The sequence below is a fragment of the Lichenibacterium dinghuense genome, from assembly GCF_021730615.1.
Taxonomy (GTDB): Bacteria; Pseudomonadota; Alphaproteobacteria; order Rhizobiales; family Beijerinckiaceae; genus Lichenihabitans; species Lichenihabitans dinghuensis.
Genome location: NZ_JAJLMN010000001.1, coordinates 5,207,905 through 5,860,510, shown reverse-complemented (window position 1 = coordinate 5,860,510; position 652,606 = coordinate 5,207,905). Strand labels below are relative to the sequence as shown.

Here is a 652,606-nt window from a genome sequence, read left to right as displayed (position 1 = left end):
GCTGCTCAGCGGCCGGCCTCGGAGGGGCTGACCTCGAAGCTGCCGCGGCCCGCGTCGCCCGCTTCCGCGCCGATGCTGCGGCCCGCGCCAAACCGGCCGGCGCGGGCGACGGCGAGGGCGCGGCCCCGGCGGCCGGCGGCCTCGCCGCCATCCGCGCCGCCGTCGACGCCCTCGGCCCGGCCGCGAAGCCGAAGGCGGCCTCGGCCGGCCCGGCGGCCATCCGCGACCTGTCCGAGGTCGCGGGCGACTGGGGCCTGCCCGACGCCGTGGCGCGGCGCCTCCTGCCGTCGCTGACGGTGAGCAGCGGCGCCGCCACCGTGGACCCCGTGCTGGCCGACCGCACGGTGCTGCTCGCGCTGCTGGGCAGCGACGAGCGCGTCGACGACTACGTGCGGCGGCGGGAAGCCGGGTTCGGCGACAAGGATTCGGCGCTGGCGCTGCTGCCGGTGCCGTCGCGCGACTTCGTCGCCTTCGACGACGTGCCGGCCGTGCGGGCCGTGGCCCGGGTCCGGGTGGCGAACCGCTATGAGCGGCGCTACGAATTCGTTCTCGCGCCGCCGGCTTCCACGCCGCCCGTCGCGGCGCCGGACGCCGGCGACGGTGCGGGCGGGCGGAGCGCGGCCCCCGTCGTCGTGTCCTGGCGGGTGCTGCCGTGATGGTGCGCGCATGCTGAGCAGGCTTCGGGGCTGGTGGACGTGGTTCGTGGAGGGCCTCGTCGAGGCGCTGCTGTGGGTCGTCGACCGCGCGCGGCGGGCCGCGCCGGTCCGCATCGACCTCGGCGGCGGATCGGCCACGGTGTTGGGGGCCGGCGGCGCGCCGCTCGGGGGGCTGACGCCGGGCGACGGCCCGGCCGCCTTCGAGCCGGCCGGCCTCGCCCGGCGGCTCGCCGGCGCCGCGGTCGACCTCGTGGTGCCCCCGAACTGGATCGCCCGGCGCGAGCTCGACCCTGTGGCCCTGGCGAGCCGCCCCTTCCTCGACGCCTTCGTGCGCCACCAGATTGAGCGCGTGACCCCGTGGCGCGTCGGCGACGTCCACTACCGCATCTCCGCGGACCCGCTGCCCGAGGACCCGGCCCGCCTGGCCGTGGCCGTGGCGGTGGTGCCGAAGCGGCTCGTGGCGCGCGCGCTCGCCGCCTTGGCGCCGCTGCAGCCGCGCGAGATCCGCCTGCGCGCCGCGGACGATCCGGCCGGCGCCCGCGCCCTGCCCCTCGGCGGCGGACGCCCGCGCCTCGCCGCCGCGCTGCGCCGAGCCGTGCTGGGCGGCCTCGGCGCGGCGCTCCTCGGCACGGTGGGCGTGGTCGGGGTGCTGGAATGGCAGGCCGGCGCGGTGCGCGACGACATCGACGAGCAGGACCGCGTCCTGGACGCGCGCAAGGCCGTCCTGGCGCGCGAGCGCCGCGCCGCCGACCCCGGCGGCGAGGCGGCCGCGAAGCTGCGCGCGATCGAGGCGGCCCGCCCGCGCGCGGTGGCGGTCATCGACGCGCTGTCGGCCGCGCTGCCCGACAGCGCCCACCTGACCGCGCTGTCGATCGAGGGCGACCGCGTCACGGTGGCTGGGGTGTCGAGCGAGCCGTCGGCCCTGGTGCCGGCGCTGGAAACCTCGGGCGCCTTCGCGAGCGTGGCCTTCGGCGCCGCCACGACGCGGGCCGAGACCGGCGGCGGCGACCGCTTCACGCTGGAGATGAAGGCCCTGCCGCGACGCTCGGACCACGCCGGCCCGCCGCCGGGCGAGGCACCGCCGACCGTCACGAGGGCCGGGCCGTGACGTCGCGGCAGCTCGTCACCCTGGGGCGGCCGCTCGGCGCCAGCCTGCTGCTCGGGGCTCTCCTGCTGGCCGCGCTCGGGGCCATCGGCGCGAGCTGGGCCGACCTGTCGTCCGCGACGGAGGAGCGCGACGCCAAGGCGGAGCTCCTGGCCCGCAGCGTCGCGGCCAGCCAGCGGGCCAGGGCCGCCCCGGCGGTGCCCGCGGCCGACCCCTTCGTCCACGCCGACACCGCGACCCTCGCGGCTGCGGCGGTCGACTCCGACCTGCGCACCAGGGCCGCCGCCGCGGGGATATCCCTGCTGTCGAGCCGCGCCGACGCCAAGCCGGAAGAGCCGGGCACCTCCGGCGCCGGCTTCGGCACCCGCATCGAGGATCAGGCCGTGCTGGAAGGGCAGAACGGGGCCCTGCAGGCGCTGCTCGTCGCCGTCGAGACGGGCACCCCGGCGATGCTGGTCGACGACGTCGCGGTCGAGCCCGCCGAGCAGGACGGCGCGGCGCTCGGCGACGCGCAGCAGCCGAGGCTGCACGTGACCCTGACGCTCAGCGCCTATTGGCGGCCCGGACAGCCCCCGAAATGACGAGGCGGCCGATCCTGCGATCGGCCGCCCCTCCGTCGAAGCCGGCTCGCGCCGGCCGATGGTCCCGGTCGGACTAGCCGCCGGTGGCCTTCAGCAGGGCGTCGAAGCCCGGGCCGCCGTTGGCGCCGTTCGGGAAGAACACGCCCTGAGACGCGCCGATGCCGCCGTAGACCACGTTGAGCACCTGGCGCGGCGTGCGGGCGAAGACGAGGCTGTTCGGGTCCGTCGGCACGATGTTGGCCGGCGACGGGAAGCCGCCGTCGAGCGTGCTCTCGCTCGCGCCGATGCCCTGGTCGTCCGCCGCCTGCGACAGCTTGGCGCGGAGGGCGGAGATCAGGCCCGTGATGCCCGTCACGGTGCCGTTCTGCTGCGAGAACAGCGCCGTGCGGATCGTAGCGGCATGGTAGGCTTCCACGCCCAGGATCGAGGCCGCGGCCGCGAGGTACGACTTGTTGGTGATGAAGGGCGCGGCGCCGTTGTAGGCGGTCACGCCGACGTCCTCGAAGATGTAGGCGGCGAGCAGGAAGCTGGTGTCGTCGGCGTAGGGGTTGAACGTGCCGGGGATGTTGGCCGCCTTGGCCAGCGCCTGGAAGGACGTGTCGAGCGAGATGATCGGCTCGGCCACGGCCTGGGACCCGAGCGCGTTCTTCAGGAAGATGACGTGGTTCTTCTCGTCGTTGGCGATCTCGGCCGCGATGTTCTGCACGACGGGATTCTGGAACGGCACCTTGCTGCCGCCGCGGACGCCGCCGCCCTGCGTGCCGATGCCGCCCGTGAGGCTGGACGGAAGGCCGACGCCGTAGACGGCGCGCTGGTAGAACTCGGCTTCGAGGTATTCGAGATTGAGCGCGAAGTTGAGGATCGCGATGTCGTAGTCGGCCGAGGCGGCCTTCGCCTCGGTCGTGCCGACGGCGGCCAGGGCGGCGAGGGCGGTCCCCATGCCCGCCGTCCGGAGGAAGGCGCGGCGGCCGGCCTCGAGGTCGATCGCCGGCTGAGCGGCTTCCGCTCCGTGGTCTCGTTTGTCCTGCATGGCTGTTCGTCTCCCTGGTGGTTCGGCTCGGCGGTGCGGTCGTCGCTCCGCCGGCGATCCCCGTGCCCATAGGAAGGCTAGTGGACGACCGCGTCGTGACAAGAACGCGGGCCGCATTGCGTCGAAATTCTGTGCGCCTCGGCCGATCTTGTGGCTTATTTGCATCAACTTACATCAAGTCCGGCGCGACACGCGCGGGCCCGGCGGCTGCGCGCCCGATCCGCTGGGCGTATCGCCCCGGCGGCGCCCCGTGCTATCCAGCGACGGAAGGCGCGGGAGGGGGCCGTTTTGAGGGCAGACTCGATCCGTCGTGCCGCGCTGGCCGCGGCCCTGGCCGCATCGGCCTCGCCGACGCGAGCCGACCCGTCCGCGGAGTTCCGGGCGATGGTCGAGCGCCCGCTCTTCTCGCCGAGCCGCCGCCCCCCTCCGCCGCCCCTCGCCGCTCTGCCTCCCCCGGTCCTGCCCGAGCCGGCGCCGTCCGCCCCCGACCTGACGCTGAGCGGGGTGATCGCGGGCGGGGGGGGCGGGGTGGCCCTGGTGCGGCGCCCGCAGGATGGCGCGCCGGTGCGCGTGGCCCTCGGCGGGCAGATCGACGGGTGGACGCTGTCCGAGATCCGCCCGCGCACCGTCGTGCTCCGCCGCGACGACCGCAGCGTCACGCTGGATCTGCCGACCCCGGCGCGCTGACGGGCGACCGCGGCTTCACAGCCCGAGGTCGCTCAGCCCCGGATGGTCGGCGGGCCGCGGTCCCGCCGGCCAGCGGAACTTGCGGTCGGCTTCGGCGATCGGCAGGTCGTTGATGGAGGCGATGCGGCGGCGCATGAGGCCGTGCCCGTCGAATTCCCAGTTCTCATTGCCGTAGGAGCGGAACCAGGAGCCCGAATCGTCCCGCCATTCATAGGCGAAGCGGACCGCGATGCGGTCGCCCGCGAAGGCCCACAGCTCCTTGACGAGGCGGTAGTCGAGCTCGCGGGCCCACTTCCGCTCCAGGAAGGCCTGGATGGCGCCGCGCCCGGTGAGGAACTCGGCGCGGTTCCGCCAGACGCTGTCCTCCGTGTAGGCGCGGGCCACGGCGGCCGGATCGCGCCCGTTCCAGGCATCCTCGGCGCGCCTGACCTTGATGGCGGCGGTTTCGGCCGTGAACGGCGGCAGGGGCGGGCGGTCGGTCATGCCGGGCGATCTCCGTCGGGCGTGTGGCGGCGAGCATGCGGCATCCGGCCACGGCCGCCAAGGGGCGCCCGAGCGCGCCCGAACGCGCGCGCTCGGCCATTGGAACTTCGTTTACCGCGTTCGGCGATGGTCCTGCATCCCCTCGACGACGCCGCGACACGGCCGAAGGGGAGCGTTCGAGCCATCGCGGAGCTGCAGGCCATGGGGGTCCACCCCGAATTCTCATCCTTCGATCGACGTCCGGCCGACCTCGACGCGGCGCGCCGCACGATGTGGCAGTGGGCGGAGCCGATCGTCATCGATCGCGCCGTCGAGAGCTACGTCCGCACGGTGGACGAGGCCGGCACGGCGGCCATGGCGCGCAAGCACTGCCGCCTGTGGCAGATGGTGCTGTTCAACGGCCCCGCCACGGTGATGGCCGGCCTCGACGACCTGCAGCGCGCCGCCGACAGTCTCGGCCTGCCCGAAGCCCTGGTCGACGACACCAACGACCACATCCTCGAGGAACTCGTCGACATCGTCACGAGCCGCTACCGTTCGTCCCGCAACACCATCCGCACCTTCAGCCTCGTCCTGATGGCGGCCGCGTCCAGCCTCAGCAAGGCCCGCATATCCGTCTGACAAATCTTCGCCACGGCTTGCGCCGGGCCTTCGCTTGCGCGACCATGGCCCCAGCGGCGACCGGGATCACATCGGGCGAGCGGCCGTCGGGTGGAACGAGTGCGATGGACAGCGCGGCGGCGGTGGCATGATGCCTGAGCGGGGCGGCGACGGGGACCTGTCAGTGCGCTTCTGGGGCACGCGCGGCTCGCTGCCGATGCCCGGGCCCGACACCGTCGTCTACGGCGGCAACACCTGCTGCGTGGAGGTCCGCCTCGGGACCCGGCTCTTCATCATCGATGCCGGCAGCGGTCTCGAAGCGGCGGGCCGCTCCCTCCCGGGCACGGCCCGCATCGATCTCCTGCTCAGCCACCTCCACCACGACCACGTCTCGGGGCTGCCGTTCTTCTCTCCGATCCTGAAGGAGAAGGGGAGCCTGCGCATCTTCTGCGGGAACCAGGGCGGCGCCAGCGCCAAGGCGGCGCTCGACAGCATGTTCGCCCCGCCCCTGTTCCCCGTCACGCTGGACGTGCTGCCGGGCAGCATCGAGCACGTGGGTTTCCGGGCGGGGGAAACGCTGTCCTTCGAGGACGGCGTGCGCGTCGCCACCTGCCCGCTGCGCCATCCGGGCGGCGCCACCGCCTACCGGTTCGACCACGGCGGCCGGCGCGTCTGCTACGTGTCCGACATGGAGCACCTCGACGCCGGGCCGGACCTCGACGTCGTGAACTTCTGCCGGGGCGCCGACCTCGTCATCTACGACGCCATGTTCACCGAAAGCGAGCTGCCGCGCTGCCGGGGCTGGGGCCACTCTACCTGGAACGCCGGCGTAGAGCTGTGCCGGGCCGCCGGCGCCCGGACGCTCGCGGCCTTTCACCACCACAAGGGGCACGACGACGCGGCGCTGGCCGGCATCGAGGCCTCACTCGCCGCGGCCCTGCCGGGCTCCTTCGTGGCCCGTGAAGGGCAGACCCTGGTCTACAGGGCCCGGCAGGCTGCCGTCGCGGCCGCCCAGGAGGCGTGAGCGCGCCCCGCCCGCTTCGAGCGGGGTCCTGACGGTCGTCTCCGCCGTCCATGAGGCGTTGCAGCGCCGCGGTCGATCGACCAAGGATGGGCGCGTCGACCGTCCGCCCGTCCGGCAGGAAGCGAGGGGGCGACGGCGCCCATCAACCCCGGTCGGACAGGTCTTGTCGAACCCCCAGCAGACGATCGCCGGCCGGCAGCTGCCGATTTGGCTCAGGACCTTCGTCCGGACGCGCGAAGCCGGCCTCGTGCTCGCCGCGCTGGTGATCGGCGTCGCCGCCGGCGGACTCGTGGCGCTGGTCGGATCCACCGTCCAGGCGATGCACGAGCTGCTCTTCGCCCTGCCGCACGGGCAGCGGCTCAGCGCCGCCGCGCACCTGATCGGCTGGCGGACGCTCCTCGTCCCCGTGCTCGGCGGCCTCGCGTTGACCGCGCTGTCGCGGTATGCGCGCCGCCTGTCGGGGCGCCTCGCCGACGCCATCGAGGCCAACGCGCTGTTCGGAGGGCGCCTGTCGCTGACCGGCAGCCTGCTCGTCACGGTGCAGACCGTGGTGTCCTGCGGCACGGGGGGCTCGGTCGGGCTTGAGGCCGGCTACGCGCAGATCTCCGCCGCCATCGCGTCCCGCCTCGGCCTCGCGCTGGCGACCCGGCGCGGCGACCTGCGCCTCCTCGTCGCCTGCGGGGCGGCCGGCGCCATCGCGGCCGCCTTCGGGGCGCCGCTGGCCGGCGCCTTCTACGGGTTCGAGGTCGTGCTCGGCACCTACACGGTGTCGGCGCTGGCGCCCGTGGCCGCGAGCGCCCTCGTGGCGAGCCAGGTCGCCCACAGCTTCGACGAGGGCCATTTCCTGATCCGCCCCGGATCGCTCGCGACCCTGGGGGCGGGCGACCTCGGCCACGTCGTCGCCATCGGGGTGCTCTGCGGCTTCGCCGGTATCCTGCTGATGGTGGCCGTGGCGGGCAGCGAGACCCTGTTCCGCCGGCTGAAGGTGCCGGCGCCCTGGCGCATGCCCGTCGGCGGCCTCGTGGTGGGCGGCATGGGGCTGCTGACCCCGCAGGTGCTCGGGGCCGGACACGGCGCCATGTCGATCGACCTCGTGGCCTCGCTGGCGCCGCTCACCATCCTGGGCATCATCGCGCTGAAGGGGGCGGCCTCGGCGGTGTCGCTCGGCTCGGGCTTCCGCGGCGGCCTGTTCTACGCCTCGCTGCTGATCGGCGCGCTGGTCGGGCGCCTCTACCACGACGTCGGTTTCGTCCTCTACCCGGACCTCGCCTTCGATCCAGATGTCGCGGCGCTGACCGGCATGGCGGCCCTCGGCACCGGCGTGATCGGTGCGCCCGTCACCATGACGGCGCTGGCGCTGGAGACCACCGGCAACTTCCCCATCACGATCGCGGCGCTGATCGGCGCCGTGGTGTCGTCGCTGATCGTGCGGGAGCTGTTCGGCTATTCCTTCGCGACCTGGCGCTTCCACCTGCGCGGGGAGGCCATCCGCGGCCCGCACGACGTGGGCTGGATGCGGGACCTGTCGGTCAAGTCGCTCATGCAGGCGAACGTGCGCACGGCGGCGCACGACCTCACTCTCCGCGAGGCCCGGCTCGCCTTCCCGCTCGGCTCCGCCAAACAGCTGGCCGTGGTCGACGGCGCCGGCCGCTACGCGGGGCTGGTGATGCTCGACGACCTTCACACGGCGCCGCTCGACCGCGGCGGGGACCCCGTGTCGTCGCTGAGCCGCTTCGCCGACCGCGTGCTGCTGCCCTGGATGACGGTGCGCGAGGCGCTCGACCTGTTCGAGAAGGGCGAGGCCGACGCCCTGGTGGTGGTGGACCACGAGGCGACGCGGCGCGTGGTGGGCACGATGACGGAGGCGCACGCCCTGCGCCGTTACGGCCGGGCGCTCGAACGCCAGCAGCCCGACAACGTGCTGCGGTGAGGCTCTTCCGCGGCGCGGGACGGCGTCCCGCGTCTCCTTGACCCACCCGACGCCTTCGGGCCATGCAGCCGCATGCAGTTCCTGACCCGCGCCCCGGCCAAGATCAACCTGACGCTCCACGTCGTGCGGCGGCGCGACGACGGCTTTCACGACCTCGAGAGCCTGGTGATCTTCGCCGGCGTCGCGGACGTCCTCGCGCTCGATCCCGGCGCGCCGCTCGGCCTCGTCGTGTCGGGGCCGACCGCCACGGACGCCGGCGACGCGGACGGCAACCTCGTGCTCAAGGCCGCCCGTGCGCTCGCCGAGCGCGTGCCGGGCCTACGGCTCGGCGCCTTCCGGCTCCTGAAGCGCCTGCCCGTGGGGGCCGGCATCGGCGGGGGGTCGTCGGATGCCGCGGCGGCGCTGCGCCTGCTCGCGCGCGCCAACGGCCTCAGCATCGACGACGAGCGCGTCCACGCCGCCGCCTGCGACACGGGGTCGGACGTGCCGGTCTGCGTCCATCCGCGCTCGCGCATGATGGCGGGCACCGGCGACCGTCTCGGCACGCCGCTGATGGCGCGCCCGCTCTACGCCGTGCTGGCCAACCCGCGCGTCCACGTGCCGACCCCCGCCGTGTTCAAGGCCATGGGCTTCGCGCCCGGCGAGTCGCGCGACCTCGGCGAGCATCCCCTGCCGCATGACGGGCTCGACCACCCCGGCTTCGTCGATCTCGTGCGCGGCGGCCGCAACGACATGCAGGCCGCGGCTCTGTCGATCGCGCCCGCCATCGGCGACGCGGTGGACGTGCTCGGCGCCACCGTGGGCCACCGCGTCGTGCGGATGTCGGGGTCAGGTTCCACCTGTTTCGCGCTCTACGACGACCGCCGCGCCGCCCGCGCCGCCGCGGCGCGGGTCGCCGAAGCGCGCCCCGACTGGTGGGTCAAGGCGACGGCGCTGCGCTGACGGCCTCGCGCACTTCGGGCTGAGCGATCCGATCTCCGGACGGTCGTCACCGTCGGACCGAACGCATGTCGCGCGTCGCTCCGTTCGGGGTCGGCCGATGCCCCGGCGCGGTGCCCGACCTCGATCGAAACGGGAGCGGATGGGCAGGCGACTGGTCCGACCCGTGTGTCCGCCTCCGCCGCACTTGAAACCCTGAGGCCCGCTGCCCATCGCTTAAGCAGCGTTGCGGAGGGCCCGGACGGTGCGTCGGCTGTTGCAGCGGCGGCACACCAGGACCTGAAATGCGGGGAGCGACCGGCTCACCGGCGCCGGCGGCGGCATCGGGCCGCGGCGGGAACGGTGTCTGGCGTCTCGGCGTCCTTCTCCATGACGCAGCAGGGATTTGCGGCCTTCGGGCGCGGGTCGCGGGTCGAATCCGACCGTGATCGTTCATCAACGCTTCATCGGCCCGAGTGCAGCCTCAGCTTGCACCGTGCCGTCTGGCCGCAAGCCCCGCGCTTGCCAGGGCGCGAAGACTGGCTTTCCATGGTGGTGGGAGCTGAAGAAAGCTCCGATCCTGTGAGGAAAGCGCCACAGAACGGACACTCGCCACGCTTTGGCTGAAGGCCGTCACGCCGACGACGGGTAGCCCGTCACCGAACTGGCACACGGCCTGCAGTCAGGATTCAGACTCGTCGACGGCCGTCCCGAGATCGGACGTCGAGCGGATGAGAGGGCCCTTTGATGGACGACCTGTTCACGAGCTTCACGCGGTCCTACGACGCCCGGCGGGCGGCCGACATGTCGCTCGCCGACTACCTGCAGGGCTGCCGCTCCGACCCCATGATGTATGCCAGCGCGCCCGAGCGGATCCTGGCCGCCATCGGCGCGCCCGAGATGGTGGACACCGCCAAGGACCCGCGCCTCGGCCGCATCTTCATGAACCGCACCGTGCGGCTCTACCCCGCCTTCTCCGAGTTCTACGGCATGGAGGAGACGATCGAGCGCATCGTGTCCTTCTTCCGCCACGCCGCGCAGGGCCTGGAGGAGCGCAAGCAGATCCTGTACCTGCTCGGCCCCGTCGGCGGCGGCAAGTCCTCGCTCGCCGAGCGCCTGAAGGCGCTGATTGAGCACCACCCCGTCTACGTGCTCAAGGCCGGCAACGACCTGTCACCCGTGTTCGAGAGCCCGCTGGGCCTCTTCGATCCGGAGACGATGGGCGAGCAGATCGAGGACCGCTACGGCATCCCGCGCCGGCGCCTCACCGGGCTGATGAGCCCCTGGGCGCTGAAGCGCCTCGACGAGTTCAACGGCGACATCACCCGGTTCAAGGTCGTCAAGATCAACCCGTCCCGCCTGCGCCAGATCGCGCTCGCCAAGACCGAGCCCGGCGACGAGAACAACCAGGACATCTCGTCCCTCGTCGGCAAGGTCGACATCCGCAAGCTGGAGTCGCTGTCGCAGGCCGACCCGGACGCCTACAGCTATTCGGGCGGCCTCAACCGCGCCAACCAGGGCATGCTCGAGTTCGTCGAGATGTTCAAGGCGCCGATCAAGATGCTCCACCCCCTGCTGACCGCCACGCAGGAGGGCAACTACGTCGGCACGGAGAACATCGGCGCGATCCCGTTCACGGGCATCATCATGGCGCACTCGAACGAGGCCGAGTGGCAGACCTTCCGCCAGAACAAGAACAACGAGGCCTTCATCGACCGCATCTACGTGATCAAGGTCCCGTACTGCCTGCGCGTCTCCGAGGAGAAGTCGATCTACGACAAGCTGATCCGCTCCTCCGAACTGGCGGACGCGCCCTGCGCGCCGGGCACGCTCGACATGCTGGCGCGGTTCTCGGTCCTGTCGCGGCTGCGGGAGCACGAGAACTCCAACACCTACAGCAAGATGCGCGTCTACGACGGCGAGAGCCTGCGCGAGGTCGACCCCCGCGCCCGGTCCATGCAGGAGTACCGGGACGCCGCCGGCGTAGACGAGGGCATGGACGGCATCTCGACCCGCTTCGCCTTCAAGGTGCTGGCCGCCACCTTCAACCACGACACCACCGAGGTCGTCGCCGACCCCGTGCACCTCATGTACGTGCTGGAGCAGTCGATCCGCCGCGAACAGCTGCCCGACGACGTCGAGAAGCGCTACCGCGAGTTCATCAAGGCGGACCTCGCCCCGCGCTACGCGGAGTTCATCGGGCACGAGATCCAGAAGGCCTACCTCGAATCCTACCACGATTACGGCCAGAACCTGTTCGACCGCTACGTGGACTACGCCGACGCCTGGATCGAGGACCAGGACTTCAAGGACCCCGACACCGGCCAGCTCCTCAACCGCGAACTCCTGAACCAGGAACTGACCAAGATCGAGAAGCCGGCGGGCATCGCCAATCCCAAGGACTTCCGCAACGAGGTCGTGAAGTTCTCGCTCCGCGCCCGCGCCCACAATGCGGGTCGGAACCCGTCCTGGACCTCCTACGAAAAGTTGCGCGACGTGATCGAGCGGCGCATGTTCAGCCAGGTCGAAGAACTGCTGCCGGTCATCAGCTTCACCTCAAAGCGCGACAGCGAGACCGAGAAGAAGCACGGCGAATTCGTGCAGCGGATGGTGGAGCGGGGCTACACGGAGCGGCAGGTTCGGCGTCTCGTCGAATGGTACATGCGCCACAAGAAGGCCGGGTGATCGGGTAGAGAGCGTCAGCGAGGCCCCATGCATATCGTCGACCGCCGCCTCAACGGGAGCGGCAAGAGCCTCGCCAACCGGCAGCGCTTCCTGCGGCGCGCCAAGTCGCTGGTGCGGCAGGCGGTGCGCAACTCCTCCAAGGACCGCTCGATCAAGGACCTCGACCAGGGCGGGGAAGTGTCCATTCCGCTCGACGGGGTGCGCGAGCCCCGCCTGCGCCGGTCCTCGAAAGGCGGGGTGCGGGAAGGGCTGTTCCCCGGCAACAAGAAGTTCATCGAGGGCGACACCATCCCGCGCGACCCGTCGGGCGGCGGCGGCCGCGGCAACGAGGGCGCGGAGGACGGCTCGGGCGAGGACGACTTCCGCTTCGTCCTGTCGCGCGAGGAATACCTCGACCTGTTCTTCGACGACCTCGAACTTCCGGACCTCGCCAAGAAGAAGCTGGCGACGACGGAATCGCAGTCGCTCGCCCGCGCCGGCTACTCCACGGCCGGCTCGCCCGCCAACATGTCGCTGTCCCGCACCATGCGGAACTCGCTGTCGCGGCGCATCGCGCTGCGCCGGCCGAAGGGCGAGGACCTGAAGGCGCTGGAAGCCGAGGTGGAGGCGCTGGCCGAATCCGGCCTCGAACCCGAGCGGCTGGAGGTGCTGCGGGCCGAGCTGGCGCTCCTCCAGGACCGGACGCGGCGGGTCAGCTTCGTCGACCCGATCGACATCCGCTATCGCCGCTTCAACCCGGTGCCGAAGCCCGTCGCGCAGGCGGTGATGTTCTGCCTCATGGACACCTCAGCCTCGATGACCGAGCACATGAAGGACCTCGCCAAGCGGTTCTTCTCGCTGCTCTACATCTTCCTGAAGCGCCGCTATAAGAACGTCGACATCGTCTTCATCCGGCACACGCACGAGGCCAAGGAGGTCGACGAGGAGACCTTCTTCTCCTCGCCCGAGACGGGCGGCACGGTGGTGTCCTCGGCGCTCGACGAGATGATCCGCGTCGTCGAGGCGCGCTATCCGCCCGGCGACTGGAACATCTACACCGCGCAGGCCAGCGATGGCGACAACTCGTCCGGCGACACCGAGCGCACCGCGACGACGCTGCGCGACGGCGTGCTGCCGCTGTGCCAGTATTTCGCCTACCTCGAGGTCGGGCGCGAGAACGAGACGCCGCACATGGGCTTCGTGCAGCGGCAGACCGAGCTGTGGCGGACCTACGAGGCCGTGGCCAAGGCGGGCTCGGACTTCGCCATGTGCAAGGTGCGCCACCGCGCCGAGATCTACCCCGTGTTCCGCAAGCTCTTCGAGCGCAAGGACAAGGCCGCGGCCGGCGGCACCGGCAGGGCAGCCGCGAAGGGAGCGACCGCATGACGGCGACGAGCGGGGGCCCGCTGCTGTTCGAGGGCTCCGACTGGACCTACGAGACGCTGCAGCGCATCAACGACGCCTGCGCCGAGATCGCCCACGGCGAACTCGGCCTGAGGACCTACCCCAACCAGATCGAGATCATCACCACCGAGCAGATGCTCGACGCCTACTCGTCCGTCGGCATGCCGCTGTTCTACGGGCACTGGAGCTTCGGCAAGAGCTTCGCCCACCACGAGGCCAGCTACCGCAAGGGGTTGCGCGGCCTCGCCTACGAGATCGTCATCAACTCCGACCCCTGCATCAGCTACATCATGGAGGAGAACTCCGCCACGATGCAGACGTTGGTGATCGCTCACGCGGCCTTCGGGCACAACCACTTCTTCAAGAACAACTACCTGTTCAAGCAGTGGACGCAGGCCGAGGGCATCGTCGGCTACCTCGACTTCGCCAAGACCTTCATCGCCGACTGCGAGGAGCGCTACGGCGCGATCGCGGTCGAGCGGGTGCTGGACGCCGCCCACGCGCTGCAGAGCCACGGCGTCCACCGCTACCCGCGCAAGCGCAAGCCGGACCTCGCCTCTGAGCAGCGCCGCGAGCGCGAGCGGCGGGAGCACCAGGAGCAGATCTTCAACGACCTGTGGCGCACCGTCCCCGAGAAGGAGAAGGCCAAGGGCGCCAACCTGTCGGACGAGCGGCGCAAGGCCTTGCTGGAGCTCCCGCAGGAGAACATCCTGTATTTCCTGGAGAAGACCGCGCCGCGCCTCGCCCCCTGGCAGCGCGAGATCATCCGCATCGTCCGCCTGATCGCCCAGTACTTCTATCCGCAGGGGCAGACCAAGCTGATGAACGAGGGCTGCGCCACTTACTGCCACTACCAGATCATGGGCCGCCTCTACGAGACGGGGCAGATCAGCGAGGGATCCTACCTGGAGTTCCTCGGCTCGCACACCAACGTGGTGATGCAACCCGAATACGACGACAAGCGCTTCAGCGGCATCAATCCCTACGCGCTGGGCTTCGCCATGATGCAGGACATCGAGCGCATCGTCACCAAGCCCGAGGACGAGGACCGCGAGTGGTTCCCCGACATCGCGGGGCGCGGCGATCCCTACGCAGTTCTGGCCGACGTCTGGGCCAACTACCGCGACGAGAGCTTCGTGTCGCAGTTCCTGAGCCCCAACCTCATGCGGCGCTGGCGCCTGTTCCACGTGCAGGACGGGGGCGACCCGAAGAAGGACCTCAAGGTCGCGGCCATCCACGACGAGCGCGGCTACCGCGGCCTGCGCCGGGCCCTGTCGCGCCACTACGACGTCGCCTGGCAGGACCCGGACATCCAAGTGGTGGACGTCGACCTCGCGGGCGACCGGCGGCTGATGCTGCAGCACAGCGTGCTGAACGGCGTTCTCATGAGCGAGCGCGAGACGCGCGAAGTGCTCCAGCATCTCGCCGACCTGTGGGGCTACGACGTGCATCTCAAGGAGGTCGACGCGGCCGCCGGCAAGGTATTGAAGGAGCACAGCGCCAGCGCGCGGGCGACGTTCCTCCAGGGGCACTGACGCCCTGGCCGGCTCGCCCCTCGGTGCGGCGCGCTTCGCGCCCGCCGCGCTCGGCCTCGGCTGCGCCGCGTTCGCCCTGACCTTCGCGCACCGCCACGCGGTGGACTGGTTCTACAACGACGACCTCGCCACGCTGCGCTGGTTCGCCGAGGCCGACGCCGGCCGTCTGCGACCGTGGGACCTGCCCGACCTGTGGAACAACGAGCACCCCGTGGGCGCGCAGTTCGCCCTGCTGTGGCTGGCGCGTCGCGCCCTCGGCCTCGACATGCGGGCCTTCGTGGGCCTCTCCGTCGTCGTCGTCGCCTTGACGGCCGCCATGGCGGCGCGCCTCGCGGCGGACGCGCGGGACCCCGTCGCGATCCGCTGCGCCGCCGTCGCGGCCTGTTTCGCGCTCGCCTTCCAGCCGACCCAGACGGAGCACCTTCTCTGGAGCTTCGAGCTCGGATGGTTCGTCGTCAACGCGGTGGTCGTGGCCGACGCCGTCATGACGGAACGGTTCGGGCCGCGGGCGGTCTGGCCGGCCGCCGCGCTCTGCGCCGCCGCGTCGCTGGCCTCGGCCCAGGGCGCCTTCGCGTTCTTCGCCGCCGCGCTCCATCAGGCCCTGATGCCGGCGCGGCCCGGGCGCCGCACTGCGGCGGCGGGGCTCGCACTCGGCGGCGTCCTGGTCGTGGCGCACCTGCTGTGGCGGCCGCACGCCTCGGCCTCGGCCGCCGCGCGCCCCGACCACGCCTTCGGCGGGATGGTCGTCTACGCCGTCGAGGTCCTCGGCGGCCAGTTCGGCCTGCGCGGCCGCCTGCCTCTGCTCCTCGCGGGATCGGCGCTGCTCGCGGCCGCTGTCGTGCTGCTCTGGCGCCGCCGCCGGACCCTCCGCCCGGACAGGCTGCGCTGCGCCCTGGTGCTGATGGGCTTCTCGGGGCTGTGCCTGGCCGCCTTCGCCCAGGGCCGCCACCACCTCGGCCTCGACTGGGCGACGGCCTCGTTCCACGCGGCTCCGCTGCTCGTGCCCTTCGCGCTCGGCCTCGCCGTGCTGCTCGGCGCGCCCCCGGCCGCCGCGCCGACGAGGCGACGGCTCGACCGCGCCGCATCGGCCGCGACGGTGCTGCTGCTCGCGTCCGCGACCGCCGCGGCCGTGCCCTACGGCGTCACGCGGGCGCGGCTCTGGGCGATGGACCGCGGCTACGCCCGCTGGGCGACCTGCTCGGGCGCGGTGCCGGAACTCGTCGCGGCGCGGGGGAGCGGCGTCGACTACGACCTCGCCGGCTTCGCGCTGGTGAGGCCGCTGGCGACGCAGATGTGCGCCGCGCCGGCCGGGCCGCTCGAAGCCGCGCTGGTGCGGCGCCCGCCCCTCTTCGACGCGCTCGCGGCCGGGCGGCCGGAGGTAGACCGCGCGCTCGACGCGCTCTGGCAGGACTACGCCACGGACCCGAAGCTGCAACTCGCCTTCAAGCCGTGGCGGAGCGACACGCCCGTGCGGCTGCTGGCCTTCGCCGAGGCGGAAAAAGGATCGGAGATCGAACCCGGCCGCCTCACGCGAGACGCGGACATCCACCGCGGCCCGGCGCCGTGAGGGCCGACGCTCCGGCGGTCGTCAGTTCGCGCGCCTCACGCAGAAGTCGACCACCTCGAGCAGCGCCGCCCTGTGCTCGGACGCGGGGAACAGCTCCAGCGCGTCGCGCGCCATGGCGCCGTAGTGCCGGGCGCGCTCGATCGTGTCCTCGATGGCGCGGTGGCGGCGCATCGTGGCGATGGCGGTCTCGAGGTCGCCCTCGGCGATCTCGGCCTTCTCCAGCGTGCGGACCCAGAAGGCCCGCTCCTCGGACGAGCCACGGCGGAATGAGAGCACCACCGGCAGGGTGATCTTGCCTTCGCGGAAGTCGTCGCCGACGTTCTTGCCGAGCTTGGCGCTGGAGCCGCCGTAGTCCAGCGCGTCGTCGATGAGCTGGAACGCGATGCCGAGGTTGGTGCCATAGGCGCGGCAGGCCGCCATCTCGGCCTTGCTCCGCCCGGCCAGGATGGGGCCGACCTCGCAGGCCGCGGCGAACAGCGCCGCCGTCTTGGCGCGGATCACCGCGACGTAGTCGTCCTCGGTCGTCGCCGTGTCCTTGGCGGCCGAGATCTGCATGACCTCGCCCTCGGCGATCACCGCCGCGGCGTCGGCCAGGACGGACAGGCAGGGCAGGGAGCCCACCTCCACCATCATGCGGAAGGCCTGCCCGAGCAGGAAGTCGCCGACCAGCACGGAAGCCTCGTTGCCCCACAGCATGCGGGCGGCGAGCTTGCCGCGGCGCATGTCGCTCTGGTCGACGACGTCGTCGTGCAGCAGCGTCGCCGTGTGCATGAACTCGACCGAGGCCGCGAGCTTGACGTGGCCGTCGCCCGCGTAGCCGCACAGCCCCGCCGCGGCGAGCGTCATCATGGGGCGCAGGCGCTTGCCGCCCGACTCGATGAGGTGGTTGGCGACCTCGGGGATCATGGCCACGTCGGAGCCGGTCCGGGCCACGATGGCCTGATTGACCCGTTCCATGTCGGCCCGCACGAGGGACCAGAGCTTGCCGATGCCGGCCTCCTGGGCCGTTTCACCGAGGGGGATCACCACGCCCAAAGGCACACTTCCTTGTCACTGATGCGCGCGCGGACCATAAGGCCGGGGTAGCCCTGCCGCAACAGCGCTAAACGGCGCGGCGGGGTGTCCGGGCGGCCGAGAGTTTCGCCGGGCCGAAGACGCCGCAGAACGAGACCGCGTTCCAGATGATCGAGATCATGCGCACCAACGACATCGTCCTGATCTCGGTGGTGTCGGCGATCCTGGAGGAGTCGCGCATCGCTCATTTCATCGCCGACCAGCACATGAGCGTGATCGAGGGGTCGGCGGGCTTCCTGGCGCGCCGGATCATGGTCGAGCGCGACGCCGAATCCCGCGCGCGGCGCCTGCTCACCGACGCGGGCTTCGGCGAAGAGCTGCGCCGTGCCTGAGCCGGACCGGCTGCTCGGCGGCCGACTCGCGCTGCTGCAGGCGCCCGCGGGCCATCGCGCCGGCACCGACGCCGTGCTGCTCGCCGCCGCGGCCGCGATCGCGCCGGGGGACGCCTTCGTCGACGTCGGAGCCGGGGTGGGCACGGCGGGGCTGGCGCTGGCGCTGCGCTGCCCGGACGCCTGCGGGCTGCTGCTCGAAGCCGACGCGGCCGCGGCGGATCTCGCGCGCCACAACGCCGCGCTCAACGGCGTCGGGGACCGGGTGGCCGTGGTGGAGGCCGACCTCTTCGCCCGCGCCGCCGAACGCCCCGCGGCGCTGCGGGCCGAGGCGGCGTCGCTGGTGGTCACCAACCCGCCGTTCTTCGCGGCCGGCGCGGTGCGGGCCTCGCCGAACGCGGCGCGCGCCACCGCCCACGTGGCCGGGCCGCGCGGCCACGGCGACTGGCTCGCCGCCGCCGCGGCGCTGCTCGCCCCGAAGGGGCGGCTCGTGATGATCCATCGCCCGGACGCCCTGCCGGCACTGCTCGCGGCCTGCGACGGGCGGCTCGGCGCGGTCGCGGTGCGGCCCGTGCTGCCGCGCGAGGGAGCCGACGCGCACCGCATCCTGCTCGCGGGGATCAAGGGCAGCCGGGCGCCGCTGCGCATCGGGGCCCCGCTGGTGCTGCACGGCTCCGGCGGCGGCTTCACCGCCGAGGCGGAAGCGATCCACCGCGGCGAGGCGCTCGCCGCGATGTGACGGGCTCAGCGGTGACGGAAGTGGCCGCCGCCGTGGCCGGACCCGCCGTGATGGCGGAAGCCTCCGTGGTGGCCGAAGCCGGCGTGGTGGAAGCCCCCGAAGCCGTGACGGAAGCCGTGGCCGAACCCGTAGCCGCCGAAGTGCCGGACGTAGCCGTAGTGACGGAACCCGTAGCCGAACGCGGGCCGCACCCCGTAGACGTAGGGGCGATAGCCGAAGGTGCGGTAGCCGTAGACGGCGTTCAGGCGGCAACCGAGGCCCGGCACGAAGTGGCGCCCGATCGGGCAGACGCGATAGCCGTAGCCGTAGAACGGCAGGCCGACGCCGTAGGCGAAGCGGCGGACCCCGAAGGTGCGGGTGCCGACGATGCCGCGCCGGAAGCCGTAGCCGCCGAAGTGCCGGCCGTAGCCGTAGCCGAAGCGGTGGAAGCCGCCGAAGCGCGCGCCGCCGAAGCCGCCGAAGCGATGGAAGCCGCCGTGGTGGAAGCCTCCGAGATGGTGGAACCCGCCGCCGTGAAATCCGCCGCCGTGGCGGACGAAGGCCGCGGCCGGGGCCGCGGTGGCGACGGTTGCGCCCGCGACCGTGAGGGCGACGGTGCCGGCCGTGAGGGCCGTCCTGAAGGCGCCGCGGGTGGAGGTGACGAAGGTCTGCATGGAAAGGTTCTCCCGCGCGGTCGGCCTCCGGGTCGGCCGCTTCGTTGAGCCTTTCCTAAGCTTCGCCGCCTGAATCCGGCCTGAGCCGCGGCTTCATCGGCGGTTCACCGAGCCGGCATCTTTCGCGGCGGGACCGCGTTTGCGGACCGCGATCCACACCGGAGGCCGTTCCGCCATGCGATACCTGCACACGATGATCCGCGTCACGGATCTCGACAAGACGCTGCACTTCTTCGAAACGCTGCTCGGCATGACCGAGACGCGCCGCATCGACAACGAGAAGGGGCGGTTCACCCTCGTGTTCCTGGCCGCCTCGGAGGACGTGGAGAGCGGCCGCACCGACAAGGCGCCGCTGGTCGAGCTGACCCACAACTGGGATCCCGAGGACTACAGGGGCGGCCGCAACTTCGGCCACCTCGCCTACGAGGTCGACGACATCTACGCCCTCTGCCAGAAGCTGATGGACGCCGGCGTGACCATCAACCGCCCGCCCCGCGACGGCCACATGGCCTTCGTGCGCACGCCGGACGACATCTCGCTGGAGCTGCTCCAGAAGGGCGGTCCCAAGAAGCCGGCCGAGCCCTGGGCCTCGATGAAGAACACGGGCGAGTGGTGAGCTGAGGTCGCTCCCTCGCTGCCCGACGATTGCGCCGCCGCCCGATCCGGGCGACGGTATCGGCAGGAGAGCAGCGATGACGACGGACGACGAGGACGCGCGGTTCCTGGCCCAGGCGGTCGCCCTGTCGCGCTCGCGCATGGAGGCCGGCCTCGGCGGGCCCTTCGGCGCCGTGATCGTGCGGGACGGCGCCGTCCTGGCCGAGGGCTGGAACGCCGTCACCTCCGCCAAGGACCCGACCGCCCACGCCGAGGTCACGGCGATCCGACGCGCCTGCGCGGCCGTGGACGACTTCAGCCTCGCAGGGGCGACGATCTATTCGAGTTGCGAGCCGTGCCCGATGTGCCTCTCCGCCATCTACTGGGCGCGGCTCGACCGGCTCGTCTTCGCCAACACGCGCCACCAGGCCGCCGCCATCGGCTTCGACGACGCCTTCCTCTACGACGAGGTGCCGAAGCCCCCGCTGGATCGGCGCATGCCGACGCGCCACCTCGCCATGCCCGAAGCTGAGGCCTGCTTCCACGCCTGGGCCGAGAAGACCGACAAGGTGAGCTATTGAGCCCCGCCGCCGACCGCCTCTGGATCAAGGACCCGCTGGCCATCGTCGCCGATGGCGCCGAGCGCGGCCTCGTGGTCGAGGGGCGGACGATCGCCGAGCTGGTGCCGGCCGGCGCCGAGCCGAGCGCGCCGGCGCGGGTCTTCGACGCGTCGCGCCACGTTGTGCTGCCGGGCCTCATCAACACGCACCACCACTTCTACCAGACGCTCACGCGCGCCCATCCCGCGGCCATCGACAAGCCGCTGTTCCCCTGGCTGAAGGCGCTCTACCCGCTCTGGGCGCGGCTGACCCCCGAGGACCTGCGCGCCGCCACCCGCATCGCGCTCGTCGAACTGCTCATGTCGGGCTGCACCACCGCGGCCGACCACCACTACCTCTACCCGGCCGGCCTGGAGCAGGCCGTCGACATCGAGGTGGAGGCCGCGCGCGATGTCGGCCTGCGCATGACGGTGACGCGGGGCTCGATGAACCTGTCCGAGAAGGACGGTGGCCTGCCGCCCGACTCCGTGGTGCAGGACGAGGACGCGATCCTGCGGGACAGCGAGCGGGTGCTGAACCTGTTCCACGATCCCAGGCGCGGCGCGGACATCCGCATCGGCCTCGCGCCCTGCTCGCCCTTCACCGTCACCGAGCGGCTGATGCGCGAGACCGCGGCGCTCGCCGAGCGGCACGACTGCGCGCTCCACACCCACCTCGCCGAGACCGCCGACGAGGAGGCCTTCTGCGTGGCCCGCTACGGCTGCCGGCCGGTCGACCTCCTGGAGCGCAACGGCTGGCTCGTGCCCCGCACCTGGGTGGCGCACGGCATCCACTTCGACGACGCGGAGGTGGCGCGCCTCGGCCGCCACGGCGTCGGCGTGTGCCACTGCGCGGCCTCCAACATGGTGCTGGCCTCCGGCATCTGCCGCACCGTCGAACTGGAGGCGGCCGGCGCGCCCGTCGGCCTCGGCGTCGACGGCTCGGCCTCCAACGACGCTTCCAACATGATGGAAGCGCTGCGCCAGGCGCTGATGATCGGCCGGCTGCGCTACGGCGCCGAGCGCGTCAGCCACCGCGACGTGATCCGCTGGGGCACCGAGGGTTCGGCGCGCTGCCTCGGCCGCGACGACGTCGGCCGGATCGCGCCGGGGATGCAGGCCGATCTCGCGCTCTTCACCCTCGACGAGACGCGCTTCGCCGGCGCGCACGACCCCGTGGCGGCACTGGTGCTGTGCAACGCCAACCGCGCCGACCGGGTGATGGTGGGCGGACGCTGGCGCGTGGAGGACGGGCACCCCGTCGGGCTCGACCTCGCCAAGATGATCGCGGACCAGCGCCAGGCGGCGAAGCGCTTCGCGTGACGTGGCTTGCCTGCTTCCGCCCTGCGGGAGGAGGTCTCGAGGACCGGAATCCATGCCCTTTTCCGCCGACGCCTGGTCGCGCAACCGCGCCCTCTACGACGCCACCCTGGCCCACCCCTTCAACGCGGAGTTGACCGAGGGCCGCCTCGCGCTCGACAGCTTCCGCCACTACATCGTCCAGGACGCCAAATACCTCGTCGCCTTCGGCCAGGCGCTGGCGGTCGCGGCCGCCAAGGCCGATCAGCCCGACCACATCGTGCAGTTCGCCGGCGCGGCCCGCGAGGCCATCGTGGTCGAGCGCGCCCTGCACGAGGACTATTTCGGCCGTTTCGGCCTCGACGCCGCCGCCGTTGCGGTCGAGCCCGCGTCGCCGGCCTGCCACCACTACGCCGCGTGGCTCCTCGCGACCGCGTTCCGCGAGCCGCTGCCCGTGATCGCGGCGGCGCTGCTGCCTTGCTTCTGGGTCTATCGCGAGGTCGGCACGGCCATTCACGGCCGCGCCGCGCCGGACAACTCGTATCGCGCCTGGATCGACACCTATGCGGGCGAGGATTTCGCCGCCGCGGTCGACGCCATGATCGCCACGACGGACGCGCTCGCCGCCGAAGCCTCGGGGACCATCGTCGCGGCCATGCACGCGGCCTTCGCGCGCGCCATGCAGCTCGAATGGGTGTTCTGGGATTCGGCCCACCGTCGCGAGCGCTGGCCGGTCTGAGGCGGGTCGCTGCGGAGCTGGCCGGGATCTTGCTCGATTGACATTTGTCGGGCCTCGGCCATCCTCGGATGCACAGAGTCGCGACATCGATCCGGCCCCGAGGATCGCATCGCCTTCGCCCACGGGTTGCACGTCGGTCCCTCGTCATGTCGATCAGCAAAGCGGAAGCCGGCGAGGTCGCGTTGAGGACGGGGCGGGGGCGCCCGCCCGCCTCGGGCGTCGTTTCGCCGGGCTCTGCGGTCCGCCGGCGGGACGGCGAGCCGAGGGTCGGCGACGGCGCGCGCAACCGGGCGATGGCGGACATCACCTCCGTCGGCTTCCTGCTCGTGCCCGCCTTCTCGATGATCGCCTTCTCGTCGGCGATCGAGCCGCTGCGCCTCGCCAACCGCATCGAGGGCCACGACGCCTTCTCGTGGCGCGTGCTGTCGGCCGACGGGCGGCCGGTCGCGGCGTCGAACGGCGTCGAAGTCGCGGTGGACGGCAGCTTCGCGGACCTCGCCGGCGTCACCGCGGCCGTGGTGTGTTCCGGCATCGACGTTCAGAACCATGACCACCGCGAGGCCATCGCCCGGCTGCGCACGGTCGCGTCGCGCGGCGTGCCGGTCGGCGCGGTCTGCACGGGCACCTACGTCCTCGCCAAGGCGGGCCTCCTCGACGACCACCGCTGCACCATCCATTGGGAGAACCAGGACGCGCTGCGCGAACAGTTCCCCGAGATCGACCTCACGGACGAGCTGTTCGAGATCGACCGCACGCGCTTCACCTGCGCGGGCGGCACCGCGGCGATCGACATGATGCTGGCGCTGATCGCCCGCCGGCTCGGCCAGGAGGTGGCCTCCGGCGTCACCGACCAGCTGATCCACCACCGCATGCGGGACGGCGACGAGCGCCAGCGCATGGAGCTGCGCTCGCGCCTCGGCGTCGCCCACCCCAAGCTCATCAACGTGGTGGCCGAGATGGAGCGCTGCATCGAGCAGCCGCTGTCCTGCGTCGACCTCGCGGAGGGCGCCGGCCTGTCGACCCGGCAGCTGGAACGGCTGTTCCGCAAATACATCGGGCAGGTGCCGACCCGCTACTACCTCGGCCTGCGCCTCGCCCGCGCGCGTCAACTGCTGCTGCAGACCTCCATGCCGATCCTGTCGATCGGCCTCGCCTGCGGCTTCGTGTCGGCGTCGCACTTCTCGAAATGCTACTCCGAACACTTCGACCGCACGCCCTCGCAGGAGCGCCGCGCGCAGCGGTGAAGCGGGCGTCGGCTCCCCGACAGACGGATGTGCCACGATCGATTAGCATGGAGCCCCGGCCGCCGCTTCTCCCTCCCTTCTCGGGATGAGGAACGGTCGGACGGCACCGCCCGTCGCCGATCGCTCCGCTGAGGCCCACACCCTTGTCCACCGAATTCGACTACGTGATCGTCGGCGCGGGTTCCGCCGGCTGCGTCCTCGCCGACCGCCTGACCGAGGACGGCACCGCCTCGGTGCTGCTGGTCGAGAGCGGCGGCAACGACTGGTCGCCGCTGATCCGCATGCCGAGCGCGCTCGCCATGGCGATGAACATCGAGCGGGCGAACTGGAACTACCTGTCCGAGCCCGAGCCGCACCTCGACGGCCGGCGGATCACCTGCCCGCGGGGCCGGGTGCTCGGCGGCTCGTCGTCGATCAACGGCATGGTCTACATCCGCGGCAACGCCATGGACTACGAGGCCTGGAGCGCCGCCGGCGCGCGCGGCTGGGGCTACGCCGACGTGCTGCCCTACTTCAAGCGCGCGGAGACGCGGGAGGAGGGGGGCGACGGCTACCGCGGCGGCGACGGCCCGCTCCACACGAGCTACGGCCCGCTCGACAACCCGCTCTACACGGCCTTCGTCGAGGCGGGGCGTCAGGCCGGCTACCCGGTCACGGCGGACGTCAACGGCTTCCAGCAGGAGGGCTTCGGGCGGATGGACCGCACGGTCCACGACGGCCAGCGCTGGAGCGCCGCCCGCGCCTACCTGGACCGCGCGCGCAAGCGCTCCAACCTCACCGTCTGGACCGGGTGCCTCGCCGAGCGGGTGATCCTCGAGGGGCGGCGCGCGGTCGGCCTCGCCGGCCGCATCGCGGCGCAGCGGGTCGAGGCCCGGGCGCGGCGCGAGGTCGTGCTGGCCGGCGGCGCCATCAACTCGCCCCAGCTCCTGATGCTGTCCGGCGTCGGGCCGGGCGCCCACCTCGCGGAGCACGGCATCCCGGTCGTCGCCGACCGGCCCGGCGTCGGCGGCAACCTCACCGACCACCTGGAGTTCTACTTTCAGGTCGCGTGCCGCGAGCCCATCACGCTCTACGGCGCGCTCGGCCGGCTGTCCCAGGCGAGGATCGGCGCGCGCTGGCTTCTGAAGCGCGATGGCCTCGGCGCCACCAATCATTTCGAGAGCTGCGGCTTCATCCGGTCCCGGGCGGGCGTCGAATGGCCGGACCTGCAGTACCACTTCCTGCCCGCCGCCATCTCGTACAACGGCAAGGACCTGGCCGAGCAGCACGGCTTCCAGGCCCATGTCGGGCCGATGCGCTCGAAGAGCCGAGGCCGCGTGTCGTTGCGCTCGGCCGAGGCTTCTCAGGCGCCGGCGATCCGCTTCGACTACATGAGCCACCCCGACGACTGGACGGAGATGCGCGCCGCCGTGCGGCTGACCCGCGAGATCTTCGCGCAGGAAGCCTTCGCACCCTACCGGGGCGAGGAGATCTCGCCCGGCGCCGACGTCACGAGCGACGAGGCCATCGACGCCTTCATCCGCCGCCGCGTCGAGAGCGCCTACCACCCCTGCTCGACCTGCCGCATGGGGCGCATCGACGACCCGCAGGCCGTGGTGGGACCGGACGCGCGGGTGATCGGCGTCGAGGGCCTGCGCGTGGCCGACTCGTCGGTGTTCCCGACCATCACGACGGGCAACCTCAACGCGCCGACGATCATGCTGGCCGAGAAGGCGGCGGATCACATCCGCGGGATCGCGCCGCTGCCGCCCTCGAATCTGCCGTTCTATCGGGCGGAGGGTTGGGAGACGGCGCAGCGGTGAGGAGGGGTTCGCCCTTCTCCCGCGAAACGGGAGAAGGTGCCCGGCAGGGCGGATGAGGGGACGTCCGTGGAGCGCCGGGGTCCCCTCATCCGACCCGGCTTCGCCGGGCCACCTTCTCCCGCTTTGCGGGAGAAGGACGAAACCTACGCCAGCGCGCCGTGGCAGTGCTTGTACTTCTTGCCCGAGCCGCAGGGGCAGCTCTCGTTGCGGCTGACCCGGCCCCAGGTGGCGGGGTCGCCGGGGTCGCGGGTCGTCGGCTCGATGCGCTCCAGCGTCGACAGCATCGCGCCGCTGCCGGGGCCGAAGTCGCCCGCCGCGAGCCGGGCGTTCATGTCGGCGATCGTCACGTCGTCGTCGCCCGTGAGCGGGTCCTGGTGGGTGGCGAACATCGGCGGCAGCTCGCCGACCGTCGGCTGCTCGTAGGCCACCTCGACGCGCATGATCTGCGCGGTGACGATCTCGCGCAGCTTGGTGATCAGGCCGTCGAACATCTCGAAGGCCTCGGACTTGTACTCGTTCAGCGGATCGCGCTGCGCCACGCCGCGCCAGCCGATCACCTGCCGGAGGTGGTCCAGCGTCACGAGATGCTCGCGCCACAGGTGATCGAGCACCTGCAGCACGATCTGCTTCTCGACGTAGCGGCTGAGCTCCGCGCCGTTCTTCTCGACGCGCGACGCGAAGGCCTCCTCGGCCGCGGCCTGAAGGCGCTCGCGCATCTCCTCGTCGGCGATGCCCTCCTCCTTGGCCCAGTCGCCGACGGGCGGCTCCATGTTGAGCCCGTCCTTCAGCGCCGCCTTCAGGCCCTCGATGTCCCAGGCCTCGGGATAGGCGTCGTGCGGCATGAAGCGGGCCACGACGTCGTCGATGACGCCCTGGCGCATCTCGCCGATCATCTCCTCCAGCGATTCCTGCCCCATCATGTCGCGGCGCTGCTCGAACACGACGCGGCGCTGGTCGTTCATCACGTCGTCGTACTTCAGCACGTTCTTGCGCATGTCGAAGTTGCGCGCCTCGACCTTCTGCTGCGCCTTCTCCAGCGCCTTGTTGATCCAGGGGTGGACGATGGCCTCGTCCTCCTGCAAGCCCAGGCGCTTCAGCACCATGTCCATGCGGTCCGAGCCGAAGATCCGCATCAGGTCGTCCTGCAGCGACAGGAAGAACTTGGAGCGGCCCTTGTCGCCCTGGCGGCCGGAGCGGCCGCGGAGCTGGTTGTCGATGCGGCGGCTCTCGTGCCGCTCGGTGCCGACGATGTAGAGGCCGCCCGCCGCGATCGCCTTCTCCTTGAAAGCCGCCACCTCGGCGCGGATCTCGGCCTCCTTGGCGTCGCGCTCGGGGCCAGGCTCCATCGCGGCGCATTCGGTGGCGATGCGCATGTCCTCGGAGCCGCCGAGTTTGATGTCGGTGCCGCGGCCCGCCATGTTGGTGGCGATCGTGATGGCGCCGGGCACGCCGGCCTCGGCCACGATATAGGCCTCCTGCTCGTGGAAACGGGCGTTCAGGATGGCGAAGAGCTTGGACGGCGTGCCGGAGCGGGCCGCGGCGTAGAGCCCCTTCAGCGCCGCGGAAGGGTCCGAGAAGTCGATGCGCGTGAAGCCCGCCGCCGTCATCATCTCGCCGAGCTGTTCGGACTTCTCGATCGACGTCGTGCCGACCAGCAGCGGCTGCATGGTGGCGCTGGCGGTCTCGATCTCCTTGACGATGGCCTTGAGCTTCTCGCCCGGCGAGCGGTACACCTCGTCGTGCTCGTCGAGGCGCGACACGGGGCGGTTGGTCGGGATCTCGACCACCTCGAGCTTGTAGATCTCGGCGAACTCGTCCGCCTCGGTCGAGGCCGTGCCGGTCATGCCGGCGAGCTTCTTGTAGAGCCGGAAGTAGTTCTGGAAGGTGATGGAGGCCAGCGTCACGTTCTCGGGCTGGACCTGGACCGATTCCTTGGCCTCCAGGGCCTGGTGCAGCCCTTCCGAGTAGCGGCGGCCCGGCATCATGCGGCCCGAGAACTCGTCGATGATGACGAGCTCGCCGTTGCGGACGATGTAGTCCTTGTCGAGTGTGAACAGCTTGTGGGCCTTCAGCGCCTGCTGCACGTGGTGGACCAGCGTGGAATTGGCCGCCTCGTAGAGGGAGCCCTCGGTGAGCAGCCCCGCCTCGCCGAGCATCGCCTCGATGTGCTCGTTGCCGGCCTCGGTGAGGTTGGCGGTGCGCTGCTTCTCGTCGACCTCGTAGTCGCCCGTCACGAGGCGCGGGATGAAGGTGTCGATCCGGTTGTAGAGGTCCGACTTGTCCTCGGACGGGCCGGAGATGATCAGCGGCGTGCGGGCCTCGTCGATCAGGATCGAATCGACCTCGTCGACGATCGCGAAGGCGTGGCCGCGCTGGCACATCTGCTCCAGCTCGTACTTCATGTTGTCGCGGAGGTAGTCGAAGCCGAACTCGTTGTTCGTGCCGTAGGTGATGTCGGCCGCGTAGGAGGCCTTGCGCTCGGCGTCGTCGAGGCCGTGGACGATGATCCCGTAGGACAGGCCGAGGAAGTTGTAGACCCGGCCCATCCACTCGGCGTCGCGCCGGGCGAGGTAGTCGTTGACGGTGACGACGTGCACGCCCTTGCCGGGCAGCGCGTTGAGGTAGCAGGCCAGGGTGGCGACGAGCGTCTTGCCCTCGCCGGTGCGCATCTCGGAGATGCCGCCCTCGTGCAGCACCATGCCGCCGATCAGCTGAACGTCGAAGTGGCGCTGCCCGAGCACGCGCTTGGCGGCCTCGCGCACCGTGGCGAAGGCGGGCACCAGGAGGTCGTCGAGGGACTTGCCGGCCGCGAGCTGCTCGCGGAACTGCGCGGTCCGCGCGGTGAGCTGCTCGTCCGACAGGGCGGAGACTTCGGGCTCCATCGCGTTGATGGCGGCGACCTTGGGCGCGTAGGACTTCAGCCGGCGCCCGTTGGCCGTCCCGAAAATCTTGCTTGCGAGCGAGCCGAGCATCCGTCGAAAACCTTGATCTGGGCCGCGCGGCAGCGATGGCGCGCGGCTGAACCTGCCGTCAGTCCGCACGTCTGTAGCACGAGCGCGGCGACATCCCGGCATGTAAGTCGCCCCGGGGACCGTCGCAACGCGCGGGGACCGCGGCCCGAGAAAGCGGTGGCCTTGGACCTCGGGGACGGATATGAGCCGCCCCAAAGCCTGTCAATCGCGGGTCGAGCCTCGTCCGGCTCGCCCGACGACGGGCGTTGTCCGGAGCCGCGGCGGACCACATCTGCGGCAGCACCGGACGAGCGAGGACCTGCCCCATGCGCAAACGATACGATGCCCCGCTGCGGACCCTGGCCGCCGCGCTGCTGGCCGCCACGGCCCTGATCGGCGCCGCGGCCACGCCGGCCGCCGCGGCGGCCGGCACCTCCAAGGTGCTCGCCACCGTCAACGGCTCCGACATCACCGAGGACGACGTCCGCATCGCCACCGCCGACCTCGGCCCGGCGCTGCCCCAGCAGCTCCAGGGCCCGCAGCGCGAGGCCTACGTCCTGGACTACCTGATCGACCTGAAGCTCGCGGCCGGCCAGGCCGCGCAGGAGAAGCTCGGCGACAACCCCGAGTTCGCCAAGAAGATGGCCTACTATCACGACAAGGTCCTGATGGAGGACCTGCTCGGCAACATCGCCAAGACCGCCGTGACGCCCGAGGCCGAGAAGAAGGTCTACGACGACGCCGCCAAGGCGCAGCCGCCCGAGACCGAGATCCACGCCCGCCACATCCTCGTGCCGACCGAGGCCGAGGCCAAGGCGGCGCTGGAGCGCGTGAAGAAGGGCGAGGACTTCGCCAAGGTGGCCGACGAGGTGTCGAAGGACCCCGGCTCGCAGGGCGGCGACCTCGGCTGGTTCACCAAGGACAAGATGGTGCCGGAGTTCGCCGCCGCCGCCTTCAAGCTGGAGCCGGGCCAGGTGTCCGACCCCGTGAAGAGCGAGTTCGGCTGGCACGTCATCAAGGTCGAGGGCAAGCGCGAGAAGGCCTTCCCGCCCTTCGATCAGGTCAAGGATCAGGTGGCCCGCTACGTCGCCCAGAAGGCGCAGAGCGACGACATCTCGAAGCTGCGCGAGCAGGCCAAGATCGTGCGCAACACGCCGGCCCCCGCCGCAGCCCCGACGCCCGCGGCTCCCGCCGGCGCCGCCCCGGCCGCGGACGCGCCGAAGCCCTGAGACGGGCGGGGGCGGCCCACCCCGGCCGCCCCGATCGACGATTAGCTATCCGCCATCCGAGCCGGTACCCGTCTTGATCATCGAGGCGAAGGTCTACTATTCTCGTTCCGTTCGCCTCGGGATCGTCCATGGAACCGCTCAGGGTTTCGGCATCGGATTTTCAGCGGAACGTCGTCCGCTATCATGACGTCGCTCTTCGCCGGCCTGTCACCGTCTGCGACGAAGGACGAGACCGCACGGTGCTGCTGTCGATCGAGGAATACGAACGTCTGAAGCGCCGCGATCGTGAAGTTCTCAGCCTCGAAGACTTCACGGATGCCGACATCGCCTTGTTGGAAGCGTCAAGCCCCCCGGCAGAATCAGCGGCGTTCGACCACGAGATGGACGACTGATCCCGGTGGCCCTCCCGCGACCGGTGCAGGGCCTTGTGATCCGTTACAGCTTCCTTCGGCACGCTGAAAAGGAGCGAGGGCTGGAGGAGGGCGTCAAAGACAGACCTTGCGCCGTCATACTCGTGACGCAAGGGTCCGATGAGCGCGGGATCGTCACCGTCCTCCCCATCACGCATCGCCCACCGGATGACGACCGGCTCGCGGTTGAACTGCCCGCTGTCACGAAGGCTCGCCTCGGTCTGGATGGCGACCGCTCCTGGGTGATGCTTTCGGAAGCCAACTGCTTCGAATGGCCCGGCCCCGACCTCCGTCCCGGCATCTCCGGCGTCGGATCGCGCGTGGCCTACGCCCTGTTGCCTTTCCGATTGATGGACGAGATCAGGCTCCGCTTCATCGACGTCCTCAGAAAGCGGCGAGCGTCGGTCGTGATCCGCACCGACTAGGCCGCCGCTACTCCGTCAGGAACGCGTTCACCCGCGCCATCGCGTCCGCCGGGAAGGCCTCGTCCCAGTCGGTCGGCCACGTCATCGCCCGCGCGCCCGCGAGCCGGCCATCGACGTCGTCGACGCGCGCGATGGCGGCCCTGAGGCCGTCGACGATGCCGTCCAGAGTCGGCTTGACGCCGATCAGGTTCGGCGAGATCGCGCGGAGCGCAGCCTCGGTCTTGTTCGCGAAGGTGTTGGTGACGGTGGGCAGGCCCGCCGCCGCCATCTCCAGCGGAACGAGGCTCGGATGCGGCGTCAGCATGAGCGACAGGCCGACGTCGAAGCCCGGCAGCATGTCGATGTAGCCTTGCAGGCTGGTCTTCGGCACCATCTTGAGGAAGGTGCCGGGCACGAGCTCCAGCCGGTCCTCGGTGGCGATGGAGCCGATGCCGTGCGCGGTCCAGCCCGCTGCGGCGATCGCGGGATCGGAGAACAGCCGGACCAGCGCGGCGATGCCCATCTCGAACATGTTGCGGGCCGCGTGGTCCTCCGGCCGGGCGTAGAACAGGATGCGGCGGCCCCGGCGCTCCAACTGCTCGCGCGTCGGGCTGAAGCGCTGGATCGCGTTGGAGAAGACCGCCGAGCGCTCCTCGCCGCCTGGCGCCTCGAACAGGCCGATCCGGTTCTCGCGGAAATAGTCGCGCAGGATCGCCGTCGAGAAGAGGCCGAACTGCGGGAAGTCGTAGGCTTGGCGCAGCAGGGCCGTGTTGGTGTTCATCGGCCCGAAGAAGGGCTCGTATTCCTGGATCAGGAACAGGAAGCGGTCCTGATCGAGCGCCGCCGCGGCCCGGTGGGCCACGTGGGCGCTCCAGCCGCTCGTCGCCACGAAGCGGTCGTCCGGCGACACGGGCAGGGGCTGCGATCTGTCGTGGCGGTAGGCCACCTCCACGGCGTCGAACAGGTGGCCGATGCCGGGGTAGCGGGCGATCCGGCGCCGCCAGTCGGCGAGGTCTACCTCCGTGCGCTCCAGCAGGACGATGCGGACGGCGTGCCCGTCCCGGCGCAGGCGGAGCGCCAGGTTGAACATGCCGATGTAGCCGCCGAACAGGACGTCGAAGTTGATCGTCGCCAGCAACAGGTTGACGCGCTTCGGCTCGTCGGGCGAGGGCGCGAGCGTCAGCGGCGACACGTTGTGGAAGATCCAGCCGACGTGGCCGAAGTCCATGGCGCGGATGTCGCGCTCGTGGCCGGAGTGGCGGAAGTCGATCGGCCCCGCGCTGTCGCGGCTGGCCAGCAGGTGGCGCATGCCGTGCACCATGCGCCGGCGCCGGATGCGCTTCGACTGCTGCCCGCGCAGCGCGCTGTAGGCGGCCTGACGGCCGCGCGAGATCAGCACGGCGCGCAGGAAGTGCCCCTCGTGGTTCAGCGTCGGCCGCCGCTCGACCGCGGCCAGCAGGCGCTCGCACAGCGCGGTTGCGAGGCGGGTCAGCGCGCTCATCCGCGCCAGCACGCGCCGTGCGGCGGGCCGCGCACCCGGATGGCGCATCAGCAGCACGCGCGCCAGCACGGCCTTCTGGGCCACCAGCGACTGCCGGTCGGCCGTGGCGCGGGACACGATCTCGCCGAGCGCGGGCCCGAGCGAGCCGGGGCGCCGCAGGGCCGTCAGCACGGTCCGTCCGGCGGCGGCGAGGCCGGGCGCGTCGGCGTCGCGCTTGTGGCCGATCACGTTGGCGCCGTGCTGGACGTAGTCGTGGAGCGGCCGGTCGACGTAGCGGATGGCGCCCGCGACCAGCGCGTTCAGCCCGATCCAATGGTCGTGGTAGGCGCCGCCGAGCCGCTCGGGGAAGGGCAGGATCTCTTTCAGCAACGAGGCGCGGAACAGGCTCGCGGCACCCATCACCGTGTTGGCCGACAGCAGGCTCGGCAGGCTCGTGTAGTTGTTGCGCCGCGCCGTCCAGAACGTGTCGGCGCGGGTGCGGCCTTCGCCGTCGACGACGCGCACGTCGGCGTAGGCGAGCTGGGCTTCGCCGTCCATCGCGGCCAGCAGCGTGGCGAGCTTGTCGGGATGCCAGCGGTCGTCCTGGTCGCTGAGGGCGACGAACTCGGCGTCGAGCGGCACGGCGCGCAGCGCCCGCTCGAAGTTGCCGTAGAAGTCGAGCCGGTCGCGGTTGCGCAGGACGACGAAGCGCGGATCGTCGAGCAGCGGATCGAGGGTGCGGAGCGCGAAGTCGGGCGACGCGTCGTCGGACACGATGCAGACCCAGTTCCGGTGCGTCTGCGCCCTGATCGACTCGACCTGCGCCCGGAACAGGGCCGGCGGCGGGTTGTGGGTCGCCATGCAGATCGCCACGCGCGGCCCCTCGCCGGGCCAGTCGATCGCGACGGGCGCACGACCGTCGCCGGGCAGCAGCGTCACCGTGCCGACGGATTGCTCGAAGACGGTGCCGTCGCGCGTGACGAGGCGGAGCCGCACCGTCCGCTCGGCCGCGGCCGCGACCGGGGGCAGGGGGATCACGGCCTCGAAGCCGCTGAAGAAGCTGTCGCCCGCGGGATCGTACGCCAGCTCGGCGTCGAGCACGTCGGCGCGGGGCTGCGAGTGGTCGAGGACAGGCGTGCACGCCTCTCCGACCCACGCGTCGAGGAAGCGCGTGCGGCCCCGCGGCGCGTAGGCCCAGCCGCGGAGGTAGAGCGCCGCGCCGCGCCCGGTGTGCATCGCCGCCGGCAGCGGCTCGACGGCGCAGCGCAGGGTCCGGGGCAGGGCGGCGTCCTGCGCCTCGGCGCGGTCCAGGAAGCGGGCGAGGGGATTGGCGCCGTCCCCGTCCGGGAAGGCGGCCGCGAGGGCGCTCGCGGAGATCGCCGGGTGCGGGTCGCGGCCCGCCGCGGCGCCGTGGCTGATGTAATGCTCGGCGGCCGGTCCGCGCTGGCCACCCGAGGCACGGCTCTGGAGGCGGTAGAAGCGGGGGGCGATCAGCCCGGAGGCCGCGAGGCGGCGGGCTTCGAGCCGGAGAGCGCGGTGCCCGGCATCGCCGAACAGCGCGGACAGGAGGCGGGCGAGCGGCCCGAAACCGCCGGTTCCGGGCACACCGTCATGCTTCGTCATCGTGCCCCGGCCCGCCCCATCCCCATCGGAGAGGGGCAGAAAGCCGACGCCGGACGGGCCGTCAAGCGAAGGAGAAGCGCTTGTGGCCCTGGTAGCTGACCAGCACGGGGCTCAGCACGCCGACGATGTGGGCGATGAGCTCCGCGTTCCAGTGCAGGCCGACGGCCGGGAACGCCAGCTTGGCGAGGCCGACGCTGACGACGAGCACCTGCATCAGCGCCGCGACGTTGACGAGGGCGAAGCGGCCGTATTCGACGTGGAGGCTGCGCCCCGACGCTTCGAACACGAACAGCCGGGCCAGGAAGAAGGCCGTGGTCATGCCGACGAGATAGGCCACCACGACGGCGGCCTCGTAGGGCATCACGAGGTCGAAGACGACGCGGCTCGCGACGTTGACGGCGGCGGCGAGGCCGCCCGTCAGCAGGAAGGCGAGGAAGCGGCGGGTCTCGGGGCGGCGCAGGCGCCGGGCCAGCGATCGGCGGTTCATGGTGCGGCTCCCGTCATCTCCCGGACGGGTCCGGGCTCACGCGACACGGTCGCACACACAGATTTCTTAAAGGTTGCCGGCGCGCAACACGGAACGACATTCCGCTGTGGACAAACATCACGTCCGCGCCGCGCCGGCGAGGCCGGTCTCGCCCTCGGCGGGCGCGCCGCGCTCGGGGCCGAGCGCCCGCGCGGCCTGGAGGTCGACCACCACGCCGCCGGCGCGCTCGCGCAGGAGCTTGGCGAAGGAGGGGATGGCCTCGGCGAAGACGCGGTCGGCATCGGCGCGGTTGCCGGAGGCGACGGCGCCGGCCAGCGTGTCGAGCCAGCGCGCGATGCGGGCGCGGTCGTAGCCCACCGTGCGGGCCGCGGTGACGCCGTCGACGCCGATGTCGAGCACGGGCTCGTCGCCCGTGAAGAGGTACTCGTTCAGCCGCTCGCCCTTGCGCACGCCGGTGAACACGATCTCCATGTCGCGCCCCGGCTCGAAGCCCGCCATGCGGATCATGCGGGTGGCGAGGTCGACGATGCGGGCCGGCTGGCCCATCTTCAGCACGTAGACGGAGGCGCGCTCGGACTGGACGCCGCGGCGCCCGAGCGCGTGGGCCGAGGCCGTCAGCACGAGGTCGCAGGCTTCGCGCACCGTCATGAAGTAGCGCACCATGTCGGGATGCGTGACCGTGACCGGGCCGCCGCGCTCGATCTGCGCCTTGAAGCGGGGCACCACGGAGCCGACGGAGCCGAGCACGTTGCCGAAGCGCACCGACAGCAGCCGCACGGGCCGCGCCGCGGCGGTCGCCTCGGCGTCGCAGAGCTGCGCGTAGATCTCGCTGAAGCGCTTGGTGGCGCCGAGGATCGACACGGGGTCGACGGCCTTGTCGGTCGAGATCAGCACCGCGGCGGCCGCTGTCTGGGCGGCCGCGTCGGCGATGTTGACCGAGCCGAGGACGTTGGTCTTGATGGCCTCGGTCCAGTCCACCTCGAGGAAGGGGACCTGCTTCAGCGCCGCCGCGTGGAAAACGAGGTCGGGCTCGAAGTCCCGGAAGAGGGCGAAGATCCGGTCGCGGTCGCGCACGTCGGCGATCTTGCCCGCGAGCGTGACGGCGCCGGTGCAGAGCGGCGCGAGGCTCTCCAGGACGTTGTAGAGCGCCGGCTCGGAGTGATCGAGGACGAGGAGGTCCGACACGCCGAAGGCGATGAGGCGCGAGCAGATCTCCGAGCCGATGGAGCCGCCGCCGCCCGTCACGATGGCGCGCTTGCCGTGGAGCAGATCCGCCAGCATCGCGCGGTCGACCTCGACGCTGGGGCGGAACAGCAGGTCCTCGATGTTGACGGGCTTCAGCGCCGCCGCGACCGTGGCGCCCTCCTCGATGGTCTGCATGCGCGACAGGGGGATGCCGAGGCGGTTGGCGGTGGCGAGCAGGAGTTCGGATTCAGTCTCGGGGACGAACTCGTTCGGCGCCACGATGATGCGGGCGATCGGCTGGTTGCCGTCCTGCGCCTCGGCCACGACGCGCTCCAGCTCGGCGTAGTTGCCGAGCACGGGCACGTTGCGGATCGAGGTGCCGTAGTCGGTGCGCTGGGGCGACAGGATGGCGCGGGCCACGAAGCGCCGGCGCAGGCCGGTCTCCAGCGCGCGCAGCACTACCTCGGCCTCGGTGGCGCGGCCGAGGATCACCACGGAGCTGGCGCTCTCGCGGTCGCCCGCGCGGCGGGACTGGACGTATTTGAGATAACGGTAGGCGAGGCGCGGGCCGCCGAGCAGGAACATCTGCAGCAGCCAATAGATCGCGACCGTCTTCTCGCCGAACATCAGCCAGGGCGTCAGGCCGCGGGCGAGCAGCACGTAGTCGCCGACCAGCATGATGACGGCGAGCAGGCTCGCCGCCTTGAAGATGTTGAACAGGTCCGGCAGGGACGCGAAGCGCCACTTCGAGGCGTAGAGCGGGAACACGCGGTACACCACCGCGGCCAGCGCCACGAAGAAGGGCATGATCCAGACGATCTCGTCGGACATGGGTGCCAGCTGCCAGAACTGGTAGCGCAGGATCAGGCAGCCGCCGAAACTCAGCGCCGTCGCCACGAGGTCGTGAGCGATGATGATGCCCCGCTTCAGGAACTGCGACAGGGCCGGCGTGGCACTTCGGTTCGTCATCGATCCCCTTCACCGTGCCCCCGGGTCGGCCGGGGCGCCGAGGGCCGGTTTAACGGAAGTCCGAAGCGAAAGCATCCCGTGTTCCGGCGTGGGCCGGCCCGCGCGGGATGGCGTGCCGCGGCGACAGCGGCTAGACGGCGCGGGATCGAGCCCTTCGCGGGCGGCGGGAGCGGGGCGGACGGCGTTGGACGGCGAGACCAGGACCACAGCGAAGAGCCCGCCCCGCGGCCCGGTGGTGGTGCTCGGCGCCAGCAACCTCATCGCGGGCTGCCTGCTGCCGCGCCTCGCCGCGGCCGGAGTCGAGACGGTCGCGGTGGCGCGCCGCGACGTGGCGCTGCCGCCCGGCGTCGGCTTCGCCCGCGTCGACTTCGAGGCGGAGACGGACTGGAGGGTGCCGCCCGGCGCGGCCGTGGTCAGCGTGCTGCCGCTGGCGCTGCTCGCCGCCTCGCTCGACCGGCTCGCCGGCGCCCGCGCGATCGTCGCCATCGGCTCGACGAGCCTCCATTCCAAGGCGGAGAGCGACGACCCGCGCGACCGGGCGACCGCGGAGAAGCTCGCCCGCGCCGAGGCGGCGCTGGCGGAGTGGTGCGGGCGGCGCGGCGTCGCCTGGACGGTGCTGCGCCCGACGCTGGTCTACGACGGCTACGGGGACCGCAACGTCGCGCGCATGATCCGGCTCGTGCGCCGGGCCCGCGTGCTGCCGATCGCGCGGCCCTCGTCCGGGCTGCGCCAGCCGATCCACGTCGACGACATCGCCGAGGCGATCCTCGGCGCCCTCGACGAGCCCCGCGCGCGGGACCGCGCCTTCGACATCGCGGGCGGCGAGGTGATAACCTACCGCGCCATGGCGGAGCGCGTGTTCGCGAGCCAGGGCCTGACGCCCCGCTTCGTCGTCCTGCCGGTGCCGTGGCTCCGCTTCGCCTTCGCCTGCGCGGCGCGGGCCGGGATCGTGCGCGAGACGGGCTTCGGCAGCGCCGTCTTCGCCCGCATGAACCAGGACCTCGTGTTCGACGTGGCCGAGGGGCTGGAGGTCCTCGGCTATGCGCCGCGGCCGTTCCAGCCGCCGCGCTGGGCGCCCGTCACGCCGCGGCGGCGTCGCCCCTGAGCTCCGGCACGTTGTGGCCCAGCGCGTCGGCCATCATCTTGCCGAAGCGCACGCTTTCCGAGATGCCGCGGTCCTCGGGGTAGTAGAAGCATGTGTCGGCGACCTGGAGGCCGCGCACCGGCGTCTGCACGGGCGGGATCATCGCGGCGAAGCCGGGCGGGCAGATCGGCTGGGCGTAGCGCAGCCGCGCCACGTGGCCATCGATGCGGTCCGCTTCCGTGATGGCCGGGTTGACGCGACGGATTGCCGCGAAGGCCTCGTCGAGCAGAGCCTCGTCGGACCAGCCCCAGCGCGGATTCGTGGTCGGCATGTAGTAGGGCACGTAGACCACCGTATCGCCGGTGTCGCGCAGGTTCGAGAACTCGATGATTCCCGGGATCGGCACGTCGGGCTCGACGATGTTGACCCAGAAGTGCGGCGTCACCGGGCGGCGCAGCTTGAACACCAGGCAGGCGACGCCGATGTTCTGGATCGCGTCGTACTGCGCCTTGGACTCCGCCGGCAGGCCGGGGATCATCCGCGACACGAGCGGGGTCGGCACGGTGGAGATCACGGCGTCGGCCGGCAGCGTGCCCTGCGCGGTCCGCACGCCCGTGGCGCGGCCGCGCTCGACCACCACCTCCTCAACCGGCTCGCCGAGGCGCACCTCGCCGCCGAGCGCGCGGATGCGCTCGACCAGCGCCTCCATCAGCGTCTCGGTGCCGCCCCGGATGTGGCCGAGCTCCTCCTGCATCATCGAGCGGCGCGAGTTGCCGAGCCGCCGGATGCGCGTCCAGATCCAGGCCGCCGACACGTCGTCCGCGTGCTCGTAGAACTTCAGCGCGAAGAGCGGGTGCCATAGCCGGTCGTAGACGGCCCGCCCGCACCAGCGCGTGATCCAGTCCTTGGCCGAGGTCCTCTCCAGCGCATCCCAGCGCGGGCGCTTGGCGGACAGGAACATCAGCGCGCCGTAGCGGAGCTTCGACAGGAGGTCGAGCTTGGGGAAGCGCAGCAGCGAGACGGGGTCGCCCCACTTGTGCAGCGCGCCGCCGACGAAGTAGCCCATGGTGGTCGGCTTCCACACCATGCGGTCGCCGAGGCCCAGCTCCGCCATGAGGTCGAATGTCGGCCGGTCCGTGCGGCACACGAAGTGGTAGTAGCGCTCCAGCGACAGCCCGCCGAAGTCGAAATGCGCCGCCATGCCGCCGGCTTCCGGTCCGGCCTCGACGACCGTGACGGCGTGGCCGGCCTTGGCTGCATGGTAGGCGGCGGCGAGGCCCATGGCCCCCGCGCCGACGACGACGACTCTCATGCTCTAGAAGTCCAGCGCGACCGACGCGAAGCGCGGGTCGTTGAAGGTTTCGTGGAAGGCCTGGGCCAGCGGCGTCGGCGTCACGCCGAAGATGCCCGGCCAGTCGATGACGTCGAAGAGGTCCGGCGTCGCGAGGGCGGCGAGCTGGTTTGCCGTGAAGGGCGGGTTCTTGTCGACCAGGGCGTAGGTGAGCAGCAGGCGGCGGAACAGGCCGTAGGGGATCGTCACGATCCTGGCCTTGGCGCCGGCCGCGGTCCTCACCATCCGCATCATGTCGATGTAGTCGAGCGTGGTGAGGCCCGAGATGTCGTAGGTGCCGGTCGTCCGCCGCTCCAGGCTGCTCATGATGATCGAGCAGAAGTCGCCGGCGTAGAGCGGCTGGCGGCGGAACTTGCCGTCGCCCGGGATCGGGAACACCGGGACTTTCCGCATGAAGCGGGCCAGCCAGCCGATGTGCTTGCGGTCGAACCAGCCGAACATCAGCGTCGGCCTGAGCACGACGTGGGGAATCGGGCTGGCGTCGACCAGCTTCTCTTGGCGCTTCTTGGTCTCGGTGTAGAGGTCCACCGCGGCCGAGTTCACCACGGACGAGGAGATGTGCACGAGGTAGCCGATGCCGGCCGCGCCCGCGGCTGCCAGCACGCGCTCGGTGCTCCTGATGTTGTTGGCGTCGAACTCGGCGGCGTCGAGCCCGCCGATCTGGGCGTGGAGCTGGATCAGCGCGTCGGCGCCCGCGAGCGTGTCCTCCCAGCCGCCGGCGCGGCTGAGGTCCGCCTCCACCACGCGCACGTCCGGATGCAGCTCCGCCAAGATCTTCGTGTTGGCGCGGTGCTTGTCGATCGCGACGATGTCGGTGAAGCCGCGCGCCTTCAGCCGCGGGATGAGGTTCTGCCCGACGAGGCCGGCCGCGCCGGTGACGACGACCCGGCCGCGCGGGGAGGTGTTGGCTTCTGTCACGGGGCTCAAAGCTTGGTCTTGTAGAAGAGGGGGCGGGGGGCGAAGCGCACCGCCGTCATGACGGGCCGCCAGAACCAGGGCGCGTAGACGATGCGCTGCCCCTTCGACACGGCGCGGTCGATCGCGCCCGCGATGGCCTCCGGCTTGGCCCAGAGCGGCCCCGAGCGGTCGAGGTGGGCCGTCATCGGCGTGTCGACGAAGCCGGGCTTGACCGTGACGACCCTGACGTTGGTGCGGTGCAGGCGGTGGGCGAGCCCCTCGGCGAAGGCGTCGAGCCCGGCCTTGGCGGCGCCGTAGACGTAGTTGGACTGGCGGCCGCGGTCGCCCGCCACCGAGCCGATCACCACGAGCGTACGGGGGCGGCCGTCCGCCACGAGGTGCTTGGCGGCGAGCTGCAGCCAGAGGGCCGCGCTGGTGAAGTTGACGTCGATCAGGCGGCGCGTCTCGTCGGCGCTGTCCTGCGCCGCCGCCTGCTCGCCGAGCACGCCGTAGGCGAGCAGCACCTCATCGGGCGGCCCGAGCCGGGCCACCATGTCGGCGAAGCGCGGCTCCGCCTCGTCCATGTCGGCGAGGTCGGTCGCAAGCGTGGCGACCGCGGCGGCGCCGCGGGCCGTGAGGTCGGCCGCGATGCCGTCGAGGCGCCCCTGCTGCCGGCCGACCAGCACCAGCCGGCCGCCCGCCGCGGCCCGCTGGCGCGCAAAGGCGTTGGCGATGGCCGAGGTGGCGCCGAGCACGAGAACGGTCTTGCCCGCGGCGGCGGCCGACGCGGGGGAGGGGGAACTCATGCGGGATCTCCGGTGACGCGCCGCCAGAAATCGGACGACAGGGCGGGGTCGCGATAGGACTCGACCTCGCGCCAACGCGGGAAACCCGCGCGGAACTGCTCGGCCGTCATCGTCGCATCCTTGGCGGGGTAGAGCCGGCCCCCGGCCGCGAGCACCACCTCGGCCATGCGGTGGAGCAGGCGCAGCGTGTCCGGCCCGCGGTTCGGCAGGTCGAGCGCGAAGGTGGCGCCCTCGCGCGGGAAGGACAGGATGCCGGGCGAGGGCCGCGGCCCGAACATCTTCAGCACGACGAGGAACGAGCCCTGGCCCTCGGAGGAGGTGAGCTCGAGCAGCTTCTGCAGAGCGCGCGGCGCGGCGGCGGTCGGCACCACCGACTGATGCTGGAAGAAGCCGCGGCCGCCGTAGAGACGGTTCCAGTCGGTGATCCCGTCGAGCGGGTACAGGAACTTGCCGTAGGGCACGCGGGCCGGCTCGCCGCCGGCGGGCTGGCGCGAATAGGCGGCGTTGAAGAGCCGCACCGTGAGCGGCCCGAGCAGCGCCGAGGGCGCGTCGCGCGGCACCTTCAGCCGTGCCCGGTCGGCGTGGGGCAGCAGCGGGCCGTCCGGCGCGTGCCGGCCGCGGTTGAACAGGCCGCGCCCGAGGCGCCGGCCCGCGGCGAGGCAATCCACCCAGGCGACCGTGTAGGGCCAGTCCTGGCTGTCCTCGGCGGCGCGGAAGAAGCCGTCGAGGTCCTGGAGGCGCAGCGTCTGCGCCTTGAAGTCGCTCGACCGCACGGGCTGGAGCTGGATCTCGACCCAGGCGATCACGCCGGTGAGGCCGAGGCCGCCGACCGTCGCGGCGAAGAGGTGCGGACGCTCCTCAGGCCCGACCTCGACCGTCTCGCCATCGCTGCGCAGGAGCCCGAGCGCGCGCACGTGGCAGCCGAAGGTGCCCATGCCGTGGTGGTTCTTGCCGTGGACGTCGTTGGCCACGGCGCCGCCGAGGGTGACGAACTTGGTGCCGGGCGTCACCGGCACGAACCAGCCGCGCGGCACGCAGACGGACAAGAGGCCGCCGATCGTCAGCCCCGCCTCGGCGCGCACCACGCCGGTCGACCAGTCGGCCGCCACGATGCGGTCGAGCCGCCCGGTGCGGAGCAGGTGCCCGCCGCCATTCAGGCACACGTCGCCGTAGGAGCGCCCCATGCCGTGCGCCAGCACGGGAGCGTCGCCGGCCCGCACGGCCCGGGCGAGGTCGTCGAGGTGGGCCGGCTCGGCGACGCGGCTCCGCGCGCGCGACACCCGGCCCCAGGACGTGGTCGCGGTCCCGGCCGGATCGATCACAGGCGGATCACCTGGGCGCAGACCGCCAGCACCGCGCAGGCGGCGCCGAGCAGGATGCTGGTGCGGTCGCGCGCCGCGAACAGGATCGGATCGTCGTTCATCAGGCCGCGCGTGGTCAGCATCCACATGCGCAGGATCCAATAGCCGAGCAGGCCCATCACGCCCCACAGCAGCTCGGGCGAGCGATAGTTGAACTGGTAGCGCTCGATGGTGGCGGTGATGAAGAGCGAGAAGATCACCACCGAGGCGATGCCGGAGGACAGGCCGCAGCACAGCACGTAGAGCCGGTCGTCGAGGTCGTAGCCGCGGCCCGACAGGGTGGTGCGCCCCGCCTGCCGCACGACACCGAACTCCACCTCGCGCTTCATGAAGGCGAGGGAGAGGAAGAAGAAGATCGAGAACATCAGCAGCCAGTGCGACGGCTTCTCGCTCACGAGCAGCATGCCGGCGAGGATGCGCAGGGTGAACAGCATGGCGATCACCAGCACGTCCACCATGGCCATCTTCTTCAGCCGGAACGAGTAGGCCAGCGTGATGACGAGGTAGCTGCCGAGCGCGGCCGCGAAGGCGAGGCGCAGCAGGCACGCGCAGGCGATGGCGCCCCCGATCAGCGCCGCGGCGGCCAGGCAGGCGGTCGCGACGGGCAGGTCGCCGCTGGCGATCGGCCGCTTGCGCTTGCGGGGATGGCGGCGGTCGGCGTCGATGTCGAACAGGTCGTTGACGAGGTAGGTGCCCGACGTCAATGCGCAGAGCAGGCCGAAGGCCACCACGGCCAGGCCGGCGTCGCGGGCGTGCAACTCGCCCATCGACAGGGCGAAGGGCACGAAGACCAGCAGGTTCTTCAGCCACTGGTGCGGGCGCATGCCACGCAGGACCGCAGCGGCGACCGGGCGCGGGCGGCTGATCTCGGCGATGCCGAGGCCCTCGGCTTCTGCGCGCCGGCGCAGGCCGGGGGCGAGATCGACGCCGAAGCGCTCGCGGGCGGCACGCCAGATCGGCAGGTCGGCGTCCGAGTGCCCGAGGAAGGCGAAGCCGTCGGGATGGCGCTTCTGCAGGGCGCGGGCCTCCGCGTCGGCGGAGGGCTCAGGGCGGCGGATCTCGTCGCCGGACGCCGTCAGGTCCGCGAAGGCATCGCCCGCGCGGGACAGCCAGGTCACGGTCCTGCCCGCAGCCCTCGCCTCAGACACCAGCGCCTCGACGCCGGGGCGGCGCGGGCAGGCGTCGACGGCGAAATCACCAGTCACGTCGGAAGCCGCGGCGGCGAGCGCGGCTCGACCGCTCAGTGCCGCGGCCGCGACCTTGGGGATCGCGAAGGGATGCGACTTCAAGGCCGCGAACAGGCGCTCGTGCAGCGGGTCCGCCCGGAGCAGGGCACGGTCGAGGTCGACCACCAGGACCGGACTGGCGACCGCGCCGAAGCTCGCCGGATCGATGTCACGGCCGTGGAGATCGTCCGATCGCCCGCGTGTGTCGATGGCCTGCACGGTTCGCCGTCGCTCCTCAGGGTCCTCGGGGCGAAGGAGACGCGCCGTCCCGGCCGCGGCTCGCGGCCGGAGGTTCGCGGAGCGCCCGCGGCCGGCCCGGCCGAGGGCCTCGCGGCGGTTGACTTACACGATCGAGGCCCGGATCGGAAGTCCCGCGAGTCGACGTCCGCTCGCCAACGTGTCGTCGAACAGGTCGAGCTTGTCCTGCCCCGGGAAGACGTCAGCATCGGGTAGCTCGAGGCTGCCCCGAACACGCCCTGGTCGCGGGCCCGCCCCGCGTCCTGTGCCCAGGCTTCCGCCACGATCTTCGAGCGCACGGCTTCGAGCGCACTCCAGTGAATCATGCCCGACTGCGGCCAGCAGGCGGCCCTGTTCGCCGGCGTGAGCGAGATCCTGCCCCCTTCCCGGACCGCGCAGCAACCGGCCGCGACGAAGCCTCTCGGGTCTGCCCCGGCGATCGTGCCCCAGAGCGTGGTGTAGGTCCTGGGAGAGCCACCACGGTGACCGGACGCATAGCGGCCGGCGAGCCGCCCGATCCCTGGACCACCGTCGACAGCGACACGGTGCGGAAGCGCCTCGCGACGCGGTGCCGGCGATAGCGGTCGACGAACACGGCGCGACCTAACGAGTTGCGGTGTCCGCCTCGCGATCGCGCCCTCTCACGCCACCCTGGCCGGCGGCGGCGCGGCAAAGGAGCGATCTTTCAGCCCTGGCTCAGCCTGCCCTGCGTGTCCCGGAGCTCGGCGATGGCGGCGTCGAGGTTGTCGCGCTGGCGCTGGAGGTGCGCGATCTGCTGGTCGATCTGGTCTCGGTCGAGCGCGAGCGTCCCCTCGCCCGCTCCCTTCTCCGCCACGAAGCTGATGATCTCGGCCAGGGTGAAGCCGAGCCGCTTGCCGCGCAGGATCATCTCCAGCTTCCGACGTTCGCCCGCCCCGTAGAGCCTGGACGACCCGTCCCGGCGCGGCGACAGCAGACCACGGTCCTCGTAGAACCTGAGCGTGCGCTGGCTGACGTTGAAGGCCCGGGCCATGTCACCGATGCTGTACAGGCCCTCCGAGGCGTGTGCCGGCCCCGAAAGCGATACGCCGTCCGCGACGGAGGAGGTGATGCTCATGGTCGTGATCTGTGCTGGCCCGACCGGGCGACCGGCCGCGAGGACGAGACGAATCTCCCGATCATAGTCAACTATCAGTTGCTGGCTTCGATCGCAAGCCTTTCTTAACCTGCGTCAAGTTTGCGATGGTGTGCTCGATCGGGCGCGACGCTTAACCCGCCGTTTACCTTGCCGGACGAAAATCGTCCTCGTCGGGCGACTGTCGTTCGGCGGCCGACCATGGATCAGTCCCGTGGACGTTGATGGCAGGGGCGTGTCGGACGGTGCCGCTGCACGGTCCAGCATGCGCCAGCGTCGACGGGATGGAAGAGCGGCCTCGCCGCACCACGGCCTTCCCTCGACGAGCTTCAAGGGGACCGGTTCCGGTCTGCGGGTGCGACGATGAACAGAACGGCCCCCTGGGGAACGGACACGGATGCCGCGCATGGCGCCGACCTGACCGGCGCTTCCGACCACACCGCGGAGATGAGGGCCATCGCGCTCCAGCTCGAGCGCCTGTCCGGCTCCGTCGGGCGGACGGGCGGGCGCGAGGCGCCGCAGGCCGATGCGGGCCGACTCGACGCCCTGCGCGACGCCGTCGCGGCGATCTCGCGGCGTCAGGCCGATCTCGACGGCGATGAGGTCGCGGGCGAGCCGATGCCTGTCTCCCCCCGTCCCGCGCCGAAGTCCGCTCCCGAGCCGTCGCCCGAGCCGGTCCGCGTCCATGTGCCGGCCCCTCAGCCCATCGCGCCGGCCCCGCTCGCCGCCACGTCCGCCCCTCAGCCAGCACCGGCGGCCGCCCGAGGCAGTTCCGGGCTCCGGCGCGCCGGGATCGACCTGTCGGCGGAGGTGTCGCAGACCTTCGCCCGATTCTCCCGCGACCTTCACGACGCGATCCGGTCGACCGATGCGCGGCCGGGGGTCGAGAGCCTCGGCCGCGAGATGCGGCAGATCGGCCAGGCCGTGGACGGCCTCGGGTCGCGGGCGCCGAGCGCCGACGCCCTCGCCCGGATCGGCGAGCAGACGCGCGAGATGCGCGACCTCCTCAAGGCGTCGACGGCCCGCTCGGTGCCCTTCGACGCGGTCGAGCGCCAAGTCGCGTCCCTCGAAGCGCGGCTCGGCCGCCTCGCGGCGATGCCGGCTCCCGCCGCCCCGCCCGAGCTCGGTGAGACGATGGCCGAGGTTCGGGCCCTGCTCGACGGCTTCAACCCCGGCGCCACGATGGCGGCGCTGGAGTCGCGGCTCGACGCGATCACCAACCGCATCGAACGCGGCCTCGACGCCCGTGGTCCCGCGGGCCTCATCGAGGGGCTGAGCCGCCGGGTGGATGAGATCCACACCTCGCTCCGCTCGCAGCTCGCCGAAGCGGCGGTGGACACGCGCCCGCTCGAAAGCCTCGTGCGGGGCCTGTCTGATCGCATCGGGCAGGCGCGGGACGCCTCGACGAATCTTCATCAGCTCGAAGCCGCGGTGCGCGACGTCAGCGCCAAGATCGACGGCGCGGGTGCCGGCGTCGACGCCCGCGGCGTGCAGGCGATCGAAGCGCAGCTCGCGCGCCTGAGCGAGCGCCTCGACCGGTCCGAAGCCAGCCTGCGGTCGCTCGACGGCGTGGAACACACGCTCGGGGAGCTGTTCTCGCAGTTCGAGGTCACCCGGCAGGTCGCCATCGACGCCGCCGAAACGGCGGCGCGGACGGCCGCGCGCGACACGCTGCGGGCGGCCCTGCAGAATCCCAACCTCGCTCACCACCGGCCGTCCGAGGTGCCGTCGACCGCGGTCGACCAGATGGCGCGCAGCCTCGACGACATCCGCGCGCTCCAGGACACCGCCGAGCGGCGCACCCAGTCCGCCCTGTCCGACATCCAGATCGCGATGGACCGCCTCGTCGACCAGATGGCGGCGGGCCCCGGCGGCCGCGCGACGGCGAGGGACGAGACCCGCCGTCAGCGTGTCGCGGCCGAGCCTGTCGCCGAGGCGCGCCCCGCGCTCGACCCCGCCGACCAGATCATCGAACCCGGCTCCGGGCGGATCGGCACCGGCCAGCCGAGCCGCACCGAGCCCCGCTTCGACGCGGCCCCGGAGGCGCCGACCCTCCCGCCCAACGACGACGCCGACGGCCCGGCGAGCTTCATCGCGGCGGCGCGCCGCGCGGCCCAGGCCGCTCAGGCTTCCGCGGCCTCAACGGCCGCCGTCAAGGCCGCGGACCGTCGCCAAGCGACCCGCACGAGCGCGCCCCGCGCCAAGGCGCTCCCCGGCGCCGTGGCGGCCGGGGCCGGCGCCCTCGGTCGCGCGCGCTCGTTCCTGGCGCAGCGGCGCCGTCCGATCCTGCTCAGCCTCGCGGCCCTGGTTCTGCTCGTCGGCGCGCTGGAGCTCGTCAAGGTCGGGGGGGAATCCCCCGCCGAGGCGACCCGCGTCAGCGAGGTTTCGACCCGGACGCGCCCCGTCTCCGCGCCGGTGATCGCGGATGCCGGCGCCGCCAAGGCGGCCGACCTGCCGAAGCTCGTGCTGCCGCCCGCCGCGATCCCGACGGCCGCGCCGCTGCCGACCTTCGTGACGGGATCCGCGAAGGCGCCGGCGCCCGCCGACGGGATCCCCGACGGCCTGCGGACGGCGGCGGCCGCGGGCGACGCGGGCGCGCAATACGAGGTTGGCCTGCGCTATTCCGAGGGGCGCGGCGTGGCACGCGACCCGCAGCAGGCCGCCGCCTGGTTCAGCAAGGCCGCGGCCTCGGGATCGGCCCCGGCCGAGTACCGCCTCGGCTCGGCCTACGAGAAGGGTGCGGGGGTCGAGCGAGACCCCGCCCTGGCGATGAGCTGGTACGGAAAGGCGGCGGAAGCCGGCAATATCCGGGCGATGCACAATCTCGCGGTCATGTCGGCGGAAGGCGCGGGCGGCAAGCCCGACTACGCCAAGGCCGCCCAGTGGTTCGGAAAGGCGTCGACCTACGGGGTGCGCGACAGCCAGTTCAACTTGGCCATCCTCTACGCGCGGGGGCTCGGCATCGAGCAGAGCCTGCCTCAATCCTACACTTGGTTCGCGATCGCGGCGGCGGAGGGCGACGAGGACGCGGCCAAGAAGCGCGACGAGGTGGCGGGCAAGCTCGACGCCAAGGCCCTGGCCGCCGCCAAGAGCGCCGCGGAGGCGTTCCGCGCCGCCGTGCCGCCGGCGAGCGCGAACGAGGTGACCCCGCCCCCCGGCGGCTGGGATGCCGCGCCCCGCGCCACCCCTTCGGCCAACGCCAAGGTGAGCCAGCTCTGACCCTCGCGCAGAGGGCTCGCATTCGAGAGTTCGCGGTAGCGGACTTGAGCTCGGGCTCACTGAGAGCCTTCTCTGATTGGGGCTCTGGAGGTCAAGCGCTCCTGTCAGGTTTTTTGTCCCGTTCCCGCGGGTCACACGCTTCTCTTCGCGGTCGGCGTTTCGCCGCCGCATGATGGGGTCAGTCCGGCTCGGTCCCTCGATCTGTTTCACGACCTCGCGACGTCGCCGCGGGCTCAAGACTCTCAACGAGGTGGCCTTACCGATCGTCCCCACGGGAACGGTCCACATCACCCTTTCAGGTGAAGCTCGTGCGGGTGGCGGCCCGCGGTGTCCTCCGAGCGTCAGGCAACTACGGTGGCGGGCGCGGTGGTCGGCCCGGTGCCGAACCGAAAGTCGGTACCGTCGCTCCACATCCGGTGCAGGACCACGGCCAGCTTTCGGGCTACGGCAACGCGCGCCCGCGCCATGCCGCGATGCTTGGCGATCGTCATGCCCCAGGCCCGCAGGCTGGACCATTTCTGGCTGCGCACGAGCAACGCGTTAGCGGCCTCGTACAGGGCCGTTCGCGCCAGTTCGTCGCCGCATCGGCTGATCTTGCCCTGAATGTCGGTCTCGCCCGACTGGTAGCGCGAGGGCGTCAGGCCGAGATGGGCACCGACGTCGCGCGAATGGCCGAACCGATCGGGTCGGTCGATCGTGGCGCGAAACGCCAGGGCGGTGATCGGGCCGACGCCGGGTGCGCTCATCAGCCGCCGACAGATCTTTTCCTCGCGCACGATCTTCAGCACCTGTTTTGTCAATCGGGCGAGCTGCTGGATCATCGTCGACAGTACAGTGAGCAACGGCTCCACCATTGCCAGCAACGCTGTGTCGTCCGAGCAGAGTTCGCGCACACGCTTGTCGAAGGCCGCCCGGCTCGGCGTGCCGACCTTCAGCCCGGCTTCCCGAAGCATGGCCCGAACGACGTTCTCGATCGACCGCATCTCGTTCAGCACCGTGCGGCGTGCGACCAGCAGCGAGCGCCACAGCCGGCACTGCTGCGACTTGACGTGCACCTGCCGGAACCAGCCGGTGCGCATGATCTGCGCCAGGGCACGCGCGTCGTTGCGGTCGGTCTTGTTGGGCATGGTCTTCATGGCGGCGTTGGCCTGCCGTGTCTCGATGCAGACCGCCGCCAGCCCCGCCGCGCGCAGGCCCTCGTGCAGCCAAGCCGTCAACGAGCAGGCTTCGAGGCCGATCCGCTCGATCGGCAGCTTCAAGCCCTGCAGGGCCGCAACCAGCGGCCCTGGCGCGCTCGCGGCGCGCAGCTCCTTCACGATCCGACCCGCGTCATCGACCACGCAGATCGCGGTCTCTTCCAGGGACACGTCCAGTCCGGCATAGTACGTCATGGTTGCTCCTGTCGCGATGCTTGTGGCCGCTCGACACGGACCACGTTGAACCATCCGGGCAGGAGCAGCCACCGTTGGGCCTGGGCTGGAGCCCCAATCACCCCATCTGTTTGACCTGTCTTAGCTGTTATAGGCTCGGATCAGGCGGTGGCGGTTGGCGATGCTGACGGCATCTTCGGCTGCCGTGGTGCTCTGTTCCAGGTTGCGCGTGAGGCGATGATAGCGGTTGGTCAGGGTGCCGAAGGTGCCCTCGATGCGCCATCGCACGGGCAAGGGCTTGAAGCCTTTCACGTCCCGCTCGCGCGTAGAGACCTGAACCTCGATGCCGTGAGGTGCGGCGGCCTGCGCCATGCGGGCACCGCTGTAGATGCCGTCGACCTTGACGCGTCGAGGCGTCCAGCCCTCGGCAGCGGCGCGGTCCAGCAACTCTGCCGCGGCGGCCGTGTCGTGCACGTTGGCGGCCGTCACCGACGTGGCGAGCACGAAGCCGAGCGAGCAGGTCAGCACGTGACGCTTGATGCCCTTCACCTTTTTGTTGCCGTCCACGCCGCGCTCTCCCGCCTGCGGCCCTGACGCGACGCTTTGCGAGTCCATGATCGCCGTCGCGGGTTCGGGGTCGCGTCCGCGGCGAGCCCGCTCGGCGCGCGTCAGCACGGCTGCGATGTCGGCCCACACGCCGTCGGCGCGGAAGCGGTCGTGCCAGGAGCGCACGGTCTGCCACGGACCGAACTCCCTGGGCAGAAAACGCCATGGACAGCCGGCCTTCTCCAGATACAAGCAGGCGTTGACGATCTCGCGCAGGTCAGCGGTCAGCGTCCTGTACACGCCCATCATCGGCGCAAGTGTTGCCCACTCGCTGTCTGTCAGATCTCTCGAATAGCGCCGACCGTCATCCTTGTAGCGATCCCGAGCCTCGGCAGTCCACATCGTCGCCTCCACCAGAAACGACAACGCAAACCGATCAAAGAAAGGTCAAACAGATGGGGTGATTGGGGCTCCAGCCCAGGCCCAACGGTGGCTGCTCCTGCCCGGATGGTTCAACGTGGTCCGTGTCGAGCGGCCACAAGCATCGCGACAGGAGCAACCATGACGTACTATGCCGGACTGGACGTGTCCCTGGAAGAGACCGCGATCTGCGTGGTCGATGACGCGGGTCGGATCGTGAAGGAGCTGCGCGCCGCGAGCGCGCCAGGGCCGCTGGTTGCGGCCCTGCAGGGCTTGAAGCTGCCGATCGAGCGGATCGGCCTCGAAGCCTGCTCGTTGACGGCTTGGCTGCACGAGGGCCTGCGCGCGGCGGGGCTGGCGGCGGTCTGCATCGAGACACGGCAGGCCAACGCCGCCATGAAGACCATGCCCAACAAGACCGACCGCAACGACGCGCGTGCCCTGGCGCAGATCATGCGCACCGGCTGGTTCCGGCAGGTGCACGTCAAGTCGCAGCAGTGCCGGCTGTGGCGCTCGCTGCTGGTCGCACGCCGCACGGTGCTGAACGAGATGCGGTCGATCGAGAACGTCGTTCGGGCCATGCTTCGGGAAGCCGGGCTGAAGGTCGGCACGCCGAGCCGGGCGGCCTTCGACAAGCGTGTGCGCGAACTCTGCTCGGACGACACAGCGTTGCTGGCAATGGTGGAGCCGTTGCTCACTGTACTGTCGACGATGATCCAGCAGCTCGCCCGATTGACAAAACAGGTGCTGAAGATCGTGCGCGAGGAAAAGATCTGTCGGCGGCTGATGAGCGCACCCGGCGTCGGCCCGATCACCGCCCTGGCGTTTCGCGCCACGATCGACCGACCCGATCGGTTCGGCCATTCGCGCGACGTCGGTGCCCATCTCGGCCTGACGCCCTCGCGCTACCAGTCGGGCGAGACCGACATTCAGGGCAAGATCAGCCGATGCGGCGACGAACTGGCGCGAACGGCCCTGTACGAGGCCGCTAACGCGTTGCTCGTGCGCAGCCAGAAATGGTCCAGCCTGCGGGCCTGGGGCATGACGATCGCCAAGCATCGCGGCATGGCGCGGGCGCGCGTTGCCGTAGCCCGAAAGCTGGCCGTGGTCCTGCACCGGATGTGGAGCGACGGTACCGACTTTCGGTTCGGCACCGGGCCGACCACCGCGCCCGCCACCGTAGTTGCCTGACGCTCGGAGGACACCGCGGGCCGCCACCCGCACGAGCTTCACCTGAAAGGGTGATGTGGACCGTTCCCGTGGGGACGATCGGTAAGGCCACCTCGTTGAGAGTCTTGAGCCCGCGGCGACGTCGCGAGGTCGTGAAACAGATCGAGGGACCGAGCCGGACTGACCCCATCATGCGGCGGCGAAACGCCGACCGCGAAGAGAAGCGTGTGACCCGCGGGAACGGGACAAAAAACCTGACAGGAGCGCTTGACCTCCAGAGCCCCAATCAGAGAAGGCTCTCAAACAGCGTGGGAATCGCACTGGCTGCGGTTCAGGTGAAGGCGCGCCGGGACATCGGGACCGATGGCGGCTGGCGCATGAAGGCCAAGCATGAGAGCATGTTTGACCTGTCTTAGCTGTTATAGGCTCGGATCAGGCGGTGGCAGTTGGCGATGCTGACGGCATCTTCGGCTGCCGTGGTGCTCTGTTCCAGGTTGCGCGTGAGGCGATGATAGCGGTTGGTCAGGGTGCCGAAGGTGCCCTTGATGCGCCATCGCACGGGCAAGGGCTTGAAGCCTTTCACGTCCCGCTCGCGCGTAGAGACCTGAACCTCGATGCCGTGAGGTGCGGCGGCCTGCGCCATGCGGGCACCGCTGTAGATGCCGTCGACCTTGACGCGTCGAGGCGTCCAGCCCTCGGCAGCGGCGCGGTCCAGCAACTCTGCCGCGGCGGCCGTGTCGTGCACGTTGGCGGCCGTCACCGACGTGGCGAGCACGAAGCCGAGCGAGCAGGTCAGCACGTGACGCTTGATGCCCTTCACCTTTTTGTTGCCGTCCACGCCGCGCTCTCCCGCCTGCGGCCCTGACGCGACGCTTTGCGAGTCCATGATCGCCGTCGCGGGTTCGGGGTCGCGTCCGCGGCGAGCCCGCTCGGCGCGCGTCAGCACGGCCGCGATGTCGGCCCACACGCCGTCGGCGCGGAAGCGGTCGTGCCAGGAGCGCACGGTCTGCCACGGACCGAACTCCCTGGGCAGAAAACGCCATGGACAGCCGGCCTTCTCCAGATACAAGCAGGCGTTGACGATCTCGCGCAGGTCAGCGGTCAGCGTCCTGTACACGCCCATCATCGGCGCAAGTGTTGCCCACTCGCTGTCTGTCAGATCGCTCGGATAGCGCCGACCGTCATCCTTGTAGCGATCCCGAGCCTCGGCAGTCCACATCGTCGCCTCCACCAGAAACGACAACGCAAACCGATCAAAGAAAGGTCAAACAGGCTCTGAGAAAATGAGTCGCCCCTTGTTGTTCTACGCCTTTGTGGATTTCGGAACGGACCTTGACGACCGGCGATGGTGCTGGATCGTCCCGAGCGCGATCGTCGCCGACGTCTTGGCACGAAGCCATCAGGTATGGCTCAAGATGTCAGGCAAGGGAGGCAAACCTCACAACGATCACATCATGCGCCGCTTCCTGCCCAGCTACGAACACCTCGAATGGGACGAGTTCAAGCGCGGATGGTTGGGCGCCTATCGAGAGGCATGGGGACGGATCGCCTCGGTGGCGGCCTCCGAAAAAATCTCGCCTTCAGTGTCCGTCCGATAAGGGCACGTGGGGTTGAGTGGCCGGGGCTGAGATGATTCCAGGAGGGTGCTGAAACCTGATCTGGAACCGCCATGTGGACCCCGGCCACCCGCGAGCAGCATAGCCGCTCCGAACTCCGCTACTCAACCGATCTGACCGACGCCGAATGGGCCGTCATCGAACCGCTGTTGCCGCCCGGCAACCCGCTCGGACGGCCCCGGCTGTGGTCGTTGCGGGAGATTGTGAACGGCATTTTCTATGTGCTGCGGGGCGGCGTTCCCTGGCGCCTGTTGCCGAAGGACCTGCCCCCGAAGAGCACGGTGTACGGCTACTTCAGCGCGTGGCGCGATGAGGGCCTGTTCGCCGGCATCAACCACCATCTCGTCATGCTGGATCGCGAGCGGGCCGGGCGAGAGGCTTCGCCCACCGCGGCCGTGCTCGACAGCCAGAGCGTGAAGACCACGGAGAGCGGCGGTCCGCGGGGCTACGACGCGGGCAAGAAGGTGAAGGGTCGCAAGCGCCGGCCCTGGTCGACACGGACGGCCGCGCCCTGGTGCTCGACCCGCAGCCGGCCGACGTGCAGGACCGCGACGGGGCCGTGCCGGTGCTCAAGCAGTCACGCCGTTCATATCCTTTCATCGCCAAGGCCTTCGCCGACGCGGGCTACGCCGGCGACAAGCCGGACAGCGCCACGCTCATCGCCGTCGAGATCGTCCGCAAACCACCCGGGCAGGTCGGCTTCGTGGTTCACCCCCGGCGATGGGTGGTTGAGCGCTTCTTCGCCTGGATCAGCCGCAATCGACGCCTCTGGAAGGATCCGGAGGCCACAATCGCATCCGCAAAGGCCTTCCTCTACGCTGCGTCCGTCATGATGCTGCTACGTCGCATAGGTTGCGCAGCCTGACTTCCCGGACGGACTCTCAGAAAATTTAAATTGAGACACTACCGAGTTAGCAAATGGCTTGCACAAGGAAAACTTCGCTGGTATCACCCCTCCACCGCTCGACAAAACGGCACCAGGAGAGGTGGCAGAGTGGTCGAATGCACCGCACTCGAAATGCGGCATGGGTGTAAGCTCATCGGGGGTTCGAATCCCTCCCTCTCCGCCACTTAGCTCGTTCAAGTTATTGTTTTAACTTCGTTTTCGGCTTTAGCCGAACACTCGGCCCCTCATTTCAGCCCACATTCCGTATCGGTCGTCACTGGACCTTCCTGGACGAAGGCGACGACCACGCGGAGGTTGCGCGCTCACCACTGCATGCTCTTTAGCCCATCTCCGCCGCCGGCCAGCTTGTGACCTTTTCCGCCCCTGGCCCCCATGCGAGGCTGGGTGGCATGACCTCGGCCCCGCCTCAGGCGACCTCTGCCCCGACCGAGAACCTCGCCGGGCTGGTCGAGCGCGTGACCTTCCACAACGAGGAGAACGGCTTTTGCGTGCTGCGGCTCAAGGCCCGCGGACAGCGCGACCTCGTCACTGTCATCGGGCACGCGGCGATGATCGCGGCCGGCGAGTGGGTCCAGGCGGCTGGGACCTGGACGAATGACCGCACCCATGGCCTGCAGTTCCGGGCCAACTTTCTGAAGGCGACCGCACCGACGACGCTCGACGGCATCGAGAAGTATCTCGGCTCGGGCATGATCCGCGGCATCGGCCCGGCCTACGCCAAGCGGCTCGTCCATGCCTTCGGCGAGGCCGTGTTCGACGTGATCGAGGCCGACCCGTCCCGCCTGCGCGAGGTCGAGGGCATCGGCCCCGTCCGGGCGAAGCGCATCGCCGCGGGCTGGGCCGAGCAGAAGGTCGTGCGCGAGATCATGCTGTTCCTGCACGCCCACGGCGTGGGCACAAGCCGGGCGGTGCGGATCTACAAGACGTACGGCGCCGAGGCCGTGGCGACCATCACCGAAAACCCGTACCGGCTCGCGCGCGACATCCGCGGCATCGGGTTCAAGACAGCGGATCAGGTCGCGATGCGGCTCGGGATCGCCAAGGACGCCATGGTCCGGGTCCGGGCGGGGGTGAGCTACGCCCTTGCCGAGGCCATGGACGAAGGCCATTGCGGCCTTCCCGAGGGCGACCTCCTCCGCACCGGCGCCGAGCTCCTCGACGTCACGGCCGAGCGGCTCACCGCCGCCCTCGCCCTCGAACTCGCCGACGGCGCGGTGGTGGCCGACACGGTCGGGGAACGCCGGTGCGTGTTCCTGGCCGGCCTGTACCACGCCGAGCGCGACATCGCCGAACGGCTCCGGTCCCTCGCGGCCGGTGAGGCGCCCTGGCCCGTGATCGATACCGAGAAGGCCGTGCCGTGGTTGGAGGGCCGCGCCGGGATCACCCTGGCCCCGAGCCAACGCGAAGCGCTCCGCCTCGCCGGGGCGAGCAAGGCCCTCGTCATCACCGGCGGCCCGGGGGTCGGGAAGACGACCCTGGTCAACTCTATCCTGAAGATGCTCGTGGCGAAGAGCGTCAACGTCGCGCTCTGCGCCCCCACGGGCCGCGCCGCCAAGCGTCTGACCGAGTCGACCGGCGTCGAAGCCAAGACGATCCATCGCCTCCTGGAGACCGACCCGAAGAATGGCGGCTTCAAGCGCGACGAGGCGAATCCGCTCGGGTGCGATCTCCTCGTCGTCGACGAGACATCCATGGTCGACGTGCTGCTGATGCGGGCGCTCCTGCGCGCCCTCCCGCCCCGAGCGGGGCTGCTCCTCGTCGGCGACGTCGACCAGCTTCCCTCAGTCGGGCCGGGGCAGGTCCTCGCCGACGTGATTGGTTCCGGCGTCGTGCCGGTGGTGCGCCTGACGGAGGTGTTTCGGCAGGCGGCGACGAGCCGGGTCATTGTCAACGCCCAACGGATCAACGCGGGAAAGATGCCGGAGCCGACGCCGGCCGGGGCCGAGCGGAGCGACTTTTACGTCGTCGACGCGGCCGAACCGGAAATCGCCATGGCGAAGGTCCTCTCGGTCGTGCGCGAGCGGATCCCGCGCGCGTTCGGCCTGGACCCCGTGCGGGACGTCCAGGTGCTGTGCCCCATGAACCGCGGCGGGGTCGGCGCCCGCTCGCTAAACGTCGAGCTGCAGCGCGTGCTGAACCCGCCCGGCGAGGTCCGCGTCGAGCGGTTCGGCTGGATCTACGGCCCGGGCGACAAGGTCATGCAGGTCGAGAACGACTACGACAAAGAAGTGTACAACGGCGACCTCGGCATCGTTGCCCGGATCGACGCGGAGGCGAACGAGCTGGTCGCGACATTCGACGGGCGCGAGGTGGTCTACGGCTTCGGCGAGCTGGACGCCTTGGTCCTGGCCTACGCGACGACGGTCCACAAGGCGCAGGGGTCGGAGTACCCGGCGGTCGTCATCCCGGTGATGACCCAGCACTACGCCATGCTGGCGCGAAACCTGCTCTACACGGGGGTGACGCGGGGCAAGCGGCTCGTCATCCTCGTCGGTCAACGGAAGGCCATCGCGATGGCGGTCAGGAACGGCGGGCAGCGTCGTCGGTGGTCGAAACTCGGTGAATGGCTAACGCTAGGGGGCGCCTGATTGTGGCTGGAGCGGAGCCGGCCGTCGTCCCGCTACGCGGCGACTACCTCTTGCTGAGTGTGAGGTGGGGCTTGTGCACGGCCACACCACGCGAACGCCAGCCACACTCGATACCGCTGAGTCAACAAGCGAGTGGCCGATTTTTATGCGTTGCGTGGAGGGAGTGTCTATGGCGAACTAGGGTCGTTCGAAGGGTCGAAACGGCTTTCTGCATCCAGCAAGCGATTCTCGCTTCCCCCAGACCGGTCGTAGTCGGAGAGTAGGAGAATTGTCATGGCAAGCCTGACACACACCGCTCAACGGCAGGTCGGCGAGCCGCTTCTCGGCGGAGGCTTGCTTGGCTCCTGAGACCATCACTCGACTGCTCGCCTCGATGAACGCCGGCCGCCTTCTGGTGGTCTGCGGCGCCGGACTCTCGATGGCGCCGCCCAGCAGCCTGCCGTCCGCCCGTGCCGTTGCCGAGCGATGCTTTGACAAATACCGTCTCGAATCCGACCCGAACTGCGATCTCGGCCTGCGAGAAAATCTCGAGGCACTCGCCGAGCACTTTGCGGGACTTAACACTCTGCAATCGATCTTCATCGAACATCTTGTTCCCTGGCCCGCTTTCACGCGGCCTTCGAATATGGGGCATGCCGCGATCGCAGATTTTCTTATCACCCACGCCGCCGTTGCCGGCATATCGGGCAACTTCGACACGCTGATCGAGCGACGCGCTTGGGACTACGGCGCGGACTTCCGCGGCTCACTTGACGGCGACGAAGCCACCGCTGATACTGTCCGTCAGGCGCCCTTGTTGAAATTCCATGGCTGCTCCCACCGTGATCGACAAGCCACGGTCTGGGCACCTTCACAGCTCAATGACCCGACCATCTCGGAGCGCATTGCAAGAAGCAAAATCTGGATGGCTGCCAACCTTCGGCAGAAAGACTTGCTCGTCGTCGGCTTCTGGTCGGACTGGGAATACCTCAACGCTGTGATCGGCGAAGCGTTGAGCGACGTGCAGCCGCTGTCCGTGACTGTCATCGACCTCTCACCGGCAAACGTGCTTGAGCAGAAAGCTCCGCAACTCTGGGAGATTGCGCACGCACACAACGTGACGTTCGAACATGTGCAAGAGTCAGGAGCTGCAGCTCTCGACGAGCTTCGTCGAGCCTTCTCTTCGAACTACCTGCGTCAGGTGCTGGACGCCGGACGAGCCGTTTTCGAGCAAGCTACTGGAGCCCGCTGTGTTCCGGCTTGGCTAGACATCGGGAATTTTGACAGCGAGGCCCTTTATGGTCTGAGACGGGATGCCGAAGGCGTCTCAGCGGTAGAGCCAGCTAAGCTCCTGCGCCCAGAGAATCCAGAAGCTCTCGGTTTCTTCCACTTGCTACTCCGTCGAGCTGGGGCCGTCCAACGCGCCGATGGTTATGATCTGAACGGCCGTAGAATCCGAGTTCTCAACGGGGCGCAATCCATTCTCGGAACGCTGCGTGGAAAGTTCGTCGAGCCGCCTGCCGCGATGCAGTCCGACATCGTTGTCGCGGTAGGCGCGACCGACTTGGGCCTGCCGGACAATGTCGTACGAAGCGGACGCTCCGGTGACGTCATTCGCCCAGACCCAATAGGTGAATGGTACGACCTATCTGGGGCAAGAGCTGCGTTGAGCATCTGATGGACATCCTCACCCAAGCTGAGATCCTTCTTCGCGACGCACAGTATGAAACCTGGACGTGGAATGGCTCGGCCGGCGCGGTGACCTGCTTCGAGAACTCGGCGTTGATGGGTTTCGTCCACGTCTTCGACAACGCGGACACTCTCCTAGGCGCATGGAAGGACAACCAGCAAATCGCGCTCGCTCGACATGCCGCTTCATTACGCGGCGCCGGAGCGAAGGCATGGAACGTCTATTCAGTCTTTCTGACCCCGGATCAGGATGCGCGCCGAGGGCGCGAGATCGAGCGCATCGAAGAGAATTTCTCCTTGACCCGCAAGATCGCGAGGTCCTCCATTAACACACCTGACGACCTTGAGAACGCGCTGCTGCCGCTGCTGTCGATACGCTCCAAGCCGCTACTCGGCGCGTCTAATTTCGAAACGAGACTGCGCATCAGGCTGAAGGATATTTCTCCAGATGCCGTGACTGCGTTTCTCAGTGAGACCACGCCAGCCGAAATTGCTCGCATCCTGAGAGCGACCTCATGAGGCTCGCCTTCATCGAAGTATGTGGCTTTCGTGGCTTCAGAGATCTCGTCCGGATCAATTTCGGACGGGGCTTCACCGTCATTACCGGTCGCAACGGTGTAGGCAAGAGTACGCTGTGCGATGCGGTCGAGTTCGCGATCACAGGCTCCATCGACAAGTACGCCGTCGAGAAGGCAGCGAAAGAGAGCCTAAGCGATTACCTTTGGTGGCGAGGAGAAGGTGTTCCCAACTCTCACTATGTGTCAGCCTCTTTCGAAGACGACAGCGGAAATCCATTCACCATCACGCGGACGCGGGAACGCGGCTCTGATCGCTCACCGGAGGAGATTCACGCCGCGCTTTGCCGTGGACCTGCGCCAGACAACGCGCTTCGGCAGCTCACCCGCACGTCGATTATCCGCGACGAATGGATCGCCGCGCTCAGCCTGGATCTAACCGAAACGGAACGATTCGCGCTCGTGCGCTCGGCGCTCGGTGCATTGGAAGGTTCGGAAGCCGGCAGCAGAGCCAAGGAAGTCGTTACCGCCGCCGAAGCCGCGCACACGAGGGACGAAGACGCCTATGAGGCTGCCCGCACGCGATTGGCCGACAGGCTAACGCAGCAGTCCGAGACGCAAGCCGTGCTCAGTCGATCCGGGGATGTGTCCGGAGCCATTCAGGTGATCGCCGCCGCAGCGCCAGATGCGCCCATTGAGCTGACGGCACGACTGGCTGCTGGTCGATCCGCGCTCGCAAACAGACGGGCCAGATTGGGTAGAATGGGTGAAGCGCTTCAACTCGGTCGAGAGGTCGCAGCGGCGCAGGCTCTCTACAACGCGCCAGAGGCGATGGCGAATCGCGAGGCCGCATCGGCAGCGCACGAAACCGCGCAGCGCGAGCATGAGGCCGCACAAAAGGTCTTCTTTGAAGCCGAACAAATTCTCTTGCGGGAAGAAGAGATGGACGCGATGGCGGCGTCGCTTAGTCTTCTCGTCGAACACGGGGAGCGCCTCGGGCTGCGCGACGACCATTGCCCGCTATGCGCAGCCCATCGGACATCAGACGAGTTCGCCGCCGGTCTGGCCGTCGCGCGTCGACGCATTACATCGCTGGCCTCGGGCGTTCAGGCCGCTCGTGATGCTCTCGCCTCCGCGAAACAGAACGCACGACAAGCCAGCCTCAAGTTGCAGATAGCAACCGCCGCGATCCAAGAACATGCAGACGAACTCGGGCGCTTGCGCAATCAGGAAGCGGCGCATTTAAATTTCTACGATCAATGGAGCCTCGATCCTCGCTTTATCCAAGATCCTGACGCACTGGAGCGGGCGATTTCTCCAGAACGGGACCGGTTGATAGACCTCGAGCGAGCGCTCCTCGTGCTGGAGACCTCGCAAGCGGTCTCGCGGATGTCGTCGATCGAGAGCAACATATCGGCGCTGCGAGGCGACATCGAGAAGTTGGCGCAGGCTGTCAGCCAGTCGCAAAATGCTGTAACAGCGGCTCGTGAAATCGAGCGCTCTGTCAAACGGGTAGGTGCTGAGATAGTAGATGAGCGCCTCGCTCAAATCAGTCCTCTTCTTAATGAACTTTACCAACGCTTGCGACCGCACGCCAACTGGCGGACGATCGACTACAGCATCCGCGGTGATGTCCGACGTTTCCTAAGCCTCAAGGTGGGCGACGGGCTGAATCCGCAATTCGTCTTTAGCAGCGGTCAGCGTCGCGCCGCCGGTCTCGCCTTCCTTCTCTCCGTCCATCTTGCGCGGGCGTGGACACCGCTCAGGTCGCTTCTACTCGACGACCCCGTTCAGCACATCGACGACTTCAGGGCTCTTCACTTGGTCGAAGTGCTAGCCGCTCTGCGCTTAGACGGGCGCCAGATAATCTGCGCCGTTGAAGACCCTGCCCTGGCCGATCTGCTATGCCGGCGCTTGGTGAGCACTTCGACGGAGGGAGGCCGGCGTCTTGACATCGACCTTGGACCACTGGGCGTCACGAGCGTAGTCATCGACCAGGAGATCAATCCGATGCCAGTCGGCGTTTTGCGTGGTGTCGTCACTGCATGACGGCCGAGAGTGCGCAAATCGAGCTTCCGCCGCCGCATAAACGTCGAGCGCAAGGCCCCTGGAGCGATCTGGCGCTCCACACCATTGGTTGGCGTGCGTTTCAGGATCTTTGTTCGCAGATATCCGAGGTTGTGCTCGGCCGGCCCGTAGAAATTTTCCGTGAAGCACAGGACGGTGGCCAGGACGCGGTCTTTCTCATCCCCTCGGGAACTGAGGCACCGGCTATCGGCACGATCCAGTGCAAGCATACGTCCGATGCCACAAGGGCTTTGAGACTTGGCGATCTCGCTGCCGAGCTTGGGAATGTCGAGGAACTTGTCAAAGCCGGTCAGGCGAATACCTATGTCTTTATGACGAACATGAGCGTAGATGCGCCTGTCGCCGCGGCGATGCGATCTAAGCTTCTGGCGCTTGGCGTCCGCAAGCCGCACATTTTTGGTCGCCATTATATCGTCCGGGTCATCAGAATCAGCGCACGGCTGCGGGCGCTCGTTCCACAGGTCTACGGTCTGGGAGACCTCACCTCGATTGTGGACGAGCGGCTGAGCGAGCAAAGCCGAGCCCTACTGGATAGTTGGATTCCAAAGCTCCGTACATACGTGCCCACCAAAGCCCATCGCGACGCCGTCAACGCCATTTCCAAACACGGCGTCGTGCTACTATTAGGCAACCCCTCAAGCGGGAAATCAGCAATCGGCGCGATCGTCTCGACAATTGCTTCGGAAAACCCGGACAACACCGTTCTTGCTTTGACCAGCCCCCGTGACTTCGAGGCCGGCTGGAATCCGAACGATCCAGGTCGCTTTTTCTGGATCGACGACGCCTTCGGTTCAAACGTTCTACGCAACGACTATGTGCAGGACTGGGCCTCGTCATTTTCCAAACTGCGGGCCGCAATCAAGCACGGCAACCGCTTCCTATTGACCTCCCGCAAGCACATCTATGAAGCGGCACGGCGTCGGCTCGGACAGCGCAATCTTGCCCAATTTGTTGACGGCAGCGCTGTCGTCGACGTTGGCGACCTGACCATAGAGGAAAAGGCACAGATCCTTTACAACCATATCAACTTCGGCGAGCAGAGCCAAAGCTGGAGATCCAACGTCAAACCACACCTGCCTGCTGTCGCCGCGGTTCAGGACTTTCTTCCTGGGATTGCAGAGCGTCTTGGGGATCCTAATTTCACCAAGGGGCTGGCGCCGTGGGAAAGCTCACTCGTGCGCTTCATGAAAGAGCCGACGGAGCATCTGATCGATACGATCAATGCCCTAGATGACCAATTACAAGCCGCGCTAATGCTAGTTTACGTTCATCAAGCCGGTTTCGATCCAAGCGGCCACGACATGCTGGCAGCTCAGACCGTGGCGGAGCTGACCGGTTTCCCTCTCACGAAGATCCAGGACCGCTTTGCTGAGCTGAAGGGCTCGTTCCTGAAGCTCTCCGGATCAAAGTGGACCTTCGCCCATCCAACGATCTCCGACGCGCTGACGGAAATCCTCCGTCAGAAGCCGCATATGATGGCGGCGCTCATACGCGGCGCAACGGTCGACACGATTCTCAACAGCTTCACATGTGAGGGATCGCCGCTCATTCGAGACGCCCTCGTCGTCCCAGGGACGCTTGACGATGCTCTGGTCGCGCGGCTCGGCCGCACCCCGGACGAAATGCATCGCAATTGGATGCTCTTCCACTTTTTGTCTTTTCGGGCAAGCGAGCCCGTTTTCATCAAAGCGGTCGAGCAATCTCCGGACTTGCTTCGACGGTCGTGCTGGCAAACCGACTCTGCCGGCAACGATCCCCGGATCGCTGCCTACGCACGTGCACATCACCTCAGCATCTTGCCCGAGGATCTTCGTTCCGCGGCGGCAGACATTTTAGAGTCCGCCCTTCTCACGAATCTTGACGCCTCCATTTTCGACGAGCCAGAGATGTTAGCACTTATGTCTCCGCTACAATTGGTTGGTATGGGGTTGGCACTTCGAACAACTGTGCTGCCTCAGCTCGAAAAGCGGATCGACGAGATTGTCGATGAGGCTGACTTGGACGAGGAGCCAGACAGCCACTTCAAAAAGCTCCTTGGCGTGCTCGATCGCGTCGAGGCGATCGGTGTCGACGTGGACGCCATAGCCCTGATCGACGACGCGCGCGATCAGGTGAAGCGGTCGATCAGGAAACTGGAAGAGCGCAAGCGCGAGAAGGAGGAAGGCTCAGCTCGACTTTCCGCATTTTTGGAGGCGCATCAGGTGCTGACCCAGAAGATGTCCTCGGCTGCGATGCAGGTGAGGGCGTCGTCGAGGGCGAGGATAGTGCTGCCGAAGGGGCCGGTCGAGGACCAGCGCTCCTTCCACAGGGACCAGTATAGAACTTCGAAGTGGCCGTCGGGTTTTGCCGGTCGCAGGCGGGCGACGGGTGTGCCCGACCGCGCATCGTAGAGCGTGTAGCCCCGGTTGCGCCGCTCGGCCACGAGAGAACCACGCGGGCTTCGAAACTGCGCGATGCGCATGATGACGTCGTCGTCCATGGCGGCGCAGGATATTCCGAGGGACTGGTCCCGTCACGGACCGTTTGCGCTCTGATGGGCTGGATGCAGGGCTTGCTGAACAACGGCGATGCGATTCTACGGCCGGGATGAGACCCCATCGCCAACGCCCCCCTTCCGACCTTTCCGCTGTGCCAGCGATCTTGTCGACATGGCTGACCGTACTGCGCCCGTGCTTCACTGCACCAGTCTGGACCCGAGTCCTCGTGCTGGTGGCCGGTGCGGTGTTGTCGCCCGGCGGACGAACCGTGACGCAAGCCCTGCGCGTGATGGGACTGGCCGGAAAACCCGGCTTCGGTCGATACCACGACGTCCTGAGCCGGGCGCGGTGGGATGCGCGCGACGTGGCGCGCAGGCTGCTCGGGCACCTCGTCGCCGTGCTGTCGCCGGACGGCGAGGTGATCATCGGCATCGACGACACCGTGGAGCGACGATGGGGGCCGAAGATCGCGGCGCGCGGCATCTATCGTGACCCCGTCCGTTCGTCCAAAGGCCATTTCGTCAAGACCAGCGGCCTGCGCTGGCTCGTGCTGGCCGTCATGCTCCCGGTCCCCTTCGCGGGCCGGCGCTGGGCGCTGCCCTTTCTCACCGTGCTGGCCCCCTCGGAGCGCTGGAGCGAGGCGCATCGCCAGCGCCACAAGACCCTGACCGACTGGGCGCGTCAGGCCATCCTGCAGAGCAGTCGCTGGCTGGGGAGCCGCCGCGTCACCGTGGTGGCCGACAGCAGCTTCGCCGCGCTCGACCTCATCGCCGCCGTGCGCCGCCACGTCACCCTGATCACGCGGTTGCGCCTCGACGCCAACCTGTTCGAACCCGCCCCCGCGCGCGTTCCAGGCCGGCGCGGCCGCCCCGCCCTGAAAGGAAAGCGAGTGCCCAAGCTCGATGCCGTGCTGCGCGACCCGGCCACCGTCTGGACAAAGGTGACGCTGACCGAATGGTACGGCGGCCAAACCTGCAGGCTCGAATACACCTCGGCCACGGCGCTCTGGTCCAAGGCCGGCCTGCCGCCCCAGCCGATCCGCTGGGTGCTGGTGCGCGATCCGTCCGGCACCCGTGACGCGCAGGCGTTCCTGTGCACCGACGCCGACCTCACCGCCGAGGCGATCCTCACGCGGTTCGTCATGCGCTGGCGCATCGAGACCACCTTCCAGGAGGTCCGCCGGCACCTCGGCGTCGAGACCCAGCGCCAATGGTCCGACAAGGCCATCCTGCGCACCACACCTGCCTTGCTCGCCTTGTACTCCCTCGTCACGCTCTGGGCACACGAGCTGCACACCCGGGCCGGACCGATCCGCCCACAGACCGCAGCTTGGTACGACAAACGCCTGCCAACCTTCAGCGACGCGCTCGCCGACGTCCGCCGCGCGTTATGGTGGCCGCAGATTTCATCAACGTCCCCGCCCAGCCGAGACCCCGTCAAAATTCACCCCGACCTCCTCGACCGGTGGATCGACACACTGTGCCGCGCTGCCTGAAATGCGTAAAGTCGAGCTCAGCTCGACTTTCCGCATTTTTGGAGGCGCATCAGGTGCTGACCCAGAAGATGTCCTCGGCTGCGATGCAGGTGAGGGCGTCGTCGAGGGCGAGGATAGTGCTGCCGAAGGGGCCGGTCGAGGACCAGCGCTCCTTCCACAGGGACCAGTATAGAACTTCGAAGTGGCCGTCGGGTTTTGCCGGTCGCAGGCGGGCGACGGGTGTGCCCGACCGCGCATCGTAGAGCGTGTAGCCCCGGTTGCGCCGCTCGGCCACGAGAGAACCACGCGGGCTTCGAAACTGCGCGATGCGCATGATGACGTCGTCGTCCATGGCGGCGCAGGATATTCCGAGGGACTGGTCCCGTCACGGACCGTTTGCGCTCTGATGGGCTGGATGCAGGGCTTGCTGAACAACGGCGATGCGATTCTACGGCCGGGATGAGACCCCATCGCCAACGCCCCCCTTCCGACCTTTCCGCTGTGCCAGCGATCTTGTCGACATGGCTGACCGTACTGCGCCCGTGCTTCACTGCACCAGTCTGGACCCGAGTCCTCGTGCTGGTGGCCGGTGCGGTGTTGTCGCCCGGCGGACGAACCGTGACGCAAGCCCTGCGCGTGATGGGACTGGCCGGAAAACCCGGCTTCGGTCGATACCACGACGTCCTGAGCCGGGCGCGGTGGGATGCGCGCGACGTGGCGCGCAGGCTGCTCGGGCACCTCGTCGCCGTGCTGTCGCCGGACGGCGAGGTGATCATCGGCATCGACGACACCGTGGAGCGACGATGGGGGCCGAAGATCGCGGCGCGCGGCATCTATCGTGACCCCGTCCGTTCGTCCAAAGGCCATTTCGTCAAGACCAGCGGCCTGCGCTGGCTCGTGCTGGCCGTCATGCTCCCGGTCCCCTTCGCGGGCCGGCGCTGGGCGCTGCCCTTTCTCACCGTGCTGGCCCCCTCGGAGCGCTGGAGCCAGGCGCATCGCCAGCGCCACAAGACCCTGACCGACTGGGCGCGTCAGGCCATCCTGCAGAGCAGTCGCTGGCTGGGGAGCCGCCGCGTCACCGTGGTGGCCGACAGCAGCTTCGCCGCGCTCGACCTCATCGCCGCCGTGCGCCGCCACGTCACCCTGATCACGCGGTTGCGCCTCGACGCCAACCTGTTCGAACCCGCCCCCGCGCGCGTTCCAGGCCGGCGCGGCCGCCCCGCCCTGAAAGGAAAGCGAGTGCCCAAGCTCGATGCCGTGCTGCGCGACCCGGCCACCGTCTGGACAAAGGTGACGCTGACCGAATGGTACGGCGGCCAAACCTGCAGGCTCGAATACACCTCGGCCACGGCGCTCTGGTCCAAGGCCGGCCTGCCGCCCCAGCCGATCCGCTGGGTGCTGGTGCGCGATCCGTCCGGCACCCGTGACGCGCAGGCGTTCCTGTGCACCGACGCCGACCTCACCGCCGAGGCGATCCTCACGCGGTTCGTCATGCGCTGGCGCATCGAGACCACCTTCCAGGAGGTCCGCCGGCACCTCGGCGTCGAGACCCAGCGCCAATGGTCCGACAAGGCCATCCTGCGCACCACACCTGCCTTGCTCGCCTTGTACTCCCTCGTCACGCTCTGGGCACACGAGCTGCACACCCGGGCCGGACCGATCCGCCCACAGACCGCAGCTTGGTACGACAAACGCCTGCCAACCTTCAGCGACGCGCTCGCCGACGTCCGCCGCGCGTTATGGTGGCCGCAGATTTCATCAACGTCCCCGCCCAGCCGAGACCCCGTCAAAATTCACCCCGACCTCCTCGACCGGTGGATCGACACACTGTGCCGCGCTGCCTGAAATGCGTAAAGTCGAGCTCAGAAGACGATGTGGATTGGACGCACATCGTTACGCAGGAGAAAGAAGAGGCTCCGACTCCTCCTCCGGGCGCCACAACGCGCTCCGTGTTCGACGACGTCGATAGGTAGTCCTACCGATGTCCGCCAAACTTACGTTCGCGGTGGCAACATCGCGAGGGGGGTAGGCAAGCTTCATGCCGAGGCGTAAAAATAATCTGATGTGAAGACCATCGCGTTGGCAAACTCAAGGTGTCGCCCTTGCGTTACATGGTGCCCTAATCTGGCGAGGGAGATAGAATTGAACCATGTTACGTTGCTTTGGTGACATTCTTGCAAACACGCTGGGGCTCGACGGCGGGACCAAGGCTTACGTTTGCGAGTACACTCGACCGTCTGCAAGATGGCAAACTAGAAACGTTGGAACTTCGCACGAAGCCGGCAAGGGTCGACGGGCACATCGGGGTATACCCCGGCGTGACACCATGCATGTTACATTCTCGACGTCACCTCTGGGTTGACATCGCCTATTTGTGACGTGCGACACCTCGGGCCTACACCCTGAGGTGAAAAAGCAAAAATGGCCCGCATCGGTTACGCCCGCGTCAGCACGCTCGACCAGGATCTCGATGGTCAGCTCGCGAAGCTGAAAGCCGAAGGCTGCGGGGTGACCCGCTCGGAGAAGGTCTCGGGCGGCAGCCGCGACGGCCGGACCGAGCTGGCGACCGTGCTGGAGTTCCTGCGCCCCGGCGACGAACTCGTGGTCACCCGCCTCGACCGGCTCGGCCGCGATACCCGCGACGTGCTCAACCTGATCCACGAGGCCGAGCAGCGGGGCGCCTTCGTCACCGTCCTCGACCCGCATGTCTCGACGCGCGGCGAGATGGGCCACCTTGTTCTGACCGTCCTCGGCATGGTCGCCCAGATGGAACGGCGCTTCATCAAGGAGCGCCAGCGCGAGGGCATCGCTCGGGCAAAGAGCGAGGGCGCGTACACCGGTGGCAAGCGCCGCCTTGACCGCGAGCGCATCCGAACGCTGCACGCCGCCGGCAACGGGCCGGCCGTCATCGCCCGCGAGGTCGGGTGCTCGCGGATGCAGGTCTACCGTGTGCTGCAAGAGGCAGGTTGATCCGAACGACCCACACTCGTGCTCTGCACGAAGCGTGACGAGGCGGGGCCAGCTCGGCTACAATCATTCCCGCAACGCACCCCTACGTCGAGCTCTTCATGACGGGCTACACGCCCCACCAAGCCAAGTTCTTCGCGCACTACGTGACCCGCGAGGGGATCGCTGAGGGTGAGGGACTGGCTCAATCGCTGTCGGCCGCGCGGGTGGACCTGAACCCTCACCAAGTCGATGCGGCCATGTTCGCCCTGCGCTCGCCCTTGTCCAAAGGCGTGCTACTGGCCGACGAGGTGGGGTTGGGCAAGACTATCGAGGCGGCCCTCGTCATCACGCAGCGGTGGTGGGAGGGGCGCCGGCGCCTGCTCCTGATCGCGCCCGCGTCGCTGCGGAAGCAGTGGCAGCAGGAGCTTTGGGAGAAGTTCTCCCTGCCCAGCGTGATCCTCGACGCCAAGCGCGTGCGCGAGTTGAAGAAGGCGGGCGAGGCGCGTCCGCTGGATCGCACGGACGCCGTCGTCATCCTGTCCTACGAATACGCCGCCCGGATCGCGCCCGAGCTTCAGGCAATTTCGTGGAACCTCGTGGTTATGGACGAGGCTCACAAGCTGCGGAACGTCTACCGCGCGACCGATAATTCTCGCTCCGCCGTCCTGCGGCGCGCGCTGGCTGATCGGCAGAAGCTGCTGCTTACGGCCACTCCGCTCCAGAATAATCTGATGGAGCTATATGGCCTGCTATCGCTCATCGACGAGCACTTCTTCGGCTCGCCCGATGCCTTCCGCGCCGAGTTCGGCAAGTCGGACGCTAGCACGCTGGCGGTGCTGGGCCGAAGGCTGGAGCCGATCTGCAAACGCACGCTGCGGCGGCAGGTCCAGCAGGCCGGGCTCATCAGCTACACCAAACGCATGGCCGAGACGTTCGACTTCACGCCGAGCGCGCTGGAAACAAAGCTCTACGAGCAGATGTCCGAATACCTCCAGCGCGAGGACACGTTGGCCATCGGCAAGACGGGCCGCCACCTCGTCACCCTCGTCCTGCGGAAGATTCTCGGCTCCTCGTCTTTCGCGGTCGCGGCCACCCTCGACAAGATGATCGCCCGCTTGGAGCGCAAGCTGGAGGTCGGAGAGGAGATGCTGGCCGACTATGACGGGATGGAGGAGACGGCCGAGACATGGCGTGAGGGCGCCGCCGATGCCGAGGCGGACGCGCTGGAGGCGAACGAAGCCGAGTCGGTCGTAGCCGCCGACCCTGCGCTGCTGCGCGGTGAGATCGAGGAGCTACGCGGCTTCCGCAACCTCGCAACATCCATCGACGACAACGCGAAGGGACGCGCCCTCGTCGGCAGCTTGCCGGACGTGCTTAAGCAAATCGAGGCGAAGGGCGGCCAGCGCAAGGCGGTGATCTTTACTGAGAGCGTCCGCACCCAACGCTATCTGCGCGACCTGCTGGAGGCCAACGGCTTCGCTGGGCAGACGGTGCTGATGAACGGTGCCAACACCGACGCGGAAAGCCAAGCTCTCTACAAGGCGTGGCTGGCCAAGCACGCCGGGAACAGCAACGTCGTCTCGAAGACGAAGAGCGCGGACCTAAAGGCCGCCATCGTGGACGCATTCAGGAACGACCGTACGATTCTGATTGCCACGGAGAGCGGGGCGGAGGGCATTAATCTTCAATTCTGTTCACTGCTCATCAACTACGACCTGCCGTGGAACCCACAGCGCGTGGAGCAGCGGATCGGTCGCTGCCACCGCTACGGCCAGAAGATCGATGTAACCGTCGTCAACATGATGAACCGGGGCAACCACGCCGAGGCCCGGATTGTCGAACTGCTCGCCTCCAAGTTCAACCTGTTCAGCGGCGTGTTCGGCTCCTCCGACGAGGTGCTGGGCGCCATCGAGAGCGGGGTGGACATCGAAAAGCGCATCCTCGGCATCGTGCAATCGTGCCGCTCGAATGCTGAGATCGACCGAGCCTTCGAGACCCTGCAACTCGACCTATTTGTTGAGATCGACGAGGCCAAGACCAAGGCGCGCGAGGCAATTCTCGCCGAGATGGACGATAAGGTGGTCGCTCGGCTCAAGTTCGAGAAGGGCCGGATCGACGCCCAGCTTGGGGATTTCAAGCTGGCCCTATTGCGGCTCGCCCGCGCCGAACTGCCTGAGGCCCGGTTCCACCCCGACCACGCCGAGCGCTTCGATTACGACGGCGCAACCTACACGGCGGAGTGGCCGGTCTCCGAGGAGAGAGGCTGGCGGTTCTACCGCCTAAGTGATGGCGAGCTTGCGACCACGCTCGCCGACCGCGCGATGGACCGTGAGCTCGCCCCAGCGACCCTCGCTTTCGATCTCGACGCTTACACGGGCAAGCTGGCCGATGTGGAGTTGCTGCGCGGCGACAGCGGCTGGCTCGCGGCGGCCCGGTTGACGCTCGACACGCCCGCCAAACGCTACGACGACCTGATCGTGGTGGCCCTGACGGACGACGGTGGGGTGGTGCCGCGCGAGACAGCGGAGCGGCTGATGCAGGTTCCGGCCACGGCGAGGCAGGCGGACGGCGCGGCCCCGCCCCCAAACCTCGACCGACTGATCGCCGACGCGCAGACCGCCTTGGTGGGTGCCGCGCAGACCCGCCTCGGCGACTTCCTCGACGAGGAGGAGACCCGCCTCAACCTATGGCAGGAGGATGCGCGCGTTTCTTACGAGTCCAAGATCAAGGTCCTCGGCAAGGAGGCCAAGGAGAAAGACAAGCTCGCCCGCGCCAGCGTCACCTTGCCGGATAAGGTCGCGCTCCAGCGCGACGCGGCCGCCCTACGCCGCGAGTCCGACGACCTAAACCACCAACTCTACACGCGGCTGAAGGAGATCGACGCCGAACGCAACCGCATGCTAGACGAGATCGCTGCGCGACTGAGCCTCACGCCGAAGCTCACGCCGCTGTTCTCAGCGCGATGGATGCTGGCGGCATGAGGCTCTCACCGCGCACCTTGGACAAGCTCACCGGAGTCATCACTGGCGACGGCGGACCCTACCCGTATCGAGGCGGCCCGAAGATCATCGCCTTCTTCAACGCACTCGGCTGGGACGACAGCTACGGCGCGGGCTTCGGTTCTCGCAATCCGCATACGCGCGAGAAGCTGGACGCACTCAACGGCACGTCGAGGATGCGAGATGCGGTGCTCGCAGCCTTCGATATTTGGGGTGAGCCGGACCTGGACCCTGAAGCGGCGGCCGCCGACTTCAACAAGCTTCTGACCCGCGACGGCTATCGGCTCGCCAAGGTTATCGGTCCGGGGTGGATCGACAACGGGCACGAGGTCGAAGGGGTGCCACGCTTTAAGCTCGTCGCCCTCAGCGCAGGCACGGTGGATCCGGTCGCTCTGGCGGCGGTGAGCCACGCCACGCTGGGAGAGTACATCGAGAAGTGCCGGGCCAAAATCGCCTCAGGCGACAGCGCAGGTGCGATCACCAACGCCTACACCCTGATCGAGGCGGTGTTGAAAGATCTGCTGCGGCAGGCGGGCGTTGCCTTCAAGGCGGACGAGGGCGACATCCGCGCGCTCTACACCGCCCTGAAGGCGCCGCTGCATCTCGATCCCAAGGACGAGTCGCTTGAGGTGCACCTAAAGACGGTGCTCGACGGCTTCCAAAAGCTCGTCAGCGGCCTCTACGCGACGGCCAACAAGGCGAGCGACCGCCATGACCGTCGCTACCACCCCGCACCGCACCACGCGAAGCTGGTGGTCAACGCCGCGTTCGCGCTCGGCGATTTCCTCTACGACACCCATGAATATCAGCGCGCGCGACGCGCTGCGGAGGCCGCTTGATGGCTGAGAAGACGAAGCTGGACCTGACGTGGATCGGGAAGGATCGGCGTCCTCGCGTGGAAACAAGAATCTTAGTTGAGGAGCCCCCTAGCAGGTCGCTGAAAAAGGTCGACGTTCAGCCCCTGAGCTTCATCCGGCGTCGTTTTTGGCGGGTGGACGATGGAAAGCGTGAGGGTCGGTCTTTTTGCTGTCCGCTCCTTTGCCGCCGCGACGGGGCTGGCGCTCGTCGCGACGGGACAGGGCCCCATGTCACGCCACCTCACGCCACCGCTGGTTCGGCCAGCAGCTTTGGCAGGCGTATGAGGTTGCAGGCCGCGGCCGAGACGGCGAAGGCCATGTCGACCCGCTCGCGGCCGCGCATCCGGATGCGGCGCAGCAGCCCGAACTCCTTGCCCCAGCCGAACCCCTCCTCGATGCGCTTGCGGATGCGCTGGCTCACGGCGTAGCCGGGGTGACGCGTCGTGCGCCCGTCGACGGCCGAGCGGCGCTTGGCCGTGTTGCGGGCGATGTGCGGCGTGACGTTCATGCTCCGCAGCTCGTTGACGAAGTCCTCGGCGTCATACCCCTTGTCGGCCCCGAGCGTGATGCGGCCCGGCCGATCGGCGCGTTTCTCGATCATGGCGAGGGCCGCGGTGCGCTCGGCGTGGCCGTTGGCCTCGGTCACGCAGCCGTCCACGATCAGCCCATGGCGGTTCTCCATCAGCGCATGCCCCATGAAGCACAGCCTGGCTTCCCGGCCCCGTCCCTTGCGGTAAAGCCGCGCCTCGGGATCCGTGACGCTCCGATGCGTGTCGTTGCTCAGGCGCTCCCCGTGGAAGTCCGCCTCGGCATTGCGTCCACCGCGTCCACCGCGCCCGCCCGCGGGCGGCTCGGCAGAAGCGGGCGGGTTCGGCGGCGTGTCGCCGTGCCTGGGCCTGAAGCTCTTCATCGAGGCCCAGGCCTGGATCAGCGTGCCGTCCACGCTGAAGTGGTCCTGCGACAGCAGCCGCTTCACCCGCGGGATGGCCAGCACCGCACTCAGGAACGCCGCCGCCACGCTGCCGTCGAGCAGGCGGTCGCGGTTCTTGGAGAAGGTCGAGGCGTCCCACACGGGATCGTCGATGCCCAAGCCCACGAACCAGCGGAACAGAAGGTTGAAGTCGAGCTGCTCCATCAGCTGGCGCTCGGACCGCACCGAATAGAAGACCTGCAGCAGCATCGCCCGCAGCAGCTGCTCGGGCGGGATCGAGGGACGGCCGATCTCCGAGTAGATCTCGCCGAAGCGCCCGTCGAGCGACGCCAGAGCTTCGTTCACCAAAGCCCGGATCGTACGCAGGGGATGATCCGAACGGACCCGCTGCTCCAGGTCCACGTAGGAAAACAGCGAGCCGCTCCGGCTGTCCTGTCCGCGCACTCGATACTCCCCCCATGAGCAAGGCGGAGTGAATCACGAACTGGCCAGACCCCGAAGCCTTTTTCAGCGGCCTGCTAGGTCCTATCACGCAACCTCAAGGCGCCACGGTGATGTTTTTGATAATGTGCTGATCCACGGCGACAATCTACTTGCATTGAAGGCTATAGAGTCGAGCATGCGGGGCAGAGTCAAGTGCATCTACATCGATCCACCGTTTAATACACTTCAAGCTCTAGAATATTATGATGATGGCGTTGAACATTCGATATGGCTGTCTCTAATGCGGGAACGCCTCAGCATCTTGCGTAACCTACTAACAACAGATGGAACAATATTCATCCATATAGATGACAATGAGCTAGCCTATTTGACTGTTCTCTGCGACGAGATATTTGGTCGCGAAAATCGCGCCTACATCGTCACCTTCAAGCAGGGTTCGGCGACCGGACACAAATCTATCAATCCTGGATGCGTTAGTACGACCAACTTCATTTTGGTGTATGCAAAAGACCGATCTATGTGGACGCCGAACCGTGTCTATTCCGCGCGGGATCGCGACCTACGCTATAATCAGTATATCACTAATGTATCATCTTCGTTCAAAGAGTGGCAAGTTGTTCCGCTCATGACAGCCTTTGCGGATTCAAATGGTCTACTGGAACGTGAGGCTCGAAAATTAGTGAAAGATAATCCGGAATTGCTTGATAATTTCGTGATGAGTAATGCTAGAAATGTGATTCGTTGGGCTCAGCCTGACTACGATGCTGTCGGAAAAGACATCAAAAAGGCGATAGACGACTCTAGAGCTAGTCCCCGCGTATGGCATATTGTTGAAAGAGCTGATCATGACGATCTCTTTATAAGAGACGGACAGCGAGCATTGTTTTACGCATCCAAGCTTAAGCTGATTGATGGCGTTTATGTGTCTGGCGAACCACTGACGACACTCTGGGATGACCTTCTGTCGAACAATCTACACAAGGAAGGGGGTGTGCATTTCCCGAAAGGAAAAAAACCGGAGGCTTTGATTAAAAGGTGCATAGAACTCTCAACAACGCCCGGCGATATTGTTTTGGACTCGTTTGCTGGTTCGGGAACTACAGGTGCAGTCGCCCACAAGATGGGCCGTCGCTGGGTCATGGTCGAGTTGAAAGATCATTGTGAAACTCACATCGCTCCCCGTATGAACTCGGTAGTTGATGGAACCGACAGAAGCGGGATTACCGAGGCGGTCGGCTGGGAAGGTGGTGGGGGCTACCGTTACTACCGGCTGGCGCCGTCGCTGATGGAAAAGGATGCCTTCGGGCAGTGGGTCATCAGCCCGGCCTACAACGCCGAGATGCTAGCCAAAGCCATATGCGTGCACTTCGGCTTCACCTACGCGCCGCACCCTGAGCACTACTGGATGCAGGGCCGCTCGTCCGAGACGGACTTCATCTACGTCACCACCAACAGCCTGACGCACGAGCAGTTGAAGGTGATCTCCGAAGAGGTCGGGCCGGAGCGCACGCTCCTGATCTGCTGCAAGGCGTTCCAAGGCGCCAAGGTGGACTCCTTCGCCAACCTAACTGTCCGCAAAATTCCGGGCGCGGTGCTCGACCGCTGTGAGTGGGGCAAAGACGACTACTCGTTGAAGATTGCGAACCTGCCCATGGCGGAGGACGAGCTGGAGCTGGAGCCCACGTCCAAGGCGTCGGCGAAAGCTGATCCGGCCCAATCCAACCTGTTCGCGCCCGAGGGCGCGAAGTGAGCGACATTCGCGCCATCGCGCAGATCAGCGCGCGTCTGTCGCTCCGCAAGCCGCAGCAGGAGTCGCTGCGGCGGTTGGCGGCCGTGCTCGACCTCACCGACCCCTCCAAAAAAACGGACGTGAGCCTAGCGCTGGATGCGGTGAAGGCCAGCTACCCGAGCGTGCAGGACTTCGAACGCGACTTCCCGAGTGTCTGCTTTGCGCTCGCTACCGGGGTGGGCAAGACGAGGTGCCTCGGCGCCTTCATCAGCTACCTGTTCATGACGGGGAAGAGCCGCAACTTCTTCGTGCTCGCGCCTAACCTGACAATCTACGACAAGTTGCTGGCCGACTTCCAACCACAGTCTCCCAAGTATGTCTTTCGGGGCGTGGAGGCGTTCGCGCAACAGCCGCCGCTGATCGTCAACGCCGACAACTACGAGGAAGGACGCGGCGTTCGAGGAGCCGACCTGCTGGGGCGCGAAGCAGCCATCATCAACATCTTCAATATCAGCAAGATCAATAGCGAGGTGCGCGGCGGCAAGTCGCCTCGTATTAAACGGCTTCAAGAGTACATCGGCGACAGCTACTTTAACTACCTGTCCGAGCTACCTGACCTCGTGCTCCTGATGGACGAAGCGCATCGCTATCGGGCGTCGGCGGGCGTGAAGGCGATAAGTGAACTGCAGCCGATCCTCGGCCTCGAACTCACGGCGACACCGAAGGCGGTGGGCGCAGGCGGGACAGCGTTCAAGAACGTTATTTACCGATACGATTTGCCCGAGGCGATGGAGGACGGCTACGTCAAGGAGCCCGCCGTGGGCACTCGCGCCAACTTCGATCCGAAGAAGGTAGACGAGGCCACGCTGGAACAAATTAAGCTCGAAGACGGCGTGCACTACCACGAGCACGTGAAGGTGCAGCTTCAGACCTACGCCCGGCAGAACAACAAGCCCATCGTGCACCCCTTCATGCTGGTGGTGGCCAGCGACATACAGCACGCCGAGCGGTTGAAGACACTAATCGAATCCGCCGCCTTCTTCGACGGCCGCTATGCCGGGCGCGTGCTGACCGTCCACTCCGCCAAGAGCGGCGAGGAGTCGGAGCAGACCACCCAGCAGCTTTTGAGCGTGGAGACCTCCGGCAAGATGGACGTGGTGATCCACGTCAACAAGCTGAAGGAGGGGTGGGATGTGACCAACCTCTTCACCATCGTGCCGCTGCGCGCCGCAGCCTCGGACATCCTGACGGAGCAGACGCTGGGGCGCGGCCTGCGGCTACCCTACGGAAAGCGCACGGGCGTCGAGGCGGTTGACACTCTGACCGTCATCGCCCACGACCGCTTCAACGAGATCATCAACGCCGCGAAGACGGCAGGCGGCCTGATTCACAAGGCGGTCATCATCGGCGAAGGTGGCGACGTGCCCATCGCCAAGCCCGTGATGGTGGAGGCGCCGAGCCTGATCGAGCAGTGGATCGCGCCGCCCCCGGCCGACGTGCCCCTGCCGCCCGGCGTCGCCGAGGCGCCCGCCTCGCCCTTCACCTTTAACGCTCCCGCCGAGGTGGAGGTGCGGAAGGCCGCATACGAGACGGTGCTGCCCGCCTTCACGAACCGCGTCAAGACCATGGCCGACCTCACCTCGCCCAAGGTAGTGCGGGAGGTGGCAAAGGACGCGCTCGCCGCGCTGCACGCCAAGGAGGGGTTGTTCAAGACGGAGATCACTCCCGAGCGCGTGGAGGCCGTCGTCGCCGAACTGTGCGAAGTGTTCGCGGCCAAGACCATCGACATTCCGCAGATCGTGCAATCGCCGATGCAGGAGGTCGCCTTTTGGTTCGAGCCCTTCAAGCTGCAAGGGCTCGGTAGCTGGAACTACCAGCCCCTCGCGCGCGAACTGAAGGTCGAGACGCTGCGGGAGGGCAAGCAGTCGCTGATCGGCTCGGAGATTGAAGGCGACATCGAGGAGCAGCCGGAGGACATCATTGTCGGCCTCCTGATCGACCGGCCGGAAATCGACTACGATACGCACTCGACACTGCTCTACGACCTCGCCGGACAGGTGGTCGCCCGCTTTCGCAGCTACCTCAAGGACAACGCGGAGGTGCGGGCGGTGCTGCGCGCGCATAGGCGCGCCATCGACGACGCAATCTTCGCGCAGATGCTGGAGCATATGGGGCGGACGCGGACGGGCTACCGCTTCACCGTCACCCGCGCCTTTAGCGTGCTCGGCCCGCAGACCTATGACGCGAGCGCGGGCAAGGCTCTTCCTCTCACCATGACGCCAACGCCGCTTTCGACCATTAAGCAGTTCGTGTTCACGGGCGCCAAGCGCGGCTGCTTCGCCCTCTCGAAGTTTGACAGCGACGCCGAGCGGCGGCTCGCCGTGCTGTTGGATCAGGAGCTCAGCGTCGAGAAGTGGATGAAGCCCGGCCCCGGCCAGTTTCGCATCGAGGACGAAAACGGCGAACCCTACCAGCCAGACTTCGTAGTCGAGACGAAGACCGAGAAGCTGATCCTCGAACCTAAGCGGAAGAGCGAGATGCAGGATGCGGAGGTGCTACGGAAAACTCGCTCGGCGACCCTGTGGTGCCACGTCGCTACCGAGCACCACGCCAAACCGACAGGCGGCAAGCCATGGAGATATGCGCTGATCCCGGATGACGCGATCCAGCCCAGCGCGACCTTGGCGGGCCTGCTCGCCGCCTATACCGTCGCTCCCGACATGGACCTCCTCGGCCGCTTTTCACTTACCGAAGCGGCCTGAAGCGCGTTCGGTTTCCATCTTTACCGCTCGCAACGACGGAGCACTGAGTGATCTTATCGATCGTCATGAAATGCGTTTCGCCGAGCGGGCAATATTCGATGCTCGCCTGTCCGCTCTCACCCCAACCGAGCCAACTTACGTCCGCGATCCAGCGTTGGGGATGGAGCCGACGAAGTTGGTTTATCTCTTGGTAATACTTATTTCCCTGCGCCGACCACGACCACATCGAAGATCTCCGGCGGGAGGGCTGTGTTGCCACTAATCCCTTGCATCCCTCTCACCGGCAGCGCACCCATTTCGAGGCACCTCCCTCCCGCGTCAGCGTGAGCCCGTCCCGGGTCAGCGTATATGTGATGGTGCTAAAGATCTCGGGCACCTCGAGCCCGTCGACGGTGTGCGAGCTGTCGATCTGCCACGAGCTGGGGCCGACCCGCCGCACGGCGTTGGCGCGCTCCGGGAACTCGAACTCGCGATTGCCCGTCCGCCCCGCGGGTGCGATCACCATGACGGCGTGTGTTGAATTCCGCTGAGAAGTGACCCAGGGGGCACGAACTTTTCCACTGAGATTTGACCCATGTTTTCACCTCCTCCCACGCGGCTGTGTGGGGGGCATCGGAGTGATCGACATGGAGTTATTGAGCGTCATCCGACGCTGGCACTACCGGGACCAGCTTTCGATCCGTGAGATCGCCCGACGCACCGGGCTATCGCGAAACACGGTCCGCAAGTATCTGCGCTCAGAAAACGTCGAACCCCGCTTCAAAGCTTCCAAGCGGTCGAGTAAACTCGACGCATATGCTGACAAACTTTCGGCGATGCTGCGCATCGAGTCGGCCAAGACGCGCAAACAGAAGCGGACGATCGGGCAGCTGCACGTCGATCTCGTCGGGCTCGGCTATGAGGGCTCTTACAATCGGGTGGCCGCCTATGCCCGTGATTGGAAGGCTGCCCGACAGCGTGAGCAACTGAGCAGTGGTCGCGGCACCTTCGTGCCCCTGGCGTTCACGCCGGGCGAAGCGTTCCAGTTCGACTGGTCAGAAGACTGGGCTCTGATTGCCGATGAGCGAACCAAGTTGCAGGTCGCTCATGTTAAACTGTCCTATAGTCGTGCCTTTACCCTCCGGGCCTACCTACTACAAACCCACGAGATGCTGTTCGACGCTCATGTCCACGCGTTCCGCGTCCTGGGTGGAGTGCCGCAACGCGGCATCTACGACAACATGAAGACTGCCGTCGACAAGGTCGGCCGCGGCAAGCAACGACAAGTCAACATCCGTTTCTCGGCCATGGTCAGCCATTATCTTTTCCAGGCTGAGTTCTGCAATCCAGCCTCCGGTTGGGAGAAGGGGCAGATCGAGAAGAACGTGCAGGACGCCCGTCATCGGCTTTGGCAGCCCATGCCGAGCTTCCCTTCCCTGGATGCGCTCAACGACTGGCTGGAGAAACGATGCAGGGAGTTGTGGGCTGTGACGCCGCACGGATCGCAGCCCGGCACGATCGCCGAAATTTGGGCCGAGGAAGTCCGGCATCTGATGGCTGTGCCTCGACCGTTCGACGGCTTCGTCGAGTACACCAAACGCGTTTCTCCGACTTGCCTCGTCCATCTGGAGCGCAACCGCTACAGCGTGCCTGCGTCCTTCGCCAACCGCCCAGTCAGTCTGCGCGTTTATCCCGACCGCATCCTCCTCGTCGCCGACGGACAAGCCATCGGTGAGCACCGTCGCGTCTTCGCTCGGTCCCATGATCGTCGGAGCGAGACGGTTTACGACTGGCGTCATTACTTGGCGGTCGTGCAACGCAAACCTGGTGCACTGCGGAACGGCGCGCCCTTCGCCAAGATGCCGGACGCTTTCAGGGCCCTGCAGCAGCACCTGCTCAAGACGCCAGGTGGCGACCGCGAGATGGTCGAGATCCTGGCCCTGGTCCTCCAGCATGACGAGGAAGCCGTGCTCACGGCCGTCGAACTGGCCTTGAAGGCCGGCGTGCCGGCCAAGACCCACATCATCAACCTGCTGCACCGACTGATCGACGGCACACCGCCGACTGCGCCGACGGTCGACACTCCCAGGCGCTCACGCTGGTCACCGAACCGCGGGCCAACGTCGAACGCTACGACGCTTTGCGTCGGGCCAGGGAGGTGCGTCATGCGCCATAACCCGGCCAGCGGAGCCATCGTCATCATGCTGCGGAGCCTGAAGATGCACGGCATGGCCCAAGCCGTCGAGGAGCTGACCCAACAGGGCGCGCCGGCGTTCGAGGCGGCCATGCCGATCCTGTCGCAGCTCCTGAAGGCAGAAACAGCCGAGCGGGAAGTCCGTTCAACAGCCTACCAGCTCAAGGCTGCCCGCTTCCCGAGCTACCGCGATCTCAACGGCTTCGACTTCACCAGCAGCGAGATCAACGAAGCTCTCGTCCGCCAGCTCCATCGTTGCGAGTTCCTGGACGATGCTCACAACATCGTTCTGGTCGGAGGTCCTGGCACTGGCAAGACTCACATCGCCACAGCCCTCGGCATCCAAGCCATCGAGCAACATCGCAAGCGAGTCCGTTTCTTCTCCACCGTGGAACTCGTCAACGCCCTTGAACAGGAGAAAGCTCAAGGAAAGGGCGGACAGATCGCCGGCCGACTTGTCCATTCGGATGTCGTTATCCTCGATGAACTGGGATACTTGCCGTTCAGCGCCTCGGGTGGTGCCTTGCTGTTCCATCTGCTAAGCAGACTGTATGAACGTACCAGCGTCGTGATCACCACTAATCTGAGTTTTTCGGAGTGGGCCACAGTCTTCGGAGATGCCAAGATGACCACGGCCTTGCTCGACCGCCTCACTCACCACTGCCATATCCTGGAAACCGGAAACGACAGCTTCCGTTTCAGGAACAGTTCGGCAAAGGCCTCCAAACCCACCAAGGAGAAAGCAAAGGACTTGACCGCTCGCTGACCAACCAGCCACCATCAGGACGGGTCAGTTCTCAGTGGAAAGCCTGGGTCAGATCTTGGTGGAAATTAACAGGCGTGCTCGTCGTAGTCTTCGCCGTTCCGCCCCGGATCACCCCCGTCAGCGGAGCTGTTACGGCCCTCCCGAGCGCGGCGGCACGGCCGGGTGCACCACGACCCGGATCGGCCCCGGCGAGCCGCGCATCGAGCCAGCCGACGAGGTCGCCGCCGCACACGTCGCGGATGAACAAGGCGAGGTGAAAGGCACTCTGGTTCAGCCCGCCCTTGCGGAGCGTCAGTCGCGGTAGGGGGCAGCGTGGCAGATGCCCGGGTTCAGCGCAGGCCCCCGTGCCCTTCCGGTAGCCGCAGGCGTGGAAGTGCCAATAGCTCTGCAGGCGCGGGCACGAGGGCCGGGCGCGCAGGGCGCCGTCGACCTCGGTCCAGGCCACCCCGCCATGGCGCTCGTCCCAGCCGAACGCGACATCGTCGCTGATGCCTTGAAGGGCGACGAGGGTCATGAGCCAGTCATAGATCGGCGCCGGGTCGCGCCGGGCCACCGCGTCCTGAATGCCAGCCGCAGCGAGTCGTGACGCGATCTCCTCGACAAACTCGACTGGTGCGAGATGCAGAGCCGGACCGGCGACGCGGGCGAGATGCGCGAGGTCGCCGGTGCTCATACGGTTGGGGGTAGGTGCGGGGCGGGGCATCGCTGGCCCCTAGCAGCCCGACGTTTAGGCACGTCAAGGGGGTGATCGACGCTGGCCGCTATCGACGCAAGTCAACCCGTCTAGTCCTGAGGCATAAACCACGAAAGCAGCTACCGTAGGCTAAACGCGCAACGACTTTCAATGCAGAATCAGCCTTCGTCTTTTGAAACAGTGTCGAAAAATGAATTGCGCCGAGGGGAGCGGGGCTCGACATCGAGAAGAGGCACGCCACCGCGCAACGCTTGCCACATGACCGTATCATGCGGGGCAATAAGCGTTCCCGCTTCCTGCTCGATGTCGTCTTCTGTGAAGCCGGAGTTGCCACCACGCTCAATCAGATAGCTGACCGGCGCGACCATTTCGGCGGCGAATGCGCGGCTCGCCTGTTGCCGGCGCGTCAGTGCGACGGTGCCCGCGCGCAAGTCGCCAGGGTCCGAACACCACGCGATGTATGCAGCGGAGCACGCCCTGAAATGCCGCTGCCGCGCCGAGGCTGCGATGGTGCCGATATGGGCGACGCCGTTCGTGCGGTGCGTCAGCCCAGTCATTCGGTCGGGCCCTCGTTTTGTCAGCACACCCGCGAGAGAGTCCGCATCGCCGAGGATAGCCGCTGTTGCCCGTTTGGGGTCGTTATCGGACAAGCCCAGCCGATGCCGCAGCATTCTCGCCGCACGGAAGCCTAGATCACCGGGAAGGCCATGCAAATCGTCACGCGGTGGCTGTCCGAAAGCCTGGACATCGATAGTCGGACATCCATTAAGGGTATCGCGGGCTTCTTGAGCCCATTTCGTCGTGTCTGCTATGCGAGACAGATCGCTCGCCTCAGATATGTCGTTGAATAAATCTTCCGGCAGATCTCCGACAAATTGACTGACATCGACGCTATCCGGGTCGTAGGGATCGATACCAAGACGGCCTGCGGCCATGCAGTAATTTATCTGGTCAGGACTTTCCAAGGTTTCCCGGACCCGCTTCCAATTGTCCGCTAGAGCGGCGTGCGCGCGCGTACCGGCTTGCAGCCGGGTCAGCGCGCTCTCAATTAGATCCATCAACTCGGGCTCGACATCGTCGCGCGATATTTGAAGCGGCTCTCTAAAAGGGTTTGTCAGAAATTTGAGTGGTGAATATTCGCTGTCTATAACCGCCCAATCAACCACTAAAGCGTCATCACCGGCGGAGCAAAGTCCCAGAGCCGGGAAGGCGTAGCCGTGCATGGGGAGGTCGAGTCGATGCCGGGCTGCAAAAGCTTCTTGCGGCTGTGAGCGGACAGGCTCATACAAAAGCGGCCACCATTGCTTTGCGATGAAATCGGCCAACGGAAAAAGCGGGACGTTCAGTGCCTCCGTCTCACCGCCGCCGCGCTTGCTGAAAGCACGAGTAACTATGGCATTGCCAGCCATGATCCGAAGACGTGTGAAAGTCGCGCGCTCATCGGCATCCCCGACGTCGCTGTCCGTCCAACCTTCTCTAATGAACTTGAATGTGGTCATGGCAACTCGAACGGCAAGTTAAATTCTACCTGAAATGGTGTTAACGGATAGGCTTTATATCCATCAGGCGGATCAGACAGCTTCGCTTCGTACACGATATTCGCATCCTCGGGATCTCGCGCCCAAAGTCGAGATGGTTTCTGACCAGCATCCTCGGGGATGAAGTGTCCTGCTTTGATGGCGTCCTGCAGAAGCTTGGTCGCGTCGTGTTGACGACGAACCCATTTACGGGGGCAGACCATGCAGGATGGGTTCTTGAGTCCTTGTTCCGCGGCATCCGCGATCGTCGCCGCTCCTTTTCGCGGATGGGCGGCAAGCCCATATTTCGGCACATCTGTATGATGAGGGCTGCCGACATAGACTGCGTCCTTGGAAAGTGAGTCGCGGTCGACCTGCGTCATCGCCTGCGAGGCAGGGGCAGCCTTGGACGGTCGAGGTCGGGGCCGCTCGTAGTTCGCCATCTCTCAAGGTCACGATGCAGCATGGGGCGCCAAAGGTAGCTTCGGCGCCTGAGTGTCGCATAAATTGGTCGCCGTCGACAAGGCAGATGCGACGGGCTGGCGCTACAGGCGCTGCCTGCAAAGCGTCTGAAATCGACCCATACGCCTCCAACGTCGGTGCACGTCGCCACTCACACCGTGTCGTCGTTATGAGTCCAGTTTGGGGGAGACCGCCGCCCGCCAAGCTGGCGCGAGCGCCGACCCCGCCAAGTCGACCATCGCTGGCGTGAGCAGCTCGCCTCGTCGAACCGGCGTAACAAGCTGCTTGTCGGCCGCGAGATAGTAAGGCGCCAGCCGCGCCGTCTCGGCCAACAGCGGCAGGAGCTTGGCCCGCAGCCCCTCGACGATGTGGTGGTGGCCCGCCAAGGTGAGATGGTCGCCGACCGCGAAGTCGCGTTCGGCCTCGGCCACCATGATGGCTCGCGCGCCCTGATCGACGCCGCCCGTCGGGCGGCCGTGCAGGGCCGCCGACAGGATCGTAAGCGGCGTCTCCAGGCCGAGCAGGTGGTAGGGGCGGTAGATGCAGGCGCGCCGGCGGTCGCGACTGACGACGTGCCCTTTGCCGCGCAGCACGTCCCACGTCTCGGGATCGTCGCAGCGGACGACGACGAACACCCCGCCGCCCTCCGCTTTCCTCGGCCGGAGGCTCGATCCACGACAGGACGTCGAGCGCGCTGCCGCACAGTTCATCCGGCTCGGGGTCAAAGGCGGCGTCGACGACGTCATCGAGCACCGACTCGATCAGGTCGTCCATGCCGACGAAGGGCGCCGCTGTCGCGAGGTGGTCAAGCAGGCTGACGAAGGCCAGTCTTTGGGCGAACACCGAGTCGAGGTCGGTCAGGCTTGGCCGGTCCCGGAGGAGGCGGCGGTGCTCGTTCAACAGGGGGTGGTCCGGCAGGATGGCGGCAAGGTTGGCGATCATGGTTCAGGTCCGGTCATGAGGAAGCGCCGGGGCCACGCCGAACACCCGTGGCGGGCAACGAGGCCGTGCCCCACCCTTTACGGGACCGTCCGCAGGCTCCCTGGGGCGAGGCCAGCCCCGCAGCCACCATCGAGGGCCGGTGCGAAGGCCCCGCCAAGGCCCTCAGGATCTCGCCCACGGGGGTGGGCCCGTTTCCGCCCTCACCTACCCCTCCATGCACCGCCGGGCTGCCGCCAGCGTGTAGGGCTGGCGCGCCTCCCAACGGGCGAACTCGGCGAGGGCGGCCTGATTGACGTCGCGGAGCACTGCCCGGCCGTCCCCAGCGGCGAACGTGAGGCCGTCGCTGTGCCGGTCGGCGAAGGTGTGTGCGAACCGCATCGGCAGCCTCAAGTGGCGCTGAGCAACATCGTCGCCCAGCGCCGCACGTCCGTCGTGCAGCTTACGCTACATCAACGCTCGGCTAAGCCGCCGCGTGTGAGGCGCTTTTCCAGCCTCCGCAGGAGATCGCTAGCCCGGCGCGCTCCGGCGACGTCGATGAAGTCCTCGAAGTTTGACTCGAGGGAGATCTCGATGGTGGTCGATGGCTTGTGGCCCGCACTCTGCACGAGCTTCTGGCTCATGGCGCGGACGGCCATAAGGGTTTCGTGTCGCTTCGCGCGTGCAGCGTGGGCCTGTTCAAGACGGGTCATGGTGAGCTCCAGTTCTGATGATGTTGGGGGGAGGCCGAGATCGGCCTCCCGGCAGTCTTTACGTGACGCCAAGCGCGGCACTCTGTGGCCTCATCGGGGGTTGATCGCGCTTCAGCCGTCGAGGGTCAGATCGGCGAGGCCCCGGGGCAGGTAGATCGCGATCGATCGGACCCGCGTCCCGTCGGGCCACGTCACCTGCTTCTGCGCCCACATGTTCGAGCGTGTCGCCGTGCGGTCGCGGCCATGGTCGAGGAACCCTTCGGTATCGAGCCATTCGAGGACGCGGCGCATCCGCATCGGTGTGGCGAACCATCCGGCACAAGCCTGCGCCCGGACAACAAACTCCGTGCCCGTGCCGCCCTTCCTCGGTTCGCGGTACCCGTCGGCGTTGCGGATCGAGCGCTCCTCCTGTCGAGAGCAGGTTTCGAGGTCGGTGATTGTGATTAGGCGTGGAATTTTGACCCCCATGTGAGGGGGATCGGCGTCCAACTTTGACCCCCTCGAGTGCAATTCGAGCAAGCTGCACGTCCTTGTTGCGGGACGGGCGGTGGGGGGGATGAAAGGCGTGGACACGATTGCGCGCATCAGGCGCGAGTTCTTCATTCGAGGCCGGTCCATCAAGGAGATCGTCCGGGATCTGCACGTGTCCCGGAACACCGTGCGCAAGGTGGTGCGCACCGGCCGCACCGCGTTCGAGTACGAGCGTGAGGTCCAGCCGATGCCCAAGCTCGGGCAGTGGCGGGCTGATCTGGACGAGATGCTGGCCGCCAACGACAGCAAGGCGGCCCGCGAGCGGCTCACCATGATCCGCGTGTTCGAGGATCTGCGCGGCCGCGGCTATGCGGGCGGCTACGACGCTGTCCGGCGCTACGCCCGGGGCTGGCGGCGCGAGCGGGTCGCGGTGACGGCCGCCGCCCACGTGCCGCTGAGCTTTGATCCGGGCGAGGCCTACCAGTTCGACTGGAGCCACGAGATCGTGCTGATCAACGGCACCACCGTCACCATCAAGGTGGCCCACGTCCGGCTCTGCCACAGCCGCATGCTGTTTGCGCGGGCCTATCCGCGCGAAAGCCAGGAGATGGTGTTCGACGCCCACGACAAGGCCTTCGCCTTCTTCGAGGGCGCCTGCCGCCGCGGCATCTACGACAACATGAAGACGGCAGTCGAAACGATCCTCGTCGGCAAGGAACGACAATATAACCGCCGTTTTCAGCAGATGTGCGCTCACTATCTCGTCGATCCCGTCGCCTGCACGCCGGCGTCGGGATGGGAGAAGGGCCAAGTCGAGAACCGAGTCGGCTCGGTGCGCGAGCGCTTCTTCACGCCCCGCCTGCGCGTGAAGAGCATCGAGGAGCTGAACAGGTGGCTCCTCGATCAGTGCGTCGCTTACGCCAAGGGCCATCCCCATCCCGAGAACAAGGAGATCACGGTCTGGCAGGCGTTCGAGGCGGAGCGGCCGAGCCTCGTGCCCTATGTCGGCGCCTTCGACGGTTTCCACGCCGTGCCGGTCTCGGTGTCCAAGACGTGCCTGATCCGCTTCGACAACAACCGTTACTCGGTGATGGCGAGCGCCGTCGGCCGCCCCGTCGAAGTGCGGGCCTATGCGGAGCGGATCGAGTTGCGCCAGGGCGGCCATGTCGTGGGCGAGCATGTTCGCAGGTTCGGCCGCAACGAGACCGTATTCGAGCCCTGGCATTATGTGCCGGTGCTGGCCCGCAAGCCCGGCGCCCTGCGTAACGGGGCGCCGTTCAAGGATTGGGTGCTGCCGCCCGCCTTCGAGCGCGTCCGGCGCAAGCTCGCCGGCGCCGACGATGGCGATCGCCAGATGGTGGGCCTGCTGACGGCCGCCATGGACGACGGGCTGGAGGCCGTCGAGGCTGCCTGCCTGGAGGCGCTCGAAGCCGGCGTCCACTCGGCCGACATCATCCTCAACATCCTGGCCCGACGCCGCGAACCCGCGCGCGTCATCACCATCGATACCCCTGACGCGCTGCGCCTGCAGCACGAGCCCGTCGCCGACTGCGCGCGCTATGACACTCTGAGGAGCATCATGTGATGGAACGTTCCGAAATCCTGGCCACGATGGTGGACCTGAAGCTTTACGGCATGAAGGCCGGCTACGACGAGATCATCACCACGGCGTTGAAGCGCCAGCACGAGCCGCAACGCATCGTCGGTGATCTGCTGCAGGCCGAGATCGCCGAGAAACAGGCGCGCTCGATCAAGTATCAGATCACCATCTCCAAGCTGCCTTTAGCCAAGGACATCGAGGATTTCCGGTTCGAAGGCACGCTCATCAACGAGATGCTGGTGCGCGATCTCGCCGGCGGCGAGTTCCTTGCTCACCAGCGCAACGCTGTCCTGGTGGGCGGCACCGGGACCGGCAAGACTCACCTCGCCATCGGGATCGCCCGAGCCTGCATCCGCAACGGCGCCCGTGGCCGCTATTTCAACGTCGTCGACCTCGTGAACCGGCTCGAAGCCGAAGGCCGCGCCGGCCGCCACGGCCGCATGGCCGACTACCTGTCGCGCATGGACTTCATCGTGCTCGACGAACTCGGCTATCTGCCCTTTGCCCAGTCTGGCGGGCAACTCCTCTTCCATCTCATCAGCCGCCTCTACGAGCAGACCTCCGTCATCGTGACGACCAACCTGGCCTTCGGTGAATGGCCGAACGTGTTCGGCGATGCCAAGATGACGACCGCACTGCTGGACCGGCTCACCCACCATTGCGAGATCGTCGAGACCGGCAACGAGAGTTGGCGCTTCAAAAACCGCGCCTCGGCCTGAGCATCACGCCACCGCAGCCGCCCGGCTGCGCAACCCTGACCCGCTTCGCCGGGCGGCCGCTACCGCCTCAGATTGCAGCAAGGGGGTCAACATTGGACGCCGATAGGGGGTCAAATTTCAACGCCGATTGACAGTCACACGACGCTGCCTGGTCAGCCTGGCGGCCCGCAAGGACGTCAGGGAGAAACGCGGATGAGTGACACCGATGACGGCCATCGAGCATCGGCCATCCGCAAGCTGAACTGGCGCCTGATGCCGTTCCTCATGGCCTGCTTTCTGGTGGCCTACCTCGACCGGTCCAACATCTCGGTCGCGGCGCTGACCATGAACGCCGACCTCGGGCTCACCACGGCCATGTACGGCCTCGCCGCGGGCCTGTTCTTCGTCACCTACACGGTGTTCGAGATCCCCAGCAACCTCGCCCTGGCGCGGGTCGGCGCTCGGCGCTGGATCGCCCGCATCATGGTGAGTTGGGGCGCGGTCGCGGCGCTGATGTGCCTCGTCCACGCGCCGTGGCAGCTCTACGGGATGCGCCTGCTGCTCGGCGCCGCCGAGGCCGGCTTCACCCCGGGCGTCATCTACTACCTGTCGCTCTGGTACCCGGCACGCGAGCGCGGCCGCGCCATGTCGATCTTCTATATCGGGGCGACGCTCGCCTCCGTCGTCGGGCTGCCCATATCGGGAGCGCTGCTCGGGCTCGACGGCGTCGCGGGCCTGGCGGGTTGGCGCTGGCTCTTCCTCGTCGAGGGCCTGCCGGCGATGGTGCTCGGCCTGCTCGTCCTCCTGCTGCTGCCCGAGACGCCGCGGGCCGCGCGCTGGCTGTCCGACGCCGAGAAGGGCTGGCTCGAAACGAGTCTCGCGGCGGATGCCCACGGTGGTGGCGAGGCCGCTCCCTCGCACGACTGGAAGCCGGCCCTGCGCAGCGGACGCGTGTGGGCCCTCGCGGCCTTCTGGCTCCTGCAGGCCTTCGGCACCATCGGCGTGACCCTGTTCATGCCGCTGATCGTGAAGGGCCTGTCGGGGCAGAGCAACTTCCTCGTCAGCCTGCTGTCGGCGCTGCCGTTCCTGCTCGCCTGCGTGCTCATGTACCTGAACGGCCGCAGCTCCGACCGCATGGGCGAGCGCGCCCTTCACCTCGGCCTGCCGCTGCTCGCCTCCGGCGTGCTGCTGGCCGGCTCGGTGTGGTGCGCCGAGGCCGGGGCTACGCTCGGCGCCTACATCCTGCTCGTCCTCGCCGTCGGGCTGAACTGGGCCTCGACGCCGGTGTTCTGGGCCGCCACGACCGACCAGCTTTCCGGCTTGGCCGCCGCGGCCGGCATCGCCCTCATCAACGCCATGGCGCAGTTCGCCGGCATGGGCCTGCCCCCGCTCGTTGGGCGCATCAAGGACGCGACCGGCAGCTACGACGCCGGCATCCTGCTCATCGCCGCGGCGCTGGCCGTGGGCGGCCTGCTCGGCCTCAAGGTCGCCGGTCGAGGACGGATGGGCGCGTCCAGTGCCGTGCCGGCGCAGGCATGAAGGCGAACGCCAGTCCGCTCGGGATGCATCGGACGGGACCTCACCACCCGCGAGGCTGGCCCGGGCTCGCCGTCCTCGCCATGGCTTTCGCCGCGACCGCCACGCCCTCGCACGCGATGGAACGGCCGAACGTCCTGCCGCTGGTGATGCGAACCCCGCACGGCGGCTTCAACCGCATGGTCGTGAGCGTCACCGTGTGCGAGCCGGGCACCGAGCGATGCGCCACGGTCGACGACGTGATGGTCGACACGGGCTCGACCGGCCTGAGGCTGGAGTCGTCGGCGGTGCCGACATGGCTGCGACTGCCGGCGTTCCCCGGTCCGGACGGCAAGTTGCTCGCCGAGTGCCTCCGCTTCGTCCACGACACGGCCTGGGGACCCCTGCACCGGGCCGACGTGCGCCTGGGCGGGTTGACCGCGAAAGGGCTTCCCTTGCAGGTCATCGACGACCAGGTGGAGCCACAGCCACAGGCGTGTCCGCACTCCGATGTCCGGCCCACGTCGAACGGCACCCTGGGCGTCGGCCAGCACCTGTTCGACTGTCAGGGTGCCTGCAAGCAGGGGACAAACGCGCCCGGCGTGTTCGTCCGGGACGGCGCGGAATGGTCGCCCAGCGAGGGAGCCATCGAGCCCGCCTACCGCCTACCGAACCCGGTCTCGTACCTGCCGGGGCACGACAACGGGATCATCATCGAACTGCCGGCATCGCCTGCCGGGGGCGCTCGCGAGGTCGCCGGCACGCTGACGTTCGGGGTCGATGCCGTGTCCGGCGACGGGGCCGGCACGGCAAGCATCCTGCACCTCGACGCGGCCGGCCGGTTCACGACCGTGCTCGACGGCAGGAGCTATCCCGCCAGCTACATCGACAGCGGGACGGAGACGTACATCCTGCGCGACGACAGCCTGCCGCGGTGCCGAGACATGGCCTGGGCGTACTGCGTCGAGCCCAGGCGTACGCTAGACGCGGAGATGGTCGGCATCGACGGGAAAAAAATTCCGACGAGGTTCGGCGTCGGAAACTACCAGGGCGTCCGGGAGCGTCACGCCGGGGCGTCCGACGATGTCGCCGAGGCTGCAGAGGCTCAGTCGACGGCCTTCGTGTGGGGCGCGCCGTTCTTCCTCGGGAGGCGGGTCTCGCTGGTGATGGATGGCAGGCGTATGGGCGACACGCCTGGCCTGGTCGGACCGTTCTACGCCGTGCAGTGAACGCGCAGTGCCGGCGTCGGCCCCGCTTGACCCAGCATATTTCCGACGGCACATTCATATAGATGAATGGATGAATCGATGTCCTTGCTCGCAGCCGCCGACCCGCGTCTCGCCCGCTACCAACAGCTTCGGGACGCCATCGTCTCGAAGGTGGTGGAGGGAACGTGGGCGGCGGGTGATGCCATCCCGACCGAGGCCGAGCTGGCACGGGATGCCGGTGTGGCGGTCGGCACGGTGCGGAAGGCGGTCGACCTACTCGTCGCCGAGGGCGTCCTCGACCGCGTGCAGGGGCGCGGCACCTTCGTGCGCCGACCGTCGCTCGACCGGTCACTGTTCCGGTTCTTCCGGCTGTCGGACGGGGACGACGTACGGTCCCTGCCACGTGCGCGCATCCTTGGACGGGCACGGGCGTCCTGTCCGCCGCAGGCCGCGGCGGCGCTCGGCCTGCGTCCCGGGAAGCCGGCCATCCGCCTCGACCGGCTCAGGCTCGACGGCGAGCGTCCGCTGCTGGTGGAGGAGATCTGGTTGCCCTCGGACCGGTTCGCGCCCCTGGAGGCACTGGCGCTCCATGAGTTTGGGGACCTGCTCTACCCCCTCTATGAGCGGCTCTGCGGTGAGGTCGTCGCGGTCGCGGACGAGACACTGACCGTCGACGTCGCGGATGCCGGCCAGGCCCGCACGCTCGGGCTCGAACCCGGTGCGCCGGTCGTCGTCATCGAACGCGTGGCGCGCGGCTACGACCGCCACCCCATCGAGTGGCGCCGCTCGCGCGGCCCGGCGGACCGCTTCCGCTATCGTGTGGAGATCCGCTGACCTCCGTCCCGAACAAACATCAGAACCGCCGGCAAGAGCGGAACACCGAGGAAATACGACAGATGATGGATTGGTACCGGTCCGGCTCCGACGCGGAGCGCAAGACCTTCTGGGCCTGCTTCGGCGGTTGGGCGCTCGACGCCTTCGACGTCCAGCTCTTCTCCTTGGTCATCCCGACGCTGCTCGGCCTGTGGCACATCAGCAAAGGGGACGCCGGCCTCATCGCCAGCGTCACGCTTGTCGCCTCGGCGGTCGGCGGCTGGGCCGGCGGCATGGTGTCGGACAGGGTCGGGCGCGTGCGCGCCCTGCAATGGATGATCCTGTGGTTCGCCGGCGCGACGTTCCTGTCCGCCTTCGCGCAGGGCTACTGGCAGCTCCTGACGCTCAAGGCCCTGCAGGGGTTCGGCTTCGGTGGCGAGTGGGCCGGGGGCGTCGCCCTGATGAGTGAGGCCATCCGGCCGCAGCACCGCGGCAAGGCGCTGGCCGGCGTCCAGAGCGCCTGGGCCGTGGGTTGGGGAGCGTCGGTGCTGCTGTTCACGCTGGTGTTCTCGCTGGTCCCGCACGACATCGCTTGGCGAGTGCTGTTCGCGGTCGGGCTGCTGCCCGCGTTGCTCGTCGTCTGGGTGCGCCGGAACATCGCCGAGCCCGAGGCGTCGCCGGCCCGCACGGCCGGCCTCGCGGGAGAAAGACCGTCGCCGCTCACCACGCTCCTCGGCGTGTTCTCGCCGGCGAACCTCCGCGTCACGCTGGTCGGCCTGCTCCTCGGCACCGGCGCGCACGGCGGCTACTACGCGGTCACGAGCTGGCTGCCGACGTACCTCGGCACCGAGCGTGGCCTGTCGACCCTCGGCACCGGCGCCTACCTGGCGGTCATCATCGCAGCCTTCTTCTTCGGCTGCCTCGCCGCGGCCGCGCTGCTCGACCGCATCGGGCGGCGCCTCACCATGGGCCTGTTCGCGGCCTCCTGCGTCGTGGTGGTGCTCGCCTACGTGTTCATCCCCTTCGGCAACACGGCGATGCTGTTCCTCGGCTTCCCGCTCGGCTTCTGCGCCGCCGGCATCCCGGCCTCCATGGGGGCGCTGTTCTCGGAACTCTACCCGTCGGGCGTGCGCGGCACCGGCGTCGGCTTCTGCTACAACGCCGGCCGCATCGTGTCGGCGGCCTTCCCCTTCCTGGTGGGGCACTGGAGCGAGAGCATCGGCCTCGGGGCCGCCATCGGCATCGACGCCGCAATCGGCTACAGCCTAGTGGTCGTGGCGCTGCTGATGCTGCCGGAGACGAAGGCGACCGTGCTGACCGAGGGCCTGGAGTCTCCCGTCCACCTCGGGGACGGCGACCTTGCCCCAGCCGCCGGCCCGCGCGGGTGAAGGCATGAGGGTCGACGCACACGCCCACGTCTTCGCGCGTGGCCTCACGCTGGCCGAGGGGCGCCGCTACGCGCCCGACTACGACGCCCCGCTCGACGCCTACCTGAAGATGCTCGACGCCCTCGGGCTCACCCACGGCGTCCTGGTGCAACCGTCCTTCCTGGGCACCGACAACGGCTACCTGTTGGCCGCCCTCGCGGCCGCGCCGGAGCGGCTGCGCGGCGTCGCGGTTGTCGACCCCGACGTGCCGCGGGACGAACTGGAGCGGCTGGCGGCGTCCGGCGTCGCCGGGATCCGGCTCAACCTGATCGGCGCACCGACACCCGACCTCGCCCGTGAGCCCTGGCGTGGTCTAATGCGGCGGGTGGTCGAGGCCGGCCTCCACGTCGAGGTGCAGAGCGAGGCGGCGCGTCTCGCCGGCCTCCTGCCGCCGCTGCTCGATGCGGGCGCTGCGGTGGTGGTCGACCATTTCGGCCTCCCCGACCCCACCCTTGGGGTGGACGACCCGTCCTGGCGCGCCATGGTGGCGCGGGCCGTCGACGAGCCCCGGATGTGGCTCAAGCTATCCGGTTCCTACAGGCTTGGGCCAGACGGGGCGACACTGGCGAGCCGTCTGGCGCCCATGCTGCGCGAGGCATTCACGAGCCGGCGATTGTTGTTCGGCACCGACTGGCCGCATACGCGCTTCGAAGGGGCGGACAGGGCGGCGGACGCCCTCGACGACCTCGCGACCTGGGTACCCGATCCAGGGGAGCGTGCCTTCTGTCTCTGTGCTGCGCCACATGAGCTGTTCGGGTTCGATCCATCCTCCAGGGCTGACGTGCGAGGCGGGGTGGCCACCCGGCCGCCCCAGGGAGAGGGCTGATCCGGGTTGGCACGAACTGCAGGCCCCTATCCGGGCGGGCCTGTCCCGCCACGGCCGCACGTGCGACGCTCGCCGACATGAGCATCGGTTCCGCCAATGCGACGTTGACCCCCGACGGAGAACCCCACCGTGCTATTCGAGCGGGTGACGTTCCACGACGAGGAGAACGGCTCCTGCGTGCCGCGCCTGAAGGCGCGGGGGCTGCATGACCTCGTCACCGTCGTCGGCCACGCCGCGATGGTCTTCGCTGGCGAGGGAGTTCGGGCCGCCGGCATCCGAAGTAGCCACCGCACGCTTGGCTTGCTGTTCCAGGCCGAACTGCCTCGCTCATCGACCGTTCAGCACCCTGCCGGCCATCTCCTACCAGGGCTCCCCGGACGTTCTCGCGAAACCGGATGGGATCCCGACTGGGAGGCTCCCATGGCAAACCACGAAAGCGGTATAGTGGCTGATAGGTCGAGTCCGACCGGCACCGGCGGCATCGCCACGCTGCGGGGGGACGTGACGACCATGCGTGCCGCAGCGGCCGTCCAGGCACGACGGGTGAACGCTCCATGGTCGGAAGCTGCCAGATCCACCCCGGCCGAGGTGCCAGGTGCGTTCCCAATTCGTTTGCTCGACGTCGGGCCAGCGTAAGTTTGAGCCCTTGATATCTTCGATGGCGAAGGCGTGACGGCCGGCCTCGGGCGTCTTGTCCCGAGGCTGGTCGTGGCGACCGATCAAAGAGGCGACTTCATCTCCGACACGGTCTTGTTCAGGTGGACGTGCCGGTCGACGTGGTCCACCCACGTCAGCGGCACGAAGTGGTGTTGCCCATCCGGGGACGTGCTCCTGGCGAGCTTGAACCTGTCCGGTCCGTCCATGTGGTCGACGGTGCCCACCTTGGTGCCGTCCGAGGCGTACACCTCCATGTGCTCGACGATGCGGCCGTCGTCGCTGCCCTCGCGGACACCACGCGCGCCGGCGACGCCGGTCCCGGTGCGCCCGTCCTCGATCTCGACCTCGGTGTGGCGCACCGTGTCACGGATCGTCTCGATCCTGTCGTGCGCCTCCTTGCGCAGCGAGATCTCCTCGACCACGCGGACCTCCTTCGAGATGACCGCTTCCTCGGCGAACTCCTCAAGTTCGATGGTGCGGTCCTGAAACAGGGCGTCAGCGCCGGTGACGACCCTGTCGACCGGACGGCGGTCGACCCGGACGGTCTCGTCATGCAGCGAGACCTGCTCCTCCACCGGCGTCTCGACGACATGTGAGCGGACCTTGACGGCTCCGTGGCTCACCTCGCGCTTGCCGACGTCGAGCCGCTCTTCGTAGAGCTTGATGACGTCGCCGACTTCGGATTTCTCGCCCGTCCCGGTCAGGCCGCCGTTGCCGCCGTCGCGGCGGTCATGGGCCGCGTTCTGCCGACGCACCAGGAAGGCTTCGAGGTCGCCATCGGCCGCGTCCTTCAGCTCGACGATGGGTATGCCGGCCGCCTTGGCCTCCTCCGCGCAGGCCTTGGCCTGGTCGTGCATCTCCGCCTTGCGTTCAACGTGCCCCTGCGAGTGCAGGTTCATCTCGACCCACTGCTCCAGCCACTGCACGACGTCGATGCCAGCCATCGGAAACACTCCAGGTTCGCCGCCGTGCCGCTCACTCGGCCATCGCGGACCAATGAGCGCAACTCAGCCGTGCCGGAAAGGTGCCGCAGTCCCGGCAGGGTTCGGCCCCCATCGTCCTGGCCGCGTAGGTCCGGAAGGGGTATGTCGGCGCTCAACATGAGCCCGTTCCCGTCACTTAGGCAGTGACGGAAACCCAGGCACGCGTCGAGGGAATGTCGATGGTCGAGGACGCGAGCACGCCGTCCACGGGGATGACTCTGGAAGGAGAGCGGGACGGCCTGCTTCCGCTGTCATGGCTCGCGGCGCTCATCCTCCTCGCATCGCTGGCCGGTGCGGTCTGGGCCTATCAGCGCGACCGCGGCATCGACGCGGCCGTGCGGCACGACAACGCCCTCGTCATCGCCACCGAGCGCCTCCTGTCCGGCCTCAAGGACGTCGAGACGGGGCAGCGCGGCTTCGTCATCACCGGCGAGGAGCAGTACCTCGAACCCTACGAGTCGGGCGTGGCCGCGGTCGGGCCCGACCTGAAGACCGTACAGGCGCTCGACGGCGAGGATGGGCGTACCCTGGGCACCCTCGTCGAGAGCCGGCTGAACGAGGCCGCACGCGGCATCGACGTCTACCGGACGCAGGGAGCCGCCGCGGGGGCGGCCTTCGTACAATCGGGGACGGGGAAGGCCGACATGGACCGGGTCCGGGCCGCGGTCGCCCGCGAGCAGAAGATAGCCGACGAGCGCATCGCCGCCGCCGAGGCGAGCCGGGCCTTGGACGATGTCCTCCGAGCCCTCTCGGTCATCGGGCTCGTGGTGGCCTGCGCCGGCTTGGCCGCGGTCGCCCTGCTGCGGCGCCGGGCGCACCGCGCCAGCCAGGCGCTGCTCACGGGCGTGTTGGAGAACGCCCCCATCGGCCTGGGCTTCCTCGACGGTTCCCTGCGGATCCGGCACGTCAACGGTGCCCTCGCCAGGATGAGCGAACGGGCGTTGAGCGCCGCGCCCGGCATGCTGATCTGGGAGGTGATCCCGCAGCTCCGCGCCTCTCTGGAAGGCAAGCTCCAGCAGGTCCTCCAAGGGGGGCGCACCCTCGCCAACGTCGAGGTGCAGGCCGCCAGCAACCTCCGACAGGACCAGGTCAGGTCCTTCCAGGCCAGCTTCTACCCGCTGCGACGGCCGGGGGACGCGGGGTCGGGTGACGGCATCGGCATGGTGATCGCCGACGTCACTGCGAGGAAGCGGGCCGAACGTTCCACCAAGGAAGCGGAGGAGCGCTTCCGGACGCTGCTCGCGGCCAGCGCCGCGGTGATCTGGACCACCGACGCCAGTGGTGCCTTCGTCGCGTCCCAGCCGAACTGGAATCGCTTCACCGGTCAATCGACCGAGGAGGCCATGGGGTGGGGACGCCTTGCCTGCCTCCACCCCGAGGACCTCGACGCCGTCAGGGTCGCTTGGCGCAACGCCCTGGTGTCGCGGACCCCCATCATCTCCGAGCACCGCCTCCGCCGCCACGACGGCGCTTGGCGCTACATGTCCCTGAACGTGGCCCCGGTGCTGGAAGAGGACGGAACCGTCCGCGAGTGGGTGGGGTCAGACGTCGACATCACCGAACGCAAGGAAGCCGAGGTGGCTCTGACCTCCGCCAAGGAGGCCGCCGAGGCCGCCAACCGCGCCAAGAGTTCCTTCCTGGCCAACATGAGCCACGAGCTGAGGACGCCCCTGTCCGCCGTCATCGGCTACAGCGAGATGATGGAGGAAGAAGTCGAGGACCTCGGCGAGCGGGGCCTGCTGACCGATCTCGCCAAGATCAAGTCCAACGCCCGCCACCTGCTCAGCCTGATCAACGACGTCCTCGACCTCAGCAAGATCGAGGCGAACCGGATGGACACCTTCGCGGAAGACGTCGACGTCGCGACCCTGGTGGAGGAGGTGACAGGGACCGTGGGGGCCCTGGTGGCGCAGAAGGACAACAGCCTCGCCGTCGAGGTCGCGCCCGACGTCGAGACGATGCATACCGACGTCGTCAAGCTGCGCCAGTGCCTGTTCAACCTGCTGAGCAACGCCTCCAAGTTCACCGAGAACGGGACGATCACGCTGCGGGCCCGTCGCGAGGGAGCGGGGACCGACTCCGTCCTGATCTTCAGCGTCGCCGACACCGGCATCGGCATGACCGAGGAGCAGCTCGGCCGCCTGTTCCAGAGGTTCGCCCAAGCCGACGAGACGACGACGCGCAAGTTCGGCGGCACGGGCCTCGGCCTCGCGCTGACCCGCGCCTTCGCCCACCTGCTCGGCGGCGACATCTCGGTGCGGAGCACCTACGGCGAGGGCACGACCTTCACCCTGCGCCTGCCCGCACTGATGCCCGAGCAGCACCTCGAAGAGGACGGCACGACCTCGCTGGACACCGTACGCCAGGAGGGAGCTGACGAACGCCAGACGGTGCTGGTGATCGACGACGACCGCGCTCAGCTCGACCTCATGGTCAAGTTCCTGGAGCGGCAGGGCTTCAACGTGCGCACGGCGTCGAACGGGCCGAGCGGCCTTGAGGTGGCCCGTGCGGTGAAGCCCCGCGCCATAACGCTCGACGTGATGATGCCCCACGTCGACGGTTGGGCGGTGCTCACCGCACTGAAGGGCGACCCGGAACTGGCGAAGATCCCGGTCATCATGGTCACCTTCAACAACGATAACAGCCTCAGCGCCACGCTGGGCGCGGCCGACCACGTCGACAAGCCGGTCCGGTGGGACAAGCTGAAGTCCGTCATGGAGCGGTTCCGCGACGCCGAGGGCGACGTCCTCGTCGTCGACGACGACCCGAGCGTAAGGGAACGCCTGCGCTCCACCCTGGAACGCCAGGGGTGGAGCGTTGTTGAGGCGGTCAACGGACGCGACGCGCTGGTCAAGGTCATGCACGGGCCGCCGCGCGCCATCCTGCTCGACCTCAACATGCCGGTGATGGACGGCTTCCAATTCCTGCACGACCTGCGCGAGAAGCCCGGATGCGCGGACATCCCCGTCATCGTCTTCAGCGCCCGGGACATCACCGCCGCGGACCGCAGGCGCCTGCACGACGCGGACCGGATCCTGGCCAAGACGACGAGCCTGCGGGACGTGGCGGCGGAGCTTTCCGCGCTGGTGCCGAAGGACGACGGTGAAAGCCTGGCCCAGTGACCCGGAGAACCCTCAGGTGCCGGACGTCCGAGGTCAACGACGCGCGTCGGTTCAGCGTCGGTTCACCGGGGTCGTGAGGTGACTGCGTTGCATGAGGTTCGCTCGGCGGCGTCCCGACCAACGTGACCTGACCATGACCACCTTTCGTCTAACCCTGTCGTGCGCCTTGCTGGTCGCACTCGGATCAATCCGGCCGGTGTCGGCCCAGGTCGCCGTACCCGACGCCCTGCAACAGGAGGCCATGACCTGCGTCGGCGAGGCGGCCCAGATCTGCCCTGACGTGTGGACCGCCCCGGACCACGGGCTCGCCTGCATGACCGGCAAGCGGCAGGGTTTCAGCCCTCGATGCCGCGTCATCTACGACAAGGTCGCCCGCGCCCTGAAGGTCAGGTGAAACCTCGGCCGTTTGGTTGGGAACAGCCGTCCAGTCCGGTCGGTGTCAACTTGCAGGGGACGTTGGATCGTCGGTCATGGGCAGAGGTGGCGCCGCGTCCCGGCCGTCGAGGCGTCGGACCACGGCGTGCTGACGCAGCAACGTCACCGGCTCCCTCACGGTCTCCCGCTCAAGGACATGGCGGACGTGGAGTTCCTCCACCAGGAAGAGCTGCTTCACCATCACCAGACGTTCCTCGACCACGGGGATTATGGTGGTGCCGCCCTCGGCGCGGGCGGCCGGAGCCGCATCGACGACCTGACCAATGGGAACGCGGGTCACCTCGACCCGGTACCGGTCCAGTTCGACCTCGGCGACGGCGTCGACGACCTCGGTGCGGGTGCCGACCTGGACGCCGCCGGTCGACCTGCGTCGCTTCCCGACAGACAGGCGCTCCTCGACGACCTGGAGCGTCCCGCCTTCCCCAAGCTCGGCATGCGATGTCGGGAACGCTTCGACCACCTCCACGACGCTGGCCAGCCGCACAGCGTCTTCGCCCGGCCCAGGTACGGTGGTCGTTCTCGGCAGGTCGGGCATGGTCGGGTTCCTGAGCCTGATAGATTTTCAAGACGCGGTCGGGCGGTCCGGCCCGACCGCATCCTACCAACCCCCGAGATGCCTCGGAGGTCGGGACTGTATCAGGCCGCCTTCCAGCGCCGCATGGCCTCGGCCGCCGCGATGCTCAGCATGGCCTTGCCGTCGACGGACCTGACTAGGTCGGTCGGAAGGAGGTGATGCTGCCCGTCCGCCGCGGCGTCCTTGCGCTTCAGCTTCATCATCGCGCCCTCGACGCGGTCGACGATGCCGACGTGCACGCCGTCCGAGCCGACCACCTCCACGTCCTTGACGAGCCGAGACAGGAAGTTCGCCGTCGTCCCTACCGCGGCGGTCGCGGCCGCGCCGAGCGTACGCCCGTCCTCGATGTCCACCTTCGTGGAGCGAACGGTGTCGCGAACCGTCTCGACGCGGTCCGACACGTCCTTGCGGATGCCGATCTCCTCGACGACGCGCGCGGTCTTGGCCACCACCGCCTCCTCGTCGATTTCCTCCAGCTCGATGGTGCGCTCGCGGAAGGCGTCCTCACCCAGGGCCGTCACGGGACGGTCGACGGCGTGGCGGTCGATGCTGACCGTCTCGTCGCGCAGGGTGACGTCCTCGGACACCTCACGCTCGACGACGTAGCTGTGCAGGCGCACCTTGCCGCGGCTGACAGCGCGCTTGCCGACGTTGAGCCGCTCCTCGACGACCTGCACGACGTCCTCGCCGGCGCGTCCGGCCGTGGCGGTGTCGAGCACCGGCTTCGGGGCGACGGGGACCGGAGCCTTGGCCACGGGGGTCGGCGCCACGACCGGCTTCGGCGCGAGGACCGGGGCACGTTCGGCCACGGTCTCGGTCTCGACGACCCGGGCGGGCGTGGTCTGGCCGGCCAGGGCCATGCCCATCGCGCCGCCTGCGGTCGCGGCCGTCGAGGCGGAGGTCGCCGGGGCGCCGGTCCAACCCTCGCTGCGCCAGGTCTCCTCGTGCTCGTCGAGGTCGATGGAGCCGTGCTCCTCGACGATGGCGATGGCTCGGTCGAGCTGGGCGTCGGCGACGTGGGCGGTCAGCAGCACGTGGCCGCGGCGGACGCCCTCGGCATAGACGTGGTGGTCGTCGGTGCCCCCGAACAGCTCCTCCAGCGAGGCCCAGAAGCCGGTCTTGCGCGGCGTGTCGACCGCGGTGCGGTCGTCGCCGTAGAGGCCGTACTCGTCGCGGGCGGTGTCGGGCGAGACGATGACGTCGGAAGCCGGGATGCCGGACTGGCGCAGCTTCTCCGCGGCGCGGTCGGCGTAGTCGCGGGTCTCATAGAAGGCGGTGATGGTGTGCTTCTGCAGGGTGGTGGCCATGGTGTTCCCCTCGGGGGCGAAAGCTTCGGTGGGTGAGGATGGAAGGTCCCGAACGGCGTGGTCACGTCGTTCGGCTTCTCGTCGAGAACCTCGGGCCCTGTCGGCGCGCACGGGTCCGTTCCCTCCCGGGGGGAAGGTCGATGGATGTGTCGTGTGTGAGACGGCGTTCGACCGCCGTACCGTGCCGGCGCCCGCCCTGGGCATCGTCGGTGCGGCGATGACGCATAAACCGGGGCGGGCCGTCCTGGATGCGGCCGAAATTCGCCGACCCACTATGCATCGATGCACCGCAGGCCTCAGTCGGGGAGGAAGGCTCCCACCGCCTCGGCGATGACGGCCGACGTCGCCCGGATGCGCGGGGTCGAACGGCTGTCCTTGTGGACCAGGATGCACACCTCCGCCGGCGGGGGTGAGGTCGGGGTTTCGAGCCGCGTCAAGGAGGGATCGCGGTCCGCCCTGAACCGGGCGAGGCAGGCGAGCCCGCCGCCGCTGCGGGCGGCGACGACCAGGGCCTCGTGGCTGCTCGTCTGCAGGCCGGGCCGGGCGCGGGACGCAAGTTCCATCACCCACCGTTCCTGCTCGTCGCCGTCGACGTCGTCCATCGACGTCATCAGGCGGTGGCCCGTGCAGCCCGACGCGAAGTCCGGGTGGCCGTGGCGCTGCAGGTAGAGCGGCGACGCATAGAGGCTGAAGGCCACGCGCCCGACGCGGCGCACCATGAGGTCGTTGCGGTCGGAGGGGGCCATGCGCACCGAGATGTCGGCCTCGCGCATCGCCAGGCTCACCTCAAGCGGGTTCGGCACGAGTTCCACACGGATCTCCGGATGGTGGTGCTGGAGCGCCACGAAGCAGGGTGCGAGCACGTGCACGGCCAGCGTCTCCGTGCAGGACACCCGCACGGTGCCCTGCAGCTTCCCGTCGTGGCCGCCCACGGCGCGCTCGATGGTCAGCGCCTCGACCTCGACGCGCTCGGCCTGGCTTCGCACCGCCTCGCCGGCGAGGGTCAGGCGGTACCCGTCCGGCGTCCTGTGCAGGAGGCGCACGGACAGGTTCTCTTCCAGCGACGCGAGCCTGCGCCCCACCGTGGACTGGGCGACCCGCAGGTCCTTGGCGGCCGCGGTGAGGCTGCCATGGCGGGCGACGGCGAGGAAGAAGCGCAGATCGTCCCAATCCAGCATCCCGGCTCCATGCGTTTTCGCATTTCCAGAAAGCGTTTCTACTCCGGCCTTCCGGTGAACCGAAACCGTTGTCGGTCGGGGCAGGCATCGCGAGGAGCGTCGACGTGACAGAGCTGACCGATCATGAGCCGAGGGTCGATGCGGTGTCCCTCGACGCAACGATGCCCGACGCGAGCCATCCGCTCCCGGCGCCGGAGAACCTACGCCGTCTGGCATGCAGGACCGTCGCCACGACGAGGCTTCGGCAGCGGCATCACGTCCGCCACCTGGAGCCCTTCGGCAGCGGCACGGCGGAGGCCGCGGAGGATGGCACTCTGCTGTCCGAGGATGAGGAGCCGCACCCGTCCGAGATGCTGCTGGCGGCCCTGGGGGCCTGCCTCACGGTCGGCATCCAGGCCAACGCGGTGGCGCGCGGGATCCCGCTCCGTAAGCTGGAGGTCCACACCGGAGGTGACATCGACGCTTCCGCCCTCTGGGCGACCGGTCCGAGGCGACCCGGGCCACTCGGATTCCAATCCATAACCGTCGACATCCTCATCGACGCAGACGTGCCGCGGGACGCACTGAAGTCGGTGGTGGACTACGCCGTGCTCTGGTCGCCGGTGGCCAATACACTCCACGACCCAGTGAATATCGTCGTCGGTTTGCGAGCCTGATGTTCGTCCGGCATGCGTCCTTCACTCACGGGAAGCTTGGGCGACCATCGCCTTCACCGCTCGCCTGAAGTCGCGCCGGCTGTTGATGGCCCAATGGGCGTCGAACGAAGCCGCATCGTGGGCTGCATCGACCATGGCCTCCGTGGGCTTCGCGAGCGGCCCGAGTGCGGCGAGCGCCAGCCGCCGATACCGTTCGGTGTCCGTCCCGAAGTCGGCGGCATCGGCTTTCGCGATGGCTCGCCCGATGAGGTCGATCATCGTGCCCCCGGCGGCGTCGGATCGGCGTGGCATGCGTGACCCCTTACATGATGCCGGGACATCCGGAGGTGGTTGGTTGAAGGATCTCGGTTCCCGCATGACCGCGGCCTCCCTGTTCATCCGGGATCGTATCGCACAGGGTGCGGCGGACCTGATGGTCGCCCATTTTCGCGTCGGGCCGTTCGGGGTAGCGACGGGTGTGTTGCGGACCGCTGCCGTCCTGCAAGCGGCCACGATCACGACCAAGGTCATCTCGGGTCATCTGCAAGCCGGAAGCGTGTTCGACGTCGCCATGGCCGGCATCTTCTGCTGGGTCTGCGTGATCTGGTCGAACCTGACGGCGGTGGCTGCGCGTCGACCGCCCCGCTTCGGGGCCGCCACGGCGAGCGCCCTGCGGCGGGACGACTACCTTCCCCTGATCCTGATGATCGTTGCCTTCCTTACCTGGGACGCATGGGACCTCTTCGCGGGTGCATCGCTCACGGACGCGCTCACGACCGTATCGGACTTCGTCCAGGGTCTGGGCTTCCTGCTGGGATCCACGCTCTGGCGTGACCTTCCGCGAAGCCGTCGTCGCGTCCACGTCCCCGCGCCGTCCATGACCTGAGGCGACGAGGCACGTGGGCCCAGCGTCGACGCCTGCCTCGTCGTCCGGGGCTCCCAGGGAGAACCTCGCCGGGCTGGTCGAGCGCGTGACGTTCCACAACGAGGAGAACGGCTTCTGCGTGCTGCGGCTCAAGGCTCGGGGGCAGCGCGACCTGATCACCGTCGTCGGCCACGCCGCCATGATCTCGGCCGGTGAGTGGGTCCAGGCCGCCGGCACCTGGACCAACGACAGCACGCACGGCCTGCAGTTCCGGGCCAGCTTCCTCAAGGCGACCGCACCCACGACGGTCGAGGGCATCGAGAAATATCTCGGCTCGGGCATGATCCGCGGCATCGGCCCGGCCTACGCCAAGCGGCTGGTGGAGGCGTTCGGCGAAGCCGTGTTCGACGTCATCGAGGCCGACCCGTCGCGCCTGCGCGAGGTCGAGGGCATTGGCCCCGTCCGCGCCCGGCGCATCGCCGCCGGTTGGGCCGAGCAGAAGGTGGTGCGCGAGATCATGCTGTTCTTGCACGCCCACGGGGTCGGGACCTCGCGGGCGGTGCGGATCTACAAGACGTACGGCGCCGAGGCCGTGGCGACCATCACCGAGAACCCGTATCGGCTTGCACGCGACATCCGCGGCATCGGCTTCAAGACGGCCGACCAGGTCGCCGGCAAGCTCGGCATCGCCAAGGACGCCATGGTCCGCGTCCGCGCCGGCGTCAGCTACGCGCTCGCCGAGGCCATGGACGAGGGCCACTGCGGCCTGCCGGAGAACGATCTCCTCCGGACCGGGGCCGAGCTATTGGAGGTCACGGCCGAGCGGCTGACGGCCGCCCTGGCGTTGGAGCTGCAGGACGGTGCCGTCGTGGCCGACACGGTTGGGGAACGGCGCTGCGTGTTCCTGGCCGGCCTATACCACGCCGAGCGCGACATCGCCGAACGCTTGCGGACTCTTGCCGCCGGCGAGGCGCCCTGGCCATCCATCGACATCGACCGGGCCGTTCCTTGGCTGGAAAGCCGCGGCGGCCTGACGCTCGCCCCGAGCCAGCGCGAGGCTCTGCGCCTCGCCGCGGCGAGCAAGGCCCTGGTCATCACCGGGGGGCCGGGAGTCGGCAAGACGACGCTGGTCAACTCCATTCTGAAGATGCTGGTCGCGAAGGGTGTCGCCGTCGCGCTCTGCGCCCCCACAGGCCGCGCGGCGAAGCGCCTGACCGAGTCGACCGGTGTCGAGGCGAAGACGATTCACCGCCTGCTGGAGACCGACCCGAAGAACGGCGGCTTCAAGCGCGACGAGGCGAACCCGCTCCCGTGCGACCTGCTCGTCGTCGACGAGACGTCCATGGTGGACGTGCTGCTGATGAAGGCGCTGCTGCGCGCCCTGCCGCCGCGGGCCGCGCTGCTGCTCGTCGGCGACGTCGACCAACTCCCCTCGGTCGGGCCGGGGCAGGTGCTCGCCGACGTGATCGGCTCCGGCGCCGTGCCGGTGGTGCAGTTGACCGAGGTGTTCCGGCAGGCCGCGACGAGCCGAGTGATCGTCAACGCGCACCGGATCAACGCGGGGCAGATGCCAGAGGCGACGCCGGCCGGGGCAGAGCGGAGCGACTTCTACGTCGTGGACGCGGCCGAGCCGGAGACCGCCGTGGCGAAGGTGCTCGCCATCGTGCGCGAGCGGATCCCGCGCGCCTTCGGCCTCGACCCGGTCCGCGACGTCCAGGTGCTGTGCCCCATGAACCGCGGCGGCGTCGGCGCCCGCGCGCTGAACGCCGAGCTGCAGAAGGTGCTGAACCCACCCGGCGAGGTACGTGTGGAGAGGTTCGGCTGGACCTACGGGCCGGGCGACAAGGTCATGCAGGTCGAGAACGACTACGACAAGGAGGTCTACAACGGAGACCTCGGCATCGTAACGCGCATCGACGCGGAGGCGGGCGAACTTGTCGCCACGTTCGACGGCCGCGAGGTCACCTACGGCTTCGGCGAGCTGGACGAGTTGGTGCTGGCCTACGCGACCACCATCCACAAGGCGCAGGGGTCCGAGTACCCTGCCGTGGTCATCCCGGTGATGACCCAGCACTACACCATGCTGGCCCGCAACCTGCTCTACACCGGCGTGACGCGGGGCAAGCGCCTCGTCGTGCTGGTCGGCCAGCGCAAGGCCATCGCCATGGCGGTCAGGAATGGCGGGCAACGCCGGCGATGGTCGAAGTTGGGCGAGTGGCTGGCGGTCGCCACCGCAGGCGCCCGTACCAAAATGGATTCATCTCGCGTCAACTGAGCGGTACGCCTCCGACGACCGACGCCTTGAACCCCTTCCCAGGTGGGAGCGTCCCGAAGCGTACGCCTCGACCTATCGTCCTCTGCATGCCGGTATCTCCCGATTCGGGTTCCACCCCCGGGCGAGACGGCACTGTCGAGTGAGGGGCAATCCATGAGCGCGGTGGCGGCGAGGTCGATGCTGTGGTCGGCGCGGGACGGCGCCGACGCCGAGACGGGACAGGCCCATGGCGGTGCGGGCACGACCCATCCCATTGACGCGGCCACCGCGGAACGGACGCGGGCGGCCATCGGGCAGGCGGCGTCGCGGGCGAGGGTGGCACGGCAGGCGTTCTCCGCGGAACGTGCCCGCGCGTGCCGGATCGACACCGCCGTCGCCGGTGCAGGGCTGGCCGGACTGGCTTGCTTGTCGCTGCCGATGGCCGCGGTGCAGGCGCCGTGGGGCGGCGACTGCCAGTCCCTGGCCACCATCGCCGGCCTGCTCCTCCTCGCGCTGCCCACCGTCCGTGCTGCCTGCGGCGCCGGAGCGCGTGAGGACACCGCGGACACGCTCCTGGCCGCCGCCGCGGCCCGTGCCGGCGCGGTCGTGACGCTCGGCAACCGGCTCCTGCGGGAACTCCGCGAGGCCCATGGTGGTCCGGCCACGTCGGCGACGCTGCGCCTCGCGCGCGGCATGCTGGACGCCGTCGAGGCCGAGGCGGAATCCGTGGCGGCGACGGCCCGCGAGGGCCACGCCCGCAGGGCCGCGGCACGGCACGCCCGCATCGTGCCGAGGATGCGCAAGGTCATCGTGACGACGGGCGACGGGCGTCGCCTGACCGGCAGCATCCAGGATGTCTCGCTGTCGGGGGTGGCGTTCTCCGAACCCCTTCCTCGGGTCGGCGTGGGTGACATGGTGGGCGTGGGCCAGCGGATGGCGCGCGTGGTGCGGACATGGGAGCGCGGGCTCGCCATGCAGTTCACGGAGCCGCTGGACCGGGGGACGTTCGACGAGTGGGTCACGCTGTGAGCCACGCCCGCCATCCGATGCTCCCGACCGAGACCAGCCCGATGCTCCCTGTCCACGAGATCACGACCGATGCCCTCGACGCGGTGCACGACGTCCGGCTCCCCGGCCGTTTCCTGGCGCAAGGCGTCGGGGAACGCCCCTGTACCCTGGTCTCGCACTACCGGGGACGCCTGAACATGAGCACCGATAAGGTCGGCAGCATGGCCGACGACGGCCGGGTCGTCGTCTACCTGGACTTGGTGGGCCGCATCGAGGGCGAGGCGGTGTGGACGTCCGACGACGCTTTCAGCCTCGGCATCGCGGCCCCGCCGGACAAGCGCGTCCGGCTCGCACGACAGTTCGCGAAACTCGCCCGCCTGCCACCCGATGGCCGGGATGAGTTGCGCGGTCAGCATCGCGTCAGGCCGGACGTCGATGCCGTCGAGATCGTGCGCGGCACGGGTGAACGCATCCGTGCCACGCTGGTCGACCTGTCCCGCTCGGGCGCCGCCATCAGGTCCGTGACCCTGCCCCGTGAGTACGAGGATGTCACGGTCGGGCGAACGCCGGCCCGGGTGGTCCGCCGGTTCGACGGTGGTTTCGCCGTCGCCTTCAGGCGCCTGCTGCCGTTGGAGACGTTCGACGCCTCCTACCGTCTCTGAGGCGGACCCCTGGCAAGCCGACGTGAACAGTCGGCTGCTACCATCGAACGAGTCCGGCCGCTCAAGGTCTCGACTCCCAATCGGCCCCCGAACCCCGGATCCAGGAATCGATGGACGGCGACGCTTTGCTGAGGGCCGCGCAGGAGATGCTGGGCGCGGCGATGTCGGATGGGGCCTGGATGCCGGCCTTGGAGAACCTGATGAAGCGGATGGGCGTCCTGGGCGGTGGGGTCGCCAGGACGACGCCGCCGCGCATGTTCGCCATCCCGTCCAGCGGCGTCCGCCAGCAGTTCCTGGATTTCCAGTCCGGACGGACCCCACCGCTCACGCGACGTAGCCACATCCGGACCGACCCGGCGGCCGGCTTCATCACCGAGGGTATGGCGTTCGGCCCGGAGGGGCGCCGCAGGGACCCGTTCTACAACGAGTTCCTGGTTCCCCGGCACTGCGTCCACCAGGCATCGGCATTCCTCGACCGAACGGACGAGGGCGACCTGAACCTCATCACGTACAGGTCCGCGCGCGAGGGCGACTACGAGTCTGACGAACTCACGGCGTTTGGCACGATGCTGCCCTACCTGCGGGCCGCCGTGATGGCCTCCCGCTCCCTCATGCGCGCGGGCGCACGGCGCGTGGCGGAGCCGTTCGAGCGCCGCGGGGAGCCGGTCATCCACCTCGGGCACGACGCCCGTGTGCTGGACCTGAACCCCGCGGCGCGGGACGTGCTCGGGCTGGAGATCCAGGTGGTGGCCGGACGGTTGGTGGCGCCGTTCGCACCGGACCAGTCCCGGCTCGACGCCGCCCTCCGGATCACCCTGCAGGACGGCAGGCCCACCATGACGACGCTGATGGGCAGTGAACGGGCATCGACCGTTCGCCTCCTGCTCATGCCCGTGGTGGGTGCGGCGTTGGACCTGTTCGACCTGACCGCGGCCGTGGCCATCCTGATCGACTCGTCGCGTCCGCCTCCCGTCGACGAGGAGGCACTCTCGCTCATGATCCAGGCTGGCGGGCTCGCGCCGCGCGAGGCGGCGGTGGTGCGAGTTATCGCTTCGGGGGGAACGCCCCGCGACGCGGCCGCACGCCTGAATCTGACCTTCGATACGGCCCGCGTCTACCTGAAGACTGCGTACCAGAAGCTCGGGGTTCATGGGCAGGTCGACCTCGCCTTGCTTGCGAGACGTGTGTCAGCTTCCTGAGGTGGACAACCTCCGGCCTGGCTTCACCCTTCGCTCACCCTACCGAAGCGACGAGCTTGTCCTACAAGCTCGGAGGCACATCTTCGGTCCTGCCATGATGACGTTCGCGCGACACGGGAAGATCAAGGACGCTGCCTGACGCGGCCCGCGGCCGCGCGCGTCAATGCCGGCTGCCCCCATCCCTGACGTGGCGCCCGGCCTTCCGTGTCATCGCCCCGTCCCGGCCATCACCGGCGGGCGTACGCCTCGGCTCCCGTCATGCGCCTCTGGACCTTCTCCGACCTCCACCTCGATGCGGGGGGGAACGCCCCCGACCCGCTCCCGCGCGCCCCGGCCTCGTTCGACGCCGTGGTCGTCGCGGGCGACCTGTCGTCGCCGCTGACCGGGGCCCTCGATTGGCTGCACGAACGCCTGCCGGGCGTGCCGGTGGTCTACGTCGCCGGCAACCACGACGCCTGGTGCGGTCCCGACGCCGTCGACCGCTACACGCTCGACGACCAGATGCTGCGCGGCCGCGGGCTGGCAGCGCGCCACGGCATCAGCTTGCTGGAGGACGACGCCGCCGTCATCGCGGGCGTACGCTTCCTCGGCGCCACGCTGTGGTCCGACCTCAGGCTGACCGCGCGGCTGACGACGATGGACCCGGCCCGCGTCGTGGGACGCGGCATGCTGGACTACCGACGCGTCAGGCGCAGGAGGAGCGGCCGCCACCACTACGTCCGGCCGTCCGACCTGCTGGCGCGCCACCACGCGTCCCGTGCCTGGCTGGAGACGGAGTTGGCCCGGCCGCACGACGGGCCCACGGTCGTCGTCACGCACCACGCCCCCCACCCCATGTCGCTGACGGACCCCTACGACCTGCTCGCGGGGGCGTACGCCTCGGACCTGTCCGCGACGATGCTCCGGCACGGGCCCGACCTGTGGGTGCACGGCCACGTCCACGGCCGCGCGGATTACCGCGTCGGCGATACCCGAGTGGTCTGCAACGCCCGTGGCCACTGGGACGAGACGAGCGCCGTCACGTTCGACCCCGCGCTCGTGTTCGAGGTCTGACGATGCCTGCCACGACATATCCCGCGACGGTCATCGAAGGTCGGCAGGCGGCCCGCGCAGTCGACCGTGCGCGTTGGTTAACGCTCGCCCAAGTCACGGCGGACGCTCGACTTTCCGGTTTCGGCGCGCGTCGAGCAGACATCGCCGCGCGGACTTTTCGGCCATCGCGGCCCTACCGGGGCTGGAACCGTCCAAGCATGTTCTCTATTTGTTCGACCATGACGAACCTGTCCAAACTCTCGCGGCTCCTGCCCGCCTGGCGAAAACGCCAGCGCGGCGCCGGCTGCGCGCGTCCCCCCGCGTAGCCCGCGACGGACCATGGACCCGCCGGGGGACGCGTGCGTCGCGGAACCCCTGGTCATGAACGAGTACGTCCCCCTCTTCACCTCCCCGCGGACCGTCAGGCCCGTCCCCTACGTGACCGACGTCGCGCGCCTCGCGCTCGTCCGCGCGTCGCTGGACCCCGAGGTGTCCGCCATCGAGCCGGTACCCTCCGGCTGTGGTCGCGCCGGCACGCCGGGCCGCGTCGCCATGGTCGTCGACGCCTTCGGCGAGGTCGTACCGCTGCGCATCGTCGACGACGTCCTGGCCGAGGGGCTGGACGCTTCCGGGCTGGCGTACGCCCGGCCCATGCTGGACGCCAACCACCGGGCCCTCGACATGGTCTGGGCCTGCCGCCGCCGCTACGTGCACGCCAGCGACCAGGTGCGCGTCCTGCACTACCTCGACGTCTGCGGCGGCGAGTGCCCGCTCATCGAACTCGCGCAGGCCACGACGTCCTCCCACGACGGCGTGACGACCATCCTCGCCCTCGCGTGCCGGGGCCTCGTCAGCCTCGCGCTCGACGCCCCGCTGAGTCCCGAGACCAGGGTCAAGCGCAGCCGCGCCTGAACCTCCGAGCCCTCGACACCCATCGCGCGCGGCCACGGTCACGGACCTCCCGCGCCATCCAGCGGAACACCACCATGGACATCGTTCAACTCGCGGCCCAGCACGCCCACGAAGACTTCGACGGCGAGCCGGCCGAGGCCGGGCAGCCCCGACCCGACCTCCTCGACGTCACGCGCCGTGCCTTGCGCGGCGACGACCGCGCCACGGAACGCGCCCTCGTCGCCCACTCCATCCGCGGCGTGACGACCGTCGCCCAGCGCCGACGGCTTGTCGCCGCTCCCGGGCTGGCCGCGGTCGTCCGCGTGCCGACTGCGGCGTGGGTCGGCCCCGTGGCCCGCATCCTGCGCGGCTCGGCGGAGTGGGGGTACGTGTACGAGGCGCCGGTCCAGCGTCGACGCTCGGCCGAGGACACGCACGACCGCACCATCGCCAACGCGCTGGCGCAGGGCATGCGGCTGCTCGGGATCTCCCCGGATCCCGAGCGGTTGCTGCCGCCGACCCTGGTCTCGGCCTGCGACCTGAGGATCGACGTCGCGTTCCCCGACGCCGACCTGCTCGCCGCCGTGGTCCGCTCGGCCGTCGGCCGACGCCACCCGCTGCCGATGGAGTCCTACGACGCCACCGGCCTCGACCTGCCGGACATCGTCGCCGCCATCCGGCTCAACTCGACCCCCGTCGAGTGCCTCGTCCGCCTGGAGCGCGCCAGGGCCTCGCGGCTCGCGCCCGACCCCGGCGTCGCCGACGCGCCCCGGCTCGCGGACCTGCACGGCTACGGCGAGGCGATGGCGTGGTGCCAGGACCTGCTGCGCGACCTCGCCGAGTGGCGCGCGGGCCGTACACCGTTCCCCAATGGCAGCGCACGTGCCGTGCTCGCCGGACCGCCCGGCACCGGGAAGACTCAACTGGTCCGCTCCCTGGCCCGCGAGGCGGGCATGCCGCTCGTCGCGACGTCAATGGCGTCCTGGTTCACGAACTCGTCTGGCAACCTCGACGGCGTACTCCGGCAGGTCGACGCCCTTTGGGAGCGCGCGCGTGCCGTCGCCCCGGCCGTGGTGCTCATCGACGAACTGGACGCCCTGCCGAACCGTGCCGGGATGGAGGCGCGCGACCGCACCTGGTGGACCCCTGTCGTCACGCACGTGCTCCTGTCGCTCGACGGCGCGTGTTCCGGCGTGACGGACGGCCTCGTCGTCGTCGGCTGCACCAACCATGTCGGCATGCTGGACGAGGCCTTGGTGCGTCCCGGCCGCCTGGAGCGCGTGATCCAGGTGCGCACGCCCGACGACCCCGTGGTTCGGGAGGCCATCATGCGCAGCCACCTCGGCGGCGACCTCGCCGGCGAGGACCTTTCGCCGGTGGCGCTGGCGACCGCCGGCGCGATGGGGGCCGACCTGATGGCGCTGGTCCGTGACGCCCGTCGCCGCGCCCGCGTCGCCGGACGTCCCCTGGGCGTGGTCGACCTGATGGCGCTGGCCGCCCCGCCGGTGAGGCGTACGCCCGACGACGACCGGACCTGCGCCGTCCACGAGGCCGGCCACGCCGTGGTCGCCACGATGCTGGGGCTGCGGGTGACCGCCGTGTCGCTGGTCGAGACGGCGACCTACGCGGGCACGGTTACCGTCGACCGCGGGCGTCCGGGCGCGATGTTGCGTGCCGGCCTGGAGCGCGAGGTGTCGATCCTCCTCGCGGGCCTCGCCGCCGAGCAGGTCGTCCTGGGCGTACGCTCCGCCGGCGGCGGCGGCTCGCCCACCTCGGACCTCGCGCAGGCGACGGCGATCCTTGCCTGCGTCCACGGCGAGCAGGGCCTCGGCCGCACGCTGTCCTACGTCCCCTGCCACGTCGGCAGGCTGGCGCCGCACGTCGCCGAGGCCGTCGAGCACGACCTGCAGCGCCTGTTCCGCGCGACGATGACGCTGCTCGCGTCGCGGCGCGACGCCCTGGAGCGTGTCACGGCACGCCTCCTCGTCGAACGCGTCCTGTCCGGCGACGTCGTGCGCGGGTTCCTCGGCGAACCCGGGCCCGCGGTCGAGGGGTGCCTCGCACCGAAGCGGCCCCGGCGCCCCGGCAAGCGCAGGCCTCCCACCGCCGGCTGACGGCCCGCGGCGCCCGGCGCGGCGCCGCCATCCCGAATACCGACGCTCCCCGCCGCGCGACGCCCGCGCGGCGAACGCCCCGCCATGCGCGGACACCGAACACCACTGCCGACGAAGGACACAGGTCATGACCCACGCCCACATCGCTGCCCACCCGTACGCCTCCGCCACGACGTGCCCCGTCGATGCGTCGGGCGCCGTCCACGTCCTCGGCCTGCCGTACCGTCCCCTGGCGGCCGACCTGCGGGCCACGCTCGCCAGGGCGGGGAACGCCACCGTCGTCGTCGACGCCGACGACGTCGAGGCCGTGCTCGTCCGCGACCCCCGCGACGGCGTCCTCGTCGCCGCGAGATGCTTGGTGCCTCCAGGAGAACGCCTCGGCCAACTCTTGTCGGCCTGCATGCCCGGCCCATGGGAAGACTACGGTCGGCCCTCGCCCGGGACGGGCCTCGACGGAAACGGCGCCGGACCGGCGGCGGCCATGGGAGGCCGGGCATGAGTCCGCGTCGGACCGACATGTCCGGCGACGCCCCGGGCAGGTTCGCGGTCGCGGGAGCGTACGCTCCCTGCGCACCGCCCGGCCGCGGTTCGGCCGGCGCCTCGGGGACATCGTTGCATCATGGCCCGTGCGGAGAGGCGTACGCCTCCCGTTCGGGGCAGGGCGCGGACGACGCACGGATGCCGCCGTCGGATCTATACTTCCCGGCTATACTGGATCCCGAAACGCGTCCCGAAGCCGGGTTTCGCATATGCGGAACGGCGTCCGGGACCAGCGGTGGCAGGGACTTGCGCGCCGCTCCGCCTCCGGGCAGGAAGGCGAGGCCGCCGGGGGGCAGATGGCCCCCCGCGACACCGGAAAGGGGCACACCGCCGTATGACATGACAGACAGGGCGCTCACGCGGGTCGCCGCCAGGCCCGCCGTCACGGATTGGGACGAGGACGAGATCCTCACGCTGTTCGAGGCCGTCGCACTCATGTTCCCGGATGGTGCAGTGACCATCTCGACACTGAGGACGGCCAAGAGGAAGCGGGAGCTGGCGACCAGGCGGATCGCCGGGGCCGACTGGACCACCATCGCCCACGTCAGGGAGATGATCCGGCCACGGCTGTCGGAACCCGCCGCATCCCGCAGGCGGCGCCGGGCTTCCCCCGTCCCTCCTCCGGTCACCGACCTGGAAGCGGAACGGGCGAGGCTGCTCGCCGAGTTCGACCGCGGACCGCCGAAGAGGCCGCCGGACTGAAAACCAAAGGGACCCGACCGGTTAGCGGCCGGCCGGGCCCGAATGCCGCCCCTGCAAGGGCGACGACACCCAAGGAACCAACCTTAAGGAGCTTCACAGTGACTGATCGCGGATCGGAAGACAAGGGCCGCATGCCCTTGCACGCAGGATCCATCGTACCCGAGGTGGCGATCAACCTCCTCGCCCGGTACTACCTCGGCGACACGGAGACCGTCACCTTCGTCATGCCGGGCCAGCGCCCGCCCCGGGGACGGCCCCACCTCTGGCTGAGGGACGACAAGGGCGGGGGCACTTGGCAGATCCACCACAGCCCCAGCCGGCGGGAGTGCGAGTTGCTCGGGCGCGAGCCCGAGCGAATCCGCCTCACGACCGGGTGCGGGGTGGACGAGCGGGACGAGGCCGTCCTCGCGTTCCGCGTGTTCACGGACCAGCTCAAGAACGCCGTGCTGGGGCACGCGCTGCCGACGCAGATCGGCATGACGACCGTGCTGCGCGGCTATCTGCACTTCATCGACGCGGGCGGGGACGGCCTCTCGCGCTCGTCGATCAGGAACTATCGGCGGAGCCTCCGCAAGCTCATCGAGTTCTTCGGCGTCTACCGCCTCGGCGGGGTCGACTACGCCCTCGTCAAGGCATACGAGGCGTGGCGCCTGGCGCAGGACGCCATGGGGAAGAACGGGCCCCTCCAGCCGCCCCGCAAGGTGTCGCTGAAGACGGTCGCCGGCGAGTTGGAGGTGCTGCGGGCGGCGTTCAACTTCCAGTCGAGCCAGTCGCGCATCAACCTGCTCGTGAGGGTGGCGATCCCCAAGGTCCCCATCCCGGCCACGGTCTGGCTCACCCGGTCCGACATGGCCCGTCTCCTGTGGGCCTGCCGCGGCCGCGTCTGGAACGGGGAGGCCGGCAGGATGACCATCATGCGCGACATCGACCCGTCGCTGGTCGGCCTGGAGGGGGACAGGCCGTTCCTGCGCGACCCGGAGGAGGTCGCGCGGAGGCGGCGGATCGCCCGCCTCTTCCTGCTCGGCGTGTACACGGGCGGCAGGCACGGCACCTTGCTGCAGGCGTCCCACAAGGCGGGCGGTGCCTCGGTCGACTGGGTGTCGCTGGAGCTGCTGCGCATGGCGCCCGGCGAGCTGGAGACCACCAAGCGGCGCCCCGCCGCGCTGCTCCTGCCGAAGCTGGTCCGGTTCCTCCTGAACTGGGCCAGGAACGACCAGGCCCGCGGCATCGACCGCATCGTGCACAGGGCGGACGGCAAGGGGTATGCGCGGCACATCGACTCCGTCGAGTGGGCCGACATCGAGCGGGACGCGGGCATCGGCAAGCACGTCACCGTCCACGTGTTCCGCCACACCTGCGCGATGTGGCTCAAGGGCGAGAACGTCACGCTGTGGGCCGCCGCGAACTTCATCGGCTGCACCACCAAGACGCTCGAACGGCGCTACGGCAAGTGGGACCGCCACTCGCAGGTCGGGGTGCTCGACGCGCTCACCGGCATGCGCGCCCACAAGAGGGCGGACCGGATGCTCAGGGAGGCCGGCCTCGCCTGACCCGGGAGCCGCCCGCCCGCGTGATCCGCGGGCGGGCGGCTTGCGTTCGTGGGGATCGACCGCGTCGAGCCCTGCCGCAGGTCCCTCGGGAGACCTCCCCGGCCCCGCCATGGCGGGGCCGGGGGCTTGCCGGTCATCGGGGTAGGCGCCGACGTTGGGCGGCGCTCAGCCCCTCGGGAACGCGAACTCGCGCGGCGTCGTGTTGATCTGCGTCCGGGAGCCCGGGTGCCCGTCGCACTTTACGACGACGTCGAAGACGCCGGGGTCGGCGTCCCGCGACGGGGTCACCGTGATCTCCACCTCGGGGGCCGCGTCGGCCCGCTCGGACGTCCGCACCTCGCGTGGCTGGTCCATCTGCCTTCCCTCCGTCAATGGGGTCGAACGTCGGCGTGGCCGGCGTTGTTTCCGTCCGTCGTCACCGCGCCGGGGTCCCCGCGGCGGCCGCCCGCTGGACGGCCTCGGAATAGCCCTTCAACGGATGGTACATGGCGTCGGCCACGGTGAACAGGAACTGCGTGTCCCACCGGTCCTCGAACACCCCCCGCGCCTCGCTGTCCACGCACAGAAAGCCGATGGTGCGCGACACCTCCTCGCAAAGCGTGAACGGCCCCTGCCGGATCACGGCCGTGAGCGTGCTCCTGTATGGCAGCGGCCATTCCCGCCGGTCCGGGACCACCGACGTCGCCCTGTCCGGCTTGTAGGCCGTGATGCTGGTCGAGGCGAAGTCGCCCTCGCGGGTCAGGTCGTTGCAAAGGTAACGCCAGTTCTCGTTGGCGTCGTCGAACAGCGCCGCCATCTTGCGGTTGCCCTTCAACGGGTCGTGGTTCTCCTCGACCCGCCTGAAGTCCATCCGTTCAAGCCGCTGCGAGGACGCCCCGTCCCGGGCGAGGGTGTAGATGTAGAGCTGCCCGTCCTTCTCGTAGAACAGCTTGATCGACGCCCGGCAGTGGGTCGAGGTGACCGTGCCGAAGGCCTTGGAGACGTGGTCCAGGGCCCTGGAGGCGATGACCTTGCAGTCCCCCCGGAAGCGCCTGTGGTGGTCGGCGTCGAAACCGTCCTTCCTCTCGTTCCGCTCGATGTAGGTCTGCAGGTCGCGGACCTCGTGCAACGCGTGGTGCAGCGAGGCCAGGGCGCCCGCATAGCGCTCCTTGCGCATCAGGGCCCACTGGCGCCAGCACACGTACGCCGAGCCGGCGAGCAGGCCAACGAACACGTAGGCGTCCGCGACCAGGGCGGGCGGGTCCTGGTCGCCCCAGAATTTCTTGAGCAGGTCGAAGCTCGACAGGTAGGTGAGCACGATCCCGACCGCGCCGGCGAGCCACCCCGCATACCGCTTCGCCCTGTCCAACCGCCTTGCCCACATCCACCGACTCCGACCCGCGTCCTACCCAGGATCGCATGCGCGCGCGCCGGCGCAAGTGCCGCCCGACGTCGCGGTTCGGCCGTGCACGGTTTCCGTCAAGCCTTCCGGGCGCCCCGCGGCGGCGACCTGGGCCACGGCCCGCTCCCACCGTCGGGCGCGAGCACGCACTCGCGCCGCGCCGCCTCGCCCGCCCGGCGATGGAACCAGACCTCGACCTCGGCGGGCTCGTCCATGAGGTCGTACAGCGCCTCGATGGTGCCCAGCAGCCCCGGCCTGCCCGACGTGGCATAGACGAGCAGGATGGCGCGCCTGTAGCGCGCCCTGTGCCGGAAGCCCGACAGGGTTTCCAGGTCCTTGGCGAAGCCCGCCGTCGATCCCCCGCCGTGCTTCACCTCGATGATCGCGTGGTTGCCAGCCATGCTGCCGGGCCTGTGAACGAGAAGGTCCGGGACCTGCCCGAGCCCCAGGTCGGCCATGATCGGGTGGGCGCGCTTGTCGACCTCGCCGTTCAAGGTGTACGGGCATTCCCTGGGCCAGACCGTTCGCATCTGATGGTAGAGTTCGTAGCAGTACACGCGCTCGCGGTAGGCAGGGCGACCACCATCGATGCGCAGCCTCACGTAACCCGCATCCACGGCCTCCGTCGCACGTGCGACGACTTCCGACAGCTCGTCCATCCCCTCGGCCTCGCCTGGCGCGCGGGTCCCCGCGGCGGGGCCCGTCGGCGCCGCACCGGCACGCGCGGGGCGGCGGCGGTCAAGACCGGCGCGGCCGCGTCGGCGTCCCGGCCGCCGGACGGACGGGCGGCGCCGAGGTCGGCATCCCGTCCGGCCGTGCGCCCGCGTGCGTGCGCGTGCGTGTCACGCGCGAAGGCCCCGGGAGGCCGTTTCCCGAGGGCTTCCGGGCGCGTGGGTCGCCAGGGTGCCCATCTTCCCGGTGCCATTCTGGCACATCAGTCCCGCTGTTCAATCGCTCGTCGACGGTGTGTCTGACGCTCTATGGACGCCCCAGCCACGTCGGAGGTCGCACAGGTTCGACACGCAATGACCAAGCGCTTCCAGGATGCAAACGGTCGCCGGCTTTCCTTAAACGCTCAGTCCGGATCACATCAATAAGCTACCCTGTACGCCATGGTTGAGGTTGGTTTCGGCGGATTAAATCTTGGGTTTCATGCGGTCGAGCCGAGGATGCGAAAAAGTGGACAACGTGAAAAAATTTTTCGGCCCTCGGGCGCTTTCAGAAGATGCTGATGGTGCCGATCGAGCTGCCTGCGCCCGATAGCGCGCAAGTATAGGGTTGTGAGTCAATACTTGATGAAATAACGGCGAACCCGGCGATTTGGCTTGCTGTCTTGACCGGGCGTACGCCCATCCCGACCCTTGCCGGAGCGGTACCGTGACTTCCGTTGAGGGCGTGGGGCATCGAAGGATGCGTAGATTGATTCTTTAGCCTTCGAAAGCGGGAAGCGCTTCCTGCCAGTTTGACCTCAACACCACGACCACAAGGTTCCATGGTAGCGATTGCCCTGCCTAGCCCGAGCCGACCGGACACACCTTAAGCCTCCTCGCACGCCTGCTGTCTCTCGTCGCCATCGCGCTGACGCCGTCGCTGGCCATCCAGGGATGGGACGGGTTCCAGCGGTACCGAGAACTCGCCAAGGCGTCCCGCGACGCCGCCCCTGCGCAGCCCTGGGCCCTGCAGGGCGACACGGTCCGCGTGGCCGGAGGCGTAAGGCAGCTCCACATCGCTATGTTCGAGGTGCCTTTCACCTGGGACGGCCACGCCAGGGCCTGCACGGCCTACCGCAAGGCTGTGGCCAACCGCCTCGGCGGTGCCGACCGCCCGGCGTCATCGGTGCACCAGGTCGGTTCCTGTGCAGCAGCGACGGCGCCGAGCCCAGGTCCCGTGGCTACGCAGGCCAGGCGTACTCCCGGCATGCCATGGCCTCGGCGATCTTGGGCCTCGCCTGTCACCGAAGCGTCGACTCATCGGCCCTGCGTGCACCCTGCCCTGGCGGTGGCGCGGGCGGAAGGGGCCCAGGGCGGCATGATCCTGGCCAGCGTCGGCAAGGAACGCCTCGCGGCGCAGGTCGCGTAGTCAATCGAAGGGAGAGGAGCCCACCCACCTCGGATGTCCTACGAAAGCGTTGGTTCACTCGTCCGGGCGTTCGCCTCCGGCTGCCCCGCGGGTCCCCTGCTCGGCCTCGCCCAAGCGTCCTCGCCCCCGCACGCCGTGTCCGGGACCGTGGATGTCCTGGTTCGTCGCCGTGGCGCGCAGGTCAGTCGACGTACGTGCACCTCGACGGAACCCTGCCAACCTCGCGGGGACTGCGGAAGGGGGGCACGACAGGGGGCCACCTCGACTTCGAAATGAACAAAGGATAGCGTGCCGGCGCATCGACGTCGCGAGCGGGGCCGTCCCGCTGTGACGGCAGCGGCATCGTGCGCGGCACCAGGGAACGATGGAAGGCACGGCTTCGCGGAGGGCGGCGTGAACATCCACACCACGCCGGACGATCCCCTGGATCCAGGGCCGCGGCTCGCCGCCCTCGATGACCTCGGCATCCTCGACACCCCGCCCGACCCGGCCTTCGACGGCATCGTGCGCCTCGCCACCCGGCTCTGCCAGACGCCGGTCGGCCTCGTCAGCTTCGTCGCCGCGGACCGGCAATGGTTCAAGGCGCGCGTCGACTTCCCGCACTGCGAGACCGACCTCGACCGTTCGGTCTGCAAGTTCGCCCTGGCCGAACCCGACCTCCTCGTCATCCCGGACCTCGCCGTTGACCCACGCACTGCGGGGAACCCGCTCGTCACCGGGGACCCTTTCATCCGCTTCTACGCGGGCGCGCCGCTGCGCATGCCGGACGGTCAGGTGCTCGGCTCCCTCTGCGTCATCGACACCGTACCCCGTCCCGGCGGCCTCACCCCCGAGCAAGCCGAGGACCTGCGCATCCTGGCGGCGCAGGTGGTAGACCAGTTGGAGCTGCGGCGCGCGGTCTCCGAGCGTGACCGTCTGATCGACAAACAGGGTGACGAACTCCGCCGTGCGCGGAGGCTCGACGTTCTCGCGCAAGCATCGGCCGCGCTGCTCGTCGCGACGGACCCTGCGGCGGCTTTGGTCCCCATCCTCCTCGACGCTGCCGACGTGCTCGGGTTCGACTGGGCCCATCTCTACGACGTGGGGCCCGATGGACGACATCTGCGCCTCAGCCACGCTGTCGGCGCATCGACCGAGACGCGGTCGCGGTACGCTCGCCTGCCGTTTGGTGCGCCACCCTGCGGTCTCGTCGCCGAGACCCGCCGCCCGATCCTCCTCTCCGGCCTGCAGGACGCGGCGGACCCGCACCATGCCGTCCTGCGGGACCTCGGGCTGAATGCCTACGCGGGCTTTCCCCTGGTCAGCCGCAACGGACTGAACGGAGTGCTCGCATTCGCCTCGGCGAAGGGTGCTGCGTTCAACGCCGAGACGGTGGCGTTCTTCGAGACGCTCGCCCGGATGGTGACCAGCGTCCACGAGAGGCTCGACGGCGAGGAGGCGCTGGCCGAGACGGGGGCCTATTGGCGCAGCCTGTTCGAGCGTCTCAGCGAGGGGTTCGTCGTCGGCGAGGTCGTGCGTGACGATGCGGGCCATGCCACGGACTGGAGGTACGTCGAGGTCAACCAGGCCTGGGGCAACCTCGTGGGCGTCGACGCCCGTTGCGCCAAGGGCCGTACGGTCCGCGAGGTGTTCCCGGGCATCGAGGACGAGTGGGTTGACGAGTTCGTCCGCGTCGTCGAGACGGGCGAGCCGGTGGCGTTCCTGCGCAAGGTCGGGACCCTCGACCGATGGTATGAGGGCCGGGCGTTCTCCGTAGGCTCCGGGCGCTTCGCGGCGTTGTTCCTCGAAGTCACCGACCGTATCCACGCCGAGGCCCGGCGGACCGCCCAGCTCGCCCTCGGCGACCGCCTCAGCGAGATCACGACCGTCCCCGAGATGATCCGCGCGGCCTCGGAGATCGTGGGCAGGACGTTGGGGGCCACCCGCGTCGGGTTCGGGCGCGTCGACCCCGACATCACGCACGTCGACATCGAGCCCGGCTGGAACGCGCCCGGGGTGACCAGCATCGCCGGGCGCCACCGTTTCGCGGACTTCGGCGACATCCGCGGGCACCTGCGGCGGGGGGAACCGTTGGTGATCCACGACGTGCGCACCGATGCACGCACCCGGGACGACCCCGACCCCATGCTCGACCTCGGCATCGGCGCCCTGGTCAACGTCCCGGTCCGGGACCGAGGGCGCACGGTCGCGGTGTTCATCGTCCAGGACGACAAGCCCCACGCCTGGACGCCGGAGACGCTCATCTTCCTCCGCAACGTCGCCGACCGGTTGGAGGCGGGCGTGGCCCGCGTACGGGCCGAGGAGGACCAGCGCCTCCTCAACGAGGAGATCGCCCACCGGCTGAAGAACACCCTGGCGATGGTGCAGTCCATCGCGACGCAGACCCTGCGGGGCGTGCCGGACAGGGCGCCGGTGAAGGCGTTCGAGCAGCGCGTCCACGCGCTGTCGGCCGCACACGACGTGCTCCTGCAGAAGACCTGGACGGGCGCCCCGTTCGCGGGCGTGGTCGCCGCCGTCGTCCATGCGACCGGCCACGGCGACCGGGTCACCGCATCCGGACCGGACCTCGACCTGGGGCCCCGTGCGACGCTCTCGATCTCGCTGCTGCTGCACGAGCTGGCCACCAACGCCGCCAAGTACGGGGGGCTGTCCACTCCCACGGGGAGCGTCGCGGTCGCTTGGCGCCTGGAGGGGGAGGGCGAGGACCGTTCCGTCGTGCTGGACTGGGCGGAGCGGGGCGGGCCGCCCCCTGTCACCCCGGCGCAACCCGGGCGCACGGGCTTCGGCTCACGGCTCATCCGCCTGGGTCTGGCGGGAGCCGGGGACGTCGACCTGCGTTATCCCCGGTCGGGGTTCGAGGCCACCATGCGCGCGCCCCTGGCACGGTTGCAGGGCGCGTGAGGGACCGGGCATGGGCGAAGCGTGGAAGGCGAGGCCCGTGGTGCTCGTCATCGAGGACCAGCCCATCCTCCGCCTCATGGCGGTGGACCTCGTCGAGGAGGCCGGGTTCGAGGCCTTGGAGGCGCGCGGGGCGGACGATGCCGTGCGGCTCCTGGAAACCCGCGACGACATCCGTCTCGTGTTCACCGACATCGACCTCGCGGATGGCGCGGATGGCCTGAGGCTGGCGCACGTCATCCGGGACCGCTGGCCACCCGTGGGGATCATCGTCACCTCGGGCCGGCGCCGTCCGCAGTCGCGCGAGCTGCCCGTGAGCGGGGTGTTCTTCGGCAAGCCGTACGACCGGTCGCGGGTCGCCGACGCAATGCGTCGCATGGTGTCCTGACGCCGCAGCCAGGACACCGCCGAACGGTCGCGCCGCCCCGGTCCAGGTTCAGGATGCCGTGGCACGGCGCAGGGCCGCCGAGAGCTGCTCGGCCGAGTACGGCTTGTGCAGCAGGTCGAAGCCGTGCGGGCCCTCCTCGGCCAGGACGTGGCTGTAACCCGAGGTCAGCACCACGGGCAGGTCGGGGTGGCGGCGGCGGATCTCCCGGGCGAGGTCGACCCCGTTCATCCCCGGCATGACCACGTCCGAGAACACGACGTCGAACGGTGACGCGGATAGGCGTGCCAGCGCCTCGTCGGCGTTGGCGGCCCAGTCGCTCTGGTAGCCGATGTCATCCAGGATCTGCGTCGCGAAACGCCCGATGTCGACGTTGTCCTCCACAACGAGCACGCGACGGCCACCGCCGGCGGGCACGGCCTTGTGCCTGGCCGAGCCCGTTCCCGCCTCGTCCGGGACCACATGGGGCAGGTAGAGCGTGAAGGTGGTGCCCCGTCCCGGCGTGCTCGCGACGTCGATGTCGCCCCCCGACTGCTTGGCGAAGCCGAACGCCTGGCTGAGCCCGAGGCCGGTGCCCTTGCCGACGCCCTTGGTGGTGAAGAACGGCTCGAAGATGTGCGGCAGGCGTTCGGGCGCGATGCCCGCGCCCGTGTCGGTCAGCGACACGGCCACGAAGGCGCCCTCGCTGCCCCCGTGCCCGCGGATGGGCGGGAGCGGGCCGCCGTCGTGGACGCGCAACGTGAGGGTGCCCTCGCCGTCCATGGCGTCGCGCGCGTTCACCGCCATGTTGACCAACGCGGTCTCGAACTGGCTGGCGTCGGCGCGGACGTGGCAGGGCTCGTCGGCGACGTCGACGACAATGCGCACGCGGGCGCCGGTGACGCTGTCCAGCATGTCGGCGATGGATCGGACGCGGTCCTTGGCGTCGAAGGTCTCCGGCTTGAGCGCCTGCCGCCGGGCGAAGGACAGGAGCTGGCTGGTCAGCTTGGCGGCGCGGTCGACCGTGTCCGAGATGGCGTCGAGGTAGCGGCGCCGACGCTCCTCGGCGAGGTTGGGACGCCTCAGCAGGTCGACGGACGACCGGAGCACCGTGAGGAGATTGTTGAAGTCGTGGGCAACGCCGCCGGTGAGCTGGCCCACGGTCTCCAACTTCTGCGAGTGCCGGAGGGCCGCCTCCGTCTCCATCAGCTCCCGCGTGCGCGCGGCCACCTGCGCCTCCAGCGTGCCGGCGAAGTCACGGAGATCCTTCTCCGCCTGGCGGCGCTGGACCGCCATGCGCGTCCGCTGGGCGACCTCGCGCACCAAGGAAAGGTCCTCGGGAGCCCACGTGCGCGCGTGCTCGTGGTTGAGGTAGAGGAGGGCGACGAAGCCGGACCCCTCGGTCACCGGCATGTTGATGAACGACTGTGCGCTGATCGCCTTCAGGGCGTCCGCCCGCGGCGCCGTTCGCGGGTCCAGGTAGGCGTCGGCGCAGACCACGGTCTCGCCCCGCTTGAGGTCGTCGATGTAGGTTCCGTAGTCCCGGAACCGCAGCGTGCCGGCGATGGTGCGGATGCCCGGTGCGTTCCAGTCCCGCTCGATGGTGATCGTCTCGGCGGCGCTGTCGATGGTTCCGTAGCCGGCGCGGCTGACGCCCAAGGTGCGCCCCAGCATCTCGGCGGCCGCAAAGGCGAGGTCGGATGGCTCGTCCAGGGTCCGGAACGTGTCGTCGAGCGTGACCAGGACCTCGTTGCGCAGCTCGGCCGCCTTGCGCTCCGTCACGTCGATCACGGTCCCGGTCAGCCGCACGGGAGAGCCGTCCTCCCCGCGCAACACCTGGCCGCGGACCTGGACCCATGCGGGCCGTCCCCGGGCCCCCCTGACGCGGTACTCGATGTCGTAGTCGGACCCCGAGGCGACGCTGGCCGCGACCGCGGACTCCATGCGCCCCACGTCGTCGGGGTGGATGGCCGCGGTGAGGTGGCCGTAGTGGAAGTCCGCCTCCGGGTCGTGTCCGAACATTGTCCTGACGGACGCCGAGGTCGTCAGCGCGCGGTCGCGCAGGTCGAGTTCCCAGATGCCCAGGCGACCGGCCTCGGTGGCAAGCCTGAGCCGGCTTTCGCTGTCCTTCAGGGCCGCGAGCTGGCGACCGAGTTCGCCGACCAGGTCGGCGTTGCGGTTCTCCAGCCCGGCCATGCGGGCTCGTTCGAGGGTGACGTCGACCTGGCTCGCGACGAAGAACGAGACCTTGCCCTCCGCATCCCGCACGGGCTCGACCATGAGCCGGTTCCAGAACGCCTGCCCGTCCTTGCGGTAGTTCCTCAGGTCGGCCTCGACGGGCTCGCCGGCGGCGAGCGCGAGCCTCACGCGGCGCACGGTCTCGGGGTCCGTGTCGGCGCCCTGCAGGAAGCGGCAGTTCCGCCCGAGGATCTCGGCGGCCTCATAGCCGGACATGGCGCAGAAGGCGTCGTTGACGAAGACGACGGGGTTGTCGGGCTGCCGCGGGTCGGAGATGGCGATGGGCATGTTTGTGGCCCGGACCGCGACGGCGAACGGGTCCGTGCCCGGTCCGGCGCCCGCCAGCGCGGCCCTGATCCTCCCCGGGTCGGCATCCCCGGCCGGTGTCCGCGTCGCGTCGTCATGTGCCGTCGTCAAGGATCACGCTCCTGGCCACGGGGCGCGAGGACGCCCGGGAAGCCGGGGGTAACTCCGACGCGGGGCCGTTGGACGAGTGTCGGAGGTACTTGCGTCAAGGCGTACGCCTGGGCCGCCACCCGCGTGTTTCGGCGAGATCGTCCAGGCCGCACGGGATCCGGGACCGACCGTCACGGCCGAGGGTGCCCGCTGCAGGCCCGCGTGGTCGCTGACCCGCAAGGCCGACCTCGCGATGGCCTGCTCGGGCTACGATGGACGAAGCCGCATCAGGTGTGCTCGGACCGACCGGTAGGACAGCCGCCTGCCGGGCCGACTGGGCCGACGCCGGGATGCGCGTGGGTGGGATGGAGCCATGCACGCGACCGGGTGGCGCCCTGCTGCGGTGCAGCATAGCTTGTCGTTGCGCCTTCGGGCGCATGCCCTTCATTGGGCGTTTCCTCCCTAGACTTGGGCCGCTTGCCGCGAGGCAGGCGGCCTCTTTGTTTCCGGGGTCCGGGACCGCCGGGGGAGGGGCCGTCGCCCTGCGTCCATGCCCGTGCCCGGACGGGAACGCGTCTTGCTCGGCGTGAGGGGCCGATCCCGGATTTCCGCCCACCATGAAACTCTTCGATTGTCAGGTTTGCGGCCAGACGCTCCACTTCGAGAACACGCGCTGCGAGGGCTGTGGCAGCCGGTTGGGCTACGTTCCCGAGGACCGGGACCTGCATGCCATCGTGCCGGTCGGGGCGGGAGCGGCGCAGGCTTGGCAGGTGGCGGGCGACGCCGCGCGCACCTTCGTCCTCTGCGCCAACGCGCGGCACGATGCCTGCAACTGGCTGCTCGCGCCGGGCGAGGGCGACGGCCTTTGCCTCGCGTGCCGCCACAACAACACCATCCCCAACCTGTCGAAGCCGGGCAACCTCGACCTGTGGCGCTTGATGGAGGCCGCCAAGCACAGGCTGTTCTACACGCTGGTCGAGCTGGGGCTGCCCATCGTGTCGCGCGAGGAGGATCCCGAGCGGGGCCTCGTCTTCGAGTTCAGGTCGGATCCAGCGACCGGGCCCAAGGTGATGACCGGCCACAGCAAGGGCCGGATCACCATCGCTCTCGCCGAGGCCGACGACGCTGAGCGCGAGCGGCGGCGCAAGGCGCTGCGGGAGCCGTACCGCACCCTGCTCGGTCACTTCCGGCACGAGGTCGCGCACTACTATTGGGACCGCCTGGTGCGGGGTACCCCGGCCCTGGGGCCGTGCCGGGCGATCTTTGGCGACGAGCGCGCGAGCTACAAGGACGCGCTGAAGCGGCACTACCGCGAGGGGCCACCCGCGGGCTGGCGCGAGCGCTTCGTCAGCGCCTACGCCACCACGCACCCGTGGGAGGACTTCGCGGAGACCTTCGCCCACTACCTCCACATCGTGGACACGCTCGACACGGCCGGGGCGTTCGGGGTGACGATCCACCCACGCGACGTCGCCCAGGGCGACGCGCTGGCGGCGAGGGTGAACTTCCGCCCCGAGCAGGCCGACAGCATCGCGCCGCTGGTCGAGGCGTGGCTGCCGCTCACCTTCGCCTTCAACAGCCTGAACCGGTCCATGGGCCTCGGCGACCTCTACCCCTTCGTGCTGAACCCCGCGATCATCGCCAAGCTCGGGTTCATCCACGACCTCGTCCGTGGCAGGGTCGGTGGCGAGCTGCCGACGCAGCCGGTCGTCGAGCCGCACGCGCCCGTGCCGGAGAGCGCACCGCCGGGGCCGCCGCCCGCGGTCGAGATCTGAGGCGGCATCGGACGGGCGAGGTTCACCCGTCGCGAGCGTCGGGCCGGCCTGCGCCATGCGGAAGGCGTGGGGTCGGCACCCATCGGGTTGTTCGACCGTTACATCGGCGCGACCATCCGCGATGTGAGGGGGAGACGCGACGATGAGCATGCCAGGACCGACCCCGACCGGCCCCGAGCCGGCAGAGCCCTTCCCGATGCCGGGCACCTCGCCGAACCCGCCCGAGGTGCCTGACGTGCCGACGCCGGTCGAGGATCCGGTGACCCAGCCCGACGTGATCGACCCCGGCGTCGGGATGCCCGGCGTGCCCGGGAACGAGCCCAATGTCCCGAACGTGCCGGGCGGTCCCATGGTGGCCTGACGGCCGATCTGGCGCAGCCCGGCGTACGGGCTGCGCCGGACGTGCGTGCGGTTCAGCCCTGCGCGACGAGGCGGTGCAGGCGCTCCGCGATGGACCGCAGGCTGACGTCGCCCTTGTGCAGGATCTGGTTGGCTCCGGCCAACCGGCGCCGGTCCTCGCGCGTCAGGTCCAGGGCCGTGAGCACCACCACCGGGATTTCGCTCCCGTCGCCGCGGGTCCGGAGGTGCCGCAGGAAGGTGAACCCGTCCATCACCGGCATGGTCAGGTCGAGCAGGATCACCCCGGGCCGGGCCGCCTCCACCTTGTCGAGGCCGTCCTGCCCGTTCTCCGCCTCGGAGACGCGCCAACCGTCCTTCTCCAGGAACGCCCTCAGCCGCTCCCGCGTGTCGGCGTCGTCGTCGATGACGAGCACCCGCTCCTCGGGCGGGCGGAAGCGGTCCATGATGGCCTTGAAGCGGTCCCAGCGCACCGGCTTCTGCACGTAGCCGGTGGCGCCCAGCGCCGCGGCCAGGCCGCGCTGCTCGACCGACGTCACCATCACGACCGGGATGTCGGCCACGTCCGCGTCCGCCTTAAGGATGCTCAGCACCGACCATCCGTCGATGCCGGGCATCATCACGTCGAGCAGGATGGCGCGGGGGCGGAGCGAGCGCGCGAGTTCGAGCCCCCTGCGACCGTCCGGGGCGACCTGGACCCGGAAGCCCTCCCGCTTGAGGAAGCGTGTCATCAGGATGCGCTGGTCCGGGTCGTCGTCGATGACCAGGACGAGGTCCAGGCTCGCGTCCTCGCCGGCGTCGTCCCCCGCCCGCACCTCGTCGGCAAGGAGGATGGTATCGTCCATCCCGGCCTCGACGTGGGTCGAGGGCAGCCTGAGGGTGAAGCTGGTGCCCTTGCCTTCCGTGCTCTCGACCGACACGCTGCCGTTCAGCATGTCGGCGAAGGCCTTGGTCAGCGAGAGGCCGAGACCCGTGCCGCCGAACCGCCGCGTGGTCGAGCTGTCGGCCTGCTGGAAGCGCTGGAACAGCTTGTCCAACTGCTCCGGCGTCATGCCGATGCCCGTGTCGGACACGCGGAGGCACACGACAGGCCCCGCTTCCCCAACCTCGCGCGCGGCCGACAGGGTGATGGTCCCGCCCTCGGTGAACTTGGCGGCGTTACCCAGGAGATTGAGCAGCATCTGCCTGACCTTGGTCAGGTCGGAATGCATGTTGCCGAGGTCCGGCGCGAGGTCGAGGCGGAGGCTGTTCCCCTTCTTGCCGACCAGGGTCTGCACGGTGTCGGCCACCTCGCGCACGGCGGCGGCGAGGTCGAACTCCTCGGCGTAGACCTCCATCTTGCCGCTCTCGACCTTGCTGAGGTCGAGCACGTCGTTGATGAGGCCGAGCAGGTGGCGGGCGTTGCCCTCGATCTTGCGCATGTCGGAGGCGAGGTCCGCCGACTCCGCGCCGTCCTCGATCTCCTCCAGCATCATCTCCGAATAGCCGATGATGGCGGAGAGCGGCGTGCGCAGCTCGTGGCTCATGTTGGCGATGAACGTCGACTTGGCGACGTTGGCTTCCTCGGCCGCGAGCTTGGCGTCGGCCAGCGCCCGTTCGGCCGCCTTGCGCTCCTCGATGTCGATGGCGACGACGAGCACCGTGCGGCGCCCGGCCACCGCCGCGATGGCGCTCTTCGTGTTGGCGACCCACAGCGTCGTGCCGTCCGGCCGCACCAGGCGCTTCTCGACGGTGGCGGGTTCGCCCGCGACGGCGGCCTGCCGCAGGGCGGCCTCGCTCACGGCCCGGTCGTCCGGGTGTGTGATGTCGCGCATGCGCAGGCGCAGCAGTTCCTCCGGCTTGCGCCCCGCCATGGCGCAGAAGCGGCCGTTGACGGACAGGAACCCTCCGTCTGTGTCCAGCTCCGCGAAGCCGGCGCCGGTCTGCTGGAAGATGCCGCTGAGGTGGGCCTCGCTGTCGCGCAGGGCCCGCTCGGCCCGCGCCCGCTCGACCGCGTCCCACACCCGCGCCGCGACGCCCTCGACCAGGGCCACCTCGTCGGCGGTCCAGCGGCGGGGCTCGCGCTGGTTGATGAACAGGCTGGCCGCCAAGTCGCCGTCCCGCATCATCGGCACCGACACGAAGGCCCGGGTGTCGATGGCCGTCCATGGGGCGGCCTCGAAGGCCGGGTCCGCCAGCACGTCGTCGCTGTGGCTTGTCCCGCCCCCGCGCTGTCGGGCTATCGAGGCCTCGCCGAAGTCGCGGAGCGGGAACGTCCCCTCAATGGAGGCGACGCCATCGGTGAACCCGGTCGTCAGGACCACGCTGGTCCCGTCCGGCTGCACCTCGCCGTAGCCGACGCGGCTGACCCCGAGGTATCGTCCCAAGGCGTTCACGGCGGTGCCGACGATGGCCTCGGGGTCTTCCAGGCCTCGCAGGCTTTCCTCCAGCGCCAGGCGGAACCCCTGGCGACGTTCGGTCAGGACCTGCTCGGTGGTCTCGGCACACGGGCAGAAGAAGCCCCTGACCTCGCCGTCGTCGTCGTCGTCGTACACCGGGGTGTAGGAGAAGGCGAAGTGGGCCTCGGGTGTCCGGCCCTCGCGGTCCACCAGGAGCGCGATGTCGTCCATGTGCACGGGCTCGCCGGCATAGACCTGATCCACCAGGGGCTGGATGTCGTCGCGGATCTCCGCCCAGACCCGAAAGAACGGGGCCCCGAGCGCGCCGGGGTGCTTGCTGCCGAGCAGGTCGACGTAGCCGTCGTTGTACAGCATCGTCAGGTCCGGCCCCCAGGCGACGAACATGGGCTGCTTGGCCGCCAGCATGACGCGGACCAGCGTCTTCAGCGGCGAGGGCCAGGACTCCACCGCGCCCAGGGGCGTCGTCGCCCAGTCGAAGGACCGGATGCGGTCGCCCAAGGCCCCGCCGCCGCGCAGCACGGCGCGCTCACCCCTTGTCGCCATCGTCGCTCGAACCCCCGGCACGTCGTCGTACCTCTTACCTCCGCGCAGGGCTTGGTGGCCATCGCAACGGTGCTGCCGCGCGAGGCGCGCGTTCCGGACATGGTCGGGCAGCGAGAAGACGACTGCCCGGACCTCGGGAGAGATCCGTCGTGGTTCGAATCCCTGACCGTCCGCCCAACGTGGTTCCCGGAGCCGTCCGACCGTCCCGGGCCGGGCTGCTGAGGGGGCCGCATCGCCTGGGCGTACGCCGTGGTCCGCGGGCCAGGGAAGGCAATCCACACGGCTTGCGCGTTGATGCAGGATGGTGATACAGACCGCGACAGTAGCGTTCGACTAAGTCGTTGCCCTTCCTGAATAATGTCCGCTGGGCGGAGAGTCCCTCCCTCTCCGCCAATTAAATTGGCAGCTTCGGCGCTCCTCCCTCCTTGGTGACCGCCCCCTTCCATAGGGGTTTCACCATGGCCGAACTGGCCGATGTACCAATCAATGTACCAGCCTTGACGACCGTTCGGCGGCGTCGGGGCGAAGGGGGACTTTCCTCCCGCATGCCCCGTTATCTGACTGGTGATCCCTCGGCATGGCGATTTCAGATTCGACTTCCGCCCGGTCAGGTTGCGCAGGGTTCTTGCATTCGTCCGATTCGGGTTACCGTTCGTGCGTCACTCGGATCACGGCCTCGCCGTGATGCGGAGAGGCTGGCGCAGCGTTTGGCGACACTCTGTCGAGCGGTCTGCGCCATCGTTCGAACGATGCGGAGCGACGCCGATCTGATGCAGGATCCTTCTCTGACCGGCCCCGAGGCCGACCTCGTTGCGCAAGTGGTCGCCGCCTGTCAGGCGGCCATCGGCCGGGCTCTCGCAGAACCTTCGGAAGCGTTCGACATCGCGCGCGGCTTCCAGGGGGCCCTCTCCACGCTCCAGTTGGTCGACACTGAAGTCGCCAAAGGGGAGGGCGGCAACAAGTTCGTCGTCGACCACGCCGACTCGATGTCCCGTGCCGCCTGCTCCGACGTGCTCCGGTTCATGTCGGATCCGACTACGGGCCTCGCGGCCCTTGGAGCCGTACCTTCCGTGAGGCCACGGCATGTTCCGACGGCTGCGGAGGGCCCCATGAGCGTGATGCTCGGTAGCGGAGCCATGCCCACCTTCGGTCAGGTGTCTTCAGAATACATCACCACGCGCATCGGCGCGACGCGTGAAGACCACCCTGACATCAAGTACCTTCGCATGCGACGGAGGACGTTCATCGACCTCTGTGGCGACCGCCCGGTCAATGCGTATTTTCCGCGCGACCTCCAGCACTATGTCAATGAGATGAAATTTTGGCCCGCAAATAATACCAAGCGCGCCGCGATGAAGGACAAAACCATACAGCAAGTCCTCAATGCTAACCGTGATTTGTCTCAAGAGCCCCCTCGCTAAAAAGACGCTCTGCGATGGTTATGTCGCGAACATCAGAACGATGATGCGCTATGGTATGACGGAATACAGCTATAGAGACCCTTTTGCGGGCGTGAAGATTATCTGGCTCTCAGTCCTGAAAGCCTCGACGCCCAGAGAGGGAGTCGACGGTGATGTACTCCGCAAGGTTTTTAGGAAGGGTGTGGCAGCGGGAATGCTTGACACCGCGATGTTACCCCTACTGTCCGTGCTCACGAGTCGTCGTCTCAGAGCCTGTTTGACCTGTCTTAGCTGTTATAGGCTCGGATCAGGCGGTGGCGGTTGGCGATGCTGACGGCATCTTCGGCTGCCGTGGTGCTCTGTTCCAGGTTGCGCGTGAGGCGATGATAGCGGTTGGTCAGGGTGCCGAAGGTGCCCTCGATGCGCCATCGCACGGGCAAGGGCTTGAAGCCTTTCACGTCCCGCTCGCGCGTAGAGACCTGAACCTCGATGCCGTGAGGTGCGGCGGCCTGCGCCATGCGGGCACCGCTGTAGATGCCGTCGACCTTGACGCGTCGAGGCGTCCAGCCCTCGGCAGCGGCGCGGTCCAGCAACTCTGCCGCGGCGGCCGTGTCGTGCACGTTGGCGGCCGTCACCGACGTGGCGAGCACGAAGCCGAGCGAGCAGGTCAGCACGTGACGCTTGATGCCCTTCACCTTTTTGTTGCCGTCCACGCCGCGCTCTCCCGCCTGCGGCCCTGACGCGACGCTTTGCGAGTCCATGATCGCCGTCGCGGGTTCGGGGTCGCGTCCGCGGCGAGCCCGCTCGGCGCGCGTCAGCACGGCTGCGATGTCGGCCCACACGCCGTCGGCGCGGAAGCGGTCGTGCCAGGAGCGCACGGTCTGCCACGGACCGAACTCCCTGGGCAGAAAACGCCATGGACAGCCGGCCTTCTCCAGATACAAGCAGGCGTTGACGATCTCGCGCAGGTCAGCGGTCAGCGTCCTGTACACGCCCATCATCGGCGCAAGTGTTGCCCACTCGCTGTCTGTCAGATCTCTCGAATAGCGCCGACCGTCATCCTTGTAGCGATCCCGAGCCTCGGCAGTCCACATCGTCGCCTCCACCAGAAACGACAACGCAAACCGATCAAAGAAAGGTCAAACAGATGGGGTGATTGGGGCTCCAGCCCAGGCCCAACGGTGGCTGCTCCTGCCCGGATGGTTCAACGTGGTCCGTGTCGAGCGGCCACAAGCATCGCGACAGGAGCAACCATGACGTACTATGCCGGACTGGACGTGTCCCTGGAAGAGACCGCGATCTGCGTGGTCGATGACGCGGGTCGGATCGTGAAGGAGCTGCGCGCCGCGAGCGCGCCAGGGCCGCTGGTTGCGGCCCTGCAGGGCTTGAAGCTGCCGATCGAGCGGATCGGCCTCGAAGCCTGCTCGTTGACGGCTTGGCTGCACGAGGGCCTGCGCGCGGCGGGGCTGGCGGCGGTCTGCATCGAGACACGGCAGGCCAACGCCGCCATGAAGACCATGCCCAACAAGACCGACCGCAACGACGCGCGTGCCCTGGCGCAGATCATGCGCACCGGCTGGTTCCGGCAGGTGCACGTCAAGTCGCAGCAGTGCCGGCTGTGGCGCTCGCTGCTGGTCGCACGCCGCACGGTGCTGAACGAGATGCGGTCGATCGAGAACGTCGTTCGGGCCATGCTTCGGGAAGCCGGGCTGAAGGTCGGCACGCCGAGCCGGGCGGCCTTCGACAAGCGTGTGCGCGAACTCTGCTCGGACGACACAGCGTTGCTGGCAATGGTGGAGCCGTTGCTCACTGTACTGTCGACGATGATCCAGCAGCTCGCCCGATTGACAAAACAGGTGCTGAAGATCGTGCGCGAGGAAAAGATCTGTCGGCGGCTGATGAGCGCACCCGGCGTCGGCCCGATCACCGCCCTGGCGTTTCGCGCCACGATCGACCGACCCGATCGGTTCGGCCATTCGCGCGACGTCGGTGCCCATCTCGGCCTGACGCCCTCGCGCTACCAGTCGGGCGAGACCGACATTCAGGGCAAGATCAGCCGATGCGGCGACGAACTGGCGCGAACGGCCCTGTACGAGGCCGCTAACGCGTTGCTCGTGCGCAGCCAGAAATGGTCCAGCCTGCGGGCCTGGGGCATGACGATCGCCAAGCATCGCGGCATGGCGCGGGCGCGCGTTGCCGTAGCCCGAAAGCTGGCCGTGGTCCTGCACCGGATGTGGAGCGACGGTACCGACTTTCGGTTCGGCACCGGGCCGACCACCGCGCCCGCCACCGTAGTTGCCTGACGCTCGGAGGACACCGCGGGCCGCCACCCGCACGAGCTTCACCTGAAAGGGTGATGTGGACCGTTCCCGTGGGGACGATCGGTAAGGCCACCTCGTTGAGAGTCTTGAGCCCGCGGCGACGTCGCGAGGTCGTGAAACAGATCGAGGGACCGAGCCGGACTGACCCCATCATGCGGCGGCGAAACGCCGACCGCGAAGAGAAGCGTGTGACCCGCGGGAACGGGACAAAAAACCTGACAGGAGCGCTTGACCTCCAGAGCCCCAATCAGAGAAGGCTCTTAGTCTGCTCCTTTACCTTCGAGGAGGCGACATCCGCAAAAAGCACGGGGTTGTAATCGCTCAGACCGGAGGGATCGTCCTTAAAGACGGTCGGTGGGAGCGCGTGCCTCACAAAACTGACGAATCCATGACCTACTTCGTCCTGCACGACTTCTTGTCGAAGATCGGGTTTGTCGAATGGGCGATGAAGCAAGAGGAATTCCTATTTGCGAAAGCTCACACCTACCCCGATCCCTCGAAGGAAGCTTCCAGGGTCATGAACAAGCTCATGCGCAGCTGCGGTGCGGCGGGGCGCCAGGCTGATGTCTTTAACAGCCTTCGTGGCGACGCCATTAAGGACATGCGGGATGCCAACGTACAGGACCGGACGCGGCGTCTCCAGGCCGGTCACGAGCTCAACAACGATCACGACAAGTACGGCCATCGTGCTCTGAGCGCGGAGGCCTGCCGTCAACTGGCTACGGAACCTCTCCCCGTCGAGATCGAACCCGAGGTTTTCATGGGACTCGACTTCGACGCTCTCGCCGCGGGGCGTCGCACCCGGGGGCGGCCCAGCGTTAAGAAGGAAAGTTGACGACAACGGAGGCTGCCTCACGCCTCTTTCCCGATCTCAAACCAGACGTCTGCACCGTCGGCGGTTTGAGATCGGTTTGAACCAGATCCGCATGCCGCGGTATGGTTCATGGACTCATGCTCGGGAATCGCGGACCGTCGGTAACACCCGGACGCCGTCCGGGTCGTACCTCCGCTGTCGCCCGTGCTTCCTCGTCAGAACGCCCAATCTGTTCCTCGGCATGAAAGGGACGGAGTCTCTTCGGAAGGCCGCGTCCCTCGGCCGCCGCTGTCATCCGGCGCTCGGCGCGACCTCGACCGGCAGACCGTGGCCGTGCTCGCCGCGGCAGGCATCGACGCGCGCCCGCCTGTCGAGACGCGACTGCGGGTGGTCGGGACCGATAGAGAAATCGCTCTCGACCAGTGCCGCGAGCGATGGGCGTCTTTCCAATGCGGGCACGCGCGTGCTGTCCAGGGCGCGCTCACCTTCGACGCCTTCGTGCAGCACGGCGCCGATCTCTCCGGTCTCCGCCACATCCGTCTTCGTCCCAAGACGGGCAAGACACCTCTTGGTAGGCTTAGCGAAGACCTCCGAGCCTTCTCGAAAACCTTAGGGCGGGAACTGGGACGCCTTGTCACCGCCCGCAAAGTAGCTCCACTTCTGGTCGCCATCCATGTCCGGTTCGACAAAAAATATAGCATGTGGGATCTACATGCGCATGTTCTGTGGACGATGTTGGACGGGGATGCGCCAGACGCTTGGAAAGTTATGGTCAAGCGTTTTGCGAATGCCTGGCAGGAACCCGAGTAAATAAGAAAGCCCGGCGCTCTCAACAAATATATAATGTCTGGAGTTATTGATTATCGCAGTATGCCAGAATGGCCTATCGATGCTGTTGTTGAGCTTTGGAACTTGCCGCGCTCGCAGCTCCTTCGGCCGCTCGGCTCCTTCGCCGCCTTTCGCCGCGCAACTCGCGATAAGGTGCTCCATCGTGGCAATGGCGTGATCCACATTGAGGACAGGGTGCGCCATGGCCATAGGAGTCGCCAGGACGCACCGACAGTAGGGGGAGACGAGACCCGTGTCGTAGCCTACACCACGGCCAGGATCGATGGCATGAAGGCGCTCTGTGCGGTCGTGAAGCGCCGCCGCCGTGGTTCGTCGACCGAGGTCGCGACAGCGGGCGAGGGCGCGGTGGTCGTCGCGAGCGCTTCGTCGAACGCCCGAGCAGAAGCGAAAGACACGCAGGGGGGCACCTGCGGAGATGTAACCGACTCCGACAACCGGGATAAATCCCCATGTCAGGGCTATCGTATTTGGGCGAGGATGGATCGTGCGAAGGCGTCGGACCATCCGGCCCTTTTGCGTTTACGCTTGATCGAGATGTCCGGCCTCGCCGTGCGCAGGACGTTGAGGGCCAAGCGACGCAGCACGGCGAGATTTTCCGGGCCGTTGTCCTTGCGGTTGCGTGCGCGGTCCTCGTCGAAGGTCGTGTCCAGCACCCAGTGCTGGCTGTTCTCGATGCTCCAATGCGCCCGTACGGCAGCGGCGAAACGCTCGGGCGCAAGGCACGCCGAGGACAGATAGTAGCGTCGCGAGCGGCTCGTCTGTCTGTCGCGTTCCACAGTGCTGTCCACCACGGCGACGGTGGTCAGGCCCGGCATGGCGGGTTCGCCCGCATAGCGCCGGTCGGAAAACAGCCAGGACACATCCTGCGTGGTCGCGTGACGCCGCCGCTCGATGCGTCCGTGGTCGGCATCCACCGTCTTGTGCCAGTTCAGCGCGTTCCGCGTGTCGGGCGCGGCAAAGAAGGCTTCGACATCGGCCAACATGGCGGGGCTGTTGGCCTTGAGCGAGAACAGATAGTCGCCGCCCCGCTCCAGCACGGCCGCGGCCGTGTCGCGCTGGCAGTGGATCGCGTCGGCTGTCACCAGCGTGCCGCCGAGATCCAGGCAGCCCAGAAGGGCGCGGGCCGCCACGATCTCGTTCTCGCCCGCCGCCATCGCGCGATGACCCAGCACGAGCCGCGCGTCGGCCGCAAAGGCCGTGACGACGTGCAGCGGAGAGGCGCCGGCCGCCCGGTCAAAGGAACGTCGCAGCGTTTTGCCGTCCACGGCCAGCACGCCTGCGGATTCCGACTGAAGCCGGCCACTGATTCCGAGATGAAGCCGGTCGCCGTTCCGATTTGATGCCGGCCACCGTTCCGAGATGAAGCCGGCCACCCTGATCCGGCAAGAGCGTCCCCGCAGGTCAGCAACCGCGACACCCTGCCTCGCCCCAACGCGAGGAGATCGGGATGCCGGCCAGGAGAGAGCTGACGATGCGACAGATTCGACACATGCTCCGGCTCGCCCGTGACGGGGTGAGCGCCCGCGAGATCGGCCGAACGCTCGGCATCGCGCGGTCTACCGTCCAGGACAACCTCGCCCGCGTGTCCGCTGCGGGCCTGGCTTGGCCGATCGATGAAGGGATCACCGACGTCATCCTCGAACAGCGGCTGTTCAATCGCGTCGGCGTGAAGCAGGGCGTCAGACGTCGGGTCGAGCCCGACTGGCCGTCCATGGTCCGCGAGATGCGCCGGCCCGGCGTCAACCTGATGGTGCTTTGGGAGGAGTACCGCGGAACGGAGCCAGGCGGCTACGGATACTCGCGCTTCTGCGATCTTTACAGGGAGTTCGAACGCCGCGTCATGCCAGTCATGCGCCAGCACCATGCCGCCGGCGACAAGGTGTTCGTCGACTACTCCGGCAAGCGCGTGCCCATCGTCGATCCCGCCACCGGCGTGGTGAGGCAGGCCGAGATCTTCGTGGCCGTGCTGGGCGCCTCCAGCCTCACTTATGCCGAGGCCACGTGGACCCAGGCGCTGCCGGACTGGATCGGCGCCCACGTGCGCCTGTTCGGCTTTCTGGGCGGCGTGCCGCGCCTCGTGGTGCCCGACAACCTCAAGAGCGGGGTCAACAAGGCGTCCTTCTACGATCCGGAGATCAACCGCTCCTACGGCGCCATGGCCGAGCACTACGGCATCGGCGTGCTGCCGGCCCGGCCGAGGAAGCCGCGCGACAAGGCCAAGGTGGAGAACGGCGTCCGCTTCGCCCAGAGCTACATTCTCGGGCGCCTGCGGGCCCAGACGTTCTTCTCGCTGGCCGAGTGCAACGCCGCCATCGCGGCCATGGTGGAGCGCATCGACGCCCATCCCATGCGCCGCCTCGGCACCACGCGCCGAGCGCTGTTCGAGGCCGTGGAGCGGGCTGCCCTGCTGCCCCTGCCGGCGACGCCCTACGCCTTCGCCGAGTGGCGCCTGGCACGGGTCAACCTCGACTACCACGTCGAGGCCGCCGGCTTCCTGTACTCGGTGCCCCACGCCCTGATCCGCGAGCAGGTGGACGTGCGCCTGACGGACCGAACCGTCGAGGTGCTCCACCGCGGCCAGCGCGTGGCCGCCCACGACCGGCGTTACGGCGGCGCCCGGCACGGCACCGATGCCGCGCACATGCCGAGCGCCCATCGCCGTTACGCGGAATGGACGCCGGCCCGCTTCGAGCGCTGGGGGCGGGAGATCGGCCCCGAAACCGAGGGACTCGTCATCGCCATCCTGCACGGGCGCCCTCATCCCGAGCAGGGCTTCCGCACCTGCCTGGGAGTGCTGCGCCTGTATCGCGGCCTCGCCCCGGCCAGGGCGGAAGCCATCTCGGCGCGCGCCACGGCCAACGGTGCTTTCACCTACAAGAGCATCGCTTCCATCATCGCCAACAACCTCGACAAGACAGCCCGGAAAACAGAGACGACAAAGATCATCGATCACCCGAACCTGCGCGGCGCAGGTTACTTCCACTGACAGGAGACTTGAAGATGCTTGCTCATCCCACCCTCGAACTCCTGCACGGCCTTGGCCTTCATGGCATGGCGCAGGGCTACAAGACCCTGGACGGAAACCCGGAAGCGCAGACGCTGACGCATGCCGAGTGGCTCGGCATCATCCTCGAGCACGAGAAGACCTTGCGCGAGCAGAAGCGCTTCGAGACCCGCGCCCGTGCCGCCCACCTGCGCCATCCCGCCAGCGTCGAGGACGTCGACTACCGCGCCCACCGCGGCCTCGACCGCGCCCTGTTCCTCAAGCTGTCCGGCTGCGACTGGATCCGCGGCCGGCGCAACCTGGTGATCACCGGGCCGTGCGGTGTCGGCAAAAGCTGGCTCGCCTGCGCGCTCGGCCAGAAGGCCTGCCGGGAGGACCTGTCGGTCCTGTACTACCGCGTGCCACGCCTGTTCGCGGCGCTCGGCCTGGCACGGGGCGACGGCCGCTACGCCAAGATCCTTAAGCAGCTCGCGCGTGCCAGGCTGCTGATCCTCGACGACTGGGGCCCCGAGCCTCTCAGCGCCGAGCAGGCGCGCGATCTCCTGGAAATCGTGGAGGACCGCTACGACGCCGGCTCGGTGCTGATCACCAGCCAGGTGCCGGTCGACCGCTGGTACGAGATGATCGCCATCCCGACCTTGGCCGACGCCGTGCTCGATCGCCTGATCCACAACGCCTACCGGATCGAGCTGTCCGGCGACAGCCTGCGCAAGCACCGCCCTGCCGACCAGCCGGCTTGACCCGAAACGACCCTTCGACGATCTACCACCCCGACCCGCGGGACGCCGCCGCCGTGGCCGCCTTCAGATCGGAACGGTGGCCGGCTTTATGTTGGAATGCTGGCCGGCTTGAAATCGGAATACCCGGCCGGCTTCGTCGGAATCTGCACACGCCTGACCCGTCTGTGCCGACATGGTCCAGAAAACGTCCAAAACAGCGCGACAAAGCTTCAGGGTCGAGCAGACGGAATAGCCGCGAGAACGTGTCGTGGCTCGGCAGACCGTTGCTCAGCTCCAGAAACTCGCGGAAAAGATCTTCTCGGTCCTCGGCAAAGTCAGCGAAATCGACGCAGCTTTCGCAGCCGCAGATCGACGCCACGAGCGCGATCGTCAGCACGTCGAGAAGGCTGTGACGCGTCGCGTTGCCGGTGCGCGGGTCGGGAACGTCCCGAAGCATCGAGATCACAAAGTTCATCGACGGCCTCCATCGGCCATCTCAAACCACTCAAGGCACCACCACGCTACCCCAGAACTTCAAATGCGATTCCCCTGCCTCCCTTCGCCTCCGGCTTGGGCCCTGACGGGTGACTGCGCCGCCGCGGCATGGCGGGGACTGGCGTTCCCCCTAAAGGGGGCTCCGGCCGACAGCGGCCACCCTGGTCCGGCACGCATGGTGCCGTGGGTCAGTCGCGAGCCGCACTCATCACCTTCTCTGATGTCCGCACGGGTATACCTATGAGGACAGTCGGGATTGGCCTGAAAAGGACGTCCGTATGGGTTGGCTTCGCCCAACGGACACTGCTAGATGCGGACACCATCTCAGCGGACACATGGAGGCCGACATGACCACCATCCTCTACGCTCGCGTCTCGACGGCCGAACAGACCATCGGACACCAGCGCACCCAAGCGGAAGCGGCCGGGTTCCACATCGATGAGGTCGTGGCCGATGAGGGCGTGTCTGGCGTCACCACGCGCCTTGCGGAACGTCCCCAGGGCCGCAGGCTGTTCGACATGCTCCGCAGGGGCGATGTCCTTGTGGTCCGTTGGGTGGACCGCCTGGGCCGGAACTATGAGGACGTGACGGACACCATCCGCGAGTTCATGCGCCGTGGCGTCGTTGTCCGCACGGTCATCAACGGCATGGTCTTCGATGGCGCCACCACAGACCCCGTTCAGATGGCCGTGCGAGACTCGCTCATTGCCTTCATGTCCGCCACCGCCCAGGCCCAGGCCGAGGCAACGAAGGACGCCCAGAGGGCTGGCATCGCCCATGCGAAGGCTAACGCGGGCGAGAAGTATCGCGGCCGCAAGCCCTCGTTCACGGCCGACACGCTGGCCCAGGTGCGCGACATGCTGGGGCAGGGCGCCAACCCGTCCGTCATCTCCGCGGCCACGGGTCTGTCCCGCCAGACCGTCTACCGCATCAGGGACAACCCCGCGGAGGCGGAGGCGTCGCTGGCAACCTGGGCCGCCTGAAATATGAGGGGACCTAACGAGGTTTTTCAGACCTCTCAGCCCCGGCAGCTGCACCAATGCACGGCCGGGACCATCTCCCGGCATTACGTTCCCGGGGATGATGTAGACCGCGCGGGCCGCCTCGACCTTCCCAAGGCCGACGAAGGCGAACCCCAAAAAGGCCTATGTGGTGCAAACGAAAACGCGACGGGGCAGGGACGTTTAGAGCTGTTTCCGTCCGGTTTGAGTCGGGACGGTGTAGCGGGTTCGGCCGGGTTGTGATTCGGTGAGGGCAACCTTTGCGGGATGCCCCTGATGCCAAGAGCCCTGTCTGTGGACCTACGCGAGCGTGTTCTGGCCGCTGTCGAGGCGGGCTCCTCCTGCCGCCAGGCGGCCGAGCGTTTCGGTGTCGGGATCGCGACGGCGATCCGCTGGCAAGCCCGCTTCCGGGCCGAGGGCGTGGTCGCGGCCAAGCCGATGGGCGGAGACCAGCGCTCCCGCAACATCGAGGCCCACGCGGAGATGATCCTGCAGGCGTGCGAGGCGGAGCCGCAGGCGTACCTGCGCGAGCTGCGTGAAAGCTTGCGCGAGAAGGGTGTCAGCACGAGCACGAGCGGGCTGCACCGCTTCTTCGTGCGCCACAAGATCAGCCGTAAAAAAGGGATCTGCACGCCGCCGAGCAAAGCCGTTCCGACGTGATGAAGGCGCGCGAGGACTGGTTCGAGGGTCAACTCGACGTGGACCCCGAGCGGGTCGTCTTTCTCGATGAGACAGCGGCGGCCACCAACATGACCCGCCGCCATGGCCGGGCGAGGCGTGGCGAGCGCTGCCGCATCGCGGTGCCGCACGGGCACTACAAGACCACCACGGTCACGGCGGCCCTGCGGGGAAGCGGTCCCTTTGCGATCGAACTGATGGACGGCGCCACAAACGGGGCGCGGTTTCTGGCCTACGTCACCGACGTCCTCATCCCGGCCCTCAAGCCCGGCGACACGGTCGTGATGGACAACCTGAGCGCTCACAAGGTGAAAGGCGTGCGGGAGGCCATCGAAACAGCGGGGGCTCGCTTGCTCTACCTTCCGGCATACAGCCCTGACTTCAATCCTATCGAGAACGCCTTCGCCAAGCTGAAGGCCTTGCTTCGCACAGCGGCGGCCCGCACCGTCACGGATCTGCGCGTCGCCATCCGGGAAGCCTTTACCCGCTTCACTCCTGACGAGTGCCGCAACTACCTCGCCGCGGCTGGCTACGATGCCTACGACCCAACCTGATCGGAAATAGCTCTAGGGTCCCATCCGGCACCGTGGGACCCTGAGGTTTTGACCCCCACCACCCAGTTCGCAGTTTCGGGTAAACCCTAGCATTGTTGTTCGGCTTCGCCGGTCGGTGTGTTCCTTCGTGGCACCGATGTGGACTGGCGGTGCCCTCCTCTCGTAGGGCGGTGAAAGGCGTAGGTCAGAACGCCCGCTCGGACGACGGTAGTATGCTCTTCTCGAAGTCGTCGATTTCAGCATCTAGAACAATAAGGAGTAGTAAATGAAAGCTCTCGACAACATAACACCGAAAGACTTCGTTGCGCTCACATTCGATTTGGAACGAAAAGTCTTCCAGGCAGTAGGTCCCGTCGGCTCGGACGCAGCCACCATGAAGAACGTCGTCGCCGGTAACAAGGGAGCGGGCGAGCAGCGTTACACTTGGTCGATGGTCCGAGGTCCACGCCTTCTCGGTGCCATAGTCCGTAAAGCGGGCAGCGAGTTCGGCGGAGTCAAGTTTGTCAAGGACGTTTTCTCTGACAAGCTAGAGTTTCTTGACCCGCTCACGTTCAAGCCAATCGAGGCCCCGACAGCGTCAACAGCCAACGAGAGTGCGGGCAACGAGAGCGACTCGATGCTCGCGGACGACCCCTCAACCGACATGGCCGATGAGGTATCACAGGTAGTGACACGTTCCTCCTCGACATCCGGTGCTACATGAGCATAAACAACAGCTTAGAGCAGGGGTGACCGGCCCGCTTGAGCCTGACGGGTGCGCCATGGTTCATCCTCGTCGTCACGCGGTGAGCGGGCGAGACCTCCATGAAACTTCAGTGCTGGACCGTCCGGCGCTGCCCGGCCATGGACCGGATCTCGGCACCGCGCGTTGACGGGGCGAGGCGCCTCTGCGGAGGCGCCGGCCGGAGCCATCCCATGCCGACCGATCTTCCCCCGGACTACAAGCCCAGGCCCGTCGACGATCCCGCCGATCCGGCTGACCCCGCCGTGCCCGGCGCCGTGCCGGCCTTCCCGCCCGTCGGAGGCGAGGACTCGGTCGACGTGCCCGGCGGCGGGCCGCGGCCTGGCGCCGACGTGTCGGACCCGCCGGGCTGGGCCGTGCCGCCCGTCGTGCCCGGCGGGGACCGCAGCGACGTCCCGCTCCCGGCCGGCATGCCCACGTTCTGACACGGCGAGCACGCGGTCCTGCGCGACGCGGGGCCGCTCAACGCGGGTCGGGTCGGTTTGCCGGGCGCAAGCTCGCGGCGCTAAAGGTGGCGTGTCGCACCTCGGAGCCGGCACGCCCTTGACCCTCGCCTCGCCGCGGACCCGCACGTCCGTGCCCGCCGCACCGAGCCACCTGTCGAACGTCCAGATCCTCCGCGGCGTGGCCGCCGTGATGGTGCTGGTCTACCACATCGGCAACGAGTTCGGGGATCGCGGCTTCCCGGGGCAGTTCCCCGACGTCGGGGCGGGCTCCGCGGGGGTCGACCTGTTCTTCGTCGTCTCCGGCTTCGTGATGGTGCATTCCACGGCCGGAGCCTTCGGCGCCCCAGGCGCCCCGGCCCTGTTCCTCGCGCGCCGCGTCATTCGCCTCGTCCCGCTCTACTGGCTCCTCACGACGCTGTTCGCGGTGCAGTTCCTCTGGGCCTCACGCGCCTCGCCACTCCCGCCGGAAACCTGGAGCTGGTTCGCCGCCTCCTACCTCTTCCTGTTCTACCCGCATGCCGACGGAGGCGACTTCCCGCTCCACCCGCAGGGGTGGACGCTGAACTTCGAGATGCTGTTCTACGCCTGCTTCGCGGCCGTGCTGCCGCTGGCGCGGAGGCGGGCCCTCCTGGTCCTGACGATCGGCCTGATCGCCATGGCGGTCCTCGGCCTGGCGACGGCGCTGCCCTGGCCGCTCGACCGGTGGACGAACACGAACATCCTGGAGTTCGTGCTCGGGCTCGGCCTCGCCGTCGCGGAAGCCCGAGGCTGGCGCCTGCCGCTCTGGGCGGCCGTCGCGCTGGCCGTCGGCGGCCTCGCGACCTTCGCGCTGACGATCGATTCCGTCGATGTCTGGCTGCTCTATCGCGGATTCGTGTGGGGCCCGCCCGCCTGCGCCGTGGTGGCGGCCGCGGTGCTGTGGCGCCCCGATCGCCGCGCCGCCCCCGGCCGGATCCGGTCGGCGCTGGAGCGGCTCGGCGACGCGTCCTATTCCCTCTACCTCATCCATTACGCCTTCTTCGGCGCCCTCGGCGGGACGATCGAGCTCTTCGTCCCCGTCACGTCGCTCCCGCCGAAGCTCTACGGAAGCCTGTGCTTCGTCGGGCCGATCGCGCTGTCCCTGGTGGTGCACCGGTGGGTCGAGCTCCCCGTCACGCGGGGGCTCAACCGCTCGCTCGACCTGTCCCGCCGCTGGCACGCCCTGACGAACAAAACCTGAGGGCTGACCCGCGACCGGGTCAGCCGTCACGCCGGGGCGTGGGACGGCCGAGGAGCTTCGCCATCTCCTCCTCCAGCGATTCGAGCGACTCGATGTTGCGGTTCGGCGTGGGGATCGCCGGCGCGGCCTCGTCGACCCGCGGCGGAGCGGGCTCGGGTCCGCGGGCGATCCTCGCCTCGGGTTCGGCCTCAACGGTCCGCCCGGCGTCCGGCGCTGCCTGCACGGGCGGCGCGGCCGGACGCTCGACCTGCGGCTCCGGCCGCGCCGCAGGGGCCGGCCGGGGCGGGCGCGGCGGCAGGCTCGACGCGAGGCTCGGGCGCGGCGGCAGGGGCGGGCGCGCCGTCGGCGGGCGTGGGGGCAGGGAGGGCGCGGGGACGCGGGCCGGTCGGCCCCGCCCGCCGACGGCGCGGTGTTCGCCGCCGCCGTGGGGGCCGGACGGGGCGGGAGCCCGGCGGGGCGCGGCGGGGCCGGGCGCATCGGCTGGGGCGCGGGCGGTTCCCCGGCCGGCGCCGGCGCGGCGGGATCGGGGACCGCGATGGGCCGGGGCGGGCGCGCCGCGGCGGGCCGCTCCGCCGACGGGATCGGTGTGCCGAGGGCGGGCTCGGTGCGCCCTTGGGCAGCGCCGTCGCCGCGCGGAGGAGCATCGGTGCGGATGGGGGCGGGTTCCGAGCGCGGGCCGGCGGCGGGCAGGCTCGCCGCGGCGGCGGGCGGCAGGGCCGCGGCCGGGGGCGCGGCAGCCAGCGCGGGCGGGGCGTTCGGCGCGACGATCGCGGCGGGCGCCGTCACGGTGCCGACGAGCGGGCTGCCCCCCTCCTTGTCGCGGCCCGCCCCGGCGGACTGGGTTCGGACGATCGACGACTCGACCACCACATCCGTCGGGCCGCCGATCATGATGAGGTGCTCGACGTTGTCGCGCCGCACCAGCACGAGCTGGCGCTGCCGGTCGAGGTCGTAGGCGTCCACGATGCCGAGCCGGGGCTGGCGGGTCCGCCCGTTGCTGGCGGCACGGAGCCGCCGGCCGAACAGCAGGCGATAGAGCACGAAGACGACGATGAGCAGGACGAGGATGGCGGCCACCACGGCGGCCGGCGCCAGCAGCCGGTTGTCCTCGAAAAAGCTGGTCAAAGACTGCATGCTTCTGTTCGCCTCTCGACACAGGCCCCACTCAAGTGCTGAATTGTAGCACGAGGTGCGAGGTGCGCTTCAATAAGGTTAATCAATGGTTAACGGGGTGACGGTGGGTCGGGGCGCGATGGGGTCCCGCCGCTCGGGCGTGGGGATCAGGCCGGTCGGAGCCGTCGCGTCGGCGCTGCGTCCCGTCCGTGGCCCGGCGGGCCACCGCGCGCCCGTCGGGCCCGTCACGGTCGACGTGCCATCGCCGAGGGCGTCGTGACCGACGCGCCCCTGTCCGCGGTGGACCGCACGGAGCGCACCGGCAGCCCCCTTCTGGTCCTCTTGATCGCCGTGCTGCTCGTGGCGGCGGCCGCCTCCTACTCCTTCCTGCCGCAGGAGCAGGCGGGCCGCTTCACCTCCGTGCTGCTCGCCGCGCTGGCCGTGGTGGGGCTGATCTCGGTGCTCAGCTACGCGATCGGCGTCCTGCAGTTCTCCGGCCAGGCGGCGCGCAACGACCTCACCAAGCTGGTCGCCGACACCAGCGGCGAGGGCCTCCTCGTCACCGAAGGCGACGCGCGGGTGGTCTACGCCAACGAGGCCTACCTCGCCATGTCGGGCGCCTCGGATGTCGCGCAGATCAGGCCCGTCGAGCGGCTGTTCTCCGGCCCGGCCGAGATCTCGGAGGCCGTGTACCGGCTCGCCCAGGCGGCCCGGGACGACCGGAAGGCGGCCGAAGAGATCCGGCTGTCGCCCGCGCTCGACGGGGTGTCCGCCGTGAGCTGGTACCGCGTGAAGGTGCGCCCGCTCGCGCGCGCCGGGCGCAGGCGCGCCGTGCTGTGGAGCGTGGCCGACGTGACGCGCGAGCGCGAGCGCCACGAGAACGTGTTCCAGGAACTCCAGCACGCGATCGACTTCCTCGACCACGCGCCGGCCGGCTTTTTCTCGGCCGAGCCCGACGGGCGCGTGTCCTACCTCAACGCCACGCTGGCCGGCTGGCTCGACTACGACCTCGCCCAGGTGGGATCGGGCGGCCTCACGCTCGACGACATCATGGCGGGGGACGGCGCCGCCATGCTGTCCGCCGTGCCGGGCTCGTCCGGCGAGGTCAAGACCGAGCAGTTCGACGTCGACCTGCGCCGCCGCGGTGGCCAGAGCCTCCCGGTGCGCCTGCTCCACCGCGTCGCCTTCGCCGAGGACCGCAGGCCCGGCACCTCGCGCACGCTGGTGATCAGCCGCGCGCCGGGCGAGGAGCCCGCCGAGGACCTGCGCGCCGCCGAGGTGCGTTTCGCGCGCTTCTTCAACTCGACCCCGATGGCGATCGCGTCGCTCGACGCCGCGGGAAATATTCTGCGCTCCAACGCGGCCTTCGTCAGGCTGTTCGGCGACGCGCTGCGGGGCGGAGGCCGCACCGTCTATGCCGGGGTGTCCGAGGGCGACCGCCCGGCCTTGCGCGCCGCCATCGACGCCGCGGCGCAGGGGCGCAGCGACATTGCGCCGGTCGATGCCACGCTCGGCGGTGCCACGAAGGGCTCGATCCGCTTCTTCGTGTCGGGCGCGGAGGCGCGGGGCGGCGAAGGCGCCACGGTCGACATCTTCGCCCTCGACACGACCGAGATGCGAACCCTGGAGGAAAGCTTCCTCCAGGCCCAGAAGATGCAGGCCATCGGGCAGCTCGCGGGCGGCGTGGCGCACGACTTCAACAACGTGCTGACCGCGATCATCGGCTATTCCGACCTCCTGCTGTCCAACCACCGGCCGACCGACCCGTCCTTCCAGGACATCATGCAGATTCGGCAGAACGCCAACCGGGCCGCCGGCCTCGTGCGCCAGCTGCTGGCCTTCTCGCGTCGGCAGACCCTGCAGCCCGTCGACCTGCAGCTCGGCGACGTGGTGGCGGATCTGCAGAACCTCATGCGCCGGCTCGTCGGCGAGAAGATCGAGATCGACGTCGTCCACGGCCGCGACCTTTGGCTCGTGCGAGCGGACGTGAACCAGCTCGAGCAGGTGCTGGTGAACCTCGTCGTCAACGCCCGCGACGCCATGCCGGACGGCGGCAGGATCACCGTGCGGACCCGCAACGTGCCCGAACCGGAGGTGGCGGACTTCCACGAGAAGACCCTGACGCCCGCCGACTACGTGCTGATCGAGCTCCAGGACACCGGCGGCGGCATCCCGCCCGACGTGCTGCCCAAGATCTTCGAGCCCTTCTTCACCACGAAGGAGGTCGGCAAGGGCACCGGCCTCGGCCTGTCCATGGTCTACGGCATCATCAAGCAGACCGGCGGCTTCGTGTTCTGCGATTCGGTGGTCGGCCGCGGCACGCTATTCCGCATCTTCCTCCCCCGCCATCTGCCCGCGCCCGTCGAGGAACCGGCGAAGAAGGAGGCGGTGAAGGCCGCCTCGGCCGACCTCACGGGGCACGGCACGATCCTGCTCGTCGAGGACGAGGACGCCGTGCGGGCCTTCGGGGCGCGGGCGCTGACGTCGCGCGGCTACACGGTGGTGGAGGCGGCGTCGGGCGCGGAAGCGCTCGACATCGCGCTCGACCCCGACCAGCCGCCGATCGACCTCATCGTGTCCGACGTGGTGATGCCCGAGATGGACGGGCCGACCATGTTCGCCGAACTGCGCAAGCGCGGCATCGCCATTAAGGTGATCTTCGTGTCCGGCTACGCCGACGACGCCTTCAAGCGCAACCTACCCGAGGGCGCGGTCTACGACTTCCTCGCCAAGCCGTTCTCGCTGAAGGGCCTCGTCGAGAAGGTGAAGGAGAACATGGGGTGAGTCAGGGGTCGGCGGGCGTCCGGATTCCGGCGCCCGCGATCTCGCTCGCGAACTCCTTCAGTGCGGCCAGCGCCTCGGCCTCGACGCGGTCGAGGCCGCAGCCGTAGGGCACGGGGAGCGTGACGCGCTTGTCGGGCGCGTCGCTCCAGACCAGCGTCACCAGCGACCGCCGACCCAGGAGGTCATGCGTCAGCGCCACCACGGTCACGGTCGTCCCCATCCCGTCCACCGCCCTCTCTCCCGCTCGGCCCCGAGGCCCGTTCGGCCACCGCTTCGAAGATCCGGTCCGCCGCGAGCGGCAGGGCCGTGAACCGCACCCCTGTCGCGTCGCGCACCGCATTGGCGAGGGCGGGTGCGACGGGATTGAACGGGCTCTCGCTCATCGACTTCGCGCCGAGCGGTCCCAGCCGATCGCTCGTGTCGGCGAACAGGACCTCGGTCACGGGGACGTCGGCGAAGGCCGGGATGTGGTAGGCGCGGAACACCGGCGTGGTGACGCGGCCGTCCTCGATGTCGAGGTGCTCGTAGAGCGCCGCGCCGATCGCCTGGGCGACGCCCCCCTCGACCTGCCCGCGGCACTGCATCGGGTTGACCACATGGCCTGCGTCCGCCGCCTGCACGCTCCGCAGGATGCGGATCGCTCCCGTGACGCGGTGCACCGCCACGCGGAAGCCGTGGACGTTGAAGGCGATCGACCGCGGGGTGCCGTCGAAGGACCCGCGCCCTTCGAGCGCGAGCCCGGCCTCGCCCGCCCGCGCGGCGAGGTCGGCCAGGGGCACGCGCCGTGCGCCGTCCGTCACTGCATCGCCCGACAGGCGCCAGCCGTCCCGCGCGGGCCCGAACAGTTTCTCGGCGCCGTCGAGCAGGCGACGCCGCAGGTCCTCGGCCGCGCGCAGGGTGGCGCGGCCCGCCACGACCAGCCCGGTCGAGCCGTAGGCGCCGGTGTCATGGCCGCCGCCGTCCGTGTCGGACTGGCGGACCGCCACGTTCCCCGGCGCGGCCGACAGGACGCCGGCCGCGATCTGCACATGCGTGGTAGTCGCGCCGTTGCCGAACTCCGCCGTCCCGACCGTGAGGCAGTAGCGGCCCCGCCCGTCGAGCGCGATCAGCGAGTCGCTGAAGTGGCCGCGCGGCGGGATCGTGTGGATCATGCTGAGCGCCATGCCGCGCCCGACGGCCCAGTCGCCCTCCGGCACGGGGAGGCCCGCGTTCCGCTCCAGGGCGTCCTCGACGAGCGCGAGGCATTGGTCGAGCCCGTAGGAGCCGTATTCAACGTCGCCCTGGTCGGCTGAGGTGCCCACCATCGGGTCGCCGGGGCGGATGACGTTGATGCGGCGCATCTCGAACGGGTCGATGCCGAGCCGCCGCGCCACCTCGTCCACGGCCGACTCCACCGCGAAGATGAGCTGGCTGAGGCCGTAGCCGCGGAAGGCGCCGGCCGGCACCTCGTTGGTGTAGACCGCGTAGCCGTCAACGGATTTGGCCGGCACGTCGTAGACGGCGATCGACTCGCCGCAGCCGTGGTGCAGCACGCCCCCGGCGTGGTTGCCGTAGGCGCCGGTGTTGGAGACGGCGCGCAGCGCGATGGCGGTGAGCCGCCCGTCGCGCCGTGCCCCGAGCCTCACCCGCACAGCGATCGGGTGCCGCGTCGTGGTGGCGGTGAACTGCTCCTCGCGCGTCAGCTCCAGCCTCACCGGCCGGCCCGTGCGCAGGGCCGCCAACGCCACCACGTCCTCGACCAGCATCTCCTGCTTGCCGCCGAAGCCGCCGCCGACCCGCTCGCATAGAACCCGCACGCGATCGGGCGGAAGGTCGAGCACGCGGGCCAGCGCGCGGCGCGTCAGGAACGGCACCTGGGTGCTGGTCCGCACTACCAGGCGGCCGTCCGCGTCCGTCCAGGCGATGGCGCAGTGAGTCTCGAGATGGGCGTGCTGGACGCGCTGCGTCCGGTAGGTCGCCTCGTGCACGACGTCGGCGGCGGCGAAGCCGGCCGCGGCATCGCCGATGTCGGAGTGGAACTCCGCCGCGACGTTGCGGGACGCGTCGTGGATGCCGCGGCCGGCGGCCTTGTCGGCGTGGAGCAGCGGCGCGCCGGGCGCCATCGCCTCCTCGGGGTCGAACACCGCCGGCAGCACCTCGTAGTCGACGCGGAGCGCGCGGCAGCCGGCCTCGGCGGCGGCCTCGCTCTCGGCCACGACGACGGCGACGCGCTGGCCGCGAAAGCGCATCACCGTGTCGAGCACGCGCGTGTCGAAGGGGTCGTCGCCGTCGAGCTCGTGGCGGCCGGTCGAGAACAGCGCCGGCGGCGCGTCCTCGTGCGACAGGACCGCGACCACGCCCGGCACCGCCAGGGCCTCCGCGCGGTGGATCGTCAGCACGCGTACGTGGGGGTGGGGCGAGCGCAGCAGCTTGGCGTGCAGCAGCCCCTCGATCGCGACGTCGGCGGTGAAGCGCGCGGCGCCCGTCACCACGCCGGGGCCGGCGGGGGCGCCGAGGTTCCGCCCGTCGTCGGCGTGCCGGACGCCCGCGACCGCGTCCGCGACAGAGCGGTAGCCGGTGCAGCGGCACAGATTGCCCTTCAGCGCCCCGGCCAGGTCGGCGCGGCGGCGCTGGTCCAGCGCCGCTGCCGTCATGATAATCCCGGCCGTGCAGAAGCCGCACTGGAAGCCCTGCGCGTCGAGGAAGGCGCGCTGCATCGGATGCAGGTCCCCGCCGTCCCCGGCCAGGCCCTCGATGGTCGTCACCGCGCGCCCGCGCGCCCGGAACGCGGGGATGATGCAGCTGTGGATCGGCTCGCCGTCGAGCCACACCGTGCAGGCCCCGCAGTCGCCGGCGTCGCAGCCCTTCTTGACGCCGAACCAGCCGAGGCCGCGCAGGAAGGTGCGCAGGCACTGCCCCGGCCGCGGCTCCTCCGCCGCGGCCCTGCCGTTGACCGTGAAGCTCATGGGGCCCGCAGCTCGTCGAGGATCTCGCCGGCGAGATGGGCCGTGACGGCCCGCCGCCACGCCGGGCGGCCGTGGACATCGCCGAAGATCAGCTCGTCCGGGATCGCGGCCATCTCGCCGAGCAGCGCCGCGCGCGGGGGCAGGGCGGGGTGGCGGAAGGCGATCGGGCGCACCGTGGACCCCGTCACGGTGAGGCGGAAGCCGCCGTCGATGTCGAGCGTTCCGATCAGCAGCGCGCCGGACCGTCCCTGCGGGGTGAGGGAGATCTGCCGGAACGCGGAGCGGCGGCGCAGCGCCGCGGCGGGCAGGCGGATCTCGCGCAGGATCTCGCCGGGCCGCAGGACCGTGAGGCGATCGCCGCGGACGAAGTCCAGCGCCGGGACCGCGCGGTCCCGGTCCGGGCCCCAGATCGTGCAGGCGCCATCGAGCGCCGCCGCCAGCGCCGTCATGGGCCCGGCCGGCAGCGCCAGGCAGACGTTGCCGCCCACCGTCGCGGCGTTCCACACCTTGAAGGATCCGAGCAGGGCGCGGCAGCACAGCGGCACCAGCGCCGCGGCGCGCCAGTCCGGCGGCGCGCTCCAGCGCTCGAGTTCGGCGATCGTGCAGGTCGCGGCGATGGTGAGCCCGTCCGCGTCGGCGCGCAGCGGCTCCCAGCCGAAGCCGCGGAGGTCGAGGAGCCGGGTGAGCGCCGGCTGCGGCTCGGAGAACAGCCATGTGCCGCCGCCGAGCCAGGCATCGCCGGGGCGGAAGCCCGCGAGGCTGCCGCGGTCCGGCCGCTCGACCACCTCCTCGATGCCGTTCAGGTCCAAGGCGCCCGTCCTCCGAAGGTCTCCGCGGGCGTGCACACGGCATGCCAGCGCCGATGCTGGCGCGCCCTGCGCCGGGTGTCCAGGGCGACGCCGCCGCGCGGCGCAGGACCGCAACACCTCACCTGAATTCCGCCGCGACCCGCCCGCATGAGGGATGGGTAAATGTTTACGCATCGCGGGCTAGGGTTCACCCGCGTCATCGGCCGACCGTGAAGGGGCAAACACCATGATCCGTGCGCTGAAGGGGCAAGGCCGCTCGATCGTCGCGAGCTGCGCCGTTCTGGGCCTGCTCGTAGCCTCCCCGGCCTTCGCCGCCGCTCACAAGAAGCCCGCCAAGGCCGCCGCCGCGAAATCCGATGCCAAGCCGGACGCCAAGCCGGCCCTGACCGCGAAGCCCCAGCTCGTCGGCACCTACGGCGATTGGGGCGCCTACGAGGCGCAGGGCGCCAAGAGCAAGATCTGCTACGCGCTGGCGCAGCCGAAGGAGCGCACCCCCTCGTCGCTGAAGCGCGACGCGGGCTACATCTTCATCTCGACCCGCCCCGGCGAGCACGTGAAGAACGAGGTGTCGGTGATCATGGGCCTGCCGCTCAAGGAGGGCAGCGGGGACGCCAAGGCCGAGGTCGGCACGACGAACTTCGACCTCGTGACCAAGGGACAGAACGCCTGGATGAAGGATTCCGCGCAGGAGGGACAGCTCGTCGGCGCGATGAAGAAGCACGGCCGCCTCGTCGTCAAGGCGCCGAGCAGCAAGGGCGCGGTCGCGACCGACGCCTATTCGCTGACCGGCCTCGGCCCGGCGCTGGACCGCGTCGCCAAGGACTGTTCCTGAGCCGCGCTCCCGTCCCCTTGTGAGAACCCTTCTCACTTTGTAAGCTTTCCACCCTGCGGCCCCGAGAGGCCGGACGCGAAAGCCGACAGGGTGGGGAGGAACATCGATGTCCCAGCACGTGTACGATGTGCCGGAATCGTTTCAGAAGAAGGCCCTGGTCGGGGCACACCGCTACGACGAGATGTATGCCCGCTCGATGAAGGACCCGGAGGGGTTCTGGGGCGAGCACGGCATGCGGATCGACTGGATCAAGCCGTACAGCCGCGTCAAGGACACCTCCTTCGCGCCCGGCGCCGTGTCGATCGCGTGGTTCGGCGACGGCACCACCAACGTGTCCATGAACTGCGTCGACCGGCACCTCGCCGACAAGGGCGACAAGGTCGCGATCCTGTGGGAGGGCGACGACCCCGCCGAGTCGCGCCGCATCACCTATCGCGAGCTCCACGTTGAGGTCTGCCGCTTCGCCAACGTCCTGAAGGGGCAGGGCGTCGAGCGGGGCGACCGCGTCACCATCTATCTCCCGATGATACCCGAGGCGGCCTTCGCCATGCTGGCCTGCGCGCGCATCGGCGCCGTGCATTCCATCGTGTTCGGCGGCTTCTCGCCGGATGCGCTGGCCGGGCGCATCACGGGCTGCGACTCGAAGGTCGTCATCACCTCGGACGAGAGCTTGCGCGGCGGCCGCGTCGTCCCGCTGAAGAAGAACGTCGACGCCGCCATCGAGAAGAGCGGCCTCGTCGAGAGCGTGATCGTGGTCAAGCGCACCGGCGGCAAGGTCGCGATGGTCGAAGGGCGCGACCGCTACTACGACGAGCTCGCCGCCGCGGTCGGCACCGACTGCCCCTACGAGGAGATGGACGCCGAGGCGCCGCTCTTCATCCTCTACACCTCGGGCTCGACCGGCCAGCCCAAGGGCGTGCTGCACACCACGGGCGGCTACCTCGTCTACGCGTCGATGACGCATCAATACGTCTTCGACGTGCACGAGAAGGACGTCTACTGGTGCACGGCGGACGTCGGCTGGGTGACGGGCCACAGCTACATCGTCTACGGGCCGCTCGCCAACGGCGCCACGACCCTGATGTTCGAGGGCGTCCCCAACTACCCGAGCGTGTCGCGCATGTGGGAGGTGGTCGACAAGCACAAGGTGTCGATCCTTTACACCGCGCCGACCGCGATCCGCGCCCTGATGGGCTCGGGCGACGAGCCGGTCAGGCGCACCGACCGCAGCAGCCTGCGCCTGCTCGGCTCGGTCGGCGAGCCGATCAACCCCGAGGCCTGGGAGTGGTACCACCGCGTCGTCGGGGAGGGCCGCTGCCCCATCGTGGACACGTGGTGGCAGACCGAGACCGGCGGCATCCTCATCACGCCGCTGCCCGGCGCGACCAAGCTCAAGCCCGGCTCGGCCACGCGGCCCTTCTTCGGCGTGAAGCCCGAGGTGGTGGACGCCGAGGCCAAGGTGCTGGAGGGCGCCTGCGAGGGCAACCTCGTCATCGCCGACTCCTGGCCGGGGCAGATGCGCACCGTGTACGGCGACCACAAGCGCTTCGAGGACACCTACTTCTCGGCCTATCCCGGCAAGTACTTCACCGGGGACGGCTGCCGGCGCGACGAGGACGGCTATTACTGGATCACCGGCCGCGTCGATGACGTCATCAACGTGTCGGGCCACCGCATGGGCACGGCCGAAGTCGAGAGCGCGCTCGCGGCCCACGGCAGCGTGTCCGAGGCCGCGGTCGTCGGCTTTCCGCACGACGTCAAGGGGCAGGGCATCTACGCCTACGTGACCCTGATGGAAGGCGTGGAGGCGACCGATGCGTTGAAGAAGCAGCTCGTCACCCACGTGCGACAGGAGATCGGCCCCATCGCGTCGCCGGACGTGATCCAGTTCGCACCGGGCCTGCCCAAGACCCGTTCGGGCAAGATCATGCGTCGCATCCTGCGCAAGATCGCCGAGAACGAGCTCGGCTCGCTCGGCGACACCTCGACGCTCGCCGACCCGTCCGTGGTCGACGACCTCATCGCCAACCGCCCCTGAGGGGTAAGCCGGGCTCGCGGAGGCGGGTCCGGCGCTCGCGCTTAATCGTTCACCGTCGCGACAGTTCACGTCGGGGGAGCCCCCGGCGTATCCCCGCGATTAAGCGCGACGGGGCAGGGTGCGCCCATGCCGGCCGCGGCCCGCCGGCGGCGGCCCACGGACCGGCGAAGGAGCGCAGGACATGGAATTCACGCATCGCGCGGGGTTCGACAGCCGACCCGACGGCCGACGCGGGACCGTGCTCATCCACCTCGTGCTCGCCCTCAGCATCGCGGTCGCGGCCGTGCTGGCGCTCTACACGGCGGTGACGCCCGCCCGTGCCGCTGCCTACGAGGGCCCGTCCGGCTACGCGCCCGGCACCATCGTGGTGAGCCAGCGGCAGAGGCGCCTGTTCCTCATCGGCGAGGACGGGGGCGCCATCAGCTATCCCGTGGCGGTCGGCAAGTTCGGCAAGCAGTGGAGCGGCACGGCGATCGTCGACGGCAAGTACCGCAATCCGGCCTGGGCGCCCCCGGCCGAGGTCAAGCGCGCCGAGCCCTGGCTGCCCGACTACATCCCCGGCGGGTCCTCCCGCAATCCGATGGGCATGCGAGCGCTGACGCTGTCGGGCGGGGAATACGCGATCCACGGCACCAACCGTCCGGACTCCATCGGCACGGCCGCGTCCTTCGGCTGCATCCGCATGTTCAACCGCGACATCGTCGACCTCTTCGACCGCGTCGAGGTGGGCACGCCCGTCGTCGTCGGACCCTGACGCACCCCCGCCGGGTTTTCCTCAAGCCTTTGGTCCGACGCCGGAACCCCCTGCTTCTCCGCTACGTTGGCTCGCCGATGTGGGGGGTTGAGGCGGCGCGCGACGCGCCTTCGGCCCCCTGGACCCGGAGGACGCGATGGCTGAACCGTTTGACACCGATCCGAATGCGAGTTTCGGCGCAAACGCCGCTCGCGCGCGGGACGAGTTGAACCATCGCTTCCAGGACCTCCGCCGCGATGCGGCGGCGTGCGGCACCTCGGACCGCTACGCCCATGCCTCGTCCGACGGCTCGGCGCAGGTCCGGGACGCGGCTTCCGCCTTCCGCCAGAGCAGCTCCGAGGCCGCCGAGGAGGCCAAGGGTGTCGCCGCCTCCATCGCCGAGCAGGCCCGCGCGCGCCTGAACGAGATCGTCAGCCAGCAGAAGACGGCCGGCGCCGACAAGATCGCGGGCGTGGCCCGCGCCGCGCATTCGGCCGCCGGCGACCTCGACGAGACCAACCCCCACCTCGGCCGCCTCGTCCGCACCGCGGCCGACAGCGTCGACCGCATCGCCGAGGACGTCCGCTCCCGCGACCTCGGCGAGGTGTTCGCCACGCTGGCCGACTTCGGCCGCCGTCAGCCCGTGGCCTTCTTCGGCGGCGCCGTGGTGGCGGGCTTCCTCGTCTCGCGCTTCTTCAAGAGCGACGCGCCTCTGGTCGACGGGGCGGCGCTCCGCGGCGACCGCGCGGTCTGAGCCGGACGGGATAGCGCACCATGACCTTCGAAACGCCGGGGCGGCCCTCGACCCCGTCCCTCTTCGCCGACGCGCTGTCGCAGATGACGGTGCTGTTCGAGACGGAGATCCGCCTCGTCCGCACCGAGATCTCGGAGAAGATCTCCTTCGCCCTCAAGGCCGTCGTCGCCCTCCTCGTGGCCGCCGTTCTGGCGCTGGCAGGCCTCTTCATCATCCTTTTCGGCATCGTGCAGGTCGTGATCGCGATCGGCGTCGTGACCTGGCTGGCCTACTTCATCGTCGGCGTCGTGATCGCCGGCATCGGCGGCGTGGTCGCGCTGATCGGCATCCGGAGCCTGTCGACCGAGAACCTGATGCCGAAGCGGTCCATGGACCAGTTGGGCAAGGACGCCACCATCGTGAAGGAGCAGGTGAAATGACCGGCGATCGGCAATCGTCCAGCGAGGTGGCCCACGAGGCGGAGGACACCCGGGCCCATCTGGCGTCCACGCTGGAGCAGCTGCGCAACAACCTCCAGCCCGCCAACGTGATGGAGGAGGTGGTCTCCAACGCCCGCATCGGCGCCGCGAGCGTGGCGGACAACCTCGTCGGGGTCGCCAAGCAGTATCCGATCCCGTCCGTGCTGGTGGCCGCGGGTTCGGCCCTGATCATGCGCTTCTTCTCGAAGCGCGACGAGGCCGCATCGCGCGCCGCGGACGAGCCCCGCGCCGACTACGTCCGCGCGTCGGCGACGAGGCCGCCCCTGCTGCGCAACCCGTCAAGCTTCCAGCCCGCGCCGGGCCGCGGCGGATCGGCGGCGTCGACTCTGGCGAGCGCCCGGGACGGCGTCTCCGACGCGTTGCGCCGCGGGGCCGAGAGGGCCTACGATTCGACCTCCACGCAAGCGAATGAAGCCATGCAGAGCGTGTCGCGCTATCTCCCGTCGGACCGGGGCGAGGTGAAGTCCAAGCTCGCCACGCTGTTCGAGGAGCAGCCCCTGGTGCTGGGCGCCATCGGCCTCGCCATCGGCGCCGCGATCGGCGCGGCCCTGCCCATGACCGAGACCGAGGACAGCCTCATGGGCTCCACGGCCCACCGCTTCCGGGATCAGGCGACGGACGCGGCCCGCCACGAGGTCGACGGCATTCGCGCGGCGGCCGGCGAGGCGATCGACAACGTCCGCCACTCGGCCGCGGACAACTTCAGGACCGTGGTCAACAAGACCGGCGAGTCGCTCGGTGGCTCGCGCGACGTCTGACCCGCACGGCGCGCCCCGGCCCGCGGGGCGCGCCGAAGTCAAAAGTCGTAGGCGATGCCCTTGTTCTCCCAGTCGCCGTAGCGGACCGGCTCCGGACCCTGTCGGCCGTTCACCTCGCGCGGACGCACCTCTTGGACCCGCTTGGCCGCGGCCCGGCGCTCGGCCGCCTCGGCCAGGGCGCGCTCGGCCGCACCCGCCTGAGGACGGATGGCGGGGTCTCCCGGACCGGCCCGATGTTCGTCGTCCATCACGCTTCCACCACCTTTTTCTGGCACTCGGCCTGACCCGGAGGCCACACTCCGGCCCTCCCCTCATCTAGGTCGCCTCGCTCCCTTCGGCCATGGGACGATGCGAGGCGGCCGGAAGGTTCGTCATGCCGTTCGCGTACGGGTTCCTCGGAGCCGCATCCCTGACCCCCACCTCCGGCTCGGCCTGACCGATGGCGCCTGTGACGCAGCCTCCGGGCCGACCGAACCGCGGCAGATCCGGCCTCAAGGCCGCGCCGCCCCCGGCCGAGCTTCCGGCCGGCCTGGCCTGCAGGCTCGCGGCCGCGGCGGCGCTGAGCGACGTCGTCATGAACGGGCGCGGCCTCGACGAGGCGCTGGCCTCCGCGGCGGCCCATCCGCGCTTCACGCAGGGGCTGGACGAGCGCGACCGCGCGCTTGCGCGCTCCATCGTGGTCGTGTCGCTGCGGCGGCTCGGCACGCTGCGGCGCTTCCTCGGCCGCCTGCTCGACAAGGGGCTGCCGAAGAAGAGCGGCCAGCTCGAATGGATCTTGATCGTCACGGCCGCCCAGATCCTGTTCCTGGACGTGCCGGACCATGCCGCCGTCAACGCCTGCGTCCAGGCCGTGCGGCTCGACCCCGCGAGCCAGGGCTTCGCGTCGCTGGCCAACGCCGTGGCGCGCAACGTCGCCCGCCAGCGCGACGAGCACGAGAGCGATGACCCCTACGTCGACACGCCGACCTGGCTCGCCGCGCGCTGGCGCAAGACCTACGGCGACGAGGCCGCGGCCGCCATCGCGGCCGCCAACCGGGCGGAAGTGCCGCTCGACCTGACGGTCAAGTCCGACGCGGCGGGCTGGGCCGAGCGCCTCGATGGCGACGTCCTCGACACCGGTTCGGTCCGGCTGCGCGGCAGCGTCCCCGTGCCGGAGATGCCGGGCTACGCCGACGGCGCCTGGTGGGTGCAGGACGCGGCCGCGGCTCTGCCGGCGCGGCTGCTCAGGGCCGAACCGGGCGAGCGGGTGGCCGACCTCTGCGCCGCGCCGGGCGGCAAGACCGCACAGCTCTGCCTGACCGGCGCGAACGTCACGGCCGTGGACCGCTCGGCCGAGCGCCTGAAGCGCTTCGCCGCCAACCTGGAGCGTCTGGCCCTGACGGCCGAGACGGAGGTGGCCGACGCGACCTCCTATTCGGCGCAGCCCTTCGACGCCATCCTGCTCGACGCACCCTGCACCGCGACCGGAACCATGCGGCGCCACCCGGACGTGGGCTGGACCAAGCGGGCCTCCGACATCGTGACGCTCTCGGCCCTGCAGTCGCGCATGCTCGACCGCGCGGCTTCGCTGCTGCGGCCGGGCGGCCGCCTCGTCTACTGCACCTGCTCGATCGAGCCGGAGGAGGGGGAGGCGCAGATCGCCGCGCTGCTGCGACGCAACCCCGACATGGCGCGCTCGCCCATCGCGCCGGAGGAGATCGGCGGACTCGTCGACAGCGTGAACGCGCAGGGCGAGCTGCGCACGCTGCCGAGCCACCCGGCCCGGCTCGACCCGCCGCTGACGGGCCTCGACGGCTTCTTCGCCGCGCGCCTCGTCCGTAAGGCCTGATGACGCGGGATCGGCCGATCAGCCGCTCCGCGGCTCGGTCGGTCCCTCGTGGTCGATGACGAGGCCGCCCTCGTCCTCATCCCCGTAGCCGGCGTGCCGGCCCAGCAGGTCGGACAGGCCGTGCATGACGAGCCGCTGCCGCTCCGACAGGCTCGCCATCGGGTCGACGTCCCACCCGTCCGCGCCGCGCGCCCTGGTCAGCTTCCGCTCGATCTCCCGCATCCTGGCCGTGCCGTCGTTCGGTCCGGGCATGTAGACGGCCTTGCCGTCCCGCCCGAAGGTGAAGTGCTCGGTCGCGGCGGAAGCGTCGACGCCGTCGAACAGCCGGATCACCCTGCGATAGTCCGGGGCGGGGTCCATGCCGCTGTCCGCCGCGAAAGCCACGGCGCCGAGGATGAGCTTCTTGGCGGAAGCGGGGTCGATCGCCGCCATCGCCTGCCCGTCGGCGGCGAGTTCCGTCACGCGCTCGTCGAGGTCGGACGGGGCGACCTCGCGGTAGTAGGCGTCCTTCACGCCGAGGCACAGGAGATCGACGAGGAAGAAGCCGCAGCCGAGCGCGCCGGAGGGAAGGCGTTTCGCGAGGATGACGTGGCCGATGCCGGCCGCCTGCGCGTCGGCCGTCCGCAGGCATCGGTCGAGCGGGGCCGCCGAAGCGGCCGCGATCCGCGCGGGCAAGCTCGACGCCGCACGCTCGGTCTGCTGCTTGGCCGCGACCGCCTGCCGGCGCCGCACCGCCTTCGCGGCCTGCTTCTGCTGCCTGTTTCCGCCCTTCTGCGCCATCCGCACCTCCCGCGATCGTCGCGGGATGGTGCCAGACGGCTCAGGGTCGGATCAAGCCGCCGCCTTCTTGTTGTACAGGTCGAGGCAGACGGCGCCGAGCAGAACGAGGCCCTTGATGACCTGCTGGTAGTCGATGCCGATGCCGAGGATCGACATGCCGTTGTTCATCACGCCGATGATGAAGGCGCCGATCACCACGCCCGTGACCTTGCCAACGCCGCCCGAGGCCGAGGCGCCGCCGATGAAGCAGGCCGCGATGACGTCGAGCTCGAAGCCGAGGCCGCCCTTCGGGGTCGCGGTGTTGAGGCGCGCGGCGAAGATCATGCCGGCGAGGCCCGCGAGGACGCCCATGTTGACGAAGGTCAGGAAGGTCAGGCGCTCCGTCTTGATCCCGGACAGGCGCGCCGCCTTGATGTTGCCGCCCAGCGCGTAGATGCGGCGGCCCACCGTCGTCTTGTTGGTCATGAAGCGGTACAGCAGCACCAGCACGGTCATGATGATGAGCACGTTGGGCAGGCCGCGGTACTCGCCCATCGACCAGGCGAAGGCGATCAGCACCAGCGCCAGGAAGCCGTTGCGCAGCGCGAAGCCGCCCATGCTCTCGGTCAGGGCGCCGTGGCGCTGCTGCACCATGCGGCGGCGGAAGCTCGTGCCGATGAAGATGGCGCAGATGACGAGCGCGATGAGCAGCGACGTGTGGGGCCCGGCGAAGTTCGGGAAGAAGCCCTTGGCGAGGAGCTGGAACACGTCGGGGAAGGGGCCCACCGAGGCGCCGTTGAGGATCGACAGCGTCAGGCCGCGGAACACCAGCATGCCGGCCAGCGTGACGATGAAGCTCGGGATGCCGAAATAGGCGACGAAATAGCCCTGGCTCGCGCCCACGATGCCGCCGACAACGAGGCAAAGCAGCGTCGCCGTGAGGTACTCGACGTGGTAGTTCACCATCAGCACGGCCGCGAGGGCGCCGACGAAGCCAACGATGGAGCCGACCGACAGGTCGATGTGGCCCGCCACGATGATCAGCAGCATGCCCAGCGCCATGACGACGACGTAGGAGTTCTGCAGGATCAGGTTGGTGAGGTTCAGCGGCTGGAACAGCACGCCGCCCGTCTGGTACTCGAAGAACAGCATGATCACCACGAGGGCGATCAGCAGGCCGTAGTCGCGGAAGTTGCCCTTGGCGAGCATCTGCCGGAGGCCCGAGCCCGTGCCGGTCTTGGCGGCCGGCAGGGCGCCCGGCTTGGGATGGGGGACCGTGACGGGGTCGAGCCCGCCGGGCGCGTTGACAGAGCTCATCAGTGGAGTTCCTTCGATCGCATGATGGCGCGCATGATGACCTCCTGGCTCGCCTCGGCGGCCGGGAACTCGCCGACGAAGCGGCCCTCGTTCATCACGTAGATCCGATCGCACATGCCGAGCAGCTCGGGCATCTCGGACGAGATCATCAGCACGCCCTTGCCCTCGTCGGCCAGGGCGTTGATGATCGAGTAGATCTCGTATTTGGCGCCGACGTCGATGCCGCGCGTCGGCTCGTCGAGGATCAGCACTTCGGGCTTCGTGAACAGCCACTTGCTGAGCACGACCTTCTGCTGGTTGCCGCCGGACAGGTTCACGGTCTGCTGCTCGACGCCGAACGAGCGGATGTTGAGCTTGCTGCGGTAGTCGGAGGCGATCCGGTACTCCTTGTCGGAGTCGATCACGCTGGCCGACGACACCGCCGGCAGATTCGCCAGCGTCGTGTTCTTGGTGATGTTCTCGTCGAGCACGAGGCCGAGCTGCTTGCGGTCCTCCGTCACGTAGGCGATCCCGGCCGCGATGGCCTTGGAGATCGTCGAGACGTCGACGGGTTTGCCTTTCAGCATCACCTCGCCCGAGATGTTCTGCCCGTAGGAGCGGCCGAAGACGCTCATGGCGAGTTCGGTGCGGCCGGCGCCCATCAGGCCGGCCACGCCGACGATCTCGCCGCGGCGGACCGACAGGTTGATGTTCTTGCAGACCGCGCGTTCGGCGTGGAGATGATGGTAGGCGTTCCAGTTCCGCACCTCGAGCAGCGGCTCGCCGATCTTCGGGGTGCGGTGCGGGTAGCGGCTCTCCATGTCGCGGCCGACCATCCCCTTGATGATGCGGTCCTCCGAGATCGCGTCCTTGCGGCAGTCGAGCGTCTCGACCGAGGTGCCGTCCCGGATGATGGTGATCTGGTCGGCGACGCGGGAAATCTCGTTCAGCTTGTGCGAGATGATGATCGAGCTCATGCCCTGCTGCTTGAAGGACAGCAGGAGGTCGAGCAGCTTCTGCGAATCGCTCTCGTTCAGCGACGCGGTGGGCTCGTCGAGGATGAGGAGCTTGACCTTCTTGGCCAGAGCCTTGGCGATCTCGACCAGCTGCTGCTTGCCGACGCCGATGTTGGTGATCAGCGTTTCGGGATTCTCGTCGAGGCCGACCAGCGCGAGCAGCTCGCGGGTGCGCGCGAAAGCGCGGTCCCAGTCGATCACGCCGAACCGGGACGTCTCGTTGCCGAGGAACATGTTCTCGGCGATGGACAGGAGCGGCACCAGCGCCAGCTCCTGGTGGATGATGATGATGCCGAGGTGCTCGGACTCCGAGATGTCGCGGAACGACACCGTCTCGCCCTCGTACAGGATGTCGCCCGTGTAGGTGCCGTGCGGGTAAACGCCGGACAGGACCTTCATCAGGGTCGACTTGCCGGCGCCGTTCTCGCCGCAGATGGCGTGGATCTCGCCGGGGTTCACGACCAGGTTGACGTTGTCGAGCGCCTTCACGCCCGGAAACGTCTTGGTGATCCCTCGCATCTCCAGGATCGGGCTCATTCGGTCCCTTGTCGCCTCGCGCCGGCTCGGTGTCACGGCGTCGTTGTGGTCGAGTTCAGCAGATCGCGCGGGTTCCCGCAATCATCGCGTCGTCGCGGCACGGGCGCATCGCCCCGTCCCGATGCGGCCGGGCCCGCGCGGAGGTCGTCCCCGCGCGGGCCCGGTGCGTTCGGCTTACTGGCCGAGCTGCTTCATCGTGTAGTAGCCGCCGTCCACCAGCACCGGCTTCCAGTTCGACTTGTTCACGAGGACCGGGTTCAGCAGGTAGGAGGGGACCACCTTCTTGCCGTTGTCGTAGGTCTTGGAGTCGTTGATCTCAGGCTGCGAGCCGTTCTCCAGCGCGTCCACCATGGAGACCACGACCTTGGCGAGCTCGCGCGTGTCCTTGTAGATCGACGAGGTCTGCTCACCCGCGATGATGGACTTGACCGACTGCACTTCGCAGTCCTGGCCGGTGACGACCGGGTACTTCAGGTCGCCCGAGCCGTAGCCGACGCCCTTCAGAGACGACAGGATGCCGATCGACAGGCCGTCGTAGGGCGACAGCACGGCGTTCAACGTCTTGTTGGTGTAGTAGGCCGACAGGAGGTTGTCCATGCGGGCCTGGGCCACGGCCGGGTCCCAGCGCAGGGTCGAGACCTGCTTCATGCCCATCTGGCCGGACTGGATCACCAGCTTCTTCGAGTTGATGTAGGGGTTCAGCACCGACATGGCGCCGTCGTAGAAGAAGTAGGCGTTGTTGTCGTCGGGCGAGCCGCCGAACAGCTCGATGTTGAACGGGCCCTTGCCGTCCTTGAGGCCCAGGTTGTCGATGATGCTGGTGCCTTGCAGCACGCCGACCTTGAAGTTGTCGAAGGTGGCGTAATAGTCGACGTTGGGCGAGTTGCGGATCAGGCGGTCGTAGGCGATGACCTTGACGCCGGCGTCGTGGGCCTTCTGCAGCACGTCGGTCAGCGTGGTGCCGTCGATGGAGGCGATCACCAGCACCTTGGCGCCCTTGGTGACCATGTTCTCGATCTGGGCGAGCTGGTTCGGGATGTCGTCGTCGGCGTACTGCAGGTCGGTCTTGTAGCCCTTGGCTTCGAGCTGCTTGACCATGTTGTTGCCGTCGTCGATCCACCGGGCGGAGGACTTGGTCGGCATGGCGACGCCGATGAGGTCGCCCTTGGCGGCGTAGGCCGGCGTCAGTGCGGTGGAGGACAGGGCCATCGCCCCGAGCGCCAGGCCGGCAAACGTCCGTCTGTTGATCACGTTCCACTCCCTCGCGTGGCCCGCGTCGTCCCGCCCCGGCGGGCTTCGACGTGGCCGAAACCGTCGTGCCGGCGGCGTGTTCGCCGCTCGGTCGCGCGCATTAGGGGGACGCATGGCTGCTCTGTCAAACGGAGAATAAGGGATGTCCCGGCTTCGTCCGACAAATGGTGAAGGGGTGGAGGGCGCAAAATTGTATCGGCCCGGCCCGGGGGCGATCCGGGCCGGGCGGGGCGGTCAGAACCGCTGGATGATGCCGCGCTCCTCCAGGGCCGCGATGACCTGATCGGCCAGCGCGTCGGGCGTCGCCTCGCCCGCCGCGAGCACGATCTCGGCGTGCTCCGGCCGCTCGTAGGGCTGGTCGATGCCCGTGAAGTTGCGGATCTCGCCGGCCAGCGCCCGCTTGTAAAGGCCCTTGGGGTCGCGCGCGATGCAGCTCTCGATCGGCGCGTCGACGAAGACCTCGACGAACTCGCCGGGCTCGACCAGCTCGCGCACCATGCGCCGCTCGGCCGCGAAGGGCGAGATGAAGGAGCACAGCGCCACCGTGCCGGCTTCCACCATCAGCTTCGCCACCTCGCCGACGCGGCGGATGTTCTCGACCCGGTCGGCGTCCGTGAAGCCGAGGTCCTTGTTCAGCCCGTGGCGGACGTTGTCGCCGTCGAGCATCACGGTGTGGACGCCCCGCGCGTGGAGCTTGGTCTCCACCACGTTGGCGACCGTCGACTTGCCGGCGCCCGACAGGCCGGTGAACCACAGGATGGCGGGCTTCTGATGCTTCAGGGCGGCGCGCGCCTGCTTCGTGACCGCGAGGTCCTGGTAGTGGATGTTGGTGGCGCGCCGCAGGGGGAAGTCGACCAGGCCGGCGCCCGCGGTGGCGTTGGTGGCGCGGTCGATCAGGATGAAGGCGCCGGTGTCGCGGTCCTCGCGATACGGGTCAAAGGCGATCGGCGCCGAGGTCGCGAGGTTGCAGAAGCCGATCTCGTTCAGCCGCAGCGTCTTCGCGGCGTTGTGCTCCAGCGAGTTGATGTCGACGCGGTGCTTGAGGTCCGTGACCGTGACCGGCACGAGCCGCGTCGCGAGCTTCATCATGTAGGAGCGGCCGGGCAGCAGCGCCTCGTCGCTCATCCAGATCAGGTGAGCGGCGAACTGGTCCGCCACCGGCGGCCGGCTCTTCGGGTCGACCAGCACGTCGCCGCGGGCGATGTCGACCTCGTCGGCGAGCGTCAGCGTGACCGCGTCGCCCGCCTCGGCCTCCTCGACGTCGCGCCCGGAAGCGAGCACGCGGGCGACGCGCGTGGTGCGGCCCGAGCCCGCCACCGCGATCTCGTCGCCGATTCGCACCCGCCCGCCCGCCACCGTGCCGGCGAAGCCGCGGAAGTCGAGGTTCGGCCGGTTCACCCACTGCACGGGCAGGCGGAACGGCCGGGCCGCCCGGTCGTGGCGCACGTCGACGGTTTCCAGGAAGCCGACCAGCGTCGGCCCCGCGTACCAGGGCATCGCCTTGGACGGCTCGGACAGGTTGTCGCCGTAGCGGGCCGACACGGGGATCGGCGTGACCGAGCGGAAGTTCAGACGGTCGGCGAAGGCCTCGAAATCCTTCACGATCGCCGAGAAGACGCGCTGATCGTGGCCGACGAGGTCGATCTTGTTGACCGCCAGCACCACGTCGCGGATGCCGAGCATCGACACGATGGTGGCGTGGCGCCGGGTCTGCGGCAGCAGTCCCTTGCGGGCGTCCACGAGCAGGATGGCGAGGTCGGCGTTGGAGGCGCCGGTCGCCATGTTGCGGGTGAACTGCTCGTGGCCGGGCGTGTCCGCCACCACGAAGGCGCGCTTCGCCGTGGAGAAGTAGCGGTAGGCGACGTCGATGGTGATGCCCTGCTCGCGCTCGGCCTCGAGCCCGTCGACCAGCAGCGCGAAGTCGATGTCGTCGCCGACGGTGCCGTGCTTCTTCGAATCGCGCTCAAGGGCCGAGAGCTGGTCGTCGAAGATCGACTTCTGCTCGTAGAGCAGCCGGCCGATCAGCGTCGACTTGCCGTCGTCGACCGAGCCGCAGGTGAGGAAGCGCAGGGTGGGGAGGGCGAAGTGGTTCGCGTCGCCGGACATCAGAAATACCCTTCCCGCTTCTTCTTTTCCATGGAGCCCGCCTCGTCCGAATCGATGAGCCGGCCCTGCCGCTCGGAGGTGGTCGAGTCGCGCATCTCGGCCAGCACCGCGTCGAGCGTGTCCGCGTCCGAATCGACGGCCCCGGTCAGCGGATAGCAGCCGAGCGTGCGGAAGCGCACGCGGCGCATCTCGGGCGTCTCGCCGGGCTTCAGCGGCAGGCGCTCGTCGTCCACCATGATGAGGGCGCCGTCGCGGTGCACGACCGGCCGCTCCTTGGCGAAGTAGAGCGGCACGACCGGGATCTCCTCGGCCTGGATGTAGTCCCACACGTCGAACTCGGTCCAGTTCGACAGGGGGAAGACGCGCATGGATTCCCCCTGGCGGATGCGCGTGTTGTAGAGGTGCCAGAGCTCCGGGCGCTGGTTGCGCGGATCCCATGCGTGGGCCTCGGACCGGTGCGAGAAGACGCGCTCCTTGGCGCGGCTCTTCTCCTCGTCGCGCCGCGCGCCGCCGAAGGCCGCGTCGAAGCCGTGGTGGTCGAGTGCCTGCCGCAGCCCTTCGGTCTTCATCACCTGGGTGTGGACCGAAGAGCCGGAGGCCACGGGCGAGATGCCCCGGCGCAGGCCGTCCTGGTTGGTGTGGACGATCAGCTCCATGCCGGCGCGCTTGGCCGCGTCGTCCCGGAAGGCGATCATCTCCTTGAACTTCCAGGTCGTGTCGACGTGGAGCAGCGGGAAGGGCGGCACGGCCGGGAAGAACGCCTTCTGCGCCACGTGCAGCATGGCGGTGGAGTCCTTGCCGATGGAGTAGAGCATCACCGGCTTGCGGAATTCGGCCACGACCTCGCGCATGATATGGATGGCCTCGGATTCGAGGCGTCGAAGGTGGGCGGACAGCTGTCCCGGCATGGATGGCTCTGGGTCACGGCGAAAAGTCGCGCTGATATAAGGTCGATCGATGCACTGCAACAAGCTGCCGCTCGCATGGCTCCGTTGAGCTTCGCCCCCGCGCCGGGAGCGGCGGCGTGAACCCCGTCCTGTCCGGCTTCGGGGCGCTGCTGTTCGGCTTCGGGCTGCTATTCCTCGCCATGGCGGCCTTCGGCTGCCTGATCCTCATCGGCCTCCTGCGCCCCGTGCTGGTCCGCTACGCGCTGGCGCGGCCCAACGCCCGCTCGGCCCACGTCACGCCGACCCCGCAGGGCGGCGGCATCGCGGTGCTGGGCACGGTGGTGCTGGCGGCCTGGCTCGGCTCCGCCGCGCTCGGCGCCGAGGGGCCGACCGCGCTGGGCTTCGGGCCGGGATCCGGCTTCGCGCTCGACGCCGCGGACGCGTGGCGCCTGTGGACCGTGCTCGGCGCCGCGGTTCTGGTGGGCGTCGTCGGCGCGGTCGACGACATCCGCCCGCTGCCGCCGCTGCCGCGGCTGGCGTTGCAGCTCATCGCCATGGGCACCGCTGTCTCGGCGCTGCCCGAGGGCGCGCGGGTGCTGCCGGTCCTGCCGCTCGCGGTCGAGCGGCTGCTGCTCGTCGTCGGCGGCGCGTGGTTCGTGAACCTGACCAACTTCATGGACGGCATGGACTGGCTCACGGTCGCCGAGACCGTGCCGGTGGCGGGCGCGCTGTCGCTGTTCTGGTTCTTCGGGGCGCTGTCGGCGCCGGCGGGCCTCGCCATGCTGGCCTTGCTCGGCGCCGTGCTCGGCTTCGCGCCGTTCAACCGGCCGGTGGCGCGGCTGTTCCTCGGCGACGTCGGCAGCCTCGCGATCGGACTCCTGGTCGCCTACGGTCTGTTCGACCTCGCCTCGCGCGGCGGGCTCGCGGCGGCGGTGATCCTGCCGCTCTACTCCATCGCCGACAGCGGCATCACGCTGGTCTGGCGCCTCAACCGCGGCGACCGCGTGTGGGAGGCCCACCGCCACCACTTCTACCAGGTCGCGTTGGCGCGCGGCTTCACCGTGCGCGAGGTGCTGGCGCGGGTCTTCGTCGTCAACGTCGCACTCGCCTGCTTCGCGGCGGCGAGCCTGTGGCAGGGGAGCGCCTTGCTGTCGGCCGTCGACGTGCTGCTCGGAGCCGGAGTCGTGGGGCTGCTGCTGCGGGACCTCGCGCGGGGGCGCCGGGCCGTTCGGCCGTGAGGCGAGCCGATCGCCCCTCCCGCCGCGCCGGGACGGCGGGTCCGGCGCCTCGGGTCACCGCGGGTAGTTTCCCGCCGCCTCCGTCATGTCGAGGTCGCCGCCCTTCGCGTCGATCGCGTGGATGGTCCAGATGTAGTGGTGGCTCGTGCCCTTGGGCGGGCAGGGCCCCGTGTAGGTGACGGCGCCCTTCGGCACGGCGCCCCGCCCGGCGTAGGGCACGGTCGAGCCGCTCTCCGGTGCGTCGGGCGCGTCGCGGTCGCGCAGGGCGAAGTTCAGCGACGCGGTCCCGCGCGGCACGCCCTTCAGCGCGAAGGCGGGCGACACCGTCCCGCAGGCCGGGATACCGCGCCAGGAGAAACGGGCCGAGAAGGCCGCGGCCGGCAGCGCCGTCGCCAGCAGCAGCGCCGCCCCGGCCAGGGTGCCGGCGGCGGCCCGGCCGCTCCGAATCGCGACGATCGTCATGCCTGCCCACCCGCACCGGATGCCGCCGATTCGGCAAACCCGAAGCCACTATGCCGGGCGCGCCTCAGCGGGCAACCCGGTCCGGCGCATCGCCCCGCCGTCGCGGCACCAGCAGCACGATCCCGGCCGCCAGCGCCGCGGCACCCGCGAGGACGTCGAAGCCGGCGGCCGGCGTGCCGAAGGCGCGCTCCGCGAGCACGCGCAGGTTCGGCGCCGCGAAGCCGCCGAGGTTGCCCACCGAGGAGATGAGCGCGATGCCGCCCGCCGCGGCGGCGCCGCCGAGCCGCGTCGTCGGGAAGGTCCACACGATCGGCTGCGCCGCGGTGATGCCGGCCGCGGTAACGCTGAGGGCCAGGATGGCGGGCAGGGGCGGCAGCGCCGCCGCGAGGGCGAGCCCGGCCGCGGCGGCGGCGAGCAGCGCCGCGACCGTGATCCGCTCGCGCCCGCTCCGCACCGCGCGGTCGGGCAGCACCGCCATGGCGAGCAGCGCCACCCCCCACGGGCCCGCCGACACAAGCCCGACCAGCGGGCCGACCTTGACGCCGAGCAGCGTCGCGATCGTGGTCGGCAGCGAGAAGGCGAGGCCGTAGGAGCCGACCTGGATCAGCGTGTAGAGCGCGATCAGCAGCAGCATCACCGGGTCGGTGAAGGCGCGGCCGAGCGAGGCGGCGCCGGCCTGCTCCTTGGCGCTCTCCTCGGAGGCGGCGGCGTCGGACAGGGCGCGCGCCTCGTCCGCGCCGAGCCAGGGCGCGTCCTCGGGCCGGTCGACGAGCACGAACAGCGCCGCGACCCCGACGGCCGAGGCCAGCGCGCCCTCGACGAGGAACAGCCACTGCCAGCCGTGCAGGCCGAGCGCGCCGTCGAGCGCCAGCAGCGCGCCGCCGACCGGGCTGCCCAGCACCAGCGCCAGCGGCAGGCCGAAGTAGAAGGTGCCGATGACGCGGCCGCGCTCCGCGCGCGGGAACCAGGTGGCGAGGTAGAGCACCACGCCGGGGAAGAAGCCGGCCTCGGCCACCCCGAGCAGCACGCGCTGCGCCCAGAAAGACCAGTCGCCCCGCGCGAGGCAGGCCCCGGCCGCGACGACGCCCCAGCTCACCATGATGCGGGCGAGCCAGCGACGGGCGCCGACGCGGCGCAGCAGGAGGTTCGAGGGCACCTCCAGCACCGCGTAGCCGACGAAGAAGATCCCCGCCCCCAGCGCGAAGGCGCCCTCGCTCACTCCCGTGTCGGCGCGGAACTGCTGCTCGGCGAGCCCCACGTTGGTGCGGTCGAGGTAGGCCAGGGTGAACATGAGCACGAGGAACGGCACGAGCCGCCGCCTCGCCTTCGCGATCCCGGAGGCGAGCGCGCCATCATCCCGTGCCGACATTCTGTCCCCGAATCAATGCTTCGCGGGCTCGAGCCCCATCCTCTCCATGACGGGCGCCGCGGCCGGGGAGGACATATAGGCGACGAGCGCGCGGCCGGCGTCCGGATGTTTCGCCGCGGTGGCGATGCCGGCCGAGAAGACGGTCGTCTGCTGCACCGCCTCGGGCAGCTTGCCCGCGAAGGTGATGCCGGCGATCGGCAGGAGCTCCGCCACCTGCTGGAAGCCGAGCTCCGCCTCGCCGCGCGCCACGATCTCGGCCACGGGCGTGGCCGGGATCATGCGAGCCTTGCTCTTCATCTCGGCCTCGATGCCGAGCCGCTTGAACAGCTCGTCGCGGATGTAGACCCCGCTGGCGCTGTCCGAATAGGCGACCGACCCGGCCGCGAGCAGCGCCGCGCGCAGCTTGTCGACCGTGGAGATGTCCGGCACCGGCGCGCCGGCCTTCACCGCCATGCCGATGGGCGAGACGGCGAGGTCGACCTTCGAGCCCGCCACGGCGCGGCCGTCCCTGATCAGGGCGTCGAGCGCGTAGCCCACCATGATCAGAACGTCGTCGGGCTCGCCCCGGGCGAGGCGCATCGGGATCGCGTCCGGCGTCGTCCCCATGGACGGGCCGGGCAGGGTGGTGACGCGGTCGCCGCTCTCCTTCTCGAAAGCGGGCAGCAGCGCCTGATAGGTGGATTTGAAGCCGCCCGAGATCATGACGCTGACGTCCTCGGCGCGGGCCGAGGCGGGCGCGAGAACCAGGGCGGCGAGCGTCAGGGCGCGAAGGCTGTGCGGCATCGAGCGGGCTTTCCGTTGCGGGACGACGGCGACCCTTACCGCGATTCGCTCCTCAGCGCCCGGACCGCAGGAAGGCCTCGAAGGCGTCGAGCGTGGCGCCGGACACGTGGTGTTCGATGCCCTCGGCGTCGATCTCCGCCGCCTCGGGCGGGACGCCGACGGCCAGCAGCAGCTTCACCACCGTGCGGTGGCGGGCGCGGCAGCGCTCCGCCATGGCCTGGCCGGCCTCGGTCAGGAAGATGCCGCGGTAGGGCTTCGAGGTCGCGAGCCCCTCGCGCTTCAGCCGCGCGATGGCCTTGTTGGCGGTGGGATGGGTCACGCCGAGGGCGCGCGCGATGTCGGTGGTGCGCGCCTCGCCGGTGCCCGCCTGCAGGTCGGCGATCAGCTCCGTGTAGTCCTCCAGCACCGCCGAGGAGCGGGCCGAGCGCGCCTTGCCGAAGCGCTGCGCGGCGTTCGCCTCCTCGCCCGGCAGGGCCTCGTCGTCCATCTGTCGTCGCCCCGCGTTGGTCGCTTCGCGTCCGGTGTCGTCCGGTTCGGCCCCCGGCGTCAATGAAGCCGGTTGACGATGATGTAGCCGAGGCTACACTCTGGAGCGGATGGAAGGCGACGGCGGCATGGGGGCGATCGGATGTCAGTGCGGGATGCGGCGGCGATGAGCGGGCGGACCGATGCGGCGATCCGCGAGGTGCTGGCGGGCCGGCGGCGGGGCTTCGGCTCGGCGCTGGTGATGGCGGGGCCGGCGATCGTCGCCTCGATCGCCTACATGGACCCCGGCAACTTCGCGACCAACATCCAGGCGGGCGCCAAGTTCGGCTACGCGCTGCTCTGGGTCGTGGTGATGGCGAACCTCGTCGCCATGCTGTTCCAGGCGCTGTCGGCCAAGCTCGGCATCGTCACCGGCACCAACCTCGCCGAGATGTGCCGCCGCCACCTCCCGGCCCGCGTCACCGTGCCGATGTGGATCGCCAGCGAGGTCGCCGCCATGGCGACCGACCTCGCCGAGTTCCTCGGCGGCGCCATCGGCCTGTCGCTGCTGCTCGACATCCCGCTCCTCGCCGGCATGGTCGTCACGGCGCTCGCCACCTACGCCATCCTGATGCTGGAGCGGCGCGGCTACCGCGCGCTGGAGATCGCCATCGCGGTGCTGGTCGGCGTGATCGGGGTGAGCTACCTCGCCGAGATGCTGATCGCGCCGGTCGACTGGGCCGCGGCGGGCTTCGGCGCCGTGGTGCCGCGGCTGCCCGCGCCCGAGGCGCTGACCATCGCGGTCGGCATCATCGGCGCCACCGTGATGCCGCACGCACTCTACCTCCACTCCGGCCTGACGCAGCACCGCGCCCCCGCGCGAGACGACCGCGAGCGCGCCCTGCTGCTGCGCTATTCGAACCGCGAGGTCCTCCTCGCGCTCACGGTCGCCGGGCTGATCAACATGGCCATGGTGGTGATGGCCGCCGCCGCCTTCCACCTCGGGCACGACGACGTCGCCGAGATCGGCTCGGCCTATCACACGCTGACCCCGCTGCTGGGACCCGCCGCGGCGGGCATCTTCCTCGTGTCGCTGCTCGCCTCCGGCCTATCCTCCTCGGCGGTAGGCACGATGGCGGGGCAGATGATCATGCAGGGCTTCGTCGGCTTCTCGATCCCCGTGTGGGTCCGCCGGATGGTGACGATGGCGCCGGCCTTCGTGGTCGTGGCGCTCGGCATCGACTCCACCAAGGCGCTGGTGATGAGCCAGGTCGTGCTGAGCTTCGTGCTGCCGCTGCCCATGGTCGCGCTGGTGCTGTTCACCCGGCGGCGCGACATCATGGGCCCGTTCGCCAATGGGCGCCTGACCGACGTCGCGGCGGTAGCCGGCACGGCGATCATCGTGGCACTGAACGTCGTGCTGATCCTGCAGACGTTCGGCGTGTCGATCCCCGGCCTGCCGGACGCCGGCTGAGCCGCCCGCGCAGGCCGTGGATGGCGATGCGAAGGGAGCGTTCAGCGGGAATGACGGCGACGTCCCGGTACGCGTCCGCGATCAGAGGACGTCATCCGCGCCGCGCTGGTCGAACTCGCAGTCCGGCTCACGAAGCGCCTCGAATGGGCTGCCGCTGCTCTGCAGCACGCTCAGAAACACAGCCGCAAGGATATCCTCGATCTTGCTTTCCCGCAGTGGAGGGATCCGCTGCGAAAAGAGCGACGTCGCCACAGCAGTGATCGCCGTGTAGGCCAGCGACATCTTCACGCCGTCGAGCGAACGACGGACGTCGGACGCGCCCACGTCCTTGCAGATCAGGCCGGAGATCTTGGCAGAGGCGTCGTATCCGACCTGGCGGTACTCCTGTAGGATGCTCTCGCGAACGTGGTCGGGAAAGTCCATGAAACTTTCGCAGGCTTTCAGCACGATGTCCGCGACCACCCTCGCCAGCGCAGTCAACTCCGGTATGTCGCGACCGGATAACAGCATGACGACCCGCTCGTGTTGGCGGATCACGAAGCAGCGAAGGCTCGTTCTGATCAGTTCATCGGGATCTTTGAAGTATCGATAGGCCGCCTGTGGTGTCACTCCAGCTTCATTCGCCACCTTTTCGATGCTGATGCCGTCGAAGTTTCTCTGGCGAAACGTCATCCTCGCGGCAGTCGAAAGGATGCGCTCGACGCTCTCGATCGACCGGGCCTGTCTCGGCCTGACCCGAAAATTGCGGATGGCCACGTCGCCGAGTGGCCCGGACAAGACGTCTGTCAATCTACCGATCTCGGATGCGTCATCGAGACCATGACGGATTCCGACCGATCGAAAATTTGGTTCAGGCATCGCAGGATCAGAGGTTCAGTTCACGCGAGGCTGAGACCGAACGACTGCCTTGACATCGGTCGAGCCGGCGGTTGTGTCTCGCTTGCATTGCTTTCTCGCAGTGAACTCGCGCGTCGACGATGCTTCACGGCAAAACGCACTCTTTGTGGTCGACGCACAACCTCCGCTGGGCGATGATACGCCAAAAATGAGAATTTTAAACATATAGTGGATTTAAAATCCTGGTGTACGCATAAGTTGTATGACGGGTCTGCGATCCGAGGATCGACTGAGCGTCAAAGCTGCGTCGTCGGGTCTGCTGGGCCGTGGATTGGATGCAATCGGATCCGAGGTAGTCAGGCTGGGCGGAGCAGGCGCGTCCCGTCGGGCGCTCGCTTTGACTTGTCCGCCGCATCGACCGCAGACGCATCGCTGCCGCCGAGCGCGGGCCCAAGGTCAAAATCCCCGACAGCTAATCTCAGGGACAGAACGGCTCGCGCCGATGTCGCCACAGATCGCCGCATCGCGAGGGCAAAGCTGCCTCTCGAGCGATGACGGGGGGCAGCCTTTCGAGCTGAATCGGGATCACATCCGTCAAGGTGGTTCGGTTCGATCGGGTGTGCCGCCGTACCCGGCCGGGCTCCGGCCGCATCGGGAAGAGCGCCCGTCGGCTCGTGGCCGCTGCCGGCCATGGTTTCCAGGGTCGTGCGACGGTGCTGGAGCTGCCGCTCGTCGGTTTGCTGCGGCAGGATCGCGCCTGAGGGACGCCTGCTCACAGCTTGTGCCTCGCCCGGTGATCCACATCCAATCGGGCCGGCAGAGTCGGTCGCGCTGGTCGCGTGCACGGCCGACACGGCCATCGCGTTGACCCGTGGCGCCGCTGCGGACGGGTCCTTCGAGCTGGTCCGACGTTTCGCGGGTCGCAGGTTGGAGATCGTCGGCTTCGGTCAGATCGGCGCCGCCGTGGTCGAGCGCGCGGCCCATCTCGACGTCGAGGTCGTCTGTTCGGACGAGGGCACGCCGCCCGGCATCGACCATCGCCGTGTCGAGATCCTGGTCGATCGCCGCGGCGTCACCGGTGCCGGCCTCGACCTCTTCCTCGAAGGCCCCGCACTGATGCTCACTGCGCGGTGTCGGACAACGTGGTAATGCAGCCTCGCCACGGCAGCGGCACGGTCGAGACGCGCCGCGCCAGGGGCCGGCGGGTCCGCGACAACCGCGCGGCGCAGTTCGCCGGCCGCTCCCCTGCTGAAGCCCGCGACCTGAGGGAGAATCCATGCGTGCCATCGTCATCCACGCCGCCAAGGACCTCCGGATCGAGGAGCGCGAAGCGGAGCCGGTCGGGCCCGGGCAGGTCGCGGTGAGGATCGGCAGCGGCGGCATCTGCGGATCCGACCTGCATTACTACAACCACGGCGGCTTCGGCGCGGTGCGCCTGCGCGAGCCCATGGTGCTCGGCCACGAGATCGCCGGAACGGTGGCCGAGCTCGGCCCCGGCGTGTCGGGCCTCGCCGTCGGGATGCGCGTCGCCGTCAACCCGAGCCGCCCGTGCCGGCACTGCCGCTTCTGCCTGCGCGGCCTGCCGAACCAGTGCCTCAACATGCGCTTCTACGGCTCCGCGATGCCGATGCCCCACATCCAGGGGGGCTTCCGCGAGCGCCTCGTCTGCGACGCCGTCCAGTGCGTCTCCGCCGCGCGGGCCGGCACGGACGAGCTCGCCCTCGCCGAGCCCTTCGCGGTGGCGCTCCATGCCGTGTCGCGCGCCGGGGCGCTGCCGGGCCGCCGCGTGCTCGTGACGGGCTGCGGCCCGATCGGCGCGCTGGTGGTGGCGGCGGCGCGCCTCGCGGGCGCCGCCGAGGTGGTGGCGACCGACGTCGTCGACGAGCCGCTGGAGATCGTGCGCCGCCTCGGGGCCGACCGGGCCGTGAACGTCGCGGCCGAGCCGGCGACCCTCGCACCCGAGGCGGCCGAGAAGGGCCGCTTCGGCGTCATGTTCGAGTGCTCGGGCAACGAGCGGGCGCTGCGCTCCGGTCTCGACGTCGTGGAGCCCCGCGGCACGGTGGTGCAGCTCGGGCTCGGCGGCGACGTCGCCCTGCCGCAGAACGTGCTCGTGGCCAAGGAGCTGGCGCTGGTCGGCTCGTTCCGGTTCCACGACGAGTTCGCGCAGGCCGTGGCGCTGATTGATCGCCAGAGGGTCGACCTCGCCCCCATGCTCACCGGGCGCTACGACATCGCCGACGCCGTGGCGGCCTTCGAGCACGCCTCGGACCGGCGCCGCGCCATGAAGGTCCAGTTGGCCTTCTGATCCGACCGGGAGCGCAGCCATGAAGCGGAGGACGCCTTGAAGCTTTTCGACCTGAGCGGGCGCCGCGCGCTCGTCACCGGCTCCAGCAAGGGGATCGGGCTCGCCCTCGCCCGGGCGCTGGCCGAAGCCGGCGCCGAGATCGTGCTGAACGCGCGCGACGCGGCCCGGCTGGACGACAGCCGCGCCGCCCTCGCGGCGGAGGGGCACCGCGTCCACGCCGTGGCGTTCGACGTCACCGACCCCGCGGCGGTCGAGGCGGGCGTCGACCGGATCGAGCGCGAGATCGGCCCCGTCGCCATCCTGGTCAACAACGCCGGCATGCAGCACCGCACGCCGCTGGAGGACTTCCCGCACGACGCCTGGGACCGGCTGGTCGCCACGAACCTGCGCAGCGTGTTCCTGGTCGGGCAGGCGGTCGCGAAGCGCATGATCCCGCGCGGGGCGGGCAAGATCATCAACATCGGCTCGGTGCAGAGCGAACTCGCGCGCACCAACATCGCGCCCTACACGGCCACCAAGGGAGCCGTGAAGATGCTCACCAAGGGCATGGCGACCGACTGGGGCCGCCACGGCCTCAACTGCAACGGCATCGGACCGGGCTACTTCAAGACCGAGCTGAACCAGGCGCTGGTCGACGATCCCGCTTTCTCGGCCTGGCTCGCCGGCCGCACGCCGATGGGGCGCTGGGGCGACGTGGGGGAACTCGCCGGCGCGGCCGTGTTCCTGGCGTCCGACGCGTCGAGCTTCGTCAACGGCCACATGCTCTACGTCGATGGCGGCATCACCTCCTGCCTGTAGCGCGTCCGCACCCCTCCGCCTCGCCGACGGGGGCGATTCCCACCCATCTGCCAACCTCGCCGGGATGCGCTCCGGCGTGCCCCCTCGACGGCGCGGACTGGTAGCTTTGCCTGGACCCGGTGGCCCGCTCGGCCCCGAAGCGCGCCTGTCGCGACCGCATCGGCGCGGAGGCAGCCCCGGGCCTGCGCTCCGGGCGCGGAAGCCTGACGGCGAAGCCCGACCGGGCCCTTGACGCGGGCCGGCCTGTTATCGCTAACTTCGCCGGACGGCGGCGCCAGCCCGCCGCCCGCGGGGAGGGACGGGATGCCGGAAGGCGTTCTCAGGTTCGACGACGTCGTCAAGACGTTTGGCGCCACGCGCGCCCTGAAGGGCGTCTCGCTCGACATCCGGCGGGGCGAGGTTGTGGCCCTGCTCGGCGAGAACGGGGCCGGCAAGTCGACCCTCATCAAGGTGCTGGGCGGCCTGTTCCGGCCCGACCGCGGGCAGGTGCTGATCGACGGCGCGCCCTATCGCCATCAGGTGCGCGGGGGGGGCCGCTCGCCCGTGGCCTTCATCCACCAGGACCTCGGCCTCGTCGAATGGATGACGGTGGCCGAGAACATCGGCCTCGCGGGGGGCTTCGCACAGGGCGGCCGGCGCCGCCTCGGGATCGACTGGCGCGGCGCGGCCGAGCGGGCCCGCGACGCGCTCGCCCTCGTGGGCTGCACCTTCGATCCCGAGAGCCGCGTCGCGAGCCTCAGCCGGACCGAGAAGTCGCTCGTCGCCATCGCCCGGGCCCTGATGGTGGACTGCGACTACCTCGTGCTCGACGAGCCCACGGCGAGCCTGCCGGCCGACGAGGTGGAGCGGCTGTTCGCGGCCGTGCGCCGGCTGAAAGCGCGCGGCGTCGGCATGATCTACGTGTCGCACCGGCTCGACGAGGTGTTCCGCATCGCCGACCGCGTCGCCGTGATGCGGGACGGGCTCAAGGTCGGCGAGAAGCCGGTCGCCGACACGACTCCCGCCGAACTCGTCAGCCTCATCGTGGGCCGCTCCGACCTCGAGCTGTTCCGCAAGGCCGATCTCGCGCCCGGCCCCGTGCGGGCCTCGGTCACGGACCTGCGGACGCCCTCGGCCGGCCCGGTCTCGTTCGAGGTCAGGCAGGGCGAGCTGCTCGGCCTCGTGGGGCTGCGCGGCGCCGGGCAGGAGGAGGTCGGGCGCGCGCTGTTCGGCGCGGTCCCGCACAGCGGCCGCGTGCTGCTCGACGGGGCGGAGCCGGACCTGTCCTCGCCCATCGCGGCCATGCGGTCGGGCCTTGGGCTGATGGCGCGGGACCGGATGGAGGAGTCACTCTGCCCGTCGCTGTCGGTCCGGGAGAACTGCTTCATCAACCCCGGGGCGGCGGGGCGGGGCCTGTTCGCCCCGATGGCGCCGGCCCGCGAGGCGGCGCGGGCGGCCGATCTCGGCGCGCGCGTCGGCCTCCGGCCCAACGACCCCGGCCTGGCCATCGAGGGCCTGTCCGGCGGCAACCAGCAGAAGGTCGTGGTGGCCCGATGGCTGGCGACGGGGCGCCGGCTGCTGGTCGCCGAGGACCCGACGGCCGGCGTCGACATCGGCGCCAAGGCCGACATCTACCGCCTGATCGGCCGCGCGCTCGGAGGTGGGCTCGCCGTCGTCGTGGTCTCGACGGATTTCGAGGAGGTGGCCCACATCTGCCACCGCGCCCTCGTCTTCAACCGCGGCCGCATCGTCGCGGAGCTCGTCGGCGACGCGCTGACGACGGGGGGCGTCATCACGGCCGCCTCGGCGTCGGAGGCGGGCCTCCACTCGTCCGTCCTGCCCGCCGCCTGAGCCTTCGAGCGAGGACAGCCCATGGCCACCAACTCCATCCGCTCCGACGCCCTGGAGCCCACGCGTCCCGAACTCAGGGCCGCGCGCCCGCGCGAGCGGGCCATGCGCCTGCTCCCGGTCTACGGCCTGCCGATCCTGACCCTCCTGCTCATCCTGGGCTTCTCGCTGGCCCTGCCCGACACCTTCCCGACGATGCTGAACCTGCGGTCGATCGTGTCCGACAAGGCCATCATCGCGCTGCTGTCGCTCGGCGCCATGATCCCGATGGTGACGGGCAAGATCGACCTCACGGTGGGCTACGGCATCGTGCTCTGGCACGTGCTCGCCATCAGCCTGCAGACCGTCTCGGGCCTGCCCTGGCCGGCCGCGGTGCTGATCGTCGTGGCCCTGTCGGCCGCGACGGGGCTGCTGAACGGCCTCCTGGTCGAGGTGGCGCGCATCGACGCCTTCATCGCGACGCTCGGCACCGGCACGGTGCTCTACGCCCTGGCGCTCTGGCACACGGGCGGCCGGCAGGTGATCGGCGTTCTGCCGCGCGACTTCCTGGCGCTGAACTCCACCTTCGTGTTCGGCCTGCCGATCACGGGCTTCTACGTGCTCGGGCTGGCTCTGGCCATGTGGTTCGTGCTCGAACACGTGCCGCTCGGCCGCTACCTCTACGCCATCGGCGCGAACCCCAAGGCCGCGGCGCTGAACGGCATCCCGGTCGCGCGCTTCACGGTGCTGGCCTTCGTGGCCTCGGGCACGCTCACCGGCGTCGCCGGCGTGCTGCTCGCCGCCAAGCTCAGGATCGGGCAGGCCAGCGTCGGGCTGGAGTTCCTGCTGCCCGCGCTCGTCGGCGCCTTCCTGGGATCGACCACCATCAAGCCGGGCCGCGTCAACGTGTGGGGCACGGTCGTGGGCGTCGTCATCCTGGCGGTCGGCATCTCCGGCATCCAGCAGATCGGCGGCTCCTTCTGGGTGGAGCCCCTCTTCAACGGCACCACGCTGCTCGTCGCCATCGGCATCGCGGGCTATGCCCAGCGCCGCCGCGCCTCCATGGGCCGCGCCGCGCTGCTCGACATATCGAGGGCCCCAACGGCCCCGATCACCACGGAGGAAACGCGATGAGATCGATGCTTCTGGGCGCCGCGGCCGCGCTGGCCCTCCTCGCCGCCGGGGGAGCGCGCGCCGACGAGCTCGCCGACGCCAAGGCGAGGGTCGCGGCCGCCACGGCGCGCGTGACCAAGTGGGACGGACCCACCACCGGACCCAAGGCCGCGCCGGGCAAGACGATCATCTACATCGCGGGCGACCTCCGGAACGGCGGCACCGAGGGCGTGTCGCGCGGCGTCGGCGAGGCCGCGAAGGCGATCGGCTGGACGCTGCGCATCCTCGACGGGCGCGGCGACATCTCGGCCCGCACGGCCGCGGTGAACCAGGCCATCGCGCTCAAGCCCGACGGCATCGTGCTCGGCGGATTCGACGCCGTCGAGCAGAACGCCGCGCTGGCGACCCTGAAGGCCGCCGGCATCCCCTACGTGGGCTGGCACGCCACCGTGGCGCCGGGGCCGGACCCTGCGACCGGCATGTTCGCCAACGTCAACACCCGCATCTCCGACGTCGCCCAGACGGCGTCCGACCTCGCCATCGTGGATTCGAACGGCAAGGCGGGCGTCGTGATCTTCGGCGACTCCAACTACGAGATGGCCATCGGCAAGGCGCGCATGATGGAGGCCGACATCAAGAAGTGCCCCGGCTGCACCGTGCTGAGCCTCGAGGATTCGCCCATGACCGAGGCCTCGACCCGCATGCCGCAGCTCACCACCTCGCTGCTGCAGCGCTTCGGCGCCAAGTGGACCTACTCGCTCGCGGTGAACGACCTCTACTACGACTTCATGGCGGCCTCGCTCGCCGCCGCCGGCGTGGACGGCACGGGGGCCCCGCACAACATCTCGGCCGGCGACGGCTCCGAATCCGCCTTCCAGCGCATCCGCGCCAAGGAGTACCAGATCGCCACCGTGGCGGAGCCGCTGACCGAGCAGGGCTGGCAGCTCGTCGACGAGCTCAACCGCGCCTTCGCGGGCCAGCCCTGGTCGGGCTACGTGTCGCCGGTCCACCTCGTGACGGCCGAGAACATCGCCTACGACGGCGGCCCGCGGAACGTCTTCGACCCCGACAACGGCTACCGCGACGCCTACAAGAAGATCTGGACCGGCCAGTAGTCCCGCCGCGCCCGTCGAGATCGGCCGAGCGACGCGCATCGGCTCGATCCCGACGGGACCCCGGGGATCGCGGTCGCCGACCTCCGCCAGCCGAACGGCCTCGCCTTCGGCGGCCGCAAGCGCGACCGCCTCTACCTCACGGCCCAGACCTCGCGCCATGCCCTCTACGCCGATCAACACCCCGCCGGGTGGTGACGAGCCGGCCGCCGCGGCCCGGCCGGCCCCCACCATGGCCGACGTCGCGGCGCGGGCCGGGGTGTCGGCCATGACGGTGTCGCGCGCGCTCAAGAGCGGCAGCACCGTGTCGGCGGCGACACGCGCGCGCATCATGCAGGCCGTGGAGGAGCTGGGTTACGTGCTGGATCTCACGGCCGGCACCCTGTCGTCCAAGCGCACCGGCTTCGTCGCGGTTCTGATCCCCTCGCTCAACAACTCCAACTTCTCCGACACGGCCCGCGGCATCGAGCGTCGCCTCGAAGGCAGCGGGCTGCAGATGCTGCTCGGCGCGACGGACTACGACGTCCGCAAGGAGGAGCAGCTCATCGAGGCGATGCTGCGCCGCCGCCCCGAGGCCATCGTGGTGACGGGCGGGCGCCACACCGGGCGGGCGCGCCGCCACCTGGCGGCGGCGGGCATCCCGGTGGTCGAGATGTGGGACCTCCCTGACGCGCCGATCGAGCACGTCGTCGGCTTCTCCAACGCCGCCGCGGCCGGCGCGATCGTGGAGCACCTCCACGGGCGGGGCTACCGATGCATCGCCTACATCGGCGGATCGACCGACCGCGACACGCGCGGCCTGGACCGCCGCCGGGGCTATGAGAGGGCGGTGCGCGACCTCAAGCTCCCGCCGGGCCTGACGATCGCCTGCGGCGCTCCCCCGATCGCCATGCAGCAGGGCAGCGAGGCCGTGGTCGACCTGATGGAGCGGCATCCGGAGGTCGACGCGGTGCTGTGCGTGTCCGACCTTTCGGCCTTCGGGGCGTTGGCCGAGTGCCAGCGCCGGGGCTGGGCGGTGCCGGGCCGCCTCGCGGTCGCCGGCTTCGGCGACTTCGAGCTGTCGCGCTCCTGCCATCCGCGCCTCACCACGGTCTCGGTCGACGCCGAAGGGATCGGCGAGGCGGTGGGCCGGCTCCTGCTCCGGGCCGTCGCGTCCGGGCGCGACAACGCCGTCCTGCCGCCCGAGACCGTGCGCACCCCCTTCGCCGTCATGGCCCGCGAGACGAGCTGAGGGCCTCACCCGCCCGGACGCGCAGGCCGCAGCGCGTTGCGCTGGGGGGACCGCTCCGCCATAGGTGCGGCATGGCTTCCCCCGTCGTCCGCTTCGCCCCGTCGCCCACGGGCCGCATCCACATCGGCAACGCCCGGCCCGCGCTGCTGAACGCGCTCTTCGCCCGGGCGGCCGGAGGGCGCTTCGTGCTGCGCTTCGACGACACGGACGTCGAGCGGTCGCGCGCCGAATATGCCGAATCGATCGAGGCCGACCTGCACTGGTTGGGCGTCCGGCCGGACCTCGTCGTCCGCCAGTCGGACCGGTTCGCGCTCTACGCCGCCGCGGCGGACCGCCTGCGCGGGCAGGGCCGGCTCTATCCCGCCTACGAGACCGCCGACGAACTCGACCGGCGCCGCAAGCGCCTGCAGGCGCGCGGGCTGCCCCCGGTCTACGACCGCGCGGCGCTGAAGCTGACGCCCGAGCAGGTCGCCGCCTTCGAGGCGGAAGGCCGCCGGCGGCATTGGCGCTTCAGGCTCGATCACCGCACGGTCGCCTGGGACGACCTCGTGCGGGGGCCCTGCACGGTGGACTGCGCGTCGCTGAGCGACCCCGTGCTGGTGCGCGCCGACGGAAGCTACCTCTACACGCTGCCCTCGGTGGTCGACGACGCCGACCTCGGCATCACCCACGTCATCCGCGGCGAGGACCACGTCACCAACGCGGCCGTGCAGATCCAGATCTTCGAGGCGCTCGGCGCGGCCGTGCCCGCCTTCGCTCACCACAACCTCCTCACCACGGCCGCGGGCGAGGGCCTGTCGAAGCGCTCCGGGGCGCTGGCGATCGGCGCGCTGCGCGACGAGGGCGTCGAGGCGCTGGCCGTCGCCGCCATGGCGGTGCTGACCGGCTCCTCCGCGGCGGTGCGGCCCGTCGCCTCGCTCGACGCGTTGGCGGAAGGCTTCGACCTCAGGCACCTGTCGCGCGCGCCGGCGCGGTTCGACGAGGCGGAGTTGCGCGCCCTGTCGGCCAAGGTCCTGCACGGACTGCCTTTCGATGCCGTCGCGTCCCGGTTGGCGTTGTTCGGCATCGTCGGCGCCAAGGCCGAGCCGTTCTGGGCGGCGGTCCGTGGAAACCTGTCCCGCTTCGCCGAGGTCGCCGAATGGTGGAGCGTCGTCGAGGACGTGGTCGAGCCGGCGGTCGAGGACGAGGCCTTTCTCGACCGCGCCGCGGCGCTCCTGCCGCCCGAGCCCTGGGGTGCCGACACCTGGGGGGCCTGGACGGCGGCGCTGAAGGCCGAGACGGGCCGCAAGGGTCGCGCCCTGTTCCATCCGCTGCGCCTGGCGCTCACGGCCCGCGACGCCGGGCCGGACCTCAAGGGGCTGCTGCCGCTGATCGGACGGGCTAGAGCGTCGGATCGGATCCGCGGAACTCCCGCGTGAGGTCGAGGGCAGCCGGCGGCGCCGGCGCGGCCGGCAGCGGCACCGGCTTGGCCTTGGCCCGCTTCGACGGAGGCGGGGCGGGGGTCGACGGCTTGGCGGCGCTCGGCACCGGTTTCGGAACCGTCGCGGTCGGTCGCGCCATGGCGGCGGCCAGCTCCGCCGTGACGGTGACGTCGCCCTTGTGCGGCTGCAACAGCGCCTCGGCGCCGGCCAGCGCCTCCGCCCAGCTCTGGTGCGGAGCCCGGCAGGCGCAGCTCTTGGCCGGACCCTTGAGGTAGCCGAAGGCGGCCGGGAGCGCCGAATAGGGGGAGCCGTCGGTGGCGGTGGCGCCCGCCACGTCTCCGTCCCCGCCCGCATAGGCCGAGGCCTCGGCGGCCGGGCACTGCGCCTGGCAGATCCGGTCCATGTCGGCCATCCGGTCCGACGCAACGTCGACGGCCAGGGGATAGAAGGCGCCGTCGCAATGGCGCACGCAGAGCACCCGGCTCGCGCGGGGCTTGGCGGCCGGCCCGGCCGGCGCGTCGGGGTCTACCGGCACCGCCTCGACGGGCCCGTCGCCCGCGGGGGCAGGGTCGGCCGTGCATTGCGCGTCGAACCGCGCCTGCAGGTCGCGGCGCCGGTCGTCGTCGGCGCCTCCGTCGTCCCGAGCGGCGGCTCGGTCCTGCATGCGCTGCAGCCCGACCTGCAGCAGTCCGATCCGGCGCGCGAGCGCGCGGCAGGGCGCCGAGTCGGGATCGTCGAAGAACCCGTCGCCGCAGCCGGTGCGGTTCGCGTCGTCGCGCGCGCGCAGGATCTCGTCGCGCTGCCGCCGCATGGCCGCGTCGGCCTCCGCGGGATCGGCGGGCGCCCCCGCGGCGTCGATCGCGGCGCGCAGGGCCGAGCAGTCGACCGCCTGCGCGGTCGCGGCGCGAGGGAGGAGGGAGAGCGCGGCTGCGAGGGCGAGGGCCGAAGCGGGGAGCCTTCGCGGTCCGGGGCGGGTCATGGCGCAAAGCATGCCGAGTTTCTTGGCCGAAACAAGGAGCTCCGTTAACCTCGGCGTTTCGGCGCGGCCCGTGCCGCGCAGCCCACGGATCCCGTCATGCGCGCTCAAACAATCCTGGCCTCGGCCGCCCTGGCGCTGCTCTGCGCGCCCGCCGTCGCGGCCGACGGCCCCGACCTGATCTTCAAGGAGTCGACGAAGTGGCGTGCGCTGACGCCGAACGACAAGCTCGCCACCTACGCGGTCGACGACCCGTCGGTCGACGGCGTGGCCTGCTTCTACACGGTGCCGGAGAAGGGCGGCGTCGCGGGCGCGCTCGGCGTCGCCGAGGAGGTGTCCGACGTGTCGCTGGCCTGCCGGCAGGTCGGCCCGATCAGGATCAAGGACAAGCTCGGGCAGGGCGACGTGATGTTCTCGGAACGCCGCTCCTTCGTGTTCAAGCACATGCAGATCGTGCGCGGCTGCGACGCGAAGCGCAACACGCTCGTCTACATGGTCTATTCGGACAAGCTCATCGACGGCTCGCCGAAGAACTCGACCTCCGCCGTGCCGATCATGCCCTGGGGCGCGGCGGGCGAGCCGCCGCGCTGCGGCGATTCCTTCAAGGGCTGACCCGCGCCCGTCAATCGCCGCAGCGGATGACGATGTCGCCGGGGTTGCCGTGCAGCGCCTCGGACTTGTTGCTCGCCTGGATGGCGCCCGTCACGTCCTCGACGGTGCCGTAGGCCAGCACGTGGGCGTGGCCGTGCGATTCGCACCAGCTGTCGGCGACGACGCGGCCGCAGTCCATGCCCGCATGCATGCATTCTCCGATGCCGTAGCCGTCGCTCGATGGGATCACGTAGTTCTCGGCCGCGCGGGCCGGCGGGGCGGCGAAGGGGATCAGGAGGGCGATGGCGGCGAGCGCGCGCAGGCTGTGAGCCTTGGAGGCCATGGAGGGTCGGGTCCCGATGCGTTGGCGATGTCGTGGCGACAGCGTGGCGAGTCGGGGTCACTAAAGTTTTAACGATCTCCGGGCTCAGTCCTCGTGCCGGAACGGCAGGTGCTCGCCGAGCTGCTCCACGGCGCTCTCGACATAGCCGCGCTCGTGGTCGAGGTAGTCGGCGATGGCGGCGGCGAGCCGCGGGTCGGCGATGTCGTGAACCGAATAGGTGGTGGTCGGCCGGTAGCCGCGGGCGAGCTTGTGCTCCCCCTGCGCGCCGGCCTCGACGCGGGCGAGGCCGCGCGACAGCGCGAAGTCGATGGCCTGGTAGTAGCAGACCTCGAAATGGAGGAACGGGTGCTCCTCGATGCAGCCCCAGTTGCGGCCGTAGAGGGCGTCGTCGCCGATGAAGTTGATGGCGCCCGCCACGTAGCGGCCGGCGCGCTTGGCCATGACCAGGAGGATTCGGTCCGCCATGGCGGCGCCGATCTCGGAGAAGAAGCGCCGGTTGAGGTAGGGCCGGCCCCACTTGCGCGAGCCGGTGTCCATGTAGAAGGCGAAGAACGCGTCCCAGTGCTCCTCGCGGATGTCGGGGCCGGTGAGGTGCTCGATCGTGATACCGTCGGCGAGCGCGCCCTCGCGCTCCTTGCGGATGTTCTTGCGCTTGCGGGAGGCCAGCGCGGCGAGGAAGTCGTCGAAACCCGCGTAGCCGTCGTTGACGAAGTGGAACTGCTGGTCGGTGCGCTGCAGCCAGCCCTGGGCGCCGAGGCTGTCCCACTCGGTTTTCGTGACGAAGGTCGCGTGCGTGGAGGAAGCCTTCACCTCCTTGCGCAGCGCGCGCAGCCCCGCCGCGAGGTAGCCGTGCGCGGCCTCGACGTCCTGCCCCGGCGAGACCAGGAAGCGGCGCCCGGTCGCCGGCGTGAAGGGCACCGCCACCTGGATCTTGGGATAGTAGCGCCCGCCGGCCCGCGCGTAGGCGTCCGCCCAGGAATGGTCGAAGACGTATTCGCCCTGGCTGTTGGTCTTGACGTAGGTGGGCGCCGCGGCGACGAGGCGGCCGTTCTCCTCCACGGCGACGTGGGCAGGCGCCCAGCCGCTGCGGCCGCCGACGCAGCCCGACGTCTCCAGCGCTCTCAGGAAGGCGTGGCTGAGGAACGGGTTGTGGCGTTCGCCCGCGCGGTCGGCCTCGGCCCCGTCCGGCGCGGGCGGGTTGGCGCAGCGGTCCCAGTCGGCGGCGGGGATGGCGGCGATGGATGTCGCGACCTGGACGGTGATCGGTGAGGTCATGAAAGCCTTCGATCCTGCCCGCCGTCGCGGCCGTGGCGCGGCGGGGCGTGGCGGGCGCCGCCTCTCGCATCCGCGAAGGCGGCCTCTCCCTTAAGGTCTTCCTCGCCCGCCGGGCGTCAAGGCGCGAACCCCTCGAACACCATCTGATCCGCCCATCTCGCGGCACGTTGCCGCTGATCGGGCGTCCGCACGGTCCAGCTCATCACCGGCCGCCCCAGCGCGGCGCGGAACAACTGCGGCGCGGCGTGGGGCAGGTCGTGCACGCGCCAGGACAGGAAGTCCGGCCGCGTGTCGCCGACGTGCAACAGCGCCGCGAGCCCGGCGCGCAGGTCGGGCGACAGGTCTGCCCATTCGGGGTCGTCGTAGGAGCCCTCGGCCACGATGCCGAGCGGGTTCGGCAGGCCGCCCGCGCGCAGGTGCGCCACCACCGCGGGGTCGAAGCTCTTGACCGCGAGCGGCCCGGCATAGCCGGCCGCGATCTCGGCCACGCGCTCGGCCAGCCGCATGTCGCCCGAGAAGCGGCTCTTCACCTCGCAGACCAGCGGCACGCGCCCGCCGATGAGCGCCAGCAATTCGCCGAGCGTCGGGATGCGGTCGCCGGCCGCGCCCGACAGCGGGATCTCGGCGAGCTCCGCCGCGCGCCGCCCGGCGACGGGCCCGGAGGCGCCCGTCAGGCGGCCGAGGTCGAAGTCGTGGAACACGACGGCCTCGCCGTCCGCCGTGAGCTGGACGTCGCACTCGATCGCGAAGCCTCGCGCGGCCGCGGCCCGCGCGGCCGCGAGCGAGTTCTCGATGAGACCGGCCGTCCGGTCGTGCAGGCCGCGGTGCGCGATGGGGCGCCGGACCAGCCAGTCCGGCGCGTTCGGGGCGCCGATCACGCGCGGATGCTGAACAGCGCTTCGACCTCGACGGCGCAGCCGAGCGGCAGCGACGCCACGCCGACCGTCGAGCGCGCGTGACGGCCGCGGTCGCCGAGCACCTCGACCATGAGGTCGGAGGCGCCGTTCATGATGAGCGCGAGGTCGGTGAAGTCGGGGGCGGCGTTGATGAAGCCGCCGAGCCGCACGCAGCGCTCGATCCGCTCGAGGTCGCCCAGCGCCGCCTTGGCCTGGGCGAGCAGGTTGATCGCGCAGTTGCGCGCGGCGGCGCGGCCGGCCTCGCCCGGCACGTCGGCGCCGAGCTTGCCCTTGTGGGCTGCGTCGAGCTTGCCGTCGGGGCCGAGCGCGAGCTGGCCCGAGATCACCAGCGTGTCGCGGCCGAGCACGAAGGCCACGTAGTTGGCCACCGGCGCCGCGGCGGGGGGCAGGGTGATGCCGAGTTCGCTCAGCCGCGCTTCGATGGTCGCCATGATGTGTCTCCCCGGCGGCCGTCCGCCGGTCCGCCCGCGGCTCACCGTCTAGGTGAGATCGGCGCCCGGCGCCATCGATCTCAGTTCCGCCACGTCGGGCCGCGATGGTCGGGGCTCGTCCTGGAGCCTGCCCGCGTGAACCGCTTTCCCCTCGCCTGTCTCACCGCCCTCGCCGTCGCGGCCACTGCAGCGGCCCCCGCCCTGGCCGAGGACGCGCCCGTGGTCATGGCGGCGCATCACGCGGTCTACAAGCTGACGCTCAAGACCGCCAAGGGCACCAACGCGCCGGCCTCGGCACAGGGCGGCATCGACTACGACTTCACCGGCTCGGCCTGCGACGGCTACACGACCAACTTCCGCCAGATCGTCGAGATGCAGCCGACGGAGGGGGACTCGAAGCTCAACGACATGACGTCGAACACCTTCGAGAACGACGCCGCCACCGACTATACGTTCAACACCAAGACCTCCGCCGACGACGACACGCCGGACACGGTGGCCGGCAAGGCCCAGCGCGGCCCGGACGGCAAGATCGCGGTCGACGTCAAGACGCCGACGGGCCGCGCCGACTTCGGCGCCGACGTGCTCTTCCCCACCCAGCATCTGCGGCGGATCATCGCCGCGGCGGAGCACGGCGACAAGATCCTGTCGGCCGACATCTTCGACGGCTCCGAGACCGGCAAGAAGCTGTTCCACACGCTGACGGTGATCGGCGCCCCGCTGACCGACACGCCGGACGATCCGGCCGGCCGGACCGAGGCCATGAAGGGCCTGCGCCGCTGGCCCGTGGTGATCAGCTACTTCGAGGACGGCAAGGACCAGCCCGACTACGTGCTGTCCTCCGACCTCTACGAGAACGGCGTGTCGCGCGCGCTGAAGCTCGACTACGGCGACTTCGTGCTGGCCGGCGCCCTCGACCAGCTCACGGTCGCGCCGCCGGCCGGGCCGTGCAAGAAGTGACGCGGCGGGGCGAGCGGCGGCGCGCGGTCGCCTGCTCCCGCCCGATCGCCGTCCGCCTCAGCGGCGCGACAGGCGCTCGTGGGCCTGGACCACGTCTTCGGGGCTGACGCCGATCTCGGCGGCGACGAGCAGCAGCAGCGGCTCGTCGCTCACGACGTGGTCCATGACGCCGAGCAGGAACCCCGGATCGGCGGCCGCCTGCCGGAGGTCGCCGGAGCCGATCCCGGACAGGGCCAGGAAGCGCTCGGCGTGGTCGGGATTGCCCGCGATGAATGTTAAGGCTTGAATGGCAATGAAGTCGGGGTCGACGGCCGGAGCCTTCCGCCGCGATGGACCGGTCGGGCCGTTTCTCATGTTGATGCTTTTCCCGTGCTGGTGTCGTTCACCTTCGGCTAACCCTGGCCGGACGAAGCGAGCCGCCCCCGGCGAGTTTCGCCCGACCCAGGCGCAGGCCTGAAGCCACCGAGGCGCCGAGAATGTCCAAAACGATCCTGATCGTCGAAGACAACGAACTCAACATGAAACTCTTCAGCGACCTGCTGGAGGCCAACGGCTACGCGACCGTGCAGACCCGCAACGGGGTCGAGGCCGTGGGCCTGGCGCGGCAGCACCGGCCCGACCTGATCCTGATGGACATCCAGCTCCCGGAGGTGTCGGGCCTGCAGGTGACGCAGTGGCTGAAGGACGACGACGACCTGCGCGCCATCCCGGTCATCGCCATCACGGCCTTCGCCATGAAGGGCGACGAGGAGAAGATCCGGCAGGGCGGCTGCGAGGCCTACCTGTCGAAGCCCATCTCCGTGGTGAAGTTCCTGGAGACCGTCCGCAACTACCTCGGCGACGCCTGAAGGACCCGACATGACGGCGCGCATCCTGGTCGTCGACGACGTCCTCGCCAACGTGAAGCTGCTCGAAGCGCGGCTGTCGGCCGAGTATTTCGACGTCCGCACCGCCTCGGACGGCATCGAGGCCCTGAACCTGTGCGCCCGCGGCTCCTTCGACGTCGTGCTGTGCGACGTCATGATGCCGGGCATGGACGGTTTCGAGGTCTGCCGCCGCCTCAAGGCCGCCCCCGCCACGGCGCACATCCCCGTGGTGCTGATCACGGCGCTCGACGGCACGGCCGACCGCGTTCGCGGCCTCGAAGCGGGCGCCGACGACTTCCTCACCAAGCCGGTCGACGAGCTGGCGCTGGTGGCCCGCGTGCGCTCGCTCGTCCGGTTCAAGCACGTGGTGGACGAGCTGCGCCGACAGGTCGCCACCTCGGCCACCATCGGCCTGCCGTCGTCGGGCAAGGACGCGCCGCTGGTCGACGAGGGCGGTCGCGGGCGCGTGCTGCTGGTCGAGGACCGCCAGGTGTCGGCCGAGCGGCTGGCCAAGACGCTGTCGGAGTCCCACACGGTCGACCTCGAGGCCGTGGCCGACGACGCGCTGTTCCGCGCCGCCACCGGCGGCTACGACCTCGTGGTGCTGAGCTCGACGCTCAAGGACTACGATTCGCTCCGCGTGTGCAGCCAGCTCCGCTCGCTGGAACGGACCCGCGACCTGCCGATCCTGCTCCTGGCCGAGGGCGAGGACCGCGCGCGGATCGTGCGCGGGCTCGACCTCGGCGTGAACGACTATCTCCTGCGCCCCGTCGACCGGAACGAGCTGATGGCACGCGTGCGCAGCCAGCTCCGCCGCAAGCGCTACGCGGACCGGCTGCGCGAGATCATGCAGGCCTCCCTGCAGATGGCCGTGACGGACCCGCTGACCGGCCTCCACAACCGCCGTTACCTCGAATCGCACCTCGGGGAGCTGATCGACGCGGCCGCCGACGGCGACAAGCCGTTGTCGCTGATGATCCTCGACATCGATCACTTCAAGTCGGTGAACGACACCTTCGGCCACGACGTCGGCGACGAGGTGCTGCGCGGCTTCGCCGAGCGCGTCAGGACGGCCATCCGCGGCGTCGACGTGTTCTGCCGGCTGGGCGGCGAGGAGTTCATCATCGTGATGCCGGACACGTCGCTGGACACCGCCGGGCGCGTGGCCGAGCGCATCCGGCAGACGGTCGGGGGCACCGACTTCCCGATCGACAAGGGCGCGCGGCAGATCGCGGTCACGGTGTCGATCGGGCTCGCCGAGAGGCGCAACGGCCGCGAGGCCGAGGCCATGCTGAAGCGCGCCGACCGCGCGCTGTACCGGTCCAAGGCCGCTGGCCGCAACCGCGTGTCCGCCGACGCCGCCTGACGCATCCGGCCCTGCGCGCGGCTCACATCCTTCGCCGCCTGTCCACCGAACATTTCGACCTTTTCGTCCGGACAGCTTGACAGACGGTGAGATGATGTAAAGGTTTGCCCCGTATTTTCATCAATGTCGCCGGACGGGCTCACAGTCCGGATCGGCGGCAGGGTTCGGACGGCGGAGACGCCGTCCATCGAAACCCTACGGAGTGCTCAGGTCCGCCGCATCTCCTGGGTCCGTGGGGTCGGCCGGTTCGGAAGTGGCTAGAGTGGCCTCCTCGATCGCCACTTCCGACCGGCCACCATCTCGCGATGGCCAACGAAAAAGCCGCCCGGCGACGGGCGGCTTTTTTCATGCGCGGGTGCCCGGATCGCCGGCTCGCGCCGGCGCCCGAACCTCGCGGATCACTTGATCTTGGTTTCCTTGAACTCGACGTGCTTGCGCACGACGGGATCGTACTTCTTGAAGGTGAACTTGTCCGTCTTGGTGCGGGCGTTCTTCTCGGTGACGTAGAAGAAGCCCGTGTCGGCCGTCGACAGCAGCTTGATCTTGATGGTGGCGGCCTTGGCCATGGCGGGTCCTCGCGCGTGCCGCCGCGCGAGGCGACGGGTGATGATACGGAAACAGGAGACCGGCGCCGGCCGTGAGCCACGCTGATCGTCGGCCCGGACACTAGTCGGCCCGGCCGCGATGTCAACCGCGACTCAGGGGCCGATCGGTCAGCGGTGGCGGCGGGAGCGGCGCCAGGGCAGGGGCTCCGACGACGGCCTGCCGGCGGCGCGGTCGGCGCGAGGCCCGTTCCCGCCGCGCCGCGCCCGGCGCTGGCCGCCGCCGACCACCTCGAAGCGCAGGGCGCCGGCCACGGGTGCGACTTCCACCAGCCTCACCTCGATCTCGTCGCCGAGCCGGTAGGTCGTGCCGGTGCGCGTGCCCACCATGGCGCGGCCGGGCTCGTCGAAGGAGAAATACTCGTCGCCGAGGTGCGCGGCCGGCACGAAGCCGTCGGCACCCGTCTCGACGAGGCGCACGAAAAGCCCCGCCTTGGTGACGCCCGACAGGCGCCCCGCGAAGGTCGCGCCGATCTTCTCCGACAGGAAGCCCGCGATGAGCCGGTCGATGGTCTCGCGCTCGGCCGCCATGGCGCGCCGCTCCGCGGCGGAGATGCGCGCCGCCGTCTCGCCGAGCTCCTGTGGCGTCGTGTCGGGCAGCCCGTCGGAGCCGAGGCCTAGCGCGCGGATCAGCGCGCGATGCACCACGAGATCGGCGTAGCGGCGGATCGGCGACGTGAAGTGGGCGTAGCGGCGCAGGTTGAGGCCGAAATGCCCGTAGTTCTCCACGGCATATTCGGCCTGGGCCTGCGATCGCAGCACCACCTCGTTCACGAGGTGCTCGTGTTCCGTGTCCTTGACCCGCCCGAGGATGCCGTTGAACTGCGCCGGCCGGAGCACCTGCCCCTTGGCGAGCTTGATGCCGATGGTCTGCAGGAACTCGGACAGGGCGTTGAGCTTGGTCAGCGACGGCTCGTCGTGCACCCGATAGACCAGCACCTGGCGCTTGTCCTCCAGCGTCTCGGCCGCGGCGACGTTGGCGAGGATCATGAACTCCTCGATCAGCCGGTGCGAGTCGAGGCGCTCGGGCACCGCCACGCGGTCGACCGTGCCGTCGCGGTTCAGCACGAGCTTGCGCTCGGGCAGGTCGAGGTCGAGCGGCGAGCGGCCCTCCCGCGCGCGGTGGGCCAGGCGATAGGCCTCCCACAGCGGCCGCAGCACGGGGTCGAGCAGGGGCGCGGTCGCGTCGTCGACCGTGCCGTCGATCGCCGCCTGCGCCTGGGCGTAGGACAATTTGGCGGCCGAGCGGATCATCACGCGATGGAACGAGTGGCGGCGCTTCTCGCCGTCGGCCGAGAGCACGAGGCGCACCGCCAGCGCGGGCCGGTCGACGCCGGGCCGTAGCGAGCCGAGGTCGGTCGACACGCGCTCGGGCAGCATCGGCACGACGCGGTCGGGGAAGTAGACGGAATTGCCGCGGTCGACGGCCTCGCGGTCCATCGCGGAGCCGGGCGCGACCAGCGACGCGACGTCGGCGATCGCCACCGTGACCACCATGCCGCCGGGGTTGTCGGCCGCGTCGTCCATGGCCGCGTGGACGGCGTCGTCGTGGTCCTTGGCGTCGGGCGGGTCGATGGTGATCAGGGGCAGGGCGCGCCAGTCCTCGCGGCCGGCGAGGCCGGGCGCCTCGACGCGCCCCGCCTCCGCCAGCGTCTCGGGCCGGAACACGTGCGGGATGCCGTGGGTCAGGATCGCGATGGTGCTGACCGCGCGCTCGCCCTTGAGCGAGCCCAGCCGCTCCGCGACGCGCACCGACTGCAACCCCAGCACGCGCTGACGGCCGATCGGCTCGATGGCGACGAGCTCGCCATCCTCGGCGCCGGCCAGCTCCTCCTCGGGCAGGAAATACTCCTCCGAGGCGTTCTTCTTGTCGACGGCCTGGACGCGGGCGCCGTTGTGGCGGCCGGAGCCGTCGCGGTCGAGCCGCACGACGCCGAGCAGGCGGGCGCGGTCGCGCGCGATCATCTTGACCACGCGGCCGGTCAGCGCGGGGTCGTCCGGCCCGGCGTCGGCGGTCGGCTCCAGGCGGAGCAGGGCGCGCTCGCCGACCCCCGGCACGGCGCGGCCCGGCCGGTGCAGCTTCGGCACGTGGACCAGGATGCGCGGCGCGGGGCCCTGCTCGGGCGGCCAGTCGATCGGCCTGGCGACGAGGTCGCCGTCGCGGTCGCGGGACACGATGTCGGCCACCACCATGGCGGGCAGGGCGCCGGCCGCCGCCTCGCCGCGCTTGGCGGAGCGGCGGCGCCCGATCTGCCCCTCCTCCTCCAGTTCGCGCAGCATGCGCTTGAGCGCGATCCGGTCGGACCCCTTGATGTTGAAGGCGCGCGCCACCTCGCGCTTGCGGCTCTTCACCACCGACCCCTTACCCTCGGCGATGAGGGCGGCCTCGCGGGCCATGAAGGCCAGGATCTCGGCCTTGGAGGGCAGGGCGGAGACCGTCTTGTCGTTTTTGGGCATTCGGCTCGGGTGTTCCGGAGGTCGTCGCCCCCAAAGATAGGTGCGGCGGACCGCGAAGGCGAGCCGGCCGCGATGGCGGGTCGCGGGGCGGCTCCGCCCCGACCGCCCTCCCTCGCCAGCCCTCCTGTCCCGCACGGGGAGGGCACGGCGCCCCGACGTCGCGGACCGGGGGCCGCGCGAGGGCGCCGGCGTCAGGCCGTCTTCTTGGCCCGGGGTGCCGCGGCGGCCTTGGGCTTCGGCGAGGCCTTCTCGGCCTTGGGCGCCGCAGCCTTCTTCGCCGGCTTCGCGGGCGCTTCCGGGTCCGCAGCATCGGCCTTGGTGGCCTTCGCCTTGGCGGTCTTCGGCTTCGCGGCCGCCTTGCGGGCCGGCGCCTTCTTGCCCGGCGACAGGCCGGTCTGCTCCGCCTTGGCGGCGATCATCCGCAGCGCGTCCTCCAGCGTCAGCGTCGCCGGGTCGGTGCCCTTGGGCAGCGTGGCGTTGACCTTGCCGGCGTTGACGTAGGGGCCGAAACGCCCGTCGCGGACCGTCACGGGCCCGCCGTCCGGGTGCTCGCCCAGCACGGTGCCGGCCGGCGCGCCGCCCCCGCGCCGGCCGCCGCGCCCCTCCTCCTTGGCGACCACGAGGTCGATCGCGCGGTTGGCGCCGATCCTCAGCACGTCGTCGTCGTCGGCGAGGTTCGCGTAGGTCTTGCCGTGCTGGACGTAGGGGCCGTAGCGGCCGATGCCGGCCAGGATGGGCTCGCCGGTGGCCGGGTGCTTGGCCACCTCGCGTGGCAGCGACAGAAGCGCCAGCGCGGCCTCCATGTCGACGTCGGCCGGCTTTATGCCCTTGGGCAGCGAGGAGCGCTTCGGCTTCTCGCCCTCGCCGAGTTGCAGGTAGGGGCCGAACCGGCCGTCGCGCAGCGTCACCTCCAGGCCCGATTCGAGGTCAGTGCCGAGCAGGCGCTGGCCGGGCTTCTCCGCGTCGCCGATCGGCGGCGCGTCGGGATCCGACGACAGGGTGCGGGTGAACTTGCACTCGGGGTAGTTCGAGCAGCCCACGAAGGAGCCGAACTTGCCGAGCTTGAGCGACAGGCGTCCCGCGCCGCACACCGGACAGGCCCGCGGGTCGGAGCCGTCCTCCTTCGGCGGGAACACCAGCGGCGCCAGTACCTCGTTGAGGTTGTCCAGCACCTCGGTGGTGCGCAGCTCCTTGGTCTCGCCGATGGCGGCCGAGAAGTCGCGCCAGAAATCGCGCAGGATCTGGCGCCAGTCGACCTCGTCGTTGGACACGCGATCGAGGCTCTCCTCCAGCCCCGCCGTGAAGTCGTAGTCGACCCAGCGCTCGAAAAAGGATTCGAGGAAGGCCGTCACCAGCCGCCCCTTGTCCTCCGGCACGAGCTTCTTCTTGTCGAGGCGGACGTATTCGCGGTCGCGCAGGGTCGCCAGCGTGGCCGAGTAGGTGGACGGACGGCCGATGCCGAGGTCCTCCATCTTTTTGATGAGGGCGTCCTCGGAGTAGCGCGGCGGCGGCTCGGTGAAGTGCTGGTCGGCGTCGACCTTGTCGCGGCCGAGCGACTCGCCGCCCGCCATTGCGGGCAGCTTGCCCTCCTGGTCCTCGTCATCGTCGTCGACGCCGTAGAGCACGAGGAAGCCGTCGAAGCGGACCACCTGGCCGGTGGCGCGCAGCTCGAACCGGCGCCCGCCGCTCTCGGCCAGGATGTCGACGGTCGTGCGCTCCAGCTCGGCCGATTCCATCTGGCTCGCCACCGTGCGCTTCCAGATCAGCTCGTAGAGCCTCTGCTGCTCGGCATCGAGGTAAGGCGCCATGTCGCGCGGCAGGCGCGACAGGTCGGTCGGGCGCACGGCCTCGTGCGCCTCCTGGGCGTTCTTGGCCTTGACGCTGTACTTGCGCGGCGCGCCGGGAAGGTAGCGCTCGCCGTAGTTGTCGCCGATCACGCGGCGCACCCCCGCGATGGCCTCGGGCGCCATGTCGATGCCGTCGGTCCGCATGTAGGTGATGAGGCCGGTGGTCTCGCCCTTGATGGTCACGCCCTCGTAGAGCTTCTGGGCGATCTGCATGGTGCGGGCCGGCGACAGGCCGAGCTTGCGCGACGCGTCCTGCTGCAGGGTCGAGGTGCGGAACGGCGGCTGCGGGTGGCGCTTGACCGGCTTGGCCTCGACGGCCGTCACGGAATAGCGCGCCGCCTCCAGCGCGGCCCGCAGCGCCTGCGCCTCCTCGCCGTTTCCGATGTCGAGCCGCGTGATCTTGCGCCCGTCGGCGCCGACGAGCCGCGCCTCGAAGGCGACGTTGGCGGCCGTGCGTAGGTGGGCGACGAGCGACCAGTATTCCCTCTTCTTGAACTCCTCGATCTCGCGCTCGCGGGCGCAGACGAGCCGCAGCGTCACCGACTGGACGCGGCCGGCCGAGCGCGAGCCCGGCAGCTTGCGCCACAGCACCGGCGACAGGTTGAAGCCGACGAGGTAGTCGAGCGCGCGCCGCGCCAGGTAGGCGTCGACCAGCGGCTGGTCGAGCTCGCGCGGGTGCAGCATCGCGTCCCGCACCGCGGACTTCGTGATGGCGTTGAAGGTGACGCGCTCGACCTTCTTGTCCTTCAGCACCTTGCGGGCGCGCAGCACCTCCAGCACGTGCCAGGAGATGGCCTCGCCCTCGCGGTCCGGGTCGGTCGCCAGGATCACCCTGTCCGAGCCCTTCACGGCGCGGACGATGTCGCTCATGTGCTTGGTCGACTTGTCGCCGACCTCCCACAGCATGGCGAAGTCCTGCTCGGGGTCGACGGAGCCGTCCTTGGCGGGCAGGTCGCGCACGTGGCCGAAGGAGGCCAGCACCTCGTAATCCTTGCCGAGATAGCCGTTGATGGTCTTCGCTTTCGCCGGGGACTCGACGATGACGACGTTCATGGATGGGTGATCCTCGGTGAACCGGGGCGGGCCGTCGCGGGGACGGGAGGGGCAGGGCGGCGGGGTGCGGCGGAAAATGGGGGAGGGGTCCGGCCAAGTCAAACGGGGTCGGCGGCGCCCGCCCGTGCAGCCGGCGGTCGTGATCCGCCGGTCCTTCAGTTCCGGCGCGCTGCTCCCGCGGCCGAATCGGGCAGGATGGGCCGCACGACCCGCCCTGCGAGGCTGCGGCGCTGCAGCGCCTCGGTCATCGGCCGCTCGACGAAGCGGTGCAGGGCCAGGGCGCCGAGGACCGCGGCCGCGCAGGCCGACGCGAGGAACAGGACCGGCGGCGCGCCGGCCGGTATCGCGGCCGTCCAGGCGACGCCGAGGAGCCTCACCGCGAAGGGGTGCGACAGGTACAGGCTGTAGGACGCGTCCCCGATCAGGGCGAGGGCGGCGACGGCCGACGCTCCGCGCCAGCGCGGCCCGAGCACGCAGCCGGCGACGATCAGGGCCGCGGGCACCCCCTCCCTGAGGGCGGGGCCGAGCGCGTCGAACCGCCCCGTCCAGGGCCCGAGCGCCACGGCCGCACCGACGCCGGCGCCGACCACGGCCGCCGCCGCCCTGGGGCGGAGATGCACCCCGCGCTCCGCCGCGAGCCCGACGCCGAGGCCGAGCAGGAACTCCAGCAGCAGCCCGTCCGTCCACACGGCCGCCGCTGCGAAGGGCGGGGCGACGAGGCGGCCCAGCGCCACCAGGGCCACGAGCGCCAGCGCCAGCGCGGGCAGGGCTGCGCGGCGCGGCAGCACCATGGCGAGCGCGAACAGGACGTAGAAGAACATCTCGTAGTCGAGCGTCCAGCCCTGCCCCAGCACCGGGTTGAGGGTGCCGTCCCCCCGCGCGACGGGGATGAAGAGGTAGCTGCCCGCCACCCAGGCGGCCCCGCCCGACGCGCCGTTCAAGAGGTGCGGCGAGGCCGCGGCGACCAGAAGGGTCGCGCTCGTGAGAAGCCAGTAGAGGGGGACCACGCGCACCACGCGCCGCGCCATGAACACGAGCGCCCCCCGGCCCGAGCCGAAGCCGCGCGCGGTGAGCAGCATGATGAAGCCGGAGATGACGAAGAACAGGTGGACCCCGAAGCCGAGGTCGAAGAAGCGGTCGAGGCCGAACGCCCCGTCGGTCGCGCGCAGGTCGGCCTCGTGGCCGGCGTGATGCAGCAACACCATCAACGCCGCCGCGGCCCGCAGCACCTGGAGCGACACGAGCGGCGACGGCCGGACGGGTGGGGGGGCGGCCGTCATGGGGTGGGGTTGGGCCTCCGCGGGCAGGCCGGGGACAGGTCCGGTCGCGCGTTGCCGTAGCGCGCTTTGATCCATAAGATCCAGGCTCGATGGTGGCGGGACGATGCGATGAACGAGCCGGGTCTGGGTGAAATCGCGGCGCTGGCGCTCGGCTACGGCCTGGGTTCGATCCCTTTCGGCCTCCTCATCACGCGCGTCGCCGGGACCGCGGACCTCCGCTCCATCGGCTCGGGCAACATCGGCGCCACGAACGTGCTGCGCACCGGGCGCAAGGACCTCGCCGCCCTGACCCTGGTGCTCGACGCGCTGAAGGGCACCGCGGCCGTCCTGCTGGCGCGCTGGCTGTTCGGCGACGCCGCCGCGGTCTTCGCCGGGGTGGCGGCCTTCCTCGGCCACATCTATCCGGTCTGGCTGAAGTTCAGCGGCGGCAAGGGCGTGGCGACCTATCTCGGGTGCCTCATCGGCCTGTGGTGGCCGGGCGCTCTCGCCTTCGCGGTCGTGTGGCTCGCCATGGCCTTCGCGACGCGCCTGTCGTCGGCGGCGGCGCTGGTCGGTTCGATCGCGGCTCCGCTGCTGTTCTTCTCCACGGGGCGGATCACCGACGGCATCGCCTTCGCGCTGATGACCCTGGTGCTGTGGTGGAAGCACCGCGCCAACCTGCAGCGCCTCATGCAGGGCACGGAGAGCCGCATCGGGGCCAAGGCCTGATGGAGGGCGGGCGCGACCTGTCCGACGCGGAGAAGCTGGATTGGCTCCGGCTGACCCGCTCGGAGAACGTCGGCCCGCGCACCTTCGCCAAGCTCCTCCAGCGCTACGGGACCGCCGGCGCCGCGCTGGACGCGCTGCCGGCCCTGGCCAGGAAGGCCGCCGCCCGGCCGATCCGCATCTTTTCGGCGGCCGACGCCGAGGCCGAGTGGAACCGGGCCCGCAAGCTCAACATCCGCTTCGTCGCCTCCTGCGAGCCCGCCTACCCGCCCGCGCTCCGCGCGATCGACGCCCCGCCGCCCGTGCTCGCCGTCGCGGGGCAGGTCGACGTCCTGTCGCGGCCGACCGTCGGCATCGTGGGGTCGCGCAACGCTTCCGCGTCCGGCCTCGTCTTCACCGAAAGGCTGGCGCGAGGCCTCGCCGCCGCGGGCTACGTCGTCGCCTCCGGCCTGGCCCGCGGCATCGACGTGAAGGCCCATATGGCCAGCATCGACTCCGGCACGGTGGCGGTCCTCGCGGGAGGCCACGACCACATCTACCCGGCCGAGCACGAGGGGCTGGCACGCCGCATCTGCGAGCGCGGTGCCCTGATCTCCGAGATGCCGCTCGGCTGGGAGCCTCGCGCGCGCGAGTTCCCGCGCCGCAACCGCATCGTGTCGGGCCTGAGCCTCGGCGTGGTCGTGGTCGAGGCGAGCCGGCGCTCGGGCTCGCTCATCACCGCACGTTTCGCCAACGAGCAGGGGCGCGAGGTGTTCGCCGTGCCGGGATCGCCGCTCGACGCGCGGGCGGACGGCACCAACGACCTGATCCGCCAGGGCGCCACGCTCTGCACCTCCGCCGAGGACGTGATCGCCGCGCTGGCGCCGCGGCGGGACGGCACCCCGTCGGACGCGCTGGGAGAGGCTCCCCGCTTCGAGCCCGAAAGCGAACCGCTCTGGGACGAACTCGACCTGTTCGACGAGGGCCTGCCCGATCAGGCCAACCCCGTCCCCCCGCGGAGTTTCGCCGAGGACGCGCCCGTTCCGCCGGCCCGGCCCGAGGGGGCGACGGCCCGCGTCGCGGAGCTGCTCGGCCCCGCGCCGGTGTCGATCGACGAACTCATCCGCGCATCGGGGCTGGCCCCCTGCGTCGTCCAGGCGGCGCTCGTCGAGCTCGAGATCGACGGCATCGCGCAGAGGCACGACGGCAACCGCGTGGCGCGGCGCTCGCGTTAGCGCTCCTCCGGCTTCAGTCCGGGAGTTCCTTGGCCGTCCTCTCCGATTCGAGCCGCGCCATGTCGAGGAGATAGGTGATCGTGCGGAGCCGATGCCGCGTCGCGAGCTGCCGCAACCCCACGCACATCTCGGCGACGTAGAGGCAGATCTGCTTGTCGCTGGGCGAATAGGGCGGTTGTTTCGTCGGGTCGAACGGTGGATGGCCGGAGGTGGAGCTCAACGCGATGCGCCTTCTGGTTGCTATCGATCCGAAACGATCGCGCTTTCGGACACGCAACCCATAAGTGCTGATTTCTCGCAATTCAACCCGTATTTCGACATGCTCAAGCGGAGGAATCGCGTTCAAGTTGTGCCGCGCGCGATCCTGGAAAGGCGGTCGAGCACGCCCTGGAGGATGTAGGCAGCGGCCATGCGGTCCACGACCTCGGCGCGCCGGGCCCGCGACGCGTCCTGGTCGATGAGGGCCCGGGTGACGGCGGCGGTGGACAGGCGCTCGTCCCAGAAGACGAAGGGGAGCTTCAGGATCGGATGGGCTTGGCGCACGAAGGCGCGGGTCGACTGCACCCGCGGTCCCTCGGACCCGTCCATGTTGAGCGGCAGCCCGATCACCAGGGCCGCGACGGCGTTGTCGGCGAGGATCTGCCCGAGGTCCGCCACGTCGCGCGTGAACTTGGTCCGGCGGATGGTGCGGAACGGCGACGCGATGCGGCGCTCGACGTCGGACATCGCGAGGCCGATCGTCTTGGTCCCGAGGTCGAGTCCGATCAGCCTCTGGTTGCGGCCGAGCAGGGGCGGCAGATCCGCGATGTCGACGGTGGCGCTCATGGCGGGGTCCTTCACGCGGCGGCCCGGCGCCGCCCACCGAAGTCCTATCCGGATGCCGTCCGGGCGTCCTCGTTGATTCCCGCCGCGGCGCGATGATAGAACCCGCCGCTGATCTCCCCCAGCCGCGGAACCAGCATGTCCATCGATCAGGCGACCGTCCGGCGCGTCGCCCAACTCGCCCGCATCACGCTCGCGGAGGGCGAGGTCGAGCACCTGCGTGGCGAGCTCAACGCGATCCTGTCCTTCGTCGCGGAGCTCGACGGCGTCGACGTCGCGGGCGTCGAGCCGATGACCTCCGTCCTGCCGATGCAGCTCCGCCGCCGTCCCGACGCGGTGACGGACGGCGGCATCGCCGCCGCGGTCGTGGCCAACGCGGCCGCGAGCGAGGACAACCTCTTCGCCGTCCCCAAGGTCATCGAATAGGCCGGCGCCGTCCCCGCCGCCGCACCCGCCGCTTCAGCCCGAGTCTCCATGTCCGATCTCACCAGCCTGACCCTCGCCGAGGCGCGCGACGCCGTCAGGTCGAAGAGCCTGTCCTCGCGCGAGTTGACCGAGGCACACCTCGCCGCCATGGCGGCCGCCCGGCCGCTCAACGCCTTTATCACCGAGACGCCCGAGCGCGCGCTCGCCATGGCCGAGGCCGCCGACGGCCGGATCGCCCGCGGCGAAGCCGGCCCGCTCGAGGGGCTGCCGCTCGGCGTCAAGGACCTCTACTGCACGGAGGGCGTTCAGACCACGGCGGGCAGCCGCATCCTCGAAGGCTTCGTGCCGGGCTACGAGTCGACCGTGTCGTCCCAGCTGTGGCGCGACGGCGCCGTGATGCTCGGCAAGCTCAACCTCGACGAATTCGCCATGGGCTCGTCGAACGAGACCTCCCACTACGGAGCCGCCGTGTCGCCCTGGCGCCGGCCGGGCTCCAACGCGGCGCTGGTGCCGGGCGGCTCGTCGGGCGGCTCGGCCGCGGCCGTCGCGGCGCGGCTCTGCCTCGGCGCCACCGCCACCGACACGGGCGGCTCCATCCGCCAGCCCGCGGCCTTCACCGGCACGGTCGGCATCAAGCCCACTTACGGCCGCTGCTCGCGCTGGGGCGTCGTCGCCTTCGCGTCCTCGCTGGACCAGGCCGGGCCGATCACCCGCACGGTGCGCGACGCCGCCATCCTGCTGCGCTCCATGGCGGGCCACGACCCGAAGGATTCGACCTCCGTCGACGTCGCGGTGCCGGACTATGAAACCGCCGTCGGCTCTTCCGTCGCGGGCAAGACGATCGGCATCCCGCGGGAATACCGCATCGACGGCATGCCGGCCGAGATCGACGCGCTGTGGGCCGAAGGTGTCGCTTGGCTGAAGGCGGCAGGCGTCAAGGTGGTGGACATCGCCCTGCCGCACACGCGCTACGCATTGCCGGCCTATTACATCGTGGCGCCCGCGGAGGCGTCCTCGAACCTCGCCCGCTACGACGGCGTCCGCTACGGCCTGCGCGTGCCGGGCCGCGACATCGCCGAGATGTACGGCAACACCCGGGCTGCCGGCTTCGGCCCGGAGGTGCGCCGCCGCATCATGATCGGCACCTACGTGCTCTCGGCCGGCTACTACGACGCCTATTACCTCAAGGCGCAGAAGATCCGCACGCTGGTGCGGCAGGACTTCGAGAATGCCTTCGAGGGCGGCGTCGACGCGATCCTGACGCCGGCCACGCCCTCGGCCGCCTTCGCGGTGGGGGAGAAGACCGGCGACGACCCGATCGCGATGTACCTCAACGACGCCTTCACGGTGACGGTGAACATGGCGGGCCTGCCGGGGATCTCGGTGCCGGCGGGACGCTCCGCCGATGGCCTGCCGCTGGGGCTCCAGCTCATCGGCCGCCCCTTCGACGAGGCGACGCTGTTCGCGCTCGCCGAGGTAATCGAACGCTCCGCGCCGAAGATCGAACTCCCGTCCGACTGGTGGTCCGCCACCGCCTCCGCCCCGACCCGATAGGCCGCCCCAGCATGGCAAAAGCAGCAGAATCCAAGCTCATCGCCGGTGCCACCGGCGACTGGGAGGTGGTGGTCGGCATGGAGATCCATGCCCAGGTGTCGTCGCGCTCGAAGCTGTTCTCCGGCGCCTCGACGGGCTTCGGCGCCGAGCCCAACAGCCAGGTGTCCTTCGTCGACGCCGCCATGCCGGGCATGCTGCCCGTCATCAACGAGGCTTGCGTGGCGCAGGCCGTGCGGACCGGACTCGGCCTCAAGGCCAAGATCAACCACCGCTCGGTCTTCGACCGGAAGAACTACTTCTATCCGGACCTGCCGCAGGGCTACCAGATCTCGCAGTTCAAGCACCCGATCGTGGGCGAAGGCGAGGTGCTGGTCGACGTGACGCCGACCGAGCAGATCCGCGTCGGCATCGAGCGCCTGCATCTGGAGCAGGATGCCGGCAAGTCGACGCACGACCAGTCGCCGGACCAGAGCTTCGTCGACCTCAACCGGTCGGGCGTCGCGCTGATGGAGATCGTGTCGCGGCCGGACATCCGCTCCGCCGATGAGGCCAAGGCCTATGTGACCAAGCTCCGGACCATCCTGCGCTACCTCGGCACCTGCGACGGCGACATGGAGAAGGGCAGCCTGCGCGCCGACGTCAACGTGTCGGTGCGGCGCCCGGGCGCGCCCTTCGGCACGCGCTGCGAGATCAAGAACGTCAACTCCATCCGCTTCATCGGGCAGGCGGTCGACACCGAGGCGCGCCGCCAGATCGCGATCATCGAGGACGGCGGTACGATCGACCAGGAAACGCGGCTCTTCGACCCCGGCCGCGGCGAAACCCGGTCCATGCGCTCCAAGGAGGAGGCGCACGACTACCGCTACTTCCCCGACCCGGACCTGCTGCCGCTGGAATTCGACCAGGCCTACGTGGACGCCCTCGCGGCCGACCTGCCGGAGCTGCCCGACGCCAAGAAGGCGCGCTTCGTGGCGGACTACGGCCTGTCGGCCTACGACGCCTCCGTGCTGGTGGCCGAGCGCGATCTCGCCGCCTATTACGAGCGCGCCGTCGCGGCCGCCGGGACGGGCGGCGCCAAGCGCGACGCCAAGATCGTCGCGAACTGGGTGACGGGCGACATCGCCGCCTACGCCAACTCCGTCGGCCTGTCCGTGCAGGACACGCACCTCACGCCGGAGCAGGTGGCGGGCCTGGTCGACCTCATCGCCGACGGCACCATCTCGGGCAAGATCGCCAAGGACGTGCTCGCGCTCATGACCGGCGAGGAGCGGGACGCCAGTCCGCGCGACATCGTCGAGCGCCGCGGCCTCCGGCAGGTGACCGACACGGGGGCGATCGAGGCGGCCGTGGACGCCATCATGGCCGCCAACCCCGACAAGGTGGCGCAGGTGCAGGCCAAGCCGACCATGCTGGGCTGGTTCGTCGGACAGGCCATGAAGGCCACCGGCGGCAAGGCCAACCCCCAGGCGGTGAACGAGGTGCTGAAGAGCAAGCTCGGGATCTGAAACGGCAGAGAGCCCGATGGCGACACGCCTCGGGCTCTCGTTTCAGGTCGAGCGATCTGGATCGCGCCGCATCGGCGCGAAGACCCCCAGGACCACGGCACGGCTCGATGGAATAGGGCGCGGACCACAAGCGAACCCGCGCCGTGCCGAGATCGGATCACGACAGCTCGGCCAAGTCCATCAACGTTGGGCGAGGCAACCGCGCGAGAAATCCTTCCACGTGCCGGACGCGGTCCCGGCCCGCTTCAGACTGCTCCACTGATGCCCGCATTCCAACATGCGGGCCCGCGCGACCGCGCTCCGCGGGGTGGGATCAGTTTCGGAGGTGTGCTGCGACGGCTGATCGGGCGCCTTGACCGCCGCTGGATGCGACGATGAAGGGGCGGGGGGCGCGGCCGAGGCCTGCCACCCCGAGCCGAGGAGCAGGGCCGCGGCGATCACGGCTCGGCACCCGGAAACGGCGCGGGTCTTTCGGCTCGTCATCATTCGGCGGTGGTCGGGGCTCCAGCCGCAGGCGCCTTGTGGGACGCCGGGGTCGCCGCGGGATGGGTGGCATCGGGATGAGCCGCGGAGGGCTTCGCCACGCCGGAGTCGGCCGTGTTGGTCGTCTTGGCTTCCTCGCGCGTCCACTTCTGGCCGCCGCAGAGGATGTAGGCCACGCAGCCCTTCAGCTCGACCTGACTGTGGCTGAGGATCTTCAGCGTCGCGTCGTAGGTCTTGCCGTTCTGAGGATTGTAGACCGTGCCCTTCCAGTAGTCGTCTTCGGGCTTCATGCTGATGAGCTGCAGGCCGAGGAGGGTCCGCTTGCGCTTGGCCTCGTCCTCGTTCTCCTTGTCGAGCCGCATGGAGCCCTTGGCGTCCGTGGGCTCCTTCATCCAGAAGATGTTGCCGCAGAGCTTGTCGCCGCAATGCGTGATGTGGATCTGCGACTCGTTCTTCTCGGTCGCCCAGTAGCCCGCCGGATCTTCGGCCGCCGCGGCCTGGCCCAACCCGAGGGCACCCAGACCGAGAGCCCCGACGACCCCGAGATAATTCACCCTGACCATCATCACCCTGTCACTCTTCAGCGAAGAACGGCGACGATGGCGGAGACGGAGGGATTCGAACCCTCGATAGGGCTTTACAACCCTATAACGGTTTAGCAAACCGCCGCCTTCAGCCTCTCGGCCACATCTCCGTCGTGCCCGAAACCGGGCAACTCGCATCCGCTCGCTGGAGCGAGGCAAGCTATGCCCCACGCCGTTCGATAATGCAAGAATGCTCTGCGATTTGGGCGAAAGCTGGAGCAGGGCGTGGAGGCGGTGAGGAACACCTCCGTCCCGGCGTGAACCGCGGCCGGAGAGAAGGTTACGGCCCCGGCGCGGTGCCGTTCAGCAATCCGCGCCGAAGTCGCGCCGCACGGCCGTCCGGCGCAGGTCCGGCTCACCCGAGCGCGGCGTCGAGCGCGTGTGGGGAGGCGCACGCCGGCCTGTGGCGCCGTGCAGGCCCGACTTGGGCTTTTGTTGAGCAAGGCCGAGACCTCCCGGCGGCCGGGCTCCTCTCTTCTGGGCCGGAAACAATCGTTGCGGGAATGTCACATCGCGGTCCCAAAGGCGGCGGGAAGGGGTCCGGGATCATTCTAACAATTGTCGAATCTGCGCCACCGCGTATGTTGGCTGGGCGGAGGGGAAACGCCCCACGCATTCGAAGGCTCGATGCTCAACGCCGGTCGCTCCAGAATGGGTAGCGGTACAAATGGCGGTTTCATCGAGCCCGAAGTCGGGGAGCAAGGGGCGCTAAAGGTTCGACGCGACTTTGGAGACGGTCAAATCTCGAAAGTGCTGCGGCTCAAGAAGCAACACCATTCCCGTTGGGTCAACATTTTGGAGGTTTGACGATGAAGCTCGGTAAGAGCCTTCTTCTCGGTTCGGCGGCCGCGATCGCTGCCACCGTCAGCGCCCAGGCTGCCGATCTTCCCGTCCGGAAGGCTGCGCCTGTCGACTACGTCCGCGTCTGCGACTGGACCGGCGTCGGCTTCTTCTACATCCCCGGTACCGACACCTGCATCCAGGTCGGCGGCCTGGTCCGCGTCGAGGCGGCGTTCATCAACCAGTCTCGCCAGTTCTTCCCGTCGGCCGCTCCGCTCCAGGCCACCGGCGCCGCGCTCAACTTCGGCAACCGCGCCGTTGCCGGCCCGGGCACCGTCATCCCGGGTCGCAACGAGGACGCTTCTGGCTTCTTCGCCCGTGGCCGCATCGCGGTCGACACCCGCACGCAGACCGCCTACGGCACGCTGCGCGCCTACGTCCGCTACCAGATCGACCGCCTCCAGGGCGTGTACTCGGGCGGTGGCTCGGCCGGTGGCGCCAACACCTTTGCCAACCAGGGCAACAACAACGCCTATCTCGACAAGGGCTTCATCACCTTTGCCGGCATCTCGGCGGGTCGCCTCCAGTCGTTCTTCGACTTCTACGCCGACAACTACAACTACGAAGGCATCGCCAACTCCGATCTGAGCCAGAACCTCCTCGCCTACACCTACAACGGCGCGGGCGGCTTCTCGGCCACCTTCTCGCTCGAAGACCACAACGGCCGTAACCTGAACTCCCTCGGCGGCGTGGGTATCGGCAGCGCCGATAACTCGGTCGTGAACCCCACGGTGTTTGCCGGCGCACAGTACGGCGGCGAGACGATCCCCGACCTCGTCGGCAACCTGCGCATCGATCAGGCGTGGGGCGCTGCTCAGCTGTCGGCTGCCTACCATCAGGTCAACACGATCTCGGCCGCGACCTTCGGCGTGAACTCCGGCCTCACCCACAAGGATGCCGACGGCTTCGCGGTTCAGGGCGGCATCCAGCTGAAGCTGCCGATGCTCGCGGCGGGCGACGACCTGTGGATCGAAGGTGCCTACGAGCAGGGCGCTTACTCCTACATCGACTCCGTCGGCTACGCGAACGCCGGCTTCAGCTCGCGCAACCTGGGCGGCTTCCAGCACATCGATCACGACGCCATCGCGATCGCCATCCCCGGAAACGCCATCGGCAACTACAACCTGCAGCTCGGCGAGGGCTTCTCGGTGATGGCTGCCATCAACCACTACTTCACGGCGACCTTCCACGACGTGCTGTTCGGCTCCTACATCCAGACGAACTACGGCCGCGCCCGCAACATCGACTGGACGCAGGGTGGTATCGGCAACTCCAGCGAGTACCGCATCGGCAACCAGTTCCTGTACGATCCCGTGAAGAACCTCGAGATCGGTCTGGAGTTCGACTACGCCCACCTCGACCAGACCCTCGCCCACAACCCCGGTCAGGCCGCTTCGGCCCTGCCGATCGGTGTGAGCAAGAACCCCGACTCCTTCGAGGCTCGCCTCCGCATCGAGCGCGACTTCTGAGACCATCGGGTCTGTCAGACAAAGGAGCCCGGCGAGCGATCGCCGGGCTTTCCCCGTTTGTCGCGACCTCTCGTCCGGCAACGGCCGCACGCCCTGTCCGACCCTTCTCGGTTTCGAGACGGCGGCCAGGTCGATGGGGATCATCGAGATCGTCTCGACGTGGCGTCCTGTTGCGCGGCCCCGATCATGAGCCGAGCGAGATACGATGGATGAGGTTGGTCGAGCGCCGGGGGCCTGCCGATCTCTCGGAACGCGTGCCACGGCATCGCGGGATGCCTCGCCGCGGGCTCGCGCGGCGCATGTCGGCCATCCTCGGGCGACGATGTCGGGCTGAGTTGGACGATTCGGGTCGCGACGTCAGGCCGACGGACGGCTGCCGTCAGACGAGATGACGCATCGTCACCGCAGTCGCTGCCGAGACCTGCCAACCGTCAGGGCTCGCGAGGGCAGTGACGGTCACCGACGTGCTGATCGTCGCTCGACCGATGCGCCGAACGTTATCGGGCCGGACGAGAGCCTAGGCCGTGTGGACGAATTTAGAGCAGCAACGCTTTTGGGGATTCCCTTGCTGGCTCAGGTCTGATTCTCATGCCCCGAGGCATTCGGGGGGTGAGATCGATGTCGACGCGAATGACGGAGCAAGACTGGACGCATACACTCGCGGTGTTCCGCGCCTGCCTTCCCCGGCGGGGACGGAAGGCAACAGATGATCGGCTTTTTCTTGAAGCGCTTCATTTTTTCAGCGTCGAAAATGTTCGCTGGCGCGCTTTGCCCGAGCGCTTCGGTTTGTGGAACAGCGTGTGGAAGCGGTTTGATCGGTTAAGCCAGGCCGGCGTGTTCGAAGCCTTCTTCGACACGCTCGCGTCGATGAGCGACACCGCTCATCTCGTTCAGATGTTCGACTCGACTATCGTGCGCGCCCATGTGTCGGCAGCCGGCGCAAAGGGGCAGCACGGACAAGCCCTCGGTCGCTCTCGCGGCGGCTTCACCACGAAGATCCATGCCAAGTCCGACGCTTCCGGCGACATCATCGCCTTTGATCTGACCGGCGGTGAAGCTTCCGACGGGCGACACTTCGAAACCCTGCTCGACATCGGCCCCGATCTTCAGCCCCGTGCCGTGATCTGCGACAAGGGCTATGCCAGCAAAGCCAACCGAGACGCCGCGAGGACGCGCGGTATCGCCCCTGTGATCCCCCACAAAGCGAACGAGAAGAACAAGCCGGCCTTCTTCGCTCGCACCCTTTACAAGGCCCGGGCCCGCATCGAGCAGGGCATCGGTCGGCTGAAGCGCTTCAAGCGCGTCGCCCTCCGATGCGAGAAGACCGCAAGAAACTTCCGATCCATCGTCGCTTTCGCCGCAGGACTGTGCTTGGTCAAATTCGTCCACACCGCCTAGTTCCGTTCCCACATCATGATGCTGCCGAGGTCGCCCATGGCGTGCCATTCGGGCCGGCCGACGTCACCCGTGGACTCGATCGCCATGAGATTGGCGATCGCGGTGCGGGCGCGGTTCACACGGCTCTTCAGCGTGCCGAGCGCGCAGCCGCAGATCTGGGCGGCCTCCTCGTAGGCGAAGCCCGAGCCCCCTACCAGGATCAGCGCCTCGCGCTGCTCGGGCGGCAGCTTGGCCAGGGCGCTGCGCAGGTCCTGCAGGTCCATGTGGCCGTTCTGCTCCGGAACCGACACGAGGCGGGCCGCCATCGTGCCCTCGGCGTCCTCGACCTCGCGGCGCCGCTTCCGGTACTCGGAATAAAAGACGTTGCGCAGGATCGTGAACAGCCAGGCCGACATGCTCGTGCCATGCGTGAAGGAGTTCTGGTTGATCCAGGCCTTCATCAGCGTCTCCTGCACGAGATCGTCGGCACGGTCGCCGTTGCCGCACAGCGAGAACGCGAAGGCGCGCAGGCTCGGGATCGTGCCGAGCATCTCGTCCTTGAGCCGCTTGGCCGCCGCTTCAGCGGACAAGGCCACGGCTGCGCCGGGCTGGTCCCCTCCGGTAGGCGTGCTCATGACGATCTTCCTCGATGACGCTGGAACGAAGGCACCGCCCGGGACGTCGTCGTCACCGGGAACCGGCTCCGGCCGCCGCCGGATATTGGCCGGTCGCGGTGTCGAAGCCCGAGGCAGAAGGTGTCTGCGTCGGGCCGGATATTGGATGGTTCGGAGGCGAAATCAACCCGTCAGGACCCGAAGGGCGTGAGCCGGCCGCTCAGCACCGGCGAGGTGGTGGGTTGCCCCGTCGGGGAGCCGCCGGGAGCCTCCACGGTGACCGCGTAGGTGGCGCCGGTGATCACCGCGGCGTCGAACGCCTTCAGCGAATCCCGCGCCTCTCCGTGGGCCGGCAGGACACCCAGCGAGCGCGGAGCGCCGAGCGACGGATCGATGATCCAAAGCTCGTAGGACCGGCCGGCCGGGGCCGCGGCCGCGAGGGGGCGGACGGTAAGGCGCCGGGCCGCGACATCGACGTCGACCAGCATTGCGGGCGCGCCCGCGTCCCGCTGCAGGACGGCGGCGAACCGTGCGGGGGCGTAGCCGGGTGCGGCCTCGCGTAGGGCGATCCAGCCGAGCATCGCGGCCGCCAGCAGCGCGAATCCGGCCGCCGCCCCCTGCCAGCGCCGGACGCGCCGGCGCAGCACGACGATCGCCGGATCCGGCGCGGGGACGGATGCCCCGTCCGGCGACCCGAACAGCCGCGACGCTATCGCCGCATAGGCCCCGGCGGGCGGCTCGACCTCGGGGACAGCGCCGACGAGGGGGGACAACCGATCCTCCCAGGCCCGCACCGCGAGCGCCAGCCCGTCGTCGGCGCCGAGCCGCGCCGCGACCGCTTCGCGCTCCGCCCCGTCCAACGTCCCGAGGACGTATTCGGCGGCGAGCATGTCCGGGTCTTCGGGGTCACTCATCGGCTCAAACAGAGTCTCAGTTGGAGCAGGCTGCGGTGGAGCCAGGTCTTGATCGTGGGGACGGGGCGGCCGAAGCGCTGCGACAGCGCTTCCCGGCTGCAGCCGCGGTAGTAGGCGAGGAGCACGGCTTCGCGCTTCTCGCCGTCGAGGCGGTCGAGGCAGGCGATCAGCGCCCGCAGGCCGTCGGTCTTCTCCAGGCCGTCGAGGGCGCTGCCGCCCTCCGAGGCCACGTCGAACCCGTCGGGCAGCGCGGCGACCGGGGCCGCCCTCGCGCGCCGGAGGTCGTCGAGCGCCCGGTTGCGCGCGATGGCGGCCATCCAGGCGATCGGCGATCCCTTGGCGGGATCGAAATCGCCGGCCCGCTCCCAGATCCGGGCGTAGACGTCCTGCAGGGCTTCGTCGGCGAGGCTGCGCCGCACCAGGATGCCGACCACCACGCCGTAGAGCTTGGCGCTGGTGGCCCGGTACAGATCCTCGAACGCTTCCCGATCGCGCGTCGCGACCCGGCTCATGAGGTCGACCAGGTCAGGCCTGTTGTTCAGCATCTGACCCCCACCCCGGCGGAGGGCACCGAGAATCGGTCGGCCCGCCTCCGGGATGATGTCCCGCCGCGCCGGGCGTTCCAACCCCGACGGCTCCGGCTCGGGATCGAGCGACGCCCCGCTCACCGCTCCGCGACCCGGAAGGCCCGCCTCACCGGCGTCCGCCCGCCGCGGCGGCGCCCGCGACGGCCAGGCACAGCCAGCCCGCGATGAGGCAGAGGCCGCCCGTCGGCGCCGCGAGGGGCAGGGGACGCCAGTCGAGGAGGGCCGCGACGGCCAGCTCGCCGCCGAACAGCGCCGCGCCGACCGTGAGCAGGCCGAGCGCCGCGATCAGCAGAACCGAAGAACGCAGCAGCGCCAGACCCGCGGCGGCCCCGCCCAGGACGGCCGCGGCGTGGACCATCAGGAACTCCGACGAGGTGCGGGCGAGGTCGCCCCCGCCCACATGCGCGCCCGCCGCGCCCACCGCCACCCCCCCGGCGCCGAGCAGGCCCGCCAGACCGACGAAGGCGAGGGGCCATCGCGGGGAGACGCGCTCGGCCGGCCCGTCCAGGGTCGCGTCGGCGGCGGTGGGGCGGTCGAGCATGGCGGGTCCGATCAGCCGGCGGGCAGCAGGACCTTGTTGATAACATAGACCACGCCGTTCGACTGCTTCACGTCGGAGATCTCGACCTTGGCGGTGCCGCCGGCGCCGTCCGTCACGCTGAAGCCCTTGCCGCTCTTCATCACCGTGAGCGCGTCGCCGTTCGCGGTCTTCAGCACCGCCTTGCCTCCGCCGTCCTTGATCTGGTTGTCGAGGTCGGCCGGGCTGAGGTCGCCGGGCACCACGTGGCCGAGCAGGATGCCTTTCAGCTTCTCCACGTTCTCGGGCTTGAGCAGCGTCTCGACCGTGCCCTTCGGCAGAGCCTTGAAGGCCGCGTTGGTGGGCGCGAACACGGTGAACGGGCCGGGGCCGGCCAGCGTGTCGACGAGGCCCGCGGCTTTGACGGCGGCCACCAGCGTCGTCAGGTTCTTGGCGTGGCTGGCGTTCACCGCGATGGGCTTGTCGGGATACATCGGCGCGCCGCCGACCATCGGGTTCTTCGCGAGGGCGGGGGCGGCCGACAGCGACAGGGCGAGGGCGACGCCGACGAGGCGCTTGCTGGACAGGATGGACATCAGGTTCTCCAATTGACCGATTGGACCCCTGCATCGGGGACCGCGCAGTTACGGGGCACTGCGCCGAGAGTTTCAGCGGCGCTCGTGAAATCGCGCGAGCCGGCCGTGCCCGACGCGGTTCACCATGCGCCGAAACGGCGCTCGCCGTCCGGACGACCCGGAGCGATGGTGGACCGCAGCGATGTCGGCCCCTCCGCGAGTTGCCTGCGCCATGCTGCGAGCCCCCGATCCCCTGACCGTCGTCATCGTGCTCGACCACGCGTCGGTGACGGGCGGGCAGGCGCGCGTGGCCTTCGACAGCGCGATCGGCCTCAAGCGCGCCGGCCACGAGTCGATCGTCTTCGCCGCCGTGGGCCCGGTGGCGCCCGAGCTCGTCGCAGCCGGCGTGCGGACCGTCTGCCTCGGGCAGGCCGACCTCCTCGGCCATCGCTCGATCGCGGCAGCCGCGGTCCAGGGCGTGTGGAACGGCGCCGCCGCCGATGCCTTGCGCGAGCTGCTCGCCACCCTGCCGGCGGGCAGAAGCGTGATCCACGTGCACGGCTGGGCCAAGGCGCTGTCGCCCGCCATCGCGCGCCCGATCGCGGAGTCCGGCCTGCCGGCGGTCTATACGCTGCACGAATATTCGCTGATGTGCCCGAACGGCGGCTTCTTCAACTACCGCACGGAGACGCCCTGCAGCCTGAAGCCCCTGGGTGCGGCCTGTCTGGCGACGCACTGCGATTCGCGGGGCTACAGCCGCAAGCTGTGGCGGGCGGCCCGCCACGCCGTGATGGAGCGCGTGGCCAGGCTGCCCGCGGCCTTCCCCGACATCGTGGCCATCTCGCGCTTCCAGGTCGCGGCGGTGTCGCGGCACCTGCCGGCCGGCGCGCGGGTGCACCTCGTGTCGAACCCGATCGGCGTCGAGCCAATGGGCCCGAAGCCGGCGGGCGCGCGGGGCCCGCTCACGTTCGTCGGGCGCATCTCGCCCGAGAAGGGGCCGCTGCTGTTCGCCGAGGCGGCGCGCCGCGCCGGCGTGGACGCTCTGTTCGTCGGCGACGGCCCGCTGCTTCCCGAGCTGAAGCGGCGCTACCCCGAGGTCCGCACCGTCGGCTGGCAGGGGCCGGAGGCAGTGCAGCGCTACCTGCGCGAGGCCGGCGCGCTGGTGTTCCCGTCGATCTGGTACGAGGGCCAGCCCCTCACGGTGCTCGAAGCCAAGGCGCTCGGCACGCCCGTGATCGTTTCGGACGGCTGCGCGGGCCGAGACTGCATCGCGGACGGGGTCGACGGGCTGTGGTTCCGCCGCAACGACGCGGACAACCTCGCGCAGGCCATCCGGCGGTTCGGGGAGGCCGACGTCGACGCCCTGTCGCGCGCCGCCTACGACAGCTACTGGGCGGCGCCCGCCACGCTGGAGCGGCACGTGGCCGCCATCGTGGCGCTTTACCGCGGCCTGCTGCCGGCCGCGGCCGAACTCCGCCTCACGGCCTGAGCGGGGGCGCCCGCCGGCTGACCGGTCCCGCGTCGCCGCCCCGCTCCAGCCAGCGCACCCTCGCGGTCTCGATGCCCCACACGGCGCCGAGCATGAGGAATACGTGGCGCCAGTGGTCGATGTCAATCTGGAAGCCCTGCAGCAGGAACACCAGCAGCGACGGCCAATAGACCTGCGCGGCGCGCCGGTAGGGCGACGGCACCCAGGCGACGCGGAAGCCGACGTAGACGGTGAGCCCGACCAGGGCCAGGAACGCGAAGCCCCCCAGCCAGCCGTAGGACGCGAAGGCGTTGATGTAGGAGTTGTGCGGCTCCAGCCCGAAGATCAGGCGGAAGCGGAGCGGCCCGAACCCGTTCGGCAGGCCGAGCAGCATCGGGATCGAGCGGATTTGGTTGCCGAAGCGCCCGGTCACGCCCTCGTCGTAGTCCTGCTCCAGCGCGGCGCGCTGCAGGAAGAAGTCGCGGGTGTTGGGCAGCGCGAGCAGGAGCAGGATCACGAGCGCGGCTACCGCGGCCGCTGCGAAGGTCACGAGCAGGATGCGCCGGCGCAGCCTCGCTTCGGCGCTGGTCAGGAACGTCAGGCCGATGCTGAGCACCGTCGCGACCACGAAGGCGCCCCACGAGCCGCGCGAGAAGGACAGGAGGATGCCGGCCACGACCACGAGCAGCGCGAGGCCGGTCGCCACCACGTGTCGGGTGCGGCCGAGGACGATCGCCTGGACGTAGTAGACCGCGCCCATCACGAGGTAGGACCCCAGCACGTTCGGGTCCTTGAAGGTGCCGGAGGCGCGGCCATAGCGCGACAGCAGGTCGCCGAGGCCCGCGACGTTGAAGTATCCCACGATGCCCGCGAGCGCGGCGAAGACCGTGCTGGCGGCGTAGAACCGCAGGACGATCTCGGCCCGCCGCTCGGTGTCCTCGGCGAAGAACAGCGCGAAGACCAGCGTCGTCAGGGCGAGGTACAGCGACTGGAGCATGAACAGCGTCGGGTCGTGTTCCACCACGTAGGGGATCAGCCCGATGAAGCCGCCGAGATTGTAGAGGAAGATGAGCGCGAACAGGGGCAGGAAGGTGCGGTGCACCCGGAAGCCGCCGACGAACCAGATCGGGATCGCCACGAGGGAGGCGAAGTCGTAGGGCGAGGGCTCGACGATGGCGACCGAGCCGCAGAACACGAAGAGCGCGAAGCTCCAGTTGACGAGCCGCCCGTAGTCGAGCCGCCACCCGGCCGCGGGCCGCGGCCGGGCGAGGGGCGGGCGGAGCGCCTCAGTACGCATTCTCGGTCTTCAGCAGCGCGAAGGGCGTGATGAGCAGGATGTACATGTCGAAGAACAGCGACCAGTTCTCGATGTAGGCAAGGTCGTGCTCGACGCGCCGCTGGATCTTGATGGGGGTGTCGGTCTCGCCGCGCCAGCCGTTGATCTGAGCCCATCCGGTGATGCCCGGCTTCACGCGGTGGCGGGCGAAGTAGCCGTCGACGACGTCGTCGTACTGCCGGTCGGCCGCCTTGGCGTGCACCGCGTGGGGACGGGGCCCGACGAGCGACAGGTTGCCCTTGAACACCACGTTGAACAGCTGCGGCAGCTCGTCCATCGAGGTCTTGCGGATGAAGCGGCCGACGCGCGTCACGCGCGGGTCGTCGCGGGTCACCTGCTTCGAGGCCGTGAAGTCCAGCTTGTCGGTGTACATCGAGCGAAACTTGAACACCTCGACCGGCTCGTTGTTGAAGCCGTAGCGCTTCTGCTTGAAGAACACGGGGCCCTTCGAGTCGAGCTTGACCGCGACCGCCACGGCGAGCAGCAGCGGCGAGAGTGCGATCAGGGCCAGGGAGCCCACGACGCGGTCGAAGATCGTCTTCATCACGACGTCCCAGTCCGCGATGGGCTTGTCGAAGACGTCGAGCACCGGCACGGAGCCGATGTAGGAATAGGAGCGCGGGCGGAACTTCAGCTTGTTGGTGTGGGCCGCGAGGCGGATGTCGATCGGCAGGACCCACAGCTTGCGCAGCATGGTCAGCAGCCGGCCCTCGGCGGTGATGGGCAGCGTGAAGATGATGAGGTCGATGCGGGTGTGGCGGGCCAGCGCCACGAGGTCGTCCACGCGGCCGAGCTTGGGGTAGCCGGCGACGACGTCGGGCGAGCGCGCGTCGGTGCGGTCGTCGAAGACGCCGATGATGCGCAGGTCCGTGTCCTTCTGCTTGGACAGCTCCTCCAGAAGGGCCGCGCCCGCCGGGCCTCCGCCCACCACGACGGTTCGCCGGTCGAGCCGCCCGGTGCGCGTCATATGCGCGGTGACGAGGGACAGGATCCCGCGCTCGACCAGCAGGGCCCCCAGCGCCAGCACGTACCAGCCCACCATCCACACGCGGGAGAAGGTGGCGTCGAGCTTGAGAAAGAAGATCACGGCCAGCGTCGACAGCACCACCAAGCTCCAGCCGCCGGCCAGCCGGAACCCCTGGGTGATGGGCGCGCGATAGGCCGCGACGTTGTTGATGCGCAGGGCCTGGAAGGCGAAGATCGTGACGGCCGACATCAGCGGGATGGCGACCTCGTAGACGGCGCTGAAGCCGACCTGGGGCACCACGTAGGCGAGGTGGACCAGCACGCCCGTCGCGCAGAGCAGGCTGAACTCGATCGCCCGCACCAGCCCCGCCATCACGAGCGGGGAATAATGCGGGCGGGCGTCGAGGTGGCCCATGGTCTCGGCGAGGGACAGCAGCGCGCGGGCGGGGTCGGCGCCCTCGCGCGCGATGGCCTCGGGTGCCGCGTCCGGGCCCATCTGCCGCAGGTCGTCCGGCGTGAAGGCGGCCGCGCTAGTCTTGGACAGTTTCACGGGGTCGTGCCTGCTGTTCGGGGGATCAGGAGGGTTCAGGGGGAGAGGGCGACCTCGCGCGGGCGGGACGCCGCGGGGCGGTCGCGCGACGCGAGGGCTTCGCGGTAGGCCGCCGTGACGGCGTCCACCATGGTCTCGATCGAGAACCCGTCGAGCACGGCGGCCGCGAGGTCGGCGGCGTCCCGCGCGCGGCGCTCGGGCGAGGCCGCGAGCGCCGCCGCCATGGCGCCGCCGAGGCGCGCCACGTCGTCGGCGGGGATCAGCCGGTCGCGGTAGCGACCGAAGATCTCGGGGATGCCGCCCACGTCCGTCGAGATCAGGGGCACGCGGGCCGCGGCGGCTTCGAGGACGATGTAGGGCAGCGATTCGGCGCGAGACGGCACCACCAGCGTGCGCCCGAGGGCGAAGGCCCGCCGCGCCGGCATGGGGCCGGGAAAGCGCACCCGCTCGCCGAGTCCGAGGTCGGCCGCGAGCCGTTCCAGGACCTCGCGGTCGGGCCCCGAGCCGACCAGCACGGCAGTGAGCGGCCTGCCGAGCGCGCGGCCGGTGGCGTCGAGCGCCCGCAACAGCACGTCGATGCCCTTGGCGGCGCGGAGCTCGCCCACGTAGGCGAAGTCGGCGGCATCCGCCTCCGGCACCACGGGCTCGAACTCGTGGTCATCGATGCCGTTGTGGACGACGCGGGCCAGCCCGCGGGGCGTGCCGACCAACTCGCGGTATCGCGAGCCGATGAAGGCGCTCTCGAACAGCAGGACGTCGGTGCGGCGCCCGAGCAGCCGCTCGACGCCCATGTAGGTGCGGTGGACGCGCGTCCCCGGACGATGGTTGAGGCTGCCGCCGTGCGGCGTGTAGGCCCGTACGCTCCGCGACGCGCCGGGCAGGAAGCCGGGCAGGCGGGCGAAGAGGCCGCCCTTCGAGCCGTGCCCGTGGACGACATCCGGCGCCGCCGCGGCGAGGCGCCTCGTCACGTGGGCGAGCACCAGTGCGTCCGTCGGATGGGGCTCGCGGTGCATGGGCACGCGCGACAGGCCGAGGGCGAGGCTCGGCTCCAGGGCCGCCAGGGTGCGGTCCGCGCTCTCGCCGCCGGTGGTGGAATCGACGATCAGGCCCACAGCATGCCCGCGCCGGGCCTGCTCCCGCGCGAGGTCGAGGACGTGGCGATAGAGGCCGCCCAGCGGGGCCCGGAGGACGTGCATCACCCCGAGGGGACGATGATCCTGCCCGTTGCCGTGCGCCATGGTCGAGCCCCGCTCCTGCGATGCCCCACCATGGGTTCCCAATCTTAAAAGAAGCGTTCCTCGACGTTGATGGTGTCGCCGGGCCGAACCGGATAGGCCAGGGGGACGCGCGCGGTGACCTGGACGCCGTTGACCATGCGGGTGATGGCGGCCGAGCCGCGGTCCGCGCGCGGGCCGAAGCCGCCCGCGACCGCGATGGCCTTCTGGACCGTCATGCCGTTGATGAAGGGATACTGGCCCGCGGTGGTGATCTCGCCCAGCACGAAGAACGGGCGGTAAGCTTCGACCTCGATCGCCACGTGGGGGTCGCGCAGGAAGCCGGAGCGCAGCTTCGTTTCGATGACGCGCTGCGCGTCCGCGGTGGTGAGCCCGCCGACCGGGACGTCGCCGATCAGCGGCATCGAGATCATGCCGGACCCGTTGATGGCGTAGGAGTTCGAGAGCGCATCCTGGCCGAAGACGATCACGCGGATGCGGTCGCCGCTCGCCAGCGTGTAGGGGGCGGTGAGCTGCGCCTTGAACACGTCGGTGCGGTAGATCGGATTGGCGCAGCCGCCGAGCGCGGCGACGCCGGCGAGGCAGAGGGCGAGGGCGATACGGCGCATGGGATGGCCCGGGCAGGAGGCCCCGACGGTTCGTCGCGGCGGGGGAAGACTGGGGCCCAGCAATAGAGAGTTAGGGTTAACGAAACGCCAAACGACGGGAGCGGCGGGCCGGCGGCGCGCTCCGACGGCGGGCGGCTTGCCGCGGCAACCCGGAGGGCGCTACTGCGGTCGCGGCCCGTCACCATATCGGCGTGAGCCGGGGTCGGGCGCGGATCTCGCGTCGCACGCCCCTTCGAAGCTGGAGCCGCGCGTCACCGCCATGCCATCGTTCCGCACGACCCGAAGGGTGGCCCACCCGGCCGCCAGGATGTTCGACCTCGTGGCGGACGTGGAGAAATATCCGGGCTTCCTGCCGCTCTGCCAGGGGCTGACCGTCAAGCGGCGCTCGACCCTGCCGGACGGGCGCGAGGTGCTGGTGGCGGACATGCGGGTCGGCTTCAAGGCCATCCGCGAGAGCTTCACGAGCCGGGTGACGCTGGACCGCGCCGCGAACGTCATCACGGCCGAGTATATCGACGGGCCGTTCCGCAGCCTGGAGAACCGCTGGACCTTCCGCGACCGCCCGCCGGGCGACGGCTCGGCCGGATGCACGGTGGAGTTCTTCATCACCTACGAATTCAAGAGCCGCATGCTGGGCCTGCTGATGGGCTCGATGTTCGAGGGCGCCTTCAGCCGCTTCGCCGAGGCCTTCGAGGAGCGCGCCGACAAAGTCTACGGCTGAGGCGTGCGCCCGCGCTCCTCATAAAACGCGCTCGAACAGATCCAGCGCCTGCGCGACCGAGGCGAGGCGCACCTCCGAACGGCCGAGAGCGCCGAAGCGGCGCTCCACCGCGATGACGCCCTCGCCGCGGCGCGCGAGGGCGAAATGCACGAGGCCCACGGGCTTCGCCGCGGTGCCGCCGCCCGGCCCCGCCACGCCGGTGATCGCCACCGCCGCGTCGGCGCGCGAGCGGGCCAGCGCGCCAGCCGCCATGACGCGCGCCACGGCCTCCGACACGGCGCCTTCGGCCGCGATCAGGTCGGCGGGGACGCCCAGCATCTCCGTCTTAGCCTCGTTCGAGTAGGTCGCGAAGCCGCGGTCGAAGGCGGCGGACGACCCCGGCACCTCGGTCAGCAGCGCCGACACGAGGCCACCCGTGCAGGACTCGGCCGTGGCGAGCGCGAGGCCGCGCGCCCGGCAGGCGGCGACGAGGGCGGCGGCGCGGTCGAGCAGAGGAGGCGGCAACACGGCTCAGTCCGCCGCGAGGGGAAGGCGCACGGTGGCGAGGCCCCAGGCGACGATGCCCTCCTCGCGTCCCGTGAACCCCATCCGCTCCGACGTGCCGGCCGTGATGCCGACGCGGTCGAGGTCGATGCCGGCGATCTCGGCGATCCGCCTCTGCATGGCGTCGCGATGCGGGCCGATGCGCGGCGCCTCGCAGACGATGGTTGCGTTGATGTTGGCGATCATGCCGCCGCGCGCCCGCACGCGCTCGGCCGCGTGGCGCAGGAAGCGGTCCGACGAGGCCCCCTTCCACTGCATGTCGGAAGGCGGAAAGTGCGAGCCGATGTCGCCGTCGCCGATCGTCGCCAGCAGCGCGTCGGTGAGGGCGTGGAGCACGACGTCGGCGTCGGAATGGCCGCTGAGCTTGCGCGTGTGCGGGATCCTCACGCCCCCGAGCCATACGTGGTCGCCCTCGACGAAGGAATGGACGTCGAAGCCCTGGCCCGTGCGGATGTCGAGGAGGTCGTGGGTCAAGCGGAGCTCCGCGGCTCGGAAGTCGGACAGGGTCGTGATCTTGATGTTGCCGGGGTCGCCCTCGAACACCGTGACGCGGTGGCCGGCGAACTCCGCCACGGCGGCGTCGTCGGTGAGGTCGTGGCGGTCCTCGGCCGCGGCGCGGGCATGGGCGGCGCGGATCAGGCCGAACCGGAAGGACTGTGGCGTCTGGACGGTCCGCATGGCGTTGCGGTCGGCCGTGCCTGCGATGCGGCCCTCGACGTCGATCACCTTGACGGTGTCGAAGATCGGGCAGCCGGGAACCGTGGCGCCGGACCGGGCCGCCGCCGCGACGGCGCGCGACACGAGGTCGGGCGTCGCGAAGGGGCGCGCGCCGTCGTGGATCAGCACGAGGTCGTCGTCCGTCGCGCCGCGCGCCGACAGGGCTTCGAGCCCCGCGCGGACGCTGTCCTGCCGCGTCGCCCCGCCCATGACGGGCTCGACCAGCCGGCCGCGCGCCGGAAGCTCCGCGACGGCGCCGTCATAAAGGTGGCGATCGTCGGGGTGGATCACCGTCACGACGTCCGCGATGTCATCGCGGTCGAAGAAGGCCTGCAGCGTGCGAGCCAGGACCGTCCGGCCGGCGAGGGAACGGTACTGCTTGGGCAGCCCTTCCCCGGCGCGGGACCCTCGCCCCGCCGCCACCACCAGCACGTGAACTCGTTCCATCATAGACCCGTCGCGGCTCCTCTTTGAAGCGGTTCTATCTCCAGCCTTTCGGCCGCGCCGTCAAACGGCGGTGGGCCTCCCGGGCCGGGACGGCCGCTTCTCGTCCACCGCTGCCTGAGTCGAGGCAGGCCCTTGACTCCCGACCGGGATCCAGACCCGATCCGGTCCGCCACAATCCCCGATCGCGCATCCCTGCGCCGCGATCCGCACCGCAACGACCGGCGCGCGGCGTCGGACAGAAAGGGCCCGCGATGACCGCACCGGACCTGCCCTTCTTCCAGACCGACCTTTTCGTGCCCGTCTACAGGCCGATGCGCCGGGGCGCCTGGGATCTCCGGATCGTGGAGGCCGTGCTCTGCCCCGGATACTGGTCTCCGCCGAGCCTCGTGCGGGGCATGGCCGCCCTCATGCGCGGCGGGAAAACGTGGATGTCGACCACGCCGCTCGAGATCGAGAGCCAGGAGATCGGCGTCCGCCACGCTCGCGGCCACGTCCTTATCTTCGGGCTCGGGATGGGTTGGGCCGCGGCCGCCTGCGCGCTCCGACCGGAGGTGACCGCCGTGACCGTGGTCGAGCGCGACGAGGACGTGCTGGACCTGCATCGCGACCTCGCCGTCTTCGCACAGCTTCCGGACCACGCCCGCGACAAGGTCCGGATCGAGCACGGCGACGCCTATGCGTGGACGGCCCGCGCGCGCGTGGACCTGCTGATGCCCGATATATGGCTGCCGTTGGTGTCGGACGGGCGCGTCGAAGAGGTCCGACGCATGCAGGCCAACGTGCGAGCCGACGCCGTCTATTTCTGGGGACAGGAATTGGAGATCGCCCGGCACGCCGCCGCGGCCAGGCGGGACATCGATCCCCGCGGCGTCTCGGACATGGCGGAAGCGATGGAGCTTCCGCTCCTCGGTCCCGTCCTCCCGGACTACGCTCGACGCGTCGAAGCGGTCGCGCGGCGGTGGATGCGCGGGCGGTGGCTGCCCGGAACCGTGCCACCGTTCTGAACGATGGTCGGATCTGCCCCGCGGATCGGTGGAGTTGCCGTCGTGCGCCCGATGATTATGATGTGAGCAGTTCTTCGATTGGCGCGCGAAGCGGCACCGCCTCCCGCGGTCGCGGGCGCGCCGGGTGCCGGACCACGATGACATCACCCGCCGACGCGGCCGCCGATCGAACGATCGCGGGGCACGATGGAGCGCCGATCCGCCTCGGGCCGCGCACGCTGAGCGGCCGCGCGCTCCTGGCGCCGATGGCCGGCGTCACCGATCTCGGCATGCGCCGCGCCGCACAGCGCTTCGGCGCGTCCCTCACCGTGTCCGAGATGGTGGTCGGGGATCATCTGGCGCGCGGGGAGGCGGCGAGCCTCGCGCGGGCCGCCGGCGCCGGGCTCGACCCCCACGTGGTGCAGATCGCGGGCTGTCGCGCCGAGGCGCTGGCCGAGGGCGCCCGCGCCGCGGCGGAAGGGGGCGCCGTAGCGGTCGACATCAACATGGGCTGCCCCGCCAAGAAGGTGACGGGCGGCCTCGCCGGCTCCGCGCTGATGCGGGACCTCGACGCCGCCGTGGAGTTGATCCGCGCGACGGTGGCCGCGGTGACGGTGCCGGTCACCGTCAAGATGCGGCTCGGCTGGGACGACGCGGCCCGCAACGCGCCGGAGCTCGCGCGCCGGGCCGAGGCCGAGGGCGTCGCGCTCGTCACCGTTCACGGCCGCACGCGCCAGCAGTTCTACAAGGGCCGAGCCGACTGGGCCGCGGTGGCGGCCGTCAAGCGCGCCGTGTCGATCCCCGTGGTGGTCAACGGCGACTGCGCCTCCGTGGCCGACGCGCGCGCCATGCTGCGCGCGTCGGGCGCCGACGCCGTGATGGTCGGCCGGGCTGCGGTCGGGCGCCCCTGGCTCGTCGGCGAGATCGCGGCGGCGCTGCGCGGCGAGGCCTGGACGATGCCGTGCCTCGTCGATCGACGCGACGCGGCGCTGGAGCACTTCGATGCGCTCGTCGCGTGTTTCGGCCCCGAGAACGGCAACCGGCACGCCCGCAAGCACCTCGTCGCCTACGCGGAGCACCGCGCGGCCGAGCTGCGGGGCGACCCCGGCGCGGCGGCCGCCTGCGGGACGCTGCGGGCCGCGATGGCGACCAGCGGCGACCACCGGGCGACGCGCCGTATGCTGGCCGAGCTGTTCGACCTGAATGCCGACCTGGACATCGCCGCATGACCACGCCCGAACCGAGGTCGCCGGATCCCCGCGCCCACGGCGGCTTTGCCCAGGCCGGCGACGTGCTGAACCTCCTGCCGCACGCCGTGCTGACGGTCGAGGCCGACGGCGCCATCGTCGAGGCCAACGCGGCCGCCGAATCCTTCTTCGACATGAGCCGCGCGGTGCTCAGGCGCCACCGCCTCGGCGACGTCGTGCCCTTCGCGTCGCCGCTGCTGGCGCTGCTCGACCAGGCGGTGAAGCGCGGCGCGGCGCTGAACGAATACCAGGTCGACCTCGGCAACCCCAAGCTCGGCCCCGACCGCGTGGTCGACATCCACGTCAGCCCGATGGGGGAGCCGCGCGGCCGCGTGATGATCCTGCTGCAGGAACGGTCGATTGCCGCAAAATTCGACAGGCAGCTGACCCATCGAGGAGCAGCGCGCTCGGTTTCTGCCCTTGCGGCCATGCTGGCTCACGAGATCAAGAACCCGCTGTCCGGCATCCGCGGCGCGGCCCAGCTCCTGGAAACCGCGGTGGGCGACGAGGACCGCGCGCTGACGAGCCTCATCTGTGAGGAGACCGACCGCATCGTGAAGCTGGTCGACCGCATGGAGGCCTTCTCAGACCTCCGGCCCATCGAGCGCGAGAGCGTCAACATCCACGCCGTGCTCGACCACGTGAAGCGCGTGGCGCAGGCCGGCTTCGCGCGCCACATCCGCTTCGCCGAAACCTACGATCCGTCGCTGCCGCCGGTCTTCGGCAACCGCGACCAGCTGGTCCAGGTGTTCCTCAACCTCGTCAAGAACGCCGCCGAGGCCCTCGGCCCCGACACGATCGACGGCACGATCGAGCTGACCACGGCCTTCCGGCCCGGGGTGCGGCTGCGCACGCCGGGGTCGCCGACGCCGGTCAGCCTTCCACTCGAGTTCTGCGTGCGGGACAACGGCCCCGGCGTGCCGTCCGACATCGCCGCGCATCTGTTCGACCCCTTCGTGACGACGAAATCGTCCGGAACTGGCCTTGGACTTGCACTGGTGGCCAAGGTGATCGGCGACCACGGCGGGACCGTGGAATGCGAGTCCTATCCGCGCCGCACGACCTTCCGCGTCCTCCTGCCCATGTTCGCCGCGCGCGACGGACGGGGTGGCGGCGAAGCGTGAGCTCGCGGCGCACAGCGTAAAGGGAAGTACCGGCGATGAACGGCCATATCCTCGTCGCCGACGACGACACAGCGATCCGCACCGTGGTGAGCCAGGCCCTGTCGCGGGCCGGCTACGACGTCCGCACCACCGGCACGGCGGCCTCGCTGTGGCGCTGGGTGCAGGCGGGCGACGGCGACCTCGTGATCACCGACGTCGTCATGCCCGACGAGAACGCCTTCGAGCTGCTGCCGCGCATCAAGAAGCTGCGGCCCGACCTGCCCATCATCGTGATGAGCGCGCAGAACACCTTCATGACGGCCATCAAGGCCTCGGAGCGCGGCGCCTACGACTACCTGCCGAAGCCCTTCGACCTGAAGGAGCTGGTGGCGATCGTCGGCCGAGCCATGGCGGAACCGCGCCAGAAGGACACGCCGCAGGGCGAGGAACTCGACGCGATGCCCCTGATCGGCCGCTCGCCGGCCATGCAGGAGATCTACCGCACGCTGGCGCGTCTGATGCAGACCGACCTCACCGTGATGATCTCCGGCGAGTCCGGCACCGGCAAGGAGCTGGTCGCCCGCGCGCTGCACGACTACGGCAAGCGCAAGAGCGGCCCCTTCGTGGCCATCAACATGGCCGCCATCCCGCGCGACCTCATCGAATCCGAGCTGTTCGGCCACGAGAAAGGGGCCTTCACGGGCGCCAACACGCGCTCGGCCGGGCGCTTCGAGCAGGCTGAGGGCGGCACGCTGTTCCTCGACGAGATCGGCGACATGCCGATGGAAGCGCAGACGCGGCTCCTGCGCGTGCTCCAGCAGGCCGAATACACCACGGTCGGGGGCCGCACGCCGATCAAGACGAACGTCCGTATCGTCGCCGCCACCAACAAGGACCTGCGCGTCACCATCCAGCAGGGCCTGTTCCGCGAGGACCTGTTCTTCCGGCTCAACGTCGTGCCGATCCGGCTTCCTCCCTTGCGCGAGCGCGCCGAGGACATTCCGCACCTCGCGCGGCACTTCTTCACCGCCGCGGCCGCCGAGGGGCTGCCTTTGAAGCACATGGACACCGGCGCCCACGATCGCCTGAAGCGCTATCGCTGGCCCGGCAACGTGCGCGAGCTCGAAAACCTCGTGCGGCGCCTCGCGGCCCTCTACCCGCAGGAGGTCATCACCGCGCCGCTGGTCGAGGCGGAGCTGGGCCTCAACCGGCCGAACCAGACCATGGCGCCGACCTCCGAGATCGCGGCCGGTCCGCTCGGCGGCAACATGGAGGCGCCGGGCGGCGCGGACGAGGGAGGGCTGATGGGCGCGGTCGAGCGCCACCTCGCCGACCTCTTCGCCAAGCACGGCGAGGACCTGCCCCCGCCCGGACTCTATCACCGCGTCCTGCGCGAGCTCGAGGTGCCGCTGGTGTCCGCCGCCCTGGCGGCCACGCGCGGCAACCAGATCAAGGCGGCCGAGATGCTGGGTCTCAACCGCAACACCCTGCGCAAGAAGGTCCGCGAACTCGACATCAAGCTCATGCGCCTGCCGCGCTGAACCCCGTCCCGATCCGCCTGGGCCCTCGCGCCCTGAATTCGCTGCAATCCGGCAACAGTGCTGTATAAATGCAACGGGCCTCGGCCCGGCACGGCAGCGCGGCGGGGACGGGCGGCGAGAGCGCTCGGCACGGCCGATCGATGGATGGACGCGCTTGACGGAATCGACGGGCAGGGACGGCCTCGACCACGCGTCGATCAAGCGGGATGACAGGCGGTTCAACCTGCGCATCGCGCCCATCGTGGTGGCCCTCTCGCTCGTGGCGGCGCTCGCGAGCTTCGCGGTCTTCACGAGCTACACCTCCACCATCCCGACCGATCCCCCGAAGGGGCCGGTGGTGCTCGACGTCTTCGTGGCGGACGGGCTGATCGCCCTCGTGCTCTGCGCCCTGGTGGCGCGGGAAGCTTGGAAGCTGCTCGCGGCTTGGCGGGCCAAGCAGGCGGGCGCGCGGCTGCACGCCTACATCGTGGGCCTGTTCACCATCACGGCGCTCGTCCCGGGCGTCATCATGGCCATCGTCGGGGGTGTGGCGCTGGAGCGGGGCCTCTACCCCGGGTTCATGGATCAGGTCGGCAGCTTCATCGGCGAGACCACGAACGCCGGGAAGCTGATCCGCTCCAAGCAGTGCGACTCGCTGCAGCGCGACGCGGATCTCGCGGCGCTCGACCTCGCCCGCGCGCGGGTCGGCTACGGCAACCGCAGCTTCTTCCAAAACTTTTTCGACTCGCGCGTCCAGTCGCTCGGCTTCACCACGGCCGTGATCATGGCGCCGAGCGGGACCGTGGTCGAGAAGGTCGACACCGGCAAGCCGCCCCAAGTGGTCATACCGAACGCGGAGGTGCTCGAAGGCGTCCGCCGCGGCGAGCAGATCTGCTACCATGTCGACAACGCCCGCACCTTCGTGGCTCTGCGCTACCTGCCGAGCTTCGACAACGGCTTCCTCTACGTCGCGCGGCCGCTCGACCCCTTCACCATCGGCTTCCAGCAGCACGCCGAGGAGATCACCCGCGCCTTCGCGACCTTCGACAACTACCGGCAGTCGATCCAGTTCGCCTTCATCGTCATGTTCGGCCTGCTCGCCGCCATCATGCTGCTGTCGGCGATCTGGCTCGGGCTGTCCTTCGCCAACCTGCTGGTGGCGCCGATCCGCCGCCTCATCGACGCGACCGACCAGGTGTCCTCCGGCAACCTCTACGTCCAGGTGCCGATCCGCCGCTCGGAAGGCGACCTCGCGCGGCTCGGCGAAACCTTCAACAAGATGATCGCTGACCTGCGGCTCCAGCAGAACCGGCTGATCGCGGCGCGCGAAACCATCGACGCGCGCCGCCTCTTCACCGAGGCGGTGCTGTCCGGCGTGCCGGCGGCCGTGATCGGCATCGACGCCAGGGGCGACATGACGGTGCTGAACGCTTCCGCGCAGAAGCTCGTCGAAACCGCAGGCACGCCCGCGGTGGGCCGGGCGCTCGGCGAGGCGGTGCCGGAGCTCGGCCCGATCCTCGCGGAGCGCGGCGGCCGCCCCCGCCTCCAGCAGGGACAGGTGACGCTGACCCGCGCGGGCCGGGAGCGGACCTTCAACGTGCGCGTGGCCAGCGAGCTGTCCGGGAAAGCCGAGCGCAACTCCGTGGTCACGCTCGACGACATCACCGACCTCGTGTCAGCCCAGCGGACCTCGGCCTGGGCCGACGTTGCGCGCCGCATCGCCCACGAGATCAAGAACCCGCTGACGCCGATCCAGCTCTCCGCCGAGCGGCTGAAGCGGCGCTACAGCAAGGTCATCACCGAGGGCCGCGACGTCTTCGACCAGTGCACCGACACGATCATCCGCCAGGTCGACGACATGAAGCGGATGGTGGACGAGTTCTCGTCCTTCGCCCGCATGCCAAAGGCCCTGCTGGCCGAGGACGACCTCGCCAAATGCCTCGGGCAGGTGGCCTTCCTGATGCGCGTCGGCAACCCGGAGGTCGTGCTCGACGAGGACCTGCCCTCGGCGCCGCTGATCGCCCGCTTCGACCGTCGGCTCCTCAGCCAGGCCCTGACCAACATCGTCAAGAACGCGACCGAGGGCGTGGCCGCCCACATGGCGACCCTGCCGCCCGAGGACCGGGAGCAGGGCCGGATCGCCGTGTCGCTCCACCGCGCGCCCGACGGGCAGGCCGTCATCGACGTGGTCGACAACGGCAAGGGCTTCCCGACCGAGAACCGCCAGCGCCTGCTGGAGCCCTATATGACCACGCGGGCCGAGGGCACCGGGCTCGGCCTCGCCATCGTGGCCAAGATCCTGGAAGATCACGGCGGCGGCATCGAACTGCTCGACGCGCCCGGCGGCCGCGGCGCCCGGGTGCGGATGCATTTCCCCATCGACGCGCCGGCCCGCGCCGACGCCACCACCGGCGTCGACGCGGCGCCGGGCCCCCTCACCGAGAAAGCCTGACCCGCCATGGCCACGGATATCCTCATCGTCGACGACGAAGCCGACATCCGCGACATCGTTTCCGGCATCCTGTCGGACGAGGGCCACGGCACGCGCGTCGCCAAGGACGCCGACGACGCCCTGGCCCTGCTCGCGGCGCGGCGGCCCCACCTGATGTTCCTGGACATCTGGCTGCAGGGCTCGCGTCTCGACGGGCTGCAGCTGCTGGAGATCATCAAGGAGCAGCACCCGACGCTGCCGGTGGTGATGATCTCGGGCCACGGCAACATCGAGACGGCCGTCTCCGCGATCAAGATGGGCGCCTACGACTTCATCGAGAAGCCCTTCAAGGCCGACCGGCTGGTTCTGGTGGCCGAGCGGGCGCTCGAAACGTCGCGGCTGAGGCGCGAGAACGTCGAGCTGAAGACGCGCTCGCTCACGACGGACCGCGTGGTGGGCCGCTCGACCAGCGCCAACCAGCTCCGCCAGGTGATCGACAAGGTCGGGCCGGCCAACTCCCGCGTGCTGATCGCGGGCGCGCCCGGCACCGGCAAGGAGCTGGCAGCCCGCATGGTGCACGCCGGGTCCAGCCGCGCGGCCTCCCCCTTCGTGGTCATCAACGCCGCCACCATGCTGCCCGAGGCCATGGAGACGGAGCTGTTCGGCGTCGAAGGGGCGGACGGGCGCGGCCGCAAGGTCGGCGCGCTGGAGGAGGCGCACGGCGGCACGCTCTTCATCGACGAGGTCGCGGACATGCCCCGCGAAACCCAGAGCCGCATCCTGCGCGTCCTGGTGGACCAGAACTTCCAGCGCGTCGGCGGCACGGCGCGCGTCCACGTCGACGTCCGCATCATCTCCTCGACCGCCCGCGACCTGCCGGCGCTGATCGCGGAGGGCCACTTCCGCGAGGACCTGTTCCACCGCCTCGCCGTGGTGCCGGTGCGGGTGCCGGCGCTGTCGGAGCGCCGCGACGACATCCCCGAGCTCGTCGCCTTCTTCATGGATCAGGTGTCGGCCAACACCGGGCTGCCCAAGCGCCGGATCGGGGCGGACGCCATGGCAGTGCTGCAGTCGCACGACTGGCCCGGCAACATCCGGCAGCTCCGCAACAACGTCGAGCGGCTGATGATCTTGGCGACCGGAGACCCCGAGGCCGAGATCACCGCCGACATGCTCCCCTCCGAGATCGGCGCGCTGGTGCCGGCGACGCCCAACGGGGCAGGGGGCGAGAAGCTGATGAGCCTGCCGCTGCGCGAAGCCCGCGAGGTGTTCGAGCGCGAGTACCTCGTCGCCCAGATCAGCCGCTTCGGCGGCAACATCTCGCGCACGGCCGAGTTCATCGGCATGGAGCGCTCGGCCCTGCATCGGAAGCTGAAGTCCCTCGCCATCGACTGATCCGGGGGACGCGAGGGAAATCCCGCTTGCGACTTCTGCTTGTTCCTGCCTCTAATGCGGCGGGATGCAGGCGGCCCGGCGACGGATCGGGCGGCCCGCGCGGCGCGCCCTCGGGGCGACGGGGCGCGGGCGCGACCTCACCCGCGGGAACGCCCGGACGACGCCTTGACGGGCCGAGGACGGATCCGTCGCGCGGGGGCGAGGCCGCGGCATCGAGACCGCGAACAAGCGGCGACGAGCAGTGGACAGGACCATGGCGGCTGAACGAACACAGAACCTGCAGGACACGTTCCTCAACTACGTGCGCAAGAACAAGGTCCCCCTCACCATCTTCCTGGTCAACGGGGTCAAGCTGCAGGGTGTGGTGACGTGGTTCGACAATTTCTGCGTCCTCCTGCGCCGGGACGGCCACTCGCAACTGGTCTACAAACACGCCATATCGACCGTGATGCCGGGACAGCCCATCCAGATGTTCGAGTCGCCCGAGGACGTGCCGGCCGCCGCGGCCGCCGCCGCCCCGGCCGCCGAACGCCTGCGGTGAGCGCGGTCCCCGGCGGCATCGGACGAGCCATCGGGACACGCGATTGAAGTCGAAACACGGGGACGACGGCACGGACGCCGTCGAGAAGACCGCCGCCGAGGCCACCCGCACGCTGGTGGTCGGGCCCTACCCGACCGGGCGGGGCTCTGCCGCGCGCGAGGCGCGCTCGCCCGAGGCGCGCATCGGCGAGGCCGTGGCGCTCGGCGACGCCATCGACCTCGACGTCCGCCGCGACGTCATCGTCAACCTCGGAGCCGTGCGGCCCTCGACCTACCTCGGCAAGGGCAAGGTCGAGGAACTCGCGGAGGTCTGCGAGGAACTGGAGATCGGTCTCGTGGTGATGGACTGCGCCCTGTCGCCGGTCCAGCAGCGCAACCTCGAGAAGGCGTTCGGCACCAAGGTGATCGACCGCACCGGCCTGATCCTGGAGATCTTCGGTCGGCGCGCGCGCACCAAGGAGGGGACGCTACAGGTGGAACTGGCCCACCTCGCCTACCAAAAGTCCCGCCTCGTGCGATCCTGGACACACCTGGAGCGCCAGCGCGGCGGCTTCGGCTTCCTCGGCGGGCCCGGCGAGACGCAGATCGAGACCGACCGCCGCCTGATCGAGGAGCGGATGGCGCGGATCGAGCGGGACCTCGACCACGTGAAGCAGACCCGCGCGACCAACCGGAAGACGCGCGTCGACGTGCCGTTCCCGACCGTGGCGCTGGTCGGCTACACCAACGCCGGCAAGTCCACGCTCTTCAATCGTCTGACCAAGGCCGCCGTGCTGGCCGACGACATGGTCTTCGCCACCCTGGACCCGACGCTGCGCGTCGTGCGGTTGCCGCACCGGGGCAAGGTGATCCTGTCCGACACGGTGGGCTTCATTTCCGATCTCCCGACCATGCTGGTCTCCGCCTTTCGGGCGACGCTGGAGGAGGTCGTGTCGGCCGACGTGATCCTGCACGTGCGCGACGTCGCCCACGAGGACACGCAGGCGCAGAGCGCCGACGTGCTGGCGATCCTGCGCGAGCTCGGCGTCGACGCCGAAGACCGCGAGCGCGTGGTCGAGGTGTGGAACAAGGCCGACCTGCTCGACGAGGACCGGCTCGCCGCGACGCTCGACGCTGCCGCGCACAAGCGTGCGGACGAGCGGCCCGCGGTGGTGTCGGCCCTGACGGGGCAGGGGGTCGACGACCTCCTCGCCACGGTGGAGCGTCGGCTCGCCACCCACGCGACCTCGCTCCACGTCGATCTCGACCCGAGCGACGGGCGCGGCCTGAACTGGCTCTACGAGACCACCGAGATCCTGGCCCGGCAGGACGGCGAGGACGGCACGATCCACCTCACGGTCCGCGTGGCGCCGGAGCGCATGGAGCGGGTGCAGAACCGCTTCCCTCAGGCCGAGCGCGTCCCGGCCGAGACGCACTGAGGCGGGTTGCCCAAGCCCGTCGGGGGCAGGGCGAAGCCCTCGAGGGCAGCTCTCGCGCCTCCTCCAAATACGACAGAGTGCGGACTACCGAGAATCCAGGCCGGAGCGGCGGCGCCGAAGGGCGCCCTGCCCTGGACCTGTTCAGGCCTGCCGTTCCAGCGCTTTCGCCTCGGTCCACAGCGCCTCCATGGCGTCGAGGTCGGCCTCCTGCAGGCTCGACCCGCGCGAGGCCAGTGACCGCTCGATGTGGCCGAAGCGCCGCTCGAACTTGCGATTCGCGCCGTGCAGCGCGACTTCGGGGTCGACGCCCGCGTGCCGCGCGAGGTTGGCCACGGCGAAGAGCAGGTCGCCGATCTCGTCCGCGACGGCCGTGCGGTCGCCGAGCGCGGCTTCGACCTCGTCGGCCTCCTCGCGGATCTTCTCGAGCACCGCGCGGGTGTCGTTCCAATCGAAGCCGACCGTGCCGGCGACGCGCTGGAGCTTCACGGCGCGGGGCAGGGGGGCGATGCCGGTCCCGACGCGGCTCAGCAGCCCCGGTGCGCCCTGCCCCGGTCCAGCGCGGCACTCGCGCTCGGCCTTCTCCTCGGCCTTGATCCGGCCCCAGGCGGCCTTCACCTCGGCGGGCGTGAGGTCGCGCCGGTCGCCGAAGATGTGCGGGTGACGGCGCACCAGCTTGGCCGTGATGGCCTCGACGACGCCGCCGAAGTCGAAGCTGCCTTCCTCCTCGGCGATGCGGGCCTGGAACACGACCTGGAGCAACAGGTCGCCCAGTTCCTCGCGCAAGTCCTCGCGGTCGCCGCGCTCGACGGCGTCCGCCACCTCGTAGGCTTCCTCGACGGCGTAGGGCGCCACGCTAGCGAAGCTCTGCGCCAAGTCCCAGGAGCAACCCGTCTCCGGGTGGCGCAGCGCCGCCATGATCTCGATCAGGCGGGCTATGTCGCGGGACGGCGTCATGGGCACTCTCGTTCACACGCGAAAATGCCCGCGGAGGCGATCCGCGGGCATCGGATGTCAGGATCGGCTCCCGAGGACGCCGGATCGGCTCAGTCGGCCGAGATCGAAAGGGCTTCGCGGCCCTTCGGGGTGTCGACGACGCGCATCGAGACGGGCTGGCCCTCCGCGAGGTGGGACAGGCCGGCCGGGCCGAGGATGGAGATGTGGACGAAGATGTCCTTGCCGCCATCGTTGCTCGACACGAAGCCGAAGCCCTTGGTGTCGTCGAACCACTTCACCTTGCCGGACACCGACACCGCGGTCGACGGATCGGGGGCGCGGCGGGCGGGGCGCGGGCTGTCGAACGAGCGCTGCGGCGCGCGCTCCTGGGCACCCGTCGTGTCGACCTCGACGACGCGGGTCACCTGGGCACCCTTGGCGCCGTTGCCGACCAGGACCTTGAGCTTGGCGCCCGGGGGCACCGTCTCGTAGCCGGCCGACTGGATCGCGCCGATGTGAAGGAAGGCGTCGCCCTGGCCGTTCTGCAGCTCGACGAAGCCGAAGCCCTTGTCGGCCTTGAACCACTTGACGACGGCATCGACGGTGGGACCGGCCGGGGGGGCGGACATCATGTCACCGCCGCCGCCGCCGAAGCCGCTCGGGGCGCCGCTGCCGAAGGGGCGCGAAGGCGGCCGCGACGGGCGGGACTCATAGGGGGACGACGGCATGTCGTCGTCGAAGCCCCGCTTCCTCGGTCCCCGGAAATCTCTACCTTTGCTCATGTCGCCAGCTCGTCTTTGCCTTCAACCCAACCGCCCACACCGTGACCGGACCGCAGACCCGATGTCGCGCCCTCGATGGTCACGTCTCACAATCCCGCGACGATCGCTCTCGCGGGCCCTCAGCGTACAACCGTGGCTGGGCATTGTCTTCACGAAACCCGGCCAAAGCGACCCCGCCTTGGCGTGCGCCTACACCTTTCAGCGACGACGGCGGCGCAACCAACCATCGCAGCTCCGTTCCCCTTCGGGAGCCGATGACGACGCGGGAGGGGACCTGCGGAGCCCACGTCTTGACCGAACGCTAACGCATTTTTCGCCCGTTCGCCACCGCTATTCCGGGGCGAAACCGCGCCTTTTCTGAGCACGGCGGGATCAGGACGACGGAGCGGCGGCCCCGGCCGCGAGCGCCGTTGCTGAGCTGGAAGTGGATAGGGTGGCCGGTCTCGACCCGGATCTGAGCCACGGACGAGCGGCATCAGCGATGTCGCGTCGGCAGGAGTCCAGCGGGCCTGTGTTCGACCATCGGAAGGGTGGCCGAAAGCGCTCGAGCGGAGACGCGCGACGACGAGTACGGTGCCAGAGACGGAAGATCGGTTCAGGCGCCGAAGAGCGAAATATTCGCATAATCTATATTATGGAACGTACACGGTCCACCTCGGGGCGGAGCCAAGCCCCTGGTCACACTCTCGTATCGCTGTTGCGGGTCGGTTCAGCCCAGCCCGCCGGATTCTCGGCGGTGCGGAGCGACCTTCGCAGGTCGACCTTTCGATCGCGTCACCGTCGCAACGGTCGATCCGCCGCGGAGCCGCCCGAGGGCGAACTCCAGCTAGGGCAGGGGCGGCCCGGCCTTCGAGGTTTCGACCCTGCCAGACACGCCCTGCCCCGAGCCCATGCCTCCGGTGCGGCTCGATGTCGACGACCGAGTGACTTCGATGCGGTGCACCGCTCGCTTCGCGGCGCCCCTGTGGTGCGACGGACACCAGCCTCGGAGGACCAAAATCCTCGGCTCGACGGATCCCACGCCCTGATCGGCTACCGCTTTTCGGCCCCCTTGCCGATCCGCCCTTGACGGGTGCACATCGGCGATCAGGCCTCGATCGGGGTCGAGACACCGACGGCGGAGATGCTCGGCCTTGCGTGCTGGTCTCCTCGCGCCGAGCGCTACGCCGACGACGCGCTCCGCTCGGCTCGAACCTCCTGCGTCCAGGACAGAGGGCGTCCTTCGCTCGGCGCCGCCATGGCAACGCGGGGCGCCACGTCGGACGAGGGCAGGGCGGTCGACCATCCTCCCTGCCCGGCGATCAGCCGGTCAGTCGAACGGCAGCGCCATCCCGTCATAGGCCGGCACCACGCCGTCCGGCAGGTCGGCGCGGAGCGTGGCATAGTCGAGGTCGTTGTGGAGGTTGGTGAGCACGGCGCGCTTGGGACGGAAACGGCGGATGGCGGCCAAGGCCTCGTCGAGCGAGAAGTGGCTCGGATGCGGCTTGTAGCGCAGCGCGTCGATGATCCAGAGGTCGAGGGCGTCGAGGAAGCGCTCGCTCTCGCGCGGGATGCCGTTCAGGTCCGGCGTGTAGGCGATGCCGCCGACGCGCAGTCCCAGCGCGTCGATCTCGCCGTGCTCCAGGCGGAACGGCGTCACCTCGATCGTCCCCCCTGCCCCGTCGAAGGCCTGCGGGCACCCGGGCACGAGGCGGTGCTCGTCGAGCAACGGCGGGTAGGAGCTGCCGGGCGGCGTGTGGAAGATGTAGCCGAACTTGCCCGCCACATCGCGCGAGGTCGGCGCGTCCATGTAGGCGGCGATGCGCCGCTGGGCGCCGAGCACCAGCGGCCGCACGTCGTCGATGCCGTGCACGTGATCGGCGTGGGCGTGGGTCAGCACGATCGCGTCGAGCGACGGCACAGCGTGGGCTAAGAGTTGCCGGCGCAGGTCCGGGCCCGTGTCGACCAGCACGCGCGTGGTGCCGGCGCCGCCGCGCCGCTCCAGCAGCACCGAGCAGCGCTGGCGCTCGTTCTTCGGCTCGGCGGGGTCGCAGGCGCCCCACCCCTGCCCCACCCGCGGCACGCCGCCGGAGGAGCCGCAGCCGAGGATCGTGAGTGTGCCGGTCACGCGGCCGCCCCGAGCCGAGCCGGCAGCTTGGAGAAGAGCCTGTCCACGTTGGCGCTGGTGGCCGCGGCGAAGGTCTCCGGATCGACGCCCTTCACCTCGGCGAGGACGCGCGCCGTTTGGGCCACGAAGGCCGGCTCGTTGCGCTTGCCCCGGTGCGGCACCGGCGCGAGGAAGGGCGCGTCGGTCTCCACCAGCATGCGGTCGAGCGGCACCGTGCGCGCGACGTCGCGCAGGGCTTCCGAGTTCTTGAAGGTCGCGACGCCCGAGAAGGAGACGAAGAGGCCGAGCTCCAGCCCGGTCCGCGCCAGCTCCATCGACGAGGTGAAGCAGTGCAGCACCGCCTCGAAGCGCCCGCGGGCCATCTCGTCCTCGAGGGTCGCGGCCATGTCGGCGTCGGCGTCGCGCGAGTGGATCACGAGCGGCAGGCCCGACTCGCGCGCCGCCCGGATGTGCGTGCGAAAGACGCGGTCGGCCACGTCGCGCGGCGCGGCGTCGTAGTGGTAGTCGAGCCCGGCCTCGCCGATGCCGACGCATTTCGGATGGCGCGACAGCTCCACCAGCCGCTCGACCGGAACGTCCGGCTCCTCGCCCGCCTGGAGCGGATGGGTGCCGACCGTGAAGAACACGTCCGGGAACCGCTCGGCGATCGCGGCGATGTCGGCGTGCCTGGCCACGCGGGTCGAGATCGTGATGATGCGCGTCACGCCCGCCGCGCGGGCGCGCTCCACCACGGCGTCGAGCTCGGGCGAGAACTCGGGGAAGTCGAGGTGGCAGTGGCTATCGGTCAGGTTCACGCGGCCGGCTCCGCCTCGACGTAGCGGGGGAACACGCCGGAGGGCGCGGGCAGGGCGGTGCCGGACGCCAGGCGGTGGTCGGCCTCGAGGTGGGCGAAGTCGCGGGCGTCGGCCGGCACGGCGAGGAAGTCGAGCAGCCGCGCCATCGCGCCCGGCATGGCGGGCTGGAGCAGGATGGCGAGCTCGCGCACCACCTCGGCCACCACGGCCAGCACGGTCGCCATGCGGGCCGGGTCGGTCTTGCGCTTCACCCAGGGCTCCTCGCCCGCGAAGTAGCGGTCCGCCGAGGCGATCACGCGCCATGCGGCGGCGAGGTAGTCGTGCGGGGCGTGGCGGTCCATGGCGTCCCGCGCCTGCGGGAGGAGGGCGTCGGCCTCGGCCAGGAGGGCCTGGTCGGCCTCGCTCAGGTCGCCGCGCTCCGGCACCCTGCCCCCGCAGTTCTTGGCGATCATGGACAGCGAGCGCTGCGCGAGATTGCCGATGCCGTTGGCGAGGTCGGCGTTGATGCGCGCCACGATGGCCTCGTGCGAGTAGCTGCCGTCCTGGCCGAACGGCACCTCGCGCAGGAAGAAGTAGCGCAGCGGGTCGACGCCGTAATGCTCGGCCAGGGTCGCCGGCGAGATGACGTTGCCGACGGACTTCGACATCTTCTCGCCCTTGTTGAACAGGAAGCCGTGCACCACGATCCGGCGCGGCAGCGGCAGCCCGGCCGACATCAGGAAGGCGGGCCAGAACACGGCGTGGAAGCGCGAGATGTCCTTGCCGATCACGTGCGCGTCGGCCGGCCAGAATCGTCCGCGCGGGTCCGCGGCGTCCGGGAAGCCGGTCCCGGTCAGGTAGTTGGTCAGCGCGTCGACCCACACGTACATGACGTGCTTCGGGTCGCCCGGCACCGGCACGCCCCAGTCGAAGGCCGTGCGGCTGATCGACAGGTCCTTGAGGCCGCGCGACACGAAGGAGCGGACCTCGTTGAAGTACTTGTCCGGCACGACGAAGTCGGGGTGGGCGGCGTAATGGGCGAGCAGCCGGTCGCCGTAGGCCGACAGGCGGAAGAACCAGCTCTCCTCGGCGACCCACTCGACCGGCGTGCCCGTGGGCGCGAGGCGCGTGCCGTCCGGCCCGTCGACGAGGTCGGCCTCGTCGTGGAAGGCCTCGTCGCGGACCGAGTACCAGCCCTCGTAGCTCGACAGGTAGACGTCGCCGCGCGCCTCCATGCGCCGCCAGATCTCCTGCGCGGCCGCGCGGTGGCGCGGCTCGGTGGTGCGCACAACGTCGTCGGCCTCGGTGCCGAGCAGCCGGTTCATGGCGAGGAACTGCGCGGCCGTGCGGTCGGCGAGCCCCTGAGGCGTCAGGCCCTCGCGCGCGGCCGTCTGCTGCATCTTCTGCCCGTGCTCGTCCATGCCGGACAGGCTCAGCACGTCGAAGCCGTCGAGCCGCTTGAACCGCGCGAAAGCGTCCTGGGCGATGCGCTCGTAGGCGTGGCCGATGTGCGGGGCGCCGTTGGCGTAGGGGATGGCGGAGGAGATGCAGTAGGTCGGGCGCGGGGCCATGAAGCCTCTTCTTGGGATCAAAGCGCGCGCGTCGCCTGGGCGAGATCCGCGAAGGTCGAGAACAGAAAGGTCTTCTTGTCGAGGTTGAGCGCCAGCGTGTCGCGCGCGGAGCGGCGCACTTTCTCCCATACCTCGGCCAGGGGTGCAAGGCGGCGCGGCTCGGTCGCGCCGGCCCCGAGCCGGCCGTGGAGCCAGTCGAGGATCGCGCCGGTCAGCACCGCGAAGTCGTCCTCGTCCGAGCCGACCTTGTCGGCGAGGCGGTGCAGCCCGGCCCAGTCGACCTCTGGCAGGCGCGCGAGCAGGCGCGCCGTCTCGCGGTCGAGGATCAGCCGCTCGCCGCCGAGATAGGGCAGGGCGCCCGAGACCGAGCCGCCGGCCCGGCGCAGGGCCTCGTCGAGCGCGGCGGGCTCGGTCTCCGACCAGGGCCGCCCCAGCGCGCGGAGCGCCGCCGCGGCGTCCGCGGGCGCGAGCGGGTCGAGGGCGAGCTTGCGGCAGCGCGAGCGCAGCGTCGGCAGCGCCTGGGCGGGATGGTGCGCCAGCAGCAGGAACAGCGAGCGCGAGGGCGGCTCCTCAATCAGCTTGAGGAGCGCGTTGGCGCTGTTGGTGTTGAGGTCCTCGGCCGTGTCGATGATGCAGATGCGGTAGCCCCCTGCCCGGCTCGCCTGCTGGAACAGGCCGGACATGCGGCGCACCTCGTCGACGCGGATCTCCGAGAAGAATTTCCCGGTCTTGTCGTTCCAGGCGCGCCGCAGCACCGCGACGTCGCCCGGCGCGCCGCCGGCGACCCGCCGCGCCGCGGGATGGTCAGGCGGCACCGACAGGTCGGCGGCGGCGCGGACCGCGTCGTCGTCCGGGTCCGGGTGGGCCATGAGGAAGCGGGCGAACCGCCAGGCCAGCGTCGCCTTGCCGGTGCCCGGCGCGCCGCCGATCAGCCAGGCGTGGTGGAGCCGCCCGGCCCGATAGGCGTCGAGGAGCTCGCGCTCGGCCCGCGCCTGGCCGAACAGCACCGCCGTCTCGCGCGGGTGCGGTGCGCCCTCGGCGCGGTCGCTCTCGGGCGCGGCCTCGCCCTCCCTCACGGCCGCGTCCCCTGCCCGGCCCGCCGCAGCGCGGGAAAGCGCGCCCGCACGATGAGCCACAGCGTGTCGGCCACGGCGTCGGCCTCGCCCGACGCGTCGACCACGAGGCAGCGCTCCGGCTCCTGCTCGGCATTCGCCAGGAAGGCGCGGCGCAGGCCCTCGTGGAATCCCTCCGCCTCGCGCTCGAACCGGTCCGCCGCGGCGCCGCCGCGCCGCGACCGGGCGCGCGCGAGGCCGGTCGCGACGTCGAGGTCGAGCACCAGCGTCAGGTCCGGCACCGTGGCGCCGACGGCGACGCGCTCGAGCCCGGCGAGCAGCGCCGGGTCGACGCCCTCCAGCGCGCCCTGGTAGACGCGCGTCGAATCGATGAAGCGGTCGCAGACCACGAAGGCGCCGCGCGCGAGGGCCGGCCGGATCGTCGCGTCGAGGTGGTCGATGCGGGCGGCGGCGAACATCAGCGCCTCCGCGACCGGGCCGAGCGGCTTGATCGCGCCCGACAGGAGCGCGTCGCGGATCGCTTCCGCGCGGGGCGAGCCGCCGGGCTCGCGGGTCGCCACCGCGTCGAGGCCGAGCGCGGCGATGCGGTCCACGAGGCGGCGCGCCTGGGTCGACTTGCCGGTGCCCTCCCCGCCTTCGAGCGTGATGAAACTGCCCTGCCCCGCCGTCACGGCGCCTTGCTCCCCTTCGCGGCATCCGCCGTCGGTCCCACCCTCGCGGCCTCGGCCGCCTGGGCCGGCGGGCGCCCGAAGTTGCGGCGGATCAGCGTCGCGCCGAGCTCCCAGCCGGCGTCGAGGGCGCGGCGCGGCAGCGAGCCCACGCCGACGGCCGAGGCCGTCTTCAGCGGCACCGTGAGCACGTCCGAACCGTCGCGGGTCACGTGCAGCTCCGCCACCAAGGCGCCCGCGGCGACCGGCGCCTGCAGGGGCCCGCTGTAGGTGATGCGGCCCGCCAGCGCGTCGCCGGAGCCGCGCGGCACCAGCAGCTTGACCGGACCGGCGGCGACGAGCGGCACCGAGGACGCGTCGCCGCCGAACACCTTGGCGCTGCCCACCGGCTCGCCGGCGGCGTAGAGCTCGCGCGCCTCGAAATTGCGGAAGCCCCAGCTCAGCAGCTTGAAGCTCTCGGCCGCGCGGTCCTTGGCGGTGCGCAGGCCGTTGACCACGACGATCAGGCGCTCGCCGTCCTGCACGGCCGAGCCGACGAGGCCGTAGCCGCTTTCCGCGATGTCGCCGGTCTTCAGACCGTCCGCGCCGATGTTCATGGCGAGCAGCGGGTTGCGGTTGAGCTGGCGCACCTTGTTCCAGGTGAACTCGCGCTCGCCGAAGTAGCGGTAGAACTCCGGGTAGGTGTGGATGACGTAGCGGGCCAGGGTCGCCATGTCGCGCGGCGTCACCCGCTGGCCGGGGTCCCCCCTGCCCCACGGGTTCTGGAACTCGGAATGCGCCATGCCGATCTCGCGCGCCCGGCGGTTCATCAGGGCGGCGAAGCTGTCCTCCGAGCCCGAGATGCCCTCCGCGAGCGCGATGGCGGCGTCGTTGCCGGACTGCACCACGAGCCCCTGGATGAGGTCCACGACCGGGATGCGGCTGTTCAGGGCCGCGAACATGGTCGAGCCGCCCGACTTGGCGCCGCCCGAGCGCCACGCGTTCTCGGACACGAGGAACGTGTCGTCGAGCTTGAGGCGCCCCTCCCTGATCTCGCGGAAGACGATCTCGGCGGTGAGGATCTTCGTGGTCGAGGCCGGCGCCATCTGCTTGTCGGCGTTGCGGTCGAACAGGACGGAGCCGGTCTCGGCGTCCACCAGCAGCGCGAAGGGCGCGATGGTCTGGAACGACTCGGCCGCGCGCGCCGGCAGGGCGGCACAGCACAGGAGCAGGGCGTAGAGCAGCTTGCGCTTTGGCATCTTGGGCACGGGGGACTCGCTGCGGGGCGGGAGGGCGCGGTGGATCGTACCGCGGGTGCGGCGCCCGCCAAAGCGCGCCGATGCGCCGATCAGCGCGCCTCGTCCGGACTCCGCCTCGGCGGCACGGGGCGTCGCGCCGGCCCGCCGAAGCTGATGGTGGCCCGCGGCGCGGCTTCGCGCTTCGGCGGCGGGAACAGGGGCTTGAAGAAGGGATCGCGCGGGACCGGGCCGGTGCGGGCCGGCGCGGCACGGCGCGGCGAGGCTTCGACCGGAGCCGCGAGGGCGCGCGTCGCGCGGGGCGGCGCCGGCGCCGCGACGGGCTCGACCGGCGGTGCGGCCGGGACCGGGCCTTCCGCCGGGGGGCCGCGCCGGAAGATCGGCAGCGAGGCCACCCGCGCCGGGAAATTGGGCAGCGGCGAGGGGCCGGTCGGCCGCGGCGGCAGCGCGGCATCGGCCACCTGGACGGGCTCGGCGACGCCGTCGAGCCGCGCGGGACGCCCGTCGGTGGTCAGGGTGGCGAGCAAGCGCTCGTCGTCGTCGCCCGCGAGCGTGGCGCGGCCGACATATTCGATGCGGACGCGCCCCGTCCCCTCGTTGCGGAACGCGAGGGCCTCGGCGACGCGCTGCGACACGTCCATCACGCGGCCGCCGTGGTAGGGGCCGCGGTCGTTGACGCGCACGATCAGCGAGCGGCCGTTCTTGAGGTTGGTGACGCGGACGTAGCTCGGCAGCGGCAGCGTGGGATGCGCGGCCGAGATCGATCCCTTGTCGAAGATCTCGCCGTTGGCGGTGCGGCGGCCGTGGAAGGCGTCGCCGTACCAGGACGCGGTGCCGACCGCCACGTAGCCGCGCGGATCGGCGTTCGGCACGTAGAGGTGGCCGCCGATCGTGTAGGGCCGCCCGACGAGGAAGCCGCCGCCGCCGCGCGGCACCGCTTCGCCGTCGTCGACGACGCGCGGGCTCGCCCACACGCCGAGGATGGGATCGAAGTAGCGGCCGCCCGGGCCCGGTCGGCCGGGCCCGACGGCGGTCTGGCTGGCGCAGCCCGCCAGCACCGCCGCGCAGGCCGCGAGGGCGCTCCAGCGCAGAACATCGGCGAGCGCTAGGGGGCGGGCGGGGGCGACGGGGAGCGGGAGCGCGACGGCCGGAAGCTTCATGGTTCGTTGCGGGACCCGACTCGGACGCAGACGCCCCGGCCGCGTCCCGCCTCACACGCCCGCCCCGCGAAGGACGATGCGCGCCGCGGCGGGCGGGCCGGACTGCTCATGCACCGCATTTTCCGCCCCGCTGCTTTCGATCGGCTTAAGCGGGCCCGGCGCGCGACCGCGCGGGCCCCCTGCCCGCCCCGGAAACGCCCTCAGAATGAGGTCTAATTACGGCACAGCTCAAGGTCGGACCGTCGAGCCGTGCGCGGCACCTCAGTCGAGCTCGACCACGAGCCCCTCGTGCAGCGTCACGCGCCGGTCCATGCGCGCCGCGAGGTCCATGTTGTGGGTTGCGATCAGGGCGGCGAGCCCGGTGGCGCGGATCAGCGACGTGAGCGTCGCGAAGACGTGGTCGGCCGTGTGGGGGTCGAGGTTGCCCGTGGGTTCGTCGGCCAGCAGCATGCCGGGCGCGTTGGCCACCGCGCGCGCGATGGCGACGCGCTGCTGTTCGCCGCCCGACAGTTCCGCCGGACGGTGGCCGGTGCGCTGCCCGAGCCCGAGGAAGGACAGCAACTCCCTGCCCCGCTCGGCCGCCTCGCGCTTCGACAGGCCCGCGATCATCTGCGGCATCACCACGTTCTCGAGCGCGGTGAACTCGGGCAGGAGGTGATGGGCCTGGTACACGAAGCCGATGGCCGTGCGGCGCAGCGCGGTGCGCTCAGGGTCGCCCATGCCGGCCGTCGGGGACGACCCGACGTAGACCTCGCCGCCGTCCGGCTTCTCCAGCAGGCCGGCCACGTGGAGCAGCGTCGACTTGCCGGCGCCCGACGGCGCTACCAGGGCCACCGACTGGCCGGGCCAGAGCGTGAGGTCGGCGCCGCGCAGGATGGAGAGCGTCGCCTCGCCCTGCCGGTAGGTGCGGACGACGCCCGCGAGCGTCAGGGCCGGAGCGGAGGCCATCATTCGTACCGGAGCGCTTCGACGGGATCGAGGTTGGCGGCGCGCCACGACGGATACACCGTGGCGAGCAGCGACAGGGCGAGCGCCATCGCGGTCACGGCGAGCACGTCGGCGGGCCGGATGACGGACGGGAGGTGGGACAGGAAGTACAGCTCCGAGGGGAACAGGTCAGTGTGCAGCACCGCGTTCAGGAAGGCGCGGATGCGCTCGATGTTGCTCGCGACCAGCACGCCCAGCACGAGGCCCGCGAGCGTGCCGCACACGCCGATCGAGGCCCCGGCGATGAGGAAGATGCGGAGGATCGAGCCGCGCGACGCCCCCATGGTGCGCAGGATCGCGATGTCGGAACTCTTATCCTTCACGAGCATGATGAGGCCCGACACGATGTTCAGCGCCGCCACCAGCACGATCAGCGTCAGGATGATGAACATGACGTTGCGCTCGACGTTCAGCGCGTCGAAGAAGGTCTTGTTGCGCTGGCGCCAGTCCGTCATCACGGCCGGCCGCTCGATGGCGCGGTCGAGCTGCAGGCGCACCGCGTCCATGTGGTCGGGGTCGTCGACGAAGACCTCGATGACGGATGCCTCCCCGTCCTTGTTGAAGTAGCTCTGCGCTTCCGCCATCGGCATGTAGACGAAGGAGGAGTCGAACTCCGACATGCCGATCTGGAAGATGGCGACCACGGGGTAGCTCTTGATGCGCGGCGCGACGCCGAACGGGGTCTGCGCGCCCTTGGCAGTGAGCACCGACATCTGATCGCCGATCGACAGGCCGAGCGATTCGGCCAGCCGCTGGCCGATGGCGACGCCGCCGGACTTGTCGAAGTCGTCGAGCGTGCCCTGGACGACGTGGCCCTCTATGCCGGGCAGCCGGCGAAGGTCCGCGCCCGAGATGCCGCGCACCAGCGCGCCCGACTGGTTGAAGGGCGAGGACACGCCGGCCGCGCCCTCGATCATCGGGATCACGAGCTTGACGCCCGGCACGGCTTCGAGCCGCTTCGTCACGGCGTCGTAGTCGGTGAAGGGCGTGTCCGTGGCCTGCACGAAGACGTGGCCGTTGATGCCGACGATCTTGTTCAGCAGCTCCTGCCGGAAGCCGTTCATCACCGACATGACGACGATCAGCGTCGCGACGCCGAGCAGGATGCCGGCGAAGGAGAAGCCGGCGATCACCGACACGAAGCTCTTGGCCCGCCGCGCCCGCAGGTAGCGGGCCGCCACGATCCACTCGAAGGCCGAAAAGGCGCGCGTCGTCCGCGCGGCGGCGCGCGGCGCCGCCGCGGCCGACCGGGCTTGAGCCATCGTCATGCGGCGATCCTCGTCATGTCAGCGCCGCGCCGGCGCGGCGAGGCTCGTCAGCTTGGCCAGGGCCTCGCCGGGGGCGAGGAGCTCCTTCTCGCCCGTGCGGCGATGCTTCAGCTCCACCCTGCCCTCGGCGAGACCCTTGGGGCCGACCAGCACCTGATAGGGCACGCCGATGAGGTCGAGCGTCGCGAATTTGGCGCCCGGCCGCTCGTCGCGGTCGTCGTAGAGGGCGTCGACCCCGGCGGCGAGCAGTCCCTTGTAGAGCGTCTCGCAGGCGGCGTCGGTGTCGGGGTTGCCGGCCTTCAGGTTGGCGATGCCGACCGTGAAGGGCGCGACCGCGTCCGGCCAAACGATGCCCGCCTCGTCGTGCCCGGCCTCGATCAGCGCCGCGACGACGCGCGACGGGCCGATGCCGTAGGAGCCCATGTGGACCGGCACGGTCGCCCCGTCCGGCCCGCTGACGACCGCCTTCATGGGCTCGGAATATTTCGTGCCGAAATAGAAGATGTGGCCGACCTCAATGCCGCGGGCGGAGACGCGGTCCGCCTCAGGCACGGCCAGGAACGCGGCCTCGTCGAACTTCTCGCTCGTGGCCGCGAAGCGGCTCGTCCAGCCGTCGACGGCGTCCTGCAGCGCGGCCGCGTCGTCGAAGTCGATGTCGGCGGCCGGCGGCGGGAGGCCGAGGTAGTCGCGGTGGCAAAACACCTCGCTCTCGCCCGTCGAGGCGAGGATGATGAACTCGTGGCTGAGGTCGCCGCCGATCGGGCCCGTGTCGGCCACCATGGGGATGGCGGTGACGCCGAGCCGCGCAAAGGTGCGCAAGTAGGCCACGAACATGCGGTTGTAGGAATGGCGGGCGCCGGCGGCGTCGAGATCGAACGAGTAGGCGTCCTTCATCAGGAACTCGCGCGAGCGCATCACGCCGAAGCGCGGGCGCACCTCGTCGCGGAACTTCCACTGGATGTGGTAGAGGTTCAGCGGCAGGTCCTTGTAGGAGCGGACCGAGGCGCGGAAGATCTCCGTCACCATCTCCTCGTTGGTCGGCCCGTAGAGCATCTCGCGCTCGTGCCGGTCCTTGATGCGCAGCATCTCCTTGCCGTAGTCGTCGTAGCGGCCGGACTCGCGCCACAGGTCGGCGGACTGCACGGTGGGCATCTTGATCTCGATCGCGCCCGCGCGGTTCTGCTCCTCGCGGACGATCGCGCTGACCTTCTCCAGCACGCGCAGGCCGAGCGGCAGCCAGGCGTAGATGCCGGCCGCCTCCTGGCGGATCATGCCGGCGCGCAGCATGAGGCGATGCGACACGATCTCAGCTTCCTTCGGCGTCTCGCGCAGGATCGGCATGAAGTATCGGCTGGAGCGCATCGTGGGAATCGTCTCTGGAACGGGGCACGGCCGAAACGCCGTGCCGGCGGGGCCGATAAACGCGGGCGTCGCCGAAAACACAAGGCGACAGCCACCTCGCGCGGAGCTTGCCGGGGCAGCGTGGCGGTTCTGCGGTGGAAACCGACAAGGACGTTCAAGGCGCCGGCCTCGTGCGGCGGCGCCCGACGGATCACATCCGGCTACTCGCCGAGGCCGGCCGCCCAGCCGGCCTTGGTCTCGGCGACGAAGTCGTCGAGCCGCCGCGCCGCGATGGCGCTCCGCAGCCCGGCCATCAGCGTCTGGTAATAGCTGAGGTTCACCCAGGTCAGCAGCATCATGCCGAGGATCTCGTCCGACTTGACGAGGTGGTGCAGGTAGGCGCGCGAGTAGTCCCGCGCGGCCGGGCAGTCGGAGGCCTCATCGATCGGCCGGGGATCGGCGGCGTGGCGGGCGTTGCGCAGGTTGACCTTGCCGAAGCGGGTGAAGGCCTGGCCGTGGCGGCCGGCGCGGGTCGGCATCACGCAGTCGAACATGTCGACGCCGCGGCGCACGGCCTCGACGATGTCGTCGGGCGTGCCGACGCCCATGAGGTAGCGCGGCTTGCCGGCCGGCAGGTGCGGCTCGACGGTCTCGATGGCGGCGAGCATGTCGGCCTGGGGCTCGCCCACAGCGAGCCCGCCGATGGCGATGCCGCCGAACGGCAGGGCCGCGAGCTGGCGCGCGCTCTCGGCCCGCAGCGCCGCCACGGTGCCGCCCTGCACGATGCCGAAACAGGCGCGGCCCGGCCGGGCGTCGAAGGCCTTGAGCGACCGCTCGGCCCAGCGCAGCGACAGCAGCATGGCGCGCTCGACCTCGCTGTCGGAGGCCGGCAGGCGCACGCATTCGTCGAGCTGCATCTGGATGTCTGAGCCGAGCAGCGCCTGGATCTCCATCGAGCGCTCGGGGGTGAGCGCGTGCTTCGAGCCGTCGATGTGAGACTGGAAGGTGACGCCGCGCTCGTCGAGCTTACGCAGCTTGGCGAGCGACATGACCTGGAACCCGCCCGAATCGGTCAGCATGGGCCCGGACCAGGTGCTGAATTTGTGGAGCCCGCCGAGTTCGGCCACGCGCTCGGCGCCCGGCCTCACCATCAGGTGGTAGGTGTTGCCGAGCACGATGTCGGCGCCGAGCTCGCGCACCTGGCCCATGTACATGGCCTTGACGGTGCCGGCGGTGCCGACCGGCATGAAGGCCGGCGTGCGGATGGCGCCGCGGCCGGTGTGGACCAGCCCGGTGCGGGCCGCACCGTCCTGGCCGAGGTGCTCATAATGGAAGTCGGCGGTCATGGGAGCGGGTCCGGCCGCGGCGCGGCGCTGTCGGCGGCGGCCGTGAGGAGGCTCGCGTCGCCGTAGGAATAGAAGCGGTAGCCCGTCGCTATGGCATGCGCGTAGGCGGCGCGCATCGCGTCGAGCCCGCAGAAGGCCGACACCAGCATGAACAGCGTCGAGCGCGGCAGGTGGAAGTTGGTCATCAGCCGATCGACGCAGCGGAACCGGTAGCCCGGCGTGATGAAGATGCTCGTCTCGCCCGCGAAGGGCCGGACGAGCCCGTCCTCGCCCGCCGCGGATTCGAGGATGCGCAGCGACGTCGTGCCGACCGCCACGAGCCGCCCGCCGCGGCGCCGCACGGCGTTGAGCGCCGCTGCAGTCTCGGCCGACACCGTGCCGATCTCGCCGTGCATGCGGTGGCCCTCGACCGTGTCCGACTTCACGGGCAGGAAAGTGCCGGCGCCGACGTGGAGCGTGACCCGGTGGAGCTCCACGCCGCGGGCCGCGAGCGCCTCGACGAGGGCCGGCGTGAAGTGCAGGCCGGCGGTGGGGGCCGCGACGGCGCCGGGGCGCGCGGCGAACAGCGTCTGGTAGTCCGCGGCGTCGGCGGCGTCGCCGGCGCGGCGGTGCTCGATGTAGGGCGGCAGCGGCATCTGGCCGACGCGGGCGCAGGCGGCGTCGAGCGCCTCGCCCGCGCGGTCGAAGGTGAGGCTCACCTCGCCGCCGTCCCGATCGGAGGCGACGGCGGAGAGGACGGTCGCGCCGTCCGCCTCGAAGGCGAGCGTCTCGCCGTCGGCCACGCGCTTGGCCGGGCGGACGAAGGCGCGCCAGCGGTCGGCGGCGTCGCGCCGGTGCAGCGTCACCTCGATGCGGGCGACGTTGTCGCCGCGGCGGCGCAGGCCGAAGAGGCGGGCCGGAACGACGCGGGTGTCGTTGACCACCAGGGCGTCGCCGGGCTGGAGCAGCGCCGGCAGATCGCGCACGGCGCGGTCGCCGAAGGGCACGGGGGCGCCGGGGTCAACGGTGAGCAGGCGCGCGGCGTCGCGCGGCGAGGCCGGCCGCAGCGCGATGGCGGAGTCCGGCAGGGTGAAATCGAAGGCGTCGACCAGCATGGCGCGGAGATGTGCGAAGGCCCGGCCCGCCGAATGCGGGCCGGGCCAGGGAGGTTCAGGCGGAGCGGATCAGCTGATCGTCGCGGTCTTGATCGAGTCGGGGTCGCGCACGGGCTCGCCGCGCTTGATCTTGTCGACGTTCTCCATGCCGGAGGTCACCTCGCCCCAGACCGTGTACTGGCGGTCCAGGAAGCCGGCGTCGCCGAAGCAGATGAAGAACTGCGAGTTGGCCGAATCGGGGTTCTGGGCGCGGGCCATCGAGCAGGTGCCGCGCTTGTGGTGCTCGGCGTTGAACTCCTGCTTCAGGTTCGGGTACTTCGAGCCGCCCGTGCCGGTGCCGTGCGGACAGCCGGTCTGCGCCATGAAGCCGTCGATGACGCGGTGGAAGACGATGCCGTCGTAGAACTTCTCGTTCACCAGCTTCTTGATGTGCTCGACGTGCTTGGGCGCGAGGTCGGGGCGCATCTTGATGACGACGGGCCCCTGCGTGGTGTCGAGCGTCAGCGTGTTGGTGTCGGTCATCTCTTGTCCTCGTGGATGAAGCGGATGGCGAAGATCTCGCCGGCCACCGCCGCGCCGAGCGACGGCGACAGCGGCAAGGGTGTGCAGCTTTTAAGCCCCGCGAGCAGCGAACGCGCAAGCTCGGTCTTCTGGTCCGGGGTCGCGGCATCGCTGTAGGGCACGCGCGGCAGGCCGAAGACCGAGCCGTCGCGCTTGAAGGCGACACGCAGCGTGATCGAGCCGAAGGCGACGCCCGCCGGGAGGGCGAAGCAGCGGCCGAGCGCCTGGCCGACCTCAACGAAGCGGTTCAGGATCGGCGGCGCCGCGAAGGTCCGGCCGGCGCCGACCGACACGTTGAGGTGGAAGCCGTGCGACAGCGCCGGGAGGTCGCCGGGCGTGCCCTCGATCAGCGGCGAGGTGCCCGGCCCCTCGGGCTGGATGAACTCGTCGGGCGGCGGCGGGGGCAGCAGCAGCGGCGGCACGGTCGGCGGATATCGCCTCAGGTAGGGGCGGAACCCGTAGCGCCAGCGCCGGAACTCCAGCCGCGGCCCGATGCGGAACGGGACGCGCGGCCGGAGGGCGGGCAGCCGTGCGGCCGGCGCCCGCACGGCGGGCGGCCCGACCCGGACCGGTGCGGCGGAGGCCGGGCAGGCCATCGCCGCTGCGGCGAGCGCCGCCCGCGCGACGGCTCCGGCCCGCCGCGCGCCCAACTACTTGGCCGAGGCCATGCGCATGCTGACGATCTTGTCCGGGTTGGTCACCTTGCCGTTGTCGTCGGCCGCACCCTTCTTGATCTTGTCGACCACGTCCATGCCGGCCGTGACGTGGCCCACCACCGTGTACTGGTTGTTCAGGAAGGGCGCGTCGCCGAGGCAGATGAAGAACTGCGAGTTCGCCGAATCGGGGTCAGACGAGCGCGCCATGCCGACCGTGCCGCGGGTGAAGGGCGTCGAGGTGAACTCGGCCTTGAGGTCGGGCAGCTTGGAGCCGCCCATGCCGGTGCCGGTGGGATCGCCGGTCTGGGCCATGAAGCCGCCGATCACGCGGTGGAACACGATGCCGTCGTAGAAATGGTCCTTCACCAGCGTCTCGATCTGCTTGACGTGGTTGGGGGCGAGGTTCGGCTCGAGCTGGATGGTGATCTTGCCGTCCTTGGTGGTCATCACGACCGTGTTGGCGTCGTCGGCGAAGGCCGGGAGGGCGCCGAGCGCCGCGCCGGCGGCGAGGGCGGCCGAAGACAGGAGGAGATCGCGGCGGCGCAGGATCATGGCGTGCTCTCAGAGGGATGGCGCGCCGGAGATAGGCGGGGGGTGTGACGGTGGCAAGGCGGCGGGGTCAGGCGGCCGGCGCTCCCTCGACCTTCAGCTCCAGCCGCGTGCTCGCCAGCCACTCGCCGTTGACCGGCACGGACTGCCGGCTCTGCGCCGCGTAGCGCCGCCGCTCGAAGAAGGGGCGCGCGGCATCGGGCGCGTCGACGGTCAGCGCCTTCGCGCCGCGCGCCTTGGCGAGCTTCTCCAGCGCGTCCACCAGCAGGGTGCCGATGCCGCGCCGCGCCAGCGCCGGGTCGACGAAGAGCATGTCGACCCGCGCGTTGTCCTTCAGAGAGGCGAAGCCGGCCGGCGCGCCCTCCACCACCGCCACCAGCGTCAGCATGGCGCCGAGGCGCGCCCCGAAGGCGGCCTCATCCTCGGCCGTCGCCATCCAGGCGGCGCGCTGGTCCTCGTCGTAGTCGTCGGCCGTGAGCTCGTCGACGCTGGCGCCGAAGATGGCGGCCAGCGCGGGGGCGTCGGCGGGCAGCATGGGGCGGAGCGTCGGCTTCAGGGCGGTCTCGTCTCGGTCGGCCATCACGCGGTTCCCTTCCGGCCCACGTCCCAGCTCGTGGTGCCGTCCTTGTTGTCCTTGAGAACGACGCCCAGGGCCGCGAGTTCGCCGCGGATGCGGTCCGAGTCGGCCCAGCGCTTCTCGCGCCGCGCCGCGAGGCGCTCCGCGATCAGCGTCTCGACCGCCGCGGCGTCGACGCCCGCCTCGGCCTCGCGCCGCGCCGCCCAGTCGGACGGCGCGGCCTGGAGCAGGCCGAGCAGCCGCGCGGAGGCGATCCCCGCGCCGCGCGTGTTCGATTCGCCCATCAGCCCGTGCAGCGTCGCGATGGCGCCCGGCGTGTTGAGGTCGTCGGACAGCTCGTCGAGGAACCCCTGCGCCGGCTCGCCCGGCGCCACGCCCTCCGCGGCCGCGTACCAGCGGTCGAGCGTGCGCTCCGACTCCTCCAGCGCCTTGGCGGTCCAGTCGATCGGCTGGCGGTAGTGGGTGCGCAGCATGGCGAGGCGCAGCACCTCGCCGGGCCAGCGTCTGCCGCCGAAGCTCTCGGTGCCGAGCAGGTCGCGGATCGTGACGAAGTTGCCGAGGCTCTTCGACATCTTCTGCCCCTCGACCTGCAGGAAGCCGTTGTGCATCCACACCTGCGCCATCACGGGCCGGTGGAAGGCGCAGCAGCTTTGAGCCAGCTCGTTCTCGTGGTGCGGGAAGATGAGGTCGAGCCCGCCGCCGTGGATGTCGAAGGTTTCGCCGAGGTGCTTCCAGCTCATGGCCGAGCATTCGAGGTGCCAGCCCGGCCGGCCGCGGCCCCAAGGGCTGTCCCAGCCCGGCTCGTGCAGCGCGGAGGGCTTCCACAGCACGAAGTCGCCGTCGGCGCGCTTGTAGGGCGCGACTTCGACGCGGGCCCCCGCCACCATCTCGTCGAGCGTGCGGTTCGACAGGCGGCCGTAGTCCGGCATCGAGCCCACGGCGAAGAGCACGTGGCCAGCGCCGCCGTCCTCCGTCGGTGCGTAGGCGTGGCCGCCCGCCACCAGGCGCTCCACGACGGCGATCATCTCGGGGATGTGGTCGGTCGCGCGGGGCTCGACGGTGGGGCGGAGGCAGCCCAGCGCGTCGACGTCCTCGGCGAAGCCGCGCGCCGTGCCCTCGGTCAGCTCGCGGATGGTGATGCCGCGCTCCGCCGCCCGGTCGATGATCTTGTCGTCGATGTCGGTGATGTTGCGCGCGTAGACCACGTGGTCCGCCCCGTAGAGGTGGCGGAGCAGGCGGAACAGCACGTCGAAGACGATGACCGGCCGGGCGTTGCCGATGTGGGCGCGGTCGTAGACGGTGGGGCCGCAGACGTAGAGCCGTACCCGCTCCGGATCGAGCGGGGAGAAGTCGTCCTTGCGGCGCGTCAGCGTGTTGTACAGGCGCAGAGCCATCCCGGTCCCTCGATCGATGCCACGGCCCGAAGGCGGCCTCGACCGATGGGGTGTCCCGCCTCGTCGCCCGCCCTCCCGGCCCGCCGTCTTCCCGACAGCGTCTAGAACAGGCGTGCGCCGAGCGTCCAGCGCGCGGCTCCCTCGCCCCGCCCGGCCCTCAGGCCGGACAGCGGTACGGCGCGGGGAAGGTGAAGCCGGCCGGATGCAGGGGCGGGACGGCGTCGCGCACGGGGCGGACCCGGGTCGCCCGCTCGCGGTGGCGCAGGGCGCGCTCCGCCATAACCTGCAGGCCCGCCAGCACGGGATGGTCGGCGCCCGCCATGGCGGCGGTCAGCTCGCGCCAGTCGCGCTCGGAAGCGTCGCGGGCGAAGCCCGACACGAGGGAGGCCGTCAGCGCGCCGACGGTCAGGCCGGCGCGGTCCGCCTCCGCGCGCACGGCCGCCGCGAAGGGGCCGCCGATCGATGCCACGGCTGCACCGGCGATGCCCTCGTCGGCGCAGGAGTGCAGGATATCGGCCAACAGCATGCAGCCCTCCTCGCGATCGCCTTCCCCGGATCGGGACGACGCGGCTCTTCGCTCCGCACCGCCCGACGCCCTCCTAGGCGCCGATCGGGGTGGCACGATGGCCGCTTCGCGGATCATGATGGCCGAGGCTGACCTCCCGTGGCAACGGCTTCTGCGAATCGGACGAGAATTTTTCTACATCCGACAAATCGGCCGATTCACGGCGCGTGTTGCACCGCCGCCCCTCACGGCGCCTTGATGCCGGCCTTGTCCGTGACGGCATGGGTCCAGGCGCCCTGCGGCTCCTTGGTGATGACCGGGTCGGACCCAGACGAGAGCAGCACCTTCACGGTCTGGGCGTAGGCGGCGGGGTCGAGCGCGCCGTCGGAGCCCTTCGTGAGCTTGTTGACGTCGTCCATCATGTGCTTCTGGTGCTCCTCGGTCTGGGCGCCCGAGGTGTCGTTGTCGAGCACGATCTTGACGGCCTCGTCGGGGTGCGCCTGCGCGTAGTCCCAGCCCTGCATCGAGGCCTTGACGAAGCGCGCCATGCGGTCGGTGAAGGCGGGATCCTTCAGCTTGGGCTCGAGCGCGTAGAGGCCGTCCTCAAGCGTATTCTCGCCCTCGTCGGTGTAGTTGAAGACGACGAGCTGGGCCGGCTTCATGCCGGCCTCGATGAGCTGCCAGTATTCGTTGTAGGTCATGGTCGAGATGCAGGCGGCCTGCTTCTGCAGCAGCGGGTCGACGTTGAAGCCCTGCTTGAGCACGGTGACGCCGGGCGGGCCGTTGGTGGAGATCTTGAGCTTCGCCATCCTGGCCAGGAACGGGTACTCGTTGCCGGCGAACCAGACGCCGAGCGTATGGCCGGGGAAGTCGGCCGGCGTCTTGACGCCGGAGTCGGCCCGGCAGGTCAGCTCAAGCCCCGAGCGCTTGAACGGCTGGGCGATGTTGACCACGGGCGAGCCCTTCTCGCGCGTCGCCAGGGCCGAGGGCATCCAGTCGACCACCACGTCGGCGCCGCCGCCCGCCAGCACCTGCTCGGGGTTCACGTCCGGCCCGCCGGGCTTGATCGTGACGTCGAGGCCGGCGTCCTTGTAGAAGCCCTTGTCCTTGGCGACGAAGTAGCCGGCGAACTGCGCGTCGGCGACCCACTTCAACTGCAGCGTCACGGGATCGGCGGCCCGCGCCGCGCCCCCCGCCGCGAGCGCGGCCGCCATCGCGGCCAGACCGAACGCCATGCGCCTCATGCCCTACTCCTCAGTCGCGGCGCCCGCGGAAGGACGGGTGCCAGAAGGTCGCGCGCCGCTCGACCGCGGCCACGAGGCCGTAGAGCAGCGAGCCGGACACCGCCGCCACGGCGATCGTGGCCCAGACGGTGTCGATGTTCATGCGGCCGACCTCCGCGTTGATGCGGAAGCCCATGCCGACGATGGGCGTGCCGAAGAACTCGGCCACGATCGCGCCGATCAGCGCCAGCGTGGTGCAGATCTTGAGACCGTTGAAGACGAAGGGCAGCGCGGCCGGCAGCCGGAGCTTGCGCAGCGTGACGCCGTAGGGCGCCGCGTAGGTGCTCATCAGGTCGCGGTCGAGCGCCGAGGTCGCGCCGAGGCCGGCGTTGCAGTTCACCAGCATGGGGAAAACCGTCATGGCGGCCACGACGGCCGCCTTGGACGGCCAGTCGAAGCCGAACCACATGACCATGATCGGCGCCACGCCGACCACCGGGAGGGCGGACACCAGCGTGCCGAGCGGCAGGAGGCCGCGCTGCAGGAAGGGCACCCGGTCGATCGCGAGGGCCGCGAGGAAGCCGCCGCCGCAGCCGAGGACGTAGCCGGCCGCCAGACCCTTCATGGTCTGGACGAAGTCGGCGAGCAGCATGCCCGGCGAGGCGGCGAGGCGGGCCGCGACCGCGGAGGGCGGCGGCAGGATCACCGCCGGCACGCCGAGGCCGCGCACGATGGCCTCCCACAATAACAGCACCGTGGCGCCGAAGATCAGCGGCACCGCGACCGCCGCGGCCCGGCCGGCGACGCCGCGGCGCGGCGCCCTCCACACGATCAGCTCGACGAGCGCCCAGGCGGCGAGCCAGACGGCGGCGCAGCCGAGCCAACCCGCGGCGCTCACCGCGCGGCCCCCGTGCGGCGCAGCACGACGGCCTCGACCGCCGACACGATCCCGACCAGCGCGGCGCCGCAGACCGAGGCGACCGCCAGGGCGGCCCAGATCTGCACGGTCTGCCCGTAATAGGAGCCGGCGAGGAGCCGCGCGCCGAGGCCGCCGTCCTCCGACTTCGTCACCTCCGCCACGACCGTGCCGACGAGGCTCGCGGCCGCCCCCACCTTGGCGCTCGCGAACAGGAACGGCAGGCTCGCCGGAAGCCGCAGGAAGCGCAGCACCTGCGGCCGCGAGGCGGAATAGGTCCGCAGGAGATCGAGGTGCAGCGGTTCGGGCGAGCGCAGGCCCTTTGCCATGCCGACCGCGACGGGGAAGAAGGACAGGTAGGCGGCGATCGCGGCCTTGGGCCAGAGCCCCGTCACCGAGATCTGGTTGAGGATCACCACGATCATCGGCGCCAGCGCCACGATGGGCACCGTCTGGCTGGCGACGATCCAGGGCATCAGGCCGCGGTCGAGGCTCGGCACGTGCACCACGAAGAGGCTCAGGGCGAAGCCGACCAGCCCGCCGAGCGCGAAGCCGAGCGCGGTCGCCTCCAGCGTCACGCCCGCGTGGTAGACGAGGCTGCGCTTGGAGGTCGGCGCGACGGCGAAGACCGTGCGCCCGATCTCGGCCGCGATCTGGTGCGGGGCCGGCAGGCGCGGGTGGGACTGCGCCCAGGTGCCGGCGACGAAGTCGCGCCACCCGGCGTCGGCGATGCCCGCATCGGCGTCGGCCTGGCGCTGCGCGTCCGCGTTCATCCCGACCGCCGCCGCGTACCACAGGGCGAGGATCGCCAGCACGACCGTCAGCACCGGGACCGCACGGCCGAAGAGCGCGCGAGCGATCGTGCCGGAACGCCGCGGGCGCGCCGCCGGCCGGCTCAGCTTCAGCGCCTCAGTCCGCATAGGCGTGGCCGGCGCGCAAGCCCTCGCGGACGCGGTGCGCCACCCTCAGGAACTCCGGCGTCTCGCGGATGTCGAGGTTGCGGTCCCGCGGGAAGTCGCAGGCCACGATGTCCTGCACCCGGCCGGGCCGGGGCGACATGACGACGATGCGGGTCGACAGGAACACCGCCTCGGGGATCGAATGGGTGACGAAGACCACCGTCTTGCCGGTGCGGTCCCACAGGCGCAGGAGCTGCTCGTTCAGCTTGTCGCGCACGATCTCGTCGAGCGCTCCGAAGGGCTCGTCCATCAGCAGGAGGTCGGGGTCGAACGACAGGGCGCGGGCGATGGAGGCGCGCTGCTGCATGCCGCCGGACAGCTGCCAGGGGAACTTGTTGCCGAAGCCGGCGAGGTTCACGAGGTCGAGCCCCGCCTCGACGCGCCGGCGCCGCTCCGCTTTCGGGTAGCCCATGATCTCCAGCGGCAGGGCGACGTTGCGCGCCACGCTGCGCCAGGGATAGAGCGCGGGCGCCTGGAACACGTAGCCGTAGGACCGCCCGAGGCGCGCCTCGCGCGGGCTCATCCCCTTGACCGCGATCGTGCCCGACGTCGCCGATTCGAGGTCGCCGATGACGCGCAGCAGCGTGGTCTTGCCGCATCCGGAGGGGCCGATCAGCGACACGAACTCGCCCGGCGCGATGCTGAGGTCGACGCGCGACAGGGCGTGCACGGGCCCGTCCGCCGTCTCGAAGACGAGCGACAGGTCGCGCGCCTCGACGGCCGCGGTGGTGGCGGCCGGCGTCGTCATGGGGGCGCGCGACACCGTGGCGAGCGCCATCAGCGGGCGACCGCCCGCGGAGCCGCGAGGTCGAACATGCGCCGCGCCGCCCGCGCTTCCGGCGTGAACGGGCGCCGCGGCACGAAGCGGCCGCGGCCCGATTCGGCCTGCACGCGCCCGTCGCGCACGACGATCTCGCCGCGCGACAGGACGGTGCGGGGCAGGCCCGTGCAGCTCAGCCCCTCGAACACGTTGTAGTCGATGGCCGATATCTGCGCGCCGGCCGAGATGGTCTTGGTTGCGGCCGGATCCCAAACGACGACGTCGGCGTCCGCGCCGACTTCCAGCGAGCCCTTCTTCGGGTAGAGGCCGAGGATGCGGGCGATGTTGGTGGAGGTGACGGCGACGAACTCCTCCGGCGTCAGGCGCCCCTCGCCGACCCCGCGGGTCCACAGCACCGGCATGCGGTCCTCGAGGCCGCCGGTGCCGTTGGGAATCTTGGTGAAGTCGGAGCGGCCGAAGCGCTTCTGCTCGGTCGTGAAGGCGCAGTGGTCGGTGGCCACCACCTGCAGCGAGCCGGCGCGCAGCCCGTTCCACAGGTCGTCCTGGTTGCGCTTGTCGCGGAAGGGCGGCGACATCACGCGGCGGGCGGCGTGGTCCCAGTCGGGGTGGAGGTACTCGCTTTCGTCGAGCACGAGGTGCTGGATCAAGGGCTCGCCGTAGACGCGCTGGCCGTTCGCGCGCGCCCGGCGGATCGCCTCGTGGGCCTCGATCGAGGAGGTGTGGACGACGTAGAGCGGCACGCCGGCCTGATCGGCCAGCATGATGGCGCGGTTGGCGGCCTCGCCCTCGACGCGCGGCGGGCGCGAATAGCCGTGGCCCTCGGGGCCGGTGATGCCCCGCGCGAGCAGCTCGACCTGCAATGCCGCCACGACGTCGCCGTTCTCGGCGTGGACCAGCGGCATGGCGCCGAGCTCGGCGCAGCGGCGGAACGAGGCGAACATCTCCTCGTCGTTCACCATCAGGGCGCCCTTGTAGGCCATGAAGTGCTTGAATGTGGTGACGCCCTTCGCGACGACCTCGGCCATTTCCTCCCGGATCGCATCCGACCAGCCCACGATGCACATGTGATATGCGTAGTCGCAGGCCGCGGTGGCGGAGCGCCGGTCCCAGTCGGCCCAGGCGTCCATCAGCTTCTGGCCGTGGCCGGGGATGCAGAAGTCGACCACCATGGTGGTTCCGCCCGCCAGCGCGGCGCGGGTGCCGGAGGCGTAGTCGTCGGCCGTCGTGGTGCCCATGAAGGGCATCTCGAGGTGGGTGTGCGGGTCGATGCCGCCCGGCAGGACGAGGCAGCCCGCGGCGTCGACCGACTCGTCGCCCGCGAGGTCCGGGCCGACCGCGGCGACCCGTCCGCCCTCGATCAGCACGTCGGCCGGAAAGCTCCGCGCCGCCGTCACCACCGTCCCGCCCTTGATGACCGTGGACATCGTTCCCTCCCCTGATCGATCCGCGGTCAGCCCACGACTTCGGCGGTTTCCAGCACGGCGTGGAGCAGCACCTGGGCGCCGGCGCTCGCCCAGGCCGGCGAGATCTCCTCGGATTCGTTGTGGCTCACCCCGCCCACGCAGGGCGTGAAGATCATCGCGGTCGGAGCCACGCGGGCGATGTAGCAAGCGTCGTGCCCGGCGCCCGACACGATGTCGCGGTGGCTGAAGCCGCCCCGCTCCGCCGCGCGCCGCACCACGCCGACGCATCCCGCGTCGAAGGGCACGGGCGGGTAGACGAAGACGCGCTTGATCTCGGGCTCCAGCCCGGCCGCCTCGCAGATGGCGGCGACGCCGGCGCGCAGCTCCGCCTCCATGGCCTCCAGCACCGCCTCGTCGGGGTGGCGGAACTCGCAGGTGAGGAAGACCTCGCCCGGGATGACGTTGCGCGAGCCCGGATAGGGCGTGAGCATGCCCGTGGTCGAGACGGCCAGCGGCGGGTGGGAGAGCCCGATGCGGTTGACGAGCTCGACCACGCGCGCGGCGCCCACCAGCGCGTCCCGCCGGCGCGGCATCGGCGTCGAGCCGGCGTGGCTCTCGAACCCCTTCAGCGTCACCTCGAACCAGCGCTGGCCCTGCCCGTGGGTGACCACGCCGATGTCGATCCCCTCGTCCTCCAGGACCGGCCCCTGCTCGATGTGGAGCTCGAACATGGCCCGGATCTCACGCCCGCCGCAGGGCACCTCGCCCTTGAAGCCGATGCGCTCCAGCTCGTCGCCGAGCCGGTGCCCCTCGCGGTCCCGGATCGCGTAGGCCTCCTCCAGCGTGTAGGCGCCGGCGAAGACCCCCGACGCCACCATGGCGGGGGCGAAGCGCGAGCCTTCCTCGTTGGTCCAGTTGGCGACCTCGATCGGGTGGCGCGTGCGGACGTTGAGGTCGTTCAGCGAGCGCAGCACCTCCAGGCCGGCCAGCACGCCGAGCACGCCGTCGTATTTGCCGCCCGTCGGCTGCGTGTCGAGGTGGCTGCCCATCATCACGGGCGGCAAGTGGTCCTCCGTGCCCTCGCGGCGGGCGAACATGTTGCCCATGGCGTCGACGGTCATCGACAGCCCGGCGGCCTCGCACCAGCGCGCGAAGAGCTCGCGCCCGCGCTTGTCGACGTCGGTGAGGGTCAGCCGATTGCAGCCCCCCTTCGGGGTCCCGCCGACCTGCCCCATCTCCATCAGGCTGTCCCAAAGCCGCGCCCCGTCGATGCGGAGGTTGGACAGATCTGGCATGAGGGCTCTCGCGTCCGCGCGCGCCGTCGACGGTGCGGCGCTTCGTTGCAGAGTGAACGTCAGTTTTTCCGATCGGTCAAACACATCCATGCCGTTACGAAAGCCCAGGGCCGAGGGGGAGAAGGCCGAGCGGGGATCGGCCGCGCGCGCCGAAGTCGAGGAGCTGATCCTGCGCGCCGCCGAGGCCGAGTTCGCCGAGAAGGGATACGAGGGCGCCACGACGAGCGCCATCGCGGCGCGGGCCGGGCTGCCGAAGGCCAACCTCCACTATTACGTCGCCACCAAGGAGGCGCTCTACCGCCGCGTGGTCGAGGGCGTGGTCGAGGCCTGGCTCGCGGAGGCGCGGAGCTTCGACGGCGAAGCCTCGGCCGCGGAGGCGCTGGCGCGCTACATCGCGGGCAAGATGGACCTCGCGCGCGCCCGGCCGCTCGGCTCGCGCATCTTCGCCCGCGAGGTCATGAGCGGCGCCCCGGTGGTGCGCGGATTCCTCGAAACCACGCTGGCCGACTGGGTGAGGGACCGCGGCGCCGTCGTGGAGGGCTGGATCGCCGGCGGGCAGTTGCGCCCGATCGAGCCCCGCGTCCTGTTCTTCATGATCTGGGCCACGACGCAGCATTACGCCGACTTCGCGGCCCAGATCGAGGCGCTGAACGGCGGCGCGCCGCTCGACGACGGGGCCTTCGCGGCGGCCAAGCGGCAGGTGGTCGAGACCATCCTGCGCGGCATCGCGCCCGAGCGCGGGTGACAGGGGTCCGAAACTCCCATAATCCTCGGGCGGACATGCGAGGAGTTCACCATGCGGTTGAGTGCGCGGAACCAGTTGAAGGGCCGCATCGTCGAGGTCACCAAGGGTCAGACCACGGCCCACGTCCGCATCGACATCGGCGGCGGCACGATCGTGACGGCCTCGGTCACCAACGAGGCGGTGGACGAGCTCGGCCTCAAGGTCGGGGAAGCGGCGCATGCCGTCATCAAGGCCTCCGACGTCATGGTCGCGGTGGACTGAGATGCTCCGAGCCCTCCCGCTCCTGGCCCTCGCCGTCCTGACCGGGCCCGCCTGGGCCCAGGACGCGAGCGGCTGCGCCAAGTTCAGGTGGCCGGTCGACCGCGAGCGGTCGGCCTTTGGCACGCCGGGCCTCCGCACCGTCGAGCCGGGCAAGCCGCTGCCCGGCATCATGGACCCCGCGGTCGTGGCGCTGCAGCCCGTGGCCGACGTGAAGTTCGAGCGGCCGCCGAGCCGCAAGCCGGCCGCCGGCACGTTCGGCGCGGTGCTGAAGACGCCGCCGCTGGCGGTGGGCGGCCCCTACCAGATCACGACCTCCGACGACGTCTGGATCGACGTGATCCAGGACGGGCGCGAACTGCGGCCGACGGCCGTGACCGGCGCGCCGGCCTGCCCCAACGTCCGCAAGAGCGTGCGCTTCGACTTCGCGGCCGGGCAGGCCACGGTGGAGATCAGCGGCGCCGCGGCGTCGAGCGTCAAGGTCGACTTCCTGCCGCCGGAATAGCCGCGGGAACGTCCGACGGGCTCGGCCGTTCACCCGTCCTCGAACCGAGGAGGACCGCATGAGCGACGGCAAGCAGAGCGAGGCCGGAAGCGGGAAGCACACGCCGCAGAAGGGCGAGCAGCCCCACGGCAAGGAGCACAAGCACGCCGACACGGGCGAGCACGAGAAGAACAAGGACAAGGCCCACCGCGAGACCGTGAAGGACGCGAAGGGCACGGCCAAGTACACGGACGGTGCCTGACCGTGGCGGCGCTCGCCGGACGAGTCGCCTGGGTCACGGGCGCGGGCAGCGGCATCGGCGAGGCGGCCGCCCTGGCGCTCGCCGGCGCCGGCGCCACGCTGGTGCTGACGGGGCGCCGCCCCGAGCCGCTCGACGCCGTCGCGGCGCGCATCGCCGCGGCCGGCGGCACGGCGGTCTGCCTCCCTGGCGACCTCACCCGGCCCGAGACGGCGGGCGAGGCCGTGGCGGAGGCGGTCCGCCGGTTCGGGCGGCTCGACATCCTGGTCAACAACGCCGGGCTCAACATCGCGGCGCGGGCCTGGCGGGACCTCGTGCCCGGCAGCATCGACGCGGTGCTGGGCGGCAACCTGTCCGCCGCCTTCTACTGCGCCGCAGCCGCGCTGGAGCCGATGCGCCGGCAGCGCGACGGGCTGTTGATCCACACGGCCTCCTGGGCGGGAAAGTACATCTCCCCGATCAGCGGGCCCGCCTACACGGCGGCCAAGCACGGCGTCGTGGCGATGAGCCAGAGCGTCAACGTGGAGGAATTCCGCAACGGCATCCGCTCGACGGCCGTGCTCCCCGCCGAGGTGGCGACGCCGATCCTCGACCGGCGCCCCGTGCCGCCGGATGCGGAGGAGCGCGCCGCCATGTTGCAGCCCGAGGACCTCGGCGCGCTCGTGCTGTTCATCGCGACGCGGCCGCCGGGCGTGTGCCTCAACGAGGTGACGATCAGCCCGACGAAGAACCGGATGTACGGAGGGTGACGGGACGCCCCTTCTCCCCTCGCGGGAGAAGGTGGCCTTGCGAAGCAAAGTCGGATGAGGGGGCTTGGCGCAGCGCTCAACGACCATCCCGCCTGTCGGAAGCCGATGAGTCGTTCCCCCTCATCCGCCTCGACTTCGTCGAGGCACCTTCTCCCGCGAGGGGAGAAGGAGATCACGTCCTACTCCGCCGCCTCCCGCACCGCCCCCGGGTTGTTCGGATGCGTCGTCCAGTTGGCGTAGGGCTGCGCGTAGGGCCGGCCCGTGCGCGGGTCGTCGCCGACCGTCCGGTGCTCCAGCGTGATGCAGTTCTCGACCGGGCAGATCTCGACGCACAGGTTGCAGCCCACGCAGTCCTCGTCCTTGACGACGAACTTGCGCCGCCCGTCGACCGTCGCCGTGATGGCCTGGTGGGATGTGTCCTCGCAGGCGATGTGGCAGCGCCCGCAGGAGATGCACAGGTCCTGGTCGATGTGGGCCTTGGCGACGTAGTTGAGGTCGAGATACTGCCAGTCGGTGACGTTGGGCACCGCCATGCCCCGGAAGTCCTCGATGCTCCGGTAGCCCTTGGCGTCCATCCAGGTCGACAGGCCGGAGACCATCTCCTCGACGACCTTGAAGCCGTAGGTCATGGCGGCGGTGCAGACCTGGACGGTGCCGGCGCCGAGGGCGATGAACTCCGCGGCGTCGCGCCACGTGGTGATGCCGCCGATGGCCGAGATCGGCAGGCCGCGCGTCGCGGGGTCGCGCGCGATCTCGCTCGTCATCGACAGGGCGATCGGCTTCACGGCCGGCCCGCAATAGCCGCCGTGGGTGCCGCGGCCGCCGACGTGGGGCGCCGGCGCCATGCGGTCGAGGTCGACCGAGACGATCGAGTTGATCGTGTTGATCAGCGACACCGCATCGGCGCCGCCGCGCTTGGCCGCCCGCGCGGGGTGGCGGATGTCGGTGATGTTGGGGGTGAGCTTCACGATCACGGGCAGGCGCGTGAAGGCCTTGCACCAGCGTGCCACCATCTCGATGTAGTCCGGCACTTGGCCGACCGCCGAGCCCATGCCGCGCTCGCTCATGCCGTGCGGGCAGCCGAAGTTGAGCTCGACCCCGTCGCAGCCCGTGGCCTCGACGCGCGGCAGGATCGCGCGCCAACTGTCCTCGTCGCAGGGCACCATGACCGAGGCGACCAGCGCCCGGTCGGGGTAGAGCTTCTTCACCTCGGCGATCTCGCGGAGGTTCACCTCCAGCGGCCGGTCGGTGATCAGCTCGATGTTGTTGAAGCCCATCAGCCGGCGGTCCGGCCCGTGGATGGCGCCGTAGCGCGGGCCCGACACGTTGACGACGGGCGGCCCCTCCTCGCCGAGCGTCTTCCACACGACGCCGCCCCAGCCCGCCCGGAAGGCGCGCAGCACGTTGGTCTTGCGGTCGGTCGGGGGCGCCGAGGCGAGCCAGAACGGGTTCGGCGAGCGGATACCGAGGAAGATGGTGCTGAGGTCGGCCACGTCAGGCTGCTCCCTTCAGGCCCGGCGTCACGTGCCGGAGGTGGGCGTCGATCGCCAGGGCGGCGCGCTTGCCGTCCTCGACGGCGCTGACCGTGAGGTCCGAGCCGCCCGCCACGCAGTCGCCGCCGGCCCACACGCCCGGCAGCGTCGTGCGGCGCTCGGCGTCGACCCGGATGCGGCCGCCGTCGAAGGCGAGGACCTCCGGCCCCGGCGCGCCCGCGTAGGTCTGGCCGATGGCGAGCAGCACGAGGTCGGCCGGCAGCGCCACCCGCTCGGGCTCGCCGAGCCCGTCGGGGCCGCGGTGGTCGAACAGCGCGGCCGACACGCGGCCGTCGCGGGCCTCGAAGCCGGCCGGGTTCATCCAGGGCCGGATCACCACGCCCTCGGTCTTGGCGAGGTCGCGCTCCCAGCCTGAGGCTTTCATGTCCGCGACGCCGCGCCGGTACGCGATCGTCACTTCCTCGGCGCCCAGCCGGCGCGACTGCACGGCCGCGTCGACCGCCGTCATGCCGCCGCCGATCACCACGACGCGGCGGCCGACGGGCACCGCCGCCTTGTCGGCCGCCTGGCGCAGCCCCTCGATGAAGCCGAGCGCGTCCACGACGTTGCTCTGCGCGTCCGCGCCCGCCAGGGCGTTGGCGCCGCCGAGCCCGAGGCCGAGGAACACGGCGTCGTGTTCCGCCCGCAGCCCGTCGAGCGTGACGTCGGCGCCGAGCCGCACGCCGGGCTCGAGCCGGATGCCGCCGACCCCGAGGATGAAGTCGAGCTCCGCCTGCGCGAAGCCGCCGGCCGCCTTGTAGGCGGCGATGCCGTATTCGTTGAGGCCGCCCCCCTTGGGCCGAGCGTCGTAGACCGTGACCGCGTGGCCGAGGGTCGCCAAGCGGTGCGCGGCCGCGAGCCCCGCCGGACCGGCGCCGACCACCGCGACGCTGCGCCCCGAGGCCGGGGCGCGCCCGAAGGGATGCGTGCCGGAAGCGGCCGAGGCCGCCATCATGGCGTCGGTGGCGTGGCGCTGCAGCAGGCCGATGCGGACAGGCTTGCCCTCGGCGTGCTCGCGCACGCAAGCCTCCTCGCAGAGCTGCTCGGTTGGGCAGACGCGGGCGCACATGCCGCCCATGATGTTGGCCGACAGGATCGTCTCGGCGGCGCCGAGCGGGTTGCCCTTGGCGATCTGCCGGATGAACAGCGGCACGTCGATGCCGGTGGGGCAGCTCTGCACGCAGGGCGCGTCGTAGCAGAAGTAGCAGCGCTCGGCCTCGACCAGGGCCTCGTGCCGCGTCAGCGGCGGCGACAGGTCGCCGAAGTTGCGGGCGTAGTCCTCGGCCGTGAGCCGCCCGCCCGTCACGCCGTCGGTGGTGATCGACGCCATCCTGCCCCCTCGCGGTACGATCTGACCGTTTGGTCAAGTGTCGATCCGGCCTGGAGGCCTTGTCAAGGCGAAGAGATCGGCAGCACAAGGCGCGGGAACAGGCAGACTCCAGGACCCCACGCATGCCCGACATCATCGCGCTCGGCGAACCCATGGTGGAGCTGAACCGGCACAAGGGCTCGAAGCACTACGTCGCGAGCTGCGGCGGCGACGTGTCCAACGCCCTCGTGGCGGCCGCGCGCTCGGGCGCCTCGACGGGCATCGCCACGGCGGTGGGCGACGACGCCTTCGGCCGCACGCTATTGGAGATGTGGGCGCGCGAGGGCGTGGACGCCTCGACCGTCCGCGTCGACCCCGAGGCGCCGACCGGCATCTACTTCGTGACCCACACCGATGCGGGGCACGACTTCTCGTATCGGCGTGCGGGATCGGCGGCGAGCCTCTACGGGCCGGGCGACCTGCCGCGCGACGCGATCCGCTTGGCGAAGGTGCTGCACGTGTCCGGCATCAGCCAGGCGATCTCGACCCGCGCCGCCGACGCGGTGTTCGAGGCCATGGCGGTCGCGCGCGAGGCCGGCGTGCTCCTGTCCTACGACACCAACATCCGCGTGAAGCTGTGGCCGGTGGCCCGCGCCCGCGCGGTGATCCACGAGGCGATGACCAACATCGACATAGCCCTGCCCGGCCTCGACGACGCGCGCCTGCTCGTCGGCGTGGACGATCCGGACGCCATCGCGGACCGCTATCTGTCCTTCGGCGCGCGGATCGTGGCGCTGAAGCTGGGAAGCGCCGGCTGCCTCATCGCCACGGCCGAGCAGCGCCTGCGCGTTCCGCCGCACCGCGTCGACGCGGTCGACGCGACGGGCGCCGGCGACACGTTCGACGGGGCTTACCTCGCCGAATACCTCCTCACGGGCGACCCGTTCCGTGCGGGGCTCTACGCCAACGCGGCCGCGGCCCTGGCGACCTTGGGCTACGGCGCCGTGGATCCCATGCCGCACCGCGGCGCGGTGGTCGCGGCACTGGCGGCGGCGTAACCGCCCGCGGTGTGGCGCCGTAACCGGCCCGGAGCGCCGTCGTGCCGCCGCGATCCGGCGCCAGTTTCCGGTGCGATACCACGAGGGATCCCATGCGCCGTCCGAACCTCAAGCCGCCCGTCGCTGCCGCGGCCCTGGCCGCCCTGCTCTGCGGCGGCGCCGCCCTGATGGCGCGCGCCGCCGAGCCCGACGTGCGCCTGCCCGCGGCGAAGGTCGACCTCCCCGCCGCGTCCGGGCCCCGCAGCGTGGTGCTGGCCGGCGGCTGCTTCTGGGGTCTCCAGGGCATGTTCGAGCACGTCAAGGGCGTGACCCGCGTTGTGTCGGGCTACGCGGGCGGGGACGCCGCGACGGCGCACTATCGCATGGTTGGCACCGGCTCGACCGGCCACGCCGAATCCGTGAAGATCGACTACGATCCCGCGGTCGTGTCCTACGGGCAGCTCCTGCAGGTCTTCTTCTCGACCGCCCACGATCCCACGCAGGTGGGCGGCCAGGGGCCGGACTCGGGGGCGCAGTACCGGTCGACGATCTTCGTCGCGAACGACGCCGAGCGCCGCGTCGCCGCGGACTACATCGCCCAGCTCGGCGCGAGCGGGCTGCTGCACGGCGCCATCACCACGACGCTGGAGCCGCTGCACGGATTCTACCCCGCCGAGGACTACCACCAGGATTACCTGATCCATCACCCGGACAGCCTGTACATCGTGGTGAACGACGCCCCGAAGATCCGGGCGCTGCACCGCGTCTATCCGGAGCTGTACCGCGACCAGCCCGTCAGGATCGCGGCCGAGTAGGACCGCGCGCGCGACGGAAGCGGGCCGACGCTTCCGCACCCGCCGGGGCGGTTCCCGAGCGCTCCCCGCCCCGCTATGCAGGGCGCGGGATCGTTTCAGGCGAGGAGCCACCGCATGCGCATCGACGGCCGCGCGTTCCGCACCATCTGGCTCGCCGCCGACGGCGCATCGGTCGAGGTCATCGACCAGCGCGCCCTGCCCCATCGCTTCGCGGTCCGGACGCTGCGCACGAGCGGCGAGGCCGCCGAGGCCATCTCGGACATGACGGTGCGCGGCGCTCCGCTGATCGGTGCCGCCGGGGCCTACGGCTTGGCGCTGGCCATGGGTGCCGACCCGTCCGACGCGGCGCTGTCGGCCGCCTACGACCGGCTGCTCGTGGCGCGGCCGACAGCGGTGAACCTGCGCTGGGGGCTCGACCGGATGCGGGAGCGGCTGACGCCGTTGAAGCCCGGCGAGCGCCGGGCCGCTGCCTACGCCGAGGCGGCCCGCGTCGCCGACGAGGACGCCGACACCTGCGCGCGGCTGGGGGAGCACGGCGCAGCCCTGATCGCCGACGCGTGGGAGCGGACGGGGCGGTCGCGCCCCGTGAACGTGCTCACGCATTGCAACGCCGGCTGGCTCGCCACCGTCGACTGGGGCACCGCACTGGCGCCGATCTACAAGGCGCACCGCGCGGGCGTGCCGGTCCACGTCTGGGTCGACGAGACGCGGCCGCGCAATCAGGGCGCCAGCCTCACGGCCTTTGAGCTGCTCGGCGAGGGCGTGCCCCACACCGTGGTGGTCGACAACGCCGGCGGCCATCTGATGCAGCACGGCCGCGTGGACCTGTGCATCGTCGGGACCGACCGGACGACGCGCACGGGCGACGTGTGCAACAAGGTCGGCACCTACCTGAAAGCGCTGGCGGCGCACGACAATGCCGTGCCGTTCTACGTCGCCCTGCCCTCCTCGACGGTGGACTGGCGCGTCAGCGACGGGGTTCGCGAGATCCCGATCGAGGAGCGGTCGGGCGACGAGGTGGCCTTCATGTCGGGCGAGACGGCGGCGGGCGCGATCGAGACCGTGCGGGTCGTGCCGAAGGGCAGCGCGGTCAGCAACTACGCCTTCGACGTGACGCCCGCGCGGCTCGTCACCGGGCTCATCACCGAGCGTGGCGTCTGCGCGGCATCGGAGGCCGGGCTGCTGTCGCTGTTCCCGGGCGAGGAGAGCGGCAAGGCGGCCTGATCCGGGTTCCGAGCGGCCCGCCCCTGCTCTGTGAGGGTTTGCGGCGCGGTCCCGCGGCTCCCTTCAGGTCACTGGCCCGGACTGAGCTGAAGGGCGACGGTTCCTCATACCGCGGTCACCCCACCATCAGCGTCGCGATCCCGAACCCGTCCGTCCCGCATCGGAGCGGCGACAGGCGCAGGCCCGGCCCGTGCGGCGACGCGAAGGCGGCGAGGTCGGGCAGGCCGGCCTCGCGCGCCACGTGGGCGGCGTCGAGCGGCAGCAGGTTCGGGTGCGCGGCGAGCAGCTTCGCCAGCCGGTCCTCATTCTCCTCGCGCAGCACCGAGCAGGTCGCGTAGACGAGGCGCCCGCCCGGCTTCACGCAGGACACGGCCGTGGCGAGGATCTCGTCCTGCGCCTTGATCCGCTCCTCCAGCGCGCCGGGGCGAAGCCGCCACTTGGCATCCGGATTGCGGCGCCACGTGCCCGTGCCGGTGCAGGGCGCGTCGACGAAGACGACGTCGAAGCGGCCCTGGAGGTCGTCGAGCGCCGTCTGACGGCCCTTCGGCGCCCGCACCTGGACGTTGCGCACCCCGGCGCGGGCCAGCCGGTCGTAGATCGGCATCAGCCGCCGCCCGTCGAGGTCGGTCGCGAAGACCTGGCCCTTGTTCTCCATCATGGAGGCGAGCGCGAGCGTCTTGCCGCCGCTGCCCGCGCAGAGGTCGAGCACCTGCATGCCCGGCTTGGCGCCGCTGAGCAGCGCCGCGACCTGGCTGCCCTCGTCTTGCACCTCGACGAAGCCCTTCACGTAGGCGGGTTCGGCGGCGAGCGCCGGCGCGCGGCCGTCCTCGCCCACCGCGATGCGCAGGCCGTCGCGCGCGTGGACGGTCGGCTCCGGGCGGAGGTGGGCGAGCGAGCGCATCGCCTTGTCGCGATCGACCTTGAGGCGGTTGACCCGGAGGTCGACCGGCGCGCGCCGCGCCAGAGCGCGCCCCTCTGCGACGACGTCGGCGCCGAAGGCCGCCGCGAAGCTCGGCGCCAGCCATTCCGGATAGTCTCCGCGCACGTGGTCGGGCGCGCCCTCCAGCGTGCCGTCGGCGTAGCGACCGCGCTCCTCGTCGGTGAGCGGCGCGGGCGCGTAGCCCTCGCCCGTGCACAACGCCGCGACCGCGTCGAGCGGCATCGCCCGCAGCTCGCGCAGCGCGCCGAGCAGGATGCCGCGGGCCGAGGCGGCGCCCATGACATGCGCCGCCGAGTTCCGGACCCGCAGCGAATCATAGACGAGGCTGCCGATGGCGGCGCGGTCCTTCGAGCCGGCGTAGCGGTGCGCGGTCCCCCAGTCCTTCAGAGCGTCTGCGGCGGGGCGCCGTTGCATTTCGATCACATCGAGGATCTCAATGGCGGCGGAAAGGCGGGCACCGGGGTTCATACAGATTCTGCCACAATTGAGCCGGGAATGGGAACAAAACCGGGCAGCGCCGTTCAGCGAACGCGCCCATGAATTGCGTAACAAGGATCACCGGAATGACCCGTATCGTCCGCCAGGCGGCCCTCGCCGCCCTGGCCCTGTCGCTGGCGGCCTGCGCCACCACCCCGCCGCCGCCGCCCCCGGTGCTGCCCGCGCCCCCGAAGATGCGCCCCGACGCCAAGACCACCCTCGAAAACCACATGTGATTCGAGGCGGCGCCCGGCGGACCGGGCGCCATCGGAGGTCTCGAAGGGCGGCCCCGGCCGCCCTTTTTCGCGTGGGTCAGACCCCACCGGGGTAGTTTGGGCTCTCGCGCGTGATGGCGACGTCGTGGACGTGGCTCTCGCGCAGGCCCGCGTTGGTGATGCGGACGAACTGCGCGCGCTCCTGGAACTCGGCGATCGAGGCCGCGCCCGTGTAGCCCATGGCGGCCCGCAACCCGCCGGTGAGCTGGTGCAGGATGGCGCCGACGGGGCCGCGGTAGGGCACCTGCCCCTCAATGCCCTCCGGGACGAGCTTCAGCTCGTTGCGCACCTCGGCCTGGAAGTAGCGGTCCGCCGAGCCGCGCGCCATGGCGCCGACCGAGCCCATGCCGCGGTAGGATTTGAACGAGCGGCCCTGGTACAGGTAGACCTCGCCGGGGCTCTCGTCCGTGCCGGCGAAGAGCGAGCCGATCATCACGCTGTCGGCCCCGGCCGCCACCGCCTTGGCGACGTCGCCCGAGAACTTGATGCCGCCGTCGGCGATCACCGGCACGTCCTGGTCGCGCGCGGCCTCGGCCGCGTCGAGGATGGCGGTGAGCTGGGGCACGCCGACGCCCGCCACGATCCGCGTGGTGCAGATCGAGCCCGGCCCGATGCCGATCTTCACCGCGTCGGCGCCGGCGTCGATCATCGCCTTGGCGCCCTCGGCCGTCGCCACGTTGCCCGCGATGATCGACACCTTGTTGGACACGCGCTTCAGCTCGCCGATCTGGTCGAGCACGAGCTGCGAGTGGCCGTGGGCGGTGTCCACCACCACGCAATCGACGCCGGCCTCGATCAGCAGGGTCGAGCGGGCGAAGCCCTTGGCGCCGACGCTGGAGGCGGCGGCCACGCGCAGGCGCCCCTCCGGGTCCTTGCAGGCGAGCGGGTGCAGCGTCGCCTTCTCCATGTCCTTGACGGTGAGGAGGCCGACGCAGCGGTCATCGTCGTCCACGACGACGAGCTTCTCGATGCGGTGCTGGTGGAGCAGGCGGCGCGCCTCGTCGGGGCGCACGCCTTCCCGCACCGTGATCACCTTCTTGGTCATGAAGTCGGTGACGGGCTGCGACGGGTCGTCGGCGAAGCGCACGTCGCGGTTGGTCACGATGCCGACGATGCGGGCCGGCAGGCCGGCCGGTCCGGGCTCGACCACCGGGATGCCCGAGATGTTGTGGCGCCGCATCAGCTGCAGCGCCTGGGCCAGCGTGGCGTCCGGGTTGATGGTGATCGGGTCCACCACCATGCCGCTCTCGTAGCGCTTCACCCGGCGCACCTCCTCGGCCTGAGCCTCGGGCTCGAGGTTGCGGTGGATCACGCCGATGCCGCCGGCCTGCGCCATGGCGATGGCGAGCCGCGCTTCCGTCACCGTGTCCATGGCGGAGGAGATCAGCGGGATGTTGAGGTCGATGCTCCGCGTCAGCCGCGTCCGCACGTCGACCTGGCCGGGCATCACCAGCGAATGGGCCGGCTTCAGCAGCACGTCGTCGAACGTGAGGGCCTCGGTGAAGGTCGGGCGAGCGATGGTCATGGCCAACTCCGGGCGGGGCGTCGACGGCGCCGGGCGGCCGGTGCGACGAAAAGAGCGGCGCCGGTGGGGCGCCGCTCGGGTTGGCAGTGGCGACTAGCACGCCGATGCGACGGGGGGAAGACGGGAGGACGCGCCGTCCCGGGCCGCTCACGCCGCGTAAAGGAGCGCCAGCGGGTTCTTGGTCACGCCCTTCGGGCCGTTCGGGCCGGACGGCAGGCCGGCCGAGACGACGTTCGCGATGAGGGCGATCGCCGCCTGAGCGCTCGACGCGGCCGGCAGGGTCGATGCGGGGCCCGTCCCCCGTCCCGCGACCGAAGCCGGGCCCTTCGACGGAGCGGCAGACCCGTTGGAGCCGGCCTGCGCCGTCGGAGAGACGCTCGTGGGGGCTGCCGGGGCGGGGTTCGCCGCGCGCAGCTGATCGGCGACGGAGGACAGGATCAAGCCGGTGTTCCCGTTGCCGCGCGGCTGGCCGAGCGCGTCAGCGATCTTGTCGATCATCGCCGAAAACTGGGAGTTGTTGCCCGTCAGGGGCGACAGCGCCTTCAGGATGGAGGCGACCGTGGCGTCGGTGCTCGACGGCGATGCCGCCGCGGCGGTGTTGGGCTGTGCGGCGCTCGCCGCCGTCGCGGCGGCCGGGGGTGCCGAGGCGGGCGCGCTCGCCGATGCTCCGGCATTGGCGGAGGGCGTGGCCGGAGCGACCGGGGCGGCCGGAGCCGCAGGAGCCGCCGTAGGCGTCGGAGCGGGCGGAGCCTTCGCCGCGGCCGCCTCGCTCGCCATCGAGGCCTGGGCGGCACCCAGCGCGTCCTTGCCCATCTGCGCCACGAAGGACGTCACGGCCGAGGACGAGGCGTAGGCGCCGTAGCCCATGGCCTTCAGCGTGTTGCCGACGTCGCCCGTGAGGGCTGTGTTGATCGCCGTGGCGACGTCGCCGCCCGCGGTCAGGGCCGCACCGACGTCCTTCGTCATCTGGGCGACGAGGCCGGTCATCGCGGAGGACGAGGCGAGGCCGCCGGCGCCCGCGCCCTTCAGCGCCGCCGCGACGCTGCCCGTCAGCGACGTGGACACCGCCGACAGGGTGGCGGCGCTCGGAGCGGTGGTGGTGGGCGCCGCGGCCTGGCCGTAACCGGCCGACTGGGCGGCGGACAGGACGTCCGACGACAGGGTCTTGACGAAGTCTGCGACCTGGCTCGAACCGGCGGCGGCGCCCATGCCGAACTGGGTCAGCGCGCTCCCGACGTCGGAGGTGAGCGCCTTCGACACGCTGGCGAGGGCGCTCTGGCTGCCCGACGACTGCAGCGCGCTCACGGCGTCGGCGCTGAACTTGGCCACCATGTCGCTCCCGCCCTGCGAGGACGCGAAGGCGCCGAGGCCGGCAGAGGTCAGAGCTTTCGTGAGGTCCGTCCTCACCGCGCCGGTGACGGCGGCGCTCAGGGCGGCGGAGGAGGCATTCGGCAGCGAAGAGGTGAGGGCGGTCATGACAGATCTCCTGTACGCATTCGACTATCGTTTGAGGGACTTGAGCACAAGTAAACGTTTCAAAAGACAGCTCACGATGGTCAAGAGCAAGTATAGTAGATTTGCTCGGAGTTTTGTAATGGACGATTCAGCATGCGGGCGGGCCGTCGATGGCGCGGCAGCCGTGGGACGCGCGGAGGTCGGCCCCCGAAAAGCCTCATCGCCGCCGTAAGGACGGGGCCGTCCCGCCCCGGAGGTCCCGCCCCACCTTGCCCCGCCACATGCTGGTGCCACTCGTCGTGGCCTGCGCCTTGTTCATGGAGAACATGGACTCCACGGTGATCGCGACCTCGCTGCCCGCGATCGCAGCCGACCTCCACCAGGACCCGATCACCCTCAAGCTGGCGATGACGTCCTACCTGATCAGCCTGGCCGTCTTCATCCCGGCGAGCGGCTGGGCGGCGGACCGGTTCGGGGCGCGGCCCGTGTTCCGCGGCGCCATCGTGGTCTTCGTGCTCGGCTCGATCCTGTGCGGCCTGTCGGGCTCGCTGTCCGCTTTCGTCGCCTCGCGCGTCGTGCAGGGCCTGGGCGGCGCCATGATGGTGCCGGTCGGCCGCCTCGTGCTGCTGCGCTCCGTGCCGCGCGAGGAGCTCGTCACGGCGCTGGCCTACCTCACGGTCCCGGCCCTGCTCGGGCCGATCCTCGGGCCGCCGCTCGGCGGATTCATCACGACCTACTTCGACTGGCGCTGGATCTTCTGGATCAACGTGCCCATCGGCGTGCTCGGCGTCACGCTGGCGACGCTGTTCATCGCCGACATCCGCGAGGCCGACGTCTGGCCGCTCGACCTGCGGGGGTTCCTGCTGTCGGGGGCCGGCCTGTCGTCGCTGAGCTTCGGCCTCACCGTCGTCGGCCGCGGCGTCGTGCCGGCGCCCGCCACGGCGGCGCTGATCGCGGGCGGGCTCGCCCTGGTGGCGGCCTACGTGGTCCACGCGCGGCGCGCCGCGCACCCGATCCTCGACCTCGCCCTGTTCCGCATCCCGACCTTCCGGGCCAGCGTCGGCGGCGGCTTCGTGTTCCGGCTCGGCATCGGCGCCCTGCCCTTCCTGCTGCCCCTGATGTTGCAGATCGGCTTCGGGCTGAACCCGTTCCAGTCCGGCACGCTGACCTTCGCGGCCGCGGCCGGCGCCATGCTGATGAAGACCACCGCGAAGCCGATCCTGCGCTGGCTCGGCTTCCGCACCGTGCTGGTGTGGAACGCCGCGCTGTCGAGCCTGTTCATGGTGGCCTACGGCTTCTTCCGGCCCACCACGCCCGAGGTGCTGCTGTGGGTGGCGCTGCTCGCGGGCGGCTTCTTCCGCTCGCTGATGTTCACCTCGATCAACGCCATCGCCTACGCCGACATCGCCGCGCCCGAGATGAGCCGGGCCACCAGCTTCGCTTCCGTCGCGCAGCAGCTGTCGCTGTCGACCGGCGTCGCCGCCGGCGCGGGCTTCATCGAGCTGTCGCAGTGGTGGCACGTCGACGCGACGCTGACGACCCGCGACTTCGCCTTCGCGTTCTACGCCGTGGCGCTCGTGTCGGCTTCGGCGAGCCTCGTCTTCGCGCGGCTGCCGGCCGACGCCGGCGACCTCCTGCGGGGCGCCCGCAGGCGCGACGCCGCCGCGGCCGTGTCGCCGACCGGCGGCCTCGGCGATCAGCCCGGGGCGCTGGCCGCGTCGGTGCCGGGCGAGGCGCCGCGGAATCCCGTCGCCAACACGTAGAGCTCCGACGAGTCGGCGCGGCTGGCCTTGGGCTTCACGTGCTTCACCACGGCGAAGTCGCGCTTGAGCTGGGCCAGCAGCTCGGCGCTGGTGCCGCCCTGCAGCACCTTGGCAAGGAAGAAGCCGCGCGGCGCGAGGATGGTCTGCGCGAACGCGTAGGCCAGTTCCACCAGCACCATGATGCGGAGCTGGTCCGTCTTCTTGTGGCCGGTCGCGTTGGACGCCATGTCGGACATCACCCCGTCGACCCGTCCGCCCATCATGGCCGTGATGCGCTCCGGCGCGTCCTCGTCGTTGAAATCCATCACGGCGAAGTCGACGCCCGCGACGGGCTCCATCTCGAGCAGGTCGATGCCGACGACCTTGCCCTGGCCGCCGCCCGCCCCGATGCGCTGAGAGGCGACCTGCGACCAGCCGCCGGGCGCGGCGCCGAGGTCGACGATGCGCTGGCCGGGCCGGAGCAGCGCGAACTGGTCGTCCATCTCGATCAGCTTGAAGGCCGCGCGCGAGCGGTATCCTTCCGACTTGGCGCGGGCCACGTAGGGGTCGTTGAGCTGCCGCCCGAGCCACAGCGCCGACGACATGGACCTCTTGTTGGCCGACTTGACCCGCGTCTTGAGCGATCGCCCGCCTTCGCGGCCGGACGACGGCTTGTTCGTGGTCATGGCGCATGCCTCCTCGCGGACTCGGTCCCGCGTCCTACAGGGTGGGCGTGCCCCCGCATAGGCGAATCGGCCGCCCCGCCCGGTCAGCTCACCCGGACGGGCCGACCGGACCAGACTCCGTCCCGGCTCATCATCTGGATGAGGATGCCCTCGCGCAGCCCGCGGTCGGCGATGCGGAGCCGCTCGCACGGGAAGGTGCGGCGCAGCGCCTCCAGGATGGCGCAGCCGCCGATCACGAGGTCGGCGCGGTCCGGCCCGATGCACCCGTTCGCCACCCGCGCCGCGAACGGCATGGCGCGCACGCGCCGGATGGCGTCGTCGAGGTCGCCGCGGCTCATCCACAGTCCGTCGACCCGGCGCCGGTCGTAGCGGGGCAGGTCCAGGAACACGCCCGCCACTGTGGTCACGGTGCCGGAGGTGCCGAGCAGGTGGAAGCGGTGACAACGCTGCGCCGAGCGGACCTCGGCGGCGAAGGGCCGGAGCGCCGCCTCGACGTGGCGCACCATCTTGCCGAAGCAATCCGCCGACACCTCGACGCCGCCGAACCGGTCCGCCATCGACACCACGCCGAGCGGCAGGGACGTCCAGGCCCGGATGCGGTCGCGGACCGGGCGGTCCCCGCCGGGCGAGCGGTCGCGGTCGAGCCACACGATCTCGGAGGAGCCGCCGCCGATGTCGAACAGCACCACGCCTTCCGCGGCCTCGTCGGCCAGCGCTGCGCAGCCCTCGGCTGCCAGCGCCGCCTCGGTGCCGCGGTCGACGACCTCGACGTCGAGCCCGACGTGGTCGCGCACGCAGGCGATGAAGGCGGGGCCGTTCGCCGCGGCGCGGCAGGCTTCGGTGGCGATCAGCCGCGACCGCCCGACGCCGCGCGCCGCGATCTTGTCGCGGCACACCGCCAGGGCGGCGAGCGTGCGCTCGATCGCGGCGTCCCCGAGCCGCCCGGTGACGGACAGGCCCTCGCCGAGCCGCACGATGCGGGAAAAGCTGTCGACGATCTGCAGCCCGTCGGCCGACGGGCGCGCCACGAGCAGGCGGCAGTTGTTGGTGCCGAGGTCGAGCGCCGCGTAGAGCCCGCCGCGTCGTGCCTCGTGGGGCTCCGTCGCCCGGGTCGGGCTGGGGGCCCTGTGTTCCAACGCGTCCTCCTCGCGCGGGGCAGTGGCGCCGGGCCGCGCCGCCCGACCCTGCCCCGTCATGGCCGGAGCTTAGCGGAAGCCGAGCCGCGCCAGCAAGCGCCGGCGTCGTGCCGCCCACCGGCGTCGCCGGGCCTCACGGCGCCGCGGGACGGCCGCCGGGCACGGGTCCCCGCCGCTGGGCAGCCTCGCGGCGCCGCCGGCGGTTGCGCTTGGCCCAGATGTTGAGGACTTCGACGCCGCCCGAGAACACCATGGCGAAATACAGGTAGCCGCGCGGCACGTCGAAGCCGGTCCCTTCCGCGACGAGCGACAGGCCGATCAGCACGAGGAAGCACAGGGCCAGCACCTTGCTGGTGGGGTGCTGGCGGATGAAGCCCGCCACGGCGTTCGCGGCCAGGAACATGATCGCGATCGAGATCATGATCGCCGCCACCATCACGACGAGGTCGCGCGCGATGCCGATGGCGGTCAGGATCGAGTCGAAGGAGAAGACGAGGTCCATGGCGGCGATGTTGAGGATCACCAGCGGCATCGCGCGCGGCTTCGGCAGCTCATCGCCCTCCTCCGCGTCGCCGTCGTCGATCTCGCCGTGGATCTCCAAGGTCGCCTGGACGATCAGGAACAGCCCGGCCGCGAGCAGCACCATGTCGCGGTATGAGAACTCGTGGTCGAACAGAGTGAGAACCGGCCGCGTCAGCGCGATGAGCCAGGTCAGCCCCGCGAGGCTCGCGATCCGGAACAGGAAGGCCAGTCCGAGGCCGAAGGCCCGCGCGAAACGGGCGCGCGCCGGCGGCAGCTTCGCGCCGATCAGTGACACGAAGATCACGTTGTCGATGCCGAGGACGATCTCCATGGCGGTGAGCGTGCCGAGGGCCAGCCAGCCCTCCGGCGTGAAGGCCCAGCCGAAGTCGAGCGTCATGGCGCGTCGCTCCGCCGCGAGGCCGCGGTTGCCGGCGCGGCTGCGCGCCCTCTATGCAGCGGCACACAAGCGGAGCACCCGTCCATGAGCGCATCGTCCACCATCGCCGAGACGGCCGAGGTCGCCATGGTCGGCGCGGGTGCCGTGGGCCTCTCGCTCGGCATCGCTCTGGCGCGGTCTGGTGTCACGGTGGTCCTCGTGGGTCCGATCGATGCGCGGCCGACCGGCCGGACGGTGGCGCTGCTGGAAGGCTCCGTCCAGTTCCTGGCACGCCTCGGGGTGTGGGAGCAATTGCGGCTGCACGCGGAGCCGCTGCGGGTCATGCGGCTCGTCGACGACACCGGCTCGCTGTTCCGCGGTCCGCCGCTCGACTTCGACGCGCGCGAGATCGGCCGAGACTGCTTCGGCTTCAACATTCAGAACCACCTGCTCGTCGAGGCGCTGGCCGAGGCAGCCCGCGCGGTGCCCGGCCTCACCCTGCGCGCCGGACGTCTGGACGCCTTCGCGTTCGGCCCTGACCGCGTGGTGGCGACGGGGCCGGAGGGGCTGTCCGTGTCGGGCGCGGTTCTGGTCGCGACCGACGGGCGCCGGTCCGCGGCCCGCAAGGCGGCCGGCATCGGCGCCCGCGAGGTGCCCTACCCGCAGGACGCCATCACGACGACGCTGCACCACGACCGCCCGCACCGCAACGTGTCGACCGAGTTCCACACCCGCGCCGGCCCCTTCACGCTGGTCCCCCTGCCCGGCACCGCGGAGGCCCCGCACCGGTCGAGCCTCGTGTGGGGTATGGCGCCGGACGACGCTGAACGCCGCGCCGCCTACGCGCCCGAGCGCCTCGCCCGGGACGTCGAGCGGCAGAGCCGCATGCTGCTGGGGCGCGTGCGCGTCGCCGGCGCGGTCGGGCGGTTCCCGATCGGCAGCCTCACGGCCGACCGGCTCGTCGGCCCGCGCCTCGCCCTGGCGGGCGAGGCCGCCCACGCCATGGCGCCGATCGGCGCCCAGGGGCTGAACCTCAGCCTGCGCGACGCCGCGGCCCTCGCCGAGGTGCTGTCGGATGCGAAGCGCGGGCACGAGGACCTCGGCAGCCCGGCGGTGCTCGACCGCTACGCCCGCACGCGGCACGGCGACATCGCGGCGCGCAGCTTCGGCGTCGACTGGCTCAACCGCTCGATCCTCGACGACCGGCTGACCACCGACCTGCTCCGCGGCGCCGGCCTGCTGGCGATGGGCAGCATCGGCCCGCTGCGCCGCTTCGCCATGCGCCAGGGCCTGATGCCCGGCGCCGAGGCGCGGCCGGGTTGACGGCGGGGAAGGCCATCGTCCATGGGACCCACTCCCGTCCCCTGCCCCATCCCGGACCTCGATGCGATTTGACCGGCGTTCCGTCCGCTACCGCCTGGAACACCGCCTGTTCCTGCTGGCGGGGCGGCTGTTCCGGGCGCTCGGGCTCGAGCGCGCCTCCGCCGCCTCGGGCGCGATCTGGCGCGTCGCGGCGCCGCGGTCCAAGCGCCACCGGCGCGCGCTGAACCACCTCGCCCTGGCGCTGCCCGACATGGACGCGGCCCGGCGCGAATCGGTCGTCCGGGCCATGTGGGAGAACCTGGGGCGCACCTTCGCCGAAGCCTTCTTCCTGTCCGAGATCGCCGGCAGCCCGCGGGTCACATTCGAGAACCAGGAGGCCTTCGACGAGTGGCGCGCCTGGCCCGGCGGCAAGGTCGCCTGCGCGGCCCACCTCGCCAACTGGGAGCTGACCATCGCGCCCGCGACGCTGAGCGGGCTCCAGCCGTGGAGCATCTACAAGCGGCTGCGCAACCCGCTCGTCGACGACGACGTCCACGCGCTGCGGCGCGGCCTCTACACCGGCGGCCTCGTGCCCAAGGAGGCCGGCGTGCCGCGGCAGTTCCTGCGCGTGATCCGCGACGGCGGCACCGTGGGGCTGCTGACCGACCTGCGGGACGGCGCCGGCGCCCTCGTGCCCTTCTTCGGCCGCCCGGCCCACACCACCACGTTCCCGGCGCTGCTGGCGCTGAGCGCAGGCTCGCCGATCCTGGTGAGCTGCATGCGGCGGGTGGGGGGCGTGCGCTTCGTCCAGAGCTACGCGCTGGTGCGCATGCCGGACAGCGGCGACCGCAAGGCCGACCTCCTCACCGTGACGGCCGAGGTGCAGGCGGTGTTCGAGGGCTTCATCCGGCGCTGGCCGGAGCAGTGGATGTGGGCGCACAAGCGCTGGGGCTGAGCCCCGACAGCACGGGACATCAAGGGATGCGGATCGCCACCTGGAACGTGAACTCGGTCCGCCAACGGCTGCCTCACCTCCTCGACTATCTCGGCAAGGCGCAGCCCGACGCGCTCTGCCTGCAGGAGCTGAAATGCGTTGACGACGCGTTCCCGCGCGCCGAGGTCGAGGCGGCGGGCTACCGCTGCGCCGTGCACGGGCAGAAGGGCTTCAACGGCGTCGCCATCCTGAGCAAGGGGGAGCCGGCCGAGGTGCGGACCGGCCTGCCCGGCGACGACGCGGACGTGCAGTCGCGCTACATCGAGGCCGTGCTGCCGAGCGCGGACGGCCCCGTGCGGGTCGTCAGCATCTACCTTCCCAACGGCAACCCGCCCGACACGGACAAGTACCCCTACAAGCTCGGCTTCATGGATCGGCTGATCCGCCGCGCCGCGGAGCTGATCGAGGCCGAGGAGTGTTTCGTGCTGGCGGGCGACTACAACGTCATCCCCGAGCCGCGCGACGCCTTCGACGCCTCGGCCTGGGTGAATGACGCGCTGTTCCTGCCCGACACGCGCCGGCGATTCCGCGCGCTGCTCAACCTCGGCCTGACCGAGGCGGTGCGGGCCACGACCGACGCGGCGGGCGTCTACAGCTTCTGGGACTACCAGGCCGGGGCCTGGCAGAAGGACCGCGGCATCCGCATCGACCATCTCCTGCTGTCGCCCCGCGCGGCCGACCGGCTCCGCTCGACCGCGATCGACAAGCACGTCCGCGCGGCCGACAAGCCGTCCGACCACGTGCCCGTGCGGATCGACCTCGGCTGACGGGACGGCCGGGTCAGGCGCCGGACCGGCGCACCCGCGTCGCGCGCTCGACGAGGTCCGCGGCCCGATCGACGCCGCCGGCCGCGGCGATCTCGTCGCGCAGCGCCTCGGCTCGCGCGCGGTAGCCGGGGCGCTCCAGCACGGTCGACAGGGCCGCGGCGAGGCTCGCGGCCGTGAGGCGCCGCAGCGGCACGACGACGCCGGCGCCGCAGCGCTCGACCCGCGCCGCGATGGCGCCCTGCTCGAAGGCCAGCGGCACGACGACGAGCGGCACGCCGGCCGCGAGCGCGTCGAGCACCGTGTTGAGGCCCCCGTGCGTCACGACCGCGGAGGACGCCCGCATCACCGCGCGCTGCGGCACGAAACTCTCGACCCTGGGCCGGCCCGGCAGCCCGGCCGCCGCGGCGGCGTCGAGCCGGCCGCCGTGGGCGATCGTCAGCGGAAGCCCGAGCCGGTGGCAGGCCGAGGCCACGGCCTCGAACACCGGCCGCCGCGCGCCCTGCAGCGTCCCGAGCGAGCAGAACACGTCGGGCCGCCCCGGCTCTGCGTCCCAGATGCGCGGCTCGGGCAGGCGCAGAGGGCCGCACAGGCGCAGCGCCGGCGGGGGCGCCCGGCGCGGGAAATCGAAGCCGGCCACGCACTGGCTGATCTCCAGCGTCGGCGACAGGCAGTCTTCCAGCGTCTCGATGCCGCGCAGGTTCCAGCCGCGGGCGCGACGGCCGATCACCTCCAGGAGGGGCCGCATCATCCAATCGGCGACGCGGTGGCCGCCGAGGTTGCGCTGCACGCCCCAGGGCGAATCGTCGTAGCGCCAGCCCACGAAGGCCGGGGGCACGGCCGGCTCGCGGTCGATCAGCAGCGCGTTGGCGACCGACACCAGCGGCACGCCGAGGTGGCGCGCCACGAGGCCGCCGGCGGGCTCCGTCTGGTCGGCCACCACCGCGCCGGCGTGGATGCGCCGCATCACGCCCGGCACCTCGTGACACAGCATGTCGGTCGTGTCCGCCATGTCGCGGATGACGCCGCCGATGCCGAACAGGCCGGTCGTGCCGGACAGCCGCGCCGTCATGCGGGCGAGGCGCCCCGGCGGGTGGCTGCGCGCGCCGACCGGGGCGAAGCCGATGCCGGGCCGCACCACCTTGGGCCCGACGTCCGCCTGCGCCACGAAGGTCGCGCTGTGGCCGCGGTCGACCAGGGTGCGCGCCAGGGCCAGCATCGGGTTGAGGTGGCCGGCGTAGGGCGGCGTGATGATGGCGAAGTGGGTCAAGGCCGCGTGTCGTGCGCTCGGTGTCCGGTCCGGACGCCCATGCGCCGACTGATACTCCGCTCAGTCTATCGCGGTTCGGACGGGCCCGCCACGCCGGGCGGCCGCGGCGCGGGCCGCTGGACACGCGGCCGGAGCGGCCCTAGCCTTGCAACTCACGCGGGAGATTCGCCATGTCGCCACGCTTCGCCTTGTCCGCCGCCGTCCTCGCCCTGATCTCCGCCGGCCCGGCCGGCGCGGTCGAGTTCCACCACAGCGAGGGCCCGTTCGTGATGACGCACCACTGCACCTGCCGCTTCGACGGACAGGACGTGGAACTCGGCGAGCGCCGCTGCCTCAGGACCGCCGACGGGCCCCGGGCCGCCGTCTGCGTGATGGAGCAGAACGTGACATCCTGGCGCGCGAGCCCGGAGGGCTGCCCGCAGGCCTCGCTGGCGCGGCCGCGGGGTTGACGCCGCCCCGCTCCGCCGGTCAGTGCAGGATCTGCCCGAGGAACAGCCGCGTGCGCTCGTGCTGCGGGTTCGAGAAGAACGCCTCCGGCGTGTTCATCTCGACGATCTGTCCGGCGTCCATGAACACGACGCGGTCCGCGACCTGGCGGGCGAATCCCATCTCGTGCGTCACGCAGAGCATGGTCATGCCCTCGTTGGCGAGAGACACCATGGTGTCGAGCACCTCCTTGACCATCTCGGGGTCGAGCGCCGAGGTCGGCTCGTCGAACAGCATGATCTTGGGGTTCATGCAGAGCGAGCGCGCGATGGCGACGCGCTGCTGCTGCCCGCCCGACAGCTGGCCCGGATATTTGTTGGCCTGATCGGGGATGCGGACGCGCGTGAGATACTTCATCGCGATCTCCTCCGCGTCCTTCTTGGGCATCTTGCGGACCCAGATCGGGGCGAGGGTGCAGTTCTCCAGGATCGTCAGGTGCGGGAACAGGTTGAAGTGCTGGAAGCACATGCCGACCTCGCGCCGCACCTCGTCGATGCGGCGCAGGTCGTTGGTCAGCTCCGTGCCGTTGACGACGATCTTGCCCTTCTGGTGCTCCTCCAGGCGGTTGATGCATCGGATCATCGTCGACTTGCCGGACCCCGACGGGCCGCAGATGACGATCTTCTCGCCGCGGCGGACGTGCAGGTTCACGTCCCGCAGCACGTGGAACGAGCCGTACCACTTGTGCACGCCGACGAGGTCGACCGCGTAGTCGCCGTCGTAGCGGGCCGAGGGGCTCTGGGGCAGTGCGCTCATGGTCATCGTCCCGTCGTGAGGCTCAGTGCCGGCGGCCGGCGCGCAGGCGGCGCTCGACGCCCTGCGAGTAGCGCGACATGCTGAAGCAGAAGATCCAGTAGAAGGCGGCGGCGGTGATCAGGCCCGTCGCCGAGGTGGTGGGCGAGGTCCAGTTCGGGTCGTTGAAGCCCGATTCGACCGTGCGCAGGAAGTCGAAGATGCCCACGATGGCGACCAGCGACGTGTCCTTGAACAGGCTGATGAAGTTCGACACGATGCCGGGGATCACCAGCGCCAGGGCCTGCGGCAGGATGATGAGCCGCATGGTCTTCCAGTAGCTGAGGCCCACCGAGGCGGCGCCCTCGAACTGGCCCTTGGGCATGGCCTGCAGGCCGCCGCGCACCACCTCGGCCATGTATGCGGCGGCGAAGAGCGCGGTGCCGACCAAGGGGCGCAGCAGGCGGTCCGGCGTCCAGCCCTCGGGCAGGAACAGCGGCAGCATGAAGTTGGCCATGAACAGCACGACGATGAAGGGCACGCCGCGCACGATCTCGATGAAGCCCGTGCAGACCGCGTTCACGATCGGCAGGGGCGAGCGGCGGCCGAGCGCCAGCAGCACGCCGAGCGGCAGCGAGAAGACGATGCCGACCAGCGACAGGAGCAGCGTGACGGTGACGCCGCCCCACAGGTCCGTCGTGACGACCGGCAGGCCCAGCGTTTCGGCGCCGTGCAGCAGAACGAAGGACAGGATCGGATAGGCGACGAAGAACAGCAGCGCGGCGACGTTGCGCTTGGGGGCGCCCTGCCACAGCAGCCAGCCGAGCAGGACGGCGCCGACGATCTCGACGGTGTTGACGCGCCAGTGCTGCGTCTCGGGATAGGGGCCGTACCAGAAGAACTCGGCCTTGGCCCAGATGAAGGGCCAGCAGGCGCCGCTCTGGTTGGCGCGGCACACGTCCGCGTTGGCGCCCTGCCAGTTCGCGTCGACGAACAGGAAGCGCACCAGGCCGGGGATGACCCAGGCCAGGAAGGCGACCGCGGCGACGGTCAGCACCGTGGAAGTGACGCCCGAGAACAGGTTTTTGCGCGCCCAGGCGACGGGACCCTGCGCCAGGGCGGGCGGCGGCTCCGCCGGGGCCGGCGCGGCCCGGAGGTAGGCGGGATCGCCGCTGTAGGTGGCGTCGGTCAAGGCCTCACCTTTCCACCAGCGCGACGCGCTTGTTGTAGACGTTCATGGCGCTCGACAGGGCGAGCGAGATGGCGAGGTATATGGCGCCGGTGAGCGCCATGCACTGGATGGCGGCGCCGGTCTGGTTCAACACGGTGCCGGCGAAGACCTGCACGAGGTCGGGGTAGCCGATGAACACCGCGAGCGAGGAGTTCTTGATCAGGTTCAGGTACTGGTTGGTGAGCGGGGGCACGATCACCCGCATGGCCTGCGGGATGACCACGAGCCGCATGGTGATGTTCGGCCGGATGCCGAGCGCGGCCGCCGCCTCGTGCTGGCCGCGCCCCACCGCCATGATGCCGGCGCGCACGATCTCCGAGATGAAGGCGCCGGTGTAGACCGACAGGCCGAGCAGCAGCGCAGCGAATTCAGGGAAGATCTGGCTGCCGCCGGCGAAGTTGAAGCCCTTGAGCACCGGCAGCGTGAAGCCGATCGGCATGCCGAGCGCGAGATGGGCGAGGATGGGCAGTCCGAGGATCAGGGCGAGCGAGACCCAGAGCACCGGGAGCTGGCGGCCCGTCGAGGCCTGGCGCGCGCGGGCGTATCGGCCGAAGGCGAAGGCCAGGACCAGACCGAGCAGGAAGGCCCAACCGACCAGCGAGGCGCCGTCGTGCAGCACGGGGCTCGGCACGATGATGCCGCGCGTGTTCAGGTAGACGACGCCGAGCACCGAGATCGACTGCCGCGGCGCCGGCAGCGACTTCAGCACCACCTGATACCAGAAGAAGAGCTGGAGCAGCAGCGGAATGTTGCGGAACAACTCGACGTAGACGGTGGCGAGCTTGCTGACGATCCAGTTCGGCGACAGGCGCAACACGGCGACCACGAAGCCGATCGCCGTGGCGAGGACGACGCCGAAGGCGCCGACCAGCAGGGTGTTGTAGAGGCCGACCCAGAACGCCTGACCGTAGGTCGACAGCGCCGAATACGGCACCAGCGTCTGGTTGATGTCGAACCCGGAAACCTGATTCCAGAAGCCGAAGTTCAGCGGGATGCCGAGCCGCGCCATGTTGGCGACGGCGTAGTTCGACGCCGTCCACACCAGCGCGACCAGGATCACCAGCAGGATCGACTGGTAGGCGTAGCCGCGCAGCTTCGGGTCGTAGAGGCTGAATCCCGCCTTGGGAGGGCCCTCGCCCGCCGCCTGCACCGTCATCTCGGATCAGCCTCTCGCTTCGCGGTCGCGTTGACGCAGCCCCGGCCTGGCCCTGCAATCGTCGCGCCAGGCCGGGCAGGTCTTCAGCGGATCGGCATGCCGTACTGGATGCCGCCCTTGTTCCACAGCGCGTTGATGCCGCGCTTGATCTTGAGCGGCGAGCCTTCGCCGACGTTGCGGTCGAAGACCTCGCCGTAGTTCCCGACCTGCTTGATGATGTTGTAGGCCCAGTCGTTCGACAGGCCGAAGCCCTTGCCCTGCTCGCCCTCGACGCCGAGCAGGCGGCGGATGTTGGGATCGGCCGACTTCTTCATGTCGTCGACGTTCTTGGACGTCACGCCGAGCTCCTCGGCGTCCAGCATGGCGTAGAACGTGTAGGCCATCACGTCGTACCACTGGTCGTCGCCCTGGCGGACCGAGGGGGCGAGCGGCTCCTTGGAGATGATCTCGGGCAGGACGACGTTGTCGTTCGGGTTCGCGAGGCGCAGGCGCTCGGCGTAGAGGCCCGAAGCGTCCGTCGTGAAGGCGTCGCAGCGGCCGGTGTCGTAGGCCTTGAGCGCCTCGTCCTCGCTCTGGAAGGCGACCGATTCGTACTTCATGTTGTTGGAGCGGAAGAAGTCGGCGAGGTTCAGCTCGGTGGTGGTGCCCTGCTGCACGCAGACCGAGGCGCCGTTGAGGTCCTTGGCCGAGTTCACGCCGAGCTTGGTCTTCACCATGAAACCCTGGCCGTCATAGTAGTCGGGCGGGCCGAAGATGAGGCCGAGCGTGGACGCGCGCGACGAGGTCGCGGTGGTGTTGCGCGACAGCACGTCGACCTCGCCCGACTGCAGGGCCGTGAAGCGGTTCTTGGCGTCGAGCGGGACGAACTTCACCTTCTTGCTGTCGCCGAGCACCGCGGCCGCGATGGCCCGGCACACGTCGACGTCGAGGCCCGTCCACTGGCCCTTGTCGTCCGGGATGCCGAAGCCGGCGAGGCTGGTGTTGGCGCCGCAGGTGAGCTGGCCCTTGCCCTTCACCGTGTCGAGCGTGCCGGCGGAGGCCGCGGCGGCCCCGCAGGCCAGGGCGGCGGAGGCCAGCAGGCCAGTCAGAATCGTGCTGCGCAGTTTCATCTCTTCCCCGATTCGCCGGTTGCGGGCATGATGAGGCGAGGCGCCCCGGCCCGGAAATGCTTGGTCCTTGGGCATCTCACAACGCTTTGCCGAGGGCGGTCAAGGCTGGTCCAACATTTCCATTGTTGAAGCGCGCCGGTTGCCGCCTGGGCGGCCATCGTGATCGCGCCGTCGGCAAGAACAAGAGAAACGATGAGCAAACTTTCCGCAGAAACCCGGGCCGGCCTGCGCTCGCGGAGCCGCCTCGTCCACGTCGGCCGGCATCCCGGCGACCAGCACGGGTTCGTCAACACCCCGATCTACCGCGGCTCCACGGTGCTGGCCGACACGATCGACGACTACCAGGGCGCGAAGAACCGCTACACCTACGGGACGCACGGCACGCCCACGACCGACGCGCTGATCGACGCCTGGAACGACCTTTCGGGCGCGGCCGGCACGGTGCTGACGCCGTCGGGCCTCGCCGCCATCACCGTGGCGCTGCTGTCGGTGCTCGGCGCCGGCGACCACCTCCTGGTGACGGACTCCGCCTACTTCCCGACGCGCCGCTTCTGCGACGGCACGCTGAAGCGCTTCGGGGTCGAGACGACCTACTACGACCCCAAGGTCGGCGCCGGCATCGCCGACCTGTTCCGGCCCAACACGCGCGCCGTCCTGGTCGAGGCGCCGGGCTCGCAGAGCTTTGAGATGCAGGACGTTCCCGCCATCGCGGCGGAATGCCGGCCCCGCGACATCGCGGTGGTGATGGACAACACCTGGGCGACGCCGCTCCTCTTCCCGCCGCACGAGCGCGGCGTCGACATCGCGATCGAGGCCGGCACCAAATACCTGTCCGGCCATTCCGACCTGCTGCTCGGGCTCACCAGCGCCAACGCGCGCCATTTTCCGGCGCTGAAGCGCTGCTTCATCGAATTCGCCATGTGCGCCGGGCCCGAGGACGTGTTCCTGGGGCTGCGGGGGCTGCGCACCATGGAGCTCAGGCTGCGCGAGGCGGAACGGCAGGGGCTCGCCATGGCGCGCTGGCTGGAGGCGCGGCCCGAGGTCCTGCGCGTGCTCCACCCCGCCCTGCCCGACGATCCGGGCCACGCGATCTGGCGCCGCGACTTCGCGGGCTCGTCAGGCCTCTTCTCCATCGTGCTGAAGCCGTGTTCCCGCGCCGCCGTCGCCGCCATGGTGGACGGGCTGGAGCTGTTCGGCATCGGGGCGTCCTGGGGCGGCTACGAGAGCCTCGTCATCCCCTTCGACTGCACGCCCTACCGCACCGCGACGCGCTGGAACCCCGGCGGCCCGACGCTGCGCTTCTCGATTGGCCTCGAGGACGTCGAGGACCTCAAGGGGGACCTCGACCGCGGCTTTGCGCGGCTGCGCGCGGCCTCCTGAGCTTCGAGGGGTCGTACGCCGCCCGTCAGGCCTCGTCCGCCTGCGGCACGCGCCGCCGGCGGCGGATCAGCCAGCGCACACCGAGGAGGTCGACGATGCCGACCCACAGGCGGTCGAGCAGGCCGTAGTTCGACACGCCGGTCAGCCGCGGCCGGTCCACCACGTCGACGAGCTCGATGCGGTGCCCGTCGCGGCGGACCAGCGCCGGCATGAAGCGGTGGAGCGCGTCGAAATACGGGAGGCCGAGGTAGACGTCCCGCCGGAAGCACTTCAGCCCGCAGCCCGTGTCGCGCGTCCCGTCCTGCAGCACCGCGCCCCGCACCGCGTTGGCGATGCGCGACTGCAGCTTCTTCGAGCCCGTGTCTTTGCGCCCGACGCGCTGCCCCTGGACGAGGCCGCAGCCCGTGGCCAGCAGCCGGTCGTGCAGGGCCGGGATGAAGGCGGGGTCGTTCTGCCCGTCGCCGTCGAGCGTGACCACCGCGGGCCCGCGCGCCGCGAGCACGCCGGTGCGGATCGCCGCCGACTGGCCGCAGGAAGCCGCGTGGCGAATGTGGCGCAGCCATGGGCGTTCGGCCCGCAACCGGGCGAGTTCGGCGCCCGAGCCGTCGGTCGAGCCGTCGTCGACGTAGATCACCTCGAAGGGTGCGCGGAGGCCGAGCGCGGCCTCGATCTCCGCCACGAGGGGGGCGATGTTGCCGGCCTCGTTGCGGATCGGCACCACGACGGACAGGAGCGGTTCGGTCACGGTGTCGGTCTCCGGCCCGCGGGCCTCAGGGGTTTGATGACGGCCCCACCGTCGACCAGGACGAAGGCGAGGCCGCGGCGGGCGAAGACGCGCGCAAGCGCGAGCGAGGAAGCGGCGCCGAGCGCCGCGCCGCCGACGACGTCGCTCGGGTAATGGGCGCCGACCAGCACGCGGGACGCGCCGATGAGCAGCGCCGCGCCGATCAGCCGACCGCGCCAGTCGGGCCGCATGAGGCTCAGCGCGACCGCGGCGGCGAAGGCCGAGGTCGTGTGGCCGGACGGGAAGCTCGCGAAGACGTCCGCGGCCGACAGCGGCTCGAAGTGGAACGGGCCGTCAAGGCGCAGCAGGCGCGGACGGGCGCGGCCGATGGCGTGCTTCAAGGCCTGATCGACGAGGCCCGACGCCGCGATGGCGGCGAAGAAGTAGAGCGAGCGCTCGGCGATGACCCGAAGCGATCCGCCGTGCCAGGCCGCGTGGCCCCGGCCGAGCGCGACGACCGCGACGGCGCCGATCAGCGCCGAGAAGGCGAACATGTATTCGGACGTGCCGAAGCTCGTCACGAAGCGGCCGACCTCGACCAGCGTCCGCGGTGCACCGGCGGCCTTCGCGGCGAGCGTGCCGTCGAGCGCGGCGGCCAGCGCGAGCGCGACGCCGGCGAGTGCCGCCACGGCGACCGGCGCCACGGGCCGGCGTCGAGGCCGGGCGATCGTCATCGGCGCGTTCACCGGCGCACGTAGACGCCGATAGCGAGCGGGCGGCCGCCGTTGAGCGCCAGCCCGTCCACGCCCGCGGCGCGCGTCACCCCCGCCGCGGGGTCGAGTGCCGCGGCGAAGGCGGGCTCGTCCCGCGCCGCCACGAAGGCGACGCGGCAGGGCGCGTCGTCCATGAAGCGGGCGGCGCCGAGCGGGTCGGTCATCAGCAGGCCCGTGTCGGTGAGGAACATGAGGCTCGGCTCGCGGTCGCTGACCGTGGCGTAGGCCGGCGCGGGGCAGGACGCGCCGACGGCGTCCCGCGCCGCCGCGGCGAGGCGACCCGACAGCGCGACGCCGGGCGCGACGGCGGGCGACAGCATGAGGCCGAAGGCCAGGGCCGCGACAGGCGCCGCTGCGGCGGCGGCGGCCGCCACGGCCGCCGTGAGGTTCCCGCGCTTGAGCGCCAGGGTCGACACCGCCGCGAGGGCGAGCGCGCAGGCCGTGGCCAGAACGGCGCCGGCGGCGACGGGCCACGTCAGCGCCCAGAGCCGGCCGCCGAGCGCCGGCACGGCCGCGCCGACGAGGACCGGCACCAGCGCCATGAGGGCCGCGAAGGGCCACACGCGGCGCGGCGGCGTCCCGGCCGCGATCGCGCGCTCCAGTGCCGCGACCGCCAGGATCGCCAGCGCCGGGTAGAGCGGCATCGTGTAATGGAACAGCTTGGTGGGGACCGCCTCGTAGACGATCCAGGACGGCACGAGCCAGGCCAGCAGGAAGGCGATGCCCGGCTCGGCGCGACGGCGCCAGACGGCGGGCGCCGCCAGGACCGCGAAGGGCGCGAGCGGCCATCCGGACAGCAGGAAGGCGACGAGGTAGACGCCGGGCGGGGCGCCGTGCATCTCCTGGCCGCCCGCCACCTTGCCCAGCATGTCGTGGCCCACGGCCTCCGACAGGAAGGCGCCGTGGGTCCGCAGCAGGATCAACACGAACCAGGGCGCGACGACGATCAGGCAGAGCAGGAGGCCCGGCAGCGGCCGGAGGGCTCTGAGCCACGCACCCGAGCGGGCGAAGACCGACAGCGCCAGCGCGGCGAGCGCCGGCACCAGCGGCGTGATCGGCCCCTTGACCAAGATGCCGACTCCCATGGCGGCCCAGAAGAGGGCGGCCGTGCCGGGCGGCACGGGCCGCCCGCGGGCCAGCCAGGCGCGGCCGAGCGCCCCCATGCCGGCCGCCACCGTGGCGGCCACGACGGCGTCGGTGGTGGCGAGCCGCGCCTCGACGCCGAGCAGCAGCGTCGACCCCATCAGGAATCCGGACAGCCACGCGCCCCGCCGCGACACGAGCGGCAGCGCCGTCCACGCGGTGAGGAAGGCCGTCGCCACCGCGGCCAGGAGCGAGGGCACGCGATAGAGCCAGATGCGCCGGCGCGCGTCGTCGACGCCGAGGGCCTCGCCGGCCCGCACCGCGGCGGCCTGCAGCCAGTAGATGCCGACCGGCTTCTTGTTGCGCGCCTCGCCGCCGAAGCGGATCGCGACGTAGTCGCCCGTCTCCAGCATCTGCTTGGACGCCTGGGCGAAGCGCGGCTCGTCGCGGTCCATCGGGGGCAGCGAGGTGAAGCCCGGAAGCCACAGCGCGAGCAGGAACAGGAGCAGCCCCGCCGCGGGGGCGAATCCCCCTCTCCGCTCCGCGGAACCCGTTGGTGCTGACAAGGTAGGCTTCATCTCCGGCCGTCGACCGCGACGGGATAAGGGGGATGGGACCGGGACGCAAATGGCCGCGGGCGGCGGGGCCGGCGCCCTGCTAGGGTCGCGGCAGGAGGACGCCATGACGCCGAAGCGGATCGAGCCCGGGCCGGGGCAGGAGAGCGTGTGGGACTATCCGCGGCCGCCGCGCCTGGAGCGCGTGCCGGAGCGCATCCGCATCCTGTTCGCGGGCGAGGTCCTGGCCGACACGGTCGCGGCCTGGCGCGTGCTGGAGACGAGCCATCCGCCGACCTACTATCTGCCGCCGGGCGACATCGCCGCCGGCGCTCTGCGCCCGGCCGGCGGCGGCTCGGTCTGCGAATGGAAGGGGCGTGCCGCCTACCACGACGTCGTGCTCGGCGGCCGCCGGGCCGAGCGGGTCGCCTGGAGCTACCCGGATCCGACGCCGCCCTTCGCCCCCATCGCCGGGCACGTCGCCTTCTACGCCGGGCCGATGGACGCCTGCCTGGTCGGCGACGAGGCGGCGGAGCCGCAGCCCGGCGGCTTTTACGGCGGCTGGCTGACGCGGCGCATCGTCGGGCCCGTCAAGGGCGGACCGGGGAGCTGGGGCTGGTGAGCGGCGTGCCGATCACCTGGGGCGAGCGCCTCGCGCGCCTCGTCTACGTCCTCGCCTGGGTCGGCATCGCCGCCGCCCTCGTCGTGCTGGCGCGCGACGCCGCGTCGGGCGCCCTGCCCTTCGCGTCGCGGGTGGACCCCGACACCGGCACGGCGGGGCTGCTCGTCGAGACCGACCGCGGCACGGGGTGCCAATACATCGTCACGCCGTGGGGCGGCATCGTGCCCCGCACGGGCGCCGACGGGCGCCAGCTCTGCCCGCCGAAGCCCTGAGACGCCTGTGCGGTTCGGCCCCAGCCCGGGGCGCGAACCTGCAGGGCCATCCGGCGTTGCCGGGGCGTGACCGCGGCCACGGGGGCCCGCGACGAGGATGGTCCATGAGCGACGACACCGAGGCCGGCAGGCGCAAGATCCTCGATCTGATCGACGGCATCGACTACGCGAATTTCACGACGCGCGGCAGCGATGGCGCGCCGTTGCACGCCCGCCCCATGGCCTATCGCAAATGCGAGGACGACGGCGACCTGTGGTTCTTCACCAAGAAGGACTCGCGCAAGGTCGAGGAGATCGGGGCCGACCCGCAGGTGCTCGTCACCTTCGCGGATCCGAAGAAGCAGAACTTCGTGTCGATCAGCGGCCGCAGCGAGGTCGTGACCGACCGCGCCAGGGTCAAGGCGCTGTGGAGCGAGATCTACCGCACGTGGTTCCCGGGCGGCCCGGAGGACGACAACGTCGTGCTGATCCGCGTCGAGGCCGAGCACGCCGAATACTGGGACACGCCCAACAGCATCGCGGTGGTGGCATTCGGCTACCTCAAGGCGCTCACCACGGGCAAGCCGAACCGGGCCGGGGAGATCGGCAAGGTCGACCTGACCTGAGCCGCACCGCATCCGCGGCGTCGGTCGCGTCGGCGGCGCGAAACCCGTTGACGGATCGGTCCGGTGCCTCTATCGGAAGCGTCACGCGCTGGTGGCGGAATTGGTAGACGCGCTGGTTTCAGGTACCAGTGGGTAACACCGTGGAGGTTCGAGTCCTCTCCAGCGCACCATGCCTCACCGAGGCATGGCCCGGATCCTCGATCCTCAGCCCCTGGCGGCTCGCGCCATCACCTCCTGCAGGTCCAGGCTGCTCTCGATGGCGCGCAGCACCTCGTCGTGGATGCGGCCTGCCCGATGCAGCTTCAGCAGCTCGGCGCGGCCTGCTCCGGCAGCCGCCAGCATGACCTCGAAATGCTCCCGCCGCTCGCTCGCAGCCTCCTCCTGGCGGTCGGCGTAGCGCGCGATCACGTCGGCGCGGTAGGTGTATTGTTCCAGGAGGCGCGGGTGGCGGAGCGTGCCGTCCGGCTCGCGGGCCAGCGCCTCGACGGCCTTGAGCTGGGCGGCCGTCATGCGCGCCATGGCCTGGGCCTGGGTGAGGTGGCCGCTTGGCCGCTCCTCGGCGGCGTCTAGCTTCAGGCGCCGGATCACCCATCCCATGCTGGTCCCCTGCACCAGCACCGTGACCAGGATCACCGCGAAGGCCGAGGCGAGGATGAAGTCCCGGCCCGGCATCTCGTCGGGCAGCGACAGCGCGATGGCGAGCGTGACGACGCCGCGCATGCCGGCCCACCCCATGACGCCGCAGCTCGCCGCCGAGAACGGGATCCGCACCCGGCGGAAGCGCGACATGGCGCTCACGGCCGCGTCGTTGGCGAAGATCCAGGCGAAGCGCGCCAGCGTGACGGCCGCCACCACGGCGAGGATGGGGCCGCCGAGCGCGCCGAGCGCGGGGCCGAAGCCGCCGAATCGGTCCACGACTCCGCGCAGCGACAGGCCGATCAGCACGAACACGAAGGCTTCGAGCAGGAACACCAGGACCTGATAGAAGGCCGTCCCCTTGAGCCGCATCTCGGCCGTGAAGATCTCGTGCTGGTACCAGCCGAAGATCAGGCCCGCCGTCACCGTGGCGATGACGCCCGACACGCCGAGCGCTTCGCCGGCCATGTAGGAGGACCAGGGCAGGAGGAGCGATCCCGCGATCATCAGCGACGTGTCGCCGAGGCGGCGGAGCAGCTTGACCCAGGCGAAGCCGAAGGCGGCCCCGACCGCCACGCCGCCGACCGCCAGCACCGCGAAGGTTCCGACGGCCCGGCCGGCGTCGAAGGTGCCGGTGAGGGCGGCCGCGACGGCGAAGCGGAACAGCACGAGACCGGCGGCGTCGTTGAGTAGGCTCTCGCCTTCGAGCAGGACCCACACGCGCCGCGGCAGGCGCACGCTGTCCAGCACCGCCTTGGCCGCGACGGCGTCCGGCGGCGACACGACCGCCCCGAGCGCGAAGCAGGCCGCCCACGGCAGGCCCGGCACCGCCCAGTGCGCCGCCACGCCCACCGTGAGCGTCGTGAACGCCACGGCGCCGATCGCCAGCGACAGGATGCCGGCGATGTGGCGCCGAAAGTCCGAGAGCACGGTCAGGAAGGCGCCGTCCATCAGCAGCGGCGGCAGGAACAGCACCAACACGAGGTCGGGATCGAGCACGACGGCCGGTATGCCGGGCACGAAGGCGAGCGCGATGCCGCCCGCCACCAGGGCGGCGGCGGGTGGCAGGCGGAGCTTCCGCGCGGCCAGTTGCAGGCCGATCACGGCCACGAGCAGCAGGATGATGAACTCGAACTGTGCGACCGGATGCATGGCGACCCCAGGGAGGATCGGCCGAGAGTGCCGCGTTCCCGATCCACCGTCGAGGCACTCCCGGTCTCGCCCGCGAGCGCCCGCTCCCTTGACGCCGGCCGTGCCGTCATGCTCCCTCTCGCGCCATGGCAGTCTCCACCCTCGAGCGCGAACGGCAGTGGAACCTGCCCAACCTCCTGACCTACGGCCGCATGGTGGCGGTGCCCGTCGTGGCGGGCTGCCTTTTCGCGCCGGACGATCCGCGCATGCGCTGGCTGGCCCTGGCGATCTTCGCGGTGGCGGGCGTCACCGACTTCTTCGACGGCTACCTGGCCCGCGCCTGGAACCAGCAGTCCTCGCTGGGCCGCATGCTGGACCCGATCGCCGACAAGCTGCTCGTGGCCGCCTCGCTCCTGATGCTGGTGGCGGACCGCACGGTGACGAGCTGGTCGATCTGGGCCGCCATCGTGATCCTGTGCCGCGAGATCCTGGTGTCCGGCTTGCGCGAGTTCCTGGCCGAGCTGCGCGTTTCCGTGCCGGTGACCAAGGTCGCCAAGTGGAAGACCACAGCGCAGCTCCTGGCCATCGGCTTCCTCATCGCGGGGCCGGCCGGCGAATCGGTGCTGCCGGGCACGGTGGACATCGGCCTCGTCCTGCTCTGGGTCGCGGCCGTGCTGACGCTCTACACCGGCTGGGACTACATGAAGGCCGGCTTCAGGCCGGCCGCGGGATCGCCGACGTGAAGGCGCTGTATTTCGCCTGGGTGCGCGAGCGCATCGGCCTCGCCGAGGAGGAGCTCGCGCCCCCGCCCGAGGTCCGGACGCTGGCCGATCTGATGGGCTGGCTGGCGGGCCGGGGCGAGAACTACGCCCACGCCTTCGAGAACCCGGCGGTGATCCGCACAGCGCTCGACCGCGTCCACGCCAAGCACGACGCCGCCTTCGCGGGCGCCCGCGAGGTGGCCTTTTTCCCGCCGATGACGGGGGGCTGAGCGTGGCGAGCGTGTCGGTCCGGGCGGACGACTACGACACCGCCGCCGAGATCGCGGCGGTGACGGCGGGCCGCACCGACGTCGGCGCCGTGGTGACCTTCTCGGGCCTCTGCCGCGACGACGGCGGCACCCTCGAAGCCCTGGAGATCGAGCACTATCCCGGCATGGCCGAGGCGGAGATCGGCCGCGTCTGCGCCGAGGCCGAGGCGCGCTGGCCGCTGCAGGCCTGCCGCGTCATCCACCGGCACGGCGCGATCCGGCCGGGCGAGAACATCGTGCTCGTCGTGACGGCGTCGGCGCACCGCGTCGCGGCCTTCGCGGCCGCCGACTTCCTGATGGACTACCTCAAGAGCGAGGCGCCGTTCTGGAAGCGCAACCGGCGCCGGGACGCGGCCGCCGGCGAGGCCGACTGGGTCGCGCCCAAGGCGTCCGACGAGGCCGCGCTCGACCGCTGGCGCTGATGCTCGGCGCTGCGATGCAGCATGAGCTAGGGCTCAATGTTGCATTGCGTTTCGCCGCGAATCGCCTGGACGGACCGAACCACGCCCGCCAAAAGACGTTCATCCAACGAAGCGGCCGCTGCGCCGCACGACGGGAGGACACGACATGGCACGCATCGCACTCGTGACGGGCGGCACCCGCGGCATCGGCGCCGCGATCAGCCGGGCGCTCACCGAGGCCGGGGTCAAGGTGGCGGCGAGCTATGCCGGCAACGACGACGCGGCCAACAGGTTCAAGGACGACACCGGCATCCCGGTGTTCAAGTGGGACGTCGGCAGCTACGAGGCCTCCGCCGAGGGCGTCAAGAAGGTCGAGGCCGAGGTCGGCCCGATCGACATCCTGGTCAACAACGCCGGAATCACCCGCGACGGCTTCTTCCACAAGATGACCGTCGAGCAGTGGCGCGCCGTGCTGATTACCAACCTCGATTCGCTGTTCAACGTCACCCGTCCCGTGATCGACGGCATGCGGTCGCGCAACTGGGGCCGGGTGATCGTGATCTCGTCCATCAACGGCCAGAAGGGCCAGATGGGACAGGTGAACTACTCGGCCGCCAAGGCGGGCGACATCGGCTTCGTCAAGGCGCTGGCGCAGGAGAGCGCCAACAAGGGCATCACCGTCAACGCGATCTGCCCCGGCTACATCGGCACCGAGATGGTGCAGGCCATCGCGCCGGAGGTGCTGAAGACCAAGATCCTGCCGCAGATCCCGGTCGGCCGCCTCGGACTGCCCGAGGAGATCGGCAAGGCCGTGGCCTATCTGGCCAGCGAGGACGCCTCCTTCGTCACGGGCTCGGTGCTGTCGATCAACGGCGGCCAGCACATGTGACGCCACCGAGGGCGGCCCTCGACGCTCAGCCGCGAGGCGGGACGTCGAGGCTGAACACCTCGCCCTCGAAACAGTCCCGGCCGCGGCCGATGGCGCGCACCGCTTCGGTCATGCGCCCGGACCGGCCGAGCGCCGCATCGGCCAGCGCCACGAGGCGCGGGTTCGGCGTCGCGCTCGGCGAAGCGCGGCGGAACGCCGCCGCGACCACCGCCTCGTCGCGCGTCGGATCGAGCGCGCAGGCGACCGCGAAGGCGGCCGCGGTCGAGCGGCTGACGCCGGCGTAGCAGTGGACCAGCAGCGGATGGCGCCGGTCCCAGGCGCGGGCGAAGGCGAGCAGGTCCGCCACGTGGCCCTCGCCCGCCAGCGCGAAGCCGTCGCGCGGCGACACGATGTCGGACACGTCGAGCAGCAGGCGGGCGGCACCGGGCATCGGCGGCAGGCCGGCGCGCTGGTCGGCGGCGAGCAGCGTCACGACGCTGCGGGCGCCGGTGGCGGCAAGCGTGTCGGCGAGGCGCGACTGCGGGCAGACGACGACGCGAGCCCTCAAACGTCCACCATGCCGAGGGCGCGGCAGCGGTCGACGAAGGCGGCCTCGACCTGGTCGGACGGCCGGGGCCTGAGCCAGGCCGCGAAGCCTTCGAGCCCCGGCTCGGGCGGGCCCAGGACGGCCAGAGCCTCGGCCTCGTCGAACCCCGCCAGCAGCACGGCTTCGAGGCGCGCCGCCGCGCGGTCGGCGCGCTTGACGAGGGCGAGCAGCGCGTCGTCGGGTTCGGCCAGGCCGAAGCGGTGGAGGATCGCCGAGAGGAGCCGGGCCTCCACGGCCTTGTAGGCGTCGCCCACGCAGGCCTTGAACGGCGAGATCAGGTCGCCGACGACGTATTCCGGCGCGTCGTGCAGCACCGCGACCGCGCGGGCGTGCCGGTCGGCGCCGGGGCGGATGTGGCCGAGCAGCGCTTCCACGAGCAGCGAATGCTGTGCGACCGACAGGATGTAGGGGCCGCGCGTCTGGCCGTTCCAGCGCGCCACGCGGGCGAGGCCGTGGGCGATGTCGTGGAGATCGATGTCGGCAGGCGACGGCTTCAGGAGGTCGAGGCGGCGGCCGGACAGCATGCGCTGCCACGCCGGGCCGGTGCCGACGGCGTTGACCGACTCGCCGGTCAGGTCGGCGACCCCGGTCACGACAGGCTCAGGGTGAGAGCGACGCCGTCCGCGACAGCGGGGGCCCCCTGCCCCGCCGCCTCGGCGGCGCGGTCCACCCGCACGGTGGCGAGGCCGCGGCCGTCCGCGCTGGTGCCCATGGTGCCGATGGCGACGTCGTTGACCGTGATCTCCGCGCCGGGCGCGGGCGCGCGGCCGTCGAAGGCGACCGGCACCACGCGCTTGCGGGCGGTGCCGCGGTGGTGCACGCGCGACACGACCTCCTGGCCGACGTAGCAACCCTTTCCGAAGTCGACGCCGCCGAGCCGGTCGAGGTTGGCATCGTGCGGAAAGGCGTCCCCGAAGGCGTAGTCGCGTCCGCCGTCCGGCACGCCGAGCGCGATCCGGTGCGCCTCATATGTGTGCCGACGAGCGGAATCGCCGTCGCTCCGAGGCCCGATCGCGCGGGTGCCGAGGTCGGGATGGCGGGGGTCGCGGGCGCCGGGCCCGTCCGGCCAATGCGCGGTGACGCCGAGCTCCGCGCTGCGGTCTGCGATACGGACGTCCGCGCGCAGGCGGTATAGGGTCAGCTTCTTGGCGAGGTCGGCCGCCTGCGCGGCCGGCACGTCGAGGAGGAAGCGATCCGGGCCACCCGGCGGCGAGGCCTCGACGATGAGGAAGTCCGCGGCGATCTTGCCCTGCGGGCTCAGCAGGGCCGCGTAGCGAATTTCACCAGAGGCAAGACGCGTCACATCGCTGGTGACCAGGCGATGGAGCAGCGCCCGCGCGTCCGGTCCCTCGACCTCGACGATGCCCCGGTCGTCGAGAAACGCCGTCCCCATGTCAGACCCCGCGCGAACGCGCCGGCGCCGCGACAGCCGGCCTCTCCAGGGACATAGCCGCTCGGCGCCGCGGCGCAAGGTGCGGTGGAGCGCCGTCCACCGCTGCCTCGCGTCACTGGCGAGTGAGGAGCGAGAACTCGCCGTGCCGCACGCGCTCGGGCAGGCGTTCGGCGAAGGTCGCCACAGCATCCTCGCCGTAGCAGCTCACGAGTTTCTGGAAGGCCACGAACAGCGCCGCCTGGGTCATGCTGTCCTCGTCGAGCCCGTCGAGCTCCGCTTCCGCGAAGGTCTCCATCAGGATCGACATGGCGATCTGCCGCTCCTCGGCGGCCTCGAAACGGTCCTGCTGGTGCGTCGTCATATCCATCATGCGAAATCTGTAGCGTCGGGAAAGGCCGTGGGACAGCCTACTCTTGACGGATCGTTAACGGAACGGGCCGGCCGCGTTTCGCCCGCACCTGTTGCAGCGAAGTGCCACCCGCCCGGTCCTCACGTGCCGCCGTATCGGGATTCGATGTCACGCGTCAGCCGGTCGGCCTCCGCGAGGGCCCGCGACTCGACGAGGCGCGCCGAGGGCGTGCAGCTCCGGTAGCTGGCGGCGTAGCCGCGGAGGCCGCGGTTGAACGCGCCGGCGAGCCGGTCCCGCGCGGCGGGGCTGCGCCCCTCCACGTCGAGCAGCGCGGCCATGCGGTCGCGGAAGCGCGCCGCGTCGCCCTCCCCGCACAGGTCGCGCATCAGGGCCAGCGCGCCGAGGCGCTCGGCCAGGCTCTCGAGGAGCGGTTCGTAGGGCGGCAGGCCGTCGGGGTCCGGCGCGGCCTGAGCGGCGGGCGGGCCGACGCCCACCACGGGCGGCAGAGGCGGGTTGGCGGGCAGGCCCTGCCCGGCGGCCGGCGCGGCGGCCGCGAGCCCGAACAGCGCCGCCGCCATCCCGGCGCGCCGCATCAGCCCCGCGCCGCGATGGCGGCGGCGCGCAGGAGGATGGCGGGCAGCTGCGGCGTGGTGGCGAGATGGTCCACGGCGTCCGGCGCGACCCAGACGGTGCGCAGGGCCTCCGGGCCGGTCGCGGCCTCGCCCGACACCCAGCGGCCGACGAAGGACGTCACGACGAAATGGGCCGCCACCCGCCCCTCCGCGTCGCGCTCGATAACCTCGACGTGGTCGTTGAAGCCGACGATCTCGGCCACGACGCCGGTCTCCTCCCGCAGCTCGCGCAGGGCGGCCTCGCGGATCGTCTCGCCAGGCTCGACGAGGCCGCCGGGCAGCGAGAAGCGGCGGTCGCCCGGGGGTGCCGCGCGCTCGGCGAGCAGCACCAGCCCGTCGCGGAACACCGCCACGCTGGCGGCCAGGAAGGGCCGGACCGGATAGGCGCGGGATCCGGCGAAGCTCGGCCCCGCGGCCGGGGGAGCGACGCTCAAACGTGCTGCCCGCCGTTGATGTGGATCTCGGCACCGTGGACGTAGCTCGACTGCTCGGTGCACAGGAAGTAGATCGCTTTGGCGACCTCCTCGGGCGTGCCGAGCCGGCGCATCGGCAGCGCCTCGACGATCTTGTCCGTGCCGGGCGACAGGATGGCGGTGTCGATCTCGCCCGGCGAGATGGCGTTGACGCGGATGCCGCGCGGCCCGAAGTCCGCCGCCATCTCGCGCGTCAGCGCCGCCAGGGCGGCCTTAGACGTCGCGTAGGCGGCACCCGCGAAGGGGTGCACGCGCGAGCCCGCGATCGAGGTGACGTTGACCACGGAGCCGTGCGCCTGCTGCAACTCGGCGATCAGGCCGCGCGCCAGCATGACGGGGGCGTAGAAGTTGACCTGGAACACCTTCTTCCAGTCGGCGATCTCGGTCTCGACCGAGCCGAGGCGCGATCCGCCGGCGCCCTTCGGCGAGATGCCGGCGTTGTTGACCAGCGCGTCGAGGCGCCCCTCGGGCAGGCGCTGGCGCACGTCCGACAGGGCCTTGAGGATGTCCTCGGGGTCGGCGAGGTCGACCTGGAGGTGGTCCTCCGGCCCCATCTCCCAGGGGCAGTTCTCCGGGAAGGCGTGGCGCGAGCAGGTGATGACGCGCCAGCCGGCGGAGGAGAAGCGCTTGACGGTGGCATGGCCGATGCCGCGCGACGCGCCCGTGAGCAGCATGGTGCGGCGGGGGCCGGCGTTGGACCGGGAGGGAGACGGCATGGACATGGGGCGGGGATCGCGTCGCGGAGCGCATTCGTCCGGGGGGCGCCGCGGTCGCCGCCGCTCCCGTGCAGTTTCAGTCCGACGATAGCCTGTCCCGTCCGGTTTCAAAAGAGTCGCGCTGGCGCGGCCGGCGAGGGAACCCGCAGCCGGTCCCGGCGGTCACCGCAAACCCGGCACGGCGCCGGCCCGAACGGGAGGAGAGGACGATGGACGACCGCGACGCACGGCTGCGCGACCTGCAGCAGCAGCTCCACCAGCTCGACAGGGAGGCGCGGGGGAGCGCGCTGACGCCCGGTGAAGCCGAGAAGAACCGCGATCAGCGGGACGCCCTGCTGGCGGAGCTTCGCGACCTCGCCGGGCCCGACGCCGAAACGCCGGCGCAGGGCGCTGCTCCGCCGGCACGGGGGTGAGAGCGATTCGCGAGACCGCTTCTGGAGCATCCGCACGGGTCGCGGGATTGGCGGACCGATGACGCTGCTTCAGGGCGCACTCGATCGCAGACAGAGGTGGCGGTGGACGCGACCGAGATCCGGCGGTCGCGGATAGACTGCCGCGCCGACGCCGAGCTTCACGCGGCTTGATCGACCGGGGCGCCGATCACCACGGAAGACACGCTCGGGCCCGACGGATCGGAACTCTCGAGCTGCACGGGAGCAAGGCCCCACTGGGCAGTCTCAAACTGTGGCCACCAACACGCGATAGCGTCAGATAGCCAGAATATCGGAAGGTGCCGCAGTCTGGAGCGGGCGAAGGGATTCGAACCCTCGACCCCAACCTTGGCAAGGTTGTGCTCTACCACTGAGCTACACCCGCATCCATGTCGCTGCGGCGACGAGGGATCTAATGCCGGAGGTCGGGTCGCTTTGCAAGCCCGAATCTTCGGGAGTGGTGACACGGCGCTGCCGGAGGCTGCGCCGGGCAACGGATGGCGGCACCAAGCGTTGCATCGGCAGCAGAGCGCACGGGAGGCGAGGCGGCATGAGGCGGACGGCATTCGGGATCATCGTGGCCTGCGCGGTCACGGGCTTCGGGCTCGCCCAGGCGGCCGCGCAGACGGCCGGCGGGCAGACGGGCTACACGAGCGGCGGCGCGGGCGGCGCCAGCTCCAACGGCGGCCAGGGCGACGCGGGCGGCACCGGCCGGACCGGCGTGAAGACCGAGGGCAGCGGGCGGCCGGCGCCGGCCAGCCCGTCGTCGGGCTCGAACGCGGGCGGCGTGAGCGGCACGCCGATCGTCGGCGCCGGCGCCAACGGCAACGGCGGCGTCATGACGGGCACCACGGGCACGACGCCGGCAGCGGGAGCTGGCGGCGGGTCCGGCACGAAGAACCTCGACGGCGTCGCGTCCGGCAAGGCACCGCAGTGATCCGGGACAGGAGGCGTGAGGCGATGAAGGCAGGATCGACGGCAGCCGTGCTGGCGGCGGCGCTGCTGCTCGGCGCATCCAGCGCCATGGCGCAGGCCGGCGGAGCGGCCTCACACGCCGGGGACCCCGGCGGGGACACCAACACTACGGCGAACCGGGGCTCTCCCCTGCCGGGCGGCGGCACCACCAAGGACCTCACCATGCCGGGCCAGGGCGGCGTGGCCGACACCGGGCTCGGCGGCTCCACGAACGGCTCGGGCAACGGCGGCTCGGCCGGCCGGACGAGCGGCAACACCAGCGCGGGCCTCCCCGGCACGGGCATGAGCGTCAAGGGGCCGGCCGGCCAGGGCCTCGACGGTGAGGGTGTCCCGAACGGGTCGGTCGCGGCCGGAGCGGGCGGCGCCGAAAAGTGAGGAGCGGGCGGGCCCGAGCTCGCCCGCCCAACCGTTCAGAAGTGCTCGTCCTGCGGCGCGGTGGGCTTCAGCTCGTGGCGCATGATGAGCGGCACCTGCGTCAGCGCGAAGACGACGGTCAGCGGCATGGTGCCGAACACCTTGAACCCCGTCCAGAACACGTCGCTCTGCGTGCGCCACACGAGCTCGTTGAGCGCCGCGAGCACGAAGAAGAACAGGCCCCAGCGGAAGGTCAGCTTGCGCCAGCCCTCCTCGTCGAGGTGCAGCGCCGAATCGAGCACCACCGGCAGCAGCGGCTTGCCGAAGGCCAGCCCGCCGAGCAGCGCCGCGCCGAAGATGCAGTTGATCACCGTCGGCTTCACCTTGATGAAGACCGGATTGTCGAAGTAGAACGTCAGCGCGCCGAAGAACAGGACCGCTATGGCCGTGACGACCGGCATGACGGGCAACCGCCGCGTGAGCGCGTAGGAGACCGCGAGGGCGACCACGACCCCGACCATCAGGACGCCCGTGGCGGCGTGCAGGCCGTAGCGGTAGGAGGCGACGAAGAAGCAGGCGAGAGGGCCGAGTTCGAGGACGAGCTTCAGCGTGGGATCGACCTTGCGGCCCGCGGGCTTCGGCGCGTCGGCCTTCGGCCTGTCATCGAGACTCGTCATCGTCTGCCTGTCACCTCGGCGCCGCGGCCCACATCGGGAAACGGCGCCCGCATAGACTCAATCATCGATCCGATAAAGCGCCGAAGCCGGTCTTTTCATGGCTTGGGCGGCGCTCAATGCTCGAGGCCCGCGATGGCGCGGGCGAAATCGGACGCCGCGAAGGGTTCGAGGTCGTCGATCCCCTCGCCGACGCCGATGAAGTGGACCGGGAGCGCGAACTTCTCGGCCACGGCCGCCAGGATGCCGCCGCGGGCGGTGCCGTCGAGCTTGGTCATCACGAGACCGGTGACGCCGGCCACCTGGCCGAAGATCTCGACCTGGCTCAGCGCGTTCTGGCCGACGGTCGCGTCGAGCACCAGCAGCACGGCGTGGGGCGCCTCGGGCTCGGCCTTCTTGACGACGCGCACCACCTTGGCGAGCTCCTCCATCAGCTCGGCGCGGTTCTGCAGCCGGCCGGCCGTGTCGATCAGCACGACGTCCGAGCCGTTCTCGCGCGCCTCCTTGATCGCGTCGAAGGCGAGGCCGGCGGCGTCGGCGCCCTGCGGGCGCGACACCACGGGCGAGTTCGTCCGCTCGCCCCAGATCCGCAGTTGCTCGATGGCGGCGGCGCGGAACGTGTCGCCCGCGCCGAGCGTGAGCTTCAACCCCTCGGCCGACAGCTTGGCGGCGAGCTTGCCGATCGTCGTGGTCTTGCCCGAGCCGTTGACGCCGACGACCAGTACCACGAAGGGCTTACTCGCCCGGTCCACCGCGAAGGGCACCGCCACCGGGGCGAGGACGGCCTCGATCTCGCGCGCCAGGATCGCCTGCACCTCCTCGGGGTCGATGCCCTTCTCGTAGCGGCCGGAGCCGATCGCGCCGGTGATGCGCGTCGCCATGGCGATGCCGAGGTCGGCCTTGATCAGCACGTCCTCCAGATCGTCGAGCGTGGCGTCGTCGAGCTTGCGCTTGGAGAAGATGCCGACGATGCCGCCCTTGATGGACGAGGACGAGCGCGACAGCCCGCCCGTCAGCCGCGACAGCCAGCTCCGCCGCGGCGCGGCCTCGGCGGCCGGGTCCGGCGCGAGGCGGGGCGCCTCGGGCTCGGCAGGGACGGGATCGGGCGCCGGCTGCGGCGCGGGCAGCGAATCGACGGGCGGCAGCGTCTCGGGAGCGGGCTCGGGCCGGACCTCGGGCGCGGCGTCGGGCGTGCCCCCGCCGCCGAACAGCCGCTTGAAGAACCCCGGCTTCCGCTTGCCGCCCTGATCGTCGTCCCCGGCCATTCCCGCATCCCCAAGCCCGCCGGCTGGCTCGCCACGGGGTCCCGGTTCCGATAAGCCTTTCCCGGTGCAGCCGATAGACCTCGTCCCCCGCCTCCTCTACCGCGACGCCCTGATGCTGGTGCTGGACAAACCCGCCGGCATCGCGGTGCACCCCGGCCCCAAGGGCGGCGACAGCCTAGAGGCGCATTTCGACGGCCTGCGCTTCGGCCTGCCGCGCGTGCCGGCCCTCGCGCACCGGCTCGACCGCGAGACGTCGGGCTGCCTCGTGCTCGGCCGCCACCGCAAGGCGCTGCAGAAGCTCGGCGCCCTGTTCAAGGCGGGCCGGGTCGACAAGACATATTGGGCGGTGGTGGAGGGCATGCCCGCGGCCGACAGCGGCACGATCGACCTCCCGCTCGGGCGACGGGACGCCGCGCGCGGCTGGTGGATGCAGGTCGACCCGGCCGGCCAGGAGGCCACGACGGACTGGCGGGTGCTCGGGCGCGCGGGCGGCCGGAGCTGGCTGGAATTGAAGCCGCGCACCGGCCGCACGCACCAGATCCGCGTCCACTGCGCGGCGCTGGGCTGGCCGCTGGTCGGCGACGGCATCTACGGCGACCGCGAGGCCGCGGCCTCGGCCACCCTGCACCTGCTCGCTCGGCGCATCGCCGTGCCGCTCTACCCGAGCCGCGCGCCCGTCGAGGCCGAGGCCCCGGTCCCGGATCACATGGTGGCGGCGCTTACGATCCTCGGTTTCGTTGGTGATCCGGCGCGGCATCCCGGTTCCGGGAGTGTCTGAGGCGGTCTGCGAGGGTCGTCGAAGCGAGCTTTGGAGATGTCGTGGGTGGACTGAATGTCGGACGTCGAGTGTCAGATCTGCCACGACATCGGAGCGATCAAGATGGACGCCGGTGTGGTACGACGGTGGTCAGCACATAGGTGCGCAGAGGGCTGTGGTGCCGCAAGAGGGATTCGAACCCCCGACCCCCTCATTACGAATGAGGGTAGTAGACTGTTTCCACGAAGGAAAACGCGGTCGCGGCGACACTCCGCGACACTCCGAAACGGCCCGTGACGCGGGGTTACGCGCCCAATCGCGCCCAGCCTAGGCGGCGCGCCGCGCCATGCCCTCGGGCGTCACCCAGGCGTGCCCGTGGCGCCCCCTCTTCAGCCACTTGTCCTCGAGCCCGTGGACCATCATCCAGGCCCCGGCGACGTCCTGCCGCCTCGGGTTCGGGGCGTAGCCTTCCGGCACCTTCGCGGGATGGAGGCCGGACCCCCTGAGCAACGCGGCGCTCCGGTCCTCGGGCTCGGGCCACCCCATCTCGCGCATCACGGTGCGCGCGTTCCAGACCGTGAGGTCTGTGTACTGGAGGGCGTATCCGATCCCGGCTGCGATGCTCTCCGGCGTGGCGTGGCGGCGCGTGAGGAGCAGGTCCTCCCAATGCCGATTGGTGGCGAGGTCGACGGCGTGCATGTAGGAAGCGTGGCCCACGTCCTCGTTGACGTCGACCTCGAACCCGATTCCGCGCAGATGCCCGACGTAAGGGTGCTCCAGGAGCGCCTCGACGCCCACCGCCAGACGGGGCTCGTCGTCCCAGCCTGCAATGCGAACGCCGAACGTGTAGAGGCGCGACGGCAGAGACCACGGGAACCCAGTGCGGTGCTCGGCCGGCGCCGTGAGGCAACGATTGGTGCTCAGCAGGTAGCGGTTCGGCGACAGGCCCGCGTCGACAAGGCGGTCGAGCAGCGGCCGCTGCGGGGCGACCTCGACCGGCTTCTGCCAGGGCAGCGCGGGCTTGGGGAACGGGAAGGCGAGCTGGGCGGGGCATGCACGTCGAGCCATGGTCCTCTCCTCGCTACAGGTCGCCGTCGCGGCGACGCACCTCGTCCTCGATCAGGACGGCCACGAGGTGGCTCCAGCCGTCCAGGCCGCGCGCTCTGATGATCTCATCGCCCTGCGCCACGCGCTCGGGGGCCAGGGCGATGGTGCGCTCCGGGGTTGTCCGGCGCCGTGCCTGGGTGTGGGCCGTCGCGCGGTCGCGGGCGGCCTGCAGCGCGAGCTCGGGGGTAGCGTAGACCGGGGGCCTGCCCCGGCCGCGCTTTGGGGGCGGGGCGTCGGTCACGCGACGGCCGTGAGGCGGTCGGCCTCGGCCTGCTCCGCGTCGAGGGCGGCCATCTTCGCCTCGCGGACCCTCGCGAGGCGCGCGCACTCCTCGTCGAGGGCCCGGATCTCATCGATCTCGCGGCGCATGGACGCCTCCCAGCGGTCGATGCAGGCCATGACGTGCATGTGCGCCCGCTCTGCGGAGGTGGGGCGGCGGCCCCTGCGGCGCGGGACGGCGGTGACGGCCATGGATGTCTCCTGTGCTGATGCGGGGGCCGGTCCAGGCCCTCGTGGAGACGGCGCCCCGGACCGGGGACGCCGTCTCACCGAGGGTCCAGGTCTACGAGGCCGCCACCATGCGGCGCGCCTTGTCGCGGAGCGCGGTCATGGCCTCGGGCGTGTCGGCGGAGGCCAGAGCGCGGAACACGCCGGCGATCTCGTCCAGGTCGATGTACCCCGCGTCGCAGGGCAGCGACTCATGGCGCCAGTCGGCCACCGCGCGGCGCATGGCCTCCGCGTCGGAGTAGACCTCGCCGATGCAGCGCCTCGAGCGGTCCTTGTAGTGGTCCAGGTCGTAGGCCTCGGCGACGTTGAGCGAGACCACGACGCGGCGGACGACGCGGTCGTCGGGGCGGGATGGCGACTTGCCGCGGGCGCGGGAACCGTTGTTGATCGTGGCGGTGGTCATGGTGTCCGTCCTGTCTGCTGTGTGGCGCTCGACCCTCACGGGGAATGGCTCTGCGGGCGTGGCCTCGTCAGCACCGGCCTGACCGGTGGACCGGGGGCTCGTGCCCCCGGTTTCGGCCTGCGTGTCAATCGGCGTAGGCGTCCTCGTAGTGGCCCCAGCCCATCGCCTCCTCGCGGGCGTCGCTCTCATCCCGGAGGCGCTGCTCCTCCTCGCGCATCCGCTCCTCGGCCTCGCGCTGCGGGCGGCGCTCCTCCCAGATCCTGTCGGCGCGGGCCCTGACGCCCGCCACGGCCCGGTCCCAGTCCGCAGCCTCGGTCACCAGGGATCCGCCGACCCATTCCGCGAGCCACCCCGGGAAGCGGTCGCCGCCCCGGACGTCGACGGGGCGGCAGGCGTCGATGCTGCCGCGGAGACGCGCCGAGACCCAGACCTGATGGCAGGTGCCGTCCTCGTTGTAGGCGTGCAGGTAGCCGTGCTCGGGGTGGGCGGGGTACTCCGTGCGCACGACCGTGCCCGCGTTGGTGGAGCGGACGACCTCGGTGCGGCCCATGAGGTCGGTCACGCGGACGACGGCGACGGTGGAGAAGCGGTTCTTGGACATGTGCTCGGTCCTTCCGTGGGGCGTCGGCCCGATCGCCTCCGTCCATGCATTAGATGTAGACGTCTATGGTTAATAGGTCAACGGGTGCTTTGAGGTTTGGGTCACATTTTTCGCGCTCGGCGGGGTCGCGGCGGGGCAGGTAACGCGCGAGTCGCACCGCGCTTGGGCCGCGTCAGCCGTCGTCGTCGGGCTTCGGCTTGGGCTTGCGGGGCTTGCGCGTCTGGGCCGCCACCACCTTGCGCGACCGCGCGCGATGGGCGTGCCCGTAGACGCGATCAAACATCGCGCGCGTGATGCCCGCGTAGCTGCACACGTCCTCGACGTCGACGCCGGGGGTCTCGGCCAACCACGTGATGCCCGTGTGCCTGAGCGTGTGGCGGACGATCACCTTCGGCGCTCCGTCATCGCGCAGGAACAGCCGCCGCGGCTCCAGCCCCACCGCCTCGCGCCGCGCGTCGTCCGCCCGGGCCGCCGCGACCGCGGCCTCGACGACGAGGACGAAACCGGCCTTCGGGTCGACCGGCCTCGACCGCATCTGGACGACGTAACGGTCGCCGGGGACCTCGCGGCCACGGACCGTGTGCGGAGACGACCATCGGCGCATGGCAGAGACCAAGCGTGGGCTGAGGTCGATGGTGGGGGCCTTCTTTTTGGTGACCTTCGTCCCGGGCGCCTGCCGGTAGAGGACGCCCTTCTGCAGATCGACCCAGGGCCGGCCGGGCTCGGGCGCGTAGCTCGCCTCGTAGACGCGCGAGCTCCGGCTGCACGTCGCGATCGCGACCACGATGAACCGCCCGACGTGGGCCCACGGGCGCTGCGACCCGCCGACCTCCTCCAGCTTGCCCCCGATCAACTTCCGCTTCCCGTCGACGCGCTGGAACGTCCCGCCCACGCGCCGCTGCTGCGAGTCGCGGTGCCGCCACGCCGTCAGCACCAGGGCGACGGCCTCCGCGAACGTCAGGTGGTCCTCGCTCGGCGCGGGCGGCGGCGGGAGCGTGACCAAGACGGGCGTGCGAAACAGGGCCGCCCGGCGCGCTTCGTTCAGGGCTGCCTGCAGGTCTGCGAGGCAGCGCCTGGCGTAGCTGTCGGAGCCGCACCACGAGGCGAAGTCCTCGCAGGTCGACTCCGTGACGAAGGCGACCGCCTCCTCCTTGAAGAAGGCGATCAGCTTCGCGACCCTCTGCTTCGCCTCGTTGAGGCGCGCGCATGGCTTCTTGCCGGACTCCCGCCGCTCCAGGTAGCGGTCGAGGACCTCGGCGATGCTGACCTGCATCAGGTCGCGGTCGGTTTGCGGGGCGGCCGTCCGCGCGGCGGCGTCGGCTTTCTCGACGACGTAACGCGCGACGGCGAGCTGGGCGGCTGCCTCGTCAGCCGGGCCTGGAGACGTGAGTGCGGGCTCGATCCGGATCCGGTCCCGCCCGTCGGCGATGCACCAGTGGCCACGGTCGGCGCGCCAGACCGCATGAGCAGGGAGGCGGGGTCGCGGCACGATTTGAGCTCCAGCAGCCACTCGTCGACCCATGCCGACGTGGTCAGGTATTCGCGCCCGGGCCTCACGGTCGGGAGCGGGCGGGTCTGGCGGGCGGCGTAGCGCCGGAGGTCGCGGCGCGAGAACATGCCGCCGAGCTGCGGGAGCTCGGCGGCACGGTCCAGCGGCAGGAGGGCCGTCGGATCAGGGCTCACGGCGTCGGGAGCCCGCGGATGACGTCGAGGGCCGCGCGGAGCTGCGCGGTCGACAGGGACTGGTCGTCGAGCGAGCCCGCGGCGAGGCGCATGACGCTTGTCGCGTCGGCCCTCAGCATGTCGCGCCGGTCGATCTCTTCCTCGATGTCGACGAGGAGGACGGCACGCGCGGCGGCGTCCCTATGACGGCTCTCGAAGCCCTCATGGGTCATGATGCGCCCCTCCCGCTTCGAGAGCGGTCGCGGCGGCGTCGGGGGACGGTAGTCCCGGTGGTCGACATAGGCGTGATACAGCATGGTCCGGGTGCGCCTTCGCGCGAGAGGGCCACGTGGCGCTATGGCGGGCGCCCCCGTGTGGCCGTTTCTCGGCGGCCATGCCTCTCGCCCGACTGCACTGCAGGCAGCACCCCAAAAGAGCCGCTTCGGCTCCGCGCACGGACCTCGACGGGGCCAGCCCGCCGCGAAGGGATGATCGCGGGCGGGACAGCTTTCCATCGGGGACTAGCCCGGCGACGGGGTCTCCCCCGCGCTGTCCGTACCATACCACGGTGACGCAGCACGTCACGGGGTGTCGTGGCGACACGGTTAACGTCCGTACGGGTAGGCGTGGTGCCTGACCAGGATGGTGGTGCGCTTAGGAGCATAGGCTGGGCGCAGGAGCGTCGAGGTCTGCGTCATGACCACGGGTCGCCCCTCGGCGAGGGCGACCATGAATGCCGCGTCGGCGGCGGCGGCATCGGTGTATCGGGTGCCGCGCTTGCGGCACCCGTGTGTCCAGCCGTCCACGTGCACGGCCCATTCGTAGCGCCACAGGCGCCACGGGTTGCCACTGGGCCCGACCTCGGCCTGTGCCGCGTCGAGGTCCCAGGCCGTCACAGCTCGAGCCTCCGCTGCGCGGCGGGCGGGGCCGGCAGCGCGGCGAGCACGCGGCCCAGATCCGGGCGCAGCTGCCCGAGGTGCCTGCGGACCAGCCCGAGGCCGACGGCCGCGAGGTCGGGCGACAGCTCGGGCAGCTCGGCGAGCCAGTGCCCACGGTGGCTCGTGGCCTTGCTCCACCCCATGCTGTTGCGCACGGCCGCGTGGTCCTCGTCCATGGTGCTGAGGAGCACGCACGCCTCGTGGACGGCACCGCGGACCTCCGGGTGGTGGCACCGCGCCACGTCCTCGGGCGCCGTCGCCGCCATGGCGCGCTCGACGGCGCGCCCCGCCTTGGCGACGGCGGCCTCGAACTTGGCCACGAGCTCCAGCGCCTCCTTCCTGGCCCCGAAGCGTCCCAGGCCGTCCGAGAGCAGCGCCCTTGCCCACGTCACGCTCTCCCGCGACAGGGCCCACGCATGGGTGTCGACCTCGTGCTGGAGCAGGTCCCGGACGCGGCGGGCCTCCGCGCGCTCCCGCGCCCTGTCAGCCTCCACTCGCGCCGCGAGGGCGTCGACGTCAGCCGGGTCGTAGGTGGTCTCGCCGCCCCAGTGGACGACGCGCGCCGCGTCGCGCTCGAGCGTGAAGCCCATTCGCTTGAGCCCCTGGTATCCATCGCTGCTGCCCCAGAGGTCGCGGAAGTCGTCCGTCGCGTGGGCGTGGGACATGCGACGGAAGCCGTAGCGCGTCGTCTGCATGCGCGTGCTGTGCCACCTCAGGCCCAGGACCTCCGGCGGGAGCGGGTAGACGGGCTGGTCGTCAGGCATGGGGGCGCTCCGGATTGGCGGTGAGTCCGAGGGGGGCGAGGCCGGCGGCGGCGCGGCGCTCGGCCAGGGCGGCGAGTCGGGCGGCCCGGGCGCGGGCGGGCGCGCCGCGGGCCCACGTGACGTGCCACGCCTCCGGCGGGCGCGGCGGCGGCACGTAGGCCGGCGCGGGCGAGACGACGGGGCGGGCCGGGAACCGCGCGCGCCCCGGCGGCGGTAGGCGGGGCGCGTCAGCCATCAAGAGCCTCCACGCGGGCCCAGTAGGCCTCCTCCGCCTGCGCCATGGTCCACGGGTCTTCGTGGTACCAAGGCGGCAGGTCGTCGCCGTCCTCGGGCTGGGGCGCGTCCGGGTCCGCGTCGTCGAGGGACGGCGGGGCGAGGTCCTCGTCGTCGTCGAGGTCCAGGTCGAAGTCGCGGCTGATGTCGAAGCGCATCACGCGGCCCTCCTCGCGCGCGTGTAGATGGCGAGGTGACCGAGGCACCAGCTCGTCGTCCCAACGGTGGGCTGGCAGCAGCACAGCCTGTCGTCGCCGAGGTCGCGGCACTGCCCCCGCCCCACGTCCAACAGCCCGACGCGGACCACGTCGACCGGGGCGCACACCACGGGCGCGGACCGGACCAGCGTCGGTCGCCTCGCGACGGGCGGCGGCGGTGGCGGCAGGGCGCCCGAGGCGACGGCGCGGGTGCGGACGCCGCGCACGACGTCGACGCTGACCCCGCAGCGCTCGGCCGCCTCGCGAGGGGTGGCGCCGTCGCGGAGGGCCGCGACGACGGCAGCGTTGCGCGCGACGTTGCGCGAGGAGACGGCGTCGTTGACGGGCGCGGGCACCGGGAGCCTGTGACGGGCGCGGTACCGGTCAACGATGCCGATGACGCTGTTTTTGGACCTGCCGAAGCGGGTGCCGACCTCGCGGCAGCGAGCGCCCGCGGCCACCGCCTCGTAAATCATGCGGTCCCTCTCGTCGCGCTCGGCGGGGGTGACCGGGCGGGCGGCGACGTCCCCTGCGAGGCCGGGCGCGCGCTCGACGGTCACGACGCCGTCGCGGCTGGTGCGGCGCCACGGGTGCGCGGACGCGTTGCGGGGCGGGCGGACGCGGGCGGTCACGGTCCCGACGACGAGTTCATAGGCGGGTGCGTTCGGCATGTCAGGCGTCATCCTCAGTGGTGGGGTTGTCGGGGAGAGCAGCGCCCGTGGACGCGAGCTCGACGAGGCGCGCCGCCCTGTGCGCCAGGGCGGCGTGTTCGCGACGGCACCACATGCGGAAGCGGTCCCGCACGAAGCGCCGCATGCGACCGCTCTGGACCACGCGGTCGATGGTGGCGGGAGCGACATCCATGGACCGGGCAAGCTGCCGCCTCCATGCCGGGCCGTAGGCGGCCTCGCCCAGGGCGGCGAGCAGTTGCGCGGGGGTCATCTGATGTGCTGGCACCATGCCTCACGATGCGCCCAAATGAGGCAAGACAGCAATCAGACAGAACAGGAACGCCTCGTGCGAAGAGAATTTTTTTGAGGCATCTCGCCTCTTTCTAGGCGGCGTGAGACTCTGCTCCTGGGCGTCGCGGACGGGCAGCGGCGCCACATCGGGAGACGGGCATGCTGGGTCTGTTGAGGCGCCTCACGCGGCCCGCGCCGCCCGTCCCGGCGCCCGAGCCGACGGGGCGCATGGTCACCACGCCCGAGTACAGGGCGGCGGTCAGAAAGCGCGCCATCCTGGCCATGCAGGAGCGCGCGGCGATCCTGGACGAAGTCGGCCAGGTCGCGCGGGTGAGGGCCAGGATCGTGGCGATGAAGACCGCGACGACCGAGGCGGAGACCATCAGGTCGTCCCGGTTCACCAAGGAAGGAGCGAAGTGATGCGTTTTCTGATGATGGCCCTGAGGGGCCTGGGGCGGCTGTGCGGCGCCACGGTCGCGTCGGGCGTCGGCCTATTCGACTGGGCGTTCCGGTGGTCGTGGCAGGGCCTGACGGGCAGGTCGCTGGACGCGGAGCGTGCCGAGCGCGTCCGGGCGCAGGCCGACGCGGACACGGCCGCGCAGGCGGCGGCGCAGGCTCAGGCCGACAGGCAGGACGCGCAGACGCGGCACGAGGAGTCCGCCACCCTCGCGGAGGCCCAGCTCGAGGCGACGAGGGAGCTGAGGGACGAGCTCAGGCGGGCCGAGGTGGCGCGCAAGGCCGAGGCGCGGCGGCCCAAGGCGGAGCAGCCCGTCGCGCCCCCGACGGCGTGGGAGCCGGACAAAGAGCCCGAGGGCAGCGCCCTCGCCCCGGCCGACGCGTGATGGAGGGCGGCTCCGGTGGCCGCCCTTTCGATTCAGGAAGCCCGGGCGGCCGCGCGTGCTGCCCGGGCGCAGGCAAGGCGGGCGGTGGAGGCGGCCAAGCGGTCCTCCGCGGCGGCACGGCCCTGGCGGGCGTCCGCGGCGCGGACCTGGGCGTCGCGCAGTGCGACGGCGCCACGCACCATTCGGGACGCCTGGGCAGTCGCGGCGCCCATGGCGTCAGCCCCCATGCGGGCCGTCAAGGCGACGTCGAACATCGTGTGAGCCATCGTCGCCTCCGCCTCAGATCACGACACCATGGCTGCCACGGGCCCGCCCGTCGCGCCACCGATTCGCCGCCTCATGGCTTCTCAGACGCTGGTCCACAGGAGAGCCGACATGACCGACCCCGCCCTCGTGCAGCAGCTCGCACGTCTCCTTGCCGCCAACGGCGTGCGGCCCGACGGAGCCGTCCCCGACGTCCATGAGCGGCGCCTGGTGGCCGACCGCGACCGCAAGCGTCGGTTCCGCGCGGCTGCCAGGGCGTCGGGCGAGCCTGTCGGCCACGCCCTCGACAGCCTCCTCATCGACGGTATCGCGCTGTGCCTCGAGGGCAGGTCGCGGACGGACCCGGTGACGGTCGCGATGTTGCGCGGCATCGGGGAGGCTCTGCAGCTCGCGGGCGTGGCGGAGACGCCTGACCTGCAGCGCCGCCTCAGGTCGCGCCTGCGCGTCGGGGCCCGCCTCAGGACGCGCAGGGACGAGGCCGCCGTGTGGGCCATGGAGCCGGACGCCATCACGTCCAGGTAACGCCCGAGAGCGCCGTCCCATATTACCTACGCGGACTGCGTCCTGGGATGCAGTCCGCGCCGCTCCCGCCGTCGGGCGACTCGCGCGTAGCCCAGGCTGAGCGGTCATCGCTCACGGGCAGGTCAGGCGTCCGCCCGAACCTTCGGCGCCTTGGCCTTCGATGCCTTGCTCGACGCGACCCGCGGGCGCTCCCTGCGGAAGGTCAGGGCCACACCCGTGACCATGCCCTTCCGGCGCCGCTCCTGCAGGTCCACGGACACGCTAGGGCACGCGCGCCCGAGGTCCTCGACGCCCGGCTCAAGGTAGCCGCGCACGACGGCGGCCGGGGAGATGACGGCGTCGTGGGTAGTATAGAGGGACCACTCGGCAGTAGTCAGGCGCACCGTCGCGGACCGCCGGTCAGCGAGCAGCGCGGCCGCCCTCAGGCGCATGACCATGCCGCACCTGGTCCTGAGCGCCCGGAGCTCGACCATCGGCACCTCGACGCGCGGCCCCGACACGTGCTCGACCCAGCCGTCGCTCATGGCGACGTGCATGCGTCCGGGGACGGGTGGCGTACCCCCCTGCCGCTTGACGCGCGCGACCACGTAGGTGCCCCTGTCGGCCCCTTTAGCGGGTATGATGGGTGCGGCCGGGGCGGCGACATGCGCGCCCCCGTCGTCTTCGTCACCATCCTCCTCGTCGTCGAAGTTGCGATCGTCCCCGCCGTCACATACGGGCGCCTCGTCCGCGGGCTCGTCCTCCTCGTCGACGCAGGCCGGGAAGCCCCCGCCCACGGGCAGGCCGTCGTCGCCCAGGGGCGGCATGCAGCGCACCTCGAGGACGTTGCGCACCCCGTCCGGCAGGCTGACCGCGTCGCTGCCCGTGGCCGCCAGGAGCGCCCTGAGCGGCACCGTGACGTCGCTGGCACCGTCCGGACGGTGGTGCTCGGCCACCAAAAGCATGCGCAGGCCGTGAGCGCTCCCGCCCGTCAGGGTCAGGTCGCGGCACAGGGAAATCGGCAGGGAAACGGCGGTCAGCGTGGTCATGGATCATGGCCCCCTTTCCCGTACATAGTTCACCGATGACGCATGGCGCAAGGGGAAACGTGTACCATGACAGAGAAACGTAGTTCGCGGGCCGAAATGCCCGGAATCATGGCCCCCATTTTGTGTCATGGTACACGCCATCCTCTAGGGTTTCGCCGTGCCGCCCGCCGACTCAGGACGGCCGTTCCGGCCACCTAACCAGTGAGCGAACGACGGGTCGGGAAAATCAACCCATAGTGTGGGTATCGTTTTCTGCTACAGTGCACCGATTGGGGGTCAACTCATGACGTGTTCTGTGTACGGTGACGGACAATCGATGCGTGTCGCTCCGCCACCGTACACCGATTGGGGGTCAACTCATGAGGCGTTCCGTGTACGGTGACGGACTCTCTCTCGCGTACGCGCGCGCGCGTTCTATGTAGCCTTCATAAAAGATTCTTGGCCCTGGCGGGCTTTCGGATTCTTGCGCTGCGCGGGCTTGGTGTCGGGAGGGCATGTCTTTGAAAGGCGGGCTGACGCCCGCATCTCCTGGCGGCGCTCCTTGGCGTCTTGAGCGCTTCGCGCAATGGATTCCTGATCGCGGCTGCGCCGCTCGGCGCCCGACCTCCCAGGGACGCCGCCACGTGGCCTCATGAGCCGCGCCCGCTCGTCGTCCCGTCCCGCCACGGCGATGCGCCTCCACGCCCGCCCTGAGCGTCCTGGCGGCCCGTCCGACTCCGCCCCGGCGCCCGCAGAATGTCGCCACGGCCAGATGCTGCCCACCCCGGCCCGTCCGATGCGTCGCCTGAGCCGTCAGGAGCGCCGCTGGCGGCTGTTTAGCGGTTCGGACCGGTGACGGCGCGTCCGGCGACGTTGAAGGCCCTCAGCGGGCTTCCTGGCGGCTCAGACGCGCGACCCGTTCGGACCGGCCCCGCTCAGGTCGGACTGAGGGCGCCTGGCGGCCTCCGCGCGGCACCGGCGTCCGCCACGCGGTGCGGTCCCGGCGGCGCCCATGGCGCGCGGTCAGCACCGGCCGCAGGCATGATCGGCAGTACAGATCCATGAGCGTTGCTGTTGCGCGACTTGCTCGCGGTTTCATGCGCGTATCCGCCCGCCCGACGAGACTATCTCTTGACAATGCCGCACCATGCGCTACTTGTTGATCTGTCTCGACACAGGCCACCACCATGATCGGGACGATCATGTTGAAGCCGTCCGCCGCAGCCGCGCCGGGCGGCTTCTTCGCGTTCAGGACCATCTGCGCCGCCCCTTCGCCGGGGTGGTGGGGTGGTGACCCGGCCGGGGCCGGAGGGTCAGACCGGGGCGGGTGCGGGGGTGGTGACCGGCGAGCGGCAGCGGGTCCCTCCTGGGCAAATCGCCCGACGGGAGGTTTGCGCTTGCCGGGGTCCACCGCGCACAGCCCCGAGAGTGGGCTGCGCACCCCGATTCCGGCTGCGCACTGCGCACCCGGCTGCGCACCCGCGCACTAGCGAGTGTCGCGTCGGCCTGCGCGCCTAACCCCCATGGCCGACCTCGCGAATCTCCCCACCGGCCCGGTGTCGGGCCGGGCCCTCGCCCGCCTCCTCGGGCTCTCGTCTGACAACGCGGTGCGCAGCGCGGTGCGCAGCGGGCGGCTGCGCAGGTGCGTGCTCCCCGGGGGCGGGTTCGACGCGCGCCTGGCGGTGGAGGAATGGCGGGCGGCGACGGACCCGCGGCAGCAGCGCAAAGTGACGGCCGCCACGGACGCGGCCGCCGCCTCGGACGCCAAGCGGTCCAGGGGCAAGCCCCCGGTGAAGGGGCGCGCGTCCCGCCCTGCCCGCGCGGCCCCGGTCCCCGCCCCGTCGCCCGCACCGCGCGGCACCGACGACCTGCAGGCCCGCCTCGCCGCGCACCGGGCCGCGCGCCTGGCGGCAGCCGCGCCGAAGGGGGCCGCGCCCGACGGCGAGGGCGAGGCGGGGGCCGACGGCCGGACCATGGCCGACATCCGGCGCGACATGCTCCTCGTGGAGGAGCAGGCGCAGCTCCTCGACCTCGCGGCCAAGCTCGGCGCGGTTATGCCCAGCGAGCCCCTGCGCGTCGGCGTGCAGACTCTCGCACGCGAGATGCGGGACGCCGTCATCGAACTGCCGGCATCGCCTGCCGGGGGCGCTCGCGAGGTCGCCGGCACGCTGACGTTCGGGGTCGATGCCGTCGCCGGCGACGGGGCCGGCACGGCATGCATCCTGCACCTCGACGCGGCCGGCCGGTTCACGACGGTGCTCGGCGGCAGGTCCTATCCCGCCAGCTACATCGACAGCGGGACCGAGACGTACATCCTGCACGACGACAGCCTGCCACGGTGTCGGGATATGGTCTGAGCGTACTGCGCCGAGCCCAGGCGTACGCGCGACGCGGCGATGGTCGGCACGGAAGGCAGCAAGATCTCGACGAGGTTTAGCGTCGGGGACTACCGGGCCAGACGGGAGCGCCAAGCCGGCGCGTCCGTCGACGTCGCTGAGGTCGCGGACCCGCGGTCGGCGGCCTTCGTCTGGGGTGCGCCGTTCTTCCTCGGACGGCGTGTCGCGCTCGTCATGGACGGCAGGAATAGCTCGGGCACCCCAAACCTTCAGGGTCCCTTCTACGTCCTGGGCTGACCTGGTGCTGGATCGCATTCAGACCTCACATTTTCGAGGTCATCATCGATGGCCGGTCATTCGGCAATGAAGTCCAACTATCGCGCAGCCGTTCAGTGATGTCGTTCGTCCCGCAGTCTCGACACGTCGACATAAGGTGAGCATGCCTGCACCATTGGGGCGAGCGGACATGCCGGTCGCCCCGCAGACGCCGACAGCTCGGTTCGACCGTGGTACGCAACAGTCTGCCCGCACTGTCCGAGTCGACCGGAACCACATCTTGAGCCTCCTCGTACGCCTGTTGCTGCTGGTCGCCATCGCCCTGACGCCGTCGCTGGCCATTCAGGGGTGGGACGGTTTCCAGCGGCACCGCGAACTCGCCAGGGCGTCACGCGACGCCGCGCTCGCGCAGACCCAGGCGCTGCAGGGCGACATGGTCCGCGCGGCCGAGGGCGTACGCCAACTCCTTGTCGCCCTCTCCGAGGTGCCGTCCATCAAGGATGGCGACGCCAGGGCCTGCACGGCCTACCTCAGGTCGGTCGGCGGCCGCTTCGGCGAGTACCAACTGCTCGGCGTCACCGACGCGTCGGGCGAGATCCTGTGCAGCAGCTCCGGTGTCGCTCCCGGAGCCTACAGCAACGCGGGACGGGCGTACTTCCGGCGCGCCATGGCGTCGGGGGCATTCGCCGCCGGCGACCTCGTCACCGGGTTGTCGACGCACCGCCCCAGCGTCCACTTCGCCCTGCCGGTGGCGCGGACGGACGGGACCGCGGCCGGCATCGTCCTTGCCAGCATCGACCAGGAACGCCTCGCGGCGCAGGTCGCCCAGTCGTCCCCTGCCCCGGGCAGCGTGGCCCTGGTGGTGGACCCGTCCGGGACGGTGGTGGCCGAGGCCAAGGACGGCCGCGTGCAGGCGGACGGGTGGACGGGCAAGCCCATCCCGGCCGACCTACGGGCGGCGCTGGCCACCCCGAAACCGAAACTTGTCGGCGCCACCGGTTCCGACGGGCGTACGCTCCTGTTCGGCATTCTGCCGCCGGACCCGCGCCTCGGCGGCCTGACGGTAGCGGTCGGCGTCGACCAGGCCCTGGCCCTGTCCGACCTGCACGGGCAGACCCGCAGCAGCCTCCTCGGCCTCGCGCTCGGCGCCGTCCTGGCGATGGCCGCGGCGACGGTCGGCGCGAGGCGGTTCGTCGTCGCCCCGTTGCTCAGGATCAGCGCCGCGGCCGAACGGGTCGGCAAGGGTGACCTCGGCGCCCGCGCCGAACTCGGCCGCCGCGGCGGCGAGGTCAGGGAGGTCGGTGCCGCCTTCGACCGCATGTCGACCGCGCTGGCCGAGCGGGAGAGCGCGAGGGAACGCGCCGAGGGCGCACGCCGCGCCAGCGAGGGACGCTACCGTACGCTGTTCGACGCCATCGAGGCCGGCTTCTGCATCGTGGAGGTGCGCTTCGAGGGCGGCGGGCCGGTCGACTACCGCTTCCTGGAGGTCAACCCGGCCTTCGTCGGCCAGACCGGCCTGCACGATGCCGTGGGCCGGTGGATGCGGGACATCGCGCCCGGCCACGAACAGCACTGGTTCGATCTATACGGACGGGTGGCGTCGACCGGGGAGCCCATCCGTTTCGAGAACGAGGGGAAGGCGCTCGGCCGCTGGTACGACGTCCACGCCTTCCGCGTCGACCGGCCCGAGGACGGCCACGTGGCCATCCTGTTCAACGACATCACCGACCGGCGGAGGATGGAGGTGGACCTGCGCGACCTCAACGCCGGCCTGGAGCGACGCATCGCCGAGGCCGTCGAGGAGCGCGGCCGCGTCGAGGAAGCCCTGCGCCAATCGCAGAAGTTGGAGGCGGTGGGCCAACTCACCGGCGGCGTCGCGCACGACTTCAACAACCTGCTCACGATCCTGCGCTCGTCCGTCGACCTCCTGCGCAAACCGGGCCTCGCCGACGACCGCCGGCGCCGCTACCTCGATGCCATATCGGACACCGTGGATCGCGCCGCCAAGCTGACCAGCCAGCTCCTGTCCTTCGCCCGGCGACAGGCCCTGGCCCCGGATACGTTCGACGCCGCGGCACGCCTGCGCTCCATCGGCGACATGCTCGACAGCGTGACCGGCGCCCGCATCCGGGTCGTTTTCGACGTGGCCCGGAAGGGTTGCCACGTCCGCGCCGACGCCAGCCAGTTCGAGACCGCGGTGGTCAACATGGCGGTGAACGCCCGCGACGCCATGGGCGGCGAGGGGACCCTTACGCTGGGCGTCGCGGTCCGCGCCGGCCTGCCGCCGATCCGCGGCCATGCGGGCAGCGCGGGCGATTTCGTGGCCGTCACCCTGACCGATACGGGTGTGGGCATCGCGGCGGAGCAGGTCACCCATATCTTCGAGCCCTTCTTCACCACCAAGGGCGTGGGCGAGGGTACGGGCCTCGGCCTCAGCCAGGTGTTCGGCTTCGCCAAGCAGTCCGGCGGCGACATCGGGGTCGCGAGCGAGCCGGGGCGCGGCACAACCTTCACGCTCTATCTCCCCCGCGTCGCGGCCGCCGCCGCGGCCGTGGCCGGTGCGGACGATGGGGGACCAGCCGTCGACGGCGAGGCACGCCGCGTGCTCGTCGTCGAGGACAACGTCGAGATCGGCCGCTTCGCGCTGCAGATCCTGGAGGACCTCGGGTACTGCGCCGAATGGGCCACCGACGCCGCCGAGGCGCTGTCCCGCCTGGACGGCGACGGCGCGTTCGACGTGGTCTTCTCCGACGTCGTCATGCCGGGTGAGATGGACGGGGTCGCGCTCGCCTGCGAGATTCGCCGGCGGCGCCCGGGGCTGCCCGTCGTGCTGACGTCCGGCTACAGCCACGTTCTGGCGCGGGAGGGGCCGCACGGCTTCGACCTCGTGCACAAGCCCTACTCCGCGGGGCAGCTCGCCCGAGCGCTCGGTCACGCCGTCGCGGTGGCGGCCGGCCAGCCCCCGGAAACTGCCGCTCGAAACACCGAAGCGTGACGTTGCACGAGTTCCTGCAGTCCCTGTACCGGCACCGGTCGAGCGCCGCCTTCCGCCACGGCGTGACCGTGCTCGTCATCGGCGTGATCAGCGCCGTGCGGTACGTGTTGCCGCTCGATACGGCGCCGTTCCTCCTCTACATGCCGGTCATCTTCCTCGCCGGCGTCGCTCTCGGGCGTTCGCCCGCCATCGTCGGGCTCGTCATCTCAACGGCCTTCTCGGCCTACTTCTTCCAGCGCAGCCCGCCCCACGGCGTCCTGTCGGTCGGCCAGGCGCTAGCCCTAGTCCAGTACGTCGTCATCGGCGGCGCGATGATCATGGTCTGTGGAGCGCTGCGCAACCTCATCGCCCAGAACGAAGCGGCCCTGGCGGCGATGAGCGAGCTGAACGCCACGTTGACCGCGAACCAGGCCACGCTGGCCGCCGCCAAGGAGGAGGCCGAAGCGGCCAAGGACACCGCCGAGGCGGCCAACCGCGCCAAAAGCGCCTTCCTAGCCAACATGAGCCACGAGCTGCGGACCCCGCTGTCGGCCGTCATCGGCTACACGGAGATGATCGAGGAGCAGGCGGAGGACGCCGGCGCCGACGACATGCTGGCCGACCTCGGCAAGGTGAAGTCCAACGCGCGGCACCTGCTCGGGCTCATCAACGACGTGCTCGACCTGTCCAAGATCGAGGCCGCCAAGATGGACGTCTCGGCCGAGGAGGCCGAGGTCGCCGCCTTCGTGCGGGACGCGGCCGTCGCGGTCGAGGCCATCGTGCGGCGCAAGGGGAACGCCCTCGAGCTTGACGTGCCGGACGACCTCGGCACGATGCACACCGACGTGGTCAAGCTGCGCCAGTGCCTGTTCAACCTGCTGAGCAACGCCGCCAAGTTCACCGAAGGGGGGCGCATCACCCTGAGAGTGCGACGTGAGACGGTGAAGGGCACCGCTTGGCTCGCCTTCGCGGTCGAGGACACCGGCATCGGCATGACGCCCGAGCAGGTCGAGCGCCTGTTTCAGCGCTTCGTCCAGGCGGACGAGAGCACGACCCGCCGGTTCGGCGGCACCGGGCTGGGCCTCGCGCTGAGCCGAGGAATCGCCCAGCTCATGGGAGGCGATATCACGGTCGCGAGCGTCGAGGGCCGCGGCACGACCTTCACGCTGCGCGTGCCCGCGGTCCTGCCGCGGCCGGAGGAGGCGACGGACGGGACGGGTCCCGCCGCGCCGGAGAATGCATCCGGCGACCTGGTGCTGGTCGTCGATGACGAGCCGTCCCAACGGGAGCTGACCACGCGCTTCCTGGAGCGCATGAATTTCGTGGTCCGGACGGCGGCCGATGGCAGGGAGGGGCTCGACCTCGCCCGCTCGCTCCGGCCCGGCGCCATCCTGCTCGACGTCATGATGCCGGGCATGGACGGCTGGTCGGTTCTGCAGGCGCTGAAGGACGACCCCGCCACGGCCCAAATTCCCGTTGTGATGGTGAGCTTCGTGTCCGACGCGGGCCTGGGGCTGTCGCTCGGTGCGGCCGACTCCGTGCCGAAGCCCGTGGACTGGGGCAGGCTGCGCGCCGTCATGGCCCAGGTCCGGGAAGCGGGCGACGTCCTCGTGATCGACGACGACGCCGACACGCGCCGCATGCTCCGGGGCGTGCTCGAACGCCAGGGATGGACCGTCCAGGAGGCGGGCGACGGAGCCGAGGGACTCGACCGTGTGCTCCACGCCCCGCCCCACGTCGTGCTGCTCGACCTGACGATGCCCGTGATGGACGGCTTCGGCTTCCTACGGCGTCTGCGCGAAACGCCGGGCTGTTCGGACATCCCCGTGGTCGTGTTCAGCGCCCGTGACCTGACCACCGCCGAAAGGGCCGAACTCTCACTCGCCGAAGTGACGCTCAAGAAAGGCGAGACGAGCGTTGAGGAGGTCGCAGCACAGGTGCGACGCCTGGATGCACAGACGGTGACGACCTCTGCCCAGGCATGAGCGTTCACCGGCGGCCTACCTGGGCTGATGCTGCCAGCCTTGGCCGGGTCAGACGACGAGGTTCATGGGAACGCCCATGGCTCGGACGTCACGGGCAGTGGCGGGGACGTGAGGCTCGATGAATGCAACAGGCTACGATCCATCACTTGTCGGACTGTCCATCGTCATCGCGGTGCTGGCATCCTACACGGCGCTCGATCTCGGCGGCCGCGTACGCGGCGCCACACCCGGGCGACGCTGGGCCTGGGTGGGCGCGGCCTCGCTCGCCATGGGGGGCGGCATTTGGTCCATGCATTTCGTGGGCATGCTGGCGTTCCGTATGGCCATGCCGGTCCTCTACGACGTGCGGCTCACCGCCTTGTCGTTTCTGATAGCCGTCGGAGTGACCGGGGCCGCCTTCGCCTTCGTCAGCCGCCCGAGTGCCACCCGGCGCGACATCCTGGTCTCGGGACTGCTGATGGGGATCGGCGTCGCAGCGATGCACTACACCGGCATGGCCGCGATGGAGGTGCCGGGGAATCTGGCCTTCAGCCCACCCATCGTCACGATCTCGGTGCTGATCGCGGTTACGGCCGCCACCGTCGCGCTGTGGCTCACCACGCGTCAGAACGACGTCTGGCAGAAAGCGGTCGCAGCCGGCGTGATGGGCGTGGCCGTCGCTGGCATGCATTACACCGGCATGGCGGCGGCGACCTTCACCGAGGAGGCGCATGGCGCCAACATGGCCCACGCCTCAGGCGTCGGACTCGGTCAAGAGAACCTCGCTCTCTATGTCTCGGGCACCACCTTCCTCATCCTGTTCCTGGGCATGTTCGCTTCCGCACTCGACCAGCAGCGGGCCGGGCGCGACCTCCACGCCAGCGAGGAGCGTTTCAGGGCTGCCGCGGAGGCCGTGGGTGACATCATCTGGACCACCGATGCCGACGGCAGGATGCGCGGTGCACAGCACTACTGGCAGCGCTTCACGGGACAGACCGAGGCCGAATGCGAGGGAACTGGTTGGACCACTGCGATCCACCCCGACGACCTCGGGGCGACCTTGGACACGTGGAGGTCGGCAGTGGACAGAAAGCAGGCATACGCATTCGAGCATCGCGTGCTCCGTCGAGATGGCATCTACCGGGTCTGCGCCGTGAGGGCAGTGCCGGTGCAGAACAGCGACGGGTCGATGCGCGAGTGGGTCGGGGTGCATGAGGACATCACCGAGCGGCGTGAGGCCGAGGAGGCGCTGCGGGCTGCACGCGACGCGTCCGAGGAAGCCAGCAGAGCCAAGAGCCTTTTCCTGGCCAACATGAGCCACGAGCTGCGCACGCCGCTCACCGCCATCATCGGCTATGGCGAGATGCTGAAGGAGGAGATGGAAGACGGGACCGAGCCTGCCGACCTCGCCCTGGACATGGATAAGATCCAGGGGAACGCACGCCACCTGCTCGGCATCATCAACGACGTGCTCGACCTGTCCAAGGTGGAGAGCGGCAAAATGGACGTCTTCGCCGAGTGGTTCGATGTGGAAGGCACGCTGCGCGAGGTCGCCGCGTCGGTCGAGAAGCTCGTGGCCCGGAAGGGAAACAAGCTCGTCCTCGACCTGCCGGCCTCGGACCTGGGCGCGGCCCACCAAGACGTCGTCAAGCTGCGCCAGGTTCTGCTGAATCTGCTGGGCAACGCGGCGAAGTTCACCGAAGGCGGCACCGTCACGCTGTCGGCTGGACGCCGTGAGACGCGTGAAGGCGACGCGCTCGCCATTCGGGTGGCCGACACCGGCATCGGTATGACGCCCGAGCAGGTGTCGGGGCTGTTCCAGCGCTTCCACCAAGCCGACATATCGACGACGCGGCGGTTTGGCGGCACAGGGCTCGGCCTCGCCCTGGCAAAGGCGTTCGGCGGCATGATCGGCGGCGAATTGACAGTCGAAAGCGAACTCGGCCGGGGGACGACCTTCTCCTTCGTCGTGCCGGCTACCTGTCCTACGCGCCCGGCTTCGTCCGAGGAAAAAGTCCCCGCATCCCGAGCGCAGGTCGCGGCCTGAACCCGATCCGCAGCCTCCCTGGCAACTTCCGCCCGAGTTTCAGCGCACGACAAGCACCTATGGATCGATTGTGACGGACCACATCCAGCCATCGATGGGATTGAGGCAGGGGATCGGAGCCGACCCACGGCTGGACCCTGCGAGTTGGGCCTTCGCGGACGGGCTCCCAAACGGGCTTTACGTCATCGACGCCCAGGGTCTCTGCGTCTTCGCCAACGCTGCGGCGCTCGCCTTGCTCGGCTACGGGACGGCCGAAGAGTTGGTGGGGAGGCACATGCACGACGCCGTCCACCATACACGGCCGGACGGCACGCCTTTCCCGGCAAGCGCCTGCCCGATGCTGCACACTTTGACGAGCGGCAGGCCAGTTCGGCTCGATAGCGAGTTGCTTTGGCGTAGGGACGGCACATCGTTTGTGGCTGACTATGCCGCCCACCCACTGCCGGGGCATGGTGCGCCGGTCGGCAGCGTGGTGACCTTCTCGCCCCTGCTCATCGACGGAGAGGCCTCAGAGGCGATCGAGGCGCGGTGGGGCGGAGTCGAGCGAAGGCGGGCCGAGGAAGCGCTGCGCGACAGCGAGGCCAAGTTCCGCGCCCTGGCCGAAAACATCGCCCAGCTCGCCTGGATGACGGGACCGGACGGCGCCATCGACTGGTACAACCGGCGTTGGTACGACTTCACCGGCACGAACCCGGAAGTCATGCAGGGCTGGGGCTGGAAGAAGGTCCACCACCCGGACCACGTCGACCGCGTGGTCGAGCGCATCGCCGCCTGCTTCGCGGCCGGCACGCCCTGGGAGGACACCTTCCCGCTGCGCGGCCGCGACGGGCAGTACCGCTGGTTCCTGTCGCGGGCCGAACCGATCCACGGCATGCCGGATGCGGCTAACCCGCAAGGGCGCCTGCTTGGCTGGTTCGGCACCAACACGGACATTACGGAGCTTCGCGAGGCCGAGCAGGCCGCCGCGGCTGCGCGCGACGCCGCCGAGGAGGCGAACCGGACCAAGAGCGCCTTCATCGCCAACATGAGCCACGAGCTGCGCACGCCGCTCTCGGCCATCATCGGCTATTCGGAGATGCTGCAGGAGGAGATGGACGAGGGCGCCGAGCCGGCAGAGCTGACGCCCGATATGCGCAAGATCGAGTCGAACGCCCGCCACCTGCTCGGCCTCATCAACGACGTGCTCGACCTTTCGAAGATCGAGAGCGGCAAGATGGAGGTGTTCGCCGAGGAGTTCGCCGTGGAGCCGACCCTGCGCGACATGGTGTCGACGGTCGAGGCCCTCGTCGCCAGGAAGAACAATCGCCTGGAACTGAGGCTTGAGCCGTCGCTCGGCGCCATGCGGACCGACGTCACCAAGCTCAGGCAGATCCTGCTGAACCTCCTGTCCAACGCCGCCAAGTTCACGGAGAACGGCACCGTCACGCTGTCGGCCACGCGCCTGCCGGGCGGCGCGGGTGGCGACTGGATGGTGTTCCGCGTCAGCGACACCGGCATCGGCATGACCGAGGAGCAGCTCGGCCGCCTGTTCCAGCGCTTCACCCAGGCCGACAGCTCAACCACGCGCAAGTTCGGCGGCACGGGCCTTGGCCTGTCCATCTCGAAGGCCTTCGGCGTCATGCTGGGCGGGGACCTGTCCGTCGACAGCCGGCCCAGTGAGGGCTCGACCTTCACAGTCTTCCTGCCCGCCGAGGTCGGCGAGGGTGAGCCGGTCCAGGTGCCGAACGCCTCCGCGGCTCGCGCGGATGGCCACGAGCCGGCGGCCGCCAAGGACGTCGTGCTCGTCATCGACGACGACCCGACGCAACGCGAACTGATAACGCGCTTCCTCGGCCGCGAGGGTTTCGGCGCCGTCACGGCCGCCGATGGCTACGCAGGCCTCCAGCTCGCGAAGTCCCTGCACCCCCGCGCCATCCTGCTCGACGTCACCATGCCGGGCCTCGACGGCTGGTCGGTCCTGTCCGCGCTCAAGGCGGATGCGGAGGTGTCCGACATCCCCGTGATCATGGTCACCTTCGTCGACGAGCGGGGCCTCGCGACCCAGCTCGGGGCCGCCGACTACGTCATGAAGCCGGTCAGGTGGGAGCGCTTCCGGCAGGTGATGGACCGGTACCGCGACGGCGACGGGGTCGTGCTGGTGGTGGATGACGACGCCGACAACCGCCGGCATGTCCGCACCGTGCTGGAGCGTGAGGGTTGGGGCGTGGTGGAAGCGGAGCACGGTGCGGACGCGCTCGACCGCGTCGCTGAGGCCGCGCCGCGGGTCGTGCTGCTCGACCTCGACATGCCCGTCATGGACGGCTTCGACTTCCTGCGCGCCTTCCGGGCGCGGGCCGGCTGCGCCGAGGTGCCGGTCGTCGTGTTGACCGCGAAGGACCTGACGCGCGACGACCGCCGGCGTCTCCAAGGCGCGAACGAGGTGTTGAGCAAAGGCGTGACAAGCCTTGCGGACCTGTCGCGCGAACTGGCCAAGGTCTTGGCACCCGCGAAGGAGATGGACGCATGAAGGTGCTTTTGGTGGAGGACCATGAGGAGATCTGGGATTTCCTCTCCCGTCGCCTCAAGCGACGCGGCTTCGAGGTCGCCGTCGCAGTGGACGGCCAGGAAGGCGTCGACAAGTCGAAGAGCGAGTCGCCCGACATCATCCTGCTCGACATGAACCTACCCGTCATCGACGGCTGGACGGTGGCCGGGCTGATCCGCGCCGACCCCGCTACCGCCAAGGTGCCCATCATCGCCCTGACAGCGCACGCCATGTCGGGTGACAAGGACAAGGCCATCGCGGCCGGTTGCACGGATTACTGCTCGAAGCCGGTCGACTTCTCCGACCTGCTCGCCAAGATCGACGCCAACACGAAGCGCTGATGCGCACGGAAGACGGTGGGGGCTTCGGCGCCGACCGACATGCACTAGGGGCGGCGACACTTGACCACCGACGAAGACGCAGGACGGATCGACATCGGCCTGCCGCCCCGGCGGGATGCCGAGGCCCGCCACCTGCGCCAGATCGTGGCCGGGGTCAGCGATGGCGTCATCCTCGTGGGTCTCGACCAAACCATCTGCTGGGCCAACAAGGCGGCCCTGGAGATGCACGGCGTGACGACCGTCGACGACCTCGGCGCGAACGTGACCGAGTATCGAGAGCGCTTCGAACTCCGCTACCGCAACAGCCATCGCCTGCCCGCCGGCCAGTACCCGATGGAGCGGGTCATGGCCGGCGAGGCCTTCGATGAGGTGGTCGTCGAAGTCGTCCCCGCGGGCAGCGGCGACGTGCACTGGACCCACCGGATCCGCTCGTTGGTACTGAGCGACGACGGGGGCGTGCCAGACTGCCTCGTGCTCGTGCTCAACGACGAGACCGAGCGCTTCCAGGCCGAGGAGCGCTTCGAGAGAGCGATCAATGCCAACCCCGCGCCCGCGGTGATCTCGCGCCTCGACGACCTCCGCCACGTCCGCGTCAACCGGGGCTTCCTGGAGATGACGGGCTATCGCGAGGAGGACGTCGTCGGGCGGTCGATCTACGAGGTCGACCTCCTCGAGGGGGCGAGCCGCCGCGAGCTGGGCATCGAGCGCATGCGGGAGGGGCGCACAGTCCCGCAGATGGAGGCGACCCTGCAGTTGCCCGGCGGCGGCGAGAAGTCGGTCATCGTCGCCGGCCAGCCAATCGACGTCGGCGACGTCCACTGCATGCTGTTCACTTTCGCGGACCTGGACGGGCGTCGCCAGGCCGAGGCCGCCTTGCGGCAGAGCGAGCGACGCTTCGCCACCGCATTCCGCATGTCACCGGTCCCGACCCTGCTGACAACGCGCGCGGAAGGTCGTGTGCTGATGGTCAACGACGCTTTCTTGCGGGAAAGCGGGCATGCCCAGGCCGACGTCGTCGGCCGCGACGCGGCCGTCCTACAGCTCTGGACGGACCCGAATGCGGCAGCGTCCATCGAACGCCTCCTGCGCACGGGCGGGCGCGTGCTCGACCTGGACCTCCGCCTGCGGACGAGGGACGGGGGAACGCTCGATTGCCTGGTCGGCGCGGAGGCGGTCGAGATCAACGGCCAGGACTGCGTGCTGCTCACGGCGCAGAACGTGTCCGACCGCAGGCGCACCCACGTCGAGGTCGCGGGTGCCATCGAGGCGGTGATGTGAACCGCTCCGGGTTTCTCGGAGGCTGATTGGCTTGGAATTTACGCCGTCATCGGAATGGCCTCAAGCGCGGCGTAGAAGGCCGCTTCGGCTTCGGCCGGCGGGACGTTGCCGATGGGCTCGAGCAGCCGGCGGTGATTGTACCAGTCGACCCATTCAAGCGTGGCGTATTCGACGGCCTCGAACGACCGCCATGGCCCCCGCCGGTGGATCACCTCGGCCTTGAACAGGCCGTTGATGGTTTCAGCGAGGGCGTTATCGTAACTGTCTCCTATGCTGCCGACTGAGGGTTCGATGCCGGCTTCGGCAAGTCGCTCACTGTACTTTATGCTGACGTATTGCACTCCACGGTCAGAGTGGTGAATGAGATCGCCGGCAGGTCGGCGCTGGTAGAGAGCCTGCTCCAGGGCGTCCAGCACGAAGCTGGTCTGAGCGGAGCGGGAAGCTCGCCAGCCAACAATGCGGCGAGCAAACACGTCGATGACGAAAGCCACATAGACGAACCCGGACCAGGTCGCGACATAGGTGAAATCCGACACCCACAGCGCGTTGGGACGAGGGCCTTGAACTGCCGGTTCACTCGGTCGAGAGGGCAAGCCGCCGAGGGATCCGGCACTGTAGTGCGAGCCTTTCTTCCCCGCACGACCCCTTGCAGCCCCAAGACACGCATCAGGCGCGCCACCGTGCAGCGGGCGACGCGGATGCCCTCGCGGCCGAGCTGCCGCCAGATCTTCCGTACCCCGTAGACGCCGAAATTCTCCTCGAACACGCGGCGGATCTCGATCATCAGCGCCGCGTCGCTCCGGGCGCGTGCTGACTGCTTGGTAGGGTCGGTCTGCCGAGCTGCATGAGCGTAGTACGTCGATGGGGCGATCGGCAGCACCTTGCAGATCGGCTCGACCCCGTGAGCATCCCGGTGCTCGTCGATGAAGGCTTTCATGTCCGTGAGCGGCGGTCGAGCTCCGCCATGGCAAAATACGCGCTCGCTTTGCGCAAGATCTCGTTCGCCTGACGCAGCTCGCGGACTTCGCGCTCCAGCGCCTTGATGCGCTCGCGCTCGTCCGTCGTCGTGCCCGTCCGCGGACTCTTACTGCTTTCTGCCTCCTTGATCCAGTTGCGCAGGGTTTCCCCCGAACAGCCGATCTTGGACGCGATCGAACGGATGGCCGCGTGCCGCGAGCTATGCTCGCCCTGGTGCTCCTGCACCATCCGGACCGCACGCTCGCGGACCTCGGGGGAAAATGGGGGTGTGCGCTTCGTCATGGCTCCAGTCTCGCAAGATCAGGAGCCTCCAGGAAACCCGGAGCGGTTCAACAGCGTCCAAACGCATAAGCCTGATCCTACTCAAACAGGCACTAAGAGATGGCGGAGGGGGCCGACGCCGCGGAGCTGGGCCCCGACCTGCGCAAGATCGAGGGCAACGCCCGCCATCTCCTCGGCCTCATCAACGACGTGCTCGACCTGTCGAAGATCGAGAGCGGCAAGATGGAGGTCTTCGCCGAGACGTTCGACGCCGCGGGCATGGTGCGCGACGTCGCCTCGACGGTGCAGGGCCTCGTCGCCAAGAAGGGCAACTCGCTCGACGTCCACGTGTCCGAGAACGTCGGCCTTCTACGGACCGACGTCACCAAGCTGCGCCAGATCCTGCTGAACCTGCTCAGCAACGCGGCCAAGTGCACCGAGAACGGCACGATCACGCTGTCGGCGATGCGCATCCCAGGCGGCACGGGTGGGGACTGGATGGCGTTCCGGGTGGCCGACACGGGGCTCGGCATGACCGAGGGGCAGCTCGACAAGCTGTTCCAGCGCTTCACCCAGGCCGATGCCTCCACGACGCGCCGGTTCGGCGGCACCGGCCTTGGGCTGTCCATCTCCAAGGCCTTCGGCGTCATGCTGGGCGGCGACCTGTCGGTGGACAGCGCACCCGGCGAAGGCTCGACCTTCAGCCTGTTCGTGCCGGCCGATCTGGGGGAGGCAAGTGACGGCGGGGTCGAAGGCGCGACGGCCGGCGACGGCGAAGACCAAGTGGCGGAGCCAGGGTCGCGCGGCGTCGTGCTCGTCATCGACGACGACCCGGCCCAGCGCGACCTCGTGGTCCGCTTCCTCGACCGTGAGGGTTTCAGGGCCGTCACGGCGGCGGACGGCTTCGCCGGCCTGCAACTGGCCCGCACGGTGCGCCCGACGGCGATCCTGCTCGATGTCACGATGCCGGGGCTCGACGGCTGGTCGGTGCTGAGCGCACTCAAGGCGGACCCGGAGGTGGCCGACATTCCCGTGGTCATGGTCACCTTCGTCGACGAGCGCGGCCTCGCCTCGACGCTGGGCGCCGCCGACTACGTCATGAAGCCGGTGAGGTGGGAGACCCTGAAGCAGGTGATGGGGCGCTTTTGCGGGGGGCAGGGGTCGGTGCTCGTCGTGGACGACGACGCCGACATGCGCCACCACGCCCGCTCGGTGCTGGAGCGCGACGGCTGGGACGTGGTCGAGGCCGGTGATGGCCTCGACGCCCTGGCACGCGTCGCCGAGGCCGGGCCGCGGGTTGTGCTGCTCGACCTGGAGATGCCCGTGATGGACGGCTTCGCCTTCCTGCAGGCCTTCCGTGCCTTGCCGGAATGTGGCGGCGTGCCGGTGGTCGTGCTCACGTCCAAGGACCTGACCCGTGACGACCGGCGCCGCCTGCGCGGTGCGGACGAGGTCCTCAGCAAAGGGGTGACGAGCCTCGCCGACCTGTCGCGCGAACTCGCCAAGGTCACGGTGATGAAGGAAAGGGATGCACGATGAAGATCCTGCTGGTCGAGGACCACGAGGAAATTTGGGACTTCCTGTCCCGGCGGCTGAGGCGCCGCGGCTTCGAGGTCGCGGTGGCGACCGACGGGCAGGAAGGCGTCGACAAGTCGAAGAGCGAGGCGCCCGACATCATCCTGCTCGACATGAACCTGCCAACCGTGGACGGATGGACGGCGGCGGCGATGATGCGGGCCGATCCGGTGACAGCGGGGCTGCCCATCATCGCCCTGACGGCGCACGCCATGTCTGGCGACCGCGACAAGGCCATCGCGGCCGGCTGCACGGACTATTGTCCGAAGCCCATCGACTTCTCCGACCTCCTGTCGAAAATCGAGCGCTACGCACCCAAGGCTTGAGCCGCAGTCCAAGATTAGGCGCGCGCCGGTCGGGCAACCTGGCGCTGGGCACCGTCGAAACGAGAGGCGTAGCCATCGGCCGACGAGGGCGTCGAGAGTCGATGTCGGCCGAAACGAGACGCGAGGAACGAACGAGCATGGCACGACCCGACATCGCCGCCATCCGTGACGGAGGCGCCTTGGGCGAACGCATGCGCGCGCTCGACTGGACCACGACGCCCATCGGCGCCCCGAGACAGTGGCCTCCGGCGTTGCGGACGCTGGTCGCGATTATGCTCGGCTCCAAGCAACCCATGTTCGCCGTCTGGGGACCGGGGCTGACCCTGCTCTACAACGACGCCTACCGCGCCGTCCTCGGTCACAAGGACCACGACGCGCTCGGCCGCAGCTTCCTCGACGTCTGGGACGAGATCCGCGCCGACCTCGTGCCGCTCGTCGAGCAGGCCTTCGCGGGCGAGGCCATCCACATGGACGACATCACCCTCATGATGGATCGCGAGGGTCTGGACCCCGAGGCGCACTTCGCCTTCTCGTACACGCCCGTGCGCGACGAGGACGACATCGTGCGCGGTTTCTTCTGCGCCTGCACCGAGACCACCGAGGTGGTGATGGCGAACCGCCGCCAGGCGTTCCGCCTGGAGCTGGAGGACGCGCTTCGTGGAATCGAGTCGGCCGAGGCCTTGATGAACACTGCCGTGGCAGCGCTCGGCCGTCACCTCGACGTCAGCCGTGCCGGCTATGCCGAGATGCAGTCCGATGACGAGACGGTGGTGCTGGCCTCCAGCTTCGCCAACGGCGTCATGTCACTCGAAGGCGCGTACAGGCTTGACGCGTTCGGGCGTGCCAACGCGTCTCGTCAGCGTCGCGGTGTGACGACCGTCGTCCAGGACGTCCAACTCGATCCCGACTTCGACGCCGCATCCTTCGCCGCCATCGAAATCAGGGCATTCGTGTCCGTGCCGGTGATGCGGGCCGGACGCCTCGCCGCCACGCTCTTCGTGAACCAGTCCGCGCCCCGGCTTTGGTCGGCGGCGGACGTCGCCCTGGTCGAGGCCGTCGCGATCCGCGTCGGCGACGCCGTGCAGCGCGTGCGCGCCGAACACGAGGCGCAGGCCAGCGCCGCACGTTTCCGCGCCCTGACCGAGGCGCTGCCGAACCAGGTTTGGACCGCGACGCCGGACGGGGCCCTCGACTGGGTGAACGGCCGGACGAGGGAGTATTGTGGAACATCGGACATCCTGGCCGGCGACCGGGCCTGGACCCTGCTCGTGCATCCCGACGACATGGCGGACGCCGAGAGGCGCTGGGGACACGCCCTGCGCACGGGCGAGGTCTACGAGACGGAGTTCCGCATCCGCCACCACGACGGGGCGGACCGCTGGCACCTCGTCCGCGCCCTGCCCGAACGGGACGCTTCGGGCGCCATCGTGCGCTGGATCGGCACCAACACCGACATCGACGACCAGAAGCAGGCCGAGCTTGCGCTCGGCGCCGCCAAGGCCGTGGCCGAGGAGGCCAACGTCGCCAAGAGCACCTTCATCGCCAACATGAGCCACGAGCTGCGCACGCCGTTGTCGGCCATCATCGGCTATTCGGAGATGATGGCCGAGGAGATCGCCGATGGCTGCGACGCGGCCGACCTCGCCTCAGACATGTCCAAGGTCGAGGGCAATGCCCGCCATCTGCTCGGCCTCATCAACGACGTGCTCGACCTGTCGAAGATCGAGAGCGGCAAGATGGAGGTCTACGCCGAGGACTTCGACATCGAACCCACGTTGCGCGAGGTGGCCAGCACGGTAGGGACCCTCATCGGCAAGAAGGACAACCGTCTCGTGCTGGACCTCGCACCCGGACTCGGGGCCGCCCACACCGACGTGACCAAGCTCCGGCAAGTTTTGCTCAACCTCCTGTCCAATGCCGCCAAGTTCACCGAAGGCGGGACCATCACGCTGTCGGCCTCGCGCGGGCCTGCGCCGGACGGGAGGGACCGCCTGAGCTTCGCGGTGCGGGACACCGGCATCGGCATGACGCCCGAGCAGCTCGCCAAGCTGTTCCAGCGCTTCACCCAGGCCGACGCCTCGACCACGCGCCGGTTCGGCGGCACGGGCCTCGGCCTGTCGCTGACGCGCGCCTTCGCCGACATGCTCGGGGGCGAGGTCGGCGTCGACAGCGTCGCCGGCGAGGGCAGTACCTTCACCTTCTCGCTCCCCGCCGTCCACGCGTCCAGCGCCGACGCGGAGGCTTTGCCCGACCCTGAGATCACCGCCGACGAGGTCGGGACGGGCGACCTCGTTCTGGTGATCGACGACGACGCCGACCAGCGTGCGTTGATGACGCGGTTTCTCCATCGAGAGGGCTTCCGCGTCCAGGTGGCGGCCGACGGTCGGTCGGGGCTGGCGCTCGCGCGGCGGCTCCGTCCCCGCGCGATCCTGCTCGACGTCATGATGCCCGGCGTGGACGGCTGGTCGGTGCTGACCGAGCTGAAGGCCGACCCTAACCTGTCGGCTACGCCCGTCGTCATGGTGACCTCCGTCGACCAGCGCAGCCTGGCGGCGTCGCTTGGGGCGGCCGAATACATGCTAAAGCCGGTGCGCTGGGACCGCTTTCGCGACGTGATGGAGCGGTTCCGCAGCACCTCGGGCGGCATCCTGGTCGTCGAGGACAGCGACGACGCGAGAGTCGCCATCTGCTCCGTGCTGGAGGACGACGGCTGGACGGTGGTCGAGGCGGCGGATGGGCGCGAGGGCCTCGCCAAGGCCGCCGAAAGGCGTCCCGAGGTGGTGCTGCTCGACCTCAACATGCCGGTGATGGACGGCTTCGACTTCCTCGACGGATTGCGCAAGTTGCCCGGCTGCGCGGAGGTGCCGGTCGTGGTGCTGACGGCGCGGGACTTGACGAACGAGGACCGACAGCGCCTGCGGGGCGCGAGCCAGGTGCTCAACAAGGGCGACGTCACCATGCGGGCCCTGGTCGAACGCCTCCACAAACTTTCCGTGTCTTGAATCGCCGGAGCCACATTTCTAACTTTTCTTATCCGTTGACGATGTACCCTCCTTTCAGTTCTTGGACGATATCCAGCTTCCATTGCATGCGGTGCCACGCTAAGCCGAGTGCTCGATAAGCAGGCACGAACGAGGGCATGCGGTCCATGGCGGTCGAAGACATCGGGGCGCTGATCCGCGTCGTCACAGGCGCGGAGGGGAAGATCGCCGCCTCCTGGCTCGACCAGCTCAGGGACGGAGGGGCGCTGCGCTCCGGCCGCATGCGGGAGGCGGAACTCCGCGCGCAGGTCGACACCGTGCTCGGGCAACTCCGCGCCGCGCTCGCCTCGGGCGGGACCGACGTGGAAGGCGAGGCCTTCGAGCCCCTCCGCGCGACGCTGGGCGACGTGTCGCGGTCGCGGGCCGTGCAGGGCTTCTCGCCCACCGACACGATGAACTTCGTGTTCTCGCTCAAGGAGCCGGTCTACGACGCCCTGAACGCTGCCTACGCCGGTGAGCAGGCCAAGCTGTCGGCGGCCGTGTTCGCGGCGAGCAGGCTCATCGACCGGCTCGGCCTCTTCACGATGGAGGAGTACCAGCGTAGCCGCGAGGAGGTCATCGGCCGCCAGGGCCAGGAGATCTCGGAGCTGTCGACGCCCGTGGTCAAGCTGTGGGACGGCATCCTCGCGCTCCCCCTCATCGGCACGCTCGATAGCGCCCGCACCACGACGGTGATGGAGACCCTGCTCCAGGCCATCGTGGACGAGGAGGCCGAGGTCGCCATCATCGACATCACAGGCGTGCCGACCGTCGACACGCTGGTGGCCCAGCACCTGCTCAAGACCGTCGCCGCGGCCCGCCTGATGGGGGCCGAGTGCATGGTGTCCGGCATCCGCCCGCAGATCGCCCAGACCATGGTCCACCTCGGCGTGGAGCTGACCGTGGCGTCCAAGGCGACCCTGGCCGACGCCTTCGCGCTCGCGCTCAAGCGAACGGGTCGCGCCGTGGTGCGACGCACGTCCATCCCCCTGGCGAGGGACGACCGCTAGGCCGATGGACCACATCCCCATCCTGAAGCTCGGGGACGTCCTCCTCGTCAGCATCCAGGTCGACATGCACGACCGCCTCGCCCTGGCCCTGCAGGACGACCTGACGAACAGGCTGGCGAAGACCCGGGCCCGGGGCGTGCTGATCGAGATCTCCGCCCTGGAGATCGTCGACAGCTTCATCGGCCGCATGCTCGACACCATCGCCGGGACGGCGCGCCTGCTCGACGCCGAGACGGTGGTGGTGGGCATGCGTCCGGCCGTCGCCATCACCCTCGTCGAACTCGGCCTGGAGTTGACCGGCGTGCGGACGGCCCTCAACGTCGAGCGCGGCATGGCGCTCATCCGGTCCCGTCTCGACGACGATGCCCGGGAGGACGGCGATGACGGCGAGCCCGGATGAGGTGGTCGCTATCCGCTCGGACGACGACGTCGTGCGGGTCAGGGCGCGGGTCAGGGCCGCGGCCCAGGCGGTCGGGCTCGGCGCCGTCGACCAGACCAAGGTCGTGACCGCGGCCAGCGAACTCGCCCGCAACGCCCTCGTCCACGGCGGCGGCGGCGAGGCCCGCATCGAGCGCGTGGTGGAGGTGCGCCGCCGCGGCCTGCGCCTGCACTTCGTCGACGCGGGGCCGGGCATCGCCGACGTCGCCCAGGCCATGACGGACCGCTTCAGCACCGCCGGCAGCCTGGGCCTCGGGCTCGGCGGTGCGAAGCGGCTCTCCAACGAGTTCGACATCGCCTCGACGCCGGGCATCGGCACGCACGTCACCATCACGCGCTGGAGGGCCGCATGATCTCGGTGCCCGTGACGGAGGTCAGTCAGGTGGCCGAGGCGAGGCGTTGCGCGGCCGCCGCCGCGAAGCGCCTCGGCTTCGACGAGACGGCCACCGGCCGCGTCGCCCTCGTGGCGACGGAACTCGCCACCAACCTCGTCAAATACGCCACGGGCGGCGAACTCCTCGTCGGCACCTACGAGCACGACGTCGAGACCGGTGTCGAGCTGCTGGCCCTGGACCGGGGCAACGGCCTGGCGGACGCGGAGGGGGCCCTGGCAGACGGCCATTCGACGGGAGGGACCGCCGGGCTGGGCCTGGGGGCGGTCCGGCGGCAGTCGCAGGACTTCGAGGTGATCTCCTCGCTCGGGCGCGGCATGGCGGTGTTGTCCCGGCTGGCGGCGGCCCGGACGCGCCCGCCACACCCACCCATGGCGGAGTTCGGCGCCGTCTCGGTGCCATTGAAGGGTCAGGCCGCCAACGGCGACGCTCACTGCTTCAGGCCGCGCGGGGACGGCTGGACGCTCGTGGTCGCGGACGGGATCGGGCACGGGACCGAGGCGGCCAAGGCCTCGGCGGAGGCGGTCGGCATCTTCCGGGACCACGAGGGCGAGAGCCCGAAGGAGATCGTCGGCGCCATCCACGCCGGCCTCCGCGCGACGCGCGGCGGCGCGGTGTCGGTGGCCCGGTACGACGCGGTCCGGGGCACCGTGGCCTTCTGTGGCCTGGGCAACGTCGCCGGGACGACGGTCCAGGGCGGGACGGCCCACGGCACCGTCGTGCTCGCCGGCACGGCCGGGCACAACGCGCGCCGCATCCAGGCTTTCGACTACCCGCTCGCACCGGGCGGGCTGTTCGTGCTGTGCTCGGACGGCATCGGGTCGGGGTGGTCGCTCGCGGACTATCCCGGCCTGGCCGAGGCCCATCCGGCGCTGGTCGCGGCGGTGATCTACCGCGACTTCGCCCGCACCCGGGACGACGCCACCGTGACGGTGGCGCGGGCCCGGCCAGCGGCGGTCCTGGAGGGACGGCCATGAGGTGGCGGCTGCTGCGCGCGCCCATCGAGCGCGAGGACGACGTCGTCGTGGTGCGACAGCGCGCCCGCATCCTGGCGGAACGCCTCGGCCTGTCGCGGCAGAAACAGACGGCACTCGCCACGGCCGTCTCCGAGATCGCCCGCAACGCCTTCGGCTACGGCGGCGGCGGCGGGGCCGAGTACGGCATCGACGAGGCTGACGGGCGTCAGTCCCTCGTCGTTCGCATCACCGACGCAGGCCCGGGCATCGCCGACCTCGCGACGATCCTCGACGGCCGTTACGTGTCGAGGACCGGCATGGGCCTCGGCATCGTCGGGGCGCGTCGCCTGACGGACGGGTTCGACATCCGCTCAGCCCCCGGGGCGGGCACCGTAGTGACGCTCACCAAGACCCTGCCGGCGGGTGGTCCGCGCCTGGGCGGCCCCGAGGTCGCCGCGCTGTCCGACGTGCTGCGGCGGGAGCGGGACGCCGACCCGCAGCAGGCCGTGCGGGCGCAGAACCGCGACCTCCTGCAGAGCCTGTCCGACCTCGCCGAGAAGGAGGAGGAGGCGCGACGGCTCAACGCCGAGCTGCGCGACGCCCGCGACACCCTGGAGCGGCGCGTCGAGGAGCGGACGGCCGAGCTGGAGCGCGCCAACGAACGGCTGCGGGCCGAGGCCGCCGCGCGCGCGCGGATCGAGGGGGAGCTGCGCCAGGCGCAGAAGATGGAGGCTGTCGGCCAGCTCACCGGCGGCATCGCCCACGACTTCAACAACCTCCTCACCGGCATCACAGGCTCGCTCGACCTGCTGCAGATCCGGCTGGCCCAGGGGCGGCACGAGCACGTGGCGCGCTATATCAAGACCGCCATCGGCTCGGCGACACGGGCCGCGGCCCTCACGCACCGCCTGCTCGCCTTCTCGCGGCCGCAGGCCCTGTCCCCGCGGTCGACCGAGCCGAACGCCGTGATCCGCGGCATGGAGGACCTCCTACGCCGCACCATCCCGGCCACCATCGCCTTCCGGGTCGCGGCCGAACCCGACCTGTGGCCGGCCTTGTGCGACGAGCACCAGCTCGAGAACGCCGTGCTCAACCTGTGCATCAACGCCCGCGACGCCATGCCGAAGGGTGGCACCCTCACGGTCGAGACGACGAACGAGCACCTCGATGAGGCTTACGTGGCGCGGCACCCGAGTGCGAGCCCGGGCGACCACGCCTGCATCTGCGTGGCGGATACCGGCACCGGCATGACGCCAGAGGTGCTGGCACGCGTGTTCGAGCCCTTCTTCACCACCAAGCCGGTCGGCAAGGGGACCGGGCTGGGCCTCGCGATGATCTACGGCTTCGCGCGCCAGTCGAAGGGGCACTGCCGCATCGACTCGGAGGTGGGACGCGGCACCCGCATGTATCTATATCTGCCCCGCCACGTGTCCCCGCCCCGAGGCGAGCCGGTCGCCGACCTCGCGCCTGCGCGGGACGTGCCCGTCACGTCGGGCGCCGATGTGATGCTCGTCGAGCAGAACGTCGTGGTGCGGGACCTGGCCGACGAGGTCCTGCGGGACCTCGGGCACCGCGTGGTGCTGCCCGAGGACGGGGCCGCCGCGCTCAGGCGCCTGGACGCGGGCGAGGCCGTCGACCTCATCGTCACCGACGTTGGGCTGGCGGGCGGCATCAGCGGCCACCGTCTCGCGGAGGAGGCGCGTGCGAAGCGCCCGGGCCTGAAGGTCTTGTTCATCACCGGCCACGCCGACGAGGCGGAGGCGGCGGCCAGCGACCTGACGGAAGGCATCGAGATTCTGCCCAAGCCCTTCCAGGTCAAGGCCCTGATGGAGCGCGTCAGCGCGATGCTCGGGGGCCTCGTCCTTTGACGGGTCGGCGCCGCTTCGAAGTGCGCCGGCGTGGGGCCAAGCGTCCGAAGCGCTTCAGTCGAGCAGCGCGTCGGGCTTGTGAGCGTCGGGCATGACCTCCCGCAGGTGGTCGCGCACCGTCTCGGCGCTGAACGGCTTGGCGATGAAGCGTGCCCCTGCGGGCAGATCACCGTCGCCCGGCTTGAGCCGGCCGGACGCGATCACGATGGAGATGTACGGCCACTTGACCGCGACCTCCCTGGCCAGGGCGAAGCCGTTCCGGTTCCCCGGCATCTCGACGTCCGAGAATAGAAGGGACACGTCGAGGTGACGGTCCTCCAACACGAACAGGGCCTCGTCGCCGCTGCTCGCCTCCAAGGTTCGGAAGCACACGCCCTCGAGGATCTCGGCGACGTCCATGCGCAGGATGTCGTCGTCATCGACGACGAGTGCGTAGGGGCGGGCGTCGACGTGAGGTTCGCTCATCAGTGGGCAATGTGCGAGGGTGCCGGTTGTTGCGCGAGACCTTGGCTCACCGACGAGGGGTTCCCGACGACCGAGTGCCAGCCACGTCGGTTCTCCCCAGGATGCCTGACCTTGGGATGGAAGGCGGAGCGGCCGCCCATGCCGACCAGCGCCGTACGCCTCACCCTTGGATCAGGCCGCGTATCCTGTTCGCAAGCTCGTCCATGCCGAAGGGCTTCGTCATCACCGCCATGCCGGGGTCCAAAGCGCTCCCGCTCACCGCGGCGGTCTCGGCATAGCCGGTGATGAACAGCACCTTCAGCCCCGGCCGCAGCACGCGGGCGGCGTCGGCCACCTGCCGGCCGTTCATGCCGCCCGGCAGGCCGACATCGGTGACCAGGAGGTCGATCCGCATGTCGGTCTCCAGGATGCGCTGCCCGCCGGCCCCGTCCGCCGCCTCGACGGCGGTGTAGCCGAGGTCCGCGAGCACCTCTCCGACGAGGAGCCGCACCGCGGGCTCGTCGTCGACCACGAGCACCGTCTCGCCCTCCTCGGCCCGGGGCAGTGCGGCAGGTTCCTCGCTCACCGTCGTCGGCGCTGCCGCGTCGCCGTCGTGGCGTGGCAAGTACAGTGTGACGGTCGTCCCCAGGCCGAGTTGGGAATGGATGCGGACCTGCCCGCCCGACTGCTTGGCGAAGCCGTAGATCATCGACAGGCCGAGGCCGGTGCCCATGCCGAGCGGCTTCGTGGTGAAGAAGGGCTCGAAGACGCGCTCCACGACCTCGGCCGGCATGCCCGTGCCGGTGTCGGTGACGCTGAGCACGAGGTAGGAGCCGGCCTCGATGTCGCGCATGACCCCGCCGTGGGTGTCGATGCGGCGGTTCGACGTCTCCACCGTGAGCCGCCCGCCGTCCGGCATGGCGTCGCGAGCATTGATGCACAGGTTGAGGAGGGCGTTCTCCAGCTGGTTCGGGTCGACCAGCGCCGTCCAGGCGTCAGGCGCGGCGACGATGTCGAGGTCGACCGACGGCCCGATGGTGCGCCGTATGAGGTCCCTCATTCCCGACACGAGCCGGCCCACCTCAGTCGGCTTGGCGTCGAGGGTCTGGCGGCGCGAGAAGGCGAGCAGGCGATGGGTGAGCGCGGCCGCCCGCTCGGCCGAGGACATGGCGAGGTCGACGTAGCGACCCAACTCGCCGATGCGACCCTGGACTATGCGGCGGCGCATGAGATCGAGCGAGCCCGTGATGCCCGTGAGCAGGTTGTTGAAGTCGTGGGCGAGGCCGCCGGTGAGCTGCCCTACCGCCTCCATCTTCTGCGACTGGCGCAGGGACTCGTGTGCCTTAGCCAGTTCCTCCTCGCGCGCCTTGGCCTCGGTGACGTCGCGCCCTACGCCGAGCATGCGCTCGCCGCCGGGCTCCGGCGTCAGCGTCCAGGCAATCCAGCGGTGGGCGCCATCCTTGGCCAGCACGCGGTTCTCGTAGCGCGCGGTCGAACCGGACGTCCGCATGCGCGCCAGCTCGGCGGTGACCCGCTCCAGGTCGTCGGGATGGATGAGCCGGGCGTACCCGCCCGACATGATCTCCTCCTCGGCCCAGCCGAGCAGCCGCGTCCAGTACGGGTTCACCTTGAGCAGGGTATCGTCGTAGCCGGCGACCACGAGCAGGTCCTCGCCGAGCGCCCAGAGCTGGTCGCGCTCGCGGGTGCGGTCGCGCACGTCGCCCTGCAGGGCCGCGTTCAAGCGGTTCAGTTCGCGCTGTGCCTCGGCCAGTTGCTCCATGCGCCGCGTGCGGCCGATGGCCTGTGCCAGGGTGGCGGCCAGGGTCTCCAGGAAGGCCGTGTCCGAGATGGTGAAGTCGCGCTCGTCCGGGCTGTCGACCTCCAGCACGCCGTAGCGGTCGGCGCCGACGGCGACGAGCACGTTGAAGGCGCGATGCACGTTGTGCTCGACGAGCAGCCTCGGCGTGCGGAAGCGCGTCTCGGCCGCGAGGTGGTTCGACAGCACGGGCTGTCCGGTCTGGAAAGCGTAGCCGGCCGGGCTTTCGAGGTCGCTGCCGAGCCGCGCGTGGCCGACGGTGCCCGGATGCCAGCCCACGCCCGCGCGCATGACGAAGTTGTTCTCGTCCGGCAGGTACTCCAGCACCTTCGCAAGGCTGCACTCCATGCCCCTGGCCGCGGTGCGGCAGGCCTCGTGCAGGATGGGGTCGAGTCCGTCGGTGGCCAGGCTGAAGTTGGCGAACTCCGCCGCCAGCTCCTGCTGGCGCAGGCGCAGCGTCAGCTCGGCATTGGCCTCCTCGATGGTCGATGGGCTGGACATGGTCGCTCGTCGCGGTTGGGGCCCGTCATGCTGGTGGACGGGCTCGGGATCGATCATCAAACCCGCGTCCTTTACCACGTCGTCGCCGACCGCACGGTCCTGGGGTTCGCGTGATGCAAGGTCACCCACGCCGACCTCACCGCCGAGATGTTCGCGACGTCCGAGGAATCCGGCGACGCGTGTCTCCCGAAGCGGTGATCAGGGGGAAAGACGCGTTCACCCCACATCATCGACTTCGACGCGCGTGACCCGGCGGGACACCCTGGACGAAGCTGCTATAAGGCGCCGAGTCGTGCCGATCCGTCCGCCGCCAGCGGCGTCCGCCGCCAGCGGCGTCCCACCGAGTCCGATCTTGGTCACCCATGACGAAGTCACCTTCGGCCTTGGTCGGCGACGCCGGCCGCCTCGCGGCGCTCGCCGGTTACGACATCCTCGACACGCCCGCCGAGCCGGGCTTCGACGACGTCGTCCATCTCGCCTGCCAGCTCTGCGACACGCCCGTGTCGCTCGTCAGCCTGGTGGCGGGGGAGCGCCAATGGTTCAAGGCGCGCCAGAACTTCCCGCGCTGCGAGACGGACCTCGACAGTTCCGTCTGCGCCCATGCCCTGGCGCGGCCGGACCGGGTGCTGGTGATCCCCGACCTGACGGTCGACCCGCGCACCAGCGCCAACCCCCTGGTGACCGGGGACCCGTTCATCCGGTTCTACGCGGGGGCGCCCCTGGTGACGCCGGACGGGGACATGCTCGGCACCCTGTGCGTGATCGACACGGTCCCGCGGCCGGGCGGGTTGACCGGGCGGCAGGTGGACGACCTGACGCGGTTGGCCCGCTAGGTGATGACCCTGCTGGAGTTGCGGCGCGCCGTGGCCCTGCGCGACGTCGCGCGGGCGGAGGAGTTCCAGGCCTACCGTACGCGGGAGGCCCTGCGCGACACGCACGCCACGCTGGCGACGATGGATGCCGACCTGGCCGAAATCCTCGGTGTCGTGGTCGAGGGGGCCATGCGCGCCGTCCCGGCCGCGGAGGGGGGCGTCGTCGAGCTCATCGACGGTGACGAACTCCGGTACACCGCCGTCCGCGGCACGCTGTCCGCCGAGGAAGGGATGCGGCTCCGCCTGACCGGGACCCTCGCCGGCCATGTCGCGTCGTCGCGGACACCGACCCGGATGGCCGACGCGGGCGCCGACCCGCACGTCCGTCGCGACCTCCTGGACCGGCTCAGGCTGCGGTCGGCGGTGGTCACGCCCCTGTCGCGCGGCACGACGGTGCTGGGCGTGCTCAAGCTCCAGTCCGCCCGCGTGGACGCCTTCACCGACCGCGACCTCGAAACCGTAGTGGCCTTCGCCGACGCGGCCACGTCCGGCTTCGCCAAGGCCGAGGCCCGACGGGCACTCGAAGCGAGGGACGCCTATTGGCGCGGCGTGTTCGAGCAGCTCGTGGAAGGCATGCTGGTCGGCGAGGTGGTGCGCGACGACGCGGGCAGGATCGTCGACTGGCGCTACCTGGACGTGAACGCCGCCTGGGAAAGGATGGTCGGGGTGCCCCGCGCCCAGGCGCTCGGGCGAACCCTCCGGGAGATCATCCCCGGCGTCGAGGACGAGTGGGTCCACGACTTCGGGCGCGTCGTCGAAACGGGCGTCCCCCACGGCTTCAGCCGTCAGGTCGGCGTGTGGGCGCGGTGGTACGAGGGCAACGTCTTCCGGCTCGTCGGCGACCGCTTCGCCGTCACCTTCCTGGACATCACGGACCGCGTGCGGGCCGAGGCGCGTCAGGACGCCCTGGTGCGGCTCGGCGACGTGCAGCGCGACGTCGACGACCCCCTGCAGATCGCTTACGCCGCTGCCGAACTGCTCGGACGCACCTTGGACGCCAGCCGAGTGGGGTACGGCCGCATCGACCACGCGGCGGAAACCCGGACCGTCGAGCGCGACTGGACTGCGCCGGGCGTCGATACCCTGGTCGGTACCCTGCGCCTGCGCGACTACGGCTCCTACGTGGACGCCCTGAAGCGCGGCGAGCGCGTGGTGATCGACGACGTGTACCAGGACGGGCGCACGGCGGATCAGGCCCCTCTGCTGCAGGCGCGCGACGCCCGGAGCTTCGTCAACGCTCCGGTCGTCGAGCGTGGCCGCCTGGTGGCGACCTTCTACGTGAACTGCTCCCGCGTGCGGGAGTGGAGCGAGGGGGACCTGCGGCTCATCCAGGACTTCGCGGACCGCACCCACGTCGCCGTCGAGCGGGCGCGCGGCGAGCGCGCGGCCATGGATGCGGCCGAGGCATTGCGCGAGCTGAACGCGACGCTGGAACGGCAGGTCGCCCAGCGCAGCGCCGAGCTGGCCCGGGTTTGGCACAACGCCCAGGACCTGCAGGTGGTGATCGATGCCGACGGCGTGTTCCGGGCCGTCAGCCCGTCGGCCACGCGGCTGCTCGGCTGGTCGCCCGAGGAGATGGTCGGCCAGGACCTGTTCGCATTCACCCATCCCGATGGCCACCGGGACTCGCGGGACGCGCTCATGCAGGCCACCCGTGAGGCGCTGCCGACGCATCGGAACCGGTACCGCCACAAGGATGGGACTGATCGTTGGCTGGAGTGGGTCACGACGCCCGAGGCCGGCCTGATCTACTGCTACGGGCGCGACATCACCCTCGAAGTCGAGCAGGCGCAGAGCCTGCTGCAGACCGAGGACGCCCTGCGCCAGGCGCAGAAGATGGAGGCCGTGGGCCAGCTCACCGGCGGCGTGGCGCACGACTTCAACAACCTGCTCACCGTCATCAAGTCGTCCACCGACCTGCTCAAACGGCCGAACCTCGCCGACGAGCGGCGGGCCCGCTACGTGGCCGCCATCTCGGACACGGTGGACCGTGCCGCCAAACTCACCGGCCAGCTCCTGGCTTTCGCGCGGCGGCAGGCGCTCAAGCCCGAGGTCTTCGCCGCCTGCGACAGCGTGAGGGCGCTGTCCGACATGGTGGGCACGCTGACCGGCTCGCGCATCGCGGTCGCCACCGACCTGCCGGAGCATCCCACCTACGTCGAGGTCGACCCGAGCCAGTTCGATACCGCGCTGGTCAACCTCGCGGTGAACGCGCGCGACGCCATGGACGGGGAGGGCCGGATCACCATCGCGGTGCGCGCCGTCGACGCCGTGCCCGCCATGCGCACGCACCCTGACCGCGACGGGGCCTACGTGGCCGTGTCCCTGAGCGACACGGGTTCGGGCATGTCGGCCGACATCGTCCAGCGCATCTTCGAGCCGTTCTTCACCACCAAGGGGGTTGGCAAGGGCACGGGCCTCGGGCTCAGCCAAGTGTTCGGCTTCGCCAAACAGTCAGGCGGCGACGTCGCGGTCGCCAGCGTGGTGGGCGAGGGTACGACATTCACGCTCTACCTGCCGCGCGTGCCCGCCCCCGCGCCGGCCGCCGCGGTCGAGGTGCTGGAGGCGTTGACCGACGGGCACGGCACGCGCGTGCTGGTGGTCGAGGACAACGCCGACGTCGGCGCCTTCACGGTGCAGAGCCTGACCGACCTCGGCTACGTCACCACACTGGCGACCGACGGCCCCGCGGCCCTCGCCGAACTGGCCCGGGACGCGACGCGGTTCGACGTCGTCTTCTCCGACGTGGTCATGCCGGGCATGGACGGCATCGAATTGGGCCAGGAGATCCGTCGTCTGTACCACGACCTGCCGGTGGTGCTGACGAGCGGTTACAGCCACGTGCTGGCCCAGAACGGCACGCACGGCTTCGAGCTGCTGCACAAGCCCTACTCGGTCGAGCAGCTGTCACAGGTGCTGCACAAGACCGCGGTCTGGCGCAGGAGGAAGCGCTTCGTGGTCCAGTGAGCGTCTGCTTCGGAGCACGCGCCATTCAGATCGGTATGCCCGAGATGGGTCGACTCCGGCCGGACAGCAGACATGGGTGGAAAGCGGTCCGGCCGCTATCGATCGACAGACTTGTGACTGCGGACTTCTCCGTCATGATGCGAGCCGGTAAAGGGTGGCCGACAGACCATCGCCGCGGACGATGGCGGCGTTCCGGATGCGCAGCAGGCCGTCGAGGCCGAGGCAGCGTCCCGCGTCGAACGCGGCGAACATGCCTTGGGCGACCGCGATCGCGATGTAGGTCCAGGGCCACTCAGTCGGGTCGTTGTAAAGGCCAAGCCAGAGCTGGAGGGTGAAGAGGACCGCGACGAGGCCGGACAGCCGGACCGCCAGCCCCAGCGTGAGGCTCACGGTGAAGGCGATCTCGATCGCATAGACGACAGGTTGCAGGAGTGCGACGTGAGGCACGAGGGCATCGCGCACGAACGCGGCCTGAAGCCCGACCGCGCTGAACTTGGCCTCCTGCCCGAGCCAGTAGCTGAACCCTCCCGAGACCGGCAGCGGCAGCTTCCAGATCGTCCCCTCGAACCACAAGCCTGCCATCACCACGCGCATGGCGAGGATGCCGACGTTGCGGCCGCTCCGCTGCGAGGGATCCTCCGCCCAGTTCCTCCAGACGATGAAGGCGCTGGCCGCCAGGAGGGCGAGATAGAACGCAACGGAGACGTACTTCCACGCGCTGAGGCTGTTGTAGTCGCCGGAGTCACCCACCAGAAACAGGAGGGTGTCCGAGATTGGGTTCGTCATGGAGGGTTATCCTTGTTGGGGGCGTGCGCCGCTGGGCCGCCCGTCTGTGGACGCGCCGCAACAGTGAGGCGCTTCCCCACCCTGTCGAGCGAGGGGCCGGTCGCGTAGAACCGACGCCCACCCACGGGTCGCCCAGGGGTGCGAGGCTATGCTTCCGGCGATGAGGATGTCCGACGCCGGCAGGGCGACCGGGATGGGACAGCTCGGCCTCGACCCTACGCGATGCTCCGCGCCAGCGAGGCACCACACGGGTGCGACATCGTCCGGCAAGGGGCGTGCCGGCGTGGCCCAACCTCGGTCGCCAGTGTCCGCGGCTCTCCAGATCCGATGGGTCAGGCCCGGCGGCGTTGCCGAGGCATCCCGCGCGGTCAAACGAGCGTGGACACGTAGGCCTGCGCGCCGGGGACAGCTGAAGATGGTCTCGATTGTGTTTCCGGCGACGGCACGCTCCTGCCAGGCAAGCTGGCAGGAGCGCTGCGTCCCGTCACGATGCCTCGCCCGTCCGCGTCCGTGTCGGCCTTGTGGTCGCCGCCGGGCGCGGCGCCATCGACTGTGACGCGCGAGCGCGCCGGCTGACCGCCAGAGCCCATGCCGTTCAGCGCCGGTGACGCATCATCTTCATCTTCTCCGCGACGATCACGTCGATGGCATGCATCATGGCGGGAGACACCTGATAGGAGCCGCCGTTTTTATTTTCCAGATAGGTGTGTGCCGCGAGTGCGGGTGAGACGTGAAGCAGGGCCGTCGTCGCAAGCATTAGACCAGCGATTGCCGATGTGCGCAGAAAGAGCATTGAGTCCTCCAAGAAGTCCAAGCGGAAACCTAGCGGACCGGAGAGCGTGCTGAATGTCGAAAGCGTCCGCTATCGTCCGAACAGGGTGCGATCTGCCGCCGTGACGGCGGTGGCGCCAGCGAAGCTGTCCGGCGACAGCACGGCCGAGGCGACCGGAGGCTTCGATGGCGTCGTCAGTCGCGCGCCATGGATGGGATCACGGCGGCCGCACTCCTGATCAGGAATCGCCCGCCAGCCGATCACCTCTGTTATGCTGGCCGTCTGAAGATGCCGACGCACGTCCGGCAGGTCATATCAAACGAGCGGCGGTGCGCGTTCGCGCTCGCCGGCGGTCGAAGTGCTGACCGCCGGCCGGCGCGATCGGACCCATCCAGCCCTTCCATACCGCGAAAGGGCGCCTACCGATGTGAGCGGCTACATCCCCCGACAGGAAGGCGAGTAATCGGTTGCCACGGGCCCGGCCGCCGATGCCGTGTCCATGACCGAGAGACGGGCTGAACGCGATGGCGACACCTCTTGAGACTGTGAAGCAACTCTACGCGAGGCTGACCGCCGGCGATGCGGATGGCGCCCTCGCCCTGATGTCCGACGACATCGAGTGGATCACCATGATGGACTACGAGGTCGATGGCCGCGGCCCGCAGAAGGTCCTCGAAGGCATGCTCCTGCCCGCGATGCGTGAATGGGAGCCATACACGCTGACGCCGCACGAGTTCATCTGCGATGGCGACAAGGTCGTGTCGGTGGGGCGGTTCCAAGGCACGAACCGCGGGACCGGCAAGCACGTGGAGGTCGACTATTCCCACATCTGGGAGGTGAGGGACGGCAAGATCGTTCGGCACCGCCAGTTCATCGACACCGGCAAGATAGAGCCCGCTCGCCACCTCGGCTGACACGGCCGCCCCGCGCTCCCCACACGTATGCGTCCTGGTCGCCAAGCCCGTGTGTGCCGCGGGCGGGAAGCGATCCGTTTCGAGACTTCCGGAGATCGACCATGAACGACGCCCGCGCCATCGTCCGCGCTTCCAACGACAAAGCTTCCGTCGAGCATGCGACTGGCACACTCGCCCCGACCGCGCCCGACGTCGGGCGGACGGTCCGCGACGGGAGGTGCGCCGTCCTCCGCCGGCCCGCCGGGGCTCGCGCCTGATGGACCGCGTCGCGATCGTCACCGGCGCGAGCCGCGGCATCGGGCGCGCGACCGCCATCCGGCTCGCCCGCGACTTCGGCGCCGTGGTGCTCGTGGCACGGACGCAGGCGACCCTCGCGGAGGCTGCCGAGGCCGTGCGGGCGGCGGGGGCCGAACCCCTCCCCCTCGCCCTGGACCTCCGCCGGCCTGATGCGGCCGGACCCGTCGTGGCCGCCACGCTCGAGCGCTTCGGCCGGATCGACGCCGTCGCGTGCATCGCCGGCGCGGTCCCCCAGGCCGACCTGTTCGCGCTGACGGACGAGCAGTGGGACGACGGCCTCGCTCTCAAGTTCCACTCCGCCCGACGCCTCACGGCCGCAGCCTGGGATGCGCTCAGGGCCGCGCGCGGCTCGGTCGCGATCACGTCGGGCACGACCGCCTACGCCCCCAAGGCGTCGCTGGCCGCCGTCGGCACGATCAACGCCGCGATCCTGGCGCTCGCCAAGGCGTTCGCCGAACGCGGCATCGGGGACGGCTTGCAAGTCAACACCATCCTGCCCGGCTCGGTCATGACCGACCGGCGGCGGACGATGCTCCAGGGCTACGCCGATGCGCACGGCCTCACGCTGGGGGCCGCGAGCGATCACCACGCGGTCGAGGCCGGCATCGCCCGCTATGGGCAGCCGGAGGACATCGCCAACGCGGTCGCCTTCCTGTTCGCGCCGGACAGCCGCTGGATCACCGGCACGGCCCTGCGGGTCGACGGCGGAGAAACGAAAGTGCCGTGAGGCCCGGAGGCGTCGGACGCCGTCAACTCGTCCAGCGCAAACCTTCGATGAACCTCAGAAGTCGCCGCTGTAGACGTTTGCGTCCTTGTCGGCCAGCACGTCCGCCCTCAAGTTGCCGAAGGTGGTCTCGGCGTCGCGCGCCTCGTCGGGGTGGTGGGCATGAGCGAGTGCGGCGTCGCCCGACTCTTCGCCGAACAGCTCGGCCTGACGCCGCAAGCCTTCATCGAGCGCGCCCGCATCGACGCCGCCCGCCACAGGGGCGGGAAGCCGGCGACGAGGTTCCCGATGCGGAGCGGGCCCCCTCGGCTCGCCTGAAGACTGGGGACTGACGGACCAGGGCAGGAGCAGGGTCGACGCGAGCGCACCTTTTCCGGACGATGACGCACGCGCAAATGGCCTTCGAGACGCCGGCGACCGGATAGGTTCGGCGCGCACCGGCTCTCCCCACGGCCGATGCGCCAGCGTCGGAGGCCCCCATCGCTTCGAGAATTTCGCCCCGCGACGCTTCCTGCTCCCCGCCCGTGCGACCCTCGACGGGGATCCCGCCGCACGGCCCGCACTCGCGAGACGCACGGCCATGAACGCACCCGCGATCGCCGCATCCGAGCCCCGCCGCCTCCACCCCTGGCCGGTGCGGGCCATGCATTGGCTCAACGCACTGGCCATGATCGCGATGATCGGCTCGGGCTGGGGCATCTATGACGACGCGGTCGTGTTCCACTTCATTTACTTCTGGGACGGCCTGAAGTTCGGCTCCTGGGCGGCCGAAAGCCTGCTGTACCACTTCGCCTTCATGTGGCTGCTGATGATCAACGGCGCCGTCTACCTCGTCTACGGCTTCGCGACGGGCCGCTTTCGCGAGCGCCTCCTTCCGATCCGCCCGGCCGAGATCGTCGAAACCGTGCGCGACACCCTGCGCCTGCACATCGCCCACGAAGACCTCACGGTCTACAACGCGGTCCAGAAGCTCCTCTACATCGTCGCGATCCTCGCCGGCGTCGCCCAGGTCGTGACGGGCTTTGCGCTGTGGAAGCCCACGCAATTTTCGGGGCTGATCGCGCTGTTCGGCGGCTTCCAGGGCGCGCGAGTCGCTCACTTCGCGGGCATGGCTGTCATCGTCGGCTTCCTCACCGTCCACGTCGCTCTGGCGCTGCTCGTGCCGCGCACGCTCGTGGCGATGGTGGTCGGCGGCCCGCGCGTCCCGCCGCGCCGCGCCGCGGCGGGACGCGCGGAGGCCGCCCGATGAGGTCGCCCTTCCGGCCCCTCCGCCTCCCCGACCCGGCGATCCTCGACGACCACCGCGCGGCGATCGGGGGCCTGGAGCGCCGCGGGCTCATCCGCGGCGGCCTGTCGCTCGGCGCCCTCACGATGCTGACCGGCTGCGACGTCACGCAGCCGGCCTCCGTGCAGAGCGGCCTGCTCCGCATGTCCGCGTTCAATGACTGGGTGCAGGCGCGCCTGTTCGATCCCGACAAGCTCGCCCCCGAGTTCCCGGTCTCGGAGGTGCTCCGGCCGCCGCGGTTCAACGCGTACTACGGCATCGACAAGGTGAAGCCCGTCGACGGCACGTCCTGGCGCCTCGAACTCGCGGGGCTGATCGCCGACAAGCAGCCCTGGACCCTGGAGCGGCTCGCCGCCCTGCCGCAGCGAGAAATCGTCATCCGCCACGTCTGCGTCGAGGGATGGAGCTACATCGGGCAGTGGTCCGGCGTGCCGCTCCGCGCCTTCCTGGAGCGGGTCGGCGCCGACCTCAGCGCGAGATACGTCGCGTTCAGGACCGCGGACGACTATCCGAGCAGCATCGACATGGCCAGCGCCCTGCATCCGCAGACGCTGCTGGCGACGGGCTACGCGGGGGACGCGTTGGGGGACCCCTTCGGCTTCCCGCTCCGCCTGCGCACGGCGGTGAAGCTCGGCTTCAAGAATCCGAAATGGATCACGGCGATCGAAGTCTCCAACACCTATACAGGCGGTTACTGGGAAAGGCTCGGCTTCAACTGGTTCGCGGGCCTGTGAGGAGACCTTCGATCGTCGCCCTCCTGTTGGCCGCGGCCCTGTCTCTGCCGGCACGCGCGCAGAGCCCCGGCCCCATGCCGCTGCCCGAGGACATGCCGCCGCCGGGCGGCATGTCCGGCGCGCAGATGGCGAGCCGGGCGAGTGGTCGCTTCCCGCAGCCCGTCCGCGTCGGCGCCCTCGTCGGGCGGGAACTTCTGGCCCCCTACGAGTGGCAGCCGGTGCTCGGCCGCGTCGCCGGGGTCGTGCGCCGCGGCGACGGCGCGCTCGACGTGGTGGTACACCTCGACGGCCGGCTCGGGCTGGACTGGCTCGGCCTCGGCTGGGTCGATTGGTGGGGCTTCGGCTCGCGGCGGGTGAGCGTCCCCGTCGACGCGGTCGCGCTGCTCGGGGAATATGTGGGCCTGATGGACATCACGTCCGAGCGCCTGCTCGCCCTGCCGGATTTCGCGCCGGCCTCCGCGGTCGCGTTGACCCCCGACGAGACGATCCGCGTCGGCCTCGTGGCGCCGTTCCATTGAGCGCCGGAAGCACCATGGGCGGAGCGCCGCGCCCGGTCCGGGGCGGCCAGGGCACCACCTGCGCGGTGGCCGTCATGGCCAAGGCGCCCCGCAGTGGCCTGTCCAAGACGCGGCTTTGTCCGCCGCTCGCGCCCGATCATGCCGCGGCCCTGAGCGCCGCCTTCCTGCGCGACACCACCGACAACCTGTTCGCAGCCGCGCGCGGAGCGCCCATCATCCCCTACGCCGCCTATGCGCCGGCCGGGAGCGAGGAGGCGGTGAAACTCCACCTCGCGCCCGGCACCGCGCTCGTCCTCGCCGACGGGAGCGCCGCCGCGCCGTCCGGCGTCGACGGCTTCGGACGCTGCCTGTTCCAGGCCGTCGAGGCCCTGTTGATCCTCGGTCACGCGGCGGCCTGCGTGCTCAGTTCCGACGTCCCGACCCTGCCGACCCGCCTCCTGGTCGAGGCGGCCCGCCTGCTGCTGGAGCCGGGCGAGCGCGGCGTGCTCGGCGCCTGCGACGACGGCGGCTATTACCTGCTCGGCCTGAAGCGCGTCCACGCGCGCCTGTTCGCGGACATCGCCTGGAGCACCGACGCCGTCGCCGGGACGACGCGGCGGCGGGCGGCCGAGATCGGCCTCGACCTCGTCGAGATCGAGGCTTGGTACGACGTGGACGACGCGGCCGCGCTGGAACGGATGCGCACCGAGGCGCACGGCTACGGCGCGCCAGCGACGCGCGCGGCCCTGAGCCGCCTCGCCATCCCGGACGCCGTGACGGCATGAGGGCGGGATCCGCCACGCTCCTCCTGCGCCGCGCCATGCACCGTCGCCCGGCCTCGAACCCGGCCGGTCCGGCGTGAGCGCGCCCGCGGACACCGGCGAAGCCGCCGCCCGGGCCGGCGGCGGCGCGGGGTCCTTCCCGCTCGCGGACTTCCTGTCCCGCTGGGCTGATTGCGCAATCCAGGATCTCGCGGCCTCCGACTCGCAGACGCTGCACCTGTCGACGCTGCTGCGCTACGCCGGGACCGAGGATCTGCGGCGCTGGCACGGCGTCGGCCTCGGCTACGCCGATCCGCGCGGCGCGCCCTGGCTCCGCGCCGCGATCGCGGGGCGCTACGAGGCGCTCGGCGACGGCGGCGTCCTGGCCTGCAACGGCGCGCAGGAGGCGATCGCCTGCGTGCTGCGCGCGGTACTCCGGCCGGTCGACCACGCCGTCGTGGTGGTGCCGATCTATGGACCGTCCGAACTCGCCGTCACGGGCCTCTGCGCGGCCAGCGGCGTCGCCCTCGACCCCGACCGCGGCTGGTCGCTCGACCTCGACCGCGTCGCGGCCGCGATCCGCCCGAACACCCGACTTGTGGTGGCGAACTTCCCCAACAGTCCCACCGGCGCCTCGCTCGGGCCGGCGACGCTCGGCGGCCTCGTCGCTCTGTGCCGGCGGCACGGGCTGTGGCTGGTCAACGACGAGGTGTACGGCCAGACCGACGCCGGGGGCGGTGCCCCTGCGGTGGCCGACATTTACGAGAAGGGGGTGTCAATCAACGGGCTCTCGAAGGGGTTCGGGCTGCCGGGCCTGCGCGTCGGCTGGGCCGCATGCCGCGACAAGGGCCTGCTCGACCGGGCGATAGCGCAGAAGAGCCTGCTGTCGAGCTGCCTGTCCGGCCCGAGCGAAGTGCTGGCCCATGTCGCCCTCGAGATGGAGGCCCGCATCACGGCTCTCGCGCGGTCGATCGGGCGGCGCAACCATCGCCGGCTGCGGGCGCTGCTCGACCGCTTCCCGGACCTGTTCGAGGCGGACCTCCCGGCCAACCTCGCCTTCGCGTTTCCGCGCTTCCGCGGCGCAGAGGGAGCCGCGCGCTTCGCCGACACCCTGGCGCGGCAGGCCGGCCTGCTCGTGGCGCCGTCCACCCTGTGGCGATCGCCCCTGGCGCAGGTCCCGGACGACCGCCTGCGCATCGGCCTCGGCCGGCTGGGCAGCGGTCCGGCGCTGGCGGCTCTCGAGGCTCACCTCCTTCGGTTGACCTCGTCGCGGGGAAGCGCCGCATGCACGGGGTGAGCGCCGTTCCCTCCCGCGCCCGCGAAGCACCCCTGGCTCTTGTCGCAGTGCTGGTGCTGGTGGCTCTTTGCACGCTCGGCACCGCCGTCGGCCGGGCGCGCAGCGACCTCCTGTTCTACGGCTGCGCCTTCGCGCAAGGCTTCCTCGCGCTCGCCGCCGCGGCGCTGGCGCTGCGCAGCCCGGCCCGCACGGCCCTGCCGAGCATCATCGCCCTGGCAGTCGCCCTGCGTATCGCCCTGCTGTTCACCGTGCCGACCCTGTCGGGCGACGTGTACCGCTACATCTGGGACGGGCGCGTGGTGGCGGCCGGCTTCGACCCCTACACCCACGTCCCGGCCGACCCGGCCCTCGCGTACCTGCGCGACCCCGCGCAATACGGCCTGATCGACAAGCGCGACTACGCCGTCACGATCTACCCGCCGGTCGCCGAAGCCCTGTTCGCCCTGGTGACGCGGGTGTCGTCATCGGTGGTCGTCATGAAGGGCGCGATGGTGCTGCTCGAAGGCTTCGCCGTGCTGGCCATGGCACGGCTGCTGTCCCGCCTCGGTCGCCAGCGGGCGTGGCTCGCCGCCTATCTCCTCCACCCGGCGCCGCTTTGGGAGATCGCCGGAAACGGCCACGCCGACGCCGCCGTGCTGGCCGCCCTGTTCGGCGCCCTGGCCTGGGGCGGCGGCGCGGCGCGACCCTACGCCGCCGCGCTCGCCATGACGCTCGGCGCCCTCGCCAAGCCGATGGCGGCGCTCGGCCTGCCGGCGCTGTGGCGACCGTGGCGCGTCCTCCTGCCGCTCGCCGTGCTGGCGTTCGCGGCGCTGTGTTACCTGCCCTTTGCGCTGTCGGCCGGGGTTGGCGTCGTCGGCTTCCTGCCGAGCTACGCGCACGAGCAAGGCCTCGACACCGGCGGCGGCGTCCTGCCGTTGGCGCTGCTCGGCGCCGCGGGGCTGGCCCGTCCCTGGATGGCGGCCGCCTATGCTGCCCTGGCCGCCGCGGCGCTGCTCGCGCTGGCGCTCCGGACGCGATGGAAGGGCGACGCGTCGCTGCGCGCGGCACTCGGCGGCACGGCGCTGCTCGCCGTGACGTTTCTATGCCTCCTGACGCCGACCTTCCCATGGTACTTCCTCGTCGCCGCGCCCTTCACGGCGCTGCTCGGCCTGTGGAGCCCCTTCGTTCTGATCACGGGCGGCTTCCTGCTCTACGGCTTCAACGCGGACGCGCCCGCGTTCCTGCTCCGTTGGTCCCTCCTGATGACTTTCGTGCTCCTCGCCGCGGCACGGGACGTCCGGTCCTGGCGCGGCGTGGTCGAGGTTTCCGATGCTTGATGAGGTCAAGGCCGTGGCGGGCGGCGCGACGGCGGCGCTCGCCGATGCCGCGGCGCCGATGTCGCCCGCCGTCGATCCCCGGCGCTACCACGAGGCCGCCGACCCGGCCCGCTCCCCCGTGGCGGCGCGGCCGCCCGTCTGCCTCTACCTGGAGGTGACCAACCGCTGCAACCTGCTGTGCACGACCTGCCCGCGCACCTACGTCGAGTTGGAGCCACCGGCGGACCTGTCGTGGGACCTGTTCACCCGCATCGTCGACCAGATCCCGGACTTGAAGCGCGCCGTGATGCACGGCGTCGGCGAGCCCATGCTGGTCAAGGACCTGCCTACGATGGTGCGCTACCTGAAGGACCGCGGCACCCACGTGCTGTTCAACACCAACGGCACGGTGTTGAACGAGCGCAACGGCCGCGCCCTGATCGACGCCGGCCTCGACGAGCTGCGCGTGTCGCTCGACGCGTCCACGCGAGAAAGCTACCTCGCGGTGCGCGGCGTCGATTATTTCGAGCGCATCCTGAAGAACGTCGCCCGCTTCCGCGCCCTGCAGGAGCGCGAAGGCTTGGCCAAGCCCCGCGTGTCGGCTTGGCTGACGGGGCTGAAGGAGACCGTGGCCGAGTTGCCCGCCTTCGTGCGGCTCGCCGCCGACATCGGCGTGCGCGAGGTATACCTCCAGCGCCTCGTGTTCTTCGAGGAGGGCGCGGTCGGCAAGGCCAGGCCCGACCAGGCGCTGTTCGAGAGCCTCGACGCGGAGGAAGCCGGGCACATCGCCGAAGCGGAGCGCGTCGCGGACGCGCTCGGCCTCACCTTCTCGGCCTCGGGCGCGGCATCCGAGCCCGGGATGAGCCTGGAGCGCAAGGCGGACAGCAATCCGTGGTCGCTGTGCGGGCGGCCCTGGACCGTGATGTACTTCACCGCCAACGGCCGGGCGCTGCCGTGCTGCATCGCGCCTTTCGCCCAGGCCGGCTACGAGAACTACACGCTCGGCGACGCCACGCAGGAAACGCTGGAGGAGATCTGGAACGGTTCCCGCTACCGCGATTTCCGCGCCGCGCTCCAGTCGGCCCGCCCCCCGACCGCCTGTGCGAACTGCGGCCTGCGCTGGAGCCTGTAGGGCGTGCGGGCCGGGGACGCCGAGGGCGTCGTGTCCATCGTGGTGCCCTGCCTCGACGAGGAAGCGGCGGTCGGCGGCGTCGTGCGGGCGCTGCTCGCGGCCGGGCTCGACGAGGTGGTGGTGGTCGATGGCGGCTCGCGCGACGGCACCGCGGCGCGGGCCGCGGCCGCCGGGGCACGCGTGATGGTCGAGCGGCGGCGCGGCTACGGCCGGGCCTGCTCGACGGGCGCGGCCGCGGCGCGGCCCGACGCCGTCGTGATCGCCTTCGTGGACGGCGACGGATCCGACCGCGTCGAGTTGGCGGGCGAGGTGATCGGCCCCGTGCTGGCGGGGCGGGCCGACCTCGTGCTCGGCTCGCGCCTGCGGGGTCCGCGCGAGCCCGGCAGCCTCGGCGCCGCCCAGGTCGCGGCCGGGCGCATCGCGGGCCTCATGCTGCGCGCGCTCTACGGCCTGCGCTCGACCGACATGGGGCCCTTCCGGGCCATCGCGCGGCCCGCCCTCGACGGCCTCGGCATGGCGGAGATGAGCTTCGGTTGGAACGTCGAGATGCAGATGCGCGCCGCGGCGCGCGGCCTGCGCGTGCTGGAGGTGCCGGTCGGATGCCGGCGCCGGGTCGGCGGCGTGTCCAAGGTGTCGGGCCGGCTCGGGCCGACGCTGCGCGCCTCCGTCGTGCTGGTCCGCACCGTGCTGCGCTTGGCCGCGACGCTCCGAGGACCCCATGCCTGAGGAGATCCCGCTCTTCGCCCCTCTTTGGAACTCCGATCAGGCATCGCGTGAGCCGGCGCACCCTGGAGGGCGGACGCTCGTCCGGCTGTGCTCGACCGTCCCTATCATCAGCGCGGAAACCTAAGTATACATCTACGACGCGACGACCCGAGAATCCTTTGGGTCTCGGATGCGGAAGTTATCGGTGATTCGGGATGAGAAGCGACTGAAGTGCTTCGGGACCGTTTCCTTGAGGAATGTCAGGATCGCCTCCGCGAAGTCCTTGAATGTGGCATAGTACCGGTTGTGGGTGACGTTCTGGTGCATCACGCCCCAGAGCCGCTCGATCGGGTTGAGGTGAGGGCAGTAACTCGGGATGAAGTGAAGCACGATGCGCCGTCCCGGTTGCCTCATCCAATCCTGAACAGCACGGGCATGATGATAGCGGGCGTTGTCCAGATAGACATGGATCCGACGCATCGTCGTGTAGGCGTTCTCGATGGAGGTCAGAAGCTCGATCGTGCTTTGCGCATCGACCGAAAGCACTTCCTTCATCCGCGTCGCGCCGGTCTCCAGGTCGATCACACCATGGATGTTCATGCGATCACGGCCCGACGCCGCAGGAACCGCGACGTCGGCGCCACGCGGCATCCACACGCCCGCCGGTCGCGTCTGATGGGTCGGGTGAACGGCATCGCCGTAGACGATCGCTTCGTCGGCCCCAAGGCCGTTGCGGAGCCGCTCATGCTGCTCGATGAACGCTTCCTGCGCCGCAAGGTCGAGATGCGAGGGCACAAGGTCAGGCTTGCGCCAGACAAAATCCAGCGCCGCCATCAGCTTGATCAAACCGGATCGCGTGTACGACATGCCATACGTCGTCCGGATGTGATGACCGATCGCGCGTGTCGACGCCGGAAGCGCCTCCGTGGCCCAGGCTTTCAGGGCCGTGAGCTGCTCCACCGTCAAGGCGCGGTGCCCGCCCGCCAAGTCGAAGCGCGCCAGAGCCGGTACGCCGCCCTCGCGATAAACCTTGAACCAGCTCCGGATCGTGTCGTCGTCCAGGAGGAGAGCCTCCGAAACCTGCTCGCAACTCCAGCCCTTGTCCAACAAAAGGATCGCGTTGGCGCGCCGGGCGACCCGATGCTCCTCAAGCCCATCCCGCGCGATGCCCGTCAGCCGCGCACGATCGTCCTTGCTCAGGAAATGGCGCTTGATCATCGACACAAAACCGAATCGAAAGCGACCCCGCCGTCAACCCCGCATCCTCACGGAATCGGGCTATATCGATATGCTTCAAGCCATCATGCACCCCGATGCGGTCTATCGCTACTCGATCTGGGCCGTTGCACTTCCCCTGGCGGCTTGCGGCATCGGGGCGGCGCTCCTCATGGGGATCACGGTCGAGCGCGTGTTTCCGGCGAGCCTCCGCCGACGCCACGATGCCCTCACGGCCGCTATCCTGTCCGTCGTGGGGCTGACATTCGGTGTGTTGCTCGCGTTCGTCGCGATGCTGGCCTGGGAAAGATTCGATGCGGCTCAAACGGCCGCGAGCCGAGAGGCGACTGTCCTCCTCGACCTGCATGGGATCGCAGCAGCCCTGCCCGAGCCCGAGCGGACGGACCTGCGCGAAAGCTTCATCGCTTACGCGCGAGCCGTGCGCGAGGTGGAGTGGCCCGACCAGGCCGCAGGCCGCGTGGTTCAGGCCAGCAACCCGCCCCTCGATCGCGCCGACACGATCGTGACCGGGCTGCGCCCCCCGGACATCGGCGTAGGCAACCTTCAGGCTGCTTTGATCGCCGGGCTCGCCCGCCTGCGTGACGCGCGTGACGGGAGGCGATCCGCGGCGGAGTCGCAGATCCCACCTGTGATCTGGTTCGTCCTGATCTCCGGCGGCGGCATGACACTGATGTGTGCCGCACTGCTCGGCACATCCGACCTGCGCCTGCACCTCGCCATGACGTCGCTGTTGTCGCTGTCGGGCGTCCTTGTCCTCGTGATGATCGTGGCCCTCGGGCATCCGTTCCAAGGCGACCTGCGTATTACGCCGAAAGCCTTCGCGGGCGTCGAGGAGGAAATGGGCGGACGATGACCGAACCGCCGGCTGCCATGCTCGCCGCGCTCGAGGCGGGACGTCGGGTGCGACGGCTCCCACGCCGTCCGCAGGATCGCTCCACGACGCGGGGCGCGGCTTCGCTCGGACGCCACGCGGGCTCGCGAGGCGCGATCTCCAGCCTTCCAGCGGATGGAAGGACGCTTCCCGGAATCGCTCGCTGCCGGGCCGAGCCGGAGTGTCCGACATCATCACCATCGACCGGGCAGGCTGGTGCCTCCGGAACCTGAAAGATCGAGAGATGACCGTCCTCTTCAACACCGTCGACGTCGACGGCCTCAAGGGGTTCTACCGGTCCGCCGGCGACCCGAGCGCTCCGGTCGTGCTGCTCCTGCACGGCTTTCCCAGCGCCAGCCACATGTTCCGCGACCTGATCCCTGAGTTGGCCGGCACGTATCACGTGGTCGCCCCGGACCTGCCGGGCTTCGGCAGGACGGAGCGGCCGGACCGCGACGCCTTCGCCTACACGTTCGAGACCATCGCCAAGGTGATCGGCCGCTTCACCGAGGTGCTCGGCTTGGAACGGTTCGCGATCTACGTCTTCGATTACGGCGCCCCCACCGGCTTCCGCCTCGCGCTGGCCCATCCCGACCGCATCACGGCAATCGTTTCCCAGAACGGCAACGCTTACGAGGAGGGCCTCAGCGAAGGCTGGAATCCGATCCGACAGTACTGGGAGGACGCGACCGACGAGAATCGCGGTGCGCTGCGAGGCCTGCTGAGCGCGGACTCGATCCGCTGGCAGTACGAGCACGGCGTGCCGGACACGTCCAGGGTCTCGCCCGACGGTTGGACGCTCGACGCGCACTACACGCAGCGCCCCGGCGTAGACGAGATCCAGCTCGACCTGTTCCTCGATTATAAAAACAATGTCAGGATGTACCCCGAATTTCAGCTCTACTTCCGGGAGCGTGCACCGAAGCTGCTGTCCATCTGGGGTCGGAACGACCCATTCTTCGTCCCTCCGGGTGCGGAGGCCTTCAAGCGGGATCTTCCGAACGCCGAAGTCCGCTTCCTCGAAACTGGCCACTTCGCCCTGGAAACCCACGCCCACGAGATCGGCGCCGCCGTCCGTGACTTCCTCGACCGCCACCTGGGCTGATCCCGCACCCGTCGCCGCCGCGCGCCCGCGGCGACCGAAACTCCCACTGAGCGAAGCCGACCATGACCCCGACCGACATCGTCCGCGCCTTCTACGACCGGCTCGCCGCCGGGGACGCTCCCGGCGCTCTCGGCCTGATGGCGCCCGATATCGAGTGGACCACCATGTGGCATTACAAGGTCGAGGGCCGGGGCCCCGCCGCCGTCGCGGAAGGGTTGTTCAAGCCCTTGATGGCCGAGTGGGCCAGCTTCTCGCTCGCGCCTACCGGGTTCATCGCCGAGGGCGAGACCGTGGTGTCGCTCGGCGACTTCAGAGGCGTCCACCGCGCCACAGGCAAGACCGCCGAGGCGCGCTACGCCCACGTCTGGACGCTGAAGGATGGCAAGATCGCCCGCTTCCGCCAGTACATCGACACCCTTGCGGTCGCGGAAGCGCGGCGCGCGTGATCGGCCGTGGCCGACCTCGCCGGGACGCGCGCCCCCGGCGAAGCTCACAGTGGAGGATTGAGCCATGACATATGGGAAGCTCGGTGCCGCGCTCGTCGGGGCCGTGCTCGTCGGGGCGGCCGCGCTCACGGCCTCCCCGGCGACCGCGGATCCCCTGCCTTCGACTACGGCGACGACCACCTACCATCACGCGCGGGTCGACGGGGTCAGGGTCTTCTATCGGGAGGCCGGCCCAAAGGACGCGCCGACAATCGTGCTGCTGCACGGCTTCCCATCGTCCTCGCGGGAGTTCGACACGCTCATCCCCATGCTGGCGACGCGCTACCACCTGATCGCGCCCGATTTCCCGGGCTTCGGCCAGAGCGAAGCGCCGCCGCCGTCGGCCTACGCCTATACCTTCGACCACTTGGCGCAGACCACGGACCACCTGCTGGAAGCCCTCCACTTGGACAAATACAGCCTCTACATCCATGACTACGGCGCGCCGGTCGGGATGCGGCTGATCCTGGCCCACCCCGAACGCCTGCAGGCTCTCATCAGCCAGAACGGCAACATCTATCAGGCTGGTCTCGGCGTTAAATGGGAAAAAATCGCCCAATATTGGTCAGACCCGTCCGCACACCCGGAAGTGCTCGACGCCTTCCTGTCGCCGGAAGCGACCGAGCAGCGCCACACCTTCGGCACCTCGCATCCGGAGCGCTACGATCCCGACACCTGGACCGACGAGATCGCGCATCTGTCGAGGCCCGGCCAGCGCGAGATCCAGGCGGCGCTGCTTTCCGATTATCGGACCAACGTCGCGGCCTACCCCGCCTGGCAGGCGTGGCTCCGACAGCACCGGCCCCCGACCCTCGTCGCCTGGGGCGCCAACGACCCGTCCTTCGTCGCGGCGGGGGCGACGGCCTTCCGCGCCGACCTGCCGGACGCGGAGATCCATCTGTTGGACGCCGGTCACTTCGCGCTCGATGAGAAGAACGACGAGATTGCCGCGCTGGTCCTCGCCTTCATGGCCGAGCATGTGCCCTCGCCGTAGCGACCTCCAGGCTCGCCGGACCGGGGTGGGGCGCCGCACGGGTTCGACGCGGAAGGACGCGTGGCGCTTGCCCGCGATCCGCTTAGGATCGGGGCCCGCGAGGCCCACCCTTGGAAGGCCGATGGATCGTTTGGACGCGATGCAGGTGCTGCTCACGGCAGTGGAGTGCGGCAGCCTGTCCAAGGCGAGCCGGAAGCTCGGCCAGCCACTCGCCACCGTGAGCCGCAAGGTGTCCGAGCTCGAAGACCACCTGAAGGCGGAACTCCTGATCCGATCCTCCAGGGGCCTGGAGCTGACGCCCGCCGGCCGGACCTACGTCGCGGCGGCCCGCGCCGTGCTGGAGCAGCTGCATGAAGCCGAGCGGGCGGCCGCGGGCGAGTACGTCGAACCCAAGGGCGACCTCGTCGTGACCGCGCCAGTGGCGTTCGGCCGGCTCCACGTCCTGCCCGTCGTCACCGCCTTCCTGGCGGCGTTCCGGCAGGTGTCCGTCGCGCTGATGCTGACCGACCGCGTGACCCATTTCCTCGACGATCAGGTCGACGTGGCCCTGCGCATCGGCGACCTGCCCGACAGCGGCCTGATCGCGACCCGCCTCGGCGCGGTCCGCCGGGTGACCTGCGCCAGCCCGGCCTACCTTGCTTCGCGCGGGGCACCGGCCGCCCCACAGGACCTTGCCCACCACGACGTGATCTCGTTCGGGAGCATGTCGCTTCCCGCGACTTGGCGCTACTCGTCGAACGGCGAAGAGATGGCCGTGCCCCTCAGATCGCGCTTGACCGTCAGCACCGTCGAAGCGGCGATCGATGCGGGCCTCGCCGGCGCAGGAGTGATCCGGACCCTGTCCTACCAAGTCGTCGACCATATGCGCGACGGCCGCCTGCGGCTGCTCTTGGAAGGGTTCGAGCCCGCGCCCCGGCCGGTGCACATCGTCTACGACAGGCGGAACCGCCTGCCGCTCAAGCTGCGGGCCTTCGTCGATTTCGCCGTTCCCCGGCTCCGGGACCAGGTGGCAGCGGTCGAGCTTTGACTCACCCTGCGAGGAACGATGGACCTCCGGCGCGCCACCCGGGATCAGGCCAGCGTGCCCATCCGATCCGGACGAGGCCCAGAGACGGGGCCTCAGACCCGGTGCCGCGAGCCGAGGCGAGCGGCGACAGCCCTGAGGCCCGCCGCCCTTGCGAGATCGTCACTCGCCTAACCCACCTCACCCGCCATCACGATGCGACGTCCCTGACGTCCATGACGCGCGGGGCCGCGCTGGATCAGCCCGTCATCGCCCGAACCTGCCACCTGGACGGGACGCGTATGGAGTAGACCACGATGGCCACGAGCACGCTCCAGATGATCCTCGCCACCATGTCGGTCCGGGTCCACGCCTTCGCGTTCTGCGAGATCCAGGACGGGTGGCGGCTGGAGAAGCGCGGGGCGCCGGACACCCTGATCGTTCACTACGTCCTGGCGGGCTCGGGCACGGTCCAGGCCGGCGACCGCCGGCCCGTGGAGTTCGGGCCGCACAGCATCGTCATCCCGCCCCGCAACTCCCCGCATACGATCGGCTTCGCAGACGCTCCGCGCATGCTGCCAGCGGCGGACGGGCTCGGCCTTCTCCCCAATGGTCTCCTCCGCATCACGGCAGGCGACGGGAGCCAAGACATGCTGCTGGCCTGCGGGGCCATCACGGCCCGCTATGCCGGCTCGCTCGGCCTGTTGGACCGACTGGAGGACGCCGTCGTCGGAGATCTCTCGGCCAGCAAGCACCTGCGGCACGCTTTCTCGTTCATGGTCGAAGAGTTGGCCGACCCCGTCCTCGGGACCGCAGACGTGACGGGTGCGCTGATGAAGCGGTGCCTCCTCGCCTTTCTGCGCCTGCACCTGCAGGACCTGTGCGTGAGGTCTCCCCTGTTCAGCGCCCTGCGTGATCCGCGCCTCGCCGACGCCGTCGCGGCCGTCGTCGACGCGCCCGCCGCGCCGCACACGGTGGAAAGCCTCGCGGCCCTGTGCGGCATGAGCCGCACCACATTCGCCCAGCGCTTCTCGGACACGTTCGGCGAGGGGCCGATCGCCTTCCTCCAGCGCGCGAGATTGCGCCTCGGAGCCCAACTGCTGGTGACCTCGCCCATGCCCGTGAAGGTCATCGCCGCGAGCGTGGGCTATGGCAGCCGCAGCCACTTCTCCCACGCATTCAGGGGCGCCTATGGCATCGACCCGACGGCCTTCCGCCGCCGTCGCGCCCAGGCGGACCGAGATCTCGAGCCGCTCTACGCGGTGAACCACCTCGTGTCGCCCGGAAGTTGATCGGCTTGGGAATCACCCTGTCGGAGGAACGCGACGCTTCGCATGCTGCGACGTGGTGCACCACGGCCTTCTCGCAGCGGAACACCCAATGGAAGCTGTTGGTGCCCTCGATGCGGATGCCGGTCTCGTCGCAGGCCACCACCTTGGCGCGGTGCAGCGCCGCCAGCGCCGTGTCACGGCCGCCGGCAAACTGCGCCTCGGCCCGGCGCAGCATGTTGGTCAGGCCGCCCTGGCTGATCGTCAGGCCGAACAGGTCCTTCATGGCGCCCTGCAGGCGTTCGTAGGACAGGGCCTGGAACGTCTTCAGGTACAGCACCAGCGCGTGGAGGCGGGGGCCGAATGGCGTCGCGCCTGCTCCGCCCGGCCGATCCGCCACGGCCCGCGCGCCGCAGCCGGGGCAGCACACCGACAAGCGCCGGTGCTGCTCGACGCGCGGCTTCACCGGCGGGATGTCGATCGCCTCGTGCACGCTCACGACCTCGGACGGCAGATCAACCGACAGCGAAAGGCCGCAGTCGGGGCAGCCCGTCGGACGATGATCGATGACCGCATCCGGATCCGCCGTGAGCACGCGCTTGTGCCCCTCGTGGCCCGACTTCGCCCCACCGGGACGGGACTGCTCGCGCCGCTCCTTGCGGTCCGTCGAGGGCGGCTTGGACGAGGTGCGCGACGTCTTCGCCGGTCGCTGAAGCTTCAGCACCAGTTCGACCAGTTCCGACTTGCTCAGCCGTTCGAGATCCTCGCGTCCCATGCGAACAAGGAATCAGGCTCTTGCACTCGCCGCAAGGCCCCAAGCGTCCGCGCTTGACCGGGCTCCCTGTCCCGTGCCGACCTGAACCCCCTGGGTAATTACTGGTGATGGACCTCGCCTTCTCGGCGCTCGGCCTCGTGCCGTCGCACGACGCGGACGTGCGGGCGCAGCTGACGACCTTCAGCCTGAACTACACCTTCTGGCTCGACCTCCTGTTCGGCGCGCTCGCCCTGTACCTGTTCTGGACGAACAGCCGCCATCCGATGGACCATGGCCACCATCACGGCCATTCCCACGACGCCGCGCCGGCCCGGGCCTGACGGCCATCGGCGTGGATACCGTGGCCCCGCGCCGGATCTTCGGTCGCGGGTTTGAAACTCCGCGTGAGGCCGGCACACGGCCGCATCGCGTGGAGCGAGTTCGAGGAGAATCCATGAAACTGACAGGTTTTGTTCTGGCGGCCGCCATCGGCCTGGGTGGGGTGAGCGGGGCCGAAGCCCTGCCGATCGCGGCCATGCCTGCCGCGGCGGCATCCACCGTCCTCGTGCGCGGGGGCTGCGGCTACGGCGAGCATCGCGGCTTCTACGGCGGGTGCCGGCTCAACCGCGGCCCGCGCGGCTTCATCCGCCGGCTCGAGACGGGCGCCCCGCGCGGCTGCCCGCCCGGCCGCACCCGCATCAGGGACATCTGCCGCTTCGTGCGCTGACGCCGCGTCGGAGAGGGCTGACCGGCGCGCGCCGGGCAGCCCGCGCAGATGCGATCAGCCGCCTTCCGCCAGCCCCGCGAGCCAGCCCTTGGCGGCGCCGTAGCGCACGATCTCGGCGCGCGAGTGCAGCCCGAGCTTGTCGGAGGCTCGGGCCTTGTAGGTCTCCACCGTCTTGACGCTGACCGCGAGGCGGCCGGCGATCTCCTTGTTGCTGAAGCCCTGCGCGGTGAAGCGCAGCACGTCGGCTTCGCGCGGGCTCAGCGCGTCGTCGCCGGCAGCGGCCCGCTCCGTAGCCGCCGCCTCGGCCAGCGCCTTGCCGGCCACCGCCGGGTCGAGATAGACGCCGCCCTCCGCCACGGCCCGCACGGCGCGCAGCAGGTCCTCGGCGGCCGAGCGCTTGAGCAGGTAACCCTTCGCCCCGGCGTCGAGCAGTTGCTGCACGTAGGCCCTATCCTCGTGCACCGTGAGCGCGATCACCCGCACGCCGGGCACCTCGGCGGCGAGCCGGCGCGCGAGGTCGAGGCCGCCGAGGCGCGGCATGGACACGTCGACCACGGCCACGTCGGGCCGCTCGGCCAGGATCAGGCGGAGCGCGGCCTCGCCGTCCCCCGCTCCGCCGACGAGCTCCACCTCGGGCGCGACCTGCAGCAGCGCCTTGACGCCGGCCAGCACCACGGGGTGGTCGTCGGCGAGGGCGACGCGGATTCGCCCCTCTACGGCCGGTGTCGACGTCATGGAGCGTCCTCTGCGTCACGGTCTGGGTCGAGCGGGACGGCGACGAACAGGCTGGTGCCCGCACCGGGCGAGGACTCGATCTGCAGCGTGCCACCGATGAGGCCGAGGCGCTCCCGCATGCCGCGCAGGCCGATGCGCGGGCGCCCGCCGGGCGTGAGTACAGGGTCCGCGTCGGGGTCGAAGCCGGCGCCGTCGTCCTCGATGACCACGCGCACCTCGCGCGGCCGGCGGTCCAGAACAACGCTCACCGTGCGGGCGCGCGCGTGCTTGAGCACGTTGGTCAGCGCCTCCTGGACGACGCGGTAGATCGTGGTGGCGACCTCGTCGGGCAGGCGCTCCTCCGAGCCGATCACCTGCACGTCGGCCGCGACCTCGTATCGGGCGCTCCAGTCGGCCGAGAGCGCCGCCAGCGCTTTGGGCAGGCCGAGGTCGTCGAGCGCGGTCGGGCGCAGGTCCGCGGCGACGCGGTGGAGGTCGCGGCCGATGGTGCCGGCCAAGTCGCGCAGCCACCGCACGCGCGCGCCGAGGTCGAGGTCCGCGGGCGCGTCACCCGAGCCCGTCGGCTCTTCGATGGCACGCTCCAATCCCTTCAGCCCCAACGATAGACCCGTGACGGTCTGGCCCACCTGGTCGTGGAGGTCGTGGGCGATGCGCCGCTGCACGTCCTCCTGCGCGGCGGCGAGGCGGCGCAGCAGATCGGAGCGCTCGACCTCGGCCCGCTTCGGCGCGTCGATGTCGGCGATGATGCCGTATACCTCGTCACGTCCCTCCCCCTCGCCGGCGTGGCCGCGGAGGTGGCGCCACGGTGCGGCTTTGCCCTCGCCCCGGATTCGGAAATCGGCCGCAAAGGCGCCGCCCCGCTCGACGCAGCCCTTCGCGGCGGCCCGCAGCGCGCCGCGGTCGGCGGGGTGGACGGCGGCGAGGAAGGCCGCCGGTGCCCATGTGCCGCGAGGTCCCGCGTCGTCCGGCAGGCCCACAAGGACGCGGCAGCGCTCGGAGCAGGTGACGGCATCGCCCGCCACGTCCCAGCGCCACGTGCCGAGGTCGGCGGCCGCCACCGCCAGCGCCGTGCGCTCCTCGCTGGCTTCGAGCGCGGCGGCGGCGAGCCCGCGCTCCCGTTGGCGCCGGCGTCCGAGGTCGCGGGCCAGCAGGACCACCAGCGTCGCGCCGAGTGCCAGGCTCGCGGCCACCGCGGCCGCGACCGCGAACAGCGCCCGCCGGACAGGGCCGTCGAGGGCGCGGCGCGGGACGCCGAGATGCACCGACCAGGCGCCGCAGGCGGCGAGCCGCTCGAACACGGCTTCGACCGGCACGCCATCCCGCCGCGTGCCGTGGTAGGAGCCGCCGGCCTCTGTCGCGATGGCGCGCTGCACGTCGGGCGAGGCGGGCAGGCCCACGGTGGCGGCATCGTCGGCGCTCCGCGCGATCAACTTGCCGTCCCGGTCCACCACGGCACCGATCCAGCCCGCGGGGATACCGGCCCCGCGCAGGATGTCGCCGACCGCGTCCGGGCTGAGCGCGACCGTCAGGACGTCCTTCGACGCGCCGTCCCGCATCACCGGCACGCGCAGCGCGACGAGGCGTTTGCCCGACACGGGCCCGACCGGCCCGATGCCGCCGATCGCGGGAGAACGCTCGCGCAGCGCCTCGTCGAAGGTGTCGCGGTCCGCCGTCGGCCCGAGCGGAGCGCCGAGCGTGCGCAGGAGGTTGAGAACCTGCTCGCCCGCCAGGTCGTCGAGTTCCACGGTGTGCCAGAGCGGGTGCATGGCCTTGACGCGCTCGGCCTCGCGGTAGAAGGCCGGCAGGTCGGGGCCGTCGAGCGATGTCGACGCCGCGAGCGTCTCGGCGACCCGCACCTGAGCGTTCATCTCCGCCGTGACGCGCTCGGCGACGAGCGACACGGTCTCGCGCGCGATGCGCAGAGCCGCGGCCCGGTGCTCCTCGGCGGAACGGTAGGCCGTCCAGCCCCCGAACAGCAGGACGGGGATCGAGGCCGCCATCAGCAGGGGCAGCAGGGGGCCGGACCGGGCCTGCCCAGGCGTGACGGACGAGGGGCGCGATGAGCGGTCCCGTCGCCGGCGGCCCGAGGATCGTCGTGGCCAGGGCACGGGGACTTGCGAGCTCCTGCGAGAGACCGGCCAAGCTGGCCATGACCGTGAGCACCGTAGAGCAGGTCGCTTTCGCGGCGAAGCGGCGCGTGGGAGACCCGACCCTCTCCCGCGCTTCCGACAGGCCGGCATGTCGGGAACATGTGCCGGCACGTCAGGGAAAACCTGACGCTGTCATCCGATAAGTCCGACTCCCCCGCGAGCGTGGGATCACCTAAAGGAGAGGGAAGGATCGTGGGGGTCGGCCGACCGGCGGTCCTCAATCTTCCGAGCAGTGCCGGGTCGGCGGGCGCGAGGTGCAACGGCCGGGGTCGAAGCCCGGTCGACGACCAACCCGCGATGCGCCGCACAGGTCCGTGCCCGGCCGGACCGAGATGGCCCGCTCTCCCGCGGCAGGCGAGCGATGGAGAGCATGCGATGCGGCGAAGGATCAGGCTCTCGGCGATGCTGAAGGGCAGCGCGACCGCCTGCGTGCTCGCCGCGGCGTGGGGCGGCCTTTCGACGGCCGCTCTTTCCGACGCCCTCTGCACGATCCCGCGGAGCCACCGATACGCGCATGCGTTGCGCTGGTACATGGCCGACCTCAAGGCCAGCTTCCCCGAGAGCGGCGATTATACGGCCGACTCGGCCTTGACGGAGGCCAACTACGCGGCCGTCCTGTCCGGCCTCGTCAACAACCTCGGCGTGAACGGCATCCGGGTGCCGATGATCCCGGACTATGAATCGCCGGGCGCCTACCCTGATCTTTATACCAGGATCATCGCCACCGCACGCGGCCTCGGCCTCGCCATCTACGCGAGTCCCCTGTCGTTCGGGCCGGAACAATACGAAGGCTGGTCGGATGCCCGCTACGCGGCCTGGATCGCGAGCTACGTCGCCGCATATCAGCCCGATTTCGTGTCGCCCTTCAACGAGGCCGGTTTCACTGACGACCGCATGCGGGGCATCATCCGCGCGCTCCGATACGCTCTCCCGAAGCCGACCGTCCTCATCGGCCCGGACAAGAAGCTCGTCGCGGGCAACATCGCGGAACTGGAGGCGCCCTACTCGGTGGCGCCGCTGTTCAACGTCATCGGCGCTCACAACTCGGGGGGCGACACCACAGCGACGCCCGAGAACTGGGCTCACCTGATTGCCGACGCCCCGGGCGGCAAGCCGGTCTGGTCGACCGAGAATCCAGCCTACTGGAGCGTGGGCCAGCGTGCCGGCCTGCCGGGCCTCATGGGCGCAGTGGCGAGCGGCGTGAGAGGCTTGGTGATCTGGAAGGGCAAACCGAGCCTCGTCGACGACGCCGGCCAGCCGACCGCCAAGGCCTGCAAGCTCGCGCAGCACATCGTCGCTCCGCTCTGACGACCCTCGACCCGCCAGGGATAGGGCGGCGTCTTACGTTATGAGCGCAGACGGGCATACGCGGGACGGAAGGTCTGCTCTTCACTATCTCTTGCCCCGAAGCGGCCGGGCTGCTGTCCACCCACTTCCGCTATAGAGCCGGAGTCGACCCAAGCAGGTCGCTCAACGTTGATCGAGCCTCTACCTGAAGCGGACATTAGGATCTCATCGGATCGCCGCTGAGCTCCATGTCGGTCACTGGTGGGCACAAGCCAAGCTCACGACTCTGATGTCTGGTTGAACAGGATGCGGCGCTCCTCCTCCGTGGGCGGGGCGGAGCGGCGCAACTCTTTCGCGAGGTCGACGCCGCGCTGCACGGCCGGCCGGTCGCGGATCGCGGCGCGCCAGCGCGACACATTGGGGAGGTCGCCGAGCGATTGCCCGAGCGGCTTGGCGATCAGAACCCAGGGCCAGGACGCCATGTCGGCGATACCGTAATCGTCCAGGATGTAGTTGCGCCCTTCGAGACGCTGCTCCAGAACGCCGAGGCAGCGGCGGTACTCGGCCGCGTAGCGATCGAGTGCGTAGGGATGCTCGCCGAGCGCGTAGTTGCGAAAATGGCTGAGCTGGCCAGCCATGGGACCGAGATTGCCCACCTGCCAGAACAGCCACTCGTTCAGCGCCGTGCGACCGCGCGGCGTGGTTGGCGCGAAGCGGCCTGCCTTCTCGGCCAAGTGCAGCAGGATCGCGCCCGACTCGAACACCGAAAGGGACCCGCCCTGCGCGTCGTGGTCGACGATGGCGGGCATGCGGCCGTTGGGGCTGACGCGGAGGAACGCGGGCCGGTGCTGCTCGCCGCGCCGGATGTCGACGGGCAGCATGCGGTAGGGCAGCCCCGTTTCCTCCAGCATGATCGATACCTTCCAGCCGTTCGGCGTCGGCCAGTAATGGAAGTCGATCACGTTCCCGCCTCCCGCTCCGGCCCGAAGGCGCCACCCCGCCGCAGATCCTCGATGTCGGTTTCGCCGAGCCCCGCCTCGCGCAGCACCGCTTCCGTGTCGGCGCCGTAGGCCGGCGCGGGCGCACCGATCGCCGCCGGGGTGCCGGAAAAGCGCGCCGCGGGCCGCGCGGCGCGCACCCGACCCGCCATGGGATGGTCGAACTCGACGACGATGCCATTGGCCCGAACCTGTGGGTCGTCGAGCGTGGCGTTGCGGGTGAGGACTGGAGCGCAGGGCACGTCGGCGGCCGCCAGCCGTTCCAGCCATTCGGCAGCGGACCGGCCCCGCAGCGCGGACTGCGTCAGCTCCAATCGTGCGTCGATGTTGCGCTGGCGATCCTCGACGCCACGGAAGCGCGAGTCGTCGAGCCATTCCGGGTGGTCGACCGCGCGAGCGAGCGAGCGCCACTCGCGGTCGGACTGCACCGCGACGCTGATCGGCGTGTCGGCCGTGTCGTAGATCAGGTCGGCGAAGCTCGCCGCGGCCTGCTGGGGCAGGCTGTCGCCCACGAACGTCTGACTCCCCATGTCGGAGGCCCACAGGAAGGCCACGACGGCGTCGAGCATCGACAGCCGCACGTGCTGGCCTTCGCCGGTGCGGGCACGGGCGAGGAGCGCCGCCGTGATGGCCTGCGCGGCCACGATGCCGGAAAGCTTGTCGGGAAGGATGGTGCGCACGAGCCGCGGCCGGGCCTCGTCGGATCCCGCCTGCACGGAAGCGAGGCCCGACACGCCCTGCACGAGCGGGTCGTAGACGGGCTTGTCGCGGTAGGGGCCTTCCTCGCCGAACCCGCTGATCGATACGTAGACGATCGACGGCGCGACGGCGCGGATCGCATCCTCGCCGACTCCGATGCGCTCCGCGACGCCGGGGCGGAAGTTCTGCACGAACACATCCGCGGTCGCGGCGAGCTTGAGGAGCGCTGCCCGGCCCGCCTCGGCCTTGAGGTCGAGCACGGCGGAGCGCTTCGAGCGGTTGTTGTGCAGGAACGAGGCCGACATGCCGCCGCGCCGGTTGGCGGCGGCGCGGGTGTGGTCGCCGCCGCCCGGCGCCTCGACCTTGATGACCTCGGCCCCCTGGTCGCCCAGCATCATGGTGGCGAGCGGGCCGGAGATCATCGAGGTCAGGTCGATCACGCGGATGGAGTCGAGCGGTCCTGGCATCGGCGACGGTCCTGAGCGGCAGCCTCCCTCCAACCGAGTCGGTCAAGTGGGCGTTCCGACTGCGGTCCGCCCCTGTCGTGCGGCGTACGCCGCCCGGCTCACCCGAGACGGCGGAACAGCCCATCGAGCAGGGCCGCCGGGTTCCCCCCCGCGATCCCGTGGTCAAATTCCGGGATCGCGCCGACCCGCACATCCGACGCGACCTCACCCAGCATCTCAGCCGCGATCGGCAGGACGAAGCTCGACGTGCCACCCAAGCCCAGCGCCGGCGTCTTCGGCTCGCCAGCCTCAGCCGAGGCGGCTCGGTCGCCCGGGCGGGTCTTTCGCGGGCGGGTGTTTCGAGTGAACGATCCGAACCGATTGTCGATCGCGATGGTTTGCCGGCGCGGGCCACGGGAGGCCGACACGCGGTACAGATCGAAGGGACATTCGATGGTCGACGACCTTTACGCCATGCAGGACCCTCGCAAGCAGTATCCGGGACCGCCCGAGAAAAGTGAGATCCAGCCCGCGCCTGCCACCCAGCAGGAGATGAGCGAGAAACCGGACTGCGGCGAAACTTCATACAAGGGGTCCGGTCGCCTCGCCGGGCGCAAGGCCCTGCTGACGGGCGCCGACTCGGGCATCGGCCGCGCGGCCGCCATCGCGTTCGCGCGCGAAGGTGCCGACGTCGCGATCGGCTATCTGCCGGCCGAGCAGGAGGACGCCGAGGAGGTCGCGCAGCTGGTCCGCGCCGCCGGACGGAAGGCCGTGCTGCTGCCGGGCGACATCTCGCAGGAGGACGTCTGCCTGAAGCTGGTGAAGGATGCCGTGGCGGAACTCGGCAGCCTCGACATCCTGGTCAACAACGCCGGCAAGATGGGCAAGACCGAAGGATTGCTCGACACGACCACGGAGCGCTTCGACGCGCTGATGAAGACGAACATCTATTCGTTCTTCTGGATTACCAAGGCGGCCGTGCCGCACATGAAGCCGGGCGCCTCCATCATCAACACGACGAGCGTGCAGGGCTACGACCCGACGCCGACGATCTTCGACTACGCGATGACGAAAGCCGCGATCGCAAACTTCACCAAGGGACTGAGCCAGCCGCTCATGGAGGAACACGGCATCCGCATCAACGCCGTCGCTCCTGGCCCGATCTGGACGCCGCTGCAGGAAGCCGACGGGAGCAAGAAGAAGCTGGAAACGCTCGGCGGCAAGACGCCATTCAAGCGCCCCGGCCAACCCGTCGAACTCGCCCCGGTCTACGTCCTGCTCGCTTCGCAAGAGGGCAGTTATATCACCGGTGAGATCTACGGCGTGACGGGCGGCATGGGCAGTGTGGCCTGACCTGCCGGTGTTGAAAGCTGCCGGGACCGGCAGATGCTCGGATCCGAACTGGGGTGACCATCCGCGCGCCGATCATCCCGACGGACGCGTCCGCGGATGGGACGACGACGTTGACGATTCAGCCACGCCTGTCCGCGAGAGAGGCGTCGGCGATCGATGGTAGGGGAGAACCAGACGATGCTGCCCGACCCAACCGGAACACACCTTCACCCTGGATCGCGCGGATGAGCCGGGTCGCTCTCGTGGTAGGCGCGGGCGGCATCATCGGCAAGGCGCTGCTCGAAGAAATCGCGCGCGCGCCGGATTGGCGGGGCTTCGCCCTGTCGCGCCAGGGCGGCGACGTTTCTGTCGATCTGACCGATGCTTCCGCGACGCGGAACAAGCTCGCGGCGGCGCAGGAAACAACCCATCTCTTCTATGCGGCCTACAAGCCGGGCGGCGGGTTGCTCGAAGAGGATGAGGTCAACTCCGCCATGTTGCGCAATCTGCTCGACGGTCTCGAAGCTGTCGGCGCGCCGTTGCAGCGTGTGGTGCTCTATCAGGGAGCCAAGGTATACGGCGTCCACCTCGGCCCCGTCCCGTCGCCCTTTTACGAGGACGAGAACCCCCGCCCGGTCGGCCCCAACTTCTATTTCAGCCAGGAACGGGAGCTGCGCCGCCGCGCTGGCGCGGGTGGGCCGGCCTGGGCCATCCTCCGGCCCGACGTCGTGCTCGGCGACGCCGCGGGCAATGCCATGAACATCGCCACCGTGATCGGCGCCTACGCGGCCATCACCAAGGCCGATGGTGCGGCGTTCCGCTTTCCCGGCTCCGTCGAGGTGTACGACCGCTGTCTCGCCCAGTTCACGGACGCGCATGCGCTCGCCCGCGCCAGCTTGTGGGCGGCGACGGCCGAGGCCGCGAAGGGGGAGGCCTTCAATTACGTTCACGCGCCCTTTCGCTGGCGCAGGGTGTGGAGCGCGGTGGCACGCTATTACGGCCTGGACACGGGCGAGCCGATCCCCTTCTCGCTCGCCGCCCACATGCCAGCTCTCGAGCCGGTCTGGCGGCGCATCGCGGGACGACTGGTCGAACCCGACTTCGCCAGGGCGGTTCGCTGGGACTTCGGCGATTTCGTTTTCGGCTCGGCCTTCGACGTCCTGTCCGACATGACGAAGATCCACCGGGCCGGCTTTGCCGAGACTGTCGATCCGGCGCAGGCGTTGGTGAGCGCCATCGACAGGCAGATCGCGGCGCGAGTCCTGCCCGCTCTCTGACGAGGGATGTGGGTCCCTCGACGCCTCGTCCCGCCCCGGGCCGCACTTGCTCGATCGTGGCTCGCAGATCCCGGCCGGCCCGCTTCCCATGCCACGCACCGCCGGTCGCCAATCCAACGTCACGTCGCTCAGGTAGCGGCTTCGAAAACGCCAACGCATTGCGTGTACTCGCCCCCCTAGAGCTGTTTCCGTCCGGTTTGAGTCGGGACGGTGTAGCGGGTTCGGCCGGGTTGTGATTCGGTGAGGGCAACCTTTGCGGGATGCCCCTGATGCCAAGAGCCCTGTCTGTGGACCTACGCGAGCGTGTTCTGGCCGCTGTCGAGGCGGGCTCCTCCTGCCGCCAGGCGGCCGAGCGTTTCGGTGTCGGGATCGCGACGGCGATCCGCTGGCAAGCCCGCTTCCGGGCCGAGGGCGTGGTCGCGGCCAAGCCGATGGGCGGAGACCAGCGCTCCCGCAACATCGAGGCCCACGCGGAGATGATCCTGCAGGCGTGCGAGGCGGAGCCGCAGGCGTACCTGCGCGAGCTGCGTGAAAGCTTGCGCGAGAAGGGTGTCAGCACGAGCACGAGCGGGCTGCACCGCTTCTTCGTGCGCCACAAGATCAGCCGTAAAGGGATCTGCACGCCGCCGAGCAAAGCCGTTCCGACGTGATGAAGGCGCGCGAGGACTGGTTCGAGGGTCAACTCGACGTGGACCCCGAGCGGGTCGTCTTTCTCGATGAGACAGCGGCGGCCACCAACATGACCCGCCGCCATGGCCGGGCGAGGCGTGGCGAGCGCTGCCGCATCGCGGTGCCGCACGGGCACTACAAGACCACCACGGTCACGGCGGCCCTGCGGGGAAGCGGTCCCTTTGCGATCGAACTGATGGACGGCGCCACAAACGGGGCGCGGTTTCTGGCCTACGTCACCGACGTCCTCATCCCGGCCCTCAAGCCCGGCGACACGGTCGTGATGGACAACCTGAGCGCTCACAAGGTGAAAGGCGTGCGGGAGACTATCGAAACAGCGGGGGCTCGCTTGCTCTACCTTCCGGCATACAGCCCTGACTTCAATCCTATCGAGAACGCCTTCGCCAAGCTGAAGGCCTTGCTTCGCACAGCGGCGGCCCGCACCGTCACGGATCTGCGCGTCGCCATCCGGGAAGCCTTTACCCGCTTCACTCCTGACGAGTGCCGTAACTACCTCGCCGCGGCTGGCTACGATGCCTACGACCCAACCTGATCGGAAATAGCTCTAGCCTCGACCACGATCAGCTTCTGCACATCAGAGCCTGAACGTCCTCTTCCGACTGCTTCGGATCCGAAGCAGTCGGTCCGCACTCCACCCACTTCCGCTGTCGGGCCGGTGTCGACCCAACTGAGCCGTTGGCGTCGCATCCTGGCCTTCTCCGAAGCTGCCGTTCGTGGCGCCTTTGGTCGCCCAGAGCTCCACCCAGTGATACCGGATCCGCTTAATTGGCTCGGGGTTCTTCGGAGCAGGAGCTACACCGGTCCAATCACGCGGAGATGGTATGACATCGCTTGGTCGTAGAGATGCTTCCACCTCGTCATCGAGGCAGAGCCTATCAAGCGTCGAGTCGGCTTAACGGATGGCGTGAGTTGGGGATGCACGATGGCGCTGATCGCTCTAGTCGATCACTTTCTACCTCTGGATCGATCAGTACCCTGCGCACTCCCGCCATCGTGACGCGTAATCGGCGAAAGTCGCGCTCGACAGATCCCGTCCATCGAAGAGAGGCGTCAAGACCGCCTCTGTCCTCGCAGGGTTAGCGAAGAGGCCCGCGGCGCCCGAACTCGTGCCCGTCGCGCCCGATGAGGCCAGCACAGTGTGCCCGGAGAGCCGTGCCAGAGCTTCGCGGTACAGCGCATTGCGCGCGAAAGGCCCCTCGATCGTTATGCTGCCCGCCGCGCCGAGCAGGTCAAGGCAGGTCGCCGTCATCAGAGCTGCATAGAGGCTGGCCGCCGCGGTCCGCTCCGGCGCGGATAGGCCGGCCGGATCGGTCGACCAGCGGCCCGCCGCGCCCGGAAAGGGGCCACTGCCGGGGGCGAAGCTCGGCCAAGCCATCACGCCCCGCCTCAGAACCGACGCCACGCAGGCGGCGTCGGGCGCCTCCGCCCGCCCCTCCGTCAACCGGTCGAACTCACGCCCGCCCATGAAGCGGGCCGAGGGCACCGGCCGGCCGTGGGCGTCGACGTTGGCCAGCATGTCCCGCGCGGCGTCGAGCCGATCGAGTGCGCCGCCGACCGCGAAGGCGACGACCCAGGTGCCGGTCGACACGATCGTCTGAGGCCCGCCCCGGCCCTGCAGGTGCGGCAGCAGGGACGCGTTGGAGTCGTGCAGCCCGCAGCAGACCGGCACGGTCCCGCCGACGCCGACGCGGGCCGCGAGTTCGGGCCGAAGCGGCCCCAAGACGTCGAAGGCGGACCGCACCGGGGCCATGAGCCCACCCCAGCCCATGCGCCCGACGAGCGACGAGAACGCGCTGCGCCCCGGCGCCCACAGGTCCGTATGGCAGCCGAGCGAGGTCGCCTCGGTAGCGGCGACGCCGGTCAGGCGCCACGCCCAATATTGCGGGTAGGTCAGGAATGCGGACGCGCGGGCGAAGGCGTCGGGAAAAGCCGCCGCCTGCCAGAACAGCTGAGCGCCGAGGTTCAGCCCGCCCGGCAGCCGCGGCGAAAAGGTCTCTTCGAAGGCGGGGCGGACCCGCGCGTAATCGTCCGCGACCGCGTCCGGTCCGTCGTGTTCGTAGTCGAGCACCGGCAGGGCGAGACCGCCGGTGCCGACCAGCGCGCCCGTGGCACCGTGCGCCGTGATCGAGACCGCGTCGACCCCGACCGCCGCGGCGGCGTCCACCAGGGCGTCGAGCAGGAAGGCGTCGATGGCGTCGACGTCGGCATGCGGGTACGGGCCCTCGGCGCGGACGCGGTTCGGCGCCGCGCGGGTCCACATCTCGCCGCCCTCGATCGCGTCGACCACGACGAGCTTGACGTTGGTCTTGCCGACATCGAGCACCGCCACCCTGCGGGGGACAACCGCGCTCACGGCAGGTGGAACATCGGCGCGAGCGGCAGCACGCGCGGCGCGTTCGACGGCTCCGTCTCCATGAGATCGGCCATGTGGGCCCACCAGCGGCGCATCACGGGGTGGTCCGGCAGGGCGTCCATGGAATGTTCGCGCCGACGCCACAGCACGGCGAAGAGAAGGCCTGTGTCGGGCTCGAGGTGGATGGAATAGTCCGCCACGCCGGCCCCGCGCAGCAGCGCCGCGAGCTCGGGCCAGATCGCGTCGTGGCGGCGGCGGTACTCGTCCGCGTAGCCGGGCCTCAGCCGCATCGCGAAGGCGTGCTTCTCATGCGTGGCGGAATCGTGCGTGACGGGGACGTGAGGGACGGGATCGGAGCTCATGCAGCCCTCCGTCGGCGCAGCGCCCGGCCGACCAGGATCGGCAGCGCGATGGTGCCGATCAGCAGGGCGCCGACGACGATCGACATGACGATGCCCGGCACGTTCAGCAGCCCGAGCCCGTAGGTGACGAGTCCCATCACGAAGGCCGCGATGACGACGCCCGGCACCGTGCCGGATCCGCCCTGGATGGAGATGCCGCCGAGCACCACGATGGTGACGACATCGAGCTCCCAGCCGAGCGCGATGGAGGGCCGCGTGGAGCCGAGCCGCCCCGTGAGCATCACGGCGGCGAGCCCGGACGCGAGGCCGGTGAGCAGGAACAGGACGAGGCGGATGCGCCCGACCCGCAGGCCCGAGAACAGCGCCGCGAAAGGATTGCTGCCGATGGCCCGGACGGCGCGGCCGAAGACCGTGCGGTGCAGCGCGACCCCGGCTATGACGGCGAGGACGAGGAAGCAGGCGAACTCGAAGGACAGCGGCCCCGCGACGTAGCCCTGGCCGAACCAGCCGAAACCGGCCGGATAGTCCTTGAGCACGCCGTCGCCGAGCGCGAGGTAGCTGACGCCGCGGTACAGGCTCATGGTGCCGATTGTGGCCATGATGGACGGCAGGCCGAGGCGGGCCACCAGCAGCCCGTTGAACAGACCGCAGGCGGCCCCGACGCCGAGCCCCACCGCGACGAGCCCGGGGGTGCCCACCCCGGCCGCCGCTGCCTCGCCCATGGCGGTGGACGACAGCGCCACGATGCCGCCGACCGACAGGTCGATCTCGCCCGCCATGACGACGAACGCCATGGCCAGCGCGATGATGGACTTCTCGGTGAAATTGAAGGTGGCGTCGCTCAGGTTCCAGACGTCGAGGAAGTAGGGCGACGCCAGGGAGTTGGCGACGAACACGGCCGCCGCCACGGCGAGCAGCAGGGCTTCCCAGCTCGTGGCGAAGCGCCTGAGTGGCGACATGAGGCTGTCCGGGAGGGGGCGGGACAGGGTGGCCGGGGCCGGCGCGGCTCGGACGGTCATGAGGTCACTCCGCCGCGCGCGTGGCCGGGAGCCGCGCGGCGTCCGGACGAAGGATGATCCGGCCGCGCCGGCGCTCGGCGCGGGTGTTCAGCGCCACGGCGGCGATGATGATCGCGCCCGAGATCGCCATCTGGGCGAAGGGCGACACGTTCACGACCGGCAGGGCGTTCTTGATCGTGCCGAGGAAGAGGGCGCCCAGGACCGCGCCGCCCACCGAGCCGATGCCGCCCGCGATCGACACGCCGCCGATCACGCAGGAGGCGATGACGTCGAGCTCGAAGCCCGACGCGACGTCGACGTAGGCCACCGCGTAGCGGGCGATCCACAGGTAGCCGCACAGGCCCGACAGCGCTCCCGAGAAGCAGAAGGCGAGGAAGCGCGCCCGGCCGGCGTCGATGCCGGCGTAGACGGCGGCCGTCGGGTTGCCGCCGACCGCGTACCAGCTCCGCCCGACCCCGGTCCGGCCGAACACCACGACGGCGAGCGCGATGGCCGCCAACGCGGTCCAGCTTAGCACCGGCATGCCGAGCACCTCCGCCCGCGGCACGGCCAGGAACGTCGGGGTGAACTGGAAGCTATTGATCCAGGCGCCGCCCGACAGGACGAAGGCGAGGCCGCGGAAGATCGTCAGCGTGCCGAGCGTCACCACGATGGGCGGGATGCCGAGCAGCCACACCAGCGTGCCGTTGACGGCGCCGAGAGCCAAGCCGAGGCCGAACGCCATCATCACCAGCAGGGCGAGCGGCACGCCAGGGTGGTGGGCATCGACCAGCGCCACCGCCATCCCGGTCAGCGCCACGTTGGCGGCCACCGACAGGTCGACCGAGCGCGTCAGGATCACGGCGGCCTGGCCCAGCGCCATGACGATCAGGATGGACGTGTCGTTGAACACGCCGCCGAGGCTCGCGGGCGACACGAAGGACGGAAAGCGGGCCGCCACTGCGGCGAGCAGGACGGCGATGGCTGCGACGAGCAGCAGCTCGCGGCGGGCGAAGGCGGCCCGGAGGTCGACGCCCCCGGCCGGGCGGGGCGGGGCCACGGTGCTCAACGGAGCGTCCCGGCCACGCCGGCAACGCCGGAGCGGGTCGCGTTGCCCGTGGCGGCGCCGACCAGGATCTCGGGGGTGAGCCCCGCGCGCTCGAACAGGCCCGCCATGCGGCCCTCCCGCATCACCATCACCCGGTCCGCCATGCCGAGGATCTCGGGCAGCTCGGACGACACCATCAGCACGGCGAGGCCCTGGCCGGCGAGCTCGCTCATGAAGGCGTGGACGGCGGACTTCGAGCCGATGTCGATACCCTTCGTGGGCTCGTCGAGGATGATGACTTTCGGCTTGGTGGCGAGCCACTTGCCGATCACGACCTTCTGCTGGTTGCCGCCCGACAGCGTGCCGACGGACTGGGACAGGGACGCGGCGCGCAGGTCGAACCGCTCGGCGTAATGGCGGGCGAGCTTGAACTCCTCGGCCGAGCGGATGAAGCCGCGGCGCGACACGGCGCCGAGGCAGCCCATGGTGGCGTTCTCGAAGATCGGCATGGACAGCACCGCGCCATGGCGGCCGCGCTCCTCCGGCACGTAGACGATGCCGGCCCGGACGGCGTCCGCGGTCGAGCGGACGCGGACCTCCCGACCCTCGACCTTGACCACGCCTGACGCGGGAGCGGTGACGCCGAACAGCGACTGGCACAGCTCGGAACGGCCGGCGCCCACGAGCCCGTAGAGGCCCAGGATCTCACCGCGGCGCAGCGAGAAGGAGATCGCGTCGAACTCGGTCGGGTGGGAATAGCCGTCCACCTCGAGCACGGGCGCCCCGATCACGGCGGGCGCTTTGGGGAACACTTTGTCGACGCTGCGGCCGACCATGAGCTTCACGAGGCCGGCGTGGTCGATGTCGGCCAAGCGGCCGGAGCCCACCGTGCGGCCGTCGCGGAACACCGCGTAGTCGTCGGCGATGCGGTACAACTCCTCGAACTTGTGGCTGATGAACAGGATCGCCTTGCCCTGGCCTTTCAGGCGGTCGACCACGCGGTACAAGTCGTCGACCTCCTTGTGCGACAGGGCCGCGGTCGGCTCGTCCATGATGACGACCTCGCTGTCGACCGACAGGGCGCGTGCGATGGCCACGAGGTGGCGCTGCGCGATCGACAGGTCCTTCAGCCGCGTCGAGGGCCGGATCGGCGCATCGATGCCGTTGAGCAGCGCGGCGGAGCGGGCCCGCAGGGCAGGCCAGTCGACGAAGCCGAGGCGGGTCTTCGGCGCGTGGCCGAGATAGATGTTCTCCGCCACCGTGAGCTCGTCGAACAGCACGGTTTCCTGGTGAATGGCGGTGATGCGGGCGGCTTCGGCGTCCTGCGGCGTCGCGAAGGCGACCGGCGCCCCCTTGACACGGATCTCGCCGCCGTCCGGCCGGTAGATGCCGGTGAGGATCTTCACCAGCGTCGACTTGCCGGCGCCGTTCTCGCCCACCAGCGCGGTGACGCGACCGGGCCGCAGGGTCAGGTCGACGCCGTCGAGCACCTTCACGCCGGGGAAGATCTTGGACACGCCGCGGAGCTCGAGCAGCGGCGCGGGGAGCGCGGAAACGTCGTCGCGCGGCGGGGCGAACCGGAGGACGGAGGACAAGGCACGCACTCCCATGGTGGTGTGGACCCTCCCCCTCGCGGTGCGAGGAAGAGGGCGAGTCCGCTCAGAACACCTTGGCGAACTTGTCGACGTTGGAGCTGTCGTAGACGAAGGGGTCGGCCATCGCGCCCTCGGCGCCGTCGTCGAGCTTCACCTTGCCCATGCGGCCCATCGACAGCTCGCCGCCGGGGGCGGCCTTCTCGCCCTTGACGAGGTCGTAGGCCAGGTAGGTCGCCGAATAGCCGAGGTCGATCGGGTTCCAGATGGCGAAGCTCTTCGTGGCGCCGGAATGCACGGCTCCCGCCATTTCGGACGGCAGGCCGAGGCCGGTGACGAAGACCTGGCCGACCTTCCCGGCGTCCTTCACGGCCTGGGCGGCCGCCACGATGCCGACGGAGGTCGGCGCCACGATGACCTTCACGTCGGGGTGTGTCTGCAGCAGGCCCTGCGTCTCGCGGTAGCTCTTATCGCTGAGGTCGTCGCCGTAGACCGTGGCCACGAGGTCGAGGCCGGGGTACTTCGGCAGCGCCTTCTTCATCTCGGCGATCCAGGTGTTCTGGTTCGTCGAGGTCGCGGTCGCCGACAGGATGGCGATCTTGCCCTTGCCGTCGGGGAGCGCGTCGGCGGCGAGCTTGTCGAGCATGTTGCCGATGAGCGCGTTGGACGAAGGGTTGAGGTGCGCCATGCGCCCCTCCGACGCCACGGCCGAGTCCCAGGACACGACCTTGATGCCGCGCTGCATGGCGCGCTTGAGCACAGGCACCAGCGCGTCCTTGTCGTTGGCCGAGATCGCGATGGCGTCGACCTTCTGCGAGATCAGGCTGTTGACGACCTCGATCTGCCCTTCCGCCGTGGTTGTGGTGGGGCCGGTATAGACGATCTTGACGTCGCCGATCTGCTTCGCGGCCTCTTCGGCGCCCTTGTCGGCGGCCTCGAAAAAGCCGTTGCCGAGCGACTTCGCCACGAGGGCGATCTTCACCTCCGCGGCTTGGGCCGCGGTGGCGAGAAAGGTGCCCGCGAGGGCCGTGGACAGCGCCAGGGTCTTGAGAAGCTTCATGTGATTTCCTCCCGTCGGATATGCGGCTTCAGCCGTCGCCCGACCCGCGCGATGCTGCGCGGTTACGCGGTCGACGTTGATCGTTTTTGATCGAATGGCCGGCGCGGGTCGGCGACGATCAACTCGACTCCGGCGTCCTCGACCATGCGGCGGTCGTCGGCGCTGATCCGGCTGTCGGTGACGATGCGGGTGACGCGGGCGAGCGGCGCCAGGATCATGGAGGACTGCGCCCGGAACTTGGTGGCATCGACCAGGAGCACCAGCTCGTCAGCCTGCCGCATCAGCCGCTGTTCGGAGGCGATGATCAGCCCGTCCTGCTCCATGATGCCGAGCGTCGACAGGCCCATGGCGCCCATGAACATGCGGCGCGCCCGGAAATGCACGGTGCCGTCGTCCTCGAAGGGGCTGAGGATGATGTTCTGTTCGCGGTACACCGTGCCGGAGGGCAGCATCACCGTGCAGCGCGAGTGGCGCAACAGGTGATCGGCCACCGAGAAGGAATTGGTGAGGACCTGCAGCCGCAGGTCCGCCAGCGCGTGCACCATCTGAAACGTCGTGGTGCCGCCGTTGATGATGATGGCATCGCCGTCGGCACAGAGGTCGACCGCGGCCCGCCCGATGGCGCGCTTCTCCAGGAGGTTCGGCCCCCCGCCGTCGCCCGGCGTGTTCAGCGCCACGATGCTCGGTGAGAAGGCGGGTGGGGGCTGCAGCGCTTCGGCACCCCCACGCAGCTTGCGGAGCCGGCCCTGCTCCGCGAGGGCGGCGAGGTCGCGCCGCACGGTCGCCTCCGACCCGCCGGTCGCGGCCGCGAAGTCGCCCACGGTGGCCACGCCGCGCCCGTCGAGCAGGTCCAAGATGATGCGGTGGCGTTCGCGCTCGTGCATCGGTTCCTCCGATCGCCGATCTAACCGGTTCGGCGCGGATCGTCAACGATTTCGTGCATTTCCGATCATATTGCGTCGCAACAGCGATTGTTGCGAGTGCAAAATTGACAGAAATCGATCGACTCTGCCATGACGTGACCGAACTGGAGCGCCAATCGGCGACGATCCGAAGCGGCCGCGACGTGGCCGAAACATCCCGGGAGGCATGTCATGTCGAACGCTGGCCGAGGGCTCCTCGAGGATCGCTGGGACGACGCGAAAGCCGCCGGCTTGGACGAGCCCGGCCTCCTCCTGTACCGCTCGAACCTGCTCGGTGCCGACAAGCGCATCACCAATTACGGCGGCGGCAACACGTCGGCCAAGGTGATGGCGAAGGACCCGCTGACGGGCCGCGACGTCGAGGTGCTGTGGGTCAAGGGCTCGGGCGGCGACGTGGGAACGATCAAGCTCGACGGCTTCGCCACTCTCTACATGGACAAGCTGAGGCAACTCCAAGGGATCTACCGCGGCCTCGCCCACGAGGACGAGATGGTGGGCTACCTGCCCCACTGCACCTTCGCGCTGAATGCCCGCGCGGCCTCGATCGACACGCCGCTGCACGCCTACCTGCCCTATACCCATGTCGACCACATGCACCCCGACGCCGTCATCGCCATCGCGGCGACGCGGGACAGCCGTGACATCACCAGGACGATCTACGGCGACGAGATCGGCTGGCTGCCGTGGCGCCGTCCCGGCTTCGAGCTCGGCCTCATGCTGTCGCGCTTCGCCCAGGACAACCCGGACGCCAAGGGCGTCGTCCTGGAAAGCCATGGGCTGTTCACCTGGGGCGACGACGCTAAATCCTGCTACGAGACGACGCTGCGCATCATCAACAAGGCCATCGCCTGGTTCGATGCCCGGACAGCCGGCAAGGCGCCGTTCGGTGGCGCCGCGGTGGAAAGCCTCGACCCCGGAGCGCGACGCGCCTTCGCGGCGAAGCTGATGCTGGAGATCCGCGCCCGCATCGGCACGGAGGAGCGCAAGGTCGGCCACTTCGACGACGGCCCGGCCGTGTTGGATTTCGTGAACTCGCGGGAGCTTCGGAGCCTGGCGGCGCTCGGCACGAGCTGCCCCGACCACTTCCTGCGCACCAAGATCCGACCGCTGGTGCTCGACTTCGATCCCGCGGCGGAGCTTGGCTCCGCGAACGGCTCGATCGAGGCGGTAGTGGCCGGCCTCGACGTCGCAGTGGCCGGATACCGCGAGGATTACGCGGCCTACTACGAGCGCTCGAAGCATCCCGACAGCCCGGCGGCGCGCGACGGCAACGCCGTGGTCCACCTCGTTCCGGGCGTCGGCATGATCACCTTCGCGCGCGACAAGGCCACGGCCCGCATCGCCGGCGAGTTCTACGTCAACGCCATCAACGTCATGCGCGGCGCGTCCTCGGTCGACACCTACGTGGGCCTGCCCGAGCAGGAAGCCTTCGACATCGAATATTGGCTGTTGGAGGAGGCCAAGCTCCAGCGCATGCCGAAGCCGAAGGGGCTCGCCGGCCGCGTCGCCCTGGTGACCGGCGGCGCCGGCGGCATCGGCCGCGCGGTGGCGGGGCGGCTGATGGCGGAGGGCGCCTGCGTGGTGTTGGCCGACATCGACGCGGAGGCGCTCGCCCGCACCGAGGCCGAGTTCTCCAAGGCCTACGGCCGCGACCAGGTGCGCGCGGTGCCGCTCGACGTCACGCGGGAGGAGGCCGTCGTGTCGGGCTTCGCGGACGCTGTGGCGGAGTTCGGCGGACTCGACATCCTGGTGTCCAACGCCGGCATCGCCTCGTCGGAGCCGGTCGAGTCCACCACGGTCGCCATGTGGGACCGCAACATGGACATCCTGGCGAAAGGCTATTTCCTCGTGTCGCGCGAGGCGTTCCGGCTGATGCGGGTGCAGAAGCTCGGCGGCGCGATCGTGTTCGTGGCCTCGAAGAACGGCCTCGCGGCCTCGCCCAACGCGTCGGCCTATTGCACCGCCAAGGCGGCGGAGATTCACCTCGCCCGCTGCCTCGCGCTGGAAGGCGCCGATGCGGGGATCCGCGTCAACGTGGTCAACCCCGACGCGGTGCTGCGCGGCTCCAAGATCTGGACCGGCGAATGGCGCGAGCAGCGCGCTGCCGCCTACAAGATGAGCGGCGACGAGCTCGAGGAGCACTACCGGAAGCGCTCGATGCTGAAGCGCTCGGTGTTGCCCGAGGACATCGCGGAGGCGACCTACTTCCTCGCCTCTGACCTGTCCGCGAAATCAACCGGCAACATCATCAACGTCGACGCCGGCAACGCGCAGTCCTTCACGCGGTGAACACGGGCCGCCCCCGGCGCTCGCGCGGAGGCAGAAACGAAGACCGAGGAGACGCCCATGTCCGGCCTGCCGATCGACCCCGATCTCGTCGCGCGCCACAACGCGCCCCGCGCGCGAGCGCTCTCCGACGACTATGACGCGCTGGGGACGCGCTTGGCGCGGCACGGGGTCGACATCGACGCCGTCACGGCCAAGGTGGCCGCCTTCACCGTCGCGGTGCCGTCATGGGGCGTCGGCACGGGCGGCACCCGCTTCGCCCGCTTTCCCGGCGCCGGCGAGCCGCGGGGCGTGTTCCAGAAGCTCGACGACTGCGCCGTGATCCAGCAGCTCGGGCGCGCCACGCCCGCCGTGTCGCTCCACATCCCGTGGGACGAGGCGCCCGCGGCCGAGCTTCGCGGCCACGCCGAGGCGCTCGACCTCACCTTCGACGCGATGAACTCCAACACCTTCCAGGACCACCCGGGCGACCCGCGCCATCCGCTGTCCTACAAGTTCGGCTCGTTGAGCCACGTAGACCCTGCGGTCCGAGCGCAGGCGGTGGCGCACAACGTCGACTGCATCCGCATCGGCGAGGCGCTGGGCTCCAAGGCCCTCACGGTGTGGGTCGGCGACGGCTCGAACTTCCCGGGCCAGAGCCACATGGGTCGGGCCTTCGAGCGCTATCTCGCCTCCATGCGGGAGATCTACGCCGCCCTGCCGGAAGGGTGGCGGCTCTTCTCCGAGCACAAGATGTACGAACCGGCCTTCTACTCCACCGTGGTGCAGGACTGGGGCACGAGCCTCCTCGCGGCGCAGAGCCTCGGGCCCAAGGCGGCCTGCCTGGTCGACCTCGGCCACCACGCGCCCAACGTCAACATCGAGATGATCGTGTCGCGCCTGGCCCACGCGGGCAAGCTCGGCGGCTTCCACTTCAACGATTCCCGCTACAGCGACGACGACCTCGACGCCGGGAGCATCGACCCGTTCCGCCTGTTCCTGGTGTTCAACGAACTCGTCGACCTCGACGGGCCCGGCTTCGCGCCGGCCTACATGATCGACCAGTCCCACAACGTCACAGACCCGATCGAGAGCCTGATCCGCTCCGCCGACGAGATCCGCCGCGCCTATGCGCAGGCCCTGCTAGTCGACCGCACCGCCCTGGCCGGGCACCAGGGGGCGAACGACGCCCTGATGGCGTCGGAGACGCTGAAGGCGGGCTTCCGCGCCGACGTCGGCCCGATCCTGGCCCGCGCGCGCGCCGACGCCGGCGGAGCGATCGACCCGATCGGAGCCTACCGGGACAGCCGCTACCGCGCCAAGGTCGCGGCCGAGCGACCAGCCGCCCAGGGCGGCGGGGGTGGTATCACCTGACCTCTCCGAGGCTTTCCCCTCTGGTCCACGAACATGAATTGCGTCGAGCGGCGATGCTGAGACCGCTGCGCGTCCGTGTCGTCGGAGGGTCTGACGAGGCTCCGAGCTCGTCCATGCTGTACCCACCCATCATGCGGAGAAAGGCTGACCGTCTCCGCGGGATTGGACTGGTATGCCCCCCGCAGCAAGGCTCCGAGCCGATCAACGGGTGCCGTAGCTCGGTCAAAACTGAAGCGCTCTCTCACTCAACCCTTCCGTGTGCGGCCGGAGTCGACCCATCCCGGGCGGAGAAAGGGATGCGCGCCATGCTCTAAACCGGACCTTCAATGAAGGCAGCCAAGCACCGGTTGAACCCGTCTGTCACGGGCTCGGTCAGGCCGAGCAGAACTATCCCGGGTCGACCAGTCTCCACCTTGTCGAGGCCGTCCTGCCCGTTCTGCGCCTCGACCACGCGCCAACCGTCCTTTTACGGGAACGCCCTCAGCCGGTCCCGCGTGTCCGCGTCGTCGTCGACGACGAGCCCCCTTTCCTCGGCCGGACGGAAGCGGTCCATGATGGACTTGAAGCCGTCCCAGCGAACGGCTTCTGCATGAAGCCGGTGGCGCCCAGCGCTGCCGCCACTTCTCGGAACCAGCCCATTCCTTCCATGACGCGACGATCCACATGCATCCCGCTACGATGCATGGCTCGTTGCCCGTGTCATGACGACGTCGGGCTGAGTTGGGCTGAAAGGTCGGATGCGTGCGAGCGGACCTCCTTGATCGGCTCCTGGTGACGCTGGCCGTACGCCTCCGTGCCTTTTCGGTCTGCCGCATCCAGCGCGGATGGCGGTTGGAGTTCAGTCCCTTCGAGGCCATCACCATTCACTACGTCCTGCGCGGCACCGGCAGCCTTCGCGTCGGCGAAGGGCCCTGGCAGGCATTCGCGCCCCACAGCGTCATCGTCGTTCCGGCTCGTCTCCCACACGCGTTGGGGGAACCGGAGGATGTCAGGGGAACGGCACGGGCCGAGGATCATTGCCTTCTCCACGGCGACGGACTCGTCAGCTTCATGGCGGGCGACGGGACGCCCGACACGCTGCTGGTGTGTGGGCAGATCTCGGCCAGCCATGATGGTGCCCTGGGGCTTTTCGAGCTGTTTCGGGCCCCGATGATCCAGGCCTTCGCATCGGACGCCCCGCTTCGCGGGACCTTCGACCTCATGCTGGCCGAGGTGGTCGCACCGAGCCTCGGCACCCAGGCCATGACGGAACTGCTGATGAAGCAGTGCCTGATCGTGATGCTGCGTCGGCACTTCCTGGGAGGTGACGACACATCGCCGTTGCTCCGGGCATTGCAGGAGCCCAAGCTCGCGCGCGCCGTCATCGCGGTGCTGGAGTACCCGGGCGTACCTTATTCGGTGGACAGCCTGGCGTCGCTCGCCGGTATGAGCCGGACGTCCTTCGCCGTGCGGTTCGCCGAAGTGTTCGGCCAAGGACCCATGGATTTCGTCCAGAAGGTTCGGCTGCGCATCGCCGCCCGCCTCCTCACCGCCACCGACCTGCCCGTCAAGGTGATCGCGAGCAGCGTCGGCTATGCGAGCCGCAGCGCCTTCAGTCGGGTGTTCGAGACCACCTATGGCTTGAACCCATCCGACTTCCGCAGTTACGGGGGTGGGGACGAGGTCGAGCCGGAACGTGTCCAAAGTTTCGAAGGCGCACCCACACCGTCCGATCCGCGGTCCTGATCAGTGAAGGTGTTTTTCCGTCCGGGGTAGGACGCAGATCGTTCGAAGGGAGCGCGTCCAGGGGACACGGCCTTAGTGGCAGGCTGTTCGACGATCATCGCAACGTCGTTCAGGAGCCCATCATGATCACCGACCGAAGGTCCGTCCTCGCCGGCCTCGCCTTCATCGCCGCCACGCCCGCCGCGATGGCCCAGGCTCAGAAAGCCGCGCCCGCTACCCCGCTCACCGACTTCGCAGGCGTGAAGACTGCGAGCGATTACTACATGGGTGTCCTCGGTCCGGCCGAGGCGTCGCTGACGACGTCTCTGATCGCCGTGGAACGCGCAACGCAGAAGAATGCCCATGAGTTCGCCGGTTTCGAACTCGGCGAGGCCATCACGGTCGACGAGGTGCTGAAGGATCTCGGGACCACGGCCCCGGTCGATTCGAAAGCCATGGCGTCGGTCGAGAAGATCAAGGGAGCCGCGAAAGGCGAGAGCTTCGACCGCGCCTACATCACGTTCCAGCTCGAAAACCACGAGTACCTGCGCGACCTCGCCGACGCCTACCTGCACAACACCGCGGGCGCGACCGACCCCATGGAGAAGCAGGGCCGACTGCTCGCGTCCGTGATGCTGGCCGTCTTCAAGGAGCATACCGCGATCTGCAAGCGCATCTACGCCGAGCTGAAGGCTTAAGGCGCCCGCTCCCCGTTCGCCCCGCCATTTGGCCTGTATCCGCTGGAATCGCTTTACACGATTGACAGCGATGTCCGCGCCGACATCAATCCTCCGACGAGATCTGATCCCATGACATACGTTTTCCGCTCATCCGCCCTGCTGGCCGGCTTCATGTCCGGCACTGCCCTGCTGGTCACACCCGCGGCCTTCGCGCAGACCGCCGCACCTTCGGCTCCGGCTGCTGCCAACGCTGATCCCATGCCCGACGCGCCCGTGGTCGAGCCCGCATTTTCGACCGTCGCGACCGTGGCGGAGACACCCGACAGCGGCACGATGAAGCGTGCCGACAAGGACATGGCGACCGTCCTAAGGAAGCTCGGTGAGCTCGGCGCGAAGCCGATCCAGTCGCGCTCCGTCGAGCAGGCGCGCACCCAGCCGACCCCGGCCGATGCCGTCATGGCCGTGCTCAAGGACGAAGGCAAGGACCCGGCCGCGCTGATGGCGGCCATGAAGGTGTCCAAGAAGGACATGACCTACCCGACCGCGGGTGGCACACAACTGGTCCGCATCTACACCCCGGAGTCCGCCGGTTCTGGCCCGCTGCCCGTCATTGTCTATTACCACGGCGGCGGCTGGGTGATCGCCACGGTCGACACCTACGAAGCGTCCGCCATGGCTCTCGCCAAAAAGGCGAACGCCATCGTGGCGAGCGTCGAGTATCGCCATGCGCCCGAGAACAAATTTCCGGCCGCGCACGAGGACGCCTTCGCGGCCTACAAGTGGGCTTTGGCCAATGCCGGGCAGTTCGGCGGCGACCCCGCCCGCGTGGCCGTGGCCGGCGAGAGTGCCGGCGGCAACCTCGCCGCCAACGTCGCCATCATGGCGCGCGACGGCAACGTGCAGAAGCCGACCCACATGCTGCTCGTGTATCCCGTCGCCGGGACAGACATGAACACGCCGTCCTACATCCAGAACCAGAACGCCATGCCGTTGTCGAAGGGCGCCATGGGCTGGTTCGTCGACAAGACGCTGGCGAAGCCGGGGGACGCCAAGAGCCCGATGCTGAACCTGACCACGATGGTCGACCTCAAGGGCCTCCCCTCGGCGACCGTGATCACCGACAGCATCGATCCGCTGATGTCGGAGGGCAAGATGCTGGCCGAGAAGCTCAAGGCTGCTGGCGTGCCGACGGCGTACAGGAACTACGAGGGCGTGACGCACGAGTTCTTCGGCATGGCGCCGGCCGTGTCGGACTCCGAAAAGGCTCAGGATGCGGCCGCGCAGGACCTTCGCGAGGCCTTCGCTGGCAAGCCCCAGGCGAAGTAGCTTGGAGTTGATCTGAATGGGCGATGTCGCAGTCGTCCACCCTCGACTTTGATCGCACCTTCTAGTGTACTTTCTGACTGGCCCATGTTTTAAGCCTCGCCCTCCCATTACACTTGAATAGCCTTGAGCAGCCGCAAGGGAAGGGGCGCTCCTCACAGCGGAGTGCCTCGACCGAGGAAAGGACAGCCGCTTCGGAGCTTCTCCCGCTCCGAAGCGGCCTTTCCGCTGTCCACCCACTTCTGCTGTCCGGCCGGAGTCGACCCAAGGACGACGTAGCGTCGGATGCGCAGCCTGCCCCGAAGCAGCCGCTCGATGACGCATCTCCCATGGCGCGACCCGATGGCGGATACGGAGGGAGGGTCCGCGACGAGCGGTGCGGGCCTGACTGTCCGTCTCTGCTGGTCGTCAGTGGCGAGGACGCGAAGCGGATCGTCGCGGAGCTGTCTCTGCAGTGTTGAAAATGTACGGCAGCGTCCGACGTCAGGCCGTTTCTGGGATCGCCCCCTCCTCCACCAGCACTCCGTGGGCGGCCTTGAAGGCGTCGAGGCCGGCCGGGATGCCGCAGTAGGCGGTGGCGTGCAGGAGCGTCGCCTTGATCTCCTCCACGGTGACGCCGTTGTTGAGCGCGCCCTTGACGTGCAGCTTGATCTCGGGCGCCCGGTTCAGCGCCGTCAGCATGGCGAGGTTGATGAGGCTGCGCGTCTTCCGGTCGAGCGTGTCGTCGCCCCAGGCCCAGCCCCAGGCGATGGCCGTGGTGGCGCGCTGGAACGCCATCATGAAGTCGTCGGCCTTGGCCATCGACGCGTCGACGTAGTCGGCGCCTAGCACCTCGCGGCGGATCGGCAGGCCCTTGTCGAACAGGGCGGCATCCTCTGACATGGCGTTCCTTTCCGAATGGTTCGGGTGGGCCGTCACAGCCCGCCCAGGCAGACGTATTTCAGGTCGAGGTAGTCATCGAGGCCGTAGCGCGAGCCTTCGCGGCCGAGGCCGGACTGCTTCACGCCGCCGAAGGGCGCCACCTCGGTGGTGATGAGACCCTCGTTGACCCCGACCATGCCGCAGCGCAGCGCCTCCGCGACCCGGAAGGCGCGGGCGAGGTCGCGCGTGAAGAAATAGGCCGCGAGGCCGTATTCCGTGTCGTTGGCGAGCGCCACCGCCTCTGCCTCGGTGTCGAAGCGGAACACCGGCGCGAGCGGGCCGAACGTCTCCTCCCTGGCTACGGCGGCCTCCGCCGTGACGCCGGTCAGCACTGTGGGCTGGAAGAAGGTGCCGCCGAGAGCGTGCGACCGTCCGCCGGCCGCGACGGCGCCGCCGCGTCCGAGGGCGTCGGCGATGTGGTGGAGCACCTTGTCGACGGCATGGCCGTTGATGAGCGGCCCCTGCTCGGTCCCGGCCTCCAGGCCGTCGCCGACCACCAGCCCCTCGACCGCCGCGACAAGCCGTTCGACGAAGCGGTCGTGGATGCCGGACTGCACGATGAAGCGGTTCGCGCAGACGCAGGTCTGCCCGGAGTTGCGGTATTTCGCGACCATCGCGCCCTCGACGGCGCGGTCGAGGTCGGCGTCGTCGAAGACGATGAAGGGCGCGTTGCCGCCGAGCTCCATCGACACGCGCTTCAGGGTGCGGGCGCTCTGCGCGACCAGGATCTTGCCCACCCGGGTCGAGCCCGTGAAGGTGATCTTGGCGACGTCGGGGTGGCCGGTCAGCGCTTCGCCGATCGCGACCGGCGCGCCCGTGACGACGTTGACGACGCCGGGCGGCACCCCGGCCTCCTCGGCGAGCGCCCCCCAGGCGAGGCCCGAGAAGGGCGTCAGCTCGGACGGCTTGATGACGATGGTGCAGCCCGAAGCCAACGCCGGGGCGAGCTTGCGGGCGATCATCGAGGACGGGAAGTTCCACGGCGTGATGGCGCCCACCACGCCCACCGGCTCGCGCGTGACCAGGATGCGCCGGTCCGGCCAAGGGGATGGGATGACGTCGCCGTAGACGCGCTGCGCTTCCTCGGCGAACCAGCGCAGGTAGGCGGCCGAGCCCGCGACCTCGCCCCGCGCCTCCTTCAGCGACTTGCCCTGCTCGCGGGTCAGCAGCGCCGCGAGCGGCTCGACGCTCGCCTCGACGAGGTCGGCCAGCCGGCGCAGCACGCCGGCGCGGTCCTTGGCGGTCCGCGCCTTCCAGGCCGGGAAGGCCGCCTTCGCGGCCGCGACGGCCTCGGCCACTTCGGCGGCGCCGCAGTCCGGCACGTGGCCGAGCACGGCGCCGGTCGCGGGGTTGTGGACCGCGATCGTGCCGCCGTCCGCCGCCGCGATCCAGCGCCCCCCGACGTAGGCCTCCTCGCGCAGGAACGACCGAAAGTCCGCCGTCTCGGGCTCGGAACGCGTCATCAGAACACCCTCATGTCGTCAGGCTTGCAGGTGAGGTCGACCGCGCGGCCGGGGGCGACGCGCGACGTCTCGTCGGGGGACAGGCGCAACGACAGCGGCGCCCCCCACGCGGTCTCGATCGCCACCTGCGTGTATTCGCCGAGGTAGGTCAGCCCCTTCACGGTCCCCTTCAGGCGGGGCGTCGTGTCGGCCGGGCCGTGCAGGCGCAGGTGGTCGGGCCGCACCATCACCGATACGGCGTCCTGGTTCAGCTTCACCTTGTCGGTCGCGAGGCCCCGGAGCGCGGTGCCGTCGGGCAGGACGATGCTGTTCTCGGAGCGGGACAGCTTCCCGTCGAGGAAGTTGGAGTTGCCGATGAACCCCGCGACGAAGCGCGAGGCGGGCGCCTCGTAAAGGTCCCGCCCGGTGCCGATCTGCTCGATGCGGCCGGACTGGAACAGCGCGACGCGGTCGGACATGCGCAAAGCCTCCTCCTGGTCGTGGGTGACGTAGAGGATCGTGACGCCGGTCTCGTCGTGGATGCGCTTGATCTCGAACTGGATCTCCTCGCGCAGCTTCTTATCTAGGGCGGACAGCGGCTCGTCCATGAGCAGGATCGGCGGGTCGTAGGCCAGCGCCCGGGCGAGCGCCACACGCTGCTGCTGGCCGCCCGACATTTGGGCCGGCATGCGGTCGGCCATGCGGTCGAGCCGGACGAGCTTGAGCATGGCGGCCACCTTGGCGTCGACCTCGGCCTTGGGCTGCCGGCGCACCCTCAAGGGGAAGGCCACGTTGTCGGCGACGGTCATGTGCGGGAACAGCGTGTAGCGCATGAGAGCCTTCTCTGATTGGGGCTCTGGAGGTCAAGCGCTCCTGTCAGGTTTTTTGTCCCGTTCCCGCGGGTCACACGCTTCTCTTCGCGGTCGGCGTTTCGCCGCCGCATGATGGGGTCAGTCCGGCTCGGTCCCTCGATCTGTTTCACGACCTCGCGACGTCGCCGCGGGCTCAAGACTCTCAACGAGGTGGCCTTACCGATCGTCCCCACGGGAACGGTCCACATCACCCTTTCAGGTGAAGCTCGTGCGGGTGGCGGCCCGCGGTGTCCTCCGAGCGTCAGGCAACTACGGTGGCGGGCGCGGTGGTCGGCCCGGTGCCGAACCGAAAGTCGGTACCGTCGCTCCACATCCGGTGCAGGACCACGGCCAGCTTTCGGGCTACGGCAACGCGCGCCCGCGCCATGCCGCGATGCTTGGCGATCGTCATGCCCCAGGCCCGCAGGCTGGACCATTTCTGGCTGCGCACGAGCAACGCGTTAGCGGCCTCGTACAGGGCCGTTCGCGCCAGTTCGTCGCCGCATCGGCTGATCTTGCCCTGAATGTCGGTCTCGCCCGACTGGTAGCGCGAGGGCGTCAGGCCGAGATGGGCACCGACGTCGCGCGAATGGCCGAACCGATCGGGTCGGTCGATCGTGGCGCGAAACGCCAGGGCGGTGATCGGGCCGACGCCGGGTGCGCTCATCAGCCGCCGACAGATCTTTTCCTCGCGCACGATCTTCAGCACCTGTTTTGTCAATCGGGCGAGCTGCTGGATCATCGTCGACAGTACAGTGAGCAACGGCTCCACCATCGCCAGCAACGCTGTGTCGTCCGAGCAGAGTTCGCGCACACGCTTGTCGAAGGCCGCCCGGCTCGGCGTGCCGACCTTCAGCCCGGCTTCCCGAAGCATGGCCCGAACGACGTTCTCGATCGACCGCATCTCGTTCAGCACCGTGCGGCGTGCGACCAGCAGCGAGCGCCACAGCCGGCACTGCTGCGACTTGACGTGCACCTGCCGGAACCAGCCGGTGCGCATGATCTGCGCCAGGGCACGCGCGTCGTTGCGGTCGGTCTTGTTGGGCATGGTCTTCATGGCGGCGTTGGCCTGCCGTGTCTCGATGCAGACCGCCGCCAGCCCCGCCGCGCGCAGGCCCTCGTGCAGCCAAGCCGTCAACGAGCAGGCTTCGAGGCCGATCCGCTCGATCGGCAGCTTCAAGCCCTGCAGGGCCGCAACCAGCGGCCCTGGCGCGCTCGCGGCGCGCAGCTCCTTCACGATCCGACCCGCGTCATCGACCACGCAGATCGCGGTCTCTTCCAGGGACACGTCCAGTCCGGCATAGTACGTCATGGTTGCTCCTGTCGCGATGCTTGTGGCCGCTCGACACGGACCACGTTGAACCATCCGGGCAGGAGCAGCCACCGTTGGGCCTGGGCTGGAGCCCCAATCACCCCATCTGTTTGACCTGTCTCAGCTGTTCTAGGCTCGGATCAAGCGGTGGCAGTTGGCGATGCTGACGGCATCTTCGGCTGCCGTGGTGCTCTGTTCCAGGTTGCGCGTGAGGCGATGATAGCGGTTGGTCAGGGTGCCGAAGGTGCCCTCGATGCGCCATCGCACGGGCAAGGGCTTGAAGCCTTTCACGTCCCGCTCGCGCGTAGAGACCTGAACCTCGATGCCATGAGGTGCAACGGCCTGCGCCATGCGGGCACCGCTGTAGATGCCATCGACCTTGACGCGTCGAGGCGTCCAGCCCTCGGCAGCGGCGCGGTCCAGCAACTCTGCCGCGGCGGCCGTGTCGTGTACGTTGGCGGCCGTCACCGACGTGGCGAGCACGAAGCCGAGCGAGCAGGTCAGCACGTGACGCTTGATGCCCTTCACCTTTTTGTTGCCGTCCACGCCGCGCTTTCCCGCCTGCGGCCCTGACGCGACGCTTTGCGAGTCCATGATCGCCGTCGCGGGTTCGGGGTCGCGTCCGCGGCGAGCCCGCTCGGCGCGCGTCAGCACGGCTGCCATGTCGGCCCACACGCCGTCGGCGCGGAAGCGGTCGTGCCAGGAGCGCACGGTCTGCCACGGACCGAACTCCTTGGGCAGAAAACGCCATGGACAGCCGGCCTTCTCCAGATACAAGCAGGCGTTGACGATCTCGCGCAGGTCAGCGGTCAGCGTCCTGTACACGCCCATCATCGGCGCAAGTGTCGCCCACTCGCTGTCTGTCAGATCGCTCGGATAGCGCCGACCGTCATCCTTGTAGCGATCCCGAGCCTCAGCAGTCCACATCGTCGCCTCCACCAGAAACGACAACGCAAACCAATCAATGAAAGGTCAAACAGATGGGGTGATTGGGGCTCCAGCCCAGGCCCAACGGTGGCTGCTCCTGCCCGGATGGTTCAACGTGGTCCGTGTCGAGCGGCCACAAGCATCGCGACAGGAGCAACCATGACGTACTATGCCGGACTGGACGTGTCCCTGGAAGAGACCGCGATCTGCGTGGTCGATGACGCGGGTCGGATCGTGAAGGAGCTGCGCGCCGCGAGCGCGCCAGGGCCGCTGGTTGCGGCCCTGCAGGGCTTGAAGCTGCCGATCGAGCGGATCGGCCTCGAAGCCTGCTCGTTGACGGCTTGGCTGCACGAGGGCCTGCGCGCGGCGGGGCTGGCGGCGGTCTGCATCGAGACACGGCAGGCCAACGCCGCCATGAAGACCATGCCCAACAAGACCGACCGCAACGACGCGCGTGCCCTGGCGCAGATCATGCGCACCGGCTGGTTCCGGCAGGTGCACGTCAAGTCGCAGCAGTGCCGGCTGTGGCGCTCGCTGCTGGTCGCACGCCGCACGGTGCTGAACGAGATGCGGTCGATCGAGAACGTCGTTCGGGCCATGCTTCGGGAAGCCGGGCTGAAGGTCGGCACGCCGAGCCGGGCGGCCTTCGACAAGCGTGTGCGCGAACTCTGCTCGGACGACACAGCGTTGCTGGCGATGGTGGAGCCGTTGCTCACTGTACTGTCGACGATGATCCAGCAGCTCGCCCGATTGACAAAACAGGTGCTGAAGATCGTGCGCGAGGAAAAGATCTGTCGGCGGCTGATGAGCGCACCCGGCGTCGGCCCGATCACCGCCCTGGCGTTTCGCGCCACGATCGACCGACCCGATCGGTTCGGCCATTCGCGCGACGTCGGTGCCCATCTCGGCCTGACGCCCTCGCGCTACCAGTCGGGCGAGACCGACATTCAGGGCAAGATCAGCCGATGCGGCGACGAACTGGCGCGAACGGCCCTGTACGAGGCCGCTAACGCGTTGCTCGTGCGCAGCCAGAAATGGTCCAGCCTGCGGGCCTGGGGCATGACGATCGCCAAGCATCGCGGCATGGCGCGGGCGCGCGTTGCCGTAGCCCGAAAGCTGGCCGTGGTCCTGCACCGGATGTGGAGCGACGGTACCGACTTTCGGTTCGGCACCGGGCCGACCACCGCGCCCGCCACCGTAGTTGCCTGACGCTCGGAGGACACCGCGGGCCGCCACCCGCACGAGCTTCACCTGAAAGGGTGATGTGGACCGTTCCCGTGGGGACGATCGGTAAGGCCACCTCGTTGAGAGTCTTGAGCCCGCGGCGACGTCGCGAGGTCGTGAAACAGATCGAGGGACCGAGCCGGACTGACCCCATCATGCGGCGGCGAAACGCCGACCGCGAAGAGAAGCGTGTGACCCGCGGGAACGGGACAAAAAACCTGACAGGAGCGCTTGACCTCCAGAGCCCCAATCAGAGAAGGCTCTTAGCATGGCGATGCTGTTCGCCGTTGCCGTCCCGGCGATCGGGGCGGACGGTTCCACGGCCTTCACCGGCCACTGGCAGGTGGCTGGTGTCGCCGTACCTGACGCCGGCATTCAGGCGCTGACGAACAATGATCCAAGCCTCATGGGCAAGCGCTTGACCTTCACGCCGCAACGACTGAACTGGGACCAGCCAACGTCAACGAATGATGTCTGTATGGGGCCCACCTTCACGCGCCTATCGACCAGGCCTCCGGTCGATCTGCTGCCACAACTTCGCAAGTTGGGCATGCGTCAGCCCGTCGCTTACACGCTTCGATGCCGCTCCGGAAGCTGGGGGCCAGGAGATCAAACCAATGTGTACTTGGGGGCAGCGGGTTCAATCGCGATGCCATGGTACGATAACGGTGTTTTGAGGCTCATCCGCTGATTCAGGGCTGTTTGATCAACCTCCACGCCTGATCCCCATCTGTCCCTTGGGTGGAATTCGCGATTTGATACGGGATCCGGCCGATCAGGCCGGGGTCTCGTGTCACAAGCCCGCTCGGCGCATGAGCGAAGCCGAAACCCGCACCCCGAAGGGGTTTAGCGGATTTCGTATGAGAACCGCTCTGATCGAGCGTTGAGGCGATCCGGCGCCGGCAGAGCGGAGCCATGGTAGTGGGCGGCTGTCCGCTCCTTCCAACCTCTCGCTCCAAAGCAGCCGTTCCGCTGTCCACCCATCGTCGCCGAGCACTGCGGAACTGTCGATCTCGACTCGATCGAAGGCCGCCGGGCCACTTCTCCCGCTGGAACGTTCGTGCGGGTTCGGGCTGCCGAGAGTTCGACCGGTCGGCGTCTTCTCGACCGCCCCGTCCGCCATTAAGCGTCCCGGTCAGGCCGGCGCGACGGCCCAGCCGGCCCCCTCCGAGGCTGCCGCCGCCGCGTCGCTCGGGGAAAGGTCGGACCGCCAGCGCTTCGCGTCTATCCGCCGCCCGGTGAACCCGCCCGCCCCATCGGAGGCGAGCCACAGCAGCGGGGCGACCACGATCCCGGGGCGAAGCATGGCGGCGCGCGCGTCCGGGCCGACCGAGGCCGGGATCAGCCCGGTCTCGGTGGCGCCGCCGGGCAGCAGCGCGTTGACGGTGACGCCGGTGCCGGCGAGGTCCTGCGCCCAGATGATCGTCTCGGACTCGAGCGCGGCCTTGCTGGGGCCGTAGGGCGAGAAGCCGGCGCGCCGCATGGTCTCGTGGTTCATCGAGACGTTGACGACGCGGCCGCAGCCGGAGGCGACGAGCGCCGGCACGGAAGCTCGGGCCATCAGGAACGGGCCGGTGACGTTGGTGTCGACGATGTCGCGCCACACGGTCGGTTCGACTTCCCAGAAGCGCGTGGGCCGGGCGAGGAAGTCGTCGCTGACGAGCCTCATGCCGCGGCCCGCGTTGTTGACCAGGACGTCGAGGCGGCCGAAGCGCGCGAGCGCGGTCGCCACGGTCGCGGCGCAGTCTTGCGCCTTCGTCACGTCGGCCAGGACGGGGAGGATGGCGCCGTCCGGGCCCTCGGCCGCGACGGACTCGACCTCCGCGAGGCTCCGCGCCGCGGTGGCGACCACCCGGACGCCCGCGGCCGCCAGCCCCAGCGCCATCGCGCGGCCGAGGCCGCGGCCGCCTCCGGTGACGATCGCGACGCGGCCCGCGAGGGCGTGGCAAAGTCCGCTCATGCGCTCGACCCCTGCTTCCGCGGCGTTTCCGGTCAGAAACCCGCGACCGCGTGCGGCACGTAATGCGCTTCCAGCGCCGCGACCTCCTCGGGCGACAGCCGCAGCTCCAGCGCCGCCACGGCGTCGTCGAGGTGGTGCGGCTTGGAGGCGCCGACGATCGGCGCCGTCACGCCCGGCAGCCGCAGCAGCCAGGCGAGCGCCACCTGCGCCATGGGCACGCCCCGGTCCGCCGCGATCGTCTCGACCGCGCCCACCACGGCCCGGTCGGCCGCCTCCGTCCCGTAGAGCGCCCGGCCGAAGGCGTCGGTCTCGGCGCGTTTGGTCGGCGGCTCGTCGGTCCAAGGGCGGGTCAGCTTGCCGCGGGCCAGGGGGCTCCAGGGGATCACGCCGACACCTTCCGCGCGGCACAGGTTCATCATCTCGCGCTCCTCCTCGCGGTAGAGCAGGTTGACGTGGTTCTGCATGGACACGAAGCGCGTGAGGCCATGCCGGTCGGCGAGGTAGAGCGCCTTCGCGAACTGCCACGCCTGCATCGAGGACGCGCCGACGTAGAGCGCCTTGCCGCTCTTCACGACGTCGTGGAGCGCCTCCAACGTTTCCTCGATCGGGGTGTGGGGGTCGAAGCGGTGGATCTGGTACAGGTCCACGAAGTCCGTGCCGAGGCGTTTCAGGCTCGCGTCGATCTCGGCCATGACGGCCTTGCGCGACAGGCCGCGCCCGTTGGCGTCCTTGCGCATCGGGCCGTTCACCTTGGTGGCGAGCACGATCTGGTGGCGCGGCACGTAGTCGAGGAGGGCACGGCCGACGATCTCCTCGCTGGAGCCGTCGGAATACACGTTGGCTGTGTCGAAGAAGGTGATGCCGAGGTCGAGCGCGCGCTTGATGAAGGGCCGGCTTTCGGCCTCCGGCAGCGTCCAGGGGTGGTTGCCGCGCTCCGGTTCGCCGTAGGTCATGCAGCCCAGGCACAGGCGCGACACCTTGAGGCCGGTGCGGCCGAGATTGACGTGGTCCATGGTCGACGTGGTCCAGGCAGGGGTGGTGGACGGGAAGGTGGCTCGGTGGCGCGGAAGCGCAAGGACGCGGCGGCAGGCCGGCGCGGCGTCGCCGGCCCCGCGCGCGTGGCGAACGCCGGCCAACGTGGCTGATCCGGTGGGATGTTCGCCGAGGCGCCGGAGCCTGCTCCTCAGTACGGACAATGCGGCGTGGCGTAGGTCTTCGGGAGGCCGGCGCGGGAGACCCCACCGTGGAGCGGCTCGTCCGGCAGTCCTCCGGCGAGGAAGCCACGCGCGGCGAGCAGACGGTTGAGGTCGACTCCGGTCGAAAAGCCAGCGCTCTCCAGCATGAAGACGAGATCCTCCGTGACGATGTTGCCCGAGGCGCCGGGCGCGTAGGGGCACCCGCCGAGGCCAGCGAGCGAGGCGTCAAACTGGCGGATGCCGCTTTCCAGCCCCGCGTAGGCGTTCGCGAGGCCGAGCCCCATCGTGTCGTGGAGGTGGAGCGCCTCCAGGCGGTCGCCCACCGCGCTCCGCACCGCCGCGACCAGGCGCCTGACCTGTGCCGGGTTGCCGTAGCCCACCGTGTCGGCAAGGACCAGCGACGCCGCGCCCGCCGCGACCAGGCTCTCCGCCACCCGCACGACGCGCGCCTCCGACACCGCACCCTCGATCGAGCATCCGAAAGCCGTCGCGCAGCCCGCCTCGACGTGCAGGCCGGGAGCCTCAGCCCGGGCCCAGGCGGCGATGCGGCCGAGTTCCGCCACGGCCTCGTCGGTGCCCTTGTTGGTATTGGCCCGGCTGTGGCTCTCGCTGACCGACACCGGCACGACGATCCGCGCGGCGCCTGCTCGATAGGCGCGCTGCGCGCCCTTGAGGTTGGGGACCAGCGCCGTCACCGCGAGCCCGGGCAGGTCCCGCACGGCCGCGACCACCTCGCCCGTGTCGGCCATCTGCGGGATGAGCTTCGGGGGCACGAAGCTGCCCACCTCGATCGACCGCAGGCCAGCCTCGGCGAGGGCGCGGATCCAGCGGATCTTGAGGTCGGTCGGCATGATGCCGTGCGCCATCTGAAGGCCGTCGCGCGGCCCGACCTCCCGGACCAGGACCGCACCGGCATGATCTTCCGCGCTCATGGCGCCACCGCCGCCCCGACGGTGCCGCCGGCCGGCAGGCCCGTCCGCCTCGCCCGCAGCATCGCGGGCGTGAACACGATCGACACCAGGGCGCCCACGACCAGGATGGCTGCGATGACGTAGAGGCCGGTCGCGAGGTCGCCCGTCAGCGTCTTGGCCCAGCCCATGATCATCGGGCTGACGTAGCCGCCGAGGAGGCCGATGGTGTTGACCACCGCGATGGCCCCCGCCGCCGCCTTGCCCCGCAGGTATTCGGTGGCGATCGCCCACAGGATGGGGTTGCAGGCGAGGATGCCCGCGGTCGCGACGGACAGGAACACCAGCGAAACGGGTAGACTCGTCGTGATCAGGCCCGCGGCGACCAGGCCCACCGCCCCGGCCAGCATGGGGAGTCCGCAGTGCCAAGCCCGCTCGTTCCGCGCATCCGAGCTCCTTCCCGCCAGGATCAGGGCGATCCAGGAGCAGAGATAAGGGATCGCCGACAGGAGCCCGACGTGGAGCGGGCTATTGATGCCGAAGTTCTTGATGATGGTCGGAAGCCAGAACCCGATCACGAACACGCCGCAGATCTGCGTGAACCAGATCAGCGCCAGGAGGTAGACGCGGTAGTCCGCCAGGGCCGCCGTGAACGAGTGTGCGCCGTGGCCGGCCTCGGAGGTGCTCCCGTCGAGGTTCCGGAGCACCATGGCCTTCTCGGGCTCGCTCAGCCAGGCCGCCTCGGCCGGACCGTCGTCGAGGTAGAGGAAGGCGGCGACGCCGATCAGGCAGGTAGGCAGGCCCTCGACGATGAACATCCACTGCCAGCCGTGCAGGCCCGCCGCCCCGTCGAAGGCCGTCATCAGCAGCCCCGACAGGGGGCCGCCGATCAGGCCGGCGATGCCCGTCGCGCAGGTGAAGATCGCGATCACCTTGGCTCGGCGTTCGGTGGGGTACCAGCGCGTGAGGTAGAAGATCACACCCGGGTAGAGCCCGGCCTCGAACAGGCCCAGCAGGAAGCGCACGGAATAGAGCTGCCAGGGCAGGACCACGAAGGCCGTCCCGGCCGCCGCGAGACCCCACAGGATCAGGATGCGCGAGAACGTCTTGCGCACGCCGACCCGCGCGAGCATCAGGTTGCTCGGGATCCTCATCAGCACGTAGCCGAGGAAGAAGATACCGGCCCCGGTCGAGTAGATCAGGTCGTCGAGCCCGAGGTCCTTCACCATCTCGAGTTTGGCGACGCCGATGTTGATGCGATCGAGGAAGGCGAAGGTGTAGCAGACGAACAGGAAGGGGATCAGCCGAAGCGTCACCCTCCTGTAGACGCCCTCTGCCAGGGGCGCACCGATCTTGACCTCCGTCGCGGACATGATGCCCTCCGATTATGGAAACGTTTCCACCTTGTTGCGGCGCTCAGCGCCCCTTGAAGACGGGCTGCCGCTTCTCGTTGAAGGCGTTGATGCCCTCGTGGCGGTCGGCCGTCGGTATCAGTCGGTAGTAGGCCTCGATCTCAGTGTAGAGGCCGGTCCTGAGGTCGGTCTGGAGGCCGAGGTCCACGGCCTTCTTGGCCTGCGCAATCGAGAGCGGCGCGTTGCGGCAGATCTCCTCGGCCGTCGCGATCGTCTCCTCCAGCAGCTTTGCCGGCTCGCAGAGGCGGTTCACCAGCCCCCAATCCAGCGCCTCCTCGGCGGAGAACTTGGCGCCGCGGAAGATCAGCTCCTTGGCGCGCCGGGCGCCGATGGCGCGGGGCAGTTGCTGCGTGCCGCCGCCGCCCGGCATGATGCCCCGCATGACCTCGGTGAAGCCGAACACCGCCGCCCGCGACGCGTAGGCGAAGTCGCAGGCGAGCAGGAGTTCGAGGCCGCCCGCCACCGCGGCGCCGTTGGCGGCGCAGATGGTCGGCACGGGGCAGAAGGTGATGGCCCGGTTCATGCGCTCGAACAGGTAGTGCTGCCGGCTGAAGTCCTCGTCGGTCATGCCTTCCCGCTGCTTCAGGTCGGCACCGCCGCAGAAGGCGCGCTCCCCGGAGCCGGTCAGGACCACGCAGCGGTAGAGCGTCGGGTCGGCCTCGAGGGCGCCGAACACCCGGATGAGCTCGTGCCCCGTCGTCGACGTGATGGCGTTGGCCACGTGCGGCCGGTCGAGCCGGACGACGAGGATGTGCTCGCCGAACTCCTCGAGGACCAGCGTCTCCATCGGGGCCCTGCCGATCGCTTCCAGTATTCTCATTCCGCCGCCTCCTTCGCGTCCAGAAGATGGTTGTGCTCGCCGAGCCTCGGTGCCCGGCCGATCCTGTCGGGCCGCTCGCCGCCGAAGGAGATCGGCAGGCCGACGACCTGGACGGCGCCGTCGTCCGTGGTCTTGATGAGGTCGAGCGCCCGGGTCTGCTCCTGGCGCACCACTTGGTCGACGGTGAGGATGGGCCCGCACGGGATGCCGGCCTCGTCCAGCGCCGCGAGCCAGTGCGCGGCCGGCTTCGTGCGGAACACGGCCTGGAGCCGCTCGACCAGGGCCTCGCGGTTCGCGACCCGCGCGCCGTTGCTGCGGAACGTCGGGTCCTCGGCGAGGTGCCCGGCGTCGAGCACGGCGCAGAGCCGCGCGAACAGCCGGTCGTTGCCGGCCGCGACCATGATGGGCGCGTCCTCGCATTCGAAGGCCTGGTGCGGGACGATCGCGGCGGTGCCGGAACCCCACCGCCCGGGCATGACCCCGTTGGCGAGGTAGTCGGTGATCTGCATGCTGGCCCAGGTCAGGGCCGTCTCGTAGAGCGACACCGACACCACCTCGCCCTCGCCGGTCGACTGCCGCCTCAGCAGGGCCGCGAGCACGCCGATCGCGGCCCAGAGCCCCGTACCCATGTCGTTGACCGACACGGGGATGCGGACGGCGGGCTCGCCGGGGTGGCCGACGAGGCTCATGAGGCCGCTCAGCGCCTGGGCGAGCGGGTCGTAGCCCGGCTTGTCCCGCAGCGGGCCCACCTCGCCAAACGCGCCGAGGTTGCAGTAGATCAGCCCGGGATTGAGGGCGCGCAGGTCCGCCGGCCCGAGCCCGTATTTGGCGAGGCTGCCGGCCTTCAGGTTCTGCAGGACGACGTCCGCGCGGGTCGCGATCAGGTCGCGCAGGGCTGCGGCGTGGGCGGGGTCGGACAGGCTCAGCGCGACGCTGGACTTACCGTGGTTGACGGCATGGAACAGCGCGGCGGCTCCGTCGATGAACGGGGGGCCCCAGTCGCGGGCGTAGTCGCCGTTCCCCTCGCTCTCGACCTTGATGACCTCGGCCCCGAGCGAGCCGAGGATCATGCCGGCGTAGGGGGCGGCGAGGCTGTGGCCGATCTCGACGACGCGGATCCCGGCCAGGGGCAAGGTGTTCGTCATGCCCGCTCCTCCCGGCCCCGGGACGGCACGCCGGCCACGCCGTGATGCTTCTCGGCCTCGCCCGCGGTGACGTAGCCGTCGAGAAGGTCGGCCTCGATGGCGGCCCGCGGTCGCTCGCGCGGGTCGCCGTAGCCGCCGCTCCCCGCGGGCTGGATCGAGACCCGGTCGCCCCGGTGCACCACCGTCTGCCCGCCCTTGGCCGCCACGGCCGTCACCGACCCGTCGGCCTTGCGGACCTGGCACAGGAACGGCGCCCCGGCATGCCCGCCGAACTGGCCCTGCGGGGCTGAGCGCCCGCGCTCGCCCGACACCGTGAAGGTGGCCTCGTCGTAGCCGATGCGGTAGGTGCGACGGGACGAAAGCCCGCCCCGAAAGCGCCCGGCCCCGCCGGTGTGTGATTAGGCGTGGAATTTTGACCCCCATGTGAGGGGGATCGGCGTCCAACTTTGACCCCCTCGAGTGCAATTCGAGCAAGCTGCACGTCCTTGTTGCGGGACGGGCGGTGGGGGGGATGAAAGGCGTGGACACGATTGCGCGCATCAGGCGCGAGTTCTTCATTCGAGGCCGGTCCATCAAGGAGATCGTCCGGGATCTGCACGTGTCCCGGAACACCGTGCGCAAGGTGGTGCGCACCGGCCGCACCGCGTTCGAGTACGAGCGTGAGGTCCAGCCGATGCCCAAGCTCGGGCAGTGGCGGGCTGATCTGGACGAGATGCTGGCCGCCAACGACAGCAAGGCGGCCCGCGAGCGGCTCACCATGATCCGCGTGTTCGAGGATCTGCGCGGCCGCGGCTATGCGGGCGGCTACGACGCTGTCCGGCGCTACGCCCGGGGCTGGCGGCGCGAGCGGGTCGCGGTGACGGCCGCCGCCCACGTGCCGCTGAGCTTTGATCCGGGCGAGGCCTACCAGTTCGACTGGAGCCACGAGATCGTGCTGATCAACGGCACCACCGTCACCATCAAGGTGGCCCACGTCCGGCTCTGCCACAGCCGCATGCTGTTTGCGCGGGCCTATCCGCGCGAAAGCCAGGAGATGGTGTTCGACGCCCACGACAAGGCCTTCGCCTTCTTCGAGGGCGCCTGCCGCCGCGGCATCTACGACAACATGAAGACGGCAGTCGAAACGATCCTCGTCGGCAAGGAACGACAATATAACCGCCGTTTTCAGCAGATGTGCGCTCACTATCTCGTCGATCCCGTCGCCTGCACGCCGGCGTCGGGATGGGAGAAGGGCCAAGTCGAGAACCAGGTCGGCCTGGTGCGCGAGCGCTTCTTCACGCCCCGCCTGCGCGTGAAGAGCATCGAGGAGCTGAACAGGTGGCTCCTCGATCAGTGCGTCGCTTACGCCAAGGGCCATCCCCATCCGAGAACAAGGAGATCACGGTCTGGCAGGCGTTCGAGGCGGAGCGGCCGAGCCTCGTGCCCTATGTCGGCGCCTTCGACGGTTTCCACGCCGTGCCGGTCTCGGTGTCCAAGACGTGCCTGATCCGCTTCGACAACAACCGTTACTCGGTGATGGCGAGCGCCGTCGGCCGCCCCGTCGAAGTGCGGGCCTATGCGGAGCGGATCGAGTTGCGCCAGGGCGGCCATGTCGTGGGCGAGCATGTTCGCAGGTTCGGCCGCAACGAGACCGTATTCGAGCCCTGGCATTATGTGCCGGTGCTGGCCCGCAAGCCCGGCGCCCTGCGTAACGGGGCGCCGTTCAAGGATTGGGTGCTGCCGCCCGCCTTCGAGCGCGTCCGGCGCAAGCTCGCCGGCGCCGACGATGGCGATCGCCAGATGGTGGGCCTGCTGACGGCCGCCATGGACGACGGGCTGGAGGCCGTCGAGGCTGCCTGCCTGGAGGCGCTCGAAGCCGGCGTCCACTCGGCCGACATCATCCTCAACATCCTGGCCCGACGCCGCGAACCCGCGCGCGTCATCACCATCGATACCCCTGACGCGCTGCGCCTGCAGCACGAGCCCGTCGCCGACTGCGCGCGCTATGACACTCTGAGGAGCATCATGTGATGGAACGTTCCGAAATCCTGGCCACGATGGTGGACCTGAAGCTTTACGGCATGAAGGCCGGCTACGACGAGATCATCACCACGGCGTTGAAGCGCCAGCACGAGCCGCAACGCATCGTCGGTGATCTGCTGCAGGCCGAGATCGCCGAGAAACAGGCGCGCTCGATCAAGTATCAGATCACCATCTCCAAGCTGCCTTTAGCCAAGGACATCGAGGATTTCCGGTTCGAAGGCACGCTCATCAACGAGATGCTGGTGCGCGATCTCGCCGGCGGCGAGTTCCTTGCTCACCAGCGCAACGCTGTCCTGGTGGGCGGCACCGGGACCGGCAAGACTCACCTCGCCATCGGGATCGCCCGAGCCTGCATCCGCAACGGCGCCCGTGGCCGCTATTTCAACGTCGTCGACCTCGTGAACCGGCTCGAAGCCGAAGGCCGCGCCGGCCGCCACGGCCGCATGGCCGACTACCTGTCGCGCATGGACTTCATCGTGCTCGACGAACTCGGCTATCTGCCCTTTGCCCAGTCTGGCGGGCAACTCCTCTTCCATCTCATCAGCCGCCTCTACGAGCAGACCTCCGTCATCGTGACGACCAACCTGGCCTTCGGTGAATGGCCGAACGTGTTCGGCGATGCCAAGATGACGACCGCACTGCTGGACCGGCTCACCCACCATTGCGAGATCGTCGAGACCGGCAACGAGAGTTGGCGCTTCAAAAACCGCGCCTCGGCCTGAGCATCACGCCACCGCAGCCGCCCGGCTGCGCAACCCTGACCCGCTTCGCCGGGCGGCCGCTACCGCCTCAGATTGCAGCAAGGGGGTCAACATTGGACGCCGATAGGGGGTCAAATTTCAACGCCGATTGACACCCAACATCCGCGCCTTTGTTGTATATCCGCGCGCCGTGCAGTGCACGCGGTGGATCTCGACCATCAACGCCGGATCGCTCCGGGCGCGTGCCGACCGCTTGCGGGGTCAGCCTGCCGAGCGGGATGCGCGTAGTACGTCGATGGGGCGATCGGCAGCACCTTGCAGATCGGCTCGACCCCGTGAGCATTTCGGTGCTCGTCGATGAAGGCTTTCATGTTCGTGAGCAGCGGTCGAGCTCGGCCATGGCAAAATAGACGCTCGCTTTCCGCGAGATCCCATTCGCCTGATGCAGCTTACGGACTTCGCGCTCCAGCGCTTTGATGCGATCACATTCGCCCGTCGTCGTGCCCGTCCGCGAACTCTTGCTGCTCTATGCCTCCTTGACCCAGGCACGCAGGGTTTCCCCCGAACAGCCAATCTAGGACGCGATCGACCGGATGGCCGCGTGTCGCGAGCGATGCTCGCCCTGGTGCTCCTGCACCATCCGGACCGCGCGCTCGCGGACCTCAAGGGAAAATCAGGGTGTGCGCTTTGTGATGGCTCCAGTCTCGACGGATCAGGAGCTTCCGGGCGATCCGGTGCGGTGTTTAGTGGGTCCTCACGCTCGAAGGCTGGCTCAACCCGCTGAAGCGCTCGTTCTGATCTCCAGTTGTGCCCTAGCTTTCAGAAAGCACTCCCGCGAGAGCGGGTTCGTCCATGGGTCGGCTTCGGCCGGCAAGATCCGAACGGCGAATTCGGGTGGAGAGCAGAACGGCCGCTTTGGAGAGAGCACAGAAAAGAAACAGACATTCATTCGGTTCAGCTGGGACAAGAATCAATCGCTCGATGTAGCTTCAACGTTCGACGCTCCTAAATCAGGCATGCACCCACGTCGCCGTGGCGACGATCCGAGCCCCGCTCAGAGCGGCATTCAACACGGGGCCGCCTGAATAGTTCGCAATAATCCGGTTCTTGCCGACATCGAGCATAAGCCGAAGATCGGTGATCGGGGCCTGATCGATGGAAAAGGCGACTGCCCGGATTGGACGCGCAGCCGTGGGGAGTTGATCCATGCTGTCGATGCCGAAGGCTGTCCTTTCCCGCGTCGCCGGCATGGTGATGTCGAGGTCCATGATCGTCTGCGCCGGCCCGACCCGGACGAGCGCGCTGGCCGCTGCGAAAGTCACGCGGACACCGATCGGGGTGAAGGCGAGAGTCCGCCAGCCGTCCACCACCGTGTCGGGACTCCAGACCGACGTGTCGACCGCGCCCGCGGGGCAGCCGTCCATGTCGTTGCCGGCGAGCCTGATCCCCTTCATCGCCCTCCCGTTCTGCCCGTAGCCCCAGAGCTGCGTCTGTCCGCTCGCGCGGGTGTCGAAGCATCGGTTGTCGGCGATGAGCGAGCCGCCGCCGTCCGTCGCGTCGGCTCGCTGGTAGATGCCGTGGGCCGCGTGCTCGGCGGTGCCGTTGTCGTAGCAGATGTTGGACGAGGCGACGCTGTCCCGGCCGGAGACCGACAGTCCGTTGCCGAGATTTCGGAAGCAGTGGTTGCCCGTGACGATCGCGCGGAGCGCCCAGCACTCGATGCCCTCCATGAGGTATCCGTCGCGGTCCGGCGCCCTGCCACTGTCGTGGCAGAAATTGTCTCGGATAGTGATGTCGTGGCTGATCGCATCCTCGGCGACGTTGATGCCGGCGGAGAAGCCCCAGCCCGACACGTCGTTGCCTTCGACGGCCGAGTCCGAGCCGTCGAGGGCGATCTGGCAGCCGCGCAGCGCGTTGCCGCGCACCGTCATGTTCGACCCGCCGCCCAGCACGGCGATGCCGTAGTTCGCCGGCGCCGACATCGGCGCGCCGCGGTCGAGGCGGCAGCCCTCGATCAGCCCTCGCTGGGTGTTGTTGGCCAGGATGCCGCACGTGTGGAAGCCCACGAACGTGCAGCGGGTGATGGTGAAATTGAATCCGCCCTGGATCAGCAGGCAGGGTTGGAAGAGCGGGTAGGTCGTGGCGGTCCTGTCCACCATCGTGAGGAGCCCGCCGCCGTCGAAGGTGACCCCGTCGATGACGAAGTCGCGGGAACCCACAGCGGAGATCATGTCGCGAGCCGGAACAGCCGACTGTCGGAGGACCGTCCTCCCAGGGTGGCCGAGGAGGCGCTTGCCCGAGAGCGCGACGCCGGCGAGGGCCGCCGCGTCGAGCAGGTAGACGCGCGGGGCGAGACGGACGGTGCCGCTCGCCCGCTGGAAGGCGCGGCGCAGGGCCGCGCTGTCGGCCTCTGCGGTGCCCGCGATCTCCCCGGGGGGGATCAGCGCGTCGACGTCGAGGGTGTCGTCGCCTTCGCCCGCCGCGCGCGGGCAGCCCTCGAAGGCTTGGGCTAGGGCCTTCGGCGCCGCGGCGGCGAGCGCGACGGCCCCGGCCGCGCCCAGAAACCCGCGGCGACGGAGGCCGGCCGTCGATGAGCCCTCCGCTGGACCCGCTCTCATCGGACCACGGTGGCCCGACGCCCGCGGCGACGGACCTGCAACGGCCGGCCCCACACCCTCGGCTTCGGGCCGTTCCGGCGGGTCCCGCATCATCTGGGCGTCCGTCCATCGGTTCGGCGCCGCATCCAGAACGACGACGCCAGCCCGTCGAGGTGCCTCACCTCTGCCGGCAGTCGGTCGCGCAGCGGCGCGAAGGCCTGCTCGCGCGACACGTGGTGCGTCGGGAAGACGATGTCGTCGTCGTCGGCGCCGCCGAGCAGGTACGCCATCATGAGATATTGTTCGTTGTAGAACCGGTTCGTCCAGCCCTGTGGATAGTCGAACGGCACGAAGATGTCATGCAGGCCATAGGTGACGCCGTGGGCGAGCGACGGGAGGATCTCGGTGAAGAAGACGGTAACGTCGGAGTTCTGGAAGCTGCGGTGGCTGTTGTCGACGAACAGCATGTCCCGCTCGTCGAGCCCGGAGAACACCTGCGGCGACACGTCCTCGCAACGCTCGCGGATCACCCGATCGCAGATGGCGTCGACGTCGGCGGTCGGATGCGGGTCGATCGAGACGATCCGCGTCGGCAGGCCGTTGTCGATGATGGCCTGCCTGACGAACTTCGTGGAGAAACCTGATCCGATCTCCATGTAGACGCGCGGCGCCCGGATCGCGACGAGGCCGTAGAGCACCGCGGCGTCAAGGCCGGGCAGCCACCAGTTCTCCCAATGCGGCTTGTCCGGGGCAGGAAAGGATGGGATGGCGCGAAATCGTGCCGCGAAGCTGCAGATCTGCTCGAGCAGGCGGGCGTAGCGCTCCTCGTCGGCCTCCAAGCGCCGGGCGATCGCCCCGGCGCCGCTCGCCTCGGACCAGTCCCGCTCCCTCGGCCGATAGGCGAAGTCGTTGAAGTCGACGGCGAAGCCTTCGTCCAGCCGTTGCTTGAGGGTTGCGAGCTCCCTCTGCAGGCGATCGTGCTCGGCCTGCCCCGCTGCGAGGTGGGAGCTTCCCTCCGCGGCGGCAGCGGGCGGCACCTCCAGGGTGCCGACGCCGGCGAGCTGCCCCGACCGCGTGTTGTAGCCCATCCACGCGTCCACGAGCGCGCCGACGTCGATCGCGACGCCGCCGAGCGCCTTAATGCGCGCGCAGTAAATCTTGCCGAGCAGGCCGCCGGCGACCAGGAACAGGCACCCAGGCTCCGGAACTTCGATCGTCGCCAGCAGGCGACCGTACAGGTCTGGGAAGTGCCCGACGGCGTTCGGGCCCCGTATGGTGCCGGGCAGGCGACCCTCGCCCGGTATGACGTGGGAGACGACAGTCCCGATGCCGAAGCGCCGCCGCAGGCGCTCCGCCAGCCTCGGATGCGGGCTGATCAGGCCGACGGTCCGCCTCCCCTGCAGAAGGCTCGCCAGGAACGGCGCCGCGCGGTCGAGATCCTGATGCACGAAAGCGCTGGTCCAGGCGAGGCTCGGCCGGGAGGTGCCGATCCCGCGAAGCCACCGCTCCTGCGCGGCGAGATAGCCGTAATGCCCCGTGTCCTGGCGCAACCGGGTGCTGTCGCTCGCGCCGACGATGTCGGCCTGCGCCACGGCTTCCTCGTAGGACGTCGCCAGATCGGCGACTGCGGCTGGGTCGGCGTCGGCCCAGTCGCGGCCGAACCAATTGTGCCAGACGACCGAGCCGATCGCGCCGGCCTCGGCGTCCGATATGTCGGGGCAGAGGCCGCGCCGCGCCGCGATCAGGAACCGCGCCTCCCCGTCGCCGAGCCGGATGAGGCTGAAGGGCCGTCGCTCGGCGAGATGCGCTTCGATGCGCGCCATCACCGCCGCCGTGTCGAGCCAGCGCGGCGACGCCTCGCGTCGCTCCGCCGCCTCGATCTCGGCGGTTCGATCGTGGGCCAGGGCGAGCCGCGCGTGCCCGGTGAAGGCGAGGATGTCGCGCCGCAGGGCCGCGTCGGCCGTCGTCAATGTCGCAGCCGTCGTCAGCACCTCGCCGTAGCGGGTCTCGCCCGATAGCAGGCCGAGGTGGTCCCGGAGGAACTCCGGCTCCCGGCGGCCCGCCGCGAAGGCCGCGCCGAAGGCGACCGTCGCTTGGTGTGACCGGAACCCCCTCCAGAGATCCTGGCCGAGTTCCACGGCCGCCTCGGGGGATTCGGCCCCGAAGGCGACGGCGAGGTCGAGGTGGTGGAGGGCCGCGTCGAACCTGCCCTCCAAAACTTCCGCCGCGATCTCGGAGGCCAACCCCGGCCGGGCCGACACGTACGGGCTCTTTGGCGCCGCGGCGTCCTCCCCGGACCAGTGCAGGGCTTCACCGAGCGCCGTCGCCCGCCCAGGCGAGCGGAAGCGAAGCCGTGCGAGCAGCGCGCGCCAGTCCCCGTCCGACGTCGACCAGGCCCCCCCGGCTTTCGCCGGCATCCGCTCGACCGCGACGCGCGCGTCGAGGGGCTGCGGCGCGCCCTCGAGTGGCGACGCGCTTCCACCGTCGGGCTCCGGCAGGACGACGAGCAGGCGGAACACCAGTCCGGGGAAGCGGCGCCCCAACGCCGCTGCGAGCCGGTTGAGGTCTCCGATCCCGAGCGGATCCCTTGCCGGATCGATGCGGTCCCAGGGCAGTCCGGTCAGCGCTGAGAAGCGGACGAAGAGCACGGGCTCCCCGCCCTCGCAGGCCTGGATGAAGCGGTGCCACTTGTGGGCCAGCTTCGAACCACAGGCCTCGACAGCCGCGGCATCGAACATCACGAGGTCGCCGTCGCGCCGCGGGAACTCGTGGTGGAAGAGCAGATCGTAGGCGCCGCACCGCACCGACCTCCCTTCCTGGACCGCGATGAAGGCGCTGCCCAGCTTCGCGCCATCGTCCGCGAGCACGTGCTCGATTGCGTCGAGCGGCGTGACGAGCCAATCGAACAGCCCGGGCTGGTGGCGGCCCTGGATCCGCAGGTGGTGCGCGGGCTCGCAGTTCGCGCCGAGGCTCAGGACCGGCCCGAACACGACGTCGGCGAAGAGCGGGCGATCCTGGGAGGGCATCACCGTTCGGCCCCGGAGCCGTCGCGGCAGAGCGCTTCCCGCTTCACGGGGCCGCTCGCGGGTTCGAGGCGGCCAGTTCCCGCGCGAGGTCTCGCCGGATAGCCGACCGCGCGAAGCGGCGGGCCCGCTCGATGAGTCGGCCCCCCTCGGCCCGATCGAAACCGTCCCGATCGAAGCGCGCGGTGAGGTCCCGCAGGCGGTCGCACATCTCCCGCCCTGTCCTGAACTTGACCCCGCTGTCGAGCATGTCGACGATCTCCGCCGGCCCGCCCGCGTCGTACACGCAGAGCGCACATCCGCTCGCGGCCGCCTGCGCGACCGCGATGCCGAAGTGCTCGCACAGTTCCGGATCAGCGTCGCTGTCCACGTCCATGCCGCTCGCATGCACATAGACGCTCGCCCGCCTGTAGGCCTCCACGACGTCCGCGAATGCGGCGTCGATCAGGATGCGATGGCTGCACCCCGACAGCACCTCGGAGATCTGCGCAGTATAGGCCGGGTCGTCGCTGCTTCCGATCAGGACGAGCTGCCAGTTCGGCCCGATCTGGCCGGATGAAACGGAGGTCTTGAACGCTCGTGCGATCTCGATCTGGGACTTTCTGTGGCCCTTCGTGGCGAAGCGCCCCACGGAGAGGATGGTCCTGTTTTTCGACCGCAACTCCGCCTCGGAAACGAAGAACGCATCCGCGACGGACGGATACAGAACGCTCGTGCGCGGATGGTGCTCCCGCCAGAACGTCTCGATCCAGCCCTCGGTGAATCGGGAGTTGGCCAGAAAGGTGTAGCTCTCGACGAAGGACCGGGTCGCGTGTCGCGTTGGGAAGCTGACGACATAGAGCGACGTCGCGGCGAGGGACGGCATGACGCTCTGGAAGCACGAGTTGACGAACACGTCGTAGTCTTCGGTGATCTTCGGCGTCATCGGGGCGACGATGCGCTTGAGAAAGCGAGTGCCGCTCACCCCAAAGAAGCCACAGACCTCGTCGAGATCGAAGTCCGACTCCGAGATGATCTCGACAGGCCCGTCCGTCGCGAGTGCCTCGGCGATATTCAGCGCGTGGGCTTCCCCGCCGCCGAGCGTCATCCAATAAGGGTTGTAGACGCCGATCCTCCTTGCCTTCCGCGCGGGAAGGCCACCGTTCTTGATCTTGCCGGCCAGGAGCGGCAGCTCCTCCATGATCTGCGGTATGATCTCCGCGTATCGCCGCTCGGCCGAGTCCGGTGGAGCGTTCTCGCTGTACCAGCCCAGGAGATGGTTGAGCTTGGCGAGACTGTCGAAGATGACCTGGGCGTCTTCGCATCCAGTCAGGATGTACCTCATCAGGGCCGCGTTCCTTTCCGTGTACCTCCTCCAGAGGGGCGAACCTTCCGCGGTCGATGCTGAGTGTTTATGGTAGACGATCGAGCGCGGCTCGTAGACGATGCGATAGCCCGACGTTCGGATGCGATGGGACAGTTCGCTGTCCTCGTAGTAGAACCCGAGTTCATCGATGAACAGCGGGCGGCCGTTCAGGGCGCTGCGCCTGACGAGCGCGGAGCAGCCGCAAAGATACGGGACCTCGACCGGTTCATCATACGGCGGTGCGTCGACCTCGAAGATGCCTCGGTCGGCGGGCATGCCGTCGTCCTGCGTCACGCTGCCCGCGTTGTTGATGATGTGGAAGCCCGATCGGAAGATCCCGTTCTCGCCGAGGCGGACCTCGACGGCCTGCGGTGTTTCCCGTCTGTAGACCACACGCGAGACGCTCTTCACGCCGTCGATCGCGATCGCGAGGCCTTTTGGGATGTCCGGGATCGGCACCTCGATCACATCCTGACAGAGTGGCAGGTCGAGTTCGACGCGAAAGCCTCCCGGGGCGTGCTGAACAGCCACGATCACGCCGTCTTTTCGATCCCCCTGCTTCAGCACGTACTTCCGGTAAGAGAGCTTCTCCAGCAGCACGCCGCCGTCGACCGCGAAGGGCGCGGGTGCCTCGATCCTGATCCGCGTGAACTTCGTCCAGAACCTGATCTTCGGCGCGACGGCGCCGACCGTGGGGTCGTCGCGCATCCTGAGGACGAGCCCCTCGAGCCAGTTCTCGTCGACTCGTGTGTCGTTGTTGAGGAGCGCCACGACCTCGCCCCGCGATGCCTTCAGCCCCTCGTTGTTCGCCGTCGCGAACCCGGACTGCTCCGCGAGCCGCACAATTCGGATGCCGGGCTGCAACCCGGCGACGTGTAGGGACGCGTCGGTCGAGGCGTCGTCGACGAAGACGATCTCGTGGTTGCGGTAGGTCTGCCGCGCGAGGCTGTCGAACAGGTCCGCGAGGTGGTGTGCCCCGTTCCGGTTGCAGACGACGATCGACACGAGGGGGTGCCGCCCCAAGCGCTCCGCCCTTGTCGAAAGCACGGAGAAACCCGCTCCGGCGGAGAACACGACGCCGGCCGGCAACTGGCGCCCCGCCCCCCATGGCTCCTCAAGGAAGTGACACAGCGGATCGACATCGCTCGACGTGATCCCGTTCAGGCGGCGATAGGCCTCGCAGTCGAAGGCGCGGTTCGGATTGAAGCCGGTGCGGTGTCCGACCGTGACGTAGTGCACGAGCGGGTTGATGCCGGGCGGCAGCCGGTCCGCGTACATGGCGCAGTACCAGGGCAGGTCGAAGCAGGGCGACGTCGAACAGCCCCGAGCCGCGCCGACCATGAGGAAGTGAGTGATCGGATCCTGCCCGCGTTCCAATCGGACCGCATTCTCGGCGAGGTAATGGGCGACGTCGAACAGCCGGTGGGGATTGAGCCCGTTCTGGCCGCCAGCGCGCAGAAAGTGGGAGAGGGGATCGTCGGCGCCGTCGTCCAGGTCCGGCGCTTGATCGAGGTAGTGGGCGGCGTCGAACAGGGGGTGGGGATCTCCCGTGCCCGTCGACGGGTTCGCCGCGTAGTGGAGCAGCGCGGGGGTGGCGTCTGGAAGGTTCGCCTGTTCTCGATAATGACGCGCGTCGAACAGCCGGTGGGGGCTCAGGTCGCCGAACATTCCCTGGCAGGTGTAGTGAATAAAGAGCTCTGGCTTGCCCAGGCCGTCGAGGCCGTGCAGACGGCCGTACCAGTCAGCATCGAAGATGGTGGCCGCGATGAGCAGGGCGCGTTGGAGGAGGGCGGAGCTCTGCGCGAGGTCGGGATGTGGAGAGCGGTGGTCCATGGTCAGAGCGTCCACCCCAGGCATCCATCCAGATCCGTCGATCGCGCCCGCTCCGCGATGTACGCCGGGGCGTCCCGGGGAGATAGGTGCGGAGATATGGACAGTTCCGGCCGTCGCGACCACGCGGCCTGACGGGCGGGATGCAGCACCGCGCTAAGCCGCGACGAGCCGGCGCCGGTCGGCGTCGTCCAGGTAGGCGCGATACTGATCGTAGAAGACGAGGCAGGTGATGATGCTCCGCAGGGTGCCAGGCTTCCGTGCCCCCGCGGCCAGCACGCGCGACACCATCCTGGCTTCGTCTTCACCGCGCGACGCGATGCGGCGCATGCAGCCCAGCGCGTAGGTTCCCCGTGGGCCGGCAGCGGACCGACCTGGCGTTGGTCGTTCGGCCGATCCCTCGGCCGCCGTCCCGAAGGCCGCGATGAAGTTCATCACGCGGTGCTCGAAGGCGGCCGGCACGAACAGGCGACGCGCCAGAGACCGAGCGCCTTCGATCAAGGCATCGTAGGTCATCAGCTTCGGGACGACATTGCTGAAAAGGTTTTCGCTCCATCTGGAGTCGCGCTCCACGAGACGACCATCCCGATGCATGCGGTCGTGCAACGGCGTCCCTTTAGCGGCGAAAAGGACATTGACGGTGGGGATCGGGAGCGGTGCGGACTGCTGGAAGTCGAAGAGGGTGTCGAAGACGTCGGGCCCGTCGTGATCGAAGCCCACCATGAGGCCGTTGCGGACGAGGATGCCCTGCGAAACGATGCGCTGGACTGCCTCGTGGGCCGGCATCAGCAGGTTCTGCCGCTTGTTCGTCTCGCGAAGGCTCGCTGTATTCACGGTCTCGATGCCGACGAAGAGGTGGTCGAGCCCGGCCTTCGCGCAGCGCCGCAGGATGTCCTCGTCGCGGGCGACGTCGACCGAGGCCTGCGTGACGAACCGCATGGGGTCGGTGGCGTGCCGCCCGTTCCAATCCGCCAACGCGTCGAGCGTCGCGCGAGCGAACTGGCGATGTACGGTGAAGTTGTCGTCGGTCAGGAACACCTGACGGAAGCCCGCCGCATGCAGGGCGTCCAACTCGCGCAGGATCTGATCCGCGTCCTTGTGGCGCTGCTTGCGCCCATTGTAGCGGATGACGTCGCAGAACTCGCAGTCAAACGGGCAGCCCCGCGTCGTCTGCAGCGCGCCCATCAGGGCGCGGTCTACCGGGTACAGGTCCCAGCGGGGCACTGGCGACGTGCGCAGGTCGGGGCGACCACCCTCATAGTGCGTGCTCCATTTGCCCGACGCGAGGTCCGCGAAGAGGCGGGGCGCGATGTCCTCCATCTCGCCGGTGACAAGGATGTCGGCGTGCGGCCGTAGGGCTTCGGGATCCAGGCTGGCCAACGGACCGCCGACGAGAACGACTTTACCGCGAGCGTGGAACGCGTCCGCCAACTCGATCATGCGCGGCAGTTGCGCGTTCTTGCCCGTGAGCCCGACGAAGCGGGCCGGCGTGTCGAGGTCCACATCGAGGATCTCCTCCTCGCACACCGTGACGTCCCAGCCCGGCGGCGCCATCGCCGCGACGGTCAGGATGGCGAGGTCGGGGATCGTGATGAAGCCAGGTGCGACGTCGTAGTTGGCGACGTGCGGCCGAGGGTTGATCAGGTAGAGCGACCTCACGCCCGCACTCTGCATGGTTGAACCCCGTGAATGCGCTCGACGGTCCAGGGCGCGCTCGGCGTTGGACGCGCTCGTCCTACAGCGGACGCGCCGAACGCGCGCCGAGATACCACCGCTCGGCGCACCTTCGTAACGCGTCCCCTGCGCACGTCGGATGGTTCTACATCGATCGGGATGCGGGCGCACGCCTCGATCGCGTGCGTTTTCACGCGTGTACGCTTCATCATCATCGACGCGCGCCCGCCGCTTCAATACCCTGCCGGTGCAGCGCTTCGCTCGCGACAGCGCATCGATCGGTCGGTGGGGAGCCTTCGAGAGGCTTCGGATCTGCAGCGTGTGGATGGATCGACTGTACCGAGGAACGAGGGCTCGGATTTGGGTGGCACGATCTACGTGATCCTGGGCTCGCATCGGAGCGGCACGTCCGCGATGGCGCGCGCCCTGAGCTTGGCGGGGTTCGGCGATCTGCCGCATGACCTTCTGCCGCCCCACCCCGTGGATAACCCGACCGGCTGCTGGGAGTCGCGGGCCGTGGTCGCCTTCGACGACGACGCCCTAGCGCGTGCCGGCGGGACTTGGGACCGTCCCCCCATACCCTCCGCGGCGGCGACGCGAGAGCAGGTCGCGCGTGCCGCGGAGGTTCTCACAAACCAATTTCATGGGCCGGGGCCGCTCATCCTGAAGGATCCCCGGCTCTCGCTGCTGGTCCCCCTCTGGCAGGAGATCCTGACCGGCCGCGGCCTTCGTCCCGTCTACGTCATCATGCTGCGGCGGCCGTCGGAGGTCGCTGCGTCCCTCAAGGCGCGGGATGGCTTCGAGATGTCCCGAGGGCTGTCCCTCTGGGCCTCGTACACGATGGCCGCGGAGCGGGCCACGCGGGGATCTGCGCGCGTCTTCGTGACTTTCGACGACCTCCTGCGATCCTGGCAGGGCGCCTTGACCCGGGTCGCCGAGGCTGCGGGGCGACCGCCGCTCCTCGACGAAGCCGGCGAGCGGAAGGTCGGGCAGTTTCTCAGCCACGGTCTGAAGCGCCACTCGGTCGGTGAAGCCGAGGCCGACACGATGGCGGGGGCGCGCGAGAAAGGCATCTACGACCTCCTGGTCGCGACGGGAGCCCGGACGCCCGAGGAACGGCTGCAGCTCGACGGCTTGTACGGCGCAATAGCCGACGGCATGACCGCGCTCGTGCCCGAGGTGGCGGTGCCGCGGATCGAGGGGCCGCGCTGGCTGCTCGTCACGGGCGCGCCGCGCAGCGGGACGTCCCTGTTGCGCGCCATGCTGACCGAGCATCCGCAGGTCGGCCTGTTGCAGGAATATGGGCTAACCAAACTCCTTCGCAGGATCGACGCGATCGTCGCGCAGCCGGCGCCCGCTGAGGAGGATTGGGACAGCCCCGGCGATCCGGACGACGAAGCGTTCAACGCCGCCATGGCCGTGTATCGCGACCGGCCCGGCAGGGCCGCGATCACGCGCGGCGGGGGGGATCCTAAGCCGGAGCACTTTCACGCGGTGGCCGCGGGACTGTTCGCCGGCATGTTCCCAGGCAAGGACCTCCGCTACGTCGGCGACAAGATGCCGGTCACGGCCGAGTGGGAGGATGTGCCGCTCCTCTTCTCGCGCTTCCCCGAGCTGCGCGTCGTCGCCGTGATCCGCAACCCCGCTGACGTCGTGCGCTCGTCGCTGGTGCGACGCGAGGCGACCCGCAGAGGCCGGGACGCGTGGCCGATCCGGACGGTCCAGGAAGCGGCGACGCAGTGGCTGGCCGCCTGGAGAACCCTGATCAGCGTCAAGGAACGCTACGGCGGGGCCGTCCTCGTCGTGAAGTACGAGGACCTCAGCTCGGACCTACGGGCCGCGTCGGGCCGCCTGTTCGAATGGCTCGCCCTCCCGCCGCACGAAATCGCCACCGCCATCGCGGCGCTCCCGCCGGACCTCGCCCTCCACACGGCGGCCGAGCAGGCCTTGGTCCGCCACCTGTTCTCCCCCGTGCTTCAGGCTTGGCCCGACGCGGATGCCGAGGTGTTGATGGCGCGCTTCGCCACGTTCCGCATGCCCTATGCGATGGGCGACACAGTCCACCTCGGCCACGAAGATGCGGGAGCCTACCTCGCCTCGGGTTTCTCGTTTCGGGAGGAGTGGGGCTGCTGGACGGACGGCTCCCGCGCTGTTCTATCGATCCCCCACGGGCAGACGAAAGGCACGCTATTCGTCGAGATCCGGGTCGCGCAGTCGGTCCGATCCGGGGAGGACGGGAACGACGTCATCGTGAGGAGCGGTTGGGGCGAGCCAAGGCTGTTCGCGCTCCCGGCAGGCCGCTCGCGCATCGCGTTCGTGGCGCAGGCCGAGGAGGCTGAGGAGGCTGGCACGCTCGCCGTCGAACTACTCATCATGCGTCCGAAAGGGCCGGACGAGAGCCCGCCCGATTGTCGTGCCCTCGGCATCTTGGTAGAATCGTTCAGAGTTGTGTGCTTGCCCGTTGCGGCAGTGGACGCTGGCGGACCGTGAAGGATACACGCGCATGATCCGGACGTGTCATGACCGCCCATGCGGAGCCAAGGATTTTTTCGCACCAGCTTCGCGCTCCGCGACATGACGCCGACGCAGGCCCGAGTGACGGCCATCTGCGCCGATGTCCTCGGGCTCGTGCATCTCGATCTTGACGATGACTTGTACGAGGTCGGCAGCGACTCCCATCAGGCCGTGCTGGTCGCGCTGGAGATCGAGAGCGCGTTCAGCGTGGAGATGCCGATCGAACTCATGGAGGGCTCTGCCAACGTACGTGCACTGGCGGCCTGGGTCGACGAACGACTGTCGGCCGACGCCGCGCCTTCGCCGCGCGGCGCCGCTCCTGGATCCGTCGGCGATGTCTGATCCGCGCAGCTTGGCGCGCCACCTTCGCCACTGCTTCGAGCAGGACAGCCTTCCCCGGACGGAGGCGGGCGATGCGAAGCTCTGGTTCCTGGCGCTGGAGCACCTGATCCGGTATGGGGCACTCGCCGCCGCGGCCCATGCCGCACCCCATCTCGTCGCGGCCTTCCCGGGCAGCCTCTACGTCGCGAGGCTCGCGATGCTGCTCTCACGCATGCCGCCGGCCGTCGACGACCCGAACTTCGCGGGTTTCCTGGACGACGCCGCGCAGGAGATGCGAGTGGTGCGGTGCGGCAACGCGACCGAGGTGCTGCTCGTCTTCTGCGGCCGCCACGGCTCGCTCGGCTTCCCGCTGCCCATCGCACATCGCTGGTTCGCCCCGCTCGGCGTCCACGTCGTCTACCTCCGCGACCCCGACGGTGAGCTCTACGCGGGCGGCCTGCGAACGCTGGGCGGCGACCGGGGTGCGACAATCCGAACCCTGCGAGGCGTCGTCGACGAACTCGGGGCGACCCGCATCGCTTGCTACGGTAACTCTAATGGCGGGTACGCCGCTCTGCTGTACGGGCTCGAGATGGGCGCCGCCGCCGTGCTCGCAGTCAACGCGATGATCCTGATCTCGGAAGAGCAGATCGTATCGTACCGCGGGGCCGACCGTCGACGACCTCACCTGCCGGATCTGGCGCGCCTCTACGCGACGGCTTCGCCGCGGCCGCGCGTATGCCTCGTCCACAGCGCGGACAACGCCCAGGATGCTGCGGCAGCACTGGCCCTGGCCGGCATCAGCGGTGTGACGGTCGAGGCGGTGCCGGACGTCGACGGGCACGACGCCCACATGGCGCTGATCGAGGGCGGACAGTTTGGAGACCTCCTGAGGCGCGCCCTGATGGACGCCGATGCACCTTCCGGTCCGGTCCGCACGGGCGAGGATGCGGTGGCGTCCGAGAAGCGTCCGGAGCCCGCGTCGCCGACCGCCGACGATCCACTACGGCCCACATCGCCCGGTGGCGACCTCGTCCCCACGCCCGAGGCGGCCTGGAGGGAAGGTGTGGCTCTCAGGGATGAGGGCCGCGCGGCTCAGGGGCTGGACGTCCTCGCGCGGGCCTTCGCCGACGGCTATCGCCACCTCGCCTTCCTGCGCGACTACCTCGACCTGCTCAGCGGCGAGGCCCGTTACGCCGAACTCCTGTCGGTGATCGACATCCTCAGGCGCGAAGGCGTCGATGCTGCCCATGCTCGAGCCCCGCGGCATCTCGCGATGATCAGCGGCCACGCCAAGCTGGCCCTCATGCATCCGCGCGACGAGGAGATCGCCGCGGCAGGGGACCACGCCGCCTCCGAAGCGTGGCTCGACGCCCCGGCGCTGCGCGGGGCGATCGCGTCCGCGATCCGCGCGCGCCGGCCCTTTGCCTTCATCCGCGTGGGGGACGGCGAGGCGCGCTACCTCATCGGCGAGGGGGCGGAGGTTGTAGCCAGTCTGGGGACTGACGAGCGGGGCGCCATGCTGGACGTGGTGTGGGAGAACTGGTTCGGCGAGACCGCATCCGAGACGCAGGCCGAAGAGCGCGCCCGCCTGCGCGCGTCCTACGAGAGGGCCATCCTCGCGGCCGACGTCGTGGGCGCCTGCAGCGCGGAGCGGCTCCGCCGGGACACGGCGCACTACGGGTACTTGGCGTGGCAGGAGCGGTGGCTGCGGCGATGCTTCGCCGGACGCCCCGACGTCCGCTTCACCGATGCCCTCGTGCTGCGCGCCCTCGACGCCGAGACGCCGTTCCTGACCGCGCTGCTCAAAGGACAGGACGTCCTCGGGATGATTTCGCCCCACCCGGGCCTCGCGCAGGCCCTCGCCCGACGGGCGGGGATCGGGCGCGTGATCGAGCACGTCGTCCCTGGCGAGCAGCGCCTGCCCTCGGCGACTGGCGCCGGGCCGGCGACTCCGCACTTCCCGACAGCCTACGAGCGGCTCATGGACACGCTGTCCGTGCCCCGGCCCGGCTGCGTGTTCCTGGTCGCGGCGGGCCTGCTGGGCAAGGTGTACTGTGCCCGCATCAAGGCACTCGGCGGCATCGCGGTCGACATCGGCGCCCTCGCGGACGCCTGGCTGGGCTTCGACACCCGCAACGGGTGGTATGCGAACACGTCGACGCTCGACGTCTCCGCCCCGCCACAGGAGCCGGAGCAGCGCGACTCGCCGCCGACCCTGGGCTGTCTCTCGTTCGGGAAGACCGGATCCATGGCGCTAGCCGCCGCCCTTCATAGCGCCGGTTTCCCGAATGCGATCCACCTCCACTTCCTCGGTCCCCGCGCGATGGCATTGAAGGGCACCGACCCTGAGCCGATGTGCAGGCTCGCGTCGAAGGTGGCCCGAACCGTCGATGATCCTGAGAGGCGGTTCCGCTTCGTCACCAGCATCCGCGACCCCGTCGCGCGCATCCTGTCGCAGGCATTCTACACCGCAGAGCGGCATCGCGCGGAGACCGGCGCGGACATCGTGAGGGACCGCGAGGCCCTGATCGCCTGGTGGGACGGACGAGGGATCGCTCGGATTCCCGATCTCTGGGGCGCCTGGTTCGACGACACGTACAAGGCGACGTTCGGCTTCGACGTCCGCGAGCACCGCTTCGACCACGCCCGCAAGTCCCTCCGTTTCGCGTCGGACCGGTTGAGGGTCTTGGTGTTGCGCCAGGAGGACGCTCTCGCTGCGAGGGAGGCCGAACTCGGCTGGCTCGTCGACCGCGACCGCGTCGCCATCCCCTTCGCGAACACCTCCGAAAGCCAGGGCTACGACGCGACCTACCGACCCTTTCTCGCCTCCTTCGTGGCGCCCCCGCATTGGCTCGACAGCATCTACGAGTCCGAGGTGATCAGGCATCTCTACACGGAGGCCGAGCGCGACGCGTTCCGCTTCCGCTGGAGCGGAAAGGGGCGGTCTTATCGCCTGGGTGCAGTCGCCGCGTCTTCTGTGACCGGCGATGGTATTTTCCCCGTGACGGGATCTGGATAGCCCCGTCGCGTGCCGCAGGGTCGACTCGCCGATATGGCTCAGGAGAGCAGATCTGTTTGACCACCGTCGTCGAGTCCCTTCGCGAACACGCGCGGCTCCGACCGGACGCCGAGGCGTTGTTCTTCACCCGCGGCGAGGGCGAGCCCGACGTCCTCACCTATGGGGAGCTGGACCGCCGGGCGCGAGCCTTCGCGGGCCGCCTCGCCGGCGCCGTGCCCGCGGACCGGCCCCTGCTGCTCGCCCTCCGGTCCGATGCCGGATCCGTGGTGGCGCTCTTCGGCTGCCTCTACGCCGGCGTGCCCTGCGCGCCCGTCCCCCTCCCGCCGCGCAACGGCAGCCTTCGGCGCCTGCAGGCCTTCGCCGAGGCCTCACGCTGCGCCGCGGTCGTGACCCCCGGCGGGGCCGATCTCCCATTTATCGCGCCGGGCGTGGAAGTCATCCGCGCCGAGGAGGGGAGCGGCGACGCCAACCAGGATCTCGGCCTGCCTCGGGCGGCCGACCTGGCCTTCGTGCAGTACACGTCCGGCTCCGTTTCCGCGCCGAAAGGCGTTATGCTGACGCACGCCAACGTGGTGGCCAACCTGGGTATGCTCCGCACCGCATTCGGCGTTGCGCCGGGGGACCGTTTCGCGAGTTGGCTGCCGCTGTTCCACGACATGGGCCTCGCCATGCTGCTGATGCCGCTGTACTTCGGCGTGCCCGGCGTGCTCATGCCGCCCCTGTCGTTCCTGCGGCGGCCGGAGGCTTGGTTGAGTGTCGTCGGCCAGCACCGTGCCACTATCACCGGCGCGCCCAACTTCGCCTTCGAGGCGTGTGCCCGCCGCGTGCCCGATGCTGTGATCGCGAACCTCGATCTGCGCCACCTGAGGCTGGCCTTCTGTGGCGCGGAGCCGGTGCGCCTCGCCACCCTGCGGCACTTCGCGCGGCGCTTCGCTCCCACGGGGTTCCGGGCCGAGGCACTCTACCCCTGCTACGGCATGGCCGAGGCCGTGACCTTCGTGTCGGGTGACTATCTGTCGCGCGCGGACGCCGAGGGAACAGCCGAAGCCACAGACCCGGCGCTGACGGCCCGTTGCGGGGCACCGGCGGTGGGCTCGCTCGTCGCGATCGCCGACCCGGAGACCTTGCAACCCCGTCGCGACGGCGAGGAGGGCGAGATCTGGATCTCCGGCCCTCACGTCGGCGTGGGCTACCTCGGCCTCGCCGACGCGACGCGGGCCGCGTTCGGGGCGCGGCTCGCCGCCCACCCCGGGCGTTTCTTCCTGCGGACCGGCGATCTCGGCGTGCTGCGCGGCGGCGTCCTGACCGTCACGGGGCGGATCAAGGATGTCATCGTCCACCGGGGGGAGAAGATCCACGCGGCCGACGTCGAGGCGACGGTGGCGGCCTGCCACCCGAGCTTCGGCGACGTCGGGGCGGCTTTCGCGCGCGAGGTGGACGGGACCGAGGCGGTCGTTCTCGTCCAGGAGGTGGCGCGCGGCCTCGCCGCGCCGCCCGTCGCGGCCATGCACAAGGCGGCCCTGGAAGCCGTGGCGCTGTACCACGGCGTGCGTCTGCACGAGGTCGTGCTCGTGCGGGCGGGGAGTTTGCCGAAGACGAGCAGCGGCAAGGTGAGGCGGGAGGCGTGCCGCGCGTCCTATTTGAGGTCGCTTGAGTCCGTGATTGCGTCGGTCGGAGATCTGGAGACCTCGGTTGCCGGACTGGTGCTTGAACCGCCTTGATGAGCAGCACAGCAGGATGCGCACGATCGAGAAAGCTTATCATCCGAGATGCGTGTATGACGACGAGGGCCAAATCGTCTCTTTGATCGAACCTCTGTAACGATCGCTTGTGTCGGCCTTTGCGACGCTGCATGCAGTCTACATCCGATCATGTCTTCGCGTGACGGGCAGCGTTGACCAACGTGATGTCTCGCAACGAAAAATCGAGTTTTCGACTGGACAAGTCTCGATTCATATCAGATGGTGAAAGCGCATCGCCGATGAAATGTGGAGGGTAGGAATGTCTCCTCGTAAGTCGAGAAGCGGGTCGTGATGGTGTGAGGTTCGCGTTCCTTGGCCGTCGACTTATCGCCACTTCGATGTGAGTCGCTCAAACACGAGCAAACTCGAATCAATGAGTCCATCATTAGAGCGATGAAAATAAAACGCTGACCGATCGGTGGCTACTTGATGGAGCATAGGATGCTCAACGTACCACCAGATCTACAATATTAATATGTAGAGACGACATAAAATAGGGAGAACAGGGCATGTCCTCGACATCTATGACCGATTGGATGTCTTCAATCGATAAAGATACAAACGTCATTGACATGTCCATACCTGGTACGCACGACTCTGGTGCTTATAACATTACCGCATTCCCGAGCAACTGGATCAAAACACAAACCTTGAACCTCAAGCAGCAGCTCGAGGCCGGAATACGCTTCCTCGACATCCGCCTCGGATGGGACTCCGCCGCTAAGATCATGAAAGTTTATCACGGTGAGGGAAGGAAGGCGACTTACTGCAATCTCGACTTCTACGCCGCAGGTCGCGACAACACTGTACTTGGAATATGCGCAAATTTCTTGCGTGATCACCCTGGTGAAACCATACTGATGTCCTTGAAAGAGGAGTTGAGTTCGTCGGATTTCGACTCGAACGTCCGCAGTATCATCACGAACACAACTTCGCTGTGGTATCGGAAAGAAAGTTTTCCGACCCTCGGCGAGGCGAAGGGCTTCATCATCTTGATTCGGAGGTGGAATTGGCCACAACATTACGACAATTTTGGCATCGATATGTCGCCAGAACTCTGGAACAAAGCGAAAGGAAACCCAAAAGTCTTCAATAATAGTATGGTTCAAGACGACTTCGATGCAAAAGGAAATGAAACTGGGCAAAGCGCCAAAACTGCGAAGTGGTGGAGCATACAAAATACTCTTCAACTAGCGCTCTCAAAGCCTCTTGGATCGAGGTTCATACTGAACTTTCTCAGTGCTACAAAATGGACAAAGCTCTTAGATCCTAAGGACTTCGCAGTTGGATCCAACAATGATGGCATGCTGTTCCGGACGCAAAATTGGTTGAATTCATATAAAGGGCGCTACAGGTTAGGCGTAATTGCTCTGGACTTTGTTGGAGCCTCCGGCACCCAGGATCTGATTCCATTGATTGTCGGACGCAACGCAAAACCCGACTGGACGTTGTCGGACCTGCCCTCCCCTCAGGATTATACCCCATCTAAAGTATTCTCTTATCAATTTCTCGGCAGCCTTGTGCTGTTTTTTCGTAGCGCTGATACCGGGCGGATCATCTGGCGCATCTCGCAGGATGGATCAAGCTGGCCTCCGAGCGCCCAAATCATAGACGCGGCTTTGACGGATCAATCTCTTAATGCTGTGTCTTTCCAGGGAACGTTGTATCTTTTCTGGAAAAATAAGAACGCATCTACGGATACAACAAAAAACACTATTCATTTTTCGACGCTGATCGATAATGGGACTATTACCAATTCATCAAATTGGACACCTCCTTCTCTAATCAATTCAGCCGATACGACATCGAATAGTCTATGTACAATAGTACATCAGCGGAAATTGCATATCTTTTTCAATGCCAATGACCAAACCGGACGCATTCTCCACACGATGTCCGAGGACGGGTCGACTTGGCCACCTGCGAAGCCTATAGACGCACTTGGCCCGACGACACATTCTATCGTGTCGACATTGTTCAGAGGAGAGGTTTGGATCTTTTGGCGCGGCCAAGACAATCTGATGCACTACGGCCACTCCAGCGACCTGGATCACTGGATTTGCGGCAAAGTCACCGGCGACCCACAACTGGGTAGCTCTATGGGCGTGTGTGTCAGTGATGGACTGATCTATCTGTTCTTTCGTGCACCAAGCTCGCTGAGCGGCGGTCAATATACAAAAATCAGCTATACATCCTCATCTGATGGGCAGATGTGGTCAAAAGCATCAACACTGATTGACGATGTCAAAACTGAAAACGGGCTAGACTCGATTGAATTCATGCGATCAGGTGGAAAACTGGTTAAATACGTCTTCGTTGTCAGTGAACCCTCCGCATCTGATCAGCCTCACTACATCAAATATGTCTCAGACGTCAGTGTCTGAAAGGCGGACGCATAGGCAGAGGCTAAGGATGCGGAAGGCTATCGCAGGCCGTCATTCGACAGGGAGGACGGCCCGCGCGACAGGGTTCCCGATCGAGAAGGTCTGGTCGAGGGGGTTGATGCCCACTCTGATCATACGACGCGCCGCGCTCGCGCAAGTCGGGTGAGACGACTGCTGGAACCGGTTCGTGGACGTCAGGGCTCTCGGTTAATAGTCGGATGTCTGCTTGCAGGTCGAAAGTCTCCGAGGTGCAGTGATGAAAACATCTTCCGTGATCGTCGCCGAGCACGAGCGATGTCGGTAAAGTTGGGGGGGAACAATGATCGGTAGTTCAGCCGCTCTCATTTCCTTCTGTCGAGTTGAGCGAGGCCTGTACCTATTGCGCTACGTCGAGGCGGCGTCCGAACCGTACCCTCGGGCAGACATCGCCGTCATGGCGGGACGCCTCGACACGATATCGGCGCCGGGTCGCAATGGGTCCACCCTTTTCGCCCCAAAGGAGGCCTTGATCTTGGTCGCGGAGGGACCGGGGGAGTTCGAGATCCGTGTCTCCAGCGTGGACGGTGGCGGCACAGACGCCAAGTTTCTGATCGACCTCCTTGACGCCGGCACAGCGGCGAGCGCGACGCCCGCGGTCGACGGTGTTTCTCATCCGCCTCGTGAAGGCCGACCGGGCGCGATGCCAACTCCGCCCAGCGCCGACAGCCTGTGTGTCCTCGCCCACGTGTCGCGGCGCGGCGATGTATCCGTCGGCGCGGACGCTTGGGTAGCGGGGCCGGACGAGGTGTTGCCAATCGAGGGGCTCGCCATCGCGACGGGACGCGACGACCTGGGCGTCCGCATTCGCATTCGAACGGTGCAGGGTGGGCCAGATTGGTTCCGCTGGCACGATCCAGGAGAGTTCGCCGGCAGCCGTCAACGTGCCGACGCGTTGACAAGCTTGGGCCTGGAGTTGACGGGAGGTGCAGCCGACCAGTTCGAGATCAGGGCCGAGGTGATGACGCTCGGGTCGCCGCCGGTGATCAGGACGGGTCGGACCGTCGAATTTTCCGGAGTCGACCCTATCGTGGGCTTCCGCTTCGGGTTGAATGCAGCTAGGGTTAGCGAAAGCTTGACGACGCAACGTCAAGCACCGCCGGTGCGCGTGTTTCGCGCGAAGAGGTAGTCTCCGCAGGCTGAGGCGCATCCCATGCAGTTCCAGTACCCCAACAGCAGTGCTGCTGACGTGCGGGCCCTCCTGCAGAAGGTGCCGGTTGCGACGAAGAACAAGATCATCCAGGCGCTGGAAGCGAACGGTCTTCTGACCAAGACGTCCCACATCGGCGTCGTCGTGAATACTGATCCGGCTCCTTACACCTTCGTGAACGCCAACGAAGACCAGCTCGCGATACTGAGCCCGAACGTTAACACGCAGATCAATTCGAACGGCCCCGTCGCCGTCGCCCTCGGCGGTGGAACGAACTATCTCAACATCAATCATCACAACACGGCGAAGGATCGGGCCGACACGGTCGTCGGCGGCTCGGGCCGCGACACGATTGTCGGCAACACGGCCGCCGCTGATCTCGTCGCCGGATCCGGCAAAGAATACATCGCGTCCGGCGGCGGCCGAGACACGATCCGCGGCGGCTCGGGCCCGAACACGCTGACGGGCGGCGGCCAGAGCCTCATCGTTGCGGGCTCCGGCCGGACGACGATCGTCGCCGGCCAGTCGATCCTCGGCGGCACGCCTCAGGACACGGTACAGGCGGGGTCTGGCAAGGACAGCATCACGCTCGTATCTGGGAACAACATGGTCTACGCGCCGACCGGCGGTGGATCGGCGACCATCAACGCGGGCTCGGGGAGCGACACCGTCAACGGCCCGACGGCGTTCCAAGGCGCGGAGACGGTCAACAGCGGCGGTCATACGACACTCCAACTCGGCTCCGGCGCCGTGGCATACAACCTCACCGCCAAGAGCGTCGATACCGTGTTCGGCGGGCAGAGCGCCGCCTTCCTCAATCTCAACAAGGCCATGACTGACATCACCGGCGCCGCGTTGGCCAGCGTCGGCGGTCAGTCGGGGATCGTCTACACTTTCGCAGGCGGTGGCTCGATCACCGTGGTCGGCAACGTCAACCTTACCTTCACGAACACGCGCCACACGAGTTGATCGTGGGAGGAACACCCGGGCACGTCGGCTGCCCGGGGCTGCTGCACGCACCGGCTCGGGCCGGCAGCCTCGAAGAGGCCGTTCTCATCGCTTCACCTGCGGCCCGCGAGACCTTCGAACGCATCGATGCCGCCTGTCGTGGCTCGTCCTTCCCGACTGCTCAACAGCTCTCTCTCCGCGCCCTGAGCCTACTGGCGATAGGAGACGCGGCGGGATGCCGCTCGGATCTTCGGCGCGCCTTCGAGGCCGATCCGGCAGATCCTGAGATCCTGAGGGCCTGCCTCGACGTCGCTCCCGATCACGATGTCTCGCGCGCGGCCGCCGCGCTGCCCAGCACGGACGACGACCTCCTGCGCCGCGCCGCCGTCCACCTCCTTGAGGTGGAGCCCCTTATTTCCAGGACCGAGCGGACTGTGTCCGGCCTCTCTGCGACCGTGGTGTGTCGGGCGGGGGCGAGCCCGACCGCCGCGGTCGACGGCGCGCCCGCGGCCTTCGACGCCGTCGACCGGACCGGGACCATGGGCGTCGATGTCTTCCGCATCCGGCGCGACCTGCCGCCCACGTCTTCGGCGCGGATCACGGTGACCTTGGGGTCGCACACGACCTCGGCCTCGGTTCCGCCCCATAGATCGAGCGGCACCCGCGCAACGACGCGGCACGGCTCGGTCAGCGTGGTCGTGCCCGTACATGGCGGTCGGGAGGCGACGCGGGCCTGCCTCGCCAGTCTGGCTCGGCAGACCTGCGCCCGCGCGCTCGACGTCGTCGTCATCGACGACGCCTGCCCGGACCCCGCGATGGCCGACGAGGTCGCGTCGACGGTCGCAACCCGGGGGTGGCGCTACCTGCGCAACGACGACGCCCTCGGCTTCGCCGCAGCGGTGAACCGGGCGGCCTCGGTCGCGGTCGGAGGCGACATTCTCCTGCTCAACGCCGACGCGATGCTGCCGCCGGACGGAGTCGACCGCCTGCTCGCCGCGACCGCAACGCCGGGCGTCGGCACGGTCGTGCCCTTCTCGAACGACGGCGGGTTCGCGAGCTTCCCCGGAATGCGCGGCCGCAACCGCGTGCCGGATGCGGAAGAGGCCGACCGCATCGACGCCGCCGCGCGCCGCGCCGCGCCGCCGTCCGTGGTCGACATTCCCGCCGGCACGGCCTTCTGCATGTTGGTCACGGGGCCTTGCTGGGATGCCCTCGACGGCCTCGACCTCGGCTACGGCCGGGGCTACTTCGAAGACGTCGACCTCTGCCTCAGGGCGAAGCGCCTCGGCTTCCGGAACGTGGTCGCGCCCAGCCTCTACGTCCGCCACCTCGGGGGCCAGAGCTTCGGATCCGCCAGGCGAACCCTGGCCGCCGACAACGCGCGCCTCTTGACCGAGCGATTCCCAGGCTATGCAGCGGAGTGGATGGCCTTCGTCGAGGCCGATCCGCTCGCGGCTCTCCGGAGCGGCATCGAGCGGCATCTGCCGCCGTCCGCCCCGGTCCGACTTGTGGCGGGGAGGGCCGCGGCAGCGGTCGCCGCGATGTCGACCGACCACGAGGCAGCTCTCACATTGACCTTGTCGGAGGACCGGGACGGGGCGAGGCTTCTGCAGACAAGCGGCGACGGCTTCCCCCGCCAACTCCGCTTCGGACGCGACGAGCGCGAGGGTCTGGCGGCCTACCTGGACGCGCTCGACATCGCCGCCGTGGTCCTTGCTTCACCGACGAACGCGCTCATGCGCGACCTCGAACCGATCCTCTCCGACGCCGTCCCCGTGTCGGTCGCGCTCACCGGCCCCCGTGCCCTGTGCCAGTTGCGGTCGGGCAGAGGCCCGGTCGGCCGGGCGGCGGCTCTGCCCCTCGACGACATGGGGCGTGCCGCGCTCGGCCAGGATGTCCCGCCCCTCGCCGCGCCGCGAGCGACGCGGTGCTCCGTGCCGCGCGTGGCCGCGCTGCTCTCCCGAGCGACGGTGGACGCGGGTCGGCTCGTCACGGCGCTCGACCGCCGCCTGCAGGCCCGCGGCGGCGATCTTTTGGTGTTCGGACCGGCCCCGAGCGGCCGCTCGCGCCCGAGGGCGACAGGGATCATGGCGCGTTCGGACTACGCCGCCGCGCTCGACCGCCACAGCATTACGCACCTGCTGCTGCCGGACGCGGAGACGCCCTTCCGCCTCGTCCAGGACCTTCGCCGGGTCAGCCCGTCGCCGGCCGCCTACGTTGATTGGTCGTCGGGCCGGCATCCGGCGGCAGCGGGCGACCTCGCCATCGACCCGGCGTGGTGCGAGGACCGGTGCGTGTCGGCGCTCATCGCCTGGTGCCTCTCAGCCCCTCCAGCGCCGGGGGCGGCCAGTTGACGTCCCAGAACGCCATCGTCGGCGCGTTTCAATTGGATGGGTCGGAGCTGCACGGCCATGCCTACGACGCCGGCGACCTCGCGCGGCGCCTCGTGGTCGAGGTGCTGGTCGATGGTTGGCCAGTCGATCTCGCCCGAGCCGACGCCTTCTCGTCGGAGGCGGCCACGGTCGGGGACGGCTGCTACGGCTTCGGTTTCGAACTGCCTGACGGCATTCTGGATCAGGGCGGCGAGGTCGAGGTCCGGGTCGCAAACACGGGCGAGCCCATCGGTGGGGTGTCAAGCCTCCCCGATCGCGGGTTTGCGGGCGCCCGTGCGTCGGGCCAGGTCACGTGGGCCGGCGGGCTGCGCCTGACCGGCTGGGTCGCGGCCGCCGCGGCCAACGACCTCGCGGACGTGACCTTCATGATCGACCGCCGGCGCGTGGCCGAGACCCGGGCGCAGGGATTCGTGCTGGTTGGGAAGGAGATGGTCCGCAGGCCGAAGGCCCGCTTCGACCTGCGCCTTCCGCAGGTCTATGCGGACGGCGTGGTCCACCTCGTCACCGTCGCCGACGCGTCCGGCCGGGAGCTCGCCGGCAGTCCCTGCGCCGTGCTGGCCTTCGCCGACGGCCTGCGCGAAGCCCTCGCCGGCAGCCGCGACCCCGCCTCTGAAGATCCGCGCGTGGAACTGGTCGAGCGCATCCTGCCGCGCTCCGTCCCGTTCGGCGACGTCGAAGCTTGGTGCGCCCGCCATCCAGCGCCTGCCGTGTCGCGGGGGCGCGAAGCGCTGGTCGCGGTGCTCCTGCTCGGCGACGAGGTCGAGGCCTCCCTCGCGAGCCTCGACCGGCAGGATCACACGTCCTGGCTGGCTGCCGCGGTGCCCGAGGCCGACGGGCCCGCGACGTTCGACCCCACGGTCATCGCCCGCGTCCTCGCAGCGGAGCGGGACCTTGAGGTGGTCGTGGTCGCCCCTGCCGGGACGGTCTTCCGCCCGCAGGCGCTCGCGCGCCTGTGCGGGCCGGCCATGCGCGAAGCGGCGCCGGCCTACCCCGATGCCCTGCTGACGACGCCCTCGGGCGCCGTGCCGCTCCTCTGGCCTGCCTTCGATCCCGAACGCCAGTTGGAGCAGGGCTATGCGGCGCTGGCCTTCGCGGCTCCCGCCGCGCCCGTGTCGGCCGCGCTCGCGCACGGCGCCGCGTCCGCCTTCGTGCTCTTCGCCGCGCTCGCGGCGGCGACTCAGCCCCTCCACCTGCCGGAGGTGCTGGTCGAACTGCCCCCTCCCGACCGTCGGCTCGGCGACGTCCTCGCGGCGGCGAGCCGTGCGGGGCTGCTGAGCGCTGCCGCGGCGGAGCCCGACCACGAGACCGGCCTCCCCGTCGTACATGTCCGGCGCTCAAGGTCGCGGAGCGGCATCGCGGTCGCGGTGATCCAACCCGAGCCCTCGTGCCCCGACCTCGCGCAGGTCGCCGCCGCGCTCCCGGCCGGGGCGGAGCGCCTCCTCGTCAGCCACCGGCCGCTGGCTCCGCCGGCCGGATGGCGCAACCTCGTCGTCGCGGGCGGCCGCAATCCGTCTCGGCTGCGCGACGCAGCGCTCAGGGCCGTCGACTCGCCCCATCTCCTCCTACTCGATGCGGTCGTCGGGCCCGACGGCGCCGAGGCGCTGGACGAACTGGCTGACCGCCTCACGGGCGGCGCGGCCGCGGCCGGCGGGCTCGTGCTCGACGAGGACGGCTTGGTGGTCTCGGCAGGATTGGTCCTCGGGCCGCACTTCGCCTCCGCGTCGGCATTCGTGGGCCTCGCTCCCGAGTGCGGTGGCTACGCGGGCGCGTTGCGGGTGGCACGGAGCGTGGGCGCGCTCGACGCGGCGGCGCTGCTGCTGGACCGGGCCGCGGCCGTGGCGGTGGGCGGGTTCGACGCCGTTCTCTTCCCCGAGCGCTGCGGCGCCGTCGACCTCTGCCTCCGGCTGCGGGCCGCGGCCCGGCACCTCGTCGTGACGCCGCGCGCGCGCTTCATCCGACGCGGCACTCAGCCGGTGCGGGAGCGCGGTCCGAGCGTCGAGGCCGAACTCGCAGTTCTGCGGAGGCGCTGGGGGGCGGACCTCGCGGACGACCCGTTCTATCATCCGGGCCTGAACTTCGATGACGAGCCCTTCACAGGGCTGGCCTGGCCGCCGCGCGCCTTGGTGCCGCGCCGTCCGGGGATGGTGCGGTCGCCGACGCGCTCCACCTCGACCGCCCCGGTCGATTCGCCCCGGAGGCGCCGCGTGCTCAACGTCGGAAGCGGTCCCCGCGACGGACGTCCTCTCCCCCCGCCCTTCACGCCCGAGGCATGGGACGAGGTGCGGGTCGACATCGACCCAGGCGCCGAGCCCGACCACGTTGCCTCCCTCACCGACATGGGAACGACGCTGGACGATGGCTCCTTCGACGCCGTTTGGTCGTCGCACAGCCTCGAGCACATCCACGGCTTCGACGTCGTGAATGCTCTACGCGAGTTCAGGCGAGTGCTCGGGCCGGATGGCTTCGCCCTCGTGACCTGCCCGGACGTCGAAGCGGTGGCGGCCGCAGTGGTAGAGCACGGCCTCGATCACGTGGCCTATGTCTCTCCGGCAGGACCCATCACGCTGCACGACATCCTGTACGGCCATTCATCATCGATCCAGGACGGCGCGGCCGCGATGGCGCACAGGACGGGGCTGACCGCGCGGCGCCTCGGCGACCTCGCCATTGAGGCTGGGTTCGACGGAGCCGCCGTCGGCCGCGGCGACGGCTACGACCTCTGGGCCGTGCTCACCCTGGCCGGCACCGACGGGGCAGCCCTGAGGCGCGATCTCGCGCATTCACCCGCGGCCTTCGTGCTCGCGTCGGCCGTGGCATGAACGTCCTCTTCGTCCACCAGAACTTTCCCGCGCAGTTCCGGCATCTCGCCGGGGCGCTGTCGCTGGACCCGCGCCACCGCGTCGCGGCCATCGGCGACTGGCACTCGGGCTGGATCGAGGGCGTCGAGGTGGAGCGCTATGCGCTGGGCCAGCCGGATCTCTCGCACACCCACGCCTTCGCGCGACGCTTCGACCTCGAGTGCCGACGCGCCGAGCAGGTCATCTACGCGGCAACCGCGCTGCGGTCGCGCGGCTTCGAGCCCGATGCCGTCCTGGTCCATCCTGGCTGGGGGGAGGCTCTACCGCTCCGCGCGCTCTATCCCGGCGCCCGCCTGATCGCCTATTGCGAATATTACTACCGAGCGCGCGGGGGCGACGTCGGCTTCGACCCGGATGCGCCGCACCTGTCGGCGGACGCGGAATCCGCGCTCCGCGCCCGCAACGCCGCCACCCTGCTTGCCCTCGCCGAGTGCGACGCCGCCGTGTCGGCGACCGAATGGCAGCGCTCGACCTTTCCGGCCGAATTTCGCGCGAAGATCTCCGTCGTCCACGACGGGATCGACCTCGCAGAGGCCCGTCCGGATCCTCGATCGAGCTTTTCACCCCGCACCGGCCTCGTGCTGCACGCGGGCGACGAAGTGGTCACATACGTGTCGCGGGACCTCGAGCCCCTGCGCGGCTACCTGACCTTCATGCGCAGCCTGCCCCGCCTGCTGCGTGCGCGCCCGCAGGCACAGGTCGTCATCGTCGGTGCCGACGGCACGTCCTACGGCGCCGCGCCGCCCGAAGGCTCTACCTGGAAGGCGGTCGGCCTGCGGGCGGTCGAGCGCGACATCGACCCGTCGCGCGTGCATTTCGTGGGTCGTCTCGACCGCGCCGATTACCTCCGCGTGCTCCAGGTGTCGGCCTGCCACGTCTATCTGACCATGCCCTTCGTCCTGTCCTGGTCGATGCTGGAGGCCATGGCGGCGGGATGCGCGCTGGTGGCGTCCGACACGCCGCCCTGCCGCGACGTGGTCGAGGACGGCGTCAACGGACTCCTCGTGCCCTTCTTCTCACCCGACGCGCTCGCCGAGAGTGTCGGTACCATCCTCGCGGACCGGCGGCGGGCCGCTGGCCTCGCCGGGGAGGCGCGACGGACGATCGCGGGGCGGTTCGGGATGGAAGACGCCGTCGCGGCCGGGAAGCGGCTCCTCGGCGCGGCGGCGTGAGTACCCGGCCGGGTCGTCACGCGGTGTCCCGATCGAGCTGCGTGATCTGCTCGACGAGCTCCGAGGCTCCGAGGTGGCCCGCCGCGGCCGCGGCCTCGGCCCAGCGGCGGGCGAGGACGAGGTCCCGCTCGATCTGGAGCCCGCCCGCCAGCAGCTCAGCGAGGGCGATCTGGGCCTGTCCCATCCCGCTCGCCGCCGCCCTCTCGAACCAGCTCAGCGCTTCGCTGACGTCCGCCGGCGTGCCCTGCCCATCCATCGTCATCACGGCCAGATTGTATTGCGCAATCACCACGTCTCCTTCCGCGGCGACGCGATACAGCTCGACGGCCCGGCCGAGGTCTCGACGCACCCCCTGTCCCTGGCAGTGCAGAACGGCGAGGTGGAAGTGAGCTTCGGCGTGGCCCGCCTCGGCCGCCCGCTCGAACCAGCCCGCCGCGGAGTTCGCGCCCTGTTCGCCGCCCCCGAGGTCGACGAGAATGCGGCCCAGGTCGAACATCGCCTCGACGTCTCCGGCCTCTGCGGCGGCTCTCAGCCAGTCGAGTGCGATCGGAAGGTGCTCCTCCAACGGGTGAAGGCCGAGGTGAACATGTCCGAGGCGCTTCTGGGCCGGCACGTGTCCGTCCGCGGCTGCCTCCTCGAGGAGGGCGCGCCCGCGCGCTCCGTCGGCGTCCGGCGCCCGCCCTTCGATGTGCATCAGGGCCAGGGCCACCTTGGCCTCGGGCCGGCCCCGGCGCGCTGCAGCCTCGAACCAGCGCACCGCGGCGTGCGGGTCGGCTTCGGTGCCGCGCCCCATCAGGTGCATGTCCCCGATCTGCGCCAGCGCAAGGTCGAGACCATCGGCCGCGGCGCGGCCGAACCAGGCGAGGGCCTCCTCGTCGTCCGCGGGCACGCCGACGCCGTCCCGCAAGAAGACCGCGAGGTTGAACGCCGCGGCGCTGTGCCCGGCTTCGGCGGCACGTCGAAACCAGCGCACGGCCTCGCGATCGATCTTAGGCGTCCCCTCGCCCCGCGCGACGAGCCCCGCATAGATGAACTGCGCGTCGGTGTCGCCGCTCTCCGCGGCGCGGCGGTACCAGCGGGCCGCCTCGTCGAGGTTCGGCGCCACGCCCTGGCCGCGGCTGTTGTGCTCCGCCAGGGCCACCATGGCGGGGACGGAACCCGCCTTGGCGGCCGTGCGGAGCAGGTTCTCGGCTTCGATGCGCCCGTCGGGCGTGCCCGACGCGAGGCGGATCTGCGCGAGCCGGTGCTGCGCGGCGGGCAGGCCCGCCGCGGCGGCGGCGCGCAGGTGCCCGATCGCCGCCATCCCGTCGCTGCTCCCGTCATCGAGCATCAGCGTGGCCAGGAGATAGGCCGCGGTGGGCTCGCCCTGCAGCGCGGCGCGGTTCAGCAAGGGCCGGGCGGCCTCGGGATCGGCCTCGCAGCCGAGGCCGTGCAGCAGGAGGGCGCCGAGGCCGAGTTCCGCCGCCGCCACACCTTCGGCGGCCGCCCTCTCGTACCAGCGCCGGGCCTCCCCGTAGGACCGCTCGCACCCGATCCCCTGCGCCCAAAGGCGCCCGTACTGCGCCTGAGCCGCGATGTGGCCGGCCGCCGCGGCCATGCCGATCCAACGGTGTGCCGCGGCGATGTCCGCCGGGAGAGCGATACCGTCCGGGTAGAGGAGGTCGCGGTTGCGCCGCGCGGATGCGGCGTCGGCCCGTGAAGCCGCGTCAAACCATCGGCCGGCGACCTCGGCCTGCCCGGCATCGCCCTGCAGGAGCAGCCCGCCGAGCTGATACGCCGCCTCGCTGTCTCCTGCCTCCGCCGCGGCTGTGAGCCACCGGGCGGCGGTGGCCGGGTTGGAAAGCACGCCGTCGCCTCTCACGTAGATCACCCCCAACCGCCGGCATGCGTCGCTGTCACCGCGCTCGGCTTGGCGGATCAGGCGGCGCACGGCGCGGTGGGCGCGGCTCGCTGCGGTAGACGCGACGCGGCCGAGAAGGCGCGTCAGCACCGGGCGTGGGCTCGGCGCGTCAGACCGCGGCGGGCGGCGACGTGCGGCGGCCTGTCCAGGACAGCGGATCGGCTCCCGCACCACTCCTGCCCGGCGGTCAGCCCGGTCGGGCGGGTGCGACGACGTCCTTCCCCCATGTCCGCCTCCGTCCGATCAGGGTTCGCGCATCGCTTCGCCCGTGCCTTGAACGAAGCCACCGAGGATATAGCGGAAGAGGGAGCGCTTCCCGACGGAGATGTCGGCGCGGAGCGTCATGCCGGGGATCAATCGCTGGGTTTTCGGCACGTCGTGGAAGCCGAGCTTCGCGATGCCCACCCGGGCCTTGTAGTAGGGTTCCACCGGCTTGCTGCCCTCATCCGTCGAGAAGGAGCCTTCGCTGATCCAGATCAGCCGGCCCTCAGCCGACCCGTGCTCGTAATAGTTGAAGGCATCGACCTTGAGCGAGACAGGATCGCCCGTCCGCACGAAGCCGATGTCCCGCGATGCTATGTGGACCTCCGCTTCCAGAGGGCTGGAGAGCGGCACCAGCGACATCAAGGAGTCTCCCTCCTTCAGCACCGAGCCGACGGACAGCTTGGACAAGGTCAGCACGACGGAGGGCTCGGGCGCGACGAGGCGGACGAGGTCTTGATGCCTGCTTGCCTTGAGCAGGGAGGCGGTCGCCGCCTCGCGGTCGTCGCGCACCTTGACGAGGTCCTGGCTCACATCGCCGAGCCACTTCTGGACGTAGGCGTCGCGATCGGCCTGCGCGGCGGCGAGCTGGTGCTGCGCCTCGATCACGCCGTTGCGATCGCTTTCCATCGTCCGCTGCATCTCGAGCCGCGCGTCGTTGGCCTCGAGCAGGCTGAGCCGGCTCGAAGCGCCGCTCTTGTACAGCGTATCGCGCATACCCTCGATCGCCTGGGATATGTCGGCGCGAGCGGCGTAGCGGGCGACATCGTTCTGCAGTTTGGCGATCGTCGCCTGGCTGGTCCTGATCTTCTCGTCGAAGGACCGCATCTGCGCGGCGTATTCGGACGACCTTTGGGCGAAGAGGGCGGCCTGCAGGGCCTCGAACGGCGCCTCTTCGGGGTTCACAGGCTGCGCGAAGGTCAGGGGCTTGTGGTCCTTCTCCGCGACGAGCCGCGCGATCTGCGCATCGAGGCTGGCCACCTGCTGGCGCTGCTGGCCGACGTCGGCCTTGGCAAAGGTGGGGTCCAGCGTCGCGAGCAACTGGCCCGCGGCGACGCTCTCCCCTTCGCGCACGTCGACCGACTTGATGATGGACGGATCGAGCGTCTGGAAGGTCAGCGCGGACCGCACGGACACGATCTGGCCCGAACTGCTCGACACGACGCGGTCGATCTCGACGAAGGGCGTGATCCCGACAGCGACGACCAGCATGAGCGCGAGGAGCCACACGGCGGAGCGCGCCGCGCCGGGCGGCGGCGCCTCGGCGATGGCGTCGACCTCCGACTGCCACTGACGGACGACCTGCAGCGAGCGCGCCGCGCTGTGCTCCGCGGGCAGCATCGGGCCTCTCATTGGGGGCCTCTGAAGGCCAGCCTCGGCTGCGTGCGACGCCCCGGGCCCGACGCCGGATCGGCGGTCTGCGGGTGCTGCGTGTACCAGAGGTGCGCGTAGATGTCGTTGCGCGCCAGCAACTCGTCGTGGCGCCCTATGTCGTCGATCCCGCCCTCGTCCAGCACCATGATGGCGTCGCATTTCACGAGGGCGGCAAGGCGGTGGGAGATGGTGATCACGGTGCGGCCCTGGGCGATGCGACCGATGTTGGCGTTGACGATGGCCTCGCTCTCGGCATCGAGGGCGCTCGTCGCCTCGTCGAGGATGAGGATCTTGGGATCCGTGATCAGCGCGCGGGCGATGGCGAGCCGCTGGCGTTGACCGCCCGAAAGGTTCGGCGAGCCCTCGTAGATGTAAGTCTCGTAGCCGCCCGGCAGCTTGTCGATGAACTCCTCGGCCCCTGCCATCCGAGCCGCGATCACGACGTCGTCGTAGGATGCATCCGGCTTGGCGACGGCGATGTTCTCGCGAATGGTGCCGGAGAAGAGGAAGTTTTCCTGAAGGACGACGCCGAGCGATGCCCGGATGAAGTCCACATCGTACTGCCGCACGTCGATTCCGTCGATCTTGATGAGGCCCGAGTAGTCGGCATGGAGGCGCTGGAGCAGGCGCGTGACCGTCGTCTTGCCCGAACCCGACCGGCCCATGATCCCGAGCGAAGAGCCGCGCGGCACCTCGAAGCTCAGGTTGCGGAGAGCGGGCCGGAGCGCGCCCTTGTAGGAGAAGAGCACGTTCTGAAACTCGACGTGGCCAAGGACCGGCCTGCAGACGCCGCGACCGTCGCGCCCCTGCTCCGGCACTTGGTTGACGAGGGCCGCCACCGACGCGGTGGCAATGCGCGCCTCGTCGAATTGCTGCAGCAGTTGGGAGATCTGGATGAGCGGCGCCGCGATGCGCTGACTCAGCATGAGGAAGGCGAAGAGGCTGCCGACCGCCACGGGATCGTCGCTCTGCATAGCCATGTAGACGCCGACGGCGAGGCTGCCGCTGACCACGCAACGTTCGATCGGCATCACGGCCGACTGCACCCAGTTGCTGAGGTAGCCCTCGGCCATGCGCGCCCTGGCGACGCGGGCTGTCAGCACGTCCCATTCGTGGCGCTGCCGGCGGTCGAGGGCGAGGGATTTGACGGTGCGTATGCCCTGGATCGTCTGTGACAGCATGGCGCCGCGGGCCGCTTCGGCAGATTCCACGGCAGACCCGCGCCGCCGCAACGCGGGCAGTGCCGTTACGATGATGGCCATCATCACGGCGCAGAGTCCGATGACGATACCGGTCAAGATCGGGTTGAACAGGGCCATCACGGGCACGAAGATGATCAAGATGCCGGCGTCGAGCACGGTCCCGAAGAGCTGCCCGAGCAGGAAGCTCCGTATGCGCCCGATCTGATTCATGTGGTGCAGCGTATGGCCTGCCGGCGTCCTCTCGAAATACTCGATCGGCAAGCCGAGCACGCGCTCAAACATATAGGTGGAAAGCTTGATGTCGACGCGCGTGGTCAGACCGACGAGAAGATAGCGCCTCAGAGCTGAGAAACTGACCTCGAACAGAATTAGACAGACCAAGGTCAGGCACAGGACCCAGAATGTGCTCCACGCGTGGTATTGCAGCACGCGGTCCGTCATCAATCGCCAGAACAGGATCGGAACGAGGGCCAGCAAAGCCAGCATCACCGCCGCGACCGCGACATCGGCGACGACACGTCGCTCTCGGAAGATGAAGGATGCGACAAGCCCCAAACCGAAGGGCTGCTGCACATCGGCCAAATCGTAGTTTCGCTTGACGAGGACGACGACTCCGGTCGAGACGCGCTCCAGGTCGATGCGGTCGAGTGAGAGTAGCGCTTCTCCTTGAGCGTTCGGATCTTGCAGCACGGCGAGTTGCCTATCGGCATCGACGCGTCGCAAGATCATGTACGAACCGCTGCGCAGTTGTAGCACCGCAGGAAGTGCTTCGCCAAGCTGCCTGAGGCCGTCCCAAGTCAACGTGACTTCATGCGCCCTCAGACCGATGCTGGAAGCACAGCGCACGAATTGAGCGATCGAAATCTCAGATTGCGATAGCTGATTGTCATGTGCGACCTGCTCATGGGTGGCGTTGATGCCAAAGGAGCGAGCCATCGTGACCAAAGCGAGCAGACCGGTTGGTGCTGTTGAAGGCGCCGGATCCTCCATGGTGCTCTCGTCCCCTCGAAGCTAGCAGGGCCACTCACACACATCATACTGCGTCGGCGACCAACCCGCTATGCGCGATGGAAGGAGTCGAAGGAGGGTGCACGGCCTGCGCAACGGCTCGGGCAAGCTATCTCACGTGCTTCGAAGGGGAGGTATGGATCACGTCCGTCAAGGTGGTGGAATTTGGTTGGGTGTGCCGCCGTGCCCGGCCGGGCTCAGGCTGCCTTGAGAAGAGCGGTCGTTGGCTCGTCGCCGCGGCCCGCCATGGTTTCCAGGGTCATATAACGGTGCTGGAGCTGCCTCCGGGTGTACCGCGCGGGCGAGGTCGTGTGGTGGCGGGGACGGCCGTGGGAGAGCCTGCACGACGGCAACGGGGCCCGCCCCGAGGTCGTGGTCGAGGGGCACCTCTACGTGTCCGGGAGCTGGGCCCCGGTCTGGGACGAGGCCCGCCCGCACGAAACCTAACCTCCCCCTCCGTTAGCTTTCCTAGCAGCGTCCTCCGCCTCCAGCGCCGCCAGGATCCGGACCTCCTCGACCAGGGCCTCGGCCGCGATCGGCGCCATGGACCGCATGTCTACGCCGACGTCCGCGCGGCATGGGTCCGCGTGCGGCAGGCGGGAGTCGCGCGGCGTCCCGTGGACGTGGCCGTGGCACATGATGCTCGCCACGTGGCCGTCGCGGTTGTGCGAGCTCCCCTGCCACGACAGCATCGGGTAGTGGCTGAGCACGAGCCGGACGCCGTCGACGCGCTGCGAGGCGAGGTCCTGGACGGACTCCCAGGCGCAGGACCGCGCATCGTCGCCGTCGTGGTTGCCCCTGACGAGGTGCTTGCGGCCGTTCAGGCGGGCGAAGTAGCGGGCCGCAGTGCCCGGTCCCCCCGAACAGAAGTCGCCCAGGTGCCACACCACGTCGCGCGGCCGCACGACCGCGTTCCAGGCCTGCACGAGGGCGTGGTCCATCTCCTCGACGGACGCAAACGGGCGCTGCACCCACTGGATGATGCCCGCATGGCCGAAGTGCGTGTCGGACGTGAGCCAGATCGTCATGCCGTCCTCCTGTCATCCCGTGTCCGGCCGCCGGAGCACGATGCCCCGGCGGCCATGCTAGTCACGACGGGCCCCGCGCCGCAGGCCGCGTCACCGTGCGCCGCACCGCGGGCCCCATCGTCGGCGCGGTCCTCTCGACCCGAGGCGGCGGCGCGACCGGCCCCGTCATGACCGCGCGGACCTCGGCGGCGTCGAGGTAGCGCCGGACCTGCAGCTCGCGGGCGAGGCGCTCGACGTCCGCCCGGCGCTCCGTCACCACCGCGACCGCCCGCGCGTGAGCCTCGTCGAGCGTGCGCCTGACGGCCACGCGCAGGGTCGGGTCGACCTCCGCGACGCCGTCCGACAGGGCCACCAGGCCCAGGTCGCCCATGCCCCACAGCCTGTGCACGTCTCCCGCGAGTTGCGTCGCGTCGACCAGGTCCTGGCTGCACCCGCTGCTCGGCTCCCCCAGGATGACCTGCTCGGCGGCGCGCGCGGCGAGCATCATCGCGAGCCGCCTGTCCGCCTCGGGCCGCGTCGTCAGAGGCCGACGCAGGAACGACGTTCTGCCCACGTCCAGGTCGACGCACGTCAGCTCGTCCGCCCCGAGCGCGACCGCCGCCGCCGCGTGCCCCGCCTCGTGGACCGCTAGAGCTGCTGCCGCTCAGGTTGGCTCGGGCGAGGTAGCGCAGGGGGCGGTGCTGTGATTCGGTGGTGGCCGGATCACGGAGAAGACCGATGCCCCGAGCTTTGTCGCTGGACCTGCGCGAGCGGGTGATTGCCGCCATCGAGGAGGGCGCGTCCTGCCGCGAGGCGGCGGAGCGCTTCAGCGTCGGGGTGGCGACGGCCATCCGGTGGCGCGCACGCTTCCGGGCCGAGGGCGAGATCGCGGCCAAGCCGATGGGTGGGGACCGGCACTCCCACCGAACTGAGGCCCATTCGGCCGCCATCCTGAAGGCCTACGAGGCGCGCCCGCAGATCTATCTGCGCGAGGTGAGGGACGTGCTGGGGGAAAGCGGCGCCACGGCAAGCCTGAGCGGGCTGTCCCGCTTCTTCCGGCGTCACGGCATCACCCGTAAAAAGGGGATCTGCACGCCGCCGAACAGGACAGGCCCGACGTGATGGAGGCACGCGAGGCCTGGTTCGAGGGGCAACTCGACATCGACCCTGATCGCGTCGTGTTCCTGGACGAGACCGCCACCGCCACCAACATGGAGCGGCGTTACGGGCGGGCTCCGCGGGGCGAGCGCTGCCGCATCGCGGTGCCCCACGGCCACTACAAGACCACCACCGTCACGGCCGCCCTGCGGGCGAGCGGTCCCTTCGCGATCGACCTCATGGACGGGGCCACAAACGGGACGCGGTTCCTATGCTACGTCACCGGCACGCTCGTGCCCGCGCTCAAACCAGGTGACACGGTCGTCATGGACAACCTCGCGGCCCACAAGGTGACCGGCGTCCGGCAGGCCATCAAAGCGGCGGGGGCGAAGCTGCTCTACCTTCCGGCCTACAGCCCGGACTTCAACCCGATCGAGCAAGCCTTCGCAAAGCTGAAGGCCCTGCTGCGCACCGCGGCGGCCCGCACTGTCCCCGACCTGTGGGCTGCCATCCGCGACGCCTTCACGCGCTTCAGACCCGATGAGTGCCGAAACTATCTCGCTGCAGCAGGCTACGATGCCTATGACCCAACCTGAGCGGCAACAGCTCTATCCGCCAGTCGACGTCCGCGTGGCGCGGCTCGCGCAGCATGGCGACCGCGTCAGTCAGGTCAGACGCGCAGACCCGCCGCCCGCACCACCGCGCGACCCGGCGCGCCTCCCTGGCCAGGAGCTGGACCTGGGCGGGCGACCTGCCCCGCACCGCCCGCGCCGCCTCCGCGACCTCCGCGTCCGTCAGCATGGCGTCGGCCCCGAGGTGCGCCCGCACGATGCCCGCCAGGGCGTCGATGTCGGGAATCGGGAGCTCGATGTGCCTCTCGAGCCGACCGGGCCGGACGAGCGCCGGGTCGACTCGGTCGGGGTAGTTGGTTGCGGCCACGACCACGATTCCGTCCCTGGGGACGGCGCCGTCCAAGAAGGCGAGCCAGGAGTTGATGATCGCCGTGAACCAGGACTCGTTGTGGTCGTTTCCGCCCCTGCGACCCATCGAGTCGATCTCGTCCACGAAGAGCAGGAACGGGGCCGACTTCGCCTTCGTGCGCCAGGTCTCGAAGAGCTTCGTGAGGCCTTTCGACATGGAATCACCATACCCGCCGCCGGCCCCCGACCACTCGGTATAGGTCGTGGTGACGAGCTCGACGTCGCATTCGAGGGCGAGCGCCCGCGCGTAGGTGGTCTTGCCGCCACCCGGGGGCCCGGACAGCAGCAGCCCGCGGTCGACGTCGGCCCACGGCAGGGAGCCCGCGCGATAGGCCGCGAGGTCGCGGGCCAGGTTGACGCCCCACGTCTGCGCCTCGCCGAACCCCGTCATCTGCGACAGGCGCCGCACGACGCCCTGCGCGGCCTGCCCGACGGTGACGGGCGGCGTCTTGGCGGCGGCCCGGGCGAGCAGCTCGCGCGCGTCCTCCTGCTCCTGTCTCTCCTGCTCGGCCTTGACCTCGTCGACGTGCCGAGCGAGGGCCTCCAGGCGCGCCAGGCAGTCCGCCACGGTCGAGCCGGTCCGCACGGCACGCAGCAGGGTCTCCGGCTCCAACCGCTCGCACAGGGCCGACGACAGCTCGACGTCCTCGCCCGTCACGGCGAGGATCAGGTCCTCGACGTAGGTCGCCTCGCAGGGGGCCACGGCGATGTCCATGTCGCGGTCGGCCAACGCCACGAGGTCGCCCGGGAGCACGGCGCTCCTGTCCCAGATCACGATCGCGACGGGCAGGCCCGCCCGCACCGCGCGGTCGAAGGAGGACGCGTGGGAGCCATGTCCGAGCAGCAGCATCCCGTCCGCGCCGTAGATGCGCCTCAGGCAGTCCGTGACGCACAGCGCGACCGCCGGGTCCGGGTTGGCGAAGACCGTCGTTCCCGACATGAGGTCGGTCGGCTCCCATCCCGTTCCGTCGAGCAGGACGGCACCGTAGAGCTCCGTGACCGTCAGCGCGGGGACGGCGGCCAGGAGGCGCGATGTGGCGACGCGGACCTCGTGGGCGGCGCGCAACGCGTCCAGGAACGTGCCGGACATGGGTGACTCCATCGGTCGGGGGAGTCAGTACGTGTAGCGTGGCCACGTTGACGATCCTGCCGGTCGGCACCGGCAATCCAGTTAAGGGGACTCAACCACGTTCAAGTCGGTTCGGTCGCGACCGTTCTGCATCCGTGCGAACGGCCCGGATGACCGAAATTGTTATAACAATTTCGGTCACCGAGGTCCCGGAAACTTCCGCTTGACGGGTTTCAATGCCCTCCGTGACGCTTTCCACCGGCAAATCACCCTGCCTGTGTTGGAGCAGCCATGAACCGGGGCATGTACGACGACCACGAGGTGCCGGGGCACGGGCCCACGGTCATTCTGGCCCACGACGACGAGGGCGACGCGGCCGCCGTGCCGCACGAGGTCGCGGAGGCGCTGCGCCACCCGCCGCGGATGACGAAGCTCGAGGCGCTGGACACGTTCGAGGCGGACCTGCGGGGTAGCGAGGACAAGGAAGGCTGCCTGAGGGACTGGCGCAGATCCTACCCGCACCTCGCGGACGACCTCTCGCGCATGTACCAGGACCACCTGTTCGGGGCGTTCGTGGCGTCCCCGTCGGTTCCGCTCCCGCCCGGCTTCGGTAGCCCCCGCCTCGTCCACTCCGGCGAGCCCGCGGATCCCGCGCCCGCGATGGCGCCCGTCTACACGGCGCTGCTCCTCGCGATCTGCGTCCAGGTCCTCGTGACGGTCCTCCTCGTCGCCCTCCGCGTCGGGGGCGCCCTGGACTGGTCGTGGGGCTGGGTGACCGCGCCGCTGTGGGTGCCGTCGACCGTGGCGACCGTGCTGGTCGTCATCCTCGGGCTCGCCCTGGCGGCGCTCGAGGAGCGCGACGCCGCCCGCCGCAGGAGGCGCGCGTGAACCAGGCAGACGACACCACGGCCCGTTGGGATCCGGAGCGGCGCGAGCTCGTCGTGACGGCGGGCGGCCGCGTCCTGCACGTCACGGACAAGGCGCTGGACACGTGGCAGTTCGACCTCGACCACCTGCCGGCGGAGTTCACCGAGACGTTCTGCGGACCCGAGTTCGAACGCGTCCGCGAGGGCCTGCGCCCCGGCTATGAGGCCGCGCAGGCCGCCCGCGCGGAGCTGCGGTGGTCGGCCATCGGCTCGTCCATCCACGACCTGACGGGCCTGTCGACCAACGACGGGGACGAGGGCGTGTTCGAGACAGACCTCGCCAGGCGCGGCTACCGCATCGTGAGGATCTGACCATGGGTGAGCACAAGCGCCTGACCCCCGAGGGCCGCGCCGCGCGTGCGGCCTCCGCCCACGCGGACGCCGTCGAGGCCTCCCGCGACCGCATGCGCAAGGCGATCGACGGCCTCACGCACGCCGTGAGGTGGCGCATGCGGGACCTGTCGCCCGAGGAGATGGCGGTCGCGCTCGGCACCACCGTGGGCGTGTTCGCGGCGTCCGCGGGCGGCCCGTCCGGCGCGGGGTCCATCGCGGGCCGCGTCGACGAGGTTGCCCGTGCGGTCATCGAGCAGGCCGGGGAGGCCGCGTGATGCGTTTCTACTTCTCACGCACGGCACAGCCCCACCCCGCTCTGACCCGCTTCCTGGTCTCGGGTGTCATCGAGGGAGACAGCCTGGAAGCCGTTAGGGCCTCGATGGACGCCCTCTTCCGTGACCGGGGCGTCCCCGAAGCCCACCAGAACTTCGCGTTCCAGGACCTCGACGAGGTTCGCGACGCGGTGCGCGGTGTGCTCGTCACCACCACGATGGAGGCGGACTCGTGAGCGCCGTCCCGCACCGAATCCCGCCCGTGGTCGTCCGCGCCTTCAGCCGCATGGATCCGTGGGTCGCGCGCGAGATCGTGACGACGACCATGCGGCTGACGCCCGAGGAACACGTCGAGGTCGACCGGGTGCTCCGCCAGGACCTCGCTGAGGCCCGCGCCGCCCTGGCCGCCGCCGTGAAGGCGCAGGACCCCGACCGCCACTTCCGCGGGCTGCCCAAGAGCCCCGAGGTCATCGCGGCCTACGACGCGGTGCGCGACGCGGAGGCGGCGGTGGCGCGGCTCGAGCGCGAGGGGAGGACGTCGTGAGGGACCGACGCATATACCGCTTCGCCACGCCCGAGGAGGCCACGGCGTGGAAGCGCTCGCCTGAGCGACGCTTGACCTCCGAATACCATGACGGGGCGCTCGAGGAGGTCGACGAGCTGTTGGCCCCGCACGGCCTCGAGGTCGTCCTCGAGTGGTTCCAGAGCGACGCGTGGTTCGTCATCGAGCCCCGTGTGCCCTCATGACGGCTCCCGACCTCGTCGCCCGCATGATCGCCGCCAAGGAGCGCGCCATGCTCGACCTCATGGACGTGACGGTCACCGTGGACGGCCCCGAGACGCCCGCCGTCGCCGACGTCGCCGAGCAGCTGCGGGCCATGCTTGCGGAGACGGACCCCGGCCCCGTCCTGATGGTCGGGCCGCCCGGGAACCGCAGACAGAGGCGCGCCGCCGCCCGGAACAGGAGGAGAGCATGAAGCTCAATACGACACCGAGGCGGCCCTGGACGGCCGAGGACGACGCACGGCTCGCGGAGCTGAAGGTGCAGGGCCTGTACGACTCCGAGGTCGCCGCGGAGCTCGGCCGGACCACGGAGGCCGTGACCTCGCACCGCCAATGGCTGCGGGGGCATGCCGCCAAGGTCGCGCCCGTGCCCGACGCGCCGCCCCACGAGGAGGACGAGGACAGCCGGAGTGGCCGCGCATGGACGCCGGAGGAGGACGACAGGCTCGCCGCCATGCGAAGCCGGGGCGTGCCCGAGGTCGAGATCGCGGCGAAGCTCGGGCGGACCGTGGGGGCCATGCAGGGCCACGTCTACAGGATCCGCATGCAGGGCGACACCACGATAGCCTCCGGCAAGCGGGCGTCCCCGTGGACGCCCGAGCGCGTCGCCGAGGCCCGCGCCATGCGCGCCGAGGGGCTGACCCCGAGCCAGATCGCCGTCCGCCTCGGGAGCAACGCCGTCTCGGTCGGCCGCGCCCTGCGGTCTCCGGAGACGACCGAGGACAGCCCGGGCGAGGGCGTCCGCGTCGGCCGCATGGTGCCCGACCACAACCGCACCGCCGCCGCCGTCGAGGAGGCCCGGGCCGCCCTGGCGCGCGCGGAGGCCCGCCACCGCGAGGCCATCGACCCCATCCTGGCAACCGTGCGGGAGGCGATCGTCAGGGCGGGCTTCGTCGACGGCCCGGACGGGGACGACGGCGACGGCGTGTGGCCCTCCCCCGAGTGGCTCGTCCTGGACCACCTGCGCCGCCAGGGCCTCGAGCTCCGGAGGGTCGCATGACGCTGGACGAGGCCAACGCGGTCCTGGACCGCCTGGGCGTGGACGCGAGCGCGGAGTACGTGCCCGACACCGACCAGCTCTACGTCCACCCCGGCGAGCGCCTCACCCGCGAGGACCTCATGGCCATCGCGCGGGAGCTCCCCGGCGCGTGGGTCGTCATGGAGGCGGGCTCGCCCATCCACTGGCGGCTGACCGGCACTTGGCACGACGGCGGGAGGCTGCATTGAGCGACGTCGTCCCGCTCCGCCCGGGCGCCGTCCTGCCGCTCCGCCAGGCGCCCGACCGACGCGTCGTCACGCTGTGCGAGGCCCTCCTCGCCCAGGCGCTGTCGGGCCGCGTCCGGACACTCGCCGTCGCGAGCCTCGTGGCGGGCGACGAGCCGGGGCTGAGGCCCGTGCTGCGGTGGGTCGACGCGCCCGAGCACGCGATGGCCCTGTCGGGCGCGGCCGCGAAGCTCGCGCGGGAGATCGCGGAGACCTGAATCGGAGGTTGCGGGCGAGCGGGCACCGGCACGACGCTTTTGGCAGGCGAATCTACCGGGCCCCGGCGGATCGCCCCCACCCGAGGATCCGCCAAGTAGAAGACGATCACGATCGACTCGCACCCCCACGAGCGTCTGGCCAACGCGGTGCTCCACCTCGCAAACGCGCTCACGCTGCCCGGAGGCATCAAAGGTTCCATGTCGCGTGTCGAGGCGGCACGCGACCTCGTGCGCGACCTCGCGGCCCCAGACCACGCGGAGAAGCCGTCACCCGCTCCGAAGGGCCCGATCGCCTTCATTCGTGAGACCCGAACCAGGCCCGACGGCTCCCTCGAGACGCGAGCGCGCTACGGGTACGGGGCGACCGCACCGTCCTCCCCGACGATGCCGGAACTCAAAGCACGCTTGTCCGCGCTACGGGCCCACGTCCCGCTCTGGACGCTGGAATGGAAGGGCGACCGCTTCCGCGTGACCGACGGCATCGTGACCGCGACGACCGACGTCATTCCGCCCGACGCGACGGTGAAGGTCAGGGTCGAGGCGATCAACGCGCTCGTGCGGGGCATGCGTCTGACCATGACGGAGTGGGATAGAGCCGCCGCCGTCCACGCCGACCGTATCTACGAGGCCGACCGCGTCATGGTCCGCGCCGTCGAGCCCAGCCACCCGGGCCCCGACGATCGGGACACGTGGGTGCTGGACCCCGACGCCACGGGCCACCGCGCACCCTTCACCGCAGGCGACCTCGTGGTCCGGTCGTCGGGCCGGGCGGGCATCCACCAGGTCGTCGCGGTCTCGATGGACGGGGACGAGGAAGCCCCGCGCCATCGAAGCCTGCGCCTGAAGGTCAAGCCGCAGGACGTCGTGGTCGACCGGGACGCGTTCTGAGATGACCGAGTTCGGCCCCCACACGCGCTACACAGACCCGCGAATCTACGGGCTCGTGGCGGGCTACGCCTGGGGGCCGCACCAGCGCGGGATGCTGCTCGGCACCTATCCGTGGGAGCAGACGCAGTCCGCCGCCTCCATCGTCGCCTGCATGCGCGAGCGCGGCATCCAGGTGGCGCGGGACAAGGCGGGGACGGCCTGGATCCACATGGACGGCCTGCCGCCCGATGACCCGATGCTGCCGACCTACCTCGCTCAGAGCCTGTTTGAGTAGGATCAGGCTTAGAGCCTGTTTGACCTGTCTTAGCTGTTATAGGCTCGGATCAGGCGGTGGCAGTTGGCGATGCTGACGGCATCTTCGGCTGCCGTGGTGCTCTGTTCCAGGTTGCGCGTGAGGCGATGATAGCGGTTGGTCAGGGTGCCGAAGGTGCCCTCGATGCGCCATCGCACGGGCAAGGGTTTGAAGCCTTTCACGTCCCGCTCGCGCGTAGAGACCTGAACCTCGATGCCGTGAGGTGCGGCGGCCTGCGCCATGCGGGCACCGCTGTAGATGCCGTCGACCTTGACGCGTCGAGGCGTCCAGCCCTCGGCAGCGGCGCGGTCCAGCAACTCTGCCGCGGCGGCCGTGTCGTGCACGTTGGCGGCCGTCACCGACGTGGCGAGCACGAAGCCGAGCGAGCAGGTCAGCACGTGACGCTTGATGCCCTTCACCTTTTTGTTGCCGTCCACGCCGCGCTCTCCCGCCTGCGGCCCTGACGCGACGCTTTGCGAGTCCATGATCGCCGTCGCGGGTTCGGGGTCGCGTCCGCGGCGAGCCCGCTCGGCGCGCGTCAGCACGGCCGCGATGTCGGCCCACACGCCGTCGGCGCGGAAGCGGTCGTGCCAGGAGCGCACGGTCTGCCACGGACCGAACTCCCTGGGCAGAAAACGCCATGGACAGCCGGCCTTCTCCAGATACAAGCAGGCGTTGACGATCTCGCGCAGGTCAGCGGTCAGCGTCCTGTACACGCCCATCATCGGCGCAAGTGTTGCCCACTCGCTGTCTGTCAGATCGCTCGGATAGCGCCGACCGTCATCCTTGTAGCGATCCCGAGCCTCGGCAGTCCACATCGTCGCCTCCACCAGAAACGACAACGCAAACCGATCAAAGAAAGGTCAAACAGGCTCTAATGCATTTGGACGCTGTCCTGTATTGGCGAGCGCTTCCACGCCGGACAGCACAGCGACGCAAGCGAGGCGTGCGGCGGCGACATCCAAGCGTCCCGCCCGCGACCGCATCAGACCGCCCCAGTGGACGAGCGCGCCGAAGCTGCGCTCGACCACCCATCGCTTTTCGACCACGACGAAGCCGCGCTGGCCCGGCGCTCGCTCGACCACACGATGGCGCATGCTATGCAGGTGGCACCAATCGCGGCATCGCTCGGCCGTGAAAGCTCCGTCCAGCAGCGCCACGCGCAGGCTCGGCCACGCCGCCTTGCCGCCCGACAGCGCCTCCAGGCAGTCCCGGTCCTGCATGCTGGCCGGCACGACGGCGAGTGAACCGCCCCGGGTTTCTCGGAGGCTGATTGGCTTGGAATTTACGCCGCCATCGGGGGGGCCTCAAGCGCGGCGTAGAAGGCTGCTTCGGCTTCGGCCGGCGGAACGTTGCCGATCGGCTCGAGCAGCCTGCGGTGATTGTACCAGTCGACCCACTCAAGTGTGGCATATTCGACGGCCTCGAACGACCGCCATGGACCCCGCCGATGGATCACCTCGGCCTTGAACAGGCCGTTGATGGTTTCAGCGAGGGCGTTGTCGTAACTGTCTCCTATGCTGCCGACAGAGGGTTCGATGCCGGCTTCGGCAAGTCGTTCTGTGTATTTTATGCTGACGTATTGTACTCCACGGTCAGAGTGATGAATGAGAGCGCCGACAGGTCGGCGCTGGTGTAGGGCCTGCTCCAGGGCGTCCAGCACGAAGCTGGTCTGAGCGGAGCGCGAAGCTCGCCAGCCAACAATGCGGCGGGCGAACACGTCGATGACAAAAGCCACATAGACGAACCCGGACCAGGTCGCGACATAGGTGAAGTCCGACACCCACAGCGCGTTGGGACGAGGGGCCTTGAACTGCCGGTTCACCCGGTCGAGCGGGCAAGCCGCCGAGGGATCCGGCACTGTGGTGCGGGCCTTTCTTCCCCTCACAACCCCTTGCAGCCCCAAGACACGCATCAGGCGCGCCACCGTGCAGCGGGCGACGCGGATGCCCTCGCGGTCGAGTTGCCGCCAGATCTTCCGCACCCCGTAGACGCCGAAGTTCTCGTCGAACACGCGGCGGATCTCGACCATCAGCGTCGCATCGCTCCTGGCCCGCGCCGATCGCTTGGTGGGGTCGGCCTGCCGGGCCGCGTGCGCGTGGTACGTCGACGGGGCGATCGGCAACACTTTGCAGATCGGCTCGACCCCATGAGCATCCCGATGCTCGTCGATGAAGGCTTTCATGTCCGTGAGCGGCGGTCGAGCTCCGCCATGGCAAAATACGCGCTCGCCTTGCGCAGGATCTCATTCGCCTGCCGCAGCTCGCGGACTTCGCGTTCCAGCGCCTTGATGCGCTCGCGCTCGTCCGATGCAGGGCCAAGCCTCGCGGCTTTGCTGCTCTCTGCTTCCTTGATCCAATTGCGCAGGGTTTCCCCCGAACAGCCGATCTTGGACGCGATCGAACGAATGGCCGCGTGCCGCGAGCTGTGCTCGCCTTGATGCTCCTGCACCATCCGGACCGCGCGCTCGCGGACCTCGGGAGAAAACGGGGGTGTGCGCTTCGTCATGGCTCCAGTCTCGCAAGATCAGGAGCCTCCGGGAAACCCGGGGCGGTTCAGATGGGGATCAGGCGCGGAGGTCACTCAAACAGATGGGGTGATTGGGGCTCCAGCCCAGGCCCAACGGTGGCTGCTCCTGCCCGGATGGTTCAACGTGGTCCGTGTCGAGCGGCCACAAGCATCGCGACAGGAGCAACCATGACGTACTATGCCGGACTGGACGTGTCCCTGGAAGAGACCGCGATCTGCGTGGTCGATGACGCGGGTCGGATCGTGAAGGAGCTGCGCGCCGCGAGCGCGCCAGGGCCGCTGGTTGCGGCCCTGCAGGGCTTGAAGCTGCCGATCGAGCGGATCGGCCTCGAAGCCTGCTCGTTGACGGCTTGGCTGCACGAGGGCCTGCGCGCGGCGGGGCTGGCGGCGGTCTGCATCGAGACACGGCAGGCCAACGCCGCCATGAAGACCATGCCCAACAAGACCGACCGCAACGACGCGCGTGCCCTGGCGCAGATCATGCGCACCGGCTGGTTCCGGCAGGTGCACGTCAAGTCGCAGCAGTGCCGGCTGTGGCGCTCGCTGCTGGTCGCACGCCGCACGGTGCTGAACGAGATGCGGTCGATCGAGAACGTCGTTCGGGCCATGCTTCGGGAAGCCGGGCTGAAGGTCGCCACGCCGAGCCGGGCAGCCTTCGACAAGCGTGTGCGCGAACTCTGCTCGGACGACACAGCGTTGCTGGCGATGGTGGAGCCGTTGCTCACTATACTGTCGACGATGATCCAGCAGCTCGCCCGATTGACAAAACAGGTGCTGAAGATCGTGCGCGAGGAAAAGATCTGTCGGCGGCTGATGAGCGCACCCGGCGTCGGCCCGATCACCGCCCTGGCGTTTCGCGCCACGATCGACCGACCCGATCGGTTCGGCCATTCGCGCGACGTCGGTGCCCATCTCGGCCTGACGCCCTCGCGCTACCAGTCGGGCGAGACCGACATTCAGGGCAAGATCAGCCGATGCGGCGACGAACTGGCGCGAACGGCCCTGTACGAGGCCGCTAACGCGCTGCTCGTGCGCAGCCAGAAATGGTCCAGCCTGCGGGCCTGGGGCATGACGATCGCCAAGCATCGCGGCATGGCGCGGGCGCGCGTTGCCGTAGCCCGAAAGCTGGCCGTGGTCCTGCACCGGATGTGGAGCGACGGTACCGACTTTCGGTTCGGCACCGGGCCGACCACCGCGCCCGCCACCGTAGTTGCCTGACGCTCGGAGGACACCGCGGGCCGCCACCCGCACGAGCTTCACCTGAAAGGGTGATGTGGACCGTTCCCGTGGGGACGATCGGTAAGGCCACCTCGTTGAGAGTCTTGAGCCCGCGGCGACGTCGCGAAGTCGTGAAACAGATCGAGGGACCGAGCCGGACTGACCCCATCATGCGGCGGCGAAACGCCGACCGCGAAGAGAAGCGTGTGACCCGCGGGAACGGGACAAAAAACCTGACAGGAGCGCTTGACCTCCAGAGCCCCAATCAGAGAAGGCTCTCAGTGGCAGATCGAGGTCTCGTGCGTCAGCGTGCTATCCCTCCACGGCCCGGTCGAGACGCACGGCGTCGTGCCAGTCTTCAAGGCGTGCGTGTTCGGACGGACCGAGCGGGCGGACGGGATCCGGCGCGACGGCCTGAACCACGACGCGTGGGTCGTGGGGAGGTCGGACGTCCGGCGCACACACCGCATGGACAAGCCCGGGGAGTGGTGGCCACCGGGCGAGCACGTCGCCAAGCGGGGCGGCGTCAGGGGCACGCTCACGCGGGCGCGGAACACCGCCCGGGCGGTGTCGGCGGCCCTCGCCGACTGGGAGGCGTACAGCGCCTGGATCGCCCGCAAGAGGGCGGACATGCACGAGGACACCCGGGGCACGATCGCCGCGCAGCTGGAGGACGAGGACGAGAGCGTGGTAGGCGTCACGCTCTGACGGGAGGTCGCCATGGACGAGGTCGACGGGCACGAGAAGGGTCAGGTCTTCAAGGCGCTGATGCGCGAGGCCTCGGCCGCATGCCCGGACCTCGACGTGTCGGACCTCCCCTGGCGGTGGCTGGCCATCGCGGCCGCCCGCCGCCTGTGCGCGGATCCGCCGTCCGACCGCGCGGCCGAGGTCTGGGCGCTGCTCATCGACGCGCCCGTGAGGCAGGCAGCCCGCGCCTGACCGGGCTTGCGTCCGTTCCTGCTTCGTTCTCACATGCGGGTATGATTCGCCGCCTCGTCGAGTACCCCGCCGTCCTCGTCAACGTGACCTGCGGCCTGTGCCCGAGGCGGGGCCGCTACAGGCTCGCGCGCCTGGCCGAGCGGTTCGGCGCCACGGCCCCGCTCGACGACGTGCTGCGGGCCATCGTGGGTGGGTGCGGTCCCCGCTGCGGGGCGCGGTTCGAGGACCTCGCGCCCGAGCCGTCGACGCCGCCCGCGGTCACCGGCGTGGCCCTGAGACGGCATGGGTCGCCGCGCGAGGCGCTGCCAGGGCGGGATAGGCGTTGAGCCCTTGGCTCAGGTGTCGAGCATGTCCCACTCGTCGCCCAACACCCACCGCAACGCGCTGAGCTTGCCGTTCAGCATGCCCCACTCGAAATCGTCCCAGGGCCCAAGGTCGTCTGGGTGCTTCTCCTCCATGCGCGCCGCCGACGCGAGTGCACCTTCCCAGATGCTGCGCTCGATGATGTCGCGCGGATACATCTCGCCGCGCCTGTGCTTATAGCCGTCCACGACCCTGACCTTGCCCGTCTCGACCTCGTGGCGGAGGTTCCAATGGCGGTTGTACCAGACCTGGTCGCAGAGCTTGCCCGTGGCCTCCACGATCTCCGACACCAGCCTGGGCTCGTCGGGAGCGAACTCCTCGAAGGCCTCGCGCTCGTCGAAGTAATCCGGATCGTGAGCCTTGAGCACGGCGACGAGGTCGTTGGAGAAGGTCGAGCCGTCGGCGCCGAACAGGTCGGCGATGTCAGGGTGAGGCGTCCGGCGGTCCCCGCCAGGCAGGCTGAAGTCGGTGTGGTTGACGGTCACGAACGCGAAGGTGCGCCCCTCGCCCCGCTCGGCCGCGACCACGTCGGCGTACATCTCGATGAGGACCGCGTCGGCCATCCCGTTCTTGTTCTTGTGCTGGAACGGGGCGCGGCCTTCCAGCCCGCGGTCGGCGGCCCGCAGCTTGACGGAGGCGGTCGTGTCGACGATCCCCGCCCCGGCGAATAGCCTCTCGACACGTGCCACGGCGCCGAGCAGCTCCTCCCCGTTTCGCGACAGGCGGAGGTCGACGTCGTGAAGCTCCGCCATCGCGGCCGGCCTGCCGCCATCGGTGCCGAACTGGGCCACGACCTCCCGGGCCCGCTTCAACGTCGTCGCGATGCCCTGGACGCTTCCGCGGACGACCTCGTCCTTCCGGCGGGCGAACTCCTCGACGACGAGGCGGGGCACCACCAGCGAGACCGTCCTGGCTTCGACGAGGTGCTCGACGGCGGACAGCACCGGCTCGTGCCGGTAGTCCTTCACGATGTCGAGCCAGATGCAGCTATCGGCGAGAAGACGGAGCATGAGGCGTTTCGCGCCCGGTTTCGCGCCCAAACGTCTGGGCCGCTTTCAAACGGAACCACAAGTCACTGTAAGAACGGTGCTTTTTGGTGCCGCAAGAGGGATTCGAACCCCCGACCCCCTCATTACGAATGAGGTGCTCTACCAGCTGAGCTATTGCGGCGCCCTGAGCCACGCCGGAGCGGGCTGTGGTGTGTCTAGCAGATCCCGCGGCCGTGTCCAGCGATTCCCACTGCGCGACGGGTGGATGCGGTTCCCCCGCGGCGCGGCCTGTCCTAGACTGGCGCCATGGACCAGACACAGCCGCGTCAGCACCACGACATCGGGGGCGTTTCGGCCTTCACGTGCCGGGCGATCGATAAGGAGCCCCACGCCCTGTCCGACTTCGACCGGGAGGTCGACGCTCTGCGGCAGATCCTGGGCGCCAAGGGCGTCATGACCGTGGATGAGCTTCGGCGCGGCATCGAGTCCATCCCCGAAGCCGACTATCACCGGCTGTCCTATTACGAGCGCTGGATCCGCTCGATCGCCGACAACCTCCTGCGGTCCGGCGTGGTGGCGGAGGACGAACTCGCGGCCGCGCTCGACGGGATCGGTCCGGCACCTCTGGAAACGCGCGCATGACCGCCGCTCTCGCGCCCGGCGCGCCGGTGCGGGTGCGCGACGCCTGGCCGGAACGGTTCGGCAGCGTCCATCAGCGCACGCCGCACTACCTGCGCGGACGCGAGGGCCGCGTGGTGAGGCGCCTCGGCGCCTTCCTGAACCCGGAGAACCTCGCCTTCGGCGCCCCGGCGCCGGTGGTCGCGCTCTACCACGTCGCCTTCGATGCCGCCGCGGTCTGGCCGGGTGCGCCGGCCGACGGCGATCTCCTGGTCGAGATCTACGAACACTGGCTGGAGCCCCTCCCATGAGCGCCATCGTCGAGGCCGACGGGGCGAGGCTGCTCGGCGCCCTGCGCCTGCTCCTGGCCGAGAAGGGCATCGCCACGCCGGAGGAGATCGCGGAGCGGATCGCCCTCACGGAGCGGGCCTCGCCGAAGCTCGGCGCCGCCCTGGCGGCGCGCGCCTGGTGCGAGCCAGCCTTCCGCACGCGCCTGCTCGCGGACGGCACGGCCGCGGCCGAGAGCGCCGGCATCGCCCTGCGCGGCTTGCCGCCCCTCGGCGTGCTGGAGAACACTGCCGCGGTGCATCACCTCGTGGTCTGCACGCTGTGCTCCTGCTACCCGCGCGCGGTGCTGGGCTATCCGCCCCACTGGTTCAAGTCCTCCACCTACCGGGCGCGCGCCGTGCGCGACCCGCGCGGCCTGCTGGCCGAGTGGGGCACCGTGCTGCCCGAGGGGCAGCGGATCCGCGTCGTCGACTCCACGGCGGACTTCCGCTGGATGGTGCTGCCGCGTCGCCCGGCCGGCACCGAGGGGTGGGACCAGGACAGGCTGGCGGCTCTGCTCGACGAGCGACACCTGATCGGCGTGGCGGTGCCGTCCGCGGAGGCGAGCCCATGACCGGGGAGAACGCGGCGCCGCGCGGCGACCTGATGGTCCGCACCGTGGCCATGCCGGCCGACACCAACGCCAACGGCGACATCTTCGGCGGCTGGGTCATGTCACAGATGGACATCGCCGGCGGCATCTGCGGGGTCGACCGGTCGCGCGGGCGCGTCGTCACCGTGGCGGTCGACGGCATGACCTTCATCCGCCCCGTGAAGGTCGGCGACGTGCTCTGCGTCTACGCCGAGGTCGAGCGGGTCGGGCGCACCTCCATGCGGATTCTGGTCGAGGCCTGGGCGCGGCGCTTCCGCACCGCCGAGCGCGACAAGGTCACGGCCGCCACCTTCACCTTCGTGGCCATCGACGACGACGGCCGGCCGCGCCCGGTGCCGGCAGGCTGACACTTCGAGCGGCGCCGTTCATCGAACGTCAACCATCCCGGCACCACGCTCGCGGGAGCGCCCGACGCCGTTCTTCGGCCGGCGACACCGGGATGGATCCCATGAACGACCTCGCCAGCCGCTGGCTCACCTACGACGACATGGCCGAGGCGCTCGGCATCACGCCGGACAGCGCCCGCCGCCTCGCCACCCGTCACAAGTGGGCCCGCCGCCCCGGCAACGACGGACGCGCCCTCGTGGCCGTGCCGCAGGAGCGCCTGGACCGCCCGCAGGAGCCCCGCGCCGACGGTCCGGCCCCGGACGACGCGGCCGAGGACGCGCCGGAGGCGAGCCGCGACGCCCGCGCGCTCATCGGCTACCTCGAGCGCCGCGTCGGCGAACTCATCGACGACCTTCTCGAGGCCCGCCGCGTCGCCGAGGAAGCCCGCGCCGAGGCGCGCGAGGCGCGCACCGTCGCCGAGGTCCTGCGCGTCCAGGCGGGACAGGTCGACGTGCTCACCGCCCTGGTGGCGGCCGAGCGCGCCCACCTGGTCGAGGTTCGGGCCGACCGCGACCGCATCGTCGCGATCCTGGCCGAACGCCCGACGCCCTGGTTCGAGCGCGTCACCGGCCTGCTGCGCAAGGCGGGCTGAGCCCCTACCCCCGCAGCCTCGCCGCGGCGGCTGTCACGCCCAGGATCGCGCCGCCGACCAAGAGCCCGACACAGCCGGCACCCGCCGCCGCGACGGCCCAGTCCGCGACCCCCGCGGCCGGATCGGGCATGGCGCCGGCGACGGCCGCGGCCGCGCCGTCGAGCGCGTGGGCTGGCGCTTCGAAGCCCAGCACCTCGGCGCCGTGCAGCAGGATGCCGCCGCCGACCCAGATCATCGCCGCCGTGCCGATGGCCGACAGCGCGGCCATCACCGGCGGCATGCCGCGCACGAGGCCGCGGCCGAGCGCCCGCACCGGCGCGGCCCCTCCCCTCGCGAGGCGCAGCCCGACGTCGTCGACCTTCACCACCACCGCCACCACGCCGTAGACCCCGAGCGTGACCGCGACGGCGACCAGCGCCAGCACGACAGCCTCCGTCAGGAGCGGCCTGTCGGCCACCTCGGCCAGCGAGATCGCCATGATCTCGGCCGACAGGATCAGGTCGGTGCGGATCGCGCCGCGCACCCGGCCATCCTCCAATCGCCGGGGGTCGGGATCGACGGGCGCCTCCGCCCCGTGCGCGCCGGGGCCGGACAGGACCTCGGCGACCTTCTCGGTCCCCTCGAAGCACAGGAACAGCCCGCCCAGCATCAGCAGCGGCGTCACGGCCCAGGGCGCGAGCCAGTTCAGCAGCAGCGCGGCCGGCAGCAGGATGAGGAGCTTGTTGCGCAGCGAGCCGAGCGTGATGCGGCCGATCATCGGCAGCTCGCGGTCGGGCGAGAGGCCCGCGACGTAGCGCGGCGTCACGGCGGTGTCGTCGACCACCACGCCGGCCGCCTTGAGCCCGACCCGGCCGGAGGTGCCCGCCACGTCGTCGAGCGAGGCGGCGGCCAGCTTGGCGATGCCCGCCACGTCGTCGAGCAGCGCGAAGAACCCGGACGGCATGGCGTGTTCCCGATCGGGCGCCGGTCGCGGCGTCTACCGGCGTCAACGGCCGGAACGTCCATCCGGCTCCGTCATTGACCATTACGGATCGGACAGGGAGGCCGGGGGCGCGATGGCGGGACGCGAGGACGAGGACGTCGACCGCCTGCCGGAGCGCTCGCAGCGCGCCCTGGAGCGCCTGAAGGACCCGCGCGAGCACGCCCTGGCATCGGCGCTCGACCTCGACGACTTCGCCCGGTTGGCCAAGGCGAGGCTGCCGAAGGCGGTCTACGGCTACGTGGCCAACGGCGCCGAGGCCATGGTGGCGCGCGACAACAACCGCTCGGCCTTCCAGCACTGGCGCATGGTGACGCGCGTGCTGCGCGACGTGTCGGCGCGCTCGCAGGAGACGACGCTCTTCGGCAAGCGATACGCCGCGCCCTTCGGCATCGCGCCGATGGGCGCCTCCGCGGTCGTGGCCTACGACGCCGACAACGCCATGGCGCGCGCCGCCCGCGAGGCCGGCATCCCCTTCGCCCTGTCGGCCAACTCCATCACGCCGCTGGAGGAGGTGGCGAAGACCAATCCCGACAGCTGGTTCGCCGCCTACCAATCGCCCGATCCTTCGAAGATCGAGCGCATGCTCGGCCGCGTCGAGCGCGCCGGCTACGAGGTCTACATGCTCACGGTCGACGTGCCGGTGGGCTCGAACCGCGTCAACGATAAGCGCGCCGGCTATTCCATGCCGTTGCGCCCGACGCCGCGCCTCACCCTCGATGGGCTGACGCACCCGCGCTGGCTCGCCGGCACCTTCGGCCGCACGATCCTGAAGCGCGGCGTGCCGGAGATCTCCAACCTCGAAGCCGACCACCGCGTCGGCATCTTCTCGCGCGAGGTGGCGGTGATCGCCGGCCACGACGACTTCGGCTGGCGCGAGGCCGAGCTGATCCGCAAGCTCTGGCCCGGCAAGTTCGTCATCAAGGGGGTGCTGTCGGCCGAGGACGCCCGAATCGCGCGCGAGCTCGGGGCCGACGGCGTCGTGGTGTCGAACCACGGCGGGCGCCAGCTCGACGCCGCTGTGTCGCCCCTGGAAGTGCTGCCCGAGGTGCGGCGCGAGGCCGGCGGCATGGCGGTGCTGTGCGACAGCGGCTTCCGCCACGGCACGGACGTGCTGAAGGCCCTGGCGCTCGGCGCCGACTTCGTGATGGTGGGCCGGCCGTTCCTGTTCGCCGCGGCCGTTGCCGGGGAGGCCGGCGTGCAGCGCGCGATCGGCATCCTGTCGAAGGAGATCGACATCGACCTCGCGCTGCTCGGCGTGAACGAGGCGCGCGAGGTCGGGCCGGAGGCTTTGCGGGAGGCCTTCACGCCTCCCCGGATGGGAGAACCCGCATGAAGATCGGCGACAAGGTCCGCTTCCGGCGCGAGGCGGCGCACCGTGACACCCTCGGCCCCATGGCCGACCAGATCGGCACGGTGGTCGACGTCGGCGAGGCCGACGGGGTCGAGACGCTGGTGGTCCGCTACGGCGACAACGGCCCGCTGGAGGCCGGCACCCCGGCCTCCGAGTTCGAGATCGCCGACGACGACGACGCGGAGCCCGCCTGAGCGCGACCCGATCGCCCCGGCGGCGCGTTGGATCCGTGCGGGCCCGGCCGCCCGCGCATCACCCGAGGAGGAGGTTCCATGCCCGACGATCAGCCCAACCCGGTCGAGGTGCCGTCCGACGCACCGGTCGAGGCGCCGCAGCCGACGCCCGACGTGATCGACCCCGCCATCGGCATCCCGACGGGCCCGAGCCCGACGCCGACCAGCCCCGGCACGCCCGGCGCCCCGCTCTCGCCCGGACCGGCCTGAGCGGTCAGGCGCCCATCAGGCCCAGCAGCGCTTCCACCACGGCCGCCGGCGCTTCGCCCGGGATGTTGTGGCCGATGCCGGCGAGCACACGGCGCCGGTAGGGCCCGTGAACTTCCTCGCATCCGCGTCCTCGGCGTCCGGCGGCCCGACGCCGTCGTCCGCGCCGCAGAGCGACACGGTCGGCACGGCGATCGACGGCTGGGCAGCGATCCTGCGCTCGACCTCGGCGACGGCGGGGTCGCCCGGCACCAGCCCGAAGCGGTGGCGGTAGGAGTGGATCACCACGTCGACGAAGTCGGGGTTGTCGAAGGACGGAGCGGTGGCGTCGGACAGGGTCGGCCCCTCGACCCAGCTCGGCGACCACAGGCGCCACAGCAGGCGGCAGAAGCCGCGCCGGTCCGCAGCGAGCCCGGCGCGGCCCCGCTCGGAGTGAAGATAATACTGGTACCAGAGGCGATGCTCTGCCTCGGGCGGCAGCGGTCGGCCCGATCGCGCGATGTCCTGGACGTTGTAGCCGTCGCCGGTGACGAGGCACCGCACCCGCTCGGGCCACAGCGCCGCGACGATGCAGGCGGCGCGGCCGCCCCAGTCGAAGCCCATCAGGGCCGCGGACGGGATGCCGAGCGCGTCGAGCAGGTCGAGCAGGTCTCGCGCCAGGACAGCCTGTTCCCCTGAGCGCGGCGTGGCGGGGTCGCGGAAGCGCGTCGGGCCGTAGCCGCGCAGGTAGGGCACGATCACTCGGTGACCCACCGCGGCGAGCGGCGGCGCGACGCGGTCGAAGCAGCGCGGGTCGTAGGGGAAGCCGTGGAGCAGGATGACCGGCGGCCCGTCCGCCGGCCCGCTCTCCTCGCAGGCGATCGCGAGCGTCGGGGTCAGCGCCGTGATGCGGCGCTGGTCGGCGGCCGGCATGGGACGGAGCTACTCGAAGAACTCGACGACGCCGTCGTCGAGGTCGTAGCGCGCGCCGACGATCTTCAGGCGCCCGTCGCGCAGCGGCTCCTGCAGCATCTGCTCCGTGTTGCGCAGCCGGTCGACGATGCGGCGGACGTTGTGGCGGACGGACCGGTCGAGCAGATCGTGGTCGCCCTCCTGCTTGGCGCGGATCACCGCGGGCAGGATGGGCTCGATCATCTGGCCGATGCTGCCCGGATATTCCGTGCATTGCTCGACCACGCTGACAGCCGCGCCGACGGCGCCGCAGCGCTCGTGGCCGAGCACCACGACGAGCGGCGCGCCCAGCACCGCGACGCCGTATTCGATGCTGCCCATGGCGGCGAGGTCGACCACGTTGCCGGCGTTGCGCACGATGAAGAGGTCGCCGAGGCCCCGGCCGAACAGCAGCTCGGGGGACACGCGGCTGTCCGAGCAGCCGACCAGCACGCAGAACGGACGCTGCTCCTGCGCCAGCGCGGCGCGGCGCTCGGCGCCGAGGAGCTGCGGCCGCGGCGCGCCGCCGGACACGAAGTGGCGGTTACCCTCCTTGAGGAGGGCGAGGGCTTCGTCCGGGGTGACGCGCTGGCCGGCGGACGTCGCGGGGGTGGTCATGGGATTCCTCTGTCGTGAGCCTGATGTGCTTCGAACGCCCGAGTCGCGGAAACGATCGCCCTGCCCCGCCCGCGGATTAAACCCTTGCTGCATCGGCCTCCCGGCCGGTAACGTCCCGCCCATCGTCGGGGTGCCCGAATCGGGCTGAGAGCCTTCCACCGCGGAGGCGACCCGTTGAACCTGATCCGGGTCGTGCCGGCGGAGGGAACGACAGCATGCCCGAGGCGGGTGCCGCGGCCCCTTCAGACCTGTCCCGCCGCCGCCGCCCGCGTCAGGCCCGCCTGCCCCTCGCGGCCATCGTCACCGGCACGGGCGCGCTTGTCGTCTGGGAGGTCGCGGTCCGCGCGCTCGACACGCCGGCCTACGTGCTGCCGGCGCCGTCGCGCGTCGCGCAGACGCTGGTGCGGCAAGCGCCGCTGCTGTGGCGCGACGCGCTGGTGACCGGCGGCGAGATGCTGGGCGGCCTCCTCGTCGGCACGCTCGGCGGGATCGCCGTGGCGCTCTTGATGGCGCAGTCGCGCCTGCTGGAGCGCGCCGTGGGGCCCCTGCTCGTCGTCGCTCAGGCGCTGCCGGTCTTCGCCATCGCGCCGCTGCTCGTCGTGTGGTTCGGCTTCGGCGTGGCGTCGAAGCTCGCCATGGCGGGGCTGATCATCTTCTTTCCCGTCTCGACCAGCCTGTTCGAGGGGCTGCGCCGCACCGACCCCGGCCTGATCGACCTCGCCCGGCTCAACGGAGCGTCCCGTCGCGACACGCTGTTGCTGATCCGCCTGCCCTCGGCGCTGCCGGCGCTCGGGGCGGGGCTGCGCGTGGCCGCCGCGGTGGCGCCGCTCGGCGCCGTGGTGGGCGAATGGGTGGGCTCGTCGTCGGGCCTCGGCCTCGTGATGCTGCACGCCAACGCCCGCATGCAGACCGACACGGTGTTCGCGGGGCTGACCATCCTCGTCGCCTTCTCGCTGGCCCTGTGGGCCGCCGTGGGCTGGCTCACGCGACGCATGGTCCCCTGGGCGCCCGACACTCTCTCCTCACTCACCGGAGTCCCCTGATGCGATTCCCATCCCTGGCCGGCGCGCTGCTGCTCGGCCTCGCGTCCGTTCTGCCGGCGCAGGCCGCCGATCCCTCGCCGGCTCCGGCACCCGTGGCGCCCCGCAAGGTGACGCTGCTGCTCGACTGGTTCGTGAACCCGGTCCATGCCGCGATCGTGGTCGCGAAGGAGAAGGGCTTCTTCGCTCGCGCCGGCCTCGACGTCGACTTCGTCGAGCCCGCCGACCCCTCCATGCCGCCGCGCCTCGTCGCCGCGGGCCAGGGCGACATCGCCCTGACGTACCAGCCGAACTTCTACCTCGACGTCGCGGCGGGCCTGCCGATCCAGCGGGTCGGGACGTCGATCCAGACGCCGCTGAACACCGTCATGGTGCTGGCCGACGGGCCGATCAAGTCGCTCGCCGACCTCAAGGGCAAGACGGTCGGCTATTCGGTGGCGGGCTACGAGACGGCGCTGCTCGGCACGATGCTGGAAAGCGCGGGGCTGAAGCTCGACGACGTCAAGCTCGTCAACGTCAACTTCGCCCTCACGGCGCCGCTGATCGGCGGGCAGGTCGACGCGGTCGTGGGCGCCTACCGCAACGTCGAGTTCTTCGAGATGCAGCTGGCCGGGCATCCGGGCCGCCTGTTCTTCCCCGAGGAGCACGGCGTGCCGCCCTACGACGAATCGATCTTCGTCACCAAGGTCGAGAACGCCCGCGCGCCCTTCGTGAGGCCGTTCCTCGACGCGGTCGGCCAGGGCCAGCTCTACATCCTGGACCACCCGGACGACGCCTGGGCGGCCTTCGTGCACGCCTATCCGAAGCTCGACGACGCGCTGAACAAGCTCGCCTGGACCGCCTCGATCCCCCGCCTCAGCGCCGACCCCGCCGCGACCGACGGGGCGCGCTACGCCGCCTTCGCGGAGTTCATGAAGGGCAAGGGGCTGATCGACAGGGTGGAGCCGCTGGAGCGCTACATCGGCAAGTGAGGCCCCGAGGGGCTTCAGACGTCCCCGCCGTCGGCGAAGGCCGGCGCCGGGCCCGATCCGCCGCCGAGGCTCTCCAGGCGGAGCGCGTGGGAGAAGCGTCGGCCGTACCAGCTGTCCGGCAGGAAGGCGCGGACCTGGACGCCCGTCGGGCGCGACGAGCCGTCGGGGCCGAGCCGGACCGAATCGGTGCAGTCCACGAAGCTCGGCACGCCGCGGACCGCGCCCATCCACAGCACGACGTGGCTGAGGCGCCCGGCGTCCGAGGTGATGAACAGGAGGTCGGCGGGGCGCAGCGCCGCGACGGCCTCGGCGTAGCCGCCCGGCGCGATGCGGGACAGCGCGGCGCTGCCGCGCCCGCCGGGGCCGCCCACGACGGTCGCCTCCGCCTGCTCGCCGACCGCGGTGGGCAGCTTGATGCCGAGCGCGCGGTTGAAGGCCAGCGAGGTGAAGTTGGAGCAGTCGAGCCCCCGCCCGTTCGCCCCCGCGCTCACGGGGCGCCAGGGCCAGCCGGCGGGCGGGTCGAACTCCGGCAGATGGTGGTGCTGGTAGCCGAGGCCGACGAGGCGCGTCGCCTGCGACAGCACGCGATGGGCGATGTCGCGGCGGTCGTCCGCGAGGCCGGCGGGCGCCGGCAGCACGCGCGCCGGCGGCCCCCAGGAACCCCAGCGCGCCCGGCTGTCGTCCCCGTACCAGTCCCGGCGCGGGACCACGCCGTCGTCGCCCGCGGCCAGAGCCGGCCCGGCCGGGCCGAAGGCGGCCGCGGCGAGGCCGCCCGCCAGGAAGTTCCGTCGCCGCATCGCCCCCTCCACCCTGCCCTGCCGTCGCCCGCGGCCCTTACCGTATCCCAGCCCCGCGTCCAGCGCCGCCCCTTTCCGTTTGACAGGGCCGCGAGGGGCGTCCAGAGGGGGATCGCGGGACTTAGCTGCGACGAAGCTTCGGTGCCGCTCCCCATCCCGTTTCGACGCCGCGGCCGCGAGGCCGCGCATCCGGAGCACCACCTTGAACGACGGCCCCAGTAGGCCCGCCGGTCTGACCCTTCAGCCGGCGGGCTCACACTCGCGATCGATCAGCCAGAAACGCGCCGCGGGCGCGGGTGCGGGCGCGTCCGACTGACGCCGGCCGTCTCCGCGCGCCGCCGCGCGGGAGACGACCCATGAACAAGCCCCTCAAGGCTTCCGAGATCAAGGAAGCGGCCAACAAGCACGCCGTGCTCGACGCGGCCCACATCGGCAACATCCGCGGCGCGCTCGGCAGCATCGACATGCTCGACACGGCCCCGCGCCGCGGCGCGGGGCAGCGCCTGCGCACCCTGCTCGCGATCCTCGGCCCCGGACTCATCGTCATGGTGGGGGACAACGACGCCGGCGCCTTCGGCACCTACACCCAGGCCGGCCAGAACTACGGCACGACCCTGCTGTGGACGCTGCTGCTGCTCGTGCCCGTCCTCTACGTGAACCAGGAGATGGTGCTGCGGCTCGGCGCCGTGACCGGGGTGGGCCATGCGCGGCTCATCTTCGCGCGCTTCGGCCGGTTCTGGGGCGCCTTCAGCGTGCTCGACCTCTTCGCGTTGAACGGCCTGACGATCGTCACCGAGTTCATTGGCATCGCGCTCGGCCTCGACTATCTCGGCGTGCCCAAGGCGCTCGGCGTGGTGGTCGCCGCCCTGGTCATCATGGGTGTGGTGTCGACGGGCGACTTCCGCCGCTTCGAGCGCTTCGCGCTGATGCTGGTGGCGGGCAGCCTCGTGCTGGTGCCGATCTTCGTCATGGCGCACCCGCCGCTCGCCGAGGTGGCGCACGACCTCGTCGTGCCGGGCCTGCCGCGCGACGCCAAGCTCAGCGACGTCATGCTGCTGATCATCGCCATCGTGGGCACGACGATCGCGCCCTGGCAGCTGTTCTTCCAGCAGAGCTACGTGATCGACAAGCGCATCACCCCGCGCTTCATCAACTACGAGCGGGCGGATCTGTGGATCGGCATCGCCCTGGTGGTGCTCGGCGCCGTCGCCATGATGGGCTTCGCGGCGGCCTCCTTCGCGGGCACGCCCGACTTCGGCAAGTTCGTCGACGCCGGCGCGGTGGCGGCCGGCATCGAGGCCCACGCCGGCCGCCTCGCCGGCGTGCTCTTCGCGATCGGGCTGATCGACGCCAGCATCATCGGCGCCTGCGCGGTGTCGCTGTCCTCGGCCTACGCCATCGGCGACGTGTTCGAGGTCAACCATTCGCTCCACCGCGGCCCGCGCGGCGCCAAGGGCTTCTACGCCGTCTACGCCGGGCTGATCGCGGTCGCGGCCGCCATCGTTCTGACGCCCGGCGCGCCGCTCGGCCTGCTCACCAACGCCGTGCAGACCCTGGCCGGCGTGCTGCTGCCGAGCGCCACCGTGTTCCTGCTGCTGCTGTGCAACGACCGCGCGGTGCTCGGCCCTTGGGCGAACGGACGCGCGATGAACCTCCTCACGGGCGCGATCATCGCCGGCCTCGTCGTGCTGTCCGTGATCCTCACCGCCTCGGTGCTGTTCCCGGACCAGACCGACGAGACCGTCATCCTCTGGATCCTCGGCGTCGGGACCGCCCTGGCCCTCGTCGCGGGCATCCTGTCGGGCGGGCTGACCAAGGCCGGGCCGGCGCATGATGGCGACCGCCTGACCTGGCGCATGCCGCCGCTGTCCCGGCTCGCCCCGGCGCACCTGTCGCGGTCGAGCCGGCTGTGGATGGGCGTGCTCCGCCTCTACCTCGTGCTGGCCGGCGGGCTCGTCCTGGCCCGCATCGTCGCGCTGGCGATGGGGAGCTGAAGGGCCTATTCGATCACCGGCGGCCGTCGACGGCCGCCGGTTCACCCCTTCGTGCGCAGGGTGGAGCGGCCGCCGTCGACGCCGATCACCTGCCCGGTGATCCAGCCCGCGTCCGGCCCGAGCAGGAAGGCGGCGAGCGAGGCGCTGTCGTCGGCTTCCCCGAGGCGGCGGGCGGCGTGCATCTCCGCGATGCTCTTCGCCATCGCCTCGTTGCGGGTCAGCCCCTCGGCGAGCGGCGTGCGGGTGAGCGACGGCGCGATGCAGTTCACCCGCACCTTCGGCGCCAGCTCCGCGGCCAGCGCCAGCGTCAGGCCCTCGACGGCGCCCTTGGCCATCGACACCGAGGCGTGGGCCGCGAAGCCCTGGCGCACCGCCACGGTCGAGAACAGGACGACCGCGGCGTTCTCCGCGGACCGCAGGTGCGGCGTCGCAGCCTTGACGGCGAGCGCCGCGCCGAGCGCGTTGACGCGGAAATCCCGCTCGAAGTCGGCCTCGCTCAGCGAGCCGAGCGGCTTCAGGTTGATGGTGCCGACCGCGTAGACCAGGCCGGCGAGGTCCCCGCCCTCGGCCGCCTCGGCGACGGCCCGCGCGACCGCGGCGCCGTCCGCCACGTCGCAGACCGACGAGGCCGCGCCGATCTCGCGCGAGGCGGCGGCGAGCTTGGCCGGGTCGCGCCCGACGAGGTGGACCCTCTCGCCCCGCTGCGCCAGCCGCCGCGCCACGGCCGAGCCGATCGCCCCCGCGCCCCCGAAGATCACCGTCGTCGCCACGTCGCCCCTCCCCGATGTCGCTGGCAAAGCTGCGGCGGGGTCCGCCGAAATCAAGGGTCGGGGGCGATGTGTCGGACTCGCTCCGACGGTCCCGCATCTTCGGTTACAGATCCGATCTGCCCACCGATCCTCCACCGGATGCCGCCTTGACCTTCGCCCTCGTCCAGTCGCTCAGCCTCGGCTCGCTGTTCTTCGTCGTGTTCGCCGCGCTCCTGCTGGCCAGCGAGGCCGGGCACCGGCTCGGAGGCCGCTACGGCCGCGGCCGGCACCGCGACAAGGACGCCGCGACCCTCGCCACCGCGGCCTTCGCGCTGCTCGCCCTGCTCCTCGCCTTCACCTACTCGATGGCGCTGGCGCGCTACGACATGCGCCGCACCGTCGTGCTGGACCAGGCCAACGCCCTCCGCGACCTCGGCCGCCTGGCGTCCCTGCTGCCCGACGACGACGGCACGCCGATGCTCTACGACCTGCGCCGCGACGCCGACCTCGCGATCGGGCTCGGCGTGCCCTACGACCCGAGGAAGTTCGACGCCGACGTGTCCGACATGGCCGACGTGTCGACGCGGCTGTGGGGACACCTCGACGCCGCCGCGGCGGCTGCGCCGAACTCGTTCCCGGTCTACCGCGCGACCGCCGCCCTGCAGGCCCTCGACGATGCCACGGAGCGCCGCGTCACCGCCCTGCGCAACCACGTCCCGCTCACGGTCTACGGCATCCTGCTCGCCGCGGCCCTCGTGGCGATGGGCTTCGCGGGGCACGGCGCCGGCGCCGCGGAGACGAGCCGGCGGGTGTCGGCCGCCGTCATGGCCCTGCTGCTCTCCGCCGTCGTCACCGTGACGCTGGACCTCCAGCGGCCCGACCGCGGCACGGTCGAGATCCCGGTGACACCCCTGCTCGACGCCCGCGCGACGCTCGCGCCGAAGTGACGCGGCGCTACAGCAGCGTGCCGGTCGCCGCCGGGGTGCTGTCCTCGCCGGCGGCCCGCGCCTTGGCGTGGCGCAGGTCCGCGACGAAGCGGCCGAACTCGGTCGTCTGCGAGGCCTCGTCGGGCAGGCGCAGGATGAAGGACGGGTGGACGGTGACGAAGACCGGGCCCGCCAGCGCGGAGCTGAGCACCGTGCCGCGAACCGACAGGACGGAGGCGCTCTGGCCCGTCAGCGAGCGGATCGCGGAGGCGCCGAGCGCGATGGTCAGGCGCGGGCGGAGAATCTTCAGCTCCTCCTCCAGCCAGTGATGGCAGGCGTTGATCTCGCCGACGCCGGGCTTCTTGTGAATGCGCCGCTTGCCGCGCGGCTCGAATTTGAAGTGCTTCACCGCGTTGGTGACGTAGGCCCGCGTGCGGTCGATCCCCGCCTCGCCGAGCGCACGGTCGAACAGCGCGCCGGCCGGGCCGATGAAGGGCTTGCCCGCGAGGTCCTCCTTGTCGCCCGGCTGCTCACCGACGAAGACGAGGTCGGCCGTCGACAGACCCTCGCCGAACACCGTCTGGGTCGCGAACTGGTGCAGGTCGCAGCGCGTGCAGGCCAGGGCCTCGCGCTTCAGCGCCTCCAGCCCGTTGTTGCCCATGGCGGTCGGGGGCGCGTCGCGCTCCGCGCGGGCCTCGTCGGCGCGCGCCACGATGGCGGCGGCGCGCTTGGGGACGGTCTTCTGCGGGGTTGCGACCATGCGGGCCTCGGATGTGCCGGCGGAGCGGACGAGCGGCGCGATGAGCTGAGCCTCGGGGAGGTTCTTCCAGTATTTGACCGGCATCTCGCGCTTCATCGCGTCGACCTTCAACCGCGCCGGGTTGAAGATGTTCACGTAGTAGGTGCGCCAGTGCTCTTCGGTCGCGTCCTCGGCCGGCACCTCGTCGCGCGAGCCGCCGGGGCCGAAGTGCAGCGCCGAGCCGTCCCAGGAGGCCCGTGCCTCGGGTGTGACGATGGTCCACAGCATCGCCTTGAAGCGTTCGACGAAGAAGGGCGCCGTCAGGGCCAAGATGTGGTGCTCGGGCTCGAACCAGGCGAGGTAGGCGGGCTCGGCGCCCTCGACCAGCACCTCCTTGAAACGCACGAAGGCGGTCATCTTGTGCCGGTCGCGCCGCACCGACTTCGCCATCATCTCGATGCGGAACACGTCCTCGTCGGTCGTGATGTCGAGCAGGCGCGGCTCGTCCTGGAGCCGGCACAGGAGCCGGTACAGGAAGGCGAAGCGCTCCGGATCCCTGTGGCAGGCGACGAGCTCGGCGAGGTCGACGAAGCGGCGCGGCACGCGCAGGGCCCGCCTGTCGCCCGACGGCGCCTCCTCGGGAGGCGAGACGAACAGGTCCGGCGCGTCGGCGGCGGCGCGCCATACCACGGCCTCGGCCGGCACGCCCGCTTCGGCTAGCGCGCGGGCGGCATCGCGCCAGCCCTCGTAGTCGTCGGGCGCGCGGAGGACGACCTCCCGCATCAGAAGAGGCTCAGCTGTTCGGCGGGCCGCTTCACGGCGCGCGCGAGGTGCGTGCCGTCGAGGCTCGCGCCGGGCGTCCAGTCGAGCGCGGTGACGAATGGGCGCAGCACCTTGGCCGAGCGCGCGAGCTTGGCGACGTCGTCGAGCCGCATCGTCGTTAGACGGCGGATGTCGATGATGCGGTCGACGCTCTTCACGCCGAGGCCGGGCACGCGCAGCAGCTCTTCGCGGCTCGCTGTGTTGACGTCGATCGGGAAGCGCTGCCGGTTGCGCAGCGCCCAGGCGAGCTTCGGGTCGAGGTCGAGGTCCAGCATGCCGCCGTCGGTCGCGCCCACCACCTCGTCCATGGCGAAGCCGTAGAAGCGGTAGAGCCAGTCGGCCTGGTAAAGCCGGTGCTCGCGCATCAGCGGCGGCTTGCGGGCCGGCAGCGACTGGCTCGACCCCGGGATTGGGCTGTAGGCCGAGTAGTAAACGCGCTTGAGCTTGTAGCCGGAATACAGGTTGGCGCTGGAGGCGAGGATGTCGGAGTCCTTCTCGCCGTCGGCGCCGACGATCATCTGCGTGCTCTGCCCGGCCGGCGCGAAGGCGGGTGCGCGTCGAGACCGCTTCCGCTCGTCCTCGGCCTCGTCGAGGCGCAGCCTCAGGCCGCCCATGGCCTTGCGGATGGTGCCGGCCTGCTTCTGCGGGGCGAGCTTCTCCAGCGACGTCGCCTTGGGCAGCTCCACGTTGATCGACAGCCGGTCGGCGTAGCGGCCGGCCTGCTCGATGAGATTCGGGTCGGCGTCGGGGATCGTCTTGAGGTGGATGTAGCCGCGGAAGCCGTGCTCCTCGCGCAGGAGCTGCGCCACGCGCACGAGCTGCTCCATCGTATAGTCGGGCGAGCGGATGATGCCCGAGGACAGGAACAGGCCCTCGATGTAGTTGCGGCGGTAGAAGTCGAGCGTGAGCTGCACGACCTCTTCGGGCGTGAAGCGCGCGCGCTGCACGTCGGAAGAGGCCCGGTTCACGCAATAAAGGCAGTCGTAGATGCAGTGATTGGTGAGCAGCAGCTTCAGGAGCGAGATGCAGCGGCCGTCCGGCGCGTAGGAATGGCAGATGCCCTGCCCCGTGATGGAACCGATGCCGCCGGGCTTCACCGGGTCCTTGCGGGGCTTGGCGCCCGACGACGCGCAGGACGCGTCGTATTTCGCGGCGTCGGCCAGCACGGCCAGCTTCTTCGTGATGTCCAGACGCGCCATGGATGGGTGACTCGATCGCCCGCTGAAAGTTCATCCGACCTCGACGGCCGTGCGGGACAAACCATGAACCGCCCCTGCCGTCGAGATGGGTCTTCCGCCGCGCGGATCAACCGCGCGCGCCGATCCGTCCACAGGCTTGCGGCGATCAGGGCCTCACAGCCAGCGCTCGACGACGTGATGGACGAACTCGCGGGTCGATACGGCACCGACCACGATGCCGGCCACGCTGGCCGCCCAGCGCAGGGCCGCGCCGCCGGGCCCCGTCCTGGCGATGCGGGCCACCACCGCCACGGAGGCGACGAGGACGAAGGCGGCGATCTGCCAGCGCGTGCGGACGTGGGTGAAGGCGAGGCGCGTCATGGTGGCCGCGACGAGGAACACCGCGGCGCGGTCGAGAAAGCCGCGGAGGCGGAGCGGGCCGACGCCGACCAGGAACACGGCCAGGCCCGCCCAGGACAGCGCGGCCAGGAGGAGGGCGGTCTCCTTCAGATCGTCATGCATCGCCCCTCGCCCGCTCCGGCCGCGTCTCCGTCGCCGACCATATAGAGCGGCGAGCCTTGCCGGGCGATGGCGGTGGCGCCTCAGCCGAGGTCGATCACCCGCGCCCGCCCGGCCGCGAGGCCCGACGCGGCGCCGGCCAGCAGCAGGGCGCCGTACAGGACCGGCACCGGGCCGAAGCCGCCGGCGGCCTGCCGGATCACGCCGACCAGCAGCGGCCCCCCGGCCGCCAGCGTGTAGCCGATGCCCTGCGCCATGCCGGACAGGCGGGCCGCCACGCCGGCATCCGGCGCGCGGAGCAGGATCACCGTGAGGGCCACGCCGAGGAGCCCGCCCTGCCCCAGGCCCAGCAGCGCGGCCCAGAGCCAGTCGGACGCGAGCGGCGCGGCGATGCAGCCGAACAGGCCCGCCCCCGTCAGGGCGTAGCAGCCCAGCACGGCGGCGCGCTGGTCGCGACCGCGCGCGGCGAGCACGGGGGCGGCGAAACAGCCGACCACCTGCGCCAGGACGGAGATCGACAGGAGCAGGCCCGCTTCCGTGGCCTCGAGTCCCCGCGCCCGCATCATCGGGGCGAACCAGCCGAACACGCAGTAGGCCAGCGCGGATTGAAGCCCCATGAACAGGCTGACCTGCCAGGCGAGGCCGCTGCGGTACAGCGGCCGGTCGCCCGAGCGGACGGCGACGCCCGTCGCGGCGCGGCGGCGGGCGGCGCGGGGCAGCCACAGGGCCGTCACGGCTGCGGCCGGCAGCGCCCACACGGCGAGGCCGGCGCTCCAGGCCCCGCTTGCCCGCGCCACGGGCACGGTCAGCGCGGCGGCGGCGGCGGCCCCGGCGCTGAGCGACATGGAATAGAGGCCCGTCATCGTCGCGATCCGGTCTGGGAAGTCCCGCTTGACGAGGCCGGGCAGCAGCACGTTGCCGAAGGCGATGCCGGCGCCCGCCAGCACGCCGCCGGCGAGCAATGCCGGCACGGTGGCGAGCCCGCGCATCGCCGTGCCGGCCGCGACGGCGGCGAGCGCCGCCAGCACGGCGCGTTCGGTGCCGAGGCGCCGCGCGGCCGGCGCCGCCGCGGAGGAGAAGACGCCGAGGCACAGCACCGGCAGCGTCGTGATGACGCTGGCGAGTGCCGGGGAGGCGCCCGTGCCGGCCATGACCTCGGGCAGCAGCGCCGACAGGGACGGGAACAGCGCGCGCAGATTCAGCGCGATGAGGACGAGGCTGAGGCCGAGGGCGGCGCGCCCGAAGCGGGACGCGCGCGGGGCGGCGGTGGCGGTCGGCGGATCATCCATGGTCCGGGGCGTCCCACGCGGGGGCGCCCCGGTCAATGGCGGGCGGCCCGAGACCTCAGGCGGCCCATTCGCCGGCGCGGAACACCGGCACGCGCGTGCCGTCCGCCCGCAGCCCGTCGATGTCGAGGCGGCCCGAACCGATCATCCAGTCGACGTGGACCACGCTGGAGTTGCCGCCGCGGTCCGCGATCTCGGCGGGCGACAGGGTCGCGCCGTCCAGGAAGCATTTGCTGTAGCACTGGCCGAGCGCGATGTGGCAGGCGGCGTTCTCGTCGAACAGCGTGTTGAAGAACAGGAGGCCGCTCGCCGAGATGGGCGAGGAATGGGGCACCAGCGCCACCTCGCCGATGCGCCGCGCGCCCTCGTCCGTGTCGAGCAGCTCCGCGAAGACCGCCCCGCCGCGCGACGCCCGCGCGTCCACGATGCGGCCGGCCTCGAACCGCACCGCGATGCCGTCGATCAGCGTGCCCTGATGGGACAGCGGTTTGGTGCTCGTGACGTGCCCGTCGACGCGCCGCGCGTGGGGCGTCGTGAACACCTCCTCGGTCGGGATGTTGGGGTTGCACAGCACGCCGTTCTTCGCCTGCGATGCGCCGCCGTGCCACTCGTGGCCGTCGGCGAGGCCGATCGTCAGGTCGGTGCCGGGGCCGGAATATCGCAGCGCGTCGAAGCGCTGGCCGTTCAGCCACTCGGTGCGGGCGCGCAGCGCCGCATTGTGGCGGACCCAGGCCGCGACCGGGTCGGGACCGTCGACGCGCGAGGCCGCGAAGATCGCCTCGACGAGCCGTCCCACCGCCGCGGCGGGCGCGTCGTCGGGGAACATGCGCGACGCCCAGGCGGCGCCCGGATAGGCCGCGATGGTCCAGTTCACCGCGAAGTTCACGATGCGGTCCATCGCCGGGCGATAGGCGACCGACTGCGCCTTGCCGACGCGCGACACGCGGGCGGCGTCCTGCCCGGCGAGCAGCATCGGGTCCTCGCCCACCACGGCGAGGCGGGCCGCGCCGCCGTCGAAGGCCTGCCCCATCCCGTCGTAGAGCCAGCCCGGCGCCGCGTCGAAGCTCGCCTCCGATCCCGCCTCGAAGCGGGCCAGCGTGACGGCGGGGTCGGACAGGATGGGCGTCACGAGGCTCGCGCCCGCCGCGTAGGCGTGGTGGGCGATGCGGCGCACCAGCGGCAGCGCTTCGACGGGCGCGGTCATGACCAGGGGCTGCCCCGGTTTCAGCGCGAGGCCGACCCGGACCGCGGTCTCGGCCAGGCGGTCGAGGCGGACGGGGTCGATGGCGGGATGAAGGTCGTCGGGGGTCATGGCGGCTCCGCGGCTTGACGCGCGACGGGGAGCTTAGAGCGCGCGGCGCGGGCCGGCCACAAGGGCGATGTCAGCGATCGAGGGGAGTCCTGTCCGCCGCCGGGTGCGCCTCGATCCGCACGACGTCGCCCTCGAAGCCGACGCGCCGGAAGCCGAGGTCGCCGGCCAGCAGCAGCATGGCGCGGTTCGCCACCAGCACGTCGCCGTGCACCGCGGTGAAGCCCGAGCGCACCGCCTCGCTCAACATCTCGCGCATGAGCCGCGCGCCGATCCCCTGCCCCTTGAGGTCGGTGCGGACCATGATGTCGTAGTCGGCATCGCCGCCCGAATCCGGCAGGCCCACGGCATGCACCACGCCTCCGATCTCGCCCGAGGGCGCCACGGCCAGGATCGCGAACTCGCCGCCGCCGGAAAGCCGCGCCAGACGGGCCGCGAAGACGTCCGGGAAGCTCTTCGATATGCCGAAGCAGCGCAGGCGCAGATCGTCCGCCGAGCAGCGCAGGAACATGTCGCGCAAGGCCGCCTCGTCGGACCGGCGCACGGGGCGGAGCCGATAGGCTTCGCCCGATCGGGCGATGAAGGTCCGGTCGACCGACAGGACGGGGGTGGCGGGAAATGCGGGCATGGCGGCGACCTGTCGGCCTCCGTGCCGTGACGGCGCGCCCTGCTCGGACGTCGCTCCCCGCGGCAGGAAGGCCCCGATGTCGGACGCTCCATCCCTGTGCTGACCATATGGTCAGATTCGCTTCCCCGAGGCAGCTGCGCCGCCGCATGGCGGCCATGTTGCGGTGCAGTACAGCCCGGAGTTCAATGCCCCGTCGTGGCCTCCGCGAGCCGCCCGCCCGCGGCGAAGAGCCGGCCCCGCTCGGCGAGGAGCACGAAGCAGAGCGCCGCGAGGCCGCAGCCGATGAAGCCCAGCGACATCGGCACGGCGGTGCCGTCGAAGCTTTGGCCGATGAAGAAGCCGAGCAGCGCCCCGACGACCGTGGTGACGCAGCCCTGCACCGAGGAGGCCGTGCCGGCGATGCGACCGAGCGGCTCCATGGCGAGCGACCCGAAGTTGGAGAACACGAAGCCGAGGCAGAACCACACGCCGCCCTGCAGCACCGCGAAGGTCACGATCGTTTCCTGCCCGGCGAGCGCGACCGCGGCATGGCTGGCCGAGAACAGGATGAAGCCGCAGAGCGCGAGGTGCGACAGGCGGCGCGGCCCGAGCTTCACGACGATGCGGGCGTTGAGGAAGGACGACAGGGCCATGAAGCCGGCGATCAGCGCGAAGACGCGCGTGAACAGCCGCGGCTCGGCGAGCGTGTCGGCGAAGATCTGCTGGGCCGAGTTGATGAAGCCGAACAGCGCGCCGAGCACCAGCGTCGAGGCCATCATGTAGCAGACCGCGGTGCGGTCCGTCAGCGTGAGGCGGTAGGCTTGAACGATGCGGCGGGGCGCGAAGGGCAGCCGGTCGGCCGGGTGCAGCGTTTCGGGCAGTCGCAGGGCGACCCAGCACAGCACGGCGGCGCCGAAGCACCCGAGCGCGCCGAACACCCAGCGCCACGGGCCGAACAGCATGATGACCTGCCCGACCGACGGCGCCAGGATCGGCACGGCCAGGAACACGATGAAGGCCAGCGACATCACCCGCGCCATGTCGCGCCCGCTGTAGCAGTCGCGCACGATCGAGACGGCCAGCACGCGCGTGGCCGCGGCGCCGACGCCCATCAGGGCGCGGGCCGCGAGCAGCGTTCCGAAGGAGGTCGACGCGGCGGCGAGGCCTGCGAAGAGCACGTAGCCGACGAGGCCGAGGAGCAGCACCGGCCTGCGGCCGAAGCGGTCGGCCAAGGGGCCGTAGGCGATCTGCGCCCCGCCGAAGCCGAGCAGGTAGGCGGTGACGATGAGCTGGCGCCGGTTCTCGTCCTCGACGCCGAGGCTGTGGCCGATGGCGGGCAGCGCCGGCAGCATAGAGTCGATGGCGAGCGCGTTCACCGCCATCAGGGCGGCGATCAGACCCACGAACTGCTTGAAGCCCATCCCGGCCTTGGCGGGCAGGGGCGATGCGGCGATCGCCGTCATGGAGGTCCTCGGTTCTGCGGACCCGCTCGCCGGACGGCGCGGACCCTCGATCGTGCGCGGCCTGGGCCGCGCTGAGCGCCGCGATTGCGGATCGAACGCCTTCGTCCGACTTTTGTCGCCGCACCTCCGCTATCACGGCCGCGCACGACGTTTTCACGGCAGGGCCGCCACGGGCGCGCATCCCTGCCCTGCACGCGAAGCGGGGACGTCGGCCCCGCGCAGGCGGCGGACGGGAGGATGCGCGCCGGTCGGCCCCGATCTGCCGCCGCGTCGCAGGCGCGTCGCCGGGATCCGGCAGGACCGGCGCGGCGGCGCTGGGCAGGCCCGACGAACCCGCCTAGGTAGGGTCCATGGATCAGAGAACTTCCGCGAACCTCGCCCTGCTTCAGGATCCCGTCGCGCGGGGGCCGGCCTCGCGGGCGGCCGAACGGCTCGGCTGCGCGGTGCTGCTGCTCGCCGCCTTCACGGCGCTGCTGGAGCCCCTGCCCGCGATCCTGGCCGCCCCGCTCGCGGCCGGCTTCGGCGCCGGCAGCCTCGCCCTGGCGCGGGCGCTCGCCGGCGTGCCGAATCGGGGCGGCGCGGTGTTGGGCGACGTCGTCGCGCTCGGGCTCTTCGCGCTGGTGCGCGACCCCGCCTTCACGGTCTGGCAGCTCCCGACCAAGTGGGCCGACGTCGTCGGGCTCACGCCGGCCGGCGCCGCGGCGTCCACGCTGATCTACGCCGGCGCCGGCATGGCGGCGGCGGTGCAGTCGGGCCGCGACCTCGCGGGCCGCGAGCGGGGCGCCCTGCTGCTGCTGCCCCTCCTGTTCAACTTCGCCCTGTCGCTCGGCAACGGCGGCATGATGCACGACCTCGGCTCGGCCTGGACGCTCGGCATCCCCGTGCCCGAGCCGGTCGACCTCGTGGCCGGGCGCTGGCTCGTGCTCTTCGTCTTCTGCGAGGTGGCGCTCGGCCTGTGCCGGATCCTCGTCGCCGGCCGGATCAACCGCGACGGGCGCTATCACGCGCTGCTGCTCGGCGCCGCGCTCCACGCCGTCATGGGGCCCCACATCGCCGACCTGCCGGTGATGCTCGGCGCCGCCCCCGGCGCGCAGGCGGTCGTCGCGGTCGCGGCCGCGGCGCTCGCGCAGTCGGGCCTGTGGGCGATCGTCTACATCGTCACGGGCCTCGCCATCGACGCGCTGAACGGCGTGCCGCCGACCTACGCCACCGCCTACGGCCAGTGGCGCTCGGGCGCCACCAAGGGCCTGATCTACGGCGGCGTGTTCATGGCCATCATCGTCGCGGGCGCGGCCGTTCTGGAGCTGCCGGGCGTGGTGCCGCTGGCCCGCGCGGTGCCGATCCTGCCCGGCCTCGTCGGCGGCACCCTGCTGTTCCCGCTAGCCCTGACGGCGATCTCCTCCGCGGACGGCACGCCGCCCTTCTTCGGCCGCCTCGGGCGCGCCTACCGCACGCCGCGGCTCTTCGCCCGCGGCGCGGTGGTCGGGCTCGGCATCGCGCTGGCCTTCATCTGGCACCTGCCGCAGGGCACCGGCATCGCCCGCTTCGTCGCCGGCCTGATCCTCGGCGCCGTGGCCTACGCGGGCGTCGATTTCGCCGCCGACGCGGCGGGCGTGGCGCGCGGCACCCGCCGGGTCATGGCCAATTGGCAGAGCTACGCGCTCGGCGCCATGCTGGGCGGCTTCGTCGCCGGCGCCATCGGCTGGTACTTCGAGGCCCACCAGATCACGGTGGTGGCCACAAAGTTCTGGTCCTACGCCGACCTCGGCTACGCGGCCACGGGGCGGCCCATCCAGCCCTTCAGCATCTACCCGCTGTTCAACAAGTTCGGCGTCATCGACCTCGGGCCGAGCGGCAACGGCGTGCGCCTGTTCTTCAACGAGTCGCTGTCGGGCGTCATTAACTGGGGCATCGCGGCGCCGCTGTTCTCGATCAACTTCTTCGTGCTGTCCGCGGTGTTCAACCGATCGCTGTCGCCGCTGAAGCAGCTCGTGAGCGCGCGCGGCTTCGTGGGGCTGGTCGAACAGGCCGTGCGGGTCCTGCGCTGGGGCCTGTGGATGGCGCCAGTCATCAACTCCTTCCTACGCCAGTCGCCCGACCCCGCCTGGTACAACCAGGACGGCGCGGTGCGGACCGGGGCCGCGACCGTGGCGGACCTCTTCATGCCGGCCGGCTCCTTCAAGAGCTGGAGCCTGTCGGTCTTCACGGGGCTGCTCGCCTACGACTGGCTGCGCGTGCTCATCTGGTTCGACCACATGGGGCTGCGCGTCGCGACGCTGGTGAACCTCACCTTCATCGGCGGCGACCGGCTCGACGAGGTGGCGGCGCGCTTCACCGGCCACGCCGGGCGCACCCGCGCCATCCCCGAGGGCGTCCGGCGCTTCGCCACCTGGGCGCCGCTGTTGATCCCCTTCTACATCCCGCACGGGGCCGACTGGGACCGCGCCTGGACGGGCGCCGAGGCGATCGGCAAGACGCACCCGCCCGTGGGCGCCCCGGTGCTGAGCGTCGTCGCGGTCTACCTCGCGGCCGCCTTCGTGGCCGGCCTCGGCGCCCGCGCGGTCGCCCGCGCCTGGAACGGCCCGCGCTTCTCCGGCGCGCCCGCGCTCCCCGGTGTGCCCCGCCTCCTGCAACGGGGCGGCCGGCTCCTGTCCCTCGCCAACGGCGCGATGACGACGGAGGTCGGCACCGACGGGCGCGGCTACACGGCCGTCACGGCCATGGCGCGCGGAAGCCACTCCATCGACGTCACCCGCCAGCCGCTCGACCCGCTCGACCTGCGCGGACCCTTCGTGTTCCTGCGCGACGCCGCGGAGGATGCCGCGCACGTCGGGGCCTGGAGCCTCGGCTACGAGCCGATGCGCCGCGCCGGGCCGGACTACCACGTCGGCCAGCCCGACCCCGCCAGCATCGTCATGCGCAACACGGTGGACGGCATCTGCGCCGAGGCCCGCATCGTCCACGCCGAAGGGCGGCCGCTGGAATACACCCGTGTCGTCCTCACCAACGCGGGAGACCGGCCCCGCACGATCGAACTGACCAGCTACCGCGAGCTCGCCGTCCACGAGCTCGGCGCCTACCTGCGCGACCCGGACTTCAACGCGCTCCACGTCGAGTCGTGGTTCGTGCGCGAGCTCGGCGCCGTTCTGGCGCGCAACCGCCTGCTGCGGGACCCGGCGACGCACCGCATGTCGCACGAGACCGTGTTCCACGCGGCGCTCCTCGGCGACGGCGCTCGCCTCGTGGCCTACGAGGATTCGCGCACGCGCTTCCTCGGGCCGGGCGGCTACCGCGCGCCGCGCGGCCTGACGCCGGACGGGCGCCGCGCGCCGGACGACGAGGGCTCGCTCTACACCTTCGACCCCGCGGCGGCTCTGACCGTGCGGGTCGAGCTCGCCCCGAAGGCGCGCGCCGAGGTCACGCTGCTCACCGGCCGTGCCGTCGACGAGTGGGAGGCCGCGCGGGTCATCGCGGCCGAGGCCGGCCGCGGCGCGCCGGACGAGAGCGCGTTCCGGGCGCTGCTGCGCAGGAAGCGCCTCATCCATCCGGGGCCCGCCCTGCCGGCCTCGACCTGGCCCTTCGACTGGGCCGACGACACCCACCTCCTGCTCACGCCCTCCACCCCGCGGCCGTGGGCCCACGTGATGGCGAACCCGATCGGCTTCGGCACGGTCGTGTCCAACGAGGGCGAGGTGCACAGCTTCCGCGGCAACGAGCGGCAGAACGCCATCACGCCGTTCCGCCTCGAGTCCGGCGCCACGACCCTGCCCGGCCAGTTCATCGCGGTCGTGGACCTCGCCACCGGCGAAGCCGACGCCGCCGGCTTCGTGCCGTTCCGGCGGGGGGACGCCGTCCACGCGGTGGAATACCGGCTCGGCGCCGCCACCTTCACCAACCGCCGCGGCGACCTCGAACTGTCGATGACGGTGTTCGTCTTCTCGGACGCGCCGGTCGACGTGCGGCTGCTCACCATCCGCAACCACGGCCCCGCGCCGAAGCGCTTCCGCGTGGTGCCCTACATGGAGATCGCGCTCGACCAGGCGCCGGGCGACAGCCTCGGCCTGCTCGACGCGCTGCGCGACGAGGGCACGGAAGCGCTGCTGTTCGAGAACCCGCGCAACGACTTCCAGTCGGGCTGGGCCTTCGCGGCGACCTCGCTCACCGCCGCCATGACGGAAACGGTGCGCAGCCGCTTCGTCGGCTCGCCGGGCCGCGACCTCGCCTCGGCCGTGATGGTCGAGACCGGCTGGCCCGACTCGGACCGGGCGGACGACGGGCGCCGCGTCGCCGCCTTCTCGGGCGAGGTGACGGTGCCGGCCGGGGGCGCCGTCGACGTGTCGGTGGTGCTCGGCCAGCTCGCGACGAAGCGCGAAGCGCTCACCGCCGCCTCGCACCTGCGCGACCCCGCGGCGGCGCGCGCGGCGCTGAAGGCCACGGAAGCCTGGTGGGCCGAGCGCATCGGCGCGATCCGCGTCGAGACGGACGACCCCGCCTTCGACCGGCTCGTGAACCACTGGCTCCCCTACCAGAGCCTCGCCTCGCGCCTGTGGGGCCGCACGGGCCCGAACCAGCGCGGCGGCGCCTTCGGGTTCCGCGACCAGCTCCAGGACGTGCTGCCGTTCCTGTTCTCCGACCCGTCGCTGACGCGTCGTCAGATCGTCATCCATTCGGGCGTGCAGTTCCCCGAAGGCGACGTGTTCAAGTGGTGGCACTTGGCCAGCGACGGGCGCGTCGGGCTCGGCCAGCGCACCCGCGCCTCCGACCCGCACCTGTGGCTCCCCTACGTGCTGACGCGCTACGTGGAGGCGACGGGCGACTGGTCGGTGCTCGACGAGCGCCAGCCCTACCTCGTCGGCGACGCGGTGCCGGACGGCGCCATGGACCTCTTGCTCGCCCCGCGCCCCTCGCGCGAGACCGGCGACGTCTACGACCATTGCCGCCGCGCCATCCGCTACACGATGGACCGCATGGGCGCGCATGGCCTGCCGCTCATCGGCACGGGCGACTGGAACGACGGCATCGACGCCGCCGGTCCCGCCGGCCGCGGCGAGGGCACCTGGCTCGCCTGCTTCTTCTTCGACATCGTGCGCCGCTTCGCGGCGGTGGCCGACCATCGCGAGGGCCGCGCCGCCGGCGACCTCTACCGCGCCGAGGCCGAGCGCCTCGCCGCGGCCATCGACGGCGTGTGGACGGGCGATCACTACGTCTTCGACTTCGTCGACGACGGCCGCCCGCTCGACCCCCCGTCGATCATGGCGGCGGCCTGGCCGGTGCTGAGCGGCGCCGCGCCGCTCGGCAGGGGACGGCAGACGCTGGAGCACGGGCTCGGCGCGCTGGAGAAGCCGGAGCGCATCCTGCTCGTCACCCCGCCCTTCGACGAGGGCTCGGAGCCCTACCCCGGCCGCATCGCCGACTACCCGCCCGGCGTGCGCGAGAACGGCGGCCAGTATTCGCACGGCGCCTCATGGGCCGTGGACGCCTGGGTGGCGATCGCCGACAGGGCGCGCGAGGACGGCGACGGCGCGGGCGCCGACGCCGCCATGGCGCGGGCGGTGCAGTGCTGGCGCGCGATCTCCCCGCTCGGCAAGACGGAGGGCGACCAGCTCGGCATCTACGGCCTCGCGCCCCACCAGCAGCCGGCCGACGTCTACGACGGGGAAAGCTACGGCGGCCGCGGCGGCTGGAGCTGGTACACGGGCTCGGCCGCGCGGATGCTGTCCGCCGCCTACGCGATCCTCGGCCTGCGCATGGAGAACGGCCACATCCACGTGCCGGACGACCTCCACCGGCCGCGGGGCGATCTCCGGATCAGGCGGCTGTGGGTGAAGGGCGAGTTGCGGGAGGCCGCGGAGGAGGTCGAGGAGGCGGTCTAGGGACGAGCGCCCGTCGCCGGGCTTGACGCGCCGCGGGGGCGGGTGCTGGCTCGACCGGCGCGCGAGGGGTCGCGCGCCGGAGCCCGGACCATGACCCTCCACGCCTGGATCGCCTTCGCGCTCGCGTCCTTCCTGCTCGGCGTCATCCCCGGCCCGGGCGTCCTGTCCATCGTCGGATACGCGGTCGGCGGGGGCCGGCGCGTGGCGCTGGCGTCCGTGGCGGGGATCGCGGTCGGCAACGCCGTGGCGATGACGCTGTCGCTGCTCGGCGTCGGCGCGGTGCTGGCTGCGTCCGCGCTGGCCTTCGCGCTCGTGAAATGGGCTGGCGCGCTCTACCTCGTCGGGCTCGGCGTCCTCGCCCTGATGCGGAGCCGGCGCGCGCCGGAGGCAGGGGCGCCGCCTCCGCCGCCCGTGGGGGCGCGGGCGGCCTTCCTCGGCAACGTGCTGGTCGGCACGTTCCACCCCAAGACCATCGTGTTCTTCGTCGCCTTCGCGCCGCAGTTCGTCAGCGCCGGCGCGCCCTTCGCGCCGCAGGCGGCCGCGCTGATCGCCACCTTCTGCGGGATCGTCGCCTGCACCGATACGCTCTACGCGCTCGGGGCGGTCCGCGCGGCGCGCCTGCTGCGCATGCCCCGCGCGGCGGTGTGGACGCGGCGGGCGGGCGGCGGCGCGTTGATCGCGTCGGGCCTCGCCACCGCGGCGTCCCGCTGAGGGCGTCCGTCAGTAGCCGATCGGCCCGACGTAGCTCGAATCGCAGCCCACCGCGCCGAGCGAGCAGCCGTAGGCGGCGCCCGGCGGCACGTAGGTGGCGCCGTAATGGTAGTGGCGGGGGTAGCCGCCCGCGTAGGCCGGGTAGGTGCTGTAGCGCGTGGTGGCCGAATAGACCGTGTGCGGGACCTCGACGGTGCGCGGCACGAGGCGGGTGCGGGGCACCAGCACGGTGCGTGGAGCATAGGCGGTGTGCGGCACGTAGGTGGTGCGGGGCACCACGACGTAGGCCGGGCCGGCCTCCGTGAAGCTGCCGGGGTATCCGCAATCGCAGTATTGCGCCGCGGCGGGCGACGCCGCCGCGACGGAAGCGGCCAGGGCCGCGAGGATCAAGCGCATCGTTCGTGTCTCCTGCCGCGGCGACCTCGCCGCACGGACCGGGATGTCCCGGCCGGTCGCTCGCACACATCGGGCGGCGCGCGCGAGCGTCAATGGACGCGCGCGAACAGGTTGAACGCGCTTCGCTTCGGCGGGGGAACCCGGGCGCGGAAGAGCGCATCCTCGCTGGCCGAGGGTCAGGAGCTCCGACCCTCGGCAGCATCACCCGGTCCGCCGGTTCCGCGGTGCCGCGTCAACGCGCGAAGGAGAAGGCCGGCGCCGCCTTGAGCTGCTCCGCCGTGAGGTCGACGGTGGCGTGGTCGGGACGGGTCGTCGAGCGCGCGGGGGAGGCGGTCGCCCCGGGCGGGAGCACGGGCATCCCGGCGAGGCCGGTCGCCCGCCCGCCCGGCACGCCCGTCGTGGTGCCGACGGGGCCGCCCAGCGCCGCCGCGGGCGGCGTGCTCTGCGCCGCCGGAGTCTCGACCGGCACGGCCGAACCGGCCGGCATGCCGGGCTCGGTGGGCATGCCGTTCGCGCTGTCGGGCGCGCCGACGCCCGGCGCGCCGGGCCGGGGGTCCTGCGTGAAGTGGACCGACGCGAAGGGCACCGCCACGTCCTTCTGGCCGAGGCCGAGGAACCCGCCGACGCCGATCACCACCGCGGCGGCGCGGCCGTCGTGGTCGAGCAGCACGTCCGACAAGTCGCCCACCTTTCTGCCGTCAGGCCCGAGAACGTCGACCCCGGCGAGCTTCGAGGCGCGCCACAGGCCGGGCCCTTCCGTGCTCAGGAAGGCCGTGCCCTGCGCCAGGGCGGCAGCCGGCGCGGCGGCCAGCGCCGCGGCGAGGAGGAGTGCGGAACGCTGCATCGGTCGTCTCCGGGTTGAGGTCGTGGCGAACGCGCGACGCGGGGGCGGGTTGCCGGTCAGCGCCGCCGCTCCGCCGCCAGCACGGCGCCGGCCAGCGCCAGCACACCCCCGACCGCGAGGCCGAGGCTGATCGGCCCGGCCGAGGGCAGGCCCTTGCGCGCCAGCGCGCCGCCGCTCGCCGTGGTGCCGGCCGCGATCGGCGCGCGGAGCGCGCCCTCGGTCTTCGGCGCGGGGCCGGCGCGGCGCAGCAGCCAGCGGAAGGCCGCACCGGTGAGGAGCTCGGTCAGGCGGGGCGAGAGCGCGTAGGCGGCCTGCCCGGCGCGGGCCGGCCAGCCCACGGCGACCTCGCCGCGCGGGTGGCGCGCCAGCCCCAGGATGGCCGAGGCGACGTCGCCCGCCGTGTACAGGAAGGGGCCGGGGTCGATGTGCCGGCCGGACGCGTTGGCGACGTGCTCGAGGCCGGGCGTGTCCACCATGGCCGGGAACACGCCGCAGACGTGGATGTCCTCCCGCGCGTCGAACTGCTGGCGCAGGCTCGCGTTGAAGCCGCGCAGCCCGAACTTGCTCGCCGTGTAGGCGGCCGCGAAGGGCACGGGCGACCACCCGCCCATCGACACGGTCGAGATCAGCACGCCGCTCCCGCGCCGCTTGAAGATGGGCAGCGCCGCCGCGGCGCCGTTCATGGCGCCGATGAGGTTGACCTCGACCGTCTTGGCGTGGAGCTCGGCCTCAGCCTCCTCGAAGGGCCCGAAGACGCCCGTGCCGGCGACGTTGACCCAGGTGTCGACGGTGCCGAAGCGCGCCACCGCGGCCTCGGCCAGCCGCCGCACCGCAGCCGCGTCGGTGACGTCGGTCGGCACCGCGAGGGCGCGCCCGCCGGCGGCCTCGCATTCGCGGGCGAGCGCGTCGACCAACGCAACGCGCCGCGCCGCCACGACGACGTTGGTCCCCTGCTCGGCGAACAGCAGCGCGGTGGCGCGGCCGATGCCGCTCGACGCCCCGGCGACCACGACGGTCGTGTTCTCGATGCGCCGTGCCATGGTCCGATCCCTTCCACCGTGCGATGCTGGCCGCCAACGCGCGCCGGCCGTCGCGGGTCGCATCCGGGACCTCCGGCGCTGGACGCGCATTCCGTTCGGGACGCGACGCCGGGGGAGACACGCTTGGACCAGCCCGCCATTCCACGAGACGCGGGCGCGCTCCGCCCGCTCGACCTCGACGCCGCCCGCGCGCTGGCGCCCGGCGACGGACCTTACGGCATCGTCGACATCGGCTCGAACTCGGTGCGGCTCGTCGTCTACGAGCGCCTGGGCCGGGCGCCGCTGCCGCGCTTCAACGAGAAGAGCCTGTGCCGGCTCGGCGAGGGCCTAGCGCTGACCGGCGCCATCCACCCGGACAACTTCCGCCGCACCGTGGAAGCGGTGCGGCGCTTCCGCGCCATCGCGGACGCGATGGGGGTGACGCGGCTCGACGCGACCGCGACCGAGGCGATGCGCCGCGCCACCAACGGCCCGGACCTCCAGCGCGCCATCACGGCCGAGAGCGGCCTCGCGATCCGCATCCTGTCCGGCGCCGAGGAGGCGCGCCACGCGGCGCTCGGCGTGATCTCGGGCTTCTTCCGCCCCGTGGGCCTCGTCGGCGACATGGGCGGCGGCAGCCTGGAGGTCGCGGAAGCGCTCGACGACCGCGTCGGCGAGCGCTGGGTCAGCCTGCCGCTCGGCGCCCTGCCGGTCGAAGCGCTGCTGGAGAAGGGCCCGGAGGCGGCCAAGCGCGCCGTCGACGCCCTGCTGGCCGAGGGGCTGCCGCCCGCGCTGACCCGGCCGGTCTTCTACCCCGTGGGCGGCGGCTGGCGCGCCATCGCCAAGGCCCACATGGCGTCCGTCGGCGCGCCGGTCCCGGTGGTGCACGGCTACACGGTCGACACGGCCGCGATCCGCGCCTTCGCGAAGTCGCTGTGGCGCCCCGCCCGGCCCGGCACGGCCGCGCCCGGCGTACCGGCGCGGCGCGCCCGCACCCTGCCGGCGGCGGCGCTGGTGCTCGACCGCACGCTGAAGCGCCTCGCCCCCGAGAAGGTGGTTTTCTCCTCGCTCGGCCTTCGCGAGGGCTGGCTCTACGCGCAGCTGCCCGAGGCCGAGCGCTACCGCGATCCCCTGGTGGAGGGCGCGGCGCTGATCGGCCTGCCGGCGGCCCGCGTTCCCCGCTTCGCCGCGGCACTGGTGCCCTGGACGGCGGCGCTGTTCCCCGGCGAGAGCGCGGCCGAGACGCGGCTGCGCGTCGCCGCCTGCGCGGTGTCCGACATGGGCTGGCGCGACCACCCGGACCTCCGCGCCGCCGAGATGTTCCGCCGCCTGCTCCAGTTCCCCTTCATCGGCATCGAGCACCCCGAGCGGGCCTTCGTGGCCGCCGCGATCCACGCCCGCTACAACGGCAAGGCGGACGACCCGGCGCTGCTGCCGGCCGTCGACCTCCTGTCGCGCGCCACCCGCCGCCGCGCCCTCATCCTCGGCCGCGCGCTCACGCTGGCCTACCGCCTGTCGGCCGGCGTGCCGGAGGTGCTGGAGGGGTCGAGGCTGACGGTCGGCACCGATCGCGTGACGCTGGAGGTCGGCCGCCTCGCCCGCGTGCCGGACAGCGAGGTTGTGGCCGAGCGGCTGGCCGCGCTGGCGACGGCGGTCGGGGTGAAGCGGTACGAGGTCGTCGAGGTCTGACGTCGCTCGGGAGTCGGCCTACAGAGGATTGTCCGCCACCCACCGCGCCGCGGCTCTCGCCACGCGCTCGGCCGGTCTCTCCTCGCCCGCCGGCGGCACCAGGGCTCGGCCGGTCAGGCGCTCGAACAGGTCGCAGTAGACGTCGGCCGTCTCCTCCCGCACCTCGTCCGGGATCGCCGGCACGTCGCCGCGATAGGGGTCGCAGCGCGCCCGCACCCAGCGGCGCACCATGTCCTTGTCGAAGGCGTCCGGAGGCTCGCCCGCCGCGAACCGGGCCTCGTAGGTCGCGCCGTCCCAGTAGCGCGACGAATCGGGCGTGTGGACCTCGTCGGCGAGCACCACCGTGCCGTCGGGGTCCACGCCGAACTCGCATTTCGTGTCGACCAGGATGAGGCCGCGCTCGCGCGCCCGCGCCTGGCCGAAGGCGAAGAGCGCCAGGGCGTGCTCGCGCGTGCGGTCCCAGGTGGCGGCGTCGACGAGGCCGAGCCGCGCCACGTCGTCGGGCCCGAGCGGCTCGTCGTGGGCGCCATGGTCGCCCTTGGTGGTGGGCGTGATGACGGGCGCGTCGAGCCGCTGGTTGTCGCGCATCCCGTCCGGGAAGCCGTGGCCGTAGAGGCGCCGCGCCCCGCCCTTGTACATCGTCAGGAGCGAGGTGTTGGTCGAGCCCGCGAGATAGCCCCGCACCACGACCTCGACGGGCAGCATGGCGAGGCGGCGGCACACGGTGACGTTGGGATCGGGCACGGCGATCAGGTGGTTCGGGCAGATGTCGCGCGTGCGCTCGAACCAGTGATGGGACAGCTCGGTCAGCACCTGCCCCTTGAAGGGGATCGTCGTGAGGTTCAGGTCGAAGGCGGACAGGCGGTCGGTCGTCACCATCAGCCGGCGGCCGGCGTCGAGGTCGTAGGACTGGCGCACCTTGCCGCGCTGCGGCGCGGGCAGGCCGGGGATCTCGACCTCGTCCAGCGTGTGGGCCAGCGCCCGCGCGGCGCGCGCCGGATCGGTGAACAGCTTCTGCAACGCGTGGAACTCCCGGCCCGTGGTGGTCCGACGCTGTAGGCGCGGCGTCGAGCGGCGGCAACCGGGGAAGCGGAAGGCGCTGGTCGACGGTGTGCCCGACCGCCACCGCGCGCGCGGCGGCGAAGGCGGCGTCATCCTCACAGCGCCGCCGCGAACTCCCGATACCCCTTCGCCCTGAGCTCGCAGGCCGGGCATGCCCCGCACCCGTAGCCCCAATCGTGCCGGTGCGTCCGGTCCCCGCCGTAGCAGGTGTGGGTGTCGTCGCGGACGAGATCGACCAGCGGCGCTCCGCCGAGGTCCCGCGCCATGCGCCAGGTCGCGGCCTTGTCGATCCACATCAGCGGCGTGTGCAGCACGAAGCGGGCCTCCATGCCGAGGTTCAGCGCGAGCTGCATGGCCTTGATCGTGTCGTCGCGGCAGTCCGGATAGCCGGAGAAATCCGTCTCGCAGACGCCGGTCACGATGTGCTTGATGCCGCGCCGGTAGGCCAGCGCCGCCGCGAAGGTGAGAAACAGGAGGTTGCGGCCCGGCACGAAGCTCGTCGGCAGCCCGTCCTCGCCCATGCGGATCTCGACGTCGCGCGTCAGCGCCGTGTCGCTCACCTGCCCCAGCACGGCGAGGTCGAGCAGGTGGTCCGGCCCGAGCCGGCCCGCCCAGGCGTGGAAGTCCGCGCCGAGCCGGCGCAGGATCGGCGCCCGCACGTCGAGCTCGACGCGGTGGCGCTGGCCGTAGTCGAAGCCCAGGGTCTCGACGTGGGCGAACCGCTCCAGCGCCCAGGCCAGGCAGGTCGTCGAGTCCTGCCCGCCGGAGAAGAGCACGATGGCGCGCGACGCGTCCTGGCCGACCATCACGCGATCCCGAGGTACTTGTGGGTCTGAAGCCCGAGGCGCCAGCGCGGGTTCGCCATGCAGTAGCGCACCGCCGCCTCCGTGTTGGCGGCTTGGTCGGGCCCATCCATGGGCTGGAGGATGAAGTGGCCGAAGCCGAGATGCGCGAAGCGCTCCGGCATGGCGCGGGCCTGCGGGAACACGAGCTTCAGCTCGTCGCCGCGCTCGATCGCCAGCGGCGCGTCGGACTTGGGGCTGACGCAGATCCAGTCGAGGCCGGGCGGGGGCGCCACGGTGCCGTTGGTCTCGACCGCGATCTCGAAGCCGCGCGCGTGCAGCGCCGCGATCAGGGCCGGGTCGACCTGGAGCAGCGGCTCGCCGCCGGTCAGCACGGTGAGCCGGTTGTCGGGCGCGCCCGTCCAGGCGGCCGCCACGGCGGAGGCGAGCGCCTCGGCATCGGCGAACCGCCCGCCGCCGGGACCGTCGAGGCCGACGAAGTCCGTGTCGCAGAAGGTGCACACGGCCGCGGCGCGGTCGGCCTCGCGCCCGGTCCACAGGTTGCAGCCGGCGAAGCGGCAGAACACGGCCGCGCGGCCGGCCTGCCGGCCCTCGCCCTGGAGCGTGTAGAAGATTTCTTTGACGGCATAGGACATGATCGGCAGCCGATATAGGCGATCGGCCGCCCGATTGCAGCAGGCACGCACGGACCCGGACGGCGAGCCCGCCCGTTCCGGTCGCGCCATCGCGAGGAGACCCGGACATGACGACCCCACGCAGCGCGGCCCTGGCCGCCATCCTGTGCCTCGCGGCGGGGCCCGGCTTCGCCGCGACCTGCCACATGACCGTGCAGGGCGTGCCGGTGATCGACGACCAGACCTGCACGGTCGCCGGCCGCGGCCGCGACGTCCGGGTCGCGGTCGGGGCCGAGGACGCGATCCGGATCAGCCGGTCGTTCATGAGCGGCCGCTTCCTGGTGCGGGGCGCCCGCGACGGGCGCCTGCGCAGGATCGAAGTGTCCTATGGCCAGGTGGTCACCTCGTCCGACTCGGACGACAAGACCTGCTACTTCAACCAGAAAGCGACGCTCTGCGTCGACCGCTGAGGCGGCGCTCGGCGCCCGATCAGCCGCCGTCCGCGATCGAGCCCGGCTCCAGGCTCTCGACCGCGTCGGGATCCGTCACCCTCATGCGGGGCCCGAACCGCGCGTCGAGGTCGCCGCGCAGGCGCACCGGCGTGCCGGCATAGTCGCGCAGGTCCAGCCCGGCTTTGTCGAAGAGCTTGGCGTCGCGGCGGGACACCACGGCGGTGAAGCCGTGCCGGTCCTGCCTCAGCGCGAGGTAGAGCGCTCCGCGGCTCTCGTGGAGGCGCAGGACGCCTTGGACGATGGCGAGGCCACCGGCCTGCGCGGCGAGCCCGGCGGCGTCGCTCGGCGCCAGCACGGCCGCCCCCGGATCGGACCACAGCCCCCGGCCGGCCGCGCGGGCCCCGTCCTCCGCCGCGAGCCTCCCCGCCGCGCAGGCGTGGACCGAGGCCTCGGGCGCCACGCGGGCGAGCCCGGCGGCGAGCAGCGCCGCGCCGGCCTCCCCGGGCGGCGTGGCGCGGAACAGCAGGGCGGGGATGCGCCCCCAGCGGTCAGGCGCTCCGAGGGGCCGGAGCTGGACGGGTCCCTCGGCCCAGGCCAGCAGCGCCGCGCGAGCGGAACGGTCCAGCGCCTTCGCGCCGCCGCGGGCGACGTCGATGCCGGCCAGGCGGATGGTGCGCCCGTCCGACAGGGCGACGTCGCCCTGCTCCGACACCGTCGCCACCGTGACGAGCGGGCCGTCCTGCGCGGCGGCACAGTCCGGAGTCGGCCGGAGGACGGGCGCGGCCAGGGCCGGGACGGCCAGCGGGACACAGACTGCCGCGCATCGGAGAGCGGCGTGGATCGCGCGGACGGGCGAAACGGCTTCCAGTCTTTCCATCGCTTCGGATCTCGGCTAGCGTCCGTCCCGTGCGGTCCCGTAGCTCAGCAGGATAGAGCAGCGGTTTCCTAAACCGAAGGTCAGGGGTTCGAATCCCTTCGGGACCGCCACAGATCGACCGTTTTATCCAAACAGGATAGATGCGACTCCAAACCAAGATAACCTGCCACAGAAAGCAGGTTAAATGCGACTCCGAAACCCCCGCCTTGGTTAACGCGCGACGCTTGGCTGTCCAGGAATTTCCACTTCGGCGTGTGATTTTCTACTTTGCGCGGTCTTTCTGACATCTGTCGTGGCACGACGGCCGAAGGATCCGTTCGAAAGAACCTTGAAGTACTTCTCATGCGTAACGCGCACCTTCATCTTCGTGCGGAGGGTGCCGGCCGTGACGTCCTCCCTGTGATGGGCCGCCTCGCGATGAATGCTGTCGCGAAGACGAGGGAGGATCTCCCTTGCGGTCATGCCCCCTTCTGCAGGCAGCAGGTCGAACACCTCCTGCATCACCCGGTCCCAGAACTCCTCAGAACGCACCCGGTCCAAGCGCGCGTCCCTCTCGCGAATCAGCCCTCGCAGCTGATCGACCTCCGAACGCAGGGCCGCGACCTCCTCGGTGATTTGGTCCACTTGCCGGAGGGCCTCATCCCGGATTTCGTCGTTGGCCCGCAGATCGCGGTCCATGCTCTCGCGGTCGTCGGCATATTTTTGGGCGGCACTGACGCAAGCGGCCTCCCAAAGTGCCGCGAGCGCGTCGCCGTGGCGGTTCTGGACGTCGGACGGGATGCCGGCGACTTCGGGCCGCGACCGGTAGCCGCGCTTCGCCTTCCAGTCTCGGACGAGTGGTCCGACCTCCCTGTTCGAGCCGCCCTGCTCCAGGGCCGCGATCACCGCCCGAACCGACACCGGCTTGCCTTCGGCACGCAGGCCGTCGGCTACCCTGAACACCTCGTCGCGCCCGGCCATGCGAAGGCTCCTTCTGGAAGGAGCCTGCACGACGATCGTTGAGGTCGGACCGCCCTCGAGAGGCGGGTCACAGGTACCAGTCAACGTTACCAACGACCCGTTACCATGCCTGACTGCCGGCGAGGACGGAACGCCCGTCCATGGCACGATCTACCTTCGGTAACAGGTCTCAGGTAGCGTTACCCGCTACCCTTGCTCGCCTCTGTCAGGGATGGGCTTCCTCCGTGGTTCGAAAGGAGGTCTCGGCTCGACCACCACTGGACAGGCTGAGCGAACCGGCATCGAACTCGGTTCATGGACACGTTGACCGACCTGCACGAGGCCCGCATGCCCTCCCCATCGGACGGTGGTGCCCGGGAGGTCGTCGGCACGTTGACGTTCGGGGTCGGCACGGCGGCCGATCACAGGCTCGGCGCGTCGGGCCTCTTGCGGGTCGACGCCTTCGGACGGTTCACGACGACGTTCGACGGCAGGAGCTATCCCGCCAGCTACATCGACAGCGGGACCGAAACATACCTTCTGAACGGCGACCACCTGCCGCGATGCCGAGACCTGGCGTGGGCGTACTGCATGGAGCCGAGGCGTACCTTCGAAGCGCGGATGACCGGTTCGGACGGGAACGGCACCTCCGTGAGGTTCGCTCTCGGCGACTACCAGGCCCGCAGGGAGGGGCACGCAGGCGCGGTGGACGATGTCGCAGAGGCCGCGGGCCCGCAGTCGGCGGCCTTCGTATGGGGCGCACCGTTCTTTCTCGGACGGAAGGTCACCATCGTCGTGGAAAGCAAGGAGGTGCCGAGCCTTCCTGGGCCGGTGGGGCCGTTCTACGGTCTGGACTAAGCAGCGATTCGTAATTTGTCACACGGATGACTGATCCGTCGCTCGGCATTGAGGCTGTTTACGGCTTGGTGGATGGCGGCATCGAGGTGAGCGGCATCCGCGAAGGTGCGATGAGCGAGGTGATGGCGCTTGAGATCACGCCATTTCAACTCGATGTCGTTCAACTCGGGCGCGTAGCGCGGCAGCCACTCCACGGTGAGCCAGGGCCGCGCCGCGATGGCGGCGGTGGTGGCCTTGCTGGTGTGGATGGGGCCGTTGTCGAGCACCAGCACGACGGGCTTGGCGGGGCGTCCCGGTTGCGGGCCGTCGCGGCCGTCCAACACGGTCAGCAGGGCGATGAAGTCGGTGCTGCGCTTTGTTGTCGACGTGTGGACGATGAGGTCGCGGGTTGCGGCGTCGAGCACGCCCATGATGGCGACCTTGCGGGCCGGCCTGGGGCGGCGACGCGCAGGTCCGCGCCCCGTGGCGCCCAGGCATGGGCCAGATAGGGATGGGTCAGGGCTTCGCTCTCGTCGCCGTACAACAGCACCACGTCGCCCGCCTCGGCCTGCGCCCGGCGGATCCTGAGGCGCAGGCCCACGCGCTCCACCTCCTGTGCATCCTGCCGACCCTTCAGCGTGTGCCGGGGGCGGCGCCAGCAAAACCCCCCTTTTCCCGGAGCAGGATGCTCAGCCGAGACTTGGAAATACTCAGGCCCGTCCGCCGCTCGATCTCGGCCTGCAGGCGCGGCAGCGTCCAATTGGGCCGGTTCTCCACGGGCTCGCGCAAAAGGGCCGCCGCCACCGCGAGCGCCTGTTCGCCCTTGGCCGCCGGGCGACCCGAGGCCAGCGTCGAGCGCAGGGCCTCGACCCCGCCTTCGCAAAACCACTGCCGCCAGTGGCGGACCGCATCGGCCGTCACCCCGAACGCTTCTGCCACCTCGACGCTCGTCCAACCCGACAAGGTGAGCAGCATCGCCCGCGCACGATCGGCCTCGCCCCGAACGTCAGATCGCGCCAACGTCTCGAGGTCGGCGCGCTGCGCCGGCGTCGCTGCCAAACGGGACCGACCAGCCATGATACTCACCCGAGCACTTGAGCGCTCGACATACCATCCGTGTGACAGTCAGCGGAATCCTGCTTAGCGTCGGCGCTATGAGCACGCGAGATTCATCGCTCGCCAGAACGAATGTGCGCCGGTCGGTCTCCGACGCACGATCCTTGGGCTTGCGTCAAATGATGCGTCTCGCCTACTTGCAGCATCAGGCGCGGTGACCTCACCCGTCGACCTCATCGAGGCTGCGATGGTGCCGAGTTCCTCGTCGATCCAGGGGACCGCCGAGGAGCTTCGCCTGGAGGCGCTGGCCTCGTACGACGTCATCGATACGCCCCCGGAGCAGGACCTCGACGACATCGCGCGCTTGGCCGCCCAGATCTGCGCCACGCCGGTCGCGTTGGTGACGCTCGTCGACGGACGGCGGCAGGTGTTCAAGGCCCGCTTCGGCTTCGAGGGCACGACCAGTGACCTGGAGACCGGTTTCTGCCCCCTGGTTGTGCGACGCGAGGCGCCCCTCACCATCGCCGACACGCTCGCGGATCCCGGGCACGCCGACAATGTCGCAACCAGGGAGGGCGGCGTCCGCTTCTACGCGGGTGTCCCCCTCACCGCCCCCGGTGGCTTCGTGCTCGGCACCCTCTGCGTCCTCGACGTGAAGCCGCGCGAACTCTCGGACGAGCAGCATTCCGCGCTCGCCGCCCTGGCGCGTCAGGTCATGAGGCAGCTCGAACTGCGGGCCGCACTGCGGCGTGAGCGCGAGGGCGACGTGCGCCACAGGCACGTCCTGAACGGTGCGGTCGAGCACGCCATCGTCGCAGCCGACCTGAAGGGCCGCGTCGTGGAATGGAACGAGGGCGCCGGTCGTCTCCTCGGTTGGTCGCCGGAGGAGGCCATCGGCGAACCCGTCGCGCGCCTCATCCGTACCGTCGACCGTGACGCAGATTGGTTCGAGGCGGACGCTGAACGCACCCTGCGGCGCGGACCCCTCACCGCCGAGGAATGGCACCGTCGCAGGAGCGGGGCCGACCTCTGGGCGAACAGGACAATGTCGCCGCTCAAGGGCGAGGACGGACAGGTTACGGGGTATGTCGTCGTCATGCGGGACCGCACCGAGGAGCGGCGCCGCGAACAACGGCTCGCAATCCTGTCGGAGGCTGCCGCGAAGTTGCTGGTGGCCGATGATCCCGAGGCGGTCCTGGGTTCGGTCGTGTCCGAGAGCGCCTCGCTGCTGGCCTTCCAGCATGCTTACAGTCACGTGGTGTTCGCGGACGGGAAGTCGGTGTGCACGGCGAGGAGCGTGGGGATCGAGGGTGAGGCCACGGTCGCCTTGGACAAGGCGATCTTCGAGTCGACGCTGTGTAGCGTCGTCGCGAGGACGCGTGCACCGGTGATCGTCCCGGACGTGTCTCGCTCCGAGCAGACCAACATCGAGGACGCCAGGAAGGCCGGGCTGTCGTCCTACGCGGGGTTCCCGGTGATGGCGGGCGACCGGCTCTTCGGCGTCCTGTCCTTCGGCTCGCTCCGGGTGCATGCCTTCGATGCGCAAGCCCTCTCCTTCTTCGCCACCCTGGCCCGCTACGTCGCCGTGGTGCGCGAGAGGCTGGACCGAGAGGCGTCGTTGAAGGCCCTCGCCCAGACGCTGGAACAGCGGGTCGAGGAGCGCACGGCGGAGCTGCGCGACGCGGAAGCGGCCCTCCGACAGTCGCAGAAGCTGGAGGCCGTGGGCCAGCTCACCGGCGGCGTCGCGCACGACTTCAACAACTTGCTGACCGTTCTGAAATCCTCCGTCGACTTGCTGCGAAAACCGAACTTGGCCGAGGAACGCCGCAGGCGGTACCTCGACGCCATTTCCGACACCGTGGACCGCGCCGCCAAGCTGACGGGCCAACTCCTCGCCTTCGCGCGGCGCCAGGCCCTGAAGCCAGAGGTGTTCGACGCGGCCGAGCGCGTGCGCGCGGTGTCCGAGATGCTCGACAGCGTCACCGGCTCGCGCATCCGCGTGTCGCTCGACCTGTCAGCCGAACCCTGCCACGTGCGGGCCGACGCCAGCCAGTTCGAGACGGCCCTGGTCAACATGGCGGTGAACGCTCGCGACGCGATGGACGGCGAGGGCACCCTCACCCTGCGGGTCCACGATGGCGGGAGGCTGCCGCCGATCCGCGGACACGCGGGCAGCGCGGCAGCCTTCGTGGCGGTGTCGCTGACCGACACGGGCACAGGCATCCCGGCCGACCGCATCGGGCAGATCTTCGAGCCGTTCTTCACCACCAAGGGCGTCGGCAAGGGGACCGGCCTCGGGCTCAGTCAGGTGTTCGGATTCGCCAAGCAGTCCGGCGGCGACGTCGACGTCAGCAGCGAGGTCGGGCGGGGCACGACCTTCACGCTCTACCTCCCGTACGTGCCCGCGCCCGAGGCGACCGACGCCGGTGCCCGCCGGAAGACGGCCGTGGCGGGCGGCGGGCGGCGGGTGCTGGTCGTGGAGGACAACGTCGAGATCGGCCGCTTCGCAACCCAACTCCTCGACGACCTCGGCTATCAGAGCCACTGGGCGGCCAACGCCGACGAGGCCTTGGCGCGCCTTGCCACGCCCGCTCACGAGTTCGACGTGGTCTTCTCCGATGTGGTGATGCCGGGCATGAACGGGGTCGACCTCGCCCGCGAGATCCGCCGCCGTCACCCCGCGCTGCCTGTGGTGCTCACGTCCGGCTATAGCCACGTGCTGGCCGAAGAGGGCCCCCAGGGTTTCGACCTCGTCCACAAGCCGTATTCCGCCGAGCAGCTCTCCCGTGCCCTGCGCCGTGCGACGTCCGGCTGAGGGCGCCCGGTTCGCCACGCCCATCGCGGCGGGTCCACCATGGCGTTCACCCCGAGGCGGCTCTAATTGACGATGCCATGACCCTGACCGCCTCGAACCATCGTCGCAGGTCAAGGCGAGTGCCGAGCGAACCATCGAGTGTTGCCGACCGTGACCATCGACCCCAGAGAACTGGCGACGCCCCGCGAACGGCAACTGCTCGCCGAAGTCGAGGAGCTGAGGCGTCGTCTCGCCGAGTCTGACGGATCGAAGGATGACGGTCGGCAATCGCAGGGGTCGGGGCCGCGCCCGTCCTCCCGTGCCGACCTAGAACGCGGCATGAGGCGGGCCCTCGAAGGCGCCATCGACTTCGTCGTCATCGTCACCGACACCGATGGGCGCATCACGGGCTGGAACGTCGGCGCCCGCAACGTGCTCGGCTGGGAGGAGGCGGAGGTGCTCGGCCGCGACGCCGCCTTCATCTGGACGCCCGAGGACCGTGGCGCGGGAACGCCGGAGCGGGAGATGCGCCTCGCCCGCGAGAAGGGCAGCGGCGCGGACGACCGCTGGCATCTCCGCAAGGACGGCGGCCGGATCTGGGTGAGCGGCGAGATGCTGCCCATGCGGGAGCCCGACGGCTCGCTGTCGGGCTACTGCAAGGTGATGCGGGACCGCACCGAGGCCCACCTCGAGGCCGAGAGGCACAGGGAGAGCGAGGCACGCTGGCACGGCGTGTTCGAGAACCTGGTCGAGGGCATGCTGCTCGGCGAGGTGGTGCGCGACGCCACCGGACGCATCGTCGACTGGCGCTACCTCGACGTCAACGCCGCCTGGGAGGAGATGGTCGGCCTGCCACGCGCGCAGGCGCTCGGACGCACGGTCCGCGAGATCATCCCCGGCATCGAGGACGAGTGGGTCGAGGAGTTCGGCCGCGTCGTCGAGACCGGGGCGTCCCACCACTTCGAGCGGCAGGTCGGCGCCTGGGACCGGTGGTACGAGGGCAACGTGTTCCGGCTCGGCGGCGACCGCTTCGCCGTGACGTTCTTCAACGTCACCGAGCGCATCGGCCGCGAGCGGCGCCGGGCGGCGCTGCTGGACCTCAACGACCGTTTCAGGGACGTCTATGACCCCCCGACCATTCACGCCCTTCTTGGCGAGGTGGTCGGACGGGCTTTGGGCGCCGGGCGCGTCGGCTACGGAACCCTTGCGGTTGACGGCGACACCTTCACGGTCGAGCGTGATTGGGCGGCATCCGGCTTCCCCTCGCTGGCGGGCCGCTACCACATGGACGACTACGGCCTCTACGCCGCGGACCTCAGGCGAGGCGACACCGTGGTGATCGACGACGTGCGCCTCGACGTCCGCACGGCCGCCAACGCCGAGGCGATGAAGTCGATCTCGGTGGGCTCGCTCGTCAACGTGCCCGTCGTCGAGGGCGGGCGCGCCGTTGCCATCCTCTACGTCAACGACGCGGGTCCACGGGCCTGGACCGGGGAGGAGGTCGCCTTCGCGCGCGAGGCCGCCGAGCGGACCCGCGTCGTCATCGAGCGCCGCCGCGCCGAACAGGGCCTGCGCGACCTCGCGGCCTCGCTGGAGCGGCAGGTCGAGGAGCGCACGCGCGAACGGGACCGGCTGTGGCGCCTGTCGCGCGACCTCTTCGTCATCGCCGACGCGGAGGGGGAGTGGGTCAGCGTCAACGCGGCCTGCATGGCCGTCCTGGGCTGGTCCGAAGCCGAGTTGGTCGGCCGCACCTCCGAGTGGCTTGAGCATCCCGACGACAGGGAGCAGTCGCGCCGCGTCGTGCGGGCGCTGTCCGAAGGCGAAGCGCTGAGCCGCTTCGACATCCGGCTTCGGACCAGGTCCGGCGACTATCGATGGCTGTCTTGGACCGTCACGCCGTCGGATGGCCTCCTGTTCGCGGTGGGCCGCGACGTGACGGCCGACAAGGAGCAGGCGGTCGAGCAGGCGCGCCTGGAGGAGCAGTTGCGCCAGTCGCAGAAGATGGAGGCGGTGGGCCAGCTCACCGGCGGCATCGCCCACGACTTCAACAACCTGCTCACCGGCATCACCGGCGCCCTCGACATGATGCAGCGCCGGATCGTCCAGGGACGGACCGTCGACGTCGAGCGCTACGTCGGCCTCGCCATGTCATCGGCGAACCGCGCCGCCGCGCTCACCCATCGACTGCTCGCCTTCTCGCGAAGGCAGACGCTCGACCCGCGGCCCGTGGACGGCAACGCGCTCGTCTCCGCCATGGAGGACCTACTGCGGCGGACGCTCGGCGAGGGCGTGGTGCTCGAGCTCGCGCTCTGGCCCGACCTATGGCAGACGCGCTGCGACCCGCACCAGCTCGAGAACGCCGTTCTGAACCTTTGCATCAACGCGCGCGACGCCATGCCGGACGGAGGGCGGCTGACGGTGGAGACGACCAACGCTTCTCTGGATGGACGCGCCGCGAGCGAGCGCGACATCCCGCCCGGCGACTACGTCGCCTTCAGCGTCTCCGACACCGGCACCGGCATGCCGCCCGACGTCGTCGCCAAGGTGTTCGAACCCTTCTTCACCACCAAGCCCATTGGCCAGGGGACGGGACTGGGCCTGTCGATGATCCACGGTTTCGCCCGCCAGTCCGGGGGACAGGTCCGTATCCATTCCGTCGTTGGCCGGGGGACGACCATGCGGATCCTCCTGCCAAGGCACCGGGGCGAAGGCGAGGTGCAGGAGGAGTCGGGACTGGTCGAGGCGCCGCGCGCGGCCGCGGGCGAGACGGTGCTGGTGATCGACGACGAGGCGACCGTGCGGACGCTGGTGGGCGAAGTCCTCGGAGAGCTGGGTTACGCCACTCTGGAGGCGCATGACGGTCCTTCGGGGCTCGCCCTGCTCCGCTCGAATGCGCGCATCGACTTGCTAGTCACCGACGTGGGCCTACCTGGCGGAATGAACGGACGGCAGGTGGCGGATGCTGCCCGCGTCCTCAGGCCCGACCTGAAGGTGCTGTTCATCACCGGCTACGCCGACCGGGCCGCGGTGGGCAACGGCCACCTCGACCCCGGCATGCACCTGTTGACCAAACCCTTCGCGATGGAGGCTCTCGCCGTGAAGGTGCGTGACATCATCGGGTGACGCCGCCTGTGGCCTTGCTTGCATGCGCCCTCACCATGGCCTGCCCGAGTGGTTGGAGTCGACGCCCGGACGGGTGTGTGGCTCAGCCCTGCGCGACGATGCGGTGCAGGCGCTCGGCGATGGATCGCAGGCTGACGTCTCCCTTGTGCAGGATCTGGTTGGCCCCGGCGAGGCGGCGTCGGTCATCGCGCGTCAGGTCCAGGGCCGTGAGCACCACGACGGGAACGTCGGCGCATTCTGGGCGTTCGCGGAAGCGTCGCAAGAAGTCGAACCCGTCCATGACCGGCATGGTCAGGTCGAGGAGGACCACTCCGGGACGGGCCGCCCCGACCTTGTCGAGCCCATCCTGCCCGTTCTCCGCCTCGACCACGCGCCAGCCGTCCCTTTCAAGGAACGAGCGGAGACGTGCACGTGTGTCGGAGTCGTCGTCGACGACGAGCGCCGTCTCCTCCGGTGGGCGGAAGCGGTCCATGATGGCCTTGAAGCGGTCCCAGCGCACAGGCTTCTGCACGTAGCCGGTGGCGCCCAACGACTCCGCCAGGCCGCGCTGCTCGACAGACGTCACCATCACTACCGGAATGTCGGCCAGGTCCGCGTCCGCCTTGAGGACGCTCAGAACCGACCACCCGTCGATGCCCGGCATCATGACGTCGAGCAGGATGGCCCGGGGATGGAGCGTCCGTGCGAGTTCGAGTCCCTTGCGTCCGTCGGGTGCGACCTGCGCCCGGAAGCCCTCCCTCTGCAGGAAGCGCGTCATCAGGTGGCGCTGGTCCGGGTCGTCGTCGATCACCAGGACGAGGTCCCGGCTCCCTTCCTCGCCGACCTCCGGCGAAGGCTCGCCGATGAGGGCGTTTTCCGTCCCGGCCTCGACATGCGTCGGGGGCAGCCTGACGGTGAAGCTGGTGCCTTCGCCCTCCTTGCTCTCGACCGACACCGTGCCGTTCAGCATGTCGGCGAAGGCTTTCGTCAGGGAGAGGCCGAGGCCCGTGCCGCCGAACCGGCGCGTAGTCGAGCTGTCGGCCTGTTGGAAGCGCTGGAACAGCTTGTCCAACTGCTCCGGCGTCATGCCGATGCCCGTGTCGGACACGCGGAGGCATACGGATGGTCCGACCTCGCCGACCTCGCGCCACGCAGCCAAGGTGATAGTCCCCGCCTCGGTGAACTTGGCGGCGTTGCCGAGCAGGTTGAGCAGCATCTGCCGGACCTTGGTCAGGTCGGAACGCATGGTGCCGAGGTCCGGCGCAAGGTCGACGCGGAGGCTGTTCCCCTTCTTGCCGACCAGGGTCTGCACCGTGTCGGCCACCTCGCGCACGGCGGTCACGACGTCGAACTCCTCGGCGTAGACCTCCATCTTGCCGCTCTCGACCTTGCTGAGGTCGAGGACGTCGTTGATGAGGCCGAGCAGGTGGCGGGCGTTGCCCTCGATCTTGCGCATGTCGGAAGCGAGGTCGGCCGGCTCTGCGCCGTCCGCGACCTCCTCCAGCATCATCTCCGAATAGCCGATGATGGCCGATAGCGGCGTGCGCAGCTCATGGCTCATGTTGGCGATGAAGGTCGACTTGGCGACGTTCGCCTCCTCGGCGGCGACCTTGGCGTCGCCGAGCGCCCGCTCGGCCGCTTTGCGCTCCTCGATGTCGATAGCGACCACGAGCACGTTGCGCCGCCCGGCCATCCCCGCGATGGCGCTCTTCGTGTTGGTGACCCACAGCGTCGTCCCGTCCGGCCGCACGAGGCGCTTCTCGACGGTCGCAGGCTCGCCATCCAGGGCGGCGGACCTGAGGGCGGTCTCGCTCACGGCCCGGTCGTCGGGGTGGGTGATGTCGCGCATGCGCAGGCGCAGCAGCTCTTCGGAACGGCGGCCCGCCATGGAACAGAATCGGGCGTTGACGGACAGGAACCGCCCGTCGGCGTCCAGCTCCGCGAAGCCCGCGCCGGTCTGCTGGAAGATGCCCGCGAGGTGCGCCTCGCTGTCGCGCAGGGCCTGCTCGGCCTGTGCCCTCTCGACGACGTCCCGCACCCGCGCGGCCACGCCCTCGATCAGCTTCACGTCGTCGGGCGACCAACGGCGCGGCTCCCGTTGGTTCACGAACAGGCTGGCCGCCAGGCGGCCCTCCCGCATCATCGGCACCGACACGAAGGCCCGGGTGTCGATGGCCGTCCAGGGCGCGGCGTCGTAGGCCGGGTCCGCCAGCACGTCGTCGCTGTGGCTCGTCCCGCCCTCGCGCTGGCGGGAGATCGAGGACGCACCGAAGTCGTTGAGCCTATATGTCCCGGCGATGGGGGCGACGCCGTCCGTGAACCCCGTCGCCAGGACGACGCTGGTGCCGTCCGGCTGCACCTCGCCGTAACCGACCCGGTTGGCGCCGAGATACCGCCCCAGCGCGTCCACGGCCGTCCTCACGATGACCTCAGGGTCGTTCAGGCCCCGCAGGCTCTCCTCCAGCGCCAAGCGGAAGCCCTGGCGGCGCTCGGTCAGGACTGGCTCGGTGGTCTCGGCGCAGGGGCAGAAGAAGCCCCGGACCTCGCCATCGTCGTCGTAGACCGGAGTGTAGGAGAAGGCGAAGTGCGCCTCCGGACTCCGCCCCTCGCGGTCCACCATGAGGGTGATGTCGTCCATGTGGACGGGATCGCCCGCATAGACCTGGTCCACAAGGGGCTGCAGAGCGTCACGGATCTCCGCCCACACCGTCATCAACGGGGCGCCCAGCGCGTCTGGGTGCTTGCTTCCGAGCAGCTCGACGTAGCCGTCGTTGTACAGCATCGTCATGTCCGGACCCCAGGCGACGAACATGGGCTGCTTGGCGGCCAACATGACCCGGACCAGCGTCTTCAGGGGCGACGGCCAGGACTGCACCAGTCCCAGGGGTGTCGCCGTCCAGTCGAAGGCGCGGATGCGGTCCCCCATGGCCCCGCCGCCACGCAGCACGGCGCGCTCACCCCTCGTCGCCATCGTGGTTCCGTTCCCCAGACACGTCGCGAAGCTCCTTACCCCCGCTCAGGCCCAGGTGGCTACCGCGGGGTCTGAATCCCGGACGGGGCCGCACCCAGAGCCGTCTCCCGGAGATGCCAACATGGGGGCGCGACCGCGAGCATCCTTCGGGGGAGGATGTTCTACCAGGCTGCCGAGGTGCCGAACATCGATCGAGTCGGTGAGACCGGACGGAACTCTCCGAATCCTTCGGGCGAGATCACGGGGGTGCGCCGAGCGTCATCACGATTTGGAAATGTCGGAAACCGCGTCGGGTCGCACGCGTAGCTTCTCCGGTGCCGCACTCGACGGACTCGCCGAGGACGGACACTCAGGAGAACCGATGATGACCATCACGAAAGGCCTTCGCGCCCTGACCCTCGCCGCCGCGCTCGCGGCCGGCACCGCCTCGGCGGCCTACGCGGCTGACCCGATGGTGGGCGGCGCCCCGATGATGGCGAGCAAGAACATCGTCCAAAACGCCTCGCAGGCGAAGAACCTGACGACGTTGGTCGCCGCGGTGAAGGAGGCCGGGCTCGTCGACACGCTGGAAGGTGCCGGTCCGTTCACGGTGTTCGCGCCGACCAACGCCGCCTTCGACAAGTTGCCCAAGGCCACGGTCGAGGCACTCATGAAGCCCGACATGAAGGCGGACCTGAAGAAGGTGCTCACCTATCACGTGGTAGCGGGCAAGGTGGACGCGGCGGAGCTCGCCAAAGAGATCAAGGCGGGCGGCGGAAGCTACAACATGAAGACGGTCGAGGGTGGGACGCTGACCGCCAAGATGGACGGCGACAAGATCGCCATCATCGACGAGAAGGGCGGTGGAGCCATCGTCGAGACGCCGGACGTGTTCCAGTCCAACGGCGTCGTGCACGTCATCGACGGCGTGCTCATGCCCAAGTGATCGCGTCGATCTGAGATGCGGCCTCGCCGGACCACACGATGTGGTCCGGCGCGTCGAGGTGATCGACGCCGCTCAAACGTGATGACGAGCCGATGGTGAGAGGTGCAGGCAAGATGGTCACATTCATCATCCGCCTTGCCCGTGGCGCGCTCGTCACGCTGTCCGGCATCGCCACGGTGCTCGTGCTGTTCACGCTGATGCAGTTCAATCTCCGCGGTGCAGGGCTGATGGCCGTGCTGGCCATGTCGTCCTTCGTGGTTGTCCACATCCTCGACCGTCTGCGGTGGCATCCAGGCGGCGCAAGCCTGGCTCCGCCTTGATCGAGCACCCCGGGAACATGTCGGGCGAGCAGGAGCTCATGAAAGTACCTGCGGGCCGGACGTACCGTTGAGGTTTGCTCGGGATTTCTCCGTGTCATCGACCGGAGGATCGACACGATCAGGCCGGTCGCATTCAATCCCCCTCTGACGCTCGCGCGCCCCGGTCGGTGCCGCAGATCAGGCCGCTCGAACCTCGACGACGCTCCTGCCGCCGCCCCGCTTCGTGACCCTGACCTGGGTCGGTATGCGCTCCACCATGGCCGCGACGTGGGTGACGACGCCCACCTTGCGGCCGAAGCCCTGCAGCGTCTCCAGCGCCTCGACGGCGACGTCCAGGCTGCCGCTGTCGAGGGAGCCGAAGCCCTCGTCGATGAGCAGCACGTCGCACGAGCCCTGACGTCCCTCCAGCCCCGACAGGGCCAGGGCGAGCCCGAGCGACACGAGGAAGCGCTCTCCGCCGGACAGGCTGCGCGACGCCCGGACCTCGCCGCCCATGTCCATGTCGGCCACGTGCAGCGACAGCGCGTCCCCCCGGGCGAGGCGGTACCGGGGCGAGAGCATCCCGAGCTGCTCGTTGGCCAGGGCCACGAGCGCCTCGAGGGTGATCTCCTGCGCGTACTGGCGAAACGTCGCGCCGTTGGCCGAGCCGATCGCCCGGTTCACGTCGGCCCAGGTCGCGTGCTCCGCCGCGACCTCCTCCATCTCTCTCCTCATCGCGTCCACCTTGCCGCGCTCGCCGTCGTCGCGCCGGAGGCGATCCTCGAAGACGCCGACGCTCCGCGTGCGCTCGCCCACCCCGGCGTCCAGGGCCGCCAGCCTCTCTGTGGCATCTTCCGGCAGGGCCGTCCCGGGCGCCTCGGTAACGGCCCGATCCAAATCCTGCTGCCGCGTGGCGAGCAGCCCCATCGCCGTCGCCAGCTTCCCGTCGAGCGTGACGATGTTGGACCGCACCGTCTCGACCTGCTCTCTCGTGATCGCGAGCAACTCGGTGACGCGCTCGGACGGCAGACCGACGGCGTCACGTGCGCCTGCCATGACCTGCGTGGCCACCGCATGCGCCTTGGCCTTTGTAGCCGCCAGGGCTGCAGCCCTGTCGACGCGCTCGCTCGCGGCCTTGACCTCGCTCAGGGCGAGGGCACTGGCCGTCCGCGCCTCCGCGAGCCCGTCACGCGCCTTCTGCGCGGCGGCCTCGAAGCGGTTCCGGTGCGCCTTCACCGGCTCACCGTCGAGCATGGCGGCACGTTGGGTCCTCAGATCCGCGAGTTGCCCCTCGGTCGTCTGCAGGGCCGTCGCGACCTGCCCGTGGGTCTCGACCGCGGCCTTCTCCACGTCCACCGCCGATCCGACCTTGGCGGTCGCCAGGGCCAGGTCGGCGTCGAGGGTGGCCACCTCCTTCCGGAGTGACAGGCGGGTCGTGGCCAGCCCTGCCAGGACGGCTCCCGTCCTGGTGGGATCAGTGTCGAATGTCTCCCCGCCCAGGCTTCCGGCCGCGAGATATGGGAGGAGGTCCGCCCGGCTCGCCGAAGCCTGTGCGTTGGCAGCATCCCGCCGGGCGCTGGCGGCGTGGATCTCCAGATCGACCGCATGTCCGTCCTGAGTCGCCTTGGTGGCCCGGGCCACGACGGCGTCGACTTGGCGGACAACGTCGTCCCGCTTCGCTGACGTGGCATCGGCCTCCTGCCCGAGACGCTCGGCTGCGGCGATACCCGCCGCGACGAGCTTGCGGAGCTCTCCGACCCGGGTCGACAACGTGGCCCAAGCCGACGTCGCATCGGCCGCGTCGATCGACGGCACCGTGCCGTCGAGGCCGCAGGTCGCCATGGCAGCCTCGGCCTCGGGCAGGCGCGCGTCGAAGGCCGAGCGCGCCTCGGCGGCGTCGGCGATGGCCTCGTCCAACGTCCTCTCGGCCGCGGTGGCCTGTCCGGCCGCGGTCGCTCGCGCCTCGATGGCGCCCGACCTCATCTTGAGCGCGTCCTCGACCTGGACGTCCAGCTCGTCCCGGTGCCGCCGCAGCTCGTCCACGAGCCGGTCCATCTCGGCCGACGTGGTGGCGCGGTGCTCGAGGGAGCCGCAGACCGGACAGGGCTCCCCGTCCACGAGGGACGCGCGCAGGGCCATGGCATGGTCCGAGGCGGCGACCTCCGCCCGTCGCGCCGCCGTGGCGATGCCGCGCTGTTCGGCCTGAAGGAGGCGCCCCGCCTCCTCAGCAACGCGCGCCTGGTCGTCGGCGGTCGCGACCGCGGCCTTGGCGTTCGTCAGGTCGCGCGAGGCCGACGTCCGCAGCGAGGTCGCACGGACGTGACGCCTGTGGTCCCGGTGCACGTCGGTCAGCAGGGCCGACAGTGCTTCGGTCGCCTGCCGCCGCTCGATCAGTCTGGGCAGGTCCTGCGCCTCGCGCCGCACGCGCAGCCCTGCGATCTCGCCATCGAGTCGGCCTCGCTCGTCGACGAGCAGGAGACGCTCGGCCTCGGCGCGCTCGGTCATCCGGCGGCACTGCTCCGATCGCGCCTGCAGCCCATCGAGCTTGTTGTGCTCGACCTTGACCCGTGCGAGGGCGTCGACGTGCGCGTCGCAGAGGTGCCGGACGCGGCCGGCATCGTCCGCAAGCCCGTCGTGGGCCGTCGTGTCCGCCAACCGTCGCTCGGCATCGCGACGACGGTCCTCGAGAACGGCGAGGCTCTTCCGCGCGCCACCGACCTTCGCGGTCGCGTCCGCGAGCGCCACCACCGCCTTACCTTCGCGCTCCTTCAGGGCGCGCACGTCGCGGGTCGCGGCAACGCACTCGGCATCGACGCCCTCGGCCTCCGCCCAGGTGGGACGGTGAGCCTCGACCGCGGCGGCCGCCTGACCGTGAAGCTGGTCTGCTTCGACGAGCACGGCATCTGCGGAGGAGGAGGCGCCGTCCAGTCGGGCGTGATCGCACACGGCGTCGGCGTGCTCCTGCGTGGCGAACCGACTGTCGCCCGCGGTGCGCCGAAGGTCCGCGTCGAGGACGCGCAGCGGCTCGACCGCCTCGAACTGTGCCAGGCGCGCGCGATCGTCCGCATGGGCGTCGAGCGCGGCCTGTGCCGTTGACACCTCCGACGAGGCTCCCTCGACCAGCGCCTCGCAGATGCCGACGCGCTCGGCATGCCGCAGGGCGACGGCCAGGGCGTCACGCTCGCCGGTGACGTCGGTCAGCTCGGACCGCGCGCGGGCGAGGTCCGCCTCGAGCGCGGCGCGCTCCTCCGCCGTCATCAGGCCGACCGCGTCCAGGCGGACGCGAAGGTCGTCGACGCGGCGGCGGCGCGTCTCCGTCTCCTGGTGCACGCGCATTGACAGGGTGGCGTAGATGCCGGTGTCGGTGATGCGCTCCAGCACGACCGCCCGGTCACTCTCCGGCGCAGTCAGGAAGGCGTCGAAGGCCCCCTGCGGCAGGAGCACGGTCCGAACGAACTGCGGGTAGGTCAGACCGGTGAGCCTGGGGACCTGCTCGCCCACACCGGTCACGCCCTCGGCGACCGTGCTCCCGTCAGGCAGGCGCGACAACACCCGACCCGCCTTCTGCAGCGCGCCATCGATACGACCGCGGGCCCGGGCGACCGACCAACGGACGCGGTACGGATGTCCGTCGGTCGCCTCGAAGTCGACCTCGGCATGGCCGAGCCCCGCGCCCCGGCTGAGGATGGCCCGCGCGTCACCGATGGTCAGCGTGCCCCCGCTCGGGTCAGGGGTGCGCGCGTTGCCCGCCCCGCAGACGCGGGGATAGTCGCCGTAGAGCGCGAGGGTGATGGCATCGAGGATGGTGGTCTTGCCCGCGCCCGTGTCGCCCGTCACGGCGAACAGGCCCGCCCCGGCGAGCGGCGGCATGGACAGGTCGACCTCGAAGGCGCCGAGGGAGGCGAGGTTCGAACCGCGGACGGCTATGAGGCGCATCTCAGATCCCCTCTCGCAGGAGTTGGAAGACGTGGTGGTGGCGTGGCTCCGGGGCGTGCCCGATCTTCCGCTCGAAAGCGGCCTCGAAGACCTTCACGGGGTCGATGTCGGCCAGTCGCGTGGTGGCGACCCGGGCGATCTCCTTGACCACCTCCGGCAGGGGCGTGAGTCGGACGTCGACGACGCGCACCGGGAAGCCCTCGGCGACGCGGTCGATCTCCTCGCGGAAGCCGGGCGGCAATCCCTCCCGCGACAGCCGGACCTGGACGAAGGGGCGCCGGTCGTGCGGCAGGTCCGGCGGCAGGCCGAGGGCAGCGAGATGGTCGCCCAGCTCCGCCACCCTGACCTCGCCCTCGCCCGGGACGCGCAGGAACCCGACCGGACGGTCGACGACCACGTGCTCGAACCGCGGGACGGCACCGTCGAGCGTCACCAGGGTCACGCCATGGCGGTAGCCCATCTCCGTCGCCGACAGCGGCATCAGGGACCCGCAGTAGCGCACCTCGTCCCTGCCGACCCGCTGCGCGCGGTGGAGGTGCCCGAGGGCAACGTAGGCCGCCTCGGACGGGAAGACCTCGTGCCCGACGGCGTGCGCGCCACCGACGAGGATCCGGCGCTCGGAACCCTCGCTCTCAAGGCCACCCGCAACGTGCAGGTGGCCCGTCACGACGACGGGGACGCCGTCGTGACGGGGGCGGGTCATGGTCCACAGCTCGTCGTAGAGGGAGCGCACCGCCCCGGCCACGGGCGACCCGTCGCCCTCGGCCTTGAGTGGCGGAAGGCAGGCGGCGGTCGGATAGGACACGGCGAGGACGTGCGCGGCCACGTCACCGCGGACCCGGACGGGCACGAGGTGACGGTCCGCATCGACCGAGCCGTCGCGGCGCCTGACGCTGCCGACGACCGTGACGCCGAACGCCTGAAGCAGGGGATCGGGCGCCTCCAGACGCGACGCCGCGTCGTGGTTCCCCGCCACCACCACGACGCCCATGTCGGGCCTGTCCCGGTGCAGTGACGCCAGGGTGTCGTAGAACAGGCGCTGGGACGGCCCGGACGGGTTCTGCCCGTCATAGACGTCGCCCGCGACCACGAGCAGGTCCACCTCGCGCTCGACCGAGATCCGCACCACGTCGTCGAGCACGGCCCGGTGTTCCCCGTCGCGCGCATAACCACGCAACGTCTGCCCGATGTGCCAGTCGCCCGTGTGAAGGATTCGAAGCACGCTTCTTGTTCCTGTTCCGTTCGAGGGTCGCCCTTTATGGGGCTGACGTCTTCGACGGAAAAGGGGTGGTGGTCGACAAGCCCATGAACTCCTGCCCGCCACGGTTAACGAGGTCGTGCGGAAACGACCTTCTGCCTGAGCGGCTGAGTCACCGTGCTGCGTCCTCGAAAGGATGGGGCAGTAATCCTTTGACGATGGTTGGGGGGGGGACTCCCCACCATTTAGCAAGCAGTTTTTGCGGTGAGGTTGGGGTCGAAGCTCGACCCTGTTTTCAGCATGGCGCAGGCCACGCCGAGGAGCCTGTCGGCCACGGACCGGAGTGCTCTGGCATGGCCGTGGCCGCGCGCTCGCAGGGCCTTGTAGCGGGCCTTGCAGGTCGGGTCGTTTTGGGCGGCGACGCGCGCCCAGTGGTAGACGGCGTTGCGCAGCCGGACATCGGCCGCCTGACGCATCAGCACGACGCAGCTCTTGCCGGATCGCTTCGTGACGGGCGCCACGCCGGACAAGCAGCGCAGGGCCTGGTAGTCTCGTCGCTGCAGGGCTTCGGACGCTTCTGCGAGCAGCGTGGCGATGACGATCCTTCCGACTCCCGGCAAGGATCTCAGGATCGTCACGTCGCGCTGCTCTTTGTTCTGCCCCGGCGCGTCGGCCGCCTCGGCAAGTTGTCCCGTCAGCCGGTCGAGCTGGTCGTCGGCATCTGCGATCTGACGGTTCACGAGCTGGAGCCGCTTGGCCACGGCCTCGAGATGGGCTGTGGCCGCGCTCACCGTGCCGGGTGCGACGGCGACCGGTGTTGCGCGCAGGCGTTCGAGCACCTGGGCCGCGGTGAAGCGCCGGATGCGATGGCTTTTCAGCAGTCGAGCGACAGTCCCTTCCCGGATCTTCTTGGCTTTCTCCGGCGTCGGCACGAGCTTCCAGAGTTCCAGGAATGTAGCGCGGCAATCTGGGGCTCTTCCGCACTTTCGGTGCAGGCGGAGCGGGTTATCGCATTGGCGGCGATGCCTCGTTCTTCACGCGGCCAGCATTCTGGCTCGGAGAACATCGTAGCCGGCGCGGCCGTACATGGAGCGCTTGAGCGTCTTCAGTCGGTTGATGTGTCCCTCGACCGGGCTCGTGCTCCAGGGCCCGGTGATGGCGGCCGCCACGGCCGCCTTGTCGCGCGCCACCCCCGTCGCCAGCCCGCTCAGGTCGCTCTCGGTCGCTGACGCGATCCAGGCGTCGAGGCCCGACGCATCGCCGCCCCGAACCAGGGCCGCAAACCTCCGCGCCAGGATGGAGGCGGTCGCCAGCGCGGGTTCAGCCGCCGTCAAGCGCTCCACGTACGATCGCTCGGCCGCCGTCAGGTCGTCGCGCTCGCACCCGAGCAGCCATGCGCACCGCCGCCGCGACGGCCGGGGCGCGGCGGACGGCATCGCAGCGGTTTCGGAGCTGCCAAACGGGTCGGCGCTCCGGAGCGGGGCCGCCCAGCGGGCGAGCGTCGCGAAGCTGCCCTTGTAGCCGTCGGCCACGATCTCCCGCCATAGCTGCCTCGTGTTCCGGCAACCCTCGCGCCAGCGGCGGTCGAGATAGGGCGGAACGGATCGACGAGGCTCGCCACCGGAGGCCGGCGATGCTCCGGCTCGCCCCCGGCTGCCAGCCATCGCTCGACGGCGCGCTGGCTCATGCCGACTTCACGGGCGATCCGGCGCGGGGGCATGCCGTCGGCCTGCAGCTTGCTGATCGCGGCATAGCTCTCGGCGCGGCCTGTCGGCGCTCGTTCCTCAACTCGTCGATGCCTGGATGGCACACCGGCACCTTGTGCAGACCCGGTTGCTCGGGCCTGCTTCGCTCGATGCCGCCCGCGGCCGACACGGCGCCGCGATGCCGGCCCACGGCGGCCCGGAGCGCGTCACCGAGGTTGTGGAGCAGGTGCCAGCGGTCGGCCGCCTGCGTGGCCCGGGGAGCGCCGTCCCGAATGGCCCGGGCGAAGACCGTGGCGCGGTCGCGCGCGATGACCGCCACGCCCGGATGTCGCTTCAGCCACGCCGACACGGTGCCGGCCTCGCGGTCGGGCAGGAGGTCCAGCACGCGCCCCTTCTCGAGATCACATAGGATGGTGCCGTAGGTCTGGCCGCGCTTCCAGGCCCACTCGTCGATGCCGATCACGCGCAGCGCTTCGGGCGCCTCCCAACGGGCGCTGCGGATCAGCCGCAGCAGCGTGTCGCCGCTCACCGGCATCGCGAGACGGTGGGCGGGCGCGATCCGGCTCGCCGCCGACGGCCAGACCGATGTAGCGCTGGATGTCGCCGAGGCGTTGTGACCGCCGCGCACGAGGAGCGGCGACCAAGGGCAGCCGCTCAGCAAAAACCCGGCGCGGACAGTCGACCGTGGTGCAGCGGAAGCGCCGCGCCCGCACATGGATGGCGACGGGCCGCCCCTGGTGAGGCAGGTCGGCGAGAGTGCGGGTGTAATGCGAGTGTGTCCGGGACGAAGACCGCCCGCAAGCTGGGCAGGCTGCCCGGGTAGCACTCGGGTGCGTGGTGACGATGACGCGCTCGGGACCCGTGACGACACGGTCGACGACGAGGCCGGCGGGAATGAGGGGCAGAAGACGCTTGGACACCATCAAAGATAGGTTGTCGCCGTCACCTTGCAATCAGAGTGACGCCTGGGCTGCACCGAAAGTGCGGAAGAGCCCTTGATCGCCGCTGAACACAGGAACCAGGGCGCGGCGACGTCGTCGGCCAAGTCCAGCATCTGCGGATAGTAGCGCCACAACAGTTCCCGGACGCGATTGCCGAGCCGGTTGCGGTCGTGGCGCAGATCATCGCCGATGCGAGACCATTCGCGCAGTTCGACGATGACCGGATCCAGCGGTTCCAGGCGGCGCAGGCAGCGCGGGTCCGTGCGCAGCGCGTCGGCCAGCACGTGAGCGTCGCGGCTGTCGTCCTTGGCGCCGGCGGGCGAGAACCGGTCCCGGAAGCGGTCGAGTTGCTTTGGGTTGATGGAATGAACGCGGAAGCCGCGCTCCATCAGGCTCTCCACCACGGGGCCGTGCGGCACCTCGATGGCCACCGACACGGCGTCCGGCGCCGCTCCGGTCTGCTTCTCGATCCAGGCCGCCATCTCGGCCAGGCCCTCGCCGCCGTGGGCGAAGCCGCGCTCGCCCATCTTGCGGCCCTGGGCATCGATCACGAACACGTGGTGCGTCGCCGATGCCCAGTCGACGCCCACGAACCAGTCCCGACCTCGATCTTCCACGACACCCTCCATCGGCTTCGAGCCGCCGCAGTGCCTGCCGATCCCTGTACTGGCGCTCGAAGGCGCGGACTCCCCACCAGGCATCCACCGTGGCATCCTGCCGAGGCACAGGTCCCCCCCAGGGGCTCAAAGCTCAGGGGGCGATGGGTAGCTCTCAGCAGGCCGGCTCGATCCGGGCAGCCTAAAACGCGACCGACCGGATCGCTATGACGGGTACAGGGGGTGCCATCGCCATCCCGATTCTCGATCATACCTCTTCGAGAGACGCCCATATGCATCTCAGGGGTGGGCCAATCCTAAATCCCTGAGAACAGGATTATGTATATTGCAGTGCGGACGATTTCGCCCGTGTCCTACATCCAGATCTCGAAGAGGAAACGCCGCTCCGTGACGAAGCCTTGTTCACATCACCCCAGGCGATATGACGGTCCTGGTCGGCATCGTACTATCGCATGCCGCCCTGAAGCCCGCGGGGCACGCTCACGTCGACGGAAGTCTCCTACGACTCGACCTGCACCACGAGCCGAGGCTGATCGGAGCCGAGAGAGTCTTCGGCTGCGAGGATGTCGACGTCACCGTCAGCACTTGTCACGACACCACGAACTTCCGATCCTCGGTCTCCAGGGGGCCCCGACCAGGGTCGCCAGATCGATGATCCTCGGGGGCCGCGGCGATCTGGATGCAGATCGCCACGGCCCCTGCTCAATGGTGACGACGCCGATCAAAACATCAAAGGCCGCCACACCCGACGTCGGCGTTTCCGATCCCTTGCCCACCGGCACCATCGGCGCGGCGCCGGACGATGGGGGATCTGCTCCTCCCGCCATCACGGCCTCGACCCGCTTGTCGGCCTAGTTGCGGTAAACCTGGATTGGCGGTGAGTAACGCGCCATACGAGTACTGACTTGGCGCGACCTTCCGTCGAAGGGATTGCAAGAATGTCAGGCTTCAGATTTCCAAATCGTGGATAGGTTCAGTGTCGCGGTCATCACCACGTGATCCGTCGCGTCCCGCACGGCCGATGCTAGCTCGCCACCCCGCATCAAGAGCGGGTCGTCGCGCGCGATATCGCACAGCACTCGCAGCGCGTACCTGCCGACCTCATCTCGGTCGACGCATTCTTGCCCGTCTTCGTCGGTCGTGTGCAGAGTCCGACTGTGAATGTCGAAGAAATAATGCGCCATGGCTGCGTCCTCACGTCGTGTGCGGGAGCGCGTCGGCGTCTCTCAGCCATCGGCGCACGGAACAGCTGCCGACGATGAACGGTCCATAATCCTTCGATCGTTAGGCCACACCACCAATTGCTTATTTCTTGTACAATTATTCTGACGAAGCGGATCACCTATCGATCCGTGGCGTCAAATGAAGGTAATTCGGATTGAAACCGCAAAACTTTTGCAGGCGGTCGAGGTTCGGGATCACCAGCTTGCGTCTGCTGAGAGCGATGAGGTTGGCGGCGCGTAGCTCTCCCAGTACGCGGTTCACATGGACAGGACTCAACCCAAGAATGTCGCTGAGGTCCACTTGCCGGAGGGGCATTTCGAAGCCGTCAGGCATGGCGAGACCGACCGTGAGGAGTCGCCGGTGAAGCTCGCAGAACAGGTGCGCCGTCTGCTGGTCGGCCGGACGCCGGCCCATGTTGACCAGCCACTCGCGCGAGATACCTTCGTCGGCCAAGGTCGCCCACCACAGGGCGCGAGTGATGCGGATGTGGTTGGCGGTCAGGTCGTCGATGATTGCGCGCGGCATTTCGGCGATGACGCTGGGCGTCAGCGTGCCGATGCAGTGATCCATGTGACCGAGGATGGCCACGTGCAGATCGCAGAAGTCTCCGGGAAGCAGCAGCGCCATAATCTGGCGCCGTCCGCCCTCCGAGATCTTGTAGCGACAAGCGATCCCGGTGAGCACGACGAGCACGTTCTCGGGCCGGTCCCCTTCGAGGATCAAGTCCTGACGAGCGTCGACGTCGCGGGTGCGGAGTTGGAGGCCTCGCAGAGTTTCACGGTCCTCCTCCGTCAGGAAGCCGCTCTGGTCGAGCTTGCGGATGAAAGTGCCTTGCCTGAGGTCGACCATCCGACGCGCCCGCTTCATGCTGCGTTGCCTTCGTCTCTTACCAACGGTTGCGCCCGACGTGAAGTCTGCGTCGCAGTTTGGCCACAACGGATTATGAATACTGTCCTATGTTAAATCGCGCAGACATTCATCGCAGCTTCCGAGCCGGCTCAGGGCTCAGCCAACAACCCCTCTCCGCTCGTTCGACCGTCCCGTTTCACGTAGCATTCCGGAAGGCAAGGCCTTAACGAGGCTGGCACGAGATCTCGGGCCGATCGACGCTCGATCTGACGCAACCGCGAGCGAGCATGCCTATCTTCTTCTGTCATTTCAGTGACGGTCAGCGATGGCTCGATGATGATCTGGGGCTGGACTTCCCTGACCTCGAACACGCCTACCTCGAGGTTTGCACCGCCATACCGAGGATGGCGCAGGATCTCCTGATCAAGAGGCTGGACCCACTGGCCGCCTCGTACAGGATCGCCGACGCGGCGGGCCGCGTCTTGATGGAAGTGCCGTTCACGGACGTGCTGCTGCCGTCGCAATGGCGGTTGGCCAAGGCGCGCCGCCGCCCGCACGAAGGTCCTCGCTCAAAACGCGCCCGTGACGACATGGCATTGAAGAGTTTCCGTCGAATGTTCGACACGGTGAACGCAGGCTGCGTCCTGATGACCCCTGAGATGCACGTCGTCGAGATGAACGAGTTCGGCGCCCGCCACAGTCACGTGGATGCGGAGGCGATCCGCGGTGTGTCGATCTTCGACATCTTCGCAGATCTGCGCGGTGAACCGAAGGTCAATTTCGGGCGCTTCATGTCCCTGGCGCAGGCAGGTGTCATGTCGGAGGTGGTCGATCTTCCCTATCTCGTGCAGGACGGCGATGGCCAGACGACGAACGGTTGGTGGAACGCCAAGACCTGGCCCATCTTCGATGATGACGACCATCTGCTCGGTTTTGTCGAGTGGGCCGAGCCGCACACCGCGAGCACAAGAGGGGGGATCACGAGGGTCAGCGTGTCGCGAAGCAAGCGCAGATGAGAGCACCGCACCTTGTCGGCCCCGACAGGGGGGAAAGGTCAGCCACGACGGTCGTCCCTGCCGGTCAGGGAGGCGGTGGCTTGGTCGTCCGCACTCACCGCCTGCCGTGCCGATCCCTTTTGGATCACGCCGACCGAAACGGCCGAGGGCGGATCGGGACACGTCGTCCGCACCACTCCGCCCGCATGTGCATCAACATTTCGATCTCCTCCCCTCGCAGCAGCGTCCGAAACACCATCGCGGCCAGGGCGTCGTCGGGACGTCCAGCGTCCTCGAAGGCGATGTGCACACCGTCGAGATAGGCCTGCGGATCGCTGGAGCGCATGGCGGCGTCGAGCAGATCCACTCGCTCGTCGGGCGACATCCTCACGGGCTCGGCCTCAATGAACGAGGCCGAGAGGCCTCACAGGGTCGAGGTGAACGACGAGGCGCGCTTCGTGCCACAGTTCGACCCGATCGCCGCGGGCCAGGATCTCAGCCTGTCGCATCGCCTCGGCATCGCAGGCTGCCTCGATCGGTTTCGCCATGGCGTCGATGTGGTCCGAACGGTTGATCCAGTAGAGGCGATAGAGTCTGCGGGCATCATGGTCCGACATGGCGCCACCTGCGCGTTTCAGGCGCGGGCATGGGCCGCCCGCAGTCGTCGCGTGCCTGAGAACAGCGCGATGATGGGCCAAGGCTGACATGGCGACCGCCGGCATTCAATAATGGCATGTTAGAAAGCCGAAATAGATTTCGGCATCAACCGACGGATAGGAGATCAAAAGATAAGCCGCCCGACCTCGCGGTGGGCGGCCCAAGTCTGTGGGAGGAACGTCCCGATGAGACGGCACCCGCGGGTGCACAGGCAAGATCGAGTCACATCTGTCTCGGTTCCAAACTGCGTCCGACCGGATCGCGATCTCAGATTTTCTCATATGCGTTTTTCTATCATATATTTACTATGATGCGCTCGACGTTTCCCGTATCTGTTCGGTAGCACCATAGGACGGTCCCATGCCGAGCATCCAACCTCAGACCCGCCGTCACTTCACCGACGCGGCGCGCGCGGCCGCCGCGGCGGCCCGCAAGGCCAAGCGTGAGGGCCCGGACAGGTTCGGACAACCGGAAATGTTCGTCGTCAAGGCCGGCGAGCGCGCCTTCACTTGGGAGCTTCGACGGTTCGGCGGGGTCGTGCTCCAGCGCGGACCCGAAGGCTTTCGCGACACGGCGTCGGCGCGGGCCGACGGTGAGGCGGCCCTGACCGATATGTGCGCGTCACCGAACCTGCCAAGGTTCAAGCGTGACCGGAGTCCGCACAAGGACCCGTCCGTCTGACCTACAAGGCGATCTGTCGAAGGCCGACCTCCAAACCGGGCTTCGTCGCCACGGCCTCCTCGCCGTCGAACCATCTCGGGGCTTCCTCCGAGGCGCCGAGCGTACGCAGAGGATCAGTCGAGCAGCGCGTCGGGCTTCCGGGCGTCGGGCATGACCTCCCTCAGGTGGTCGCGCACCGTCGCGGCGCTGAACGGCTTCCCGATGAAGCGCGCGCCCGTGGGCAGATCACCGTCGTCGGGCTTGAGCCGCCCAGACGCGACCACGACGGAGATGTAGGGCCACTTGACCGCGACCTCCCTGGCCAAGGCGAAACCGTTCCGATCGCCCGGCATCTCGACATCGGTGAACAGCAGGGACACGTCGAGGTAGCGGTCCTCCAGCACGAGCAGGGCCTCGTCGCCGCTGCACGCCTCCAACGTCCGGAAGCCGACGTCCTCAAGGATTTCGGCCACGTCCATGCGCAGGAGGCCGTCGTCGTCGACGACGAGTGCGAACGGGCGCATGTCGGATTGCGGTTCTCTCATGCGGGACAATGTTCGAGCGTGCAGGTTGTTGCGAGTGTGCGCCACATCCGAGGCGTGCGGGATCGCCGACCGGCCATCGTCGTGGATCTGGCTCGCGACGATCCCCGTCACGGCCAGGAACCGACCCGCAACGTATAGGCCGGAACCGGGCGTTTCAGGCCTCGATCAGGTCGCGGATGCGGTTTGCAAGATCGTCCATGGCGAAGGGCTTGGTCATCACCGCCATGCCGGGGTCGAGATGGGTTCCGCTCACCGCCGCCGTCTCGGCGTAGCCGGTGATGAACAGCACCTTCAGCCCAGGCCGCAGCACGCGGGCGGCGTCGGCCACCTGCCTGCCGTTCATGCCACCTGGCAGGCCGACATCGGTGACGAGAAGGTCGATGCGCATGTCGGTCTGCAGGATGCGCAGCCCGCCAGCCCCGTCCGCAGCCTCCACGGCGGTGTAACCGAGGTCCGCGAGCACCTCCCCGACGAGGAGCCGCACGGCGGGCTCGTCGTCGACCACGAGCACCGTCTCGCCATCCTCGGCCCGAGGCAGCGCGACGGGTCCCTCGTCCGCCTTCACCGGTCCTGCCGTCTCGCCGTCGTGGCGCGGCAGGTAGAGCGTCACGGTCGTCCCCAGGCCTGGTTGGGAGTGAATGCGGACCTGCCCGCCGGACTGCTTGGTGAAGCCGTAGATCATCGACAGGCCGAGCCCAGTCCCCGTTCCGAGCGGCTTCGTCGTGAAGAAGGGCTCGAAGACGCGGTCCACGACCTCGGGCGGCATGCCCGTTCCGGTGTCGGTGACGCTGAGCACGAGATAGGAGCCCGCATCGATGTCGCGCATGAGGCCACCGTGGGCGTCGACGCGACGGTTCGACGTCTCCACCGTGAGCCGACCACCGTCCGGCATGGCGTCGCGGGCGTTGATGCACAGGTTGAGCAGGGCATTCTCCAGCTGGTTCGGGTCGACCAGCACCGTCCAGGCATCGGGTGCGATGGCTATGTCGAGGTCGACCGAGGGCCCGATGGTGCGCCGGATCAGGTCCCTCATGCCTGCCACGAGCCGGCCCACCTCGGTCGGCTTGGCGTCGAGCGTCTGCCGTCGCGAGAAGGCGAGCAGGCGATGGGTGAGCGCGGCTGCCCGCTCGGCCGAGGACATGGCGAGGTCGACGTAGCGACCCAACTCGCCGATGCGCCCCTGGACGATGCGGCGGCGCATCAGGTCGAGCGAGCCCGTGATGCCCGTGAGCAGGTTGTTGAAGTCGTGCGCGAGGCCGCCGGTGAGCTGGCCCACCGCTTCCATCTTCTGCGACTGGCGCAGGGACTCGTGGGCCTTGGCCAGTTCCTCCTCGCGCGCCTTGGCCGCGGTGACATCGCGCCCCACGCCGAACATGCGCTCGCCGCCGGGCTCCGGCGTCAGCGTCCACGCCACCCAGCGGTGGGAGCCGTCCCTGGCGACGACACGGTTTTCGTAGCGGGCCGTCGATCCCGACGTCCGCATGTGCGTCAGCTCTCCGATGACCCGCTCAAGGTCGTCCGGATGGATCAGTCGAGTGTAACCGCCCGACATGATCTCGTCCTCGCTCCAGCCGAGCAGCCGCGTCCAGTAGGGGTTCGCCTTGAGCAGGGCGTCGTCGTAGCCGGCGACCACGAGCAGGTCCTCCCCGAGCGCCCAGAGCTGGTCCCGCTCGCGCGTGCGGTCGCGCACGTCGCCCTGCAGCGCCGCGTTGAGGCGCTTCAGTTCGCGCTGGGCCCTGGCGAGTTCCCCCATGCGGCGCGTGCGGCCGATGGCCTGCGCCAGGGTGGCGGCCAGCGTTTCCAGGAAGGCCGTGTCCGAGAGGGTGAAGTCGCGCTCGTCCGGGCTGTCCACCTCCAGCACGCCGTAGCGGTCACCACCGACGGCGACGAGCACGTTGAACGCCCGGTGGACATCGTGTTCCACGAGCAGCCTCGGCGTGCGGAACCGCGTCTCGGCCGCGAGGTGGTTCGACAGCACGGGCTGGCCGGTCTGGAAGGCGTAGCCCGCCGGGCTTTCGAGGTCGCTGCCGAGCCGCGCGTGGCCCACCGTGCCCGGCCGCCAGCCGACGCCGGCCCGCATGACGAAGCTGTGCTCGTCCGGCAGGTACTCCAGGACCTTCGCCAGGCTGCACTCCATGCCCCTGGCCGCGGTGCGGCAGGCCTCGTGCAGGATGGGGTCGAGGTCATCGGTGGCCAGGCTGAAGTTGGCGAACTCGGCCGCCAGCTCCTGCTGACGGAGGCGCAGCGTCAGCTCGGCGTTCGCCTCTTCGATCGTGGATGGGCTCGACATGGTCGCTCGTCGCTGGCGGCGTCCGCCGTTCTGGTGAGGAGGCGCTATGGCCGGATCGCCCTACGCAGGGACACCAGTATCACGTTGATGCCCGTCATACCGCGCTTGAGCATGGCCCCGATGCTCGTCGGAACTCAGGATGCTATAGCCCGATTCCGTGAGGATGCGGGGTTGACGGCGGGGTCGCTTTCGATTCGGTTTTGTGTCGATGATCAAGCGCCATTTCCTGAGCAAGGACGATCGTGCGCGGCTGACGGGCATCGCGCGGGATGGGCTTGAGGAGCATCGGGTCGCCCGGCGCGCCAACGCGATCCTTTTGTTGGACAAGGGCTGGAGTTGCGAGCAGGTTTCGGAGGCTCTCCTCCTGGACGACGACACGATCCGGAGCTGGTTCAAGGTTTATCGCGAGGGCGGCGTACCGGCTCTGGCGCGCTTCGACTTGGCGGGCGGGCACCGCGCCTTGACGGTGGAGCAGCTCACGGCCCTGAAAGCCTGGGCCACGGAGGCGCTTCCGGCGTCGACACGCGCGATCGGTCATCACATCCGGACGACGTATGGCATGTCGTACACGCGATCCGGTTTGATCAAGCTGATGGCGGCGCTGGATTTTGTCTGGCGCAAGCCTGACCTTGTGCCCTCGCATCTCGACCTTGCGGCGCAGGAAGCGTTCATCGAGCAGCATGAGCGGCTCCGCAACGGCCTTGGGGCCGACGAAGCGATCGTCTACGGCGATGCCGTTCACCCGACCCATCAGACGCGACCGGCGGGCGTGTGGATGCCGCGTGGCGCCGACGTCGCGGTTCCTGCGGCGTCGGGCCGTGATCGCATGAACATCCATGGTGTGATCGACCTGGAGACCGGCGCGACGCGGATGAAGGAAGTGCTTTCGGTCGATGCGCAAAGCACGATCGAGCTTCTGACCTCCATCGAGAACGCCTACACGACGATGCGTCGGATCCATGTCTATCTGGACAACGCCCGCTATCATCATGCCCGTGCTGTTCAGGATTGGATGAGGCAACCGGGACGGCGCATCGTGCTTCACTTCATCCCGAGTTACTGCCCTCACCTCAACCCGATCGAGCGGCTCTGGGGCGTGATGCACCAGAACGTCACCCACAACCGGTACTATGCCACATTCAAGGACTTCGCGGAGGCGATCCTGACATTCCTCAAGGAAACGGTCCCGAAGCACTTCAGTCGCTTCTCATCCCGAATCACCGATAACTTCCGCATCCGAGACCCAAAGGATTCTCGGGTCGTCGCGTCGTAGATGTATAGACCTCACGGGCAAAGAGTGTCCGATGCCCTGCAGGGACCATGGCGCCCGTATCGGGGTCCTCGGACGATCATGCACGACAACTTCGCCGCACCTGCCGCCGATCCCGCATCTCGTGCTATCCCGTCCGCCGACTGCCACGTGCAGACCGCGTCCGACTCTGATCCCCGATGACAAAGCCTCCTTCCGCTGTGGTCGGTGACATCGACCGCTCAGCGGCGATCCCCGGTCACGACACCCTGGTCATTCCAGGCAAGTCGGAATCCCACGACGTCGCTCACGCGGCCGGCTTCGCGGGCGCCGAAGTCCGTCATGACCTGGAGACCAGGGAGGCCCACTGGCGCGGCGTGCTCGACCACCTGGCGCAGGGCATGCTGATCGGGGAGGCGGTGCGCGACGGCATGGGCCGGATCGTGGACTGGCGCTGCCTCGACGTGAACGCCGCCTGGGAGGGGATGGCGGGGCAGCCGCGTGCCCATGCGCTCGGACGCCCCTTCCGGGACGTCGTCCCGCACGTCGGGGACGCCTTCGCCGTCGAACTCGAACGCGTCGTCGAGACGGGCGTGGCCTTCCGCCTCGAGCGGCAGGTCGGGGCATCGGGGAGGTGGTACGAAGGCGATGTGTTCCGGGTGTCCCGCGATCGTCTCGCCATCACCTTCCTGGACGTCACGGACCGCGTGCGGGCCGACGCGCGTCGGGACGCCCTCGTCCGGCTCGGCGACGTGGTGCGCGACGTCGACGACCCGGTCGAGCTTGCCTATGCCGCCGCTGAGCTGCTCGGCCGGACGCTGGACCTCAGCCGTGTCGGCTATGCCCAGATCGACCACGCGGCGGAAACACTGATCGTCGATCGAGACTGGACGGCGCCCGGCTTCGAAACTTTGGCCGGCACTCTGCGCTTGCGCGATTACGGCTCGTTCATCGATGCCATGAAGCGGGGCGAGCGCGTGGTGATCCGCGACGCGAAGCTCGACGCCAGGTGCACCGCCGAGCAGGCCGTCCTGCTTGAGGCGCGCGGTGCGCGCAGCTTCGTCAACGCGTCCGTGATCGAGTGGGGACGACTCGTAGCGGTCTTCTTCGTGAACTGTGCCGAGGCACGCGACTGGACCGAGAGCGACCTGCAGCTCATCCAGGACTTCGCCGATCGTACCCGCGTCGCGGTCGAGCGCCTGCGCAGCGAACGAGCCGCGCGGACAGCGGCCGAAGCGTTGCACGAACTGAATGCGACGCTGGAAAAGCGGGTGGCCGAGCGCAGCGCCGAACTCGATCGGGTATGGCAAAACGCCCAGGATCTGCAGGTCGTGATCGACGCCGACGGCGTATTCCTGACCGTCAGCCCGTCCGCGACGCGTCTCCTCGGCTGGGCGCCCGAGGAGATGGTCGGCCGCAGCCTGTTCGCGTTCATCCACACCGACGACGACGGGTTGGCCTCGCGGCAGGCGCTGCGTCAGGCCCTCACGGAGCCCATGCCGGCGCACCGGAACCGCTATCGGCACAAGAACGGAGGCGAACGCTGGATAGAGTGGCGCACCACGCCCGAGGCCGGCCTCGTCTACTGCTACGGGCGTGACGTCACCGCCGAGATCGAACAGGCCGCCGCGTTGCGCGACAGCGAGGAGCGCGAGACCGAGGTCCGATTGAACAATCGGCGCATGCAGACAGCCCTCGCGGCCGGGGCCGTCATCGGCACCTGGATCTGGGACATCCCGAACGACCGCTTCACCGTCGACGAGGCCTTCGCCGAGGCCTTCGGCCTGGACCCTGCGCTCGGCCGCGAAGGCATCCCGATGGCGCAGATCGTTGCCACCGTACATCCGAACGATCAGGCGGGCCTCGCCGACGCGATCGGCGCAGCCATCGAGCGCGGCGGGCGCTACGCCCACCAGTACCGCGTGCTCCGCGTCGATGGCCGCTATCACTGGCTGGAAGCGAACGGCCACGTCGAGCACGCCTCGGACGGCACGCCCCTGCGGTTTCCCGGGGTCCTCATCGAGATTGCCGCGCGCCGCTTCGACGTGGCCATGAACGGGCTGAGTGAGCGCCTGCGGACCTTGGACACGCCGCAGCAGATGGTGATGGCGGCCTCCGAGACCGCGGGTCAAGCGTTGGGCGTCACGCGCGTCGCCTACGGCGACGTCGACCCCGCAGGGCAGCGCATCGTCGTCAGGCCCGACTGGCTGGCCGCGGGCCAGTCCACCATCGCGGGCGAACTCGCCTTCTCGGATTTCGGCTCGTACATCGAGGACCTGCGGCGCGGCGAGGACGTGGTCATCGACGATGTCAGGCTTGACCCCCGGACGACCGCTCAGGTCGAGAACCTCCGCGGCATCGGCATACGCTCGCTCGTCAATCTGCCGCTCATGCAGCAGGGCAGGTTGAAGGTCGTCTTCTTCCTCAACGACTGCGAGCCGCACGCGTGGTCGGCCGACGAACTGGCCTTCGCCCGCCGGGTCGTGGACCGCACCGAGGTCGAGATCGCCCGGCGTGCGGCCGAGGACGGGCTGCGCGAGCTGAACGCGTCGCTGGAGCGACAGGTCGAGGAGCGCACCCAGGAGCGCAACCAGATCTGGCAGGTCAGTCGGGACATGCTGATGGTGTCCGACCTCGACGGCGTCTGGCTCAGCGTCAACCCGGCGCTGACCCGTGTGCTCGGCTGGCGCGAGGACGAGCTGGTCGGCCGGACCTCGGCATGGTTGAGGCACCCGGACGACCAGGCGCTGACGCACCTGCAGCTCAGGCGCTTGGTGGCAGGCGAGGCAACATCGTTCGAGAACCGTTTCCGGACGCGCGCGGGCGACTACCGTTGGATGTCCTGGACGGCCGTGCCGCACGAGGGTCGCGTCTACGCCGTCAGCCGCGACGTGACGGAGGAGCGCGCGCAGGCGGCGGCGTTGAGCGAGCGCACGGAGGCTCTGCGGCTGCACCAGGACATCGTGCAGTCGGACGGTTCGCCCATCGTCGCCTTCGACCATGCCTACCGGGTCACCGCCTTCAACAGGGCTCACGGCGAGGACTTCCTGCGCGTGATGGGCCGCGTGCAGGAGATCGGCGACGTCCTGCCCGACCTGTTCCCGGCCGAGCAGGCCGCGGCGCTCCGCGGCCTGATGGACCGCGCCCTCGCGGGCGAGCGCTTCGTCGTCGTCCAGAGCTTCGGCGACCCCGGGCGCGAGGTGCCGACCTGGGAGATCACCTACACGCCGCTGCGCGACGCTGACGGGCGCGTGACAGGCGCCTTCCACCACGCACGCGACATCTCCGAGCGCGTGCGCGCCGAGGCCGATCTTTCCGCCGCGCAGGACGCCCTGCGCCAGGCGCAGAAGATGGAGGCCGTGGGCCAGCTCACCGGCGGCGTGGCGCACGACTTCAACAACCTGCTCACCGTCATCAAGTCGTCCACCGACCTGCTCAAGCGGCCCAACCTGAGCGAGGAGCGGCGCGCCCGCTACGTCGCCGCCATCTCCGACACGGCCGACCGCGCCGCCAAGCTCACCGGGCAGCTCCTCGCCTTCGCGCGACGTCAGGCGCTCAAGCCCGAGGTCTTCGCCGCCTGCGACAGCGTGCGCGCCCTGTCAGGCATGATGGGCACGCTGACCGGATCCCGCATCCAGATCGTAACCGATCTGTCCGACGAGCTGAGCCACGTCGAGGTGGACCCCAGCCAGTTCGACACTGCGCTGGTCAACCTCGCGGTGAACGCCCGCGACGCCATGGACGGCGAGGGCCGGATCACCATCGCGGTCCGGACCGCGGACGCGATCCCGGCGGTTCGCTCGCACCCGGAACGGGACGGTGCCTACGTGGCCGTGTCGCTCAGCGACACGGGCTCGGGCATCCCGGCCGACAGGATCCAGCGCATCTTCGAGCCCTTCTTCACGACCAAGGAGGTCGGCAAAGGCACGGGGCTGGGGCTCAGCCAGGTGTTCGGCTTCGCCAAGCAGTCCGGCGGCGACGTCGCGGTGGACAGCACGGTTGGCGAGGGCACCACCTTCACGCTGTACCTGCCGCGCGTGGCGGCACCATCGCCCGCAGCCGCGGCCGAGGCGCCCGAAGCCCTGGCCGACGGGCTCGGCACTCGCGTCCTGGTGGTCGAGGACAACGCCGACGTCGGGACCTTCACGGTCCAGAGCCTGTCGGACCTCGGCTACGGCACCGTGCTGGCGGCCGACGGGCCCGCGGCACTGGCCGAGCTGGCGAGGGACCCGGACCGCTTCGACGTGGTGTTCTCGGACGTGATGATGCCGGGCATGGACGGGGTGGAGCTCGGCCAGGAGATCCGTCGGCTGTACCGCGACCTGCCGGTCGTGCTGACGTCGGGCTACAGCCACGTGCTGGCGCAGAACGGCACGCACGGCTTCGAGCTGCTGCACAAGCCCTACTCGGTCGAGCAGCTCTCGCAGGTGCTGCGGAAGGCGGCCGGTTGGCGGAGGCGGAAAGGTGCTGCCAAGGGTTGACCGGGCGGCCGCGACACCGGGCGAGATCACGGTGGGTCGGTCTCGACCGGTCGCATCCGGCGCACCTGAGGTCGCCGGGCCCGCGCTTCCCGAAGATGGAACCTTCTGCCTGGCATCGTGATCGCCAAGGCGTGTCATCTCACCGGAAGGTCGACCGTTGTTCACGATCAGAGAGGACGGCCTGTGGTGGTGCGTGGTCGGGGCCTCGCTGGTCGCGCTGCTCCTGGCGGGACGGGAATGGAAGGTGGGCCTGCCCGGAGCCAGGGCGAGGCCGCCGTCGCGGCTGCAGGCCGCGATGCGCTACGTCCACCGCTTCCAGCTGCAGCGTCCCGTGCTCGTCACGGTGGTGGTCACCCTGATCGCGTTGGGGTGCGCGTTCCTGCTCAGGACCACCGGGGTGTTCGCGCCCGCCGACAGGATCGCCGAGCTCGCCTCCCTGTCGAGCAACTTCGCGCTCGGGATGCTGACCGTGTTCACGCTGCTCGCGGGCATGGTCGCCGGCTTCACCTTCGTGGTGATCGGCACGCTCGGCGCGGCATTCACGCCGCTGCTGAGCGACCCCGCCATCCGTGCCCCCCAGTTCTGGCGCTTCCTGGCCTTCTCGCTCGCGGGCTCCTGCACCTCCATCGTGCTCCTGGTCTCGCCGCCGCGGTCGCCCGAGGAACTGCTCGTCCCGCTCGTGTGCTTCGTCGGGGCCCTGTTCACCCTGGCCATGCACATCCAGTCCGTGGCCCAGGACGCCAACCCCGCAGCCCTGATGCGCCGCCTCGTCGACAACGACACGCCCCCGGTCGGCTTCCGCGAATGGGCTCAGGGCCGCCCCGTCCAGGTCGGGCTCGCCATCGTGCGCGGGGCGCTGCTCAGGCGTGACGGACCCATCGCCGCCGCGGTGACCGGCGAGGTCGTGCGGGCCTGCGCCCACTTCCACGGAGTGTTGATGCGCACCTCGTCGACGGTGCTGCTCGACACGTCGAAGACCTGGGGCATCGAATACGTGTCGCAGGTGCAGAGCGAATTCCGGCAGTGGGTCGACGAGCTGACGCGCGCCGAGGTCCTCACACCCGCCGCCTTCGAGGCGACGAGCCAGATCCTCACCTACCCGATCGTCTGGGAGACGACCCTGGCGACGCGCCTGGACGAGGAGCGTGGCGGCTACGGAAGCCTCAGGACCTCCGAGGCCAGCGACGCGGTGCACGACCTCGTCGAGCCCCTGAGGCAGTTACTCGGCGCGACCGGGACCGCACGGGCGCCCGAGGGCGCGACGGCGATGGGCGACGTGCAGCGGCTTTCCATGCGGACGGCCGTGATCGGCGGCATGATGACGGTGATGGGGCAGGCCGTGGCGGCGGTGGAACGCGAGGCGGGCGGTCGGGGCACCCTGATCTCCGAGTCCATGAGCGAGCGCATCGCGGTCGACCTGGCCGTGATCGCGGCCATTCTGGCGGTGGACTACGCGGCTCACATCGCCGGCATCGGGCCCACCGACCGCTACGAGCGGCATCTCCTCCATTCCGCGAACCTCAACGTCGCGCGCAGCTACGAGGCGTTCTGGTCTCACCTCGGACACCGCGGCACGGCGACGGACGTGGTCGTGCGAGTCCTCGAGGAAGGGGAGGACGGCCTGGACGAGACATCGCACATTTTCCTCCGGGACCTCGCCCGATCTCTGACCATTGTCAGGAGGGGCTTCGACCAAGACGAGGCGGCCTATCAGAGCCACCTTCCCGCACGACGGGCCGCCCGGTCCTGACACGGGCTTCGCGGACGTCGGCATTCGGCAACCCAGGGGGCCCCTGTCCATCGTATCCTGTGTCCGGGACCATCGGGCGTGCATGCCCGAGACCCGCACCGGACGAGCGACGGCGATGACGCCCTGGGCGCGCGGGACCTTTCCAGGAGCGCCGGATTGCCCTCGTGGGTCCTTGACCCAAACCGCGCACGTCGCTGCGGACAATGGAGATCGACATGGCCGAGATCGACGTCGCCCAGTGGCTGGAGCAGTGGGTCGAGCTGAACCTGCACGCGAAGGAGCACGTGGACCGCAAGGCCGAGATGCACGATCAGGCCAAGGCCTGCGCGGAGGAGGCGAAGAGAGCAGGCATCTCCGTCACCGGGCTGAAGGACGCCGCCGACGGTGACCTCGAGACCTTCCTGGTCCGCCGCCAGAACGCAGCCTACGACCGCCGTGGGGGCGTCGCGGGCGTCGTCACCCCGGCCCGGGCGGACCGGGACGACGAGGTCATCCCAATCCTGGAGGAGCGGCTCGACGTCGGCAGGCGCGAGGTCAGCCATGGTCGCGTCACCGTGCACAGCCACGTCGTGGAGACGCCGGTCGACGAGCGGGTCTCGTTGCGGACCGAGAGCGTCCAGGTGGACCGTCGCCTGGTCGACCGCGCCATCAGCGCCACCGACGCCCTGTTCCAGGACCGCACCATCGAGCTCGAGGAGTTCGCAGAGGAGGCGGTCGTGTCCAAGCAGGCGCGCGTGGTCGAGGAGATCTCACTGCGCAAGGAGGTCCACGACCGGACCGAGACGATCCACGACACGGTGCGCCACACCGAGGTGGAGATCGAGGACGGACGCACGGCGACGGGCGCCGTCGGCGAGCGCGGTGTCGGGGAAGGCAGCGACGACGGCCGCATCGTGGAGCACATGGAGGTGTACGCCTCGGACGGCACCAAGGTGGGCACGGTGGACCACATGGACGGCCCTGATCGGTTCAAGCTCGCGAAGAGCACGTCGCCCGACGGCCAGCACCACTTCGTGCCGCTGAGCTGGGTGGACCACGTCGACCGCCACGTCCACCTCAACAGGACTCTGGCGGAGATGAGGAACAGCTGATCGGTTCCGCACCCGCGGATCGGAGGTGGCGCCGCCTCGCCCCGTCCGCTCCGGGCTGGCCCCCTGCGGGTGGTGTTCCCGCGCCCCATCCGGTGCCGACGTTCGGGTGAGACTCTCCGCCACCGAGAGTCGCCATGTCTACGGTTGTGGCTCCGTTCCCGTCGGCGTGGACCGTCATGACCCGGACAATCGTCGGGACGGGTGGAAGCGACGCAAGGCACCTCGCCGGACGTCACCGATCCCACCGAGATCATCGACCTCAGACCCACTGCGACGCTTCGTCGGAGGTCGGCAGCCTGCCATCCGGCGTGAGATGGTGCACGGCCTGCGGGAGCACCTGGGACAGGTGGCTCAGGACGTCGCCCTGCGACATGCCCGTGTGGTCCGCCAACTGGGCGACGGTGTCCTGACCGAGGGCCTGCCCGACCTAGTCCGGTGACACCGAAGCGTTGGCCCCGTCCCCGACCCAGGACTGCGCGGCGGCACCGTGCCCGTTCTGCTCGAAGGACTGGAGGAGCTGTCCCAGGCCGCCCGCGATGCCCGCACCACCGAGCATGCCGCCGAGCCCTCCGGCCGACCCGCCCTGTGTGCCACCCATCAGGCTACCCAGGATGCCGCCGATGCCGCCCCCACCGGCCGGAGCCGATCCTCCGCCCAGCATGCCGCCCAACGCGCCGAGCCCTCCCGCACCGCCACCGCCGGACTTCGCCGCCATGATGGCCATCAAGGTCGGCATGAGCGCCGAGGCGCCACCACCACCACCGGTGGACGTGTTGGCGGATTGGCCGCCCATCTGTCCCAGGATGCTATCGAATAGACCCATCGTGTCCTCCTTCGCCGCCCAGGGCGGCCGTCGTCTCTGATGTCGCTTCATCGCAGGTCGTCCAGCCTCGCCCGTCGAGACGCTCGACGGTGGCGCGCTGACGCCGCAGTGCCACGGGCACGCTCACGGCGCTTCGCTCCAACACGTGGCGGATGCGCACCTCCTCGACGAGGACGAGTTGCTTCACCGTCACCAGACGCTTCTCGACCATCGGGATGATGGTGACGTCGCCTTCGGCCCGGGCCACGGGAGCCTCGTCCACGACGCGCCCGACCGGGACGTGCGTGATCTCGACGCGGTATCTGTCGACCTCGACCTGGGCGATGGCGTCGAGCGTCTCGGTGCGGGTCGAGACCCGGACCGCGCCGGTCGGCACGCGCCGCGTCGACACCGACAAGGTTTCCTCCAGCAGCTGGATGACCTCGTCGGTCGCCTCGATGTCCACCGACGTCATCGACGCCCCGCCATGCTCCGCGATCATTCCCGAGACGTCCGAGGTGGACGACTCCGCGATGGACGGGTCCGGTGGTTCGGTCATGGTCGGGGGTATGTCTCTCGCGAGGGTCGGGAAGCGGTCAGGCAGGTGTCCTGACCGCTTCGTCGGGCGTCCCCGGACGGATCCGGGGACGGGGGCTGGATCAGGCCGCCTTCCAGCGCCGCATGGCCTCGGCCGCGGCGACGCTCAGCAGAGCCTTCCCGTCGGCCGAGACGGACTTGACCAGGTCAGCGTGCAGCAGGTGATGCTGCCCGCCCGAGGCCGGGTCCATGCGCTTGAGCTTCATCATCCCGCCGTCGAGCCGGTCGATGATGCCGACGTGCTGCCCGTCGGAGCCGACCACGTCCATGTCCTTGACGAGCCGCGACGCGAGGCTGCCCGTCGCACCCACGGCGGCGGTGCCTACCGTGCGGCCGTCCTCGATGTCGACCTTGGTGGAGCGCACCGTGTCGCGGACCGTCTCGACGCGGTCGCTCACGTCCTTGCGGATGCCGATCTCCTCGACGACGCGGGCCGACTTGCTGACCACGGCCTCCTCGTCGACCTCCTCCATCTCGATGGTGCGCTCGCGGAAGGCGTCGGCTCCGAGCGCCGCCACGGGACGGTCGACGGCGTGGCGGTCGATGCTGACCGTCTCGTCGCGCAGGGTGACGTCCTCGGACACCTGGTTCTCGACGACGTAGCTGTGCAGGCGGACCTTGCCGCGGCTGACCGCGCGCTTGCCGACGTTCAGGCGCTCCTCGACGACCTGGACCACGTCCTCGTTGCCACGTCCGACAGTGCCGGTCGTCAGGGCAGGCTTCGAAGCCGTGGGTACCGCCGCCGGGGCGACGACCGGCTTCCGCGCGGGGACCGGGGCGCGCTCGACGACGGTTTCGGTCTCCACGACGCGCGTGGGCGCGGTCTTGCCGGCCAGGGCCATGCCCATCGCGCCGCCCGCGGTGGCCATCGTCGCCGCGGCCGAGGATCCCATCGTCGTCGTGGTCGCGGCGGTCGTCGAGGTGGTCGGGGCGCCCGTCCAGCCCTCGCTGCGCCACGTCTCCTCGTGCTCGTCGAGGTCGATGGAACCGTGCTCCTCGACGATGGCGACGGCGCGGTCGAGCTGGGCGTCGGCGACGTGGGCGGTCAGCAGCACGTGGCCGCGGCGCACGCCCTCGGCGTAGGTGTGGTGGTCGTCGGTGCCGCCGAACATGTCTTCGAGCGAGGCCCAGAAGCCGGTCTTCTTCGGGGCGGCCGCCATCCGGTCATCGCCGTATTGGCCGTACTCGTCCCTGGCGTTCTCGGGCGACACGGTGACGTCCGACGCCGGGACGCCCATGGCGCGCAGCTTGTTCGCGGCGCTGTCGGCGTAGTCGCGGGTCTCGTAAAAGGCGGTGATGGTGTGGTCGCGCTGGTTCGTGGCCATGGTGAACTCCTTCGTGGGTCAGGAAAGGCCGGGCATCGAAGCGTGTGTGTCGACGCCGGGCCGATTGGGTTCCCCATCGGCACACCCGGTGCCGGTGGGGATCTCGGGGTGACGTCAGCTCACGCGACCGTGTTGCCCTGGCGACGGACGGTGCGGATGAACTGCGCCGTGACGGTCGGGTCGACCGTACCGGCCTTGCCGCCGAACCAGGACGCGACGGCGCCGAGGATCAGGGCAAGGCTGCCCAGAAGGGCGCCGCGCGACACGGACTTGGCGGCGATGTCGGCCGCCTCGGCCGCCTGCTGCTTGGCCTGGGCGGCCTTGTCGCGGATCTGCCCCTCGTAGGAGGCTACGCGGGCCCGCGCCTGCTCGACCGGGATGTTCTGCTGCTTGGCCATCGCCTGGGCGACCTTCTCCCTCGCGTCGGCGGCCTGGGCGTCGTCGCCCGTCACCGCCGCCTTAGCGAGGGACGCCGTGGCGTCCTTCATGGCCGTCGCGGGGTCGTTGGCCGGAGCCGAAAGCGCCTGCTGCATGGCGCCGACCGGGTCGGTGCCCTGCGACAGCGCCGGGACGGCTGTCTGCGCCGCGGTGCCGACCGCGTGGCCCACGCCGCCGATGGCGCCGCTCACCGTGTTGAAGGCGCCGCCGATGAGGCCGCCGACCGCCGTGGTGAGGAGGTAGAAGATGACCAGCGTGGTCAGGGCCCAGGAGGTCAGGCCATGCCAGGCGCCGGTGGAGGCCTTCGGGCGGCCGGACAGGCGGCTGGCGATGTAGCCGCCCACGAAGGCCGCGACGATGCCGGACAGGGCCCACCAGATGCCCGCGCCGATGGAGAAGCCGCTCGCGGTCGGGTTGTCGCCCGTCGTCGGGTTAAGGGTGGACGCCCCGACCCCGATGCCGATCAGGTTCGGGATGAGCTGCGTGACCAGGCCGGCGACGACGCCCGCCAGCACGCCGCCCCAGGACACGTTGTTGACGAGGATCGTCCTGGCGTCGTCGGCCGGGGACACGGGGGAGAGGTTCGGTCCGTCGGAGTCGCCGAGCGAGCGTGGGTCCCGGGCGACGCCCGATCCGTGATTCGACATGCTTGTTGGTCCAGCGGCCAGTTGCGTCGGACCCTGCCTCGACGCCGGCCTCGGACGCCTCGGTGGGTCACAGCACCGCCCACGTTCCAAGTCTTGGAACCGGACTGCTTCCCTCAGTCCAGGCCAAGGCCTGTTCACCGGAGGGTCCTCCACGACGAGGTGCATGTGTCCGATGAACGGAGGCGGTACACAAAAGTTTCGGTGATTGATCCGGTATTTTTTATCGGGAGAATGTATCTTTTGATGCTTCTATCATTTTCGGTGTTTCCGCCGACTCATCGATGTTCGACCACGTCCTATGTTGGATTCCATTTCCTGCGGTCGTGTTCACCCGTGCCCTTGCCGGTTCGGTGGACCTGCGGGCTCGGCGTCAGTACACCTTCGACGGTTTGACGGCGTCGATCGTGGTACGGGGCTGACGGGCAAGCTCCGATGGACGGCGCTGGTCACCGGTGGGCGCGCGTGATGGCGAGTGTCAGGTGGGCAGCGCGTTCACAAGGCAATGACGTCTGCCACGCCAGACATGGCCACAGCCGCAAGAGCCACGCATCTCGGAGCACGGGACAGCCGACGGCGGGATCGCGTGCAGGGAGGTCTTGCCGCGCGAAGGCCCGTGCGCGATGTACCCCGACAGGTCTTCGTTCGGCTCGGCATGTCGGACGTCGAACTCAGGGCGCTTCGGGGGCGGCGCCCGCGTCCGCTTGGGGTGTTTAGGGCCGAAGGGCGCGACGTCGGTTCCGTGACAATGCCGTTTGCCGGAGCCGAGCCCCCACCCCGCCTCCTAGTTCTCCTGAAGCACACTGATGTGACTGACGCGGGTCTCTCCGAGGCCCGCGTCGACCGGCAAGGGTTCCAGTCAGAATTCCGCTGATTCCATGGTTAAGATCAGAAAAGCTGAGTCAAGTCAGTAGGTAGGGTCAGGCGGATAGATCCGAGAATGGCATCAACGATCCTTTCCCTTTGTGGAATCTTGCAAAGGGCATTGACCCAAAGCGCTATGTTCCGCATTTGTCCTCCCATGACGACCGTGACCACCCTCCTCCAGCGCCTGCCCGAACGTGAACCGCTCACGTCCCGGTTCGGCTGCGTGCGTCTCCCCGCGTAGCCTTCGAGGCACGCTGACCGGGAGACACGCCACAGGTGGTCTCCCATGTCGTCATCCTCGCCCAAGCGCGTCTTCGTCTCCTGGAAGACCGACGCCCCTGTCCCCGTGTCGAACGCGGTCGCGCAGCTCGCGCTCATCCAGTCGACGCTCGACCCGGACGTCATCCGGATCGCGCCGCCTCCCGCGGCGGGTGACCAGGTCACCTCGACCGTCGTCGCGGTAGTCACCGACCACGACGGTCCGTCGGCGCTCGTCATCGGCGACGCGCCCCCGCGCCCGGCGGACGGCCTGAGGGACCTGCGCCGGAGGACCATCGACCGCGGGACGCTGCTCGCAGAGCCCACCGCGACCGACCTGCGCATGATCTGGGCTTGCGCCACGCGCACCTACGCGCCGGGCGACCAGGTCAGGGTGCTCGCGTACTTGGCGGACAACGGCAACGCCTCGCTGCTCGAGGCGGCGCAGGCCGCGACTGCCTCGGTCGATGGCGTCGCCACGGTGCTCGCGCTCGCCTGCCGCGGCCTCGTCGAACTCGACCTGTCCGAGGGCCCGCTCGGCCCCGAGACGCGGGTGCGTCGGCACCACCCCGAAGCCCGCTGACCTTCACGCACGTCAAAGCCCCTCCCTGAAACGAGGCAGAGCCGCCAGAGCGGTTGCCTCGTCGCGAGACCATTATGTCCGATGACACCGACCAGGGCCAAGGGCCCATCCTCTCCGCCATACCGGTCAACAGGCTGACCATGGCCGATCTGGCGCAGGTCCAGGATTCGCTCACCCCGGATGACTGTCAATCGGCGTTGAAATTTGACCCCCTATCGGCGTCCAATGTTGACCCCCTTGCTGCAATCTGAGGCGGTAGCGGCCGCCCGGCGAAGCGGGTCAGGGTTGCGCAGCCGGGCGGCTGCGGTGGCGTGATGCTCAGGCCGAGGCGCGGTTTTTGAAGCGCCAACTCTCGTTGCCGGTCTCGACGATCTCGCAATGGTGGGTGAGCCGGTCCAGCAGTGCGGTCGTCATCTTGGCATCGCCGAACACGTTCGGCCATTCACCGAAGGCCAGGTTGGTCGTCACGATGACGGAGGTCTGCTCGTAGAGGCGGCTGATGAGATGGAAGAGGAGTTGCCCGCCAGACTGGGCAAAGGGCAGATAGCCGAGTTCGTCGAGCACGATGAAGTCCATGCGCGACAGGTAGTCGGCCATGCGGCCGTGGCGGCCGGCGCGGCCTTCGGCTTCGAGCCGGTTCACGAGGTCGACGACGTTGAAATAGCGGCCACGGGCGCCGTTGCGGATGCAGGCTCGGGCGATCCCGATGGCGAGGTGAGTCTTGCCGGTCCCGGTGCCGCCCACCAGGACAGCGTTGCGCTGGTGAGCAAGGAACTCGCCGCCGGCGAGATCGCGCACCAGCATCTCGTTGATGAGCGTGCCTTCGAACCGGAAATCCTCGATGTCCTTGGCTAAAGGCAGCTTGGAGATGGTGATCTGATACTTGATCGAGCGCGCCTGTTTCTCGGCGATCTCGGCCTGCAGCAGATCACCGACGATGCGTTGCGGCTCGTGCTGGCGCTTCAACGCCGTGGTGATGATCTCGTCGTAGCCGGCCTTCATGCCGTAAAGCTTCAGGTCCACCATCGTGGCCAGGATTTCGGAACGTTCCATCACATGATGCTCCTCAGAGTGTCATAGCGCGCGCAGTCGGCGACGGGCTCGTGCTGCAGGCGCAGCGCGTCAGGGGTATCGATGGTGATGACGCGCGCGGGTTCGCGGCGTCGGGCCAGGATGTTGAGGATGATGTCGGCCGAGTGGACGCCGGCTTCGAGCGCCTCCAGGCAGGCAGCCTCGACGGCCTCCAGCCCGTCGTCCATGGCGGCCGTCAGCAGGCCCACCATCTGGCGATCGCCATCGTCGGCGCCGGCGAGCTTGCGCCGGACGCGCTCGAAGGCGGGCGGCAGCACCCAATCCTGAACGGCGCCCCGTTACGCAGGGCGCCGGGCTTGCGGGCCAGCACCGGCACATAATGCCAGGGCTCGAATACGGTCTCGTTGCGGCCGAACCTGCGAACATGCTCGCCCACGACATGGCCGCCCTGGCGCAACTCGATCCGCTCCGCATAGGCCCGCACTTCGACGGGGCGGCCGACGGCGCTCGCCATCACCGAGTAACGGTTGTTGTCGAAGCGGATCAGGCACGTCTTGGACACCGAGACCGGCACGGCGTGGAAACCGTCGAAGGCGCCGACATAGGGCACGAGGCTCGGCCGCTCCGCCTCGAACGCCTGCCAGACCGTGATCTCCTTGTTCTCGGGATGGGGATGGCCCTTGGCGTAAGCGACGCACTGATCGAGGAGCCACCTGTTCAGCTCCTCGATGCTCTTCACGCGCAGGCGGGGCGTGAAGAAGCGCTCGCGCACCAGCCGACACGGTTCTCGACTTGGCCCTTCTCCCATCCCGACGCCGGCGTGCAGGCGACGGGATCGACGAGATAGTGAGCGCACATCTGCTGAAAACGGCGGTTATATTGTCGTTCCTTGCCGACGAGGATCGTTTCGACTGCCGTCTTCATGTTGTCGTAGATGCCGCGGCGGCAGGCGCCTCGAAGAAGGCGAAGGCCTTGTCGTGGGCGTCGAACACCATCTCCTGGCTTTCGCGCGGATAGGCCCGCGCAAACAGCATGCGGCTGTGGCAGAGCCGGACGTGGGCCACCTTGATGGTGACGGTGGTGCCGTTGATCAGCACGATCTCGTGGCTCCAGTCGAACTGGTAGGCCTCGCCCGGATCAAAGCTCAGCGGCACGTGGGCGGCGGCCGTCACCGCGACCCGCTCGCGCCGCCAGCCCCGGGCGTAGCGCCGGACAGCGTCGTAGCCGCCCGCATAGCCGCGGCCGCGCAGATCCTCGAACACGCGGATCATGGTGAGCCGCTCGCGGGCCGCCTTGCTGTCGTTGGCGGCCAGCATCTCGTCCAGATCAGCCCGCCACTGCCCGAGCTTGGGCATCGGCTGGACCTCACGCTCGTACTCGAACGCGGTGCGGCCGGTGCGCACCACCTTGCGCACGGTGTTCCGGGACACGTGCAGATCCCGGACGATCTCCTTGATGGACCGGCCTCGAATGAAGAACTCGCGCCTGATGCGCGCAATCGTGTCCACGCCTTTCATCCCCCCCACCGCCCGTCCCGCAACAAGGACGTGCAGCTTGCTCGAATTGCACTCGAGGGGGTCAAAGTTGGACGCCGATCCCCCTCACATGGGGGTCAAAATTCCACGCCTAATCACAGCCGCCTCCAATGCCGAGCGCAGGTCCTGACCGTACCGTAGCGCCAGGTCCAGAAAGAGGGCGTGCCGTTCGCGGGCGGCCATACTCCCGATCCGATCCGACAGGCCGTCTCTCCGCCTCCGAAAACGCTCCCTCTCCCGGAAGTCGTCGCCGACATGGGCGTAGTCGTGCAGGGCGTCTGTCTCCTCGAAGTTCAACCAAGCCGTCTCGGTTCTCGAACCGGTGTGGCTGTCGCCTTTGAACCTGACCACGCGCCAGTCGCAGAGCGTCTCTGCATACAACTGGTTATCGTAGCTCGAGACGATGACCTTGCACGGGAGACGACGCAGAACTTCCAGAAGCCCGACGTGATCGTCACGATCGTAGTCATGGCGGTAGATGCGGGCCTTGGCCCGCGTCTCTCTGGGATAGGGTGGGTCGCTGTAGACGAGTTCGTCACCCTCGAAGGGGTACGTCGAGAGGAAGGCGACCGCGTCGCCCTGTACGATCTCGACGCCCTCGACGGCCAAGGCACGCCAACGGGCGACCACGGTCTCGTCGCGTTCGATACCGACGTTGACCTGCGCGCGTCGCTTGTGGCGCAAGACGGCACCGCCGCCGAGGTGCGTCTCGACGTAGACCCGATGCGGAGGCATCAACGAGATGAGGTGCTGGTAGCACCGTCCTTTGCCGCCAGGATAACGCATGGACCATGCATCGCCCCGTTCTGCGATGCAGTCAAGCGCCGCCTCGACCTTCCCGGGAACGATCCCATGACGACCTGTGGCGGCACTGGTCGCGGCGCGCCCCGTCCGTCGTTGTAGGGACCGACCTGGACGCGGACCGAGTGGATGTGATTACGGCGTCCCAACACGGCTTCGATCGGCGTCAACGTCGCGCCTCGGAAGGTTCCGCCCCACCGTCGCGGTTGCGCCGGGTCGGAGCCCTCCGCAAGGTGGACGTCAACGCATCGGGAACGGTCTGATCCGCCGCGTCGCCTTCGGTCGCTTGGCTTCCACCACCACGTGACTCGATGTCGAGGACCCCCCCGAAGTTGGCGCTGTATGGCACCCAGGCCGTCCGGAAGTCCTGGTACGACTTCGGCCATGGCGCCCCGTTCTCCGGAAGCGTAGCGTCCGGCAGAAGAGGCGCCTCCAATCCCTCGTGACGCATGAACGTGCCGACAAGGTGAGCAACACGATCACGAGTAACGCTAGGCAGCCCGAGCATGGCCCGCTCAGCCTCCTTGACGGCCCGGTTCGTGGGGCTCCGGTCCGCATCCAGATACACCACGGGGTACGGTCGTCCCCGCAGGACGCCCTTCATGGGTTCACGACCGTGATAGCCGAGATCCTCGTCGAACGAGGCGGAGGCGCCTGCGGCCGTGAGGAGATGAGCGAGCTCGACGGACATGACGAACTTGTCCGGCCCCGCGAACCTCCCGAGGCAGAAGCCGATGTCGACGTGCTTGCCGAGGAAGTCGAAGTCACGGGGGTTGGCGTCACACGCGACCTCGACGTCGTCGTCGAAAGGGACGTCGGCCGCCGAGGCCGCCTCGATCCGCTCCGAGACGGGCAACGCCACGTTCGGCGTCGGGAAGGTGGCCACCCAACCGCATCCCTTGACGTCGAGGCGGCCTCCCTTGCTCTCGAGGACGCGACCGAACTCCCGTAGCGTGTCGACGAAGGCCAACACGCAGGCATGGAGGTGTTCGGGGCCGAGCAGTTTGCAGCAGAAGACGGCCTCGTCGCCGATCGTCTTCCAGAGTCGGGGAGGCGCCTCGGCGTATGCGGCACCTTCGGGCAGCTGGTCCTCAAACTTCCGGGTCAGGTTGGCGGGGAACCCGGTGTGGAAACCGCGGATCTCCCGCGTCCAGACCTGGGTGATACCGTCCTCCGACATCTGGAGGCCATGCTCGTCGTCCTTGAACGCCGTGGAGCCCACGAGGTCGACGGAGAGGAACAGGCGGACCCGATACTCGGGACAGCCGCTCAAACGGCCATGCCCAGGATTTTCTTCCTGGTCTGCACGCACGACAGGCTGACGCCGAACCTGCGTGCGAGAGCCAGGTCCGTGTCGGTATCGGCGGCCTTGCGGAACTCCTCCGCAGGCATGAGGAAGGCGGAGGAAAACCAGTTGGCCTCCCACTCGGCCCTGCGCTGGTCCGGGTCGGCGTCGTCGACCCACCGCTGCGCGGTCATCACGGTGAGCGGGTGGCGCTCGCGGAACAAGGGGTAGTGCACGAAGAGGTGCCCGAGCTCGTGGCACATCGTGAATCTGTCACGGCCGGGTGAGGTCATGGTGCCGAGCACGACGTCGAAGTCGTCCTCCGCCCGGACGATGATCGACTCCGCGTCGCCTGTACCGGTGAACACCTTCGGCGAGTAGCTGAGCTTCCCACCCAGGTCGGAGATGAGGATCTCGACGGGGTCGCCCGTGCGGTAGCCGAGCGACTTGGCGATGTCCTCCCCGTACCTCGAGATCACGGCCCGCGAGAGGCCCGATGGCATGAGCTTGGGAGCGTCGTTCGTCTGGGTCACGGGTCGGCTCCCTGCTCACGGGTAGGCTGGGTGGCATCCTTGTAGAACATGTAAGGCGCCGAACTCCAAACGAGGAGGGTTGCCTTCCACACCTTTGATAGGAGCCGGAACCCGTGAAGGATGCGTCACCGCAACACATCCCTTCAATCGCGAGGTGTGAAAACGCGAGTCGACCTTATCCTGTTTCGCGCCGGTTTGAGTCAGTCTTATCCTGTGGTCAAAGACAAACACGAGGACAGGCTGACACATAGGTGAGTCGGCTCTATCCTGTGAGCCCGCCGGCGAACTCGATCATCGCCACTCGCATAGGTGGTTCTAGACGCAGTAGGAGATCCACGCTGGCTGTCGGTGGCTTCGGCCTACGGGAGCCTCCCCCGGGAGGGTGCGTTTACCCGAGAAGCGCTTTGGCGGACCCTCTGAATGCCAGGGTTCCCAAGTTCTCGGCCCCGTCCGAGGGACGAGAAAGGCGTCGGAGAGCGTCGCAGGCTCACGATCCCACGGCCTTCCAATCCCGGGCCGGTCCAGCCTGCCTTCTGACCTAAGCGACGGACCGCGGTGGTGGCTTCGCAGCGGTGCTCGCGGGGCGCGATGACAACGTGCCTGCGCCGCACCGGCAAGCTCCAGGACGAACCGGCCGTCACCGACACACCAGAGGGACGGAAGGAGTAAGGCCGCCCGAACCAAAACGGGTCAAACGGATTGGGCTTTATAAGCTGAGTCAGAAATAACCTGTTTGCGGTTTTCTGAGTCGCCTTTAGCCTGTAATCTGAATCTGTTTCGTGAGGCCAAATTGAACGAAATCAGGTAGATAGCTGAGTCGCTTCCAACCTGTTTCGATACCGTTGCACGGTCATCGGATCGAGCGCGTCCACCGCAAGCGACCGAAAAGCTCATTTCACCCCGTGGGGATCGCCGTGCGGACGGGAAAGGGCCCGATCGGCTCGATCGGCTCGGGCCTCGTTGAAAAGGTGGGCCGGGATCGCGCTCACTTTCGTCCGATGAAAGTCTTCGGCAAGTTTTCGGATTCATGCTGAATGCATGAAACACATTCGATTGCGCGCTCTGGCGGCCACCGGTCTGCTCACCGTCCTGACGAACCTGCCGGGCGCCGCCGCGGCGTCGGACATCTGGACCGTGGCCAAGGTCTCCGGCCGCGCCTGGACAGGGGGCGACCAGGACCGGACGGATGTGACCGTCGGCATGGCGGTGCCCGCCGGAGCGTCGATCTCGACCGCCGACCGTTCGCGCGTGATGCTTCAGCGCGGGACCGAGTCGATGGTGATCGGGCCGAAGTCGGTCGTGGCCGTGGCGGAGCGGCCGAGCGAGGGCCTGTCGACGACTGTGCTGGAGAAGGCCGGCACGGTCTCGTTCGACGTCGAGAAGCAGAACGTCCAACACTTCTCCGTCGAGACGCCCATGCTGGCAGCCGTCGTCAAGGGCACGCATTTCACGGTCACGGCCGGTCGCGCGTCGGGCGGCGTGGCGGTCGAGCGCGGCACCGTGCAGGTGACGGCGGTGAAGACGGGCCAGACGGCCGACGTGACCGCCGGCCAGCACGCCGATGTGAGCAGCCGGGGGTTGTCGGTCGGCGGCGGGGGCAAGCGCGCGGCCGTCACGGTGACGGCTCCGCCCGCCGTCACGGTGGCGGCGCCCCCCGCGGTCGGCGTCGTTTCGCCCGCTGCTGCGCCCGCGGCGGCGGCGGTCGGAGCCGAGCAGGCTGCGCCCGGCCAGGCGGCGGGTGCCGCGGCGGCCGGACGCGGGTCGAGCAGCAATTCCACCGTCGGCAGCGGCGGCCTGCCGTCGAATGCCCTGGCGACCGGTGCCGCCCTGTCGGCCACCGTCGGCGCGGCATCGCAGGCTCCATCGGCTCCCGCCGCGTCCACGGCTCCGGCACCGGCCGCGTCGGGCACGACGTCGCCCACGGCCGCCACTACGACGGTGCCGTCGGCGCCCGCGTCTGTCCAGACGCCCGGCGCGGGGACGCCGTCGAGCCCGTCGACCTCGCCGACCCGACCGTCGCCGCGACCGTCCGGAACGCCCGCCGGCACGACACCCTCGGCCGCGCCATCGCCGACGGCGGGTCCGACCACCGATCCGGCCCCGTCGACCCCGGCCTCGACCGCGAGCGCGACGTCCGGCGCGACCGGCACTCCGACGCCCGCCGCGGCCACCTCCGCGACCGACACACCGACCGCCGTCGCACAGCAGCCATCCGTCGCTTCCACCACACAGCCGGAGGCGACGCCGTCGGCCACTCCGACGCCGGCCGCTCCGACGCCGACCGCTCCGACGCCGGCAGGTCCGCTCCCCGGCGCGCCGACCGCGGGCGGCCCGGCCCCGGCTGGTCCAACCCCGGCCGCTCCGCCCCCCGCTGATCCGAAACCGGTCCCTCCGACCCCGGCCGCTCCTCACCCGGCCCCGCCGGCTCCGAAGGCCGTGACACCGCCGACGCCGACGGGTCCGAGCCTCACGATATCGGGGCGAGACGGATCGGTGACGTTCGGTCCGGGTGGCATCTCGTTCAACCAGACCCCTGCCGCTCCGGGGATCACCATCGGCCCTGCGCCCGCCCGCGGGAAGGGACTGGTCGCGGTCGCGCATGCGCCGGCCCCCTCGGCCTCGGCCACCCCATCGGCGACGGTGGCATCCGAGTCCGGGCATGCCCACGGCGGCGCTCGCGCCCTCGGCCGCGGGCAGGATTCGACGAATGACGCGTCGGGCGATCGGGGCACGGCGGGACGGACCGCTCAGTCGCCCGGCTCGTCAGAGGCCGGCGGTGGGTCACAGTCCGGAGCACGTGGCCCCGGCCAATCCGGCTCTCACGGGGACATGGGAGGCGGCGGTCACAACGGGGACGGCGGTCACGGCGGCCATCATGGAGGCGGTGGACGCAGCGGCGCTTCGAACGCAAGTGGCGGCAGCAACGGCGGCAACGCCGGTGGCAGCAACGGCGGCAACGCCGGTGGCGGCAACGGCAGCAACGGCGGCAACGGTCACGGCGGCCATCACGGTGGCGGTGGTCGCGGCGGTGTGTCCAACGGGGGTGGCGGCAGCACCGGCAACGGCGGCGTGAGCGGAGGCGCCAACGGCAGCAATGGTGGCAGCGGCGGCGTCGCTGGCGGTCCGAACGGCAACGGCGGCAACGGCGGCAACGGGAACGGCGGCAACGGCAACGGTGGCGGCGGGAACGGCGGCGGCGGGAACGGTGGCGGCGGGAACGGCGGCGGCGGGAACGGCGGCGGCGGGAACGGCGGCGGCGGGAACGGTGGCGGCGGGAACGGCGGCGGCGGGAACGGTGGCGGCGGGAACGGCGGCGGCGGGAACGGAGGCGGGAACGGCGGCGGTGGCCATGGAGGCGGCCATGGCGGCCACGGGCACGGCGGCCGAGGCGGCGGCGGCAACGGCGGCGGCGGGGGTGGAGGCGGTGGACACGGCCGATGAGGCGCGGCATGCCCGCAACGTCGGATCGGTCGGCGAGGTCGCGGCGGAGGCGAGCCGGCCTGGCCCGGACGTTCGTCGTCGCCTCGGTCTCTTGCCTCGGATTCTTCGGGGCGCTGACGGGGCTCGATGACGCCATCGACGACGCCCGGTTCCGGCTCTGGAATCGGCCGCCTTCGGGCGAGCTGCTGGTCGTGCAGATCGACGCCCGCAGCCTGACGGTCGACCGCAGTTGGCCCTGGAGCCGCGATCTCTACGCCGAGATCGTCCGGCGGCTGCAGGCCGACGACGCCGCCGCCATCGCGCTCGACGTCGACCTGAGCACGCCCGGCACCCCCAGCGGCGATGCGGCGCTCGAGGACGCGCTGAAGAAGGCCGACGGCTCGGTGATCCTCGCGTCGCTGCGCGATCCGGCCGAGCCGGGAAGCCACGTCCGCCCGCTCCGCGTCCCGATCGACCGCTTCCAGCAGAACTCCTGGCCGGCGCTGGTGAACCAGGACAATCGCCATCACGGGGTGGTGCGCGACATGACCCGGTTCGAGCCCGTGTCCGACCCCCGTCTCCCGTCCGTGGAGGCCCTGCCCGGCTTCTCGACCCTGCTCGTCTCTCCTCCCGCGAACCCGGACAGGACGTTCACGATCGACTACGGCATCGACGCGGACCGGATCGACTCTGTGTCGGCTGACGCGTTGCTGCGCGGGATGGTCGATCGGAAGCGCGTCGCCGGCCGCAAGGTGCTCGTCGGCGCGACCGCGCCGGAGCTGGGCGACTTCGTGTCTGTGCCGCGCTTCGGCGTGATCGCCGGCATCACCATGCACGCCATCGCGGCCGAGAGCCTCATCGCAGGTCGCGACCTGCGCCCCGTCGCGCCCTGGTGGACGCTGCTCGCGTGTGGCGGCCTCCTCGCCGCCGCGGGCGCAGTCGCGTGCCGGTTCAAGCTCGCCGGCCACCTCGCGGTGCTGGCCGCGGCGGCGGCCCTCGGGGAGGGCGTGGCGATCGCCGTGCAGGGCGCGTGGCCGCTGCTGCCATCGACCGCGCCGCTGCATTCCGGCCTTCTCTGCTTCGCCCTGATCGCCGTGGCGGTCGAGATCGAAGACCGCCGCGTGAACATCCTCCGGTCGCGCGCCGAAGCCGAGCGGCTCCGCACCATCCTGGATCGCGTGATCGCGGACAACTACGCCGGCATCGTCGTCGTGGACCACGACGGGACCGTGCGGGCCATCAGCGCGGTCGCGGCCGGGATCGTCGGCCTGCCGCCGGGGCTCGAGGGCCCCCAACCGTTCCACGCGGTGCTGCCCCGCCCGCTCGCGAAACTCTGCGCGGAAGCGCTGGCCGGGATGGCCGCGGGATCGTGGCGGCCGCGCCCGGCGGGCGAGCTGCTCTGCACCCTGAACGGCGGCGCCGAACGAACGCTCGACTGCGTCGCCACCCCGTCGCGCGTTCCCGGCCCGGTCGGCCCCTACGGCAGCCTCGGTCCGGAGCGGCACGCCGTCTGCCTGTCCTTCGCCGACGTCACGGAGCAGCGCGCCGCCCAAGCCCGGCTCCTCACCATGGCGCGGGTCGACACGCTGACCGGCCTCTACAACCGCGGCGTGCTCATGGACGAGGTCGCGGCCGCCCTCGAACAGCCCGTCGACGGGGCCGTGACGGCGCTGCTGTTCTTCGACCTCGACCGCTTCAAGGTTGTGAACGAGCGGCTCGGCCACTCCGTCGGCGATCAGTTGCTCGCCGCCGTGGCGGGGCGCCTGCGCGGCGTGCTCGCGGGTGACGACCTCGCGGCCCGGCTCGGCGGCGACGAATATGCCGTGCTGGTGCGGCGTCCCGACGAAGCTGAGGTGATGCGCTTCGCCGAGGCGGTCGTCGGCGCCGTGAGCGGCGTCCACGCGGTCGGACCCTACGAGGCGTCGATCGGGGTCAGCCTCGGCGTCGTGACGGCGGGAGAGGGCGACGATGTCCGCACGCTGATGCGCAAGGCGGACGCCGCCATGGCGGCGGCGCGCGCGGCGGGCGGCGACCGGGTCGCGCTGTTCGACGCCGCCATGGAGCGGGGCGCCGCGGACGATCGCGCGCTGGAACACGACCTGCGCCAGGCGCTCGGGCGCGGCGAGCTGTCGGTGGTCTATCAGCGCCAAGTCGACCTCGCGACGGACCTGATCACCGGGGTCGAGGCGCTGGTGCGCTGGACCCACCCGGAGCGCGGCGCCGTATCGCCGGCCAAGTTCATCCCCATCGCGGAGCGGACGGGGCTGATCGAATCCGTCGGCGCCTTCGTGCTCCGCCGCGCCTGCCGAGACGCCGCCGCCTGGCCGCTGCCCATCAAGGTCTCGGTCAACCTGTCGGCCGTGCAGCTGTCGCGCGGCGACCTCGTCGCGACGGTCGCCGACGCGCTGACGGAGAGCGGGCTTCCGGCTGCCCGGCTGGACCTCGAACTCACCGAATCGCTGCTGATGGAGAACGACGGGGCCGCGCAGGACCGGCTCGACCGGCTGCGCGCCGCCGGCGTCCACCTGTCCCTCGACGACTTCGGCACCGGCTATTCGTCGCTGAGCTACCTGCGGACCTTCGCGATCGACAAGCTCAAGATCGACCAGAGCTTCGTGCGTGGCCTGCCCGACGACAAGGCTGCCGCGGCCATCATCGCCGCCGTGGTGAGCCTCGCGGGCAACCTCGGGCTCCGCGTGAACGCGGAAGGCTGCGAGACCGTCGAGCAACTGGCGCAACTGAAGGCGCTCGGCTGCCACGAGGTGCAGGGCTGGTTCCACGGGCGGCCGGACCCGAGCGACCGCATCGTGCAGAGCCTGCTGGAGCAACAGGCGCGGAGTGCGGTGGACCTGCGGGCCGAAGCGGCCTGACGCGCCGGCGCGGGGCCGTGGCGTGCCCCCAAACGCGACCTCTTGGAGCGCTTCGCCCCGAGGAGGCCGGCCGCGACGTCCCCCGTGTTCGGAACGCATCCCGAGTTAGCGGGGTATGTCAGCGCCCCAGGACGTGGGCCACCTTGTCGTAGATCACGCGGCAGCGCGGGCTGAAGCTCTGCCGCTTGCCCGTCATGCAGGCAAGGCCGTGGTCCTCCGCGGTCCAGACGTCGGGGCAGATCTGCATGGCTTCGCCCACGCAGGTCATGGCCTCCTGCTGCAGCGCGTCCGGGATCACGGCCTGAGTCGCCGCGCGACCGGGCATCGCGGTGAGCGCCGCCGCGAGGGCGAGAAGGGCGAGGAAGGCGTTCGAAGGTCCGCGCATGTCTCGAATGTGGAGCGCCGACCCGCGGCCGTCCACCGCGACGTCGCGTTACAGTAACCGGCGCGTGCCGCCCGTTGCAGGAGTGCCACGCGAGGCCCCTCACGCCCGGCGGACGCGGGCGGCATCGCATGCCGCCGGGGCGCTGCTCGGTCTGGCCGCTGGGGGACCGAGTGCGTGCCGGTCACGGTTTCGATCGGCAGGGCTCGGTCGCGAGCGGCTCCAACATTCCGCGATGGGCCGTCTTCGCAGAAACTCATTCCCGCCGGCCGCAGGCTGACCTAGATCCGGGGGACGGCGCGGGAAGACGCGCGACCTCGGAGGAGAACGATGACCGACCGACCCAGCCAGGGTCCCCTCGCCGGCCTGCGCGTCATCGAGCTCGGGCACTTCGTGGCGGCGCCCTTCTGCACGCGCCTGCTCGCCGACCTCGGCGCCGACGTCATCAAGGTGGAGCCGCCGGGCGGCGATCCGGTGCGGCAGTGGGGCCAGCAGGTGAACGGGGTCGCGCCCTGGTGGTCCATGCACGCGCGCAACAAGCGGTCGGTCACGCTCAACCTGAAGCACCCGCGGGCCAGAAGCATCGTGCTCGACCTCGTCCGCACGGCCGACGTGCTGGTCGAGAACTTCCGCCCGGGCCAGCTCGCCAAGATGGGGCTCGGCGACGTGGCGCTGCGGGAGGCCAACCCCGGCCTCGTGGTGGCCCACATCTCCGGCTTCGGCCTCGACGGCCCCTACCGCGACCGCGCCGCCTTCGGCGTCATCGGCGAGGCGATCGGCGGGCTGCGCTACCTGTGCAACCATCCCGCGGGCACGACCGACCTGCCGCCGGTGCGGATCGGCATCTCGATCGGCGATTCCCTCGCGGGCCTCTACGCGGCCTTCGGCATCATGGCGGCGCTGTGGCGGCGCGACGCCGTCAAGGGCGGCGACGGGAAGCCGCGAACGCTCGACGTGGCGCTGACCGACTCCGTGCTGTCCATGATGGAGGGCATGCTGCCCGAATACGGCGTGCAGGGCACGGTCCGCGAGCCCGTGGGCTCCCGCATCCCCACCGCGGCGCCGACCAGCGCCTATCCCTGCTCCGACGGGAAGTGGATCATCGCGGCGGCCAACTCGCAGCCCCTGTGGGCCAAGCTCGCCGCGTTGATGGGCCGGCCCGAGCTGGCGACGGATCCGCGCTTCGTGGACAACCCGTCGCGCGTCGCCAACGTCGGGGAGCTCGACCGGCTGATCGGCGAGTGGACCCGCACCATGACGGCCGCCGAGGCCGACAGGAAGCTGGAGCAGGCCGACATCCCCTCGACGCTCATCTACTCGGCCGCCGAGGTCGCCGCAGACCCGCAGTTCCGCGGGCGCGGCATGGTGCAGGAGGTGGACGATCCCGCCTTCGGCCGGCCAGTGCTGCACGCCGGCGTGGTCCCGTTGGTCATGGACGACCCCGGCGCGATCCGCTGGCCGGGCGCCGCCATCGGGGCGCACACGGCCGAGGTGCTCGGCGAGATCGGCCTCGACGAGGACGCGGTGACGACTTTGCGGGTCGAGGGGGTGCTGTGATGGACGCGGTGGAGATCGTGGAGGTCGGCCCGCGCGACGGGCTGCAGGGCATCGGGCCGTTCGTGCCGACCGCGGCCAAGATCGACATGATCGAGCGGCTCAACGCCGCCGGGATCGGGCGCATCGAGATCGGCTCCTTCGTCAGCGCCTCCGCGCTGCCGCAGATGCGCGACACGCCCGAGCTGCTGGAGCACTGCCGGGAGCACCTGCACGGCCTCGTGCCGCAGGTGCTGGTGCCGAGCGAGCGGCGCGCCAAGGATGCGCTCGCGGCGGGAGCCCGCTGCCTCGCCTGGGTGATTTCCGTGTCGGAGCCGCACAACCGCTCCAACGTGCGCCGCTCGCCCGACGAATCGGCCGTCGAATACGAGCGGCTCGCCGCCGAGCTGCCGGCCGGCACCTTCATGCGGCTCAACCTCGCGACCAGCTTCGACTGCCCCTTCGTGGGACGCGTCGACGAGGAGGCCGTGCTGCTGCTGCTCGACAGGCTCGTGCCCGCCCTGCCCGACGCGGAGGTCTGCCTCTGCGACACGACCGGGCGCGCCGACCCGGCCCACGTGGCGTCGCTGTTCGGGCGCGCGAAGGCCCGGCTGCCCGGCGCCGCCTTCGCGTTCCACGCCCACGACACCTACGGGCTCGGCACCGCCAACGTCTACGCGGCCTACGAGGCCGGCGTGCGGGTCATGGACGCCGCTGTGGCCGGCCTCGGCGGCTGCCCCTTCGCGCCCGGCGCCACCGGCAACGTGGCGACCGAGGACGTGGCGTGGATGTTCGCGCGCCGCGGCGTCGCGACCGGAATCGACATGGACCGGTTGGTCGCGATGGCGCGCGACGCCGCCGCCCTGCCCGGCGCGACCGCGGGCGGGCGCGTGCGGGCCGCCCTGGCGGCGGCCGACAGGCTGTGCGCCACGGCGCCGACGGTATAGAGCACAACGCGAGACAGGCCCGGCCAACGGGCGACCCTCGGGAAGGAGACGACGATGGCGATGGAATACGACAACCCGCTGCTGCGCCCCGGCGCGCCGGTGGGCGCCTGGTGGGAAGGGCTGACGCCGCGCCACTGGAGGATCCTCTGGGGTGCCTACCTCGGCTGGATCTTCGACGGATACGAGGCCGTGGCCCTGGTCTACGCGCTCGGCCCCGCGCTGAAGACCCTGCTCACGGCCGACCAGGCCAAGACCACGCCCTTCTACGTCGGCCTCGCCATCGGCATCACGCTGCTCGGCTGGGGCATCGGCGGCCTCTGCGGCGGCATCGCGGCCGACTACATCGGCCGCAAGCGCATGATGATCATCTCGATCATCGGCTACGCGTCACTCACCGGCCTCACCGCCTTCTCGAACAGCTTCGCGACGCTGGCGGCGCTGCGCTTCGTCACCGGCCTCGCCATCGGCTCGGAATGGTCGACCGGCATCGCGCTCGTGGCCGAGACCTGGCCGAACCGCGCCCGTCCGAAGGGCTGCGGCTTCCTGCAGTCCGGCTTCGGCTTCGGGGCGCTGCTGGCGGCGCTGGCCTGGCTCCTGATACCGGCGAGCGGCATCGGCGGCATCGAGCCCTGGCGCATCATGTTCGCGCTCGGCGCGCTGCCGGCGCTGGTGTGCATCTACCTGCGCGGCGCCATGGAGGAGTCCGAGAAGTGGCTCGACGCCGTGCGCGAACACCGCTGGGCCGCGACCGAGCACGCCGACGAAGCGCCCCGCCAAGCCAAGCGTCCCTTCACGCTGGGCGAAGTGTTCCGCGAGCCGGAGAGCCGCAGGCGCGTGCTGCTGGCCACCGCCCTGTCTTTCGCCACCACGGTCGGCTGGTGGGCCGTGTCGTCGTGGCTGCCCGCCTACACGGCCGGCCTCGCCAAGGCGGCCGGCGAGGACCCGACCGTCTGGGGCCCGCGCATCGGCATCATCTACAACGTCGGCGCCATCGTGGCCTACCTCATCGCCGGCTTCGTGGCCGACGCCATGGGGCGCCGCATGTTCCTCGTCATGACCTACGCGGGCTGCATTGCGACCTCGGTGCTGACCTACACCTTCACGGGGTCGCTCGGCACCTTCGCGATCCTGGCCTTCGTCAACGGCTTCTTCACGCTGGGCTTCTCCTACTCCTGGATGGCCATCTACCTCGCCGAGCTGTTCACCTCCCCGGTGCGCGCCACGGCGTCGAGCTTCGTGTTCAACGGCGCCCGCATGGTGGCCTGGATCTTCCCCATCATCGCGGGCCAGATCGTGGGCGAGTTCGGCGGCGTCAGCCACGCGGCGCTGATCATGAGCAGCGTCTTCGTGATCGGCCTGATCGCGCCCTGGTTCATGCCCGAGACGACCGGCAAGCCGCTGCCGGCCTGAGCCCCGTCGCCGGCACCCCTTTGATCGCTCCCGAAACGCCGCTAGGCTCGGGCAACGAATCAGGAGGAGCCATGCGTCCGTCTCTCGCCGCCGTGTCGATCGCCGGGCTCCTCGCCCTCGGGGCCTGCTCGAAGCCCGAGCCGGGTCAGCCCGGCCCCGTCGGTCCGGCCGGCCCCGCCGGCCCGGCGGGCGCTCAGGGTCCGGTCGGTCCGGCGGGCGCGATGGGTCAGGCTGGCCCGGCCGGCCCGGCGGGGCCGCAGGGTCCCCAGGGCACGCCCGGCGTCAAGGGCGGCGTCGGCCCGGCCGGGCAGGCGGGCGCCAAGGGCGACGCGGGCGCCGACGGCAAGGCCGGCAGTCCCGGCATCCCCGGCCCCAAGGGCGACGCCGGGCCTGCGGGTCCGGCCGGGCCGTCTGGCCCCGTCGGCGCGGTGGGTCCGGCCGGCCCCGTCGGGCCCGCAGGCCCGGCGGCCGCGAAGCCGGCCTTCACGCTGCGCAGCACCACGGGCCAGGCCGGCCAGCCGGTCTCGGCGACCTGCCAGGCGGGCGAGCAGATCATCGCGGCGACCTGCACCACCGGCGCGGTGATCGGGGACGACGGGCAGGCCTCCTGCCCGGCCCCGGCCGACGCGGCCGCGACGGCACGCCTCACGGTGACCTGCGCCAAGTGAGCCGACGGCCCGGCCCGTTCGGCCGGGCCCCGCCTCACGCCCTCTCGTAGGTGCCGATCAGCCGGCCCTTGGCGAGGACGTGACCCTTCATGGCCTCGACCAGCGCGCCCCGGCCGGGCTCGCCGTCGAGCGGCAGCGCGGCATCGAGGGCGAAGACCTGCACGGCGTAGCGGTGCGGGCCGTGGCCGCTCGGCGGGTCGGGCGGCAGGTACTCGGCCTTGAGGAACGAGTTCTGGCCGAGGCGGTGGGCGCGACCCTCTGACCCGCCGCTCTTCAGCTCGCCCGCGGCGAGTTCGCCGTCGCGCCCCGGCAGGGCGAACAGGATCGCGTGGACCAGCGGCGCCGGCGTCGGGCTGTCCGCGTCCTCGATCACCACCACGACTTCGGCGGCCCCCGCCGGCACGCCCCGCCACGCGACGGGGAAGGACAGCCCGCGGCCGTCCTCGGTGTGCTCCGCCGGGATGGCCGCGCCCTCCGCGAAGGCTCCGCTGGTCACCGTGATGGCGTCCGGCGCGTCCGGGAAATCCTGTGTCGCCATGAGCTTGTCGAGGCCGGGGCCGACGCCCCGCAGCGCTCGGCCGACGACCTTGGGCATGTGTTCGAGCATGAGACGTCCTCCGTGGAGCGGCAACGCGCCGCTTCGGCCCGCGGATGCGCGGCTTCGCGCCGCCCGCGGGGGCTGGTAGGAGACCGCACCGCGGCGCCCCGCCGCCTCCCGTGAAGGCGTTCCGCCATGAGCAGGCTCGACCTCGACCGCCCCTTCCTGCCGCTCGGCATCGCCGTGGTGACCGTGTCGGACACGCGCGACCTCGCGGGCGACCGGTCGGGCGACACGTTGGCCGAGCGCCTCGGCGCGGCCGGGCACCGGCTCGCGGGGCGCGCGATCGTCACGGACGACGTCGACGCGATCCGCGCCGCCGTGTCGGGCTTTGCCGCGGACCCGGCCGTCGACGTCGTGCTGACCACGGGCGGCACGGGCTTCACGGGGCGGGACGTCACGCCCGAGGCGGTGGAGGCGCTGTTCACCAAGCGCATGGACGGCTTCTCGGCCGTGTTCCACCGCATCTCCTACGACAAGATCGGCGTGTCGACGATCCAGTCGCGGGCGACCGCGGGCCTCGTCGGGACCACCTTCGTCTTCGCCCTGCCCGGCTCGCCCGGCGCCTGCCGCGACGCCTGGGACGGCATCCTCGCCCACCAGCTCGACTATCGCGCCAAGCCCTGCAACTTCGTTGAGATCATGCCGCGCCTCGACGAGCACCTGCGGCGCAAGGCGTCCTGAGGCTCAGATCGCGAAGTCGACCCCAGCGTCGCCCGCGACGCCCTCGGCTTCCGCCCGCGCGCAGAGGTCCGCGACCGTGGTGCCGTCGAGCGCGGCCACGAAGGCGTCGCCCGCGGGCCGCAGCGCCGGGGCCACGACGGCGTCGACGAAGGACGGGCGCGGCCGCGGCTTGGTGTCCGCCTCCCCGACCCGGGCTGCGGCGCGCAGGATCTCGCCGACGCTGATGCGCCGCCGCTCCCGCGCGAGCGCATAACCGCCGCGCGGGCCCCGCGTGCCCCTGAGGATGCCGGCCCGCACCAGCTCCTGCAGCAGCGTTTCGAGGTGGCGGGGCATCAGCCCGTGTCGCGCCGACAGCGCCCTCGCGGAGACGGGCGCCACGCGGGCGTTGAGCGCGATGTCCACCACGGTCGCCACCGCCAGCAGGCTGCGCTCGGGCAGCAGGTTCATCCCGGCACGACCTCCGGCGCGTGGCCGGTCGAGCCGAAGCCGCCCACGCCGCGCGCAGTCTCGTCGAGCGGTCCCTCGACCCACGCGAGGCGCTCGACGCGGGCCAGCACGAGCTGCGCGATGCGGGTGCCGCGCTCGATCCGGAAGGGCTCGGAGCCGAGGTTGACCAGCACCACGCCCACCTCGCCGCGATAGTCGGCGTCGACCGTGCCGGGGCTGTTCAGCACCGTCACGCCGTGCCGCAGCGCGAGGCCTGAGCGCGGGCGCACCTGCGCCTCGTAGCCCTCCGGGAGCGCGAGGACGAGGCCCGTCGGCACGAGGTCGCGGGCGCCGGGCTCCAGCACGATCGATCGCCCCGGCGCGAACGCCGCCAGGAGGTCGAGGCCGGCCGCGCCCGCCGTGCGGTAGGCCGGCAGGTCGAGGCCCACCGCGTGCGGCAGGCGGAGGACGCGCACCGGCACGCTCACGGCCGCGCATCCAGCAGGGCGGCGAAGCGGGCGACGAGGCGGCGCGCCACCTCGTCCTTGCCGAAGCGCGGCCAGCGCTCGACGCCATCGCGGGTCACGAGGTGGACCTCGTTGTCGGCCCCGCCCATCACGTCCGAGCCCGCACCGACGTCGTTGGCGACGATGAGGTCGCAGCCCTTGCGCTCGAGCTTCTCGGCCGCGTTGTCGTGGAGGCGGTCCGTCTCGGCCGCGAAGCCGACCACGAGGCGCGGCCGGCCGACGGTCCGGCGCGCAACGCCGGCCAGGATGTCGGGGTTGCGGGTGAACTGGAGCTCGGGGTCGGGCGCGCCGTCGCGCTTCTTGATCTTGAGGATCGCGGCCTCGGCGGGGCGCCAATCGGCGACCGCGGCGGCGGCGACGAACAGGTCGGCCGGCAGGGCGCCCTCGACGGCCTCGGCCATCTCGCGGGCCGTCTCGACGCGGACCACGGCGACGCCGGGCGGGTCGGGGATCGACACGGGCCCGGACACCAGCACCACCTCGGCGCCGGCCGCCGCCGCGGCGGCCGCGAGGGCGTGGCCCTGCCGGCCGGACGAGCGGTTGGCGATGTAGCGCACCGGGTCCATCGGCTCGTGGGTCGGGCCGGAGGTCACCACCACGCGCCGCCCCTGCAGTGCGGGCGGAACGGCGGACGGCAGCGGGATGCGCGTGTCGGCCGCCAGGGCGCGGGCCGCCGCGGCCACGATGGCGAGCGGCTCCGCCATGCGGCCGGGGCCGAACTCTCCGCAGGCCATCGCGCCCTCGTCCGGACCGACCGTGATCACCCCGTCGGCTTCGAGCCGGGCGAGGTTGCGGCGCGTGGCCGGGTGGAGCCACATGCGGACGTTCATGGAGGGTGCCATGAGCACGCGCTTGTCCGTGGCGAGCAGCAGCGTGGATGCGAGGTCGTCGGCGAGCCCGTTGGCCATCTTGGCCATGAGGTTGGCGGTGGCGGGCGCGACCAGCACGAGGTCGGCGCTGCGCGACAGCTCGATGTGGCCCATCTCCGCCTCGTCGGTCAGCGAGAACAGCTCGTCGTGGACGCGTTCGCCCGTCAGGCTCGCGACCGCGAGCGGCGTGACGAAGCTCCTGGCCGAGGCCGTCATCACGGCCCGCACCGCGGCGCCGCGCTCGCGCAGGCGGCGCACCAGGTCGAGCGCCTTGTAGGCCGCGATGCCGCCGCCGACGATCAGCAGCACGCGCCGCCCCCGCAGCGACGGGACGAGGGCCGGCCCCACGGCCGCCGGTTCCGCACCTCCGTCCGCCATGGCTCCCCTTCCGCGCCGCCGTTGACGATCTCTTGACCACGACGTGCGGCCGATCGCACGCCAGCCCGTATTGAGCTTGCGACGACCGGCGATGCATGGCATACCGTCCTGGCAACGTTCGCGTTGCATGCCCTTCTTGGGCGTTTCCTCCCTAGACTCGGGCCGCCTCTCGGGGCGGTCTTTTTTTTGTCCGGGAGCGCCCGCACCCGCGTCGGGCAGCGCATCCGGGGCCGAGGCAACGTCGGCTCGGTGGCAAGGTTTCACCACATTGCGCCGGGCTTGGCAAGCAGCGTGGGCGCTTTTCTGCAGCTTTACGGACAGATGACCAAGCGTCCGACGCTCGAATGCCGTTTTTACGCCCAACTGAACTTTTGCTCTCTCGATGAAGATTTGCTCTTCACCGAGCCGGCAATCAGGTCAGGACGAAGTCGACGGGACGCAGCGGCTCGGGCAGCGCCGGGTCGCCGAGCATCTCGCGCACGTCGATCTCCATGCCGCGCGCCATGGCGTCGATCGGCAGGCCGTTCTGCATCGTGCTGAAGGGGCGCTCCAACTCGTCGCCGAGGGCGTCGAGGCCGAAGAACGTGTAGGACACCACGAGCACGATCAGCGGCGTCCAGAGGCCGGCCGGTGCGGCGAGCCCGAAGGGCAGCAGCAGGCAGAACAGGTAGGCCGTGCGGTGCAGGATCAGCGAGTAGGTGTAGGGCACCGGCACGTTGTTGATGCGCTCGGCCGCCGCCACCACGGCGGACAGCGAAACGACCCGCTCCTCGACCGTCCACAGCGCCTGGGGCGTGAGAACGCCGGAGGCCACGGCGAGCGCGGCGTCCCGGCTGATCAGCGCGAGCAGCATGTTGCAGGGGTTGCGCGCCGCGGCGACCGCGGAAGCGTCACCCTCGGCGAGGGCCGCGAGGGCGTCGGCGCCGGGCCGCAGCCCGCGCATGTAGTCGCGCAGGAGGTGGGCCATGGCGACCGCGCGGAAGGCGCCGCGCCGCGCCGCGGCGGCGTCGCCCGCGCCGAGATAGGCGATCTGCTGGCGCGCCAGGCTGCGCACGTCGACGAGCAACTGGCCGAACACCTTGCGGCCTTCCCACCAGCGGTCGTAGCAGGCCGAGTTGCGGAAGCCCGCGAAGATCGACAGCGCGATGCCGATCACCGAGAAGGGCAGCGCCGCGAGGTCGTGCAGGTGGACCAGCCCGGCGCCCTGCAGGGCCACCACGATCACCGACAGGACCGTCACGAAGGCGAGGCGCGGCGCGATGGTGGGGACGATCGACCCCCGCATCACGAACAGGAGCTGCCAGGCGCTCGGCTTGTCGCGGACGATCAAGGCTGGAAGGCTCCGGCTCAGACGGGGGCACGCGAAAAGAGGCGCCCGGCCGGGCCGGGCGCCTCTCGATCATGTCGGTTCCGGCCGGTTCAGCCGTGGCAGGTGCAGCCCGCGTGGTGGCAGCCCGAGCCGTCCTTGTGGTGGTCGGCGCATTCGGCGCTGCAATAGAAGCGGCCTTCCTTCTCCACCGCGCCGTCGGTCTTCACGACGCACACGCAATCAGCGCAGGCGCACTTCACCATCGTCACGTCCGTCATCGTCGTTCTCCGTCTCAGTCCCGTGGTCATGCGGTTCGGACACGTGGTCGATGAGGTTGGTCAGCATGTCCCGGACGTGGCAGTCCGGGAGCGAGTAGAACACCTGTCGCCCCGCCTTTCCCGCCTTCAGCAGGCGCGTGGCCCGCAGCAGGCGGAGATGGTGGGACACGAGCGACTGGCTGAGCCCCACCTTCTCGGCGAGGGCTCCGACGCCGACCGGACCGTCGAGGCAGCTCAGCACGATTCGAAGCCTGTTCGGATCGCCGAGCAGCCTGAAAGTTTCAGCCAGGGCAGCGACCTCGTCCTCGACCAATCTCGATCACCACATATGAACACGTCTTCAGATATACGCCGGTCGAAGGCGGCGTCAAGCGGCTTGTCTCCGACGCTTCAGCCGGCCCGCTTCGGGCGCAGCGGGCCGGTGATCGTCGTGCGGGCGGGTCTGAAGCTGAGGTCGGCGTGGTGTGGGCCGGGGTGGCGCAGCTTGGAGGGGCGGCCCTCGCTCCGCATGCGGCGATTCGCCTCCGCCCAGGCCGGCAGCGCGTCACCCTCCTGCTCCCAGTGGACGACGGAGCCCTCGTCGCACCAGTCGACGAAACGAGGCATGGCGGCCCGGTGCGGGCCCGTCGTCATGTAGGCCCGCATGGCCTCGAGGCTGTCCCAGGCCGTCAGGGTCCAAAAGGCCCAGCCCCGGTCGGCCAGCAGCGAGCCGCCGCGGAAGCCCGCCGCCGCCTTCACCTGCGCCAGGGTGCGCGTGTTGTGCCACATGAAGCCGGGCAGGAACCGGGGGGAGCGCAGGCGCAGGCGCGTGACGCTGACGAAGGGCATGGGATTTCACCTCATGTGCGGCGATGTTCCGCCTGCCGGCGTCACACGTTGCGCAGCGCGCCGCCGTCGACGCGCAGCGTCGTGCCGGTCACGTAGGAGGCCTGCGGGCTCGCGAGGAACACCGCCGCGGCCGCGAACTCCTCCGGCGTGCCGTAGCGCGCGGCCGGGATCGCGGCGAGCGCGGCCTTTGCGACCTCCTCCACGCTGCGGGCGCTGCGCTCGGCGTTGGCGCGGTCGAGCGCCGCGACGCGCGGGGTCGCGATGCGGCCGGGCAGCACCATGTTGACCGTCACGCCGTCGGCCGCGACCTCGGCCGCCAGCGTCTTCGACCATCCGAGCAGCGCCGAGCGCAGCGCGTTCGACAGGGCGAGGTTGGGGATCGGCGCCACCACACCCGAGGACGCGACGGTGACGATCCGCCCCCAGCGCCGCTCGCGCATGCCGGGCACCAGAGCGCCGGTCAGGTCGACGAGGCTCATCACCATGGCGTCGAACTGCGCGCGCCACTGCTCGTCCGTGGCGCCGAGCGCCGTGGTGGGCGGCGGCCCGCCGGAGTTGTTGACCAGGATGTCGACGCCGCCGAGCGCGTCGAGCGCGCGGGCGGCGAGGTCGCGGCCGACGCCCGGCGCCGCGAGGTCGGCGGCGAGCTTCGGGTATGTCGCGTCGTCCGGGAAGGCCGCGGCGAGTCTCTCGGCCGAGCGGGACGACACGGCCACGCGCGCGCCGGCCGCCGCGAGCCCGGCCGCGATGGCGCCGCCGAGGCCGCCGCTCGCCCCCAGCACCAGGGCGCGCTTGCCCCCGAGATCGATCCGCATGCGCCTCACCCCCGCCGTCACCCGGCACGGCTTATAGGCGCGCCGCCCCGCCGCGGCGAGCACCGATCGCCCGGAGGCGTCAGGGGCAGCGGGCGTAGGCCACGTCGAGCAGCACCACCGGCGCGACCGCGAGCGTCGCGGCGAGCGCGCGGGCCGCGTGGGGGTTCGACGGGCCGAGGCGGGAGGCCAGCAGCGCCCCGTCGAGCGCGTCGCCGACCACGCGCAGCCAGAGCCGGTCCTGCGGGTGGGGCGACGCCAGCATGAAGGCGCCGGCGGCGATCTCGCGCGCGCCGAAGAGCGCGACCAGCGCCTCGTGCCCTTCGAGGCCGGCCGCCTGCGCGACGCGGCGCGGAGCCAGGAGTTCGGCCACCCCGAGCCCGATGCCGAACCAGGCGAGGCCGCGGGCGATGTCCTTCGGCGTCATGTCGTCCCCCTCCGTGCTGCGGCGGAGGGTGAACGGCCGCGATCAGGAGCCGTGTCCCGGCGCGGCCGGGCGGCCTGGACGCAACAGGGCAGCGGCGCCGCGCGTTCGCCACCATTCCCCGATAGGCGGACGGCGCCATGCCCGACACGACATTCGACACGCGCCCCGCGACGACGACCAAGCTGGAGCGCCCCAAGCTCTACAAGGTCATCCTCATCAACGACGACTACACGCCGCGCGAGTTCGTCGTCATGGTGCTGAAGGCAGAGTTCAAGATGGGCGAGTCGAAGGCCAATGCCGTGATGCTCACGGCGCACCGCAAGGGCTCCTGCGTGATCGCCGTCTACCCGCGCGACGTCGCCGAGACCAAGGCGGACCGCGCCACGGACCTCGGCCGGTCGCGCGGCTTCCCGCTCCAGTTCACCACCGAACCGGAGGAGTGAGCGGCAGATCCCTCGGAGGTGATGGCGCTGCATGCATCCGTCGGGTAGACCGTCCGGAGCCCCGTGGAGCCTCCCCATGTCCGACTACGTCATCGCGCCGCCCCGCATCGTCGCCGTGCCCGTCTCGGGCGGCGGCTCCTTCCCCGTGCGGCGCATCTTCTGCGTCGGCCGCAACTACGCCGAACACGCCCGCGAGATGGGCCACGATCCGAGCCGCGAGGCCCCGTTCTTCTTCACCAAGCCCGCCGACGCCCTGCTGACGGGCGGCGCCGACATGCCCTACCCGCCCGCGACCGGCGATCTCCACTTCGAGCTGGAGCTCGTGGTCGCGCTCGGGCGCGGCGGCGTCGACATCGCCGAGATGGACGCGCCCGCCTGCGTGTGGGGCTACGCGGTCGGCCTCGACATGACGCGGCGCGACATGCAGGGGCTGGCCAAGAAGGCCGGGCGACCCTGGGACATGAGCAAGGGCTTCGACCTGTCGGCCCCCATCGGCGACCTCGTCCCCGCCGAGCGGGCGGGCAGCATGGCGAATGCGGCGCTGGAGCTGAGGGTCAACGGCACCGTCCGCCAGTCCTCCGACGTGGCCAACATGATCTGGTCGGTGGCCGAGACCATCAGCTACCTGTCGGGCCTCGTGCGGCTCGAGCCCGGCGACCTGATCTTCACCGGCACGCCCGAAGGGGTCGGCGCGGTCGGGCGCGGGGACGTGCTCGAAGGCCGCGTCGGCGCGCTGCCGGCGCTGCGGACCCGCATCGCCTGAGCCGGGCCGACGCGGAACCGCCCGCCCGCCGCCGCAGCTTCGCCACGACGCGCTCGCGCGCTGTGGCCTCCCGCGGACAGGTGCGGAAACACATCTTTGCAAGGTGCGGGGGCAAGGTTAAACCTGCGTGAGGTCGAAAGAGCGGGGAGCCTGGCATCCCCGCCGCGCCCGTTCGGAAAGTCCCTCGATGATGTTCAAACCAGCGATCCGGCGGTCGCTCCTGTCGGTCCTGGCGCTCGGCGTCGCGTCGCTGGGCCCGGCCCGCGCCAATCCCACGATCGTGGTCGACGCGAACAGCGGCGAGGTCCTCTACAAGGACATGGCGACCGCCCCCTGGTTCCCCGCCTCCACCACCAAGCTGATGACCGTCTACGTGGCGCTCAGCAAGGTCCGGGAGGGCAAGATCAGCCTCGACACGCCGCTCCGCGTGTCGGCCTACGCGGCCAGCATGATTCCGTCCAAGATGGGCTTCCGCCCCGGCACTCTGGTGACGCTCGACAACGCGCTGAAGATGCTGATGGTGAAGTCGCCCAACGACATCGCCGTGACCATCGCCGAGGGCATCTCGGGTTCCGTCCCGGCCTTCGCGGACGAGATGAACAGCTACGCGGCCAGGATCGGCCTGCACGAATCGCACTTCGCCAATCCCAACGGCCTCCACGACCCGAACCACTGGTCGTCGGCCCGCGACATGGCGATGATCGCCCGCGCGCTGATCACGCAGTTCCCCGAAGAGCACGACCTGTTCAACATCGGCACGCTGCAGTTCGGCGGCAAGCTGATCCCCAACCACAACGGCCTGCTCGGGCGCTACGACGGCGTCGACGGCATGAAGACCGGCTACACCTGCGCGGGCGGCTACAACGTGGTGGAGAGCGCCACGCGCGGCGACCGCCGCCTGCTGGTCGTCATCATGGGGGCGCCCTCCACCAACCAGCGTAACCTGCGCTCCGTGGCGCTGTTCGAGAAATACTTCGCCAACCCGGGCCAGGGGCTCGGCAACGTCGCCGACCTCGGCCCGAGCGACATCGTGGCGCCGCCCGACATGCACGTGCAGATGTGCGGCCCCGGCCGCCACGCCGCCATCCAGGAGGCCGAGGCCGAGGACGCCGCCATCGCGCCGACGGACGCCGGCGCGCCCGCGACCGGCCTCGCCGCGCTGATGCATCCGCGCGACGCCTTCACGCCGGTGCGCGTCTTCATCGGCGCGACGCCCGGCACCAACATCGCGCCCGTCGGCTCGATCGAGGAAGCGCAGCCCGGCCCCGCCGCCACGGCGAAGGCCGATGCCCCGGTGCCGGCCGCGACCGTGCCCGCCGCCCTGGCGCAGGCCCCGGCCGACGCGGCGGCCGTCGTCGCCCCGCTGGCGCTCGCCGGCGCGGCCGCGCCCGCGGCGCTGGCGGCCGCCAACAAGGTGGTGAAGGGCCGCGGACACGGCCTCGTGGCCGCGAAGCGGGACAAGGCGCCGGCCCGGCCCGCCGCGAAGGCCAAGCCGGTCGTCAAGCCGAGCAAGGCTGCTGCGAAAGCGCCCGCGAAGGCCACAAAGGCGGCCGCCAAGCCTTCCAAGAAGAAGACCGCGTCCCGGTGACCGGGCCCGTGCCCGTCGGCGTGCTGACGGGCTTCCTCGGGGCCGGCAAGACGACGCTGCTGAACCGCCTCCTCGCCGACCCGGCCTTCGCCGGCACGGCCGTGATCGTCAACGAGTTCGGCGAGATCGGCATCGACCACCTGCTCGTCGAAGCGGTGGACGGCGACATGCTGACACTGACCACGGGCTGCCTGTGCTGTGCCGCGCGCGGCGACCTGCTGGCCGCCGTCGAGAGCCTGCTGGCGCGGCGCGAAACCCTGGGCTTCGCGCGCATCGTGATCGAGACCACGGGCCTCGCCGACCCCGGCCCCGTGCTGAACGCGCTGCTGCTCGGACCGGTCCTGGCCGGCACCGCAGCGTCGGGCGGCGTGCTGACGCTGGTGTCGGCCGTCGACGGCGGGGCGGTGCTCGACCGGCACGACGAGGCGCGCCGGCAGGTCGCCGTGGCCGACCGCATCCTGATCACCAAGTCGGACCTCGCCCCACATGCGATCGAGGGGCTCTCGGCGCGCCTGGCCGGCCTCAACCCCGCGGCTCCGGTCGCGGACGCGCGCGAGGAGCCGCCCCGCCTCGCGCTGTTCGAGCCCGGCCCTGTCCCGCGCCCGCCCGCGGCGGCCGGGCACCACCATCACCACGCCGCCGACGCGCGCATCCGATCGGCCGTGCTGACGGGCGGCACGGTCGACGCCGCCGCGCTCGGTGCCTTCGTGGCGGAGCTGCAGCGGCGGCACGGCGCCGCGCTCCTGCGGCTCAAGGGCCTCGCGTCGCTGCGCCAGGACCCCGACCAACCCGCCGTGATCCAGGCCATCGGCCACCTCCTCCACCCCGCCTCGCGGCTCGACCGCTGGCCCGGCGGGGAGCGCGGCACGCGCCTCGTCGCCATCCTCGACGGCGTCGCGCCGGCCGAAGTCGCGGCGCTCTGGGACGCCTTCTTCGGACAGCCGGCCATCGACCGGCCCGACGCCGCGGCGCTCGCCGGCCACGGCGGGGCCGGGCTCTTCGCCTGAGACCGCGGCGACGGCGCCCGCGCGGACGCCGACGACGACATCGGGTCGCCGCCATCCACGGCCGCCGGCGATCGGCCCGGCCGGCTCCCCTTTCCCCGCGGCGGCCTTGCCGCTACTCTCCCATTCGTCCGACAAGAATGCATCGCGGGAGAGACGCCGAATGGCGGGGGGCAGCGCAACCTATCCGAGCCTCGACGGCCGGACCGTCCTGGTGACCGGCGGAGGCAGCGGCATCGGGGCCGCGATCACGGCCGCCTTCACGGCGCAGGGCGCCCGCGTGGGCTTCCTCGACATCGCGGCCGAGCCGTCGGGGGCGCTCGAATCGGAACTCCGCGCGGCCGGCCACGCGGCCCGCTTCGTGCACTGCGACCTGCGCGACATCGACGCCCTGAAGCGCGGCGTCGCCGCGGTGCGCGACGCCTTCGGCCCGGTCGCGGTGCTGATCAACAACGCCGCCCACGACGAGCGCCACGCGGCGGCCGACGTGACGCCGGAGGTGTTCGACGAGCGCATCGCCGTGAACCTGCGCCACCAGTTCTTCGCCGCCCAGGCGGTGCTGCCCGACATGGTGGCGCGGGGCGGCGGTTCGATCGTGAACTTCGGCTCGGCGTCCTGGATGGCGGGCCAGGGCGGCATGGCGGTCTACTCCATGGCGAAGTCGGCGGTGCTCGGCTTCACGCGCTCGCTGGCGCGCGACTACGGCCCCCACAATGTCCGGGTGAACGCCATCGCGCCCGGCGCGGTTCTGACGCAGCGCCAGAAGGACAAGTGGCTGACGCCCGCCTACGAGGCCGAGCTGATGGGCAAGCAGTGCCTGAAGCGGCACGTCATGCCCGACGAGATCGCGCGCTTCGCGCTGTTCCTGGCCTCCGACGACGCCTCGGCCTGCACGGGCCAGCACTACGTGGTCGACGGCGGGTGGGTGTAGCGCGATGAGCCCGGCCGCCTTCATCGCCGTCGACTGGGGCACCACCCGCCTGCGCGCCAGCCTGGTCGGCCCGGACGGCGCCGTCGCGGCGACCGCGCAGGCCGATTCGGGCGTGCAGTCCGTGGCGGCGGGCGGCTATCCCGCCGCGCTCGACGCCGCCTGCCGGCCCTGGTTCGACGCCCATCCCGACATCCCCGTGCTGATGGCCGGCATGGTGGGGAGCCGCAACGGCTGGGTGGAGGCGCCATACGCGCCCTGCCCCGCCGGCGCGGACGAGATCGCGGCGTGCCTCTGCGCCGTGCCGGACGCGGGGCGGAGCGTCAGGATCGTGCCCGGCGTCGAGTGTTGCTGGCCGGACGGCAGCTACGACGTGATGCGCGGCGAGGAGACACAGGCGCTCGGCACGGGCGTGCGCGACGGGCTCCTCAGCCTGCCCGGCACCCACGGCAAGTGGATCGAGATGCGGGACGGCCGCATCAGCCGCTTCGCCACCTTCGTCACCGGCGAGCTCTTCGCCGCCGTCTCGGCCTCCTTCGTGGGCCGGCTGGCCGAGGAGCCGCACGACGATCCCGCCGGCGCGGCCCTGGCGGCCGAGGCCGCGCGCCCGCCCGGCGGGCTGACGCGGGCGCTGTTCCAGGCGCGCGCGCGGGTGCTCGGCGGCGACCTCGCGCCGCGCGGCGTGCGCCCGTTCCTGTCGCGGCTGATCGTGGAGGCCGAGATCGCCGGCGCGCTCGACCTGTTCGGCCGGCCAAAGATCGTGCATCTCGTCGCGGGCGAGCCGCAGCGCTCGATCTATCGCGCCGCGCTGGCGGAGCGCGGCCTCGCCGTGCAGGACTACGACACGCCCGCCGTCACGCTGGCCGGCCTGAAGACCATCATGGCCGCGAGGAGCTGAGACCATGCCCGAACCGTCGCGCTTCGAGGCGCATTTCGAGGACTGCTTCGGCGCCATGCCGATCGTCGCCATCCTGCGCGGCATCCAGCCGCGCGAGGCCGTTGCGGTCGGGGAGGCCCTCGTGGCGGCCGGCATCACCATCCTCGAAGTGCCGCTGAACTCGCCCGAGCCGCTCGACAGCATCTCGCGCCTCGCCCGCGCCGTGGGCAACCGCGCCAGCGTCGGAGCCGGCACGGTGCTGGAGCCCGAGCAGGTCGACGCCGTGTTCGAGGCCGGCGGCCAGATCGTCGTGTCGCCGAACTGCGACGCCGCCGTGATCCGCCGCACCCGCGCCCGCGGGATGGTGTCGCTGCCGGGCTGCCTCACGCCGTCCGAAGCCTTCGCGGCGCTGAAATGCGGCGCCCACGCGGTGAAGCTGTTCCCGGGCGAGCTCGTGACGCCGAACGTCGCCAAGGCCATGGCGGCGGTGCTGCCGAAGAAGACGCGCCTGCTGGTCGTCGGCGGCGTGTCGGCCGACAGCCTGAAGGACTGGCGCGGTGGCCCCGTGCAGGGCTTCGGCATCGGCTCGTCGCTTTATAAGCCCGGCGTGACGCCGGACGAGGTGGGCCGGCGCGCCCGCGCCCTCACGGACGCCATCCGCGGCTTCGCGGACCCGGACGGCGAGGCCCGCGGCCTGCCGCGGGACGACGGCCGCGAGGGTGGCCGGGAGCGGGGCGGGGACGACGAGCGATGATCGCCGTCTTCGGCTCGGTCAACATCGACCTCGTCACGGCGGTTGAGCGCATCGCCGCGCCGGGCGAGACGGTGATGGGCGGCTCCTACCGCGCCATCCCGGGCGGAAAGGGCGCCAACCAGGCGCTGGCGGCCCGCCGTGCCGGAGCCGAGACCGTCCTGGTCGGTGCCGTGGGGCGCGACGGCTTCGCCGAACCCGCGCTGGCGCTGCTCCGCCAAGCCGGCGTCGATCTCGCCGGGGTCGCCGCGGTGGACGCGCCGACGGGCGCGGCCTTCATCGCGGTCGACGCGGACGGCGCCAACGCCATCACGGTGGCGGCCGGCGCCAACGCCGAAGCGCAGGCCGCGCAGCTCGACGCCCTGCCGGCGAACGGCGGCCTGCTGCTGCTCCAGCGCGAGGTGCCCGACCGCGAAGGCGAAGCGGCGGCCCGCGCGGCGCGCGCCCGCGGGCTGCGGACGGTGCTCAACCTCGCGCCCTCCGGCCGCGTGCCGGACGGCTTCCTGGCGCTGGTCGACGTCATGGTGGTCAACGAGCACGAGGCTGCCGACCTCGCCGGCTTCCTCGGCCTGCCGGACGACCATGCGGGCCTCGCCGCGCACCTGCGGACGCGGTTCGGCGTCGGCGCGACCGTGGTGACGCTGGGCGCCGAGGGCGCGGTCGGCTGGGAGGGCGGCGCGGAGCACCGCGCGCCCTGCCCGCGCGTCCTCGCGGTGGACACCACGGCGGCGGGCGACAGCTTCGTCGGGTTCTTCGCGGCGGCGCTCGACGCCGGCCTGCCCTTCGGCGAGGCGATGCGGCGCGGGACGGCGGCGGGCTCGCTGGCCTGCACGACGGCGGGCGCCCAACCCTCGATCCCCGACGCCGCCGCGGTCGACGCGCTGCTGGCCCGCTCAGCCGTTTAAGGTCGCCGGATCGTCCCGCTTTCGACGGATCCGGTCAACGTCCCGCTCACCGCGTCCGCGGATAGGCCCCGCCCGTCAACGGCACGGTAGCCCGCCGGAGGCGAAGCTCGGCCCCGCGGGCGGAGGGGGTTCGGCATGGGTGTCGTGAAGGGAGCGGTCGGCTGCGCCGTGGTGGCGCTGCTGGCCGGGCACCAGCTGTCGAGCCTCGATGCCGGCCGCCGCATCGCGCTCTGGGACGCCGCTCGCGAGGCCATCGGCGCGCGGGCGCCCGATCCCCCTCCGCCCCGCCTCGCACAGCTCGCTCAGGCCGCTCCCGCCGTGGCGGCGGCGTCGCCCTTCGGCGAGGAATGGATCGGCGCCGACCGCCTGGGCCAGTTCCAGACCACCGTCGAGATCGACGGGCAGCGCCTGCCCGTCCTGGTCGACACGGGTGCGACTTTCGTGTGTCTCAGCGCCGAGGACGCGGACCGGGTCGGCGTCCACCCGGCGCCCTCCGACTACCGGTATGCGGTCAACACAGCCAACGGCAGCGCCCGTGTCGCCAAGGTGCAGCTCGCTTCGGTGCGCCTCGGCGGCATCGAGCTGCGCGACGTGGCGGCGCTGGTCAGCGGCCGGGGGCAGCTCGGCCAGACGCTGCTCGGCATGAGCTTCCTGTCGCGCCTGTCGACGGTCAGGATCGACCGCGGACGCCTCGTGCTGGCACGGTGAGGTGAGGCCACTCGCGTCGATGGGTCAGGGCGTCGGAATCCACAGGGTCAAGAAGCTTATCGCCGCCGCCGTGGCGCGGCCGGCCCGACGTGCCAACAACGGACGCCGGCGAATGGGGAAACGTCGCCGTGAGGGTCGACCGACGGATGGCAGACGGCGGGCATCGTCGCCGAGGCTATAGCTGACCTGATTGAAGATCTGCCTGAGTCTCAAAGCGTGAGGGTTTGCGATCCGCATGCGGATGTTAGCCTCGATCGCCTGCAGAGGCGGATGAGGTGAATGATCGGAGGTGTATTTCGCCTGACGCGCATTCGCATAGTCTTCCGACGACCAGAGAATATCGCCGATCTGCCCCGTCAGCGTGTCGTCGCGACACCGCGGATCGAGGGCAACGCGCTCCAGGTCGAAGATGGTGCGGATGCCCAAATTCCAGAGCTGAAGCAAGGCCTGTGGGCCGACTGAGGAGCAAAGCTGTGCCTGCGCAACCCAATCCATGATCTCATAGACGCCATACGGCGTCTCAACGAACAGCATCAGTGGATTCGCGGTGGCGAGATTCTGGACGGAGTCGATGTGATAGTCGCTCAGCCGAGCGCGAATCTCAGCGTCGATACCGTCGATCACGTCGACTGGAATCGCTTTAAATTCGTTGTACAGAGTTGCATCGAATTTTTTGTAGCCGCGCAGGCGGGAGAGCCTCATAAGCTGGCGTATAGCCACCTCTGGGTAGTACCCGGCCGCAAAGGCCGTGACCAGCACCAACGGGAATAGGGCTGTGCCCGAGTCTCTGCCGAAGGCATCCGGTACCTTGAGGATCGAGAAGACAAGCAGTAAAGCGACCGCCGGTCCGAACGTCAAGTTGACGATGGCACCCACCAGCGAGAGCGGGCTCATGTCGAAGTTATTGACCGCCTGCTTGAAGGCCCGCATGGTGAACAACAGCCCACCGGCGAATGACGAGAGAACAACCCAGGCGAACAGCGGCAGTCGACCATCGTGCTCCAGCCAAGGCGAGATGCCACGGAAACTTACTTTGAATGCTGCGTGCAGTACGACGGTCAAACTGAAGGTGTTCATAGCAAACAGGAATAGGCACAGTGGAGCAATACCAACAATCCATTGAAAGATTTTGAAATCATGATCGACGCCCGATCGTGCCTGTCTTCTCTCGTCCGGGTTGTACTTATATTTCACAAATTCGAACGAAGGGATGGCTGCCACTCCATCCTGCCTGTCGAAGATCGTACTCAAGTCTTCGACGATCTTGCGCCTCTGGTGCTTCGTCGACTCGCGAACCCCGATGAAGATCACCGGTATGGCGATGGCGACGAGGGCAGAAGCGGCGAGGACGGCCTGAAACTGCAAAGTTCGAAGGAGCAAATGCATGATCGACACTTCATGCGATGGCCGGCGCTGACGCCGCACTGATGACAAGCGTTGGCGGAGATCCTGGAGCAATCGACGCTCAGGCGGCGCAGGAATGGACAGAGTTTCGATTCGCAGTCAAATACGGCATTCGGCTTAAATCAATCGAGACATTTGCACGCGTCCTGTTTCGAATCAAGACTTCCGCGCCAAGGCCTGACGGTCCTGCGCTTGACGGGACTGCAGGTGGCCCAAGGAGGGCTGGCGATCCGGCCCGCTCCCAGCCGATTCAAACCGCCGACGCGTCCGTTTCGTCCCGCCGCGCGTTGCGATGCCGTCGAACAGGAGGAGCGCGTGATGGCCGATCTGGTGTGGGACTCGCCCGCGGTGGTGCGGTGGAGCCCGGAGATGTCGAGCGAGCAGGTCGGCAACGCCGGCAAGGACGCCGAGACGAGGGATTTTCCGGACCTGCGCTCCGCTCTGAACTTCGTCATCGAGGAGTTGGAAGCGACGCCGCGCATGAACGTCGGCGTCTACCCCGAACGCGGCAGCGCGCTGATCAACCTCGCCTATATCGAACAGGCCTACCGCTCCCATCCGATGCCGGACGGCGAGCCGGGCGGGGCAGCCTGACACGACGCCCGGCCGATCGTGAGGCCGCGGCGCCGCTTCACGGGCCCGGGCGGCGCCGGGATCCGCGTCCCGAGGGCATCCAGCGGGCCCCGTCTCACCATCACTGGCAGGGGAGCGCCCGGGCGCCGCGGGCGGTAAAGTCCGCGGCTTCGCGCTCCTGAGCGGGTGCGCTCGCGTCGGCCGCCACGGCGGCGGCCTCCTCAGCCAGGCGGGCGTTGCAGCCGCAGGACGGAATCTTGAAATCCTTCACGCAGGCGTCGTGGCGCATGCAGGCCGCGTCCAGGGCGTCGACGGGGGCGGGATGCACGCCCTTGTTGCCCGGGCCGCAATAGTTGCCGTGGTAGACGAGCGCGCCGTGCATCAGCGGGGCGACAGGATCCTGCGGCGTGGGGAGGACCTGCGCGAGGGCGGGCGTCGCGCCGAGCAGCGCGCAGACGACGAAAGCTGAGGACGTGAAGCGCATGGTCGGGTCAAACCCCTGTGGACGTAACCTCGAAAATGCGGCCCTGGCTGAGCGGTTCCTCAGCCGGCAGGCCCCCGCCGGGGCACGATCAGGCGGGCCTTCAAGGTCTGCACCACCTCCCCGCGCTGGTTGCGCGTCTCGCTCAGCAGCGTGACGGAGCCGCGCTCGGGTTTGAAGCGGGACGGCGTCACCTCCTGAACCACGCTGAACACCTGCAGCACGTCGCCCGGCCGGGTCGGCCGCGGCCAGGCGATCTCGCCGCCGGCGCCGATCAGCCCGCCCGCGAAGGGCGCGCCGCCGCCGACCAGCAGCCGCATGGTGATCGACGCCGTATGCCAGCCGCTCGCCGCGAGGCCGCCGAACAGCGTGTCCCGCGCGGCCTCGGCGTCGAGGTGGAAGCGTTGAGGGTCGAACTGGGCCGCGAAGGCGACGATCTGCGCCTCGTCGAGGGCGTGGGTGCCGCTCTCGAAGCGCTGGCCGACGCTGAGATCGTCGAGGGTCAGCCCGCCCGAGGCCGAAGCCGCCCTGCCGTCGCCCGCCATCGTCCGCTCTCCCCGCCGCCGCGCCGGCCCAGCTTGCGAAACGGCGCGAAGGACGGCAAGTGCGGGCGGAAGCCGGCGGCGCGCCGGCGATCGTCGAGGCCCCGCCATGAGCACCCTGTCCCCCCGCCAGCCCGAGCATCCGATCGAGCCCGTGTTCCTCGACAGATGGTCGCCCCGCGCCTTCGCGGCCGACGCGATATCGGAGGAGGACCTGCTCGGCCTTCTCGAAGCGGCGCGCTGGGCACCTTCGGCCTACAACTCGCAGCCGGCGCGCTTCGTCTACGGGCGCCGCGGCACGCCGGCGTTCGACAAGCTGCTCGACCTCCTGGTGCCGGCCAACCAGAGCTGGGCCAAGGACGCCGCGGCGCTGGTCTTCGTCGCATCGAACTCGCTGATGCGGCCGCCGGGGCAGGACAAGGACGTGCCGTCGCGCTCCCACACGTTCGACGCGGGCGCGGCCTGGATGAGCTTCGCCATCCAGGCGCAGATGCGCGGCTGGTACACCCACGGCATGGTCGGCGTCGATTTCGAGCGCGCCTTCGCGGAGCTCGACGTCCCGCAGGGCTATCGCCTCGAATGCGCCATCGCGCTCGGGCGCATCGGCGACCCCGGCTCGTTGCCCGAGAAGCTCCAGGCGCGCGAGATGCCGAGCGGGCGCAGGCCGCTTGCCGAGATCGCGCTGGAAGGCGGCTTCAAGCGCTGAGGAAGCCCGCGATCACCCGGCCGTAGACGCGTTCGAGCGCCGCGACGTCCGCGACGCTCACGCGCTCGTCGACCATGTGCATGGTCTGACCGACGAGCCCGAACTCCACCACCGGGCAGTCGCGGACGATGAAGCGCGCGTCCGACGTCCCGCCCGTGGTGGACAGCGCCGGCTTCACCCCCGTCTCGGCCTCGACGGCCGCGGCCACCAGGGCCGTGAAGGCGCCGGGCGCGGTGAGGAACGCCAGGGCGTTGCAGGGCGCGAAGGCGAGGCGGTGCGGGCCGACCGCGGCCGTGCCGACGCGGGCGCGGATCTCGTCCGACAGCGACTCGGGCGTCCACAGATCGTTGAAGCGCACGTTGAAGCGGGCGCGGCACGACGCCGGGATGACGTTGGCCGACGGGTTGCCGGTGTCGACCGTCACGATCTCAAGGTTCGAGGGGTCGAAATGCGCCGTGCCGGCATCGAGCGGCGCGGACGTCAGCGCCGCGAGCGCCCGCATCAGCCGCGGGATCGGGTTGTCGGCGAGGTGCGGATAGGCGACGTGGCCCTGGCGGCCCTCGACCGTGATCTCGCCCGTCAGCGAGCCGCGGCGGCCGTTCTTGATCATCTCGCCCATGCGGCCCGGGTTCGTCGGCTCGCCCAGCACGCAGGCGTCGAAACGCTCGCCCCGCTCCCGCGCCCAGTCGAGCAGCTTGGCGGTGCCGTTGACGGCCGGCCCTTCCTCGTCGCCGGTGATCAGAAACGAGACCGACCCGCCTGCGGCGGCCCCGCCGCGGGCTGCCCAGGCCAGAGCCGCCGCGACGGCCGCCGCCACCCCGCCCTTCATGTCGCAGGCGCCGCGGCCCCACACCATGCCGTCCGCGACGTCGCCCGAGAAGGGCGCGTGCGTCCAGGCTGCGGCGTCGCCGGGCGGCACCACGTCGACGTGCCCGGCGAAGACGAGGTGCGGCGCGCCCGTGCCGATGCGGGCGTAGAGGTTCTCGACGTCCGGCGTGCCGGGCTCCGAGAAGGTGACGCGGTGCACTGCGAAGCCGGCGGGCTCCAGCAGACCCTGGATCATGTCGAGCGCCCCGCCCGCGGCCGGTGTGACGGAGGGGCAGCGCAGCAGCGCCTGTAGGACGTCGAGGGCGGAGGGCGTCGTCATCACGGCAGCACCCTCCGGTTCCGCGGCTCGGTCGGCCCGACGCCGAGGTCGACGACGTTCCAGGCCACCACGATCAGCAGCGCCACCTCGGCGACGCGGCCGGCCCAGTCGGGGACGTCGCCGAAGCTCTGCGGGATGAACCACACCAGCGCGCCGGTGAGGAAGGCGGCGAGCGGCAGAACCGCGGCCCAGCGGCCCGCGCGACCGCGGTCGCGGAAGCGCTTGGCCGACACGTTGTAGGAGCAGACCGCGGCCAGGATCAGGCCAAAGGCGTAGAGCGCGAGGTAGAGGTAGGCCCCCACGGTCGCGCCGTCGATGAAGGGCTGGCTGCGGAGGTCGTGAACCGCGTAGGGCCGCACGGCGAGCCACCCCGCCGTCGCGAGCCCGACCAGGACGGCGAGCGGCAGCGTCGCCCGCCACCACAGGGCACGGTCGATGCGGCCGCGATCCTCGCGGTACAGGAAGCGGAAGCCCGCGTCGGCCAAGGCGGGATCAGTCGCGCAGGAGGTCGTTGATGGCGGTCTTTGAGCGCGTCTGCGCGTCAACGGTCTTGACGATCACGGCGCAGTAGAGCGAGGGGCCGGGCGTGCCGTCCGGGAACGGCTTGCCCGGCAGGTTGCCCGACACCACCACCGAATAGGGCGGCACGTAGCCCACGTGGACCTTCCCGGTGGCGCGGTCGACGATCTTGGTCGAGGCCGAGATGAAGACGCCCATCGACAGGACCGAGCCCTGGCCGACCACCACGCCCTCGACCACTTCCGAGCGCGCGCCGATGAAGCAGTCGTCCTCGATGATGGTGGGGTTGGCCTGCAGCGGCTCCAGCACGCCGCCGATGCCGACGCCGCCCGACAGGTGCACGTTCCTGCCGATCTGCGCGCAGGAGCCGACCGTGACCCAGGTGTCCACCATCGTGCCGGCCCCCACCGAAGCGCCGAGGTTGACGAAGGACGGCATCAGGATGGCGCCCGGCGCGATATAGGCCGAGCGCCGCACGACGCAGTTCGGCACGGCGCGGAAGCCGGCGGCGCGCCACTGGTTCTCGCCCCAGCCCTCGAACTTCGAGGGCACCTTGTCGTACCAGGAGGAGCCGGCCGGGCCGCCGGAGACGGGCGCCATGTCGTTCAGGCGGAACGACAGCAGCACGGCCTTCTTCAGCCACTGGTGCACGGTCCAGCTGTTGGGGCCTGTGGCGCCCTCGGTCTTGGTGGCGACGCGCAGTTCGCCCGAGTCGAGCAGCGACAGGGCGCGGTCGACGGCGTCGCGCACCTCGCCGCTCGTGCCCGGGGTGATGGACGCCCGGTCCTCGAAGGCGCGCTCGATGATGGCCTGGAGCGCCGCCGTGTCCGCCGCTGTGCTCATGGTGCCGCCCGTGTCCCTCTTCCGTGCCGAGAATGCCCGCCCCCATTCGAGCGCGCGGGCGTCGATGTCAACCGCGCTGCCGGCCTCGCCGAAGTCCGCCAGCGGGGGAGAAAACCCACGAGATCCTTATGCCGGACGGCCCGGCCCCGTCTCGCTCCTTGACGCGGCAGCCGGCATCTTGGCGGGGCGGCCGAGGACGGGCCGCGCTGACGCAATCCATGTTGGATTCCATGCAAGTCGATCGACGGATCTCCTCCAAGGGCCAGAGCGACGGCGTCGCCTTTCTCGTCGGACAGGACGGGGAAGGCCACTGGCTCGCGGTGGAGATCCACGGCCTCGGCGGCGGCATCTTCACGAGCCGCGACAAGGCCCTGCGCTACGCCCGCGACGAGAGCCACGGCCTGCCGGGCGCGGTGCGCTTCGCCGACGGGCCCGTGCGCCTGTTCGCGGCCTGAGCCGGGAGGGCGCGACGCCGACGGCCGGCGATCGCCTCCTGCCAGTCAGCCTCAGCGCCGTCGGGGCAGGGTCATCCCCAACCGTCGCGGGCCAGCACGGCGAAGAGCTGATCCGCGGCTCGGACCCGCCGCAGCTCCGCCCGGACCTCCTCGTCGCGGAGCTTGCGCGCCACGAGCGCCAGGGCGTTGAGGTGCTCCGCCTGCGCCGGAGCGGGCAGCAGCAGCAGGAACACCAGATCGACCCTCTCCCCGTCGACCGCGTCGAAGTCCACGGCGGGGCGCAGGCGCGCGAAAAGCCCGCGCGGGCGCGCCACCGTCGGCAGCCGGGCGTGCGGGATGGCGATCCCGGAACCCATTCCGGTGGAGCCGAGCGCTTCGCGCGCGCCGAGCGCCTCGGCGAGGACGGCCGGCTCGACCGCGGCCCAGGCGGCGGCGCGGCGCGCCAGCTCGTCGATCAGGCGGCGCTTGTCCGCCACCCGCAGGTCGAGGAGGACGTCCCCCGGCGCGAGCATGTCGGCGATGGTCATCGGAGTCCTCGAAGGGGGATGGACTTCGGCGGCGCTCGGGCTCATCGCCGCGCCTCCGCCTCATCCGGCGCCCGCAGGCGATAGCCCACGCCGGTCTCCGTGAGGATGTAGCGGGGCCGCTCCGGCTCGGGCTCCAGCTTCTGCCGGAGCTGCCTGACGTAGACCCGGAGATATTGCGAGTCGCTCGCGTTGCCCCACACCTCGCGCAGGATGTGGGCATGGGTCAGCACCTTGCCGGCGTGGAGCACCATCAGGCGCAGCACCTCGTATTCCTTGGGCGACAGCTTGACCTCCTGGTCGGCCATCCTGACGTGCCGGCGCACGAGGTCGACCGACAGGTCGTCGACGCGGAACACGGGCCGCTCCCCCTGCACGGCCAGCCGGTGGCGCAGGGCCGCGCGCAGGCGCGCCAGGAGCTCATTCATGCCGAACGGCTTGGTGACGTAGTCGTCGGCGCCGAGGTCGAAGGCCTGCACCTTGCCGGTCTCGTCGTCGCGGCTCGACAGGACCACCACGGGCAGCGCGTCGTCGCGCTCGCGGATCAGGCGGAGCAGGTCGTGGCCCTTCATGTCGGGCAGCCCGAGGTCGAGGATGACGAGGTCGACCTTCTCGCGCCCGACCGCCTCGAGGGCCGCGCGGCCGTCGGCGGCCTCGATCACGTGGTAGCCCTGCGTCGACAGGCCGGTGCGCAGCAGCTTCCGGATGGGCGGCTCGTCGTCGATGACGAGGATGCGGACGGACGACATCGGGGGGACGATCCTGTTGGGGCCGCGCGTCACGCGGCCGCGCCGGCGCGCCGGGCGCGGGCCGGCGCCTCGAACGAGAGGGTGAAGGCCGCGCCGCGGCGGTCCGTGCGGTTCGAGGCCGCGAGGGTGCCGCCCATCGCCTCCACGAAGCCGCGGGCGATCGCGAGGCCGAGGCCGGTGCCGGCCCGCACGCGGTCGCCCTTCCGGGCGCGGTAGAACTTGTCGAAGATCCGCTCGACGTCCCCCTCCGGTATGCCATCGCCCTCGTCCAGCACCTGGACGTGCACGCGCCGGCCCTCGCCCCATGTCTGAACGCGGATCGCCGTGCCCTCGGGGGCGTATTTGGCGGCGTTGTCGAGCAGGTTGAACAGCGCCTGTTCGAACAGCACGGCATCGACGTCGAGCGGCGGCAGGTCGGGGGCGACCTCGACGTCGACGCGGTGGGCGGTGAGGATCTTGCCCGCCCGCCGGAGCGCGGTGCCGACGATCTCGCCCGCGTCGTGCTCGCCGAGGTTCGGCGCGACCGCGCCGGCTTCGAGCCGCGTCATGTCGAGCAGGTTGGCGATGAAGCGGTTCAGGCGCTCCGCCTCGTCGATCACGGTGGCGAGCAGCTCGGCCTTGGCGTCCGCGTCGAGCGCGTCGTCGAGGTCGCGCAGCGTGCTGGCCGCGCCGAGCACGGAGGCCAGGGGCGTCCTCAGGTCGTGCGAGATGGAGGTGAGCAGCGCCTGTCGCAGGCGATCGGTCTCGGTGAGCAGCTTGGCGCGGTCGAGGTCCTCGACGAGCCGCACGCGCTCGACCGCGAGCCCGCCCTGGTCGCTGAGCGCGTCGAGCAGGCGCCGCCGCTCCGGCGTGAGCAGCGGGCCGGGCGCGTCGCCGTCGATGCCGACGACGCCGATGCAGCCGCGCCCCGTGTGCATGGGCAGGAACAGCCGCCTGGCTCCGGGCAGCGTGTCGGCGCCGCGGCCGGCCGGCCTGTCGTTGTCGAAGCACCAGGTGGCGGCGCCGAGGTCGGCCTCGTCGATCTGGTCCTCGGGCGGGTAGCCGGCGCGGAGCGCGAGCCCGCCGGCCTCGGGCAGCAGGATCACGACGCGCACCTTCAGCATGGAGGCGATCTGGAACACCGTGGCCCAGAGCACGTCGTCGAGGTTTCCGCAGCTCGCGAGCTTGCGGCTGAAGCCGTAGAGGGCCTCGGTGGAGCGGGCGCGCCCGCGGGCGATGACGGCCTCGGAGCGGGTCCGCGCCGCGAGGTTCGACACCAGCACGGCCACGACGGTGAAGAAGAACAGCGCCGCGATGTTGCTCGGGTCGGCGATGGTGAAAGTGTAGATCGGCGGCAGAAAGAAGAAGTTGTAGCAGAGCGAGCCCGCCACCACGGCCGCCAGCGACGGGAACAGGCCGTAGCGCACCGCGACCACCACGACGGCGGTGATGAACACCACCTCCACGGTCTGCACGGCGAAGAAGCGCTGCACGACCTCCGAGATGCCGAGCGCCACGGCCACCGCCACCGCCGCGGCGACGAAGGGGCGGGCGTCGAACGATCGCCGCTCGGCGGCGGCGCCGACCGTCTTCTTCGGCACCGGCGCGCCGTCCGCGGCGGCGTCGCCGGCGATGACGTGCACGCTGATGTTGCCGGACCGCCGCACGAGGTCCTGGACCACGGAGCCGTGCAGGAGCTCGAACAGCTTCGAGCGCTCGGACTTGCCCGTGACGATGTGGGTGACGTTGTTGTCGCGCGCGTAGGCGATGACGTCGTCGGCGACGCGCCCGCCCGCGGCCGGCACCGTGACGGCCTCGCCGCCGAGCCGGTCGGCCAGGCGCAGCGTGTCGGCCACGCGGTCGCGCTCGACATCGGTGAGCTGGAGGCTGCGCCGCCCCTCGACGGCCAGCGCGACCCAGGGCGCGCGCAGGCGGTCGGCCAGGCGCTTGGCGTAGCGCACGAGGCCGGCGCAGCGCGGGTCCTCGCTGATGCAGACCACGACGCGCTCGCCCGCCGCCCAGGGCCCAGCGATGGCGTGGGCCTGCATGTGGTTCAGGAGCTGGTCGTCGACGCTCTGCGCGGTGCGGCGCAGCGCCAGCTCGCGCAGTGCCGTGAGGTTGCCCGCGGTGAAGAAGCTGTTCAGGGCGCGTGCGGCGTGCTCCGGCCGATAGATCTTGCCCTCGCGCAGCCGGCGCAGCAGGTCGCCGGGCGCGATGTCGATGACTTCGATGTCGTCGGCCATGTCGAGCACGGAATCGGGCACGGTCTCGCGCACGCGCACGCGGGTGATCTGCGCGACGACGTCGTTGAGGCTCTCGACGTGCTGGATGTTCAGCGTCGAATAGACGTCGATGCCGGCGGCGAGCAGTTCCTCCACGTCCTGGTGGCGCTTGGGGTGGCGGCTGCCGGGCGCGTTGGTGTGGGCGAGCTCGTCGACCAGCGCCACCGCCGGGCGGCGGGCGATCAGCGCGTCGAGGTCCATCTCGTCGAGGCTGCCGCCCTTGTAGTCGATCAGGCGGCGCGGGATCAGCTCCAGCCCCTCGACCAGCGCCTGGGTTTCGGCGCGTCCGTGGGTCTCGATCACGCCGGCGACGACGTCGAGGCCCTCGCGCAGGCGGGCGCGGGCGGCCGTGAGCATCTCGTATGTCTTGCCCACGCCCGGCGCCGCGCCGAGGAAGATCTTGAGCCGGCCGCGGCGGGCATCCCCGTGCCCGTCCGCCCGCCGCGCCTCGGCCAGGAGGGCGTCGGGCGACGGACGCCTGTCGCGGTCGGAGCGCGACGATCGGTTCAAGGCGGCGGCCATGGTGCTCCTTCGCGCCCGGGCCGGCGCGCGTGGCGTCGGCCCGGGCGGCATCGGTTCAGCGTGCTCCGGGGACGATCACTTCCGGCCGGCGCTGTCGAGCGCCATGTTGAGCGCGAGCACGTTGACGCGGGGCCCCCCGAAGATCCCGAGCGCCGGCCCCCGGACGGATTGCCGGACGATCTCCGCCACCCGGTCGACGGGCAGGTCTCGGGCCCTGGCGACGCGCGGCACCTGGAAGGCCGCGGCCTCGGGCGAGATGTCCGGGTCGAGGCCGGACCCCGAGGTGGTGACGAGGTCTGCGGGGATGGACGCGTCCGGGTTCTCGGCCCTCAGCCTGTCGACGTCTCCCCCCACGCGGTCGATCAGGGCCTTGTTGGTCGGGCCGAGGTTGGAGCCGCCCGAGTTGTCGGCCGCGTAGGGCACCGGCACGGTCTTGGTCGGGTCCTTGGGGTCGGGCTCCGTCGTGGCGGAGGGGCGCCCGTGGAAGTAGCGGGCATCGGTGAAGCTCTGCCCGATCAGGGCCGAGCCGACGACGACGCCGTCTCTCCGGACGAGGCTTCCCCCCGCCTGATCGGGGAAGGCGAGCTGCGCCAGCCCCGTGATGGCGAAAGGATAGGCGAGGCCGGTGATCGCCGTCAGGGCGACGAGGAGCACCAGGGCGGGGCGGATCTGCTTGAGCATGGAAGGCACCCTGGGTCAGGCGAGGTGGAGGGCGGAGACGGCGAGGTCGATCGCCTTGATGCCGATGAAGGGCACGACGATGCCGCCGAGGCCGTAGACGAGCAGGTTGCGCGACAGGAGCGCGCCGGCGCCGATGGCCCGGAACTTCACGCCGCGCAGGGCCAGCGGGATCAGCGCGATGATGACCAGCGCGTTGAAGATGATGGCCGACAGGATCGCGCTCTGCGGCGAGGCGAGGTGCATGACGTTGAGGGCGCCGAGCTGCGGGTAGAAGGCCAGGAACATCGCCGGGATGATGGCGAAGTACTTGGCGACGTCGTTGGCGATCGAGAAGGTGGTGAGCGCGCCGCGCGTCATCAGCAGCTGCTTGCCGATCTCCACGATCTCGATGAGCTTGGTCGGATCGCTGTCGAGGTCCACCATGTTGCCGGCCTCGCGGGCCGCCACCGTGCCGGTGTTCATGGCCACGCCGACGTCGGCCTGGGCCAGGGCGGGCGCGTCGTTGGTGCCGTCGCCGCACATGGCGACGAGCTTGCCCTTCGCCTGCTCGGAGCGGATCAGCCCGAGCTTGTCCTCCGGCGTCGCCTGGGCGAGAAAGTCGTCGACGCCCGCCTCGGCCGCGATCGCGGCGGCCGTCATCGGGTTGTCGCCCGTGATCATCACGGTGCGGATGCCCATGCGGCGCAGCTCGCCGAAGCGCTCGCGGATGCCGCCCTTGACGATGTCCTTCAGGTAGATGACGCCGAGCAGCCGTCCGTCGCGGGCCACGGCCAGCGGGGTGCCGCCCGCCTTGGCGACCTCGTCCGCGATGGCGCGGATCTCCGTCACGCCGTCGGCGGCGGCGGGCTTCAGGGCCAGCGCGGCCCCGCCCCGCGCGGCCGGCACCGGCCCGGACCCCACCGAGGCGAGGATCGACTCGACCGCGCCCTTGCGGATCGCGCTGCCCTCCATGTCGACGCCGCTCATGCGCGACTGCGCCGTGAAGGGCACGAAGGTGGCGTTCATGCTCGCCATGTCGCGGGCGCGGATGCCGTAGCGCTCCTTGGCCAGCACCACGATGGAGCGGCCTTCCGGCGTCTCGTCGGCCAGGGAGGCGATCTGTGCCGCGTCGGCGAGCTCGGCCTCGGAGACGCCGCGCACGGGGCGGAACTCGGTCGCCTGGCGGTTGCCGAGCGTGATCGTCCCGGTCTTGTCGAGCAGCAGCGTGTCGACGTCGCCCGCCGCCTCCACGGCGCGGCCCGACATGGCGAGAACGTTGAAGCGCACGAGCCGGTCCATGCCCGCGATGCCGATGGCGGAGAGCAGCGCGCCGATCGTGGTGGGGATCAGCGTCACGAAGAGCGCGACCAGCACGATCATCGAGATCGAGCCGCCCGCGTAGGCCGCGAAGGACGGGATCGAGGCCACGGCGAAGACGAAGATGATCGTGAGGCCGGCCAGCAGGATGTTGAGCGCGATCTCGTTCGGCGTCTTCTGGCGCTCCGCGCCTTCGACGAGCGAGATCATGCGGTCGATGAAGGTCGAGCCGGCCGCGGCGGTGATGCGGACGCGGATCCAGTCGGACAGGACCTGCGTGCCGCCCGTCACGGCCGAGCGGTCGCCGCCCGACTCGCGGATGACGGGCGCGGACTCGCCCGTGATGGCGGCCTCGTTGACCGAGGCCACGCCCTCGATGACCTCGCCGTCGGACGGGATGATGTCGCCCGCCTCGACCAGCACGACGTCGCCGACCTTGAGGCCGGCGCCCGGCCGCACCTCGTAGAGCCCACGCGGGCCGCCCACCGCGGCGCCCGCCCCGGTCAGCAGCTTGGCCTGCGTCTCCGTGCGGGTGCGGCGCAGGCTCTCGGCCTGAGCCTTGCCGCGCCCCTCCGCCGTCGCCTCGGCGAAGTTGGCGAAGAGCAGGGTGAACCACAGCCAGAGCACGATCTGGAAGGAGAAGCCGAGGTCGGGGCCGCCCGTGACGGCGTCGCGGACCAGCAGCACCGTGGTCAGCGCCGCAACGACCTCCAGCACGAACATGACGGGGTTCTTGATCTGAAGCCTCGGGTCGAGCTTCTTGAAGGCACCGCCGACCGCCGGCCCGAGGATGCGGGCGTCGAGGATGCTGGACTGCGTCTTGGCCATCGATGTGGCTCCGGGAAGCGGAAGATGCGGGAGAATGGGAGGGTGCGGCCCCGAGGGCCGCGGGCCGGCCGGGCGCGCACGGCGCCCGGCCGGCCTCTGCGTCGGTCGAGGTCAGGGCGCGGAGGCGAAGGTCTGCCCGGCCGCGCCGGCGAAATGCTCGACCACCGGCCCGAGCGCGAGCGCCGGGAAGAAGGTCAGGCCGCCGATGATCAGGATCACCCCGACCAGCAGTCCCACGAACAGCCCGCCGTGGGTCGGCAGGGTGCCGCCCGAGGGCGGCACGCGCTTCTTGCTCGCCAGGGACCCGGCGATGGCCAGCGCCGGGATGTGGACGAAGAAGCGGCCGAACAGCATCGCGATGCCGAGCGTCGCGTTGAAGAACAGCGTGTTGGCGGACAGGCCCGCGAAGGCCGAGCCGTTGTTGGCCGCGGCCGAGGTGTAGGCGTAGAGGATCTCGGAGAAGCCGTGCGGGCCGGGATTGTTGGTGCCGGCCACCGCCGACGGCAGCACGACCGCCAGCGCGGTGAAGCCCAGCATCACCAGCGGCAGGATCAGGATGCCGAGCATGGCCATCTTGACCTCGCGGGCCTCGATCTTCTTGCCGAGGTATTCCGGCGTGCGCCCGACCATCAGGCCGGCCACGAAGATGGCGATGATGACGAAGATCAGCATGCCGTAGAGGCCGGCGCCGACGCCGCCGATCACGACCTCGCCGAGCTGCATGTTGACGAGCGGAACCATGCCGCCGAGCGCCGTCAGCGAATCGTGCATGGCGTTGACGGCGCCGCAGGAGGCCGCCGTGGTGACGGCCGCGAACAGCGCCGAGGCCGCGATGCCGAAGCGGACCTCCTTGCCCTCCATGTTGCCGCCGGCGACCCCGAGGGCATGCACGAGCGGGTTGCCGGCGGCCTCGGCGGCGTAGAGCACCGCGACCCCGGCCACGAAGAGCACGCCCATGGCGCCCAGGATGGCCCAGCCCTGGCGCTGGTCGCCCACCATGCGGCCGAAGACGTTGGTGAGGCCGACACCGATCGCGAAGATCGAGAGCATCTGCACGAAGTTGCACACCGCCGTCGGGTCCTCGAAGGGGTGAGCCGCGTTGGCGTTGAAGAAGCCGCCGCCGTTGGTGCCGAGCATCTTGATGGCGACCTGGCTCGCCACCGGCCCGAGCGCGATGGTCTGCTTGGCGCCTTCCAGCGTGGTGGCGTCGACGTAGGCGCCGAGCGTCTGCGGCACGCCGGTCCACACGAGGTAGAGCGCGTAGGGCACGCAGATCGGCAGCAGCACGTAGAGAGTGCAGCGGGTCAGGTCGACCCAGAAGGAGCCCACGGTGCGCGAGGACGCGCGGGCGAAGCCGCGGATCAGCGCCACCGCCAGCGCGATCCCGGTCGCGGCCGACAGGAAGTTCTGGTGCGTCAGGCCCAGCATCTGGGTCAGGTAGGACAGCGTGGTCTCGCCGCCGTAGCTCTGCCAGTTGGTGTTGGTGATGAAGCTGACGGAGGTGTTGAAGGCGAGGTCCGGCGCGACCGCGCCCTGACCGGCCGGGTTGAAGGGCAGCGCGCCCTGGACCCGCAGCAGGACGTAGAGGATCAGGAACCCGCCGACGTGGAGGAACACCATGGAGACGAGGTAGGCGACCCAGCCCTGTTCCTGATCCTCGTCGATGCCCGCCACCCGGTAGAGAGCGCGCTCGACCGGGCGCAGGACGGGCGACAGGAAGGTGCGCTCGCCCGTGAAGACGAGCGTCATGTAGGAGCCGAGCAGCGGCGTGATCGCGACGATGACCGCGCAGAACAGCGCGATCTGCAGCCAACCGATGGACGTCATGGGGGGATAGCTTTCAGAACCGCTCGGGGCGGACGAGGGCGTAGGTGAGGTAGATCAGGAGGCCGACCGTCACGATCCCTCCCAGGATGTAGTCGAACAACATGTCGCCTCCTCAGAGACGTTCGCAGATGAAAGTATAGGAGATGGAGATCGCGAAGAACGCGAGTCCACCGAAGACGAACACGGCATCCATCATCTCTCGTCCATCCACTGACGGCCGTGCCGGAAGCGTCATCTTCCGCGATGCAGGCGCGCTGAAGTGTTGCGGACCGTCGACGACGGGCCGCGCCGACGGAGATCGCAGGATCGCCATATGATTTCGAGAGAGGCGCGGAGGGCGCCGTATAAAGATCCCATAGGGATCGGAGCGCGGAGCCGACGCCCGGCGCGGTCGCGATGGGTGCGGCCTGCACGGCAGCCTCCCCATCATCGGGAGATCGACGGTGAGGGTCGGGGTAAGATCCTGCCGCCGGCGGGACCCCCCGTTAACCGCATCCTGTCCGCGGTGTCGCAGGATCGACCCGTCCGACCCTTCGCGCGTTGCCCGCTGCCATGACCGACACAGATCCCGCCCTCCCCGCGACCCTGCGCCAGGCGCGGCCCGAGCACACCCGCATCGCGGCCGAGGTCGCGGCGCACGACCTCGCCTACCACCAGAACGACGCCCCGACCGTGTCGGACGCGGACTACGACGCGCTGAAGCGGCGCCTCGTCGCGCTCGAAGCCGCCTTCCCGAAGCTCGCGACTCCCGCGAGCCCGGCTGCGAAGGTCGGCGCCAAGCCCTCCGAGAAGTTCGGGTCGATCCGCCACGCCGTGCCGATGCTGTCGCTCGGCAACGTCTTCGCCGACGAGGACGTGGCGGAGTTCGACGCGCGCGTGCGCCGCTTCCTCGGCCTCGCGGCAGACGCGCCCCTCGCGATCACGGCCGAGCCGAAGATCGACGGCCTGTCCTGCTCGCTGCGCTACGAGCACGGCCGCCTCGTGCAGGCCGCCACCCGCGGCGACGGCTTCGAGGGCGAGGACGTCACCGCCAACGTCCGCACCGTGGCGGCCATCCCCGAGGAGCTCGCCGGCGATGGCGTGCCGGAGCTCCTTGAGGTGCGCGGCGAGGTGTTCATGGAGAAGCCCGACTTCGCGGCGCTGAACGGGCGCGTGGTCGAGGCGGGCCGCGCGCCCTTCGCCAACCCGCGCAACGCCGCGGCCGGGTCGCTGCGCCAGCTCGACCCGGCCGTGACGGCGCAGCGGCCGCTCAAGTTCTTCGCCTATGCCTGGGGCGAACATTCCGCCCTGCCCGCGACGACGCAGAGCGGCACGATCGAGGCCTTCGGCCGCTTCGGCCTGCCCACCAATCCGCTCACCATCCTGTGCCGCTCGGCGGAAGACCTGCTCGCGCATTACCGCGCCATCGAACTGCAGAGGGCGGCGCTGCCCTACGACATCGACGGCGTGGTCTACAAGGTCGACGACCTGCGCTACCAGGAGCGGCTCGGCTTCGTGTCGCGGGCGCCGCGCTGGGCCGTGGCGCACAAGTTCCCGGCCGAGCGCGCCACCACCACGCTGCTCGCCATCGACGTCCAGGTCGGCCGCACCGGCTCATTGACGCCGGTCGCCAAGCTCGCGCCCGTGACGGTGGGCGGCGTCGTGGTCGAGAATGCGACGCTGCACAACGAGGACGAGATCGCCCGCAAGGACGTCCGCATCGGCGACACGGTGCGGGTTCAGCGGGCCGGCGACGTGATCCCGCAGATCGTCGAGGTCGTGGCCGAGCTGCGGCCCGCGGGCGCGGAGCCGTTCCGCTTCCCGCACACCTGCCCGGCCTGCGGCTCGGCCGCGGTGCGCGGCGTCGACGAGAAGACCGGCGAGGCCGATGTCGTGCGCCGCTGCACGGGCGGCATCCACTGCCCCGCCCAGGCGGTGGAGCGGCTGCGCCACTTCGTGTCGCGCAACGCCTTCGACATCGAGGGCCTCGGCGAGAAGCAGATCGCGCTGTTCCACGCCGAGGGCCTGATCCGCACCCCGTCCGACATCTTCAAGCTGGAGGAGCGCGACAAGGCCGGGCTGAAGCGCCTCGCCAACCGCGAGGGCTTCGGCGACGTGTCGGTGCGCAACCTGTTCGCCGCCATCGCGGCGCGGCGCACCGTGCCGCTGAACCGCTTCCTGTTCGCGCTCGGCATCCGCCGCATCGGGGAAACCAACGCGAAGCGCCTCGCGCGGCACTTCGGCACGCCGGTCGCGGTGGCGGCCGCCGGCACGGCGGCGGCGGACCCTGCGTCGGAGGCCTGGTCGGAGCTGCGCGCCATCGACGGCTTCGGCGACGCGGCCGCCGAGACCCTGGCCGAGTTCTTCGCCGACGCCGACAACCGGGCGGAATGGGACAGCCTGCTCGCCGAGGTGACGGCGGAGCCCATGGCGGCCGCCGCGGCCGCGAGCGCGGTCTCGGGCAAGGTCATCGTCTTCACGGGCTCGCTGGAGCGCATGACGCGCGACGAGGCCAAGGCTCGCGCCGAGGCGCTGGGCGCCAAGGTGTCGGGCTCCGTGTCCAAGAAGACCGACATCGTCGTGGTGGGCCCCGGCGCGGGTTCCAAGGAGAAGAAGGCGCGCGAACTCGGGCTCCACGTCGTCAGCGAGGACGAGTGGCTGGCCCTCGCGGAGGGCCGGACGGTGCAGTCGACCGAGCCGGCCGGGGAAGTCGATGCGGCCCCGGCGGCGGCGACAGATTGAGGACTTACTCACACATACTTTCGTAAGCACACCCATACTGCCGCGATCGCCGGTGTTCCAGCGAAGTGAACACGAGATGAACAGATCAGTGTTGAGCATGCCGCAGGGCTGTTCTGCGGAACTTCGCCGGGAGAGGCCGCATTCGAGAACCGACGGCGCATCTCCAGGACGACAGCACATGATCTCGATGTCATTCGGTTCCTACAAGGGGACCTTCAAGACGGCGGCGGTGGCCGGGCTCGCGGCCCTGTCGCTGGGCGCCATGGTGGCGGCGACGACCGAGAGCGCGCAGGCCCGGGGCTTCGGCGGCGGCGGGTTCGGCCGGGGCGGGTTCGGCGGCAACGTGTTCCGCCCAGGCGGCTTCCGCGGCGGGTTCGGCGGGTTCCGGGGCGGCTACGGCGGGTTCGGCCGCGGTCGGTTCGGCTACGGCGGTCTCGGCTACCGTGGCTTCGGCTATCGCGGTTTCGGCTATCGCGGTTTCGGCTATCGCGGTTTCGGTTACCGCCGGTTCGGCTACGGCGTGCCGCTCGGCATCGGTCTGGGCCTCGGTTACGGGCTCGGCTACGGCTACGGCGGGTATGGCGGTTACGGTGGCTATGGCTACGGTGACGGCGGCTACGGTGATGCCGGCTACAACGGCTATGGCTACGGCGCCGGCTATGGCCAGGGATACGGCTACGGCCAGGGCGACGGGCTCGGAGTCGAGGACGGATACCGCTCCGTCGGCTACGCGCCCGGCTACGGATACGGCTATCGCCGCCACTACCGCCGCGGCCTCTACAATTGCGGCCCCTACGCGCATCACACCCACCTCGAGCGGAAAGCCTGCCGCTGAGGCGCGTGCCGACGAGACGATGAAGGCGGCCTCCGGGCCGCCTTCGCCGTTTTCGGGCCGGCCGCGAGGCGTCGGGGCGTGGGCGGCGCGCCACAGGAGGCGGCCGATGCGGCGCGGAGGGATCGATCTTCTTCCTCCCGTCGCGGAGGCTCGCTAGGCGTCGTCGGCCCGTGCCCGCCGTGGTGCGCCACCCGAGACCCCGACGCATGCGGCTCGCCTGCCCGACCGTCCTGTTCCCCCTCGCCCTGGCCTGCCTGTGGTCCACGGCCCCGGCCGCTGCCCAGACCGCCGCGCCTTCCCCGGCACCCGCGGCGCCGACCGGTGCGGGCGACCAGCCCGACCTCGGCGGAACGCCGCAGACCTCCGACCAGACCGCGGCGCAGGGCACGCCGGAGCAGGGCAACCCGTCGATCCAGTCCTCGCTCGGCCCCTACGGCGACCCCGGCGGCCTCCGCGCCTCCCTGGAGCAGTGCGGCGTCACCTACAGCCTCGTCTTTATCGGCGAGACGCTCGGCAACCCGGCCGGCGGCATCCGCCAGGGCGTGATCGGCGAGGGGCGGCTCGACCTGCAGGTCAACGTCGACCTCGCGAAGGCCGCCGGCCTCGACGGCGCGACGCTGCACGCCAACGGCTACAAGATCTTCGGCGACGGGCTGAGCCGCAGCGAACTGCTGAACCTGTCGCTCGTCAGCGGCATCGAGGCCCTGCCCTCGACCCGCCTCTACGAGGCCTGGTTCGAGCAGGCCATGCTCGACGGCCGCGCGGCCCTGAAGCTCGGCCAGATCGGCGCCGACACCGAGTTCCTGGTCAGCCAATACGCCGGACTGTTCATCAATTCGACCTACGGCTGGCCCAACATCACGGGCTACGACCTGCCGAGCGGCGGCCCCGCCTACCCCCTGGCGACGCCGGGCATCCGCCTGAAGCTCGCGCCGGACAAGAGTTGGACGCTGCTCGCGGCGGTGTTCGACGGCGATCCCGCCGGCGCGGCCCGCTTCGGCGCGACGGCCGAGCCGCAGAGGCTCGACCGTTACGGGACGGACTTCCGGGTGACGGACCCGCCCTTCGTGATCGCGGAGGCCACCTACAGCTACGGCGACAAGGACGGCAAGCTGCTGCCCGGCATCGCCAAGCTCGGCGGTTGGGAGAGCTTCGAGAGCTTCGCGGCCACGATCCCGACCGCGGCCGGTTTCACCCTGGGGTCGGGCAACGGCCGCCTGCACGGCAACGACGGCATCTACGGCATGGTGGACCAGATGGTCTACCGCGTGCCGGGCACGGACGACGGCGCGGTCGGCGTCTTCGCGCGGCTGTCCGGTTCGCCGGGCGACCGCAACCTGATCTCGTTTTACGCCGACGCGGGCGTGACCGGGAAGGGTCTCGTGCCGGGGCGGCCGGACGACACGGCGGGCCTGTCCTTCGCCTACACGGACATCTCGCCCGCGGCGCGGCGCACCGACGAGGCGGAGCGGGCCGCGCTCGGCGCCTTCTATCCCATCCGCTCGAACGAGACGCTGTTCGAGGCCACCTACCAGTATCAGGTCGTGCCGGGCTTCACGCTCCAGCCCGACGCCCAATACGTGGTGCGCCCGGGCGGAGGCGTCCCGGACCCCTACAGCGCGACTCCCAGACCGATCCGGAACGCGGCCGTGTTCGGGCTGCGGGCGACCGTGCAATATTAGGGACGGGGCCGTATTTCGGCGGCGACACGCTGCCCCGCCGGGCGGCGTGCGCGCGGGGCGTCCCGGCCCGGCCCGCGTGCGCCGGAAGGACGCAGGCCGAACAAAGGGGCCGAGCGTGAGCTTGAAGGGCGGACCGGACGACACGGATCCGGACCGACTTCGGAAGGCACCATGAGCGACGCCAACAAGGCCAAGGAGATCTACCTCACCGGCCTGCGCAACCAGCATGCGGTCGAGACCCAGGCGATCGGCACCATCCAGAACCAGCTCCCCCGCATGAAGCCCTATCCGGACCTCTACGCGAAGATGGAGCAGGACCATCGGCGCTCGACCGAGCAGGCGGCGCGCCTCGACGACCTCCTGGCCAAGCACGGCTCGTCCAAGTCCGCCGCCAAGGAGGCCGTGACCGGCGCGGTCGCCACGGTGGCGGGCTTCATCCATTCCGCCGCGGGCGACGAGGTGCTGAAGGACGTCCTCGCCGCGGTCGGCTACAAGGCCTACGAGATCGGCTCCTACAAGGTGCTGATCACGCTCGCCGAGGCCGCCGGCGCATCGGACGACAAGTCGGTGCTGGAAACCTCAATGAAGGAGGAACAGGAGATCGGCGACTGGCTCGGCGAGCACATCCCGGCCTTCGTGAAGGCCTACGTGGGCCAGGCCTCCGCATGACCGGCCGGCGACCCGTCCCGGAGATCATCCCGGGACGAGGACCGCCGACAGCGTGACGGCGGGAGCGTCCCGCAGACCGCGCCGCAGGGCGTCGTCGGACGGGAAGGGCGCAGTGAGCGCCTTCCCGTCCGCCGCCACCGCGAGCCGCCGCGCCGCGAAGGGCCAGGGCGCGACCGCCACGGCGTCTCCCGCCGGCGCCACGGTCAGCGTCGCGGTGCGGCCGGAGCGCGAGGGCACCTCGCAGACGTCGCGCGGCCCGTCGAGGCCCCAGCAGAGCACCAGCGACAGCTCGTCCACCGCCGCCACGAACAGGCGGGCCGCCTCGACGGCCTCGTCGGACGCGTCTCCGGCCGCGGGATCGGCGCGCAGCGAGGCGATGAGCTCCGCCTGGAGGGCGTGCTGGTCGTCGAGCAGGGCCGACACGGCCTCGCGCTCCTCGGCGGAGGCGACGCGCGGATCGTAGTGGCGGGAATAGATCGTGTCGGCGTGGAGCGACACGAGCAGGGCCGGCCATCGCCCGTACAGCCGCGCCGTCGCGACGCCGTCGCGCCACAGCCCGACGTGGATCAGCTTCGACACGTCCGGAAACTGCCGCGGCCAGCCGGTCTCGGGGTCGCGCGTCGGCGCCCGCTCCCAGGCCGCCCAGCCGATGTCGTGGAGCGCCGCCGCCAACACGGCCTCGGGGCGCGGCGCCGCGAACTCCGCGTTGCCCCAGGCCGCGGCGAGCTGGCCGGACAGCCCGGCATGGGCCGGCTGCGGGATGGCGATGCGGCGGTGGGCTTCGCGGCGCAGCAGCATGGGACACCTCCGGCGCGGTCGCACGGTCAACGGGCCGCGAAGGCGGGCCGTTCCCCGCGGAACCCGCGGCCCCCCCGCCCATTGTCGGGCGGAACACCCTCGGAGGACGACGTGCGCACTCTCCCCCTCTTCGCCGCCCTGGTTCTGCTGACCGCGGGCGGCGCTTCGGCCCAGACCGCGTCGCCGCCCGCCAACGCCGCCCCGCCGCAGGGGACCGGACAGGACAACAGCATCGTCAACCCGGTCGGCAACGCGCCGTCCACCGTGAACGCCTCCGGCACCGTCCGGATGGTGCCCATGTCGGACCTGGCCCGGGGCGCCAACAGCTTCACTGAGGGGCAGGCCCGGGACCGCATCGCCGGAGCGGGCTTCCGCAACGTGTCCGCGCTGACCGAGGACGGGAACGGCATCTGGCGCGGCCACGGCGACCGCCAGGGCCGGACCTTCGAGGTCGGCTTCGACTACAAGGGCCAGGTCGCCTTTCAGTGATCGCCTTCCGGCGATCTGAGACAGACTTCGAGGAGCGAACCGCCATGGCGACCCAGACCCTGACCGCGCTGTTCGACCGCTACGAGGACGCCGCCGAAACGGTGCGCCGCCTCGAGGCGGCCGGCGTGCCGCACGACGACATCAGCCTCGTGTCCAACGACGCGTCACACAGCCAGTATCACGGCGCCATCCCGGGCGACGCCGCGCCGATGTCGGACGTGCATCACCCCGGCACCAATGCCGGCGCCTCGCTGGGCACCCTGCTCGGCGGCGGCGCCGGCCTGCTGGCCGGGCTCGGCATGCTGGCGATCCCCGGCCTCGGCCCGGTGGTGGCGGCGGGCTGGCTGGCATCCACGCTGCTCGGCGCGGGCGTCGGCGCCGCGGCCGGCGGAATCGTCGGCTCGCTGACCGACGTCGGCGTGAGCGAGACGGACGCCCACGCCTACGCCGAGGGCGTCGGGCGCGGCGGCACACTGCTCACGGTGAAGGCCGATGCGGCGGAGGTGGACCGCGTGAGCGACATCCTCGGCCACGACGCGGCGGTGCACATGCCCGACCGCGAGGGCTCCTGGAGGGACGAAGGCTGGAGCGGCCAGTACGTCGGCCGAGGCGCCGTGACCGGCACGCCTGTCTTCACCGATCCGACCATGCTGGCTCCCGCGCCGGGCGCCGTGACGGGCCCAGCCCCCGACCTGTCGCCCGCCGACGTGCCCAGCATCGGCGCGGCCAGCCCCGCGGCCGGCCCGCTCCCGCCGGACGAGATCGGGCGCGGCGACCGGCGCGGACGCGTGCGGATCTACGACGGCCGATGAGGCCCGACTCACGAGTTCGACGAGGGCGGTGCGGGCGTCGCACCGCCCTTTTCTGCATCCCGTATGGGCCCTGGCGCCGGGTCGCGAAGGCCTCCACCCGCCCCAGACCGGCGTGATTCGCCGCTCTGGGACCGGCGACGGTCCGCTCCATCGGCCTTCGTCCTGCGACAGGATGTCGCGAATTTCTTGCGGAACATCGCCGGATGCGGCGGTTTCGATACCCGTCTGAACGGGCGTTCATCCTGCGTTGCAGGCCCACAACTCGCGAACTTCGCCGCTTTCCACGGCGGCGGGCAGCCCGGCCACGCCTTTGCTCATTTCTTGGTCTCTGCCGGGAGCGAGCTTGCGGCCGAGCTCGCTTTCGCGCTCGACAGCTTGGGCGACCAAGTCCTCGCAAGTGAAGAGCGCCCTTCGCAAGTATAACGTTTCGTTAACGGATTTTGCGGGAGCAGACCGGGCTGCAACGACTCCGATGGACAGATCAACCCCAAGAGCCGGGTTGTAGAGCAGCGTCGTTGCGAGGCGCTTTCAGTCCCACATTCTCGCCCCAAACGGACCTATGTTGCCGGACCGTTCGAAACGGTCAGGGAACGACTGATAGTGAAATTCAAGGTCCTCGCAGTGTCCGCCCTCGTCTTGTCGGGCTCCGCCGTCGCATCGACCGCCGAAGCCCGCACCCACCACGCCGCACAGGGCGGCGGGCTCGCCTCCTGGTACGGACCCGGCTTCTCCGGCCACCGCACGGCGAGCGGCGAGCGCTTCAACGCAGGGGCCTTCACGGCCGCGCACCGTTTCCTCCCCTTCGGCGCGCATGTCCGCGTCACGAGCCGCCGCACCGGGCGCTCCATCGTGGTCCGCATCAACGACCGAGGCCCCTTCGCGGCCGGCCGCATCATCGACCTGACGCCGGCCGCCTCCCACGCGCTCGGCATGAACGGCACGGAGCCGGTGACGCTGGCGCGCCTCTGACGCGGCGTCACGGGACCGTCGCGAGACCGTCACGGAGCCGTGATCTCCGCGAATGCCAGCACTGCCCTGCCTCCATCGCGGGCGATTGTGCAGTGCAATATCGGGCAGACGGCCTATCTTGAGGTCAGGCGGCGCCGTTCGGCGCCCCGGACGACCCGGCCTTCATTGAGGGGCGGGTCTGCCGAGACCCACGGGCGGAGTCGGCGACGCCGGCCTCCGCTCCAACAGAAGAAACCCATGCGTACCATCGCCAAACTCGCCCATCTGGGCCCATCCGGCGGGCGTTCCCCGCTGTCCGAGGTCGTCGGACACGTTCTCCGCGCCCTCGCGGCCGCGACCTCCGACCGTCGCCCGACCCGTCCCCTGCGGGACATCGACGAATGGTCCGACCAGGCCGAGATCGCCTTCTACGAGGACGGCCGGGCCGGCCGCTGCATCTGAGGTCCGGCGCTCGTCGTTCCGCTTCGCCGCTCAGGCGGCGAGGCGCTTGCGCAAAGTGAGGGTCGCCCAGCCCTCGAGCTCGCCGCGCCGCACGAGCGCGAAGCCCTGGGTCCCGTAGCTCGACAGGATGCCGCGCACGTCGCGGGGCAGCAGGCCCGACAGGATCAGGTCGGCCCCCGGCGCCGCGTGGGCGGCCACGCTCGGCGCCAGCATGCGCAGCGGCCGCGCCAGGATGTTGGCGAGGAGCAGGTCGTAGGGTCCGTTGCGCTTCAGCTTGAGGTGCTGGAGCCCGGCCGCCACCACGGGCCGGATGTGCGGCGCCACCCCGTTCAGCACGGCGTTGTCCCGCGCCGCCCGCACCGCGACGGCGTCGAGGTCGCCGCAGAAGATCTCCGTCTTCAGGGCTTTCGCGGCCGCCATCGCGAGCACGCCGGTGCCGGTGCCGAGGTCGACGACGCGGCGCGGGCGCCGCCGCTTCAGCACGGCGTCGAGGGCGAGCAGGCAGCCGCGCGTGGTGCCGTGGTGCCCGGTGCCGAAGGCCAGCGCGGCCTCGATCTCCAGGGCGAGGTCGTTCGCCCGCACGGCATCGCGGTCATGGCCGCCGTGGATGAGGAATCGCCCCGCCCGCACCGGCGCCAAGCCGGTCAGCGACCTTTGCACCCAGTCCTGCTGCGCGACCTCCTCGGTCACCACCGATGCGGCGAGCTCCTCGCCCATCGTGTCGGCGATCAGCCCGCGGATGCGCGCCTCGTCGACGCCCCGTCCGAAGTAGATCTCGACGATCCACGGCCTGGGGTCGAGGTCGCTCGCCTCGTCCTCGAACGAGGCCGCGGCGGTTTCGGCGGGGTCGAAGACCTCCATCACGAAGTCGGCGGCGGCGCGGGCGCGCGCCTCGTCGCAGGTGAACCGCAGCAGCTGTGCCGCGTCGTTGGGGGGCAGGCCTTCGAGCATCCCCGCGGCTAGCACGCTGCCCCGTGCCTGTCATCGGCGCACGCCGGCCCGAAACGCGAAAGCCGCCCCGCGCTCCCGCGCAGGACGGCTTCCGTTCGGCGGTCGCGCCCGATCAGGCGGTCGGGATCAGTGCGCGGCCTTCTTCTTGGCCATGTGGTGGCCGACGGCGCAGCCCGCGGCGGCGCCGAGCAGGCCGTGGTGGCCGGCCACGTGGCCCGCCACGCCGCCCACGGCGGCGCCGGTGAGGCAACCGGCCGAGGCCGTGGTGACCGAACCGACGAGGGCGAGGGCGGCGACCGAGAGGATGAGGCTGCGCATGGGATCGACTCCGAAAGCTTGTGGCATGTCAACGCGCCGCTGCGCGCAAGCGTTCACGCCCGCCGCCGAAAATTGTGGCAGAAAGCGTCTGCCCGCGTCCAGGCGCACCCCTCAGCCCATGTCGGAACAGGACGCGGCGCAGGCGCGGCAGGCCGCGACGCAGGCCTCCATGTCCCCGACCGAAGCGCAGCTCTCGGCGCACCGGGTGGCGATCTCCGCACATTCGGGGGCGAGGTGCCTGGCGTGGGGCGAGCCCAGGATCATCAGGTGAGCGTGGGTGCGGCACACCTCGGCGCAGGCCAGCATGAGCCGGAAGTGTTCCTGCTCGACATGCGGGCCGCCGACCACGAGGCAGTGGTTCGAGGCCATGCCGAGGCAGGTGGCATAGCAGTCCAGGCACGCGTCGATGCAGCTCTTCGCCTTGGCGGAAAACATATCCATGACATCTCCTGTCGTTCGGTGTGGCGCATCACAACGGGGGCGATCAGACGGAGGTTTGGACCCCGCGGCGCGGCCCGGGTCTGGACATTCTGACAAGAATTGTCACATTGAGCGGGAGAACCCGCCACGAACGCGGGCCTCGGGTCCGCGGTGAGGAACGGCTCGGCGCGTCCCCGCCCCATCCTCCAGCGCGCAGACCTCGACCCATGTCTCCTGTCGCTCCGCTTTCATCGGCTTCCCCGGGTCTCAACGGCGCACCGGCCGACGGCACCGCCGCCGCCGGTCCGAACATTGCCACCGGGCGGCTCGACAACGGCCTCGACCTCGTGGTCATCCCCGACCACCGCGCCCCCGTGGTCACGCACATGGTGTGGTACCGCAACGGCTCGGCCGACGATCCGGTCGGCAAGTCCGGCATCGCGCACTTCCTCGAACATCTGATGTTCAAGGGCACGGCGACCCACCCGCAGGGCAAGTTCTCGGAAACCGTCGCGGAACTCGGCGGCCAGGAGAACGCCTTCACGTCCAACGACTACACGGCCTACTTCCAGCGCATCGCCAAGGAGCACCTCGGCACGCTGATGGCCTTCGAGGCCGACCGCATGACGGGCCTCGTGCTGTCCGACGAGGTCGTCGACCCGGAACGCGACGTGGTGCTGGAGGAGCGCCGCATGCGCACCGACACCGATCCCTCGCAGCAGCTCAGCGAGGCCGTGCAGGCCTCCCTCTATCCGAGCCACCCCTACGGCAAGCCGATCATCGGCTGGAAGCACGAGATCGAGACGCTCGATCGCCGCGACGCCTTCAACTACTACAACCGCTTCTACACGCCCGAGAACGCGATCCTGATCGTCGCGGGCGACGTCGAGTTCGACGAGGTGAAGCGCCTCGCGGAGGCCACCTACGGGGTGATCCCCGCCCGCGGCGAGGCGCCGGTGCGGATGCGCCCGCAGGAGCCGCCGCCCCACGCCCACCGCCTCGTGACGCTGGCCGACCCGAAGGTCGAGCAGCCGAGCGCCCAGCGCATCTACCTCGTCCCCTCCTACCGCACCGGCGGGCAGGACGCGATGGCGCTCGAAGTGATGGCTCATCACCTCGGCGGTGGCCAGACCTCGATGCTCTACAAGGCGCTGGTGCTCGACCGGAAGATCGCGGTCGCGGCCGGGGCCTACTACATGGGCACCTCGCTCGACGACACGCGCTTCTACGTCTGGGCCATGCCGGCCGAGGGCGTGTCGCTCGAAGCGCTCGATGCCGGGGTCGACGACGTCGTGAAGGCGGTCTCGACGACGCTGGCCGAGCCGGGCGACCTCGCCCGCGCCAAGACGCGCCTCGTGGCGGACGCTGTCTACGCGCAGGACAATCAGGCCACGCTGGCGCGCTGGTACGGCGCGGCCCTGACGACCGGCCTCACGGCCGAGGACGTGGCGCGTTGGCCGGACGGCATCGACGCCGTGACGGCCGAGGAGGTGCGCGACGTCGCCGCGACCTGGCTCGAGAAGAAGCGCGCCGTCACGGGCTTCCTCGTCCCGGCGCCGGAGCCCGAGGGCGCCCTGGCCTGACGCGCCACCAGCACTCGCCGCGCGGGCACGGGCCTCCCCCGTGCCCGCTCCCGTTTCCGGCGCCCCGCCCGCGCCCTCGCCCGGATCTCCAATGACCGCCTTCGCCGCCATCAAGCCCGTGTCCCGCGCCGCCACCGTCCAGAAGGTGCGCTCGCCGGGCGGCATCGAAGCCTGGCTGGTCGAGGACTACGCCGTGCCGCTGGTCGCGATCGACTTCTCCTTCAAGGGCGGCGCCGCGCAGGACCCGGACGGCAAGGCCGGCACGGCCGCCATGATGGCCAGCCTGCTCGACGAGGGCGCGGGCGACCTCGACTCCGAGGGCTTCCACCGCGCGCTCGACGACCGCGCGATCGAGATCTCGTTCGGCGCCGACCGGGATGCCGTGTCGGGTCGGCTGAAGACGTTGAGCCGCTCCGTAGAGGAGGCCGTCGACCTGCTGCGCCTCGCCGTCGCCGAGCCGCGCTTCGACGAGGATGCGGTCGAGCGCGTGCGCGCCCAGATCGCCGCGAGTTTCCGCCGCGAGGCCAAGGACCCCGATTCGCTCGCCGGCCGGGGCTGGCGCGAGGCCGCCTTCCCGGGCCACCCCTACGGCCACGCGGTCCGGGGCACGGCTGAGACGCTGGCGACCGTGTCGCGCGGCGACCTCGTCGACATGTACGGCCGCACGTTGGCGCGGCGCGACCTGCGCATCGCCGCCGTCGGCGCGATCGACGCCGTCAAGCTCGGGCGCCTGCTCGACCGCGCCTTCGGCGACCTCGCGGCGGAGGGCTCGCTCGCCCCGGTCGCGGCGATCGAGGTGGCGGCCGGCGGCGCGCCGCGCGTGATCGACCTCGACATCCCGCAGTCGACGATCCGCTTCGGCCTGCCCGGCATCCCGCGGCGTGACCCGGACCACATGGCGGCCGTGGTTGTGAACCACATCCTCGGCGGCGGCGTGTTTTCGGCGCGTCTGTTTCGCGAGGTGCGCGAGAAGCGCGGCCTCGCCTATTCGGTCTATTCGCACCTGTCGACCTTCGACAGGACCGCGATCTTCGGCGGCGGCACCTCGACCAAGAACGAGCGCGCGAAGGAATCGCTCGACGTGATCGCCGAGCAGATCCACGACCTCGCCACCGACGGCCCCACCGCGGACGAGCTCGACAAGGCCAAGAAGTTCCTCACCGGCTCCTACGCGCTGCGGTTCGACACCTCGCTCAAGATCGCGAGCCAGCTCGTGAATCTGCAAACCGAGGGCTTCGACGTGTCCTACCTCGACGAGCGCAACGGCATGATCGAGGCCGTGACGCTGGACGACGCCAAGCGCGTCGGCGCCCGCATGCTGGGCGCGGGCCCGCTGCTGACCACGGTGGTGGGGCGGCCGGAGGGGCTCTGAGCGCCCGCCCGAAGCTGGAGGCCGCCCGGTCAGGTCTCCCCTCGGGCGTTGGAATGTGTCGTCCTTCGGGTTAGAGCCGGGACAGCTCGGCTCGAACCCCGGAGGATATCCTGAGCGCGACGTTGCCCGTCACCCCGGCCGCCGCGAAGGCCCCCGCCCGGCCGTCGGAGAGGCACCTTTCCCTCGGCATGCTGTGCGGGCTGGGGATCCTCGTCGGCATCATCGGCGGCCTCGGTGCCGTGCTGTTCCGCGACCTCATCGGCCTCGTGCACAACCTCCTGTTCCTCGGGCAGCTCGACGCGCACTACGACGCGCGCATCTTCACGCCGGCGAGCCCCTGGGGCGCGGCGGTGATCCTCGTGCCGGTGCTGGGCTCGCTCGGCGTGACCTTCCTGGTCACCACCTTCGCGCCGGAAGCGCGGGGCCACGGCGTGCCCGAGGTGATCGACGCCACCTACTACAATCGGGGCATCATTCGGCCCGTGGTGGCCGTGGTGAAGTCGCTGGCCTCCGCACTGGCGATCGGCAGCGGCGCGGCCGTGGGCCGCGAAGGGCCCATCATCCAAATCGGCTCGGCCTTCGGCTCCATGCTGGGCCAGATCCTCGGGATGCAGCCGGGCCAGCGCGTCACTCTGGTGGCGGCCGGCGCGGGCGCCGGCATTGCCGCGACCTTCAACACGCCGATCGGCGGCGTGCTGTTCGCCATCGAGCTCATGCTCCCCGAGGTGAGCGTCTCGACCTTTCTGCCGGTGGCGCTGGCGACCGGCACCGCCACCTACGTGGCGCAGATCTTCTTCGGCGATCAGCCCGCCTTCTCGGTTCCCCAGCACATCGTGGCGCTGGCCCACCCGGAGAGCGCCATCCTGACCCTCGGCCTCTACGGGGTGATCGGCTGCCTCACGGGTGTCGCCTCGGCGGCCTTCATCCTGGGGCTGGAGAGGATGGAGACCGTCTTCGACCGCATCCGCTCGCCCTACGGCCGCCACGCGCTCGGCATGCTCGCCGTCGGCCTCATGATGTACGGCTTCCTGCTGTGGCGCGGCCACTACTACGTCGAGGGCGTGGGCTATTCCACGGTCCAGCAGGTCCTCGACGACGGGCTGAACGGCACGGCCTTCCTGCTTCTGCTGTGCGGCGCGAAGCTGCTCGCCACGCTGCTGAGCCTCGGCTCCGGCTCGTCGGGCGGGGTTTTCTCGCCCTCGCTGTTCATGGGCGCGACGCTCGGGGCCGCCGTGTCGTCGGCCGTGGGGGCTTCCCACACCGCCGCCGACCTGCCGGCCTTCGCCATCGTCGGCATGGGCGCCATGGTGGGGGGCGCCACCGGGGCCGCCATGACGGCCGTGACCATGATCTTCGAGATGACGCGCGACTACGCCATCGTGCTGCCGATGATCATCGCCGTGACGCTGTCGATCGCGGTGCGGCGCCTGCTCTCCCCGGACACGATCTACACCTCGAAGCTGCGCCTGCGCCGCCACCCGGTTCCCTCCGCCATGCAGGCCAACTTCTTCCTCACCCGCGCGGCCGCGGACCTGATCGACCGCCGGGCGCTGGTGGTCGACGTCGCGGGCTGGGACGGTGCGAAGCGCATCGAGGGCGGCGAGGATGTCCGGGAGGCCGATCTCGTGGTGATGCGCGACGGGACGGTGTCGGCCGTGAAGCGCCTGCCGTCCGGCGGCGCGGCCGCGGCCGAAGGAACCCTCGACATCGACGCCCTCGAGTCGCGGGACTTCTTCGTCGTGCCGCCCGAGGCGACGGCGGCGCTGGTCATCGAGCGGCTGCGCGGGTCGCGGTCGATGGTGGGCGTTGTAACGGGCCGTGACGGGGGCGTGCTCGGCCTGATCACCAAGGACAGCGTCGTCGACACCTGGGCGGACAGCAACGACATCTTCCCGCGATGACGCGGGCCGCGGCGGCGTTCCGGGACAGGACGCCCCCGCCCGGGGTGCCGTGACCCCGCGTTAAGGCCTGCGATTCCTATGGTCGGTCGAGTCCACCGAGGCCCGATCCATGCCGACATCCCGCTTCCGTCCGATCGCTCTGCGAGGCGGAAGCCGGCCCGGCCGCGGCGTCCGGGCCACCCTGCTCCTCGCGGCGTCGGCTCCCCTGCTGGCCGGCTGCGCCGCGACGCAGCTCACCGACCGCGAATGCATGGCGCGCGTGATGTATTTCGAGTCGAACCGCTCCAGCCCCGAGGGCATGCTGGCGGTGGGCACGACCGTGATGAACCGACTCGACAACCCGCGCTATCCGAAGAGCGTGTGCGAGGTCGTGGGCCAGCGCAACCAGTTCGCGCCCGGCGCGCTGGAGAAGCCCATGGTGCCGCGCCTCGCCGCCCGCGCGCAGGAGGTCGCCGACCGCGTGCTCGCCGGCGAGCGGCATCCAGCGCTCGGACCCGAGGCCATGTTCTTCCACACGACAGGCTACACGTTCCCCTACAACAACATGCATTACGTGCTCGAAGCGGGTGGCAACTCCTTCTACGAGAAGCGCAGCCCGGCCGAGATGGCGGCCCTGGCGCGCGCGACACCGCGCGCGGGCGAGGGCGAGGCGCCGCAGGGCGGCTTCTCGGATCGCCAAGCCTTCGGCCGCGCGGAGAGCCCGCGGCAGGACCGCGGCGGCCCCGGCTTCGTGTCGACCTTCGACCCCGCCGCCGCGGACTGAGCCGAACCGGCCCCGCTCCGGCCTTTGCCGCCCACCCCATCGGGCCTATATCGACCCCATGCGCTTCACCCCGGAATTCCTGGACGAGATCAAGAACCGGGTAAACGTGTCCGACGTCGTCGGACGGCGCGTGCGGCTGAAGAAGGAGGGGCGCGAATGGCGCGGCCTGTCGCCCTTCAACAGCGAGAAGACGCCGTCCTTCTTCGTGAACGACGCCAAGATGGCGTGGTTCGATTTCTCGTCCGGGCGGAACGGCAACATCTTCGACTTCGTCATGGCCACCGACGGCCTGTCCTTCCCCGAGGCGGTGGAGGCGCTGGCCGGCGAGGCCGGCCTCGACATGCCGAAGGCGACGGCTGCGTCCGTCGAGCGCGAGAAGCAGCGCGCCGGCCTGGTCGAGGTCATGGAGTGGGCCGCCCAGTTCTTCGAGGGCACGCTGAAGGGCTCGCGCGGGCAGCGCGGCCGCGACTACATCGCCTCGCGCGCCATCGCGCCCGCCGTGCAGGTGGAGTTCCGCCTCGGCTACGCGCCGGGCGAGCGCTACGCCCTGCGCGACCACTTGGCCTCGAAGGGCGCCTCCGCCGAAGTGATGTGCGAGGCGGGGCTGCTCAACCACGGCGAGGGCATCGCCGTGCCCTACGACAAGTTCCGCGACCGGGTGATCTTCCCGATCCAGGACCGTTCCGGCCGCGTCATCGCCTTCGGCGGCCGCGCGCTGGAGAAGGACGTCCCGGCGAAATACCTGAACTCCCCCGAGACCCCGCTCTTCCACAAGGGGCACCTGCTCTACAACCACCACCGCGCCCGCAAGGCCGCCCAGGAGCGCGGCCAGGGCCACGGCCACGGCACCGTGATCTCGGTCGAGGGCTACATCGACGTCATCGCGATGCATGCCGCCGGCTTCCCCAACGTCGTGGCGGGGCTCGGGACGGCGCTGACGATCGAGCAGTGCGAATTGCTGTGGCGCATGAGCCCGGAGCCGATCCTGTGCTTCGACGGCGACGGCGCCGGCCGCCGCGCGGCCGCCAAGGCGCTCGACACGGCACTGCCCGCGCTGACGCCCGAGAAGACCCTCCGCTTCGCCTTTCTGCCGGACGGCCAGGACCCCGACGACCTCGCCAAGAGCGGCGGCGGCGGCGCGATCGCGGCCGTGCTGGCGCAGGCGAAGCCCCTGGTCGACGTGCTGTGGAGCCGCGAGGTCGAGGCCACCACGCTCGACACGCCGGAGCGGCGCGCCGGGCTGAAGCACCGCCTGGGCGAGCTCGCGCGGCAGATCGGCGACGAGACGCTACGGCGCTACTACGGCCAGGAGCTCTACGGCCGCCTCGACGCGCTCACGGGCAACCGCCGCGGCGACGGCCCGGGCCACGACCGGCGCGGGGCGGGCGCTCCGCAGAACGGCCGCCCCGGCCGGCCGGCCTCGCCCTTCCCGCCTCCGGGCCGGCCGCGCTTCGGCAGCCCGCCTCCGCTGCGCGGCTACCGCGGTTCCGCCCCGGCGCAGCTCAGCGCCGGGCTGTCGCGCGGCGCCGACGCGGGCGCCCCCGTGTTCCAGCGGCGCGAGGTCGAGATCCTGGCGATCGTGATGAACCACCCCGCCCTTCTCGACCACCACGCCGAGGGGCTGAGCGAGCTCGACTTCGAGGCGCGGGAGCTGGCCGGCCTGCGCGACCGCATGGTCGAGCTGCTGTCCGAGCACGTTCCGGACCATGGATCGTTCAAGGCGGCGCTCGACGCGCGCGGCGCGGGCGACCTCCGGCGGCGCGTCCAGGCCCTGGCCGAGCGGGCGCCGCTCTGGTCGACCGGTCCCGCGGCCGCCCCGGAGGACGCCGAGTTGAGCCTGCTCCAGGCCATGGCCTTGCACCGCAAGGCCCGGGACCTACATAGAGATCTGCAGGAAGCCCGCGATGCGCTCGCCCGCGATCCTTCGGAGGTGCGATGGGCCGAACTCCAGGCGATCCAAGCCCACCTCACGACGTTGGAGGGGACAGAGGCTATGGTCGAGGGCTATGGGACCTTGTCGGGCCAGAAACACGCGGCGGACTGAGGTCGGGGACGGCTTTCCTGCGTCATAGTTAATTCGAACTTCACAGCCTTGGCCGATGGTCCACGGCGAGATGTGATCGGGGCCAAGGTCGGGCATGAGCACAGGGATTCAGGCGAGCGCGCCCTCCGCGGCGCGCGGCCGATCGGAGCGGACGATGGCGAAGAAGGACAACGAGAAGGTCGAGGGCGAGGGTGCCGTGGCCGAACAGGCCGCCGACAGCCCGCTGCTCGACCTGTCCGACGCCGCCGTCAAACGCATGATCAAGGCCGCGAAGCGCCGCGGCTTCGTCACGCATGACGAGCTCAACGCCGTGCTGCCCTCCGAAGAGGTGACCTCGGACCAGATCGAGGACATCTACGCGATGCTGTCCGAGATGGGCATCTCCGTGGTGGAGAGCGAGGAGGCCGAGGAGGGCGCCGAGAAGGCGGAGGCCAAGGAGGAGGAAGAGGAGGAGGCGCCGGAAGGCGGCGACCTCGTCGAGGCGCCGCGCGCCACCGCGGTCGCGACCCGCACCTCCGAGCCCGCCGACCGCACCGACGACCCCGTGCGCATGTACCTGCGCGAGATGGGCTCGGTGGAGCTGCTGTCGCGCGAGGGCGAGATCGCCATCGCCAAGCGGATCGAGGCCGGCCGCGAGGCGATGATCGCCGGGCTGTGCGAGTCGCCGCTCACCTTCCAGGCCATCATCATCTGGCGCGACGAGCTCAACGAAGCCAAGGTGCTGCTGCGCGAGATCATCGACCTCGAAGCCACCTACGCGGGCCCAGACGGCAAGAACACGCCGAAGATCGACATGACGGCGCCTGGCGCCCAGGAGGCGCTGGCGGCCCGCACCGCGGCCGCCGCCGCGCCCGCCACGGCGCCGCGCAACCCGCCGCCTGGGCTCGGCGACATGCCGATCCCGGACGACGCCTTCGAGGAGGAGGACGACATGGAGAATTCCGTGTCGCTGTCCGCCATGGAGACCGAGCTGAAGCCGAAGGTGCTCGAAACCTTCGACCGCATCGCCGACGCCTACAAGAAGCTGCGCCGCCTTCAGGACCAGAACGTCGAGAACCGCCTCGGCGGCGAGACGCTGTCGCCCGCCCAGGAGCGGAAGTACAAGGACCTCAAGAAGGCCGTCGTCGCCGATGTTAAGTCCCTGTCGCTGAACCAGAACCGCATCGACGCCCTGGTCGAGCAGCTCTACGACATCAACAAGAAGCTGATCGGCACCGAGCTGAAGCTGCTCCGCCTCGCGGAAAGCTGCGGCGTCGGGCGCGAGGACTTCCTGCGCAACTACCAGAATTCGGAGCTCGACCCGAAGTGGGTGCTGCGCGTGTCGAAGCTCGGCGGCCGCGGCTGGAAGGAGTTCGTCGCCCGCGAGAAAGACGGCATCCACGCCCTGCGCGGCGACATCCACACCCTGTCGACCGAGACGGGGCTGGAGATCGTCGAGTTTCGCAAGATCGTCCACATCGTCCAGAAGGGCGAGCGCGAGGCGCGGCAGGCCAAGAAGGAGATGGTGGAGGCGAACCTCCGGCTCGTGATCTCCATCGCCAAGAAGTACACGAACCGCGGACTGCAGTTCCTGGACCTCATCCAGGAGGGCAACATCGGCCTGATGAAGGCCGTCGACAAGTTCGAGTACCGCCGCGGCTACAAGTTCTCGACCTACGCGACTTGGTGGATCCGCCAGGCCATCACGCGCAGCATCGCCGATCAGGCCAGGACCATCCGCATCCCGGTCCACATGATCGAGACGATCAACAAGATCGTCCGCACGTCGCGGCAGATGCTGCACGAGATCGGCCGCGAGCCGACGCCGGAGGAACTGGCCGAGAAGCTGGCCATGCCGCTGGAGAAGGTCCGCAAGGTCCTCAAGATCGCCAAGGAGCCGATCTCGCTTGAGACACCCGTGGGCGACGAGGAGGACACGCACCTCGGAGACTTCATCGAGGACAAGAACGCGATCCTGCCGATCGACGCGGCGATCCAGTCGAACCTGCGCGAGACCACGACCCGCGTGCTCGCCTCGCTGACGCCGCGCGAGGAGCGCGTGTTGCGCATGCGTTTCGGGATCGGCATGAACACCGACCACACCCTCGAGGAGGTCGGCCAGCAGTTCTCGGTGACCCGCGAGCGCATCCGGCAGATCGAGGCCAAGGCCCTGCGCAAGCTGAAGCACCCGTCCCGGTCGCGCAAGCTGCGCAGCTTCCTCGACAACTGATCGGGGGCGGCGACCGGGCCGTTCGTCCGCGGTGGTCCGACGGTGTCGGATCGGCAGCGCACCTGCGGCGTCGGGCGATGCGATCGGATGGGGGTCCGCAGCGATGCGGGCCTTTCTCGTTTTTCGGCAAGGCAGCGTTCAGCACGTGCAGCGATGGCTGGCGGCGGGGCAGAAGCCGTTAAGGCTCGCGCGGTCAGGGTCCTGCGGCGCCGGGCGTCGGCGCTCTCAGCCGCGGGTGCATCGATGCAGGACGCCGACGAACCGACACGCGATGGCTCTGCACCGGAACTGCCGGCCCCGTCGCGCAGTCCGATGAGCGTCGCGCTCCTCGCCGCCATCGCCTGCCTGCCGATCGTCATCGCGGCCGGTTTCCTGACCGATCGGAGTCCGGCGGTGAACGCGGTCCCGGGCGACATCTCCGTCCTGGCGCTCCGCGGCGCGCTGGACGGCGCCACGGCATCGCGACAGGGTCCTCCGTCGCGCGCCGGTTATTGAAGACAGAACGCCCCAGGATCTGGGAGCGGTCGGGATCGGCGAGACAGAAGCCGGGGCGGTGCGCGGCAGCGCCTTCCTCGGAGGTCAGGAGGCTCGCTCGGGCTTCCACACCGCGGCTGCGAGGCCGTTGGCCCCCGTGAGGGCACGGTGGAGGGCTGGATCGGCATCGCGCGCGCCGGATCGGATCGCGCGGACGAGAGAGGCGGCTGGGGCGCCGCCGAGCAGCGCCGCCTCGGCGGCGGCGATGCCGGGCGCGGCGTCGATCTCGCGCGACGCGATGCCGAGCGCGTTGGCGACCATCAGGGCCACGTAGCGCTGCCGGCCCGTGGCCTTCGCGGCGACCTCGTCGAGGAGGGCTCGGCGGGCGGCGTCGAGCAGGGAGGAGCCCGCGGGCTCGTCACGCATGGGGGCTTCTCCAGCGGTCGGGTGCGGTGGCGAGGAGCATGGCGCGCTCCAGTTCCGGCACCATGCGTCCCGTGAGGGCGAGTTCGAGCGAGGCTTCGCGGCCGGAGGTGTGGCGGCGGGCCTGCTCCAGGGCGATGACGGCCCAGCGCAGATGCGCCATCACCTCCCAGTAGCGCACGGCCGCGTCGTCGACGGGCGCGCCGCTGGCCGCCTCGTAGCCGTCGTAGAAGGCGCGGCGCGGGGCGATGCCGCCGGCCTCGAGCGCCGGCCGTCCGAAGCGCCAGCATGCCGCGCAGAACCAGCCGAGGTCGAGCATGGGATGGCTCCAGCCGGCGAACTCCCAGTCGATCACGGCGGTGAGCCCGTCGGCGTCGACCATGTAGTTGCCGGTTCGATAGTCTCGGTGGGTCAGCGTGACGGCGGGGCACGATGGGGCGTGAAGCTCGGCCCAGCGCAGGCCCCACTCGATCGCCGGTCGCTCGACGCCCAGCCGGTCGAGCGCCGCGCGCAACGCCTCCACCTCGGCCCGCGCCGGCTCGGCCGGCGGGTCGCCCAGGAAGCCGAGGGCCGCGTTCGGCGGCCGCACCGCGTGCACCTTGGCGATCTCCGCGCCGAGCCGGCGGGCGAGGCTGGTGCGGTCGCCGCCGAGCGCGAGGTCCTTGGCGACGCGCGGCCCGAGCCCGACGCCGTCGACCAGCGCCATGAGCGAGAACGGCGCGCCGATGACGCCAGCCTCCGCGCAGTGGCCGACAGGCTCGGGCACCAGCACGCCGGCCGCGTGGGCGACCTCCAGCACGGCGAACTCCTCCGCGCGGGACAGGCTCGACGCGATGGTGGCGGGTGCGTCCTTGCGCAGCACGAGGTGGCGCGGGGCGCCGTCGTCCATCCGGCATCGCAGGCGCAGATTCTCCTGGATCGAGCCGCCGCCGAGCGGCTCGACGACCTCGATGCGCAGGCCGGGCCGAGCGAGCCGCCGAGCGATCCAGCCCTCCAGACGCGCGCGCTGGCCCTCGTCGAGCGGCGCGCCCGTGCCTCCGGTCGGGGTGAGCGAGTCGGTCGATGCCGCGCTGGGCGCGCTGACACGCTCGATCGGAGGAGCGCTCGGTTCCACGGGGGCCTTCACAGGTTCGACGCTCGGATGCCAGCATCGGCGGGAGGTGCACTGCCTACCATGAAACGACCGGGCCCGGAGGCGAACCGGCTCCTCTCCCCGCGTCCTCTGGGAGGAGGCCACGACTACCGGCATCCCGCGACGGTCCCGTGGTGGTTGACGTATAGGTGAACTGCCGCTCTTATCGGTCAAGCAACAGGGAGGACTCCGGTCCATGTCAGGCGCCGTCATCGCGGGCTATGCCCGATCGCCCTTCCAGCCGGCCGGCAAGGGCAGCCTCGCCCGCGTCCGCCCCGACGACCTCGCCGCGCAGGTGGTCCGTGCGCTGGTCGAGCGCAGCGGCGTCGATCCGGAGGAGATCGAGGACCTCTTGCTCGGCTGCGCCTTCCCGGAAGGCGAGCAGGGTCTCAACGCCGCGCGGCTCGTCGGCCTGCTGGCCGGCCTGCCGCTCTCGGTCGGTGGCGCCACGGTCAACCGCTTCTGCGGCTCGTCGATGCAGTCGGTGCACATGGCGGCCGGCGCGATCGCGCTCGGCGCCGGGGAGGCCTTCATCTGCGCCGGCGTCGAGAGCATGAGCCGCGTGCCGATGGGCGGCTTCAACCCCATGCCGAACCCGAAGCTCGCCGAGGAGCGCCCCGGCGCCTACGTCACCATGGGCGAGACGGCCGAGAACGTCGCCCGCCAGTATCAGATCACCCGCGCCGACCAGGAAGCCTTCGCGGTGGAAAGCCAGCGGAAGGCCGCCGCCGCCCGCGCCGAAGGCCGGCTCGCCGCCGAGATCGTGCCGATCGTGACGAAGGACGGCACCGTGGAACAGGACGGCTGCCTGCGCCCCGAAACCAGCGCAGAGGGGCTGGCCGGGCTGAAGCCGGCCTTCGAGGAGCGCGGCACGGTGACGGCCGGCACCTCCTCGCCGCTGACCGACGGCGCCGCCGCCGTGCTGGTGTGCTCGGAAAGCTACGCCGAGCGGCGCGGCCTGACCGTGCTGGCGCGCATCCGCTCGGTCGGCATCTCGGGCTGCAGGCCGGAGACCATGGGCCTCGGTCCGATCGACGCCAGCCGCAAGGCTTTCGCCAGGGGGGGCGGCGTCGAGGCCTCGGCGGTCGACGTGGTTGAACTCAACGAGGCCTTCGCGTCCCAGGCCATCGCCTGCGCCAAGGACCTCGGGCTGCGGGACGAGGCGATCAACCGCGACGGGGGCGCCATCGCGCTCGGCCACCCGCTCGGCGCCACGGGAGCCCGCATCGTCGGCAAGGCGGCGCAGATTCTCCACCGCGACGGCGGCCGCTACGCCCTCGCGACTCAGTGCATCGGCGGCGGCCAGGGCATCGCCACCCTGCTGGAGCGCGCGTGATGGAGCCGCGCGTGCCCCCCGCCCCCATCCGCAAGGTCTGCGTCATCGGCGCCGGCGTCATGGGCGCGGGCATCGCCGCGCAGGTCGCCAACGCGGGCGTGCCGGTGCTGCTCCTCGACATCGTGCCGAAAGGCGCCGCCGACCGGAACGCCCTCGCCGCGGGTGCCGTGGCCCGCATGCTGAAGACCGACCCGGCGCCCTTCATGTCCCCCGCCTCGGCGAAGCTCGTCGAGGTGGGCAACATTGAGGACGACCTCGGCCGCGCCGCGGATTGCGACTGGATCGTCGAGGCGGTGATCGAGCGCCTCGACCTGAAGCAGGCGCTCTACCGGCGCTTGGCCGGACTGCACCGGCCCGGCACGGCGGTGAGCTCCAACACCTCGACGATCCCGCTGGCGTCGCTGCTCGCCGGGCTGCCGGACGCTTTCGCGCGCGACTTCCTGATCACCCATTTCTTCAACCCGCCGCGCTACATGCGCCTGCTGGAGGTCGTGCCCGGCCCGACCACCGATCCCGGGCTCCTGAAGCGCGTCTCCGCCTTCTGCGACCACGCCCTCGGCAAGAGCATCGTGAGGTGCAAGGACACGCCGGGCTTCATCGCCAACCGCATCGGCACCTACTGGCTCCAGCGCGGCGTCAACGCCGCCATGGACGCGGGCCTGACCGTGGAGGAGGCCGATGCCGTGATGGGCCGGCCGTTCGGCATCCCAAAGACGGGCGTCTTCGGCCTGCTCGACCTCGTCGGCCTCGACCTCATGCCGCACATCGACGCTTCCATGAAGGCGCTGCTGTCCGCCGAGGACGCCTTTGTGACGGGCCACCGCGACAATCCGCTGCTGACGCGGATGATCGGCGAGGGCTACACGGGCCGAAAGGGCAAGGGCGGCTTCTACCGCATCGACCGGACGCGGGGAAAGCTGCGCGAGTCGATCGGCCTCGTCACCGGCGTCTACGAGCCCTCCACGGCGGCGAAGCTGCCCGAGGCGGCCGCGAAGGACATGCGGGCGCTCGTCGCGTCGGACGACAAGTACGGTCGCTACGCCTGGGCCGTGATGGGCGACGTGCTGAGCTACGCCGCAAGCCTCGTGCCGGCCATCTCGGACGACGTCGCCGGCGTCGACGCCGCCATGCGGCTCGGCTTCAACTGGAAGCAGGGCCCGTTCGAGATCCTCGACCGGCTCGGCCCCGCCGCCGTGGCGGCGCGCCTCGAACGCGACGGCAAGCCCGTGCCGGCGCTGCTGCGCGCCGTCGGCGACCGCACATTCTACCGCGTCGAGGGGGGCGCGCTGCAGTTCTTCGGCGTGGACGGCGACTACCATGCGCTGGAGCGCGCCGAGGGCGTGCTGCTGCTAGAGGACGTCAAGCGCCGGGCCAAGCCCGTGCTGAGGAACGGCTCGGCGGCGCTCTGGGACGTCGGCGACGGCGTCGCCTGTTTCGAGATCGCGACCAAGATGAACAGCTTCGACGAGGGCGTGCTGAAGCTGCTCGGCGAGGCGGTGGCGACGATGCGCGAGCGCTTCAAGGCCCTGGTGCTCTACTCCGACGCCACCAACTTCTCGGCCGGCGCCAACCTCGGGCAGGCGCTGTTCGCCTGCAACATCGCGGCCTGGGGGGAGGTCGACAAGCTGATCGTGGCGGGGCAGCGGGCCTTCAAGGCGCTGAAATACGCGCCCTTCCCCGTCGTGGGCGCGCCCGCGGGCCTCGCGCTCGGCGGCGGCTGCGAGATCCTGCTCCACTGCGACGCCGTGCAGGCCCACGCCGAAACCTACACGGGGCTCGTCGAATGCGGCGTCGGGCTGCTGCCCGGCTGGGGCGGCTGCGGCGAGATGATCCAGCGCTGGGCCTCGTCGCCGAAGATGCCGCGCGGGCCCATGCCGGCGGTCGCCAAGGTCTTCGAGACCGTCTCGACCGCGAAAGTGTCGAAGTCGGCCGCCGAGGCGCGGAGCATGATGGTGCTGCGGGAGGGCGACGGCATAACCTTCAACCGCGACCGGCTGCTCGCCGACGCCAAGGCGCGCGCGCTGGCCATGGCGGACGGCTACGTGCCGCCCGCGAAGCCGGAGTTCCGCCTGCCGGGCGCGGCGGGCCGGACCGGGATGATGATGGCCGCGCAGGGCTACCGCGCCCAGGGCCTCGCCACCGAGCACGACATGACCGTGGCGGGGCGGCTCGCCACCGTGCTCAGCGGCGGCGAGGCCGACCCGGTCGACACGCTGGGCGAGGACGACCTCCTCAAGCTGGAGCGCCGCGAGTTCCTGGCGCTGATCAAGACCCGCCCCACGCTGGAGCGGATCGAGCACACGCTGACGACCGGCAAGCCGCTCCGCAACTGACGCGGCGCTGCCCTCCCCCCGCGTGGCGGGGGGAGGTGTCGGCACGCAGTGACGACGGACGAGGGAACCCCGACCGTCGCGCGCCCTCTCACCCGACCCGGCTGCGCCGGGCCACCTTCTCCCGCTCGGCGGGAGGGGGGCAGCCTCAGGATCATCCCATGCAGGTCTACCGCGCTCCGCTGCGCGACATGCGCTTCGTGCTCCACGAGCTCCACGGGCTCGACCGGATCACCGCCCTGCCGGCCTTCGCCGACGCCACCGGGGACGTCGTCGACGGCGTGCTCGACGAGGCGGCCCGCATGGCCGAGGAGGTCATCCTGCCCCTCAACGCGTCCGGCGACCTCGAGGGCTGCGCGCTGGAAAACGGCGTCGTCCGCACGCCGAAGGGGTTTCGGGAGGCCTACGGCACGTTCCAGCGCGCCGGCTGGCCGAGCCTCGCGGGGGCGCCGGAGTTCGGCGGCCAGGGCCTGCCGGAATGCGTCAACAAGCTCGTCGAGGAGATGATCTGCGCCGCCAACCTGTCGTTCAGCCTCTACCCCGGCCTGACCCACGGTGCCGTGAAGGCGCTGGAATCGCACGGCTCGGACGAGCTGAAGGCACGCTTCCTGCCGAAGCTGACCGAGGGTACCTGGGCCGGCGCGATGGCGCTGACCGAGGCCCATTGTGGGACCGACCTCGGCCTCATGCGCACGCGCGCGGTGCCGACGGAGGACGGCGCCTACCGCATCTCCGGCTCCAAGATCTTCATCTCGGCGGGCGAGCACGACCTCACCGAGAACATCGTCCACCTGGTGCTGGCCCGCCTGCCCGACGCGCCGCCCGGCATCAAGGGCATCAGCATGTTCCTGGTCCCGAAGCTCCTGCCGACCGAGGACGGCCGCCCCGGCGCGCGCAACGGCGTGATCTGCACCGGCCTCGAGCACAAGATGGGCCTCAAGGCCTCGGCGACCTGCCAGATCACCTACGAGGAGGCGAAGGGCTGGCTCGTCGGCGCCCCCCACCGCGGCATGCAGGCCATGTTCACCATGATGAACGAGGAGCGGCTCGGCGTCGGGATCCAGGGCCTCGGCGTGGCCTCGGTGGCCTACCAGTCCGCCGCCGCCTATGCGAAGGAGCGCCTCCAGGGCCGCGCGCTGTCCGGCCCGAAGCGGCTGGACTTGCCGGCCGACCCGATCCTCGTCCACCCGGACGTGCGCCGCATGCTGATGACCATGCGGGTCAACGCGGAGGCCTGCCGGGCCGTGGGCGTGTGGGTGGCGCAGGCCGTCGACCTGTCGAAGCACGGCGCCGACCCGGCCGAGCGCCGCGACGCGGAGGACTTCACCGCCCTGATGACGCCGGTCGTCAAGGCCCTCTTCACCGACCTCGGCTACGAGATGGCGAGCCTCGGCGTGCAGGTCTACGGCGGCCACGGCTACATCCGCGACCACGGCGTCGAGCAGTTCGTGCGCGACGCCCGCATCGCCATGCTCTACGAGGGCACCAACGGCATCCAGGCGCTGGACCTCGTCGGCCGCAAGATGCCGGCCCACATGGGCCGCCTGCTGCGCCCCTTCTTCCACCCCATCGCGGACTACGTCGAGGCGAAGCGCGGCCACGGCGCCGTCGCGCCGCTGGTGACGGGGCTCGAGCGCGCCTTCGGCATGCTGCAGCTCGCCACCGGCCAGATCGCCGCTTCCGGCTTGAAGGATCCCGAGGAGGCCGGCGCCGCCGCGACCGACTACCTGCGCCTGATGGGCCTCGTCGCGATGAGCTACATGCTCACGCGCTCGGCCGAGATCGCGGCCGCCAGGGTCGAGGCCGGGGAGGACGCGGACGGGTTCTACGCCGCCAAGCTCGCCGGCGCGCGCTTCTTCAACGACCGCGTGCTGCCGCAGGCCTCGGCGCTGTTCCTCGCCATCAAGTCCGGCAAGGCCTCCACCATGGCGCTCGACGAGGCGCTGTTTTGAGTGACGACGCGCCGGACGGCTTCCGCGCCCTGGAGGTCACCGAGGCACGGGCGGAAGGCTACAACCCGATCCGCTTCCACGCGCGGCGGATCGGCGCTGCGCTCGCGCTCGGCTTCCGCGTCGGCCCCGAGCACCTGAATCCCGGCGGGCGCTGCCACGGCGGCGTTCTGGCGAGCTTCTGCGACGTGCAGCTAGCCTTCGCGGTGCTGCACGACACGCCGGACCTCCACACGACCATCCTGCCGACCGTCAACCTCGCCCTCGACTACCTCGCGGCCGTGCCGCGCGGCGCCTGGGTGCAGGGGATCGGCGGAACGATCTCGGTGACGCGCAACCTGGCGGTGGCGCAGTGCATCGTCACCGCCGACGGCGTGCCCGCCGTGCGCTGCTCGGGGACGTTCAAGGTCGGCGGTGCGCGGGTGACCGGCATCGACACGGGGGCGTGGCTGCGCGCCCAGGTGGATGCTTCGGCCGGTGGTTGACGCCGCGGCGCGCGAGCGGCTCCTCACCGTGACGGAGCTGGCCGCCGAGCTCGGGGTCACGCCCCGCGCGGTGCGGTTCTACGAGGACAAGGGCCTGATCGACCCAGCGCGCGTGGGCCTCACGCGCGTCTACGGCCCGCGCGAGCGGGCGCGCATGCTGCTGATCCTGCGCGGCAAGCGCCTCGGCTTCAGCCTGGCCGAGATCGGGCGCTTCCTGGACCTCTACGCCGTCGACCCGCGGCATTTGGAGCAGAAGCGCGCGCTGCTCGCCGGGGTGCGCAAGCGCATCGCCGAGCTGGAAGGGATGCGGGTGTCGCTCGACCGCACGCTGGAGGAGTTGCACGCCATCGCGGCGCAGGCCGAGGGCGAGATCGCGCGCGAGGCGTGACCTCGCCTCACGCCAGCGCCCGCGCGCGCCGGTCCGCCTGCGGCCGATAGGACAGAGCCTCGGCGAGCTGCGCGCGGCCGACGCCCCTCTCGCCGTCGAGGTCCGCCAGGGTGCGGGCGAGCTTGAGCACGCGGTGGAAGCCGCGCGCCGACAGGCGGAGCTGGTCCGCCATGGCGCGCACGAACTCCGCGCCGCCCGCGTCCACCGCCGCCACGGTCTCGATGACGTTGGCGGGCGCCGCCGCGTTGGTGGAGACATGCGGCAGGCCGAGGTCGGCGTAGCGCCGCACCTGCCGCTCGCGGGCGCGCGCCACGCGCGCCGCCACCTCGGCCGAGCCCTCGGGCGGCGGCGGCAGGATCAGGTCGGCCGCCGAGACGGCCGGCACCTCCAGGTGCAGGTCGATGCGATCGAGCAGCGGGCCGGAGAGCCGCGCCTGATACTGCGCCATGCAGCGCTCGTTCGGCTGGCGCTTGCAGGCATAGCCCGGCTCGGTGGCGAGGCCGCAGCGGCACGGGTTCATGGCGGCGACGAGCTGGAAGCGGGCCGGATAGGTGACGCGGTGGTTGGCCCGCGCGATCGACACCTCGCCGGTCTCCAGCGGCTGGCGCAGCGAGTCGAGCACCGGCGTCGCGAATTCGGGCAGCTCGTCGAGAAAGAGCACGCCGTTGTGGGCCAGCGACACCTCGCCGGGCCGCGCCCCCGTGCCGCCGCCGACCAGCGCCGGCATGGAGGCGGAGTGGTGGGGTGCGCGGAACGGCCGCCGGTCCGTCAGCGCGCCGCCCGCCAGCGCGCCCGCGACCGAGTGGATCATCGACACGTCGAGCAGCTCGCGCGGCGTCATCGGCGGCAGGATGGAGGGGAGGCGCGCCGCCAGCATCGACTTGCCGGAGCCGGGCGGCCCGTTGAAGAGGAGGTTGTGGCCGCCGGCGGCCGCGATCTCCAGCGCGCGCTTGGCGCTCTCCTGGCCCTTCACATCGCGCAGGTCCGGCAGGTCGGCGCCGGGCGCCCGCATGGCGGGCTCGGGCCGCGCCATGAGCTGCGTGCCCTTGAAGTGGTTGGCGAGCTGGATCAGCGAGCGCGGCGCCAGCACGTCGAGGTCGCGGCTGGCCCAGGCGGCCTCGGGGCCGCAGGTCGCGGGGCAGATCAGCCCGTGTCCGGCAGCGTTCGCGGCGACGGCGGCCGGCAGCACGCCCGACACGGCCGAGATCGACCCGTCGAGCGCGAGTTCACCCAGCACCGTGAAGCCGCCGAGCGCGTCCGGCGGGATGGCGCCGATGGCCGCCATGACGCCGAGCGCGATGGGCAGGTCGTAGTGGCTGCCCTCCTTGGGGAGGTCGGCCGGAGCCAGGTTCACGGTGATGCGCTTGGCCGGCAGCGCCAGGCCCGAGGCGGTGAGGGCCGATCGGACCCGCTCGCGCGATTCGGCCACAGCCTTGTCGCCGAGGCCGACGACGTTAAACACCACGGTGCCGTTGGTGATCTGCACCTGGACGTCCACGGGCCGGGCCTCGATGCCCTCGAACGCGACCGTCGCAATCCGCACGACCATCGCGCCCTCGCCGATGCGACCCCTGATCGGCGAAGGCTAGCGCGGGCCCCGCTCCGCCGCAAGGCGCGCTTCCGCGACGTAGAGCTCCATCAGCCGCCGCGCGAGCGGCCCCGGCGCGCCGTCGCTGACCGGGCGACCGTCGATCGACACGACCGGCACGACGAAGGTCGTGGCGCTGGAGAGCAGCACCTCGGCGGCGCCGATCGCCTCCTCGACCGACACGGGCCGCTCCTCGACGGCGAGGCCCTCCTCGGCGGCGAGGCGCATCGCCGCGAGGCGGGTGATGCCGGGCAGCACGGCACGGGACAGCGGCCGCGTGACGAGGCGCCCGTCTCGCGTGACGATCAGCAGCGAGGAGGAGCCGCCCTCCGTGACGAAGCCGTCCTCGACCATCAGCGCCTCGTGGGCGCCGGCCGCGCGGGCGTCGCGCTTGGCCAGCACCTGGGCGAGCAGCCCGGTCGACTTGATGTCGCGCCGCGCCCAGCGCAGGTCCGGCACGGTGACGACGGCGGCGCCCGTGCGCCGGACGGCCAGCCCGAGGATGTCCTTGGCCTGCGTGAACATCACCACCGTGGGGGCGAGGTCCTCGGCGAAGCCGAAGTCCCGCTCCGCCGCGCCGCGCGTCACCTGGATGTAGACCGAGCCCTGATCGAGGCCGTTGCGCCGGACCAGCTCCTCCTGCAGCCGACGCCACTCCGCCGCGGGATGCGGGTCGGAGATGCCGATCTCGGCGAGCGATCGATGGAGGCGCGCCAGGTGCGCGTCGTTGTCGACGAGCGAGCCGCCCAGCACCGCCGACACCTCGTAGACGCCGTCGGCGAAGAGGAAGCCCCGGTCCATCACGGACACGCGGGCTTCGGCGGCCGGGACGAAGGCGCCGTCGACGAAGATGACACGTTGCATGCAGTTTCCAGGGTCGAGGCCACACCTTGGCCGGGTCCGGCGAGCATACAGCGGCGGACGACCGGCCGCGACGCCGGGCCGCGGGGGAGACGAGCATGTACCTGGAGAAGAGCGACCTCGGAGGCCGAACGGCCTTCATCACCGGCGGCGGGCGCGGCATCGGCCTCGCCTCGGCGCAGGCCCTGGCCGAGGCCGGCGCGCGCGTGGTGATCGCGGACCGCGACCCCGCGCTGCTGGAGGAGGGCCGTGCCGCGCTCGCGGCCGCCGGCCACGACGTCGCGGCCGTGCTGCTCGACGTGACGCGGTCCGCGGACGTCGAGCGCGCCGCGGCGGAGAGCGAGGCGCGCCACGGCGGCGTCGACATCCTGGTCGCCAACGCCGGGATCGCCCTGCCCGATCGCGGCGCCGAGGACATGCCGGACGAGCTCTGGCTGCGGGTGATCGACGTCAACCTCCACGGCGCCTTCTGGTGCTGCCGCGCCTTCGGCCGCGCCATGCTGGGGCGGGGCCGGGGCGCCATCGTCACCATGGGGTCGATGTCGGGGCTGATCTCCAACAGGCCGCAGCGGCAGGCGCACTACAATGCCTCGAAGGCGGCGGTGCATCACCTCACGCGGTCGCTCGCGGGCGAGTGGGCGGCGCGCGGGGTGCGGGTCAACGCGGTGGCGCCCACCTACGTCGACACGCCCATGTCGGCGCCGAGCTTCGGCGACTCGGACCTTTATCCCGTGTGGATGGAGAACACGCCGATGGGGCGCCCGGCGCGCGGGGACGAGATCGCCTCCGCCGTGCTGTTCCTCGCCAGCGACGCGGCGAGCGCCATCACGGGCACGGTGCTCAACGTGGACTGCGGCTACACGATCTGGTGACGCGTCAGGCCGGTGCGGCGTGGAGCGCCAGCAGGGCGTCGCGCGTCGCGTCGGCCTCGCCGAGCGCGCGGTAGGCACGGTAGAGCGTCTCGATGCGATCCCGCGCGGCCGGATCGGGACGGTAGGTGAGCACGTCCCGCGCGCCGAAGCGGCGCGCCGCCTCGGGGTAGTCCGCGGCGGCGCCGGACGCGACGGCGGCGTGGATCGCGCCGCCCACCGCCGTGAGCTGCGGCATCCGCGGCACCGCGATGGCGCGGCCGAGCACGTCGGCCATGGTCTGCATCAGCAGCGGGCTCGCCAGCGACAGGCCGCTCGTCATCACAACGCGCTCGACCGGCACCCCGCCCGCGACGAACCGGTCGAGGATCGCGCGCGCGCCGAAGCACAGCGACTCGACGAGCGCCCGGTAGAGGTCCGCGCCCGTGGTCCGCAGCGTGAGGCCGGCGAAGAGCCCGCTCAGCCGGGCGTCGCCGTGCGGCACGCGGTTGCCGTTCCACCAGTCGAGCGCCACCACGCCGGAGCCGCCGGGCGGCAGCGCCGCCGCTTTCGCCTCGTAGGCGGCGAAGCTAGCCTCGACATTGGCGCCGCGCGGGAAGGCGCGTACGAACCAGCCGAGCACGTCGCCGAAGGCCGCCTGCCCGGCCTCGTGGCACCAGAAGCCGGGCACGACGCCGCCGAAGGCCCGGCCCTCGATGCCCTGCGGCAGGGGGACGCCCACGCCGTCGAGCAGCAGGTAGACCGCCGAGGTGCCGAGCGCCGCGACCAGCGTGCCGGCCTCGACCGCGCCGGCGGCCGGCACGGCCATGTGGCTGTCGATCACCGGCACCGCCACGGCGGCCTCGCCGACGAGGCCGGTGCGCTCGCGCCAGGCCGGCGTCAGCGCGCCCGCCGCGGCGCCGACGGCCCGCACCGGCCCGAGCTTGCCGCCGAGGCCCGGCACGAGGTCGGCGGGGTAGCCGGCGCCCTCGCGCCAGCAGCCCTTGTAGGCCGCGAAGGCGGCGCTGCGCGATTCCACGCCGATCAGGCGCCAAACGAGCCAGTCCGCCGCCTCGACGAAGCGCGCGGCCTCGGCCCAGAGCGCGGGCGCGCCCTCGGCCAGCTCGGCCGCCTTGGCGAGCAGGCTGTTCGACGAGAGGCGCCCGCCGACGTCCGCGAGGAGGTGTCCGGCTCCGGCGCCGATGCGGTCGGCCTGCTCCTGCGCGGCCGCGTGCTTCCACAGTTTGACGTAGGCGTGCGGCGTGCCGGGGTGGAGGCGCGACAGGGGCGTTCCTTCGGCCGTCGTCGGCAGGGGCGAGCTGGCCGTGAATCCGAGCCCAATGCCGCGCACCTGCCGACCCCGCCCGAGCGCGCCGAGGATCGCGGCTGCGGCCTCCTCGTAGTCGTCGGCGTCCTGCAGCGCCCAGCCCGGCGGCAGGGCCGTGCCGTCCGGCAGGGCGGAGGACAGGATGCCGTGCCGGTAGGGATGCGTGTGGGCCGCCACGACGGCGCCCGAGCGGACGTCGACGAGGACGCCCCGCGCCGTCTCGCTGCCGAAGTCGAGCCCGATGAGGAAGCCGTCCGCCATGCTCGTCGCCCCTGCCGCGGTCAGGCGGCGAGTCCGTCCTTGACGAAGCGGCCGCCCTTCATGATCGCTGGCATGTGGCGCCCCTGCCCCGTGAGCAGCGACAGGTCGGCGAGCGGGTCGCCGTCGACGACGATCAGGTCGGCGTGGGCGCCCGCCTCCACGATGCCGAGGCGTCCCTCGTGGCCCACCACCCCGGCGGCCGCGACCGTGGCGGAGCGGATCACGTCGATCGCGGGCAGCACGCGGCCGCGCAGCACGAACTCCTCGGACTGGTGGCGATGCATGTCGCCGAGCAGGTCCGAGCCGTAGGCCATGGCGACGCCGGCCTCGCGCAGGATGCCGAGCGCCGCCAGCCCCTGCTCGCGCACGTCCTCGATCTTGGCGACCGAGGCCGGCGGCAGGCCGAGCGCGGCCCCTTCCTTGGCCAGCACGTCGAAGGTGACGTTGGTGGGCACCACGTAGGCGCCGCGCTCCTTCACGAGGCGCGCCGTTTCCGGGGTGATGAGGTTGCCGTGCTCGACCGACACCACGCCGAGTTCCACCGCGCGCCGGATCGCCTCGTCGGTGTAGAGGTGGGCGGCCACGTAGGTCTGGGCGTTGCGCGCCTCCTCGACGGCGGCGCGGATCTCGTCGGCCGACAGGCCCAGGAAGGCGATCGGGTCGGTGGGCGACGACACGCCGCCGTTGGCCATGATCTTGATGAAGGCCGCGCCGCCCTTGATCTCCTCGCGGCAGGCGCGGCGGACCTGGTCGACGCCGTCGACCACGCGGCCGAGCGAGCCGGCGCGGTCGCGGTAATAGTCGACGTCGCGCGCGTGATAGGGGCCGCGGTAATCGGTGTGGCCACCGGTCTGCGACAGAGCCTTGCCGCAAATGACGAGGCGCGGGGCCTCGATCAGGCCCTCGTCGATCGCCTGCACCAGCCCGACGTCGGCGCCGCCGAGGTCGCGCACCGTGGTGAAACCGCGCATCAGCATGCCCCGCATGATGCGGGCCGAGCGCACCGCCACCAGGGTGTTGGGCAGCTCGGCGTTGCGCCCGAGGTCCGCCACCGTGGCGATCACGTGGACGTGGCAGTCGATCAGCCCCGGCATCAGCGTGCGGCCGCGCAGGTCGACGGTGCGGGCCGATGAGGCGCGCAGCGGCCGGTCCGACACCTCGCGAATCACGCCGTCCTCGACGAGCACGTGGCGGTCGGCGAGCGCGGCTTCGGCGCGGCCGTCCAGGACCGAGGCGTTGGCGAAGAGGGTGGTGGCCATGGGTGTCTCCGGAGCGGGCGGCTCGGCCCCGCCATCATGCATACAGGGCGGGCCGGGTCGAGGGCATGCGCGGGACCACGATGACTTGCATGCAGAATGCCCAGGCGTGCCGGCAACATGGGCTTGTCCGACGACGGCCCGCCGCTAGGCTGCGGGATCCGCATCGGGCCGCACCGGAGCCGCCATGACCGACCTGACGTCCCGCATCGAGCGGCTGCCGTTCTCGCCCTTCCACTGGAAGCTGCTGCTGATGGGCGGCCTCGGCTACACGTTCGACGGGCTCGATCTCGCGGTCGTGGCCTTCGTGCTGCCGGTGCTGCGCGGGCTGTGGTCGCTGTCCAGCGTGCAGGTCGGGGTGCTCGGCAGCGGCACCTACGTGGGCTACCTCGTGGGGGCGCTGCTGGCCGGCGTGCTCGGCGACCTGATCGGCCGCCGCGCCGTGATGATGAGCGCGCTGGTGATCTACTGCGCGGCCTCGCTGGCCAGCGCCTTCGCGAACGATTGGACGGCGTTCCTGGCCTGCCGGGTGGTGGCGGGCGCGGGGACGGGCGCCGAATCGGCCATCGTGGCGCCGTTCCTGGCCGAGTTCGTCGCGAGTCGCTACCGGGGTCGCTTCACGGAGTCGCTGGCCGGATTCTTCTCCTTCGGCTTCTTCGGCGCGGCGCTGCTCGGATATTTCGCCGTGCCGGCCGCGCCTTCCGCCTAGCGCGCCGTGCTGGCCCTGACGGCCGCGCCGGTCCTGCTGCTGCTGTGGTGGCGGCGGGCCCTGCCCGAGTCGCCGCGCTGGCTCGCCAGCGTGGGCCGCACCGCCGAGGCCGAGCGCGTCGTCGGGCGCATGGAGGCGGAAGCCGGGATGACCGGCACCACGCGTCCCGAGCCGGCCCCGGCAGCCCGAGCGGCGGTCCCGGCCGCGGCGCGGGGGTCTGCGGCGCGCAACCTCGCCCTGCTGTGGTCGCCGGCCCTCCGGCGGGTGACGGCCATGAGCTGGATCATGTGGCTGTCCATCACCTTCTGCTACTACGCGTTCTTCACCTGGATCCCCAGCCTGCTCGTCGAGAGCGGCATGACGATCACGAAGAGCTTCGGCTATTCCATCGCGATCTTCGCGGCGCAGATCCCGGGCTACTTCTCGGCCGCTTGGTTCAACGAGCGGATCGGACGCCAGCTCACCATCGCGTCCTACATGGTGCTGGGTGGGCTGTCGGCCGTGGCGCTGGCGCTGAGCCACGCGGACGGCACCGTGATGGCGGCGGGCGTGTGCCTGTCCTTCTTCATGAACGGCACCTACGCGGGCGTCTACGCCTACACGCCGGAGATCTTCCCGACCGCGATCCGGGCCACGGGCACCGGCACGTCCTCGGCTGTGGGCCGGCTCGGCGCCATCGCGTCGCCGGTGCTGGTGGGCTGGCTCTACCCCAACCTCGGCTTCGCGGGCGTGTTCGGCGCCACCACGCTGGTGCTGCTCGGCGGCGCGCTCGCCGTGATGGTGATGGGCATACCGACCCGCGACCGGTCCCTCGAAGCCATCGCGGCCGCCGAGTTCGGCGCGTCGCCGGCGCCCTCAGCCGACTCCCCCCGGGCGGCCGACGCCCGGAGCTGACGTCAGTCGGCGTCGAAGGGCTCGGCGCCGGCCGGCTTGCCGTCCGCGCCGAGCGTGATCTTCTCGATCCGCATCTCGGCACTGCGCAGCAGCCCGTCGCAGTGCTTCTTCAGGGCCTCGCCGCGCTCGTAGATGGCGATGGAGTCCTCCAGCGCGACGTTGCCGCGCTCCAGCCGCGTCACGATGTCCTCGAGCTCCGCCAACGCCTTCTCGAAGGGCAATGCGGCGATCTCGCCCAAGCCTGCCTGATCCAAGTCCGAAACCTCGCCCTTCCTCACGTCGTATCACCATGGCGGCCCGGGCCAGGAAGGCAAGGCCGATCGACCGAGACACGATCCCCCCATGACACAAGCCATGAACCCGGCCCGGCCGCGGCTGATCAAGCGCCACAGCGCGCTCGTGCGCGTCACCCACTGGATCAACGCCCTCTGCCTCGTGCTGCTGCTGATGAGCGGGCTGCAGATCTTCAACGCCCATCCGGCCCTCTACGTCGGATCAAAATCCGACTTCTCCGACCCCGTCTTCGCGATCGACTCCCGCGACGTGAACGGCCACACCGAGGGCTACACGGCGCTGCTCGGCCACAGCGTGAACACCTCGGGCGTGCTCGGGCTGTCCGACGTCGCCGGCCAGCCGACCGAGCGCGCCTTCCCGAGCTGGATCACCCTGCCCTCGAACCAGGACCTCGAGACCGGCCGCCATTGGCACTTCCTGATGGCGTGGCTGCTGGTCATCAACGGCGTGCTCTACCTCGCCCACGGCCTGTATTCGCGCCACTTCGCGCGCGACATCGTGCCGGACCGCGACGAGCTCGCCCACACGGGCCAGGCGGTCGTCGACCACCTCAAGCTGCGCTTCCCCCACGGCGAAAACGCGCGGGGGTACAACGTCCTGCAGAAGCTCACCTATTTCGCGGTGATCTTTGTCGCCCTGCCGCTCATCGTTCTGGCCGGCTGGACCATGTCGCCGGGGCTCGACGCCGTCTTCCCGTTCCTGACGACGGTCCTCGGCGGCCGGCAGACCGCCCGCACCATCCACTTCGTCGTGGCCTGGGGGCTCGTCGCCTTCTTCGTGGTCCATATCGCGATGGTGCTGCTGACCGGCGTCCTCAACAACATGCGCTCGATGATCACCGGCTGGTTCGACACGGGCGAAGCCAAGGACAGCGAGGTCACCACCAATGCGTGAGATCCGTCATTCCCGCCGCGGGCTCATCAAGGGCGCGCTGGCGAGCCTCGGCGGCCTCGGCCTCGCGGGCTGCGACGGCGGCGCGGACAACCCGATCGTGCAGAAGCTGTTCGCCCTCGAGGAGATGCTGACCTTTCGCACGCAGTCGGCCCTGCTCGGGCCGGACGCGCTCGCCAAGGAATATACCGAGGCTGACATCAGCACGTTCTTCAAGCCGAACGGCTCGAAGGACCCGCAGGACGAGAGCTACAAGGCGTTGGCGGCGGACGGCTTCAAGGACTACAAGCTCGTCGTCGACGGCCTCGTCGAGCGCCCGGCCCAATATTCGCTCGCCGAACTGCGCGCCATGCCGTCCCGCACGCAGATCACGCGGCACGACTGCGTCGAGGGCTGGAGCTGCATCGGCAAGTGGTCCGGCGTGCGGCTCAGCCACGTGCTCGACGCGGTCGGGGTGAAGCCGGCCGCGCGCTACGTCGTGTTCCACTGCGCCGACACGCCGGGCGAGGCCGCCTTCGGCGAGGATGCGCCGGACCACTTCTACGGCTCGATCGACTTCCAGGCCGCGCGCCACGACCAGACGATCCTGGCCTACGACTTCAACGGCGCGCCGCTCGGCATCCCGCACGGGGCGCCGCTGCGCGTCCGCGTGGAGCGGCAGCTCGGCTACAAGATGTCGAAGTACATCATGCGCATCGAGCTGGTGGAGTCCTTCGCGCACATCGGCGGCGGCCACGGCGGCTACTGGGAGGACAACGGCTACACCTGGTACGCGGGCGTCTGACGCGCCCGCGCCGGGCCTGAACGGCACGGGCCCGCGGCGCGCGCCCCGGCTCCGACGGCCGGATCGCGCCTCATTTCGTCGGCGGCGTCCACTGCGCGGCCTTCACGAAGGCGTCGGTGAAGCGGGCCCGGTCGATGTCCTGGACGATGGTGACGAGCCGCACGCCCGCGTCCTTCGGCGCGAGCGCGTCGGGCCAGATGTGGGCGCGGCCGTAGTCCACCCCGCCCGACACGTCGATGTCCATGTAGGCATCGATCGATTTGGTGACGAGCGAGGGGTCGACCGCGATGGCGGCCGCCATCTCGTCCCACAGCGGCAGCGGGTTGAGATACTTCGACAGGTAGGCGGTGAGCGGCGTCTTCACGGCCGCGATCCGGTCCATCAGGGCGCGGTCCATCATCACGGAGTTCGACACGTCGCCGACCGCGGTGATCTTCGGCCAGGGCGCGGTGAGCGCGATGTGGGCCGCCTCGGGGTCGAAGATCAGGTTGAAGTCCGACGCGAAGTCGGCGTTGCCGGTGACCGACTGCATGGCCGTGTCGATGAGCCCGCCCATGAAGACGAGCTGCTTGGCGTCGGCGGCGAAGCTCGGGTCCATGCGGATCGCCAGCGCGATGTCGGTCAGGGGCCCGGCGGCGATCACCGTCACCTGATGCGGGTGGGCGTGGACCTGCTTGATGAGGAAGTTGGCCGCGAGCCCGCTCGCCGGCGGCGTGGTGGGCAGGCCCTCGTCGAGGTGGGGGAGCGCCGGCTGCTGCTGCGGCGCCTTGTCGATGGGCCCGAGCCCGCCCCAGGCGCCCTTCCAGGGAATCTTGCCGAAACGCTGCTCCCAGAGCTTCATCTCGAACGCGGTGCGCATCAGCGGGTAGGTGGCGCCGTTGACGACCGGGATGTCGGGCCGGCCGGCGATCTCCAGGAAGCGCAGCAGCCGCGCCGCCTCCTCGTTCTCCCAGCCGTCGCCCGTGACCACGGTGAGGCCGAGCACGCTCACCGTGGGATCGGAGATCAGCGGCAGCAGCGCCTGCATGTCGGTGCCGCCAGGCCCGGCGAAGTCGTTGTCCATGACCACGTAGGCCTTGGGCGGCTCGGCGGCGGGCTCCTGCGCGAGGGCGGGCGCGGCCCAGCCGAGCGCCACCGACGCGGCGGCAAGCCCGAGGCGGACGAGCCCGCGGCGGAACGGACCTGCGAGGCCGCCGATCGGCAGATCGGGCTGCCGGCCGGCGCGCAGGCGCGCCGCCGGTCGTGCGGCGTGACCCGTCGGAGATGCGTCAGCACGTTCGGCGGCGGGTTTGAGCGGCATCGAGGATTGGCTCCGGTCGTGAACGGGCCGCCACCTTCGTGGCAGACGCCGTCACGCGCAACCGTCCTCGCGGCGGAGTCGCCTCAGTGCTTGAAGTGGCGCACGCCGGTCAGCACCATGGCGATGCCGGCCTTGTCGGCCGCCGCCACCACCTCGGCGTCGCGCAGGGAACCGCCGGGCTGGATCACGGCCGTGATGCCCGCCGCCACCGCGGCCTCGAGCCCGTCCGCGAAGGGGAAGAAGGCGTCGGACGCCATGACGGCGCCGCGGGCGAGGCTTTCCGCCGCGCCGGCCGCCTTGGCGGCCTCCTCGGCCTTCCACGCCGCGGTGCGGACCGAGTCGACCCGGCTCATCTGCCCGGCGCCGATGCCCACCGTGGCGCCGCCGCGGGCGAAGACGATGGCGTTGGACTTGACGTGCTTCACCACCCGGAACCCGAAGGCGAGGTCCTCCATCTCCTCGGACGTCGGGGCGCGCTTCGTCACGACCTTGAGGTCGAGGTCGTCCACGGTGGCGCCGTCCCGGTCCTGCACCAGGAAGCCGCCCGCCACCGTGCGCCACACCTGGCCCGCGGCACGGCGGTCCGGCAGGCCGCCGGTGAGCAGCAGGCGCAGGTTCTTCTTGGCACCCAGGATCGCGCGCGCCTCCTCGTCGGCGTCGGGCGCGATGATGGCCTCCGTGAAGATCTTGGCGAGCTCGGCCGCCAGCGCGGCGTCGACGGCGCGGTTCACGGCCACGACGCCGCCGAAGGCCGACACGGGATCGCAGCGCAGCGCGCGGGCATAGGCCTCGGCCGGGGTGGCGCCCGTGCCGACGCCGCAGGGATTGGCGTGCTTGATGATCGCGACGGCGGCCGGCCCGGCGGGGTCGAATTCCGCCACCATCTCGAAGGCCGCGTCGGCGTCGCCGATGTTGTTGTAAGACAGCGCCTTGCCCTGGATCAGCTCGGCCGAGCCGACGCCGGGGCGCGCGTCGAGGGTGCGGTAGAAGGCCGCCTTCTGGTGCGGGTTCTCGCCGTAGCGCAGGGCCTCGCCGAGCGTGCCGCCGAGCGCCCGGAAGGCGGGCGCCTCCTCCAGCGCGGTCGCGGCCAGGTGGCTGGCGATGCCGGCGTCGTAGGCGGCCGTGCGGGCGTAGGCCTTCTGGGCGAGGCCGCGGCGGGTCTTCAGCGTGATCGCGCCGTCGTTGGCCTCCATCTCGTCGCGGACCCGCGCGTAGTCGGCGACGTCGACCACCACGGCCACGTCGTCGTGGTTCTTGGCCGCGCCACGGATCATGGCGGGCCCGCCGATGTCGATGTTCTCGACGCAGTCGGCGACGCTGCCGCCCCGCGCCACCGTGGCCTCGAACGGGTAGAGGTTGACCACGAGGAGGTCGATCGGCCGGATGTTGTGGGCCAGCATCGCGGCCTCGTGGCTCGGGTTCTCGCGGATGGCGAGGAGCCCGCCGTGCACCAGCGGATGCAGCGTCTTCAGCCGCCCGTCCATCATCTCGGGGAAGCCGGTCAGGTCGGCGACCTCAGTGACGGGCAGGCCGGCCGCCGCCAGCGCGTCGCGCGTGCCGCCCGTGGACACGAGGGCCACGCCGCGCCCGTGCAGGAAGCGCGCGAAGTCGACGAGGCCCGTCTTGTCCGAAACCGAGAGCAGCGCGCGTTCGATGCGGCGCAGATCCGTTGCCATGCCGTGGAGTTCCCCAGAGTCCGTCGAGATCAGGGGCGCTTAGCACGGTGCGGCAGCGGTGCGAACCCTGGCGGAGGGCCCCTCAGCGGCCCCAGGGCCGCCGGGGACGCCGTCGGTAGGCCCCCGCACATTCGACCCCGCAGATGGCGGCGATGATGCCGAGCGGCACGACGACGAAGAGCTCCAGAAGACCGGCGAACGGTGTCGCAGCGACCATCATCATGGCCGTCCCCTCCAGCGCGGGCCTCATGGACGGGCACCGACGCCGACCACAGGGAACACCCGCGCGGCGGCGCTGTCGCGTCACGAGTCCGTGAGGTCGCCGTCGACGCGCGACAGCGACCAGGCGACCGCGGACAGGTCGGGGACGTGGCCGTGCAGCACGACCTGCTCGGTCCGCCGGGGCCCCTCGGCCTGAGCGAAGGAGATGCTCTCCTCGATGGCGAGGGGCAGGCCGCCGGCCTCGAAGAGCCAGCGCCCGCCGTCCGGGCAGGCGATCAGCACGGCCGAGCCGCGGCGCGCCGGCACGGAACGCAGAGCGGGGTGCAGGTGGAAGCGGAGCGCGAAGCCGAGGCGCCGCGGGCGGGCGCCCGGCGCCGGCTCCAGCCGATCCTCGCCGGACAGGCGAAGCCCGTCGGGCGACAGCGACAATCGGCGCAGGTGAAGGTGGCCGGCGGGGCGGGCGTAGCCGTCGTGCGACAGGGTGACCGGGCCGTCCGGTCCCGCGTCACGCTCGACCGAGACCCTGCGCGGGCCGGCATAGAGCAGCCCGCGCAATGGGCCGAGCCGCGCGAAGAGGGACGACGAGCGGCCGTCGAGCACCAGCGTCGAATGGGCCGCCGTGGCGCGCGACGCCTCGCGCGCCGCCGGCTGGGCGACGGTCGGCGCTCCGCAGTTGACGACGATCCGCTGCGCGCCGTGTGAGAACTCCAGGGCCAGCGTCCCGGCATGGGCCGCGGCCGCGTAGGCCGGGGCCGGCGGCGGGCCCGCGTCGATGATCACGGTCGCGCTCCCTGCCGCGAGGCGGAGGTAGCCCGACGGGCCGATCTCGGCCGGCCGCGCCCCGCGCGCCTCCTCGTAGGCCAGCACGGTGGCGACGACGTCGGGCCGCGTCGTCCCCATGCCGTTGAATAGGGCTAGGGCGCCGTCGCCGTGGCGCAGGCGGCGCACCATCGCTATCATGCGGTCGATGGCGTCGAGCAGCGGCGTGGGCGGGGGCAGGCCGCGCGCCGCGTAGGACTGCCGCAGCGGCAGGAGGTCGAGCAGCAGGTCGAGCAGCGCCTGCGGGTTCCGGCTCGCGTGGCCCCCGTCCGGCAGGATCTGCCGGCCGAGCTCCCCGACGAGGAGGCGGGACGCCCGCCGCTGCAGCCGGCCGAGGCCCTCGGCGCAGAGCGACAGCTGGCACAGGGCCACCGCCGCGGTGAGGCGCGGCAGGCCGGCGAGGCCGCGGTCGATCGCGGCGAGCAGCGCGTCGGCCTGTCGGGCGAGGCTGCGGGTGAAGAGCCGGTAGAAGACGCCGTCGGCGCCTTCGAGGATCAGCGGTGCCTGGCTGAGCCAGGACAGCAGCCGTCGCGCCACCACCTCGGGCGGCCAGTTCGGCGCGGCTCCGCCGCCGCGCCCGACGATCCAGTCGCCGACGAGCGCGCGGGCGTTGACGCGGGCGAGCGCCGTGTCGGCGGCGCGGAGGTGGCGAAGCCAGCCGAAGCCGGCGAGCGCGGCCGCCCAGGCTTCGGACGGCGGCTCGACCTCGAAGGGCGAGGCGCCGCGCGTGTTCACCGCCTTGCCGTCGAAGACGAAGTAGCCGGAATAGATGTCCTCGGCGACCGTCGGGTCGGCAGTTCGGATGTCCTGGGGCGCGATGACCAGCCTTTCGGGCACGCGGCAGCGCCGCGCCGCCAGCACGCGCACGGGCCGCCGCATCGCGCGGTCGAGCCCGCGCAGCCCCCGCTGGAGGACGAGGACCGCCAGACGGGCTTGGTCGGCGACGGTCTCGTCCTTCACCCCGCCCCACCCCGCGCGATCGACGCCCGACGCGGGGCGGCCCTCGTGCAGGATCGTCGGACAGGGTTAATTCGTCCTTACCACCCCCTTCTTCAGGATCACGTTGCCGTAGAGGCGCCGCTCGCCCGTGGCCACCACCGCGAAGCACGACGCGACGCGGGCGTAAAAGGCGAAGCGCTCGACCTTGTTCAGGGTGAACTCGGCGCTCTCGTGCCGCGCCAGCGCGGCGCGGAAGCTGTCGAAGATGGGCTGCTCGGCCTCGGGGTCGCCCACCACGGCCATGCACCACGCGGCCTCGGGCACGAAGTCGTCGAGCGGCATCACGGACAGGACGGCGTTGAGCGCCGCGTCGGCCGGCACGCCGTCGAGCCGGATGACGGGCGGCCCGGCCGAGGTCGCGGGATAGTTGCCGTCGACGATGGCGATCTCGTCGCCGTGGCCCATGGCGCGCAGCGCCGACAGCAGCTCCGGCGTCAGCAGCGGGTCGAGTCCCTTCAGCACGGCATCCTCCTGGTCGAAACGGTCATCGGCCTCAGCCCGCCTTGGCCACGGCGGCCTTCTGCAGCGCCACGAGGTCGGCGATGCCGGCGCGCGCGAGGCCCAGCATGGCGCCGAGCTGCTCCTCGGTGAAGGGCGCGTTCTCGGCCGTGGCCTGGACCTCGACGAGGCCGCCCGCGCCGGTGATCACGAAGTTGGCGTCGGTCTCGGCGGTCGAGTCCTCGGCGTAGTCGAGGTCGAGCACCACCTCGCCCTTGACCACGCCGCAGGACACTGCGGCCACGTGGTCGCGCAGCGGCATGTGCTTGACCATGGAGCGGCGGTGCATCCAGGCGAAGCAGTCGTGCAGCGCCACCCAGGCGCCCGTGATGGCGGCCGTCCGGGTGCCGCCGTCGGCCTGGATGACGTCGCAGTCGACCACCACCTGGCGCTCGCCCATGTTCTGCAGGTCCACCACGGCGCGCAGGCTGCGGCCGATCAGGCGCTGGATCTCCTGCGTGCGGCCGGACGGGCGGCCGGAGGTCGATTCGCGCTTGGTGCGGGACGCGGTGGCGCGGGGCAGCATGGCATATTCGGCCGTGACCCAGCCGCGCCCCTGCCCGCGCAGCCACGGCGGCGGCTTGTCCTCCAGCGAGGCTGCGCAGAGCACGTGCGTGTCGCCGAACTTCACGAGGCAGGAGCCTTCCGCGTAGCGGGCCACGCCGCGCTCGATCGTCACGGGGCGCAGCGCGGAGGACGCGCGGTTCGAGGGACGCATGAGGGCGGGAACTCCGATGTGAGCGGCGCGGCGAGTCTGCCGCGAGGTGCCGGCTTCTAGCGCGCTTCCCGGTCGGCCGGAACCTGGGAATCTCCCTCGCTGGGCCGAGCGGGCGAGGGAGAGCGGCACCCGTCCCGGCATGGCTGACGGCGGGGCGATGGACGCGAGGACAGTCGAGATCGCTCGACCACAATCGAGGGATGACAATCTTTCTTTACCGCGCACCTCCGGTATTGATATCGAGAGATGAAACATCATTTGTTATTTCTGCACAGGTGCAGCATGCGAGAGCCGAGGCGAACGATATCGTATGTTAGATTTCGCGAAATCTATCGACGTGCCGAAACCAAGGCGTTGGTGACGTTCGTCGCGACGACGGGGTCCGTCCTGCTTCTCATGCTCTACGGCTGGAATGGAGACCGCTTCTTCGATCAGGTCTGCGACCTCGACCGAGAGCCGTATAGCCCCTCGGTCCACGAAGGCCTGATGACCTACCTCGCCCTGTCGTTCTGCTGGCTGGTCCTCGCCTTCCACCGCGGCCGGAAGCTCCGGATGGAGATGGCCTCGCGCGAGGAAGCGGAGACGCGCGCGCTCGGCCTCGCCCGCACCGACGTCCTCACCGGCCTCCTGAACCGGCGCGCCTTCATGGACGAGCTCCGGGCCGCGGTCGCCATGCCGGGCGACGGCTTCGTGATGGTGCTGCTCGACGTCGACGATCTGCGGACCATCAACGACCTCCAGGGCCACGCGTCGGGCGACGCCGCCCTCCAGTCCGTCGGCCGCCGATTGGCGGAGGCCGTCGGCGAGGGGGGGCTGGCGGCGCGCCTCGGCGGCGACGAGTTCGCCGCCTTGATCCGCAACGCGGCCCCGGCAACGCCGCCCCACGAGGCCGTCGAGCGCCTGACGGCGGGCCTGCGGTCGCCGGCGACGTCGGGCGCGACGGCCGGCCCGCGGGCCAGCATCGGCGCTGCGATCTTCCCGCTCGACGGCGGCGACGCGGAGGCGCTGCTGCAGGCGGCCGACGCCGCCATGTCGTCGGCCAGGCGGGAAGGCGGGGACGCGCTGCGCTTTTTCGACCCGAGGCTCGAGGCCGAGCGCGGGGAGAGGCGGCGGCGCGAGGCGGAACTCCGCAGCGGCATCGACGGCGGCGAGGTGCGCCCCTTCTACCAGCCGATCGTCCGCCTCGCGGACGGTGGGATCTGCGGCTTCGAGGTCCTGGCGCGCTGGATGCACCCGCGGCTCGGGCTGCTGCCGCCGAGCGAGTTCATCGGCCTCGCGGAGGCGTCGGGCCAGATCACCGCCCTGACCGAGAGCCTCCTCCGGCAGGCGTGCGGCGACATCGGCCGGCTGCCCGCATCGCTGCGCCTCGCCATCAACGTGTCGCCGACCCAGTTCTCCGAGCCGCTCCTCGCCGAGCGCCTGATCGACATCGTCCGCGCGGCCGGCGTATCGGCGAGCCGCGTCGAGATCGAGCTGACGGAGGACGCGTTGATCAGGGACATCGACCTCGCCGCGGCCGTGATCGCGACCTTCCGCGCGAGCGGCATGACGATCGCCCTCGACGACTTCGGCACCGGCTTCTCGGGGTTGTCGACCCTGCGCAGGCTCAGGTTCGACAAGCTCAAGATTGACCGCTCCTTCGTGGGGACCGTGCTGGAGAGCGACGAGAGCCGGAAGCTCGTCGAGGCGATCCTGCACCTCGCCCGCAGCTTCGGCCTCGCCGTCACGGCCGAGGGCATCGAGGACGAGGCCGTCCTCGAAGCGCTCTCCGCCAACGGTTGCGAGCAGGGCCAGGGCTACCTGTTCGGCAAGCCCATGCCGTTCGAATCCGCCGCGCGCCTCGTCGGCCAGGGGCTCAGGCCCGCTGCCTGACCGCGGCTCAGGTCGGCTGGGCCGCGGCCTTCCCGCGCCGGAACAGCGGATCGGTGACGTCCTCGAGGCCGCGGCCCTCCGCGTCGACGCCGAACACCAGCGCGACGATGCCGCCGAACACCATGACGACGGCGCCGACCACGTAGCCCCAGCACAGCGGATCGCGCGCCGTGCCGTCGCCGACGAGGTGCCCGAAGATGATCGGCCCGAGGGCTCCGACGACCTGGCCGACCGCGAAGAAGTACGAGATGGCCTGCCCGCGCACCTCCAGAGGGAAGATCTCGCTGACCGTGAGATAGGCCGAGGACGCCCCGGCGGAGGCGAAGAAGAACGAGGCGCACCAGAAGGCCGTGTGCGTTCCCGCCGTCAGCGCGCCGATCTTGAACAGATAGGCCGAGGCGAGCAGGATCGCCCCGGCCAGCGCGTAGGTGCCGAAGATCATGCGGCGGCGGCCGATCGTGTCGAACAGCGGCCCGAGCAGAAGGGGCCCGAGCAGGTTGCCGATCGCGAAGGGAAAGAAGTACAGCGCCGCACTGGACGCGTCGAGCCCGTAGAAATTCTGCAGCACCAGCGCGTAGGTGAAGAAGATCGCGTTGTACAGGAACGACTGCGTGATCATCATCGTCAGGCCGAGGAAGGTCCGCGAAGGGTAGATCTTGAAGAACACCTCGACCAGCCGGGCGAAGGGCACCGCCTTCTCGGGTTCGACCGCCATGGCGCGCTCCTCGTCGACCGGCGGCAGCGCGGCGCCCTCGTGGCGCACGCTCGCCTCGATCTCGTCGACGATCCGCTCGGCCGCTTCGGCCTGGCCGTGGACCAGCATCCAGCGCGGCGACTCCGGGATGTGCCGCCGCAGGAAGATGATGACCAGCCCGAGCAGCGGACCGATGAAGAAGGCCACGCGCCAGCCGACGTTCTCGGGCAGGACGCTGTGGTTCAGCAGAACGAAGCTGCCGAGGGCGCCGAGCATCGCGCCGGCCCAGTAGGTGCCGTTGACCGCGATGTCGACCCGGCCGCGGTATTTCGACGGGATCATCTCGTCGATGGCGGAATTGATCGCCGTGTATTCGCCGCCGATGCCGAGGCCCGCGACGAAGCGCCAGAGATAGAGGAACCAGGGCGCGAAGGCCAAGCCCGCCACACCCGACCCGACGAGGTAGATGGCCAGCGTGGTGATGAAGAGCTTCTTGCGGCCCCAGCGGTCGGTGAGGCGGCCGAACACCAGCGCGCCGACCACCTGCCCGATGAGGTAGATCGTGCCCGTGAAGCCGACGTCCTCGGAGCTCATCCCGAGGCTGTCCTTGAAGCCCGAGGCCGACACGAGCTGGATCTCGATGCCGTCGAGGATCCAGCTCACCCCGAGGCCGACCACCACCATCCAATGGAACCGCGCCCAGGGCAGGCGGTCCATCCGCGCGGGGATGAGGCTGCGCGCCGGCTGCGCGCCAGCCGAGGTCGTGGATGTCATGGGCGCCCCTCCGATCCGGCGCCGCCGTGGCCGGCCCCGTCGCATGCAGGCTAGCGCGCTTTTCCGGCCGGCGGAAACGGGCGCCAGGGGACGGGTTCCGACCGCCGATGGACGGGCAGCCCCACAGCGAAAGGGCCGACCCGCGGGGGCCGGCCCTTCCGCCGATGTGTGGGACCCGGCCCGAGTCGATCAGGCCTGGCTGTCGAGCTTGTCGATCGTCGCGGCCGGCACGCCCGCGAGGTTGTTCGACAGGAGGTACTTCGGCGCCGTCGCCATCCAGTGCTTGAGGGTGATCTCCTCGAACTTGCCGGCGTTCCAGGTCTGGATGATCTCCAGATCCTCGTCGCCGGTGTTCATCATGGCGTGGCCGTAGCCCTGGGGCACGTAGGCCGAGTCGCCGGCCTTGACCTCGGCGGTCTTGCCGCGGCCGCCCGAGCCGAACAGCACGATCTGGCCCTTGCCCTTGAGGTAGTACTGGAACTCGTCGGCGTTGGGGTTCCAGTGCAGCTCCTTCACCTGGCCCGGCTTGATGACCATGCGGGCGCCCGACATGGTCGCGGAGATCGGCCACTCGTCCACGGTGGCGAGGTGGAAGGTGCCGCCATCGAAGTCGCGCTTGGCGCGCGGGTCGTCGAGCAGGCGGAACTTGTGGGTCGACTCCTTCGGCCAGGGGGCGTCGCGCGCCTCCGACACCGGCACGACCGGACCGGCCTGGATGTAGGTCTCACCCTTGGGGAAGGCGTCGAAGGCGGCCGGCGTCAGGCCGAGGCTCTTCGCCAGGACGTCGTGCGGCGTCACGTCCACCCAGTCGGTGATCGAGAACGTGCCGTGCTCGGAGAAGGCGCCGTTGTCGAAGTTCAGGATGAAGTGGCAGGGCTTGTCGCCGATGGTCTGGATCGAGTGGCCGTGGCCCTTCGGGAAGAACCACAGGTCGCCGGGCTTGTAGTTGTTGACCTCGGTCTGACCCGACGGGTCGAGCACGACCGTCTGGCACTGGCCGTCGATCACGTAGGCCCACTCGGCCGCGATGGCGTGCCAGTGCAGCTCGCGCGACGCGCCGGGGTCGAGGAACATGTGGACGGCCGCGATGCCGGTCGCGATCGGAAGCGAGTGGACCGTGGTCTCCTTGGCCCAGCCGCCCGAGGTGATCTTGGGCTTGGAGCCGTCGAGCGAGCGCGTGAAGGCCGGCATCTCGCCGATGTCCTTGGCGTCGTGATAGGCGACCGGCGCGCCCGGCTGCAACTGCTGGACGTCGCGGCCCAAGCCGCCCTGCCCCGGCGTGCCCTTGTCGTCAATGGTGGTCGGGGTCGCGGCAGCGGCCGCGCCCGTCAGTGCAACCAGGCCTCCGGCGCCGAGCGCGGCCGTACCCAGGAAATTGCGCCTGCTGGTGTCCATGTGATCCTCCCTCGTCGTCCGCGGCCGTCGCCGAAGCGGGCTCTTGAACGGTCGTTGCATGCAATAGATGCGGTCGCGGCGGACCGCAATCGGCCGGACGGCGACTCGCGACAATATTTTTGCGGACGCGCAACCCGCGACGGGTCAGCCTTCGACCGTGTCCGCGATATAGCGGCCGAGGGCGCTGGCGGCGTTGAGCATGTGGGCTCGCATGCGCCGCGCCGCGAGCTCGCCGTCGCCCTCCGCGATGGCGGCGAGCACCTGCCCGTGCTCCTCGTGCGAGGCCGCCATGCGGCCCTCGTGGCGGAGCTGGGTGCGGCGGAACACGTCGAGGCGCGACCGGATGGCGAGGGCCTGCTCGGCCATGAAGCCGTTGTGGGTGGCGGCGTAGAGCGACCCGTGGAAGTCGCGGTTGAAGCTCTCGTAGCCGTCGAGGTCGCGGGCGGCCACCAGGGCCTTCGACGCCTCGTGGAGGTCGCTGAGGCGGCAGCGCTCCAGCGGCGTCATCCGGTATGTGGCGAGGCGCACGCACAGGGTCTCGACCTCGGCGATGGTCTCGAACATGTCCATCATGCGGGCCGAGGTCAGCCGCGTCACCAGCACGCCGCGCCGCGGGCGCATCTCGACGAGGCCCGACACCGCGAGCTGCCGCAGCGCCTCCCGCACGGGCGTGCGGGAGGCGCCGAAGCGGTCGGCGAGGTGCTGCTCGTCGAGGCTTGTGCCGGCTGCGAGCACCCCCGAGGCGATCTCGTCCGTCAGCGCGTTGCGGATGCGGTCGGACAGCAGCGTCCCGTCGCCGGCCTCGCTCACCGGCCGATCACTTGGGCAGCGGCCGGCCGCGCGTCTCCACCGCGAAGGGGATGACGATCAGGCCGATGCCGAAGGCCACCGCGGTCCAGGCGACCGGCGTGCCGAGCGTCCCCATGCCGTGCACGGCGGCCCCGAGCGCGAAGTTGACGCCCGCCCCGATGAAGCGCCCGACCGAGGTGCAGAACGCGAAGGCCGTGGCGCGCACCTCCGTGCCGAAGAGCTCGGGCAGCCACAGCGAGAAGAGCGCGAAGTTGGCGCCCGAGAAACCGAGGAAGAACAGCAGGGTCAGGAACGTCGGCAGGGCGCGCTCGCCCGGCAGGTAGAAGGCCCAGCCGAACGACAGGGCGATGAAGACCAGCATGCCGCAGAAGAACAGCGCCAGGGTGGCGCGCCGGCCGAGGCGCTCGGCGATGAGCGGCAGGGCGAGGCAGCCCAGCACCGTGCCGATCGACAGGATGGCGGTGCCGTAGGACGCGAAGCGCACGGCGTCGACCTGCGCGTAGCCGGCCTGCTTGGCGAGCGTGATGGCCGCGGCCGGCTCGTAGACCGACCCGGCCCAGAGCCCGATGATGGCCACGGTCAGCAGCGTGGACATGACGAGCGTGCGCGCCCGGTAGCGCGGCCCGAAGATCTCCTTCAGCGGGCTGACGCGCTTCGCCGCCGCGTCCTGCACGGCCTCCCAGCGCTCCGGCTCCTTGACCTTGAACAGGGTGACGAGCGACACGACCACGGGGAAGAGGCCGCACAGGAACATGGCGCGCCAGCCGAAGGCGGCGCCGACCGTGGCGTTGAGCGCGGCAGCGGCGAAGAAGCCGAAGTAATAGCCGCTCTGCAGGTAGCCGGCGCCCATCTTGCGCCGGTCCTCCGGCCAGGCTTCGGCCACGTAGGTGCCCGCCATGGCCCATTCGCCGCCGATGCCGATGCCGGCCAGGAAGCGGAAGAGCGCCAGCTCGTAGACGTTCTGCGAGAAGGCGGCGGCGCCGGTGAAGACCGAGTAGATCAGCACCGTGGCGGCCAGGGTGCGCGTGCGGCCGAAGCGGTCGCCGATCGGGCCCCACACGAAGGACAGCCCCCAGCCGACCAGGAACAGGGCGAAGAGGACGGAACCGATGTAGCCGGTGTTGGCCGGCGTGGCCTCGATGCCCGAGCGCGGCAGCAGCTCCGTCAGCGCGGGGATGAGCACGAGCGCGTAGATCACGCTGTCCATGCCGTCGAGCAGCCAGCCCGCCCAGGCGGCCCAGAACCCGACGATCTGGTCCCTGTTGAGCGGAGTCCGCCGCGGGCGCAGGTGCTCCATGCCGCCGACCAGTCCCGTCATCGCGCCACCTCTTCGGCCACCGCGACGACGGGCACGGACTCGGACGCGGCCGATCCCCTCGGCCGCGTCGAAGCTGCGTTTCCGTCCCCGCGGCGCGTGCTGCACCCGTCGCAGGTCTGCGCCTGCCGCAGATCAGCATGCACGATTTCGGGTCGGCCGCAATCCTGTATACGGACCGGGGCCGCGCCGATGTCGAAGAATGCAATGCGGCTTGATCTCGGCTTCGATCGCCGTAGTTTGCGGGATGGAACGGCCGCACCGGCGGCCCATCGCGAAAGAGCGCCATGCGGGACTGGAGCCGGGACGGGACGGCCAGGGACGAGCGCGTCGCCGCGGGCCGGAGGTTCGCGCGCGGCAAGGCGGTGCACCGCGACGACGCGGCGAAGCTGCTCGAAGCGCTGCTCAGGCCCGGCGACCGCGTGTGCCTGGAGGGCGACAATCAGAAGCAGGCCGACCTGCTCGCGGAAGCGCTCACGCGGGTCGACCCGGCACGCGTGCACGACCTCCACATGGTGCAGTCCGGCGTCGTGCTGCCCGAGCACCTCGACGTGTTCGAAGCGGGCATCGCCAAGCGCCTCGACTACGCCTATTCGGGCCCGCAGTCGGCCCGCATCGCGCGGATGCTGTTCGGGGGGAAGATCGAGCTCGGGGCGGTGCACACCTACCTCGAGCTCTTCGCCCGCTACTTCGTCGACCTCACGCCGCAGGTGGCGCTGATCGCCGCCGTGTCGGCCGACCGCGACGGCAACCTCTACACGGGGCCCAACACCGAGGACACGCCGACCGTCGTGGAGGCGACCAGCTTCAAGAACGGCGTCGTGGTGGCGCAGGTGAACGAGATCGTCGACCGCGTGCCGCGCGTCGACATCCCCGGCGATCGCGTGCATTTCGTGGTGGAGGCCGGCCGGCCCTTCTACGTCGAGCCGCTCTTCACCCGCGACCCCGGCGCGGTGACGGAAACCCAGATCCTCACCGCCATGCTGGCCATCAAGGGCATCTACGAGCCCTACGCGGTGCGCCGGCTGAACCACGGCATCGGCTTCAACACGGCGGCGATCGAGCTGCTGCTGCCGACCTACGCCGAGCGCCTGGGGCTGAAGGGGAAGATCTGCACCCACTGGGCGCTGAACCCGCACCCGACGCTGATCCCCGCCATCGAGGCGGGCTGGGTGGAGCAGATCCACTCCTTCGGGTCGGAGGTCGGCATGGACGACTACATCCGGGCCCGGCCCGACGTGTATTTCACCGGCGCCGACGGCTCGCTGCGCTCCAACCGCGCCTTCTGCCAGACGGCCGGCCTCTATGCCTGCGACATGTTCATCGGCTCGACGCTGCAGATCGACCTCGCCGGCCATTCCTCCACAGTGACGACGAGCCGGGTTGCGGGCTTCGGCGGCGCGCCCAACATGGGGTCGGACCCGCGCGGGCGCCGCCACCCCTCGGGTCCCTGGCTCAAGGCGGGCGCCGAAGCCGACCCGGACGCTCCGGCGCCGCTCCGCCGCGGGCGCAAGCTCGTGGTGCAGATCGGCGAAACCTTCGGCGAGAACAACGCGCCGCTCTTCGTCGAGACCCTCGACGCGCTGAACCTCGCCGAGAAGCTCGACCTCGAACTCGCCCCCGTGATGGTCTACGCCGACGACACGACCCACGTCGTGACCGAGGAAGGCGTCGCCAACCTCCTGCTCTGCCGGGACGCCGCCGAGCGCGAGCAGGCCATCCGCGGCGTGGCGGGCTACACGGAGATCGGACGCAAGCGCGACCGCGCCTTCGTGGAGCGCCTGCGCGAGCGCAAGGTCATCCAGCGGCCCGAGGACCTCGGCGTCGACCCGCTAGACGCCGACCGCAGCCTGCTCGCGGCGCGCTCGATCAAGGACCTCGTCCACTGGTCCGGCGGGCTCTACGCCCCGCCGGCGAAGTTCCGGAACTGGTGAGGCTCGGCGATGGAGAATCTGACCTACCGCCACAAGGCCAGGGCCCGCGCGCCCGGCTCAAAGCCGTCGGCGCTCGTCGGCGTCGTGGCGTCGGGCAACCTCGAAGTCCTGGCCGAGCGCGTGCTGGCGGACACCGACTGCGAGGTGTCGATCGCCACGACCGCGAAGGGGTTCGGCGACGTGTGGGCCGCCGTGGTGGCGGACTTCGTCGAGCGCCGCTCGCCAGGCGGGCTGCGCCTGTCGATCAACGACGGCGGCGCGCGCCCCGACACCGTGGCGCTGCGCCTGTCGCAGGCCGTGCGCTCGCTGGAGGACGGCCGATGAGTCCCGCCCCGAACGCCGCGCCGGGGGGCGCCTCGGAGCGCGGCCGCGGCGGCGTGAGCTGGTACGAGGCTTCGGCCCGCCAGCGCCTTCGCCTGCTGCTCGACGAGGACAGCTTCGTCGAGTTCGTCGGCCCCGAGCAGCGCGAGACGAGCCCGCACCTGCACGTCTTCGACCTGCCCGAGCAGTTCGACGACGGCATGGTGGCCGGGCGCGGCCTCCTGGAGGGCGCGCCCGTGCTGGTCGCCGCGCAGGAGGGTCGCTTCATGGGCGGCGCCTTCGGCGAGGTCCACGGCGCCAAGCTCACCGGCCTGCTCCGCGCCGCGCGCGACCTCGCCCGCGCCGGGAAGGCCGTGCCGGTGCTGATCCTGTTCGACACGGGCGGCGTGCGGCTGCAGGAGGCCAACGCCGGCGAGCTCGCCATCGCGGAGATCATGCGGGCCATGATCGAGGCGCGCGCCGCCGGCGCCAAGGTGGTCGGCCTCGTCGGCGGCCGCGCCGGCTGCTTCGGCGGCGGCGGGCTGATCGCCGGCTGCTGCGCGGCGCTCGCCGTGTCCGAGCAGGGCCGCATCGGCGTGACGGGCCCCGAGGTCATCGAGACCAACCGGGGCGTCGAGGAGTTCGACGCCAGGGACAGGCCGCTCGTGTGGCGCACGATGGGCGGCAAGCACCGCCGCCTGATCGGCGGCGCCGACGCCTTCGCGGACGACACGGTCGAGGCCTTCCGCGCCGCCGCAGTGAGACTGCTCGGCGATGCCGCGCCGCTGACCCTCGCCACGCTGAGGAACGAGCAGGACCGGCTGCGCGCTCGGCTCGACCGCTACGGCGCCTGCGCGGACGCCCGGGACGTCTGGGCCGCCGGGGGCGTCGACGACGCCGCGGCCGTGCCCGGCATGGCGCCCGACGACTTCATCGCCCTCGCGTCGCGCGTCGCGGAGCCCGCCCTGAATGCCCGATAGCATGACGCTCGACGAGATTCTGCCCTCGCTGTTCCCCAACGGCCACGCCGTCGCCCGCGCGGGCGGCCTGCTGACCGGCACGGCGACGCTGAAGGACGGCGGCACGGCGGTCGTGGTCGGCGTCGAGGGGCGCACGCCGCTCGGCGTCGACGGCGCCCTGACGCTGGCTGCTCACGTGCTCGACGCGCTGGAGCGCGGCGGAGGAGGCCCGGTCGTGGTGCTGGTCGACAGCGACAGCCAGCGCATGAGCCGGCGCGACGAGCTGCTCGGTTTGAACGAGTTTCTGGCGCACCTCGCCAAGTGCCTGATCGTCGCCGACCTCGAAGGCCGGCCGACGGTCGGTGTGCTCTACGGCCACACGGCGGCGGGCGCCTTCATCGCGACCGCGCTGGCCACGCGCGTCCTCGTCGCGCTGCCGGGCGCCGAGCCGGAGGTCATGGACCTGCCGTCGATGAGCCGGGTCACGAAGCTGTCGGTCGAGGTGCTGAAGGAGAAGGCGCAGTCGACCCCGGTCTTCGCACCGGGCCTCGACAACCTCGCCCAGACCGGCGCCGTGCTCGAGACCTGGGACCCATCGACGCCATTGGCCGACCAGCTCGCCGCGGTGCTGGCCCGCGCCGCGGACGGCGATCGGCGCGACGCGCTGGGGAAGGAGCGGCGGGGCCGGCCCAAGGCGGCCGACATCGCCGCACGGGTGCAAGAGCTCGCCACCCGCGGGGGCTGAGCGCCGGTCCCGCTCAGCCGGACAGGCCGAGCGCCGCCCGCACCTTGGCGGAATAGCCGTAGACGTCGTCGCGCAGGCGGAGCTGGCCCGCCTCGTCCACGAAGGCCGTGAAGTAGTTCATGTGGACCTGCACCGGCCGCGGCAGGTTCACGGTGCGCTCGCCGCCGCCCACCATGCCCTCGACGCGCGCCTCGCTCCAGCCGCGGTCGCGGCCGAGCACGGCTTCGGCGAGCTTGAAGGGCTGGTCGACGCGCACGCAGCCGTGGCTCAGCGCCCGCGCGTCCCGGCTGAAGTAGCCCTTCGCGTTCGTGTCGTGCAGGTAGACGGAGAACTTGTTCGGGAACAGGAACTTGATGCGGCCCAGCGCGTTGCTGTCGCCCGGCGGCTGGCGCACGTAGGTTTCCCCGCCCTTGCGCACCACCTCATAGCCGTGATCCGCGAAGTAGTTCGGATCCGCGGCGAGCTTCGGCATCATCTCCTTCTCGACGATGGAGAGCGGCACGTTCCAGTACGGGTTGACGATGATGTATTTCATCGTCTCGGAGAAGATCGGCGTCTGGTGGTCGGGCTTGCCGACCACGACGCGGGCGTGGTGGATCGGGCGGTCGCCGTCGAAGACGTCGAGCGAGTAGTCGGGGATGTTCACCACGACGTAGCGCTGCCCGAGGTCGCGCGGCAGCCAGCGCCAGCGCTCCATGTTGGCGAGGATTTCGTTCTCCAAACGGCGCGGCTGCCCGCCCGACAGGCTCGCCACCGTGCGCGGCGTGAGCACGCCGGAGGCCGGCATGCCGTGGGCGCGCTGGAAGTCCGCGACCGCGCTGGCGACGCGCGTGTCGTAGACCTGCCCGTCCGCCCCGGCGGAGGCACCGATGTCGAGCCCGAAGCGCGCGCGCAGCAGCGGCACGCGCGCGTCCTTCATGCCGGGCTTCAGGGCCGGGCCGGCCGGGATGGGGCCGCCCGCCGTCATCTCCGAGGCGCGCCGCACCTCCGCGAGCTTGGCGCGCAGGGCGAGGTAGCCCTTGTGCGGCGGGTTGAAGCCGCGCAGCGCTTCCCCGGGGTCGGCCGCGTCGCGCAGCGCCGCGAGCACGCGGCCGGGCGGCGCCACGTCGGGCTTGGCGGCCACGAGCGCGTCGATGCGCGACGGGTCGACCCGGCCGCCGCTCGCCTGCCGCGCGTATTCGACGACCGCCTCCGTGAGCGACAGCTCGCTCTTCGCCAGCGCGGCGGGGTCGCCCCCGTCCGGCACGTCGACGCGCGCCGAGCGGAGGTCGAGCCCGTCCTCGGCGGCGCGGTCGATGCGGGCGAGGGCGGAGCGGGCCGGTGCGTCGAAGTGCCCGTCCACGACCCAGATCGGCGCGAAGCCGCGCGCGGCGTAGAAGTCGCGCACGGCCGTGCGAGCGTCGTAGCGCTTCTCCTCGGCCGCGGCGGCCGGGATGGAGCGCAGGCCGCGGAGCGGCTCGGGGCCGAGCCAATCCTCGATGGCTCGCTGAAGCGTCGCGGCGTCGAGCACGGGCGCGTCGGGCGACACGGGCCCGTAGGCCAGCGGATCGGGACCGGCCGGCCCGGCCACCGGCGCGGTGGCCGGCGCCGTCGCGGGCGCGGCGGCCGGCGATCCCGCCGCGCGCGTCGGCGGCACGCTGCCGGTCGAGGCCGCGTCCGGCGTCGCCGAGGCGAGGGGCTTCGGCAGGTCGTCGGGCCACAGGCCGGCCCCGTCGCCGGACTTGGTCGGCGCGTAGGCGTCCAGCACCGAGCCCGGCTCGGCGACGATCCGCGACAGCGCGCCGCGCGCCTCGTCGCCCGGCATGTAGTCGGAGGCGTCCGGCAGCATGGCCGACTGCGCCCCCGCGGGATGCGGCTTGCGCGGCGCGGCCGCGGCGCCGCCGGGCGCGAGCAGCGCGCCGGCGAACAGCAGCGCCGTTGAGGTGAGGAAGGCCGAGCGGCCGCGCTGCGCTGTCATCCCGGAGGGATCCCCGTCCGAGGCCCGGCCGGGACGGCGCCGCGCCGTCCCGAGCCTGCCCGCGTTCATCTGCATGAGGTCAAACGCCGCCCGGGGCGGGAAAGCAACGCCGGCCCGCGCGGAAAAGATGTCGAAGGACGCATCCGCGCGGCACCGTGGTGTCGCGATGACAGGTTCGGGTCAGGCCGCGGCCTCGTCGCCCTCGTTGAGGCCGAAGTCCTTCATCTTGCGATACAGGGTCGAGCGGCCGATGCCGAGCTTGCGCGCCATCTCGCTCATCTGCCCGCGGTAGTGGGCGAGCGCGAAGCGGATCAGCTCCGCCTCCATCTCCTCCATACGGCGCACGTCGCCGCAGTCGTCGAGCAGCTTCATGACGTTGGGATCGCGCACCTCGACCTTGACGATCTCGCGCAGCACGGCGGCGGGCGCCAGCGCCGGCACGGCCGGCACGCGGACGTCGAAGCCCTCGACCTGCGCGGCGATCTGCGGGAACTCGGCCACGGTCAGCTCGCCGCCGTCGCACAGCACCACGGCGCGGAACACGACGTTCTCGAGCTGGCGCACGTTGCCGGGCCAGCCGTAGCGGCTGAGCAGCGCGACGGCCTCGGCCGAGATGCCGGTGATCTTCTTGCCCTCCTCGGCGGCGAAACGCGCCGCGAAGCGCCGGGCGAGGTCGGGCACGTCGTCGCGCCGCGCGCGCAGCGGCGGGATCGTGATCGGGAACACGTTGAGGCGGTAGAACAGGTCCTCGCGGAAGCGGCCCTGCTTCACGAGCTCGATGAGGTTCTGGTTGGTGGCCGACACGAGCCGCACGTCCACCTTGACCGAGCGCTTGGCGCCTACGGGGTCGACCTCGCCCTCCTGCAGGGCGCGCAGCAGCTTCACCTGCGCGTCGAGCGGCAGCTCCCCGATCTCGTCGAGGAACAGCGTGCCGCCGTTGGCCTCGACGAACTTGCCGAGGTGCTTCTCCGTGGCGCCCGTGAAAGCGCCCTTCTCGTGGCCGAACAGGATCGACTCGATCAGGTTCTCGGGCAGCGCGCCGCAGTTCACCGGCACGAAGGGCCGGCCCTTGCGCTCCGACGAGCCCTGGATGGCGCGGGCCATCAACTCCTTGCCGACGCCCGACTCGCCCTCGATCAGCACGGGGATGTTGGAGCGGGCGGAGCGCTCGCCGAGCCGGATGGCGCGGCCCATGTCGTCGCTCTTCGTGACGATGTCGCGGAACGTCAGCGCGCCGGAGGCGCGGCGCGTCATGCGGCGCACCTCGTCCTCCAGCGCGTCGAAGCGCAAGGCGTTCTTGATCGACACGGACAGGCGCTCGGCGCCGACCGGCTTGACCACGAAGTCGACCGCGCCGGCCCGCATGGCGGCGATCACGGTGTCGATGGTGCCGTGGGCCGTCTGCACGATAGCCGGCACGGCGATCTTGCGCTCGCGCAGGCGGCGCAGCACCGCCATGCCGTCGACCTCCGGCATGGCGAGGTCGCAGATCAGGAGGTCGATGGGCTTGCCGTCGGGCGCTTCGAGGCGGCGCAGGGCTTCGGCGCCGCCGTCGACCACCTCGGACTCGTAGCCGAACCGCCGCACCGTGGCTTCGAGCAGCCGGCGCTGCACGGGGTCGTCGTCGACGATCAGGATGGTGGCAGTCATGCGTCCCCGATGTGGCCCTGACCCTCGGGCCTCGCCGCCCTCGGCCACGGCAACATCGTCCACGAGGGTAAACCCGCACTTAACGGGCGATCCGATGCACCGCCCCCCGCCGTGACGCCGCCACGGGATGGGCCTATGGGAGGCCGACGAAGCCGAACCGGATGGACCGATGTTCCCCACCCGCCGTCCCGCCCAGCATCAGGCCCGCACCGGCGCGGACGCCGCCGCGCTCGGCGACGTGCCGCGCTGGTCCCTCGCCGACCTCTACCCCGCCATGGACGCGCCCGGCTTCGCGGGCGACCTCGCCGACGCGGCGCGCGGCGCGGAAGCCTTCGCGGCCGACTACCGCGGGCAGCTCGCCGCGATCGCGGAACGGCCCGACGCCGCATCCCGCCTCGCCGAGGCGGTCGGGCGCTACGAGCGGCTCGACGAGGCGCTCGGGCGCGCCGCCTCCTACGCGCAGCTCCTCTACACCGAGGACACGGCCGACGCAGGCCGAGCCAAGTTCATGGCCGACGCCGGCGACCGCGTCACCGCCGTGTCGTCGAACCTGCTGTTCTTCACGCTGGAGCTGAACGGCATCCCGGACGCGACGCTCGACCGGCTCGCCGCCGAGGAGCCGCTCGCGCATTGGCGGCCCTGGCTCGACGACATCCGCAAGGACCGGCCCCACCAGCTCGACACCAAGCTGGAGCAGCTCTTCCACGAGAAGGCCGTGACGGGCCGCGCCGCCTGGACGCGGCTGTTCGACGAGACCATCACGTCGCTGCGCTTCACCGTCGACAGCGCGGAGCTGGCGCTCGAGCCGACGCTGAACCTCCTCCAGGACCCGGACGGCCGCGCCCGCGAGAGCGCCGCCGCGGCCCTGGCCGAGACGCTGGGCGCGAACGGGCGCACCTTCGCGCTGATCACCAACACGCTGTCCAAGGACCTGGAGATCTCCAACCGTTGGCGCGGCTTCGCCGACGTGGCCGACTCGCGCCACCTGTCGAACCGCGTCGAGCGCGAGGTGGTGGACGCGCTGGTCGCGGCCGTGCGGGGCGCCTATCCGCGGCTGTCGCACCGCTACTACCGCATGAAGGCGCGCTGGTTCGGCCGCGAGCAGCTGAACCACTGGGACCGCAACGCGCCCCTGCCCGCGGCGGCGCCCGCCATCGTGCCCTGGGCGGAGGCGCGCGACACGGTGCTCGACGCCTACCGGGGCTTCTCGCCGGTGGTGGCCGACATCGCGCGGCGCTTCTTCGACGAGCGGTGGATCGATGCCGAGATCCGGCCCGGCAAGGCGCCCGGCGCCTTCTCGCACCCGACCGTGCCGGCCGTGCACCCCTACGTGCTGATGAACTACGGGGGCCGCCCGCGCGACGTGATGGTGCTGGCGCACGAGCTCGGCCACGGCGTCCACCAGACGCTGGCGGCGCCGCGCGGCGCCCTGATGGCGCAGACGCCGCTGACCCTAGCCGAGACCGCCTCGGTGTTCGGCGAGATGCTGACGTTCCGGGCCATGGTGGCGCGCGCGAGCACGCCGGCGGCGCGCTTCGCGCTGCTGGCCGCCAAGGTCGAGGACATGCTCAACACGGTGGTCCGGCAGATCGCCTTCTACTCCTTCGAGCGCAGGCTGCACGAGGAGCGCATCGCGGGCGAGCTGACGGCGGCGCGGATCGGCGAGCTGTGGATGAGCGTGCAGGCCGAGAGCCTGGGTCCGGCGATCCGGCTCGGGCCGGGCTACGACACGTTCTGGAGCTACGTGCCGCATTTCGTGCACTCGCCCTTCTACGTCTACGCCTACGCGTTCGGGGACTGCCTGGTGAACTCGCTCTACGGCGTGTTCAGCGCGTCGCCGGAGGGCTTTGCCGAGCGCTATCTCGCGCTGCTGGCCGCGGGTGGCACCAAGCACCATTCGGAGCTGCTGAAGCCCTTCGGCCTCGACGCGCACGACCCCGGCTTCTGGAGCATCGGCCTCGGCGTCATCGAAGGGCTGATCGACGAGCTGGAGAGGCTGCCGGCGCCGTGACGGTGCCCTGCCGCCGTCATCGCGAGCGCAGCTAAGCGGTCCGGCCGTCGAGAGCTGCCACCGGTGTGCGCCGGGCGGGACGTGCGGTCTGGATCGCTTCGCTCCGCCTCGATGACGGCCGGGGCACCCGGGATCCGGCTCCATCAGTTCAGCACCCTCTTGGCCTGCGGGCAGTCGAGCGAGAAGGCCGGGATCTCGGCGTCGAAGGAGCCGCCCCGGTCGTCGACCATGCGGTAATGCCCCTCCATCACGCCCGACGAGGTCGTGAGCGGGCATCCCGAGGTGTAGCGGAAGGTTTCGCCGGGGTTCAGCACCGGCTGTTCCCCCACCACGCCGAGGCTGCTCACGGTCTCGACCTTGCCGGCGGCGTCGGTGATGATCCAGTGGCGCGCCACGAGCTGCACGGTGCGCCGCCCGAGATTGGCGACCTCGACCGTATAGGCCCACACGTAGCGGCCCTCGTCGGGCGCCGACTGGTCGGCGAGGTATTGCGGCATCACCGTGATCTGGATGTCGCGCGTGACGGCTGTGTACATGGTCGACCCCGGGGCAGGCGGGCTATCATGCCGCGCCCCGCCCCGGCCGTCACCTCATTCGGCGGCCCTGGCCAGCGGCGCGCCGCCGCTCGCCGCCGCGGCTCCGCGGCGCAGATCGTCGATCAGATCCTCGACGTCCTCGAGGCCGACGGACAGGCGCAGCATGCCCTCGGAGATGCCGAGGCCCTCGCGCACCTCCTGCGACAGGCGCTGGTGCGTCGTCGTAGCCGGGTGGGTGACGAGGCTCTTCGCGTCGCCGAGGTTGTTGGAGATGCCGATCACCTCCAGCGCGTTGGCGAAGCGGAAGGCGCCGGCCTTGCCGCCCGCGACCTCGAAGGCCACCAGCGTCGATCCGCCCTTCATCTGCCGCCGCGCCAGCGCGTATTGCGGGTGGTCGGGCCGGCCGGGGTAGAGCACCTTGGTGACGCCGGGCAGCTCCGCCAGGGCGTCGGCGACGCGGGCCGCCGCGGCGGTCTGGGCCGCCACCCGGACGCCGAGCGTCTCCAGCCCCTTCAGCAGCACCCAGGCGTTGAAGGGCGACATGGAGGGGCCGGTCTGGCGCAGGAGGTTGTGGACGTTCTTGTCGATGAAGGCCTTGCTGGCCAGGATGACGCCGCCGAGGCAGCGGCCCTGCCCGTCGATGTGCTTGGTCGCCGAATAGATCACGCAGTCGGCGCCGAGCTCGAGCGGGCTCTGCAGCATGGGGGTGGCGAAGACGTTGTCGATCACCAGCGTCGCGCCGCCCGCGTGGGCGATCTCCGCGACGGCGGCGATGTCGTAGATCTCCAGCGTCGGGTTGGTGGGCGATTCGAGGAACACCGTCACCGTGTTGGGCCGCAGGGCGGCGCGCCACTGGTCGAGGTCGGCGCCGTCGACCAGCGTGCAGTCGACGCCGAAGCGCGGCAGCAGGTCCTCGACGATGTAGCGGCAGGAGCCGAACAGGGCCTTGGCGGCGACGACGTGGTCGCCCGCCTTGACCTGCCCCATCATGGCCGCTGTGACGGCCGCCATGCCGGAGGCGGTGGCGCGCGCATCCTCGGCGCCCTCCAGCAGCGCCATGCGCTCCTCGAACATCCGCACGGTGGGGTTGGAGAAGCGCGCGTAGATGAAGCCGGGGTCGTCGCCCTTGAAGCGCGCCTCGGCGGCCTCGGCCGTGTCGTAGATGAAGCCCTGCGTCAGGAACAACGCCTCCGAGGTCTCGCCGAAGGGCGTGCGCAGCGTGCCGCCGTGGACGAGGCGGGTGGCGGGGTGGAGGGACTTCCGGTCGGTCATGGCGGGCTCGATGGGTTGCGTGGGGAGAGTTCTACGCCTCCCGGCCGGTGAGGCAAGGGGCGCGGACTGAAAAAAAGAACGCTGCGTTCGTTTTGGCGAAGCATGGGTGCTGGCCCGGACGGCTCCCTGCCCTCGCAGCCGGAGGAACCTCGACAGAGCCTTTCCGTCGGCGGGCACGCGTGCCGGAGTTCACGGAGGTCGCAGGGCTCGGTGAGGTGGTCGTCGGCGCCCCTCTCCAGCCCAACCGCGCGGTCGACGGGGCTGGCCGTCGCGGTGAGCAGGATGACGGGCACGGCGCTGGTGCCCTTCACGAAGCGCACCAGCGACAGGCCGTCCTCGTCCGGCATGTTGAGGTCGAGCAGCACGAGGTCGGGCGGGCGCTCGGCCATCAGGCCGCGCAGCGCCGCGCCGCCGTCGAGCGCCGACACGTCGAAGCCCTGCAGGGCCAGGTAGTCGCCCACCATGGCGCGCGTCGCGGCCTCGTCGTCCACCACGGCGACGTGCCGCCCGCCCTTGGCCTCCGTGCCTCTCGCCTCGGCGTCCATGCCGTTCTCCTCACGCCGTCGCGGGCAGTCGCAGCACGAAGCTCGTGCCGCGGCCCGGGCCGTCAGACTCCGCCAGGAGCGCGCCGCCGTGGAGGTCGACGATCCGCTTGGCGCTGAACAGCCCGAGGCCGGTCGAGCTTTCGCCGCCCATCGGCTTGGCCGACAGCCGCTGGAAGCGGCCGAACATTCGCCCGAAGTCCTCCGGCCTGAGGCCGGAGCCCCGATCGGTGACGCGGAGCGCAACGCCGTCGCCGTCCCGCGCCGCCTCGGTGACGATCTCCGCCCCGAGGGGGCTGTACTTCACCGCGTTGCTGACGATGTTGTCGAGCGCGTCGCGCAGGCGCTCGGGATCAAAGCGCGTCGGCAGGACGTCGGGGGCCCGCACCGCGATGGGCGTGCACGCGGCCCGGGTCGGGGATCCCGGCGCTCTGCGCGGCGCGCTGGAGGTCTCCTTCGCGCACCTCGGCCCGGCGCTGGTCGACGTGGTGACGAACCGGGCCGAGCTGACCATGCCGCCGAAGATCACCGTGAAGAAGGCGGTCGGCTTCAGCCTGTGGGTCGTCAAGGCGGTGCTGAACGAGCGCGGCGACGAGGTGATCGACTTCGCCCGCACCAACACGCTGTCGAGCTTCCTCCGTTGAGGTAGGACGCCTGCGACGGCAGGAGCCTCGCAAGCCGTTGACCCGGATCGACCTACCTGCCGGTCGCTCGCCCGAGTACCGCGCCGCCTTCGGCGACGCCGTGCAGCACGCCCTGTATGAGGCGCTCGGCGTGCCGATGGCCGAGCGCTTCCAGGTCATCGCCGAGCACGGGCCGAGCGGCCTGGTGATCGATCCCGGCTACCTCGACGTGGCGCGCTCGGCCGAGGCGGTGAGCATCCAGGTGTCCCTCAACCACGGGCGGGATGCCGAGAACGAGCGCCGTTTCTTCGCGGCGCTGGCCGACGCATTCCACGCTGCGGTAGGCCTCCGTCGAGAGGACGTGGTGGTCAACCTCGTCGAGGTCGGCCGCGAGGACTGGTCTTTCGGAGACGCCGAGACCCATCTCGCGTGGGCCGAAACGTCCCTCCCTCAAGCGCTTCCAACAGGAGCTCGGAACGATGATCCGCTGCGTACGCATCTGGACCGGAGACGACGGGAACTCCGCCTTCGAGGAAGGCACGATCGACCTGCCGAAGGGCGAGCGCGGCGACGTTCTGAGAGCCTTCTCTGATTGGGGCTCTGGAGGTCAAGCGCTCCTGTCAGGTTTTTTGTCCCGTTCCCGCGGGTCACACGCTTCTCTTCGCGGTCGGCGTTTCGCCGCCGCATGATGGGGTCAGTCCGGCTCGGTCCCTCGATCTGTTTCACGACCTCGCGACGTCGCCGCGGGCTCAAGACTCTCAACGAGGTGGCCTTACCGATCGTCCCCACGGGAACGGTCCACATCACCCTTTCAGGTGAAGCTCGTGCGGGTGGCGGCCCGCGGTGTCCTCCGAGCGTCAGGCAACTACGGTGGCGGGCGCGGTGGTCGGCCCGGTGCCGAACCGAAAGTCGGTACCGTCGCTCCACATCCGGTGCAGGACCACGGCCAGCTTTCGGGCTACGGCAACGCGCGCCCGCGCCATGCCGCGATGCTTGGCGATCGTCATGCCCCAGGCCCGCAGGCTGGACCATTTCTGGCTGCGCACGAGCAACGCGTTAGCGGCCTCGTACAGGGCCGTTCGCGCCAGTTCGTCGCCGCATCGGCTGATCTTGCCCTGAATGTCGGTCTCGCCCGACTGGTAGCGCGAGGGCGTCAGGCCGAGATGGGCACCGACGTCGCGCGAATGGCCGAACCGATCGGGTCGGTCGATCGTGGCGCGAAACGCCAGGGCGGTGATCGGGCCGACGCCGGGTGCGCTCATCAGCCGCCGACAGATCTTTTCCTCGCGCACGATCTTCAGCACCTGTTTTGTCAATCGGGCGAGCTGCTGGATCATCGTCGACAGTACAGTGAGCAACGGCTCCACCATCGCCAGCAACGCTGTGTCGTCCGAGCAGAGTTCGCGCACACGCTTGTCGAAGGCCGCCCGGCTCGGCGTGCCGACCTTCAGCCCGGCTTCCCGAAGCATGGCCCGAACGACGTTCTCGATCGACCGCATCTCGTTCAGCACCGTGCGGCGTGCGACCAGCAGCGAGCGCCACAGCCGGCACTGCTGCGACTTGACGTGCACCTGCCGGAACCAGCCGGTGCGCATGATCTGCGCCAGGGCACGCGCGTCGTTGCGGTCGGTCTTGTTGGGCATGGTCTTCATGGCGGCGTTGGCCTGCCGTGTCTCGATGCAGACCGCCGCCAGCCCCGCCGCGCGCAGGCCCTCGTGCAGCCAAGCCGTCAACGAGCAGGCTTCGAGGCCGATCCGCTCGATCGGCAGCTTCAAGCCCTGCAGGGCCGCAACCAGCGGCCCTGGCGCGCTCGCGGCGCGCAGCTCCTTCACGATCCGACCCGCGTCATCGACCACGCAGATCGCGGTCTCTTCCAGGGACACGTCCAGTCCGGCATAGTACGTCATGGTTGCTCCTGTCGCGATGCTTGTGGCCGCTCGACACGGACCACGTTGAACCATCCGGGCAGGAGCAGCCACCGTTGGGCCTGGGCTGGAGCCCCAATCACCCCATCTGACCCAAAAGGATGGATGACGTCGTCCTGGTTGTGTGATTCAGAGCCGGCGAGCGAGCGGGCAGGATCACCATGTGGACCGACGAGCAACGAAAAACCTACAGGCGCCTGGGTGGCGGCTTTCCGAGCGATGTCACGGATGCGGAGTGGGCCGTGCTGGGGCCGCTGATCCCGGATGCCACTCCGGGTGGCAGGCCCCGCAAGACCGACATGCGGTCGGCGATGAACGCGCTCCTGTTTCTGCTGCGAACCGGCTGCCCGTGGCGCTATCTGCCGCGGGATGGCTTTCCTCCGCGTTCGACGGTGTACAACATCTTCCGCAAGTTTCAGGCTGACGGCACGTGGCATGCGATCTGGGACCAGCTTTACCCGATGCTGCGGGAGCGCGAGGACCGTGAAGGTTCCCCTTCCGCCGGCATCATCGACAGCCAGACGATCAAGTCGGCCGAAAAAGGGGCTGTAAAGCCGAGAAACAGACCGCCGACGCAGCCGACGCGGTGGGTTACGAGCCTGGAAAGAAGGTGAAAGGTCGCAAGATCCACGCGCTCGTCGACACACTGGGTTTGCCGATCCGCCTCGTCGTCCACTCGGCAGGCGTTCAGGACCGCGACGGCGCGGCGCTTCTGTTCGACAAGATCAAGCTCCGGTTTCCGTGGCTGGAATGTGTATTCGCCGACGCGGGCTATAATGCGCAACAGACCTATGAGGCGGCAGCGAGCAATGGGCTGCGGCTGGAGGTGGTCCGCCGCAATCCCAAGGCGGTCGGCTTCGAGGTGATCAAGCGCCGGTGGGTTGTGGAGCGGACCTTCTCCTGGCTCGGGCGGAACCGGCGCCTGGCCAAGGATTTCGAAAACCTCGCCTCGACCCTGCTCGCCTTCGTCACCCTCGCTGCCATCCAGTTCGGCATCCGGCGACTCGCGCGATCGTAGGCTTTTGGGTCAGATGGGGTGATTGGGGCTCCAGCCCAGGCCCAACGGTGGCTGCTCCTGCCCGGATGGTTCAACGTGGTCCGTGTCGAGCGGCCACAAGCATCGCGACAGGAGCAACCATGACGTACTATGCCGGACTGGACGTGTCCCTGGAAGAGACCGCGATCTGCGTGGTCGATGACGCGGGTCGGATCGTGAAGGAGCTGCGCGCCGCGAGCGCGCCAGGGCCGCTGGTTGCGGCCCTGCAGGGCTTGAAGCTGCCGATCGAGCGGATCGGCCTCGAAGCCTGCTCGTTGACGGCTTGGCTGCACGAGGGCCTGCGCGCGGCGGGGCTGGCGGCGGTCTGCATCGAGACACGGCAGGCCAACGCCGCCATGAAGACCATGCCCAACAAGACCGACCGCAACGACGCGCGTGCCCTGGCGCAGATCATGCGCACCGGCTGGTTCCGGCAGGTGCACGTCAAGTCGCAGCAGTGCCGGCTGTGGCGCTCGCTGCTGGTCGCACGCCGCACGGTGCTGAACGAGATGCGGTCGATCGAGAACGTCGTTCGGGCCATGCTTCGGGAAGCCGGGCTGAAGGTCGGCACGCCGAGCCGGGCGGCCTTCGACAAGCGTGTGCGCGAACTCTGCTCGGACGACACAGCGTTGCTGGCGATGGTGGAGCCGTTGCTCACTGTACTGTCGACGATGATCCAGCAGCTCGCCCGATTGACAAAACAGGTGCTGAAGATCGTGCGCGAGGAAAAGATCTGTCGGCGGCTGATGAGCGCACCCGGCGTCGGCCCGATCACCGCCCTGGCGTTTCGCGCCACGATCGACCGACCCGATCGGTTCGGCCATTCGCGCGACGTCGGTGCCCATCTCGGCCTGACGCCCTCGCGCTACCAGTCGGGCGAGACCGACATTCAGGGCAAGATCAGCCGATGCGGCGACGAACTGGCGCGAACGGCCCTGTACGAGGCCGCTAACGCGCTGCTCGTGCGCAGCCAGAAATGGTCCAGCCTGCGGGCCTGGGGCATGACGATCGCCAAGCATCGCGGCATGGCGCGGGCGCGCGTTGCCGTAGCCCGAAAGCTGGCCGTGGTCCTGCACCGGATGTGGAGCGACGGTACCGACTTTCGGTTCGGCACCGGGCCGACCACCGCGCCCGCCACCGTAGTTGCCTGACGCTCGGAGGACACCGCGGGCCGCCACCCGCACGAGCTTCACCTGAAAGGGTGATGTGGACCGTTCCCGTGGGGACGATCGGTAAGGCCACCTCGTTGAGAGTCTTGAGCCCGCGGCGACGTCGCGAGGTCGTGAAACAGATCGAGGGACCGAGCCGGACTGACCCCATCATGCGGCGGCGAAACGCCGACCGCGAAGAGAAGCGTGTGACCCGCGGGAACGGGACAAAAAACCTGACAGGAGCGCTTGACCTCCAGAGCCCCAATCAGAGAAGGCTCTCATAGGCGTCCACCAGCGCCAGGACGGCATCCACCAGGGCTCGGGCCTCATCGGTAACGGGCGAGTCTGCCAGCCGCGCGTAGATCGGCTTGATGATGGATGGAGCGTCGACAGCCAGGTGGTCCGGGAAGGATTGTGTCTCGATTGTGGTCATTGATTGGGATGCAGAGGTCGAATCAAGGCAGTAAGCCGTTCGGTCCAAGGCGAGATTTTCCTATCGGTGTAGATGGTTAGGATGGGACCGAAGCGCCCACGACACCTCGGATACCGAACGGGTGCCTGGGGCCTCGGGGCTGTTGTGAGAGGGCAATGGGGATGCCGTCCAATGACCGCCTGCGAGCGGTGAGAGCCGCCAATAGGCTCCGCAGGAGTTCAGGAAGCCCTCTCCGGGGAAATGACCACCTTGACCATGTGCTCCCGGAGCGTCTTCAGCGAGTGGCCGCTTCCGTACCGCTCGCCAACGGACTTAGGCGGTGTGGACGAATTTGACCAAGCACAGTCCTGCGGCGAAAGCGACGATGGATCGGAAGTTTCTTGCGGTCTTCTCGCATCGGAGGGCGACGCGCTTGAAGCGCTTCAGCCGACCGATGCCCTGCTCGATGCGGGCCCGGGCCTTGTAAAGGGTGCGAGCGAAGAAGGCCGGCTTGTTCTTCTCGTTCGCTTTGTGGGGGATCACAGGGGCGATACCGCGCGTCCTCGCGGCGTCTCGGTTGGCTTTGCTGGCATAGCCCTTGTCGCAGATCACGGCACGGGGCTGAAGATCGGGGCCGATGTCGAGCAGGGTTTCGAAGTGTTGCCCGTCGGAAGCTTCACCGCCGGTCAGATCAAAGGCGATGATGTCGCCGGAAGCGTCGGACTTGGCATGGATCTTCGTGGTGAAGCCGCCGCGAGAGCGACCGAGGGCTTGTCCGTGCTGCCCCCTTTTGCGCCGGCTGCCGACACATGGGCGCGCACGATAGTCGAGTCGAACATCTGAACGAGATGAGCGGTGTCGCTCATCGACGCGAGCGTGTCGAAGAAGGCTTCGAACACGCCGGCCTGGCTTAACCGATCAAACCGCTTCCACACGCTGTTCCACAAACCGAAGCGCTCGGGCAAAGCGCGCCAGCGAACATTTTCGACGCTGAAAAAATGAAGCGCTTCAAGAAAAAGCCGATCATCTGTTGCCTTCCGTCCCCGCCGGGGAAGGCAGGCGCGGAACACCGCGAGTGTATGCGTCCAGTCTTGCTCCGTCATTCGCGTCGACATCGATCTCACCCCCCGAATGCCTCGGGGCATGAGAATCAGACCTGAGCCAGCAAGGGAATCCCCAAAAGCGTTGCTGCTCTAAATTCGTCCACACGGCCTAGTGCCGTGGCCGTCGATGGCGTCTCGAATGTCCTCCGGGATGCCAGCCTCCCGCATCCGGTCCCGCATGGCGTGCCGGAAACTGTGGGTGGTGCCCTCCACTCCGGGAAGCGTCTTCATCCACTTATTCAGAGTGGCGGAGGCGTGATTGCCCTTGACCTTCCCGTCCGTTGCGTAGCGGGGGAACAACCACTCACCGTGGTCCTTCACCTTCGCAGCTTCAGCCATGGCCCGAGTGGTGCCCCAAAGCGCTTCGCCCACCAGGGGGACACGCCGAGCACTCACTTCCGTCTTCACGCGCCTGCCAAGGGCACGGTTCGCGCGAATGATGATGTGGGGGATGGTATCGGTGAGGAACACGTCCTCCCGCCGTAGGCCCACGATTTCGCTGAGCCGCGCCCCGGTGTCGAGTTGGATGGACAGGATGTGGCGGCGGTCGTCGTCAGACTTCCGACAAGCGACCATAAGGGTCCGCAGTTCCTCAAGGCTGAAGGGGAGGCGGGGCGTGGCGTCGATGCCATCTCGGGCGATGATGATGCCCTCGAACGGGTTGACCATGGTGAGGGAGTGTTCCCGCTTGGCCATGTTGAAGACGGCCGACAGGACCCGGAGGCGCCGCCGAACGGTCGCGGTCTTGTTGCCCTTCGCGGTCATTGCGTCCCGGTAGCAGTTCGCTTGGTCGCGCGTGTAGCTGGGCAACGGGCGGTCACCGGCCAGCGCCATGAAGGCATCCACCGGCAGATTGGTGTCCCGCTGGAAGCGCTCCTCCCCACCTTCCTTGTGCAGCCGGAAGTACGTCGCGCGGGCATCCGTGAGGGTGATTTCCTCCGGGGCCTCGCCATCGCGGTAGAGGCGTTCCCAGGGGAATCGCATTTGAA

At 70.4% G+C, this 652,606-nt stretch carries 586 protein-coding genes, 6 tRNA genes, 20 pseudogenes, 1 riboswitch and 3 other annotated features; of the genes and pseudogenes, 311 read left to right on the top strand and 301 right to left on the bottom strand.

Translation table 11 applies throughout. The features are described from left to right. From L7N97_RS28095 to gspM, 3 genes are all read left to right on the top strand, one after another. A partial coding sequence (locus L7N97_RS28095) for a hypothetical protein (protein ID WP_237481970.1) occupies positions 1-656 on the top strand: 656 nt, incomplete at its 5' end. Positions 657-666: 10 nt separating this feature from the next. Further along, complete coding sequence (locus tag L7N97_RS28090) at positions 667-1,764, top strand: PilN domain-containing protein (protein ID WP_237481968.1); 1,098 nt, start codon at positions 667-669, stop codon at positions 1,762-1,764. After that, positions 1,761-2,342 (top strand): type II secretion system protein GspM, encoded by a 582-nt coding sequence (gene gspM / locus L7N97_RS28085; RefSeq protein WP_237481967.1) that lies wholly within the window; start codon positions 1,761-1,763, stop codon positions 2,340-2,342. Before L7N97_RS28090 ends, gspM begins: the two co-directional genes overlap by 4 nt. A 73-nt stretch (positions 2,343-2,415) precedes the next feature. Here gspM and L7N97_RS28080 read toward each other — a convergent pair whose 3' ends face one another. After that, positions 2,416-3,372 carry a ferritin-like domain-containing protein gene (locus L7N97_RS28080; protein WP_237481964.1) on the bottom strand — a complete coding sequence of 319 codons (957 nt, stop codon included), beginning with the start codon at positions 3,370-3,372 and terminating at the stop codon, positions 2,416-2,418. Between the two features lie 288 nt (positions 3,373-3,660). Between L7N97_RS28080 and L7N97_RS28075 the strand changes: the two genes are divergently transcribed. After that, a complete protein-coding gene (locus tag L7N97_RS28075; RefSeq protein WP_237481961.1) occupies positions 3,661-4,059 on the top strand; it encodes a hypothetical protein in 399 nt (132 codons plus the stop codon). Positions 4,060-4,074: 15 nt separating this feature from the next. On the opposite strand, the gene L7N97_RS28070 is transcribed toward L7N97_RS28075, so the two are convergent. Then, a complete protein-coding gene (locus L7N97_RS28070; protein WP_237481959.1) occupies positions 4,075-4,542 on the bottom strand; it encodes a nuclear transport factor 2 family protein in 468 nt (155 codons plus the stop codon). A 126-nt stretch (positions 4,543-4,668) separates the two neighbouring features. Between L7N97_RS28070 and L7N97_RS28065 the strand changes: the two genes are divergently transcribed. The 8 genes from L7N97_RS28065 (at position 4,669) to L7N97_RS28030 (ending at position 16,184) form a co-directional block, all read left to right on the top strand. Next, complete coding sequence (locus L7N97_RS28065) at positions 4,669-5,163, top strand: hypothetical protein (RefSeq protein ID WP_237481957.1); 495 nt, start codon at positions 4,669-4,671, stop codon at positions 5,161-5,163. A 130-nt stretch (positions 5,164-5,293) separates the two neighbouring features. After that, positions 5,294-6,166: an MBL fold metallo-hydrolase gene (locus L7N97_RS28060; protein ID WP_237481955.1), complete on the top strand. Its 873-nt coding sequence runs from the start codon at positions 5,294-5,296 to the stop codon at positions 6,164-6,166. Positions 6,167-6,329: 163 nt separating this feature from the next. Then, the gene (locus L7N97_RS28055) at positions 6,330-8,096 is read left to right on the top strand and encodes a chloride channel protein (RefSeq protein WP_237481953.1); all 1,767 of its coding nucleotides are present in this window, start codon (positions 6,330-6,332) and stop codon (positions 8,094-8,096) included. 72 nt (positions 8,097-8,168) lie between these two features. After that, positions 8,169-9,038, top strand: a complete 870-nt coding sequence (locus tag L7N97_RS28050; RefSeq protein ID WP_237481952.1) for a 4-(cytidine 5'-diphospho)-2-C-methyl-D-erythritol kinase — start codon at positions 8,169-8,171, stop codon at positions 9,036-9,038. 723 nt (positions 9,039-9,761) lie between these two features. After that, positions 9,762-11,699: a PrkA family serine protein kinase gene (locus L7N97_RS28045; RefSeq protein WP_237481951.1), complete on the top strand. Its 1,938-nt coding sequence runs from the start codon at positions 9,762-9,764 to the stop codon at positions 11,697-11,699. Between the two features lie 27 nt (positions 11,700-11,726). After that, the gene (locus tag L7N97_RS28040; RefSeq protein ID WP_237481949.1) at positions 11,727-13,064 is read left to right on the top strand and encodes a YeaH/YhbH family protein; all 1,338 of its coding nucleotides are present in this window, start codon (positions 11,727-11,729) and stop codon (positions 13,062-13,064) included. Continuing rightward, positions 13,061-14,617 (top strand): SpoVR family protein, encoded by a 1,557-nt coding sequence (locus tag L7N97_RS28035; protein WP_237481947.1) that lies wholly within the window; start codon positions 13,061-13,063, stop codon positions 14,615-14,617. The genes L7N97_RS28040 and L7N97_RS28035 overlap by 4 nt, the downstream gene beginning before the upstream one ends. Before the next feature lie 100 nt (positions 14,618-14,717). Further along, positions 14,718-16,184 (top strand): hypothetical protein, encoded by a 1,467-nt coding sequence (locus L7N97_RS28030; protein WP_237481945.1) that lies wholly within the window; start codon positions 14,718-14,720, stop codon positions 16,182-16,184. 21 nt (positions 16,185-16,205) lie between these two features. Here L7N97_RS28030 and L7N97_RS28025 read toward each other — a convergent pair whose 3' ends face one another. Beyond that, positions 16,206-17,219 (bottom strand): polyprenyl synthetase family protein, encoded by a 1,014-nt coding sequence (locus L7N97_RS28025; protein WP_237481944.1) that lies wholly within the window; start codon positions 17,217-17,219, stop codon positions 16,206-16,208. A 146-nt stretch (positions 17,220-17,365) separates the two neighbouring features. Here L7N97_RS28025 and L7N97_RS28020 point away from each other — a divergent pair, with 146 nt between their 5' ends. Next, the gene (locus tag L7N97_RS28020; protein ID WP_237481942.1) at positions 17,366-17,590 is read left to right on the top strand and encodes a putative signal transducing protein; all 225 of its coding nucleotides are present in this window, start codon (positions 17,366-17,368) and stop codon (positions 17,588-17,590) included. After that, a complete protein-coding gene (locus L7N97_RS28015) occupies positions 17,583-18,326 on the top strand; it encodes a tRNA1(Val) (adenine(37)-N6)-methyltransferase (protein WP_237481941.1) in 744 nt (247 codons plus the stop codon). The genes L7N97_RS28020 and L7N97_RS28015 overlap by 8 nt, the downstream gene beginning before the upstream one ends. 5 nt (positions 18,327-18,331) lie before the next feature. On the opposite strand, the gene L7N97_RS28010 is transcribed toward L7N97_RS28015, so the two are convergent. Then, positions 18,332-18,979 carry a hypothetical protein gene (locus L7N97_RS28010; protein ID WP_237481939.1) on the bottom strand — a complete coding sequence of 216 codons (648 nt, stop codon included), beginning with the start codon at positions 18,977-18,979 and terminating at the stop codon, positions 18,332-18,334. A 175-nt stretch (positions 18,980-19,154) separates the two neighbouring features. On the opposite strand from L7N97_RS28010, the gene L7N97_RS28005 reads away from it, so the two are divergent. The 6 genes from L7N97_RS28005 to betA all read left to right on the top strand — a co-directional run bounded on the left by L7N97_RS28005 (position 19,155) and on the right by betA (position 25,255). Beyond that, the gene (locus L7N97_RS28005) at positions 19,155-19,595 is read left to right on the top strand and encodes a VOC family protein (protein ID WP_237481937.1); all 441 of its coding nucleotides are present in this window, start codon (positions 19,155-19,157) and stop codon (positions 19,593-19,595) included. A 76-nt stretch (positions 19,596-19,671) separates the two neighbouring features. Continuing rightward, the gene (locus tag L7N97_RS28000; protein ID WP_237481935.1) at positions 19,672-20,154 is read left to right on the top strand and encodes a nucleoside deaminase; all 483 of its coding nucleotides are present in this window, start codon (positions 19,672-19,674) and stop codon (positions 20,152-20,154) included. Further along, a complete protein-coding gene (locus L7N97_RS27995; protein ID WP_237481933.1) occupies positions 20,151-21,494 on the top strand; it encodes an 8-oxoguanine deaminase in 1,344 nt (447 codons plus the stop codon). Before L7N97_RS28000 ends, L7N97_RS27995 begins: the two co-directional genes overlap by 4 nt. Before the next feature lie 52 nt (positions 21,495-21,546). Next, complete coding sequence (locus tag L7N97_RS27990) at positions 21,547-22,209, top strand: TenA family protein (protein WP_237481931.1); 663 nt, start codon at positions 21,547-21,549, stop codon at positions 22,207-22,209. A gap of 146 nt (positions 22,210-22,355) precedes the next feature. Continuing rightward, complete coding sequence (locus L7N97_RS27985; protein ID WP_237481929.1) at positions 22,356-23,453, top strand: GlxA family transcriptional regulator; 1,098 nt, start codon at positions 22,356-22,358, stop codon at positions 23,451-23,453. 143 nt (positions 23,454-23,596) lie between these two features. Continuing rightward, on the top strand, positions 23,597-25,255 hold the full coding sequence (gene betA / locus L7N97_RS27980; RefSeq protein ID WP_237481927.1) for a choline dehydrogenase: 1,659 nt from the start codon (positions 23,597-23,599) through the stop codon (positions 25,253-25,255). A 143-nt stretch (positions 25,256-25,398) separates the two neighbouring features. Here betA and secA read toward each other — a convergent pair whose 3' ends face one another. Next, on the bottom strand, positions 25,399-28,227 hold the full coding sequence (gene secA / locus L7N97_RS27975; protein WP_237481925.1) for a preprotein translocase subunit SecA: 2,829 nt from the start codon (positions 28,225-28,227) through the stop codon (positions 25,399-25,401). A gap of 305 nt (positions 28,228-28,532) precedes the next feature. Here secA and L7N97_RS27970 point away from each other — a divergent pair, with 305 nt between their 5' ends. The 3 genes from L7N97_RS27970 (at position 28,533) to L7N97_RS27960 (ending at position 30,270) form a co-directional block, all read left to right on the top strand. Continuing rightward, positions 28,533-29,435 (top strand): peptidylprolyl isomerase, encoded by a 903-nt coding sequence (locus L7N97_RS27970; RefSeq protein ID WP_237481924.1) that lies wholly within the window; start codon positions 28,533-28,535, stop codon positions 29,433-29,435. A gap of 128 nt (positions 29,436-29,563) precedes the next feature. Beyond that, positions 29,564-29,827, top strand: coding sequence for a type II toxin-antitoxin system Phd/YefM family antitoxin (locus L7N97_RS27965; protein ID WP_237481921.1), 264 nt, complete (start codon positions 29,564-29,566; stop codon positions 29,825-29,827). A gap of 35 nt (positions 29,828-29,862) precedes the next feature. Then, positions 29,863-30,270, top strand: a complete 408-nt coding sequence (locus L7N97_RS27960) for a type II toxin-antitoxin system PemK/MazF family toxin (protein ID WP_237481919.1) — start codon at positions 29,863-29,865, stop codon at positions 30,268-30,270. Positions 30,271-30,277: 7 nt separating this feature from the next. On the opposite strand, the gene L7N97_RS27955 is transcribed toward L7N97_RS27960, so the two are convergent. The 3 genes from L7N97_RS27955 to L7N97_RS27945 all read right to left on the bottom strand — a co-directional run bounded on the left by L7N97_RS27955 (position 30,278) and on the right by L7N97_RS27945 (position 35,993). Next, on the bottom strand, positions 30,278-33,352 hold the full coding sequence (locus L7N97_RS27955; protein WP_237481917.1) for a rhamnosyltransferase WsaF family glycosyltransferase: 3,075 nt from the start codon (positions 33,350-33,352) through the stop codon (positions 30,278-30,280). Between the two features lie 61 nt (positions 33,353-33,413). Then, the gene (locus tag L7N97_RS27950) at positions 33,414-33,839 is read right to left on the bottom strand and encodes a GtrA family protein (RefSeq protein ID WP_237481915.1); all 426 of its coding nucleotides are present in this window, start codon (positions 33,837-33,839) and stop codon (positions 33,414-33,416) included. A gap of 117 nt (positions 33,840-33,956) precedes the next feature. Beyond that, a complete protein-coding gene (locus L7N97_RS27945; RefSeq protein WP_237481913.1) occupies positions 33,957-35,993 on the bottom strand; it encodes an SDR family NAD(P)-dependent oxidoreductase in 2,037 nt (678 codons plus the stop codon). A 184-nt stretch (positions 35,994-36,177) separates the two neighbouring features. Between L7N97_RS27945 and L7N97_RS27940 the strand changes: the two genes are divergently transcribed. Further along, positions 36,178-37,098, top strand: a complete 921-nt coding sequence (locus L7N97_RS27940) for an SDR family oxidoreductase (RefSeq protein ID WP_237481912.1) — start codon at positions 36,178-36,180, stop codon at positions 37,096-37,098. On the opposite strand, the gene L7N97_RS27935 is transcribed toward L7N97_RS27940, so the two are convergent. The 6 genes from L7N97_RS27935 to L7N97_RS27910 all read right to left on the bottom strand — a co-directional run bounded on the left by L7N97_RS27935 (position 37,073) and on the right by L7N97_RS27910 (position 44,051). Beyond that, the gene (locus L7N97_RS27935) at positions 37,073-38,389 is read right to left on the bottom strand and encodes an NAD(P)/FAD-dependent oxidoreductase (RefSeq protein WP_237481911.1); all 1,317 of its coding nucleotides are present in this window, start codon (positions 38,387-38,389) and stop codon (positions 37,073-37,075) included. The genes L7N97_RS27940 and L7N97_RS27935 overlap by 26 nt on opposite strands. 3 nt (positions 38,390-38,392) lie before the next feature. Next, entirely contained in the window at positions 38,393-39,346 is a 954-nt protein-coding gene (locus L7N97_RS27930) for an NAD-dependent epimerase/dehydratase family protein (RefSeq protein ID WP_237482457.1), read from the bottom strand. Between the two features lie 5 nt (positions 39,347-39,351). Beyond that, a complete protein-coding gene (locus L7N97_RS27925) occupies positions 39,352-40,131 on the bottom strand; it encodes an SDR family oxidoreductase (RefSeq protein ID WP_237481910.1) in 780 nt (259 codons plus the stop codon). Then, positions 40,128-41,453, bottom strand: a complete 1,326-nt coding sequence (locus L7N97_RS27920) for an FAD-binding oxidoreductase (protein ID WP_237481909.1) — start codon at positions 41,451-41,453, stop codon at positions 40,128-40,130. Before L7N97_RS27920 ends, L7N97_RS27925 begins: the two co-directional genes overlap by 4 nt. Next, positions 41,450-42,937, bottom strand: coding sequence for a UbiA family prenyltransferase (locus tag L7N97_RS27915; RefSeq protein WP_237481907.1), 1,488 nt, complete (start codon positions 42,935-42,937; stop codon positions 41,450-41,452). Before L7N97_RS27915 ends, L7N97_RS27920 begins: the two co-directional genes overlap by 4 nt. Before the next feature lie 703 nt (positions 42,938-43,640). Further along, positions 43,641-44,051 (bottom strand): MerR family transcriptional regulator, encoded by a 411-nt coding sequence (locus L7N97_RS27910; protein WP_237481905.1) that lies wholly within the window; start codon positions 44,049-44,051, stop codon positions 43,641-43,643. A 381-nt stretch (positions 44,052-44,432) separates the two neighbouring features. Here L7N97_RS27910 and L7N97_RS27905 point away from each other — a divergent pair, with 381 nt between their 5' ends. After that, on the top strand, positions 44,433-47,288 hold the full coding sequence (locus tag L7N97_RS27905) for a tetratricopeptide repeat protein (RefSeq protein ID WP_237481903.1): 2,856 nt from the start codon (positions 44,433-44,435) through the stop codon (positions 47,286-47,288). Positions 47,289-47,629: 341 nt separating this feature from the next. On the opposite strand, the gene L7N97_RS27900 is transcribed toward L7N97_RS27905, so the two are convergent. Further along, entirely contained in the window at positions 47,630-48,679 is a 1,050-nt protein-coding gene (locus L7N97_RS27900) for an IS110 family RNA-guided transposase (protein WP_237477084.1), read from the bottom strand. 120 nt (positions 48,680-48,799) lie between these two features. Then, complete coding sequence (locus L7N97_RS27895; protein ID WP_237481808.1) at positions 48,800-49,606, bottom strand: IS5 family transposase; 807 nt, start codon at positions 49,604-49,606, stop codon at positions 48,800-48,802. Between the two features lie 159 nt (positions 49,607-49,765). Here L7N97_RS27895 and L7N97_RS27890 point away from each other — a divergent pair, with 159 nt between their 5' ends. Together L7N97_RS27890 and L7N97_RS27885 are read left to right on the top strand one after the other, a co-directional pair. Then, the gene (locus tag L7N97_RS27890; RefSeq protein WP_237477084.1) at positions 49,766-50,815 is read left to right on the top strand and encodes an IS110 family RNA-guided transposase; all 1,050 of its coding nucleotides are present in this window, start codon (positions 49,766-49,768) and stop codon (positions 50,813-50,815) included. 53 nt (positions 50,816-50,868) lie between these two features. After that, positions 50,869-51,210 (top strand): hypothetical protein, encoded by a 342-nt coding sequence (locus L7N97_RS27885; RefSeq protein WP_237481901.1) that lies wholly within the window; start codon positions 50,869-50,871, stop codon positions 51,208-51,210. On the opposite strand, the gene L7N97_RS27880 is transcribed toward L7N97_RS27885, so the two are convergent. Beyond that, the gene (locus L7N97_RS27880) at positions 51,207-52,013 is read right to left on the bottom strand and encodes an IS5 family transposase (protein ID WP_237481899.1); all 807 of its coding nucleotides are present in this window, start codon (positions 52,011-52,013) and stop codon (positions 51,207-51,209) included. The genes L7N97_RS27885 and L7N97_RS27880 overlap by 4 nt on opposite strands. Before the next feature lie 76 nt (positions 52,014-52,089). Between L7N97_RS27880 and L7N97_RS27875 the strand changes: the two genes are divergently transcribed. From L7N97_RS27875 to L7N97_RS27835, 9 genes are all read left to right on the top strand, one after another. Next, entirely contained in the window at positions 52,090-52,392 is a 303-nt protein-coding gene (locus tag L7N97_RS27875; RefSeq protein WP_237481897.1) for a hypothetical protein, read from the top strand. 71 nt (positions 52,393-52,463) lie between these two features. Further along, positions 52,464-53,275, top strand: a protein-coding gene (locus L7N97_RS27870) for an IS5 family transposase (protein WP_428980972.1) whose coding sequence is annotated in 2 segments (ribosomal slippage) — positions 52,464-52,896 and positions 52,896-53,275 — 813 coding nt in all. Because the reading frame shifts where the segments join, the coding sequence is not laid out codon by codon here. A gap of 115 nt (positions 53,276-53,390) precedes the next feature. Then, a tRNA-Ser gene (locus tag L7N97_RS27865) sits at positions 53,391-53,480 on the top strand. A gap of 226 nt (positions 53,481-53,706) precedes the next feature. Beyond that, a complete protein-coding gene (gene recD2, locus L7N97_RS27860) occupies positions 53,707-55,905 on the top strand; it encodes an SF1B family DNA helicase RecD2 (protein ID WP_237481895.1) in 2,199 nt (732 codons plus the stop codon). Positions 55,906-56,242: 337 nt separating this feature from the next. Beyond that, complete coding sequence (locus L7N97_RS27855; RefSeq protein ID WP_237481893.1) at positions 56,243-57,562, top strand: SIR2 family protein; 1,320 nt, start codon at positions 56,243-56,245, stop codon at positions 57,560-57,562. Further along, complete coding sequence (locus L7N97_RS27850; protein ID WP_237481891.1) at positions 57,562-58,092, top strand: hypothetical protein; 531 nt, start codon at positions 57,562-57,564, stop codon at positions 58,090-58,092. The genes L7N97_RS27855 and L7N97_RS27850 overlap by 1 nt, the downstream gene beginning before the upstream one ends. Then, complete coding sequence (locus L7N97_RS27845) at positions 58,089-60,137, top strand: AAA family ATPase (protein WP_237481889.1); 2,049 nt, start codon at positions 58,089-58,091, stop codon at positions 60,135-60,137. Before L7N97_RS27850 ends, L7N97_RS27845 begins: the two co-directional genes overlap by 4 nt. Then, positions 60,134-62,566 carry an nSTAND3 domain-containing NTPase gene (locus L7N97_RS27840; RefSeq protein ID WP_237481887.1) on the top strand — a complete coding sequence of 811 codons (2,433 nt, stop codon included), beginning with the start codon at positions 60,134-60,136 and terminating at the stop codon, positions 62,564-62,566. The genes L7N97_RS27845 and L7N97_RS27840 overlap by 4 nt, the downstream gene beginning before the upstream one ends. A 196-nt stretch (positions 62,567-62,762) precedes the next feature. Then, on the top strand, positions 62,763-64,148 hold the full coding sequence (locus tag L7N97_RS27835; RefSeq protein WP_237479882.1) for an IS701 family transposase: 1,386 nt from the start codon (positions 62,763-62,765) through the stop codon (positions 64,146-64,148). Between the two features lie 49 nt (positions 64,149-64,197). Here L7N97_RS27835 and L7N97_RS27830 read toward each other — a convergent pair whose 3' ends face one another. After that, on the bottom strand, positions 64,198-64,479 hold the full coding sequence (locus tag L7N97_RS27830; protein ID WP_237478198.1) for a hypothetical protein: 282 nt from the start codon (positions 64,477-64,479) through the stop codon (positions 64,198-64,200). Between the two features lie 107 nt (positions 64,480-64,586). Here L7N97_RS27830 and L7N97_RS27825 point away from each other — a divergent pair, with 107 nt between their 5' ends. The 4 genes from L7N97_RS27825 (at position 64,587) to L7N97_RS27810 (ending at position 70,914) form a co-directional block, all read left to right on the top strand. Next, a complete protein-coding gene (locus L7N97_RS27825; RefSeq protein WP_237478510.1) occupies positions 64,587-65,972 on the top strand; it encodes an IS701 family transposase in 1,386 nt (461 codons plus the stop codon). Between the two features lie 576 nt (positions 65,973-66,548). After that, positions 66,549-67,097, top strand: a complete 549-nt coding sequence (locus tag L7N97_RS27820; protein WP_237481885.1) for a recombinase family protein — start codon at positions 66,549-66,551, stop codon at positions 67,095-67,097. A 98-nt stretch (positions 67,098-67,195) separates the two neighbouring features. Continuing rightward, positions 67,196-70,057, top strand: coding sequence for an SNF2-related protein (locus L7N97_RS27815; RefSeq protein ID WP_237481883.1), 2,862 nt, complete (start codon positions 67,196-67,198; stop codon positions 70,055-70,057). After that, on the top strand, positions 70,054-70,914 hold the full coding sequence (locus L7N97_RS27810; protein WP_237481882.1) for an abortive infection family protein: 861 nt from the start codon (positions 70,054-70,056) through the stop codon (positions 70,912-70,914). The genes L7N97_RS27815 and L7N97_RS27810 overlap by 4 nt, the downstream gene beginning before the upstream one ends. A gap of 259 nt (positions 70,915-71,173) precedes the next feature. Here the strand turns inward: L7N97_RS27810 and L7N97_RS27805 are convergent, their stop codons facing one another. Beyond that, entirely contained in the window at positions 71,174-72,307 is a 1,134-nt protein-coding gene (locus L7N97_RS27805) for an IS5 family transposase (protein ID WP_237478193.1), read from the bottom strand. Between the two features lie 28 nt (positions 72,308-72,335). Here L7N97_RS27805 and L7N97_RS27800 point away from each other — a divergent pair, with 28 nt between their 5' ends. Further along, on the top strand, positions 72,336-74,057 hold the full coding sequence (locus L7N97_RS27800) for a site-specific DNA-methyltransferase (protein ID WP_237481881.1): 1,722 nt from the start codon (positions 72,336-72,338) through the stop codon (positions 74,055-74,057). Next, a complete protein-coding gene (locus L7N97_RS27795) occupies positions 74,054-76,798 on the top strand; it encodes a DEAD/DEAH box helicase (RefSeq protein ID WP_237481879.1) in 2,745 nt (914 codons plus the stop codon). The genes L7N97_RS27800 and L7N97_RS27795 overlap by 4 nt, the downstream gene beginning before the upstream one ends. 277 nt (positions 76,799-77,075) lie before the next feature. On the opposite strand, the gene L7N97_RS27790 is transcribed toward L7N97_RS27795, so the two are convergent. Next, entirely contained in the window at positions 77,076-77,303 is a 228-nt protein-coding gene (locus L7N97_RS27790) for a hypothetical protein (RefSeq protein ID WP_237481878.1), read from the bottom strand. Positions 77,304-77,424: 121 nt separating this feature from the next. Between L7N97_RS27790 and istA (L7N97_RS27785) the strand changes: the two are divergent. Together istA (L7N97_RS27785) and istB (L7N97_RS27780) are read left to right on the top strand one after the other, a co-directional pair. Next, a pseudogene (gene istA / locus L7N97_RS27785) lies at positions 77,425-78,953 on the top strand (IS21 family transposase). Next, a complete protein-coding gene (gene istB, locus L7N97_RS27780; RefSeq protein WP_237478210.1) occupies positions 78,943-79,737 on the top strand; it encodes an IS21-like element helper ATPase IstB in 795 nt (264 codons plus the stop codon). The pseudogene istA (L7N97_RS27785) and the gene istB (L7N97_RS27780) overlap by 11 nt, the downstream one beginning before the upstream one ends. A gap of 31 nt (positions 79,738-79,768) precedes the next feature. Here the strand turns inward: istB (L7N97_RS27780) and L7N97_RS27775 are convergent, their stop codons facing one another. From L7N97_RS27775 to L7N97_RS27745, 7 genes are all read right to left on the bottom strand, one after another. Then, positions 79,769-80,410 carry a hypothetical protein gene (locus L7N97_RS27775; RefSeq protein WP_237481875.1) on the bottom strand — a complete coding sequence of 214 codons (642 nt, stop codon included), beginning with the start codon at positions 80,408-80,410 and terminating at the stop codon, positions 79,769-79,771. Positions 80,411-80,589: 179 nt separating this feature from the next. Beyond that, a complete protein-coding gene (locus L7N97_RS27770) occupies positions 80,590-81,930 on the bottom strand; it encodes a hypothetical protein (RefSeq protein ID WP_237481873.1) in 1,341 nt (446 codons plus the stop codon). After that, on the bottom strand, positions 81,927-82,391 hold the full coding sequence (locus L7N97_RS27765; RefSeq protein WP_237481871.1) for a hypothetical protein: 465 nt from the start codon (positions 82,389-82,391) through the stop codon (positions 81,927-81,929). Before L7N97_RS27765 ends, L7N97_RS27770 begins: the two co-directional genes overlap by 4 nt. 186 nt (positions 82,392-82,577) lie before the next feature. Next, entirely contained in the window at positions 82,578-83,045 is a 468-nt protein-coding gene (locus tag L7N97_RS27760) for a hypothetical protein (RefSeq protein WP_237481869.1), read from the bottom strand. A gap of 511 nt (positions 83,046-83,556) precedes the next feature. Further along, complete coding sequence (locus tag L7N97_RS27755) at positions 83,557-83,730, bottom strand: hypothetical protein (protein ID WP_237481867.1); 174 nt, start codon at positions 83,728-83,730, stop codon at positions 83,557-83,559. A gap of 71 nt (positions 83,731-83,801) precedes the next feature. After that, positions 83,802-84,041, bottom strand: a complete 240-nt coding sequence (locus L7N97_RS27750) for a hypothetical protein (protein WP_237481865.1) — start codon at positions 84,039-84,041, stop codon at positions 83,802-83,804. A 111-nt stretch (positions 84,042-84,152) separates the two neighbouring features. Further along, a complete protein-coding gene (locus L7N97_RS27745; RefSeq protein ID WP_237481864.1) occupies positions 84,153-84,530 on the bottom strand; it encodes a hypothetical protein in 378 nt (125 codons plus the stop codon). A gap of 67 nt (positions 84,531-84,597) precedes the next feature. On the opposite strand from L7N97_RS27745, the gene istA (L7N97_RS27740) reads away from it, so the two are divergent. From istA (L7N97_RS27740) to L7N97_RS27705, 8 genes are all read left to right on the top strand, one after another. After that, entirely contained in the window at positions 84,598-86,097 is a 1,500-nt protein-coding gene (gene istA, locus L7N97_RS27740) for an IS21 family transposase (protein ID WP_237481862.1), read from the top strand. Then, entirely contained in the window at positions 86,097-86,831 is a 735-nt protein-coding gene (istB, locus tag L7N97_RS27735) for an IS21-like element helper ATPase IstB (protein WP_237478175.1), read from the top strand. The genes istA (L7N97_RS27740) and istB (L7N97_RS27735) overlap by 1 nt, the downstream gene beginning before the upstream one ends. 192 nt (positions 86,832-87,023) lie before the next feature. After that, positions 87,024-88,349 (top strand): MFS transporter, encoded by a 1,326-nt coding sequence (locus L7N97_RS27730; protein WP_237481861.1) that lies wholly within the window; start codon positions 87,024-87,026, stop codon positions 88,347-88,349. Between the two features lie 80 nt (positions 88,350-88,429). Beyond that, the gene (locus L7N97_RS27725; RefSeq protein ID WP_237481859.1) at positions 88,430-89,554 is read left to right on the top strand and encodes a DUF3443 family protein; all 1,125 of its coding nucleotides are present in this window, start codon (positions 88,430-88,432) and stop codon (positions 89,552-89,554) included. Positions 89,555-89,632: 78 nt separating this feature from the next. Beyond that, positions 89,633-90,367 (top strand): GntR family transcriptional regulator, encoded by a 735-nt coding sequence (locus L7N97_RS27720; protein ID WP_237482455.1) that lies wholly within the window; start codon positions 89,633-89,635, stop codon positions 90,365-90,367. A 62-nt stretch (positions 90,368-90,429) separates the two neighbouring features. Further along, positions 90,430-91,734, top strand: a complete 1,305-nt coding sequence (locus tag L7N97_RS27715) for an MFS transporter (protein WP_237481857.1) — start codon at positions 90,430-90,432, stop codon at positions 91,732-91,734. A 4-nt stretch (positions 91,735-91,738) separates the two neighbouring features. Then, a complete protein-coding gene (locus tag L7N97_RS27710) occupies positions 91,739-92,599 on the top strand; it encodes an amidohydrolase family protein (RefSeq protein ID WP_237481855.1) in 861 nt (286 codons plus the stop codon). A 129-nt stretch (positions 92,600-92,728) separates the two neighbouring features. Then, positions 92,729-93,235, top strand: coding sequence for a YrrC family ATP-dependent DNA helicase (locus L7N97_RS27705; protein ID WP_237481853.1), 507 nt, complete (start codon positions 92,729-92,731; stop codon positions 93,233-93,235). Positions 93,236-93,318: 83 nt separating this feature from the next. Here the strand turns inward: L7N97_RS27705 and L7N97_RS27700 are convergent, their stop codons facing one another. Continuing rightward, positions 93,319-93,510 (bottom strand): DUF2171 domain-containing protein, encoded by a 192-nt coding sequence (locus tag L7N97_RS27700; protein ID WP_237482454.1) that lies wholly within the window; start codon positions 93,508-93,510, stop codon positions 93,319-93,321. A 93-nt stretch (positions 93,511-93,603) separates the two neighbouring features. Beyond that, a pseudogene (locus tag L7N97_RS27695) lies at positions 93,604-94,113 on the bottom strand (YsnF/AvaK domain-containing protein); the annotation flags it as partial. Between the two features lie 305 nt (positions 94,114-94,418). Between L7N97_RS27695 and L7N97_RS27690 the strand changes: the two are divergent. Both L7N97_RS27690 and L7N97_RS27685 read left to right on the top strand, forming a co-directional pair. Beyond that, positions 94,419-97,361, top strand: coding sequence for a response regulator (locus tag L7N97_RS27690; RefSeq protein ID WP_237481851.1), 2,943 nt, complete (start codon positions 94,419-94,421; stop codon positions 97,359-97,361). Positions 97,362-97,557: 196 nt separating this feature from the next. Further along, positions 97,558-97,755 (top strand): hypothetical protein, encoded by a 198-nt coding sequence (locus L7N97_RS27685; RefSeq protein ID WP_237481850.1) that lies wholly within the window; start codon positions 97,558-97,560, stop codon positions 97,753-97,755. A gap of 45 nt (positions 97,756-97,800) precedes the next feature. Here L7N97_RS27685 and L7N97_RS27680 read toward each other — a convergent pair whose 3' ends face one another. The 3 genes from L7N97_RS27680 to L7N97_RS27670 form a co-directional block, all read right to left on the bottom strand. Next, on the bottom strand, positions 97,801-98,331 hold the full coding sequence (locus tag L7N97_RS27680) for a YsnF/AvaK domain-containing protein (RefSeq protein ID WP_237481849.1): 531 nt from the start codon (positions 98,329-98,331) through the stop codon (positions 97,801-97,803). A gap of 101 nt (positions 98,332-98,432) precedes the next feature. Further along, the gene (locus L7N97_RS27675; RefSeq protein ID WP_237481848.1) at positions 98,433-99,677 is read right to left on the bottom strand and encodes a DUF2382 domain-containing protein; all 1,245 of its coding nucleotides are present in this window, start codon (positions 99,675-99,677) and stop codon (positions 98,433-98,435) included. Positions 99,678-99,973: 296 nt separating this feature from the next. After that, on the bottom strand, positions 99,974-100,855 hold the full coding sequence (locus tag L7N97_RS27670; protein WP_237481847.1) for a LysR family transcriptional regulator: 882 nt from the start codon (positions 100,853-100,855) through the stop codon (positions 99,974-99,976). Positions 100,856-100,959: 104 nt separating this feature from the next. Between L7N97_RS27670 and L7N97_RS27665 the strand changes: the two genes are divergently transcribed. Beyond that, complete coding sequence (locus L7N97_RS27665; protein ID WP_237481846.1) at positions 100,960-101,511, top strand: OsmC family protein; 552 nt, start codon at positions 100,960-100,962, stop codon at positions 101,509-101,511. A 21-nt stretch (positions 101,512-101,532) separates the two neighbouring features. Here L7N97_RS27665 and L7N97_RS27660 read toward each other — a convergent pair whose 3' ends face one another. Beyond that, positions 101,533-101,769 (bottom strand): hypothetical protein, encoded by a 237-nt coding sequence (locus tag L7N97_RS27660; RefSeq protein ID WP_237481844.1) that lies wholly within the window; start codon positions 101,767-101,769, stop codon positions 101,533-101,535. Between the two features lie 97 nt (positions 101,770-101,866). Here L7N97_RS27660 and L7N97_RS27655 point away from each other — a divergent pair, with 97 nt between their 5' ends. From L7N97_RS27655 to L7N97_RS27605, 11 genes are all read left to right on the top strand, one after another. Then, complete coding sequence (locus L7N97_RS27655) at positions 101,867-102,376, top strand: hypothetical protein (protein WP_237481842.1); 510 nt, start codon at positions 101,867-101,869, stop codon at positions 102,374-102,376. Between the two features lie 13 nt (positions 102,377-102,389). After that, positions 102,390-104,630: an SF1B family DNA helicase RecD2 gene (gene recD2 / locus L7N97_RS27650; RefSeq protein WP_237481841.1), complete on the top strand. Its 2,241-nt coding sequence runs from the start codon at positions 102,390-102,392 to the stop codon at positions 104,628-104,630. A gap of 153 nt (positions 104,631-104,783) precedes the next feature. Continuing rightward, complete coding sequence (locus tag L7N97_RS27645) at positions 104,784-105,638, top strand: hypothetical protein (protein ID WP_237481839.1); 855 nt, start codon at positions 104,784-104,786, stop codon at positions 105,636-105,638. Positions 105,639-105,679: 41 nt separating this feature from the next. After that, complete coding sequence (locus tag L7N97_RS27640; RefSeq protein ID WP_237481837.1) at positions 105,680-106,279, top strand: PilZ domain-containing protein; 600 nt, start codon at positions 105,680-105,682, stop codon at positions 106,277-106,279. A 110-nt stretch (positions 106,280-106,389) separates the two neighbouring features. After that, a complete protein-coding gene (locus L7N97_RS27635; protein WP_237481835.1) occupies positions 106,390-107,478 on the top strand; it encodes a helix-turn-helix domain-containing protein in 1,089 nt (362 codons plus the stop codon). Positions 107,479-107,736: 258 nt separating this feature from the next. After that, positions 107,737-108,531, top strand: a complete 795-nt coding sequence (locus L7N97_RS27630; RefSeq protein ID WP_237481834.1) for a metallophosphoesterase — start codon at positions 107,737-107,739, stop codon at positions 108,529-108,531. Positions 108,532-108,891: 360 nt separating this feature from the next. Further along, on the top strand, positions 108,892-109,422 hold the full coding sequence (locus L7N97_RS27625; RefSeq protein ID WP_237481832.1) for a hypothetical protein: 531 nt from the start codon (positions 108,892-108,894) through the stop codon (positions 109,420-109,422). Positions 109,423-109,496: 74 nt separating this feature from the next. Next, positions 109,497-111,515 carry an AAA family ATPase gene (locus tag L7N97_RS27620; RefSeq protein WP_237481831.1) on the top strand — a complete coding sequence of 673 codons (2,019 nt, stop codon included), beginning with the start codon at positions 109,497-109,499 and terminating at the stop codon, positions 111,513-111,515. Positions 111,516-111,642: 127 nt separating this feature from the next. Further along, positions 111,643-112,014: a hypothetical protein gene (locus tag L7N97_RS27615; protein WP_237481829.1), complete on the top strand. Its 372-nt coding sequence runs from the start codon at positions 111,643-111,645 to the stop codon at positions 112,012-112,014. A gap of 380 nt (positions 112,015-112,394) precedes the next feature. After that, a complete protein-coding gene (locus tag L7N97_RS27610; RefSeq protein WP_237481828.1) occupies positions 112,395-112,757 on the top strand; it encodes a hypothetical protein in 363 nt (120 codons plus the stop codon). A gap of 131 nt (positions 112,758-112,888) precedes the next feature. Then, complete coding sequence (locus L7N97_RS27605) at positions 112,889-114,307, top strand: tyrosine-type recombinase/integrase (protein ID WP_237481826.1); 1,419 nt, start codon at positions 112,889-112,891, stop codon at positions 114,305-114,307. A gap of 165 nt (positions 114,308-114,472) precedes the next feature. On the opposite strand, the gene L7N97_RS27600 is transcribed toward L7N97_RS27605, so the two are convergent. From L7N97_RS27600 to L7N97_RS27590, 3 genes are all read right to left on the bottom strand, one after another. Beyond that, entirely contained in the window at positions 114,473-114,661 is a 189-nt protein-coding gene (locus L7N97_RS27600; protein ID WP_237481824.1) for a hypothetical protein, read from the bottom strand. Positions 114,662-114,722: 61 nt separating this feature from the next. Then, complete coding sequence (locus L7N97_RS27595; RefSeq protein WP_237481823.1) at positions 114,723-115,670, bottom strand: hypothetical protein; 948 nt, start codon at positions 115,668-115,670, stop codon at positions 114,723-114,725. Positions 115,671-115,765: 95 nt separating this feature from the next. Beyond that, positions 115,766-116,347 (bottom strand): methionyl-tRNA formyltransferase-like protein, encoded by a 582-nt coding sequence (locus tag L7N97_RS27590; RefSeq protein ID WP_237481821.1) that lies wholly within the window; start codon positions 116,345-116,347, stop codon positions 115,766-115,768. A gap of 1,813 nt (positions 116,348-118,160) precedes the next feature. Here L7N97_RS27590 and L7N97_RS27585 point away from each other — a divergent pair. Both L7N97_RS27585 and L7N97_RS27580 read left to right on the top strand, forming a co-directional pair. Then, positions 118,161-120,668, top strand: a complete 2,508-nt coding sequence (locus tag L7N97_RS27585; RefSeq protein ID WP_342398952.1) for a GAF domain-containing protein — start codon at positions 118,161-118,163, stop codon at positions 120,666-120,668. A 37-nt stretch (positions 120,669-120,705) separates the two neighbouring features. Continuing rightward, positions 120,706-121,053: a response regulator gene (locus L7N97_RS27580; RefSeq protein WP_309242859.1), complete on the top strand. Its 348-nt coding sequence runs from the start codon at positions 120,706-120,708 to the stop codon at positions 121,051-121,053. Positions 121,054-121,101: 48 nt separating this feature from the next. On the opposite strand, the gene L7N97_RS27575 is transcribed toward L7N97_RS27580, so the two are convergent. Continuing rightward, positions 121,102-123,684, bottom strand: coding sequence for a PAS domain-containing protein (locus L7N97_RS27575; RefSeq protein WP_342398951.1), 2,583 nt, complete (start codon positions 123,682-123,684; stop codon positions 121,102-121,104). A gap of 596 nt (positions 123,685-124,280) precedes the next feature. On the opposite strand from L7N97_RS27575, the gene L7N97_RS27570 reads away from it, so the two are divergent. Both L7N97_RS27570 and L7N97_RS27565 read left to right on the top strand, forming a co-directional pair. Further along, positions 124,281-125,438 (top strand): zinc-binding metallopeptidase family protein, encoded by a 1,158-nt coding sequence (locus L7N97_RS27570; RefSeq protein ID WP_237481814.1) that lies wholly within the window; start codon positions 124,281-124,283, stop codon positions 125,436-125,438. Positions 125,439-125,580: 142 nt separating this feature from the next. After that, positions 125,581-125,799 (top strand): hypothetical protein, encoded by a 219-nt coding sequence (locus tag L7N97_RS27565; protein WP_237481812.1) that lies wholly within the window; start codon positions 125,581-125,583, stop codon positions 125,797-125,799. A 52-nt stretch (positions 125,800-125,851) separates the two neighbouring features. Here the strand turns inward: L7N97_RS27565 and L7N97_RS27560 are convergent, their stop codons facing one another. Further along, on the bottom strand, positions 125,852-128,737 hold the full coding sequence (locus L7N97_RS27560; RefSeq protein ID WP_237481810.1) for a response regulator: 2,886 nt from the start codon (positions 128,735-128,737) through the stop codon (positions 125,852-125,854). 749 nt (positions 128,738-129,486) lie between these two features. Here L7N97_RS27560 and L7N97_RS27555 point away from each other — a divergent pair. Next, positions 129,487-130,158 (top strand): hypothetical protein, encoded by a 672-nt coding sequence (locus L7N97_RS27555; protein WP_237481809.1) that lies wholly within the window; start codon positions 129,487-129,489, stop codon positions 130,156-130,158. Between the two features lie 266 nt (positions 130,159-130,424). Here L7N97_RS27555 and L7N97_RS27550 read toward each other — a convergent pair whose 3' ends face one another. Beyond that, positions 130,425-131,231 (bottom strand): IS5 family transposase, encoded by an 807-nt coding sequence (locus L7N97_RS27550; protein ID WP_237481808.1) that lies wholly within the window; start codon positions 131,229-131,231, stop codon positions 130,425-130,427. A 159-nt stretch (positions 131,232-131,390) separates the two neighbouring features. Between L7N97_RS27550 and L7N97_RS27545 the strand changes: the two genes are divergently transcribed. Continuing rightward, on the top strand, positions 131,391-132,440 hold the full coding sequence (locus L7N97_RS27545; RefSeq protein ID WP_237477084.1) for an IS110 family RNA-guided transposase: 1,050 nt from the start codon (positions 131,391-131,393) through the stop codon (positions 132,438-132,440). A 406-nt stretch (positions 132,441-132,846) separates the two neighbouring features. Then, a complete protein-coding gene (locus tag L7N97_RS27540; protein WP_237481806.1) occupies positions 132,847-133,293 on the top strand; it encodes a site-specific integrase in 447 nt (148 codons plus the stop codon). Positions 133,294-133,563: 270 nt separating this feature from the next. Here L7N97_RS27540 and L7N97_RS27535 read toward each other — a convergent pair whose 3' ends face one another. Beyond that, positions 133,564-133,806, bottom strand: coding sequence for a hypothetical protein (locus L7N97_RS27535; RefSeq protein WP_237481804.1), 243 nt, complete (start codon positions 133,804-133,806; stop codon positions 133,564-133,566). 773 nt (positions 133,807-134,579) lie between these two features. Then, positions 134,580-135,494, bottom strand: a complete 915-nt coding sequence (locus L7N97_RS27530) for an ISAs1 family transposase (RefSeq protein ID WP_309242858.1) — start codon at positions 135,492-135,494, stop codon at positions 134,580-134,582. Between the two features lie 98 nt (positions 135,495-135,592). On the opposite strand from L7N97_RS27530, the gene istA (L7N97_RS27525) reads away from it, so the two are divergent. Together istA (L7N97_RS27525) and istB (L7N97_RS27520) are read left to right on the top strand one after the other, a co-directional pair. Beyond that, positions 135,593-137,107, top strand: a complete 1,515-nt coding sequence (gene istA, locus L7N97_RS27525) for an IS21 family transposase (protein WP_237481799.1) — start codon at positions 135,593-135,595, stop codon at positions 137,105-137,107. A gap of 14 nt (positions 137,108-137,121) precedes the next feature. Then, complete coding sequence (istB, locus tag L7N97_RS27520) at positions 137,122-137,865, top strand: IS21-like element helper ATPase IstB (protein ID WP_237481796.1); 744 nt, start codon at positions 137,122-137,124, stop codon at positions 137,863-137,865. Between the two features lie 148 nt (positions 137,866-138,013). Here the strand turns inward: istB (L7N97_RS27520) and L7N97_RS27515 are convergent. Further along, a pseudogene (locus L7N97_RS27515) lies at positions 138,014-138,319 on the bottom strand (ISAs1 family transposase); the annotation flags it as partial. Positions 138,320-138,686: 367 nt separating this feature from the next. Here L7N97_RS27515 and L7N97_RS27510 point away from each other — a divergent pair. The 5 genes from L7N97_RS27510 (at position 138,687) to L7N97_RS27490 (ending at position 142,979) form a co-directional block, all read left to right on the top strand. Then, positions 138,687-139,322: a recombinase family protein gene (locus L7N97_RS27510; protein ID WP_237481794.1), complete on the top strand. Its 636-nt coding sequence runs from the start codon at positions 138,687-138,689 to the stop codon at positions 139,320-139,322. 294 nt (positions 139,323-139,616) lie between these two features. Beyond that, positions 139,617-140,572 (top strand): IS630 family transposase gene (locus L7N97_RS27505; RefSeq protein ID WP_237481792.1). Its coding sequence is split into 2 segments (ribosomal slippage): positions 139,617-139,956 and positions 139,956-140,572, totalling 957 coding nucleotides; the frame shifts between segments, so codons are not numbered across the junction. A 265-nt stretch (positions 140,573-140,837) separates the two neighbouring features. Then, positions 140,838-141,275: a hypothetical protein gene (locus tag L7N97_RS27500; protein WP_237481790.1), complete on the top strand. Its 438-nt coding sequence runs from the start codon at positions 140,838-140,840 to the stop codon at positions 141,273-141,275. A 212-nt stretch (positions 141,276-141,487) separates the two neighbouring features. Continuing rightward, complete coding sequence (locus tag L7N97_RS27495; RefSeq protein WP_237481788.1) at positions 141,488-141,739, top strand: hypothetical protein; 252 nt, start codon at positions 141,488-141,490, stop codon at positions 141,737-141,739. Positions 141,740-141,890: 151 nt separating this feature from the next. Further along, positions 141,891-142,979, top strand: a complete 1,089-nt coding sequence (locus L7N97_RS27490; RefSeq protein WP_237481786.1) for an acyltransferase family protein — start codon at positions 141,891-141,893, stop codon at positions 142,977-142,979. A 19-nt stretch (positions 142,980-142,998) separates the two neighbouring features. Here L7N97_RS27490 and L7N97_RS27485 read toward each other — a convergent pair whose 3' ends face one another. Beyond that, positions 142,999-143,202, bottom strand: a complete 204-nt coding sequence (locus L7N97_RS27485; RefSeq protein WP_237481782.1) for a hypothetical protein — start codon at positions 143,200-143,202, stop codon at positions 142,999-143,001. Between the two features lie 674 nt (positions 143,203-143,876). On the opposite strand from L7N97_RS27485, the gene L7N97_RS30415 reads away from it, so the two are divergent. Together L7N97_RS30415 and cckA are read left to right on the top strand one after the other, a co-directional pair. Continuing rightward, positions 143,877-144,155 (top strand): hypothetical protein, encoded by a 279-nt coding sequence (locus L7N97_RS30415; RefSeq protein WP_237481780.1) that lies wholly within the window; start codon positions 143,877-143,879, stop codon positions 144,153-144,155. Positions 144,156-144,368: 213 nt separating this feature from the next. After that, the gene (gene cckA / locus L7N97_RS27470; protein WP_237481778.1) at positions 144,369-146,876 is read left to right on the top strand and encodes a cell cycle histidine kinase CckA; all 2,508 of its coding nucleotides are present in this window, start codon (positions 144,369-144,371) and stop codon (positions 146,874-146,876) included. Position 146,877: 1 nt separating this feature from the next. On the opposite strand, the gene L7N97_RS27465 is transcribed toward cckA, so the two are convergent. The 3 genes from L7N97_RS27465 to L7N97_RS27455 are packed head-to-tail and all read right to left on the bottom strand — an operon-like array spanning position 146,878 to position 150,630. Further along, positions 146,878-147,096, bottom strand: coding sequence for a hypothetical protein (locus L7N97_RS27465; RefSeq protein ID WP_237481777.1), 219 nt, complete (start codon positions 147,094-147,096; stop codon positions 146,878-146,880). Further along, a complete protein-coding gene (locus tag L7N97_RS27460) occupies positions 147,059-149,821 on the bottom strand; it encodes a molybdopterin-dependent oxidoreductase (RefSeq protein ID WP_237481775.1) in 2,763 nt (920 codons plus the stop codon). Before L7N97_RS27460 ends, L7N97_RS27465 begins: the two co-directional genes overlap by 38 nt. Further along, positions 149,818-150,630 carry an FAD binding domain-containing protein gene (locus L7N97_RS27455; protein ID WP_237481773.1) on the bottom strand — a complete coding sequence of 271 codons (813 nt, stop codon included), beginning with the start codon at positions 150,628-150,630 and terminating at the stop codon, positions 149,818-149,820. The genes L7N97_RS27460 and L7N97_RS27455 overlap by 4 nt, the downstream gene beginning before the upstream one ends. A 226-nt stretch (positions 150,631-150,856) precedes the next feature. Between L7N97_RS27455 and L7N97_RS27450 the strand changes: the two genes are divergently transcribed. The 6 genes from L7N97_RS27450 (at position 150,857) to L7N97_RS27425 (ending at position 156,224) form a co-directional block, all read left to right on the top strand. Beyond that, on the top strand, positions 150,857-151,462 hold the full coding sequence (locus tag L7N97_RS27450; RefSeq protein ID WP_237481771.1) for an invasion associated locus B family protein: 606 nt from the start codon (positions 150,857-150,859) through the stop codon (positions 151,460-151,462). 106 nt (positions 151,463-151,568) lie between these two features. Continuing rightward, positions 151,569-153,500, top strand: coding sequence for an acetate--CoA ligase (gene acs, locus L7N97_RS27445; protein WP_237481770.1), 1,932 nt, complete (start codon positions 151,569-151,571; stop codon positions 153,498-153,500). A 181-nt stretch (positions 153,501-153,681) separates the two neighbouring features. Beyond that, complete coding sequence (locus L7N97_RS27440; protein ID WP_237481767.1) at positions 153,682-154,254, top strand: L,D-transpeptidase; 573 nt, start codon at positions 153,682-153,684, stop codon at positions 154,252-154,254. A gap of 205 nt (positions 154,255-154,459) precedes the next feature. Further along, on the top strand, positions 154,460-154,987 hold the full coding sequence (locus L7N97_RS27435) for a hypothetical protein (RefSeq protein ID WP_237481766.1): 528 nt from the start codon (positions 154,460-154,462) through the stop codon (positions 154,985-154,987). A gap of 20 nt (positions 154,988-155,007) precedes the next feature. Continuing rightward, positions 155,008-155,406: a phage holin family protein gene (locus L7N97_RS27430; protein ID WP_237481764.1), complete on the top strand. Its 399-nt coding sequence runs from the start codon at positions 155,008-155,010 to the stop codon at positions 155,404-155,406. Further along, the gene (locus L7N97_RS27425) at positions 155,403-156,224 is read left to right on the top strand and encodes a hypothetical protein (RefSeq protein ID WP_237481762.1); all 822 of its coding nucleotides are present in this window, start codon (positions 155,403-155,405) and stop codon (positions 156,222-156,224) included. The genes L7N97_RS27430 and L7N97_RS27425 overlap by 4 nt, the downstream gene beginning before the upstream one ends. 38 nt (positions 156,225-156,262) lie before the next feature. Here the strand turns inward: L7N97_RS27425 and L7N97_RS27420 are convergent, their stop codons facing one another. Next, positions 156,263-156,472, bottom strand: coding sequence for a DUF1674 domain-containing protein (locus L7N97_RS27420; RefSeq protein ID WP_237481760.1), 210 nt, complete (start codon positions 156,470-156,472; stop codon positions 156,263-156,265). Positions 156,473-156,663: 191 nt separating this feature from the next. Here L7N97_RS27420 and L7N97_RS27415 point away from each other — a divergent pair, with 191 nt between their 5' ends. Next, positions 156,664-158,052: an RsmB/NOP family class I SAM-dependent RNA methyltransferase gene (locus tag L7N97_RS27415; RefSeq protein WP_428981038.1), complete on the top strand. Its 1,389-nt coding sequence runs from the start codon at positions 156,664-156,666 to the stop codon at positions 158,050-158,052. 18 nt (positions 158,053-158,070) lie between these two features. On the opposite strand, the gene L7N97_RS27410 is transcribed toward L7N97_RS27415, so the two are convergent. The 6 genes from L7N97_RS27410 to cysD all read right to left on the bottom strand — a co-directional run bounded on the left by L7N97_RS27410 (position 158,071) and on the right by cysD (position 165,925). Continuing rightward, the gene (locus L7N97_RS27410) at positions 158,071-158,832 is read right to left on the bottom strand and encodes a hypothetical protein (RefSeq protein ID WP_237481756.1); all 762 of its coding nucleotides are present in this window, start codon (positions 158,830-158,832) and stop codon (positions 158,071-158,073) included. A 51-nt stretch (positions 158,833-158,883) separates the two neighbouring features. Further along, positions 158,884-160,020: a multiple monosaccharide ABC transporter permease gene (gene mmsB / locus L7N97_RS27405; RefSeq protein WP_237482450.1), complete on the bottom strand. Its 1,137-nt coding sequence runs from the start codon at positions 160,018-160,020 to the stop codon at positions 158,884-158,886. Between the two features lie 107 nt (positions 160,021-160,127). Further along, a complete protein-coding gene (gene mmsA, locus L7N97_RS27400) occupies positions 160,128-161,660 on the bottom strand; it encodes a multiple monosaccharide ABC transporter ATP-binding protein (RefSeq protein WP_237481754.1) in 1,533 nt (510 codons plus the stop codon). Positions 161,661-161,834: 174 nt separating this feature from the next. Beyond that, positions 161,835-162,869 (bottom strand): multiple monosaccharide ABC transporter substrate-binding protein, encoded by a 1,035-nt coding sequence (gene chvE, locus L7N97_RS27395; RefSeq protein ID WP_237482448.1) that lies wholly within the window; start codon positions 162,867-162,869, stop codon positions 161,835-161,837. Between the two features lie 276 nt (positions 162,870-163,145). Further along, a complete protein-coding gene (cysN, locus tag L7N97_RS27390) occupies positions 163,146-165,017 on the bottom strand; it encodes a sulfate adenylyltransferase subunit CysN (RefSeq protein ID WP_237481752.1) in 1,872 nt (623 codons plus the stop codon). After that, on the bottom strand, positions 165,017-165,925 hold the full coding sequence (gene cysD / locus L7N97_RS27385; protein ID WP_237481751.1) for a sulfate adenylyltransferase subunit CysD: 909 nt from the start codon (positions 165,923-165,925) through the stop codon (positions 165,017-165,019). The genes cysN and cysD overlap by 1 nt, the downstream gene beginning before the upstream one ends. A gap of 116 nt (positions 165,926-166,041) precedes the next feature. On the opposite strand from cysD, the gene L7N97_RS27380 reads away from it, so the two are divergent. Beyond that, a complete protein-coding gene (locus L7N97_RS27380; protein ID WP_237481749.1) occupies positions 166,042-167,142 on the top strand; it encodes an MraY family glycosyltransferase in 1,101 nt (366 codons plus the stop codon). A 54-nt stretch (positions 167,143-167,196) separates the two neighbouring features. Here the strand turns inward: L7N97_RS27380 and L7N97_RS27375 are convergent, their stop codons facing one another. From L7N97_RS27375 to mntR, 4 genes are all read right to left on the bottom strand, one after another. Then, a complete protein-coding gene (locus L7N97_RS27375) occupies positions 167,197-167,604 on the bottom strand; it encodes a hypothetical protein (protein WP_237481747.1) in 408 nt (135 codons plus the stop codon). 64 nt (positions 167,605-167,668) lie between these two features. Further along, entirely contained in the window at positions 167,669-168,973 is a 1,305-nt protein-coding gene (locus L7N97_RS27370) for an MFS transporter (protein ID WP_237481746.1), read from the bottom strand. 12 nt (positions 168,974-168,985) lie between these two features. Next, positions 168,986-169,756, bottom strand: a complete 771-nt coding sequence (locus tag L7N97_RS27365; protein WP_237481744.1) for a substrate-binding domain-containing protein — start codon at positions 169,754-169,756, stop codon at positions 168,986-168,988. 52 nt (positions 169,757-169,808) lie between these two features. Further along, positions 169,809-170,243, bottom strand: coding sequence for a manganese-binding transcriptional regulator MntR (gene mntR / locus L7N97_RS27360; protein ID WP_237481742.1), 435 nt, complete (start codon positions 170,241-170,243; stop codon positions 169,809-169,811). Positions 170,244-170,408: 165 nt separating this feature from the next. Here mntR and L7N97_RS27355 point away from each other — a divergent pair, with 165 nt between their 5' ends. Then, positions 170,409-171,695, top strand: a complete 1,287-nt coding sequence (locus L7N97_RS27355) for an Nramp family divalent metal transporter (protein WP_255721771.1) — start codon at positions 170,409-170,411, stop codon at positions 171,693-171,695. Positions 171,696-171,776: 81 nt separating this feature from the next. On the opposite strand, the gene L7N97_RS27350 is transcribed toward L7N97_RS27355, so the two are convergent. After that, complete coding sequence (locus L7N97_RS27350) at positions 171,777-172,484, bottom strand: TetR/AcrR family transcriptional regulator (RefSeq protein WP_237481741.1); 708 nt, start codon at positions 172,482-172,484, stop codon at positions 171,777-171,779. A 975-nt stretch (positions 172,485-173,459) separates the two neighbouring features. On the opposite strand from L7N97_RS27350, the gene L7N97_RS30640 reads away from it, so the two are divergent. The 8 genes from L7N97_RS30640 (at position 173,460) to L7N97_RS27310 (ending at position 182,315) form a co-directional block, all read left to right on the top strand. Beyond that, a complete protein-coding gene (locus tag L7N97_RS30640; protein ID WP_428981037.1) occupies positions 173,460-173,681 on the top strand; it encodes a Rossmann-fold NAD(P)-binding domain-containing protein in 222 nt (73 codons plus the stop codon). 127 nt (positions 173,682-173,808) lie between these two features. Then, a complete protein-coding gene (locus L7N97_RS27340; protein WP_237481740.1) occupies positions 173,809-174,837 on the top strand; it encodes an L-idonate 5-dehydrogenase in 1,029 nt (342 codons plus the stop codon). A gap of 36 nt (positions 174,838-174,873) precedes the next feature. Next, a complete protein-coding gene (locus L7N97_RS27335; protein WP_237481738.1) occupies positions 174,874-175,635 on the top strand; it encodes an SDR family oxidoreductase in 762 nt (253 codons plus the stop codon). A 303-nt stretch (positions 175,636-175,938) separates the two neighbouring features. After that, positions 175,939-177,465 carry a sugar ABC transporter ATP-binding protein gene (locus tag L7N97_RS27330; RefSeq protein ID WP_237481736.1) on the top strand — a complete coding sequence of 509 codons (1,527 nt, stop codon included), beginning with the start codon at positions 175,939-175,941 and terminating at the stop codon, positions 177,463-177,465. 21 nt (positions 177,466-177,486) lie between these two features. Further along, positions 177,487-178,575, top strand: coding sequence for an ABC transporter permease (locus tag L7N97_RS27325; protein WP_237481734.1), 1,089 nt, complete (start codon positions 177,487-177,489; stop codon positions 178,573-178,575). Continuing rightward, positions 178,572-179,669, top strand: a complete 1,098-nt coding sequence (locus tag L7N97_RS27320; RefSeq protein WP_237481733.1) for an ABC transporter substrate-binding protein — start codon at positions 178,572-178,574, stop codon at positions 179,667-179,669. The genes L7N97_RS27325 and L7N97_RS27320 overlap by 4 nt, the downstream gene beginning before the upstream one ends. A gap of 229 nt (positions 179,670-179,898) precedes the next feature. Next, the gene (locus L7N97_RS27315; RefSeq protein ID WP_237482437.1) at positions 179,899-180,897 is read left to right on the top strand and encodes a LacI family DNA-binding transcriptional regulator; all 999 of its coding nucleotides are present in this window, start codon (positions 179,899-179,901) and stop codon (positions 180,895-180,897) included. A gap of 71 nt (positions 180,898-180,968) precedes the next feature. Then, positions 180,969-182,315, top strand: coding sequence for a glutamate--tRNA ligase (locus L7N97_RS27310; protein WP_237481731.1), 1,347 nt, complete (start codon positions 180,969-180,971; stop codon positions 182,313-182,315). On the opposite strand, the gene L7N97_RS27305 is transcribed toward L7N97_RS27310, so the two are convergent. Beyond that, positions 182,278-183,297, bottom strand: a complete 1,020-nt coding sequence (locus tag L7N97_RS27305; RefSeq protein WP_237481730.1) for a DUF2865 domain-containing protein — start codon at positions 183,295-183,297, stop codon at positions 182,278-182,280. The genes L7N97_RS27310 and L7N97_RS27305 overlap by 38 nt on opposite strands. Positions 183,298-183,393: 96 nt before the next feature. Between L7N97_RS27305 and L7N97_RS27300 the strand changes: the two genes are divergently transcribed. Next, positions 183,394-183,906 (top strand): CreA family protein, encoded by a 513-nt coding sequence (locus tag L7N97_RS27300; RefSeq protein ID WP_237481728.1) that lies wholly within the window; start codon positions 183,394-183,396, stop codon positions 183,904-183,906. Positions 183,907-183,916: 10 nt separating this feature from the next. Here L7N97_RS27300 and L7N97_RS27295 read toward each other — a convergent pair whose 3' ends face one another. The 4 genes from L7N97_RS27295 to L7N97_RS27280 all read right to left on the bottom strand — a co-directional run bounded on the left by L7N97_RS27295 (position 183,917) and on the right by L7N97_RS27280 (position 186,851). After that, positions 183,917-184,228, bottom strand: a complete 312-nt coding sequence (locus L7N97_RS27295; RefSeq protein ID WP_237481726.1) for a hypothetical protein — start codon at positions 184,226-184,228, stop codon at positions 183,917-183,919. Between the two features lie 84 nt (positions 184,229-184,312). After that, on the bottom strand, positions 184,313-185,503 hold the full coding sequence (locus L7N97_RS27290) for a GNAT family N-acetyltransferase (protein WP_237481724.1): 1,191 nt from the start codon (positions 185,501-185,503) through the stop codon (positions 184,313-184,315). A gap of 116 nt (positions 185,504-185,619) precedes the next feature. Further along, entirely contained in the window at positions 185,620-186,381 is a 762-nt protein-coding gene (locus L7N97_RS27285) for a glycerophosphodiester phosphodiesterase family protein (protein WP_428981036.1), read from the bottom strand. Continuing rightward, positions 186,378-186,851, bottom strand: coding sequence for a RidA family protein (locus L7N97_RS27280; RefSeq protein ID WP_237481717.1), 474 nt, complete (start codon positions 186,849-186,851; stop codon positions 186,378-186,380). Before L7N97_RS27280 ends, L7N97_RS27285 begins: the two co-directional genes overlap by 4 nt. 135 nt (positions 186,852-186,986) lie before the next feature. Here L7N97_RS27280 and L7N97_RS27275 point away from each other — a divergent pair, with 135 nt between their 5' ends. Next, a complete protein-coding gene (locus L7N97_RS27275; protein WP_237481715.1) occupies positions 186,987-187,811 on the top strand; it encodes a cell envelope integrity EipB family protein in 825 nt (274 codons plus the stop codon). 57 nt (positions 187,812-187,868) lie between these two features. Here the strand turns inward: L7N97_RS27275 and L7N97_RS27270 are convergent, their stop codons facing one another. Then, positions 187,869-188,165, bottom strand: a complete 297-nt coding sequence (locus L7N97_RS27270; protein WP_237481714.1) for a DUF3572 domain-containing protein — start codon at positions 188,163-188,165, stop codon at positions 187,869-187,871. A gap of 122 nt (positions 188,166-188,287) precedes the next feature. On the opposite strand from L7N97_RS27270, the gene L7N97_RS27265 reads away from it, so the two are divergent. Together L7N97_RS27265 and L7N97_RS27260 are read left to right on the top strand one after the other, a co-directional pair. Next, complete coding sequence (locus tag L7N97_RS27265; RefSeq protein ID WP_129226709.1) at positions 188,288-188,659, top strand: response regulator; 372 nt, start codon at positions 188,288-188,290, stop codon at positions 188,657-188,659. A 10-nt stretch (positions 188,660-188,669) separates the two neighbouring features. Continuing rightward, the gene (locus tag L7N97_RS27260; protein WP_237481712.1) at positions 188,670-190,043 is read left to right on the top strand and encodes a PleD family two-component system response regulator; all 1,374 of its coding nucleotides are present in this window, start codon (positions 188,670-188,672) and stop codon (positions 190,041-190,043) included. Between the two features lie 398 nt (positions 190,044-190,441). Here the strand turns inward: L7N97_RS27260 and rpmG are convergent, their stop codons facing one another. From rpmG to L7N97_RS27240, 4 genes are all read right to left on the bottom strand, one after another. Then, positions 190,442-190,609, bottom strand: a complete 168-nt coding sequence (gene rpmG / locus L7N97_RS27255) for a 50S ribosomal protein L33 (RefSeq protein ID WP_129219195.1) — start codon at positions 190,607-190,609, stop codon at positions 190,442-190,444. 147 nt (positions 190,610-190,756) lie between these two features. Beyond that, positions 190,757-193,102 carry a ribonuclease R gene (gene rnr / locus L7N97_RS27250; RefSeq protein ID WP_428981035.1) on the bottom strand — a complete coding sequence of 782 codons (2,346 nt, stop codon included), beginning with the start codon at positions 193,100-193,102 and terminating at the stop codon, positions 190,757-190,759. A 191-nt stretch (positions 193,103-193,293) separates the two neighbouring features. After that, positions 193,294-196,002: a type I DNA topoisomerase gene (topA, locus tag L7N97_RS27245; protein WP_237481711.1), complete on the bottom strand. Its 2,709-nt coding sequence runs from the start codon at positions 196,000-196,002 to the stop codon at positions 193,294-193,296. A 155-nt stretch (positions 196,003-196,157) separates the two neighbouring features. Further along, positions 196,158-197,282: an acyltransferase family protein gene (locus tag L7N97_RS27240; RefSeq protein ID WP_237481709.1), complete on the bottom strand. Its 1,125-nt coding sequence runs from the start codon at positions 197,280-197,282 to the stop codon at positions 196,158-196,160. Between the two features lie 108 nt (positions 197,283-197,390). Here L7N97_RS27240 and plsY point away from each other — a divergent pair, with 108 nt between their 5' ends. Both plsY and dprA read left to right on the top strand, forming a co-directional pair. Then, positions 197,391-197,990, top strand: coding sequence for a glycerol-3-phosphate 1-O-acyltransferase PlsY (plsY, locus tag L7N97_RS27235; protein WP_237481707.1), 600 nt, complete (start codon positions 197,391-197,393; stop codon positions 197,988-197,990). Further along, positions 197,990-199,201 (top strand): DNA-processing protein DprA, encoded by a 1,212-nt coding sequence (gene dprA, locus L7N97_RS27230; RefSeq protein ID WP_237481705.1) that lies wholly within the window; start codon positions 197,990-197,992, stop codon positions 199,199-199,201. Before plsY ends, dprA begins: the two co-directional genes overlap by 1 nt. A gap of 13 nt (positions 199,202-199,214) precedes the next feature. Here the strand turns inward: dprA and L7N97_RS27225 are convergent, their stop codons facing one another. After that, complete coding sequence (locus L7N97_RS27225) at positions 199,215-199,421, bottom strand: hypothetical protein (RefSeq protein WP_237481698.1); 207 nt, start codon at positions 199,419-199,421, stop codon at positions 199,215-199,217. Between the two features lie 122 nt (positions 199,422-199,543). Then, on the bottom strand, positions 199,544-200,026 hold the full coding sequence (gene ruvX, locus L7N97_RS27220) for a Holliday junction resolvase RuvX (RefSeq protein ID WP_237481696.1): 483 nt from the start codon (positions 200,024-200,026) through the stop codon (positions 199,544-199,546). Between the two features lie 135 nt (positions 200,027-200,161). Between ruvX and gatC the strand changes: the two genes are divergently transcribed. Genes gatC through gatB form a run of 3 tightly spaced genes read left to right on the top strand, consistent with a single transcriptional unit; the run spans position 200,162 to position 203,508 of the window. After that, complete coding sequence (gene gatC / locus L7N97_RS27215; protein ID WP_237481694.1) at positions 200,162-200,449, top strand: Asp-tRNA(Asn)/Glu-tRNA(Gln) amidotransferase subunit GatC; 288 nt, start codon at positions 200,162-200,164, stop codon at positions 200,447-200,449. A 48-nt stretch (positions 200,450-200,497) separates the two neighbouring features. Further along, positions 200,498-202,003 carry an Asp-tRNA(Asn)/Glu-tRNA(Gln) amidotransferase subunit GatA gene (gene gatA, locus L7N97_RS27210; RefSeq protein WP_237481693.1) on the top strand — a complete coding sequence of 502 codons (1,506 nt, stop codon included), beginning with the start codon at positions 200,498-200,500 and terminating at the stop codon, positions 202,001-202,003. A gap of 11 nt (positions 202,004-202,014) precedes the next feature. Then, positions 202,015-203,508 (top strand): Asp-tRNA(Asn)/Glu-tRNA(Gln) amidotransferase subunit GatB, encoded by a 1,494-nt coding sequence (gene gatB, locus L7N97_RS27205; RefSeq protein WP_237481691.1) that lies wholly within the window; start codon positions 202,015-202,017, stop codon positions 203,506-203,508. A gap of 482 nt (positions 203,509-203,990) precedes the next feature. Here the strand turns inward: gatB and L7N97_RS27200 are convergent, their stop codons facing one another. Together L7N97_RS27200 and L7N97_RS27195 are read right to left on the bottom strand one after the other, a co-directional pair. Beyond that, a complete protein-coding gene (locus L7N97_RS27200) occupies positions 203,991-204,557 on the bottom strand; it encodes a DUF2147 domain-containing protein (protein ID WP_237481689.1) in 567 nt (188 codons plus the stop codon). 34 nt (positions 204,558-204,591) lie between these two features. Continuing rightward, a tRNA-Ser gene (locus tag L7N97_RS27195) sits at positions 204,592-204,685 on the bottom strand. A gap of 699 nt (positions 204,686-205,384) precedes the next feature. On the opposite strand from L7N97_RS27195, the gene L7N97_RS27190 reads away from it, so the two are divergent. Continuing rightward, on the top strand, positions 205,385-206,884 hold the full coding sequence (locus L7N97_RS27190) for a porin (protein WP_237481687.1): 1,500 nt from the start codon (positions 205,385-205,387) through the stop codon (positions 206,882-206,884). Between the two features lie 630 nt (positions 206,885-207,514). Continuing rightward, complete coding sequence (locus L7N97_RS27185) at positions 207,515-208,282, top strand: IS5 family transposase (RefSeq protein ID WP_237479527.1); 768 nt, start codon at positions 207,515-207,517, stop codon at positions 208,280-208,282. Here L7N97_RS27185 and L7N97_RS27180 read toward each other — a convergent pair. From L7N97_RS27180 to L7N97_RS27160, 5 genes are all read right to left on the bottom strand, one after another. Next, the gene (locus tag L7N97_RS27180; protein ID WP_237481685.1) at positions 208,279-208,896 is read right to left on the bottom strand and encodes a sigma-70 family RNA polymerase sigma factor; all 618 of its coding nucleotides are present in this window, start codon (positions 208,894-208,896) and stop codon (positions 208,279-208,281) included. The two genes, L7N97_RS27185 and L7N97_RS27180, sit on opposite strands and share 4 nt — an antisense overlap. 170 nt (positions 208,897-209,066) lie before the next feature. Then, positions 209,067-209,789 (bottom strand): anti-sigma factor, encoded by a 723-nt coding sequence (locus L7N97_RS27175; RefSeq protein WP_237481684.1) that lies wholly within the window; start codon positions 209,787-209,789, stop codon positions 209,067-209,069. Continuing rightward, positions 209,786-210,334, bottom strand: a complete 549-nt coding sequence (locus L7N97_RS27170; protein ID WP_237481682.1) for a sigma-70 family RNA polymerase sigma factor — start codon at positions 210,332-210,334, stop codon at positions 209,786-209,788. The genes L7N97_RS27175 and L7N97_RS27170 overlap by 4 nt, the downstream gene beginning before the upstream one ends. Before the next feature lie 148 nt (positions 210,335-210,482). Further along, positions 210,483-210,917 (bottom strand): DUF423 domain-containing protein, encoded by a 435-nt coding sequence (locus L7N97_RS27165; RefSeq protein ID WP_237481681.1) that lies wholly within the window; start codon positions 210,915-210,917, stop codon positions 210,483-210,485. A gap of 11 nt (positions 210,918-210,928) precedes the next feature. After that, positions 210,929-211,489: a fasciclin domain-containing protein gene (locus L7N97_RS27160; RefSeq protein ID WP_237481679.1), complete on the bottom strand. Its 561-nt coding sequence runs from the start codon at positions 211,487-211,489 to the stop codon at positions 210,929-210,931. A gap of 211 nt (positions 211,490-211,700) precedes the next feature. On the opposite strand from L7N97_RS27160, the gene L7N97_RS27155 reads away from it, so the two are divergent. Then, positions 211,701-212,957, top strand: a complete 1,257-nt coding sequence (locus L7N97_RS27155; protein ID WP_237481678.1) for a glycosyltransferase family 4 protein — start codon at positions 211,701-211,703, stop codon at positions 212,955-212,957. Here L7N97_RS27155 and L7N97_RS27150 read toward each other — a convergent pair. The 4 genes from L7N97_RS27150 to L7N97_RS27135 form a co-directional block, all read right to left on the bottom strand. After that, positions 212,947-214,233, bottom strand: coding sequence for an O-antigen ligase family protein (locus L7N97_RS27150; protein WP_237481676.1), 1,287 nt, complete (start codon positions 214,231-214,233; stop codon positions 212,947-212,949). The genes L7N97_RS27155 and L7N97_RS27150 overlap by 11 nt on opposite strands. Beyond that, positions 214,223-215,734, bottom strand: a complete 1,512-nt coding sequence (locus L7N97_RS27145) for an undecaprenyl-phosphate glucose phosphotransferase (RefSeq protein WP_237482430.1) — start codon at positions 215,732-215,734, stop codon at positions 214,223-214,225. Before L7N97_RS27145 ends, L7N97_RS27150 begins: the two co-directional genes overlap by 11 nt. An 89-nt stretch (positions 215,735-215,823) precedes the next feature. Further along, positions 215,824-217,026 carry a glycosyltransferase family 4 protein gene (locus tag L7N97_RS27140; protein ID WP_237481675.1) on the bottom strand — a complete coding sequence of 401 codons (1,203 nt, stop codon included), beginning with the start codon at positions 217,024-217,026 and terminating at the stop codon, positions 215,824-215,826. A 44-nt stretch (positions 217,027-217,070) separates the two neighbouring features. Continuing rightward, a complete protein-coding gene (locus L7N97_RS27135; RefSeq protein ID WP_237481673.1) occupies positions 217,071-217,631 on the bottom strand; it encodes a polysaccharide biosynthesis/export family protein in 561 nt (186 codons plus the stop codon). Positions 217,632-217,890: 259 nt separating this feature from the next. Between L7N97_RS27135 and L7N97_RS27130 the strand changes: the two genes are divergently transcribed. Then, positions 217,891-218,352 (top strand): type II toxin-antitoxin system RatA family toxin, encoded by a 462-nt coding sequence (locus L7N97_RS27130; protein WP_237481671.1) that lies wholly within the window; start codon positions 217,891-217,893, stop codon positions 218,350-218,352. A gap of 18 nt (positions 218,353-218,370) precedes the next feature. On the opposite strand, the gene L7N97_RS27125 is transcribed toward L7N97_RS27130, so the two are convergent. Both L7N97_RS27125 and L7N97_RS27120 read right to left on the bottom strand, forming a co-directional pair. Further along, positions 218,371-218,859 (bottom strand): CinA family protein, encoded by a 489-nt coding sequence (locus L7N97_RS27125; RefSeq protein WP_237481669.1) that lies wholly within the window; start codon positions 218,857-218,859, stop codon positions 218,371-218,373. 3 nt (positions 218,860-218,862) lie between these two features. Then, the gene (locus tag L7N97_RS27120) at positions 218,863-220,059 is read right to left on the bottom strand and encodes a bifunctional 2-C-methyl-D-erythritol 4-phosphate cytidylyltransferase/2-C-methyl-D-erythritol 2,4-cyclodiphosphate synthase (RefSeq protein ID WP_428981034.1); all 1,197 of its coding nucleotides are present in this window, start codon (positions 220,057-220,059) and stop codon (positions 218,863-218,865) included. 251 nt (positions 220,060-220,310) lie between these two features. Between L7N97_RS27120 and L7N97_RS27115 the strand changes: the two genes are divergently transcribed. From L7N97_RS27115 to hflX, 8 genes are all read left to right on the top strand, one after another. Then, the gene (locus L7N97_RS27115; RefSeq protein WP_237481666.1) at positions 220,311-221,063 is read left to right on the top strand and encodes a hypothetical protein; all 753 of its coding nucleotides are present in this window, start codon (positions 220,311-220,313) and stop codon (positions 221,061-221,063) included. Positions 221,064-221,200: 137 nt separating this feature from the next. Then, positions 221,201-222,271, top strand: a complete 1,071-nt coding sequence (gene dusB / locus L7N97_RS27110; RefSeq protein ID WP_237481664.1) for a tRNA dihydrouridine synthase DusB — start codon at positions 221,201-221,203, stop codon at positions 222,269-222,271. Continuing rightward, entirely contained in the window at positions 222,268-223,413 is a 1,146-nt protein-coding gene (locus L7N97_RS27105) for a two-component system sensor histidine kinase NtrB (protein ID WP_237481662.1), read from the top strand. The genes dusB and L7N97_RS27105 overlap by 4 nt, the downstream gene beginning before the upstream one ends. Before the next feature lie 35 nt (positions 223,414-223,448). Beyond that, positions 223,449-224,933: a nitrogen regulation protein NR(I) gene (ntrC, locus tag L7N97_RS27100; RefSeq protein ID WP_237481661.1), complete on the top strand. Its 1,485-nt coding sequence runs from the start codon at positions 223,449-223,451 to the stop codon at positions 224,931-224,933. A 154-nt stretch (positions 224,934-225,087) separates the two neighbouring features. Further along, positions 225,088-227,364 (top strand): sensor histidine kinase, encoded by a 2,277-nt coding sequence (locus L7N97_RS27095; RefSeq protein WP_237481659.1) that lies wholly within the window; start codon positions 225,088-225,090, stop codon positions 227,362-227,364. 6 nt (positions 227,365-227,370) lie between these two features. Continuing rightward, the gene (ntrX, locus tag L7N97_RS27090; RefSeq protein WP_237481658.1) at positions 227,371-228,738 is read left to right on the top strand and encodes a nitrogen assimilation response regulator NtrX; all 1,368 of its coding nucleotides are present in this window, start codon (positions 227,371-227,373) and stop codon (positions 228,736-228,738) included. A gap of 253 nt (positions 228,739-228,991) precedes the next feature. Continuing rightward, positions 228,992-229,279 carry an RNA chaperone Hfq gene (hfq, locus tag L7N97_RS27085; RefSeq protein ID WP_237481656.1) on the top strand — a complete coding sequence of 96 codons (288 nt, stop codon included), beginning with the start codon at positions 228,992-228,994 and terminating at the stop codon, positions 229,277-229,279. Positions 229,280-229,322: 43 nt separating this feature from the next. After that, complete coding sequence (gene hflX / locus L7N97_RS27080) at positions 229,323-230,696, top strand: GTPase HflX (protein ID WP_237481655.1); 1,374 nt, start codon at positions 229,323-229,325, stop codon at positions 230,694-230,696. A 141-nt stretch (positions 230,697-230,837) separates the two neighbouring features. Here hflX and mazG read toward each other — a convergent pair whose 3' ends face one another. The 26 genes from mazG to L7N97_RS26950 form a co-directional block, all read right to left on the bottom strand. Next, positions 230,838-231,650 carry a nucleoside triphosphate pyrophosphohydrolase gene (gene mazG / locus L7N97_RS27075; protein WP_237481653.1) on the bottom strand — a complete coding sequence of 271 codons (813 nt, stop codon included), beginning with the start codon at positions 231,648-231,650 and terminating at the stop codon, positions 230,838-230,840. A gap of 89 nt (positions 231,651-231,739) precedes the next feature. Then, positions 231,740-232,411 carry a cold-shock protein gene (locus L7N97_RS27070; protein WP_237481651.1) on the bottom strand — a complete coding sequence of 224 codons (672 nt, stop codon included), beginning with the start codon at positions 232,409-232,411 and terminating at the stop codon, positions 231,740-231,742. Between the two features lie 1,309 nt (positions 232,412-233,720). Then, positions 233,721-234,518 (bottom strand): MBL fold metallo-hydrolase, encoded by a 798-nt coding sequence (locus L7N97_RS27065; protein WP_237481650.1) that lies wholly within the window; start codon positions 234,516-234,518, stop codon positions 233,721-233,723. Next, positions 234,515-235,312, bottom strand: coding sequence for a TatD family hydrolase (locus L7N97_RS27060; protein ID WP_237481648.1), 798 nt, complete (start codon positions 235,310-235,312; stop codon positions 234,515-234,517). The genes L7N97_RS27065 and L7N97_RS27060 overlap by 4 nt, the downstream gene beginning before the upstream one ends. Continuing rightward, entirely contained in the window at positions 235,309-236,862 is a 1,554-nt protein-coding gene (gene metG / locus L7N97_RS27055) for a methionine--tRNA ligase (RefSeq protein ID WP_237481646.1), read from the bottom strand. Before metG ends, L7N97_RS27060 begins: the two co-directional genes overlap by 4 nt. 17 nt (positions 236,863-236,879) lie before the next feature. Beyond that, positions 236,880-237,938, bottom strand: coding sequence for a DNA polymerase III subunit delta' (locus L7N97_RS27050; protein WP_237481645.1), 1,059 nt, complete (start codon positions 237,936-237,938; stop codon positions 236,880-236,882). Next, positions 237,935-238,606, bottom strand: coding sequence for a dTMP kinase (gene tmk / locus L7N97_RS27045; RefSeq protein ID WP_237481643.1), 672 nt, complete (start codon positions 238,604-238,606; stop codon positions 237,935-237,937). Before tmk ends, L7N97_RS27050 begins: the two co-directional genes overlap by 4 nt. After that, the gene (locus L7N97_RS27040; RefSeq protein WP_237482428.1) at positions 238,603-239,841 is read right to left on the bottom strand and encodes a D-alanyl-D-alanine carboxypeptidase family protein; all 1,239 of its coding nucleotides are present in this window, start codon (positions 239,839-239,841) and stop codon (positions 238,603-238,605) included. The genes tmk and L7N97_RS27040 overlap by 4 nt, the downstream gene beginning before the upstream one ends. 89 nt (positions 239,842-239,930) lie before the next feature. Beyond that, a complete protein-coding gene (locus L7N97_RS30085; protein WP_305069268.1) occupies positions 239,931-240,998 on the bottom strand; it encodes a septal ring lytic transglycosylase RlpA family protein in 1,068 nt (355 codons plus the stop codon). A gap of 261 nt (positions 240,999-241,259) precedes the next feature. Continuing rightward, a complete protein-coding gene (locus L7N97_RS27030; protein ID WP_309242857.1) occupies positions 241,260-241,946 on the bottom strand; it encodes an ABC transporter ATP-binding protein in 687 nt (228 codons plus the stop codon). Next, the gene (locus tag L7N97_RS27025) at positions 241,946-243,253 is read right to left on the bottom strand and encodes a lipoprotein-releasing ABC transporter permease subunit (RefSeq protein WP_428981033.1); all 1,308 of its coding nucleotides are present in this window, start codon (positions 243,251-243,253) and stop codon (positions 241,946-241,948) included. Before L7N97_RS27025 ends, L7N97_RS27030 begins: the two co-directional genes overlap by 1 nt. Before the next feature lie 18 nt (positions 243,254-243,271). Next, on the bottom strand, positions 243,272-244,615 hold the full coding sequence (gene proS, locus L7N97_RS27020) for a proline--tRNA ligase (protein WP_237481641.1): 1,344 nt from the start codon (positions 244,613-244,615) through the stop codon (positions 243,272-243,274). Between the two features lie 200 nt (positions 244,616-244,815). After that, the gene (gene tgt, locus L7N97_RS27015; protein WP_237481639.1) at positions 244,816-245,940 is read right to left on the bottom strand and encodes a tRNA guanosine(34) transglycosylase Tgt; all 1,125 of its coding nucleotides are present in this window, start codon (positions 245,938-245,940) and stop codon (positions 244,816-244,818) included. Beyond that, complete coding sequence (gene queA, locus L7N97_RS27010; protein WP_237481637.1) at positions 245,937-247,034, bottom strand: tRNA preQ1(34) S-adenosylmethionine ribosyltransferase-isomerase QueA; 1,098 nt, start codon at positions 247,032-247,034, stop codon at positions 245,937-245,939. Before queA ends, tgt begins: the two co-directional genes overlap by 4 nt. A gap of 69 nt (positions 247,035-247,103) precedes the next feature. Continuing rightward, complete coding sequence (locus L7N97_RS27005; RefSeq protein ID WP_237481636.1) at positions 247,104-247,556, bottom strand: peptidylprolyl isomerase; 453 nt, start codon at positions 247,554-247,556, stop codon at positions 247,104-247,106. Continuing rightward, entirely contained in the window at positions 247,553-248,245 is a 693-nt protein-coding gene (locus L7N97_RS27000; RefSeq protein WP_237481627.1) for a hypothetical protein, read from the bottom strand. Before L7N97_RS27000 ends, L7N97_RS27005 begins: the two co-directional genes overlap by 4 nt. Beyond that, positions 248,246-248,803 carry a peptidylprolyl isomerase gene (locus L7N97_RS26995; protein ID WP_237481625.1) on the bottom strand — a complete coding sequence of 186 codons (558 nt, stop codon included), beginning with the start codon at positions 248,801-248,803 and terminating at the stop codon, positions 248,246-248,248. Between the two features lie 67 nt (positions 248,804-248,870). Continuing rightward, positions 248,871-249,380 carry a GNAT family N-acetyltransferase gene (locus L7N97_RS26990; RefSeq protein ID WP_237481623.1) on the bottom strand — a complete coding sequence of 170 codons (510 nt, stop codon included), beginning with the start codon at positions 249,378-249,380 and terminating at the stop codon, positions 248,871-248,873. Beyond that, complete coding sequence (cysS, locus tag L7N97_RS26985; RefSeq protein WP_237481622.1) at positions 249,380-250,771, bottom strand: cysteine--tRNA ligase; 1,392 nt, start codon at positions 250,769-250,771, stop codon at positions 249,380-249,382. The genes L7N97_RS26990 and cysS overlap by 1 nt, the downstream gene beginning before the upstream one ends. Before the next feature lie 157 nt (positions 250,772-250,928). Further along, positions 250,929-251,297, bottom strand: a complete 369-nt coding sequence (locus L7N97_RS26980; protein WP_237481620.1) for a hypothetical protein — start codon at positions 251,295-251,297, stop codon at positions 250,929-250,931. 224 nt (positions 251,298-251,521) lie between these two features. Then, positions 251,522-252,511: an ABC transporter substrate-binding protein gene (locus tag L7N97_RS26975; protein ID WP_428981070.1), complete on the bottom strand. Its 990-nt coding sequence runs from the start codon at positions 252,509-252,511 to the stop codon at positions 251,522-251,524. Positions 252,512-252,530: 19 nt separating this feature from the next. Beyond that, positions 252,531-253,397, bottom strand: a complete 867-nt coding sequence (locus tag L7N97_RS26970) for an ABC transporter permease (RefSeq protein WP_237481617.1) — start codon at positions 253,395-253,397, stop codon at positions 252,531-252,533. Beyond that, positions 253,394-254,335, bottom strand: coding sequence for an ABC transporter permease (locus L7N97_RS26965; RefSeq protein ID WP_237481615.1), 942 nt, complete (start codon positions 254,333-254,335; stop codon positions 253,394-253,396). Before L7N97_RS26965 ends, L7N97_RS26970 begins: the two co-directional genes overlap by 4 nt. After that, complete coding sequence (locus L7N97_RS26960; protein WP_428981069.1) at positions 254,325-255,122, bottom strand: ABC transporter ATP-binding protein; 798 nt, start codon at positions 255,120-255,122, stop codon at positions 254,325-254,327. The genes L7N97_RS26965 and L7N97_RS26960 overlap by 11 nt, the downstream gene beginning before the upstream one ends. A 29-nt stretch (positions 255,123-255,151) precedes the next feature. Further along, complete coding sequence (gene hydA / locus L7N97_RS26955) at positions 255,152-256,579, bottom strand: dihydropyrimidinase (RefSeq protein ID WP_237481611.1); 1,428 nt, start codon at positions 256,577-256,579, stop codon at positions 255,152-255,154. Between the two features lie 26 nt (positions 256,580-256,605). Continuing rightward, a complete protein-coding gene (locus L7N97_RS26950) occupies positions 256,606-257,853 on the bottom strand; it encodes a Zn-dependent hydrolase (RefSeq protein WP_237481609.1) in 1,248 nt (415 codons plus the stop codon). An 88-nt stretch (positions 257,854-257,941) separates the two neighbouring features. On the opposite strand from L7N97_RS26950, the gene L7N97_RS26945 reads away from it, so the two are divergent. From L7N97_RS26945 to L7N97_RS26925, 5 genes are read left to right on the top strand one after another with little or no spacing between them, the layout of a single operon-like run. Then, entirely contained in the window at positions 257,942-258,598 is a 657-nt protein-coding gene (locus L7N97_RS26945) for a TetR/AcrR family transcriptional regulator (RefSeq protein WP_237481608.1), read from the top strand. 51 nt (positions 258,599-258,649) lie between these two features. Then, positions 258,650-258,859: a TOBE domain-containing protein gene (locus tag L7N97_RS26940; RefSeq protein ID WP_237481606.1), complete on the top strand. Its 210-nt coding sequence runs from the start codon at positions 258,650-258,652 to the stop codon at positions 258,857-258,859. Position 258,860: 1 nt separating this feature from the next. Further along, a complete protein-coding gene (locus L7N97_RS26935; RefSeq protein WP_237481604.1) occupies positions 258,861-259,361 on the top strand; it encodes a hypothetical protein in 501 nt (166 codons plus the stop codon). A 58-nt stretch (positions 259,362-259,419) separates the two neighbouring features. Continuing rightward, a complete protein-coding gene (locus L7N97_RS26930) occupies positions 259,420-259,602 on the top strand; it encodes a hypothetical protein (protein ID WP_237481603.1) in 183 nt (60 codons plus the stop codon). 2 nt (positions 259,603-259,604) lie between these two features. Next, positions 259,605-260,348, top strand: a complete 744-nt coding sequence (locus L7N97_RS26925; RefSeq protein WP_237481601.1) for an SDR family oxidoreductase — start codon at positions 259,605-259,607, stop codon at positions 260,346-260,348. A gap of 179 nt (positions 260,349-260,527) precedes the next feature. Here L7N97_RS26925 and preA read toward each other — a convergent pair whose 3' ends face one another. Both preA and L7N97_RS26915 read right to left on the bottom strand, forming a co-directional pair. Beyond that, the gene (gene preA, locus L7N97_RS26920) at positions 260,528-261,841 is read right to left on the bottom strand and encodes an NAD-dependent dihydropyrimidine dehydrogenase subunit PreA (protein ID WP_237481599.1); all 1,314 of its coding nucleotides are present in this window, start codon (positions 261,839-261,841) and stop codon (positions 260,528-260,530) included. Between the two features lies 1 nt (position 261,842). Further along, positions 261,843-263,210: an NAD(P)-dependent oxidoreductase gene (locus tag L7N97_RS26915; RefSeq protein WP_237481597.1), complete on the bottom strand. Its 1,368-nt coding sequence runs from the start codon at positions 263,208-263,210 to the stop codon at positions 261,843-261,845. A gap of 122 nt (positions 263,211-263,332) precedes the next feature. Between L7N97_RS26915 and L7N97_RS26910 the strand changes: the two genes are divergently transcribed. From L7N97_RS26910 to mtnA, 3 genes are all read left to right on the top strand, one after another. Next, positions 263,333-264,247, top strand: coding sequence for a sugar kinase (locus L7N97_RS26910; RefSeq protein WP_237481595.1), 915 nt, complete (start codon positions 263,333-263,335; stop codon positions 264,245-264,247). Positions 264,248-264,339: 92 nt separating this feature from the next. Further along, positions 264,340-265,041 carry a peptide-methionine (S)-S-oxide reductase MsrA gene (gene msrA / locus L7N97_RS26905; protein ID WP_237481593.1) on the top strand — a complete coding sequence of 234 codons (702 nt, stop codon included), beginning with the start codon at positions 264,340-264,342 and terminating at the stop codon, positions 265,039-265,041. A gap of 114 nt (positions 265,042-265,155) precedes the next feature. Next, the gene (gene mtnA, locus L7N97_RS26900; protein WP_237481592.1) at positions 265,156-266,265 is read left to right on the top strand and encodes an S-methyl-5-thioribose-1-phosphate isomerase; all 1,110 of its coding nucleotides are present in this window, start codon (positions 265,156-265,158) and stop codon (positions 266,263-266,265) included. A 115-nt stretch (positions 266,266-266,380) separates the two neighbouring features. On the opposite strand, the gene L7N97_RS26895 is transcribed toward mtnA, so the two are convergent. Beyond that, complete coding sequence (locus tag L7N97_RS26895) at positions 266,381-267,673, bottom strand: RsmB/NOP family class I SAM-dependent RNA methyltransferase (RefSeq protein ID WP_237481590.1); 1,293 nt, start codon at positions 267,671-267,673, stop codon at positions 266,381-266,383. A gap of 95 nt (positions 267,674-267,768) precedes the next feature. Here L7N97_RS26895 and L7N97_RS26890 point away from each other — a divergent pair, with 95 nt between their 5' ends. Then, the gene (locus L7N97_RS26890; protein WP_237481589.1) at positions 267,769-267,918 is read left to right on the top strand and encodes a hypothetical protein; all 150 of its coding nucleotides are present in this window, start codon (positions 267,769-267,771) and stop codon (positions 267,916-267,918) included. Between the two features lie 76 nt (positions 267,919-267,994). Here the strand turns inward: L7N97_RS26890 and guaB are convergent, their stop codons facing one another. Together guaB and L7N97_RS26880 are read right to left on the bottom strand one after the other, a co-directional pair. Next, positions 267,995-269,482, bottom strand: a complete 1,488-nt coding sequence (guaB, locus tag L7N97_RS26885; protein ID WP_237481587.1) for an IMP dehydrogenase — start codon at positions 269,480-269,482, stop codon at positions 267,995-267,997. A 147-nt stretch (positions 269,483-269,629) separates the two neighbouring features. Continuing rightward, positions 269,630-270,958, bottom strand: coding sequence for a hypothetical protein (locus L7N97_RS26880; protein WP_237481585.1), 1,329 nt, complete (start codon positions 270,956-270,958; stop codon positions 269,630-269,632). A gap of 248 nt (positions 270,959-271,206) precedes the next feature. Here L7N97_RS26880 and L7N97_RS26875 point away from each other — a divergent pair, with 248 nt between their 5' ends. Further along, positions 271,207-272,700: an MFS transporter gene (locus tag L7N97_RS26875; protein ID WP_428981032.1), complete on the top strand. Its 1,494-nt coding sequence runs from the start codon at positions 271,207-271,209 to the stop codon at positions 272,698-272,700. Here L7N97_RS26875 and L7N97_RS26870 read toward each other — a convergent pair. The 3 genes from L7N97_RS26870 to L7N97_RS26860 form a co-directional block, all read right to left on the bottom strand. Then, positions 272,634-273,365 (bottom strand): RlmE family RNA methyltransferase, encoded by a 732-nt coding sequence (locus tag L7N97_RS26870; protein ID WP_237481583.1) that lies wholly within the window; start codon positions 273,363-273,365, stop codon positions 272,634-272,636. The two genes, L7N97_RS26875 and L7N97_RS26870, sit on opposite strands and share 67 nt — an antisense overlap. Positions 273,366-273,448: 83 nt before the next feature. Then, positions 273,449-274,501, bottom strand: a complete 1,053-nt coding sequence (locus tag L7N97_RS26865; RefSeq protein WP_237481581.1) for a Ppx/GppA phosphatase family protein — start codon at positions 274,499-274,501, stop codon at positions 273,449-273,451. 133 nt (positions 274,502-274,634) lie between these two features. Beyond that, on the bottom strand, positions 274,635-275,420 hold the full coding sequence (locus L7N97_RS26860) for a TerC family protein (RefSeq protein ID WP_237481580.1): 786 nt from the start codon (positions 275,418-275,420) through the stop codon (positions 274,635-274,637). Between the two features lie 84 nt (positions 275,421-275,504). Between L7N97_RS26860 and L7N97_RS26855 the strand changes: the two genes are divergently transcribed. From L7N97_RS26855 to xth, 3 genes are all read left to right on the top strand, one after another. Next, a complete protein-coding gene (locus L7N97_RS26855; RefSeq protein WP_237481578.1) occupies positions 275,505-276,722 on the top strand; it encodes an FAD-dependent monooxygenase in 1,218 nt (405 codons plus the stop codon). Positions 276,723-276,783: 61 nt separating this feature from the next. Next, entirely contained in the window at positions 276,784-277,656 is an 873-nt protein-coding gene (locus tag L7N97_RS26850) for a lysophospholipid acyltransferase family protein (RefSeq protein WP_237481576.1), read from the top strand. A 26-nt stretch (positions 277,657-277,682) separates the two neighbouring features. Continuing rightward, complete coding sequence (gene xth, locus L7N97_RS26845; protein ID WP_237481574.1) at positions 277,683-278,462, top strand: exodeoxyribonuclease III; 780 nt, start codon at positions 277,683-277,685, stop codon at positions 278,460-278,462. 13 nt (positions 278,463-278,475) lie between these two features. On the opposite strand, the gene L7N97_RS26840 is transcribed toward xth, so the two are convergent. Continuing rightward, positions 278,476-279,729 (bottom strand): glycosyltransferase, encoded by a 1,254-nt coding sequence (locus L7N97_RS26840; RefSeq protein ID WP_237481573.1) that lies wholly within the window; start codon positions 279,727-279,729, stop codon positions 278,476-278,478. A gap of 170 nt (positions 279,730-279,899) precedes the next feature. On the opposite strand from L7N97_RS26840, the gene L7N97_RS26835 reads away from it, so the two are divergent. Continuing rightward, positions 279,900-280,178 (top strand): hypothetical protein, encoded by a 279-nt coding sequence (locus tag L7N97_RS26835; RefSeq protein ID WP_237481571.1) that lies wholly within the window; start codon positions 279,900-279,902, stop codon positions 280,176-280,178. A gap of 19 nt (positions 280,179-280,197) precedes the next feature. Here L7N97_RS26835 and L7N97_RS26830 read toward each other — a convergent pair whose 3' ends face one another. The 4 genes from L7N97_RS26830 to L7N97_RS26815 form a co-directional block, all read right to left on the bottom strand. Next, positions 280,198-280,971 (bottom strand): amino acid ABC transporter ATP-binding protein, encoded by a 774-nt coding sequence (locus L7N97_RS26830; RefSeq protein WP_237481569.1) that lies wholly within the window; start codon positions 280,969-280,971, stop codon positions 280,198-280,200. Positions 280,972-280,993: 22 nt separating this feature from the next. Further along, complete coding sequence (locus L7N97_RS26825; RefSeq protein WP_237481568.1) at positions 280,994-282,139, bottom strand: amino acid ABC transporter permease; 1,146 nt, start codon at positions 282,137-282,139, stop codon at positions 280,994-280,996. 4 nt (positions 282,140-282,143) lie between these two features. Then, on the bottom strand, positions 282,144-283,334 hold the full coding sequence (locus L7N97_RS26820; RefSeq protein WP_237481566.1) for an amino acid ABC transporter permease: 1,191 nt from the start codon (positions 283,332-283,334) through the stop codon (positions 282,144-282,146). Positions 283,335-283,417: 83 nt separating this feature from the next. After that, a complete protein-coding gene (locus L7N97_RS26815; RefSeq protein ID WP_237481564.1) occupies positions 283,418-284,443 on the bottom strand; it encodes an amino acid ABC transporter substrate-binding protein in 1,026 nt (341 codons plus the stop codon). A gap of 192 nt (positions 284,444-284,635) precedes the next feature. Here L7N97_RS26815 and metC point away from each other — a divergent pair, with 192 nt between their 5' ends. Continuing rightward, on the top strand, positions 284,636-285,823 hold the full coding sequence (gene metC, locus L7N97_RS26810) for a cystathionine beta-lyase (protein WP_237481563.1): 1,188 nt from the start codon (positions 284,636-284,638) through the stop codon (positions 285,821-285,823). A 25-nt stretch (positions 285,824-285,848) separates the two neighbouring features. Here the strand turns inward: metC and L7N97_RS26805 are convergent, their stop codons facing one another. Genes L7N97_RS26805 through L7N97_RS26795 form a run of 3 tightly spaced genes read right to left on the bottom strand, consistent with a single transcriptional unit; the run spans position 285,849 to position 288,969 of the window. Further along, positions 285,849-286,568: a glycosyltransferase family 2 protein gene (locus L7N97_RS26805; RefSeq protein WP_237481561.1), complete on the bottom strand. Its 720-nt coding sequence runs from the start codon at positions 286,566-286,568 to the stop codon at positions 285,849-285,851. Continuing rightward, positions 286,565-287,281 carry a phosphatase PAP2 family protein gene (locus tag L7N97_RS26800; protein ID WP_237481559.1) on the bottom strand — a complete coding sequence of 239 codons (717 nt, stop codon included), beginning with the start codon at positions 287,279-287,281 and terminating at the stop codon, positions 286,565-286,567. Before L7N97_RS26800 ends, L7N97_RS26805 begins: the two co-directional genes overlap by 4 nt. Positions 287,282-287,289: 8 nt before the next feature. After that, a complete protein-coding gene (locus tag L7N97_RS26795; protein WP_237481558.1) occupies positions 287,290-288,969 on the bottom strand; it encodes an ArnT family glycosyltransferase in 1,680 nt (559 codons plus the stop codon). A gap of 115 nt (positions 288,970-289,084) precedes the next feature. Here L7N97_RS26795 and L7N97_RS26790 point away from each other — a divergent pair, with 115 nt between their 5' ends. The 4 genes from L7N97_RS26790 to L7N97_RS26775 all read left to right on the top strand — a co-directional run bounded on the left by L7N97_RS26790 (position 289,085) and on the right by L7N97_RS26775 (position 290,626). Further along, complete coding sequence (locus L7N97_RS26790; RefSeq protein WP_237481555.1) at positions 289,085-289,579, top strand: DUF427 domain-containing protein; 495 nt, start codon at positions 289,085-289,087, stop codon at positions 289,577-289,579. Continuing rightward, entirely contained in the window at positions 289,576-289,851 is a 276-nt protein-coding gene (locus L7N97_RS26785; RefSeq protein ID WP_237481554.1) for a hypothetical protein, read from the top strand. Before L7N97_RS26790 ends, L7N97_RS26785 begins: the two co-directional genes overlap by 4 nt. Positions 289,852-289,955: 104 nt before the next feature. After that, positions 289,956-290,456, top strand: coding sequence for a pyridoxamine 5'-phosphate oxidase family protein (locus L7N97_RS26780; RefSeq protein WP_237481552.1), 501 nt, complete (start codon positions 289,956-289,958; stop codon positions 290,454-290,456). A gap of 85 nt (positions 290,457-290,541) precedes the next feature. Continuing rightward, positions 290,542-290,626: transfer RNA gene (locus tag L7N97_RS26775), tRNA-Leu, on the top strand. 34 nt (positions 290,627-290,660) lie between these two features. Here the strand turns inward: L7N97_RS26775 and L7N97_RS26770 are convergent. Then, positions 290,661-292,244 carry a Na+/H+ antiporter gene (locus L7N97_RS26770; protein ID WP_237481550.1) on the bottom strand — a complete coding sequence of 528 codons (1,584 nt, stop codon included), beginning with the start codon at positions 292,242-292,244 and terminating at the stop codon, positions 290,661-290,663. 125 nt (positions 292,245-292,369) lie between these two features. On the opposite strand from L7N97_RS26770, the gene pgsA reads away from it, so the two are divergent. The 4 genes from pgsA to phbB all read left to right on the top strand — a co-directional run bounded on the left by pgsA (position 292,370) and on the right by phbB (position 294,543). Continuing rightward, positions 292,370-292,966, top strand: a complete 597-nt coding sequence (gene pgsA / locus L7N97_RS26765) for a CDP-diacylglycerol--glycerol-3-phosphate 3-phosphatidyltransferase (protein WP_237481548.1) — start codon at positions 292,370-292,372, stop codon at positions 292,964-292,966. After that, complete coding sequence (gene moaD / locus L7N97_RS26760; RefSeq protein ID WP_237481546.1) at positions 292,963-293,214, top strand: molybdopterin converting factor subunit 1; 252 nt, start codon at positions 292,963-292,965, stop codon at positions 293,212-293,214. The genes pgsA and moaD overlap by 4 nt, the downstream gene beginning before the upstream one ends. Positions 293,215-293,216: 2 nt before the next feature. Next, positions 293,217-293,675, top strand: coding sequence for a molybdenum cofactor biosynthesis protein MoaE (locus L7N97_RS26755; protein WP_237481545.1), 459 nt, complete (start codon positions 293,217-293,219; stop codon positions 293,673-293,675). Positions 293,676-293,820: 145 nt separating this feature from the next. After that, entirely contained in the window at positions 293,821-294,543 is a 723-nt protein-coding gene (phbB, locus tag L7N97_RS26750) for an acetoacetyl-CoA reductase (RefSeq protein ID WP_237481543.1), read from the top strand. A gap of 25 nt (positions 294,544-294,568) precedes the next feature. Here the strand turns inward: phbB and L7N97_RS26745 are convergent, their stop codons facing one another. The 7 genes from L7N97_RS26745 to L7N97_RS26715 all read right to left on the bottom strand — a co-directional run bounded on the left by L7N97_RS26745 (position 294,569) and on the right by L7N97_RS26715 (position 298,692). Further along, positions 294,569-295,090: a tyrosine phosphatase family protein gene (locus tag L7N97_RS26745; protein ID WP_237481541.1), complete on the bottom strand. Its 522-nt coding sequence runs from the start codon at positions 295,088-295,090 to the stop codon at positions 294,569-294,571. Next, a complete protein-coding gene (locus tag L7N97_RS26740; RefSeq protein ID WP_237482422.1) occupies positions 295,087-295,653 on the bottom strand; it encodes an HD domain-containing protein in 567 nt (188 codons plus the stop codon). The genes L7N97_RS26745 and L7N97_RS26740 overlap by 4 nt, the downstream gene beginning before the upstream one ends. A gap of 65 nt (positions 295,654-295,718) precedes the next feature. Beyond that, complete coding sequence (gene ygfZ / locus L7N97_RS26735) at positions 295,719-296,522, bottom strand: CAF17-like 4Fe-4S cluster assembly/insertion protein YgfZ (RefSeq protein ID WP_237481539.1); 804 nt, start codon at positions 296,520-296,522, stop codon at positions 295,719-295,721. 112 nt (positions 296,523-296,634) lie between these two features. Further along, positions 296,635-296,892 carry a hypothetical protein gene (locus L7N97_RS26730; RefSeq protein ID WP_428981031.1) on the bottom strand — a complete coding sequence of 86 codons (258 nt, stop codon included), beginning with the start codon at positions 296,890-296,892 and terminating at the stop codon, positions 296,635-296,637. A gap of 119 nt (positions 296,893-297,011) precedes the next feature. Further along, the gene (locus tag L7N97_RS26725; RefSeq protein WP_237481537.1) at positions 297,012-297,464 is read right to left on the bottom strand and encodes a TIGR02301 family protein; all 453 of its coding nucleotides are present in this window, start codon (positions 297,462-297,464) and stop codon (positions 297,012-297,014) included. Next, positions 297,464-297,937 (bottom strand): NUDIX hydrolase, encoded by a 474-nt coding sequence (locus L7N97_RS26720; protein WP_237481535.1) that lies wholly within the window; start codon positions 297,935-297,937, stop codon positions 297,464-297,466. The genes L7N97_RS26725 and L7N97_RS26720 overlap by 1 nt, the downstream gene beginning before the upstream one ends. Then, positions 297,934-298,692 (bottom strand): SDR family NAD(P)-dependent oxidoreductase, encoded by a 759-nt coding sequence (locus tag L7N97_RS26715; RefSeq protein ID WP_428981068.1) that lies wholly within the window; start codon positions 298,690-298,692, stop codon positions 297,934-297,936. The genes L7N97_RS26720 and L7N97_RS26715 overlap by 4 nt, the downstream gene beginning before the upstream one ends. 209 nt (positions 298,693-298,901) lie before the next feature. Between L7N97_RS26715 and L7N97_RS26710 the strand changes: the two genes are divergently transcribed. After that, positions 298,902-299,105, top strand: a complete 204-nt coding sequence (locus tag L7N97_RS26710) for a hypothetical protein (RefSeq protein ID WP_237481531.1) — start codon at positions 298,902-298,904, stop codon at positions 299,103-299,105. Between the two features lie 328 nt (positions 299,106-299,433). Here the strand turns inward: L7N97_RS26710 and L7N97_RS26705 are convergent. Beyond that, a tRNA-Gly gene (locus L7N97_RS26705) sits at positions 299,434-299,508 on the bottom strand. A 165-nt stretch (positions 299,509-299,673) separates the two neighbouring features. On the opposite strand from L7N97_RS26705, the gene L7N97_RS26700 reads away from it, so the two are divergent. Together L7N97_RS26700 and L7N97_RS26695 are read left to right on the top strand one after the other, a co-directional pair. After that, positions 299,674-300,060: a hypothetical protein gene (locus L7N97_RS26700; RefSeq protein ID WP_237481528.1), complete on the top strand. Its 387-nt coding sequence runs from the start codon at positions 299,674-299,676 to the stop codon at positions 300,058-300,060. 23 nt (positions 300,061-300,083) lie between these two features. Continuing rightward, positions 300,084-300,473, top strand: a complete 390-nt coding sequence (locus tag L7N97_RS26695) for a hypothetical protein (RefSeq protein WP_237481527.1) — start codon at positions 300,084-300,086, stop codon at positions 300,471-300,473. A 35-nt stretch (positions 300,474-300,508) separates the two neighbouring features. Here the strand turns inward: L7N97_RS26695 and L7N97_RS26690 are convergent, their stop codons facing one another. Both L7N97_RS26690 and ftsY read right to left on the bottom strand, forming a co-directional pair. Beyond that, on the bottom strand, positions 300,509-301,129 hold the full coding sequence (locus tag L7N97_RS26690) for a septation protein A (protein WP_237481525.1): 621 nt from the start codon (positions 301,127-301,129) through the stop codon (positions 300,509-300,511). A 113-nt stretch (positions 301,130-301,242) separates the two neighbouring features. Then, the gene (gene ftsY, locus L7N97_RS26685; protein ID WP_237481523.1) at positions 301,243-302,391 is read right to left on the bottom strand and encodes a signal recognition particle-docking protein FtsY; all 1,149 of its coding nucleotides are present in this window, start codon (positions 302,389-302,391) and stop codon (positions 301,243-301,245) included. A 73-nt stretch (positions 302,392-302,464) separates the two neighbouring features. Here ftsY and L7N97_RS26680 point away from each other — a divergent pair, with 73 nt between their 5' ends. Continuing rightward, positions 302,465-303,169 carry an RluA family pseudouridine synthase gene (locus L7N97_RS26680; protein ID WP_237482417.1) on the top strand — a complete coding sequence of 235 codons (705 nt, stop codon included), beginning with the start codon at positions 302,465-302,467 and terminating at the stop codon, positions 303,167-303,169. 306 nt (positions 303,170-303,475) lie between these two features. Here the strand turns inward: L7N97_RS26680 and L7N97_RS26675 are convergent, their stop codons facing one another. The 13 genes from L7N97_RS26675 to L7N97_RS26615 form a co-directional block, all read right to left on the bottom strand. Next, positions 303,476-304,216, bottom strand: a complete 741-nt coding sequence (locus tag L7N97_RS26675; protein WP_237481521.1) for a hypothetical protein — start codon at positions 304,214-304,216, stop codon at positions 303,476-303,478. A 13-nt stretch (positions 304,217-304,229) separates the two neighbouring features. After that, positions 304,230-304,496: a hypothetical protein gene (locus L7N97_RS26670; protein ID WP_237481520.1), complete on the bottom strand. Its 267-nt coding sequence runs from the start codon at positions 304,494-304,496 to the stop codon at positions 304,230-304,232. Further along, positions 304,493-304,726 carry a hypothetical protein gene (locus L7N97_RS26665; RefSeq protein ID WP_237481518.1) on the bottom strand — a complete coding sequence of 78 codons (234 nt, stop codon included), beginning with the start codon at positions 304,724-304,726 and terminating at the stop codon, positions 304,493-304,495. Before L7N97_RS26665 ends, L7N97_RS26670 begins: the two co-directional genes overlap by 4 nt. A 91-nt stretch (positions 304,727-304,817) precedes the next feature. Next, positions 304,818-305,165, bottom strand: a complete 348-nt coding sequence (locus L7N97_RS26660; protein WP_237481516.1) for a hypothetical protein — start codon at positions 305,163-305,165, stop codon at positions 304,818-304,820. Between the two features lie 124 nt (positions 305,166-305,289). Continuing rightward, positions 305,290-305,766 carry a hypothetical protein gene (locus L7N97_RS26655; protein ID WP_237481514.1) on the bottom strand — a complete coding sequence of 159 codons (477 nt, stop codon included), beginning with the start codon at positions 305,764-305,766 and terminating at the stop codon, positions 305,290-305,292. A 172-nt stretch (positions 305,767-305,938) separates the two neighbouring features. Then, positions 305,939-307,255 carry a hypothetical protein gene (locus L7N97_RS26650; protein WP_237481512.1) on the bottom strand — a complete coding sequence of 439 codons (1,317 nt, stop codon included), beginning with the start codon at positions 307,253-307,255 and terminating at the stop codon, positions 305,939-305,941. Positions 307,256-307,445: 190 nt separating this feature from the next. Then, a complete protein-coding gene (locus tag L7N97_RS26645) occupies positions 307,446-307,661 on the bottom strand; it encodes a hypothetical protein (protein ID WP_237481510.1) in 216 nt (71 codons plus the stop codon). A gap of 372 nt (positions 307,662-308,033) precedes the next feature. Beyond that, positions 308,034-308,324, bottom strand: coding sequence for a hypothetical protein (locus L7N97_RS26640; RefSeq protein WP_237481509.1), 291 nt, complete (start codon positions 308,322-308,324; stop codon positions 308,034-308,036). Further along, entirely contained in the window at positions 308,321-309,130 is an 810-nt protein-coding gene (locus tag L7N97_RS26635; RefSeq protein WP_237481507.1) for a hypothetical protein, read from the bottom strand. The genes L7N97_RS26640 and L7N97_RS26635 overlap by 4 nt, the downstream gene beginning before the upstream one ends. Beyond that, complete coding sequence (locus L7N97_RS26630; protein ID WP_237481505.1) at positions 309,123-309,365, bottom strand: hypothetical protein; 243 nt, start codon at positions 309,363-309,365, stop codon at positions 309,123-309,125. The genes L7N97_RS26635 and L7N97_RS26630 overlap by 8 nt, the downstream gene beginning before the upstream one ends. Then, positions 309,358-309,561 carry a hypothetical protein gene (locus L7N97_RS26625; protein ID WP_237481503.1) on the bottom strand — a complete coding sequence of 68 codons (204 nt, stop codon included), beginning with the start codon at positions 309,559-309,561 and terminating at the stop codon, positions 309,358-309,360. Before L7N97_RS26625 ends, L7N97_RS26630 begins: the two co-directional genes overlap by 8 nt. Then, positions 309,561-310,271: a hypothetical protein gene (locus tag L7N97_RS26620; RefSeq protein WP_237481502.1), complete on the bottom strand. Its 711-nt coding sequence runs from the start codon at positions 310,269-310,271 to the stop codon at positions 309,561-309,563. Before L7N97_RS26620 ends, L7N97_RS26625 begins: the two co-directional genes overlap by 1 nt. Position 310,272: 1 nt before the next feature. Next, a complete protein-coding gene (locus L7N97_RS26615) occupies positions 310,273-310,542 on the bottom strand; it encodes a hypothetical protein (RefSeq protein ID WP_237481500.1) in 270 nt (89 codons plus the stop codon). A 179-nt stretch (positions 310,543-310,721) separates the two neighbouring features. On the opposite strand from L7N97_RS26615, the gene L7N97_RS26610 reads away from it, so the two are divergent. Both L7N97_RS26610 and L7N97_RS26605 read left to right on the top strand, forming a co-directional pair. Then, positions 310,722-310,982 (top strand): hypothetical protein, encoded by a 261-nt coding sequence (locus L7N97_RS26610; RefSeq protein WP_237481498.1) that lies wholly within the window; start codon positions 310,722-310,724, stop codon positions 310,980-310,982. After that, on the top strand, positions 310,982-311,404 hold the full coding sequence (locus L7N97_RS26605; protein WP_237481496.1) for a hypothetical protein: 423 nt from the start codon (positions 310,982-310,984) through the stop codon (positions 311,402-311,404). Before L7N97_RS26610 ends, L7N97_RS26605 begins: the two co-directional genes overlap by 1 nt. A gap of 32 nt (positions 311,405-311,436) precedes the next feature. Here the strand turns inward: L7N97_RS26605 and L7N97_RS26600 are convergent, their stop codons facing one another. Beyond that, positions 311,437-311,670, bottom strand: coding sequence for a hypothetical protein (locus L7N97_RS26600; protein ID WP_237481494.1), 234 nt, complete (start codon positions 311,668-311,670; stop codon positions 311,437-311,439). A 109-nt stretch (positions 311,671-311,779) separates the two neighbouring features. On the opposite strand from L7N97_RS26600, the gene L7N97_RS26595 reads away from it, so the two are divergent. Beyond that, positions 311,780-312,190 carry a hypothetical protein gene (locus L7N97_RS26595; protein WP_237481492.1) on the top strand — a complete coding sequence of 137 codons (411 nt, stop codon included), beginning with the start codon at positions 311,780-311,782 and terminating at the stop codon, positions 312,188-312,190. Positions 312,191-312,312: 122 nt separating this feature from the next. Here the strand turns inward: L7N97_RS26595 and L7N97_RS26590 are convergent, their stop codons facing one another. Beyond that, positions 312,313-313,218 carry a hypothetical protein gene (locus tag L7N97_RS26590; RefSeq protein WP_237481491.1) on the bottom strand — a complete coding sequence of 302 codons (906 nt, stop codon included), beginning with the start codon at positions 313,216-313,218 and terminating at the stop codon, positions 312,313-312,315. A 1,502-nt stretch (positions 313,219-314,720) separates the two neighbouring features. On the opposite strand from L7N97_RS26590, the pseudogene L7N97_RS30410 reads away from it, so the two are divergent. The 7 genes and pseudogenes from L7N97_RS30410 (at position 314,721) to L7N97_RS26555 (ending at position 326,937) form a co-directional block, all read left to right on the top strand. Next, positions 314,721-315,830 (top strand): annotated as a pseudogene (locus L7N97_RS30410) (DUF3443 family protein). Between the two features lie 259 nt (positions 315,831-316,089). Then, positions 316,090-318,804 carry an ATP-binding protein gene (locus L7N97_RS26580; RefSeq protein WP_237481489.1) on the top strand — a complete coding sequence of 905 codons (2,715 nt, stop codon included), beginning with the start codon at positions 316,090-316,092 and terminating at the stop codon, positions 318,802-318,804. Further along, positions 318,801-320,768, top strand: a complete 1,968-nt coding sequence (locus L7N97_RS26575; protein WP_237481487.1) for a hybrid sensor histidine kinase/response regulator — start codon at positions 318,801-318,803, stop codon at positions 320,766-320,768. The genes L7N97_RS26580 and L7N97_RS26575 overlap by 4 nt, the downstream gene beginning before the upstream one ends. 118 nt (positions 320,769-320,886) lie before the next feature. After that, entirely contained in the window at positions 320,887-322,794 is a 1,908-nt protein-coding gene (locus L7N97_RS26570) for a sensor histidine kinase (RefSeq protein WP_237481485.1), read from the top strand. Positions 322,795-322,888: 94 nt separating this feature from the next. Beyond that, positions 322,889-325,300, top strand: a complete 2,412-nt coding sequence (locus tag L7N97_RS26565) for a hybrid sensor histidine kinase/response regulator (protein ID WP_255722418.1) — start codon at positions 322,889-322,891, stop codon at positions 325,298-325,300. Next, complete coding sequence (locus L7N97_RS26560; RefSeq protein WP_237481481.1) at positions 325,297-325,659, top strand: response regulator; 363 nt, start codon at positions 325,297-325,299, stop codon at positions 325,657-325,659. Before L7N97_RS26565 ends, L7N97_RS26560 begins: the two co-directional genes overlap by 4 nt. 60 nt (positions 325,660-325,719) lie before the next feature. Further along, entirely contained in the window at positions 325,720-326,937 is a 1,218-nt protein-coding gene (locus L7N97_RS26555; RefSeq protein WP_237481479.1) for a PAS domain S-box protein, read from the top strand. 38 nt (positions 326,938-326,975) lie between these two features. On the opposite strand, the pseudogene L7N97_RS26550 reads toward L7N97_RS26555, so the two are convergent. Continuing rightward, a pseudogene (locus L7N97_RS26550) lies at positions 326,976-328,197 on the bottom strand (IS3 family transposase). Continuing rightward, positions 327,800-327,916, bottom strand: a sequence feature (AL1L pseudoknot). It overlaps the preceding pseudogene by 117 nt. 99 nt (positions 328,198-328,296) lie before the next feature. Here L7N97_RS26550 and L7N97_RS26545 point away from each other — a divergent pair. From L7N97_RS26545 to L7N97_RS26510, 8 genes are all read left to right on the top strand, one after another. Next, complete coding sequence (locus L7N97_RS26545; protein ID WP_237481478.1) at positions 328,297-329,715, top strand: hybrid sensor histidine kinase/response regulator; 1,419 nt, start codon at positions 328,297-328,299, stop codon at positions 329,713-329,715. Beyond that, positions 329,712-330,077 carry a response regulator gene (locus tag L7N97_RS26540; protein WP_237481475.1) on the top strand — a complete coding sequence of 122 codons (366 nt, stop codon included), beginning with the start codon at positions 329,712-329,714 and terminating at the stop codon, positions 330,075-330,077. Before L7N97_RS26545 ends, L7N97_RS26540 begins: the two co-directional genes overlap by 4 nt. A gap of 179 nt (positions 330,078-330,256) precedes the next feature. Next, on the top strand, positions 330,257-333,079 hold the full coding sequence (locus L7N97_RS26535; protein ID WP_237481473.1) for a response regulator: 2,823 nt from the start codon (positions 330,257-330,259) through the stop codon (positions 333,077-333,079). A gap of 146 nt (positions 333,080-333,225) precedes the next feature. Continuing rightward, entirely contained in the window at positions 333,226-334,107 is an 882-nt protein-coding gene (locus tag L7N97_RS26530; RefSeq protein WP_237481471.1) for an STAS domain-containing protein, read from the top strand. Between the two features lie 4 nt (positions 334,108-334,111). Continuing rightward, a complete protein-coding gene (locus L7N97_RS26525; protein ID WP_237481469.1) occupies positions 334,112-334,507 on the top strand; it encodes an STAS domain-containing protein in 396 nt (131 codons plus the stop codon). Beyond that, entirely contained in the window at positions 334,488-334,898 is a 411-nt protein-coding gene (locus L7N97_RS26520) for an ATP-binding protein (RefSeq protein ID WP_237481467.1), read from the top strand. The genes L7N97_RS26525 and L7N97_RS26520 overlap by 20 nt, the downstream gene beginning before the upstream one ends. Beyond that, positions 334,895-335,914 carry an ATP-binding protein gene (locus L7N97_RS26515; protein ID WP_237481465.1) on the top strand — a complete coding sequence of 340 codons (1,020 nt, stop codon included), beginning with the start codon at positions 334,895-334,897 and terminating at the stop codon, positions 335,912-335,914. Before L7N97_RS26520 ends, L7N97_RS26515 begins: the two co-directional genes overlap by 4 nt. Next, complete coding sequence (locus tag L7N97_RS26510; protein ID WP_237481464.1) at positions 335,911-337,761, top strand: ATP-binding protein; 1,851 nt, start codon at positions 335,911-335,913, stop codon at positions 337,759-337,761. Before L7N97_RS26515 ends, L7N97_RS26510 begins: the two co-directional genes overlap by 4 nt. A gap of 54 nt (positions 337,762-337,815) precedes the next feature. Here L7N97_RS26510 and L7N97_RS26505 read toward each other — a convergent pair whose 3' ends face one another. Both L7N97_RS26505 and L7N97_RS26500 read right to left on the bottom strand, forming a co-directional pair. Continuing rightward, a complete protein-coding gene (locus tag L7N97_RS26505; protein WP_237481463.1) occupies positions 337,816-338,226 on the bottom strand; it encodes a response regulator in 411 nt (136 codons plus the stop codon). Positions 338,227-338,386: 160 nt separating this feature from the next. Then, positions 338,387-340,522 (bottom strand): ATP-binding protein, encoded by a 2,136-nt coding sequence (locus L7N97_RS26500; RefSeq protein WP_309242856.1) that lies wholly within the window; start codon positions 340,520-340,522, stop codon positions 338,387-338,389. Between the two features lie 362 nt (positions 340,523-340,884). Between L7N97_RS26500 and L7N97_RS26490 the strand changes: the two genes are divergently transcribed. Both L7N97_RS26490 and L7N97_RS26485 read left to right on the top strand, forming a co-directional pair. Continuing rightward, complete coding sequence (locus L7N97_RS26490; RefSeq protein WP_309242855.1) at positions 340,885-341,355, top strand: GAF domain-containing protein; 471 nt, start codon at positions 340,885-340,887, stop codon at positions 341,353-341,355. Positions 341,356-341,358: 3 nt separating this feature from the next. Beyond that, positions 341,359-344,361: a GAF domain-containing protein gene (locus L7N97_RS26485; RefSeq protein ID WP_237482415.1), complete on the top strand. Its 3,003-nt coding sequence runs from the start codon at positions 341,359-341,361 to the stop codon at positions 344,359-344,361. A 132-nt stretch (positions 344,362-344,493) separates the two neighbouring features. Here L7N97_RS26485 and L7N97_RS26480 read toward each other — a convergent pair whose 3' ends face one another. Together L7N97_RS26480 and L7N97_RS26475 are read right to left on the bottom strand one after the other, a co-directional pair. After that, positions 344,494-345,147, bottom strand: coding sequence for a DoxX family protein (locus L7N97_RS26480; RefSeq protein ID WP_237481461.1), 654 nt, complete (start codon positions 345,145-345,147; stop codon positions 344,494-344,496). A gap of 595 nt (positions 345,148-345,742) precedes the next feature. Then, a complete protein-coding gene (locus L7N97_RS26475) occupies positions 345,743-345,940 on the bottom strand; it encodes a twin-arginine translocation signal domain-containing protein (RefSeq protein WP_237481459.1) in 198 nt (65 codons plus the stop codon). Positions 345,941-346,443: 503 nt separating this feature from the next. Here L7N97_RS26475 and L7N97_RS26470 point away from each other — a divergent pair. Next, entirely contained in the window at positions 346,444-346,833 is a 390-nt protein-coding gene (locus L7N97_RS26470) for a nuclear transport factor 2 family protein (protein ID WP_237481457.1), read from the top strand. A gap of 256 nt (positions 346,834-347,089) precedes the next feature. Next, complete coding sequence (locus L7N97_RS26465) at positions 347,090-347,857, top strand: SDR family oxidoreductase (RefSeq protein WP_237481456.1); 768 nt, start codon at positions 347,090-347,092, stop codon at positions 347,855-347,857. A gap of 54 nt (positions 347,858-347,911) precedes the next feature. Here the strand turns inward: L7N97_RS26465 and L7N97_RS26460 are convergent, their stop codons facing one another. Continuing rightward, positions 347,912-348,073 carry a hypothetical protein gene (locus L7N97_RS26460; RefSeq protein ID WP_237481454.1) on the bottom strand — a complete coding sequence of 54 codons (162 nt, stop codon included), beginning with the start codon at positions 348,071-348,073 and terminating at the stop codon, positions 347,912-347,914. A gap of 361 nt (positions 348,074-348,434) precedes the next feature. On the opposite strand from L7N97_RS26460, the gene L7N97_RS26455 reads away from it, so the two are divergent. From L7N97_RS26455 to L7N97_RS26420, 8 genes are all read left to right on the top strand, one after another. Continuing rightward, positions 348,435-349,103: a cytochrome b/b6 domain-containing protein gene (locus L7N97_RS26455; RefSeq protein ID WP_237481452.1), complete on the top strand. Its 669-nt coding sequence runs from the start codon at positions 348,435-348,437 to the stop codon at positions 349,101-349,103. Further along, complete coding sequence (locus L7N97_RS26450) at positions 349,100-349,873, top strand: molybdopterin-dependent oxidoreductase (protein WP_237481450.1); 774 nt, start codon at positions 349,100-349,102, stop codon at positions 349,871-349,873. Before L7N97_RS26455 ends, L7N97_RS26450 begins: the two co-directional genes overlap by 4 nt. Before the next feature lie 74 nt (positions 349,874-349,947). Next, complete coding sequence (locus L7N97_RS26445) at positions 349,948-350,391, top strand: hypothetical protein (protein WP_237481448.1); 444 nt, start codon at positions 349,948-349,950, stop codon at positions 350,389-350,391. A 14-nt stretch (positions 350,392-350,405) separates the two neighbouring features. Further along, the gene (locus L7N97_RS26440) at positions 350,406-351,155 is read left to right on the top strand and encodes a TIGR04282 family arsenosugar biosynthesis glycosyltransferase (RefSeq protein WP_237481447.1); all 750 of its coding nucleotides are present in this window, start codon (positions 350,406-350,408) and stop codon (positions 351,153-351,155) included. A gap of 73 nt (positions 351,156-351,228) precedes the next feature. Continuing rightward, positions 351,229-352,428 carry a pyridoxal phosphate-dependent aminotransferase gene (locus tag L7N97_RS26435; RefSeq protein ID WP_237481445.1) on the top strand — a complete coding sequence of 400 codons (1,200 nt, stop codon included), beginning with the start codon at positions 351,229-351,231 and terminating at the stop codon, positions 352,426-352,428. Then, the gene (locus tag L7N97_RS26430; protein ID WP_237481444.1) at positions 352,416-353,744 is read left to right on the top strand and encodes an MptA/MptB family glycosyltransferase; all 1,329 of its coding nucleotides are present in this window, start codon (positions 352,416-352,418) and stop codon (positions 353,742-353,744) included. Before L7N97_RS26435 ends, L7N97_RS26430 begins: the two co-directional genes overlap by 13 nt. Further along, complete coding sequence (locus L7N97_RS26425; protein WP_237481443.1) at positions 353,737-354,855, top strand: radical SAM/SPASM domain-containing protein; 1,119 nt, start codon at positions 353,737-353,739, stop codon at positions 354,853-354,855. Before L7N97_RS26430 ends, L7N97_RS26425 begins: the two co-directional genes overlap by 8 nt. A 3-nt stretch (positions 354,856-354,858) precedes the next feature. Continuing rightward, the gene (locus L7N97_RS26420; RefSeq protein WP_237481441.1) at positions 354,859-355,581 is read left to right on the top strand and encodes a glycosyltransferase family 2 protein; all 723 of its coding nucleotides are present in this window, start codon (positions 354,859-354,861) and stop codon (positions 355,579-355,581) included. Positions 355,582-355,713: 132 nt separating this feature from the next. On the opposite strand, the gene L7N97_RS26415 is transcribed toward L7N97_RS26420, so the two are convergent. Then, on the bottom strand, positions 355,714-356,778 hold the full coding sequence (locus L7N97_RS26415; RefSeq protein WP_237482112.1) for an IS630 family transposase: 1,065 nt from the start codon (positions 356,776-356,778) through the stop codon (positions 355,714-355,716). On the opposite strand from L7N97_RS26415, the gene L7N97_RS26410 reads away from it, so the two are divergent. The 6 genes from L7N97_RS26410 to L7N97_RS26385 all read left to right on the top strand — a co-directional run bounded on the left by L7N97_RS26410 (position 356,771) and on the right by L7N97_RS26385 (position 362,546). Then, on the top strand, positions 356,771-357,649 hold the full coding sequence (locus L7N97_RS26410; protein WP_237481440.1) for a bestrophin-like domain: 879 nt from the start codon (positions 356,771-356,773) through the stop codon (positions 357,647-357,649). The genes L7N97_RS26415 and L7N97_RS26410 overlap by 8 nt on opposite strands. 262 nt (positions 357,650-357,911) lie before the next feature. Next, positions 357,912-358,772 carry an alpha/beta fold hydrolase gene (locus L7N97_RS26405; RefSeq protein WP_237482413.1) on the top strand — a complete coding sequence of 287 codons (861 nt, stop codon included), beginning with the start codon at positions 357,912-357,914 and terminating at the stop codon, positions 358,770-358,772. 62 nt (positions 358,773-358,834) lie between these two features. Further along, on the top strand, positions 358,835-359,218 hold the full coding sequence (locus L7N97_RS26400) for a nuclear transport factor 2 family protein (protein ID WP_237481438.1): 384 nt from the start codon (positions 358,835-358,837) through the stop codon (positions 359,216-359,218). A 64-nt stretch (positions 359,219-359,282) separates the two neighbouring features. Next, positions 359,283-360,251, top strand: coding sequence for an alpha/beta fold hydrolase (locus tag L7N97_RS26395; RefSeq protein ID WP_237481436.1), 969 nt, complete (start codon positions 359,283-359,285; stop codon positions 360,249-360,251). A 121-nt stretch (positions 360,252-360,372) separates the two neighbouring features. Further along, entirely contained in the window at positions 360,373-361,278 is a 906-nt protein-coding gene (locus L7N97_RS26390; protein WP_237481434.1) for a LysR family transcriptional regulator, read from the top strand. 293 nt (positions 361,279-361,571) lie between these two features. Continuing rightward, complete coding sequence (locus tag L7N97_RS26385; protein ID WP_237481432.1) at positions 361,572-362,546, top strand: AraC family transcriptional regulator; 975 nt, start codon at positions 361,572-361,574, stop codon at positions 362,544-362,546. A 46-nt stretch (positions 362,547-362,592) separates the two neighbouring features. Here L7N97_RS26385 and L7N97_RS26380 read toward each other — a convergent pair. Next, a pseudogene (locus tag L7N97_RS26380) lies at positions 362,593-363,297 on the bottom strand (IS66 family transposase); the annotation flags it as partial. A gap of 104 nt (positions 363,298-363,401) precedes the next feature. On the opposite strand from L7N97_RS26380, the gene L7N97_RS26375 reads away from it, so the two are divergent. Both L7N97_RS26375 and L7N97_RS26370 read left to right on the top strand, forming a co-directional pair. Further along, complete coding sequence (locus L7N97_RS26375) at positions 363,402-363,617, top strand: hypothetical protein (protein WP_237481430.1); 216 nt, start codon at positions 363,402-363,404, stop codon at positions 363,615-363,617. Positions 363,618-363,730: 113 nt separating this feature from the next. Further along, the gene (locus L7N97_RS26370; protein ID WP_237481428.1) at positions 363,731-364,003 is read left to right on the top strand and encodes a GCG_CRPN prefix-to-repeats domain-containing protein; all 273 of its coding nucleotides are present in this window, start codon (positions 363,731-363,733) and stop codon (positions 364,001-364,003) included. 54 nt (positions 364,004-364,057) lie between these two features. On the opposite strand, the gene L7N97_RS26365 is transcribed toward L7N97_RS26370, so the two are convergent. Next, positions 364,058-364,738 (bottom strand): response regulator transcription factor, encoded by a 681-nt coding sequence (locus tag L7N97_RS26365; protein WP_237481426.1) that lies wholly within the window; start codon positions 364,736-364,738, stop codon positions 364,058-364,060. After that, complete coding sequence (locus L7N97_RS26360) at positions 364,735-366,738, bottom strand: sensor histidine kinase (RefSeq protein ID WP_237481425.1); 2,004 nt, start codon at positions 366,736-366,738, stop codon at positions 364,735-364,737. Before L7N97_RS26360 ends, L7N97_RS26365 begins: the two co-directional genes overlap by 4 nt. 525 nt (positions 366,739-367,263) lie before the next feature. On the opposite strand from L7N97_RS26360, the gene L7N97_RS26355 reads away from it, so the two are divergent. Further along, positions 367,264-368,196 (top strand): hypothetical protein, encoded by a 933-nt coding sequence (locus L7N97_RS26355; protein WP_237481423.1) that lies wholly within the window; start codon positions 367,264-367,266, stop codon positions 368,194-368,196. 257 nt (positions 368,197-368,453) lie between these two features. Here the strand turns inward: L7N97_RS26355 and L7N97_RS26350 are convergent, their stop codons facing one another. The 3 genes from L7N97_RS26350 to L7N97_RS26340 all read right to left on the bottom strand — a co-directional run bounded on the left by L7N97_RS26350 (position 368,454) and on the right by L7N97_RS26340 (position 370,746). Further along, on the bottom strand, positions 368,454-369,137 hold the full coding sequence (locus tag L7N97_RS26350) for a glutathione S-transferase family protein (protein WP_237481421.1): 684 nt from the start codon (positions 369,135-369,137) through the stop codon (positions 368,454-368,456). Continuing rightward, a complete protein-coding gene (locus tag L7N97_RS26345; RefSeq protein WP_237481419.1) occupies positions 369,134-370,339 on the bottom strand; it encodes a CaiB/BaiF CoA transferase family protein in 1,206 nt (401 codons plus the stop codon). Before L7N97_RS26345 ends, L7N97_RS26350 begins: the two co-directional genes overlap by 4 nt. Positions 370,340-370,437: 98 nt before the next feature. Then, positions 370,438-370,746 (bottom strand): hypothetical protein, encoded by a 309-nt coding sequence (locus L7N97_RS26340; RefSeq protein ID WP_237481418.1) that lies wholly within the window; start codon positions 370,744-370,746, stop codon positions 370,438-370,440. 25 nt (positions 370,747-370,771) lie between these two features. Between L7N97_RS26340 and L7N97_RS26335 the strand changes: the two genes are divergently transcribed. The 3 genes from L7N97_RS26335 to L7N97_RS26325 all read left to right on the top strand — a co-directional run bounded on the left by L7N97_RS26335 (position 370,772) and on the right by L7N97_RS26325 (position 374,149). Then, a complete protein-coding gene (locus L7N97_RS26335; RefSeq protein ID WP_305069266.1) occupies positions 370,772-371,671 on the top strand; it encodes an SDR family oxidoreductase in 900 nt (299 codons plus the stop codon). 224 nt (positions 371,672-371,895) lie between these two features. Continuing rightward, the gene (locus L7N97_RS26330; protein WP_237481416.1) at positions 371,896-372,927 is read left to right on the top strand and encodes an SDR family oxidoreductase; all 1,032 of its coding nucleotides are present in this window, start codon (positions 371,896-371,898) and stop codon (positions 372,925-372,927) included. Between the two features lie 269 nt (positions 372,928-373,196). After that, positions 373,197-374,149, top strand: a protein-coding gene (locus L7N97_RS26325) for an IS630 family transposase (RefSeq protein WP_255721671.1) whose coding sequence is annotated in 2 segments (ribosomal slippage) — positions 373,197-373,539 and positions 373,539-374,149 — 954 coding nt in all. Because the reading frame shifts where the segments join, the coding sequence is not laid out codon by codon here. Positions 374,150-374,584: 435 nt separating this feature from the next. Here the strand turns inward: L7N97_RS26325 and L7N97_RS26320 are convergent. The 7 genes from L7N97_RS26320 to L7N97_RS26290 all read right to left on the bottom strand — a co-directional run bounded on the left by L7N97_RS26320 (position 374,585) and on the right by L7N97_RS26290 (position 381,914). Continuing rightward, entirely contained in the window at positions 374,585-375,970 is a 1,386-nt protein-coding gene (locus L7N97_RS26320) for an FGGY-family carbohydrate kinase (protein WP_237481415.1), read from the bottom strand. Next, positions 375,967-376,332 carry an L-rhamnose mutarotase gene (locus L7N97_RS26315; protein ID WP_237481413.1) on the bottom strand — a complete coding sequence of 122 codons (366 nt, stop codon included), beginning with the start codon at positions 376,330-376,332 and terminating at the stop codon, positions 375,967-375,969. Before L7N97_RS26315 ends, L7N97_RS26320 begins: the two co-directional genes overlap by 4 nt. Continuing rightward, positions 376,329-377,351: an ABC transporter permease gene (locus tag L7N97_RS26310; protein WP_237481411.1), complete on the bottom strand. Its 1,023-nt coding sequence runs from the start codon at positions 377,349-377,351 to the stop codon at positions 376,329-376,331. Before L7N97_RS26310 ends, L7N97_RS26315 begins: the two co-directional genes overlap by 4 nt. 4 nt (positions 377,352-377,355) lie before the next feature. Then, positions 377,356-378,390 (bottom strand): ABC transporter permease, encoded by a 1,035-nt coding sequence (locus tag L7N97_RS26305; RefSeq protein WP_237482410.1) that lies wholly within the window; start codon positions 378,388-378,390, stop codon positions 377,356-377,358. Positions 378,391-378,395: 5 nt separating this feature from the next. After that, positions 378,396-379,973, bottom strand: coding sequence for a sugar ABC transporter ATP-binding protein (locus tag L7N97_RS26300; protein WP_237481408.1), 1,578 nt, complete (start codon positions 379,971-379,973; stop codon positions 378,396-378,398). A 64-nt stretch (positions 379,974-380,037) separates the two neighbouring features. After that, positions 380,038-381,030, bottom strand: a complete 993-nt coding sequence (rhaS, locus tag L7N97_RS26295) for a rhamnose ABC transporter substrate-binding protein (protein WP_237481406.1) — start codon at positions 381,028-381,030, stop codon at positions 380,038-380,040. A 62-nt stretch (positions 381,031-381,092) separates the two neighbouring features. Further along, complete coding sequence (locus tag L7N97_RS26290) at positions 381,093-381,914, bottom strand: DeoR/GlpR family DNA-binding transcription regulator (RefSeq protein ID WP_237481404.1); 822 nt, start codon at positions 381,912-381,914, stop codon at positions 381,093-381,095. A gap of 210 nt (positions 381,915-382,124) precedes the next feature. Here L7N97_RS26290 and L7N97_RS26285 point away from each other — a divergent pair, with 210 nt between their 5' ends. The 5 genes from L7N97_RS26285 to L7N97_RS26265 all read left to right on the top strand — a co-directional run bounded on the left by L7N97_RS26285 (position 382,125) and on the right by L7N97_RS26265 (position 389,302). Continuing rightward, the gene (locus tag L7N97_RS26285) at positions 382,125-384,242 is read left to right on the top strand and encodes a bifunctional rhamnulose-1-phosphate aldolase/short-chain dehydrogenase (protein ID WP_237481403.1); all 2,118 of its coding nucleotides are present in this window, start codon (positions 382,125-382,127) and stop codon (positions 384,240-384,242) included. Between the two features lie 57 nt (positions 384,243-384,299). After that, on the top strand, positions 384,300-385,592 hold the full coding sequence (gene rhaI, locus L7N97_RS26280) for an L-rhamnose catabolism isomerase (protein WP_237481401.1): 1,293 nt from the start codon (positions 384,300-384,302) through the stop codon (positions 385,590-385,592). Positions 385,593-386,333: 741 nt separating this feature from the next. Then, complete coding sequence (locus tag L7N97_RS30405; RefSeq protein WP_309242854.1) at positions 386,334-387,317, top strand: AraC family transcriptional regulator; 984 nt, start codon at positions 386,334-386,336, stop codon at positions 387,315-387,317. A gap of 122 nt (positions 387,318-387,439) precedes the next feature. Continuing rightward, a complete protein-coding gene (locus L7N97_RS26270) occupies positions 387,440-387,994 on the top strand; it encodes a DUF305 domain-containing protein (protein ID WP_237481398.1) in 555 nt (184 codons plus the stop codon). 111 nt (positions 387,995-388,105) lie between these two features. Continuing rightward, positions 388,106-389,302 carry an alpha/beta hydrolase gene (locus tag L7N97_RS26265; protein ID WP_237481396.1) on the top strand — a complete coding sequence of 399 codons (1,197 nt, stop codon included), beginning with the start codon at positions 388,106-388,108 and terminating at the stop codon, positions 389,300-389,302. A 480-nt stretch (positions 389,303-389,782) separates the two neighbouring features. Here the strand turns inward: L7N97_RS26265 and L7N97_RS26260 are convergent, their stop codons facing one another. From L7N97_RS26260 to L7N97_RS26240, 5 genes are all read right to left on the bottom strand, one after another. Next, positions 389,783-390,181 carry a carboxymuconolactone decarboxylase family protein gene (locus L7N97_RS26260; RefSeq protein ID WP_237481395.1) on the bottom strand — a complete coding sequence of 133 codons (399 nt, stop codon included), beginning with the start codon at positions 390,179-390,181 and terminating at the stop codon, positions 389,783-389,785. A gap of 32 nt (positions 390,182-390,213) precedes the next feature. Continuing rightward, the gene (locus L7N97_RS26255; protein WP_237481393.1) at positions 390,214-391,683 is read right to left on the bottom strand and encodes an NAD-dependent succinate-semialdehyde dehydrogenase; all 1,470 of its coding nucleotides are present in this window, start codon (positions 391,681-391,683) and stop codon (positions 390,214-390,216) included. After that, a complete protein-coding gene (locus L7N97_RS26250; RefSeq protein ID WP_428981030.1) occupies positions 391,683-392,495 on the bottom strand; it encodes an ABC transporter ATP-binding protein in 813 nt (270 codons plus the stop codon). The genes L7N97_RS26255 and L7N97_RS26250 overlap by 1 nt, the downstream gene beginning before the upstream one ends. 280 nt (positions 392,496-392,775) lie before the next feature. Continuing rightward, a complete protein-coding gene (locus L7N97_RS26245) occupies positions 392,776-393,825 on the bottom strand; it encodes an IS110 family RNA-guided transposase (protein WP_237477084.1) in 1,050 nt (349 codons plus the stop codon). A 129-nt stretch (positions 393,826-393,954) separates the two neighbouring features. Continuing rightward, positions 393,955-394,752 (bottom strand): IS5 family transposase, encoded by a 798-nt coding sequence (locus L7N97_RS26240; protein WP_237482408.1) that lies wholly within the window; start codon positions 394,750-394,752, stop codon positions 393,955-393,957. Positions 394,753-394,911: 159 nt separating this feature from the next. Between L7N97_RS26240 and L7N97_RS26235 the strand changes: the two genes are divergently transcribed. Continuing rightward, positions 394,912-395,961: an IS110 family RNA-guided transposase gene (locus L7N97_RS26235; RefSeq protein ID WP_237477084.1), complete on the top strand. Its 1,050-nt coding sequence runs from the start codon at positions 394,912-394,914 to the stop codon at positions 395,959-395,961. Between the two features lie 283 nt (positions 395,962-396,244). Continuing rightward, on the top strand, positions 396,245-396,667 hold the full coding sequence (locus tag L7N97_RS26230) for a hypothetical protein (protein ID WP_237481391.1): 423 nt from the start codon (positions 396,245-396,247) through the stop codon (positions 396,665-396,667). Positions 396,668-397,111: 444 nt separating this feature from the next. Here L7N97_RS26230 and L7N97_RS26225 read toward each other — a convergent pair whose 3' ends face one another. From L7N97_RS26225 to L7N97_RS26195, 7 genes and pseudogenes are all read right to left on the bottom strand, one after another. Then, complete coding sequence (locus tag L7N97_RS26225) at positions 397,112-397,936, bottom strand: SDR family NAD(P)-dependent oxidoreductase (protein WP_237481390.1); 825 nt, start codon at positions 397,934-397,936, stop codon at positions 397,112-397,114. 32 nt (positions 397,937-397,968) lie between these two features. Continuing rightward, entirely contained in the window at positions 397,969-398,949 is a 981-nt protein-coding gene (locus L7N97_RS26220) for an aldo/keto reductase (protein WP_237481388.1), read from the bottom strand. 170 nt (positions 398,950-399,119) lie between these two features. Then, complete coding sequence (locus L7N97_RS26215) at positions 399,120-400,064, bottom strand: hydroxymethylglutaryl-CoA lyase (RefSeq protein WP_237481386.1); 945 nt, start codon at positions 400,062-400,064, stop codon at positions 399,120-399,122. Then, positions 400,061-401,413 carry an MFS transporter gene (locus L7N97_RS26210; protein ID WP_237481384.1) on the bottom strand — a complete coding sequence of 451 codons (1,353 nt, stop codon included), beginning with the start codon at positions 401,411-401,413 and terminating at the stop codon, positions 400,061-400,063. The genes L7N97_RS26215 and L7N97_RS26210 overlap by 4 nt, the downstream gene beginning before the upstream one ends. A 43-nt stretch (positions 401,414-401,456) precedes the next feature. Further along, positions 401,457-402,272, bottom strand: coding sequence for an enoyl-CoA hydratase-related protein (locus L7N97_RS26205; protein ID WP_237481383.1), 816 nt, complete (start codon positions 402,270-402,272; stop codon positions 401,457-401,459). Then, positions 402,269-403,417: a CaiB/BaiF CoA transferase family protein gene (locus tag L7N97_RS26200; protein WP_237481382.1), complete on the bottom strand. Its 1,149-nt coding sequence runs from the start codon at positions 403,415-403,417 to the stop codon at positions 402,269-402,271. The genes L7N97_RS26205 and L7N97_RS26200 overlap by 4 nt, the downstream gene beginning before the upstream one ends. Then, positions 403,414-403,797 (bottom strand): annotated as a pseudogene (locus L7N97_RS26195) (hydantoinase B/oxoprolinase family protein); the annotation flags it as partial. The gene L7N97_RS26200 and the pseudogene L7N97_RS26195, both read right to left, overlap by 4 nt. 131 nt (positions 403,798-403,928) lie before the next feature. On the opposite strand from L7N97_RS26195, the pseudogene istA (L7N97_RS26190) reads away from it, so the two are divergent. Together istA (L7N97_RS26190) and istB (L7N97_RS26185) are read left to right on the top strand one after the other, a co-directional pair. Then, positions 403,929-405,415: pseudogene (gene istA, locus L7N97_RS26190) on the top strand (IS21 family transposase); the annotation flags it as partial. Between the two features lie 11 nt (positions 405,416-405,426). Continuing rightward, complete coding sequence (istB, locus tag L7N97_RS26185; protein WP_237478175.1) at positions 405,427-406,161, top strand: IS21-like element helper ATPase IstB; 735 nt, start codon at positions 405,427-405,429, stop codon at positions 406,159-406,161. Between the two features lie 177 nt (positions 406,162-406,338). Here the strand turns inward: istB (L7N97_RS26185) and L7N97_RS26180 are convergent. From L7N97_RS26180 to L7N97_RS26160, 5 genes and pseudogenes are all read right to left on the bottom strand, one after another. Further along, a pseudogene (locus L7N97_RS26180) lies at positions 406,339-406,780 on the bottom strand (transposase); the annotation flags it as partial. After that, positions 406,437-406,553: a sequence feature (AL1L pseudoknot), on the bottom strand. It overlaps the preceding pseudogene by 117 nt. A gap of 370 nt (positions 406,781-407,150) precedes the next feature. After that, the gene (locus L7N97_RS26175) at positions 407,151-408,758 is read right to left on the bottom strand and encodes a right-handed parallel beta-helix repeat-containing protein (protein WP_237481380.1); all 1,608 of its coding nucleotides are present in this window, start codon (positions 408,756-408,758) and stop codon (positions 407,151-407,153) included. Between the two features lie 89 nt (positions 408,759-408,847). After that, entirely contained in the window at positions 408,848-411,763 is a 2,916-nt protein-coding gene (locus L7N97_RS26170) for a class I SAM-dependent methyltransferase (RefSeq protein WP_237481378.1), read from the bottom strand. Positions 411,764-411,806: 43 nt separating this feature from the next. Then, the gene (locus L7N97_RS26165) at positions 411,807-414,953 is read right to left on the bottom strand and encodes a glycosyltransferase (protein ID WP_237481376.1); all 3,147 of its coding nucleotides are present in this window, start codon (positions 414,951-414,953) and stop codon (positions 411,807-411,809) included. Between the two features lie 138 nt (positions 414,954-415,091). Further along, positions 415,092-416,594: a B12-binding domain-containing radical SAM protein gene (locus L7N97_RS26160; protein WP_237481374.1), complete on the bottom strand. Its 1,503-nt coding sequence runs from the start codon at positions 416,592-416,594 to the stop codon at positions 415,092-415,094. Between the two features lie 174 nt (positions 416,595-416,768). On the opposite strand from L7N97_RS26160, the gene L7N97_RS26155 reads away from it, so the two are divergent. From L7N97_RS26155 to L7N97_RS26110, 10 genes are all read left to right on the top strand, one after another. Continuing rightward, complete coding sequence (locus tag L7N97_RS26155) at positions 416,769-419,099, top strand: sulfotransferase (RefSeq protein ID WP_237481372.1); 2,331 nt, start codon at positions 416,769-416,771, stop codon at positions 419,097-419,099. Between the two features lie 39 nt (positions 419,100-419,138). Then, positions 419,139-419,465, top strand: a complete 327-nt coding sequence (locus L7N97_RS26150) for an acyl carrier protein (RefSeq protein WP_237481371.1) — start codon at positions 419,139-419,141, stop codon at positions 419,463-419,465. 211 nt (positions 419,466-419,676) lie between these two features. Then, positions 419,677-422,466, top strand: a complete 2,790-nt coding sequence (locus L7N97_RS26145) for a putative capsular polysaccharide synthesis family protein (RefSeq protein ID WP_237481368.1) — start codon at positions 419,677-419,679, stop codon at positions 422,464-422,466. A 56-nt stretch (positions 422,467-422,522) separates the two neighbouring features. Beyond that, entirely contained in the window at positions 422,523-424,187 is a 1,665-nt protein-coding gene (locus L7N97_RS26140) for a fatty acyl-AMP ligase (RefSeq protein ID WP_237481366.1), read from the top strand. A gap of 530 nt (positions 424,188-424,717) precedes the next feature. Further along, a complete protein-coding gene (locus tag L7N97_RS26135; RefSeq protein WP_237481364.1) occupies positions 424,718-426,592 on the top strand; it encodes a phosphatidylinositol-specific phospholipase C in 1,875 nt (624 codons plus the stop codon). Between the two features lie 505 nt (positions 426,593-427,097). Continuing rightward, positions 427,098-427,757, top strand: coding sequence for a hypothetical protein (locus L7N97_RS26130; RefSeq protein WP_237481362.1), 660 nt, complete (start codon positions 427,098-427,100; stop codon positions 427,755-427,757). Between the two features lie 24 nt (positions 427,758-427,781). After that, entirely contained in the window at positions 427,782-428,747 is a 966-nt protein-coding gene (locus L7N97_RS26125; RefSeq protein WP_237481360.1) for a calcium-binding protein, read from the top strand. A 413-nt stretch (positions 428,748-429,160) separates the two neighbouring features. Then, the gene (locus L7N97_RS26120; protein WP_237481359.1) at positions 429,161-431,080 is read left to right on the top strand and encodes a glycosyltransferase family 2 protein; all 1,920 of its coding nucleotides are present in this window, start codon (positions 429,161-429,163) and stop codon (positions 431,078-431,080) included. Continuing rightward, positions 431,077-433,938 carry a methyltransferase domain-containing protein gene (locus L7N97_RS26115; RefSeq protein WP_237481357.1) on the top strand — a complete coding sequence of 954 codons (2,862 nt, stop codon included), beginning with the start codon at positions 431,077-431,079 and terminating at the stop codon, positions 433,936-433,938. Before L7N97_RS26120 ends, L7N97_RS26115 begins: the two co-directional genes overlap by 4 nt. Next, the gene (locus tag L7N97_RS26110; protein WP_237481356.1) at positions 433,935-435,149 is read left to right on the top strand and encodes a glycosyltransferase; all 1,215 of its coding nucleotides are present in this window, start codon (positions 433,935-433,937) and stop codon (positions 435,147-435,149) included. Before L7N97_RS26115 ends, L7N97_RS26110 begins: the two co-directional genes overlap by 4 nt. A gap of 16 nt (positions 435,150-435,165) precedes the next feature. Here L7N97_RS26110 and L7N97_RS26105 read toward each other — a convergent pair whose 3' ends face one another. From L7N97_RS26105 to L7N97_RS26095, 3 genes are all read right to left on the bottom strand, one after another. Beyond that, on the bottom strand, positions 435,166-437,139 hold the full coding sequence (locus tag L7N97_RS26105) for a tetratricopeptide repeat protein (protein WP_237481355.1): 1,974 nt from the start codon (positions 437,137-437,139) through the stop codon (positions 435,166-435,168). Positions 437,140-437,292: 153 nt separating this feature from the next. Beyond that, positions 437,293-438,540 (bottom strand): HlyD family type I secretion periplasmic adaptor subunit, encoded by a 1,248-nt coding sequence (locus L7N97_RS26100; RefSeq protein WP_237481352.1) that lies wholly within the window; start codon positions 438,538-438,540, stop codon positions 437,293-437,295. Positions 438,541-438,659: 119 nt separating this feature from the next. Continuing rightward, on the bottom strand, positions 438,660-440,876 hold the full coding sequence (locus L7N97_RS26095) for a peptidase domain-containing ABC transporter (RefSeq protein ID WP_237481350.1): 2,217 nt from the start codon (positions 440,874-440,876) through the stop codon (positions 438,660-438,662). 306 nt (positions 440,877-441,182) lie between these two features. On the opposite strand from L7N97_RS26095, the gene L7N97_RS26090 reads away from it, so the two are divergent. Then, positions 441,183-441,341 carry a hypothetical protein gene (locus tag L7N97_RS26090; protein ID WP_237481348.1) on the top strand — a complete coding sequence of 53 codons (159 nt, stop codon included), beginning with the start codon at positions 441,183-441,185 and terminating at the stop codon, positions 441,339-441,341. Here L7N97_RS26090 and L7N97_RS26085 read toward each other — a convergent pair. After that, positions 441,338-441,922, bottom strand: coding sequence for a metallophosphoesterase (locus L7N97_RS26085; RefSeq protein ID WP_237481344.1), 585 nt, complete (start codon positions 441,920-441,922; stop codon positions 441,338-441,340). The two genes, L7N97_RS26090 and L7N97_RS26085, sit on opposite strands and share 4 nt — an antisense overlap. A 61-nt stretch (positions 441,923-441,983) precedes the next feature. Then, a pseudogene (locus L7N97_RS26080) lies at positions 441,984-442,541 on the bottom strand (hypothetical protein); the annotation flags it as partial. A gap of 98 nt (positions 442,542-442,639) precedes the next feature. On the opposite strand from L7N97_RS26080, the gene L7N97_RS26075 reads away from it, so the two are divergent. Continuing rightward, a protein-coding gene (locus tag L7N97_RS26075; RefSeq protein WP_237480752.1) for an IS630 family transposase occupies positions 442,640-443,595 on the top strand; the annotation gives its coding sequence in 2 pieces (ribosomal slippage) (positions 442,640-442,991 and positions 442,991-443,595; 957 coding nt in all). Here the strand turns inward: L7N97_RS26075 and L7N97_RS26070 are convergent. Next, positions 443,531-445,069 (bottom strand): AAA family ATPase, encoded by a 1,539-nt coding sequence (locus tag L7N97_RS26070; protein ID WP_237481342.1) that lies wholly within the window; start codon positions 445,067-445,069, stop codon positions 443,531-443,533. The two genes, L7N97_RS26075 and L7N97_RS26070, sit on opposite strands and share 65 nt — an antisense overlap. 270 nt (positions 445,070-445,339) lie before the next feature. Between L7N97_RS26070 and L7N97_RS26065 the strand changes: the two genes are divergently transcribed. From L7N97_RS26065 to L7N97_RS26010, 12 genes are all read left to right on the top strand, one after another. After that, a complete protein-coding gene (locus tag L7N97_RS26065; protein WP_237481340.1) occupies positions 445,340-445,936 on the top strand; it encodes a hypothetical protein in 597 nt (198 codons plus the stop codon). Beyond that, positions 445,933-446,286 (top strand): hypothetical protein, encoded by a 354-nt coding sequence (locus L7N97_RS26060; protein WP_237481338.1) that lies wholly within the window; start codon positions 445,933-445,935, stop codon positions 446,284-446,286. Before L7N97_RS26065 ends, L7N97_RS26060 begins: the two co-directional genes overlap by 4 nt. Positions 446,287-446,288: 2 nt before the next feature. After that, a complete protein-coding gene (locus L7N97_RS26055) occupies positions 446,289-446,582 on the top strand; it encodes a hypothetical protein (protein WP_237481336.1) in 294 nt (97 codons plus the stop codon). After that, positions 446,582-446,815, top strand: coding sequence for a hypothetical protein (locus L7N97_RS26050; RefSeq protein ID WP_237481335.1), 234 nt, complete (start codon positions 446,582-446,584; stop codon positions 446,813-446,815). The genes L7N97_RS26055 and L7N97_RS26050 overlap by 1 nt, the downstream gene beginning before the upstream one ends. Further along, complete coding sequence (locus L7N97_RS26045; RefSeq protein WP_237481333.1) at positions 446,812-447,123, top strand: hypothetical protein; 312 nt, start codon at positions 446,812-446,814, stop codon at positions 447,121-447,123. The genes L7N97_RS26050 and L7N97_RS26045 overlap by 4 nt, the downstream gene beginning before the upstream one ends. Beyond that, positions 447,120-447,326 carry a putative antibiotic biosynthesis monooxygenase gene (locus tag L7N97_RS26040; protein ID WP_237481331.1) on the top strand — a complete coding sequence of 69 codons (207 nt, stop codon included), beginning with the start codon at positions 447,120-447,122 and terminating at the stop codon, positions 447,324-447,326. The genes L7N97_RS26045 and L7N97_RS26040 overlap by 4 nt, the downstream gene beginning before the upstream one ends. Further along, a complete protein-coding gene (locus L7N97_RS26035) occupies positions 447,323-447,556 on the top strand; it encodes a hypothetical protein (RefSeq protein ID WP_237481329.1) in 234 nt (77 codons plus the stop codon). Before L7N97_RS26040 ends, L7N97_RS26035 begins: the two co-directional genes overlap by 4 nt. Next, the gene (locus tag L7N97_RS26030; RefSeq protein ID WP_237481328.1) at positions 447,553-448,362 is read left to right on the top strand and encodes a helix-turn-helix domain-containing protein; all 810 of its coding nucleotides are present in this window, start codon (positions 447,553-447,555) and stop codon (positions 448,360-448,362) included. The genes L7N97_RS26035 and L7N97_RS26030 overlap by 4 nt, the downstream gene beginning before the upstream one ends. Then, the gene (locus L7N97_RS26025) at positions 448,359-448,589 is read left to right on the top strand and encodes a hypothetical protein (RefSeq protein WP_237481326.1); all 231 of its coding nucleotides are present in this window, start codon (positions 448,359-448,361) and stop codon (positions 448,587-448,589) included. The genes L7N97_RS26030 and L7N97_RS26025 overlap by 4 nt, the downstream gene beginning before the upstream one ends. After that, complete coding sequence (locus L7N97_RS26020) at positions 448,586-448,843, top strand: hypothetical protein (RefSeq protein WP_237481324.1); 258 nt, start codon at positions 448,586-448,588, stop codon at positions 448,841-448,843. Before L7N97_RS26025 ends, L7N97_RS26020 begins: the two co-directional genes overlap by 4 nt. A 405-nt stretch (positions 448,844-449,248) precedes the next feature. Further along, positions 449,249-449,731 (top strand): hypothetical protein, encoded by a 483-nt coding sequence (locus L7N97_RS26015; protein WP_237481323.1) that lies wholly within the window; start codon positions 449,249-449,251, stop codon positions 449,729-449,731. A 1-nt stretch (position 449,732) separates the two neighbouring features. Next, positions 449,733-450,005: a hypothetical protein gene (locus tag L7N97_RS26010; protein ID WP_237481321.1), complete on the top strand. Its 273-nt coding sequence runs from the start codon at positions 449,733-449,735 to the stop codon at positions 450,003-450,005. Between the two features lie 29 nt (positions 450,006-450,034). Here L7N97_RS26010 and L7N97_RS26005 read toward each other — a convergent pair whose 3' ends face one another. From L7N97_RS26005 to L7N97_RS25995, 3 genes are all read right to left on the bottom strand, one after another. Beyond that, entirely contained in the window at positions 450,035-450,841 is an 807-nt protein-coding gene (locus L7N97_RS26005) for an IS5 family transposase (RefSeq protein WP_237477083.1), read from the bottom strand. A gap of 45 nt (positions 450,842-450,886) precedes the next feature. Further along, positions 450,887-451,258 carry a hypothetical protein gene (locus L7N97_RS26000; RefSeq protein ID WP_342398950.1) on the bottom strand — a complete coding sequence of 124 codons (372 nt, stop codon included), beginning with the start codon at positions 451,256-451,258 and terminating at the stop codon, positions 450,887-450,889. 50 nt (positions 451,259-451,308) lie between these two features. Beyond that, positions 451,309-452,531, bottom strand: a protein-coding gene (locus tag L7N97_RS25995) for an IS3 family transposase (RefSeq protein WP_237479301.1) whose coding sequence is annotated in 2 segments (ribosomal slippage) — positions 451,309-452,243 and positions 452,243-452,531 — 1,224 coding nt in all. Because the reading frame shifts where the segments join, the coding sequence is not laid out codon by codon here. Next, positions 452,134-452,250, bottom strand: a sequence feature (AL1L pseudoknot). Its footprint overlaps the gene before it by 117 nt. 189 nt (positions 452,532-452,720) lie before the next feature. Here L7N97_RS25995 and L7N97_RS25990 point away from each other — a divergent pair. The 4 genes from L7N97_RS25990 to L7N97_RS25975 all read left to right on the top strand — a co-directional run bounded on the left by L7N97_RS25990 (position 452,721) and on the right by L7N97_RS25975 (position 455,035). Continuing rightward, entirely contained in the window at positions 452,721-453,770 is a 1,050-nt protein-coding gene (locus L7N97_RS25990) for an IS110 family RNA-guided transposase (RefSeq protein WP_237481317.1), read from the top strand. 246 nt (positions 453,771-454,016) lie between these two features. Continuing rightward, complete coding sequence (locus L7N97_RS25985; protein WP_237481316.1) at positions 454,017-454,478, top strand: hypothetical protein; 462 nt, start codon at positions 454,017-454,019, stop codon at positions 454,476-454,478. Between the two features lie 12 nt (positions 454,479-454,490). Continuing rightward, on the top strand, positions 454,491-454,709 hold the full coding sequence (locus tag L7N97_RS25980; protein WP_237481314.1) for a hypothetical protein: 219 nt from the start codon (positions 454,491-454,493) through the stop codon (positions 454,707-454,709). Between the two features lie 41 nt (positions 454,710-454,750). Further along, positions 454,751-455,035: a hypothetical protein gene (locus L7N97_RS25975; protein WP_237481311.1), complete on the top strand. Its 285-nt coding sequence runs from the start codon at positions 454,751-454,753 to the stop codon at positions 455,033-455,035. A 9-nt stretch (positions 455,036-455,044) separates the two neighbouring features. On the opposite strand, the gene L7N97_RS25970 is transcribed toward L7N97_RS25975, so the two are convergent. Together L7N97_RS25970 and L7N97_RS25965 are read right to left on the bottom strand one after the other, a co-directional pair. After that, a complete protein-coding gene (locus L7N97_RS25970) occupies positions 455,045-456,082 on the bottom strand; it encodes a PIN domain-containing protein (RefSeq protein WP_237481308.1) in 1,038 nt (345 codons plus the stop codon). An 84-nt stretch (positions 456,083-456,166) separates the two neighbouring features. Continuing rightward, positions 456,167-456,242: transfer RNA gene (locus tag L7N97_RS25965), tRNA-Thr, on the bottom strand. 125 nt (positions 456,243-456,367) lie between these two features. Between L7N97_RS25965 and L7N97_RS29990 the strand changes: the two genes are divergently transcribed. The 5 genes from L7N97_RS29990 (at position 456,368) to L7N97_RS25945 (ending at position 458,598) form a co-directional block, all read left to right on the top strand. Next, positions 456,368-456,703: an SH3-like domain-containing protein gene (locus L7N97_RS29990; RefSeq protein WP_255721768.1), complete on the top strand. Its 336-nt coding sequence runs from the start codon at positions 456,368-456,370 to the stop codon at positions 456,701-456,703. Beyond that, on the top strand, positions 456,700-456,990 hold the full coding sequence (locus tag L7N97_RS29985) for an SH3-like domain-containing protein (protein ID WP_255721767.1): 291 nt from the start codon (positions 456,700-456,702) through the stop codon (positions 456,988-456,990). Before L7N97_RS29990 ends, L7N97_RS29985 begins: the two co-directional genes overlap by 4 nt. Further along, positions 456,987-457,580: a nitrile hydratase subunit alpha gene (locus tag L7N97_RS25955; protein WP_237481306.1), complete on the top strand. Its 594-nt coding sequence runs from the start codon at positions 456,987-456,989 to the stop codon at positions 457,578-457,580. The genes L7N97_RS29985 and L7N97_RS25955 overlap by 4 nt, the downstream gene beginning before the upstream one ends. Then, positions 457,577-457,966, top strand: a complete 390-nt coding sequence (gene yciA, locus L7N97_RS25950) for an acyl-CoA thioester hydrolase YciA (protein ID WP_237481305.1) — start codon at positions 457,577-457,579, stop codon at positions 457,964-457,966. Before L7N97_RS25955 ends, yciA begins: the two co-directional genes overlap by 4 nt. Before the next feature lie 101 nt (positions 457,967-458,067). Beyond that, on the top strand, positions 458,068-458,598 hold the full coding sequence (locus tag L7N97_RS25945) for a hypothetical protein (RefSeq protein WP_237481303.1): 531 nt from the start codon (positions 458,068-458,070) through the stop codon (positions 458,596-458,598). A gap of 4 nt (positions 458,599-458,602) precedes the next feature. On the opposite strand, the gene L7N97_RS25940 is transcribed toward L7N97_RS25945, so the two are convergent. Further along, positions 458,603-459,541: a DUF808 family protein gene (locus L7N97_RS25940; protein ID WP_237481301.1), complete on the bottom strand. Its 939-nt coding sequence runs from the start codon at positions 459,539-459,541 to the stop codon at positions 458,603-458,605. Between the two features lie 112 nt (positions 459,542-459,653). On the opposite strand from L7N97_RS25940, the gene L7N97_RS25935 reads away from it, so the two are divergent. From L7N97_RS25935 to L7N97_RS25925, 3 genes are all read left to right on the top strand, one after another. Beyond that, positions 459,654-460,913: an alpha-hydroxy acid oxidase gene (locus L7N97_RS25935; protein WP_237481299.1), complete on the top strand. Its 1,260-nt coding sequence runs from the start codon at positions 459,654-459,656 to the stop codon at positions 460,911-460,913. Then, a complete protein-coding gene (locus L7N97_RS25930; protein WP_237481297.1) occupies positions 460,910-461,125 on the top strand; it encodes a hypothetical protein in 216 nt (71 codons plus the stop codon). Before L7N97_RS25935 ends, L7N97_RS25930 begins: the two co-directional genes overlap by 4 nt. A 78-nt stretch (positions 461,126-461,203) precedes the next feature. Beyond that, complete coding sequence (locus tag L7N97_RS25925) at positions 461,204-461,374, top strand: hypothetical protein (protein ID WP_237481296.1); 171 nt, start codon at positions 461,204-461,206, stop codon at positions 461,372-461,374. A gap of 4 nt (positions 461,375-461,378) precedes the next feature. Here the strand turns inward: L7N97_RS25925 and L7N97_RS25920 are convergent. Further along, positions 461,379-462,283: pseudogene (locus L7N97_RS25920) on the bottom strand (alpha/beta fold hydrolase). Between the two features lie 9 nt (positions 462,284-462,292). Further along, positions 462,293-462,919, bottom strand: coding sequence for a carbonic anhydrase (locus tag L7N97_RS25915; protein ID WP_237481295.1), 627 nt, complete (start codon positions 462,917-462,919; stop codon positions 462,293-462,295). Between the two features lie 116 nt (positions 462,920-463,035). Next, positions 463,036-463,143: riboswitch (TPP riboswitch) on the top strand. On the opposite strand from L7N97_RS25915, the gene L7N97_RS25910 reads away from it, so the two are divergent. Continuing rightward, complete coding sequence (locus L7N97_RS25910; RefSeq protein WP_237481293.1) at positions 463,135-463,962, top strand: ABC transporter permease; 828 nt, start codon at positions 463,135-463,137, stop codon at positions 463,960-463,962. It overlaps the preceding riboswitch by 9 nt. Continuing rightward, on the top strand, positions 463,962-464,930 hold the full coding sequence (locus tag L7N97_RS25905; RefSeq protein ID WP_237481291.1) for an ABC transporter substrate-binding protein: 969 nt from the start codon (positions 463,962-463,964) through the stop codon (positions 464,928-464,930). The genes L7N97_RS25910 and L7N97_RS25905 overlap by 1 nt, the downstream gene beginning before the upstream one ends. Before the next feature lie 14 nt (positions 464,931-464,944). Here the strand turns inward: L7N97_RS25905 and L7N97_RS25900 are convergent, their stop codons facing one another. Then, positions 464,945-465,727 carry an NlpC/P60 family protein gene (locus L7N97_RS25900; RefSeq protein ID WP_237481289.1) on the bottom strand — a complete coding sequence of 261 codons (783 nt, stop codon included), beginning with the start codon at positions 465,725-465,727 and terminating at the stop codon, positions 464,945-464,947. Positions 465,728-466,083: 356 nt separating this feature from the next. Between L7N97_RS25900 and L7N97_RS25895 the strand changes: the two genes are divergently transcribed. After that, on the top strand, positions 466,084-467,721 hold the full coding sequence (locus L7N97_RS25895) for an NRAMP family divalent metal transporter (RefSeq protein WP_237481288.1): 1,638 nt from the start codon (positions 466,084-466,086) through the stop codon (positions 467,719-467,721). 41 nt (positions 467,722-467,762) lie between these two features. Here the strand turns inward: L7N97_RS25895 and L7N97_RS25890 are convergent, their stop codons facing one another. Next, complete coding sequence (locus L7N97_RS25890; RefSeq protein WP_237481286.1) at positions 467,763-468,491, bottom strand: SDR family NAD(P)-dependent oxidoreductase; 729 nt, start codon at positions 468,489-468,491, stop codon at positions 467,763-467,765. 146 nt (positions 468,492-468,637) lie between these two features. Between L7N97_RS25890 and L7N97_RS25885 the strand changes: the two genes are divergently transcribed. Further along, positions 468,638-469,417 (top strand): bestrophin-like domain, encoded by a 780-nt coding sequence (locus L7N97_RS25885; RefSeq protein WP_237481285.1) that lies wholly within the window; start codon positions 468,638-468,640, stop codon positions 469,415-469,417. Between the two features lie 7 nt (positions 469,418-469,424). On the opposite strand, the gene L7N97_RS25880 is transcribed toward L7N97_RS25885, so the two are convergent. The 7 genes from L7N97_RS25880 to L7N97_RS25850 all read right to left on the bottom strand — a co-directional run bounded on the left by L7N97_RS25880 (position 469,425) and on the right by L7N97_RS25850 (position 477,277). Further along, positions 469,425-470,918, bottom strand: a complete 1,494-nt coding sequence (locus tag L7N97_RS25880; protein ID WP_237481283.1) for a UdgX family uracil-DNA binding protein — start codon at positions 470,916-470,918, stop codon at positions 469,425-469,427. Beyond that, the gene (locus tag L7N97_RS25875) at positions 470,918-472,156 is read right to left on the bottom strand and encodes a putative DNA modification/repair radical SAM protein (RefSeq protein ID WP_237481281.1); all 1,239 of its coding nucleotides are present in this window, start codon (positions 472,154-472,156) and stop codon (positions 470,918-470,920) included. The genes L7N97_RS25880 and L7N97_RS25875 overlap by 1 nt, the downstream gene beginning before the upstream one ends. A gap of 153 nt (positions 472,157-472,309) precedes the next feature. Further along, the gene (locus L7N97_RS25870; RefSeq protein ID WP_237481280.1) at positions 472,310-472,657 is read right to left on the bottom strand and encodes a hypothetical protein; all 348 of its coding nucleotides are present in this window, start codon (positions 472,655-472,657) and stop codon (positions 472,310-472,312) included. A gap of 80 nt (positions 472,658-472,737) precedes the next feature. Continuing rightward, positions 472,738-473,943 (bottom strand): MFS transporter, encoded by a 1,206-nt coding sequence (locus L7N97_RS25865; protein WP_237481278.1) that lies wholly within the window; start codon positions 473,941-473,943, stop codon positions 472,738-472,740. Positions 473,944-473,998: 55 nt separating this feature from the next. Next, the gene (locus L7N97_RS25860; protein WP_237481276.1) at positions 473,999-475,252 is read right to left on the bottom strand and encodes an aminopeptidase; all 1,254 of its coding nucleotides are present in this window, start codon (positions 475,250-475,252) and stop codon (positions 473,999-474,001) included. Positions 475,253-475,322: 70 nt separating this feature from the next. Then, entirely contained in the window at positions 475,323-475,877 is a 555-nt protein-coding gene (locus L7N97_RS25855; RefSeq protein ID WP_237481275.1) for a GNAT family N-acetyltransferase, read from the bottom strand. Positions 475,878-476,059: 182 nt separating this feature from the next. Beyond that, positions 476,060-477,277: a multidrug effflux MFS transporter gene (locus tag L7N97_RS25850; protein ID WP_237482402.1), complete on the bottom strand. Its 1,218-nt coding sequence runs from the start codon at positions 477,275-477,277 to the stop codon at positions 476,060-476,062. A gap of 392 nt (positions 477,278-477,669) precedes the next feature. On the opposite strand from L7N97_RS25850, the gene L7N97_RS25845 reads away from it, so the two are divergent. Both L7N97_RS25845 and L7N97_RS25840 read left to right on the top strand, forming a co-directional pair. After that, entirely contained in the window at positions 477,670-483,192 is a 5,523-nt protein-coding gene (locus L7N97_RS25845) for a GH36-type glycosyl hydrolase domain-containing protein (protein ID WP_237481272.1), read from the top strand. 90 nt (positions 483,193-483,282) lie between these two features. After that, positions 483,283-483,903: a LysE family translocator gene (locus L7N97_RS25840; RefSeq protein ID WP_237481271.1), complete on the top strand. Its 621-nt coding sequence runs from the start codon at positions 483,283-483,285 to the stop codon at positions 483,901-483,903. Positions 483,904-483,912: 9 nt separating this feature from the next. On the opposite strand, the gene L7N97_RS25835 is transcribed toward L7N97_RS25840, so the two are convergent. The 3 genes from L7N97_RS25835 to L7N97_RS25825 form a co-directional block, all read right to left on the bottom strand. Further along, on the bottom strand, positions 483,913-484,299 hold the full coding sequence (locus L7N97_RS25835) for a hypothetical protein (protein ID WP_237481270.1): 387 nt from the start codon (positions 484,297-484,299) through the stop codon (positions 483,913-483,915). Between the two features lie 232 nt (positions 484,300-484,531). Beyond that, entirely contained in the window at positions 484,532-485,143 is a 612-nt protein-coding gene (locus L7N97_RS25830; protein WP_237481268.1) for a PRC-barrel domain-containing protein, read from the bottom strand. Positions 485,144-485,199: 56 nt separating this feature from the next. Then, a complete protein-coding gene (locus L7N97_RS25825) occupies positions 485,200-486,183 on the bottom strand; it encodes an SDR family NAD(P)-dependent oxidoreductase (RefSeq protein WP_309242852.1) in 984 nt (327 codons plus the stop codon). Between the two features lie 123 nt (positions 486,184-486,306). Between L7N97_RS25825 and L7N97_RS25820 the strand changes: the two genes are divergently transcribed. Then, a complete protein-coding gene (locus L7N97_RS25820) occupies positions 486,307-487,851 on the top strand; it encodes a Ppx/GppA phosphatase family protein (RefSeq protein ID WP_237481267.1) in 1,545 nt (514 codons plus the stop codon). Positions 487,852-487,869: 18 nt separating this feature from the next. On the opposite strand, the gene L7N97_RS25815 is transcribed toward L7N97_RS25820, so the two are convergent. The 3 genes from L7N97_RS25815 to queE form a co-directional block, all read right to left on the bottom strand. Then, positions 487,870-488,871, bottom strand: a complete 1,002-nt coding sequence (locus L7N97_RS25815) for a phosphoribosylaminoimidazolesuccinocarboxamide synthase (protein ID WP_309242851.1) — start codon at positions 488,869-488,871, stop codon at positions 487,870-487,872. Positions 488,872-489,008: 137 nt separating this feature from the next. Next, positions 489,009-489,719, bottom strand: a complete 711-nt coding sequence (gene queC, locus L7N97_RS25810) for a 7-cyano-7-deazaguanine synthase QueC (RefSeq protein ID WP_237481265.1) — start codon at positions 489,717-489,719, stop codon at positions 489,009-489,011. After that, positions 489,719-490,351: a 7-carboxy-7-deazaguanine synthase gene (gene queE / locus L7N97_RS25805; protein WP_237481263.1), complete on the bottom strand. Its 633-nt coding sequence runs from the start codon at positions 490,349-490,351 to the stop codon at positions 489,719-489,721. Before queE ends, queC begins: the two co-directional genes overlap by 1 nt. Before the next feature lie 107 nt (positions 490,352-490,458). Between queE and L7N97_RS25800 the strand changes: the two genes are divergently transcribed. Then, positions 490,459-490,800, top strand: a complete 342-nt coding sequence (locus tag L7N97_RS25800) for a hypothetical protein (RefSeq protein ID WP_237481261.1) — start codon at positions 490,459-490,461, stop codon at positions 490,798-490,800. A gap of 19 nt (positions 490,801-490,819) precedes the next feature. Here the strand turns inward: L7N97_RS25800 and L7N97_RS25795 are convergent, their stop codons facing one another. Next, a complete protein-coding gene (locus L7N97_RS25795) occupies positions 490,820-491,659 on the bottom strand; it encodes a hypothetical protein (protein ID WP_237481260.1) in 840 nt (279 codons plus the stop codon). A gap of 33 nt (positions 491,660-491,692) precedes the next feature. Here L7N97_RS25795 and L7N97_RS25790 point away from each other — a divergent pair. Next, positions 491,693-491,769: transfer RNA gene (locus tag L7N97_RS25790), tRNA-Arg, on the top strand. 100 nt (positions 491,770-491,869) lie between these two features. Here L7N97_RS25790 and L7N97_RS25785 read toward each other — a convergent pair. Continuing rightward, positions 491,870-492,619, bottom strand: coding sequence for a DNA-binding protein (locus L7N97_RS25785; RefSeq protein ID WP_237481258.1), 750 nt, complete (start codon positions 492,617-492,619; stop codon positions 491,870-491,872). Positions 492,620-492,913: 294 nt separating this feature from the next. On the opposite strand from L7N97_RS25785, the gene L7N97_RS25780 reads away from it, so the two are divergent. Further along, positions 492,914-493,456: a DUF3443 family protein gene (locus L7N97_RS25780; RefSeq protein ID WP_237481256.1), complete on the top strand. Its 543-nt coding sequence runs from the start codon at positions 492,914-492,916 to the stop codon at positions 493,454-493,456. Here L7N97_RS25780 and L7N97_RS30635 read toward each other — a convergent pair. Beyond that, the gene (locus L7N97_RS30635; RefSeq protein ID WP_428981029.1) at positions 493,453-494,097 is read right to left on the bottom strand and encodes a transposase; all 645 of its coding nucleotides are present in this window, start codon (positions 494,095-494,097) and stop codon (positions 493,453-493,455) included. The genes L7N97_RS25780 and L7N97_RS30635 overlap by 4 nt on opposite strands. Further along, positions 494,069-494,512: a helix-turn-helix domain-containing protein gene (locus L7N97_RS25770; RefSeq protein ID WP_255721764.1), complete on the bottom strand. Its 444-nt coding sequence runs from the start codon at positions 494,510-494,512 to the stop codon at positions 494,069-494,071. Before L7N97_RS25770 ends, L7N97_RS30635 begins: the two co-directional genes overlap by 29 nt. Before the next feature lie 226 nt (positions 494,513-494,738). Here L7N97_RS25770 and L7N97_RS25765 point away from each other — a divergent pair, with 226 nt between their 5' ends. Together L7N97_RS25765 and L7N97_RS25760 are read left to right on the top strand one after the other, a co-directional pair. After that, the gene (locus L7N97_RS25765; RefSeq protein WP_255722403.1) at positions 494,739-497,306 is read left to right on the top strand and encodes a GAF domain-containing protein; all 2,568 of its coding nucleotides are present in this window, start codon (positions 494,739-494,741) and stop codon (positions 497,304-497,306) included. A 318-nt stretch (positions 497,307-497,624) separates the two neighbouring features. Next, a complete protein-coding gene (locus tag L7N97_RS25760; protein ID WP_237481251.1) occupies positions 497,625-500,408 on the top strand; it encodes a PAS domain S-box protein in 2,784 nt (927 codons plus the stop codon). Between the two features lie 82 nt (positions 500,409-500,490). Here the strand turns inward: L7N97_RS25760 and L7N97_RS25755 are convergent, their stop codons facing one another. Beyond that, the gene (locus L7N97_RS25755; protein WP_237481249.1) at positions 500,491-503,358 is read right to left on the bottom strand and encodes a response regulator; all 2,868 of its coding nucleotides are present in this window, start codon (positions 503,356-503,358) and stop codon (positions 500,491-500,493) included. Between the two features lie 361 nt (positions 503,359-503,719). Between L7N97_RS25755 and L7N97_RS25750 the strand changes: the two genes are divergently transcribed. Next, positions 503,720-504,283: a fasciclin domain-containing protein gene (locus L7N97_RS25750; RefSeq protein ID WP_237481248.1), complete on the top strand. Its 564-nt coding sequence runs from the start codon at positions 503,720-503,722 to the stop codon at positions 504,281-504,283. Between the two features lie 113 nt (positions 504,284-504,396). After that, entirely contained in the window at positions 504,397-504,603 is a 207-nt protein-coding gene (locus L7N97_RS25745; protein ID WP_237481247.1) for a hypothetical protein, read from the top strand. 177 nt (positions 504,604-504,780) lie between these two features. Here L7N97_RS25745 and L7N97_RS25740 read toward each other — a convergent pair whose 3' ends face one another. The 9 genes and pseudogenes from L7N97_RS25740 to L7N97_RS25700 all read right to left on the bottom strand — a co-directional run bounded on the left by L7N97_RS25740 (position 504,781) and on the right by L7N97_RS25700 (position 515,053). Next, positions 504,781-508,518, bottom strand: a complete 3,738-nt coding sequence (locus L7N97_RS25740; RefSeq protein WP_237481245.1) for an AAA family ATPase — start codon at positions 508,516-508,518, stop codon at positions 504,781-504,783. A gap of 1 nt (position 508,519) precedes the next feature. Next, complete coding sequence (locus L7N97_RS25735) at positions 508,520-509,740, bottom strand: exonuclease SbcCD subunit D (protein WP_237481244.1); 1,221 nt, start codon at positions 509,738-509,740, stop codon at positions 508,520-508,522. A gap of 221 nt (positions 509,741-509,961) precedes the next feature. Then, entirely contained in the window at positions 509,962-510,648 is a 687-nt protein-coding gene (locus L7N97_RS30400) for a transposase (protein ID WP_237481242.1), read from the bottom strand. 102 nt (positions 510,649-510,750) lie between these two features. Next, complete coding sequence (locus L7N97_RS25725) at positions 510,751-511,248, bottom strand: transposase (RefSeq protein ID WP_237481241.1); 498 nt, start codon at positions 511,246-511,248, stop codon at positions 510,751-510,753. A gap of 151 nt (positions 511,249-511,399) precedes the next feature. Beyond that, positions 511,400-511,951 carry a transposase gene (locus tag L7N97_RS25720; RefSeq protein WP_237481239.1) on the bottom strand — a complete coding sequence of 184 codons (552 nt, stop codon included), beginning with the start codon at positions 511,949-511,951 and terminating at the stop codon, positions 511,400-511,402. 169 nt (positions 511,952-512,120) lie between these two features. Next, positions 512,121-512,345 (bottom strand): annotated as a pseudogene (locus tag L7N97_RS30395) (transposase family protein); the annotation flags it as partial. Next, complete coding sequence (locus L7N97_RS25710) at positions 512,345-512,953, bottom strand: IS110 family transposase (RefSeq protein WP_237481237.1); 609 nt, start codon at positions 512,951-512,953, stop codon at positions 512,345-512,347. The gene L7N97_RS25710 and the pseudogene L7N97_RS30395, both read right to left, overlap by 1 nt. 968 nt (positions 512,954-513,921) lie before the next feature. Next, entirely contained in the window at positions 513,922-514,164 is a 243-nt protein-coding gene (locus L7N97_RS25705) for a DUF6894 family protein (RefSeq protein WP_237481236.1), read from the bottom strand. A gap of 154 nt (positions 514,165-514,318) precedes the next feature. Beyond that, complete coding sequence (locus L7N97_RS25700) at positions 514,319-515,053, bottom strand: Crp/Fnr family transcriptional regulator (protein ID WP_237481235.1); 735 nt, start codon at positions 515,051-515,053, stop codon at positions 514,319-514,321. A gap of 287 nt (positions 515,054-515,340) precedes the next feature. Between L7N97_RS25700 and L7N97_RS25695 the strand changes: the two genes are divergently transcribed. Next, positions 515,341-516,069, top strand: coding sequence for a DUF6894 family protein (locus tag L7N97_RS25695; protein ID WP_237481234.1), 729 nt, complete (start codon positions 515,341-515,343; stop codon positions 516,067-516,069). 124 nt (positions 516,070-516,193) lie between these two features. On the opposite strand, the gene L7N97_RS25690 is transcribed toward L7N97_RS25695, so the two are convergent. Then, a complete protein-coding gene (locus L7N97_RS25690) occupies positions 516,194-516,433 on the bottom strand; it encodes a hypothetical protein (protein ID WP_237481233.1) in 240 nt (79 codons plus the stop codon). Between the two features lie 52 nt (positions 516,434-516,485). Between L7N97_RS25690 and L7N97_RS25685 the strand changes: the two genes are divergently transcribed. Together L7N97_RS25685 and L7N97_RS25680 are read left to right on the top strand one after the other, a co-directional pair. Continuing rightward, positions 516,486-516,752, top strand: coding sequence for a hypothetical protein (locus tag L7N97_RS25685; protein ID WP_237481232.1), 267 nt, complete (start codon positions 516,486-516,488; stop codon positions 516,750-516,752). A 313-nt stretch (positions 516,753-517,065) separates the two neighbouring features. Further along, a complete protein-coding gene (locus tag L7N97_RS25680; RefSeq protein ID WP_237481231.1) occupies positions 517,066-517,386 on the top strand; it encodes a hypothetical protein in 321 nt (106 codons plus the stop codon). A gap of 113 nt (positions 517,387-517,499) precedes the next feature. Here the strand turns inward: L7N97_RS25680 and L7N97_RS25675 are convergent, their stop codons facing one another. Then, positions 517,500-518,021: a response regulator gene (locus L7N97_RS25675; protein ID WP_309242850.1), complete on the bottom strand. Its 522-nt coding sequence runs from the start codon at positions 518,019-518,021 to the stop codon at positions 517,500-517,502. 43 nt (positions 518,022-518,064) lie between these two features. After that, positions 518,065-520,200 carry an ATP-binding protein gene (locus tag L7N97_RS25670; protein WP_428981028.1) on the bottom strand — a complete coding sequence of 712 codons (2,136 nt, stop codon included), beginning with the start codon at positions 520,198-520,200 and terminating at the stop codon, positions 518,065-518,067. A gap of 208 nt (positions 520,201-520,408) precedes the next feature. On the opposite strand from L7N97_RS25670, the gene L7N97_RS25660 reads away from it, so the two are divergent. The 5 genes and pseudogenes from L7N97_RS25660 to L7N97_RS25640 all read left to right on the top strand — a co-directional run bounded on the left by L7N97_RS25660 (position 520,409) and on the right by L7N97_RS25640 (position 528,771). Beyond that, positions 520,409-521,473 carry an IS630 family transposase gene (locus L7N97_RS25660; RefSeq protein ID WP_237482112.1) on the top strand — a complete coding sequence of 355 codons (1,065 nt, stop codon included), beginning with the start codon at positions 520,409-520,411 and terminating at the stop codon, positions 521,471-521,473. Positions 521,474-521,826: 353 nt separating this feature from the next. Next, positions 521,827-525,930: a PAS domain-containing protein gene (locus tag L7N97_RS25655; protein WP_237481229.1), complete on the top strand. Its 4,104-nt coding sequence runs from the start codon at positions 521,827-521,829 to the stop codon at positions 525,928-525,930. Between the two features lie 157 nt (positions 525,931-526,087). Beyond that, on the top strand, positions 526,088-527,680 hold the full coding sequence (locus L7N97_RS25650) for a hypothetical protein (RefSeq protein WP_237481228.1): 1,593 nt from the start codon (positions 526,088-526,090) through the stop codon (positions 527,678-527,680). A 203-nt stretch (positions 527,681-527,883) separates the two neighbouring features. Continuing rightward, positions 527,884-528,489 (top strand): annotated as a pseudogene (locus L7N97_RS25645) (YsnF/AvaK domain-containing protein); the annotation flags it as partial. Between the two features lie 93 nt (positions 528,490-528,582). Next, positions 528,583-528,771, top strand: a complete 189-nt coding sequence (locus tag L7N97_RS25640) for a DUF2171 domain-containing protein (protein ID WP_237482397.1) — start codon at positions 528,583-528,585, stop codon at positions 528,769-528,771. A gap of 259 nt (positions 528,772-529,030) precedes the next feature. Here L7N97_RS25640 and L7N97_RS30455 read toward each other — a convergent pair. From L7N97_RS30455 to L7N97_RS25615, 4 genes and pseudogenes are all read right to left on the bottom strand, one after another. Continuing rightward, positions 529,031-529,432, bottom strand: a pseudogene (locus L7N97_RS30455) (YidB family protein). A 145-nt stretch (positions 529,433-529,577) separates the two neighbouring features. After that, entirely contained in the window at positions 529,578-530,075 is a 498-nt protein-coding gene (locus tag L7N97_RS25625) for a YsnF/AvaK domain-containing protein (protein WP_237481224.1), read from the bottom strand. A 157-nt stretch (positions 530,076-530,232) separates the two neighbouring features. Next, a complete protein-coding gene (locus tag L7N97_RS25620; protein ID WP_237481222.1) occupies positions 530,233-531,495 on the bottom strand; it encodes a DUF2382 domain-containing protein in 1,263 nt (420 codons plus the stop codon). 119 nt (positions 531,496-531,614) lie between these two features. Continuing rightward, positions 531,615-532,580 (bottom strand): PhnA-like protein, encoded by a 966-nt coding sequence (locus L7N97_RS25615; protein WP_237481220.1) that lies wholly within the window; start codon positions 532,578-532,580, stop codon positions 531,615-531,617. Positions 532,581-533,730: 1,150 nt separating this feature from the next. Here L7N97_RS25615 and L7N97_RS25610 point away from each other — a divergent pair. Continuing rightward, positions 533,731-534,285, top strand: a complete 555-nt coding sequence (locus L7N97_RS25610; RefSeq protein ID WP_237481218.1) for a hypothetical protein — start codon at positions 533,731-533,733, stop codon at positions 534,283-534,285. A gap of 74 nt (positions 534,286-534,359) precedes the next feature. After that, positions 534,360-534,536, top strand: coding sequence for a hypothetical protein (locus L7N97_RS25605; protein ID WP_237481216.1), 177 nt, complete (start codon positions 534,360-534,362; stop codon positions 534,534-534,536). A gap of 67 nt (positions 534,537-534,603) precedes the next feature. Here L7N97_RS25605 and istB (L7N97_RS25600) read toward each other — a convergent pair whose 3' ends face one another. The 5 genes and pseudogenes from istB (L7N97_RS25600) to L7N97_RS30390 form a co-directional block, all read right to left on the bottom strand. Then, the gene (gene istB / locus L7N97_RS25600; RefSeq protein WP_237478175.1) at positions 534,604-535,338 is read right to left on the bottom strand and encodes an IS21-like element helper ATPase IstB; all 735 of its coding nucleotides are present in this window, start codon (positions 535,336-535,338) and stop codon (positions 534,604-534,606) included. An 11-nt stretch (positions 535,339-535,349) separates the two neighbouring features. Further along, positions 535,350-536,834: pseudogene (gene istA, locus L7N97_RS25595) on the bottom strand (IS21 family transposase); the annotation flags it as partial. Positions 536,835-536,918: 84 nt separating this feature from the next. Next, entirely contained in the window at positions 536,919-537,638 is a 720-nt protein-coding gene (locus tag L7N97_RS25590; protein ID WP_237481214.1) for a DNA adenine methylase, read from the bottom strand. 181 nt (positions 537,639-537,819) lie between these two features. Beyond that, on the bottom strand, positions 537,820-538,926 hold the full coding sequence (locus L7N97_RS25585; protein WP_237481211.1) for a hypothetical protein: 1,107 nt from the start codon (positions 538,924-538,926) through the stop codon (positions 537,820-537,822). Beyond that, positions 538,923-539,471: an ImmA/IrrE family metallo-endopeptidase gene (locus tag L7N97_RS30390; RefSeq protein WP_237481209.1), complete on the bottom strand. Its 549-nt coding sequence runs from the start codon at positions 539,469-539,471 to the stop codon at positions 538,923-538,925. The genes L7N97_RS25585 and L7N97_RS30390 overlap by 4 nt, the downstream gene beginning before the upstream one ends. 1,038 nt (positions 539,472-540,509) lie before the next feature. Between L7N97_RS30390 and L7N97_RS30630 the strand changes: the two are divergent. Beyond that, positions 540,510-540,917: pseudogene (locus L7N97_RS30630) on the top strand (FecR domain-containing protein); the annotation flags it as partial. Between the two features lie 1,335 nt (positions 540,918-542,252). Here the strand turns inward: L7N97_RS30630 and L7N97_RS25570 are convergent. Then, a complete protein-coding gene (locus L7N97_RS25570; protein ID WP_237481206.1) occupies positions 542,253-542,903 on the bottom strand; it encodes a hypothetical protein in 651 nt (216 codons plus the stop codon). A gap of 5 nt (positions 542,904-542,908) precedes the next feature. Here L7N97_RS25570 and L7N97_RS25565 point away from each other — a divergent pair, with 5 nt between their 5' ends. Then, positions 542,909-545,761, top strand: coding sequence for an EAL domain-containing protein (locus L7N97_RS25565; protein WP_309242849.1), 2,853 nt, complete (start codon positions 542,909-542,911; stop codon positions 545,759-545,761). A gap of 118 nt (positions 545,762-545,879) precedes the next feature. Here the strand turns inward: L7N97_RS25565 and L7N97_RS25560 are convergent, their stop codons facing one another. After that, a complete protein-coding gene (locus tag L7N97_RS25560) occupies positions 545,880-546,146 on the bottom strand; it encodes a hypothetical protein (protein WP_237481201.1) in 267 nt (88 codons plus the stop codon). Positions 546,147-546,473: 327 nt separating this feature from the next. On the opposite strand from L7N97_RS25560, the gene L7N97_RS25555 reads away from it, so the two are divergent. From L7N97_RS25555 to L7N97_RS25540, 4 genes are all read left to right on the top strand, one after another. Beyond that, a complete protein-coding gene (locus L7N97_RS25555; RefSeq protein ID WP_237481200.1) occupies positions 546,474-547,700 on the top strand; it encodes a CaiB/BaiF CoA transferase family protein in 1,227 nt (408 codons plus the stop codon). Continuing rightward, on the top strand, positions 547,700-548,623 hold the full coding sequence (locus L7N97_RS25550) for a hydroxymethylglutaryl-CoA lyase (protein WP_237481198.1): 924 nt from the start codon (positions 547,700-547,702) through the stop codon (positions 548,621-548,623). Before L7N97_RS25555 ends, L7N97_RS25550 begins: the two co-directional genes overlap by 1 nt. Positions 548,624-548,677: 54 nt before the next feature. Further along, positions 548,678-550,033 (top strand): MFS transporter, encoded by a 1,356-nt coding sequence (locus tag L7N97_RS25545; protein WP_237481197.1) that lies wholly within the window; start codon positions 548,678-548,680, stop codon positions 550,031-550,033. Between the two features lie 71 nt (positions 550,034-550,104). Beyond that, positions 550,105-550,701, top strand: a complete 597-nt coding sequence (locus L7N97_RS25540; RefSeq protein ID WP_237481195.1) for a collagen-like protein — start codon at positions 550,105-550,107, stop codon at positions 550,699-550,701. A gap of 34 nt (positions 550,702-550,735) precedes the next feature. Here L7N97_RS25540 and L7N97_RS25535 read toward each other — a convergent pair whose 3' ends face one another. Continuing rightward, entirely contained in the window at positions 550,736-551,308 is a 573-nt protein-coding gene (locus L7N97_RS25535; RefSeq protein ID WP_237481192.1) for a YbhB/YbcL family Raf kinase inhibitor-like protein, read from the bottom strand. Positions 551,309-551,434: 126 nt separating this feature from the next. On the opposite strand from L7N97_RS25535, the gene moaB reads away from it, so the two are divergent. Continuing rightward, complete coding sequence (gene moaB / locus L7N97_RS25530; RefSeq protein ID WP_237481191.1) at positions 551,435-551,983, top strand: molybdenum cofactor biosynthesis protein B; 549 nt, start codon at positions 551,435-551,437, stop codon at positions 551,981-551,983. A gap of 3 nt (positions 551,984-551,986) precedes the next feature. Here the strand turns inward: moaB and L7N97_RS25525 are convergent, their stop codons facing one another. The 9 genes from L7N97_RS25525 to L7N97_RS25485 form a co-directional block, all read right to left on the bottom strand. Next, the gene (locus L7N97_RS25525; protein ID WP_237481189.1) at positions 551,987-552,430 is read right to left on the bottom strand and encodes an RrF2 family transcriptional regulator; all 444 of its coding nucleotides are present in this window, start codon (positions 552,428-552,430) and stop codon (positions 551,987-551,989) included. Next, positions 552,427-552,897 carry a dUTP diphosphatase gene (dut, locus tag L7N97_RS25520; protein ID WP_237481187.1) on the bottom strand — a complete coding sequence of 157 codons (471 nt, stop codon included), beginning with the start codon at positions 552,895-552,897 and terminating at the stop codon, positions 552,427-552,429. The genes L7N97_RS25525 and dut overlap by 4 nt, the downstream gene beginning before the upstream one ends. Continuing rightward, complete coding sequence (gene coaBC, locus L7N97_RS25515; protein ID WP_237481185.1) at positions 552,894-554,183, bottom strand: bifunctional phosphopantothenoylcysteine decarboxylase/phosphopantothenate--cysteine ligase CoaBC; 1,290 nt, start codon at positions 554,181-554,183, stop codon at positions 552,894-552,896. The genes dut and coaBC overlap by 4 nt, the downstream gene beginning before the upstream one ends. A gap of 412 nt (positions 554,184-554,595) precedes the next feature. Continuing rightward, a complete protein-coding gene (locus tag L7N97_RS25510) occupies positions 554,596-555,513 on the bottom strand; it encodes a bestrophin family protein (protein ID WP_237481183.1) in 918 nt (305 codons plus the stop codon). 89 nt (positions 555,514-555,602) lie between these two features. Next, complete coding sequence (locus L7N97_RS25505) at positions 555,603-555,770, bottom strand: metallothionein (RefSeq protein ID WP_237481181.1); 168 nt, start codon at positions 555,768-555,770, stop codon at positions 555,603-555,605. Next, the gene (locus L7N97_RS25500; protein WP_237481179.1) at positions 555,733-556,083 is read right to left on the bottom strand and encodes an ArsR/SmtB family transcription factor; all 351 of its coding nucleotides are present in this window, start codon (positions 556,081-556,083) and stop codon (positions 555,733-555,735) included. Before L7N97_RS25500 ends, L7N97_RS25505 begins: the two co-directional genes overlap by 38 nt. A 77-nt stretch (positions 556,084-556,160) precedes the next feature. Continuing rightward, positions 556,161-556,598: a DUF3291 domain-containing protein gene (locus L7N97_RS25495; RefSeq protein ID WP_237481177.1), complete on the bottom strand. Its 438-nt coding sequence runs from the start codon at positions 556,596-556,598 to the stop codon at positions 556,161-556,163. A gap of 41 nt (positions 556,599-556,639) precedes the next feature. Continuing rightward, positions 556,640-557,413 carry an SDR family oxidoreductase gene (locus L7N97_RS25490; RefSeq protein WP_237481176.1) on the bottom strand — a complete coding sequence of 258 codons (774 nt, stop codon included), beginning with the start codon at positions 557,411-557,413 and terminating at the stop codon, positions 556,640-556,642. A gap of 79 nt (positions 557,414-557,492) precedes the next feature. Continuing rightward, on the bottom strand, positions 557,493-557,837 hold the full coding sequence (locus L7N97_RS25485) for a hypothetical protein (RefSeq protein ID WP_237481174.1): 345 nt from the start codon (positions 557,835-557,837) through the stop codon (positions 557,493-557,495). Between the two features lie 137 nt (positions 557,838-557,974). Here L7N97_RS25485 and clpS point away from each other — a divergent pair, with 137 nt between their 5' ends. The 9 genes from clpS (at position 557,975) to L7N97_RS25440 (ending at position 565,804) form a co-directional block, all read left to right on the top strand. Continuing rightward, positions 557,975-558,280 (top strand): ATP-dependent Clp protease adapter ClpS, encoded by a 306-nt coding sequence (clpS, locus tag L7N97_RS25480; RefSeq protein ID WP_237481172.1) that lies wholly within the window; start codon positions 557,975-557,977, stop codon positions 558,278-558,280. A 76-nt stretch (positions 558,281-558,356) separates the two neighbouring features. Then, on the top strand, positions 558,357-559,043 hold the full coding sequence (locus L7N97_RS25475; protein WP_237481170.1) for a fumarylacetoacetate hydrolase family protein: 687 nt from the start codon (positions 558,357-558,359) through the stop codon (positions 559,041-559,043). A gap of 187 nt (positions 559,044-559,230) precedes the next feature. After that, positions 559,231-560,631, top strand: coding sequence for a D-alanyl-D-alanine carboxypeptidase family protein (locus L7N97_RS25470; RefSeq protein WP_237481168.1), 1,401 nt, complete (start codon positions 559,231-559,233; stop codon positions 560,629-560,631). Next, positions 560,628-561,638, top strand: coding sequence for a CobW family GTP-binding protein (locus L7N97_RS25465; protein ID WP_237481167.1), 1,011 nt, complete (start codon positions 560,628-560,630; stop codon positions 561,636-561,638). Before L7N97_RS25470 ends, L7N97_RS25465 begins: the two co-directional genes overlap by 4 nt. A gap of 160 nt (positions 561,639-561,798) precedes the next feature. Continuing rightward, positions 561,799-562,566 (top strand): SDR family NAD(P)-dependent oxidoreductase, encoded by a 768-nt coding sequence (locus L7N97_RS25460; RefSeq protein ID WP_237481165.1) that lies wholly within the window; start codon positions 561,799-561,801, stop codon positions 562,564-562,566. A gap of 4 nt (positions 562,567-562,570) precedes the next feature. Next, entirely contained in the window at positions 562,571-563,461 is an 891-nt protein-coding gene (locus L7N97_RS25455; RefSeq protein ID WP_237481163.1) for a 2-dehydro-3-deoxygalactonokinase, read from the top strand. 4 nt (positions 563,462-563,465) lie between these two features. After that, a complete protein-coding gene (locus L7N97_RS25450; protein ID WP_237481161.1) occupies positions 563,466-564,194 on the top strand; it encodes a 2-dehydro-3-deoxy-6-phosphogalactonate aldolase in 729 nt (242 codons plus the stop codon). Further along, positions 564,191-565,096, top strand: a complete 906-nt coding sequence (locus L7N97_RS25445) for a ribokinase (protein WP_237481159.1) — start codon at positions 564,191-564,193, stop codon at positions 565,094-565,096. The genes L7N97_RS25450 and L7N97_RS25445 overlap by 4 nt, the downstream gene beginning before the upstream one ends. A gap of 135 nt (positions 565,097-565,231) precedes the next feature. Continuing rightward, positions 565,232-565,804 carry a retropepsin-like aspartic protease family protein gene (locus tag L7N97_RS25440; protein WP_237481157.1) on the top strand — a complete coding sequence of 191 codons (573 nt, stop codon included), beginning with the start codon at positions 565,232-565,234 and terminating at the stop codon, positions 565,802-565,804. 24 nt (positions 565,805-565,828) lie between these two features. Here L7N97_RS25440 and L7N97_RS25435 read toward each other — a convergent pair whose 3' ends face one another. Next, positions 565,829-567,190 carry a hypothetical protein gene (locus tag L7N97_RS25435; protein WP_237481156.1) on the bottom strand — a complete coding sequence of 454 codons (1,362 nt, stop codon included), beginning with the start codon at positions 567,188-567,190 and terminating at the stop codon, positions 565,829-565,831. 51 nt (positions 567,191-567,241) lie between these two features. Here L7N97_RS25435 and L7N97_RS25430 point away from each other — a divergent pair, with 51 nt between their 5' ends. Beyond that, positions 567,242-567,802 (top strand): hypothetical protein, encoded by a 561-nt coding sequence (locus L7N97_RS25430; protein WP_237481155.1) that lies wholly within the window; start codon positions 567,242-567,244, stop codon positions 567,800-567,802. 100 nt (positions 567,803-567,902) lie between these two features. Here the strand turns inward: L7N97_RS25430 and L7N97_RS25425 are convergent, their stop codons facing one another. Next, positions 567,903-568,265 (bottom strand): phospholipase A2 family protein, encoded by a 363-nt coding sequence (locus tag L7N97_RS25425; protein WP_237481153.1) that lies wholly within the window; start codon positions 568,263-568,265, stop codon positions 567,903-567,905. Between the two features lie 59 nt (positions 568,266-568,324). Beyond that, positions 568,325-568,807 carry a MaoC family dehydratase gene (locus tag L7N97_RS25420; RefSeq protein ID WP_237481151.1) on the bottom strand — a complete coding sequence of 161 codons (483 nt, stop codon included), beginning with the start codon at positions 568,805-568,807 and terminating at the stop codon, positions 568,325-568,327. Between the two features lie 106 nt (positions 568,808-568,913). On the opposite strand from L7N97_RS25420, the gene L7N97_RS25415 reads away from it, so the two are divergent. Further along, the gene (locus L7N97_RS25415; RefSeq protein ID WP_237481149.1) at positions 568,914-569,510 is read left to right on the top strand and encodes a nitroreductase family protein; all 597 of its coding nucleotides are present in this window, start codon (positions 568,914-568,916) and stop codon (positions 569,508-569,510) included. Here L7N97_RS25415 and dapE read toward each other — a convergent pair. Genes dapE through dapD form a run of 3 tightly spaced genes read right to left on the bottom strand, consistent with a single transcriptional unit; the run spans position 569,500 to position 572,019 of the window. Beyond that, on the bottom strand, positions 569,500-570,657 hold the full coding sequence (dapE, locus tag L7N97_RS25410; RefSeq protein WP_237481147.1) for a succinyl-diaminopimelate desuccinylase: 1,158 nt from the start codon (positions 570,655-570,657) through the stop codon (positions 569,500-569,502). The genes L7N97_RS25415 and dapE overlap by 11 nt on opposite strands. Beyond that, complete coding sequence (locus L7N97_RS25405; protein WP_237481145.1) at positions 570,657-571,142, bottom strand: DUF805 domain-containing protein; 486 nt, start codon at positions 571,140-571,142, stop codon at positions 570,657-570,659. Before L7N97_RS25405 ends, dapE begins: the two co-directional genes overlap by 1 nt. A 7-nt stretch (positions 571,143-571,149) precedes the next feature. Beyond that, the gene (gene dapD / locus L7N97_RS25400) at positions 571,150-572,019 is read right to left on the bottom strand and encodes a 2,3,4,5-tetrahydropyridine-2,6-dicarboxylate N-succinyltransferase (protein WP_237481143.1); all 870 of its coding nucleotides are present in this window, start codon (positions 572,017-572,019) and stop codon (positions 571,150-571,152) included. 230 nt (positions 572,020-572,249) lie between these two features. On the opposite strand from dapD, the gene L7N97_RS25395 reads away from it, so the two are divergent. After that, positions 572,250-572,474, top strand: coding sequence for a hypothetical protein (locus tag L7N97_RS25395; RefSeq protein WP_237481142.1), 225 nt, complete (start codon positions 572,250-572,252; stop codon positions 572,472-572,474). 71 nt (positions 572,475-572,545) lie between these two features. Here the strand turns inward: L7N97_RS25395 and L7N97_RS25390 are convergent, their stop codons facing one another. From L7N97_RS25390 to L7N97_RS25355, 8 genes are all read right to left on the bottom strand, one after another. Then, the gene (locus L7N97_RS25390) at positions 572,546-573,001 is read right to left on the bottom strand and encodes a PTS sugar transporter subunit IIA (RefSeq protein WP_237481140.1); all 456 of its coding nucleotides are present in this window, start codon (positions 572,999-573,001) and stop codon (positions 572,546-572,548) included. A 41-nt stretch (positions 573,002-573,042) separates the two neighbouring features. Beyond that, positions 573,043-573,747, bottom strand: a complete 705-nt coding sequence (locus L7N97_RS25385) for a response regulator (RefSeq protein WP_237481138.1) — start codon at positions 573,745-573,747, stop codon at positions 573,043-573,045. A 29-nt stretch (positions 573,748-573,776) separates the two neighbouring features. After that, the gene (locus L7N97_RS25380; RefSeq protein ID WP_237481137.1) at positions 573,777-576,530 is read right to left on the bottom strand and encodes a sensor histidine kinase; all 2,754 of its coding nucleotides are present in this window, start codon (positions 576,528-576,530) and stop codon (positions 573,777-573,779) included. A 75-nt stretch (positions 576,531-576,605) separates the two neighbouring features. Further along, complete coding sequence (locus L7N97_RS25375) at positions 576,606-577,211, bottom strand: K(+)-transporting ATPase subunit C (protein ID WP_237481136.1); 606 nt, start codon at positions 577,209-577,211, stop codon at positions 576,606-576,608. 15 nt (positions 577,212-577,226) lie between these two features. After that, a complete protein-coding gene (gene kdpB / locus L7N97_RS25370) occupies positions 577,227-579,335 on the bottom strand; it encodes a potassium-transporting ATPase subunit KdpB (RefSeq protein ID WP_237481134.1) in 2,109 nt (702 codons plus the stop codon). Between the two features lie 111 nt (positions 579,336-579,446). Further along, complete coding sequence (kdpA, locus tag L7N97_RS25365) at positions 579,447-581,162, bottom strand: potassium-transporting ATPase subunit KdpA (RefSeq protein ID WP_237481132.1); 1,716 nt, start codon at positions 581,160-581,162, stop codon at positions 579,447-579,449. 13 nt (positions 581,163-581,175) lie between these two features. Next, positions 581,176-581,265 (bottom strand): K(+)-transporting ATPase subunit F, encoded by a 90-nt coding sequence (locus tag L7N97_RS25360; protein WP_237481131.1) that lies wholly within the window; start codon positions 581,263-581,265, stop codon positions 581,176-581,178. A gap of 9 nt (positions 581,266-581,274) precedes the next feature. Then, entirely contained in the window at positions 581,275-581,475 is a 201-nt protein-coding gene (locus tag L7N97_RS25355; RefSeq protein ID WP_237481129.1) for a hypothetical protein, read from the bottom strand. A gap of 239 nt (positions 581,476-581,714) precedes the next feature. Here L7N97_RS25355 and ligA point away from each other — a divergent pair, with 239 nt between their 5' ends. The 4 genes from ligA (at position 581,715) to L7N97_RS25335 (ending at position 587,069) form a co-directional block, all read left to right on the top strand. Further along, on the top strand, positions 581,715-583,883 hold the full coding sequence (ligA, locus tag L7N97_RS25350; RefSeq protein WP_237481128.1) for an NAD-dependent DNA ligase LigA: 2,169 nt from the start codon (positions 581,715-581,717) through the stop codon (positions 583,881-583,883). Positions 583,884-584,061: 178 nt separating this feature from the next. Continuing rightward, a complete protein-coding gene (locus L7N97_RS25345) occupies positions 584,062-584,718 on the top strand; it encodes a hypothetical protein (RefSeq protein WP_237481127.1) in 657 nt (218 codons plus the stop codon). A gap of 206 nt (positions 584,719-584,924) precedes the next feature. Then, positions 584,925-586,400: a carbohydrate porin gene (locus tag L7N97_RS25340; RefSeq protein ID WP_237481124.1), complete on the top strand. Its 1,476-nt coding sequence runs from the start codon at positions 584,925-584,927 to the stop codon at positions 586,398-586,400. 171 nt (positions 586,401-586,571) lie between these two features. Continuing rightward, positions 586,572-587,069, top strand: coding sequence for a DUF892 family protein (locus L7N97_RS25335; protein ID WP_237481121.1), 498 nt, complete (start codon positions 586,572-586,574; stop codon positions 587,067-587,069). A 24-nt stretch (positions 587,070-587,093) separates the two neighbouring features. Here the strand turns inward: L7N97_RS25335 and L7N97_RS25330 are convergent, their stop codons facing one another. Next, positions 587,094-587,867: a DUF3891 family protein gene (locus L7N97_RS25330; RefSeq protein ID WP_237481119.1), complete on the bottom strand. Its 774-nt coding sequence runs from the start codon at positions 587,865-587,867 to the stop codon at positions 587,094-587,096. A gap of 111 nt (positions 587,868-587,978) precedes the next feature. On the opposite strand from L7N97_RS25330, the gene L7N97_RS25325 reads away from it, so the two are divergent. From L7N97_RS25325 to L7N97_RS25310, 4 genes are all read left to right on the top strand, one after another. Further along, positions 587,979-588,356 carry a hypothetical protein gene (locus L7N97_RS25325; protein WP_237481117.1) on the top strand — a complete coding sequence of 126 codons (378 nt, stop codon included), beginning with the start codon at positions 587,979-587,981 and terminating at the stop codon, positions 588,354-588,356. Between the two features lie 44 nt (positions 588,357-588,400). Continuing rightward, entirely contained in the window at positions 588,401-589,168 is a 768-nt protein-coding gene (locus L7N97_RS25320; protein ID WP_237481116.1) for a hypothetical protein, read from the top strand. 594 nt (positions 589,169-589,762) lie between these two features. Beyond that, complete coding sequence (locus L7N97_RS25315; protein WP_428981067.1) at positions 589,763-590,137, top strand: septal ring lytic transglycosylase RlpA family protein; 375 nt, start codon at positions 589,763-589,765, stop codon at positions 590,135-590,137. 237 nt (positions 590,138-590,374) lie between these two features. After that, positions 590,375-590,578, top strand: coding sequence for a hypothetical protein (locus tag L7N97_RS25310; protein ID WP_237481114.1), 204 nt, complete (start codon positions 590,375-590,377; stop codon positions 590,576-590,578). A gap of 30 nt (positions 590,579-590,608) precedes the next feature. On the opposite strand, the gene L7N97_RS25305 is transcribed toward L7N97_RS25310, so the two are convergent. The 3 genes from L7N97_RS25305 to L7N97_RS25295 all read right to left on the bottom strand — a co-directional run bounded on the left by L7N97_RS25305 (position 590,609) and on the right by L7N97_RS25295 (position 592,288). Then, positions 590,609-591,529, bottom strand: a complete 921-nt coding sequence (locus tag L7N97_RS25305; RefSeq protein ID WP_237481113.1) for a 50S ribosomal protein L11 methyltransferase — start codon at positions 591,527-591,529, stop codon at positions 590,609-590,611. Positions 591,530-591,655: 126 nt separating this feature from the next. Next, a complete protein-coding gene (locus tag L7N97_RS25300; RefSeq protein ID WP_237481111.1) occupies positions 591,656-591,847 on the bottom strand; it encodes a hypothetical protein in 192 nt (63 codons plus the stop codon). A 111-nt stretch (positions 591,848-591,958) separates the two neighbouring features. Next, entirely contained in the window at positions 591,959-592,288 is a 330-nt protein-coding gene (locus L7N97_RS25295; protein WP_237481109.1) for a four-helix bundle copper-binding protein, read from the bottom strand. Between the two features lie 206 nt (positions 592,289-592,494). Between L7N97_RS25295 and L7N97_RS25290 the strand changes: the two genes are divergently transcribed. From L7N97_RS25290 to L7N97_RS25260, 7 genes are all read left to right on the top strand, one after another. After that, positions 592,495-593,850 carry a M16 family metallopeptidase gene (locus tag L7N97_RS25290; RefSeq protein ID WP_237481107.1) on the top strand — a complete coding sequence of 452 codons (1,356 nt, stop codon included), beginning with the start codon at positions 592,495-592,497 and terminating at the stop codon, positions 593,848-593,850. Between the two features lie 91 nt (positions 593,851-593,941). Further along, the gene (locus L7N97_RS25285) at positions 593,942-595,222 is read left to right on the top strand and encodes a M16 family metallopeptidase (RefSeq protein ID WP_237481106.1); all 1,281 of its coding nucleotides are present in this window, start codon (positions 593,942-593,944) and stop codon (positions 595,220-595,222) included. 122 nt (positions 595,223-595,344) lie between these two features. Further along, positions 595,345-597,123 (top strand): chloride channel protein, encoded by a 1,779-nt coding sequence (locus L7N97_RS25280; RefSeq protein WP_237481105.1) that lies wholly within the window; start codon positions 595,345-595,347, stop codon positions 597,121-597,123. A 109-nt stretch (positions 597,124-597,232) separates the two neighbouring features. Then, positions 597,233-597,886: a cell wall hydrolase gene (locus L7N97_RS25275; protein ID WP_237481103.1), complete on the top strand. Its 654-nt coding sequence runs from the start codon at positions 597,233-597,235 to the stop codon at positions 597,884-597,886. A gap of 58 nt (positions 597,887-597,944) precedes the next feature. Next, positions 597,945-599,930, top strand: coding sequence for a DNA primase (gene dnaG / locus L7N97_RS25270; RefSeq protein ID WP_237481101.1), 1,986 nt, complete (start codon positions 597,945-597,947; stop codon positions 599,928-599,930). A gap of 154 nt (positions 599,931-600,084) precedes the next feature. Next, positions 600,085-602,139, top strand: a complete 2,055-nt coding sequence (rpoD, locus tag L7N97_RS25265) for an RNA polymerase sigma factor RpoD (protein ID WP_237481100.1) — start codon at positions 600,085-600,087, stop codon at positions 602,137-602,139. A gap of 243 nt (positions 602,140-602,382) precedes the next feature. Continuing rightward, positions 602,383-602,634 (top strand): hypothetical protein, encoded by a 252-nt coding sequence (locus L7N97_RS25260; RefSeq protein ID WP_237481098.1) that lies wholly within the window; start codon positions 602,383-602,385, stop codon positions 602,632-602,634. Positions 602,635-602,718: 84 nt separating this feature from the next. Here L7N97_RS25260 and L7N97_RS25255 read toward each other — a convergent pair whose 3' ends face one another. Next, the gene (locus tag L7N97_RS25255) at positions 602,719-603,039 is read right to left on the bottom strand and encodes a DUF6285 domain-containing protein (protein ID WP_237481097.1); all 321 of its coding nucleotides are present in this window, start codon (positions 603,037-603,039) and stop codon (positions 602,719-602,721) included. Next, positions 603,032-604,150: a phosphotransferase family protein gene (locus tag L7N97_RS25250; protein WP_237481095.1), complete on the bottom strand. Its 1,119-nt coding sequence runs from the start codon at positions 604,148-604,150 to the stop codon at positions 603,032-603,034. Before L7N97_RS25250 ends, L7N97_RS25255 begins: the two co-directional genes overlap by 8 nt. A gap of 214 nt (positions 604,151-604,364) precedes the next feature. Here L7N97_RS25250 and L7N97_RS25245 point away from each other — a divergent pair, with 214 nt between their 5' ends. From L7N97_RS25245 to L7N97_RS25225, 5 genes are all read left to right on the top strand, one after another. Next, positions 604,365-605,504 carry a thiolase family protein gene (locus L7N97_RS25245; RefSeq protein ID WP_237481093.1) on the top strand — a complete coding sequence of 380 codons (1,140 nt, stop codon included), beginning with the start codon at positions 604,365-604,367 and terminating at the stop codon, positions 605,502-605,504. Between the two features lie 11 nt (positions 605,505-605,515). Further along, positions 605,516-607,837, top strand: coding sequence for a 3-hydroxyacyl-CoA dehydrogenase/enoyl-CoA hydratase family protein (locus L7N97_RS25240; RefSeq protein WP_309242848.1), 2,322 nt, complete (start codon positions 605,516-605,518; stop codon positions 607,835-607,837). A 158-nt stretch (positions 607,838-607,995) separates the two neighbouring features. Then, positions 607,996-609,786 carry an acyl-CoA dehydrogenase C-terminal domain-containing protein gene (locus L7N97_RS25235; RefSeq protein ID WP_237481091.1) on the top strand — a complete coding sequence of 597 codons (1,791 nt, stop codon included), beginning with the start codon at positions 607,996-607,998 and terminating at the stop codon, positions 609,784-609,786. Beyond that, positions 609,783-610,268 (top strand): PaaI family thioesterase, encoded by a 486-nt coding sequence (locus tag L7N97_RS25230; protein WP_237481089.1) that lies wholly within the window; start codon positions 609,783-609,785, stop codon positions 610,266-610,268. The genes L7N97_RS25235 and L7N97_RS25230 overlap by 4 nt, the downstream gene beginning before the upstream one ends. Further along, a complete protein-coding gene (locus tag L7N97_RS25225) occupies positions 610,261-610,656 on the top strand; it encodes a MerR family transcriptional regulator (RefSeq protein WP_237481088.1) in 396 nt (131 codons plus the stop codon). The genes L7N97_RS25230 and L7N97_RS25225 overlap by 8 nt, the downstream gene beginning before the upstream one ends. 7 nt (positions 610,657-610,663) lie before the next feature. Here L7N97_RS25225 and L7N97_RS25220 read toward each other — a convergent pair whose 3' ends face one another. Together L7N97_RS25220 and L7N97_RS25215 are read right to left on the bottom strand one after the other, a co-directional pair. Beyond that, entirely contained in the window at positions 610,664-612,205 is a 1,542-nt protein-coding gene (locus tag L7N97_RS25220) for a YifB family Mg chelatase-like AAA ATPase (protein WP_237481087.1), read from the bottom strand. 36 nt (positions 612,206-612,241) lie between these two features. Beyond that, the gene (locus L7N97_RS25215; RefSeq protein ID WP_237481085.1) at positions 612,242-613,108 is read right to left on the bottom strand and encodes a D-amino-acid transaminase; all 867 of its coding nucleotides are present in this window, start codon (positions 613,106-613,108) and stop codon (positions 612,242-612,244) included. Positions 613,109-613,203: 95 nt separating this feature from the next. Between L7N97_RS25215 and L7N97_RS25210 the strand changes: the two genes are divergently transcribed. Next, complete coding sequence (locus L7N97_RS25210) at positions 613,204-613,977, top strand: SDR family NAD(P)-dependent oxidoreductase (RefSeq protein ID WP_237481083.1); 774 nt, start codon at positions 613,204-613,206, stop codon at positions 613,975-613,977. A gap of 4 nt (positions 613,978-613,981) precedes the next feature. Here the strand turns inward: L7N97_RS25210 and L7N97_RS25205 are convergent, their stop codons facing one another. After that, positions 613,982-615,541, bottom strand: coding sequence for an FGGY-family carbohydrate kinase (locus L7N97_RS25205; RefSeq protein WP_237481082.1), 1,560 nt, complete (start codon positions 615,539-615,541; stop codon positions 613,982-613,984). 20 nt (positions 615,542-615,561) lie between these two features. After that, a complete protein-coding gene (locus L7N97_RS25200; RefSeq protein ID WP_237481080.1) occupies positions 615,562-616,800 on the bottom strand; it encodes a metal-dependent hydrolase family protein in 1,239 nt (412 codons plus the stop codon). 184 nt (positions 616,801-616,984) lie between these two features. On the opposite strand from L7N97_RS25200, the pseudogene L7N97_RS25195 reads away from it, so the two are divergent. After that, positions 616,985-618,400: pseudogene (locus tag L7N97_RS25195) on the top strand (MFS transporter). A gap of 2 nt (positions 618,401-618,402) precedes the next feature. Here the strand turns inward: L7N97_RS25195 and L7N97_RS25190 are convergent. Then, positions 618,403-618,639, bottom strand: coding sequence for an exodeoxyribonuclease VII small subunit (locus L7N97_RS25190; protein ID WP_237481078.1), 237 nt, complete (start codon positions 618,637-618,639; stop codon positions 618,403-618,405). A gap of 103 nt (positions 618,640-618,742) precedes the next feature. On the opposite strand from L7N97_RS25190, the gene L7N97_RS25185 reads away from it, so the two are divergent. Next, on the top strand, positions 618,743-619,588 hold the full coding sequence (locus tag L7N97_RS25185) for a cytochrome b/b6 domain-containing protein (RefSeq protein ID WP_237481076.1): 846 nt from the start codon (positions 618,743-618,745) through the stop codon (positions 619,586-619,588). After that, a complete protein-coding gene (locus tag L7N97_RS25180; RefSeq protein ID WP_237481075.1) occupies positions 619,581-620,369 on the top strand; it encodes a molybdopterin-dependent oxidoreductase in 789 nt (262 codons plus the stop codon). Before L7N97_RS25185 ends, L7N97_RS25180 begins: the two co-directional genes overlap by 8 nt. A gap of 70 nt (positions 620,370-620,439) precedes the next feature. Here the strand turns inward: L7N97_RS25180 and L7N97_RS25175 are convergent, their stop codons facing one another. From L7N97_RS25175 to rph, 6 genes are all read right to left on the bottom strand, one after another. After that, a complete protein-coding gene (locus tag L7N97_RS25175; RefSeq protein ID WP_237481074.1) occupies positions 620,440-621,669 on the bottom strand; it encodes a nucleoside hydrolase in 1,230 nt (409 codons plus the stop codon). Between the two features lie 83 nt (positions 621,670-621,752). Further along, positions 621,753-623,345, bottom strand: coding sequence for a bifunctional phosphoribosylaminoimidazolecarboxamide formyltransferase/IMP cyclohydrolase (gene purH / locus L7N97_RS25170; RefSeq protein WP_237481072.1), 1,593 nt, complete (start codon positions 623,343-623,345; stop codon positions 621,753-621,755). A gap of 82 nt (positions 623,346-623,427) precedes the next feature. Continuing rightward, positions 623,428-623,568, bottom strand: coding sequence for a hypothetical protein (locus tag L7N97_RS25165; RefSeq protein ID WP_237481070.1), 141 nt, complete (start codon positions 623,566-623,568; stop codon positions 623,428-623,430). Positions 623,569-623,648: 80 nt separating this feature from the next. Next, the gene (locus L7N97_RS25160) at positions 623,649-625,346 is read right to left on the bottom strand and encodes a heparinase II/III family protein (RefSeq protein ID WP_237481069.1); all 1,698 of its coding nucleotides are present in this window, start codon (positions 625,344-625,346) and stop codon (positions 623,649-623,651) included. Between the two features lie 66 nt (positions 625,347-625,412). Then, entirely contained in the window at positions 625,413-625,847 is a 435-nt protein-coding gene (locus tag L7N97_RS25155) for an RbsD/FucU family protein (protein ID WP_237481067.1), read from the bottom strand. A gap of 31 nt (positions 625,848-625,878) precedes the next feature. After that, complete coding sequence (gene rph / locus L7N97_RS25150) at positions 625,879-626,601, bottom strand: ribonuclease PH (RefSeq protein WP_237481065.1); 723 nt, start codon at positions 626,599-626,601, stop codon at positions 625,879-625,881. 357 nt (positions 626,602-626,958) lie between these two features. On the opposite strand from rph, the gene L7N97_RS25145 reads away from it, so the two are divergent. Beyond that, positions 626,959-628,473 carry a putative bifunctional diguanylate cyclase/phosphodiesterase gene (locus L7N97_RS25145; protein WP_237481063.1) on the top strand — a complete coding sequence of 505 codons (1,515 nt, stop codon included), beginning with the start codon at positions 626,959-626,961 and terminating at the stop codon, positions 628,471-628,473. A gap of 7 nt (positions 628,474-628,480) precedes the next feature. On the opposite strand, the gene L7N97_RS25140 is transcribed toward L7N97_RS25145, so the two are convergent. The 4 genes from L7N97_RS25140 to L7N97_RS25125 form a co-directional block, all read right to left on the bottom strand. Then, entirely contained in the window at positions 628,481-629,941 is a 1,461-nt protein-coding gene (locus tag L7N97_RS25140; RefSeq protein WP_237481061.1) for an MFS transporter, read from the bottom strand. 189 nt (positions 629,942-630,130) lie between these two features. After that, entirely contained in the window at positions 630,131-631,336 is a 1,206-nt protein-coding gene (locus tag L7N97_RS25135) for a cupin domain-containing protein (protein WP_237481058.1), read from the bottom strand. 144 nt (positions 631,337-631,480) lie between these two features. Beyond that, entirely contained in the window at positions 631,481-632,146 is a 666-nt protein-coding gene (locus tag L7N97_RS25130) for a GntR family transcriptional regulator (protein WP_237481056.1), read from the bottom strand. A 7-nt stretch (positions 632,147-632,153) separates the two neighbouring features. After that, positions 632,154-633,464 carry an MFS transporter gene (locus tag L7N97_RS25125; protein WP_237481054.1) on the bottom strand — a complete coding sequence of 437 codons (1,311 nt, stop codon included), beginning with the start codon at positions 633,462-633,464 and terminating at the stop codon, positions 632,154-632,156. Between the two features lie 284 nt (positions 633,465-633,748). On the opposite strand from L7N97_RS25125, the gene mdcA reads away from it, so the two are divergent. The 4 genes from mdcA to mdcE are packed head-to-tail and all read left to right on the top strand — an operon-like array spanning position 633,749 to position 637,399. Then, positions 633,749-635,395 (top strand): malonate decarboxylase subunit alpha, encoded by a 1,647-nt coding sequence (gene mdcA / locus L7N97_RS25120; protein WP_237481052.1) that lies wholly within the window; start codon positions 633,749-633,751, stop codon positions 635,393-635,395. A gap of 9 nt (positions 635,396-635,404) precedes the next feature. Then, on the top strand, positions 635,405-635,719 hold the full coding sequence (gene mdcC, locus L7N97_RS25115; RefSeq protein WP_237481050.1) for a malonate decarboxylase acyl carrier protein: 315 nt from the start codon (positions 635,405-635,407) through the stop codon (positions 635,717-635,719). Further along, on the top strand, positions 635,716-636,675 hold the full coding sequence (locus L7N97_RS25110) for a biotin-independent malonate decarboxylase subunit beta (RefSeq protein WP_237481049.1): 960 nt from the start codon (positions 635,716-635,718) through the stop codon (positions 636,673-636,675). The genes mdcC and L7N97_RS25110 overlap by 4 nt, the downstream gene beginning before the upstream one ends. A gap of 1 nt (position 636,676) precedes the next feature. Further along, entirely contained in the window at positions 636,677-637,399 is a 723-nt protein-coding gene (gene mdcE / locus L7N97_RS25105) for a biotin-independent malonate decarboxylase subunit gamma (RefSeq protein WP_237482392.1), read from the top strand. Positions 637,400-637,412: 13 nt separating this feature from the next. On the opposite strand, the gene L7N97_RS25100 is transcribed toward mdcE, so the two are convergent. Then, positions 637,413-639,356, bottom strand: a complete 1,944-nt coding sequence (locus L7N97_RS25100) for a L,D-transpeptidase family protein (protein ID WP_237481047.1) — start codon at positions 639,354-639,356, stop codon at positions 637,413-637,415. A gap of 180 nt (positions 639,357-639,536) precedes the next feature. Further along, a complete protein-coding gene (locus tag L7N97_RS25095; RefSeq protein WP_237481045.1) occupies positions 639,537-641,006 on the bottom strand; it encodes a sigma-54-dependent transcriptional regulator in 1,470 nt (489 codons plus the stop codon). A gap of 169 nt (positions 641,007-641,175) precedes the next feature. Between L7N97_RS25095 and L7N97_RS25090 the strand changes: the two genes are divergently transcribed. After that, positions 641,176-643,017 carry a M3 family oligoendopeptidase gene (locus L7N97_RS25090; RefSeq protein WP_237481042.1) on the top strand — a complete coding sequence of 614 codons (1,842 nt, stop codon included), beginning with the start codon at positions 641,176-641,178 and terminating at the stop codon, positions 643,015-643,017. Positions 643,018-643,160: 143 nt separating this feature from the next. On the opposite strand, the gene apaG is transcribed toward L7N97_RS25090, so the two are convergent. The 4 genes and pseudogenes from apaG to L7N97_RS25070 form a co-directional block, all read right to left on the bottom strand. Further along, positions 643,161-643,553: a Co2+/Mg2+ efflux protein ApaG gene (gene apaG, locus L7N97_RS25085; protein WP_237481040.1), complete on the bottom strand. Its 393-nt coding sequence runs from the start codon at positions 643,551-643,553 to the stop codon at positions 643,161-643,163. Positions 643,554-643,607: 54 nt separating this feature from the next. Next, positions 643,608-644,825, bottom strand: coding sequence for an O-succinylhomoserine sulfhydrylase (locus tag L7N97_RS25080; RefSeq protein ID WP_237481038.1), 1,218 nt, complete (start codon positions 644,823-644,825; stop codon positions 643,608-643,610). Between the two features lie 185 nt (positions 644,826-645,010). After that, positions 645,011-645,370: pseudogene (locus L7N97_RS25075) on the bottom strand (response regulator); the annotation flags it as partial. 10 nt (positions 645,371-645,380) lie between these two features. Then, positions 645,381-645,755 (bottom strand): sensor histidine kinase, encoded by a 375-nt coding sequence (locus tag L7N97_RS25070; RefSeq protein WP_237481036.1) that lies wholly within the window; start codon positions 645,753-645,755, stop codon positions 645,381-645,383. 10 nt (positions 645,756-645,765) lie between these two features. Between L7N97_RS25070 and L7N97_RS25065 the strand changes: the two genes are divergently transcribed. Continuing rightward, positions 645,766-646,011 (top strand): hypothetical protein, encoded by a 246-nt coding sequence (locus L7N97_RS25065; RefSeq protein WP_237481034.1) that lies wholly within the window; start codon positions 645,766-645,768, stop codon positions 646,009-646,011. 37 nt (positions 646,012-646,048) lie between these two features. After that, a complete protein-coding gene (locus tag L7N97_RS25060; protein WP_237481033.1) occupies positions 646,049-646,582 on the top strand; it encodes a tautomerase family protein in 534 nt (177 codons plus the stop codon). Positions 646,583-646,847: 265 nt separating this feature from the next. Here L7N97_RS25060 and L7N97_RS25055 read toward each other — a convergent pair whose 3' ends face one another. Further along, positions 646,848-647,897: an IS110 family RNA-guided transposase gene (locus tag L7N97_RS25055; RefSeq protein ID WP_237477084.1), complete on the bottom strand. Its 1,050-nt coding sequence runs from the start codon at positions 647,895-647,897 to the stop codon at positions 646,848-646,850. A 179-nt stretch (positions 647,898-648,076) separates the two neighbouring features. Between L7N97_RS25055 and L7N97_RS25050 the strand changes: the two are divergent. Next, a pseudogene (locus L7N97_RS25050) lies at positions 648,077-648,933 on the top strand (IS5 family transposase). A 119-nt stretch (positions 648,934-649,052) separates the two neighbouring features. After that, positions 649,053-650,102 (top strand): IS110 family RNA-guided transposase, encoded by a 1,050-nt coding sequence (locus L7N97_RS25045; RefSeq protein WP_237477084.1) that lies wholly within the window; start codon positions 649,053-649,055, stop codon positions 650,100-650,102. 265 nt (positions 650,103-650,367) lie between these two features. Here the strand turns inward: L7N97_RS25045 and L7N97_RS25040 are convergent, their stop codons facing one another. The 4 genes and pseudogenes from L7N97_RS25040 to L7N97_RS25025 all read right to left on the bottom strand — a co-directional run bounded on the left by L7N97_RS25040 (position 650,368) and on the right by L7N97_RS25025 (position 652,601). Further along, on the bottom strand, positions 650,368-650,535 hold the full coding sequence (locus L7N97_RS25040) for a hypothetical protein (protein WP_237481031.1): 168 nt from the start codon (positions 650,533-650,535) through the stop codon (positions 650,368-650,370). A gap of 312 nt (positions 650,536-650,847) precedes the next feature. Beyond that, positions 650,848-651,285 (bottom strand): annotated as a pseudogene (locus L7N97_RS30625) (IS5 family transposase); the annotation flags it as partial. After that, complete coding sequence (locus tag L7N97_RS30620) at positions 651,201-651,617, bottom strand: transposase (protein WP_237479109.1); 417 nt, start codon at positions 651,615-651,617, stop codon at positions 651,201-651,203. The gene L7N97_RS30620 and the pseudogene L7N97_RS30625, both read right to left, overlap by 85 nt. A gap of 90 nt (positions 651,618-651,707) precedes the next feature. Continuing rightward, a complete protein-coding gene (locus L7N97_RS25025; RefSeq protein ID WP_237481028.1) occupies positions 651,708-652,601 on the bottom strand; it encodes a tyrosine-type recombinase/integrase in 894 nt (297 codons plus the stop codon). Positions 652,602-652,606: the final 5 nt, after the last annotated feature.

Bases quoted from the DNA above. Each gene is read 5' to 3' on its own strand.
- L7N97_RS28090 (WP_237481968.1), top strand. From the start codon at position 667: ATGCTGAGCAGGCTTCGGGGCTGGTGGACGTGGTTCGTGGAGGGCCTC.
- L7N97_RS28080 (WP_237481964.1), bottom strand. From the start codon at position 3,372: ATGCAGGACAAACGAGACCACGGAGCGGAAGCCGCTCAGCCGGCGATC.
- L7N97_RS28070 (WP_237481959.1), bottom strand. From the start codon at position 4,542: ATGACCGACCGCCCGCCCCTGCCGCCGTTCACGGCCGAAACCGCCGCC.
- L7N97_RS28065 (WP_237481957.1), top strand. From the start codon at position 4,669: ATGGTCCTGCATCCCCTCGACGACGCCGCGACACGGCCGAAGGGGAGC.
- L7N97_RS28060 (WP_237481955.1), top strand. From the start codon at position 5,294: ATGCCTGAGCGGGGCGGCGACGGGGACCTGTCAGTGCGCTTCTGGGGC.
- L7N97_RS28050 (WP_237481952.1), top strand. From the start codon at position 8,169: ATGCAGTTCCTGACCCGCGCCCCGGCCAAGATCAACCTGACGCTCCAC.
- L7N97_RS28045 (WP_237481951.1), top strand. From the start codon at position 9,762: ATGGACGACCTGTTCACGAGCTTCACGCGGTCCTACGACGCCCGGCGG.
- L7N97_RS28040 (WP_237481949.1), top strand. From the start codon at position 11,727: ATGCATATCGTCGACCGCCGCCTCAACGGGAGCGGCAAGAGCCTCGCC.
- L7N97_RS28035 (WP_237481947.1), top strand. From the start codon at position 13,061: ATGACGGCGACGAGCGGGGGCCCGCTGCTGTTCGAGGGCTCCGACTGG.
- L7N97_RS28020 (WP_237481942.1), top strand. From the start codon at position 17,366: ATGATCGAGATCATGCGCACCAACGACATCGTCCTGATCTCGGTGGTG.
- L7N97_RS28010 (WP_237481939.1), bottom strand. From the start codon at position 18,979: ATGCAGACCTTCGTCACCTCCACCCGCGGCGCCTTCAGGACGGCCCTC.
- L7N97_RS28005 (WP_237481937.1), top strand. From the start codon at position 19,155: ATGCGATACCTGCACACGATGATCCGCGTCACGGATCTCGACAAGACG.
- L7N97_RS28000 (WP_237481935.1), top strand. From the start codon at position 19,672: ATGACGACGGACGACGAGGACGCGCGGTTCCTGGCCCAGGCGGTCGCC.
- L7N97_RS27990 (WP_237481931.1), top strand. From the start codon at position 21,547: ATGCCCTTTTCCGCCGACGCCTGGTCGCGCAACCGCGCCCTCTACGAC.
- L7N97_RS27985 (WP_237481929.1), top strand. From the start codon at position 22,356: ATGTCGATCAGCAAAGCGGAAGCCGGCGAGGTCGCGTTGAGGACGGGG.
- secA (WP_237481925.1), bottom strand. From the start codon at position 28,227: ATGCTCGGCTCGCTCGCAAGCAAGATTTTCGGGACGGCCAACGGGCGC.
- L7N97_RS27970 (WP_237481924.1), top strand. From the start codon at position 28,533: ATGCGCAAACGATACGATGCCCCGCTGCGGACCCTGGCCGCCGCGCTG.
- L7N97_RS27965 (WP_237481921.1), top strand. From the start codon at position 29,564: ATGGAACCGCTCAGGGTTTCGGCATCGGATTTTCAGCGGAACGTCGTC.
- L7N97_RS27955 (WP_237481917.1), bottom strand. From the start codon at position 33,352: ATGACGAAGCATGACGGTGTGCCCGGAACCGGCGGTTTCGGGCCGCTC.
- L7N97_RS27950 (WP_237481915.1), bottom strand. From the start codon at position 33,839: ATGAACCGCCGATCGCTGGCCCGGCGCCTGCGCCGCCCCGAGACCCGC.
- L7N97_RS27945 (WP_237481913.1), bottom strand. From the start codon at position 35,993: ATGACGAACCGAAGTGCCACGCCGGCCCTGTCGCAGTTCCTGAAGCGG.
- L7N97_RS27935 (WP_237481911.1), bottom strand. From the start codon at position 38,389: ATGAGAGTCGTCGTCGTCGGCGCGGGGGCCATGGGCCTCGCCGCCGCC.
- L7N97_RS27925 (WP_237481910.1), bottom strand. From the start codon at position 40,131: ATGAGTTCCCCCTCCCCCGCGTCGGCCGCCGCCGCGGGCAAGACCGTT.
- L7N97_RS27910 (WP_237481905.1), bottom strand. From the start codon at position 44,051: ATGAGCATCACCTCCTCCGTCGCGGACGGCGTATCGCTTTCGGGGCCG.
- L7N97_RS27905 (WP_237481903.1), top strand. From the start codon at position 44,433: ATGAACAGAACGGCCCCCTGGGGAACGGACACGGATGCCGCGCATGGC.
- L7N97_RS27900 (WP_237477084.1), bottom strand. From the start codon at position 48,679: ATGACGTACTATGCCGGACTGGACGTGTCCCTGGAAGAGACCGCGATC.
- L7N97_RS27895 (WP_237481808.1), bottom strand. From the start codon at position 49,606: ATGTGGACTGCCGAGGCTCGGGATCGCTACAAGGATGACGGTCGGCGC.
- L7N97_RS27890 (WP_237477084.1), top strand. From the start codon at position 49,766: ATGACGTACTATGCCGGACTGGACGTGTCCCTGGAAGAGACCGCGATC.
- L7N97_RS27885 (WP_237481901.1), top strand. From the start codon at position 50,869: ATGTGGACCGTTCCCGTGGGGACGATCGGTAAGGCCACCTCGTTGAGA.
- L7N97_RS27880 (WP_237481899.1), bottom strand. From the start codon at position 52,013: ATGTGGACTGCCGAGGCTCGGGATCGCTACAAGGATGACGGTCGGCGC.
- recD2 (WP_237481895.1), top strand. From the start codon at position 53,707: ATGACCTCGGCCCCGCCTCAGGCGACCTCTGCCCCGACCGAGAACCTC.
- L7N97_RS27850 (WP_237481891.1), top strand. From the start codon at position 57,562: ATGGACATCCTCACCCAAGCTGAGATCCTTCTTCGCGACGCACAGTAT.
- L7N97_RS27845 (WP_237481889.1), top strand. From the start codon at position 58,089: ATGAGGCTCGCCTTCATCGAAGTATGTGGCTTTCGTGGCTTCAGAGAT.
- L7N97_RS27840 (WP_237481887.1), top strand. From the start codon at position 60,134: ATGACGGCCGAGAGTGCGCAAATCGAGCTTCCGCCGCCGCATAAACGT.
- L7N97_RS27835 (WP_237479882.1), top strand. From the start codon at position 62,763: ATGAGACCCCATCGCCAACGCCCCCCTTCCGACCTTTCCGCTGTGCCA.
- L7N97_RS27830 (WP_237478198.1), bottom strand. From the start codon at position 64,479: ATGGACGACGACGTCATCATGCGCATCGCGCAGTTTCGAAGCCCGCGT.
- L7N97_RS27825 (WP_237478510.1), top strand. From the start codon at position 64,587: ATGAGACCCCATCGCCAACGCCCCCCTTCCGACCTTTCCGCTGTGCCA.
- L7N97_RS27820 (WP_237481885.1), top strand. From the start codon at position 66,549: ATGGCCCGCATCGGTTACGCCCGCGTCAGCACGCTCGACCAGGATCTC.
- L7N97_RS27815 (WP_237481883.1), top strand. From the start codon at position 67,196: ATGACGGGCTACACGCCCCACCAAGCCAAGTTCTTCGCGCACTACGTG.
- L7N97_RS27810 (WP_237481882.1), top strand. From the start codon at position 70,054: ATGAGGCTCTCACCGCGCACCTTGGACAAGCTCACCGGAGTCATCACT.
- L7N97_RS27790 (WP_237481878.1), bottom strand. From the start codon at position 77,303: ATGGTGATCGCACCCGCGGGGCGGACGGGCAATCGCGAGTTCGAGTTC.
- istB (WP_237478210.1), top strand. From the start codon at position 78,943: ATGCGCCATAACCCGGCCAGCGGAGCCATCGTCATCATGCTGCGGAGC.
- L7N97_RS27775 (WP_237481875.1), bottom strand. From the start codon at position 80,410: ATGAGCACCGGCGACCTCGCGCATCTCGCCCGCGTCGCCGGTCCGGCT.
- L7N97_RS27770 (WP_237481873.1), bottom strand. From the start codon at position 81,930: ATGACCACATTCAAGTTCATTAGAGAAGGTTGGACGGACAGCGACGTC.
- L7N97_RS27765 (WP_237481871.1), bottom strand. From the start codon at position 82,391: ATGGCGAACTACGAGCGGCCCCGACCTCGACCGTCCAAGGCTGCCCCT.
- L7N97_RS27755 (WP_237481867.1), bottom strand. From the start codon at position 83,730: ATGCGGTTCGCACACACCTTCGCCGACCGGCACAGCGACGGCCTCACG.
- L7N97_RS27750 (WP_237481865.1), bottom strand. From the start codon at position 84,041: ATGACCCGTCTTGAACAGGCCCACGCTGCACGCGCGAAGCGACACGAA.
- istA (WP_237481862.1), top strand. From the start codon at position 84,598: ATGAAAGGCGTGGACACGATTGCGCGCATCAGGCGCGAGTTCTTCATT.
- istB (WP_237478175.1), top strand. From the start codon at position 86,097: ATGGAACGTTCCGAAATCCTGGCCACGATGGTGGACCTGAAGCTTTAC.
- L7N97_RS27730 (WP_237481861.1), top strand. From the start codon at position 87,024: ATGAGTGACACCGATGACGGCCATCGAGCATCGGCCATCCGCAAGCTG.
- L7N97_RS27725 (WP_237481859.1), top strand. From the start codon at position 88,430: ATGGCTTTCGCCGCGACCGCCACGCCCTCGCACGCGATGGAACGGCCG.
- L7N97_RS27720 (WP_237482455.1), top strand. From the start codon at position 89,633: ATGTCCTTGCTCGCAGCCGCCGACCCGCGTCTCGCCCGCTACCAACAG.
- L7N97_RS27715 (WP_237481857.1), top strand. From the start codon at position 90,430: ATGATGGATTGGTACCGGTCCGGCTCCGACGCGGAGCGCAAGACCTTC.
- L7N97_RS27710 (WP_237481855.1), top strand. From the start codon at position 91,739: ATGAGGGTCGACGCACACGCCCACGTCTTCGCGCGTGGCCTCACGCTG.
- L7N97_RS27700 (WP_237482454.1), bottom strand. From the start codon at position 93,510: ATGGAGGTGTACGCCTCGGACGGCACCAAGGTGGGCACCGTCGACCAC.
- L7N97_RS27690 (WP_237481851.1), top strand. From the start codon at position 94,419: ATGGTCGAGGACGCGAGCACGCCGTCCACGGGGATGACTCTGGAAGGA.
- L7N97_RS27680 (WP_237481849.1), bottom strand. From the start codon at position 98,331: ATGCCCGACCTGCCGAGAACGACCACCGTACCTGGGCCGGGCGAAGAC.
- L7N97_RS27675 (WP_237481848.1), bottom strand. From the start codon at position 99,677: ATGGCCACCACCCTGCAGAAGCACACCATCACCGCCTTCTATGAGACC.
- L7N97_RS27670 (WP_237481847.1), bottom strand. From the start codon at position 100,855: ATGCTGGATTGGGACGATCTGCGCTTCTTCCTCGCCGTCGCCCGCCAT.
- L7N97_RS27660 (WP_237481844.1), bottom strand. From the start codon at position 101,769: ATGATCGACCTCATCGGGCGAGCCATCGCGAAAGCCGATGCCGCCGAC.
- L7N97_RS27655 (WP_237481842.1), top strand. From the start codon at position 101,867: ATGACCGCGGCCTCCCTGTTCATCCGGGATCGTATCGCACAGGGTGCG.
- L7N97_RS27645 (WP_237481839.1), top strand. From the start codon at position 104,784: ATGAGCGCGGTGGCGGCGAGGTCGATGCTGTGGTCGGCGCGGGACGGC.
- L7N97_RS27640 (WP_237481837.1), top strand. From the start codon at position 105,680: ATGCTCCCTGTCCACGAGATCACGACCGATGCCCTCGACGCGGTGCAC.
- L7N97_RS27635 (WP_237481835.1), top strand. From the start codon at position 106,390: ATGGACGGCGACGCTTTGCTGAGGGCCGCGCAGGAGATGCTGGGCGCG.
- L7N97_RS27630 (WP_237481834.1), top strand. From the start codon at position 107,737: ATGCGCCTCTGGACCTTCTCCGACCTCCACCTCGATGCGGGGGGGAAC.
- L7N97_RS27625 (WP_237481832.1), top strand. From the start codon at position 108,892: ATGAACGAGTACGTCCCCCTCTTCACCTCCCCGCGGACCGTCAGGCCC.
- L7N97_RS27620 (WP_237481831.1), top strand. From the start codon at position 109,497: ATGGACATCGTTCAACTCGCGGCCCAGCACGCCCACGAAGACTTCGAC.
- L7N97_RS27615 (WP_237481829.1), top strand. From the start codon at position 111,643: ATGACCCACGCCCACATCGCTGCCCACCCGTACGCCTCCGCCACGACG.
- L7N97_RS27610 (WP_237481828.1), top strand. From the start codon at position 112,395: ATGACAGACAGGGCGCTCACGCGGGTCGCCGCCAGGCCCGCCGTCACG.
- L7N97_RS27605 (WP_237481826.1), top strand. From the start codon at position 112,889: ATGCCCTTGCACGCAGGATCCATCGTACCCGAGGTGGCGATCAACCTC.
- L7N97_RS27600 (WP_237481824.1), bottom strand. From the start codon at position 114,661: ATGGACCAGCCACGCGAGGTGCGGACGTCCGAGCGGGCCGACGCGGCC.
- L7N97_RS27595 (WP_237481823.1), bottom strand. From the start codon at position 115,670: ATGTGGGCAAGGCGGTTGGACAGGGCGAAGCGGTATGCGGGGTGGCTC.
- L7N97_RS27590 (WP_237481821.1), bottom strand. From the start codon at position 116,347: ATGGACGAGCTGTCGGAAGTCGTCGCACGTGCGACGGAGGCCGTGGAT.
- L7N97_RS27570 (WP_237481814.1), top strand. From the start codon at position 124,281: ATGAAACTCTTCGATTGTCAGGTTTGCGGCCAGACGCTCCACTTCGAG.
- L7N97_RS27565 (WP_237481812.1), top strand. From the start codon at position 125,581: ATGAGCATGCCAGGACCGACCCCGACCGGCCCCGAGCCGGCAGAGCCC.
- L7N97_RS27560 (WP_237481810.1), bottom strand. From the start codon at position 128,737: ATGGCGACAAGGGGTGAGCGCGCCGTGCTGCGCGGCGGCGGGGCCTTG.
- L7N97_RS27555 (WP_237481809.1), top strand. From the start codon at position 129,487: ATGCGGAGCGACGCCGATCTGATGCAGGATCCTTCTCTGACCGGCCCC.
- L7N97_RS27550 (WP_237481808.1), bottom strand. From the start codon at position 131,231: ATGTGGACTGCCGAGGCTCGGGATCGCTACAAGGATGACGGTCGGCGC.
- L7N97_RS27545 (WP_237477084.1), top strand. From the start codon at position 131,391: ATGACGTACTATGCCGGACTGGACGTGTCCCTGGAAGAGACCGCGATC.
- L7N97_RS27540 (WP_237481806.1), top strand. From the start codon at position 132,847: ATGACCTACTTCGTCCTGCACGACTTCTTGTCGAAGATCGGGTTTGTC.
- istA (WP_237481799.1), top strand. From the start codon at position 135,593: ATGCGACAGATTCGACACATGCTCCGGCTCGCCCGTGACGGGGTGAGC.
- istB (WP_237481796.1), top strand. From the start codon at position 137,122: ATGCTTGCTCATCCCACCCTCGAACTCCTGCACGGCCTTGGCCTTCAT.
- L7N97_RS27510 (WP_237481794.1), top strand. From the start codon at position 138,687: ATGACCACCATCCTCTACGCTCGCGTCTCGACGGCCGAACAGACCATC.
- L7N97_RS27500 (WP_237481790.1), top strand. From the start codon at position 140,838: ATGAAAGCTCTCGACAACATAACACCGAAAGACTTCGTTGCGCTCACA.
- L7N97_RS27495 (WP_237481788.1), top strand. From the start codon at position 141,488: ATGCCGACCGATCTTCCCCCGGACTACAAGCCCAGGCCCGTCGACGAT.
- L7N97_RS27465 (WP_237481777.1), bottom strand. From the start codon at position 147,096: ATGGGGACGACCGTGACCGTGGTGGCGCTGACGCATGACCTCCTGGGT.
- L7N97_RS27460 (WP_237481775.1), bottom strand. From the start codon at position 149,821: ATGAGCTTCACGGTCAACGGCAGGGCCGCGGCGGAGGAGCCGCGGCCG.
- L7N97_RS27450 (WP_237481771.1), top strand. From the start codon at position 150,857: ATGATCCGTGCGCTGAAGGGGCAAGGCCGCTCGATCGTCGCGAGCTGC.
- acs (WP_237481770.1), top strand. From the start codon at position 151,569: ATGTCCCAGCACGTGTACGATGTGCCGGAATCGTTTCAGAAGAAGGCC.
- L7N97_RS27440 (WP_237481767.1), top strand. From the start codon at position 153,682: ATGGAATTCACGCATCGCGCGGGGTTCGACAGCCGACCCGACGGCCGA.
- L7N97_RS27430 (WP_237481764.1), top strand. From the start codon at position 155,008: ATGACCTTCGAAACGCCGGGGCGGCCCTCGACCCCGTCCCTCTTCGCC.
- L7N97_RS27425 (WP_237481762.1), top strand. From the start codon at position 155,403: ATGACCGGCGATCGGCAATCGTCCAGCGAGGTGGCCCACGAGGCGGAG.
- L7N97_RS27420 (WP_237481760.1), bottom strand. From the start codon at position 156,472: ATGGACGACGAACATCGGGCCGGTCCGGGAGACCCCGCCATCCGTCCT.
- L7N97_RS27415 (WP_428981038.1), top strand. From the start codon at position 156,664: ATGGCGCCTGTGACGCAGCCTCCGGGCCGACCGAACCGCGGCAGATCC.
- L7N97_RS27410 (WP_237481756.1), bottom strand. From the start codon at position 158,832: ATGGCGCAGAAGGGCGGAAACAGGCAGCAGAAGCAGGCCGCGAAGGCG.
- mmsB (WP_237482450.1), bottom strand. From the start codon at position 160,020: ATGCTCGCCAAGGGCAACTTCCGCGACTACGGCCTGCTGATCGCCCTC.
- mmsA (WP_237481754.1), bottom strand. From the start codon at position 161,660: ATGAGCCCGATCCTGGAGATGCGAGGGATCACCAAGACGTTTCCGGGC.
- chvE (WP_237482448.1), bottom strand. From the start codon at position 162,869: ATGGCCCTGTCCTCCACCGCACTGACGCCGGCCTACGCCGCCAAGGGC.
- cysN (WP_237481752.1), bottom strand. From the start codon at position 165,017: ATGTCCGGCGACGCGAACCACTTCGCCCTCCCCACCCTGCGCTTCCTC.
- cysD (WP_237481751.1), bottom strand. From the start codon at position 165,925: ATGCCGGGACAGCTGTCCGCCCACCTTCGACGCCTCGAATCCGAGGCC.
- L7N97_RS27375 (WP_237481747.1), bottom strand. From the start codon at position 167,604: ATGACGATCGTCGCGATTCGGAGCGGCCGGGCCGCCGCCGGCACCCTG.
- L7N97_RS27370 (WP_237481746.1), bottom strand. From the start codon at position 168,973: ATGTCGGCACGGGATGATGGCGCGCTCGCCTCCGGGATCGCGAAGGCG.
- L7N97_RS27365 (WP_237481744.1), bottom strand. From the start codon at position 169,756: ATGCCGCACAGCCTTCGCGCCCTGACGCTCGCCGCCCTGGTTCTCGCG.
- mntR (WP_237481742.1), bottom strand. From the start codon at position 170,243: ATGGACGACGAGGCCCTGCCGGGCGAGGAGGCGAACGCCGCGCAGCGC.
- L7N97_RS27355 (WP_255721771.1), top strand. From the start codon at position 170,409: ATGAGCGGGCGGACCGATGCGGCGATCCGCGAGGTGCTGGCGGGCCGG.
- L7N97_RS27340 (WP_237481740.1), top strand. From the start codon at position 173,809: ATGCGTGCCATCGTCATCCACGCCGCCAAGGACCTCCGGATCGAGGAG.
- L7N97_RS27330 (WP_237481736.1), top strand. From the start codon at position 175,939: ATGCCGGAAGGCGTTCTCAGGTTCGACGACGTCGTCAAGACGTTTGGC.
- L7N97_RS27325 (WP_237481734.1), top strand. From the start codon at position 177,487: ATGGCCACCAACTCCATCCGCTCCGACGCCCTGGAGCCCACGCGTCCC.
- L7N97_RS27320 (WP_237481733.1), top strand. From the start codon at position 178,572: ATGAGATCGATGCTTCTGGGCGCCGCGGCCGCGCTGGCCCTCCTCGCC.
- L7N97_RS27315 (WP_237482437.1), top strand. From the start codon at position 179,899: ATGGCCGACGTCGCGGCGCGGGCCGGGGTGTCGGCCATGACGGTGTCG.
- L7N97_RS27310 (WP_237481731.1), top strand. From the start codon at position 180,969: ATGGCTTCCCCCGTCGTCCGCTTCGCCCCGTCGCCCACGGGCCGCATC.
- L7N97_RS27305 (WP_237481730.1), bottom strand. From the start codon at position 183,297: ATGACCCGCCCCGGACCGCGAAGGCTCCCCGCTTCGGCCCTCGCCCTC.
- L7N97_RS27300 (WP_237481728.1), top strand. From the start codon at position 183,394: ATGCGCGCTCAAACAATCCTGGCCTCGGCCGCCCTGGCGCTGCTCTGC.
- L7N97_RS27295 (WP_237481726.1), bottom strand. From the start codon at position 184,228: ATGGCCTCCAAGGCTCACAGCCTGCGCGCGCTCGCCGCCATCGCCCTC.
- L7N97_RS27290 (WP_237481724.1), bottom strand. From the start codon at position 185,503: ATGACCTCACCGATCACCGTCCAGGTCGCGACATCCATCGCCGCCATC.
- L7N97_RS27280 (WP_237481717.1), bottom strand. From the start codon at position 186,851: ATGGCGACCATCGAAGCGCGGCTGAGCGAACTCGGCATCACCCTGCCC.
- L7N97_RS27270 (WP_237481714.1), bottom strand. From the start codon at position 188,165: ATGAGAAACGGCCCGACCGGTCCATCGCGGCGGAAGGCTCCGGCCGTC.
- L7N97_RS27265 (WP_129226709.1), top strand. From the start codon at position 188,288: ATGTCCAAAACGATCCTGATCGTCGAAGACAACGAACTCAACATGAAA.
- L7N97_RS27260 (WP_237481712.1), top strand. From the start codon at position 188,670: ATGACGGCGCGCATCCTGGTCGTCGACGACGTCCTCGCCAACGTGAAG.
- rpmG (WP_129219195.1), bottom strand. From the start codon at position 190,609: ATGGCCAAGGCCGCCACCATCAAGATCAAGCTGCTGTCGACGGCCGAC.
- rnr (WP_428981035.1), bottom strand. From the start codon at position 193,102: ATGCCCAAAAACGACAAGACGGTCTCCGCCCTGCCCTCCAAGGCCGAG.
- topA (WP_237481711.1), bottom strand. From the start codon at position 196,002: ATGAACGTCGTCATCGTCGAGTCCCCGGCGAAAGCGAAGACCATCAAC.
- L7N97_RS27240 (WP_237481709.1), bottom strand. From the start codon at position 197,282: ATGACGGCCGCCCCCCCACCCGTCCGGCCGTCGCCGCTCGTGTCGCTC.
- plsY (WP_237481707.1), top strand. From the start codon at position 197,391: ATGAACGAGCCGGGTCTGGGTGAAATCGCGGCGCTGGCGCTCGGCTAC.
- dprA (WP_237481705.1), top strand. From the start codon at position 197,990: ATGGAGGGCGGGCGCGACCTGTCCGACGCGGAGAAGCTGGATTGGCTC.
- ruvX (WP_237481696.1), bottom strand. From the start codon at position 200,026: ATGAGCGCCACCGTCGACATCGCGGATCTGCCGCCCCTGCTCGGCCGC.
- gatC (WP_237481694.1), top strand. From the start codon at position 200,162: ATGTCCATCGATCAGGCGACCGTCCGGCGCGTCGCCCAACTCGCCCGC.
- gatA (WP_237481693.1), top strand. From the start codon at position 200,498: ATGTCCGATCTCACCAGCCTGACCCTCGCCGAGGCGCGCGACGCCGTC.
- gatB (WP_237481691.1), top strand. From the start codon at position 202,015: ATGGCAAAAGCAGCAGAATCCAAGCTCATCGCCGGTGCCACCGGCGAC.
- L7N97_RS27200 (WP_237481689.1), bottom strand. From the start codon at position 204,557: ATGATGGTCAGGGTGAATTATCTCGGGGTCGTCGGGGCTCTCGGTCTG.
- L7N97_RS27190 (WP_237481687.1), top strand. From the start codon at position 205,385: ATGAAGCTCGGTAAGAGCCTTCTTCTCGGTTCGGCGGCCGCGATCGCT.
- L7N97_RS27185 (WP_237479527.1), top strand. From the start codon at position 207,515: ATGACGGAGCAAGACTGGACGCATACACTCGCGGTGTTCCGCGCCTGC.
- L7N97_RS27180 (WP_237481685.1), bottom strand. From the start codon at position 208,896: ATGAGCACGCCTACCGGAGGGGACCAGCCCGGCGCAGCCGTGGCCTTG.
- L7N97_RS27175 (WP_237481684.1), bottom strand. From the start codon at position 209,789: ATGAGTGACCCCGAAGACCCGGACATGCTCGCCGCCGAATACGTCCTC.
- L7N97_RS27170 (WP_237481682.1), bottom strand. From the start codon at position 210,334: ATGCTGAACAACAGGCCTGACCTGGTCGACCTCATGAGCCGGGTCGCG.
- L7N97_RS27165 (WP_237481681.1), bottom strand. From the start codon at position 210,917: ATGCTCGACCGCCCCACCGCCGCCGACGCGACCCTGGACGGGCCGGCC.
- L7N97_RS27160 (WP_237481679.1), bottom strand. From the start codon at position 211,489: ATGTCCATCCTGTCCAGCAAGCGCCTCGTCGGCGTCGCCCTCGCCCTG.
- L7N97_RS27155 (WP_237481678.1), top strand. From the start codon at position 211,701: ATGCTGCGAGCCCCCGATCCCCTGACCGTCGTCATCGTGCTCGACCAC.
- L7N97_RS27150 (WP_237481676.1), bottom strand. From the start codon at position 214,233: ATGCGTACTGAGGCGCTCCGCCCGCCCCTCGCCCGGCCGCGGCCCGCG.
- L7N97_RS27145 (WP_237482430.1), bottom strand. From the start codon at position 215,734: ATGGGCCCGGACGCGGCACCCGAGGCCATCGCGCGCGAGGGCGCCGAC.
- L7N97_RS27140 (WP_237481675.1), bottom strand. From the start codon at position 217,026: ATGGCGCACGGCAACGGGCAGGATCATCGTCCCCTCGGGGTGATGCAC.
- L7N97_RS27135 (WP_237481673.1), bottom strand. From the start codon at position 217,631: ATGCGCCGTATCGCCCTCGCCCTCTGCCTCGCCGGCGTCGCCGCGCTC.
- L7N97_RS27130 (WP_237481671.1), top strand. From the start codon at position 217,891: ATGCCATCGTTCCGCACGACCCGAAGGGTGGCCCACCCGGCCGCCAGG.
- L7N97_RS27120 (WP_428981034.1), bottom strand. From the start codon at position 220,059: ATGGAACGAGTTCACGTGCTGGTGGTGGCGGCGGGGCGAGGGTCCCGC.
- L7N97_RS27115 (WP_237481666.1), top strand. From the start codon at position 220,311: ATGACCGCACCGGACCTGCCCTTCTTCCAGACCGACCTTTTCGTGCCC.
- dusB (WP_237481664.1), top strand. From the start codon at position 221,201: ATGACATCACCCGCCGACGCGGCCGCCGATCGAACGATCGCGGGGCAC.
- L7N97_RS27105 (WP_237481662.1), top strand. From the start codon at position 222,268: ATGACCACGCCCGAACCGAGGTCGCCGGATCCCCGCGCCCACGGCGGC.
- ntrC (WP_237481661.1), top strand. From the start codon at position 223,449: ATGAACGGCCATATCCTCGTCGCCGACGACGACACAGCGATCCGCACC.
- ntrX (WP_237481658.1), top strand. From the start codon at position 227,371: ATGGCCACGGATATCCTCATCGTCGACGACGAAGCCGACATCCGCGAC.
- hfq (WP_237481656.1), top strand. From the start codon at position 228,992: ATGGCGGCTGAACGAACACAGAACCTGCAGGACACGTTCCTCAACTAC.
- mazG (WP_237481653.1), bottom strand. From the start codon at position 231,650: ATGACGCCGTCCCGCGACATAGCCCGCCTGATCGAGATCATGGCGGCG.
- L7N97_RS27070 (WP_237481651.1), bottom strand. From the start codon at position 232,411: ATGAGCAAAGGTAGAGATTTCCGGGGACCGAGGAAGCGGGGCTTCGAC.
- metG (WP_237481646.1), bottom strand. From the start codon at position 236,862: ATGGCCCCGCGCCCGACCTACTGCATCTCCTCCGCCATCCCCTACGCC.
- L7N97_RS27040 (WP_237482428.1), bottom strand. From the start codon at position 239,841: ATGCCAAAGCGCAAGCTGCTCTACGCCCTGCTCCTGTGCTGTGCCGCC.
- L7N97_RS30085 (WP_305069268.1), bottom strand. From the start codon at position 240,998: ATGAAGCTTCCGGCCGTCGCGCTCCCGCTCCCCGTCGCCCCCGCCCGC.
- L7N97_RS27030 (WP_309242857.1), bottom strand. From the start codon at position 241,946: ATGGCCTCCGCTCCGGCCCTGACGCTCGCGGGCGTCGTCCGCACCTAC.
- L7N97_RS27025 (WP_428981033.1), bottom strand. From the start codon at position 243,253: ATGACGATGGCTCAAGCCCGGTCGGCCGCGGCGGCGCCGCGCGCCGCC.
- proS (WP_237481641.1), bottom strand. From the start codon at position 244,615: ATGCGCTCCAGCCGATACTTCATGCCGATCCTGCGCGAGACGCCGAAG.
- tgt (WP_237481639.1), bottom strand. From the start codon at position 245,940: ATGACCGCCGACTTCCATTATGAGCACCTCGGCCAGGACGGTGCGGCC.
- queA (WP_237481637.1), bottom strand. From the start codon at position 247,034: ATGCTGGTCGACGCCTTCGATTTCACCCTGCCGGACTCCGCCATCGCG.
- L7N97_RS27005 (WP_237481636.1), bottom strand. From the start codon at position 247,556: ATGACCGACACCAACACGCTGACGCTCGACACCACGCAGGGGCCCGTC.
- L7N97_RS26995 (WP_237481625.1), bottom strand. From the start codon at position 248,803: ATGATCCTGCGCCGCCGCGATCTCCTCCTGTCTTCGGCCGCCCTCGCC.
- L7N97_RS26990 (WP_237481623.1), bottom strand. From the start codon at position 249,380: ATGGCCGACCGAGACGAGACCGCCCTGAAGCCGACGCTCCGCCCCATG.
- cysS (WP_237481622.1), bottom strand. From the start codon at position 250,771: ATGGCTCTGCGCCTGTACAACACGCTGACGCGCCGCAAGGACGACTTC.
- L7N97_RS26980 (WP_237481620.1), bottom strand. From the start codon at position 251,297: ATGCTGTTGGCCGATATCCTGCACTCCTGCGCCGACGAGGGCATCGCC.
- L7N97_RS26975 (WP_428981070.1), bottom strand. From the start codon at position 252,511: ATGGCGTTCGGTCTGGCCGCGATGGCGGCCGCGCTCGCGGCGGGGGGC.
- L7N97_RS26965 (WP_237481615.1), bottom strand. From the start codon at position 254,335: ATGCGGACTGAGGCGCTGAAGCTGAGCCGGCCGGCGGCGCGCCCGCGG.
- L7N97_RS26960 (WP_428981069.1), bottom strand. From the start codon at position 255,122: ATGACGACGCCGGCCGCCACCACCGCGGCCGTCGAGGCGCGCGACCTG.
- hydA (WP_237481611.1), bottom strand. From the start codon at position 256,579: ATGTCCACGGTCATCAAGGGCGGGACGGTGGTGACGGCGGCGCGGAGC.
- L7N97_RS26950 (WP_237481609.1), bottom strand. From the start codon at position 257,853: ATGCCAGATCTGTCCAACCTCCGCATCGACGGGGCGCGGCTTTGGGAC.
- L7N97_RS26945 (WP_237481608.1), top strand. From the start codon at position 257,942: ATGCCGTTACGAAAGCCCAGGGCCGAGGGGGAGAAGGCCGAGCGGGGA.
- L7N97_RS26940 (WP_237481606.1), top strand. From the start codon at position 258,650: ATGCGGTTGAGTGCGCGGAACCAGTTGAAGGGCCGCATCGTCGAGGTC.
- L7N97_RS26935 (WP_237481604.1), top strand. From the start codon at position 258,861: ATGCTCCGAGCCCTCCCGCTCCTGGCCCTCGCCGTCCTGACCGGGCCC.
- L7N97_RS26930 (WP_237481603.1), top strand. From the start codon at position 259,420: ATGAGCGACGGCAAGCAGAGCGAGGCCGGAAGCGGGAAGCACACGCCG.
- L7N97_RS26915 (WP_237481597.1), bottom strand. From the start codon at position 263,210: ATGGCGTCGATCACCACCGACGGCGTGACGGGCGGGCGGCTCACGGCC.
- L7N97_RS26910 (WP_237481595.1), top strand. From the start codon at position 263,333: ATGCCCGACATCATCGCGCTCGGCGAACCCATGGTGGAGCTGAACCGG.
- msrA (WP_237481593.1), top strand. From the start codon at position 264,340: ATGCGCCGTCCGAACCTCAAGCCGCCCGTCGCTGCCGCGGCCCTGGCC.
- mtnA (WP_237481592.1), top strand. From the start codon at position 265,156: ATGCGCATCGACGGCCGCGCGTTCCGCACCATCTGGCTCGCCGCCGAC.
- L7N97_RS26895 (WP_237481590.1), bottom strand. From the start codon at position 267,673: ATGAACCCCGGTGCCCGCCTTTCCGCCGCCATTGAGATCCTCGATGTG.
- L7N97_RS26890 (WP_237481589.1), top strand. From the start codon at position 267,769: ATGACCCGTATCGTCCGCCAGGCGGCCCTCGCCGCCCTGGCCCTGTCG.
- guaB (WP_237481587.1), bottom strand. From the start codon at position 269,482: ATGACCATCGCTCGCCCGACCTTCACCGAGGCCCTCACGTTCGACGAC.
- L7N97_RS26880 (WP_237481585.1), bottom strand. From the start codon at position 270,958: ATGACCGCCCTCACCTCTTCGCTGCCGAATGCCTCCTCCGCCGCCCTG.
- L7N97_RS26870 (WP_237481583.1), bottom strand. From the start codon at position 273,365: ATGACCACGAACAAGCCGTCGTCCGGCCGCGAAGGCGGGCGATCGCTC.
- L7N97_RS26860 (WP_237481580.1), bottom strand. From the start codon at position 275,420: ATGACGCTCGACTTCGGCTGGGCCTTCACGCCGGAGGGCTGGCTGGCC.
- L7N97_RS26855 (WP_237481578.1), top strand. From the start codon at position 275,505: ATGAGCGCATCGTCCACCATCGCCGAGACGGCCGAGGTCGCCATGGTC.
- L7N97_RS26850 (WP_237481576.1), top strand. From the start codon at position 276,784: ATGCGATTTGACCGGCGTTCCGTCCGCTACCGCCTGGAACACCGCCTG.
- xth (WP_237481574.1), top strand. From the start codon at position 277,683: ATGCGGATCGCCACCTGGAACGTGAACTCGGTCCGCCAACGGCTGCCT.
- L7N97_RS26835 (WP_237481571.1), top strand. From the start codon at position 279,900: ATGTCGCCACGCTTCGCCTTGTCCGCCGCCGTCCTCGCCCTGATCTCC.
- L7N97_RS26830 (WP_237481569.1), bottom strand. From the start codon at position 280,971: ATGAGCGCACTGCCCCAGAGCCCCTCGGCCCGCTACGACGGCGACTAC.
- L7N97_RS26820 (WP_237481566.1), bottom strand. From the start codon at position 283,334: ATGACGGTGCAGGCGGCGGGCGAGGGCCCTCCCAAGGCGGGATTCAGC.
- L7N97_RS26815 (WP_237481564.1), bottom strand. From the start codon at position 284,443: ATGAAACTGCGCAGCACGATTCTGACTGGCCTGCTGGCCTCCGCCGCC.
- metC (WP_237481563.1), top strand. From the start codon at position 284,636: ATGAGCAAACTTTCCGCAGAAACCCGGGCCGGCCTGCGCTCGCGGAGC.
- L7N97_RS26800 (WP_237481559.1), bottom strand. From the start codon at position 287,281: ATGACGATCGCCCGGCCTCGACGCCGGCCCGTGGCGCCGGTCGCCGTG.
- L7N97_RS26790 (WP_237481555.1), top strand. From the start codon at position 289,085: ATGACGCCGAAGCGGATCGAGCCCGGGCCGGGGCAGGAGAGCGTGTGG.
- L7N97_RS26780 (WP_237481552.1), top strand. From the start codon at position 289,956: ATGAGCGACGACACCGAGGCCGGCAGGCGCAAGATCCTCGATCTGATC.
- L7N97_RS26770 (WP_237481550.1), bottom strand. From the start codon at position 292,244: ATGCATCCGGTCGCACAGTTCGAGTTCATCATCCTGCTGCTCGTGGCC.
- pgsA (WP_237481548.1), top strand. From the start codon at position 292,370: ATGGCAGTCTCCACCCTCGAGCGCGAACGGCAGTGGAACCTGCCCAAC.
- phbB (WP_237481543.1), top strand. From the start codon at position 293,821: ATGGCACGCATCGCACTCGTGACGGGCGGCACCCGCGGCATCGGCGCC.
- L7N97_RS26740 (WP_237482422.1), bottom strand. From the start codon at position 295,653: ATGCTGTCCGGCCGCCGCCTCGACCTCCTGAAGCCGTCGCCTGCCGAC.
- ygfZ (WP_237481539.1), bottom strand. From the start codon at position 296,522: ATGGGGACGGCGTTTCTCGACGACCGGGGCATCGTCGAGGTCGAGGGA.
- L7N97_RS26730 (WP_428981031.1), bottom strand. From the start codon at position 296,892: ATGATGGATATGACGACGCACCAGCAGGACCGTTTCGAGGCCGCCGAG.
- L7N97_RS26725 (WP_237481537.1), bottom strand. From the start codon at position 297,464: ATGCGGCGCGCCGGGATGGCGGCGGCGCTGTTCGGGCTCGCGGCCGCC.
- L7N97_RS26715 (WP_428981068.1), bottom strand. From the start codon at position 298,692: ATGCCGTCTCCCTCCCGGTCCAACGCCGGCCCCCGCCGCACCATGCTG.
- L7N97_RS26710 (WP_237481531.1), top strand. From the start codon at position 298,902: ATGGACGACCGCGACGCACGGCTGCGCGACCTGCAGCAGCAGCTCCAC.
- L7N97_RS26700 (WP_237481528.1), top strand. From the start codon at position 299,674: ATGAGGCGGACGGCATTCGGGATCATCGTGGCCTGCGCGGTCACGGGC.
- L7N97_RS26695 (WP_237481527.1), top strand. From the start codon at position 300,084: ATGAAGGCAGGATCGACGGCAGCCGTGCTGGCGGCGGCGCTGCTGCTC.
- L7N97_RS26690 (WP_237481525.1), bottom strand. From the start codon at position 301,129: ATGACGAGTCTCGATGACAGGCCGAAGGCCGACGCGCCGAAGCCCGCG.
- ftsY (WP_237481523.1), bottom strand. From the start codon at position 302,391: ATGGCCGGGGACGACGATCAGGGCGGCAAGCGGAAGCCGGGGTTCTTC.
- L7N97_RS26675 (WP_237481521.1), bottom strand. From the start codon at position 304,216: ATGGCTCGACGTGCATGCCCCGCCCAGCTCGCCTTCCCGTTCCCCAAG.
- L7N97_RS26665 (WP_237481518.1), bottom strand. From the start codon at position 304,726: ATGGCCGTCACCGCCGTCCCGCGCCGCAGGGGCCGCCGCCCCACCTCC.
- L7N97_RS26660 (WP_237481516.1), bottom strand. From the start codon at position 305,165: ATGACCACCGCCACGATCAACAACGGTTCCCGCGCCCGCGGCAAGTCG.
- L7N97_RS26655 (WP_237481514.1), bottom strand. From the start codon at position 305,766: ATGTCCAAGAACCGCTTCTCCACCGTCGCCGTCGTCCGCGTGACCGAC.
- L7N97_RS26645 (WP_237481510.1), bottom strand. From the start codon at position 307,661: ATGACCCATGAGGGCTTCGAGAGCCGTCATAGGGACGCCGCCGCGCGT.
- L7N97_RS26635 (WP_237481507.1), bottom strand. From the start codon at position 309,130: ATGCCTGACGACCAGCCCGTCTACCCGCTCCCGCCGGAGGTCCTGGGC.
- L7N97_RS26630 (WP_237481505.1), bottom strand. From the start codon at position 309,365: ATGGCTGACGCGCCCCGCCTACCGCCGCCGGGGCGCGCGCGGTTCCCG.
- L7N97_RS26625 (WP_237481503.1), bottom strand. From the start codon at position 309,561: ATGCGCTTCGACATCAGCCGCGACTTCGACCTGGACCTCGACGACGAC.
- L7N97_RS26620 (WP_237481502.1), bottom strand. From the start codon at position 310,271: ATGCCGAACGCACCCGCCTATGAACTCGTCGTCGGGACCGTGACCGCC.
- L7N97_RS26615 (WP_237481500.1), bottom strand. From the start codon at position 310,542: ATGACCCCCGCGCAACTGCTCGCCGCCCTGGGCGAGGCCGCCTACGGC.
- L7N97_RS26610 (WP_237481498.1), top strand. From the start codon at position 310,722: ATGCTGGGTCTGTTGAGGCGCCTCACGCGGCCCGCGCCGCCCGTCCCG.
- L7N97_RS26605 (WP_237481496.1), top strand. From the start codon at position 310,982: ATGCGTTTTCTGATGATGGCCCTGAGGGGCCTGGGGCGGCTGTGCGGC.
- L7N97_RS26600 (WP_237481494.1), bottom strand. From the start codon at position 311,670: ATGGCTCACACGATGTTCGACGTCGCCTTGACGGCCCGCATGGGGGCT.
- L7N97_RS26595 (WP_237481492.1), top strand. From the start codon at position 311,780: ATGACCGACCCCGCCCTCGTGCAGCAGCTCGCACGTCTCCTTGCCGCC.
- L7N97_RS26590 (WP_237481491.1), bottom strand. From the start codon at position 313,218: ATGACCACGCTGACCGCCGTTTCCCTGCCGATTTCCCTGTGCCGCGAC.
- L7N97_RS26570 (WP_237481485.1), top strand. From the start codon at position 320,887: ATGAATGCAACAGGCTACGATCCATCACTTGTCGGACTGTCCATCGTC.
- L7N97_RS26565 (WP_255722418.1), top strand. From the start codon at position 322,889: ATGGGATTGAGGCAGGGGATCGGAGCCGACCCACGGCTGGACCCTGCG.
- L7N97_RS26560 (WP_237481481.1), top strand. From the start codon at position 325,297: ATGAAGGTGCTTTTGGTGGAGGACCATGAGGAGATCTGGGATTTCCTC.
- L7N97_RS26545 (WP_237481478.1), top strand. From the start codon at position 328,297: ATGGCGGAGGGGGCCGACGCCGCGGAGCTGGGCCCCGACCTGCGCAAG.
- L7N97_RS26540 (WP_237481475.1), top strand. From the start codon at position 329,712: ATGAAGATCCTGCTGGTCGAGGACCACGAGGAAATTTGGGACTTCCTG.
- L7N97_RS26530 (WP_237481471.1), top strand. From the start codon at position 333,226: ATGGCGGTCGAAGACATCGGGGCGCTGATCCGCGTCGTCACAGGCGCG.
- L7N97_RS26525 (WP_237481469.1), top strand. From the start codon at position 334,112: ATGGACCACATCCCCATCCTGAAGCTCGGGGACGTCCTCCTCGTCAGC.
- L7N97_RS26520 (WP_237481467.1), top strand. From the start codon at position 334,488: ATGACGGCGAGCCCGGATGAGGTGGTCGCTATCCGCTCGGACGACGAC.
- L7N97_RS26515 (WP_237481465.1), top strand. From the start codon at position 334,895: ATGATCTCGGTGCCCGTGACGGAGGTCAGTCAGGTGGCCGAGGCGAGG.
- L7N97_RS26510 (WP_237481464.1), top strand. From the start codon at position 335,911: ATGAGGTGGCGGCTGCTGCGCGCGCCCATCGAGCGCGAGGACGACGTC.
- L7N97_RS26505 (WP_237481463.1), bottom strand. From the start codon at position 338,226: ATGAGCGAACCTCACGTCGACGCCCGCCCCTACGCACTCGTCGTCGAT.
- L7N97_RS26500 (WP_309242856.1), bottom strand. From the start codon at position 340,522: ATGTCCAGCCCATCGACCATCGAGGAGGCCAATGCCGAGCTGACGCTG.
- L7N97_RS26490 (WP_309242855.1), top strand. From the start codon at position 340,885: ATGACGAAGTCACCTTCGGCCTTGGTCGGCGACGCCGGCCGCCTCGCG.
- L7N97_RS26485 (WP_237482415.1), top strand. From the start codon at position 341,359: ATGACCCTGCTGGAGTTGCGGCGCGCCGTGGCCCTGCGCGACGTCGCG.
- L7N97_RS26480 (WP_237481461.1), bottom strand. From the start codon at position 345,147: ATGACGAACCCAATCTCGGACACCCTCCTGTTTCTGGTGGGTGACTCC.
- L7N97_RS26475 (WP_237481459.1), bottom strand. From the start codon at position 345,940: ATGCTCTTTCTGCGCACATCGGCAATCGCTGGTCTAATGCTTGCGACG.
- L7N97_RS26470 (WP_237481457.1), top strand. From the start codon at position 346,444: ATGGCGACACCTCTTGAGACTGTGAAGCAACTCTACGCGAGGCTGACC.
- L7N97_RS26465 (WP_237481456.1), top strand. From the start codon at position 347,090: ATGGACCGCGTCGCGATCGTCACCGGCGCGAGCCGCGGCATCGGGCGC.
- L7N97_RS26455 (WP_237481452.1), top strand. From the start codon at position 348,435: ATGAACGCACCCGCGATCGCCGCATCCGAGCCCCGCCGCCTCCACCCC.
- L7N97_RS26450 (WP_237481450.1), top strand. From the start codon at position 349,100: ATGAGGTCGCCCTTCCGGCCCCTCCGCCTCCCCGACCCGGCGATCCTC.
- L7N97_RS26445 (WP_237481448.1), top strand. From the start codon at position 349,948: ATGCCGCTGCCCGAGGACATGCCGCCGCCGGGCGGCATGTCCGGCGCG.
- L7N97_RS26440 (WP_237481447.1), top strand. From the start codon at position 350,406: ATGGGCGGAGCGCCGCGCCCGGTCCGGGGCGGCCAGGGCACCACCTGC.
- L7N97_RS26430 (WP_237481444.1), top strand. From the start codon at position 352,416: ATGCACGGGGTGAGCGCCGTTCCCTCCCGCGCCCGCGAAGCACCCCTG.
- L7N97_RS26425 (WP_237481443.1), top strand. From the start codon at position 353,737: ATGCTTGATGAGGTCAAGGCCGTGGCGGGCGGCGCGACGGCGGCGCTC.
- L7N97_RS26415 (WP_237482112.1), bottom strand. From the start codon at position 356,778: ATGATCAAGCGCCATTTCCTGAGCAAGGACGATCGTGCGCGGCTGACG.
- L7N97_RS26405 (WP_237482413.1), top strand. From the start codon at position 357,912: ATGACCGTCCTCTTCAACACCGTCGACGTCGACGGCCTCAAGGGGTTC.
- L7N97_RS26400 (WP_237481438.1), top strand. From the start codon at position 358,835: ATGACCCCGACCGACATCGTCCGCGCCTTCTACGACCGGCTCGCCGCC.
- L7N97_RS26395 (WP_237481436.1), top strand. From the start codon at position 359,283: ATGACATATGGGAAGCTCGGTGCCGCGCTCGTCGGGGCCGTGCTCGTC.
- L7N97_RS26390 (WP_237481434.1), top strand. From the start codon at position 360,373: ATGGATCGTTTGGACGCGATGCAGGTGCTGCTCACGGCAGTGGAGTGC.
- L7N97_RS26385 (WP_237481432.1), top strand. From the start codon at position 361,572: ATGGCCACGAGCACGCTCCAGATGATCCTCGCCACCATGTCGGTCCGG.
- L7N97_RS26370 (WP_237481428.1), top strand. From the start codon at position 363,731: ATGAAACTGACAGGTTTTGTTCTGGCGGCCGCCATCGGCCTGGGTGGG.
- L7N97_RS26365 (WP_237481426.1), bottom strand. From the start codon at position 364,738: ATGACGTCGACACCGGCCGTAGAGGGGCGAATCCGCGTCGCCCTCGCC.
- L7N97_RS26360 (WP_237481425.1), bottom strand. From the start codon at position 366,738: ATGGCGGCCTCGATCCCCGTCCTGCTGTTCGGGGGCTGGACGGCCTAC.
- L7N97_RS26355 (WP_237481423.1), top strand. From the start codon at position 367,264: ATGCGGCGAAGGATCAGGCTCTCGGCGATGCTGAAGGGCAGCGCGACC.
- L7N97_RS26345 (WP_237481419.1), bottom strand. From the start codon at position 370,339: ATGCCAGGACCGCTCGACTCCATCCGCGTGATCGACCTGACCTCGATG.
- L7N97_RS26335 (WP_305069266.1), top strand. From the start codon at position 370,772: ATGGTCGACGACCTTTACGCCATGCAGGACCCTCGCAAGCAGTATCCG.
- L7N97_RS26330 (WP_237481416.1), top strand. From the start codon at position 371,896: ATGAGCCGGGTCGCTCTCGTGGTAGGCGCGGGCGGCATCATCGGCAAG.
- L7N97_RS26315 (WP_237481413.1), bottom strand. From the start codon at position 376,332: ATGAGCTCCGATCCCGTCCCTCACGTCCCCGTCACGCACGATTCCGCC.
- L7N97_RS26310 (WP_237481411.1), bottom strand. From the start codon at position 377,351: ATGACCGTCCGAGCCGCGCCGGCCCCGGCCACCCTGTCCCGCCCCCTC.
- rhaS (WP_237481406.1), bottom strand. From the start codon at position 381,030: ATGAAGCTTCTCAAGACCCTGGCGCTGTCCACGGCCCTCGCGGGCACC.
- L7N97_RS26290 (WP_237481404.1), bottom strand. From the start codon at position 381,914: ATGCACGAGCGCGAACGCCACCGCATCATCTTGGACCTGCTCGACGGG.
- L7N97_RS26285 (WP_237481403.1), top strand. From the start codon at position 382,125: ATGTCGAACGCTGGCCGAGGGCTCCTCGAGGATCGCTGGGACGACGCG.
- rhaI (WP_237481401.1), top strand. From the start codon at position 384,300: ATGTCCGGCCTGCCGATCGACCCCGATCTCGTCGCGCGCCACAACGCG.
- L7N97_RS26270 (WP_237481398.1), top strand. From the start codon at position 387,440: ATGATCACCGACCGAAGGTCCGTCCTCGCCGGCCTCGCCTTCATCGCC.
- L7N97_RS26265 (WP_237481396.1), top strand. From the start codon at position 388,106: ATGACATACGTTTTCCGCTCATCCGCCCTGCTGGCCGGCTTCATGTCC.
- L7N97_RS26260 (WP_237481395.1), bottom strand. From the start codon at position 390,181: ATGTCAGAGGATGCCGCCCTGTTCGACAAGGGCCTGCCGATCCGCCGC.
- L7N97_RS26255 (WP_237481393.1), bottom strand. From the start codon at position 391,683: ATGACGCGTTCCGAGCCCGAGACGGCGGACTTTCGGTCGTTCCTGCGC.
- L7N97_RS26250 (WP_428981030.1), bottom strand. From the start codon at position 392,495: ATGCGCTACACGCTGTTCCCGCACATGACCGTCGCCGACAACGTGGCC.
- L7N97_RS26245 (WP_237477084.1), bottom strand. From the start codon at position 393,825: ATGACGTACTATGCCGGACTGGACGTGTCCCTGGAAGAGACCGCGATC.
- L7N97_RS26240 (WP_237482408.1), bottom strand. From the start codon at position 394,752: ATGTGGACTGCTGAGGCTCGGGATCGCTACAAGGATGACGGTCGGCGC.
- L7N97_RS26235 (WP_237477084.1), top strand. From the start codon at position 394,912: ATGACGTACTATGCCGGACTGGACGTGTCCCTGGAAGAGACCGCGATC.
- L7N97_RS26230 (WP_237481391.1), top strand. From the start codon at position 396,245: ATGGCGATGCTGTTCGCCGTTGCCGTCCCGGCGATCGGGGCGGACGGT.
- L7N97_RS26225 (WP_237481390.1), bottom strand. From the start codon at position 397,936: ATGAGCGGACTTTGCCACGCCCTCGCGGGCCGCGTCGCGATCGTCACC.
- L7N97_RS26220 (WP_237481388.1), bottom strand. From the start codon at position 398,949: ATGGACCACGTCAATCTCGGCCGCACCGGCCTCAAGGTGTCGCGCCTG.
- L7N97_RS26215 (WP_237481386.1), bottom strand. From the start codon at position 400,064: ATGAGCGCGGAAGATCATGCCGGTGCGGTCCTGGTCCGGGAGGTCGGG.
- L7N97_RS26210 (WP_237481384.1), bottom strand. From the start codon at position 401,413: ATGTCCGCGACGGAGGTCAAGATCGGTGCGCCCCTGGCAGAGGGCGTC.
- L7N97_RS26205 (WP_237481383.1), bottom strand. From the start codon at position 402,272: ATGAGAATACTGGAAGCGATCGGCAGGGCCCCGATGGAGACGCTGGTC.
- L7N97_RS26200 (WP_237481382.1), bottom strand. From the start codon at position 403,417: ATGACGAACACCTTGCCCCTGGCCGGGATCCGCGTCGTCGAGATCGGC.
- istB (WP_237478175.1), top strand. From the start codon at position 405,427: ATGGAACGTTCCGAAATCCTGGCCACGATGGTGGACCTGAAGCTTTAC.
- L7N97_RS26175 (WP_237481380.1), bottom strand. From the start codon at position 408,758: ATGAGAGCGGGTCCAGCGGAGGGCTCATCGACGGCCGGCCTCCGTCGC.
- L7N97_RS26170 (WP_237481378.1), bottom strand. From the start codon at position 411,763: ATGCCCTCCCAGGATCGCCCGCTCTTCGCCGACGTCGTGTTCGGGCCG.
- L7N97_RS26155 (WP_237481372.1), top strand. From the start codon at position 416,769: ATGCGGGCGCACGCCTCGATCGCGTGCGTTTTCACGCGTGTACGCTTC.
- L7N97_RS26150 (WP_237481371.1), top strand. From the start codon at position 419,139: ATGCGGAGCCAAGGATTTTTTCGCACCAGCTTCGCGCTCCGCGACATG.
- L7N97_RS26145 (WP_237481368.1), top strand. From the start codon at position 419,677: ATGCCGCCGGCCGTCGACGACCCGAACTTCGCGGGTTTCCTGGACGAC.
- L7N97_RS26135 (WP_237481364.1), top strand. From the start codon at position 424,718: ATGTCCTCGACATCTATGACCGATTGGATGTCTTCAATCGATAAAGAT.
- L7N97_RS26125 (WP_237481360.1), top strand. From the start codon at position 427,782: ATGCAGTTCCAGTACCCCAACAGCAGTGCTGCTGACGTGCGGGCCCTC.
- L7N97_RS26110 (WP_237481356.1), top strand. From the start codon at position 433,935: ATGAACGTCCTCTTCGTCCACCAGAACTTTCCCGCGCAGTTCCGGCAT.
- L7N97_RS26095 (WP_237481350.1), bottom strand. From the start codon at position 440,876: ATGGAGGATCCGGCGCCTTCAACAGCACCAACCGGTCTGCTCGCTTTG.
- L7N97_RS26085 (WP_237481344.1), bottom strand. From the start codon at position 441,922: ATGACGATCTGGCTCACGTCCGACACGCACTTCGGCCATGCGGGCATC.
- L7N97_RS26070 (WP_237481342.1), bottom strand. From the start codon at position 445,069: ATGTCCGGCACGTTCCTGGACGCGTTGCGCGCCGCCCACGAGGTCCGC.
- L7N97_RS26065 (WP_237481340.1), top strand. From the start codon at position 445,340: ATGAACCGGGGCATGTACGACGACCACGAGGTGCCGGGGCACGGGCCC.
- L7N97_RS26055 (WP_237481336.1), top strand. From the start codon at position 446,289: ATGGGTGAGCACAAGCGCCTGACCCCCGAGGGCCGCGCCGCGCGTGCG.
- L7N97_RS26050 (WP_237481335.1), top strand. From the start codon at position 446,582: ATGCGTTTCTACTTCTCACGCACGGCACAGCCCCACCCCGCTCTGACC.
- L7N97_RS26035 (WP_237481329.1), top strand. From the start codon at position 447,323: ATGACGGCTCCCGACCTCGTCGCCCGCATGATCGCCGCCAAGGAGCGC.
- L7N97_RS26030 (WP_237481328.1), top strand. From the start codon at position 447,553: ATGAAGCTCAATACGACACCGAGGCGGCCCTGGACGGCCGAGGACGAC.
- L7N97_RS26025 (WP_237481326.1), top strand. From the start codon at position 448,359: ATGACGCTGGACGAGGCCAACGCGGTCCTGGACCGCCTGGGCGTGGAC.
- L7N97_RS26010 (WP_237481321.1), top strand. From the start codon at position 449,733: ATGACCGAGTTCGGCCCCCACACGCGCTACACAGACCCGCGAATCTAC.
- L7N97_RS26005 (WP_237477083.1), bottom strand. From the start codon at position 450,841: ATGTGGACTGCCGAGGCTCGGGATCGCTACAAGGATGACGGTCGGCGC.
- L7N97_RS25990 (WP_237481317.1), top strand. From the start codon at position 452,721: ATGACGTACTATGCCGGACTGGACGTGTCCCTGGAAGAGACCGCGATC.
- L7N97_RS25980 (WP_237481314.1), top strand. From the start codon at position 454,491: ATGGACGAGGTCGACGGGCACGAGAAGGGTCAGGTCTTCAAGGCGCTG.
- L7N97_RS25975 (WP_237481311.1), top strand. From the start codon at position 454,751: ATGATTCGCCGCCTCGTCGAGTACCCCGCCGTCCTCGTCAACGTGACC.
- L7N97_RS25970 (WP_237481308.1), bottom strand. From the start codon at position 456,082: ATGCTCCGTCTTCTCGCCGATAGCTGCATCTGGCTCGACATCGTGAAG.
- L7N97_RS29990 (WP_255721768.1), top strand. From the start codon at position 456,368: ATGGACCAGACACAGCCGCGTCAGCACCACGACATCGGGGGCGTTTCG.
- L7N97_RS29985 (WP_255721767.1), top strand. From the start codon at position 456,700: ATGACCGCCGCTCTCGCGCCCGGCGCGCCGGTGCGGGTGCGCGACGCC.
- L7N97_RS25955 (WP_237481306.1), top strand. From the start codon at position 456,987: ATGAGCGCCATCGTCGAGGCCGACGGGGCGAGGCTGCTCGGCGCCCTG.
- yciA (WP_237481305.1), top strand. From the start codon at position 457,577: ATGACCGGGGAGAACGCGGCGCCGCGCGGCGACCTGATGGTCCGCACC.
- L7N97_RS25945 (WP_237481303.1), top strand. From the start codon at position 458,068: ATGAACGACCTCGCCAGCCGCTGGCTCACCTACGACGACATGGCCGAG.
- L7N97_RS25940 (WP_237481301.1), bottom strand. From the start codon at position 459,541: ATGCCGTCCGGGTTCTTCGCGCTGCTCGACGACGTGGCGGGCATCGCC.
- L7N97_RS25935 (WP_237481299.1), top strand. From the start codon at position 459,654: ATGGCGGGACGCGAGGACGAGGACGTCGACCGCCTGCCGGAGCGCTCG.
- L7N97_RS25930 (WP_237481297.1), top strand. From the start codon at position 460,910: ATGAAGATCGGCGACAAGGTCCGCTTCCGGCGCGAGGCGGCGCACCGT.
- L7N97_RS25925 (WP_237481296.1), top strand. From the start codon at position 461,204: ATGCCCGACGATCAGCCCAACCCGGTCGAGGTGCCGTCCGACGCACCG.
- L7N97_RS25915 (WP_237481295.1), bottom strand. From the start codon at position 462,919: ATGACCACCCCCGCGACGTCCGCCGGCCAGCGCGTCACCCCGGACGAA.
- L7N97_RS25910 (WP_237481293.1), top strand. From the start codon at position 463,135: ATGCCCGAGGCGGGTGCCGCGGCCCCTTCAGACCTGTCCCGCCGCCGC.
- L7N97_RS25905 (WP_237481291.1), top strand. From the start codon at position 463,962: ATGCGATTCCCATCCCTGGCCGGCGCGCTGCTGCTCGGCCTCGCGTCC.
- L7N97_RS25900 (WP_237481289.1), bottom strand. From the start codon at position 465,727: ATGCGGCGACGGAACTTCCTGGCGGGCGGCCTCGCCGCGGCCGCCTTC.
- L7N97_RS25895 (WP_237481288.1), top strand. From the start codon at position 466,084: ATGAACAAGCCCCTCAAGGCTTCCGAGATCAAGGAAGCGGCCAACAAG.
- L7N97_RS25880 (WP_237481283.1), bottom strand. From the start codon at position 470,918: ATGCGGGAGGTCGTCCTCCGCGCGCCCGACGACTACGAGGGCTGGCGC.
- L7N97_RS25875 (WP_237481281.1), bottom strand. From the start codon at position 472,156: ATGGCGCGTCTGGACATCACGAAGAAGCTGGCCGTGCTGGCCGACGCC.
- L7N97_RS25870 (WP_237481280.1), bottom strand. From the start codon at position 472,657: ATGCATGACGATCTGAAGGAGACCGCCCTCCTCCTGGCCGCGCTGTCC.
- L7N97_RS25865 (WP_237481278.1), bottom strand. From the start codon at position 473,943: ATGGATGATCCGCCGACCGCCACCGCCGCCCCGCGCGCGTCCCGCTTC.
- L7N97_RS25860 (WP_237481276.1), bottom strand. From the start codon at position 475,252: ATGACCCCCGACGACCTTCATCCCGCCATCGACCCCGTCCGCCTCGAC.
- L7N97_RS25855 (WP_237481275.1), bottom strand. From the start codon at position 475,877: ATGCCCGCATTTCCCGCCACCCCCGTCCTGTCGGTCGACCGGACCTTC.
- L7N97_RS25850 (WP_237482402.1), bottom strand. From the start codon at position 477,277: ATGGGCTTCAAGCAGTTCGTGGGTCTGATCGCCGCCCTGATGGCGGTG.
- L7N97_RS25845 (WP_237481272.1), top strand. From the start codon at position 477,670: ATGGATCAGAGAACTTCCGCGAACCTCGCCCTGCTTCAGGATCCCGTC.
- L7N97_RS25840 (WP_237481271.1), top strand. From the start codon at position 483,283: ATGACCCTCCACGCCTGGATCGCCTTCGCGCTCGCGTCCTTCCTGCTC.
- L7N97_RS25835 (WP_237481270.1), bottom strand. From the start codon at position 484,299: ATGCGCTTGATCCTCGCGGCCCTGGCCGCTTCCGTCGCGGCGGCGTCG.
- L7N97_RS25830 (WP_237481268.1), bottom strand. From the start codon at position 485,143: ATGCAGCGTTCCGCACTCCTCCTCGCCGCGGCGCTGGCCGCCGCGCCG.
- L7N97_RS25825 (WP_309242852.1), bottom strand. From the start codon at position 486,183: ATGGCACGGCGCATCGAGAACACGACCGTCGTGGTCGCCGGGGCGTCG.
- queC (WP_237481265.1), bottom strand. From the start codon at position 489,719: ATGGTCGGCCAGGACGCGTCGCGCGCCATCGTGCTCTTCTCCGGCGGG.
- queE (WP_237481263.1), bottom strand. From the start codon at position 490,351: ATGTCCTATGCCGTCAAAGAAATCTTCTACACGCTCCAGGGCGAGGGC.
- L7N97_RS25800 (WP_237481261.1), top strand. From the start codon at position 490,459: ATGACGACCCCACGCAGCGCGGCCCTGGCCGCCATCCTGTGCCTCGCG.
- L7N97_RS25795 (WP_237481260.1), bottom strand. From the start codon at position 491,659: ATGGAAAGACTGGAAGCCGTTTCGCCCGTCCGCGCGATCCACGCCGCT.
- L7N97_RS25785 (WP_237481258.1), bottom strand. From the start codon at position 492,619: ATGGCCGGGCGCGACGAGGTGTTCAGGGTAGCCGACGGCCTGCGTGCC.
- L7N97_RS25780 (WP_237481256.1), top strand. From the start codon at position 492,914: ATGGACACGTTGACCGACCTGCACGAGGCCCGCATGCCCTCCCCATCG.
- L7N97_RS25770 (WP_255721764.1), bottom strand. From the start codon at position 494,512: ATGGCTGGTCGGTCCCGTTTGGCAGCGACGCCGGCGCAGCGCGCCGAC.
- L7N97_RS25765 (WP_255722403.1), top strand. From the start codon at position 494,739: ATGGTGCCGAGTTCCTCGTCGATCCAGGGGACCGCCGAGGAGCTTCGC.
- L7N97_RS25760 (WP_237481251.1), top strand. From the start codon at position 497,625: ATGAGGCGGGCCCTCGAAGGCGCCATCGACTTCGTCGTCATCGTCACC.
- L7N97_RS25755 (WP_237481249.1), bottom strand. From the start codon at position 503,358: ATGGCGACGAGGGGTGAGCGCGCCGTGCTGCGTGGCGGCGGGGCCATG.
- L7N97_RS25750 (WP_237481248.1), top strand. From the start codon at position 503,720: ATGATGACCATCACGAAAGGCCTTCGCGCCCTGACCCTCGCCGCCGCG.
- L7N97_RS25745 (WP_237481247.1), top strand. From the start codon at position 504,397: ATGGTCACATTCATCATCCGCCTTGCCCGTGGCGCGCTCGTCACGCTG.
- L7N97_RS25740 (WP_237481245.1), bottom strand. From the start codon at position 508,518: ATGCGCCTCATAGCCGTCCGCGGTTCGAACCTCGCCTCCCTCGGCGCC.
- L7N97_RS25705 (WP_237481236.1), bottom strand. From the start codon at position 514,164: ATGGCGCATTATTTCTTCGACATTCACAGTCGGACTCTGCACACGACC.
- L7N97_RS25700 (WP_237481235.1), bottom strand. From the start codon at position 515,053: ATGGTCGACCTCAGGCAAGGCACTTTCATCCGCAAGCTCGACCAGAGC.
- L7N97_RS25695 (WP_237481234.1), top strand. From the start codon at position 515,341: ATGCCTATCTTCTTCTGTCATTTCAGTGACGGTCAGCGATGGCTCGAT.
- L7N97_RS25690 (WP_237481233.1), bottom strand. From the start codon at position 516,433: ATGTCGCCCGACGAGCGAGTGGATCTGCTCGACGCCGCCATGCGCTCC.
- L7N97_RS25680 (WP_237481231.1), top strand. From the start codon at position 517,066: ATGCCGAGCATCCAACCTCAGACCCGCCGTCACTTCACCGACGCGGCG.
- L7N97_RS25670 (WP_428981028.1), bottom strand. From the start codon at position 520,200: ATGTCGAGCCCATCCACGATCGAAGAGGCGAACGCCGAGCTGACGCTG.
- L7N97_RS25660 (WP_237482112.1), top strand. From the start codon at position 520,409: ATGATCAAGCGCCATTTCCTGAGCAAGGACGATCGTGCGCGGCTGACG.
- L7N97_RS25640 (WP_237482397.1), top strand. From the start codon at position 528,583: ATGGAGGTGTACGCCTCGGACGGCACCAAGGTGGGCACGGTGGACCAC.
- L7N97_RS25625 (WP_237481224.1), bottom strand. From the start codon at position 530,075: ATGATCGCGGAGCATGGCGGGGCGTCGATGACGTCGGTGGACATCGAG.
- L7N97_RS25620 (WP_237481222.1), bottom strand. From the start codon at position 531,495: ATGGCCACGAACCAGCGCGACCACACCATCACCGCCTTTTACGAGACC.
- L7N97_RS25615 (WP_237481220.1), bottom strand. From the start codon at position 532,580: ATGTCGAATCACGGATCGGGCGTCGCCCGGGACCCACGCTCGCTCGGC.
- L7N97_RS25610 (WP_237481218.1), top strand. From the start codon at position 533,731: ATGTCGTCATCCTCGCCCAAGCGCGTCTTCGTCTCCTGGAAGACCGAC.
- L7N97_RS25605 (WP_237481216.1), top strand. From the start codon at position 534,360: ATGTCCGATGACACCGACCAGGGCCAAGGGCCCATCCTCTCCGCCATA.
- istB (WP_237478175.1), bottom strand. From the start codon at position 535,338: ATGGAACGTTCCGAAATCCTGGCCACGATGGTGGACCTGAAGCTTTAC.
- L7N97_RS25590 (WP_237481214.1), bottom strand. From the start codon at position 537,638: ATGCGTTATCCTGGCGGCAAAGGACGGTGCTACCAGCACCTCATCTCG.
- L7N97_RS25565 (WP_309242849.1), top strand. From the start codon at position 542,909: ATGAGGCGCGGCATGCCCGCAACGTCGGATCGGTCGGCGAGGTCGCGG.
- L7N97_RS25560 (WP_237481201.1), bottom strand. From the start codon at position 546,146: ATGCGCGGACCTTCGAACGCCTTCCTCGCCCTTCTCGCCCTCGCGGCG.
- L7N97_RS25555 (WP_237481200.1), top strand. From the start codon at position 546,474: ATGACCGACCGACCCAGCCAGGGTCCCCTCGCCGGCCTGCGCGTCATC.
- L7N97_RS25550 (WP_237481198.1), top strand. From the start codon at position 547,700: ATGGACGCGGTGGAGATCGTGGAGGTCGGCCCGCGCGACGGGCTGCAG.
- L7N97_RS25545 (WP_237481197.1), top strand. From the start codon at position 548,678: ATGGCGATGGAATACGACAACCCGCTGCTGCGCCCCGGCGCGCCGGTG.
- L7N97_RS25540 (WP_237481195.1), top strand. From the start codon at position 550,105: ATGCGTCCGTCTCTCGCCGCCGTGTCGATCGCCGGGCTCCTCGCCCTC.
- L7N97_RS25535 (WP_237481192.1), bottom strand. From the start codon at position 551,308: ATGCTCGAACACATGCCCAAGGTCGTCGGCCGAGCGCTGCGGGGCGTC.
- moaB (WP_237481191.1), top strand. From the start codon at position 551,435: ATGAGCAGGCTCGACCTCGACCGCCCCTTCCTGCCGCTCGGCATCGCC.
- L7N97_RS25525 (WP_237481189.1), bottom strand. From the start codon at position 552,430: ATGAACCTGCTGCCCGAGCGCAGCCTGCTGGCGGTGGCGACCGTGGTG.
- coaBC (WP_237481185.1), bottom strand. From the start codon at position 554,183: ATGGCGGACGGAGGTGCGGAACCGGCGGCCGTGGGGCCGGCCCTCGTC.
- L7N97_RS25505 (WP_237481181.1), bottom strand. From the start codon at position 555,770: ATGACGGACGTGACGATGGTGAAGTGCGCCTGCGCTGATTGCGTGTGC.
- L7N97_RS25495 (WP_237481177.1), bottom strand. From the start codon at position 556,598: ATGCCCTTCGTCAGCGTCACGCGCCTGCGCCTGCGCTCCCCCCGGTTC.
- L7N97_RS25490 (WP_237481176.1), bottom strand. From the start codon at position 557,413: ATGCGGATCGATCTCGGGGGCAAGCGCGCCCTGGTGCTGGGGGCGAGC.
- L7N97_RS25485 (WP_237481174.1), bottom strand. From the start codon at position 557,837: ATGACGCCGAAGGACATCGCCCGCGGCCTCGCCTGGTTCGGCATCGGG.
- clpS (WP_237481172.1), top strand. From the start codon at position 557,975: ATGCCCGACACGACATTCGACACGCGCCCCGCGACGACGACCAAGCTG.
- L7N97_RS25475 (WP_237481170.1), top strand. From the start codon at position 558,357: ATGTCCGACTACGTCATCGCGCCGCCCCGCATCGTCGCCGTGCCCGTC.
- L7N97_RS25470 (WP_237481168.1), top strand. From the start codon at position 559,231: ATGATGTTCAAACCAGCGATCCGGCGGTCGCTCCTGTCGGTCCTGGCG.
- L7N97_RS25460 (WP_237481165.1), top strand. From the start codon at position 561,799: ATGGCGGGGGGCAGCGCAACCTATCCGAGCCTCGACGGCCGGACCGTC.
- L7N97_RS25455 (WP_237481163.1), top strand. From the start codon at position 562,571: ATGAGCCCGGCCGCCTTCATCGCCGTCGACTGGGGCACCACCCGCCTG.
- L7N97_RS25450 (WP_237481161.1), top strand. From the start codon at position 563,466: ATGCCCGAACCGTCGCGCTTCGAGGCGCATTTCGAGGACTGCTTCGGC.
- L7N97_RS25445 (WP_237481159.1), top strand. From the start codon at position 564,191: ATGATCGCCGTCTTCGGCTCGGTCAACATCGACCTCGTCACGGCGGTT.
- L7N97_RS25440 (WP_237481157.1), top strand. From the start codon at position 565,232: ATGGGTGTCGTGAAGGGAGCGGTCGGCTGCGCCGTGGTGGCGCTGCTG.
- L7N97_RS25435 (WP_237481156.1), bottom strand. From the start codon at position 567,190: ATGCATTTGCTCCTTCGAACTTTGCAGTTTCAGGCCGTCCTCGCCGCT.
- L7N97_RS25425 (WP_237481153.1), bottom strand. From the start codon at position 568,265: ATGCGCTTCACGTCCTCAGCTTTCGTCGTCTGCGCGCTGCTCGGCGCG.
- L7N97_RS25420 (WP_237481151.1), bottom strand. From the start codon at position 568,807: ATGGCGGGCGACGGCAGGGCGGCTTCGGCCTCGGGCGGGCTGACCCTC.
- L7N97_RS25415 (WP_237481149.1), top strand. From the start codon at position 568,914: ATGAGCACCCTGTCCCCCCGCCAGCCCGAGCATCCGATCGAGCCCGTG.
- dapE (WP_237481147.1), bottom strand. From the start codon at position 570,657: ATGACGACGCCCTCCGCCCTCGACGTCCTACAGGCGCTGCTGCGCTGC.
- dapD (WP_237481143.1), bottom strand. From the start codon at position 572,019: ATGAGCACAGCGGCGGACACGGCGGCGCTCCAGGCCATCATCGAGCGC.
- L7N97_RS25395 (WP_237481142.1), top strand. From the start codon at position 572,250: ATGCAAGTCGATCGACGGATCTCCTCCAAGGGCCAGAGCGACGGCGTC.
- L7N97_RS25390 (WP_237481140.1), bottom strand. From the start codon at position 573,001: ATGACCATCGCCGACATGCTCGCGCCGGGGGACGTCCTCCTCGACCTG.
- L7N97_RS25385 (WP_237481138.1), bottom strand. From the start codon at position 573,747: ATGTCGTCCGTCCGCATCCTCGTCATCGACGACGAGCCGCCCATCCGG.
- L7N97_RS25380 (WP_237481137.1), bottom strand. From the start codon at position 576,530: ATGGCCGCCGCCTTGAACCGATCGTCGCGCTCCGACCGCGACAGGCGT.
- L7N97_RS25375 (WP_237481136.1), bottom strand. From the start codon at position 577,211: ATGCTCAAGCAGATCCGCCCCGCCCTGGTGCTCCTCGTCGCCCTGACG.
- kdpB (WP_237481134.1), bottom strand. From the start codon at position 579,335: ATGGCCAAGACGCAGTCCAGCATCCTCGACGCCCGCATCCTCGGGCCG.
- kdpA (WP_237481132.1), bottom strand. From the start codon at position 581,162: ATGACGTCCATCGGTTGGCTGCAGATCGCGCTGTTCTGCGCGGTCATC.
- L7N97_RS25360 (WP_237481131.1), bottom strand. From the start codon at position 581,265: ATGTTGTTCGACTACATCCTGGGAGGGATCGTGACGGTCGGCCTCCTG.
- L7N97_RS25355 (WP_237481129.1), bottom strand. From the start codon at position 581,475: ATGGCGATCCTGCGATCTCCGTCGGCGCGGCCCGTCGTCGACGGTCCG.
- ligA (WP_237481128.1), top strand. From the start codon at position 581,715: ATGACCGACACAGATCCCGCCCTCCCCGCGACCCTGCGCCAGGCGCGG.
- L7N97_RS25345 (WP_237481127.1), top strand. From the start codon at position 584,062: ATGATCTCGATGTCATTCGGTTCCTACAAGGGGACCTTCAAGACGGCG.
- L7N97_RS25340 (WP_237481124.1), top strand. From the start codon at position 584,925: ATGCGGCTCGCCTGCCCGACCGTCCTGTTCCCCCTCGCCCTGGCCTGC.
- L7N97_RS25335 (WP_237481121.1), top strand. From the start codon at position 586,572: ATGAGCGACGCCAACAAGGCCAAGGAGATCTACCTCACCGGCCTGCGC.
- L7N97_RS25330 (WP_237481119.1), bottom strand. From the start codon at position 587,867: ATGCTGCTGCGCCGCGAAGCCCACCGCCGCATCGCCATCCCGCAGCCG.
- L7N97_RS25320 (WP_237481116.1), top strand. From the start codon at position 588,401: ATGGCGACCCAGACCCTGACCGCGCTGTTCGACCGCTACGAGGACGCC.
- L7N97_RS25310 (WP_237481114.1), top strand. From the start codon at position 590,375: ATGCGTACCATCGCCAAACTCGCCCATCTGGGCCCATCCGGCGGGCGT.
- L7N97_RS25305 (WP_237481113.1), bottom strand. From the start codon at position 591,529: ATGCTCGAAGGCCTGCCCCCCAACGACGCGGCACAGCTGCTGCGGTTC.
- L7N97_RS25300 (WP_237481111.1), bottom strand. From the start codon at position 591,847: ATGCGCAGCCTCATCCTCTCGGTCGCCGCCCTCGCCCTCGTCGGTTCG.
- L7N97_RS25295 (WP_237481109.1), bottom strand. From the start codon at position 592,288: ATGGATATGTTTTCCGCCAAGGCGAAGAGCTGCATCGACGCGTGCCTG.
- L7N97_RS25290 (WP_237481107.1), top strand. From the start codon at position 592,495: ATGTCTCCTGTCGCTCCGCTTTCATCGGCTTCCCCGGGTCTCAACGGC.
- L7N97_RS25285 (WP_237481106.1), top strand. From the start codon at position 593,942: ATGACCGCCTTCGCCGCCATCAAGCCCGTGTCCCGCGCCGCCACCGTC.
- L7N97_RS25275 (WP_237481103.1), top strand. From the start codon at position 597,233: ATGCCGACATCCCGCTTCCGTCCGATCGCTCTGCGAGGCGGAAGCCGG.
- dnaG (WP_237481101.1), top strand. From the start codon at position 597,945: ATGCGCTTCACCCCGGAATTCCTGGACGAGATCAAGAACCGGGTAAAC.
- rpoD (WP_237481100.1), top strand. From the start codon at position 600,085: ATGGCGAAGAAGGACAACGAGAAGGTCGAGGGCGAGGGTGCCGTGGCC.
- L7N97_RS25260 (WP_237481098.1), top strand. From the start codon at position 602,383: ATGCAGGACGCCGACGAACCGACACGCGATGGCTCTGCACCGGAACTG.
- L7N97_RS25255 (WP_237481097.1), bottom strand. From the start codon at position 603,039: ATGCGTGACGAGCCCGCGGGCTCCTCCCTGCTCGACGCCGCCCGCCGA.
- L7N97_RS25245 (WP_237481093.1), top strand. From the start codon at position 604,365: ATGTCAGGCGCCGTCATCGCGGGCTATGCCCGATCGCCCTTCCAGCCG.
- L7N97_RS25235 (WP_237481091.1), top strand. From the start codon at position 607,996: ATGCAGGTCTACCGCGCTCCGCTGCGCGACATGCGCTTCGTGCTCCAC.
- L7N97_RS25220 (WP_237481087.1), bottom strand. From the start codon at position 612,205: ATGGTCGTGCGGATTGCGACGGTCGCGTTCGAGGGCATCGAGGCCCGG.
- L7N97_RS25215 (WP_237481085.1), bottom strand. From the start codon at position 613,108: ATGCAACGTGTCATCTTCGTCGACGGCGCCTTCGTCCCGGCCGCCGAA.
- L7N97_RS25210 (WP_237481083.1), top strand. From the start codon at position 613,204: ATGTACCTGGAGAAGAGCGACCTCGGAGGCCGAACGGCCTTCATCACC.
- L7N97_RS25205 (WP_237481082.1), bottom strand. From the start codon at position 615,541: ATGGCGGACGGCTTCCTCATCGGGCTCGACTTCGGCAGCGAGACGGCG.
- L7N97_RS25200 (WP_237481080.1), bottom strand. From the start codon at position 616,800: ATGGCCACCACCCTCTTCGCCAACGCCTCGGTCCTGGACGGCCGCGCC.
- L7N97_RS25185 (WP_237481076.1), top strand. From the start codon at position 618,743: ATGACACAAGCCATGAACCCGGCCCGGCCGCGGCTGATCAAGCGCCAC.
- L7N97_RS25180 (WP_237481075.1), top strand. From the start codon at position 619,581: ATGCGTGAGATCCGTCATTCCCGCCGCGGGCTCATCAAGGGCGCGCTG.
- L7N97_RS25175 (WP_237481074.1), bottom strand. From the start codon at position 621,669: ATGCCGCTCAAACCCGCCGCCGAACGTGCTGACGCATCTCCGACGGGT.
- purH (WP_237481072.1), bottom strand. From the start codon at position 623,345: ATGGCAACGGATCTGCGCCGCATCGAACGCGCGCTGCTCTCGGTTTCG.
- L7N97_RS25165 (WP_237481070.1), bottom strand. From the start codon at position 623,568: ATGATGATGGTCGCTGCGACACCGTTCGCCGGTCTTCTGGAGCTCTTC.
- rph (WP_237481065.1), bottom strand. From the start codon at position 626,601: ATGCGTCCCTCGAACCGCGCGTCCTCCGCGCTGCGCCCCGTGACGATC.
- L7N97_RS25140 (WP_237481061.1), bottom strand. From the start codon at position 629,941: ATGACATCCACGACCTCGGCTGGCGCGCAGCCGGCGCGCAGCCTCATC.
- L7N97_RS25135 (WP_237481058.1), bottom strand. From the start codon at position 631,336: ATGGACACCAGCAGGCGCAATTTCCTGGGTACGGCCGCGCTCGGCGCC.
- L7N97_RS25125 (WP_237481054.1), bottom strand. From the start codon at position 633,464: ATGACGGGACTGGTCGGCGGCATGGAGCACCTGCGCCCGCGGCGGACT.
- mdcA (WP_237481052.1), top strand. From the start codon at position 633,749: ATGCGGGACTGGAGCCGGGACGGGACGGCCAGGGACGAGCGCGTCGCC.
- mdcC (WP_237481050.1), top strand. From the start codon at position 635,405: ATGGAGAATCTGACCTACCGCCACAAGGCCAGGGCCCGCGCGCCCGGC.
- L7N97_RS25110 (WP_237481049.1), top strand. From the start codon at position 635,716: ATGAGTCCCGCCCCGAACGCCGCGCCGGGGGGCGCCTCGGAGCGCGGC.
- mdcE (WP_237482392.1), top strand. From the start codon at position 636,677: ATGACGCTCGACGAGATTCTGCCCTCGCTGTTCCCCAACGGCCACGCC.
- L7N97_RS25100 (WP_237481047.1), bottom strand. From the start codon at position 639,356: ATGACAGCGCAGCGCGGCCGCTCGGCCTTCCTCACCTCAACGGCGCTG.
- L7N97_RS25095 (WP_237481045.1), bottom strand. From the start codon at position 641,006: ATGACTGCCACCATCCTGATCGTCGACGACGACCCCGTGCAGCGCCGG.
- L7N97_RS25090 (WP_237481042.1), top strand. From the start codon at position 641,176: ATGTTCCCCACCCGCCGTCCCGCCCAGCATCAGGCCCGCACCGGCGCG.
- apaG (WP_237481040.1), bottom strand. From the start codon at position 643,553: ATGTACACAGCCGTCACGCGCGACATCCAGATCACGGTGATGCCGCAA.
- L7N97_RS25080 (WP_237481038.1), bottom strand. From the start codon at position 644,825: ATGACCGACCGGAAGTCCCTCCACCCCGCCACCCGCCTCGTCCACGGC.
- L7N97_RS25055 (WP_237477084.1), bottom strand. From the start codon at position 647,897: ATGACGTACTATGCCGGACTGGACGTGTCCCTGGAAGAGACCGCGATC.
- L7N97_RS25045 (WP_237477084.1), top strand. From the start codon at position 649,053: ATGACGTACTATGCCGGACTGGACGTGTCCCTGGAAGAGACCGCGATC.
- L7N97_RS25040 (WP_237481031.1), bottom strand. From the start codon at position 650,535: ATGACCACAATCGAGACACAATCCTTCCCGGACCACCTGGCTGTCGAC.
- L7N97_RS30620 (WP_237479109.1), bottom strand. From the start codon at position 651,617: ATGACGGAGCAAGACTGGACGCATACACTCGCGGTGTTCCGCGCCTGC.
- L7N97_RS25025 (WP_237481028.1), bottom strand. From the start codon at position 652,601: ATGCGATTCCCCTGGGAACGCCTCTACCGCGATGGCGAGGCCCCGGAG.